At 73.6% G+C, this 922,746-nt stretch carries 787 protein-coding genes, 8 tRNA genes, 6 rRNA genes, 1 other RNA gene, 4 pseudogenes and 1 riboswitch (2 of these 807 running past the window's edge); of the genes and pseudogenes, 286 read left to right on the top strand and 520 right to left on the bottom strand.

Features of this window, described 5'->3' with window-relative positions; genetic code table 11:
- The 3 genes in view from cysD to cobA are tightly spaced (each overlapping or abutting the next) and all read left to right on the top strand, a layout consistent with a single transcriptional unit that may run on beyond the window.
- On the top strand, positions 1–883 hold the 3' portion of the coding sequence (gene cysD, locus NP048_RS08650) for a sulfate adenylyltransferase subunit CysD (protein WP_227578592.1). 62 nt of this gene lie to the left of the window's left edge; the window shows 883 of its 945 coding nt (coding positions 63–945); its start codon lies beyond the left edge, outside the window; the stop codon is at positions 881–883.
- Complete coding sequence (locus NP048_RS08645) at positions 883–2,346, top strand: sulfate adenylyltransferase subunit 1 (RefSeq protein ID WP_227578591.1); 1,464 nt, start codon at positions 883–885, stop codon at positions 2,344–2,346. The genes cysD and NP048_RS08645 overlap by 1 nt, the downstream gene beginning before the upstream one ends.
- A complete protein-coding gene (gene cobA / locus NP048_RS08640) occupies positions 2,343–3,623 on the top strand; it encodes a uroporphyrinogen-III C-methyltransferase (RefSeq protein WP_227578590.1) in 1,281 nt (426 codons plus the stop codon). The genes NP048_RS08645 and cobA overlap by 4 nt, the downstream gene beginning before the upstream one ends.
- Here cobA and NP048_RS08635 read toward each other — a convergent pair.
- On the bottom strand, positions 3,578–3,724 hold the full coding sequence (locus NP048_RS08635) for a hypothetical protein (RefSeq protein WP_227578589.1): 147 nt from the start codon (positions 3,722–3,724) through the stop codon (positions 3,578–3,580). The genes cobA and NP048_RS08635 overlap by 46 nt on opposite strands.
- Positions 3,725–3,797: 73 nt before the next feature.
- Between NP048_RS08635 and NP048_RS08630 the strand changes: the two genes are divergently transcribed.
- Together NP048_RS08630 and NP048_RS08625 are read left to right on the top strand one after the other, a co-directional pair.
- Entirely contained in the window at positions 3,798–4,595 is a 798-nt protein-coding gene (locus tag NP048_RS08630; protein WP_227578588.1) for a dihydrofolate reductase family protein, read from the top strand.
- Positions 4,592–5,077, top strand: a complete 486-nt coding sequence (locus NP048_RS08625; protein ID WP_227578587.1) for a hypothetical protein — start codon at positions 4,592–4,594, stop codon at positions 5,075–5,077. Before NP048_RS08630 ends, NP048_RS08625 begins: the two co-directional genes overlap by 4 nt.
- A gap of 22 nt (positions 5,078–5,099) precedes the next feature.
- Here NP048_RS08625 and cuyB read toward each other — a convergent pair whose 3' ends face one another.
- Genes cuyB through gndA form a run of 3 tightly spaced genes read right to left on the bottom strand, consistent with a single transcriptional unit; the run spans position 5,100 to position 8,529 of the window.
- Positions 5,100–5,825, bottom strand: a complete 726-nt coding sequence (gene cuyB, locus NP048_RS08620) for a cysteate racemase (protein WP_227578586.1) — start codon at positions 5,823–5,825, stop codon at positions 5,100–5,102.
- Complete coding sequence (locus NP048_RS08615; protein ID WP_227578585.1) at positions 5,822–7,078, bottom strand: carboxylate--amine ligase; 1,257 nt, start codon at positions 7,076–7,078, stop codon at positions 5,822–5,824. The genes cuyB and NP048_RS08615 overlap by 4 nt, the downstream gene beginning before the upstream one ends.
- Positions 7,075–8,529: an NADP-dependent phosphogluconate dehydrogenase gene (gene gndA, locus NP048_RS08610; RefSeq protein WP_227578584.1), complete on the bottom strand. Its 1,455-nt coding sequence runs from the start codon at positions 8,527–8,529 to the stop codon at positions 7,075–7,077. Before gndA ends, NP048_RS08615 begins: the two co-directional genes overlap by 4 nt.
- A 178-nt stretch (positions 8,530–8,707) precedes the next feature.
- On the opposite strand from gndA, the gene NP048_RS08605 reads away from it, so the two are divergent.
- From NP048_RS08605 to NP048_RS08580, 6 genes are all read left to right on the top strand, one after another.
- On the top strand, positions 8,708–9,289 hold the full coding sequence (locus tag NP048_RS08605) for a DUF3000 domain-containing protein (RefSeq protein ID WP_227578583.1): 582 nt from the start codon (positions 8,708–8,710) through the stop codon (positions 9,287–9,289).
- Between the two features lie 140 nt (positions 9,290–9,429).
- Complete coding sequence (locus tag NP048_RS08600; RefSeq protein WP_255620471.1) at positions 9,430–9,876, top strand: LuxR C-terminal-related transcriptional regulator; 447 nt, start codon at positions 9,430–9,432, stop codon at positions 9,874–9,876.
- Positions 9,877–10,015: 139 nt separating this feature from the next.
- The gene (locus NP048_RS08595) at positions 10,016–11,275 is read left to right on the top strand and encodes an HRDC domain-containing protein (RefSeq protein ID WP_227578582.1); all 1,260 of its coding nucleotides are present in this window, start codon (positions 10,016–10,018) and stop codon (positions 11,273–11,275) included.
- A 142-nt stretch (positions 11,276–11,417) separates the two neighbouring features.
- Positions 11,418–12,656, top strand: a complete 1,239-nt coding sequence (locus NP048_RS08590) for a thiolase family protein (protein WP_227578581.1) — start codon at positions 11,418–11,420, stop codon at positions 12,654–12,656.
- On the top strand, positions 12,653–14,773 hold the full coding sequence (locus NP048_RS08585; protein WP_227578580.1) for a 3-hydroxyacyl-CoA dehydrogenase NAD-binding domain-containing protein: 2,121 nt from the start codon (positions 12,653–12,655) through the stop codon (positions 14,771–14,773). The genes NP048_RS08590 and NP048_RS08585 overlap by 4 nt, the downstream gene beginning before the upstream one ends.
- 373 nt (positions 14,774–15,146) lie before the next feature.
- Entirely contained in the window at positions 15,147–16,043 is an 897-nt protein-coding gene (locus tag NP048_RS08580; RefSeq protein WP_227578579.1) for a type IV toxin-antitoxin system AbiEi family antitoxin domain-containing protein, read from the top strand.
- Between the two features lie 122 nt (positions 16,044–16,165).
- Here the strand turns inward: NP048_RS08580 and pflA are convergent, their stop codons facing one another.
- From pflA to NP048_RS08560, 4 genes are all read right to left on the bottom strand, one after another.
- Positions 16,166–17,050 carry a pyruvate formate-lyase-activating protein gene (pflA, locus tag NP048_RS08575; RefSeq protein WP_227578578.1) on the bottom strand — a complete coding sequence of 295 codons (885 nt, stop codon included), beginning with the start codon at positions 17,048–17,050 and terminating at the stop codon, positions 16,166–16,168.
- Between the two features lie 77 nt (positions 17,051–17,127).
- Positions 17,128–19,398 (bottom strand): formate C-acetyltransferase, encoded by a 2,271-nt coding sequence (gene pflB / locus NP048_RS08570; RefSeq protein WP_227578577.1) that lies wholly within the window; start codon positions 19,396–19,398, stop codon positions 17,128–17,130.
- A 122-nt stretch (positions 19,399–19,520) separates the two neighbouring features.
- On the bottom strand, positions 19,521–21,398 hold the full coding sequence (gene dxs, locus NP048_RS08565) for a 1-deoxy-D-xylulose-5-phosphate synthase (RefSeq protein ID WP_227578576.1): 1,878 nt from the start codon (positions 21,396–21,398) through the stop codon (positions 19,521–19,523).
- A gap of 62 nt (positions 21,399–21,460) precedes the next feature.
- A complete protein-coding gene (locus NP048_RS08560) occupies positions 21,461–22,069 on the bottom strand; it encodes a DUF4126 domain-containing protein (protein ID WP_227578575.1) in 609 nt (202 codons plus the stop codon).
- Positions 22,070–22,156: 87 nt separating this feature from the next.
- Between NP048_RS08560 and NP048_RS08555 the strand changes: the two genes are divergently transcribed.
- The 4 genes from NP048_RS08555 to NP048_RS08540 are packed head-to-tail and all read left to right on the top strand — an operon-like array spanning position 22,157 to position 25,453.
- Complete coding sequence (locus NP048_RS08555; protein WP_227578574.1) at positions 22,157–23,611, top strand: GuaB1 family IMP dehydrogenase-related protein; 1,455 nt, start codon at positions 22,157–22,159, stop codon at positions 23,609–23,611.
- Positions 23,608–24,321, top strand: a complete 714-nt coding sequence (locus tag NP048_RS08550; protein WP_227578573.1) for a type 1 glutamine amidotransferase — start codon at positions 23,608–23,610, stop codon at positions 24,319–24,321. Before NP048_RS08555 ends, NP048_RS08550 begins: the two co-directional genes overlap by 4 nt.
- On the top strand, positions 24,318–24,998 hold the full coding sequence (locus NP048_RS08545) for an NUDIX hydrolase (protein ID WP_227578572.1): 681 nt from the start codon (positions 24,318–24,320) through the stop codon (positions 24,996–24,998). Before NP048_RS08550 ends, NP048_RS08545 begins: the two co-directional genes overlap by 4 nt.
- Positions 24,995–25,453 carry a phosphotransferase gene (locus tag NP048_RS08540; RefSeq protein ID WP_227578571.1) on the top strand — a complete coding sequence of 153 codons (459 nt, stop codon included), beginning with the start codon at positions 24,995–24,997 and terminating at the stop codon, positions 25,451–25,453. The genes NP048_RS08545 and NP048_RS08540 overlap by 4 nt, the downstream gene beginning before the upstream one ends.
- Positions 25,454–25,462: 9 nt before the next feature.
- On the opposite strand, the gene NP048_RS08535 is transcribed toward NP048_RS08540, so the two are convergent.
- Together NP048_RS08535 and NP048_RS08530 are read right to left on the bottom strand one after the other, a co-directional pair.
- A complete protein-coding gene (locus NP048_RS08535) occupies positions 25,463–26,545 on the bottom strand; it encodes a Gfo/Idh/MocA family protein (RefSeq protein ID WP_227578570.1) in 1,083 nt (360 codons plus the stop codon).
- A 99-nt stretch (positions 26,546–26,644) separates the two neighbouring features.
- Entirely contained in the window at positions 26,645–27,808 is a 1,164-nt protein-coding gene (locus NP048_RS08530) for a Gfo/Idh/MocA family protein (protein WP_227578569.1), read from the bottom strand.
- A 179-nt stretch (positions 27,809–27,987) separates the two neighbouring features.
- On the opposite strand from NP048_RS08530, the gene NP048_RS08525 reads away from it, so the two are divergent.
- Positions 27,988–28,998, top strand: a complete 1,011-nt coding sequence (locus NP048_RS08525; RefSeq protein ID WP_227578568.1) for a LacI family DNA-binding transcriptional regulator — start codon at positions 27,988–27,990, stop codon at positions 28,996–28,998.
- Positions 28,999–29,012: 14 nt separating this feature from the next.
- On the top strand, positions 29,013–29,909 hold the full coding sequence (locus NP048_RS08520) for an aminoglycoside phosphotransferase family protein (RefSeq protein WP_227578567.1): 897 nt from the start codon (positions 29,013–29,015) through the stop codon (positions 29,907–29,909).
- An 84-nt stretch (positions 29,910–29,993) separates the two neighbouring features.
- Here NP048_RS08520 and acnA read toward each other — a convergent pair whose 3' ends face one another.
- The 4 genes from acnA to NP048_RS08500 all read right to left on the bottom strand — a co-directional run bounded on the left by acnA (position 29,994) and on the right by NP048_RS08500 (position 36,670).
- A complete protein-coding gene (acnA, locus tag NP048_RS08515) occupies positions 29,994–32,813 on the bottom strand; it encodes an aconitate hydratase AcnA (protein ID WP_227578566.1) in 2,820 nt (939 codons plus the stop codon).
- A 307-nt stretch (positions 32,814–33,120) separates the two neighbouring features.
- A complete protein-coding gene (locus NP048_RS08510) occupies positions 33,121–33,297 on the bottom strand; it encodes a translation initiation factor 2 (protein ID WP_227578565.1) in 177 nt (58 codons plus the stop codon).
- A 117-nt stretch (positions 33,298–33,414) separates the two neighbouring features.
- Positions 33,415–34,677: a class I SAM-dependent RNA methyltransferase gene (locus NP048_RS08505; RefSeq protein WP_227578564.1), complete on the bottom strand. Its 1,263-nt coding sequence runs from the start codon at positions 34,675–34,677 to the stop codon at positions 33,415–33,417.
- Positions 34,667–36,670, bottom strand: a complete 2,004-nt coding sequence (locus NP048_RS08500) for an APC family permease (RefSeq protein ID WP_227578563.1) — start codon at positions 36,668–36,670, stop codon at positions 34,667–34,669. Before NP048_RS08500 ends, NP048_RS08505 begins: the two co-directional genes overlap by 11 nt.
- A 127-nt stretch (positions 36,671–36,797) precedes the next feature.
- Here NP048_RS08500 and NP048_RS08495 point away from each other — a divergent pair, with 127 nt between their 5' ends.
- Both NP048_RS08495 and NP048_RS08490 read left to right on the top strand, forming a co-directional pair.
- Positions 36,798–37,448 (top strand): potassium channel family protein, encoded by a 651-nt coding sequence (locus NP048_RS08495; RefSeq protein WP_227578764.1) that lies wholly within the window; start codon positions 36,798–36,800, stop codon positions 37,446–37,448.
- Positions 37,445–38,119, top strand: a complete 675-nt coding sequence (locus NP048_RS08490; protein WP_227578562.1) for a potassium channel family protein — start codon at positions 37,445–37,447, stop codon at positions 38,117–38,119. Before NP048_RS08495 ends, NP048_RS08490 begins: the two co-directional genes overlap by 4 nt.
- Here the strand turns inward: NP048_RS08490 and NP048_RS08485 are convergent.
- From NP048_RS08485 to dut, 4 genes are all read right to left on the bottom strand, one after another.
- The gene (locus NP048_RS08485; RefSeq protein WP_227578561.1) at positions 38,052–38,828 is read right to left on the bottom strand and encodes a DUF3159 domain-containing protein; all 777 of its coding nucleotides are present in this window, start codon (positions 38,826–38,828) and stop codon (positions 38,052–38,054) included. The genes NP048_RS08490 and NP048_RS08485 overlap by 68 nt on opposite strands.
- 4 nt (positions 38,829–38,832) lie before the next feature.
- Entirely contained in the window at positions 38,833–39,201 is a 369-nt protein-coding gene (locus NP048_RS08480) for an OB-fold nucleic acid binding domain-containing protein (RefSeq protein ID WP_227578560.1), read from the bottom strand.
- The gene (locus NP048_RS08475) at positions 39,198–39,932 is read right to left on the bottom strand and encodes a DUF3710 domain-containing protein (RefSeq protein WP_227578559.1); all 735 of its coding nucleotides are present in this window, start codon (positions 39,930–39,932) and stop codon (positions 39,198–39,200) included. Before NP048_RS08475 ends, NP048_RS08480 begins: the two co-directional genes overlap by 4 nt.
- Before the next feature lie 115 nt (positions 39,933–40,047).
- Complete coding sequence (dut, locus tag NP048_RS08470) at positions 40,048–40,551, bottom strand: dUTP diphosphatase (protein ID WP_227578558.1); 504 nt, start codon at positions 40,549–40,551, stop codon at positions 40,048–40,050.
- Between the two features lie 108 nt (positions 40,552–40,659).
- Between dut and NP048_RS08465 the strand changes: the two genes are divergently transcribed.
- Positions 40,660–41,211, top strand: coding sequence for a DUF3093 domain-containing protein (locus NP048_RS08465; RefSeq protein ID WP_227578557.1), 552 nt, complete (start codon positions 40,660–40,662; stop codon positions 41,209–41,211).
- Between the two features lie 25 nt (positions 41,212–41,236).
- Here NP048_RS08465 and NP048_RS08460 read toward each other — a convergent pair whose 3' ends face one another.
- Together NP048_RS08460 and NP048_RS08455 are read right to left on the bottom strand one after the other, a co-directional pair.
- Positions 41,237–41,536: a DUF4193 domain-containing protein gene (locus NP048_RS08460; protein WP_089798812.1), complete on the bottom strand. Its 300-nt coding sequence runs from the start codon at positions 41,534–41,536 to the stop codon at positions 41,237–41,239.
- A 220-nt stretch (positions 41,537–41,756) separates the two neighbouring features.
- Complete coding sequence (locus tag NP048_RS08455) at positions 41,757–42,584, bottom strand: inositol monophosphatase family protein (RefSeq protein ID WP_256769465.1); 828 nt, start codon at positions 42,582–42,584, stop codon at positions 41,757–41,759.
- Positions 42,585–42,784: 200 nt separating this feature from the next.
- Here NP048_RS08455 and sepH point away from each other — a divergent pair, with 200 nt between their 5' ends.
- The gene (sepH, locus tag NP048_RS08450) at positions 42,785–43,876 is read left to right on the top strand and encodes a septation protein SepH (protein WP_227578555.1); all 1,092 of its coding nucleotides are present in this window, start codon (positions 42,785–42,787) and stop codon (positions 43,874–43,876) included.
- Positions 43,877–43,898: 22 nt separating this feature from the next.
- Here the strand turns inward: sepH and NP048_RS08445 are convergent, their stop codons facing one another.
- The 4 genes from NP048_RS08445 to NP048_RS08430 all read right to left on the bottom strand — a co-directional run bounded on the left by NP048_RS08445 (position 43,899) and on the right by NP048_RS08430 (position 49,220).
- Positions 43,899–44,576 (bottom strand): thymidine kinase, encoded by a 678-nt coding sequence (locus NP048_RS08445; RefSeq protein ID WP_227578554.1) that lies wholly within the window; start codon positions 44,574–44,576, stop codon positions 43,899–43,901.
- Positions 44,577–44,610: 34 nt separating this feature from the next.
- Positions 44,611–45,792, bottom strand: a complete 1,182-nt coding sequence (locus NP048_RS08440) for an alkaline phosphatase family protein (protein WP_227578553.1) — start codon at positions 45,790–45,792, stop codon at positions 44,611–44,613.
- On the bottom strand, positions 45,789–46,361 hold the full coding sequence (locus NP048_RS08435) for a DUF5998 family protein (RefSeq protein ID WP_191779176.1): 573 nt from the start codon (positions 46,359–46,361) through the stop codon (positions 45,789–45,791). The genes NP048_RS08440 and NP048_RS08435 overlap by 4 nt, the downstream gene beginning before the upstream one ends.
- A 78-nt stretch (positions 46,362–46,439) precedes the next feature.
- On the bottom strand, positions 46,440–49,220 hold the full coding sequence (locus tag NP048_RS08430) for a bifunctional acetate--CoA ligase family protein/GNAT family N-acetyltransferase (protein ID WP_227578552.1): 2,781 nt from the start codon (positions 49,218–49,220) through the stop codon (positions 46,440–46,442).
- A gap of 158 nt (positions 49,221–49,378) precedes the next feature.
- Between NP048_RS08430 and NP048_RS08425 the strand changes: the two genes are divergently transcribed.
- Positions 49,379–51,856 (top strand): DNA gyrase/topoisomerase IV subunit A, encoded by a 2,478-nt coding sequence (locus NP048_RS08425; protein WP_227578551.1) that lies wholly within the window; start codon positions 49,379–49,381, stop codon positions 51,854–51,856.
- 43 nt (positions 51,857–51,899) lie between these two features.
- A complete protein-coding gene (locus NP048_RS08420; protein WP_227578550.1) occupies positions 51,900–52,658 on the top strand; it encodes a hypothetical protein in 759 nt (252 codons plus the stop codon).
- Positions 52,659–52,778: 120 nt separating this feature from the next.
- Here NP048_RS08420 and glgA read toward each other — a convergent pair whose 3' ends face one another.
- On the bottom strand, positions 52,779–54,005 hold the full coding sequence (glgA, locus tag NP048_RS08415; protein ID WP_227578549.1) for a glycogen synthase: 1,227 nt from the start codon (positions 54,003–54,005) through the stop codon (positions 52,779–52,781).
- A 107-nt stretch (positions 54,006–54,112) separates the two neighbouring features.
- Here glgA and NP048_RS08410 point away from each other — a divergent pair, with 107 nt between their 5' ends.
- The gene (locus tag NP048_RS08410; protein ID WP_227578548.1) at positions 54,113–55,354 is read left to right on the top strand and encodes a glucose-1-phosphate adenylyltransferase; all 1,242 of its coding nucleotides are present in this window, start codon (positions 54,113–54,115) and stop codon (positions 55,352–55,354) included.
- Between the two features lie 95 nt (positions 55,355–55,449).
- Positions 55,450–56,100 (top strand): phosphoserine phosphatase SerB, encoded by a 651-nt coding sequence (gene serB / locus NP048_RS08405; RefSeq protein ID WP_227578547.1) that lies wholly within the window; start codon positions 55,450–55,452, stop codon positions 56,098–56,100.
- A 40-nt stretch (positions 56,101–56,140) separates the two neighbouring features.
- Here serB and NP048_RS08400 read toward each other — a convergent pair whose 3' ends face one another.
- The 3 genes from NP048_RS08400 to fabG form a co-directional block, all read right to left on the bottom strand.
- Positions 56,141–56,662, bottom strand: coding sequence for a SixA phosphatase family protein (locus NP048_RS08400; protein WP_227578546.1), 522 nt, complete (start codon positions 56,660–56,662; stop codon positions 56,141–56,143).
- 89 nt (positions 56,663–56,751) lie between these two features.
- Positions 56,752–57,519 carry an enoyl-ACP reductase FabI gene (gene fabI / locus NP048_RS08395; protein WP_227578545.1) on the bottom strand — a complete coding sequence of 256 codons (768 nt, stop codon included), beginning with the start codon at positions 57,517–57,519 and terminating at the stop codon, positions 56,752–56,754.
- A gap of 65 nt (positions 57,520–57,584) precedes the next feature.
- Positions 57,585–58,337, bottom strand: a complete 753-nt coding sequence (gene fabG, locus NP048_RS08390) for a 3-oxoacyl-ACP reductase FabG (protein WP_227578544.1) — start codon at positions 58,335–58,337, stop codon at positions 57,585–57,587.
- Positions 58,338–58,476: 139 nt separating this feature from the next.
- Between fabG and NP048_RS08385 the strand changes: the two genes are divergently transcribed.
- From NP048_RS08385 to NP048_RS08375, 3 genes are read left to right on the top strand one after another with little or no spacing between them, the layout of a single operon-like run.
- Positions 58,477–58,812, top strand: a complete 336-nt coding sequence (locus NP048_RS08385) for a DUF3099 domain-containing protein (protein ID WP_227578543.1) — start codon at positions 58,477–58,479, stop codon at positions 58,810–58,812.
- Positions 58,809–59,060 (top strand): hypothetical protein, encoded by a 252-nt coding sequence (locus tag NP048_RS08380; RefSeq protein WP_227578542.1) that lies wholly within the window; start codon positions 58,809–58,811, stop codon positions 59,058–59,060. The genes NP048_RS08385 and NP048_RS08380 overlap by 4 nt, the downstream gene beginning before the upstream one ends.
- Positions 59,057–59,992, top strand: coding sequence for an SURF1 family cytochrome oxidase biogenesis protein (locus NP048_RS08375; protein WP_227578541.1), 936 nt, complete (start codon positions 59,057–59,059; stop codon positions 59,990–59,992). The genes NP048_RS08380 and NP048_RS08375 overlap by 4 nt, the downstream gene beginning before the upstream one ends.
- Here the strand turns inward: NP048_RS08375 and NP048_RS08370 are convergent.
- On the bottom strand, positions 59,965–61,563 hold the full coding sequence (locus tag NP048_RS08370) for an ABC-F family ATP-binding cassette domain-containing protein (RefSeq protein WP_227578540.1): 1,599 nt from the start codon (positions 61,561–61,563) through the stop codon (positions 59,965–59,967). The two genes, NP048_RS08375 and NP048_RS08370, sit on opposite strands and share 28 nt — an antisense overlap.
- Positions 61,564–61,707: 144 nt before the next feature.
- On the opposite strand from NP048_RS08370, the gene NP048_RS08365 reads away from it, so the two are divergent.
- From NP048_RS08365 to ypfJ, 4 genes are all read left to right on the top strand, one after another.
- Entirely contained in the window at positions 61,708–62,358 is a 651-nt protein-coding gene (locus NP048_RS08365) for a biotin transporter BioY (RefSeq protein ID WP_227578539.1), read from the top strand.
- Positions 62,359–62,365: 7 nt separating this feature from the next.
- Entirely contained in the window at positions 62,366–63,124 is a 759-nt protein-coding gene (locus NP048_RS08360) for an energy-coupling factor ABC transporter ATP-binding protein (protein WP_227578538.1), read from the top strand.
- Positions 63,121–63,771, top strand: a complete 651-nt coding sequence (locus NP048_RS08355; RefSeq protein WP_227578537.1) for an energy-coupling factor transporter transmembrane component T family protein — start codon at positions 63,121–63,123, stop codon at positions 63,769–63,771. Before NP048_RS08360 ends, NP048_RS08355 begins: the two co-directional genes overlap by 4 nt.
- An 89-nt stretch (positions 63,772–63,860) precedes the next feature.
- On the top strand, positions 63,861–64,736 hold the full coding sequence (ypfJ, locus tag NP048_RS08350) for a KPN_02809 family neutral zinc metallopeptidase (protein WP_227578536.1): 876 nt from the start codon (positions 63,861–63,863) through the stop codon (positions 64,734–64,736).
- A 252-nt stretch (positions 64,737–64,988) separates the two neighbouring features.
- On the opposite strand, the gene NP048_RS08340 is transcribed toward ypfJ, so the two are convergent.
- From NP048_RS08340 to NP048_RS08300, 9 genes are all read right to left on the bottom strand, one after another.
- Positions 64,989–65,330, bottom strand: coding sequence for a metal-sulfur cluster assembly factor (locus tag NP048_RS08340; RefSeq protein ID WP_227578535.1), 342 nt, complete (start codon positions 65,328–65,330; stop codon positions 64,989–64,991).
- Positions 65,327–65,842, bottom strand: a complete 516-nt coding sequence (gene sufU / locus NP048_RS08335; RefSeq protein WP_227578534.1) for a Fe-S cluster assembly sulfur transfer protein SufU — start codon at positions 65,840–65,842, stop codon at positions 65,327–65,329. Before sufU ends, NP048_RS08340 begins: the two co-directional genes overlap by 4 nt.
- Entirely contained in the window at positions 65,839–67,188 is a 1,350-nt protein-coding gene (locus tag NP048_RS08330; protein WP_227578533.1) for a SufS family cysteine desulfurase, read from the bottom strand. The genes sufU and NP048_RS08330 overlap by 4 nt, the downstream gene beginning before the upstream one ends.
- A 123-nt stretch (positions 67,189–67,311) precedes the next feature.
- On the bottom strand, positions 67,312–68,076 hold the full coding sequence (sufC, locus tag NP048_RS08325; RefSeq protein ID WP_227578532.1) for a Fe-S cluster assembly ATPase SufC: 765 nt from the start codon (positions 68,074–68,076) through the stop codon (positions 67,312–67,314).
- A gap of 16 nt (positions 68,077–68,092) precedes the next feature.
- On the bottom strand, positions 68,093–68,425 hold the full coding sequence (locus NP048_RS08320; RefSeq protein ID WP_227578531.1) for a non-heme iron oxygenase ferredoxin subunit: 333 nt from the start codon (positions 68,423–68,425) through the stop codon (positions 68,093–68,095).
- Entirely contained in the window at positions 68,422–69,732 is a 1,311-nt protein-coding gene (gene sufD, locus NP048_RS08315; protein ID WP_227578530.1) for a Fe-S cluster assembly protein SufD, read from the bottom strand. The genes NP048_RS08320 and sufD overlap by 4 nt, the downstream gene beginning before the upstream one ends.
- Complete coding sequence (sufB, locus tag NP048_RS08310) at positions 69,732–71,189, bottom strand: Fe-S cluster assembly protein SufB (RefSeq protein ID WP_227578529.1); 1,458 nt, start codon at positions 71,187–71,189, stop codon at positions 69,732–69,734. The genes sufD and sufB overlap by 1 nt, the downstream gene beginning before the upstream one ends.
- Complete coding sequence (locus NP048_RS08305) at positions 71,186–72,007, bottom strand: helix-turn-helix transcriptional regulator (RefSeq protein WP_227578528.1); 822 nt, start codon at positions 72,005–72,007, stop codon at positions 71,186–71,188. The genes sufB and NP048_RS08305 overlap by 4 nt, the downstream gene beginning before the upstream one ends.
- Positions 72,008–72,166: 159 nt before the next feature.
- Positions 72,167–72,814 carry a hypothetical protein gene (locus NP048_RS08300; protein WP_227578527.1) on the bottom strand — a complete coding sequence of 216 codons (648 nt, stop codon included), beginning with the start codon at positions 72,812–72,814 and terminating at the stop codon, positions 72,167–72,169.
- 134 nt (positions 72,815–72,948) lie between these two features.
- Between NP048_RS08300 and NP048_RS08295 the strand changes: the two genes are divergently transcribed.
- The 3 genes from NP048_RS08295 to NP048_RS08285 all read left to right on the top strand — a co-directional run bounded on the left by NP048_RS08295 (position 72,949) and on the right by NP048_RS08285 (position 75,840).
- Positions 72,949–73,884 (top strand): ABC transporter ATP-binding protein, encoded by a 936-nt coding sequence (locus NP048_RS08295; protein ID WP_227578526.1) that lies wholly within the window; start codon positions 72,949–72,951, stop codon positions 73,882–73,884.
- Positions 73,881–74,654, top strand: a complete 774-nt coding sequence (locus NP048_RS08290) for an ABC transporter permease (RefSeq protein WP_227578525.1) — start codon at positions 73,881–73,883, stop codon at positions 74,652–74,654. Before NP048_RS08295 ends, NP048_RS08290 begins: the two co-directional genes overlap by 4 nt.
- A gap of 106 nt (positions 74,655–74,760) precedes the next feature.
- Positions 74,761–75,840 carry a COX15/CtaA family protein gene (locus NP048_RS08285; protein WP_372456851.1) on the top strand — a complete coding sequence of 360 codons (1,080 nt, stop codon included), beginning with the start codon at positions 74,761–74,763 and terminating at the stop codon, positions 75,838–75,840.
- Between the two features lie 37 nt (positions 75,841–75,877).
- Here the strand turns inward: NP048_RS08285 and NP048_RS08280 are convergent, their stop codons facing one another.
- From NP048_RS08280 to argC, 28 genes are all read right to left on the bottom strand, one after another.
- Entirely contained in the window at positions 75,878–76,486 is a 609-nt protein-coding gene (locus NP048_RS08280; protein WP_227578524.1) for an NUDIX domain-containing protein, read from the bottom strand.
- On the bottom strand, positions 76,483–78,150 hold the full coding sequence (pyrG, locus tag NP048_RS08275) for a CTP synthase (protein WP_284439731.1): 1,668 nt from the start codon (positions 78,148–78,150) through the stop codon (positions 76,483–76,485). The genes NP048_RS08280 and pyrG overlap by 4 nt, the downstream gene beginning before the upstream one ends.
- A gap of 81 nt (positions 78,151–78,231) precedes the next feature.
- The gene (gene murJ / locus NP048_RS08270; protein ID WP_256769464.1) at positions 78,232–79,881 is read right to left on the bottom strand and encodes a murein biosynthesis integral membrane protein MurJ; all 1,650 of its coding nucleotides are present in this window, start codon (positions 79,879–79,881) and stop codon (positions 78,232–78,234) included.
- Positions 79,878–80,750, bottom strand: a complete 873-nt coding sequence (locus NP048_RS08265) for a hypothetical protein (RefSeq protein ID WP_227578522.1) — start codon at positions 80,748–80,750, stop codon at positions 79,878–79,880. Before NP048_RS08265 ends, murJ begins: the two co-directional genes overlap by 4 nt.
- Positions 80,747–81,823 carry a copper transporter gene (locus NP048_RS08260; protein WP_227578521.1) on the bottom strand — a complete coding sequence of 359 codons (1,077 nt, stop codon included), beginning with the start codon at positions 81,821–81,823 and terminating at the stop codon, positions 80,747–80,749. Before NP048_RS08260 ends, NP048_RS08265 begins: the two co-directional genes overlap by 4 nt.
- A 70-nt stretch (positions 81,824–81,893) precedes the next feature.
- Positions 81,894–83,081, bottom strand: a complete 1,188-nt coding sequence (gene steA, locus NP048_RS08255) for a putative cytokinetic ring protein SteA (RefSeq protein WP_227578520.1) — start codon at positions 83,079–83,081, stop codon at positions 81,894–81,896.
- A 6-nt stretch (positions 83,082–83,087) separates the two neighbouring features.
- On the bottom strand, positions 83,088–84,824 hold the full coding sequence (recN, locus tag NP048_RS08250; protein WP_227578519.1) for a DNA repair protein RecN: 1,737 nt from the start codon (positions 84,822–84,824) through the stop codon (positions 83,088–83,090).
- Entirely contained in the window at positions 84,821–85,690 is an 870-nt protein-coding gene (locus tag NP048_RS08245; protein ID WP_227578518.1) for an NAD kinase, read from the bottom strand. The genes recN and NP048_RS08245 overlap by 4 nt, the downstream gene beginning before the upstream one ends.
- Positions 85,687–86,523 carry a TlyA family RNA methyltransferase gene (locus tag NP048_RS08240; RefSeq protein ID WP_227578517.1) on the bottom strand — a complete coding sequence of 279 codons (837 nt, stop codon included), beginning with the start codon at positions 86,521–86,523 and terminating at the stop codon, positions 85,687–85,689. The genes NP048_RS08245 and NP048_RS08240 overlap by 4 nt, the downstream gene beginning before the upstream one ends.
- 8 nt (positions 86,524–86,531) lie before the next feature.
- Positions 86,532–86,792 (bottom strand): hypothetical protein, encoded by a 261-nt coding sequence (locus NP048_RS08235; RefSeq protein WP_227578516.1) that lies wholly within the window; start codon positions 86,790–86,792, stop codon positions 86,532–86,534.
- 112 nt (positions 86,793–86,904) lie between these two features.
- Positions 86,905–87,918: an HAD-IIA family hydrolase gene (locus tag NP048_RS08230; RefSeq protein WP_227578515.1), complete on the bottom strand. Its 1,014-nt coding sequence runs from the start codon at positions 87,916–87,918 to the stop codon at positions 86,905–86,907.
- A complete protein-coding gene (locus NP048_RS08225) occupies positions 87,915–88,814 on the bottom strand; it encodes a hypothetical protein (RefSeq protein ID WP_227578514.1) in 900 nt (299 codons plus the stop codon). The genes NP048_RS08230 and NP048_RS08225 overlap by 4 nt, the downstream gene beginning before the upstream one ends.
- Complete coding sequence (locus NP048_RS08220; RefSeq protein WP_256769463.1) at positions 88,799–89,941, bottom strand: hypothetical protein; 1,143 nt, start codon at positions 89,939–89,941, stop codon at positions 88,799–88,801. Before NP048_RS08220 ends, NP048_RS08225 begins: the two co-directional genes overlap by 16 nt.
- Positions 89,942–90,731: 790 nt before the next feature.
- Positions 90,732–90,848 (bottom strand): 5S ribosomal RNA (rrf, locus tag NP048_RS08215).
- 77 nt (positions 90,849–90,925) lie between these two features.
- A 23S ribosomal RNA gene (locus NP048_RS08210) occupies positions 90,926–94,030 on the bottom strand.
- Between the two features lie 401 nt (positions 94,031–94,431).
- Positions 94,432–95,951, bottom strand: a 16S ribosomal RNA gene (locus NP048_RS08205).
- The 16S, 23S and 5S rRNA genes sit together here, the layout of an rRNA operon.
- A 658-nt stretch (positions 95,952–96,609) precedes the next feature.
- Positions 96,610–97,887 carry a tyrosine--tRNA ligase gene (tyrS, locus tag NP048_RS08200; protein ID WP_227577703.1) on the bottom strand — a complete coding sequence of 426 codons (1,278 nt, stop codon included), beginning with the start codon at positions 97,885–97,887 and terminating at the stop codon, positions 96,610–96,612.
- 107 nt (positions 97,888–97,994) lie between these two features.
- Positions 97,995–98,720: a DNA-3-methyladenine glycosylase gene (locus NP048_RS08195; RefSeq protein WP_227577702.1), complete on the bottom strand. Its 726-nt coding sequence runs from the start codon at positions 98,718–98,720 to the stop codon at positions 97,995–97,997.
- Between the two features lie 7 nt (positions 98,721–98,727).
- Positions 98,728–99,378 (bottom strand): uridine kinase family protein, encoded by a 651-nt coding sequence (locus NP048_RS08190; RefSeq protein WP_227577701.1) that lies wholly within the window; start codon positions 99,376–99,378, stop codon positions 98,728–98,730.
- Positions 99,375–100,382, bottom strand: a complete 1,008-nt coding sequence (locus NP048_RS08185; RefSeq protein WP_227577700.1) for a hypothetical protein — start codon at positions 100,380–100,382, stop codon at positions 99,375–99,377. The genes NP048_RS08190 and NP048_RS08185 overlap by 4 nt, the downstream gene beginning before the upstream one ends.
- Positions 100,383–100,458: 76 nt before the next feature.
- Positions 100,459–101,874 carry an argininosuccinate lyase gene (gene argH, locus NP048_RS08180; RefSeq protein ID WP_227577699.1) on the bottom strand — a complete coding sequence of 472 codons (1,416 nt, stop codon included), beginning with the start codon at positions 101,872–101,874 and terminating at the stop codon, positions 100,459–100,461.
- Positions 101,871–103,109, bottom strand: a complete 1,239-nt coding sequence (locus tag NP048_RS08175) for an argininosuccinate synthase (RefSeq protein WP_227577698.1) — start codon at positions 103,107–103,109, stop codon at positions 101,871–101,873. Before NP048_RS08175 ends, argH begins: the two co-directional genes overlap by 4 nt.
- 70 nt (positions 103,110–103,179) lie before the next feature.
- Positions 103,180–103,683: an arginine repressor gene (locus NP048_RS08170; protein ID WP_227577697.1), complete on the bottom strand. Its 504-nt coding sequence runs from the start codon at positions 103,681–103,683 to the stop codon at positions 103,180–103,182.
- Positions 103,680–104,612 carry an ornithine carbamoyltransferase gene (argF, locus tag NP048_RS08165; protein WP_227577696.1) on the bottom strand — a complete coding sequence of 311 codons (933 nt, stop codon included), beginning with the start codon at positions 104,610–104,612 and terminating at the stop codon, positions 103,680–103,682. Before argF ends, NP048_RS08170 begins: the two co-directional genes overlap by 4 nt.
- Positions 104,609–105,928, bottom strand: coding sequence for an acetylornithine transaminase (locus NP048_RS08160; RefSeq protein ID WP_372456831.1), 1,320 nt, complete (start codon positions 105,926–105,928; stop codon positions 104,609–104,611). The genes argF and NP048_RS08160 overlap by 4 nt, the downstream gene beginning before the upstream one ends.
- A complete protein-coding gene (argB, locus tag NP048_RS08155) occupies positions 105,925–106,944 on the bottom strand; it encodes an acetylglutamate kinase (protein WP_256769462.1) in 1,020 nt (339 codons plus the stop codon). The genes NP048_RS08160 and argB overlap by 4 nt, the downstream gene beginning before the upstream one ends.
- Entirely contained in the window at positions 106,941–108,167 is a 1,227-nt protein-coding gene (argJ, locus tag NP048_RS08150) for a bifunctional glutamate N-acetyltransferase/amino-acid acetyltransferase ArgJ (RefSeq protein WP_227577694.1), read from the bottom strand. Before argJ ends, argB begins: the two co-directional genes overlap by 4 nt.
- Positions 108,164–109,228, bottom strand: a complete 1,065-nt coding sequence (gene argC, locus NP048_RS08145) for an N-acetyl-gamma-glutamyl-phosphate reductase (protein ID WP_227577693.1) — start codon at positions 109,226–109,228, stop codon at positions 108,164–108,166. Before argC ends, argJ begins: the two co-directional genes overlap by 4 nt.
- Before the next feature lie 81 nt (positions 109,229–109,309).
- On the opposite strand from argC, the gene NP048_RS08140 reads away from it, so the two are divergent.
- Positions 109,310–110,293 (top strand): quinone oxidoreductase family protein, encoded by a 984-nt coding sequence (locus NP048_RS08140; protein ID WP_227577692.1) that lies wholly within the window; start codon positions 109,310–109,312, stop codon positions 110,291–110,293.
- Complete coding sequence (locus NP048_RS08135; RefSeq protein ID WP_227577691.1) at positions 110,290–111,042, top strand: DsbA family oxidoreductase; 753 nt, start codon at positions 110,290–110,292, stop codon at positions 111,040–111,042. Before NP048_RS08140 ends, NP048_RS08135 begins: the two co-directional genes overlap by 4 nt.
- A 10-nt stretch (positions 111,043–111,052) precedes the next feature.
- Here NP048_RS08135 and NP048_RS08130 read toward each other — a convergent pair whose 3' ends face one another.
- Entirely contained in the window at positions 111,053–111,679 is a 627-nt protein-coding gene (locus NP048_RS08130) for an HAD family hydrolase (protein WP_227577690.1), read from the bottom strand.
- Positions 111,680–111,683: 4 nt separating this feature from the next.
- Positions 111,684–113,177, bottom strand: coding sequence for a bifunctional hydroxymethylpyrimidine kinase/phosphomethylpyrimidine kinase (gene thiD / locus NP048_RS08125; protein WP_227577689.1), 1,494 nt, complete (start codon positions 113,175–113,177; stop codon positions 111,684–111,686).
- A riboswitch (TPP riboswitch) is annotated at positions 113,166–113,265 on the bottom strand. It overlaps the preceding gene by 12 nt.
- 196 nt (positions 113,266–113,461) lie before the next feature.
- Here thiD and NP048_RS08120 point away from each other — a divergent pair.
- Positions 113,462–114,772 (top strand): TrpB-like pyridoxal phosphate-dependent enzyme, encoded by a 1,311-nt coding sequence (locus NP048_RS08120; RefSeq protein WP_227577688.1) that lies wholly within the window; start codon positions 113,462–113,464, stop codon positions 114,770–114,772.
- A gap of 42 nt (positions 114,773–114,814) precedes the next feature.
- Here NP048_RS08120 and NP048_RS08115 read toward each other — a convergent pair whose 3' ends face one another.
- Complete coding sequence (locus NP048_RS08115; RefSeq protein ID WP_227577687.1) at positions 114,815–115,306, bottom strand: hypothetical protein; 492 nt, start codon at positions 115,304–115,306, stop codon at positions 114,815–114,817.
- Between the two features lie 111 nt (positions 115,307–115,417).
- Here NP048_RS08115 and NP048_RS08110 point away from each other — a divergent pair, with 111 nt between their 5' ends.
- Positions 115,418–116,491, top strand: a complete 1,074-nt coding sequence (locus tag NP048_RS08110; protein WP_227577686.1) for an LLM class flavin-dependent oxidoreductase — start codon at positions 115,418–115,420, stop codon at positions 116,489–116,491.
- A 71-nt stretch (positions 116,492–116,562) separates the two neighbouring features.
- On the opposite strand, the gene NP048_RS08105 is transcribed toward NP048_RS08110, so the two are convergent.
- From NP048_RS08105 to infC, 8 genes are all read right to left on the bottom strand, one after another.
- Positions 116,563–121,542, bottom strand: a complete 4,980-nt coding sequence (locus tag NP048_RS08105; RefSeq protein ID WP_227577685.1) for an ExeM/NucH family extracellular endonuclease — start codon at positions 121,540–121,542, stop codon at positions 116,563–116,565.
- A 250-nt stretch (positions 121,543–121,792) separates the two neighbouring features.
- On the bottom strand, positions 121,793–124,372 hold the full coding sequence (gene pheT / locus NP048_RS08100) for a phenylalanine--tRNA ligase subunit beta (RefSeq protein ID WP_227577684.1): 2,580 nt from the start codon (positions 124,370–124,372) through the stop codon (positions 121,793–121,795).
- A gap of 1 nt (position 124,373) precedes the next feature.
- The gene (pheS, locus tag NP048_RS08095) at positions 124,374–125,444 is read right to left on the bottom strand and encodes a phenylalanine--tRNA ligase subunit alpha (RefSeq protein WP_227577683.1); all 1,071 of its coding nucleotides are present in this window, start codon (positions 125,442–125,444) and stop codon (positions 124,374–124,376) included.
- Between the two features lie 258 nt (positions 125,445–125,702).
- Positions 125,703–126,365: an RNA 2',3'-cyclic phosphodiesterase gene (gene thpR / locus NP048_RS08090; RefSeq protein ID WP_227577682.1), complete on the bottom strand. Its 663-nt coding sequence runs from the start codon at positions 126,363–126,365 to the stop codon at positions 125,703–125,705.
- Between the two features lie 27 nt (positions 126,366–126,392).
- Complete coding sequence (locus NP048_RS08085) at positions 126,393–127,223, bottom strand: TrmH family RNA methyltransferase (protein WP_227577681.1); 831 nt, start codon at positions 127,221–127,223, stop codon at positions 126,393–126,395.
- Between the two features lie 112 nt (positions 127,224–127,335).
- Positions 127,336–127,722 carry a 50S ribosomal protein L20 gene (rplT, locus tag NP048_RS08080; RefSeq protein ID WP_227577680.1) on the bottom strand — a complete coding sequence of 129 codons (387 nt, stop codon included), beginning with the start codon at positions 127,720–127,722 and terminating at the stop codon, positions 127,336–127,338.
- A gap of 63 nt (positions 127,723–127,785) precedes the next feature.
- The gene (gene rpmI / locus NP048_RS08075; protein WP_046528208.1) at positions 127,786–127,980 is read right to left on the bottom strand and encodes a 50S ribosomal protein L35; all 195 of its coding nucleotides are present in this window, start codon (positions 127,978–127,980) and stop codon (positions 127,786–127,788) included.
- Positions 127,981–128,068: 88 nt separating this feature from the next.
- Entirely contained in the window at positions 128,069–129,202 is a 1,134-nt protein-coding gene (gene infC, locus NP048_RS08070) for a translation initiation factor IF-3 (protein WP_227577679.1), read from the bottom strand.
- Positions 129,203–129,532: 330 nt separating this feature from the next.
- Between infC and NP048_RS08065 the strand changes: the two genes are divergently transcribed.
- The 4 genes from NP048_RS08065 to NP048_RS08050 all read left to right on the top strand — a co-directional run bounded on the left by NP048_RS08065 (position 129,533) and on the right by NP048_RS08050 (position 132,887).
- Complete coding sequence (locus tag NP048_RS08065) at positions 129,533–129,946, top strand: Fur family transcriptional regulator (RefSeq protein ID WP_284439729.1); 414 nt, start codon at positions 129,533–129,535, stop codon at positions 129,944–129,946.
- A gap of 74 nt (positions 129,947–130,020) precedes the next feature.
- Positions 130,021–131,523: a catalase gene (locus NP048_RS08060; protein WP_227577677.1), complete on the top strand. Its 1,503-nt coding sequence runs from the start codon at positions 130,021–130,023 to the stop codon at positions 131,521–131,523.
- A gap of 111 nt (positions 131,524–131,634) precedes the next feature.
- Positions 131,635–132,009 (top strand): DUF1844 domain-containing protein, encoded by a 375-nt coding sequence (locus NP048_RS08055; protein WP_227577676.1) that lies wholly within the window; start codon positions 131,635–131,637, stop codon positions 132,007–132,009.
- 374 nt (positions 132,010–132,383) lie between these two features.
- Positions 132,384–132,887: an FBP domain-containing protein gene (locus NP048_RS08050; protein ID WP_227577675.1), complete on the top strand. Its 504-nt coding sequence runs from the start codon at positions 132,384–132,386 to the stop codon at positions 132,885–132,887.
- 31 nt (positions 132,888–132,918) lie between these two features.
- Here the strand turns inward: NP048_RS08050 and NP048_RS08045 are convergent, their stop codons facing one another.
- Positions 132,919–134,154: an MFS transporter gene (locus NP048_RS08045; RefSeq protein ID WP_227577674.1), complete on the bottom strand. Its 1,236-nt coding sequence runs from the start codon at positions 134,152–134,154 to the stop codon at positions 132,919–132,921.
- Positions 134,155–134,311: 157 nt separating this feature from the next.
- On the opposite strand from NP048_RS08045, the gene NP048_RS08040 reads away from it, so the two are divergent.
- The 3 genes from NP048_RS08040 to NP048_RS08030 are packed head-to-tail and all read left to right on the top strand — an operon-like array spanning position 134,312 to position 136,114.
- On the top strand, positions 134,312–134,980 hold the full coding sequence (locus NP048_RS08040) for a hypothetical protein (RefSeq protein WP_227577673.1): 669 nt from the start codon (positions 134,312–134,314) through the stop codon (positions 134,978–134,980).
- Positions 134,977–135,726, top strand: coding sequence for a S1C family serine protease (locus NP048_RS08035; protein WP_227577672.1), 750 nt, complete (start codon positions 134,977–134,979; stop codon positions 135,724–135,726). The genes NP048_RS08040 and NP048_RS08035 overlap by 4 nt, the downstream gene beginning before the upstream one ends.
- A gap of 34 nt (positions 135,727–135,760) precedes the next feature.
- Positions 135,761–136,114 (top strand): hypothetical protein, encoded by a 354-nt coding sequence (locus NP048_RS08030; RefSeq protein ID WP_227577671.1) that lies wholly within the window; start codon positions 135,761–135,763, stop codon positions 136,112–136,114.
- A 3-nt stretch (positions 136,115–136,117) separates the two neighbouring features.
- Here the strand turns inward: NP048_RS08030 and NP048_RS08025 are convergent, their stop codons facing one another.
- From NP048_RS08025 to NP048_RS08000, 6 genes are all read right to left on the bottom strand, one after another.
- Positions 136,118–136,846, bottom strand: a complete 729-nt coding sequence (locus NP048_RS08025) for an SseB family protein (protein WP_227577670.1) — start codon at positions 136,844–136,846, stop codon at positions 136,118–136,120.
- A complete protein-coding gene (gene priA, locus NP048_RS08020) occupies positions 136,843–137,595 on the bottom strand; it encodes a bifunctional 1-(5-phosphoribosyl)-5-((5-phosphoribosylamino)methylideneamino)imidazole-4-carboxamide isomerase/phosphoribosylanthranilate isomerase PriA (protein WP_227577669.1) in 753 nt (250 codons plus the stop codon). The genes NP048_RS08025 and priA overlap by 4 nt, the downstream gene beginning before the upstream one ends.
- Positions 137,596–137,654: 59 nt before the next feature.
- Positions 137,655–138,302, bottom strand: coding sequence for an imidazole glycerol phosphate synthase subunit HisH (gene hisH, locus NP048_RS08015; RefSeq protein ID WP_227577668.1), 648 nt, complete (start codon positions 138,300–138,302; stop codon positions 137,655–137,657).
- Between the two features lie 86 nt (positions 138,303–138,388).
- A complete protein-coding gene (locus NP048_RS08010; RefSeq protein ID WP_227577667.1) occupies positions 138,389–138,865 on the bottom strand; it encodes a hypothetical protein in 477 nt (158 codons plus the stop codon).
- The gene (hisB, locus tag NP048_RS08005; protein WP_227577666.1) at positions 138,862–139,473 is read right to left on the bottom strand and encodes an imidazoleglycerol-phosphate dehydratase HisB; all 612 of its coding nucleotides are present in this window, start codon (positions 139,471–139,473) and stop codon (positions 138,862–138,864) included. The genes NP048_RS08010 and hisB overlap by 4 nt, the downstream gene beginning before the upstream one ends.
- Positions 139,470–140,591 carry a histidinol-phosphate transaminase gene (locus tag NP048_RS08000; protein WP_227577665.1) on the bottom strand — a complete coding sequence of 374 codons (1,122 nt, stop codon included), beginning with the start codon at positions 140,589–140,591 and terminating at the stop codon, positions 139,470–139,472. The genes hisB and NP048_RS08000 overlap by 4 nt, the downstream gene beginning before the upstream one ends.
- A gap of 88 nt (positions 140,592–140,679) precedes the next feature.
- Between NP048_RS08000 and NP048_RS07995 the strand changes: the two genes are divergently transcribed.
- The gene (locus tag NP048_RS07995; RefSeq protein ID WP_227577664.1) at positions 140,680–142,866 is read left to right on the top strand and encodes a RecQ family ATP-dependent DNA helicase; all 2,187 of its coding nucleotides are present in this window, start codon (positions 140,680–140,682) and stop codon (positions 142,864–142,866) included.
- Positions 142,867–142,889: 23 nt separating this feature from the next.
- Here the strand turns inward: NP048_RS07995 and hisD are convergent, their stop codons facing one another.
- Positions 142,890–144,212, bottom strand: a complete 1,323-nt coding sequence (gene hisD / locus NP048_RS07990; RefSeq protein ID WP_227577663.1) for a histidinol dehydrogenase — start codon at positions 144,210–144,212, stop codon at positions 142,890–142,892.
- A gap of 96 nt (positions 144,213–144,308) precedes the next feature.
- Between hisD and NP048_RS07985 the strand changes: the two genes are divergently transcribed.
- Entirely contained in the window at positions 144,309–144,521 is a 213-nt protein-coding gene (locus NP048_RS07985) for an RNA-binding S4 domain-containing protein (RefSeq protein ID WP_227577662.1), read from the top strand.
- A gap of 8 nt (positions 144,522–144,529) precedes the next feature.
- Here NP048_RS07985 and dnaE read toward each other — a convergent pair whose 3' ends face one another.
- The 20 genes from dnaE to mraZ form a co-directional block, all read right to left on the bottom strand.
- Entirely contained in the window at positions 144,530–148,093 is a 3,564-nt protein-coding gene (dnaE, locus tag NP048_RS07980; RefSeq protein ID WP_227577661.1) for a DNA polymerase III subunit alpha, read from the bottom strand.
- A 30-nt stretch (positions 148,094–148,123) separates the two neighbouring features.
- Positions 148,124–149,059: an RluA family pseudouridine synthase gene (locus tag NP048_RS07975; RefSeq protein WP_227577660.1), complete on the bottom strand. Its 936-nt coding sequence runs from the start codon at positions 149,057–149,059 to the stop codon at positions 148,124–148,126.
- Positions 149,056–149,709 carry a signal peptidase II gene (gene lspA / locus NP048_RS07970; RefSeq protein ID WP_227577659.1) on the bottom strand — a complete coding sequence of 218 codons (654 nt, stop codon included), beginning with the start codon at positions 149,707–149,709 and terminating at the stop codon, positions 149,056–149,058. Before lspA ends, NP048_RS07975 begins: the two co-directional genes overlap by 4 nt.
- 20 nt (positions 149,710–149,729) lie before the next feature.
- Positions 149,730–150,155, bottom strand: a complete 426-nt coding sequence (locus NP048_RS07965; protein ID WP_227577729.1) for a TraR/DksA family transcriptional regulator — start codon at positions 150,153–150,155, stop codon at positions 149,730–149,732.
- A gap of 269 nt (positions 150,156–150,424) precedes the next feature.
- On the bottom strand, positions 150,425–151,117 hold the full coding sequence (locus tag NP048_RS07960; protein ID WP_227577658.1) for a DivIVA domain-containing protein: 693 nt from the start codon (positions 151,115–151,117) through the stop codon (positions 150,425–150,427).
- A gap of 169 nt (positions 151,118–151,286) precedes the next feature.
- Positions 151,287–151,571 (bottom strand): YggT family protein, encoded by a 285-nt coding sequence (locus NP048_RS07955; protein ID WP_227577657.1) that lies wholly within the window; start codon positions 151,569–151,571, stop codon positions 151,287–151,289.
- Between the two features lie 3 nt (positions 151,572–151,574).
- Positions 151,575–152,054, bottom strand: coding sequence for a cell division protein SepF (locus tag NP048_RS07950; protein ID WP_227577728.1), 480 nt, complete (start codon positions 152,052–152,054; stop codon positions 151,575–151,577).
- Between the two features lie 188 nt (positions 152,055–152,242).
- Positions 152,243–153,034, bottom strand: a complete 792-nt coding sequence (pgeF, locus tag NP048_RS07945) for a peptidoglycan editing factor PgeF (RefSeq protein WP_227577656.1) — start codon at positions 153,032–153,034, stop codon at positions 152,243–152,245.
- Between the two features lie 5 nt (positions 153,035–153,039).
- Positions 153,040–154,320 carry a cell division protein FtsZ gene (ftsZ, locus tag NP048_RS07940; RefSeq protein WP_227577655.1) on the bottom strand — a complete coding sequence of 427 codons (1,281 nt, stop codon included), beginning with the start codon at positions 154,318–154,320 and terminating at the stop codon, positions 153,040–153,042.
- A 239-nt stretch (positions 154,321–154,559) separates the two neighbouring features.
- A complete protein-coding gene (locus NP048_RS07935) occupies positions 154,560–155,354 on the bottom strand; it encodes a cell division protein FtsQ/DivIB (protein WP_227577654.1) in 795 nt (264 codons plus the stop codon).
- A 338-nt stretch (positions 155,355–155,692) separates the two neighbouring features.
- Positions 155,693–158,389, bottom strand: coding sequence for a UDP-N-acetylmuramate--L-alanine ligase (gene murC, locus NP048_RS19350; protein ID WP_308054106.1), 2,697 nt, complete (start codon positions 158,387–158,389; stop codon positions 155,693–155,695).
- Positions 158,382–159,650 carry a putative lipid II flippase FtsW gene (ftsW, locus tag NP048_RS07920; RefSeq protein WP_372456830.1) on the bottom strand — a complete coding sequence of 423 codons (1,269 nt, stop codon included), beginning with the start codon at positions 159,648–159,650 and terminating at the stop codon, positions 158,382–158,384. Before ftsW ends, murC begins: the two co-directional genes overlap by 8 nt.
- On the bottom strand, positions 159,647–161,122 hold the full coding sequence (gene murD / locus NP048_RS07915) for a UDP-N-acetylmuramoyl-L-alanine--D-glutamate ligase (RefSeq protein WP_227577653.1): 1,476 nt from the start codon (positions 161,120–161,122) through the stop codon (positions 159,647–159,649). The genes ftsW and murD overlap by 4 nt, the downstream gene beginning before the upstream one ends.
- Positions 161,123–162,205, bottom strand: coding sequence for a phospho-N-acetylmuramoyl-pentapeptide-transferase (gene mraY / locus NP048_RS07910; protein ID WP_227577652.1), 1,083 nt, complete (start codon positions 162,203–162,205; stop codon positions 161,123–161,125).
- Complete coding sequence (locus NP048_RS07905) at positions 162,202–163,632, bottom strand: UDP-N-acetylmuramoyl-tripeptide--D-alanyl-D-alanine ligase (protein ID WP_227577651.1); 1,431 nt, start codon at positions 163,630–163,632, stop codon at positions 162,202–162,204. Before NP048_RS07905 ends, mraY begins: the two co-directional genes overlap by 4 nt.
- Positions 163,629–165,191, bottom strand: coding sequence for a UDP-N-acetylmuramoyl-L-alanyl-D-glutamate--2,6-diaminopimelate ligase (locus NP048_RS07900; protein ID WP_227577650.1), 1,563 nt, complete (start codon positions 165,189–165,191; stop codon positions 163,629–163,631). The genes NP048_RS07905 and NP048_RS07900 overlap by 4 nt, the downstream gene beginning before the upstream one ends.
- Before the next feature lie 23 nt (positions 165,192–165,214).
- Entirely contained in the window at positions 165,215–167,089 is a 1,875-nt protein-coding gene (locus NP048_RS07895) for a peptidoglycan D,D-transpeptidase FtsI family protein (protein WP_227577649.1), read from the bottom strand.
- Positions 167,090–167,223: 134 nt separating this feature from the next.
- Positions 167,224–167,643: a cell division protein FtsL gene (gene ftsL / locus NP048_RS07890; protein ID WP_227577648.1), complete on the bottom strand. Its 420-nt coding sequence runs from the start codon at positions 167,641–167,643 to the stop codon at positions 167,224–167,226.
- A complete protein-coding gene (rsmH, locus tag NP048_RS07885) occupies positions 167,640–168,638 on the bottom strand; it encodes a 16S rRNA (cytosine(1402)-N(4))-methyltransferase RsmH (protein WP_227577647.1) in 999 nt (332 codons plus the stop codon). The genes ftsL and rsmH overlap by 4 nt, the downstream gene beginning before the upstream one ends.
- Before the next feature lie 295 nt (positions 168,639–168,933).
- On the bottom strand, positions 168,934–169,407 hold the full coding sequence (gene mraZ / locus NP048_RS07880) for a division/cell wall cluster transcriptional repressor MraZ (RefSeq protein WP_227577646.1): 474 nt from the start codon (positions 169,405–169,407) through the stop codon (positions 168,934–168,936).
- A 504-nt stretch (positions 169,408–169,911) separates the two neighbouring features.
- Between mraZ and NP048_RS07875 the strand changes: the two genes are divergently transcribed.
- From NP048_RS07875 to NP048_RS07865, 3 genes are read left to right on the top strand one after another with little or no spacing between them, the layout of a single operon-like run.
- Entirely contained in the window at positions 169,912–170,910 is a 999-nt protein-coding gene (locus NP048_RS07875; RefSeq protein WP_227577645.1) for an AAA family ATPase, read from the top strand.
- Positions 170,910–172,178: a DUF58 domain-containing protein gene (locus NP048_RS07870; protein WP_227577644.1), complete on the top strand. Its 1,269-nt coding sequence runs from the start codon at positions 170,910–170,912 to the stop codon at positions 172,176–172,178. Before NP048_RS07875 ends, NP048_RS07870 begins: the two co-directional genes overlap by 1 nt.
- A complete protein-coding gene (locus tag NP048_RS07865; RefSeq protein WP_227577643.1) occupies positions 172,175–174,499 on the top strand; it encodes a transglutaminase TgpA family protein in 2,325 nt (774 codons plus the stop codon). The genes NP048_RS07870 and NP048_RS07865 overlap by 4 nt, the downstream gene beginning before the upstream one ends.
- Before the next feature lie 21 nt (positions 174,500–174,520).
- Here NP048_RS07865 and NP048_RS07860 read toward each other — a convergent pair whose 3' ends face one another.
- A complete protein-coding gene (locus NP048_RS07860; RefSeq protein ID WP_227577642.1) occupies positions 174,521–174,919 on the bottom strand; it encodes an SCO2097 family morphological protein in 399 nt (132 codons plus the stop codon).
- A 149-nt stretch (positions 174,920–175,068) separates the two neighbouring features.
- A complete protein-coding gene (locus tag NP048_RS07855) occupies positions 175,069–175,509 on the bottom strand; it encodes an SAV_6107 family HEPN domain-containing protein (RefSeq protein ID WP_227577641.1) in 441 nt (146 codons plus the stop codon).
- Positions 175,510–175,662: 153 nt separating this feature from the next.
- Here NP048_RS07855 and NP048_RS07850 point away from each other — a divergent pair, with 153 nt between their 5' ends.
- Positions 175,663–176,565: a spermidine synthase gene (locus NP048_RS07850; protein WP_372456829.1), complete on the top strand. Its 903-nt coding sequence runs from the start codon at positions 175,663–175,665 to the stop codon at positions 176,563–176,565.
- A gap of 81 nt (positions 176,566–176,646) precedes the next feature.
- On the opposite strand, the gene NP048_RS07845 is transcribed toward NP048_RS07850, so the two are convergent.
- The 5 genes from NP048_RS07845 to NP048_RS07825 all read right to left on the bottom strand — a co-directional run bounded on the left by NP048_RS07845 (position 176,647) and on the right by NP048_RS07825 (position 181,526).
- Positions 176,647–176,850, bottom strand: a complete 204-nt coding sequence (locus NP048_RS07845) for a cold-shock protein (protein ID WP_013116812.1) — start codon at positions 176,848–176,850, stop codon at positions 176,647–176,649.
- 294 nt (positions 176,851–177,144) lie between these two features.
- On the bottom strand, positions 177,145–178,089 hold the full coding sequence (locus tag NP048_RS07840; RefSeq protein ID WP_227577639.1) for a proteasome assembly chaperone family protein: 945 nt from the start codon (positions 178,087–178,089) through the stop codon (positions 177,145–177,147).
- A 77-nt stretch (positions 178,090–178,166) separates the two neighbouring features.
- Positions 178,167–178,604, bottom strand: coding sequence for a response regulator (locus NP048_RS07835; protein WP_227577638.1), 438 nt, complete (start codon positions 178,602–178,604; stop codon positions 178,167–178,169).
- A gap of 1 nt (position 178,605) precedes the next feature.
- Positions 178,606–180,312, bottom strand: coding sequence for a sensor histidine kinase (locus tag NP048_RS07830; protein WP_227577637.1), 1,707 nt, complete (start codon positions 180,310–180,312; stop codon positions 178,606–178,608).
- Entirely contained in the window at positions 180,309–181,526 is a 1,218-nt protein-coding gene (locus NP048_RS07825; RefSeq protein ID WP_227577636.1) for a PP2C family protein-serine/threonine phosphatase, read from the bottom strand. The genes NP048_RS07830 and NP048_RS07825 overlap by 4 nt, the downstream gene beginning before the upstream one ends.
- 197 nt (positions 181,527–181,723) lie before the next feature.
- On the opposite strand from NP048_RS07825, the gene NP048_RS07820 reads away from it, so the two are divergent.
- The 5 genes from NP048_RS07820 (at position 181,724) to serA (ending at position 189,006) form a co-directional block, all read left to right on the top strand.
- Positions 181,724–183,976: a HelD family protein gene (locus NP048_RS07820; protein ID WP_227577635.1), complete on the top strand. Its 2,253-nt coding sequence runs from the start codon at positions 181,724–181,726 to the stop codon at positions 183,974–183,976.
- Positions 183,977–184,159: 183 nt separating this feature from the next.
- A complete protein-coding gene (locus NP048_RS07815) occupies positions 184,160–184,774 on the top strand; it encodes a DUF4956 domain-containing protein (RefSeq protein WP_227577634.1) in 615 nt (204 codons plus the stop codon).
- Positions 184,771–185,577, top strand: a complete 807-nt coding sequence (locus NP048_RS07810; RefSeq protein WP_227577633.1) for a polyphosphate polymerase domain-containing protein — start codon at positions 184,771–184,773, stop codon at positions 185,575–185,577. The genes NP048_RS07815 and NP048_RS07810 overlap by 4 nt, the downstream gene beginning before the upstream one ends.
- Positions 185,578–185,600: 23 nt before the next feature.
- Positions 185,601–187,697, top strand: a complete 2,097-nt coding sequence (locus NP048_RS07805) for a CotH kinase family protein (RefSeq protein ID WP_227577632.1) — start codon at positions 185,601–185,603, stop codon at positions 187,695–187,697.
- Between the two features lie 109 nt (positions 187,698–187,806).
- Positions 187,807–189,006, top strand: coding sequence for a phosphoglycerate dehydrogenase (gene serA, locus NP048_RS07800; protein WP_227577631.1), 1,200 nt, complete (start codon positions 187,807–187,809; stop codon positions 189,004–189,006).
- A gap of 81 nt (positions 189,007–189,087) precedes the next feature.
- Here serA and NP048_RS07795 read toward each other — a convergent pair whose 3' ends face one another.
- The 3 genes from NP048_RS07795 to NP048_RS07785 all read right to left on the bottom strand — a co-directional run bounded on the left by NP048_RS07795 (position 189,088) and on the right by NP048_RS07785 (position 190,427).
- Positions 189,088–189,276: a DUF5302 domain-containing protein gene (locus tag NP048_RS07795; protein ID WP_227577630.1), complete on the bottom strand. Its 189-nt coding sequence runs from the start codon at positions 189,274–189,276 to the stop codon at positions 189,088–189,090.
- A gap of 101 nt (positions 189,277–189,377) precedes the next feature.
- Positions 189,378–189,875, bottom strand: coding sequence for a transcriptional regulator NrdR (gene nrdR, locus NP048_RS07790; RefSeq protein ID WP_227577629.1), 498 nt, complete (start codon positions 189,873–189,875; stop codon positions 189,378–189,380).
- A gap of 117 nt (positions 189,876–189,992) precedes the next feature.
- A complete protein-coding gene (locus NP048_RS07785; protein WP_256769461.1) occupies positions 189,993–190,427 on the bottom strand; it encodes a LysM peptidoglycan-binding domain-containing protein in 435 nt (144 codons plus the stop codon).
- Between the two features lie 350 nt (positions 190,428–190,777).
- Between NP048_RS07785 and lexA the strand changes: the two genes are divergently transcribed.
- Positions 190,778–191,539 (top strand): transcriptional repressor LexA, encoded by a 762-nt coding sequence (gene lexA, locus NP048_RS07780; protein WP_372456828.1) that lies wholly within the window; start codon positions 190,778–190,780, stop codon positions 191,537–191,539.
- Between the two features lie 82 nt (positions 191,540–191,621).
- Here the strand turns inward: lexA and NP048_RS07775 are convergent, their stop codons facing one another.
- From NP048_RS07775 to hflX, 3 genes are all read right to left on the bottom strand, one after another.
- Positions 191,622–192,626, bottom strand: coding sequence for an L-lactate dehydrogenase (locus NP048_RS07775; RefSeq protein ID WP_227577627.1), 1,005 nt, complete (start codon positions 192,624–192,626; stop codon positions 191,622–191,624).
- A gap of 78 nt (positions 192,627–192,704) precedes the next feature.
- Positions 192,705–194,885, bottom strand: coding sequence for an ATP-dependent DNA helicase (locus NP048_RS07770; protein WP_227577626.1), 2,181 nt, complete (start codon positions 194,883–194,885; stop codon positions 192,705–192,707).
- Between the two features lie 56 nt (positions 194,886–194,941).
- Entirely contained in the window at positions 194,942–196,459 is a 1,518-nt protein-coding gene (gene hflX, locus NP048_RS07765) for a GTPase HflX (protein WP_227577625.1), read from the bottom strand.
- Between the two features lie 110 nt (positions 196,460–196,569).
- On the opposite strand from hflX, the gene NP048_RS07760 reads away from it, so the two are divergent.
- Together NP048_RS07760 and NP048_RS07755 are read left to right on the top strand one after the other, a co-directional pair.
- Entirely contained in the window at positions 196,570–197,187 is a 618-nt protein-coding gene (locus NP048_RS07760) for a class I SAM-dependent methyltransferase (RefSeq protein WP_227577624.1), read from the top strand.
- On the top strand, positions 197,184–198,638 hold the full coding sequence (locus NP048_RS07755) for an MFS transporter (RefSeq protein WP_227577623.1): 1,455 nt from the start codon (positions 197,184–197,186) through the stop codon (positions 198,636–198,638). The genes NP048_RS07760 and NP048_RS07755 overlap by 4 nt, the downstream gene beginning before the upstream one ends.
- Before the next feature lie 23 nt (positions 198,639–198,661).
- Here NP048_RS07755 and NP048_RS07750 read toward each other — a convergent pair.
- The 4 genes and pseudogenes from NP048_RS07750 to NP048_RS07735 all read right to left on the bottom strand — a co-directional run.
- A pseudogene (locus tag NP048_RS07750) lies at positions 198,662–198,910 on the bottom strand (thioredoxin domain-containing protein); the annotation flags it as partial.
- A gap of 2 nt (positions 198,911–198,912) precedes the next feature.
- Positions 198,913–199,899 (bottom strand): diaminopimelate epimerase, encoded by a 987-nt coding sequence (gene dapF, locus NP048_RS07745; protein WP_372456827.1) that lies wholly within the window; start codon positions 199,897–199,899, stop codon positions 198,913–198,915.
- The gene (miaA, locus tag NP048_RS07740) at positions 199,896–200,852 is read right to left on the bottom strand and encodes a tRNA (adenosine(37)-N6)-dimethylallyltransferase MiaA (RefSeq protein WP_227577622.1); all 957 of its coding nucleotides are present in this window, start codon (positions 200,850–200,852) and stop codon (positions 199,896–199,898) included. Before miaA ends, dapF begins: the two co-directional genes overlap by 4 nt.
- Complete coding sequence (locus NP048_RS07735; protein WP_227577621.1) at positions 200,849–201,610, bottom strand: hypothetical protein; 762 nt, start codon at positions 201,608–201,610, stop codon at positions 200,849–200,851. The genes miaA and NP048_RS07735 overlap by 4 nt, the downstream gene beginning before the upstream one ends.
- Positions 201,611–201,726: 116 nt before the next feature.
- On the opposite strand from NP048_RS07735, the gene NP048_RS07730 reads away from it, so the two are divergent.
- Positions 201,727–202,308, top strand: a complete 582-nt coding sequence (locus NP048_RS07730; RefSeq protein ID WP_227577620.1) for a type III secretion system chaperone family protein — start codon at positions 201,727–201,729, stop codon at positions 202,306–202,308.
- The gene (locus NP048_RS07725; RefSeq protein WP_227577619.1) at positions 202,305–202,826 is read left to right on the top strand and encodes a type III secretion system chaperone family protein; all 522 of its coding nucleotides are present in this window, start codon (positions 202,305–202,307) and stop codon (positions 202,824–202,826) included. The genes NP048_RS07730 and NP048_RS07725 overlap by 4 nt, the downstream gene beginning before the upstream one ends.
- A gap of 2 nt (positions 202,827–202,828) precedes the next feature.
- Here NP048_RS07725 and NP048_RS07720 read toward each other — a convergent pair whose 3' ends face one another.
- Together NP048_RS07720 and miaB are read right to left on the bottom strand one after the other, a co-directional pair.
- Positions 202,829–204,418, bottom strand: coding sequence for an aspartate:alanine exchanger family transporter (locus tag NP048_RS07720; RefSeq protein WP_227577618.1), 1,590 nt, complete (start codon positions 204,416–204,418; stop codon positions 202,829–202,831).
- Between the two features lie 154 nt (positions 204,419–204,572).
- Positions 204,573–206,207, bottom strand: a complete 1,635-nt coding sequence (miaB, locus tag NP048_RS07715) for a tRNA (N6-isopentenyl adenosine(37)-C2)-methylthiotransferase MiaB (RefSeq protein WP_227577617.1) — start codon at positions 206,205–206,207, stop codon at positions 204,573–204,575.
- 144 nt (positions 206,208–206,351) lie between these two features.
- Here miaB and NP048_RS07710 point away from each other — a divergent pair, with 144 nt between their 5' ends.
- The 4 genes from NP048_RS07710 (at position 206,352) to NP048_RS07695 (ending at position 209,708) form a co-directional block, all read left to right on the top strand.
- Positions 206,352–207,146 (top strand): amino acid ABC transporter ATP-binding protein, encoded by a 795-nt coding sequence (locus tag NP048_RS07710; RefSeq protein ID WP_284439728.1) that lies wholly within the window; start codon positions 206,352–206,354, stop codon positions 207,144–207,146.
- 47 nt (positions 207,147–207,193) lie between these two features.
- Entirely contained in the window at positions 207,194–208,060 is an 867-nt protein-coding gene (locus tag NP048_RS07705) for a glutamate ABC transporter substrate-binding protein (RefSeq protein WP_227577616.1), read from the top strand.
- A gap of 92 nt (positions 208,061–208,152) precedes the next feature.
- A complete protein-coding gene (locus NP048_RS07700; protein ID WP_227577615.1) occupies positions 208,153–208,842 on the top strand; it encodes an amino acid ABC transporter permease in 690 nt (229 codons plus the stop codon).
- Entirely contained in the window at positions 208,839–209,708 is an 870-nt protein-coding gene (locus NP048_RS07695) for an amino acid ABC transporter permease (RefSeq protein ID WP_227577614.1), read from the top strand. The genes NP048_RS07700 and NP048_RS07695 overlap by 4 nt, the downstream gene beginning before the upstream one ends.
- A gap of 24 nt (positions 209,709–209,732) precedes the next feature.
- Here NP048_RS07695 and rny read toward each other — a convergent pair whose 3' ends face one another.
- The 6 genes from rny to NP048_RS07665 form a co-directional block, all read right to left on the bottom strand.
- Positions 209,733–211,265, bottom strand: a complete 1,533-nt coding sequence (gene rny / locus NP048_RS07690; RefSeq protein ID WP_227577613.1) for a ribonuclease Y — start codon at positions 211,263–211,265, stop codon at positions 209,733–209,735.
- Positions 211,266–211,499: 234 nt separating this feature from the next.
- The gene (locus NP048_RS07685; protein WP_227577612.1) at positions 211,500–212,093 is read right to left on the bottom strand and encodes a regulatory protein RecX; all 594 of its coding nucleotides are present in this window, start codon (positions 212,091–212,093) and stop codon (positions 211,500–211,502) included.
- A 5-nt stretch (positions 212,094–212,098) separates the two neighbouring features.
- Complete coding sequence (gene recA, locus NP048_RS07680; protein ID WP_227577611.1) at positions 212,099–213,139, bottom strand: recombinase RecA; 1,041 nt, start codon at positions 213,137–213,139, stop codon at positions 212,099–212,101.
- 219 nt (positions 213,140–213,358) lie between these two features.
- Complete coding sequence (locus NP048_RS07675; RefSeq protein WP_227577610.1) at positions 213,359–214,159, bottom strand: MBL fold metallo-hydrolase; 801 nt, start codon at positions 214,157–214,159, stop codon at positions 213,359–213,361.
- Positions 214,156–216,351: an alkaline phosphatase family protein gene (locus NP048_RS07670; RefSeq protein WP_227577609.1), complete on the bottom strand. Its 2,196-nt coding sequence runs from the start codon at positions 216,349–216,351 to the stop codon at positions 214,156–214,158. Before NP048_RS07670 ends, NP048_RS07675 begins: the two co-directional genes overlap by 4 nt.
- A 5-nt stretch (positions 216,352–216,356) precedes the next feature.
- Positions 216,357–216,596, bottom strand: coding sequence for a DUF3046 domain-containing protein (locus tag NP048_RS07665; protein WP_227577608.1), 240 nt, complete (start codon positions 216,594–216,596; stop codon positions 216,357–216,359).
- Positions 216,597–216,659: 63 nt separating this feature from the next.
- On the opposite strand from NP048_RS07665, the gene NP048_RS07660 reads away from it, so the two are divergent.
- Together NP048_RS07660 and NP048_RS07655 are read left to right on the top strand one after the other, a co-directional pair.
- Positions 216,660–221,747, top strand: a complete 5,088-nt coding sequence (locus NP048_RS07660) for an Lhr family ATP-dependent helicase (RefSeq protein ID WP_227577607.1) — start codon at positions 216,660–216,662, stop codon at positions 221,745–221,747.
- A 12-nt stretch (positions 221,748–221,759) separates the two neighbouring features.
- A complete protein-coding gene (locus NP048_RS07655) occupies positions 221,760–222,581 on the top strand; it encodes a DNA-formamidopyrimidine glycosylase family protein (protein ID WP_227577606.1) in 822 nt (273 codons plus the stop codon).
- Between the two features lie 45 nt (positions 222,582–222,626).
- Here the strand turns inward: NP048_RS07655 and NP048_RS07650 are convergent, their stop codons facing one another.
- The 3 genes from NP048_RS07650 to pgsA form a co-directional block, all read right to left on the bottom strand.
- Positions 222,627–222,986, bottom strand: a complete 360-nt coding sequence (locus NP048_RS07650; RefSeq protein WP_227577605.1) for a helix-turn-helix domain-containing protein — start codon at positions 222,984–222,986, stop codon at positions 222,627–222,629.
- Between the two features lie 235 nt (positions 222,987–223,221).
- A complete protein-coding gene (locus NP048_RS07645) occupies positions 223,222–223,707 on the bottom strand; it encodes a CinA family protein (RefSeq protein ID WP_227577604.1) in 486 nt (161 codons plus the stop codon).
- Positions 223,704–224,297 (bottom strand): CDP-diacylglycerol--glycerol-3-phosphate 3-phosphatidyltransferase, encoded by a 594-nt coding sequence (gene pgsA / locus NP048_RS07640; RefSeq protein ID WP_227577603.1) that lies wholly within the window; start codon positions 224,295–224,297, stop codon positions 223,704–223,706. The genes NP048_RS07645 and pgsA overlap by 4 nt, the downstream gene beginning before the upstream one ends.
- Positions 224,298–224,405: 108 nt before the next feature.
- Between pgsA and NP048_RS07635 the strand changes: the two genes are divergently transcribed.
- Positions 224,406–225,722 carry a CapA family protein gene (locus tag NP048_RS07635; RefSeq protein WP_227577602.1) on the top strand — a complete coding sequence of 439 codons (1,317 nt, stop codon included), beginning with the start codon at positions 224,406–224,408 and terminating at the stop codon, positions 225,720–225,722.
- Between the two features lie 74 nt (positions 225,723–225,796).
- On the opposite strand, the gene NP048_RS07630 is transcribed toward NP048_RS07635, so the two are convergent.
- The 3 genes from NP048_RS07630 to NP048_RS07620 all read right to left on the bottom strand — a co-directional run bounded on the left by NP048_RS07630 (position 225,797) and on the right by NP048_RS07620 (position 231,109).
- Positions 225,797–227,971, bottom strand: a complete 2,175-nt coding sequence (locus NP048_RS07630; protein ID WP_227577601.1) for a putative bifunctional diguanylate cyclase/phosphodiesterase — start codon at positions 227,969–227,971, stop codon at positions 225,797–225,799.
- Positions 227,972–227,981: 10 nt separating this feature from the next.
- A complete protein-coding gene (locus NP048_RS07625; protein ID WP_372456826.1) occupies positions 227,982–230,603 on the bottom strand; it encodes an FtsK/SpoIIIE family DNA translocase in 2,622 nt (873 codons plus the stop codon).
- Between the two features lie 95 nt (positions 230,604–230,698).
- A complete protein-coding gene (locus NP048_RS07620) occupies positions 230,699–231,109 on the bottom strand; it encodes a hypothetical protein (RefSeq protein WP_227577600.1) in 411 nt (136 codons plus the stop codon).
- A gap of 74 nt (positions 231,110–231,183) precedes the next feature.
- On the opposite strand from NP048_RS07620, the gene NP048_RS07615 reads away from it, so the two are divergent.
- Together NP048_RS07615 and NP048_RS07610 are read left to right on the top strand one after the other, a co-directional pair.
- Positions 231,184–231,873: a TetR/AcrR family transcriptional regulator gene (locus NP048_RS07615; RefSeq protein WP_227577599.1), complete on the top strand. Its 690-nt coding sequence runs from the start codon at positions 231,184–231,186 to the stop codon at positions 231,871–231,873.
- Positions 231,874–231,974: 101 nt separating this feature from the next.
- Positions 231,975–233,123, top strand: a complete 1,149-nt coding sequence (locus NP048_RS07610) for a winged helix DNA-binding domain-containing protein (RefSeq protein ID WP_227577598.1) — start codon at positions 231,975–231,977, stop codon at positions 233,121–233,123.
- 47 nt (positions 233,124–233,170) lie between these two features.
- Here NP048_RS07610 and NP048_RS07605 read toward each other — a convergent pair whose 3' ends face one another.
- From NP048_RS07605 to NP048_RS07590, 4 genes are read right to left on the bottom strand one after another with little or no spacing between them, the layout of a single operon-like run.
- Positions 233,171–234,856 (bottom strand): ribonuclease J, encoded by a 1,686-nt coding sequence (locus tag NP048_RS07605; protein ID WP_227577597.1) that lies wholly within the window; start codon positions 234,854–234,856, stop codon positions 233,171–233,173.
- A 37-nt stretch (positions 234,857–234,893) separates the two neighbouring features.
- On the bottom strand, positions 234,894–235,823 hold the full coding sequence (gene dapA, locus NP048_RS07600) for a 4-hydroxy-tetrahydrodipicolinate synthase (RefSeq protein ID WP_227577596.1): 930 nt from the start codon (positions 235,821–235,823) through the stop codon (positions 234,894–234,896).
- A gap of 43 nt (positions 235,824–235,866) precedes the next feature.
- Positions 235,867–236,367: a dihydrofolate reductase gene (locus tag NP048_RS07595; protein ID WP_227577595.1), complete on the bottom strand. Its 501-nt coding sequence runs from the start codon at positions 236,365–236,367 to the stop codon at positions 235,867–235,869.
- A 3-nt stretch (positions 236,368–236,370) separates the two neighbouring features.
- Positions 236,371–237,207, bottom strand: a complete 837-nt coding sequence (locus NP048_RS07590; protein WP_227577594.1) for a thymidylate synthase — start codon at positions 237,205–237,207, stop codon at positions 236,371–236,373.
- Between the two features lie 35 nt (positions 237,208–237,242).
- Here NP048_RS07590 and NP048_RS07585 point away from each other — a divergent pair, with 35 nt between their 5' ends.
- From NP048_RS07585 to NP048_RS07570, 4 genes are all read left to right on the top strand, one after another.
- Positions 237,243–238,712, top strand: a complete 1,470-nt coding sequence (locus NP048_RS07585) for an NAD-dependent succinate-semialdehyde dehydrogenase (protein ID WP_227577593.1) — start codon at positions 237,243–237,245, stop codon at positions 238,710–238,712.
- An 87-nt stretch (positions 238,713–238,799) separates the two neighbouring features.
- Positions 238,800–239,495: an AzlC family ABC transporter permease gene (locus tag NP048_RS07580; RefSeq protein WP_227577592.1), complete on the top strand. Its 696-nt coding sequence runs from the start codon at positions 238,800–238,802 to the stop codon at positions 239,493–239,495.
- Positions 239,492–239,806: an AzlD domain-containing protein gene (locus NP048_RS07575; protein WP_227577591.1), complete on the top strand. Its 315-nt coding sequence runs from the start codon at positions 239,492–239,494 to the stop codon at positions 239,804–239,806. Before NP048_RS07580 ends, NP048_RS07575 begins: the two co-directional genes overlap by 4 nt.
- Positions 239,807–239,891: 85 nt before the next feature.
- Positions 239,892–240,443: a GNAT family N-acetyltransferase gene (locus tag NP048_RS07570; protein ID WP_227577590.1), complete on the top strand. Its 552-nt coding sequence runs from the start codon at positions 239,892–239,894 to the stop codon at positions 240,441–240,443.
- Positions 240,444–240,461: 18 nt separating this feature from the next.
- Here the strand turns inward: NP048_RS07570 and NP048_RS07565 are convergent, their stop codons facing one another.
- The 9 genes from NP048_RS07565 to truB all read right to left on the bottom strand — a co-directional run bounded on the left by NP048_RS07565 (position 240,462) and on the right by truB (position 252,383).
- Positions 240,462–240,950 carry a hypothetical protein gene (locus tag NP048_RS07565; protein WP_227577589.1) on the bottom strand — a complete coding sequence of 163 codons (489 nt, stop codon included), beginning with the start codon at positions 240,948–240,950 and terminating at the stop codon, positions 240,462–240,464.
- The gene (gene dapB, locus NP048_RS07560) at positions 240,947–241,705 is read right to left on the bottom strand and encodes a 4-hydroxy-tetrahydrodipicolinate reductase (RefSeq protein WP_227577588.1); all 759 of its coding nucleotides are present in this window, start codon (positions 241,703–241,705) and stop codon (positions 240,947–240,949) included. Before dapB ends, NP048_RS07565 begins: the two co-directional genes overlap by 4 nt.
- Before the next feature lie 56 nt (positions 241,706–241,761).
- On the bottom strand, positions 241,762–242,592 hold the full coding sequence (locus NP048_RS07555; RefSeq protein WP_227577587.1) for a helix-turn-helix domain-containing protein: 831 nt from the start codon (positions 242,590–242,592) through the stop codon (positions 241,762–241,764).
- Between the two features lie 37 nt (positions 242,593–242,629).
- Positions 242,630–243,961, bottom strand: coding sequence for a M16 family metallopeptidase (locus NP048_RS07550; protein WP_256769460.1), 1,332 nt, complete (start codon positions 243,959–243,961; stop codon positions 242,630–242,632).
- A gap of 1 nt (position 243,962) precedes the next feature.
- The gene (locus NP048_RS07545) at positions 243,963–246,194 is read right to left on the bottom strand and encodes a polyribonucleotide nucleotidyltransferase (RefSeq protein WP_227577585.1); all 2,232 of its coding nucleotides are present in this window, start codon (positions 246,192–246,194) and stop codon (positions 243,963–243,965) included.
- Positions 246,195–246,430: 236 nt separating this feature from the next.
- Positions 246,431–246,700, bottom strand: a complete 270-nt coding sequence (gene rpsO, locus NP048_RS07540; protein ID WP_013116749.1) for a 30S ribosomal protein S15 — start codon at positions 246,698–246,700, stop codon at positions 246,431–246,433.
- Positions 246,701–246,816: 116 nt separating this feature from the next.
- Positions 246,817–247,830, bottom strand: coding sequence for a bifunctional riboflavin kinase/FAD synthetase (locus tag NP048_RS07535; RefSeq protein ID WP_227577584.1), 1,014 nt, complete (start codon positions 247,828–247,830; stop codon positions 246,817–246,819).
- Positions 247,831–247,951: 121 nt separating this feature from the next.
- Positions 247,952–251,248, bottom strand: a complete 3,297-nt coding sequence (locus tag NP048_RS07530) for a glycoside hydrolase family 9 protein (protein WP_227577583.1) — start codon at positions 251,246–251,248, stop codon at positions 247,952–247,954.
- 151 nt (positions 251,249–251,399) lie between these two features.
- On the bottom strand, positions 251,400–252,383 hold the full coding sequence (gene truB, locus NP048_RS07525) for a tRNA pseudouridine(55) synthase TruB (protein WP_372456825.1): 984 nt from the start codon (positions 252,381–252,383) through the stop codon (positions 251,400–251,402).
- A 177-nt stretch (positions 252,384–252,560) separates the two neighbouring features.
- Between truB and NP048_RS07520 the strand changes: the two genes are divergently transcribed.
- Together NP048_RS07520 and NP048_RS07515 are read left to right on the top strand one after the other, a co-directional pair.
- Complete coding sequence (locus NP048_RS07520; protein ID WP_227577582.1) at positions 252,561–255,236, top strand: sodium-translocating pyrophosphatase; 2,676 nt, start codon at positions 252,561–252,563, stop codon at positions 255,234–255,236.
- Positions 255,237–255,241: 5 nt separating this feature from the next.
- Positions 255,242–256,306: a glycosyltransferase family 1 protein gene (locus tag NP048_RS07515; RefSeq protein ID WP_227577581.1), complete on the top strand. Its 1,065-nt coding sequence runs from the start codon at positions 255,242–255,244 to the stop codon at positions 256,304–256,306.
- A gap of 3 nt (positions 256,307–256,309) precedes the next feature.
- Here NP048_RS07515 and rbfA read toward each other — a convergent pair whose 3' ends face one another.
- The 5 genes from rbfA to rimP all read right to left on the bottom strand — a co-directional run bounded on the left by rbfA (position 256,310) and on the right by rimP (position 262,098).
- The gene (gene rbfA, locus NP048_RS07510; RefSeq protein ID WP_227577580.1) at positions 256,310–256,750 is read right to left on the bottom strand and encodes a 30S ribosome-binding factor RbfA; all 441 of its coding nucleotides are present in this window, start codon (positions 256,748–256,750) and stop codon (positions 256,310–256,312) included.
- Between the two features lie 159 nt (positions 256,751–256,909).
- Positions 256,910–259,852, bottom strand: coding sequence for a translation initiation factor IF-2 (gene infB, locus NP048_RS07505; protein WP_227577579.1), 2,943 nt, complete (start codon positions 259,850–259,852; stop codon positions 256,910–256,912).
- Between the two features lie 71 nt (positions 259,853–259,923).
- Positions 259,924–260,235: a YlxR family protein gene (locus NP048_RS07500; RefSeq protein ID WP_372456824.1), complete on the bottom strand. Its 312-nt coding sequence runs from the start codon at positions 260,233–260,235 to the stop codon at positions 259,924–259,926.
- A gap of 158 nt (positions 260,236–260,393) precedes the next feature.
- Positions 260,394–261,530 (bottom strand): transcription termination factor NusA, encoded by a 1,137-nt coding sequence (nusA, locus tag NP048_RS07495; protein WP_227577578.1) that lies wholly within the window; start codon positions 261,528–261,530, stop codon positions 260,394–260,396.
- 1 nt (position 261,531) lies between these two features.
- Positions 261,532–262,098, bottom strand: a complete 567-nt coding sequence (rimP, locus tag NP048_RS07490) for a ribosome maturation factor RimP (RefSeq protein ID WP_227577577.1) — start codon at positions 262,096–262,098, stop codon at positions 261,532–261,534.
- Between the two features lie 136 nt (positions 262,099–262,234).
- On the opposite strand from rimP, the gene NP048_RS07485 reads away from it, so the two are divergent.
- Positions 262,235–263,323: a DUF4439 domain-containing protein gene (locus tag NP048_RS07485; protein ID WP_227577576.1), complete on the top strand. Its 1,089-nt coding sequence runs from the start codon at positions 262,235–262,237 to the stop codon at positions 263,321–263,323.
- A gap of 28 nt (positions 263,324–263,351) precedes the next feature.
- Here the strand turns inward: NP048_RS07485 and NP048_RS07480 are convergent, their stop codons facing one another.
- A complete protein-coding gene (locus NP048_RS07480; protein ID WP_227577575.1) occupies positions 263,352–265,145 on the bottom strand; it encodes a proline--tRNA ligase in 1,794 nt (597 codons plus the stop codon).
- Between the two features lie 124 nt (positions 265,146–265,269).
- Here NP048_RS07480 and NP048_RS07475 point away from each other — a divergent pair, with 124 nt between their 5' ends.
- Together NP048_RS07475 and NP048_RS07470 are read left to right on the top strand one after the other, a co-directional pair.
- Positions 265,270–266,160, top strand: a complete 891-nt coding sequence (locus NP048_RS07475; protein ID WP_227577574.1) for an Fpg/Nei family DNA glycosylase — start codon at positions 265,270–265,272, stop codon at positions 266,158–266,160.
- A gap of 43 nt (positions 266,161–266,203) precedes the next feature.
- A complete protein-coding gene (locus tag NP048_RS07470; protein WP_227577573.1) occupies positions 266,204–266,602 on the top strand; it encodes a hypothetical protein in 399 nt (132 codons plus the stop codon).
- Between the two features lie 40 nt (positions 266,603–266,642).
- Here NP048_RS07470 and NP048_RS07465 read toward each other — a convergent pair whose 3' ends face one another.
- The 8 genes from NP048_RS07465 to NP048_RS07430 form a co-directional block, all read right to left on the bottom strand.
- On the bottom strand, positions 266,643–267,545 hold the full coding sequence (locus tag NP048_RS07465; protein ID WP_227577572.1) for a GNAT family N-acetyltransferase: 903 nt from the start codon (positions 267,543–267,545) through the stop codon (positions 266,643–266,645).
- A gap of 75 nt (positions 267,546–267,620) precedes the next feature.
- Positions 267,621–268,757 (bottom strand): flavodoxin-dependent (E)-4-hydroxy-3-methylbut-2-enyl-diphosphate synthase, encoded by a 1,137-nt coding sequence (gene ispG / locus NP048_RS07460; RefSeq protein ID WP_227577719.1) that lies wholly within the window; start codon positions 268,755–268,757, stop codon positions 267,621–267,623.
- Between the two features lie 138 nt (positions 268,758–268,895).
- Positions 268,896–270,209 carry a M50 family metallopeptidase gene (locus tag NP048_RS07455; RefSeq protein ID WP_227577571.1) on the bottom strand — a complete coding sequence of 438 codons (1,314 nt, stop codon included), beginning with the start codon at positions 270,207–270,209 and terminating at the stop codon, positions 268,896–268,898.
- A 117-nt stretch (positions 270,210–270,326) separates the two neighbouring features.
- A complete protein-coding gene (locus NP048_RS07450; protein ID WP_227577570.1) occupies positions 270,327–271,115 on the bottom strand; it encodes an ABC transporter permease in 789 nt (262 codons plus the stop codon).
- Positions 271,112–272,035, bottom strand: coding sequence for an ABC transporter permease (locus tag NP048_RS07445; RefSeq protein ID WP_227577569.1), 924 nt, complete (start codon positions 272,033–272,035; stop codon positions 271,112–271,114). Before NP048_RS07445 ends, NP048_RS07450 begins: the two co-directional genes overlap by 4 nt.
- Entirely contained in the window at positions 272,032–273,216 is a 1,185-nt protein-coding gene (locus tag NP048_RS07440; protein WP_227577568.1) for an ABC transporter ATP-binding protein, read from the bottom strand. The genes NP048_RS07445 and NP048_RS07440 overlap by 4 nt, the downstream gene beginning before the upstream one ends.
- Positions 273,217–273,220: 4 nt before the next feature.
- Positions 273,221–274,426, bottom strand: coding sequence for a polyamine ABC transporter substrate-binding protein (locus tag NP048_RS07435; RefSeq protein WP_227577567.1), 1,206 nt, complete (start codon positions 274,424–274,426; stop codon positions 273,221–273,223).
- A gap of 238 nt (positions 274,427–274,664) precedes the next feature.
- Positions 274,665–276,107 carry an aminobutyraldehyde dehydrogenase gene (locus tag NP048_RS07430; protein WP_227577566.1) on the bottom strand — a complete coding sequence of 481 codons (1,443 nt, stop codon included), beginning with the start codon at positions 276,105–276,107 and terminating at the stop codon, positions 274,665–274,667.
- Positions 276,108–276,322: 215 nt separating this feature from the next.
- Between NP048_RS07430 and NP048_RS07425 the strand changes: the two genes are divergently transcribed.
- From NP048_RS07425 to NP048_RS07415, 3 genes are read left to right on the top strand one after another with little or no spacing between them, the layout of a single operon-like run.
- A complete protein-coding gene (locus NP048_RS07425; RefSeq protein ID WP_227577565.1) occupies positions 276,323–276,793 on the top strand; it encodes an Lrp/AsnC family transcriptional regulator in 471 nt (156 codons plus the stop codon).
- Positions 276,790–278,166, top strand: a complete 1,377-nt coding sequence (locus tag NP048_RS07420) for an aspartate aminotransferase family protein (RefSeq protein WP_227577564.1) — start codon at positions 276,790–276,792, stop codon at positions 278,164–278,166. The genes NP048_RS07425 and NP048_RS07420 overlap by 4 nt, the downstream gene beginning before the upstream one ends.
- Entirely contained in the window at positions 278,163–279,539 is a 1,377-nt protein-coding gene (locus tag NP048_RS07415) for an NAD(P)/FAD-dependent oxidoreductase (RefSeq protein WP_256769459.1), read from the top strand. Before NP048_RS07420 ends, NP048_RS07415 begins: the two co-directional genes overlap by 4 nt.
- A 52-nt stretch (positions 279,540–279,591) precedes the next feature.
- Here NP048_RS07415 and dxr read toward each other — a convergent pair whose 3' ends face one another.
- The 8 genes from dxr to rpsB form a co-directional block, all read right to left on the bottom strand.
- Positions 279,592–280,746 (bottom strand): 1-deoxy-D-xylulose-5-phosphate reductoisomerase, encoded by a 1,155-nt coding sequence (gene dxr, locus NP048_RS07410; protein ID WP_227577562.1) that lies wholly within the window; start codon positions 280,744–280,746, stop codon positions 279,592–279,594.
- A 31-nt stretch (positions 280,747–280,777) separates the two neighbouring features.
- Complete coding sequence (locus tag NP048_RS07405; protein ID WP_227577561.1) at positions 280,778–281,332, bottom strand: DivIVA domain-containing protein; 555 nt, start codon at positions 281,330–281,332, stop codon at positions 280,778–280,780.
- Positions 281,329–282,459 carry a dual-specificity RNA methyltransferase RlmN gene (gene rlmN, locus NP048_RS07400; protein ID WP_227577560.1) on the bottom strand — a complete coding sequence of 377 codons (1,131 nt, stop codon included), beginning with the start codon at positions 282,457–282,459 and terminating at the stop codon, positions 281,329–281,331. The genes NP048_RS07405 and rlmN overlap by 4 nt, the downstream gene beginning before the upstream one ends.
- Positions 282,460–282,490: 31 nt before the next feature.
- Entirely contained in the window at positions 282,491–283,333 is an 843-nt protein-coding gene (locus NP048_RS07395) for a phosphatidate cytidylyltransferase (RefSeq protein ID WP_227577559.1), read from the bottom strand.
- Complete coding sequence (gene frr / locus NP048_RS07390) at positions 283,333–283,890, bottom strand: ribosome recycling factor (protein WP_227577558.1); 558 nt, start codon at positions 283,888–283,890, stop codon at positions 283,333–283,335. The genes NP048_RS07395 and frr overlap by 1 nt, the downstream gene beginning before the upstream one ends.
- A 63-nt stretch (positions 283,891–283,953) precedes the next feature.
- Complete coding sequence (gene pyrH, locus NP048_RS07385) at positions 283,954–284,709, bottom strand: UMP kinase (protein ID WP_227577557.1); 756 nt, start codon at positions 284,707–284,709, stop codon at positions 283,954–283,956.
- A gap of 135 nt (positions 284,710–284,844) precedes the next feature.
- Complete coding sequence (gene tsf, locus NP048_RS07380) at positions 284,845–285,690, bottom strand: translation elongation factor Ts (protein ID WP_227577718.1); 846 nt, start codon at positions 285,688–285,690, stop codon at positions 284,845–284,847.
- Positions 285,691–285,806: 116 nt separating this feature from the next.
- On the bottom strand, positions 285,807–286,847 hold the full coding sequence (gene rpsB, locus NP048_RS07375; protein WP_227577556.1) for a 30S ribosomal protein S2: 1,041 nt from the start codon (positions 286,845–286,847) through the stop codon (positions 285,807–285,809).
- A gap of 440 nt (positions 286,848–287,287) precedes the next feature.
- On the opposite strand from rpsB, the gene NP048_RS07370 reads away from it, so the two are divergent.
- Positions 287,288–287,854, top strand: coding sequence for a murein hydrolase activator EnvC family protein (locus tag NP048_RS07370; RefSeq protein ID WP_227577555.1), 567 nt, complete (start codon positions 287,288–287,290; stop codon positions 287,852–287,854).
- Between the two features lie 8 nt (positions 287,855–287,862).
- Here NP048_RS07370 and NP048_RS07365 read toward each other — a convergent pair whose 3' ends face one another.
- From NP048_RS07365 to NP048_RS07350, 4 genes and pseudogenes are all read right to left on the bottom strand, one after another.
- Complete coding sequence (locus tag NP048_RS07365) at positions 287,863–288,792, bottom strand: FliA/WhiG family RNA polymerase sigma factor (RefSeq protein ID WP_227577554.1); 930 nt, start codon at positions 288,790–288,792, stop codon at positions 287,863–287,865.
- Positions 288,793–288,872: 80 nt separating this feature from the next.
- Positions 288,873–289,799, bottom strand: a complete 927-nt coding sequence (locus NP048_RS07360; protein ID WP_227577553.1) for a tyrosine recombinase XerC — start codon at positions 289,797–289,799, stop codon at positions 288,873–288,875.
- 143 nt (positions 289,800–289,942) lie between these two features.
- On the bottom strand, positions 289,943–291,157 hold the full coding sequence (gene dprA / locus NP048_RS07355; RefSeq protein ID WP_227577552.1) for a DNA-processing protein DprA: 1,215 nt from the start codon (positions 291,155–291,157) through the stop codon (positions 289,943–289,945).
- Positions 291,154–291,753 (bottom strand): annotated as a pseudogene (locus NP048_RS07350) (ATP-binding protein); the annotation flags it as partial. The pseudogene NP048_RS07350 and the gene dprA, both read right to left, overlap by 4 nt.
- Positions 291,754–291,779: 26 nt before the next feature.
- Between NP048_RS07350 and NP048_RS07345 the strand changes: the two are divergent.
- From NP048_RS07345 to NP048_RS07335, 3 genes are all read left to right on the top strand, one after another.
- On the top strand, positions 291,780–293,447 hold the full coding sequence (locus NP048_RS07345) for a recombinase family protein (protein WP_227577551.1): 1,668 nt from the start codon (positions 291,780–291,782) through the stop codon (positions 293,445–293,447).
- A 488-nt stretch (positions 293,448–293,935) separates the two neighbouring features.
- Complete coding sequence (locus NP048_RS07340; protein WP_227577549.1) at positions 293,936–294,409, top strand: hypothetical protein; 474 nt, start codon at positions 293,936–293,938, stop codon at positions 294,407–294,409.
- Between the two features lie 1,218 nt (positions 294,410–295,627).
- Positions 295,628–296,383 carry a hypothetical protein gene (locus tag NP048_RS07335; RefSeq protein WP_227577548.1) on the top strand — a complete coding sequence of 252 codons (756 nt, stop codon included), beginning with the start codon at positions 295,628–295,630 and terminating at the stop codon, positions 296,381–296,383.
- A 1,245-nt stretch (positions 296,384–297,628) separates the two neighbouring features.
- Here the strand turns inward: NP048_RS07335 and NP048_RS07330 are convergent.
- Positions 297,629–299,626, bottom strand: coding sequence for an ATP-binding protein (locus NP048_RS07330; protein ID WP_227577547.1), 1,998 nt, complete (start codon positions 299,624–299,626; stop codon positions 297,629–297,631).
- A 240-nt stretch (positions 299,627–299,866) separates the two neighbouring features.
- On the opposite strand from NP048_RS07330, the gene NP048_RS07325 reads away from it, so the two are divergent.
- Entirely contained in the window at positions 299,867–300,310 is a 444-nt protein-coding gene (locus NP048_RS07325; protein WP_256769458.1) for a hypothetical protein, read from the top strand.
- A gap of 148 nt (positions 300,311–300,458) precedes the next feature.
- On the opposite strand, the gene NP048_RS07320 is transcribed toward NP048_RS07325, so the two are convergent.
- The 27 genes and pseudogenes from NP048_RS07320 to NP048_RS07190 form a co-directional block, all read right to left on the bottom strand.
- A complete protein-coding gene (locus NP048_RS07320) occupies positions 300,459–301,244 on the bottom strand; it encodes a hypothetical protein (RefSeq protein ID WP_227577545.1) in 786 nt (261 codons plus the stop codon).
- 167 nt (positions 301,245–301,411) lie between these two features.
- Positions 301,412–302,338 (bottom strand): annotated as a pseudogene (locus NP048_RS07315) (YifB family Mg chelatase-like AAA ATPase); the annotation flags it as partial.
- Positions 302,339–302,695 carry a YraN family protein gene (locus tag NP048_RS07310; RefSeq protein WP_227577544.1) on the bottom strand — a complete coding sequence of 119 codons (357 nt, stop codon included), beginning with the start codon at positions 302,693–302,695 and terminating at the stop codon, positions 302,339–302,341. It lies immediately after the preceding pseudogene.
- 150 nt (positions 302,696–302,845) lie between these two features.
- Entirely contained in the window at positions 302,846–303,169 is a 324-nt protein-coding gene (locus NP048_RS07305; protein WP_203670487.1) for a DUF2469 domain-containing protein, read from the bottom strand.
- Between the two features lie 25 nt (positions 303,170–303,194).
- Positions 303,195–304,022 carry a ribonuclease HII gene (gene rnhB, locus NP048_RS07300; protein ID WP_227577543.1) on the bottom strand — a complete coding sequence of 276 codons (828 nt, stop codon included), beginning with the start codon at positions 304,020–304,022 and terminating at the stop codon, positions 303,195–303,197.
- Positions 304,019–304,906 (bottom strand): signal peptidase I, encoded by an 888-nt coding sequence (lepB, locus tag NP048_RS07295; RefSeq protein WP_227577542.1) that lies wholly within the window; start codon positions 304,904–304,906, stop codon positions 304,019–304,021. The genes rnhB and lepB overlap by 4 nt, the downstream gene beginning before the upstream one ends.
- A gap of 158 nt (positions 304,907–305,064) precedes the next feature.
- Positions 305,065–305,433: a 50S ribosomal protein L19 gene (gene rplS, locus NP048_RS07290; protein WP_227577541.1), complete on the bottom strand. Its 369-nt coding sequence runs from the start codon at positions 305,431–305,433 to the stop codon at positions 305,065–305,067.
- Between the two features lie 281 nt (positions 305,434–305,714).
- Positions 305,715–306,521 (bottom strand): tRNA (guanosine(37)-N1)-methyltransferase TrmD, encoded by an 807-nt coding sequence (gene trmD, locus NP048_RS07285; RefSeq protein ID WP_227577540.1) that lies wholly within the window; start codon positions 306,519–306,521, stop codon positions 305,715–305,717.
- 3 nt (positions 306,522–306,524) lie between these two features.
- Positions 306,525–307,088 (bottom strand): ribosome maturation factor RimM, encoded by a 564-nt coding sequence (gene rimM / locus NP048_RS07280; protein ID WP_227577539.1) that lies wholly within the window; start codon positions 307,086–307,088, stop codon positions 306,525–306,527.
- A 78-nt stretch (positions 307,089–307,166) separates the two neighbouring features.
- Entirely contained in the window at positions 307,167–307,406 is a 240-nt protein-coding gene (locus tag NP048_RS07275) for an RNA-binding protein (RefSeq protein WP_191783510.1), read from the bottom strand.
- Entirely contained in the window at positions 307,406–307,834 is a 429-nt protein-coding gene (gene rpsP / locus NP048_RS07270; protein ID WP_227577538.1) for a 30S ribosomal protein S16, read from the bottom strand. Before rpsP ends, NP048_RS07275 begins: the two co-directional genes overlap by 1 nt.
- A gap of 237 nt (positions 307,835–308,071) precedes the next feature.
- Positions 308,072–309,160: an amidohydrolase family protein gene (locus NP048_RS07265; RefSeq protein ID WP_227577537.1), complete on the bottom strand. Its 1,089-nt coding sequence runs from the start codon at positions 309,158–309,160 to the stop codon at positions 308,072–308,074.
- 5 nt (positions 309,161–309,165) lie between these two features.
- A complete protein-coding gene (gene ffh / locus NP048_RS07260) occupies positions 309,166–310,785 on the bottom strand; it encodes a signal recognition particle protein (protein ID WP_227577536.1) in 1,620 nt (539 codons plus the stop codon).
- Positions 310,786–310,814: 29 nt separating this feature from the next.
- Positions 310,815–312,611, bottom strand: coding sequence for a [protein-PII] uridylyltransferase (locus NP048_RS07255; RefSeq protein ID WP_227577535.1), 1,797 nt, complete (start codon positions 312,609–312,611; stop codon positions 310,815–310,817).
- A 21-nt stretch (positions 312,612–312,632) separates the two neighbouring features.
- Entirely contained in the window at positions 312,633–312,974 is a 342-nt protein-coding gene (locus tag NP048_RS07250; RefSeq protein ID WP_208197615.1) for a P-II family nitrogen regulator, read from the bottom strand.
- Positions 312,974–314,278: an ammonium transporter gene (locus tag NP048_RS07245; RefSeq protein ID WP_227577534.1), complete on the bottom strand. Its 1,305-nt coding sequence runs from the start codon at positions 314,276–314,278 to the stop codon at positions 312,974–312,976. Before NP048_RS07245 ends, NP048_RS07250 begins: the two co-directional genes overlap by 1 nt.
- A 181-nt stretch (positions 314,279–314,459) precedes the next feature.
- A complete protein-coding gene (gene ftsY / locus NP048_RS07240; protein WP_227577533.1) occupies positions 314,460–315,668 on the bottom strand; it encodes a signal recognition particle-docking protein FtsY in 1,209 nt (402 codons plus the stop codon).
- Between the two features lie 56 nt (positions 315,669–315,724).
- Positions 315,725–316,066 (bottom strand): hypothetical protein, encoded by a 342-nt coding sequence (locus tag NP048_RS07235; protein ID WP_256769457.1) that lies wholly within the window; start codon positions 316,064–316,066, stop codon positions 315,725–315,727.
- Positions 316,067–316,186: 120 nt separating this feature from the next.
- The gene (gene smc / locus NP048_RS07230) at positions 316,187–319,747 is read right to left on the bottom strand and encodes a chromosome segregation protein SMC (protein WP_227577531.1); all 3,561 of its coding nucleotides are present in this window, start codon (positions 319,745–319,747) and stop codon (positions 316,187–316,189) included.
- 115 nt (positions 319,748–319,862) lie between these two features.
- Positions 319,863–320,297 carry a nucleoside-diphosphate kinase gene (gene ndk, locus NP048_RS07225; RefSeq protein ID WP_227577530.1) on the bottom strand — a complete coding sequence of 145 codons (435 nt, stop codon included), beginning with the start codon at positions 320,295–320,297 and terminating at the stop codon, positions 319,863–319,865.
- Between the two features lie 58 nt (positions 320,298–320,355).
- A complete protein-coding gene (locus NP048_RS07220) occupies positions 320,356–320,754 on the bottom strand; it encodes a DUF4233 domain-containing protein (protein WP_227577529.1) in 399 nt (132 codons plus the stop codon).
- Between the two features lie 52 nt (positions 320,755–320,806).
- Positions 320,807–321,568, bottom strand: a complete 762-nt coding sequence (dhaM, locus tag NP048_RS07215; RefSeq protein WP_227577528.1) for a dihydroxyacetone kinase phosphoryl donor subunit DhaM — start codon at positions 321,566–321,568, stop codon at positions 320,807–320,809.
- Positions 321,569–321,641: 73 nt separating this feature from the next.
- Complete coding sequence (dhaL, locus tag NP048_RS07210) at positions 321,642–322,283, bottom strand: dihydroxyacetone kinase subunit DhaL (RefSeq protein ID WP_227577527.1); 642 nt, start codon at positions 322,281–322,283, stop codon at positions 321,642–321,644.
- A gap of 34 nt (positions 322,284–322,317) precedes the next feature.
- Positions 322,318–323,313, bottom strand: a complete 996-nt coding sequence (gene dhaK / locus NP048_RS07205; RefSeq protein WP_227577526.1) for a dihydroxyacetone kinase subunit DhaK — start codon at positions 323,311–323,313, stop codon at positions 322,318–322,320.
- Positions 323,314–323,391: 78 nt separating this feature from the next.
- Positions 323,392–324,777 carry a bifunctional folylpolyglutamate synthase/dihydrofolate synthase gene (locus NP048_RS07200; protein WP_227577525.1) on the bottom strand — a complete coding sequence of 462 codons (1,386 nt, stop codon included), beginning with the start codon at positions 324,775–324,777 and terminating at the stop codon, positions 323,392–323,394.
- Positions 324,774–328,022 carry an isoleucine--tRNA ligase gene (gene ileS, locus NP048_RS07195; protein ID WP_227577524.1) on the bottom strand — a complete coding sequence of 1,083 codons (3,249 nt, stop codon included), beginning with the start codon at positions 328,020–328,022 and terminating at the stop codon, positions 324,774–324,776. Before ileS ends, NP048_RS07200 begins: the two co-directional genes overlap by 4 nt.
- Positions 328,023–328,348: 326 nt before the next feature.
- Positions 328,349–328,825 (bottom strand): DUF2975 domain-containing protein, encoded by a 477-nt coding sequence (locus tag NP048_RS07190; protein WP_227577523.1) that lies wholly within the window; start codon positions 328,823–328,825, stop codon positions 328,349–328,351.
- Positions 328,826–328,912: 87 nt separating this feature from the next.
- On the opposite strand from NP048_RS07190, the gene NP048_RS07185 reads away from it, so the two are divergent.
- Both NP048_RS07185 and NP048_RS07180 read left to right on the top strand, forming a co-directional pair.
- A complete protein-coding gene (locus NP048_RS07185; RefSeq protein ID WP_227577522.1) occupies positions 328,913–329,590 on the top strand; it encodes an HAD hydrolase-like protein in 678 nt (225 codons plus the stop codon).
- A 26-nt stretch (positions 329,591–329,616) separates the two neighbouring features.
- Positions 329,617–330,351, top strand: a complete 735-nt coding sequence (locus NP048_RS07180) for an HAD hydrolase-like protein (protein WP_227577521.1) — start codon at positions 329,617–329,619, stop codon at positions 330,349–330,351.
- Here the strand turns inward: NP048_RS07180 and NP048_RS07175 are convergent.
- The gene (locus NP048_RS07175) at positions 330,305–330,811 is read right to left on the bottom strand and encodes a phosphoribosyltransferase (RefSeq protein ID WP_227577520.1); all 507 of its coding nucleotides are present in this window, start codon (positions 330,809–330,811) and stop codon (positions 330,305–330,307) included. The genes NP048_RS07180 and NP048_RS07175 overlap by 47 nt on opposite strands.
- A 153-nt stretch (positions 330,812–330,964) precedes the next feature.
- Between NP048_RS07175 and NP048_RS07170 the strand changes: the two genes are divergently transcribed.
- Positions 330,965–331,861, top strand: a complete 897-nt coding sequence (locus NP048_RS07170) for a formate/nitrite transporter family protein (protein WP_227577519.1) — start codon at positions 330,965–330,967, stop codon at positions 331,859–331,861.
- On the opposite strand, the gene NP048_RS07165 is transcribed toward NP048_RS07170, so the two are convergent.
- The 10 genes from NP048_RS07165 to NP048_RS07120 form a co-directional block, all read right to left on the bottom strand.
- A complete protein-coding gene (locus NP048_RS07165) occupies positions 331,854–333,335 on the bottom strand; it encodes an AMP-binding protein (protein WP_227577518.1) in 1,482 nt (493 codons plus the stop codon). The genes NP048_RS07170 and NP048_RS07165 overlap by 8 nt on opposite strands.
- Complete coding sequence (locus NP048_RS07160; protein WP_227577517.1) at positions 333,322–333,963, bottom strand: hypothetical protein; 642 nt, start codon at positions 333,961–333,963, stop codon at positions 333,322–333,324. The genes NP048_RS07165 and NP048_RS07160 overlap by 14 nt, the downstream gene beginning before the upstream one ends.
- Positions 333,960–335,720 (bottom strand): vWA domain-containing protein, encoded by a 1,761-nt coding sequence (locus tag NP048_RS07155; RefSeq protein WP_227577516.1) that lies wholly within the window; start codon positions 335,718–335,720, stop codon positions 333,960–333,962. The genes NP048_RS07160 and NP048_RS07155 overlap by 4 nt, the downstream gene beginning before the upstream one ends.
- Positions 335,717–336,646, bottom strand: a complete 930-nt coding sequence (locus NP048_RS07150) for a hypothetical protein (protein ID WP_227577515.1) — start codon at positions 336,644–336,646, stop codon at positions 335,717–335,719. Before NP048_RS07150 ends, NP048_RS07155 begins: the two co-directional genes overlap by 4 nt.
- A complete protein-coding gene (locus NP048_RS07145; protein ID WP_227577514.1) occupies positions 336,643–338,223 on the bottom strand; it encodes a MoxR family ATPase in 1,581 nt (526 codons plus the stop codon). The genes NP048_RS07150 and NP048_RS07145 overlap by 4 nt, the downstream gene beginning before the upstream one ends.
- Complete coding sequence (locus NP048_RS07140) at positions 338,220–339,272, bottom strand: AAA family ATPase (protein ID WP_227577513.1); 1,053 nt, start codon at positions 339,270–339,272, stop codon at positions 338,220–338,222. Before NP048_RS07140 ends, NP048_RS07145 begins: the two co-directional genes overlap by 4 nt.
- Positions 339,269–339,865: a nicotinamide riboside transporter PnuC gene (gene pnuC / locus NP048_RS07135; RefSeq protein ID WP_227577512.1), complete on the bottom strand. Its 597-nt coding sequence runs from the start codon at positions 339,863–339,865 to the stop codon at positions 339,269–339,271. The genes NP048_RS07140 and pnuC overlap by 4 nt, the downstream gene beginning before the upstream one ends.
- Before the next feature lie 37 nt (positions 339,866–339,902).
- The gene (locus NP048_RS07130) at positions 339,903–341,726 is read right to left on the bottom strand and encodes an ABC transporter ATP-binding protein (RefSeq protein WP_227577511.1); all 1,824 of its coding nucleotides are present in this window, start codon (positions 341,724–341,726) and stop codon (positions 339,903–339,905) included.
- A complete protein-coding gene (locus tag NP048_RS07125; protein ID WP_227577510.1) occupies positions 341,723–343,567 on the bottom strand; it encodes an ABC transporter ATP-binding protein in 1,845 nt (614 codons plus the stop codon). The genes NP048_RS07130 and NP048_RS07125 overlap by 4 nt, the downstream gene beginning before the upstream one ends.
- Positions 343,568–343,644: 77 nt before the next feature.
- Entirely contained in the window at positions 343,645–344,409 is a 765-nt protein-coding gene (locus tag NP048_RS07120; protein ID WP_227577509.1) for an SDR family oxidoreductase, read from the bottom strand.
- Positions 344,410–344,691: 282 nt separating this feature from the next.
- Between NP048_RS07120 and NP048_RS07115 the strand changes: the two genes are divergently transcribed.
- The 4 genes from NP048_RS07115 (at position 344,692) to NP048_RS07100 (ending at position 349,275) form a co-directional block, all read left to right on the top strand.
- Positions 344,692–346,050: a cellulose binding domain-containing protein gene (locus tag NP048_RS07115; RefSeq protein WP_227577508.1), complete on the top strand. Its 1,359-nt coding sequence runs from the start codon at positions 344,692–344,694 to the stop codon at positions 346,048–346,050.
- Positions 346,051–346,294: 244 nt separating this feature from the next.
- On the top strand, positions 346,295–347,374 hold the full coding sequence (locus NP048_RS07110) for a putative F420-0 ABC transporter substrate-binding protein (protein WP_227577507.1): 1,080 nt from the start codon (positions 346,295–346,297) through the stop codon (positions 347,372–347,374).
- 9 nt (positions 347,375–347,383) lie between these two features.
- Entirely contained in the window at positions 347,384–348,484 is a 1,101-nt protein-coding gene (locus tag NP048_RS07105; protein WP_227577506.1) for a putative F420-0 ABC transporter permease subunit, read from the top strand.
- Complete coding sequence (locus tag NP048_RS07100; protein ID WP_227577505.1) at positions 348,475–349,275, top strand: putative F420-0 ABC transporter ATP-binding protein; 801 nt, start codon at positions 348,475–348,477, stop codon at positions 349,273–349,275. Before NP048_RS07105 ends, NP048_RS07100 begins: the two co-directional genes overlap by 10 nt.
- A 3-nt stretch (positions 349,276–349,278) precedes the next feature.
- Here NP048_RS07100 and NP048_RS07095 read toward each other — a convergent pair whose 3' ends face one another.
- The 5 genes from NP048_RS07095 to NP048_RS07075 are packed head-to-tail and all read right to left on the bottom strand — an operon-like array spanning position 349,279 to position 352,642.
- Entirely contained in the window at positions 349,279–349,965 is a 687-nt protein-coding gene (locus NP048_RS07095; RefSeq protein WP_227577504.1) for a hypothetical protein, read from the bottom strand.
- Positions 349,962–350,546: a hypothetical protein gene (locus NP048_RS07090; RefSeq protein WP_227577503.1), complete on the bottom strand. Its 585-nt coding sequence runs from the start codon at positions 350,544–350,546 to the stop codon at positions 349,962–349,964. The genes NP048_RS07095 and NP048_RS07090 overlap by 4 nt, the downstream gene beginning before the upstream one ends.
- Positions 350,547–350,593: 47 nt before the next feature.
- The gene (locus NP048_RS07085; RefSeq protein WP_256769456.1) at positions 350,594–352,051 is read right to left on the bottom strand and encodes a hypothetical protein; all 1,458 of its coding nucleotides are present in this window, start codon (positions 352,049–352,051) and stop codon (positions 350,594–350,596) included.
- Entirely contained in the window at positions 352,048–352,341 is a 294-nt protein-coding gene (locus NP048_RS07080) for a hypothetical protein (RefSeq protein ID WP_227577501.1), read from the bottom strand. Before NP048_RS07080 ends, NP048_RS07085 begins: the two co-directional genes overlap by 4 nt.
- Positions 352,342–352,345: 4 nt before the next feature.
- Entirely contained in the window at positions 352,346–352,642 is a 297-nt protein-coding gene (locus tag NP048_RS07075; RefSeq protein ID WP_227577500.1) for a WXG100 family type VII secretion target, read from the bottom strand.
- A gap of 429 nt (positions 352,643–353,071) precedes the next feature.
- On the opposite strand from NP048_RS07075, the gene NP048_RS07070 reads away from it, so the two are divergent.
- Positions 353,072–354,121: an ice-binding family protein gene (locus tag NP048_RS07070; RefSeq protein ID WP_227577499.1), complete on the top strand. Its 1,050-nt coding sequence runs from the start codon at positions 353,072–353,074 to the stop codon at positions 354,119–354,121.
- A gap of 16 nt (positions 354,122–354,137) precedes the next feature.
- Positions 354,138–354,761 carry a class F sortase gene (locus NP048_RS07065; protein WP_227577498.1) on the top strand — a complete coding sequence of 208 codons (624 nt, stop codon included), beginning with the start codon at positions 354,138–354,140 and terminating at the stop codon, positions 354,759–354,761.
- Positions 354,762–354,812: 51 nt separating this feature from the next.
- Here the strand turns inward: NP048_RS07065 and NP048_RS07060 are convergent, their stop codons facing one another.
- Entirely contained in the window at positions 354,813–359,189 is a 4,377-nt protein-coding gene (locus NP048_RS07060) for a type VII secretion EssC family protein (RefSeq protein WP_227577497.1), read from the bottom strand.
- 181 nt (positions 359,190–359,370) lie between these two features.
- On the opposite strand from NP048_RS07060, the gene NP048_RS07055 reads away from it, so the two are divergent.
- The 3 genes from NP048_RS07055 to NP048_RS07045 all read left to right on the top strand — a co-directional run bounded on the left by NP048_RS07055 (position 359,371) and on the right by NP048_RS07045 (position 362,088).
- Positions 359,371–360,099, top strand: coding sequence for a class I SAM-dependent methyltransferase (locus NP048_RS07055; protein ID WP_227577496.1), 729 nt, complete (start codon positions 359,371–359,373; stop codon positions 360,097–360,099).
- A 48-nt stretch (positions 360,100–360,147) separates the two neighbouring features.
- Positions 360,148–360,723, top strand: coding sequence for an HhH-GPD-type base excision DNA repair protein (locus NP048_RS07050; RefSeq protein WP_227577495.1), 576 nt, complete (start codon positions 360,148–360,150; stop codon positions 360,721–360,723).
- Positions 360,724–360,825: 102 nt separating this feature from the next.
- Entirely contained in the window at positions 360,826–362,088 is a 1,263-nt protein-coding gene (locus NP048_RS07045) for a DUF418 domain-containing protein (RefSeq protein ID WP_227577494.1), read from the top strand.
- Here NP048_RS07045 and NP048_RS07040 read toward each other — a convergent pair.
- The 7 genes from NP048_RS07040 to NP048_RS07010 form a co-directional block, all read right to left on the bottom strand.
- Entirely contained in the window at positions 362,069–362,833 is a 765-nt protein-coding gene (locus NP048_RS07040) for a hypothetical protein (protein ID WP_227577493.1), read from the bottom strand. The two genes, NP048_RS07045 and NP048_RS07040, sit on opposite strands and share 20 nt — an antisense overlap.
- Entirely contained in the window at positions 362,830–363,825 is a 996-nt protein-coding gene (locus tag NP048_RS07035) for an ABC transporter ATP-binding protein (RefSeq protein WP_227577492.1), read from the bottom strand. Before NP048_RS07035 ends, NP048_RS07040 begins: the two co-directional genes overlap by 4 nt.
- A gap of 196 nt (positions 363,826–364,021) precedes the next feature.
- Positions 364,022–364,486 (bottom strand): hypothetical protein, encoded by a 465-nt coding sequence (locus NP048_RS07030; protein WP_227577491.1) that lies wholly within the window; start codon positions 364,484–364,486, stop codon positions 364,022–364,024.
- Between the two features lie 2 nt (positions 364,487–364,488).
- Positions 364,489–365,283 carry a coenzyme F420-0:L-glutamate ligase gene (locus NP048_RS07025; RefSeq protein ID WP_227577490.1) on the bottom strand — a complete coding sequence of 265 codons (795 nt, stop codon included), beginning with the start codon at positions 365,281–365,283 and terminating at the stop codon, positions 364,489–364,491.
- The gene (locus NP048_RS07020) at positions 365,280–366,251 is read right to left on the bottom strand and encodes a TIGR03557 family F420-dependent LLM class oxidoreductase (protein WP_227577717.1); all 972 of its coding nucleotides are present in this window, start codon (positions 366,249–366,251) and stop codon (positions 365,280–365,282) included. Before NP048_RS07020 ends, NP048_RS07025 begins: the two co-directional genes overlap by 4 nt.
- A gap of 106 nt (positions 366,252–366,357) precedes the next feature.
- Entirely contained in the window at positions 366,358–366,969 is a 612-nt protein-coding gene (locus tag NP048_RS07015; protein WP_227577489.1) for a nucleoside/nucleotide kinase family protein, read from the bottom strand.
- Positions 366,970–367,058: 89 nt separating this feature from the next.
- The gene (locus tag NP048_RS07010; RefSeq protein ID WP_227577488.1) at positions 367,059–368,051 is read right to left on the bottom strand and encodes an EamA family transporter; all 993 of its coding nucleotides are present in this window, start codon (positions 368,049–368,051) and stop codon (positions 367,059–367,061) included.
- A gap of 156 nt (positions 368,052–368,207) precedes the next feature.
- On the opposite strand from NP048_RS07010, the gene NP048_RS07005 reads away from it, so the two are divergent.
- The 6 genes from NP048_RS07005 to NP048_RS06980 all read left to right on the top strand — a co-directional run bounded on the left by NP048_RS07005 (position 368,208) and on the right by NP048_RS06980 (position 375,899).
- Positions 368,208–368,759 carry a CGNR zinc finger domain-containing protein gene (locus tag NP048_RS07005; protein ID WP_227577487.1) on the top strand — a complete coding sequence of 184 codons (552 nt, stop codon included), beginning with the start codon at positions 368,208–368,210 and terminating at the stop codon, positions 368,757–368,759.
- Positions 368,760–368,820: 61 nt separating this feature from the next.
- Positions 368,821–371,481, top strand: coding sequence for a valine--tRNA ligase (gene valS, locus NP048_RS07000; protein ID WP_227577486.1), 2,661 nt, complete (start codon positions 368,821–368,823; stop codon positions 371,479–371,481).
- Between the two features lie 167 nt (positions 371,482–371,648).
- On the top strand, positions 371,649–372,443 hold the full coding sequence (locus NP048_RS06995) for a transporter substrate-binding domain-containing protein (protein WP_227577485.1): 795 nt from the start codon (positions 371,649–371,651) through the stop codon (positions 372,441–372,443).
- Between the two features lie 38 nt (positions 372,444–372,481).
- Entirely contained in the window at positions 372,482–373,264 is a 783-nt protein-coding gene (locus tag NP048_RS06990; RefSeq protein WP_227577484.1) for an amino acid ABC transporter permease, read from the top strand.
- Positions 373,261–374,034 carry an amino acid ABC transporter ATP-binding protein gene (locus tag NP048_RS06985; RefSeq protein WP_227577483.1) on the top strand — a complete coding sequence of 258 codons (774 nt, stop codon included), beginning with the start codon at positions 373,261–373,263 and terminating at the stop codon, positions 374,032–374,034. Before NP048_RS06990 ends, NP048_RS06985 begins: the two co-directional genes overlap by 4 nt.
- 50 nt (positions 374,035–374,084) lie before the next feature.
- Positions 374,085–375,899, top strand: coding sequence for an AMP-dependent synthetase/ligase (locus NP048_RS06980; RefSeq protein ID WP_227577482.1), 1,815 nt, complete (start codon positions 374,085–374,087; stop codon positions 375,897–375,899).
- A 35-nt stretch (positions 375,900–375,934) separates the two neighbouring features.
- On the opposite strand, the gene NP048_RS06975 is transcribed toward NP048_RS06980, so the two are convergent.
- From NP048_RS06975 to tig, 6 genes are all read right to left on the bottom strand, one after another.
- Complete coding sequence (locus NP048_RS06975) at positions 375,935–377,119, bottom strand: baeRF2 domain-containing protein (RefSeq protein ID WP_227577481.1); 1,185 nt, start codon at positions 377,117–377,119, stop codon at positions 375,935–375,937.
- A 139-nt stretch (positions 377,120–377,258) separates the two neighbouring features.
- A complete protein-coding gene (locus NP048_RS06970) occupies positions 377,259–377,573 on the bottom strand; it encodes a chorismate mutase (RefSeq protein ID WP_227577480.1) in 315 nt (104 codons plus the stop codon).
- A complete protein-coding gene (gene clpX / locus NP048_RS06965) occupies positions 377,570–378,850 on the bottom strand; it encodes an ATP-dependent Clp protease ATP-binding subunit ClpX (protein ID WP_227577479.1) in 1,281 nt (426 codons plus the stop codon). The genes NP048_RS06970 and clpX overlap by 4 nt, the downstream gene beginning before the upstream one ends.
- A 253-nt stretch (positions 378,851–379,103) precedes the next feature.
- A complete protein-coding gene (locus NP048_RS06960; protein WP_227577478.1) occupies positions 379,104–379,799 on the bottom strand; it encodes an ATP-dependent Clp protease proteolytic subunit in 696 nt (231 codons plus the stop codon).
- Positions 379,800–379,834: 35 nt separating this feature from the next.
- Positions 379,835–380,455, bottom strand: coding sequence for an ATP-dependent Clp protease proteolytic subunit (locus tag NP048_RS06955; RefSeq protein ID WP_227577477.1), 621 nt, complete (start codon positions 380,453–380,455; stop codon positions 379,835–379,837).
- 268 nt (positions 380,456–380,723) lie between these two features.
- Positions 380,724–382,118 (bottom strand): trigger factor, encoded by a 1,395-nt coding sequence (tig, locus tag NP048_RS06950; RefSeq protein WP_227577716.1) that lies wholly within the window; start codon positions 382,116–382,118, stop codon positions 380,724–380,726.
- 282 nt (positions 382,119–382,400) lie between these two features.
- On the opposite strand from tig, the gene NP048_RS06945 reads away from it, so the two are divergent.
- Together NP048_RS06945 and NP048_RS06940 are read left to right on the top strand one after the other, a co-directional pair.
- A tRNA-Gly gene (locus tag NP048_RS06945) sits at positions 382,401–382,471 on the top strand.
- 99 nt (positions 382,472–382,570) lie between these two features.
- Positions 382,571–383,263: a hypothetical protein gene (locus tag NP048_RS06940; RefSeq protein ID WP_227577476.1), complete on the top strand. Its 693-nt coding sequence runs from the start codon at positions 382,571–382,573 to the stop codon at positions 383,261–383,263.
- A 64-nt stretch (positions 383,264–383,327) separates the two neighbouring features.
- Here the strand turns inward: NP048_RS06940 and NP048_RS06935 are convergent, their stop codons facing one another.
- From NP048_RS06935 to NP048_RS06925, 3 genes are all read right to left on the bottom strand, one after another.
- Positions 383,328–384,092 carry a DUF8817 family protein gene (locus NP048_RS06935; RefSeq protein ID WP_227577475.1) on the bottom strand — a complete coding sequence of 255 codons (765 nt, stop codon included), beginning with the start codon at positions 384,090–384,092 and terminating at the stop codon, positions 383,328–383,330.
- 61 nt (positions 384,093–384,153) lie between these two features.
- Positions 384,154–384,227, bottom strand: a tRNA-Pro gene (locus tag NP048_RS06930).
- Between the two features lie 92 nt (positions 384,228–384,319).
- Complete coding sequence (locus NP048_RS06925) at positions 384,320–384,766, bottom strand: hypothetical protein (RefSeq protein WP_227577474.1); 447 nt, start codon at positions 384,764–384,766, stop codon at positions 384,320–384,322.
- 473 nt (positions 384,767–385,239) lie between these two features.
- On the opposite strand from NP048_RS06925, the gene cysK reads away from it, so the two are divergent.
- From cysK to NP048_RS06870, 11 genes are all read left to right on the top strand, one after another.
- Positions 385,240–386,175 (top strand): cysteine synthase A, encoded by a 936-nt coding sequence (cysK, locus tag NP048_RS06920; RefSeq protein ID WP_227577473.1) that lies wholly within the window; start codon positions 385,240–385,242, stop codon positions 386,173–386,175.
- A 93-nt stretch (positions 386,176–386,268) separates the two neighbouring features.
- A complete protein-coding gene (gene epsC, locus NP048_RS06915; protein ID WP_227577472.1) occupies positions 386,269–386,853 on the top strand; it encodes a serine O-acetyltransferase EpsC in 585 nt (194 codons plus the stop codon).
- 73 nt (positions 386,854–386,926) lie between these two features.
- Positions 386,927–387,922 (top strand): DUF1648 domain-containing protein, encoded by a 996-nt coding sequence (locus NP048_RS06910; protein ID WP_227577471.1) that lies wholly within the window; start codon positions 386,927–386,929, stop codon positions 387,920–387,922.
- Between the two features lie 56 nt (positions 387,923–387,978).
- Positions 387,979–389,064: an LLM class F420-dependent oxidoreductase gene (locus tag NP048_RS06905; RefSeq protein WP_227577470.1), complete on the top strand. Its 1,086-nt coding sequence runs from the start codon at positions 387,979–387,981 to the stop codon at positions 389,062–389,064.
- Between the two features lie 68 nt (positions 389,065–389,132).
- Positions 389,133–391,037, top strand: a complete 1,905-nt coding sequence (locus tag NP048_RS06900) for an acyltransferase family protein (RefSeq protein ID WP_227577469.1) — start codon at positions 389,133–389,135, stop codon at positions 391,035–391,037.
- Between the two features lie 320 nt (positions 391,038–391,357).
- Positions 391,358–392,194: an ABC transporter ATP-binding protein gene (locus NP048_RS06895; RefSeq protein ID WP_227577468.1), complete on the top strand. Its 837-nt coding sequence runs from the start codon at positions 391,358–391,360 to the stop codon at positions 392,192–392,194.
- Between the two features lie 91 nt (positions 392,195–392,285).
- Entirely contained in the window at positions 392,286–393,329 is a 1,044-nt protein-coding gene (locus NP048_RS06890) for an aliphatic sulfonate ABC transporter substrate-binding protein (protein ID WP_227577467.1), read from the top strand.
- An 81-nt stretch (positions 393,330–393,410) separates the two neighbouring features.
- Positions 393,411–394,277 carry an ABC transporter permease gene (locus NP048_RS06885; RefSeq protein ID WP_227577466.1) on the top strand — a complete coding sequence of 289 codons (867 nt, stop codon included), beginning with the start codon at positions 393,411–393,413 and terminating at the stop codon, positions 394,275–394,277.
- Positions 394,274–396,370, top strand: coding sequence for an acetate--CoA ligase (gene acs, locus NP048_RS06880; RefSeq protein ID WP_227577465.1), 2,097 nt, complete (start codon positions 394,274–394,276; stop codon positions 396,368–396,370). The genes NP048_RS06885 and acs overlap by 4 nt, the downstream gene beginning before the upstream one ends.
- A complete protein-coding gene (locus NP048_RS06875) occupies positions 396,367–397,689 on the top strand; it encodes an O-acetylhomoserine aminocarboxypropyltransferase/cysteine synthase family protein (RefSeq protein ID WP_227577464.1) in 1,323 nt (440 codons plus the stop codon). Before acs ends, NP048_RS06875 begins: the two co-directional genes overlap by 4 nt.
- Positions 397,686–398,171 (top strand): CoA-binding protein, encoded by a 486-nt coding sequence (locus tag NP048_RS06870; RefSeq protein ID WP_227577463.1) that lies wholly within the window; start codon positions 397,686–397,688, stop codon positions 398,169–398,171. Before NP048_RS06875 ends, NP048_RS06870 begins: the two co-directional genes overlap by 4 nt.
- Before the next feature lie 16 nt (positions 398,172–398,187).
- Here NP048_RS06870 and NP048_RS06865 read toward each other — a convergent pair whose 3' ends face one another.
- Together NP048_RS06865 and NP048_RS06860 are read right to left on the bottom strand one after the other, a co-directional pair.
- Positions 398,188–398,577, bottom strand: coding sequence for an MGMT family protein (locus tag NP048_RS06865; protein WP_227577462.1), 390 nt, complete (start codon positions 398,575–398,577; stop codon positions 398,188–398,190).
- 2 nt (positions 398,578–398,579) lie between these two features.
- Positions 398,580–399,650, bottom strand: coding sequence for a PP2C family protein-serine/threonine phosphatase (locus NP048_RS06860; RefSeq protein WP_227577461.1), 1,071 nt, complete (start codon positions 399,648–399,650; stop codon positions 398,580–398,582).
- 80 nt (positions 399,651–399,730) lie between these two features.
- Between NP048_RS06860 and NP048_RS06855 the strand changes: the two genes are divergently transcribed.
- Positions 399,731–400,978: a GNAT family N-acetyltransferase gene (locus tag NP048_RS06855; RefSeq protein ID WP_227577460.1), complete on the top strand. Its 1,248-nt coding sequence runs from the start codon at positions 399,731–399,733 to the stop codon at positions 400,976–400,978.
- A gap of 60 nt (positions 400,979–401,038) precedes the next feature.
- Here the strand turns inward: NP048_RS06855 and NP048_RS06850 are convergent, their stop codons facing one another.
- Positions 401,039–401,491: a ribose-5-phosphate isomerase gene (locus NP048_RS06850; RefSeq protein WP_227577459.1), complete on the bottom strand. Its 453-nt coding sequence runs from the start codon at positions 401,489–401,491 to the stop codon at positions 401,039–401,041.
- Positions 401,492–401,552: 61 nt separating this feature from the next.
- Here NP048_RS06850 and NP048_RS06845 point away from each other — a divergent pair, with 61 nt between their 5' ends.
- The gene (locus NP048_RS06845; protein ID WP_227577458.1) at positions 401,553–403,547 is read left to right on the top strand and encodes a M13 family metallopeptidase; all 1,995 of its coding nucleotides are present in this window, start codon (positions 401,553–401,555) and stop codon (positions 403,545–403,547) included.
- A 22-nt stretch (positions 403,548–403,569) separates the two neighbouring features.
- Here NP048_RS06845 and NP048_RS06840 read toward each other — a convergent pair whose 3' ends face one another.
- Together NP048_RS06840 and NP048_RS06835 are read right to left on the bottom strand one after the other, a co-directional pair.
- Positions 403,570–404,115, bottom strand: coding sequence for a hypothetical protein (locus NP048_RS06840; protein ID WP_227577457.1), 546 nt, complete (start codon positions 404,113–404,115; stop codon positions 403,570–403,572).
- Positions 404,112–404,729: a mycothiol-dependent nitroreductase Rv2466c family protein gene (locus tag NP048_RS06835; RefSeq protein WP_227577456.1), complete on the bottom strand. Its 618-nt coding sequence runs from the start codon at positions 404,727–404,729 to the stop codon at positions 404,112–404,114. Before NP048_RS06835 ends, NP048_RS06840 begins: the two co-directional genes overlap by 4 nt.
- Positions 404,730–404,966: 237 nt before the next feature.
- Here NP048_RS06835 and pepN point away from each other — a divergent pair, with 237 nt between their 5' ends.
- Complete coding sequence (pepN, locus tag NP048_RS06830) at positions 404,967–407,573, top strand: aminopeptidase N (RefSeq protein WP_227577455.1); 2,607 nt, start codon at positions 404,967–404,969, stop codon at positions 407,571–407,573.
- A 107-nt stretch (positions 407,574–407,680) separates the two neighbouring features.
- On the opposite strand, the gene NP048_RS06825 is transcribed toward pepN, so the two are convergent.
- Complete coding sequence (locus NP048_RS06825; RefSeq protein ID WP_227577454.1) at positions 407,681–408,223, bottom strand: P-loop NTPase family protein; 543 nt, start codon at positions 408,221–408,223, stop codon at positions 407,681–407,683.
- Positions 408,220–410,346 carry a 4-alpha-glucanotransferase gene (gene malQ / locus NP048_RS06820; RefSeq protein WP_227577453.1) on the bottom strand — a complete coding sequence of 709 codons (2,127 nt, stop codon included), beginning with the start codon at positions 410,344–410,346 and terminating at the stop codon, positions 408,220–408,222. Before malQ ends, NP048_RS06825 begins: the two co-directional genes overlap by 4 nt.
- Positions 410,347–410,488: 142 nt before the next feature.
- Here malQ and NP048_RS06815 point away from each other — a divergent pair, with 142 nt between their 5' ends.
- Both NP048_RS06815 and NP048_RS06810 read left to right on the top strand, forming a co-directional pair.
- Positions 410,489–412,690, top strand: a complete 2,202-nt coding sequence (locus tag NP048_RS06815) for a prolyl oligopeptidase family serine peptidase (protein WP_227577452.1) — start codon at positions 410,489–410,491, stop codon at positions 412,688–412,690.
- Positions 412,687–413,847 (top strand): mechanosensitive ion channel family protein, encoded by a 1,161-nt coding sequence (locus NP048_RS06810; RefSeq protein ID WP_227577451.1) that lies wholly within the window; start codon positions 412,687–412,689, stop codon positions 413,845–413,847. Before NP048_RS06815 ends, NP048_RS06810 begins: the two co-directional genes overlap by 4 nt.
- A 10-nt stretch (positions 413,848–413,857) precedes the next feature.
- On the opposite strand, the gene NP048_RS06805 is transcribed toward NP048_RS06810, so the two are convergent.
- Both NP048_RS06805 and NP048_RS06800 read right to left on the bottom strand, forming a co-directional pair.
- Complete coding sequence (locus NP048_RS06805; RefSeq protein WP_227577450.1) at positions 413,858–414,328, bottom strand: PTS sugar transporter subunit IIA; 471 nt, start codon at positions 414,326–414,328, stop codon at positions 413,858–413,860.
- 13 nt (positions 414,329–414,341) lie between these two features.
- Positions 414,342–414,602 carry a PTS sugar transporter subunit IIB gene (locus NP048_RS06800; protein WP_227577449.1) on the bottom strand — a complete coding sequence of 87 codons (261 nt, stop codon included), beginning with the start codon at positions 414,600–414,602 and terminating at the stop codon, positions 414,342–414,344.
- Positions 414,603–414,779: 177 nt separating this feature from the next.
- On the opposite strand from NP048_RS06800, the gene ptsP reads away from it, so the two are divergent.
- From ptsP to NP048_RS06775, 5 genes are all read left to right on the top strand, one after another.
- A complete protein-coding gene (gene ptsP, locus NP048_RS06795; protein WP_227577448.1) occupies positions 414,780–416,462 on the top strand; it encodes a phosphoenolpyruvate--protein phosphotransferase in 1,683 nt (560 codons plus the stop codon).
- Between the two features lie 72 nt (positions 416,463–416,534).
- Complete coding sequence (locus NP048_RS06790) at positions 416,535–416,918, top strand: globin (protein WP_227577447.1); 384 nt, start codon at positions 416,535–416,537, stop codon at positions 416,916–416,918.
- Position 416,919: 1 nt separating this feature from the next.
- The gene (locus tag NP048_RS06785; RefSeq protein ID WP_227577446.1) at positions 416,920–417,798 is read left to right on the top strand and encodes an acyl-CoA thioesterase; all 879 of its coding nucleotides are present in this window, start codon (positions 416,920–416,922) and stop codon (positions 417,796–417,798) included.
- 75 nt (positions 417,799–417,873) lie between these two features.
- Positions 417,874–418,866: a DNA topoisomerase IB gene (locus NP048_RS06780; RefSeq protein WP_227577445.1), complete on the top strand. Its 993-nt coding sequence runs from the start codon at positions 417,874–417,876 to the stop codon at positions 418,864–418,866.
- A gap of 71 nt (positions 418,867–418,937) precedes the next feature.
- Positions 418,938–420,671, top strand: a complete 1,734-nt coding sequence (locus NP048_RS06775; protein WP_227577444.1) for an SDR family oxidoreductase — start codon at positions 418,938–418,940, stop codon at positions 420,669–420,671.
- On the opposite strand, the gene NP048_RS06770 is transcribed toward NP048_RS06775, so the two are convergent.
- Positions 420,652–421,146 carry an acyl-CoA thioesterase gene (locus tag NP048_RS06770; protein WP_227577443.1) on the bottom strand — a complete coding sequence of 165 codons (495 nt, stop codon included), beginning with the start codon at positions 421,144–421,146 and terminating at the stop codon, positions 420,652–420,654. The two genes, NP048_RS06775 and NP048_RS06770, sit on opposite strands and share 20 nt — an antisense overlap.
- 115 nt (positions 421,147–421,261) lie before the next feature.
- Here NP048_RS06770 and NP048_RS06765 point away from each other — a divergent pair, with 115 nt between their 5' ends.
- The gene (locus tag NP048_RS06765; RefSeq protein ID WP_227577442.1) at positions 421,262–422,383 is read left to right on the top strand and encodes a GNAT family N-acetyltransferase; all 1,122 of its coding nucleotides are present in this window, start codon (positions 421,262–421,264) and stop codon (positions 422,381–422,383) included.
- Between the two features lie 19 nt (positions 422,384–422,402).
- Here NP048_RS06765 and NP048_RS06760 read toward each other — a convergent pair whose 3' ends face one another.
- The 6 genes from NP048_RS06760 to NP048_RS06735 form a co-directional block, all read right to left on the bottom strand.
- A complete protein-coding gene (locus NP048_RS06760) occupies positions 422,403–424,052 on the bottom strand; it encodes a GTPase (RefSeq protein WP_227577441.1) in 1,650 nt (549 codons plus the stop codon).
- Positions 424,049–426,025, bottom strand: a complete 1,977-nt coding sequence (locus NP048_RS06755; RefSeq protein WP_227577440.1) for a dynamin family protein — start codon at positions 426,023–426,025, stop codon at positions 424,049–424,051. Before NP048_RS06755 ends, NP048_RS06760 begins: the two co-directional genes overlap by 4 nt.
- 107 nt (positions 426,026–426,132) lie before the next feature.
- Positions 426,133–427,815 carry an energy-dependent translational throttle protein EttA gene (gene ettA, locus NP048_RS06750; protein ID WP_227577439.1) on the bottom strand — a complete coding sequence of 561 codons (1,683 nt, stop codon included), beginning with the start codon at positions 427,813–427,815 and terminating at the stop codon, positions 426,133–426,135.
- A gap of 144 nt (positions 427,816–427,959) precedes the next feature.
- Entirely contained in the window at positions 427,960–428,583 is a 624-nt protein-coding gene (locus NP048_RS06745) for a single-stranded DNA-binding protein (protein WP_227577438.1), read from the bottom strand.
- Positions 428,584–428,745: 162 nt separating this feature from the next.
- The gene (locus tag NP048_RS06740) at positions 428,746–430,320 is read right to left on the bottom strand and encodes a GTPase (RefSeq protein WP_227577437.1); all 1,575 of its coding nucleotides are present in this window, start codon (positions 430,318–430,320) and stop codon (positions 428,746–428,748) included.
- Positions 430,317–431,996 (bottom strand): dynamin family protein, encoded by a 1,680-nt coding sequence (locus NP048_RS06735; RefSeq protein ID WP_227577436.1) that lies wholly within the window; start codon positions 431,994–431,996, stop codon positions 430,317–430,319. Before NP048_RS06735 ends, NP048_RS06740 begins: the two co-directional genes overlap by 4 nt.
- Before the next feature lie 153 nt (positions 431,997–432,149).
- On the opposite strand from NP048_RS06735, the gene NP048_RS06730 reads away from it, so the two are divergent.
- The 4 genes from NP048_RS06730 to NP048_RS06715 all read left to right on the top strand — a co-directional run bounded on the left by NP048_RS06730 (position 432,150) and on the right by NP048_RS06715 (position 435,166).
- A tRNA-Arg gene (locus NP048_RS06730) sits at positions 432,150–432,222 on the top strand.
- A gap of 174 nt (positions 432,223–432,396) precedes the next feature.
- On the top strand, positions 432,397–433,749 hold the full coding sequence (locus tag NP048_RS06725; protein ID WP_227577435.1) for a nicotinate phosphoribosyltransferase: 1,353 nt from the start codon (positions 432,397–432,399) through the stop codon (positions 433,747–433,749).
- On the top strand, positions 433,746–434,342 hold the full coding sequence (locus NP048_RS06720; RefSeq protein WP_227577434.1) for an isochorismatase family protein: 597 nt from the start codon (positions 433,746–433,748) through the stop codon (positions 434,340–434,342). Before NP048_RS06725 ends, NP048_RS06720 begins: the two co-directional genes overlap by 4 nt.
- Positions 434,339–435,166, top strand: coding sequence for an NUDIX hydrolase (locus NP048_RS06715; RefSeq protein WP_227577433.1), 828 nt, complete (start codon positions 434,339–434,341; stop codon positions 435,164–435,166). The genes NP048_RS06720 and NP048_RS06715 overlap by 4 nt, the downstream gene beginning before the upstream one ends.
- A gap of 34 nt (positions 435,167–435,200) precedes the next feature.
- On the opposite strand, the gene NP048_RS06710 is transcribed toward NP048_RS06715, so the two are convergent.
- Positions 435,201–435,689, bottom strand: coding sequence for a hypothetical protein (locus NP048_RS06710; protein WP_227577432.1), 489 nt, complete (start codon positions 435,687–435,689; stop codon positions 435,201–435,203).
- Positions 435,690–435,801: 112 nt separating this feature from the next.
- Positions 435,802–437,313, bottom strand: a complete 1,512-nt coding sequence (locus NP048_RS06705; protein WP_227577431.1) for a DUF2079 domain-containing protein — start codon at positions 437,311–437,313, stop codon at positions 435,802–435,804.
- Between the two features lie 446 nt (positions 437,314–437,759).
- On the opposite strand from NP048_RS06705, the gene NP048_RS06700 reads away from it, so the two are divergent.
- On the top strand, positions 437,760–438,062 hold the full coding sequence (locus NP048_RS06700) for a hypothetical protein (RefSeq protein WP_256769455.1): 303 nt from the start codon (positions 437,760–437,762) through the stop codon (positions 438,060–438,062).
- A gap of 26 nt (positions 438,063–438,088) precedes the next feature.
- The gene (orn, locus tag NP048_RS06695; RefSeq protein ID WP_227577429.1) at positions 438,089–438,778 is read left to right on the top strand and encodes an oligoribonuclease; all 690 of its coding nucleotides are present in this window, start codon (positions 438,089–438,091) and stop codon (positions 438,776–438,778) included.
- Positions 438,779–438,828: 50 nt separating this feature from the next.
- On the opposite strand, the gene NP048_RS06690 is transcribed toward orn, so the two are convergent.
- The 3 genes from NP048_RS06690 to NP048_RS06680 all read right to left on the bottom strand — a co-directional run bounded on the left by NP048_RS06690 (position 438,829) and on the right by NP048_RS06680 (position 441,134).
- Positions 438,829–438,905 (bottom strand) — tRNA-His (locus tag NP048_RS06690).
- A 149-nt stretch (positions 438,906–439,054) separates the two neighbouring features.
- The gene (locus NP048_RS06685) at positions 439,055–439,978 is read right to left on the bottom strand and encodes an ATP-grasp domain-containing protein (protein ID WP_227577428.1); all 924 of its coding nucleotides are present in this window, start codon (positions 439,976–439,978) and stop codon (positions 439,055–439,057) included.
- 112 nt (positions 439,979–440,090) lie between these two features.
- Positions 440,091–441,134, bottom strand: coding sequence for an ABC transporter ATP-binding protein (locus tag NP048_RS06680; RefSeq protein WP_227577427.1), 1,044 nt, complete (start codon positions 441,132–441,134; stop codon positions 440,091–440,093).
- 121 nt (positions 441,135–441,255) lie between these two features.
- On the opposite strand from NP048_RS06680, the gene NP048_RS06675 reads away from it, so the two are divergent.
- From NP048_RS06675 to NP048_RS06665, 3 genes are all read left to right on the top strand, one after another.
- A complete protein-coding gene (locus tag NP048_RS06675; protein WP_227577426.1) occupies positions 441,256–441,981 on the top strand; it encodes an ABC transporter permease in 726 nt (241 codons plus the stop codon).
- Complete coding sequence (locus NP048_RS06670) at positions 441,969–442,733, top strand: ABC transporter permease (protein WP_227577425.1); 765 nt, start codon at positions 441,969–441,971, stop codon at positions 442,731–442,733. Before NP048_RS06675 ends, NP048_RS06670 begins: the two co-directional genes overlap by 13 nt.
- A 77-nt stretch (positions 442,734–442,810) precedes the next feature.
- Positions 442,811–443,824, top strand: a complete 1,014-nt coding sequence (locus NP048_RS06665; RefSeq protein WP_227577424.1) for a glycine betaine ABC transporter substrate-binding protein — start codon at positions 442,811–442,813, stop codon at positions 443,822–443,824.
- A gap of 25 nt (positions 443,825–443,849) precedes the next feature.
- Here the strand turns inward: NP048_RS06665 and NP048_RS06660 are convergent, their stop codons facing one another.
- From NP048_RS06660 to NP048_RS06645, 4 genes are all read right to left on the bottom strand, one after another.
- Complete coding sequence (locus NP048_RS06660; protein WP_227577423.1) at positions 443,850–445,355, bottom strand: dihydrolipoyl dehydrogenase family protein; 1,506 nt, start codon at positions 445,353–445,355, stop codon at positions 443,850–443,852.
- Between the two features lie 133 nt (positions 445,356–445,488).
- Positions 445,489–445,561 (bottom strand) — tRNA-Lys (locus NP048_RS06655).
- Between the two features lie 77 nt (positions 445,562–445,638).
- A complete protein-coding gene (locus tag NP048_RS06650) occupies positions 445,639–445,899 on the bottom strand; it encodes a hypothetical protein (protein ID WP_227577422.1) in 261 nt (86 codons plus the stop codon).
- A gap of 128 nt (positions 445,900–446,027) precedes the next feature.
- Complete coding sequence (locus tag NP048_RS06645; protein ID WP_227577715.1) at positions 446,028–446,324, bottom strand: GroES family chaperonin; 297 nt, start codon at positions 446,322–446,324, stop codon at positions 446,028–446,030.
- Positions 446,325–446,456: 132 nt separating this feature from the next.
- Between NP048_RS06645 and bcp the strand changes: the two genes are divergently transcribed.
- Entirely contained in the window at positions 446,457–446,924 is a 468-nt protein-coding gene (bcp, locus tag NP048_RS06640; protein WP_227577421.1) for a thioredoxin-dependent thiol peroxidase, read from the top strand.
- Between the two features lie 42 nt (positions 446,925–446,966).
- A tRNA-Leu gene (locus NP048_RS06635) sits at positions 446,967–447,052 on the top strand.
- Between the two features lie 50 nt (positions 447,053–447,102).
- On the opposite strand, the gene NP048_RS06630 is transcribed toward NP048_RS06635, so the two are convergent.
- Positions 447,103–450,168 carry a glycosyl hydrolase gene (locus NP048_RS06630; protein WP_227577420.1) on the bottom strand — a complete coding sequence of 1,022 codons (3,066 nt, stop codon included), beginning with the start codon at positions 450,166–450,168 and terminating at the stop codon, positions 447,103–447,105.
- A gap of 310 nt (positions 450,169–450,478) precedes the next feature.
- A complete protein-coding gene (gene trxA / locus NP048_RS06625) occupies positions 450,479–450,847 on the bottom strand; it encodes a thioredoxin (RefSeq protein ID WP_227577419.1) in 369 nt (122 codons plus the stop codon).
- Between the two features lie 122 nt (positions 450,848–450,969).
- Between trxA and NP048_RS06620 the strand changes: the two genes are divergently transcribed.
- The gene (locus NP048_RS06620) at positions 450,970–451,524 is read left to right on the top strand and encodes an NUDIX hydrolase family protein (RefSeq protein ID WP_227577418.1); all 555 of its coding nucleotides are present in this window, start codon (positions 450,970–450,972) and stop codon (positions 451,522–451,524) included.
- Between the two features lie 16 nt (positions 451,525–451,540).
- Here the strand turns inward: NP048_RS06620 and NP048_RS06615 are convergent, their stop codons facing one another.
- The 8 genes from NP048_RS06615 to clpS form a co-directional block, all read right to left on the bottom strand.
- Positions 451,541–453,202, bottom strand: coding sequence for an ABC-F family ATP-binding cassette domain-containing protein (locus NP048_RS06615; RefSeq protein WP_227577417.1), 1,662 nt, complete (start codon positions 453,200–453,202; stop codon positions 451,541–451,543).
- Positions 453,199–453,825, bottom strand: coding sequence for an RdgB/HAM1 family non-canonical purine NTP pyrophosphatase (gene rdgB / locus NP048_RS06610; protein ID WP_227577714.1), 627 nt, complete (start codon positions 453,823–453,825; stop codon positions 453,199–453,201). Before rdgB ends, NP048_RS06615 begins: the two co-directional genes overlap by 4 nt.
- A 23-nt stretch (positions 453,826–453,848) precedes the next feature.
- Entirely contained in the window at positions 453,849–454,694 is an 846-nt protein-coding gene (gene rph / locus NP048_RS06605) for a ribonuclease PH (RefSeq protein WP_227577416.1), read from the bottom strand.
- A gap of 219 nt (positions 454,695–454,913) precedes the next feature.
- Positions 454,914–455,846, bottom strand: coding sequence for a type IV toxin-antitoxin system AbiEi family antitoxin domain-containing protein (locus NP048_RS06600; RefSeq protein WP_227577415.1), 933 nt, complete (start codon positions 455,844–455,846; stop codon positions 454,914–454,916).
- Positions 455,847–456,089: 243 nt separating this feature from the next.
- Positions 456,090–456,878, bottom strand: a complete 789-nt coding sequence (locus NP048_RS06595; protein WP_227577414.1) for an MBL fold metallo-hydrolase — start codon at positions 456,876–456,878, stop codon at positions 456,090–456,092.
- Positions 456,875–457,687, bottom strand: a complete 813-nt coding sequence (gene murI, locus NP048_RS06590; RefSeq protein ID WP_227577413.1) for a glutamate racemase — start codon at positions 457,685–457,687, stop codon at positions 456,875–456,877. Before murI ends, NP048_RS06595 begins: the two co-directional genes overlap by 4 nt.
- A 10-nt stretch (positions 457,688–457,697) precedes the next feature.
- The gene (locus tag NP048_RS06585) at positions 457,698–458,339 is read right to left on the bottom strand and encodes a DUF2017 domain-containing protein (RefSeq protein ID WP_227577412.1); all 642 of its coding nucleotides are present in this window, start codon (positions 458,337–458,339) and stop codon (positions 457,698–457,700) included.
- A complete protein-coding gene (clpS, locus tag NP048_RS06580; RefSeq protein WP_372456823.1) occupies positions 458,339–458,632 on the bottom strand; it encodes an ATP-dependent Clp protease adapter ClpS in 294 nt (97 codons plus the stop codon). The genes NP048_RS06585 and clpS overlap by 1 nt, the downstream gene beginning before the upstream one ends.
- Before the next feature lie 72 nt (positions 458,633–458,704).
- Between clpS and NP048_RS06575 the strand changes: the two genes are divergently transcribed.
- A complete protein-coding gene (locus tag NP048_RS06575) occupies positions 458,705–460,105 on the top strand; it encodes a nicotinate phosphoribosyltransferase (RefSeq protein WP_227577411.1) in 1,401 nt (466 codons plus the stop codon).
- Positions 460,106–460,239: 134 nt separating this feature from the next.
- On the opposite strand, the gene NP048_RS06570 is transcribed toward NP048_RS06575, so the two are convergent.
- The 4 genes from NP048_RS06570 to NP048_RS06555 all read right to left on the bottom strand — a co-directional run bounded on the left by NP048_RS06570 (position 460,240) and on the right by NP048_RS06555 (position 463,462).
- A complete protein-coding gene (locus NP048_RS06570) occupies positions 460,240–460,395 on the bottom strand; it encodes a hypothetical protein (protein WP_013116552.1) in 156 nt (51 codons plus the stop codon).
- 256 nt (positions 460,396–460,651) lie between these two features.
- Entirely contained in the window at positions 460,652–462,457 is a 1,806-nt protein-coding gene (locus NP048_RS06565) for a DEAD/DEAH box helicase (RefSeq protein ID WP_227577410.1), read from the bottom strand.
- Entirely contained in the window at positions 462,454–462,831 is a 378-nt protein-coding gene (locus NP048_RS06560; protein WP_227577409.1) for a DUF3039 domain-containing protein, read from the bottom strand. Before NP048_RS06560 ends, NP048_RS06565 begins: the two co-directional genes overlap by 4 nt.
- 64 nt (positions 462,832–462,895) lie before the next feature.
- Complete coding sequence (locus NP048_RS06555) at positions 462,896–463,462, bottom strand: hypothetical protein (RefSeq protein WP_227577408.1); 567 nt, start codon at positions 463,460–463,462, stop codon at positions 462,896–462,898.
- A 137-nt stretch (positions 463,463–463,599) separates the two neighbouring features.
- Here NP048_RS06555 and NP048_RS06550 point away from each other — a divergent pair, with 137 nt between their 5' ends.
- Entirely contained in the window at positions 463,600–464,550 is a 951-nt protein-coding gene (locus NP048_RS06550) for a hypothetical protein (protein ID WP_227577407.1), read from the top strand.
- Positions 464,547–464,909, top strand: coding sequence for a GntR family transcriptional regulator (locus NP048_RS06545; protein ID WP_227577406.1), 363 nt, complete (start codon positions 464,547–464,549; stop codon positions 464,907–464,909). The genes NP048_RS06550 and NP048_RS06545 overlap by 4 nt, the downstream gene beginning before the upstream one ends.
- 52 nt (positions 464,910–464,961) lie before the next feature.
- Here NP048_RS06545 and nagB read toward each other — a convergent pair whose 3' ends face one another.
- From nagB to NP048_RS06510, 7 genes are all read right to left on the bottom strand, one after another.
- Positions 464,962–465,744: a glucosamine-6-phosphate deaminase gene (gene nagB / locus NP048_RS06540; RefSeq protein WP_227577405.1), complete on the bottom strand. Its 783-nt coding sequence runs from the start codon at positions 465,742–465,744 to the stop codon at positions 464,962–464,964.
- Positions 465,744–466,775 carry an ROK family protein gene (locus NP048_RS06535; RefSeq protein WP_227577404.1) on the bottom strand — a complete coding sequence of 344 codons (1,032 nt, stop codon included), beginning with the start codon at positions 466,773–466,775 and terminating at the stop codon, positions 465,744–465,746. The genes nagB and NP048_RS06535 overlap by 1 nt, the downstream gene beginning before the upstream one ends.
- Positions 466,776–466,779: 4 nt before the next feature.
- A complete protein-coding gene (locus NP048_RS06530) occupies positions 466,780–467,703 on the bottom strand; it encodes a carbohydrate ABC transporter permease (protein WP_227577403.1) in 924 nt (307 codons plus the stop codon).
- Positions 467,700–468,593: a carbohydrate ABC transporter permease gene (locus NP048_RS06525; protein WP_227577402.1), complete on the bottom strand. Its 894-nt coding sequence runs from the start codon at positions 468,591–468,593 to the stop codon at positions 467,700–467,702. The genes NP048_RS06530 and NP048_RS06525 overlap by 4 nt, the downstream gene beginning before the upstream one ends.
- 129 nt (positions 468,594–468,722) lie before the next feature.
- A complete protein-coding gene (locus NP048_RS06520; RefSeq protein ID WP_227577401.1) occupies positions 468,723–470,000 on the bottom strand; it encodes an extracellular solute-binding protein in 1,278 nt (425 codons plus the stop codon).
- 129 nt (positions 470,001–470,129) lie between these two features.
- Positions 470,130–471,305: an ROK family transcriptional regulator gene (locus tag NP048_RS06515; RefSeq protein ID WP_227577400.1), complete on the bottom strand. Its 1,176-nt coding sequence runs from the start codon at positions 471,303–471,305 to the stop codon at positions 470,130–470,132.
- A 139-nt stretch (positions 471,306–471,444) separates the two neighbouring features.
- Positions 471,445–472,377: a PfkB family carbohydrate kinase gene (locus NP048_RS06510; protein ID WP_227577399.1), complete on the bottom strand. Its 933-nt coding sequence runs from the start codon at positions 472,375–472,377 to the stop codon at positions 471,445–471,447.
- A gap of 164 nt (positions 472,378–472,541) precedes the next feature.
- On the opposite strand from NP048_RS06510, the gene NP048_RS06505 reads away from it, so the two are divergent.
- Positions 472,542–473,837 (top strand): pectate lyase, encoded by a 1,296-nt coding sequence (locus NP048_RS06505; protein ID WP_227577398.1) that lies wholly within the window; start codon positions 472,542–472,544, stop codon positions 473,835–473,837.
- A 4-nt stretch (positions 473,838–473,841) separates the two neighbouring features.
- On the opposite strand, the gene NP048_RS06500 is transcribed toward NP048_RS06505, so the two are convergent.
- The gene (locus tag NP048_RS06500) at positions 473,842–474,165 is read right to left on the bottom strand and encodes a cation diffusion facilitator family transporter (protein ID WP_227577397.1); all 324 of its coding nucleotides are present in this window, start codon (positions 474,163–474,165) and stop codon (positions 473,842–473,844) included.
- Positions 474,166–474,282: 117 nt separating this feature from the next.
- On the opposite strand from NP048_RS06500, the gene pgi reads away from it, so the two are divergent.
- Positions 474,283–475,965 carry a glucose-6-phosphate isomerase gene (pgi, locus tag NP048_RS06495; protein WP_227577396.1) on the top strand — a complete coding sequence of 561 codons (1,683 nt, stop codon included), beginning with the start codon at positions 474,283–474,285 and terminating at the stop codon, positions 475,963–475,965.
- Between the two features lie 121 nt (positions 475,966–476,086).
- On the top strand, positions 476,087–476,461 hold the full coding sequence (locus NP048_RS06490; protein WP_227577395.1) for an RNA-binding S4 domain-containing protein: 375 nt from the start codon (positions 476,087–476,089) through the stop codon (positions 476,459–476,461).
- Between the two features lie 24 nt (positions 476,462–476,485).
- On the opposite strand, the gene NP048_RS06485 is transcribed toward NP048_RS06490, so the two are convergent.
- Positions 476,486–476,839 carry an STAS domain-containing protein gene (locus NP048_RS06485; protein WP_227577394.1) on the bottom strand — a complete coding sequence of 118 codons (354 nt, stop codon included), beginning with the start codon at positions 476,837–476,839 and terminating at the stop codon, positions 476,486–476,488.
- Between the two features lie 102 nt (positions 476,840–476,941).
- On the opposite strand from NP048_RS06485, the gene NP048_RS06480 reads away from it, so the two are divergent.
- The 8 genes from NP048_RS06480 to NP048_RS06445 all read left to right on the top strand — a co-directional run bounded on the left by NP048_RS06480 (position 476,942) and on the right by NP048_RS06445 (position 483,285).
- Positions 476,942–477,340 carry a VOC family protein gene (locus tag NP048_RS06480; protein ID WP_227577393.1) on the top strand — a complete coding sequence of 133 codons (399 nt, stop codon included), beginning with the start codon at positions 476,942–476,944 and terminating at the stop codon, positions 477,338–477,340.
- A 67-nt stretch (positions 477,341–477,407) separates the two neighbouring features.
- Positions 477,408–478,349 (top strand): DNA-3-methyladenine glycosylase family protein, encoded by a 942-nt coding sequence (locus NP048_RS06475; protein ID WP_227577392.1) that lies wholly within the window; start codon positions 477,408–477,410, stop codon positions 478,347–478,349.
- Positions 478,350–478,447: 98 nt separating this feature from the next.
- Positions 478,448–478,687, top strand: a complete 240-nt coding sequence (locus NP048_RS06470) for a hypothetical protein (protein ID WP_227577391.1) — start codon at positions 478,448–478,450, stop codon at positions 478,685–478,687.
- Positions 478,684–479,430, top strand: a complete 747-nt coding sequence (locus NP048_RS06465) for a histidine phosphatase family protein (RefSeq protein ID WP_227577390.1) — start codon at positions 478,684–478,686, stop codon at positions 479,428–479,430. The genes NP048_RS06470 and NP048_RS06465 overlap by 4 nt, the downstream gene beginning before the upstream one ends.
- Positions 479,423–480,307 carry an NAD(P)H-hydrate dehydratase gene (locus NP048_RS06460; RefSeq protein WP_227577389.1) on the top strand — a complete coding sequence of 295 codons (885 nt, stop codon included), beginning with the start codon at positions 479,423–479,425 and terminating at the stop codon, positions 480,305–480,307. Before NP048_RS06465 ends, NP048_RS06460 begins: the two co-directional genes overlap by 8 nt.
- A gap of 83 nt (positions 480,308–480,390) precedes the next feature.
- Complete coding sequence (locus tag NP048_RS06455; RefSeq protein ID WP_227577712.1) at positions 480,391–480,843, top strand: S-ribosylhomocysteine lyase; 453 nt, start codon at positions 480,391–480,393, stop codon at positions 480,841–480,843.
- A complete protein-coding gene (mtnN, locus tag NP048_RS06450) occupies positions 480,840–481,580 on the top strand; it encodes a 5'-methylthioadenosine/S-adenosylhomocysteine nucleosidase (RefSeq protein ID WP_227577388.1) in 741 nt (246 codons plus the stop codon). The genes NP048_RS06455 and mtnN overlap by 4 nt, the downstream gene beginning before the upstream one ends.
- Positions 481,581–481,791: 211 nt before the next feature.
- Positions 481,792–483,285 (top strand): MDR family MFS transporter, encoded by a 1,494-nt coding sequence (locus tag NP048_RS06445; RefSeq protein ID WP_372456822.1) that lies wholly within the window; start codon positions 481,792–481,794, stop codon positions 483,283–483,285.
- Between the two features lie 21 nt (positions 483,286–483,306).
- On the opposite strand, the gene NP048_RS06440 is transcribed toward NP048_RS06445, so the two are convergent.
- The 4 genes from NP048_RS06440 to NP048_RS06425 form a co-directional block, all read right to left on the bottom strand.
- Positions 483,307–484,023 (bottom strand): esterase/lipase family protein, encoded by a 717-nt coding sequence (locus NP048_RS06440; RefSeq protein WP_227577387.1) that lies wholly within the window; start codon positions 484,021–484,023, stop codon positions 483,307–483,309.
- Complete coding sequence (locus NP048_RS06435; protein ID WP_227577386.1) at positions 484,020–484,811, bottom strand: alpha/beta fold hydrolase; 792 nt, start codon at positions 484,809–484,811, stop codon at positions 484,020–484,022. Before NP048_RS06435 ends, NP048_RS06440 begins: the two co-directional genes overlap by 4 nt.
- A 110-nt stretch (positions 484,812–484,921) precedes the next feature.
- Positions 484,922–486,325 (bottom strand): sensor histidine kinase, encoded by a 1,404-nt coding sequence (locus NP048_RS06430; protein ID WP_227577385.1) that lies wholly within the window; start codon positions 486,323–486,325, stop codon positions 484,922–484,924.
- Positions 486,322–486,978: a response regulator transcription factor gene (locus tag NP048_RS06425; protein ID WP_227577384.1), complete on the bottom strand. Its 657-nt coding sequence runs from the start codon at positions 486,976–486,978 to the stop codon at positions 486,322–486,324. The genes NP048_RS06430 and NP048_RS06425 overlap by 4 nt, the downstream gene beginning before the upstream one ends.
- Positions 486,979–487,071: 93 nt before the next feature.
- On the opposite strand from NP048_RS06425, the gene NP048_RS06420 reads away from it, so the two are divergent.
- The 3 genes from NP048_RS06420 to NP048_RS06410 all read left to right on the top strand — a co-directional run bounded on the left by NP048_RS06420 (position 487,072) and on the right by NP048_RS06410 (position 490,260).
- Positions 487,072–488,334, top strand: coding sequence for a LolA family protein (locus NP048_RS06420; protein ID WP_227577383.1), 1,263 nt, complete (start codon positions 487,072–487,074; stop codon positions 488,332–488,334).
- Positions 488,335–488,405: 71 nt separating this feature from the next.
- Positions 488,406–489,392, top strand: coding sequence for an ABC transporter ATP-binding protein (locus NP048_RS06415; RefSeq protein ID WP_227577382.1), 987 nt, complete (start codon positions 488,406–488,408; stop codon positions 489,390–489,392).
- Complete coding sequence (locus tag NP048_RS06410; protein ID WP_227577381.1) at positions 489,379–490,260, top strand: ABC transporter permease; 882 nt, start codon at positions 489,379–489,381, stop codon at positions 490,258–490,260. The genes NP048_RS06415 and NP048_RS06410 overlap by 14 nt, the downstream gene beginning before the upstream one ends.
- A 20-nt stretch (positions 490,261–490,280) precedes the next feature.
- Here the strand turns inward: NP048_RS06410 and NP048_RS06405 are convergent, their stop codons facing one another.
- On the bottom strand, positions 490,281–492,251 hold the full coding sequence (locus NP048_RS06405; RefSeq protein WP_227577380.1) for a threonine/serine exporter family protein: 1,971 nt from the start codon (positions 492,249–492,251) through the stop codon (positions 490,281–490,283).
- A 149-nt stretch (positions 492,252–492,400) separates the two neighbouring features.
- Between NP048_RS06405 and NP048_RS06400 the strand changes: the two genes are divergently transcribed.
- On the top strand, positions 492,401–493,825 hold the full coding sequence (locus NP048_RS06400) for an NYN domain-containing protein (protein ID WP_227577379.1): 1,425 nt from the start codon (positions 492,401–492,403) through the stop codon (positions 493,823–493,825).
- A gap of 67 nt (positions 493,826–493,892) precedes the next feature.
- On the opposite strand, the gene NP048_RS06395 is transcribed toward NP048_RS06400, so the two are convergent.
- Together NP048_RS06395 and NP048_RS06390 are read right to left on the bottom strand one after the other, a co-directional pair.
- Positions 493,893–494,327 (bottom strand): DUF5684 domain-containing protein, encoded by a 435-nt coding sequence (locus tag NP048_RS06395; protein ID WP_227577378.1) that lies wholly within the window; start codon positions 494,325–494,327, stop codon positions 493,893–493,895.
- Positions 494,328–494,370: 43 nt separating this feature from the next.
- The gene (locus NP048_RS06390) at positions 494,371–495,147 is read right to left on the bottom strand and encodes an alpha/beta fold hydrolase (RefSeq protein ID WP_227577377.1); all 777 of its coding nucleotides are present in this window, start codon (positions 495,145–495,147) and stop codon (positions 494,371–494,373) included.
- A 73-nt stretch (positions 495,148–495,220) separates the two neighbouring features.
- Here NP048_RS06390 and NP048_RS06385 point away from each other — a divergent pair, with 73 nt between their 5' ends.
- Positions 495,221–496,255, top strand: a complete 1,035-nt coding sequence (locus tag NP048_RS06385; RefSeq protein ID WP_227577376.1) for an LLM class flavin-dependent oxidoreductase — start codon at positions 495,221–495,223, stop codon at positions 496,253–496,255.
- A 121-nt stretch (positions 496,256–496,376) separates the two neighbouring features.
- Here NP048_RS06385 and rlmC read toward each other — a convergent pair whose 3' ends face one another.
- Positions 496,377–497,501, bottom strand: coding sequence for a 23S rRNA (uracil(747)-C(5))-methyltransferase RlmC (gene rlmC, locus NP048_RS06380; protein WP_227577375.1), 1,125 nt, complete (start codon positions 497,499–497,501; stop codon positions 496,377–496,379).
- A 196-nt stretch (positions 497,502–497,697) separates the two neighbouring features.
- On the opposite strand from rlmC, the gene NP048_RS06375 reads away from it, so the two are divergent.
- The 3 genes from NP048_RS06375 (at position 497,698) to NP048_RS06365 (ending at position 500,796) form a co-directional block, all read left to right on the top strand.
- Complete coding sequence (locus tag NP048_RS06375) at positions 497,698–498,492, top strand: SDR family NAD(P)-dependent oxidoreductase (RefSeq protein ID WP_227577374.1); 795 nt, start codon at positions 497,698–497,700, stop codon at positions 498,490–498,492.
- Positions 498,493–498,599: 107 nt separating this feature from the next.
- Entirely contained in the window at positions 498,600–500,261 is a 1,662-nt protein-coding gene (locus NP048_RS06370; protein ID WP_256769454.1) for a hypothetical protein, read from the top strand.
- 49 nt (positions 500,262–500,310) lie between these two features.
- Entirely contained in the window at positions 500,311–500,796 is a 486-nt protein-coding gene (locus NP048_RS06365; RefSeq protein WP_227577372.1) for a DoxX family protein, read from the top strand.
- A gap of 118 nt (positions 500,797–500,914) precedes the next feature.
- On the opposite strand, the gene NP048_RS06360 is transcribed toward NP048_RS06365, so the two are convergent.
- Positions 500,915–502,402: a glycoside hydrolase family 10 protein gene (locus tag NP048_RS06360; RefSeq protein WP_227577371.1), complete on the bottom strand. Its 1,488-nt coding sequence runs from the start codon at positions 502,400–502,402 to the stop codon at positions 500,915–500,917.
- 159 nt (positions 502,403–502,561) lie between these two features.
- Positions 502,562–504,670, bottom strand: a complete 2,109-nt coding sequence (locus NP048_RS06355) for a family 43 glycosylhydrolase (protein WP_227577370.1) — start codon at positions 504,668–504,670, stop codon at positions 502,562–502,564.
- Positions 504,671–505,043: 373 nt separating this feature from the next.
- Here NP048_RS06355 and NP048_RS06350 point away from each other — a divergent pair, with 373 nt between their 5' ends.
- Entirely contained in the window at positions 505,044–506,408 is a 1,365-nt protein-coding gene (locus NP048_RS06350; protein ID WP_227577369.1) for a hypothetical protein, read from the top strand.
- A 150-nt stretch (positions 506,409–506,558) separates the two neighbouring features.
- Here the strand turns inward: NP048_RS06350 and gadC are convergent, their stop codons facing one another.
- A complete protein-coding gene (gene gadC, locus NP048_RS06345) occupies positions 506,559–508,199 on the bottom strand; it encodes a glutamate/gamma-aminobutyrate antiporter GadC (protein ID WP_227577368.1) in 1,641 nt (546 codons plus the stop codon).
- A 44-nt stretch (positions 508,200–508,243) separates the two neighbouring features.
- The gene (gad, locus tag NP048_RS06340) at positions 508,244–509,650 is read right to left on the bottom strand and encodes a glutamate decarboxylase (RefSeq protein ID WP_227577367.1); all 1,407 of its coding nucleotides are present in this window, start codon (positions 509,648–509,650) and stop codon (positions 508,244–508,246) included.
- Between the two features lie 144 nt (positions 509,651–509,794).
- Here gad and glsA point away from each other — a divergent pair, with 144 nt between their 5' ends.
- Entirely contained in the window at positions 509,795–510,733 is a 939-nt protein-coding gene (glsA, locus tag NP048_RS06335; RefSeq protein ID WP_227577366.1) for a glutaminase A, read from the top strand.
- A gap of 61 nt (positions 510,734–510,794) precedes the next feature.
- Here the strand turns inward: glsA and NP048_RS06330 are convergent, their stop codons facing one another.
- The 8 genes from NP048_RS06330 to NP048_RS06295 all read right to left on the bottom strand — a co-directional run bounded on the left by NP048_RS06330 (position 510,795) and on the right by NP048_RS06295 (position 520,844).
- Complete coding sequence (locus NP048_RS06330; protein WP_227577365.1) at positions 510,795–512,042, bottom strand: VWA domain-containing protein; 1,248 nt, start codon at positions 512,040–512,042, stop codon at positions 510,795–510,797.
- Positions 512,039–514,441: a DUF5682 family protein gene (locus NP048_RS06325; RefSeq protein WP_227577364.1), complete on the bottom strand. Its 2,403-nt coding sequence runs from the start codon at positions 514,439–514,441 to the stop codon at positions 512,039–512,041. The genes NP048_RS06330 and NP048_RS06325 overlap by 4 nt, the downstream gene beginning before the upstream one ends.
- Positions 514,438–515,529, bottom strand: coding sequence for an ATP-binding protein (locus NP048_RS06320; protein ID WP_227577363.1), 1,092 nt, complete (start codon positions 515,527–515,529; stop codon positions 514,438–514,440). Before NP048_RS06320 ends, NP048_RS06325 begins: the two co-directional genes overlap by 4 nt.
- On the bottom strand, positions 515,526–516,968 hold the full coding sequence (locus NP048_RS06315) for a DUF5691 domain-containing protein (RefSeq protein WP_227577362.1): 1,443 nt from the start codon (positions 516,966–516,968) through the stop codon (positions 515,526–515,528). Before NP048_RS06315 ends, NP048_RS06320 begins: the two co-directional genes overlap by 4 nt.
- Complete coding sequence (locus NP048_RS06310) at positions 516,965–518,281, bottom strand: SWIM zinc finger family protein (RefSeq protein ID WP_227577361.1); 1,317 nt, start codon at positions 518,279–518,281, stop codon at positions 516,965–516,967. Before NP048_RS06310 ends, NP048_RS06315 begins: the two co-directional genes overlap by 4 nt.
- A gap of 210 nt (positions 518,282–518,491) precedes the next feature.
- Positions 518,492–518,944, bottom strand: coding sequence for a hypothetical protein (locus NP048_RS06305; protein WP_256769453.1), 453 nt, complete (start codon positions 518,942–518,944; stop codon positions 518,492–518,494).
- 729 nt (positions 518,945–519,673) lie between these two features.
- Positions 519,674–520,040: a transfer-messenger RNA gene (gene ssrA, locus NP048_RS06300) on the bottom strand.
- Positions 520,041–520,217: 177 nt separating this feature from the next.
- Complete coding sequence (locus tag NP048_RS06295) at positions 520,218–520,844, bottom strand: hypothetical protein (protein WP_227577359.1); 627 nt, start codon at positions 520,842–520,844, stop codon at positions 520,218–520,220.
- A gap of 200 nt (positions 520,845–521,044) precedes the next feature.
- Between NP048_RS06295 and NP048_RS06290 the strand changes: the two genes are divergently transcribed.
- A complete protein-coding gene (locus tag NP048_RS06290) occupies positions 521,045–522,106 on the top strand; it encodes an ATP-dependent DNA ligase (RefSeq protein WP_227577358.1) in 1,062 nt (353 codons plus the stop codon).
- A 6-nt stretch (positions 522,107–522,112) separates the two neighbouring features.
- Here the strand turns inward: NP048_RS06290 and NP048_RS06285 are convergent, their stop codons facing one another.
- The 3 genes from NP048_RS06285 to NP048_RS06275 all read right to left on the bottom strand — a co-directional run bounded on the left by NP048_RS06285 (position 522,113) and on the right by NP048_RS06275 (position 524,896).
- The gene (locus NP048_RS06285) at positions 522,113–522,892 is read right to left on the bottom strand and encodes a YwiC-like family protein (RefSeq protein WP_227577357.1); all 780 of its coding nucleotides are present in this window, start codon (positions 522,890–522,892) and stop codon (positions 522,113–522,115) included.
- Positions 522,893–522,950: 58 nt separating this feature from the next.
- Positions 522,951–523,187 (bottom strand): DUF6480 family protein, encoded by a 237-nt coding sequence (locus NP048_RS06280; protein ID WP_227577356.1) that lies wholly within the window; start codon positions 523,185–523,187, stop codon positions 522,951–522,953.
- Positions 523,188–523,270: 83 nt separating this feature from the next.
- A complete protein-coding gene (locus NP048_RS06275) occupies positions 523,271–524,896 on the bottom strand; it encodes a RecQ family ATP-dependent DNA helicase (protein ID WP_227577355.1) in 1,626 nt (541 codons plus the stop codon).
- 154 nt (positions 524,897–525,050) lie between these two features.
- Between NP048_RS06275 and NP048_RS06270 the strand changes: the two genes are divergently transcribed.
- The gene (locus tag NP048_RS06270; protein ID WP_227577354.1) at positions 525,051–526,400 is read left to right on the top strand and encodes an NAD(P)/FAD-dependent oxidoreductase; all 1,350 of its coding nucleotides are present in this window, start codon (positions 525,051–525,053) and stop codon (positions 526,398–526,400) included.
- 49 nt (positions 526,401–526,449) lie between these two features.
- On the opposite strand, the gene NP048_RS06265 is transcribed toward NP048_RS06270, so the two are convergent.
- From NP048_RS06265 to NP048_RS06235, 7 genes are all read right to left on the bottom strand, one after another.
- Positions 526,450–528,384 (bottom strand): DUF2207 domain-containing protein, encoded by a 1,935-nt coding sequence (locus NP048_RS06265; protein WP_227577353.1) that lies wholly within the window; start codon positions 528,382–528,384, stop codon positions 526,450–526,452.
- Positions 528,381–528,857, bottom strand: coding sequence for an SsrA-binding protein SmpB (smpB, locus tag NP048_RS06260; RefSeq protein ID WP_227577352.1), 477 nt, complete (start codon positions 528,855–528,857; stop codon positions 528,381–528,383). Before smpB ends, NP048_RS06265 begins: the two co-directional genes overlap by 4 nt.
- A gap of 159 nt (positions 528,858–529,016) precedes the next feature.
- Positions 529,017–530,423 carry a peptidoglycan DD-metalloendopeptidase family protein gene (locus tag NP048_RS06255; protein WP_227577351.1) on the bottom strand — a complete coding sequence of 469 codons (1,407 nt, stop codon included), beginning with the start codon at positions 530,421–530,423 and terminating at the stop codon, positions 529,017–529,019.
- A gap of 2 nt (positions 530,424–530,425) precedes the next feature.
- The gene (ftsX, locus tag NP048_RS06250; protein WP_227577350.1) at positions 530,426–531,340 is read right to left on the bottom strand and encodes a permease-like cell division protein FtsX; all 915 of its coding nucleotides are present in this window, start codon (positions 531,338–531,340) and stop codon (positions 530,426–530,428) included.
- Positions 531,341–531,352: 12 nt separating this feature from the next.
- Entirely contained in the window at positions 531,353–532,042 is a 690-nt protein-coding gene (ftsE, locus tag NP048_RS06245) for a cell division ATP-binding protein FtsE (RefSeq protein WP_227577349.1), read from the bottom strand.
- Between the two features lie 209 nt (positions 532,043–532,251).
- Positions 532,252–533,367 (bottom strand): peptide chain release factor 2, encoded by a 1,116-nt coding sequence (gene prfB / locus NP048_RS06240; RefSeq protein WP_227577348.1) that lies wholly within the window; start codon positions 533,365–533,367, stop codon positions 532,252–532,254.
- Positions 533,368–533,406: 39 nt separating this feature from the next.
- Complete coding sequence (locus NP048_RS06235) at positions 533,407–534,291, bottom strand: universal stress protein (RefSeq protein ID WP_227577347.1); 885 nt, start codon at positions 534,289–534,291, stop codon at positions 533,407–533,409.
- A gap of 225 nt (positions 534,292–534,516) precedes the next feature.
- Between NP048_RS06235 and NP048_RS06230 the strand changes: the two genes are divergently transcribed.
- The gene (locus tag NP048_RS06230) at positions 534,517–536,769 is read left to right on the top strand and encodes a hypothetical protein (protein ID WP_227577346.1); all 2,253 of its coding nucleotides are present in this window, start codon (positions 534,517–534,519) and stop codon (positions 536,767–536,769) included.
- 21 nt (positions 536,770–536,790) lie between these two features.
- Here the strand turns inward: NP048_RS06230 and NP048_RS06225 are convergent, their stop codons facing one another.
- From NP048_RS06225 to NP048_RS06185, 9 genes are all read right to left on the bottom strand, one after another.
- A complete protein-coding gene (locus NP048_RS06225) occupies positions 536,791–537,276 on the bottom strand; it encodes a pilus assembly protein TadG-related protein (protein WP_227577345.1) in 486 nt (161 codons plus the stop codon).
- Between the two features lie 5 nt (positions 537,277–537,281).
- Positions 537,282–537,725 carry a pilus assembly protein gene (locus NP048_RS06220; RefSeq protein ID WP_227577344.1) on the bottom strand — a complete coding sequence of 148 codons (444 nt, stop codon included), beginning with the start codon at positions 537,723–537,725 and terminating at the stop codon, positions 537,282–537,284.
- A gap of 38 nt (positions 537,726–537,763) precedes the next feature.
- The gene (locus NP048_RS06215; protein WP_256769452.1) at positions 537,764–538,111 is read right to left on the bottom strand and encodes a TadE/TadG family type IV pilus assembly protein; all 348 of its coding nucleotides are present in this window, start codon (positions 538,109–538,111) and stop codon (positions 537,764–537,766) included.
- A gap of 44 nt (positions 538,112–538,155) precedes the next feature.
- Entirely contained in the window at positions 538,156–538,368 is a 213-nt protein-coding gene (locus NP048_RS06210; protein WP_227577343.1) for a hypothetical protein, read from the bottom strand.
- A gap of 63 nt (positions 538,369–538,431) precedes the next feature.
- Entirely contained in the window at positions 538,432–539,361 is a 930-nt protein-coding gene (locus tag NP048_RS06205) for a type II secretion system F family protein (protein WP_227577342.1), read from the bottom strand.
- Positions 539,358–540,218, bottom strand: a complete 861-nt coding sequence (locus NP048_RS06200) for a type II secretion system F family protein (protein WP_227577341.1) — start codon at positions 540,216–540,218, stop codon at positions 539,358–539,360. Before NP048_RS06200 ends, NP048_RS06205 begins: the two co-directional genes overlap by 4 nt.
- Before the next feature lie 3 nt (positions 540,219–540,221).
- The gene (locus tag NP048_RS06195; protein WP_227577340.1) at positions 540,222–541,445 is read right to left on the bottom strand and encodes a TadA family conjugal transfer-associated ATPase; all 1,224 of its coding nucleotides are present in this window, start codon (positions 541,443–541,445) and stop codon (positions 540,222–540,224) included.
- Positions 541,446–542,446: 1,001 nt separating this feature from the next.
- The gene (locus NP048_RS06190; RefSeq protein ID WP_227577339.1) at positions 542,447–543,223 is read right to left on the bottom strand and encodes a trypsin-like peptidase domain-containing protein; all 777 of its coding nucleotides are present in this window, start codon (positions 543,221–543,223) and stop codon (positions 542,447–542,449) included.
- Between the two features lie 203 nt (positions 543,224–543,426).
- Positions 543,427–544,923 carry a serine hydrolase domain-containing protein gene (locus tag NP048_RS06185; RefSeq protein ID WP_227577338.1) on the bottom strand — a complete coding sequence of 499 codons (1,497 nt, stop codon included), beginning with the start codon at positions 544,921–544,923 and terminating at the stop codon, positions 543,427–543,429.
- A gap of 167 nt (positions 544,924–545,090) precedes the next feature.
- On the opposite strand from NP048_RS06185, the gene NP048_RS06180 reads away from it, so the two are divergent.
- Positions 545,091–545,999 carry an aldose 1-epimerase family protein gene (locus NP048_RS06180; protein ID WP_227577337.1) on the top strand — a complete coding sequence of 303 codons (909 nt, stop codon included), beginning with the start codon at positions 545,091–545,093 and terminating at the stop codon, positions 545,997–545,999.
- 43 nt (positions 546,000–546,042) lie between these two features.
- Here NP048_RS06180 and NP048_RS06175 read toward each other — a convergent pair whose 3' ends face one another.
- The 3 genes from NP048_RS06175 to NP048_RS06165 all read right to left on the bottom strand — a co-directional run bounded on the left by NP048_RS06175 (position 546,043) and on the right by NP048_RS06165 (position 549,495).
- The gene (locus NP048_RS06175; protein WP_227577336.1) at positions 546,043–546,900 is read right to left on the bottom strand and encodes a M15 family metallopeptidase; all 858 of its coding nucleotides are present in this window, start codon (positions 546,898–546,900) and stop codon (positions 546,043–546,045) included.
- Between the two features lie 235 nt (positions 546,901–547,135).
- Positions 547,136–548,179 (bottom strand): hemolysin family protein, encoded by a 1,044-nt coding sequence (locus tag NP048_RS06170; RefSeq protein ID WP_227577335.1) that lies wholly within the window; start codon positions 548,177–548,179, stop codon positions 547,136–547,138.
- The gene (locus NP048_RS06165; protein ID WP_227577334.1) at positions 548,179–549,495 is read right to left on the bottom strand and encodes a hemolysin family protein; all 1,317 of its coding nucleotides are present in this window, start codon (positions 549,493–549,495) and stop codon (positions 548,179–548,181) included. Before NP048_RS06165 ends, NP048_RS06170 begins: the two co-directional genes overlap by 1 nt.
- A 258-nt stretch (positions 549,496–549,753) precedes the next feature.
- Here NP048_RS06165 and NP048_RS06160 point away from each other — a divergent pair, with 258 nt between their 5' ends.
- The 3 genes from NP048_RS06160 (at position 549,754) to NP048_RS06150 (ending at position 555,633) form a co-directional block, all read left to right on the top strand.
- Positions 549,754–550,506 (top strand): response regulator transcription factor, encoded by a 753-nt coding sequence (locus NP048_RS06160; RefSeq protein WP_227577333.1) that lies wholly within the window; start codon positions 549,754–549,756, stop codon positions 550,504–550,506.
- The gene (locus NP048_RS06155) at positions 550,503–551,591 is read left to right on the top strand and encodes a sensor histidine kinase (RefSeq protein WP_227577332.1); all 1,089 of its coding nucleotides are present in this window, start codon (positions 550,503–550,505) and stop codon (positions 551,589–551,591) included. Before NP048_RS06160 ends, NP048_RS06155 begins: the two co-directional genes overlap by 4 nt.
- Positions 551,592–551,835: 244 nt before the next feature.
- Positions 551,836–555,633, top strand: a complete 3,798-nt coding sequence (locus tag NP048_RS06150) for a multifunctional oxoglutarate decarboxylase/oxoglutarate dehydrogenase thiamine pyrophosphate-binding subunit/dihydrolipoyllysine-residue succinyltransferase subunit (RefSeq protein WP_227577331.1) — start codon at positions 551,836–551,838, stop codon at positions 555,631–555,633.
- Between the two features lie 110 nt (positions 555,634–555,743).
- Here NP048_RS06150 and NP048_RS06145 read toward each other — a convergent pair whose 3' ends face one another.
- Positions 555,744–556,736 carry a GlxA family transcriptional regulator gene (locus NP048_RS06145; protein ID WP_227577330.1) on the bottom strand — a complete coding sequence of 331 codons (993 nt, stop codon included), beginning with the start codon at positions 556,734–556,736 and terminating at the stop codon, positions 555,744–555,746.
- 92 nt (positions 556,737–556,828) lie between these two features.
- On the opposite strand from NP048_RS06145, the gene NP048_RS06140 reads away from it, so the two are divergent.
- The 3 genes from NP048_RS06140 to NP048_RS06130 all read left to right on the top strand — a co-directional run bounded on the left by NP048_RS06140 (position 556,829) and on the right by NP048_RS06130 (position 558,232).
- Positions 556,829–556,990 carry a hypothetical protein gene (locus NP048_RS06140; RefSeq protein WP_227577329.1) on the top strand — a complete coding sequence of 54 codons (162 nt, stop codon included), beginning with the start codon at positions 556,829–556,831 and terminating at the stop codon, positions 556,988–556,990.
- A gap of 137 nt (positions 556,991–557,127) precedes the next feature.
- Positions 557,128–557,730: a GDSL-type esterase/lipase family protein gene (locus NP048_RS06135; RefSeq protein ID WP_227577709.1), complete on the top strand. Its 603-nt coding sequence runs from the start codon at positions 557,128–557,130 to the stop codon at positions 557,728–557,730.
- A complete protein-coding gene (locus NP048_RS06130; protein ID WP_227577328.1) occupies positions 557,720–558,232 on the top strand; it encodes a hypothetical protein in 513 nt (170 codons plus the stop codon). The genes NP048_RS06135 and NP048_RS06130 overlap by 11 nt, the downstream gene beginning before the upstream one ends.
- A 25-nt stretch (positions 558,233–558,257) precedes the next feature.
- Here the strand turns inward: NP048_RS06130 and NP048_RS06125 are convergent, their stop codons facing one another.
- The 3 genes from NP048_RS06125 to NP048_RS06115 form a co-directional block, all read right to left on the bottom strand.
- Positions 558,258–558,863: a PadR family transcriptional regulator gene (locus NP048_RS06125; RefSeq protein WP_227577327.1), complete on the bottom strand. Its 606-nt coding sequence runs from the start codon at positions 558,861–558,863 to the stop codon at positions 558,258–558,260.
- Positions 558,863–559,816: a DUF4097 family beta strand repeat-containing protein gene (locus NP048_RS06120; RefSeq protein ID WP_227577326.1), complete on the bottom strand. Its 954-nt coding sequence runs from the start codon at positions 559,814–559,816 to the stop codon at positions 558,863–558,865. Before NP048_RS06120 ends, NP048_RS06125 begins: the two co-directional genes overlap by 1 nt.
- A 134-nt stretch (positions 559,817–559,950) precedes the next feature.
- Positions 559,951–561,039: a type IV pilus twitching motility protein PilT gene (locus NP048_RS06115; protein ID WP_227577325.1), complete on the bottom strand. Its 1,089-nt coding sequence runs from the start codon at positions 561,037–561,039 to the stop codon at positions 559,951–559,953.
- A 137-nt stretch (positions 561,040–561,176) separates the two neighbouring features.
- Between NP048_RS06115 and NP048_RS19395 the strand changes: the two genes are divergently transcribed.
- On the top strand, positions 561,177–561,251 hold the full coding sequence (locus tag NP048_RS19395) for a 50S ribosomal protein bL37 (protein ID WP_099052597.1): 75 nt from the start codon (positions 561,177–561,179) through the stop codon (positions 561,249–561,251).
- Positions 561,252–561,336: 85 nt separating this feature from the next.
- Here NP048_RS19395 and rsrA read toward each other — a convergent pair whose 3' ends face one another.
- Positions 561,337–561,654, bottom strand: a complete 318-nt coding sequence (rsrA, locus tag NP048_RS06110; protein WP_227577324.1) for a mycothiol system anti-sigma-R factor — start codon at positions 561,652–561,654, stop codon at positions 561,337–561,339.
- Complete coding sequence (locus NP048_RS06105) at positions 561,651–562,421, bottom strand: sigma-70 family RNA polymerase sigma factor (RefSeq protein WP_284439727.1); 771 nt, start codon at positions 562,419–562,421, stop codon at positions 561,651–561,653. Before NP048_RS06105 ends, rsrA begins: the two co-directional genes overlap by 4 nt.
- 115 nt (positions 562,422–562,536) lie before the next feature.
- Here NP048_RS06105 and NP048_RS06100 point away from each other — a divergent pair, with 115 nt between their 5' ends.
- The 5 genes from NP048_RS06100 (at position 562,537) to NP048_RS06080 (ending at position 567,169) form a co-directional block, all read left to right on the top strand.
- Positions 562,537–563,088, top strand: a complete 552-nt coding sequence (locus tag NP048_RS06100) for a DoxX family membrane protein (protein WP_227577322.1) — start codon at positions 562,537–562,539, stop codon at positions 563,086–563,088.
- Between the two features lie 35 nt (positions 563,089–563,123).
- On the top strand, positions 563,124–564,455 hold the full coding sequence (gene aroA, locus NP048_RS06095; protein ID WP_227577321.1) for a 3-phosphoshikimate 1-carboxyvinyltransferase: 1,332 nt from the start codon (positions 563,124–563,126) through the stop codon (positions 564,453–564,455).
- Positions 564,455–565,540 (top strand): ribosome small subunit-dependent GTPase A, encoded by a 1,086-nt coding sequence (rsgA, locus tag NP048_RS06090; protein ID WP_227577320.1) that lies wholly within the window; start codon positions 564,455–564,457, stop codon positions 565,538–565,540. The genes aroA and rsgA overlap by 1 nt, the downstream gene beginning before the upstream one ends.
- 85 nt (positions 565,541–565,625) lie before the next feature.
- Positions 565,626–566,408: a histidinol-phosphatase gene (gene hisN / locus NP048_RS06085; RefSeq protein ID WP_227577319.1), complete on the top strand. Its 783-nt coding sequence runs from the start codon at positions 565,626–565,628 to the stop codon at positions 566,406–566,408.
- Positions 566,405–567,169, top strand: coding sequence for a class I SAM-dependent methyltransferase (locus NP048_RS06080; protein ID WP_227577318.1), 765 nt, complete (start codon positions 566,405–566,407; stop codon positions 567,167–567,169). Before hisN ends, NP048_RS06080 begins: the two co-directional genes overlap by 4 nt.
- A 30-nt stretch (positions 567,170–567,199) precedes the next feature.
- Here NP048_RS06080 and NP048_RS06075 read toward each other — a convergent pair whose 3' ends face one another.
- Together NP048_RS06075 and gltX are read right to left on the bottom strand one after the other, a co-directional pair.
- Complete coding sequence (locus NP048_RS06075; RefSeq protein ID WP_227577317.1) at positions 567,200–567,925, bottom strand: HAD family hydrolase; 726 nt, start codon at positions 567,923–567,925, stop codon at positions 567,200–567,202.
- Positions 567,922–569,433 (bottom strand): glutamate--tRNA ligase, encoded by a 1,512-nt coding sequence (gene gltX, locus NP048_RS06070; protein ID WP_227577316.1) that lies wholly within the window; start codon positions 569,431–569,433, stop codon positions 567,922–567,924. The genes NP048_RS06075 and gltX overlap by 4 nt, the downstream gene beginning before the upstream one ends.
- Before the next feature lie 88 nt (positions 569,434–569,521).
- Between gltX and NP048_RS06065 the strand changes: the two genes are divergently transcribed.
- Positions 569,522–570,355, top strand: a complete 834-nt coding sequence (locus NP048_RS06065) for a GTP pyrophosphokinase (RefSeq protein ID WP_227577315.1) — start codon at positions 569,522–569,524, stop codon at positions 570,353–570,355.
- A 113-nt stretch (positions 570,356–570,468) separates the two neighbouring features.
- On the opposite strand, the gene NP048_RS06060 is transcribed toward NP048_RS06065, so the two are convergent.
- Positions 570,469–571,257, bottom strand: a complete 789-nt coding sequence (locus tag NP048_RS06060; RefSeq protein ID WP_227577314.1) for a fumarylacetoacetate hydrolase family protein — start codon at positions 571,255–571,257, stop codon at positions 570,469–570,471.
- A gap of 29 nt (positions 571,258–571,286) precedes the next feature.
- Positions 571,287–572,105 carry a methyltransferase domain-containing protein gene (locus tag NP048_RS06055; protein WP_227577313.1) on the bottom strand — a complete coding sequence of 273 codons (819 nt, stop codon included), beginning with the start codon at positions 572,103–572,105 and terminating at the stop codon, positions 571,287–571,289.
- 126 nt (positions 572,106–572,231) lie between these two features.
- Here NP048_RS06055 and NP048_RS06050 point away from each other — a divergent pair, with 126 nt between their 5' ends.
- Positions 572,232–573,350: a heparan-alpha-glucosaminide N-acetyltransferase domain-containing protein gene (locus tag NP048_RS06050; protein WP_227577312.1), complete on the top strand. Its 1,119-nt coding sequence runs from the start codon at positions 572,232–572,234 to the stop codon at positions 573,348–573,350.
- 16 nt (positions 573,351–573,366) lie between these two features.
- Here NP048_RS06050 and NP048_RS06045 read toward each other — a convergent pair whose 3' ends face one another.
- The 4 genes from NP048_RS06045 to NP048_RS06030 all read right to left on the bottom strand — a co-directional run bounded on the left by NP048_RS06045 (position 573,367) and on the right by NP048_RS06030 (position 576,589).
- On the bottom strand, positions 573,367–574,149 hold the full coding sequence (locus NP048_RS06045; RefSeq protein ID WP_284439726.1) for an amino acid ABC transporter ATP-binding protein: 783 nt from the start codon (positions 574,147–574,149) through the stop codon (positions 573,367–573,369).
- A gap of 13 nt (positions 574,150–574,162) precedes the next feature.
- The gene (locus tag NP048_RS06040) at positions 574,163–574,831 is read right to left on the bottom strand and encodes an amino acid ABC transporter permease (RefSeq protein WP_227577311.1); all 669 of its coding nucleotides are present in this window, start codon (positions 574,829–574,831) and stop codon (positions 574,163–574,165) included.
- 42 nt (positions 574,832–574,873) lie between these two features.
- Positions 574,874–575,659: an amino acid ABC transporter substrate-binding protein gene (locus tag NP048_RS06035; RefSeq protein ID WP_227577310.1), complete on the bottom strand. Its 786-nt coding sequence runs from the start codon at positions 575,657–575,659 to the stop codon at positions 574,874–574,876.
- 285 nt (positions 575,660–575,944) lie between these two features.
- Positions 575,945–576,589 (bottom strand): pyridoxine/pyridoxamine 5'-phosphate oxidase, encoded by a 645-nt coding sequence (locus NP048_RS06030; protein ID WP_227577309.1) that lies wholly within the window; start codon positions 576,587–576,589, stop codon positions 575,945–575,947.
- Positions 576,590–576,730: 141 nt separating this feature from the next.
- Here NP048_RS06030 and NP048_RS06025 point away from each other — a divergent pair, with 141 nt between their 5' ends.
- Both NP048_RS06025 and NP048_RS06020 read left to right on the top strand, forming a co-directional pair.
- Entirely contained in the window at positions 576,731–577,324 is a 594-nt protein-coding gene (locus NP048_RS06025; protein ID WP_227577308.1) for a hypothetical protein, read from the top strand.
- A 55-nt stretch (positions 577,325–577,379) separates the two neighbouring features.
- Positions 577,380–578,276: a 3-methyladenine DNA glycosylase gene (locus tag NP048_RS06020; RefSeq protein WP_372456821.1), complete on the top strand. Its 897-nt coding sequence runs from the start codon at positions 577,380–577,382 to the stop codon at positions 578,274–578,276.
- Between the two features lie 138 nt (positions 578,277–578,414).
- Here NP048_RS06020 and NP048_RS06015 read toward each other — a convergent pair whose 3' ends face one another.
- Positions 578,415–580,730, bottom strand: coding sequence for a beta-L-arabinofuranosidase domain-containing protein (locus NP048_RS06015; RefSeq protein WP_227577307.1), 2,316 nt, complete (start codon positions 580,728–580,730; stop codon positions 578,415–578,417).
- Between the two features lie 97 nt (positions 580,731–580,827).
- Between NP048_RS06015 and NP048_RS06010 the strand changes: the two genes are divergently transcribed.
- The 5 genes from NP048_RS06010 (at position 580,828) to NP048_RS05990 (ending at position 586,516) form a co-directional block, all read left to right on the top strand.
- Entirely contained in the window at positions 580,828–581,841 is a 1,014-nt protein-coding gene (locus tag NP048_RS06010) for a LacI family DNA-binding transcriptional regulator (protein WP_227577306.1), read from the top strand.
- Positions 581,842–581,924: 83 nt separating this feature from the next.
- Positions 581,925–582,611: a ThuA domain-containing protein gene (locus NP048_RS06005; RefSeq protein WP_227577305.1), complete on the top strand. Its 687-nt coding sequence runs from the start codon at positions 581,925–581,927 to the stop codon at positions 582,609–582,611.
- Complete coding sequence (locus tag NP048_RS06000) at positions 582,596–583,738, top strand: Gfo/Idh/MocA family protein (RefSeq protein WP_227577304.1); 1,143 nt, start codon at positions 582,596–582,598, stop codon at positions 583,736–583,738. The genes NP048_RS06005 and NP048_RS06000 overlap by 16 nt, the downstream gene beginning before the upstream one ends.
- 23 nt (positions 583,739–583,761) lie before the next feature.
- Entirely contained in the window at positions 583,762–584,907 is a 1,146-nt protein-coding gene (locus NP048_RS05995) for a Gfo/Idh/MocA family protein (RefSeq protein WP_227577706.1), read from the top strand.
- A gap of 112 nt (positions 584,908–585,019) precedes the next feature.
- A complete protein-coding gene (locus tag NP048_RS05990) occupies positions 585,020–586,516 on the top strand; it encodes a hypothetical protein (protein WP_227577303.1) in 1,497 nt (498 codons plus the stop codon).
- 39 nt (positions 586,517–586,555) lie between these two features.
- On the opposite strand, the gene rnhA is transcribed toward NP048_RS05990, so the two are convergent.
- Both rnhA and NP048_RS05980 read right to left on the bottom strand, forming a co-directional pair.
- Positions 586,556–586,987, bottom strand: a complete 432-nt coding sequence (gene rnhA, locus NP048_RS05985; RefSeq protein WP_227577705.1) for a ribonuclease HI — start codon at positions 586,985–586,987, stop codon at positions 586,556–586,558.
- A 106-nt stretch (positions 586,988–587,093) separates the two neighbouring features.
- The gene (locus NP048_RS05980) at positions 587,094–588,806 is read right to left on the bottom strand and encodes an AMP-binding protein (RefSeq protein ID WP_227577302.1); all 1,713 of its coding nucleotides are present in this window, start codon (positions 588,804–588,806) and stop codon (positions 587,094–587,096) included.
- Positions 588,807–588,993: 187 nt separating this feature from the next.
- Between NP048_RS05980 and NP048_RS05975 the strand changes: the two genes are divergently transcribed.
- From NP048_RS05975 to ybaK, 4 genes are all read left to right on the top strand, one after another.
- On the top strand, positions 588,994–589,821 hold the full coding sequence (locus NP048_RS05975) for an aminoglycoside 3'-phosphotransferase (RefSeq protein WP_227577301.1): 828 nt from the start codon (positions 588,994–588,996) through the stop codon (positions 589,819–589,821).
- 106 nt (positions 589,822–589,927) lie between these two features.
- Positions 589,928–592,528, top strand: coding sequence for a DEAD/DEAH box helicase (locus NP048_RS05970; RefSeq protein WP_227577300.1), 2,601 nt, complete (start codon positions 589,928–589,930; stop codon positions 592,526–592,528).
- A gap of 331 nt (positions 592,529–592,859) precedes the next feature.
- Positions 592,860–593,471, top strand: a complete 612-nt coding sequence (locus NP048_RS05965; protein WP_227577299.1) for a VIT1/CCC1 transporter family protein — start codon at positions 592,860–592,862, stop codon at positions 593,469–593,471.
- Positions 593,472–593,488: 17 nt separating this feature from the next.
- Positions 593,489–593,989: a Cys-tRNA(Pro) deacylase gene (gene ybaK / locus NP048_RS05960; protein WP_227577298.1), complete on the top strand. Its 501-nt coding sequence runs from the start codon at positions 593,489–593,491 to the stop codon at positions 593,987–593,989.
- Between the two features lie 18 nt (positions 593,990–594,007).
- Here ybaK and NP048_RS05955 read toward each other — a convergent pair whose 3' ends face one another.
- The 3 genes from NP048_RS05955 to NP048_RS05945 form a co-directional block, all read right to left on the bottom strand.
- A complete protein-coding gene (locus NP048_RS05955) occupies positions 594,008–594,406 on the bottom strand; it encodes a YccF domain-containing protein (RefSeq protein WP_227577297.1) in 399 nt (132 codons plus the stop codon).
- Positions 594,407–594,504: 98 nt separating this feature from the next.
- Positions 594,505–595,731 carry an MFS transporter gene (locus tag NP048_RS05950; protein ID WP_227577296.1) on the bottom strand — a complete coding sequence of 409 codons (1,227 nt, stop codon included), beginning with the start codon at positions 595,729–595,731 and terminating at the stop codon, positions 594,505–594,507.
- A 117-nt stretch (positions 595,732–595,848) separates the two neighbouring features.
- Positions 595,849–596,400 carry a YqgE/AlgH family protein gene (locus NP048_RS05945; RefSeq protein ID WP_227577295.1) on the bottom strand — a complete coding sequence of 184 codons (552 nt, stop codon included), beginning with the start codon at positions 596,398–596,400 and terminating at the stop codon, positions 595,849–595,851.
- A 147-nt stretch (positions 596,401–596,547) separates the two neighbouring features.
- On the opposite strand from NP048_RS05945, the gene NP048_RS05940 reads away from it, so the two are divergent.
- The 3 genes from NP048_RS05940 to NP048_RS05930 are packed head-to-tail and all read left to right on the top strand — an operon-like array spanning position 596,548 to position 598,060.
- On the top strand, positions 596,548–597,300 hold the full coding sequence (locus tag NP048_RS05940; RefSeq protein WP_227577294.1) for a YggS family pyridoxal phosphate-dependent enzyme: 753 nt from the start codon (positions 596,548–596,550) through the stop codon (positions 597,298–597,300).
- Positions 597,301–597,341: 41 nt separating this feature from the next.
- Positions 597,342–597,722, top strand: a complete 381-nt coding sequence (locus NP048_RS05935) for a YidH family protein (RefSeq protein WP_227577293.1) — start codon at positions 597,342–597,344, stop codon at positions 597,720–597,722.
- Positions 597,719–598,060: a DUF202 domain-containing protein gene (locus tag NP048_RS05930; RefSeq protein ID WP_227577292.1), complete on the top strand. Its 342-nt coding sequence runs from the start codon at positions 597,719–597,721 to the stop codon at positions 598,058–598,060. Before NP048_RS05935 ends, NP048_RS05930 begins: the two co-directional genes overlap by 4 nt.
- A gap of 73 nt (positions 598,061–598,133) precedes the next feature.
- Here NP048_RS05930 and lplB read toward each other — a convergent pair whose 3' ends face one another.
- From lplB to cimA, 3 genes are all read right to left on the bottom strand, one after another.
- Positions 598,134–599,210 (bottom strand): lipoate-protein ligase small subunit, encoded by a 1,077-nt coding sequence (lplB, locus tag NP048_RS05925; RefSeq protein ID WP_227577291.1) that lies wholly within the window; start codon positions 599,208–599,210, stop codon positions 598,134–598,136.
- A 35-nt stretch (positions 599,211–599,245) separates the two neighbouring features.
- Positions 599,246–600,148, bottom strand: a complete 903-nt coding sequence (locus tag NP048_RS05920; RefSeq protein ID WP_227577290.1) for a hypothetical protein — start codon at positions 600,146–600,148, stop codon at positions 599,246–599,248.
- Between the two features lie 97 nt (positions 600,149–600,245).
- Positions 600,246–601,895: a citramalate synthase gene (gene cimA, locus NP048_RS05915; RefSeq protein ID WP_227577289.1), complete on the bottom strand. Its 1,650-nt coding sequence runs from the start codon at positions 601,893–601,895 to the stop codon at positions 600,246–600,248.
- Between the two features lie 401 nt (positions 601,896–602,296).
- Here cimA and NP048_RS05910 point away from each other — a divergent pair, with 401 nt between their 5' ends.
- Positions 602,297–602,896 (top strand): DUF6069 family protein, encoded by a 600-nt coding sequence (locus NP048_RS05910; RefSeq protein ID WP_227577288.1) that lies wholly within the window; start codon positions 602,297–602,299, stop codon positions 602,894–602,896.
- A 24-nt stretch (positions 602,897–602,920) separates the two neighbouring features.
- Here NP048_RS05910 and NP048_RS05905 read toward each other — a convergent pair whose 3' ends face one another.
- From NP048_RS05905 to NP048_RS05875, 7 genes are all read right to left on the bottom strand, one after another.
- Positions 602,921–604,027 carry a branched-chain amino acid aminotransferase gene (locus NP048_RS05905; RefSeq protein ID WP_227577287.1) on the bottom strand — a complete coding sequence of 369 codons (1,107 nt, stop codon included), beginning with the start codon at positions 604,025–604,027 and terminating at the stop codon, positions 602,921–602,923.
- Positions 604,028–604,153: 126 nt separating this feature from the next.
- Positions 604,154–605,218 (bottom strand): 3-isopropylmalate dehydrogenase, encoded by a 1,065-nt coding sequence (locus NP048_RS05900; protein WP_227577286.1) that lies wholly within the window; start codon positions 605,216–605,218, stop codon positions 604,154–604,156.
- A gap of 53 nt (positions 605,219–605,271) precedes the next feature.
- A complete protein-coding gene (locus NP048_RS05895) occupies positions 605,272–605,820 on the bottom strand; it encodes an ASCH domain-containing protein (protein ID WP_227577285.1) in 549 nt (182 codons plus the stop codon).
- A gap of 158 nt (positions 605,821–605,978) precedes the next feature.
- Positions 605,979–607,007, bottom strand: coding sequence for a ketol-acid reductoisomerase (ilvC, locus tag NP048_RS05890; RefSeq protein WP_227577284.1), 1,029 nt, complete (start codon positions 607,005–607,007; stop codon positions 605,979–605,981).
- Positions 607,008–607,079: 72 nt separating this feature from the next.
- Positions 607,080–607,604, bottom strand: a complete 525-nt coding sequence (ilvN, locus tag NP048_RS05885; RefSeq protein WP_227577283.1) for an acetolactate synthase small subunit — start codon at positions 607,602–607,604, stop codon at positions 607,080–607,082.
- 16 nt (positions 607,605–607,620) lie between these two features.
- Entirely contained in the window at positions 607,621–609,489 is a 1,869-nt protein-coding gene (locus NP048_RS05880; RefSeq protein WP_227577282.1) for an acetolactate synthase large subunit, read from the bottom strand.
- Between the two features lie 339 nt (positions 609,490–609,828).
- The gene (locus NP048_RS05875; protein ID WP_227577281.1) at positions 609,829–610,710 is read right to left on the bottom strand and encodes a UbiA family prenyltransferase; all 882 of its coding nucleotides are present in this window, start codon (positions 610,708–610,710) and stop codon (positions 609,829–609,831) included.
- Between the two features lie 51 nt (positions 610,711–610,761).
- Between NP048_RS05875 and NP048_RS05870 the strand changes: the two genes are divergently transcribed.
- The 4 genes from NP048_RS05870 (at position 610,762) to NP048_RS05855 (ending at position 614,130) form a co-directional block, all read left to right on the top strand.
- A complete protein-coding gene (locus NP048_RS05870) occupies positions 610,762–611,841 on the top strand; it encodes a type III polyketide synthase (RefSeq protein WP_227581112.1) in 1,080 nt (359 codons plus the stop codon).
- 2 nt (positions 611,842–611,843) lie between these two features.
- Complete coding sequence (locus tag NP048_RS05865) at positions 611,844–612,362, top strand: isoprenylcysteine carboxyl methyltransferase family protein (RefSeq protein ID WP_227577279.1); 519 nt, start codon at positions 611,844–611,846, stop codon at positions 612,360–612,362.
- Between the two features lie 6 nt (positions 612,363–612,368).
- Positions 612,369–613,403, top strand: coding sequence for an NAD(P)/FAD-dependent oxidoreductase (locus tag NP048_RS05860; protein WP_227577278.1), 1,035 nt, complete (start codon positions 612,369–612,371; stop codon positions 613,401–613,403).
- Positions 613,404–613,476: 73 nt separating this feature from the next.
- Positions 613,477–614,130 (top strand): AMIN-like domain-containing (lipo)protein, encoded by a 654-nt coding sequence (locus NP048_RS05855; protein WP_227577277.1) that lies wholly within the window; start codon positions 613,477–613,479, stop codon positions 614,128–614,130.
- Positions 614,131–614,146: 16 nt separating this feature from the next.
- Here the strand turns inward: NP048_RS05855 and NP048_RS05850 are convergent, their stop codons facing one another.
- The 8 genes from NP048_RS05850 to ilvD (NP048_RS05815) form a co-directional block, all read right to left on the bottom strand.
- Complete coding sequence (locus NP048_RS05850) at positions 614,147–615,136, bottom strand: ABC transporter permease subunit (protein ID WP_227577276.1); 990 nt, start codon at positions 615,134–615,136, stop codon at positions 614,147–614,149.
- The gene (locus NP048_RS05845) at positions 615,133–616,119 is read right to left on the bottom strand and encodes an ABC transporter ATP-binding protein (RefSeq protein ID WP_227577275.1); all 987 of its coding nucleotides are present in this window, start codon (positions 616,117–616,119) and stop codon (positions 615,133–615,135) included. The genes NP048_RS05850 and NP048_RS05845 overlap by 4 nt, the downstream gene beginning before the upstream one ends.
- Positions 616,120–616,171: 52 nt before the next feature.
- Positions 616,172–616,747 carry a pyridoxamine 5'-phosphate oxidase family protein gene (locus NP048_RS05840; RefSeq protein ID WP_227577274.1) on the bottom strand — a complete coding sequence of 192 codons (576 nt, stop codon included), beginning with the start codon at positions 616,745–616,747 and terminating at the stop codon, positions 616,172–616,174.
- 19 nt (positions 616,748–616,766) lie between these two features.
- Positions 616,767–617,852: an OmpA family protein gene (locus NP048_RS05835; protein ID WP_227577273.1), complete on the bottom strand. Its 1,086-nt coding sequence runs from the start codon at positions 617,850–617,852 to the stop codon at positions 616,767–616,769.
- The gene (locus NP048_RS05830) at positions 617,849–618,382 is read right to left on the bottom strand and encodes a hypothetical protein (RefSeq protein WP_227577272.1); all 534 of its coding nucleotides are present in this window, start codon (positions 618,380–618,382) and stop codon (positions 617,849–617,851) included. The genes NP048_RS05835 and NP048_RS05830 overlap by 4 nt, the downstream gene beginning before the upstream one ends.
- Positions 618,383–618,456: 74 nt before the next feature.
- Positions 618,457–620,196, bottom strand: coding sequence for a glycoside hydrolase family 13 protein (locus tag NP048_RS05825; RefSeq protein ID WP_227577271.1), 1,740 nt, complete (start codon positions 620,194–620,196; stop codon positions 618,457–618,459).
- 250 nt (positions 620,197–620,446) lie between these two features.
- Positions 620,447–622,162 carry a carbohydrate-binding domain-containing protein gene (locus NP048_RS05820; protein WP_227577270.1) on the bottom strand — a complete coding sequence of 572 codons (1,716 nt, stop codon included), beginning with the start codon at positions 622,160–622,162 and terminating at the stop codon, positions 620,447–620,449.
- A gap of 140 nt (positions 622,163–622,302) precedes the next feature.
- Complete coding sequence (gene ilvD / locus NP048_RS05815) at positions 622,303–624,021, bottom strand: dihydroxy-acid dehydratase (RefSeq protein ID WP_227577269.1); 1,719 nt, start codon at positions 624,019–624,021, stop codon at positions 622,303–622,305.
- A 66-nt stretch (positions 624,022–624,087) separates the two neighbouring features.
- Between ilvD (NP048_RS05815) and NP048_RS05810 the strand changes: the two genes are divergently transcribed.
- A complete protein-coding gene (locus NP048_RS05810; RefSeq protein WP_227577268.1) occupies positions 624,088–624,618 on the top strand; it encodes a hypothetical protein in 531 nt (176 codons plus the stop codon).
- Positions 624,619–624,625: 7 nt separating this feature from the next.
- Here the strand turns inward: NP048_RS05810 and ilvD (NP048_RS05805) are convergent, their stop codons facing one another.
- The 5 genes from ilvD (NP048_RS05805) to NP048_RS05785 form a co-directional block, all read right to left on the bottom strand.
- On the bottom strand, positions 624,626–626,488 hold the full coding sequence (gene ilvD / locus NP048_RS05805; protein WP_227577267.1) for a dihydroxy-acid dehydratase: 1,863 nt from the start codon (positions 626,486–626,488) through the stop codon (positions 624,626–624,628).
- Positions 626,489–626,627: 139 nt separating this feature from the next.
- On the bottom strand, positions 626,628–628,910 hold the full coding sequence (locus NP048_RS05800; RefSeq protein WP_227577266.1) for a beta-xylosidase/alpha-l-arabinosidase: 2,283 nt from the start codon (positions 628,908–628,910) through the stop codon (positions 626,628–626,630).
- Between the two features lie 120 nt (positions 628,911–629,030).
- Positions 629,031–629,912 carry a carbohydrate ABC transporter permease gene (locus NP048_RS05795; RefSeq protein WP_227577265.1) on the bottom strand — a complete coding sequence of 294 codons (882 nt, stop codon included), beginning with the start codon at positions 629,910–629,912 and terminating at the stop codon, positions 629,031–629,033.
- Positions 629,909–630,895, bottom strand: coding sequence for a carbohydrate ABC transporter permease (locus NP048_RS05790; protein WP_372456820.1), 987 nt, complete (start codon positions 630,893–630,895; stop codon positions 629,909–629,911). Before NP048_RS05790 ends, NP048_RS05795 begins: the two co-directional genes overlap by 4 nt.
- Before the next feature lie 65 nt (positions 630,896–630,960).
- The gene (locus NP048_RS05785) at positions 630,961–632,265 is read right to left on the bottom strand and encodes an ABC transporter substrate-binding protein (RefSeq protein ID WP_227577263.1); all 1,305 of its coding nucleotides are present in this window, start codon (positions 632,263–632,265) and stop codon (positions 630,961–630,963) included.
- Positions 632,266–632,406: 141 nt separating this feature from the next.
- Here NP048_RS05785 and NP048_RS05780 point away from each other — a divergent pair, with 141 nt between their 5' ends.
- Positions 632,407–633,390, top strand: coding sequence for a LacI family DNA-binding transcriptional regulator (locus tag NP048_RS05780; RefSeq protein WP_256769470.1), 984 nt, complete (start codon positions 632,407–632,409; stop codon positions 633,388–633,390).
- 84 nt (positions 633,391–633,474) lie between these two features.
- Here the strand turns inward: NP048_RS05780 and NP048_RS05775 are convergent, their stop codons facing one another.
- Positions 633,475–635,022: a peptide MFS transporter gene (locus NP048_RS05775; RefSeq protein ID WP_227577261.1), complete on the bottom strand. Its 1,548-nt coding sequence runs from the start codon at positions 635,020–635,022 to the stop codon at positions 633,475–633,477.
- Positions 635,023–635,167: 145 nt separating this feature from the next.
- Here NP048_RS05775 and NP048_RS05770 point away from each other — a divergent pair, with 145 nt between their 5' ends.
- The gene (locus NP048_RS05770) at positions 635,168–636,553 is read left to right on the top strand and encodes a cryptochrome/photolyase family protein (RefSeq protein WP_227577260.1); all 1,386 of its coding nucleotides are present in this window, start codon (positions 635,168–635,170) and stop codon (positions 636,551–636,553) included.
- Between the two features lie 10 nt (positions 636,554–636,563).
- On the opposite strand, the gene NP048_RS05765 is transcribed toward NP048_RS05770, so the two are convergent.
- From NP048_RS05765 to gatC, 5 genes are all read right to left on the bottom strand, one after another.
- Complete coding sequence (locus NP048_RS05765) at positions 636,564–637,505, bottom strand: 2-hydroxyacid dehydrogenase (RefSeq protein ID WP_227577259.1); 942 nt, start codon at positions 637,503–637,505, stop codon at positions 636,564–636,566.
- A gap of 8 nt (positions 637,506–637,513) precedes the next feature.
- Positions 637,514–638,062 carry a GNAT family N-acetyltransferase gene (locus NP048_RS05760; RefSeq protein ID WP_227577258.1) on the bottom strand — a complete coding sequence of 183 codons (549 nt, stop codon included), beginning with the start codon at positions 638,060–638,062 and terminating at the stop codon, positions 637,514–637,516.
- Positions 638,063–638,209: 147 nt separating this feature from the next.
- Positions 638,210–639,721 carry an Asp-tRNA(Asn)/Glu-tRNA(Gln) amidotransferase subunit GatB gene (gene gatB / locus NP048_RS05755; RefSeq protein ID WP_227577257.1) on the bottom strand — a complete coding sequence of 504 codons (1,512 nt, stop codon included), beginning with the start codon at positions 639,719–639,721 and terminating at the stop codon, positions 638,210–638,212.
- On the bottom strand, positions 639,721–641,238 hold the full coding sequence (gatA, locus tag NP048_RS05750; protein WP_227577256.1) for an Asp-tRNA(Asn)/Glu-tRNA(Gln) amidotransferase subunit GatA: 1,518 nt from the start codon (positions 641,236–641,238) through the stop codon (positions 639,721–639,723). The genes gatB and gatA overlap by 1 nt, the downstream gene beginning before the upstream one ends.
- A gap of 1 nt (position 641,239) precedes the next feature.
- Entirely contained in the window at positions 641,240–641,536 is a 297-nt protein-coding gene (gene gatC / locus NP048_RS05745; RefSeq protein WP_207340856.1) for an Asp-tRNA(Asn)/Glu-tRNA(Gln) amidotransferase subunit GatC, read from the bottom strand.
- A gap of 90 nt (positions 641,537–641,626) precedes the next feature.
- On the opposite strand from gatC, the gene NP048_RS05740 reads away from it, so the two are divergent.
- Positions 641,627–642,367: a hypothetical protein gene (locus tag NP048_RS05740; RefSeq protein WP_227577255.1), complete on the top strand. Its 741-nt coding sequence runs from the start codon at positions 641,627–641,629 to the stop codon at positions 642,365–642,367.
- On the opposite strand, the gene NP048_RS05735 is transcribed toward NP048_RS05740, so the two are convergent.
- The 3 genes from NP048_RS05735 to ligA form a co-directional block, all read right to left on the bottom strand.
- The gene (locus tag NP048_RS05735) at positions 642,339–642,761 is read right to left on the bottom strand and encodes a pilus assembly protein CpaE (protein ID WP_227577254.1); all 423 of its coding nucleotides are present in this window, start codon (positions 642,759–642,761) and stop codon (positions 642,339–642,341) included. The two genes, NP048_RS05740 and NP048_RS05735, sit on opposite strands and share 29 nt — an antisense overlap.
- 63 nt (positions 642,762–642,824) lie before the next feature.
- On the bottom strand, positions 642,825–644,117 hold the full coding sequence (locus NP048_RS05730) for a GNAT family N-acetyltransferase (RefSeq protein WP_227577253.1): 1,293 nt from the start codon (positions 644,115–644,117) through the stop codon (positions 642,825–642,827).
- Positions 644,114–646,549, bottom strand: coding sequence for an NAD-dependent DNA ligase LigA (ligA, locus tag NP048_RS05725; protein WP_227577252.1), 2,436 nt, complete (start codon positions 646,547–646,549; stop codon positions 644,114–644,116). Before ligA ends, NP048_RS05730 begins: the two co-directional genes overlap by 4 nt.
- Before the next feature lie 74 nt (positions 646,550–646,623).
- On the opposite strand from ligA, the gene NP048_RS05720 reads away from it, so the two are divergent.
- From NP048_RS05720 to NP048_RS05710, 3 genes are read left to right on the top strand one after another with little or no spacing between them, the layout of a single operon-like run.
- A complete protein-coding gene (locus tag NP048_RS05720) occupies positions 646,624–647,307 on the top strand; it encodes a hypothetical protein (protein ID WP_227577251.1) in 684 nt (227 codons plus the stop codon).
- Positions 647,304–647,990, top strand: a complete 687-nt coding sequence (locus NP048_RS05715; RefSeq protein WP_227577250.1) for a hypothetical protein — start codon at positions 647,304–647,306, stop codon at positions 647,988–647,990. Before NP048_RS05720 ends, NP048_RS05715 begins: the two co-directional genes overlap by 4 nt.
- Positions 647,975–648,655, top strand: coding sequence for a hypothetical protein (locus NP048_RS05710; RefSeq protein WP_227577249.1), 681 nt, complete (start codon positions 647,975–647,977; stop codon positions 648,653–648,655). The genes NP048_RS05715 and NP048_RS05710 overlap by 16 nt, the downstream gene beginning before the upstream one ends.
- Here NP048_RS05710 and NP048_RS05705 read toward each other — a convergent pair whose 3' ends face one another.
- The 5 genes from NP048_RS05705 to NP048_RS05685 are packed head-to-tail and all read right to left on the bottom strand — an operon-like array spanning position 648,656 to position 653,751.
- Positions 648,656–649,969, bottom strand: a complete 1,314-nt coding sequence (locus NP048_RS05705) for a hypothetical protein (RefSeq protein WP_227577248.1) — start codon at positions 649,967–649,969, stop codon at positions 648,656–648,658. It abuts the gene before it with no gap.
- An 8-nt stretch (positions 649,970–649,977) separates the two neighbouring features.
- A complete protein-coding gene (locus tag NP048_RS05700; protein WP_227577247.1) occupies positions 649,978–650,412 on the bottom strand; it encodes a hypothetical protein in 435 nt (144 codons plus the stop codon).
- Positions 650,409–651,428, bottom strand: coding sequence for a uroporphyrinogen decarboxylase/cobalamine-independent methonine synthase family protein (locus tag NP048_RS05695; protein ID WP_227577246.1), 1,020 nt, complete (start codon positions 651,426–651,428; stop codon positions 650,409–650,411). Before NP048_RS05695 ends, NP048_RS05700 begins: the two co-directional genes overlap by 4 nt.
- On the bottom strand, positions 651,425–652,546 hold the full coding sequence (gene mnmA, locus NP048_RS05690; RefSeq protein ID WP_227577245.1) for a tRNA 2-thiouridine(34) synthase MnmA: 1,122 nt from the start codon (positions 652,544–652,546) through the stop codon (positions 651,425–651,427). Before mnmA ends, NP048_RS05695 begins: the two co-directional genes overlap by 4 nt.
- On the bottom strand, positions 652,546–653,751 hold the full coding sequence (locus NP048_RS05685; protein WP_227577244.1) for a cysteine desulfurase family protein: 1,206 nt from the start codon (positions 653,749–653,751) through the stop codon (positions 652,546–652,548). The genes mnmA and NP048_RS05685 overlap by 1 nt, the downstream gene beginning before the upstream one ends.
- 127 nt (positions 653,752–653,878) lie before the next feature.
- On the opposite strand from NP048_RS05685, the gene NP048_RS05680 reads away from it, so the two are divergent.
- Positions 653,879–654,871: a phosphotransferase family protein gene (locus NP048_RS05680; protein ID WP_227577243.1), complete on the top strand. Its 993-nt coding sequence runs from the start codon at positions 653,879–653,881 to the stop codon at positions 654,869–654,871.
- A gap of 35 nt (positions 654,872–654,906) precedes the next feature.
- Here the strand turns inward: NP048_RS05680 and NP048_RS05675 are convergent, their stop codons facing one another.
- Positions 654,907–655,887: an electron transfer flavoprotein subunit alpha/FixB family protein gene (locus NP048_RS05675; protein ID WP_227577242.1), complete on the bottom strand. Its 981-nt coding sequence runs from the start codon at positions 655,885–655,887 to the stop codon at positions 654,907–654,909.
- A gap of 51 nt (positions 655,888–655,938) precedes the next feature.
- Positions 655,939–656,733 (bottom strand): electron transfer flavoprotein subunit beta/FixA family protein, encoded by a 795-nt coding sequence (locus NP048_RS05670; RefSeq protein ID WP_227577241.1) that lies wholly within the window; start codon positions 656,731–656,733, stop codon positions 655,939–655,941.
- Between the two features lie 103 nt (positions 656,734–656,836).
- Here NP048_RS05670 and glgX point away from each other — a divergent pair, with 103 nt between their 5' ends.
- The gene (gene glgX / locus NP048_RS05665) at positions 656,837–659,044 is read left to right on the top strand and encodes a glycogen debranching protein GlgX (protein ID WP_227577240.1); all 2,208 of its coding nucleotides are present in this window, start codon (positions 656,837–656,839) and stop codon (positions 659,042–659,044) included.
- A 31-nt stretch (positions 659,045–659,075) separates the two neighbouring features.
- Complete coding sequence (locus tag NP048_RS05660; RefSeq protein WP_227577239.1) at positions 659,076–660,731, top strand: FAD-binding dehydrogenase; 1,656 nt, start codon at positions 659,076–659,078, stop codon at positions 660,729–660,731.
- Positions 660,732–660,901: 170 nt separating this feature from the next.
- On the opposite strand, the gene NP048_RS05655 is transcribed toward NP048_RS05660, so the two are convergent.
- Both NP048_RS05655 and glgP read right to left on the bottom strand, forming a co-directional pair.
- Positions 660,902–661,930 (bottom strand): hypothetical protein, encoded by a 1,029-nt coding sequence (locus NP048_RS05655; protein ID WP_227577238.1) that lies wholly within the window; start codon positions 661,928–661,930, stop codon positions 660,902–660,904.
- A 271-nt stretch (positions 661,931–662,201) separates the two neighbouring features.
- Positions 662,202–664,772, bottom strand: a complete 2,571-nt coding sequence (glgP, locus tag NP048_RS05650) for an alpha-glucan family phosphorylase (RefSeq protein WP_227577237.1) — start codon at positions 664,770–664,772, stop codon at positions 662,202–662,204.
- 237 nt (positions 664,773–665,009) lie between these two features.
- Here glgP and NP048_RS05645 point away from each other — a divergent pair, with 237 nt between their 5' ends.
- The 3 genes from NP048_RS05645 to NP048_RS05635 are packed head-to-tail and all read left to right on the top strand — an operon-like array spanning position 665,010 to position 670,461.
- The gene (locus NP048_RS05645; RefSeq protein WP_372456819.1) at positions 665,010–667,202 is read left to right on the top strand and encodes an alpha-1,4-glucan--maltose-1-phosphate maltosyltransferase; all 2,193 of its coding nucleotides are present in this window, start codon (positions 665,010–665,012) and stop codon (positions 667,200–667,202) included.
- Positions 667,199–669,148 (top strand): maltose alpha-D-glucosyltransferase, encoded by a 1,950-nt coding sequence (gene treS / locus NP048_RS05640; protein WP_227577236.1) that lies wholly within the window; start codon positions 667,199–667,201, stop codon positions 669,146–669,148. Before NP048_RS05645 ends, treS begins: the two co-directional genes overlap by 4 nt.
- The gene (locus NP048_RS05635; RefSeq protein WP_227577235.1) at positions 669,145–670,461 is read left to right on the top strand and encodes a maltokinase N-terminal cap-like domain-containing protein; all 1,317 of its coding nucleotides are present in this window, start codon (positions 669,145–669,147) and stop codon (positions 670,459–670,461) included. The genes treS and NP048_RS05635 overlap by 4 nt, the downstream gene beginning before the upstream one ends.
- On the opposite strand, the gene NP048_RS05630 is transcribed toward NP048_RS05635, so the two are convergent.
- Entirely contained in the window at positions 670,447–671,697 is a 1,251-nt protein-coding gene (locus NP048_RS05630) for an ROK family transcriptional regulator (RefSeq protein ID WP_227577234.1), read from the bottom strand. The genes NP048_RS05635 and NP048_RS05630 overlap by 15 nt on opposite strands.
- 119 nt (positions 671,698–671,816) lie before the next feature.
- Positions 671,817–673,985, bottom strand: a complete 2,169-nt coding sequence (locus NP048_RS05625; protein WP_227577233.1) for an alpha-galactosidase — start codon at positions 673,983–673,985, stop codon at positions 671,817–671,819.
- Between the two features lie 226 nt (positions 673,986–674,211).
- Here NP048_RS05625 and NP048_RS05620 point away from each other — a divergent pair, with 226 nt between their 5' ends.
- From NP048_RS05620 to glgB, 3 genes are all read left to right on the top strand, one after another.
- A complete protein-coding gene (locus NP048_RS05620; RefSeq protein ID WP_256769451.1) occupies positions 674,212–676,677 on the top strand; it encodes a glycoside hydrolase family 2 protein in 2,466 nt (821 codons plus the stop codon).
- Between the two features lie 62 nt (positions 676,678–676,739).
- Positions 676,740–677,582: a LacI family DNA-binding transcriptional regulator gene (locus NP048_RS05615; protein ID WP_227577231.1), complete on the top strand. Its 843-nt coding sequence runs from the start codon at positions 676,740–676,742 to the stop codon at positions 677,580–677,582.
- Positions 677,583–677,644: 62 nt separating this feature from the next.
- A complete protein-coding gene (gene glgB / locus NP048_RS05610; protein ID WP_227577230.1) occupies positions 677,645–679,867 on the top strand; it encodes a 1,4-alpha-glucan branching protein GlgB in 2,223 nt (740 codons plus the stop codon).
- A gap of 115 nt (positions 679,868–679,982) precedes the next feature.
- On the opposite strand, the gene rrf (NP048_RS05605) is transcribed toward glgB, so the two are convergent.
- The 6 genes from rrf (NP048_RS05605) to NP048_RS05580 form a co-directional block, all read right to left on the bottom strand.
- Positions 679,983–680,099 (bottom strand): 5S ribosomal RNA (gene rrf / locus NP048_RS05605).
- Positions 680,100–680,176: 77 nt separating this feature from the next.
- A 23S ribosomal RNA gene (locus NP048_RS05600) occupies positions 680,177–683,285 on the bottom strand.
- A 401-nt stretch (positions 683,286–683,686) separates the two neighbouring features.
- Positions 683,687–685,206 (bottom strand): 16S ribosomal RNA (locus NP048_RS05595).
- Positions 685,207–686,048: 842 nt separating this feature from the next.
- Positions 686,049–686,981 carry a tetratricopeptide repeat protein gene (locus NP048_RS05590; RefSeq protein WP_227578493.1) on the bottom strand — a complete coding sequence of 311 codons (933 nt, stop codon included), beginning with the start codon at positions 686,979–686,981 and terminating at the stop codon, positions 686,049–686,051.
- A gap of 144 nt (positions 686,982–687,125) precedes the next feature.
- A complete protein-coding gene (locus tag NP048_RS05585; RefSeq protein WP_227578492.1) occupies positions 687,126–688,196 on the bottom strand; it encodes a DUF8094 domain-containing protein in 1,071 nt (356 codons plus the stop codon).
- On the bottom strand, positions 688,193–690,133 hold the full coding sequence (locus NP048_RS05580) for a hypothetical protein (RefSeq protein WP_227578491.1): 1,941 nt from the start codon (positions 690,131–690,133) through the stop codon (positions 688,193–688,195). Before NP048_RS05580 ends, NP048_RS05585 begins: the two co-directional genes overlap by 4 nt.
- 342 nt (positions 690,134–690,475) lie before the next feature.
- On the opposite strand from NP048_RS05580, the gene NP048_RS05575 reads away from it, so the two are divergent.
- Both NP048_RS05575 and NP048_RS05570 read left to right on the top strand, forming a co-directional pair.
- Entirely contained in the window at positions 690,476–692,704 is a 2,229-nt protein-coding gene (locus NP048_RS05575; RefSeq protein WP_227578490.1) for a hypothetical protein, read from the top strand.
- 21 nt (positions 692,705–692,725) lie between these two features.
- Entirely contained in the window at positions 692,726–693,232 is a 507-nt protein-coding gene (locus NP048_RS05570; RefSeq protein ID WP_255620394.1) for a hypothetical protein, read from the top strand.
- A gap of 30 nt (positions 693,233–693,262) precedes the next feature.
- Here the strand turns inward: NP048_RS05570 and NP048_RS05565 are convergent, their stop codons facing one another.
- The 4 genes from NP048_RS05565 to NP048_RS05550 all read right to left on the bottom strand — a co-directional run bounded on the left by NP048_RS05565 (position 693,263) and on the right by NP048_RS05550 (position 696,848).
- The gene (locus NP048_RS05565) at positions 693,263–694,015 is read right to left on the bottom strand and encodes an alpha/beta fold hydrolase (protein WP_227578488.1); all 753 of its coding nucleotides are present in this window, start codon (positions 694,013–694,015) and stop codon (positions 693,263–693,265) included.
- A gap of 90 nt (positions 694,016–694,105) precedes the next feature.
- Entirely contained in the window at positions 694,106–694,990 is an 885-nt protein-coding gene (locus tag NP048_RS05560; RefSeq protein WP_227578487.1) for an HAD family hydrolase, read from the bottom strand.
- A complete protein-coding gene (locus NP048_RS05555; protein ID WP_227578486.1) occupies positions 694,987–695,292 on the bottom strand; it encodes a hypothetical protein in 306 nt (101 codons plus the stop codon). The genes NP048_RS05560 and NP048_RS05555 overlap by 4 nt, the downstream gene beginning before the upstream one ends.
- Before the next feature lie 107 nt (positions 695,293–695,399).
- On the bottom strand, positions 695,400–696,848 hold the full coding sequence (locus NP048_RS05550) for a GH1 family beta-glucosidase (protein WP_227578485.1): 1,449 nt from the start codon (positions 696,846–696,848) through the stop codon (positions 695,400–695,402).
- Between the two features lie 280 nt (positions 696,849–697,128).
- On the opposite strand from NP048_RS05550, the gene NP048_RS05545 reads away from it, so the two are divergent.
- On the top strand, positions 697,129–698,136 hold the full coding sequence (locus NP048_RS05545; RefSeq protein WP_227578484.1) for a LacI family DNA-binding transcriptional regulator: 1,008 nt from the start codon (positions 697,129–697,131) through the stop codon (positions 698,134–698,136).
- Between the two features lie 31 nt (positions 698,137–698,167).
- Here NP048_RS05545 and NP048_RS05540 read toward each other — a convergent pair whose 3' ends face one another.
- The 25 genes from NP048_RS05540 to NP048_RS05420 all read right to left on the bottom strand — a co-directional run bounded on the left by NP048_RS05540 (position 698,168) and on the right by NP048_RS05420 (position 723,971).
- Positions 698,168–699,415 (bottom strand): N-acetylglucosamine-6-phosphate deacetylase, encoded by a 1,248-nt coding sequence (locus NP048_RS05540; protein ID WP_227578483.1) that lies wholly within the window; start codon positions 699,413–699,415, stop codon positions 698,168–698,170.
- 59 nt (positions 699,416–699,474) lie between these two features.
- Positions 699,475–699,918, bottom strand: coding sequence for a hypothetical protein (locus NP048_RS05535; RefSeq protein WP_227578482.1), 444 nt, complete (start codon positions 699,916–699,918; stop codon positions 699,475–699,477).
- 123 nt (positions 699,919–700,041) lie between these two features.
- Positions 700,042–700,737 carry an endonuclease NucS gene (nucS, locus tag NP048_RS05530; RefSeq protein ID WP_227578481.1) on the bottom strand — a complete coding sequence of 232 codons (696 nt, stop codon included), beginning with the start codon at positions 700,735–700,737 and terminating at the stop codon, positions 700,042–700,044.
- Positions 700,738–700,765: 28 nt separating this feature from the next.
- Entirely contained in the window at positions 700,766–701,215 is a 450-nt protein-coding gene (locus NP048_RS05525) for a DUF2550 domain-containing protein (protein ID WP_227578480.1), read from the bottom strand.
- A 30-nt stretch (positions 701,216–701,245) separates the two neighbouring features.
- A complete protein-coding gene (locus NP048_RS05520) occupies positions 701,246–701,533 on the bottom strand; it encodes a F0F1 ATP synthase subunit epsilon (RefSeq protein WP_227578479.1) in 288 nt (95 codons plus the stop codon).
- A 47-nt stretch (positions 701,534–701,580) separates the two neighbouring features.
- Complete coding sequence (atpD, locus tag NP048_RS05515) at positions 701,581–703,068, bottom strand: F0F1 ATP synthase subunit beta (protein ID WP_227578478.1); 1,488 nt, start codon at positions 703,066–703,068, stop codon at positions 701,581–701,583.
- 70 nt (positions 703,069–703,138) lie between these two features.
- The gene (locus tag NP048_RS05510; RefSeq protein ID WP_227578477.1) at positions 703,139–704,035 is read right to left on the bottom strand and encodes a F0F1 ATP synthase subunit gamma; all 897 of its coding nucleotides are present in this window, start codon (positions 704,033–704,035) and stop codon (positions 703,139–703,141) included.
- Between the two features lie 2 nt (positions 704,036–704,037).
- The gene (gene atpA / locus NP048_RS05505) at positions 704,038–705,666 is read right to left on the bottom strand and encodes a F0F1 ATP synthase subunit alpha (RefSeq protein ID WP_227578476.1); all 1,629 of its coding nucleotides are present in this window, start codon (positions 705,664–705,666) and stop codon (positions 704,038–704,040) included.
- Between the two features lie 68 nt (positions 705,667–705,734).
- Positions 705,735–706,547 (bottom strand): F0F1 ATP synthase subunit delta, encoded by an 813-nt coding sequence (locus NP048_RS05500; protein WP_227578475.1) that lies wholly within the window; start codon positions 706,545–706,547, stop codon positions 705,735–705,737.
- Positions 706,547–707,128 (bottom strand): F0F1 ATP synthase subunit B, encoded by a 582-nt coding sequence (locus tag NP048_RS05495; protein ID WP_227578474.1) that lies wholly within the window; start codon positions 707,126–707,128, stop codon positions 706,547–706,549. The genes NP048_RS05500 and NP048_RS05495 overlap by 1 nt, the downstream gene beginning before the upstream one ends.
- The gene (atpE, locus tag NP048_RS05490) at positions 707,125–707,355 is read right to left on the bottom strand and encodes an ATP synthase F0 subunit C (protein ID WP_043598826.1); all 231 of its coding nucleotides are present in this window, start codon (positions 707,353–707,355) and stop codon (positions 707,125–707,127) included. Before atpE ends, NP048_RS05495 begins: the two co-directional genes overlap by 4 nt.
- A gap of 102 nt (positions 707,356–707,457) precedes the next feature.
- Positions 707,458–708,243 (bottom strand): F0F1 ATP synthase subunit A, encoded by a 786-nt coding sequence (gene atpB / locus NP048_RS05485; RefSeq protein ID WP_255620466.1) that lies wholly within the window; start codon positions 708,241–708,243, stop codon positions 707,458–707,460.
- A 162-nt stretch (positions 708,244–708,405) separates the two neighbouring features.
- Complete coding sequence (locus NP048_RS05480; RefSeq protein WP_227578472.1) at positions 708,406–708,867, bottom strand: Cg1360 family ATP-synthase-associated protein; 462 nt, start codon at positions 708,865–708,867, stop codon at positions 708,406–708,408.
- A complete protein-coding gene (locus NP048_RS05475; RefSeq protein ID WP_227578471.1) occupies positions 708,864–709,976 on the bottom strand; it encodes an MraY family glycosyltransferase in 1,113 nt (370 codons plus the stop codon). The genes NP048_RS05480 and NP048_RS05475 overlap by 4 nt, the downstream gene beginning before the upstream one ends.
- Positions 709,973–710,677 (bottom strand): L-threonylcarbamoyladenylate synthase, encoded by a 705-nt coding sequence (locus NP048_RS05470; protein ID WP_227578470.1) that lies wholly within the window; start codon positions 710,675–710,677, stop codon positions 709,973–709,975. Before NP048_RS05470 ends, NP048_RS05475 begins: the two co-directional genes overlap by 4 nt.
- Positions 710,674–711,600 (bottom strand): peptide chain release factor N(5)-glutamine methyltransferase, encoded by a 927-nt coding sequence (prmC, locus tag NP048_RS05465; protein ID WP_227578469.1) that lies wholly within the window; start codon positions 711,598–711,600, stop codon positions 710,674–710,676. The genes NP048_RS05470 and prmC overlap by 4 nt, the downstream gene beginning before the upstream one ends.
- Positions 711,597–712,661 (bottom strand): peptide chain release factor 1, encoded by a 1,065-nt coding sequence (gene prfA / locus NP048_RS05460; RefSeq protein ID WP_255620463.1) that lies wholly within the window; start codon positions 712,659–712,661, stop codon positions 711,597–711,599. Before prfA ends, prmC begins: the two co-directional genes overlap by 4 nt.
- Positions 712,662–712,814: 153 nt before the next feature.
- Positions 712,815–713,048 (bottom strand): 50S ribosomal protein L31, encoded by a 234-nt coding sequence (gene rpmE / locus NP048_RS05455; protein ID WP_227578467.1) that lies wholly within the window; start codon positions 713,046–713,048, stop codon positions 712,815–712,817.
- A 115-nt stretch (positions 713,049–713,163) separates the two neighbouring features.
- On the bottom strand, positions 713,164–714,741 hold the full coding sequence (locus tag NP048_RS05450) for a hypothetical protein (RefSeq protein WP_227578466.1): 1,578 nt from the start codon (positions 714,739–714,741) through the stop codon (positions 713,164–713,166).
- Positions 714,738–716,615 (bottom strand): HSP90 family protein, encoded by a 1,878-nt coding sequence (locus tag NP048_RS05445; protein ID WP_227578465.1) that lies wholly within the window; start codon positions 716,613–716,615, stop codon positions 714,738–714,740. The genes NP048_RS05450 and NP048_RS05445 overlap by 4 nt, the downstream gene beginning before the upstream one ends.
- A gap of 142 nt (positions 716,616–716,757) precedes the next feature.
- Positions 716,758–717,918 carry an NAD(P)-dependent alcohol dehydrogenase gene (locus NP048_RS05440; RefSeq protein ID WP_227578464.1) on the bottom strand — a complete coding sequence of 387 codons (1,161 nt, stop codon included), beginning with the start codon at positions 717,916–717,918 and terminating at the stop codon, positions 716,758–716,760.
- A 245-nt stretch (positions 717,919–718,163) separates the two neighbouring features.
- Positions 718,164–720,197: a transcription termination factor Rho gene (gene rho, locus NP048_RS05435; RefSeq protein ID WP_227578463.1), complete on the bottom strand. Its 2,034-nt coding sequence runs from the start codon at positions 720,195–720,197 to the stop codon at positions 718,164–718,166.
- A 349-nt stretch (positions 720,198–720,546) separates the two neighbouring features.
- On the bottom strand, positions 720,547–721,524 hold the full coding sequence (gene thrB / locus NP048_RS05430) for a homoserine kinase (RefSeq protein WP_227578462.1): 978 nt from the start codon (positions 721,522–721,524) through the stop codon (positions 720,547–720,549).
- A 3-nt stretch (positions 721,525–721,527) separates the two neighbouring features.
- Positions 721,528–722,619 (bottom strand): threonine synthase, encoded by a 1,092-nt coding sequence (gene thrC / locus NP048_RS05425; RefSeq protein WP_227578461.1) that lies wholly within the window; start codon positions 722,617–722,619, stop codon positions 721,528–721,530.
- A 35-nt stretch (positions 722,620–722,654) separates the two neighbouring features.
- Positions 722,655–723,971 carry a homoserine dehydrogenase gene (locus tag NP048_RS05420; protein WP_227578460.1) on the bottom strand — a complete coding sequence of 439 codons (1,317 nt, stop codon included), beginning with the start codon at positions 723,969–723,971 and terminating at the stop codon, positions 722,655–722,657.
- Positions 723,972–724,227: 256 nt separating this feature from the next.
- On the opposite strand from NP048_RS05420, the gene NP048_RS05415 reads away from it, so the two are divergent.
- Positions 724,228–724,896, top strand: a complete 669-nt coding sequence (locus NP048_RS05415; RefSeq protein WP_227578459.1) for a biliverdin-producing heme oxygenase — start codon at positions 724,228–724,230, stop codon at positions 724,894–724,896.
- Between the two features lie 29 nt (positions 724,897–724,925).
- Here NP048_RS05415 and NP048_RS05410 read toward each other — a convergent pair whose 3' ends face one another.
- From NP048_RS05410 to NP048_RS05390, 5 genes are all read right to left on the bottom strand, one after another.
- Positions 724,926–725,432 carry a hypothetical protein gene (locus NP048_RS05410; RefSeq protein WP_227578458.1) on the bottom strand — a complete coding sequence of 169 codons (507 nt, stop codon included), beginning with the start codon at positions 725,430–725,432 and terminating at the stop codon, positions 724,926–724,928.
- A 73-nt stretch (positions 725,433–725,505) separates the two neighbouring features.
- Positions 725,506–726,888: a diaminopimelate decarboxylase gene (gene lysA, locus NP048_RS05405; protein ID WP_227578457.1), complete on the bottom strand. Its 1,383-nt coding sequence runs from the start codon at positions 726,886–726,888 to the stop codon at positions 725,506–725,508.
- Entirely contained in the window at positions 726,885–728,567 is a 1,683-nt protein-coding gene (gene argS, locus NP048_RS05400; RefSeq protein WP_227578456.1) for an arginine--tRNA ligase, read from the bottom strand. The genes lysA and argS overlap by 4 nt, the downstream gene beginning before the upstream one ends.
- Positions 728,568–728,614: 47 nt before the next feature.
- Complete coding sequence (locus NP048_RS05395; RefSeq protein ID WP_227578455.1) at positions 728,615–730,144, bottom strand: ABC transporter permease; 1,530 nt, start codon at positions 730,142–730,144, stop codon at positions 728,615–728,617.
- Positions 730,141–731,100, bottom strand: coding sequence for an ABC transporter ATP-binding protein (locus NP048_RS05390; RefSeq protein WP_227578454.1), 960 nt, complete (start codon positions 731,098–731,100; stop codon positions 730,141–730,143). Before NP048_RS05390 ends, NP048_RS05395 begins: the two co-directional genes overlap by 4 nt.
- A gap of 204 nt (positions 731,101–731,304) precedes the next feature.
- On the opposite strand from NP048_RS05390, the gene NP048_RS05385 reads away from it, so the two are divergent.
- From NP048_RS05385 to NP048_RS19390, 4 genes and pseudogenes are all read left to right on the top strand, one after another.
- On the top strand, positions 731,305–731,994 hold the full coding sequence (locus NP048_RS05385) for a 4'-phosphopantetheinyl transferase family protein (protein WP_227578453.1): 690 nt from the start codon (positions 731,305–731,307) through the stop codon (positions 731,992–731,994).
- Between the two features lie 70 nt (positions 731,995–732,064).
- A complete protein-coding gene (locus NP048_RS05380; protein WP_227578452.1) occupies positions 732,065–732,718 on the top strand; it encodes a FadR/GntR family transcriptional regulator in 654 nt (217 codons plus the stop codon).
- A gap of 63 nt (positions 732,719–732,781) precedes the next feature.
- Positions 732,782–732,854: transfer RNA gene (locus tag NP048_RS05375), tRNA-Arg, on the top strand.
- A gap of 85 nt (positions 732,855–732,939) precedes the next feature.
- Positions 732,940–733,092: pseudogene (locus NP048_RS19390) on the top strand (transcriptional repressor); the annotation flags it as partial.
- Positions 733,093–733,179: 87 nt separating this feature from the next.
- Here NP048_RS19390 and NP048_RS05365 read toward each other — a convergent pair.
- The 3 genes from NP048_RS05365 to NP048_RS05355 form a co-directional block, all read right to left on the bottom strand.
- Entirely contained in the window at positions 733,180–733,530 is a 351-nt protein-coding gene (locus tag NP048_RS05365) for a hypothetical protein (protein ID WP_256769450.1), read from the bottom strand.
- Between the two features lie 157 nt (positions 733,531–733,687).
- On the bottom strand, positions 733,688–734,125 hold the full coding sequence (locus NP048_RS05360) for a hypothetical protein (RefSeq protein WP_227578450.1): 438 nt from the start codon (positions 734,123–734,125) through the stop codon (positions 733,688–733,690).
- Entirely contained in the window at positions 734,122–740,772 is a 6,651-nt protein-coding gene (locus tag NP048_RS05355; protein ID WP_227578449.1) for a PA14 domain-containing protein, read from the bottom strand. Before NP048_RS05355 ends, NP048_RS05360 begins: the two co-directional genes overlap by 4 nt.
- 408 nt (positions 740,773–741,180) lie before the next feature.
- Here NP048_RS05355 and NP048_RS05350 point away from each other — a divergent pair, with 408 nt between their 5' ends.
- From NP048_RS05350 to NP048_RS05330, 5 genes are all read left to right on the top strand, one after another.
- Complete coding sequence (locus tag NP048_RS05350) at positions 741,181–742,413, top strand: SMI1/KNR4 family protein (protein ID WP_227578448.1); 1,233 nt, start codon at positions 741,181–741,183, stop codon at positions 742,411–742,413.
- 198 nt (positions 742,414–742,611) lie between these two features.
- The gene (adhE, locus tag NP048_RS05345; protein WP_227578447.1) at positions 742,612–745,377 is read left to right on the top strand and encodes a bifunctional acetaldehyde-CoA/alcohol dehydrogenase; all 2,766 of its coding nucleotides are present in this window, start codon (positions 742,612–742,614) and stop codon (positions 745,375–745,377) included.
- Between the two features lie 223 nt (positions 745,378–745,600).
- Positions 745,601–746,179 (top strand): hypothetical protein, encoded by a 579-nt coding sequence (locus tag NP048_RS05340; RefSeq protein ID WP_227578446.1) that lies wholly within the window; start codon positions 745,601–745,603, stop codon positions 746,177–746,179.
- Between the two features lie 125 nt (positions 746,180–746,304).
- Positions 746,305–746,430: a molybdopterin oxidoreductase gene (locus NP048_RS05335; protein ID WP_227578445.1), complete on the top strand. Its 126-nt coding sequence runs from the start codon at positions 746,305–746,307 to the stop codon at positions 746,428–746,430.
- A 38-nt stretch (positions 746,431–746,468) separates the two neighbouring features.
- The gene (locus NP048_RS05330) at positions 746,469–747,677 is read left to right on the top strand and encodes a pyridoxal phosphate-dependent aminotransferase (protein WP_227578444.1); all 1,209 of its coding nucleotides are present in this window, start codon (positions 746,469–746,471) and stop codon (positions 747,675–747,677) included.
- A 92-nt stretch (positions 747,678–747,769) separates the two neighbouring features.
- On the opposite strand, the gene NP048_RS05325 is transcribed toward NP048_RS05330, so the two are convergent.
- On the bottom strand, positions 747,770–749,005 hold the full coding sequence (locus tag NP048_RS05325) for a multidrug effflux MFS transporter (protein WP_227578443.1): 1,236 nt from the start codon (positions 749,003–749,005) through the stop codon (positions 747,770–747,772).
- 95 nt (positions 749,006–749,100) lie between these two features.
- Here NP048_RS05325 and NP048_RS05320 point away from each other — a divergent pair, with 95 nt between their 5' ends.
- Positions 749,101–749,856 (top strand): SOS response-associated peptidase, encoded by a 756-nt coding sequence (locus tag NP048_RS05320; RefSeq protein WP_227578442.1) that lies wholly within the window; start codon positions 749,101–749,103, stop codon positions 749,854–749,856.
- Positions 749,857–749,870: 14 nt separating this feature from the next.
- Here NP048_RS05320 and NP048_RS05315 read toward each other — a convergent pair whose 3' ends face one another.
- A complete protein-coding gene (locus NP048_RS05315) occupies positions 749,871–751,010 on the bottom strand; it encodes an adenylate/guanylate cyclase domain-containing protein (RefSeq protein ID WP_227578441.1) in 1,140 nt (379 codons plus the stop codon).
- A gap of 15 nt (positions 751,011–751,025) precedes the next feature.
- Positions 751,026–751,895, bottom strand: coding sequence for a biotin--[acetyl-CoA-carboxylase] ligase (locus tag NP048_RS05310; RefSeq protein ID WP_227578440.1), 870 nt, complete (start codon positions 751,893–751,895; stop codon positions 751,026–751,028).
- A 141-nt stretch (positions 751,896–752,036) separates the two neighbouring features.
- Between NP048_RS05310 and NP048_RS05305 the strand changes: the two genes are divergently transcribed.
- From NP048_RS05305 to NP048_RS05290, 4 genes are read left to right on the top strand one after another with little or no spacing between them, the layout of a single operon-like run.
- The gene (locus NP048_RS05305; RefSeq protein ID WP_372456848.1) at positions 752,037–753,689 is read left to right on the top strand and encodes an acyl-CoA carboxylase subunit beta; all 1,653 of its coding nucleotides are present in this window, start codon (positions 752,037–752,039) and stop codon (positions 753,687–753,689) included.
- Positions 753,690–753,699: 10 nt separating this feature from the next.
- The gene (locus tag NP048_RS05300; protein ID WP_227578439.1) at positions 753,700–754,260 is read left to right on the top strand and encodes a hypothetical protein; all 561 of its coding nucleotides are present in this window, start codon (positions 753,700–753,702) and stop codon (positions 754,258–754,260) included.
- Positions 754,257–754,514, top strand: coding sequence for an acyl-CoA carboxylase epsilon subunit (locus NP048_RS05295; protein ID WP_227578438.1), 258 nt, complete (start codon positions 754,257–754,259; stop codon positions 754,512–754,514). Before NP048_RS05300 ends, NP048_RS05295 begins: the two co-directional genes overlap by 4 nt.
- A gap of 9 nt (positions 754,515–754,523) precedes the next feature.
- Positions 754,524–756,224, top strand: coding sequence for a DUF885 domain-containing protein (locus NP048_RS05290; protein ID WP_227578437.1), 1,701 nt, complete (start codon positions 754,524–754,526; stop codon positions 756,222–756,224).
- Between the two features lie 27 nt (positions 756,225–756,251).
- Here NP048_RS05290 and NP048_RS05285 read toward each other — a convergent pair whose 3' ends face one another.
- The gene (locus NP048_RS05285; protein WP_227578436.1) at positions 756,252–756,980 is read right to left on the bottom strand and encodes a vitamin K epoxide reductase family protein; all 729 of its coding nucleotides are present in this window, start codon (positions 756,978–756,980) and stop codon (positions 756,252–756,254) included.
- A 138-nt stretch (positions 756,981–757,118) separates the two neighbouring features.
- Here NP048_RS05285 and NP048_RS05280 point away from each other — a divergent pair, with 138 nt between their 5' ends.
- From NP048_RS05280 to NP048_RS05270, 3 genes are all read left to right on the top strand, one after another.
- Entirely contained in the window at positions 757,119–757,784 is a 666-nt protein-coding gene (locus NP048_RS05280; protein ID WP_227578435.1) for a Maf family protein, read from the top strand.
- Between the two features lie 147 nt (positions 757,785–757,931).
- Positions 757,932–759,737, top strand: coding sequence for an acetyl/propionyl/methylcrotonyl-CoA carboxylase subunit alpha (locus NP048_RS05275; protein WP_227578434.1), 1,806 nt, complete (start codon positions 757,932–757,934; stop codon positions 759,735–759,737).
- A gap of 49 nt (positions 759,738–759,786) precedes the next feature.
- Positions 759,787–760,227 carry an NUDIX domain-containing protein gene (locus NP048_RS05270; RefSeq protein ID WP_227578511.1) on the top strand — a complete coding sequence of 147 codons (441 nt, stop codon included), beginning with the start codon at positions 759,787–759,789 and terminating at the stop codon, positions 760,225–760,227.
- A gap of 155 nt (positions 760,228–760,382) precedes the next feature.
- Here the strand turns inward: NP048_RS05270 and NP048_RS05265 are convergent, their stop codons facing one another.
- Positions 760,383–761,912, bottom strand: a complete 1,530-nt coding sequence (locus NP048_RS05265) for an NAD(P)H-quinone dehydrogenase (RefSeq protein WP_372456847.1) — start codon at positions 761,910–761,912, stop codon at positions 760,383–760,385.
- Positions 761,913–761,953: 41 nt separating this feature from the next.
- On the opposite strand from NP048_RS05265, the gene NP048_RS05260 reads away from it, so the two are divergent.
- Both NP048_RS05260 and NP048_RS05255 read left to right on the top strand, forming a co-directional pair.
- Positions 761,954–762,829, top strand: a complete 876-nt coding sequence (locus tag NP048_RS05260) for a purine-nucleoside phosphorylase (protein WP_227578433.1) — start codon at positions 761,954–761,956, stop codon at positions 762,827–762,829.
- Positions 762,830–762,933: 104 nt separating this feature from the next.
- Positions 762,934–764,805, top strand: a complete 1,872-nt coding sequence (locus tag NP048_RS05255) for a phospho-sugar mutase (protein ID WP_227578509.1) — start codon at positions 762,934–762,936, stop codon at positions 764,803–764,805.
- A 4-nt stretch (positions 764,806–764,809) separates the two neighbouring features.
- Here NP048_RS05255 and NP048_RS05250 read toward each other — a convergent pair whose 3' ends face one another.
- The 12 genes from NP048_RS05250 to NP048_RS05195 form a co-directional block, all read right to left on the bottom strand.
- Positions 764,810–767,218 carry a DUF6055 domain-containing protein gene (locus NP048_RS05250; protein WP_227578432.1) on the bottom strand — a complete coding sequence of 803 codons (2,409 nt, stop codon included), beginning with the start codon at positions 767,216–767,218 and terminating at the stop codon, positions 764,810–764,812.
- A gap of 232 nt (positions 767,219–767,450) precedes the next feature.
- A complete protein-coding gene (deoC, locus tag NP048_RS05245) occupies positions 767,451–768,170 on the bottom strand; it encodes a deoxyribose-phosphate aldolase (RefSeq protein WP_227578431.1) in 720 nt (239 codons plus the stop codon).
- The gene (locus NP048_RS05240) at positions 768,167–769,285 is read right to left on the bottom strand and encodes an adenosine deaminase (protein ID WP_227578430.1); all 1,119 of its coding nucleotides are present in this window, start codon (positions 769,283–769,285) and stop codon (positions 768,167–768,169) included. The genes deoC and NP048_RS05240 overlap by 4 nt, the downstream gene beginning before the upstream one ends.
- Complete coding sequence (locus tag NP048_RS05235; protein ID WP_227578429.1) at positions 769,282–769,515, bottom strand: hypothetical protein; 234 nt, start codon at positions 769,513–769,515, stop codon at positions 769,282–769,284. Before NP048_RS05235 ends, NP048_RS05240 begins: the two co-directional genes overlap by 4 nt.
- 87 nt (positions 769,516–769,602) lie before the next feature.
- Positions 769,603–770,898, bottom strand: coding sequence for a thymidine phosphorylase (locus tag NP048_RS05230; protein WP_227578428.1), 1,296 nt, complete (start codon positions 770,896–770,898; stop codon positions 769,603–769,605).
- The gene (locus tag NP048_RS05225) at positions 770,895–771,335 is read right to left on the bottom strand and encodes a cytidine deaminase (RefSeq protein ID WP_256769449.1); all 441 of its coding nucleotides are present in this window, start codon (positions 771,333–771,335) and stop codon (positions 770,895–770,897) included. The genes NP048_RS05230 and NP048_RS05225 overlap by 4 nt, the downstream gene beginning before the upstream one ends.
- A 7-nt stretch (positions 771,336–771,342) precedes the next feature.
- On the bottom strand, positions 771,343–772,635 hold the full coding sequence (locus tag NP048_RS05220; RefSeq protein WP_227578427.1) for an ABC transporter permease: 1,293 nt from the start codon (positions 772,633–772,635) through the stop codon (positions 771,343–771,345).
- The gene (locus NP048_RS05215) at positions 772,632–773,861 is read right to left on the bottom strand and encodes an ABC transporter permease (protein WP_227578426.1); all 1,230 of its coding nucleotides are present in this window, start codon (positions 773,859–773,861) and stop codon (positions 772,632–772,634) included. The genes NP048_RS05220 and NP048_RS05215 overlap by 4 nt, the downstream gene beginning before the upstream one ends.
- The gene (locus NP048_RS05210; protein ID WP_227578425.1) at positions 773,858–775,534 is read right to left on the bottom strand and encodes an ABC transporter ATP-binding protein; all 1,677 of its coding nucleotides are present in this window, start codon (positions 775,532–775,534) and stop codon (positions 773,858–773,860) included. Before NP048_RS05210 ends, NP048_RS05215 begins: the two co-directional genes overlap by 4 nt.
- A gap of 166 nt (positions 775,535–775,700) precedes the next feature.
- A complete protein-coding gene (locus NP048_RS05205; protein ID WP_227578424.1) occupies positions 775,701–776,795 on the bottom strand; it encodes a BMP family lipoprotein in 1,095 nt (364 codons plus the stop codon).
- A 223-nt stretch (positions 776,796–777,018) separates the two neighbouring features.
- Positions 777,019–778,305 carry an amidohydrolase gene (locus NP048_RS05200; RefSeq protein WP_227578423.1) on the bottom strand — a complete coding sequence of 429 codons (1,287 nt, stop codon included), beginning with the start codon at positions 778,303–778,305 and terminating at the stop codon, positions 777,019–777,021.
- Positions 778,306–778,378: 73 nt separating this feature from the next.
- Positions 778,379–779,494, bottom strand: coding sequence for a mannose-1-phosphate guanylyltransferase (locus NP048_RS05195; RefSeq protein WP_227578422.1), 1,116 nt, complete (start codon positions 779,492–779,494; stop codon positions 778,379–778,381).
- 243 nt (positions 779,495–779,737) lie between these two features.
- Between NP048_RS05195 and sdhC the strand changes: the two genes are divergently transcribed.
- From sdhC to NP048_RS05170, 5 genes are read left to right on the top strand one after another with little or no spacing between them, the layout of a single operon-like run.
- Positions 779,738–780,136 (top strand): succinate dehydrogenase, cytochrome b556 subunit, encoded by a 399-nt coding sequence (gene sdhC / locus NP048_RS05190; RefSeq protein WP_227578421.1) that lies wholly within the window; start codon positions 779,738–779,740, stop codon positions 780,134–780,136.
- Complete coding sequence (locus tag NP048_RS05185; protein WP_227578420.1) at positions 780,136–780,594, top strand: succinate dehydrogenase hydrophobic membrane anchor subunit; 459 nt, start codon at positions 780,136–780,138, stop codon at positions 780,592–780,594. The genes sdhC and NP048_RS05185 overlap by 1 nt, the downstream gene beginning before the upstream one ends.
- A gap of 36 nt (positions 780,595–780,630) precedes the next feature.
- Positions 780,631–782,463 (top strand): succinate dehydrogenase flavoprotein subunit, encoded by a 1,833-nt coding sequence (gene sdhA / locus NP048_RS05180; RefSeq protein ID WP_227578419.1) that lies wholly within the window; start codon positions 780,631–780,633, stop codon positions 782,461–782,463.
- Positions 782,463–783,248 carry a succinate dehydrogenase iron-sulfur subunit gene (locus NP048_RS05175; RefSeq protein ID WP_227578418.1) on the top strand — a complete coding sequence of 262 codons (786 nt, stop codon included), beginning with the start codon at positions 782,463–782,465 and terminating at the stop codon, positions 783,246–783,248. The genes sdhA and NP048_RS05175 overlap by 1 nt, the downstream gene beginning before the upstream one ends.
- Positions 783,249–783,295: 47 nt before the next feature.
- On the top strand, positions 783,296–784,147 hold the full coding sequence (locus NP048_RS05170) for a phosphotransferase (RefSeq protein ID WP_227578417.1): 852 nt from the start codon (positions 783,296–783,298) through the stop codon (positions 784,145–784,147).
- A gap of 3 nt (positions 784,148–784,150) precedes the next feature.
- Here NP048_RS05170 and NP048_RS05165 read toward each other — a convergent pair whose 3' ends face one another.
- The 7 genes from NP048_RS05165 to sigE form a co-directional block, all read right to left on the bottom strand.
- Entirely contained in the window at positions 784,151–785,179 is a 1,029-nt protein-coding gene (locus NP048_RS05165; protein WP_227578416.1) for a YihY/virulence factor BrkB family protein, read from the bottom strand.
- Positions 785,180–785,189: 10 nt separating this feature from the next.
- A complete protein-coding gene (locus NP048_RS05160) occupies positions 785,190–785,765 on the bottom strand; it encodes a 2'-5' RNA ligase family protein (protein ID WP_227578415.1) in 576 nt (191 codons plus the stop codon).
- Positions 785,762–786,823 carry a tryptophan--tRNA ligase gene (gene trpS / locus NP048_RS05155; protein WP_227578414.1) on the bottom strand — a complete coding sequence of 354 codons (1,062 nt, stop codon included), beginning with the start codon at positions 786,821–786,823 and terminating at the stop codon, positions 785,762–785,764. The genes NP048_RS05160 and trpS overlap by 4 nt, the downstream gene beginning before the upstream one ends.
- 72 nt (positions 786,824–786,895) lie before the next feature.
- Complete coding sequence (locus NP048_RS05150; protein ID WP_227578413.1) at positions 786,896–787,288, bottom strand: twin-arginine translocase TatA/TatE family subunit; 393 nt, start codon at positions 787,286–787,288, stop codon at positions 786,896–786,898.
- A gap of 38 nt (positions 787,289–787,326) precedes the next feature.
- Entirely contained in the window at positions 787,327–788,655 is a 1,329-nt protein-coding gene (locus NP048_RS05145) for a S1C family serine protease (protein WP_227578412.1), read from the bottom strand.
- A 200-nt stretch (positions 788,656–788,855) separates the two neighbouring features.
- Complete coding sequence (locus tag NP048_RS05140) at positions 788,856–789,773, bottom strand: zf-HC2 domain-containing protein (RefSeq protein ID WP_227578411.1); 918 nt, start codon at positions 789,771–789,773, stop codon at positions 788,856–788,858.
- The gene (gene sigE / locus NP048_RS05135) at positions 789,770–790,369 is read right to left on the bottom strand and encodes an RNA polymerase sigma factor SigE (protein WP_227578410.1); all 600 of its coding nucleotides are present in this window, start codon (positions 790,367–790,369) and stop codon (positions 789,770–789,772) included. Before sigE ends, NP048_RS05140 begins: the two co-directional genes overlap by 4 nt.
- A gap of 216 nt (positions 790,370–790,585) precedes the next feature.
- Between sigE and NP048_RS05130 the strand changes: the two genes are divergently transcribed.
- Positions 790,586–791,218: an O-methyltransferase gene (locus NP048_RS05130; RefSeq protein WP_227578507.1), complete on the top strand. Its 633-nt coding sequence runs from the start codon at positions 790,586–790,588 to the stop codon at positions 791,216–791,218.
- Between the two features lie 71 nt (positions 791,219–791,289).
- On the opposite strand, the gene NP048_RS05125 is transcribed toward NP048_RS05130, so the two are convergent.
- The 6 genes from NP048_RS05125 to dapE all read right to left on the bottom strand — a co-directional run bounded on the left by NP048_RS05125 (position 791,290) and on the right by dapE (position 797,516).
- The gene (locus NP048_RS05125) at positions 791,290–792,888 is read right to left on the bottom strand and encodes a leucyl aminopeptidase family protein (protein ID WP_227578409.1); all 1,599 of its coding nucleotides are present in this window, start codon (positions 792,886–792,888) and stop codon (positions 791,290–791,292) included.
- 10 nt (positions 792,889–792,898) lie between these two features.
- A complete protein-coding gene (locus NP048_RS05120; protein ID WP_214345793.1) occupies positions 792,899–793,066 on the bottom strand; it encodes a DUF3117 domain-containing protein in 168 nt (55 codons plus the stop codon).
- A 139-nt stretch (positions 793,067–793,205) separates the two neighbouring features.
- Positions 793,206–794,528 carry a hypothetical protein gene (locus NP048_RS05115; protein ID WP_227578408.1) on the bottom strand — a complete coding sequence of 441 codons (1,323 nt, stop codon included), beginning with the start codon at positions 794,526–794,528 and terminating at the stop codon, positions 793,206–793,208.
- Positions 794,525–795,451, bottom strand: coding sequence for a dihydropteroate synthase (gene folP / locus NP048_RS05110; RefSeq protein ID WP_227578407.1), 927 nt, complete (start codon positions 795,449–795,451; stop codon positions 794,525–794,527). Before folP ends, NP048_RS05115 begins: the two co-directional genes overlap by 4 nt.
- Positions 795,448–796,347 (bottom strand): LOG family protein, encoded by a 900-nt coding sequence (locus NP048_RS05105; RefSeq protein ID WP_227578406.1) that lies wholly within the window; start codon positions 796,345–796,347, stop codon positions 795,448–795,450. Before NP048_RS05105 ends, folP begins: the two co-directional genes overlap by 4 nt.
- Before the next feature lie 53 nt (positions 796,348–796,400).
- The gene (gene dapE / locus NP048_RS05100) at positions 796,401–797,516 is read right to left on the bottom strand and encodes a succinyl-diaminopimelate desuccinylase (protein WP_227578405.1); all 1,116 of its coding nucleotides are present in this window, start codon (positions 797,514–797,516) and stop codon (positions 796,401–796,403) included.
- A 65-nt stretch (positions 797,517–797,581) separates the two neighbouring features.
- Here dapE and dapD point away from each other — a divergent pair, with 65 nt between their 5' ends.
- Together dapD and NP048_RS05090 are read left to right on the top strand one after the other, a co-directional pair.
- Positions 797,582–798,577, top strand: a complete 996-nt coding sequence (gene dapD, locus NP048_RS05095; protein WP_227578404.1) for a 2,3,4,5-tetrahydropyridine-2,6-dicarboxylate N-succinyltransferase — start codon at positions 797,582–797,584, stop codon at positions 798,575–798,577.
- Between the two features lie 4 nt (positions 798,578–798,581).
- Entirely contained in the window at positions 798,582–799,481 is a 900-nt protein-coding gene (locus NP048_RS05090) for a hypothetical protein (RefSeq protein ID WP_431355886.1), read from the top strand.
- Positions 799,482–799,484: 3 nt separating this feature from the next.
- Here the strand turns inward: NP048_RS05090 and NP048_RS05085 are convergent, their stop codons facing one another.
- The 3 genes from NP048_RS05085 to fdxA all read right to left on the bottom strand — a co-directional run bounded on the left by NP048_RS05085 (position 799,485) and on the right by fdxA (position 802,536).
- Entirely contained in the window at positions 799,485–800,795 is a 1,311-nt protein-coding gene (locus NP048_RS05085) for a citrate synthase (protein ID WP_227578403.1), read from the bottom strand.
- A 237-nt stretch (positions 800,796–801,032) separates the two neighbouring features.
- Positions 801,033–802,181, bottom strand: a complete 1,149-nt coding sequence (gene dapC / locus NP048_RS05080; protein ID WP_227578402.1) for a succinyldiaminopimelate transaminase — start codon at positions 802,179–802,181, stop codon at positions 801,033–801,035.
- A gap of 28 nt (positions 802,182–802,209) precedes the next feature.
- Entirely contained in the window at positions 802,210–802,536 is a 327-nt protein-coding gene (gene fdxA, locus NP048_RS05075) for a ferredoxin (RefSeq protein ID WP_013116233.1), read from the bottom strand.
- A 93-nt stretch (positions 802,537–802,629) separates the two neighbouring features.
- Between fdxA and NP048_RS05070 the strand changes: the two genes are divergently transcribed.
- On the top strand, positions 802,630–802,908 hold the full coding sequence (locus tag NP048_RS05070; RefSeq protein WP_227578401.1) for a putative acetyltransferase: 279 nt from the start codon (positions 802,630–802,632) through the stop codon (positions 802,906–802,908).
- A 2-nt stretch (positions 802,909–802,910) separates the two neighbouring features.
- Here the strand turns inward: NP048_RS05070 and NP048_RS05065 are convergent, their stop codons facing one another.
- The 7 genes from NP048_RS05065 to NP048_RS05035 form a co-directional block, all read right to left on the bottom strand.
- Complete coding sequence (locus NP048_RS05065; protein WP_227578400.1) at positions 802,911–805,982, bottom strand: VanW family protein; 3,072 nt, start codon at positions 805,980–805,982, stop codon at positions 802,911–802,913.
- A gap of 177 nt (positions 805,983–806,159) precedes the next feature.
- Positions 806,160–806,642, bottom strand: a complete 483-nt coding sequence (locus NP048_RS05060) for a flavin reductase family protein (RefSeq protein WP_227578399.1) — start codon at positions 806,640–806,642, stop codon at positions 806,160–806,162.
- Between the two features lie 11 nt (positions 806,643–806,653).
- Positions 806,654–807,025 (bottom strand): hypothetical protein, encoded by a 372-nt coding sequence (locus NP048_RS05055; RefSeq protein ID WP_227578398.1) that lies wholly within the window; start codon positions 807,023–807,025, stop codon positions 806,654–806,656.
- A gap of 5 nt (positions 807,026–807,030) precedes the next feature.
- Positions 807,031–807,987 carry a PIG-L family deacetylase gene (locus NP048_RS05050; RefSeq protein ID WP_227578397.1) on the bottom strand — a complete coding sequence of 319 codons (957 nt, stop codon included), beginning with the start codon at positions 807,985–807,987 and terminating at the stop codon, positions 807,031–807,033.
- Between the two features lie 72 nt (positions 807,988–808,059).
- A complete protein-coding gene (typA, locus tag NP048_RS05045; protein ID WP_227578396.1) occupies positions 808,060–809,997 on the bottom strand; it encodes a translational GTPase TypA in 1,938 nt (645 codons plus the stop codon).
- 56 nt (positions 809,998–810,053) lie between these two features.
- A complete protein-coding gene (locus NP048_RS05040) occupies positions 810,054–812,171 on the bottom strand; it encodes an ABC transporter substrate-binding protein (protein ID WP_227578395.1) in 2,118 nt (705 codons plus the stop codon).
- Between the two features lie 340 nt (positions 812,172–812,511).
- On the bottom strand, positions 812,512–814,347 hold the full coding sequence (locus NP048_RS05035; protein WP_227578394.1) for an ABC transporter ATP-binding protein: 1,836 nt from the start codon (positions 814,345–814,347) through the stop codon (positions 812,512–812,514).
- A 75-nt stretch (positions 814,348–814,422) separates the two neighbouring features.
- Here NP048_RS05035 and NP048_RS05030 point away from each other — a divergent pair, with 75 nt between their 5' ends.
- Positions 814,423–815,052, top strand: a complete 630-nt coding sequence (locus tag NP048_RS05030) for a hypothetical protein (protein WP_227578393.1) — start codon at positions 814,423–814,425, stop codon at positions 815,050–815,052.
- A gap of 29 nt (positions 815,053–815,081) precedes the next feature.
- Here the strand turns inward: NP048_RS05030 and NP048_RS05025 are convergent, their stop codons facing one another.
- The 4 genes from NP048_RS05025 to NP048_RS05010 form a co-directional block, all read right to left on the bottom strand.
- A complete protein-coding gene (locus NP048_RS05025; protein WP_227578392.1) occupies positions 815,082–816,182 on the bottom strand; it encodes an ABC transporter permease in 1,101 nt (366 codons plus the stop codon).
- Complete coding sequence (locus NP048_RS05020) at positions 816,179–817,699, bottom strand: ABC transporter permease (RefSeq protein WP_227578391.1); 1,521 nt, start codon at positions 817,697–817,699, stop codon at positions 816,179–816,181. The genes NP048_RS05025 and NP048_RS05020 overlap by 4 nt, the downstream gene beginning before the upstream one ends.
- Before the next feature lie 197 nt (positions 817,700–817,896).
- The gene (locus tag NP048_RS05015) at positions 817,897–819,753 is read right to left on the bottom strand and encodes an ABC transporter family substrate-binding protein (RefSeq protein ID WP_227578390.1); all 1,857 of its coding nucleotides are present in this window, start codon (positions 819,751–819,753) and stop codon (positions 817,897–817,899) included.
- 311 nt (positions 819,754–820,064) lie between these two features.
- Positions 820,065–820,724 carry a 4a-hydroxytetrahydrobiopterin dehydratase gene (locus tag NP048_RS05010; RefSeq protein ID WP_227578389.1) on the bottom strand — a complete coding sequence of 220 codons (660 nt, stop codon included), beginning with the start codon at positions 820,722–820,724 and terminating at the stop codon, positions 820,065–820,067.
- Positions 820,725–820,836: 112 nt separating this feature from the next.
- Here NP048_RS05010 and arfB point away from each other — a divergent pair, with 112 nt between their 5' ends.
- Positions 820,837–821,277 carry an alternative ribosome rescue aminoacyl-tRNA hydrolase ArfB gene (gene arfB / locus NP048_RS05005; RefSeq protein WP_227578388.1) on the top strand — a complete coding sequence of 147 codons (441 nt, stop codon included), beginning with the start codon at positions 820,837–820,839 and terminating at the stop codon, positions 821,275–821,277.
- A 27-nt stretch (positions 821,278–821,304) separates the two neighbouring features.
- On the opposite strand, the gene NP048_RS05000 is transcribed toward arfB, so the two are convergent.
- The 4 genes from NP048_RS05000 to NP048_RS04985 all read right to left on the bottom strand — a co-directional run bounded on the left by NP048_RS05000 (position 821,305) and on the right by NP048_RS04985 (position 825,643).
- Positions 821,305–822,048 carry a tyrosine-protein phosphatase gene (locus tag NP048_RS05000; RefSeq protein ID WP_227578387.1) on the bottom strand — a complete coding sequence of 248 codons (744 nt, stop codon included), beginning with the start codon at positions 822,046–822,048 and terminating at the stop codon, positions 821,305–821,307.
- A gap of 118 nt (positions 822,049–822,166) precedes the next feature.
- Positions 822,167–823,243: a redox-regulated ATPase YchF gene (gene ychF, locus NP048_RS04995; protein WP_227578386.1), complete on the bottom strand. Its 1,077-nt coding sequence runs from the start codon at positions 823,241–823,243 to the stop codon at positions 822,167–822,169.
- 64 nt (positions 823,244–823,307) lie between these two features.
- Positions 823,308–824,864: a hypothetical protein gene (locus tag NP048_RS04990; protein WP_227578385.1), complete on the bottom strand. Its 1,557-nt coding sequence runs from the start codon at positions 824,862–824,864 to the stop codon at positions 823,308–823,310.
- Positions 824,840–825,643: an ABC transporter ATP-binding protein gene (locus NP048_RS04985; protein WP_227578384.1), complete on the bottom strand. Its 804-nt coding sequence runs from the start codon at positions 825,641–825,643 to the stop codon at positions 824,840–824,842. Before NP048_RS04985 ends, NP048_RS04990 begins: the two co-directional genes overlap by 25 nt.
- A 124-nt stretch (positions 825,644–825,767) precedes the next feature.
- Here NP048_RS04985 and NP048_RS04980 point away from each other — a divergent pair, with 124 nt between their 5' ends.
- On the top strand, positions 825,768–827,210 hold the full coding sequence (locus tag NP048_RS04980) for a DNA recombination protein RmuC (RefSeq protein ID WP_227578383.1): 1,443 nt from the start codon (positions 825,768–825,770) through the stop codon (positions 827,208–827,210).
- A 3-nt stretch (positions 827,211–827,213) separates the two neighbouring features.
- Here NP048_RS04980 and NP048_RS04975 read toward each other — a convergent pair whose 3' ends face one another.
- On the bottom strand, positions 827,214–828,269 hold the full coding sequence (locus tag NP048_RS04975) for a 4-hydroxy-3-methylbut-2-enyl diphosphate reductase (protein WP_227578382.1): 1,056 nt from the start codon (positions 828,267–828,269) through the stop codon (positions 827,214–827,216).
- A gap of 250 nt (positions 828,270–828,519) precedes the next feature.
- On the opposite strand from NP048_RS04975, the gene xseA reads away from it, so the two are divergent.
- The 4 genes from xseA to NP048_RS04955 all read left to right on the top strand — a co-directional run bounded on the left by xseA (position 828,520) and on the right by NP048_RS04955 (position 831,842).
- Positions 828,520–829,794: an exodeoxyribonuclease VII large subunit gene (xseA, locus tag NP048_RS04970; protein ID WP_227578381.1), complete on the top strand. Its 1,275-nt coding sequence runs from the start codon at positions 828,520–828,522 to the stop codon at positions 829,792–829,794.
- Between the two features lie 148 nt (positions 829,795–829,942).
- Positions 829,943–830,212 (top strand): exodeoxyribonuclease VII small subunit, encoded by a 270-nt coding sequence (locus tag NP048_RS04965; protein ID WP_227578380.1) that lies wholly within the window; start codon positions 829,943–829,945, stop codon positions 830,210–830,212.
- Positions 830,209–831,174: a carbohydrate kinase family protein gene (locus NP048_RS04960; protein WP_227578379.1), complete on the top strand. Its 966-nt coding sequence runs from the start codon at positions 830,209–830,211 to the stop codon at positions 831,172–831,174. Before NP048_RS04965 ends, NP048_RS04960 begins: the two co-directional genes overlap by 4 nt.
- Positions 831,171–831,842, top strand: coding sequence for a carbonic anhydrase (locus NP048_RS04955; protein ID WP_227580666.1), 672 nt, complete (start codon positions 831,171–831,173; stop codon positions 831,840–831,842). The genes NP048_RS04960 and NP048_RS04955 overlap by 4 nt, the downstream gene beginning before the upstream one ends.
- A gap of 145 nt (positions 831,843–831,987) precedes the next feature.
- Here NP048_RS04955 and NP048_RS04950 read toward each other — a convergent pair whose 3' ends face one another.
- The 4 genes from NP048_RS04950 to NP048_RS04935 are packed head-to-tail and all read right to left on the bottom strand — an operon-like array spanning position 831,988 to position 836,378.
- Positions 831,988–833,277, bottom strand: coding sequence for an ABC transporter ATP-binding protein (locus NP048_RS04950; protein ID WP_227578378.1), 1,290 nt, complete (start codon positions 833,275–833,277; stop codon positions 831,988–831,990).
- A 28-nt stretch (positions 833,278–833,305) separates the two neighbouring features.
- Entirely contained in the window at positions 833,306–834,139 is an 834-nt protein-coding gene (locus NP048_RS04945) for a carbohydrate ABC transporter permease (RefSeq protein ID WP_227578377.1), read from the bottom strand.
- Positions 834,136–835,098, bottom strand: coding sequence for a carbohydrate ABC transporter permease (locus NP048_RS04940; protein WP_227578376.1), 963 nt, complete (start codon positions 835,096–835,098; stop codon positions 834,136–834,138). The genes NP048_RS04945 and NP048_RS04940 overlap by 4 nt, the downstream gene beginning before the upstream one ends.
- A complete protein-coding gene (locus NP048_RS04935) occupies positions 835,095–836,378 on the bottom strand; it encodes an extracellular solute-binding protein (protein ID WP_227578375.1) in 1,284 nt (427 codons plus the stop codon). Before NP048_RS04935 ends, NP048_RS04940 begins: the two co-directional genes overlap by 4 nt.
- Positions 836,379–836,503: 125 nt before the next feature.
- Here NP048_RS04935 and NP048_RS04930 point away from each other — a divergent pair, with 125 nt between their 5' ends.
- The 7 genes from NP048_RS04930 (at position 836,504) to NP048_RS04900 (ending at position 852,112) form a co-directional block, all read left to right on the top strand.
- The gene (locus NP048_RS04930) at positions 836,504–837,937 is read left to right on the top strand and encodes a class II fumarate hydratase (protein WP_227578374.1); all 1,434 of its coding nucleotides are present in this window, start codon (positions 836,504–836,506) and stop codon (positions 837,935–837,937) included.
- Positions 837,938–838,128: 191 nt separating this feature from the next.
- Positions 838,129–841,485, top strand: a complete 3,357-nt coding sequence (locus tag NP048_RS04925) for an FtsX-like permease family protein (protein WP_227578373.1) — start codon at positions 838,129–838,131, stop codon at positions 841,483–841,485.
- Positions 841,482–844,319, top strand: coding sequence for an FtsX-like permease family protein (locus tag NP048_RS04920; RefSeq protein ID WP_227578372.1), 2,838 nt, complete (start codon positions 841,482–841,484; stop codon positions 844,317–844,319). The genes NP048_RS04925 and NP048_RS04920 overlap by 4 nt, the downstream gene beginning before the upstream one ends.
- A gap of 17 nt (positions 844,320–844,336) precedes the next feature.
- Complete coding sequence (locus NP048_RS04915; RefSeq protein WP_227578371.1) at positions 844,337–845,356, top strand: ABC transporter ATP-binding protein; 1,020 nt, start codon at positions 844,337–844,339, stop codon at positions 845,354–845,356.
- On the top strand, positions 845,353–846,075 hold the full coding sequence (locus NP048_RS04910; RefSeq protein WP_227578370.1) for an ABC transporter ATP-binding protein: 723 nt from the start codon (positions 845,353–845,355) through the stop codon (positions 846,073–846,075). Before NP048_RS04915 ends, NP048_RS04910 begins: the two co-directional genes overlap by 4 nt.
- Positions 846,075–849,368, top strand: coding sequence for an FtsX-like permease family protein (locus tag NP048_RS04905; protein ID WP_227578369.1), 3,294 nt, complete (start codon positions 846,075–846,077; stop codon positions 849,366–849,368). The genes NP048_RS04910 and NP048_RS04905 overlap by 1 nt, the downstream gene beginning before the upstream one ends.
- Positions 849,365–852,112: an FtsX-like permease family protein gene (locus tag NP048_RS04900; protein WP_227578368.1), complete on the top strand. Its 2,748-nt coding sequence runs from the start codon at positions 849,365–849,367 to the stop codon at positions 852,110–852,112. The genes NP048_RS04905 and NP048_RS04900 overlap by 4 nt, the downstream gene beginning before the upstream one ends.
- A 45-nt stretch (positions 852,113–852,157) precedes the next feature.
- On the opposite strand, the gene NP048_RS04895 is transcribed toward NP048_RS04900, so the two are convergent.
- From NP048_RS04895 to NP048_RS04885, 3 genes are all read right to left on the bottom strand, one after another.
- Complete coding sequence (locus NP048_RS04895; protein WP_227578367.1) at positions 852,158–853,813, bottom strand: MDR family MFS transporter; 1,656 nt, start codon at positions 853,811–853,813, stop codon at positions 852,158–852,160.
- 196 nt (positions 853,814–854,009) lie between these two features.
- Positions 854,010–855,362: an RNA 5'-3' helicase PhoH2 gene (gene phoH2, locus NP048_RS04890; RefSeq protein ID WP_227578505.1), complete on the bottom strand. Its 1,353-nt coding sequence runs from the start codon at positions 855,360–855,362 to the stop codon at positions 854,010–854,012.
- 334 nt (positions 855,363–855,696) lie between these two features.
- The gene (locus NP048_RS04885; RefSeq protein WP_227578366.1) at positions 855,697–856,458 is read right to left on the bottom strand and encodes an isoprenyl transferase; all 762 of its coding nucleotides are present in this window, start codon (positions 856,456–856,458) and stop codon (positions 855,697–855,699) included.
- 184 nt (positions 856,459–856,642) lie between these two features.
- Here NP048_RS04885 and trhA point away from each other — a divergent pair, with 184 nt between their 5' ends.
- Positions 856,643–857,410, top strand: a complete 768-nt coding sequence (gene trhA, locus NP048_RS04880) for a PAQR family membrane homeostasis protein TrhA (RefSeq protein WP_227578365.1) — start codon at positions 856,643–856,645, stop codon at positions 857,408–857,410.
- A gap of 45 nt (positions 857,411–857,455) precedes the next feature.
- On the opposite strand, the gene NP048_RS04875 is transcribed toward trhA, so the two are convergent.
- The 3 genes from NP048_RS04875 to mca are packed head-to-tail and all read right to left on the bottom strand — an operon-like array spanning position 857,456 to position 859,514.
- On the bottom strand, positions 857,456–858,301 hold the full coding sequence (locus NP048_RS04875; protein ID WP_227578364.1) for a carbon-nitrogen hydrolase family protein: 846 nt from the start codon (positions 858,299–858,301) through the stop codon (positions 857,456–857,458).
- On the bottom strand, positions 858,298–858,654 hold the full coding sequence (locus NP048_RS04870; protein ID WP_227578363.1) for a hypothetical protein: 357 nt from the start codon (positions 858,652–858,654) through the stop codon (positions 858,298–858,300). Before NP048_RS04870 ends, NP048_RS04875 begins: the two co-directional genes overlap by 4 nt.
- The gene (gene mca / locus NP048_RS04865) at positions 858,651–859,514 is read right to left on the bottom strand and encodes a mycothiol conjugate amidase Mca (protein ID WP_255620425.1); all 864 of its coding nucleotides are present in this window, start codon (positions 859,512–859,514) and stop codon (positions 858,651–858,653) included. The genes NP048_RS04870 and mca overlap by 4 nt, the downstream gene beginning before the upstream one ends.
- A 114-nt stretch (positions 859,515–859,628) precedes the next feature.
- Here mca and NP048_RS04860 point away from each other — a divergent pair, with 114 nt between their 5' ends.
- Both NP048_RS04860 and greA read left to right on the top strand, forming a co-directional pair.
- The gene (locus NP048_RS04860) at positions 859,629–860,033 is read left to right on the top strand and encodes a DUF4307 domain-containing protein (protein WP_227578361.1); all 405 of its coding nucleotides are present in this window, start codon (positions 859,629–859,631) and stop codon (positions 860,031–860,033) included.
- 217 nt (positions 860,034–860,250) lie between these two features.
- On the top strand, positions 860,251–860,736 hold the full coding sequence (greA, locus tag NP048_RS04855; protein ID WP_227578360.1) for a transcription elongation factor GreA: 486 nt from the start codon (positions 860,251–860,253) through the stop codon (positions 860,734–860,736).
- A 93-nt stretch (positions 860,737–860,829) separates the two neighbouring features.
- Here the strand turns inward: greA and ilvA are convergent, their stop codons facing one another.
- From ilvA to NP048_RS04840, 3 genes are read right to left on the bottom strand one after another with little or no spacing between them, the layout of a single operon-like run.
- The gene (gene ilvA, locus NP048_RS04850; protein WP_227578359.1) at positions 860,830–862,041 is read right to left on the bottom strand and encodes a threonine ammonia-lyase; all 1,212 of its coding nucleotides are present in this window, start codon (positions 862,039–862,041) and stop codon (positions 860,830–860,832) included.
- The gene (locus tag NP048_RS04845) at positions 862,038–863,312 is read right to left on the bottom strand and encodes an AI-2E family transporter (RefSeq protein ID WP_372456846.1); all 1,275 of its coding nucleotides are present in this window, start codon (positions 863,310–863,312) and stop codon (positions 862,038–862,040) included. Before NP048_RS04845 ends, ilvA begins: the two co-directional genes overlap by 4 nt.
- On the bottom strand, positions 863,309–864,544 hold the full coding sequence (locus NP048_RS04840; protein WP_227578358.1) for a cystathionine gamma-synthase: 1,236 nt from the start codon (positions 864,542–864,544) through the stop codon (positions 863,309–863,311). The genes NP048_RS04845 and NP048_RS04840 overlap by 4 nt, the downstream gene beginning before the upstream one ends.
- 116 nt (positions 864,545–864,660) lie before the next feature.
- Here NP048_RS04840 and msrA point away from each other — a divergent pair, with 116 nt between their 5' ends.
- Together msrA and NP048_RS04830 are read left to right on the top strand one after the other, a co-directional pair.
- Positions 864,661–865,338, top strand: coding sequence for a peptide-methionine (S)-S-oxide reductase MsrA (gene msrA, locus NP048_RS04835; protein WP_227578357.1), 678 nt, complete (start codon positions 864,661–864,663; stop codon positions 865,336–865,338).
- 211 nt (positions 865,339–865,549) lie between these two features.
- The gene (locus NP048_RS04830) at positions 865,550–867,118 is read left to right on the top strand and encodes an ATP-dependent DNA ligase (RefSeq protein ID WP_227578356.1); all 1,569 of its coding nucleotides are present in this window, start codon (positions 865,550–865,552) and stop codon (positions 867,116–867,118) included.
- Here the strand turns inward: NP048_RS04830 and NP048_RS04825 are convergent.
- Positions 867,115–867,540, bottom strand: a complete 426-nt coding sequence (locus NP048_RS04825; RefSeq protein WP_227578355.1) for a hypothetical protein — start codon at positions 867,538–867,540, stop codon at positions 867,115–867,117. The genes NP048_RS04830 and NP048_RS04825 overlap by 4 nt on opposite strands.
- A 153-nt stretch (positions 867,541–867,693) precedes the next feature.
- On the opposite strand from NP048_RS04825, the gene NP048_RS04820 reads away from it, so the two are divergent.
- The 4 genes from NP048_RS04820 (at position 867,694) to NP048_RS04805 (ending at position 871,611) form a co-directional block, all read left to right on the top strand.
- Positions 867,694–868,182 carry an SMI1/KNR4 family protein gene (locus NP048_RS04820; RefSeq protein ID WP_227578353.1) on the top strand — a complete coding sequence of 163 codons (489 nt, stop codon included), beginning with the start codon at positions 867,694–867,696 and terminating at the stop codon, positions 868,180–868,182.
- 160 nt (positions 868,183–868,342) lie between these two features.
- A complete protein-coding gene (locus tag NP048_RS04815; RefSeq protein WP_227578352.1) occupies positions 868,343–869,389 on the top strand; it encodes a DUF2776 family protein in 1,047 nt (348 codons plus the stop codon).
- 179 nt (positions 869,390–869,568) lie between these two features.
- Positions 869,569–870,312, top strand: coding sequence for a CPBP family glutamic-type intramembrane protease (locus NP048_RS04810; protein WP_227578503.1), 744 nt, complete (start codon positions 869,569–869,571; stop codon positions 870,310–870,312).
- A gap of 24 nt (positions 870,313–870,336) precedes the next feature.
- Entirely contained in the window at positions 870,337–871,611 is a 1,275-nt protein-coding gene (locus tag NP048_RS04805; protein WP_227578351.1) for an FAD-binding protein, read from the top strand.
- 77 nt (positions 871,612–871,688) lie between these two features.
- Here NP048_RS04805 and NP048_RS04800 read toward each other — a convergent pair whose 3' ends face one another.
- The gene (locus tag NP048_RS04800; protein ID WP_227578350.1) at positions 871,689–872,783 is read right to left on the bottom strand and encodes a WxL protein peptidoglycan domain-containing protein; all 1,095 of its coding nucleotides are present in this window, start codon (positions 872,781–872,783) and stop codon (positions 871,689–871,691) included.
- Positions 872,784–872,874: 91 nt separating this feature from the next.
- Positions 872,875–874,830, bottom strand: a complete 1,956-nt coding sequence (locus tag NP048_RS04795; RefSeq protein WP_227578349.1) for a purple acid phosphatase family protein — start codon at positions 874,828–874,830, stop codon at positions 872,875–872,877.
- Between the two features lie 147 nt (positions 874,831–874,977).
- On the opposite strand from NP048_RS04795, the gene NP048_RS04790 reads away from it, so the two are divergent.
- Positions 874,978–875,694, top strand: a complete 717-nt coding sequence (locus tag NP048_RS04790) for an aspartate/glutamate racemase family protein (protein ID WP_227578348.1) — start codon at positions 874,978–874,980, stop codon at positions 875,692–875,694.
- Between the two features lie 9 nt (positions 875,695–875,703).
- Here the strand turns inward: NP048_RS04790 and NP048_RS04785 are convergent, their stop codons facing one another.
- The 5 genes from NP048_RS04785 to NP048_RS04765 all read right to left on the bottom strand — a co-directional run bounded on the left by NP048_RS04785 (position 875,704) and on the right by NP048_RS04765 (position 880,730).
- A complete protein-coding gene (locus NP048_RS04785) occupies positions 875,704–876,645 on the bottom strand; it encodes a transglutaminase-like domain-containing protein (RefSeq protein ID WP_227578347.1) in 942 nt (313 codons plus the stop codon).
- A gap of 156 nt (positions 876,646–876,801) precedes the next feature.
- Positions 876,802–877,206: an FKBP-type peptidyl-prolyl cis-trans isomerase gene (locus tag NP048_RS04780; protein ID WP_227578346.1), complete on the bottom strand. Its 405-nt coding sequence runs from the start codon at positions 877,204–877,206 to the stop codon at positions 876,802–876,804.
- Between the two features lie 83 nt (positions 877,207–877,289).
- Positions 877,290–878,288, bottom strand: a complete 999-nt coding sequence (locus NP048_RS04775) for an acetylxylan esterase (RefSeq protein ID WP_227578345.1) — start codon at positions 878,286–878,288, stop codon at positions 877,290–877,292.
- A gap of 90 nt (positions 878,289–878,378) precedes the next feature.
- Entirely contained in the window at positions 878,379–879,785 is a 1,407-nt protein-coding gene (locus tag NP048_RS04770) for a cystathionine beta-synthase (protein ID WP_227578344.1), read from the bottom strand.
- A 117-nt stretch (positions 879,786–879,902) separates the two neighbouring features.
- Positions 879,903–880,730 carry a Bax inhibitor-1/YccA family protein gene (locus tag NP048_RS04765; protein ID WP_227578343.1) on the bottom strand — a complete coding sequence of 276 codons (828 nt, stop codon included), beginning with the start codon at positions 880,728–880,730 and terminating at the stop codon, positions 879,903–879,905.
- A gap of 241 nt (positions 880,731–880,971) precedes the next feature.
- Here NP048_RS04765 and NP048_RS04760 point away from each other — a divergent pair, with 241 nt between their 5' ends.
- Together NP048_RS04760 and NP048_RS04755 are read left to right on the top strand one after the other, a co-directional pair.
- Complete coding sequence (locus tag NP048_RS04760) at positions 880,972–881,946, top strand: ABC transporter ATP-binding protein (RefSeq protein WP_227578342.1); 975 nt, start codon at positions 880,972–880,974, stop codon at positions 881,944–881,946.
- Complete coding sequence (locus NP048_RS04755) at positions 881,943–882,809, top strand: ABC transporter permease subunit (protein ID WP_227578341.1); 867 nt, start codon at positions 881,943–881,945, stop codon at positions 882,807–882,809. The genes NP048_RS04760 and NP048_RS04755 overlap by 4 nt, the downstream gene beginning before the upstream one ends.
- Positions 882,810–882,890: 81 nt before the next feature.
- On the opposite strand, the gene NP048_RS04750 is transcribed toward NP048_RS04755, so the two are convergent.
- Positions 882,891–886,034: an efflux RND transporter permease subunit gene (locus tag NP048_RS04750; RefSeq protein ID WP_227578340.1), complete on the bottom strand. Its 3,144-nt coding sequence runs from the start codon at positions 886,032–886,034 to the stop codon at positions 882,891–882,893.
- A gap of 201 nt (positions 886,035–886,235) precedes the next feature.
- Between NP048_RS04750 and NP048_RS04745 the strand changes: the two genes are divergently transcribed.
- The 3 genes from NP048_RS04745 (at position 886,236) to NP048_RS04735 (ending at position 888,316) form a co-directional block, all read left to right on the top strand.
- Positions 886,236–887,120, top strand: coding sequence for a siderophore-interacting protein (locus tag NP048_RS04745; RefSeq protein ID WP_227578339.1), 885 nt, complete (start codon positions 886,236–886,238; stop codon positions 887,118–887,120).
- 340 nt (positions 887,121–887,460) lie between these two features.
- The gene (locus NP048_RS04740) at positions 887,461–887,853 is read left to right on the top strand and encodes a PLD nuclease N-terminal domain-containing protein (protein ID WP_227578338.1); all 393 of its coding nucleotides are present in this window, start codon (positions 887,461–887,463) and stop codon (positions 887,851–887,853) included.
- Between the two features lies 1 nt (position 887,854).
- Positions 887,855–888,316: a DUF3592 domain-containing protein gene (locus tag NP048_RS04735; RefSeq protein WP_227578337.1), complete on the top strand. Its 462-nt coding sequence runs from the start codon at positions 887,855–887,857 to the stop codon at positions 888,314–888,316.
- A 7-nt stretch (positions 888,317–888,323) separates the two neighbouring features.
- On the opposite strand, the gene NP048_RS04730 is transcribed toward NP048_RS04735, so the two are convergent.
- From NP048_RS04730 to NP048_RS04695, 8 genes are all read right to left on the bottom strand, one after another.
- Positions 888,324–888,397 (bottom strand) — tRNA-Leu (locus NP048_RS04730).
- Positions 888,398–888,677: 280 nt separating this feature from the next.
- Positions 888,678–890,198 carry an NAD(P)/FAD-dependent oxidoreductase gene (locus NP048_RS04725; RefSeq protein ID WP_227578336.1) on the bottom strand — a complete coding sequence of 507 codons (1,521 nt, stop codon included), beginning with the start codon at positions 890,196–890,198 and terminating at the stop codon, positions 888,678–888,680.
- Positions 890,199–890,294: 96 nt separating this feature from the next.
- On the bottom strand, positions 890,295–891,737 hold the full coding sequence (locus NP048_RS04720) for a hemolysin family protein (protein ID WP_227578335.1): 1,443 nt from the start codon (positions 891,735–891,737) through the stop codon (positions 890,295–890,297).
- Positions 891,738–891,807: 70 nt separating this feature from the next.
- Positions 891,808–893,016: a hypothetical protein gene (locus NP048_RS04715; protein ID WP_227578334.1), complete on the bottom strand. Its 1,209-nt coding sequence runs from the start codon at positions 893,014–893,016 to the stop codon at positions 891,808–891,810.
- Positions 893,013–893,342, bottom strand: a complete 330-nt coding sequence (locus tag NP048_RS04710; RefSeq protein WP_227578333.1) for a PadR family transcriptional regulator — start codon at positions 893,340–893,342, stop codon at positions 893,013–893,015. The genes NP048_RS04715 and NP048_RS04710 overlap by 4 nt, the downstream gene beginning before the upstream one ends.
- Before the next feature lie 183 nt (positions 893,343–893,525).
- On the bottom strand, positions 893,526–894,479 hold the full coding sequence (locus NP048_RS04705) for a Ppx/GppA phosphatase family protein (RefSeq protein ID WP_284439725.1): 954 nt from the start codon (positions 894,477–894,479) through the stop codon (positions 893,526–893,528).
- An 89-nt stretch (positions 894,480–894,568) separates the two neighbouring features.
- Positions 894,569–895,087: a DUF501 domain-containing protein gene (locus tag NP048_RS04700; RefSeq protein WP_372456850.1), complete on the bottom strand. Its 519-nt coding sequence runs from the start codon at positions 895,085–895,087 to the stop codon at positions 894,569–894,571.
- Positions 895,088–895,210: 123 nt separating this feature from the next.
- Positions 895,211–895,672, bottom strand: a complete 462-nt coding sequence (locus NP048_RS04695; protein ID WP_227578331.1) for an FtsB family cell division protein — start codon at positions 895,670–895,672, stop codon at positions 895,211–895,213.
- Between the two features lie 369 nt (positions 895,673–896,041).
- Here NP048_RS04695 and NP048_RS04690 point away from each other — a divergent pair, with 369 nt between their 5' ends.
- Entirely contained in the window at positions 896,042–896,239 is a 198-nt protein-coding gene (locus tag NP048_RS04690; RefSeq protein WP_227578330.1) for a PadR family transcriptional regulator, read from the top strand.
- A gap of 69 nt (positions 896,240–896,308) precedes the next feature.
- Here the strand turns inward: NP048_RS04690 and eno are convergent, their stop codons facing one another.
- The gene (gene eno, locus NP048_RS04685; protein ID WP_227578329.1) at positions 896,309–897,589 is read right to left on the bottom strand and encodes a phosphopyruvate hydratase; all 1,281 of its coding nucleotides are present in this window, start codon (positions 897,587–897,589) and stop codon (positions 896,309–896,311) included.
- Between the two features lie 148 nt (positions 897,590–897,737).
- Between eno and NP048_RS04680 the strand changes: the two genes are divergently transcribed.
- The gene (locus NP048_RS04680) at positions 897,738–898,562 is read left to right on the top strand and encodes a putative protein N(5)-glutamine methyltransferase (RefSeq protein WP_227578328.1); all 825 of its coding nucleotides are present in this window, start codon (positions 897,738–897,740) and stop codon (positions 898,560–898,562) included.
- Positions 898,563–898,656: 94 nt separating this feature from the next.
- On the opposite strand, the gene NP048_RS04675 is transcribed toward NP048_RS04680, so the two are convergent.
- From NP048_RS04675 to mfd, 6 genes are all read right to left on the bottom strand, one after another.
- On the bottom strand, positions 898,657–900,744 hold the full coding sequence (locus tag NP048_RS04675) for an endo-1,4-beta-xylanase (protein WP_227578327.1): 2,088 nt from the start codon (positions 900,742–900,744) through the stop codon (positions 898,657–898,659).
- Positions 900,745–900,880: 136 nt separating this feature from the next.
- A complete protein-coding gene (gene pntB / locus NP048_RS04670; protein ID WP_227578326.1) occupies positions 900,881–902,272 on the bottom strand; it encodes a Re/Si-specific NAD(P)(+) transhydrogenase subunit beta in 1,392 nt (463 codons plus the stop codon).
- Positions 902,273–902,277: 5 nt separating this feature from the next.
- Positions 902,278–903,831: a Re/Si-specific NAD(P)(+) transhydrogenase subunit alpha gene (locus NP048_RS04665; protein WP_227578325.1), complete on the bottom strand. Its 1,554-nt coding sequence runs from the start codon at positions 903,829–903,831 to the stop codon at positions 902,278–902,280.
- A gap of 207 nt (positions 903,832–904,038) precedes the next feature.
- On the bottom strand, positions 904,039–904,734 hold the full coding sequence (locus tag NP048_RS04660; RefSeq protein ID WP_227578324.1) for a nucleoside triphosphate pyrophosphohydrolase: 696 nt from the start codon (positions 904,732–904,734) through the stop codon (positions 904,039–904,041).
- A 13-nt stretch (positions 904,735–904,747) separates the two neighbouring features.
- Complete coding sequence (locus tag NP048_RS04655) at positions 904,748–905,338, bottom strand: SurA N-terminal domain-containing protein (protein WP_227578323.1); 591 nt, start codon at positions 905,336–905,338, stop codon at positions 904,748–904,750.
- 97 nt (positions 905,339–905,435) lie between these two features.
- Positions 905,436–909,080 carry a transcription-repair coupling factor gene (mfd, locus tag NP048_RS04650; RefSeq protein ID WP_227578322.1) on the bottom strand — a complete coding sequence of 1,215 codons (3,645 nt, stop codon included), beginning with the start codon at positions 909,078–909,080 and terminating at the stop codon, positions 905,436–905,438.
- A gap of 268 nt (positions 909,081–909,348) precedes the next feature.
- On the opposite strand from mfd, the gene NP048_RS04645 reads away from it, so the two are divergent.
- The 4 genes from NP048_RS04645 to NP048_RS04630 all read left to right on the top strand — a co-directional run bounded on the left by NP048_RS04645 (position 909,349) and on the right by NP048_RS04630 (position 916,777).
- The gene (locus NP048_RS04645) at positions 909,349–910,566 is read left to right on the top strand and encodes a hypothetical protein (protein ID WP_227578321.1); all 1,218 of its coding nucleotides are present in this window, start codon (positions 909,349–909,351) and stop codon (positions 910,564–910,566) included.
- An 869-nt stretch (positions 910,567–911,435) separates the two neighbouring features.
- A complete protein-coding gene (locus NP048_RS04640; RefSeq protein ID WP_227578320.1) occupies positions 911,436–913,751 on the top strand; it encodes a right-handed parallel beta-helix repeat-containing protein in 2,316 nt (771 codons plus the stop codon).
- Positions 913,752–913,967: 216 nt separating this feature from the next.
- Positions 913,968–915,665: a tyrosine-protein kinase domain-containing protein gene (locus tag NP048_RS04635; RefSeq protein ID WP_256769448.1), complete on the top strand. Its 1,698-nt coding sequence runs from the start codon at positions 913,968–913,970 to the stop codon at positions 915,663–915,665.
- Complete coding sequence (locus NP048_RS04630) at positions 915,662–916,777, top strand: glycosyltransferase family 4 protein (RefSeq protein ID WP_227578318.1); 1,116 nt, start codon at positions 915,662–915,664, stop codon at positions 916,775–916,777. Before NP048_RS04635 ends, NP048_RS04630 begins: the two co-directional genes overlap by 4 nt.
- Here the strand turns inward: NP048_RS04630 and NP048_RS04625 are convergent.
- Together NP048_RS04625 and NP048_RS19310 are read right to left on the bottom strand one after the other, a co-directional pair.
- Positions 916,741–918,006 (bottom strand): hypothetical protein, encoded by a 1,266-nt coding sequence (locus NP048_RS04625; RefSeq protein WP_227578317.1) that lies wholly within the window; start codon positions 918,004–918,006, stop codon positions 916,741–916,743. The two genes, NP048_RS04630 and NP048_RS04625, sit on opposite strands and share 37 nt — an antisense overlap.
- Positions 918,007–918,151: 145 nt before the next feature.
- Positions 918,152–922,746, bottom strand: the 3' portion of a protein-coding gene (locus tag NP048_RS19310) for a PKD domain-containing protein (RefSeq protein ID WP_284439724.1). 1,315 nt of this gene lie beyond the right edge of the window; only the last 4,595 of its 5,910 coding nucleotides appear in the window; its start codon lies off the right edge, out of view — the gene reads right to left on this strand; it ends in the stop codon at positions 918,152–918,154.

The following is a 922,746-nucleotide window of genomic DNA, read 5'->3' as shown; positions in this document are numbered from 1 at the left end:
CCAGCTGGACGCCCTGGAGTCCGAGGGCATCCACGTGATGCGTGAGGTCGCGGGTGAGTTCGAGCGACCCGTGCTGCTGTTCTCCGGCGGCAAGGACTCGATCGTCATGCTGCACCTCGCGCGCAAGGCCTTCTGGCCCGCGCCGGTGCCGTTCCCCGTCATGCACGTCGACACCGGGCACAACTTCCCGGAGGTCATCGAGTACCGGGACCGCACGGTCGCCGAGCTCGGTCTGCGCCTCGTCGTGGCCAGCGTCCAGGACGCGATCGACGACGGCCGCGTGGTCGAGCGCCCCGGCGGCTCACGCAACCCGCTGCAGACGGTGCCGCTGCTCGACGCGATCACCGCGCACCGGTTCGACGCCGTGTTCGGCGGCGGGCGACGCGACGAGGAGAAGGCGCGGGCCAAGGAGCGGATGTTCTCCCTGCGGGACGAGTTCGGGCAGTGGGACCCGCGCCGGCAGCGACCCGAGCTGTGGGACCTCTACAACGGGCGCCACAAGCAGGGCGAGCACGTGCGCGTGTTCCCGCTGTCGAACTGGACCGAGCTCGACGTGTGGCGGTACATCGAGCGCGAGGGCATCGACCTGCCGGACATCTACTTCACGCACGAGCGCGACGTGTTCGCGCGCGACGGCATGTGGCTCACCGCGGGTTCCTGGGGCGGGCCGCGTCCCGACGAGCACGTCGAGCGGCGGCATGTCCGCTACCGGACGGTCGGCGACATGAGCTGCACCGGCGCCGTCGACTCGACGGCCGCCGACGTCGCGGACGTCATCGCCGAGGTGGCCGCGAGCCGGCTCACCGAGCGCGGCGCGACCCGCGCGGACGACCGAGCCTCCGAGGCCGCCATGGAGGACCGCAAGCGCGAGGGGTACTTCTGATGGGCACGCACGCACCGGCCGGGCTGGCACAGCCCGCGCCGTCCGACGTCACCGCGGTCGTCGACCTCGACGACCACACGCAGCGCGACCTCCTGCGGCTGGCGACCGCAGGCTCCGTCGACGACGGCAAGAGCACCCTCATCGGCCGGCTGCTGTACGACACGAAGTCGGTGCTGGCCGACCAGCTGTCGGCGGTCGAGCGCGCCACGGCCGCCCGCGGCGGGGGCGGCGCGGGCGTCGACCTCGCGCTGCTGACCGACGGTCTGCGGGCCGAGCGCGAGCAGGGCATCACGATCGACGTCGCGTACCGCTACTTCTCGACGGCCCGCCGCGCGTTCGTCCTGGCGGACACGCCCGGCCACGTGCAGTACACGCGCAACATGGTCACGGGCGCCTCGACCGCCGAGCTGGCGATCGTGCTCGTCGACGCCCGCAAGGGCGTGCTGGAGCAGACGCGTCGGCACGCGGCGCTGACCGCGCTGCTCGGGGTGCCGAACGTCGTGCTCGCGGTCAACAAGATGGACCTCGTGGGCTTCGACGAGGCCACGTTCCGCTCGATCGCCCGCGAGTTCGCGGACTACGCGCACGTGCTCGGGCTGCCCGCCGTGCACGCCGTGCCGCTGTCGGCGCTCGACGGTGACAACGTCGTCGACCGGTCGGTGCGCGCTCCCTGGTACGACGGGCCGACGCTCCTCGAGCTGCTCGAGAGCGTGCCGGTCGCCCGCGACGCGTCCACCGAGCCGCTGCGCCTGCCCGTGCAGTACGTCATCCGTCCGCGCACGCCGGAGCACCCGGACTACCGCGGGTACGCGGGCAAGGTCGCCTCGGGCGTCGTCCGGGTCGGCGACGAGCTGCGCGTGCTGCCGTCGGGACGCACGAGCCGCGTCGTCGCCCTCGACACGTTCGACGGGCCGCTGGAGGCCGCCGACGCGCCGCGGTCGGTGACCGTGCGGCTCGCCGACGACCTCGACGTCGCGCGCGGCGACGTCCTCGTGCCCGCCGCCGAGCACGTGGCGACGGGCCAGGACCTCGTCGGGACGGTCTGCTGGCTGACCGAGCGCCGCTCGGTCCCCGGCGCCCGGGTCCTGGTGCGTGTCGGCACGCGCACGGTGCGGGGCCTGCTGCGCGAGGTCGACGCCCGGCTGGACGTCGACACCCTCACGGTCGAGCAGTGGGACCCGGTCGACACGCTGCACACCATCGACGCGACCGACACCTCCACCGAGGCCGCGCCGCGGTCGCTGGGGCTCAACGCGATCGGACGGGCCCGGCTGCGGCTGGCCGAGCCCGTCGTGCTCGACGACTACGCGACCCACCGGCGGACCGGCGGGTTCCTCGTGGTGGACCCGGCCGACGGCAGCACGCTCGCGGCCGGGCTGATCGGCCCCACGCTGCTGGACAGGCTCGCCCCGGTACGGGCGAACGAGCGCGACGACGACTGGCTCGCCGGGGCGGGGATATGACGACGCGGCACCCCCTGCTGCTGGACCTCGCGGGCCGCCGGGTCGTGGTCGTCGGCGGCGGTCCGGTCGCCGCCCGCCGGACGCGCGGCGTGCTCGCGGACGGCGCCGACGTGCACGTCGTCGCGCCTGCGCTCTGCGAGGACCTGGCGGACCTCGCCGCGGCCGGTGCTGTCACGTGGCACGCCCGCGAGTACGCGCCCGGCGACCTCGCCGACGCGTGGCTGGTCCACACCGCGACGGGCGAACGGCGCACGGACGACGCGGTGGCAGCCGAGGCCGAGGCCGCACGCACCTGGTGCGTGCGCGCCGACGACGCCGCCGCGTCGACGGCCTGGACCCCGGCCGTCGCCCGCGCGGGCGACGTGACGGTCGCGGTGGGCGCGGGCGGCGACCCACGCCGCGCGGTCGCGCTGCGCTCCGCGCTGCAGGTGCAGCTCGACACCGGGGCCCTCCCCCTGCGTCGTCGTCGCCCGGGGGCGGGGCACGTCACGCTCGTCGGCGGCGGACCCGGCGACCCGGGCCTCATCACGACGCGCGGTCGCCGCGCGCTCGCCGAGGCGGACGTCGTCGTCGTCGACCGGCTCGCGCCGCGCGCGCTGCTCGACGAGCTCGAGCCGGACGTCGAGGTGGTCGAGGCCGGCAAGGCCCCGCACGCGCACACGCTCACGCAGAGCGAGATCAACGTGCTGCTCGTCGAACGCGCCCGCGCCGGGCAGCGGGTCGTGCGACTCAAGGGCGGCGACCCGTTCGTGCTCGGCCGCGGCGGGGAGGAGCTGGCCGCCTGCCGCGCCGCCGGCGTGGCGGTGGAGGTCGTCCCCGGCGTCACGAGCGCCATCGCCGTGCCCGGCGCGGCCGACATCCCCGTGACCCACCGCGACGTCGCCCGCCAGGTCACGATCGTCTCGGCGCACGACGCCGACACCGACTGGCAGACGCTGGCGCGGCTGCGCGGCACGCTCGTCCTCCTCATGGGTGTGGGCCGCCTCGCGGAGCACATGTCGCGCCTCGCCTCGCACGGGCTCGACCCGGCCACGCCCGTGGCGGTCGTCGAGGACGGCACCCTGCCGACCCAGCGCACGACGCTCGGCACGCTCGCCGACATCGCCGCCCGTGCGCAGGAGGTCGGTGTCCGTAACCCGGCGGTCGTGGTGGTGGGGGCCGTGGCCTCCCTGGCCGCCGCTCTGCAGGGCGAGGGCGACACCACTGCCGTGGTCGCGGCGAGATCGGCAGGTCAGGCGGCCGCGCCCGGCGCGGCGCGCGTGACGTCGCGGAGCTGAGCGCGGCGCACGCCGAGGAGCACGACGACGGCCGCGCCGCGCAGGACGACCGACGCCACGAGCGCGACCGGCGCGGACGCCTCCCGGACCCGCCCGGCCATGGCGGCTCCCCCCGTCGGGCGCCACCGGTGGCGCCTCGCGTGCTGCGGCGGGCCGTGCCCCTAGCCTGGGCGCGTGCCCGCCGACGTCGAGCTCGACCTCCTGGTGCCCGCGCGCGACGACCGGCGGCTCGCTGCGCCGCCGGGCGACGGCGACCTCGTGCGCCTCTTCGCGCGTGAGCGTGCCGACGCACGCGTCCGCGCGAACATGGTGGCGAGCATCGACGGTGCTGCGACCGGGACCGACGGTCGTTCCGGCTCGCTCGGCACACCGGCGGACCGCCGGGTGTTCGCGGTGCTCCGGGCCCTGGCCGACGTCGTGCTCGTCGGGGCCGGCACCGTGCGGGCCGAGGGCTACCGGGAGCTCCCGGTCGCCGCCCACCTGCGCGCCGCGCGTGAGGCCGCCGGGCTGGCACCACGGATCGAGCTCGCCGTGGTCACCCGCCGCGGCGACGTGCCGAGGGGCCTGCGAGGCGGCCCCCACCCGCCGTTCGTCGTGACGGGAGCGGGCGGCGCCGAGCGGGCCCGCGCAGCGGTCGGGGCCGACCGGGCACTGGTCGTGCCGGGCGCACGTGACCCCGACTCCCCCGATCTGCGGGCGGCCGTCCACGTCCTGGGTGCGCGGGGCCTGCGGCACGTGCTGGCCGAGGGCGGACCGCGCCTGCTGGCCGACCTGCTCGCCGCCGACGTCGTCGACGAGCTGTGCCTGACGACCAGCCCGCTGCTGCTCGCGGGCGACGCGCCCCGGCCCGCGATGGGCGCGTCCGCGCTCGACCCGGCCCGTCGGGCGTGGCTGCGCCACCTGCTGCACGCGAGCGACGGCACGCTCCTGGCCTGCTGGGACCTGCGTGCACCCGTAGGCTCGGGGACGTGACCGCCACCATCCTCGTCCTCACCGAGGACACCCTCGCCGAGTCCGACGTCCGCCAGATCGTGGGTCTGCACCCCGACGAGACGCCCAGCTACCGGGTGCTCGTGCCCGCCGACACCGAACGCCCCCTCGTCCCCTGGATCATCGACGCACTGAGCATGGGCGAGCTGCGCGAGGCCTGGGACCGGGCTACCGGCCACGAGCCCAGCCGCACGCAGGCGCGCGAGACCGCGGCGCAGCAGATCGCCGGCAGCGTCGCGGCGTTCACCGCCGCGGGACGGACCGCGACGGGTGAGGTCACGGACGACGACCCGTTGCCCGCACTGCGCAGCGCCGTCGCCGGCGGTGACGTGCGTGAGGTCGTCGTCGTGACGTACCCGCACATGGTGGAGGACACCTTCCACACCGACTGGGCCTCGCGGGCCCGCGAGGAGCTGCACGTCCCCGTGCTCCACCTCTACTCGGGGACCAGCGAGCTCGGCTGACCGGCCGTCGCAGAGGCGCACCTCAGCGCAGGGGGTACCCCGCGCGCTCCACGGTGCGACGCGCCAGCACGTCCAGGGAGTCGACGTACCGGTCGTCGGCGAGCAGGTCGTGCGCGGCGGCGACGACCGACAGCTCGGTGCACCCGAGGACGACGACGTCGGCCCCGCGCGCGCGCAGCCGGTCGGCGACGGCGTGCAGCGCCGCGACGTCGGCCGGCAGACCGGCCTTGACCTGGTCGTAGATGATCCCCATGACGGCCTCCTGGTCGGCGTCGTCGGGGACCAGGGTCTGCAGGCCGCGCACCTCGAAGGCCCGCTGGTACACGTGCGCGGCGAGGGTACCGCTCGTCGCGAGGACGCCCACGCGGGCCGTGCCGGGCCGGGCTGCGACCTCGTCGGCCGTCTCGTCCACGATGCTGAGCACCGGCACGTCGACGGCGGCCGCGACCTCGTCGGTGAAGTGGTGCGCGGTGTTGCACGGGACGACCACGAAGCCGACGCCGAGCCGCTCGAGGCGCCGGGCGTCGTCCGCCATGACGGGCCCCGGGTCCTCGTCCGAGCGCCCCAGGATGTACGCCGTGCGGTCCGGGATCGTCGAGTGCTGGAGCACGACCAGGTCGACGTGGTCCTGGTCGCGCTCGGCGGCGGTGTGCCGGACGACGAGGTCGAGGAAGCACACCGTCGCGGCCGGGCCGACGCCGCCGATGACGCCGACCTCGACCCGGCCGCGGGCCGGTGCCACGCTCACGCGCCGCCCGTCGGGTAGTACCGCCGGTACTTGCGCACCTGGTTGGCCTGCGCGACCGCAAGGTACGCCAGCCGCCGCGGGTCGGTCTCGGCGCGGTACCACAACGGGTTGGTGGCGCGTCCGGCGCGCCCCAGCGCGCGGGTGCGCGCACGCAGCGCCGGGTCGGCGACGTACCGGCGCAGGAGCCACCGTGGCAGCACCGTGTACAGGTGCGGCTCGGTGAGGTGGTCGGGGGCGCCGTCCGGCAGCGGGTCGAGCCCCTGGACGTGCTCGCGCACGTACAGCTCGGCGGTGTTGCGCCCGCCGGCGGTGAGGTAGAAGTTCGACCGCCCGAGCCGCGGGTTGAGCTCGAAGAACACCGTGCGCCCGTCACGCGGGTCGTACTTCAGGTCGAAGTTGGCGTAGCCGGTCCACCCGAGGTGCTCGAGCAGCCGGACCGCCTGCGCGACGATCTGCTCGTCGTGCCCCGTGATGATGCCGGCCGGGTTCCCCAGTGCGCCCGGGGTGTGCTCCTCGAGGAGCACGTGCCCGAACCCGGAGAACCGCACCGTGCCGCCCGCGTCGCTGTAGCACGTGAGGATCCGCATGCCGGAGTCGTCGCCCGGGATGAGGTCCTGCACGACGAACCGACCCTGGTACCCCGACGCCTGCACGCGGGCGAGCAGGTCGGCGAGCTGCGCGGGCGAGTCGACGGTGAAGACCTTCTTCTTCCCCGGGAACTCGACCAGGTGGTACGCCGCGGTGTCCGCGGCCTTGGCGATCACCGGGAAGCGCAGCGCCGAGGTGTCCGGCGTGCCACCGCCCTGCACGTCGTGCACGACGGTCGCGGGGTGGTCGATGCCGAGCTCGGCGCAGAGCTCGCCGAAGAGCACCTTGTCCGTGACCCGGTCGAGCGTCGCCACGTCGACGTACGGGATCGTGTAGAGGTCCTCGAGCTGCGCGCGGTTCTCGACGATCGTGCGGACCAGCCAGTCGGCGCTGCCGAGCAGCACCCGGTCGGTGCCGGGGTGCTGCTCCGCGACCTCCCGCAGGCGTCGGACCACGGTCGGCCCGTCGTCGATCCCCGGTTCCACGACGTTCTCGAGGATCCGGGAGTGCCGCACGAGGCCCGTCGAGACCGACGACACCACGACCGAGCGCACGCCGTACGCCTCGTGGAACGTGCGCGCCAGCGAGTACGCACCCACGTCGCCGCCCAGGACGACCGGCTGCAGCCGCGGCGCGGGGACCTGTGCCCCCGTGCGCCGGCTCACCAGGTCTGCTCGGCGCGGTCGCCGGACCAGTCCGTGTGGAAGGTCCCGTCGCGGTCCGTGCGGCGGTACGTGTGCGCACCGAAGAAGTCCCGCTGCGCCTGGATGAGGTTGGCGGGCAGCCGCTCGGCGCGCACGCCGTCGTAGTACGCGAGGGACGACGAGAAGGCGGGCGTCGGGACGCCGTGCGCGGCCGCAGCGGACACGACACGACGCCACGCGGCGACGCCGTTCGCGACGGCCGCCGTGAAGTACGGGTCCGCCAGGAGCAGCGGCAGGTTCGGGTCGCGCTCGTACGCCTGCGTGATGCGGTCGAGGAACTTGGCGCGGATGATGCAGCCGCCCCGCCAGATCCGTGCCATCGCACCCCGGTCGATGTCCCAGCCGTACTGCGCGCTGGCGGCCGCGATCTGGTCGAAGCCCTGCGAGTAGGCCACGACCTTCGACGCGTACAGCGCCAGGCGGACGTCCTCCATGAACGCGCCGGGGTCGGGGATGTTCCACGCCAGGGTGTCGGCCGGCAGGACGCCGCGTGCGGCAGCGCGCTGCGGCGCGGAGCCGGACAGCGCCCGTGCGAACGTGGCCTCGGCGATGCCGGTGATCGGCACGCCCAGCTCGAGGCCGTTCTGGACGGTCCAGCGGCCGGTGCCCTTCTGCTCGGCGGCGTCGGCGACGACGTCGACGAACGGGCGCCCGGTCGCGGCGTCGGTGTGCGCGAGGACCTCGGCGGTCACCTCGATGAGGAACGACTCCAGGTCACCGGTGTTCCACGCCGCGAAGACCTCACCGATCTCCGGCGCGGACGCACCGAGGCCGCTGCGGAGCAGGTCGTACGCCTCGGCGATGAGCTGCATGTCGGCGTACTCGATGCCGTTGTGCACCATCTTGACGAAGTGCCCGGCTCCGTCAGGCCCGACGTGCGTGCAGCACGGCACGCCGTCGACCTTCGCCGAGATCGCCTCGAGGATCGGGCCCAGCGACTCGTAGGACTCCGTCGTCCCGCCGGGCATGATCGACGGGCCGTTGAGCGCACCCTCCTCGCCGCCCGACACACCCGTGCCCACGAAGTGCAGGCCCTTGTCGCGCAGGGCCGCCTCCCGGCGGATCGTGTCGGGGAAGTGCGCGTTGCCGGCGTCCACGACGATGTCACCGGGCTCCAGCAGCGGCACGAGCTCGTCGATCACGGCGTCGGTCGGGGCACCGGCCTGCACCATGACGACGACCTTGCGCGGCCGCGCGAGGGACGCCACGAAGTCCGCCATCGACTCCGACGGGACGAACGTGCCGTCGCTCGCGTGGTCGGCGACCAGCGACTGCGTGCGCGCGTACGTGCGGTTGTGGACGGCGACCGTGTACCCGTGCCGCGCGAAGTTGCGGGCCAGGTTGCGGCCCATGACGGCCAACCCGGTGACGCCGATCTGCGCGGTTCCGACGGCCGACGACGGGACTGACATCACAGAGCGCTCCTTCATGCCGGGTGAGCACGCGACACCGTGTGGCGGTGCCGCGCCTGGGGGCCGGCACCGGCACGAGCGAGACGTGCGGATGCGTCGACGAGCCTAGTGCGCGCAGGGCCGCGCGCCGTCGGCGTGCCGGGGACCGAGACGCGCGGCGTCACCGTACGCTCGCCGCGTGACCCCAGCCGGACCCGAGGACGTCCCCGCCGAGTTCGTCCGTGCCCTGCGTTCACTGCGTGGTGTACCCCTGCGGCCCGAGATCGTGCTCGACGAGGTACCCGGTCCCGCCCGGATCGCGCCGTTCTCGGCTGCGCTCACGGCCGAGGTCCGGACCGCACGTCGTTCGGTCGCCGCGGAGGACCTGGCCTCGGGGCGCTTCGTCGTGCTGTACGACCCCGAGGGCCAGGAGGCGTGGGAGGGGTCGTTCCGGCTCGTCACGCTCGTGCGGGCGAGCCTCGAGGCCGAGGTCGGTGCGGACCCCCTGCTCGCGGAGGTCGCGTGGTCGTGGTTCCGCGACGCGCTGGCGTCGGCGGGCGTCGACCCGCACGCGGCCGGCGGCACCGTGACGCGCGTGCTGTCGCAGAGCTTCGGCGCGCTCGACCGGCGCGACGAGCAGACCGAGCTGGAGATCCGCGCGTCGTGGACGTCCTGGGACGAGCAGCTCGGACCGCACCTGACGGCCTGGTCGACCCTGATGTGCACGGCCGCGGGTCTGCCGCCGCTGCCCGAGGGCGTCGTGCCGCTCCCGCGCCGCTGAGGGCGCTCATGCACCGGCTCAAGTCCGTCGCCACCGCTGCCGATGCACCGGACGTGACCATCGAGCCTCTTCGACGCGACGTCCGAGACCTCCCGGCACGTCGGGCGCCGGGCGTCGCCGCCCTGCCCACGACGCGGCGCATGACCCCGACCACCGGCCCCGCCCGTCACCCCATGTGCGTGGTCGTCACGCAGATCGCCGACGGTGAGGGCGAGACCCTGGTCCGGGCCCTGCGCCGGCGGGGCGCCCACCGCGTGGTGGTGCTCGCTCGGCGCGCCGGCCGTCAGGAGCTGCGCACGCTGCTCGCCGGCGGGCTGCGTGGGGGCGTCGCCAGCACGACGGAGGCGTCAGCCGCCCCGCAGCGCCAGGCACCCGCGCCGTCGCTGCCGACCGCCGAGCTCAGCGCGCGCGAGCTCAGCGTGCTGGCGCGTGTCGCCGAGGGGCGCACGAACCGTCTCATCGGCGAGGAGCTGGGCCTGTCGGCCCTCACGGTCAAGAGCCACCTCGCGCGCATCTCGCGCAAGCTCGGCACGGGCGACCGGGCGGAGCTGGTCGCCATCGCGATCCGCACCCGGATGATCGACTGAACGTCCCGACGGACCGGTCGCAGGTGGTCGCAGCGGGCATGACGTCGACGCCCGTGCGGACGGGCGCCCGTGTCGCGGCACGCACGACGCGCCCCGCGGCTGCACGGAGGCACCGCCGCAGTCGCCTACGGTTGTGGGCATGAAGGCCGAGGCGTCGCGGGACACCACAGGTGCGGACGAGCGCCCTGACGTGACAGAGCCCGTCGTCGTCCCGTTGCTCGAACCCGCGGACGGCGTCCCGGCCGTCGTCGCCACGCCGGCGGCGCTCGAGGCGACGATCGCGGCGTTCGCCGCGGGGACCGGCCCGGTCGCCGTCGATGCCGAGCGGGCGTCCGGCTACCGCTACGGGCAGCGCACCTACCTCGTGCAGCTGCGGCGTGAGGACGCGGGTACGGCCCTCATCGACCCGATCGCACTGCCGGACCTGTCCGCCCTGTCGGATGCTCTCGTCGGCGTCGAGTGGGTGCTGCACGCGGCCTCCCAGGACCTGCCGGGTCTCGCGGAGCAGGGCATGCACCCGTCCCGCGTCTTCGACACCGAGCTCGCGGCGCGGCTGCTGGGCATGGAGCGCGTCGGGCTCGCCGCGGTCGTCGCCGACACGCTGGGGCTGGGGCTGGCCAAGGAGCACTCCGCCGTGGACTGGTCGACCCGCCCCCTGCCGGCGGAGTGGCTGCGGTACGCCGCCCTCGACGTGGAGGTGCTGGTCGAGGTCCGGCAGGTGCTGGCCGAGCGGCTCGCCGTGTCGGGGAAGGCGGAGTGGGCGCGCCAGGAGTTCGAGGCGGTCCGGACGGCGCCGCCGGCGGCTCCCCGTGCCGAGCCGTGGCGGCGGGTCTCCGGCCTCCACAACGTCCGCGACAGGCGGCGCCTCGCCGTCGTCCGCGAGCTGTACGCGACGCGTGACCGCAACGCCCGCGAGCGCGACATCTCCCCCGGCCGTGTCCTGCCCGACGCTGCGATCGTCGCGGCGGCCCAGGCGCTGCCCCGCACGGTGGGGCAGCTGGTCGCGCTGCCGCCCTTCGCGGGCAAGGGGACGCGTCGGCGGGCCGCGCTGTGGCAGTCGGCGATCGACCGTGCCGTCGCGCTGCCCGACGACGAGCTGCCCAGCGCGCGAGGTCCTGCGACCGACGGACCGCCGCCGGCCCGCGTGTGGGCCGACCGCGACCCCGCCGCAGCGCGCCGGCTCGCGGCAGCCCGCGCGCTCGTCGCGGACCTCTCGCTGGAGCACACCGTCCCGGTGGAGAACCTGGTGCAGCCCGACCTGCTGCGGCGTCTGTGCTGGTCGCCGCCCAGGCCGGCGGACGAGGCCGGCATCGCTGCGGCGATGACGGCAGGTGGTGCGCGCGCGTGGCAGGTCGAGCTGCTCGCCGGACGTCTGGCGACGGAGCTCGCCGACTCCTGAGGTCCGCCGGGGACGCGGCCGTCTTGCGCCGCTAGTTACTCTTGAGTAACTTCGCCTGTCCAGGGACGATGGTCCCTGCCCACGCACCCCGCGCAGCGCTGCGCGCCGCTCCCCCGGACACCGCCGTCCCCCAGGAGGACCGATGCCGATCACGTCCCACCCCGACGCCCGGGTGCCCGCCGCCCGCCGTGTCGTCTTCGTCGACGGGGTACGCACCCCGTTCGGCCGCGCCCGGAAGGACGGCCTGTACGCGCACACGCGCGCCGACGACCTGGCCGTCAAGACCGTCCGGGAGCTGCTGCGCCGCCACCCGCAGCTGCCCGCCGAGCGCGTCGACGACGTGGCGCTGGCAGCCACGACCCAGCAGGGCGACCAGGGACTGACGCTCGGCCGCACGGTCGCGATGCTCGCGGGCCTGCCGGCGACGGTCCCCGGGTTCGCGATCGACCGCATGTGCGCGGGTGCCATGACGGCCGTGACGACGACGGCCGCCGCGATCGGTTTCGGCGCGCAGGACGTCACCATCGCAGGCGGCGTCGAGCACATGGGTCACCACCCCATGGGCTTCGACGCCGACCCGAACCCGCGGTTCCTCGCCGAGCGGCTGGTGGCGCCCGACGCGCTGAACATGGGGGTGACCGCGGAGAACCTGCACGACCGTTTCCCGGCCCTGACGCGCGAGCGCGCCGACGCGTACGGCGTCGCCAGCCAGGAGAGGTACGCCGCCGCCCTCGCCGCCGGGCACATCGAGCCGGACCTCGTGCCCGTCGCGCTGCGCGACCCGGAGCACGGCTGGGGCCTGGCCACCGCGGACGAGCCCCCGCGCCCCGGCACCACGGTCGAGGCGATCGCCGCCCTGCCGACGCCGTTCCGGCCCGGTGGACGGGTCACCGCCGGCACGTCCGCCCCGCTGACCGACGGCGCGGCCGCGTGCCTGCTGGCTGCCGAGGACGTCGCCGTGGAGCTCGGTCTGCCGGTGCGCATGCGCCTGGTGTCGTTCGCCTACGCCGGCGTCGAGCCCGAGGTCATGGGCCTGGGCCCGGTGCCTGCGACCCACAAGGCGCTCGAGCGTGCCGGGCTGACGATCGACGACATCGGGCTGATCGAGATCAACGAGGCGTTCGCGGTCCAGGTGCTGTCGTTCCTCGACGCGTTCGGCATCGCCGACGACGACCCGCGCGTCAACCCGTACGGCGGCGCCATCGCGGTGGGCCACCCCCTCGCGTCGTCCGGCGTGCGGCTGATGACGCAGCTCGCGCGCCAGTTCGAGCAGCACCCCGAGGTCCGGTACGGCATCACGACGATGTGCGTCGGACTGGGCCAGGGCGGCACCGTCGTCTGGGAGAACCCGAGCTTCGACGCCGAGGAGGCCGCCCGATGAGCACGTCCGCACCGCGCCCCGAGCGCGTCACCCACTCCCTCGTACGCGACGTGCGCCTGCCGGGCGACCTGGGCACCCTCGCGCTCGTCACGCTGGACAACGGCCTGGACCACACCAAGCCGACCACCCTCGGCCCCCAGGGCATCGCCGAGCTCACGTCCGTGCTCCGCGCGCAGCAGGAGCGCGCGCACGCCGGGCAGATCGCGGCGCTGGCCGTGACCGGCAAGCCGTACTTCCTCGCCGCAGGCGCCGACCTCATGCAGGTCGCCGGCGTCACGACGCGCGACGAGGCGCTCGCGCTGGGTCGCCGCGGGCACGAGGCGTACCGGCTCCTGGGCGAGCTGGGCGTCCCCACCTTCGCGTTCGTCAACGGCGTCGCCCTCGGCGGTGGCCTCGAGGTCGCGCTCAACTGCGACTACCGCACGGCGTCCGCCGACGTGCGGGCCCTCGCCCTGCCCGAGACCGGGCTCGGCCTCGTGCCGGGCTGGGGCGGCGCGTACCTCGTGCCGCGGCTCGTGGGCATCGAGAAGGCCCTGGAGGTCGTCCTCACACGCCCGGGCGCCAACAAGCCGTACACCGCGCAGCAGGCCGCCCAGATCGGCCTCGTCGACGCCGTGCTGGACCCGGCGGACTTCCTCGAGGAGTCGGTGCGCTGGGCGGCGCGCGTGCTGTCGGGCGAGGTCACGGTGGAGCGACGCCCGCTCGACGACGCCGCGACGTGGGACGCCGCCGTGGCGGCCGCACGCGCCCGCCTCGACGCGGTCGTCCACGGGTCGCGTCCGGCACCGGGGCGTGCGCTCGACCTCATGGCCGCCGCGCGCGACGCCGACAAGGACAGCGCGTTCGCGGCCGAGGACGAGGCGCTGGCCGACCTCATCCTGAGCGACGAGATGCGCGCGAGCGTCTACGCGTTCGGCCTGGTCCAGGGCGGCAAGAAGCCGACGGGCGCGCCCGACGGGCAGCTGGCGCGGCCGGTCACGCGGGTCGGCGTGGTCGGCGCGGGGCTCATGGCCGCGCAGATCGCACTGCTGTTCGCACAGCGGCTCGGCGTGCCCGTCGTCATGCGGGACCTCGACGAGGCCCGCGTCGAGCAGGGCCTTCGGACCGTCCGCTCCACGGTCGAGCGCCTCGTGTCCTCGGGACGCATGACGTCCGACGCGGGCGCACGCATCGTCGCGCAGGTCACCGGGTCGACGGACATCGCCGTCTTCGCCGGCTGCGACCTGGTGATCGAGGCCGTCACCGAGGTGCTCGACCTGAAGAAGCGGGTCTTCGCGGAGCTCGAGGGCGTCGTCGCGCCGGACACGATCCTCGCGACGAACACCTCGGCCTTGTCGGTCACGCGCATGGCAGCCGACCTCCAGCACCCCGAGCGCGTCGTCGGGCTGCACTTCTTCAACCCCGTCGCGGCGATGCCGCTCGTCGAGGTGGTGCAGGCGGAGCGCACCGCAGACGAGGCGCTGGCGACGGCGTTCGCCGTGGTCGCCCGGCTGCGCAAGACCGCCGTCCTCGTCAAGGACCGCCCCGGGTTCGTCGTCAACCGCCTGCTGGTGCTGCTGCTCGGCATCATCGTCGACGCCGTCGAGCACGGGACGCCGGTCGAGGAAGCAGACCGGGCGCTGGACCCGCTCGGCCTGCCGATGCCGCCCTTCGAGCTGTTCGACCTCGTCGGCCCCGCGGTCGGCCTGCACGTCCTGACCTCGCTCCGCGAGGACCTGGGCGAGCGGTTCCCCCGCTCCCCCGGCCTCGAGAAGCTCGTCGCCGAGGGCGCGCGCGTCGTCACACCCGCACCCGCCAAGGGCCTGCCCCAGGGTGTCGACCCGGCCGTGCAGGCGGTCTTCGACGCGGCCCGCGAGGCTCCTGCCGACGCCACCCCGCTCGACCGGGCCGGGGTGCTCGACGCCGTCCTGACCGCCCTCACGGTCGAGGTCGGCCTCATGCTCGAGGAAGGCGTCGTGGCCACGCCGCAGCAGATCGACCTCTGCATGATCCTGGGCGCCGGGTGGGGCTTCCACCTCGGGGGCATCACGCCGCACCTGGACCGCACCGGCTACAGCGAGCGGGTCCTTGGCCGCCGCCTCCTGCCGGACGGCATGGCCAACGTCCCGACCCCCTGACCCGCTCCCCAGAACTGGATTGCTCTCTCACCCCGTGGTGAGAGAGCAATCCAGCCACCCCCAGTGGTGAGAGAGCAATCCAGCCACCCTCACGGTCGTGAGAGAGCAATCCAGCCACCGTCACGGTCGTGAGAGAGCAATCCAGCCACCGTCACGGTCGTGAGAGAGCAATCCAGCCACCCCCACGGTGGTGAGAGTTCGATCCAGCCACCCCCTCCGGCTGGGACACCACGACACGGCTAGCAGGGCTGTGGGGCGAGGCGACCACAGCCCCGCGGCCAGCGCTCCCATTCCACAGGTCAGGGGTTCCGGGACCGCCGGGGACGGCACCCACGGCAGTGTCCCCGTCATGACCAGTGCGACCGTGATCGACATGAGGGAGCTCCGCGCCGCGGGCAGGTCGTGGAAGGCGATCCATCGCCTCGAGCAGTCCGGCGACTACGTGCAGATGTTCCGCAGCGTGCTCGTGCGCCGCTCGGCGCTCGACGACCCCGAGGTGCGTGCCCGCGCGATCAGCACGGTGCTGCCGCCGGTCGGCGCCGTGTGCAGGGAGTCGGCGGCATGGCTGCACGGCATCGACACCAGGGCGCCTGGCCTGCACCTGCAGCCCCCGGCCCTCCAGTGCGTCGTGCCGGTGGGAGTGTCTCGCGTTCGGCGCTCGGGTCAGCGGTGCTGGGTCAGCGACGCCCCGCAGGACGACGTCCATGTGGTGCGCGGGGTCCCGGCGACCACACCGGCGCGAACCGCGCTCGACCTGGCCCGCTACGCCCCGCGGTTCCTCGCACTGGCCGCTGTCGACGCGTACGCGCACCAGGGACACGTCGACCCACCCGACCTCGAGCGACGCGCGCGCCTCCTGGCCGGCGCGCGCAACATCGCACGCGCGCGGTTCGTGATCGAGGAGTGCGAACCGGCCACGGAGTCAGCCGGCGAGTCGTGGCTGCGCCTCCGCCTCGTCGAGGCCGAGCTGCCTCGTCCCCAGGCACAGATCCGCATCCGCGATGCTGCCGGGCGGGAGGTCTACCGGCTCGACCTGGGCTACCCGGCCGTGCGCGTCGGCGTCGAGTACGACGGTGAGGCGTTCCATCACGCGACGCACGCCCAGCTCGTGGCCGACGACCGACGTCGGCGGGATCTGGCCCGAAGGTTCGGCTGGAACGTGATCGGGGTGCACCGGGGAGACGTCCTGGGGCGTCGCAACGACCTCGAGCGGACCGTGGCCGGGCTCATCGGCTTCACGGGTGTGCTGATGGCTCGACAGCAGTGGTGACGCGCCCGGGCTCTCGGGCGCTGGATCGCACTCTCACGCCCTCAGCGGGGTGACTGGATCGCACTCTCACGCCCTCATGAGGTGACTGGATCGCACTCTCACGCCCCTGGGCGGTGAGGGCGTCAGAACGTCGGCAGTCCGCGGGCGCGGAAGACGTCGCGGACGGACTCGGTGGTCTCGTGCGACGGGGGCTCGGTGTCCTCGAGCTCGTAGCGAAGGCCCAGGTCGGCCCACTTGTCACGGCCCATCTGGTGGAACGGCAGCACCTCGACCCGCTCGACGGCCTCACCGAGGGACGCCACGTAGTCGGCGACCGCCTCGACGTTCTCGGGCGCGTCGGTCAGGCCGGGGACCAGGACGAACCGGATCCACATGCGATTGCCGCGGGCGGCCAGGCGCCGGCCGAAGTCGAGCGTCGGCTGCAGCTCGCGGCCCGTGACCCGCTTGTACGTGTCCGGGAGTCCGGACTTCACGTCGAGCAGCACGAGTGAGACGTCGTCGAGCATCTCGTCAGTGGCCTGGGCACCGAGGTACCCGGACGTGTCGAGCGCCACCGGCACGTCCATGGCGTCCGCACCGCGCACGAGACGCCGGACGAACGCCGGCTGCATGAGCGGCTCACCACCGGAGATCGTCAGGCCGCCACCCGTGGCCTTGAACACGCCGCGGTAGCGCGCGATGCGGGTGAGGAGCTCGTCCGCGGAGACGTCGGTCCCCCGGCGCATCTGCATCGTGTCGGGGTTGTGGCAGTACAGGCACTGCAGCGGGCACCCGGACAGGAAGACCGTCAGACGGGTTCCCGGACCGTCGACCGCGGTCACGAGCTCCCAGGAGTGGACGGAGCCCACACGCCCCTCGCGGACCGCCGCGAGGCGCTCGCTGCGCTCGGCCTCCGTCGTCTCGAGGCCCGCGGTCCCGTGACCCTGCGTGCGCGTGTGCGAGCCGCCGACGAGCGGCAGACCGAGCGGCACGACCGGTGCCCCGGTCTGCTCGGTGGTGCTGGTCATCGTCGCCTCGCCCAGGTCGGTCGTGCAGGATGCGGACGCCCGGCCCGGCGGTGGGACCGCCGGGCCGGGCGTGTGGATCAGACCCCGCCGTGGAACGTGCGGGACAGCACGTCGAGCTGCTGCTCGCGCGTCAGCCGCACGAAGTTCACGGCGTAGCCCGAGACGCGGATCGTCAGCTGCGGGTAGTTCTCCGGGTGCTCCATGGCATCCACGAGCGTCTCGCGGTTCAGCACGTTGATGTTCATGTGGTACCCGGCGGACAGCACGTACGCGTCCAGCAGACCGACGAGGTTCGTCACCTGCTCCTCCGGCGTCCGGCCGAGCCCGGAAGGCACGATCGACGAGGTGAGCGAGATGCCATCCTGCGCCTCGGAGTACGGCAGCTTGGCGACCGACAGCGCGGATGCCAGCATGCCGTGCGTGTCACGGCCGTTCATCGGGTTGGCGCCAGGCGCGAAGGGCTCGCCGAGCTTGCGCCCGTCGGGGGTCGACCCGGTGTTCTTGCCGTACACGACGTTCGACGTGATCGTCAGCACCGACTGCGTGTGCAGCGCGTTGCGGTAGGTCGGCACCGCGCGGATCTTCTCCATGAAGCGCCGCACGAGCCACACCGCGATGTCGTCGGCCCGGTCGTCGTCGTTGCCGTACGTCGGGAAGTCGCCCTCGATCGCGTACTCCGTGATGAGGCCGTCCGCGGTCCGCAGGGGCGTCACCTTGGCGTACTTCATCGCCGACAGCGAGTCCGTGACGACGGACAGACCGGCGATGCCGCAGGCCAGCGTCCGCAGGACGGTGCGGTCGTGCAGCGCCATCTCGATGCGCTCGTACGCGTACTTGTCGTGCATGTAGTGCACGCAGTTCAGCGCGTCGACGTACGTCTCGGCCAGCCAGTCGAGCGTCTTGTCGAACTTGGCGAGCACGTCGTCGTAGTCGAGCACGTCGCCCTCGACGGGCGCGCTGACCGGGGCGATCTGCTTGCCGGTGATCTCGTCACGGCCACCGTTGATCGAGTAGAGCAGCGCCTTGGCGACGTTGACCCGTGCACCGAAGAACTGCATCTGCTTGCCGACCCGCATCGGGGACACGCAGCACGCGATGGCCGCGTCGTCGCCCCAGGAGGCGCGGATGAGCTCGTCGGACTCGTACTGCACGGCCGACGTGTCGATCGACACCTGGGCGCAGAACCGCTTGAAGCCCTCGGGCAGGCGCTCGCTCCAGAACACCGTCATGTTCGGCTCGGGGGCCGGGCCGAGGTTGTACAGCGTCTGCAGGAACCGGAACGACGTCTTCGTGACGAGCGGGCGCCCGTCCTCGCCGATGCCGCCGATGGACTCCGTCACCCAGGTCGGGTCGCCCGAGAAGAGCTGGTCGTACTCCGGCGTGCGCAGGAAGCGGACGATGCGCAGCTTGATGACGAAGTCGTCGATGATCTCCTGCGCCTGCTCCTCGGACAGCACGCCTGCGGCGATGTCCCGCTGCAGGTACACGTCGAGGAAGGTGGAGGTGCGGCCCAGCGACATCGCGGCGCCGTTCTGCTCCTTCACGGCGGCGAGGTAGCCGAAGTACAGCCACTGCACGGCCTCGCGGGCGTTGGTCGCCGGCTGCGAGATGTCGTAGCCGTAGGAGGCCGCCATCTGCTTGAGCTCGCCCAGCGCGCGGATCTGCTCGGAGAGCTCCTCGCGGTCCCGGATGACGTCCTCGACGGACCGCTCCATGTCGAGCGAGGCCTTCTCGAGCTTCTTGGCGGCGATGAGCTGGTCGACGCCGTACAGCGCGACACGGCGGTAGTCGCCGATGATGCGACCGCGGCCGTAGGCGTCCGGCAGGCCAGTAATGATGTGGGACGAGCGCGCGGCGCGGACGTTCGGCGGGTACACGTCGAAGACCCCGTCGTTGTGGGTCTTGCGGTACTTCGTGTAGATGTCGATGATCTCCTGCGGCGCCTCGTACCCGTAGGTCTCCAGCGACGTCTGCACCATCCGCCAACCGCCGTTGGGGATGATGGCGCGCTTCAGCGGGGCGTCGGTCTGCAGGCCGACGATGACCTCGTTGCCCTCGTCGATGTAGCCAGGGGCGTGCGACGTGATGGTCGACGGCGTGGTGGGGTCGACGTCGTAGACGCCCTTCTCACGCTCGGCCGGGAACATCTCCGAGAGCTTGGCCCAGATGCCCGTGGTGCGGGCCGTGGGTCCGGCGAGGAAGCTCGCGTCGCCCTCGTAGGGCGTGTAGTTGCGCTGGATGAAGTCACGGACGTCGACCTGGTCGGTCCACGGTCCCGTGACGAATCCCTCCCAGGCCGCGGGTACGGCAATGTCGCTGCGGTTACTGGGTACGGAGGTGATGGACATCTGGGTCTCCCTGGGGTCCGGGTCGATGTCTCAGACGCTACGGATCAAATGATGGGATGTCTTGGGACCTCGGTCCCCCGTCGACCGTCGCCGCAGTGACGCCTGCCACACGCCGGCAGGGTTCACCCGCGGGCGTGGAGCGCGGCCAGGACATCCCCCGCGACGTCGTGCGGCCCCAGCCGCAGCTCGTCGACGATCTCGTCAGGCGTCCCGTGGTCGAGGAACCGCGCCGCGATGCCGAACGACTGCACGCTCGTGCCGATGTTCGCCTCACGCGCACGCTGCGCCAGGAGCGACCCGATGCCGCCGTCGACCAGCCCGTCCTCGAGCGTCACGACGTGGTCGTGCTCACCGACGAGCTTCACGAGCGCCGTCGGCACGGGCAGTGCCCACCGCGGGTCGACGACCGTGACCGCCGCGCCGTGCGCGGCGACGAGCTCGCCGACCGCGAGCGCCGTGCCCACCATCGAGCCGATCCCGACGACGAGGACGCGACTCGCGTCACCGTCGTGCCGCGCGAGGACGTCGACGCCGTCGACGTCCTCCAGCGCGGGGACCGGGTCCCCCATCGTGCCCTTGGGGTAGCGGACGACCGTGGGGGCGTCGTCCACGTCGACCGCCTGCCGCAGCGCGGCACGCAGCGTCGGCTCGTCGCGCGGGGCGGCGAGCCGCAGGCCCGGGACGATCGAGAGCATCGCGAGGTCCCACATGCCGTTGTGGCTGGCCCCGTCGTCACCCGTGATCCCGGCCCGGTCGAGGACGAAGGTGACACCCGCGCGGTGCAGCGCGACGTCCATGAGGACCTGGTCGAACGCGCGGTTCAGGAAGGTCGCGTAGACGGCGACGACGGGGTGGAGCCCTGCGAAGGCCATGCCCGCGGCGGACGTCGCCGCGTGCTGCTCGGCGATCCCGACGTCGAACACCCGGTCGGGGAACTCGGCGGCGAACGGCGCGAGCCCCACCGGCTGCAGCATGGCCGCCGTGATGGCGACGACGTCGGGACGTCGTCGTCCGATCCGGACGATCTCGTCGGCGAACACGCTGGTCCAGCCGAAGCGCGAGGGCGCGAGCGGCAGACCCGTCTCGGGGTGGATCTTGCCGACGGCGTGGAACCGGTCCGCGACGTCCTGCTCGGCCGGCGTGTAGCCGCGCCCCTTCTCGGTGATGACGTGCACGATCACGGGCCCGCCGTACGCCCGCGCGCGGCGCAGCGCGTGCTCCACGGCCTGCTCGTCGTGCCCGTCGACCGGGCCGACGTACTTCAGGCCGAGGTCCTCGAACATGCCCTGCGGTGCGACGACGTCCTTGATGCCCTTCTTCAGGCCGTGCAGCGCCTCGTAGGCCAGCCGTCCGGGCGGGCCCGAGCGCCGCAGCGTCGTCTTGCCCCACGTGAGCACCGACTCGTAACCCTGCGTCGTGCGCAGCGTGTCGAGGTGCTGCGCGAGGCCGCCGATCGTCGGCGCGTAGGACCGTCCGTTGTCGTTGACGACGATGACCAGGCGACGGTCCACGCCGGCGGCGATGTTGTTGAGCGCTTCCCAGGCCATCCCCCCGGTGAGCGCGCCGTCACCGATCACCGCGACCGTGTGCCGGTCGCTCTCGCCGCGCAGCTGGCGCCCCTTCGCGATGCCGTCCGCCCAGGACAGGGCAGTCGACGCGTGGGAGTTCTCCACCACGTCGTGCTCGGACTCGGCCCGACTCGGGTAGCCCGACATCCCGCCGCGCCGGCGCAGCCCCGAGAAGTCCCGCCGACCGGTCAGCATCTTGTGCACGTAGGCCTGGTGCCCGGTGTCGAACACGATCGTGTCGCGCGGGGAGTCGAACACGCGGTGCAACGCGATGGACAGCTCGACCACGCCGAGGTTCGGACCGAGGTGCCCCCCGGTGCGCGAGACCTGGTCCACGAGGAACGCGCGGATCTCGTCCGCGAGGTCACTGACCTCCTGCGTCGTGAGCCGACGCACGTCCTGCGGTGACGATATGCCGTCGAGCAGCCCCACGTGGGCCTCCCTGTCGTGCCGGGTCCGACCGGCGGTGTCCCGGCGGTTCCGGACGTCCCACTCTAGATCCCGGGCAGCGGTCCGTCCTGCCGCTTGCGCGGCGGACGTCTCGCCCGCCACCGCCGACGCAGCACCACCAGTGCCCAGATTGCCACGGCCAGCACGAGCAGCACGAGCACCGGCAGGAAGACCGCGATCAGGCTCAGCCCGACCGACGCGCCGTCCTCGAGGGTCGAGACGACCGGCGCGCCGAGCCCGCCCGTGCCTGCGTTGACCACCGGCCGCGCGGCGGCCTTGCCGGCGTGCACGAGCCCGGAGACGACGACGCCCGCGACGATCGGCAGCCACGGGTTGTCCTGGACCCACGACGACGTCTCGAGCTCCTCGGCGGCGGACGTCGCGGCGAACACGATCCCGCCGGTCGCGGGCCGGATGAACGTCTGCACCGCGTCGTTGACGGTGTCGACCGCAGGCACCTTGTCCAGGACGACGTCGGCCAGCAGCAGGACCACGCCGACACCGATGGCCCACGAGCTCTCCATCCAGGCGAGGCCCGACGGCAGCGTGACGAGGTCGGTGAACCGCGCGAGCAGCGCGACGACCAGGAACGGGATGTACGCGTTCAGGCCCGCTGCGGCCGACAGGCCGATACCGGTGAGCGCCACGAGCATGCGCGCGAGACTACCGGCGTCCGGCCGTGCGCCGCTGGGCGGCGCGGCACGGCCCTCTCGCTAGGATGACGCGGAAAGGGGACCCCTATGCGCTTCCTCACCGGCCACGTACCCACCTCCGACCTGACGTACGGCGACGTCTTCCTCGTCCCGTCGCGTTCCGAGGTCGTCTCGCGCTTCGACGTCGACCTGGCCACGGCGGACGGCACGGGCACGACCATCCCCGTGGTCGTCGCCAACATGACGGCCGTCGCCGGCCGCCGCATGGCCGAGACCGTGGCGCGCCGGGGCGGCCTGGCGGTCCTGCCCCAGGACACCCCCGAGGCGGTGGTGCGCAAGGTCGTCTCGACGGTCAAGCAGCGCCACCCCGTCGTCGAGACGGCCACCGTCGTGGCTCCCGACGACACCGTCCACACCGCACTGACGCTCATCGCCAAGCGCGCGCACGGCGCCGCCGTCGTGGTCGACGACGGCCGTCCGGTCGGCGTCGTGGCCGAGGCCGACTGCCAGGGCGTGGACCTGTTCACGCAGGTCGACCAGGTGATGACGCCGGACCCGACGACCGTGGACCTCGCGGTCATCGAGCAGGGCGGTGCGCACGGCCTGGAGGACGCGTTCGAGCAGCTTCACCGGTCGCGGCGACGCTTCTCCCCCGTCGTGTCCGACGGTCGGATCGTCGGTGTGCTCACACGCGTGGGTGCGCTGCGCTCGTCGATCTACACGCCCGCGCTCGACGCGCAGGGGCGGCTGCGCATCGCGGCCGCCGTGGGCATCAACGGCGACGTCCGCGCGAAGGCCGCGCACCTGCTCGACTCGGGCGTCGACGTGCTCGTCGTCGACACCGCGCACGGCCACCAGCGCAAGATGCTCGACGCCCTGGCCGCGGTCCGCTCGCTCGACCCGCAGGTCCCGGTCGTGGCGGGCAACGTCGTCACGGCGGAGGGTGTCCGGGACCTCGTCGAGGCGGGCGCGGACATCGTGAAGGTCGGCGTCGGGCCGGGCGCCATGTGCACGACGCGCATGATGACCGCCGTGGGACGCCCGCAGTTCTCGGCGGTGCTCGAGTGCGCTGCCGAGGCGCGTCGTCTGGGCCGGCACGTCTGGGCGGACGGCGGTGTGCGGCACCCGCGTGACGTGGCGCTCGCGCTGGCCGCCGGCGCCTCGCAGGTGATGGTCGGGTCCTGGTTCGCCGGGACGCACGAGTCGCCCGGGGACATGCGGACCGACTCGCATGGCCGGCTGTACAAGGAGAGCTTCGGCATGGCGTCGGCGCGCGCGGTGGCGGCACGCACGCAGGGCGGGTCGGCGTTCGAGCGCGCGCGCAAGGGTCTGTACGAGGAGGGCATCTCGCACTCCCGGATGTACCTGGACCCGCGCCGGCCCGGCGTCGAGGACCTGCTGGACCAGATCACCGCGGGCGTCCGCTCGGCTGCGACGTACGTGGGCGCGACCGACCTCGAGCAGCTGCACGAGCGGGCCGTCGTGGGGATCCAGTCGGCCGCGGGGTACGACGAGGGCCGCCCGCTGCCCGACGGCTGGTGAGCCGCGTGCGCCCGGTCCTCGTCCTGACGCACGCACCGCACGAGGGGCCGGGCCGCATCGCGCTCGCACTGGCGGACGTGCCGTACGGCGTGCGCACGGTGCTGGACGTCGCCGAGCCACGACTGCCGGCGCTGAGCGAGCTGTCGGGGGTCGTCGTCATGGGTGGGCCCATGGACGCCGACGACGTCGCCGGTCACCCGGGCCTCGCGGCGGAACGCGCCCTGCTCGCGGCCGCCGTCGACGCCGACGTCCCGGTGCTCGGCGTGTGCCTGGGTCACCAGCTCCTCGCGCTCTCGCTCGGCGCCCGGCTGCACCGTCGCACCGCCCGCGAGGTGGGCTTCGCGCCCGTGCGCGTGGTCGCCGACGACCCTGTGCTCCGCGGCCTCGGCACCGCGGGGTCCGAGCCGACGGTCCTGCACTGGCACAGCGACGAGGTCGACCTGCCCGAGGGTGCGACCCTGCTCGCGTCCAGCGACGCCACGCCCGTCCAGGCGTTCCGGGCCGGGAGCGCGGTCGGCCTCCAGTTCCACCCGGAGCTCGACGCGGCAATGCTCGACCTCTGGCTCACGACGCCCGACATGGTCGCCGGGATGGAGGACGACGAGATCGCGGCGATCCGCGACGACGGGGCGCGCCACCTGCCCGGCCTGCTGCCGGCGTCGGCGCGGGCCTTCGGTGCGTTCGCCGAGCAGGTCAGGGCGCGCGGGTGACACCCCGCGCCGTCGAGGACGCGCACGCCGACCTGGTCCGCGTGGCGCGCGAGGGCGTCACCTGGCCGGGCGTCCCGCTCCGGCGCGGTGACGGGACCCCGCCTGCGCGGCGCTCGGCGGTGCTCGTGCTCTTCGGCGTGCTGGACGCGGTGCCGGCGCACGGGGACGTGCTGCCCGTGCCCGCCGAGCTCGACGTGCTGCTGCACCGGCGGGCCGCGACCCTGGCCCACCACCCGGGGCAGGTGGCGTTCCCTGGTGGCGGCATCGACCCCGGGGACGACGGACCGGTCGGCGCGGCGCTGCGCGAGGCGGTCGAGGAGACCGGGCTCGACCCGTCCGGCGTCGACGTGCTCGGCACGCTCGCCGACGTCCCGGTGCCGGTGAGCGACAACCTCGTCACGCCGGTCCTCGCCTGGTGGTCCGTGCCGTCCCGCGTCGTCGCGGTGGACCACCGCGAGGCGGTGGACGTGTTCCGGGCGCCCGTGGCCGACCTCGTGGACCCCGCCCGCCGCGGCGTCGTCGTGCACACCGCGGGTCGGGGCCGGCTGCGCACGCCGGCGTTCGAGCTCGACGGCGGCGTCGTCGTGTGGGGCTTCACGGCGCTCGTGCTGGCGGGGGTGCTCGACGCCGCGGGCTGGTCGGTCCCCTGGGACCACGAGCGGGTCGTCACGCCGTGACTGCCCCGTCGCCCCGGCACCCGAAGATCGAGATCGACGTCACCGCCGACCTCGCCCGGGCGCTGCTTGCCGAGCAGCACCCCGACCTGGCCCGCCTGCGCCTGCACGGCCGCACGTTCGGGTGGGACAACCTCACGTGGCGCCTCGGCGACCACCTCGCGCTGCGGTTCCCCGTCCGGGAGATGTCCGCCCTGCTCGTCGAGCACGAGCAGCGCTGGCTGCCCGTCATCGCCCCGCGGCTTCCCGTCCCCGTGCCGGTCCCCGTGCGCGACGGTGCTCCGGGGCTCGGCTACCCGTGGGTGTGGAGCGTGGTGCCCTGGCTGGGCGGTGAGGTCGTCGCCGCCACCGAGCCGTCGACGCGGACGCCGTGGGCGGACGAGCTCGCCGGTCGCACTCGACTGACGCGCCTCGGCCGCTCACGTCCCGGCTCCGGCGCGCGCGTCACGCAACGCTGATGCAGACGCTCAGTCGCGCCCGGTGAGGTCGACGGCGTGGGCCTGCGCCTTGACCGACAGCTCGGCGGCCTTGAACGCGTGCTGCTGGGTCATGGCGTTCTCGGTGCGGTTCAGGCAGTCGAGGACCAGCTCGCCGAAGTACGGGTAGCCCACCTCGCCCGTGAGGTGGAAGGAGGTCTCCTGCTCGCCGTTCGCGAGGTAGAGGTGGCCGCCGGTGGACTGCGGTTCGCCGAGCTGCATGTACTTGCGCTGCTCGATGAACCCCTCGGTGCCCAGGATGATCGAGCGGCCGTCGCCCCAGGTCTGCAGGCCGTCCGGGGTGAACCAGTCGCAGCGGAAGTAGCCGGTGGCACCGTTGTCCATGACCAGCATCGCGTCGCCGAAGTCGTCGAGGCCCGGGTGCTCGGGGTGGTGGTAGTTCGCGACCTGCGACCGGACGACCTCACCGTCGGATGCACCCGTGTAGTGCAGGATCTGCTCGATCTGGTGCGAGCCGATGTCGCACAGGATGCCGCCGTACCGCTCCTTGTCGAAGAACCACTCCGGGCGTCCGGTGCCGAGCCGGTGCGGGCCGGTGCCGATGACCTGCAGGACGCGCCCGATCGCGCCCTGGGCGATCAGCTGCGACGCGAACACGGCCGTCTCCACGTGCAGCCGCTCCGAGTAGTACACCGCGTACTTGCGCCCCGTCCGGGCGACGGCGTCCTTCGCGGCCGCGAGCTGCTCGAGCGTGGTCAGCGGCGCCTTGTCGGTGAAGTAGTCCTTGCCCGCCTCCATGACGCGGATGCCCAGGGCGCAGCGCTCGGACGTGACAGCGGCGCCGGCGACGAGGTGCACGGCGGGGTCGTCGAGCACCTCGTCCTCGCTGCGCGCGATCCTGACGTCGGGGTGTCGGGCGGCGAAGGCCTCGCTCTTGCGCGGGTCCGGGTCGTAGACCCACGCCAGCTCGGCGCCCGCACCGATCAGGCCGCCGACCTGGCCGTGGATGTGCCCGTGGTCCAGGCCGATCGCGGCGATGGTGAACTCCCCCGGTCCCACCACCGGGGCGGGGACGGGGTCGGGGGCGTAGGTCGAGCCGTCGGTCCTGCTCATCGGGCGTGCTCCTCGGATGTCAGAGCCTGGCGGGCGCGCAGGCCGGGGCTGGGATCGGCGCGGCGCTCGACGCGCCGCACCACCGGTGACGATGTCGCGTCAGGCGTGCGGGCCGGGCGAGCCGCCGAGGGAGATCACGCCCTCCTGCGACGCCACCGCGCCGGTCTTCTCGTGGTACCGCGGCGCCCGCGCCAGCAGTGCCTCGCCGGTGTACCACGGGGACGCGGGATCGAGCGGCAGGTCGACGGGCCGACGCTCGATCGCGGCCTGGTAGACGGCGGTGACCACCTCCACCGTGCGGCGACCGTCCTCGCCCGTGATCGCCGGCGCACGGCCGGCGACGAGCGCGGCCATCACATCGCCGACCTGACCCGCGTGTCCTTCGTGGACGAGCGGGGCACGGTCGGCGGCGAGCCTCTCGATCCGGGCGACCAGCTCGGCGTTGCCGCCGCGTCCCGGGAAGCCGTTGGGCTGGGCGGACTCCGCCTGCACCGACCACGGCTGGGCGACGGCGGCGTCGCGGCCCTGGACCGCGAAGGCCTGCTGCTCGCCGTGGTGGACGACGGACGCCGTCAGCGTGGCGATCGTCCGCTCCCACTCGAGCAGCGCGACCGAGAGGTCCTCGACCTCGGAGTTGTCGTGCCAGGCGTTGGTCATGACGGCTGTGACGCGCTCGGGCCGGCCGAGCATCCACAGCAGAAGGTCGATGTGGTGGATCGCGTGGTTGAGCGTGGGGCCGCCGCCCTCGGACTGCCAGGTGCCCCGCCAGTCGAGGTCGTAGTACGACGTGCCCCGCCACCACGCGGAGTCGACACGGGCGTGCGACACGGGTCCGAGAAGTCCCGAGTCGACCGTCTCCTTCACCGCGGCCAGGTCGTTGCGGAACCGGTTCTGCGCGACCACGCTGAGCGTCCTCCCGGCCTCGCGTGCGGCCGCGAGCATCTCGTCGCACGCGGCGACCGAGGGCGCCATCGGCTTCTCGACGATGACGTTCTTGCCCGAGAGGAGGAGGTCCACCGTGAGCTGCCGGTGCGTCGACGGCGGCGTGCAGACGCTCAACAGGTCGACGTCCCGGCGTGCCAGGAGCTCCTCGTACCCGACGACGTCGGCGTCGCCGAGCCCGAGGGCGGCCTTCGTGTCGTGCGCACGGGACGCCACGACGTCGTGCAGCGCGACGACGCGGCACTCCTCGGGGAACGCTGCGTAGCCCGCGAGGTGCGCTGCCGCGATGCTGCCGGTCCCGACGACGCCGACGTTGAGCATGGTCCGGGCTCCTTGGTGCCGGTGTGCGTGCTGTCGACGCACACGAGGGTGATACGTATCAGCAGTGATACGTATCACGGTAGGATGCGGGTCACGGGTGCACCCGTCAAGCCGTGACGACATCGCACCGCGCCGGGGCAGTCCCGGTCGGCAGGAGTCCACCCCGGCGGAGGACCGACATGCACGCACCGCGCGCGACCAGCCGCGACGTCGCACGCCTGGCGGGCGTGGCGCAGTCGACCGTCTCCTACGTGCTCGCGGGCAAGGGGTCGATCTCCCCCGCGACGCGCGAGCGCGTCCGGCGGGCAGCCGAGCAGCTGGACTACCGGCCGAACCTCGCCGCCCGCGCGATGCGCACCCGCCGCACGGGACGCGTGGCGGCCGTCATGGGACTGCCCGCCTACGACCCCGCCGCCATGCTCGCGGGCGCCTCGGCCGCCGCGCAGGCCGCCGGCTACGTCATGGACGTCCTCCACGTCGACGGCAGCGTCGAGACCCGCTCCGAGCGCGTCCTCGAGCTCGCGCGGTCCGGCCAGTTCGAGGGGGTCCTCTCCTTCACCCCGCTCCTGCCCGCCGTCGTGGAGCACGCACCTTCCGGCGTCCCCGTCGTGGTGTCCGAGACGTTCGACGACGACATGCACGCCGCCGGCGACCTCGTCGACGCCTCACCGGTCGCGACCTTCGTCGAGCAGCTGGCCGCACTCGGCCACACGCGCTTCCTCCACGTCGCGGGCCCGTCGCAGTACGCGTCCGCCGCGGCACGGCGTGAGGCATACCTGGCGACCGTCGAGCGCCTCGGCCTGACGTCGCTCGGCGTGGTCGAGGGCGACTGGTCCGGCCAGGCGGGTCTCGACGCGATCAGGTCGCTGCCCGAGGACGCACCGCCCCTCGCCGTCATCGCGAGCAACGACCTCGTCGCCGTCGGCGTGATGCGTGGCGCAGCGGAGCGCGGTTGGTCCGTCCCCGGGGACGTCAGCGTCACCGGGTGGGACAACGCCGCCGTCGGGCCCTACCTGACACCGTCCCTCACCACCGTCGACACCGACCGCGCCGAGGCCGGACGACGCGCGATGCGGCAGCTCGTCGCCGCCCTGAGCCAGGAGCCGCCGCCCCACGGTCTGCCCCCGCTCACCACCGTCGTCTGGCGGGAGTCCACCGCCCCACCCGCGGACCGCAGCGCTCGGCCGTGACATACCGTCACCCCGTGACGACATCCCCGCCGCCTCGCCATCCGAAGATCGAGATCGACGTCGACGCGGACCTCGCCCGCGCCCTGCTCGTGCAGCAGCACCCCGACCTCGCGCACCTGCCGCTGCACGGGCGCACGTTCGGCTGGGACAACCTCACGTGGCGGCTGGGCGAGGACCTCGCGCTGCGGTTCCCGGTGCGGGAGATGTCGTCGACGCTCGTCGAGCGCGAGCAGCGGTGGCTGCCGGTCCTCGCGGAGCAGCTGCCGGTGCCCGTCCCCCGCCCGGTCCGCGACGGCCGCCCAGGGCTCGGCTACCCGTGGACGTGGAGCGTCGTGCCGTGGCTGCAAGGCGCACCTGTCGCCGCGACACCGGTCACGGGGCGCACCGGCTGGGCGAGGGAGCTCGCCGACGCGCTGGCCGCGCTGCACCACCCCGCGCCGCCCGACGCGCCCACCAACCCGTACCGGGGCGTGCCCCTCGCGCAGCGGTACGACGTGATGGTGGCGCGGCTGACGGCCGACGTCCCGCACGCCGACGCCCTGCGCGACGCGCTCGACGCGGGCCTGGCAGCGCCCGCGTGGGACCGGGACCCCGTCTGGGTCCACGGCGACCCGCACCCGGGCAACCTCGTGGCCGCGGGCGGCCACCTGACGGGCCTGATCGACTTCGGCGACCTGTGCTCCGGCGACCCCGCGAGCGACCTCGCCACCGCGTGGATGACGTTCGACGCGGCCGGGCGCGCGGCCTTCGTGGCCCGGACGCAGGAGGCGCACCGCTGGGACGACGCGACGTGGGTCCGGGCACGGGCCTGGGCGGCGTCCTACGTGCCGGTGTTGCTCGCCCACCCCGACGAGTACCCGCTGATGGCCGAGGTCGGCCGTCACACCGCCGTGCAGGTCGCGCACGGCTGAGGCTCGACCCGCGGACACGCGGGCAGGCGAACAGCGCGAGGGGCGCCCCGCCGAGCGGGACGCCCCTCACCTGCGTGCGTCGCGTCAGGCGACCCCGGCCACCTGGCGCAGCACGTACTGCAGGATGCCGCCGTTGCGGTAGTAGTCCGCCTCGCCCGGGGTGTCGATGCGCACGACCGCGTCGAACTCGACGACCGAGCCGTCGGGCTTGGTGGCCGTGACCTTGACGGTGCGCGGCGTGGTGCCCTCGTTGAGGGCCGTGACGCCGGTGATGTCGAACGTCTCCGAGCCGTCGAGGCCCAGGGTGTCCGCGGTCTCGCCCTCGGGGAACTGCAGCGGCAGCACGCCCATCCCGATGAGGTTCGAGCGGTGGATCCGCTCGAAGCTCTCGGTGATGACCGCGCGCACACCCAGCAGGCTCGTGCCCTTGGCGGCCCAGTCGCGCGACGAGCCCGAGCCGTACTCCTTGCCGCCGAGGATCACGAGCGGCACGCCGGCGGCCTGGTAGGCCTGCGACGCGTCGTAGATCGTCGTCTGCTCGGTGCCGCCCTCGAGCCAGTTGACCGTGAAGCCGCCCTCGACGCCCGGCACCAGCTGGTTGCGCAGCCGGATGTTGGCGAACGTGCCGCGGATCATGACCTCGTGGTTGCCACGGCGCGAGCCGTAGGAGTTGAAGTCGCGACGCTCGATGCCGTGCTCGGCGAGGTACAGCCCCGCGGGGCTGTCCGCCTTGATCGAACCGGCCGGGCTGATGTGGTCCGTGGTGACGGAGTCGCCCAGCTTGGCGAGCACGCGCGCGCCGGTGATGTCGGTGACGGGCTCCGGGGTCGCGCCCATGCCCTCGAAGTACGGGGGCTTGCGCACGTAGGTCGAGTCGGCGTCCCAGTCGAAGACGTTGCCCTCGGGCGTCGGCAGCGCGCGCCACCGGTCGTCGCCCGCGAAGACGTCGGCGTAGTCGTCGGTGAACATCTGGCGGTCGATGGACGCGTCGATCGTGGCCTGCACGTCCTCCGGCGACGGCCAGATGTCCCGCAGGAACACGGGCTCGCCCGCCTCGGTGGTGCCGAGCGGCTCGTTCTCGAAGTCGAAGTCCATGGTCCCGGCCAGCGCGTACGCGATGACCAGCGGCGGCGACGCGAGGTAGTTCATCTTCACGTCGGGGTTGATGCGGCCCTCGAAGTTGCGGTTGCCCGACAGCACCGAGACGACCGACAGGTCGTGCTCGTTGACGGCGGCCGAGATCTCGTCCGCCAGCGGGCCGGAGTTGCCGATGCACGTCGCGCAGCCGTAGCCGACCAGGTGGAAGCCCAGCTTCTCGAGCGCCGGCCACAGCCCGGCCTTCTCGTAGTAGTTGGTGACGACCTGCGAGCCCGGCGCCATCGACGTCTTGACCCACGGCTTGGCCGTCAGGCCCTTCTCGACCGCGTTGCGGGCGAGCAGCGCCGCGGCGAGCATGACCGACGGGTTCGAGGTGTTGGTGCAGCTCGTGATCGACGCGATGACGACGTGCCCGTGGTCGAGCTCGGTCGCCGTGCCGTCCGCGAGGGTGACGGGCACGCGCTTGTGCGGGCGACGCGCGGCGTCGCCGCTCGGCACGTCGGCCGGCTTGTCGGAGTCGTCCTCGTGCTCGCCGGCCGCGATGGGGTCGGACGCGGGGAACGTCTCCGCGACGGACTCGTCGAGGCCCGAGAAGGGCGCGGCCTCGGCGTCGGAGACGTAGTCGACGATCGTCGTCGCGAAGGACTCCTTGGCCGCCGAGAGCTCGATGCGGTCCTGCGGGCGCTTCGGGCCGGCGATCGACGGCACGACGGTCGAGAGGTCGAGCTCGAGGTACTCGGAGAACACCGGCTCGACGTAGCCGGGCGCCTGGGGGTCGTGCCACAGGCCCTGCTCCTTGGCGTACGCCTCGACGAGCGCGAGCTGCTCCTCGGAGCGCGCCGTGAGCCGCAGGTAGTCCATGGTCACGCCGTCGATGGGGAAGATCGCGGCCGTCGAGCCGAACTCGGGGCTCATGTTGCCGATCGTGGCGCGGTTCGCCAGCGGCACCGACGCGACGCCGTCGCCGTAGAACTCGACGAACTTGCCCACGACGCCGTGCTGGCGCAGCTGCTGGGTGATCGTCAGGACGACGTCGGTCGCGGTGACGCCGGACGGGATCGTGCCGGTGAGCTTGAAGCCCACGACGCGCGGGATGAGCATCGACACGGGCTGGCCCAGCATGGCCGCCTCGGCCTCGATGCCGCCGACCCCCCAGCCCAGGACGCCCAGGCCGTTGACCATCGTGGTGTGCGAGTCGGTGCCGACGCAGGTGTCCGGGTACGCCTTGCCGTCGCGCACCATGACGACGCGCGCGAGGTACTCGATGTTGACCTGGTGCACGATGCCGGTGCCCGGCGGGACGACCTTGAAGTCGTCGAACGCGGTCTGGCCCCAGCGCAGGAACTGGTAGCGCTCGAAGTTGCGCTCGTACTCGAGCTCGACGTTGCGCGCGAACGCGTCGCGGCGGCCCGCGACGTCGATCTGCACCGAGTGGTCGATCACGAGCTCGGCCGGAGCGAGCGGGTTGATCCGCGCGGGGTCGCCGCCGAGGTCCGCGACGGCCTCGCGCATGGTTGCCAGGTCGACCACGCAGGGCACGCCGGTGAAGTCCTGCATGATGACGCGCGCGGGCGTGAACTGGATCTCGGTGTCCGGCTGCGCCTGCGGGTCCCAGGCGGCGAGCGCGCGCACGTGGTCGGCGGTGATGTTCGCACCGTCCTCGGTGCGCAGCAGGTTCTCGGCGAGGATCTTCAGGCTGTAGGGCAGGCGCTCCACCCCGGGGACGGCGGTGAGCCGGTAGATCTCGTACGAGGCGTCACCGACCTCCAGGGTTCCCTTCGATCCGAAGCTGTCGACGCTGCTCACGGGTGCTCCTTCGCTGGCGGGTGCCCGGGCGTTACGAGGCCCGGCGTGTCCGGGGGTGGCGTACGACCCAGCCTAGGACCGGGCGGAACGGCCGTGCCGCGGACGGCTGCGCCGGTCGTACCGGCGCAGCACCCGGAGGCGCTCGCTGCATGCGGTGCGACGACGACGTGACGTCCGGGCGTACCTCAGGACGAATATCTTGATGTCGAGATAGATGCTACCGCGTCCCGCCCCGTCCATGCACGCAACGCCACGCCACGGACACGGGCGGGGGGGTCGTCGACCGCCCCCGCCCGCGAGCCGGCCGTCAACCCGCGTCGGCCTTTCGGCTCGCACGCAACGCCTCGGCCGCCTTGCGCTCGGCCTCCACCGCGCGCTCGTGCGCGCGCGGGTCGTACTCGGGCGTGCCCTGCTTGTGAAGCTCCTGGGTCGCGATGCGGCTGGCTTCCGCGAGCCGCTCAGCGGGATCCTGCGACGCGGTCATCATGCACTCCTGTCGTCGGTCCTCGGCGGGTCCCGTCGCCCCGTCGGAGCCCGTCGCGCGGGCTCGTCCCCACGCTAGGCCCGCGTGGGGCGCGCCGCCCCTCAGCGCGGACGCGTGTCAGCGGTCCAGGACGGCGACCGCCTCGAGGTGGTGCGTCATCGGGAACAGGTCGTAGCCCGTGACCGTCACGTCCGACCAGCCCCGCTCGCCGAACAGGGCGATGTCACGCGCCAGTGCCGCGGGGTCGCACGCCACGTACACGATGCGCCGCGGGCGCAGCGCGGCGACGGCCTCCACGACGCGCCGCCCGGCGCCCGTCCGGGGCGGGTCCAGCACGACGACGTCGGCCGCGGCGGCCGGCGCGACCGCACCGCGGCGCCCCGTCAGCACGTCCGCCACGTCGCCGGCGTGCAGCTCGACCTGGGGACGGTCGTGCGCGTTGCGGCGCGCGTCACGGACGGCACGCTCGTCGCCCTCGACGGCCACGAGCCGGCCGTCCGGTCCGACGGCGTCCGCCAGCGGCGACGAGAAGAGCCCTGCGCCCGCGTACAGGTCGAGCACGGTCGCACCCGCGACGTCACCGACGGCGTCCAGCACGCGCGCGGCCAGCAGCCCCGGCGCCGCCCGGTGCACCTGCCAGAACCCGGCCGCCGCGACGCGGTAGGTGTAGTCGGTCCCGCCGACCCGCACGTGCTCGCGGACGGCCGCCCGCGCGTTGGGCCGCAGGTCGCGCCGGTTCGAGTGCAGGTCGAACGGCGCGCCGTCGAGCAGCACCATCGCCTGCGAGCCGTCCGCCGGTGCCACGGCCTCGATCCGCGAACCCGCCGGCCAGCGGCGGTCGAACAGCCCCAGCGCCGCGACATCCTCGGTCGCGAGCGGCATGTCCGTCAGCGGCACGATGTCGTGCGACCGGTGGGCACGCATCCCCGCGCGTCCCTCGGCGTCGACGTGCAGGTCGATGCGCGTCCGGTACGCCAGGCCGCCGCGCTCGTCGTCGCCGGGCGCCGCCTCGACGCGCGGCACGAGGTCGAGCCGCGCCAGGCGGTGCAGCTGCTCCGCCAGCACGGTCTCCTTCCACACGCGCTGCGCGGGCAGCGCGACGTGGGCGAGCTCTCCCCCGCCCGCCCCGCCCGGTCCGGCGGCGGGCCACGCGGACGGCACGCGGTCCGGCGACGGGTCGAGCACCTCGATCGCGTCGGCCCGCCAGAACTTCGCCTCGGGCCCCGCGTCGGTCAGCCGCGCGCGCACGCGCTCGCCCGGCAGCGTGTGCCGGACGAACACGACACGCCCCTCGTGACGGGCCACGCAGTGCCCGCCGTGAGCGACCGGCCCGATCTCGAGCTCGACGGTCGTACCGGTACGCAGGGAGTCAGTAGCCACGCGGCACGGTACCCCGGACGGCGTCCTCGAGCCCTGTCTGTCCCGCGGTCGACGCGAGCTGCCACGGCACCGACGCCACGACCACGCCCGGCGTGAACAGCAGCCGGCTCTTGAGCCGCAACGCGCTCTGGTTGTGCAGCAGCTGCTCCCACCAGTGCCCCACGACGTACTCGGGGATGTAGACGACCACGAGGTCGCGCGGGCTCTCACGACGGATCGAGCGCACGTACGTCAGCACCGGACGGGTGATCTCCCGGAACGGCGAGTCGAGGACCTTCAGCGGGACAGGCAGGTCCGCGGCCTCCCACTGCGCCTGCAGCGCGGACACCTCGTCGGGGTCGACACCGACGGTCACGGCCTCGATCACGCTGGGCCGCGACGCGCGTGCGTACGCCAGCGCGCGCATGGTCGGGCGGTGCAGGTGGGAGACGAGGACCACCGCGTGCACCCGGCTGGGCAGCGCGCGGGCCGCCTGCAGGTCGTCGTCCAGAGCGAGCTCGGCCCGCACGCGCGTGTAGTGCCGGTGCACGGCCTGCATCGCGGCGAAGACCATGCCCATCGCGAGGATCGCCAGCCAGGCGCCGTGCGTGAACTTGGTGAGCAGGACGATGACGAGCACCGTGCCGGTCATCCCGAGGCCGATCCCGTTGATGACCCGCGAGCGCCGCATCCTGGTCCGGACGCCCGGCTCGGGTTCGGTGCGCAGCTTGCGGGTCCAGTGCCGCACCATGCCGAGCTGCGACAGCGTGAAGGACACGAAGACCCCGACGATGTAGAGCTGGATCAGGCGCGTGACCTGCGCGTCGAAGACCCAGATGAGCGCGACGGCCGCGGCGGCCAGCGTGATGATCCCGTTGGAGAACGCCAGCCGGTCCCCGCGCGTGTGCAGCTGGCGGGGCAGGTAGCCGTCGCGCGCCAGGATCGAGCCGAGCACCGGGAAGCCGTTGAAGGCGGTGTTGGCCGCGAGCACCAGGATCAGACCCGTCACCACCGACACGGCGACGAACAGCACGTCGACGCCCGAGAAGACCGAGGCCGCGAGCTGGCTGATGACGGGGTGCTGCTCGTAGTCCTCGCCCACGGGCACCCCGTCGCGGAGCAGCTGCGTCGCAGGGTCCTGCGCGAACCTCACGCCGGTCGCCTGCGCGAGCAGCAGGATCGCCATGATCATCGAGATCGAGATCCCGCCGAGCAGCGCGAGCGTCGTCGCCGCGTTGCGTGACTTCGGCTTGCGGAACGCGGGCACCCCGTTGCTGATCGCCTCCACCCCCGTCAGTGCGGCGCAGCCCGACGCGAAGGCACGCAGCACCAGGAACCCGCCCGCCAGCCCCATGAGGCCCTGGTCGAAGCCCGCCTCGGCTGCCACGTCCAGCGTCGCGCTCTCGGCGGGCGGCAGCCCGCCGGTGAAGTAGCGCACCGCCCCGACCACCGCGAGGGATCCCATCGCCGCCATGAACAGGTAGACGGGGATGGCGAACGCGCTGCCGGACTCCTTGACGCCCCGCAGGTTCGCCAGGGCCAGGCACACGACGAGACCGACCGCGAACGCCGTCTCGTGGCCCCGCAGCGCCGGCACCGCGGTCGCGGCGTACTGCGCACCGGCCGAGATCGAGACGGCGACCGTCAGCGTGTAGTCGACCAGCAGCGCGCTCGCGACGGTCACGCCGGCCCGGGGACCCAGGTTGACCGACGCGACCTCGTAGTCGCCACCGCCCGACGGGTAGGCGTGCACGTTCTGCCGGTACGACGCCACCACCGTCAGCAGCACGATCGCCACCACGACGCCGACCCACGGCGAGATCGTCAGGGCCGACAGCCCGGCCAACGACAGGGTCAGCAGGATCTCGTCGGGGGCGTACGCGACGGACGACAGCGCGTCGGACGCGAAGACGGGTAGGGCGACACGCTTGGGGAGCAGGGTGTGACCGAGCCGGTCGCTGCGGACCGGTCGGCCGAGCACGAGCCGCTTGGCGGCGTCTGCGAGGTCCGACACGATCAGCGATCGTATGCCTGCCGGGTGCCCCGGCACATGTGATGGGGCCAGCAGCCTTCTGGCGGGCCGGTCCGCTGCGCGTCGGCGCGAGCGGGGTATAGCGTGACCGGCTGTGCACTTCGTCATCATGGGATGCGGACGGGTCGGGGCGACCCTCGCGCAGTCGCTGGAGTCCCGCGGGCACTCGGTCGCGGTGATCGACCAGAACCCGGACGCCTTCCGCCGCCTCGACGTCGCGTTCTCCGGCAACAAGGTCACCGGGCTGGGATTCGACCGCGACACCCTGCGCACCGCCGGCATCGACGACACCTACGCGTTCGCCGCGGTCTCCGACGGCGACAACTCGAACATCCTCGCGGCGCGCGTCGTGCGCGAGACGTTCGGTGTCGAGAACGTCGTGGCCCGCATCTACGACCCGCACCGCGCCGAGATCTACCAGCGGCTCGGCATCCCGACCGTGGCGACCGTGCGGTGGACGGCGGACCAGGTGCTGCGGCGCATGCTCCCGATGGGGATGACCGACGAGCACCGCGACGCCTCCGGCAAGATCCAGCTGGCGCAGGTCGACGTCCACCCCTCCTGGGTGGGCCGGCCGCTGCGGGCGCTGGAGGACGCCACCGGGGCCCGCGTGGCGTACGTCACGCGCTACGGCGACGGCCTGCTGCCCGCCGAGGGCTCGGTCCTGCAGGAGAACGACGTCGTGCACATGCTGCTGCGCGTCGACGAGGCGCCGGCAGTCGAACGCGTCCTCACCGCACCGCCGGTGGCGGGCTCATGAGGGTCGTCATCGCCGGGGCGGGCTCCGTCGGCCGGTCCATCGCACGTGAGCTGCTGGCACACGACCACGAGGTCACGCTGGTCGACCGCCAGCCGTCGGCGATGCGCGTCGCGCAGGTCGCGGACGCGGACTGGCTGCTGGCCGACGCGTGCGAGCTGCCCACGCTGCGCGAGGTGCGGGCGGACGAGTGCGACGTCATGGTCGCCGCCACCGGCGACGACAAGGCCAACCTCGTGATCTCGCTCCTGGCCAAGACGGAGTTCGGGGTGCCGCGCACGGTCGCCCGCGTGAACAACCCGAAGAACGAGTGGATGTTCGACGGGGCGTGGGGCGTGGACGTCGCAGTCTCGACGCCGCGGATCATGACCGCGATGGTGGAGGAGGCCGTCGCCGTCGGCGACCTCGTGCGCATCTTCACGTTCCACCAGTCGAAGGCGAACATCCTCGAGCTGACGCTGCCTCAGGGCTCACCGCTCGCGGGCGTCCGCATCGGTGAGGTCGAGTGGCCCACCGACACGGTGCTGGCGTGCATCGTGCGGGACGCGCGTCCGCTCACCCCCAGCCCGGACGACACCCTCGAAGGGCGCGACGAGCTGCTCTTCGTCACGGGTCGTGACGTGGACGAGCAGGCTCTCGAGCGCCTCCTGACCCGCGGACCAGCATCCAGCTGATCCACAGCGCCACGGCCGTCAGCGGCAGACCCATCGCGAGCTTCGCGGTACCGAGCCACACGACCTCGTCCGACAGGAACAACGGCAGCTGCACCAGCAGCCGCAGCCCGAACATCCCGACCCACGGCCACGTCGCCAGGGAGTACCGGCGGCGCAGCACGGGGTCGCGCCGCCACTCGACGGCTGCCGACCAGGGCCCCCCGCCGAGCGGTCCGCGAGCGCTGAACATCCCCATGACCAGTCCGACCAGCGGCCACCCGGCGAGGACCGACACGAGCGTCCCGACCAGGTACGTCACGTTGACGAGCAGCCCGTACGCGAAGTAGTCGCTCGCGTCGCCCGTCCGCCAGGCCCACACCACGCCGATACCGACGCCGAGCACACCCGAGAACGCCTGGGTGACGGGTGTGCGCTGCACCAGGCGGGCGACGACCGCCGCGGCCGCCGCCACCGACGCCGCGATCAGCGCGGGGCGCAGCTGCTGCCCCGACGCGATGTACACCACGACGAACAGCAGCCCGGGTGCGACCGCCTCGACGACGCCGCGCACCCCGCCCACCGCGTCGGCGGCGGAGAACTCGTCGGCCGTCAGCGCCCGCAGCCCGCGGGCCCCGCCCTCCTCGGGAGGGACCACGTCGTCGACCGCGTCGAGGATGACCGGCTCGTCGTCCCCCGGTGCGCCGTTGCGCTCGCCCGTCGTCCCGCTCATGGCTTCACTCTCCCGGTCGTGCGCGCAGCTCGTAGCGCGGGTTGAAGACGGTGCGACGTCCTGCGACCTGGCACACCATGCCGTCGACCTTCAGCCGTCGGCCGGGCTCGATCCCCGCGATCCGTCGACGCCCGAGCCAGACCAGGTCGAGCGCGCCCGACCCGTCGTAGAGCTCGGCCTCGATCGCCGGGACGCCGTCGCGGGGACGCAACGTCACCGAGCGCAGCACGCCGGAGACGCTGGCGCGCTCGCGGTGCGGCAGCGCGGCGACCGGGCAGCATCCCGGGACCCGCAGGGCGTCGGCGCGCTCCTCGTCGGCCTCGATCTCGGCCTGCGAGGCGAGCGCCTTGCGCACGCGGTCGGCGACGGTCATCCGATCTCCGTGATCTCCGGCCCGCGCTCGGGGGGTGCGAGCCGGGGGTCGGCGGACGGCGGAGGAGGCGGTGCCGCTCCCCCGGGCAGCTGCAGCGGCAGCAGGTCCCGCGGGGGCCGGGCGTCGCTCCCCCGCACCACGACGACCTGGCTGAACAGGTTCTCCAGCGTGCCGGCCGCGTCGGGCTCCACGGCGGCGCGCCCTGTCAGGACGCCGCGCAGGAACCACCGCGGGCCGTCGCAGCCGATGAACCGCGCCGGCCGGTGGCCCGTGCGTCCCTCGGTCGTCCGGACGGGCAGCCGTGCGAGCAGCTCGCGGCCGAACGGTCCGGGCAGGTCGTCGACCGTGCCGCCCTGCTGGGTGATGGAGGCCGCGATCTCGTCACGGATCTCGTCCCAGATCCCCTCGCTGCGAGGCGCGGCGAACGCCTGCAGCTGGAGCGAGGAGCCCTCGAGGAGGACCGCGACGGCCGAGACCACGTTCGTCGCCTTGTCGACCTCGAGCCGCACCTCCATGCCCTCGAGCGAGGGCAGCTGGATGGCGCCGAGGTCCACGCGGGGCATCGCCGGGAAGGTCCCCTCGGCATCCCACGGGCCGCGCACACCCGCGCCCAGGTCCTCCCCCTCCTCCAGATCGTCCCCGGGCTCGACGCCCTCCGGCTCGTCCTGGGGGACGTCGGCCGGCGCGTCAGCCGGGCCACCCTCCTTGGGGCCACGACGGAACAGACCCACGTTCATTTCCTCCGACCGGCGCTCACGCGCCCTCGCCCTGCAACGACGTCCTCATGACCCTCAACGTCGGTCGTGACGACAGTAGTTCCGCATCCGGCCGACGGCCGTTCCGCGGTCACGCCGTGGACGCCTCCGCCGCCGCCCAGCCACCGCTGGAGCCGAACCCGCCGTCGCCCCGCACGGAGTCCGGGAGCGCCTCGACCTCGATGAACCGGGCGTGCTCGACCCGCTGGACCACGAGCTGCGCGATGCGGTCGCCGCGACGCAGCGTGATCGCCTGCTCGCGGTCCGTGTTGAGCAACGTGACGGCGATCTCGCCGCGGTAGCCGGCGTCGACCGTCCCCGGGGCGTTGACGACGGTGAGTCCGTGCCGCGACGCGAGGCCGGACCGGGGGTGGACGAACGCCGCGTACCCCGGCGGCAGCGCGATCGTCACGCCCGTCGGGACCGTGGCGCGCGCTCCGGGCGCCAGCGTGACGTCCTCGCGCGCGACGAGGTCGGCACCCGCGTCGCCGGGGTGCGCGTAGGTCGGTGCGGGCAGGTCCGGGTCGAGCCGGCGCAGCAGCACCTGCACGCCCTCGTCGGCGTCGTCGGGGCCTGCATGGCTGGTCGCTGTCACGGGGGCCGACCCTACCGCGCCCAGCACGCCACGGGCACCGGGACCGGCCCGCACGGACCGCCCGGATGCGCGCAGCGACGACGTCCCCGGCGATGAGATCCTGGTGCCATGACCACCTCACGCGAGCCCGCCACGCCCCACGACGAGCGGTCACCGGTCACGGCGGCAGCACCCGCGGGTCGGTCGGGGTTCCACGAGCGCCTGTGGCCCGGACCGCTGGGGTGGGCGGCGGTCGTCACCTTCGCCGCCGTCCTGGGCGCCGCGTTCCTCCCGGTCGACACGCTGCTCTCGCTCGTGGTCGGCGTCCTCGCGCTGCTGGGAGGGCTGGCGGCGGCGGTCCTGACCACCCCCCGCGTCGAGGTCGAGCGGGGCACGCTGCGGGCCGGCACCGCGCACATCCCCGTGCGCCTCCTGGCCGCGCCCCGGGTGCTCGACCGGGCGGCGTTGCGCACCGAGCTCGGGCCGGCGCTCGACGCCCGCGCCTTCGCGTGCCTGCGCTCCTGGATCGGGACGGCCGTGCGCGTCGAGGTCCGTGACCCGCAGGACCCGACGCCGTACTGGATCGTGTCGACGCGGCGGCCCGCCGACCTGGTCGCGGCGCTCGGAGGGACCCGCGTCGAGACCCCACCGACGACGAAGGCCGGCCACCCCGAGGGGTGACCGGCCGGTCAGGTGGTCGAGGCGATCAGGCCGCGCACTCCGAGCACACAGGCATGCCGTCGCGCTCGTAGGCGAGCTGGCTGCGGTGGTGCACCAGGAAGCACTTCGAGCACGTGAACTCGTCGGCCTGGCGGGGAAGGACGCGGACGGAGAGCTCCTCGCCGGACAGGTCGGCGCCGGGGAGCTCGAAGCCCTCGGCAGCCTCCGTCTCGTCCTCGTCCACCACGCCCGAGTTCTTGTCGGAGCGCCGAGCCTGGAGCTCCTGGAGCGAGTCCTCGCTCAGGTCCTCCTCGGTCTTGCGCGGGGCGTCGTAGTCGGTTGCCATGTGTGAGCGTCACACTCCGTCTTCTGCAGCAGTGTCGTGGTACGCGAGATCAATTCGCTGCACCAGCGTTTTGTTCCCCGCGCGGACGGATTCTGCATCACCGCGGGCGCGGATGCGAACACGGACGCGTGACCATGTGGTCGAACGTGACCAGCGCCACCCGCGAAACGGACATTCGTGCAGGTCACGCCCCTGACCTCCGGGCCGTCGGGCACCCGGTTCACCCGCTCTCGCCGCCCGGTCCGTCGGGTGCGTCGGCCTCCTGCTCCTCAAGGATCCGGGCCAGTTCGGCGACGCGTTCCGAGGCTCCCGCGACGGTCATACCCGACCCTGCCGGCGCGCCCCGCAGACCCGCGACGACCCCGCCCGCCTCGGTGACGACGAGTGCCCCGGCAGCCAGGTCCCACGGCTGCAGCCCGCGCTCGTAGTAGAGGTCGAGCCGGCCCGTGGCGACCTGGCAGAGGTCGATCGCCGCGGCCCCCATGCGTCGCACGTCGCGGACCCGCGGCAGGACGGCCGCCAGCACGCGCGCCTGCGCGCGGCGCCGCTCGGCCACGTAGCCGAACCCGGTGCCGACCAGGCAGCCGCCGAGCGGCGGCGCGGCAGCGACGGTCAGGCGCCGGCCGTCCAGGTGCGCGCCGAGCCCACGGCCCGCCGTCCACGTCTCGCGCGTGGCGGGCGCGTGGACGCAGCCCGCGAGCGCGGTCCAGGTCGCCGGGGTCGGCTCGCCCACCACGGCCGCCACGCTCACGGCGTAGGCGGGCAGCCCGTAGAGGTAGTTGACGGTGCCGTCGATCGGGTCCACCACCCAGGTCACGCCCGAGGTGCCCGAGCGGTGCCCGCCCTCCTCGCCGAGGATCGCGTCGTGGGGGCGCAGCTCCGCGAGCATGCGCCGCACGAGGTCCTCGGACGCGAGGTCCATCGCGGTCACCACGTCCACAGCGCTCGACTTGGTCGCGGCGACGCCGACGGTCTCGGGCCTGCCCTCGAGGACGAGTCGGCCGGCCTCGCGCGCGATGCGCTCGGCGACGGCCACGAGCTCGGACACGGGTGGATGACCGGCCGGTGCCGGCTCACGGGATGGGGTCACGCCACCATCCTGCCGCAGCGCGTGCGACCCACCGCGCGCGCCTGGGTCGCCGGGTCCGGCACCCGGGCTCGCGGCGTCGGGCCGCGGCACACCGACGAACGTGCGCGCGTTCCGGCCCGCGAGGTGGCAGGCTCGCCCATGGAGCCCGAGGAGGTCGCATGGGTGAGCTGGAGCTGGTCGGTCTGCACGAGGACGGGGAGCACCTCGTCGTCGTCGCGCCCGACGGGCAGCGCTTCCGCCTGCGCATCGACGACCCGCTGCGGGCGGCGGTGCGCCGGGACCGACCGCAGCTGGAGCAGCTGCGGGCCGAGCAGGCGAGCGCGCTGAGCCCGCGCGAGATCCAGTCACGGATCCGGGCGGGTGCGACCGCGCAGGAGGTCGCCGACGCCGCCGGGGTGCCCGTCGAGGCGGTCCGTCGCTACGAGGGTCCCGTGCTGGCGGAGCGCGAGTACATCGCCGAGCAGGCCCGTGCCACGCGCGTCGGACGCGACTCGGGCGCCCCGGTGCTCGGGGACCTCGTGACCGACCGCCTGGCGGCGCGCGGCGTCGACGTCGGGTCGCTCGCGTGGGACGCGGCGCGCGAGGGCGCGGGGCCGTGGACCGTCCTGGCGAGGTTCGTCGTCTCGGACGAGCCGCACCTGGCCCGGTGGACCTACGACCCGGTGCGTCGCAACGTCGTCGCCGACGAGGACGAGGCGCGCTGGTTGTCCGAGACCGAGCTCGACGAGCCCGTGTCCCGCCGCCACCTCGCTGCGGTGCAGGACGTGGTGTTCGACCTCGCCGCGGTCGAGGCCCTCACTGCGGTGCCGGAGCACGAGCCGACGCACGCGCTCCTGGACGAGCTGCGGACGCGTCGTGGTGTGCGCCAGCCGCTCGACCTGGAGGGTGACGACGAGGAGTTCGAGGGGTTCGGCCCGCAGCACGTCTTCGACTTCGCACCGGGCGCCGTGACCGGTGAACCGACCGGCACGGTGGACGAGGCGAGTGCACCGGGCGCCCACCCGGTGGACGCGGACCCCGCGAAGGAGGCGGTCGTCCTGACACCGCCTCGCGGCGAGAGGGCGTCGTCCCCCCGGGCGCAGCGCGGCGGCGCGAGCACGCACGCGACCGCCCCCGCGTCGGCCGCCGCCGACGATGACGCCGCTGCGGGGGGCGACGGGCATCCCGCGGCCCCCGAGCGCCGGCCGCGACGGACGCGGGCAAAGGTCCCCAGCTGGGACGAGATCGTCTTCGGCGCCAAGCCCGAGTGACGCCCGGGGCCGGCTCGCGCGATCAGCGGCCGGGGTCGCCGGACGGCGCGTCGCCGTCGTCGAAGAGCAGCGTCTGCGCCGACGGTCCCGTCGCACGCGCCACACGGGCGGTCATCCGACGCACGTGGTGCCGCCGGCACAGGACCTCGTAGGCCGCCTCACCCACCGCCGCCCCGACGTCGCCGACCACCACCTGGTCGCCCTCGACGACCATGATGCCGTCGACCGTGCGCGCGTTGTGGGTCGCCCGTGAGCCGCACCAGCACAGCGCCCTGACCTGGAGCACCTCGACCCGGTCCGCGAGCTCGACGAGCCGGGCGGAGCCGGGGAAGAGCCGAGCCCGGAAGTCCGTGGTGATGCCGAACGCGAAGACGTCGGCCGACAGCTCGTCGACCACGCGCGCGAGCTGCTCGACCTGGGCGGCCGTGTAGAACTGGGCCTCGTCGGCGACGAGGTAGTCGACGGGGCGTCCGCGGGTGCGACGCGTGACGACCTCGGCCCAGAAGTCCGTCGTGTCGTCCACCTCGTCCGCGCGACGCTGCAGGCCCAGGCGGGAGGAGATGGTCGCGTTGCCTGCGCGGTCCTGCCGCGTGAACAGCACGCCGTCGCGTCCCCGCGCCGCGTGGTTGTGGTGCATCTGCAGCGCGAGCGTCGACTTGCCGCAGTCCATCGTCCCGGAGAAGAACACCAGCTCGGCCACGACGTTCAGCCCTCCCCGCGCACGGGACGCGCGCTCACCCGAGCACCAGCAGCGGCACGAGCATCTCGCGGGCCGTGAGCGACCCGTGCACGCCCCGCAGCTCGATCGACGCGGGCGTCTGCGTCCGGGAGTCCACGACGGTCGCCGCGCCCGTCATCGCGACGACGACGTCGCCCACGACGGGGCGCACCCGGGGTTCGACGGGGCCGAACCAGCCGGCCGCGACGGCCTCGTCGCGCGTCCGCACGACCGCGTCGTCACCGAGCTCGTCGCGCCACCGGGCGGCGACCACCTCGGGGTCGGCGCCGCGCTCGACGTGGAGGTGGAGCGCGCGCGGCTCTCCTCCCGTGGTGCCGACCTGCGCCCCCAGGACGGGGTCGGTCCCGACGTCGCGTCGCCGGGAGGGGTCGACGTCGACCATCCCGTGGTCCGCCGTGACGACCAGGAGCGTGTCGCGCGGCAGCGACCGCGCGAGTCGGCCGAGCTCGAAGTCGAGCTCGGCGAGCGCCTCACCCCACTGCCAGGAGCCCCACCCGTGGTGGTGGCCCGTCTTGTCGACGTCGTGCCAGTACAGGTACGTCAGCCCGGGTTCACGCAGGGCCCGCACGACCGTGTCGACACGAGAGCCGAGGGACTCCGCAGGTGCGTAGGCGGCGCCCCGCAACGCCGCTCCCGTCAGGCCCGAGCCGTGGAACCTGGCCGGGCCCACGCTCGTCACCCGCACCCCGTCCGCGACCAGGCGCTCGAAGACCGTGGGATGCGGCTGCCACTCCTCCGGGGGCGGCATGTCGGTCCACGACACGAGGTTGCCGAGCCGTCCGGTCGCCGGCACCCGCACGGTGTACCCGAGCATGCCGGTCGCACCGGGTCCGCGGCCGGTCCCGAACGCGGCGACGGCCGTCGCGGTCGTCGACGGGAACGTGCTGAGCAGCGGCCGCGAGGACGCGAGCAGCGAGCGCAGGAAGGGCGCGTGACCGCCACGCTCGGCGAGGTTGAGGTGCCCCAGCCCGTCGACGAGCACGACGCACACGCGGCGCGCAGCCGGCAGTCCCAGGAGCGCCCGTGCGTCCGCTCCCCCGGCCACGTCGGTACCGAGCGACGCCGCGACGGCCGGCAGGACGTGCGCGAGCGACGGCGCGCCCGCCGCAGGCGTCACCAGCTCGTCGGGATGCGGCTCGGACGATGCCGCCCGGCCCGCGGTCGTGGGCGTGCTCACCGCTGCGACGTCGCCGCCGACAGGGTGCGCCCGAACCGGACGGCGGCCAGCACGGCCTCACGTCCCTCGGCCGCTGCGCTGACGCGGACCACGACGTCGTCCGGCGTGATCGAACCGGACATGCCGTGGTCGGCGTCGCACTGCGGGTCGCCGCACGTGGCCGGCTCGAGGTCGACGCGCGAGACGGCGCCCCAGCCGATCGCGAGCGTCAGCTCCGACGCGCCGTCACCGGCGCGGTGGTCCTGCGGGTCGTTCACGACGTGCGTGAACGCGACGGAGCGCAGCTCGCGGAGCGGGACGGCCTCGGTCGTCGCCTGGGCGCTGGCCGACGGGTGCTCGGAGTCGGCCGGGTGGTCGTCGACGTGGGCGACGACCAGCCGGGTCGCGGTCAGCGCGAGAACGGTGACGTGACGACGGACCTCGGCCCCGTCGAACGTCGTCTCGGGGTGGACCAGGTGGGCGACCGCGTCCTCGCCGGCGAGGGCGACCTCGAGGACCTCGCCCACGAGGTCCGGGTAGTAGCCGGCACGGCGCAGGTCGTCACGCAGCGGGGTGGAGAGGGCAGGCACCCGACCATCTTCCCATCCCGTCGGCGGGGTGTGGTGCGCCTCGGCTCGAGTCGCGCCGGGCACGTGGCGCCGAGGGGTTCACGGCCGCGCGAGCCGACGGGCCGCGTCGGCCCGGTCCGCCGGCGCGACGGACGCGTACGCACCGAGGACGGCCAGGCCGTGCGGTGACACCACGACGGGGTTCAGCTCGAGCGACCGCACGTCCGGCAGCGCGTCGGCCAGCACGGAGACCCGGGCCACGAGGTCCTCGAGCGCGGCCACGTCGAGCGCCGGCAGGCCCCGGTACCCGAAGAGCCGGGGCGCCGCCCGCGGCGTGCGCACGAGCTCGGCGACGTCGACGTCGGTGAGCGGGGGCACGCCGTACGCGACGTCGCCGAGGAGGTCGGAGGCGTCGCCGGCGAGCCCGAGGCTGATGACGGGCCCGAACAACGGGTCCTCGGAGGACCGCACGACGCACGCGACACCGTGCGGCGCCATGGCCTGGACCTCGAGCGGCGGCACACCCGGCCCGGGGTCGTGCTCGCCCGCGAGCGCGAGGATCCCCTCGACGTCGGCCCGCAGCTCCGTCTCGTCCGCGACGTCGAGCCGCACGCCGCCGAGGTCGGCGCGGTGGCGCAGGGCCGGCACGGTGGTCTTGACGGCCACGGGCCAGCGAAGCCGCTCGGCCGCGCGGACCGCCTCGTCGGCGTCGTGGACGCGCACCGACGGCCACAGGTGGATGCCCGCGGCCGCCAGCAGCTCGGCGGTCTGCGCCGGGTCGAGCGTCAACGGCGCCCCGTCGGTCGCACCCGACGCGCTCAGCAGGCCGGCCACGAGACGCCCCGCGGCGCGGGTGTCGACACCGTCGGGGTGTACCGGCACGCCGCGGCCGCCGGCACGCCACGCGGCGTAGCGCGCGGCGTGGCCGAGCGCGAGCGCGGCGTCCTCGGGCCCCGCGTAGGCGGGCACGGTCCGCTCCCGCCCGTCGCCGTCCGGGGCCGTGAGCTCGGCGGTCACGCCGTGCAGGTCGTCCAGGCAGGCGACGGTGGTGCGGCCCGTCCGGGCTGCGGCGCGCGCGACCTCGCTGCGCAGCACCGGGTCGTGGCCACCGAGCGTGGGGATGCGCACGACCACGACGACGTCGACGTCGGGATCCGTGTAGACCCGCTCGACCGCCGCGCGCACTCGCGCGGCGTCGGCGTCCTCGCTCAGCAGCTCGACGCAGCCGGTGACGACGAGGCCGGCGGCGGCCGCCGCCTCGGCGACGAGCGCGGCACCGCCTGCGGAGCTGGCGAGGACCGCGGTGCGCCGGCCCGTCGGCAGTGCCTGGTGCGCCAGCAGCTGCACCACGTCGAGCATCTGGTGCACGTTCTCCACCCGGATGGCACCCGACTGGCGCAGCACCTCCTCCAGGGTGCGGCGCGGCGCGCGCGTCGGTCGGACCGCGTGACCCGGGGGCACGACGTGCCCCGACCGACCGGCGGTGAGCACCACGACCGGCTTGTGCGCCGACAGCCTGCGCGCCACCCGGGAGAACTTGCGCGGGTTGCCGATGGACTCCAGGTACAGCGCCACGACGTCGGTGTCCTCGTCCTCGCCCCAGAACTGCATGAGGTCGTTGCCGGACACGTCCGCGCGGTGCCCTGCCGAGACGAGCTGCGCCAGCCCGAGCCCCCGGCGCTCGACCGCGGCGAGCAGCGTGACCGCCAGTGGTGCGGACTGGCAGAACAGCCCGACCCGGCCGGGGCGGGGCGGGCGGGCCGCGAGCGAGGCGTCGAGGGTCGTGCCGTCGTGCGTCGCGAGCAGACCGAACGACGAGGGCCCGACGACCCGCATGCCGGCACCGTGCGCGATGCCCACGAGCAGGCGCTGCCGTGCGAGCCCCTCGGGCCCCGACTCCGCGAACCCGCCGGAGACGAGCACCAGACCACGCACACCGAGGTCACCGAGCCGTCGCGCCACGTCCAGCACGAGCGCCGCGGGCAGCGCGACGACCGCGAGCTCGACCGGCCCCGGGACGTCCTCGATCCGCAGGTGGTGGGAGACCCCGTTCGCGTCGGGCCCCGCGTCGCCGACGCCCACCGCGTGCACCGTGATCCGGCCCGCGCGAGCCTCGGGCACGAGGCCCTCGACGACGCGCGCGGCCTGGCGCGCCGCGAGCCCGCCGTCCGGCCCCGGGTCCGGCCCGGGGCCGACGACGACCACGGAACGTGCCGTGAGCAGCGCCCGCATGGACCGCGCCTCGGTGCGGTGCTCCCGGTCCGCCGCGACGGCGAGCGACCGGTCCGTGGGGTCGATGTCGAAGCCGACCTGCACCACGCCGTCCTCGGTGCGCTGGCGGACCTCGTACCCGGCCTCCTTGAACACCGCGAGCATGCGCCCGTTCTGCGGCAGGACCTCGGCGACGAACCGCCGCACGCCGCGCTCGCGCGCCGCCGCCGCCAGGTGCTCCAGCAGCACCGACGCCAGGCCCTTGCCCTGGTGGGCGTCGGAGATGTTGAACGCGACCTCGGCGGTCTCCGGCGCGACGAGGTCGTAGCGCGCGACGCCGATGATGCGCTCGGGCGCGTCGGTCCCCGGTGCACCGCTCACGGCGACGAGCGCGACGCGGGTCCGGTGGTCGACGGTGACGAGCCGTTCCAGGTCACGGTCGGGCAGCCGCTCGAGGGACGCGAAGAACCGCAGGTACGTCGACCGCTCGGACTGCGCGACGTGGAACGCCTGCAGGGCGTCGGCGTCGTCGGGGCGGATCGGCCGCAGGCGCGTGGTCGAGCCGTCCGTCAGCACGACGTCGGCCTCCCAGCCCGCCGGATAGGGCGCGGCAGGCCCCGGCACCGCTGCGGGGGCGGGCTGCCCGTCTCCGGGGACGACGTTGGCCATGCCGCCAGGCTAGCGGCGCGGCTGCACCGAGGAGGCCCGCCGGGCGGCGACAATGGTCGACGCGCGGGCGACGTCCCGCCGCCACGCGCACGAGCCCGACACGCAGGCCCGTGACCCGTCACCGACACCCCGCAGCATCCCGAGGAGCACACCAGCCCATGGCGCGTCGCCCCGCCAGCCCCGACCTGCCGCCCGAGGACCTCGTCGAGCGGATCGTCGACGTCGACGTCACGACGGAGATGGAGGGGTCGTTCCTCGAGTACGCGTACTCGGTCATCTACTCGCGGGCCCTGCCGGACGCGCGCGACGGCCTCAAGCCCGTGCAGCGGCGGATCATCTACCAGATGGCCGACATGGGCCTGCGCCCCGAGCGGCCCTACGTGAAGTCGGCGCGTGTCGTCGGCGAGGTCATGGGCAAGCTCCACCCGCACGGCGACTCGGCGATCTACGACGCCATGGTCCGCCTCGCCCAGCCGTTCTCGCTGCGCCTGCCGCTGGTCGACGGCCACGGCAACTTCGGCTCGCTCGACGACGGTCCGGCGGCCTCCCGGTACACCGAGGCGCGGATGGCGCCCGCGGCGGTCGCGATGACGCACGGCCTCGACGAGGACGTCGTGGACTTCGTCCCGAACTACGACAACAAGCTCAAGCAGCCGGGCGTGCTGCCCGCCGCCATCCCGAACCTGCTGGTCAACGGCGCGACCGGCATCGCGGTCGGCATGGCGACCAACATGGTCCCGCACAACCTCGTCGAGGTCGTGGCGGCGGCGCGGCACCTCGTGAAGCACCCGGACGCGACGCTCGAGGACCTCATGCGGTTCGTCCCGGGTCCGGACCTGCCGACGGGCGGCAAGATCGTCGGTCTCGACGGCGTGCGCGACGCGTACCGCACGGGCCGCGGCGCGTTCCGCACGCGGGCGACCGCGCGGATCGAGAACGTCACGCCGAAGCGCAAGGGCATCGTCATCACCGAGCTGCCGTACACGGTCGGCCCGGAGAAGGTCATCGAGAAGATCAAGGAGGGCGTGCAGTCCAAGAAGCTCTCCGGCATCGCCGACGCGGTCGACCTCACCGACCGCGCGCACGGTCTGCGGCTCGTCATCGAGGTCAAGACGGGATTCCACCCCGAGGCGGTCCTCGAGCAGCTCTACCGGCACACGCCCCTGGAGGACTCGTTCTCCATCAACAACGTCGCGCTCGTCGACGGCCAGCCGCGCACGCTGGGGCTGGTCGAGCTGCTGCGGGTGTGGGTCGAGCACCGGCTCGAGGTCGTGCGTCGGCGCACGTCGCACCGTCTGACGAAGCGCCAGGAGCGGCTGCACCTGGTCGAGGGCCTGCTCATCGCGATCCTCGACATCGACGAGGTCATCCAGGTCATCCGCGCGTCGGACGACGCCGACACGGCGCGCACGCGGCTGCGATCCGTCTTCGACCTGTCCGAGCCGCAGGCCGAGTACATCCTCGAGCTGCGGCTGCGTCGGCTGACGCGGTTCTCGCGCATCGAGCTCGAGCGCGAGCGAGACGAGCTCGTCGACGAGATCTCCCGGCTGCAGGCGATCCTCGCGGACGACGCCCTGCTGCGCGGCGTCACGTCCGACGAGATGGCCGAGGTGGCGGCGACGTACGGCACGCCGCGACGCACCGTGCTGCTCGAGCACGCGGGCGGCACGAGCCTTGCGGGGGCGGCGGGCGCTCCCGCGTCGGCGAAGGGCGGTGCGCCCCTGGAGATCCCCGACACGCCGTGCTGGGCGCTGCTGTCGGCCACGGGCCTGGTGGCGCGCACCGGGGAGGACGTGGCGCCCGTGCGCGGGGACGGCACGACGCGCAGCCGGCACGACGTGGTCGCCTCGGCGGTCGCCACCACCGCGCGTGCCGACATCGGTGCGCTGACGTCGAGCGGTCGGGTCGTGCGCCTGTCGGTCCTCGAGCTGCCGGCGCTGCCCCCCACCGACGGCCCGCCGTCGCTGTCGGGCGGCCTGCCGGTCGGCGAGGCCGTGACGCTCGAGAAGGACGAGCGCGTCGTCGCCCTCGTCCCGCTGGTCGAGGACTCTCCCCCGCTGGCACTCGCGACCGCTCAGGGCGTCGTCAAGCGCGTCACGCCGGGGGACGTCCCGAACAACCGCGACGCGTGGGAGGCGATCAGCCTCAAGGACGGCGACTCGGTCGTGGGCGCCGCCCTCGCCTCCGACGAGGACGAGCTCGTCCTGGTGTCCTCCGACGCCTCGTTGCTGCACTTCCCGGGCTCCCAGGTGCGCCCGCAGGGTCGTGCCGCAGGCGGCATGACGGGGATCAAGCTGGCCGCCGGTGCGCGGGTCGTGGCCTTCGGGGTCGTCCGCCCCGACGAGGACGCCGTCGTGGTCACCGTCTCGGGCTCGTCGTCGGCGCTGCCCGGCACGCAGACCGGTGCCGCCAAGGTCACGCCGTTCGCGGCGTACCCGGGCAAGGGACGCGCGACGGGTGGCGTGCGCTCGCACCGGTTCCTCAAGGGTGAGGACGCGCTGATCCTCGCCCACGTGGGAGCGGCGCCGGCGCGCGCCACCGGGTCCGGGGGGCAGCCGGTCGACCTGCCGCCGCTCGACGAGCGACGCGACGGCTCGGGCGCACCGCTCACGGCACCGGTCCACGCGATCGGCTGACACCCGCCGCGAGAGCGGACGTCCCAGCGCCTACCGTGGTGCCGTGGCTGCCACCCTCGACCTGCCCCGGTCCGTCCTGCTCGCGCTCTGGCTCGCCGCGTCCGCGGAGCCGGACGCGACGGTGGCCGCGGTGCAGCACGACGACGAGCCGCACGCGGTCGACGCGGACGGCGAGCCGGTGACGCTGCGGGACTGGCTGACGTGGCTGGGCGGCCCGGTCGACGACGTCGCCGTCGTCCTGCCGGTCCCCGGTGACCCGGTCGCCGCCCCGCCCGCGGTGTCGCACGACGCCGTGGTGGCCGGCGAGTGCGTGCTGCTGCGTGCCGGTGCGCGGACGCTCGCAGCCGTGCCGCACGTCGAGCAGTTCGGGTCGGTCTACGAGCCGGGCCACGCGGTGACGTGGCGGACCGCGCCGGTGCCCGACTGGCGTACGACCGTGTGGGCGCAGGTCGGCACGCTGGAGGACGCCGAGCGCGACCTGCGGCGGGGCCTGCTGACCGCGACCGAGGCCCTCGTGTCCCTGGGGGTCGAGCGGTGGCGGCCGGACGCCGCCGACGCGATCGCCGGGGTCCGGGACGGCGCACTGCCCGAGCGTCGGATCCCGCGCGGGATCGAGGCGCAGCGGCTGCGCGTGCTGTCGAGTGCCGCCCGCCTGCGGGGCATCGTCGCGCTGGCGACCCAGGACGACGGCGGTGCGGTCAACACGTGGCAGGCCGACCAGCGGTCGACCGCGCTGCGCGAGGTCGACCGCGTCGCCCGCCGTGCGATGGCCGCGGCGGCGACCCACCTGACCCGCGGCTGATCCCCCCGGTTCACCGGCACAGCGGGCCGGCCTTCTCAGCCCTCGGAACCGCACCCCCGCGACCTCGTCCTTCGGCGGCCCGTGACGGCCTGTGAGCCGCCGAAGGACGAGTTGGGCGCGTCAGCCGGCGAGGACGCGGCGGTACACCTCGAGGGTCCGCTCGCCGATCGCGTGCCACGAGAAGTGGTCCTCGACGCGGCGACGCGCGGCGACGCCCCAGCGGGCCGCCCGCTCGGCGTCGGACACGGCGTCCGCGAGCGCGGCGCCCAGGTCGGCGACGAACGCGTCGGGGTCGACCGGCGTCCCGGTGCCGTCCTGGACCTGGTCGATCGGCACGAGCACGCCCGTGACCCCGTCGTCGACGACCTCGGGGATGCCACCGGTCGCGGTACCGACGACCGGCAGCCCCACGGCCATCGCCTCGAGGTTCACGATGCCCAGCGGCTCGTACACCGAGGGGCAGGCGAAGACCGTGCCGTGCGCGAGCACCGCGACGAGCTCGTCGCGCGGCAGCATCCGGTCGATCCACACGACCCCGGACCGGCGCGTGCGCAGGTCCGCGACCAGCGCCTTGACCTCCTCGAGGATCTCCGCTGTGTCGGGCGCACCGGCGCACAGGACCACCTGCACGTCGGAGGGCAGCGCCTCGACGGCGCGCAGCAGGTACGGCAGGCCCTTCTGCCGGGTGATGCGCCCGACGAACACGACGGACGGGCGATCCGGGTCGATGCCCAGGCCCTGCACCACGCGCCGCGCGTGCGCGACGCCGTCGTCGGTGGTCGGCCGCTTCCAGCCGTCGAGGTCGATGCCGTTGTGCACGACGTGCACCTTGGCCGGGTCGACCGCGGGGTACGACCGCAGGATGTCGGCGCGCATGCCGCCGCTGACGGCGATGACGGCGTCGGCCGCCTCGTACGCGGTGCGCTCGACCCAGGACGACAGGGCGTACCCGCCGCCGAGCTGCTCGGCCTTCCACGGCCGCAGGGGCTCGAGGCTGTGCGCGGTGAGCACGTGCGGGACCCCGTACAGCAGCGACGCGAGGTGGCCGGCGAGGTTCGCGTACCAGGTGTGGGAGTGCACCAGGTCGGTCCCGCCGTCGGTCGCGTCCTGTCCGATGCCGTCGACGATCGCGAGGTCGACGCCCATGGTGGCCAGCGCGGCGTTCGCGCCGGTCAGCCCCCCGGGCACCGTGTACCCGTGGTTGCCCGGCTCCGGGGCCGGGTCGTCGAAGCTGTGCACCCGCACGTCGATCAGCTCACGCAGCACGGCGGTCAGGCCCGCCACGTGGACTCCCGCACCCCCGTACACGTGCGGCGGGTACTCCCGGGTCAGCAGGTCGACGCGCACCGTTGCCTCCAGTCGTGACCGGCCCACCGCCGGTCGTCTGGCGACACGCTAGCGCTCGTGCGCGCGTGTACCTCGCTGCGGACGCCCCTTCGGCTTAAGTTGGTCACATGCCAGCGCCGCGTGTCCTCGCCATCGTCCTCGCCGGGGGGGAGGGCAAGCGCCTGATGCCGCTCACCGCGCACCGCGCCAAGCCCGCCGTGCCCTTCGGCGGCAGCTACCGCCTCGTCGACTTCGCCCTGTCGAACGTCATCAACTCGCACTACCTGCACGTGATCGTGCTGACCCAGTACAAGTCCCACTCGCTGGACCGGCACGTGTCCAAGACGTGGCGGATGTCGTCGCTCCTGGGCAACTACGTCGCCGCCGTGCCGGCGCAGCAGCGTGTGGGCAAGCACTGGTACCTGGGCAGCGCGGACGCGATCTACCAGTGCCTCAACATCATCGACGACGAGCGCCCCGACATCGTGGTCGTGGTCGGCGCCGACCACGTCTACCGCATGGACTTCTCCCAGATGGTGGACGCCCACATCGAGTCGGGCGCCGAGCTGACGGTGGCCGGCATCCGGCAGCCGATCGACATGGCGGACCAGTTCGGCGTCATCGAGACGGTGCCGGGCGACCCCTCGCGCATCGCGGCGTTCCGCGAGAAGCCGTTGGACCCGACGCCCGTCCCCGGCTCCCCGATGGAGATCCTCGCGTCGATGGGCAACTACGTCGCGAACGCCGACGCGCTCGTGCAGGCCGTGACCGTGGACGCCGAGGACGTGAACTCGCGGCACGACATGGGCGGCGACATCGTCCCGTGGTTCGTCGAGCGCGGCACGGCGGGCGTGTACGACTTCATCCGCAACGACGTGCCGGGCTCCACCGACCGTGACCGCGACTACTGGCGCGACGTGGGGACCCTGGACTCGTACTACGACGCCAACCACGACCTCATCTCGGTCGAACCGGTGTTCAACCTCTACAACGACGCGTGGCCGCTGTACACGGGGTACACCGGCCTGCCGCCGGCCAAGTTCGTCCACTCGGGGGCCGGGCGTCTGGGGCACGCAGCCGACTCGATCGTCTCCCCCGGCGTCGTCGTGTCCGGTGCGACCGTGTCGGGCTCGATCCTGTCCCCCGGCATCCGGCTGCACTCGTGGGCGCAGATCACGGACTCGGTGCTCATGGACGGCGTGCAGGTCGAGCGGTACGCCCAGATCCACCACGCGATCCTCGACAAGAACGTCATCGTCCCGGAGCGGGCACGCATCGGTCTGGACCACGACCACGACCGCGCGCGCGGCTTCACCGTGACGGACAGCGGCATCACCGTCGTCCCGAAGGGCACGATCATCACCGACTGACGTCCTGCCACCACGACGTGGGACGGACGCGTCCGGGCGCGCACGTCATGCGGACACCGGCGCTCCCGGCGCTCGGCGCCCGCTAACCTGCGGGCGTGGACACCCGTACGGCTGCTGCCCGGCTCGTCGTCATGGACGTCGACTCCACGCTCATCACGGGCGAGGTCGTCGAGATGCTGGCGGGTCATGCGGGGTCCCGCCCGCTCGTGGCGGAGATCACCGAGCGGGCGATGCGCGGTGAGATCGACTTCGCCCAGTCGCTGCGCGAGCGTGTCGCGACGCTCGCGGGTCTGCCGGTGTCGGTGTTCGACGACGTGCTGGCGGAGATCGAGCTGACGCCCGGGGCCGTCGAGCTGGTGGCCGAGCTCCAGGGCCGCGGCTGGCCGGTCGGCCTGGTGTCGGGCGGCTTCGTCGAGGTCGCGCGACCGCTCGCGGCCCGCCTGGGGATCACGCGTGTGCACGCCAACCGGCTCGAGATCCGCGACGGTGTGCTGACGGGCCGGGTCGACGGGCCGGTCGTCGACCGGGCCGCGAAGGCAGCCACGCTCGCGGCGTGGGCGCTCGAGCTCGGGCTGCCGATGAGCCGGACCGTGGCGATCGGGGACGGTGCGAACGACCTCGACATGCTCGCCGCCGCCGCCACGGGCATCGCGTTCAACGCCAAGCCGGTCGTCGCGCAGGCCGCTGACGTGGCGGTGGCCGGACGCCTGGACGCCGTTCTCACGCTGGCGCCGTTCGTCGCCTGAGGGTCCGTCCCCGCGGCGGTCCGGACGCGCGCTCGGCCTGTCAGGCCGGGTGGTCCAGGTGGACCAGCCGCAGCGCCCCGGGCGCGACCTCGTCCCACGGGCCGTCGAGCTCGAGCACTGTCCAGGCGGCGGTCGGCACCCCGAGGCGCACGCGCGTGAGCAGAGCCTCGTCCGACGCCGGGTCTGCCAGCACGTCGGCCGCGTGCGACATCGTCGGCTCGTGCCCCACGACCAGGACGGTCGATGCCTCGTCGGGCTGCGTCCGCAGGATGGCGGCCAGGTCACCCGCCGACGCGTCGTACAGCGCGTCCGTCACCGACAGGACCGGGGCCGGGACGCCCCCGGCGACCAGCGCCGTCCGTGCGATCTCCCACGTCTGGCGGGTGCGCAGCGACGACGAGCACAGGACGTGCGTGGGTGCGAGGCCGGTGGCAGCGAGCGCAGCACCGACGGCCGCGGCCTGGCGCCGCCCGGCGAGGGCCAGCGGTCGCTCGTGGTCGACGACCACGCCGGCCGGCTCCGCCTTGGCGTGCCGGAGGAGGACGAGTCGGCGCAGGGTCACGGCACCAGGGTGCCATCCTGCCGTCCCACCGAGGTAGCCGAGCAGGCGAGATCCGACGTGACGAACGTGACGTCCACCCTGGCCGGCGCCTACAGCCCCATGGCGTGCACACCGCCGTCGACGTGCACGATCTCGCCCGTCGTCGCCGGGAACCAGTCGGAGAGCAGGGCGGCGACGGCACGCGCGGTCGGCTCGGCGTCGTGCACGTCCCACCCGAGCGGAGCCCGCTCGGGCCAGCCGCCCTCCATCGCCTCGAAGCCGGGGATCGACTTGGCGGCGGTCGTGCGGATGGGCCCGGCCGAGACGAGGTTCACGCGGATGCCCTGCGGCCCCAGGTCCCGCGCGAGGTACCGCGCGGTCGACTCGAACGCGGCCTTCGCGACGCCCATCCAGTCGTAGACGGGCCACGCGTAGCGCGCGTCGAACGTCAGGCCGACGATGCTGGACCCGCGCGTCAGCAGCGGCTGGGAGGCCACCGCGAGCGCCTTGAGCGAGTACGCGCTGACGTGTACCGCGGTCGCGACGTCCTCCCACTGCCCGGCGAGGAAGTTGCCGCCCATGACGGACTGCGGGGCGAACCCGATGGAGTGCACGACCCCGTCGACGTGGTCCGCGTGCTCCCGGACGCGGTCCGCGAGCGCGGCGAGGTCGTCGGTGGAGGTCACGTCGAGCTCGACCACGGGCGCCGGCTGCGGCAGGCGGCGCGCGATGACCTGCGTCAGGCGCAGCTGCCGGCCGAACGACGTCAGCACGACGTTCGCGCCCTGCTCCTGCGCGAGGCGCGCGACGTGGAACGCGATGGAGCTGTCCGTCAGGACGCCGGTGACGAGCAGGGTCTTGCCCTCGAGCAGTGCCATGGTCCAGGTGCCTCTCGGTCGGGTGGGCCGGGCGCGCTGGGCGCCGGCGGAGGGAGTGCGAGGGGTCAGTGCCCCATGCCGAGGCCGCCGTCGACGGGCAGCACGGCGCCGGACACGTACGCGGCCGCGTCGGACGCGAGGAACTGCACGGCCGCGGCGACCTCGTCCGCGTGCCCGAACCGTCCGGCGGGGATCGAGCCGAGGTACGCCTGCTGGCGGTCCTCGGGCAGCGCCTTGGTCATGTCGGTGTCGATGAAGCCCGGCGCCACGACGTTCGCCGTGATGCCCCGCCCGCCGAGCTCACGGGTCACCGAGCGCGCCATGCCGATCAGCGCGGACTTCGAGGACGCGTAGTTGACCTGCCCGGGCGAGCCGTACATCCCGACGACGGACGAGATGAGCACGACCCGGCCACGGCGCAGCCGGATCATTCCCTTGCTCGCCCGCCGGACGACGCGGAAGGCGCCGGTGAGGTTGACGTCGATCACATCGGCGAAGTCCTCGTCGGTCATCCGCATCAGCAAACCGTCGCGCGTGACGCCGGCGTTCGCGACGAGGACCTCGACGGGGCCGTGCGCGGCCTCGACCTGGGTGAACGCGGCGTCGACGGACGCGGTGTCACGCACGTCCCCGATGACCTCGAGCACACCGTCGGGCGCACCGCCCGACCGGACGATCGTCGCGACCTTGTCGCCGGCGGCGACGAACCGCTCGGCGATGGCGCGGCCGATGCCGCGGTTGGCGCCGGTCACCAGCACCGAGCGTGGTGCGGGAGAGGTCGGGGCGTCCGGGGTGGTCACGGGTGTCGTCGCAGGCACGGGACACGACGCTAGCCGACCACCGGGCGCCGTGGCGGGGTGCCCGCCGTCCTGAGTTGCGGGTCCCTCGTTGTGGGAGGCCCACAAAGTGTGGGTCGGCCCACGTCGCACGGTGCCGCACGACGCCTACCATCAGGTGGTGAGAACACGTCGCCGCGCCGCGCGGGCCGAGCCGGAGGTGCACCGCATCACGTCGGCCCCCGAGTCGCTGTCCGACGACCTCACGCGCCGGCAGCGCCGGTACCTGTGGCAGATGGGCGTGCGCGTGCTGTGCTTCGTCGCCGCGGGCCTGCTCTGGTCGCACGTCCCGGTCGCGGTCTCGCTCGCGCTCGTCACGGCCGCCGCCGTGCTGCCCTACGTGGCGGTGCTGCTGGCGAACGCCGGACGCGAGCGGCGTGACGTGCCGGACGTGCCCTTCGAGGCGCGCCAGATCGACCCCGCCCCTCGCCACGACCAGCTCGGAGACGGCCCGTGAACGACTCGACCCCCGCGCAGCAGGCCACCCCCGACACGGTCGGCGAGCTGGTGTGCAGCGCACGCGGCTGCCGCGCGGCGCCCGCATGGGGCGTCCTGTGGAACAACCCCAAGCTGCACACGACCGAACGGCGCAAGGTCTGGCTCGCGTGCGACGGGCACCGCGAGCACCTGTCGGAGTACCTGCGTGTCCGTGACTTCCTGCGTGACGTCGTCCCCGTCGACGACCTGGTCCGGTCGGAGCCGTGAGCGCGGCGGGACCCGCGGGCGGCGACCTGCGCGCCGCGGCACGTCGGCAGGCGCTCGGTCTGGTCGTCCTCGCGGTCGCCGTGGCCGTGACGTGCACGTTCCTGGGCCGCTGGCAGTGGCAGCGGCACGTCGAGCGTGACGCCGCCATCGCGGTCGTGGAGGCCAACTACGCCGCCGCACCCGTCGACCTCGCGGACGTCGTCGCGGACCCGGACGCCGCGCTGCCCGAGTCCGACGCCTGGCGCTCGGTCGACGTCCGAGGGCGCTACCTCGACGACGCGACCGTGCTGCTGCGCAACCGCCCGGTCGACAGCACCCCCGCGTATCACGCCCTGGTGCCGTTCCTCGTGACGGACGCGGCGCCCGGTGCGCAGGGCGACCCGGTCGGTGCAGGGCGCGTCCTGGTCGTCGACCGCGGCTGGGTGCCCACGGGCGCGGACGGGTCGGTCGACGTCGACGTCCCACCCCCGCCGGCCGGCGAGGTGACGGCGACCGTCCGCCTGCGCCCGGGCGAGCCCGCGAGCAGCCGTGACGCGCCGTCGGGGCAGGTGCAGGCCATCGCCCCTGCCCAGGTGCTCACCGCAGGCGGGGTCGACGCGGCCCCGTACGCGGCCTACGGCGCGCTCGTGCGCGAGGATCCCGCCGCCGCTGCACCGCTGGGTGCGCTGGCCGCGCCGAGCACGGACCCGGGCTCCCACCTGTCGTACGCGTTCCAGTGGTGGGTGTTCGCACTCGGGGGTCTGGTGGCGTTCAGCGTCGCCGCCCGGCGCGAGTGGACGTCGGTCGTCACCGGCACGCAGGGTGCGCCCCCGTCCCGGCGGGCGCGGCCCCGCCGGGCCCCCGGCCGCGACGAGCGGGACGAGGACGCCGAGATCGCCGCGCAGCAGGACGCCGGGCGCGACCGTCAGGCGAGCGCGATGAGGTCCAGGTAGTCGGCGCTCCACAGGTCCTCGTCGCCGTCGGGCAGCAGCAGCACGCGCTCCGGCTCGAGGGCCGCGACCGCCCCCTCGTCGTGGCTCACGAGCACGACCGCCCCCTGGTAGCCGCGCAGCGCGGCGAGGATCTCCTCGCGTGACGCCGGGTCCAGGTTGTTCGTCGGCTCGTCGAGCAGCAGCACGTTGGCGCTGGACACGACGAGCGTCGCGAGGGCGAGGCGCGTCTTCTCCCCGCCGGACAGCACCCGGGCCGGCTTGTCCGCGTCGTCACCGGAGAACAGGAACGACCCGAGGACGGACCGCACCTGGGTGTCGGTGAGGTCGGGCGCCGCGGTGCGCAGGTTCTCCAGGACGGTGCGCGAGAGGTCGAGCGTCTCGTGCTCCTGCGCGTAGTACCCGAGCTTGAGGCCGTGGCCCGGCTTGACCTCCCCGGTGTCGGGCTCCTGCAGGCCCCCGAGCATCCGCAGCAGGGTGGTCTTGCCGGCACCGTTGAGCCCGAGGACGACGACCTTGCTCCCCCGGTCGATCGCCAGCGAGACGTCCGTGAAGACCTCCTGCGACCCGTACGACTTCGACAGGCCCTCGGCGGTCAGCGGGGTGCGCCCGCACGGCGCCGGGTCCGGGAACCGCAGGCGCGCGACCTTGTCCGAGGCGCGGACCGCGTCGAGGCCGGACAGCATGCGTTCGGCACGGCGGGCCATGTTCTGCGCCGCGACGGCCTTGGTGGCCTTCGCGCGCATCTTGTCGGCCTGCGCCAGGAGCGTCGCGGCCTTCTTCTCGGCGTTGGCCCGCTCGCGGCGCCGGCGCTTCTCGTCGGTCTCCCGCTGCTTCAGGTACGCGTCCCAGCCGAGGTTGTACAGGTCGAGGTGCGAACGGTTCGCGTCGAGGTAGAACACCTTGTTGACGGTCGCGCGCAGCAGCTCGACGTCGTGGCTGATGACGACGAACCCGCCCGGGTAGCTCTTGAGGTACTCGCGCAACCACACGATGGAGTCGGCGTCGAGGTGGTTGGTCGGCTCGTCGAGCAGGAGCGTGTCGGCACCCGAGAACAGGATGCGCGCGAGCTCGACCCGGCGGCGCTGACCACCGGACAGCGTGCCGAGGTTCTGCCCGAGGACGCGGTCGTCGAGCCCGAGCGCTGCCGTGATGCGGTGCGCCTCGCTCTCGGCCGCGTACCCGCCGGCCGCGGTGAACCGCGCCTCGAGCCGCGTGTACCGCTCCATGGCCCTGTCACGCGTGGCGTCGTCGGCCGAGGCCATCGCACCCTCGGTCTCCCGCATCGACGCCAGGATCGCGTCGAGCCCGCGCGCCGAGAGCACCCGGTCCATCGCGAGCTGCGTCAGGTCGCCCGCGCTCGGGTCCTGCGGCAGGTAGCCCACGTCGCCGCTGCGCGAGATGGTCCCGCCGGTCGGCTGGGTCTCCCCCGCGAGCGTCTTGGTCAACGTGGTCTTGCCCGCACCGTTGCGGCCGACGAGGCCGATCCGGTCGCCGGAGGCGATCCGGAAGGTCGTCGGTTCCAGCAGGACGCGGGCGCCGACGCGCAGCTCGACGCCCGAAGCGGTGATCACAGGGGAGTTCCTCGGTTTCCTACGAGAAGACCGGGTGGGTTCTGGCTCCCGGCACAAACGCCGACCATCGTACCCAGCCACTAGCGTGGCGAGCGGTCGGACGCCCGACCCTCCACGTCATCCTCACCCGGCAGGAGCCACGGCATGCCCCTCAGTTCCCCGGACGACAGGACCACGGCCGCGCCGGAAGCGCCCACGGCGGTCCCGGGTCTCCTGCCCGAGCCCCCGGCCACGCGCCGGACGGGCACCGACGTCGCGCTCGTCGCCACGTTCGCGGCGTTCGTCGCCGCGTGCGCGCTGGTCCCGGCGATCCCCACGGGCACGCCCGTGCCGATCACGCTGCAGACGTTCGGCGTCGTCGTCGCAGGGCTCGTGCTGGGTGCCCGGCGGGGCTTCCTCGCGGTCGCGCTCTACCTGGTGGTCGGCCTGGCGGGGGTCCCCGTGTTCGCCGAGATGACCGGTGGGCTCGGTGTGCTGGGCAAGCCGTCAGTCGGCTACCTGCTCGCGTTCCCGGCCGCCGCAGCGGCCGCCGGGTGGCTCGGCGGGCTCGCGCTGCGGGCGCGACCGGCGTGGCGGTACCCGCTGCTCGTCGCCGCCGGGCTGGGCTCGTCGTTCCTCGTGACGCACCCGTCCGGCATCCTCGGGCTCATGGCACGCCTCGGGGTCACGGCCCGCGAGGCGCTCGCGATCGACCTCGTCTACTGGCCCGGTGACGTCGTGAAGAACCTCCTCGCGGCAGGCGTGACGCTGGCCGTCGTGCGGGCGTTCCCCGACCTACGACGTGGCAGGCGCTGAGGCACCGGTGATCGAGCTCGACGCCGCCGAGGTCACCGCCTGGTCCCCGGACCCGGCGGGCGGCCCCGACCGCGTCGTGCGCCTGCTGGGCCCGGTCTCGCTGCGGCTGACCGAGCGGCACGTCGCCGTCGTCGGTGCCAACGGGTCGGGCAAGTCGACGCTCGCCCGCCTGCTCAACGGTCTGGTCCTGCCCTCGGCGGGGCGCGTGCGGGTCGACGGGCTCGACACGGCGTCCGACGGGCCCGCCGTCCGGCGCCGCGTCGGGTTCGTGTTCACCGACCCCGACGCGCAGATCGTCATGCCGACACCGGTCGAGGACGTCGCCCTGTCCCTGCGGCGCACGGTCCCGGACGCCCGCGAGCGCGAGGCCCGGGCTCTCGAGGCACTGGCCCGGTACGGCCTGGCGGACCGGGCGCACGTGTCGGTGCACGCACTGTCCGGGGGTCAGCGCCAGCTCCTCGCGCTGGCCGCGGTGCTCGCCACGGAGCCGGCGGTCCTGGTCTGCGACGAGCCGACCACGCTGCTCGACCTGCGGTGGCGCACGCACGTGGACACGCTGCTCGCGTCGCTCCCCCAGCAGGTCGTCGTGGTGACGCACGACCTCGAGGCGGCCGCGCGCGCCGAGCGGGTGATCGTCGTCGACGACGGCCGCGTCGTCGCGGACGACGAGCCGGGTCCCGCGCTCGCGCACTACCGCGCCCTCATGGGCGCCGCACCATCCCCGCACGGCGCCGAGCATGCCCGTCGAGCCCCGGTGACGCCGTGACGCCCGACGCGCTGACGCGCGGACGGCCGCTGCGCCCGCCGTGGGCCGGACCGCTGGGGCTCCACCACCCCGGCGACAGCGTCGTCCACCGCCTGCCTGCCACCGCGAAGCTGCTGCTGCTCGCGCTGACGGGCGTCGCGGTCGTCCTGCCCGCCGGCCCGAGCGTGGCGGCAGCCGGCCTCGGCGTCGTCGTCCTCGTCACGGCGCTCGCGCGCGTGCCGTGGCACCGCACGACGCGGGGCCTTCTGCCGGTGCTCGTGACCGCGGTGTTGCTCGCTGCCTACCAGACGTGGGTGCGCGGGCCCGCGCTCGGGGCCGAGGTCGCGCTCGACCTGCTGACGCTCGTCCTGGCGGGGGCCCTCGTGACGGCGACCACCCGCGCCGACGACCTCCTGGCCGTCGTGACACGCGCGGCCCGGCCCCTGCGGCACGTGGGACTGGCTCCGGAGACCGTGGCCCTCACGGTGGGCCTCTTCCTGCGGACGGTGCCCGTGCTCGTGCAGGTCGTCGGCGAGTCGCGCGACGCCGCGCGCGCCCGTGGGCTCGACCGCGACCCGCGTGCGGTCGTCGTCCCCGCCGCCGTGCGCATGGTGGGCCACGCGCGGACGACGGGTGATGCGCTGGCCGCACGCGGCCTTGCCGACTGACGCCCGGCGCCTGTGCCGCTGCTGTCGCGTGCGAGTCGGTCGATCGTCCAGCCCGCGCGGCCTGCGGAGCTTCCCACTACCGTGAGCCCGTGACTTTCAGCGAGGGTGGCAGCTTCGAGGGTGGCCGCGTCCGCCGGCACGGGCGCGGTGCCGCGGCCGCCGGCGGCGGTGGGTTGATCGGGATCATCGCGCTGGCGATCTTCCTGTTCACCGGCCAGGACCTCTCCGGCGTCCTCGACACCGGCGGCCAGGGTGGCGGCAGCCAGCCGGGCGAGGAGGTCGCCGAGTGCACGGTCGAGCAGGCGAACTCCGACCCTCTGTGCCGCTTCTCCGCCACGATGCAGTCGCTCGACGCGTTCTGGGCCGCGACCGTCCCGGCCGGGACGGCGTTCGACCCGCCCTCCGGGGACGCGTTCGAGGGTGGCATCGCCACCGGCTGCGGCCAGGCCTCGTCGTCCACGGGCCCGTTCTACTGCCCGCCCGACCAGGGCATCTACCTCGACACCTCGTTCTTCCAGGTGCTGCAGCAGCAGTACGGCGCCCAGGGCGGACCGCTCGCGGAGATGTACATCTACGCCCACGAGTACGGCCACCACATCCAGAACCTCACGGGCGTGTTCGACTCCGCCGACCGCAGCGGTGGTGGCGCCGAGTCGGACTCCGTGCGCGTCGAGCTGCAGGCCGACTGCTACGCGGGCATGTGGGCCGGCGACGCCGCGACGCGCGAGGACCCGGACCGGCCCGGCGTGACGTTCCTCGATCCCCCCACCGCCGAGGAGCTCGCCCAGGCCCTCGACGCGGCGGCGGCCGTCGGCGACGACCACATCCAGCAGCAGTCGGGCGGCGGCGTGGACCCCGACACGTGGACGCACGGGTCGAGCGAGCAGCGCCAGAAGTGGTTCACGATCGGCTACGAGCAGGGCTCGCTGGCCGCGTGCGACACCTTCGCCGCCACTGACCTCTGACCCACCACCCCGCCGCGAGAGGGCAATCCAGTCGCACCGGCCCTGGGCGACGTCAGGCGGGCAGACGACGCGAAGTTCGTCGCCACGGCGCCCGGATGGAACGCCCGGACGTCAGCCCGTGGGCGTGGTCGCGCTCGTGCAGCCCTCGCGTGACGAGGACGTTCGCGAGCTTGCCCGTCCCGTAGGCCCGGTTCGGCGTGAACGCGTCGGCGCGAGGTGGCTGCGCTGCTCCTGACTCGACCGGGATCGTCGTCAGATGTTGAACCCCAGCGCCCGCATCTGCTCGCGCCCGTCGGGCGTGATCTTCTCCGGGCCCCACGGCGGCATCCACACCCAGTTGATGCGGAACCCGTCGACGAGGCCCTCGAGCGCCTGGCCCGTCTGGTCCTCGATGACGTCCGTGAGCGGGCACGCCGCCGACGTGAGCGTCATGTCGATGACCGCGGTGCTGGTCTGGTCGACGACGACGCCGTAGACGAGGCCGAGGTCGACGACGTTGATGCCGAGCTCGGGGTCGATGACGTCACGCATCGCCTCCTCGACGTCGGCGGCCGTCGGCGGGCCGGCGGGGGTGGTGATCGGTTCGGTGGTCATGCGTCCTCCGTCGTACGGGCTCCGGACAGGATGAGGGCGTCGTTCAGGGCGACCCAGCCGAGCTGGGCGCACTTGACGCGGGCGGCGTAGCGCGAGACTCCCGCGAACGCGACCGCGTCACCGAGCAGCTCCTCCGCGTCGTCGGACACGCCGGCGCCGCGGGACTGCATCAGCTCGCGGAAGGTGGCGGCGAGCCGGTCGACCGTGGGCAGGTCCTGGCCGGTCACCAGGTCGTGCAGCACCGAGACCGACGCCTGCGAGATCGAGCAACCCTGCCCGTCCCACGTGACCTCGCGCAGGACCGGCACCGCGCCGCTCGTGTCGACGTCGACGTGCAGCGTCACCTCGTCACCGCAGGTGGGGTTCACCTGGTGCGACGTGGCCGCGCACGTGCCGTGGTCGGCGGTCGCGACGCCGACGACGGTCGCGCCCTCGGGCAGGCCGCGGCCGTGCGGGAACTTCGCGTGGTCGAGGATGACCTGCTGGTACAGCTGCTCCATGGCCGAGCTCATGCGGGCCTCCCGTCCGTCGTCGCGTCGTCCAGACCGAAGAACGCGCGGACCCCCGCGAGTGCTTCCCGGAACGCGGCGACGTCGTCGTCCGTCGTGTAGACACCGGCCGACGCGCGCGCCGTGGCCGCGACGCCGAACCGCCGGTGCAGGGGCTGCGCGCAGTGGTGGCCGACGCGCACCGCGATGCCGGCGTCGTCGAGCACCTGGCCGACGTCGTGCGCGTGGACCCCGTCGACGACGAACGACACGGCTGCGAGCCGGTCGACGTTCTCGGTCGGCCCGACGACCCGGACCCCGGGCACGGACGCGACGGCGTCCAGCAGCAGACCGGCGAGGTGGCGCTCGTGCGCGGAGACGCCCGCCATGCCGAGCTCCGAGAGGTACTGCGCGGCCGCGCCGAGCGCGACGGCCTGCGACACCATCTGCGTGCCCGCCTCGAACCGCTGGGGCGGCGGTGCGTACGTCGTCGACTCCATGGTGACGACCTCGACCATCGATCCGCCGGTGGTCACCGGGGGCATCGCCTCGAGCAGCTCACGGCGCCCGTACAGCGCGCCCACCCCGGTCGGCCCGTACATCTTGTGCCCCGAGAACGCCGCAAGGTCCACGCCGAGCGCGCGCAGGTCCACCGGCAGGTGCGGCACGGACTGGCAGGCGTCCAGCACGGTGAGCGCACCGACCTCGCGGGCGCGCGAGACGAAGGCCTCGACGGGCGTGATCGCCCCGGTGACGTTCGACGCGTGCGTGAACGCGAGGACGCGGGTCCGGTCGGTGACGACCGTCGCGAGCTCCTCGGTGCGGATGCGCCCGTCGTCGTCGACGCCGAGCCAGCGCAGCGTCGCACCCGTGCGGGCCGCCAGCTCCTGCCACGGGACGAGGTTGGCGTGGTGCTCGGCCTCGGTGACGACGATCTCGTCGCCGGGCGCGAGCGCGAACCGGCGCGCCGCCTCTCCCCCGCGGCCCAGCGACGCGTTCGACATCGCGTACGCCACGAGGTTGATCGCGGCCGTCGCGTTCGACGTCCACACGAGCTCGCCCGGTGAGACGCCGACGAATCCGGCGACCCGCGAACGCGCGTCCTCGAACGCCTCGGTGGCCTCCTCGGCGAGCTGGTGCGCGCCACGGTGCACGGCCGCGTTGCGACGCACGTAGAAGTCCTGCTCGGCGTCGAGGACGACCTCGGGCTTCTGCGACGTCGCACCGCTGTCGAGGTACACGAGCGGCCGCCCGTCGCGCAGCGTGCGCTCGAGCAGCGGAAAGTCGGCGCGGACGGCTGCGAGCTCCGTGGCCGACAGGGTCGTGTCGTCACCAGGAGCGGGCCGCAGGGGCTCGAGGGTGCTGGTCATCAGGTCCTCCGGGCGGACGGAAGGCGGCCGACGGTGCGCGGTGGTCCCACGCAGTGGCGACGGTCGCCCAGGGACGACGGGTGCGGCGGCCGCCGGGGGTCCCCGGCGGCCGTCGCGACGGTGTCAGACCGCGCTGCCGGTGGGCAGGAAGCGGTCGTAGCCCTCGGACTCGAGGCGCTCGGCCAGCTCCGGGCCGCCCTCCTCGGCGATCCGGCCGTCGACGAAGACGTGGACGAAGTCGGGCTGGATGTAGCGCAGGATCCGCGTGTAGTGCGTGATCAGCAGCACGCCGACGTCGCCGCCGGCCTTGACGCGGTTGACGCCCTCGGACACGACGCGCAGCGCGTCGACGTCCAGGCCGGAGTCGGTCTCGTCGAGGATCGCGAAGCGCGGCTTCAGGAGCTCCATCTGGAGGATCTCGTGCCGCTTCTTCTCGCCACCGGAGAAGCCCTCGTTCACCGAACGCTCCGCGAACGTGGAGTCCATCCGCAGGGCGTCCATGGCGGCGCGCATGTCCTTGACCCACGAGCGCAGCGGCGGCGCCTCGCCGTCGATCGCGGTCTTGGCGGTCCGCAGGAAGTTCGACACGGACACGCCGGGGACCTCGACGGGGTACTGCATGGCAAGGAACATGCCGGCGCGGGCACGCTCGTCGACGCTCATCGCGAGGACGTCCTCACCGTCGAGCAGGACGCTGCCCGAGGTGATCTGGTACTTGGGGTGCCCCGCCAGCGAGTACGCGAGCGTGGACTTGCCGGACCCGTTGGGGCCCATGATGGCGTGGGTCTCACCGCTGCTCACGGTGAGGTCGACGCCGCGCAGGATGGGCTTGGGGCCCTCCTTCGTCTCGACGCTGACGTGCAGGTCGCGGATCTCCAGGGTGGACATCGGGTACTCCTCGGGTTCAGAGCGGCGCGTCGACGTCGACGAGCACACGCTCGCCGTCGACGGTCACGGGGTAGACGGGGACGGGCTTGATCGCGGGCGGGGACAGCGGCTTGCCGGAGCGCAGGTCGAACCTCGACCCGTGCAGCCAGCACTCCACCGTGCAGCCCTCGACCTCGCCGTCGGACAGGGAGACGGCACCGTGCGAGCAGATGTCGCTGATCGCGTGCCAGTCGCCGGACTCGTCACGGACGACGGCGACCTCGACGGGTCCCGTCTCGCTCTCGAGCTCGACGCGCAGCGCGCCGGCGACGGGCACGTCCGCGGTGTAGCAGGCCAGCTGGGCGCTCATGCACGCTCCGTGGACAGCGCGGCCTGCGAGCCCTCGACGTGCGGCTCGGTGCCCAGGATCGCCGTCATGGACTTCTCGAGCTCCGCGTCGATGGCGGCGGTGAGCCGCTCCTCGACCTCGGGGACGCCGATCTCCTGGATGAGCTCGGCGAAGAAGCCGCGGACCACGAGGCGACGCGCGTCGGTCTCGGGGATGCCGCGCGAGCGCAGGTAGAAGAGCTGCTCGTCGTCGAACCGGCCGGTGGCGCTGGCGTGGCCGGCGCCCTCGATGAGGCCCGTCTCGATCTCCAGGTTCGGCACCGAGTCCGCGCGCGCGCCGTCCGTGAGGACGAGGTTGCGGTTGAGCTCGTAGGTGTCCGTGCCCTCGGCGGCCGCGCGGATCAGCACGTCGCCGACCCACACCGTGTGCGCGCCGACGCCCTGCAGCGCACCCTTGTACGTCACGCGGGACACGCAGTTCGGGACCGCGTGGTCGACGAACAGGCGGTGCTCCTGGTGCTGGCCCGCGTCCGCGAAGTACAGGCCGAGGGCGGTGACGGACGCGCCCTCGCCGACGAACTCGGTGTCGGGCGTGATGCGCACGACGTCGCCGCCGAGCGTGACGACGATGTGCTTGACCGACGCGTCACGACCGATCCGCACCCGGTGGCTCGCGGCGTGCACCGAGCCGGGGGCCCAGTCCTGCACCGACACGACGGTCAGGTGAGCACCGTCCTCCGCGACGATCTCGACCGTCTCGGTGAGGTTCGCGTGCCCGACGTGGTCGAGCACGACGACGCCCTGCGACAGCGGCTCGGCGTGGACGAGCAGGTGCGTGGCGGTCGGCTCGAGGGGTGCGTCGGCGAGGCCGGCACCCTCGACACCCTCGACGACGATCGACGTCACCTTGGAGGACACCGACTCGCGCGGCAGCGTCACGACCGTCGCACGGTCGAACGACGCCCACGCAGTCGCCGCGGCACGGTCGCCGGGCTTGCCGGCGGTGCCGAGGCGCACGTCGTCGCGGTCGACGATCTCGACGCGGACCTCGGGCGACTCGACGACGGTCGTCAGGACGCCACGTCCGGCCAGGACTCCGTCGGTCGCCGCCGCGAAGAGGCCGGCGAACCGGTCGACGGGAGCGAAGCGCCACTCCTCCTCGCGCCCGGTGGGCACGGGGAAGTCGGCGACGTCGAAGCTCGTGGGACGCGACGCGCGCGACGACTCGGGCACGAGCCCGCCGTGCGTGTGCGCGCCGTCGGCGACCGCGCGGGAGTGGTCGGTCGAGAGGCCCGCGGTGGGTGCCGTCTCGTTCGTGGTGGTCGTCATCAGCCGACGGCCCCTTCCATCTGGAGCTCGATGAGGCGGTTGAGCTCGAGCGCGTACTCCATGGGCAGCTCGCGCGCGATGGGCTCGACGAACCCGCGCACGATCATGGCCATGGCCTCGGTCTCGGTCATGCCTCGGGACATGAGGTAGAACAGCTGGTCCTCGCTCACGCGGGACACCGTGGCCTCGTGGCCCATCGACACGTCGTCCTCGCGGACGTCGACGTACGGGTAGGTGTCCGAGCGGGAGATCTGGTCGACGAGCAGCGCGTCGCACAGCACGTTGGACGCCGAGTGCTCGGCCCCCTCGAGGATCTGCACGAGCCCGCGGTAGGACGTCCGCCCGCCGCCGCGCGCCACGGACTTCGAGACGATCGACGACGACGTGTGCGGTGCGGCGTGCACCATCTTCGAGCCCGCGTCCTGGTGCTGGCCCTCGCCCGCGAACGCGATCGAGAGCGTCTCGCCGCGCGCGTGCTCCCCCATGAGGTAGATCGCGGGGTACTTCATCGTGACCTTGGAGCCGATGTTGCCGTCGACCCACTCCATCGTCGCGCCCTCGGCCGCGGTCGCCCGCTTGGTGACGAGGTTGTAGACGTTGTTCGACCAGTTCTGGATCGTCGTGTACCGCACGCGGGCGTTCTTCTTGACGATGATCTCCACGACCGCGGAGTGCAGCGAGTCCGACTGGTAGATCGGCGCGGTGCAGCCCTCGACGTAGTGCACGTACGAGCCCTCGTCGGCGATGATCAGCGTCCGCTCGAACTGGCCCATGTTCTCGGTGTTGATCCGGAAGTAGGCCTGCAGGGGGATCTCGACGTGCACGCCCGGCGGGACGTAGACGAACGAGCCGCCCGACCACACGGCGGTGTTGAGCGCCGCGAACTTGTTGTCGCCGGGCGGGATGACCGAGCCGAAGTACTGCTCGAAGATCTCGGGGTGCTCACGCAACGCGGTGTCGGTGTCGAGGAAGATGACGCCCTGCTCCTCGAGCGACTCCTGGATCTGGTGGTACACCACCTCGGACTCGTACTGCGCGGCGACACCGGCGACGAGGCGCTGCTTCTCCGCCTCCGGGATGCCGAGGCGGTCGTACGTGTTCTTGATGTCCTCGGGCAGGTCCTCCCAGCTGGTGGCCTGCTTCTCCGTCGAGCGCACGAAGTACTTGATGTTGTCGAAGTCGATGCCTGACAGGTCCGCACCCCACCAGGGCATGGGCTTCTTGTCGAACAGGCGCAGCGACTTCAGACGCGTCTTGAGCATCCACTCGGGCTCGTTCTTGAGTCGCGAGATGTCGCGCACGACGTCCTCGGACAGGCCGCGGCGCGCGACGGAGCCTGCGACGTCGGGGTCGTGCCAGCCGAAGGTGTAGTTGCCGATCGAGGCGATGGCCTCGTCCTGGCTCAACGGCTCTGCGGCCGTCGGCCGGGTGGCCGTGTCGTCCGTGGGTGCGCTCATCGTGTCGGTCCTTCCGTCGAGTGCACGGGGGCGGGTGGGTTCGAGGTCGGTGGGGGGCCGGCGGGGTCCGCCGTCGTGCCCGGGGCGGGGTCGTCGGGAGGTCCGGCGGCGCGGGGGTCCGCCGTCCGCATCGGGACGGTGGGGATGCTCGTGGTGCACACGTGGCCACCGGTCGTCAGGGTCGAGAGCCGCTGCACGTGCACGCCGAGGAGGCGCCCGAACGCGCGCGTCTCGGCCTCGCAGAGCGCGGGGAACTGCGCCGCCACGTCCTGCACGGGGCAGTGTCCCTGGCACAGCTGGACGACGGACGTCCCCGGCACGGGCCGCGCGGACGCGGCGTACCCGTCCGCTGCGAGCGCCTGCGCGAGCGCCTCGGCGCGCGCGGTGACGTCGGCGCCGGCGGCGTCGACCGCGGCCGTGTGACGCTCCTCGAGCTCGCGCACCCGGTGCTCGGCGAACTGCTCGACGGCCTGCGGTCCGGCCGTCCGCGCCAGGAACGTCAGCGCGTCGGCGGCGATCTCCGCGTAGCGGTGCGACAGCACCGCCTGGCCCTCACCGGTGACGACGTAGCGACGTGCGGGCCGGCCGCGGCCACGCGACGCCTCGCGACCGCGGTGCACGGTCACCTGGTCGGCGTCCTCGAGCGCCTGCAGGTGCCTGCGCACCCCGGCCGCCGCGAGGTCGAGAGCACCGGCGAGGTCGGCAGCGCTGACGGGGCCGTCGGCGGCGACGATCTGCAGGATGCGACGTCGGGTCGACGCCTCGTGGTCGAGCACGGGGTCCGGGGTGCGGTCGACGACGGGCGTGGGACCGGTCATGCGCACCTCCCGGGAGCCGTGGCACGGGGCTGGGACGGCTCCGCACGGGACGAACGCAGGACAGCGCTCGATATCGGCAACATCCTTGTTGCCGAAATCCATCCCCGCAAGCAAGGCATACCTTCGAAAGCCCCTTGCCCGGCACGAAGGTGCTGCACCTCACACCTGCGCGGACTCCCACGAGCTGTGCACGACGCTGCCGCTCGCGACCCGGCTGCTTGCCGCCGCGAGCGCGATCCGGCTCGACTCGACCTGGTCCGCCGGTGCACCGTCGCGCGAGCGGCGCTCGAGGGCAGACGTGAACAGGTGGACGGCCTCGACGTAGCGCCCCGCGTCGTAGCGCACCTTGCCCTGACCCTGGTCGGCGAACGCCAGGACCGCGGAGCAGTCCCGCCACGTGTCGTCGTCGACATCGGGACGGGCCGCGACGGACTGGGCCGCGCGGCGGACCGCCTCCACGACGACGTCCGCGTCGTCGTGCCGACTCCGCCAGTGCAGCACCTGGGCCAGCCGCAGCAGCGGGCGCCAGGCACCCGCCGGGACGTCCTGGTCGCCCGGGCGCGGCACCTCGGCCAACGACGCCGGGCCACCGTGGCGCACGACGTCGGACCACGCGAGCCGCTCGGCCGACACGAGTGCCCCCAGGATCCGCAGCCACACCACGCGCTCGCCGTCACCCTGCGTCCCCAGGCGCTCGAGACGCTCCACGTGCTCCCACGTCGCGGTGACGTCCTGCGGGACCTCGCGCAGGGTCGTCGTGTCGATGCGGTACGTGACCACGGGGCCTCCCCGGCCTGGCTCGGGCATACGAGGACGATCCGGATACGCCCCCCTGGTCGCGAAGGCTAGAGCGCCCCTGGCCTGCCCCGTGCGGGCTGTCCACCACCAGGACACCGACCGCGCACGACCCCGCCGCCCGCGAGCGCCTAGACTCCCGCCCTGTGCCGCACTCCCCTGCCGTCGAGGTCCGCGGCCTCGTCAAGACCTACGACGGGCGCGCTGTGGTCGACGGCCTCGACCTCTGCGCACAGGCCGGCCGCGTCACGGCCGTGCTCGGCCCCAACGGGGCCGGCAAGACGACGACGGTCGAGTGCTGCGAGGGTCTGCGTGCGCCCGACGCCGGCACGGTGCGCGTCCTGGGTCTCGACCCGGTCGCCGACGCCCCCGCGCTGCGCCCTGCCGTCGGGGTGATGCTGCAGGACGGCGGCCTTCCGACCGGTGTGCGGGCGCGCGAGATGCTCGACCACGTGGCGCGCATGTACGCCCGCCCGCTCGACACGGACGCGCTGGCCGAACGCCTGGGACTCGGTGCCTTCGCGCGCACCACGGTGCGACGGCTGTCCGGCGGTCAGCGCCAGCGGCTCGCGCTGGCGGTCGCCGTGGTCGGACGGCCCCGCGTCGTGTTCCTCGACGAGCCGAGCGCAGGGATGGACCCGCAGTCCCGGCTCGCGGTGTGGGAGCTCGTCCGGGAGCTGCGCGACGAGGGTGCGGCCGTCATCCTCACGACCCACCTGATGGAGGAGGCGCAGGACGTCGCGGACCACGTCGTCGTCGTCGACCACGGCACGGTGATCGCCCGGGGCAGCGTGCCCGAGCTGCTGGCGGGCGGCGCCGACCCGCGCGGCGACGCGACGCTCGTCGTGCACACCGCGAGCGAGGTCGATCCCACAGGGCTGGGCGAGCGGCTCGGCGATGGGTTCGCGGTGGAGCGTCGGTCCGGGACGTCGCTGGTCGTGACCGGCCCGGTCGCCCCGGGCACCGTGGCGACCACGACCGCGTGGCTCGCCGAGCGCGGGGTGCTCGTGGTGCGGCTCGACCTGGGGCGACGCACGCTCGAGGACGTCTTCCTCGACCTGACCGGCCGGAGCCTGCGATGACGACGACCACCGACGGCGCCACGCCCGCGGCGGCACCCGCCGCACGCCGCGTCTTGGCGCAGGCCGCGTTCGAGGCACGCATGATCCTGCGCAACGGCGAGCAGGTGCTGGTGGCCGTGGTCATCCCCGTGCTCGCGCTCGTCGGGCTCGTCCGGGCCCCGTTCATCGAGATCGAGACCGGCGGCGACGCGCGCATCGACCTGCTGGCACCGGGCGTCCTCGCCCTCGCCGTGATGACCGCGTCCTTCACGTCCCAGGCCATCGCCACGGCGTTCGACCGGCGCAACGGCGTGCTGCGCCTGCTGGCGACGACGCCGCTGGGACGCGGCGGGCTGCTCGCGGGCAAGGTGCTGGGGGTCCTCGCGGTCGAGGCCGTGCAGGTCGTGCTCATCGCGGCCGCCGCGCTGGTTCTCGGCTGGCGGCCTGACCCCGTCGGCGCCGTGCTCGCGCTGGTGGGTCTGGTGCTGGGCACCGCCGCCTTCACCGCCCTGGCCCTGCTCGTGGCGGGCACCCTGCGCGCCGAGGCCGTCCTGGCCCTGGCGAACCTCCTGCTGCTCGTGCTCGCACTCGGCGGCGGCGTGATCCTGCCTGCCGACCGGCTCCCCGGCCCCTTCGCGACGCTGGCCGCGTGGCTCCCGTCGGGCGCGCTCGGGGACGTGATGCGCGGCGCTCTCCTCGACGGCACGCTGCCGCTGCTCCCGGTGCTCGTGCTCGTCGGCTGGACGGCCGGCCTGGGCGCTCTCGCCGCTCGGCTGTTCCGCTGGCACTGACAGCCGGCCAGGCCCCCGGCGCCGCCGCTGTGATGAGACGCACGCCGCACGACCAGGTCCAGCGGACACGTCGGCCGGGCGGGCCGCGCCACATACCCTGGACCCCGTGACCAGCACCGCCCCCGCGCCCTCGTCGAAGCCGACGCCCGTGCCGACGCGCACGGGCCGCCTCCGGGCAGCCGTCACGAGGACGGACGCGGCGCTCGAACGGCTGCGGCCGCGGTGGACGACCCGTGCGGTCGTCGCGAACCTCGTCGCCCAGATCGGCATCGTCGTCACGGGGGGTGCCGTGCGGCTGACGGGTTCCGGCCTGGGGTGCTCCACGTGGCCGTACTGCGAGCCGGGACGCTTCACGCCCGAGTTCCACTCGGAGATGGGGATCCACGCGATCATCGAGTTCGGCAACCGGACGCTGACCGGTGTGCTCGTCGTCCTCGCCCTGGCGGTCGCCCTGCTCGCGGGACGCGACTTCTCCCGCTCGCGCGACTACCGCCTGTGGGCGTGGGCGCCGCTCGTCGGGGTCGTGGTGCAGGCCGTGATCGGCGGCATCACCGTCCTCGTGGACCTGCACCCTGCGATCGTCGGTTCCCACTTCCTGCTGTCGATGGTCCTCGTGGCCGTCTCGGCGTGGGTGCTGGTGCGCACCCGCGAGGGCGACGGACCAGTGACGCCCGTGGTCGACCCGCGGGTGCGGACGGTCGCGCGGGGCCTCGTGCTCGTCGGCGCGGTCATGCTCGTGCTGGGCGTGGTGGTGACGGGTGCAGGACCGCACTCGGGCGACGACGAGGTCGGGTACCGCTTCGCCGTCGACCCCTACGCCATGGCCCGCGTCCACGCGCTGTCGGTGTGGGCGTTCGTCGGCACGCTGCTCGTCGTGCTGGCGCTGCTCGCACGTGCCCGCCGGGCCGAGGTCGTGGCCCCGAGGTACGACCGCGCGGACGGTGCGGTGCAGCCGGCGCGGGGCGTCGCGCCCGTCCCCGCGGCCGACGCCGTCACGAGCGTGGCGCGGCCGCTGCGCGCGGGGATCCTGCTGCTCGGCGTGTCGCTCGCCCAGGGGCTCGTCGGCTACGTCCAGCTGTTCACCGGGCTGCCGATCGCCCTGGTCAACCTGCACATGCTCGGCGCGGCGGTCCTCACGGCCGTGCTGGCCCTGTTCCTCGGCACACTGCGGCACCGGGCCGCGTGATCTCGCGCGGGGCCCGTCGCCGGGCCCCGCGCGAGCCTCACGACGGTGTGACCTCCACGAGGCCGGACCAGCCCGTGGCACGTGCAGCAGCGGCCGCCAGCACACCGGTCACGGTCGTCGGGCAGTGCAGTCGGCCGGCCATCACACCGGCCACGGCGTCGTCGAGCGGCACCCACACGGGCACCATGTCCGCCTCCTCCTCGCCGCGCACGTAGCGGTCGGCCTCCGGCACGGGCGTCAGGTCCCGCGCGAGGAAGACCGTGATGCGCTCGTCGGAGCCGCCGGGCGAGCTGAAGAACTCCACGAGGCGCCACCACCGTCCCGCGACGAGGTCGGCCTCCTCGGCGAGCTCGCGCGCCGCTGCCACGACGAGCTCCTCGTTCTCCACGTCCAGCAGCCCTGCAGGTGGCTCCCACAGGACGTGCCGCGCGGGGTGGCGGTACTGCGCGAGCAGGAGCACGCGGTCGTCGTCGTCGAGGGCGATCACCGCGACCGCCCCCGGGTGGTCGACGTACTCCCGCACGACGTCGCCGTCGTCGAGCCGTACCGTGTCGGACACCAGGTCCCAGACCCGCCCGTCGTGCAGCAGCCGGTGCTCCACGACGTCCCGCTCACGCGGGACGTCGACGAGCAGGTCGTCGCTCACGCGCCGGCCCGCGCCGCCAGCGCCGCGCCGACCAGGCCTGCGAACAGCGGGTGCGCGCGCGTGGGCCGCGACTTGAACTCCGGGTGCGCCTGGGTCGCGACGTAGTACGGGTGCTCCTCGCGGGGCAGCTCGACGAACTCGACCAGCGACCGGTCCGGTGACACCCCGGAGATCACGAGACCCGCGGCCTCGAGCTTGTCGCGGTAGGCGTTGTTCACCTCGTACCGGTGGCGGTGGCGCTCGGAGACCTTCTCCGCGCCGTAGACCTCGGCGACGACCGAGCCGGGCAGGAGCTTGGCGTCGTACGCCCCGAGCCGCATGGTGCCGCCCAGGTCCCCCGCACCGTCGACGATCGTGAGCTGCTCCTCCATGGTCGCGATCACGGGGTGCGTGGTGTCGGGGTCGAACTCGGTCGACGACGCGCCGTCGAGACCGGCGACGTTGCGCGCGTACTCGATCACCATGCACTGCAGGCCCAGGCACAGGCCGAGCGTCGGCACCTTGCGCTCCCGCGCCCAGCGCAGCGCGCCGAGCTTGCCCTCGATGCCGCGGACGCCGAACCCGCCGGGCACGAGCACCGCGTCGACCCCGCCGAGCGCCTCCTGCGCCCCCTCGGGCGTGCGGCAGTCGTCGGACGGGACCCAGCGGATCGTGACCCGCGCGTCGTGGTGGAAGCCGCCGGCACGCAGCGCCTCGGTCACCGACAGGTACGCGTCGGGCAGGTCGATGTACTTGCCGACGAGCGCGACCTCGAGCTGGTGCGCCGGGGCGTGGACGCGCGTGAGCAGGGCGTCCCAGCCGCTCCACTCGACGTCGCGGAACGGCAGGCCGAGCCGCTGGACGACGAACGCGTCGAGGCCCTCGGAGTGCAGCACGCGTGGGATGTCGTAGATGCTCGGAGCGTCCCGGGCGATCGCGACCGAGTCGAGCTCGACGTCGCAGAACAGCGCGATCTTACGCTTGATCGACTCGGGGACCTCACGGTCGGCGCGCAGGACGATCGCGTCGGGCTGGATGCCGATGCTGCGCAGCGCCGCGACGGAGTGCTGCGTCGGCTTCGTCTTGAGCTCCCCCGACGGCCCGATGTACGGCAGCAGGGACACGTGCAGGAAGAACACGTTGTCGCGGCCGAGGTCGTGGCGCACCTGGCGCGCAGCCTCGAGGAACGGCTGCGACTCGATGTCGCCGACCGTGCCGCCGATCTCCGTGATGATCACGTCGACGTCGTCGGACGCCTGCGAGCGCATGCGCTCCTTGATCTCGTCCGTGATGTGCGGGATGACCTGCACCGTGTCGCCCAGGTACTCCCCGCGCCGCTCCTTGGCGATCACGTTCGAGTAGACCTGACCGGTGGTGACGTTCGCCGAACCCACGAGGTCCACGTCGAGGAACCGCTCGTAGTGCCCGACGTCCAGGTCGGTCTCGGCGCCGTCCTCGGTGACGAACACCTCACCGTGCTGGAACGGGTTCATGGTGCCCGGGTCGACGTTGAGGTACGGGTCGAGCTTCTGCATCGTGACCCGCAGGCCCCGCGAACGCAGGAGTCGACCGAGGCTGGATGCCGTCAGGCCCTTGCCCAGAGAGGAGGCGACGCCCCCGGAGACGAAGATGTGCCGGGTCAGAGAATCCGACCGCCCGGAGAGTCGATGCGCACGTTCGATCACGGGCTTCCACCCTACCGGACGCGGCGACCGGCGCGGTCGATCAGGGGCGTGTCGTCGTGCGAGTCACCGCACGTGCCCACCTCAGCGCGGGAGGGCAGGCGCGCTCTCCGCGCGGAGCACACCCACCAGGGTCGACCGGTCCAGGAGCGCCACCGCGCAGGCGACGACCCCGGCCGCGACGACCGCACCGCCGGCTGCCGCGGCCACCGCGGTGAGGGCGTCGTCCCCCACCACCGCGAGCACGCTGTCGGCCACGAGCCGCCCGAGCAGCGCTCCGGACGCGGCGCCCGCGAGCACGACCACCACGGTCCGCGTCAGGCCCGCCAGCGCCGGCGTCCCGAGGGTGCGGGCCAGCACCGCGAACGCCACGGCTCCACCGACGGTCATGCCGATCGTGGTGCCCAGTCCGAGCCGCGCGAACACGCCGGTACCCGGGGGCACGGTCAGGACGGCGACGAGGGTCGCCACCGTCACGGCGCTCCAGGCCACCGCGTTGACCGCGATGGCGACGCGGGAACGCTCCACCGCGTACAGCGTGCGCGACACGTGGAAGACGACGGCGAGCCCGAGGACTCCGGGGGCCATCGCCGTCAGGGTGGACGTCATGCCCCCGGCGACGGCCGCCTGGGCGGCGAGGTCGTCCTTCTCGGCGAGCCACGCGAACACGCGGGCCAGTGCAGGTCCGCCCGCGAGCACGGCAGCCGTCCCCAGCGCACTGGCGGCCAGCACCGCGCGCGTCGTGACGGCCGAGACCCGCGCGAGGCGCACGGTGTCTGCGGTGGCCGCGTAGGTGGCGATCCGGGGGAAGGTCGAGGTCGCGAGCGGGACGACCAGCACGGCGTACGGCAGCAGGTAGACCTGCTGCGCGTACAGGTACGTGGTGTAGCCCTCGAAGTCGCCTGGCAGCCGCTTGTTCGCGAGCCACAGCACGACCGCCGCCGAGAGCTGCTGGGCCGCGACGGACCCGATCCCCGCGAGCGCGAGCGCACGGAACCGGCCCCCGCTGTCAGCGGGGAAACGCAGCGTCGGACGCAGCCGGACACCGAGGCGTCGCACCGGCCCCACGACCGGCAGCAGCATGGCCGCGACACCCGCGGTGGTCCCCCACGCGAGCACCTCGAGCGCGCCGGCCGTGAGCTCCGCCGGCGACGAGGTCTCCCCCTGCGCCATCGAGCCGTACACGGCGTACGCGACGATCACCACGGCGGAGTTGAGCACCGGTGCGAAGGCCGGCCAGAAGAACCGACGGTGCGCCTGCAGGACGGCGTACAGCAGGACGGCGATGCCGTACATCGGCACCTGCAGCGAGAACACCAGGACGAAGTACCGCGCCATGGCGGCTACGGCAGGGTCGCCCTTGCCGAGGAACGCGCCGATCGGACCCGCCGCGGCCGCCAGCAGCAGGCCGAGCGGGAGCAGCACCAGCAGCGTCCAGCCCATTGCCGCCGAGGCGATCCTGCCGACCCGCTCGCGGTCCATGGCGGCGACCGGCGCGGCGAGCAGCGGGATGACGGCACCGGCCAGAGCCCCGCCGGCAGCCGTCTCGAACAGGATGTTCGGCAGCATGTTGGCGGAGTTGTAGGCATTGGCGATCTCGCCGGCGCCCACGTTGTACCCCTGCACGAGGACCCGGACGAGGCCGAGCAGCCGTGACAGCACGGTGATGACGGCGATCATGGCCGCCGCGCCGAGGAGCCCCTGCACCCCGCGCCGCACGCCGGCGCTCGTCACGGCGTCGTGTCCGTGCCCGCCCGCGGCGCCGCGGGACGGCGCCCCCACGCGTCGATCTCACGCAGCACCGGCGTGCGCTCGATGACCCGGGTGAAGCTGACCCGTTCGCTCACCAGGGTCAGACCCACGACGGCCGCGAGCGCGCCGAGCCGAAGCGGCCGGGGCGCTCCCAGCACGAGCGCCGTGCCGAGCGCGGCCCCCAGTGCGTTCGCGCCGGAGTCGCCCAGCATGTCGCTCTCCGCCAGGTCGGCCTCGACGGCCGTGGACGCGGCGCCGAGGACCGCGGCCGCTGCCGCACCACCTCCCGTGGCCACCAGAGGCGCGGCGACGACCGAGGCGACCTTGAGCGCACGCCCGGGGCGCAGGTCGAGGAGGTTGAAAAGGTTGGCGGTTCCCGCGACCAGCGCCGCGGATGCCAGCGTGTCGGCCGCGCGGGATGCGGGCCGCGACGCCGCGCCACCGGCCGGCGGCGCGAGCGCAGCGGCGACGAGCGCGCTGGCACCGATCCCGAGGACCTTGAGACCCCCGGTCGTGAGCCGACCGTGTGCAAGCGCTCCCAGGTGGCCGCGCAGGCCCTTCGTCCGCGTGGCGGAGTCCTCGCGGAGGTCGTCGACGAGGCCGAACGCTCCGCCCCCGACGACCGCCACGGCGGTCGCGGCGGTCGCGCGCGCGTCGCCGCCCACCAGGACGCCGGCGAGGAGGCCCACCGTCACGGCGGGCCCCTCCAGCAGGCTCACGGGCTCACCGCGGTGGTTCGTGCGCGTCCAGGTCGCCGCTCCACCGGGCGGTTGCCAGTCCAGGCCGCCGCGCGCGACCGCCGTGGCGATGCCGGCGACCACGGCGACCACGGCGCGCCTGCGGACGCTCACCCTGCACCACCAGGCTGCTCCGCACCGGCGGGCGTCTCGCCCTGTGTGGCGTCGGGGACGTCGCCGGCGGCGCCGCCGGTGTCCGGGACGGTCGGGGTGCGGTCGACCGGCGGGAGCTGCACGGCAGGCGGCAGGGCTGCACGGTCGTCGCCGTACCCGTAGTGCCCGGGCCGCCCGGCGATGTCCGCAGCGAGGGCGAGCGGGACGGTGACCTGACCTGTGACGCTCGCCGAGTCGGCGACCGTCGCGACGACGTCGGCGAGCTGGTCGTCGGCGCGCACCGCCGCCACGAGGTCGCCACCGGCACGTGAGCCGCCGGTGACCACGACCCCTTCGGAGAGCCGGTCGGCCGCTGCGACGAGGGCGAGCTGCGGGTCGAAGCCGTCCGGGGTCGGTTCGGCGGTCGCAGACGCGTCCGTGGCCACCTGCGAGGTCCCCGAGACCACGACCACGGCGTCGGCGGGCCGCGTCACGTCCTCGGCGAAGGTGACGAGGGCCTGGTCGCCCTCAGCGAGGACGTCGAGGAGCGACGAGGCGTTCTCCGACAACGCGTTGGGCGAGGCTGCGTCCGCGCCGACCAGACCCGCGACGAGCGCCTCGGCCAGCTCGGTCTCGGTCCCGGCATCGGCCGCCGGCGGCCGGTCGAGGTAGGACACGAGCGTGCCCGCGAGCGTCCGGCGGTACGTGGCCAGCGCCGGGTCGGTCCAGGTGTCGTTGACGGTCGCCGTCGCCGACACGCTCGCACCCGCCTGGGTGAGCCGCTCGGTGAGGGCGGTGACCTGGTCCTCAGGGACCTCGTCGATCAGCACCAGAGCCACACGCCGGTCCGTCAGCGCGCCGGTGAGCAGCCGCTCCCCCGCCGCGGAGACGAACGCGTCCGCGGCGGCGAGGTCGCCTCCGGTCTCGTCGAGCTGCGCGCGCAGGTCCTCCTTCTCGGCACGCAGACCCTCGACCTGGCCCGTCAGGGTGTCGCCGATGGTCTCCTTCAGCGGTCCCGCACCGAGGGCGATGCCGACGGCGAGCGCGAGGAAGACGGAGATGAGGGAGACGATGTGGTAGCGGAAGTCGATCACAGGGTGAGCCCTCGGTCGGGTGCGCGACGTGTCGCGGCGGGACGTGCGAACAGGGGGAAGGCTGCGTCGGTCACGGCGACCCGCCGAAGAGCGCGCCCACCCAGGAGACGAGGTCGTCGACGCGGGCGCCGACGAGGCCGAACAGGGTCTGTCCCGCGGCCGTGGACGCGAGCGCCACACCCAGGGCGAACAGGCCCGCGAGGACGAGCAGCGTGAGCTGGAGGTTCGAGATCCGGTGCTGGTACAGCTGGGACACGCCCTTGGCGTCGACGAGCTTGCCGCCGACCCGCAGCCGGGTGAGGAACGTGCTCGCCATCCCGGAGCGTCCCTTGTCGAGGAACTCGACGAGGGTGGCGTGCGTGCCGACGGCGACGATGAGCTCGGCGCCCTTGTCGTCGGCCAGCAGCATCGCGACGTCCTCGCTCGTGCCCGTCGCCGGGAACACCACGTGCGGGACCCCGAGCTGCTCGACGCGCGCGATGCCCGGCGCACGTCCGTCGCGGTAGGCGTGGACGACCACCTCCGCGCCGCACCGCAGCGCACGGTCGGAGACCGAGTCCATGTCGCCGACGATCATGTCGGGGCGCCACCCCGCGTCGAGGATCGCGTCCGCGCCGCCGTCCACGCCGATGAGCACCGGCCGGTACTCCCGGATGTACGGGCGCAGCGTGACGAGGTCCTCCTTGTAGTGGTACCCGCGCACGACGATGAGGACCTGACGCCCGTCGATCCGGGTGTCGATGTCCGGCACGCCGACACCGTCGAGGAGCAGCTCACGCTCGCGCCGCAGGTAGTCCATCGTGTTCGCGGCGAACGACTCGAGCTGGACCGACAGTCCTTCGCGGGCCTCGGCCATCGCCGCGGCGACGCTCTCGGCCGTCTGCGCGACACCCTCGGCGACGAGCCTCTCGCCCTCGTAGACCGCCCCGTCGACGACGCGCAGCACGTGGCCCTCGGTCAGTGCCATGACGTCGGGCCCGAGGTCGTCGACGAGCGGGATCCCGGCGTCCACGAGGATCTCGGGGCCCAGGTTCGGGTACCTGCCCGACGTCGAGCGTGCGGAATTGAGGACGGCGGCCGGTCGGCACGCGACCAGTGCCTCGGCCGACACCCGGTCGAGATCGAGGTGGTCGATCACGGCGATGTCGCCGGGCTTCAACCGCTTCGTCAGGCCCTTGGTACGGGGGTCGACACGGGCAGGCCCGACGACCTCGGCGTCATCGGTCGCGGGCGTGCGGCGGCGCAGGGAGACTCTCATCGGGACTCATCGTCCCACGGACTGGGCCAACAGCTCCGCCGCGTGGGCACGAGCCGTGGCCGAGTCGTCCTGACCCGACAGCATCCGGGCGAGCTCGCGCACCCGGTCCTCGCCGCGCACCTCGCGGACGTCGGACTCGGTGACGACGTCCACACCACCCGCGACGGACTTCGTGACGACCAGGTGCCGGTCGGCGCACGCGGCGACCTGGGCCAGGTGCGTGACGACCAGGACCTGCGTGCCGCGCGCCAGGCGCGCCAGCCGCTCCCCGACCTGGGTGGCCGCCCGCCCGCCGACACCGGCATCGACCTCGTCGAAGACGAACGTGCCGGGTGTCGCTGCGCCCGAGCCGTCGGCGGTGGCCAGCGCGACCTCCAGCGCGAGCATCACACGCGACAGCTCACCACCGGACGCCCCCTTGCCGAGCGGGCGCGCGGGCGCGCCCGCGTGCGGGACGAGGAGCATCTCGACGCTGTCGGCTCCGTGGGGACCCGGCTCGTCGGCGGGACGCACGACCACCTCGAGGTGCGCACCGGCCATGGCGAGGCTCGCGAGCTCGTCGGTGACGGCCGCCGCAAGCCGCGCGGCCGCGTCGGTGCGGGTCGCGGTGATCGTGCCGGCCAGCCCGCGCAACCGCTCGTCGAGCGCCTCGCGCCTGGCCGTGAGCTCGGTGACGCGCTCCTGCCCCCCGTCGAGGTCGAGCAGCCGGTCCGATGCTCCCTGCGCCCACTCGAGGACCGCGGCGACGTCCTCGCCGTAGCTGCGCGTCAGACCGGTGAGCTCGGCGCGGCGTCGCTGCACGGCGTCGAGCCGCGCCGGGTCCGCCTGCAGGTCCTGCACATAGGAGGACAGCTCCGTCGCGAGGTCCGCCAGCAGGTACCCCGCCTCCGCGGCTCGGACCGCGAGATCGGCGAGTGCGCGGTCGTGGTGGCCGGCCTGCTCGAGCGACCGGCGTGCCTCCTCGACGAGCACGACCGCCGCGGCGCCGACGTCGGCGGCGTCCTCGTCACCCACGAGTGCGACGTGCGCACCGGCGGCCGCGGAGCGCAGGTCCTCGGCGTTCCCGAGACGCTCCGCCTCGGCGGCGAGCTGCAGGTCCTCGCCCGGCTGTGGCGCGACCCGTTCCACCTCCGCCAGGCCGAGCCGGAGCAGCTCCGCCTCGCGAGCGCGCTCACGCGCTCGCGCGACGCGGTCCTCGAGCTCGGCCTGCACGCGCGCGCGCTCCGACCAGGTCGCCGCGTGCTCCGTGAGCACGGCGGCGTGCGCCGGTCCCGCGAAGGCGTCCAGCGCGGCACGCTGCCGTGCCGCCGAGCGCAGCCGCATCTGATCGGCCTGCCCGTGTACGGTCACGAGCTCCTCGGCGATCTCCGCCAGCAGCCCCTGGGGGACGGACCGGCCGCCGAGGTACGCACGCGAGCGTCCCGGTGAGTCGGGCGTCCCGGCGCTGACCGTCCGCAGCACGACGAGCGTGCCGTCGTCGTCGACCTCGGCACCGGCGTCGCGGGCGCGCTCGAGTGCCGGCGAACCGGGCGCGAGCAGCACCCGACCCTCGACCGCGGCAGCCGTCGAGCCGGTCCGCACGGTCGCCGGGTCGGCGCGTCCACCCAGCAGCAGGCCCAGCGCCGTGAGGACCATCGTCTTGCCGGCACCCGTCTCGCCCGTGAGGACCGTCAGCCCGGGACCCAGGCGGACGTGCGCCCGGCCGATGACGCCGAGGTCGTCGATCCTGATCTCGTCGATCACCGCGCACCCTCCTCGTCCCGGTGCGCGCCGCGCCAACCGACGACCGGCAGGTCGAACTTCTGCACCAGCCGGGTGGTGAAGGGCGCCGGGTTGAGCCGCGCGAAACGCACGGGGACGTCGCTGACGCTCACCTCGATCCGGGTGCCACGCGCGACCGGGACCTGCCGGCGGCCGTCGCACGTCACCACGGCGGTCGAGGGCGAGCGCTCGAGGATCTCCACCGCGAGGACGCTGCTCGGGCCCATGACGAGCGGCCGCGCGAACAGGGTGTGCGCCGCGAGCGGCACGAGGACCATGCCGCGCACGTCCGGCCACACCACGGGACCGCCGGCGGAGAACGCGTGCGCCGTGGACCCGGTCGCGGACGCGGCGACCAGTCCGTCGCAGCCGAACGACGACAGCGGGCGGCCGTCGACCTCGATGACGACCTCGATCATCCGTGCGGGGTCGGTCTTCTCGAGCGCGGCCTCGTTCAGGGCCCAGCATCCGCGCACCGAGCCGTCGGCGTCGACGACCCGGACGTCGAGGGTGGAGCGCTCCTCGACGTCGTAGTCGCCGTCCGCCAGCCGTCGCACGGCCGTCGCCACGTCGGCCGGCTCGATCTCGGCCAGGAAGCCGACGTGCCCGAGGTTGACGCCCAGCAGGGGCACGTCGGTGCCACGCGTGAGCTCCGCCGCCCGCAGGATGGTGCCGTCCCCTCCGAGAACGACCGCCAGCTCGAACGGCGGCAGCTCGTCGTGGGTCGTCTCCTGCGACGCCGTCACCGTCTCGACGCCCGCCTCACGCAGCGCGCGCAGCACGGCGTCGGTGGCGTCCAGCGCCTCGGGTCGCCCGCTGTGCCGGACGACCAGCGCCCGCCGCGTCACAGCGTCCTCCCGCCGGCTGCCGCGCCACGCACGGCGGACGTCACCGCGGCGTCGACGTCGACGCCAGGGACGGTCGGCACCGCGCCCGGCGCCAGCACCCACAGCACGAACTCGACGTTGCCGTGCGTGCCGGGCAGCGTGCTCGGACGCACGTCGCGGACGGTGGCACCCAACGCCGCCGCACGGTCGCACACCCCGGTCAGCGCAGCCCGCCACAGGCCGGGGTCACGCACCACGCCATCGGCGCCCAGACGCTCCCGCCCGACCTCGAACTGCGGCTTGACGAGCAGCAGGAGGTCCGCACCGGGACGCGACACGGCGATCAGCGGCTCCAGGACGAGCGTCAACGAGATGAACGACAGGTCCGCGACGACGACGTCGGGGACCGGGACGACGTCGCCGGCCCGCAGGTCACGGACGTTGACGTGCTCACGCACCTCCACGCGCGGGTCGTCCCGGAGCCGGGCGACGAGCTGGCCGTGGCCCACGTCCACCGCGACGACGCGCTGCGCGCCGCGACGCAGCAGCACGTCGGTGAACCCGCCCGTGCTCGCGCCGGCGTCGAGACACGTGCTCCCCGCGATCCGGGGACCGTCGCCGCCGTACGCGTCCAGAGCGTCCGCGAGCTTGTGCGCAGCCCGGGACGCGTACCCGAGGTCGTCGGGGCTGGGGTCGACGCGGATCTCCTGGGCGTCGTCGACCTGACTGGCGGGCCTGCGGACGGCCGCCCCGTCCACGTGGACGCGTCCCGCGGCGAGCAGGTCGGCGGCGTGCCGGCGCGACCGTGCCAGACCTCGCCGCACGAGCTCGGAGTCGAGCCGGGCAGTCGTCATCGTGGCCGTCATCCCTCGGCGTCCGCCAGCCGGTCCTGCAGCGCGCCGTGCACGTCCTCGAACGTGGCGACCTGCGTCCGCAGGTCCTGGAGCTCGACCTCGCCAAGGAGTCGCAGCGCCTCGTCCACGGCGTCGTCACCGGTCAGCGGGGCGGCGCCGACCGACGCGGCCCCCTGCTCACCGACGCGCAGGTCGGACGGCAGCGGCCGTGCGCCGTCGGACGTCGGAGCCGCACCGACCTGGTCGGTGCTCCGCTCGGGCTCGCTCACGTCACGTCCTTCCTTCGACCTGCGCATCGTGCGTCTCGCCGGACCGGCGCGCGTCCACGCTACCTGCCACGGGCGACGTGGGTGGCGCGCCGCCCACAGGCAGGCCCGTACGTCAACGGAGCAGCTCGGGCACCGTCGCCGGGTCCGGGCCGTCGCCCTGGTCGACCGCGTCCCACGCGGCGGCGCACGCCGCCCGGACCAGGTCGACAGGGTCGGCGGGCGCCCCCTGGAGCTCGAGCGCTCCCGCGTCGACGCGCGCGGCCGCACCGCGGCACGTCCACCACCCGCCGTCGCGCACGGGGACCGGGTGCGGCACGAGCAGTGCCCGCAGATCCTGCCCGAGGTAGTGCGGCCGTTCGCCGGGCAGCGCCAGCACAGCGTCGCGCGCGGTGCTCACGCCCGTGAGGACGTGCAGTCCCGGGATGTCACCGGCGCGTGCGCCCGCCAGGTCGGTGTCCAGGCGGTCACCGACGACCAGCGGGCGCGTCGCGCCCGCACGGGCCACGGCGAGCCGGTACATGGTGGGCGACGGCTTGCCGGCACTCGCCGGCTCGACGCCGGTGGCAGCGCGCACCGCCCCGACCAGGGCGCCGTTGCCAGGAGCGAAGCCCCGGGCGGTCGGCAGGCTCAGGTCGAGGTTGGACGCGACGTGCCAGGCGCCGCGCTGGACGGCGTACGCCGCCTCCGCGAGCTGTGTCCACCCGACCTCGGCCGCGTACCCCTGGACGACCGCGACCGGCGCGTCGTCCGCGGACAGCACGACCCGGTACCCCTTGGCCGCGACCGCGGTGTGCAGGCCGGCGCCGCCCACGACCAGCACGGGCTCCCCTGCGGGGACGCGCGTCGCGAGCAGCTCCGCTGCGGCCTGCGCCGCCGTCATGACCTCAGCGGCCTGCGTCGGGATGTCGAGGCCGCTCAGCTGCTCGGCGACCGCCTCCGGCTCCCGTGACGCGTTGTTGGTGACGAAGACCAGGCGCATGCCCGCCGCACGGGCACCCGCCAGGCCCTCAGCGGCGCCGTCGATCGGGTCGTGCCCCCGGTAGGCGACACCGTCCAGGTCGACGAGCGCCAGGTCGTACCGCGTCGCGAGAGCCTCGTCGCTGCCCAGCAGCCCGGCTGTGCTCACCGAGCGTCCTCGTCCGACGCGGCACCGTCGGAGTCCGACGCCGCAGCGTCCGACACGGCAGAGTCCGACACGGCAGAGTCCGACACGGCATCCTCGACATCCGACACGGCAGCTGCGTGCGCCGCGACAAGTCCGGCGCCCGCAGCGTCGGGCCGCTCGTCGGGCGTCTCGTGGTCGCTGTCGACGTCTCCCGTCAGGTCCGCGCCGTCAGCGGGCTCCGCGTCCTCGTCCTCGTCCTCCGTGAGGTCGTAGACGACGACGTCCTCGTGCTCGGGCGTGTTGCCGGCCGCCTCGTCGAGCACGTCCTGGGAGTACGCGGCGAGCTCGGCCGTCGCCTCGTCGGGACGCCCCGCCGCCTCGAGCGCAGCGGCCCGCGCCTGCGCGACCCGGGCCGCGACGAGGCCGCGAGCGGCCTTCACGACCGGACCGGAGAGCGCCGCGATGGCCGCTTCGGGCTGGCCGAGGTCCAGACGAGCGCCACTGACGACGATCGCCAGCTCGATCTGGCCCTCCGGGTCGAGCGTCGCCGCCTCCGGCTCCTGCGAGAGCGCGATGGCCCGCTCGGGCCGCCCGAGACCACGCTCGGCGTCGGCCATGATCGGGAGGTGCTCGGACGAGCCGTTGAGTCGCCGGACGGTGCGCAGCTCGCGGAGTGCCTCCGCGTAACGACCCGTGCGATACGCCGCCAGACCTGCGGCCTCACGCACCACGTCGACGCGTCCGGCCCTGCGGACGGCCGCCTGCGCGTGCTCGTACGCCGCCTCGGCGTCCTCGTCCAGCAACCGGCCGACCATGACCAGGTGGCGACCGACGCGCTCGGCGTTGTCCTTGCTCAGTGTGCGCAGGCGTCCGCGCACGTCACGGTCGAGCAGTGAGAACGTCACGTCGTCAGGCACAGCAGGGTCCGGCACGCGCGTCTCGCGGTCGTCGCGGTACGTGTCCGTCCCGCCCTCGTGCGAGGGCCGACGCGCACCGGTGTACTCGGGGCGTGCGCCAGGACCGGACGTCCGGTCGGTGCTCCCCCACGCGGGCCGGCCGCCGTCACCGGCGGCGCGTGCGGTTCCTGCATCGGGACGCCCGCTCTCGCGACGGGCCCCAATGCCGGGACGCTCCGACCGACCGGCACCGCCGCGCTCCGGACGACCGGCATCGCGGTACGACGAGCCTGAGGACGAGGGCCGTCCGCCAGCGTCACGGCCGCCGTTGCCGTACGACGACCCGCCACCGGCAGGACGACCACCGCCACCGAACGAACGCTCACCACCAGCCGGACGGCCACCCTCACCGAACGAACGCGCGGCGCCGCCCGCCGGACGGCCACCGTCGCGATACGACGAGGCGCCACCCGCGGGGCGGCCACCATCACGGTACGAGCCGCCACCACCGGCAGGACGACCACGGTCACCGAACGAGCCGCCACCACCAGCAGGACGACCACGGTCACCGAACGAGCCGCCACCACCAGCAGGACGACCACGGTCACCGAACGAGCCGCCACCACCAGCAGGACGACCACGGTCACCGAACGAGCCGCCACCACCAGCAGGACGACCACGGTCACCGAACGAGCCGCCACCACCAGCAGGACGACCACGGTCACCGAACGACCCGCCACCACCAGCAGGACGACCACGGTCACCGTACGACCCGCCACCACCAGCAGGACGACCACGGTCACCGAACGAGCCGCCACCGCTCGTGGGGCGTCCACCGCCACCGAAGGAACGCGCATCCCCTCCCGGAGCACGGCCGCCGTCACGGTACGACGACCCACCACCAGCAGGACGACCACCACGGACGGGACGGTCCCCGCCCTGGAAGGCACGATCCCCACCACCGCGACCTGATGCACCCGCGGAGAACCCGCCGGCCGGCGGACGACCTGTGCCACCCGTCGACGGGCGCGCGCCACCGGACCAGCTGCCGGACGGGCGCGTGCCACGTCCACCTTCGGTCCGCGACGCGGAACCGCCGCCCTCACGCCGGTCAGGATTCCAGTCGCGCCGCTCACCGCTCGCGCCACGGTCGGACGCCGCCCCGTACCCGCCGGACCCGCGCACGGGACCGCGTGCTGCACCGGGGCGCGACGCTCCGCGGGCGCCGTCGTCATACCGACGCTCACCTGCACCGCCGCGCGCGTCACGGCGCTCGCCCGACCACGCGCCAGGGCTGCGGTCCTGTCGCGGCCCCCTCACGCCGCTTGACCCAGCGCTCGTGGGGCGAAGCCCGCCTCCGCGCGGACCCTCGGGCTCGCCGCGTCGCGCGGGCGCCCCGTCACGAGGCTGCGAACCGTACGGCCGCGCTCCGCGGTCGTCGCGCTGCGTGCCGCCACCGCGACCGGACGCAAAGCTCCCGCGCGGCGCGTCGCCCCCACGACCGGACGCAAAGCCTCCGCGCTGGGCGTCGCCACCGCTCGAACGACCAGCACCTGCACCGCGGGGCGCCCCGCGACTACCACCGCGCGCGCCACCACCGGAACCGCTGCTGTACGGCTTCCTGGCGCCGGCGTCACGACCACGGAAGCCGCCCCCTCCCTCGCGGGGACTGCCACTCCTGCGCGGTCGGTCCTGGTCACCTGAGCCCGTGGGCGCGTCGCTGTTCATCTGTACTCCTCGATCGATCGTCTACCCACCATGGTCCCACCGTCTCGACCACTCGCTGCACCAGCGCCGAGGCCCGTTCCGCGTTCCGCGGCGGGCGGGCTGTGCCGGGTCCTCATACGCACGTACTCCGTGCGCTGTCCATGCATCATCAACGGTTCGGAGGACGACGAAAGGCCCACCCCGTGAGGGGTGGGCCTTTCGTGAATGATTGTCCGGCGGCGTCCTACTCTCCCACACCCTGGCGGGTGCAGTACCATCGGCGCTGAAGGGCTTAGCTTCCGGGTTCGGAATGGGACCGGGCGTTTCCCCTTCGCTATGACCGCCGTAACACTGTCGAGTTGTCAACGGAATACTCCCGCTGGTTTCTCGGGAACCGCACAGTGGACGCGTAGCAATGAATGAAGTTAGTCAAGTTGTCGGCTTATTAGTACCGGTCAGCTGCGGCAGTCGTTAGTCCTGCCTTCCACGTCCGGCCTATCTACCCAGTGGTCTAGCTGGGAGCCTCTCACCCCGAAGGGCGTGGAAACCTCATCTTGAAGCAGGCTTCCCGCTTAGATGCTTTCAGCGGTTATCCCTTCCGAACGTAGCCAACCAGCCGTGCTCCTGGCGGAACAACTGGCACACCAGAGGTTCGTCCGTCCCGGTCCTCTCGTACTAGGGACAGCCCTTCTCAAGTTTCCTGCGCGCGCAGCGGATAGGGACCGAACTGTCTCACGACGTTCTAAACCCAGCTCGCGTACCGCTTTAATGGGCGAACAGCCCAACCCTTGGGACCTACTCCAGCCCCAGGATGCGACGAGCCGACATCGAGGTGCCAAACCATGCCGTCGATATGGACTCTTGGGCAAGATCAGCCTGTTATCCCCGGGTACCTTTTATCCGTTGAGCGACGGCGCTTCCACAAGCCACCGCCGGATCACTAGTTCCGACTTTCGTCCCTGCTCGACCTGTCAGTCTCACAGTCAAGCTCCCTTGTGCACTTGCACTCGCCACCTGATTGCCAACCAGGCTGAGGGAACCTTTGAGCGCCTCCGTTACATTTTAGGAGGCAACCGCCCCAGTTAAACTACCCACCAGGCACTGTCCCTGATCCGGATTACGGACCGAGGTTAGATATCCAGAGCGACCAGAGTGGTATTTCAACGTTGACTCCACCGACACTGGCGTGCCGGCTTCACAGTCTCCCACCTATCCTACACAAGCCGCACCGAACACCAATACCAAGCTATAGTAAAGGTCCCGGGGTCTTTCCGTCCTGCTGCGCGTAACGAGCATCTTTACTCGTAGTGCAATTTCGCCGAGTTCGCGGTTGAGACAGCGGAGAAGTCGTTACGCCATTCGTGCAGGTCGGAACTTACCCGACAAGGAATTTCGCTACCTTAGGATGGTTATAGTTACCACCGCCGTTTACTGGGGCTTAAATTCTGAGCTTCGCACTTGCGTGCTGACCCGTCCTCTTAACCTTCCAGCACCGGGCAGGCGTCAGTCCGTATACATCGTCTTGCGACTTCGCACGGACCTGTGTTTTTAGTAAACAGTCGCTTCTCCCTGGTCTCTGCGGCCCTCCACGCTTCCCCGGGCATGCCGGTTCACGCTTGAGGCCCCCCTTCTCCCGAAGTTACGGGGGCATTTTGCCGAGTTCCTTAACCACGATTCTCTCGATCGCCTTGGTATTCTCTACCTGACCACCTGAGTCGGTTTGGGGTACGGGCGGCTAGAACCTCGCGTCGAGGCTTTTCTTGGCAGCATAGGATCACCCATTTCCCGCATACGCGGTACCCGTCGGCTCTCAGGCTTCACGAGGTGCGGATTTACCTACACCTCACCCTACGACCTTGGACGTGGACTACCATCGCCACGCTGGGCTACCTTCCTGCGTCACCCCTGTTAATACGCTTACCTACTACCGGTTCGGGTCCCGTGCTCCCCCGCCTCGGTGTCCCGAAGGACGATGAGACAGGCTCGGACGGTTAGCATCACCAGGCTCGGTATGGGCGGTTCTTCGCCGGTACGGGAATATCAACCCGTTGTCCATCGACTACGCCTGTCGGCCTCGCCTTAGGTCCCGACTTACCCAGGGCGGATTAGCCTGGCCCTGGAACCCTTGGTCATTCGGCGGACGGGTTTCTCACCCGTCATTCGCTACTCATGCCTGCATTCTCACTCGTGCCGGCTCCACCGCTGGGTCACCCCGCGGCTTCACTGCCGGCACGACGCTCCCCTACCCATCCACACGACTGAACCACGAAGGCTTGTCACTTGTGTGAATGCCACAGCTTCGGCGGTGTGCTTGAGCCCCGCTACATTGTCGGCGCGGAATCACTTGACCAGTGAGCTATTACGCACTCTTTCAAGGGTGGCTGCTTCTAAGCCAACCTCCTGGTTGTCTGTGCAACTCCACATCCTTTCCCACTTAGCACACGCTTTGGGGCCTTAGCTGGTGGTCTGGGCTGTTTCCCTCTCGACTACGGAGCTTATCCCCCGCAGTCTCACTGCCACGCTCTGGCTTACCGGCATTCGGAGTTTGGCTAACGTCAGTAACCTGTTGGGGCCCATCGGCTATCCAGTAGCTCTACCTCCGGCAAGAAACGCGTGACGCTGCACCTAAATGCATTTCGGGGAGAACCAGCTATCACGAAGTTTGATTGGCCTTTCACCCCTAACCACAGGTCATCCCCCAGGTTTTCAACCCTGGTTTCGGGCCTCCACGCGGTCTTACCCGCGCTTCACCCTGCCCATGGCTAGATCACTTCGCTTCGGGTCTAGAGCACGCGACTACGGTCGCCCTATTCGGACTCGCTTTCGCTACGGCTTCCCCACACGGGTTAACCTCGCCACGTACCACTAACTCGCAGGCTCATTCTTCAAAAGGCACGCCGTCACCCCTGCTAGGGAGGCTCCGACGGATTGTATGCACACGGTTTCAGGTACTATTTCACTCCCCCCCGGGGTACTTTTCACCTTTCCCTCACGGTACTTGTCCGCTATCGGTCACCAGGTAGTATTTAGGCTTACACAGTGGTCTGTGCAGATTCACTCCGGGTTTCTCGGGCCCGGAGCTACTTGGGATCCCCTTCGGGAGGCCGCGTCATTTCGTCTACGGGGGTAACACCCTCTGTGCCGGGCCTTTCAAGACCCTTCGACTATAACGCGGCTTTATGACTCCCTGCGAAGGCGGCAGCCCTCACTGAAAGGTCCCACAACCCCGAACGCGCAACGCCTGCCGGCTATCACACGCGCTCGGTTTGGCCTGATCCGCTTTCGCTCGCCACTACTCACGGAATATCTCTTCCTGCCGGTACTGAGATGTTTCACTTCCCGGCGTTCCCTCCACACACCCTATATATTCAGGTGCGGGTCACACGACATGACTCGTGCGGGGTTTCCCCATTCGGAAATCCTCGGATCACGGTTCGTTTGCCAACTCCCCGAGGCTTATCGCAGGCTACTACGTCCTTCTTCGGCTCCTGGTGCCAAGGCATCCACCCTGTGCACTTAAAAACTTGACCACAAAAGATCATTCAAAGATGCTCGCGTCCACTGTGCAGTTCTCAAGCAACCAACGGTCACCACCCGGCATCCCAGCGCCTACCTGCCACCACCACCCCCCGAAGAGGACACCAGCGACAAGCGGTTCGACCGGACCAGACGGCCCCGACCAAGGCAACACCCCAACGGGCTGTTCCCTCAGGACCCAACAGCGTGCCAAGCCGACCCGTGACGAACCAGCGACTCTCCGTTCCCTCCCCACAGCAAGCTGCAGGCGTACTTGGAAGCCACCGACCCAACGAGCCGGCCAGTAGTCGATGTTCCACCCGTGAGCACCACCCCCCGCACGATCGGCGAGGGCATGGGCCTGGACACCAGCACCACCCCATGACGAGGCGACCTGCTGCCAGATGCTCCTTAGAAAGGAGGTGATCCAGCCGCACCTTCCGGTACGGCTACCTTGTTACGACTTAGTCCTAATCGCCAGTCCCACCTTCGACGACTCCCCCCAAAAGGTTGGGCCATCGGCTTCGGGTGTTACCGACTTTCATGACTTGACGGGCGGTGTGTACAAGGCCCGGGAACGTATTCACCGCAGCGTTGCTGATCTGCGATTACTAGCGACTCCGACTTCATGGGGTCGAGTTGCAGACCCCAATCCGAACTGAGACCGGCTTTTTGGGATTCGCTCCACCTCGCGGTATCGCAGCCCTTTGTACCGGCCATTGTAGCATGCGTGAAGCCCAAGACATAAGGGGCATGATGATTTGACGTCATCCCCACCTTCCTCCGAGTTGACCCCGGCAGTCTCCCATGAGTCCCCGGCATAACCCGCTGGCAACATGGGACGAGGGTTGCGCTCGTTGCGGGACTTAACCCAACATCTCACGACACGAGCTGACGACAACCATGCACCACCTGTACACCGACCTTGCGGGGCGCACATCTCTGCACGTTTCCGGTGTATGTCAAGCCTTGGTAAGGTTCTTCGCGTTGCATCGAATTAATCCGCATGCTCCGCCGCTTGTGCGGGCCCCCGTCAATTTCTTTGAGTTTTAGCCTTGCGGCCGTACTCCCCAGGCGGGGCACTTAATGCGTTTGCTGCGGCACGGAATCCGTGGAATGGACCCCACACCTAGTGCCCAACGTTTACGGCATGGACTACCAGGGTATCTAATCCTGTTCGCTCCCCATGCTTTCGCTCCTCAGCGTCAGTTGCGGCCCAGTGACCTGCCTTCGCCATCGGTGTTCCTCCTGATATCTGCGCATTCCACCGCTACACCAGGAATTCCAGTCACCCCTACCGCACTCTAGTCTGCCCGTACCCACTGCAAGCCCCAGGTTGAGCCTGAGGTTTTCACAGCAGACGCGACAAACCGCCTACGAGCTCTTTACGCCCAATAATTCCGGACAACGCTTGCGCCCTACGTATTACCGCGGCTGCTGGCACGTAGTTAGCCGGCGCTTCTTCTGCAGGTACCGTCACTCTCGCTTCTTCCCTGCTGAAAGCGGTTTACAACCCGAAGGCCGTCATCCCGCACGCGGCGTCGCTGCATCAGGCTTTCGCCCATTGTGCAATATTCCCCACTGCTGCCTCCCGTAGGAGTCTGGGCCGTGTCTCAGTCCCAGTGTGGCCGGTCGCCCTCTCAGGCCGGCTACCCGTCGTCGCCTTGGTAGGCCATTACCCCACCAACAAGCTGATAGGCCGCGAGCCCATCCCCCACCGATAAATCTTTCCAGACGCTACAGATGCCCGTGCGTCTCGTATCCGGTATTAGACCTCGTTTCCAAGGCTTATCCCAGAGTGAAGGGTAGGTTGCTCACGTGTTACTCACCCGTTCGCCACTGATCCCCCCAGCAAGCTGGGGTTCACCGTTCGACTTGCATGTGTTAAGCACGCCGCCAGCGTTCGTCCTGAGCCAGAATCAAACTCTCCGTGAATGTCAAACAGCCACCCACCAACCCGAAGGCCAGCGAGCAACAGACACACAAAGAACCCCCCCGAAGAGGGGCATCAACTGGCATCATCCCAAACCAGACCCACGGGGTGGACCTGATCCAGGCTCGACGCCAAAAATATGGCATCGACTACTTGGCACACTGTTGAGTTCTCAAGGAACAGACGCGCATCCTCTTCGGCGTTTCCGCTTTCCGCAGGAGGCTTGTTCGTGTTCTAATCTAGCAGGCTTTCTCGGTGTCTCTGACCACCGTGGTGGCCGTTGATCTCTCCGGATCGCCGCCGCATGACTGTACCCGACCCTGTGAGCTTCGGGCTTCACCATGCGGCGCGGATCTTCCGATCCCCGCCGCATGACTCTACCCGACGCTCTGAGCGCCGAGGTTCACCATGCGGGTAGTGCCCTGCTCCGCGGGACCGACCATCGAGCGGGGCTCGGTGTCCGTTCCTCCCTGCTGGGCGGGCTCGAAGAACATTACGCGACTGCCGGCCGGAGGGCAAACCCGTGGGCGCGTGACGCCGGTCACCGCGCGGTCGGGCCCGTCGCGACGCCGGCCAGGCACCTCGAAGCGGTCCCCCGGACGTGCCGAGGGCCCTCCGGACACGTGCCAGGGAGGGCCCTCGGTGGTAGCGCGTCGTCGGTCAGTCGGACCGCGTGCCCGCCTGCGCGTCGACGACGGCGAGCGTCCGCTTGCCACGCCGCAGTACGGCCCACCTGCCGTGCAGCAGGTCCTCTGCCGCGAGGGTCGCGTCCTCCCCTGCGACCCGCACGTTGTTCACCGACGCACCGCCCTCGCCGATGGCGCGACGCGCTGCCGCCTTGCTGGCGACCACACCGGTGGCGGCGAACAGGTCGACCAGCAGGTCCCCGGGCCGGCCGGGTGCGCTCGGCAGCTCCGCGACCGCGGCGCCGAGCGTCGCCTCGTCCAGTGCGTCGAGCGCTCCCCTGCCGAAGAGCGCCTGGCTGGCGGCGACCACCGCGTCGGCGACGTCGGCGCCGTGGACCAGCGCGGTGACGTCGTACGCGAGCGCCCGCTGCGCCTCCCGCGCCGCCGGCCGTGCGGCCACCGCCTGCTCGAGCTCGGCGATCTCCTCACGCGTGCGGAACGTGAAGACCTTGAGGTACCCGGCGACGTCGGCATCGTCCGCGTTGAGCCAGAACTGGTAGAAGGCGTACGGCGTCGTCATCTCCGGGTCGAGCCACACGGTCCCCGACTCGGTCTTGCCGAACTTCGTGCCGTCGGCCTTGGTGATGAGCGGCGTCGTCAGGGCGTGGACCGCGGTGCCCTCGACCTTGCGGACCAGCTCCACGCCGGAGAGCAGGTTGCCCCACTGGTCGTTCCCGCCGGTCTGCAGGCGCACGCCGTGCCGCCGGAAGAGCTCGAGGTAGTCCATGCCCTGCAGGATCTGGTAGCTGAACTCGGTGAAGCTGATGCCCTGATCGCTGTGCAGGCGGCGCGCGACCGTGTCCTTGGCGAGCATCGTGCCGAGGCGGTAGTGCTTGCCCACGTCGCGCAGGAAGTCGATCGCCGACAGGCCGGACGTCCAGTCGAGGTTGTTGACCATGGTCGCGGCGTTCGCGCCGTCGAACCGCAGCAGCGGCGCGATCTGCCCCCGGATCCGCTCCACCCAGCCGGCCACCAGGTCCGGCGAGTTCAGCGTCCGCTCCCCCGTCATCTTCGGGTCGCCGATGAGCCCCGTGGCGCCACCGACGAGGGCGAACGGCCGGTGCCCTGCGTCCTGCAGGCGCCGGACCGTCAGGATCTGCACGAGGTTCCCGATGTGCAGGCTCGGCGCGGTCGGGTCGAACCCGCAGTACAGCGCGAGCGGACCCGCGGCCAGCTCGGCGCGGAGCGCGTCGAGGTCGGTGTGCTGCGCGAGGAGCCCGCGCCAGGCGAGCTCGTCGAGGATGTCGTTCACGATCGTCTCCAGTTCGGGTGCCGGCCCGCCCGGTGGCGGGGTACGGCGGGTGGTCGTCGCAGGCCGCGCGTCCGCGCGGCACGACGCTGGTCGTGCTCGGGTCGGTGTCAGGCCGACGTCGTCGCCCCGGGGGCGTCTGCCGACGTCGGCGACCGATACGCAGGGCGATAGGCGGAGACGGTCCGCTCGCCGGTGAGCCACAGGCGCCAGGGGTGGAGCGCGCCGTCACCACCGGCACCGGAGACGCCGACGCGCGGGCCGGTGGCCACCGGGGGCTGGATCGTGCGCGGGTCCCGCCTGCGGACGTGGACGCGACCGTCGATCTCGGTGAGGTCCGCGCCGTTCGCCTCGAGGTCGAGCCCCAGGGCGACCGCGAGGCGCGCCGGGCCACGCGCGAGCTGCCGCACGCTGTCGACCACGCCCGCGCGCTCGCGCCGCGCCCAGGCCAGGTCGGCGCCCTCGACGACCTCACCGGCACGCAGCAGGACGGCGGACGCCCGGCCGGTGACCTCGGTGACGACGTTGACGCAGTGGTGCAGACCGAGATGGCGGTACACGTACAGCCGGCCGGGCTCGCCGAACATCGCGGCGTTGCGTCCGGTCCGCCCGCGGTACGCGTGGGACCCCGGGTCGTCCTCGCCGCCGTACGCCTCGACCTCGGTGAGGCGCACGGTCACGCGGCCCTCGTCGCTGCGTGTCGTGACGAACGCGCCGAGCAGGTCCCGGGCGACGGCCAGCGCAGAGCGCGCGTACCAGGTGTGAGCGGGCACCGCCGTCGGGCCGGGGACGAGTCCGTCGTCCGACCGGCCCGTCGAGGACTCCGCGGGATGCACGGGCTCATCATGCCAAACCAGGCCCGGACGGGCTCGGGGTGTCCGCGTCAGGTGTCCCCGCGACCACCCGACCCGCCGCGTCGAGCCACAGATCGGCGCGCTCCCGTGTCCTCTCGCGCGCGAAGTGGGCGCGCTCGTCCGCCATCCAGGACGTCCAGTGGGCGCGCGCGGCATCCCCGTCGCGGGCGAGCCCCCGCTCGAGACGCAGCGCGTCGGGCGCCTCGACCCACACCCGCAACGAGGCGACGGCGTCCACGTCACGACGCGCGGACCCGCACCCCTCCAGCAGGAGCACGTCTTCGACGGGGACGTCGACCCACTGCGTGAAGCGTCCCGCCGCCCAGTCGTACCGCTGGAAGCGACCCGCTCGACCGTGGCGCAACGGCTCGAGCACCTGGGCCGACACGCGGGGCCACAGCGTGCCCTCGAGCCCGTGCCAGCCGTCGTAGAGGTCGTCCAGGTGCACGACCGTGACGCCGACGTCACGACGGAGCAGGTGCTCCCGGACGCTCTCCGCGGTCGTCGTCTTGCCCGAGCCGGCGGGTCCGTCGATGCAGACGAGCCGCACCGGTCCCAGGCGGGGCCGCTCACGCAGCGCACGCTCCGCCACGGCCTTCGCGCCGGGCGCGCCACCGGGCCGGGGCACGACGGACCTCACGGTGCCGACTGCGCGCGCTGCTCCTGCGCCCAGGCCGCCCACCGCTCCAGGTCGTCGCGGTAGGTGTCGGCGATCTCGTTCTCGAGCTGCGTCTCGACCTCTGCGCGCGTGGTGCGGTACCCGACCTCGTCGCGGCACGTCGCGTCGGCGACCGCGAGCGCCGTCTCGGCGGACTGCAGCTCGACGAGCGCGTCGGGGATCCTGGTCCGCACGACGTCGTAGTCGGTCACGCCGAGCGACGAGCCGGTCGCGTCGGCGTAGCGCGACTGCCACTCGTCCAACAGCCGTGTCGCGACGAGGCTCAGCGCGTCCATCGGCTCGGAGAGACCCGGGTAGCCCGCCTCCTCCATGCAGCCTGCCCACCGTGCGGTGGCGTCGAGGACGAGCGGGTCGGACTGCACCTGCTCGTACATGTCCCGCACCGCGAGCTTGACGTCGCGCAGGTCGGCCGGGCCCACGAAGCCGTCGGGCGCGCCCCGCTCCCCCGCCAGAGCGGCACAGCCGCTGGGCACGTACTTGGGCACGTACTCGCCCTCGCCGTCCCACGGCTCCCCGTGCAGCGCGAGCTCGTACTCCGCGGCGGCCGCGGGTGACAACGACGCGACGTACGCGCGGTTCAGACGCTGCCCCTCGCTATCGGCCGGCTGGTGCCAGAGGTTCGGGACCTGACCCTCCTCCACCTCGATGGTCTCGCCGTAGCCGTAGCGCTCGGCGAACGCGACCGTGCCGATGCCCTCCGGCTCCACCGACCCGCCCGTGCCGGCGGCCTCGTCGGGGTGGTACTCGAAGCCCGCCGCGTGCATGCAGGCCGCGGTCTCCTCCTCGACCTGCCGGACCCACGCGGGCTGGACCGTCGGGTCCGCGTCCATGCCCAGGATGACGTCCAGCATGCCGTCGAGCTCGCTGGCCGGCGCCGGCGCCGGCTCCGACGGGCCCGAGCACGCGACCAGGAGGACGAGCCCCGCGAGCCCCCCCAGGGCGCCTGCGGCACCTCGACCGTGCACGACCTCACCGTCCTCACCGCAGCGGCGCGCTACCGTGCGGCACCTTCCCACGGCCCGCGCAGGGACCACAAGGCCCTCAGGCGCGGTCCGCCCGCAGGCGTGCGCTGCGGTCACGCGCTGCGGCCAGCTGCTCGGCGACCCGCACGGGTGCGGTCCCGCCCACGGCGTCGCGCGACGCGAGCGAGCCCTCGACCGACAGCACGGAGCGGACCTCGGGGGTGAGGTGCTCGCTGATCGCCGCGAGGTCGTCGTCCGACAGGTCCCACAGCTCGATGCCGCGCTCCTCGCAGGTGCGGACGCACGTGCCGGCGACCTCGTGCGCGACGCGGAACGGCACACCCTCGCGCACGAGCCACTCGGCGATGTCGGTCGCCAGCGAGAACCCCTGCGGGGCGAGCGCCGCCATGCGCTCGGTGTCGAACGTCAGGGTCGCGACCATGCCGGCGAACGCCGGCAGCAGGACGGTGAGCTGGTCGACCTGGTCGAAGACCGGCTCCTTGTCCTCCTGCAGGTCGCGGTTGTACGCCAGCGGCAGGCCCTTGAGCGTGGTCAGCAGACCCGTGAGGTCCCCGATGAGCCGCCCGGCCTTGCCGCGCGCGAGCTCGGCGACGTCGGGGTTCTTCTTCTGCGGCATGATGCTCGACCCGGTGGAGTACGCGTCGTGCAGGCGGACGAAGCCGAACTCCTTGGTCGCCCACAGGATGACGTCCTCCGCGAGGCGCGACAGGTCGACGGCCGTCATCGCGGCGACGAACGCGAACTCCGCGACGACGTCCCGCGACGCGGTGCCGTCGATCGAGTTCTCGACGGGTCCGGCGAAGCCGAGCTCGGCCGCCACGGCCGCCGGGTCCAGACCCAGCGACGAGCCCGCGAGCGCGCCCGAGCCGTACGGCGAACGCGCTGCACGAGCGTCCCAGTCGGCCCAGCGCTCGACGTCGCGCAGCAGCGGCCACGCGTGGGCGAGCAGGTGGTGCGCGAGCAGGACCGGCTGGGCGTGCTGCAGGTGCGTGCGGCCCGGCATGGGTGCGTCACCGGCGACCTCGGCCTGGGCCACGAGCGCGTCGACCACGTCGAGCACCAGGCCCGACAGCACGCGCGACTGGCGGCGCAGGTACATGCGCACCAGCGTCGCGATCTGGTCGTTGCGCGAGCGCCCGGCCCGCAGCTTGCCGCCCAGGTCGGCCCCGGCCCGCTCGATGAGCCCGCGCTCGAGCGCCGTGTGCACGTCCTCGTCGTCGGGCAGGGGCGCGAACGCCCCTGACGCGACGTCGGCGCGCAGCCGCTCGAGCGCGTCGACCATGCCGGCGACCTCGTCGTCCGACAGCAGACCGGCGGCGTGCAGCACGTGGGCGTGCGCGACCGAGCCTGTGATGTCGTCGTCGGCGAGGCGCCAGTCGAACTGCGTCGAGCGCGAGAGGTCGGCGAGGGCCGCCGCAGGACCGGACGCGAAGCGTCCGCCCCACAGCGCGAGCGGGCCGGGCTGGTCGCTCACGCGTCGATGCCTCCCTGCGTCCCCAGGTCGGGGGCGTTGCCGAACTTGACGTCACGCGCGGCCGCGAGCTTGGAGCTCAGGCCGTAGATCTCGATGAAGCCGCGCGCTGCCGACTGGTCGAACGTGTCGCCGGAGTCGTAGGTCGCGAGGTTGAAGTCGTACAGGCTCGAGTCCGACCGCCGGCCGGTGACGGTCGCCCGTCCGCCGTGCAGGACCATGCGGACGTCGCCCGTGACGTAGCGCTGCGTGTCCTCGACGAAGACGTCCAGCGACTTCTTCAGCGGCGAGAACCACTGGCCGTCGTAGACCAGCTCGGACCAGCGCTGCTCCACACCACGCTTGAACCGCGCCTGCTCGCGCTCGACCGTGACGTTCTCGAGCTCCTGGTGCGCGGCGATCAGCGCGATGGCGCCGGGCGCCTCGTAGACCTCGCGCGACTTGATGCCGACCAGGCGGTCCTCGACGATGTCGATGCGCCCGACACCCTGGGCGCCGGCCCGACGGTTCATCTCCTGGATGGCCTGCAGCGGGGTCACGGGGACCTCGTCGAGCGCGACCGGCACACCCTGCTCGAACCGGATGACGACCTCGTCGGCGACCGGCGGGAACGTCGGGTCGTCCGTGTAGGTGTAGACGTCCTTGGTGGGGCCGTTCCAGATGTCCTCGAGGAAGCCGGTCTCCACCGCGCGGCCCCACACGTTCTGGTCGATCGAGAACGGGTTGTGCTTGGTGGTCGCGATCGGCAGCTTGTGCTTCTCGGCGTACTCGATCGCCTTGTCGCGCGTCAGCGCGAGGTCACGGACCGGCGCAAGGCACTTGAGGTCCGGCGCGAGCGACGTGATGCCGACCTCGAACCGGACCTGGTCGTTGCCCTTGCCGGTGCAGCCGTGCGCGACCGTGGTGGCCCCGAACTGGCGGGCGGCGCGCACCAGGTGCTTGACGATGACCGGGCGCGAGAGCGCCGAGACGAGCGGGTACCGGTCGAGGTACATGCCGTTCGCCTTGAGCGCCGGCATGCAGTACTCGGTCGCGAACTCGTCGCGGGCGTCGGCGACATAGGCCTCGACCGCTCCGCAGTCGAGCGCGCGGCGACGGATGACCTCGAGGTCCTCACCGCCCTGGCCGACGTCGACGGCGACGGCGATCACCTCGGCACCGGTGGCCTCGGCGACCCAGCCGATCCCCACCGAGGTGTCGAGGCCGCCGGAGTACGCGAGGACGACGCGTTCGGTCATGTCAGTTTTCTCCTTCTCGAGATCCGCTTGCATGAACATACATGCTCACGCGGACCTATGCATAACCCGCTCAGCCCTCGGCGAGCGTGAGGAAGCGGGCGGCGAGCGCGTCGCCGCCGGCGGGATCGCGCGAGATGACGAGCACCGTGTCGTCCCCCGCGATGGTGCCGAGCACCGAGGGCAACACGGAGTGGTCGACCGCCGACGCCAGGAACTGCGCGGCGCCCGGGGGCGTGCGCAGCACGACGAGGTTGCCCGACGCCTCGGCACTGACCAGGAGCTCGGCGCACAGCCGCGCCAGACGCGCCGCGAGGTGCTCGGTGTCCGACATCGTCGGCGTCCGGTCCCCGCCCTCCGCAGGCACCGCGTAGGCCAGAGCGCCCGTCGCCGTGCGGATCCGCACCGCACGCAGCTCCACGAGGTCCCGGCTCAGCGTGGCCTGCGTGACGGTGACGCCCTCCTCCGCGAGCAGGGCCGCGAGCTCCCCCTGGGAGTGCACGGTCCCCCGCTGCAGGATCGAGACGATGAGCGCGTGGCGCGCCGCCTTGGTCGCCGCCACCGTGGGCGTGCTCACACCCCCTCCAGCAGGAAGGTCAGGAGCGCCTTCTGCGCGTGCAGCCGGTTCTCGGCCTCGTCCCACACCACCGACTGCGGCCCGTCGAGGACCTCGGCGGTGATCTCCTTGCCCCGGTACGCCGGCAGGCAGTGCAGCACCAGGGCACCTGGTCGCGCGAGCGCGAGTGCTGGCGCGTCGAGCCGAAACGCCTCGAAACGCTGCTCCCGGTCGGCGGCCTCGTCCTCCTGGCCCATCGACGTCCACGTGTCGGTCGCGACCACGTCGGCACCGGTCACGGCTTCCGCGAGGTCGTGCACCACCGCCACCGAGCCGCCCGTCCGGGCGGCGATCTCGGCCGCCCGCGCGACCACCGCCGGGTCGGGCAGCGCGTCCGCGGGCGTCCCGATCCGGACGTGCAGACCGGCCGTCGCACCACCGAGGAGGTAGGAGTGGCCCATGTTGTTCGCGCCGTCGCCCACGTAGGCCAGCGTCGTGCCGGCGAGCGACCCGACGCCGCCGCGGTGCTGGGCGATCGTCGTGAGGTCGGCCAGCACCTGGCACGGGTGGAACTCGTCGGTCAGCGCGTTGACGACCGGCACGCCCGCCACCGACGCCATCTCCTCGATGCGCGTCTGCGCGTGCGTGCGCCACACGATCGCGGCGACCTGACGCCCCAGCACCCGCCCGGTGTCGGCGATCGACTCCCGCACCCCGATGCGCGCGAGCGACCCCTCGACCAGCAGCGGGAACCCGCCGAGCTCGGCGATGCCCGTCACGAAGCTGACCTGCGTGCGCAGCGTGGGCTTGTCGAAGATCACCGCGACCGCCCGCGGGCCCGCCAGCGGTGCCCGGAGGAACCGGTCGTCGCGCAGCGCGAGCGCGAGCTCCAGGACCTCCGCCTGCTCGTCGGGCGTCAGGTCGTCGTCGCGCAGGAAGTGGCGGGTCACAGGGTCTCCTCGGGGGCGAGGTCGGCCGGCAGTGCGGCGACCAGGTCGACGAACGGCTGCACCTGCTCGTCCGTCAGGATGAACGGAGGGGCGAGGCGCAGCGTCGTGGGCGTGCACGCGTTCACCACGATCCCGGCCTCGAGGGCGTCGGCCGCGACCTGCGCCGCCACGGGCCGCGTGAGCTCGACGGCGACGAGCAGACCCTCGCCGCGCACGTCGCGCACCAGGGGGTGACCGGTCGCGCGCAGCCGGTCACGCAGCCGCGCGCCCAGCGCCGTGACGTGCTCGAGCAACCCGTCGCGCTCGATCACGCCGATCGTCGCGAGCGCGGCCGCGGACGCGACGGGGTTGCCACCGAACGTCGTGCCGTGCTGGCCGCGGCCGAGCAACGTCGCGACGTCGGGGCCGTACGCGATCAGCCCGCCGACAGGGAACCCCCCGCCGAGGCCCTTGGCGACGGTCACGACGTCGGGGCGGACACCGCCACCGATGTGCGGGTGCTGGTGCGCGAACCAGCGCCCGGTGCGCCCCATGCCGCTCTGCACCTCGTCGAGGACGAGGAGCGCACCGTTCGCGGTCGTCAGCTCACGGGCCAGCGCGAGGTAGCCCGGCGGGAGGGTGCGCACGCCGGCCTCACCCTGGACCGGCTCGACGAACAGCGCGGCCACCTGGTCGCCGTCCTCGGCGAACGCCATACGCAGCGCGTCCGTGTCCCCGAACGGCAGGAACTCGACGCCCGGCGGCAGCGGCTCGAACGGCGCGCGGTACGCCTCCTTGTGCGTGAGGGACAGCGCACCCATCGAGCGACCGTGGAACGCGCCCTCGAGCGCGAGGACCCGGGGGCGCGCCCCGGCGGCGTGCCGACGCGTGAGCTTGAGCGCGGCCTCGTTGGCCTCCGTGCCGGAGCTCGTGAGGAAGACGCGGGAGCCGTCGGGCGCGTCGGCGAGCGCGACGAGCCGCTCGGCGAGCGCGACCTGCGCCGGGCTGGTGAAGAAGTTCGAGATGTGCCCGAGCGTGCCGAGCTGGGCGCTGATCGCCGCGGTGAGGGTGGGGTGGGCGTGGCCCAGGGAGTTGACGGCGATGCCGCCGAGCAGGTCGAGGTACCGCTTGCCGTCGGCGTCCCACACGTAGGGGCCCTGGCCGCGGACGAGCACGCGCTGCGGCGGGCCGAACGTGTCCATGACCGCGTGCGTGTACCGCTCCGTCCACTCGGCGACCGAGCCGACGGCCGCCGGGAGCGGCAGCGCGTCCTCGCCGCCCGCGGCACGGTGCCGGCCGGGGCTCGCGCTCACGGCCGCGTCGGGTGTCGTGCTCACGGGGTGCCCTCCTGGTGGTCCTCGCTCGCCAGGCGCACGGCGCGCACGGGCACGGTCGACGGGTGACCGTCGGGGTCGGCGTCGGGCAGCACCATCGTGCCGACGCCCTCGGACGTGAAGACCTCGACGAGGATCGAGTGCGTCGCGCGACCGTCGATGACGTGCGCACGCGGCACACCGCCCTCGACGGCCCGCCAGCACGCCTCCATCTTGGGCCGCATGCCCGCGTCCAGCCGCGGCAGGAGCTCGGCCAGCGCGGACGCCCGGATGCGTCGCACGAGCGACGCCCTGTCGGGCCAGTCGGTGTACAGGCCCTCCACGTCGGTGAGGATGATCAGCTTGCGCGCACCGAGCGCGACGGCGAGGGCCGCCGCCGCGGTGTCGGCGTTGACGTTGAGCACCTGCGTCGGGTCGTCGATGTCGGGGGCGACGGTCGACACGACGGGGATCCGGCCCGCACCCAGCAGGTCGAGCACCGCGCCGGGGTTGACGTGCACGACGTCGCCCACGAGGCCGACGTCGACCTCGTGCCCGTCGACGACCGCCGTCCGGCGGCGCGCCTGGAACAGCCCGGCGTCCTCGCCCGAGAGGCCCACGGCGTGCGGTGCGTGCGCGTTGAGGAGCCCCACCAGCTCGCGCGACACCTGACCCGTCAGGACCATGCGGACGACGTCCATCGCCTCGGGCGTCGTCACCCGCAGGCCGCCACGGAACTCGCTCGTGATGTCCAACCGGTCGAGCATCGCGTTGATCTGCGGCCCTCCACCGTGCACGACGACGGGTCGCAGCCCGACCTGCCGCAGGAAGACCATGTCCTCGGCGAAGGCGCGCTTGAGGGCGTCGTCGATCATCGCGTTGCCGCCGTACTTCACCACGACGAGCGCACCGGCGAACTGCTGCAGCCAGGGCAGCGCCTCGACGAGGACCTCGGCCTTCTGGTCGGGCCGCAGGTCGGTGCGGGTGTCGAAGACGAAGTCGTCAGGCACGTCGGTGGGGGTCACGTCGCTTCCGCTCATGTGGAGTACGCGCTGTTCTCGTGGACGTAGTCGTGGGTGAGGTCGTTGGTCCAGACGGTGGCGGCCGCGTCGCCGGCGTGCAGGTCGACCTCGACGTGCACCTCGCGCGACGCGGCGAGGTCCAGCTGCGCCGGGTCCTCGTGCGCGCCACCCTGCCGGCAGATCTGCACGCCGTTGATCGCGACGTCGAGGTCCGCCGGGTCGAAGGGCGCGACGTCCTCGGGCACGGTCCCGACCTGCGCGATGATGCGGCCCCAGTTCGGGTCGTTGCCGAAGATCGCGGCCTTGAACAGGTTCGACCGCGTGACCGCACGGGCGACGGCCACCGCGGCCGCCTCCGTCGTGGCACCGCGGACGTGCACGGCGACGTCGTGCGACGCACCCTCGGCGTCGGCCACGAGCTGACGGGCGAGGGACGCGCACACCCGCAGCACCGCGTCGGCAAACACGTCGCCGGCCGGCGCGACCCCGCTGGCACCGGACACCAGCAGCGTGACCGTGTCGGACGTCGACATGCACCCGTCGGAGTCGACGCGGTCGAACGTCACGCCCGTGGCTGCGCGCAGCGCCGCGTCCGCGGCGGCGGCGTCGACCACGGCATCGGTGGTGACCACCGACAGCATCGTGGCCATGGCAGGTGCGAGCATGCCCGCACCCTTCGCCATGCCTCCGACGACGAATGTGCCGTCCGGCGTCTCGACCCGGACGTGGGCGGTCTTCGCGACGCTGTCCGTCGTCATGATCGCGGCGGCGGAGTCGCGCCCGGCGCCCGCGTCGAGCGCGGCGACGAGGGGGCTGATCCCGGCGAACAGCTTCTCGCTGGCCAGCGGCACGCCGATGAGGCCGGTGGAGCACACGACGACGTCACCGGCGGAGACCCCGAGCTCCGCGGCCACCTTCTCGGCGGTCGCGTGCGTGTCCGCGAAGCCGAGCGGTCCGGTGCCGACGTTCGCACCGCCCGAGTTGAGCACGACGGCTGCCACCACACCGTCGGAGACGACCTGACGCGACCAGACCACGGGCGCACCGACCACGCGGTTCGTCGTGAACACCGCGGCACCCACCTGCAGCGGGCCGTCGTTGACGACGAGCGCCAGGTCCGGCTTGCCGGACGCCTTGAGGCCCGCGGTGACGCCCGCGGCACGGAAACCGGCGGCCGCGGTCACGCCCGGCGACGTACCGGGCGACGTGCCGTCGAGTGCGGGTCCGAGGTGGTCGGTCACGGGGCGACTCCGTTCCGCGGCAGGCCGAGGGTCTCCGGCAGCCCGAGCGCGAGGTTGAGGGACTGGACGGCACCGCCGGCGGTGCCCTTGACGAGGTTGTCGATGGCAGTGACGGTCACGACGCGGCCGGCCCGGGCGTCGTAGGCGACCTGCACGAGCGCGGTGTTGGCGCCGGTCACCGAGGCGGTCGTCGGCCACTGCCCGGCGGGCAGGAGGTGCACGAACGGCTCGTCGGCGTACGCCGCGCGCCAGACCTCGCGCAGTGCGTCGTCGTCGATCGTGACGTCGGGCGCGAGACGGGCCGTGGCGGTCGCGAGGATCCCCCGCGCCATGGGGACCAGCACCGGCGTGAACGACGTGCGCACGTCGGACGCGCCCGCGCTGCGCAGGTTCTGCGCGAGCTCCGGGATGTGCCGGTGGCTGCCACCCACCGCGTAGGGCACGGCGGCACCCAGCCCCTCGGACGCGAGCAGGTGCCCCTTGAGCGCCTTGCCGGCGCCGGAGTACCCGACGGCGAGCACGGCGACGAGGTCCGTCGTGTCGAGGAGCCCGGCCGCGACACCGGGCTGCAGCCCGAGCGTCACGGCGGTGACGTTGCACCCGGGGACGGCGATGCGTCGCGCCCCGGCCAGCTGCTCGCGCTGACGTCCCACCGCGTCCGGCACGACCAGCTCGGGCAGCCCGTACGTCCACGTGCCCGCGTGCGGACTGCCGTAGTACGCCTCCCAGTCGGCCGCCTCGACGAGCCGGTGGTCGGCGCCGAGGTCGAGGACCACGGGGTCCTCCCCCAGCGCCTCGAGCTCGGCCGCGACCTGGCCGCTGGCGCCGTGCGGGAGCGCGAGGACCACGACGTCGTGGCCCGCGAGCGCCTGCGCCGTCGTGGGCTCCAGGACGCGGTCCGCGAGGTCGCGCAGGTGCGGGTGGTGCTCGCCGAGCGGCGTGCCCGCGTTGGAGTGCGCCGTGAGCGTGCCGATGCGGGCTTCCGGGTGGTCGAGCAGCAGCCGCAGGATCTCCCCGCCGGCGTACCCACTGGCTCCGGCCACCGCCACCGTGAACGTCATGTGCATGAACATACAGTTGACTGCAGACAAATACCAAGGAGAAACGGGAAGGCCCGTGCCCGTGCCACGGTTGCGGCAGGCATGCGTGCCGTCATCGCGACCCGGGCCGGCGGCCCTGAGGTCCTCCAGGTCACCGACGCCCCCGACCCCGAACCGCAGCCCGACGAGGTGCTCGTGCGTGTCGCGGCGGCGGGCGTCAACTTCATCGACACCTACCGACGCGGCGGTGTCTACCGTATGCCGTTCCCGCACGTGGTGGGATCCGAGGGCGCGGGTGAGGTCGTCGCGGTCGGGTCCGAGGTGACGGCACTCACCCCGGGCGACCGCGTCGCGTGGGCATCGGCACCCGGCTCCTACGCCGAGCTCGTCACGGTGAAGGAGCGCGACGCGCTGCCCGTCCCGGCAGGCGTCGACGACACGACCGCCGCCGCCCTGCCGCTGCAGGGCATGACGGCGCACTACCTCGTCGTCTCGACCTTCCCCGTCGTCGCCGGGCACGACGTGCTCCTGCACGCGGGCGCAGGCGGCGTCGGCCTGCTCGCCACCCAGCTCGCCGCGGCCCGTGGGGCGCGCGTGATCTCGACCGTGGGCTCGCCGGACAAGGAGACGCTCGCCCGTGCGGCGGGCGCCATCGACGTCATCCGCTACCGCGAGCTGTCCGACCTCACCACCGAGCTGCCCGCCCTCGTGCGCGAGCTGACCGGCGGCCGCGGCGTCGACGTCGTCTACGACGGGGTCGGCAAGGACACGTTCGACGCGTCGCTGGCCTCGCTCGCCCGACGCGGGACCCTCGTGCTGTTCGGCGCGTCGTCCGGGCAGGTGCCGCCCGTGGACCTGCAGCGCCTGAACGCCGCGGGCTCCCTGTACGTGACACGCCCCACCCTCGGGGACTACACCGCCACCCGCGACGAGCTGCTGTGGCGGGCGAGCGAGCTCTTCGACCTCGCCACCGCGGGCGCGCTCGACGTGCGTGTCGGTGCCACGTTCTCCCTGCCCGACGCGGCCGACGCCCACCGCGCCCTCGAAGGGCGCGCCACCACCGGGAAGGTCCTGCTGCTCCCGTGACTCTCGACAACCCCGTCTTCACCGCCCCACCCCGCACCGTGACCGTCGAGGTGTGGTCCGACGTCGCGTGCCCCTGGTGCTGGATCGGCAAGCGCCGGTTCGCCACCGCGCTGCGCGAGTTCGCGCACCGCGACCACGTGGACGTGCACTGGCGGTCCTACCTGCTCTCCCCCGAGACCCCCGCCGGGCCCGGGCGGCCGGAGATCGACGCGCTCGTCGAGATGAAGGGCCTGCCCCGCGAGCGGGTCGAGCAGATGTTCGCGCACGTCGCTTCCGTGGGCGCCGGAGAGGGCCTGCGGTACGACTTCGCGCAGACGCTCGCCTTCAACACGTTCGACGCCCACCGCCTCCTGCACCTGGCCCGCGAGGCCGGAGGTGGCGTACTCGTCGAGACGACCATGGAGGCGCTGTTCTCCGCGCACTTCGAGCGGGGCGTCGACCTGGGCGCGGACGGCGCGCTCGTCGCGGTCGCGGCGCGGGCCGGGTTCGCGGCGCACGGTTGGGACGACGCACGCGTCACAGCGGCCCTCGCCGGCGGCGCGGCGACCGACGCCGTCCGTGAGGACCTCGCGACCGCCCGCGCGCTCGGCGTCACCGGCGTGCCGTTCTTCGTGGTCGACCGGAAGTACGCGGTGTCCGGGGCCCAGCCGGCCGAGGTGTTCGCGCAGCTGCTCGACGCCGGGTGGCGCGAGGCCAACCCGCTCGCGGCAGCACCGACCGGTGACACCTGCAGCGACGACGGCTGCTGACCGCCAACCGTCAGCGGCGCGCCGCGAGCAGCACGTCCGTCAGCTCGGTCAGCGAGGCGACACGCAGGTCGGCGAGCGCGACCTGCGCGCGCGACGCGTGGAGGTAGCCCCACGGTCCGCGGCGCAGGAACGCCGTCCGCATGCCTGCGGCGCGTGCCGGGAGCACGTCGTTGTCGAGCCGGTCGCCGACGTACAGCACGTGCTCGGGGGCGAGCCGGAGCTCGCTGAGGATGCGCGCGAAGAACGCGGGGGCCGGCTTGGCGACGCCCCACCGCGCCGACGACGCGACGAGGTCGAGGTCGACACCCGCGGCACGCAGCTGGTCCTCGGCGCCGGCGGGCTGGTTGCCGGCGATCGCGACGACGAACCCCGCCGACCGCAGCGACGTCAGGGTGGGCAGCGCGTCCGGGTACAGGTCGTCGGGCCCGATCGTCGGCCGTGACGCCGGCGGCTCGACGCCGAGCACGTCCCAGACGCGCGCGACCGGCTCACCCCGCTCGGCGAGGACGCCGAGGACCCCCATGAGGGCGAACGGCGTCACGCCGACCTCCCCCGCCGCCCGGGTCCACGCGCGGGTCTCGTCGACGAGCGTCTCCCCGACGTCCAGCACGACGGCACGCACGTGCGCGAGGGTCATCCGCTCACACTGCCACCACGGGCTCCGCCACGCGGACCTGGTCGAAGAACGCGACCTCGTGCGCGCACGACGTCAGGTACGCCGCCAGCATGCGCGCCCGCGTCGCGGCACCCACCTCGCGGGCAGCGGCGTCGGCCAGCTCGGTGGCCCGGGCCGCGGCCTGCGCGAACGCAGGGTCGCCGTAGGTCGCGACCCAGTCGCCGTACGGGTGGCCGGTCAGGTCCCCGGCCCGCGCGAGGATCCGTGCCCCGATGTCCGCGTACATGACGTAGCAGGGCAGCACCGCCGCGACGACCTCGGCGTAGGAACCCGTCAGGGCGACACCGAGCAGGTGGTCGACGTACCCGGTGGTCGTCCGGTCCGCGGGCCCCGTCCACCGGGCACCGGCCAGCCGCTCCTCGTGCAGGTGCCTCTCGACCTCCAGGCACCGGGCGGACCCCTGCGCCCAGAACACCTGCGCGTCGGCGTCCGGAGCGAGCTGGCTTGCACGGGCCAGGACGCGGGAGTACTGCGCGAGGTAGAGCGCGTCCTGGTGCAGGTACGCCTCGAACCGCTCGATCGGCAGGGTGCCGTCCGCGAGACCGCGGACGAACGGCAGGTCGTCGCACGCGGCGCGCAGGTCGGCTGCTCGCTCCCACGCGTCGGCGCCGAACGGCCGCGCACCGAGGGTGGGTGCGTGGTGCAGGTGGTCGACCGGGCCGCGTCCCGACCCCACCGCGAGCGCCTCCCCCGCGGCGATCGCTCCCGTGAGCCACCGCTTGGCCTCCCGCACGGCCGTCACCCAGTCCGGGCGGCGAGGGCGCAGCGCCGCGACGGCCGCCGACAGCGAGCACCCGGTGCCGTGCGTGCTCGTCGTGGCGACGCGCAGCGCGTCGAGCTCGGTCACGGTGCTCGCGTCGACGACCGCGTCGGGGCTGCCGTCGCCGTCGAGGTGACCACCTTTGAGCAGCACCGTGGCCCCTGACGACCGCGCCAGTCGCCGGGCCTGCCGGACCGCGTCGGGCCACGTGGTGGCCCGCGGCTCGCCCAGCAGCACCCCCAGCTCCGGCAGGTTCGGCGTCACGAGGTGGGCGCGCGTCACGAGCCGCCGCACCGCCTCCTCGGCGTCCGTGTCGAGCAGCCGGTCCCCGCTGGTGGCGACCATGACCGGATCGAGCACGATGACCGGCGGCTTCGTGCGGACCAGCCACGCGGCGACCTCGTCGGCCACGGCGCGCGTTCCGAGCATGCCGATCTTGACGGCGTCCACGGTGACGTCGTCGCTCACCGCGTCGAGCTGCGCGCGCAGGAACGCGACGTCGGGGACGTGCACGGCGCGCACGCCGTGACTGTTCTGCGCGACGAGCGCGGTGACGACCGCCATGCCGTACGCGCCGTGCGCAGCGAACGACTTGAGGTCGGCGTGGATCCCGGCACCGCCGGTCGGGTCCGTGCCGGCGATCGACAGCACGCGCACGCGACTGGCGGCGCGCTCGGGGACCAGGGCAGACGTCGTCATGGACATTCCCTTCGCTCGTACGAACGAGATCAGGTTCGACGGGTGTGATCTCAGCCCTGCTCGGTGCGGGGCACCCCGTGTCTCGTCACCGACCCTAGACCGTCCGGGTGATCGCGCCGAGGGCCGGTCTCGGCACCCGGACAGGTCGGGGCTGCACGGGCGATCCCGACGTCGGCACCTCGCCCCGCCGCTACGCTCGCGGTGCTGGTCGCCGACGGAGGGGGCAGCGCGGCGGCCCTGCGCACCGATCCCGCGCGCCCGTGCGCCCGAACCTGCGAGGCGAGATGACCACCTCTCACGACACGACCCGACCCGCACCGCTGACCGACCCGGTCGGCACCGTGGTGCCGTCCGCCGTGCCGACCCACTGGTACAACCTCGCGGCCGACCTGCCCGAGCCCTGCCCGCCGGCGCTGCACCCGGGCACGCGCGAGCCGCTGACGCCCGACGACCTGGCGCCGCTGTTCCCGATGGCGCTCATCGCGCAGGAGGTCTCGACCGAGCGGTGGATCGAGATCCCGCAGACGGTCCGCGAGATCTACGCGCTGTGGCGGCCCGCACCTCTGCTGCGGGCGCGACGCCTCGAGCGCGCGCTGGGGACGCCGGCGAAGATCTACTACAAGTACGAGGGCGGCTCGCCCGCCGGCTCGCACAAGCCGAACACGGCCGTGGCGCAGGCGTACTACAACGCGATCGAGGGCACCACGCGGCTCACGACGGAGACGGGCGCGGGCCAGTGGGGAGCGTCGCTGTCGATGGCCTGCGCGCTGCTGGGCCTGGGGTGCGAGGTGTGGCAGGTGCGCGCGTCCTACGACGGCAAGCCCTACCGGCGCATGCAGATGGAGACGTACGGCGCGACGTGCCACCCGTCCCCCTCGGACCTCACGGCGGCCGGCCGCGCGATGCTCGCCGCCGACCCCCACACCACGGGGTCGCTGGGCATGGCGATCAGCGAGGCGGTCGAGGTCGCGGCGAACGACCCGAAGGCGCACTACGCGCTGGGGTCGGTGCTCAACCACGTGCTCCTGCACCAGAGCGTCATCGGGCAGGAGGCGCTCGCGCAGCTCGACGAGCTGGGTGAGACGGCGGACGTCGTGTTCGGGTGCGCGGGCGGCGGGTCCAACCTGGCCGGGCTGAGCTTCCCGTTCCTCGGGCGCAACCTGCGCGACGGGGCCACGACGCGCGTCGTGGCGTGCGAGCCCGCGGCCTGCCCGTCGATGACCCAGGGCGAGTACCGGTACGACTTCGGTGACGTCGCGGGCCTGACGCCCCTGCTGAAGATGCACACGCTGGGCAAGGACTTCGTGCCGCCGCCCATCCACGCGGGTGGTCTGCGGTACCACGGCATGGCGCCGATGGTGTCGCACGCGTACGCGCTGGGACTCATGGACGCCATCGCGGTGGAGCAGGACGCCGCCTTCGCGGCCGGCATCGAGTTCGCGCGTGCCGAGGGCATCATCCCGGCGCCGGAGTCGACGCACGCCCTCGCCGGGGCCCTGGCGCACGCGCGAGCGGCGACGACGGACGAGACGATCCTCGTCGGTCTGTCCGGCAACGGGGTGCTCGACCTGCCCGCCTACCACGACTACGTCTGACAGGCCGGGGGGCGGGTGCCGGCCGGTGCCGGGACCCGCCCCTCAGTCTCGGACGACGGCCGCGCCGAGCAACCCGAGGTCCTCGTCCGTCAGCAGCGCGCTCGGCACCACGACGAACGTCCTCGAGCCGCGCAGCCGCAGCACCGCGGCGGAGCCACGGACGCGCACCTCCCGGTAGGCGCTCAGCGACGTCTGCGACGAGCCCAGCGCGCCGCTCATGCGGAGCGCGTCGGGCTCGACCCGCGCCCAGACGGTCGTCCCGGGTGCGAACGCGGCGACGAGCGCCCGGCGCACGGAACGCCGGGTCCCCACGACCATCGCGAGCGCGAGCGCGGGGACCGCCACGCACACGACGACGGCAGCGAACGCGTCCGTCGGGCGCGTCACGACCACGATCGCCAGCGCCATCACACCCCACAGCGCCACCGCATGCCGGGTGCGCAGCAGGAGCGTCGCCACGTCGCGGGTCATGTCGCGCAGGAGCTGCGGTGTCATCGTGATCGCCCGCATGCCGTCCTCGGTCATGGCGCTCATGTTGGCAGGGCGTCGGCCCCCGGGTGACCGGAACGTGGGCACGGTCTTAAACCTACCGGGCTTGTCTGCTTATCTTTCCGGGACACCTCACCGCGCACACCGGGAGCCCGCATGAGCTCGCACTACCTCTGGTACATCCCCAACACCGTCGAGCCGGGCCACCGCGGTGACGACACGACCGACGGCTGGGGCTCCCTCGACCTGTCGACCGAACTCGCGCTCGCCGCGGAGGCCCACGGCTGGGAGGGTGCGCTCATCGGCACCGGCTGGGGCCGTCCCGACACGTTCACGGTCGCCACCGCGCTGGCAGCACGCACGACGACCTTCCAGCCGCTCGTCGCGATCCGGCCCGGGTACTGGCAGCCCGCGCACTTCGCGAGCGCCGCCGCGACCCTGGACCGGCTGTCGGGCGGCCGCCTGCTGGTGAACATCGTCAGCGGGCACGACGGTGTCGCGCAGTACGGCGACACCGCGGGCGACCAGGCGCAGCGGTACGGACGCACCCAGGAGTTCCTCGCCATCGTCCGCCGCCTGTGGACGCAGGAGCGCGTGACCTTCCACGGCGAGCACTACCGCGTCGACGACTCCACCCTCGCCCCGCGCCCGGTCGCCACGGACGACCGGGCGCACCCGCGGCTGTACTTCGGCGGCGCATCACCCGCCGCCGAGCGTGTCGCCGCCGCGGAGGCCGACGTCCAGCTGTTCTGGGGGGAGCCGCTCGACGGCGTCGCGGAACGCATCGCACGGTTGCGCGCGCTGAGCGACGACGTCGAGCGCCGGCACGCGCCCCTGGAGTTCGGCCTGCGCATCACGACGGTCGTGCGCGACACGTCCGAGGAGGCGTGGCACGACGCCGAGGCGAAGGTCGCGCGCATGGCCCAGGACGCCGGCGCCCGACCCGACCCGCTGCGGCGCCGCGCAGTCGGGCAGCAACGGCTCCTCGACCTGGCCGCGCGCGGTGACGTCCTCGACTCCTGCCTGTACACCGCACCGGGCCGGTACGGCGGCGGCGGCGCCGGGACGACCTGGCTCGTCGGGTCCGCCGAGGACGTCGCCGACGCGCTGCGCCGCTACCGCGACCTGGGGGTCACGCACTTCGTGCTGTCCGACACCCCGTACCTGCACGAGACGGCACGCGTGGGCCAGAGCCTGCTGGGGCTGCTGCGCGAGCCCGTCCCGGCCTGACCACCCCGCCACGACGCGGGCCCGGCCGGATCGCTCCGGCCGGGCCCGCGTCGGTCCGACGTCAGCCCGCGTCAGCCGCGCACCGAGACCGTCCGGCTCGCGCTGCCCGCGACCTCGTCCGGTGCGTCCGGGACGAAGACCGCCGTCAGCCGGTGCGTCCCCGAGCCGATGCCGCGGGGCACGGTCCCGATCGCGAGGCCGAGGACCACGTCCGCCCGCGCGACGACACGCTCGCCCTCACGCAGCTCCACCCGCCCCTGCGGGAGGCGCGCGGTGTCGAGCCCGACGGTCGCCACCCACACCGACGGGATCAGCCGCGGCAGCGGCGACTGCAGGACGTCGAGCGACGTCCTGCTGGTCGCGCGCACCACCGTGACGGTGACCGGCGCGGACTGCGAACCGGTGACCGCGTCGGTCCCGGCGTACCGGGCGACGACCTCGTACGTGCCGACGGGTGTGTCCGCCGGAAGTGTCAGCACCGCGCGGCCGTCACGCAGCGTCGACGTGCCCAGCACCTCCTCGCCGGCGACGAACTGCACGGTGCCGGCGACCGGCGCCTCCGACTCGACCGACGCGGTCAGCCGGACCCGCGTCCCCCGTGTCCCGAAGACCTGCGTCGTGGGCGAGGCGCTCAGCGTCGTCGACGACCCGGTCGACGCCTCCTCGACCGTGAACGGCACCGTCGCCGTGGTCCCGCTGGGGGCTGCGACGACCGTCAGGGTGTGGGCACCGGGCGCGAGGCCGGCGGGCACCGTGACCGTGACCTCGGCTGCGGCGTCCGGCCCTTCCCCCTGCACGAGGGGGAAGGTGCCCAGCACGTCGTCACCGAGCCGCACCTCGACCGACGTGTTCTGCGGTGCGCCCAGGCTCGTGAGGTTGATCCCCCCGACCGTGAACGTCAGCTGCCCGCCCGCCGCCACGGCGTCCGCGAGCGCCGGCACCGCGACGGCCCGCTCCGCGAAGTCGGGCGCGATGCCCGGGTTCGCCTGCAGGTACGCGATCCACGCGTCACGGTCGACGAGGCCGGAGTCGGCCGTCTGCGTCCCCTGCGTGAACACCCGGAAGTTGTCCCCGCCCTGCGCGAGGAACGAGAACGTCCCGATGCGGTACGGCGCGTCGAGGTCGATGGGCTCGCCGTCGACCGTGACCGACGTGATCCGGTCGCCCAGCTCGCGCGACGCGTCGTACGTGTACGCCACGTTGTCCGAGAGCCCGAGCTGCAGGTACGGCCGGCTCGGGACGTTGCCGTCCTCGTCGGTCTGCCACTGCTGCTCCAGCATGGTCACCACCTGGGCGCCCGTGAGCGTGGTCGTCCAGAGGTTGTTGACGAACGGGAGCACGGCGTTCGCCTCGGCGTACGTGATGGTGCCGTCGGGCGCGTGCAGCAGCTCGGCACGCATCCCGCCGGGGTTGACCACACCGATCTGGGCGCCGCCGCGCTCGGGTGCCGACAGCGAGTCGAGCAGCGCGTCGGCGACGAGCGACCCCAGCGTCGACTCACGGCTGCGGTCGTCCCGGCCGGTCGTCGTCCCCGGTGCGGACCCGACGTACACGCCGTCGACGTACGACCCACCGCTGAACGCGGTCGTCACGTCCGCCGTGACGGACCCGACCGGCTGGGACCCCACCTGTGCCGCGAACGCGAGCGCGTCGGCCACGATCGCCGCGACGGCGGCCACGCGCGGGTACGCCGCGACGAGCTCGGCATCGGGCGTCGTCGTGCGCGCCACGTTCTCGGCGACCGCGGCCGTGACCTCGTCCGTCGCCGGGTCGTACGTCAGGACGACCTTGCCGAGGAACTCGCCGTACGAGCCGGTCTGCACGATCGGACGGGTGTCCCCGCCGTCGCCGACGGGCCCGAACCACGCGTACTGCTTGTGCGTGTGCCCGGTGAAGACCACGTCGACCGCGGCATCCGTCCCGGTGACGATCTCGGCGAACGCGCCGCCTGCGGCGACCTCCTCCTCCAGGGTCGCGCCGTCGGGCGTGCCGGCGCCGGCGCCCTCGTGGTACTGGGCCACGATCACGTCGGCCTCGCCGTTGGCCTCGTCGCCGTCGGTGAGCTGCGCCGCGACGCGGTTGACGGCCTCGACCGGGTCACCGAAGTCGAGCGCCGCGATCCCGTCGGGCCGCACGAGCGTGGGGGTCTCCTGCGTGACGGCGCCGATCACACCGACGATGACCGAACCCATCTCGAGGATGGCGTACTCATCGAGTGCGGGGGTCGTGGTGCCGTCGAGATACACGTTGGCACCCAGGTACGGGAAGGCCGCGTTCTGCCCGCCCGCGATGACCCGGTCCACCAGGTCGTCGTACCCGTTGTCGAGCTCGTGGTTGCCGATCGCGGACGCGCCCAGCCCCAGGGCGTTGAGCACGTCGATCGTCGGCTGGTCGTCCTGCACGGCGGACGCGAACAGCGACGCACCGATGTTGTCCCCCGCCGAGAGGAACGCCACCGGCCCGTCCGCCGCCGCGCGCTGCTGCTCGACCGTCCCCGCGAGCTTCACGGTGTTCGCGTCGATGCGGCCGTGGAAGTCGTTGATGTTGAGGAACGTCAGGTCGACCGGGCCTGCGTTCGCGTCACCGGCCGTCAGCCCCACCACGACCGGGTCGTGGTCCGAGGACCGGTACGGGTCCGGCGCCCAGAACGTCGTGCCGTGGTAGCCGAACCGGCTGTACTCCAGCGCGAGCGACTCCGGGGCGTTGATCTCCCAGACGTCCGCGCCGGTGGCACGCGCAGCGGCGGCCTCGTTGAGGAGCACGTGGTCCAGCGATCCCGACAGACCGCCGAACGAGTAGCTGTACTGGCCCGGCGCGAGTGCCACCACGGCGTCCACGTAGCCGGCGTCGTACAGCACCTGCAGGGGGTCCTCACGCGTGTACGCGTTGAAGTCACCGACGAGCGCGACCGCCTCGGTGTCGCCCTGCACGTCGCGCACCCAGTCGCGCAGCGCCGTCGCCTGCCGCACGCGGGACTCGTTCGACGTGCCCTGGCCGTCGCCCGCGTCCGCGTCACCCGGCCAGGGGCCCGGCGAGCCCTTCGACTTGAAGTGGTTGACGACGACCAGGAACGACTCCCCGCCGCTGGTCGGCGCGAAGACCTGCCCGATGGGCTCGCGGGCGTTCCCGAAGGCCTGGCCGTCGCCGCTCTGGTCGCCCAGCGCACGGGACGGTCCGGCGGGGGTCACGGCCGCGAGCCGGTAGATGATGGCGTTGGTGATGACGTCCTGGTCGGCCGCCGGCGGCAGCTCGCTCGACGAGGGCACGTAAGCCCACTGCTCCGAGCCGACGTGGGCGTTGAGCGCGTCGACCAGGGTGGCCACCGCCTCGTCCGCGACCCCGTCGACGCGGGCCGAGTTCTCGATCTCCATGAGACCGACGACGTCCGCGTCGAGCGCCGCGATGGCGGCGACGATCTTGGTCTGCTGCCGCTCGAGGTCCTGCGCGTCCCACGCCCCGCGCTGGTCGCACCCTTCACGGACCGTCACCGGCTCGCCCGCGGGGTCCCGGTAGGCGACGCACGACGCGGTGATGTCACCGAGCGTCGTGAAGTAGTTGAGGACGTTGAACGAGGCGACGGACAGGTCCCCGCCGACGGCGTCCGGAGCCGCGGGACGGTCGTCCTCGAACGTGACCGGCGCCGGGCCGCCCGCGACGACGGGCGCCGTGGGGTTCAGCTTCCAGGTGTTGTTGCGGTAGTCGACGACCAGTGGCTCCGTGACCTGCACGGCTGACCCCACACGCACCGGGTTGTCGAGCGAGACGTACGGCGGCGTGAGGCCGCCGTTGCCGGTCCCGAGGTAGTTGGTCGACGCGCCGTCGTCCAGGACGACGCCGCGGGCCGCGTTGTCAGCCAGGACCGCGGCGGCCTCGGCCGAGCCAGGACGTCCGACCTCCGTCGGCTGCAGCAGCGGCGTCGTGCCGGTCGCCAGCCCGACCTCGCCGTACTGGTGCGTGCTGTAGGTGTTGGTGACCGTGAGGTCGCCGGTGGGGAGCAGGAGCATCGACTCCAGGGCCTCGCGTGCCGCCGCAGCGGCCGGCCACGCACCGCTCACGGGCGTCGGCGCGTCCGCGGCGGGCAGCACCTCGACGTCCCCGGCGGCCGCGACCGTGACCTGCGTCAGGCCGTTGAACTCCGCGACCTGTCCGCTGATGCGCAGCTGCTGCCCGACCGCGACCTGCCCGGCCGTGGCGGGCGAGTAGACGAAGACGGCGTCCGACGCGGTGCGTGAGGCGGTGTCACCGCCTCCGGTACCCGGGGTCTGCAGGACGTAGCCGTTCAGGCCGCCCGTCGGGTACGCCGCCGTGACCACCCCGGACGTCGTGACCGTCACGCCCACGAGCGGGGACGCGTCACCCGTGCCCTGGATCTCGGCGATCGTCACCGTCTGCGGGCCGCCCGGCTCCTGCGGGTCGGTCCCCGCGGGCGTCGGCGTGGGCGTGCCCGCCGTGAAGTCGGCTGCGTTGTCGGCCGTGTGCGTGTGCGCGGCGTCGCGCGCGACCGACGTGGCGTTGGTCGTCGCGGGAGCCGGGCCCGTGCCCACCCACGACGACGCGTTGGGCCCCCATCCCACGAGGTCGACGACGGCCTCGACGTCCGCGCACGCGGTGCTGCACGTGAGCTGCGCGACCCCCGCGACGAGCGCGACCTTGCCGTTCGTCCCGCTCATCGGCACACCGGTGCCCTCGAGGTCGACGGGGACGTCCGGCGCGTCGGTGTTGCTGCCGAACGCCTGCCCGACGACGAACGTCGACCCGGCCGGCACGGTGCCCGACAGCGGCGTGACCTGCCACGACCCGCCCCCGACCGACGCGTACTGCAGCGAGTAGCCGGCGAGGTCCAGCGGCGCGTCGCCGGGGTTGACCAGCTCGACGAAGTCGCGGTCGAAGGGCGCCCCGGAGTTGCCGCCGCCGCCGTACACCTCGTTGAGGAGCAGCGGTGCGTCGACGGACACCGCCCCGTGGGCCGAGCCGGCAGTGGCGATGCCGCCGGTCAGCAGCAGGGCGAGCGCCGTGAGCGCTCCGGTGGCCGTTCGTCGTCGTGCGTGCACGGGGGTCCCCTCCGTCAGGGCGCGAGGGGACGGTACGGACGCCCCGGCGCGCGATCAGTCGCCCGCCACCTGGACGGACGTCTCACCATGCGTGGTTCACCCGATACGCCGCAACTACCCGACAGTAACTTTCTGGTGAACTCGTCCGCCGCAGCACCCGTTCGCCCGGTTTCGCCCGGATCCGGTGGCGCCGCCCGACAGCACGACGCGGGCCACGGGAGAGCTCCCGGGCCCGCGTCGAGCGCGGTGGTCACGCGCGCAGCGTGGCACCCACCCGGGCGTGCGCCTCGGCGACGACCGCGTCGCGCACCGCGGCCGTGTCGGCGGCCGTCAGCGTCCGGTCCGCCGCACGCAGCCGCAGCGCGAACGCGAGCGACTTGCGCCCGGCTCCGACCTGGTCGCCGGTGTAGACGTCGAACAGGTGCACGTCCTCCAGCACGTCGCCCGCGGGGCTCCCCGCGGCGCCCGCGCGGACCGCCGCGAGGACGTCCGAGGAGGGCACGTCCGCAGCGACCACCAGGGCGACGTCCTCCTTGGCGACCGGGAACGTCGAGACGGGTACGGCCGTCACCGGCTCCTCACCCGCCGCGGCGAGCAGGGCCGTGAGGTCCAGCTCGAAGGCGACCGCGCGCGCCGGCAGGTCCAGGGCGGCGACCACCTTCGGGTGCAGCTCGCCCGCGTGGCCCACGACGGCGCCGGAAGGCACCGTCAGCCGCGCGCACCGGCCGGGATGGAACGGCGCACGCTCCGGGTCCGCCGTCGACGTCACGTCGACGCCGACCACCTGCGCGACACGACGCACGTGCGCCAGGACGTCCTCGACGTCCGCACGACGCCCCGCACGCCCGGGACCGGCCGGCTCGACCAGACCCGTGACCACGCCCGCGACGTGCAGCGGCTGCGCCGGGACGGCCGCGGCGAGCGCGGCGAGCTGGTCGTCGCTCGGCCGCACCCCGCCGGGCAGGCGCGGCGCGGACACCGCTCCCGCATCCGGCCGCGTGACCAGACCCATCTCGAACAGCCCCACGTCGACGTTCCCGCGCGCGACGTTGCGCCGCGCGGTGTCGAGCAGCGTGACCAGCAGGTCCGTCCGCATCAGCGGCTGCCCGTCGGTCAGCGGGTTGACGAGGCGCACCGCCCGACGACGGTCGTCGTCCGCCGGCAGGGCGAGCGCGTCGAGCTGGTCGGTGCCGACGAACGGGTAGCTCAGCACCTCGACGAGGCCGCCGCCGGCCAGCGTGTCCGCCACCGCCCGCCGGACCCGCTGCCCGCGCGTCAGGCCGCGGCCCGACGGTGCGGGCGGCACGATCGAGGGGATCGCGTCGTAGCCCCGCAGCCGCGCGACCTCCTCCACGAGGTCGACGCCCGCGGTGAGGTCCGGGCGCCACGTCGGCACGCGCACCTGCCACGTGGCGTCCGCGTCGTCCACCTCGCACCCGATCTCGGTGAGCGTCACGCGCACCTCGTCGTCCGTGTACGGCACACCCACGAGGCGGGCCGCCTGCGCGGGGTCGAACGCCACCGGAGGCGGCGCCACCGTGGTGTCGACGTCCGTGAGCGCGTCGTCGACCGTCCCACCGCCGTGCTCGACGAGCAGCGCCGCGGCCCGGGCGACCGCGACGCGCGGCAGCCGAGGGTCCACTCCCCGCTCGAACCGCTTGGACGCCTCGGACGTCAGCCGGTGGCGCCGCGACGAGCGCGCGACCGTCACCGGGTCGAAGTGCGCAGCCTCCAGCAGCAGGTCCGTCGTCGCGTCACCGACCTCGGAGTCGGCCCCGCCCATGACGCCCGCGATGCCCAGGACGCGCGCTCCGCGCCCGCCGGTGGAGTCCGTGATCAGCAGGTCCTGCGGGTCCAGCGTCCGCTCGACGTCGTCCAGCGTCGTGACGCGCTCCCCCGCCCGTGCTCGCCGCACGACGACGGGCGCCGTCAACGTGTCCAGGTCGTAGGCGTGCATCGGCTGACCGAGGTCGAGCATGACGTAGTTCGTCACGTCCACCGCGAGGCTGATCGGACGCATCCCCGCCTGCGTGAGCCGCCGCTGCATCCACGCCGGCGACGGACCGGACGCCCGCACGCCGCGCACGACCTGCGCGACGAACCTGTCGCACCCCGGCACCCCGTGGATGCCCTCGTCGTCGTCGACCTCGACCGCGAAGCCGGTCGGCCGCTCACGCAGCACGTCATCCGTCGCGAGTCCCGCGTCCGTGAAGCGGGCACCGGTCGAGTGCGCGTACTCCCGCGCGACACCGCGCATCGAGAAGCAGTACCCGCGGTCGGGCGTGACGTTGATCTCGAGGACCTCGTCGGCCAGGCCCAGCAGGCGCAGCGCGTCGGTGCCGGGCGTCGTGACGTCCTCGCCGTACCCGAGACGCGACAGCACGATGATGCCCGCGTGGTCCTCCCCCAGGCCCAGCTCGCGTGCCGAGCAGATCATGCCGTCCGACACGTGCCCGTACGTCTTGCGTGCCGCGATGGGGAACGGGCCGGGCAGCACCGCACCGGGCAGCGCCACGACGACGCGGTCACCGACACCGAAGTTGTGCGCACCGCACACGATGCCCCGCGGCACCGTCGGGTCGCCCGCGTCGTCGAGGTCGTTGTGCGCGCCGACGTCGACACGGCACCAGTTGATGGTCTTGCCGTTCTTCTGCGGCTCGGGCGTCAGCTCGACGACCTGGCCCACGACGAGCGGGCCGGTCACGCCGGAGCTGTGGATCGCCTCCTCCTCGAGCCCGACGCGCACGAGGTCGGCAGCCAGCTGCTCGGCCGTGAGGTCGGCAGGGAGATCGACGTGCTCGGCGAGCCACGTCAGCGGGACACGAGGCATGTCAGATCACCGTCCGGAACTGCTCGGAGAAGCGCACGTCGCCCTCGACCATGTCGCGCATGTCGGCGATGCCGTGCCGGAGCATGAGCGTGCGCTCGATGCCCATGCCGAACGCGTACCCGGAGTACACGTCGGGGTCCACGCCGCAGGCGCGCAGGACGTTCGGGTTGACCATGCCGCAGCCTCCCCACTCGATCCAGCCGGGCCCGCCCTTCTTCTGCGGGAACCACAGGTCCATCTCCGCCGAGGGCTCGGTGAAGGGGAAGAACGACGGACGCAGCCGCGTGCGGGCCTCCGGACCGAACATCGACCGCGCGAAGTGGTCGAGCGTGCCCTTGAGGTGCGCCATCGTCAGGCCCTTGTCGATCGCGAGCCCCTCGACCTGGTGGAACACCGGCGTGTGGGTCGCGTCCAGCGCGTCGGTGCGGAACACCTTGCCCGGGCACGCGATGTACACCGGCACGCCCCGCTCGAGCAGCGTGCGCGCCTGCACGGGCGACGTGTGCGTGCGCAGCACGAGCCCCGAGGCGTCGTCGGGGACCTGCGGGTCCTGCGGTGCCACGAAGAACGTGTCCTGCATCTGCCGGGCCGGGTGGTCGACCCCGAAGTTCAGCGCGTCGAAGTTGAACCACTCGGCCTCGAGCTCGGGCCCTTCGGCGATCTCCCAGCCCATCGCGACGAACACGTCGGCGATGCGCTCCGAGAGCGTCGTCAACGGGTGCCGCGCCCCGAGCGGGAGCCGCTCGGCGGGCACCGTCACGTCGACGGACTCCTCGACGAGCACGCGCGCGTCGCGCTCGGCCTCGAGCTGTGCCGTGCGGGCGGCGACGGCCGCGTTGACGCGACCGCGCGCCTGGCCGACGAGCTTGCCGGCCACGGCCTTGTCAGGGCCGGGCAGGCCCCCGATCGCGCGGTTGGCCAGCGCGAGCGGGCTGGCGTCGCCGGTGTGCGCGAGCCGTGCGGACTTCAGGGCGTCGAGGTCGCCGGCGGCGGCGACCGCCGCGAGGGCGTCGTCGACGGCTGCGGCGACGCCGTCGGCGTCGAGCGGGGACAGCGGTGTGTCGCTGGTCATCAGGACCTTCCAGGGCGGTTCGGCGACGGCCGGGACGTGCCCCGTGGACAGCGCAGGGCGCACGTCGGCCGACTGGCGAGTCTAGTGGCGCCCGTCCCGGGGCTGTCGGACCGTCCCGCAGCGCGGCGACGAGTCAGGCACGCCGGTCAGCGTGCGCGTGCGCGGTCCGCGCGGCCCGGGACGGGCCGGCGAAATCGGTGACCACCGCCGGTGACGGTGAGCAGGGAGCGCATGCGCCCATGCTGCCACAGGCCCGCCTCAGCGCCCGAGCGGATACGTCGCGACGGTCGAGTACAGCGGTCCCCCGCCGCGACCCTCGCCGGGACGCGAGGAGACGAGCGTGAGCGCGTCCACGCGCCACGTCGGCCCCTCGTACACGGCGAGCGCCTGCTCGAACACCTCGGGGGGTCGCAGGTCCTCCCGGTCCGGGCCTGGTGAGCGGCCCGGACCGTGCCCTCCGGCGCGCCCACCCGCGCCGGTCGAGCGGGAGCCGCGGCGCGGTGGACGCGCACCGGGACGGGCCCGGCCCACCGTCAGGTGCGGCCGGTGACGGACCCGCTGGTCGGGCCGGACGTCGTGCTCCTCCCCGACCTCGCGCGCCGCGTCCGCGAGGGCGACCATCGCGGTGACGTCTCCCCCGGTCCCGACCCACAGGGTGCGGTGGGCGAACACGCCGGCCCCTCGCAGCTGCAGGTCGAACGGCTCAGCCTGGGCCGCGGCGCGTGCGAGACCCGCGCCGATCGCCTCGGTGACGCCGTCGGGCACCGTGCCGTAGAACGCCGCCGTCAGGTGCCAGGTCTCCCGCGCGGACCAGCGCACGCCGTCGTCCTGGGACGGGGAGCCGCGCCGCACGACGGCCAGTGCGAGGTCGAGGTGGTCGAGGACGTCGTCGGGGGGCCAGACGGCGGCGAACAGGCGCATCCGCCCAGCGTGCCAGGTGCCGGCGCCTCAGCGCTGGGCGCGGCCCGACGCGTACAGGCACACGGCCGCGGCGGTGGCCAGGTTCAGGGACTCGGCCCGGCCCCGCAGCGGCACCCGGACTGCGGCGTCGGCCAGCGCCAGGTCCTCGTCCCGCAGGCCCCACGCCTCGTTGCCGAACACCCAGGCGGTCGGGGCCGTGAGGTCGGGCACCCCGGCCGGTGCGGCGCCGGCGACGTCGAGCAGGTCGTCGAGGTCGTGCGACCCGGTGCCGGCTGCGGCGAGGACCTGCAGACCCGCCGTCCGCAGCGCGGTGACCGCCTCGCCGAGCTCGGGCCCGGTCACGACCGGCAGGTGGAAGAGCGACCCGGCGGTCGCCCGGACGCACTTGGGGTTGTGCACGTCGACGCTGCTCGCAGTGAGCACCACCGCGTCGGCACCCGCCGCGTCCGACGCCCGCAGCACGGTGCCCGCGTTGCCCGGGTCGCGCACGTGCGCGAGCACGGCGACGAGCCGGGGACGGGCCGCCAGGACGGGTGCCAGCGCGGCCTGGACCAGGTCCACGACGGCGACCACGCCCTGCGCGTCCGGGCTCATGGCGTCGAGCACCTCGGGTGTGCCGGTGCGCACGCGCGCACCGGCGACCAGCGCGGCGTCCACGATCTCGGGGTACCGGACCTCGGCGTCGGGCGTGACGAACACGTCGTGCACGCGCGGACCGCCGGGCGCCACGGCCTCGCGCACGGCCTGCGGTCCCTCGACGAGGAACGTGCCGGACCGGCGTCGGACGCTGCGGCCCGCGAGGGCGCGCACCGCCTTGACGCGGTCGGCGCGGGGGTTGGTCAGCAGGTCGTCGAGCACTCCCCCATCATCCCCGGTCGTGCGGGCACGACGACGCCCCCGCCGTCACGTGGACGACGGGGGCGTCGAGGCGTCTGCCGGGCCGCGGACGGCTCGGCGGTGACGCGTCAGGTCAGGCTGCTGCGCGGGGCGCGTTGACGTCCTCGGGCAGGGCCGCCTTGGCGACCTGCACGAGCGCGGCGAACGCGACGGCGTCGTTGACGGCCATGTCGGCCAGGACGCGACGGTCCACCTCGACACCCGCGGCCTTGAGGCCCTGGATGAGGCGGTTGTAGGTCATGCCGTTCTCGCGCGCCGCTGCGTTGATCCGCTGGATCCACAGCTTGCGGAAGTCGCCCTTGCGCGCCTTGCGGTCGCGGTAGGCGTAGACCAGGGAGTGGGTGACCTGCTCCTTGGCCTTGCGGTACAGCCGCGAGCGCTGCCCGCGGTAGCCGCTCGCCCGCTCGAGGGTCGTCCGGCGCTTCTTCTGGGCGTTGACCGCCCGCTTCACGCGTGCCACGTGATGCTCCTTGCCTGTGTCCGGGGCTCGATGCCTCCGCCAGGGCGCTGACGCGCCGGCGGGTCAGCGACCGAGCAGCTTCTTGATCTTGGGGGTGTCTGCGGGCGAGACGACGACGTCACCGGCGATGCGGCGGGTGCGGCGGCTCGACTTGTGCTCGAGCAGGTGGCGACCACCGGCCTGCTCGCGCATGACCTTGCCGGTGCCGGTGACCCGGAACCGCTTCTTGGCACCGGAGTGCGTCTTGTTCTTCGGCATGGCTGCCGTGTCTCCTTGTCGTTCGCATCGCACGGTCGTGCGACTCGTGGGTCGTCCGGGCGCGGGGTGGACGCGCCCGTGCGGATGATCAGCCGGACTTCTCGCCGTCCGTCGTGCTGCGCGGGCCGGGGCGCGGCGCAGGCTTGGGTGGCCCCCCGGCCGGGGGTCCCGGACGGGCTGCCGGGTTCGGCGCCGAGGCCGGACGCGGCACCGCAGGACGCGGGGCCGACGGACCCGCGGCCGACGACGGGGCCGGGCGGGCGGCAGGCGCCGACGAGGGGGCAGGACGCGCAGCCGGTGCCGACGACCGCGGTGCGGCCGATGACGGGCGCGGTGCGGACGTGGACCGCGGTGCGGAGGACGTCGAGCGCGGTGCGGACGACGTCGAGCGCGGCGCGGGCGGACCCGAGCGACGCGGTGCCGACGACGCAGCAGAGGCCTGGACCTGCTCGGCGGGCGTGTCCGCCGCCGGGGTCTCGACCGTCTGCACGGGCTCCGGACGACGCTCGCGCGCCACGGGAGGCCACGGGATGTGCTCGACAGGCGCCTCGGACTCGTCGGTCGACGTCGTGCCGTCCTCGGTCTGCGACGCTGCCCGGCGCTGCTCGTTGCGCTGCTCGGCCTTCTTCTTGGTCGGCCCGAGCACCATGATCATGTTGCGGCCGTCCTGCTTCGGCATGCTCTCGATGAAGCCGAGCTCGGCGACGTCGGCTGCCAGGCGCTGCAGGAGGCGCACGCCCATCTCCGGGCGCGACTGCTCGCGGCCGCGGAACATGATCATGACCTTGACCTTGTCGCCGGCCTTGAGGAACCGCTCGACGTGGCCCTTCTTGGTGCCGTAGTCGTGCGGGTCGATCTTCAGCCGGAACCGGATCTCCTTGAGGATCGTGTTGGCCTGGTTCCGCCGGGCCTCACGCGCCTTCATGTCGGCTTCGTACTTGAACTTGCCGAAGTCCATGATCTTGCACACGGGAGGACGAGCGGTCGGGGCCACCTCGACCAGGTCGAGGTCCGCGTCCTGGGCCAGACGCAGAGCGTCCTCCAGGCGCACGATGCCGACCTGCTCACCGTTGGGTCCGACGAGTCGGACCTCGGCGACGCGGATCCGATCGTTGATGCGGGGCTCGCTGATGTGGTGCTCCTCGGGTTCGTCGTCGTGGACCCCCAGGAACGAGGAAGGCCCCCGTCCTGGGCACAGGAGGAGGCCTCGTCCGGCGTCCACGGTCGTCAGACGACCGTCGACAGGCCGCCGGGGAGGACCCGTCGACCTTCGGACCGTGACCTGGTTCCCTGTCGTCGGACGAGCCGAGCAGTCGGGGCCAGGTGGGAGGAGCTCCACTTGTGCATCCGCTCCGCCGCGTACCCCCGACTCCGGCACGGGCTCCCGGGACATCTCCCGAGGGGCCGTGCGACAGGACGAGGGCGCGCGACAGCGCGAATCAGTCGAGCCCAGGCTAGCAGACCCGGCGGGCGACGGGCGCGCGCCGTGATCACCGCGCGACCTGCACGACGAGACTGGAATGATTCCAGAAAACGTGGTCAGATGACTCCCATGACGGACACCGACCTGCTGCGGCAGCACGGGCTGCGGGTCACCGCACCCCGGCTGGCCGTGCTCGGCGCGCTCGAGGGCCACGCGCACCTCGATGCCGACGCCGTGCTCCAGCGGGTTCGCGCCGCCGTGCCGACCGTGTCCGTCCAGGCGGTGTACGACGTGCTGCACGCCCTGTCCGACGCCGGGCTGCTGCGCCGCATCGAGCCGGCCGGGCACCCCGCCCGCTACGAGCGGCGCACGGGCGACAACCACCACCACGTCGTGTGCCGCGGCTGCGGCGCGGTCGACGACGTGGACTGCGCCGTCGGTGACGCGCCCTGCCTGACCCCCAGCTCCACCGCGGGGTTCGACGTCGAGACCGCGGAGGTCACCTACTGGGGCCTGTGCCCCGCCTGCCGCACCGCCGGCTGACACACCCGCGCCGGCCACGCCGGCGCCCACGATCCCGCCGGGCCCGTCCGCCCGGTCGACGAGAGGAACACGCCTTGACCCACGTCCCCACCACCACGACCAACTCCGGCGCGCCCGTCGCGTCCGACGCGCACGCGCTGTCCGTCGGCGCCGACGGCCCCATCGCCCTGCACGACCACTACCTGGTCGAGAAGCTCGCGCAGTTCAACCGCGAGCGTGTGCCGGAGCGCGTCGTGCACGCCAAGGGCGGCGGTGCGTTCGGCACCTTCACCGTGACGCAGGACGTGTCCGCCTACACGCGCGCCGCAGTGTTCCAGCCGGGCGTGGCGACCGAGATGCTCGCCCGCTTCTCGACCGTCGCCGGCGAGCAGGGCTCCCCCGACACGTGGCGCGACCCGCGCGGCTTCGCGCTGAAGTTCTACACGTCCGAGGGCAACTACGACCTGGTGGGCAACAACACCCCGGTCTTCTTCATCCGGGACGGCATCAAGTTCCCCGACTTCATCCACTCGCAGAAGCGCCTGCCGGGCTCGCACCTGCGCGACAACGACATGCAGTGGGACTTCTGGACGCTGTCGCCGGAGTCGGCGCACCAGGTGACGTGGCTCATGGGCGACCGCGGCATCCCCGCGACGTGGCGGAACATGGACGGCTTCGGCTCGCACACCTACCAGTGGATCAACGCCGCGGGTGAGCGCTTCTGGGTCAAGTACCACTTCAAGACCCAGCAGGGCATCGAGAACATGCCGGCCGAGGTCGCCGCGCAGCTCGCCGGCTCGGACGCCGACCACCACATCCGCGACCTGCACGAGCACATCGAGGCCGGCGACTTCCCGCGCTGGACGCTCAGCGTCCAGGTCATGCCGTACGCGGACGCGGCGGAGTACCGCTTCAACCCGTTCGACCTCACCAAGGTGTGGCCGCACGCGGACTACCCGCTGATCGAGGTCGGCGTGATGGAGCTCAACCGCAACCCGGAGAACTACTTCGCGCAGATCGAGCAGGCGACCTTCGCGCCGAGCAACTTCGTGCCTGGCATCGCCGCCAGCCCGGACAAGATGCTGCTCGCGCGGATCTTCTCCTACGCCGACGCGCACCGGTACCGCGTGGGCACCAACCACGCGCAGCTGCCGGTGAACGCGCCGAAGTCCCCGGTGCACTCGTACTCGCAGGACGGCGCCGCGCGGTACACCTTCTCGTCGGCCACCACGCCGGTCTACGCGCCCAACTCGGTCGGTGGCCCGGTGGCCGACCCGGCCCGCGCGGGCGAGGGCGGCTGGGAGTCGGACGGCGCCCTGGTGCGCACGGCGGCGACCCTGCACCCCGAGGACGACGACTTCGGCCAGGCGGGCACGCTCTACCGCGAGGTCTTCGACGACGCGGCGCGCGCCCGGTTCCTCGACACGATCACGGGTCACGTCGGCGGCGTGAAGCGCTCCGACGTCCGCGAGCGTGCGATCCAGTACTGGACGCAGGTCGACGCCAACCTCGGCTCCGCGCTGCGCGGGCGCCTCACGGCGATCGACGCGCCGGTCGAGACCGGCGAGCCGGGCACCGCGAGCCTGCCGGTCGCCTGACCTGACGGCACTGGCCGGTCCCCCACCGGCCGCGACGGCCCCGCACCCTCGTGGTGCGGGGCCGTCCGCCGTCCGGCATGGACGCCGTCGACGCGGTGAGAGGATCGGCCCATGAGCGACACCATCCCCGAGGATGCGACGGACCCGGCGACGCAGGCCGTCCGCGACATCGCCGACGTCGCCGCGGTCGAGGTCATCACGGCGGCCGCGGTGCACCTCATGAGCGCCGCCGCGGTCAAGTGCGGCCTCGCGGAGGACGACGCGGACGGGCCCGGCGCCCGTCACCGGGACCTCGACGAGGCGCGCAAGCTGATCAACGCGCTGGCGGCGCTCGTGACCACGGCGGCACCCGACATCGGCAACCAGCACGCGCGCTCCTTGCGCGACGGCCTGCGGTCGCTGCAGCTGGCGTTCCGCGAGGCGTCGCCGTTCCCGGACGCCCCCGGTGAGGGGCCGGGCGAGAAGTTCACGGGGCCGGTGTCCTGACGGTCGTCCGATCGAGGGCGTACCCTCGATGCGGCGCGAGCGTCGGCGACCGGTGAACGAGGACTGCCGACGCGACGCCGACACCCAGGACGAGGCACGAGGAGCGAGCATGCGGCACGAGCCGGCGGGAACCGAGGTGGCCGACTTGGCCTGCTCGGGCGACCCCTGCCGCCGCACCGCCGCCTGAGGACCCCGCCGACCCGCTCTGCGAGGTCCGTCGCCACCGCGCGACGCCCGACGGCCCGGTCGCGGCGCTCCCCGCCGCCCTCCTGCCGACCACCACCCGTGCTCGCCCGTGCCCGCCAGGGCCCCACGAGCCGTCGCGCCCGCGCGACCGGTCGGCGGTCCCGACGTACGGAAACCGAGACCCCACCATGCTCCCCCTGACCGAGAAGCAGCTGCGCACCTCGTTCGTGAACGCCTCACGACGCGAGGCGAACGACGCCACCCTGCCCGACCTGTCCGCCCTCGACTGGGACCGCCTCGACTACCTCGGGTGGCGCGACCGCCGGGCGCCGCTGTCCGCGTACGTCGTCCTCGAGCTCGACGCCGGGCCGACCGGTGTGCTGCTGCGTGCGGCCGACGCACCGCTCGTCCGTCGACGGACCGTCTGCGCGTGGTGCGAGGACCTGGTCGTCACGGACGACGTGACGATGTACGTCGCCCGCCGAGGCGGCGCGTCCGGCAAGCGCGGCAACACGATCGGCACGCTGATCTGCACCGACTTCACGTGCTCGCGCAACGTGCGGCGCCCGCCCACCCGCACCGAGGCAGGCTCCGACGCCGAGGAGCTCCGCGAGCAGATCGTCGCGCGGCGGATCGCGGGCCTGCGCGAGCGGTCGGCACGGTTCGTCGAGGAGATCCGCCGCACCCGCTGAGGCGCACGGACCCGCCGGGCGCTGCGCGGCGTCAGCGCGTCGCGCTGCCGCCGACGGCGGCGTCCGGCGGGCCGTCGACCCGGTCGCGCGCGGCCGCGAGCGCGGCACGCCGGCGCCCGGCGAGCGCGGCCACGACCAGCCCGGCGCCCGCCACCGCGCCACCCACGACGGCCGCGGTGGCGAACCCGGCACCGGCACCGGCACGGTCGATGACCATGCCGCACACCGGCGCACCGAGGGCGTTGCCGAAGGTCTGCATGGTGCCGGCCCACCCCATGACCTCACCGCGCCGGCGCTCCGGGACCAGCCGGACGAGCGTCGCGTTGATCGATGAGAGCGCCGGCGCGCACGGCAGCCCGGCGACGAACATCGCCACGGCGAGCACCACGGGGCCGGTGGCGAACACGGCCGGAACCGTGGCCACGGCCAGCACGGCGACGAGCGCCAGCGGCGACGGCTGCCGGGAGCGTGTGCCGTGGACCAGGCCACCCAGGAGGGACCCACCGGCCCACAGCGCGAGCATCCAGCCGACGTCCTGGGCCCGTCCGGCGTCGTTCAGCTCCGCCACGAGCGAGACGTCGGTCCCGATGAGGACGAACGACGCCGCGACGGCAGCGAGCAGCACGACGAGCAGCTGCGGGGTCACGACCCGGCCGGCGGGTTCCTCGAGGGGCTGACCCGCGCGTGGTGCCGACCGGGTGGGCGGGTTCGCCCACAGCAGCAGCGCACCGGCGCCGACCGTCGCGACACCGACGACCGTGAGGCCGACGAGGCTCGACCCCTGGGTCACCAGCAGCACCCCGAGGACGGGCGCCAGCATGAAGGTCAGCTCGGTGCACACCGAGTCCAGCGCGAAGGCGGCCTGCTGCTGCGCAGGCGGCACGAGGACCGAGAGCGACTGCCGCACCACCGAGAACACCGGCACGAGGAACAGGCCCCCGAGGAACGCCACCGCGATCAGTGCGCCGTACCCGAGGTGGGGCGCGACGAGCCACACGGCGGACTCGACCACGATCGACGGCAGCACCGCGCGGCGCAGGCCGAGACGGTCCACCAGGCGCCCCCGCCACGGCGCGCCCACGGCCAGCCCGACCGTGAGCGATGCGGTGACGATCCCCGCACGCCCGTAGCCCTCGTCGAGAGCGCCGACCACGTGCAGGGTCAGGACCACGCCCGTCATCGCGTGAGGGAGCCGTGCGACGACGGCGATGAGGAAGAGCCGCAGCACCCCTGGCAGGCGCAGCACGTCGGAGTAGGCGGAACGCACGGTCCACCATGCTCACTCCTCGTCAGGGGGCTCCCGAGCACGGTGCCCGGGATGCCGGGAAGGTCCGCTCCCCCGGTCGTGCGTGGCGCACCAGCGCCGCCGCGGGGCCTCGCGGGCGGTCGCCGGACGGCCGTGGCTCCCGCCCTATCCTGGGGCGATGACCGGACCGCACGGATCGCTCCCTGACCCCGGGCACGCCCGTCCGGCCCCCGCAGCCTCGTCCCCGACGGCGCCCCTGCCCCCGGGCTGGACCGGGACCACGCCCCCCGCCGCACCCGCCGCCGACCCTGCCCCCGAGGTCGCACCGCGTCGCCGCTCCGGACGCGCGGTCCCGGTGCTCGCCGTGCTGCTCGTCGCCGTCCTCGTGGCGTCCGGCCTCCTCGGGTGGCGGCTGTGGACCACGACCCAGGCGTGGCAGGAGTCGGCAGCGGGGTGGGAAGAGCTCGCCCGCACGCACGGCGAGGAGCTCGCGCAGACCACGGCCGAGCTGGAGGCGACCACCGGAGAGCTCGAGGCCACCCGCGGCCAGCTCGCCGCCGCCACCGCACGCATCACCGAGCTGGCCGACGAGAAGGCGCAGCTCGGTGACACCACGGCCGCCCAGCAGCAGCTGGCGGACTACCAGCAGCGCGTGTCGCAGGCGGCGGGCCGTGTCGCGACCGCGCTGGCCACCTGCATCGACGGCCAGGAGAAGCTCATCGGGTACCTGGAGGACGCTGCCTCGTACGACGCCGCGGACATCGCCCGCTTCCGGGGCGACGTCGAACGGGTCTGCGGCGCTGCGACCGACGCCAACACCCAGCTGCAGACCGAGCTCTCCCGGTGACGCGTCACTCGCGGCCCGCGCGCTGCGTCCTCGTCGCCGGTGGCACGGCCGTGCTGACCGCGCTCACCGGGTGCGCCGCCCTGCCTGACCCCCCGCCGCCGGTCCCCACGAGCGTCGTGCCCACGGTTGCTCCCGCCCCCGCTGCCGCCGCGGACGGCACCCAGCTGTCGCCGGACGGCTTCGACGCCGCCCAGCGCATGGCGGTGCGCATCCGCAACATCGGCTGCGGCGCGCTGTCGACAGGATCGGGCTTCGCGCTCGACGAGCACACGCTCGTCACCAACCGGCACGTCGTGGCGGACTCCGCCGAGCTGCAGCTGAGCACGTACGACGGCCGCGACGTCGCCGCCGAGGCCGCGAGCACCGCCGGGCTGGCCGACCTGGCGGTGGTCCGCACGGTCGACGCCCTGCCGGCCGCCCCGGTGCTCGCGGAGGCGGACCCCCAGGTGGGTGACGCCGTGACGGTGGTCGGCTACCCGCTGGGGCGGCAGCTGACCGTGACGGACGGCAGGGTCGTCGGTGCGGTCACCGACCCGCTCAACGAGAACCTCGGTGAGGTCCTCGTGACGGACGCACCCGTCGAGCCGGGCAGCTCCGGATCGGCTGCGCTCGACGCGCAGGGACAGGTGATCGGCGTGGTGTACGCGAAGAACGCCGACGGGATGAGCTTCCTGGTCCCCGTGAGCACGCTGCGCGCCATGCTGGGGGACGACGCGGCGTTCGCGCCCGCACCCACGTGCGGGTGACGCGAGAGCGCCCGAGCGACAGGGAGACCACCGCATGACCGAGCGAAACTTCGACACGAGCGGCCTGACCCGGGCCGCGTCCGACACGTTCACGGTCCGCCGGGTGTTCGGCGAGCCGTACGAGCGGGACGGGCTCCTCGTGGTGCCCGTCGCGCGGGTCGCCGGAGTGACCGGCTCCGGCGCGGGCAACGACGAGCGCAGCTCGAGCGACGGCGGCGGTGGCGGGTTCGCGGCGCACGTGCGGCCGCTGGGCGTCTTCGAGCTCGGCGACGACGGCGCCCGCTGGCACCCGGCCGTCGACGTGAACCGTGCGATCCTCGGCGGGCAGATCGCCGCCACGATCGTCGCAAGCGTCTGGGCCCTGGCCTGGGCCGTCCGCCGGCGCTGACGCTCAGGCGGGACGGACCCGCAGCTCGAGGGAGTCGACGCGCGCCGCGACGACCGGGTCGTGCGCCAGCGCGTCGTTGACCTGCGCGAGGACCCGGTCGAGACCTGCGCGATCCAGCCCTGCGGGCAGCGCGAGCCGGACCGCCACCTCGGCACGCGTCCCCGGGACAGCCTCGGCCTCGACGACGAGGCGCACGTCAGCGAGCGCCGTGCGCACCGCGGCGCGCACGTCGTCGGCGACGCGTCCGTCGGACACCGCAGGCTGCCAGTCGAGCCCTTGCGCGAGCGCGTACACGGCCGTGCGTGGCAGCGCGACCGTCACCGGGCCGGCCGGGTCCAGCACGACGACCTCCCAGCCCTCGGCGACCGCCGACAGGGCGGCCCGTGGCACCGCCGTGGGCACCGGGCGCGCCTCGGGTCGCCACCGCGTCATGGTGTCGACCCCCGAGAAGACGGGCAGCGCGGTGCGTCCGTCAGGCGTGCGCAGGGCGACGATGCCGGCCGACGCCTCCTTGTCCACGGTGTGCGCGTGGCCGTCGTGCTCCACGACGCCCGCGGCGTCGAGCTCGGCCAGGACGGGGACCAGGACGCGCGTCGGGGCGAGTGCCACGACGACGTCGGCGAGCGGGACCTCACCTGCGCCGTAGCGCGCCAGGACCGCCGTGAGGCCGGGGTCGGGCGATCCGTCGTCACCCGCGAAGGGCGACGACGGCGGCAGCTCGCGGCCCTTCACGGGCGGCCGGCGACGTCCAGGGCCTGCGGCAGCGTGAACGCACGCGCGTACAGCGCCTTGCCGACGATCGCGCCCTCCACGCCCACCGGCACGAGGGTCCGCAGCGCACGCACGTCCTCCAGGCTCGACACGCCCCCCGACGCCACGACCGGCGCCGACGTCCGGGCGCAGACCTCCCGCAGCAGGTCGAGGTTGGGTCCGCGCAGCGTGCCGTCCTTGGTGACGTCGGTCACGACGTACCGCGAGCAACCGGCCTCGTCGAGGCGCGCGAGGACCTCCCACAGGTCGCCGCCCTCCTGCGTCCAGCCGCGCGCCGCGAGCGTCGTGCCGCGCACGTCCAGCCCGACGGCGATCTGCTCGCCGTGCGAGGCGATGACCCGCGCGGTCCACTCGGGGTCCTCGAGGGCTGCGGTTCCCAGGTTGACGCGGGTGGCCCCCGTGGCGAGGGCACGCTCGAGCGACTCGTCGTCACGGATGCCGCCGGACAGCTCGACCTTGACGCCCTTGGCCGCGAGGTCGGCGGCGACCTTGCCGAGCAGGACTGCGTTGCTGCCCCGCCCGAACGCCGCGTCGAGGTCGACCAGGTGGATCCACTCCGCACCGCCCGCGTACCAGTCGAGGGCGGCGGCCAACGGGTCGCCGTACGAGGTCTCCGACCCTGCCTCGCCCTGCACGAGCCGCACGGCCTGGCCGTTGGCGACGTCGACGGCGGGGAGCAGCTCGAGCCGGGGCTCACGCGTGGATGTCATGGGTCCTCTCCGGGTGGTGCGCGCACCGGTCCCCGGGCGGGACCGGCGCCTGGCGGTGCTCAGCGCAGCGAGCCGACCCAGTGGGACAGCAGCTGCGCGCCGGCGTCGCCGGACTTCTCAGGGTGGAACTGGGTGGCGGCCAGCGGGCCGTTCTCGACCGCGGCGACGAACCGACCGCCGTGCTCGGACCACGTCACGAGCGGCTGGGGCAGCGGGTGCTCCCCCGCCGACGGCTCGTCAGCCAGCGGGAACGTCCGCGCCGCGTAGGAGTGCACGAAGTAGAAGCGCTCGTCGGCGAGGCCCTCGAAGAGCACGGACCCGGCCGGCGGCTGCACCGGGGACCAGCCCATGTGCGGGACGACGTCCGCCTCCAGGCGGTCGACGACGCCAGGCCACTCCCCGAGGCCGTCCGCCCGCACGCCGTGCTCGACGCCCTCGCTGAACATGACCTGCATGCCGACGCAGATCCCCAGGACCGGGCGCCCGCCCGCGAGACGACGGTCGACGATCTGCTCACCACCGACGGCCCGCAGACCGGCCATGCAGGCGGCGAACGCGCCGACACCGGGCACGACGAGGCCGTCGGCGTCGAGCGCCGCCTTCTTGTCGGCGGTCAGCACGACGTCGGCACCGACCCGGGCGAGCGCGCGCACCGCGGAGCGCACGTTGCCGAAGCCGTAGTCGAGAACGACGACACGGGGAGACACGCGGACAGGGTACCCGCGGGGCCGAGTACCTCCGGGCGACCGTCCGGACCCCGGGACGTGCGGTGCTCCGGGTGCGGGCGCCCTGCTCAGCGGCGGTGCGAGGCCAGCAGCCGCATCGCCTTCCAGCGGGAGAGGCCGACGGACGAGACCACGCCCTCGACCTCGGACGCCGGGACGTCGCCGAGCAGCAGGTCCTCGAGAACAGGCGGCGCGCCGGAGAGCACCAGCCCCGCGGGGAGGTCCTTCTCGTGCGCTCCGGCGACCCACTGCGACGCGGAGACCTTGCCGTCGCGCCGCTCGAGCAGCACGACGGGTACCTGGCGCAGGAGACGCGAGACCGCGGCCGCCGCCGTGGCGCCGGACGCCGGGTCGCGCAGCACCGCGAGCGCACCGACCGGCGAGGGGACCGCGTCCACGTCGACGGACGCGAGCGAGCACGCCGCCGCGAGCGCGCCGGCGACGGCGACCTGCGTGACGACGACCGCGACCGTCGGAGGCTGCTCCGCGGTGAGCCCCGACAGGTCGTCCGGGACCTGGAGGTCGCCCAGGTCGTCCTCGCTCACAGCGCGCCCTTGGTCGAGGGGACGCCGTCGACGCGCGGGTCGAGCGCGACCGCGGTGCGCAGGGCGCGCGCGAGCGCCTTGAACTGCGCCTCGACGATGTGGTGCGGGTCGCGCCCGGCGAGGACCCGCATGTGCACCGTGAACGCCGCGTGGTGCGCGATCGACTCGAGCACGTGGGCCGTCAGCGAGCCCGTGAAGTGCCCGCCGATGAGGTGGTACTGCTGCCCCTCCGGCTCACCGGAGTGCACGAAGTACGGGCGCCCGGACACGTCGACGACGGCGTGCGCGAGCGCCTCGTCGAGGGGCACGGTCGCGTCGCCGTAGCGCACGATGCCGCGCTTGTCGCCCAGCGCCTGGCGCAGCGCCTGCCCGAGCACGATCGCGGTGTCCTCGACCGTGTGGTGCGCGTCGATGTGGGTGTCGCCCTTGGCCTGCACCGTCAGGTCGATGAGCGAGTGCTTGCCGAGCGCCGTCAGCATGTGGTCGTAGAACGGCACGCTCGTGTCGATCTGCGTGCGTCCCGTGCCGTCGAGGTCGAGCTCGACCAGGACGCTGGACTCGCTCGTGCTGCGCTCGATGCGCGCCGTACGGCGGCGTGCCTCACTCATCGTCCCGTCACCTCCACCAGGGCGTCCTTGAACGCCGACGTCTCCGCCGGGGTGCCGACCGACACCCGCAGCCATCCCTCGGGACCCGTGACGCGCACGAGGACCCCGCGGTCGAGCAGACCCTGCCAGACCGCGTCGCGGTCGTCGAACGTGCCGAAGAGCACGAAGTTCGCGTCGGAGTCCGCAGCCTCGAAACCGCGGGCGCGCAGCCACGTCACGAGCGCGTCGCGCTCGGCGCGCAGCGACCCGACCTGGGCCATCAGCTCCGGGGCGTGCGCCAGTGCGGCGCGTGCGACGGCCTGCGTGACCGCCGAGAGGTGGTACGGCAGCCGGACGATCCGCAGCGCGTCCACGAGCTCGCGGGACGCGGACAGGTAGCCCACCCGCGCGCCGGCCAGGCCGAACGCCTTGGACATGGTGCGGCTCACCGCGAGGTTCGGGTGCGCCTCGAGCAGCTCGAGCGCCGACGGCGTCCCCGCGCGACGGAACTCGCCGTACGCCTCGTCGACCACGACGACGCAGCCGCCGGGCACGCGGGACGCGCCGTCGAGCACGGCGCGGACCGTGTCGCGCGGCAGCGCCGTGCCGGTCGGGTTGTTGGGGCTCGCGAGCAGCACGACGCTCGGCGCGTGCTCCGCGATCGTCGCCAGAGCGTGCTCCGGATCGAGCGTGAAGTCCTCGGCACGCCGCCCGACGACCCACGCGGTCGACGTGTCGCGCGCGTACTCGGGGTACATCGAGTACGTCGGCGCGAAGGACAGGGCGGTGCGCCCCGGGCCGCCGAACGCCTGCAGGACGTGCAGCATGATCTCGTTCGAGCCGTTCGCCGCCCACATCTGCTCGGGCTCGCGGTGCACACCCGACTCGACCTCGAGGTACGCGGCCAGGTCGGCGCGCAGCGCGGCGAAGTCCCGGTCCGGGTAGCGGTTGAGCCCACGCGTCGCCTCGGCCACGGCGGCGGCCACGTCGGCCACGACCTGCTCGGACGGCGGGTAGGGGTTCTCGTTGACGTTGAGCAGCACCGGGACGTCGAGCTGCGGGGCACCGTACGGCTCGAGGCCGACGAGCTCGGGGCGCAGCGGCAGCGTGCCGGGCGACAGGTCGGGGGCGGCGGTCACGTCCCCGAGTCTAGGTTCCGTGCCGCACCGGTCGGCGGTGCAGCCCACCCAGCGGTCCGTGTCGGCGCGCGGACGTACGCTGCCGGACATGCCCCCGCACACCGCCCCCGCGCCCGTCGTCGACCGCGTCGCGCTGCGTGCCCAGGCGGAGGAGGTGCTGCGGGCGCTCGTCGGCCGCGACGGCGCCCGCCTGCACGAGGACCAGTGGCAGGCCGTCGAGGCGCTCGTCGCGGACCGCCGCCGCGTGCTCGTCGTGCAGCGCACCGGCTGGGGCAAGTCGGCCGTGTACTTCGTCGCGACCGCGCTCCTGCGCCGCGGCGCCGCCGGGCCGCCGCGCGGGGCGACGATCATCGTCTCGCCGCTGCTCGCACTCATGCGCAACCAGGTCGACGCCGCCCGCCGAGCCGGCATCGCGGCCGAGACGCTGAACTCGGCCAACCAGCAGGACTGGGACGACGTGCACGCGCGCATCGCCGCGGGCGAGGTGGACGTGCTGCTCGTCTCCCCGGAGCGGCTCAACAACCCGGGGTTCCGCGACGAGGTGCTGCCGCGGCTCGCGTCGGACGCCGGGCTCGTCGTCGTGGACGAGGCGCACTGCGTCTCCGACTGGGGCCACGACTTCCGGCCCGACTACCGGCGCATCGGGACGCTGCTGGCGGACCTGCCGGCCGGCGTGCCGGTCCTCGCGACGACCGCGACGGCCAACGAGCGCGTCACGGCGGACGTCGCCGAGCAGCTCGCAGTGACGGACGTCGGACGGACGGGCGTCGGCGGGACGGACGTCGGCGGGACAACACCGGACGGCACGCTCGTCCTGCGCGGCACGCTCGACCGCCCGAGCCTGCGCCTGCAGGTCACGACGCTGCCGGACGTCGCGACCCGCCTGGCATGGCTGGCCGCGACGCTGCCCACGCTCGAGGGCTCCGGCATCGTCTACTGCCTGACGATCGCCGCTGTCGAGCAGGTCACCGAGCACCTGCGCGCCGCCGGGCTCGACGTGCGGGCGTACACGGGACAGACCGACCCGACCGAGCGCGAGGCGATCGAGGCGGACCTGCTCGCGAACCGGGTCAAGGCGCTGGTCGCGACCTCGGCGCTGGGCATGGGCTACGACAAGCCCGACCTGGGCTTCGTCGTCCACATGGGGGCGCCGTCCTCGCCGATCGCGTACTACCAGCAGGTCGGTCGTGCCGGACGCGCGACCGCACGCGCCGACGTGGTCCTGCTGCCCGGCCACGACGACCAGGCGATCTGGGAGTGGTTCGCCTCGACCGCGTTCCCGCCCGAGGACCAGGTCCGCGCGACCCTCGCGGCGCTCGACGCCCACGGCACGCTGTCGACGGCTGCCCTGGAGACGTACGTCAGCCTGCGGCGCAGCCGCCTCGAGGGGATGCTCAAGGTGCTCGACGTGGACGGCGCGGTGCGGCGCGTCCGGGGCGGGTGGCAGTCGACGGGGCGCCCGTGGGCCTACGACGGTGAGCGGTACGCGCGCGTCACGGCGGCGCGACGGGCGGAGCAGCGCACGATGCTGGACTACCAGGCGACCGACGGCTGCCGGATGGCGTTCCTGCGGGCCGCCCTGGACGACCCCGAGCTGCCCGAGGGCTGGCGGTGCGGCCGCTGCGACCGGTGCACGGGCACGGCCGTCGGCGCGGTCCCCGACGCGTCGGCCGTCGATCACGCGCGTGAGCTGCTCGCGGTGCCGGGCGAGCCGGTGACGGCGCGACGGCAGTGGCCGTCGGGACTCGGCGCGCTGGGGCTCGACCTCAAGGGCCGCATCGCGGCCGACGAGCAGGTCGGCGAGGGCCGGGCGGTGGGGCGCCTCGACGCGCTCGGCTGGGGCGGCCCGCTGCGCGAGGCCCTGCGCGAGCAGGTGCCGGCCGAGCTGCCGGCGAACCTGCGACCGGCGGTCCGCACCGTCCTGGAGGCGTGGGCGCCGCAGGTCGACGCCGTGGTCGCGATCGCCTCCGACAGCCGCGGGTCGCTCGTCGAGCACCTCGCGGCGGGCACCGCACGCCTGCTGGGCGTCCCGCTGCTCGGGGCGTTCGCGTCCACGGGGTCCCCCTCACGGCACGACGTGAACTCCGCGCAGCGGCTCGCCGACGTCCTGCGTCACCTAGACCTGCCGTCCGACGTGGCGCAGGAGGTCGCCGGCAGGCGCGTGCTGCTCGTCGACGACCGCACGGACACCGGCTGGACCCTGACCGTCGCCGGGCGGCTCCTGCGCCGCTCCGGTGCGACGCAGGTGCTGCCCTTCGTCCTGGGCGTGGGCTGAGCCGACCCGGCGCGGCGTCCCGCTCAGAAGCGGGCGCGCACGGCCTCCCCGTGGCCCGGCAGCCCCTCGGCGTCGGCGAGTGCCACGATCCGGTCGGCGACCGCCGCGAGCGCGTCGGCGTCGTACTCGATGACCTGCACCGCGCGCAGGAACGAGTGGACCCCCAGACCGCTCGCGAAGTGCGAGCACCCGCCGGTGGGCAGGACATGGTTGGAGCCCGCCATGTAGTCCCCCAGGGACACCGGCGACCAGGGCCCGACGAAGATCGCACCGGCGCTGGTGACGCGGTCGGCCCACGCCGCGGCGTCGGAGGTCTGGATCTCCAGGTGCTCGGCGCCGTACGCGTTGACGACGTCGAGGCCTGCCTCGAGGTCGTCGACGAGCACGATCGCGGACTGCGAGCCGTGCAGCGCGATCGCGACCCGCTCGCGGTTGGCGGTCGCCTCGACGCGGCCCACGAGTGCGGCCTCCACCGCCCCGGCGAGCTCGACGGACGGCGTGACGAGCACTGCTGCCGCCAGCGGGTCGTGCTCGGCCTGCGAGATGAGGTCCGCGGCGACGTGCGCGGGGTCCGCCGTGCCGTCCGCGAGGATCGCGATCTCGGTCGGCCCGGCCTCGGAGTCGATGCCCACCAGACCCCGCACGAGCCGCTTGGCCGCGGTCACGTAGACGTTGCCGGGCCCGGTGATGACGTCGACCGGTTCGCAGAGCGTGTCGTCGTCCACGTCGTCGCTGCCGTCGGCGCCGTAGGCGAGCATCGCGACCGCCTGGGCCCCGCCGACCGCGTACACCTCGTCGACGCCGAGCAGCGCGCACGTCCCGAGCACGACGGGGTCGGGCAGGCCGTCGCGGTCCTTCTGCGGCGGCGAGACCACCGCGAGCGAGGTCACCCCCGCCTCCTGCGCGGCGACGACGTTCATCACCACGGACGAGGGGTACACGGCGAGCCCGCCGGGCACGTACAGCCCCACACGCCGCACGGGGAGCCAGCGCTGGCGCACCTGGGCGCCGGGCGCGACGTCGACCGCGAAGTCCTGCGGTCGCTGGGCAGCGTGCACCCGCCGCACGCGGGCGATCGTCTCCTCGAGCGCGGAGCGCACCTGCGGGTCCAGGGCCGCGGCGGCACCGGCGAGGACGTCGGCCGGCACACGCAGGTGGACGGGCCGCACGCCGTCGAGGCGTTCGGCCAGGTCACGCAAGGCGGCTGCGCCCCGGGTGCGGACGTCCTCGAGGATCGGCGTGACGACGGCAGCGGCGTGCTCGACGTCGAGCTCGGCCCGGGGCAGCTCGGCCAGCAGCTCACGACGTGACGGACGGCGACCACGCAGGTCGATGCGGGAGATCACGAGACCGAGTCTAGGACGGGGCGCCCAGCACCCGCGTGATCATTCCGCGCCCTGGTCACCGAGCTGCCGGGCGCGCGGGACTGTCACACTGGACCCGTGACGCATGACGACGAGCCCATCCGCCTCGGCCAGTTCCTCAAGCTCGGCGGCATCGCGGAGACCGGTGGTCACGCCCGCGCGCTGCTCGACGACGGCGCCGTCACCGTGAACGGCGAGCCCGAGTCCCGCCGCGGCCGGCAGCTGCGGCCCGGCGACGTCGTGGAGGTCGACCTCCCGAGCGGCGTGCAGCGCGCGACCGTCAAGGGCTGACGCGCCGCTCAGGACGCCAGGCAGCTCGGGCCGAGCAGCGCCTTGAGGTCACCGAACAGCGAGGGTGACCGCTCGACGCGCAGACCGTCCTCGAGCCGCATGACCACCGCGCGGCCGGGGCTCGTCAGGCGCAGGTGGACCTCCGTGACCCCGGGGTGGGTCGAGAGCACCTCGCGCAACCGGTCCACCACGGGCGGCGTGCAGCGTCCCTCGGTGAGCGACACGACGACCGGCGAGTCCGCGGCCTGCGAGGTGTCGGGGATGGACACCTCCATGGCCTGCAGCTGCATGGTGTCGTCGCGACGACGCACCCTGCCGCGCACGACGAGCACGGCGTCCTCGGCCAGCACCGTCGAGTACGCCAGGTAGGTCTCGCCGAAGAACATGATCTCGACGGAGCCCTCCATGTCCTCCAGCGTCACCGCGGCCCAGGGGTTGCCCTGCTTGGACATCTTGCGCTGCAGGCTCGTGACGAGGCCTGCGACCACGACCGTCGACCCGTCCGGCCGCTCGGTGTCCGCGTTGAGCGTCGCGATCGAGACGTCGGCCTGCGCGGACAGCACGTGCTCGAGCCCCGACAGCGGGTGGTCCGAGACGTACAGACCGAGCATCTCGCGCTCGAACGCCAGACGCTGCTTCTTGTCCCAGTCCGGCAGGTCGGGGATCGTCACCGCGATGCCTGAGCCGGTCTCGTCCTCCCCCGCCAGGTCGGCGAACAGGTCGAACTGGCCGGTCGCCTCCTTGCGCTTGACGTCGATGACCGCGTCGACCGCCTGCTCGTGCACCAGCAGCAGCGCGCGGCGCGGGTGGCCCAACGAGTCGAACGCGCCGGCCTTGATGAGCGACTCGATGGTGCGCTTGTTGCAGACGACGGCCGGCACCTTGTCGAGGAAGTCCGTGAACGACGTGAACGCGCCCTTCTCCTCGCGGGCCGCCACGATCGCGTCCACCACGTTCGCACCGACGTTGCGCACGGCCGTGAGCCCGAAGCGGATGTCGGTACCGACCGCTGTGAAGTTCGCGGACGACGAGTTCACGTCCGGCGGCAGCACCGTGATGCCCATGTGCCGGCACTCGCCGAGGTACAACGCCGACTTGTCCTTGTCGTCGCGCACGCTCGTGAGCAGCGCGGCCATGTACTCGGTCGGGTAGTTCGCCTTGAGGTACGCCGTCCAGTAGGACACGACGCCGTACGCCGCGGAGTGCGCCTTGTTGAACGCGTACCCCGCGAACGGCACGAGGACGTCCCACACCGCCTGGATCGCGGCATCCGAATACCCGCGCTCGCGCATGCCCGCCTGGAAGGGCACGAACTCCTTGTCGAGCACCTCCTGCTTCTTCTTGCCCATCGCGCGACGCAGCAGGTCGGCCTGTCCGAGCGAGTACCCGGCGAGCACCTGCGCCGCCTTCTGCACCTGCTCCTGGTAGACGATCAACCCGTGCGTGACGCCCACGACGTCCTGGAGCGGCTCGACCAGCTCGGGGTGGATCGGCTCGATCTCCTGCAGGCCGTTCTTCCGCAACGCGTAGTTGACGTGCGAGTTCATGCCCATCGGCCCCGGGCGGTACAGCGCGATGACGGCGGAGATGTCCTCGAAGTTGTCGGGGCGCATCTGGCGCAGGAGCGAGCGCATCGGCCCGCCGTCGAGCTGGAACACACCGAGCGTGTCGCCCCGGCCCAGCAGCTCGTACGTCGCCGGGTCGTCGAGCGGGACCTCCTCGATGAGGATCGCCGGCTTGCCGTTCATCACGATGTTCTCGAGGGCGTCGTCGAGGATCGTGAGGTTGCGCAGTCCCAGGAAGTCCATCTTGATCAGCCCGAGCGCCTCGGACGCGGGCTGGTCGAACTGCGTGATGATCGCGCCGTCCTGCGGGCGCTTCATGATCGGGATGATGTCGAGCAGCGGCTCGCTCGACATGATGACGCCGGCTGCGTGGACGCCCCACTGGCGCTTGAGGTTCTCCAGGCCGCGCGCGGTCTCGAGCACGCGCTGCGCCTCGGGGTCCGCTGCGACGACCTGCCGGAACTCGTCGGCCTCCGCGTACCGCGGGTGCTCCGGGTCGTACATGCCGGACAGCGGGATGTCCTTGCCCATGACGGGCGGCGGCATCGCCTTGGTGAGCTTCTCCCCCATGGCGAACGGGAAGCCCAGCACGCGGGACGCGTCCTTGAGCGCCTGCTTGGCCTTGATGGTGCCGTAGGTGACGATCTGGCAGACGCGGTCGTCGCCGTACTTGTCGCTCACGTAGCGGATGACCTCGCCGCGCCGGCGCTCGTCGAAGTCGACGTCGACGTCGGGCCAGGACACGCGCTCCGGGTTGAGGAACCGTTCGAAGATCAGACCGTGCTCGAGCGGGTCGAGCTCGGTGATGCCGACCGCGTAGGACGCCATCGAGCCGGCGGCCGAGCCACGACCGGGACCCACCCGGATGCCCTGCTTCTTGGCCCAGTTGATGAAGTCGGCGACCACGAGGAAGTAGCCCGAGAAACCGAGCTGGGTGATGACGCCCGTCTCGTAGTCCGCCTGCTTGCGCACCGCGTCGGGGATCGAGCCGTGGTAGCGCCGCAGGAGGCCGTTCTCGACCTCCTTGATGAACCACGAGTCCTCGTTCTCCCCAGCCGGGACGGGGAAGCGGGGCATGTAGTTGGCGCCGGTGTTGAACTTGACCTCGCACTGCTCGGCGATCAGCACCGTGTTGTCGCACGCCTCGGGCAGCTCGGCCCACGTGCGACGCATCTCGGCCGCCGACTGCACGTAGTACCCGGTCCCCCCGAACGCGAACCGCGAGCCGCCCTGGTCGCTCGTGGGCTCGTCGAGCGTCGAGCCGGACTGCACCGCGAGCAGGACCTCGTGCGCGTGCGCGTCCTCCTGACGCGTGTAGTGCAGGTCGTTCGTCGCGACGAGCGGAGCCCCGATGCTCTCGGCGACGCGCAGCAGATCCTTGATCACACGCCGCTCGATGTCGAGCCCGTGGTCCATGACCTCGACGTAGAAGTAGTCCTTGCCGAAGATGTCCTGCAGCTCGCCTGCGGCGCGCACGGCCTCGTCGTAGTGCCCCAGACGCAGCCGCGTCTGGATCTCGCCCGAGGGGCACCCGCTCGTCGCGATCATGCCCTCGGAGTACCGGGACAGCAGCTCGCGGTCCATCCGGGGCCACTTGCCCATCTGCCCCTCGATCGAGGCCAGCGACCCCATCCGGAAGAGGTTGTGCATGCCCTCGGTGGTCCGGCTCAGCAGCGTCAGGTGCGTGTAGGCACCGCGCGCCGAGACGTCGTCGGCAGCCTGGTGCGCCTCACCCCAGCGCACGCGGTTCTGGTCGAACCGGCTGGTCCCCGGTGTGACGTACGCCTCGACGCCGATGATCGGCTTGATGCCGCGGTCGGTCGCCTTCTGCCAGAACTCGAACGCACCGAACAGGTACCCGTGGTCGGTGATCGCCATCGCCGTCTGCCCCAGGCGTGCGGCTTCGTCGAGCATCTCGCCGATGCGCGCCGCGCCGTCGAGCATCGAGTACTCGCTGTGCACGTGGAGGTGGACGAAGGACGGGTCCGGGGATCCTCCAGCAGCCATGCGGGCGATCCTACGTCGCCCCGCCGACGCTCAGGAGTACTCGCCCCGGAGCGTCTCGAGGCCCGCGACGAGGTCGGCCGGGTACTCGCTCGTCGCCTCGAACCACTGCCCCGTCCCGGGGTGCTCGAAGCCGAGGCGCACCGCGTGCAGCCACTGCCGCGTCACGCCGAGCCGTGCCGCGAGCACCGGGTCCGCCCCGTACGTGAGGTCCCCCACGAGGCTGTGCCGCAGCGCCGCGAAGTGCACCCGGATCTGGTGCGTGCGGCCCGTCTCGAGGTGCACCTCGACCAGCGAGGCACCCGGCAGCATCTCCAGGACCTCGTAGTGCGTGATGGACGGCTTGCCGTCCGCGACGACGGCGAACTTCCAGTCCGACGAGGGGTGGCGTCCGATCGGCGCGTCGATCGTGCCCGTCGTCGGCGACGGGTGGCCCTGCGCGAGCGCGTGGTAGACCTTCTCGACCGTGCGCTCCTTGAACGCGCGCTTGAGCACCGTGTACGCGTGCTCGCTCTTCGCGACGACCATGAGACCCGACGTCCCCGCGTCCAGCCGGTGCACGATGCCCTGCCGCTCGGCCGCACCGGACGTCGAGATCCGGTAACCGGTCGCCGCGAGCGCGCCGACCACCGTCGGGCCGGTCCACCCCGGTGACGGGTGTGCCGCGACGCCGACGGGCTTGTCGATGACCACCACGTCCTCGTCGTCGTGGACGATGCGCATGCCGGGCACCGGCTCGGGGACCACCACTGGGGCGGCCGGCTCGGGCGTCGACAGGTCGACCTCGAGGTAGGCGCCGGCGACGAGCCGGTCCGACTTGCCCACCGGCCGGCCGTCGACGCGCACGCAGCCCTCGGCCGCCAGCTCGGCCGCACGCGTGCGCGAGAGACCGAGGAGACGCGCCAGAGCGGCGTCCACGCGCTCCCCCGCCAGACCGTCGGGCACCGGCAAGGCGCGCACCCCGCTCACCGGGCACCATCCGTGGCGTCGTCCGGCTCCGCAGGGTCCTCGTCGTGGTGCCGGTCGTCCCGCGTGCCGTCGACGTGGATGCCGCGAGCGGTGAGCCACACCACCAGCACGGCCGCGACGACGATGGCGATGTCGGCCACGTTGCCGATGAACAGCCGCCAGTACGCGAGGAAGTCGATGACGTGGCCGTGCAGCGGGCCCGGTTCGCGCACCATGCGGTCGACGAGGTTGCCGAGGGCCCCACCGAGCAGGAGCCCGAGCGCGACGGCCCACCCGCGCGACCCGAGGCGGCGCGACACCCGCACGATGACGACGACGACCGCCGTCGCGACCAGGCTGAGCACCCACGTCATGCCGCTGGCGATGCTCAGCGCCGCACCGTCGTTGCGGATCAGCTGGAGGCCGAAGAGCTCACCCACCAACGGGCGGCGCACGCCCGGCTCCAGGGCGGCCACGGCCCACACCTTCGTGAGCTGGTCCACCAGCAGCACCACGGCGGTGACCACGGTGAAGAGGCGCAGCAGCGCACGACGACGCCGGGGGTCGACCCCGGGTGGGGGGTCGACCCCCGGCGCATCGCCGTCCGCGGCCGACCCGTCGGCCCGCTCGTACTCGTCGGGCAGGGTCGTGTCGTCGTCCGTCGTGGGCACTGCAGGAGTCTACGGGCGCCTCAGCGTCGCTCCTCCCGCTGCTTGCAGGCCACGCACAGCATCGCGCGCGGGAACGCCTGCAGGCGTGCCTTGCCGATGGCCTGCCCGCAGGACTCGCAGGCACCGAACGTGCCCGCCGCCAGGCGGTCGAGCGCGTGCACGGTCTGGTCCAGCAGGTCGCGCGTGTTGTTGACGAGCGTGAGCTCGTGCTCACGTTCCAGCGCGGACGAGCCGGAGTCCGCCTGGTCGTCCCCGGCACCATCGCCGGAGTTGCGCAGCAGGTCGGACAGCTCGGCATCGGCCGCGATCAGCTCAGCAGCGAGCCTTTCACGGTCAGCCGCGAGGTCACCGGCAACCTCGTCGATCTCGCCGCGGGTCCACGGTTCCTCGCCGTCACGTACCGGCAGAAGCCCTATCAGTGTGTCCCGCTGCTCGTCGGACCCCATCGTCAGTGTGCTCACAGCATTGTTCAGTCTCACGACGTTCCCCCCGTCTCGAGTGCCGCGACTTTATGCGCGTCTGGGCCCGGGCACAACAGCACGAGTCGGGCGCCGCCGGAGCGCGACACGCCGCGACGACCAGCACGGCCGCCCGCAGGGGCATCGAGGGGGGTGACCCGGGCCCCCGGACCGGCTGAGCCGTCGGGGTGCACCCTGCGCCGAGGCACGACGACGCCGCCGGGGACGGGCACGCGTCCCCGGCGGCGTCAGGTCGATCAGATGCTCTGGCTCTCCGGCATCTGCTGGCCCTGGCCCGAGCGGGGCGGCAGCGCGTTGCCGCGGTTCTCCAGGTCGCCGAGCAGGTTCTCGAGGTAGCTCTTGAGCCGCGTGCGGTAGTCCCGCTCGAAGACGCGCAGCTCGTCGATCTTGCGCTCCAGCAGCGAGCGCTCCTGCTCGAGCTGCCCGAGCGTGCGCTGCGACGTCTCCTCGGCCTCACGGACGATGCGATTGGCGCGGGTCTTCGCCTCGTTGATGAGGCGGTCCGACTCCTCCTGGCCGCTGCGCACGTAGTCGTCGTGGAGCTTCTGCGCGAGCGCCAGCATGCCGGTGGCCGACTCGGGCTCGTTGCCACGCACCGGCGCGGACACCGACTGGACGGGCGGCTGCGCCATCGCGGGCACGGGGGTCGGCGCCGCCTGCACCGGTGCCGGGGGCGGGGTGGGCTCGGGCACGGGCTCCGGCTTCGGCGCAGGTGCTGCCTGCTGCGCGCCCGCCCGGCTGAGCTCGGCGATCCGGCGCTCGGCAGCGGCCAGCTTCGTCTTGAGGTCCTCGTTCTCGCCCTGGACGTCCCGCAGGGTGTTGACGACCTCGTCCAGGAAGTCGTCGACCTCGTCCTGGTCGTACCCTTCCCGGAACTTCGTCGCCTGGAACTTCTTGTTCAGGACGTCGTCTGCGGTGAGCAGTGCCATCGTCGTCACCTCTGTCGGTCGTACTGGCTCTGGCGGGCGGCAGTCAGTCCACCGACCGCCTCGGGCCACGGTAGCGGAGAATCCGGGCGACGCACGCCCCCCGGCACTCCTGTGGAGGGTGCCGCGCCCGGTGTCACAAGGCGTGCGCGGCGGCGTGTCGCGGGGGCGCTCACACGCCTCCGAGCACGTTCAGCAGCAGGGAGCAGACCAGCGCCAGGACCAGGAAGGCCAGGTCGAGCCGGACCGACCCGAGCGTCAGCGGTGGCAGGAACCTGCGCAGGAGGCGCAGCGGCGGGTCGGTCACGGAGTACGTGACCTCGGCCACCACGAGGGCGAACCCCGACGGGCGCCACTCCCGTGCGAAGAACTGGACCCAGTCCAGCACGAGGCGCACGAGCAGCAGCAGGAAGAAGACGAGGACGACCAGGTACAGCAGGCTGCGGATCAGGTCCACGCGTCAGCTCTGGTTGTAGAAGCCGGAGCGTGCCGCCGGCTCCGGGGAGGTCGTGGCGTCGCCCGCGAGCTCGACGTGCGCGGGCGAGAGCAGGAACACCTTGCTCGTCACACGCTCGATCGCACCGTGCAGCCCGAAGATCAGGCCCGCCGAGAAGTCGACGAGACGCTTGGCGTCCGCGTCGTCCATGTCGGTCAGGTTCATGATCACGGGCGTGCCCTCACGGAAGGCCTCGCCGATCTTGCGGGCGTCGTTGTACGACCGCGGGTGGATGGTGGTGATGCGGCGCAGGTCGCCCGCCTCACGCGGGGCGGGCGCCGCCTGCACACGCGGTGTGCGGTGCAGCGGCATCACCTGTGCCTCGTAGGTGTCCTCCGGCACGGCGACCTCCGCCTCCTCGTACTCCTCGAGGTACTCCTCGTGGTCGGACCGGTCGTCGGCCAGGCCGAGGTACAGCATCGTCTTGCGCAGCGCTCCGGCCATCGCGTCGTCTCCCATCCGCCGGGCCTCCCCGACTCGTGCGGCCCGCCTGACCACCCGGGCACCGCCGGTCCGGCCGGTGCCGGTGCGGTGCGGGAGTGGTGTCGAAACGTCCCAGCGCTGGTCACGCTAGCAACGGGTGGCAGCAGCGGCCCGCCGACACGCGGGCGTGTCGCGAGCGTGTCGCGACCTCACCCGCTCGCCACGCCCGGGGTGTCGAGCAGCCGCACGACCCCGGCGAACCGGCCGGTCGCACCGATCCCGTCGTGCACCGCGCGCCGGTGCGAGTAGAGCGCGGCGTCGCGGTACGTGTCACGCCCGTCCACGTGGACCGCGGACGGCGCGAGCCCGCAGCGCAGGAGGACGGCGCGCACGCCGGCGGCGAGGTCGACCGCGGGCGTCCCTGCCGGGGTGAGGCACGCGGCCTCGGGCACGACGGCGGCGACCTCGTCACGCATCGCCGCCGGGACCTCGTAGGACGTACCCGCGATGCACGGCCCGATCGCTGCGGCGACGCGTGCCGGGTCGGCGCCGTCACGCACCATCGCGTCGACCGTGGCCTGCAGCACGCCGGCGACCAGGCCCTGGCGTCCCGCGTGCGCGGCTGCGACGACGCGCGCGACGGGGTCGGCGAGCAGGACGGGTGCGCAGTCCGCGACGTACACCGCGACCGCGACGTCGGCCGACCGTGTCACGAGGCCGTCCGCCCGTGTGCCGTCGACCACCTCCTGCGGGACCCGCACCACACGGGCACCGTGGACCTGCGTCGCGAACACGACCCGCACACCCACGCGGTGCTCGAGCGCACGCCGGTGCGCCGTCACCGCGTCCGGGTCGTCACCCACCTGCAGGCCGAGGTCGAGACCGCGCCACGGCCCCACGGAGGTCCCACCCGCACGGGACGTGAACCCCGCGAGCACGCCGGGGCCGAGCCCGACGACGTGGAGAGGAACGTCGTCGAGCGGCCCCGGGCGCTCCTGCACGCGTCCTACTTGAGGAAGTCCGGCACGTCGAGCTCGTCACGGTCGCGCCGGGTCTCCTCGGCGAGCACCCGCGGCACCTCGAGCGGTCCGGTGGCGGGGGCGGGCTCGCCCTGCGAGGAGAGGAACGCCGGCACCTCGGGACGCGGGGCCTCCCCCGGGCGACCGGCGGTGCGGACCGTACCCACGGGGACCAGGTCCTCGTCAGGGGCGTGGACCGGACGCGGCGTGGGCACCGAGGAGGCGCTCGGCAGGGCCGTCACGGGCGCCACCGCGGGCACCTGGCGAGCCGTCGCCCCGCTCACCTGGCCGAGCGCGCGCGCGTCCCGACGGACCACCGGACCGCCGTTGTCGAATCCGGCGGCGATGACCGTGACCCGGACCTCGTCGCCGAGCGCGTCGTCGATGACCGCACCGAAGATGATGTTGGCCTCGGCGTGCGCGGCCTCCTGCACGAGGCGCGCGGCCTCGTTGATCTCGAACAGACCCAGGTCGGACCCGCCCTGGATCGACAGCAGGACGCCGTGCGCGCCGTCGATGCTCGCCTCGAGCAGCGGCGACGAGATCGCCATCTCGGCCGCCTGGACCGCACGGTCCTCGCCGCGTGCGAAGCCGATGCCCATGAGGGCCGACCCCGCGCCCTGCATCACCGACTTCACGTCGGCGAAGTCGAGGTTGATGAGGCCGGGGGTCGTGATCAGGTCGGTGATGCCCTGGACGCCGGACAGCAGCACCTGGTCCGCCGAGTGGAACGCGTCGAGGACCGAGACCGACCGGTCCGAGATCGACAGCAGCCGGTCGTTCGGGATCACGATGAGCGTGTCGACCTCGGCGCGCAGCGCGTCGATGCCCGCGTCGGCCTGGACGGAGCGCCGGCGGCCCTCGAACGTGAAGGGCCGCGTCACGACACCGATGGTCAGGGCCCCGAGCGAGCGGGCGATCCGCGCGACGACCGGGGCGCCACCCGTGCCGGTGCCGCCACCCTCGCCGGCGGTGACGAAGACCATGTCGGCGCCCCGCAGGACGTCCTCGATCTCCTCGGAGTGGTCCTCGGCGGCCCTCTTGCCGACCTCGGGGTCGGCACCGGCGCCGAGCCCGCGCGTCAGCTCCCGGCCGACGTCGAGCTTGACGTCGGCGTCCGACATGAGCAGGGCCTGGGCGTCGGTGTTGACGGCGATGAACTCGACACCCTTGAGGCCGACCTCGATCATGCGGTTCACGGCGTTCACGCCGCCCCCGCCGATGCCGACGACCTTGATGACCGCCAGGTAGTTCTGCGGAGCTGCCACGGTGGGTGCCTCTCGTTCGCGGGTCGCGGCGTGCCGGGCCGCTGGTGCTCGTCCCGACACGCAGGACGCGGGTCGTGCTGGTGAACCTTCACCCTCAAGTTGAGGGTTAGAGTTATGTCAGATGTGCTGTCGAGTCGTGACGCTAGGTCGCGTCCGCCGCCGGATCAACGACCGCCCCCGCGTGTCGTCGGTTCGTCCTGCCGACCTGCGCCAGGCCGCGTCGTCGGACGGGGCGACGCTCACCGGGTGATGGGCATCCGCGGGGCCGACACGTCGAAGACGGTCGCCCCGGCGGCCTCCGGCGCCGAGCGCAGGGCCGTGAGGACCGCGATCTTCAGCGGCGTCTCGTCTGCGCTCCCCCAGTCGATCCGGGCCCCGCCGTCACGCAGCTGCATCGTGACGGTGTCCTGCGTGCGGGCCGCCACCGACCCCACCTGTGCCAGCAGGTCCACGGGCAGCTGCTCCAGCACGCTCAGCACCGCCGCCAGCGTCCGCTGGTCCCCGAGCGGGACGTCGACCACCGGCAGGCCGTCCGGAGCCACGTCCGCACGACCCACCTGGACGCCCTCCTCGTCCAGCAGCACGAGCCCGGCGTCCGGCGCTTCCTCAGGCACGGCCGCCACCGGCTCGCGGGACACCAGCTGGACCGCCAGCCCGTGCGGCCAGTCGCGGACCACGCGCGCCTCACGCACGCCCGGCACCTCGAGCACCTCGTCCCGCAGCCGGACCGTGTCCAGCCGCGGCAGCGGCGTCCCCGAGCGGTCCGCAACGACCGCGAGCACCTGGTCGACCGCCACGACCGTGCCCGCGCCGCTGACCTCGACCTGGGTCGGGTCCAGCGCCAGGACCGGTGAGACCAGCAGCAGCCAGCCGAGGGCACCGACGCCCACGACCGCCGCCGCGGACCCGACCACCTGACGACGTGCCAGGTTGCGGCGTGCCCTGGCGCGCTCCGCGAACCGCTCGCGCGAGGTCGTCGACACGACCGCCGGACGGACGGGCCCCGAGAACCGGCCGACGGTGTACGTCGTCACCGTGCGCGTCGGCCCCGTCGCGGGCGGGGGCGACGCGGACGAAACCGGTGGTCTGACGCCGGGCGACGCGGTGGCCGCGGCGCCGTCGCGGCGCTCCCCGGCCCGGCGCGGCGTCGCCGGGGGCGCGCTCTCGGCGCGGGCCGTGCCCGCCGCCGTGCGCGGGACGGCGGCACGCGGGACGGCCGCGCGAGCAGCGCGGCCGTCGACGTCATCCGGTGCGGTCGGCGGTGTCGCCTCCGGGGTGGCAGCGGGCCGGCGGGTCGCCGCGCGACGTGGCGGGACCGGGCGTGCGGCGGGCGACGGGCGTCCCGGGCGCGGGGCCGGTGGACGCTGCGGGCTCACGGCCGCGCACCGCCCGGGTGCTCGGACACCGCCGCCCCGGCGTGCGGTGCTTCCGGGCCGCCCGGGGCCTGGAGCCCGGCGTCGCGGGACGCGAGCTCGTCGAGCACGACGTCCGCGAGCTCCGTCACGTCACCCGCACCCACCGTCAGCAGCAGGTCACCGGGCCGCGCCAGCGCGGCGACCGCGCGGGCAGCCGCCACCCGGTCCGGGACGAACACGGCCTTGCCCGGCGTGGGGACGTGGTCGGCGACGAGCGCACCCGTCACGGACGGGTCGGGGTCCTCCCGAGCCGCGTACACGTCGGTCACGACGACCGCGTCGGCGAGGTCGAACGCCTCGCCGAACTCGCGGGCGAAGGTGCGGGTCCGCGAGAACAGGTGGGGCTGGAACAGGGCGAGGACGCGACCGTCGACGACGACCTGCCGCGCGGCGCGCAGGAGCGCCGCGACCTCCGTCGGGTGGTGCGCGTAGTCGTCGACCACGCGGACGCCGCCGGCCGTCCCGCGGTCCTCGAACCGTCGTCCGGTGCCGACGAAGTCGTCGAGCCCGGCGGCGGCCTCCTCGCTGCTCACGCCGAGACGCCGCAGCGCACACCACGCCGCCGCCGCGTCCAGGGCGTTGTGGGCGCCCGCGACCTGCAGCCGGAGCATGACCGGCGCCTCGTCGCGGGGCGTCAGGACGACCTGCCAGCGTCCGTCCGCGGTCCGCGTGCTCTCGCCCACGTGGACGTCGGCGTCCGGCGTGACGCCGTACGTACGCACCGCCACGCCGCGCGCCGCGAGCCGGTCCCGCGCCGCCTGGACGAGCCGCACCGCACCGGGGTCGTCGGCGCAGGCGACGAGCAGCCCGCCGTCACGGACCCGGTCCGCGAACCGCTCGAAGGCGGCCTCGAAGCGCTCCTGCGTGCCGTAGTGGTCCAGGTGGTCCGGCTCGACGTTGGTCACGACGGCCACCAGCGGCTCGTACGCGAGGAACGACCCGTCGGACTCGTCGGCCTCCGCGACGAACGGACCCTCCCCGTGCCGCCAACCACCCAGCGTGCCGCCCGTCGCGCGCACGACGCCGCCGATCGCGAAGGACGGGTCCGTCCCTGCGTGGACCAGCGCGGCCGCCACCATCCCGGACGTCGTGGTCTTGCCGTGCGCGCCGGCGACGGCGACAGCGTCGCGGTCCGCCATGAGCGCCGCCAGCGCCTCCGAGCGGTGCAGCACCGGGATGCCCCGCTCACGCGCACGGGCCACCTCGGGGTTCGTGGCCCGGACGGCGGACGAGACGACGAGGCAGTCGACGTCCTCGACGTGGTCCGCGGCGTGCCCGACCTGGACCTCGACGCCCGCGGCACGCAGGCCGGCGAGCGCGGGGCCGTCGTGGGCGTCCGACCCGCTGACCCGCAGGCCGCGCGCGGCCAGCAGCGGTGCGACGGCCGACATCCCGGCGCCACCGACGCCCACGAGGTGCACGCGGCCGAGGTCGGCCAGCGCCACCGGACCGCGCTCCCCCGGGTCGGCGACGGCCGGCGCGTGCGCCGTCACGGACGGCCGGGGCGGCGCGGCCGCACGGACGCGCGCCGGCAGCTGCGCCTCGACGAGCGTCGCGACCCGGGCGGCTCCGTCGCGCACCCCGACACCGGCCGCGGCCTCACCCATGCGCGCCCGGGTCGCCGCGGCGTCACCCGTGCCGAGCAGGACCGGGACGTGCGCGCGCACCCAGTCCGGTGTCAGGTCGCGGTCCTCGACGAGGATCCCCCCGCCGGCGGCGACGACGCCGGCCGCGTTCAGCCGCTGCTCACCGTTGCCGATGGGCAGCGGGACGTAGACGGCGGGGATCCCGAGGGCCGCCAGCTCGCAGACGGTGCCCGCGCCGGAGCGACCCACGACGACGTCGGCGACCGCGAGCGCGCGGTCCATGGCGGTCAGGTACTCGACGACGTGGTACCGCTCGGCGCCCGGCACGCCGGCGAGCGCCGCGTGGACGTCGTCCGCCTTGCCGCGGCCCGTGAGGTGGAGCACCTGCGCGCCGGTGGCGAGCAGCTCGGCCGCGGCGCCCGACACCGCACGGTTGACGCTGACGGCGCCCAGCGACCCGCCCGTGACGAGCAGCGTCGGCAGGCTCGCGTCCAGCCCCAGCGCGCGTGCGCCCGCGAGCCGCGTCGCGGCCGGGTCCGACGCGCGCGCGACCAGCAGCTCCTGCACGGCGGTCCGCAGCGGCAGGCCCGTCACCTGGGCGTGCGGCAGCGCGGTGCCCTCGAAGGTCACAGCGACGGCAGCGGCCCACCGCGCGCCGACCCGGTTCGCCAGCCCCGGGCGTGCGTTCTGCTCGTGCACGACCACGGGGACGCCCCGGCGGCGCGCCGCCAGGTACGCCGGGGTCGCGACGTAGCCGCCGAACCCGACGACGACCTGGGCGTCGATCGCCTCGATCGCGTCCTCGGCGGCGCTCACGGCCGCACGCAGCCGCCCCGGCAGCCGCAGCCAGTCGGGCGTGGGGCGGCGCGGCAGCGGCACGCGCGGCACGACGGCCAGGTCGTAGCCGTGCTCGGGCACGAGCCGCGCCTCGAGCCCTTCGGCGGTGCCGAGGACCGCGAACGTGCCGTGCGGGTGGCGCCGGCGGAGCTCGTCGGCGACCGCGAGCAGCGGGTTGACGTGGCCGGCCGTCCCGCCGCCGGCCAGGAGCACGGAGGTCGCGTCAGCCACGGGCCCGTCCGATCACGGCGAGCGAGCGGCGCACGACCGACGCCCGTGCGGCGAGCGCCTCGGCCGCACCCGGCTCGGTGCGCGCGAAGGACAGCAGCAGCCCGAGCGCCGCCATCGTCATGATGAGCGCCGAGCCACCCGCCGAGACCAGCGGCAGCGGCACCCCGATGACGGGTGCGAGCCCGATCACGACGGCGATGTTGACGATCGCCTGCCCGATGATCCACGCGAAGATCGCGGCGGTCGTGATCTTGACGAACGGGTCCGGGTGCCGGCGCATCACGCGCACCATCGCGAAGGCGAGCAGCGCGAACAGACCCAGCACGAGCAGGGTGCCCACGAGACCGAGCTCCTCTCCCAGGATGGCGTAGATGAAGTCGTTGTGAGCGGCCGGCAGGTACGACCACTTCTCGGCGCTCTGGCCCAGGCCCACGCCCGTCCAGCCTCCCGTCGCCAGGCCGTACCCGGCATGCAGGCTCTGGTAGCACTCGTTCTGCACGTCGCACTCGGACGACGACAGCAGCGACATGATCCGGTTGACGCGGTTCTCGCTGCCCACGACGAGCAGCGCGACGCCACCGGCCGCCAGGGCCCCGGCCACGCCGAGGATGCGCAGGGGCACGCCCGCGACGAACATCGCCCCGGCCACCAGCAGGCACATCACCATGGCCGTCCCCAGGTCGTGGCCAAGCAGCACCACGCCGATCGCCACGCCCGCGACGGGGATGACGGGCACGAACGCGTGCTTCCACTCGTGCACGAGCGACAGCTTGCGGGTCAGCACCGCGCCGATCCAGATCGCCAGCGCGACCTTGATGACCTCGGACGGCTGCGCCATGAACCCCGGGAGCCTGACCCAGTTGCGGTTGCCGCCCTCGCCCGCGCCCAGCGGCGTGAACACCAGCATCTGGAACCCGATCGCGAACAGCAGCGCCGGCCACGCGGCAGCCCGCACCACCCGGACGGGCAGCCGTGACATCACCACCATCACCGGCAGCCCGATCAGCGCGAACCGGGCCTGGTTGAGGAAGACCGCGTACGGCGAGTTGCCGGCGGCGAGAGACTCGACGCTCGAGCTCGACAGCACCATCACCAGGCCGATGGCCAGGAGCAGGAGCGTGGCGCCCAGGAGCACGTAGTAGCTCGTCACCGCGGAGTTCCAGGTGCCCAGGACCGACGCCTCGGGTACCGCGGGCGAGCCACCCGGAGGCGTCACCGCCCGGGCGGGCGCCGTGCGCGGCCGTGCGACCGCGGTGCTCACGGCCGCCCCTCCTGCAGCCGCTCCCGACCGGCGTCGTCGGTACCGCCCAGGGCGCGCACTGCGGCCGCGAACGCGTCGCCGCGTGCCGCATAGGACGTGAACTGGTCCATCGACGCGCAGGCGGGTGCGAGGAGCACCGTGGTGGGCACACCGGCCGGCGCGCCGGCCGCGAGCCGGCGCGCGCTGTTCACGGCGCGCGTCATCACGGGCTCAGTCTCACCGGCGTCCACCTCGATCACCGGGACGTGCGGCGCGTGTCGGGCCAGGGCGTCGCGCAGCGGCGCCCTGTCGGTGCCGATGAGCACGACGCCGCGCAGGCGGTCCTCGCGGGTGCGCACGAGGTCGTCGAACTGTGCGCCCTTGGCCAGCCCGCCGGCGATCCACACCACGGAGTCGGGCCCGAACGCGGCGAGGGACGCCGCAGCCGCGTGCGCGTTGGTGGCCTTCGAGTCGTCGACGTAGGCCACGTCATCGAGGCGTCCCACGGTGACGATGCGGTGCGCGCCGGGGGCGAACTCCCGCAGCCCGTCGCGCACGTGCGCCGGCTCGACGCCGTGCGCGAGCGCGAGCGCCGCCGCGGCGAGCGCGTTGCGCACGACGTGCGGCGGGACGACGCCGCCCGGTCCGGCGAGCTGCGCGAGGTCGGCGAGCGTGCCGATCTCTGCGGCGTGGGTGTGCCGCAGTCGGGCGAAGCCACGATCGACGAGCACGTCCTCGACGAGGCCCACCTGACCGACTGCCGGCGAGCCGAGCGTGAACCCGACCGCCACGCACCCGTCCTGGACGTCGGCCTCGCGCACGAGGCCCTCGGTCACCGGGTCGCTCACGTCGTAGACGCAGGCGACCTGGGCGCGCTCGTAGATACGTCCCTTGTCCGCGGCGTACGCCGCGAGGGACCCGTGCCAGTCGAGGTGGTCGGGTGCGACGTTGAGCACGGCCGCCGCCTGCGCCGACATCGAGTGGGTGTGGTGCAGCTGGAAGCTCGACAGCTCGACGGCCAGCACGTCGAGCGCCGGGTCGACCGCGGCCAGGACGACCGGGGTGCCGACGTTGCCGACCGCGAGCGTGCGCCGTCCGGCCGCCCGCAAGATCGACTGGAGCATGCCCACCGTGGTGGTCTTGCCGTTGGTGCCAGTCACCGCGAGCCAGGGTGCCGGCTGGCCGTCCCCACCGTCACGCGGGACACGGACCTGCCACGCCAGCTCGACCTCGCTCCACACGGGGACGCCGCGGTCCCGCGCGGCCGTCAGCACGGGGTGCGCGGGCGCCAGGCCGGGGGACGTGACGACCAGGTCCGCGCCCGCCAGGCCGTCGGTGACGAGCGCCGCCGCGTCCATGACGTCCGCGTCGGTCGCGCGCTCGTCGAACGTCACGACACGGGCACCGCGGTCACGCAGGACCTGCGCGGCGGCCTGCCCGGAGATCCCGAGGCCGGTCACGAGGACGGTGCGACCGTCGAACCGTGCGTCCACCTACTGCGCCACCCATTCCCCGTAGAAGATGCCGACCCCGAGCGCCACGAAGAGGCCGGCGATGATCCAGAACCGGATGACGATGGTGACCTCGCCCCACCCCGACAGCTCGAAGTGGTGGTGCAGCGGTGCCATCTTGAACACGCGTTTGCCGGTCATCTTGAAGAAGCCGATCTGGATGACGTCCGACAGGACGATCACCACGAAGAGACCGCCGATGATCGCCCCGAGGATCTCGGTGCGCGTGAGGATGGTCAGCGCGGCGAGCGCGCCGCCGAGCGCCAGCGAGCCGGTGTCGCCCATGAAGATCTTGGCGGGGCTCGCGTTCCACCACAAGAACCCGAACAGCGCACCGGTGATCGCGGCCGCCACGACCGCGAGGTCGAGCGGGTCGCGCGTCTCGTAGCACCGCGGCCCGGCGGACAGGATCGACTGGCACGTCTGGTTGTTCTGCCAGACGCCGACCAGCACGTACGCGCCGAACACGATGAGCGACACGCCCGTCGCGAGCCCGTCCAGCCCGTCGGTGAGGTTGACCGCGTTCGACCACGCCGTGATGAGGAAGTTCGCCCACAGGACGAACAGCACGAGCCCGACCGTCACGCCGGCGAACGCCAGGTCGAGGTTCGTGTCACGGACGAAAGAGATCCGCGTCGAAGCCGGCGTGCGGAACTGCTCGTTGGGGAACTGCAGCGCGAGCACGGAGAACGTGACGCCGACGACGCCCTGCCCGACGATCTTCCACATCGGGCTCAGCCCCAGGGAGCGCTGCCGGGAGATCTTGATGAAGTCGTCGAGGAAGCCCACGACGCCCAGGCCGGTCATGAGGAACAGCGCGAGCATCGCCGACGCGCTGGGAGGGGTGCCCGTCAGCAGCAGGCCGCACACCCAGCCGATGAGCGTGGCGCCGATGATGACGACCCCACCCATCGTCGGCGTCCCGCGCTTGGTGAAGTGCGCCGTCGGCCCGTCCTGCCGGATGAACTGCCCGTACTGCCGCCGGACGAGGAACCGGATGAACAGCGGCGTGCCGAGCAGCGCCACGAGCATCGAGATGCCACCGGAGATGAGGACGGCTCTCATGCGTCACCCGCCACCAGCCGGTCGCCGAGCTGCCACAGCCCGGCGCCGTAGGAGGACTTCACGAGCACGACGTCTCCCGCTCTCAGCTCGTCCGCGAGGAACGCGGCCGCTGCCTCCACGTCGTCGGCGAGCACCACCTCGTCGCCCCACGACCCCTCGTGGTTGGCGCCGTCCCGGATCGCGCGCGCGCCCTCGCCGACGACGACCGTGAGGTCGATGTTCAGCCGCACCACCAGGCGACCGATCGCGTCGTGCGCGGCGCGGTGCTCGTCGCCCAGCTCCAGCATCTCGCCCAGGACGGCGACCGACCGGCGCTCACGCCCTGCGATGACGGCGAGCGCCTTGAGGGCAGCGCGCATCGAGTCCGGGTTGGCGTTGTAGGAGTCGTCGACGACCGTCACGCCGTCGGCACGGTCCACGACGTGCATGCGGTGCGGCGACAGCGCGTCGGCCTGCGACAGCCCGGACGCGATGTCGTCGAGGTCCAGACCGACGGCGAGTGCCGCGGCGGCCGCCGCGAGCGCGTTGTGCACGTGGTGCTCCCCCACCAGGCGCAGCGTGACGTCCCGTGAGTGACGCTGGTCCCCGACGACGTGCACGAGCCGGAAGGACGCCCGACCGAGCGCGTCGAGCCGCACGTCCTCGACGCGCACCTCGGCGTCCGGCGCGGCACCGAACAGCACGACGGGTCCCGGTGCCTGCGCGGCCATGGCGCGCACCCGCGGGTCGTCGCCGTTGAGCACGGCTGTCCCGTCGGGCACCAGTCCGGCCACGATCTCGGCCTTCGCGCGGGCGACCGCGTCGATGCCGCCCCCGAAGCCGCCCAGGTGCGCCTGCCCCACGACGAGCACGACCGCGACGTCAGGAGGTGCGATGTCGGTCAGGTAGGTCAGGTGCCCCGGACCGCTGGCGCCCATCTCGAGCACGAGGAAGCGGGTCTGCTCGTCGGCCCGCAGCACCGTCAGCGGCAGCCCGATCTCGTTGTTGAAGGACCGCACCGGTGCGATCGTCGGACCGGCCGACCCGCACAGCTGGGCGAGCACGTCCTTGGTGGTCGTCTTGCCGACCGAGCCCGTCACCCCGATGACCCGCAGGCCGCTGCCGCCGGGCAGCGACGCCGCGTCGCGCAGCCGCACCAGCACGTCGCGGGCCAGGTCCCCGAGCGCCGCCTCGACGTCGGGGACGACGACGCACGGCAGGCCCGGCAGGGCTCGCGCGGCGAGCACGAGGCCGGCCCCGGCCGCGACGGCGCCTGCCGCGAAGTCGTGCCCGTCGACGTGCTCACCCGGCAGCGCGACGAACAACCCCCCGGGCAGCACCTCGCGCGAGTCGGTGACGACGGGTCCGGTCACGACGTGCTCGGGGGCGATGTCGCTGAGCGCGCCGTTCGTGGCGGCCGCGATCTCGGCCGCGGTGAGGGCGATCACGCGTGCTGCTCCCGGCCCTCGGCACGGGCTGCGAGGAACACGTCTCGGTCGTTGTAGCGGTGGAACACCCCGGCGATCTCCTGGGTCGGTTCGTGGCCCTTGCCCGTGACGATCACGGTGTCGTCCGGACCTGCCAGACGAAGGGCGTCGCGGATGGCCTGCGCGCGGCTGGTCGCCTCGTGCACGTCGGTCATGTCGGGGCGCACGTCGCGCACGCCCGCGAGGATGGCGGCCCGGATGGACGCGGGGTCCTCCGAGCGGGGGTTCTCGTCCGTCACGACGACGACGTCGGCGAGACGGGCGCCGATCTGCCCCATGATCGGGCGCTTGCCCCGGTCGCGGTCGCCGTCGGAGCCGTAGACGAGCACGAGCCGGCCCGGCGTGATCGGCCGGACCGCCTCCAGGGCGAGCACGAGCGCGTCCGGCGTGTGCGCGTAGTCGACGATGCACAGCGGCCAGCCGTCGACGCGCTCGACGACGCGCTCCATGCGGCCCGGGATCGAGTGCGCGGCCGCCACCGCGTCGATCGCGGCGGGCAGCGGGACGCCCGCGGCGTGCGCGAGCACGATCGCGAGCGCGGCGTTCGACACGTTCACGAGTCCGGGCAGCGGGCTGTGCGCCTCGTGCCGGGCGCCGCCCGGTCCGCGCAGCACGAACCGCGAGCCGACGCCGTCGAGGCCGATGTCCGCCTCGACGACCGCCCAGTCCGCACCGCCGGCCACGGGGGCCCCGACGTGGGTGCTCACGGTCTCGACGGGGATCGGCGACTCCTCGGCGAGCCGACGGCCCCACGCGTCGTCGACGACGACCACGCCGCGGCGCGCCTGCTCGGGGGCGAACAGCCGCGACTTGTCGCGGAAGTACCCCTCCATGTCGCCGTGGAAGTCGAGGTGGTCACGCTGGAGGTTGGTGAAGCCGACGACGTCGAAGCGCAGCCCGCGCACGCGACCCAGCGCGAGCGCGTGCGACGACACCTCGGTCGTCAGGGCGCCGGCACCGCGCTCGTGCGCGACCGCCATCAGCGCCTGCAGCACGGGTGCCTCGACGGTCGTGCGCGGGCTCTCGACGGCGTCCTCGCCGATGCGCAGCTCCACCGTGCCCAGCACCGCGGTGCGGGCGTGCACGGCGCGCAGCGCCGCGTCGACGAAGTAGGTCGTGGTCGTCTTGCCGTTCGTCCCGGTCACGCCGATCGTCACGAGCCGCGACGCCGGGTCGTCGAGCGCCCAGGCGGTCACGGGGCCCGCGAGCGCACGCGGGTCGTCGGCGACGAGCACGGGCACGTCCTGCGGGACCGAGCCGACACCGTCGCGGTCCGTCAGGACCGCGACGGCACCGCGCGCGACCGCGTCCGCGGCGAACCGCGCGCCGTGCACCTTCAGGCCGGGGACGGCCACGAACAGGTCGCCCGGCTCGACGTCGCTGCTGGACATCGTCACACCGGAGAACGTCCGGTCGGCGGGGGCGGCGCCGCTCGTCGGGAGGTCGAACGCGGCTGCGAGGTCGTCGACCCTGCGGACCTGCGGGCGCTCGGGACGGAGCCGGCCCAGGGGGGACGTCATGGGGAGGAATCTACCCCGCCGGCTCACTCCCACGTCGCGGGGAACAGCGTCGCCGGCGCTCCGGACGGCGCGATCCCGAGCTGCTGGAGCGCATACCCCGTGACCGTCGAGAAGACCGGTGCGGCCACCGTGCCGCCGTAGATCGACGACCGCGGGTTGTGCAGGATGACGGCCGTGACGACCTGCGGGTCGTCGACCGGCGCCACCCCGATGAACGACGCCGTGTACCCGCTCGGGTTGAAGCGCTGCGCCGTGCCGGTCTTGCCGCCGACGCGGTAGCCCGGGATGGCGCCGTCCTTGCCGGTCCCCTCGACGACCGCACTCTCCATCATCGACAGGACCGCCTGCGCGGTCTGCGGCGAGACCACCGCCGTCCCCTCCGCCGGCGCCTGCGGGGTGTACCGGCCGTCCGGGGCCGTCCACCCGGCGATGAGGCGCGGCGGCACCCGCACACCGTCGTTCGCGATGGTGGCGAAGACGCTCGCGACCTGCAGGGCGTTCACCGAGACCGCCTGCCCGTAGAGCACGGCGAACTCGTCGCGGCCGTGCCAGTCGGCGGGCGTCCGCAGCAGACCGGCCGACTCGCCCGGCATCTCGATGCCGGTGCGGGAGCCGAAGCCGAACGCCGACAGGTAGTGGTACCGCTGGTCCTTCGTGAGCCGCTGCCCGATGAGCACGGTCCCGACGTTGGAGGACTCCGCGAAGACACCGGTCGCCGTGAGCTTCTCGACGCCGTGGTCGTGCGAGTCCTTGATCGTCTCGCCGTGCGGCGTCGTCCAGCGGTCGGCGACCTCGAACGGCTCGGTCGGCTGGACGACGCCCTCCTCGAGCGCGGCCGCCATCGTCACGACCTTGCCGGTCGAGCCGGGCTCGAAGACCTCCGTGACGCTCTTGGACAGCGCCGTCGTCGCCTGGTCGCCGGGCGTGTTGGGGTCGAAGGGCACGGACTCGGCCAGGGCGAGCACCTCGCCCGTGATGCGCATCACGACGACGGCACCGCCGTCCGCGCCGGTCTCCGCCACCTTGGCGCGCAGCTGCTCCTCGGCCTTCCACTGCAGGTCGGAGTCCAGGGTCAGCCGCACCGACCGTCCGTCCTGCGCCGGGTTCGCCTCGCTCACCCCACCGGGGATGGGCTGACCGCCCTTGCCCCGCTCGAACCGCTCCTTGCCGGGCGTGCCCTTCAGGTCCCCGTGCAGGGCGTACTCCAGGCCCGCGAGCCCCTTGCCCTCCGAGTTCACGAACCCGACGATGTTGCCCGCGACGGTGCCCTTGGGGTACACGCGGTCGGCCACCTTCTCGACGCCGACGCCGTCGAGCCGCAGCGCGCGCACGGCGCGTGCCACGTCCGGCAGGACGTTGCGCGCGACGACGACCCAGCCGCGGTCGCCGACGAGGTCGCCGCCGAGCTCCGCGGCGTTCAGCCCCAGCACGGGCGCCAGCCGCGAGGCCACGCCCGCAGCACCGTCGAGCCCGTCGGACGAGCCCCGCGCGCGGTAGTTCTTCACCTGCTTCTGGTTGACGGTGACGTGGTACCGCTCGACCGACGTCGCGAGCACGACGCCGTTGGCATCCGTGATGTCGCCGCGCGCCCCGAGCACCTGCGCGGTCGTCATCCGCTTCTCCCGCGCCTCCTGGGCGATCTGCGGACCGGTGATCCCCTGGACGTACACGAGGCGCCCCGCGAAGGTCACGAGCACCAGCAGCAGCACCGTGACGAGCCCGATCATGCGCGGGCGCGACGCGACGACGGCGCGCTCGGACGGCGGCGCTGACGGGCGCGACCCGCCGCGGCCGGGCGCGGGCGTCGTCGCCGTCCGACGCGGCGCGACGCCCGTGCGGCCGGCGGACGCCGCGGGAGGCGTCCGTCGCCGCGGCACCGTGCTGCTGCGCTCGCTCACGCCGCCCACGGTGCCACGGCGGGGCGCGGGCGCCGGGGCGACGCGCGGCTGCGCGCCGACAGCCTGCCGACGCGCCCCGGAAGGGCGGGCGACAGGCTGACGGGGGGCGCCGGCACCGCCGGTCGTCCGGGTGCTCATCCGCCCGCGGGTGCCGGAGCCCCCTGGACGCTGCCGTCCGCGAGCCGCAGCCAGCCGGTCCCGTTGGCCTCCACCATGCCCAGGCGGCGGGCCTCGGCGGCGAGCGCCGTGGGTGCCGACCGGGCGTCCTGCTGCGCGACGAGGTCCATGCGGTCCTGCTGCAGCCGGCCGAGCTCGTTGGACAGCTCGTAGCGCTCGAACGCGAGCGACGCCATCTGCGTGTTGAGCAGGAGCGCCGCCAGCAGCGCACCACCGAGCACCGCCATGCACGCCAGCACGAACGGGACCCGCGAGCGCGCCTGGTCGGGGGCCCGGACGACCCGCAGCCGTGGCGGCGGAGCGACGGCCGGGCGCGCGGGCAGCGGGTACGCCCGCGCAGCCCCGGTACGGGCAGCGGCCTGGGGCAGTGCGCTCATGCGGCTCTCCTCGGGGTGCGCAGGTGGTCGGGTGTCGGACGCAGCCGTTCGGCCGCGCGCAGGCGGACGGACTGGGCGCGGGGGTTGCGGGCGAGCTCGGCCTCGTCGGCCTCCTCCGCACCGCGCGTGAGCAGCCGCAGGTACGGCGTGTGGGTCGTCGGCTCGACCGGCAGGTCCGGCGGCGCGCTCGACGTGGCGCCGACCGCGAGCGCGCGCTTGACGAGCCTGTCCTCGAGCGACTGGTACGACTCGACGACGATCCGGCCACCGACCGCGAGCGCCTCGATCGCCGCCGGCAGCGCCCGCTCGAGCGCCGCGAGCTCGCCGTTCACCTCGATCCGCAGCGCCTGGAACGTGCGCTTGGCCGGGTGCCCGCCGGTGCGACGCGTCGCCGCCGGGACGCCGGCACGCACGATGTCCACGAGCTCGGACGTGCGCGTCAGCGGCGCCCGCTCCCGGCGTCGCACGATGCCGCGCGCGATCCGCGAGGCGAACCGCTCCTCGCCGTACACCCGCAGCACACGGGCGATGTCGCGCTCGTCGTACGTGTTGAGCACGTCGGCGGCCGTGAGGCCGGTCGTCGGGTCCATCCGCATGTCGAGCGGCGCGTCGTGCGCGTACGCGAAGCCGCGCTCCGCCTCGTCGAGCTGCAGGGACGACACGCCGAGGTCCATGAGCACGCCCTGGACCGCGGGCAGCCCGAGGTCGTCCAGGACGTCGCCGATCTCGTCGTACACGGCGTGCACGCCCGTGAACCGGTCCCCGAACGGAGCCAGCCGGGCGCTCGCGAGCGCGAGCGCCTGCGGGTCCCGGTCGATCCCGACGACCCGCACGCCCTCGAACGCCCGCAGCACGCCCTCGGAGTGCCCACCCATGCCGAGCGTGCAGTCGACCAGCACGGCACCGGGCGCCTCGAGGGCGGGCGCCAGGAGGTCGATGCACCGCTGCAGGAGGACCGGCAGGTGCCGCGACCCCGTCTCGGGCTGCTCGTCCATCGGTTCCCCCTCTCCCCTTCGGCACTGGTGATGGTGCTGGTGTGACAGATGGTGCTGGTGTGACTGGTGATACATGTGGATGGCCGAACGATCCCTCCACCGTCCGGCCAGATCCCCCACCGACCCTCTGGCGCCGGGGAAGTGGCGTCAGAGCGGACGGGGGGAGGTCTCGTCGGGCGGAGTGAGGGTGCGGGTCGGGGAGCTACGGAGCCGCCCCCGGCGAGCGGGGAGGGAACAGCGGCTGCGGGCGGTCTGGAGGTGCGGTGCGCGGTGGCCCAGCGGGCCGGCCGACGGCTCAGAACGGGCCGTTCGGGAAGACCTCCTCGGTCGTGTCGGCGTAACCCGCCTCCTGCTCGGACAAGTAGGTCTCCCACGCGGTGAGGTCCCAGATCTCGACGCGGGTACCGGTGCCGATGACGGCGACGTCCCGGTCGAGGCCGGCGTACGTGCGCAGCATCGGCGGGATGGAGATGCGGCCCTGCTTGTCCGGGAGCTCGTCGCTCGCCCCGGACAGGAACACGCGCAGGTAGTCCCGCGCCTGCTTGCTCGTGACGGGCGCGGTCCGCAGCTGGTCGTGCATCCGACGGAACTCGTCCATCGGCAGCACGAACAGGCAGCGCTCCTGCCCGCGCGTCATGACGAGACCGCCGGCCAGCTGCGGCCGGAACTTCGCCGGGAGGATGAGGCGTCCCTTGTCGTCGAGACGTGGTGTGTACGTCCCGAGGAAGGGCGCGAAGGAGCCGTAGGCACCTGTCGGGTCATACGTCACCTCACTCCTCTCCTGGTCCTCGTCGACGTCCGTCGGCCCCCTGCGCACGTGGCCGTCCCGGCACTGCGGACCACCTCGCGGACGAGGTGCTCCCGGTCTCTCCACGTGCCTCCACGGTACTCCACTTCCCTCCACCACCGTCTTGTCAAGACCCCAAGTTCACCCGTCCGATGAGCGTCTTCGCAGGTCACCGACGTGGAGGGAAGTGGAGGGCTCGGCGCGTCACTTCGAGGCGGAAATCGTTCGCCGTCGCGAGATCCCCGGACGAACCGGTGGCAAGACGGCAATCCGACGTCCCGCGACACCCGGAGACCACGCGCCGGGGTCCCCCGGGGAGCGAAGTGGAGGGTTCCGGGGCGCGCACCGAACGGGCCGCGCTCGCTTGGGCCGTCCGGGTGCAGGCCCTCCCCCGGACGCCCGGGACCGGGCACAGCGGGTGAACCTCGCCCCATCCGGGCGGCAGCGTGCGTACTCTCGTCCCAGTCCGCCAAGGGAGTCGCACCCATGCAGTCACTGCCGTCACCGGATGAGCTCGACCGGCTCGTCGACACCACAACCCGCCTGCGGGCCGGCATCGAGTCGGTCATCACCGGGCGGCCCGAGCTGGTCCGGACGTCGCTGGCAGTCCTGCTCGCCGAGGGGCACCTGCTCCTCGAGGACGTGCCCGGCGTCGGCAAGACCACGCTGGCCAAGGCGATCGCGCGCAGCATCGACGCCCCGGTCGGCCGCATCCAGTTCACGCCCGACCTGCTCCCGAGCGACCTGACCGGCGTCAACATCTTCCGCGCCCAGACCCACGAGTTCGAGTTCCGCCCGGGCCCGGTGTTCGCGCACGTCGTCATCGGCGACGAGATCAACCGCGCCTCCCCCAAGACGCAGTCCGCGCTGCTGGAGTGCATGCAGGAGGCGCAGGCGACCGTCGACGGGCGCACGTATCCCCTGCCCCGGCCGTTCCTCGTGATCGCCACGCAGAACCCCGTGGAGATGGAAGGCACCTACCCGCTGCCCGAGGCGCAGCGCGACCGCTTCATGGCCCGCCTCACCGTCGGGTACCCGAGCGTCGAGTCCGAGCTCGACATGCTCGACCTGCAGGAGGACTCGGACCCGTTCGCGCGGCTCCGTCCAGTCACGGACGCCGCCGAGATCCAGGGCTTCATCGACGTCGCGAGGAGGCTCTACGCCGCACCCGGCGTGAAGCGGTACATCGTGGGCCTGGTCACCGCGTCCCGCGACGACGCGGGTCTGCGGCTCGGGGCCTCGCCCCGCGCCTCCATCCAGCTGCTGCGTGCCGCCAAGTCGCTCGCCGCGATGTCGGGTCGCGACCACGTCCTGCCCGACGACGTCCAGGAGCTCGCCGTCCCCGTCCTGGCCCACCGGCTGCTGCCGAGCACGGAGTCGCGACTCTCCGGCCGCACGACCCAGGACGTCGTCACGGACATCGTCGCGCGCACCCCACTGCCCGTCGCCGAGCCCGTCGCCCGGGCGCGGCGCGCGCTGGGCTGATGCATCGGCGTCCGACGGCGCGCGGCTGGGCGCTCGCTGCCGCGGGCGTCATCGCGCTCCAGGCCGGGATCGGGCTCGGTTCGCTCGACCTCGTCCGTATCGGCATCCTGCTCGTCGCGGTCCCGGTGACGGTCTTCCTGGCTGAGATCGTGCTGGACGCCGTGCGGGGTCGTCGCGGCCTCGAGGTGCACCGGGAGGTCCGGCCCGACCCCGTGCACGCCGGCCAGGACGCCGACGTCCTCGTCGACATCCGCGCGACCGACCGCGCCGGCCGAGCACGCCTGGCCGGGCTGCGCTTCTCCGAGCAGGCGGCCGTCGAGCTCTCCGGCGGTCGGGCGCTGCGCGCCCGCGTCGCCCGGCGTGCCGACCACGCCACCGTCCGTTACCCGGTGCGGGCCACGCAGCGCGGACGCTGGCCGCTCGGGCCCCTGGTCGTCACCCGGACCGACACGTTCGGGGTCGTGCGCTCGCGCACCACGCTCGGACCCGAGTCCCAGGTCGCCGTGTGGCCCGCCGTCGTCGCGCTGCCGGCACCGTCCGACGTGCTCGTCGGGGAACCGGACCGCGTGGCGCTCGGGGCGCGGACACCGTCGACCGACGACGCCAACCTGCGCGACTACCGCGAGGGCGACGACCTGCGCCGCGTGCACTGGACGTCGAGCGCACGGCGCGGGACCATGCTCGTCCGGTCCGACGAGCGGGCCGGCATGCGTCCCGTGTCCGTGCTCCTCGACCTGCCCGTGCGGTCGGCCGCGACCGAGTGGACGATCTCCCTCGCGGCCTCGATCGCGCTCGCGATGCTCGACAGCGGACATCCCGTACGCCTCGCCGCGTCCGGCTTCCGCGGTGGGCCGGGCGCCGGCACGACGCGTGACTCGTCGCCGTACGTGCACGCCCGCCAGGGACCCGAGTCGCGAGCGGCACTCCTCGACCTGACACTGGACCTCATGCCGGCTCGCACGTCCAACGACGCGGAGGCCGCTCTGCTCGACGCCGTCCGGATGCTCGACACGACCCAGGCCGCCGGTGAGATCGTCGTGGCGGTCGTGGGGCCGTTGTCAGCGGCCGGCTGTGGCGCGCTCGCGCACGTCGCCGACGTCGCGCAGGGCTGGGCGGTCGTGCGCGCCGACGGCCGTCACGCGGGCGACGCCCGGGACGCGCACCACACCGCGACCGTCCTGCGGCGTTCCGGCTGGCGCGTCGCGGAGGCCACCACGGACGAGAGCCTCGTCGAGTGCTGGCTCCGACTGCTGGGGAACGGACGATGAACCCGACACCGGAGCAGGGCGCGCGCGCGGTCCTCGGGACGGCGCTCTGCGTCCTGGCGACCTGGGCCAGCCTCCTCGCGCTCACCGGACTGGTCGCCGGCAGCCGGTGGTTCGCGGTCGCGTGCGGCGGCGTGCTGGTCGTCGCCGTGGCGACCACCCTCACGCGCGCCGCCACGCGCCGCTGGTGGGCCCCGACCGCCGTGGGGGCGACGGTCGCGCTCGTCGGCCTGGTGCTGCGCTACGGCGCACCTCCGGGCCGCCCGCAGTTCCTGCCCGACCTCGACGCCGCCGGACGGGCCTGGGCGACCGCACGGCAGGGCGTCGCGGTCGTCAACGACTCGTTCGTCCCCATGCCCGACGTGCGCCCCGGCGAGATGCTGCTCGTCGTCGGTGGCCTCGCCGTCTACCTGCTGGTCGACGCCGCGGTGCTGACGCTGCGGGTGCCGGCCGTGAGCGGCCCACCGCTCCTCGCGCTGTGGGTCCCGGGGATCGTCCTGGGATTCCCGGCCGGCGCCGCGCCGATGTTCTGGACCGCCGCGGGTTACCTCGCCCTCCTCGCGTACGGCGCCGCGCCACTGCACGCGCACGCGGGGCGGCTGCAACGTGTCGGCACCGCGACCGCCGCCGCGGTCGCGCTCGCGGGCACCGCCATGGTCGCCGGGCCACCGATCATGGACGTCCCTGGGTGGGCCAGCCTCGCACTGCCGACGTTCGGTGACGGCCCGGTGGGCCCGTTGGAGCTCAGCGACGACCTCGACCTGCGCGAGAGCCTCGGGATGCGCTCGTCGCAGGTCGTGCTCACGTACCGCGTGAGCGACCCGTCCGCGCCGCAGGGGCTCGGCGCCGGTGACGCGCAGGACGACACCGCCGCGAGCGACACGACGGAGCTCGGGCTCGACGCGGAGGGTGCCACCCCGGCACCGGCCGCCGGGCCGGCCGTCGACGCGCGGCTCGTCGGGCCGCTGCGCGCGTTCACGATGGCGACGTTCGACGGACGGCAGTGGGAGCGGACGGAGAACGAGGCGCTGGAGATCTGGGACCCGGCGGCGTTGCTCTCGTCCGACCCGCGGCTCGTCGGGACGCCGCCCGACCCCGCCGCCGGCACGCTCGCCCAGGTGGACCTCGAGGTGGGGGCGCTGCGGGAGCGCCGCCTTCCGGTCAGCACGTTCCCGCGCACGGTCACCGTCGACGGGCAGTGGGGATACGACTCCCTGCGCGACGAGGTAGTCGGGCAGCGGTCGACGGGCGACGGGCTGACCTACTCCATGCTCGTCCAGGTGCCCACGCTCACCGCGGCGGACCTGCGGACCACGGACGTCGGGACGCCCCCCGAGAGCGACCTGTACACCGAGGTGCCGGACTCCGCGCACCGCCAGGACATCGCCGCGCTGGCGGCCGAGGTGACCGCGGACGCCGTCGGTCCGTACGACCAGGCGCTCGACCTGCAGACGTGGCTGCGCTCGGTGGCCAACTTCACGTACGACACGCGCGTCCCGCCTGCCCGCTCGTCCGACGCCGTGTGGGACTTCCTCGAGGACCGTCGCGGCTACTGCGTGCAGTTCGCCACGGCGATGGCGATGATGGCGCGGACCCTCGACATCCCGTCCCGCATCGGTGTGGGGTTCCTGCCCGGCGAGCGGAACGACGACGGCACGTACGTCGTCACCGGACGCCTCGCCCACGCCTGGCCCGAGCTGTACTTCGACGGGCTGGGATGGGTGCGGTTCGAGCCGACGCCTGCCTCGCAGAGCGGGCCTCCCCCCGCCTGGGCGGACCCTTTCAGTGGCATCGCGGCTCCCGGCTCGGTCCCCGAGGAGCTTGCGGCGAACCGACCGACAGCACTGCCGAGCGGCGCGGCCACCGCGCCGTCCACCGCGTCGCCCGCCGCCGAGGACCAGGACGATTCGTGGGCTCCCGCGGCGATCGCGGCCGGGCTCGTCCTGCTCGCGGCCGGGACGGCGGTGGTCCTCGTCCTCCGCGTGCGCCGCCGGCGGCGACGCGTCATGACGCCGGAGGACGCGTGGAGAGCCCTGCAGCGCGAGCTCGCGCGTGCCGACGTGCGGTGGTCCGACGCGACGAGTCCCCGAGGTGCCGTGCGCGAGGTCCAGCGCGCAGTGGACGCCCGCAGCGGGCGTGAGCTCGACGCGTCCGCGCGTGACGCCCTGGAACGACTCGCGCACGTCGTCGAGCAGGCCCGTTACGCACCGTCACCGCCCGAGCACCGCACGGACGACCTGGATCGGTGGGTCCAGGAGGTGCGGGCCGGGGTGCGCACGGCGCTCGCTCAGGACGCGCCGGCACCCGTCACGACGAGCGCCTGACGGTAGCGGCGCGCTACCTGGTCAGCGACCGCCGCCTTCGCGGCGGCGGTCCCACCGCTCCTCGAGCCGCGACATGAACCCACGCTTCTTCGACGCGGGGGCCGACGCCCGGCGCACCGAGCCGTCCGGGGCGACCGTGCCCTGCGGGCCGGCACGTTCGGCGCGCGGCACGGCGAACGCGAACGCGACCGCCGCGAACATCACGACGAACCCGATCGCCCCGACCCAGGGCTGCGACGTCGCGGCGCCGATGACGAGCAGCAGCAGCCCTGCTGCCGCCCCCACCCCGGCGACGACGTAGCGCGTGACGGGACGGTGCCCGCCGCGTCGCGTGAGCGTGTTGGCGAGTCGAGGGTCGTCAGACGTGAGCTGTCGCTCCATCTGCTCCAGCACGCGCTGCTCGTACTCGGAGAGTGGCATCCGGACCCCCGTCGCACTCCGGTGGACTATGTGGCCTCAGGATAGATCGGCTGGCACCAAGGTGGTAGTCGAGCGACCGTAGGCAGGGCGATCATCATGCGGCACGCACGGGGGTGTCCGCCACCGCCGGGCATGTCTGGCCCGGGGTTTCACCTGCCGGCGACCGCGGACGGCAGGACCCGAGCCTCGTCCTGCGCCGCGAGCGCGTCGCGGACGGCGTCCACGAGGTCCTCCGCGGCGCACAGGGCGCGCTCGGCCCGCGCGGGCGTGACGAGCTCGAAACGGCCCGCGTCGACCGCCGAACGCAGCGTCGCGGCCTGCGCGAACAGGGCCGAGAACGTGTGCAGCTCCGGCGCGACCGCGTCGAGCATCCCCCACACCGTGCGCGGCGCCCCCCGGCCCGCCGGTCGACCACGGGCCTCGACGAGCGCCGCACCCGCCCGCAGCGCGGCCAGGTGCGCGTGCGAGAACATCTCCCACGGCTCCCCGGAGAACTGCGCGGCGAGCAGCTCGGCGTCGGCCCGACTCAGCAGCTCGGCGCTCTGGGGCAGCGCCGTCGACGGGTGCAGTGCGCTCAGCCGACCGCTCATCGGTGCCACCTCCTCTCGCGACGGACGACCCGCCTCTCTCATCTTCGAACACCTGTTCGACGACGTCAATACCTCGGGGACCCGAGCACGTCCGACGCTCCTGCTGACCGCCCGCGTGCGCCGATCTCGGGCGGCACCACGTACCGTGACGGGGTGGCTGCCCGACGTCGCGACCCATCGTCCCGCCGACCACTGACATCCCGGTCCGCGCCGGGCGCGCCCTCCTGGCCGGACGGGCCGGTGGCGGTGGCGACGGGCACCGTCGAGGTGGTGCCCGAGCCCGGGCGCCCACGTGCCGCGACGCTTCTGGTGAACGGCGTCCCCAGCTCGTTCGTCGACCTCGACGACCCCGGCCTCCTCGACTTCGAGTACATGCAGCAGGCCGCTGCGGTCGTCGAGGTCGTCGCCGGACGCCGCGCCGACCTCGCGGTCCTGCACCTGGGGGCCGGCGGGTGCGCTCTCGCGCGGGCGCTCGCCCACCGGTATCCCGAGGCGCGCCAGCTGGCGGTCGAGCTGGACGGCGACCTCGCGCGGCTGGCCCGCGAGTGGTTCGACCTGCCGCGCGCACCCCGCCTGCGGCTGCGCACGGGCGAGGCGCGCGCGGAGCTCGCCCGCCTCCCGGACGCGACGTACGACGTCGTCGCCCGCGACGTGTTCGCGGGAGACCGCACACCTCCGCACCTCACGACGGTGGAGTTCGCCCAGGACGCCCGCCGCGTGCTGCGGACGGGGGGCGTCTACGTCGCCAACTGCGCCGACCGTCCGCCGCTCTCGCTGGCGAAGGCGGAGCTCGCCACGCTCTCGACCGTCTTCGCGCACGTCGGGGTGGTGGCCGAGCCCGCCCAGCTGCGCGGCCGGCGGTACGGCAACCTCCTGCTGGTGGCCACGGACGACCCCGCCCTGCTCGACGACGCCGGCCTGGCCCGCGGGCTGCGCACGCTGCCCGTCCCTGCCCGGCTGCTCTCCGGCGACGAGGCGCGGGCCCTGGCGGGCGCGGCGGCACCGCTGCGCGACCCGCAGGCCGCCGCCGTCACCGGCGACGTGCTGCCCGACTGACGCCCTGGACGCAGCACAGGGCCGCACCCTCGCGGGTGCGGCCCTGTGCCTACGCAGACCCCGGCCGGAACCGGGGACGGGTCACAGCGGGCGGACGTGCTCCGCCTGCGGACCCTTCTGACCCTGCGTGATCTCGAACTCCACGCGCTGCCCCTCGTCGAGCGAGCGGTAACCCTGCGTGTCGATGGCCGAGTAGTGGACGAAGACGTCGGCGCCGCCGTCGTCCTGGGCGATGAACCCGAAGCCCTTCTCGGCGTTGAACCACTTGACCGCGCCCTGTGCCATGTCCCGCATCCTTCTGTCCCACCGGGTGACCACCACGGGCCCGATGCCCGCAGCGTGCCGCAGCGCTCACGTCCAGCACCGGGTGGTCCGGTCCCCGCCGCTCCGGGGACCCGAGGGAGCCTCGCACCCGCGAACCCCGAAGGGAGACGGGCAGCAGACCGGTCGAGCGTCCGTACGTCACTGCAACGGCTGCATCCTTGCACGACCGATGTGGCGTACGCCACGCCGACGTGGACGTCCGTCCCGCTCGCCTCGACAACGATCCGGTCACGACAGCGGACCGGACCCGGCCCGTCAGGCCGTCCCGTCACCGCCGTCGGGCGGCTCCGCCTGCTCGGCGAGGAACCTCTCGAGCTCCGCACCGATCTCCTCGGCCGTCGGCAGGTCGGTCGCCTGCGCCAGCAGGCTGGTCCGCCCGACGCTGCGCGTGAACGCGTCGTACTGCTCCTCGAGGGCCTGCACGACCGCGGCGACCTCGGTCGAGCCCTCGACCTGCCGCTCGATCTCGCGCAGCGACTCCGCCGCCGCCGGCTGGAGCGCGGCGAGCCCGAGGTCGAGCCCCGTGGCACGCTCCACGTGGCGCAGCCCGGCGAGGCCGGCGCTGGGGAACGGTGCCTGCGCGAGGTAGTGCGGCACGTGCACCGCGAAGCCCATCGCGTCGTGCCCCGACTCCCCCAGGCGCATCTCGAGCAGTGCCGAGGCGCTGCCCGGCACCTGGACGGTGCCGAAGAACGACGTGTGGTCCGCGACGAGCTCGGGGCGCGTCGCGTGCGCCGTCACGGACACGGGCCGCGTGTGCGGCACCGCCATGGGGATGCCGTGCAGGCCGACGACGAGGGGCACGTCGAACCGCTCCACGACCTGTCGCACCGCCGCGACCCACCGCTCCCACTGCGTGTCCGGCTCGACGCCGTGCAGCAGCAGGTACGGCACGCCCTGGGCGTCCTCGAGCAGGTCGACTGCGAGCTCGGGGGCCGCGTAGTGCGTCCACCCGGAGTCGAACGTCATGACAGGCCGACGTGAGCGGTAGTCGACGAGCTGGTCGACGTCGAACGTCACCAGCCGGCGGCTGGGGCCCATGCCGACGAGGTGCTCGACGGCGACCTGGCCGGCGTGCCCGGCATCGACGAATCCCTGCAGGGCGTGCACCAGAACGGGCGCGGCGCCGTTGCGGGCCGCGGCGTCCACACGCTCGGCCGCGTCGACGTCCACGTCGTAGATGTCCCGGGGGTCAAGCATCGATGTCCACTCGCCTCTCGTCTGCGGTCGAGTGGTACAACGCCTCCGCCGCCGGGTCTCTTCCCCGGACCTGCGCGTCAGCGGCCGGGCAGGCGCACGACCTCGACGAAGAACTCGTCGATCTGGCGCACCACGTCGATGAAGCGGTCGAAGTCCACGGGCTTGGTCACGTAGGCGTTGGCGTGCAGCGAGTAGCTGCGCACGACGTCCTCCTCGGCTTCGGACGTCGTCAGGACGACCACCGGGATGGAGCGCATCCGCTCGTCGGACTTCATCGCCTCGAGGACCTCCCGACCGTCCATCCGCGGCAGGTTGAGGTCGAGCAGCACGAGGTCCGGCGTCGGGGCGTCCGCGTGCTCGCCCTCCTTGCGGAGGAACTGCAGCGCACTGACGCCGTCGGCCACCACCGACAGGCGGTTGCGCACCTTGTTGTGCTCAAACGCCTCGCGCGTCATGAGGACGTCTCCCGGGTCGTCCTCGACCAGCAGGACGTCGATCACCTTCTGCTCCGACATGTCAGCTCCGTCTCTCGTTTCCGTCAGCCGGCACGTCGTGCCCGCCGACGAGCGTCTCGTCCCCGTCCGCGGGCGTCTCGCGCCCGCCCTCGGGTGTGTCCTCGCCGTCGAGCGTGTCGCTCCCGGTGGCCGGGGTCTCGTCCGCGGTCACCGGCAGCGTCCACCGGACGGTGGTGCCCTCGCCGTCGGTCTGCGGGATCCAGATGCGGCCGCCGTGGTACTCGACGATCTTCTTGCACAGTGCCAGCCCGATGCCCGTGCCCTCGTAGACGTCCTTGGCGTGCAGGCGCTGGAAGATCACGAAGACCCGCTCGACGTACTGCGGGTCGATGCCGATCCCGTTGTCCCGCGCCTCGATCTCCCAGGCGCCGTCGACCCGGCGCGCCGAGACGTGCACCCGCGGAGCACGGTCGGGGTGCCGGAACTTCACGGCGTTCCCGACGAGGTTCTGGAAGAGCTGGACGATCAGCGGCTCCTCGGCGCGGACCACGGGCAGGTCGCCGTGCGTGACGACGGCACCCGCTTCCTCGATCCGCTCCGAGAGCTGGTCCTGCGCGCGCTGGAGCGCCGCTGCGAGGTCGACGTCGACGACCTCGCCCCCGACGCGGCCGACGCGAGAGAACCCGAGCAGGTCCTGGATGAGCCGCTGCATGCGCTTGGCCCCGTCGACCGCGAAGTCGATGTACTGGTCCGCGCGCTCGTCGAGCTGACCGCCGTAGCGCTTCTGCAGGAGCTGCGTGAAGCTGGCGACCTTGCGCAGCGGCTCCTGCAGGTCGTGCGACGCCACGTACGCGAACTGCTCGAGGTCGCGGTTCGAGCGACGCAGCTCCTCGGCCTGCTCGGTGAGCCGCTGGTGCGCGTCGGATATCTCCTGGCGGGACGAGCGCAGCTCGGCGAGCTGCGTGACCAGACCGAGCCGCATCTGCTCGACGTCGGCCGCCAGCTCCTCGAGCTCGCCGGGCCCCTCGACACGCACGACCTGGCTGAGATCACCCTCCGTCACGGCGCGGCTCGCCTGACCGAGCTGTGTCACCGGCACCAGGACCCACCGGCGCAGCGCGAACCACAACGACGCCCCTGCCACGACGGCCGCGAGGACGAGCAGCAGCACGAGGGCCCCGGTCGCCGACGTCCACCTCGCCAGCTCGGACACCGCGCCCGCCCGGCTGGTGCGGACCTCCTGCACGTAGGACTCGACCGCGGCCCGCGCGTCGTCGAACAGCACCTGGCCCGCCTCGACGTCCTGCGGCGTGACGGCGCCCGTCCCTCCCTCGCGCACCTCGGCGACCAGCGGTGCGGCGAAGTCCTGGTGCCACCGTTCGGCGGCTGCCGCAGCGGCCCGCGCCTTCGCGACGAGGTCGGCGTCGGGCGCGTCCTGCTCCAGCTCCGAGGCCAGCATCGTGAACGAGACCTCGGACTCGAGCGACCTCTCGTACGGCTCGAGGCTGATCTCGTTGCCGGTGAGCGCGAAGCCGCGGACCGAGGTCTCGGCGTCCAGCAGGCGCGTGTACGCGGCGTCCGCGCCGGTCACCGCCTCGAAGTACAGATCGGTCACCTCCTGCTGGGCCGCCAGGGTCCGCGCGAGAACGAACCCCGCCAGCACCAGCACGACGCCCAGCAGCGCGCCCGCGGTCACCAGCAGCAGCGTCAGGCGGCGTCGCAGCGTCGTGGCACCTCGGGGCGAGGCTCCGACCGTCGCCGGGCTCATCCGTCCCACCCGATCAGCACGACGGCCGCGTCGTCGACGAGGTCTCCGCCGTGCAGCGCACGCACACCGGAGAGCATCCGCCCCAGCACGGGGTCCTCGTCGGGCCGGACGTCGCCGTCCGTCTCGACCACTCCGCGCACCGTCCGGTCGACGACCTCGAGGAGCCCGGCCTTGCCGAGCCGCCTGGTCCCGTCCCCGACCGTGGCCTCGAGAACCCCGTCGGTGTAGAGCAGCAGGCGCCAGGACTCGCCGAGGTCGAGCCGCTGCGCGGGCCAGCCGCCGCCCACCGGGATGCCGAGGGCCCGCCCCCGCTGACCGGCGGGGAGCAGGACCGCGGGTGGTCCCAGACGCAGCGGGACGGGGTGCCCCGCCAGGTACAGGTCCGCACGGCGCCGGTCGGGCTGCACGGCGAGCATCGAGACCGTCGTGAAGATCTCCGGCTGCGAGCGCTCCGCCGCCAGGACACGCTCGAGCAGGCCGAGGATGTCGTCGGCGGGGATCTCGGCGAGCACCAGCGTGCGCCATGCCGTGCGCAGGGTCGCACCCAGCGCGGCCGCGTCGGGGCCATGGCCGCACACGTCGCCCACCATGGCCAGGACGGACCCGTCGGGGCGTTCCACGACGTCGTAGAAGTCGCCGCCGAGCAGCCCGTCACGGCCCGCGCGGTACCCGACGCGGACCTCCAGCCGGTCGTCCGTCACGGCCGGCGTCGGCAGCAGCGCACGCTCCAGACGGGTCGTCTCCGCTGCGCGGACGAGGCTCCGGTAGAGGGCGCGGCCCGTGTCGTCGAGACGACGGCGCTGCACGGCGTACCGCACGGCCCGGGCCAGCAGACCGGGCTCGACGTCGCTCTTGACGAGGAAGTCCTGCGCCCCCGCGGCAACGGCCTCGATGCCGGCGTCCGTCCCGGTCAGTCCCGTCAGGACGACGACGGGCGGTGCGCCCGCCGCGAGCACGCGCTGCAGGGCGCCGAGCCCCGTCGCGTCCGGCAGGCCCAGGTCGAGCAGGACGCAGTCGGCGTCGAGGTGCATCAACGCCTCGTCCACCGTGCGCACCCACACCGTCTCGTGCGACAGGCCGCCGTCCTGGAGGTGCTCGCGCACGAGCACCGCGTCGCCCTCGTCGTCCTCGACCACGAGGATGCGCAGGGGCTTGCCGTCGTCGCCGGGTGCACCGGACTGCACGTCCTTCTCGGGCGCCTCAGAGCCGTGCACGTCCGTCCCTTCGTCGGTGTCGACGCACTGTAAGGCAGGAGCGGTTCGGAGACGTACTGCTGAGCGCGCGTCGTTTCGTGCCACGCACGGGTGGCGACGGCGGATAATGGACGGTCGCCCGTGAGGGCGGGGCGCCACGAGACCGTTCGGGGCGTCGCGACCGGGCGTGCGACCCGGCGCCTGGAGGGGTGCGGGCGGTGGCATCGATCGACAGCGAGCTCAAGGGCGAGCAGCAGGTCGTCGACGGGCTGTACCGACGTCTCGACGAGCTCCGCGAGCAGTCACGCCGACGCCTCGCGGCCGTGCGACGCGCCGGACCGTCGGGCTCGCCCCAGAACCGCTCCGAGCGCGACGCCTTCGCGACGCTGTACGAGGACAGGCTCGCGCAGCTGGAGTCGGTGGAGGACCGTCTGGCGTTCGGGCGCCTCGACCTGCGGGACGGCGAGTGCCGGTACATCGGGCGCATCGGGCTGAACGACGAGGAGCAGACGTCGTTGCTCACCGACTGGCGCGCCCCTGCCGCCCAGGCGTTCTACCGGGCGACGGCTGCGCACCCCGACGGTGTCGTGCGACGCCGCCACCTGGTCACCGCGGGTCGACGTGTGACGGGCCTCGAGGACGACGTGCTCGACCTCGACGCGCTCGCCGAGGCCGGCATCGACCCGGCGTCGCTGGCCGGGGCCTCGGGCGAGGGTGCGCTGCTGGCCGCGCTGGGCGCCGCACGCACCGGCCGGATGGGCGACATCGTCGCGACGATCCAGGCCGAGCAGGACGCGGTCATCCGCTCGCCGCTGACGGGCGCGCTCGTCGTGCAGGGCGGGCCTGGCACCGGCAAGACCGCCGTGGCGCTGCACCGCGCAGCGTACCTGCTCTACGCGCACCGCCGGCTCCTGGAACGTTCCGGCGTGCTCATGGTCGGGCCGACGCGCACCTTCCTGCGCTACATCGACCAGGTGCTGCCGTCCCTGGGCGAGACCGGCGTCGTCACCGCGACGATCGCCGACCTCTACCCGGGCGTCGAGGCGCGCGGGACGGAGCCGGCCGAGGTCGCGCGCCTCAAGGGCAGCGCCGTCATGGCGAGCGTCGTCCGGCGTGCGGTCCGGCAGCGTCAGCGCGTCCCGCAGCGCGCCACGCGCGTCCGTGTCGACGGGCGGACGGTCGTCGTGCGCCCCCAGGACGTCGCCGCCGCGATCGCCCGGGCACGCCGCCAGAACCGTCCGCACAACCAGGCGCGCGTGACGTTCGTCCGCGACATGCTCGCCCGGCTCGCCGAGCAGTACGTCCAGCAGCTCGGGTGGGACGTGCCGCCCGAGGACCGCGCGGAGATCATCGAGGACCTGCGGACGACCCGCGAGATCCGCATCGCCCTGAACCTCGCGTGGATGCCGTTGACGCCGCAGGGGCTCCTCACGGACCTGTGGACCAAGCCGCACCGCCTGGAGGCCGCGGCACCCCAGCTGTCCGCGGACGAGCGGGCCGCGCTGGCCCGGCCGGCCGACGCACCGTGGACGCCGGCGGACGTGCCGCTGCTCGACGAGGCTGCGGAGCTGCTCGGTGAGGACGACCAGGCGGCCCGTGCACAGGCCCGCGCGGACGCGGAGCGCCAGGCCGCCGAGGTCGAGTACGCCCGCCAGGTGCTGCGCTCGACGGGCGCCGGCGACCTGGTGTCGGCCGAGGCGCTCGCCGGTCGTTTCGCGAGCACCGGCCCGTCGCTGACCACCGCGGAGCGCGCGGCGGCGGACCGGACGTGGACCTACGGCCACGTGGTCGTGGACGAGGCGCAGGAGCTGTCCTCGATGGCGTGGCGCGCGCTACTGCGACGGGTGCCCACCCGGTCCCTGACGATCGTGGGAGACGTGGCGCAGACGTCCGCGCCGGGCGGCACCCACGACTGGGCGGCCATGCTCGACCCGCTGCTGCGCGGTTCGTGGCGGATGGCCGAGCTGACGGTGAACTACCGGACCCCTGCGGTCGTCGCGGCCGCTGCCCGACGCGTCGCCCTGGCCGCCGGGCTCCCCGTGAGCCCGCAGACGTCGGCGCGGGACGTCCCCGACGCCCTGACCTTCGAGCGCGTGACCGACGCGGAGCAGCTCGCCACGGCCGCGGCCAGGGCCGCCGACAGGTTGGCGGTCGAGGTCGCGGACGCCGCGGGCGCGGGACGTGTCGCGGTCGTGGCGACCGCGGACCAGGCTGCCCAGGTCCGAGCCGCCCTGGCAGCCGCGGGACGCGCCGTCCCGGTGGGTGACGTGGTCGACCTGCAGGCCCCCCTCGTCGTCCTCACGCCCGCGCAGTCGAAGGGCCTCGAGTTCGACGTCGTGGTGCTCGTCGAGCCGGCGCAGGTGCTGGCGGCCTCCGCCGGCGACCTCTACGTCGCGATGACCCGACCGACGCACGCCCTGCACGTGCTGCACGCCCGGGACCTCCCCGAGGGCTTCGTCGACCCCTCGTGAGACGTCCGTCCAGGACGTCTCACGAGGGCGGTCACGGCTTATCGTCACATCGTCATGGCAAACGTTTAGCCCGATTGACGTCGGCGCGCCGACGACCCCATGGTCCTGCCCTGCCCCGGGCGTTCACCCGGCGTTCACCGGGGTGACACGACCGCGCAGGAGTCACCAGGGGGATCACCGCACATGGACCAGCTCGTGCTCATCGGCGCGGACGTCGCCGGCATCGCCCTGCTGACGTGGACCTACTTCCGCCGGCACCGCCGCCGGGACCTCGTCGTCGCGTTCCTCGGCGTGAACGTCGGCGTGCTCGCCGTCGCCTCGACGCTGGGTTCCGCGACGATCGGCGCGGGTCTCGGCCTCGGGCTGTTCGGCGTCCTGTCGATCATCCGGCTGCGCTCGACGGAGATCGACCAGCGCGAGGTCGCCTACTACTTCGCCGCGCTCGCGCTCGGCATCCTGGGAGCGCTGCCGGGACCGGTGCTGTGGCACTCGCTCGCCTTCATGGCCCTCCTGCTGGTCGCGGTGCTCGTCGCCGACCATCCCCGCGTCATGCGGCGCCACCAGCGCCAGGAGCTCGTGCTCGACGGCGCCGTGCTGGACCGCGTCGCGCTGGTGGCCCGTCTCGAGGGCATGCTGGGCGCGCGCGTCCACCACGTGGCCGTGCAGCGCGTGGACCTCGTCAACGACACCACGTGGGTCGACGTCCGCTACGAGACGGTGCCGCCCGCACGTCGGCGCGGGCACGTGCAGACCCCGCGCGAGACCGCCCGGGCCTCGACGACGGGAGCCGCCTCGTGACGGCAGGGAGCGACCTGCTCGAGGACCCCGTCGCCCGGCTCGTCCCCGTGGGCCTCGAGGAGCTGGTCGAACGCGCGGAGCTGCTGACGCGCGTCGACCGCAAGTACCTGGTGCCCCTCGACGACGTCGGCTCCCTCGTCCGCACCCTCCCACGCGACGCGCAGGTGCTGGAGATCGCCTCGCGGCGCCTGTTCGAGTACGAGTCCGTGTACTTCGACACGCCCGACCTCCTCGCCTACCACCTCGCGGCCCACCGACGGCGACGGCGCTTCAAGGTCCGCACCCGCACCTACGTGGACTCGGCGCAGTGCTGGATCGAGGTGAAGACCCGGGGAGCACGCGGCACGACGATCAAGGACCGGGTGCCCCACCTGCTCGACGCCCGCACCACGGTCGACCCCGCGTCGCCGTTCGTGACCGCGACCCTCGCGGCGCACGGCATCGCGAGGGCCGAGTCGATGTCCTGGGTGCCGACTCTCATGACCCGGTACCGACGGGCCACGATCCTCCTGCCGGACTCCGACAGCCGGCTGACGGTCGACGTCGACCTGCTCTGGCACGACGGGAACCGACCCCTGCGGCTGCAGGGGCTCGCGGTCGTCGAGACGAAGACGGGCTCGACGGCGTCCGCCGCCGACCGCCTGCTGTGGGCGCACGGTCACCGCCCGCTGAGCATCTCGAAGTACGCGACGGGCCTGGCCGCCCTGCGGCCCGAGCTGCCCGCAACCCGGTGGCGGCGCACGCTGCGCCGCCACCTCCTGCCGTACAGCATGGACGCCGTCGAGGCGTACGCGCACAGCTGACGCACCCCACCGAGGAGACGACGATGTCACGACGGACAGTCCGCACTCTCACGGCGGGGGTGCTGGCCAGTGCGCTGGCGATCCCCCTGCTCGCCCCGTCGGCCGCCACCGGTACGCCGGCACCCGCAGCCGCGGCGACGGCCGTCGACACCGGCCTGGCCGGCGACGTGACCTTCTCCGTACCGAGCAAGGCCTTCACCGGGACGCTGCAGGTCACGCTGGGGACGTCGGTCACGGGAGCCCAGGTCCGGTACACGACGGACGGCTCGGCGCCCACCGCGTCCTCCCCCGTCGCCTCCGGGCCGCTGAGCCTGTCCCGCAGCACCGAGGTGCGGGCCCAGGCGTTCGTCGGGGGCACCGCCACCGGCGAGCCGGGGTCCGCGCAGTACGTCGCGACGAACGTCACGACGAGCCACGACCTGCCGGTGCTGGTGCTCGACTCCTTCGGCAAGGGCGCCGTCGGCGACGACTACCACGGGTCCGCCGTCATCGAGCTGCAGCCGCAGGGCGGCTCCACCACCCTGACGGCGGACCCGGCGCTCGTCACGCGGGCCGGTTACCGGCTGCGCGGGCAGTCCAGCCGCATGTTCGACAAGAAGCCGTACCGCCTCGAGCTGTGGGACAACGCCGGCGACGACAACGACCTGCCCTTCTTCGGCATGCCGGCCGAGTCCGACTGGGTGCTGCGCGGGCCGTTCGCCGACAAGTCGCTGGTGCGCGAGGCGCTCATGCTCGACCTCGGGCGCGAGATGGGGCTGCACGCACCGCGCTACCGGCTGGTCGAGGTGTACGTGAACGACGACGCCCAGCCCCTCGCCGCGAACGACTACCGCGGCGTGTACATGCTCGAGGAGACCATCAAGAACCAGAAGAACCGGCTGGACCTCAAGAAGCTCGACCCCGAGGACGTGACGCCTCCGAAGGTCGAGGGCGGCTACATCATCAAGTTCGAGTGGCTCGCGTCCGAGCAGCCCCTGGTGCCGTGCAAGGGCACGTCGAGGTGCTGGACGGACCTGGAGGTCCACGACCCCGACGACCTCGAGCCCGCCCAGCTGGACTACATCGCCACGTACGTCGGCCGGGTGAACGACGCGATCCACTCGCCGAACAGCGCCGACCCGACGACGGGGTACCCGTCGCTGATCGACGTCGACTCGTTCGTCGACCTGGTGATCGTCAACGAGCTCAGCCGCGACATGGACGCCTACTACCGCAGCCAGTACTTCTACAAGGACCGCGGCGGTCTGCTGACCGCCGGGCCGCTCTGGGACTTCGACCTCACGCTCGGGGTGGGCGGGTACTTCCAGAACGACCAGGTGTCCGGCTGGCAGTACCAGCAGACGCGCCAGAACCCCCCGACCGACTGGTTCACGGTGCTCATGAGCGACCCGACGTTCGTCAACCGGGTCAAGGTGCGGTGGCAGGAGCTGCGTCGCGGACCGCTGACCGACGCGTCGCTGCGCTCGCGCGTGTCGACGCTCACGGCCCCGTTGTCCGGTGCGGCCGCACGCAACTTCCAGCGCTACCCCAACCTGTCGACCCAGATGATCGGGCCGTTCATCACGCCCACCGCCGGCTCCTGGAGCGGGCAGGTGTCGTCCATGCAGGACTGGATGCTGCGACGCGCCGCCTGGCTCGACACGGCCGCGGCCTGGGGTGGACCGACCGACCCGGTCCCCACGCCGACGAGCTCCCCGACCCCGACGGCGTCACCCACCGTCACCGCGACGCCGACCGCGAGCGCCTCACCCACGCCCACCGCGTCACCCACCCCGAGCGCGTCACCGACCCCGAGCGCGTCACCGACACCCACGGCCGCGCCGGGCCAGGCCTGCACCGCGACCTACCGGGCGGTCTCGTCGTGGCCCGGCGGCTTCCAGGGTGAGGTCACCGTCACGGCCGGTGCGACGGCGCTCACCGCCTGGACCGTCACGCTCGGCCTGCCCGCGGGCGTCGGTGTCAACCAGTCGTGGAACGCGTCGCTCACCGGCACCGGGACGACGCTGACGGCACGCAACGTGGCGTGGAACGGGGCGCTCGGCCCCCGCGCGTCCACCACGTTCGGGTTCATCGGGTCGGGGACGGGCGGCAGCCCCACGCTGACCTGCACAGCCGCCTGACGACCCGGCCGGAGGGGACCGCCCGGGACCGCTGCTGCGACCCTGGGCGGTCTCGTCCGTCCTTCGGGACGACTTTGGTCCACGGCACGGGACGGGAGCACCATGGGGCGTGCCTACCGCCCTGCTCCTCGAGAACCTGCACCCGCACGCCCGGACGATCCTGGAGACCGCCGGCTTCGACGTCGTGACGCGCACCGGCGCGCTCGACGAGTCCGAGCTCGTCGAGGCGCTCGCCGGCGTCCAGGTGCTGGGCATCCGGTCCAAGACCAACGTGCCGGCCGACGTCCTGGCCGCAGCGCCCGACCTCGAGGCCGTGGGCGCGTTCTGCATCGGCACCAACCAGATCGACCTGCACGCCGCCGCGAGCCAGGGCATCGCGGTCTTCAACGCCCCGTTCTCGAACACCCGGTCGGTGGTCGAGATCGCGATCGCCGACATCATCTCCCTGACCCGCCGTCTGACGGTGTTCGACAAGGAGATGCACGCGGGTGTGTGGAACAAGTCCGCGACGGGTGCGCACGAGGTCCGCGGACGCACGCTCGGCATCATCGGCTACGGCAACATCGGAACGCAGCTGTCGGTCCTCGCCGAGAACCTCGGCATGTCCGTCGTCTTCTACGACTCCGCGGAGAAGCTGGCCCTGGGCAACGCCCGGCGCATGAACACGCTCGACGAGCTGCTCGAGACCGCGGACGTCGTCACGCTGCACGTCGACGGCCGGGCGGGCAACGCCGGCATGTTCGGAGCCAAGCAGATCGCGCGCATGCGGCCCGGCTCGATCTTCCTCAACCTCTCGCGCGGCTTCGTCGTCGACTACGCGGCGCTGCGGGACGCGATCCTCTCGGGACACGTCGCCGGTGCCGCGGTCGACGTGTTCCCGGTCGAGCCCAAGCGCAAGGGCGACGCGTTCGAGTCGGAGCTGCGGGGACTGCCGAACGTCATCCTCACACCCCACACGGGCGGCTCGACCGAGGAGGCACAGGAGGCGATCGGTCAGTTCGTCGCGAACAAGGTCCGCGACTACCTCACCACCGGCTCGACCAACCTGTCGGTCAACCTGCCGAACCTGGCGCTCGACCAGCGGCCTGACGCGCACCGCGTCGCCTACCTGCACCGCAACGTCCCGGGCGTGCTCGCGACGATCAACGCCACCCTGGCCGAGCACGGCGTCAACATCGAGGGCCAGCTCCTCGCGACGCGCGGTGAGCTCGGCTACGTCGTCACGGACGTCTCGTCCCCCGTCCCGACCGACGTCGTGGACGTCCTGGCGGGGCGCCCGGAGTCGTTGCGCCTGCGGCTGCTCGACTGACGAGGGCGAACGAACCACGCGGGGCCGCGCAGCGAACATGCTGCGCGGCCCCGCGTGGTTCGACCCGGGGGCCGCTGCTCGTCAGGCCGAGCCGGACTTGCGCTGGAACCGACGCTGCGTCGGTCCCGCCGTCTCCGCACCATGAACGGAGCCGGTGTTCCGGCTCCCGTCCGCCGTGGGGTGCCCCTGGCTCTTCTTGCGCTCGAGCGCGGCCCGGAACTTCTCCTTGGCCTCGTCGCTCACCGCCGAGGGTCGGTCGTCCTGCGTCATGTGATCGTCCTCCACTCGCCGACGTGGTCGTCGGCGGTCCCAGCGTGGTCGACTCGGCGCCCGGACGCCAGCCCATTGGCGCCGCGGATGCCGCAGACGCGTCAGGACGTCGCGGCGGGACCCTGCTCCGGAGCCTCGACGCCGTGCGCGCCGGTGCGCCCGGCGCGCAGTGCGGAGATCGCGGTCTCGAAGTCCTCCAGCGAGTCGAACGCCTGGTACACGCTCGCGAAACGCAGGTAGGCGACCTCGTCCAGGTCGCGCAGCGGGCCGAGGATCGCCAGACCGATCTCGTAGGCGTCGATCTCCGCGGAGCCCGCGGCACGCAGGTTCTCCTCGACCTTCTGCGCCAGGAGCGCCAGGTCGTCCTCGCTGACGGGCCGGCCCTGGCACGCCTTGCGCACCCCGTTCGCGATCTTCTCGCGACTGAAGGGCTCCGTCGCCCCGGACCGCTTGACGACCGACAGGCTCGCCGTCTCGATCGTCGTGAAACGTCGGTGGCAACTGGGGCACTGGCGCCGTCGCCGGATCGACGAGCCGTCGTCGGACGTGCGGGAGTCGACCACGCGGGAGTCGGGGTGCCGGCAGAACGGACAGTGCACAGCGGACCTCTCGGCGTGGCTCGGATGACGTCCGCCGCGACGACGCGCTGCGGACGCAGGCGACGCTAGGGCGTCACGTCCGACACCGCAACACGCGTCGCGAGGCACGCCTCGACCTCATCCGACGGGAACGACGATCCGCTGGCCCGCCTGGAGCCCTGCCGACGGAAGTTCGTTGAGCGCCATCAGCTCCAGGACGACGTCACGCACGTCCTCCCCCGGAGCTGCCACGTCAGCAGCGATCCCCCACAGAGTCTGACCGGGAGCCACCTCGACACGCCGGACCTCGGTGGCCGCGACCGGGCCGTCGGCCTGGGCGGAGGCCGCAGCCCCCCCGACACCGCCCGCGAGCGCGATCCCGAGGACCCACACGACGGCCCGACCCCGACGGGTCAGCCGCAGTGGCGCAGGAGACGGCGCGCAGCGCCCGACACCGCGGGACGCGATGGGCGCAGCGCCGCGGTCACGGGCCCCGTCGCGGGCCATCCGCTCACCCGCAGGACGCGGCCGAACCGTCCCTCGCACCAGCGGTGCGATCGCCGTCGCGCTCATCTCGAGCCCCTCTCCTCGTTCGCCCTGGGCCTGCGCCGACCTGCCCCGTCGACCCTGACCGTCCGCCGAACACCCTCGCTCTCGAACATGTGTTCGTCGAACGTACGTACGATGTCTACCAGAGGTGACCGACATCCGTCGAGACACGCTCGAACAGATGTTTGATCCGCCCCGGTCCCACCCCTAGGGTGAGTGCTGCGACGAGTGCATCACCGACCACTGACATCGCACCGCCGGCCGCCTCCCTCCGGAGGCGAGCAGGACGGACGCGACCCCCCGGTGCCGGCACGGGTGCCCGTCGCGCGCGGCGCCCGTCACGGGCCTGTGACGGACCGACGGCAGGAGGCGCAGTGGACGTGCAGGACGGCGTGACGACGCAGCAGGCAGGACGGCGCGAGCGAGCGGCGGTCACGTCCGTCGACCCGGACGAGGCACCCGGCGACGGGCTGACGACGCGGCAGCGCCTCGTCCTGGACACGGTGCGGGCGTCGGTGGAGCAGCGCGGCTACCCGCCGAGCATGCGGGAGATCGGTGACGCCGTCGGGCTCACGAGCCCCTCGAGCGTGAAGCACCAGCTCACGGCGCTCGAGCGCAAGGGGTACCTCCGCCGCGACCCGAACCGCCCGCGCGCGATCGAGGTGGTGCAGCCGGACGACGCGCGCACGGTGGGACCGTGGGCGACCCGGACGGACCGATCGACCCTCGACCCCGACACGCCGGAGCGTGACAACGCCCCCGCGCCGTCCTACGTGCCGGTCGTGGGACGCATCGCGGCGGGCGGTCCGATCCTCGCCGAGCAGGTCGTGGAGGACGTGTTCCCCCTGCCGCGCCAGCTCGTCGGTGAGGGCGAGCTCTTCCTCCTCAAGGTCGCCGGCGACTCGATGATCGACGCGGCCATCTGCGACGGCGACTGGGTCGTCGTGCGCCGCCAGCCCGTCGCCGAGAACGGCGAGATCGTGGCGGCCATGATCGACGGCGAGGCGACGGTCAAGACGTTCAAGCGGACGGACGGCCACGTCTGGCTGCTGCCGCACAACCCGGCCTACGCACCCATCGACGGTGACGGTGCGACGGTCCTCGGGCGCGTCGTGAGCGTCCTGCGCAGCCTGTAGAGAGACGGGAGACGCGGGCCGGGAACCCTCCCGGCCCGCGTCCTGCCGACACCGGAGCGCGTCGAGCGCGGGTACCTCGGTGTCAGAACCCGAATCGGCGCGCGACCGAGCGCACGGCCTCGGCGGAGCGCCGCATCCCGAGGATCTCGTCGGAGGACATCGGCACCTCGAGCCGCTCCCTCACGCCGGCCGAGCCCACGATGGTGGGCACACTCAGGCACACGTCGGAGATGCCGAGGTACCCGTCGAGCAGCGACGACACGGGCAGCACGCGCCGCTCGTCCTTCAGCACGGCCTCGATGATGCGGGACCCGGCCAGGGCGATCGCGTAGTTCGTCGCCCCCTTGCCCTCGATGATCCGGTAGGCCGACTCGACGACCTCCCGAGCGATCGCGTCGCGGACCTCCCGGGTGAGCGCACCGTTGCCGCCCGTGCCCTCCCAGTCCAGGATCGGCACGGCACCGATGGTCGCCGAGCTCCACAACGGCAGCTCGGTATCGCCGTGCTCACCGGCGACGTAGGCGTGGACGTTCTGCACCGCGACGCCGGTGTGCCGGGCGATGAGGTAGCGCAGCCGCGACGAGTCCAGCACCGTCCCGGACCCGAACAGCTGGGAGGGCGGCAGCCCGGAGATCTTCAGCGCTGCGTACGTCACCACGTCGACGGGGTTGGTCACCATCACGTAGACCGCGTTCGGTGCCACCTCGACGACGCCGGGCAGGACCTTGCGCACGAGCGAGATCGTCGCCTCGGCCAGGTCGAGACGCGACTGACCCGGCTTCTGCTTCGCGCCGGCCGTGAACATCACGATGTCGCAGTCCGCCAGGACCGACACGTCGTCCGAGCCGAGGACCTCGGCCATGGACATGAACTGGATGCCGTGCGACAGGTCGAGGACCTCCGCCTCGACCTTGGCACGGTTGACGTCGAGCAGCGCGACCGTGCGTGCGGCCCCGCGCATCAGTGTGGCGTAGGCCATGGTGGAGCCGACCGCACCGGCACCCACGATGCCGATCTTGGAGGTGCGCCGCTGCACGGACGGTGGCGTGCTGAGGGCGAACTCGTCGCCCTCGATGTCGTCGGCCATGTGCGTGGTGTCCCCTCGTCGCGGGCGCGGTCCCAGCTGGGCCGGCCCGCCCGGTCCGGCGCGACCCTGAACCGAAGGCTAGTCCGAATCACGCAGCCGCCGCAGCGCGGCGAGGACGACGTCACGGTCGGTCGTCCGCCAGAACGGCGGCATCGAACGCTGCAGGAACTCGCCGTACCGGGCGGTCGCGAGGCGCGGGTCCAGGACGGCGACGACGCCACGGTCCTCGCCCGTGCGCACGAGGCGCCCGGCGCCCTGCGCGAGCAGCAGGGCCGCGTGCGTGGCCGACACCGACATGAAGCCGTTGCCGCCCGCGGCCGCGACCGCGTCGGAGCGCGCCGAGCGCACCGGGTCGTCGGGCCGGGGGAACGGGATACGGTCGATGAGCACCAGCCGGCACGCCGGACCGGGCACGTCGACGCCCTGCCACAGCGAGAGCGTCCCGAACAGGCACGTGGGCTCGTCCGCGGCGAACCGCGCGACCAGGGTCGGCAGCTGGTCGTCACCCTGCAGCAGGACGGGCACGTCGAGGCGCTCACGCATCGCCTCGGCCGCGACGGTGGCCGCGCGACGCGACGTGAACAGCCCGAGGGTCCGGCCACCGGCGGCCTCGACGAGCGTCGCGATCTCGTCGAGCTGCGCGTCGGTCGCCGCCTCGCGGCCGGGTGGCGGCAGGCGGCGCGCGATGTAGCAGATCCCCTGCCGCGGGTAGTCGAACGGACTGCCGACGTCGAGGCCCCGCCAGGACTCCACGGTCTCGGTCGCCGTCCGCACGCCAGGCCCGGCGGCGCCGTCCTGGGCCGCCGTCGGCGGACCCCCCTCGGGCGTCCGGGACGCGCCTGCGATCTCTGCCGGCCCCACGGGAGCCGCGTCGGGCCGCAGCGCCAGCCCGACGGAGCGGGCCGCCGGGTCGAACGAGCCGCCGAGGGTCAGCGTCGCCGACGTCAGGACCGCAGTACGTCCGGTGAGCAGGTGCGTGCGCACGAGCCCGGCGACCGCCAGGGGCGCCGCGTGCAGCCGCGTGGTGGGCACGCCCCGTCCGTCCTCGCCCCGCGCGCACCACAGCACGGTCGACGCGTTCTGCTCGGGGTCCGCCGCCATCCGCTCGGCGACCTCGAACAGGACGAGCATCGCCGAGGCCGCCATCTTGCGGCCGCCGTCGTCGCGCGTGCCGGAGTCGGGCTTGAGCGCCGTCATCAAGGTCCGTGCGGCGTCCCGGACTGCCGCGACGGCGAGCTGCACGTCCTCGGGCAGGCCCCGCGGGAACCGCCCCTCGGGCAGCGGCACGATGACGCTCGCGAGGTGCTGCGCCGCGGTGTCGAGGTCCGTCGTGGGGACGCCCCCGTGACGGCGCGCGAGGCGTGCGGCGTGCTCGATCGTCGGCAGCGAGAGCTCGGCCGTCGCCTGCGCCGTGACCCGGTCGGCCAGCTCGTGGGCCTCGTCGACGATCACGACCTGGTGCTCGGGCAGCACGCCCGGCGACCCGGACGCCGCGATCCCCAGCATGGCGTGGTTCGTGACGACGACGTCGGCCTCCCGCGCACGCGCCCGCGCCGCCTCCGGGAAGCACTCGGCCAGCATCGGGCAGACACCCCCGAGGCACTCCATGGCGGTGACTGACACCTGCCGCCACGCGCGGTCGCTCACGCCGGGAACGAGCTCGTCACGGTCACCCGTGGCCGTCTCGGCGGCCCAGGCGCGCGCCCGCACGACCTGCTCGCCGAGCGTCTCGCGCGCCGTGTCGCCGTCACCCTCGACCGGAGCGGGGTGCTCGGCGGCCCCGGGCGGCTCGGGGACCTCGAACAGGGTCCCCTGGTCGTCGGCGGGGTAGCCGCCCGCGACCTTGTGGACGCACAGGTAGTTGTGCCAGCCCTTGAGCAGGGCGATGTTCGCGGCACGCGGCAGGCGCGACGCGAGGGCCGTGGTGACGAGGGGCAGGTCACGCGTCAGGACCTGGCGCTGCAGCGCCAGGGTCGCGGTCGACACGACGACGCGCTCGTCGGCCAGCACGGCGTGACGCACGGCTGGCACCAGGTAGCCGAGCGACTTGCCGGTGCCGGTGCCGGCCTGCACCAGCAGGTGCTCGCCCGTGCGCAGCGCGTCGGCGACGGCCTGCGCCATCGCGTGCTGCCCGTCCCGTCGTCCCCCGCCGAGGGCGCCGACGGCCAGGTCCAGCAGGTCGTCGACCTCGGCGGCCGCCTGGGCGGCGCGTGCGCCGTCGTCGGCGTCCGAGGCGGACGACGGATCTGGCTCGAGCACCGCGTCAGCGTAGTCGCGCCCACCGACACCCGCGTCCGCCGTGGCGTCGCGGGGCGTCAGGCGGTGCGCGCTGCAGCCTCGAGCTCTGCCGCCAGACCGGCATCGACGCGGGCCCGCAGCCGTGTGCCCGTCGGCGTGTGCTCCTCGACGTCGATGTCGCCGTGCTCGTGCACCCGGTTGACGAGGTCACCACGCGTGTAGGGCACGACGACCTCGACCTGCACGCCGGGGCGGGGCAGCTGGTCCGCGATGAGCTCGCTGAGCTCCTCGATCCCCTCCCCGGTGCGGGCGGAGACGACGATCGAGTGCACCTCGCGTGAGCGCAGGCGCGCCACCGCCTCCGGGGAGGCGAGGTCCGCCTTGTTGAGGACGATGATCTCGGGCACGTCCATCGCGCCCGGGATGTCCGCGAAGACGTGCCGGACCGCGGCGATCTGGCCCTCCGGGTCCGGGTGCGCCGCGTCGACGACGTGCAGGATGAGGTCGGCCGCCGCCACCTCCTCCAGCGTGGAGCGGAACGCCTCCACGAGCTGGTGCGGCAGATGACGCACGAACCCCACCGTGTCGACGAGCGTGTACACGCGCCCGTCGGCGGCCTCGGCGCGCCGGACCGTGGGGTCGAGCGTGGCGAACAGCGCGTTCTCCACCAGCACGCCGGCGTGCGTCAACCGGTTGAGCAGCGAGGACTTGCCGGCGTTCGTGTACCCGGCGATCGCGACCGACGGGATCGCGTTGCGCTCACGCGACGCGCGCTTGGTGGCGCGGGCCGGCGCCATCGCCGCGATCTCGCGGCGCAGCTTCGCCATGCGGGTGCGGATGCGGCGGCGGTCCAGCTCGATCTTCGTCTCACCGGGACCGCGCGAGCCCATCCCGGCGCCCGCCCCGCCGACCTGCCCACCGGCCTGCCGGCTCATCGACTCGCCCCAGCCGCGCAGGCGCGGCAGCAGGTACTCGAGCTGGGCGAGCTCGACCTGCGCCTTGCCCTCCCGGGACTTGGCGTGCTGCGCGAAGATGTCGAGGATCAGGGCCGTGCGGTCGATGACCTTGACTTTCACGATGTCCTCGAGCGAGCGTCGCTGGGACGGCGCCAGCTCACCGTCGACCACGACGGTGTCGGCACCGACTGCTGCCACCAGGGTCGCCAGCTCGGCGGCCTTGCCGGAGCCGAGGAACGTCCCGGGGTCGGGCGTGCGTCGTCGCTGCAGGAGGCCGTCGAGCACCTTGGAGCCCGCCGTCTCGGCGAGCGCGGCGAGCTCACGCAGCGAGTTCTCCGCCTCCTCCGCCGTGCCCGCGCCCCACAGCCCCACCAGCACGACCCTCTCGAGGCGCAGCTGGCGGTACTCGACCTCGGAGACGTCCTGCAGCTCGGTCGACAGGCCGGCCACGCGCCGCAGCGACGTTCGCTCCTCGAGGTCCAGCTGGTCCCCGTCGTACGACGTGTGCGACGTGCCGCCGTCCCGCACCGCGGTACCGGCCCGGGCGAGCACACGAGCGACGACGTCGTCGGCCACCTCCTGAGCGCTGCGCGCCGGCGCCTCGTGCGCCTCGTCGGTGGTGTGCTCTCGGTCGTCCACGCGGGTCCTCTCGTCGGCGGTCGGCTGTGTCCAGGATCGCACGCACGTACGACGCCCGCGACGGGATTTCGCTGCAGGCACAGGGCTCGAGCACCGTTAGCCTCGGTCCGGTGAGCGGCACCGACGACCCGCAGGGCGACCACTACTTCACGGCCCGGCCGGCCTCCGCCGAGCAGCGCCGGACGCTGCACGTGCGGCTGGCCGGACGCGACGTGGAGGTCGAGACGGCCGGCGGCGTGTTCTCGCCCGACCACGTGGACCTCGGGACGCAGGTGCTGCTGCGCACGGTCCCTCCGCCGCCCGCCGGCGGCGACCTGCTGGACCTGGGGTGCGGGTGGGGTCCGGTCGCGCTGACGCTCGCACTGCACTCCCCCGACGCCCGCGTGTGGGCGGTCGACGTCAACGAGCGGGCTCTGGACCTCGTCCGGCGCAACGCCGCACGTCTCGGCCTGCGCAACGTCGTGGCGACGACGCCCGACGGCGTCCCCGACGACGTGCGGTTCGCCACCCTGTGGTCCAACCCGCCGGTGCGCATCGGCAAGCCTGCGCTGCGTGCGCTGCTCGAGCACTGGCTCCCCCGTGTCGCGCCCGGCGGGGAGGCCTGGCTCGTCGTGGGCCGCAACCTCGGGGCGGACCCGCTGCAGCGGTGGCTGACCGACGAGGCCGGGCTGCCCACGACGCGTGAGGCGAGCGCCAAGGGGTTCCGCGTGCTGCGGTTCGCACCATGACCCCCCGCACGGACGGCACCTCGCCCGACGCGATGTGGCGCGCGCGGCGCACGACCGCGTACGCGATGTTCGCGCTCGTCGTCCTCGTGGCGTTCGAGTCGTTCGCCGTCACGACCGTGATGCCGCAGGTCGCCGACGTCCTCGACGGACGCACCCTGTACGCGTTCGCGTTCGCCGGCCCCCTGGCGACCGGCGTCGTCGGCATGGTGGTGGCCGGGGCGTGGTCGGACCGACGCGGGCCTGCTGCGCCCTTCGCAGCCGGCGTCGCGCTGTTCGTCGTCGGTCTGCTCGTCGCCGGCTCCGCCGCCCACATGCCGGTCCTCGTGGTCGGGCGCCTGGCCCAGGGACTGGGGGGCGGGGTCGTCAACGTCACGCTGCTCGTGGCCGTCGCGCGCGCCTACCCCCCGGTGCTGCACCCCCGGGTGTTCGCCTGGTTCTCGACCGCGTGGGTGCTGCCCTCGGTGGTGGGTCCGTCGCTCGCGGGCCTCGTGGCGGACGTCGCCGGGTGGCGCTGGGTGTTCCTGGGCGTCGCGGTCCTGGTGGTGCCCGCCGCGGTCCCCCTGCTCGGGACGGTCCGCGGGCTCGGTCCCGTCGTCCAGGAGGACGTCGGTCCGCGGTCGGACCGCGAGCCGGACGACGCGCTGCGCCGGGTCGGCTGGTCCGTGCTCGTCGCGGTCGCGGTCCTCGCGCTCAACCTCGCGGCGCAGCTGCCACCGCCCTGGTCCCACGTCGTCGCGGTCACGGCTGTGCTCGTCGCGCTCGCTGCCGCCCGACCGCTCCTGCCCCGAGGCGCCCTGCGCGCGGGCCTGGGTCTGCCGGGCGTCATCACCACGCGCCTGCTGCTGTCGGGAGCGTTCTTCGGGGCGCAGGTGTACGTGCCGTACCTGCTGGTGGAGCGCGACGGCTGGGGCACGACCGCGAGCGGGCTGGGCCTGTCGACGGCAGCGCTCGCGTGGTCGGGCGCCTCGGTCGTGCAGGGCCGGCTCGGGGGTCGGCTCCGCAGCCGCACCGCCGTGCGCATCGGGACCGTCCTCGTGCTCGTGGGTGTCGCAGGTGCGGCCGCCGTGACGGTGCTCGGCCTGCCGGCCTGGGCGCTCGTCGTCGTCTGGACGGCCTCGGGAGCCGGCATGGGGATCGGGTCGTCGCGGCTGAACGTGCTGCTGCTGGGCTGGTCCGCACCGCGGGACCAGGGCCGCAACAGCGCGGCCAACTCGATCGCCGACTCGGTCGGTGCCGCCCTCGCGCTCGCGCTGACGGGTGTCGTGTTCGTCGCCGCGGGCGGCGACGAGGGCTACACCGACGCGGGCCCGTTCGTGCTGGCCTTCGCCGTCACGGCGGTCCTCGCGCTGGGTGCCGCGGCCGTCGCCCCCCGCGTCGGCGTCCCGACCACCGAGCGTCCGGACGACGCACCGTCCGTGGGGACCGCGCGCGCCAGCGCCCCGATCACCTGAGTCGGCGTCGGCACGCCCTGCGCCCGCACGACCACCCTGCCCGCGGCGTCGAGGACCACGACCGTCGGCGTCGTCGTGACCTCGAGGGCAGCCGCGAGCGCGGGCGCGTCGGCCACGTCGACGTCCACGTGCCGCACGCCCGGCACGGCGTCCGCGACGCGCGCGAGCACCCGGTGCGCCGCGCGGCACGGTGTGCAGAACGCGCTCGACACCTGCAGGAGGGTCGCCCGTTCCCCCAGCGGGACGCCGACCTGGTCCGCCGTGAGCGTCACGGTCACGCGGGCAGCGCCGCCAGGTCCACGGTGGCGTCGGCCACGAGCACGGCCGGTCCGGCGAGGTCGGCCCGGCCGTCCGCGTGCAGCGTGACGCGCACGGTGCCGCCCGGGACGTCGACGAGCCACACGTCGGGAGCCTGCGGCCCGCCCCACGCGCGCACGGCGGCGGCAGCGGCCACGGCACCCGTGCCGCACGAGCGGGTCTCGCCCACACCGCGCTCGTGCACCCGCATGCGGATGCGTCCCGTCACGCGACCGTCGGCGGACGTCATCTCCCCCAGGGGCACCACGAGCTCGACGTTCGTGCCGTCGACGGGGACGGGCTCGACGACGGGCGGCACGGTCAGGTCGACCGCGTCCAGGTCCGACTCCTGCGCGAGCACGACGACCGTGTGCGGGTTGCCCACGTCCACGGACAGCCCGGGCCGCGTCACGGCCAGACCGGCGACGTCGACCTGCGCGTCACCGCCCGACGCGAGCGCCGCCGCGCCCGCCGGCAGCACGACCGCGCCCATCCCGACAGTGAACCAGGGCCCGTCTCCGCTCTCGGCACGCGTGGTCACGACGGTCCGCACACCCGCCCGCGTCCCGACGTCCAACGGCCCCGTCGCCGGGTCCCACAGGCCCAGGCGGTGCGCGTACCGCGCGAAGACGCGGACACCGTTGCCGCACATCTGCGCGACCGAGCCGTCGGCGTTGCGGTAGTCCATGAACCACGTCGTGCCCGGCGCCGCGGCGGACGCCTCGCCGAGCCGCTGCGTCGCGACCAGACGGATCACGCCGTCCGCGCCCAGCCCTGCACGTCTGTCGCACAGCTGCCGGACCAGCGCCGGCGTCAGCTCGAGCTCGCCGTCACGGTCGTCGAGGAGCACGAAGTCGTTCTGCGTGCCGTGGCCCTTGGTCACCGCGAGCGTGCGCGCGCGTGTGCCGTCGGCCGACGGCGCACCGGCGGTCGCGACGGGGCTCGGGACGGTCGGGGTGGTCACGAGCCCAGCGTACGGCGCACGACCGCGCCCGGGTCCGGGTGCGGCAGCCGACCGGCGTCGGCGGCGGCCACGAGGTCGAGCGCCCGGGGGACGAGGTCCGGGTCCTGCGCGTCGAGCCAGTGCACCCGCGGGTCGCGACCGAACCAGCCCATCTGCTTGCGGGCCAGACGCCGCGTACCGGCGGCCGTCGCGGCCCGGGCGGCGTCCGCCGCGAGGGCGCCCTCCAGCTGCGCGAGGGCCTGCGCGTAGCCGACCGCGCGCGACGCGGTGCGCCCCATCCCGTGCTCCGCGAGCCGCCGGACCTCCTCGAGGAGCCCCTGGTCCCACATCCGGTCCACACGACGCTCGATGCGCTCGTCGAGCGTCGCACGGTCGCAGTCGAGCCCGATCTGCACCGCCGGTACCTCGTACTCGTGGCGCGGGAGGCTCGCGGAGTACGGCCGGCCCGTCAGCGCGATGACCTCCAGGGCACGGACGATGCGCCGGGCGTTGCGTGGCCCGATGCCCGCGGCCGCCACGGGGTCGGCCGCGGCGAGCTCGTCGTGCAGGGCCCGGGTCCCCTCCTCCTCGACCCGCTGCTCGAGCGTCGCCCTCAGCTCCGGGTCCGTCCCCGGGAACTCCATGCGGTCGAGCAGGGCGCGCACGTACAGCCCCGACCCGCCGACCGCGACGGCCCGCACGTGCCGGTCGGCCAGATCGGCCAGCACACCGCGCGCGGTGTCCTGGTAGTCGGCGACCGAGGCCTCCTCGCGCGGGTCGAGCACGTCGAGGAGGTGGTGCGGCACTCCCCGCCGCTCGTGCGGCGCGAGCTTCGCGGTACCGACGTCCATCCCGCGGTACAGCTGCATCGCGTCGGTGTTGACGACCTCGGCACCCAGCGCCTGCGCGAGGTCCAGCGCCAGATCGGACTTCCCCGTCGCCGTGGGACCCACCACGGCCACCACGAGGCTCACGACGCGCCCTGCCACGCGACGACGGCGTGCGCCGCACCGCGCCACACCACGGCGTGCACGACCTCCGGCGCGGGCACCTCCGCGCCGCCGGCGTCCAGCGCCCCGACGAGGACCTGCCACGGCGCCCAGCCGGTCACCCCGAGGGCCACCGCCTGCGCGACGTCGAGACCCGCGAGCGCATCCCGGGCCGCTGCGCCGCCCGCGCGGAACGCCGCGAGCAGTGCGTGCTCCAGCCCGGCCGCCCGCTCGTCGTGCGGCAGCGGCGCGTCCTGCCCGTGCCTCGCCGCACCGGACCCCACGACGACGAGCGCGGTGGGCCCGACGGCGCTGGCCGCCGCGCCGACCGCCCGCAACGGGGCGACGCGACCCGGCGCCACCTCGACGACGTGGAGCCGCTCGGGCGGCACCCCTGCGTCCAGGGCGAGCCGCAGGCCGGTGACCGCGCCGGTGCCGGGCGGCCCGGGGACGTCGGGGGGGCCGCCGGGTGCCGGCCCCAGCCGCACCTGCGGGACCTCGTCGGCCAGGAGGTGGTCGGGCACGCCCGCCGCACCCGCTCCCGCACGGACCACACCGACCACCGACCTGTCGACGGACCCGGGCGCGACGACGACCACCCGCGGCGCACGCTCGACGGCACGAGCCACGGCGGTCGCCGCCGCGGAGCGCAGGGCGACGAGCTCGGGATCGTCAGGGCCGCGCCCGGCCGCACCGGGCAGCAGCAGGACGGTGTCCGGGACGAGGGCGGCGGCGGCGAGCACGGACCGACCGTAACGCCCGGTCGGGCGCGAGCGGGACCTGCGGTGCGCCGCCGCGCCCGGCCGGGTGCTCCCGGACCGGCGGGCCGGGCGTCGGCGGCGGCAGGTAGGGTCGGCGCATGGGGTGGTTCCGTCAGCTCGCCCGCCGATGGGTCGGTGCACGCCCGGCGGCGGACGCGTCGCCGGCCCAGGTCGACGACGTCGAGCTGCACGACCGGGTCGCCGAGCTCCTCGTCCGCGAGCTGGGCACGGCCGAGCACGGGAGCACGCTCCCCACCGCCGTGTCGCCCGCGCGGATCGCGTCCTGGATGACGGAGAACCAGTTCTCGTACTTCATCGACAACGACGGGGACCTCGGTGGCCTGTGGCGGGGTCGCCTGTTCTACTTCTTCCTGTTCGGCCAGCAGGCGGAGATCCTGCAGGTCCGCGGCCAGTGGCACCGCGAGCTGGCGATCGAACGGCTCGAGGAGGTGCTCGACCTGTGCAACGAGTGGAACGCCGAGCGCATCTGGCCCAAGGCGTACGTGCGCGTGCGTGACAACGGCCGCGTCCACGTCGTCGCCGAGGTCGCCACCGACCTCGAGCACGGCGCGACGGACGCCCAGCTGAGCCAGATCCTGTTCTGCGGGCTGTCGACGGGGAGCATGCTGTTCGACGCGCTCGACGAGCGCTACCCGGATCCCGCGGGAGCAGCCCCGTGAGCACGCCCGGCTGGCTGCTGCGCGTCCTGGGCGGGCTGCCGAAGCCGACCAAGGGCCACTCGCTCGACGACCAGCCGCCGCGCCCGCTGACCCGCGACCGCGTCGCCGACTACCTCCTGGCACGCGGTTACCGGTTCGTCGTCGACGACGACGGCGACCTCACGGGTACGTGGGACGGCAGCCGGTTCTGGTTCCTGCTGCTCGGCGACCAGCAGGAGATCCTGCAGGTGCGGGGCCGTTGGCACCGCTCGCTGCCGGTGGAGCAGCGCCGGGCCCTCGCGCTGGCAATCAACGACTGGAACCGCGAGCGCATCTGGCCGAAGGCGTACGTCCGCGAGGAGGAGGGGATGCTCGCGGTGTACGCCGAGGTCTCCGCCGACCTCGAGCCCGGCGTCACCGACGTGCAGCTGGCGCAGCTGCTCGCGTGCGGACTCGGGACCGGGGTGCAGCTCTTCGCGGCGCTCGACCCCGTCGTGCCGGCGGACGGCGCCCCACCCGCGGACGTCCCGGACAACTGAGGTCACAGACCCCCGAGGATGCGGCCCACGATGATCTTGGTGATCATCGCCGCGGGGTAGACGAGCGCGTAGCCGAGCGCGACGCGCGCGTCGTACCCGGTGCGCGCGTTGGCGAACGCCAGGACGGCAGGCTGCGTCTGGGCGCCGCCCATGATGCCCGACAGCCGGGTCCCGCCGATCGCGAACACCCGCCGCATGACGAGGTACAGCCCGCCCGCGACGACCGCCGTGACGACCACGCCGAGCGCGAGGATGCGCAACCAGTCGCCCGACGTGAAGGCAGCACCGATCTGCGCGCCGGCCTTGGAGCCCGCCTGGGCGAGGAAGACCAGCAGACCGAGCTCGGCGATGGCCTGCGCCGCCGTGTACGGCATCCCGGTGACGACCGGACCGATGCGACCCAGGCGTCCGAGCACGAGTCCGACGAGGAGCGTGCCCGCGGCCGACCCGATCTTGAAGACGCTGTCGCCGACCGGGATCGCCGCCGTGCCCAGCAGGATCCCCAGTGCCATGCCGACGCCGAGCACGACCGGCATGATGTCGGACAGCCCGCGCGAGGAGTCGCCGAACCACGCCGAGACCTCGGCCATGCGCTCGCGGGGCGCGATGACACGGACGCGGTCCCCCAGCTGGAGCTGGAAGTCGTCGGTGGCGACCACGTCCACGTCGCCGCGGCGCACGCGGGAGATCGTGGCGCCGAAGCGGTGCAGCAGGTCCAGCTCGGCGATCGTGTGACCGGCGGCCCGTTCGTCCGAGACCGTGACGCGACGCACGTCGAGGTAGAGCCTGTCCGCCTCGAGACGGTGCGACGACGCGTGCCCGAGCTCGCGTGTGACGGCGTCGACCTCCTCCGACGGCCCCACGACGGTGACGAGGTCGTCGAGCAGCAGCATGTCGGCCGCGTCCGCCGTCCTGATCGGCGACTCCTCACCGCGACGCACCCGCGAGAACTTGATGCGGTCGCCGTGCTGGTCCTCGAGGTCCTGGATGCGGGGCCGGCCCGTCACCTCGACGCGCACGGTCCGGCTGACGAGCGTCGGCGGCGCGTCCGTGTCCTGCTCACGGTGGCGCAGCGCGGCGGACACGGCGACGAGCATCCCGACGACGCCGAACAGGTAGGTCACGGCGTACCCGATGGTGGGGCCGGTCGCGTCACCCGCCGCGTCCCGCGCGGCCGCGAGCGCGGGCGTGTTGGTGACCGCCCCCGCCCAGGCCCCGGCGACGACCGCACGGTCCAGCCCGAGCAGTCCACCGACCACCACGGCGACGCCACCGCTGGCCGCGAGCACGCCCGCCATGGCGAGGATCGGACCGAGGCTGCGACGCAGCGACGAGAAGAAGGTCGCGCCGGACACGAGGCCGACGCAGAACGTGAACAGCGCCAGGCCGAGCGTGCCCAGCGCCTCGGTGATCTCGAGGTCGACGCCGTAGGACGCCCCCCACGCGGACAGGCCGATCGCGAGGAACAGGACCGCGGCGGCACTGAGCCCGACACCGCGCACCTTGACGTGCCCGACGGCGGAGCCGACGCCGATGACGATGAAGAGCAGGAGGACAGGCTGCTGGGCGAGGAAGAGGAAGACCTCGGACATCACGGCTCCACGGGATGCTGCGGGCGCCGCAGGACGACGGCGTTGCCTCCACCATTGAAGACCTCCCGCCGTCCGGGTGCGTGGTCCCAAGGGCCCGGTCTCACCCACCCGCGCCGGCATCCACGGGAGCCCGGGATGTGAGCGACGGTGTCCGTCAGACGGTCGGGCGGCCGATCCCCGGCAACCCGAGGACGACAGGACCCGTGGGTGCACCCGTCGCGACGCCGGTCGTGCCGCAGCCGGGGCCCGCGTCGCCGTGAGCGTGCTCCTCGCGGCCCTCGGCACGCGCCTGCCACGCGTCCCCGGCCCGGGTGCGCCGCACGAGGAACGTCCCGCCGGGCGCCAGCGCGGAGTCCGCCACGAGGTGGTGGGGTGCGGACTGGGTGACCTCGACGGTCACGAGGTCGCCGGGCCGTGGCGCGTCAGCCGGTGAGAGACCCGCGGGCAGCGCGAGGTGGACGAGCCTGTTGTCCTCGGCGCGGCCCGAGACGCGGGCCGTCGCGCCGTCCTTGCGGCCCTCGCCCTGCGCGACGAGCACGTCGACCCGTCGGCCGACCTGGGCCGCGTTCTCCTCGCCCGAGATGCGCTCCTGCAGCGCGACGAGACGCTCGTACCGCTCCTGCACCACGTCCTTCGGCAGCTGGTCGGGCAGGTCGGCAGCGGGCGTACCGGGGCGCGGCGAGTACTGGAAGGTGAAGGCGGACGAGAACCGCGCGGCCTCGACCACGCGCAGCGTCTCGACGAAGTCCTCCTCCGTCTCGCCCGGGAACCCGACGATCACGTCCGTCGTGATCGCCGCGTGCGGGATCGCGGCACGGACGCGCTCGAGGATCCCGAGGAACCGGTCGGACCGGTAGGAGCGGCGCATCGCGCGCAGCACCCTGTCGGAGCCCGACTGCAGGGGCATGTGCAGCTGCGGCATGACCGTCGGCGTGGCCGCCATGGCGTCGATCACGTCGTCCGTGAAGGCAGCGGGGTGCGGCGAGGTGAAGCGGACCCGTTCGAGCCCCGGGACGGCTCCCACGGCGCGCAGCAGCTTGCCGAACGCGTGCCGGTCCCCGAACCCCACTCCGTAGGAGTTGACGTTCTGGCCCAGCAGGGTGACCTCGATGGCGCCCGTCGCGACGAGCGCCTCGACCTCGGTGAGGATCTCGCCCGGTCGCCGGTCACGCTCCTTGCCCCGCAGATGGGGGACGATGCAGAACGTGCACGTGTTGTTGCACCCGACGCTGATCGACACCCAGCCCGCGTACACCGACTCACGGCGGGTCGGGAGCGTGCTCGGAAAGACCTGCAGCGACTCGGCGATCTCGACCTCGGCCGCGGCATTGTGCCGGGACCTCTCGAGGAGGGCGGGCAGCACGTCGAGGTTGTGCGTGCCGAACACCACGTCGACCCACGGCGCACGCTCGACGATCCCCGCCCGGTCCTTCTGAGCCAGGCACCCGCCGACAGCGATCTGCATGCCGCCCGGACGCGACCTCTTGGTCCCTGCGAGGCGACCCAGGTTGCCGTACAGCTTGTCCGCCGCGTTCTCCCGGACCGCGCACGTGTTGATGACCAGGACGTCGACGTCCTCCGCGGCGGCGGCCGCCGCAGGAGCGGGCACGTAGCCGGCCTGCTCCAGCATGCCGGCCATGTGCTCGGAGTCGTGGACGTTCATCTGGCAGCCGAGCGTCTTGACGAGGTACGTGCGCGGGCTGCCGTCGGCGCGCACGGACCCGCCGTCGGGTCCGGTCAGGGTCTCGGGCGCGTCCGCGGGAGCGGGGGCAGGCAGGGTCGTGGACATCGTCCCCAGGGTACGACCCGGCACCCTGCGGGCCGCACGCCGCCCACGCGTCGGCGGCGACGGGCGATTACCCACGAACCGGCCGTTACTGGACCGTGACATGCAGTCATGGCGCAGGCAACGTCGCACCCGTAGGTTCGACCAATGGTCGACAGCATCACGCCGGAGCCGCCGCCCGCGGACGTCACGACACAACCCGCCGGCGAGCCACTGATCGTCCTGGAGCACGTCGACAAGCACTTCGGGGACCTGCACGTCCTGCGCGACGTCAACCTCACGGTCCACCGTGGCGAGGTCGTCGTCGTCATCGGCCCGTCGGGATCGGGCAAGTCGACGTTGTGCCGCACGATCAACCGGCTGGAGACGATCGACTCGGGCACGATCTCGGTCGACGGCAAGCCGCTGCCCGCCGAGGGGCGCGAGCTGGCCCGGTTGCGGGCGGACGTGGGCATGGTGTTCCAGTCGTTCAACCTCTTCGCGCACCGCACCGTGCTCGAGAACGTGACGCTCGGGCAGGTCAAGGCCAAGGGCGTGAAGCCCGCGGTCGCCAAGGCGACGGCCATGGAGCTCCTCGAGCGGGTCGGGGTCGCGGACCAGGCGGCCAAGCGACCGGCTCAGCTCTCCGGCGGGCAGCAGCAGCGCGTGGCCATCGCCCGCGCCCTGGCCATGAAGCCCAAGGCGATGCTCTTCGACGAGCCGACCTCGGCGCTCGACCCCGAGATGATCAACGAGGTCCTCGACGTCATGGTCGGCCTCGCGCACGACGGGATGACGATGGTCGTCGTGACGCACGAGATGGGGTTCGCGCGGCGCGCCGCGCGACGAGTCGTGTTCATGGACGCCGGTCAGGTCGTCGAGGAGGCCGATCCCGAGACGTTCTTCACGGCGCCGCGCAGCGGCCGTGCCAAGGACTTCCTGTCCAAGATCCTGACCCACTGACCAGCACCTCAGACGGACCGATGACGGACGAACGAAGGGATGCGCTCATGCGTGCACGACGACTGGCGATCGCCCTCACCGCGGTGGCAGCACTCACGCTCGGAGCCTGCTCCGGCGGCGCCGACGAGGCGGACGACACCGCAGACGCAGGTGCCACCGAGACGAGCGACGGCGGCGCCGAAGGAACCCTGCGCGTCGGCATCAAGTTCGACCAGCCCGGCCTGGGCTACCAGGACGGCAGCGACTACACGGGATTCGACGTCGCGGTCGCGAAGTACGTCGCCGAGAAGCTGGGGTACGGCGCGGACCAGATCGAGTGGGTCCAGGCGCCGTCCGCGCAGCGCGAGACGATGCTGCAGAACGCCCAGGTCGACATGATCTTCGCGACGTACTCGATCACGGACAAGCGCAAGGAGGTCGTCGGGTTCGCCGGACCGTACTTCGTCGCCGGGCAGGACCTGCTGGTCGCCGCGGACGACGACTCGATCTCCGGCCCCGAGGACCTCGAGGGCAAGAACCTGTGCTCGGTCACCGGCTCCACGTCGGCGCAGCGCATCAAGGACGAGTACGCGACCGGCACCAACCTGCTCGAGCAGCCCGGCTACGCCGAGTGCGTCACCGCCCTGGTGGCGGGCACCGTCGACGCGGTCACGACGGACGACATCATCCTCGCCGGTCTCGCGGCCATCCCCGCCAACGAGGGCAAGGTCAAGGTCGTCGGCAACCCCTTCTCCGAGGAGAACTACGGCGTCGGGCTGCCCAAGGACAGCGAGGTCTGCGAGGACGTGAACGCTGCCATCACCGAGATGATCGAGGACGGCTCCTGGCAGGAGGCCCTCGACGAGAACGTCGGGGCGTCCGGCTACGTCCCGAACGACGAGCTGAACCCGCCGACCGTCGTCGCGTGCGCCTGACCGCCACCTGACCGCCGCCCCCGGGGCCGGTCCCGCCCACGGCGGGACGGCCCCGGGGCGCACCCACCGCACCGCACCCTCGGGAGGCCCGGGTGGACGAGGGGTACCTCGAGAAGTTCCTGTCCCTGTTCGACGAGTACGACGTTCTCGCCGCCTTCTGGGTGAACATCCAGCTGTCCCTGTATGCCGCGGTCATCGCCCTGGTGATCGGCACGGTTCTGGCCGTCATGCGGATCTCGCCGGTCCCGAGCCTGCGCTGGGCGGGGGCCACGTACGTGACGCTGCTGCGGAACACACCGCTGACGATCATCATCGTGTTCTGCGTGCTCGGCCTGTGGGGACAGCTCGGGCTGACGCTCTCGAGCGACTTCCAGACGAACTTCTTCCGGCTGGCGGTGCTCGGCCTGGCCGTCTACCACGCCGCCTTCGTGTGCGAGGCGCTGCGGTCCGGCGTCAACACCGTCCCGGTGGGCCAGGCCGAGGCGGCCCGAGCCATCGGGCTGGGCTTCTGGTCGGCAGCGCGTCTCGTCATCCTCCCCCAGGCGTTCCGCGGTGCGGTCGCGCCGCTGGGCAACGTGCTGATCGCGCTCATCAAGAACTCCACCGTCGCCGCCGCCGGGTCGGTGGCCGAGACGTCAGGACTCATGCGGACGATGATCGAGTTCCGACCGGACGTCATCTTCGCGATCTTCCTGACCTTCGCGGTCGGTTACGTCATCATCGTCGTTCCCGTGGGCCTCGCGACGACCTCGCTGTCCCGACGCCTGGCGGTGGCCCGATGAGCGAGCTCGTCCTCTTCGACGTCCCCGGCCCGCGCACGCGGCGGCGGATGGCCGTGGTCAACGTGCTCGCCGTGCTCGCGGTGGCCGCGCTCGGCGCCTGGGCGCTCGTGCTCCTGGATCGCAAGGGCCAGCTCGCGGCAGACCTCTGGCAGCCGTTCCTGGCCAGCAGCACGTGGGTCGACTACCTCCTGCCGGGCCTGCGCGACACGCTGCGAGCGGCCGGTCTGGCGATCGTGGCGTCAGCGGTGTTCGGACTCGTCTTCGGGCTCGGGAGGCTGTCGGGCTCCCGAGTCGTGCGCTGGCTGTCGGGCACCGTCGTGGAGTTCTTCCGGGCCGTGCCCGTGCTCCTCATGATGATCTTCTTCTACCAGGGCATCTCCCAGCTCCGTGTCGTCGAGCCCCGGGACGTGCCGTTGCTCGCGGTGGTGCTGGCGCTGACGCTGTACAACGGGTCGGTGTTCGCCGAGCTCGTGCGGTCCGGGGTCCACAACCTGCCCCGCGGGCAGCGAGAGGCAGCACTGGCGGTGGGCCTGCGTCCGGCGCAGTCGCTGCGCCTCGTCGAGGTGCCGCAGGCGCTGATCGCGATGCTCCCGGCGCTCGCCTCACAGCTGGTCGTGATCCTCAAGGACACGGCCCTCGGGGCGATCATCACGTACCCGGAGCTGCTGGACGCCTCCCGACGCTTCGGGTCGGGGAACGGCAACATCCTGCAGTCCCTGCTTGTCGCCGCACTCGTGTTCATCGTCATCAACTACGCGCTGACGTCGTTCGCCCAGCGGCTCGCCTCGCAGGTGGGACGGCACACCGCGGGTGCCGCGAAGGCGGAGGCTCCTCCGCTCGTCGTGGCCGCCCGGGCGGACCGGTAGACCGGGCGGCCCGGTCGCCGCGCCTCAGCCCGCGGTCGCGCTCGCCCGCAGCTCCCGGACGACCGTCACGCGGATCTCCCCCGGGTACGTCAGGTCGGCCTCGATGTGCTTGGCGATCGACGACGCGAGCTGCGGCAGCGCACGGTCGTCGACCTCGTCGGGCTCGACGACGACGCGGACCTCGCGGCCGGCCGCCATCGCGAGCGCCCGCCGGACGCCGTCGTGCCGGGCGACGAGCGCCTCGAGCTCGCCCATGCGCTCGACGTACTGGTCGATCTCCTGACGTCGCGCACCGGGACGCGCCGCCGAGATCGCGTCGGCCGCCTGCACGATGACCGCCTCGACAGTCGTTGCCGGAACCTCGTCGTGGTGCGCAGCGATCGCGTTCACGACGGCGTCGGACTCACCCAGCCGACGTGCCAGGTCGGCACCGACCGCGGCGTGCGTCCCGGGCACCTCGCCGGTGAGCGCCTTGCCCACGTCGTGCAGGAACGCCCCGCGACGCGCGACCGCGACGTCCGCACCGATCTCGGCAGCGATGCCGGCCGCGATCTGCGCGCTCTCGACGAGGTGCTCGAGCACGTTCTGCCCGTAGGAGGACCGCAGCCGGAGCCGGCCGATCGTGCGGACGAGCTCGGCGTGCAGCCCGTCGATCCCTGCCCGCTCGGTGGCGTCGTGCCCTGCGGCGTCGTGGCGGTCCTCCGCCCCTGCCAGTGCCTCGGCGTAGGCGGCCTCGATGCGCTGCGGGTGGATGCGCCCGTCTGCCATGAGCGCCTCGAGGGCGACCTGGGCAACCTCTCGGCGCTCGGGGTCGAAGCAGGACAGCACCACCGTGTCAGGGGTCTCGTCCACCAGGACGTTGACTCCCGTGAGCGCCTCGAAGTGGCGGATGTTGCGCCCCTCCTTGCCGATGATGCGGCCCTTCATCTCGTCCGAGGACAGCGGCAGGATCGACACGACGGGCTGCGCGCTGGTGGCCACGGCCACGCGCTGCACAGCGGTCGCGACGATGCGCCGCGCCCGCGCCTCGGCGGTCCGCCGCGCCTGGGCCTCGGCTCGCCGCACCTGGGCGGCCGCTGCGGCGACCGCCTGGTCCGTGATGCGTCGGGTGAGCTCAGCCAGGGCCTCGTCGTGCGTCAGGCCGCTGACCGACTCCAGCTCGGCGCGCGCCTGGTCGCGCGCGTCGGCGAGCCGCTCGTTCGCGGCGCGTTCGGCGTCGGCCAGCGTCCGGGCCGCAGCGCGTTCGGCCTTGTCGAGCTCGCGGGAGGCTGCACGCCGCAGCTCGGCGAGGGTCTCCGCCTCGCTGCGGGTCCTCCGCTGGAGGTCGGCCAGCTCGGCGCGTTCGCTCGCGAGCTCGCGCTCACGGTCCGCGACCCGTCGCTCGCGCCTCTCGGCGTCGGCGAGCATCGCCCGCGCGTCGTCACGGATCCGCGCGACGTCCTCGGTGGCGCCGCGGCGGTGCTGGTCGGCCTCGCGGCGGGCGGTGAGCACCAGGATGAGTGCGACGAGGCACGCACCGAGCAGTCCCACGACGGTGGCGATCGGACCCGGTTCCACAGGACCTCCTGACGGGGACGCCCTGGGCGGACGCCACATCACCATTGTCACCGGTCGGCGGGGTGGAACGGCCTCGCCGCGCCCGGCCGACCGCCCGCCGACGTCGCAAGCCCCATCGATATGTCGCGCGCGGTCGCCGGCGATCGACCGGCGCCTGCTGCCCGATCTCCGAGATGCCGTTACAGCCCGGTCCCGCAGCGAGGCCTGACCTGCCGCCCGACCTCCGCCTGACCGTCAGGCCTCGAGCTCGCCCAGCGACTCGTCGTCGGCCCCCTCGGTGGCCAGCTCCTCACGGACGATGCGCGCGACGAGGCCGGCAGAGTAGCCCTTGCGGCCCAGCGCACCGTAGATGCGCCGGACCCGCACCGGCGTCTCGAGCCCGGCGGTGGTGCGCAGCCGGCGGCGGACCAGCTCACGCGCCGCTTGCTCCTCGTCCGCGTCGTCGACGTCCTCGAGTGCGACGGCTGCCGTCTCGTCGTCGATCCCCTTGCGTCGCAGCTCGACGCCCAGTGCTCGTCGCGACAGACCCCGCTCGGCATGCCGCGACCGGACGAACATCCGCGCGTACTCCTGGTCGTCGATGAGCCCGACCTCGGTGAACCGGTCGAGCACGCGCGTCGCGACGTCCGCGGGGACGTCGCGACGGGCGAGCGCGTCCGCCAGCTGCCCGCGCGACTGCGCTGCGGCCGCCAGGCGGCGCAGGACGATCGCCCGGGCCACCGACTCGGGATCGGGCTCGGCGTCATGCGCCGCGGAGCCACTGTCCGGCGGCTCCGCGGCCGACCGCCCGCGGCGACGTGCCGCGGGCCGGCCGGTACGGTCTGCCATGCCTGTCAGAAGTCGACCGCGACCGGGGCGTCGGCAGGTGCGTCGACCTTCGCGCCGATGCCGAGCTTCTCGAGGATCTTCTTGTCGAGCTCGTTCGCGAGGTCGGGGTTGTCCCGCAGGAACTTGCGGGCGTTCTCCTTGCCCTGGCCCAGCTGGTCCCCCTCGTACGTGAACCACGCACCCGACTTGCGGACGAAGCCGTGCTCCACGCCCATGTCGATGAGCGACCCCTCGCGGGAGATGCCCACGCCGTACAGGATGTCGAACTCGGCCTGCTTGAAGGGCGGGGCCATCTTGTTCTTCACGACCTTGACGCGCGTGCGGTTGCCGACCGCCTCGGTGCCCTCCTTGAGGGTCTCGATGCGGCGGATGTCCATGCGGATGGAGGCGTAGAACTTCAGCGCCTTGCCACCCGTCGTGGTCTCGGGACTGCCGAAGAACACGCCGATCTTCTCGCGCAGCTGGTTGATGAAGATCGCCGTGGTGCCCGACGCGTTGAGCGCGCCCGTGATCTTGCGCAGCGCCTGCGACATGAGCCGGGCCTGCAGACCGACGTGCGAGTCGCCCATCTCACCCTCGATCTCCGCCTTGGGCACGAGGGCCGCCACCGAGTCGATGACGATGACGTCGATCGCACCCGAGCGGATCAGCGTGTCCATGATCTCGAGCGCCTGCTCGCCGTTGTCCGGCTGCGACACGAGCAGGGCGTCGGTGTCGACCCCCAGCTTCTTGGCGTACTCGGGGTCGAGCGCGTGCTCGGCGTCGATGAACGCCGCGATGCCGCCGGCCTTCTGTGCGTTGGCGACGACGTGCAGCGCGAGGGTCGACTTGCCGGAGGACTCGGGCCCGTACAGCTCGACGACGCGGCCGCGCGGCAGCCCGCCGATGCCGAGCGCGACGTCGAGGGCGATGGAGCCGGTCGGGATCACCTCGACGGGGGCGCGACCCTCGTCGCCGAGACGCATGACCGACCCCTTGCCGAACTGGCGGTCGATCTGGCTGAGTGCGGCCTCGAGGGCCTTGGAGCGGTCCGGAGCAGCGGCCATGGGTCCACCTCGTCGTCTTGTGCAGCGTCGTGCTGCGCCTGCTGGGGCTGGTCTTGTCGCGGTGACGCTATGCCCGACCACCGACATCGCGACCGGACCTCGCACGGACCCGTGGACCGGCTCGTCGCCGGACGGGGCTGTGGTCGGTTCGACCCGTGTCACCGTGGACCACGGTACCCGAACACGTGTTCGATCACGCACCACGACACGCGCGTGTCGTCACTCGCCGTCCACCTCGCCGGTCGCCGCGACGACGACCGCCTCACCCGGGCGCAGCACGCACGGTCGCACCTCCGGCGCGAGGCGGTGCACGGCCGCCTCGAAGGCCGGGCCGCCCCGGTCCATCCACCCGGCCGGCAGGCGCCGCGACGCCGGCGCGTGCAGCGTCCCCCAGTGCACGGGCACCGCGACGCGCGCCCTGACCAGCGCGCACACGCGTGCGGCCTCCACCGGGTCCAGGTGCCCGCCGGAGAGCCGCGGACCCCACCCCCCGACCGGCACCAGCGCCAGGTCGACGGGCGCACCGGCGAGCTCCGGCACGCGGACGAGGCCGGGGAACGGGCCCGTGTCACCCGCGAACCACACGGTCAGGCCGCCCCCCTGCACGACGAACCCCGTCGCGGCATTGGGCCGGTGCGGCATCGGACGGTGACCGTGCTCCGCCGGCACCGTGCGCACCCGGGCCGTCCCGCCCGTCGCGCCGGTGACCGTGCGCCACTCCCCCGGCGCGACGCCCACGCCGCGCAGCCCGCGCTCGGTGAGCCAGTGCGCGCTCGACGGCGCGGCGAGCACGGGGACCGGGCCGAGCATCCGCAGCGACCCGAGCTCGGCGTGGTCGTGGTGCAGGTGCGACACGAGCGCCGCGTCCGCGCCACGCCAGTCCGATGTGCGCGGCGCCACCCCGCCGCGTCGACGCAGCAGGCCTGCGTGCCGCCGCAGCAGCGGATCGGTCACCAGCCGCACGCCACCGACGTCGAGCACGACCGTCGCGTGCCCGAGCCAGCACACCCGCACGCTCACACGTCCTCCCACACCTGCGCCGGGACCGCTGCCGGACGCACACCGCGCTCGACGAGCCACGCCACGAGCTGCGCGTGCACGGCGTCCGCCCCGACCAGCATCCGGCGCCCGTCGACCTCCTCGCACCGCGCGTCGTCGAGGACGAGGTCCGCGGGGTGCAGCAGGAACGCGAGGTTCTGCGCCCCACCCAGGCCACCGTGCGAGCCGACCTGCCCCTCGAACGCGTGCACGTCGTCCCGCGGGCCGACGGCGGAGACGAGCAGCAGGTCGCCCGTGTCGGCCAGCCGCGCCGCACGCCGCAGGTCGGCGCGTGCCCGCGCCGGGTACGGCCCGAGCGGGTCCTCCCCCTCCACGACGTCGCCGTCGGCCTCCAGGAGCCGCAAGCCGCGCGCCCCGACCGCGACGAGCCCGCGCGCACGGGAGTCCACGACCACGACGCCCACGGCGGGTCGCGCGGCGAGACCCGGCACGAGCCCGGGCCACCGCTCCTGGAGGTCCTCCAGGAGCATCCTGCCCGGCGCGTCGGGGAACCACACCAGCCCCAGGTTCCCCGAGCCCACGACCACGACGTCCGGCGCGTCGCCGGCCGCCGGGTGCGTTCGACCGTGCTCGCGGACCCGTGGGACGCCCTCCTCGCGGCGCGACCGTCCGCGCCGCCGGTCGGCGCCCGCGTCGGGGCCGAGCACGACACGGTCCCCGGGGCGGCCCAGGACACCGATCAGCAGCGCGTTGACCGGACCCCACTGCTCACCGTCCACGCTCTGCAGGCCGTCGGCGTCGGGGTCCGCCATGAGCGCCCGCACGGTGTCGAGCAGCGAGCGCCCCTCGACCTGCTCGAACGTGGCGCCGAGCGTCTGCCCGTGGTCCGAGAGCACGACGAGGTCGTAGGCCCGCGGTGCGACCCTCGCGACCTCCTCCAGGATGCGCAGCACCTGGTCGAGACCCTCGAGCGAGCGCAACGACTCGGGCCGCGTCGGCCCGGCGTGGTGCGCGACCTCGTCGTAGTCGACGAGGTCGACGAACACCGTCGGGTCGCCGCGCACGAGCGCGTCGGCCACGAGCGACGTGGCGAGGTCGCGCAGGAGCACGTTGGTCGCGGCGCGCAGGACGACGTACCACCCGCCCCGCGGCACCCGCGGGCGCACGTCGTGGACCGCCTGACGACGTGCCTGGTAGAGCTCCTTGACGACCTCGCCGACCGTGAGGACCACCGCACGGGCGAGCACGAACGGCCGCGCGAAGACGCGCAGGTAGCCCGCACCCGGGCCGAACCCGTGCCGGCGCCCACGGCTCATCACGAGGAACGCCGACGACGCGTCGCCGGAGAACATGGTGGCCACGGCCGTCCCGCCGCCGGACAGCAGGCCGCGCCCGTCGCTGAGCCGCTCCTCGACGAGCGCCGCGTCGTCCGGGTGGTTCGTCACCACGAGGCGACCCAGCTCGCGGTCCCACCACCGGAACGCGGGGATGCGGTCCGCCGCGCCGTGCAGGAGGCCCGCCTGCGCGGCCGGCGTCGTCGAGGGCACGCTCGACCACCAGGTGTCGACGCGGTGCGTCCCCTGCTCGACCCACCGCTGCATCGTCGGCACCAGGCCCGCGTCCACGGCCTGGTCGAGGACGGGTGCGCTCACGCCGTCGAGCTGGACCACGAGCAGACCGGGCGGACGCGCGGCCCCCGTCGCGGCGGCACCCCGGGTGCGGTGGCGCGCACGCCGGACGACGTCCGCCACCACGTACTCGTTGTCGCTGGAGCCCCAGACCCACCGGCCCACGGCCATCGCCACGGACGCGAGGAGGAGGACCCACACGACCGACCACCCGGACGTCAGCGTGACCCCCGGCACGACGCGCAGCGCGGCCCACGCCACGAGCACCTGCGCGGCGACGCCGGCGACCAACGCACCCCCGGCACCCGCGACCGTCGCGAGCAGCCGCAGGGGCGCGCGCAGCACGAGGTCCCCGAGCCCCACGGCGAGCGCCACGAGCAGCACCGCCCAGGGCGTCCTCAGGGTGACGCCGTCGACCAGCGCGATCGCGGCAGCCAGGCCCAGGGCGGTGACGACGAGCGAGACGAGGGCGTCGGAGACGTCGACCGCGCGCGGCAGCCAGCGCCTGCGGGCCGCCCGCTGCGCGCTGCGACGGCCACCGTCGGTGTCACCGGCACCGTCCGGCGCCGGGGCGACGCCGGTCACCGGCGTCAGCGCCCGGGCCTCGGCGGCGCCTGCCGGTGCTGGTCCGTCCCCCAGCGGGCGGTGTCGGGGATGCCGAGCGCGTCGCACAGCGCGTGCCACACGACCCGTGGCTCGACCCCGTCGGCCAGCGCTGCGGCGCCCGTGCGGTCGCCGAGGTCCCCGATCACGAGCTCCTCGAGCAGCAACCGGCCCTCGACAGGGCCGAGGACGTTGGCGACAAGGTCGGCAAGCTCGCGGTTCCTCACGGACCCAGCGTGCCACCGGGGGGGCACCGCGCGCGTGTCGGTCCCTGCCGACACAATGGCCCGGTGGTGCTCGACCGCTTCTCCGACCCGACCCGTACGTGGTTCACGGGGGCGTTCGACGCACCCACGGCGGCGCAGGTCGGCGCGTGGGAGGCAGTCTCCGGCGGCGACCACGCCCTGGTCGTCGCCCCCACCGGGTCGGGCAAGACGCTGGCCGCGTTCCTGTGGGCCCTCGACGGGCTGCTGACGGGCGAGGCACCGGCGGACCCCGCAGGACGGTGCCGCGTGGTCTACGTCTCTCCCCTGAAGGCGCTCGCCACGGACGTCGAGCGCAACCTGCGCTCCCCGCTCGTGGGCATCCGGCAGGCGGCGACCCGGCTCGGCTCGACGCTGCCGGAGGTGACGGTCGGCATCCGGACGGGCGACACACCACCCGCCGAGCGACGCGCGTTCGCGACGACGCCGCCCGACGTCCTGATCACGACACCGGAGTCGCTCTACCTGGTGCTGACGTCGGGCGCGCGGCGCGGCCTCGCGGGCGTCCGCACCGTGATCGTCGACGAGATCCACGCTGTCGCGGGCACGAAGCGCGGTGCACACCTCGCGGTGAGCCTGGAGCGTCTGGACGCGCTGCTCGAGGCCGAGGGCGGACCGGGCCCGGTGCAGCGCGTCGGCCTGTCCGCGACCGTGCGCCCCGTCGACGCGGTCGCGGCGTTCCTCGGCGGGGCACGTCCCCCGGCGGACGGCGGTCGACCGGTGGTCGTCGTGCAGCCGCCGTCGCAGAAGGTCATCGAGGTCCAGGTCGTCGTCCCCGTGCCGGACCTGGGCGACCTCGCCGCCGCCGCGCGGCCCGGCGCCGGCGGCACGACGCCCGGGGCGGTCAACCGCTACGGGGGCCCCGGCATCGACCCCGACCTGGCCGGCTTCGGTGCGCCGGACCCCGGCGCGGCGGTCCCTGTCCCGACGGACCCCGAGCGGCCCCGCGCGTCGATCTGGCCGCACGTCGAGGAGCGGGTGGTCGACCTCGTGGCGGCGCACCGCTCGACGCTGGTCTTCACGAACTCGCGGCGCGGAGCCGAGCGGCTCACGGCCCGCATCAACGAGGTCTGGGCGGAGCGGCAGGGTGCCCAGCCGCCCGATCCGGGCGAGGTCCGGGCCGCGGCCGTCCCCGGCCAGTCGGGGACGTCTGCGGGGGTCGACACGCGCGATGCCGCGACGATCGTCGCCCGAGCGCACCACGGGTCGATGAGTCGCGCCGAGCGGACGCGCACGGAGTCCGAGCTCAAGGCGGGCCGCCTGCCCGCGGTGGTGGCGACGAGCTCGCTCGAGCTCGGCATCGACATGGGCGCGCTCGACCTGGTCGTGCAGGTCGGGTCACCGCCGTCGGTCGCCAGCGGGCTCCAGCGCGTCGGCCGCGCAGGGCACCAGGTCGGCGCCGTGTCCCGCGGCGTCGTGTTCCCGACGTACCGCGGCGAGCTCGTGCCCGCGGCGGTGACGGCCCAGCGCATGCGCACGGGCGAGCTCGAGGCGCTGGCCGTCCCGTCGAACCCGCTGGACGTCCTCGCCCAGCAGGTGGTCGCGATGGTGGCGGTCGACGACTGGCCGGTCGAGGACCTCGCCCGGGTGGTCCGCCGTGCGGCGCCGTTCGCGGGCCTGGGCGACGCGACGCTGCGCGCCGTGCTCGACATGCTCGCGGGCCGGTACCCGTCGGAGGACTTCGCCGAGCTGCGGCCGCGCGTGGTGTGGGACCGCGTGTCCGACGTGGTCTCGGGCAGGCCCGGCGCCCTGCGGCTCGCCGTGACGAGCGGCGGCACCATCCCGGACCGCGGGCTCTTCGGGGTGTTCCTCGCGGGCGGTGGCGAGACGAGCGAGGTCGCCGCCGACTCCGAGCGCTCGGGCGGCCGGGTCCGGGGCGGCAAGCGGGTCGGAGAGCTCGACGAGGAGATGGTCTACGAGTCGCGCGTCGGCGACACGTTCACGTTGGGCTCGAGCACGTGGCGCATCGAGGACATCACGCCCGACCGCGTGCTGGTCACCCCTGCGCCCGGCGTCCCGGGCAGGCTGCCCTTCTGGAAGGGTGACGCGCCGGGACGCCCCGCCGAGCTGGGCCGCGCCGTGGGCGCCTGGGTCCGGGAGGTCGCGGCGCTGCCCCCCGCGGCGGCACGGACGCGGGTCGAGAGCGCCGGGCTGGATCCCTGGGCCGCCGACAACCTGCTCGCGTACCTGCAGGACCAGCAGGACGCGACAGGGCAGCTGCCGAGTGACGCCGTGGTCGTCGTCGAGCGCTTCCGCGACGAGCTGGGCGACTGGCGCATCGTGCTGCACTCGCCCTACGGGGCGCGGGTCCACGCACCGTGGGCGCTCGTGCTCGCCGCACGCCTGCGGGAGCGCTACGGCGTCGACGCCGCGGCCATGCACGCCGACGACGGCATCGTGCTGCGCCTGCCGGACGTCCTGGACGAGGCCGCGGACGAGGCATGGGGTGACGGTCCCGGTGCGGACGCCGGTCCGCGGCTCGCGCTCGAGGACCTCCTGATCGACCCGGAGGAGGTGCTGGCCTCGGTCCGCGACGAGCTCGGCGCGTCCGCGATGTTCGCGGCGCGGTTCCGCGAGGCGGCCGGCCGGGCGCTGCTGCTCCCCCGTCGCCGCCCCGACCGTCGTCAACCGTTGTGGCAGCAGCGGCAGCGCGCCGCCCAGCTGCTCGAGGTGGCCGCCCGCTTCCCCGACTTCCCGATCCTCCTGGAGGCCGTGCGCGAGTGCCTGCAGGACGACTTCGACACCGAGGCGCTCATCGGGCTCATGCGGGACGTCGGCAACGGCCGGGTGCGCGTGGTCGAGGTGACGACACCGCACCCCTCCCCCTTCGCACAGTCGCTGCTGTTCGGGTACACCGCCCAGTTCCTGTACGAAGGTGACGCGCCCCTCGCGGAGCGCCGCGCCGCTGCCCTCACGCTCGACCCGACCCTGCTGGCGGAGCTCCTCGGCACGGGGGGTGAGTCGCAGCTCGCCGATCTGCTGGACCCCGAGGCGGTCGAGCGCACGGAGGCCGAGCTGGCCGGCACGGCGCCCGACCGCCAGGCGGGATCGCTCGAGCAGGTCGCGGACGTGCTGCGGCGGCACGGCCCGCTCACGGCGGCGGAGGTCGCGGCGCGCACCCGACCCGAGGTGCGCGACGACGTCCCCGCATGGCTCGAGGAGCTGGCCGCCGCGCGTCGCGCGATCCGGGTGCGCCTGGCAGGTGTACCGGCAGACCGGACGGAGCAGTGGGCGGCCGTGGAGGACGCCGGACGGTTGCGGGACGCGCTCGGGGTCGCGCTGCCCGTCGGCGTCCCCGAGGTGTTCACCGAGGTGCTGCCCGACCCCCTCGCCGACCTCCTGCGTCGGCACGCGCGCACGCGCGGCCCGTTCCCGGCTGCGCAGGCGGCTGCCCGGTTCGGACTCGGGATCGCCGTGGTCACGGAGGTGTTGCGCCGCCTCGAGGCCTCTCGCGTGCTCGTGCAGGGACGTCTGCGTCCCGATGTGCTGGGAGGCACCGGCGACGAGTTCTGCGACGCCGACGTCCTGCGGCGGCTGCGCCAGCGGTCGCTCGCCGCCCTGCGCGCCCAGGTCGAGCCCGTCGACCCCCAGGCGCTGGGCGTCTTCCTGCCCCTGTGGCAGGGCGTGCAGGTCGTCGGCCGCCGTCCGGCCGGGCTGCGCGGCGTCGACGCCGTGGCACGGGCAGTGGAGCAGCTCGCCGGTTTCGCCGTGCCCGCCTCCGCGCTCGAGTCGCACGTCCTGCCGGCACGCGTCCCCGACTACGTCCCCGGGATGCTCGACGAGCTGACGTCCGCCGGCGAGGTGCTGTGGGCGGGCCACGCGCCGCTCGCCGGGCACGACGGTCTCGTCTCCCTGCACCCGGCGGCCGTCGCCGACCTCACGCTGGCGCCGGTGCCGGACCTCGACGACCCCGACGCCCCGGCGGCCGACCGTGTCCACCGCGCCGTCCTCGCTGCGCTCGAGGGCGGCGGTGCGTGGTTCCTCGGCGCGCTCGTCGACCGTGTCGCCACCGTGTGGCTCGACGAGGACGCGCCCCCCGACAACCAGGCCGTGCTCGCCGCGCTGTGGGACCTGGTGTGGGCGGGCCGGGTGACCAACGACGGGCTGGGCCCGCTGCGTGCGTGGCTCGCGGGCGGCCCCACGGCGCACCGCACCCGCAGCGCGCCGGCACGGGGTCGGCCGATGCGGCCACGGCTCGGGCTGCGCGCGGGCGGGCGGCTCGGGCTGCCGGCGTCCGCGCGCGACAGCGGCCTCGCGCGCGCGACCGGCACGGCGTCCGGGCCGGGCGCCGGGCGGTGGTCACTGCTGCCGGCGCGCGAGCCGGACGTGACCGTCCGTGCGCACGCGCTCGCCGCACAGCTCCTCGACCGGCACGGGGTACTGACGCGGGCCGTGGCCCCTGCCGAGGGCATCGGTGGCCGGTTCGCGGGCGTCTACAAGGTCCTCGCTGCTCTCGAGCAGTCGGGGCAGGTGCGCCGCGGCTACTTCGTCGAGCGGCTCGGCGGGTCCCAGTTCGCGCTGCCGGGGGCAGTGGACCGCCTGCGGGCGGACGCGGAGGTCGTGGAGCGAGCCCGCGAGCGGGCTGCGGACCGACGTGACGCGGCACCGGCCGGCCCCCACCTGCCGTGGCAGGACGTGCCGCCGCCCGCGTGGGGTGCGCCGTCCGGGCCGGCCACGTGGTCGGGGCAGACGCTCGTCAGGTCGTCCGCGCAGGACGACCCCTGGGTCGTCGTGCTCGCCGCGACCGACCCCGCCAACCCCTACGGGGCGGCGCTCGCGTGGCCCGACCCTCCCGCGGGGCGTGACGGGGCCCGCCACCGTCCCGGCCGCAAGGCGGGCGCCTTGGTCACGCTCGTCGACGGTGCGCTCGCGATGTACCTCGAGCGCGGCGGGCGGACGCTGCTGACGTTCAGCGACGACCCGGCCGTCCTCGCCGCTGCCGCTGCCGCGCTCGCGAGCACCACGCGGGCCCGCCACGTGGGGCGGCTGACGGTCGAGCGCATCGACGGCGCACAGGTGCTGTCGTCCGAGGTGCTCGGGTCCCCCGCCGCCACCGCGCTCACCGCGGCCGGCTTCCTGACCACGCCCCGCGGCCTGCGCCTGCAGGCGTCATGACCCGGCAACGCGATGCCCGAGGGTGACGTGCTGCGCCGCACGGCCGCGCACCTGGACCGTGCGCTCGCCGGACGCCGCCTCGTGCGCGCCGACCTGCGGTGGCCGACCGCAGCGACCGTCGACCTCACCGGCAGGACGGTGCTCGGGACACGTCCCTACGGCAAGCACCTGCTGACCCGCTTCGACGACGGGCGCACGCTCCACACGCACCTGCGGATGGACGGCACGTGGCGGCTCGTCCCCACGACCGGGCAGCGTGCGGCGGCACGGTCCCCCCAGGTCCGCGCGGTGCTCGGCGACGAGCGGTGGACGGCTCTCGGGTACCAGCTCGGCATGCTCGACGTGGTCCGCACGAACGCCGAGCGCACGCTGCTGGGGCACCTCGGACCGGACGTGCTCGACGGTGACTTCGACTCGACGCCCGGTGTCCCGTGGGCAGGGCCGCCCGTGCTGGACCTGCCGACGCCGGGCATCGACGAAGCGCTGCGGCGCTGGGCGGCCGAGGGATCGCGGCCGGTCGCGGAGGTGCTCCTCGATCAGCGCGTCGTGGTCGGGATCGGGACCATCTTCATGGCGGAGTCGCTCTTCGCCCGCGGATGGTGGCCGTGGGCGCGCGCCGACGACGTCGTCGACGCCGACGAGGTCCTGCGCTCGGCGCGTGCGCTGCTCCGCGCGTCGGTCGCGACGGGCAGGCCGTCACCGGCCGTGTACGGACGCGAGGGACGCACGTGCCCGCGCTGCGGCGCGCGGGTGGCACGCGGCGACGTCGGGACGCCGCCGACGCAGCGGCAGGCCTACTGGTGCCCCGGCTGCCAGGTGCGCGGCCGGCACTGAGACCGCCGCTGCACGTGGGCGCCGGGCGCTCAGCCCACGCTCGGCTCAGCCGACCGGAGCGAGCTCCGACCGGGGCATCGCCCATCCGGCGTCGCCACCGATCGCGCGGTCGATGCCGAGTCCGGCTGCGACGGTGAGGTCCGCCGGGACGGTGTCCGGGATCAGCAGACCCTCGGCCACGGCGACGCGGTCGCTGACCTCGCGCAGCACGAGCGACAGCGGGACGTCGAGCGCGTCGCAGATGCTGCTCAGCAGCTCCGACGACGCCTCCTTCTGCCCGCGCTCGACCTCGCTGAGGTAGCCCAACGACACGCGGGCCGCCGAGGAGACCTCTCGAAGGGTCCGCCCCTGGCGCTGGCGCGCGTCTCGCAGGACGTCGCCGATCTCTCGTCGTAGAACGACCATCCGGGCTCCTCCCCTCACGTCGTGTCCTCGGTCACCTGATGGGCCCGCTCCACGCGGGACCAGTGCACCTGCTGCTCCCGGCCGTACGGCCGGGAGACGTCCACCGTACCTCGCACCGCCCACGCGTGCTCCTGTCCCGCGCACCGGCGGTCGGGTCGTCGTCACACAGTCCCCAACGTGGCCGCACCGCCGAGTGTTCCCTGCCGGACACGGGGCCGGGGTGACCAGCACGGCCTCACGCGTCGACCGCGAGGGCGTCCATGGCGAGCGCGAGGACGCAGGCACTCGCCGCCGCTCGCACGGCCGCGCGGTCGCCGGGCAGCTCCAGGCTGCGGACCAGCACGGACGCGGGCGTGACCACCGCCACGTGGACCGTTCCGGGCGCGTGCCCGTCCTGGGCCTGCGGTCCGGCGACGCCCGTGGTCGCGAGCCCCACGTCGGCACCCAGCCGCCGCCGCACGCCCGTGGCCATCGCCGACGCGACGTCCGGATCGACCGCTCCACGTCGCGCGAGCAGGCCGGCGTCGACCCCGAGGACCGTGTGCTTGAGGTCCGTCGCGTACGCCACGACGCCACCACGGAGCACGGCCGAGGCACCCGGGACCTCCACGAGGGTCGCCGTGACCAGCCCTCCTGTGAGCGACTCGGCCACCGCGAGCGTCCACCCACGCCGCGCGAGGGCCGCGAGCAGGTTCGCCGCGACGTCCCGCACCGTGCTCACAACCCCGCAGCGGGCGGCAGCCCTGCGGCCCGCCGGATCCGGACGGCGTCGCGTACGTAGTCCAGGCCCGTCACGACGGTGACCAGGACCGCGACGCCCATGACCGCCGCGGCGACCACGGAGACGAACGCCGGCAGGTGCGCCAGCGGCAGCAGGTAGAGCGAGATCGCGACGGCCTGGAGCACGGTCTTGAGCTTGCCGCCACGTGACGCCGGCAGCACCACGTACCGCAGCAGGAAGAACCGCATCACGGTGATGCCGAGCTCCCGGACCAGGATCACGACGGTCACGACCCACCACAGGTCGCCGAGCCACGACAGCAGCACCAGCCCGCTGCCGATGAGCAGCTTGTCCGCGATCGGGTCCAGGAGCTTGCCCAGGTCCGTCACCTGCCCGGACCGTCGCGCCAACCAGCCGTCGAGCCGGTCGGTCGCGGCCGCGGCCACGAACAGGGCGGTCGCCAGCAGGCGCCCCGCCACGGTGTGACCGCCGTCGTCGAGGAGCGCCAGGGCGAAGAACGGGACGACGACGATCCGCAGGACCGTGACGACGTTGGCCGGGTTCCACACGGAGGGAGCGTCGTCAACCACACACACAGCCTACGGTCCGCGCCGGACCAGCCCGAACGGCACCGCTGCCCGCGCCGCCACCCGTCCGGCGGCACTCACCTGGACGGATGACCGACTATCCTCCCGGACGTGCCTCGACACGCCCGGGACCTGCGCCGGCCGGTACTCCCGGTCGCGGTCGCCGGTGCCCTGACGGGCCTCGTCCTGGTGGGTTCCGTGGGTGCCGCCGGGGCCTTCGGCACGGTCTGGCGACGTGCCCCGCTGCCCCCCGCGCCAACGGTCGCAGGCGCCTCCACCTCCGCGCCGCCAACCGCCCCGACCCCGACGGTCGAGAGCACGCCCGAGCCCGACATCGAGCTCAGCGTCGTCGCCGCGGGTGACGTGCTGCCCCATCTGCCCGTGGTGCGGTCCGCGCGCGACGGCCACGGATACGACTTCGGCCGGCTGCTCGACCCGCTGGACCCCTGGGTGGAGCAGGCTGACCTCGCCCTGTGCCACCTCGAGGTCCCGGTCGCGCCGGACGGCTCGGCGCCGTCGGGCTTCCCTGTCTTCGGAGCCCCTGCGGAGCTCGTCAGCGGCCTCGCCGACCAGGGCTGGGACGGGTGCTCGACCGCGTCGAACCACTCCGTCGACCGCGGGTGGAAGGGCGTGGGTGCGACGCTCGACGCGCTCGACGCGGTCGGGCTCGGCCACGTCGGGACCGCACGCTCCGCGACCGAGGACGCCGAGCCCCAGCTCTACCGCCTCGACCGGGCGGGACGCACCGTGACCGTCGCGCACCTGGCCGCCACGTACGGGACCAACGGGATGCCCGTCGACGCGGACAAGCCCTGGTCGGTGCAGCTGCTGGACGGCGACGACGTCGTCCGCCGGGCGACAGGAGCCCGCGCCTCGGGTGCCGACGTGGTGCTCGTCAGCCTGCACTGGGGCTCGGAGTACCGCACCGCCCCCACGGAGGCGCAGCGCGAGGTGGCGCAGCAGCTCGCGGACTCCGGCGCGGTGGACCTCGTCATCGGGCACCACGCGCACGTGCCACAACCCGTGGAGCGCCTCCCCGGAGGGCCCGGCGGCGACGGCATGTGGGTCGCCTACGGCCTGGGCAACTACGTGTCCAACCAGGACTCCGCCTGCTGCGTCGCCGAGACCGCGTCCGGTCTGCTCCTGACCGCGCAGGTCGTCGTGCCGGGCCGGAGCGCCGGCGACACCGCGGCGGGGCCGGCACGCGTCACCGGTGTGCAGTGGACGCCGATCACCGTCGACCGGCGCGGTGGGCACCGCGTCCACGCGCTCGTCGACGTCCCCGAGGGCACGGCCACGATCCCCGCCGCGGAGGTCGCGCGACGCCTCACGCTGGTCCGGGCCGCGGCCGGCGACGACGCCGAGGAGCGCAGCACCCCCGCGCGCTCGACCGGGCCCGCACCCGTCGTGCTGCCCCGCACGCGCTGACCGCGCCGTCGCACCACGCGCCGTCGCACCACGCGCCGTCGCACCACGCCCTCGCCACCGGGCGCACCGCGCGCTCAGTCCACGGGCCGCGCGCCCCCGTAGAGCCAGCCCTGCCCGTACCGCCACCCGTTGCGTCGCAGGAAGTCCGCCTGCTCCTCGTTCTCGATGCCCTCAGCGATGGTCACCATCGCCAGCTCACGCGCCAGGGCCCCGAGCGCGCGCACCACCTTCCCGGCCGTCGGGTCGTGCGGGATCCCCGACGTGAACGACATGTCGAGCTTCACACCTGCGACCGGCAGGTCCCGCAGGTAGGACAGGGGCGAGACCCCCGTACCGAAGTCGTCGAGCAGGATCGGCACGCCGGCCGCCGAGAGCTGCGTGAGCTCGTGCCGGATGCGCGTGCCCGAGGCGACCAGGGACGACTCGGTCAGCTCCAGGACCAGGCGGCCCGCCGTCACCCGGTGCCGTGAGAGGTCCTGGAGCAGACGCGTGGCCAGCTCCGAGTCGCCCAGCTGGTCCGCCGAGACGTTCACGGAGACCCACCGGCCGTCGTCCGCGTGCGTGGCGAGGAACTCGACGACCCGTGTCGCGACCAGCTGCCCGAGGAGCACCGACGCACCCGCGTCCTGCACCTGGGACAGGAAGGCCCCGGGCAGCAGCAGACCGCGGTGCGGGTGCTGCCAGCGCACGAGGGCCTCGTAGCCGACGACCCGGGCGTCGGACAGGTCGACGATGGGCTGGTAGTGCACCACCATCTCCCCGCTCTCGATGGCGTGCACGAGCTCGCGGTGCACGTTCGAGGGGGCGGCGAGCTCCATCGACGTGTCGTACACCTCGGTCCGTCCGCGGCCGGTCTGCTTGGCGCGGTAGAGCGCGGCGTCGGCCGCGGCCAGGAGGGTGGGCGCGCCCGCCTCGACGAGGTGCACCTCTGCGAGCGCGATCCCGATGCTCGCCCGCACCCCGAGGCGGCGGCGCCCGACACGCACCGGCTCGGCGAGGCCCGAGTGGATCTCGTTGGCGACCTCGAAGACGGCCTTGGCCGCATGCACGTCCTGCACCACCACGACGAACTCGTCGCCACCGAGCCGCGCCACGGTCCCGTTGCCGGACGACGCGGCGCGCAGCACGCCCGCGACGTGCACGAGGATGTCGTCACCGGTCGCGTGCCCGTACCGGTCGTTGATCGCCTTGAACCCGTCGAGGTCGCACGCGAGCACGGCGATCCGGTCGACCGCGCCCGGCTGCGCGAGCGCGGCCTGCAGCACCTCCTGCAGCAGCGTGCGGTTCGCCAGACCGGTGAGCGGGTCGTGCATCGCGCGGTGCGTGAGCATCTCCGCCTGCATCTTCGACTCCGTGGCGTCGCGCACCTGGACCACGAAGTGGTCGGCCTCCCCGTCGGCCGCCCGCACGAGCGCCGCGTCGAGCACCACCCACACGAGCTGCTCGTCGGCGCGTCGGCACCGCATCTCGAGCGAGAACCGCTGCTGCCCGCCACCGAGGAGCTTGTCCATCTCCATGCGCTGGGAGGCGCGGTCCTCCGGTGCGCTCAGCTCGTCTACCCGGTAGCCCCGGAGGGCAGACGCGTGGGTCCCGAGCAGCTCCGCGAGCGCGACGTTGGCCTCGGTGATGCGCCAGTCGAGGTCGACGAGCGCCATGCCGATCGGCGCGTTCTCCATCGCCACCTTGAACTGCGTCTCGCTGCGCGACAGCGCCACCTCGACGTCATGCCGTGCGGTGATGTCGACGATCGTGGTGAGCGCCGCGGTCTCGCCGCCGTCGTCACCCGGCATGAGGCGGCTGGTCGCCTGGACGACCGACGGCCGCGCGCCCGGCCCTGGCGGGACCAGGGTGACCACGGTCGTGCGCTCCTCGGCCTGCGCGCCGTGCCGGCCGAGCACGAACCCGGGGTTCACCGCGAGTCCACGGTCGTCGAGCAGCATGACCGGGATCCGTGACACCGGGAGGCCCACGACGGCGTCGCGCGTCACGCCGAGGATCTGCGCGGCCCGTTCCGACAAGTCCAGCACGAGCCCGTCGTGCGACAGCACCACGACGCCCTCGCTGGTCACCAGCTGCAGCGCGTCGTACCGCCGGTGCAGCTGGCCGGCGACGCGCACGAGCTCGGCGTTGCGACGCGCCTGGGTGCGCTCACGACGCAGCAGGACGAGCACGGTCCCGAGCGCGGCGACCGCGACCACCGCGATGACCGTCGTGACGACGCCGTAGGGGCCTACCAGACCTGCGTCCACGCCACGCCGCTCAGTGGTCGTCGGTGGGGTCGTGCCCGCCGTCGCTCTCCTCGTCGGCGTGCGACGGTGCCGCCGGCTCGGGCTCGCCGCGCAGCATCGCGAGAGTGGCCGGCAGGTCGTCCGGCTGCAGCAGCACCTCCCGCGCCTTCGAGCCCTCGGACGGGCCGACGATCTCGCGCGACTCCAGCAGGTCCATGAGGCGCCCGGCCTTGGCGAAGCCGACACGCAGCTTGCGCTGCAGCATGGACGTGGAGCCGAACTGCGTGGTCACGACGAGCTCGGCGGCCTGGAGCAACAGGTCGAGGTCGTCGCCGATGTCGTCGTCGACCTGCTTCTTGACGGCCTGGACCGCCACGTCCTCGCGGTAGATCGGCTTGAGCTGCGTCTTGACGTGATCGACGACCGCGTGGATCTCGGACTCCGAGACCCAGGCCCCCTGCGTACGCATGGGCTTGGCGGCACCCATCGGCAGGAACAGCGCGTCACCCTGGCCGATGAGCTTCTCGGCACCGGGCTGGTCGAGCACGACGCGCGAGTCCGTCAGCGAGCTGGTCGCGAACGCGAGGCGCGACGGCACGTTGGCCTTGATCAGACCGGTGACCACGTCCACGGACGGGCGCTGCGTCGCCAGGACGAGGTGGATGCCGGCCGCACGCGCGAGCTGGGTGATGCGCTGGATCGACGCCTCGACGTCGCGCGGCGCCACCATCATCAGGTCGGCGAGCTCGTCGACGATGACCAGGAGGTACGGGTAGGTCGCGATCTTGCGCTCCGACCCGGGCAGCGGCTTGACCTTGCCGACGCGGACCGCGGCGTTGAAGTCGTCGATGTGCTTGTAGCCGAACATGGCGAGGTCGTCGTAACGCGCCTCCATCTCCCGCACGACCCACTCGAGGGCCTCGGCGGCCTTCTTCGGGTTCGTGATGATCGGGGTGATGAGGTGCGGGATGCCCTCGTAGAGCGTCAGCTCGACCCGCTTGGGGTCGACGAGGATCATCCGGACCTCGTCGGGCGTCGAGCGCATGAGGATCGACACGATCATCGAGTTCACGAACGACGACTTGCCCGCGCCGGTCGCCCCGGCCACGAGCAGGTGCGGCATCTTGGCGAGGTTCGCCACGACGTAGCCGCCCTCGACGTCCTTGCCCACACCGATGACCATGGGGTGCTCGCTGCGCTTCGCGGCCGACGAGCGCAGGACGTCGCCCAGCGCGACGGTCTCGCGGTCGGTGTTCGGGATCTCGATGCCGATGGCCGACTTGCCCGGGATCGGCGACAGGATCCGCACGTCGGCGCTGGCGACCGCGTACGCGATGTTCTTGCTCAGCGCGGTGACGCGCTCGACCTTGACGGCGGGACCGAGCTCCACCTCGTAGCGCGTGACGGTCGGGCCCCGGGTGAAGCCCGTGACCTGCGCGTCGATCTCGAACTGCTCCAGCACCGAGGTCAGCGACTCGACGACCCGGTCGTTCGCGGCGGACCGCACCTTGTGCGGCGGGCCCTTCGCCAGCACGTCCTCGGTCGGCAGGATGTACACGACGTCGCCCTCGAGCATCGGCTGCTCGCCGCGGGGCACGCCGCTCGTGGGCGGGGCGGGCAGCGCGGCCTCGACGACTGCGGTCGGGGCGTCCGCGGGCGTCGCGCCCATGCGACGGGTCGCGACGGCGTCCGCGGCAGCGGCCGCAGCAGCCGCCTCCTCCTCGCGCGCCACGACGGCGGCGCGCTCGAACGCCTCGTCCCCCACGTACTCGTCGAGCCGGCCCTCGTCGGCCGCGGCCGCGGCCTGCGCGCGACGGCGGCCCAGCAGACGACGGGGTGTCTTGACGGGCGCCTCCGGACGCGCGCTGTGCAGCGCCTCGATCACCAGCGGCTCGTCGGGCTCGCCCGGCGCGTCCTCGTGGTGGCCGGTCAGGCGCCGGTACAGGGCGGCGAGCCGCGGCCCGATCAGGTGCACGGGCGTCGCCGTGACCACCAGGACGCCGAAGAACGCGAGGATCGCGAGGAGCACGCCCGCGACGACCGTCGTGAGCAGCGCCGCCAAGGGGGTGCCGACACCGAACCCGATGATCCCGCCGGCCGCGCGCACCGCAGCCATGTCCTGCGTGGCCGGAAGACCCTGCGCGAGGTGGACGATGCCGCACACGGCCACCGTGATCGCCGTGAGCCCGATGCCGATGCGCGAGTTGGCCTGGACACGGTCGGGGTGACGCATGAGGCGGATGCCGAGCCCCAGCAGCACGACCGGGACGGCGACGCCGACGACACCGAAGGTGCCGGCGACGACGTTGTGGATGATGTCGCCCGCGGAACCCGACAGGTCCCACCACTCCCGTGCGGCGACGACGACTGCGAGGCCCACGAGGGTCAGCGCGAGTCCGTCGCGACGGTGCGCGGGGTCGAGCTCGCGCGCCCCGGCGCCGACGTGACGCGCGGTGCCACCGACGAGGTGGGCCGCCCCCATCCAGACGCCGCGCACGATCCGCAGCGGCAGGGCCGGCTGACGGGGTGCAGGTGCGGCACCACGCCCCGCGGGGCGGGTCCCGCCGCGAGGCTGGCCGCCCTTGGGTGACCGGGGCGACGCACCGGAGGCGCGCGTAGGGCGCGCGGGGCCGGGGGTCGTACGGGTCGCCATGGTCCTCACGGTAGCCGCACCGGGCGCCGCTCCCCCGCCGACTCGGGGTCGTGTCGCCCGGTGGCACACGCCACTCCCGAGTGAATCCGGGCTCCTCAGGCGGTCAGCAGCCCGATGCCGAGGGTCACGACGCCCGCCGCGACGGCCGCCGCGCCGAGCGGCAGCAGGGCGACGAGCCGGTTGGGCCGGGTCCGGCCGGCCCCCGCGGCCGACAGGAAGAACCCGGCCGGCAGCAGCACGGCGCCGACGAGCACGCCGGTCTGCGCGAGCCACCGCCAGCCCCCGGTGAGGGACGTCGCCTCCCCGAGCAGGAGGCATACCAGTCCGAGGGTGACCAGCACACCGGCATGGGCGTGCCCGGCCCGGTAGAAGGAGCGCTGGAAGTCGGTGGCCGGTGCGTGGCCGGTGGCGACCCGCAGCAGGAACCACCCGCCGGACTCGATCGTGACGACCGCGAGGGCCGCCACCCCCGCAGTGCTGCGCGCAGCGTCGGCGAGCTCGATCATGGGGCCACGTCCTTTCGTAACACTGTTACACAACATCGTTACGCGACGGGTGTCAAGGCCCCTATCCTCAGGACATGGCCCGCCCCCGCACCCACGACGACGCCCTGCGCGAGCGGCTCCTCGACGAGGCGACCCGTGCCGTCGCCGACGACGGGGCCGCCGCGCTCACCGTCCGCGACGCCGCCGCACGGGCCGGCACGTCGTCCAGCGCCGTGTACGCGCTGTTCGGCGGTCGCGACGCTCTCCTGCAGGCCGTCGGTGACCGCGCGGCGGCCCGGTTCGCCGCGCGCCTGCGCGACGCGCCCGCCACGGGCGAGCCGGGCGCCGACCTGCTCGCGCTCGGGGTGGCCTATCGCCGGTTCGCGCTCGACGAGCCGCAGGCGTACCGCGTCATGTTCGCGCGCCCCGGTGCCGGGGTCCGCCACCCCGCGAGCGGGCCTGTCAGCGAGGTGCCCACGTTCGTCGTGCTCCGCGACGCGGTCACCCGCGTGCTCGCCGCAGCCGCCGCCGCACCGCTCGACCCCGACGGCCCCGACCACCCCGGCAGCGTCGGCAGCGCCGACGGCGACGCGGCGGCGGCCGGCGCGACCGGGCTGTGGGCGCTCACCCACGGCTGGGTGATGCTCGAGATCGACGGCCTGCTCCCCTGGCCCCCGCACGAGCGCGACGCCCGCTACGTCGCCACGCTGCGCGGCGCGGGACCCGGTCTGCTGCGCGCCGCGACGCACGGCGCCGACGACCCGGACGGCCCCCGGACCGCGTAGCCGAGCGCCCGGGCAGGTGCGCGATCGGGGGCCACGCTCCCCCACCCCGACGCCTGCGGCCGTCGGTCGCCGGTGTCGGGGGCCGGTGCCACGATCGGCGTATGACGTCAGCCGTCCCCGGTGCGACCCGCGCGGCGGTCCTTCGGTACCGCGTGCACGCACAGCAGCTCGACGCCGGGCCGGCGCCGAGCGCGGACCCGCTGGCCCCGACCGTGCTGGACCCGACCGTGCTGGACGCCGGCGTGCAGGACACGGGACCCGACGGGGCGCTGTGGGCGCTCGCGCTGCGCGGTGCGGAGGTGCGCGCGGGCGAGCTGCCCGACGCTCTCGCGCTCGCCTGGACCCTGCGCGGCGCTCCGCACGCCTACCGGCGGGACGAGCTGGAGGCCGTCGAGGCCGCGGTGCGCCCCTGGTCGGCGCGTGACGCCGCGCAGCGGGTCTTCGACGCCGCGCGCCCCCTGCGCGCGGCCGGCATCGACCCGCGCGACGCGCTCGCCACCGCAGCACGCACCATGCGGGACGTCGTGACGACGCCGATGCCGAAGGGCGCGGTGTCGACCGCCCTGACGTCCCGGTTGCCCGAGCCCTACCTGCGGTGGTGCCGCACGTGCGGCGCGACGCACGTGTACGAGCAGACGTTCCGCCTCGCCGCGCTGCACGGGGGCCTGGAGCTCGTGCCGGGGACCTCACCGCCGGTGCTGCGTCGGGTGGCCGGCTGGCCGCCCGACGCCGTCGGCCGCACGGACCCGCCCGCCCCGGGCGGGCGGCACGACGTCGTCCGCACGGCCCTGCACCTCCTGGGGCCGTCGACGCCCCGTCTCGTCGCGGCGTACCTGGACGCCCCGGTGAGCGACGTGACGGCGCGCTGGCCGCAGGACGTCCACGCGGTCGACGTGGCAGGAGAGCCACGCAGCGTCCTCACCGCGGACGCCGACGCGCTCGCCGCGGCCCACGACAGGGCACCGACGCCCGTGCGGCTCCTCGGCCCGTACGACCTGTTCCTGCAGGCGCGGGACCGCGAGCTCCTCGTGCCGGACGCACCGCGACGTGCCGCGCTGTGGCCGGCGCTCGGCCGGCCGGGCGCCGTGCTGCGGGACGGCGAGGTCGTCGGCACCTGGCGCCCGCGTGCCCGCGGCGCCCGCCTCGCCCTCGAGGTCGACCCCTGGACGACGTGGGACGCGGCCACGCGCGGGGCCGTCGCGACGGAGCACGAGCGCCTCGCGGAGTTCCGGGGCAAGCGGCCGGCCTGAGCCGGGTGGCCGGGACGCGCTGGGACGCCCGGGGCCTCGTCAGCGGATCAGGCCTCGACGACCACGGGGATGATCATCGGCCGGCGACGCAGCTTGTTGGACACCCAGCGACCGACGACCCGACGCATCACCTGCTGCAGCTGGTGGGTGTCGGTCGCGCCGGCACGCGTCGCCTCCTCGAGCGCCTCGGTGAGCACGGGCAGGATCTCGTCGAAGACGCCGTCCTGCTCCGCGACACCCCGGGCGTGGATCTGCGGGCCCGCGAGCACCGTGCCATCAGCGGAGGACACCACCGCGAAGATCGAGACGAACCCCTCGTCACCGAGGATCCGACGGTCCTTGAGCTCGACCTCCGTGAGCTCCCCGACGCTCGACCCGTCGACGTACACGTACCCGCAGGGCACGGCCCCGACGACCTGCGCACGACCGTCGACGAGGTCGACCACGACGCCGTCCTCCGCCAGGACGACCCTGTCCGCCGGTACACCCGACTTCACCGCGAGCGCGCCGTTGGCGATGAGGTGACGCACCTCGCCGTGGACGGGCATCACGTTGCGCGGCCGCAGGATGTTGTAGCAGTACAGGAGCTCGCCGGCGCTCGCGTGGCCGGAGACGTGCACCTTCGCGTTGCCCGAGTGCACGACGCGCGCGCCCAGCCGCATGAGGCCGTTGATGACACGGAAGACGGCGTTCTCGTTGCCGGGGATGAGGCTCGACGCGAGGACCACCGTGTCACCCGTGCCGACGGAGACCCGGTGGTCACCGTTCGCGATCCGCGACAGCGCCGCCATGGGCTCCCCCTGCGAACCGGTGCACATGAGGACCACGCGGTCGTCGGGCAGCTTCTCGATCTGCTTCTGGTCGACCAGGAGCCCGTCGGGCACCCGCAGGTAGCCGAGCTCGGCGGCGATACCCATGTTGCGGACCATCGACCGGCCGACCAGGGCGACCTTGCGCCCGTTCGCGGCGGCCGCGTCGACGACCTGCTGGACACGGTGGACGTGCGACGCGAACGACGCCACGACGACGCGCCCGGTCGACTCCGCGAACACCTGCTCGAGCACCGGACCGATCTCCCGCTCGGGTGTGACGAACCCGGGCACCTCCGCGTTCGTGGAGTCGACCATGAACAGGTCGACGCCCCGCTCGCCGAGGCGGGCGAAGGCGCGCAGGTCGGTGATGCGTCCGTCGAGCGGGAGCTGGTCCATCTTGAAGTCGCCCGTGTGCAGCACGGTGCCGGCGGGCGTGTGGACGGCGACCGCGAGCGCGTCGGGGATCGAGTGGTTCACGGCGACGAACTCGCACTCGAACGGGCCGAGCTGCTCGACCTGCCCCTCGCGCACCGTGAGGGTCAGCGGGGCGATCCGATGCTCCTTGAGCTTCGCCTCGACGAAGGCGAGCGTCAGCTGGGAGCCGACCAGCGGGATGTCGCCGCGCAGCCGCAGCAGGTACGGCACGGCACCGATGTGGTCCTCGTGGCCGTGCGTCAGCACGATCGCGTCGATGTCGTCCAGGCGGTCCCGGATGTAGTCGAAGTCCGGGAGGATCAGGTCGACGCCGGGCTGGTGGTCCTCGGGGAAGAGGACGCCGCAGTCGATGACGAGCAGCCGACCGGCGTGCTCGAGCACGGCCATGTTGCGTCCGACCTCACCCAGCCCGCCGAGCGGGACGATCCGCAGACCGCCCTCCGGGAGCGGCGGCGGCAGCGTCAGGTCCGGGTGCGGGTGACTCATGGAGCTCCTGAGGGATCGGTGGGTGCCGACCGGTGCGTCACGCGCGATCGGTGCCGGGGACGACGTCCAGGAGGCCGCCGGCCACCAGGCCGGCGCGCACGTCGGCCGCCTCCTCGTCGCTGAACGGGAGGAGGGGCAGCCGCGTCGCCCGGCTGCGCAGGACGCCCAGCTCGACGAGCGCCGCCTTCGCCGCGGGCGCCTGGAAGCCGGCGCCGTTGAGCGCCGTCGCGACCGGGAGCAGCGAGCGGAAGGCGTCGAGGGCACCCGCCGCGTCCCCGGCACGCCAGGCGTCGAACAGCTGGGCGTACCCGAGCGGGGCCGCCTGCGTCGCGACACCGACGAGGCCCACCGCGCCGTGGGCGAGGAACGACAGTGCCAGCAGGTCGTCGCCGCTGTACCAGGCCAGGCCCGTCCGGACGAGGGCGTCGGCCGCAGCGACGACGTCACCCGTCGCGTCCTTCATGGCGACGACGCGCTCGTGCGCGGCGAGGCGGTCGATGGTGGCGGGCGCGAGCCGGAGCCCGCAGCGCCCGGGGACGTCGTACAGCATGACCGGCAGGTCCGTCGCGTCCGCGACCGCCGTGACGTGGGCGACCACGCCGTCCTGCGACGGACGCGAGTAGTACGGCGTGACGACGAGCAGCCCGTGCGCGCCGGCCTCGGCAGCCTGCTCGGCCATCCGGACGGCGTGCGCGGTGTCGTTGGAGCCCGCACCGGCGACCACGAACGCCCGGTCACCGACGGCCTCCACGACGGCCGTGACGATCTCGGCCTTCTCGGGGGCGTGCGTCGTGGGCGCCTCGCCCGTGGTGCCGTTCAGCACGAGGCCGTCGTGGCCCGCGTCGACGAGGTGCTTCGCGAGCCGGACCGCGGCCTCGAGGTCGACGGCGCCGTCCGGGGTCATCGGGGTGACCATGGCGGACAGCAGCGACCCGAACGGGTGGGTGGCGGAGGTCACGGCGGGCATGGGCCCACGGTACCGCTCACGCGACGGTGCGCGTCGCGGGATTTCAGCGGGCGTCGGGGGCCTCGCGACGCCAGGAGTCGAACCGGTAGCGCGTGCCCGTGCGCGAGACGAGCCACGACGCGCCGTCGCCGCCGGAGTCGAGCCGCCAGCCCGGGCCCACGGCCGGCGCTCGCGTGTCGCCGGGCACGTCGAGGTCGACGACCGTGATCTCGAGCCGGTCGGCGCGGTCGACGGTGCTCGCGTAGACCGCTCCCCCGCCGATCACCCAGACGTCGGCCGCGCTGCGCAGCGCGGCGTCGAGGTCGTCGAGCACGGTCGCCCCCGGCGCGTCGAACGCCGGGTCGCGCGACAGCACGACGTTGCGCCGGCCGGGCAGCGGCCGGAACCGCTCGGGCAGCGACTCCCACGTGGCGCGCCCCATGACGACCGTGGCCCCCGCGGTGACCTCGCGGAAGTGCGCCATGTCCTCCGGCACGTGCCACGGGATCGTCCCGGCGGCGCCGATCACGCCGTCGGGCGTCTGCGCCCAGACCAGACCGATCACGCCTCAGACCGCCACGGGGGCGGCGATCGTCGGGTGGTGGCGGTAGCCGCGGACCTCGACGTCGTCCCACGTGTACTCGAACAGCGACGGCGCGCGCCGCAGCTCCAGCGACGGGTACGGGTACGGGTCGCGCGCGAGCTGCTCGCGCACCTGCTCGACGTGGTTGTCGTAGATGTGGCAGTCCCCACCCGTCCACACCAGGTCACCCACCTCGAGGTCCACCTGCTGCGCGATCATGTGCGTGAGCAGCGCGTACGACGCGAGGTTGAAGGGCACGCCGAGGAACAGGTCCGCCGAGCGCTGGTACACCTGGCAGGACAGGCGGCCGTCGGCGACGTAGAGCTGGAAGAACGCGTGGCACGGGACCAGCGCCATGCGGTCGAGCTCGGCGACGTTCCACGCCGAGACGACGTGCCTGCGCGAGTCGGGGTTCGCACGCAGCTCGACCAGCAGCCGCTCGAGCTGGTCCACGTGCCCGCCGTCGGGCGTCGGCCAGGAGCGCCACTGGACCCCGTACACAGGGCCCAGCTCGCCGTCCTCGTCGGCCCACTCGTCCCAGATGTGTACGCGCCGCTCGACGAGGGAGGCGATGTTCGACTCGCCCCGCAGGAACCAGAACAGCTCCTCGGCCACACCGCGGAAGAACACCCGCTTGGTGGTCACCAGCGGGAACCCCGCCCGCAGGTCGTACCGCAGCTGGTGACCGAAGACCGAGCGCGTCCCCGTGCCGGTGCGGTCACCCTTCGGAGTCCCGGTCGCCAGGACGAGACGCAGCAGGTCCTCGTACGGCGTCGGGACGTCGGTCGTGAGGTCGCTCGATGCTGCTCCCGGCTCCGTCATGGCGACATCGTAGGCGCGGCCCCAGGATGGGAGGCATGAGCCGGTCGCTGCCGCCCACCGTCGCCGCCCACGTCCCCACGGGCATGCTGGTCGGTGGCCGCTGGCGACCCGCACGGTCGGGCGCGACGTTCGAGGTCGAGGACCCCGCCACGGCCCGCACGATCTTCGAGGTGGCCGACGGCGGCGAGGACGACGCGCGCGACGCGCTGGACGCCGCGGTCGAGGCGTTCGGCCCCTGGCGGCGCACGGCACCGCGCGTGCGCTCCGACCTGCTGCGCGCCGTGTACGAGGTCCTGACCGCGCGCACCGAGGACATCGCCGCCCTCGTGACGTTCGAGGGCGGCAAGCCGCTCGCGGAGTCGCGCGCCGAGGTCGCGTACGCCGCCGAGTACGTCCGCTGGTACAGCGAGCAGGCCGTGCGCGTCGACGGGCTCGCGCGACGCGCCCCCGCCGGGACGCACCACCAGCTCGTGCTGCGGCGACCCGTGGGGCCCGCGCTGCTCATCGCACCGTGGAACTTCCCCATCGCGATGATCGCCCGCAAGGTCGCGCCGGCGCTCGCCGCGGGATGCACGTGCGTCGTCAAGCCGGCGCAGCTCACCCCGCTGACGACGCTGTACGTCGCGGAGATCATCCGCGCGGAGCTCGAGGCCCGGGACCTGCCGACCGGGGTCCTCAACGTCGTCGCGTCGTCGTCGGCGCGACGGATCAGCGAGCCGCTCCTGGCCGACCCCCGCCTGCGCAAGCTCTCGTTCACCGGCTCGACCCAGGTCGGCGCGACGCTGCTGGCCGCCGCCGCGCCGTCGGTGCTGCGGACGTCCATGGAGCTCGGGGGGAACGCGCCGTTCCTCGTGTTCGCCGACGCGGACCTCGACGCCGCGGTCGAGGGCGCCGTGCAGGCCAAGATGCGCAACTCCGGCCAAACGTGCGTCGCCGCCAACAGGTTCCTCGTCCACGCGTCGGTGGCCGACGAGTTCTCGCGGCGGCTGACCTCGGCGTTCGAGGGGCTGGTCCTCGGCCACGGCGCGGATGCCGGTGTCACCGTCGGTCCGCTCATCGAGCGCTCCGCGGTCGAGCGCGTGGCCGAGGTGGTCGCGCAGGCCACGGACGGCGGCGCACGCATCAGGACTGGCGGCGGCACGCCGCGACGCGACGGGTACTTCTTCCAGCCCACCGTGCTGACGAAGGTCTCGCCCGACGCGCGGGTCGTCACCGAGGAGACGTTCGGGCCCGTCGCCCCGGTCGTCACGTTCGGCGACGAGGACGAGGCGCTGCGGCTCGCCAACGGCACACCGTTCGGCCTCGTCGCGTACGCGTACACGCGGGACGTCGGACGTGCGATGCGGCTCGCCGAGGAGCTCGAGGCCGGCATGGTCGGCATCAACCGCGGCATGGTGTCCGACGCGAGCGCCCCGTTCGGCGGCGTGAAGATGTCCGGGCTCGGACGCGAGGGCGGCGAGCTCGGGCTCGAGGAGTACCTGGAGCCCGTCTACGTCGCGCTCTGACGCACCGCGCGGGGACCCGGTGCCGTCCGCGCGACGCGGTGCTCCGGCAGCGCCGGCCGCCTGCGGTCCCTGTGCGACAGTGACGCCGTGACCCCGTACGACCCCGTCGCCGCCGCACGTCGGCAGGCGGTGTCCGTGTCGGTCGCGACGGGCCTGTACGGCGTGTCCTTCGGGGCGCTGTCGGTCGCGGCAGGGCTGAGCGTCCCGCAGACGATGGCCCTGAGCCTGCTGATGTTCTCCGGTGGCTCCCAGTTCGCGTTCATCGGCGTCGTCGGGGCAGGCGGTGCCGTCGGGGCCGCCGTCGCGTCCGCGGCGATGCTGGGTGCGCGCAACGGCCTGTACGGCGCCCAGCTCACCCCGCTGCTCGACCTGCCGTGGCGCTGGCGGCTGCCGGCTGCGCACGTGACGATCGACGAGTCGACCGCGGTGGCGACCGCCCAGCCGTCCCGCCGTGCGGCGCGCGTCGGGTTCTGGTGGACGGGCGTGGGCGTCCTGGTGCTGTGGAACCTCTTCACGCTCCTGGGCGCGGTGGCCGGCGACCGGCTCGGCGACCCGCGCGCCTACGGCCTCGACGCAGCCGCCGGCGCGGCCTTCCTGGCCCTCGTCTGGCCCCGCCTGGCCTCCCGCACGGCCCAGGGGGTCGCCGCGGCAGCCGTCGTCGTCGCCCTGGCCACCACGCCCGTGCTCCCGGCGGGGGTCCCGGTGCTCCTGGCCGCGCTCGTCGCGGTCGTCGTCGGGCTCCTCACGCAGGACCAGCGTCCGGCAACCGGAGCGGCGGCGTGACCCCGCTGTGGGGCGCCGTCCTGCTCGCAGGGCTGGCGTGCCTGGCGATCAAGCTCGCGGGCCACGTCCTGCCCGAGCACTGGCTCGCCCAGCCGCGGGTCGCCCGCGTCGCCGCGCTGGTCACGGTCGCGCTGCTGTCCGCGCTCGTGGCCGTGCAGACGTCGACGAGCGGTGGCCAGGTCGTCGTCGACGCGCGGCTGCCCGCCCTCGGTGTGGCGGCTGTGGCGCTCGTGCTCCGCGCACCGTTCGTCGTGGTCGTCGTCCTGGCGGCCGCCACCGCGGCCGGGCTGCGGTTGCTCGGCATGCCCTGAGACCCGCAGCGGGGGCCCACGCTCGGGTCGTCGCCCGCCGCACCGTGCGCCGCGGGCACGGGCGACCCGCGGTTAGGCTCGCGGGGTGCTTCCCACCGCCGACGTGTCGGTCCGCCCCGCCGTCCCGGGTGACGAGACCCGGATCGCCGCCATCCAGCTCGCCGCCTGGCGGGCCGCGCACGCCGACGTCCTCGGCGAGGTCGTCCTCGACTCGCTCGACGAGCAGGCCTTCGTCGAGCAGTGGCACCAGGCCGTGACGAACGCCCCCGGGCCGGGCTACCACGTCCTCGTCGCGTGCGACGGACCGCGGGTCGTCGGCGTCGCGTCGGTCGCGCCTGTGGCACCGGCCGACCCGCTGCAGGCTCCGGGCGGCATCGTGCTCGCCCTCGAGGTCGACCCTCCCGACCAGCGGGCCGGCCACGGGTCGCGTCTGCTCGCGGCCGCCGTCGACCTGATGCGCGCCGACGGCGCCGACCAGGTGCAGACGTGGGTCGTCGACGGCGACACGGCGCGCGAGCACTTCCTGTCGGGTGCGGGCCTGGGTCCCGACGGCCGCACCCGCCGCCTCGCGACCGGACCCGGCCCGGACGACGAGGCGCACGTCGTCACCGAGGCCCGCTGGTACGCGGGCATCTGACCCTGGAGCGATCCGCCCTCAGGGCAGGTCGCGCCCTGCGGGCCGGCCGCGGTGCAGGCGGCTCGCCGTGCGCAACGCCGCCCGCGCCCGGGACCTGTCCCCCGCGGCGTCGTACGCGAACGCCAGGTGGTACCAGCCCTGCCACCGCCCCGGGTCCGCCTCGACCTGGTCGCGGTACGGCCCGAACGCCGCCCGCGCCGCCACCCGGTCGACGCGACCGCTGGGCGACCGCGGCAGGTCGTCCACCGGAAGGTCCCCGGCGGCGGCGAGCTCGTCGGCCATGCGCTGCACGTCGAGCGCGAGGAGCCACTCCCGGGCGATGAGCGCGAGCACCAGGAGCGGGACGACGAGCAGCGCGGCGCCCAGCACGACCCCGACGGTCCTCCCCGTGCCGATCAGCTGCACCGCCCGCAGCGCGACGAGCCACACGTAGATCGCGAGCAGGGCCGTCAGCGCGACGGCGGCGACCAGACCCGTCCGTCGGCGACGAGGTGCGGTCTCGCTCACGCCTGCAGCCCCAGGAGGTCCTCGAGGCCCACGGTGAGGCCGGGACGTCCGGCGACCTGCCGCACCGCGAGGAGCACTCCGGGCATGAAGCTCACGCGGTCGAACGAGTCGTGGCGGATCGTGAGCAGCTCGCCCGCGTTGCCGAGCAGGATCTCCTCGTGCGCCACGAGGCCTCGCAGCCGCACCGCGTGCACGCGCACGCCGTCGACGTCCGCGCCGCGCGCACCGTCCAGCGTCTGGCTGGTCGCGTCCGGCACGGGACCCATCCCGGCGGACGCGCGCGCGGCGGCGATGCCCTGCGCCGTGTGCCGGGCGGTGCCCGAGGGCGCGTCGACCTTGTCGGGATGGTGCAGCTCGACGACCTCGACGGACTCGAACCACCGTGCGGCCTGGCGTGCGAACGACATCGCCAGGACCGCCCCGAGCGCGAAGTTCGGCGCGACGACGACGCCCACGCCGGGCGCACGCAGCAGGTGGTCGCGCACCCGCCCCAACGACGCGTCGTCCCACCCGGTCGTGCCGACCACGACGTGGACGCCCGCGTCGAGCATCGTGTGGACGTTCTGCTCCGTCACCGACGGCACGGTGAAGTCGACGGCCACCTGGGCGCCGGCGTCCGTGACCGACCGCAGGTCGTCACCCGCGTCGAGCGCGGCCACGAGCTCCAGGCCGTCCGCCTCCTGCACGGCGCGCACGGTGGTCGCCCCCATGCGTCCTGACGCTCCCAGCACGGCCACCCGGATCGGTTCGCTCACGGCACGCCACCCTAGTCGTCGTCGGGCCGCGGCCCGCGGTCCGTCCGGTGTCCGGGTCAGCCCCGGGTGGCCGAGCCGACCCGCTGCGCGAGGTGGTCGGCGAGCCTGCGCAGGTCGGCCGGTGGCAGACCGCTGAACCGCTCGACCTCGCGCGGCGGGTACCCGGCCCCCACGAACCACTCGACGGCACCGACCGTGGCGGTGGGGTCGACGGGACCGGCACCCACCGACTCGCGGACGAACGTGCTGAACCGCACGGCGGACAGGTACTGCGCAGGTGACATCCCGAGCAGGTGCGTGCACCAACGGTGCAGCTCGCCCAGGCTCGTCGCGACCTCCCGGGCGACGTCGGTCTGCCGGACGAGTCCACGGCGCTCGTCGATGAACGCCAGGGCGTCCTCGAGATGGTCCAGGTCGGCACCGGTCCGCCGGGGCAGGGCCGCGAAGGCGTCGAGCACCGTGCCGACCGCCGCCTCGTCGTCACCGGCATCCAGCAGGTCACCGGCGCGCGCCGCGACCTCGGGAGCGAGCACCTCGTCGAGCGGCAGCCAGGTGTCGGCCGCGGGCCGGGTCACGCCGAGCCGCGCGACACCGAGCGGGTGCAGCTGCACGCCCAGCCGCGCGACGGGCCCTGTCTGCTCGGCGATCACGGCTCGCGTCCACGCGCCGCGCACGCCGTCGCCGTCCGGGGTGTCCTCACCGGTGAGCGGGTCGACCAGCCGACCTCGCGTGCCGCGCACCACCTGCAGGAGACCACGACCGTCGGGCAGGAGCACCTCGGTGTGCTGCTGCCCGCCGTCGTGCCGGGCGACCCATGCGTGCTCGGCGACGCCGCGCAGCGCGGCGGGGACAGGGAAGCGACGGTAGGACTCCACGGCGACGGCCATGCCTCATCATGCCGCGGACGCGACCCTCGTGGGGCCGTCAGTCGCCGAACGGCCCCACGCGGACGACGCTTCGCGGTGCCGCGGCGAGCTCGGCCGCCAGCTCCTGCACCTCGCGCGCGGTGACAGCACGGACCCGGGCGAGCGACTCGTCGATGTCGAGCAGCTCCCCGTGCACGAGCTCGGCCTTGCCCAGCCGGCTCATGCGCGACCCGGTGTCCTCCATCCCGAGCACGAGCCCGCCGCACAGCTGCCCGATGCTGCGGGTCAGCTCCGCACGCCCCATCGGCTCCTGCGCCATGCGCTCCAGCTCGACGACCAGGAGCTCCGTGACCTCGTCGACCTTGGTCGGGGTGCATCCGGCGTAGAGGCCGAACATCCCGGTCTCCGCGTGCCCGCTCGCGAACGAGTAGGTCGAGTACGCCAGGCCACGCTTCTCGCGGATCTCCTGGAACAGCCGCGACGACATGCCGCCGCCGAGGGCCGCGTTGAGGACCGAGAGGACGAACCGCCGCTCGTCGGTCGCGTTCAGGCACGTCCCACCGACGATCACGTTGGCCTGCTCGATGGGACGGCGGACCGTCAGCTCCGCGCCCGTGCCCGCGACCGCGGGTGCGGGTGCGCCGGCGGGACGACGGGGTGCCGGGACGGCCGCGGCCCCCAACGTCCAGCCACCGTCGGCGAGCGCGTCGGCGACCTGCGCGCAGAGCGCGTCGTGGTCGACGCCCCCCGCCGCGGTCACGACGAGCGTGTCGGGCCGGTAGTGCTCCTGGTAGTGCTCCCAGACGGCGTCGCGGGGCACCGACCGGATCGCGTGCGGCGTGCCGCCGATCGGTCGCCCGAGGGGCGTGTCACCGAAGACCGCGATGGCGAACTGCTCGTGCGCGACGTCCGACGGGTCGTCGTCGTTCATCGCGAGCTCTTCGAGGATGACGCCGCGCTCGGTCTCGAGCTCGTCGGCGTCGAGCCGTGCCGACGTCACCATGTCGGAGATCACGTCGACGGCCATGGGCACGTCGGTGTCCAGCACCCGTGCGTAGTAGCACGTGTGCTCCTTGCCGGTCGCTGCGTTGGCCTCGCCCCCGACGGCGTCGAACGCCTCGGCGATGTCCATCGCGGTGCGCTGCGCGGTGCCCTTGAACAGCAGGTGCTCGAGGAAGTGCGTCGAGCCGAAGTGGCCGGACGTCTCGTCCCGCGAGCCCACGCCGACCCACGCCCCGACGGTGGCGGAACGCAGGCCCGGCATGTGCTCGGTCAGGACCCGGACGCCGCCGGGCAGGACGGTGCGCCGCACTGCGGCGCCACCGTCCTGCCCGACGACGAGCTCCGCGCCCGGCGAGCCGGGCGCGACGAGCGGGAGGATCTGCGGCACGTCAGGCGTCGGTGCTCGCCGGCTCGGCCGCCGGCTCGCCCTCGCCCTGCGCCTCGTCGAGGACCGCGTGCAGCGACAGCTTGCCGCGCGGGTCGATCTCGCCGATCTCGACCTGGACCTTCTGGCCGATGGCCAGCACGTCCTCGACGTTCTCGACGCGCTTGCCGCCGACGAGCTTGCGGATCTGCGAGATGTGCAGCAGACCGTCCTTGCCCGGGGACAGCGAGATGAACGCGCCGAAGGTCGTCGTCTTCACCACGGTGCCGACGAAGCGCTCGCCGATCTCGGGCATGTGCGGGTTCGCGATCGCGTTGATCGCGGCCCGCGCGGCCTCCGCCGACGGTCCGTCGGTGGCGCCGATGTAGACCGTGCCGTCGTCCTCGATGGAGATGTCGGCGCCGGTCTCCTCCTGGATCTGGTTGATCATCTTGCCCTTCGGGCCGATGACCTCGCCGATCTTGTCGACCGGCACCTTCACCGAGATCACGCGGGGCGCGAACGGGCTCATCTCGTCCGGCACGTCGATCGCCTCGGCGATGACGTCGAGGATCGCCAGGCGAGCCTCCTTGGCCTGGGTCAGCGCGCCGCCGAGCACCGAGGCGGGGATGCCGTCGAGCTTGGTGTCGAGCTGGATGGCCGTGACGAACTCGCGGGTACCGGCGATCTTGAAGTCCATGTCGCCGAACGCGTCCTCGGCACCCAGGATGTCGGTGAGCGCCGCGTAGCGGGTCTCACCGTCGACCGTGTCGGACACCAGGCCCATGGCGATGCCGGCGACGGGCGCGCGCAGCGGCACACCCGCGTTGAGCAGCGACAGGGTCGCGGCGCAGACCGAGCCCATGGACGTCGAGCCGTTGGAGCCCAGCGCCTCGGACACCTGGCGGATCGCGTAGGGGAAGTCCTCACGCGCCGGCAGGACCGGGACGATCGCCCGCTCGGCGAGCGCGCCGTGACCGATCTCGCGACGCTTCGGCGAGCCGACGCGGCCCGTCTCACCGGTGGAGAACGGCGGGAAGTTGTAGTGGTGCATGTAGCGCTTGCGCGTCTCGGGCGACAGCGAGTCGATCTGCTGCTCCATGCGGAGCATGTTCAGCGTGGTGACGCCGAGGATCTGCGTCTCGCCACGCTCGAACAGCGCGGAGCCGTGCGTGCGGGGCAGCACCTCGACCTCGGCCGACAGCGTGCGGATGTCGCGCAGCCCACGGCCGTCGATGCGGAAGCCGTCGGTGAGGATCCGCTGGCGGATGAGCGCCTTCTGGACCGAGCGGTACGCGGCGGAGATCTCCTTGTCGCGGCCCTCGAACTGCTCGGCGAGCTCGCCCTGGACCTCGGCCTTGATCTCGTCGAGGCGCCCCTCGCGCTGCTGCTTGTCGGCGATCGACAGCGCCTCGGACAGGCGCGCCGTGGCGGCCTGCTCGACGGCGGCGTACGCGTCGGGCTGGTAGTCCGGGAACGTCGGGAAGACCTGGGTCTCCTTGGCGGCCTGGCCGGCGAGCTGCTGCTGCGCCTCGGCCAGCGCGCGGATGGACGGCTTGGCGGCCTCGAGGCCCTGGGCCACGACGTCCTCGGTCGGCACGGTGCCGCCGCCGCCGTGGATGAGGTTCCAGGCACCCTCGGGGGCCTCGGCCTCGATCATGGCGATCGCGACGTCGTCACCGACGATGCGCCCGGCCACGACCATGTCGAACGTCGAGCGCACGCGCTCGGAGTAGCGCGGGAACGCGACCCACTGGCCGTCGACGAGCGACAGGCGCGTCGCGGCGACGGGGCCGGAGAACGGCAGGCCGGACAGCTGGGTCGACATCGACGCCGCGTTGATCGCGAGCACGTCGTACGCGTCGTCGGGGTTGATCGACAGGACCGTCACGACGACCTGGACCTCGTTGCGCAGGCCCTTGACGAACAGGGGGCGCAGCGGGCGGTCGATCAGGCGGCAGGCCAGGATCGCCTCGGTCGAGGGACGGCCCTCGCGGCGGAAGAACGAGCCGGGGATCTTGCCTGCGGCGTACTGCCGCTCCTCGACGTCGACCGTCAGGGGGAAGAAGTCGAACTGCTCACGCGGGTGCTTGCCGGCCGTGGTGGCCGACAGCAGCATCGTGTCGTCGTCGAGGTACGCGACGGCGGCGCCGGCGGCCTGCTTGGCCAGCCTGCCGGTCTCGAAGCGGACGGTGCGGGTGCCGAAGCGACCGTTGTCGATCGTGGCCTCGGCGAACTGGATCTCGGGACCCTCCACGGGTGCCCTCCTTGTTCTCGAAGGCGCCGCCCTGCCCCGCGGCGGTCTTCGACCGTGGTGCCCGGACACGTGTTCCGGGAGCCACTACCGAGGACCGGACGAGCGGGGTCGGCGCGGTGGTTGTGCTGGTCGTGCGGTGGTGCTGGTGGTGCTGTTCCTGCGTCAGCCCCGACTCATGGACGGGGCCTCACGCAGGACCAGCCCGGACCGACACGGTCCGGGCTGGTGCGGGTCGTTCAGCGCCGCAGGCCGAGGCGCTCGATGAGCGCGCGGTAGCGGTTGATGTCGACCTTCTGCAGGTAGCCGAGCAGCCGACGACGGCGCCCGACGAGCAGAAGCAGCCCACGGCGGCTGTGGTGGTCGTGCTTGTGAGCCTTGAGGTGCTCGGTGAGGTCCTTGATCCGCTGCGTCAGGACGGCGATCTGGACCTCGGGCGAGCCGGTGTCGCCCTCGTGGGTGGCGTACTCGGCCATGATGGACTGCTTCGTGGCAGTGTCGAGCGACACGTTGCTCCTCAGATTCTCGTTGCGCGGTGCGCCGGGGCATGTCCACCCGGGCTCTCTCGTTCCGCGGCCGGTCGTACGGCGTGCACAAGCCTACCAGTGCGGGAGGGTTCCCCCGGTCACCCTCTGTCGGAGGGCGACGAGAGCACGGTGCCGAGCACCCGGCGGACCTCCTGGACGTCGACCGCCATCTGCTCGAGCAGCGCGTCCACGGAGTCGAAGCGCAGCGTCGGTCGCAGCCGCTCGACGAGCTCCAGCGCGACCTCCTCGTCGTACAGGTCGAGGTCCGTACGGTCCAGGACGTACGCCTCGACACGGCGGTCGCGCCCGTCGAACGTCGGGTTGGTGCCGATCGACACGGCGGCGGGCAGGACCCGGTCCTCCGCGGCGACGGGCGTGCCGTCGTGCCGCCGCTCGCCGCGCCGCAGCCACCCGGCGTACACGCCGTCGGCGGGCACCATCCCGGTCGTCGCCCCCAGGTTCGCCGTCGGGTACCCGAGCTCGCGCCCGCGGGCGTCGCCGTGCACGACGACGCCGCGCACCCGGTGGTGGCGGCCGAGCACGTCCGACACCGCCCGCACGTCGCCGTCGGCGAGCAGCTCGCGCACCCACGTCGACGACCAGCGCCGGTGCGCCGGCGTCTCGTCCGGGGTCCCGCCCGGCCGCACGTCGTCGATGACGTCGACCTCGAACCCGTACCGCTCCCCCAGCTCCCGCATGGTCGACAGGTCCCCGGCGTTCTGCCACCCGAAGCGCACGTCACGACCCACCACGACGGTCCTCGCTCGCAGCGCTCCGACCAGGTACCGCTCGACGAACTCCTGCGGGCTCTGCCGGGCGAAGTCCAGCGTGTACGTCACGAGCAGGACGGCGTCGAGGCCCGTTGCCGCGAGCAGCTCGATCCGGTCGGTGTCACCGAGCAGCAGGGGTGGCGCGTCGTGCGGCCGGTGGACCTGCGCCGGGTGCGGCGTGAACGTCACCGCGACCGCGCGCGCGCCCACCGCCCGCGCGTCCTCCACCATGCGCGTCAGCACCGCGACGTGCCCGCGGTGCACGCCGTCGAAGTTGCCGAGCGTCACGACGGACGGCCCCCACCCCGTGGGCACCTGCGACACGTCGGTCCAGACCTGCACACCAGCTCCCGTTCGTCGGCCCGCCCGTCGCGGGGCCCGACGGACAAGCCTGCCACGCCGGACGGGCACGCACGCACGGCACAGCCCGACCCCGGGACTCCCCGGGGTCGGGCTGTGCGCGTCAGCGGCCGAAGCGCGGTGTCAGGTGCGCGCCGTCGGTCGCCGCCGTCCCGGCCGGGTTGGTGAACACCGCCCGGTACTGCGTGCCGTACGCCAGCGGCGTCACCAGGACCCGCAGGGTCGTGCTGTGGGCGAAGGGCACCGGGAGCCACGGCCCGCTGCCCCACCGGACCTGCCAACGGACCGTCGGCGTGGGGTTGCCGGACGCGCCTGCCGTGAACGACACGAACGTGCCGATGCGGCCCGAGACGTCCGCCGGGTGCTTCACGACCACCGGTGCCTGCTTCTCGACGAGCAGCCGTGCCACGTCCGTGGTCGCCGAGCCCGACGCGTTCGTGAAGACCGCGCGGTACTGCGTCCCGGCCTTCGCCGCCGTGGCCACCACCTGCAGCGTGGCCGCCGTCGCGCCGGGCACGTCACGCCACTTGCCGCCCTCCCGCACCTGCCACTGCACCTGCGGAGCCGGGACGCCGGACGCCGCGGCCGTGAACGTGGCCGTGCCGCCGAGCGCGACCGTCACGTCGACGGGCTGCGTGGTGATCGCAGGTGCGACCGCCACGACGCCACCGTCCTCCTGGTCCGCGGCGAACGACGCGACCCACGAGAGCGACGAGTTCCAGTTGATGGTGATCTCGTTGGACGCCCACGAGCTGATCTCGTCGAGGTAGCACGTCGCCGGTGCGCAGTCCTCCGGCAGCGTGGCCTGCATCGTCGGGTCCCACGTGCCGCGCATCGAGTTCGGCCCGCCGGCCAGCGAGCCCGGCGGCGGGTTCGGCAGCGACGGGTCGAGCTGCGCCGCGAACCAGCGGGAGTGCTGGTTCTGCGACGACACGGTGCCCCACCCGGTCACGTAGGACTGGTTGAGCGCGTTGCGCCCGAAGAGGTAGTCCAGACCCTCGAGGGTCCCGCGCAGGTACTTCTCGTCACCCGTGAGGTCGTACGCCGTCGCGACCACCACGAGGATGTTCGTCACCGACGAGTTGGAGCCCCAGTCGTAGCTGCCGCCCGTCGGGGAGTACACCGACCCCCAGGGCTGCTCCGCCTGCGCGGCGAGGTAGCGGTCCGCGCCGGCCACGACGGAGGCGCGCACGTCGGCGCGGTCCGGCAGGTCGTTGGGCACGGTCGCCAGCGTCAGACGGCCGAGAGCCGCCGTGCCGCCCCAGTGGAAGCCCCCGGGCCCGAAGACGTCACCCGTGTGGTGCGCGCTGGCCGTGAGGTCCGTCGCGTACCGGTCCTCCCCCGTGGTGACGTACAGCTCGGCCGCGGCCCAGTAGAACTCGTCCGTCACGTCGGAGTCGTCGTACGGCCCGCCACCGTCGCTGCCCGCCGCACCGGGCGCGTACACGTCGGGGTGCGCGAGCGCGGCCTCGTACGTGCTGCGGGCGGTCTCCAGCAGCGTCGCCGCGAACTGCTCGTCGTACTCGGCGAACAGGCGGGCCCCCTGCGCGGCGACCGCCGCGACGTTGAGCGTCGCCGCGGTGGACGGCCGGTGCAGCGAACGCGCCTGCGGGTCGTCGGCCGGGGCGAGCGGCAGACCCGTCCACCCCTCGTCGTGGATCTTGTGGTGCACCATGCCGGCGTACTCGCCGGACGGCGCGACCATCTTGAGCATCCACTCCAGCTCCCAGCGCGCCTCGTCGAGGACGTCGGGCACGCCGTTGCCGTGCTCGGGGAGGTTCAGCGTGCCGTCGTCCAGCGCACCGGCGCGCGCGCCGGCGGTGGTCAGCGTGCGCTCGTACGTCGAGAGCAGCTGCGCCACGGCGATGCCGCCGTTGACGACGTACTTGCCGTGGTCGCCGGCGTCGTACCAGCCGCCGGTGACGTCGAGCGTGTAGTCGCAGGTCCAGCCGTCGTAGTAGTCGCGCGGGCCGATGCACGGCACGGCGGTGTCGCCCTGGTTGGGCGCGACGCCCACGTGGCCCGCCTCGCGGGCGTACTCCTCACCGACGATCGAGGCCTCGATGTCGATGCCCGAGCGTGCGAGGTAGAAGTAGTTCAGCGCGTCGTAACGCAGCTGGGAGTACAGGCCCTCCGCGATGTCGAACGGGTGGCTCGTCTCGCCGTCGGCGACGAGCGTGAGGCCCGCGCCGGCCGTCTCGACGTCCGAGAAGTCGATGACGTGCACGTTCTCGCCGGACGACGCGTCGGCGCCCACGGGCTGCGACTCACCGGTCGCGACCTCGTCGCCGTCGGCGTCGAGGAGCTGCCACGCCACGGCGTCCGTCGCCTCGGTGACGAGCGTCGCCCGCTTCGGACCGAACGGCAGGTAGCCCACCTGGTTGACGCGCACCCGCGGGCCGGTGTCCGGCTCGTACGGCGGCGGTGGTGTGGCGGACGTGGTCAACGAGACCTCCGAGAGGCAGAACGTGTACGCCGCGGACTTGCCGAGGTGGATGGCGACCTGACCGGGCGCCTCACCGTCGGCGGGGAAGGCCAGGCCCGCGGTGAAGGGGTACGACAGTGTGGTCTGCTCGACGCCCAACGGGGCCGCCGACTGCTCGAGGACCATCCGGTAGGCCCCGCCACCCTCGCCGACGATCACCCGCACGGGGGTCGCCGGCTCGGTGCGCCCGGTCAGGGACAGGACGTAGTTCTGGCCCTCCTCGATGGGCAGACCGGTGAAGGACAGGCCCGCGTCCCAGGGGTTGGCGTTGCCGCCGGGGACCTCGACGCACATCTCCCCGTCGGCGAACGTCGGCTCGCTGGTGCCGTACAGGTCCCACGGGCCCAGGCCCTCGGCGAACGACGTGTGCGGCAGGAGCTCGCTGTCGCTGCTCAGCGCGACGTCGTCGAGGCAGAAGGTCCACGCCTCGTCGGTGAACCCACCGAGCTGGAAGGCGATCTGGCCCTCCGGGGACTCGCCGGTCGGGGTCGCGGGGTAGGACGCGGACGCGGTGAAGGTCTCCTCGACCGACGTCGCCTCGGACGTCAGTGCGGGCGTGGTGTCCAGCACGGTCCCGTAGGGGGCGCCGTTCTGACCCACGAGCGCGCGGATCGTCACGTCGGTCGTCGCGCTCGCCGTGTAGGCGAACGTGTACGTCGCGCCCTCCTCGACGGCCACGCCGTTGAGCACGACGCCCACGCCGTACTGGGCCGAGTCGGCCGGGACGTCCACGCACAGCGCACCGCTGCTGGTGTCGATGCCGCCGTCGGTCCCGTACGCGATCCACGCGCCGGGTCCGTCGTCGAAGCCGTCGTCGACCGCGACGGCGGGCAGCAGCCCGACCGCTGCGAGCACGCCCGCGCTGGTGATCGCTGTCGCCGCGCGCAGTGCGCGGCGCGTCCTTCGAGAAACCACGTCGTCTCCCCGTGTGTCGGGAGCGCTTCCAGACCTCGGCGTCCGGGGCGCTCGTCGTGCGACCGTCAGGGTAGGCGGGAAGCGGACGAACCGGAACCCCGGGGACGCATCCCCCTCGGGTCGAACCGTTTCGTACCTCTGTGACCAGGGGTCACGCGGGGCTGAACACCACCGCCGGCCGCAGCCGCACGCCGCGCCGCTCGACCACCGCGACGAGGCGGCCGTCGGGTCCGATGGCCGCGACCGGGCCCGCGGGCTCCTCCGCAGGGTCGATGCCCTGGCCGTACGACAGCGCGCGGGCGTCCGACTCGCTGAGCTCGCGCACCGGCAGGACCGCGCGGGCCGCGTCCGCCATCGGCAGCACCGGCACCGCCTGGTCGTCGGGCGTCGTGCCGAGGTCGTCCAGCGTGCGCGCCTGCGCGAGCCCGAACCCGCCCACGCGCGACCTGCGCAGCGCCGTCAGGTGCCCACCGACGCCCAGTGCCGACCCGAGGTCCCGCGCGAGGGCGCGGACGTAGGTGCCGGACGAGCACGTGACCTCGACATCCACGTCGAGCACCGGGAGCCCGTCGTCCTGCCCGGCGCGCACGTCGCGCACGGCGAACCGTGCGACGTGCACGGGCCGCGCCACGAGCGCGACCTCCTCACCGGCGCGCACGCGCGCGTAGGCGCGCTGCCCGTCGACCTTGATCGCGGAGACCGCGCTCGGCACCTGGAGGATGTCACCCGTCAGGGCGGCGACGTGCGCGTCGAGGTCCCCGCGCTCGACGTGCGACGCGTCGACCCGCACGACCGCCTCGCCCTCGGCGTCGTCCGTGGTGGTCGCGACGCCCAGCCGCACCGTCGCGCGGTAGTCCTTGTCGGCGCCCGTCACGTACGTCAGCAGGCGTGTCGCCCGCCCCACGCCGATCACGAGCACCCCCGTCGCCATCGGGTCGAGGGTGCCGGCGTGCCCGACCTTGCGGGTCGACGCGAGCCTGCGCACACGCGCCACCACGTCGTGGCTCGTCCAGCCCGCGGGCTTGTCGACCACCAGGAACCCGTCGTCGGCGGTCGGCCGCCGGGGCTCGACCGGACGCGGCTCGGCCGCACGGGAGTCGGCAGCGCGACGGGAGGACGGGGGCGTGGGGGGCACGCTCCCAGGCTATCGGCCGCGCCCGCACACCCGGCGCCCGCACACCCGGCGCCCGCACACCCCACCGGCCCGCGGACGGCCCGGGTACACGGGCCGTCGTCGCCCGCGACCTCGGCCGCTCTCACCCGTGACCTAGGTCATGGGTGGACGCCTCGCTCGGTCCCTAACGTGCGAGAGGTGGACGCACACGCGCCGCGGGACGACGAGGTCCCGCAGACCACCTCCGTGCGTCGGCCCTCGCGCCGACGCCGCGCCGCTGCCCCGCTCGCCGCCGGGGCCCTCCTCCTCGCGGGGTGCGCCGCTCCGCCGGGTGACGAGCAGTCGTCGACGGTGCACGGCGGTGAGGCGAGCCTCGTGCTCCCGGACCTCGGCGCGATGTCCGCCCTCGGCGGGGTCCCCGGCCGGACGCTGCTGACGCTCGGGCTCGTCGTGTGCGCGCTCGGGCTGGTCTTCGGCGGCGTCACTCTGGGCCGCCTGCGCCGGCTGCCCGTGCACGACTCGATGCGCCAGGTGTCCGAGCTCATCTACGCCACGTGCCGCACCTACCTCGCGCAGCAGGGTCGGTTCCTGCTCATGCTGTGGGCGTTCATCGCCACCGTCATCATCGTCTACTACAAGGCACTCGTCGGCTTCGGCTGGGGCAAGGTCGGCATCGTCGTCGCCTTCTCCCTGATCGGCATGGCCGGCTCGTTCGCCGTCGCGTGGTTCGGCATCCGCGTCAACACGTTCGCCAACTCGCGGACCGCGTTCGCGTCGCTGTCCGGACGCCCGCTGCCCGTGCACCGCATCCCGTTGCAGTCCGGCATGGCCATCGGCATGGTCCTCATCAGCCTCGAGCTGCTGCTCATGCTGGTGATCCTGCTGTTCCTGCCGCCCACCGTCGCGGGCGCGTGCTTCATCGGGTTCGCCATCGGCGAGTCCCTGGGAGCCGCAGGCCTGCGGATCGCCGGCGGCATCTTCACGAAGATCGCCGACATCGGCTCCGACCTCATGAAGATCGCGTTCCGGATCAAGGAGGACGACGCGCGCAACCCCGGCGTCATCGCCGACTGCGTGGGCGACAACGCGGGCGACTCCGTCGGCCCGTCGGCCGACGGGTTCGAGACGTACGGCGTCACGGGCGTCGCGCTCATCACGTTCGTGCTCCTCGCCGTCCACGACCCGGCGGTCCAGGCCGGGCTGCTCGTGTGGCTGTTCGTCGTGCGCGCCGTCATGGTCGTGGCCTCGGGCGCGTCGTACCTGCTCAACGACCGGTGGACGCAGCGCCGTTACGCCACCGCGGCACGCATGAACTTCGAGACGCCGCTGACGACGCTCGTGTGGCTGACGTCGGCCGTCTGCACCGGCCTGACGTTCGCGACGTCCTGGTACGTCATGTCACCGCTCGACGGCGCCGACGGGCTGTGGTGGAAGCTCGCCGCGATCGTGTCGTGCGGCACCCTGGCCGGCGCGCTCATCCCCGAGCTCGTCAAGGTGTTCACGTCGACCGGCTCGCGGCACGTGCGGGAGGTCGTCACGAGCTCGCGCGAGGGAGGCGCGTCGCTCAACATCCTCTCGGGGCTGGTGGCCGGCAACTTCTCGGCCTACTGGCTCGGCATGGCGATCGTCGCCCTGATGACGGGTGCGTACGGCCTGTCCGAGCTGGGGCTCGGTGAGCTCATGTCGGCACCTGCGGTGTTCGCGTTCGGGCTGGTCGCGTTCGGCTTCCTCGGCATGGGCCCCGTGACGATCGCCGTGGACTCCTACGGCCCGGTCACGGACAACGCGCAGAGCGTGTACGAGCTCTCGACCATCGAGGACCTGCCCGGGATCGAGCCGGAGCTGCGCCGCGACTTCGACCTCGCGCCCCAGTGGGACCGCGCCAAGCGGATGCTCGAGGAGAACGACGGCGCCGGCAACACCTTCAAGGCGACCGCCAAGCCCGTGCTCATCGGCACCGCCGTGGTCGGCGCGACGACGATGATCTTCTCGATCATCATGTCGCTCACGGAGGGCCTGACGGTCGACCTCGACCACCTGTCCCTGATGCACCCGCCGTTCCTGCTCGGCCTCGTCACCGGCGGCGCCGTCATCTACTGGTTCACGGGTGCCTCGATCCAGGCCGTGACGACGGGGTCGCACCGTGCGGTCGCGTACATCAAGGACACCATCCGCCTCGACGGCGTCACGCACGCGAGCGCCGAGCAGTCGCGCGAGGTGGTCCGGATCTGCACGCAGTACGCCCAGCGCGGCATGCTCACGATGTTCCTCGGAGTGTTCTTCACGACCCTCGCGTTCGCGTTCGTCGAGCCGTTCTTCTTCATCGGCTACCTCGTCTCGATCGCGGTGTTCGGCCTCTACCAGGCGATCTTCATGGCGAACGCCGGCGGTGCGTGGGACAACGCCAAGAAGATCGTCGAGGTCGACCTCAACGCCAAGGGGACTCCGCTGCACGACGCGTCGATCGTCGGCGACACCGTGGGCGACCCCTACAAGGACACGTCATCGGTCGCGCTGAACCCCGTCATCAAGTTCACGACGCTGTTCGGCCTGCTCGCCGTCGAGCTCGCGGTCTCGCTCCGCCACCAGGGTCAGGGCACGCTCGTGCTGGTGCTCGCGGTGGTGTTCGCGGCCGTGTCCCTGTGGTGCGTGCACCGCTCGTTCTACGGGATGCGCATCGACAGCTCGCACGACGGCGGGCCCGCGCCCCTGCCCACGGAGCCGGACGACGACAGCGCACCGGGAACCTCGCTCCCGAGCGTCACCGCGCCGGGCGACACGGCGGACGTCTCCGACGACGGCTCACACGAGGTCGAGGACGACGCGCCCAGCGACGTGCCCGACCAGCCCCCGACGCCCGTACCTGCCCGGTGAGGGGCATGACCATGCAGATCGCGATCGCGTACACCAACCCCGTCGGCCTGCCCGTCCTCGACGAGGACGGGCGGGTCACCGGCCACGACGCGGGGGCCACGCTCGTGCGACGGCTCCTGCGGGTCTTCCCGGACGCCGTGCTCGTGGGGCACGAGGCCCGCAGCGGGCCCGTACCGGTCGTCCCGCTGGCGGACCTCGACACGGACTCGACCGTGGTCCTCAACATGGACGTGCTCGACTCCCCCGACCTGTGGCGCAGGCTGGCCCGTGACGGCGGCGAGCCGAGGATCATGAACTTCCTGTGGTGGAACGTCGCGACCCACCACACCCACCGCGTCGCCCGGTCCTCGCTCGCGCTGTCGTGCGCGCTGTTCCCGACGTTCGCCAACTCCGAGCGCACGGCGTCCGAGATCCGCGAGGTGGTGCGCATGTTCACGGTGCCGCCGCTCGCGGAGCGCGCGGTCATCGCATGGGTCGACCTCGGCATCCGCCTCGAGCACGTGCAGCCCCGCACGCCCACCGACGTCCCCGTGGTGCTGTACCCCGCGATCTACCTGTCGGAACGCAAGCAACCGCGCCTGTTCGTCGACGTGGTCGAGCAGGTGCGGGCACGCACGCCGCTCACCGTGGAGATGCGGCTGCACGAGCAGCACCTCGTGAGCGAGCTCGCGATGCGGTTCTCACGGCACGACTGGACGTGGGTGGGCCCCCTGACGTCCGACCGCGAGTCCTACTGGCAGGCCCTGTCACGCACGACGGCCTTCCTCGCGACGTCGGTCGACGAGTCCTACGGCTTGGAGTACGTCGAGGCGCTCGTCGCCGGCGCGGTCGGGGTGTTCCCCGACCTCGCATGGGCGCGGGCCATCCTGCCGACCCGCTACCCGTTCCTGTACGGCGACCCCGCGCAGGCGCAGGCCATGCTGCTGCGAGCGGTCGAGGACACGGACGGCTGCCGCGAGGAGCTCGACGCGTGCGTCGGAGGCGACTTCCAGGGGTGGTTGCGTGGACGGCACGACGACGACGTGTTCGAACGGGCGATCGCCGAGCGCGTGCGCGAGTGGTTCGCCTGAGGCTCAGTCCTGGGCCGTGTCGGCGTCCTCGGGGCGCCGGTACGGGTCGGCGTCACCGGCGTACCGCGCGGCCGCGGCGAGCCGTGCGACCTCGGCGTCACGACGCGCTGCCTCCGCGAGCGCCTCCTCGAGGTGCGCCGCCGTCTCCGGCACCGCGTCGAGGTGGAACGCGAGCGTCGGAGTCAGGCGGATGCCCGTCTGCTTGCCGACCTCGGAGCGGATGAGCCCCTTGGCGCTCTCGAGCGCCTGGGCCGAGCCCTGCCGGGCCTCGTCGTCGCCGAGCACCGTGTAGTACACGTCCGCGTGCTGCAGGTCACCGGTGACACGCACGTCCGTCACCGTGACGAACCCGAGCCGGGGGTCCTTCACCTTCGTGTCGATCATCTGCGCGACGACCTGCTGGACCCGCTCCGCCAGCTTGCGTGCCCGCCCTGAGTCGGCCATGGTCCTGCCTTCCTTCCAGCCCTCGAGCACGCCGGCCCGGGGGTGTGACGACTGACGAGGGGTGGCCGCAGGGAGCGGCGCGCCAGGCCGTGGCCCGTCGCGCCGCTCCCCGAGGCCGCCCGGGGGTGAGCCGGTCGGCTCACCCCCGGGCAACAGCACTCACTTGCGCGGCTTCTCCCGCATCTCGAACGTCTCGATGACGTCCTCGACCTGCAGGTCGTTGTACGACCCGAGACCGATACCGCACTCGAAGCCCTCGCGGACCTCGGTCGCGTCGTCCTTGAACCGCTTGAGGGACTCGATCGTCAGGTTGTCCGCGACGAGCTTGCCCTTGCGGAGCACGCGCGCCTTGGTGTTCCTGCGGATCTCGCCCGAGCGCACGATCGACCCGGCGATGTTGCCGAACTTGGAGGAGCGGAAGACCTCGCGCACCTCGGCGGAACCGAGCTGCACCTCCTCGTACTCCGGCTTGAGCATGCCCTTGAGGGCCGCCTCGACGTCGTCGATCGCCTGGTAGATGACCGAGTAGAAGCGCACGTCGACGCCCTCACGGTCCGCCAGCTCCTCGACACGCGGCGCCAGCTTCACGTTGAAGCCGATGATGATCGCGTTGTCGACCGTCGCGAGGTTGACGTCGTTCTGCGTGATCGCACCGACACCGCGGTGGATGACACGCAGGTCGACCTCGTCGCCCACGTCGATCTTGAGCAGCGCGTCCTCGAGCGCCTCGACGGCACCCGACACGTCGCCCTTGAGGACCAGGTTGAGGGTCTCGACCTTGCCCTGCTGCAGCGCCTGCGTGAAGTCCTCGAGGCTGATGCGCTTGCGACGCTTCGCCAGGAGGGCGGCACGCTCGGCCGCCTCGCGCTTCTCGGCGATCTGCCGAGCGGTGCGCTCGTCGGGTGCCACGAGGAACGTGTCACCCGCGCGGGGCACCGACGACAGGCCGAGGACCTGCACCGGACGCGCCGGGCCGGCCTCGGAGACGGTCTCGCCGTGCTCGTCGAGCATGGCGCGCACACGACCGTGGGCCGTGCCGGCGACGATCGCGTCACCGACGTGCAGCGTGCCGGACTGGACCAGCACCGTCGCGACGGCACCGCGGCCCTTGTCGAGGTTGGCCTCGATCGCGACACCACGCGCGTCCTTGTTCGGGTTGGCACGCATGTCGAGCGCGGCGTCCGCCGTGAGCAGGACCGCCTCGAGCAGCTCGTCGATCCCCATGCGCTGCTTGGCGGAGACGTCGACGAACATCGTGTCGCCGCCGTACTCCTCTGCCACGAGGTTGTACTCGGTGAGCTGCTGGCGGATCTTGTCGGGGTTGGCCCCCTCCTTGTCCACCTTGTTGACCGCGACGACGATCGGCACGTTGGCCGACTGCGCGTGGTTGAGCGCCTCGATCGTCTGGGGCATCACGCCGTCGTCCGCCGCGACCACGAGGATCGCGATGTCGGTGACCTGGGCACCACGCGCACGCATGGCGGTGAACGCCTCGTGACCCGGGGTGTCGATGAACGTGATCGCCCGGTCGACGCCCTCGTGCTCGGTGCGGACCTGGTACGCACCGATGTGCTGGGTGATGCCACCGGCCTCGCCCGCGACGACGTCCGTGGAGCGGATGGCGTCGAGGAGCTTGGTCTTGCCGTGGTCGACGTGACCCATGACGGTGACGACGGGGGGACGTGCGACGAGGTCGTCGTCGCCCTCCGCCTCGAGCTCGGCGTCGAGGTCGATGTCGAAGGCCCCGAGCAGCTCGCGGTCCTCCTCCTCGGCCGACACCATCTCGATGATGTAGCCCAGCTCGGTCGCGAGCGTGCCGAACGTGTCCTCGTCGAGCGACTGCGTGGCCGTGGCCATCTCACCGAGGTGGAAGAGCACCGTCACGAGCGACGCGGGGTTCGCGTCGATCTTGTCGGCGAAGTCGTTCAGCGACGAGCCGTGCCGCAGGCGGACGACCGTCTTGCCGTTGCCGCGCGGGACGGACACGCCGCCCAGCGACGGCGCCTGCATCTGCTCGAACTCCTGGCGCTTGGCGCGCTTCGACTTCCGTCCGCGGACGGGCCGACCCCCGGCGCGACCGAACGCGCCCTGCGTGGAGCCGCGACCGGCACCGCCGGGACGACCGCCACCGCCGGGACGACCGGCGAAGCCGCCGCCGCCCGCACCGGGACCGGCACCGCCACCGGGACGACCGGCACCGCCGCCGGCGAAGCCGCCGCGACCAGCGCCGCCACCACGACCGGCCGGAGCCGGACGCTCACCGGGACGACCGACACCGCTCTGCGTGCGGCCGGGCATCATGCCCGGGTTCGGACGCGGCCCACCGGGACGCGGCCCACCGGGACGCGGCCCACCAGGACGCTCCCCCGCCGCGGCCGCGGGTGCGCCCTCGGCCGGTCGGCGCTCACCGGGGCGGGGCATGCCCTGCGACGGCGCGAACGGGTTGTTCCCCGGACGCGGGGCGCCGGAGCGCGGCCCGCCGGGACGCTCGCCCTGGCGGGGCATGCCCTGCGCAGGAGCGAACGGGTTGTTGCCCGGACGTGCCGGGGGACGCGGCGCACCGGGACGGGCACCGCCACCCTGGCCGCCGGCCTGGGGGGGACGCGGCGCACCGGGACGAGCACCCTGTGCGGCCGGCGCAGGACGCGCGGCCGGGGCAGGTGCCTGCGGGGCAGGTGCCTGCGGCGCGGGCGCCTGTGCGGCGGGTGCCTGCGGAGCAGCGGCCGGCGCTGCGGGTGCCTGCGGGGCGGGTGCCTGCGGGGCAGGTGCCTGCGGTGCGGGCGCCTGCGGTGCGGGCGCCTGCGGAGCAGCGGCTGGCGCCGGAGCTGCGGGGGCCGGGGCTGCGGGCCGCGCGGCGGCCGGCGCGGGCGTGCCACCGGACGGGGCGGGAGCCTTGGGGGCAGCGGGACGTGCGGGCGCAGCGGACCGGCTGCTGCCGGACCCGCCGACCGGGTACGTGTCGCGCAGCTTGCGCACGACGGGGGGCTCGATCGTCGATGACGCCGAGCGGACGAACTCTCCGAGCTCGTTGAGCTTGGTCATGATGGTCTTGCTGTCGACCCCGAGCTCCTTCGCGAGCTCGTAGACGCGGACCTTGGCCACATCTCTCCTGTCCTGGCCCGCCCTGGACAGGGTCGGACCGTCGTTAGTGCTGGGTACTCATCGCTGGGTACTCATCGGTGCGTGCTCATCGGGTCGCCATCGGCTTCCAACCCGCTTCCCTCATCGACGGTCGGCACCGGAGTCGACTCCGGCACCGTGGTGCTGTGCTGTGGCTGGACCTGCGCGGCGAGCCGCGACACGGCGCGCTCCACGGCCTCGGTCCCCAGGGGGCCCGTGTACCGCAGCGCCCGTCCGAACGCCCGCCGTCGTACGGCGAGCTCGAGGCAACGCTGGTCGGGGTGCAGCCACGCACCCCGGCCCGGCATCCGGCGGCGCTCGTCCACGACCGGTGCGGGATCACCCGCTCCGACGTCGGACAGCACCACCCTCAGCAGAGCCGACCTGTGGCCGGTCGCTCGGCACCCCACGCACGTGCGGACGGGACCCGGTTCGAGCACCGGAGGCGCGAGATCGGGGGTCCGCCTGATGGGCGAGGAGCGCCGGGCACCCGGCCCAGCCTCGTTGAGTCTAGCGTGCCTGCTCACCGGACGTGACCGGACGCCCCCGGCCCCGCGTCATCGCCGCCCTGCGCGGGCGTGGTGGGCGCGGTCTCGACGTCCGACCGGATGTCGATGCGCCAGCCCGTGAGCTTGGCGGCCAGGCGGGCGTTCTGCCCCTCCTTGCCGATGGCGAGCGACAGCTGGTAGTCCGGCACGACGACCCGAGCAGCCCGGGCGACCGGGTCGACGATGGTCACGCTCAGCACGCGGGCGGGCGACAGGGCGTGGGCGATCATCTCGGCCGGGTCGTCGGAGTGGTCGACGATGTCGATCTTCTCCCCGTGCAGCTCGGCCATGACGGCACGTACCCGGCCGCCCATCGGTCCGATGCACGAGCCCTTGGCGTTGACCCCGGCGACGTTGGCACGCACCGCCATCTTCGTGCGGTGCCCTGCCTCGCGGGCCATCGCGGTGATGTCGACCGTCCCGTCGGCGATCTCCGGCACCTCGAGCGCGAACAGCTTGCGCACGAGGTTCGGGTGCGTGCGCGACAGCGTGATCTGCGGACCCCGCTGCCCGCGTGCGACGTCGAGCACGAGCGCGCGCAGCCGCTCGCCGTGCACGTACCGCTCGCCCGGGACCTGCTCGTGCGCGGGCAGGACCGCCTCGGTGCCCCCGACGTCGACCAGCACCGTCCGCGGGTCGCGACCCTGCTGGATGACACCACCGAGGACCTCGCCGGCCTTGCTGCGGAACGCACCGAGCACCTGGTCGTCCTCGGCGTCGCGCAGGCGCTGGACGATGACCTGCCGCGCCGTCGCGGTGGCGATGCGGCCGAACCCGGCCGGGGTGTCGTCGTACTCCGGCATCTCGGGTGCGGGCGGCGCGGCGGCTGCCGCAGGGGCACCGTCGACGACGACGCCGTCGGCACCGTCGCCGTCCACCGCGGCACCGTCGTTCGACCCGTCGCCCGGGACGGGCTGCTCCGGCGCCGGGTCACGCGCCCACACCGTCACGTGCCCGGTGCGACGGTCGAGCTCGACCCGGGCACGCGCCTGCGCGCCCGGCGTCCGGTGGTAGGCCGAGAGCAGTGCCTGCTCGATCGCCTCGACGAGTACGTCGAGGCTGATCTCCCGCTCGCGCTCGATGAGTCGCAGCGCTTGCATGTCGATGTCCACGTCAGCCCCTCCCTGCGCCGTCCCGGAGGCCGGCGTCGTCGTCGGCCTCGTCGTCGCGTACCGCGGCGAGGTCCACCTGCACACGTGCCTCTCGCACGTCGTCCCACGCCAACGTCACCGGCGCGCCCTCGACGGGGCGACGGCCCTTGCCGGGCGCCGTGACGGGCACCACGACGAGATCCGGCGCGTCCCCGTCCGCCACCTGCACCAGCCTGCCGGTCAGTGCGCCCCCGTCCGTGCGGCGCACCGCGACCGTGCGGCCGCGCGCCCGCCGCCAGTGGCGTGCCAGCGTCAAGGACCGCTCCGCCCCCGGGCTGCCCACCTCCAGCGTGTAGGCGCCGGGCAGTGCGTCGGTCGCGTCGAGCGCATCCGACACCACGCGCGTGACGTCACCGACACGGTCCAGGTCGAGCGTCCCGTCGTCGTCCTCCGCGAGGTCGACGGTGACGCGCACGACGGTGCTGCGCCCGCTCCCGGCGATCTCGAGATCGTCGAGCAGCAGGCCCGCACCCGTCACGGCCGCCTCGACGATCTCCCGCACCCGCGGTGCGGTGGATGGCGCGCCCATGACCTGGCCTCCTGTCGACTCTCCTGCACGATGGGGCGCAGGCGGCGACCCTGTGACGTTGTCCCACCAGCGTAACGACTCCCGACGGCCGGTCCGACCCAGCAGCGGCAGCGAGCGACGTGGCAGGATCGCGCCGATGCCCAGTCACCTCACCTCGCCGTCCCGTCCCCGTCCCGCACGGCGCGCGCGCGTCCTCACCACGGTCGTCGCGTGCGTGCTCGCGCTGGCTGGATGCGGCGTGCGGCTCGAGACGCCGCCGCCCGCGGAGCCGTCGCCGGACGCGATCGAGCAGGTCCGGGGCCGGACGGTGGCCGATGCGCTCGCCCTGGCGGGCGGTGCGACCGCTGTGGCCTCGGGTGCCGTCGACGACCCGGTCCGCGCTGTGCTCGACGACGTCGCGGCGTTCTCGGCACGCCACGCGGAGGAGCTGGGCGGGGTCTACGACTCCGGGCTGCCCGACCCGTCGCCGTCGGCGTCACCCTCGCCGACGGCGTCGGTGGTGACGGACGTCACCGCGCTGCTCGCAGCGCTCGTCGACGACGCCGCCCGGGCCACGACCGACGCGGACGACGTGCCGGACCCGGAGCTCGCGCGGCTCGTCGCGTCGGTCGCGGTCGCCCGTGACGCGCTCGCCGAGCGCCTCGCGGCCGTCACGGGACTCCCCCGGCCCGCCCCGGCGGCGGGGGTCGACGGCGACGACGCACCGGACGACGCCACCGCGACGAGCGAGCCGGTCGCACCGTCCGTCACCGCGACGCAGGACGGCGGCACCTCGCCGGACGCCGGTGAGCCGGCGCCCGCCACGCAGGGCGCGGCGGCGCTCGCGCTCGCGCACGACGAGGCCGCCTGGGCGTTCACCGTCCTCGCGGCCCGCAGCAGCGACACGACGCGCACCTCGATGCTGGAGGAAGCGGCCCGCCACCGGGCGGCGTCCGACGCCTGGGCGCGCACAGCCGGGGTCACCGGCCGACCGGCGGACCCGCGCCGTGCCGCGTACGCCCTGCCCGCGGGACTCGACGACCCCGCGACCGCTCAGGCCCTGCCCCGCAGCCTCGAGCAGGCCGTGGCGGACGCGAGCGCCGGCGCAGTGGCGTCCGCCCCGGCGGGCGCCCGTCTCGACGCGATCGCCTCGCTGCGCACGGCCACCGCGGCGGCCGTCGCGTGGGGCGCGGCACCTGTCCCGTTCCCCGGCATGCCGGAGCTCGCGACAGCCCTCGTCCCCTGACCCGGCCGGGGCTACCCGGCCCGGGCGGTCAGCCCGCGACCAGCTCGTCGACGAGCTCGGCCACGCGGTCCGCTGCCGTCGCCACGGGCACCTGCTCCGACGTGCCACCTACACGCGGACGCACCTCCACGACGCCATCGGCCAGCCCGCGTCCGACCACGACGACGAGCGGCACGCCCAGCAGCTCCGCGTCGGCGAACTTGACGCCGGGCGAGACCTTGGGGCGGTCGTCGTACAGGACCTCGACGCCGCGTGCCGAGAGGGTCGCCGCGAGCGCGTCCGCCGCCTCGAACACGGCGGCGTCCTTGCCCGTCGCGACGACGTGCACGTGCGCGGGCGCGACGTCCGCCGGCCACGCCAGCCCGCGCTCGTCGTGGTTGGCCTCGGCGAGGGCCGCGAGCACGCGCGTGACGCCGATGCCGTAGGAACCCATCGTGACGACCTGCGCCTTGCCGTTGCGGTCCAGGACCGTCAGACCCAGCGCCTGGGCGTACTTGCGGCCGAGCTGGAAGATGTGCCCGATCTCGATGCCCCGGGCGAGCTCCAGCGGGCCCGTGCCGTCGGGCGCAGGGTCGCCCGCGCGCACCTCGGCGGCCTCGACCGTGCCGTCCGCGGTGAAGTCCCGTCCGGCGACGAGGTCGAACACGTGACGCCCGGACTCGTTCGCGCCCGTGATCCACCGGGTGCCCGGCACGACGCGCGGGTCGAGCAGGTACCGCACCGCCGTGCGCTCGGCACCCTCGGCGACCGGCACGTTCGGGCCGAGGACCGAGGGGCCGATGTAGCCGCGCACCAGCTCGGGGTGCGCCGCGAAGTCGGCGTCGCCGGCGGGCTCCACCTCGGCGGGCGCGACGGCCGCCTCGAGCCGCTTGAGGTCGACGTCGCGGTCGCCGGGCAGCCCGATCACGACGAGCTCACGCTCGCCGGTCGGCTGCACGAGCGCGAGCACCACGTTCTTGAGCGTGTCGGCGGCCGTCCACGGCCGGTCCGCACGCGGCAACCGCTCGTTGGCCAGCGCCACGAGCGAGTCGATCGTGGGCGTGTCGGGCGTGTCCTCGACATGGGCGGCGGGCGCGTCGGACCAGTCGAGCGCCTCGGGGACGACCGTCGTGACGGCCTCGACGTTGGCCGCGTACCCGCCGGGCGAGCGCACGAACGTGTCCTCACCGATCGGCGTCGGGGTGAGGAACTCCTCGGACCGCGAGCCGCCCATGGCGCCGGACGTCGCCGCGACGATGACGTACTCCAGGCCGAGGCGTCGGAAGATCCGCTCGTACGCGGCGCGCTGCGCCTCGTACGACGCCGCGAGGCCCTCGTCGTCGACGTCGAACGAGTAGGCGTCCTTCATGACGAACTCGCGGCCCCGGATGAGGCCCGCACGGGGTCGGGCCTCGTCGCGGTACTTGGTCTGGATCTGGAAGAGGGTCAGCGGGAGGTCCTTGTACGACGAGTACAGGTCCTTCACCAGGAGCGTGAACATCTCCTCGTGCGTGGGAGCCAGGAGGTAGTCACCGCCCTTGCGGTCCTTCAGCCGGAAGATGTTGGGCCCGTACTCCGCCCACCGCCCCGTCGCCTCGTACGGCTCCTTGGGCAGCAGCGCCGGGAAGTGCACCTCCTGCGCGCCGGCCCGTGCCATCTCCTCGCGGACGACGCCCTCGACCTTGCCCAGCACCCGCAGGCCCAGCGGCAGCCAGGTGTAGATCCCGGGCGCGGCGCGACGGATGTACCCGGCCCGCACGAGGAGCCGGTGGCTGGCGACCTCGGCGTCGGCCGGGTCCTCGCGCAGGGTGCGGACGAACAGCGTGGACATGCGCAGCAGCATGCGGACGAGCCTAGTCCGCCGGACGGCCCGCCCCGACACCCGGTGCGCCGGGCGGGCGGGCCGAGCCACGTCGCGTCCCTGCGTTCCCCTGTCCGCCACGCGCGCCGGGTGCGAGGATGCGGTGGTGCCGGAGCTGCCCGAGGTGGAGGCGCTCGCGCAGTACCTGCGCGAGCGGACCGTCGGTCGTACGGTGACCCGCGTCGAGGTGGCCGCGATCAGCGCGCTGAAGACGTTCCGGCCGCCGCCGACGGCGCTGCGGGACGGGACTGTGGTCGACGTGACACGGCACGGCAAGTGGCTCGACACCGTGGTCGACTCGCCCGCCGACGGGCAGCTGCACCTCGTGTGGCACCTGTCCCGCGCCGGGTGGGTGCGCTGGTACGACGCTCTCCCGGAGCGTCCGGCGCGTCCGGGAAAGTCGCCGATCGCGCTCCGGGTCGGTTTCGACGACGGGTCCGGGTTCGACCTCACGGAGGCCGGTACCCGCAAGCGCCTGGCCGTCCACGTCGTGGCGGACCCGTCCGACGTGCCCCAGATCGCCACGCTGGGCATCGAGCCGTTGTCCGACGCCTTCACCCCGGAACGGCTCGGCGAGCTGCTCGCGGCACGCAACCAGCAGGTCAAGGGGCTGCTGCGCGACCAGGGCACGATCGCGGGGATCGGCAACGCGTACTCCGACGAGATCCTGCTGGTCACCCGTACCAGCCCGTTCGCCCCCACCCGCTCCTACGACGAGGCCCGCACCCGCACGCTGCACGGCGCGATCCGGTCGGTGCTGACCGAGGCGGTCACCACCGCGACCGGACGACCCGCCGCCGAGCTCAAGGACGCCAAGCGCCGTGGGATGCGCGTCCACGGCCGCACCGGGCAGGCGTGCCCGGGGTGGGACGGCACGCCGTGCGGCGACACCGTGCGCGAGGTCTCCTTCGCGGACTCCTCGCTGCAGTACTGCCCGACGTGCCAGACGGGTGGCAAGCCGTTGGCCGACCGGCGGATGTCCCGGCTCCTGCGCTGAGGAAACGCCCCACCCGCCGGCGCGCGCTCGCTAGCGTGCGTCCATGACCACGACTGCTCCCCCGTCGCGCGCCAACCACCCACCGGTCCGCCTCGCGGCGGGCAGCGGCGTCACGACCGCTTGCTCGGTGGGTGGCCTGGCCCTCATGGGCGCGGGGCAGGGCATCGGCGGGTGGGCCCTGATCATGCTCGGTGTCGCCGTCACGGTCGGGATGCAGCTGAGCCTGCGCACGACGGACGACGTCCGTCCACGAGGCACCCGCGTCGGCCGCGCCGGGACGGTGGTCGCCCTGGTCGTCCTGGTGGTCGTCGCGGCCCTGGGCGCGCGCGCCACCGTGGTCGCGCACCCGTGGCTCGCCGCGAGCATCGCGCTGGCGTCGGGCGCGGCGGCCGCCGGCCTGCTGCGCTGGTGGCAGGTTCGCCCCGGCGCCGACGGACTCTGACGCACCACGTCGCCGCCCGTCTCAGGACAGGCCGCCCGTCTCAGAACAGGACCGTCGCGTACGCGCCGACCTCCCGGAAGCCCACCGCCTCGTACGCGCGCACGGCCCGCGTGTTGTAGCCGTTGACGTACAGCGAGACCACGGGCGCGATCTCGGCGCGCGTGAACTGCGCCACCGCCGCCATGCCGCTCTCCGAGAGCCGCTCACCGCGTCGTTCGGGCTCCACCCACACGCCCTGCACCTGTGCCACGCCACCCGCGACGGCAGGCACCTCGGCCTTGAACACCACGCGTGGCCGACGCAGGCCTCCGACGCGGTCGAGCAGCACGAACGAGCGCCCGTCGTCGACGAGGCGACGCACCCGCACCTCGTACGGCCCGCCGGGTCCGCTCGCCGGCGAGTACCCGACCTCCTCGGTGAACATCCGGATGCACGCCGGCAGCACGAGGTCGTACTCCTCCGGGCGCGACCTGCGCACGCGGGCGTCCGCGAGGACGAGCGGCGCGCCGTCCAGGACCATCGACGGCTGGTGCGCACGCACCTCGCGCTCGACGGGCCAGATACCCCGCAGCCGGGACCACAGGCCGAGCACGGCGTCCGCGGGACCCACGATGGACGAGCACCGGCGGCCCCGGGCCGCACCGAGCTCGGCGAAGGCCGCCAGCGCGCGGGCCGCGACGTCGGCGTCGAGCGTCCCGATGACGGGCACGAGGTTCGCTCCCACCCAGCACACCGCCAGCAGGACACCGTCCTGCGAGTAGCCCCACAGCTCCCCGCCCGCGCGGCGCAGGCCCGTGGAGGCAGCCTGCTCCAGACGGCTCGCGGCGAGCACCGACCCGACGGGGTCGGTCGCACAGACGGCGAGGGCCGCCCCGACGTCGGCGTCGGTCAGGACGACCCCGCCGGTGCGTCCCGAGAGCGTCGTCGCCGGCGGCACCACCATGGGCCGATTGTGCCCTAGGTCACACCCACCTGTCGCACGGGCGGCACGCCCGCCCGTCGGCACCACCGTCGGCGCTCAGCCGACGCTGACGACGGGGCTGCCCTCGCCCGACTCGACCGGGTCCATCGTCTCGGCGAGACGCATGGCCTCCTCGATGAGCGTCTCGACGATCATCGCCTCGGGCACAGTCTTGATGACCTGACCCTTGACGAAGATCTGCCCCTTGCCGTTGCCGGACGCCACGCCGAGGTCGGCCTCGCGAGCCTCGCCGGGGCCGTTGACGACGCACCCCATCACGGCGACGCGCAGCGGCACCTCCATGCCCTCGAGGCCGGCGGTGACCTTCTCGGCCAAGGTGTACACGTCGACCTGTGCGCGGCCGCACGACGGGCACGAGACGATCTCGAGCTTGCGGGGCCGCAGGTTGAGCGCCTGCAGGATCTGGATGCCGACCTTGACCTCCTCGACGGGGGGCGCGGACAGCGAGACCCGGATCGTGTCACCGATGCCCTTGCTCAGCAGCGCACCGAAGGCCGTCGCGGACTTGATCGTGCCCTGGAACGCGGGCCCGGCTTCCGTGACGCCGAGGTGCAGGGGCCAGTCGCCCCGCTCGGCGAGCATCTCGTAGGCGCGCACCATGACGACGGGGTCGTTGTGCTTGACGCTGATCTTGAAGTCGCGGAACCCGTGCTCCTCGAACAGCGACGCCTCCCACACGGCCGACTCGACGAGCGCCTCGGGCGTGGCCTTCCCGTACTTCGCGAGCAGCCGGGGGTCGAGCGAACCGGCGTTCACACCGATCCGGATGGACACGCCGGCGTCGGTCGCAGCCTGCGCGATCTCCTTGACCTGGTCGTCGAACTTGCGGATGTTGCCCGGGTTCACCCGGACCGCCGCGCACCCGGCGTCGATGGCCGCGAAGACGTACTTCGGCTGGAAGTGGATGTCGGCGATGACGGGGATCTGCGACTTGCGCGCGATCGTGGGCAGCGCCTCGGCGTCGTCCTGGCTCGGCACCGCGACGCGCACGATGTCGCAACCGGAGGCCGTGAGCTCGGCGATCTGCTGCAGGGTCCGGTTGATGTCCGTCGTCGGCGTCGTCGTCATCGACTGGACCGACACGGGGGCGTCACCACCCACCTCGACCTTGCCGACGCGGATCTTGCGGGACGCGCGCCGCGGGGCCAGGACGGGGGCGGGCGCCTGCGGCATGCCGAGGCTGATCGGGGTGCTCACCGGACCATCATCCCACCCCGGCGGCGTGCCCACGGCGGGCTGGCCGGCCGCCGATCGCATGCTCACCGAGCCGTCACGGGACGTCCACGAGGAACCCGTCGCCTGAGGGCGTCGTCAGCCGATCCGGACCGGGTTCACGATGTCGACGTACACGAGCAGCAGCCCGACGCCTCCCAGCACGACGAACACCGTGTACGCGAGGGGCACCAGCAGCGCCGAGTCCGCCGGCCGTGGACGCACGGCCCCCCGCAGGCGGGCGAGCTGACGACGCAGGCCCTCCCACAGGGCGGTCACGACGTGGCCGCCGTCCAACGGCGGCAGCGGCAGCAGGTTGAACACGAAGAGCGCGAGGTTGAGCATCGCGAGCGTCGACAGCAGGCCCGCGGCCCGCACGGCGACGGTCTCGGTGTCCATCGCGGCGATCTCACCGGCGAACCGGCCGACCCCCACGGGCCCCACGATCGAGGTCTGGTCGCGCTCGCCACCCGACACGGTCGTGGACACGAGGTCGCCGATCCGCTGGGGCAGCGTCACGACGACCTGGGCCGTCTGCCACGTCGCCGACGCGGCGACCGAGACCGCCGTGCCGACGGACTGACGCTGGATCACGGTCGCGGGGCCCACACCGAGGAAGCCGACCTCCTGCGTCGCCACCTCTCCCTCGCCGTCCGTGATCGCCATGCCGTCCGCGTCCACGACCGGGCGCTCGGCGACCACGGGCGTGGCGGTCAGGTCGACCTGCCGGCCGTCGCGCTCCACGACGATCGTGACGGTGCGGTCGCCGCTCTCGCGGATCAGGCTGCTGACCTGCGCCCACGACGTGACCTCGACGCCGTCGTACGACACCAGCCGGTCCCCGGGGCGCACACCCGCAGCGGCGGCCGGCGCGGGCGGGTCGTCGGCGGTGCAGGCAGTGCCGGCAGGCGCGTCGACGGCGACGATGCACTCCGAGACGCTCGCGACGGTCGTCCCGGCGACCGGTACCCCGATGCCGACGTACGCGACGACCAGGAGCACGACCGCGATGAACAGGTTCATCACCGGCCCGCCGAGCATCACCACCAGCTTCTTGGGCGTGGACAGCCGGTAGAACGCGCGATGGTCCTCACCGGGTCGGATCTCGGCGGCGCTCGCCTCGCGCGCGTCGGCGGCGAGGCGCTGCCACCAGTTGCGCGGCCGGGTCGCGCCGACCGCCTCGTCCGTGGGGTACATGCCGATGAGGCGGACGTACCCGCCCAACGGCAGCGCCTTGATGCCGTACTCCGTCTCACCCCGCGTGCGCGACCACAGGGTCGGGCCGAACCCGACCATGTACTGGCTCACGCGCACGCCGAACCGCTTGGCCGGCACCATGTGGCCGACCTCGTGCAGCGCGATCGAGCCGAGCAGCACCACGACGAAGACGAGCACCCCGACGAGGGTCTCCACGACAACCACCTCCCGCGGGCCGGACGGCCCCTGCCTGGGCACAGGTTACGTCCGCACGCGACCATCATCCGCCCGCGGCGCCCCGGTCGCCGCGACGTCCCCCGGGCGGCGCAACGGTCAGCGGCGTCGCCGCGCCCGGGACCCGACGTGGACGAGCGCGACGGCGAGCAGCGCCAGGACGAACATCGCCGAGCTGATGACGTTCGCCTGCGGCGGGATGCCGCGCGCCGCCGACACGTAGACGAACTTCGGGAACGTCCCGAACCCGCCGGAGGTGAAGTTCGTGACGATGAAGTCGTCGAAGCTCAGGCTGAACGCGAGCAGCGCCGCAGCGGCGATGCCGGGCAGCAGCAGCGGGAACGTCACGCGCCAGAACGCCTGCCACGGCGTGGCGTACAGGTCGGCGGCGGCCTGCTCGAGCGCCGGGTCCAGCGTCGCGACGCGGGCCTTGACGGCGACGACGACGAAGCTGAGGCAGAACATCACGTGCGCGACGACGACGGTGCCGAACCCCAGCGGCAGGCGCAGGGACAGGAACTGCGACACCAGCGCGGCGCCGAGGACGACCTCCGGCGTGGTCATCGGCACGAGCACCAGCAGGTTCACGGCGCCGCGCCCCCGGAACCGTCCGCGCACGAGCGCGACGGCGAGCAGCGTGCCGAGCGCGGTGGCGACCAGCGTCGACACCAGGCCGACCTGGAGCGACCCGACGAGCGCGGAGCACACCCGAGGCGCGCCGCACGGGTTGCGCCACGCGTCGAGCGTGAACCCGCGCCACGCGAGGTTCGTCTTGCCGGCGTCGTTGAAGGAGAAGAGCACCGTGTAGGCGATCGGCACGAGGAGGAAGACGAACCCGAGCGCGGCGAAGACCGGGACGACCGCGCCTCCCGCACGTGCGCGGCTCACACCAGGTCCCGGGTGCCGGCACGCCGCACGTACAGCGTGACGAGCGTCAGGATCGAGACCATCAGGACGACGGACAGCACGGCGGCCGTCGGGTAGTCGACGGTCCGGAAGAACCGCTGCTCGATCACCTGGCCGACCATGGTGGTGGTCGTGTTGTTGCCGAGCAGGGAGGAGTTCACGTAGTCCCCGACCGCGGGGATGAACGTCAGCAGCGTCCCGGCGACGACCCCGGGCAGGGACAGCGGCAACGTCACCGTGCGGAACGTCGTCAGCGGCGACGCGTACAGGTCGGAGCCCGCCTCGAGCAGCCGCGGGTCGAGTCGCTCGAGCGACGCGAAGAGCGGCAGCACCATGAACGGCAGGAACGAGTACGTCAGGCCGATGACGACGGCCGCGGGCGCGGCGGACAGCCGACCGTCGGGTGGCAGCACGTGGAGCCATCGCAACGCCGCCACCACCTGGCCACCGTCGGCGAGGATCTGCTTCCACGCGACGGTCCGCAAGATGAAGCTCGTGAAGAACGGTGCGACCACCAGCACGACGAGCAGGCCCTGGAGACCTGGCCGCCCCCGCGCGCGCACGGCGATGACGTACGCCATCGGGTACCCCACGACGAGTGCGGCCAGTGTCGCGACCGCCGCGAAGCCGAACGAGCGCGACAGCTGCGGCCAGAACTTGGCGAGCGCCTCGGGGTAGTTCTGCCACCGCAGCGCGGGGGCGAACTCGCCGATCTCCCCGCCGGGGACCCGCGCGTAGAACGACGTCGCCAGGAGGACGCCGACCGGGACCACGAAGAAGACGACGAGGTACAGCACGCCGGGAAGCAGCAGCCGACGCGTGCCCCGTTGCACGTCCGGGGCCTGCGGTGACGCCGGTTCCCCGGCCGCGGGGGGCCGGCCCAGTGCCGCGAGGACGCTCACGGCTCGTCGTCCAGGTCGACCGTGCCGGCGCGGATCTGCTCGTCGCCGTCGAACGCGAACGTGTGCGGCGCGTCCCAGGCGAGGCGGACCCTGGCCCCGGGGGCGTGGACCGCCCTGCCCCCGACGTTCTGCTCGAAGACCCCGAGCACGCCGAGCCCGTCGACGTCCACCTGGTACTGCGTGCTGACACCTGCGAACGACGTGTCGACCACCGTCCCCGGCCCGAGGACGTTGTCGGCCTCGCGGGGGACGTCGGTCGCACCGATGATCCGGACCTTCTCCGGCCGGACGCCGACCAGCACACGACCGGTGCCGGCGCCGCTGCGCGCGGCGGGCACCTGCACCCGCACCCCGCCGACGTCCACGCCGAGCGTCCTGCCGGCGTCGAGCGTCTCGACGACGGTCCCCGGCACCAGGTTGGACTGGCCGAGGAAGTTCGCGACGAACGGGGTCCTCGGGTGCTCGTACAGGTCCGCCGGGGTCCCGAGCTGCTCGACGCGTCCGTGGTTCATCACGGCGACGGTGTCGGCCATCGTCATGGCCTCCTCCTGGTCGTGGGTGACGTGGACGAACGTGATGCCCACCTCTGCCTGGATCGCCTTGAGCTCGAGCTGCATCTGCCGCCGCAGCCGCAGGTCGAGCGCACCCAGCGGCTCGTCGAGCAGGAGCAGCGCGGGACGGTTGACGACGGCACGTGCGAGCGCCACCCGCTGCTGCTGGCCGCCGGAGAGCTGGGCCGGACGCCGCTGCGCCAGGTGGGCGAGCTCGACGAGCTCGAGCGCCTCGAGGGCCAGCGCCCGCACGTGTCGCGCCCGGCGCCGCCGCAGGCCGAACGCCACGTTCTCCAGCACGCTGAGGTGCGGGAAGAGCGCGTACGACTGGAACACCGTGTTGACGGGACGGCGGTGCGCCGGGACCTCGGTGACGTCCTGCCCCGCGAGGCGAACGGTGCCGGCGGACGGCCGCTCGAGCCCGGCGACCATGCGCAGCGTCGTCGTCTTGCCGCACCCCGACGGTCCGAGCAGCGCGAAGAACGTGCCGGGCGGCACGCTCAGCGTCAGGTCGTCGACCGCGACGAACGCGCCGAAGCGCTTGGTCACCGACACGATGTCCAGGGCGGCGCCGCCCGCGTCCGACGCCGCCCCGGCGACCGTCGACGTCCTCGTCCCGACCGCGGTCACGCTCTCACGCGCCGATCGCCTCGAGGAACTGGCCGTTGTACCGCTCCTCCTCGGCAGGCGTCAGCGTCCGGAACACGTGGACCTGGGACAAGAGCTCCTCGGTCGGGAAGATCATCGGGTCGTCGGCGAGCTCAGGGTCGGTCCGGGCCATGGCCTCCTGAGCGCCCTGCACCGGCGTGACGTAGTTGACCCAGGCCGCCACCTGGGCCGCGACCTCCGGGTCGTAGTAGTAGTTGAAGAGCTCCTCGGCCTGCGCACGGCGCGGTGACGCCTTGGGCACCATGAGGTTGTCGCTCCACAGCATCCCGCCGGCGTCGGGGATCGCGAAGGCGAACCGACCGTCGTTCTCGTAGTTCAGCGTCGTGATGTCGCCCGACCACGCGAAGCAGGCGACGGCGTCTCCCGTCTCGAGGTCGTTCGTGTAGGAGTTGCCGCGCACCTGACGGATCTGCCCGTCGGCGAGGTTGCGCTGCACGACGTCGAGCGCGTCGAACCAGTCGTCCGTGCTCCAGCCGGCCGCCGGGTCCATGCCGTTCTGGAGCATGATGAGCCCGATCGTGTCGCGCATCTCGGAGAGGACCTCGACTCGGCCCTTGTACTGCGGGTCCCACAGGTCCGAGACGCTCCGCAGGCCGCCGGGGATCGCGTGGGTGTCCCACGCGATGCCCGCGAACCCGGACTGCCACGTCAGCGAGTAGTGGCGACCGTCGTCGAAGTCGACGGCCTCGAGGTTCGGCAGGATGTTCGCGGCGTTCGGGATGCGGGCGCGGTCGAGCTGCGCGACGTACTCCTGACGGATCCACCGCGCCGCCATCCAGTCGGTGAGGGTGACCACGTCGTAGCCGATGTCCTGGCCGTTCTCGAGCTGGCGCGAGACCTTGCCGTAGAACGAGTCGTTGTCCTCGATGTCCTCGAAGTACTCCACCGGGATCCCCGAGCTCTCCTCGAACGCGGCGAGCGTCGGGAAGCCGGTGCCCTCCTCGTCCTGGTCGAGGTAGAGGGTCCAGTTGGCCCAGCGCAGCGGACCGCGGACCGCACCGCCGTCCCCGGCCTGCGTCGGTCCCGCCGTGCCGCACGCCGCGAGCAGAGCACCGGTCCCGGCCGCACCGGCGACGCCCGACAGGAAGCGGCGTCGGGAGATGCCCTGGGCCTGCCGCACGAGCTCGCGCACACGCGGGTCACCGGGCAGGGCACGTCGGTCGCTGCTCATCTTGCTCCTCTCGCGGGGCCGGTCTGCGACCCGCGTGGGTCGTGGCGCACCGGACGTCGCCGGTACAAGGAATCCGTCGCCTGACCGACCACACGCAACGAAATCTCCGCGTCTGTGGACCTTCCACGACGAAGAACGTTGCCCTCGGTGTGACGACGCGCACATGTTACGGGCGTGACCCCGAAAGGTGACAGTCCCGACCACGGAACGGACCGCCGACCTTTCGTCCCGGTTCGACCTAATCGCCGAACGCCGACATCACGTGCTTGATCCGCGTGTAGTCCTCGAGCCCGTAGAGCGAGAGGTCCTTGCCGTGACCCGAGTGCTTGAAGCCCCCGTGCGGCATCTCGGCCACGAACGGCAGGTGGGTGTTGAGCCACACGACGCCGAAGTCCAGAGCACGCGACACGCGCAGCGCACGCGCGTGGTCGGTGGTCCACACGGACGCCGCGAGCCCGAACCTCACGTCGTTGGCCAGTCGCACCGCCTCGTCCTCGTCCGTGAACTCCTGGACCGTGACCACCGGTCCGAAGATCTCCTCCTGCACCGCCTCGTCGCCCTGCCGCAGCCCGTCGACGACCGTCGCCTCCAGGAAGTAGCCCGGCCCCGCCGGACGCCCCCCACCGGCGACGACCTGCGCGTGCCCGGGCAGACGCTCGAGGAACCCGCGCACGCGGTCGAGCTGCCCGGCGCTGTTCAGGGGCCCGAAGGCCACCTGCGGATCCTCGGGCGGACCCGTGCGCCTCGCGCGGGCGGCCTGCCCGAGCGCCGCGACGAGGTCGGCACGCACGCGCCCGTGCACGAGCACACGCGTCGCGGCGGTGCAGTCCTGCCCGGCGTTGTAGTACCCCGCCTCCGCGATCCCCTCGGCCGCGGCTGCGACGTCGGCGTCGTCGAAGACGACCACCGGCGCGTTGCCGCCGAGCTCGAGGTGCACGCGCTTGAGGCCGTCGGCCGCCGCACGGGCGACCTCCACCCCTGCGCGGACCGAGCCGGTGATCGCGACGAGGTCCGGCCGCCGGTGGGCGACGAGCGCGCGACCGGTGTCACGGTCGCCGCACACGACGTTGAGCACACCGGGAGGCACGACCTGCGCGGCCAGCTGCGCAAGCCGCACCGTCGTCACGGGTGTCGTGTCCGACGGCTTGAGCACGACCGTGTTGCCCGCCGCGAGCGCCGGGGCGATCTTCCACACCGCCATCATGAGCGGGTAGTTCCAGGGCGTCACCTGGCCCACGACCCCGACGGGCTCGCGCCGCACCCACGACGTGTGCCCCGCGAGGTACTCGCCGGCCGCCAGCCCGGTGAGCACGCGGGCGGCACCGGCGAAGAACCGCAGCTGGTCGGCGCAGGGTGGGATCTCGTCCGTCGCCGTCAGGTGCAGCGGCTTGCCGGTGTTGCGCGACTCCGCGGCGATCAGCTCGTCCGCGTGCGCCTCGACCAGGTCGGCCAGCGCGAGCAGCGCGGCCTGCCGTTCGGCGGGCGTCGTGCGCCCCCACGAGACGGCCGCACGGTCGGCCGCCGCGTAGGCGTCGTCGACGTCCCGCGGACCGCTGCGTGGTGCCCGCGCGTACTCCTGCCCGGTGCTCGGGTCGACGACGGCGGTGGTGGCACCCGTGTGCGCCGGGACGTCCCGGCCGTCGACGACGTTGGTGAGCTCGATCAGCGCGGGGTCGGTCACGGTCCTCCTCCTGCCGCCCGGTGGCGGGCGGGACGACGGCGTGCGGCTGTTCCGCGAACGCTAGCGGGACGGCCCGCGCGCCCGGAAGCACCGGTTCGTCCCCGGTCGCCGGATCCCTCGCCGACAGAGCGGCCGACCACGGATCCGGCGGTGGGGACGAGATCGCGGCACGGAATCGCTTGCCGTGACCGCGCCGGGGCACCACGATCGGCTGCATGACGCAGCGCGACCGCAGCACCGTGGTGCTCGACGCCACGGCCAAGGGCATCATCGAGCAGCTCCAGGAGGACGGGCGGCGGCCGTACGCGACCATCGGCAAGGCCGTCGGGCTGTCGGAGGCCGCGGTGCGCCAGCGCGTCCAGCGCCTCCAGGAGTCCGGGGTCATCCAGGTCGTCGCCGTCACCGACCCCCTCCAGGTGGGGTTCCGGCGTCAGGCCATGATCGGGATCCGTGCCGACGGCGACCTGAACGAGCTCGCGGAGCAGGTCGCCGCGGTGACCGAGGTCGACTACGTCGTCGTCACCGCGGGCTCCTTCGACGTGCTCGTCGAGGTGGTGTGCGAGGACGACGAGCACCTGCTGGCGGTGCTCAACGAGTCCATCCGGTCGCTGCCCGGCGTCCGCAGCACCGAGACGTTCGTCTATCTGCGTCTGCACAAGCAGCTCTACAACTGGGGAACCCGATGAGCATCACACCCCGTGGCACCGACCGTCAGGCAGCGGCACGCGACCACCTGTGGGGTCACTTCACGCGTCACAGCGCCTGGGAGCAGGGTGTCCCGACGATCGTCCGGGGCGAGGGCCACCACATCTGGGACGCCGACGGCCACCGCCTCCTCGACGGCCTGTCCGGGCTCTTCGTCGTGCAGCTCGGGCACGGCCGCGAGGAGCTGGCCGCTGCGGCTGCGGCGCAGGCCCGCGAGCTGGCCTTCTTCCCGCTGTGGTCGTACGCGCACCCGCAGGCCGTGGATCTGGCCGAGCGCCTGGCCGCCTACGCTCCCGGCGACCTCAACCGCGTGTTCTTCACGACCGGCGGCGGCGAAGCGGTCGAGACCGCGTGGAAGCTGGCGAAGCAGTACTGGAAGCTGCGCGGACGGCCGGGCAAGCACAAGGTCGTCTCACGCGCGGTGGCGTACCACGGGACCACCCAGGGTGCGCTGTCGATCACCGGCCTGCCGGAGCTCAAGGCGCCGTTCGAGCCGCTCGTGCCGGGTGCGCACAAGGTCCCCAACACCAACGCGTACCGCGCGCCGGAGCACCTGCGCGACGACCCGAAGGCGTTCGGTCGCTGGGCTGCCGACCGCATCGGCGAGGCCATCGAGTTCGAGGGTCCCGACACGGTGGCCGCGGTGTTCCTCGAGCCCGTGCAGAACGCGGGCGGCTGCTTCCCGCCCCCGCCCGGCTACTTCGACCGCGTGCGCGAGATCTGCGACGAGCACGACGTCCTGCTCGTCTCCGACGAGGTGATCTGCGCGTTCGGTCGGATCGGCTCGATGTTCGCCTGCGAGGACCTCGGCTACGTCCCGGACATGATCACGTGCGCCAAGGGCATGACGTCCGGCTACTCCCCCATCGGCGCGTGCGTGGTCTCCGACCGGGTGTTCGAGCCGTTCGCGACCGGGACGACGACCTTCGCGCACGGGTACACCTTCGGTGGGCACCCCGTGTCGGCCGCCGTCGCCATGGCCAACCTCGACCTCTTCGAGTCGGAGGGGATCGTGGACCACGTGCGCGCCCACGCCCCCGTCCTGCGCGCCACGCTCGAACGCCTGCTCGACCTGCCGATCGTCGGTGACGTCCGTGGCGAGGGCTTCTTCTACGGGATCGAGCTCGTCAAGGACGCCGCGACGCGCGAGACGTTCGACGACGCGGAGTCGGAGCGCCTGCTGCGAGGGTTCCTGACCCCGGCGCTGTACGAGGCGGGCCTGTACTGCCGGGCGGACGACCGGGGAGATCCGGTCGTCCAGCTCGCCCCGCCGCTGACCTGCGGACCTGCCCAGTTCGACGAGATCGAGCAGATCCTGCGTGGCGTCCTGACCGACGCGTGGGCGCGGCTGTGACGGTCGCCGACGTCTCACTGTGGTGGGAGCAGGTCGTGGCCGACGACCCGGAGGCCGCCCGTGCGCGGCCCCCGCTCGACGGTGACACCACCGCCGACGTCGTGGTCGTGGGCGCCGGGTACACCGGGCTGTGGGCGGCGTACTACCTGCTCGAGGCCGACCCGTCGCTCGACGTCCTGGTCGTCGACGCGCACGTCGCCGGGTTCGGCGCCAGCGGCCGCAACGGCGGCTGGTGCTCGTCACTGTTCCCGGTGGGGCCGGACGCCCTCGCACGGCGCCACGGAGCCGACGCCGCTCGTGCGATGCGCGCCGCGATGCGTGACACGGTCGTCGAGGTCGGGGGCGTGACCGCGGCCGAGCAGATCGACTGCGACTTCCGGTTCGGCGGTACGGTCACGCTCGCGCGCACCGCCCCGCAGGTCGAGCGGGTCGCCGCCCAGGTGGCCGAGGCGAGCCGGTGGGGCGACGAGGCACACCTGCTGGACGCCGACGAGGTCGGTGCCCACCTGCGCGCCTCGCGCGTGCTCGCCGGTTCGTGGACACCCGACTGCGCCCGCATCCAGCCGGCCCGGCTCGCGCACGGGCTCGCGCGTCTCGTCGAGCAGCGCGGCGCGCGCATCGCCGAGGGCACGACCGCGCTGCGCATCTCGCCGCGCGCCGTCGTCACCGACCGCGGCACCGCGCGCTGCCGCTGGGTCGTGCGCGCCACCGAGGCGTGGACGACCCAGCTGCGCGGGTCCCGCCGCGCGGCCGCGCCCGTGTACTCCCTCATGATCGCCACCGAGCCGCTGCCCGCCGACGTGTGGGCGCAGATCGGTCTGGACCGCGGTCAGACCTTCACCGACGCGCGACACCTCGTCGTGTACGGGCAGCGGACCGCGGACGACCGCATCGCGTTCGGAGGCCGCGGCGCGCCGTACCACCTGGGCTCCGGCGTCGACCCGGCGTACGACCGCGTGCCGCGCGTGCACGCCCACCTGCACGATGCGCTCGTCGACCTCTTCCCGCAGGTCGCGCCCTACGCCGTGACGCACGCCTGGGGTGGACCCCTCGGTGTCCCCCGCGACTGGCACCCGTCGGTCGGTCTCGACCCCGACACCGGGCTCGGCTGGGCCGGCGGCTACGTCGGTGACGGCGTGGGGGCGGCGAACCTGGCCGGGCGGACCCTGGCCGATCTGGTGACGGGCGCCGACACCCCGCTGACGCGGCTGCCGTGGGTCGGCCACCGCTCGCCCGCGTGGGAGCCCGAGCCGCTGCGGTGGGCCGGGATCACCGCCGCCCGGTGGCTGACCGCGTGGTCGGACCGTGCCGAGCGCCGGACCGGCCGTCGCAGCCGTCCGTACGACGCCGTCGCCCCTCTCCTCGGCGGCTGACCGGGGCCGGCGGCACGCCGGTGGTCCATCCGGTGGCCCGCAGCGAGCCGGGTCAGTCGCCTGCGAGCACCTCGTGCGCGCGCGCACGCGCCCACGACTCGGCAGCGAGCACCGCGTCCAGCGTGAGCGCGTCGGCCGGGGTCCCGTCGTGCTCGGACAGCACGCGATCCACCGTCGAGACGATCTGCCCGAACCCGATCCGCCCCGCGAGGAACGCCTCGACGCACTCCTCGTTGGCCGCGTTGTACACGGCCGGGTGCGTCGCCGACGCCGCGACCGCTGCCCGTGCGAGCCCCACCGCGGGGAACACGTCCTCCGCGAGCGGCTCGAAGGTCCACGACGTGGGCGCGGACCAGTCGCACGCGAGGGCCGCGCCGGGGACACGGTCGGGCCACGCCAGCCCGAGCGCGATGGGCAGCCTCATGTCCGGCGGTGAGGCCTGCGCGATCGTCGACCCGTCGACGAACTCGACCATCGAGTGCACGACCGACTGCGGGTGCACGACGACCGCGATCCGCTCGGCCGGGACACCGAACAGCAGGTGCGCCTCGATCAGCTCGAGCCCCTTGTTCATCAGGCTCGCCGAGTTGACGGTCACGACCGGCCCCATCGACCACGTCGGGTGCGCCAGCGCCTGCTGCGGCGTCGCGGCGCGGACCTCCGCGGCGGACCAGCCGCGGAACGGCCCGCCCGAGGCGGTCAGGACGAGACGCCGGACCTCCTGGTCCCGGCCCGACCGCAGCGCCTGGGCGATCGCCGAGTGTTCGGAGTCCACGGGCACGATCTGGTCGGGACGCACGGCTGCGGCGTGCACCAGCGCACCGCCGACGACGAGTGACTCCTTGTTGGCGAGCGCCAGGGAGCTGCCGGCACGCAACGCGGCCAGGGTCGGCAGCAGCCCGACGGATCCCGTGATCCCATTGAGGACGACATCGGCGCCCGATCCCGCCAGCTCGGCGGCGGCGTCGGGCCCCGCCAGGACGCGGGTGCCCGGCAGCGCCTCCCGCACGACCGCGGCCGCTGCGGGGTCGGCCACCGCCACCACGGGGACCGCGTGCGCGCGAGCCTGCGCGACGAGCAGATCGACGTTGGCCCCGCCCGCCGACAGCCCCGCGACGGTGAAGGACTCGGGGCGGGCCGCCATGATCTCCAGGGCCTGCGTGCCGATCGAACCGGTCGAGCCGAGCACGACGACGGACCGGCTCACGGTCGGCTCCGGCGGTCGGTGCGGTGCGTGCTCACTCGACGCCGAGCAGGACCTCGACCGCGCGCGCGACGAACGCGTCGACGGGTCCCTCCGCGTAGCCGTTGCGCCCGTTGCGGCGGCGGAACGTCGTCGCCCGTACCTCGGCGGCCGACAACGGCGCGCCGGTGTCGAAGTAGGCGACGAGCCGGTGGCACAGCTCGTCCACGTCGGCAGGCTCGTACCCGGGCTTGCGCCCCACGGGGGGCGCGAAGCGGTCACCGTCGGGTCGGCCGAGGCGCCCGTACAGGGTGCGCGCCTGCGCACCCAGGTGCGCCATCCAGGCGTCCTGTCCCCGCTCGGTGACGAACTGCGCGCGGTGACGCGCGACGAACGCCGCCTCGAGCCGGTCGAGCGCGGCGTCCACCGCGGCCGTCACGTACCCGCCGCGCACGAGGTCGAACGCCACCTGGCGCACGTCCGCTCCGGAGATCGCGCCCGCGGGCCCCTGCTCGTAGACCGAGCGCGCGTGCGAGAAGAACTCGTCGACCTCGTCCGGGTCGTAGCCGCGCCGGAGCCCGGACACCGTGCGGAACATGCCGTCGCTCACTCGTCCTCCTCCGCCGCGAGCTGACCGCACGCGCCGTCGATGTCGCTGCCACGGGTGTCCCGGATGGTCGTGGGGATGCCGTGCGCCCGCAAGCGTTCCACGAACTCGCGCTCCACCTCCGGATCGCTCGCCGTCCAGCGTGAACCCGGCGTCGGGTTCAACGGGATGGGGTTGCAGTGCACCCAGCCGCTGCCTCCGCGCGCGAGCAGCTTCTCCCCCAGCAGGTCGGCGCGCCACGCGTGGTCGTTCACGTCACGGATCAGCGCGTACTCGATCGACACGCGCCGTCCGGTCGCGTCGAAGTACCGGCGCGCGGAGTCGAGCGCCTCGTCGACGCTCCAGCGCGTGTTGACCGGCACGAGCTCGCTGCGGAGCTCGTCGTCGGGCGCGTGCAGGGAGAGCGCGAGGGTCACCGGGATGCCCTCCCCGGCGAGCTTGTCCATGGCCGGGACGAGCCCCACCGTCGACACCGTGACGTTGCGGGCCGACAGGCCGAGCCCGTCCGGCGCCGGCGCGACGAGCCTGCGCACGGTCGCCATGACCGACTTGTAGTTGGCCAGCGGCTCCCCCATGCCCATGAAGACGACGTTGCTCAGGCGGGTCTCGCCGCCGGCGACCTCGCCGGCGGCCAGCGCACGCGCGGCCTGCCGGACCTGCTCGACGATCTCCGCGGTCGACAGGTTGCGCAGCAGCCCCATCTTCCCGGTCGCGCAGAACGAGCAGGCCAGGCCGCAACCCGCCTGCGACGACACGCACAGGGTCGTGCGGTTGGCGTACCGCATGAGGACCGACTCGACCTTGGCACCGTCGAACAGGTGGTACAGCGTCTTGACGGTGGTGCCGTGGTCCGCGGTGAGCGTCCTGCTCGTCGTCAGCAGCTGGGGGAAGAGGTCGGCGACGAGCGCGTCCCTGCTGGCCTTCGGCAGGTCGGTCATCGCCTCCGCGTCGGCCGTCAGGTGCGTGAAGTAGTGGGTCGCGAGCTGCTTGGCCCGGAACGGCTTCTCGCCGAGCGCCGTGACCGCCTCGACGCGCTCGTCGGGGGTGAGGTCGACGAAGTGGCGCGGCGGCTTGCCGCGTGCACCGCGGGAGGTCGCGGTGAGCTGGAGACGTACGGGGGTGGCGTTCACGGTCGGCGCCTCCTTTCGGGGGTCAGGGCGTTCAGCCGGCAGCCGGCTGCAGCACGGTGAGCAGCACCCACACGGTGGGGGCTGTGAGCAGCAGCGAGTCCAGACGGTCCAGCACGCCGCCGTGGCCGGGCAGCAGCCGGCCCATGTCCTTGAGCTCGAGGTCGCGCTTGATCAAGGACTCGGCGAGGTCGCCGAGCGTCGCGCTCACCACGACGCCGACTCCCAGCAGCGCACCCACGAGCGGCTCGCCGTGGAACACCGTCTGGATGCCGACGACGCCGACCACGCTCGTGAGCACGAGGGAGCCGAGGAGTCCTTCCCACGACTTCTTCGGGCTGACGGACGGCGCGAGCGGGTGCCGACCGAGCAGCGTCCCGACGACGTAGCCGCCGGTGTCGCACGCGACGGCCAGGAGCACGAAGAGCGCGACGCGCGCCGGCCCGTCAGGCTCGGCGAGCAGCAGCATGACGAACCCGCCGAGGAACGGGAGGTAGGCAGCGGCGAACGTGGCGGCCGACGCGTCGCGCAGGGCGGCCTCCCCGCTGCCGTCGAGCACGCGCCACACGACGGCACCGCCGACGGTCAGCAGGAACGCGACGAACAGCGCCTCGGTCCCCGCGACGTACGCCGAGACGAGGATCCCTGCGGAGCCGACGATCAGCGGGACGAGCGGGAGGTGGATCGAGCGCCGGGTGAATGCCTGCGCGAGCTCCCACATCGCGGCCGCGACCGCGATCACCGCGAACGCCGCGAACGCCTCCTTGCGGATGAAGAGCGACGCGCCGACGACTCCGAGCAGCAGGACACCGACCGTCACGGCGGCCGGGAGGTCCCGGCCCGCGCCGGTCTTGCGAGGTGCGGCGAGCTGAGTCATCAGACCTCGAGAAGCTCGCTCTCCTTGGAGGCGAGCAGCTGGTCGACGACCTCGACGTGCTTCTTCGTGAGCGACTCGAGCTCCTTCTCGGCGCGCGCCACCTCGTCCTCGCCCGCCTCGCCGTCCTTCGCGATGCGGTCGAGCTCCTCCTTGGCCCGGCGGCGCACGGAGCGCACCGAGATGCGCGCGTCCTCGGCCTTGGTCTTGGCGAGCTTGACGAAGTCCTTGCGGCGCTCGGCGGTCAGTGCCGGGAGCACGACGCGCACGACGTTGCCGTCGTTGGTCGGGTTGACGCCGAGGTCGGAGTCGCGCAGGGCCTTCTCGATCGCCGTCGTCGACGACTTGTCGAACGGCGACACCAGGATCGTGCGCGCCTCGACCACGTTGAAGGAGGCCAGCTGCTGCAGCGGCGTCGGGGAGCCGTAGTAGTCGACGAACACCTTCGCGAACATCGCGGCGTTCGCGCGGCCCGTGCGGATCGCCGCGAAGTCCTCCTTGGCGACCTCCACAGCCTTGTCCATCTTCTCCTCGGCCTCGAGAAGTGTGTCGTCGATCACCGGTGCTCCTTCGTCTGGTTCGTGGCCCTGGGCGTGGCGGGCGGTAGGCCGTCCGCGCGGTGCTCAGCTCGAGGTGACGAGCGTCCCGATCTTCTCACCCTCGAGAGCACGCGTGACGTTGCCGGTCTCCTCGAGACCGAAGACGCGCATCGGCACGTCGTTGTCGCGGCACAGGCTCATCGCGGACGTGTCCATGACCCCGAGCTCCCCGACGATCGCCTCGGTGTACGTCAGGTGGTCGAGCTTGCGCGCGTCCGGGTCGTGGCGAGGGTCTGCGGAGTAGACGCCGTCCACGCCGTTCTTGCCCATGAGGACCTCGTGGCAGTGGGTCTCCAGGGCTCGCTGCACGGCGACCGTGTCGGTCGAGAAGTAGGGCATCCCTGCGCCGGCGCCGAAGATGACGACGCGACCCTTCTCGAGGTGCCGGATGGCCCGCAGGGGGATGTACGGCTCGGCGACCTGCCCCATCGCGATGGCGGTCTGCACGCGCGTACTGACGCCGGCCTGCTCCAGGAAGTCCTGCAGCGCCAGGCAGTTCATGACCGTGCCCAGCATCCCCATGTAGTCCGCGCGGGCGCGGTCCATGCCGCTGACCTGCAGCTCCACGCCACGGAAGAAGTTGCCTCCCCCGACGACGATCGCGACCTGGACGCCGTTGTTCACGGCGGCGGCGATCTCCTTCGCGATGCGACGGACCACCGGGACGGCCAGCCCGACGGCTCCGCCACCGAAGCTCTCACCGGAGAGCTTGAGCAGGACTCGGCGTGCTCCGTCCGGCGTTCGCCGGTGCGACTCCTGCGACGACGGCTGCTCGCTCACGTGTCCTCCACCTCGCTCGTGCGCCGCGTGGCGCGTGCCCGCTGGCTCGGTGCGGGTCGCCCGGCGGACCGCGGGCGCCCGGTGCGACGGTGGCCCCGGCCCTCGTGGGCCGGGGCCACCGTCGTCGTCACGCGCTCAGGCTCCCACGCGGTAGCGCACGAAGCCTGTCACGGTCCCGCCGGCCTCGGCGAGGACCTGGGCGACCGTCTTCTTGTTGTCCTTCGCGAACGCCTGGTCCAGCAGGACCGCCTCCTTGAAGAACCCGTTGAGGCGGCCCTCGACGATCTTCGGCAGCGCACCCTCGGGCTTGCCCTCGTTGCGGGCGGTCTCCTCGGCGATGCGGCGCTCGTTCTCGACGACGTCCGCGGGCACCTCGTCGCGCGTCAGGTACGACGGCGAGAACGCGGCGATGTGCGTCGCGATGTCGCGCGAGACCCCGGCACCGGCGACGTCGGTCGCGACGAGGACACCCACCTGCGGGGGCAGGTCCTTGCTGACCTTGTGGAGGTAGACCTCGACGTGCTCGCCGGCGAGGCGGGCGACACGGCGCAGGACGATCTTCTCGCCCAGCGTCGCGGCCGTCTCGTCGACCACCGTCTGGACGGGCGTGCCGTCCGACTCGGCGGCGAGCAGCGCGTCGGCGTCGGCGGCGCCGCTGGCGACGGCTGCGGCGAGCACGCGGTCGGCCAGCGAGATGAAGGTCTGGTTCTTCGCGACGAAGTCCGTCTCGGAGTTGACCTCGACGAGCACGCCGACCTGGCCCTCGCCGTCGGCGGTCGGGCCGACGTGGGCCGCGACGAGGCCGTCGGAGGCCGAGCGGCCCTCACGCTTGCCGACGCCCTTGAGGCCCTTGACGCGGATGATCTCGAGCGCCTTGTCGGCGTCGCCCTCCGCCTCCTCGAGCGCCTTCTTCACGTCCAGCATGCCGGCGCCGGTCCGCTCCCGCAGCGCCTTGATGTCTGCCAGCGAGTAGTTCGCCATGACTTCCGTCCGTCCTCGAGTTCTCGTCATGCCGACGTCCTCGGCATGCCGGGTGCGGCGCGGTGGTCCGCGCCGCACCCGTGGGTCGTGCCGGGCGCCCGTCAGGGCACCGGGCGTCAGGCCTGCTCGGCGTCCTGCGCCGTGGCGGGCTCGACGACGGCCTCGGCGGGAGCCTCCTCGGCGGGGGCGTCCTGTGCGGCTGCGGCCTCCTCGCGGGCCTCGGCCGCGGCGGCGGCCTCGACGGCCGGCGCAGCGTCCTCGCCCGGTGCGACTGCTGCCTCGTCCGGCGTCGCGGTGCCGGGGGCGGCCTCCACGTCACCGACCTGCTCGGCGGCGGCCTCGACCGCTGCCGGTGCGAGCGCCGGGTCCTGCAGACCGGCCTCGGCGCCGGCGAGCAGCTCGCGCTCCCACTCGGCCAGCGGCTCGGCTGCGGCGTCGGCGCCCTGCGCCCCCGCGGCACCGCCGGAGTGGCGCTTGAGCGTGCCGTCGGCGACGGCGTCCGCGATCACGCGGGTGAGCAGCTGGACGGCACGGATCGCGTCGTCGTTGCCCGGGATCGGGTAGTCGACGACGTCGGGGTCGCAGTTGGTGTCGAGGATCGCGACGACCGGGATGCCGAGCTTGCGCGCCTCGTCGACCGCGAGGTGCTCCTTGTTCGTGTCGACGATCCACACGGCCGAGGGGACCTTGGCCATGTCACGGATGCCGCCGAGCGTCTTCGTGAGCTTGTCCTTCTCGCGACGCAGGACCAGGAGCTCCTTCTTCGTCAGGGACGAGCCCGCGACGTCGTCGAAGTCGACCTGCTCCAGCTCCTTGAGGCGCTGCAGACGCTTGTGGACCGTGGTGAAGTTGGTGAGCATGCCGCCCAGCCAGCGCTGGTTCACGTAAGGCATGCCGACGCGCGCGGCCTGCTCGGCGACGGGCTCCTGCGCCTGCTTCTTCGTGCCGACGAACAGGATCGACCCGCCGTGGGCGACCGTCTGCGAGACGAACTCGTACGCGCGGTCGATGTAGGACAGCGACTGCTGCAGGTCGACGATGTAGATGCCGTTGCGCTCGGTGAAGATGAAGCGCTTCATCTTGGGGTTCCAGCGGCGGGTCTGGTGCCCGAAGTGGACACCGCTCTCGAGCAGCTGGCGCATGGTCACGACGGCCATGGCACGTCCTTCCGGCGCGCACCGCGAGGTGCGCGCGCTCCTGCGGACCCCCCGGGCCCGCGATCTCGGTTGTCGGCGCGGCCGGCGGCCGTGCCCCTGGTGCCCCACACTGCCCGCGCCGGGCACGAGGCCCGGACCGCTGCGGACGGTCCCCCGCCGTCGGCGCCGGGCCCCGCGCCACCCCCGAGCCGCCCGAGGGCGGTGCGGACGTCGCAGGACGTCGACGTGAACGACCAGGGTCGTGGCACGCGAATTCGACCGACACACGCCGGTCGTGGGAACAGTCTAGCCCACCGCCGCACGGCGTCCGGACCGGGCGCACGGCGTCCGACCGCCCGTGCCGGAGCGCCACCCGACCCCAGGTCCCTGCCGTCGCGCGCTCGTCCCCAGCCCGTGACCCTCCGACACCACACCACCGCACCGCGCACGACGATCGACCGGTGCACCCGTCCTCCCGCGCTCGTCCCGGCACCGCCCGGCGCCCCACCCGGCCGCTCGTCGCCTGGGTGGTCGGCCTCAGCCTGGGCATCGCCATGGCGTGGGCCGCGCCGGGGGCCGCGGCGCCCGGGCCGGCTCCTCCCGCCGACGCTGGCGTCTACCGCCTCCCGCTCGACGGGCCCGGCCGGGTGCTGCGTCCCTTCGACCCGCCCCCTCGACCGTGGCTCGCGGGTCATCGCGGGGTCGACCTGTCGGCGCCCGCGGACGGGCAGGTACGCGCGCCCGCGGCCGGGGTGGTGTCGTTCGCCGGCTTGGTCGCCGGCCGTGGCGTCGTGTCCGTGCTGCACGACGACGGGCGCCGCAGCAGTCTGGAACCCGTCAGCGCGACGCTTCCTGCCGGCACCCGCGTCGTCGCCGGCGACCCGCTCGGCACGGTGGCGGGAGACGCGCACGGTGGAGTCCCGGGCGGCCCCGCACTGCACTGGGGTGTCCGGGAGGGCGACGTCTACGTCGACCCGTGGGCGCTGCTTCCCGGTCGGGGACCCGTCGTCCTGCTGCCGCTGCCGTGAGGCCGGCGTCAGGCGTGCTCGGCGTCCCGCAGCCGCGTGCGCAGCCGACCCATGGCGGCCGTGTGGATCTGCGAGATCCGCGACTCGGTGACGCCGAGGACGCGGCCGATCTCCGCCAGCGTCATGCTCTCGTAGTAGTACAGGACGACGACGAGCCGCTCGCGCTCCCCCAGGCACTCGATCGCGCGGGACAGCAGGTACTTGGTCTCCTGGGCCTCGACCGAACCCGCCGGATCCTGCGCGCGACGGTCACCCAGGGTGTCCGCGAGCGTGGCCGCGCCCGGGCGGTCGTCGCTGCCGGCGAGGAGCTCGTCGAGGGCGGCGATGTTCACGGAGGCGAGCTGGGAGTAGACGGCTCGCAGCTCCCCGACGGGCAGCTCGAGCCGCTCCGCGACCTCCACCTCGGTCGGCGCACGGTGCAGGGTCGCCTCGAGCTCGCCGTAGGCGCGGTCGACGGCGCGGGCCTTGGTCCGTACCGACCGCGGGACCCAGTCCATCGCCCGCAGCTCGTCGATGATGGCGCCCCGGATCCGGGACGACGCGTAGGACTCGAACTTCACGGCACGGTCCGTGCGGTACTTCTCGATGGCGTCGATGAGACCGAACATGCCGTAGGAGACCAGGTCGGCGTGCTCGACCGTCGCCGGCAGACGCATGCCGATGCGCCCCGCGACCGCCATGACCAGAGGCACGTAGTTGAGGATCAGCTGCTCACGGGCCTGCGTGCAGTGGCTCGTCGTGAAGCGCTCCCACGCCATGTCGACGGGCGACCGCTCCTCGGCCACCTCGAGGGCCGGAGCGTCGAGCGCGGGAGCCGCGAGCTCGGTGGGCGCCGTCCGCTGCTGCGGGATGACACCGGTCGGCGCGGTCCCCGGACCGTAGCCGCGCACCGCCGTGCGCGTGTCACGATCGCCGAGGACCTCGTGAAGTGCCGGCATCGTCGGCTCCGTATCTGTGCTGGTGGTGCTGGCGGTCAGGCAGGGGGAAGGGACCCCGCCGCGAGTGGTGGTCATGGTGGTCACGCCCGCGGATGGGCGAGCTCGAAGGCGGAGCGGAGCCGCTCGGCCGAGACGTGGGTGTAGCGCTGCGTGGTCGCGAGGCTCGCGTGGCCGAGGATCTCCTGCACGGTGCGCAGGTCGGAGCCGCCCTCGAGCAGGTGCGTGGCCGCCGTGTGACGCAGCGCGTGGGGTGCGACGTCGTCCACGCCGACCAGCGCGGCGAGGTCGTGGACCACCGTGCGGACCTGCCGCTGGTCGATGCGCCCGCCCCGCCGGCCGAGGAACAGGGCGCCGCGCGAGCGTTCTCCGGCGAGAAGCGGTCGCCCCGCGTTCAGCCAGGTGCGGACGGCGCGCGACGCAGGACGCCCGAAGGGCACCACACGCTCCTTGTCGCCCTTGCCGACGACGCGCAGGGTGAGCTCGTCGAGGTCGAGGTCGTCGACGTCCGCGCCGCACAGCTCACCGACCCGCACGCCGGTCGCGTACAGGAGCTCGACGGCCGCCCAGTCACGCACGTGGACCGGGTCCCCGTCCGCAGCACGCTCCCGAGCCGCGTCGAGCAGCCGGGCGACGGGCTCGACGGCCAGGACGGTGGGCAGTGTGCCCGCGGCGCGCGCGGTGCCGAGGCGAGACGTCGGGTTCGCGGCGACGCGGCTCGTGCGGGTGGCCCACGTGAAGAAGGTGCGGGCCGCAGCCGCGCGCCGCGCGAGTGTCGCGCGGCTGAGGTCGGCTTTCGCCATCGCTGCCAGCCAGCCGCGAAGAACTGTGATGTCGATCTCGTCCACACGGGTGACGCCATGACGCACCGCGTGCTCAAGAAGATGCTCGATGTCGCCGACATATGCACGGACCGTGTGCTCCGAAACCCCGCGCTGCGCGCGCAGGTGCAGGACGAAGTCGCTGCACAGGAGCGCCCGGTGGGGCGTCCCTGGGGTGATCTCGGACATCTGCACCCCCCTAAGGTGACGTGAGACACGCGGTTCGACAAGGGGCGTTCAAGACTCCTCCTGAATGGCCTGCACGGATTGGTCGAGGATGTCCGTTCCTTCGACGCGTATTCCCACGAACGCCGCTTTTTTTCACCCGTCCGCTACTCCTGCGCGTCTGACACCACCCAACCGGACGCGACCCTTCGCGCGAGGCCGTCGAGCTCGAGCAGCCCGAGCATCGCACGGGCCTGCGCGGGCGTCGTCCCGGCGCGCGCGGCGATCTGCTCCGCGTCACGCGCCGTACGCCGCGACAGGCCGTCGTGCACTCGACGCGCCACCGGGTCGAGCCCGTCGGTCGGACGGACGTCGGTGCCGGTGGGCACGGGCGTGAGGTCCGCACCCACGTTCCCCGCGAGCTCGACGACCTCGTCCGCGTCCGTGACGCACACCGCCACCCCGTCGCGCAGGAGCCGATGGCAGCCCGCCGAGGCAGCGGACGTGACAGGCCCGGGGACTGCCCCGACCGGTCGCAGGAGCCGCGCCGCGTGGTGCGCCGTGCTCGCCGCGCCCGAGCGCCACGCCGCCTCGACGACCACCGTCGCGTGGGAGACCGCCGCGATGAGCCGGTTCCGTTGCAGGAAGCGGCCCCGGGTGGGCGTCGACCCGGGTGGCACCTCACTGATCAGGCTCCCGCCGGCGCGCACCACCTCCTCGAGCAGGGCGGCGTTGCCGACGGGGTACGCGCGGTCGACTCCCCCGGCCAGCACGACGTGCGTCGCACCACCACCCGTGAGCGCACCGCGGTGGGCTGCGGCGTCGATGCCGTAGGCGCCGCCGGAGACGACGACCCAGCCGCGGCGCGCCAGCTCCACGGCGAGGTCGACCGTCACCCGCTCCCCGTAGCTCGTGCTGGCCCGCGCCCCCACGAGCGCCACGGACCGGGACGCGGTCGGCGGGGCGCCGCGCACCCACAGCGCGAACGGTGCGAGCGCCCCCAGGTCGTCCAGGCCGCCCGGCCAGGCGGGATCGCCGGGGACCACGAGACGTGCCCCGGACCGCTGCGCGGCAGCACGGTCGCGCTCGGGGTCCAGCGACCGCCACCGTGCCGCCCACCTGCGGACGCCGACGTCGACACGTCGCCGCAGCGACTCGTCCAGCTCACCGGCCGATCGCTCGAGCCCCGACCAGTCCGGCCGGTCGGTGTCCGCGGCGCTCGTGACCCATGCCAGGGCAGCCGCGGCACCGCACGTCTGGACCAGCGCCCCGGCGACGGCGTCGCCGGGTTCGGCCAACGCGCTCCAGACCGCCCGCGCGCGGCGGTCGCTGTCGGACCCGGCGTGGTCACGGGGCCCCTCGGACGCGGACGTCCCGCTCATGCCCCGTGCCCCCGGGTCCGGAGCACCAGGGCGTGCGCGACGTCGTGGCGGTGGGGCGCGGCACGGCCTGCGAGGTCGGCGACGGTCCAGGCCACGCGCAGGACACGGTCGGCGCCCCGCAGGCTCAAGGTCCCACGGTCGACGGCCCGCTCGAGGTCCGCGACGAGCGGGCGGTCCGCGCCGAGACGCGCGTGCAGCGCACGGCCCGGGACCTCGGCGTTCGTCCGCCACCCCGTCCCGCGCCAGCGGTCCTGCTGCGCCGCGCGCGCCGTCACCACCCGACGCGCGACCGTGGCGGTGTCCTCACCCGCCACATCCGCGGCACGGGCCGCGGGGACCTCGAGCTGGAGGTCCACCCGGTCCAGCAGGGGCCCGGACAGCTTGCCGAAGTACCGTCGGCGCTGCTCGGGCCGGCAGGTGCAGGCCAGGCCCTTGCCGACCGCGTGCCCGCACGGGCAGGGGTTGGCCGCGAGGACCAGCTGGAAGCGCGCGGGGTACCGCGCGGTGCCGGCGGCACGGTGCAGCACGAGCTCACCGTGCTCGAGCGGCTGCCGCAACGTCTGCAGCACGGCCGACGTGAACTCCGGTGCCTCATCGCCCGATCGCTATAGACTCCCCAACCATGCGAATCCTTGGGGTCCTCCGACTCAGCCGCACTGACGCCGCGTCAACGTCGATAGAGCGCCAGCGCGAGGCCGTCGAGCGGTGGGCAGCGCTCACAGGGCACGAGATCACCGCCTGGGCCATCGACGAGGATGTCTCAGGCGACGTCGCCCCGTGGGCGCGTCCGGACCTGGGCCAGTACCTCCCCCGCACTCTCGCCAACCGAGACGCGTCACCCGCCGAGAAGCGGGCTGCGCTCGCGGCTTGCCGCGCCGGAGAGTGGGACGCCTTGGTCACGTGGAACCTCGACCGGCTGAGTCGCCGGGCGGCGGACCTACTTGCAGTGATCGACTGGGCCCGCGCAGAGGGGCGCCCGGTGTTCGACACCCAGGGAACGGAGTACACAGGTCCGGCGGGTGCCATCACGGTTGCCGTGCTGGGTGGACTGGCGCAGGGCGAGCGCGAGCGCATGGTGGCGCGGGCCCGCTCCTCCTTCGACAAGCTCTCGCGTGAAGGGCGCTGGCGGGGCGGCACGCCCCCGTTCGGCTACCGCGTGGCCACCGGCGAGGACGGGCATAAGCGCTTGGCCGTAGACCCGGACGCTGCGGCGCTCGTGCGGGCGCTGGCAGATCGCATCCGTGGGGGCGAGAGCGCTAACGGCATCTGCGCGGATCTGAACCGGCACGGCGTGCCGACGCCTTCGGGCCGTGGCGAGTGGCGGACCGGCAACCTGATGCGGGTGATGACGTCCGATCGGATGCTGGGCCAGATGGTGCGCGAGGAGACGCAGCCCGACGGCGGTCGCCGTGAGTACGTAGTGCGCGGCGCCGACGGCCTGCCCGTGCAGCGTGCAGAGGCGATCCTGACGCGCTCGGAGCTTGACGAGATTCGGGCCATCCTGAGCGAGAACCGCAAGGGCTCCGGCCGTCAGCCGGGGGCGCGTCTCGACCGCGCGCTACTCCTGCGCGTGCTCTGGTGCTGGGAGTGTGCGACCGAGGGGCGCGACGAACCGATGTACCGAGTCAACGGCGGGAGGGGGCAGAAGTATTACCGCTGTGGATCCCGAGCCCGCCAGGGCTCCCAGTTGTGCACCAACGGCGTCCTTCCGTGTGCCGACGTTGACGACGTCGTCACTCGCGCGATCCTGGGCGACTGGGGGCACAAGCCGGTGACTCGGCGCGTCTGGGTCCAGGGCAACGACGTCGCGGCTCGTGTCGCCGAGATCACGGAGGCGCTGGCGCAGATGCGCGAGGACCGCGCAGCTGGCATGTACTCGACCACCGCCGGACTCGCGGAGTTCCGCGCGACCTATTCCGAGCTGGAGCGCCGCCGCGAGGAGCTGATGGCGCAGGAGCGGATCCCGTCAGGGTGGCGGGAGGAGGAGACCGGCGAGACCCTCGCTGACCGTTGGCAGGCTGCGGGCGACGACGCCGCCCGAAACGCGATCCTGCGAGCGTCCGGTGTGCGCTTCTACGTCGAGCGAGGGACGGGCAAGCGGGGACAGGACGTCGCATCGCGACTGCGCGTCGCCTTCCGCCTGCCCGGCGAGGTCGACGCGGACCAGAGCGCCGAGCCCATGCCGCTCCCGTCCTCAGCTAGTGCCCTCGCAGATTGGGCCTCGCACCTGTTCGGTGAACATCTGACCGGGCCCGACGCCGTCCCCGTAGTGTCCTCCGACGTGGTGTGACCGAGATCACTGCTGCCTGACGCACAAGATCGCGACTTGGGCCGTCTCTATCAGGTGGGAGGGCATGAGAACTCGTGCCCGACCCACCCGGCAACGTGAGACATGTCCCCCGCAGTCGTCGCCCATGACGGCGGATCAGAGCCCAGAGGAACGGGCCCCGTCACCCCACAGCAACCACAGAGCCGGACGGCCCTGGTCTGGACGCCTCCCCCGAGGGTCCGGACCGGGGCCGTTCGGCGTTCCAGACAGGAGCACACCACCATGGCCGTAGAGAACTCGGCGCCCAGCCCCGACCCCTGGCACAGCCTGCTCACGGAGCGCGAGCTAGCGGCACGATGGCGCCTCAGCCCTGGCACGCTCGCCAACCAGCGATCCCAGGGGCGCGGTGCGTCCTACCTCAAGCTCTCGGGGAGCGGCGCTGTCCGCTACCGGCTGGCCGACGTCCTTGCGTACGAAGATGGCGCCGCCGTCGTGCCCGGCGGTGCTGCATGAGCGGGCGCAGCGACGCACTCGCGCCGACGCTGTCCGGCTGGCTCGACGCACAGCGGTTCGCGCTGCGCCGGGCGAGCATCGGCACGGGCTCGGTGTGGAGACGATCCCCCCAGCCTCGCGCGACCCCTGCTGATGTCGTGCTGGCGCTCGTCCTCGCGGACATGCCAGCCGTGCGGCTGAACGTCGAGCGGATCTCGCGGCACACGGGCCTGACGCATGCTCAGGTTCTCGACGCGCTCGCAGACCTGGAGGACGCCGGGCGAATCGCCAACGGGGCCCAGGCCGGTGGGCGGGTGTCCCTCGTCGTGCCCGCCGCGCTTGAGGCGCTGGGCGTGCCCGAGGCGTGGGGCATCGCGCACCAACACGTGCGGATGGACCCGCCGCCCCCGGGTCCGGAGCCCAGCGGGCTGGCGCTCGCAGCGGCGTTCGGCGCCGCTCACTCTGACGACGAGGGGGAAGGCGATGGCTGACCCAATGCCGGCCGGGCGGCACGAGTGGCAGCGCGCCGTGCTGGGCGCTGTCGCAGCTGGCGTGCTGCCCGGCTCATGGGTCGCGGTCGCTCTCGCGCTCTCGACCTACGCAGGCGAGGACGGTCGACAGGTCCGACCCTCACAAGCTCGCATCGCGCGCGAGATCGGCGCCGGGGTACGCACGGTGAACCGGCACATGGTGGCGCTCGCAGCTGCAGGCTGGCTGACGCTCGTGCACGCGCCGATGCGCGGGCCGAAGCACTACCGCCTGAGCCTGCCTGTCGCAGATGGCGCACTAGGCCCCCCGTCGGTGCCCACCGTGCAAGGTGCCGCCGATGGCGCACTAGGGGCCCTCGCCCTTGTCGCAGATGGCGCACTAGGTGCGGCCCCTGTCGCAGATGGCGCACTAGGTGGGGGCCGGGAGCGCCGAGGAGATGCGACCCCTAGTACGCCACCAGAGCCGTATAACGCAGGCTCTACTACTGGCTCTGGCTCTACCTCTATAGAGCAATGCGCTACAGAGGTACGGGGGGCAGCGGCCTGGGCAGCCGCAGCCGCAGCGGCGGAGGCAGAAGCAGCGGCGCGTGCGGAGGTCGACAGGCTGGCAGACGAGATCCTGCCGGTGTTCCTGACGTAGGGCTTGCGGGGCCCTCCGGGCCCACCGCGAGCAACGCTCTAGGCCTGGGGCCGCTGGCGCGGCCCGCCCATCGCCAACCGCCGACGGCCTGAGCGCAGGGCGGACGCAATCCCGGTGGTGCCTTCGCCGCTGCGCCGCCGGGCGCCACAGGGCGCCAGCGCGTGGCCGCTACCAGAGCTGCGACACGAACCGCGTGCGGGCGCCCTGGCGCCCCGCAGGGCCCTCGCAAGGGCCCCGCCGCTCCAGGGTGAGGGGACGGGCTCGAGAGGGCCGCAGAGGTGCACACGGCGCCTCGGGCAACCCCTCCCCGGACCTTCGATGCCATGCCCTGGCGCACCGCACGCCGTGCCGTGCGCTGGCGCACCGCACGCCGTGCCAAGCCTCGGGAGCTCACTGCTCCGAAGGGCTCCGAGGACGCACGCCGCGTCACCGGCATGAGCACTCGGGGTGGCACGACCCATCCCCAGCCCCTTCAAGGAACACAAAGCCGAGGCCCCGCGCCTCGGTGTATCCGCGTCGAGCAACGCCGACGCGCGTCATAGGGACGCGTCCGCGTCCCGCAACCGAGAGGACAGCCCACGATGGCTACCGCCAAGAGCACGACCACCAGGACCGAAAGCGCGCGCACCACGGAGAGCGGCCCTGCCGGGCCCACCGCGACGACGCAGCGCCTCGCAGCACAGGACCGGCACGCTGCCGCGCAACGTGCGCTGAACGACGCGCGCGCTGCACTGGATGAGATCCGCGAGCGTGTCGCACAGGGTGAGGACGTGACCGTGACGGCCCTCGCTCAGGCGACGGCGGCTGTCGAGCACGCAACCCTGCTGGCAGACGGCGCCGCCGTGGCGCTAAGCCGGGCGCAGGGGGCCGAGCGGGTGGCCCTCGCGAACGACCTCGCGGCTGCCCTTGCGCCCATCGTGGACGACAGCGCGCTCACGGAGGCACGGCGCCAGGCGGTGGACGACATCGCGCAGGCGCTGGGCACCCTCGCCATCATCGCCGAGGGGCAGCGGCAGGCCGTTGCGGGAGCGCTGCGCGCGGCCCAAGACGTCAACCTCTACCGGACCGAGCCGGTACAGCTGACGGCGCGCGGGTTGGGGCGACAGGCGCTCACCCTTGACGGTCGGCGCGTGGAGGCGCCGACGACCGAGGACGTCCTCTGGAAGACCCTCGGTGAGGCGGCGGCGGCGGCAGGCTGGATGATCCGTTCCGACGGGCTGCAGGCGGTGCGTCGCGCCGAGCGGGAAGACCAGGACGCGGGCGCCCTGCCCTCGTGGGCTGCGTTCCTTGGAAGCCGCGCGGCTGAGAAGGCGGCAACGGGGGTGGCGGACCTGTGAGCGCGGAGGGGGCACAGACACAGAGGGGGGCCGCGACGATGGGCGGGACGTGCGCGCTCTGCGATGCACCCACCTCCAAGGGGGCAGCCTTCTGCTCTCGGGAGCACCGTGCAGCCGTGACGGACTTCCGGCGCCGGGTGCACCAGTTCGCCGACCAACGAGCGCGGGCAGAGGACCGCATGCGCCGCCAGGCGGACGAGCTGCACGACAGGTCCGACGATGTGGCGCGCGAGGTGCAAGGGCTGCGCTCGCTGGCGCGCAAGGAGCGGCCGACCGCCGAAGACCTGCACGCTTGGCCACGCCGGTCGCGACGCCGTCCCCGACGGCCTGACAGTGAGCGGAGGCGCTGACGATGTTGAGCGACCCCGCCCAGCGGTGCAGGGGCACGGAGTCGAGCTCGGGGCGGGCTGCGGGCACGCGTCTGGTCCCAAGCAACCCCAGCGAGAGCAGTCGGGCGCACAGGTACGCCGTCGGTGCCCGGTTCGGCTCTCTCGTGCTCGTCGAGCGTCTTGGCAAGGTGAGGGGGCACTCCCGGGTTCGCGTGCTCTGCGACTGCGGCGCGACGTCGGAGATGTGGCTGACCAACGTCACCAGCGGGCGGGCCCGGACCTGCGGCAACCGCGTTGCGCACCCGGGCGCCGGGGGTCGAAACCCGTTGGGCCTGTCCTACGGCGGCGCTCACGATCGCGTACGCGCCGCGCGCGGTCGCCCCAGGCAGCACCCATGCGAGGACTGCGGCGAGCCCGCGCAACACTGGGCCTACTCACACCGTCGCGACGCGCGTGCGCTGTACGGCGAACAGGGCAGGAAGGGCGCCGGTCTCGTCTACAGCGACCGCCCGGCGGACTATCTGCCACTCTGCGAGCCATGCCACACCGCCCACGACCGAGCCCACGGTTGTCGCGACTGAGCAACATCCTGCCCGCGAGGGCTTACTGAGGGCCCCTAGCTTGCGACTCAAAGCCGCAGGCTAGGGGCCCTTTTCTGCGTTCTGCCGCACCGGTTTGAGGACCTCCCCATTTTCGGCGTACAGCGCGCAGCTAAGACATGGCGGTGCGCGACATCAACCCAAAGGGGTCAGCCCCCCAGGGGTAGGCACTCGAGTGGGGCTCAATGCACTACCGGGGCAGCCTCCTAGGTTCCGCGATAGCTCGCGCGGTCGCTCCGACTTGCGCGGGAGGTTCGCAAAGCTCCCGCATTGCAATATCGCCGCAACAAACGCCGCAGCTATGGCAATCCTCAAGACTACGCGGTCGCTGGCGCCACCGACTGCATGCGACGAATGAAGTCTTGAAGGGCCAGAACCTGGACGACGTGGTTCCCACCGCTCTTCCTGAGGAGGTGCGTCGCGCCGTAATAATCGCGCTCGTTCCAGTTGCCCTCCTTCAACTCGACCAAGTCATAGTCGCCGATGGACTCTCCGGCAGGCACTTCCCAGGCCACAACCAGGTCGACTAGATCGAAGTATTTCTTACTCCCTGTGGCGTCTTCAGCCTCGAAGTCATCGATAAGGTCGTCCAGGCGCACCTTGAACTCCAGCCACTTACCCCGGCGCTGGAACGCGCCACCGGTCGCCTTGCTCTCGGCGATTCCGAGCGGAGCCAGGTCATCCGGAGTGGGCTTGGCGAACTGTGATGCCTCGAAATCAAAGTAGCCGTCGAGGCGCGTTGTGCTACCCGGCACGGCGAGAAGTCGGTAGCCCCGGAGATCTCCCGACGCAAGCAGCGCGTAGAAGATCCCCACCAACTCGGCTTCGTATCGCGGCTCGTATGCAAAACCGAGTGGCTCGGACATGGCCTGCAGCTTCTCAGTACGCTTGCGAACCCTGTCGCCTTCGCTCGCGAGCTCCTCTTTCGCTTGAGCGAATCCACCGGCATGATGGGGCGCCTCGTCGTTGGACCGGACCAGCCTGCCAATATAGCGAAGGAACAGGTTCTGGATCTGGCGCTCGAGCCACTCCAGGAAGGCGCGATCCTGAGCGGGGATGGTCTTCCGGCCCAAGTCCGGCGAATACTTCCCATTGAAGGACGCGATCATGAAGAGGCGCCTGCGATACTCAGGCTTCATAGTCGCGTAAGGATGGTCCGTCGTCTCGCCGATCGGCATTCCCACGGAGGCCACCATTAGCCCCCCGCGCACGTTCATGTACTGGAAACGCTTCGCCGATGGCTCTTCGAGTGCGCCCCGATAAAGGTCCTCATAGAGCGTGTTCTTGTATGCCCAGCTGGCATAAACCGAGGTCTCGTACTTTCTTAGGGTCTGGAGGGTTTCCTGATCCTCCGCCGAGTCACTGTTTTCGAGTTCTTCAATCTGTGCTTTTAGTTGCTGCTCGAGGGCGTCAGGCCCAAGCTCGAGGTAGAGCATTTCGTAGCGATTACTGTCGCTCACCGAACCGGACCACAACTCCGATAGGCTCACGCTCGTGGCAGCATCCGAGTGAGGGAAATGAAACTTCGGGACGACAGTGCATGTCCCGCCACCAGAGACACCCAAAAGCTCAAGTTCGACACGCAGCTCTCGAACCCACTCCGGGCGCCGATGGTCAGCAATGCCGACGTTCACAATGCCGATAGCGGTGAATGTTCGAAGAACAAGCTCCCACGTCTCGAGCTTGTTGTATTGAGCGTTGCGCACTCGACCAAAGCGCGTGCTCTCGTCGACCTTAACCGTAATGCTTGTCCCGGAGCCGAAGTTTTCGAGCCGCCGCCCTGCGTCCTCGACCCTTTCGAACTTTGGTGCAGGCAGAATAGTCTCGCCCTGCACCCATTCGGACCCGCCCTGGATTCGATAGGCGTGCACCTCGCCAGAAGTCGTCTTCGTCCGCACCTCGAAGGCCGGATGCCCGTAGATTAGAAATGTAGTTCCAACACCCTTGTGTCCTCGGGTCGGCCTTCCATAGAGCAGCTTCGGGCTAAGGTGAGGCGTAAAAACCTCCTGCAGCTTGTCACCGGCTATACCGACGCCATTATCGGTGACCGTTATCTCGTTCCTTGCGGACGCGTCGATCTCAATGCGGATCGTCGGGTATTCCCCATCACGACGCCCGGCCGCGTTATCTACGCCTGCACCCCAACGTGCCTCGATCGCGTCCATCGCGTTCTGAACCGCTTCCGCCAAGACGTCGAATCGTCCCGTGTAGCTGTCCAGAACGTTCTTGACGATGTTCCGGGCGTGTGCCGACATCTCATTCGGCCCAGTTGGCCGGAACTCTAAGGGGTCGAAACTGACCGGAAGCTCAGACATCCACAGGTCCTCTCGTCGCTACTGATGCCGAGCGTACCGCCCGGGTCCAGCTCGCGGGCCAGACTCCCGCTCCATCTTGAGCAAGCGCGGTCGTCCGCAGCACTTGCCCTGCCCCGCGCTCGCGAACGGCGCTCCTGCCGCCGCCCGGTCAACGGCGTCCTGACCGTGGGCGCTCGCGCAGATGCTGCCTAGTCTCGACGTCGCGCTTGCGCCACACTCTCCGACATGGGTAGGGAGAGCATGAGCGACGACGAGCGCGAGCTTCGGGAGCGCCTAAGGGTCGTGGTAGCGAAGCGTGAGGGGATCGACGGGGAGGAGCGCGCCTCCGCTGAGCGGACATATAAGTTCGCCGAGGAACTACAGGCGACCGCTGACCCGGCGAGCCCTAAAGACATGCGCATGAGACTTGACTGGATCAAGGAATCCCTCGAAGCCCACGATCTGGTGAGGAGCGCGCGTCGGGAAGCCCACGACGACGAGGCCCGCATCCGGGAGGCGATCAGCCTCTTGGTCATGGAACGCCTCACCGGGGCAAGCGCAAGGGCCGCGCGGGCCGCAGCCCGCGCCACCTGGGCCGCTGTCGTGGTTTCTGCGCTGGCCATCGGCGCGACGCTTTACATCGGACTCACCACCACAGAGCCTCCCGGCCATATTCCGCCGCCTGCCCAGAGTTCCGCCCCCTAGCCGTGCCCACCGTCTGGGCCCGGCGCGCCGCCGCCCCAACCAGATTCGGACCGCCGACGCCTAGGAGACGAGCGCTGCTGTAACACGGCCCCGCGCTGGGCACTGTCGGCCGAAGACTGTGCATGACTCCTTCGGAGCTGCTGACTGCCTACCGGCCCTCACATCGACGGTCATACAGACTCCACCCGACGCGGAGCATCTTGTAGGACGCAATGAAGGGCTGAGAGATCTGGTCAAGCGAACCACCCACTACGTGCGTCGCTAGACCTGATAGCCGGTCGGCCGCGATGACCGATCCCCTCGGAATCGTGGACCAACCGAGTACATGAGCGTCGCCACTCATCTCGTACCACAGAGCACGCCCCTGCTGTCGACGCTCGCTGTCGGGGAATACGAGATCTAGCGCCTCTGGGATGACCGTGGTGGTCAGTTCGAGCTTCTGCCGCCCGGTCCTGGCCCTTGCTACTTCCTCGACTCGCTGCGCCAGCCACTCCTGCTGTGCAACGAGCTCGGTGCGCTCCTGGTCGCTCAGCGCGAAGTCAGACAGCCGGTTGTAGTACTTGCGCATCTGCTCGTGCATCTCGGCGAGGACGATCAGCCCACGCTCTTGGCGTTGTGCCCCATGGTCTGGGCCGAGGATCCAGACCCCTTGCGCAGCGCCGACGAGCGCACTCCGCAGCACCGAGAAGTGAGCACTCGGATACAGCTGCTGAGCTTCAATGGCGTCCCGAGCGAGACGAAGGTGCTCACCTGCCAACGCCAACGAGAGCCATGCCACACTGCTGATGCGGTGACGCGGGAACACGTGGTCATCAACCGCGAGCTCGCTGCCCCGCTCCGGCTCCTCCACCGAGGATGCGCGCACCCTCCACCGCTCAAGATCGGCGTACGTCGACCGGATCTCATGCAGGAAGCGCTGCTCGGAGGACTCCATGACTGGAACCTAGTCGCGGGCGGGGTGCTCTAGCGGCCGACGGACGGTTGACCGGCAACTCGGGCACCGGAATGCCGACCGGAAGCTAGGCGGGTCCTTGGGTCCCGACACCTCACGGACGGGAGTGCAGCTCGATCGGGCGGCCTCGGGAGTGCAAGATGATAGTTGGAGTCGTCGAGGAACAGGACCCCGCGGTGGGCGCGGGACGCCGCACCCGGCCGCGGCAGGCCCGAGCCGCCACCGACGATGCTCGCCGGCGTGGCGGTGTGGTGCGGGTCCTCGAACGGGGGTCGGCGTACCAGCCCGCCTCCCGGATCGAACGTGCCCGCGACCGAGTGCACGGCGGTGACCTCCACGGCGTCGGCCTCGTCGAGGTCCGGCAGCAGTCCCGGGAGCCGCGCCGCGAGCATCGTCTTGCCCGCGCCCGGGGGACCGACCATGAGGAGGTGGTGACCCCCGGCCGCCGCCACCTCCAGGCCGTACCGCGCCTCGTCCTGGCCGAGGACGTCACCGAGGTCGGGCTCGCGGCGTGCGGGGACGACGCAGACGACGTCCCGCACGGGCTCGACGTCGAGCACCTCGACGTCGGCACCGTGGTGCGCGGCCACCTGCGCGAGGCTGTCCGCGGCGAGGACCTGCGCGCCGGGCACCAGGCGCGCCTCCTCGAGGTTGCCCCGCGGCACCACGACCCGAGGGTGCCCCGCCGCGACGGCGGCCGCCACGGACGGCAGCACGCCGCGCACCGGCCGCAGACGGCCGTCCAGACCCAGCTCCCCGAGGTGGACCCACCCGGCCACGGACGCGACCTCGACCAGGCCGGCGCCCGCCAGCGTCGCGACGGCGACCGCCAGGTCGAACGACGACCCGGTCTTGGGCAGGGTCGCCGGAGACAGGTTGACCGTGATGCGTCGTGTCGGCCAGGCGAGCCCGGACGACGTCACCGCGGCCCGTACCCGGTCCCGCGCCTCGGCCAGCGAGGCGTCGGGCAGGCCGACGAGCGTGAAGGCGGGCAGGGACGGGGCCAGGTGGGACTCCACGTCCACGAGGTGCCCGACGAGCCCCACCAGCGCGACGGCACGCGTGCGCCCGAGCACTCAGACCACCCCGACGAGGTGCTCGACCTGCGCAGCGCCCCGGCGCTGCACGAGCACCGCGATGACGTCGACCCGCACCGAACGGGCGCGCACGTCGTGCTCACTCAGCCACCGGGCCGTCAGTCGTCGTAGTCGTGCCAGCTTGCGGTACGTGACCGCCTCGGCGGGGTGCCCGTAGGCCGTCGAGCGCCGCGTCTTGACCTCGACCGCGACGACCTCGTCGCCGTCGAGGGCCACGATGTCGAGCTCCCCCTCGGGGCACCGCCAGTTGCGGGCGAGCACCGTCCAGCCCGCCTGCGTGACGAACGCCGCCGCCACGTCCTCCCCGTACCGTCCGACCGCGTCCTTCGCCCGCACGTCGACCACCTCCGGCACCGACCCTGCCCGCGGACGGGCCGGGTGCGGCGGCGCGGCGCCAGATCGGTGGACGGACCCTCCGCCGGCGGGGCCTGTGGTCGGCTCGACGCCGACGACGAAGCGCGGGGCGGGCGGGCGAGGCGACGAGCGTCAGCGGGTGAAGCCGGGCCCCGCCCCGAGGTCCAGCTCGGCCTTCGCGAGCTCCTCGACGTTCACGTCCTTGAACGTGACGACCCGGACCGACTTGACGAACCGTGCCGAGCGGTAGACGTCCCACACCCAGGCATCGACGAGCGACAGCTCGAAGTACACCTCGCCGGCCGCCGAGCGGACCTGCAGGTCGACGTGGTTCGCCAGGTAGAAGCGTCGTTCGGTCTCGACCACGTACGAGAAGAGGCCGACCACGTCGCGGTACTCGCGGTACAGCGCGAGCTCCATGTCGGTCTCGTAGTTCTCCAGGTCCTCGGCGCTCACCGCACCATCATCCCCCATCGCGCCGTCATGACGGCCCGCGCAGCACCTCGTCCGGGAGCAGCGCGTCGACGGCCCAGCCCTCTGCGCCGGCCTGGGCGATCGGTTCCTGCGTCGTGGGCAGGCGCCATGACCTGCGGTGCAGCGGGCTCGGCCCGTGCTCGCGGAGCGCAGCGAGGTGCTCGGGCGCTGCGTAGCCCTTGTTCTCCTCCCAGCGGTACTGCGGGTACGCGACGGCGTGGCGCACCATCAGGGCGTCGCGCTCGCACTTCGCCAGCACGCTCGCCGCCGCGACGCTCGCGCACGACCGGTCCGCCTTGACCTTCAGGTGCACCGCCGGGAGCGAGATCTCCCCCTGCCCGTCGAACAGCTCGCCCTGCGTGCCGAACAGGTCGGGCTGGGGCGGCGTGAGCCAGTCGTGCGACCCGTCGAGGACCACCGCGTCGACGTGCTCGACGACGGTGAGGACCGACCGCATCGCACGCGTACCCGCCAGCCGCAGCGCCGCGATGATGCCGCGCTCGTCGATCTCGTCGGGCGAGGCGTGCCCGACAGCGCGTGCCACGCCCCAGCGGTCGAGCGAGGGCAGCAGCGCCTGACGAGCGGCAGGGCTCAGGAGCTTGGAGTCGGCGACCCCGCGCGGCGCGGACCGGGTGGCGACGTCCACGACGACCACCCCGACGGAGACGGGTCCGGCCAGCGACCCGCGCCCCACCTCGTCCATCCCGGCGACGTAGCGCAGGCCGGTGCGCAGGAGGGCGCGCTCGTGGCGCAGGTGGGGAGTCGGCCTGGCCGTGGCACGACGGGTCGTGCGTCCGGGCGCCCGGACGACCGCGTCGGGACCTGCCGTCGTCATCCCGCGTCGGGCACGTCCGCGAAGGTCGCGGACGGGTTCTTCAAGAGCGTGAAGCGGTCGACCGGCCACACGGTGACGAACGCGACGCCCACGACGTTGGCAACCGGCACCGAACCGCCACCCGGCTCACCCTGGTGGCGGCGGGAGTCCGCCGACTGCTGGCGGTTGTCACCCATCAGCCACAGCGAGTTCTCCGGGACGACGACGTCGAACTGCATCTCGCTCGGCTGCGACCCGGGCGCCAGGTACGGCTCGTCGAGCGGGACGCCGTTGACGGTGATCGGCTCCCCCGGGCCGGCGCACGCCACACGATCACCCGGCAGGCCGATGATGCGCTTGACGAGGTGCTCACCGGCGTCCTGCGGGAGCAGCCCGATGAACGTCAGCCCCTCGTTGACGGCCTCGGCCAGCGCACCTTGCGGCTTCTTGATCTCCGGCGGCAGCCAGCCCCCGGGATCCTTGAACACGACGATGTCACCGCGCTTGAGGTCGAACGGGCCGGGTGTCAGCTTGCTGACCAGGATGCGGTCGTTCTCGACGAGGGTCTCGTGCATCGACTGCGACGGGATGAAGAACGCCTGCACGAGGAACGTCTTCACGACGAGCGACAGCACGAGCGCGCTGACCAGGATGATCGCCGTCTCGCGGACCCACGACCACGCCGTCGACGGGCGCCGACGGACCGCGTCGCGGTCGCGGTGCGCGGCTGCCGACTCCTCGCCACGGGCCCGCTCGTCGCGCGAACGGGAGGCCCAGTCCTGGCCGGAGCCACCGCCGTGGGCGCCCGTGGGTGTCCACAGCGGGTGTGCGGCGGTCGGCGGTGCGTCTGCGGGGCGGCTCGAGGACGGCGTCGACCCCGGTCCGTCGGGTCGGGACTCGGTCACTGACACACTCTGACACGGACTCGCGCGCGTGGGGTCCGCGAGGCCACCTCGCGAGACCACCAGGACGCCCCCTGGACGCCCGCTGGGTGTCCGGGGACGACGACGGGCGGGCACCCGAAGGTGCCCGCCCGTCGCGACGTACCGGGAGTGCGGGGTGCTCAGCCCTTCTTCTTGGCCGGAGCGTTCTCGCGCTTCTCCTTGATCTTCGCCTTCTTGCCACGCAGCGCGCGCAGGTAGTAGAGCTTCGCGCGCCGCACGTCACCGCGCGTGACGACCTCGATCGTGTCGATCGACGGCGTGTGCAGCGGGAAGGTCCGCTCGACGCCCACGGCGAAGCTGATCTTGCGGATCGTGAAGGTCTCGCGCACACCGGAACCCTGGCGGGCGATGACGACACCCTGGAAGGCCTGGATGCGCGAGCGGTTGCCCTCGACGACCTTCACGTTGACCTTGAGGGTGTCTCCGGGGCGGAAGTCCGGGTGGTCGTGCCGCAGCGATGCTGCGTCGACCGCGTCGAGCGTCTGCATGTCGTGTCGCTTCCCCGCCCTGCCGCAGGTCAGGAACGTGATCGACGGGCGCGCGCGTTGCCTGGGCATGGCACGCGCCCGTGGTTCGGGTCTGTCGGTGCGGACCGGGGTCCCGGCCGAGGGCCGGTCCGGTCCGCGCGTCACGAGCGCTCTCCCCTGCGGCAGAGAGGCGGCGGACGCACACCGAGCAGACAGTCTGCCACAGCGGCCCGTCTGCTCCCAATCGCGCCCGTGCAGCCGTCCACGAGTGCGACGACGCAGGTCGCCCCCACGCGGCACCGTCAGGCGCTGACGGGCTCCCGCCCGGGATCGCCACCGTCGCTCGGGCGCAGGCGGCCGTCGATCAGGACCCACCCGCAGTCGGCGAGCACCTCGAGGTCGTGCCGGTCCCACCGGACCGCATCGAGCGCCACGAGGATGTCCGGGCGGCGGGCCGCGGTCCGGCGCAGCGCCTCGTCCCGACGCCAGCGCGCGATACGGGCGTGGTGCCCGGACAGCAGCACGTCGGGTACGTCGTGCCCCTGCCACGACGGCGGCTTGGTGTAGACGGGGTACTCCAGCAGCCCCGCGGCACCGTGCGACTCCTCGACGAGCGACTCGGGGTTGCCGACGACACCGGGGAGCAGCCGGGCGACTGCCTCGACGACGACGAGCGCGGCCACCTCGCCCCCGTTGAGGACGTAGTCGCCGAGCGACACCTCCGTGACCCGCCCCCGAGTCGCATAGTGCTCGACGACGCGCGCGTCGATGCCCTCGTACCGGCCGCATGCGACGACCAGGTGCTGCTCGGTGGCCCACGCCTCGGCGGTGCGCTGCGTGAACGGTGTGCCGGCGGGCGACGGGACGAGCAGGTGCGCGTCCGGCGTCAGGACGTCGTCGAGCGCACGACCCCACACGTCCGGCCGCATGACCATGCCGGCACCGCCACCGAAGGGCGTGTCGTCGACCGTCCGGTGCCGGTCGTCAGTCCATGCACGCAGGTCGTGGACCCGCAGGTCCAGCAGACCGGCGGTGCGCGCCTTGCCGACCAGGGACAGCTCGAGCGGAGCCAGGTACTCGGGGAAGATCGAGACGACGTCGATGCGCACGTCTCAGGCCTCGTCGGGTGCGGTGCCGCGGGTCTCGTCGCTCACGACGAGGTTGGCGACGTCGGCCGCGAGCAGCCCGCCGGGCGGGTCGAGCACGACACGAGCGCCCGCGACGTCGACGACCGGGACGATCGCCTCGACGAACGGGACGAGCGTGCGTGCACCGTCAGGCTCGCGCAGGACGAGCACGTCGTGCGCCGGCAGGTGCTCGAGACCCACCACCTCACCGAGGACGCGCCCGTCGGTGACGTGCTCCGCGCGCAGCCCGACGAGCTCGTGGGGGTACCACCCGTCGTCGTCGTGCGGGTCGTCGTCCGAGTCGACCACGAGCGCCACCCCGCGCAGGCCCTCGGCGGCGCTGCGGTCGGCGACGCCCTCGAACGTGGCGTACCAGCGCCCCTGCGCGTCGCGCACCTGCGCGACGACGAGCGGGCCAGCAGCTGCGGGCTCCGTGTCGAACCGCGCGCCGACGACCAGCCGATCCTCTGGCGCGTCGGTCCGCACGTCCAGCGCCACCTCCCCACGCAGCCCGTGGGGACGCCCGATGCGGGCGACGGTCAGCAGCATGTCACTCCCTCCCCCGACGTGTCGGGGACGACGACGGCCCGGCCCCTCGTCGAGGGACCGGGCCGTCGGTGTCTGCGGTCAGCGCCGGTCGACGTCGACCACGTCGACGCGCACGGCACCGTCGGGCGACAGCGCACCGACCACCGTGCGCAGCGCACGAGCGGTCCGGCCACCGCGTCCGATGACGCGGCCGAGGTCCTCGGGGTGCACACGCACCTCGAGCATCTCGCCCCGGCGCAGCGACGAGGAACGCACGTGCACGTCGTCCGGGTGGTCGACGATGCCGCGCACCAGGTGCTCGAGCGCGTCGGCGAGCATCAGGCCTGCTCGTCCTCGGCGGGAGCCGCCTGCTCGGCGGGCTCCGCGGCAGCAGCCTTCTTCTCCGACGCCTTCGCCTTGACCTTCTCGGCGTCCAGCGCGGCAGCCTCGACGGCAGCCTTCGGGTCGACCTTCGGCTGCTTGACGCGCAAGGTGCCCTCGGCGCCCGGCAGGCCCTTGAACTTCTGCCAGTCACCGGTGACCTTGAGCAGCACGCGCACCTGCTCGGTGGGCTGAGCGCCGACGCCCAGCCAGTACTGCGCCCGCTCCGAGGAGATCTCGATGAGGGAGGGCTCCTCGGTCGGGTGGTACTTGCCGATCTCCTCGATCACACGACCGTCGCGCTTGGTGCGCGAGTCGGCGACGACGATGCGGTAGTACGGCGCACGGATCTTGCCCAGGCGCTTGAGACGGATCTTCGTTGCCACGAGGTGGTGTTCTCCTGATGTCTGCTGGGGTGGCCTCGCGGTGCGTCCCGTGGGGAGGGTGCGCCGTTCCGGCCGGAGGACACGGACACCGAGCAGGTAGAGGGGCTGCGCGGACCGAGTACAGCCGATCATTCTGCCAGACCGACGGCACTGCCACCGAATCGACGCATCGGTCCCGCGCGCGCAGGCCGCCGGCGGGCGCGGGTGCGCGGCTCGGCCCGGTCGAGGACCGGCGCCTCAGCGCACGCGCACGCCGCGCAGCACGACCGCACGCGGGGACGCCAGCGCCGCGACGTCCGCGCGCGGGTCGGCGTCGTAGACGACGACGTCCGCGCTCGCACCCTCGGCGATGCCGGGCACCCCCAGCCAGTCGCGTGTCCGCCAGGACGCGGCCGCGACCACGTCGTGTGCGGGGAGTCCGGCACGGACCATCTCGGCCGCCTCGTCCGCGACACGGCCGTGGTCGATCGTCCCGCCCGCGTCGGTGCCGACCAGCACCCGGACGCCGGCGTCGTGCAGGTCACGGACGTGGTCGTACCGCCGGGCGTGCATCACACGCATCCGCGCGGCGAACCGCGGGTACCGCACCTCCCCCTGGGCGGCGATGGCCTCGAACTGCCCGACCTGCAGGAGCGTGGCGGTCACCGGCACGCCGGCGGCCGCGATCCGTGCGATCTGCGCGGGGGTCGCGCCCGTCGCGTGCTCGAGGCAGTCGACGCCCGCGTCGAGGAGAGGGTCGATCGCCTCGTGGCTGAACGTGTGCGCCGTGACCCGTGCGCCCGCGGCGTGCGCGGCGGCCACCGCGTCGCTCAGGACGTCGGCGGGCCACAGGGGACGCAGGTCGCCGTCCGGCCCGAGGTCACGATCGATCCAGTCGGCGACGAGCTTGACCCAGCCGTCACCGCGGTCCGCCTCCTCGCGCACTGCCTGGGGCAGCTGCGCGGGATCGGTGAGCTCACGCCCGTAGTGGCGCAGGTAGCGCTTCGTGAGGGCGAGGTGACGACCGGCGCGCAGCAGCCGCGGCAGGTCGCGACGGTGGTCCACCCAGCGGGTGTCCGCGGGCGAGCCGGCGTCCCGCACGAGCAGCACGCCCGAGTCCCGGTCGGCCCGCGCCTGCGCCTCGGCCTCGCCGTCGTCCACCGGGCCGTCGGCCGCCAGCCCGATGTGGCAGTGCACGTCGACGAGCCCGGGCAGGACCCAGCCGTCGAGCGTGGTCTCGGCCGGCTCCACAGGCTGCTCCAGCGTGAGCCGGTCGCCGATGATCCAGGCCTCGCCGACCTCGTGCTCGTCACCCAGCACGACGGTGCCGCGCAGGTGGGTGATCACGGGCGTCAGCGGCCCTTGAACAGGTCGCCCAGGCCGGCGGGCAGCTCCGCGGGGTCGAACGCCGCCGGGTCGGGGGCCGTGTCACGGGCGCCACCGAGTCCGAACGCCGACCCGGCGGGCGCCGCGGGGACCTCGCCGGCCGCGCGCGCCGCCGCGGCGCGCTCCTGCTCGGCGCGCTTGGCGGGGTTGCCGGACCGCGCCTTGGTGCGCTTCGGCTGCGGCGCCTGGCGGCCACGGGACTTCTTGCCACCCATGCCGGGCAGGTTGCCCATGCTGGGCATCCCGCCGGGCATGCCACCGCCCTTGGCCATCTGGCGCATCATCTTCTTCGCGCCGTCGAACCGTTCGAGCAGCTGGTTGATCTCGCTCGTCGTGGTGCCCGACCCGCGCGCGATACGGGCACGCCGCGAGCCGTTGATGATCTTCGGGTTCTGCCGCTCGCCCGGGGTCATCGAGCGGATGATCGCCTCGATCCGGTCGACCTCGCGCTCGTCGAAGTTCTCCAGGGCCTCGCGCATCTGCCCCATGCCCGGCAGCATGCCGAACATCTTCTTGATGGAGCCCATGTTCTTCAGCTGCTGCATCTGCACGAGGAAGTCCTCGAGCGTGAAGTCCTCGCCGGCCACGAGCTTGCCGGCCATCTTCTCGGCCTGCTCGGCGTCGAACGCCTTCTCGGCCTGCTCGATGAGGGTGAGCACGTCACCCATGTCGAGGATGCGCGACGCCATCCGGTCGGGGTGGAAGACCTCGAAGTCGGTGAGCTTCTCACCCGTCGAGGCGAACATGATGGGCCGGCCCGTGACGCTCGCGATCGACAGCGCGGCACCACCGCGCGCGTCGCCGTCGAGCTTGGAGAGCACCACACCGGTGAACCCGACGCCGTCGGCGAACGCCTGCGCGGTGGTCACGGCGTCCTGGCCGATCATCGCGTCGACGACGAACAGGACCTCGTCGGGGTCGACGGCGTCGCGGATGTCGGACGCCTGCGCCATGAGCTCGGCGTCGACGCCCAGGCGGCCGGCGGTGTCGACGATCACGACGTCGTACTGCTTCTGGCGCGCCGTCTCCAGGCCCGCGCGTGCGACCGCCACCGGGTCGGCACCCGCGGGCAGGACGTCGTCGGCACCCTGGTTGCCCGGGTGCGGTGCGTGGACGGGCACCCCCGCGCGCTCGCCGACGACCTGCAGCTGCGTCACGGCGTTGGGGCGCTGGAGGTCCGCTGCGACGAGCAGCGGCGTGTGCCCCTGCTCACGCAGCCAGAGTGCCAGCTTGCCCGCGAGCGTCGTCTTGCCCGCGCCCTGCAGGCCGGCCAGCATGATGACGGTCGGCGGCTGCTTGGCGAACGCGAGGACCCGCGTCTGCCCGCCGAGGATCGCGACCAGCTCGTCGTTGACCACCTTGACGACCTGCTGCGCGGGGTTGAGCGCCCCCGACACCTCGGACGAGAGGGCGCGCTCGCGCACCGCCCCGGTGAACTGGCGGACGACGGGGACGGCGACGTCGGCGTCGAGCAGCGCGCGCCGGATCTCACGGATCGTCGCGTCGATGTCGGCCTCGGACAGGCGTCCCTTGGCACGGAGGTTCTTGAACGTCGACGTGAGACGGTCGGAGAGGGTGGCGAACAACCTGGGCCTCGCGGTGGTCGGCGGTACGGCTACGGACGTCCCAGGGTACCCGCCAGCGCACGCGCGGCCCGGGCGGTGAGGTCGTCGACGAGCGTCGCTCGCCACGTCGTCCACGCGGCGGGGCCCGCCGCCGACGCATCGGCCTCCGTGAGCGCCCGCAGCAGCGTCAGCAGGTCCATCCGGTGGTCCACGGCATCGAGCAGCCGTTCGAGCGTCGCCGGGTCGTCATGGTCCGCCGTCGTCGCCAGCTCGGAGAGCGTGAGGTGCTCACGCACGAGGCGGGTCACGTCCGCCCCCACCTGAGGCCCGAACCCCATGCGGGCGATGATCGGGCCAGCGAGCCGGGCGCCCTCGACCGAGTGGTCGCCCGCGCCCGCACGCTTGCCGATGTCGTGCAGCAGCGCGGCGAGCAGCAGGGTGTCAGGAGAGCCCACCGCCCGCCGGTCGCGGCTCGCCCGGGCCACCGTCTCCACGAGGTGCCGGTCGACCGTGTGGCGGTGGATGGCCGAGCGCTGCGGCCGGTTGCGGACACCGGCCCACTCGGGGATCCACGTCGTCGCGACGCCCGCGAGGTCGAGGGCCTCCCACACCGGCACCTGCGCCGGCCCGGAGCCGAGCAGGTGCAGGAGCTGCTGGCGGGCCGCACGCGGCCACGGCGTCGGCAGCGGTGGGGTCGCCTCGAGGCTCGCGACCGTCACCGGCGAGAGGACGAGCCCCGGCCGGGTCGCCGTCGCCGCGGCCCGCAGCGACAGGACCGGGTCCTCCGCCGGGCGCGCGTCGACCGCGAGCACGATCTCGCCGTCGTGCTCCACGAGCCCCTCGGCGATGGTCCGCAACCGGGGTGGTGTGCGCCGGCCCCGCACCAGCATCGGCGCGCGCACCGGACGCTGCAGCGCCTGGCGCGCGTTGCGCGCGGTCGTGTCCAGCGCGTAGGAGATGACCCGCCCGGCCTCCGCGATCGAGGCCAGCAGGTCATCGCGGTCGTCGAAGCCGACGAGCCCGGCGACCTCGTCCTGGTCGGCCTGCAGCAGCCGGTTGCTGTGCCGACGCGTCACGACCTGGACCGCGTCGCGCACGTCCAGCAGGTGGGTGTACGCGTGGTCGACCGCACCGTGCGGCCGGTCCGTGAGCCACGTGGCAGCGAGCGCCGACAGGACGACGGCGTCGCGGATGCCGCCGCGAGCCTCCTTGATGTCGGGCTCGATGAGGTAGGCCAGCTCGCCGTGCCGGTCGGCACGCTGACGCGTCGAGGCGAGCAGCTCCGGCAGGCGCCGGCGCGCGGCCGACCGCCAGTCGGCGAGCAGCGCCGACGTCGCGCGCGCGATCACGAGGCCGTCACCGGCGACGGGCTGCAGCTCGAGCAGCCCCACCGCGGCCGGCAGGTCCTTGGACGCGACCTGACGGCACTGCGCGAGCGAGCGGACCGAGTGGTCGAGGTCGAGCCCCGCGTCCCAGATCGGGTACCACAGGCGCTCGGCGAGCCGTGCGAGGTCATCCGCCGAGTGCCCCCTCCCCTCGTGCACGAGCAGCAGGTCGAGGTCCGAGACAGGACTCGCGTCGCCGCGTCCCACGCTCCCGACGACACCGAGCGCGACGCCCTGCACGTCGCGGCCCTCCGTCGCCTCGGTCCAGAGCAGCGCGAGCGCGCCGACCACCAGGTCCGCCACGGCGCGGCGTCGCGCCACTCCGTCGGTGCCCGGTGTCATCATCCGTGCGGCCAGGTCGAGCCGGGCAGCGCGCAGGTCCCGCACCCCGACGGGGTGCGGGACCTGCGGCTGCTGCGGCGACCCGGCCGCGCCCCCCGCGGGCGGCCGTGCGATCGTCATCTGTGTGCTGCGACCGTCCGTCTAGAGGGCGTCGTCGCCGTGCTCACCGGTGCGGACGCGAGCCACGTCCTCGACCGGCACGACCCAGACCTTGCCGTCACCGATCTTGCCGGTCTGCGCCGCCTGCACGATGACCTCGGTGACCCCGGCCACGTCCTCGTCCGCGACGAGGACGTCGATCCGCACCTTCGGCACCAGGTCCACCGTGTACTCCGCACCCCGGTAGACCTCGGTGTGCCCCTTCTGGCGGCCGTAGCCGCTGGCCTCGCTGACCGTGAGTCCGCGGACCCCGGCAGCCTCGAGGGCCGACTTGACGTCGTCCAACCTGTGCGGCTGGATGACCGCCGTCACGAGCTTCGTCATCACTTCACCTCCGACACGACACGGGCGCCGCCCAGGTTCTCGTACGCGGTCTCGCCGTGCACCGCGAGGTCGATGCCGCCGACCTCGACGTCCTGCGAGACGCGCCACCCGAGCGTGGCCTTGAGGATGAGACCGATCACCAGCGTCACCAGACCGGAGAACACGATCGCGACGAGTGCGATCACGATCTGGATGATCAGCTGGTTGACGCCACCACCGAAGAACAGACCCGTGTCGGCGGCCAGGAAGCCGATCAACACGGTGCCGACGAGACCGCCGACGAGGTGGACACCGACGACGTCGAGCGAGTCGTCGTAGCCGAACTTGTACTTCAGACCCACGGCCAGGGCGCAGAGCACACCGGCCACGACGCCCAGGATGATGGACGTCAGGGGGCGCAGCGCGCCGGCGGCCGGCGTGATGGCGACCAGACCGGCGACGATGCCCGAGGCGGCACCGAGCGACGTGGCGTGCCCGTCGCGGAACTTCTCCGTCAGGAGCCAGGCAAGCATCGCCGCGGCGGTGCAGGTCGTCGTGTTGACCCACGCCATGCCCGCGTTCTCGTCGGCGCCGAAGGCGGAGCCGGCGTTGAAGCCGAACCAGCCGAACCACAGGAGCGCCGCGCCGAGCATCACGAACGGCAGGTTGTGCGGACGCATCGCCTCGGTGCCGAAGCCCTTGCGCTTGCCGATGATCAGCGCGAGCACGAGCGCGGCCACACCGGCGTTGATGTGCACGACAGTGCCACCGGCGAAGTCGATCGGCGCCGTGTTGGCCACACCGTCCGTCGTCCCGAACATGGCGGCCGCGATGGACCCCTCGAGCCCCGACAGCTGTCCGCCGCCCCAGACCATGTGCGCCATCGGGAAGTACCCGACGGTGACCCACACGGCCACGAAGGCGAGCCACGTGCCGAACTTCGTGCGGTCGGCGAGCGCGCCGCTGATGAGCGCGACCGTGATGATCGCGAACGTCACCTGGAACGCGACGTCGATGACCTGCGGGTAGTTGCCCAGCCCGACCATCGGGTTCCCGTCGGCGTCGAACAGCGTGCCGCTGAGGCCGAACTGGTCGAACGGGTTGCCGAAGATGCCGGCGACGCTCGAGCCGTACGACATCGACCAGCCCCACAGCACGTAGATCACGCCGACGACGCCGATCGCGCCGAACGACATCATCATCATGTTCAGGACCGACTTGCCCCTGACCATGCCCCCGTAGAAGAACGCCAGTCCTGGCGTCATCAGGAGCACGAGGGATGCTGACGTCAGCATCCAGGCTGCGGCTCCGGTGTCCCACTCCATGTCTGCACTCCCCTCGCCAGCCGGGCGGCCGGACTGCGACAACTGTGGAGCGGGGCCGTTTCGCGGGACCGGCGCGGGCGTTACGGGCGTGTGACAGCCCCCGCCGGTGCGTAAACGTTGAGTTTCGTGCTGGGCGATCGTCCAGGGACCGGGACGGTTCGTCCCGGTACCCCGGACCGCGTCAGGACTGCAGGAGCCCGTCGACGAACGCCTCGGGGTCGAACGGCGCCAGGTCGTCGGGGCCTTCCCCCAGCCCCACGAGCTTGACCGGCACGCCGAGCTCGCGCTGGACGGCGACGACGATCCCGCCCTTCGCGGTGCCGTCGAGCTTCGTCAGGACGATGCCCGTGACGCCCGCCACCTCGCCGAAGACCCGCGCCTGGTTGAGCCCGTTCTGACCGGTGGTCGCGTCGAGCACGAGCAGGACCTCGGACAGCGGCGCCGTCCGCGTGATGACGCGGGTGATCTTGCCCAGCTCGTCCATGAGGCCGGCCTTGTTCTGCAGCCGACCCGCCGTGTCGACCAGGACGACGTCGGCGCCGTCCGCCACACCGGCGCGCACGGCGTCGAACGCGACGGCCGCGGGGTCGGCACCGTCCCGGTCCGAGCGCACGGTGGGGACACCGACGCGCGAGCCCCACGTCTGCAGCTGGTCGGCCGCCGCCGCCCGGAACGTGTCAGCCGCGCCGAGCACCACGCTGCGGCCGTCCGCCACCAGGACACGGGCGAGCTTGCCGACCGTCGTCGTCTTGCCGGTGCCGTTGACGCCCACGACGAGCACGACGGCCGGGACCTTGCTGCCGTCCTCGCCCGTGGTGGGCTCGGTCGCCAGCGAACGGTCGAGCCCGGGCTCGACGAGCGCGAGCAGCTGCTCGCGCAGCACGGCGCGTGCCTCCTCGCCGTCGCGCAGGCCGTCGACGCGCACCCGGGTGCGCAGTGCGTCGATGAGCTCGTCGGTCGGGCCCGCTCCGACGTCCGCGAGGAGCAGGGTCTCCTCGAGCTCGTCCCAGTCGTCCTCGGTGAGGTGGTCGCGCGACAGGACGCCGAGCAGCCGGGTCCCGAGCGGCGAGCCGGAGCGCGCGAGCCGCTCGCGGAGCCGGCGCAGACGACCGGCCGTGGGTTCCGGGGTCTCCAGTGCGGGGGTCGCGATGTCCTCGGGGACCAGGAGGTCCTCGGGTGCGACGGTCGCGGTGGGGGCCTCCGGCTCGGTGGCGGGCGCCGCAGCCGGACGGTCCACGACGGCCGTGCCGGTCGAGGCACCCGCGCGCTCGTCGCCGTCGGGCTGCTTCGGGGCGTCGGTGCGACGCCGGCGCACGGACACCGCGGCCGCGGCGCCCGCGACCAGCACGGGGATGCCGATGAGGTAGGGCAGGAAGTCGTTGAAGTCCACGCGGACAGTCTGTCGGGCGCAGGGACCTCGCGGCGACCCGGGGCGTCAGCCGAGGGTCAGCGGGCCTTGTCGTGCGCGTCCACGACGTCCCGGCGAGGACGCACGACCGCGGCGGCACGCTCCCGCGCACCGCGCAGGTCCTCGATCAGCTCGTCGGGGTTCAGGTAGCCGTCGCCCTCCGACGCCGTCGCGCGCAGGAAGTCGGCCAGCGAGAGGTCGACCGGCGCCGCGGCGGCCGCCTGGGCAGCAGCCGCCTGCTCGCGGTCGGGGTTGCGGCGGGCGCGCACCCCCCGGCGGAAGGTGGTCAACGGGTTCGCGGCGCCGGTGCTCGACGAGGCGACGACGAGCACCGCCGCAGCGGTGAGGAGAGCAACGAGAGTCCAGATCACGACGGCCACATGACCAGTCTCCGGGCCGTCGCGGCGGCGGACCGCTCGACGCACGCGCCCTGGCCGAACCCGCGCACAACCTTCACACGACGGTGACGACGGCACCGTGCGGGCTGGCCTGCCCGTCGCTCAGGCGGGGACGTCCTCCACCATGCGCTGGCTGATGACGGTCGTGACGCCGTCGCCGCGCATCGTCACGCCGTACAGCGCGTCCGCGATCTCCATGGTCCGCTTCTGGTGCGTCACCACGATGAGCTGGGAGTCCTCCTGCAGCTCGCGGAAGATGCCGAGCAGACGCCCCAGGTTGGCGTCGTCGAGCGCGGCCTCGACCTCGTCCATGACGTAGAACGGGCTGGGGCGCGCCTTGAAGATCGCGACGAGCAGCGCGACCGCCGTGAGCGAGCGCTCGCCGCCGGAGAGCAGCGACAGGCGCTTGACCTTCTTGCCTGCGGGGCGCGCCTCGACCTCGATGCCGGTCGTCAGCATGTCGTCCGGGTCGGTCAGCACCAGGCGCCCCTCGCCCCCGGGGAACAGCCGCGGGAACACCACGTCGAACGCTGCCGCGGTGTCGCGGTACGCGTCCGTGAAGACCTGCTCGACGCGCTGGTCGATGTCCTTGACGATCTCCAGCAGGTCCGCACGGGACTTCTTGAGGTCCCCGAGCTGCTCGACGAGGAACTGGTGCCGCTCCTCGAGCGCGGCGAACTCCTCGAGCGCGAGCGGGTTGACCTTGCCGAGCAGGGCGAGCGCACGCTCGGCGGCGCGCAGCCGCTTCTCCTGCTCCGCCCGCACGTACGGCACCGCGGTCGGCGCGTCGTCGTCCGGCTCCGTCCCGGGCGGGAGCACGACGGGCACGTCGCGGTGCGGCCCGTACTCGTCGAGCAGCACCTGCGGGTCGAGACCCAGCTCCTCCACGGCACGCGTCTCGAGCTGCTCGATGCGCAGCCGCTGCTCGGCGCGCGCGACCTCGTCCTTGTGCGCGACGTCCGTCAGCTCGGCCAGGTCCCGCGCGAGCCCGTCGACGCGGGTGCGGACGGCGGCCAGGGCCGCGTCCCGCTCGGCCCGCGCGGTCTCGGCGGCGTCCCGCTCGTCCGACGCGCGGCGCAGCGCACGGTCGAGCAGACCACCCGTGTGGACCGCGGCGGTGTGGACCGCCCGCGCCACCCCCGCCTGCCGGGCGCGCTCCTGCTCCCGGCGAGCAGCCTTCTCGCGGGCCGCACGCTCCGACGCCGCGGCGCGCTCGAGCGACTCCGCGCGACCCGCGAGCGCGCGGGCCCGCTCCTCGCTCGTGCGCAGCGTCAGCCGCGACTCGGTCTCCCGGCCGCGGGCGGCGGTGGCCTCCCCCGCCGTGGCGTCGCGGCGCGCCGTGGCGGCCGCGATGGCCGCCTCGACGTCCTGCGGGGCGTCCTCGGCCGCGGCGAGCCTCGCGGTGAGCTCGGCGAGCGCCGCGTGGTCCTCGGCGAGCGTCGTGCTCGCCGCCTCCAGCGAGCGCTGTACGCGCTCGGCCTCGGCGCGCGCCGCCCGCGACGCGGACCCGAGGTGGCCGAGCTGCTCCGCGACGGCGGCGAGCGCCGCGTCGGACTCGTTGAGCCGCTCGAGGGTCGCGTCCACGGCGGCCTGTGCCGCGGCACGCGCGTCACGTGCCGTCACCAGCTCGAAGCGCAGCCGCTCGGCCGCGGCGGTCGCGGTCGTCGCGGCGGCGCGGGCCGTGTCGAGGGCACCCTGCAGGTGCAGCGCGCTCGGCGCGGAGGCCGACCCGCCGGACGCACGGAACCGCGAGAGCACGTCCCCCGTCCGCGTCGCGACGACGAGGTCCGGGTGCGCCGCGACCAGGGGACGTGCGGCGGCGAGGTCGTCCACGACGACGACGTCGGCGAGCAGTGCGCGCACCGCGTCGAGGACGGCAGCAGGGGCCTGCACGAGGTCGACCGCGCGGTCGACACCGGCCGGCAGGTCCACGGAACGGACGGCACCCGCCCCGGCGACCATGAGCGTGGCCCGGCCGGCGTCCTCCGTGCGCAGGTGCCGGATCGCGTCGACCGCGGCGTCGACCGACTCGACCGCCACGGCGTCCGCGACCGCGCCGAGTGCCCCGACGATCGCCTCCTCGTCGCGCGCGTCCACGCTGAGCAGCGCCGCGACGGAACCCACCACGCCCGGCAGACCGTCCGCCGCGAGCAGCGCACCTGCACCGTCCTTGCGGCTCAGCGACATCTCGAGTGTCTCGGCGCGCGACGACTGCTGGTCCCGCTCCCGCTCGGCGGTGCGCAGCTCGTCCTCGAGTGCCACGACGCGCGCGGCGGCGGCGTCCAGCGCCTCGGCGGCGGCCTCGTGCTCCGCGTCGAGCCCTTCCTCGCCCTCCTCGACGCCTGCGACCTGGGTCTCGAGCGCGGCGAACTGCGTCGTCGCGTCGCGCGCCCGCTCCTCGGCGGCGGCCAGGCTCGCGCGCAGGCGTCCGATCTCGGCCTCGGTGGCCTCGACGCGGCTGCGTCGCGCCGCGACCTGCCCGGCCAGCCGCGCGACGCCCTCGCGCCGGTCGGCCGCACCGCGCTGCAGGTCCGCCAGCGCCCGCTCGGCCGCCGTCGCGGCGGCCTCCGCCTCCTGACGTGCTGTCGCAGCGGCCGCGACCGCGGCGCGTGCGAGGTCGACCTCGGCGGCGAGCTCCGCCTCCGCGTGCCGGACGCGCTCGGCCTGGGCCTCCAGGTCGGCCGGGTCCTGACCGCCGGTGCGCTCGCTCGACGCGGTCCCGAGCAGTCGTGCGCGGTCGGCCGCGAGCGACGCGGTGCCGCGCACGCGCTCACGCAGCGAGGACAGCCGGTACCAGACCTCACCGGCCTCGCTCACCGCGGGCGCCGCCTCGGCCGCCTCCCGCTCGAGGGCCCCGAGCCGGCCGCGTGCCTCGGCGAGCTGCGCCTCGACCTGGGCGCGCCGCTCGAGCACCGCGGACTCGTCGGCGATCTCCTGCTCGAGCCGCGCCTGGAGCTGGGCCAGGTCGTCGGCCAGCAGCCGGGCGCGCGAGTCGCGCAGGTCCGACTGGACCACGGCGGCCTTGCGCGCCACCTCCGCCTGCCGGCCCAGCGGTCCGAGCTGACGGCGGATCTCCGCGGTGAGGTCACCCAGACGCGTCAGGTTGCCCTGCATCGAGTCGAGCTTGCGCAGCGCCTTCTCCTTGCGCTTGCGGTGCTTGAGGACGCCCGCGGCCTCCTCGATGAAGCCCCGGCGCTCCTCGGGGGTCGCGCGCAGCACAGCGTCGAGCTGTCCCTGCCCCACGATGACGTGCATCTCCCGGCCCAGGCCGGAGTCCGACAGCAGGTCCTGGATGTCCAGGAGGCGGCAGCTGCGGCCGTTGATCGCGTACTCGGAGCCGCCGTTGCGGAACAGGGTCCGCGAGATCGTGACCTCGGAGTACTCGATCGGCAGCGCACCGTCGGAGTTGTCGATCGTCAGCGCGACCTCGGCACGACCGAGCGGCGGACGCCCCGACGTGCCGGCGAAGATGACGTCCTCCATCTTGCCGCCGCGCAGCGACTTGGCGCCCTGCTCCCCCATGACCCAGGCGAGCGCGTCCACGACGTTGGACTTGCCGGAGCCGTTGGGCCCGACGACGCACGTGATCCCCGGCTCGAAGTTCAGCGTCGTCGCGGAGGCGAACGACTTGAACCCGCGCAGGGTCAGGGTCTTGAGGTGCACGTAGGGCAGCCTAGGCAACGCACGGCGCCCGGCCGCGCACGCTCCGACGCCCGGGCGTGTGCGCCGCGGCGGGAGCGGGCGCGACCGACGCCGCGCGCACCCTGCGTGAGGGGTGTCAGAGCGCGGGGAACCAGAGCGCGATCTCGCGCGCGGCCGACTCCTCGCCGTCGGAGCCGTGGACGACGTTCTCGATGAGCTTGGTGCCCCAGTCACGGGCGAGGTCACCCCGGATGGTGCCGGGCGCCGCGACCGTCGGGTCGGTCGCACCGGCCAGCGAGCGGAACCCCTCGATGACGCGGTGGCCCTCGACCACGGCGGCGAGGACGGGGCCGGACCGCATGAAGTCGACGAGCGCCCCGACGAACGGCTTGCCGGCGTGCTCGGCGTAGTGCTCGACCAGCAGGCTCTCGTCGGCGTGGCGCAGCTCGACCGCGACGAGGGTGTAGCCCTTCGCCTCGATGCGGCGCAGCACCTCACCGACCTGGCCGCGGCGCACACCGTCCGGCTTGACGAGGACGAGGGTGCGCTGGGGGGCGGGTGCGTCAGTCATGGCCGTCACCTTATCGGCGGACCGAGGGCGCACGACGAGTGCGTCCGTCGGGCGTGCGTCACGCGGGCGCGGGCCCCTCAGGGTGGGCTGCGTCCCACGCGGCCCGCTCGCGGTCGATCCGTCCGCCCAGCCGCAACGACACGGCCCACAGCACGACGAAGACCGCACCGACGCCGTACATCATCGGCACGAGGACCCCGAACCCGAGCACCGCGAGCTGCGCGAACGACCCGGCGACGTAGCCGCCGGGGCGGCCCACGTAGCCGGACAGCAGCACGAGGATCACGAACGTCACACCGCCGAGCGTCCACACGGTCGCCGGCGGCGCCACGCGCAGGCCGTACGCGACCAGGGTCGCGAACCCGACGAGGAACGCCTCCAGCAGCAGCGTCATCTGGGTGAACTGCGGCTTCGCCGGACGCTTGCGCCGCGTCGGGGCGGACTGCTGGGTCGTCATCCCACCAGGCTAGCCGCGCGGCACGGCCTGCTCGTCGACGTGCCGCCGACCGTCACACCTCGCCGAAGCCCGCCTCCACGTCCGCCACGAGGCGAGCGGCAGCCTCGGCGGCCTGCGGACCCTGGGCGGTGATCGTCAGGACGTCGCCCTTCACCGCACCCAGCTTCATCAGGTCCAGCACGCTCGCCGCGTTCATGCCGTTGACCTGGACCTTGGCGTCGAGGTGGGCCAGCATGCGGACGATCAGCGCGGCGGGCCGTGCGTGCAGGCCGAGCGGGTTGCGCAGCACGGCGGTCGCCTGGACCGATCCGTCCGGCGCGGTCACCGGCGCCGTCACAGCAGGGGCCTCGCCGGCCGGGCCGCTCGCCGCCACGGGAGCCGACGACCCGTCGCGCAGCGGACGTGCCGGCCCGAACGTTCCCGCCGCCGCCTGCGCGGAGTCCAGGACCGTCGCCAGGTCCGCCTTGCCGTGCGCCGTCACGGCCGCGGCGACGGCGCCCTCGACGAACGGCGCGTCCGCGAGTCGCACACGGGCGGCGACGTCCTCGTCCATCAGCTCCAGCACCGACTCCGCCGTCAGCACCGCCGACCCGAGGTCCGCGACGACCACGACCGAGCGTCCGTCGCCGGTCGCGTCGCGCAGCGCCGCGTCCACCCGGTCGAAGCTCGTGCCCAGTCCGCCGTCGTCCGTGCCGCCCGCGGCCACGAGGCGCACCCCGGGCGCCATCTGCGCCGCGACCTCGACCGCGCCCTCCGCGAGCGCCCGCGAGTGCGAGACGAGCACGAGCGCCACGGGCGCCCAGCGATCCGTCACCGGTCCTGCCTCCCCCCGCGACGTCCGCGCCGCGTCGTGGTGCCGCACCGTGGTCGGTGCGGCTCGTCGTCGATCAGTCCGCCGCCTCGGCCGCCTGCGCCGCCGCGAGCAGGATGAGCTCGCTCGAGCGGGCTCCCGGGTCGAGGTGCCCCGCGGAGCGCTCGCCCAGGTAGCTGGCACGGCCCTTCGTCGCGACGAGCGGCACGGTCGACTCCGCGCCGTCGTGCGCGCCGCGGGCCGCAGCGGCGAGCACCGCCGAGGGCGGGGCGCCGTGGTCGGCGGCGTCCACGGCGGCCGCGACCGCCGCCGTCCACGCGTCGACCATCGTCTTCTCCCCCGCGCCGGCGCGTCCGCGCGTGACGATCCCGTCCAATGCGGCCTCGAGCAGCGCGACGACACCGTCGGGACCCAGCTCGCTCGCCGTGCCCGACTTCGACGCACGCAGGTAGGCGGTGCCGTACAGGGGCCCCGCCGCGCCTCCGACCGTGGACATCAGCGTCGTGGCGACCAGCCGCAGGACGTCCCCGACGCTCGCAGGCGGCGTGTCGAGCCCGTCGAGCTTGGCGACGACCGCACGGAAGCCCCGGTCGAGGTTCTCACCGTGGTCGCCGTCGCCGATCTGCCGGTCGAGCTCCACGAGCTCGTCCCGGTGCTCGGCGACCGTCGCCGCACTGCGCCTCACCCAGTCGACGGCCCATGCCGCGTCCAGCGTCATCCGCCCAGCCTCCCCGAGTCCCCGGCCGCGTCGTTCACCAGCGCAGCGCCGACGTGTGCACGGGTGCGTCCCACAGGGCGGTCAGCTCGTCGTCCAGACGAAGGACGGTGACCGACGCGCCCTGCATCTCCAGCGATGTCACGTAGTTGCCGACGAGCGAGCGGGCCACCTCGACCCCGCGCTCGGCGAGCAACGCGCGCGCCCGACGATAGACGACGTACAGCTCGGACGCGGGCGTGCCGCCCATGCCGTTGACGAGCAGCAACACACGCTCCCCGCCCGCCAGGCCGAGGTCCTCGACGACCGGCGTCAGGAGCTTCTCGGTGAGCACGTCGGCGTTCTCCAGGCCGACGCGGTGGCGCCCCGGCTCGCCGTGGATCCCGATGCCGATCTCGATCTCGTCGTCCGGCAGGTCGAAGCTGGGGCCGCCGACATGGGGCACGGTGCAGGCGGTCAGCGCCAGACCCATCGTGCGGACGTTGTCGACCACGCGCTGCGCGACGGCGGCGACCGCGTCGAGGTCGTCGCCGCGCTCGGCGGCGGCCCCCGCGATCTTCTCCACTGCCACCGTGCCGGCCACGCCGCGCCGCCCTGCCGTGTAGAGGGAGTCCTCGACGGCCACGTCGTCGTTCACCACCACCTGCCGGACGGTGATCCCGTCGGCGTCGGCGAGCTCGGCGGCGGTCTCGAAGTTCAGCACGTCGCCCGTGTAGTTCTTGACGATCGTCAGGACGCCGGCCCCGGCGTCGGCCGCGGCGATCGCGGGCAGGATCTGGTCGGGCGTGGGCGAGGTGAAGACCGCACCCGGGACTGCGGCGTCGAGCATCCCGACGCCGACGAAGCCCGCGTGCAGCGGCTCGTGCCCGCTGCCACCCCCCGAGACGAGGCCGACCTTGCCGGGCACGGCGCCGCCGGCGCGGGTGACGAACAGCGGGTCGACATGCACCTGCACCACGTCGGCGTGCGCGAGGCCGAACCCCTCGACCGACTCGGCGACGACATCCTGCGGGTCGTTGATGAGCTTCTTCACGCTCGACTCCCTCGACGTGCCGGCGGTGGTCGCTCCACTCCACCCCGGGGCACGACGGACGTCAAGGCGAGACTCGTCTCACTCACGTCCCAGCAGCACCCGGGCCTCGGCGACGAGCAGGACGGAGCCCGTCACCAGCACACCGGCCCCCCGCTCCTCCTCGCTCTCGGCACGCTGGACGGCGACGTCGATCGCGTCGGGCAGACGGGCGGCCACGTGCACGCGGTCCTCGCCGAACACGTCGATCGCGATCTCGGCCAGGTCGTCCGCATCGAGCGCGCGCGGCGTCGACGCCTGGGTCACGACGACCTCGGCGAGCAGCGGCTCGAGCGCCGCGAGGATGCCCTCGGGGTCCTTGTCCGCCATGACGCCGACGACGCCGACCAGGCGCGTGAAGTCGAACGCCTCGATGACCGCGTCGGCCAGCGCCTCGGCACCCGCGGGGTTGTGCGCGGCGTCGACGAGGACGGTCGGGCTCGACCGGACGACCTCGAGGCGTCCCGGGGACGTCACGCCGCCGAACGCGGCCTCGACGACCGATCCGTCGAGCGCGGCGCCACCCGTGAGCAGCGCCTCCGTCGCGACGAGCGCCAGCAGAGCGTTGTGCGCCTGGTGCTCGCCGTACAGCGGCAGGAACACGTCGGTGTACACGCCGCCGAGCCCGCGCAGCGCGACGAGCTGACCGCCCACCGCGACCTGCCGGTCGACGACCGCGATGTCCACGCCCTCGCGCACGACGCGGGCCCCGCGCTCGGCGGCGACCGTCAGCACGACACCCTCGACGTCCTCGGTCTGCGTCGCGAGCACGAGCGTCGCACCGTCCTTGACGATGCCGGACTTCTCCGACGCGATCTCCACGAGGGTGTTCCCCAGGTAGCGCTCGTGGTCCATCGCGACGGGCGTCATGACCGCGACCTCGGCGTCGATCACGTTGGTCGCGTCCCAGCGCCCGCCCATGCCGACCTCGACGACCGCGACCTCGACGGGCGCGTCGGCGAACGCGGCGTACGCCATGACGACGAAGACCTCGAAGAACGACAGCCGGGGCTCACCGCGCTCGGCCGCGTCCGTGTCCACCATGTGCACGTAGGGCGCGACGTCCTGCCAGACCTCGACGAAGCGCTCGTCGCTGATCGGCTCGCCGTCGATGCTGATGCGCTCGTTGGCGCGCGTGAGGTGCGGGCTGGTGAAGCGGCCCGTACGCAGCCCGTGCTCGCGCAGCAGTGCCTCGACCATGCGTGCCGTCGACGTCTTGCCGTTCGTGCCGGTGACGTGCACCGAGCGGAACGCACGCTGCGGGTCGCCGAGCAGCTCGAGCACCGCGCGGACGCGGCCCAGCTCGGGGTCGATGTCGTGCTCGGGCGCACGCGCGAGGATGCTGCGGTAGACCTCGTCCGCGGCCTGGCGTGCCGCCCGGGCGGCCTCGTCCTTCAGGTGGTCCGCGCCACCGCGTTCGCGGCTCACGCGTCGGCCCGCACGACGGTCACGGCGACCTCGGCCACGTCGGCGGCCTCGATCGACACGGACGACGCGAGCGTCTCGGCGGCGACGAAGTCGCGGTGCGCCTCGACGTCCGCGACGTGCGCGGCCGGCACCGTGAGCGTCAGGTCGACCCGGTCGGCGACGTGCAGGCCGGCGGCCTTGCGTGCGTCCTGCACGGCTCGCACGACGTCGCGTGCGTAGCCCTCGGCGCGCAGCGCGTCGTCCAGCGACAGGTCGAGGACGACCACCACGCCGCCGCTCAGCACGGCGGCGGCCATGTCGGCCCCCGCCGCCTCGCCGACCACCGTCGTCAGCTCGTACTCCGCCGGCTCCAGCGCGACGTCCCCGGCGTCGGTGGTGACGACGACGGTCTCGCCGTCGACCCGCCACGCACCGGAGCGGGCGCCCTTGATGACCTGCTGCACGGCGCGGCCCAGGCGCGGGCCGGCGGCCCGCGCGTTGACCGCGAGCCGCTGCGTGATGCCGAAGCGCTCGGTGGTCGCGGCGTCCGCCTCGACGACGTCGACGTGCTTGACGTTGAGCTCGGCGGCGAGCAGGTCGGTGTACGGCGCGAGCGCGGCCGGGTCGGCCACGGCGACCGTGAGCCGGCGCAGCGGCTGGCGCACGCGCACCTGGTGCGCCTTGCGCAGGCCGAGCGCCGACGAGACCACGGCGCGGACCTCGTCCATCGCGGCGACCAGGGAGTCGTCACGGACGAGCGCGTCGACGGCCGGCCAGTCGGTGAGGTGCACGCTGCGTCCGCCCGTCAGGCCGCGCCACACCTCCTCGGTGACCAACGGCGCGAGCGGCGCCATGGCGCGCGTGAGCTCCTCGAGCGCGGTCCACAGCGTGTCGAAGGCGTCGGCGTCCTCGGACCAGAACCGGTCGCGCTGCGTGCGCACGTACCAGTTGGTGAGCAGGTCGAGGTGCTCGCGGACGGCCTCGCACGCGGCGGGGATGTCGTACGCGTCGAGCTGGGCGGTCATCGCGGCCGTGAGCTCACCCGTCCGGGCGAGCAGGTACCGGTCCATCGGGGCCAGTCCGGCGGCGCGCTCGGCGGTGACCCGCTGCGCCGTGTACCCCTGCCCGCCGTCCGCGGCACCCGCGTACAGCGTGAAGAAGTAGTACGTGCTCCACAGCGGCAGGAGCACCTGGCGCACGCCGTCGCGGATGCCCTCCTCGGTGACCACGAGGTTGCCGCCCCGCAGGATGGTGGAGGACATGAGGGACCAGCGCACGGCGTCGGACCCGTACTTGTCCCACATGACGACGGGGTCCGGGAAGTTGCGCAGCGACTTGCTGGCCTTGCGGCCGTCGTCGCCCAGCACGATGCCGTGGCACATGACGTTGCGGAACGCGGCGCGGTCGAAGATCGCGGTGGCCAGCACGTGCAGCGTGTAGAACCAGCCGCGCGTCTGCCCGATGTACTCGACGATGAAGTCGCCCGGGTAGTGGTGCTCGAACCAGTCGCGGTTCTCGAACGGGTAGTGCACCTGCGCGAACGGCATCGACCCGGAGTCGAACCACACGTCGAGCACGTCGGGGATGCGGCGCATCGTCGAGCGGCCCGTGGGGTCGTCCGGGTTGGGGCGCGTGAGGTCGTCGATGAAGGGCCGGTGCAGGTCCGGCTCGCCCTTGTCGTTGAGCGGCAGGCGGCCGAAGTCGGCCTCGAGCTCGGCGAACGAGCCGTAGACGTCGACCCGCGGGTACGCCGGGTCGTCGCTCACCCACACCGGGATGGGTGTGCCCCAGTAGCGGTTGCGGCTGATCGACCAGTCGCGCGCGTTCTCCAGCCACTTGCCGAACTGGCCGTCCTTGATGTGCCCGGGGATCCACTCGATGCCCTGGTTGAGCTCCACCATGCGGTCCCGGAACTGCGTGACCCGCACGAACCACGACGACACGGCCTTGTAGATCAGCGGGTTCCGGCAGCGCCAGCAGTGCGGGTACGAGTGCTCGTACGTCTCGTGGCGCACCAGCGCGGCCCGGTGCGCGGCGTCGACGCGTGCGAGCGGCCCGGTGCCGTTCTTGAGGTCGGCGATGACCTGCTTGTTGGCATCGAAGACCTGCACGTCCGCGTAGTCCGTGACCTGGGAGGTGAAGCGGCCCTTGGAGTCGACGGGCACGACCGGGGTGATGCCCGCCGCGTCGCACGCGGCCATGTCGTCCTCGCCGAACGCGGGTGCCAGGTGCACGACGCCCGTGCCGTCCTCGGTGGTGACGAAGTCCGCCGCCAGCACCTGGTGGGCGTTCTCGTGCCCCGCGAAGTAGTCGAACGGCGGCGTGTACCGGCGGCCCACGAGGTCGGCGCCCGTCAGTCGCGCGACGACCGCCGGCTCGTCGCCCAGCTCACGGGCGTACGCACCCAGGCGCGCCGCGGCGAGCACCACGCGCTCCCCCGGGTGCACCTCGCCGAACGGCGACCCGGCGGCAGGCTCGACGACGACGTACTCGACGTCCGGCCCCACCGCGACGGCCAGGTTGGACGGCAGCGTCCAGGGCGTGGTGGTCCAGATCAGCAGCAGCTCACCGGAGTCCAGGCGGAACCCGACGGTGATCGCCGGGTCCTGGCGCGAGGCGTAGACGTCCTCGTCCATGCGTAGCTCGTGGTTGCTCAGCGGCGTCTCGTCGCGCCAGCAGTACGGCAGGACGCGGTAGCCCTCGTAGGCCAGGCCCTTGTCGTACAGCTGCTTGAACGCCCAGATGACCGACTCCATGAACGACGGGTCGAGCGTCTTGTAGTCGTTCTCGAAGTCGACCCAGCGCGCCTGCCGCTCGACGTACTGCTGCCACTCCTCGGTGTACTTCAGCACCGAGCTGCGGCACGCGTCGTTGAACGCGGCGATGCCCATCTCGTCGATCTGTGACTTGTCGGTGATCCCCAGGACGCGCTCGGCCTCCAGCTCGGCCGGCAGTCCGTGCGTGTCCCAGCCGAACCGGCGCTCGACGTGCCGCCCGCGCATGGTCTGGTAGCGCGGCACGACGTCCTTGGCGTACCCCGTGAGCAGGTGGCCGTAGTGCGGCATCCCGTTGGCGAACGGCGGCCCGTCGTAGAAGACGTACTCGTTCTCGCCGTTCTCGCCCGTGGGTCGCAGTGCCACCGAGGCGCGGAACGTGTCGTCCGCGTCCCAGTACCGCAGCACGTCCTGCTCGAGGGCGGGAAGGTCGGGGCTGGGCGGGACGGTCGCGGGGGTGCCGTCGGACGTGCGGTGCAGCGGGTACGCCACGGTCGGGTGCTCCTGGTCTCGCGCACCCGGTGGGGTGCGTACGGCCACGAGGACGACACCACCCGGACCACCCGGACGGCACCGCGGTACCACCTCGCTTGCCGGGGACGAGTCCCCGGCCTCTCGCCTGCGGCTGTGACGGGCCTGCCCCGTCCGGTTCTACTGAGGACGACGCACCGTGGCGCGGATCCCGTTCTTCCGGAGGCTCACCGGTGATGGCCGGGTCGATGCCTGTGCGGTCAGCATACCCAGGACCCGCCGCTGCGCTCGCGCCCGGACCGTGTCACGATCAAGCGGGGTCGGGGTCGGAGCCTGGGGGCGGCCGGTCACACGACGGCGGCGAGCTCTGCCCTGTCGGCGATCGCGGCGACGAGCTGCGACCGCACGGCGCGCCAGGCGAGGGCGGCCGCGACCCCGCCGGCGGCGCACGCGGCGAACGCGATGAGGACGCCGGGCCCGCCCACGTCCACGCCGAGGAGCAGGTGCGCCGGGGGCGACGCGGCGAGCGCCGCGGCCAGCACGATCGCCACGCCCGCCACGTCCACACCCCGCAGCGCACGCGGCGTGAGCATCTCGTCGCGGCGCACGAGAGCCATGAGCCACCAGACGGCACCGAGCGCGACCTGCAGGCACGCGACCGCCGCGATGGCGGTCACGGCATAGGGCGCGACGAGGTGCGCGGTCTCCGTGTACCCGCCGCCGACCTCCTCGGCCAGCATCGGCAGCAGGACCTGCAGCAGGAGCGAGCCCAGCAGCAGGGCGACGAGTGCAGCGCGGAGCACGCGCCAGGACCACCGACTCATCCATTGATAGTCGATAGATATATCTCGACTGTCAAGAGGTGCCACCCGGATTGGTGAGCCGCGCGCGGGACGAGGCACGATCACCCCATGCCTCCTCACCCGTCCCGGCCCGTTGCCCTCCTCGACCTCGACGGCACCCTCATGGACTCGGCCTCCGGCATCGTCGCGTCGGTGCGCCAGGCGTACGCCCACGTCGGCCTGCCCGCCCCGGCGGAGGCCGTCATGCGCTCGTTCGCCGGCCCGCCGATCACGTGGTCGTTCACCACCCACGGCGTGCCCGCCGAGCAGCTGGACGCCGCCGTCGCGGCCTACGGCACGCACTTCTCCGACGTCGGCGTGTGGGACACGCGGGTGTTCGACGGCATCCCCGAGGCGCTCGTCGCGCTGCGCGAGGCCGGCGTGCTGCTCGTCGTCGCGACCGCCAAGCCGGTGCGCTGGGCGGAGCCGATCTGCGCCGAGACCGGCCTCACGCCGCTGCTCGACCACCTCGTCGGTGCCCCGGACGACGAGTCGGAGACGAAGGGCGAGATCATCGGGCGAGCTCTCACGTGGGTGCGCGGGGCGGTCGGCGAGGCCGGGTACCGGGCCGTCATGCTCGGCGACCGGGAGCACGACGTGCACGGCGCGGCGGAGCACGGGGTGCCGTGCCTCGGGGCGCTGTGGGGCTACGGCGGCGAGGACGAGCTGCGCACCGCGGGTGCGGCCGACGTGCTCACCTCGCCCGCGGACGTCCCCGCGGCCGTGCTCGCCCGGGTGACCGGCTGACGAGGGACGCTGGGAGGATGGCCGGGATGACTCCCGCACCCCTCGTCCTGCTGGACCTCGACGGCACCCTCACCGACTCGTACCCCGGCATCGCCGCGAGCGCGCGCGTCGCGTTCACGACGCTGGGACTCCCGGTGCCCGGCGACGCGGCGCTGCGGCGCTTCGTCGGCCCGCCCGTCGTGGAGTCGTTCCCGCGGCTCGGGGTCCCGCCGGAGCGCGTGCCCGAGGCGGTCGCCGCGTACCGCGGCTACTTCCGCACGACCGGGATGTGGGAGAACAGCGTCTACGACGGCATCACCGAGCAGCTGAGGACGCTCCGGGACGCGGGCGTGCGCCTGGCCGTGGCGACGAGTAAGCCCGAGGTGTTCGCCGGGCCGATCTGCGAGCGCTTCGGCCTCGCCCCTCTGCTCGAGGGCGTTTTCGGGGCACCGCCGGACCACGTGCCGTCGTCCAAGGCGACGGTCGTCGCGGCGGCCCTCGACGCGCTGCGGCCGGCCGGGGCGGTGCTCATGGTCGGCGACCGGGAGCACGACGTGCACGGCGCACGCGCGAACGGCGTGGACTGCCTCGGTGTCGCGTGGGGCTACGCGCAGTCCGGTGAGCTGCGCGGTGCCGGGGCGTTCGCCGTGGTCGACCACGTCGACGGTCTCGCGGCGGCCGTGCTGGCGGCCCTCGACCGCCCGGCCCCGCCGGGGGCACAGCCGGGCGGCGTCGTCAGCGGGTCGCCTCGACCGGGGGAAGCGCCGACCACGGGAACGTGATCCACAGGTCCGTGCGACGCCAGACGTAGTCCGGGTCGATCACGGAGCGCGGCTTGGCGTACAGGACGGCCGTGCGCACCTCGCCGCAGTGCGCCGACAGCAGCCGCCGGACCAGCGCGAGGGTCTCCCCGGAGTCGGCGACGTCGTCGACGACGAGCGCGCGCAGGCCGTGCATGGCGTCGGTGTCCAGCAGCGGCGGGAGCAGCAGCGGCTCGGGCATCGTGCTGCCCACACCGGTGTAGAACTCGACGTTCATCGTCCCGACGGCCTTGGTGCCCAGGGCGTACGCGATCGCGCCGCCCGGCGGCAGCCCGCCGCGCGCGATCGACACCACCACGTCCGGCACGAAGCCCGAGTCGACGACAGCCTGCGCGACCTCGCGCGCGGCGCTCCCGAAGGTCTCCCAGTCGAGGACCTCACGGTCGGTCGTCGCGTCGGTCGTGCGCTGCCCCGTCGTCATGGCACCATCGTCGCGCACCGCGCGCCTGTTCCTGTCTCGTGCCTCACGCGCCGCCCCGCGATCGGTGACGTCATCAGCGCGTCCGCAGGGCCCGGCACCTCGGTGGGACGGTCCGTCGACGCAGGTCGCTACGTGGTGTGGCAGCGTGGGTCCGTGAGCACCACCGGCCCCGACGCGGGATCCCTGTTCCCCGGCAAGCACTTCATCAGCACCGTCCTCGAGGCGCTGGAGACGAAGACGGCGATGTCCGGGACGCTCGGCCGCCGCTACTTCATGCGGGCTGCGATGGCGGGGATCATGATCGGCGTCCTGTACGCCGCGCACTACGCCGTGATCACCGCGTTCGCCCAGATCGCCGTGGGGGGCTCGACGCTGGAGCCCTTGGGACGCATCGCCGGGGCGCTCACGTTCGGGTGGGCGCTGGTGTTCATCTACTACTCCCGGTCCGAGCTGCTGACGTCGAACATGATGATCGTCTCGATCGGCGCCTACCACCGCCGCACCACGTGGGGCCGCGCGGCACGCCTGCTGGGGCTGTGCTACCTCGGCAACTTCGTCGGCGGCCTGCTCGTCGCGGCGTTCCTGAGGTTCTCGACGCTCGCCGACGGTGCCGTGTTCGACCGGATGGTCGCCTCTGCCGACCACAAGCTGGCGTTCGTCGCGGACGGGCCGACCGGCTGGGTCGACCTGCTGATCCGGGCCATCCTGTGCAACTTCTGCATCAACCTCGCGATGCTGCTGGTCTACAACGGCCTCATCCGCAACGACGTGGCCAAGTCGTCCGTCATGATCGTCGCCGTCTTCATCTTCGCGTTCCTCGGCCTCGAGCACTCGGTCGCCAACACCGTGCTGTTCTCGATCGTCGGGATGCAGGAGGGCATCGACCTGGGCCTCGTTGCCGGCAACATCGTGCTCGCGCTCCTCGGCAACTTCATCGGGGGTGGCCTGCTCATCGGCTGGTACTACGCGTACGTCAACGACGACACCCGCTGGCTGCGCGACAACCCGGCAGATCAGGCCAGCACCGGCGGGTCGGCAGACCTCAGCTGAGGCTCGGCAGGTCGCAGGAGTAGCGCGCGGGCTTGCCCCCGCCGAGGTCCGCCACGTCGTGCAGGACCTCGAGCTCCACGGGCCGGTCCAGCCACGCGCGCACCACGCGGGCAGCCGCCTGCGCCGCCGGGACGTCGGGGGCGACCGCCCGCAGCCGCACGTGCCCGTCGCGGTCCTGGTGCAGGTGCCACGCCACCAGCCCGGCCGTCTGCAGCACCTGCGTGGCGTCGATCGAGGGGCGGCCGAGCCCCGCCGAGTCCACGAAGAGGACGGCCGCGCGCCCCTCGAGCCCGACGAGCACCGGCCGACCGTCGGCGGCGCGCGCGAGGGCCGCGTGGTCGCCCGTGCGGTAGCGCAGCAGCGGCAGGTACGGGTTCTCGTCGACCGTCACCACGACCTCACCGCGGTGCCCCTCGGGCACGGGCTGTCCGGTCGCGTCGAGCACCTCGACGTGGACGCGCCGGTCGACGAGCACGTGGCCCTGCCCGGGTGCGGCAGCGAACGCCACCGGGCCGGTCTCGCGCAGGCCGTACAGGTCGACCAGGGGCGCACCCCACACGTCGCGCACCCGCTGGTGGACTGCCGGCGTCACGTGCGTCGCGCCGTTGACGACCGCCAGCGGCCGCACCGCCAGGCCCGCCTCGGCGAGGTCCAGCAGGTGCGTCAACGGGATCGTGCTCGTGCTCACCACCTGGGGGTCGTGCTCCTCGAACCACCGCTCCCGGTCGCCCGGGTCGCGCCACGCGCTCGCGTCGAGGTTGACCCGTGCCATGAGCGGCACCGGCGCACCGGCGGGACGCGGGAACGCCGACATCGCCGACACGTACGTGAACGCGGCGCGCTGGTCGACGAGGTTCACCAGGCCCAGACGCGTCACGTCCGACGCCCACGTGACCCCCGCGTCCTCGACGAGGGCGTGCACGAGCAGCAGGTCCGCCGCCACGGACCGCGGGTGCAGCGGCACCAGCAGCGCCGCGCCGGTGCTGCCCGAGCTCGTGCCGTGCAGCACCCGGTCCAGCGGGACGTCGAGCGGCACGTGCGCTGCGAGCGCCGTGACGAGGTCGCGTCGCGTCACGGTCGGCAGGTCCGTCAGGGCAGTCCCCGGGCCGGATCGCCCGTCGCGTGCCGCGGCGCGGTAGCGCGGCACGGTGCGGTGCGCCCGCTCGACGAGCGCCGCGACCCAGGCGGGCGGCGTCCCACCGGCGCTCGCGGCGGCGGGCTGCCCGACCGCGAGCGCCGCGAGGTCCGCCTGGTCCAGGCGGTCACCCGTCTCGTGCACCCAGACGGGCGCGGCCGGGTGCGCACGCGCGGCGGCGACCCGCGTGAGGTCCGCGGCACCCAGCGTCGGCCAGCGCTCGACGTCGTCGAGCGCCACGGCCCCCATCGGGGCGTACTCGGCCGGCGGTCCGAGCGGGTCGGTCGCGCCCGGGTCGGTCGCGCCCGGGCCGGTCGTGCCCGGGTCAGTAGTTGGCATACTGCGCCGCCGCCTCCTTCGCGCGCTGCTCCTCGAGCGCCTTCGCGAGCTCCGCGGCCCGCTGCCCCTCCGCAGCGAGCTCGGCGGCCACCGCTCGGCGGTGGCGGGTGCTCACGACCCGCCACGCGTCCCCCGCGACCTGCGGGCTCTCCCCGGCGGGCAGGACGCCGAGGACCGCGAGCGTGGCGCGCGCGAGCTCCTCGCGCGCCACGTCGTCGTCCGTCCAGGCGGCGGGGTCGCGCAGCCCACCCAGCTCGTCGGCCACCGCGAGCGCCGCCGCGACCACCAGCCGGCTGACGCCGCCGCACCGTGCCGCCACCTCACGCACCCCGGGGTGGTGGGCGACGGCCGGGTCGAGCCCCACCCAGCCCGTGAGCAGCGCGAGCACGGCCCGCTCCCCGCCCCCGGCGCCCAGTCGCTGGTCGAGCGAGCGCAGCTCCGTGGTCTCGGCCACGCGCCCGTCCAGCACGACGGCCAGGTCCGCCAGCGCCGCGCCCGGGTGCACGCCCGGGTCGCGCAGCGCCGCGGGGGCCGTCGCGAGCCGGCGCGTGACGGCGACCAGCTCCGGCCCGGGGCACGGCTCCCCCGGCACCAGCGGGCGCGGCATCCGTGCGTCGTCCTCCCTCATCGCCCCTCCCCCCACGTGGTCCGCGCGAACCGCCGCGCGAACTCCACGAGTGCCTCGTCCCCGGTGACGCTGTGGGCGTCGTACCCCTCGGGCAGCCCTGGTCGCAACCGGTCCAGCCAGTCCGGGGGTACGTCGAGCACGAGGGTGCCCCCGCCTCCGGCCGCCTGCAGCGCCTGCACCGCGACTCCGACCTCACCCGGGGCGTGCCGGTCGGCGGCCATCGTCTGCACCCCCGCGTCGGAGATCACGGCGATGTGGGTGGTGCGGGTCGCCGTGGGCCGCCGCCCGTCCGCGCCGAGGTGCGTCCGGCGCAGCACGCCGAGCGGGAAGGACGTCCCGCCGCCGAAGTACGCGACGACGGCCCGCAGCGCGGCGTCGACGTCCCGGGTGAAGCCGTCCGTCCCGGCCACCTGCCCCGGGCCGGACCACGTCGTGGCCTGGACCCGCGCCCCCGCGCGCACGGCCGACAGCACGAGCACGGCGCCTGCCAGCGCGATCCACGAGAACCGGCGCGGATCGGCCATCGACCCCGAGGAGTCGAGGTACAGGTCGAGGTCGACCGGCACGCGGCGCGGCTCCTGCGGCTCGTCGTCCATGACGTGCCGCCGCACGGTCGTCAGGCCGGGCACCACGACGGGCGACGCGCTCACCGTTCCCACCCAGTCGACGTCCGCGACGTCCTCGCCCAGCGCCCAGGGCTCGAGGCCGCCCAGCAGCGCGTCGGGAGTCAGGGGGCGGACCGCCCGGCGGAACGGCACGACATAGGGCGCGGCGCGCTCGCGGTACCAGGCCACCGCGACGTCCTCCAGCGTGGTCGACGCCCCGAGCGCCGTGAGGGTCGCGTGCAGCTCCGGCGGCAGGACACCGCTGGCGTGCGTGCCCGTCCCGCTGCCGGACGTGGCGTCGGGCGGCGCCTGCGGGCCGGGTGGGGCGGGCGCGGGCGCCGCGTCACCCACGACGGCCGGGTCGAGCGCCGGGTGCACGATGCGCTCGGCGACCCCGGCGTCGGCCACGCCGTACGGCAGGCCCTCCAGGGCGCCCTCGTCGCCGCACGCGAGCGTGCGCGCCGCAGCCGCGGCGGCACCGCCCGGCGTCATCTGCGCGAGCTCCTGCTCGAGCGACGTCCGCAGGAGCGCCGCGAACCCTCCCGCGCCGGTCGCCGGGTCCCGGGCGTAGGCCCGGACCAGCCGCGAGCACAGCCACGCCGCCTCGTCCCGGACCGGCACGTCGCGACCGCTCAGCTCGTGCCGCGGCAGGCCCCACAGCAGCTCGTTCGTGCGCAGCACCAGAGCCATGAGCGGGTCGCTCGGCGGGCCGAGAGCGCGCCACACCGCGGCGAGGTCCGCCCCGCCGGTGCGCTGGAGCCGGTCGTTGATGAGCAGGTCGCACCACAGGTTCGCGACCAGGGGGACGAGGTCGTCGCGGTCGACGAGCCCCGCGCGCACCCGTGCGGCGATCCGCACGCGCGTGCGGGCGTCGACGGGCGCCAGGACGTGGTGACCCACCTCGTGCGCGAGGACCGCGACGGCGTGCTCCTCGAGACCGACCCTCACGACGTGCGCGAGGTCGACGTGGACCTCGACCTCGCGGCTGTCGTACCAGGCGAACGAGGGCACCTCGGCCACGGGACGTGCGTGCAGGCGGGGGGCGTGCATGCGGGTCGTCGCACCCCAGGCCGCGAGCGCCTGCGGCCACGCCTCGCCCCAGCGCGCGACGAGTGCGTCGAGGTCGTGGCCCGGGGCCGCGGGGCCGCTCATCCCGACCGCCCGAGCCGGACCACGTCGAGCGCGTAGGAGTGCGCCCGGGCGACGAGCACCACGCCCTGGTCGCCGGGGACCACGCCGGTGACCTCGTCGACCCACGGGACGGGCAGGGTGCGGGCGTCCGGACGCTCCGGCACGGTCACCTCGGCGTGGTCCGCGAGGCCGACGACCGCCGAGCCGTGCACGTCGGCCACCACCGCGCCGACCGTCCCGTCCACCAGGGCGAGCCAGCCCGTGGGCCCGCCCGCGGCGACCTGCGGCACCTGGACCCACGGCCCGCCCCACCCCACGAACCCGCCCACACGCTGCACGACGCCCGGTTCGGCCGACCGGTCCGGCCACCACCACCGGTCCGACCGGTGCCGCTCGAGCGTCTCGGTGACGGTGGCGCACGGCACGCCGAGGAGCGCCGCGACCGTGGGGGGCGGCAGCGACCCCGCGGCGTCGAGCGCAGCCTCCCGGTAGCGGACGAGACCGCAGCGCCACGCGGCGACCAGGAGCGCCGGACGGACGTCAGCCGCCTGGTCCGGTGCGTCCGAGGCCGCCACGCGGGCGACCCACGCGTCGAGGAGGCCGGAGCGCGCGACACCACGCGACGCCGCGAGCACCGCGGGCACGACGTCGTCGGGCCACGAGCGGAGCCACGAGGACAACCGCGGCAGCACCCGAAGCACCACCGTGCGGGGCACCGCCTCGGTGTGCCAGCGGCCGCGCGCGACCAGGTCGAGGGTCGCGCGCACGATCGCGAGGCCGGCCCGCGCGTCGTCGCCGACCGCCGCGAGCACGGGCTCGAGGTCCGTCAGCGCCGCCCGCGCCGTCGCCGCGTCGACACCCCACGCCGCCGCCTCCCGCAGCCACGGGTCGACCGTCGCGGCGTGCGCCCGCACCAGCGCCGCCACGCCCTGCGTGGACGACGTCACGCGGACTGCCAGCGTAGCCAGCGCAGGTAGGACGAGTACCGCTGGTGCGCGTACTTCAGGGCGAGCGCGTCGTCGTACATGTCGCCGTGCAGCTTGGTGCGCTGCCAGCCGGACAGGATGCGCTCGATGGTGGCCAGGCGCGCCAGGACCGTCTGCTCGTCGAGCCCCTCCAGACCCGCGGCCAGCTCCGAGAGCACGTCACCGACCGGGTCGTCGTCGTCGAGGCCCGCCGCGTCGTACTGCAGGCACGCGGTGTCGAAGATCTCCCGCAGCCACGACACGCGGTCGGTCCGCAGGGCCTCCCGCGCCGGGTCGTCGAACGCCGGGGCGTCCAGATCGGGCTGGAGCTTGTCGTGCAGCACGAACGGCAGGACGGCCCGCAGGTCGTCGAGCTCGACCTGCGCGTCGCCTCGGAAGTACGCCATGGCCTTCGCGTACAGCACGAGGGACTGCAGCGCGCGCACCGACAGGCCGTTCAGCGTCTGGGCGCCCACGTCGTCGCGCCGGTCCCGACCGTCGTCGGCGACGAGGAGCGTGTGCGGGTCGACGCCTGCCAGGCGGGCCGTGTCCTTCGTGCGGTACTCGAGCTGCCGGCCGGCGCGCTCCAGCAGCTCGAGCTGCGCGGCGAAGAACTCCAGGCGGCGACGCACCGCCGGTGGCACCGGCACGGCGACGACCTCGCGGTGCAGCCGGTCGTGCTCGTCGGCGTCGAAGACGATGCCCGGCGGCACGTTCTCCTCGGGACGTAGCCCGCGCTCGGCGCGCTCCACGAGGTCCCCGAGGAAGCGCGAGTTGAACGCCAGCGCCTTGACGACGACGTCGATCCGGTCACGCAGCGCGTCGACCACCTGGAACGTCCCGCCGCCCGCGTCGTCGTTCGCCGTCAGGTACCACGCCGAGGCGCCCGTCTCGAAGAACTGGTCGAACACCTCGACGTACCCGTCCGCGAGCACCGTGAGCAGCGCCGACTGCGTGCGCGTGGGGATGCGGTTGTACTCGTCGACGATCTTCACGCGCATGCCCAGCCAGGACCGCCACGCGACGTCCACGTCCGCGAGCCGCTCGGCGTTGACCAGGTCACGGGGCAGCGGCGTCCCGAACATGTCCTGCACCGTCAGCTGCGGGTGGCCGTGCTGCATCGCACGGCGCACGTCGCGCACCGGGTACCCGGCGATCACGCCCATGAGGACGGCCGACGCGGTCTTGCCCCTGCCCGGCCCGCCGACGAGCAGGCAGCGCCCCCGCACCGCGAAGGTCAGCAGCGGCAGCAGCACGAACGACGAGTACGACTGGTCGGTCGGCAGGTGGACCGCCGCCTGCGAGTCGCCCAGGCGGTACGTCGTGCGGGCCTGGCCGGGTGCCGAGAACTCGACGTCGTAGTGGGGGCTGATGACCGCGTGGTTGACCATCCAGAAGTACGCCTGGCGCAGCTTCTCGTCGAGCCGGGGGACGTCCGCCTCGGGCGCGGCGCTCTCGTCGGCGAACAGGTGGGCGGCGTCGAGCTCCACCTGCGTCGCTCCTGCCGCACCGGCGCGCGTGGGTGCCTGGGAGACCTGCTGCAGGTCGTGCTCGTTCACGCGGAGAGTGTGGCATGGTCACCGTTGGCCTCCGGCAAGGGCGCGGCGAGGTCACGCGGTCGGCTCAGCAGGTCGTCGACCAGCGCGATCGCGGCGTCGAACCGCTCGGTGCGCGACCCCCGCAGCTCGACCCACGGCACGCCGTCGGCGGTGCGACGGCGCGTCAGCTCCTCGCGGAACCGCTCCTGCATGGCGTGCCGCACGTGCTCGCCGTCGCGCCACCCGTCCTGCACGAACGGGATCTCGTCGCCCGTCAGCAGGTACAGGTCCGGGACCCTGGACTCGGCCAGCGCGGCGACGCCGGGCGAGGGCCGACCGACATAGCGCTCGTGCCAGAGGACGGTCGCGGTCACGTCGGTGTCGCAGACCAGGAGCGGGCGTGGTGTGCGCCGGGCGGCGTCGTCCTCACGACGCGCCTGCTCGCGGGCCACGAGGTCGAACTCGGCGGTGTGCCACGGCGCGTCGATGCCGCCGTCGCGCAGCGTCGTCCACTCACGGCCGAACTCGGGCACGGCCGGCAACCCGTAGTGCGCGGTGAGGTCCTGCGCGAGCGTCGTGGTCCCGGTCGACTCGGCCCCGGTGACGACGACACGACGCACGAACCACGCGCGGACGGCAGCGGGCAGGGCCCACCAGTAGCGCGCGGGGTCGGCGCGCACCGCGGTGCCCGACACCGGGAGCCCCTGACGGCCGGGGTCGACGCGGTGCCACTGCGCGCCGAGGCGTCGCGCGAGCTCCCCGCCGTAGGAGTCCGACGTGACGACCAGGTCGACGGGCGCGTCGAGCAGCCCCCGGATCACCCCGACGTGCGCGTCCCACGCCGCCGGGTCGGCGTAGTCGACCGGGTGGTCGTCGAGCCCGTGCACGACGTGGGCGGTCGGCAGCTCCTCGCGCAGCCACGACGCCCGCAGCCCACCGGGCAGCGACTCGGCGCTCGACGCGAGGACCTGCACGGTCACGCGGTCGCACCGGGCCTGCGCCTCCCGCACGAGCGCCAGGTGCCCGGCGTGCGGCGGGTAGAACTTGCCGATGACCAGCCCGTGCCTCACGCCGCGACCTGCGCGGGTGCCGGCGCCAGGGACGTCGCGGCGCGCAGGTCGCGGGACCACTGCCGCCAGCCGTGCACGCACAGCCCGATGAAGAGCACGTACAGCCCGGCCGTGAGGTACAGGCCCAGGCTGACGTACAGGACGACGAGCAGGACGTCGGTGACGATCCACACCGCCCACGACCCCAGCCACTTGCGGCCGAGCATGAGCTGGGCGACGAGGCTCAGCGACGTCGTCGCGGCGTCGGCCCACGGCTGCACCGACTCCGCGGTGCGGGCCAGCACGTCCGCGATCGCCAGCGTCGTCACCACGACGGTGACCAGGGCGACGGGCCAGGCCCACCGCGGGGTGCGCCGCACCGTCAGACGTCCCGCGTCCGCACCGCCGCGCACCCACCAGTACCAGCCGAGGGCCGCGAGCACGAGGTACACCACCTGCAGCGCGGCGTTGGCGAGGATCCCGGACTGCCAGAACATCACAGCGAACACCACGTTGTTCGCGATCCCCACGGGGAAGTTGGCGACGTGCTGACGGGTGGCCAGCCACACGCACAGCGCACCGGTGACGAACCCGACGACCTCGAACCAGTTCACGGGAGGTCACCGTAGTGGTGCGGGCCCCGGTCGCAGGTCAGGTGGTGCGCAGCGAGTCCTGCCACTGCGCGTGCAGGGTCGCGAAGCGGCCACCGGCCGCGACGAGGTCGTCGGGGCTGCCGTCCTCCACGACCCGGCCGCCGTCGACGACGAGCACGCGGTCGGCGTGCATGACCGTCGACAGGCGGTGCGCGATGACGACGGCCGTGCGTCCGGTCAGCAGGGTGCGCAGCCCTTCCTGGACCAGCTGCTCGCCGGGGATGTCGAGCGAGCTCGTCGCCTCGTCGAGCACGAGCACCGCCGGGTCGGCGAGGAAGGCGCGGGCGAAGGACACGAGCTGCCGCTGGCCCGCCGACAGCCGGACGCCGCGCGTGTCGACGTCGGTGTCGTACCCGTCCGGGAGGGACGCGAGCAGGTCGTGGACGCCGACCGCACGCGCGGCCTGCTCGATCTGCGCCTGGCTGGCGCCCGGACGCCCGAGCGCGATGTTGGCGGCCACGGATCCCGAGAACAGGTAGGCCTCCTGCGTGACCATCACCATCGCGGTGCGCAGGTCGTGCGGGTCGACGTCGCGCAGGTCGATCCCGTCGAGGCGCACGGCACCCGCACGGGGGTCGTAGAACCGTGCGAGGAGCTTGGCGACCGTGGACTTGCCAGCCCCCGTCTCGCCGACGAGCGCGACCGTCTGACCGGCAGGCACGTGCAGGTCGAGCAGCGGCAGGACGGTGGGACCGTCCCCGTACCCGAACTCGACGTGGTCGAACAGCACGTCGCCGCGCGGCTCGCGCAGCCGCACCGGATGGACGGGGTCGGCCACGGTGGGCTCCTGCGCGAGCAGCCCCGAGAGCTTCTCGAGCGCCGCGGTCGCGGACTGGAAGGAGTTGTAGAACATGCCGATCTGGGCGAGCGGTGCGAAGAACCGGCGCGCGTACAGCACTGCGGCGACCAGCACACCGACGTCGAGCGCGCCGTCGAGCACCCGCAGGCCGCCGACCAGCAGGACGACCGCCACGGTGACGTTGCCGATGAGCACCAGGCCGGTGTCGAACACCCCGTTGACGCGGATCGCCTCGGCGTTCGCGGCGCGGTACTCCTCGGCCTCGACGTCGTAGACCTGCGCCACCTGCTGCTCGCGACGGAACGCCTGGATCGCCCGGATGCCGGTCATCGTCTCGACGAACCGGACGATGACGCGCGCGACGGCAGTGCGTGACCTGCGGTACTGCGCCTGCGAGTGCACCTGGAACCACCGGGTCAGGACCACGCCGGGCACCACGGCAACCAGCAGCACCAGTCCGGAGCGCCAGTCCAGGAGCGTCAGCCCCACCGCGGTGAAGACCATCGCCAGGCCGCTCGCGGCGAGGGTCGTGACGCCGCCGTCGAGCAGCTCGCGCAGCGCGTCGAGGTCGGACGTCTGCCGCGAGATGATCCGGCCGGACGTGTACCGCTCGTGGAACTCCAGGCTGAGCCGCTGGGTGTGCCGGAAGACGCGACGGCGCAGGTCGAGCAGCACGGCCTGGCTGACGGTCGCGGCCAGCCGCACCGTCGCGGCGGTGAACACCCCCGCGACGAGCGCCGTCACGGCGTAGCCGCCGGCGACGAGGAGCGCCGGGCCGGCGTCCCCGGCGCGCAGGGCGGGGATGCCCCGGTCGATGCCGACCGCGACGAGCGCCGGCCCGGCGACGAGCGCGAGCTGGGCGACGACGACGACGAGCGCGGTGAGCGCGGCACGCCGCGTCACGGGACGCAGCAGGGACGCGAGGAGACCGAGGGACCGGCGGCGGACCTCCCGCGGGCCGGCGTCACCGTGCTCGTCGGACGTCGGAGCCGGGCCGCTGCCGGGTGTCGTCGTCGCGGTCACCGGTGCACCTCCGCGACGTCGCGCGGCGCGCTGCCGTCCTGCCCGGCTCCTGCCGGATCCGCGCCACCCTCCGCCGTCAGGACGTACCGGTAGTGCGGATGCGTCGCGAGCAGGTCGACGTGCCGGCCGACGCCCGTGATGCGGCCGTCCTCGAGCACGGCGACACGGTCCGCGAGCGCGACCGTCGACGTGCGGTGGGCGACCACCAGCGTCGTCGTCGTGGCGAGCACGCGCCGCAGGCCGTCGGTCACCCGCGCCTCGGTCGCGACGTCGAGCGCCGACAGGGGGTCGTCGAGCACCAGGACGCGAGGGCGGCCGACGATCGCGCGCGCGAGCGCGACACGCTGCCGCTGGCCGCCGGACAGGCTCATCCCCTCCTCGCCCACCACCGTGTCGACACCGTGCGGCAGACGGTCGACGAACCCCGCGCTGGCCACGTCGAGCGCGACCCGCAGTGCCTCGGCGGTCTCGGCCTCGCTCATCGCGGCGAGCCGCTCGGCCGGCACCCCCATGAGGACGTTGTCGCGCACGGACGCCGAGAAGAGGATCGGGTCCTCGAACGCGACGGCGACCGCGCCGCGCAGGTCGTGACGGGTCACGTCGCGCACGTCCGCGCCGTCGACCAGCACCGCGCCGCCCGTCACGTCGTACAGCCGTGGCACGAGCTGCAGGAGCGTCGTCTTGCCGCTGCCCGTCAGCCCGACGAGCGCCATCGTCTCCCCCGGCTCGAGCACCAGGTCGACGCCGCGCAGCACCTCGCGCGAGCCCGCGCCGTGCGCGAAGCGGACGTCCCGCAGCTCGACGCGCGAGCCGCCCGGCGGCGCGGTCGGCAGCGGGACGGGACGCTCCGGGTCGGCGAGCGCGGGCGCGGTGTCCATGACCTCGAGGAAGCGGTCGGTGCCGGCACGCGCGTCGAGCGTCATGGCCAGCAGCATGCCGAGGCTCTCCACGGGTCGTGTCATGACAGCGGCCGTCGCGAAGAACGCGACCAGGGCGCCCACGCTCACGCGGTCGGTCGCCGCGAGCCACACGCCGAGGCCGAGCGCGACGGCGAGCGTCGTCTCCGGGATCCACGCGAGCGCGAACGACATGCGCGACTGCGCACGCGCCTTGTCGAGCTCGGTGCCCCGCAGGTCGTCCGCCTGCTGGACGAAGTCGTCGAGCGCGTCGTCGCCCCGCCCGAACGCCTTGAGGACGCGGATGCCGTGGACGGACTCCTCGACGCGCGTCGCGAGGTCCCCGGCCTGGTCACGCGCGCGTCGTGCCACGACCTTGTAGTGCTGCCGGAACCGGAACCCGAGCCAGATCACGGGCCCCGCGCCCAGCAGGTACACGACGCCCAGCAGCGGGCTGGTCACGATCATCAGCACCCCGCCGACCAGCACGGTCGTCGAGGACACGACGAGCTGCACGAGCCCGAACACCATCCAGCGGCGCACGGTGTGCAGGTCCCCCATCGAGCGCTGCAGGAGCTGCCCGCCGGACCACCGGTCGTGCGTCGCGACCGGCAGGTCCAGCAGGTGGCGGAACAGGTCCGTGCGCATCGTCCGCTCGACGCCCGTGCCGGGGGTGGCGATCAGCGCGCGGCGTGCCCACACCAGCACGGCCTCGAGCACGCCCAGCAGCAGCACGAGCAGCGCCGCCTGCACCACGGCGACGCGCGAGCCGTCCGTCAGCAGCGGGCCGTTGACGACACCGCGCAGCACCTGCGGCACGGACAGCGCGATGAGGCTCGCCAGCAGCGTCGCGCTGCCACCGGCGACCACGCGTGGCAGCGCCGGGCGGGCCCAGCGCACGAGACGCAGGAGGGCACGCGTCGTGGACGTCTCGACGGGGGGCACCTGGTCAGCGTAGATCGCGGTACCGACACCGCACCTCGGCCTCTCGCGGACGCCGTCCCGAGCGCCGGGGCGACCGGTCAGACCCCTGTGCGGGCGATCGTCGTGTTGTTCGCCTGCGCCCGCGGCCGCACGACCAGCAGGTCGACGTTGACGTGGGCCGGGCGCGACAGCGTCCAGGCGATCGTGTCCGCGATGTCGTCGGCGACCAACGGCTGGTAGCCCTCGTACACCTTGGCCGCCCGCTCTGCGTCACCCGCGAACCGCACGAGCGAGAACTCCTCGGTCGCGACGGCGCCGGGCGCGATCTCGATGACGCGGATCGGCTCGCCCACCAGCTCCCAGCGCAGCGTCGTGGCGAGCATGCGCTCGGCGTGCTTGACGCCCGTGTAGCCGGCGCCGCCCGGGTAGGCGCCGTGGGCTGCTGTCGAGGTCACGACGAGCACGTCGCCCGCGCCGCTCGCACGCAGCAGCGGCAGCGCGGCCTTCGTCACCCGCAGCGTGCCGAGGACGTTGAGCTCGTACATCGTGCGCCAGCCGTCGAGGTCGGCGTCCTCGACGGTGTCCTGCCCGAGCGCGCCGCCCGCGTTGTTGACGACCGCGTCCAGGCCGCCGGTCTCCTGCACGTGAGCGATCAGCGCGGCGACGTCGTCGTCCCGGGTGACGTCGGCGACGACGGTGTCGGCACCGGTCTCCTGCGCGAGCGCGGCCAGCCGGTCCCCGCGGCGCGCGGTCGCCACGACGTCCCAGCCGTCGGCACGCAGGCGACGCACGGTCGCCGCGCCGATCCCGGACGACGCGCCGGTGACGAGTGCGCGACGAGGACGGTCGGTCGGCGAGGTCATACGGGTCTCCTGGCGGTCAGGGTGCGGGGTGCCGCACGAGCATCGCACGGGCGGCCGGGTCGGATCGGGCTCTGGTGCCCGACGGTCCGACCTGACACCGCCGAGAAGCAGTTGGTGTACCAACCGAATGGTTTCGTCCGTCGCGGCGACGAGACCCCCCGCACCAGAGTGTGGATCGACATCACCGCGCCGAGGGGAACGATTGCCATGACGAGAACTCGTAGCAGGACGGCAGCATGGATGGGAGCGGTCGCGCTGGTCGCCGCAGGGGCGGTGGCCGCCGTGAGCACACCCGCTCAGGCCGTCCAGACCATCACCAACGTCGCGTACGCCCCGGCGGAGCCGGCGGGCAGCCGCGGGCACCTCCTGGACCTGTACGTCCCCGACGGCGCGGGCCCCTGGCCGCTCGTCGTGTGGTCGACGGGCTCCGCGTGGACGTCCGACGACGGCAAGTCCGGCGCGAGCGCGATCGCCCAGCAGCTCAACCCGCGCGGTATCGCCGTGGCAGGCGTCAGCGTGCGCTCGAGCTCGCAGGCGAAGTTCCCCGCGCAGGTGCACGACGTCAAGGCGGCGATCCGCTTCCTGCGCAGCAACGCGACGCAGTACCGGCTCGACCCCGCGCGGTTCGCCAGCATGGGCGACTCCTCGGGCGGCTGGGTCGCCGCGATGGCCGCCGTCTCCAACGGCAACGCCTTCCTGGAGGGTCGTGTCGGCACCACGGGCGCCTCCAGCGACGTCCAGGCGGGGGTGGACTTCTTCGGTCCCACGGACTTCTCGCGGCTCAAGGAGCAGAACCCCGGCGGGTTCATCGACCACGACAGCATCAACGCGCCCGAGGGACAGCTGCTCGGCTGCGCGACGCCCACCTGCCCCGACAAGGTGCGGCAGGCCAACCCGCTGGCGTACGTGGACCGCGACGACCCGCCGATGATGCTGCTGCACGGTCGTAGCGACAACGTCGTGCCGCACGCCCAGACGGAGATCTTCTACGACGCGCTCAAGGCGGCCTGCGTCGACACCCAGTTCTTCTCCGTGCCCGGCGCCGGCCACAGCCACTCGGACGTCACGAGCGCGTCGCGCTACGGCCAGCAGACGGTCCGCACGGTCGAGGGGTGCCGGGAGACCGTCACCCAGGGCACCCCGAACCCGAGCTGGGACACGATCGCCGCGTTCCTCAAGGACGCATGGTCGCAGGTCGACCCCGGTCCCACGGCGACGCCGACGCCCACCGTGTCGCCGACCCCGTCGGTGACCCCGACGCCGTCGGTCACCCCCACGCCCTCCGTCACGCCGACGCCGTCGGTCAGCCCCACGCCGTCCGTGACGCCCACGCCCACCCAGGGCCCCGGGAGCGCGTGCACGGCCTCGTACCGGCTGGTCAACAGCTGGCCCAACGGGTTCGTCGCCGACGTGACGGTCACCGCCGGGCGGAGCGCGATCAACGGCTGGCGCGTCACCGTGACGCTGCCGTCCGGCGCCACGGCGACGCAGGTGTGGAACGGGCAGTCGACGGGCGGCTCCGCGCTCACCGTGACGAACGCGCCCTGGAACGGGACCGTGAGCGCCGGCGGGAGCACGACGTTCGGGTTCCAGGGCACCGGGAACGGTGCCGGTGCGACCGTGACGTGCGCGGCCGCCTGAGGGCCCTGAGCGACCGGTAGGCAGGAGACGAGCGGTGGGCCTGGATCGTCAGGCCCGCCGCTCGTCGCTGTGCGCTTGCACGTCGCCGGGGTCGAGCGCCTAGGGTGGCTCGTCGGAACCTGACCCTCGCTCTGGTCGGGTCGCACCGCCCCCTGCTGGGACGGTCCTCCGCGGCGCGACGTGCGCCCGTCCCCTTCCCTCCCGTGCCCGACGGCGTGCGCGGCAGCGACCTTCCGGAGAGACCATGCCTCGCGCCCGCCGTCGGACCACCCGCGTCACCGCGTCACCGCCACGCACGTCGACGGGACGGCGGTCGGTGCTCGTCGCCGTGGCGTCCTGCACGCTCCTGCTCGCGTCGTGCACCACGGACGCCCCGTCCCCCGGAACCTCGGCGACCCGGTCCTCCGGCCCCGCGAGCTACGCGCCCGTCACGCTCGACAACTGCGGCACCGAGGTCACGTTCGACGCGCCGCCGCAGCGCGTCGTGGCCATCAAGTCCTCGACCACCGAGATGCTGCTCGCCCTCGGCCTCGCCGACACCCTGGTGGGCACGGCCTTCGCGGACGGCCCCGTGCCCGACCGCTGGGCCGACGACGCGGCGGACGTGCCGGTGCTGTCCGACAAGGTGCCGGGTCAGGAGGCCCTGCTGGAGGTCGAGCCCGACCTCGTCTACGCGGGCTGGGAGTCGAACCTCAGCGCCGACGGCGCGGGCGAGCGGTCGACTCTCGGTGCCCTCGGCATCGCCACGTACGTCTCCCCCAGCGCGTGCAAGGAGCCGGGCTACCAGCCCGACCCACTGACGTTCGACGACGTGCTGAACGAGATCCGTGAGGTCGGCGACGTCTTCGGCGTCCCGGACGCCGCGGCCGAGGTGGTGGCGGAGCAGCGCGCGACGCTCGACGCGATCGAGCCCGCGGACGGGCAGACGGCCGTGTGGTGGTCGTCCGGCACCGACACCCCGTACGTCGGCGCCGGCATGGGGGCGCCCCAGATGCTGCTGGAGACTGCCGGGCTGACCAACGTCTTCGCCGACGTGCACGACACCTGGACGTCGGTCGGGTGGGAGCAGGTCGTCGCCGCCGACCCCGACGTGCTCGTCCTCGTGGACTCGGCGTGGAACTCGGCGCAGAAGAAGAAGGACTTCCTCGCGGCGCACCCCGCCGCGTCCCAGCTGACCGCCGTGCGTGAGCAGCGGTACGTGGTGGTGCCGTTCGCGGCGAGCGAGGCGGGCGTCCGCAACGCGCAGGCCGCGGCGGGCCTCGCCGAGGCCGCGCGGGCCCTCGACGCGGACTCCCCCGCCCCCGCCGCGACGGCTGAGGGCTGACCTGCGCCGATGCCCACGCACAAGACACGGCGGGCCAGGCCGGCACCCCGCGACGCGACGTCCGTCGCAGCTTCGGGCACCGGGCCGCGGGGCCCGCTGCGCCCACCCCTGGCGGTCCTGGTGGGCGTCGGGGCGGTCGCGCTCGTCGTCACGCTGCTCGTCGCGGTGACGATCGGCCCGGCCGACCTGGCCGTCGGGGAGGTCGTGCGCTCCGTCCTGGCGCACCTGGGGCTGCGCTCCCCGGACGTGCCGCGCCTGCACGACGCGATCGTGTGGGACCTGCGGCTGCCTCGCGTCCTGACCGCCGCGGCGGTCGGTGCGGGGCTCGCGGTGGCGGGCGCCGTGATGCAGTCCATGACGCGCAACCCGCTCGCCGACCCCTACCTGCTCGGCCTGTCCTCCGGCGCGTCGCTGGGCGCCGTCGCGGTCCTGGTCCTCGGTGTCGGCCTGCTGCTGCCGGTCGCCGCGTTCGCCGGAGCGCTGGCGGCGCTGGTGGCGACGCTCACGCTGGCCCGTTCGGGCGGGACGCTGACGCCGACGCGCGCCGTCCTCGCGGGACTCGCGATCTCGCAGCTCGCGGCGGCCGCCACGTCGTTCGTCATCTTCTGGACCGCGACCGGGGACTCGTACCGCGAGATCCTGTCGTGGCTCATGGGGTCCCTGGCCGGCGCCACGTGGACGTCGGTCGCGATCGCGGCCGGCGCCCTGGTCGTCGTCGGGACGACCGTGCTGCTGACCGCCGGGCGGCTCGACGCGTTCACGTTCGGGGACACGGCCGCTGCCGCCCTGGGTGTGGACGTGGACCGCACGCGCTGGGCGATGATGACGCTCGTGGCCCTGCTCACCGGCGCGATGGTCGCCGTCTCGGGGGCGATCGGGTTCGTCGGGCTGGTGCTGCCGCACGCCGTGTCGGTGGTGACCGGCCCGGCCCACCGCCGGCTGCTGCCCGTCGCGGGACTCGCGGGAGCGGTGCTGCTGGTGTGGGCGGACACCCTCGCGCGGACGGTGTTCGACCCGCGGGAGCTGCCCGTGGGGATCGTCACCGCACTCATCGGGGTCCCGGTGTTCGCCGTCCTCCTGCGCCGGGGGCGAGGTGCCGCGTGGAGCTGACGATCGCCGGTGTGGGGGCACGCCTGGGCGGCCGCTGGGTCGTCGACGGGGTCGACGCCACGCCGCCGCCGGGATGCCTGACCGGTCTGCTGGGGCCGAACGGCGCGGGCAAGACCACGCTGCTGCGTCTGGTCGCGGGCCTGCTGGAGCCGGCGGCCGGGGCTGTGCTCGTCAGCGACCCCGGCGCGCTGGACCCCGGGCCGACGGTTCCCGTGCACACGATGGCGCGGCAGGTCCGGGCCCGCCACGTCGCGCTGCTGGAGCAGTCGTCCGACGCGGCCGTGCCCCTGAGCGTGCGCGAGGTGGTCGCCCTCGGTCGCATCCCCTACCGCACCCTCTGGGGCACCGACACCGACGCAGGTGCGGTCGACCGGGCGTTGGCGGCCGCGTCCGCGACGCACCTGGCGGAGCGCCCCTGGGCGACGCTGTCGGGCGGTGAGCGGCAGCGCGTGCACATCGCGCGCGCCCTCGCGCAGGAGCCGTCGCTCCTGCTGCTCGACGAGCCGACGAACCACCTCGACGTCAGCGCGCAGCTCGCGCTCCTGGGGTTCGTGCGCGGCCTCGGGGTGACGACGGTGGCGGCGCTCCACGACCTCAACCTGGCGGCCGCGTACTGCGAGCACGTGCTGGTGCTGTCCGAGGGGCGGCTGGCAGCCGCCGGCTCACCGGCCGACGTCCTGACGCCGGCGCTGGTGCGTGACGTCTACGGCGTCGACGCGCACGTCCTCACGCATCCGACGACGGGCCGTCCGGTGATCGCCTACAGCCCGCCGGGAGCTGCGGATTCCTGAAGGTCACGGCCAGCGGGTGCCCGACGGGGCCGGCATCGCCCCGCAGGGATCGCCGGGCTCGGGGTGGTCGTCGCCGGGCACGGGGTCGCTACGGTGCAGCGTCGAGGCGACGGCATCGAACAGCTCGCCGATGGGCTCGCGCAGCGCGACGAGCGGCGTGGTGAACGCCAGGTGCACGAGGCCGTGGCCGTCGCCGGGGTCGGTCCAGTAGTCGCACGCGAGCAGCGGCAGGTCTGCCACACCGTGCCATGAGCCGGTACGCACCCGGACGGCCCGCAGGACGACGCCGAACGGACCGGCCCCGGCCTCCACCCGGCAGCCCGTCATCGCCGCGACGTCCTCGAGCGCGGCTCGGACGTCGGCGACGCCCGCCTCGTCACGGAACGACCCGGGCGACCTGTACCCGATCATGGTGGCCGGCAACGGGCGTCCCGCGGCATGCATGAGCATGAAGGCGATGACCCACCCGTCGCGGGCCGCCGCTCGCCGGGCGGCAGCACCCACGTCGACCCGCAGGCGGCGTCGCAGCGCCGCGTACTCGTCACCCGCGCCCACCTGGTGGTCCACCATCGCGGCGATGACGCGGCCACGCTCCGCCTCGTCCGCCAGCGGGACGACCCACCAGTCCGCCGGCACCACCAGACCGATCACCCCGTCCGACGCCGGACGAGCACGCACATCCCCGCTCACGCCGGGGGCCGTCCACCCGGGATGTGTCCGAGCGTCAGCTGCAGCGACTCCGCCATCATCCGGCCCTGACGAGCGAGCTCGGTCAGCAGGTCGAGGTGGACGGTGTTCAGGATGAGCGAGAACGCTTCACCCGCGCCCGGAGGAAATACCCGGAGAAAGAGATACCCCTGGACCTGTCGCTCACCGAAGGGACGCACAATGGTGTGCTCAGCTGTCATGCGTCCCGCTGGGACTCTGGACTCGCTTGCGACGTACTCCACGATCCGTGTAGTCCATCCGAAGTCCCTGCGGATATTGCGCGCGAGGTACCGAGCCGGTGCCGAGGACCCGCCGGGCGTGGAACGTACGGTGGCGTCGAGAACGGCCGCCACCGCTCCTGTCGATGGGTCGGGGACCCAGACGGCGTTCTGGAGGATGAAGTCCCCCTTGCGGCGGCTGTCGCTGTTGATGCTCTCGATCGAGGCCCTCACGGCACGCCGGGCTTCGTCTCCGATGGCGAGATCCTCGCCGAGACGTTCCGCGACGGTTCGAATGCTTGCGCCTGGTGTCCATCCTGCCCAGCCTGCGCCGGGCAGCTTCATCTCGAACCGGACGATGGAGTCCTCTGCGCGCTCACGTTGCCTTCCGTTCACGGCGCCTCAGTCACTCTCGCGAGCCGCGGGAGAGTCCCGGAACACGCGTCCTTCATCGCAACGGACGTCAGGACCGGCGCCATGCCGCACGCCGTCTCGACGACCTGGACGGATCCACTGAGCGCAACCCAGCCTGGGGTACCCGCGCCTTCTGGCATTCCTGCCAACCCACGGCCCCCCGCTTCGTTGCCGACAGCGGCGAGCACCCCTGCCGCCTTGTTCTCCCGCCACGTCTTCACGACCTCCGCTCCGTACTCCCGCACCGGATTGGCGACGGCGTCCACCGGTCGAGCCACATGACTGCTCGCACTCGGCCGATACAGCCCAGGCGCTCTGACCAGGTCGATACCTGCTCGAAAGTCGTTCCAGGTGTCGCGCGCGATCACGGACGGCGCCATCGATCGCCACAGAGCACCCGATCGCAGTACAGCGGCGCCACCGGGCTCGGCAGCCCGGTGCGCAACGTCTCCGGCAAGGGCAGCACCCGCCGCTCCCGCGCCGGCCGCGCTCGTCCTGGTCGACGCCGCGTCGTCCGCCAGCCCACTGTGCTGAAGCGCTCTGCCCCCGCGTGCCGAGGCGACCGACAGCCGGATCGCCTGCTGCGCGAACCGTCCGACGGCGAACGTCACGACCCCCAGGGCGGACGCGCCGACCTCCCTCCCGCTGCTGTTGCCCGTCGCGTAGTTCACAGAGTCGCGCGCGAGCAGCAGCACACCCGCGATCGTCGCGGCCGCTGCGAGCACCCCGTTGACACCCGGCAACCAGCACAGCGCGACCGCAGCGAGCGCCAGCGCCGCCGCGACCTCGTCGACGCCGTTCCACAACGACAGCCCGACCTCCTGGGCCCCCCCACCGAGGTCCTGCCAGATCGTGTCGTGCAGGTCATCACCGCCCATCGCACCGCGGATCGCCGCACACGCCGCACTCACCGCCCCGTCACGCTGCGCCACCGCCACCCGCAGATCGGTGCGCGCCGCCTCCAGCTGCACGTCCGTCAGCCGCAGCTCCGCCCGCGCGTCCTCGACGAGCGCCAGGTACCGGTCCCGCACCACCGGATCCGGTGCCTGGTCCGCCATCCGGGTCCACCACGCGATCGACGCCAACGCCTCGTCCTGCGCCCGCAATGCCGCCACTGCGGCGCCGTGAGCGGTCGACGACAGCTCCTGCGCGCGGCCCAAGGCATCCGCGTACGTGACCAGCGCCGCACCCGCCGCCGCGTATCGGCCGTGCGCCCGCTCGATCGTGTCCGCCAACCGGGTGGCCCTCGCCTCGACCTCCCCGACCGCGACCGCGCGCCCGTCCATCTCCGCGGCGATCGCCCGCAGGTCCGCCGCCGCCGCCTCGATCCGCGCAGCGACCCGCGCGTACTCCTCACCCGCCGCCCGCACCGCCACAGGATCACCGGCCACAGGATCGAACACCGCCAACGGGTACCAGTCCGACGGCCGGGTCACACCAACCCCCGCAGCTGAGCCGCGAACGCCGCATCGACCTCGGTGAACGTGTCGCCGATCCGTCCGCACGCCTCACCGAGGAAACCGATGTCCTTGACCATGCCCACGCGCACGTCGTCCCAGCCGATCGCGAACTCACCCATGACGCTCACGAGGTCGTGATGCCCGAGGGCACCGGCGAGGTCGCGTGCGGTGACGTTCGCGCTCGAGAACGTGTGCGCCAGGTCGACGAGCCGCCCGCCGGCGACCGTCAGGCGCTCGGTGTCGACGGTGAGGCGGTCGGACGTCACGGGCTCAGCGGCGCAGGCCGGCGGCGAGCTGGGCGTCGGCGTCCTCGAGGGTCGCCGCTGCCGCGCGCAGGTACTCGCCCAGCGACGTCAGCGCGGAGACGGTGTCGGTCGCCCCCTGGGTGAACTGCCGGTACGACTCGCCGAACGCGACCGACGCCTGGTCGGTGACGAAGCCTGACGACACGAGCGACTCGATGAACGACCGCAGCTCGCCCAAGCGGTTCGTGATCTCGTCCTGCCCGGCGGTCAGGCGCGTCGCCGCGTCCCGCATCTCCTGGTAGCTGACGTCGATGTTCGCCATGTGGCACTCCCCTGCTGCTCGTGGCGGCGGGGGCTTTCCCCGCCGTGGTGCCGCGCACCGGCGCAGACGCTAGCGAGTTTCGTCCCGAGTCGTCCGGCTTTGTCCACAGGCTCCGTTGCGCACCTCGGCCACGAGCGGCCACGACGAGCCCCACGTGCTCGTCTCGGACTCCGCGAGCACGAAGTGGTCGTTGCGCCGGGCGGTGCGCACGGCCTCGGTGAGCGCCTGCTCCGCGGGCCCCCCGGGGACGGCGACCTGCAGGCCAACGTGCGTAGCGAGGTGCGCGGGGACGGCGGACCTCGCTACGGCGACCGGGTGAACTGCGTCGTGCGCTGCACCACATCCGGTCCGCCCGGTGGCGCCCGGGGCATACCTTCCAGCGGGGGGCTCTCGGCTCCGACCTGTACCTGGGCAGCGAAGGAGCGCCATATGAGGATCACGACAGTCGCACGAAACCACGCGGGCCGACGGACGGCAGCCGTTGTCACGGTCGCCGCGGCGGTGGCCCTCGCGGTCGCCCTGGCGTCGAGCGCGCAGGCGGCCCCGGTCCGGGTCCCGCTGGCCACGGCGGACGCCTTCGCGATCCTCGCGGGCGCCGGCATCACGAACACGGGGTCGACGACCGTCGCCGGTGACATCGGCACGTCCCCGACGCCGTCGATCACGGGTGCGGGCTCGATCACGCAGACCGGCGCGACCCACGCGGCCGACGCGGTCGCCGACCGCGCCAAGACGGACCTCGTCGCCGCTTACGACCAGGCCGCGGGCCAGGGGCCGGTCGTCGCAGTGCCCGTCGAGCTCGGGGGCCTGACGCTGACGTCGGGCGTCTACTCCTCGGACGACGCGCTGGGCATCACCGGCACCCTGACCCTCGACGGGGGTGGCGACCCCGGTGCCGTCTTCGTCTTCCAGACCCCGTCGACGCTGATCACGGCGACCGACAGCACCGTCGCCCTCGTCAACGGCGCCCAGGCCTGCAACGTGTACTGGCAGGTCGGCAGCTCGGCCACGCTGGGCGTGCGGACGCAGTTCACCGGGACCGTCATGGCCCTGACGTCGATCACCCTCGAGACGGGGGCGACGGTCGACGGTCGCGTCCTCGCGCGCAACGGCACCGTGACGCTGGACTCGAACACGATCATCCGCTCGGCGTGCGCGACGCCCACGCCGAGCGCCTCGCCGAGCGCGAGCCCCGGCACGACCGCCGGACCCGTCCCCGGTGACGGCGCGAGCGCCGCTCCGGGCACGGGGTCGGAGGCCGGCACGGGCTCGGGGTCGGGCACGGCTGCCGGCACCGGCACGGGCGCCGGGAGCGGCCCGCAGGTCTCGCGCGTCCCGGTCGGCGGGGTGCAGACGGGCGACGGCAGCAGCGTCGGGTCGTCGGTCGGCGCACCAGTGGCGCTCGCCCTCGCCGGTGGTGTCGCCCTGGTCGCGGGCGTGCTGCGGCTGCGCGCGCGTCGTCCGTCCCCGGCGGCGTGACGCAGCCGGCCGGAGCATGAGGTGGTGGTCGGGTGCCGCGGCGAGCACGACCGTGCTCGTCGTGGCCCTGACCGCCTGCACCACCGCGCCGCCCGTCGCACCGGCGCCGACGCGGTCGGCCGCCGCCGTGCGACCCACGGCCTCCGTGGAGGCGTCGACGATCGCGTCGCAGCGGCCGCCGGTGATGGCGGCTTCCGCCCCCGTCCGGGTGGAGATCCCCGCGATCGGCGTCGACTCCGAGCTGATGCGGCTGGGCCTGCAGGACGACGGCACCATGGAGGTGCCGCCCGCAGGGTTCCCCGCGGGCTGGTACGACGGCGCGCCGACCCCGGGTGAGCTCGGCCCGGCGGTCATCGCCGGTCACGTCGACTGGACCACCGGACCCGGCGTCTTCTACGACCTCGCGCAGGTGTCCGTCGGCGACGAGGTCAGGGTGAGCCGCGCCGACGGGACGACGCCCGTGTTCGCCGTGACAGCGGTGGAGGAGCACCCGAAGGACGAGTTCCCGACCGCGGCCGTGTACGGCGACCTCGACCATGCAGGGCTGCGGCTGATCACCTGCGGTGGCGACTGGGACGGGTCGGTGCGCCACTACACGGCCAACGTCGTCGTCTTCGCGGAGCTCGTCCGCCCGGGCTGACCGCTTGGTTCCCGGACGTGGCGCCGCGCGCCCGGCCGCCGCGACGGACCGTCAGTCGGCGACGGGGAGCTGCACGCGCCTCATGCGCCCCTGTTCCACCAGCACGCCGCGCCCGGGCGGGAACTCGGCGCGCCCCATCCGGGGGAACGCCGTGCGGAACAGCGCGTCGCCGTCCATGTGGTCCGGCTGCAGCACCAGGCCGCGCCGCCCGTTGCGCACCTCGGCCACGAGCGGCCACGACGAGCCCCACGTGCTGGTCTCCGACTCCGCGAGGACGAAGTGGTCGTTGCGCCGTGCGGTGCGCACGGCCTCGGTGAGCGCCTGCTCCGCGGGGCCTCCCAGCAGGTCGGCGATGGCCTCGACGACCAGGACGACGGGCGTGCCGTCGATTGGCGCGGCGGTGAGCTGCGGCAGCAGGTCGCGGGCGAGCGACGCGATCTCCTCGGGGGTGCTCGCGGTGCCCGACCAGGCGACCCTCTCGCGCACCGGCGAGCGGCGCGCCCCGACGTAGTACAGCGACGCGTCGGGCAGCGCGCGGCGGAGCGCGTCACCGAGCGCGACGAGCGCGGTCGTCCGCCCGGAGCCCGGCATGCCTGCGAGGAGGAACGTGCCGCGCGGAGCGAACCCGCAGGGAGCGAGCGTGTCGTCGGCGATCCCGAGCACGGGCAGGCCGTCCACGGTGGCCGGCAGGGTGGCTGCTGCGACGAGCGTCGGAAGCCGTTGCACGGGGGGCGTCTGCGGGACCCCGGCCGCGCGCAGGCGGTGCGCGACCGCGCAGATCGCCGTCGACTGCTCGGCGGGTGCGCTGCGGCCGCCCGGGACGGCAACCTGCAGCTCGTCAGCCTCCCCGGCGAACACACCGCGACCCGGGGGCGACTCCGGGCGCAGCACGTCCTTGGGCACGTCGAGCACGCTGTACGCGCTCTCGTCCGCCTGCCGCAGCACGAGGCGCCGTGCGACGCTGCCCGCGAGCGACGTGGGCAGCGCGCCGGGCCGCTCGGCCGACATCGCGACGTGCACGCCAAGCGGCCGCCCCTCGGCGACGAGCCGCTGCAGCACGGACCACGCCCCCGTGCGTCCGGCGTCGGCCTCGTGCGCCTCCCGGAATGCGGCCAGCCCGTCGATCAGCAGCAGCAGCCGCGGCTCGTCCTGCCGTCCGCTCAGCGCGCGGTAGTCGGTGAGGGACCCGGCGCGGACGGCCGCGTAGCGGGTGGCGCGGTCGTCGAGCGCGGCGCGCAGGGTGCGCATCAGGCGTTGCAGCCGCTCGGTGTCCGAGCCGTCGACGACCGAGCCGACGACGGGCAGCTCCTCGAGCATCGCCAGGCCTCCCGACCCCAGGTCCAGGCCGTGGACGTGGACCGGCCCCCCCGCCCCGAGGACGCCGAGCGCCGCGCTGACGGCCAGTGTGCGCAGCGCGGTCGACTTGCCGGACCCGCTCGTCCCGAGCACGACCAACGACCCCTCGGCATCCGGGTCCCACACCCACGGGTGCTGCTCCTGGTGCGCCGGCCGGTCCACGACGCCCAGGACGAGACCGGGCCGTGCCGGGTCGACGACCTCCTCGAGCGCCCGCACGGGCGCGAGCTCGGGCAGCCACGGGCGGCGCGGCGGGGGGATCGCCGCGGTGCGCGCCGCGGCCCGCAACGTGCGCACGGTCCGCTCGAGGTCGGTCGGCCCCTCGTCGTCCGGGAGCGGGACGTCGACCGGAGTCGGGAGGTCCCAGGGCTCGCCCGGACCGAACTCCAGGCTCTCGAGCGCGACGGCGGCGCGCGGCGTCGTCGCGTTCGAGCGCCCACCGGCGTACCCGGCCTGGAAGAGCGCCAGCCGCCCGGGCCCGGTCCGGACCGCCCCCCGGCCGGGGACCGCCGGGTCGAACCCGGCTGCGAGCGGTGTGCCGAGGACGTCCGTCGAATCAGCCTCGTCGGCCATCCGCAGCGCGATGCGCAGGTTCGTGTTGGCGCGCAGGTTGTCCTTGATGACGCCCGCCGGCCGCTGCGTGGCCAGGACGAGGTGCAGACCGAGGGAGCGGCCCCGCTGCGCGACGTCGACGACGCCGTCGACGAACTCGGGCACGTCGGCCGCGAGCGCGGCGAACTCGTCCACGACGATGACGAGCGACGGTGGCGTCTGCGGGTCGCCCGTGCGCTCCAGCGTGAGGAGGTCCTTGACGCCCTTGCGCTGCAGCAGGTGCTCGCGCCGCCGCAGCTCGGCGCGCAAGGAGACGAGCGCGCGCCGCACGAGATGGGGTGACAGGTCGGTGACGAGCCCGACCGCGTGCGGCAGCTCCACGCAGTCGCCGAAGGCCGCGCCGCCCTTGTAGTCGACGAAGAGGAACGTGACCCGGTCAGGGCTGTGCGCCGTCGCCAGGCCCAGGACCCACGACTGCAGGAACTCGCTCTTGCCGGACCCCGTCGTCCCGCCGACGAGCGCATGCGGTCCCTGCGTGCGCAGGTCGAGCACGAACTGACCGGTCGCGCCCTGCCCGACGACGGCCCGCAGACCGGCGTCCCCCCGGCGCCGCACGGCGGGACCGGTCCGCGCCAGGACGGAACCGGTCTCGTGCCAGCGCTCGACGACCGCTCCGGGGTCGTCGGCGACCTCCGGCCCGAGCAGGCTCAGCTGCCCGACGGCGCGCGGCAGGTCCGACTCGTCGACGACCGGCGTCCCGTCGTCCACGACGGCGGCGAGGCGGCGCGCGAGGTCCGTCGCCGCGGGCACGTCGACGCGCTCGCACGTGACGGCGTCCCACCGGCCGTCACGTGTCCTGCCCACCCGTCCCCCGGTGTCGTCGACCGCGAGGAAGGCGCGGCACGCGGCGGGCAGCGCCTCGACCTGCGCCGCGCACCACAGCACGTGCACGCCGACGCCCGGGCCGTCCTCGGCGAGGCGGACCAGCCGCCCGCGCTCGGCCTGCGCGTCGTCCTCGACGACGAGGAGCACGGCGGGCTCGGCCGCCTCGCCGTGCCGCCCGAGGGCCTGCCGTGCCGCGACCAGCTCCTCGAGCGCCGTGACGACCCGGGTGGACGTCATCGGGTCGGCCGCCAGGTGGGGACCCGTCAGCGGGCTGTGCGGGGAGGCGACGTGCGGCAGCCACTTGAGCCAGTCCCACCGGTCCCGGCTGGACGACGACGCCACACCCGTGACGACGAGCTCGGAGGGCGCGTGCAGGCAGACCAGCTGAGCGAGGAGGGCCCGCGCGACGTCGTCCACCTGCGCGCGCGGACCGGCGACACCCACTGACCCGACGTCTCGCAGCGCGACCTCGACGGGCACGCCGTGCACGTCGGCGAACCGGTCGCGCAGCTGTTCCACCAGCGCCCAGTGCTCGGCGCTCGCTCGTCCGCGGGGAGGGAGCCGCAACGTCGTGCGGGACGTCGACGTGCCGACGCCCAGCCGCAGGGCCAGGAAGGCGGGCTCGCCGGGGCGCCGCGACCACAGCACGGGGCCGAGGTCACGAGCGGCGCGGACCGCCTGCCCGGTCGAGGGCAGCTCGCCCAGGCGAGCCAGCCGCTCCTTCTGCAGGTCCGCCGTCAGGTCCGCGTCGAGCGCGTCGAGCGACGTCCGGAACGCCGCGGTCTCCTCCTTGAGCCGCCGCCGCTCCGTGAACCGCTTGTCGACCCAGCCCGCGACGAGCAGTAGAGGGCTCAGGGCGAGGAACACGAGCGTCGTGGCGCGGGGCATGATCGCGTAGAGCACCGCGCCCATGACGACCGGGGCGGCCAGCGCCACCGCGGGGAAGCGTCCGGGCCGCGCCGGCTCGGGGGGTGCGGGCGCCTCCACGGTCCGCTCGGGGTGCACCGGCACGACCCGCGGGGACCGGTTGAACGCCACGACCGCCGACCCGTCGCCGGAGCCGTCCGCCGGCCGCACGCGCGTGAGCGTGAAGATGGTCTCGCCGAGCACCACGTAGTCCCGCGGCCCCACGACCGCACGCTCGACCCGGCCCCACCCGATGACGACCCCGTTCGACGACCCGGCGTCCACCACCTCGACTGCGTCACCGACGACCACCCGCGCGTGCGTCGTGGAGACGGTCGCGTCGGTGAGCCGCACGTCGCAGTGCCGTCCGCGCCCGACCGTCGTCGTGCCGCGCGGCAGGTGGACCTCGAGGCCGGCGTCCGGGCCGCTGACCACCGTCAGGCGGGCGTGCGCGTCCTGGGGCGCGACGCCCGTGCCGGACGGCTCGTCGACGACCGGCGTCAGGCCGACCGTCGAGCCTGCGCGCAGGCCCGCCTCGGCGAGGCCGGCGCGAGACGCCAGAGTGCGCGGCGCCCCGCCGTCCGGCGGGGAGAGCGCGAGGGTGACGGGGCCCGAGATGATCCGCCCGGCGACCGCCTCGGCCCGCACGAACGTGTCGGCGACGTCCGCGACCGTCGCGCCCGCGTCCGCGGTCACGACGACGTCCACCTCGACGGTGCGGTCCGTCACCGGGCGTCGGTACGTCAGTCGGGTCCGCACGTCGCTCCCTCGCTGGTCGGTCGGTGCTCGTCGACCGGAGGACGTCGGAGCGCGCCGAGGGTAGCGAGAAACGAGGGCCGGGTGTCCGGTTCGTCCACATCCCTCCCCGACGACCCTTGTGCGCACGCGCCCGTGCCTCGACGATGGCCCCGTGGCCCGCTCGACTGCCGACCTCGCCGCCTGGGACCGGTCCGCGCGGACGTACGCCTCGACGGTGGGCGGCCCCGACGACTCGTTCCGGCGCAGGTTCGAGCCGTTCCTCGACCGGTGGCTGCCCGCAGGCAACCCCCACGTGCTCGACCTCGGCTGCGGCCACGGGTGGCTCGCGGCATCGCTCGCGGCGCGTGGCGCGCAGGTGGTCGGTGTGGACGGCAGCGCCGAGCTCGTCGCCCGCGCGCGGGCCGACCACCCGGGCGTGCGGTTCGAGGTGGCCGACCTGACCGCGGGCCTCCCGGACGGCCTGCCGGACCACGCGGACGTGGCCGTGAGCCACATGGTGCTCATGGACCTGCCGGAGCTCGACCGGCTGCTGGCCGACGTCGCCGCCCGGCTCACCGACGACGGCGTGCTCGTCGCGTCGATCCTGCACCCCGCGTTCTTCCGCCAGCAGCCGGTGTACGACGCGCAGCGGCATCGGCGCGTCACCGGCTACCTCGGGCACGAGGAGTGGTGGATCGACGACTTCGGCGGGCACCGTCACTACCACCGGCCCCTCGCCTGGTACGTCCACCGCCTGCGCGACGCCGGCCTGGCGGTCGTGGACCTGGACGAGCCGCCGTCCCTCCCCCACCACCGCGCCCCGCAGGACGCGTGGACCGACGACGAGCGCTGGTTCGCCACGATCCCCACCATGCTGTCGTTCGCGGCACGTCGGATCTGAGGCCGGCACGCTCGACCGCCTCGACGGATGCTGCGCCAGAATGACGTCATGACCGACACGCTGTGGATGACCGGCGACGACGCCGCGGACCGGCTGCTGGACGACGACCCGTTCGCGCTCCTCGTCGGCATGCTCCTCGACCAGCAGGTGCCGATGGAGACCGCCTTCGCGGGGCCGGCAAAGATCGCCGACCGCATGGGCGGCTGGGACGTGCACCGCATCGCCGAGGCCGACTCCGAGCAGTTCGCCGCGCTGTGCGCCACGCCGCCCGCCGTGCACCGCTACCCCGGTTCGATGGCCGGTCGGATCCAGGCCGTCGCGCGGGCCGTCGTCGACGAGTACGACGGTGACGTCACGCGGATCTGGACGGACGGCGACCCCGACGGGCCGACCGTCCTGCGGCGCCTCAAGGCGCTGCCCGGCTTCGGCGACCAGAAGGCCCGCATCTTCCTCGCGCTGCTCGGCAAGCAGCGCGGCGTACAGCCCGCGGGCTGGCGTGAGGCCGCCGGTGCCTACGGCGACGACGCGTTCCGGTCGATCGCGGACGTCCGCGACGCCGCATCGCTGGGCAAGGTCCGCGAGACGAAGCGCGCCGCGAAGGCCGCCGCGAAGGCGGCCCGCTGACCTGCGCCTCCGAGCGGTCGCCTGGTTCCGCCCGACGACCGAGCGCAGAACCATCCGCGAGACCGACGCGCCACCACCGGCGTGACCGCCACGATGGGCGGCATGACGACGACGCCCCCCTCCTCGTTGCCGCACGCCGCGCCGGTCCCCCTGCCGGCGCCCGCGCACGCGCCGGTCGTGCCCGTCCCGGTCGAGCGCAGGGCGGTGGCACCGGACGTCGCGCGGGGCCTCGCGCTGCTCGGCATCGCGATCGCCAACGCGGTCGTGCACCTCTCGGGCGGTGTGGTCGGCCTGGGCATGCGGCCGGTCGACTCGTCCGGGCTCGACCGCGCCGTCGACGGCGTGGTCTCCCTGCTGATCGACCGCCGCACCATGCCGATGTTCGCGCTGCTGTACGGGTACGGGATCGGCGTCGTCGTGCGCCGGCGGGCCGCGGCGTGGGTGCCGTGGCCGGCGTGCCGTGCGGACCTGCTGCGCCGCGCGGCCGTGCTCGTCGCGTTCGGCGCCGTGCATCTCGTCCTGCTGTTCGAGGGTGACATCCTCGGCGCGTACGGCCTGGCGGGTCTGGTGGCGGTCCTGTTCGTGCGTGCCTCGGACCGGACGCTGCTGGTGACGACCGCACTGCTCCTGGCGGTCAGCGGGCTCCTCGGCGGTGCGTTGGGCGGCGCGGTCGTCCTCAAGGACGTCTTCGAGATGGGCGCCCTGACCGTCCCGTCCGTCGAGTCGCCCCTGTTCGCGATGGGCCTGCGCGCGATGAGCGGCTTCGTCGGCGCACCGCTCGGTGCCGTCATCGCGCTGCCGCTCGTCCTGCTCGGGCTGTGGGCCGCCCGGCGCGAGATCCTCGAGCGCCCCGCGGACCACGTCCGCCTGCTGCGCCGCACGGCCGTCGTGGGCCTGACGGTCAGCGTCCTCGGTGCCGTGCCGTTCGCGACCGCCGTCGCGCGGCTGCGGGACCCGTCGGTGCTCGACGCGTTCGGCTCGGCGATGCTGCACGAGCTCACGGGTGCCGCAGGTGGGGTCGCGTTCGCCGCGCTGGTCGGCTGGGCCGTCGCCGCCCGCGGCACGACGCTCGCGACCCTCGGACCGGTGGGCCGCGCCCTGCGCGCGGTGGGCACGCGGTCGCTGACCTGCTACCTGCTGCAGTCGGTGCTGTTCGTCCTGCCGCTCGCCCCGTGGGCCGGCGGGCTCGGGGTCCACCTCGGCTCGGCGCAGGTGGTCGCGTGGGCCGTCGGGGTGTGGCTGGTCACGGTCGCGGTCGCGGTGACGCTGGAGGCGGCCGGGCGCCGGGGTCCGGCGGAGTCGCTCTACCGGCGGCTCGTGTACCGGCGGACGCCGGCGGGAGGCGTCACGCAGCCTCCCGCCTGACCTGGAGGAACCACCCGAGGCCGAACGGCACGACGTACCAGAGCAGGAGGGAGGTGAGGACGGCGCCCGGTGCCGTTTCGGTACCTCCGAGCGCTGCCTGCACGGTCCCGCACGTCAGCCACTGCGCCCGGTCGCCCAACGCCACCCACAGCAGGGGATCGACGACGGCGGGGATGACGATCACCGCGACGACCGCCGCCGCGGTCCACCTCAGGAGCGCACCCCAGGCCAGGCCCAGGTAGATCCCCGAGCCGGTGGCCAGGAGCATCGCCAGCATCTCGTCGTCGAACGCCCCGAAGTCCACGGGCAGGCCCCGCAGGCTGAGCGCGAGCACTCCGACGAGCACGAAGGTCACGAAGGTCGCCGCGATCGTCGCGACCGCCAGCAGCGTCGTCGCCACCACCTTCGCGGCGAGGACGCGCGAGCGTCGTGGCACGAGCCAGAAGGTCACGAGCGCGGTGCGCTGGCTCCACTCCGAGGTCATGGTCATCACGCCGATGATCGGCATCACGACGCCGACGAGGGCGGCCGGCAGCACCGCGAGCTCGAGCGACGGCTCCGCCGACAGCACCAGGACGAGCAGCAGTCCGAGACCGCTCAGCCCGACGGGGATCGCGAGCGTCGCGCGAGCGGCTCGGGTGTCGACGCTCTTGCGCAGCTCGACGGCGACCAGCCGGCGGAACGGGATGGTGGTGACAACCTCGTCCCGCCGGAGGTCGGAGCTCACGGTCGTGGCCGCTGTCATCGCAGGTGCTCCTCGTCCGTTCCCCAGGAGGCGAGATCCAGCCCTCGGCGTGCCCGGAACTCGCCCTCCGTCAGCGCGAGCACCGCGTCGGCTAGCTCGCGTGACGTCGGGCGGAGCTCCAGGAGCACCGCGCCGGTCGCAGCCGCGATCTCGCCGATGCGCCGGGTCGAGGCGTGGGCGACGAGTGCGCCACCTTCCGCCCGGGCTTCGACGCCCGCCGCGAGGAGCGCCGTCAGCAGCTGTTCGTCATCCGTCGAGCGGCACAGCGCGGTCTCGGTCGACATCACGACGTGGGCCAACGGGGCGTCCTGCACGATGCGGCCACGATCGATGACGACCACGCGCTCGACCAGCGTGCTGACCTCGGCCATGAGGTGGCTCGACACCAGGACGCCACCCCCGTCGGCGGCGAACCCCCGGACGACGTCCTTGACCCAGCTGATGCCCTCGGTGTCGAGGCCGTTGAGCGGCTCGTCCAGCACCAGGTAGCGCGGACGACCCACGAGGGCCACGGCCAGTGCGAGCCGTTGGCGCATCCCCAAGGAGAGCGCACCGCTGCGGCGACGGGCCACGGCGCCGAGCCCGACGGCCTCGAGCATCACCGGGACCCGATGGCGCGGCGCGCCGATCGTCTGCGCGACGAGCGAGAGGTTCTCCTGGACGGTTCGGCCCCGGTGGACCGCCGAGGCGTCCAGGAGGACACCGATCACCCGGCCGGCGTTCGGCAGACGGTGGACGGGGGTGCCGTCCACGAGTGCGACGCCGGCGTCGGGGCGGCCCAGACCGCAGAGCATGCGCAGGGTCGTCGACTTGCCCGCGCCGTTGGGACCGAGGAACCCGACGACCTGACCCGGCAGGACCTCGAACGAGACGTCGTCGACGACCGTACGGCTCCCGTACCGGCGTGTCAGGCCGGACGCATGCAGTCCCTGCGACGCCGAGCGCGAGGACCCGCCGGCTGACGTCAGCGACGTCGAGGTCCCCTCGCCCACGGCACCTCCAGCGCGTCCATGCCCCGTCGCGCCGGTGCGGCGAGCGACCGCCGCAACCCTGGCAGCCCGGCAACTCACCGACCAGCGCATCCTGCATGGCGGACAGATGGGAGATTCCCGGCCGGTGTCGCGCTCCGGGGCCGGCGCCGTGCGCATCCGGTCGATCGCGCGCGCGACGCTCCCCCGCAGGTGCCCGTCAGGACGGGCGTCCCGCGTCCTCCTGCCGGTCGAGGACCCCGAGCAGCCACCCCGGCCCCACGACCGCGGCGCCGCCGAGGCGGGCACGCAACCCCCGGTCGGCTGTGACGACCACGGCCCGGGCACCGGCCGCCCGCGCCCGGACGACGACCTCCGCGTCGCCGTCGCGCGGCGCGAGGTGCACGGCGAGTCCGGGCACACCGGGATCGGTCGCCGCCCGCGCCTGCCCCTCGAGGACGACGTCGACCTGCAGCACCCGCACACCGGTGCCGTCCGGCAGCGAGGTGGTCACGTCGACGAGGGCACCGAGACGCCCGAGCAGCCGCGTCGCCGCGCCGGTGCGGTCCCGCCACCACCCGTCGGGCCGTGAGCCCACCACGTTCGCGGCGTCGACGACGAGCACGACCTCCCGCGTGGCTGCGGCGTCGGCGCGTGCCGTCGGACGCGGTCCCGGCTCCTCCACGCTCAGCGCCCGGGACGCTCGAGCGCGTCCTTCCACCCCTGCGCGTACGCCTCGGCGGAGCCCTGGTGGAACATGTCGTCGGGCCCCGTGCGCACCAGGACGCGGGCCCCGGGTCCGTCGTCGTCGGTGACCACGTGCCCCACCCCCCGCACCACGGCCACCGGACGCCCCGACGCCTTGCCCTTGACCAGCTCGGCAGCGCTCGCGATCTCGTCGGCGACCGCCGCCACGGTCATCGTCAGGGGCCGCCCGAAGGTGTCCACCTGGCCGCGCAGGTCGTCGAGGACCTCGACGCCGGCAGCGCCGATCGCCAGGTCCGTGACCCCATGGCGCCACGGGCGTCCCGCCGTGTCGGTCACGATGACCCCGACCCGCACGCCGAACGCGGCGGCCAGCCCGGCCCGCAGGGCCCGCGCCGACCGGTCGGGGTCGAGCGGCAGCAGCAGGACCGTGCCCTCGGGCGTGTTCGACGCGTCCACGCCGGCGGCGGCCATCACCAGGCCGAGGTGGTTCTCGACGATGCGCGTGACACCGCCAGGGTGCTCACGCGTCGCGACGACCCGCACGGTCTGCTCGGTGATCGCCCGTTCACGGTCGTCGGCGGCGACCACGCGCCCCTCGGCCTTCGACACGACCTTGCTCGTGACGACCACCACGTCCCCGTCGGCGAGCGCGTGCCCCGGGTCGGCTGCGGCGTCCGCCCGCAGGGACGCGACGAGCAGCGCGACCAGGTCGTCGCCCGGGACGACCTCGCGGATGCCGTCGGGCGCCCAGACGCGCAGCTCGCCCACGGTCATCGCGCGAGCTGGGGCAGCACGTCGCGGCCGAAGACCTCGATCCACTCGCGCTGGTTGCGGCCGACGTTGTGCAGGTAGATCCGGTCGAACCCGAGGTCGACGTACTTCTGGATCTCCGCGCGGTGCACGTCCGGGTCGGACGAGATGACCATGCGGCCCTCGAAGTCCTCGGGACGCACGAGCTTGGCCATCTGCTCGAAGTCGAACGGCGAGCGGATGTCGGCCTTGGGGAACTTCATGCCGCCGTTGGGCCACTCGTGCATCGCGTTGGCGAGCGCCTCCTCGTCGGTCGGCGCCCACGACAGGTGCAGCTGCAGCACCTTGGGCATCGCGTCGGGGTCCTTGCCGGCCTCCCGCGCACCCTCGGCGAACTTCCCGAAGAGCCCGGCGATCTTCTCGAGCGGCGCGCCGACCGTGATGATGCCGTCGGCGTGCCGGCCGGTGCGCTTGGCCGTGACGGGTCCCGCGGTCGCCACGAGGATCTCGGGCGCCACCTCGGGCATCGTCCACAGGCGCGTCGACTCGAGCTTGTAGAAGGTGCCCGAGTGCTTGACGTCCTTGCCTGCCAGGGAGGCCGAGAACAGCTTGTTGATGATGTCGATGGCCTCGAACATGCGGTTGATGCGCTCGGGCGCCTCGGGCCAGTAGCCGGCCACGACGTGCTCGTTGAGCGCCTCGCCCGAGCCCAGCCCGAGCCAGTGCCGTCCCGGGTACATCGCCGCGAGCGTCGCCGAGGCCTGCGCGACCATCGCCGGGTGCCAGCGGAACGTCGGGGCGGTGACGCCCGGCCCCATGTCCCCGGTGGTGCGCTCGCCGACGGCCGTGAGCACGTTCCACACGAACGACGACTGCCCCTGGGCGGGCACCCACGGCGCGAAGTGGTCCGCAGCCATGACGCCGGAGAACCCGTGCTGCTCGGCGTACGCCGAGAGCTCCACAGCCTCACGAGGGTGGAACTGCTCCAGCATGGCCGCGTACCCGACCGTCAGACCTGCCACGTGATGCGCCTCCCCGAGTGCTCGTCCCTGCCGACCGAGCCTAGCCCCGCGCCTGCGCAGGGCGCCCGGCCGGGCGTCAGCGCACGACGAGCGCGGGGTGCCGCGGGTCGTCGACGCGCGCGACGACGTCCGCGACGTCCTGCGGGCCGACCTCCTGCTCGTAGCGCGCGAACGCGGGAAGCTGCCACGCGCGGTCGGGCCCGAGCCGGCGCGCGAGCGTCGCGGGGCGCACGGTCAGGTGCACCGTGAGCTCGGCGTCGAACCACCGTCCCAGCAGCAGCTCGCCGTCGAGGACCAGGACCGCGCCCTCGGCCGCGCGCCTGCGGGGAGCACGCGTCGCCCGGTCGCGCTCGGGGTCCCACAGCGTCGGCAGGTAGGTCCCGTCGACGCCGAACGGGTCCAGCACCTCGCGCGCGAGCGCACGGGCGTCCAGGCGGTCCTCGAGGTACGCGTCCGGGTCCTCGCGGCCGTGCTCGTACCGCAGCGACGCCGGGCGCAGGAAGTCGTCGGCGTGCACGCGCACGACGTCGCGTCCCGCGGCACGCAGCGGCTCGACGAGCGCGTCCGCCAGCACCACGCCTGCACCGAGGGCAGCGGCCGCGTCGACGACGACCCTGCGCCTGCCGGGGGCGGCCAGCACCCGGTCGACGACGTGGGCAGCCAGCGCGGCCGGGGTCGTCGGGCTCACGTGCACGACATCACCCCATCACGTCCCGCGTCGTGCAGCCCGGGTCACGCGGAACCCGGCGTGGGAGCGGGCGTGCCCGTCGCCGACCGTCAGACGGGCTCGGCCGCGCGCTCGGGCGCGGGCTCGGGAGGGAGCACCGCCACCGCCGGTGGCGGTGCGGCCCCACGGCGCACGTCGCGGTCGGCACCCGTGCGCACCAGCGCCACGCCGGCGACGACGAGCAGGGCGCCCAGCCCCTGGACGAGCAGCGGCTGCTCCCCCAGCAGCACCCAGGCCAGCAGGACGGCCAGGAGGACCTCCGAGAGCGCCAGGAACGACGCGAGCCGCTCCCCCAGCAGCCGCACGGACACCGCGGACACCCCGTACGCGAAGGCCGTCGGGACAGCGCCGACGACGAGCAGCGGGACCGCCCAGTGCACCTGCGCGCCCAGCAGGTCGACCCGGACGTCGGGCGCTTCGACGGGGAGCAGGCCCACAGCGGCGAGCGTCCCGACGACGAGCGCACCGACCAGCATCGCCGCGCCGGCCAGGCTCACCGGCGGCAGCGTGATGGGGCGCGCGGTGAGCGCGAAGTACCCCGCGTTGCCGATGGCGGCACCGAACGCGAAGGCCAGGCCGAGCGGGTCGAGCTGCAGCGTGCCGGTGACGTCGAGCACGAGCACGAGGCCACCTGTCGCGAGCGCGGCGCCCACGAGGGTCGCGCGGGCGGGCGTCCGTCCCGTCCGCACCCAGCCCCAGAGCAGCAGGAGCAGGGGCCCCGTGTACTCGACGAGCAGGGCGACGGCCACGGGCAGCCGCTCGACCGCGAAGAAGTAGAGCGTCGAGGCGCCGGCCACGCCGAGGATCCCCAGGCCGACGACGGTGGCCCAGTCGGTCCGCAGCGCGGTCCAGCGCCCCCGCAGCGCCCACACCGCCGGCCCGGCGAGCAGCACCGCGCCGATGGCCAGGCGGACGACGATCGCCGCCCCCGGGCTCCAGCCCGCGGCGAGCAGCGGCTTGACCACGGGCCCGCTCGTGGCGAAGGCGAGCGCGGCGACGAGCCCCGCGACGATCCCGGCACTGCGCGCACCCGAGGTCTGCACCCGTGACTCCTGCGGCTCGACCCGTCGGCCACGTGGCACGCGGTCCGCGACGGGTGGTGGGACAGCGACCGGCGGCAACTGCGGGCCGGGACCGCTGTCAGGAGTCAGATGCTCCTATGCTCATGACGCTAGAGCGGCAACGCGACAGGAGTCAATGTGGTTTTCGCTCGTGACACCGAGATGAACCTGCTCGCCGCCGCCGAGCTGGTGAACACGTCGCGGCGCCGCGACGGCCACGACGCCCTGAGCACCGTCGCCGACCTGGACGCGTACTTCACGCGCTGGGGCTACACCGGCCGTCACGACCGCGACGACGCGGAGGTCGCGCAGGTGCGCGCGGCCCGCGACCGCATCGCCCGGTTGTGGGACGTCCAGCGCGACGAGGCGGCGGAGCTCGTCAACGCGATGCTGCACGAGGCCGACGCGGTCCCGCGCCTGGTCCGGCACGACGCGGTGGACTGGCACCTGCACGCCACGGTCCCGGACGCCGCGCTCGCGAGCGTCATCGTCGTCGAGACCGCGATGGGTGTCGCCGACGTCGTGCGGTCCGACGAGTACGCGCGCATGAGCCTGTGCGCGGGCGAGGGCTGCCGCGCGGTGCTGGTGGACCTCTCCCGCAACCGCTCGCGGCGGTTCTGCGACGTCAACTCCTGCGGCAACCGCGCTCACGTCGCCGCCTACCGCGCACGGCGCGCCATCCCCGGATAGGGCCGCCCGGGCGGCTCGCACGTGCACTGGCGGGGGTGTCGATCTGGGAGGATGGGTGACCATGAGCGACCAGACCCCCCGCACCGATACCCCGACGAGCGCCACCGCCGCCCGCCAGGTACCGGACAAGGTCTCGGTCGACGGACTCGAGGACCGCTGGTCGCGGACGTGGGCCGAGCAGGACACGTACACGTTCGACCGCACGGCCGAGCGTGAGCAGGTCTACTCGATCGACACCCCGCCCCCCACGGTCTCCGGCTCGCTGCACGTCGGTCACGTGTTCTCGTACACCCACACCGACGTGGTCGCGCGCTTCCAGCGCATGCGCGGCCGCGAGGTGATGTACCCGATGGGCTGGGACGACAACGGGCTGCCGACCGAGCGTCGCGTGCAGAACTACTACGGCGTGCGCTGCGACCCGTCGCTCCCGTACGTCGAGGGCTTCGTGCCGCCGCACAACGGCACCGACGGCAAGGCCGTCAAGCCGGGCGACCAGGTGCCGGTGTCGCGCCGCAACTTCATCGAGCTGTGCGAGCGGTTGTCCGCCGAGGACGAGCTCCAGTTCGAGGCGCTGTGGCGCCGTCTGGGGCTCTCCGTCGACTGGTCGATGACGTACCAGACCATCGGCGCGAAGGCCCGCGCGGTGTCGCAGCGCGCGTTCCTGCGCAACCTCGGTCGCGGCGAGGCGTACCAGGCCGAGGCGCCCGGCCTGTGGGACGTGACGTTCCAGACGGCCGTCGCGCAGGCCGAGCTCGAGGCCCGCGACTACCCCGGTGCGTTCCACAAGGTCGCGTTCCACCGCCCCGACGGTGAGCAGGTCGTCATCGAGACGACGCGCCCGGAGCTGCTGCCCGCGTGCGTCGCCCTCATCGCGCACCCCGACGACGAGCGGTACCAGCACCTGTTCGGGACGACGGTGACCAGCCCGCTGTTCGGCGTCGAGCTGCCCGTGCTCGCGCACCCCGCCGCCGAGCCCGACAAGGGCGCGGGCATCGCGATGTGCTGCACCTTCGGCGACCTGACCGACGTGCAGTGGTGGCGCGAGCTGCGCCTGCCGACGCGCTCGGTCATGGGGCGCGACGGCCGCATCCTGCGGGACACGCCGGAGTGGCTGACGTCCGACGCGGGCCGCGCGGTCTACGGCGACATCGCCGGCAAGACGACGTTCAGCGCGCGCGAGGCCGTCGTCGCCGGGCTCCGGGAGTCGGGCGACCTGCTGGGCGAGCCGGTCCCGACGCAGCGCAAGGCCAACTTCTACGAGAAGGGCGACAAGCCCCTCGAGATCGTCACGAGCCGCCAGTGGTACATCCGCAACGGCGGTCGCGACGAGGGCCTGCGCGACGAGCTGCTCGCCCGCGGCCAGGAGCTCGCGTTCCACCCCGACTTCATGCGCGTCCGGTACGACAACTGGGTCGGCGGCCTCAACGGCGACTGGCTGGTCTCGCGCCAGCGCTTCTTCGGCGTGCCGATCCCCGTCTGGTACCCGCTGGACGAGCAGGGCGAGCCGCAGTACGACTCCCCGCTCGTGCCGGACGAGGCCGCACTGCCGGTCGACCCGTCGAGCGACGTCCCGGCCGGCTACACCGCCGACCAGCGCGGCGTGCCGGGCGGGTTCGTCGGCGACCCCGACATCATGGACACGTGGGCGACGAGCTCGCTGACCCCGCAGATCGTGTGCGGCTGGCTCGACGACCCGGACCTGTTCGCGCGGACGTTCCCGATGGACCTGCGCCCGCAGGGGCAGGACATCATCCGCACCTGGCTCTTCTCGTCGGTGGTGCGCGCGCACCTGGAGTCCGGCTCGCTGCCGTGGAAGCACGCGGCGATCAGCGGCTGGATCCTCGACCCCGACCGCAAGAAGATGAGCAAGTCCAAGGGCAACGTCGTCACGCCCATGGGCCTGCTGGAGGAGCACGGCTCGGACGCGGTGCGCTACTGGGCGGCCAGTGCCCGGCTGGGCACCGACGCGGCGTTCGAGGTCGGCCAGATGAAGATCGGCCGCCGCCTGGCCATCAAGGTCCTCAACGCGAGCAAGTTCGTGCTGTCGTTCGGACCCGCGGACGAGCCGGTGTCGCTGGACCCCGCGCTCGTGACCGAGCCGCTCGACCGGGCGATGCTCGCCGGCCTCGCGGCCGTCGTCGACCAGGCGACCGCCGCCCTCGAGGGCTACGACCACACCCGCGCCCTGGAGCTCACGGAGACGTTCTTCTGGACGTTCTGCGACGACTACCTCGAGCTGGTCAAGGACCGCGCGTACGGTGCGGGCGCCTCGGACGCGGAGGTCACGTCCGCGACGGCCTCGGCACGCGCGGCGCTCGGACTGGCCCTCGACACGCTGCTGCGCCTGTTCGCGCCCGTGCTGCCGTACGCGACCGAGGAGGTCTGGTCGTGGTGGCGCGAGGGCACGGTGCACCGTGCGCCGTGGCCGACGAGCGACACGCTGCGTGCGGCGGCCGGCGACGCCGACCCGGGTCTCGTCGCGGGTGCGGGCGCCGCGCTCGCGGCCCTGCGCAAGGTCAAGTCCGAGGCGAAGGTGTCCATGCGCACGCCGGTCGAGCACGCCGTCCTCGAGGTGCCGGATGCCCTGCGCGCCGGTGTCGAGGCTGCACTCGACGACGTCCGCAACGCGGGCCGCGCGACCGGGACGCTCGAGATCGCGTCCGGGACGGGCGAGACCGTCGTGGCCCGGGACGCGCGCCTCGGGGAGGCCGTGGCCCGGTGACCCGCCGCCTGGCGCACGGCTCGCGCCGAGCAGGGCGCGGCCCCGCCCGGGCGTGCGCGAGCACGCCGTGCAGGGTCGGGACGGAGGTCCCTGGTGACCCCGCAACGGATAGGAATGATGAGTAGCGTATAGTTATGCGCGCACTGCTCCGCTCGGAAGGACCCCCCATGCGCCACCCCCTGCCCGTCAGCGCCCTGGCCGCTGTCGCACTGCTCGCCCTGACCGCCTGCTCCAGCGGGAACGACACGGCCGGCGACGACGGCGAGCTCGCGCTCGTGAACGACGGCACCCTGACCGTCTGCACGAACCCGCCGTTCGAGCCGTTCGAGTACGAGGAGGACGGCGAGATCGTCGGCCTCGACATGGCCATCACCGGTGAGATCGCCGCGGACCTGGGCGTCGAGTTGCGACCGCTCAACACGGGCTTCGACGCGATCGAGTCCGGCGCGGCGCTGAACGCACGCCAGTGCGACATCGCGGCGTCGGCGCTCACGATCAACGAGGCCCGCGAGAAGAACGTCGACTTCACCGACGCGTACTTCGACGCCGACCAGGGTGTGCTGGTCGCCTCCGGGTCGACCGTGACGGACGAGGCGGGCCTCGAGGGCGCGAAGATCGGCGTCCAGCAGGCCACGACCGGCGCCACGTGGGTCGACGAGCAGGGCCTCGAGGGCGTCCAGTTCGAGGACCTCGGCCTGCAGATCCAGTCGCTGCGCAACGGCCAGGTCGACGTCGTCATGAACGACGTCACCGTGCTCGAGGCGTACGCGGGCGACGGGCTCGAGATCGCGTTCGTCGTGCCGACCGGCGAGCAGTACGGCCTCGCGGTCCGCACCGGCAACACGGCCCTCCTCGACGCCGCGAACGCGACGCTCGAGCGGATCACGCAGGACGGCACGTACGACGAGCTCGTGGCCGAGTACTTCGGCACGGGCGAGCCGACGGCCGAGCCCACCGACTGATGTCGGTCGACCTCTCCGCGGCTGCCGGCCGGGCTCGCATGAGCCCGCGCCGGCGCGCCCGGGTGTCGCGGGGCGTGCAGTACGTCGTGCTGCTCGCCGTCCTCGTGCTGCTGCTGTCGACGGCGGACTGGAGCACAGTCGGCGAGACGATCTTCAACCCGGCCGCCGCCGGCGAGATGCTCGACCGGCTCCCCCGCGCGTTCCTCAACACCGTGACGTACACGCTCGCCGCGTTCGCGGTCGGGCTGAGCCTCGGCACCGTGCTCGCCCTGATGCGTCTGTCGTCGGTCGCGCCGTACCGCTGGATCTCGACGACATACGTCGAGTTCTTCCGCGGCATCCCGGCGCTGCTCGTCGTGATCGCCGTCGGGTACGCCGTGCCGATCGCGTTCGGCATCGCCCTGACGTCCATCATCGCGATCGCCGCCATCGCGCTGGGCTCGGTGTCCGCCGCCTACATCTCGGAGACCATCCGCGCGGGCATCCAGGCGGTCCCCCGCGGGCAGGTCGAGGCCGCACGGTCCCTCGGGATGTCGCACACCCGCACGATGCTCCAGGTCGTGCTCCCCCAGGCGTTCCGCACCGTGATGCCGCCCCTGACCAACGAGGTCCTGCTGCTGACGAAGGACACGTCGCTGCTCTTCGTGCTCGGTCAGACGCCGGCGTACTTCGAGCTGACCAAGGTCGGGCGTGACGCGCTGTCGACGGCGTCGGGCGGGCTCACGGGCCTGTTCGTCGTCGGTGCCTGCTACCTCGTCATCACCATCCCGCTCGGCATCGTCGCCCGCAGGCTCGAGCGCCGCACAGGAGGACACGCATGAGCGCCGACCCCGCACGGCCCGTCGTCCGGGTCCGGGACCTGCACAAGTCGTTCGGCGAGCACGAGGTGCTCCGGGGCATCGACCTCGACGTCCAGGCGGGTGAGGTCGTCTGCGTGATCGGCCCGTCCGGGTCGGGCAAGTCGACGCTGCTGCGCTGCGTGAACCTGCTCGAGCAGCCCACGTCGGGCAGCATCGAGCTGCTCGGCGCCGAGGTCACCGACCCCGACGTCGACATCGACCGCGTCCGCACGCACGTCGGCATGGTCTTCCAGCAGTTCAACCTGTTCAGCCACAAGACCGTGCTCGAGAACTGCACCATGGCGCAGCGCACCGTGCTGCGCCGCTCGCGCGCGGAGGCCGAGCGCGTCGCGCTCGCCAACCTCGAGCGCGTCGGCCTCGCCGAGCGGCCGGACGCGATGCCCGCACAGCTCTCGGGTGGGCAGCAGCAGCGCGTCGCGATCGCCCGCGCGCTGTCGATGGACCCGCAGCTCATGCTCTTCGACGAGCCGACGTCCGCCCTCGACCCGGAGCTCGTCGGCGACGTCCTCGGCGTCATGCGGGACCTCGCGGACGGCGGCATGACGATGCTCGTGGTCACCCACGAGATGGCGTTCGCGCGCGAGGTCGGCGACCGCGTCGTCTTCATGGACGAGGGCTCGGTCGTCGAGACCGGACCTGCCGACCAGGTGATCGGCGCACCCCGTGAGGAGCGCACCCGCACGTTCCTGCAGCGGGTGCTCGATCCCACACACCAGTCCCCCACGAGGTGAACGTCGCGGCGCTACTGTCGTGACGTCCCCCTGCACAGGAGTTACGTCACATGTCCGAGTTCACGTCCCCCGCCCTCGTCGCGCCCGATCCCGCGGCGTCGATCTGCACCATGCTGGCCGCCCGGCTCGCGCGCGACCCGAAGGGCGTGCTCGCCGAGCGCCAGACCGGCCTCGGCGGGACCTGGCAGCCCGTGACGGTCGCTGCCTTCGTGGCTGAGGTGCGCGCGCTCGCGAAGGGCCTGGTCGCCGCCGGGGTCGAGCCCGGCGACCGCGTCGCGATCATGTCCCGCACGCGCTACGAGTGGACGCTCGTCGACTTCGCCATCTGGATGGCCGGGGCCGTCGGCGTGCCGGTCTACGAGACGTCGTCGGCCGAGCAGGTCCGCTGGATCGCGTCGGACTCCGGCGTGCGACTGGCCATCGTCGAGACGCCCGCGCACGCCGCCGTCATCGCGCAGGTGCGCGGCGACCTGCCCGGCCTCACCGAGGTCCTCGTGATCGACGAGGGCGCGCTCACCGCGCTCGTCGCGCGGGGAACCGACGTGCCGGACGCCGAGATCGACCGTCGCAGCACGCTGGCCCGCGGTGACGACCTCGCCACCGTCATCTACACCTCGGGCACGACCGGTCGGCCCAAGGGCGTGGAGCTCACGCACGGCAACTTCGTCGCGCTGTGCCGCAACGGCGCGGTCGGGCTGGCGGAGGTCGTGTCCAAGCCCACGTCACGGACGCTGCTGTTCATGCCGCTCGCGCACGTCTTCGCGCGGTTCATCCAGGTGGTCTGCATCGAGTCCGGTGCCGTCATGGGGCACGCCCCCGACACGCGCAACCTCCTGCCGGACCTGGCGTCGTTCAAGCCCACCTACCTGCTCGCGGTCCCGCGGGTCTTCGAGAAGGTCTACAACTCCGCGGAGCAGAAGGCCGGGTCGGGCGCCAAGCTGCGGATGTTCCGGTGGGCCGCCAAGGTGGCGATCGCGTACTCCCGCGCCCTGGCGACGCCCGACGGCCCGAGCGCGGCCCTCAAGACGCAGCACGGGATCGCGGACCGGCTCGTGCACCGCAAGCTGCGTGCCGCCCTCGGCGGCCGCACGGAGTTCGCCGTCTCCGGCGGCGCCCCGCTCGGCGAGCGTCTCGGGCACTTCTACCGCGGCATCGGAGTGCACGTGCTCGAGGGCTACGGCATGACCGAGACCGCCGCTGCCACCGCGGTCAACCGGCCCGGCCTGACGAAGATCGGGACCGTCGGCCCGCCCATGCCGGGCACGTCCCTGCGGGTCGACGACGAGGGCCACATCTGGGTCGCCGGACCGCACGTCTTCCGCGGCTACCGGCACATGCCCGAGGAGACCGCGCAGACACTGGTCGACGGCTGGCTGCGCACCGGGGACATCGGCACGCTCGACGACGACGGGTACCTGCGCATCACTGGCCGGAGCAAGGAGATCATCGTCACCGCCGGCGGCAAGAACGTGGCGCCGGCCCTCCTGGAGGACCGGCTGCGCGGTCACCCCATCGTCAGCCAGGTCGTCGTCGTGGGCGACCAGCGCCCGTTCATCGGCGCCCTCGTCACCCTCGACGCGGAGATGCTGCCGGGCTGGCTCGCGATGCACGGCCTGCCCCCCATGGACGTCACGGCGGCGGCCGAGCACCCCCAGGTGCTCGAGGCACTGGACCGCGCCGTGGACCGCGCGAACGAGGCGGTGTCCCGTGCGGAGTCGATCCGCAAGATCTCCGTGCTGACCACCGACTTCACCGAGGCGAACGGGTACCTCACGCCGTCGATGAAGGTGAAGCGGGCCGCGGTGCTCAAGGATTTCGCGCAGCAGGTCGACGCGCTGTACGTGGACACGCGCCCCGGCGCCTGAGCACCGGGGCGCGTCCCACGACGCGTCGGGCGGCCTCAGAGACCGGCGCGCAGCCGCCGGTAGTCGCCCGACTGGGACGGCACCGACTCGCTCGGTGTCGACTCGTCGGCCCACCGCAGGGTCGCCCCGATACCGTCGAGCAGTTCGTCGTCGTCGTCGTCGACGAACGTCACGCCGGCGTCCTGACCGATCACCGCACGCATCACCGCCACGTCCGCCGGCATCTGGCGGACCTCGCCGTCGACCACGCCGATCGACGTCAGGTCCGACCTCGACGACGCCACCTGCAGCTCTCCCGGGCCGACCCACAGCACGCGGCCCGCGAGGCTGCCGGCGCCGACGATGAGCTCGTCGACCTGCCCACGTCGCAGCACGTCGACCACGTCGTCGAACCCGCTGACCGCGCCCTCACCCCGGCCGCGCGCCTCCCGGAACCGCTCGACGTACGCGGAGCGGCGCTTGGCGCGGTACGCGGAGACCGCCTCGTCGACCCGCGCACGGAACGCGGCCTCGTGGATGCCGTCGCCACGGCCTCCGCCGGACACCTCCACCACCAGCTCGCGCGCGTGCTGGTCGAGTGCGTCGCGGACCAGCGGCACCATGCGGACGTCGCCCGTCAGCACGACCAGGTCGGGCCGCTTCTCACGCACCCGCTTGTCCAGCGCTGCTGCGACGGCCTCGGCGTTCCGCTGCCAGGAGTCCTCAGCGCGGGTCTGCCCGCGCTTCTCGAGACCACCCTCGCGGACCTTCCGCACGTCGTCGTGCCCGCCGTCGACGGTCTCGGTCACCGGGCCCCGGGACTCGCTGTCCTCCGCCCCGGCCCACCGCAGGTCGGCCCCCGTGCGGTCGACCGCGACCACCAGCACACCGACGCTCTCCTCGCTCGCACGCACGACGGGCGCGAGCGCGGGCACCGGTCCGTACGAGCCGCTCGACGTCGCCGGGGCCGCCTGCAGCACCCGGTCCACCACGACGCCGTCCGCGTCGGCGACGAGGGCGCGCCCGTGGGCGTCCCTCCGGCCGTCCGGCCGCGCGATGCGCTCGCCGAGCTCGTCCAGGATCGCCGCGGGCGCGCCGTCCCGCTCGAGATCGCGCCGTACGGAGCGCCACCGGTCCACCGGTCCCGACTCGCCGGCTACCTCCGCGGGCGACGCGTCGAGGTGGACGGTGACGAACGGGGCCGGGCGGCCGAGCAGCGGCTTGAGCCAGTGCAGGTGCATAGGGGTCTTCTCCTCCTGCGTGCACGTCCCCGGCGACGCCACAGCCGGTGCCTGACCGGGGCTGACCCCTCTACCTTGGTTCACCGGTGCATCCCATGCCAACTGCCGCAGGGGTGAGGTAGAGCCGAACGAGCGTCCGTCAGGCGCGCTGCGCGTGGTCGTGCGCGATCGCCTCGTGGTGGCGAATTACCTCACCGACGATGAACTCGAGGAACTTCTCCGCGAACACCGGGTCGAGGTCGGCCTCGCGGGCCAGCTCCCGCAGCCGGGCGACCTGCTGGGCCTCACGGCCCGGGTCCGAGGCGGGCAGCCCCAGCTCGGCCTTGAGCACGCCGACGCGCTGCGTGGCCTTGAACCGCTCGGCGAGGATGTGGATCAGCGCGGCGTCGATGTTGTCGATGCTGCCACGCAGCCGTGCCAGCTCGGCCGGCACGACACGTTCGGGTGCGTTCACGCGCTCTTCTCGCGGGGAGCGCGCTTGTCGCGTGAGGTGTCCCGAGGGACCAGGGTCGGGTTCACGTTGTCGAGGACGACGTCCTTGGTGATGACGACGCGTGCGACGTCGTCGCGCGACGGGACCTCGAACATGACCTGCTGGAGCACCTCCTCCAGGATCGCCCGCAGGCCGCGCGCACCGGTGCCGCGCAGCAGCGCCTGCTCCGCGACGGCCCCGATGGCGTCGTCCTCGAACTCCAGGTCGACGCCGTCGATCTGGAACATCCGCTGGTACTGCTTGACGAGCGCGTTGCGCGGCTCCGTGAGGATCCGCACCAGCGCGACCCGGTCCAGCGGGGAGACCGTCGTGATGATCGGGACGCGCCCGATGAACTCGGGGATCAGGCCGAACTTCAGCAGGTCCTCCGGCATGACCTCGCCGTAGACGTCGACGTCGTCGGCCGAGTGGATCGGCGAGCCGAAGCCGATGCCGCGGCGCCCGGCGCGGGACGTGATGATCTCGTCGAGCCCGGCGAACGCACCCGCGACGATGAACAGCACGTTCGTCGTGTCGATCTGGATGAACTCCTGGTGCGGGTGCTTACGCCCGCCCTGCGGCGGCACCGAGGCGGTCGTGCCCTCGAGGATCTTCAGCAGCGCCTGCTGGACACCCTCGCCGGACACGTCCCGCGTGATCGACGGGTTCTCGCTCTTGCGCGCGATCTTGTCGATCTCGTCGATGTAGATGATGCCCGCTTCGGCCTTCTTGACGTCGTAGTCAGCGGCCTGGATGAGCTTGAGGAGGATGTTCTCCACGTCCTCGCCGACGTAGCCCGCCTCGGTGAGGGCCGTGGCGTCCGCGATGGCGAACGGGACGTTGAGCATCTTGGCGAGCGTCTGCGCGAGGTACGTCTTGCCGCAGCCCGTGGGGCCGATCAGCAGGATGTTCGACTTGGCGATCTCCACCGGCTCCTCGCCGGCGGTCGCCCGGGGGCCTTCACCGGCCTGGATGCGCTTGTAGTGGTTGTACACCGCGACCGCGAGAGACCGCTTGGCAGGCTCCTGGCCGACGATGTACTGCTCGAGGAACTCGAAGATCTCCTTCGGCTTCGGCAGCTCGACCATGCCGACCTCGGTGGCCTCGGCGAGCTCCTCCTCGATGATCTCGTTGCACAGGTCGATGCACTCGTCGCAGATGTACACCCCTGGGCCCGCGATGAGCTTCTTGACCTGCTTCTGGGACTTGCCGCAGAACGAGCACTTGAGAAGGTCCGCACCGTCCCCGATACGCGCCATGTGCGTCCCCTTCCCTCGTGTCGCCCTCCGCCGTATCGGCGGTGCGCCGTCGTCGTGACCTCACGGTCCGTGAGTCACGTTCCCCCATTGCACACCACGCACGGCCCCCTGTCAGCCGAACCCGGCGGGTGGGTCGCGGCGTGTCGGGTGCGACGCGCCGTCCGATGCGTCCTGGTTCGCACGGATGGCCCAACCTGGCGGGCCCGTGCCGCCCCCGGCCCGGCCACGACGGGCCGGACCGGGGGTCACGACGTCAGGCGGGCTGGACCACCGTGGGGTGAACGCCCTTGCGGCTCTCGAGCACCTGGTCGACGATCCCGTAGTCCTTGGCCTGGGCCGCGGTCAGGATCTTGTCGCGCTCGATGTCCACACGGACCTGCTCGATCGGCCGGCCCGTGTGCTGCGCGAGAGCCTGCTCGAGCCACTCGCGGATGCGGATGAGCTCGTTGGCCTGGATCTCGATGTCGGACGCCTGCGCGTAGCCGCCGCCCTCCATCGCGGGCTGGTGGATCAGCACGCGGGCGTTCGGCAGCGCGAGGCGCTTGCCGGGCGAGCCGGCGGCCAGCAGGATGGCCGCCGCCGAGGCCGCCTGCCCGAGGCAGACGGTCTGGATGTGCGGCTTGATGTACTGCATCGTGTCGTAGATCGCCGTCAGCGCGGTGAACGAGCCACCGGGCGAGTTGATGTACAGCGTGATGTCACGGTCGGGGTCCGTGGACTCCAGCACGAGCAGCTGCGCCATGACGTCGTCCGCGGACGCGTCGTCGACCTGCACGCCGAGGAAGATGATGCGGTCCTCGAACAGCTTGGTGTACGGGTCCTGGCGCTTGAAGCCGTAGGCCGTGCGCTCCTCGAACTGCGGGAGCACGTAACGGCCCGACGGTGAGGCGGGTGCCGTGCCGCCGGCCAGGTGGCCGGCACGGGCGATGAACTGGGACTCCATGCTCACGGAGGTTCTCCTCGCTGATGCGTTCGCGGTGGCCGTCAGGACTGCGTCCCGCCGCCACCGGCGACGGAGTGGGAGCTGGAGACGACGTGGTCGATGAACCCGTACTCCAGCGCCTCCGGTGCGGTGAACCAGCGGTCACGGTCCGAGTCGGCGTTGATCTGCTCGGCGCTCTTGCCCGTCTGCTCGGCGATCAGCTCGGCGAGCACCTTCTTCATGTGCAGGATGAGCTGGGCGTTGATGCGGACGTCGGTCGCGGTGCCACCGATGCCGCCGGACGGCTGGTGCATCATCACGCGGGCGTGGGGCGTGGCGTACCGCTTGCCCTTGGTGCCCGAGGAGAGCAGGAACTGCCCCATCGACGCCGCCATGCCCATCGCGATCGTCGCGACGTCAGGCTTGATGTACTGCATGGTGTCGTAGATCGCCATGCCGGCCGTGATCGACCCGCCCGGCGAGTTGATGTAGAGCCAGATGTCCTTGTCGGGGTCCTCTGCCGCCAGCAGCATCATCTGCGCGCAGATGGCGTTGGCGTTCTCGTCCCGGACCTCCGAGCCGAGCCAGATGATCCGCTCACGGAGCAGTCGGTTGTAGATGGAATCGTTGAGGCCGAGGCCCGGAGTATCTGACCGGGCCAGGGACGGCACCTGCTCGTTCACGAAGGCTCCCTCGTCTGGCTGCGTGCTGCCTGCGCGGTGGCCGGCCCCCGTGTCGAGGGCTGCGGCCGGTCGCGCGTTGCAGCGACCCTAACGCCCGGGCGCGCCCGCTCACGTCCCGCCGACGCGCCGTTTCGCTGACGGCGCAGCGTCTGCGCCCGGACGGCCGCGGCCGGGGACGACGACGGCCCCGCCGCACCCGGGAGGGGCGGCGGGGCCGTCGGGGACGACGCCTGGTGGCGCGCCGTGCGGTCCTGGTGGTGCGGGCCTGTCAGGCCTTCTCGTCCGCGCTGTCCTCGCCGAACGCGACGGCGGAGAAGTCGGTCGCCGCGTCGGTGGGGGCGGACGTCTCGGCCTGCTCGACCTCGGCGTCGTCCTCCTCCGTGCCGATGAACTCGGACAGGTCGACAGCCGCGCCGGACCCGTCGACGACGGAGACCGAGCGCAGCGAGACGGCCAGCGCCTTGGAACGGGCGACCTCGGCGACCATGGCCGGGATCTGCCCCTGCTGGTCCAGCGTCGTGATGAACGTGTTGGGGTCCATGCCGTACTGGCGCGACGCGCTGACGAGGTAGTCGAGCAGCTCGCTCTGGCTGACCTTGATGTCGAGCTGCTCGGCGAGCGTGTCGAGCAGGATCTGGTTGCGCAGCGCGGTCTGCGCCTGCTCCGTCACCTCGGCGCGGTGCTCGTCGTCCTCCAGGCGGCCCTCGGACTCGAGGTGGCGGTGCACCTCGGCCTCGACGACACCGCTCGGCACCGGGATCTCGGTCTCGGTGGTGAGCTTCTCGACGAGCAGGTCGCGCGCCTGGACGGCCTGGTTGGACGCCTTGATGCGCCCCGCCTGGACCCGCAGGTCGGCCTTGAGCTCGTCGATCGTGTCGAACTCGCTCGCCAGCTGCGCGAACTCGTCGTCGGCGTCGGGCAGCTGACGCTCCTTGACGGCCGTGGCGGTGACGGTGACGTTGGCCGTCTCGCCCTTGCGGTCGCCACCGACGAGCACGGTCTCGAACGTCGTGGTCTCGCCCGACGACAGCCCGGTCAGCGCCTCGTCGAGACCCTCGAGCATGTTGCCCGAGCCGATCTGGTAGCTCGTGCCCGAGACCTGGTCGATCTGCTCGTCACCGATGGTCGCGGCGAGGTCGATGACGACGAAGTCGCCCGCCTCGGCGGGACGGTCGACGCCGACCAGCGAGCCGAACCGCTCGCGGAGCGCGTCGAGACGCGCGTCGACGTCCTCGTCCGAGACCTCGACGTCGTCGACGGTGAGGGTCAGGGAGTCGAGCGCGGGCAGGGTGATCTCAGGTCGCACCTCGACCTCGGCGGTGAAGTGCAGCTCGCCCTCCTCGCCTGCCTCGGCGGGAACCAGGCCGGGGACCTTGGTGACCTCGACCGCGGGCTGGCCCATGGGACGCAGCTTGTTCTCGCGCACGGCCTCGGCGTAGAAGGACGACAGGCCCTCGTTCACCGCGTGCTCGATGACCGCGGGGCGACCGACGCGCTGGTCGATGATGCGCGGCGGCACCTTGCCCTTGCGGAAGCCGGGCACCGTCACCTGCTCGGCGATGTGCTGGTAGGCGTGATCGATGCTCGGCTTGAGCTCGTCGTACGTCACCTCGACGGACAGCTTGACCTTGGTCGGGTCCAGGGTCTCGACGGCGCTCTTCACTTCGATGGTCTCCACTTGGTCATGGCCGGGCGCCGGAGGATCCGACGAGATGGCTCGCTTCGCTCTGCACGCTCTGGGAGGCGCTGCGCACGCTGCGGCACGGGCGACGTCGTGACCTCACCAGGACGAGTCCCGGGGAGGCGACGTGCGAGCACCCGACGGCGTACGCGCGACCCTCGATGGTACGTCACGAGCGGGACCGGCCGCCAAAGCGGCAGTGGGGACGACACACCCCGCAGAACCGGTAACCTTGCTGCGCCGCCGGGTCTGCGCCCGGCACGCGCGGACGTAGCTCAATGGTAGAGCCCCAGTCTTCCAAACTGGCTACGCGGGTTCGATTCCCGTCGTCCGCTCCGAGCATCAGTGCAGCCAGTGCGACTGCTCCCCGGTGTCGGCGAACGACGTGTCGGTGATCCCCGTCGCTCGCGAGTCGCGCCCGCCATACTCGAGCCGTGAATCCTGACGAGCGACGACTTGGGTTCGTGATGGTGGAGGACTCCGACGACGCGCGGCTGTTCATCGAGCTGTCGAGCTACGCGGTCGACCTCGTCGAGGCCCGGGACGCACTCGCGCTCGCGCTCGCGCTCCAGAGCACCGCGCCTGCTGACTCGCCGCTCCAGAGCGCAGAGCGCTCCCTCATCGCCAACGCCGCCATGGCCTACTGCCGCACGTTCGTCTCTTCGAAGGTGCGGCGACCGATGACCACGTTCGTCCAGATCCCTGCACGGGTCTGCGCGACACACGACCTCGTCGCAAAGTTCCGCAACCGCACGATCGCGCACTCTCAGTCGGACCTCTCGGTCACCTATGCGGTCGGTGTGCTCGACGCGGACACCCACCAGGTCCTCGACGTCTCCGCGCCCAGCATCTCCAGCACGATGCCTCCAGAGCAGGTGCGCAACTTCATCGAGCTGGTGGCCGCGGTGACGGCCGAGCTCGACGACGTCATCGCCCCGGTTCGGACGAGGCTCATGGCGAAGCTCGCTGCCGCCGACCGCGCAACTCTCCTCGAGGCGGGTCTGTCGCCAACGCCTCGGATGCTGCCAGCAACGGAGTTCGGATCTCCGAGGAGCCGTCCGCCGTACCCGACGACCCATCCGATCTACCTAGGGGACGGGAACCCGCCAGTAAGCCACGGGTCATGACGCGCCCGTTGTGCCCGGTGACGCTTCTCGGACCCTGACCGATCGCTCCGCCGACGTCCGCCCGTCACTCCCCCTCGACGTCCCGTCGCAGCTCGTCGGCGTGCGCGAGCGCGTCGACGACCTCCCGGGCAACGGTCTCGTCGAGCCCCGCCGACGCGTCCTCGAGCTCGGCGAGCCAGCCGCGCGCGGCGTCGGGGTCACCCGTGCGGACGGCCAGCTCGGCGAGGAAAGCCAGCGCGTGGACGCGGTCGGCTTCGCTCGCGTCGCCCGCACGGCGCAGCGCACCGGCCAGGATCCGGTGCGCCTGGTGGGGGTCGTCATGGGAGTCGGCGTGCACGGTCGCGTCGTCGAGGGCACGCGCGAGCGGGTCCGTCGGCCGCTCGCCGGTCGTCGCGGGCGACGTCCCGTCGGCCTGGCCGGCTGCGGGCCGCCGCATGAACCGCACCCCGTTGCCCGCCGGGTCGACGAGGGTGAAGCCCGTGCGCCGCCAAGCGTTCGCCCGCCGCCGAGGGCGCGTCACCCGCGGGAAGCCGTCGAGCGGAAGCCGCCCGTACCGCGCCCGCAGTCCCGCGGCCAAGGCCTCGAAGACCGGCACCGTGTCGTCGACGAGGACGACGCACGTCGAGTAGCTGTCCTGCGGCGCGAGCCCGGGAAGGCCGAAGTACTGCAGCTCCACCGACCCGCGCCGTACCGCGACGAACGGGTTGGGGCGCAGCTGGCGGTACGTGACGTCGAAGCCGAGCGCCGTCCAGAAGTCCGCCAGCTCGTCGACGTCCTCGCACGGCAGCGCCGGGATCGTCCTCGCGCCCTGCCACGGGTCTGAGGTCATACCCACAGCACACCGCACGCTCGACCGCCCGGCAAGGTGCGGTCGACGCCATCGTCCACGGTCGGGGTGGTCGGATTCGAACCGGCGACCTTCCGCTCCCAAAGCGGACGCGCTACCAACCTGCGCCACACCCCGTGCACCGCGTCCGCTCACGCGGCACGGCACGCGCTCACCCTACCTGCGCACCATCCCCCGTTTTTCCCCGCCGGCGCCCGTCCGCGCCGCCGTCACGTGTCGAAGGCTGCGACATGCACGGCCGCGTCCGACCCGGTCCCGGTGACGTCCACCGTCAGGACGTGCCACGCGCCGGGCGACTGCGGGTCGCGGACGACCTGCACGCACCGGTCGACGTCCCCGGCGCAGGTGTCCCCCAGCACCGCCGCGGGGTGGACGTCCGCGAGCCACGCGTCGACGTCGTCGGGGGGCGCCGTGGTCTGCGCCTCGTAGAGCGTGTCGATCCCGGTCGTGCGTCGGCACCGGGCGTCCCCGGGGAGCTCGGTGGCGGTCGCGAGGAAGGCGAGCATCTGCGCGCAGTCGACCTGCTCCCCGCCCCGGGTGTCCCGCGCCTGCACGTCCCGCCCGACGTCCGACCCTCGGGTCCCGCAGGCGGACACGGCCAGGGCGACGGCGAGGCCGACGACGGCGATCGCGACCGGACGGCGGGGGGAGCTCACGCCGACGACCGTAGCGGCGCAGGTCACCGCGGACGTCCGCCGCAGGGTGGACCCGGGGACCGGCGCCGTCACCCTGTCCGCATCACGGGACGGGCGTCTCAGCGGAACCTTTGCGCGCGCTACGGTGTTGACGCTAGCGTCGGCTCGACCACGGGCCGACGTCCGTGCCCCGGGCCCGCGATGGCCCCTGGACGAGGAGAGCGATGCGCGTGCACCCCGCCGCCGTTGCCCACGTCCTGCGCGCCTGCGTGGCGTGCACCTGTTGTCGGTGTCGGTAGAGCGCTGGCCGCCCCCGCACGCCTGACGTGCCCGCACCCCTGGGGTGCATCTCGCCCAGCGCTCGCCCCGGAGGACCCGCCGCAGCGCTCCTCCCCCGGACCCACCCCCCGGCCCCACCCGCGTCGCCCCGGCGCACCCTCGCACATCCCCCGCACCGCCGGCCCTGACGGGCACGGCTCGACCGAAGAGGAACCATGGCCCGCATCTACGACGACGCCACCGCGCTGATCGGCAACACTCCCCTCGTCCGCATCAACAAGATCACCGACGGCGCGCCCGCCCAGGTCGTCGGCAAGCTGGAGTTCTACAACCCGGCCAGCTCGGTCAAGGACCGCATCGGCGTGGCGATCATCGACGCCGCCGAGAAGTCCGGTGACCTGCAGCCCGGCGGCACGATCGTCGAGGCCACGAGCGGCAACACCGGCATCGCGCTGGCGTTCGTCGGCGCGGCCCGCGGCTACAAGGTCGTCCTGACGATGCCGGAGACGATGTCGAAGGAGCGGCGCGCGCTGCTCCGGGCGTTCGGCGCCGAGCTCATCCTCACCCCCGGCTCCGAGGGCATGAAGGGCGCGGTCAACCGTGCCAACGAGATCGTCGCCGAGCGCCCGGGCGCGGTCCTCGCCCGGCAGTTCGCGAACGAGGCCAACCCCGAGATCCACCGCCGCACGACGGCCGAGGAGATCTGGGCGGACACCGACGGCGAGATCGACATCCTCGTCGCGGGCATCGGCACGGGCGGGACCATCACCGGCGTGGGCCAGGTGCTCAAGGAGCGCAAGCCCGGCGTGCAGATCGTGGCGGTCGAGCCGGCCGAGTCGCCGATCCTCAACGGTGGCGCCCCCGGCCCGCACAAGATCCAGGGCATCGGTGCCAACTTCGTCCCCGAGATCCTCGACACCACCATCTACGACGAGGTCATCGACGTCGACGCCGAGACGGCCATCTCGGTCGCGCGGCGCGCCGCACGCGAGGAGGGCCTGCTCGTCGGCATCTCGTCCGGCGCCGCCCTGCACGCCGCGACGCTGCTGGCGCACCGCCCGGAGAACGCGGGCAAGCTGATCGTCGTGATCATCCCGTCGTTCGGCGAGCGCTACCTGTCGTCGGTGCTCTACGCCGACCTGCTCGACTGAGCGCCGAGCCCGGCCGTCGTCCTCACCGACGACGGCCGGGCTCCGAGCGTCCGCCCACCGGCGGACACCCCACCCGTGACCCGGAGCCCAGCCATGCGTCCCCTGCACCGCTTCCTGCGCACGCTGCGCGACGACCTCGACGCGGCGCACCAGCACGACCCGGCGGCGCGCTCGCTGCTCGAGGTCGCGCTGGCCTACCCCGGGGTGCACGCGATCTGGGTCTACCGTCTCGCCCACCACATGTGGGCCGTCCCCTTCCTGCGGCTGCCGGCCCGGCTCGTCTCGCAGGCGGCGCGCGCCGCGACGGGCGTCGAGATCCATCCCGGTGCGCGCCTGGGGCAGCGGCTGTTCATCGACCACGGCATGGGCGTCGTGATCGGGGAGACCGCCGAGGTCGGGGACGACGTGGTCCTGTTCCACGGCGCCACGCTGGGCGGCCGCTCGATGAAGCGCGGCAAGCGGCACCCCACGCTGGGAGACCGCGTCGTCGTGGGCGCGGGAGCGAAGATCCTCGGCCCGGTGTGGTTGGGCCACGACGTGCAGGTCGGCGCGAACGCGGTCGTCATCACCGACGTGCCCGCCGGCGCCGTCGCCGTGGGCGTGCCCGCCAAGATCCGGCAGCGCGGCACCGAGGTCCCGTTCGACGTCGAGGTCGACGACCCCGCCATCTACATCTGACGGGGCGGGTGGCACGTAGGGTGCTCCGGTCGCCCCCGCGGCCGTGACCGCCCTCGTCGAAGGAGACCCCGCGATGACCGCGCCCCGCCCGACCCCGCCGCACCGGCTCGCGACCACGGTGACGACCCTGGTCGTGCCCCTCCTGCTGCTCCTGGCGACAGTCGTCGTCGCGCTCTCCTGGACACCCCGCCTGCCCGACCCGCTCGCGGTGCACTGGGACGCCTCGATGCGCCCGGACGGCTTCGGCTCGCTCAAGGACGCCATCGCGATCCCCCTGCTGTTCGTGCCGCTGTTCGCGCTCGGCATGTGGGCCCTCGCCTTCTGGGCCGGACGGGACGACTCCGTCCGCCGGCTCTCCGCAGGGTTCGCGACCGGTCTGGCGGTGCTGGTGTCCGTCGTGGTGCTCGGGTCGCTGTCCGTGCAGCTGGACCTCGCCGACGCGGCCGACGCGCCGGGGATCGGGCACGTCACGGTGTGGGCGTTCGGCGGCGGGATCCTCGCCGGCGTCCTCGCCGCGCTCGTCGTGCCGCGCGGCCGGCCGATGCCGAGCGACGCCCCGGTCGACCCGTCCGCACCCCGCACGAACCTCGCGCCGGGCGAGCCCGCCGCCTGGAGCCGCTCGGTCACCAGCCCGGCCGGCGCGTGGGTCGGTGCCGTGGCGGTGCTGGTCAACGTCGTGCTGGCGCTCGTGCTGCGGACGCCCGCGATGCTGCTCGTCGGGGCAGGGATCGCGCTGCTGCTGGTGTCCACGCTGGTGCTGCACGTGAGCGTCGACGGCCGCGGGCTGGTCGCGCGCTCGCCCCTGGGGTGGCCGGCGGTCCGCGTCCCCCTCGACGAGGTCGTGGCCGCGCGCGCCACGCAGGTCGACCCGTTCGGCGAGTTCGGTGGCTGGGGCTACCGCGTCGGTGCCGGCGGGCGTGCCGGGTTCGTCCTGCGCAAGGGCGAGGCGATCCAGGTGGAGCGGACGGGCGGGCGCGTCATGGTCGTGACCGTCGACGACGCGCCCACGGCGGCCGCGCTCCTCAACACCCTCGCAGACCGCGCGCGCAGCACCACTACCGCCCGGTAACGTCGCCCGGGCGCCCAGGCGGGCGCACGTCGACGGCGACGAGAAGGAGCATCCGCATGCGCCTCGGGTACCACACGGGTTACTGGTCGGCAGGCCCCCCACCGGGCGCGGCGCAGGCGGTGCGTGCGGCCGACGAGCTCGGCCTCGACTCCGTCTGGACGGCCGAGGCGTACGGCTCCGACGCACTCACACCGCTGGCGTGGTGGGGTGCCGGCACGCGACGCGTGCGCCTGGGCACGGCCATCGCGCAGATCTCGGCACGCACGCCGACATCGGCGGCGATGGCCGCGCTCACGCTCGACCACCTGTCGGGCGGCCGCTTCGTCCTCGGCCTCGGGGCGTCCGGGCCGCAGGTCGTCGAGGGCTGGTACGGGCAGCCCTACCCCCGCCCGCTCGCACGGACGCGGGAGTACGTCGACGTCGTGCGGCAGGTCCTCGCGCGGGAGGCACCCGTGACGTACGACGGCAGCTTCTACCGGCTGCCCCTGCCCGCGGACGAGGGTGCGGGCCTGGGCAAGGCGCTGCGCTCGACCGTCCACCCGCTGCGCGCCGACCTGCCGATCCACCTGGCCGCCGAGGGACCGCGCAACATCGCGATGAGCGCCGAGATCGCCGACGGCTGGCTCCCGCTGTTCTACTCCCCCCGCATGGACGCCACGTACCGCGAGCTGCTCGCCGAGGGGTTCGCGCGCCGCTCGCCGGACCGTCGGCCGCCCGAGCAGTTCGAGGTCGTCGCCACCGTGCCCGTGGTCCTCGCCGAGGACGTCGAGCAGGCCGCCGACGTCGTGCGTCCCTTCATCGCGCTCTACGCGGGCGGGATGGGCGCCAAGGGCGCGAACTTCCACCGTGACGTCCTCGACCGGCTCGGCTACACCGAGGCGTGCGACGAGATCCAGGCGCACTACCTGGCCGGTGACCGGGCGCGTGCGACCGCGGCCGTGCCGACCGAGCTGGTGCGCGACATCGCGCTCGTGGGCACCGAGCAGGACGTGCGCGCCCAGCTCCCCGCGTGGCGTGCCACGGCCGTCACGACCGTGCTCGCCCAGGCCGACCCGCGCGCCCTGCACCGGATCGCGGCCCTGTGGAGTGATGCTGGTCACGACGACGGACCCACGGACGGTCCCGCCGCGGAACCGGCTTAGCCTGAGTCGGACGACGCGCGGGCCGGGGGCGCGTCGGATCGCGCAGGGTACGTCCGCAAGGGGTGGCAGTGGCAGTCGTCGAGCACGTCGCGACGCGTCCGGCGACCCGCCCGGCGGCGCCCGGCCCCGCCCCGCTCCCCCACCTGCGGGGCCTCGACGGAGTCCGCGCGCTCGCGGTCGTCGCCGTGCTCCTGTACCACCTGCGCGTCCCCTGGGCGCCCGGCGGGTTCCTCGGTGTCGACGTCTTCTTCGTGCTGTCCGGCTACCTCGTGGCGACCCTCGTGCTGGACGAGGTCGAGGCGACCGGGCGGTTCCGCACCGGGCGGTTCCTCGCGCGGCGCGTGCGCCGGCTCGTTCCCGCGCTGCTCGTGCTGCTCGCCGGCACGGCCGCCGCCGGGCTCGTCGCGCGTGATGCGCTCACGTCGCTGCGCGGCGACCTGCTCGCGGCTCTGACGTACACGTCCAACTGGTGGCAGGTGGTCGCCGACCGCTCGTACTTCGAGCTGACGGGCCGTCCGCCGCTGCTGCAGCACCTGTGGTCGCTGGCCGTCGAGGGGCAGTTCTACCTCGCCGTCCCGCTCGTGGCGCTGCTCGCGCTGCGCGCGGGCCGGGCCCGCGTCGGGCAGGTCGCCGCCGTCCTGGCCGTGGCGTCGACCGTCACGATGGGCGTGCTGGCCGCACGTGCCGGCATGCCGGTGCCGCAGGACCCCACGCGTGTGTACGTCGGCACCGACACGCACGCCATGGGTCTGCTGCTGGGGGTGGCCGCGGCGACGGTCTGGCAGCCGTGGCGCACCTGGCGGGCCGCCGGGTCCTGGGTGACGGAGCGCGGTGACGCGGTCCGGCGCTTCGAGGCGGGGGTCACCGACGTGCTCGGCGGCGCGGCGCTCGTCGGGGTGGTCCTGTGCGTGGCGCTGGTCGACGAGTTCTCCGGCGTCCTGTACCGGGGCGGGTTCCTGGCGTTCGCCGGGCTCACCGTGGTGCTCGTCGGCGCCGCCGCCGACCCGGCCGGGCTGCTGGGGCGGGTGCTCGCGCGGCAGCCGCTGCGGTGGCTGGGCGAGCGGTCGTACGGGATCTACCTGTGGCACTGGCCCGTGCTGATGCTCACGCGCCCCGACCAGGACGTCACCCTGCCGGACTGGGCCTCGCCGCTCGTGCGCGTGGGCGTGACGCTGCTGCTGGCCGAGGCGTCGTACCGGTGGGTCGAGACACCGGTCCGGCGCGGGGCCCTGCGACGCGCGGTGACCCGCCTGCGGACCGAGGGCCCGGGACGGGTCAGGAGCGCGGTGGTGACGGGCACGGTGGCTGCGGTGCTCGTCGCGACGGCGGTCGTCCTCGCGGTGGGGGTCGCCCGGACCCCGGCGTCGGGCGGGGAGACGGCGCAGAGCACGGTGTCGGCGGCGACGGGGAGCGCGTCGACGGCGCCCGACCCGATCGGTTCCGTCGTCCCGGAGCAGGACCGGGCGCCGAGCCCGACGCCCACGACCGACCCGGTGCCGGTCGAGGAGGTCGGCACGGTCACCGCGTTCGGGGACTCCGTCATGCTCGGCGCAGCACCGGAGCTGGCCGCCCGGGGCGTCGCGGTCGACGCCGTCGTGTCACGCCAGTTCGGCGAGATGGTCGACCTGGTGCTGGGCGCGAGAGCGGCCGGGTCGCTGGGCCACACCGTCGTGGTGCACGGCGGCACCAACGGGCCGGTGGCCGAGGAGGACCTGCGGCGCCTGCTCGAGGGCACGGCCGACCACCGGGTGTTCGTCGTCAACGTGCGCGTGCCGCGCCCCTGGGAGCAGTACGACAACGAGCTGTTCGCGCGCGTGGTGCCGGACTACCCGCACGCGCGCCTGCTCGACTGGAAGTCGAGCGGCGAGGCCAACCTCTCGTGGTTCTACGACGACGGCATCCACCTGCGGGAGGGCGGCGGACGCGAGGGCTACGCCGCGTGGATCGTGCAGGCGATCCAGCCCACCGGGTGACCGCCGGGCGCCATCCGTTGCCGTGACACGGCGCGTGCCGCTACAGTCTGCTCGAAACGTGGTCACCGAGTCTCACATCGTGAGAACTGTCGGGGATCGCCTCGACGCCGGCAGGAGGCCCGCGATGATCGTCGCCTGCTCCGTCCGCGTCGCCCCCTCCTTCATGTGCCGCTGTTGCTCGTGCTGCCTCCTGCAGCCCCGCACCGGCACCCGCTGACCCCAGCAACCCGCCGACCCTCCCGGGTCGCCCCGCCGGTGCCCGCCCTCGTGGCCGCCCGGCCCCCGCCGGACGCCCACGCCCGAACCCCACGGACGTCCCCATGAGCCTGACCACCACCGTCGAGCGCCGCGCGCACACCGTCTCGCTCGACGCCGTGCGCCGCACGTTCCCCACGCCGGCCGGCACCCGCACGGTGCTGCACTCCGTCGACGTCGAGCTGCGCGCCGGCGAGATCGTCGCGCTCGTCGGCCCCTCCGGCTGCGGCAAGTCCACCCTGCTGCGCCAGGTCAGCGGCCTGGACACGCCCGACTCGGGACGCATCCTGCTCGACGGCTCGCCCGTCAGCGGTGTCGACCGCCGCACGGCCGTCGCGTTCCAGGAGCCGCGGCTGCTGCCGTGGCGCACCCTCACGGCCAACGTCGCCCTGGGCCTGCCCCGCGGCACCCCGAAGGACGCGGGCCGCGAGCGCGTCGCCGAGCTGCTGCGGCTCGTCGGCCTCGAGGAGTCCGCAGGCCTGCGGCCGCGGCAGGTGTCCGGTGGCATGGCGCAGCGCACGTCGCTCGCCCGCGCCCTGGCCCGTAACCCCGGCGTCCTGCTGCTCGACGAGCCGTTCGGCGCGCTCGACGCCCTCACGCGCCTGCGCATGCAGGACCTGCTGCTCGACGTCCACGCAGCCGAGCCGACCACCGTGCTGCTCGTGACGCACGACGTCGAGGAGGCCCTGTACCTCGCCGACCGCGTGCTCCTGCTGCGCAACCTCGCGCGCTGCCCCGAGGGCACGCCCACCGTCGCCCGCGTCATCGACGTGCCGGGCACCCGGCCGCGCGACCGCGCCGACCACCAGCTCGCCGAGCTGCGTGCCGAGCTGCTCGAGGGCCTGGGCGTCGCGACGCACCACGTGCCGGCGCCCGACCCGGACCTGCACCACTCCATCTGACCCACCCGCACCACTCGCCCGGCGCTCCCCCGCCCGGGCGCCCACCCCGGGGCCGACCGGCCCCCGTTCCCCGAGATGAGAGAAACCGACGATGAGGATCCGCACCGCCGTCTCCGCCACCGCACTGGCCCTCGTGACCACCCTGGCGCTGACCGGCTGCGTCGCCGGTGAGAACGCCGAGCCGGAGGCCGCCGCGCCGTCCGCCGACGCCGCGGACGCGGGGTGGAGCGCCGACACGCTCGACATCGACTTCGCGACGTACAACCCGCTGAGCCTCGTCATCAAGGACCAGGGCTGGCTCGAGGAGACGCTCGACGGCGTCACCGTGAACTGGGTCCAGTCGGCCGGCTCGAACAAGGCCAACGAGGCGCTGCGCGCCGGCGCCGTCGACGTCGGCTCGACGGCCGGCTCGGCCGCCCTGCTCGCGCGCTCCAACGGCTCGCCGATCCGCACGATCGGCATCTACTCCCAGCCCGAGTGGGCCGCGATCGTCGTGCCGAGCGGCTCCGACATCACGTCGGTGGCCGACCTGGCCGGCAAGTCGGTGGCCGCGACCAAGGGCACCGACCCCTACTTCTTCCTCCTGCAGTCGCTCGAGGAGGCGGGCGTCGCGCTGTCCGACGTCGAGGTGCAGAACCTGCAGCACGCCGACGGCCGCACGGCCCTCGAGCAGGGATCGGTCGCCGCGTGGTCGGGCCTCGACCCGATCATGGCCGCGAGCGAGGCGGAGTCCGGCACCCAGCTGATCTACCGCAACATCGACTTCAACACCTACGGGTTCCTCAACGCGACGCAGGACTTCCTCGACGCGAGCCCCGACCTCGCGCAGGCCGTCGTCGACGCGTACGAGAAGGCGCGCGCGTGGGCGCAGGAGAACCCGGAGGAGGTCGTCGCGATCCTCGCCGAGGTGGCCGGCATCGACCCGGCGGTCGCGGAGAAGGTCATCGTCGAGCGCACCAACCTCGACACCGACCCGGTCCCGGGAGACGCGCAGCGCAAGGTGCTCGAGGTCGTCGGCCCGATCTTCGTCGAGTCCGGTGACGTGGAGGACCAGGCCACGATCGACAAGGCGCTGGACGAGCTGTTCGAGCCGACGTTCGCCGAGAAGGCCGACGCCTCCACCATCGCGGGCTGACCGCACGCGGTGCCCCGCCGCGTCCTCGCGGCGGGGCACCGCCACCCGACCGTCCTCCCTGTCCCCCAGGAGACCTCCCCCATGACCGACGCGACCGGCGCGGCGCCCGTCCTCACCGACTCCGAGGGCCGCCCGCTGCCCCTGCAGAACCCCCACGACAGCGGCCCGGCGCGGCCAGCGAGCGCGTCGTTCTGGGCCCGGCGCAGCACGCGTCTGACCGGCGGGGCACTGCTCCCCCTCCTGCTGCTCGCGGTGTGGCAGTACGTCACGACCACCGGCCTCGTGCCGCCGTACCAGCTGCCCAGCCCCGGGTCCGTCTGGCGCGCGGCGATCGACCTCGCGCAGCGCGGCGACCTGCAGACGCACCTGGCGATCTCCGTGCAGCGCGTGCTGATCGGGTTCGCGATCGGTGCCCTGGTCGCCCTGGTCGTCGCGGCGTTCGTGGGGCTGTCGCGCGCCGGGGACGTGCTCCTGGCGCCGACGCTCGCGGCGGTCCGCGCGGTCCCCTCGCTCGCGTGGGTCCCGCTGCTCATCCTGTGGATGAAGATCGGCGAGGAGTCGAAGATCACGCTCGTCGCGATCGGTGCGTTCTTCCCCATCTACACGACCGTCGCGGCCGCGCTGCGGCACGTCGACCCGCACCTCGTCGAGGCGGGGCGCGCGTTCGGCCTGCGCGGCGTCGCGCTGTTCCGCTCCGTGCAGCTGCCCGCGGTGATCCCCTCGGTCATGTCCGGTCTGCGGCTCGGGCTCGCGCAGGCGTGGCTGTTCCTCGTCGCGGCCGAGCTCATCGCCGCGTCCATGGGCCTGGGCTTCCTTCTCACGGACTCCCAGAACAACGGCCGCGTCGACCGGATCCTGCTCGCGATCGTGCTGCTGGCCGTCATCGGCAAGCTCACCGACTCGGTCGTCGCGCTCGTCGAGAAGCAGCTCCTGCGGAGGTTCGCGTGACCACCCTGACCGCCCTGCAGACCGAGACGCGCACCTACCCCGCGCCCGCCGGGCTCGCGGCGACGTCGAACGTGCGGCCCGAGGACTGGGCGCGCGCCGAGGCGGAGCCCGTCGCGTTCTGGGAGGAGGCCGCGCGCCGCCTGCAGTGGGACGCGCCGTGGCACACGGCCCACACCTGGGCGCCCCCCGTGCCCGTCGAGGGCGGCGGGCCCGACGAGCTCACGGTGCCCGAGGCGCGCTGGTTCCTCGGTGGCAGGCTCAACGTCGCGGTCAACTGCGTCGACCGGCACGTCGCCGCGGGCCGGGGCGACAAGGTCGCGCTGCACGTCGAGGGCGAGCGCGGAGACCGCCGCTCGATCACCTACGCGCAGCTGCAGCGCGAGGTCGCGCAGGCCGCGCACGCGCTCACCGAGCTGGGAGTCGGGCCCGGTGACCGCGTCGTCGTGTACCTGCCGGTGATCGCGGAGACCGTCGTCGTGACGCTCGCGATCGCCCGGATCGGCGCCGTGCACTCGCTCGTGTTCGGCGGGTTCTCCGCCGAGGCCGTGCGGTTCCGGGTCGAGGACACGCAGGCCAAGGTGCTCGTGACGAGCGACGGGCAGTTCCGCCGCGGGAAGGCCGTCGAGGTCAAGTCGGCGGCCGACGAGGCCGTGGCCGGGCTGGACCACGTGGAGCACGTGCTCGTCGTGCGGCGCACGGGCCAGGACGTCGCCTGGACCACCGGGCGCGACGTCTGGTGGCACGACGTGGTCGACCGCCAGCCCGACGTGCACGAGCCGGAGTCGTTCGACGCCGAGCACCCGCTGTTCGTCATCTACACGTCGGGCACCACGGGCAAGCCGAAGGGCCTGGTCCACACGTCCGGCGGCTACCTCACGCACGCCGCGTGGTCGCACTGGGCCGTCTTCGACGTCAAGGACGACGACGTGCACTGGTGCACCGCCGACCTCGCGTGGGTCACGGCGCACACGTACGAGATCTACGGGCCCCTCGCCAACGGGCTCACGCAGGTGATCTACGAGGGCACGCCGGACACGCCGCATCGCGGGCGCCACCTCGAGGTCATCGAGCGCTACGGCGTCACGACCTACTACACGGCCCCGACGCTCATCCGGACGTTCATGACGTGGTTCGGCGACGAGCTGCCCGGCGGGCACGACCTGTCGAGCATCCGCCTGCTGGGCACGGTCGGCGAGGCGATCAACCCCGAGGCCTGGGTGTGGTTCCGCCGCACGTTCGGCCGTGACGAGGCGCCGGTCGTCGACACGTGGTGGCAGTCCGAGACCGGTGCGGCGATGATCGCGCCCGTCCCCGGGCTCACGACGCTCAAGCCCGGGTCGGCGACGCGTCCGCTGCCCGGGATCGCGGTGAAGGTCGTGGGCGAGGACGGCGTCGAGGTGCAGCCCGGGCAGGGCGGCTTCCTGGTCGTCGAGCGCCCATGGCCGGGCATGGCGCGCACCGTGTGGCGCGACCCGCAGCGGTACCTCGAGGCGTACTGGCGCCGGTTCGCCGGCCACGGCCCGCACGGCGGGTACTTCCTCGCGGGCGACGGCGCGTCGTACGACGAGGACCGGGACATCTGGCTGCTCGGCCGCATCGACGACGTCATCAACGTCGCGGGGCACCGCCTGTCGACCATCGAGGTCGAGTCGGCGCTCGTCGCGCACCCGGCCGTCGGCGAGGCCGGCGTCGCGGGCGTCAGCGACCCGGTCACCGGCCAGAGCATCGCCGCGTTCGTCGTCCCGAGCACGCCGCCCGGGCCGGTCGAGGACGTCGAGGCGTGGCTCGCCGCGACGCACCGGCTGCGCGACGACCTGCGGGCGCACGTCGCACGCGAGATCGGGCCGGTCGCGCGACCGCGCCACGTGCTGGTCGTCCCCGAGGTCCCCAAGACGCGCTCGGGCAAGATCATGCGCAGGCTGCTCGCGCAGCTCGTCGAGGGCACGACGCTCGGCGACACGACCTCCCTGCAGAACCCCTGGGCGGTCGACCAGATCGGCACGCTGGTCGCCGCGGGCCTCCCCCGGCCGACGACCTCCGGCGTCCCCGCGCCGCACCCGTCCCCCGTCCCCTCCCCGACAGGAGCACCGTGAGCGAGCACCGCTTCGGCTTCCGCACCCGCGCCCTGCACGCCGGCGGCATCCCCGACGCCACCACGGGCGCGCGCGCCGTGCCGATCTACCAGACGACGTCGTTCGTGTTCGACGACACCACCGACGCCGCGAACCTGTTCGCGCTGCAGAAGTACGGCAACATCTACTCCCGGATCGGCAACCCCACGGTGGCGGCGTTCGAGGAGCGCATCGCCTCGCTCGAGGGTGGCATCGGTGCGGTCGCCACCGCGTCCGGCATGGCCGCCGAGTTCCTCGTGTTCGCCGCGCTGGCCGGCGCGGGCGACCACCTCGTCGCGTCGGCCCAGCTGTACGGCGGCACGGTCACGCAGCTCGACGTCACGCTGCGCCGGTTCGGTGTCGAGACGACGTTCGTCCCCGGCACCGACCCCGCCGACTACGCCGCGGCGATCCGTCCCGAGACGAAGGCCGTCTACACCGAGGTGATCGCCAACCCGTCGGGCGAGATCGCGGACCTCGCGGGCCTCGCCGAGGTCGCGCACGCCGCCGGTGTGCCGCTCGTCGTCGACTCGACGCTGTCCACGCCGTACCTGGTGCGGCCGATCGAGCACGGTGCGGACATCGTCATCCACTCCGCGACCAAGTTCCTCGGCGGGCACGGCACCACGCTCGGTGGCGTGGTCGTCGAGTCGGGCCGGTTCGACTGGGGCAACGGGCGCTTCCCCACGATGACCGAGCCCGTCGCGTCGTACGGCGGCGTGCGCTGGTGGGAGAACTTCGGCGAGTACGGCTTCCTCACCAAGCTGCGCTCGGAGCAGCTGCGCGACATCGGCCCGGCGCTCTCCCCGCAGTCGGCGTTCCAGCTGCTGCAGGGCGTCGAGACGCTCCCGCAGCGCCTCGACGCGCACCTCGCCAACGCCCGCGACGTCGCGACCTGGCTGGAGTCGGACCCGCGGATCGCGTCGGTCCTGTGGGCGGGCCTCGCGTCGCATCCCCACCACGAGCGCGCCCGGCGGTACCTGCCGCTGGGCCCCGGCTCCGTGCTCGCCTTCCGGCTCGCCGCCACCCCGGAGCTCAGCGGACGCGAGATCGGGCGGCGCTTCATCGAATCGCTGCAGCTCGCGAGCCACCTGGCCAACGTCGGCGACGCCCGCACGCTGGTCATCCACCCCGGCTCGACGACGCACCAGCAGCTGTCCGCCGAGCAGCTCGCCGCCGCGGGCGTGCCGGAGGACCTCGTGCGCATCAGCGTGGGCATCGAGGACGCCGCCGACATCCTGTGGGACCTCGACCAGGCGCTGACCGCCGCCACCGGCACGACACGGGAGGACGCCCGATGAGCGCACGCACCTGGCAGGGGCCCAGCGCCCCGGAGCGGCTGTCGATCCTGCGCGCGACGCGCTCGATCGCGATCGTCGGGGCGTCGAGCAACCCGGCGCGCGCGTCGTACTTCGTGGCGACGTACCTGCTGTCCAGCTCGCCGTACGACGTGTACTTCGTCAACCCGCGCGCCGACGAGATCCTCGGTCGACCGGTCTACCCGTCGCTCGAGGCGCTGCCGGTCGTCCCGGACCTCGTCGACGTGTTCCGGCGGCACGACGACCTGCCGACCGTCCTCGACGAGACCCTCGCGGTCGGTGCGCGGACCCTGTGGCTGCAGCTCGGGTCCTGGCACGAGGACGTGGCACGGCGCGGCCAGGCCGGTGGGCTCGACGTCGTCATGGACCGCTGCGTGAAGATCGAGCACGCGCGGTTCCACGGCGGGCTGCACCTCGCCGGGTTCGACACCGGGGTCATCTCGTCACGGCGCGCGCTCGGCTGAGCGGGACTCCGGCTGGTCAGTCCTCCGGGAACCAGACCGCGTCGCGCACCCGGACGCGCTCGCCGTCGTCGGTCAGCGGCGTGCCCTCGGCCCGCAGGTGCGCGAGCGCACGGCCCTCGTGGCGCGCGGGCGGCCGGCCCGCGGCGGTGACCACGCGCCACCAGGGCACGTCACCGCCATGGGCCATCGCGCGTCCGACCTGGCGCGGTCCGCCGCGCGGTGGGCGGCCGACGGCGACCGCACGGTCGACGAGCACCTCCGCGATCAGCCCGTACGTCATGACCCTGCCGGCGGGGATCCGCGCGACGAGGTCGTGCACCTCGTCGACGTAGTCCGTCCGCGCGTCCGGGAGCGTCTGCTCGTCCGGCCCCGTCCGCTCGCCCGGCACCGTCCGCTCGCCCGGCACCGTCAGCGCCGCCGCACGACGACGACGGCACGGTCGTCGTCCTCCGCCGCCCGCACGCCAGCGAGGACCTCGTGGGCGCTGCCGGGGCGTGCGGCGACCACCGTCTCGACCACCCCGAGCAGCCGGTCGATGCCCTGGTCGACGTCACGCCCGGGCGCCTCCACGAGGCCGTCGGTGTACAGGACGACCGCGTCTCCGGGCAGCAGGACGCCGCCGACGACCCCGGGGCTCATGTCGTCGACCACACCCAGCGCGATGCCGCCCGGAGGGTCGAGGACCTCGATGCGCCCCGAGCCCGCGTGCAGCACGGCCGGCGGCGGGTGCCCGGCGATCGCGACGCGGAACGCGCCCGTCGTCAGGTCGATCGTCAGGTGCGCGGCCGTCGCGAACCCCTCGTCCCACCCCTGGCTCAGCAGGTACCTGTTGGCCGCCGGCAGGAACCTCTCGAACGGGAGCGCACCGAGCAGGCCGCCGAGCGCGCCCTGCAGCTGCAGCGCCCGCACACCGGCGGCCTGGCCCTTGCCGGACACGTCCACGAGGACCACCTCGAACGACGGGCCGTCCCGGTGCGCCACCACGAAGTCGCCGGAGAACGCCGCGGCGTGCGCCGAGCGCACCTCGGCATCCACCTGCCACATGGCCGGCAGGTCCGGCAGCCGGCCGCCGGCGGCGAGCCGGTCGCGCAGGTCCACGAGCATCAGCGCCCCCGGGGCGCCCTGCAGGCCGAGCCGCTCCCGCTCGACGCCGAAGGTGACCACGGCCCCGCACGCGAGCACCAGCACCGCGATCTCACCCGCGTTCACGACGGCGGCCACGGCCAGCCCCACCGTGAGCAGCACGACGAACGAGACGAGCACCAGCAGCCACCGCCACCGCAGCACGAACGCGCCGACGAGCAGCACCAGAAGCAGACCGGAGGCCGCGAACCACTCGGGGCGCCAGTGCACCGCGCCTGCGTAGACCACCGCGAGCAGACACAGCGCGATCCCGACGAGCGGCTGCGGCCCGACCGCCCAGCCCGCCAGCACCCGCCACACCCACCCCGTGGGGGCGCCGGGCCGGGACGTGGTCACGGTCCGAGCCTAGAGGTCCCGTCGGGCGAACCGGGGTAAAGGCCGTGCGTCGCCGCATGCCGCAGCGGCACGATGGCCCGATGAACACGCTGCCTGCCGGGTACCGCACGGCCGTCGTCCCGCCCGAGCGCCTCGAGGAGTTCCGCACCGTCGACCAGCTCGCGTTCGCGGTGTCCCCCGACCCGGAGGTCGAGCGCCTCCTGCCCTTCCCGGTCCCGCTCGACCGCCTCATGGCCGTCGAGGCGGCGGACGGCAGGTACGCGGCCGTGCACGGCTCCTACGACCTCGTCATGCCGGTGCCCGGCGGGCAGGTCGCGTGCGCCGGGCTCACGTGGGTCAGTGTCCGACCCGACGAGCGCCGCCGGGGCCTGCTGCGCACGATGATCACGACGCACCTCGAGCGGTCGCTCGAGCGCGGGGAGCCGGTGTCGGCGCTCTTCGCGGCGGAGGCGCCGATCTACGGCCGCTTCGGGTACGGCAGCGCCGCCGACCAGGTGCGGCTGACGGTGCCGCGCGGCGCGGCGCTGCGGCCCGTGGCCGGCTCGGAGCGCCTGACGGTGCGCCTCGAGCGCGTCGACCCCGGACGCCACACCGAGCTCGTCGAGGACCTGTACGTCCGTGCCGGCGCCGGACGCCCCGGGTGGACGCCACGCGCGACGCCGGTGCTGCGCGCCTACACCGTCGGCGACCCGCCCAGCCGGCGCGCGGGCTTCGAGCCGCTGCTGCTCGCGACGGTGCTCGACGGGCAGGACGTGCGCGCCCTCGCGCTTTTCGCCCGCAAGGCGTCGTGGGGCGAGGACGGTGCGGACGCGGTCGTCAGGGTCCGCGAGGCGTCGGCGCTGGACGCCGCGTCGACCCACCGTCTGTGGTCGTTCCTGCTCGACCTCGACCTGACGGCCACGGTCGAGACGCCCCCGCTGGCGGTGGACGACCCCCTGCTCCACCTCCTGGTGGACCTCCGCCCGACGCGGCGGCGCCTCACCGACAACGTGTGGGTCCGTCTGCTCGACGTGCCGACGGCGCTCGGCGCCCGCCGGTACGCCGGTCCCGCCGACGTGGTCCTCGAGGTCACCGACACGCTGCTGCCCGCGAACGCGGGCCGGTGGCGGCTCGTGGTGGACGCCGCGGGCGACGCCGAGGTCACCCGGACCGACGCCGACGCCCACGTCCGCCTCGACGTGCGCGAGCTCGGTGCGCTGTACCTCGGCGGCCGCTCGGCGACGGCGCTGGGCACGGCGGGGTTCGTGCTCGGCGAGGGCCGTGACCTGGCCCGGCTCACGACGACGTTCGCCTCGCCGCTGGCCCCCGTCTGCCCCTGGATGTTCTGAGGTCCGCCGATGCCGGCGGGGTCGGGTGGCGGCGTACCGGACGCCGCCACCCGGACGCGCTCAGGCGCGCGCGGCCTCGTAGGCGGCGAGCTGCTCGATCCGACGGGTGTGGCGCGGGTTGCCGCTGAAGGGCTCGGCGACGAACGCGTCGACGAGCTCGAGCGCCTCGTCGACCGAGTGCTGGCGCGCGCCGATCGCGACGACGTTGGCGTCGTTGTGCTGACGGCCCAGGCGCGCGGTGTCCAGGTTCCACGCGAGCGCCGCCCGCACCCCGGTCACCTTGTTCGCGGCGATCTGCTCGCCGTTGCCCGAGCCGCCGATGACGACGCCCAGCGAGCCGGGGTCGGCGACGACGGCCTCGCCGGCGGAGAAGCAGAACGCCGGGTAGTCGTCCTGGTCGTCGTACTCGAAGGCACCGTGGTCGACGACCTCGTGGTCGGCGGCACGCAGGTGCTCGACGAGCGCGACCTTCAGCTCGTACCCGGCATGGTCGGCGGCGACGTGGATGCGCATGGACACATCCTGCCGCAGGCGGGGCCCCCGGATGTCACCGACAGTTCGTAGGCTGTCGCCCATGACGCGCAGCGGAATCCCCCTGGACGACCTCGACCCGGCCGCCCGACCCCAGGACGACCTCGACGCCTACGTCAACGGACGGTGGATCGCCTCGTACGAGATCCCGCCGGACCGCGCGATGGACGGCCCGTTCCGAGCCCTGTACGACGAGGCCGAGCGCCAGGTGCTCGACATCATCACCGACGCGGCCGCCGCAGCCGGTGCGGGCGACGCGACGGGCGTCGAGGCCAAGATCGGCGCGCTGTACGCGAGCTTCATGGACACCGACGCGGTGGCCACCGCCGGCCTCGAGCCGCTGCGTGAGGACCTCGCCCTCGTCGACGGTGCCACGACGCCTGCCGAGCTGACGGTCGCGCTCGGCACGCTGCAGCGCACGGGCGCCGTGTCCGCCGTCGACCTGTACGTGGACAACGACGCCAAGGACCCCGACACGTACGTCGTGCACCTGGTGCAGGGCGGCCTCGGCCTGCCCGACGAGGCGTACTACCGCGAGGAGCAGCACGCCGCGGTGCGCGAGAAGTACCTGCCGCACGTCGCGCGCATGCTGCGGCTCGCGGCGCCGGTGTCCGAGGTCGTCGCGGCCGGGGACCCCGAGGACCTCGCGGCGCGCGTCGTCGCACTCGAGTCGCGGCTGGCGGGTCACCACTGGGACGTCGTCAAGGACCGCGACGCCGAGCTGACGTACAACCCGCTCACGCTGGCCGAGCTCGCCGAGCACGCCCCGACGTTCGACTGGCACGCGTGGGTGGCCTCCCTCGGTGCGCCGCAGGACGCGCTCGACCGGCTCGTGGTCCGCGAGCCGTCGTTCGCGGAGGGGTTCGCGAGCCTGTGGGCCGAGGTGCCGCTGGCCGACTGGAAGGCCTGGGCCACGTACCACGCGGTGTCCTCACGCGCCGCGTACCTGACGGACGAGCTGGTCGAGGCCAACTTCGACTTCTACGGCCGCACGCTGTCCGGCTCGCCGCAGGTCCGCGAGCGCTGGAAGCGGGGCGTCTCCCTCGTGCAGGGCGCACTCGGGGAGGCCGTGGGCAAGGTGTACGTCGAGCGCCACTTCCCGCCGTCGCACAAGGAGCGGATGGACACGCTCGTGGCGCACCTCGTCGAGGCGTACCGGGAGTCGATCACGTCGCTCGAGTGGATGGGTGAGGACACCCGCCGGCGCGCGCTCGAGAAGCTCGACAAGTTCACGCCGAAGATCGGGTACCCGGCGCGGTGGCGCGACTACTCCGCGCTCGAGGTGCGCGCCGACGACCTGCTGGGCAACGTGCGGCGGTCCCACGCCTTCGAGCTCGACCGCGAGCTGCACAAGATCGGCCGGCCGATCGACCGCGACGAGTGGTTCATGACGCCGCAGACGGTGAACGCGTACTACAACCCGGGCATGAACGAGATCGTCTTCCCGGCCGCGATCCTGCAGCCGCCGTTCTTCGACGCCGACGCCGACGACGCCGTGAACTACGGCGGCATCGGTGCCGTCATCGGCCACGAGATCGGCCACGGGTTCGACGACCAGGGCTCGAAGTACGACGGCGACGGCCGGCTCGTCGACTGGTGGACGGCCGAGGACCGCGCCGAGTTCGAGCGTCGGACCAAGTCCCTGGTCGACCAGTACGCGCAGTTCTCGCCGCGCCAGCTCGGCGGCAGCCACCACGTGAACGGCGAGCTGACGATCGGCGAGAACATCGGCGACCTCGGCGGCCTGGCCATTGCGGTCCGCGCCTACGAGATCGCGCTCGGGCGTCCGCTGTCCGAGGCGCCCGTGCTCGACGGGCACACCGGGCTGCAGCGCCTGTTCATCGGGTGGGCGCACTCCTGGCGGACGAAGGGCCGGGACGAGGAAATCATCCGGCGGCTCGCGGTGGACCCGCACGCACCGGACGAGTTCCGCTGCAACGGTGTCGTGCGCAACATCGACGAGTACTACACGGCGTTCGACGTGCAGCCGACCGACGCCCTGTGGCTGGACCCGGAGGACCGCGTCCGGATCTGGTGAGGCGGCGACGGCGGGTCGGGTCTCAGGGCAGCGCGTCCCACTGGGCGCGCGCCAGCCGGAACCCGATCCCGCCGGCGTCCGTGCACGTCACGCCGTCGGTGCCGGAGGCGCAGGTGTAGCCGCCGACGGTCTCCCGCTGCCCGTACGTGAGCTCCGGGCCGTCGGTCACCACCCGGGGTGCGTCGTCGTCCTCGCACACGAAGCCGAAGCCCTCGCCGTCGAGCCGCACGAGGTGACCGGTCTCGGCCTCGCAGCCGGTGACCTGCGGCGGCGCGTAGGTGAAGCTCCGGATGGAGCACAGCACGCCCTCGACGCCCATCTCGCACGCGATGTTGCCGCTGGGCAGCGTGAAGGCGACGGTCTCGTCCGAGGGCGGGGCCTCGCCGTCGCCGGCCCCCGCCGTCGGGGTCGAGGTGGTGGTCGTCGCGGCCGCCGCGTCGTCCGACCCACCTCCGCCCGGCAGGGTCGCCGCGAACACCACGACGAGCACCACCACGAGCAGCACGTCGAGGAGGACGAACGCCTGCATGCCCCGGCTCAAGCCGCGCAGCGGCTCGGGGACTCTCACGCCTGCTGGGGCGCGGCGTCGAACACCGGGCCCTGCGTGCGCGTGCGCTTGAGCTCGTAGAACCCGGGGACGCTGGTGACGAGCGCGAGGCCGTCGAACAGGCGACCGGCGTCCTCCCCCTTCGGTGCTGGGGTGATCACGGGTCCGAAGAAGCCGACGCCGTCGATCGCGACGACCGGCGTCCCGACCTCGTCGCCGACGAGCTCCATCGCCTGCTGGTGCGACGCCCGCAGCAGGTCGTCGACCTCGTCGGTGGCGGCGACGTCCGCGAGGGACGCCGGCAGCCCGACCTCGGCGAGGGACTCGGCGATGATTGCCGCCGTGTCGGACCTGCCGCCGGGGTGCCGCCGCGTGCCCATGGCGTCGTACAGGGGCTTGAGGACCTCGTCCCCGTGGTCCCGGGCGGCCGCGACCAGCACGCGCACCGGGCCCCAGGAGGCGTCCATCAGCTCGCGGTAGCCGTCGGGCAGGTCACGCCCCTCGTTGAGGACCGACAGGCTCATGACGTGCCACCGGACCTCGACGTCCCGGACACGCGCGGCCTCGCCCATCCACCGGGACGTCATCCACGCCCACGGGCACGCAGGGTCGAACCAGAAGTCGACGACGGGCACACCGGTCTCCTCTCGCTGACGGTCGTGCCAGAGTGTGCCCCTTCCCGCGCCGGGGTGCACATCCCGCTCCGCTCCCGGGCCGCGTGGGACCCCCGTGGCATGATCGTGCGGTCGCGCACCAGCGACACGGTGGCGTCCTGCCACGGCCGACCCGACCCGACCTCCGGTCGTCGCCGACCGCCCGGTCGCCGCTGCAGCCCCTCGTGGCCACCGCCGCAGATCGATCGGAGAGCATCCGTGCCCGGAGAGAACCTCACCCGCGCCGAGGCGGCCGAGCGCGCCGCTCTGGTCCGCACGCACGCCTACGACGTCCAGCTCGACCTGACGACCGGACCGGAGACCTTCGCGTCGCGCTCGACGGTGACGTTCTCCGCTGAGGCAGGTGCCAGCACCTTCGTCGACCTGATCGCCCCGACGGTGCACGAGGTGGTGCTCAACGGGCGCAGCCTGGACGTCGCGGACGTGGTCGCCGACTCGCGCATCCGGCTCGACGACCTCGCCGAGGAGAACGAGCTGACGGTCGTCGCCGAGTGCGCCTACATGAACACCGGTGAGGGCCTGCACCGGTTCGTCGACCCCGTCGACGACGAGGTGTACCTGTACAGCCAGTTCGAGGTGGCCGACTCGCGCCGGGTGTTCGCCGTCTTCGAGCAGCCGGACCTCAAGGCGACGTTCACGTTCACCGTGACGGCACCCGCCCACTGGACCGTGGTGTCGAACTACCCGCAGCTGGGCATGCCCGAGCGTGTGGAGGGCGGCCGCAACCTCAACGGGGGCCGCGACGAGGGCACCGCGACGTGGCGGTTCGACACGACGCCGCCCATCTCGTCCTACATCACGGCGGTCGTCGCCGGGCCGTACCACGGCGAGCACGGCGAGCTGACCAGCAGCGACGGCCGCACGATCCCGCTCGGCGTGTACTGCCGGTCGTCCCTCGCGCAGCACCTCGACACGGACAACATCCTCGAGATCACGCGCGCCGGCTTCGCGTTCTACGAGGAGCGGTTCGGTCACCCGTACCCCTTCGTGAAGTACGACCAGCTCTTCGTCCCCGAGTTCAACGCCGGTGCGATGGAGAACGCCGGCGCGGTGACGTTCCTCGAGTCCTACGTGTTCCGCTCCAAGGTGCCGGACGCGACCGTCGAGCGCCGCGCGGTCACGATCCTGCACGAGCTCGCGCACATGTGGTTCGGCGACCTCGTGACCATGCGCTGGTGGGACGACCTGTGGCTCAACGAGTCGTTCGCGGAGTACGCGTCGACGCTCGCGACGGCCGAGGCGACGCCCTGGACGAGCGCGTGGACCACGTTCTCCTCGCTCGAGAAGTCCTGGGCGTACCGGCAGGACCAGCTCCCCTCGACGCACCCGATCGTCGCGGACATGCGCGACCTGGAGGACGTCGAGGTCAACTTCGACGGCATCACGTACGCCAAGGGCGCCTCGGTGCTCAAGCAGCTCGTCGCGTGGGTCGGCCAGGACGAGTTCTTCGCGGGCGTGCGTTCGTACTTCGCCAAGCACGCGTGGGGCAACACCCAGCTGCGTGACCTGCTGAGCGAGCTGGAGGCCACGAGCGGCCGCGACCTGTCGGCCTGGTCGGCACTGTGGCTGGAGAAGGCGGGCGTCACGCTCCTGCGGCCGGCGATCGAGGTCGACGCGGACGACGTCATCACCTCCTTCGCGGTCCTGCAGGAGGTCCCGGACGAGCACCCCGTGCAGCGTCCGCACCGCCTCGCGGTCGGTGGGTACGACCTGGTCGGCGAGGGCGACGACGCGCGACTGGTCCGCACGGTGCACGTCGAGCTCGACATCGACGGCCCGCGCACGGAGGTCCCCGAGCTGGTCGGCGTGCGCCGCCCGGCACTGGTGCTGGTCAACGACGACGACCTGGCCTACGCGAAGGTCCGCCTTGACCCCGTGTCGCTCGCCACGTCCGTGGCGCACCTCGACAAGTTCACCGACTCCCTGCCCCGCACGCTCGTGTGGAACGCGGCCTGGGACGCGACGCGCGACGGCGAGACGCCCGCACGGGACTTCGTCGACCTCGTGCTCGGCAACATCGCGCACGAGACGGACTCCTCCGTGATCCTCGTGCTCCTGCGTCAGCTCACGACGACGCTCGACCTGTACGTGGCGCCCGAGTACCGGCAGGCGACCGCCACCGCGGCGGCCGACCGCCTGCTCGAGCTCGCGCAGGCGGCACCGGCGGGCTCCGACCAGCAGCTGCAGCTCGTCAAGGCGTTCGCGAGCCGTGCCCGTACGGCCGAGCAGCTCGACGTGGTCACCGAGGTCCTCGACGGACGACGCACCCTCGAGGGGCTGTCCGTGGACACGGACCTGCGCTGGGAGCTGCTGGCCGCGCTCGTCGCGGGTGGCCGCGCGGGCGACGCCGACATCGCCGCCCAGCAGGCGGCCGACGCGACGGCCACCGGGCAGCGCGCCGCAGCGGCCGCCCGGGCCGCGGTGCCGACGGCGGAGGCCAAGGAGCGCGCCTGGGCGGCGGTCGTCCAGGGAGACGACCTGCCGAACGCGCTGCAGGCGGCGACGATCAGCGGGTTCGCACGCGTGCACGACCGCGCTCTGCTCGTGCCGTGGGTCGAGCCGTACTTCGCCGAGCTCGAGCGCGTCTGGGCGGACAAGACGAACGAGATGGCCCAGAACGTCGTCGTCGGGCTCTACCCGACGGTCCTCGCGGACGACCCGGCCGTGGACGTCCTGGGGGCCACGGACACGTGGCTCGCGACGCACCCCGACGCCCCCGCGGCCCTGCGCCGTCTCGTCGTGGAGTCCCGCGACGGCGTGCGGCGCGCGCTCGCCGCGCAGGAGGCGGACCGCCGCCGCGCCTGACGCACGACGACGACGGCCGGGCACCGCACGGTGCCCGGCCGTCGTCGTCCCCGGTGCAGGCTCCCGCCGTCCCGACGCGCCGTCCCGACGCGCCGTGCCGTGCCGCCTCAGCGACCGCGTTCCACCGCGCGCAACCAGCGTTCGGCGGCACGGGGGTCGCGGAGCCGCACGACGTCCGACCCTGGTGCCTGCGCGCGTTCCGCGTACCGGTCGGCCAGTGCGCCGTGGTTGTGCCACGCCCACAGGACGATGTTGCGGTGCGGGTCGGTGTGCCGCAGGTTCGCGAGCGTCTCGCGGTTGCCGTGCCACAGCTCGCGCCGTGTGATGCCCCGCCACAGCGTCCGGCGCACGACCCGTGCCATGACGGTCCGCCGCGGGTAGTCCAGCCACACCAGGGTGTCCGCGCCGTCGAGGACGTCGCGGACCTGCGACTGCCAGTTGCCGTCGACGACCCAGCGCGCCCCCGCCGTCCGCGCGCGGAGGTCGGCGCGAGCCTCGTCGGGATCACGCTTGACCCACGCCGGCCCCCAGAACACCTCGTCGAGCTCGACGTGCGGCGCGTCCAGGGCGCGCGCGAGCCGTCGTCCGAGCGTCGTCTTGCCGGCGCCGGACGTCCCGACCACCCGCACGCGGCGCAGCGGTCGGCTCACTCGTTCATCGCGTCGGCGAGGGACTGCGCCCGGGCGTTGGTGAACAGGTCGTCGAGGAGGACCAGCCGCCCGGTCCCGTCGGCGAGCGGCACCTTCCAGTTGGGGTACTCCTGGTCGGTGCCCGGCTGGTTCTGCGCGCGGCGCTCCCCGACGGCGTCGGCCAGGGAGACGCCCTGCAGGACGGACGGCGTCGCCCGGATCCACCGGTGCAGCGCCTCCACGATCTCCCGCTCGGAGGGGTCGTGGCTCAGGAGCCCGCGCTCGCGCAGCGCGTCGAGCATCCGGTCGCGCTCGGCAGCGGCGGCCTGGCGTACCTGGGCGACGGGCTCCGACAGCAGGCCGAGGCGGTCGCGCAGCGTGACGTGCTCCCCCGCGAGGTACCCGGCGGTCGGCGGCAGGTCGTGCGTCGTCACGGTGGCCAGCGCCAGCTCGCGGTACGCCTCGGGCGGGCGGGGCCGCCCGTCGTGCTCCTGCTCGAACCACAGCACGGACGTGCCGAGGATGCCGCGCTCGTTGAGGTAGTCGCTCACCCAGGGCTCGACGGTGCCGAGGTCCTCGCCGATGACGACCGCACCGGCGCGGTGCGCCTCCAGCGCGAGGATCCCGATGAGGGCGTCGTGGTCGTAGCGCACGTACGCGCCGTCCTTGGCGCTGTTGCCCACGGGCACCCACCACAGGCGGAACAGGCCGATGACGTGGTCGATCCGGATGGCCCCGGCGTGCCGCAGCACCGTGCGCAGCATGTCGCGGTACGGGCGGTACGCGGCGCGCGCGAGCGCCTCGGGGTGCCACGGCGGCTGCGACCAGTCCTGCCCCTGCTGGTTGTACATGTCGGGAGGGGCACCCACGGACGCCCCGGTGGCCAGGACGTCGCGCAACGCCCACGAGTCGGCGCCCTGCGCGTGCACGCCGACGGCGAGGTCGTGCATGATCCCCAGGGCCATGCCGGCGTCACGGACGACGCGCTGCGCGCGCTCGAGCTGCTCGTCCGCGACCCACTGCAGCCACGACCAGAAGACGACACGGTCGGCCAGCTCGACGGCCGCTGCCGCGACCGCGTCGGACAGCGGGTCACGCAGGTCCTCGCTCCAGCCCTCCACGGGGCCGTGCCGCTCGACGAGCGCGCACCACAGCGCGAACTCGCGCAGCCCCTCGCCCTCCTCCTCGACGAACGCGTCGAACGCGGCCTGCCGCGCCGCCGACCGCGGGTGGGCGTACACCACCTCGAGGGCGGCGCGCTTGGCGGCCCACACCGTGTCGCGGTCGATCGGGCCGGTGTCGGCGTCCAGCGCGAGCACGGGTTCCGCGGCCCACTCCACGAGGGCACGGTCCGCGGCCGACAGGTACGCCGTCTCGCGCACGTCCTCCACGCGGACGTACAGCGGGTTGACGAAGCGCCGCGTCGCCGGCAGGTACGGGCTCGCGGTGAGCGGCTCGACGGGCTCCGCCGCGTGCAGCGGGTTGACCAGCAGGAAGTCCGCGCCCCACCGGTGCGCCGCGAGCCAGCCCAGCTCGGCCAGGTCCGCGAGGTCGCCCACGCCCCACGACGTGCTCGAGCGCACCGAGTAGAGCTGGGCCATGAGCCCCCAGGCGCTCCCCTCCCGCAGTCGCTCGGGCAGCTCGAGCCGTCGCGGTGTCACGACGACCGGGCTGTGCGCGTGCGCGCTGGGCCCCTCGGCGTGCAGCTCGTGCCAGCCCAGCGGCAGGTCGTCGGGGACGACGAACGTCGCGCGCCCGACCAGTCGCCCGTCCACCGAGCGCGGCTCGACCACGACGTCGACCTGCGCCAGCTCGCGGCGACCCCCGCCCGCGTCCGGCTCGACGTCGAGCCAGACGTCGACGGGGTCGCCGTGCGTCACGTGGACCGGCACCTGGACGGAGTCTCCCTGCCGCACGACCACCACGGGAGGCAGGACACGCCGCCACGGCATGTTCTCGACGTTGGCCAGCGCCAACGCGATGCGCGCCGGGGAGGACGCGTCGACGCCGAGGGCGGCGAGCACCCGGACGACGGTCTCGTCGCTCGCCTCGTGGTCGTGGCCGTCGTGCCCTCGGTAGCCGGGCACGACGTCGTAGGCGGCGGCGAGCCGCCAGAGGTCCTCGTGGGTGGTCGTCTCGGGCACACGTCGATCCTGCCAGAGCGTGCGCCCTCCGGCTCGACGCAGAGCCGCAGACCCGCCCGGCGCTCGCTCGCCGCGGGACTCCCGGTGCCGTCGCGCCCGGAGTTCGTGAGTCGGCCCGTCCGTCGACGTAGCCTGGGGCACCGTGACGACCCAGCCGCTGCGCCAGGACCCGCGCCCCGCCTCACCCGTTGCCACCTACCCGGTCGCGCAGCGCGCCGACCTCGTCGAGGATCTCCACGGCCGGCGGGTCGCCGACCCGTACCGAGCCCTCGAGGACGCCGACGACGAGGGGACGCAGCGCTGGTCCCGCGCGCAGGACGACCTGTACGGCGCCTACCGGTCCGGGCTGACGGCCCGGGCTGCCGGCACACCGTTCGCCGACGAGACGCTGCACGCGCGGCTGAGCACGCTGCTCGGCGCGGGCTTCGTCAGCGCGCCCGCGTGGCGCGGCGACCGGCGGTTCTTCACCCGGCGGTCGGGCGACCAGGAGCACGCCGTGGTCGTCGTCGCCGAGCCCGGACCGGACGGGACCGAGACCGAGCGCGTCCTGATCGACCCGCTCGCGCTCGACCCGACGGGGACGACGACGCTGGACGGGTGGCAGCCCTCGAAGGAGGGCGACCTGATCGCCTACAAGGTGTCGCACGGCGGCACCGAGGAGAGCGTGCTGCACGTGCTGGACGTCGCGACGGGCGAGCTGGTGGACGGGCCGATCGACCGGGCTCGCCACTCCCCCGTCGCCTGGCTGCCGGGCGGTGAGGCGTTCTACTACGTGCGCCGCCTCGCGCCCGACCTGCTGCCGGCCGACGAGCAGCAGTACCACCGCCGCGTCTGGCTGCACCGCGTCGGCACGCCCGCGGACCAGGACGCCGAGGTGTTCGGCGCGGGGCTCCCCATGACGAGCTACTACGGCCTTCAGGTGAGCCGCGACGGACGCTGGCTGATCGTCTCGGCCGCGGCCGGCACGGCACCGCGCAACGACGTCTGGATCGCCGACCTCACGACGCCCGGCGCCCCCGAGGCGCCCGCCTTCGTCGAGGTCGCGGTCGGTCTCGACGCCGAGGTCGGTGCGTGGGTCGCGCGTGACGGACGGCTCCTCGTGCACACGGACCTCGACGCTCCCCGTGGACGCCTCGCCGTCACGGACCCCACGACCCCCGGCGTCGAGCACTGGGTGACGCTGCTCCCGCAGGACGACGTCGCGGTCCTGGAGGACGTCGCGCTCGTGGACGCGGGTGACCCGTCGCAGCCGACGGCCCTGCTGGCGGCGTGGCGACGGCACACGGTCAGCGAGGTCACCGTCCACGACGCGCGCACGGGTGCCCGCACGGGCGAGGTCCCGCTGCCCGGCCTGGGCTCGGTGTCCGGGCTCGTCACCCGGCCCGACGGCGGCCCGGAGGTCTGGTTCGGGTACACCGACCACGTCACGGTGCCGCGCGTGCACCGGTACGACGCGACCACGGGCGCCGTCACGCTGTGGGCGGCACCCCCCGGTGAGCTGCCCGACCTGCCCGCGGTCCGCACGCAGCAGATCGAGGTCACGAGCTCCGACGGCACGACCGTGCGGGCGTTCGTGCTCGCGCGGGCGGACCGCGTGGCCGCCGACGGGCGTCCGCTCGCTCCGGCCCCGACCGTCCTGTACGGGTACGGCGGCTTCCAGATCAGCCTCGACCCCGCCTACTCGGCCACCACGCTCGCGTGGGTCGAGGCGGGCGGCGTGTACGTCGTCGCCAACCTGCGCGGCGGGGGCGAGGAGGGCGAGGAGTGGCATCGCGCGGGCATGCGGGCCGCGAAGCAGAACGTGTTCGACGACTTCCACGCGGTCGCGGAGCACCTGGTGGCCACCGGCTGGACGACACCGGACCGGCTCGCGTGCTGGGGCGGGTCCAACGGGGGCCTGCTCGTGGGAGCGGCCGTCACGCAGCGACCCGACCTGTGGGCGGCGGCCGTGTGCTCGGCGCCGCTGCTCGACATGGTCCGGTACCAGCGGTTCGGGATGGGCGTCACGTGGACCGAGGAGTACGGCGACGGCGACGACCCCGAGGAGCTCGGCTGGCTGCTCGGGTACTCGCCGTACCACCGCGTCGTCGACGGCACCGCCTACCCCGCGGTGCTCTTCACGGTCTTCGAGGGTGACTCGCGCGTCGACCCGCTGCACGCCCGCAAGCTCGCCGCGGCGCTGCAGCACGCGACGACCTCCGACCCCGCCGAGCGGCCGGTGCTGCTGCGCCGGGAGGTCGGCGTGGGGCACGGGGCACGCGCGCTGTCGCGCACGATCGGGCTGTCGGTCGAGCAGCTGCAGTTCGTCGCCGACCGCACGGGCCTGCTGGGAGCGGCACGATGACGCGGTCGACCACGTCCCCGAGCCCCGACGCGACCATGTCGACGTTGTCGCAGGGCGTGAAGGAGATCCCGCGCTGGCTCACCGAGCTGGGCGAGTGGTTCGTCGGCGTCCCGCTGCGCATCGTCCTCATCATCGTGTTCAGCGCGATCGTCCTGCTCCTGCTGCGCCGCGCGATCGCCGGCATCACGCGGCACATCGCCGAGGGCGAGCCGGTGATCGAGCGCGGGGTCCTGCGCCCGATCGGACGGTCCGAGGTCGGCTCCGTCCTGCTCAGGGCGAACCCGCTGGCGAACGCCCGGCGGGCGCAGCGGGCGCGCACGATCGGCTCGGTGCTGCGCTCGACCGCCTCGGTCGTCGTCTGGTCGCTGGCCGCGGTGCTCGTGCTCGACTCGCTCGGCGTGAACCTGGCGCCGTTCATCGCGTCCGCCGGGATCGTGGGCGTGGCCGTCGGCTTCGGCGCGCAGAGCCTCGTGAAGGACTTCCTGTCGGGCCTGTTCATGCTGCTCGAGGACCAGTACGGCGTCGGTGACGTCGTCGACGTCGGCCCCGCCACCGGGACCGTCGAGGCCGTGGCCCTGCGCGTCACCAAGATCCGCGACGAGGACGGCACGCTCTGGTACGTGCCGAACGGCTCGATGGTCCGCGTCGGCAACAAGACGCAGGGGTACAGCACGGCCGTCGTCGAGGTGGACGTCGACTACTTCGTCGACCTCGACGAGGCCCGCACGCTGCTGCGGCAGGCCGCGCAGGACGTCGCGGCCGATCCCGTCGTCGGTGCGTACCTGCGCGGCGAGCCCAGTGTCACGGGCGCCGAGAAGCTGGCTGCCGACGCCGTGGGACTGCGGCTGTCCGTGCGGACGGAACCGGCGATGCAGTGGGAGGTGGCCCGCCACCTGCGGGTCGCGGTGCGCCGCGCGCTCGAGGAGGCGGCGGTGCCGCTCGCGGGGCAGCGCGACGCGCTGGTCGCCCACCAGGAGCGGATCGGCGGGCGCCCGGTCACGGGCGCCGCGCCGGCGGGCCCGGACACGAGCACGGACGCGGCCACGGAGCCCTCGTCGGACGACACCACGCAGGACGGCCAGCCGGCGCGCGATCCGCACGACACCCCGGTCCACGAGGCGGTCGAGCCCGACCAGCCACCGCGATCGACGCAGTGACGCGCGGCACTCAGGGGGCGGGGGCCCACTCCAGCAGCGCCTGACCCGCGTCCACGTGGTCGCCGTCGGCGACCGACGACGTGACGGCTGCGGGGTCCCCCTGCAGGGCGATCACGGGGCACATGGTCGACAGGCCGGCCGCGGCGACGTCCACGGGTGACCAGGTCAGCACGACCTGGCCCGCGCGGACGCGCTGCCCCCGCTCGACGCGCAGGTCGAAGCCCAGGCCCGCGAGGGTCACGGTGTCGATGCCGACGTGCACCAGCACCCCCCGCCCGTCGTCCAGCTCGAGCGCGAACGCGTGGGGGTGCAGGGCGCCCACCACGCCGTCGCACGGTGCCAGGACGTCCTGCCGCCCGTTGCGGTCGGGCTCGAGCGCCACGCCCGGCCCGACCATCTCGCCGGCGAAGACCTCGTCCGGCACCGCCGACAGCGGTCGCACGACACCGGGCACAGGGCTCGTGAGCCGCAGCAGGGTCACCCGCGCGCCGTGGTCAGCGCAGGCCGTCGAGCTCGGCGGCGAGGTTGTCCGCCTCCGGACCGACGATGACCTGGACGATGCGACCCGAGCGCACGACACCGAACGCGCCGCTCGCCTTGAGCGCGGCCTCGTCGACGAGGTCCACGTCACCGACCTCGACCCGCAGGCGCGTGATGCACGGCTCGAGGTCGACGACGTTCGTCTCGCCACCCAGCGCCGCCAGGATCTGCTCTGCCTTGCTCAATGCGCTCTCCCCGGGTGTCGGCCGTCTCACGCCCAGGCTACCGCCGCGACGAGCCGCGCGGCTCCCCCGTCCACCCGCTGCGACGCACCGTGCGCCTCACGGCGCGTCGCCGCTGGCCCGGCACACGCGTGAGCGCGAGACTGCTGTCGCACGACGACGAGGCCGCACCGGCGCCCGCGTCGGCGCAGGTACCGAGGAGGTCCCGGGGTGGGCAGCAGCAGCGTCGTCGGCATCGGCGTGAGCCCAGGCCGCGCGGTCGGTCCGGCGGTCCACCTGCCCGACCCCGTCGCCGAGCCGCCGGCCGGGCGACGGCTGCCTCCCGGAGCCGACAGGCAGGCCGCCGCACAGCGCATCGCGGCGTCCGCCGACGCCGTCCGCGACGAGCTCGACGCCGCCGCGCTCGCGGCCGAGGGCGACAGCGCCGCGCTGCTCCACGCCACCGCGGCCATGGCCGCGGACCCGTCCCTGGTCGCCGACGCGCAGCAGCGCGTCCTCGAGGAGCACCTCGTGCCCGAGCGCGCGGTGTGGGAGGCCGCCGACGCGGTGTCGGCCCAGTTCGAGGCGCTCGGCGGGCACCTGGCCGAGCGCGTGCGGGACGTCGTCGACGTGCGCAACCGGCTGGTCGCCCACCTCACCGACCAGCAGGCGCCGGGCGTGCCCGTCCGACCGCATCCCTACGTGCTCGTCGCCCAGGACCTCGCCCCGGCGCTCACCGCGACCCTCGACCCGCAGCGCGTCGTCGCGGTCGTCACGGCGGCCGGCGGCCCGACCTCGCACACCGCGATCCTCGCTCGCGCGCGCGGCATCCCCGCGGTCGTGGCGGCCCCCGGCGTGCTCGACGTCGCGGAGGGCACGGTGCTGCTGGTCGACGGCGCCGCCGGGACGGTCACCCCGGACCCGTCCGACGACGCGGTGCGCCGGGTCCGCGCGCTCGCCGGTGCGGTGCGCACCTTCGACGGCGACGGGCGCACCGCCGACGGGCACCGCGTCGAGCTGCTCGCCAACGTCGGTGACCCCGCCGACGCACAGGCTGCCGCCGACTCGGGCGCGCAGGGGGTCGGGCTGTTCCGCACCGAGTTCGCCTTCCTCGACCGCACGCAGGCCCCCGACGTCGACGAGCAGACCGCCGCGTACGGGCGGGTGCTGTCGGCGTTCACGGGCCGCAAGGTCGTCGTGCGCACGCTCGACGCGGGCGCCGACAAGCCCCTGCCCTTCCTGCACGCGGCGGCCGAGACGAACCCCGCCCTCGGCGTGCGCGGGCTGCGGGTGGCCCAGGAGCGGCCCGACGTCCTGGAGGACCAGCTCACGGCGATCGCCCGCGCGGCCGCGGCCCACCCGGGCACGACGACGTGGGTGATGGCGCCGATGGTCGCGACCGTCGACGAGACCGAGCAGTTCGTCGCAGCGTGCGCACGCCACGGCCTGACCACGGCCGGGATCATGGTCGAGGTGCCGAGCGCGGCGCTGCTGGCGGGTCCGATGCTCGCGCACGCCCGCTTCGCGAGCATCGGCACCAACGACCTCACGCAGTACACGATGGCTGCGGACCGCCTGCTGGGTGCCGTCGCGTCGCTGTCCGACGCGTGGCAGCCGGCGGTGCTGCGCCTCGTCGAGTCGACCGCGCTCGGCGGTGCCGCGCAGGCACGGCCCGTCGGCGTGTGCGGCGAGGCCGCCGCCGACCCCGCGCTGGCCGTCGTGCTCGTCGGGCTGGGCGTCACGTCCCTGTCGATGACGCCCCGTGCGCTCCCCGACGTCGCCGCGGTGCTCGCCGCGACGGACCTGGCGACGTGCCGCGTGCTCGCCCGGCGCGCGGCCGACTCCTCGAGCGCGGCCGACGCGCGTGCGGTCGTCCGTGCCGGGCTCCCCGTCCTGGACGCGCTCGGCCTGTGACGGCCGCGGCGTGGCGCGCCCCACACACGTCGGCCGCCGGACCGGACGACGCCGCATGTGAGGATGGACGCCGTGAGAGACGACTCGTTCTACGCCACCGTCGGCGGGCACGAGACGTTCGTCCGGCTGGTCGACGAGTTCTACCGGGGCGTCGCTGCCGACCCGGTCCTCAAGCCCATGTACCCCGAGGAGGACCTGGGCCCGGCCGCTGAGAGGCTGACGCTCTTCCTCGAGCAGTACTGGGGTGGCCCGACGACGTACTCGGACCAGCGCGGCCACCCGCGCCTGCGTATGCGCCACGCGCCGTACAAGGTCAACCCCGACGCCCGCGACCGGTGGCTGGAGCACATGCGCGCTGCGGTCGACACGCTCGACCTCGCCCCGCTGCACCGCGCCCAGCTCTGGGACTACCTGGAGCGCGCGGCCCACTCCATGCTCAACACCTTCGAGGACTGAGATGACGCTGCCCGACGCGCGCCACGACCCGGTGGGCGCCGTCCTGCGCGCCCTCGACCTGACCGCGGACGCGCAGCGGCCCGACGTCTTCGAGGGCCTGAGCCTCCCGCAGCCCCAGGGACGGGTCTTCGGCGGCCAGGTGCTGGCGCAGGCCCTGCTCGCGGCGGGACGCACGGTCGACGACGACAGGCTCCCGCACTCGCTGCACGGGTACTTCCTGCGGCCGGGCGACGACTCCGCACCGATCGACTTCGTCGTCGAGCGGCTGCGCGACGGCCGGTCGTTCTCGGCGCGGCGCGCGCTCGCGCAGCAGGGCGGCAACCCGATCCTCGCGATGACGGCGTCGTTCCAGGAGCAGCAGCCGGGCATCGAGTACGCCGAGTCGATGCCCGACGTCCCCGGACCGGACGAGGTCGCCTCCGCGCTCGACGTGCTCGGCGACGTGGACCACCCCATGGCCAGGTTCTGGGCGCAGGAGTCGGCCTTCGACCTCCGTCACGTCCCGGGCCCCATCTACATGCGCCCGGACGCGGACTCGCCCCTGGGGCGCCAGAGCGTATGGGCACGGGCGCGCGGGCCTGTCCCTGACGACCAGCTGCTGCACCGTGCGCTGCTCGCGTACGCGTGCGACCAGATCATGCTCGAGCCGGTCCTGCGCCGGGCCGGTCTGCCGTGGGCCACCCCGGGGCTGTCCATGGCGAGCCTGGACCACGCCATGTGGTGGCACCGCGACGTGCGCGTCGACGACTGGCTGCTGTTCACCCAGTCGACCCCCAGCGCGCAGGGCGGCCGGGGCCTGGGAGCGGCACGGGTGTTCGACCGTTCGGGCGCGCTGGTCGCGTCGATCGCGCAGGAGGGCATGGTGCGCGTCCCCCTCTGAGGGACGCGCGGCGCGCGGCACGTCACGCTCCTGCTCGACGCGCGCGACGACCGGCGCCGGGTGAGACTCTCCGACATGGTCCGTCTGCGACGTGTGCGCCTCGACCAGCCGGGATGGACCCGGCGCCGCGCGGGGCGCGGGTTCGCGTACCTCGACGTGGAGCGCCGGCGCATCGAGGAGCGCGAGCACCTCGAGCGCGTGAGGGCCCTCGCGATCCCGCCGGCGTGGCGTGACGTGTGGATCAGCCCGTGGCCCAACGGCCACATCCAGGCTGCGGGTCTCGACGACGCGGCACGCCGCCAGTACCTCTACCACGCGCAGTGGCAGGCGCGGCGTGCCCGGCTCAAGCACGAGCACGTGCTGGACGTCGCCCGCCGGCTGCCGGCCGCGCGCCGCCGGGTGCGGGCCGACCTGGCGCTGGACGGCATGCCGCGGGACAAGGCGCTGGCCCTGGCCTTCCGCCTGCTCGACCGCGCGTACCTGCGCGTGGGCACCGAGGGCTACACACGGCGGCACGGGTCGTTCGGCCTGGCGACGCTGCGCCGGGACCACGTGCGGGTCCTGCCCGACGAGGACGGCCGCCCCGGTGCGGTGCACCTGCTCTTCCCCGCCAAGTCCGGTCAGGTGCGGGACACCGTGGTGGACGACGGGGTCGTCGCCGAGCTGGTCCGCACCCTGCTGCGCCGACGCGACGACAGCCGTGAGCTGCTGGCGTGGCGCGACGACGCCGGCTGGCACGACGTGACCAGCGCCGACGTGGGTCGGTACGTGCGCGACCGGCTCGGGGAGGCGACCCCGAAGGACTTCAGGACATGGCACGCGACGGTGCTGGCGGCACGCGGCCTCGCCGAGGCGGGCCCACCACCGCGGAGCGAGCGCGGCCGCCGCCGCGTGGTCGCGGCGGTCGTGAAGGACGTGGCCGAGGAGCTCGGGAACACGCCCACCGTCGCACGCTCGTCGTACATCGACCCCCGCGTCGTCGAGCTCTGGGAGCGCGGCGAGGCGATCGTCCCCACACGATCGCAGCACGTCGCCGAGCGCCGCACGCTCGACCTCCTGACCTCCTGACCTCCTGACCTCCTGACCTCCTGACGCCCCGCCCGGGTGCGGGTACCTGGCGCGCGGCGCAGACTGCCCGGATGAGCCACAGCGCCGGCCGAGCGCCCGACCCCGCGCCCGCGCCCGAGCCCGGCAGGGCTTCCGAGCCGGACCTCGCCCCCGAGCCCGTCGCGCGCACGCTCGGCGGACTGGTGCCGGGCCCGGGACCCGACGGTCGGCCACGCCCCGACGCCCCCCTCGTCGCGGTCACCGGCGTCACCGGGTACGTCGGCGGCCGCCTGGTGCCGGAGCTGCTCGCCGCGGGGTACCGCGTGCGCGCGGTGGCCCGGCACCCCGACCGCCTGCGCGGGCGCCCCTGGTACGACTCGGTCGAGGTCGTCGCCGCCGACGCCGCGGAGCCCGCGCAGATCCGGGCCGCGCTCGAGGGCGTCGACGTCGCGTACTACCTCATCCACTCCCTCGGGACCGGGAAGACGTTCGAGGAGCGGGACCGGTCCACCGCGCGGACGTTCGCGGAGGCGGCGCACGACGCGGGCATCGGGCGGGTCGTCTACCTGGGCGGGCTGTCCCCCCACGGCGAGCCGCTGTCCCCCCACCTGGCGTCCCGGACGGAGGTCGGCGAGATCCTGCTGGCCTCGGGGGTACCGACCACGGTGCTGCGCGCCGCCGTGATCCTCGGCTCGGGCTCCGCGTCGTTCGAGATGATGCGCTACCTCACCGAGCGCCTGCCCGCGATGACGGTGCCGAAGTGGGTGTCCAACCGCATCCAGCCGATCGCGATCCGCGACGTCCTGCGCTACCTCGTGGGCGCGGCGGCCATGCCGCGCGACGTGTCCCGCGTCTTCGACATCGGCGGGCCCGACGTGCTCACGTACCGCGACATGATGCAGCGCTACGCCCGGATCGCGGGCCTCCCCCGGCGCGTCATCGTGCCCGTCCCGGTGCTGACGCCGCGCCTGTCGAGCCTGTGGGTCTCGCTGGTCACGCCTGTACCCGGCGGGCTCACGCGCCCGCTCGTCGAGTCGCTGATCCACGAGGTGGTCTGCGAGGAGCACGACATCGCGCAGTACGTGCCCGACCCGCCCGGCGGCCTGGTGGGGTTCGACCGCGCGGTCCGGCTCGCGCTGGCCCGTGTCCAGGGCGCGACCGTCAGCACGCGCTGGTCGTCCGCCGCTCCCCCCGGTGCACCCAGCGACCCGCTCCCGTCGGACCCGGACTGGGCCGGTGGCTCGTTGTACGTCGACGAGCGGCGCGTGCTGGTCGACGCGTCACCGGCCGCGCTCTGGCGCGTCGTCGAGGCCGTGGGCGGTGAGCGCGGCTGGTACTCGTGGGCGCTGGCCTGGCGCGTGCGCGGCCTGCTGGACCGCGTCGTCGGCGGGCCGGGGCTGCGGCGCGGGCGCCGCGACCCCGCGCGCCTGCTTCTCGACGACGCCGTGGACTTCTGGCGCGTGGAACAGCTGGTCCCCGGGCGCATGCTGCGCCTGCGGGCCGAGATGCGGCTGCCTGGCCTGGCGTGGCTCGAGCTGCGCGTCGAACCCGCTGACGGCCCCGGCACCGGCACGGGGAACGCGCCCGCGGCCGACCCGGGCCCGCACGACGCCGAGGGGTCGTGGGACCCCGTGGCGTGGCGCAGGCCGCCGGTGGTCTTCGCGCAGCGTGCGCTGTTCCACCCGCACGGGCTCGGAGGACAGCTCTACTGGTGGGCGGTGTACCCGTTCCACGGCGTCGTGTTCGGTGGGATGCAGCGCAACGTCGCACGCGCCGCCGAGCGAGCGGAGCGCGCGCGGACCGACCTCACGCGCGACGGCGGATGACGACGGGGTCCTCCAGGTAGGGGGTCCACACCGCGCGCTCGTCGGCGGTGAGGCGGCGCGGGGCCCCGGTCGCGGTGTCGACCAGCACGATCGTCGTGGTCGCGACCGCGAAGACGACCGAGCCCTCGACGGTCGTCGGCGCGTCGCGGACCTCGTAGCAGACGTCCAGGCTCGCACCGCCGAGGTGCCCCAGCCACAGCTCGATGACGACGGGCGCACGCCGGTACGGCAGGGGGCGCACGTACTGGATCTCCTGGCGGGCCACGAGCGTGGAGGTCAGGGCACCCGGCCCCGCGTCGAGCACCGCTGTCGGGCGGGCGCCGTCGGGCACCGTGCCGTCCGGACCCTCGGGGTGGCGCCAGAAGACCTCGATGCGCGCCTCCTCCAGGAGGCGCAGCATCTCCACGTTGTTGACGTGCGCGTACGCGTCCATGTCGGACCAGCGCAGCTGCACCGGCACCGTGATCCTGGCCATGCGTCCTCCTCGAGCCCCCGGCGCTCGGTCCCGCGCCGCGTCGTATCGTCGCCCCGGCGCGGGCCACGACGGAAATCGACCTGCGCCGCAGCCACCGCGCACGCCATGCTGAGCCATGCGCACGACGAGCGACTGGCGGGTGGTCGACGCGCCGCCCGCACCCACCGACCTCGACCACCCCGACACCTGGGCCTACCAGGCGCTGTGTGACATCGACCACGCGCTCGAGCTCGCGCGCTACGGCTGGACGGACCTGTGGGCGCCGCTGCACGTGCGCCTTCCCATCTACGCCGACCAGGAGTACGCGAGCCAGCACCTCGCGGTCGCCGTCGCGCCCGATGCCCCGGCCGTGCCGGGGGCCGACGACGTCCTCGGCACGGTCACCGTCCTCATGCCGCGCCACGACAACACGCACCTCGCCCAGCTGCACCTGCAGGTGCGACCCGGGTGGCAAGGGCGCGGCGTGGGGACGGCGCTGCTGCGGCATGCCGAGCGCGTCATGTCCGAGAACGAGCGCCGCACGGTCATCGTGTGGTCCGGGCACGCGCCCGAGCCCCCACCAGGTCCCGGCGTGCTCGACGCCCCGACGGGCGAGGGGCGCGTCCCTGCGGATGCTCCCGCCGCACGGTTCGCGCTCCGGCACGGCTTCCACCTGGAGCAGGTCGTCCGCCACTCCGTCCTGACGCTGCCCGCCGACCCGTCGGCACGCGCGGACCTGCTCGCCGACGCCCGGGCCCACGCCGGGGCGGACTACCGCACGCACACGTGGTGGGACACCGTTCCGGACGCGTGGCTCGACGCCCTCGCGGTGCTGTGGACCCGCATGAGCACGGACGCGCCGAACGCCGGCTACGACATCGGCGAGGACACGTGGGACGCAGCTCGGGTGCGGCACCACCTGGAGTCGCGCGCGCAGCAGCACCAGCGGGTCCTGCTGACCGCCGCGGAGCACGTGCCGACCGGCACGCTGGCCGCGTTCACCGAGCTGGCGGTCCCCGCGCCCGACGTGCCGTTCGGCTTCCAGGGCGACACGCTCGTGCTGGCCGACCACCGCGGACGACGCCTCGGCATGCTGGTCAAGGGCGTCAACCTCGAGGCCTACACCGCCTGGCGGCCGGGTGAACGGCGGTTGCACACCTGGAACGCGCAGGAGAACGAGCACATGCTCGCCATCAACGTCGCGCTCGGCTTCCGGCCCACAGGTATCGCCGCGGGTTGGCAGCGCCGCACGGGCTGACGGCCGCCGTCGGCGGTCCTCAGCGGCCGGCGGCCCGCGCGGCCTGCCGACGGCACGCGGCCAGCGCGTCGGTCTGCGCCGCCAGCGGCGTCAGGACGAGCCGCTGCGCCACCTCCGCGACGGACGCCCGCAGCCGCCGCCGCGCCGCGCGGGCGCGGGCGCGGGCACCCAGCCTGCCGGCGAGCGCCCCCACCGCCGCGACGAGCAGACCGGCGAGGACGCCGCCGACCAGCAGGACCGTGGGCGCGGGCGCCGGGCCCCACACCGGGGTGACCGGGTCCGGCAGCTGCAGGTAGGCGAGCAGCGCGATCCCCGCGAGCCACAGGGCACCGGTGACCGCGGCGGCGAGCAGCAGCCACTGCAGGGCTCCCGCGACGCGCCACCACCAGACCGCGCGCTCGGGCAGCAGCGGCGTGCGCGCGACGGCGTGGTCGAGGGCGTCGGGCAGCGCGGCGGTGTCGAGGCGCGCGCGGGCCGCCAGCACCCAGGTGTCGGGGGCGCCGGCCAGCACGGCGTCCGCGTGGTCGCGCACGGCGGTCGCTGCCGTCGCCCGCTGCGCGGGCCCGGCCGGCGGCAACGACGTGCGGGTCACGTCCGCCTCGGCGGCGGACCGGGGTGCCAGGTGCAGCCGCCGCAGCGGGTCGGGGCGCAGTCGCGCCAACCAGCGCACCGGGGGCCAGCCGGTGTGCGCACCGGCGCGCCGCACCGCCGAGCGCCGCACGGCCGTCACCACGGTCGGCACGCCCGCCGCGTCCTCCAGCGCGTCGAGCAGCCGGTCGGTGGCGACGTCACGGCGACGTCCCCGCGGCTCCGGACCGCAGGCGTCGGCGACGCCCCGGGCCGCGGTGCGCAGATCGGCGCCGAAGCGCTGGTTCGTCGCCTCACGTCGCTCGACGGCCTGCGCGACCAGTGCCCGCAGGTCGTCGACACCGGCGCCCGTCCGTGCGGACGCGGCGAGGACCCGGGCACGCTCCAGGCCGTCGGCGGCGGCGAGCCGGCGCAGGTCGCCCAGGACGGAGTCGACGTCGCCCGCGCTGAGCCGGTCCGCCTGGTTCAGGACGAGCACGACGACGTCGTCGTGCCCCGCGAGCGGCCGGAGGTAGCGGTCGTGCAGCGCGGCGTCCGCGTACTTCTGCGGGTCGACCACCCAGACCAGCAGGTCGGCACGGGACACCAGCCGTTCGGCCCGCACGCGGTGCTCGACGACCACCGAGTCGTGGTCGGGCAGGTCCAGCAGCACCAGCCCGTCGGCCAGCCGGGCACCGCGGACGGCGGCCCCGGGCCGTTGCCCGCCGTCGGGGTGCGTGCCGGGCGGCCCGGCCGGCAGTGCGTGACGACGCCCGACCTCGAGCCAGTCGAGCAGCCGGGCAGGCCCGTCTCCGTCCGGGTCGTCACCGACGACGACGGCCAGGGGGTGGGACGTCGTCGGCCGCTGCACGCCCGTGCTGGCCAGGTCCGCGCCGACGAGCGCGTTGAAGAGCGACGACTTGCCCGAGCCGGTCGCACCCGCGAGCGCCACCACGGTGTGCTCGGCCGACAGCCCGGCGCGCTCGCGTACCCGAGCCAGCAGGTCGCGCGTCTGCGTGACCAGCGTCGCGGGCAACCGGCCGTCACCGGCGTCCAGCGCGGCGTCGAGCGCGGCGACGCGCTCATCGAGGGTCAGGCTCATGCGTCGTCCTGCGTCCCGCCGAGCAGTCGCCGCCAGAACCCCGGGCGCCGGGTGTCGGGCTCCTCGCGGTCCGCCCCGCGCGGTACGTCGCGTCGCGGGCCCGGCGCACCGGTGGACGTCCCTGCACCGCGCAGCGCGTTGCTCACTGCGGGCGCCGAGCCGGGGACAGCCTCCGAGCGCACCGACCGCTCGGCGCTCGCCGCCCGCTCGACATCCCGACCTGCGGCGCGCAGCGCGGCCCCGTCGACGTCGGCGGAGCCGAGTGCGTCGAGCTGCGCGGTGTACCGCTCGGCCTCCTGAGCGAGCACACCGTCGACGCGTGCGTCGAGGCGCTCGCGCGCGTAGGTGGTCAGCCGACGGACCGCGTCGTCGCCGAAGACCGCCTCGAGGAGCTTCTGCGCGACGAGTGCGGTGCCGCCGGCGATGCCCACCTCGATGCCCGTCAGACCGCCCGTCGACGCGAAGGCGAGCACCATGAGGCTCACGCCGGCGGCGTTGACGCCGAACGACAGGTAGCGGGCGGTCCCCCGCCGTGACTCGCCCTGCTCCCGCACGAGCTCCAGCACGTCCGACTGCCACCCGCGCACCTGCGCGTCGACCTCGGCCCGCAGCGTCGTCGACGCGCGCGCCAGGTCCAGCCCGGGCAGCAGCGCGGCACCCGCGGGGTCACCGCGCCACGCCGCGTGCGTGCGCTCGGCGGCGGCGTCCGAGGCGTCGAGCACGACGGCGGTGAGCCCGTGCGCGATCGCCTGCTCGACGCGGGGCGCCTGCGCCGGCGTGCCGCGGAAGAACGCAGTGACCGCGTCACGCACCCGGCCGACACCGTGCTCGACCGAACGCAGCAGCTCCCCGGTGCCGACGAACTCCTGCCAGCGGGCCAGGACCTCGCCGCGCAGCATCGCCCCGTCGGACGTCGCCAGCTGCACGTGCGTCGCGGCGTCGGCGTAGGCGCCCGCCACCACCGCACGGAGCCGACGGTCGGTTGCGGCCTGCACGTCCGCAGCGTCGGCGAGCACCTGCGCGCGCCGGGCCAGGTCGTCGACGACGCCGTCCCGGGTGGCCAGAGCGACCGCCTCCCGTGCGGGCGCGTCCGCCCCCAGCGCCGTGAGCCACGTCGCGACGTCGGACACGGCCGACTCGGGCAGCAGCCCGTCGACCAGCGGGGACTCGGGGACGAGGAACAGCCGCGCGTCCGGCAGGCCGTTCTCGTCCATCATGCGTCGCAGGTCGGCGGCGACCTCCTCGGTCCCCGGGTCGACGCGGTCGACGACGAGTGCGACCTGCGCGTGCCGCTGCGCTGCCCGGAGCAGCAGGTCCCAGGGGACGGCGTCGGCGTACCGCGCGGCGGTCGTGACGAACAGCCACAGGTCGGCCGCGTCGAGCAGCTGCGCGGCGAGACGCCGGTTGGCGACGTCGACCGAGTCGACGTCGGGCGCGTCGAGCAGCGCGAGCCCGCGCGGCAGCGCCGGCGACGCGACGAGGCGCAGGGCCCGCGCGGGATCGGCGACGCCGCTGCCGGCCGGTGCATCGGCCGTCACCGGCGCGGCGGTGAGACGTGCCAGGCCTGGCAGGACACGGTCCGTCGAGTACCAGCGCTCGTCGAGCGGGTGATGCACGAGGACGGGGGCCCGGGTGGTGGGGCGCAGCACGCCGGGTGCCGACACCTGCACCCCCAGGAGCGAGTTGACGAGGGTCGACTTGCCGGCGCCCGTGGACCCGCCGACGACGACGAGCAGCGGGGCCGAGCGTGCGCGCAGGCGTGGCAGCAGGTAGTCGTCGAGCTGCGCGAGCGCGGCCGCCCGGTCGGCACGCGCCTCGGCGACGCCGGGCGCCTCGAGCGGGAGCGCGAGCGTCGCGAGCCGCTGCTGCAGGCGTTCGAGCGCGTCGAGCAGGCCGCTCACCGCTCCGTCGGACGTCCCGGACGGGCCGCTGACCTCGGACTCCACCGTGTCGTCGACCTCGGGCTCCGTCATGCCCGTCAGTCTGCCCGACCGGCAGCCCGGGCACCTGTCGACCTGTCCCCCGGACGGACGACGGCCCGGACGAGGGTGCTCGTCCGGGCCGTCGACGGCAGGTCGTGTCAGTCGCGCCGCAGCTTGCGGTACGTCACGCGGTGCGGACGCGCGGCCTCGGGCCCCAGGCGCTGCACCTTGTTCTCCTCGTACGAGGCGAAGTTGCCCTCGAACCAGTACCAGTTGCCCGGGTTCTCCTCCGTGCCCTCGTACGCGAGGATGTGGGTCGCGACGCGGTCGAGGAACCACCGGTCGTGGGAGACGACGACCGCGCAGCCGGGGAACTCGAGCAGCGCGTTCTCCAGCGAGCCGAGGGTCTCGACGTCGAGGTCGTTGGTCGGCTCGTCGAGCAGCAGCAGGTTGCCGCCCTGCTTCAGGGTGAGCGCGAGGTTGAGGCGGTTGCGCTCACCACCGGACAGCACCCCCGCGGGCTTCTGCTGGTCCGGCCCCTTGAACCCGAACGCCGCGACGTACGCGCGCGACGGCATCTCGACGTTGCCGACCTTGAGGAAGTCCAGCCCGTCGGACACGACCTCGAACAGCGTCTTCTTCGGGTCGATGCCCCCGCGGGACTGGTCGACGTACGAGATCGAGACCGTCTCTCCGACCTTGAGGTCACCGCCGTCGAGCGGCTCGAGACCCACGATCGTCTTGAACAGCGTGGTCTTGCCGACGCCGTTCGGGCCGATGACGCCGACGATGCCGTTGCGCGGCAGCGTGAAGCTCAGCCCGTCGATGAGGGTGCGACCGTCGAAGCCCTTCTGCAGGTTCGACGCCTCGAGAACGATCGAGCCGAGGCGCGGGCCCGGCGGGATCTGGATCTCCTCGAAGTCGAGCTTGCGCGTGCGGTCCGCCTCGGCGGCCATCTCCTCGTAGCGCGCGAGTCGCGACTTGGACTTGGTCTGACGGCCCTTGGCGTTGGACCGCACCCACTCCAGCTCGTCCTTGAGTCGCTTGGCGAGCTTCGCGTCCTTCTTGCCCTGGATGGCGAGGCGCTCGCCCTTCTTCTCCAGGTACGTCGAGTAGTTGCCCTCGTACGGGTACAGGCGGCCGCGGTCGACCTCGCAGATCCACTCAGCGACGTGGTCGAGGAAGTACCGGTCGTGGGTGACGGCGAGGATGGCGCCCGGGTAGTCCTTGAGGTGCGCCTCCAGCCACAGCACGCTCTCGGCGTCGAGGTGGTTGGTGGGCTCGTCGAGGAGCAGCAGGTCGGGCTTCTCCAGGAGCAGCTTGCACAACGCGACCCGGCGGCGCTCGCCGCCCGAGAGCACGGTGACGTCCGCGTCCGGCGGCGGGCACCGCAGCGCGTCCATCGCCTGCTCGAGCTGGGCGTCGAGGTCCCACGCGTCGGCGGCGTCGATGGCCTCCTGCAGCTGGCCCATCTCGGCCAGCAGCGTGTCGAAGTCGGCGTCGGGGTCGGCCATGAGGGCGGAGATCTCGTTGTAGCGGTCGAGCTTGCCCTTGATCTCGGCGACGCCCTCCTCGACGTTGCCGAGGACCGTCTTCTCCTCGTTCAGCGGCGGCTCCTGCTGCAGGATGCCGACGGTGTATCCCGGCGACAGCCGGGCCTCGCCGTTCGACGGCTGGTCGAGCCCGGCCATGATCTTGAGGATCGTGGACTTGCCCGCGCCGTTGGGGCCGACGACGCCGATCTTCGCGCCGGGCAGGAAGTTGAGGGAGACGTCGTCGAGGATGACCTTGTCGCCGTGCGCCTTGCGCGCCTTGTACATGCTGTAGATGAACTCAGCCACTGAGTGCTCGTCCGCTCCTCGTAGGTTCTGGTGGTGCCGCGAAGCCGGGGCGCGCGGCCCCTGGACGCACGGGAGTGCGTGCAGGGAGTCGCGCTGTCACGGCCCGGCCGCGGGCGCCGGGTGCCGATCCACCAGCCTAGGCGATCACCCGCGTCCGGCCAGCGCCCGTTCGGACACTGATCCGGGCGCGGCCGCACCGCCGAGGTCGCAGGCACTCTCGCCCGCCGCCACGTCCGACTCGTCCGCGGGCGGCTCGTCGCCCGCGGGCGGGGCGTCGGCGGTGGAGGCCCACGGGTCGTCGACGTGTACGGGCCCGGGACCGGGTGCCTCGGCGAGACCGCCGACGTCGTCGGGGAGGGCGTCGGCGTGGTCGTCGCGGGCGCGCCGCGGTCCCGACAGCGTCCGACGGAACTTGGTGGTGCCGAAGCTCAGGTCGTGCCCCACGGCGAGCGCCTCGAGCACCAGCTCGGAGCGCGGCGCCCCGTCCTGCGCCACCCACTCCGACTGCCCCAGACGCCCCACGACGACCACGGGGTCACCCTTGGCGAGCGACGCGTCGAGGTTGACCGCCGCGGCCCGCCACGCCTTGACCGTGAACCACAGCGTCGGTCCGTCGCGGAAGGCCCCGGACTGCCGGTCGAGCACGCGGCGCGTCGACGCGAGCCGGAACTGCGCGTACGGCACTCCCCCGACCCCGTCGAGGTGGTACGTGCGCAGGTTGGAGCCGACCCATCCGACGACCGTCACGTCCTGGGTGTGCGTTCCCATCGTGGTCCCCTGTCTGCTGTGGCCCCACGTGCGCGGGGCGTCGAGCCGCCATCGTCGACCGCGGAGCGGTCGGCGCAGGGTGCCGGAGGACACATCGGTGGACGAGGTCGCTGAGCGCCGGGGCTGTGGTCGGCTCGCGCCAGCAGCGGTCCGCGGCGGGCCTCAGCTGTCGCCGAGCGCCCGCGCCGCGAGCTCGCGGGCGTGCCGGTGCTCGGCCAGCACGTCCTGGGTCGGTGCCAGGAGGCGGCCGCGCGCCGCCGACTCGATCGCCGCCCGGCCGTCGGCGACGACACGTGCACCACGCGCACGGGCTGCACGGCGCCGCACGACCGTCGACGCCGCGAGCAGGAGCACGGCGAGCCCGAGGAGCCCTGCGACCACCGACGTCGCCGGCAGCCACGGAACCGCGGCACCGAGGCCGTCCGCCAGCAGGAGCCCCGCACCGACGAGCCCCGCGACCCCGGCCACCGCCGCGAGCAGGAGCAGCACGACCGCGGCACGGGAGCGACGGGCGGCGAGCGGGACGTGCGCGAGCGCGTCGGTCACCGCCAGCCGCAGCTCGGCCGTCGTCGCGACGCGCGAGCGCAGGTCGGCCGCCCAGGGCTGCGGCAGCCCCTGCGTGACGCTCGAGAGCCACGACGCCCGCGCGAGCCCGACACCGTCGGCGTGCACCTCGCCGAGCCGCGGAGGTGTGCCCGCGCCACCGCGCACGGCGGCCGCGACCGCGTCACCGACGGCGGTCAGTCCCGCCGCTGCGGACAGCCGGTCCACGACCACGCCGATCGCCAGCGCGCTCGGCGCGGGTTCGCGCGCCGCCGTCTGCGACTGGACGAGGCGCGCGGCGTCGGCGATCTCCGCGTCCGCGTGCACGGCGGCGACCGACCGGCGGTCGACGGCGTCGGCGAGCGCTTCGCGCAACCCGGCCACACCCTCTCCCGTCACGGTCGACACCTCGTGGACCTCCACGTCCGGCAGCCCGTCCTCGACGAGCAGCCGCCGGACGTCCTGGACGAGGTCGCCGCGCACGGCGGGCGGCACGGTGTCGACCTGGTTGAGGACGAGCAGCATCGACGCGTCGCGACCCGTCATGCCGCGCAGGTAGCCGGCGTGCAGGGCGTTGTCGGCGTACTTCTGCGGGTCGACGACCCAGATGAGCAGGTCGACCTGCGGCAGGACCCGGTCGACGACCTCGCGGTGCTCGGGGGCGATCGAGTCGTGGTCGGGCAGGTCGAGCAAAACCAGGCCGCGCAGGCCGGCCTCGCTGTCCCCGTCGAGCAGGCTCTCACGCTCGATGCGGTCCTCCGGCTCGACGCCGATCCAGTCCAGCAGCGGCCCGCCGTCGGAGCCCCACACGCACGCGGTGACGCGCGAGGTGGTCGGCCGGCGCACGCCCACGTCGGCGAACTTCAGTCCGCTGACCGCGTTGAAGAGGCTCGACTTGCCGGACCCCGTGCCCCCGGCGAGCGCGACGACGGTGTGGTCCACGCCCAGCGCGAGACGCTCCCGGACGCGGTCGATCGTCGCGGCGACGCGGACCATCACGGCGGGGTCGAACCGCGTCCCGCCGACTGCGAGCGCACCGTCGAGCGCGTCGACCCGCTCGTCGAGCGCGGCCGTGGTCGCGCCGCGAACGGCCCCACCGGTCGAGGCGCTGGGCTCGACACCGACGTCGCGCGTGGGGCCCTCGTCGCCGGCGGCGACGGGGATCGTCGTGGTGCTCGACGGGTCGTCGCTCATGTCAGCCCCTTGAGGACGGCGAGGCGCAGCCGCAGGCGCGACGAGGCGTCGGCTGCGAGGTCCGGGTCGTCGAGCGTGCGGTCCGCGATCGTCCGCTCGAGGTCCACCTGCGCACGCGCACGGCGCACCAGGTCCTCCCGCAGCGCCGACACGACGTCGTCACCCGCGGAGCCCAGGAGCGTGCGGACCGCCGAGGCCGCCTCGTCCAGTCCGGCCGCGGCGGCGAGCGCCAGAGCGGTCAGCGCCTCTTCACCGACGGCCTTGCCGACCTGCGCGCGGCGGCGCGAGTCCGCTGCGCTGCCTGCCAGCGCGACCCGTACGAGGCGGGCGCCCTCACCGGTCCAGGCGCGCGCGGCACGCTCGGCGGCCGCGGCGCGCGACGCCTCACCGTCCGGCCAGCGTTCGAGCACCGACGCGCCACCGGGAGGTGCCGACGGGCCGGTGAGGGCCGCTCGCAGCGCTGCGTTCGCCCGGTGCCCGACGGCGGTGAGCACGGAGGTCGTCGACTCGGTGAGGTCACTCACCAGCGGCGCGACGGCGGCGCCGCGAGCACGTGCCGTGCGGCCGGAGCCGCGGACGCGTCCCGAGCGGCCCACGAGCCGGGCGAACGGCGCACCCTTGGCCACCAGCTGCGCCCAGCGGGCCCGCACCGCCCCGTCGGCCACCGCACCGGCGCGGATCGTCTCCGCGGCCGCGTCGCCGGGCGCCGCCGTCGCCTCGTCGAGCGTCTGACCGATGCGCTCTGCCGCGTCCGCCTGGTCCTGCACGGCCTCCGCGAGCTCGTCGACCCACGGGCGCAGCGCGCTGAGCGCACCACGCAGCGTGCGGGCGACCACCGTGCGCGCACGGTCCGGCCCGGCGAGCATGGTCAGCCACCGCAGGACGGGAGCGACGACGGCGGGCGTCAGGGGGCCGGAGTGCGGACCGACGTCCGGGATGACGAAGAGCGGCGACCCCGCCAGCCCGTGCGCGCGCAGCCGGTCGAGCAGGTCACCGCGGACGGTCGGCATCGAGGCGACCGGCACGCGGTTGAGCACCATGGCGACGGACGTGCTGCGCTCGACGGCCGACCGGAGCACCTGCCACGGCAGCGCGTCGCCGTACCGGGACGCGGTCGTGACGAAGAGCCACAGGTCCGCCGCCTCGAGCAGCCGGTGGGCGGTGTCCCGGTTGGCGTCGAGGACGGAGTCCAGGTCGGGGGCGTCGAGGATCGCGATGCCGCGCGGCACGGTGTCGACCGCGACGGCCTGGACCTCGTCGAGCACCGGGTGGTGCGACAGCAGGTCGGTGTCGAGGGGGTGGTGGACGAGCACGGGCTCACGCGTCGTCGGGCGCAGGACGCCCGCGGCGCTCACCTCACGTCCGACGAGCGAGTTCACGAGGGTCGACTTGCCCGCGCCCGTCGAGCCGGCGACCACGACGACGGCGGGTGCCGACAGCTCGGTCAGACGCGGCACGAGGTGCTCGTCGAGCTGGTCGACCAGGCGGCCGCGGGACGCCCGCGCCTCCTCGACGCCCTCGATCTCGAGGGGGAACGTCGTGGCCTCGACGTCGCGGCGCAGGTCGCGCACCGCGTCCAGCAGCGACGTCTGCGCGAGCGGCCGGGCCAGGATCTGCTGGGCATCCGACGGCTCGCCGAAGTCACCCGGCGCAGGCACTGACGTCTGCGCAGGCACGGTTCCAGGCTGCGCACTCACGGACCCATTGTCGGTCCCACATCTGACCAGGCCAAACGCGGCGCGCGGGTGACACGTCACGGGTCTGCCGCCGGAGGGCCCGCGGACACGCCGGAGGGCGGCCGGGGACCCCCACTACGCTGGTCACCACTGGCCCCCGTAGCTCAATGGATAGAGCAACGGCCTTCTAATCCGTAGGTTGCAGGTTCGAGTCCTGCCGGGGGCGCCGCACTGAAGCGCTGCTCCGCGCCGCGGGCGAGGGGCGCCGCTGGGAGCACGCGCCGACCCGGCGCCCTTCGCGCGACGGCACGGCGCACGCCCGCTCACACCGATCACTCTTTATGGTCAACTCGACCACCATCCCTGGCGCCGTGCGCCCGGAGGTGCAACAGTGGTCACCATGACCACAAGAACTCGACGGGACGTCCCCAGCACCGCGCTGCTGACCGACCACTACGAGCTCACGATGCTGCGCGCCGCCCTCGCCGACGGCACGGCCCACCACCGGGCGGTCTTCGAGGTGTTCGCCCGCCGCCTGCCCGAGGGGCGCCGGTACGGTGTCGTCGCCGGTCTGGGTCGCGTCGTCGAGGCGCTCGCGGACCTCCGGTTCGACGACGACCAGGTCGCCTGGCTGCGCGCGACAGGGGTCGTCGACGACCGCACCGCCGACCACCTGGCGACGTACGCGTTCACCGGCAGCATCGACGCCTACCGGGAGGGCGAGGTGTACTTCCCGCACAGCCCCGTGCTGACCGTGAGGGGCACGTTCGCGCAGTGCGTCGTCCTGGAGACGCTGATCCTGTCGATCCTCAACCACGACAGCGCCGTCGCGTCGGCCGCGGCGCGCATGGTCACCGCCGCCCGCGGCCGCACCCTCCTGGAGATGGGCAGCCGCCGCACCCACGAGCACGCCGCCGTCGCCGCCGCACGCGCCGCGTACATCGCCGGCTTCGACGCCACGAGCAACCTGGACGCCGGGTTCCGCTACGCGGTCCCCACCCGCGGCACGTCGGCGCACGCCTTCACCCTGGCGCACGTCGACGAGCCCGCGGCGTTCGTCTCCCAGGTCGCGACCCTCGGCGCGGGCACGAGCCTGCTCGTGGACACCTACGACACCGCCCAGGGGATCCGCAACGCCGTCGCCGCGGCCGGCACCCACCTGGGCGCCGTCCGCATCGACTCCGGCGACCTGGCCGACGAGGCGCGCCGGGCGCGCGCCCTGCTGGACTCCCTCGGCGCGACGTCCACCCGGATCGCCGTCACCTCCGACCTGGACGAGCACGCGATCGCCGCCCTCGCCGACGCACCCGTCGACACGTACGGCGCGGGCACACGGCTCGTCGGTGGGTCGGGGCACCCGACCGCCGGCATGGTCTACAAGCTCGTCGCGATCGCCGACGCGCCCGGCCCGCACGCGCCGCTGCGCCCCGTCGAGAAGACCGCCGCGGGCAAGGGCAGCATGGGCGGGCGCAAGATCGCCTACCGTGCACTGGACGACCAGGGCGGCGCGACCCGCGAGATCGTGGTGCGCCACCTGCCGGGCGCACCGGGAGCCGGACCGGGACGCGCGCTGCAGACCGCCGTGGTCCGCGACGGGCACGTCGTGCACGACCCGGGCCTGGCCGAGATCCGCGCGCACCACCGCGCAGCGAAGGCCGAGCTGACCGCCACCGACCTCGACCTCGCGCCGGGCACCCCCCGCCTGACCGCTGACCCGACCGACATCGGCAACCTGATGGGAGCCACAGCATGAAGAGCGCACTGATCGTCGTGGACGTGCAGAACGACTTCTGCGAGGGCGGTGCGCTGGCGGTCGCCGGCGGCGCCGACGTCGCGGCGCGCATCACCGACTACCTGCGCCGGCGCGGCGACCGGTACGACACGGTCGTCGCGACGCGCGACTGGCACGCCCCCCTGCCGGACACGAACGACGGCCACTTCGCCGCGGACGGCGACCCGGACTACGTGACCACGTGGCCCGTGCACTGCGTGGCAGGCACGCCCGGCGCCGAGTACCACCCGGACCTCGTGCTGCCGGAGCGCACCGTCCACGTCGTCAAGGGCGAGTCGCGGCAGGACTACTCGGGGTTCCAGGGGCGCATCGTCGACCCCCCCGACGACCGTCAGCTCGCGGGTCTCCTGCTCGCCCGGAACATCGCCTGCGTCGACGTCGTCGGGATCGCCACCGACTTCTGCGTCGCGGCGACCGCCGTGGACGCGCGGCGCGGCGGCGCGACCATCGTCACCGTCCTGACCGACCTCACGGCCGCGGTGTCGGCCCCGACCGCGATCAAGGCGCTGACCGACCTGACCGCCCGCAGGATCCGCCTCGAGGAGTCGCGGTGAGCGGCACCGACCCCGCCGGGCACGCAGCGCCCGAGGGCTACGACCCCGGCGACTACCCGCCGTTCGCCGTGACCGTGGACCTGGCGATCTTCACGGTGCGCGACGGCGCGCTCAAGGTCCTGCTCATCGAGCGCTCGGCGGACCCGTACGCGGGAGCGTGGGCCCTGCCCGGCGGGTTCGTCGACATCGACGAGGACATCGCCGACGCCGCGTGGCGCGAGCTCGCGGAGGAGACGGGCCTGACCCGCACGGACTGGCACCTCGAGCAGCTGCGCACGTACGGCACGCCCGGCCGGGACCCGCGGATGCGGGTGGTCTCGGTCGCACACGTCGCCTTCGCACCGGACCTCCCGGACCCGCAGGCGGGCTCGGACGCCCGCAACGCCCGCTGGTGGGACGTCGACGACCTCAACCTGCCGGGGCTGCGGGGCGGCAACCACGACAGCGACGTCGACGACGCGCCCGCGCTGGCGTTCGACCACGCGCGCGTCCTCGCCGACGCGTTCGACCGGGTCGCGGCCAAGATCGAGTACACCTCGCTCGCCACCGCGTTCTGCCCGCCGACGTTCACGCTCGGTGAGCTCCAGCACGTCTACGAGGCGGTGTGGGGCGTGCGGCTCGACCGCTCCAACTTCCGCAGGTGGGTGCAGCAGACCACCGGGCTGGTGCGCCCGGCGCCGACCGACGAGGTGCGGCCGCCTCAGGGGCGCGGGCGGCCCGCTGCGCTGTTCGAGGCCCGAACAGAGGGCGTCCGGACGCTCCACCCGCCGCTCCTGCGACCCGCCGACGCCCGGGCCCTGCGCACGGACCGAGCCGAGCCCTGACGCCGCATCGAGGACGCCCGCCCACGGCGGCGCGTCACGCGAACGCGAGGTAGAAGGCCAGGTGCAGCGCCAGCGGCACGTGCAGCGTGCCGAGCCGCGCGCGGACGACCGCGAGCGCCGCACCCAGCGCGGCGATCGCGAGTGCCGCGACCGGCTGGTCAGGACCGAACCTCTCGGGCAGCACCCAGGCGTGGCCGGCCCAGAAGGTGACTGCCACGACAGCGACCGTCCACGGCGTCGAGAGCACCCGGCCGACGTGGTGCTGCAGCAGGCCGAAGGTCAGGTACTGCTGCCACAGCACCGACACGGCCATCCAGGCCACGTACACGCCGACAGGCAGGGCCAGCCCGTAGTGGAAGGGCAGGGCGACCGCCAGCGCGGCGGGCAGCACGTAGGCCCAGCAGGCCCGCGACGGCGCCAGCAGTGAGCGGGTCACGCCGCGGTGCGCGACGGCGAGCGCCGCGAGCACGACGAGGGCGACGGCGCTCTCCACCAGCACGGAGGCAGCGTCATCGTCGGTCACCAGGCTCCCCGCACCGCGCGCGTGCAGGCCCGGGGTCAACCACCACAGGACCAGCCACGCAGCGCACGCAGCGACGACGGTGCCCACCGGCACCCGTCGGTCGGCGGCGAGGTCAGTCATCGAGCGCGGACGCGCCCACGACCCGCGCCACCTCGTACCCGTCCTGCGCGTGCACCAGCTCGAACGCCGCCTCCGGGTGCAGCATCTGCGCGACCTGCAGGACGTCGCCCCACTCCTGCGGCGTCCCACCGCCTTGCCGGTCGATCACCAGGTACTCCGGCACCGGGTTCTGGTTGCCCAGGTAGTACACGTCGGTCCGGTCGACGAGGTACGACATCAGCCCGATGTCCGACTCCACGACGGCGCCGTCCGGGATGACCGCCAGGGCGGCACGGGCGCCCTGCTCCCGAGGCGCACCGAAGTGCAGGCCCGGGTTCGTCAGCTGCCACAGGGGCAGCTGCGACATCAGCATCAGCGACGCCGTCAGCCCCACGATGGGCGCGTACCGGCTGTACCGCCGCAGCCAGCGCACCCGCCCGCGCCGCGCACGGTCGATGCCGTCGAGCATCGCCACGTACGCGATCGGCAGGAGCACGGCGCTGTAGTGCCACGTGGGCTCCCAGTAGCCCGGCTCGGCCGACAGGAACCGCCACCCCAGCGTGGGGGCGGCGAGGAGCACGAACGGCGAGCGCAGGGCGATCGCGCCGGTGACGATCACGAGCAGCCACAGCGTGTAGCCCTTGGCGGGTGCGTACAGCGCGAGGGGGTCGGACAGCGCCGCAGCCAGATCGAGCCTGGACCCGTACACCCACTCCCCGTCCGGGTTCAGCGACGGCAGCACCACGCGCGTCGCGAGCACGAACGCCCCGACACCCCACGCGGAGAGCCACAGCATGGCGGGCCGGCGCGAGCGCCACGCGAGGACCAGACCGAGCACGGCCGTCGTCAGGCCGAGGTCCTCCTTCACCAGGGCGAGCAGCGCGCCCGCCACGATCGTCGTGCGCCACTGCTCGCGCAGCACGCCCACGAGGGCGATCGCGAGCAGCGGGACCGCGAACGCGATCTCGTGGAACTGCGCCTCGACCGCGTACTGCAGACCCCAGCTCAGGCCCGCCGCGACGCCGACGAGCACGCCGACGACGCGTCCCAGCAGCGGGATCGCCGCACGGGTGATCACCGCGGCGGCGATCCCGAACAGCACGTTCTGCACGACGAGCAGCGTGAACGCGTGCGGGAAGACCGCGTACACCGGCCCCAGCAGCACGAGCAGCGGGTGGAAGTGGTCGCCGAGCAGGTGGTACTCGGGGCCCTTGATGTGGACGATCGGCGCTTCGAGGGCCGCGTAGCGTGACGCCAGCTGCGTGAAGATCCCCAGGTCCCACGACTTGACGACGAACGCCTGCCACTGAGCCAGCGAGTAGATCGTGTAGACGGCCGCCACCAGCAGCCCGACGGCCGCAGGCAGTGCCCAGGTCCGCACGACCCCGCGAGCCCGTTCGCGCCGGGACACCCGGGGTCCGTCGCCGTTCGTCGGGGCCGGGTCCGGGGTCGTCTGCTCGTCCGGTGCGACGACGACGACGTCCTCGTCCTCCTCGACCGGCGGCGCGGGCTCTCGCGACGTCACGTCACCTCCAGCGGGATGTGTCGGCGGGCGACCCACCGGTGGACGCCTGGAATCCTGCCACGGCCACCTCGGCGCCGGAAATGTGGTGACACGGCCGCAGCACCTCTGGTGCCCTGGAGGGACCCATCCACCACGAGCACACCCCCGCGAGAGGGTGCGCACCGTCATGTCCGCAGGAGGACACCATGCATCCACTCAGCACCTACGAGGTCCACCGCCGGGACCAGGTCGACCTGCTCCGCCGGTCGACGCGGCAGCCGGTGCGCGAGCCCGACCCCAGACCGCGGAGTGACGCCCACGGCCGGCCACCGGATCCGTCGGCACGGCAGGTGAGCGCCCGTCGCTCTTCCGCGGCGTCGGCGTGGGCACCCACGGCGTGAGCCGTGGCACCATGACCCCGTGCTCACGCCCGCCCGCGTCCCCGCCGCCGGCGGGCGTCGTGCGTGATGGGCCGCCACGACGGCCGCCCCGCGGCTCCCCGGGCGCCCTGGTACACCAGGGCGGGACGTGCTGCGCTGCGCTGGCTCGGCCGGGTGGCGCTCGGCGCACTGGCCGGCGGCATGGTCCTGGGCGCGACGCTGTGGGCGGGCACCTCGTGGGAGACCGCACGGGTGCTCGGGGCCGGAGCGGCCGTCCTCGTCGTGGCGGCGACGGCCCTGGCAGCGACGCTGCCCCCCGTGCCGGAGCCCTCCACCACCAGGGACGACGGGCCGAGGACACGCCCTCCCGGGTCGCGCCGCGACGGGTGACCCCCTGCGGGTCCTAGTCTGTCGACGTGACGAGCACCTCCGACGACGCACCCACCACCACGACCACCGCCGCCAACGGCGCCCAGTCCAGCACCGACCGCATCGTGTGGGTGGACTGCGAGATGACCGGGCTCGACCTGGTCCACGACGCCCTCGTCGAGGTCGCCGCCGTGGTCACCGACTCCGAGCTCAACGTCCTCGGCGAGGGGGTCGACGTCATCATCGCGCCACCGCCGGAGGCGCTCGCCCAGATGGGCGACTTCGTGCGCACCATGCACACGACGTCGGGCCTGCTGCCGGAGCTCGAGCGCGGCGTGACCCTCGCCGACGCGCAGGCCCAGGTGCTCGAGTACGTGCGCACGTGGGTCCCCGACCCCGGCAAGGCCCCGCTCGCGGGCAACTCGGTGGGGACCGACAAGGCCTTCCTCGAGCGAGACATGCCCGAGCTCGTCGGGCACCTGCACTACCGGATCGTGGACGTCTCCTCGATCAAGGAGCTCGCTCGCCGCTGGTACCCCCGCGTGTACTTCGCGTCCCCCGAGAAGAACGGCGGCCACCGCGCGCTCGCCGACATCCTCGAGAGCATCGACGAGCTGCGCTACTACCGGGCCGCCCTGATGCCGGCCGCACCCGGACCGGACTCCGCCCAGGCCCGCCGCATCGCGGCGGACGTCGTGTCCACGAGCGTCAAGCGGGGCCTGCTGCCCGGCGCCTGATCCCGCAAAGCCCGCAGGGCGCCGACCGAGGTCGACGCCCTGCGACTTGCTGGGGTGGCTAACGGGACTTGAACCCGCGACCCCCTGGACCACAACCAGGTGCTCTACCTAGCTGAGCTATAGCCACCGCGGTGCCGACCTCCGGTATCCCGAGGGAACCGACCGTCCTGCACCTGGTCCGACGCGTGCGCCGGGCCGACGATGAGTGTAGCGGGTGCCGCGCCGACCTTCGTCACGCATTCGCTCCCTGGCGCGGACGAGGATGTGCGAGACGCGTCACAGCCGTGCGACGACCGCGTCCGCGAACCGCTCGACCGCCCCGGGCGCGTGCTCGAAGAACAGCGACGGCTCCGCCAGCTCGACCTCCAGGACGACCGGGCGACCCTCGTCGTCCGGGATGAGGTCGACGCGCGTGTACAGCAGCGGGGAGCGGTCGGGGAAGACCTTGCCGAGCTCCTCGACGACGAGGTCGCTGACCGCCCGTTCCTGCTCGCTGGCGTCGCGCGCGGCCAGGACGCGCTCGCGGAAGAGCACGCCCTCCTTATCCCCCGCCCGGTACGGCCCCTCCAGCAGCGGCTCCTTGCGCACGGAGTGGCTGAACTCGCCGTCGACGTACACCAGCGCGCTCTCGCCCTGCGTGTCGACGCGGGTCAGGTACCGCTGCAGCATGACCCGTCGGCCCACCGCCAGCAGGTTCTTGGCGTGCGTGATGGCCAGCGACCGCGAAGGGGTCTGCCCCGCGTCATAGCGGCCGGTGTCGCGCGAGCCCGCGCTGACGGTCGGCTTGATGACGAAGTCCCCGAACGCGGGGAAGCGCGTGTGGATCGCACGCGCGTTGAGGTTGCGCTCGGGGTCGAGCCAGATCGTGGGGACGATCGGGATGCCCCGCTGCTCGAGGTCCCGCAGGTACGTCTTGTCGATGTTCCAGGCCACGACGTCGGCAGGGTTGAGCAGCTGCGACGTCCGCTCGACGCGACGCGTCCAGTCGGCGAACTGGGCAGGCCGGTCCGTGTAGTCCCAGGTCGACCGGATCAGGACGTGCGGGTAGGCGGACCAGTCCACCGTCGGGTCGTCCCAGACGACGACGTCCGTCGGGACGCCGCGCTCGGCGAGCGCGGTTCGCAGCGGGACGTCGTCCGGGTCGAGCTGGGGCAGCTGGGCGCACGTGGCGAGGGCAAGGCGTGCAGTGGGTTCGCTCACGCCTCGCACTGTACCCACGCCGCGTGACGCGTACGCTGCGCGCGCGTGACGGACGGGCGACGCGTCGCCGTCCGCGGGCGGCTGCGACACCCGGGGATGCTCCGCGGCGGGATCAGACCGGCCCGGGGTCGGCGGCCGTGAGACGGTGCAGCGCCCGGACGACGCTGCCGGCCGAGGCGAGCCCCACCGGCCGCCCCGACTCGTCGAGCACACCCACGGCCGTGCCGTCCGGGGCGTCGAGGGCGGCGGTCAGCGCCGCGACGACGTCACCGAGCTCGGCGCCCAGCCGCACGGTCCGCGAGGGCGCCGTCGCGGCCGGCCCGTCACGCCGGGGCAGGTCGTCGAGGTCGGCCGGCTCGAGCCTGCCGAGGGCGAGCAGACGGGCCGTCCGGCCACGTCCGACCAGGTCTGCGACCGCGGGGGACGCGGGCCGCGCGACGACCTCCAGCGGCGGCGCCAGCTGCTCGACGTGCGCGCCGCGACTCAGGACGACGACCCGGTCGGCCATGCGCACGGCCTCGTCGATGTCGTGCGTCACCATCATCACCGTCGTGCCCAGGTCGCGCTGCAACCGGATGAACTCCTGCTGCAGGCGGGCACGCCCCACCGGGTCGACGGCCCCGAACGGCTCGTCCATGAGCAGCACGGGCGGGTCCGTCGCGAGGGCCCGCGCCACGCCGACGCGCTGACGCTCCCCTCCCGACAGCTCGTGCGGCCACCGGCGGGCGTACTGCGCCGGCTCGAGCCCCACGAGCGTGAGCAGCTCGGCGACGCGGTCGCGCGTGCGGCGACGGTCCCATCCCAGCAACGCCGGCACGGTCGCCACGTTCTGCTCGACCGTGCGGTGCGGGAAGAGCCCGACGTTCTGGATGACGTACCCGATGCGGCGGCGCAGCGCGACGGGGTCGGCGTCGGTGACGTCCTCCTCGCCCAGCACGATGCGTCCCGCGGTCGGCTCGACGAGGCGGTTGGCCATCCGCAGCGTCGTGGACTTGCCGCACCCCGAGGGGCCGACGAGGACGAGCAGCTCGTGCTCGCGCACAGCGAGCGACAGGTCGTCGACCGCGACCGACCCGGCGTACTCCTTGCGCACGGACTCGAACCGGATGGCGACCGGGCGCTCGTCGGCACCTCCGGACGGCAAGTGCCCGGCCACGGTCCCGTCCTGTCGCGGTAGCGAGGTCGTCACGTTCAGCGACGCTAGCGGGCGCCACCGACAGCCGCGCGGCGGGCCGTCCCGCGCGCGGCTGTCGGTCCTCGTCAGTAGGTTCGAGCGCATGCCGTCCGGACCGGTCCTCGCGGCCGCCGCCAACCCGTGGTTCTCGTGGGACTACCTCGAGCGCAACGGTGCCGACGTGCTGCGCTACACCCAGCAGCACGCGTCGCTGACGGTCCAGGCCGTGCTGATCGCGTTGGTCGTCGCCCTCCCGCTCGCGGCGCTCGCCCACCTCAGGCCGCGGCTCGCCGGCCCGGTGCTCGCCTCGACGGGGGTGCTCTACACGATCCCGTCGCTGGCGCTGTTCGCGGTCCTCGCGCCCGTCACCGGGATCGGCCGCACCACCGTGCTCATCGGGCTCGTCGTCTACGCGCTGCTCGTGCTCGTGCGCAACGTGCTGGTCGGGCTGCAGGGCGTCGACCCGGCGGTGCTCGACGCCGCCCGCGGCATGGGCTACGGACGGGCGCGCCTCCTGCTCGGCGTCGAGCTGCCGCAGGCGGTCCCCGCGATCGTGGCAGGCCTGCGCCTGGCGACGGTCAGCACGGTCGCGCTCGTCACGGTGGGCGTGGTCATCGGGTACGGCGGGCTCGGCCAGCTGATGTTCCGCGGCTTCCGCAGCGGCTACCACGCCGAGATCATGACGGCCACGGTGGTGTGCCTCCTCCTCGCGCTCGTGGCGGACCTCGCGCTCGCGCTGCTCGGCCGGGTGCTGACGCCCTGGCGTCGCACCTCCCGGACGCCGGACGCGGCGCCCCGCACCCCGCAGGAGGCGCCGTGGACGTCCTGAGCGAGGCGTTCGCCTGGCTGAACGATCCCCTGAACTGGACGGGCAGGCAGGGCGTCCTCGCGCTGACCCGCACGCACCTCGAGGTCTCGGCCGTCGCCGTCGCGCTCGCGCTGCTCGTCGCGCTCCCGACCGGGCTCTGGCTCGGTCACCGCGGTCGCGGCGCGACCGTCGGCGTGGTCGTCGCCAACACGACACGCGCGCTGCCGACGTTGGCCCTGCTCACCCTGCTGGCCGCGACGGGCTGGTTCGGGAGCACCGCGACCGCCCTGGCGTGCGCGGTCTTCGCGGTCCCGCCGATCCTCGCGAACGCGGTGACGGGCGTCGGCGGCGTGGACCCCGACGCGCGCGACGCCGCGCGCGGGCTCGGCATGTCCGGCGTCCGCGTCCTGTGGTCGGTCGAGGTGCCGCTCGCCGTGCCGCTCATCGCCGCCGGCATCCGCACGGGGACGGTCCAGGTGCTCGCGACGGTCCCGCTCGCGGCGCTGGTCGGGGGCACGAGCCTCGGCACCCTGGTGGTGAGCGGCTTCGCGACCCAGCGCTACGGCAAGGCCCTGGCCGGGGGGATCCTCGTGGCAGGGCTGTGCCTGCTGGTCGAGGGGCTGCTCGCGCTCGCCGAGCGTGCCGTGACACCTGCCGGGCTCCGGCACCGCGCCCGCGGCGCGGGCGCCGACGCACCGTCCCGCGGGCAGCACCCGCGCCCGGTTGCCCTCGGCGCCGCACGCGGTTCGAATGAGACCGCCCACTCTCCGTGACCGCCCACCCCTCGCCGCGACCGGCGGGCCCGCCACCGCTCCGCACGTCATGCCGCACCTCTGACAGGAGACTCCCGATGCGCACCAGCCCGCGCACCCGCACGCTCGGCGTCCTGGCCGCCGCCGTCCTCGCCCTCGGTGCGTGCGGCACACCCGGATCAGGCGGCGGGCAGGCCGAGCCCGACCGGACCAGCGCGGCCGGGGGCCCACCGGCCTGCGAGCCCGTCGCCGGCGAGACGCTCGTCGTCCTCGAGGACGACAAGGGGCTGCAGAACGCCGACAACGTCATCCCGGCGGTGAACGCCCAGGTCGCGGCGGACCACCCCGAGGTCGTGGAGCTCCTCGACGCCGTGTCGGGCGCGCTCGACACGGACCGCCTCATCGAGCTCAACCGGTCCGTCGACGTCGACCGGCGCACACCCAGCGAGGTCGCCGCGCAGTTCGTGGAGGACGAGTCGCTGGCGGCACCCGACCCGTCGCTCGGGACCGGCACCAGCCTGACCGTGGGTGCCGCCAACTTCTCCGAGAGCATCACCCTGGCGGAGATCTACGCGCAGGTGCTGCGCAGCGCGGGCTTCGACACGCAGACCCAGACCGTCGGCGCTCGCGAGACGTACCTGCCCGCGCTGCAGTCCGGCGACCTCGCGGTCGTCCCGGAGTACGCCGCGACCCTGGCGACCTACCTCAACGCCCAGGTCAACGGTGCCGACGCGGCGCCGGTCGCGTCGAGCGACGTCGACGAGACGGTGGCCGCGCTGACCCCACTCGCCGAGCAGAGCGCCCTGGTCCTGGGTGCCGCCTCCGCCGCGCAGGACCAGAACGCGTTCGCCGTCACCGCCGAGTTCGCAGCCGCGCACGACCTGACGACGCTGTCGGACCTCGCCGCGGCCTGCGGCGGCGTCGTGCTCGCAGGCCCTCCCGAGTGCCCCGAGCGGCCGTTCTGCCAGGTCGGCCTCGAGGAGACCTACGGTCTGACGGTCGGGGAGTTCAAGTCCTACGACTTCGCCCTCATCGGTCAGGCCGTCCGGCAGGGCGACGCGGCCGTGGGCCTGGTCACGTCGTCCGACGGCTCCCTCGGCCCCCGCGACTGAGGCGCACCCCCCGCGACGGACGCGCTCAACGACCCGCCGCCTCCAGCAGGCGCAACCACACCTCGCTCAGCGTCGGGTACGACGGCACCGCGTGCCACAGGCGGGAGAGCGGGACCTCCCCCACGACGGCGATGGTCGCCGCGTGCAGCATGTCGGCGACGTCCGGGCCCACGAAGGTGGCCCCGACGACCACGTCACGCCGGGTGTCGACGACGAGCTGTGCGCGCCCCTCGTACCCGGCGGCGGTGACCGTCGCGGCGGCGAGGTCGCCGAGCTCGTACGTGAGCACCTCGACGTCCAGGCCCGCGTGCGCCGCCTGCTCCTGCGTGCGACCGACCCACGCGACCTGCGGGCGCGTGAACACCACCTGCGGGACGGCGGCCGTGTCGGCCGTCGCCCGGTACCGCGACCAGGGAACCGCGGCGGCCTCGTCCTGCCGGGACGGCCCTCCGAGAGCGTCGCCGGCGTCCGCGGGCCGCGGGTCGAACCGGGCCGCGATCACGTCACCGACGACGCGGGCGTCGTACTTGCCCTGGTGCGTCGTCGCCGTGCGGCCGGTGACGTCCCCGGCGGCGAACAGCCACCCGCCGTCGACCCCGGCGACCTGGAGGCGGTCGTCGACCTCGAGCGCGCCGCCCGGACGCAGACCCAGGGTCTCGAGCCCGAGGTCGTCGGTGGCCGGCCGGCGGCCGGTCGCGACGAGGACCTCGTCCACCGTCAGCCGCTCGGGCCCACCCGTGTCGTTCCCCGCACCGTCGACAGCGCGATGCACGACGTCCAGATGCACCCCGGCGTCGTCACGGACGGCCGACGTCACGGTCGCGCCCACGACGACGCGCACGCCCCGGTCGGCCAGGGCTCGCGCCACGGCCTGCCCCGCGAACGGCTCCGCCCCCGTCAGCAGGCGACCGCCGCGCACCAGCACCGTCACGTCGCTGCCCAGGTCCGCGAAGGCGGTCGCCAGCTCGGTCGCCACGACACCGCCGCCGACCACGGCGAGGCGTTCGGGGACCCGGTGCGCCGACGTCGCCTCGCGACTCGTCCACGGGCGCACGGTCGCGAACGTCTCGGCGACCACGGGGAGCGAGCCGGTCGCGACGACGACGGCGCAGCGTGCCGTGACGACGCGTTCCGTGCCGTCCGCACCGTCCACGACGAGGGTGCGCGGTCCGGTGAAGCGGGCGTGACCGCGCAGCAACGTCAGGCCCGCACCTTCGACCCACGCGACCTGCCCTGCGTCGTCCCAGTGGGCGGCGACCTCGTCGCGCCGCGCGAGCACGGCCGCGGGGTCCAGCCGGCCGGTGACCGCGGCGTCGGCCCCGGGCACCGCCTGCGCCGCTGCCACCGCGTCGCCCGGTCGGAGCAGCGCCTTCGACGGCATGCAGGCCCAGTAGGAGCACTCACCCCCGACCAGCGCGGGCTCGACCACGGCCACGCTCAGCCCGGTGCGCGAGGCACGGTCGGCGACGTTCTCCCCCACCGCGCCGGCACCGAGGACCACCACGTCGTAGTGGCTCGTCTCCTCAGCCATGACTCCTCCGTCCGCCGGGGTCGGTTCATCGTGGCGTGACACGCGGCGGCGCGCCCGCCGAGGGGGCGGACGGCGTCAGGGGAAGGAACGACGAAGCCCCGTCAGGACGGACCTGACGGGGCTTCGTGCGGGGTACGCCCCCCGGGACTCGAACCCGGAACCCGCTGATTAAGAGTCAGCTGCTCTGCCAGTTGAGCTAGAGGCGCGCGGCTCGAAGAGATTAGCAGGACCCTGGGGCCGGGTGCGAACCCGATGACGCCTCAGGGGCCCTCTGTGACGACGCTCACGCGTCCGGGCGGGCGCCCTCGCTCGACGGGCCCCACCACGCGTCGCCCGGCAGCCCCTCCTTCTCGAGGAGCTCGGCCGACGTCTCGCCCGTCGGTGCCAGGAGGTCGACGATCAGCGTCAGCGGGACGTGCTCCGCCAGCAGCTTCTGCGCGTACTGGGCTGCGTCCACGCCCAGGACCACACCCGTGTCGTCCGCCGCGACCGGCGCCGACTGCGGGGCGCCCGCGCCCTCGTCAGGCATGCTGCGCTGCTGCATGGTCGACCTCGTCTCGTGGAACCGTGGCCCCCGTCGGCCGTGCTCCTCCGTGCTTTCCCGGAAGATACGCCCCGTTGCTGAGAGCGACGAGGGGTGAGGTCGGACACGTCGGACAGACGTGTCGCGGATCACAGGTAGAGGCCGGTGCCCTCGCCCCCGGCCCTCGGGTCCGCGACGCCATGCACGTCCTTCTCGCGCAGCAGCAGGTACGTGCGCCCGGACACCTCGACCTCGGCCCGGTCCTCGGGGTCGAAGAGGACCCGGTCGCCGACCTCCACCTGCCGCACGTGCTCCCCCGCGGCGACGACGCTCGCCCACGCCAGACGCTTGCCCATCGCGGCCGTGGCCGGGATGAGGATCCCGCCGCCGCTGCGGCGCTCGGCGGCGTCCGTGTCCAGCTCGACGAGGAGCCGGTCGTTGAGCATGCGCAGGGGCAGGTCCGGGCCGGTGCCGGTCCGAGGGGTCTCGCTCGATGCACTCACGTCGCCGACGCTACCCCCCGGCGATCTAGGCTGGCGCAGGTCGTCCCCCGTCCCCGATCCCGCAGGAGTGAACCCGTGCCTCGCCTCACCGTCGGAGACCCGGCGCCCGCCCTCTCGCTCCCCAGCACGACCGGCGACCGGGTCTCCCTGAAGGACCTGCGCGGCCGCTCGGTCGTCGTGTACTTCTACCCCGCGGCGGGCACCCCCGGGTGCACGAAGCAGGCGTGCGACTTCCGCGACTCGCTGGCCTCGCTCACCGCAGCGGGCTACGAGGTCATCGGCGTCTCACCCGACCCGCTCGAGAAGCTCACGGCGTTCGCGGAGCAGGAGGGCCTCACGTTCCCCCTGCTCTCCGACCCGGACCACGAGACGCTCGAGGCCTGGGGTGCGTGGGGCGAGAAGACGAACTACGGACGCACGTACACCGGCGTGATCCGCTCGACGGTCGTCGTCGACCCGCAAGGAACGGTGGCGCTCGCGCAGTACAACGTCCGGGCGACGGGACACGTGGCGAAGCTGCGTCGCGACCTCGGCATCGACTGAGGACAGCCCGGGCGCGGCACGCGTGCCAGACTCGGGGCGCACGCGGGAGTGGTGAAACGGCAGCCACGCCAGGTTTAGGTCCTGGTGCCCGCAAGGGCGTGCGGGTTCGACTCCCGCCTCCCGCACCACCACGACAGGGCCAGGGCGCACGCGCCCCGGCCCTGTCGTCGTCCGTCCCTCAGCGGAAGGGCAGGGTCAGCACCGAGTCGCCCACGCCGACCGTGGTCGGCGAGCTGCCGATCGCGTTCCACAGCGCCACCCGCACCGTGCCGCCCTTCAGGTCACCGATCGCGCCGGTCGCCCTGTCCAGACCCACGAGGTGGGTGTACCTCTCGGCACCCGGCAGCGGGTCCGTCGCGAAGTACCGGTACACCTCGACGCGGTCCCACGTGCCGTCACCGGTCAGGTCGTACTGCACCGAGACCCGTGTCCCGTTGCCGACGCGGTTCCCGGCGTCCAGACCGATGTCGAACGCCGTCGCCCCACCGGTCGCCCTCGCGGTCAGCCCGGTGGCCTGCAGGACGACCGCGTCCGGCGGTTCCGTCGCCGTGTCGATCCCGCGGGAGGGAGCCAGCTGGATCGTCCCCGGGCTGCCGGGAGCCGGTACGAGCCGGCCGTTCCCACCGAACGCCAGCACGAGCCCGGTGGTCGGCCCCGGCGTCGCCGTCGGTGTCGGGGTCACGGTGGGCTTCGGGGTCGCCGTCGGCTTCGGGGTCGCCGTCGGCTTCGGGGTCGCCGTCGGCTTCGGGGTCGCCGTCGGCTTCGGGGTCGCCGTCGGCTTGGGCGTCGCAGTCGCCGTCGGCTTGGGCGTCGCAGTCGCCGTCGGCTTCGGCGTCGCCGTCGCCGTCGGCTTCGGCGTCGCAGTCGCCGTCGGCTTCGGCGTCGCCGTGGGCGTCGGCTCACCCGGTCCGCCCACCGCGCCGCCGCCGGACCAGGAGAAGGCGCCCGACGTCACCGTGCGGCCGGCGGGGACCTCGAGACGCGTCCCGTCGCCGAAGGTCACGGTGCGCGCGCGTGACGTCACGTTCGCCGCCACGTAGGTGCGCCGACCGTCCTTGACGAACACCGCCGACAGCGGGCTCGACCCGCGCACCGTGGGGTCGAGGTTGCCCAGCGCCGCCAGGTTGGCCACCCAGTGGAACGTGTGCGCCCGCGACTCGCCCTCCTCGATGGGGTAGCCGGGGTCCGCGCGGAGCTGCCGGAGCGCCTCCTCGCCGTCACCGAGCGCGAGGTAGCTCCACAGGATGTCCTGCCACACGGTGGGCTTGCCGCCGTTCGCGTCGACGAGCTCGGCGTAGTTGGACACGACGTCGTCCGGACGGAGGCCCAGGTACAGGTGCGACCCGGTGATCGGCAGCGTGTTGATGCCCTGGATCATCTCGGCCTCGCCGGAGAACCACGTCGAGTACGTCCCTCCGTCTCCCCAGACCATCCCCAGGGTCGTGTGGCCGAAGCCGTCAGGGATCGCGCCCGCCTGGTCGAACCAGTACTCCTGGATCGCCGCGGCCTGCGTCGCGTACAGGTAGGCACCGGCATCCCGGACCGCCGTGTCCCCGGTCGCCTCGCCCCACTGCACGAGGGCCCCGGCGAAGTTCTGCCCCTCGGAGCTCGACTCCTGGTTGTTGCCCGCGGCGAACGCCCCGTGCCCGGAGGCCCAGTCGTGGCCCGCGTAGATGTCGAAGTCCCGCAGGTACGGGAAGCGGGTCTCGGCCCGGTCGTACCCGTTGGCGTCGCGGATCAGCAGGTCCACCATGCCGCCGTACTGCTCGTCGGAGGCCCACTGCGGGTCGAACCGGGCGAGCGTCGCGGCGGCCGCGATGAAGTAGCCGTAGTGGAAGTGGTGGTCGTTGAGCTCGGTGTCCGAGCCGTAGGAGGCCGGGTAGCCGATGAGCGTGCCCCACCGCTCGTCGTACGCGAACACCTGCTCGCGCTTGCCCGGCGTCGCCGTGAACCACTCGGTGAGCGTGTCGCGGACCAGGCCGAGCGTCGTGTCGCGGATCTCGGTCTCACCCAGCTGGTCGGCGATCTCGACGATCCGGGTGGCGCGGCCCAGCGCCTTGCCGGTCCAGTAGGTGTCGGCCCGCAGGATCGGCAGCGGGTCGGCCGCGACCTCCGCGAGGAGCCGGTCGAGCGTCGCGCGGTCGCTGCCGGACGACGTGGCGACCGCGGGGATCTCCGGCAGGATGCCGGTGAACGGGGTCGTCGTGGTGAAGGAGGTCGTGTCCGCGTAGGCCGTCATCGCCCCGCGCGGGCTCGGGTAGGTCGCGTCGAGCTCGTCCCCGTCCACAGCGGTGAGGTAGCGCTGCTGGTGCGGGTACAGCGCGACGACCGCCCCGTCGGCGTAGCCCTCGAGCGTCGTCGTGCCGATCTCGTAGGTCGTGCGCACCACCGCGCGAGCCGCGTCGTAGGTGTAGTCGGCGACGGTGCTGGTGACCTCGGCGAACGCGGAGCCGGCGACGGCGTCGAGTGCGGCGGCCCGGTCCGCGTCGGTCGCGTCCGCAGCCGTCGCGAGAGCGGTGACGGCCAGGTATCCCCGTCCCGCGAGCGAGGACCGCATCGTCGACCCCGAGACCTGCCAGGAGGCGCCTGTGGGAGCGAACGCGGCGTAGTCGTGCCCGTTCGCGGTGAACCCGAGGGTCGCGCCGTCACGCGCCCAGACGCGCACGTCGTGCGCGGAGGTCAGCAGGGCGTCACCCCCCTCGAGGTGGTACCAGGAGGTGGGCAGCCCATGCCCGATCGTTGCTCGCAGGCTGCGCGTCCCGTCGGACCACGAGGGTGTGACCGTCCAGTCGGTCCAGCCTGCGACCTGCACGGTCGGCGCGTCGAGCCCCGCGACGCCGACCACCACGTCCTGCTGAAACCCGAAGTGGAACTCGCCGATCCCGCCGGGCGTGCCGGACAGGGTCGCCTCACGCGGGGCGGACAGCCCGAGGCCCCCGGGCGTCGGCTGGTACGACGCGGGATGCGCGTGCAGCGGCTCGCTCATACGGCAGTCGAGCCGCTTGTACAGCAGGGACGACCACCAGTCGTTCGTGGGCAGCGGACCCTTCGGCGCGTCCGCGGTGAGCGCCGCGCGGGGGTCGGCCTCGACCGAGTCGCAGCCCTCCGGCGTCGGGCCGACGGGTGCGGCCGCGTAGCCACCGGCACCGACGTCGACGACGCCCTCGGCGGCCACGGAACGGTCCGTCGGGACGACGACGAGTGCGGTGGCGACCGCGAGCGCGAGTGCCGTGCACGCCGCCACACGAGCTCGTGACGGTGCGCTCACCGTGCTCCGGGCACGGTCGAACTGGGACCCCCGTGGGGTCCTGAGCTGTGTTGACATGGTGTGATGCCCCCAGGCGACCAGCTCACGCATCGAGCGCGCGAGGTGTCGCCCTGTGAGAACGGTGCACCGCGCCGTTGCTGTGCACCGCGACGCTCCCCGCACGGCCCCCGTTGGCCGTGCTGCGATGAGTGCGGTCTGTGATCACCACGCTAACAGTTCGTTGACACGCGTCAACTGGAAGCGGCGGAGGCCCCTTCCGGGGTCCTCCGCCGCGTGTGGAGCCTGCTCAGACCTGCGTCTGGCGCTCCGCGAGCTTGGCCCGGACCTCGTCCATGTCGAGCTCCTTGACGGCCGTGACGACCTGCTCGAGCGACGGCGCCGGCAGCGCACCTGCCTGGTTGAACACCAGGACGCCGTCCCGGAACGCCATGAGCGTCGGGATCGAGCTGATCTGGAGCTCCGCGGCCAGCTGCTGCTCGGCCTCCGTGTCGACCTTCGCGTGCACGATGTCGGGGTGCTGCTCGCTCGACGCCTCGAACACGGGGCCGAACATGCGGCACGGTCCGCACCACGACGCCCAGAAGTCGACGAGGACGATCTCGTTGTCCTTGATGGTGTCGGCGATCGTGTCGGCGGTCAGCGTGGTGGTAGCCATGGGTGTCTCTCCATCCTGCGGGGTTCGGTGCCTACAGCGCCCCGCACTCCACGGCTATTCCCTCCGACGCCCGGTCGCGAGGCGATGCGGCCCACCGGCCACGGAGGAGGTACAACTGCACGGTGACCGCCTCCGCCGAGTACCCCCCTGGTCCCGAGCGCCCCGCCGGCTGGCTGTCGGCCGAGCAGATGGCGACAGCCCGCAGCCAGCTGCCGATCCTGTACGTCGACGCGATCCCCGTCCGCGTCGACGAGTCGGGTGACGTCGTCGCCGTCGGCCTGCTGCTGCGCGCGACGCGCGAGGGCGTCATGTCCCGTGCGCTCGTGTCCGGGCGCGTCATGTACCACGAGCGGATCCGTGACGCGCTGCTGCGGCACATCGAGAAGGACCTCGGACCGGTGGCGCTGCCCCAGGTCCCGGCGTCACCGCAGCCGTTCACGGTGGCCGAGTACTTCCCGACGCCCGGCGTCACGCCGTACCACGACCCGCGCCAGCACGCGGTGTCCCTGGCCTACGTCGTGCCCGTCACCGGCGACTGCCGTCCGCAGCAGGACGCGCTGGACCTCGCGTGGCTCACGCCCGAGGAAGCCTGCACCGAGGCCGTGCAGGTCGAGATGAACGGCGGCCAGGGCCTGCTGCTGCGTCAGGCGATGGCGTGGGTGGGCCGCCTGCCCTGACGGCGCTCCCGTCGCGTCAGGCGCCCAGCTCGAGGCGGGGCCAGTCCGCGAGGTCGGCGCGCAGCTGCCGGTCGTGCGTCGCGACGACCACCGCAGCCGACGTCTCGCGCAGCGCGGTCGTCAGGTCGTCGACGAGCCCGACCGACAGGTGGTTGGTCGGCTCGTCGAGCACCAGGACGTGCGGCGCCGCGAGCAGCGCGCACGCCAGGTCGAAGCGACGACGCTGGCCGATCGACAGCTCGCGCAGCGGGCGGTCCAGGTCCGTCTCGGTGAGCAGGCCGAGAGCGGCGACGGGGACCAGTGCGTCGGGGTCGAGGGCCCCGGCCTCGAGCAGGTCGAGCGCGTGACGTGCGTACGCGTCGAAGGCCGTGGGTGACGAGCCACCGGCCGGCGCGGTGCGCTCGCCCGGGCCCTCCTGCACCAGCACGCCCCACCGCACGCCGGACGCCACCGTCCGGGTCCCCCGGTCGAGCCCGACGCTGCCCACCAGCGCGGCCAGCAGCGTCGACTTGCCCGCGCCGTTGGGACCCGTGACGAGGAGGCGACCCGCGGGCATGACCGCGACACGGCGGCCCGGCATGTCGAGGCGTCCGGCGACGCGCGGTCCGCGCACCTCCAGCAGCGGACCACCCGCGTAGGCGGGCGGCACCGACGGCAGGTCCGGGAAGCGCAGCGCCGGGGGCGGCACGGGCACGTCGACCGCCTGCGCCTCGAGACGCTCGATCAGCCGGTCCGCAGCCTTGACGTGCTGCCGGGCTCGCGTCGCGCGTCGGTGCGTCTGCGACCCCTTCGGCGGTCGCCACTCGTCGGACAACCCCTCGTAGGAGGCGTCGAGCCGCTCGGCCAGCACGCGGGCGCGCTTGCGCTCGGCGCGGTACCGGGCACGCCAGCGCCGCAGCATCTGGTCGCGTGCGAAGCGGTAGTCCGCGTAGCGCGCCGCGCCGTACAGCACGGGCCGCCCGTCCATCGACGGGTCCATGTCGAGGATCGCCGTCATCACGTCGTCGAGCAGCCGCCGGTCGTGCGTGACGATGACGAGGCCCCCGACCCACGCCCGCAGCTGCGCGGTGAGGTGCGCGACACCGTCCGCGTCGAGGTGGTTGGTCGGCTCGTCGAGCAGCAGCAGGTCGGCACGCTCCGCGAGTCGGCACGCCAGGCGGACGCGGTACCGCTCCCCCACGCTCAGCTCGCGCAGGCGCCGGTCGCGGTCCCGCGGCGCCTGCAGGCGCGAGAGGCCCTCGTCGACGCGTCGGTCCACGTCCCACGCGGCGAGGTGCTCGTAGCGGGCGATCGCCGCCGACAGCGCCGCGACGTCGCCCGCGTCATGGTCGAACCCGTCGATGACGGCCTGCAGGTCTGCGGCGGCGGCCCGTGCGGCGGCGGCCGTCTCGTCGACCAGCGTGCCGATCGTGTCGTCGTCCCCGAAGCCGAGGTCCTGCTCGACGACCGCGAGCGTGCCGTGGCGACGCACCGTCCCCTCCTGGGGGTGGAGCCGGCCGGCGAGCACGCCCAGCAGCGTCGTCTTGCCGGCCCCGTTCTCCCCCACGAGCCCGATGCGGTCACCGGGCGCGACCGTGAGGTCGAGCCGGTCCAGCACGCGCCTGCCCGGGTAGCCGAACGACACGCCCTCGGCGACGAGCTGCACGTCCCCGGGTCGGGACGCGGTCGGTGCGGTCATGCCCGCAGTGCCGCCACGAGGTGGGGCACGAGCGCGCGGAACGCCTGCCCGCGGTGGCTGATCGCGTTCTTCTCCTCCGGGGTGAGCTCGGCGCACGTACGGGTCTCACCCAGGGGGACGAGCACCGGGTCGTAGCCGAAGCCGTGCTCGCCGCGCGGGGCTGCCGCCAGCGTGCCCTCGAGCGTCCCGACCTCGACGTGCTCGGTGCCCTCGGGCGTCACCAGCGCGGCGGCGCACACGAACCGTGCGCGGCGGTGCGCGGACGGGACGTCGGCGAGCTGCGCGAGCAGCAGGGCGAGGTTCGCGGCGTCGTCCCCGTGACGGCCCGCCCAGCGAGCCGAGAAGATCCCGGGAGCGCCACCGAGCACGTCGACGCTCAGACCCGAGTCGTCGGCGACGGCGGGCAGCCCGGTCGCCGCCGCGAGCGCGCGTGCCTTGATCAGCGCGTTCTCCTCGAACGTCACGCCGTCCTCGACCGGCTCAGGCGCGTGCACGTCGCGCGCACCGATCACGGCGCCGGGGTCGAGCGTCGGGAGCACCGGCGCGAGGATCGCGCGCAGCTCGGCCACCTTGTGCGCGTTGTGCGTGGCGAGGACGAGGCGCGCGCCCGGCGGGACGTCCACGCCCCGGGGCGCGTCGGAGGCCGTCACGAGGCGGGAGCCGCGCCCGCGGCCCGCGTCGCCGAGCCGTCACCCGCGGGGGCCGCCAGCACGGCGGCCTGCAGCGCCGCGAGCTGGGCGGTGCCCGCCAGGGCGAGGTCGAGCAGCGCGTCGAGCTCCGCGCGGGCGAACGGCGCCTGCTCCGCGGTGCCCTGCACCTCGACGAAGGCCCCCGAGCCCGTCGTCACCACGTTCATGTCCGTCTCGGCGCGGACGTCCTCCACGTACGGCAGGTCCAGGACGGGGACGCCGTCGACGATGCCGACGCTCACGGCCGCCACGGAGTCGCGCAGCACCTTCCGGCCCGGCTTCACCAGACGCTTCTGCGTGGCCCACGCCACCGCGTCCGCGAGCGCGACGTACGCACCGGTGATGGCGGCCGTGCGGGTGCCACCGTCGGCCTGCAGCACGTCGCAATCGAGCACGATCGTGTTCTCGCCGAGGGCCGTGACGTCGATCACCGCGCGCAGCGAGCGACCGATGAGCCGGGAGATCTCGTGCGTGCGCCCGCCGACCTTGCCGCGCACCGACTCGCGGTCCGACCGGCTGTTCGTGGCCCGTGGCAGCATCGCGTACTCGGCCGTCACCCAGCCCTCGCCCGAGCCCTTGCGCCAGCGCGGCACACCCTCGGTGAACGACGCCACGCACAGCACCTTCGTCCCGCCGAACTCCACGAGCACCGACCCCTCGCCCGCGTCGAGGAACCGCCGCGTGATCGTCACGGGCCGCAGCTCGTCCGCCCGCCGCCCGTCGACCCGCACGACAGCCCCGGCGCTCGCACCGCCGCCCGCAACCGTCCCGACACCTGCACTCGACCCACCGGCACTCACCATGCCCACGACCCTACGGTCCCCGACGGCCACCCTCCGAACCGGCCCACCGCCGCCGCACCACCGAGCGCACCACTCACCCCCGACCGCGGCACTCACCTCCGGAGCGCGGCACTCACCCACCGAGCGCGGGTCAAACGAGTACCGCGCTCAGCGGGCAGGTACCGCGCTCGAGGAGGAGGTACCGCGCTCGGCGAACCGCCCCCTGGCGTCGGCCGGTGGTCAGCGCACGCCCGCAGCGCGAAGGCGCGCGATCATCGGTACGCCCGCCCACGCGTCCTGCCAGGTCCAGCGCGCGACTCGTAGACCGGCGGCCCGGAGCCTGTCCTCTCGCAGCTTCTCCTCCCAGAGCACGTCTGCAGCGTCGGAGCCGTACTTGGTGCGCCCGTCGAACTCTCCGACCACACCGTGCACGGGCCACCAGAAGTCGACGCGTCCGACGAGTCCGTGCCGGTCCCGTACCTCGTGCTGGAGGACGGGTGCACCCAGGCCCCACTCGGCCATGCGGACGCGGCTCAACGACTCACCCGGTGACTCCGACCGTGCGTCGACGAGCGCGGCCGTGCGCCGTGCCGCCCGGACCCCGCGTCCCTGACCCGCGCGCTCGACCTCGGCATGCAGGTCCTCGACGGTCACCAGACCGTGGCGCACCGCCGCGTCCGCTGCCGCTACTCCCGTCACGACGCCGCCGACCCGGGCGAGGTCGACGACGGTCCGTGCCGGGGACGTGACCGTGATCCCGTCCACGACCGTGACGTCGACAGAGCCTGCGACGGCGTGCCGAACGACGTCGCCGTGCGACCGGCCACCACCGGCGGGCCCCCGCACGACATGCACGCCGCCGTCGCGACGGCCGACGCCCGGCAGCCCGAGCACGGCCGCGGCCGACCAGTGGGAGAAGACCGGCGGCCGCCTCGCGACGGCGAGGACGGCCTGGACCTGGACGACGTGACGCGCGCGGTCGTCGAGCTCACGCCAGTCGTCGGCGCCGACGTACGTGCCGCGCCGGACGCGCACGAGACGACCTGCGTGCGCCAGGCGCTGCACCGTCTGGGGCTCGACGCCGGTCGAACGCTCCTGACCGTGGACGTGGACGAGCACCGGCACCGGGCGCGGCGGCGCCGTCTCCCCCGGGGGTACCGCACGCCCGCCCACGCCTCGAGCGGGTCGCCCGCCCGCGGACACCCCGGATCGCCCACCACTCGCTGCCCCGTCCATGCGCCGCACCGTCGCACGGCGGCCGCGCCACCGGGGCCCGCCATCCACAGCCACCGTCGAGCGCGGTACTCGACGGCCGAACGCGGTACTCGTATCTGGCGCGCTCGACGGTCAGGTGCCGCGCTCGACGGTCAAGTGCCGCGCTCGACGGTCAAGTGCCGCGCTCGGCGGTGGGGGCCGTCAGAACGAGTACGTCGCGCCCGGGGCCGCGAGGGTGACCGGGCCGTCGTACACGGCGCGGGCCTCCGCCAGTGCGATCGCGGGGTCGTTCCACGCCGGGACGTGCGTCAGGACGAGCGCTCGGGAGCCCCCGCGGGCGGCCGCCTCGCCCGCACGACGACCCGTCAGGTGGATGCCGCGCACGTGGTCGTCACGCCCCTCCACGAACGCAGCCTCGGCGAGCAGCACGTCGGCGCCGGTGGCCAGGTCGTCGAGTCCCGCGCACGCGTCGGTGTCCCCGGTGTACGCGAGCGTGACGCGCAGCGCCGGGTCGGTCTCCGACGGCCCGCTCACCCGGATGCCGAACGCCGGCACGGGATGCTCGACGGGGACCGGCTCGAGCGTCAGCGGACCGACGTGCACCCGCTCCCCGACGCGCCACGTGCGGACGTCGAACTGCTCGCCGGTGTGGGCGGCGAGGTCGTCACCGGACATGTTCGCGATGCGCTCGAGCGTGCCCTCGGGCCCGTGGACGGCGAGGCGCGGCAGCGGACCGTCCGGTCGGTAGCGCCGGTACACGCCGAGGACGGCCATGTCCGCGACGTGGTCGGCGTGCAGGTGGGACAGCGCGACGACGTCGAGCACGGCGGGGTCACCCCAGTGCTGCAGCGCTCCCAGGGCGCCGTTGCCGAGGTCCAGCAGGGCCGACCACGTCCGTCCGTCACCGTCCTCGGCCTGCACCAGGTACGACGACGCCGCGGACCTCGGCCCCGGGAAGGACCCCGCGCAGCCCAGCACGAGCAGCCTCATCGCAGCGCACCCCGCGGCTCGACCGCCTCGACCTCCGGACCGAGGAAGCGGCGCGCGAGCGTGGCGAACGACCTGGGGTCGCCCGTTGCGAGGAACCGGTGCGTCGCCGGTCCTGCCTCCGGGTCACGCTCGAGGTCGTGCGCCACGAGGGTCCGGTAGACGTCCTTGGCCGTCTCCTCCGCGCTCGACACGAGCGTGACCTCGTCCCCCATGACGTACGAGATGACGCCCGTGAGCAGCGGGTAGTGCGTGCAGCCGAGCACGAGCGTGTCGACGCCCGCCGCGCGGACCGGGTCGAGGTACTCGTGCGCCGTCGCGAGCGCGTCCGGCCCCGACGTCACACCTGCCTCGACGAGCTCCACGAAGCGCGGGCAGGCCCGCGACGTCAGCTCCACGCCCGCGACCGCGAACGCGTCGTCGTAGGCCCGCGAGTCGATCGTCGCCCGCGTCCCGATGACGCCGATGCGGCCGTTGCGCGTCGCCGCGACCGCGCGACGTGCCGCCGGCAGGACGACCTCGACGACCGGCAGGCCGCGGCGCAGCGTGTACCGCTCGCGCGCGTCGCGCAGCACCGCGGCGGACGCGCTGTTGCACGCGATGACGAGCATCTTGACCCCGGCGTCGACGAGGTCGTCCATGATCTCGAGCGCGTGCGCGCGCACCGCGGCCAGCGGCTTGGGCCCGTACGGGCCGTTGAGGGTGTCCCCGATGTACAGGGTGGACTCGTGCGGCAGCTGGTCGAGGATCGACCGCGCCACGGTCAGGCCCCCGACACCGGAGTCGAAGATGCCGATGGGGGCGTCGCTCACCCGACCGAGACTAGCCGCCGGACCGCCCACGTCCGCCGCCGCCACCCTGGGGTGCGGCGAGCATCACAGCCAGCAGCGACTCCTGGAGCCAGGACAGCGCGCCGTAGACCGACGCCAGGTAGGCCCGCACGTCGTCCTCCGGCTCGGTCGCCGGACCGTCGTACAGGGCCTGCGAGTCGGCGTCCGTCCGCAGCTCGAGGCGCTCGCCCAGCACGAGCCGCAGGTCGGTGAGGGTCGCGGCGACGTCGTCGGCGGCCTGCGGGGACACGACGAGCGCGTGCTCGGGCCACCCGGGCTCGCCGTGGACGAGCGACGTCCACAGGAGGCGCAGCCGCGCGATCTTCCGCGCCCGCAGGTCGTCCTCGGTGAGACGACGGAACTCGCCGGCCACCTCTGGGTCGTCGCGCGACGCGTCGGGCAGCAGCCGTCGCACGGCCGGGTCCTGCGGTGGCGCCACGGGTGCGGTGCGCAGCGACCAGCCCGCCGGCGCACCGGGGTGGGCGGGTGACGCCGCGTCCGGGTGCGGGCCGTCCTCGAACCGCCCGGCGCCCAGCAGCTCCGCGACGTCCGCGACGACGGACGCCACGACGGCGCGTTCCCCGGCGTCCAGCCGCGCGACGTACTGGCCCTTCTGACGTCGGAACGCCCGCATCACTGCCCGCCCCGCTGCATGGTCGCCCACAGGCCGTAGGAGTGCATGGCCTGCACGTCGACCTCCATCGCCTCGCGGTTGCCGGTCGAGACGACGGCGCGCCCCTCCTCGTGCACCTGGCGCATGAGCTGGTCGGCCTTCTCGCGCGGGTACCCGAAGTGGGTCTGGAACACGTAGGTGACGTACGACATGAGGTTGACCGGGTCGTTCCAGACGATCGTCACCCACGCGTCTGCCGTCGACGTCGCCTCGTCCACGTGGGGACGCGTGTCGGGAGCGGTCGTCGCGGGCACGACCACAACTGTAGGCGGCACGGCGCGAGGCGTCGGCGCCCGGGCCGGGGTCCGGGCGTCTACGTTGGCGGCATGACGGACACGAGTGCTCCTGCGTCGACCCCGACCGCCCCCGCCGTCGCCGCGGTGGGTTCCGGCAGCACCGCGCTGCTCACCGACCGGTACGAGCTGACCATGCTGCAGGCGGCCCTCGCCGACGGCACCGCGCACCGCCGCTGCGTCTTCGAGGTGTTCACGCGGCGGTTGCCGGCGGGACGCCGCTACGGGGTGCTCGCCGGGACGGGACGGGTGCTCGAGCAGCTCGCGTCGTTCCGGTTCGGGACCCCGGAGCTCGACTGGCTGGCCGACGAGCGCGTCGTCGACGACGCGACGCTCGCGTTCCTCGCCGACTACCGCTTCGCCGCGGACGTCGTCGGGTACGCCGAGGGTGAGATCTTCTTCCCGCAGTCACCGGTGCTCGTCGTCGAGGGCACGTTCGCGCAGGCCGTGCTCATCGAGACGCTCGTCCTGTCCGTCCTGAACTACGACTCGGCGGTCGCGTCGGCGGCGTCGCGCATGACGAGCGCGGCCGTGGACCGCCCGTGCCTCGAGATGGGTGCGCGACGTGCGCACGAGGACGCTGCGGTCGCCGCCGCGCGCGCCGCCGTGGTCGCGGGCTTCGCGGGCACGTCGAACCTCGAGGCGGGCCGCCGGTACGGGCTGCCCACGATCGGCACGGCGGCGCACGCGTTCACGCTGCTGCACGACGACGAGGAGGACGCCTTCGCGTCGCAGGTCCGGTCACAGGGTGTCGGGACGACGCTCCTGGTGGACACGTACGACGTCCGCCGCGGGGTCGAGCGGGCCCTCGCCGCGGCCGGTACGGACCTCGGTGCCGTCCGGCTGGACTCGGGCGACCTGGGCGTGCTCGCGCAGGAGGTGCGGGCGCAGCTCGACGCCGCCGGGGCGCGCGACACGCAGATCGTCGTCACGAGCGACCTCGACGAGCACGCGATCGCGTCGCTCGCGGTCGCCCCGGTCGACTCCTACGGCGTGGGGACCTCGCTGGTGACCGGCTCGGGCGCACCGACGTGCGGGATGGTCTACAAGCTGGTCGCCCGCGAGGGGGCGTCCGGACAGCTCGAGCCGGTCGCGAAGGCCTCGCGCTCCAAGACCAGCCTCGGGGGCCGCAAGGCGGCCGCGCGGCGCCTGGACGGGGCCGGGCGCGCCGTCGAGGAGGTGCTGGTCGTCGGCCCCGACGAGCTGGTAGCGGGGTGGACGGACCTGCAGCGGCGCGAGCCGGACCCGTCCCTGCGTCCGCTGCACGTGCCGCTCGTGGTGGACGGCGAGGTGCTGCCCGGCCTGACGGCCGCCGAGGGTGTGCGAGCCGCGGCGGCTCGGCACGCGGCGTCCCGTGACGAGCTGCCCCGGGGCGCCCGCCGCCTGTCGGCCGACGAGGCCGCCGTCGAGACGGTGGAGATGCGCCTGGCCTGAACCTTCTCGTCGCCGGGTGGTCGCCGCCTGGCACCCGTCGACGGAGACGGCACAGGCCGGGACGCGCGTGGCGTCCCGGCCTGTGCCCTGCGGCGCGACGGTCGACGGAGGGGGTGTCGGCCGTCGCTGCTGCGCTAGATCCTCGATCGACCGCGGCCCACGAGGCCGAGGATGAGGCTGACGACCAGCACGATGACGCCGATCCAGATGAGGAACTGGCCGATGTTGGTCGCGACGCCGAGGATGACGAGGACGACACCGACAAGGATGAGGATGAGCCAGGACGGCATATGAACACCTCTTTCGTGCGAATGCCGGCGGCACGACGCCGCCAGGCTCCGGGTTCGGCGCCGGGGGAACCCGGGCCGGGTTTGTCACGGGATGAGCCTGGCAGCGGTGCCTCGCTTCGGCACGCTGAACGGTCGACTTGCGCGACCGTCCGACTTTGGTATGTGGGCACGTGTCCAGGGCGCTGACCTGCGGACTCACCCAGTTCTCATCGTCCATATACTGAGACGGGTGCTGCTCCACGCGCGCGGCGCATGCTCAGCGCTTGCCGACGAACCACCCGCGGAGCATCGCGATCCGCGCCTCGAGTTGGTCCGGCGCGGCCACCGCGACCTCAGGGCCACCGCACCGCCGCCGCAGCTCCGCGTGGACCGTCGCGTGCGGCTGACCGCTGCGACGCGCCCACGCACCGACCAGCTGCGCGAGCTCCTTGCGCAGCTCGGCCTGCTTGCGGTGGTCCATCACCTCGGGCTCAGGCTGGGCGCGCGCGCGGCGCGCGCCCTGCTGGTCCGCCTGCCGCTGCCGCAGCAGCGTCGTCACCTGGTCCGCGTCGAGCAGGCCCGGCAGGCCGAGGAAGTCCAGCTCCTCGTCGGAGCCCACCTCCGCGCCCGTGCCGAACTCGCCGCCGTCGAACAGCACGCGGTCGAAGGACGCCTGCGCCTCGAGCGCCTCGAAGCTCCCGACGACACCGTCCGAGCCGACCGCGTCCTCGCTGCTCTGCTCGCGCTCGGCGAGGGCCAGCAGGTCGGCCTCCGGGTCCAGCGACCCGTCGGTCGGCTTGTCGAGCGCGTGGTCGCGCTCGACCTCCAGCGTCGCCGCCAGCTCCAGGAGCTGCGGCACGCTCGGCAGGAAGACCGACGCCGTCTCGCCCCGCCGCCGCGCCCGGACGAACCGCCCGACGGCCTGCGCGAAGAACAGGGGCGTCGCCGTGCTCGTGGCGTACACACCGACGGCCAGCCGCGGGACGTCGACGCCCTCGGACACCATGCGCACCGCGACGAGCCAGCGGGCGTCGCCCTGCGCGAACTCCTCGATCCGGTCGCTCGCGCCGTCGTCGTCGGACAGCACGACGACCGGTGACTGCCCCGTGAGCCGCGCCAGGTGCCCGGCGTACGCGCGAGCGTCGGTCTGGTCGGTCGCGATGATCATGGCGCCCGCGTCGGGCACGGCGCGCCGGACCTCGGTGAGGCGCGTGTCAGCCGCGGCCAGCACCGACGGGATCCACTCGCCGTTCGGGTCGAGCGCGGTCCGCCAGGCCTGCGACGTCATGTCCTTGGTCAGCGGCTCGCCCAGGCGCGCCGCGATCTCGTCGCCCGCCTTGGTGCGCCACCGCATCGACCCCGAGTACGACAGGAAGATGACGGGCCGCACGACGTGGTCGCGCAGCGCGTCGCCGTACGCGTACGTGTAGTCGGCCACCGAGCGTCGGATGCCGTGGGCGTCGGGGGCGTAGGTGACGAACGGGATGGGCGCGGTGTCCGAGCGGAACGGCGTCCCGGTCAGCGCGAGCCGGCGCGTCGCCCCCTCGAACGCCTCACGGACCGCGTCGCCCCACGACAGCGCGTCGCCGCCGTGGTGCACCTCGTCGAGGATGACCAGCGTGCGCTCGGCCGTGGTACGGGCTGCGTGCAGCGCCGGCTTGCTCGCGACCTGCGCGTACGTGACGGCGACGCCGTCGTAGCCGGCTCCGTGCCGCCCCTGCGCGTTGCTGAAGCGCGGGTCGAGCCGGATACCGACCCGAGCCGCCGCGTCGGCCCACTGCTTCTTCAGGTGCTCGGTCGGGGCGACGACCGTGACGCGACGCACAGCGCGCGACTCCAGGAGCTCGGTCGCGATCCGCAGGGCGAACGTCGTCTTGCCCGCGCCCGGCGTCGCCACGGCGAGGAAGTCGCGCGGCGAGCGCTCCCGGTACAGGTCGATGGCCTGCGCCTGCCACGCCCGCAGGCTCCCCGCGGCCCCCCACGGCGCACGCGCGGGGAACGCCGGCGGCAGCTGCTGCGCTGCCGACGTCGAGGGGTGCTGGGGGGTGTGGACAGGGGCTGCGGACCGACGGGCCGCGCTCACGCGCCGCCCGTGCCGGAGCCGGAGCCCTTGCCGCGGCCGAAGCCGAAGAACCCGCGCCCGCCGCCGCCCCCGCCACCGGAGCCGCCGTCGCCGTCCTGCGGTTCGCGCAGGCCGTCGTAGACCTCCTTGCAGATGGGGCACACGGGGAACTTGTTCGGGTCGCGGCCGGGCACCCAGACCTTGCCGCAGAGCGCGATGACCGGCTTGCCGGTCATCGCGGACTCCATGATCTTCTCCTTGCGCACGTAGTGCGCGAAGCGCTCGTGGTCCCCGGGCTCGACCTGCTCGTCGGTCTCGGTGCGCTCGAGGAGGGAGGTGCCGCCCTGCGGGCCGAACGGGTCGTCGGGTCCTGTCGGCGGGGTCGGCTCACTCATGGCGCCCATCGTACGTCGGGGGTGGGACAGCCCGGCAGCACCCTGGCGGTCCGACGTCGTGCCGTCAGCCGACGAGGAACGCCGCCACCGAGGGGTCGCCAGGCAGACGGGGCAGGTCGGTCGGCCGGGCCCAGTAGGCCCACCAGCCCCAGCCCTGACCCACCCGCTGCCAGTCCCCGCCCGGGTGGCGGCCGAAGGACGTGCGCAGGTGCTCCCACTGCCGGTCGTCGCGCTCCACCACGTGGTAGCCGGCGCCGTACCCGACGCAGTGCCAGCCGTAGCGGCCGGCACGTGCGAGGACCCGCATCTCGTTGAACGCGGTCAGCGGTGCGAGCACCGCACTGTCACGTGCGCGGTCGTCGGGGGCCGGCTCGGTGGCGGGGGCGAAGCGCTGCTGGGCGGCCTGCCGTGACATGCCCAGCACGCCACCCAGGTCGTTCCACGTGCATCCGGCGGCGCGAGCCGAGGCGACGGCGTCGCGCAGCATCGCGTCGGTCGCGCCGGAGGCGTCGCGCACCAGCGACACGAGGTCGAGGTAGGCGCGCGGGTCCTGCTCGAGCCGCCCGGCCAGGTCTGGCTCGGCGGCGTCGAGAGCGGCGGTGAGGTGGTCGCGGAGCGTGTGGTGCGTCATGTGTCAATCCTGGCTTGACGCTAGGCGCGGTGTCAAGCATTTCTTGACGCGACTCGGGTCTGTCGACAGCACTTCCCCAGCGACGCTCTTTTGTGTCAAAGTCTCGATACATTGACCATCGGATCGGAGACCTGGCCGTGCGACTGCTCCTCCTCCCGCTCCTCCTCCTGCCCCTCGCGGCGCTGGGGGCCATCGCGGCCGCCGTCGCGACGGCACGCACCCCCCGTGTGCCCGGCTCGCGCACGGACGTCGAGACGTCACCCACCGCGTACGCGCGTGCCCGTCGCCACGCCGCGGTCGTCGCGGGCGTGTCCTGGGCCGCGCTCGTGATCGTCGCCTTGGCGCTGCCGCAGACGATCCCGACCGGACCCGACCAGGGCATCGTGCTCGGGTGCGCACCGGCGGTCGCCGGCGTGCTCGCGCTGCTCGTGGCGGCTGTCGGCGAGCGGACGTGGTCGCGCCCCGCGGATCCGGTGCGTCGGGCGTCCCTCGCGCGGCGCACCGTCCGGGACGTGACCCCGCACGCACCGGCGGTGCTCACCCTCGCGTGGTCGGCCGCGCTCCTGCTCGTGCTGCTCGCGACCGCGCTGACGGCCGACACGGACGACGGGCGCTCCGTGACGGTGCGCCACGGAGCGGACGCGACCTCCGGCGCCGGCCCCTACCCCGGCACGCCCTACGGCGTCCCGATCGCCGCGTCGGTCGCCCTCCTCCTCGTGGCGGCCCTCCTGACGCTGCACCTGGTCGCCACCCGCCCCGCGGTGTCACACGTGTCGACGACGGACGACGCCCGCCTGCGGCGTGCCGGCGCCCGTCGCGTGCTCGCCGCCGTCCAGCTCGTCGTCGGCGCCACGCTCGCCGGTGTCCTGCTCGTCACAGGAACCTCGCTGCGCAACGCGTCGAGATCGGGGTACGACGTCGGCGAGGGGTGGGTCGAGTCGATCGACCCGGTCGTCGACGCGCTCGGCGTCGCCGGCCTCGTCGCCGCGCTCGTGGTGCTCGTCGCGACGCTGGTCGTCACCGGCGTCGCGCTCACGCGCGCCTCGCACGAGACCGCACCGGACCGGACGTCCGTGGTGCCCGCGTGAGCGTCCACGTCGAGGTCGACATGACCTCGGGCGTGCCGGTCTACGAGCAGGTCCGCACGCAGGTGGTCGCGCACGTGGCGGCGGGCCGGCTCCGGCCCGGCGACCGCCTGCCGACCATCCGCGCGCTGGCCACCGACCTGGGCGTCGCGCCCGGCACTGTCGCCCGCGCCTTCCGCGAGCTCGAGCTCGCCGGGGTCGTCGTCACCCGGCGACGCAGCGGCACCGTCGTCGCCGACGACGCCGCACCGGCGCACGTCACCGCGCGCCACGCCGCGACCGCGTACGTGCGCGCCGCGCGCGCGGCGGGCCTGACGCCCGACGAGACGCTCGACCTCGTCCGCGGCGCCCTGCTCACCTGACAGCGCTCGACCGGTGCGGGACGATCGGGGTGGCCGCCGGGCTGCGGGTGGGTCAGAGGTGCTGCCACTCCGGCTTGGCCGCATAGGCCTCCCGGTAGTGGTCGGCGAGCTCCAGCAGGCCGGCCGCGTCGTCGTCGACCAGCACGGTGACGTGCGGATGGAGCTGCAGGACCGTCGCGGGCCACCGGGCGCTGACCGGGCCCTCCACGAGCTGCTGCACGGCCCGCGCCTTGCTGGTCCCGGTGGCCAGCAGGACGAGGTGCCGGGCCTCGGTGATCGTGGCGAGACCCTGCGTCAGGCAGTGCGTCGGGACAGCGTCGACGTCCCCGTCGAAGAAGCGGGCGTTGTCCTGACGCGTCTGCAGCGCCAGGGTCTTGACCCGCGTGCGCGAGCCCAGCGAGGAACCCGGCTCGTTGAACGCGACGTGCCCGTCGGTACCGATGCCCAGCAGCTGCAGGTCCACGCCCCCCGCCCTGGCGATCGCCGCCTCGTACGCCGCGCACGCCGCCGGGAGGTCCACGGCCAGCCCGTCGGGCCCGTGGACGGCGACCGGCGCCAGGTCGACGCGCGACACCAGCTCCGCGTCGATGACGTTGCGGTAGCGCTGCGGGTGGTCGGCCGGGAGCCCGACGTACTCGTCCAGCAGGAAGGCCCGGGCCCGCGCGAAGGACACGCGCCGTTCCGCGTGCCGGCGGGCCAGCTCGTCGTACACCGCGAGCGGGCTCGACCCCGTCGCGAGCCCCAGCACGGCGTCCGGCCGCGCCGCGAGCAGCCGCTCGACGACGTCCGCGGCCAGGCGCGCCAGCTCGGCCGGCGGTGCGATGACGACCTCCATCAGACGACCTCCCCCCGCCCCACGAGTGCGGCGCCCACCGCGCCGACGGGCACGTCCCGGGGCGCCAGGTGCACCCGCTCCGCCAGCCGCAGCGACGCCAGGAACGACGACCCCGACGTCTCGCGCTCCAGCTCGGCGCGCACGGCCTCGAGCAGGGGCTCCCCCACACCGCTCACCCCCCCGCCCAGGACGACGTGGTCGACGTCGCACGTCAGCACCAGGATGCGCACGGCGCCGGCGACGGCCCAGGCGAACCGGTCCCGCACCGCGACCGCGCGCACGTCCCCCGCGGCGGCGTCCGCGAACAGCACCAGGGGTGCCGGCCGGTCGTCGGGCGACGGCCACGCCGCCTGCAGCGCGCGGCCCGAGGCGTACTGCTCGACGCACCCGCGCTGACCGCACCCGCACGGCAGCCCGTCGGGCACCAGCGTGAGGTGCCCCACCTCGCCGGCCGCCCGGCGGGCCCCGCGACGCAGCGTGCCGTCGAGCAGCAGTCCGGCGGCCACGCCCGTGCCCAGCGCGAGGAACGCCAGGTCGCGGGGCGTGGGCACCGCGTCGACCGTGTGGGCGGCGCCCAGGACCGCGGCGTTGAGGTCGTTCTCCACGCGTACCGGGACCCCGCCGCCCAGCGCGGCGCCGACGGCGTCCGCCAGGCCGAACGGACGCTCGACCCCCACGTTGACGGCGTGCTCGACCGACCCGGTGGCGGGATCGACGACCCCCGGCACACCGACGCCGACGCCGCTCAGCGCGTCGAGGGGCAGGCCGTGGTTCGCGGCGAGCGTCCGCACGCAGGTGCGCACGGCGGCGACGAGACCGTCGGGACCGGGCACGGTGGGGATCCGGTGCGTACCTGCCACGGCGCCGTCCGCGGTGAGCAGCGCCGCGAGCACCTTGGTGCCGCCGACGTCGACGCCGACGGACCAGCCCTCGCGGCCGGGCCGGGCCGGTGCGGTACCGGTGCTCGTGGTGCGGGTGGTGCGGGTGCGCGTGAGCACGACGGGTTCTCCCCCCGGGGTCGTGACGTCCATGCCCTCAGCCCTTGACCGCCCCGGACACCAGTCCGCCGGTCATGCGCCCCTGCACGACGAGGAAGAACACGACGACCGGGATCGCGACGAGCACGGATCCGGCCATGAGTGCTCCCCAGTCGGTCGCCTTGGTGGCCTGCTGGAACGTGCGCAGCCACACGGGCAGCGTCATGGACTCGGGCCGGGTCATGATGATGAGCGCCATCATGAACTCGTTCCAGGCCTGCAGGAACGCGAACACGCCGGTCGACACCAGGCCCGGTGCCAGCAGGGGGAACGTCACCTTCCAGAACGCCCGCGGCCGCGAGCAGCCGTCGATCATGGCGGCCTCCTCGAGCTCGACGGGCACGCCGTTGACGAAGCCGCGCAGCGTCCAGATGGTGAAGGGCAGGACGCCGGCGAGATAGACCATGCCGAGCGCGACGACGGTGTTGAGCAGCTGCCAGGAGTCGACGAGCTGGAAGACCGAGATCATCATCGCCTCGCCCGGCACCATCTGGATCACCAGGATCGACAGCACGAACGCCTTGCGCCCGCGGAACCGGAACCGCGTGAGCGCCAGCGACGCGAAGAACGCCAGCACCATCGAGGCGACGAGGACGAGGAACGTGACCTGCAGCGAGTTGCCCAGGGCCGGCACGAACGGCGAGCGCACCTGGCCGAACATCGCGGTGTCGTAGTTGCGCCACGTGAGCTCGTCGGGCCACAGGTGCAGCTCCGGCCCGGAGACGAGGTTGGTCGGCAGCAGCGAGGTGTTGACCATCCAGTACACCGGGAAGGCGAACGCCGCGGCGAGCAGCGCCGCCACCGCTCCCCAACCGAACGAGGCCGCAGTGCGGCGGGCGGGGCGGCGCCGGGTCACGGCCCCGGGCGCCAGGACGGGGACGGGCGCGCCGGCCGCGGCGGCGCCGACGGGTGCGAGGCTCACAGCTGCTCCTCCTTGACGGTCGCCCGCACGTAGTAGGCGGAGATCGCGAGCATGATCACGGTGAAGATGACGGCGATGGCGCTCGCGGCGCCGTAGTGCCCCTGGGCCATCCCCATCTCGTAGATGTAGACGCCGAGGGTGCTCGTCTCGGACTTGATGCCGCCGATCCCCTGCAGCACGAAGATCTGCGTGAACACCTTCAGGTCCCAGATCATCGACAGCACGATGAGCACCACGTAGATCGTCCGGACGTACGGCACCTGCACGCGGAAGAACCGCTGCCGGGCGCTCGCCCCGTCGAGCTGTGCGGCCTCGAGCACCTCCCCCGGCACCTGCGTGAACCCGGCGTAGAGCGTGAACGCCACGAACGGGATCGCGCCCCACACGATGACGAGGGCGGCGACCGCGAAGAACGACACGGGGTCGATCAGCCACAGGTGCCCCATCCAGTCATCGCCGGTGAGCGACGTCAGCAGGTGGTTGGCCACGCCGTACTGGCTGTCGAAGATCCAGCCCCACACCAGCATCGCGGCCAGCGGGGGCATGGCCCACGCCAGCAGCAGCCCGAGCGAGAGCACCAGCCGCATGACACGGCCGAGCTTCATGAGCAGCAGCGCGACGAGCGTGCCGACGGTGATCGTCAGCACGACGCAGACGAGCATGAACACGAAGCTGCGCGCGGTGACGGTCCAGAAGCGGGCGTCGGTGAGGGTCGCGACGTAGTTGTCGAGGCCGACGAACGGCGCAGGGACGCCGAGCAGCTGGGCGCGCTCGTACTCGTGCAGCGAGAGCCACAGCATCCGCACGAGCGGGTAGCCGGTGATGACGACGAGCGCGGCGAGGCTGGGCGCCAGCAGCAACCACGGCAGCAGCCGGGTCGCGGTGGGCACGCGCCTCGTCCGAGGGGCCGGCGCAGCGTCGGGCGGCGCGGTCTGGAGCGTGGTCGAGCTCATGGTGTCCCTCCGGGTGGACCCGGCCGGGGCCCGCGTACGCCGCTGGCCCCGGCCGGTGGCGCCGCGTCAGCCGTTGAGGATGGACTCGATCTGCGCGTCCAGCTGCTGCGCGATCGTCTCGACGTCACCACCCTGCGCGATCTGCACGAGCGCGTCCTGGATGACCTTCTGCGCCTCGACGTCGCCCCACTTCGGCGTCGCGGGCGTGAGCTCGGCGTTGGCCGCGGCGGCGGCCGACGCCTGCGTGAACTCGTCGTCCGGCAGCGCCGCCGCCAGGGACTTGCGGGCCGGGATCATCGAGTTCTCCGCGAGGATCGTCTGGTACTCCTCCGAGAGCAGGATCGTCAGGGCCTTCTTGGCGAGGTCCATGTCGCCCGACTTCGTGGCGACCGCGACGTTCGAGCCGCCGGCGAAGACCTTGGCCGTCGTCCCGGCCTCGGTGCCGGGCAGCGGGAAGGCCTGCAGGTCGGCGCCGAACGTGTCGGGGCAGCCGGGGGCCTCGGCGTCGGCGGGTGCCTGGATGGACCAGCGGATCCAGTTCGGCGCGGACAGGAAGGTCGTCTGACCGGCGCAGAAGGGCACCTGGAGCTCGGCCTCGTCGCCGTCCTTGGGGGCGTTCGACGCGTTGACCATGAGGTCCTGCACCTGCGTCAGACCCTTGATGCCGCCCGGGGAGGAGAATCCCGCCTCCCAGGTGCCGTCCTCGTCCGGCTCGGCGATGAAGCCGCCGTTCTCCCACACGAACGGCAGGGCGTTGTACCAGTCCTGCCCGGGGAACCACAGGCCGGAGCGGTCGGCGGTCTTCAGCGACTTGGCGGTCGCGACGTACTCGTCGAGCGTCGTCGGGACGGGCGTGCCGCCCAGGACCTGCTCGCTGTAGAACACGATGCGCGAGCCGGCGTAGTAGGGCGCGGCGTAGAAGGTGTCCTCCCACGTGCCGGCCTTGACGAACCCGGGCAGCAGGTCGTCCCCGCCGAGGTCCTCGGCGATGTCGTCGAGCGGCGCGAAGTACCCGGCCGACGTGAAGGTGGCGGCCTGGGTGTTGCCGACCTCGACGACGTCGGGCGAGTCGGACGACGCCAGCGCGGTGGTGAGCTTGTCGACCAGCCCGGTCCAGGACTGCTCCTCGATCGTGAGCGTCGAGCCCGGGTTCTCCTTCTCGAACGTCGTCGTCAGGTACTCCCGGGCCTCGTCGGGAGTGTCGGTGCCGACGAGCCAGACGCGGATCTCGGTGCCCTGCGACCCGCCGGACGCGGCGCCCGTACCGGCGTCGCCGCCGTCGGAGCACGCCGTGAGCGCGAGTGCCGCCGCTATGCCGACGGCGCCGAAACGTAGGATCTTCACGTGGGGGTTCCTCCCGTGTGCGAGGCGGTCGTCGTCACGACGACGCCGGTGGGTGGTGCTGCCGATCTGCTGGACGGCCGGCTCGTCGTCGTCACGTGACGACGGGCCGGCCCCGGTCGCTCCGGACCGTCACGTGATCCCGAGCTGCCCGGACAGGACGAGCACGGCGGCGCCTGCGAGCGCCGCGTCCTCGTCGAGAGCCGCCATCCGCACCCGCAGGCCCTGCCCGATGACGGGCATCGTCCTGTCACGGAGGGTGGTGGTCGTGGCCTCGCGCAACGGTCCGTCGAGCAGCTCCGGCGGGCCGGAGAGCAGGACCTCGGCGAGGTCGAGCGCACTGACGACGGGTGCCAGGGCGCGGCCCAGCATCCGTCCGACCGACGCCAGCGCGGCGTCGGCGTCCTGGGGGGCGAGACCGATGCGGCGGCGCAGCGCGGGCGCGCTGAGCACGGTCTCGAGGCAGCCCGTGCGTCCGCAGGCGCACGGCAGCGGGGTCTCACCGGCGGTCTGCTCGTCGACGACGGTGACGTGCCCGATCTCTCCGGCGGCGTGGCCGCGCCCGCGCACGAGGGCACCGTCGACGAGCATGCCGGCGCCCACCCCCTGGCCCACGGTGACGACCATCGCGTCGGACGCGGCACCGCCGTAGGTGTACTCCCCGAGCGCGCGCGTGTTGGCGTCGTTGGCGACGTGCACGGGGGCGCCGAGCGCGGCGGACAGGCGTGCGGCGAGCGGCACGTCGTACCACCCGCGGTTGGGCGCCTCGACGACGCGCCCCGCGGCGTCGACGACACCCGGTGACGAGATGCCGACGCCGACGACGATCCCGGTCGTGCCGGCCAGGAGCCGACGGCACAGCTCCTCGACGAGCGTCACGGCCTGGGACCCCGTCGCGCCGCCGCTCGGCACGTGCTCACGGGTGACCACCTGGCCGTCCAGGGTCATGACGGCACCGTGGACCGTCGCGTCGTCGGTGAGGTCGACGACGACGACGTGGTGGTCCGACGCGCGCAGACCGACGAGGGTCGCGGGCTTGCCCACCCGGCTCTCGGCGCGCACGCCGAGGTCGGCGACGAGGCCCTCGGCGAGCAGGGCCGCGACCAGGTCGGAGACCGTCACGCGGGTCAGGCCGGTGCTGCGCGCGATGTCCGCGCGGGACGACGGTCCGTCGTGGAACAGGTGCCCGAGGACGAGCGACCGGTTGTGGGCCCGGGCGTGCTCGGGAAGCACCTTCGTGGTCGGGCGCAGCCGGTGCCGGACCGGGCCCGCGGTGCGGGCGGTGAGCGGTTGCGACGACCTCGGCATGTTTGTTAGTAGACCTTCCTTACAAATCGGCGTCAACGGCCGGACGTGACCGTGATCACATCGTGACCGGCACGTCACACGTCCGTACGAGGCAGGTCATCTGCCGGTGACGTACGGCCCACGAGCGCCGCGCGGCGCGTCAGAACCGGTCGCGCGACGCGCCCAGCCATCCCCGGGCGCCCGCGTAGCGCACGGAGGCGGTCGCCCGACGCACCCCCTCCGCCAGGGCGTCCGACGGCCCCTCCCCCCGTGCGAGCGCCGCGGCCATCGCGCCGTGCAGCACGTCACCGGCACCCAGGGTGTCCACGACGGCGCCGCGCGGGACGGCAGGAGGGCGGAGCACCGACCTCGCCACCGCTCCGTCGGGACCCGCGTGGCGGAGCCGGACCGGCCCGGCGCCCGCGCTGCGCGCGACGAACGACGGCCCGTACGCCGCGACGGCGTCGAGGAGCGCGTCGACGGCCTCGTCGTCGAGCACGCCGCCGAGCCCTCGAGCGTCGCCCGGCGCCGGCAGCCGGAAGTCGCCCGACAGGACGGCGAGGTCGACCACCGTGAGCAGGTCCGCGGTCGTCGGCTTCCAGCTGCCGCCGTCGAGCAGGACCGGGACGCCCGCCGCGCGGGCGGCGCGCGCGAGCGCCATCGCCGCGTCGGGGTGGTGCCCGTCGACGAGCAGCGCACGCACGCCCGTCAGCAGGTCCGCCGTGGGCGCGGGCAGCCGGGGCGTGCGCGCGCCGTTCACCGACACCACGGCGCGCTCGCCGGTCGCGCGCGTCACGAGCACGGTCGACACGGGCAGGACGTCGGGCGCGTCGGGTGCGAGGTCGACGACGGCGACGCCCGCGGCTGCCAGGCCCCCACGCGCGACGTCCGCCAACGGACCGGTGCCCAGGACGGTGACGAGCGTGGTCGGCACACCCAGGCCGACGGCCACGGCCGCTGCGTTGGCGGCGGGCCCTCCGAAGGTGACGTCGAGGCCGTCGGCGACGACCTTCTCGTCGGCGGCGGGCAGGCGGTCGAGCGTCTGCGTGACGTCGAGTGTCGTCAGGCCGCAGCAGACGAGCGGAGCGGGCATGCGGGCATCCTCGCAGCCCCGCCTCCGCGCGGATGCGACCTCGGCGCGACGACACGCCATGTGATCGTTCACAGCGAAGCGTTTCATCCGGGTTCAGGGTCTTCACCCCAAACGCTTGCCGTGCTTGGGTGGCCGCGCAAGCGCTTCACCTACGAGAGGCAGACATGTCCAGCAGACCACCGGCGACCCGACGCTCGTTCCGCGTCCTGCTCGCCGCCGCCCTCGCCCTCACGCTGGGTGGCACCCTCGGCCTGGCCACGGCCCTGAGCGCCACCGCCGCCAGCGTCGACACGAACGCCTGGTACGTCCTCGTCAACCGCCAGAGCGGCAAGGTGATGGACATCAGGGACACCTCCACGGCCGACGGCGCCGTCATCCAGCAGTGGCCCCGTAACGACGGCAACTGGCAGCAGTGGCAGTTCGTGGACTCCGGCTCCGGGTACTACCGGCTGAAGTCCCGGCACTCGGGCAAGGTCCTCGACCTGTGGGAGTGGTCGACGGCCGACGGCGGCCAGTTCCGCCAGTACACCGACCTCAACGGCACCAACCAGCAGTTCAAGCTGTCCGACTCCGCGAGCGGCGCGTACGTCCGGCTGCTCAACCGGCACTCCGGCAAGGCCGTCACGGTCACCGACCGCTCCACCGCCGACGGCGCGACGGTCACCCAGCTCACCGACAACAACCAGTACAACCAGCAGTGGCAGCTCGTACAGGTCGGGTCGGGCGGCGGCACGCCCACGACCGCCCCCACCACGTCCCCCACGACGCCCCCGCCCACTGGCAACGTGTCGTGGCCGTCGGCCACGGGGCAGCAGAAGGTGTCCTCGACCATCAAGGTCAGCGGCACGCTCGACGGCCGCCTCGTGCGGTACTACGGCATCTCCTCGGGCGGGCAGGACGAGGGCCAGCCCGCGATGTTCGAGCTGGCGGACGGCGCGACCATCAAGAACGTCATCATCGGCACCGGCGCCGGTGACGGCATCCACTGCAAGGGCACGTGCACCGTGCAGAACGTCTGGTGGGAGGACGTCGGCGAGGACGCCGCGACCTTCAAGGGCTCGTCGTCCTCGCAGACCATGACCGTCGACGGCGGCGGTGCCCGGTACGCGTCCGACAAGGTGTTCCAGCACAACGGCCCGGGCACCTTCGTCATCAAGAACTTCCAGGTCTCCGACTTCGGCAAGCTCTACCGCTCGTGCGGCAACTGCTCCACGCAGCACGCCCGGACGGTGCAGATCTCCAACATCCAGGTCACCGCTCCTGGCAAGGCGCTCGTCGGGATCAACCCGAACCTCGGGGACCGCGCGACGATCTCCGGCGTGACGATCCTCAACGACTCGTCGCGCAAGATCGTCATCTGCGAGGAGTACCGGGGCGTCACGTCCGGGGAGCCGACCAAGGTCGGGTCGGGTCCGAGCAGCGCGTGCGGCTACAGCACGTCGAGCATCACCTACCGCTGACGCCTCAGCGGTCCGCGACGACCCGCGGCCGTGCCCGGTCGACGAGCCACCAGCCCGTCGCACCGAGCACGGCCGCGGCCGTCAGCACGGCCGGCCACGGGCCCAGCACGTCGGCTGCGACGTGCGACAGGACGAACACGACGAGGCCCACCGCCGCCACGGCGAGCGGACGCCACCAGCCGACCCGCGGCACGGCCAGCACCAGGCACGCCACGACGGTGGCGAGCAGGATCACGCCGCCGAGCCACCGCACACCCGTGCCCTGCGCGAGCGCGAACGCGGCGACGAGACCGACTGCGGCGACGAGGGCGACAGGCAGGCGAGGCATGCCGCACACGGTATCCGTCCCCCGCCGCCGGACGTCCCGTGCGGGCACCGGCCCGCCGGCCCTACGGTTGACCGGGGGAACCCGCCGGGCCCCGCTCGTCGAGACCAGGAGAGCCACGTGCCCACGCCGCCGATCGACCCGACGACCACGAGCGCCTGGCAGGCGCTCTCGGAGCACGAGAGCACGCTGCACCCGGACCTGCGCGGCTGGTTCGCGGACGACCCCGACCGCGCGCAGCGGCTGACCCTGCAGCTCGCCGACCTCACGGTCGACCTGTCGAAGAACCTGGTCACCGACGAGACGATCGCGCTGCTCGCACGCCTGGCCGACGAGGTGCACCTCACCGACCGGTTCGCCGCGATGCTCTCGGGCGAGCACATCAACGTCACGGAGGACCGCGCCGTCCTGCACACCGCGCTGCGTCGCCCCGCGGACGCCGAGCCGCCGCTGGTCGTCGACGGCCAGCAGGTCGACGACGACGTGCAGGCCGTGCTGGGCGAGGTCTTCGCGTTCGCCGAGCAGGTCCGTTCCGGCGAGTGGACGGGTGTCACGGGCGAGGCGGTGCGTACCGTCGTCAACATCGGCATCGGCGGCTCGGACCTGGGTCCCGTCATGGTCTACGAGGCCCTCGAGCCCTACGTCGCCGACGACCTGGAGGTGCGGTTCGTCTCCAACATCGACCCCACCGACCTCGCGCAGAAGACCGCGGACCTCGACCCGACGACCACGCTGTTCATCGTCGCCTCCAAGACGTTCACCACGCTCGAGACGCTGACCAACGCGCGGCTCGCGCGCCAGTGGCTGTGGGACTCGCTGGCCGCCGGCGGCCACATCGACGACTCCGACGACGCGCGGCGCGACGCCGTCGCGAAGCACTTCGTCGCCGTGTCGACGGCCCTGGACAAGGTCGCCGACTTCGGCATCGACCCGGACAACGCGTTCGGGTTCTGGGACTGGGTCGGCGGGCGGTACTCCGTCGACTCCGCGATCGGCACGTCGCTGGCGATCGCGATCGGCCCCGACGCGTTCGGCGACCTGCTCGCGGGCTTCCACGCGGTCGACGAGCACACGCGCACCACCCCGGTCGCGCAGAACGTGCCGTTCCTCATGGGCCTGCTGAACGTCTGGTACGTCAACTTCCTCGGCGCGCACACGCACGCGGTGCTGCCGTACGCCCAGCTGCTGCACCGCTTCCCCGCGTACCTGCAGCAGCTGACGATGGAGTCCAACGGCAAGTCCGTGCGCTGGGACGGCACCCCGGTGACGACGCAGACCGGTGAGGTCTTCTGGGGCGAGCCCGGCACCAACGGGCAGCACGCGTTCTACCAGCTCATCCACCAGGGCACGCGCCTGATCCCGGCGGACTTCATCGCCGTGGCGAACCCCGCCTACCCGCTGCGCGACGGCGACACCGACGTGCACAGCCTGTTCCTCGCCAACTTCTTCGCCCAGACCAAGGCGCTCGCGTTCGGCAAGACGGCCGAGGAGGTGCGGGCGGAGGGCACGGCGGAGGAGATCGTCCCGGCGCGCGTGTTCCCGGGCAACCGCCCCACGACCTCGATCCTGGCGCCCGCCCTCACGCCGTCGGTGGTGGGTCAGCTCATCGCGCTGTACGAGCACATCACGTTCGCGCAGGGCGTGGTGTGGGGCATCGACTCGTTCGACCAGTGGGGCGTCGAGCTGGGCAAGAAGCTCGCGACGCAGATCGCACCGGCAGTGCAGGGCGACGAGGCGGCGCTGGCCGCGCAGGACCCGTCCACCCGCGCCCTCATCGCCCGGTACCTCGAGCTGCGCGGCTGACCGACGCCCCGCGGCCGCGTGGCCGCCGCCCCGGCGGCCACGCGGCCTGCGGGCGTCGCACCCGGACGTCGTGGCAGGCTGACGTCGGTGGTCGACGGGACAGCGACGAGGAGGTGGCGCGATGGCCGAGCCGCAGGGACGCGTCCGCGTCGACGCCTGGACCTGGGCCGTCCGCCTGTTCCCCACGCGGTCGGCGGCGGGTGCCGCCTGCCGCGCCGGTCACGTGCGCGTCAACGGCGAGCGCGCCAAGCCGGCCACACAGGTGGTGCCGGGCGACGAGGTGCAGGTGCGCGGCGGCCACCGGGAACGGCTGGTGGTCGTGCAGCGCCTGCTGGTCAAGCGCGTGTCCGCCGAGGTCGCGCAGGCGTCCTACCTCGACCGCTCGCCCGTGCCGCCGCCGCGCGACCAGGTGGCGGTCGCCGCCCAGCGCGACCGCGGTGCCGGCCGCCCCACCAAGCGCGACCGGCGCGCCATCGAGCGGCTGCGCGGGCACTGAGCCCGGCGGCGTGCCGCCCCTGCGTCAGCGGGCGTCGGTCAGGGAGTCGGTAAGCGCCGCCATCCAGTCCCCCACCCCGGTCTGCTCCAGGAGGTCCGCGACCCGCGGGCTGACCGCGGCCAGCCTCAGGGGCAGCCCGCGCTCGGCTGCGTCCCGTGCGAGCCGCACCAGGACGGACAGCCCGGTCGAGTCGAGGAAGGTCACGTCCGACGCGTCGACGTCCACCCCGCGCACGGCCGGCGCGTCGAGCGCGTCCCACAGTGCGGGCGCGTCCCGCTCCCGCACCGCCAGGTCGATCGCGCCGCCGAGGACGACGCGCAGCGTGGCGCCCTCGTCACGAACCTCGAGGTGCCCGCCCAGCGCCGGTCGTGCGTCCATCGGCAGAGTGTGCCCCACGTCACCGGCATCCGGCACGCCGAGGGTGAAGCTCCGCGCGCGGCCTCGACGGCCGGTGTCGGTGGCGGCCACTACGTTGCGGCCATGATCACACTCGGACGGGCCGCGCTCGTCACCCCGGACCTGGGGCGCGCCGCAGCCTTCTACCGCGACGCCTTCGGGTTCCGCACCCTGTTCGAGGGCAGCTTCGGCGACTATCCCCTGCTGCACGTCGGCCCCGGCGGGCTCACGGACGCGGGACTCTGGCTGCGACCGGCGGCGTCCGAGGACCCCGTGGGCCGGCAGGGCGGCACCGGCCCCTTCCTGGTCCTGTACCTCGACCCGGCCGAGCTCGACGGGACCGTCGAGCGCTGTGCCGCGCTCGGCGCCCCGGCGCACCACACGGCGCAGGACGACGACGGGCGGTACGCCCACGTCCGCGACCCGGACGGCAACGAGATCATCCTCGCCGCCCTGGTGACACGGCCGACGACAGGCGACTGACGGCGGTCGTGCCGGTGCGTGAGGTGCAGCCCCGGGGCCGCACCCGCTCGGGTGCATCCTGGTGACCGTGACCGTGACCGTGACGAGCGACGTGACGAGCGACGCGACCGGCGACGCGCACGTCGTCGTCCCGTGCCCCGCGGGTCTCGACGTGCGCCGCACGACCGGACGCCTGAGGCGCGGCACGGGTGACCCCACGTGGTCCTGGGCGCCGGACGGGATCTGGCACGCGACCCGACGCGGCGGCGACGTCGTGACGCTGCGGCTGCGCCCCGTGCCCGGCGGCGTGCGCGCCGACGCGTGGGGCCCGGGTGCCGAGGCCGCCCTGTCCGACGCCCCGGGCCTGCTGGGCCTGCAGGACGACGCGAGCGGGTTCGCAGCCCACCTGCACCCGGTCGTGGCGCGTGCCCACCGCACGCACGGCGGGGTGCGCCTCGCGCGGGGCGGGGACGTGTGGTCCACCGTCGTCACCGCGGTGCTGGAGCAGCGCGTCGTGGGCGTCGACGCGCACGCGTCCTGGCGCCGGCTCGTCACCCGGCACGGCACGGCCGCGCCCGGGCCTGCTCCCGAAGGGCTGCGCGTCGCACCGCCGCCGCGCGTGTGGGCCACGCTCCCGGTGTGGGAGTGGCGCGGTGCAGGGGTCGACGCGCAACGGTCGGACACCGTGCGGCGGGCAGCCGCCGTCGCGCACGCGTTCCACGCGGACCTGACGCCCGCCGAGCTCGCGCGCCGCCTGCTCACCGTGCGCGGCATCGGCCCGTGGACGGCCGCCGAGGTGACGTCACGCGCGCTGGGCGACCCCGATGCCGTGCAGGTGGGGGACGCGCACCTGCCGCACCTGGTGGGCTGGGCGCTCACCGGCCGCCGCGCCGACGACGCGGGCATGCTGCGGCTGCTGTCCCCCTGGCAGGGCCACCGCCAGCGGGTGCTCGTCCTGCTGCAGACCACGCACCTCGGGCGGATGCCGGCCTACGGGCCGAGGGCCCGCCGCGCCCTGCCCCTGCGCTGACGCACCCGCCGGGGCGGGACCCCGGGCGTGGACTGACGTGCCGCCCTCGCGGGACCCGGCGATACTGGGCCCGACCCCGCCCCGACCCAGGAGGAGCCATGGCCCACGACGACACCGCGCCCACGACCGACGCGGCACCCGAGGCTCCCTCGCGCGCCGCGACGGGTGTGCTGTGCCTGCTGCTCTTCGTCGGCGCGTTCGCGCTGCTGACGATCGGCTTCGACTCCGACGGGTTCGCCGGCGCCGCGTTCGTCACCGCCGGCATCCTGGCGTTCGGGCTGGCGTACGCGATCCCCACGACGATCCTGCCGGCGCTCGAGGACCGCGACCGCCTGTGACGACGCCCGCCGCCACCCCGACGAGCCTCGTGCTCGTGCGCCACGGTGAGAGCGTCGGCAACGTCGCGGCCACCCGCGCCGACCGCGAGGCTGCGCCCGTGGTCGACGTCGCGACGCGGGACGCCGACACCCCGCTGTCGGACCTCGGGCGCGCCCAGGCCGAGGCGCTCGGCGTCTGGCTCGCCACGCTGCCGTCGGACGAGCAGCCCGAGGTCGTCTGGTGCTCGCCGTACCTGCGGACGCTGGAGACGGCCACGATCGCGCTCCGAACCGCGGGGCTCGACCTGACGGTGCGGCGCGACGAGCGCCTGCGCGACCGCGAGCTCGGCATCCTCGATCGCCTGACGTGGCGCGGCGTGCGGGACCGGTACCCCGAGGAGGCCGAGCGCCGCCGGCACCTCGGGAAGATGTACCACCGCCCGCCGGGCGGCGAGTCGTGGGCCGACGTCGCGCTGCGGCTGCGCGCCGCCGTCGGCGACCTGGCGCCCCGTGACGCGGACCGACGGGTGCTCGTCGTCGCGCACGACGCGGTCGTCATGCTGCTGCGCTTCGCGCTCGAGGAGCTCACCGAGGACGAGCTCATGGCCGTCGTGCGCGAACGCAGCGTGCGCAACGCCTCGGTCACCCGGCTCGACCGTGTCGACGGCGCGTGGCGGCTCGTCGCCTTCGACGAGGTCGACCACCTCGCGGAGCTCGACGCGCCGGTGACCGAGCACCCGGGAACGGGTGACTCCGGTGGGTGACCTGGTGCTCAGCCCCGCGCTGCTGCGGGATCACCCGCTGCCGCAGCCCACGGGCGGCAAGGACGCGCGCGGGGGCGTGCTCGTGCTCGGCGGTGCGCGCGGGACGCCGGGCGCCGTCCTGCTGGCCGGGCTCGCGGCGCTGCGCGTCGGCGCGGGTCGGCTCACGCTCGGCGTGGCCGCGTCGGTCGCCGCACCGCTGGCCGTCGCGGTCCCCGAGGCAGGGGTCGTCGCGCTCGACGAGGGGCCCACGGGCTCCGTCACGGGTCCCGGCGACACGCTGGGCAGCGAGCTGGAGCGTGCCGACGTCGTCGTCGTCGGGCCAGGACTGGACGAGCCGGACGGGACGCTCGCCCTGCTGCGTGCCGCGGTGCGGGCCGCTCCCGACGCGACGCCGTTCGTGCTCGACGCGTTCGCGCTGGGCGTGCTGCGCGACGCCGCGGACGTCCGTGAGGCGCTGCAGGGGCGCGCGGTGCTCACGCCCAACACGAGCGAGGCCGGTCGCCTCCTGGGCGAGGAGGCCGGCACCACCGACGAGGGACGCGACGACGGTGACGTCCCCGCGGCCGCCCGCATCGCGGACGAGTACGGGGTCGTCGTCGCCTGCGCCGGGGTCGTGGCGGAGCCGCACGGGCGACGCTGGCGCTCGTCGACCGGGTACTCCGGGCTGGGCACGTCGGGCAGCGGGGACGTCCTGGCGGGTGCCGTCGGCGGCCTGCTCGCACGCGGCGCCGACCCGGCGCAGGCTGCCTGCTTCGGTGTCGAGGTGCACGGCGTGGCGGGTGACCGGCTCGCGGCGGCCGTGGGGCCGCACGGGTACCTGGCGCGCGAGCTCCTGGCCGAGCTCCCGCGGGTGCTCGTGGAGCTGCGCGCGCGCTGAGCCCGCGCCCGCTCCGCTGTGCGCGGACGCACCGGCGGACCACGTGCGGGATGCCGCACACTGGTCACGTGGACACACCTCGCATGAACGTCGAGTCGTTCAACCTGGACCACCGCACCGTCGTCGCGCCGTACATCCGGCTCGCGGACCTCAAGGAGCTGCCCCACGGGGACGTCCTGTCGAAGTTCGACGTGCGGTTCACGCAGCCGAACGTGGCGCACCTCGAGATGGACGCCGTGCACTCCCTCGAGCACCTGTTCGCCGAGCACGCGCGCAACCACTCGGACCGTGTCCTGGACTTCTCCCCCATGGGCTGCCAGACGGGCTTCTACCTCATGCTCGAGGGCCGGTGGACGACCGAGCAGGTCGCGGACCTCGTGGCCGCCACGCTCACCGACGTCCTCGGCGCGGACGAGGTGCCCGCGGCCAACGAGGTGCAGTGCGGCTGGGGCGCGCACCACACCCTCGCCGGCGCGCAGGATGTCGCCCGCACGTTCCTCGCGGCCCGTGACGAGTGGAGCTCGGTGACGGCGTGAGCGGCATCGCGGAGCTGTCCGCCGCATCCGGTGCTCGTGCGGACGCCGTCGTCGTCACGGCGATGGGCGTCGAGGCGTCACCCTTCCTCGACCGGGCGTCCGCCGTCGGGGACGAGGTCGAGGTCGTCGGCGCCCGGCGCCGCGTGCTCGACATGAACGGGGCGCGCGTCCTGCTCGTGACCTGCGGCATCGGCATCGTCAACGCGGCCTCGGCCGCGACGCTCGCGCTGCACGGGACGGGCGCGCGCGTCGCGCTGAGCGCGGGCTCGGCCGGCGGCCTGGGGCTCGACGTGCGCGTCGGCGACGTGGTCGTCGGCGCGACGACCGTGTTCGGCGCGGCCGACGCGCGGGTCTTCGGCTACGCGCTCGGACAGGTACCCGGCATGCCCGCGCGGTTCGATGCGGACCCCGCCCTGCTGACCGCGGCGGCGGGCGTCGACGCCGGTGGGCCGACCGTGCGCACCGGCCTGATCGTGTCGAGCGACGTCTTCGTCGACGCGGAGCGGGCCGTGGGCATGCGTGAGGCGTTCCCCGACGCGCTCGCGTGCGACATGGAGTCGACCGCGCTGGCGCAGGCGGCGTACCTGGCGGGGGTGCCCTTCCTCTCCGTGCGCGGCATCTCCGACCTGTGCGGACCGATCGCGGGCGTCGACTTCAGCGCGCACGTCGACGACGCGGCCGAGCGTTCGGCGACGGTCGTCGTGGGCCTGCTCGACGCGTTCCTCGCGACGGCGTAGGCCTCACCCGCGACGCCAACTCGTCCCGTCGGCGACCACCGGCCGCGGCCGGCGACGAGATCGCGCGGCCGGGCCGGTCTGCACGGGTGGACGGAATTGCGTCGACCCTCCGCGGGTTGCCCACAGAGACTGTCGGGGTGCTCTCCTGCACCCTCTCCCCGTCCGGCCCGCACCAGACCCGTGCCCGTGGGCACCGACGACAGGCGACCACGTGACCGACCGCACCGCTCCACCCACCGCTCTGGTGGACCCGACCTCCGACGCGCCCGACGTGCCGGCGACGATGTCGGCGCGCGACCGGCTCGCCGTCACGCTCCTGCTCGTCTCCACGTTCGTCGTCATCCTCAACGAGACGATCATGGGCGTCGCGCTCCCGCGCCTCATGGACGACCTCGCGATCACCGCGAGCACCGCGCAGTGGCTGACCACGGCCTTCCTGCTGACCATGGCCGTCGTCATCCCCGTCACGGGCTTCTTCCTGCAGCGGACGACGACCCGCGGCGCGTTCCTCACCGCCATGGGGCTCTTCTCGCTCGGCACGCTCGTGTGCGCGCTGTCCCCCGGGTTCGAGGTTCTGCTGGCCGGGCGCGTCGTGCAGGCCACCGGTACCGCGGTCATGCTGCCGCTGCTCATGACGACCGTGATGACCGTGACGCCCCCCGCGTCGCGCGGCCGGACCATGGGCAACATCTCGATCGTCATCTCCGTCGCACCGGCGCTGGGCCCGACGATCTCCGGGCTGATCCTCTCGGTCCTGGACTGGCGCTGGATGTTCGGTCTCGTCCTGCCCATCGCGCTGGGCGCCCTCGCGCTGGGCGCGCTGCGGCTGCCGGACGTCACCGAGCCCCGACGCGCGCGCGTGGACGTCGTGTCCGTGGTGCTGTCGGCGGTCGCCTTCGGCGGGCTCGTCTTCGGCATGTCCCGCATCGGTGAAGCAGCGACCGGCGGTCTCGAGGCGGTCACGCTCGGCGCGCTGCTGGCCGGGGCCGCCGGCCTGACGCTCTTCGTCGCGCGTCAGCTCCGGCTGCAGCGCACCGACGACGCCCTGCTGGACCTGCGCACGTTCCGGTCCCGCACCTTCGCCGTGGGCGTGGCGCTGATGGCCGTGATGATGGTGGCGCTCTTCGGCGTCATCATCATGCTGCCGATCTACGCGCAGGACGTGCTGGGGGTCGACACCCTGCGCACGGGTCTGATGCTCCTGCCCGGTGGCCTGCTCATGGGCCTGCTGGCACCGGCCGTCGGGCGCGCGTACGACCGGGTCGGGCCGCGGCCCTTGCTGGTCCCCGGCACGCTGCTGGTGAGCGCCGCCACGTGGGGCATGGCCCTGCTGCTGGGCGCCGGCAGCTCGCCGTGGCTGCTGGTGGGCGCGCACCTGACGATGTCCGCCGGCCTGGCGCTCGTCTTCACGCCGTTGTTCACCTCGGCCCTCGGGTCGGTCCCCCCGGACCGGTACTCGCACGGGTCCGCCGTGATCGGGACGGTCCAGCAGGTGGCCGGTGCCGCGGGGACGGCGGTGTTCGTCACGGTGCTGTCCGCCACCGCCGCGGGCCTGGTCGCGGGGGGTGCGTCCGAGGTCGTCGCGACCGCCGGCGGGGTGCGGGCGGCGTTCCTGGTCGGTGCCGTGATCACGCTCCCGGCGGTCGTCGCCGCGTTCGCCGTGCGCCCGGCCCCCGCGGGGGCGCCCGTCCCGGCGCACCACTGACGCCCCGCGCGTGGCCGCCGTTCAGGAGCCTGCGGGCCTCTGACCGGCGGCCGCGAGCTGCGTGACGGCGTCGAGCACGACGGCGTGCAGCCGCGGGTCGTCGAGCGGGCGGAAGTGCCCGTCAAGAGGCAGCCGGACGTTGACGGCCCCCCGCAGCTCGCTGCCCCCGGGCACGTGCGGGTCGAACCGTGCGAAGACCGACCAGATCCGCGCGTGCGTCGCGACCTCGCGGGCGAGGGCCAGCACGTGCGGGTCCAGCGGCGACAGCGCGCGCACGGGCCGAGCGGGGAACCAGCGCGCGTACACCGAGCCCGCGAAGGGCGTGTTGACGGCGACGAGCCCGGCGACGTCCGGCCCCACCACGGGGTCGGACAGCACGAGCTTGCCGATCAGCCCGCCCTTCGAGTGCGCGACGAGGACCACCCGCCCGAGCGCGAGCTCCTCGAGCCGCGCGACGGCGAGGCGCGCCGACTCCTCCAGCCCCCGGCGGTTGATCCCGAGAGCGGGGACCGCGTGGACGGGGTGCCCCGCCGCGTACAGCGCCCGTGCCAGCCCGGACATCACGGGCCACGTCTCGTAGATCCCCGGCAGCAGGACCACCGGTACGCGGTCCCCCGTCGCCAGCGCGTCGACCGGCGGCGGGCGGAGCGTCGCGCGCGCCTGGGCACGGACGACCCACGCGTAGTCCCGCGCCCACGCCACCCCCTGCTCGAGCCGACGCGGCACCACTCCCCTCACCCCACGTGCTCCCGGACCAGGTCGCTGACCTCGGACGCGTGGTCGTACATCACGGCGTGCCCGCCGCCGGGGACGGTGACGACACGTCCCTGCGGCACGCTCCCCGCCAGGAGCTGCGCCCAGTCGTCGGGCGCGACGCTGTCCCGCGCACCGCGCACGACCAGCACCGGCACGTCGACGTGCGGCAGCCGGACCTCGATGTGGTGGCGCAGCATCGCGCGCAGCTCCGTCAGGTACCAGCGCGGGCCGCACTCGAGGTAGGAGCGCAGCAGCACGCGCTGCAGCGCCGCGGAGTCGTGCGCCGTGCTGCGCGCGAGCCGCAGCAGCTGACGCGGGGCCGAGCGCCCCGCCGCGTCGGTCGTCGGGCCCACGAGCACGAGTCCCGACACCACCCCGGGTGCGGACGCCGCGACCTCGGTCACGACCTGCGCCCCCATCGAGTGGCCCACGAGCGTGGGGCGCACCAGGTCGGCCCGCTCGATCCACCGTGTGACCAGGCGCGCGAGGTCCTCGACCTCGAGACGGTCACCGGGGCGCGGCAGGCCCGCGAAGCCCGGCAGGTCCAGGACGTGGACCGTGCCGCTGCGGGCCAGGTGCTGCGCGAGGTGCTCGAAGGAGGCGGACGACGCCCCGAGCCCGTGCACGAGCACGACGTCGCGGCGCGCCTCGGCAGGCTGGTCGGGCGAGGCGTTCGCGAGTGTCCAGGCACGCAGCGTGAGGCCGTCGATCCGGTGGTCGTTGACCGTCGCCCCGTCGGGTGTGCGTGGACCTCGGACCGTCAGCGGCATGACTCTCCCGTCGCGCGCGGCCCGGGCGGACGCGCCACCGGATCGTCGCACGGGCAGCACTGACCCGCGCGCGGTACGCACCTCAAGGAGGCCCCGTAGCCGCCGCACGGTCAACCCGCCGGGAGCTCGAGCACGGCCCGCGCACCGCCCGTCGGCGCGGTGTCGAGGTGCACGTCGCCGCCGAGCTCGCGCGCGACCTCACGGGCGATCGCCAGCCCGAGGCCGGCCCCGCCCGTGTCGCGCTCGCGCGCCTCGTCGAGCCGCACGAACCGCTCGAACACGCGCTCGCGGTCGGCGGGCGCCACGCCGCGCCCGTCGTCGTCGACGACGACCTGCGCACGCGCCGTCCCCTCGCCCGCCCCGACCCCCACCCGGACCTCGACGGTCGAGCGCGCGTGCCGCACGGCGTTCGCGACCAGGTTGCGCACGACCCGGCCGACCGCCTCAGGGGCCCCGGTGCCCGTCGCCTCGCCGCTGACGGTGACGCGCACCCCCCGTGCCGCGGCGTCGGGCGCGACGGCGGCCACGGCGTCCGCGACGACGGTCGCGAGGTCCACGGGACCCGCAGCCACGTCCCAGGAGCCCACGCGCGCGAGGACCAGGAGGTCGTCGACGAGCGTCTGCATGCGCGCGACCTGCGGTGCGAGGTCCGCGACGAGGTCCGCGACCGGGTAGGCCTCGGGGTGGGCCGCGGCCACCTCGACCGCGGCCCGGGTGGCGGCCACGGGTGAGCGCAGCTCGTGCGCGGCGTCCGCGACGAACGTGCGCTGGCGCGCGGCGGCGACCTCCAGCCGGTCGAGCATCGCGTTGAGCGTGCGGGCGAGCGCGCCCAGCTCGTCGTCGGCCGCCGGCACCGGCAGGGAACCCGGCCCACCCGCGAGCGCGACCTCGGCGGCGGCCGCACGCAGCTGCTCGACGGGTGCCAGCGCCCGGCCCAGGACGGTCCAGAGCACGAGGCCGAACCCCGCGGTCAGGACGGGCACGACGAGCAGCAGCGCGATGCGCAGCGCGCGCAGCACGGCCTGCACGTCGGTCGCGGGCACGGTCGTCACGAGCGTCGCGGGCGCGCCACGGTAGGTGACAGCGCGGACGGCCGCCCGCGCGACGTCGTCGTAGGCGCTCGCGTCGGTGCCCAGCACGAGCGGCTCCTCCCCGGCACGTGCGCGCCAGTCCGCGAGCGTCGCGGCGTCCACCACCGGCAGCGTGCGGGTCGCCGTCGTCGACGTCGCCAGCACTCCCCCGTCCGCGTCGAGCAGCTGCGCGACCTCGCCCGGCTGGACCACGGGCAGCGCGTCGGGGACCCGGTCGTCGGCGACGAGCGCCGCGAGCGTCGCGGAACGGTCGCGGACGACGTCGTCGAGCGCGGCGGTCCGTGCCGTGCCGAGGGCGGCGGACAGCGCCAGCGCGCCGGCGACGAGCACGGCCGCGACCGCGAGGGTCGCGACGAGCGTGAGCCGCGCACGCAGCGACATCCCGCGCGCCGGCCGGGACCCGGCCTCGTGCGACGCGCTCACGGATCGCCCACCCGGTACCCGGCGCCGCGCACCGTGGCGACGGCGTCGCGCCCGAGCTTGCGGCGCAGGTAGCCGACGTACACCTCGACGACGTTGGGGTCCTCACCGCCGGTGTCGAAGACGTGGTCGAGCAGCTCGATCTTGCCGACGACCCGCCCCGCGTGACGCAGCAGGTACTCCAGGAGCGCGGTCTCCCGCAGCGTCAGCTCGACCGGCCGGCCGGCCCGCGTCACGGCGCGGGACGACGGGTCGAGCGTCAGGTCGCCGACCCGCAGCACCGCCGGGCGCGGGGCGACGGGGCGGCGCACGAGCGCACGCAGCCGGGCCACGAGCACGACGAACGAGAACGGCTTGGTGAGGTAGTCGTCGGCGCCGACGTCGAGCCCGTCGGCGACGTCGTGCTCACCGTCCTTCGCGGACAGCATGAGCACGGGCGTCCACACGTCCTGCGCCCGCAGCGCGGTGACGACGTCGTAGCCGTTGCGCCGCGGCAGCATCACGTCGACGACCAGCACGTCGTACGCGCCGTCGACCGCCATCGCCAGGCCCGTGTCGCCGTCGTGCGCGGCGTCGACCGCGAACCCCTCGGCCGTCAGCCCCCGGCGCAGGGCGCGCACGAGCCCGACCTCGTCGTCGACCACGAGCACGCGCACCCCGGCAGCATCCCACCCGTCGCGCGGCGGCACGCCGCCCGCGGTCGCCGCGCTCTCAGTGTCCGCTCAGGCCGCAGGGTGCACGGTGGGGCCATGGACACCACCCCTGTCTCGCCCACCCGGTCACGGATCCGCGCTGCCTGGGCGGTCCCCACCGCCGCCGTGGTGGCCGTCGCCGGGGCGTTCGCGGCTCCTCCGCTGCTCGCGTCGGCGGGCTCGGCGACGCTGGCGGAGCTCACGCCCGAGCAGCTGCTGACCCGGGTCCTGGAGTCGGAGCCGCAGGCGCTGTCGGGGACCGTCGTCCACACGGCACGCCTCGGGCTGCCCGACCTGTCGATGACCCAGGTCGCCGGTGCGGACCCGGTGAGCCTCCTCAGTGGTTCGACCACGCTGCGCGTGTGGTCCGACGGCGGGCAGCGCTCGCGCGTCTCCCTGCTGGGGACGGCCTCGGAGTACTCGGTCGTGGCCGACGGCACGCAGGCGTGGACGTACTCGTCGTCGGACGACGAGGTCGTGCACTACGCCCTGTCGCCCGACGACGCCGCGCGCGCCGAGAAGATGCGGGCCACCGCCCGGCCGCCTGCGGACCTGCCGACCCCCGACGAGCTCGGACGCGAGGCGCTCGAGCGCGCACAGCGCGACGCGACCGTGAGCGTGGACGCGGCGACGACCGTCGCGGGCCGGGACGCCTACCAGGTGGTCGTGACCCCGCGGAGCAGCACGACCCTCGTCGGCCGCATCGTCGTGGCCGTCGACGCCCGGACGTGGTCACCGCTGCGCGTGCAGGTGTGGGGCAGCGACGACGCCGCGACACCGGCGCTCGAGCTCGGCTTCACCGACGTGACCTTCGCGGCCCCCGACGACGCGGTCCTGACCTTCTCGGCACCCCCGGGTGCGAGCGTGCGGGAGATCGTCCTGCCGCTGCCCGACGACGCGGCGCTCGCGGGACTCGCACCGAGCGACCTGCCGACGTCCCTGCCGGACGACCCGGCCGACGCGCCCCTGCCGGAGGGCACGCGGGTCACCGGCACCGGGTGGGACACCGTCGTCGAGCTGTCGGACGTCGACGTCGCGGCACTCGTGGCGGGCGACCCCGGGGCCGTCGCCGGGCTGCCGCAGGTCGACAAGCAGCTCGGGTCGGCCGGCGCGCAGGAGCTGTACGAGGAGTTCGCACCCGAAGGCGACGGTCCGGGCGTGGACCTCGACACGGTGGCGCTCTACGAGCAGCTGACCACGCCCGTCGAGGGCGGCCGCGCGCTGTCCTCGGCCCTCCTGTCGGTCCTGGTGCTCGACGACGGCCGGGTGCTGGTCGGCGCGGTCCCGGTCGACGCGCTGCGCGCGGCGGCCGGGGAGTGACCACGGTCCGGGCGGCGGCCGCCCCGGTGGCCGCCCCCGCACCGGCGCCTGCTGTGCCGCAGGCTGGTGCCGTGAGCGACGACGCCATCCGCACGCACGGGCTGACCAAGCGGTTCCGCACGGGTCAGGTCGCGGTCGACGGCATCGACCTGGCCGTGCCACGAGGCGCGGTCTACGGGTTCCTGGGGCCCAACGGGTCGGGCAAGACGACCACCATCCGCATGCTGCTGGGGCTGGTCGCGCCGACCGCCGGGCAGGTGCACCTGCTGGGTGAACCCATGCCGCAGGCTGCGGCGCGGGTCCTGCCCCGCGTCGGCGCCCTGGTCGAGGGCCCGGCGTTCCAGCCGTACCTCTCGGGGAGGGCCAACCTCGCGCGCCTCGACGCCGTCGACGGGTCGGCCGACCCGCGCACCGCCCGCGCGCGGGCCGACGCCGCGCTCGAGCGCGTCGGCCTCGGGGCCGCCGCCGACAAGCGCTACCGGCAGTACTCGCTGGGCATGAAGCAGCGCCTCGGTCTCGCGGCCGCCCTGTTGCGACCACGGGACCTGCTGGTCCTCGACGAGCCGACCAACGGTCTGGACCCGCAGGGCACTCGCGAGGTCCGGCACCTCGTGCGCGAGCTCGCCGACGCGGGCACCACCGTGCTCGTGTCCTCGCACCTGCTCGCCGAGATCGAGCAGGTGTGCACGCACGTCGGGATCATGGGCGGCGGACGGCTGCTGCTGCAGGGCCCGCGTGAGGACCTCGCGGCCCGGCGAGGGTCACGCGTGGTGGTGCGCACGCCGCAGGCCGACGGCGCCGCGGCGCTCGCGGAGCTGCGGCGCCTGGGGCTGGCGGACGCGGCCGTCGAGCCCGTGGCTGCGGACGGCGTCGTGACGGTCTCCGCAGCCCTCGCCGACGACGAGCCGGGCGCGTCGAGCGCGCTGCCCGCGCCGCAGGACATCGCGGGTGCGCTCGTGCACGCCGGTGTCGGGATCCTCACGTTCGACGTGCGCCGCCCGTCGCTGGAGCAGGTCTTCGTCGAGCTCACCGGGGAGGGATTCGATGTCGCTCGTTGACACCGCAGCGACGGGCGCGGCACCCGCCGACGCCCCCGTCCGCTACCGCGGCGCCACGGCCCGTCTCGTGCGGTCCGAGCTCGCGCTGGTCCTGGGGCGACGGCGCAACATCGTGCTGCTCGTCGGCCTGGCCCTCGTGCCGCTGCTGCTCGGCGTGGTCCTCTACCTCGCGCAGGACGCCGGACTCGCGGGTCAGGGCCCGCCGTTCGTCGCGCGCGTCACCGGCAACGGCCTGTTCCTCGTCGTCGCGTCGCTCTTCCTGTGCACGCCGTTCCTGCTGCCGCTGACCATCGGGATCGCGTCGGGTGACGCCATCGCCGGCGAGGCGTCCACGGGCACGCTGCGCTACCTGCTGGTCGTGCCCGTCGGCCGCGGCCGGCTGCTGGCCGTCAAGGCGCTGGGTGCGCTGGCCTTCGCGGCGGCGTCCGTGCTCGGGATCGCGGTCGTCGGGCTCGTGACGGGAGCGGCGCTGTTCGGCATCGACGACCTGACGCTCCTGTCGGGGACGACCGTGCCGCTCGCCGACGGCGTGCTGCGCGTCGCGGGCGTCGTGGCGTACGTGGGGCTGTCGATGACCGGCCTGGTCGCCGTCGGGCTGTTCTTCTCGACGCTCACCGAGGTGCCCGTCGGCGCGATGGCCGCGACGGTCGTCGTGGCGGTCGTCTCGAGCGTGCTGGACCAGCTGCCGCAGGTCGCGGTCATCCACCCCGCGCTCCTCACGCACCACTGGTTCGACTTCGCGGAGATGCTGCGCGTCGTGCCGTCGGCGGACGTCCTGGCGCAGGGGCTGGCCGTGCAGGCTGGTTGGGTCGTCGTGTTCGGCACCTTGGCGTGGGCGAGGTTCACGACGGGCGACGTCTCGTCCTGACCGCCCACCGCGGCGAGCGCTCACACGATCCGCGGCGCGTCGGGCGCGAACCGGCGCTGCACGCGGCCGCCGAGCGCGAGTCCGGCCAGCACCCCCAGGCTGATCGCGACCATCGAGATACCCGTCGTCATGATCGTCGTGATCGCCTGGTCCGTCGAGCGCCCCAGCGCGGACGTCACCCCGACCAGGCCGAGCGCACCGGGCACCAGGACCCAGAACCCGGGCAGGAAGGTCACGAGGAACGGTGGCGCACCGCGCCGTGCCGCGGCGAGCATCGCGACGGGCGTCATCGCCAGCGCCCCGACGAACGACGACACCACGGCACCGAACAGGACGCCCCCGATCACCTGGCCCGCGTACGCCACCAGCAGCACGAGGGTGATCCACGGCAGCGACCCCTGGCGCGCGGCGTTGTTCAGCACCACGCCGACCGCGTACACCAGCACGCCGACCCAGGGTCCGAACCATCCGAGCGGCTGACCGGTGCTCCCCGTACCGACATCGGCGGCGGGCACCCCGACGAGCCCGGCGGCGGTCGTGATGCCCAGCGCCAGCAGGACGAGCTGCATGACGCCGGCCGCGAGCCGTGACGACCCCGCGATCATCTGACGCGTCGCGAGGTCGATGACACCCGTGGTCAGCAGCGCCCCCGGCAGGAACGTCACGAGGGGCGCGACCAGCGGGGCCAGCAGGCCCACCGGCCACCCCGTGCGGACCAGCAGCAGGACCGGGACGGCGACGACGAACGCGCACAACGCCACGAGCAGGCCCTCGTACACCGCGGGGACGCGCCGCGTGGCCGTCGTGACGGCAGCCACCACGCCACCGAGCACGGCGGCGACGAGGACGTCGAGCCACCCGCCGCCCAGGACGAGCGAGAGCCCCGCCGCCACGGCCACGTAGCCCAGGGCGCGCCGCGTGAGCGACGACGTGGGCTCCGACATCACGATCGTCGACAGCTTCTCCAGCCCTTCGCGCGGACGCACGTCCCCGCGCGAGGCCGCGTCGGCGAGGTCCAGGACGTCGGCGACCTGGTCGAGGCGCAGCGTCCGGCTCCCGGCGGCGCTCACGGCCGTCCGCACGGTGTCGTGCTGCGGCACCGAGACCATCAGGGCCGTCGGGAACGTCACCACGGCGGCGTCGGGCAGGCCGTTGACCGTCGCGACACGCTCCAGGGTCGAGTCGACCTGCACGATCGGCGAGCCCGTGTCGATCATGGCCTCGCCGAGGCGCACCAGGAACAGCACCGTGACGTCGGCGCGGGCGCTGAGCGCGTCGACGTCCTCGCCCGGCTCGCCGTGGTGCATCTCGCGGTCGTGCGGCACTCCGTCGCGCACTTCGCCGTCGTCCGGCCCGCCGTGGTCCGGCTCACCGACGACCCGCTCGTCCGCGCGCGACGCGCCGGGTGGCACCACGAGGGTGGTGTCGGCTGCGCCCAGCGGCGGGAGCTCGAGCGTCGGGGTGTCGTCACCGTCCGGTGTCGCCGTACTCGTCGCCGTCGGGACCCTCGTCAGCGTCGCCGTGCCCGTCGGCAGCCGTGGACGGCTCGTCCGCCGCAACCACCAGGCGATCCCGGCGGCGGCCAGCACGAGCACGAGCGCGGCCGCCAGGACCGTGCCCCACGGCAACGACGACTCCGTGACCGCCGGCCCCGAGGGCCACTGCTGCACGAGCGCACCCGACGTGGAGGTCGGTCGCGGCGTCGACGTGGGGACGCCCGTCACGGCGGTGGGCGTGGGCTCGAGCGCGGGAGCGGTGGAGACCTGCGGGGTTGGGGCGGGAGTGGCGTCGACCGGCGGCACCGGTGCGTCCGTCGCGGGGTCGACGGTCGGCTCGACCGGCACGGGTGCCGGAGCGGTCGTCACGTCGGGCTCGGCCGGTGCGGTCGTCGCCCCGTCGGGGACCTCCTGGATCTCCTCGACGTCCTGAGGGTCCACCTGGAGCCCTCGCAGCGGAGCGGCCACGGAGAGCGGGGACGCGGGTGACGTCACGTCCGGCTCCCGCGGCACCGTGCCCGGCGGACCGCGTCCTGGTTGCGCACCCGGTCTTCTCCCCTCGACCACGTCCGCACGGCTCGTCCTGCGACCCCTCGTAGGCACGCTACCGACGCAGCGACCGTCGGGCACGGCAGGATAGGGGCGTGACCATCACCCCCGAACACACCCGACGTCTGCGTTCCGCGCTGTTCGTCGACTTCGACAACGTCTACATCGGCCTGGCGCGCCTCGACCCGCAGGCGGCCGAGGCGTTCGCGACGGACCCCGCCCACTGGTTGTCCGAGCTCGGCCAGGGGTCCGACGTCGACGGTGACCTGACGCGCCGGTTCCTGGTGCGCGCGTGCTACCTGAACCCGTCGGTGTACTCGCGTTTCCGCCCCAACTTCACGCGCGCCGGCTTCAAGGTCGTCGACTGCCCGTCGCTCACGCAGCAGGGCAAGTCCAGCGCCGACATCAACCTCGTGCTCGACGCGGTCGACGCGCTCGCAGCGCCCACGCACTACGACGAGTTCGTCATCGTGTCCGCCGACGCGGACTTCACGCCGCTCGCGCAGCGGTGCCGTGCGGACGACCGGCGTGTGACCATCATCACGGCGTCCCCTGCGGCGTCCGCGTACCGGTCGGTCGCCGACACCGTGATCGGCGCGGACGCGCTCGCGGACCTCGTGACGCAGACCGCCTCGACGTTCGTGGCGGAGCCGGAGCCCGCCCCCGAGCCCCTCCAGGCCGAGCCGGCGCCCGTCGTCGCCGAGCCCGAGGCCGCCGCACCGGAGGCTGCTCCTCCGGCGACGCGCACGGGCCGCTCGCGCCGGGCCACGCGGGCGGGCACGGCCACCGCCCCCGTCACCCCGGAGCCCGTCGCCGAGGAGGCGCCACCGGCCGCCCCCCGCACGACGCGGGCACGCGTCACCGAGCGCGTCGTCGACGAGGCCGAGGCCCGCGCCCGTCGCGCGGTGCGCCGCGCGGTACGAACCGCTGACGCCCCCCTGCCGTTGGGAGCGGCGGCGCAGGTCGCGCAGGGCGCCGACCCGAACCTCGCCTCCTCGCAGTGGGCGGGCACGGGTGGCTTCACGGCGTGGCTCGCCAAGGCACTGCCCGACCTCGACGTCTCGACGCGCCCGCCGGGTCACGTGTGGGACCCCCAGCGCTTCGGCGAGGCGGACCTGCCGGGCGCGGTGGCCGACACCGCGCCGAACGAGCTGCAGCGGCAGGTCATCGCGGTGACCGACACGCCCGGCCTGAGCCAGGCGCAGTACCGCGTCGTGCTCAAGACGCTCGCCGCGGACGTCGCGGCGCACCCGTTCGACCGCGTCGCGACGTCACGCCGCGTCCACGAGGCGTGCCAGCAGTCCGGCGCGAAGGTGGGCCGCTCGACCGTCAACTTCGTGATCTCCGGCGTGCTGTACACGGGCCTGTCGCTCGACGCGAAGCCGACCCCGGAGCTCGTCGCGCGCGCCTGGGCCGACAACGTCATCGGCCTGTGCCGCGGTGCCCGCATGGAGCTGACGAACGGGGACGAGGCGGCCATCCGCGCGTGGGTGGGCGGCGGCCTGGTCAGCGCCGGCTGACGACCTGCCGGCACGAGCCGGCCCGGCCGCCACGAGGGCGACCGGGCCGGGTGCTGGACGGGGAGGGTCAGGCTGCGTACGCGGTGCTGGGCGCGGCGGTCGCGAGCGCGGCCGGGCCGCGGTAGGTGCTCGAGCCCAGCCACAGGATCCACAGGAACACGACCGTCAGCAGGACGAGACCGACGGTGAAGCCGGCCTCGTGCCCGAACGACTTCGACAGGTCGTTCATGACGATGATCATCGCGACGATGTTGACGCCGGGGATCAGGAACAGCACGAGCCACCACACGGGGCGACCGACGACCTCGAGCAGCACGATGAGGTTGTAGATCGGCACGAAGGCCGCCCAGGCGGGCTTGCCGGCCTTCTTGAAGACGCCCATGAGGCCGAGCGACGAGACGACGTAGCCGATGAGGCCGAGGACGAGGAACAGGACGGCAGTGCCACCGGCCGCAGCGGCGGCTTCGGCGTCGCTGATCGGGACCGCGAAGAGTGTGGACATGGCGCGCACAGTAGCGCTCCTGGGAGTCTCCTGTGTCCGGATTTCAGGTTTTCGTCCCGTTGTCTTCCAGCGTTCCGCCGAACAGCGCACCGGGGAGCGGCTCGGCGAGGAAACCGGCCACCAGAGCGCTGAGGCGCTGCGGCGCCTGGGTCGGGAGCATGTGCCCCGCGCGGGGCACGACGGCCGCGCGCGCACCGGGTATCGACTCGACGATCAGGCGCGTGTGCTCGGGCCGGACGAGGTCACGCTCCCCCGTCACCACGAGGGTCGGCACCCGCACGCGGGACAGGTCGTCGGGCTCGATCTCGGGGTCGTGCGCCATGAGCGCGAACCGCTCGGCGACGACCAGCAGCGGCGGCACCACGCGCGCGAGCGCAGCCACGACGCGGTGCATGACCCGCACCCCGGTGAGCGTCCACGCCGACGTGCCCTCGGGGAAGAGGTTGGCGCCGACGACGACGAGGCGCCGGACCCGCGCGGGGTGGCGGATCGCGAGCTCCAGGCCGATGTTGCCTCCGTCGGAGAAGCCGAGCAGGTCCGCGGCCGGCAGACCGAGGAGGTCCAGGACGTGCGCGACGTCGTCGGCCATGGTGGCGATGCGCAGCGGACCGTCGCCGCGCGGGCTGCGTCCGTGGGCGCGCGAGTCGATGCCGATGAGCATGCGCCCGACACCCAGTGCGGGGACCATCTTGTCGAAGACGTGGTGGTCCTCGCCGTTGCCGTGCAGGAGCACCAGCGGCGGCCCGGAGCCGCGCGTCACCACCCACAGCGGTCCGACGGGTCCACCGGGAGCCGGGAACCGGGGCGTGTCCTCGCTCACAGCATGGACCCTAGGCCCCTGGCTGCCCGCCGCCAGCCGGAATGGCGCGCGCGGCGGGGAGGTTGGTGCGGGGGTGACCGCGATCTCTGTGCTCGACCTCGTGCCCGTCCGCTCCGACCAGACCACCGCCGACGCGATCAGCGCGACCCTCGCGCTCGCGCGCGTCGCCGACGAGGTCGGCGCCCGCCGCTACTGGCTGGCCGAGCACCACAACATGCCGGCCGTCGCGGCCACGAACGCGCCGCTGCTCATGGCGCTCGTCGCGGCGGCGACGTCGCGGGTGCGTGTGGGGTCCGGCGGCGTGATGCTGCCGAACCACTCGCCGCTGGTCGTCGCGGAGCAGGTCGCCCTGCTGGAGGCCGCGTTCCCCGGGCGCGTCGACGTCGGCATCGGGCGCGCGCCCGGGTCGGACCCGGTGACGAGCCACCTGCTGCGGCGCGGGTCGACCGGTGACGGCGTCGACACGTTCGACGCCGACGTCGCCACCCTCGCAGCGCTCGTGCAGCCCGACGGCGTGCAGGTGCGCGTCGGGTCGTCCGCGTACCCGTTGCGCGCGACGCCCCGCGCGGTGTCCGCGCCCCAGCTGTGGCTGCTCGGGTCGTCGTCGTACTCCGCGCAGCTCGCCGGGCGCCTGGGTCTGCCGTACGTCTTCGCCCACCACTTCGCCGGGCAGGGCACGAACGAGGCCGTCGCGCTGTACCGCGACACGTTCGTCCCGTCCGAGACGCTCGCGGAGCCGCGGACGATCGCCGTCGCGAACGTCGCCGTCGCACCCACGGCCGAGGAGGCGCGCCGCCTGGCGCTGCCTCAGGTGCGCTCGATGTGGCGGCTGCGCTCGGGGATGACGCTCGAGCCGCAGGAGCTCGTCGAGGACGCGGAGGCGGCTCCCCTGCCCTCGGCCGCCGACGCCCCGCTCGAGGCGATGACGTCGTCGTGGATCGTCGGCGACCCGGCGCAGGCGGCCGAGCAGGTCCGCGACCTGGCGCGACGGCTCGGCACCGACGAGATCATGGTCCAGCCCGTCGCGGGCGCCACCCGCGGCACGCCTGCGGACCGCTCCCCCGCGCGCGAGCAGACCCTCCGCCTCCTCGCCGAGGCCCTCGCCTGACCGGGCCACCCCACTCGCCGAGCGCGGCACTCCCCCGCCCAGCGCGGCACCAACGAGTACCGCGCTCGACGGCCGAGTGCCGCGCTCGGTGAACTGCGGCGTGCCGCGCTCGGTGACGGGGTCAGGTGCGTTCGAGGAGCGTCAGGACCTCGTGGTGCAGCGTGTGCGGGAACATGTCCAGGACCTGCGCCCGCACGGGGCGCAGCGACGGCATGTGCGCGAGGTCCCGTGCCAGCGATCCCGCGTGGCACGACGAGTAGAGGACGCGCGGGACGCCGCTGGCCTCCAGCCACCTGCTCAGGGGCTCACCCAGCCCTCGCCGCGGCGGGTTCACGACGACGAGGTCCGGGACGTCGCCCGCCGCGAGCGCGAACGACGTCGCGTCGCCGGCGAGGAACCGGGTGCCGGGCAGACCGGCGTCGCGCGCGGTCGTCTGCGCGCTCGCGACCGCCTCGGCACTGGTCTCGACGCCGACGACCTCGCGTCCCGGCCGCGCGAGGTGCAACGCGAAGCCGCCGACCCCGCAGTAGAGGTCCCAGGCGGAGGTCACCTGCGTCTCGTCCGCCCACGCGACGGCCTGCCGGTAGAGCGCGGCGGCGACCTCGGTGTTGGTCTGGAAGAAGCTGCGCGGGCGCAGGTGCAGGTCGAGCCCGTTGACGCGCATGCGCAGCGTCTCGCGCTCCGTGAGCAGGACCTCGCGGTCCCCCTCGAGCACGGCCGCGTGCACGGGCTGCACGTTGACCGAGGCGACGACGAGGTGCGGCAGTGCGGCCCGGAGCGACGGCAGGTGCTTGCGGATGCGCGCGAGCGCCTCGGTGCTGCGCAGGACGAACCGGATCATCAGCTCGCCGTCGGGCGACGCCGTGACGAGGAGGTGCTTCAGCTCGCCGGTCCGCGTCGGCACGTCGTACGGGGTCAGGCCCGCGCGCGTGACGAACGCCGCGAGCGGCGCGAACGCCACGCTCAGGGACGGCGGGTAGAGCGGGCAGCCCTGGAGGTCGACGCCGTGCCCGTGACCGTCGAGGATGCCGAGCGTGGGCGCCTCGACGGTGCCCGCGACGACCATCTTGGCCTTGTTGCGGAAGCCCGCCTCGGCACTGGTGACGGTGGGCAACCACGTCACCCCGGCCGGGTCGCCGAGGACGGTGCGGACGTGACGCTGCTGCGCGTCCACCTGCTCGGGGTACGGCTGCGGCAGGAGCGTGCACGAGCGGCACACACCCGCGTCGAAGTACTCGCAGCGCACCGACCCAGGGTACGCACCGCGCGCGACCGGGCAGGTAGTTGAGAACTGGACAAACGTCTCAGAACAATACGGATCGGGTTGTGGACGACCGGCACCACGCTCTAGTGTCACCACGGCTTGGGAGCGCTCCCGCACCGTCGCCGACGACGGGCGGTGCGGACGCCCCGCTCATCGACGGCACCAGGGGGAACCACCGATGGACCGCACCACAGCGCCCGCACCGACGGCACCTGCCGAGGCCGGCCCCGCGCGGCGGGTCGCCCTCGTCACCGGCGCGACGTCCGGCATCGGCGCAGCGACAGCCCTCGAGCTCGCGTGGCGCGGTCTACGCGTCGTCGTCCTCGGCCGCGACGAGGAGCGGGGCGCGGGCGTCGTCGAACGCATCCGGGCGTCCGGCGGCGAGGCGGCGCTCGTCACGGCCGACCTGTGCGACGACGACGCCCTGGAGTCGGCCCTCGACGCCGCAGCCGCCGTGTGGGGTCGCCTCGACCACGCGTTCAACAACGCCGGGGTCACCGGGCCCGGGACCGTCGCCGACGCCGACGTCGAGGACTTCGACCGGGCGTTCGCCGTGAACACCCGCGCGCTGTGGCTGTGCATGCGCGCGGAGGTCCGCCACATGACCTCGACGGGTGGTGGCTCGATCGTCAACAACCTCTCCGTCCACTCCGTGCGGACCGTGTTCCGTGGCGTGGCGCCGTACGCCGCGTCCAAGGCGGCCGCCCTGGCGCTCACCCGCTGCGCCGCGGTGGAGCTCGCCGACCAGGGCATCCGCGTCAACGGCGTCGCGTCCGGCCCGGTCGACACCGGGATGTTCGCCGGTCCCGGCATGGCCCCGCCCGGCGCCGACGCGTGGAGCACGCTGCTGCCCATGGGCCGCGCGGGCACGACGGGCGAGGTGGCGGACGCGGTCGCGTGGCTGTTCTCCGACGAGGCCAGATACGTGACAGGCAACGTCATTGCGGTGGACGGCGGGTTCCTCGCCCGCTGAGTGACGAGCACCTGTCGTCCACAAGCCCGGGCGCCCGGCACCGATCGGGGCCGGGACCTGTTAACGTCGCGTCCGGTTTGTCCGTGTTTCATCGCGAAGGGGTGCTCGTGCGCACGTTCATCGTCGTCGTCCTCTCGACCCTCGGCGGGCTCGTCCTGCTCATCGGAGGGGCGATCGCCGCGCTGGTCGGCCCGGACGACACCGCGTCCCTGCCTGCCGGCAAGATCCCCGCGACCTCGGGCGTCGCGATCACCTCGTTCGACCTCTTCCCCGTGCGGGACCTGACCCTGCACGCCACCGCCACGTCGCAGGGCGGTCCGGTGTTCCTCGGCGCCGCGCACCCCGTCGACGCGCGCGACTACGTGACGGGCGTGAACGCCTCGTGGGTGACGGGCGTGGACCGCTCCGGCACCCTCGCGACGGACCCGATCGACGGTGAGCTGGACGCGCCCGAGGTCGACCCGACCACGACCACCTTCTGGTCCGGCTCCGCGTCGGGCGACGGGGCGCAGTCGCTCGACGTCACGCTCACCGGCGAGCCCGTGACGTTCGTGGTCGTGCCGCTCGGCGGTCCGGCTGCGACCACCCTGGCGTTCGGCGCCGTGGTCCCCGGCCTCTTCGTCCTCGCCCTCGGAGTCGCGGGGGCGGGGGCGGTGCTCGTCGCGGCCGCCGCGCTCGTGCGACGCCGGGGTCGTCGCCGCACCGAGCCGACGCCCGACCCCGCGGACGCGGACACCGAGCCCGAGACCTTCACCGCACCGGAACCTGAGCCGGCGGAGGCCGCGCCTCGTACCCTGCGACGCCGCGCCCTCGTCCTGGGCGCCGGGCTGACCGTCACACTCACGGCCTGCGTGCCGGTGCCGTCCGCGGTGGAGCCGCCTGAGCAGCCCGTCAGGATCGCCGCCGACGCGGACGAGCTCGACGCCGCCCTCGCGTCGTACAGCGAGCGCGAGAGCGCGGCGAGCCAGGTCGCGGCGCAGCTCGACCCGGGCGCCTGGGCCGATCCCGACACGGACGGTCGGCGCGCGCTCATGGAGTACCGCACCAAGCTCGACGCGGCGCGCGACCAGCCTCCCGCGCCGTACACGGTCACCTACTCCGGTCTCGACGCGGCCGTCCCCCAGTTCACGTCGTACCCCATGTGGTTCATGGCGCTCGTGGAATCGACCACTGACGGCACCCCCGCCGAGCTCCCCCAGCTGCGGGTGTTCGAACGGGAGCGTGCCGCCGCACCCTGGCGCTCCAGCTTCGCGCTCGATGTCCCCGTGGACGCCGTCCAGCTGCCCGCTCCGGGGTCGGCGAGCGTCGCCTCGCCCGACCAGGTGGCCGCCGGCCTCGCCGCCGTCGAGCTGGTCCGCTCGCACCTGGAGACCGGCGCGGAGGTGGCGGTCGACCTCGGCGAGCTGGGCACGTTCCGGGAGAAGGTGCTGGGCAACGACCTCGAGGGCCGCCTCCGCGTCACCAACGCGCAGGTCACCCACTTCGACGGGCCCGAGGACCCGACGGCACCGGGAGGCCCGCTGCAGGTCGTGCCGGTCGACGGTGGCCTGCTCGTCACCTCCGCCCTCAGCTACACGTTCAACCGCGAGATGGAGACGGGGTGGAGCGTGAACCTCACAGACGTGGCCGTCGCGGAGGTGACGGGACAGCCCGGTGAGCGGCAGAACCTGCGCACGCTCGGGCTCGTCCAGACCGTCCTGCTCGTCCCGGACGGAGCCGCGCCGCGGGTGCTGGCTGCCGGATGGTCCCTCCTGGCGCCGCGCGTCTGACCGGGCTCGGCCCTAGCCTCGGGAGGACGCGCCAGCCGAGGAGGACGCCGTGAGCTCTGCCAGCACCGGGACCAGTGGGCCACGTGACGGGATCGCGCGCACGATCGGGCGCGTCCTGCTCGGCGGGTTCCTCGCGTTCGCGGGCACCAGCCACCTGACGTTCGCGCGCGAGGAGTTCCAGGCGCAGGTCCCGTCCTGGGTGCCCGTCGACGCCGACCTCGTCGTCCTCGGGTCCGGCCTCGTCGAGCTGACCCTCGGCGCTGCACTGGTCGCCGCGCCACGGCGGTACCGCCCGTGGGTGGGTGCCGCCGCGGCAGCATTCTTCGTCGCCATCTTCCCGGGCAACGTCGCCCAGTACGTCGAGGGCAACGACGGATTCGGGCTCGACACGGACGCCAAGCGCCTCGCGCGGCTGCCGTTCCAGGGGCTGCTCGTGCTCTGGGCGCTGTGGTCCACGGGTGCCTGGCGGGTGTGGCGGGCGTCGCGCTCCCAGCGGGTGGGCCCCGTCAGCCAGCCGGGCGGGGTCAGGCAGTAGAGCAGGCCCGCCGGGCCGCGCGCGTCGTCACGCCGATTCCCCAGCGGCACGGGCCAGAGACGCGACCGCCCCCGCACCACGAGGGCGCGAGGGCGGTCGGCACGCCGGTGCGCCGACGTCAGCCGACGCGCACCAGCTGCCACTGCTGGTTGCTGCCGCTCCAGCCGTCGTACTGGACGACGTTGGCGCCGTCGGCCGCCGACGCGCCCTGCACCTCGAGCACCTTGCCCGAGTTCACGTTGCGCAGCGTCGCGTAGCCGTTGCTGATCGCGACGGACCACTGCTGGTTCGTGCCGTTGAGGTCGGGCCACTGCACGACCTCGCCGCCGTTGGCGGTCGACTTGGCGTAGACGTCGAGCACCTTGCCCGACAGGCGCGACTTCACGCGGTAGCTGCCGTTGCCGGAGGCGACGAACTGCCACTGCTGCTGGTTGCCGTTGTTGCGCGACCACTGGACGATGTCCGCGCCGTCGGCGGTCGACAGGTTGTACACGTCGAGCGCCTTGCCGCTGCTGCGGTTGACGAGCACGTACCAGGCGTTGGTGTCGATCGACGTCGAGCCGCCCCCGTTGTCACCGCCGCCGTTGCTGCCGGCGTTCAGCGCGTTGAGGGTCGCCGTGTACGCGGCCTTCTTGTTGCCCGAGCCGTCGAACAGCAGCGGGTTGGCACCCGTGCGCCACGAGTCGGTGTCGCGGATGCCCCACACCGTGATCCCGGTGCACCGGGACACCGCGAGGCACGCCTCGACGACCTGGCGGTAGGCGTTGGCCTGGTTGGAGCCCTGCTCGATGTCGAGCTCGGTGATCTGCACGTCGACACCCAGGTCGGCGAAGCGCTGCAGGTTGGCCCGGTAGTCGCTCGGGATCGTGGTGCCGAAGTGCGACTGGAACCCGACGCAGTCGATCGGCACGCCGCGCGCCTTGAAGTCCCGGACCATGTTGTACACGCCGGTCGACTTCGCGTTGACCGAGTCGGTGTTGTAGTCGTTGTAGCAGAGCTTGGCGCCCGGGTCGGCGGCGCGGGCGGCGCGGAACGCGGCCTCGATCCAGTCGGTGCCGGTGCGCTGCAGGTTGGAGTCGCGCCGGCTGCCGCGGCCGTCGTCGGCGAAGGCCTCGTTGACGACGTCCCAGCTGTGGATCTTGCCGCGGTAGTACGTCGCCACGCGGGTGACGTGGTTGATCGCCGCGTTGCGCAGCGACTGGCCGGACATGTTCTGCGCCCAGCCCGGCTGCTGCGCGTGCCACAGCAGCGCGTGGCCGCGCACCTTCATGCCGCGCGAGATCGCGTGGTTCACGATCCGGTCGCCGTTGGAGTAGCTGAACTGGCCCTGGTTGGGCTCCGTCGCATCCCACTTCATCTCGTTCTCGGCGGTCACCGAGTTGAACTCCCGGTTGACGATCCCCAGGTACGTCGAGTCGCTCATGCGGCCCGCCGCGATCGCGGCACCGAAGTAGCGGCCACGCTCGGCGGCGGACTGGCCCAGCGTCGTGCCTGCGTGCGCGGGTGCCGCCAGCGCGAGCGCCGTCGTGGCGGCGAGGCCCGCGGTGGCCAGCAGGGCGGCTGCTCTCCTCGCCCAGCCCCTGCGGGCGGTGGTGTGTGTGGTCACGTGTGCTCTCCTTCGAGGTGCGTGACGGCGCGCGGGAGCGTCCCGTCGGGTCGGGTGGTGGGGCCGGGCGCCGGCGCAGCGTCAGGGCGCGGCCGGGCCCGCCGTCGTCGGGGCCCGGCCGGGGACCCGACGGCGACGCGTCGGTGGTGCGTCAGGCGGTCAGGGCGTCGTGAGGTCGAAGCTGCGGACCGTCACGGCGCCGCCCAGGGAGGTCGTCGCGTGGTTGAAGATGCCGAAGCGGTAGCCCATGAAGAACTGCCACTCGTTGTTCAGGGTGAACCCCGGCCCGAGGGTCCGGAACGTCGTGCCGTCGGTGCTGTAGGAGAAGGTCGCCTGGCGGCCCGATCCGGGGCGGATGTCCGCCGAGGTCCGCAGCCAGATCCGGCCACCGCTGACGTCGGCGCTCGCCCGCTCGCTGCCCGTGCTCGTGGTGCTCCACGACGAGTTCATCGCCAGACCGTCCGTCATGACGACCCGCGTGGCACCGTTGCCACCCTTGACCACGCCGATCCACGCGGACGACTGCCGCAGCATCGCGAGCCCGGCCCGGTCGCCGTTGGCCATCGCGGAGTAGTCGAGCTCGATCGTCGCCGTCGACGTCGGGCCCTGGATCCGGTGGGTGAGGGTGTTGCGGGCGGCGTACAGGTCGTTCGTCACCGTCGCCGTCTGCAGCCGCAGCCCGTCGCCGACCGAGAAGCGGCTGGTGTCAGGGTTGTGGTTCCACTCCCACCGCGGGCCCAGCCGGGTGCCGGTGAACGTGTCGCGACCGGTCATGGGCTGCACGGTGCGCGTCGTGCTGATCGCGGGCCGCGGGTAGGTCGTCCCCCACCGGCCGTTGACGGTCTGCACGCTCGGCCAGCCGTCGTTCCAGGTGATGGGCGCCAGCGTCGGCATCCGACCGCCGGGGTACGCGTCGGTGAACGCCATGTACCACCAGTCACCGTTCTGCGTCTGCACGATGCCGCCCTGGTGCGGCACGCCGCCACCGTTGATCGGCCCGGGGAGGTCGAGGAGGATCTGCCGCTGCTCGTACGGTCCGAACGGCGAACGCGAGCGCAGGACGTACTGGCCGTTCGCGGGGCGCGTCAGCCAGATGTAGTAGTACCCGTCCTTCTTGTAGAACCGCGCACCCTCGAGCGTCCCGATGCTGCTCGGCGTCTGGTAGACCTGCTGCGCCCGCACCTGCTGCGTGCCGTCCGCGCTGAGCTGCGCGACGCTGATCGCGCCGTTGCCGTAGGCGAGGTACATCGTGTCGTCGTCGTCGATCAGCAGGCCTGCGTCGTAGTAGCAGCTGTTGATCCGCGCCTTCTTGGTCCACGTGCCGTCGACCGCCGACGCCGTGTAGACGTACGTGCGGTTGAACTCCGTGCAGCCGTACCAGTAGTACGTCCGGTTGCTGGGCCGGTAGTTCAGCGTCGACGCCCAGATGCCCTTGACGTACCGGTGTCCGCCCGTGAGGTCGTACTTCGCGTCGTCGAAGTCAAGACGCGGCACCGAGTGGCCCGCGTACTCCCAGTTCACGAGGTCGTACGAGCGCAGGATGGGCGCGCCCGGCGAGTAGTGCATGGTCGAGGCGGAGTAGTAGTACGCGTCCCCGACGCGGATGATGTCGCCGTCGGCGAAGTCCTGCCAGACGACCGGGTTGGTGAACGAGCCGGTGACCGGCGGCGTCGTGGTGGTCGGGGTCGGAGTCGGCGTCACGGGGCTCCCTACGGGCACGAGCTGCCACTGCTGGTTGGTTCCTCCCCAGGGGTTGTACTGGACGATCTCGGCGTTGTCGTCCCTCGACGCGTTCTGCACCTCCAGCGCCTTGCCGGAGTGGCGGCTGATCAGCGACACGTAGCCGTCCGCGGTGTCCTGCAGGCGCCACTGCTGGTTCGTGCCGTTGGTGTCGGACCACTGCACGACCCTGCCACCGTCGGCCGTGGACCAGCCGCTCACGTCGAGCACCTTGCCCGAGTGCTGCGACCGGACGCGGTAGTACCCGTCCCCGGAGTCGACGAACCGCCACTGCTGGTTGGCATTGGTGCCGCGTGTCCACTGCGTCAGGCGCGCACCGTCGGAGGTCGCGAAGTTGTAGACGTCGAGCGCCTTGCCGCTGTTGCGGTTGACCAGGACGTAGGCGGTGCCCGGGTCGACACTCACGGCCGACGCGGCGGGGGCGCCGACGGTCGCCACCAGGCCGCCCGACGCGGCGACGACACCGGCCGCCACGAGCGCCGACCAACGGTGTGCGCGGCGCCGGACCTTCGCAGGGGTCTCACGCATGGGTGCTCCTCGGTGCGCGGCGGGCAGCACTGACCGCCTGGGTGTGATCGTTCACAACCGACCGTGAGCCAGCAGCTTTCGCTCGCTCGGGATCTGCGTCAGAGTGCCTCCAGCCCGATGTCCGAGCAAGACCCTGAGCGACGTCGAAGCGTTTCACCGTCGACGTCGCGACAGACCTACGCTCCGCGCTACCCGGCCAGGCCGGACCCTCCAGCGTCGACTTGCCAGGACCCTGCCGCTGCTTTGGTCACTGGGTGCGTCACGGCGCGCCGACCTCGCGCCGAGACGAGAGGGCGAAATCGCGAGCCGATTCAGGACTCCCTTGCGCCGTGCAGGCAAGATACCCCCATCGACAAAGAGCGGGGTCAGACTGATGGCACACGAAAGCTGGCACGAGGCGCGACTCATTCCGACATCCGGCATCAACGGCGCAGATGAGCAGGAACGCCGCGCAACGTCTGCATTGCTTGCCGTGATGACGGCCGTCAAGGAGTACGGACGATCCCTTACGCACCGGTTCGGAGCTCCAGCGGGCTCCGTCAACACGTTCATCGAGGTGCCGTTTCAGCTGGGCGAGCAGACCGTCATTCCGGATGGTCTCATCGAGGTGAAGCGCGGTTCGCGATCGTGGACAGCCCTGGTCGAGGTCAAGACCGGCCAGAACGAGCTCGCAGCGACTCAGCTGGAGAACTACCTGGACGTCGCCAGAGAGCACGGGTTCGATGCGCTGATCACCATCTCGAACGAGATCCCGCCGATCGCCGGCCAGCACCCCACGAAGGTCGATCGACGCAAGACCAAGAAGGTGGCCCTGCATCATCTGTCGTGGACGCAGGTCCTCGCCGAAGCGGTGCTCCAGAAGGAGTTCCGCGGCGTCGCAGATCCGGACCAGGCGTGGATCCTGGGCGAGCTGATCCGATACCTCGAGCACCCTCGCTCGGGAGCCATGGAGTTCGACGACATGGGCGCGACCTGGGTCGCCGTACGAGAGGCGGTGAGAGCCGGAACGCTGCGTCCGAGCGACAAGGGTGTCGAGGCCGTCGCCAACCGGTTCGATGCGCTTCTCCGCTACGCCAGCCTCAATCTCGGACGCCAGCTGGGCACGGAGGTGACGCCGGTCCTCTCCCGCAAGGAGCTGGCAGAGCCGGCTCTGCGCACGCAGTCGCTCGTGACGACCCTCGCCTCGTCGGGGACGCTGTCCGGAGGCATCCGCATCCCCTCCACGGTCGGGGACGTCTGCGTCACCGCTGATCTGCGTGCGAGCACCGTCACCTGTTGGGTCGAAGTGGATGCGCCGCGCGAGGGACGGCCGACGACGCGCGTCAACTGGTTGGTTCGGCAGCTGAAGAACGCTCCCGAAGAGCTCCGGGTCGAGACGCGACTGATGCATCAGCGGGGAGCGGGCCCTGCGGAGCTCCTTCGGACCGTGCGGGAGTCGCCGGCGTCGATCGCGGGTGACGGCACGCGCGAGATCAAGTCGTTCCAGGTGGCACTGACCCGGCCGATGGGCACGAAGCGCGGTCGAGGCAGAGGCTCCTTCATCGACTCGGTGCTGGAGGCCGTGGACACCTTCTACGCGGACGTCGTACAGCAGATCAAGGCGTGGTCAGCTGCCCCTCCCCGCCTCCGCACAGAGGCAGAGGCCGCGGAGATCGCCACCGAGCAGCCTGAGGTCACGCCAGCGCTGGTCTCGACAGCCATTTCCTCTCAGGACGACGAACGGGCTGCAGGGGACTGACTCTCGGCGCTCCTGACCACACCGAACGAGCGTGCGACGGCCTCCGCCCGCAGACGTGCACGCAACCAGCAACTTCGGGCAGGGCCGGCGGCGCGTGATTCGCTCGCCGCCGACCCTGCCCGTCGCGTCGCCCCCGGGCCGCCCTGGGACCTATCCCGTCTTCCCAGGAGGCGCGGTCGTCGTGGTCGGTGCGGGTGAGGCGGGCGGAGGGTTGACGAGCACGATGTCGGCGCTCGACTTCTCCGCCTCGGTGCGCTGGTCCCACGAGGGCTTTCGCAGCGCGTAGAAGAGCAGCGGCGGACCACCGAGCACGATGACGACCGCGGCCACGACGACCGGGTAGGCCGCCTCCGAGAGCCCCGTGAAGCCGGACGGCCGGACGAACGCCAGGACGAAGGCCGCGATGCACGCGACCAGTCCAACGCCCGCGACGAGGTTCATGGCCGGTGTCCGGTAGGTGCGCACGACGTCCGGCTTGGTACGCCGCAGCCGGATCGCCGCGGCGAACATGAGGATGTACATGACCAGGTACAGCGCCGCGGCCATGTCGACCAGGGCGATGAACGCGGTGTTGCCGTTCGGCACGAGCACGAAGAGCAGTGCGAGCAGCGTCACGATCGCACCCTGCACGCCCAGGATGCCGACCTGCACCCCCGCCTTGTTACGGCGCTGCAACGCGGGCGGAAGCAGCCCGGTGCGTGCGGCGGCGAGCAGGCCGCGCGACGGGCCGGCGATCCACGTCACCACAGAGGCGAACGCGCCCAGCGCGATGAGCAGCGAGATCGCCGGGGTCCCCCACGCGATACCCCAGTGGTCGAAGAACTCCTGGAACGCCAGGTTGATGCCGTTGGTCAGGCCCAGCTCGCTCTTCGGCACCGCGAGGCTGATCGCGATGGTGGGCAGGATGAACACCAGCAGGATCAGCAGGGTCGCGATCGCGATCGACCGCGGGAACCCCTTGCCAGGGTTCTTGAGGTCGTTGGCGTGCACGGCGTTGACCTCCATGCCCGCGTACGCCAGGACGTTCGAGACGATCAGCACGATCGAGGCGATGCCGGTCCAGGGCGGGATGACCGCCGACGCCTCGAGCGACGTCTCCGACTTCTCCCCCGTGGCCAGCCAGATGGCGCCGAACACGATGAGCAGGACCGCCGGGAACAGCGTGCCGAGGATCCCGCTCCACGAGCCGACCTTGGCGAACAGGTTGCCGCCCGCCAGCGTGATGAGGGTCGACCCCCAGTACAGGACCAGGATGACGACCGCGGTGTAGAACCCGTTGTTCGACAGCCCCTGGTCATTGATGACGAACGACAGGCTCGCCGCGATGAAGGCGATCTGCGTGGGGTACCAGACGACGTTCTGGATCCACTGCAACCAGATCGCGACGAACCCGGTGCGGTCGCCGAACGCCTCGCGCACCCAGGTGAACACCCCGCCCTTCCAGCCGGTCGCGAGCTCCGCCGCGACGAGAGCCGTCGGGACGAGGAACACGATGGCCGGGATGATGAAGAGCGTCACCGATCCGAGCCCGTACAGCGACATCGCGGGCAGCGAGCGCAGCGACGCGACGACGACGACCGTGAGCATCGCGAGCTGGGCGACGGACATGGCGACGGTCGCGCTCGCTGCGGGCGCCCCGATCGCGGGTCCGGAGTGCTCCGGGGGGTTGCGGTTCCCCGGGGTGCCGTACGGGTGCGGCTTGACGTGGTCGGCCGACGGCGCGTGCGTGCCGTCCGCGCGGTAGTGCGGCCCCGAGCCGCTCGACCCGGGCGTGCTGCTCTGTGTGGACATGACTCTCCCCCTGCCGGAACTACGGGACGGTTCGGACCGGGTGGTCAGTGGTGGAACCCGGAGCGGTGACCCTCGACGGGCATCGGCCCGGTGAGCGCGTCGAGGTAGGCGACCTCCTCGCGCAGGTCGACCAGGAACGCCGACGCCAGGTCATGGCTGAAGCCGTTGCGCACGACGATGCGCTGCACCGTCAGGTCGGTGAGGTCGTCGGGCATCGGGTACGCGGGGACGAGCCATCCCTTGGTCCGCAGCCGCTCCGACAAGTGGTAGAGATTCCAGTTCTGCGTGTGCCCCTCGCGCAGGCTCCACGCGAACACCGGGATGTCCGACCCGTCGTTCCACAGCTCGAACGCCGGCATCCTCGCGATCTCGCCCGAGAGGTACAGCGCCACGTCGCGCGACGTCTGCTGCACGGCCGTGTAGCCCGCGCGACCCAGCCGGATGAACAGGTAGTACTGCAGCAGCACCTGCGCACCGGGCCGCGAGAAGTTCAGCGCGAACGTCGGCATGTCGCCACCCAGGTAGGACACGCGGAACACGAGGTCCTCCGGCAGGGACTCCAGGTCCCGCCACACGACCCAGCCGAGCCCCGGGTAGACGAGCCCGTACTTGTGACCTGACGTGTTGATCGACGCGACGCGTGCCACGCGGAAGTCCCACGCGAGGTCCGGCTGGATGAACGGCGCGATCATGGCGCCCGACGCGCCGTCGACGTGGATCGGCACGTCGTTGCCGGTCGCCTCCTGGATCCGGTCGAGCGCCTCGGCGATCTGCTGCACCGGCTCGTACATGCCCGTGTACGTGACGCCCATGATCGCGACGACGCCGATCGTGTTCTCGTCGACGTACTTCTCGAGCTCGTACCCGTCGAGCACCTTGTGCTCCAGCGAGATCGGCACATAACGCGCCTCGACCTCGAAGTAGTTGCAGAACTTCTCCCAGCACACCTGCACGGCGCTCGACAGGACGAGGTTCGGCCGGTCCGCGGCCTTTCCCGCAGCTCGGCGGGCGTGCTGCCACCGGCGCTTGAGCGCGAGACCGCCGAGCATGGCTGCCTCCGACGAGCCGATGGTCGACGTGCCGATGGTGTGCTCCGGGTCGGGTGCGTGCCACAGGTCGGCGAGCATCGTCCAGCACCGCGTCTCGACGGCGGCCGTCTGCGGGTACTCGTCCTTGTCGATCATGTTCTTGTCGGCGGCCTCGATGTAGAGGCGAGACGCGTACTCGTCCATCCACGTGCCCACGAACGTCGCGAGGTTGAGCCGCGCGTTGCCGTCGAGCATCGCCTCGTCGTGGACGATCTGGTACGCGGTCGGCGGCAGCGACTCGTCGTCCGGCAGCCGGAACTTCGGCAACGACGTGGCCTCACCGGGCCGGGCGAAGAGCGGGTTGAGCTCGACGACGTCGGGCTCCCCCTCGTGGCGTGCGGCTCGACGCGTGTTCGTGACCATGGTGCCCCCCGGCTTGTCTCAGGCGTCCCGACTTCGCCGGGACGTTCTTTCACGCTACGTCCGCTTGTGAGATCGCGCACACTGAGGATCGACTGCTCGGTCCTCACGTCGGGCCGCGCCACGCACCCCTGACAGCATGAGCCCATGACGCGCCCCGCCGACGCCCGCACCTACGACCTCGACGACCTGCGGGACCGGGTACGGGGCGAGTCCGGTGGGGCGGTCGACGACAGCATCCCGCAGCTCGCGGAGGCCGACCCCGACCTGTGCGGCGTGGCCCTCGCGCTGCCCGACGGCACGGTCCGCGCCAGCGAGCAGGCGGACGTGCCCGTCAGCGTGCAGTCGGCCGTCAAGCCGTTCCTGTTCGCGCTGGCGCTGGTCGACACCCGGGGCGAGGCGCTGGACCTCATCGGCATCGAGCCGACAGGCGAGGCGTTCGACGCCATCAAGCTCGAGACGGGCACCGGCCGGCCGCCGAACCCCATGGTCAACGCCGGCGCCCTGCTCACCGCGGCGCTCGTCGACGGCGGGGACGTCGACGGCCGCAACGAGCGCATCCTGCGCGGGCTGTCCGCGTTCGCCGCCCAGGACCTCGTGGTCGACGAGGACGTCGCACGCAGCGAGCACCTGCTGGGAGACCGGAACCACGCCCTCGCCCACCTGATGCGCGCCGAGGGCACCCTGAGCGTGAGCGCCGACGACGCCGTCGCGGTCTACGCGCGTGCGTGCGCGGTGCTGGTCGACGTGCGGGCCCTGGCCGTCATGGGCGCGACGCTCGCGTGCGGCGGGGTCAACCCCGTGTCCGGCGAGCGCGTCCTGCCGGCCCACGTGGCGCGCGACGTCGTGTCGGTCATGGCCACCTGCGGCGTGTACGACGGCTCCGGCCGGTGGATGCGCAGCGTCGGCGTCCCCGCGAAGTCCAGCGTGTCGGGGGCGATCGTGCTGGCGGCACCCGGTGCCCTCGGCGGTGCCGTCGTCAGCCCTCCCCTCGACGACCAGGGCACCAGCGTGCGGGGGCGCATCGCGTGCGAGGTGCTCAGCGCGGAGCTGGACCTGCACGTGTTCGGTCGACGCACGGACTGAGCGCACGACGCAGGCCGCCGTACCCAGTCTGGACGGGGTGACGGGACGCCCTGGTCGTCGATCACCTCGCCGTGCCGACCGCCACCACCGCCCGGTGACGGTCGACCCACGCACCGACGTCGCCACGGGCGAGCGCCACGGCCAGCAGGTCCGGGAACGCGTCCGGCGTGCACGCGAACGCCGGCACGCCCAGGGCGGCGAGGTCGGCCGCCGTCTCGCGGTCGTACGCCGGCGCGCCGGAGTCGCTGAGCGCGAGCAGCACGACGACCTGCACGCCCGACGCCTGCATGGACGCCACGCGGCGCAGCAGGCCCTCGCGGGCACCGCCCTCGTACAGGTCGCTGATGAGCACGAACAGGGTGTCGGCCGGTCGGGTGACCAGACCCTGGCAGTAGGTGACCGCCCGGTTGATGTCGGTGCCCCCGCCGAGCTGGGTGCCGAACAGCAGGTCGACGGGGTCCGAGATCCGGTCGGTGAGGTCCACGACGCTGGTGTCGAACACGACGAGCGACGTGCGCAGCGCACGCATCGAGGCCAGGACGGCACCGAAGACGGCGGAGTAGACCACCGACTCCGCCATCGATCCCGACTGGTCGACCGCGAGGACGACGTCCCGCGCGACCGTGCTCGTCGAGCGCGACCTGCCCACGAGCCGGTGCGGCACGATCGTCCGGTGCTCCGGCAGCCAGTGGCGCAGGTTCGCGCGGATCGTCGCGTGCCAGTCGATGTCCCGCGGGCGGGGGCGGTGCGTACGCTCCCCACGCAGCGCGCCGGTGACGGCCGAGCGGGTCGCCGTCGCGATGCGACGCTCGATCTCGGCGACCACCTGGGCGACGACGTGCCGGGCGGTGGCGCGGGTCGTCTCCGGCATCTGCCGCTGCAACGACACCAGGGTCGAGACGAGCCCGACGTCGGGCTGGACGGCGGCCAGCAGCTCGGGCTCCAGCAGCAGCCGTCGCAGACCCAGACGGTCGACCGCGTCCCGCTGCATGACCTCGACGACGCTCGACGGGAAGTAGGTGCGGATGTCGCCCAGCCAGCGCGCCACCCGGGGCGCGGACCCGCCGAGCCCGGCACTGCGCCCGGCGCCGGAGCCGCCCCCACCCTCGCCGGGAGGCACGTCGTAGAGCGCCGCGAGTGCGGCGTCCATGGCCCGCTGCTCGTCGGTCAGCCGAAGTGACGCGTCCGGGGTCCCCGCCTCGCCGAGCAGCAACCGCCACCGGCGCAGCCGCACGTCGTCCCCGACCGACACGTCGGTCTGCGAGCCGGGAACGGGAGTCCCCGGCGGCGGTGGTGTCGGTCCGTTCATGTCGCGGCTCCCAGCAGGCGCAGCACGGTCGCGAGCGGTGCACGCACCAGCTCCGGGTCGAGCTCGACGTCGGCGGAGGCGGCGGCCGCCCCGGCTCTCCCGAGCTGGGCGACGGCCGTGCCGACGGCGCGTCGCTCGCCGGCGGGGAGGGCACCGAAGGTCCGCCGCAGCAGCGGCAGGACGTCCGTGAAGTCGTCGTCCCGCAGGGCGCCCACCCACGCGTCGAGCACGCCCAAGAGCCGACGGTCGCCGGCGAGCAGCAACCCGCCGCCGTCGAGGAACCCCTCGGCCCACGCCGCGGTGGTGCGCGCCGGCGTGCCGCGCGACAGCGCGCGCGAGAACCTGCTCGCCGCCTCGTCGGGATCGAGGTGCCCCGCGTCGAGCAGGAGCCGCGTGGCGCGCCCGGACAGCACCCCGGACACGTCGGTGCGGTCCGCGAGCGCGGACACGGTCCGCCACCACAGCTCACTGCCGGCGGGGTCGTCCCGCAGCCGGACCGCGTCGTGCGCGGCGTCGACGTCGGCCCGCAGGACCCGCGCCGCGTCGTCGTCGATCCCGGTGACGGCACCGGGCAGCGCCGCGCACGCCCGCACCACCAGCGCGTCCGCGACGCGTGCCAGCGCCTCGACGCGCGTCCCCCGGACGTCGCTGTACCGGTGGGCCCGCACCAGCGGGGGCACGGCACGCAGGACGTGGGCGACGTCCCCGTCCTGGGCGGCGCGGGCGTCCAGCACCGGCAGCAGCCCGTCGAGCGCGTCGGGCAGGTCCGCGACGAGCGCGCGCTCGACGAGAGCGGTCACGCCTGGCAGGTCCGACCCGGCGGCGTCCGCGACGACGCGCGCCGACGCGGCGGCGGGCACGGTCGCACCCCACGGTGCCGCCTCGACCAGGGCGACCGTCAGCTCGGGCCGCCACAGCAGCGTCCACGTCTCGCGGAACGTGCCGGTGGTGCGGGTGCGGGACGTCTCGGTCGTCCCCCAGTCGACACCGACCAGCGCGAGCCTGTGCAGCAGGCGCGAGCGCGCGAGGTCCGTGTCCTTGCGCAGGTCGAGGTCCAACGTCCGGGGCGCGGCCTCGAACGGCAGCCGCAGCCGCCGCGCGGTCGCCCGCAGGTCCGCCTCGAGGGGCACGGTCGGCACGTCGTCGGGGACGGTTCCGAGCCGCTCCCCCACGACGAGGTCTGCGGTGACGTGCGCGAGCAGCGCGTCGTCACCCTCGCACAGGACCGCCCGCGTCGCCTCGGTGACCTCCGCCAGCCCCGGGTGCGGCCGTCCGCGCACGGCGGCGAGGACCTGGGCGAGCCTCGTCGCCTCGATGACGTGCGCCGACGACACCGGCAGGTCGCGCCGCCTCAGCACGCCCGCGACCTCCACGAGCCACCGTGCGACGACCCGGTCGGTACACGTGAACAGGTGCTGGTACCAGCCCGGGGACGCGACACCGGCGCCGTAGCCGGAGTGCAGCGCCAGTCGCGACGTCGTCCACGGGGACCACGTGAGGCTCACCTTGCGGCGGGGCAGGCCGCGCAGGAGGCGCGCGTCGGGGGCCGCGGCGGGCAGCCTGCCGCGCAGCACGGGGGCGTGCCAGGCGCCGCACACGACGGCGACGCGCTCGTGCCCCTCCCGCAGTGCGGCGCGGATCTGCTGGCGCATGTGCGCCTCGCGCCGCGCCTCACGCAGGAGGTGCGCCGGGGCGTCGGACGAGCCGTCGTCGGGCAGTGCGGGCTCGTGCTCCCGCAACGCGGCCATGGCGTCGGTGATGACGTCGAACGGCGCCGCGTCGGCCGCGCGGGACTCCACGACGTCCTCCCACCAGCGCTCGGGGTCCTCGTACCCGGCGGCGTGCGCGAGCGCGGCGACGGGGTCGGTGCGCAGCTCCTGCGGCTGGTCACCGTCCTCGTCCGAAGCCTCGTGGGCGAGCTGGACCGCTGCGGGCAGGTCGATGAAGCGCACCGGGACGCCCCCCGCCGCCGCCCACGTCAGCGCCTGCCACTCGGGCGAGAACACCGCGAAGGGCCACCAGGCGGCGCGCCGCGGCTCGTCGGCCGTCACCGCAAGGAGGGCGACCGGTGGCTCCATGCCGTCCCGGCCGACGAACACGGTCAGCGGGTCGGCGTCGGCGGGACCCTCGACGAGCACGACCGTCGGCGACCACGCGTCCAGGGCGGCGCGGACGGCACGCGCCGATCCGGGGCCGTGGTGGCGGACCCCGAGCACCCGCACCCGCGGCTCGCCGACGTCCTGCGGCACGACGTGCGGCCGCGCCTGCGTCGCGTCGTCCGGTGCGTCGTCCGCTGCGTCGTCGTGCGCGTGGTCCTGCACGTCGTCCGTTGCCGACGTCGCTGGGCCACCCGCGTCGGCCTGTGCCACCACGGTGCTCGTCACCGCGGTGCCCGTCATCCGGTGACCTCGCGGCACGCACCGTAGAACTCGTGCCAGCCGTCGCGCTCGCGCGCGACGGACTCGAGGTACTCGACCCACACGGCGGTGTCCGCGACGGGGTCCTTCACGACGGCGCCGAGGATCCCCGCGGCGACGTCGGCGGGGCGCAGGACGCCGTCCCCGAAGTGCGCGGCGAGCGCGAGCCCGTGTGCGACGACGGAGATCGCCTCGGCCGTGGACAGGGTGCCGGACGGCTTCTTGAGCGCCTGGCGCCCGTCGAGCGTGCTGCCCGACCGCAGCTCACGGAACACGGTGACGACGCGCCGGATCTCCTCGGCGGCCGGGGGCGCGTCCGGCAGCTCGAGCGACGCACCGAGCTGCGCGACCCGCCGGGTGACGATCTCGACCTCCTCGTCCGCCGTCGCCGGCAGCGGGAGGACGACGGTGTTGAACCGGCGACGCAGCGCGGAGGACAGCTCGTTGACGCCGCGGTCCTGGTCGTTGGCCGTCGCGATGACGTTGAACCCGCGCGCCGCCTGCACCTCGGTGCCGAGCTCGGGCACCGGCAGCGTCTTCTCGGAGAGCACCGTGATGAGCGCGTCCTGGACGTCCGAGGGGATGCGGGTGAGCTCCTCGACGCGGGCGATCCCCGCCTCGCGCATGGCCGTCATCACCGGCGACGCGACCAGGGCGCCCGCGGTGGGTCCCTCGGTGAGCAGGCGGGCGTAGTTCCAGCCGTAGCGGATCGAGTCCTCCGAGGTGCCGGACGTCCCCTGCACGACGAGCGTCGACCGGCCGCTGACGGCGGCCGCCAGGTGCTCGCTGACCCACGTCTTCGCGGTCCCGGGCACGCCGAGCAGCAGCAGCGCGCGGTCGGTCGCGAGGGTGGCGACCGCGACCTCCACGACGCGGCGCGGGCCGACGTACTTGGGCGTGATCACCGTGCCGTCCGGCAGCGTGCCGCCGAGCAGGTACGTCACCACCGCCCAGGGCGACATCTGCCACGCCGGCGGCCGCGGGCGGTCGTCCGACGCCGCGAGCGCCGCGATCTCGTGGGCGAACGCCTGCTCGGCGTGGGGTCGCAGCAGGGTGTCGACGTCGGTCATGCCAGCTCCTCGAGGATCGCGCGGCGGGTCATCAGGGTGTCGGCGACCGCGTGCAGGACCTGCGCGGTGCCGGGGGCGGTGCAGCGGTCGGCGACGGCCCGTACCTGCTGCTCGGTGCCCGCGTCGTGGGGCAGACCGGCGGCGAGGACCGGCTCGGCACTGCGCATCTCCCAGTCGGACAGCGGCGGGTCGGGGACGATCTGCCGCAGGACGACGTCGACGACCGTGCCGGGCCACGGCATCGGGAGCACGGCGGCGAGCCGGAGCATCCGCCGGGCGCTGTCCCGGGTCACCGGCCCGCGGTGCGGGAAAGCGGCGGCGAACGCCGCGGCGCGTGCCGTGTCGGGCAGGACGGCCAGCAGCTCGACGGCGTCCGGATGCACCTCGAGCAGCGCCTGCGCCCACGTGGCGTCGCGCGTGCGCCGGGCCGCGTCACGCCACCCGGCGTGCAGCTGCGCGGCGAGCTGGTCGGTCACGTCCATCCGCACGAGGTCGGCCGCGTCCCGCCCCAGGTGTGCCGTCCACGCCGACGGCGGCGTGGCCGCGACCAGCGCGCGCAGCAGCCGGGCGCGCCGGCCACCGGCCCCCGTCCGCATGTCCTGGAACGGCGCCGTGGCGTCGTCCTCGGGGAGCGTGACGACCAGCACGCGGCGCAGGCGCTGCCGCTCGACCGCCACGCACGCCAGGGCACGTTCGGCGCAGTCGCGCGCGAACCCGGAGCCTGGCAGGTCGACGAGCGCCTGCGCCGCGGCCTCGCGCACGGTCACCGCTCGGTCGGTCAGGCACCGGGCCAACCGTTCCTCGTCGTCGGGACGAACGTCGCCGTGAATCGCGGCGACGTCCGCGGTGCGCGCGGCGACCGGTCGCCGGGACCACTGCGGCTCGTCCACCGACGCGCGGGCGGCGTCGCCGTTCGGCGGTGTCTCCGGTGCGTCCAGCACGGCGGTCGCGGCTCCCGCGGGAATCTGCTGCACGAGCCAGCGGCCGCGCGCACCCAGGACCGCCGCGACGAGCGCCCGGTGCTCACGCCCTGCTGGTCGGGTCGCCCACCCGAGGACCTCGGGCAGCAGCGCAGGCGGCACGACGTACCCCCGCTCGGCCGCGGTCCGCAGCCAGTGCACCGTGAGCAGGTCCCCGACGACGTCACTGCGGGTCACCAGACCCGCCAGGCGTGCGCGCGCCGCCCCAGCGGCCACGCGCGCCGTCTCGGGCTCCGCAACGGTCGGCAGCTCGGCCGTGTGCCGCGGCTGCACGGTGCCGGCACGGCGTGCGACCACGTCGAGCGCGGCCGCGTCGAGCAGACCGGCTGGCCCCGTGGTGCGCGGTGCCCGTTCCACCGCCTGGCCCACCGCCCCGGGCAGCCCCCGCCCGAGGTCCGCGTCAGGCGCCGCGCGGCGCAGGCCGAGCAGCGCGGCCGTGACCAGGTCCTGCCGGCTCACAGCGGCACCAGCTCGTCGTCACACCACGCTGCCACCGGGCGGACCCCGGCGACCGTCCTGTCCGCGACCACGGTCACGGGACGGCCGCCGGCGACTGCGACCAGTCGCCACGGGTCGTCGCGGAAGACCACCGGCAGCGTGTCGCCCGCCGCGTCGACGACGACCCAGGCGCGCGACCGGCCGTCACGGCGCCGCACCGGGGTCACGTCGCCGAGCACCACCGGCATCGCCGTCGCCCACGGGTCCACGGCCAGCAGCCCCGACCACGCGTCGGCAACCTGCGCGAGCGTCGTCCCGCGGACCTCGCGCAGCGGCGCCGGGTCGCCGTGGCGCTCCCCCACGGACACGCGTGTCGGGTCCCCCGGGTGCACGTGCAGGTCGGCGTCGACGACCGTACCGACCGGCAGCGGCACGTCCAGCGGCTGACCGGGCGGCCCGAACAGCACGACGACCGCGTCCCGCCCCGTGGCCTCGCCACGGACGTGGACGCGGCGGACCACGAGCCGGTTGCGCACGGTGTCGTGCTGCGCCAGCACCTGCCAGCGATCCCGCAGACCCGGGGCGGCCAGGACGTCCTGCTGACGCTCGGGCTCCCCGACGCGCCGCCGCACGACGGCAGCCGTCGACTCCTCCAACGTGTCGAGCCGCGCGTGCCCACGGACGAGCAGGTGCAGCAGCGCCAGCTCGTCGAGCAGCCGCGCCGGCCAGCCCTCACCGCTCGCCGCCGCCGTCGCGAGGTTCCGCACCCCGTCGGCCAGGCCGGGCGCCTGCGCGTCGACCAGACGCGCGGCGACCTGCTCGTACGGGCCGTACCCCGCCCGGTCGGACCCGGTGAGCCCCTGCTCGACCTGGTCGTGCAGCCACCGCTCGAGGTCGGCGACGCCGTCGGCCACGCGGGCCCGGCGCCGCTCGGCGCGCCGGGCAGCCGCGTCCGGGTCCGGGGCAGCCGTGCTCGGGCGCTCCGTCCGGGCGGCACGCTCGGCCCGCGACGACAACCACTCCCGCGCGTGCTCCGCCGGCTCCGCGACGTCGGGCACGTCGCCCCCGGCCCAGAGCAGGAGGAGCGCGAGCGCGTGCTTGCAGGGGAACTTACGGCTGGGACAGCTGCAGCGGAACGCGGGGCCGGCGAGGTCGACGACCGTCGCGTAGGGCGTCTTCCCCGAGCCCTGGCACAGGCCCCACACCGCGGCGGGAGCCGTGGACGCCCCCGCGTCGGACCAGGTCCGCGGCACGGCGAGCTTGCGCCCCGCGGCGACGGACGACGCGTCGGGCGCCAGCGCGACCACCTGCTCCGCCGACCATCTCTCTGCCACGGACCGCGACGCTAGCGCCCCGCACCGACACCGGTGGCGCGTTCCGTCCTGATCCACCCGTCCGCCCCCGCTGACCATGCCTGCCCGGGCACGACGAAGGCCGCTCGTCCACATGGTGGTCAGCGGCTCGAGGAGTCCTTGCCGCTGGAGTTCCTTGTCAGCTCGATCGTCTGGTCGCCGGATGCCCGCGCGCCCCGCACGCCGGAGGTCCTACCGGGCGCCGTCACGCACGCTCCTCACTCGAGCAGCCACGCGAGCCATCCGCTCCGGATCACCCAGAACCTCGGACACGAACAGACCGAAGTCGTCGTCGGACTCTTCCACGAAAGGTGTCAGATCGTCGGGCGAGCGCGGTGGTGGAGGTGGGTAGGAGACCTCCAGATGCATGTGCGCGCTGTCGACGACCAGGGCACATCTCCGCTGCTGCCTCGTCCACCCCACCCTGACCGAGTCGTCGACGACGACCTCCCGGTCGCCGATCCGCAGGCGGAACCGGTCGTCGTCACCCACGTACAGGACGACGCAGACGCCGTCGAGGACGCAGAACCATCCGACCGTGTCCCCGAACCCGACCGACGAAGGCCTCGGCAGCAGTCGCAGCGCACCGAGCTCTGCGTCCAGATCGGCGACCACGGCAGCGCGGCCGTGATACGAGAGCAGCATCAGCACCCCATATCCTCGCCACTCACCGCACGGACCGCTCAGGATCCCTCTCCAGCGGCGACCCTAGCGTCAGGACCAGCGCGAACGTGGCGATTCGGGCACGTGGAGAGCACGTTGCCTCCATGCTGCTCCTTCCGCCGGCGCACTGGACTGCGCACCGGTGTACACCTCGTCCCGGTGTGCCGCGGAACGTGGTCAGCGCGCTCCGGGCCGTCCAGCCGGGCCGCCTCGACGCGTGACCCTCGCCAAGAGCTCCTTGGCCCTGCGCTGGTTCTCCGGCTTCGCCATCTCGCGCCGGGCGATCTGCGCTGCCTTCAGCGCGAGTCCGCTCTTCATCGCTCTTCCCAGGTAACCCATGACTGTCCACCTCCGTGATCGAGGCGTCCCACCGTAGGGCGGCACGGGCGGCAGCGCGCGCCGCAGGTGTGGGAATGCAGGTGGGCTAGCGCGCCGGACCCTGCACTCGTACTCTCCCCCTCCCCTCTCACCCGGCTTCCCGACCTGGCCACCCCTCATGCCAAGCCAGGTGGCGCCACGCCGGAGGAAGCTCCTCCCTCGTCGCCCATCGAGGTCCAGCCAGCCATGAACGTGGCGCTTCGGACGCATCACGCCCGCGTGAGGCGATCGGGGTGGGCCTTGCGGACGGCCTCGCGCGCAGGAGCCCTGCTCGACCACGCGTTCCGGAGCACGACGAAGGCCGCCGTCCCGTGTCGGGACGGCGGCCTTCTGACGTGGAGGTGGCGGGAATCGAACCCGCGTCCGATGACATTGAACCAGGGCTTCTCCGGGTGCAGTCCGCTGTAGATTTTCTCGGCCCCCACGATCACGCGGACAAGACGTGGACGGGCCCAGTCGGCTAAGAGTCCCGCCCGCCCCACCGACGAGGACGGACAGCAGTGGCTCTCTAGATGACGCCGGGAACTAGACCGAGAGCATGTCTAGGCCGACGGACTTCGAGGCTCGCTCAGGCGGCGAGGGCGAAGTCGGTGCGATTGGAATCGGCACCTATAAGTTGCACGGAGCGTTGACGAGATAACCGTGCGTCCTCGACCCGCTTCACCTGGCTCGACGATCACCGTCGAAACCGATCACCCCCAGGGGTGTATGCACTTGTCAAGCTGACCGTCCGCCCTGGCGGGGCGGAGGTGGGACCAGCGTACGGCACAACGCGACGCCGGTCTCGAGGATTCCCGCCCACGACGCGGGACGCCGCCGGCCGCCGCCCGTGGGGGCGACGGCCGTGGTGATGTGCGTCGACAGGCGTCGGGGTGGGTCAGAGCCCCAGGGGCGCGGACGCCGGCGAGGTCGGTCCGTCGGTGCTGCCGTTGTCCTCGCGGTCCGGGCGCGAGCGCCGGTCACGGTCCTGTGAGTCGCCGCCGTCGCGACCGCGCTCCTGCTGCTGCGAGTCCTGCTCGTCCGAGCCGGAGCGGCCCTCGTCGGAGCTGCTGTCGTCGTCCGGCCGAGCGCCGCGCTCGGTCTCGTCGCCCGGGCGCGCGCCGTCGTGCTCGTGGTGCGGGCCGCGCCGGCCGTCTCCGTCGTGCGACCACCCGCCGTCCCCGTCCCCCGGGAACCCGCGCATGTCACCGCGGTCCCCTCCGGGGAAGCCCTGCGAGCTCTCGGCGAAGCGAGGGGCGTCGTCGTGCTGGATGGCCGCGACGACACCGCCGCCGGCGAGGAGTCCGACGACGAGCGCGCCGCCCGCGAGGGCAGCGGTGACGCCCGTGCCGAACGTGCGTGCGGGCTTCGTCGCGACGCCCACGGGTCCTCCCGGTGCCTGCGACGGGTTGCCCGGCGAGGCGGGGGTGCTCGACGCCGGCGCCGCAGCGCCCTGCGGAGCGGGTGCCGACCCCTGCGCGGGGGTGGCGCTCATCGACTGGGTCTCCTTGGTGCTGTCGTCCATGTACTCCTCCCGGACGCCTCGGTGGTACTTGCTGGGGACAAGCACACCCCCCGTACGTTGGACGACGCTGTGGTGGGCCTGGGACGGACCTGTGAGTCCGACGCCCCCAGCGACCCGACCGCCCTACCGCGCGCTGGGGCCGAAGGCTTCGCTGCCTGCCACCCGTGCGCATGTCGGTGCCGTGCTCCACGATGAGCCTCATGGACCTGCCCGTGATGCCGCCCGTCGCGCCGATGCTCGCGAAGTCGGTCAAGGAGATCCCCGACACCGGCCACGTGGAGCCCAAGTGGGACGGGTTCCGCACGATCGTGTTCCGCGACGGCGACGACGTCGAGCTGGGCAGCCGCAACGAGAAGCCCATGACCCGGTACTTCCCCGAGCTCGTCGAGTCGCTGAAGGCGAACCTGCCGCAGCGGTGCGTCGTCGACGGGGAGATCGTCGTGGTCACGGGCGACCGGCTCGACTTCGACGCTCTGCAGCAGCGCATCCACCCCGCGGCCAGCCGCGTGAGCCTCCTCGCGGGGCAGACGCCCGCGTCGTTCGTGGCGTTCGACCTGCTCGCCCTGGGTGACGACGACCTCACGGCCCGCCCGTTCTCCGAGCGCCGCGCCCTGCTCGTCCGGGCGCTCGCCGACGCCCGGCCCCCGGTGCACGTCACGCGCGCGACGTCCGACATGGCCGAGGCGCAGCAGTGGTTCACGCAGTTCGAGGGCGCCGGGCTCGACGGTGTCGTCGCCAAGCCGCTGGACGCCCCGTACCAGCCGGACAAGCGGGCGATGTTCAAGATCAAGCACGAGCGCACGGCCGACTGCGTCGTCGCCGGCTTCCGGTGGCACAAGTCCGGTGACGTGGTCGGCTCGCTGCTGCTGGGACTGTGGAACGACGAGGGGCACCTGCAGCACGTCGGGGTCAGCGCGTCGTTCACCATGGCGCGGCGCCGCGAGCTCCTCGACGAGCTCACGCCCTACCGCGACGTGGACCTCGACGACCACCCGTGGGGCGCGTGGGCCGACCAGCAGGCGCACGCCGACCGGCGCATGCCCGGTGCGGTCAGCCGGTGGAACGCCACCAAGGACCTGTCGTTCGTGCCGCTGCGCCCCGAGCTGGTCGTGGAGGTCGCGTACGACCACATGGAGGGCGACCGCTTCCGGCACACCGCGCAGTTCCGGCGCTGGCGGACCGACCGCGACCCGCGGACCTGCACGTACGAGCAGCTCGACGAGCCCGTGGGGTACGACCTGGCCGACGTGCTCGGCGGCTGACCGCCGTCAGAGGGCGACGAGCAGCACCGTCGTGACCACGAGCGTCGCGACGACCTCCCCGGCCCCGAGGACCGCCGGGCGCACCCGCGGCCATCGCCACGGCACGATCGCCGCACGCGCGGCGAGCAGCGCCCCGACGACACCCAGCAGCGGGTGCACGAGCGCGAACAGCGCCGCGACCATGACGTGGTACGCCACCGACACCTGCCGCACCCGGGGGTCGTCCCGCTCCCGGATCAGCGACTTCACGTAGGGCACCGTGCCGAGGAAGTATGCCCCGAGCACGCCGGTCGCGGTCCAGACGGCCGCCGGCCGCGGGTCTCCCGTCCCCAGCGCCGCCGCGACGGGCGTGAGCAGGGCTGCCGCCACGACCGTGACGGTGTCGTTCAGCCACGAGCGGTCCGCCCGGCGCAACGACGCCACGAGCGAGATCGTCAGCAGCGGCGCGAACACGGGAGCCCACACCAGCAGGCGCGGCGCGACCGCCAGCAGCGCCCCGAGCAGCACGAGCCCGGTCGCGCCGTACACGACCACCGGTGCCCGGTAGCGGGCCTTGCGCCCGGACCGCAGCCACAGGCCCGCCGCGTGGTAGGCGAGGTACCCGACCAGCCACGCGACCAGCAGCAGGACGTGGCGCCACGACCACCCGCAGAGCACTCCCCCGACGACGGGGGGCACGACCAGCATCGCCCACGCGCCGTGCTGCCGCGGGACCCAGCCGGGTCCAGGACGTCGACGGCGCGCCCTGCGGGCAGGCGCCGTCGCGGACACCGACGGGGTGCTCATCCGGGTGAGGCTAGGGCGGGACCGGTCCGCGCGACGTGGGCCGAAGGTCCCGGTCGCGTCAGTCGGCGAGGCCGATCGCGTACCCGACGAAGAACAGGGCCGCGAACACCACGACGAGGCCGATGACCACGTACGCCATCCAGTTGGCGCCCCGCGAGCCCGTGCGTGGCTGGCGGTCCGAGGCGCCCGATGTCGACGACTCCCCGGGCGGTGTGTCGCCCGGCGCCACGCCGCCGCCGGGCTCGAGTCCGGGCGTGTTCGCCGGGTCCGGGTCGGGGCTCGTCGGTTGGCTCATGCAGGTACCTCCTGTCGGTCGTGCGATCCACCGTGCGCGTCGCGGCGCGTCGCGGCAACCGCTGGCACCCCGCGACGTGCTCCTCAGCGTCCCCGCACCGTGAGGAGCCTGGCGTCGAGGGCGATCTGCGTGTCGAGCGTGACGTAACCGCGGTCCTCGAACAGCACGGTCACCCGCTCGGCCTCCACCACGGTGACGGAGCCGTCCCCGAACTCCTGGTGGTGCACGCGCCGGCCGGGTCGCACGCGCTGCGCGGAGACCGCCATGGACGTGCCCCCGTCGCAGCTGTCGCACAGCCCGCACGGGTCACGACGCTCCTCGCCGAGCAGCTCCAGCAGGAGCCGGCGGCGGCAGTCCGTGGTGTCGGTGTACGTGCGCACGAGGTCCACGCGTGACGCCTCGAGACGCGCCCGCCGCTCCCGGGCCTCGTGCACGTCCGCGAGCACCTGCCGGGCGTCGGCGTCGTCCGCCAGCCGCAGCGTGCCGCCGTCGTCGCGCACCGCGCCGACGTGCTGCAGCGTGCCCAGCGCACGGGCGACCGTCCGGCGTCCCAGGCCGGTGGCCTCGGCGAGCGTCGCCTGGTCGCCCGGCGTGGTCGCAAGCGCGTGCAGGACGCGCAGCAGCGTGGCGGGCCGCGGACCGCCCCCGGAGCGCTGGTAGCGCGCCAGCGCGTGGTCCTGCGCCCTGACCACCACGACCGCGCGCGCGGGCTCCTCGTCGCGGCCGGCACGGCCGACCTCCTGGTAGTACTGGTCGAGCGTCGCCGGCGGGCCGGCATGCACGACGAGCCGCACGTCGGGACGGTCGATGCCCATGCCGAACGCCGACGTGGCGACCACCAGGTCGTCCTCGCCGGACAGGAAGCGGTCCTGCGTGGCCGCGCGCTCCGCGGCCGGCAGCCCTGCGTGGTAGACGGACGCGGGACGCACCGACGCGAGCCGTTCCGCGAGCTCCTCGCAGTGCGCCCGGGTCCGCGCGTACACGATGACCGCACCGGGCTCCTCGGCAGCGAGCCGGCACACCACGGCGTCCCGCTCGTCCTGGGACGCCGCGGGCCGCGCACCCAGCCAGATGTTCGGCCGGTCCGCGTCGTGCACCAGCACGCGCGGGTCGCGCATGCCCAGGCGCGCGATGATCTCGTCGCGCACGTGCGTCGACGCGGTCGCCGTCAGCGCAAGCAGCCGCGGGGCGCCGAGCCGTCGGACCGCGGACCCGACCAGGAGGTAGTCGGGGCGGAAGTCGTGACCCCACTCGGCGACGCAGTGCGCCTCGTCGACGACGACCAGACCGACGTCGGCACCGCTCAGCGCGTCGAGCACGACACTGCGCTGGAGCTGCTCGGGCCCGAGCAGCAGCACGTCGAGGCCACCGGACCCGGCTGCTTCCAGGGCGTCGCGCTGCTCGCGCGCCGTCCGCGCCGAGCTCACCGAGGCGACCCGCAGACCGGCCTCCTCCAGGGCCCGCTCCTGGTCCCGCTGCAGGGCGATCAGCGGCGAGACGACGACGGTCAGCCGCGCCGCGAGCAGGGTCGCGATCGCGTACACCGCCGTCTTGCCCGCGCCTGTGCGGGCCACGAGCACCGTGTCGTGCACCGCCAGCCCCGCCAGCGCGTCGCGCTGCGCCTGGCGGAGCGCGGAGCCCTCGCCCAGCACGCGCTGCACCGCCTCGTCGAGCCTCGTCCCCGTCGTGCTGTCCGTCGTCGTCGTCACGCCACCGTCCTCACGGTCGATCCCCGGGTGGAGGTCTACCCGCTGCGGGCCCCGAGCGCGCGTCGAACGCCTCCCGCCGACGAGCGAGGCACGGCCCTGCGCCGTAACGTCGGCCCGACACGTCCGACGCCGACCCGAGGCCCGGGAGGACCTGATGGCATCGACCCAGCGCCCGCACGACGTGGTGGTCGTGGGATCCGGTTTCGGCGGCCTCTTCACGACCCGGGCGCTCGCCCGCGTCCCCGGCGTGCGCGTCACAGTCGTCAGCGGCGTGAACCACCACCTCTTCCAGCCGCTGCTGTACCAGGTGGCCACGGGCATCCTGTCCGCGGGTGAGGTCGCGCCCGCGACGCGCGACGTGCTGCGTCTCCAGCGCAACGCGCGCGTGGTCCTCGGTGTCGTGGAGGACGTCGATCTCGACGCGCGGGAGGTCGTGCACCGCTCGCCGATGGGCGTGAGCCGGACCCGCTACGACTCGCTCGTGGTGGCTGCCGGGGCCGGCCAGTCGTACTTCGGCAACGACCGGTTCGCCGAGCACGCGCCGGGTCTCAAGAGCCTCGACGACGCGATGGAGGTCCGCGCGCGGATCTTCGGCGCGTTCGAGATGGCCGAGCTCACCGACGACCCCGAGGTCGTCGACCGGCTCCTGACGTTCGTCGTCGTCGGCGCCGGCCCGACGGGCGTCGAGATGGCCGGGCAGGTCGCCGAGCTCGCGCACCGCGTGCTGCCCGGCGAGTTCCGGCGGATCGATCCCACGAAGGCCCGGATCCTGCTCGTCGACCCGGTGCCGCAGGTGCTGCCCGGCTACCCGGACGAGCTGGCCGCCGCGGCGACGCGCGAGCTCGAGCACGTCGGGGTGGAGGTCTGGACGGGGTGGAAGGTCGTCGACGTCGACGAGGCGTCGGTCACCGTGGAGGACGACGGCGGGCAGCGGCGCGTCATCCCGTCGGTGTGCAAGGTGTGGGCCGCCGGTGTCGCGGGCGCACCCGTGGGCCGCGTGCTCGCCGAGCGCGCGGGCATCGAGACGACCCGCTCGGGTCAGGTCCCGGTCGAGGACGACTGCACGCTGCCCGGACACCCCGAGGTGTTCGTCATCGGCGACCTCATGCGCCACGGCAAGCTCCCCGGCGTCGCGCAGGTCGCGATCCAGAGCGGGCAGCACGCCGCCGACCAGATCCGACGGCGGCTGGCGGACGAACCCACCGGTCAGGAGTTCGTCTACCGCGACAAGGGCAGCATGGCCACGGTCTCGCGGTTCTTCGCGGTCGCGCAGATCGGTTCTGTCCGGACGTCCGGCCTCGCGGCGTGGGGACTGTGGCTGGGCGTCCACCTGCTGTACCTGGTGGGGTTCAAGAACCGGGTCACGACACTGCTGCACTGGGCCGTGTCGTTCGTCGGCCGTGCCCGGTCCGAGCGGGCCTCGACGTGGCAGCAGGTCGTGGCCCGCAACACGCTGCGACGCACGGGCGAGAGCGCCCTCGGGTCACGCGCGGACGGCACCTGAGCGCTGCTCGCCGCCTGGCACGGACGACCAGCCGCCCGCCGCCGGCACCTCACCAGCCGCCGCCACCGCCGCCGCCGACGCCACCGCCCGAGAAGCCCCCACCGCTGAACCCCGAGTCCCCGGACGAGCCGGGCGTCGGCGCCGAGATGGCCGCCGTGGTGATCGACTCGAACCGGTCGAGCGCACCGACGAAGCCCGCTCCCCAGAACCCGTCGGCCCCCGGCGGGTACGCGCCGACGTACCAGATCGGAGCCGCGACGGCGACGCCCTGTGCCGCGAGCTCCGCGAACACGCGCGACCACCGGTCGGCGAGGCCGAAGACGATCGCGTACGGCAGGTACCGGCTGAAGACGTCCTGCCCCTCCTCGAACCGGATCTGGTCGGCCTCCGCCGTGGCCAGGTAGCGGCGGAACCCGAGCGCCTGCGCGAGCACGGCGGTGCCGTCCGGTGTGCGGGCCGGGGCGGACCCGCTGAGGACGAGGACCAGCACACCCACGAGCAACAGGGCGATCCCCACGAGCGCGAGCCCAGGAACCACCTGGATCGCCGTCGCGACGAGGGCCCCGAACAACCCCGCCGAGGCGAGCAGGATGCCGACGACGATCCACGTCGTCCGCACGCTCTTCGGGTTGGCCCGGAACCAGCCGACGCTCGTGACGTGGTCGTAGAGCATGCTCTGGACCTTGGCGAGCGAGGAGGCGAACGTCGCCTTGAGCTCCGAGAGCCTGACCTCGTCACTCTTCTCGAAGAGGTCGCTGAGCAGCCACGCCTCGAACGGCAGCAGCCCCTCGGTGCCGGGCCGCAGGCGCACCAGCGTCCAGTCCTTCGACTTCTTGCGCGGGTTCGTGCGGGGCACCTCCTCGATGCGGAGCCACCCCCGGACCGCGAGGTCGATGATCGTCGCGGTCACGTCGACGGGGTCGGCCTTCTCGTCGACGAGCGTGCCGATCTCCCCCGGGCGAGCACCCTCCGGCGGCTGGAACTGCACGGCCACGGGTGCGCGGTGGTCCCGGTACCCGGTCGCGGGCTGGAACCCGTCGGCCGGCCGCAGGCCGGGCGTGAGGCCGAGGTACGCGCGGTCGCGACCGGTCCGCCGCACGCGGCCGATCGCGAGGCCTCCACCGAGCAGGACGACAGCGGCCGCCACGCCGCCACCGACGGTCAGGGGACGCAGCGGCAGGACCGGGTCCGGCTTGTCGCGCAGGATCGGCTGCACGCCGGGGAAGGTCCCCCCGGGCCAGCCGGTGACGGTCGTGAACTGGTGCCCGACCGTGACGACGCCCTGCGTGAAGGTCGCGGACGTGCCGGTCGTCGTCGCGTCGTCGCACGGCGTCGTCGACCTCTCGGGCCCGACGAAGCACGCGGCACCCTGCACCGGCGCGGGGCCCGTGACCGTCACCGACAGGTCCGACAACGGGACCTCCCAGCCGGGGCCGATCACGTTCCAGTACAGCTCGTCACCGGAGTGCTGGGCGTTGGCGGGGTTGATCCAGCCGTCCACGGTCATCTCGACGCGGTACGTCTGCACGCCCGACACGTCGTCGACGTCCTCGTCACCGATCCGCAGGACCACCGCGGAGGTCTCGTCCTCGCGATGCAGGTCCGCCGGGGCGCCTGTGGAGCTCGTGACCCGCACGTCGCCGAAGTCGAAGAACCGGTCCTTCTCGTCGTCGTACGACACGCGCGTGGGGAACGTCAGGTAGGGGCCGTGACCGGGGTCGTCACCGAAGTCGAAGTCGAAGTCGATGACGACGTCCACCGTGCCGTCGGGCGCCGCGTCAGCCGTCACGTCGTAGCGCGTGATCTCCCGGCCGCTGGTCAGGTCCGCGCGGTCCGAGCCGGCGAAGGCCACCGGCGGGGCGAGCAGGATCGCGCCGAGCGCGAGCAGCAGGACGAGCGTCAGGACCGCGAGGCGACGCACCGCGCGCGACAGCGCGGGGTCTGCCGGCGCGGGTCGGTCCGAGGTGGAGTGCGCGGGGTTCACCGGTCGCGGCGCTCCCGCATCGCGCGCTGCGACTCCAGGTTGTCCTGGCGCTCGCGCAGGGCCTGGCGCTTGTCCCACTCCCGCTTGCCGACGGCCAGCGCGATCTCGACCTTCGCGCGCCCGTCGAGGAAGTACAGCGCGAGGGGCACGATCGTGTGCCCCTTCTCGCGCGTCTTCGCCTCGAGCCGCTCGATCTCCTCGCGGTGCAGGAGCATCTTGCGCTTGCGGCGCGGCGCGTGGTTGGTCCACGTGCCCTGCGAGTACTCGGGGATGTGCACGCCGTGCAGCCACGCCTCGCCGCCGTCGATCTCGCCCCAGCCGTCGACGAGGGACGCGCGACCCGCGCGCAACGCCTTGACCTCGGTGCCCGTGAGCACGAGCCCGGCCTCGAGGACGTCCTGGATCAGGTAGTCGTGCCGGGCCTTGCGGTTGGCGGCGACCATCGTGCGGCCGTCGGCCTTCGCCTTCGCCACGACACGGCCCTCCGTTCCTGGTGCTGGACCGGCGAGCCTGCAGGCCGCCGGGACGATCGCCCGTCAGGGGCGCGGGCCGACGAACGTCGGACCGAGAACGAGCCTACCGGCGCGGCACCACGAGCCCCACGGCATTGCGCCGCACGGTCGGGTCCGGCGTCAGAGCCCGAGGTACGAGCGCGGGTTCACGGTGCCGCCGTTGACGTACACCTCGAAGTGCAGGTGGCACGCCGCCGACGTCCCGGTGTTGCCGGCGTACCCGAGCAGCTGACCGGCACGCACGCGCGCGCCACTGCCCACCGCGAACGACGACATGTGGTTGTAGCTGGACATCAGCGACGACCCGTTGACCCAGCCGTGGTCGACCATCACCTGACCGCCGTACCCGCTGCGGTGACGTGCCCACTGCACGGTGCCCTCACGGCCGGCGTACACGGGCTCGCCGCAGCGGTCCCGCAGGTCGATGCCCGCGTGCAGCCGCCAGTAGCCCAGCACGGGGTGCAGCCGGTTGCCGTACTCCGAGGTCACGACCATCGGGTTGTGGGCGGTCGGGTTGGCGAACAACGCACCGGGGCGCACGCCGCCGGGCTGCGCGCTCCCGCCACCTCCGCCACCGCCTCCCCCGCCGCCACCGCCGGCGTTCGCGGCGGCACGCCGCGCCTCCTCCTCCTTCTCCCGCTGGACGCGCTGCGCCTCGATGATCGCCGCGAGCTCGCGCCCGACCTGCGCACGCTCCGCGTCGTTCGCCGCGACCTGCGCCTGCGCCTCCGACTTGCGCGACTCGATGTCGGCCTTGCGCTGCTCCTGCTCGACGACGAGCCGCTCCACCTCGGCCTTGGCCGTCTCGGCCTCCGCCTGCGCCTGGCGGGCCTCCTCGAGCTTCTGGTCGGCCGCGAGCTTGAGCTCGTCGACCTTCGCCCGGACCGCAGCCTGACGCGCCTGAGCGTTCTTGTTCTTGGCCGCCAGAGCCGTCAGCTCGTCGAGCACCTGCGTCTGGGTGCGCAGCGCGGTCGACACCAGGCCGTACTTCTCGACGAAGTCCTGCGAGCTCTCGGCGTCGAGGATCACGCTCATGCCGGAGACGTCGCGCCCGCCCTTGTACGCCTCGCGGGCCATCTGCCCGATGGCCGAGCGGATCTCCTTCTCACGCTCGTCGTCGACCACGATCTGCTCCGTGATCGCCGCCTCCTCGTCGCGCGCGGCCTGGAGCCTGGCCGCAAGGATCTCGGCCTCACGCTGCGCAGCCTGCGCGGCCGCGACCGCCGCGTCGAGCCGCGCCTGCGCGACGGGGAGCTGCGCCTCGACCTCGGCGAGCCTCGTCAGCGCGGCCGCGAGCTCGCCGCTGAGCTCCTCGATCGCCTCCGCCAGGTCGGCCGCCCGCTGGTCGGCGGCCGCGGCGCGCTGCTCCGTCGCCGCGCGACGGTTCGACAGGTCGTCGGCCACCGCGGGCGTCGAGGCGGCCAGGAGCGCCGGCACCGCCACGCAGATCGCGGACAGCACCGCGACGAGCGCCTGCAGCGGTCGCCGCGGCGCGGCGGTGGGTGGCGTGCGGTCGGCTCGGCGCATGGTCATACCTTCGTGTAGCGGCTGAGAGTGACCAGGGAGGAGATGGCCGCCAGGACGAAGGCCACGATCACGAGCAACGGGGCGATCGCCAGCACGTCGGACGTGCTCACGTACGGGATCCAGGTCACGGACTGCCCCAGCCAGTCCGCCACCAGGTACTCGACCCCCAGCCACAGGCCGCCGATCGCCATCGCGGCCCCCAGCGTCGCGGCGATGGCGCCCTCCAGCATGAAGGGCAGCTGGATGAACAGCGTGGAGGCGCCGACGAGCCGCATGATGCCGGTCTCGCGCTTGCGGCTCAGCGCCGACAGCCGGATCGTCGTCGTGATGAGCAGGACCGCTGCGAGCAGCATGATCCCGGCCAGCCCGGCGGCGGCCCAGGTCGCGCGGTCGAGCACCAGGAACAGGTTGTCGAACAGCCGGCGCTGGTCCTCCACCGACTCGACCCCCGGACGCCCCGAGACCACGTCGGCGACGACCTGGTACTGCTCCGGGTCGGTGAGCTTGATGCGCAGGGACGCGTTCATGTCGTCCGCGGTGGCTGCGGACGCCCAGAACTGGTCGCCGAACTGCCGCTGGAACGCCTCGAAGGCCTGCTCCTTGGACTCGGGGTAGATCTCCTGGACGAACTCGGCGACCTGCGGCGTCTCGAGGGCCGCGAGGATGTCGTCACGCTGCTCCTGCGTCACCTCCCCGGCCGCGCACGTCGGTGCCGCGGAGTTCGACGGGCAGAGGAAGACCGAGACCTCGACCTTGTCGTACCAGTCGTCCTTCATCTTGTCGATCTGCGCCTGCAGCAGCGCCGCGGCGCCCAGGAACGTCAGGCAGACGAACGTGACGAGGACGACCGAGATCGTCATCGACAGGTTGCGGCGCAGGCCGATGCCGATCTCGGAGAGGATGAACTGGGCGCGCATCTGCCGGCCCCCTCAGCGGTCCGAGCCGTAGACGCCGCGCGACTGGTCGCGCACCATCTCGCCCGTGCTCAGCTCGATGACGCGCTTGCGCATCTGGTCGACGATCTCGTCGTCGTGGGTCGCCATGACGACGGTGGTGCCGGTGCGGTTGATGCGGTCGAGCAGGCGCATGATCCCCAGGGACGTCGTCGGGTCGAGGTTGCCGGTGGGCTCGTCGGCCAGCAGGATCGACGGCCGGTTGACGAAGGCGCGGGCGATCGCGACGCGCTGCTGCTCACCACCGGACAGCTCGTGCGGACGGCGCTTCTCCTTGCCCGCCAGGCCGACCATCTCGAGGACGTCGGGCACGGTCGTCAGGATGTGGTGGCGCGGCTTGCCGATCACCTGCAGGGCGAACGCGACGTTCTCGAACACCGACTTGGTGGGCAGCAGCCGGAAGTCCTGGAACACCGCACCGATCTGCCGGCGCAGGTGCGGGACCTTCCAGCTCGACAGCGTGCCGAGCTCCTTGCCCGCGACGTACACCCGGCCTGCCGACGCGCGCTCCTCACGCATCACGAGCCGCAGGAAGGTCGACTTGCCGGACCCGGAGGCCCCGACGAGGAAGACGAACTCGCCGCGTTCGACGTCGAGCGACACCCGGTCCAGCGCGGGCCTGGCGCCTCGCGCGTAGACCTTCGTCACGTTCTCGAACCGGATCACAGCCGACCTCGCCTCGTCGTGCCCCGGGGCGTCCCCGTGGTCGCCCGCTGGCCGCGGGACTCATCGAGGGTAGGAACGTCCTCACCCGCTGGAGGGCAGGACACGCCGCCGCGCCCCCTGTGAATCGACGGACCCGCGGCGCGGTGTCCGGGTCGTCCCGGTCCGTCCCGCCGCCCCGTCCGGCGGTGGTGCCGGCAGGCCGTGCGACGTCAGTCGTCGATGCCCTGCTGGGCGCGGCGCCAGCGCACGCCTGCCTCGATGAAGTCGTCGATCTCACCGTCGAACACGGCCGACGGGTTGCCCACCTCGTGCTCGGTGCGCAGGTCCTTGACCATCTGGTACGGCTGCAGGACGTAGGAGCGCATCTGGTCGCCCCAGCTCGCCTTCACGTCGCCGGCCATCTCCTTCTTCGCGGCCCGCTCCTGCTCCTGGCGCTGCAGGAGCAGCCGGGACTGCAGGACGCGCAGCGCGGCCGCACGGTTCTGGATCTGCGACTTCTCGTTCTGCATCGACACGACGATGCCGGTGGGGATGTGCGTCATGCGGACCGCGGAGTCGGTCGTGTTGACCGACTGCCCGCCGGGACCGGACGAGCGGAACACGTCGACCTTGATCTCGGACTCGGGGATGTCGACCGAGTCGGTCTGCTCGATCAGCGGGATGACCTCGACCGCCGCGAAGGAGGTCTGGCGCCGGCCCTGGTTGTCGAACGGCGAGATGCGCACCAGCCGGTGCGTCCCGGCCTCGACCGAGAGGTGGCCGAACGCGTAGGGCGTCTTCACCTCGAAGGTCGCGCTCTTGAGGCCCGCCTCCTCGGCGTACGACGTGTCGAGCACCGTCGTGGGGTACCCGTGCCGCTCGGCCCAGCGCAGGTACATGCGCAGGAGCATCTCGGCGAAGTCCGCGGCGTCGACGCCACCGGCGCCGGCGCGGATCGTCACGACGGCGTCGCGCTGGTCGTACGGGCCTGCCAGCAGGGTGCGGATCTCGAGCTCACGCAGGTCCTTGCGGATGCCGACGAGCTCGGCCTCCGCCTCGGCCAGCGTGTCCTCGTCGTTCTCCTCGGCGGCCATCTCGACGAGCGTCTCGAGGTCGTTGATGCGCGAGCGGAGCCGGTTGACGCGGTCCAGCTCGGACTGCGCGGCGGACAGCGCGCTCGTCACCCGCTGACCCTCGTCCGGGTCGTCCCAGAGGTTCGGCACCGAGGCCTGGTCGGAGAGCAGCTCGATCTTCGCCTCGAGGGCGGTCGGGTCGCTCACCGTCTCGATCGACTCCAGCGTGGTGCGCAGCTGGCGGAGCTCGGCGGGAAAGTCGGTGGTGGCCACGACCGACCAGGCTACCCGGTCCGCACCCCCACCTCCCCGTCAGTCGGGCACGGCGCGCGACACCAGCACCGGGCAGGCCGCACGCGCCACCAGCCACTGGCTCACCGAGCCCATGACCAGGCCCGCGAGCCCGCCGCGTCCGCGCGTGCCGACCACGAGCAGGTCCGCCTTCTCGGCGTGCCGCGCCAGGACGTGCGCGGCCGGCCCCTCCTCCACCTGCGGCTCGACCTCGACCTGCGGGTACCGCTCGCGCAGCCGTGCCACCGCGGCCTCCAGCGCCTCCTCGGCGTGTTGCGCCGCGAGGTCCGACGCCGAGCGGGCGGGGTTCTCGCGGAGCCATGCGGCCAGGGACCGGCTGTTCGCCGGCGCCTGCCAGCAGGCCACGGCGCGCAACCGCGCCCCCGCGCCCGTGGCGTACAGACCGGCGGCGTCCACCGCGCCGAGCGAGTGCCGCGAGCCGTCGACCCCGACCACCACGAGGCCGGTCGACGCCCGGTCGACCTGCGTCCGGGGCACGACGACGACGGGGCACGGGGCGTGCTGCACCGTGCCCAGCGCCACGGACCCCAGGAGCACACCGGACAGACGCGCCGAGCCGTGCCGACCCAGGACGACGAGGCGCGCCCCGGCTGCCCGCCGGACGAGCGCCCGCGCCGGCGGCCCGTCGTCGAGCACAGCCGTGACCTGGAGCTGCGGTGCGGTCGAGCGGGCCACCTCGGCGCCTTCGTCCGCCACCTCCTGCGCGCCGGCGCGCACGTACGCGGACGCCGCGCTCACCGGCGGGGTGTCCAGGTGGCCCGCGATCCCCCAGACGTGGACCACCTCCAGCGGGGCACCGAGGCGTCCTGCCGACCCTGCCGCCCACCGCACGGCCGCCACCGACTCCGGCGACCCGTCGTACCCCACGACCACGTGCCCATCCATTGCGTCCTCCTCGACGCTCGGCGACGCCCCGATCGTCTCCCTGTGCGTCGGGAAGGACAACCGGGGGTGTGGTCACGTCTCGATGTACGACGCGGGCCCCTGCGGTCTCCTCCTGACGTGACGCAGCTGCGCGAGCGCGTGAGACGGGCCGCCGGGCACGGGTGGCCTCAGCAGGGACTGCGCGCCTGGTCCCGGGCAGTGCGGACCCGCCGGGTGGGGGGCGCCGTGCTCGCCGTGCCGCTGTCGCTCGGCCTGCTCGCGGTGCTCGGCGTCGGCAACGCGCACGTCAGGTTGGACCAGACCAGCGGCACGGCGTGGGTCGTGACGCCGTCGCGCGGTCTGCTGACGCTGGTCGACGGCGCCTCCGAGCAGGTCGTCGTGAGCGTCCGGGTGCCGGCGCTGGGCAGCGAGGTCCAGGTCGCGCAGGCGGGCAGCTCCGCCTACGTCGCGGACGTCGACGCGGGGACGGTGCGTCGGGTGGACGGTGCCACGTACCGGTCGTCGGGCCCGGCCCCGCTCGGCAGCCCCGGGCAGGTGCGCGTGCTGCGCGGCGACGCCGATGCCGTCCACGTGCTCGACCCGCGGCGTCGTGTCGCCACCGAGGCCGACCCCGTGACGCTCGCCCCTCGGCACGAGGTCTCGCTGGCGGCCACGCCCGGGGCCGAGCAGGCGGTCGTCGACGCCACCGGTCGCCTGTGGGTGCTCGACCCGGCGTCCGGCGAGCTGGCGTGGTTCGGGGCGGGTCGCACCGGGGAAGCCGGACGGACGGCACCCGACGCGCGCCTGGTCCTCGTGCGCGGCGAGCCCGTGGTGGTCGACGTCGCGGGCGGCGCCGTGGCCGCGCTCGGCCCCGACGGTCCCGGGCGGCCCGCCTGCCTCGACGTGCGTGGCGATGACGTCGTCGAGGTCCTCGGCTCGTCCACGACCGACGAGGTGTACGCGGCCGTCGAGGCGAGCGGGACCGTGGTGACGGCCGCCGTGGGGCACGATGACTGCCGCAGCGTGGTCCACGTGGGCGAGCCCGGCACGGCGGACTTCGGCGCGCTCGCGCAGAGCGGGCCGTACCTCTTCGTCCCGGACCACGCGGCGGGCACGACCACCGTCGTGGACACCCGCACCCGCACGGCGCTGGACACCTTCGCGCTCGCCCCGCCCGGCCACCGGCTCGAGCTGGTGGCCAAGGACGGGCGCGTCTTCTGGAACGACCTCGACGGCGAGGACGTCGGCGTGCTCTCGCTGCGCGGCGGCGCGTGGGTCCAGGGCGAGTCACTGATGAAGTACCACCCCGAGAGCGGCGATCCCGTCGCGGGCGTCATGCCGGACGACGACCCGGGCACGGCGCCGGGGCCCGGGTCCGGACCGGACGGGGCGCCGGCCCCGACGCCCCGGGCCTCCGTCGGCCCGGCACCCGACGCGAGCGGGCAACCCGGGTTGCAGGCCCCACGGGGGACGGACGGCGGCGGGGCACCTCCCCCTGGCCCCGGCGCGCCCGGTGGCTCCGGAGGGCCGTCCGGCGCCGGTGAGGCCCCACCGGCGACCGCCGCGCCGCCTGCTGCGTCCGCGTCGGCCACACCGACCCCGCCGCTGCCGACGATCACGTCGCTCGTCACCGACCGGCCGGGCTACGTGCCCGGCGACGTCGTGACGCTGACCGCCACCGTCGTGGACACCCCGGACGACGCGACGTGGAGCTGGTCCGTGGTGGTCGACGGCGAGCCCTTGCTCACGGGTGAGCAGGGGGCCCCGGGCCAGCCCTTCACGTACGCGGTGTGGCCGCAGGGCAGCTACACGTTCACGCTCACCGTCCGCGGCGGCGGCGGCGAGACCCTCAGGGACGTGACGGTCCCGGTGGCGGAGGACTGCCGGCCGCCCACCCTGTCCGGTCCCCTGGCGTTCACGACGGCCGTCAGGACCGTGGTCGTCGAGGTCGAGGCGCCGGGCTGCACCTTGGGTGTCGTCATCGTGACGGGCGCGCCCGCGTGGCTGCGCGTGCCCACCACTGTCATCATCCCGTCGGCACCGGGGCACCAGACCGCGAGCATGACGGTGGAGCTGCTCGGCGAGCCCCCCACGGACGGCCTCAACGCCGGTGTCGTCAGAACGATGCTCGACGGGGCTCCTGGGCCGGCCTGGGACGTCGTCGCCCCGCGCGGACCACGCGTCGTGGGCGTGCCGCGCTGCACCCCGGGGTTGATCGCCGTCGACCTCGACGACGCCGAGCCGGCCGGCCTGACGGTCACGGCCACCGTCGTCATCCAGTACCGGCACGTGTTCGCGTTCCCCCACGACCCGCCGGAGCGCACCGACCCGCCGTTCGAGAGGGTTGAGCCGCTCACGCACACCGGCGGCGGGACGTACACCTACTCCCACCCCCGGTCGTTCACGCAGGGCAACGACACCACCTACGTGACGGCCACCCTCCGGTCGGGCAGCGCCGTGGACCGCGACGGGCTGACGACGACGTTCGGCTCGTGCTGAGCGCACGGAAGGCGGACGACGTCAGGACGCGCGGGCGCTGGCGTCGACGACGAGCTCGATCCCCTCGCTCCACGGCGCCAGCACCCAGGTGACCAGCGGCGGGCGCGTCACCGCCCCGAGCCGGACGACGGCAGAGCGCCCGTCCGGCGTCGCGGCCTCGAGCACGCGGACACCGTCCCAGCGCGCTGCCGGCTCGGGGTGGTCGCGCACGTACTCCTCGACAGCCGCACGGACCGTCGCGTCCGTGAGCGGCACACCACCCGAGGCGCGCGCGCCGTCCGGACCGAAGTACGTGCTGCTCACCTGGTCCGCGGCCGACAGCGCCGCGAGGTCGGCCAGGGCGAGCAGCCGCTTGCGGTCCAGGTGCACGGCCGTCGCAGCCGTGATGACGAGCACCAGCAGGATGGCGACCACACCGAAGCCGAGGGACAGGATCATCACCTGGCCGTCGTCGCGACCGTCCTCTTCAGGCACGCGCCGGGCGACCGCACGGCGACGCCACGCCACGCCGCTCACCGTGCGACCCGGAAGGTGTCGACCGGCGCGACGCGCTCCGCGGTCACCGGCACCTCGAGCGGGACGACGTCGCCGACGAACGTCGGCACGAACGGCAGCGGGACCCGCACCTGCACGGTCGCGGCCACCTCGGCCCCGGGTGTCAGGCACGGGTCGGCTGAGCAGCGCACCACGAGCGCGTCAGCCGGGTCGTCGACGAACCCCTGGTCCACGAGCGCGATGCCCACCGCCGTCACCGCCCGCAGCGTGCCCTGCTCCGCGTCGTCGGCGGCGACGTACACGCGCGCCGCCTCGCGCGCCGCTCCCTCGGCGGCGAAGGTCGCGGCCTGGATCCGCCCCAGCACGAGCACGAGGTAGACGATCGGGACGAGCAGCACGAGCGAGATGCCGAGGAACTCGACCAGTGCGCTGCCCGCATCACCGTCACCACGTACCCGCACGGCCGTCCACCTGCGAACCGCACGGCGCACCACCCTGCTCACGGCCACTCCGCCGGTGCGTGCCCGTCGAGCTCCATCACGCCGCCGGGACCGAGCAGACCAACCACGGGCAGCGGCACCCGCACGGTCACCTCGACGATCGCGAGCCCCGCGGCGTCCACCCGCCGTGCCGTCACGTCCTGGGAGTACCGCTCCGCGAGCGACATGCGCAGCAGGTCGGCCGTGCGCTGGGCGCCGTCGGCCGGCGTGCGCCCCACCTGGGCGGCGTAGCGCGCCCCCTCGGCCGCTGCGTCGACGCACGTGTTGCGGACGTGCTGGACGATCGCGAGCTGCAGCACCGACGCGAACAGCACGACCACGAGCCCACCGACGAGCGTGAAGTCCACGATCGCGGACCCGCGGTCGCCGGTGCACGCCCGCGCGGGCCCGGTCAGGTGCCGGAGCGGGGACTGACGTCCGAGATCGCGTCGACGAACAGCTTCTGCAACGCGTCGCCGGCCACGAACCAGAGCACCGAGACCAGGCCGGCGGTCATCAGCGTGACGAGCACCCAGCCGGGGACGTCCCCGCGTTCCGGGTCGTCCTGCGTCGCTGCTGCCGTCCGCTGCAGGACCGCGCACCACGTCCGAGCCAAGAACCTCATCGTCGACCTCCGTCGTCGTCCGGAGCGCGCCGGGCGGCGCCTCCGCATGTGTCACGGCCGGGGTCACAGCCCCACCCGCAGGACCACCGCGCTGGGGAAGACGGCGAACAGGACGGTCACCGGGAGGATGAGGAACACCACCGGGACCATCATGAGCACCTCCTTGCGCCCACCCGTCTGCATGAGGGCGCGGCGCCCCTCCTCCCGCACGTCCTGTGCCTGGGCTCGGAGCACGTCCGCGAGCGGCGACCCGCGCTCGACGGCGACGGCGACGCCCTCGGCGAACCGCGCCAGCGCGGGCAGACCCGTCCGGTCCGCGAGGCCGTGCAGCGCGTCGGTCAGCGGTGCGCCGGCCCGTGCGTCGGCGAGCGTGCGAGCGAGCTCGTCGGCGAGCTCGCCCTGGGTCTGGCGCACGACGCGCTCGAGAGCACCCGTGGCGCCCTCGCCGGCGCTCACCGCGAGCGCCAGCAGCTCGGTGACCGTGGGCATCTGGGCGAGCAGGCGCGCCTCGCGCCGCGAGACCTGCTGTCCCAACCACCAGTCAGGGGCGAGCGCACCGACGAACCCGCCGACGACCACCAGAGCGACGAGCGGCACGAGCGCACCGCCGCGGGTCGCGGCCAGCAGGACGGCGACGAGCAGGCCGAGCGCGAGCCCGACCACGCCGCACACCACCTGCTGCGCACGGAACTGCTCGACGGTCTCGGTGCGGGCGGCCCGCGCGAGCCGCTGACGCAGCTCGGCTGCGGGTGAGCCGATGCGCGCGACGAGCCGCACGCCGTCGGCGAGGAACGGCGTGACGAGCCGCTCGACCGTGCCCCAGGGGCCACTGACCGTCTCGACGCGCAGCAACGACGACGTACCGCGCATCCGCAGGTACGGCCCCACGCGCTGCTCCAGCGTGATGCGGCGCGCGCGCAGCCGCAGCAGGACGAGCGCCAGCCCGCACCCTCCGAGCAGCCCGACGAGGGCCCCGAGCAGGCCCGGGCTCACCGCAGGACCCGCGGGTCGTCGGGCAGCCGCGCGACGCGCAGCATGAGGCGGTAGGCGACGACCGTGCTCACGGCTCCGGCGACGAGGACGAGCGCACCGGCCGTCGAGTCGTACGCACGGATCGCCTCGGGGCGTGTCGACAGCATCGCCAGCACGACCCAGGGTGCCGCGACAGCCAGGCGCGCGGCGTACACGGTCCAGCCCTGGCGGGCCTCGATCTCGCCACGGGTCCGCAGGTCGTCCCGCAGGAACGAGGACAGCGTCCGCAGCAGCCGCCCGAGGTCGGTGCCGCCGACGTCGCGCGTGAGCCGCAGCGCCTCGATGATGCGGTCGGCGACGGGGTCGGCGAGCCGGTCCTTCAGGACGTCGAGGCTCTCGGTGAACCGACCGGTCGCGCGGTAGTCCTCGGCGAACGCCCGGAACGGTGGCCGGAGCTCGGTCGGCCCACGGTCGCCGAGCTGGGCGACGGCCTCAGGCAGGGAGAGACCGGCGCGCACGCCGGACGCGAGGTGGTCGACCACGTCGGGCCAGAGCTCCCGGGTGGCGGCCAGCCGGCGCCGCGCGCGTCCCCGGACGAGCGTCCACGGCGCCATGGCAGCGAACACCCCGAAGCACAGGCTGACGGCGGGCACGGGGACGACGAGGAACGCCACCGCCGCCACGACGACCCCGACGAGCCCGCTCACGGCCACCAGACCGCCCGGCGTGACGCCCGTGACCTCGGCCTGCGTGAGCACGTCGTGCACGCGTGCCGACCAGCCGTCGCGCCGGCCGTCGGCGGCCGGCGGCACCGGCCACCACGACCACCACAGGCATGCGAGCCCTGCCCCGAGCAGGAGCCCTGCGACGACGCCCACGCCTCAGCCCTGCCGCAGCATGGCGACGACGTCGACACCGGCCCGGGCGAAGCGCTCCGGGTGCGGCGGGAAGCCGTCGCCTCGCACGAGCACACCGCCGCGCGTCGTGAACAGGTCGGCGGTCTCGACGATCCCGGCCTCCACGCGTCCGGGCACGGCGACGATCTCGCGCGTGCGGCGCCGACCGCGTGCGTCGAGCTCCAGGTGCACGACGAGGTCCACGGACGAGGCGACCGTGGGCACGACGAACCGGTCGGAGATGTTCTCGCCTGCGAGCAGCGGCAGCGTGCAGAGCTTGACCAGCGCCTCGCGCGCCGAGCTCGCGTGGATCGTGCACATGGCCGGCACGCCGCTGTTCAACGCGATGAGGAGGTCGAGCGCCTCCGCCTCACGGACCTCGCCGACCAGCAGCCGGTCGGGCCGCATGCGCAGCGCCTCCTTGACCAGGCGCCGCAGCGTGATCTCGCCGGTGCCCTCGAGGTTCGCCTGGCGCGTCTGCATCGCGACCCAGTCGCGCACCGCGGGCCGCAGCTCGAAGACCTCCTCGCAGCTGATCACCCGCTCGCGCGGGGGCACCGCGCCGACCAGCGCGTTGAGCATCGTCGTCTTGCCCGCCTGGGTCGCCCCCGAGACCAGCACGTTGAGCCCGACGCGCACGGCCGCCTGCAGGAACGCCGCCGCCTGCGGGGTCAGCGACCCGAGGCCGACCATGTCCTGCATGCTCGTCGCCCGCACGACGTACTTGCGGATGTTCACCGACCAGTGCCGGCGCGTGACGTCCGGGATCACGGCGTGCAGGCGCTCACCACCGGGCAGGGAGGCGTCGACGAACGGGCTGGACAGGTCCAGCCGACGCCCGGAGACCTTGAGCATCTGCTCGACGAGGTCGCGCACCTGCGCGTCGGTGAGGATCGTCGTGGTCAGCTCCGGCTCACCGCGGCGGGCCACGAACACCTGCGACGGGGAGTTGATCCAGATCTCCTCGACCTCGTCGTCGTCGAGGTAGCGCTGCAGCGGACCCAACCCGGCGACCGCGTCGACCACGGCCTTGTGCGCGGCGGCGGTGTCCGCCAGCTGCGGCACCGAACCGATCAGGGAGCGCTCGTCGTAGTCCGCCATGGCGGCGTGCACCAGGGCGACCACACCGGCGCGGTCGCGCACGGGGTCGACGCCCCGCCGCCGGATGAGCTCGCGGACCTCGCTCTCGAGGATCGCCACGCCGTCCATGCCCACCTCCGCTCCCGCGCCCCGGCCGACCGATGTCGGGTTCGTCCGTTTCGGGAGTGACGGTAGGGCATCGGCGCGGCGCGCGTGGAGCTTCGTCCACAGGACAGAACGGACGGGTGACACCCGCCTGGCATCCCGCCCGACTCAGCCTCGCGCGTGGCTGCGCCGCGAGAAACGACGTGCCCCCGTCGTCCGTCGCAGAGGAGGCTGAGCTGGGCGACGGCCTCAGGCAGGGAGAGACCGGCGCGCACGCCGGACGCGAGGTGGTCGACCACGTCGGGCCAGAGCTCCCGGGTGGCGGCGAGCCGGCGCCGCGCGCGCCCCCGGACGAGCGTCCACGGCGCCATGGCGGCGAACACCCCGAAGCACAGGCTGACGGCCGGCACGGGGACGACGAGGAACGCCACCGCCGCCACGACGAGCCCGACAAGCCCGCTCACGGCCACCAGACCACCCGGCGTGACGCCCGTGACCTCGGCCTGCGTGAGCACGTCGTGCACGCGCGCCGACCTCCACGAGCCGCCGGAGTGCCTGGCCGATGAGGTCGTCGTTTCCACGGACCTCACTGCTGATCAGGTTCAGCCCGGCGCCCGGGTGGTCGCCCGGCAGCGCCTCCAGGAACTGGCTGACCCGCTCCATCTGCTGGGCGAGCCGGTTGTCCTCGGTCGGGCCGGTCGCGGGCGCTAGCAGCTCGACCCGGAGCCCGTCCCGTCCGTCCACGATCGCCGTCGCGACGAGCTGGAGCCGGTCCTTCGTGAATTCCCCCGCCCGGCTGCGGACATACCCATGACGGTCCTTGGCGACATAGACGTCGACCTCGCCGATGAGCCCACGACCGAGCGCCGTGCGCGGCCGGACGAGGTAGGCCGCACCGGAGATGGTCGCCAACTTCGCCTGCCCCCCGATGGCAAACCGCCCGGCGTCCGGGATCCCGGGGCAGACCAGAGCCTCCACTGAAGCCAGGGCGGTTCAGTTGAGCCTTCAGGCACCAACTACAACCGTCAGTGATTCCAGTGGGAGCCGTGGGTGATCGCCTCAATGATCGTCTCGGTACTCCACACCCTTCCCAGGTCGCTGTCGTTGCTCGTCCGTCCGCTGTACACCCCGACGAGACGGGCAGCCTCGGGGAAGGACTCTCCGTAGCCACCTTCGGAGACGTGGCTAAACTGGCGCCGGTAGACGATGACAGGAGAACCCGACTGTCCCGGGCGGGTCCGCGCGTCCACGAGCAGAGGGTCTCGCCCGAGATCGGGCTCGGACGCCACGGAGCCGCGCGTCCACACCGCGGGCACGCCAGGGAGCAACGCCGCATTGTCCGGGAATCCGAGGATGTAGACGGCGTCCGTCACGCTGAGCGGTACGTGGTCATTGGGCTTGAGGCGGAATGCCCTTTCCTGCACCTGGTACATCAGCGTGTCCGGGACGGGGATGAGGGCGACATCCCGCGACGGGTACACCCCTTCCATCATCCCGTTCCCACCGAAGTACAGCCGCTTGAGGTCGTCGTCGTACAGGTCCATGACGGAGGTGTCAGGGTGGGTGCGGTTGAAGCTCGGCCAACTGATGAGCAACCTCGTGGGTCGCCGATTGCGGGAGCAGCCCGAGAGCCACGTCCCCGTCTCCTGGTTCAGGCCGGTGACGACGTGCAGATTGGTCACCAAATAGTGACGGCCCTCGAACTCGACAGCGAACGCGGTCGCGTGCGACAGCTTTTCCTCTCCCTGCATCGCGGCGACATGCAGCGACTGGAGGGAGAAGCGCGATCCCGTTGCTTCCAAGAGGCCGCTCCTTCGACATGCGCAGATCCTGAGTACACACAGTCTCGGGGCCGGTAGGTGTGACCCGAGACGTGCCACGCCGCTACGTCGTGAACTGACGACAGGCGAGGGCGGCGGCAGCAGCTACCCGGGCGCGCGTCCTGTGGGGGCGTACCGCGCAGCGGACGGGTGACACCCGTCCGTCCGACCCGCCAGGGCGCGGCTCAGGCGTCGACGCGCAGCGGGATCTCCCCCGACGACGTGCGGTCGTAGCCCACGTTCTGCTCGGCGGTCAGCGTCGCAGCGCCGTCGGGACCGACCCGTACCGTCGCGGTCCACCGGAACGGGGTCGTGACGGCGCGCACGGTGACCCGGTACTCCCCGGGCCCGGGGCGGTCGGCCGACGCCAGCGTGAGCAGCTCGCGCGGCGGTCCCCCGTGCTCGCTGGGCGGCGTGGTCGTCTGCTCGACCCACGTGCCGTGCCCCACGCGGAGAACGACGTCGTCGCCGGAGGTGCGCACCAGCACGGTGTCCTCGTCGGCCCCCACGTCGATGCGCAGTCCCCGCACCGGCCCCAGCGACCGCTCCAGGACGAGCTCACGTCCCACGAGCGACGGCACGCCGTCACCCACGTCCTGCGCGGGCGCAGCGTGCGCCAGGCCCGCGAGCCGACGCGTGAGCGCCTCGTGCGCACCGGGATCCGGTGCCAGCGCATCGTGGGACAGCTGCGGCAGCACGTCCCACACCCGGTCGAGGACCCCCTGCATGTCCATGTCCCCGGAGGTGATCGCGACGACCAGGTCGTGCTCAGGGACGACCACGCAGAACTGGCCGAACGCGCCGTCGCCGCGGAAGGCGCCGTGGCGGCATCGCCAGATCTGGTAGCCGTACCCCTGGTGCCACTCCGGCGGCCCGTCGCCACCCGGCTCGGGCGCCGCGGCTGCGTCGGCACCCGGGTCCGGCACCACCGGCGCACCGTCGGCCGTCGCCTCGGCGACCCACCCCTCGGGCAGCAGACGGACGCCGTCCCAGACGCCGTCCTGCGCGAGCAGCACGCCCAGCGCCGCGATGTCACGCGTGCGGACCGCGAGCCCGAACCCGCCCGTGTCCACGCCGCGCGGGCACTGCTCCCACGTCGCGCCCGTGATCCCCAGCGGGGCGAACAGGCGCGGCTCCAGGTAGTCGACCAGACGCTGCCCGGTGAGCCGCGTGAGGATGGCGGACAGCATGTAGGTCGCGGCCGTGTTGTAGACGAACCACGTGCCCGGCTCGTGCTCGACCGGCAGCGCGAGGAACGCGCGCGCGAAGTCCTCGTGCTCGAAGGTCCTCGCGCTCGTGTCCTCGTGGTGCCCGGTGCGCATCGTGAGCAGGTCGCGCACCCGCATGGCGGCGAGGTGCGCGGACGGCTCGGCGGGCGCCTCGTCGGGGAAGAACGACAGCACCGGGTCGTCGAAGGTCAGCAGGCCCTCCTGCCGGGCGAGGCCCAGGGCGATCGCGGTGAACGTCTTCGACAGCGAGTACAGGTCGTGCGGGAGGTCCGGGCGGTACGGGTCCCACCACCCCTCGGCGACGACGGCACCCCTGCGCACGACCATGACGGAGTGCGTCTCGTCGTGGGCGTCGAGGGCGTCGACGAGGGCGAGCAGCGCGGCCGACGGGACGCCGACCTCCTCGGGCGTGCGACGCGGCAGGTCAGGGCTGGCGGGGCGACGGTGCTCCATCCCCGGATCATCGCCGACGCAGGTCCGACGACGAGGGCCCTTCGTCCCCGCGCGTCGCCGCGGGACGGCTCGCCGACCGCACGAGCCCGCACCGACACCCGGCGGACCCGACCCGGCCGTGCGGCGGGTCCCGCGGCCCGTGCCCGCTGCGCGACTAGGTTGGGAGCGTGAACACACCTCCCCCCACAGGTGACCAGCACGTGCTGCGGCACGCCGACCAGGTCGCCGTCGTCACGTCCGTCGCCGCGAGCCTGCGCGAGTACCGCGTGGGTGACCGCGACGTCGTCCTGCCCTTCGCGGTCGACTCGATCGCGCCCGCGTTCTCCGGTGCGGTGCTGGCCCCCTGGCCCAACCGGCTGCGCGACGCCACCTACCGCTTCCGCGGCGTCACCTACGAGGTGCCCCTGACGGAGCACGAGCGCCTCACGGCGCTGCACGGCCTGGTGTCGTACGAGCGGTTCGCGGCGGTCGACGTCGCGGACGACGCCGTCACGCTGCGCCACGACCTCGTGCCCGTCCCCGGGTACCCGTGGCCCCTGCGCCTCGACGTCACGTACGCGCTGGCGGACGACGGGCTGACCGTCACCGTCGAGGCGACCAACCTCGGGTCGGACGTGGCCCCGTACGGCGTCGGGTTCCACCCGTGGCTCTCCCCCGGCCCCGGCCCCGTCGACGCGTGCACCCTCGAGCTCGACGCCGCGCGACGCGTCACCGTGGACGAGCGGCTGCTGCCCACGGGCACGCAGGCCGTCTCCGGCAGCTTCGACCTGCGCGGCGGACGCCCGCTCGCGGGCGTGAGCCTGGACGACGCGTGGGTCGACGTGACGCCCGACGAGGACGGTCTGACGTGGGCGCGCCTCACGGGAGCGGACGACCGCACGGTCGCCGTGTGGGCGGACGCGACGCTGCCGGCCTGGCAGGTGTGCACGGGCGACGGGCTCCCGGGCATCGAACGCCGCGGCGTGGCCGTCGAGCCCATGACGTGCGTCGCGGACGCGTTCCGCACGGGCGACCGCCTCGTCGAGATCGAGCCGGGTGCGTCCCACCGGGTGCGCTGGGGCATGAGCCTGCGCTGAGAGGCGCCGACCGGCGGGTCCGCTGCGCGGGTCCGCCGGTCCGTCAGCCGTAGAACTCGCCGTCGGCCTTGACGCCCTTGGTGTACTCCCAGTGCCAGGGCTCGTAGGGCCCCGACCCGCCCCGGACCGCCCAGTTCGGCTGCTCCCAGCCGAAGGTCGGGCCGTTGTCGTTGAGCCACGTCCACCGGGCGCCCGACGTCTCGATGGAGCAGAAGTCCATCGCGAGGCCCCAGCCGTGGTTGCTCTTGCCCGGCGTGGCGGCCATGCCGCCCTTCTGCGCCTTCACGGACCGCTGCTGCGCGAGCGTCCGGTACCCCGAGACCACGCAGAGGTCGGTGCCGAAGCGCGCGACGTGCGCCTCGTTGAGCTCGGCGAGGGCGACGGCTGCGTCGGCGCGCATCTGCGTGCGCCCGTCCCACAGCGTGCACAGGTCCTTGGTCGCCAGCAGGCCGTTCTCACCCGCGGCGCGCACCGACCCGTCGCACCCGGGCAGCGCCGAGCGCTCGGCGTCGCGGGAGACCTCCGCCAGCGCGCGCAGTCGCGAGGTGCCGTCGGCGGAGACCAGCGGGGTCGGCGGCAGGTCGGAGAGCGGGATCGCCGTGAGCGCGGTGACCGTCGAGGGCAGCCGCGGGTCGGGCTCCTGGGGCCCGGCCACGATCTCGCCGTCGGCCAGACCCTGGGAGATCGGGACGACCACCGTCACCGCCACGAGCGCGGCCAGGACACCACAACGCCCGAGCACCCGGGTGGAGCGCCGCCGCGGCGCGTCGACCGCGACCGGCGGGCGCATGCCCTCCGTCACGGGCGTGCCGGCGACCGGAACGGGGATGGCGTCGGTGCCAGGGCCCGAGCGCCGGTCTCGGCGCGTGCGTGTCGTCGGCTCCGCTCGGTGGGATCCCACGACACCTCCGCCTCTCAGCTCGTCCCGCGTGACATCGGCCCCCCGATGCGGTCACGGAACCATAACGGCCTGGGGCGGCGGACTCCAAGACCCGAAGAGGTCACAGAGAGGGGGTGGGACCTGCGTGACCCGCGACACGCCGTGCAACACGCCGTGCGCGCACACATCCTCCACGTGGCGGAGCACAACGCCGCACCGCCCGCAACCGTTCGGGGTGCGCCCTGCACCCCCTCGGTCAGCGCAGCTGGCCCCGCTGCATCGCGTCCCGCACCTCACCCACGAGCTCCTCGAGGATGTCCTCGAGGAAGACCACCCCGGTGGTCCGGCCATCCTCGTCGACGCGCGCCAGGTGCGAGCCCGACCGCTGCATCGCCTCGAGCGCGGTCTCGACCTCGTCCTGCGGCCGGACCACCGCGAGCGTGCGCACGCGCCACGACGGCACCGGAAGGACCCGCGACGCGTCGTCGGCGTAGAGCACGTCCTTGATGTGCAGGTAGCCCGTCGGCCGGCCGTCGCCGTCGATGACCACGAACCGGCTGAAGCCGGTACGCGCGACCAGGTGCTCGATGTCGTCCGGCGTGCTCGCACCGTCGACGGTCACCAGGTCGGCGACCGGGACCATGACCTCCGCCGCCGTGCGGTCCGAGAACTCGATGGCACCCGCGAGCAGGCCCTGCTCGTCGGCCAGCAGACCCTCCGCCTGCGAGCGCTCCACGATCGACTGCACCTCCTCGACCGTGAACGCCGACGCGACCTCGTCCTGGGGCTCGACGCGGAACGCGCGCAGGACGTGGTTCGCGAGCCAGTTCAGCGCGACGATGACCGGCCGCATCACCCGCGCGACCCACACCAGGGGCGGCCCGAACAGCAGCACGGCACGGTCGGGCCCCGCCACGGCGAGGTTCTTGGGCACCATCTCGCCCAGCACGACGTGCAGGTAGACGACGACCAGCAGCGCGATGACGAAGGCGATCGGGTGCGTGAACGCGTCGGGGACCCCCAGCGCGTGCAGCGGCGTCTCGATGAGGTGGGCGATCGCGGGCTCGGCGACCAGCCCCAGGCTGGTCGAGCAGACCGTGATGCCGAGCTGGGCGGCCGCGAGCATGAGCGACACGTGCTCCATGGCCCACAGCACGGTGACGGCACGACGGTCACCCGCCTCGGCCAGCGGCTCGACCGACGACCGGCGGGCGGACATGAGCGCGAACTCCGCGCCGACGAAGAACGCGTTGGCGGCGAGCAGGACGACGGCCAGGACGAGGGCGACGGTGCTGTCCATCACGCCTCACCCCCGTCGGCCTGCAGCTCGCTCACGCGCACCCGCTCGACGCGACGACCGTCCATGCGTTCGACGCGCAGGACGACACGGCCCTCGACGACCTCGTCGCCCTCGACCGGCACGCGACCGAGCCGTGCCATCAGCAGCCCACCGAGGGTCTCCCACGGGCCGTCCTCGGGGACACGCAGCGCGGTCGCCTCGTGCAGCTCGTCGGGGCGGGTCACCCCGGGCAGCACCCACGAGCCGTCCGCCTGCCGGGCGAGCTGCCCGCGCGAGCGGTCGTGCTCGTCGGCCACCTCCCCCACGAGCTCCTCGACGACGTCCTCCAGCGTGACGGCACCCGAGGTCCCGCCGTACTCGTCGACGACGACGGCCATCTGCAGGCCCTGCGCCCGCAGGTCGACGAGCAGCGGGCCGAGCCCGACCGTCTCAGGGACGCGCGGGGCGTCCACCATGAGGGCGGCGGCGGGGACGTCGGCGCGCCGCTCGTAGGGCACGGCCATGGCCTTGCGCAGGTGGACGAACCCCACGACGTCGTCCACGGAGTCGCCGATCACGGGGAACCGGGAGTGACCCGTCTGGCGCGCGAGCGCCATGACGTCGGCGGCGGAGTCGTCCCGACGCACGACGACGAGGCGAGTGCGGTCGGTCATCACGTCGACGGCCGTGAGGGTGGAGAAGTCGATCGAGTTGGTCAGCAGCGTCGCGGTGGCCTGGTCGAGCGTGCCCTGCGCGGCGGAGCGACGCACGAGCGACGCCAGCTCGGCCGGGGAGCGCGCACCCGAGAGCTCCTCGCGCGGCTCGACGCCCACCCGCCGCAGCAGCGCGTTGGCGGTGCCGTTGGTCACCGAGATCACGGGCCGCAGCGCCGTGGTGAAGCCGAGCTGCAGCGGGGCGACGACCCGCGCGGTGCCCAGCGGCCGGGCGATCGCGAAGTTCTTCGGGACGAGCTCACCGAACAGCATCGAGAAGCCGTTGACCAGCAGCAGCGCGAGCACCGCCGCGATCGCCCCCGCCAGGGCGCGGTTGACGCCGGACGCGTCGAGCGGCACCCCCAGCAGGCGGACGACGGCGGGCTGGGTCGTGTAGCCGAGCAGCACGGTGGTGACCGTGATCCCGACCTGCGCACCGGAGAGCTGCGTGGACAGGCGCCGCAGCGCACGCAGCACCGAGCCGCCCCGGGCGTCGTCCGGGGCGGTCTGCCGCTCGACGAGGCCGGGGTCGAGCGTGACGAGCGCGAACTCGGCGGCGACGAACACCGCCGTACCGGCCGTGAGGAGCACGCCCAGACCGACGAGCAGCCAGTCGGTCAGCACGGGGACACCCCGAGGGGGAACCGGGCGGCGCGGTGCGCCTCCGGCGGTGCGGAGGACGACGGGGGTGGGCCGGCGGTCTCGCGTCCCGGGACGACCGACCCTGCTCGCAGGCTCGCACACGGGGTGCGGCGGGAGCGGGACGGGACACGATGCCGGCAGCGACTTGAGCTGCTCATGGTGGGCACATCCTACGGACAGTCCAGCGACGTGCGAGTCCTCACCGGGACTGGCCGCAGGTCCATGTGCCACGCTGGCCCCATGGTCACCACCGTGTCGCGCCCGGGCGTCACCACCGTCCTCGTCGTGGAGGACGAGCCCGCCATCGCCCAGGCCATCGTGCACCGGCTCACCGCCGAGGGCTGGACCGTCGAGGCCGTCGGCGACGGTCACGCGGGCGTCGCCGCCGCGCGCCGCCTGCAGCCCGACGTCGTGGTGCTCGACGTCATGCTGCCCGGGATCGACGGGCTCGAGGTCTGCCGGCAGATCCAGGCCGAGCGCCCCGTCCCCGTCCTCATGCTGACCGCCCGGGACGACGAGACCGACATGCTCGTCGGCCTCGGTGTCGGCGCCGACGACTACATGACGAAGCCGTTCTCGATGCGCGAGCTCGTGGCCCGCACCAAGGTGCTGCTGCGCCGCACCGAGCGCGCCGCACGCGCCGCCGAGCTGGCCACCGTCCAGCAGCCGGAACCGCCGCTGGTCGTGGGGGACGTCACCATCGACAGCGCGCAGCGACGTGTCCAGCGGGCGGGCACCGAGGTGCACCTGACCCCGACGGAGTTCGACCTCCTGCTGACGCTCGCGTCGTCACCGCGCACCGTCCTGACCCGCGAGCGGCTGCTCGCCGACGTGTGGGACTGGGTGGACGCGAGCGGCACCCGCACGGTCGACTCGCACATCAAGGCGCTGCGCCGCAAGCTCGGGCCGGACCTGATCCGCACGGTCCACGGGGTCGGCTACGCGTACGAGCCGGCCGGGGACGGCGCCGACGAGGCGGACGAGAGCCCGTGACGTCCCCTCCGGAGCCGCACGCCAGGCACGCGCGCGGCGACGCCGACCGCTGGCGGCTGCCGGACGTGCGGCCGCTCGACCCGCTGCGCAGCATCAAGATGAAGCTGGGCGTCCTGGTGGCCGCGACGGTGACCCTCGCCGCGTTCGTGATCTGGGTGGGCTACGGCCGGGCGCTGGGGCCGAGCCGCACGCTGCCGCTCGCCATCGTGCTGTCCCTGATCGTCACCCAGATCCTCGCGCGCGGCATGACGTCGCCGCTGCGCGAGATGACCGAGGCGGCGCGCGCGATGGCCGGGGGCGACTACAGCCGCCGGGTGCGCTCCACCAGCCGCGACGAGGTCGGGCAGCTCGCCGAGGCGTTCAACACGATGGCCGACGACCTCGAGCACCTCGACACGTTCCGCCGCGAGCTCGTCGCGAACGTCTCGCACGAGCTGCGCACGCCCGTGACCGCGCTGCAGGCCCAGCTGGAGAACATGGTCGACGGGGTCAGCGAGCCCGATCCCGCGACGCTCGCGGTCGCGCTGGCGCAGACCGAGCGGCTCTCGCGCCTGGTGTCGTCGCTGCTCGACCTGTCGCGCGTCGAGGCGGGTGCGATGGCGCTGCGGATCGAGGAGGTGCACGTCGGCGAGCTGCTGCGGCAGGCGACCGACGAGGCGACGCTGGTCGGCGCGGACAAGCGCCTGCGGTTCACGGTCGACGTCGAGCCCGTCGACCTCACGGTCCCGGCGGACCCGGAGCGGCTGCACCAGGTGATCGCGAACCTCCTGCAGAACGCCGCCCGGCACTCACCGGCGGACGACGAGGTGCGCGTCGTGGCGCGCCGCGACGGCGCCGACGTGCGGATCGACGTCGTGGACCACGGCCCGGGCATCGCGCAGGACCAGCGCGCGCACGTGTTCGAGCGCTTCGTGCGCGGCAACACCCCGGCGCTGACCGGGCAGGGGTCCACGGGCGGCACGGGTCTGGGGCTGGCGATCGTCCGGTGGGCGGTGGAGCTGCACGGCGGGTCGGTCGTCGTCGCGGACTCCGCGTCGGGCTGCACGATGCGGGTGCGGCTGCCCGCCGTGCGGCGGCCGGTGTGACGGCCTCACGCGCGTCGGCGTCCCACGCCGCAGGGCTCCCGCCGACCGGCCCTTGAGCCGCGCGCCAGGCCCGCTTTAGCGGCTGTTGACCCCGGTGCGTCAACGGGGTGAAGAGGCTGCACAGATCACGACCACCACGCCCCCGCAAGGGGCCTCGTACCCCGTGCAGCACGTAGTGTTGTCATCAACAGAACTGGCGATGGCGCGGTTTGCGAGCCGCGCACCGGAAGTGGGCGATCCCAGCGTGACGCAGAACGCGCAGTCAGACTCCACCCGTGCCGACTTCGGTGCGAACGAGTGGCTGGTCGACGAGCTGTACGAGCAGTACCAGAAGGACCGCAACGCGGTGGACCCCGCCTGGTGGGACTTCTTCGAGGGCTACAAGCCCGAGACGACGGGTGCTGCGACCAACGGTGACGTCACCAGGTCCGCACCGCCGGGGCAGGCGGCTCCTGCTGCCGCGCCCACGGCACCTGCGCCGTCGAGCAGCGCACCGCCCGCCGCCGCGACGCCCGCCGCCGCGCCGACGGCCGGTGCGCCCCGGGTCGACACGGCCGCGGCACCGGCCGTGGAGGTGACGCCCTCGCCGGTCGCGACCGCCCAGCCCGCCACCGCGCCGTACGCGGAGGTCGCGACGCGCCGCACCGACGCACCGGACGTCGTCCGCCCGGTCGACGACGTGCAGAAGCTGCGCGGTCCCGCCGCTCGCGTCGTGACGAACATGGAGTCGTCGCTCGAGGTGCCGACCGCCACGTCGGTGCGTGCCATCCCGGCCAAGCTCATGGTCGACAACCGCATCGTCGTGAACAACCACCTGGCCCGCGGTCGTGGCGGCAAGGTGTCGTTCACGCACCTCATCGGGTTCGCGCTGGTCGAGGCCGTGCGCGAGATGCCCGCGATGAACGCCTCGTACACGCTCGTCGACGGCAAGCCGGGCGTCCTCGCGCCCGCGCACGTCAACCTCGGCCTCGCGATCGACCTGGCCAAGCCCGACGGCACCCGCCAGCTCCTCGTGCCGTCGATCAAGAAGGCGGACACGCTCGACTTCGCGCAGTTCTGGACCGCGTACGAGGACGTCGTGCGCCGCGCCCGCAACAACAAGCTGACGGTCGAGGACTTCGCCGGGACGACGATCTCGCTGACCAACCCGGGCACGATCGGCACGGTCCACTCGGTGCCGCGCCTCATGCAGGGCCAGGGCACGATCGTCGGCGTCGGAGCGATGGACTACCCCGCCGAGTTCGCGGGGACGTCGGACGAGCAGCTCAACCGCATGGGCGTCTCGAAGGTCCTGACGATCACCTCGACGTACGACCACCGGATCATCCAGGGCGCGCAGTCGGGCGACTTCCTGCGCATCCTGGCGCGCAAGCTCATGGGCGAGGACGGCTTCTACGACCGCGTCTTCGCCTCGCTGCGCGTCCCGTACGAGCCCGTGCGCTGGGTCCGTGACGCGAACCACGACCCGGACGCCGAGGCGGTCAAGCCCGCGCGCATCGCCGAGCTCATCCACGCGTACCGCTCACGCGGGCACCTCATGGCGGAGACGGACCCGCTGGCGTACCGCCAGCGCAAGCACCCGGACCTCGACGTGCAGAACCACGGCCTGACGCTGTGGGACCTGGACCGCACGTTCCCGACCGGAGGCTTCACCGGCAAGACGCGCGCGACCCTGCGCGACGTCCTCGGCCTGCTGCGCGACTCGTACTGCCGCACGGTGGGTGCCGAGTACATGCACCTGCAGGACCCCCGCCAGCGCCGCTGGCTGCAGGAGCGCCTGGAGTCCGGCTACGCCCGCACCCCGCGTGAGGACCAGCTGCGGATCCTGCGTCGGCTCAACGCCGCCGAGGCGTTCGAGACCTTCCTGCAGACCAAGTTCGTCGGCCAGAAGCGGTTCTCGCTCGAGGGCGGCGAGTCCCTCATCCCGCTGCTCGACGCGATCCTGTCGAAGGCCGCCAACGGCGGTCTCGACGAGGTCGGCATCGGCATGGCGCACCGCGGACGCCTCAACGTGCTGGCGAACATCGCCGGCAAGTCGTACGGGCAGATCTTCAGCGAGTTCGAGGGCAACCAGGACCCGAAGTCGGTCCAGGGCTCGGGCGACGTGAAGTACCACCTCGGCACGGAAGGCGTCTTCACGGCCGAGTCCGGTGCGACGACCGACGTGTACCTCGCGGCGAACCCGTCGCACCTCGAGGCCGTGGACCCGGTCCTCGAGGGCATCGTCCGTGCCAAGCAGGACCTCATCGACCTGGGCGGCGACGGGTTCTCCGTGCTGCCGATCCTCATCCACGGCGATGCGGCGTTCGCGGGCCAGGGCGTCGTGTTCGAGACGCTGAACCTGTCACAGCTGCGGGGCTACCGCACGGGCGGCACGATCCACGTGATCGTCAACAACCAGGTCGGGTTCACGACCGGCCCGTCGTCGTCGCGCTCGTCGCAGTACGCGACGGACGTGGCCAAGGGCCTGCAGGTCCCGATCTTCCACGTCAACGGCGACGACCCCGAGGCCGTCGTGCGGGTCGCCGAGCTGGCGTTCGAGTACCGCGAGCAGTTCGACCGCGACGTCATCATCGACATGGTCTGCTACCGCCGCCGCGGCCACAACGAGGGCGACGACCCCTCGATGACGCAGCCGCTGATGTACAACCTCATCGAGGCCAAGCGCTCGGTGCGCAAGATCTACACCGAGACCCTCGTGGCGCGCGGCGACATCACGATCGAGGAGGCAGAGCAGGCTCTGCGCGACTACCAGTCGCAGCTCGAGCGCGTGTTCAGCGAGACGCGCGAGGACGGCTGGACACTCCCGCCGGCGGACGTCGAGACGGTCGCGGGCCTGGAGCGCCCGGAGTCGCAGCAGGAGGACGCCGGCGTCATGGTCGGCTGGCAGACCGCCGTGCCGGCGTCGGTCCTGCACCGCATCGGCCAGGCCCACGTGAGCCCGCCCGAGGGCTTCACGGTCCACCCGAAGCTCGCCCAGCTCCTGGAGAAGCGCGAGCGCATGAGCCGCGAGGGCGGCATCGACTGGGGCTACGGCGAGATCCTCGCGTTCGGCTCCCTGCTCATCGAGGGCACGCCCGTGCGGCTCGCGGGGCAGGACTCCCGCCGCGGCACGTTCGTCCAGCGCCACGCCGTGCTGCACGACCGCGAGACGGGGGCCGAGTGGACCCCGCTGCTCTACCTCTCGGGTGACCAGGCGAAGTTCTGGGCTTACGACTCCTCGCTGTCGGAGTACGCCGCCCTCGGCTTCGAGTACGGCTACTCCGTGGAGCGCCCCGACGCGCTGGTGCTGTGGGAGGCGCAGTTCGGGGACTTCGTCAACGGCGCGCAGACCGTCATCGACGAGTTCATCTCCTCCGCGCAGCAGAAGTGGGCGCAGCGCTCGTCGGTGGTGCTGCTGCTGCCGCACGGCTACGAGGGCCAGGGGCCGGACCACTCGTCGGCCCGGATCGAGCGGTTCCTGCAGCTGGCGGCCGAGGACAACATGACGATCGCCCAGCCGTCGACGCCCGCGTCGCACTTCCACCTGCTGCGTCGTCAGGCCTACCAGCGCCCCCGCCGTCCGCTCGTCGTCTTCACCCCGAAGTCGATGCTGCGCCTCAAGGCCGCGACGTCCGACGTGCAGGACTTCACGTCCGGCACGTTCCGCACGGTGGTGGGCGACGACCTCGCCGCCGCCAAGGCGGACCAGGTGACCCGGGTGCTGCTGTGCTCGGGCAAGGTCTACTGGGACCTGCTCGCGCACCGGGTGTCCACCGGGGACCAGCGGACCGCGATCGTGCGGTTCGAGCAGCTCTACCCCCTCGAGCCCGAGGCCATCAGCGAGGCGCTCGCGCCCTACGGCGACGCCGAGGTGGTGTGGGTGCAGGACGAGCCGCGCAACCAGGGCCCGTGGACGTTCATGTCCACGCACCTGCCGCAGATCGTCGGGCGCGACGTCCAGGTCGCCTCCCGCCCCGAGTCGGCCTCGCCGGCGGCCGGGTCGGCCAAGAAGCACGCTGCCGAGCAGAGCGCGCTGATCGAGGCGGCGTTCGCGCGCTGAGCCACGGCCACCGCTGAGCCACGGGGCCGGACCGTACCTCCACGACGGAGGCGGTCCGGCCCCGTCGCCGTCCGTGCCGAGGAGCGGCCCGCGCACCTCGCTCCGGGCGGTCAGGACGCCCGCTCGCCGGGGACGTCAGCCTCCTCCCCGCGGGGCGCGCAGGCGAACCGGCGGCGGTAGGCCAGCGGCGTCGTCCCGAGCGTGCGGGCGAAGTGGTGGCGCAGGAGCGCGGCCGTGCCGAACCCGCAGCGCCTGGCCACCTCCTCGACAGGGACGTCGGTGCGTTCGAGCAGCTCCTGGGCCCGGGCGACGCGCTGACGTGCGACCCACGCGGCCGGGGTGACGCCCGTCTCGGCCCGGAACCTGCGCGCGAACGTGCGCTGGGACATCAGGGCTCGCGCCGCGAGGCTCGGGACCCCGAGTTCCTCGTCGAGGTGCTCCAGCATCCACGTGAGCAGCGGCGCGAGGGTGTCGGCCACCGGGGGCAGCGGCGTGTCCACGTACTGGGCCTGGCCACCGTCCCGCTGGGGCGGGACGACCATCCGCCGGGCGACGCTGGTGGCGGCCGCGGCGCCGAGCTCGCGGCGGACGAGGTGCAGGCACGCGTCGATGCCGGCGGCCGTCCCGGCCCCCGTGATGACGCGGTCGTCCTCGACGAACAGCACGTCGGGGTCGACCGTCGCCGCCGGGAACCGGGCGGCGAGCGCCGCCGCGTGCATCCAGTGCGTCGTGCAGCGCCGGCCGTCCAGCAGGCCGGCCTCCCCCAGCGCGAACGCGCCGCTGCAGATCGACAGGATCCAGGCGCCGCGCGCGTGCGCGTCCCGCAGGGCCTGCAGGACCTGCGGCGGAACGGCTGCCGCAGGCATCCCGTACGCGGGCACGACGACGAGATCGGCGTCGCGTGTCGCCTCCAGACCGTGCTCGACGACGATGGAGAAGCCGCCCTTCGTCGGCATGACGGCACCGGGCGTCGGAGCGCAGACGCGGAAGTCGAAGGTGGGGCCACCGGTGTCGGAACGGTCGATGCCGAAGACCTCGCAGGCGGTGCCCAGCTCGAAGGCGGCGGCGTGCGGCAGGACGAGGACGGCGACGCTCCGGAGCATGGTCCACGGTCGCACGCGCGTGGCGGGATTTCAACGATCACCGTCACTTCTGCCACTCGTGGCGCGATCTGTACGCATGAAGCATTTCTGCCATGGACATCCTCTGGCTCATCCTCACGCTCCTGGCCGTCGCCGCCGCCCTCGGAGGCCTGACCCGCGCCGTCCGGGACGACGGCCTCGGTCACCGGGAGCCGCCGCGCTCCCACCCGCAGGACGGCGACAGCACGCCCGTCATGCACGTCTTCTCCCGTTGATCCCTCGCGCGCCCGCGACCGGGCCACGACACGGCCGCCATCCGGGGCCGGAACGGCGCGATTACGCTCCTCCCGCCTGAGAGACTGTGGCCCAGCAGGCACCGGACGGCCCGGCGCTGCGGGCATGGGCAGGGGTGATGTGCGTGGGCGAGCTGCCGCTGCGCCTCGCGGTCGTGGGGGACGAGCTGGTGGCCGGCGCCGGCGACCCCAAGGGCCTCGGGTGGGTCGGACGCGTCGCCGCACGCACGCCGACCCCGGAGCCGCTGACGGTCCTCACGCTCGCCGTCCCCGGCGAGACGAGCACCGACCTGGGAGGCAGGTGGGACGCCGAGGTGTCCCGCCGCCTGACGCCGCACGCGGACAACCGGCTCGTGGTGGCACTCGGCCGCGCGGACATCGCAGCAGGCCTGTCGCTCGCGCGCAGCCGCCTAAACCTGGCCAACGTGCTGGACGTCGCCGACCAGCGCCGCATCCCCGCCTTCGTCGTGGGGCCTCCCCCGGGCGCGCCCCACGACGGCGACCGGCTGGCCGAGCTGTCCGCCGCGCTCGGTGACGTCGCCGCGCGGCGACGCGTGCCCTTCGTGGACATGTACTCGCCCCTCGCCGCGCACGACCAGTGGCTCGCCGACATGGCCACGTCGCCGCAGCACCTCCCGGGCCAGGCCGGTTACGGCCTCATGGCGTGGCTCGTGCTGCACACCGGCTGGCGGACGTGGCTCGGCCTGCCCGATGACGCCTGAGCCCTCACCCGGCACACCACCCGTCGACGTCGCGACCGCGCCCTGGCCCACCACCACGGTGCTGGGACCCGGGGCCGTGCTCGAGGTCTGCGCGCGCGCTGCGGTGATCCTGCTGGCCGGCGCGGTCGTCCTGTACGGCGGCTACCTCGCACTCGAGCAGCCGACGAGCGACGACCTCGTCGACGCCGAGAGCTTCGCGGTGATCGTCGCCCTCATGTACGGCATGCACCTGGCCGCGCTGCTCGCGCTCGGCTGGCCCGGCGGGATGCTGACGGCCCGCCTCATGCGCCGGCACCCGTCCGAGTGGCGGCACGTCGCCGCGTTCGCGGCGACGGGGGCAGTCCTGGGTGCCGCGGTGCTGCTCGTGGCGGGCTTCCCCGGTACCGGGATGGCCGTGTGGGCCGCCGTCGGAGCGGTGTCCGCGGGCGGCGCGCGCGCGTGGACGGGTCGCGCGCGCCGCCGCCGTGCGGTCCGCCAGGCGACGCACCTCGCGGCGACCTGACGCGGTCGCCCCGGCGCACGACGTCCTAGCGCAGCGTCGCGCGCATCGTCCGCAGCGCGGTGTCGAGCACGGTGCGCAGCGTCTCGACCGTGAGCTCGTCGACACCTGCCGCGACGTCCGCCCGGCGCAGGTCGGCGCGCACCTCGTCGCTGAACCGCCGGACGATCGCGTCCGCCTCGACCCGGCGCCGGTGCGACGCCGTGCGCTGGGGGTCGGGCTCCCCCGCCACCGGGTGGGCACCGTCGCGTGCGCGCTGCGCCGCGGACGTCAGGTCCGCTCTCAGGCCGCGCATGGCGGCCTGCACGTCCTGACGCACCTGGGACGCCTGTGCTCGCACCGTCTCGGCGATCGAGGCCTCGAGGTGGGCCAGGTCGCCGCGGCGCGCGTCGAGCTCGGCGCGGCCGACGTCCGTCAACGTGTACGTCGCCTTGCGACCGTCGTCGGACCGGCGCACCAGGCCCTCCTCCTCGAGGCGCGCCAGGCGCGGGTAGACCGTGCCGGCGCTGGGCCGATAGGTGCCACCGAAGCGGTCGCTGAGCGCGGTGATGAGCTCGTAGCCGTGCCGGGGACCGTCCTCCAGCAGCGCCAGGAGGTAGAGCCGCAGCTGGCCGTGCGCGAAGACCTGGGCCATCAGCGGGACCCGTCGACGGGGGCGTCGGCGACGTCGTCCGCCGGCGCGCCGAAGCGCACCGCGTCGTCGCCGGTGGCACCACTCGGCACCGCGTCGCCCGGCACCGCGTCGTCCGGCACCGCGTCGTCCGGCACCGCGTCGGCGACGGGGGCCCGCAGCACGGTGACGTGCCCGGTGACGGTGGTCGCCGAGAGGAAGGCCCCACCCTCGCCGGCGTCGAGGTCGACCGAGCGGTGACCGGGCCCGGCGCCCTTGTGCTCCCGGCCGTCGATGACCAGCCGTCCGGACACGGACTGCGCGCGCACCTGCAGGCCCGCGCCGTCCGGGATCCGCACGGTCAGGTCGCCCGAGACGGTCGTGACGGTCAGCGAGGAGGTGCCGGCACCCACGTCGAGCGAGACGGCCCCGGACACGGAGTTCCCCTGCACGAGCGTCAGGTCCCCCGACGCGGCGAGCTCACCCGAGACGGTGTTGAAGCGCAGGTCACCGTCGTGGCGGCGCACGACCATCTCCCCGGACACGGAGTTGGTCGACAGCCTGCCGCGCACGTCGTCGACGACGGCCGAGCCCGAGACGGTCGAGACCGACACGTCCTGCCGCAGACCGGCGACCAGGCCGTCGGCGCTGACGGTCGCGACCTTGGCGAGGACGCCGCGCGGCACGGCGATGTGCACGTCGGCGCGGTCCTTGTCCTGGAAGTTGCGGAACTTCTCGACGAAGCCTTCCCAGCCCCCCAGCGTGAAGCTGTAGCCCACGCGCAGCTCACCGTCGCTGAGCGTGACCTCGAGCGGGCGCCCGTCGACGCGGTGCACCTCCAGCCGGGCTCCGCGTGCGTCGGGGTCGTCGTGCGCGACGACGTCCACCCGTCCGCCGACCAGTCCGACGCGCAGCGCGCGGACGTCGTCGACCTCGATGACCTGCGGGCCGGCGACGACCCAGGATTCCGTGGACATCCGTACCTCCAACGCGATATGTCGTGTGATGACGTCACGCTATATCGCGTCTCTGGAGGGGCGCAAGAGGTTGGACACGAAAGCGGCCGGTGACCCCCGTCGGGGTCACCGGCCGCCGGCCGTGCTCGGGTGCGTCAGGACACGACGCCGGCGCCACGCAGCTCGACCGTCAGGTCGTGCGGGTTCGACGCGACCGCCAGCGCCTCCTCGTACGTCACGATCCCGTCGCGCACCAGGATGTAGAGGTGCTGGTCGAACGTCTGCATCTTGTAGAAGTCGCCGTCCTTGATCAGGTCCAGCAGCGGCGGGTTGTCCTGCGGCTCGATGATCGCCTCCGCCGTCCGACCGGTGTTGATCATCACCTCGATCGCAGGCTGCCGTCCGTTGCCGTCGGCCTTGCGCACCAGCCGCTGCGAGACGATCCCGCGCAGCGACTGCGCGAGCGCGATGCGCACCTGCTTCTGCTCGTGGGGCGGGAAGAAGTCGACGATGCGGTTGATGGTCTCGGCGGCGTCGATCGTGTGGAGCGTCGAGAGCACGAGGTGACCGGTCTCCGCGGCGGACAGCGCGGCACGGACCGTCTCGACGTCACGCATCTCGCCGACCAGGATGACGTCCGGGTCCTGCCGCATGGCCGCGCGCAGCGCGACCGTGAAGTCCGCGGTGTCCTGCCGCACCTCGCGCTGGGACACCATCGCCTTCTTGTCCGAGTGGAGGATCTCGATCGGGTCCTCGATCGTGACGATGTTGACCTCACGGTACGAGTTGATGAGATCGACCATCGAGGCGAGCGTCGTCGTCTTGCCGGAGCCCGTCGGCCCGGTGACCAGGACCAGCCCACGCGGCTCGAGCGCGAGCTCGCCGACGACCTCGGGCAGACCCAGCTCCCCCAGCGACTGCGCACCCACCGCGACGCGGCGGAAGACCATGCCGTACGTCCCCCGCGCCTGGTACGCGTTGACGCGGAACCGCCCGACACCGGACAGCGAGTACGCGAAGTCAGCCTCCTTGGTCTCCCCGAACTTCTCCACGAGGTCGTCGGGGAGGACCTCCTCGAGCATCCGCTCGGTGTCCAAGGGGCGCAGCTCCGGGGCCTGCAGCTTGCGCAGGCGCCCGTCGACGCGCACCCGTGGGGCCGACCCGACCTTGCAGTGCAGGTCGGAGCCGCCGGTGCTGGCCAGGGCGTGCAGGAACGGGATCACGGACTGGGGCTGCTGACTCACGTGTGGGGTATCGGGATCCGGACGCCCGCACTTGAGCCACGCCGCAGTGCGCGCGCGGCCCGCGTGGTGTGGGACGATGGAGCGATATCCCCGGCGCGTGCGGCTACTGCGCGCGCCGCGAACCGAGGAGAACCACGATGAGCAAGCGTGGCCGCAAGCGCCGCTCCCGCAAGGGGAACGCCGCCAACCACGGCAAGCGTCCCAACGCCTGAGCGTTCGACGCCGTGACGTGCCGACGGGCCCGGAGCATCGCTCCGGGCCCGTCGCCGTCCCACCAGGTCTCGTCGAAGCCGCGTCTCAGGCCTCCGGCGGCGTCCCGGCGCGCAGACGCAGCACCGTGAGCTGCTCGTGGATCCGCAGACGCAGCGCGGCAGGCGCCTCCTCCTTGCAGCAGCGCCGGACGAGCTGCTTGAGGACCACCTCGATGTGCTCCTCCTCGAGGCACGGCGCGCACGCCTCGAGGTGCGCCTCGACACGCTGCTGGTCGAGCTCACCGAGCTCGGAGTCGACGTACTCCCAGAGACGCTCGACCGCCTCGTCGCACCCGCACGGTGCCTCGTCCACCGGGCGACGCGCGGCGGACGCCTCGCTCGCGGCGTCCTCGGGCGCGCTCATCGCGCACCGTCCTTGGCGGTCGGGGCGGCGCCGGCAAGCCCTCGGTCACGCGCGTAGTCGGACAGCAGCTCGCGCAGCTGGGCGCGACCGCGGTGCAGGCGGGACATCACCGTCCCGATCGGCGTGCCCATGATCTCGGCGATCTCCTTGTACGCGAAGCCCTCGACGTCCGCGAGGTACACCGCGATGCGGAAGTCCTCGGGGATCTGCTGCAGGGCGTCCTTCACGTCGGAGTCCGGAAGGTGGTCGAGCGCCTCCGCCTCGGCGGAGCGCAGCCCCCGCGACGTGTGGGACTCCGCACGTGCGAGCTGCCAGTCCTCGATCTCCTCCGACCGGGACTGCTGCGGCTCACGCTGCTTCTTGCGGTACGTGTTGATGTACGTGTTGGTGAGGATCCGGTAGAGCCACGCCTTGAGGTTGGTGCCCGGGCGGTACTGGTGGAATGCCGCGAACGCCTTGGTGAAGGCCTCCTGGACCAGGTCCTCCGCATCGGCCGGGTTGCGTGTCATCCGCAGCGCAGCGCCGTACAGCTGGTCGAGGTAGACCAGCGCCTCCGCCTCGAACCGGTCGGAGCGGGCAGCGTCGTCCTCGCCGGCTGGGGCACGCGTCGTGCCCTCGTCGTCGGCGACGCCCTCGGGTAGCTCAGTCATCGTCCACGAGCCTAGTGCTCCCGGACCGGTGCGACCCGACGGGGCGGCGGGCACACCCCACGGCGAGACGGCCGGCAGGAGGCCGGGCGCAGGGCGGTTCTGGAGGGCACAACTCATGACCGGCCCAACACCGCGCCACCACGTGCGCATTCCCGTGGGTGCGCGCCAGGGGTCGGACGACACTAGCGTGGGTGCACCGCCGAACCGCGGTCGATCCCTTCAGGAGGAACCCGTGCTGCTGCGCCGCATCGCCCGCCCCATGTTCGCGTCGTGGTTCGTCAGCCAGGGGCTTGACGCGCTGCGGCATCCCGGCGCCCACGCGCAGGTCGTGCGCGACGGGCTGGACTCCGTGCGCTCCCGCGTGCCCGCCGCGGCACGGTCGTCGGCGCCGGCACCGCTGGCCAAGGCCCTCGACGGCCGTCTGAGCGACCGGCAGCTCGCCACCGTGGCGCAGGCGCACGGCGCCGCCATGCTGGTCGCCGGCACCATGCTGGCCGTCGGCCGCGCCCCCCGCACGGCTTCCCTCGCACTCGCGGGTCTGACCGTGCCGCTGGTGCTCGTGAACCTGCCGATCGGCGGGCGCGGGGTCCTGACGGCCGCGGAGAAGAAGGCCCGCAAGGAGCGCCTCGTGCGCGCGGTGTCCTTTGCCGGCGGCGCGATCCTCGTGGGCGTCGACCTCGAGGGCCGGCCCGGGGTGACGTGGCGCGTGCAGCACGCCCGCACGGACCGCGCCGCGCTGCGCGCCGCACGCGCCACCGAGGCCGCCAAGCACGTGGACGGCTGACGTCCGCCACGCGCGGACGCCGCTAGCCTGACCGTATGACGAGCACGTACGCCGACCTGTGGTCCGCACCAGTCGTCAGCGCTCCCCTGGACGCCACGGTCGCCGTGCCCGGCTCGAAGTCGCTGAGCAACCGCTACCTCGCCCTCGCCGCGCTCGCCGACGGCCCGAGCACGCTGCGCTCGCTGCTCGTCTCGCGCGACACCCAGCTCATGGCGGCGGCCCTCGAGACCCTCGGCGTGGACGTCGACCTGAGCGGTGACGCCGTCCGCGTGACTCCCGCCCGGCTGCGTGGGCACGTGACGATCGACTGCGGCCTGGCCGGCACCGTCATGCGGTTCCTGCCGGCCATCGCGGCGCTCGCGGACGGGCCGGTCCACTTCAAGGGGGACGTCGAGGCGCTCGTCCGGCCCATGGGCCCGCTGCTGCGGGCACTGCGGACGCTGGGCGTGCGGGTCGACGAGGAGGGTGAGCCCGGGCACCTGCCCTTCACGGTCCACGGCCGGGGGTCGGTGGGGGGCGGGCAGGTCGACATCGACGCGTCGGGGTCCAGCCAGTTCGTCTCCGGGCTGCTGCTCGCGGGAGCGCGCTTCGAGCGTGGACTCACGGTGCGTCACACCGGTCGCACCCTGCCGAGCCTGCCGCACATCGAGATGACCGTCGCCGTGCTGCGGGCCGCGGGCGTCGTCGTCGACGACTCGCGCCCCGAGATCTGGCGCGTCGAGCCGGGCCCCGTCGCCGGGCGCGACGTGCAGGTGGAGCCGGACCTGTCGAACGCCGCGCCGTTCCTGTGCGCCGCGATGGTTGCCGGCGGGTCCGTGCGCGTCCCCGGCTGGCCGTCACGCACCACGCAGCCCGGCGGGCTGCTGCCGGGCATCCTCACGCGCATGGGTGCGTCGGTCGCGCTCGACGGGGAGGTGCTGACCGTCACCGGCACCGGCGAGGTGCGCGGGGTCGACCTGGACCTGAAGGCCGCGGGCGAGCTCGCCCCGACGATCGCGGCGCTCGCCGCGCTCGCCGACTCCCCCACCCGCCTGCGTGGCATCGCGCACCTGCGCGGGCACGAGACGGACCGGTTGGCGGCCCTCGCCGCGGAGATCACCCGCCTCGGCGGGCAGGCGGAGCAGACGTCCGACGGCCTGGTCATCACGCCGCGACCGCTGCACGGCGGTGTGTGGCGCACGTACGCCGACCACCGGATGGCCACGGCCGGAGCCCTCGTGGGGCTGCGGGTCCCCGGCGTCGAGGTCGAGGACGTCGCCACCACCGCCAAGACCCTGCCGGGCTTCGTGGACCTGTGGACCGGCATGCTCGCGGCGTCCGACGGCCACGTCGTGCGTGACGGGCTGACCGCGGGACCGACCGCCTGATGGCCGAGCGGCGCTACGACGAGCGGGACGTGCGGATCCGTCCCGGTCGCGGTTCGCGCCCCCGCACCAAGCGACGGCCCGAGCACGCCGACGCGCGCACGGCGATGGTCGTCGCCGTCGACCGCGGCCGGTACACCGTCCTGCTCGACCCGGGGGGCCCCGACGAGACCCGGATCCTCGCCATGAAGGCCCGCGAGCTGGGCCGCGACCGCGTGGTGCCGGGCGACCGCGTCGACGTCGTGGGCGACACCTCAGGTGCCGAGGGCTCGCTCGCGCGCATCGTGCGGATCGGTGAGCGCCGCACCGTGCTGCGCCGGACGGCCGACGACACCGACCCCGTCGAGCGCATCATCGTCGCCAACGCCGACCGGCTCGTCGTCGTCACCGCGTTGGCCGACCCCGAGCCGCGCACGCGGATGATCGACCGGTGCGTGGCCGCGGCGTACGACGCGGGCATGGAGGTCCTGCTCGCCCTGACCAAGGGCGACCTGGCGGACCCGGCCGAGCTGATCGCGATGTACGCACCGATCGGCGTCGACGTCGTCGTGACGAGCCGCGGCGTCGACCCCGTGACGGGTGAGCGCACGATCGTCGGGCTCGACGAGCTGCGCGACGTGCTGACGGGCGACGTGTCCGTGCTGGTCGGGCACTCGGGCGTCGGCAAGTCCACGCTGGTCAACGCCCTCGTGCCGGACGCGCGGCGCGCCGTGGGCGTGGTCAACGACGTGACGGGCCGCGGGCGCCACACGTCGTCCTCGGCGATCGCGCTCGAGGTCCACGGCACGGACGCCCCGACGTGGGTCATCGACACCCCGGGCGTGCGCTCGTTCGGGCTCGCCCACGTCGACCCGAGCCACCTGCTGGGGGCGTTCCCCGACCTCGACGCGGTGGCGCGCGAGTGCCCGCGCGGGTGCACGCACCTGGCCGACTCCCCCGACTGCACGCTCGACGAGTGGGTGGCCGACGCGCCGGACGACGTCGTCCGCGCGGCACGCGCCGCGCGGCTCGACTCGTTCCGTCGGCTGCTGGTCAGCCGACTGGGCGTCGAGGACGAGAGCGACGGGGACGGCGCGCGCGGCCGGTGATCTGCCCCGCGTTTCGGTAGGTTGACGCCGCGGACCGCCCGCCGACGACGGCGGACGGGTACCGCACCCGTAGTAGAGGAGCCTCATGGCGTACGACGACGACCTCCGGCTGGCGCACGTCGTCGCCGACACGGTCGACTCGCTGACGATGTCGCGCTTCAAGGCGCAGGACCTGCAGGTCGAGACCAAGCCGGACCTGACGCCCGTCACCGACGCGGACCGCGCCGCCGAGGACCTGGTGCGCTCGCAGCTGGGTCGCGCCCGCCCGCGTGACGCGGTGCACGGCGAGGAGCGCTCGGACACAGGGCACGGCCCGCGCCGGTGGGTGGTCGACCCCATCGACGGCACGAAGAACTTCGTCCGCGGGGTCCCGGTGTGGGCGACGCTGCTGGCGCTCATGGACGGCGACGAGGTCGTGCTCGGCGTCGTCAGCGCCCCGGCGCTGGGCCGGCGCTGGTGGGCGGCGAAGGGCACGGGCGCGTTCACCGGCAAGTCGCTCGCCGCCGCGACGCGGCTGCGCGTGTCAGGAGTGGAGCGCCTCGAGGACGCGTCGCTGTCGTACTCCGACCTCGGCGAGTGGGAGGAGCACGGGCGCCTCGACCCCTTCCTCGACCTCAGCCGCAAGGTGTGGCGAACCCGCGCCTACGGCGACTTCTGGTCCTACGTGCTCGTCGCCGAGGGCGCCGTCGACATCGCCGCCGAGCCGGAGCTCGAGCTGTACGACATGGCCGCGCTGGTCCCCGTCGTCACCGAGGCCGGCGGACGGTTCACGTCGCTGAAGGGCGTCGACGGGCCGCACGGCGGCAGCGCGGTGGTCACCAACGGCCTGCTGCACGACGAGGTGCTGGCCACCCTCGACCGCCGATGAGCGCGTCGGACCGGGACCGCCCGGTGCGCCCCCACCAAGCACACGCGGCATCCTTCACGCACAACGCCGACGAGTACGCCGCCGTCCGCCCGGGCTACCCGCCCGCCGCGGTCGACCTGCTGGTCCCGTCGGACGCCCACGACGTGCTGGACCTGGCCGCCGGCACGGGCAAGCTCACCGAGCCGCTCGTGGCACGCGGGCTGCACGTGGTCGCCGTCGAGCCCGCCGACGGCATGCGCGAGCAGCTCACGGCACGTCTCCCGCAGGTGGAGGTGCATGCGGGCACCGCGGAGCGGATCCCGCTGCCCGACGCGTCCGTCGACGCGGTCACCGTCGCCCAGGCGTGGCACTGGTTCGACGAGCCGGCGGCCGCGGCGGAGATCGCGCGCGTCCTGCGGCCGGGTGGCACCCTCGGGATCGTCTGGAACGACCGTGACGAGGACGTGCCGTGGGTCAGCGCCTACGACGCGCTGCTGCACGAGGCCGCTGGACCGCAGCTCGCACGCGGGACGTACCCCACGCTCGGCAACGCGTTCACCGACGTCCTGCGCACCGACGTGCGGTGGGAGCACGTCCTGGCCCCCGAGGACCTCGTGCGCCTGGCCGGCACCCGCTCGTACGCGCTGGTCCTGCCGCCCGACGAGCGCGAGGCGCTGCTGGAACGGGTGCGGACGCTCGTCACGACGCACCCGGACCTCGCCGGTCTCGATCGGGTCCCGGTCCCCTACGTCACGCGCGTGTACACGGCACGTCGCCGCTGACGGTCAGGGCGCTCAGGGCAGGTCCAGCGCTCAGGGCAGGTCCAGCACCCCGGGCAGCTCGTCCAGGGAGTGGATCACGGTGACGTCCGCTGCGGCGATGTCGGCGTCGGTCACGACGACACGGCGTGGGCCCGGGCGGTCGAGCCACACACCGAGCAGCCCGGCCCCACGCGCTGCGACCGCGTCGACGTCGAGCTCGTCGCCGACGTACGCGGTGCGTCCGGGCGCGGTGCCCAGCCGCCGGCACGCCTCGAGGAACACGCGCGGATCGGGCTTGCCGAAGCCCAAGGTGTCGACGCCGACGAGCACCTCGAGACGGTCACCGAGCCCGGCACGCACGAGCTTGGTGGTCTGCAGGTCGGTGCGTGCGTTGCTCAGCGCGCCGACGCGCACACCCGCCTCCAGCAGCCGCTCCAGCACCGGTGCCGCGTCGGGGTGCGCGGTCCAGCCGGACGCGAACGCCTCGTCGAAGACCTCGGACCACCCGCGGTAGCCCGCCTCGTCCAGGACCTCGCCGCCGATCGCGGCGTGCAGATCGTTGGCGCGCGTCATGCGCTGCTCGTGGAACGTCAGCTCGCCGCGCGTGTATGCGCGGTAGTGGCCGCCGGGGTCGGCGCGCCACAGCGCCAGCGCGGCGTCGACGTCCGCACCCGGCGCATACCGCTCGAGCACGCTTGCGAGCGCGACACGGAACGCCGCGCGCGTGTCGACGACCGTGTCGTCGATGTCGAGCAGGACGCCGTCGACGGCCCTCACAGGCCGGCGCGGAGCGCGGCGACGCGCGCGAGCGTCGCGTCCTTGCCGAGGATCTCCATCGACTCGAACAGCGGCGGCGACACCCGACGGCCCGTCAGCGCGACGCGCAGCGGCGTGTACGCGAACCGCGGCTTGATGCCCAGGCCGCCCTCCTCGGCCGGCGCCACGAGCGCGGCGGCGAGCGCGGTCTGCACGGCGTCGGTCGTGAAGGCGTCCGCCGGGATCTCGGCCAGCACCTGCGCGGCACGGTCGAGCACGTCGGCCGACTCCGCGCGCAGCGCACCCCGGGCGTCCTCGGCGACCTCGAGCGCGTCGTCGGCGACGAACAGGAAGCCGAGCATGCCCACGGCCTCGGCGAGCAGCGTCATGCGCTCCTGGACCAGCGGGGCGCCGGCGTCCAGGAGCGCCCGGTGCTCGGCGGACAGGTCCGCGTAGGAGTCCGCCGGGACGAGGCCCGCGGCGTGCAGGTACGGCACCAGGCGGTTCCGGAAGTCCTCGGGCGCCAGCATGCGCACGTGGGCGCCGTTGATGGCCTCGGCCTTCTTCAGGTCGAAGCGCGCCGGGTTCGGGTTGACGTCCGCGATGTCGAACGCGCCGATCATCTCCTCGAGCGTGAACACGTCGCGGTCGGGCGCGATGGACCAGCCGAGCAGCGCGAGGTAGTTGAGCAGGCCCTCGGGGGTGAACCCGCGGTCGCGGTGCAGGAACAGGTTGGACTCGGGGTCGCGCTTGGAGAGCTTCTTGTTGCCCTCGCCCATGACGTACGGCATGTGGCCGAACTGCGGCACGACGGTCCCGACGCCCAGGTCCAGGAGCGCGCGGTAGAGCACGACCTGGCGGGGCGTGGACGACAGGAGGTCCTCACCACGCAGGATGTGCGTGATGCCCATGAGCGCGTCGTCCACCGGGTTGACCAGCGTGTACAGCGGGTGTCCGTTGCCGCGCACGATGACGTAGTCCGGCACGGAGCCGGCCTTGAACGTGATCTCGCCGCGCACGAGGTCGGTGAACGTCACGTCCTCGTCGGGCATCCGCATGCGGATGACGGCCTCGCGTCCCTCGGCCCGGTAGGCCGCCTTCTGCTCGTCGCTCAGGTCGCGGTCGTAGCCGTCGTAGCCGAGCTTCGGGTCGCGGCCCGCGGCGCGGTGCCGGGCCTCGACCTCCTCGGCGGTCGAGAAGGACTCGTAGGCGTAGCCGCCCTCGACGAGACGCGCGACGACGTCGCGGTACAGGTCCATGCGCTGCGACTGCCGGTACGGCTCGTGGGGGCCGCCGACCTCGACGCCCTCGTCCCAGTCCAGGCCGAGCCAGCGCAGCGCGTCGAGCAGCTGCAGGTACGACTCCTGCGAGTCGCGCGCGGGGTCCGTGTCCTCGATGCGGAAGACGAAGGTGCCGCCGACGTGGCGCGCGTAGGCCCAGTTGAACAGCGCGGTGCGGATGAGGCCGACGTGGGGCGTGCCCGTCGGGGACGGGCAGAAACGGACGCGCACGGGACTGCTGGCGGACACGGAACACCTCGGTGATGGCAGGAGCGGGATCCCCTGCAGCCTACCGAGCGGCCGGAACCCCGGCGTGCCGCGGTTCGTTGGGAGGGGCATGCACGGCACCACCGCAGGACCGCTGACCGACCCGACCTCTCGGCCCGCAGCGGCGGTCCCGCCGGACGGTGGCGCGCCGGTCGGCACCGCGCTGGGCGTGACGGACGTCGTACGACGGCGGGCCGCCGAGCTGGTCACGGCCGACATGGACGCCGGCAGCGTCGCCGTGCAGCTGCGTGACGCGCAGCGTGAGATGGCGCGCTTCCGGATGAGCTACGAGTTCGGCATCGACGAGATGCTGACGAAGATCCGCATCCTGCGCGCGGAGTTCCGCCAGACGCACGACCACAACCCGATCGAGCACGTCACGTCGCGCCTGAAGTCGATGGACTCCATCCTCGACAAGGCCGTGCGCTACGGCTGCGCCACCGACCTGCCGACGATCCGCGAGCGCATCCGGGACATCGCGGGCATCCGCATCACGTGCAGCTTCGAGTCGGACGCCTACTGGGTCGCGGACATGCTGTCGCGGCAGCCGGACGTCGAGGTCGTGCAGCGCAAGGACTACATCGCCGCCCCCAAGGCCAACGGGTACCGCTCGCTGCACCTCATCGTGCGCATCCCGGTGTTCCTGTCCGACCGGACCGAGCACGTGTTCGTCGAGGTGCAGATCCGCACCATCGCGATGGACTTCTGGGCGAGCGTCGAGCACAAGCTGTTCTACAAGTACCGCGGTGACGTGCCGGGCCACCTCCAGACCGAGCTGCTGGACGCGGCGCACACCGCAGCCGAGCTCGACGCGCGCATGGGGCGGCTGCGCGACGAGGTGCGAGACCTGGGTGGAGACGGTGGACCCGGCACGCCGCGCGACGCCGAGACGGCACCGCTCTGACCGGACGCTCCGCGGCCCTCTCAGCGGGCGGGGACGGCGTGGACGTCGACCAGCCAGTACGAGTACAGCGCTTGGTCAGCCACGCTGGACGGGGCGCCCCCGGGCGGCCAGGGCTACGGGGTCCGGCGCAGCACCGGGTTCCGCAGCACGCCGATCTCCTCGACCTCGACCTCGACGACGTCGCGGTGCTCCAGGCGGCCGACGCCCGCCGGCGTGCCGGTGAGGATGACGTCGCCCGGGAGCAGCGTGAAGACCTCCGAGACGTACGAGACCAGGTACGCCACGTCGAACACCATCTGCGACGTGCGGCCGTCCTGCCGGCTCTCGCCGTTGACGCGGGCGGTCACCGCGAGGTCGTCGACGTCCAGACCGGGCACGATCCACGGGCCCAGCGGGCAGGAGGTGTCGAAACCCTTGGCGCGCGTCCACTGCTCGTCGGAGCGCTGGATGTCGCGTGCCGTGACGTCGTTGGCGACGGTGTACCCGAACACGTGGTGGAGCGCACGCTCCGGCGGCACGTCCTTGGTGACCTTGCCGATGACGACGGCCAGCTCGGCCTCGTGCTCGACGTGCTCGGTCCAGTCCGGCAGCACGATCGGGTCGTCGGGGCCGATCACGGAGGTGTTGGGCTTGAGGAACAGCAGCGGCGACGTGGGGACGTCGTTGCCGTGCTCGGCCGCGTGGGCGGCGTAGTTGCGCCCGACCCCGATGATCTTGGACCGCGGGATGACGGGCGCGAGCAGGCGCACGCCGTCGTCGTCGAGGCGGACGCGCTCGCCCGTGGGCTGCACCGGCGTGTAGATGGGGTCGCCCGTGATGACGACGAGCTCCTCGTGGCCGGGCTCGCCCTCGACGAGCGCGTAGCGGGGGTCGGAACCGTTGGTGAACCTGGCGATGCGCACGGGCCCAGCCTAAGTCCGACCCGGACGCCTCAGGCGCGGGCGAGCACCTCGCCGTGCGGGACCATGAACCAGCCGTCCGGCGAGGTCCCCCACTCGCGCCACGCGTCGGCCAGCAGCTCGAGCGCGACCTCGTCGGCGAGGTGGTGGCCCATCGCCTGCACGGCGAAGTTCGACGCGACGCACCGGTCGGCCCACAGGCTCGCCCACCACGTCCGGTCCTCGGGGGTCGCGTAGCACCACACACCCGCCCCGGGCGCGACGCCCGCCGGGTCGAAACCGGCCTGCCGCACCCACGAGAGCAGGCGCCGGCCGGCGTCCGCCTCCGCGCCGTTGGCCTGCGTGACCTCGTGGTACAGCGCCTGCCACTCGTCGAGGCCGGGGTGCGCGGGGTACCACGTCATGCCCGCGTAGTCCGCGTCGCGCACGGCGACGACACCGCCGGGACGCGTCACGCGGCGCATCTCGCGCAGCGCCGCCACGGGGTCCGTGAGGTGCTGCAGCACCTGGTGCGCGTGCACGACGTCGAAGGTGTCGTCCTCGAACTCCAGCGCGTACGCGTCGCCGACCTCGAAGCGCACGTTCGCCGCGCCCTTCTCGGCCGCGTGCTCGGTGGCGACGGCCAGCACGGCGGCGGACCGGTCGACACCCACGACCTCGCCCGGGGCGACGCGGGACGCGAGGTCCACCGTGACGGTGCCCGGACCGCACCCCACGTCGAGCAGTCGCTGGCCTGGCACCAGAACCGGCAGCAGGTAGCCGGCAGAGTTCTCCGCCGTGCGCCACCTGTGCGAGCGCAGCACGCTCTCGTGGTGGCCGTGCGTGTAGACGTCGTGGGTCCGCGTGGTCACAGAGCACTGTAGGCGCGCGCCCGGCCACTGGACCAAGGTCCGGGACGGATGAGGTCACATGCTGAGAACCGGTGCGCACTGCACCGCGTGCGCCACCCGGGGCGGACCTCGACGTGCGCGTCTAGCATGCCCAGGGTGCGACGCATCGTCGGGGTGGACACCGCCCGTGGACTCGCCGTGCTCGGCATGGTGACCGCGCACGTCGGCCTGGCCGACCCCGAGCGCACCTTCCCGCCCGGCGGCTGGGCGCAGCTCGCGGACGGCCGGCCGTCCGCGCTGTTCGTCCTGCTGGCAGGCGTGGGCCTCGCGCTGCTGTCCGGCGGGGAAGCCCCGGTCCTGGGCACGCGCCTGGTCCAGGCGCGGCTGCGGATCCTCGTGCGTGCCGTGCTGCTCGTGGTCCTCGGGACGGGCCTGGTTCTCCTCGAGACGCCCGTCGTCGTGATCCTCGTCGTCTACGCCGCGCTCTTCGCGGCCGGCACGGCGGTGCTGCGGTGGCCGCGCTGGGCGCTGGTCGTCGCGGCCACCGTCGTCGCGCTGCTCGGGCCCGTGCTGCGCCAGCAGCTCGCCGGGCACGTCGAGGTCGACGACGCCCGACCGCTGGACCTGCTGACGGTGCTGCTCGGCGAGTACTACCCGGCCATCGTGTGGATCGCGTACGTGCTGGTCGGGCTCGCGGTGGGCCGCAGCGACCTGCGCGCCGGACGCACGCACGCGGCGCTGGCCGCCTGGGGTGCGGGGCTCGTCGTGCTGGGTCACGGCGGTGCGTGGGCGGCGCGGCTCCTGCTCGGGCGGGTCACCGAGCTGACGACGGCGGAGCCCCACTCGTCGACGTTCTTCGAGGTCACCGGCAACACCGGCACGTGCCTGCTGGTGCTCGCCGTCTGCCTGGCCGTCGGCGTGCGGTGGCCGCGCGCGCTGGCGCCCGTGTCGGCGACGGGCGCGCTCGCCCTGACGGCGTACACCGGGCAGCTCCTGGCCATCGCCGTGCTGGGCGACGACGTGGTCTGGCAGCCGACCGCCACGAGCTGGCTGGCGTTCCTGCTGGTCACCGTCGGGTTCTGCTGGCTGTGGCACGCCACCGTGGGACGCGGCCCGCTGGAGACCCTGCTGCACGCCGTGTCCGTGCGCGCCGCGGACGTCGCACCTGACACGCTGCCCCCGCGCCCCGAGCCGGGGGACGGACCGGCCCCGGCACGTGCGCACGACGACCCGCGCACCGACCCCGTCGACGACCCGGCGCGCTGACCGGGCGACGTAGGGCTCAGAGCGGGTCGAGGATCCGCTGCAGGAACCGCCGCGTGCGCTCGTGGCGCGGGTCGGCCAGCACGTCGTCAGGCTGCCCCTCCTCGACGACGACACCGCCGTCCATGAAGACGACGTGGTCGGCCACCTGGCGCGCGAACCTGATCTCGTGCGTCACGACGACCATCGTCCAGCCCTCCGCCGCCAGGTCACGCATGACGGCGAGCACCTCCCCCACGGTCTCGGGGTCCAGCGCGGACGTCGGCTCGTCGAACAGCAGGAGCCGCGGGCGCAGCGCCAGGGCACGGGCGATCCCCACACGCTGCTGCTGACCGCCCGACAGCTCGTGCGGGTACGCGTCGGCCTTGTCGGCGAGCCCGACCTTCGCGAGCAGCGCCGTCGCCTCGAGCACCACCTCACCGGCTGGGCGCCGCTGGGCGAACAGCGGCCCCTCCGTGACGTTCTGCAGCGCCGTGCGGTGCGGGAAGAGCTGATGGGACTGGAACACCATGCCGGAGGTCGCGCGCAGACGCCGCAGCTCGGCACGCGTGGGGCGACGCGTCAGGTCGAGCTCGACGTCGTCCACCCGCACCGTGCCCGCGTCGGGGATCTCCAAGGAGTTGAGGCAGCGCAGGAGGGTCGTCTTGCCGGAGCCGGACGGGCCGATGAGCACGGTGACGCTGCCGCGGTCGACGGTCAGGTCGATGCCGCGCAGCACGTGCAGCTCCCCGAAGGACTTCTCCAGGCCCCGGACCTCCACCAGCGGCCGGGCATCGGCAGGCGTGGTCGCGTCGCTCGTCATGTCGTCTCCCACGTCAGTGCGCCACGAACCGGTCGAGGCGGCGCTCGAGGCGCGACTGCCCGGTCGACAGCACCAGGCAGATGAGCCAGTAGATGACCGCCGCCAGCGAGTACAGGGTCATGAACTCGTACGTCGGCGCCGCGATCTCCTGCGCCTTGCGCAGCAGCTCGGTGACCATGATCGTCGAGGCGAGCGACGTGTCCTTGACCAGCGAGATGAAGGTGTTGGACAGCGGCGGCACCGCGACGCGCAGGGCCTGCGGCAGCACGACGCGCTGCAGCGTCAGGCGGTGGTCCAGGCCGATCGTCGCGGCGGCCTCCCACTGCCCGCGGGGCACCGACAGGATCGCGGCGCGGATCGTCTCGGCCGCGTACCCGCCGACGTTCAGCGAGAACGCGACGACCGCCGACGGGAACGGGTCGATGACCAGCCCCAGCGACGGCAGGGCGTAGAAGATGATGAACAGCTGCACGAGCAGCGGCGTGCCGCGGATCAACGAGATGTAGACGCGCGCCGCACCGGACACGAGGCGGTTCCGCGACAGCCGCGCGAGGGCGACGACGAGCGCGAGGACGAGCCCGATGGCGAACGAGATCAGCGTCAGCGGGATCGTGCCGCGGATCGCGCCCGACAGCAGCGGGCCGATCGACGAGACGACGAGGTCCCAGGTGTCCCCCGTCATGCGTCACCCCGGCTCATCGCACGCCCTCGCGTCCCGTCCGGCTCACTGGGTGACGTCGTCACCGAACCACTTCTCCGAGATCTGCGTGAGCGTGCCGTCGGCGCGCAACGACGCCAGGGCCTCGTCGATGCGGACCGTGAGGTCCGACCCCTTGCGCAGCGCGAACGCCTGCTCGACGGTGTCGCCGGTCTCGAAGGCGATCTTCACCGACGTGTCGCCGGACTGCTTGAGGTAGTCGAGCACCGCGAGGTCGTCGTTGAACGTCACGTCGATGCGCCCCTGCTTGAGCAGCGCGACCGCCTGCGTGAGGCCCTCGACCGACTCCACCGTCGCACCCGCGTCGGTGGCGACCTGCGACCAGTTCGACGTCGCGGACTGCGCGGCGGTCAGGCCCGAGACGTCGGCGAGCGACGTCACGGCGTCGTTGTCCGCGGCCACCAGCGCGACGCCCGTCGACACGGTGTACGGCTCGCTGAGGTCGTACTTCCCGGCCCGCTCGTCGTTGACCGTGACCTGGTTGGCGATGACGTCGTACCGCTCCGCCTCGAGCCCCGCGAAGATCGAGTCCCAGGTGGTCTCCGAGAACTCGACGTCGAGGCCCAGCTCGTCCGCGACGGCCGTGACGACCTCCACGTCGTAGCCGGTCAGCTCGCCGTCGGCGTCGTGGAAGCTGAACGGCGAGTACGTGCCCTCCGTGCCGACGCGCAGCACGCCGGCCTCGGAGCCCGCGGCCCCCTGGGGCGCCTCGTCGCCGGACGAGCAGGCGGCCAGCGCACCGACGGCGAGGACGACGGGCAGGACGAGCAGTCGGTGCGACGTGCGGAGCATGGCTGGGCCTTTCGGGGCGCGGGGGCAGCGGTCTCTCGCGAGCGGGCACGAGGCCCGGGAAGGGTCAGGAGAGACGAGAGCACCACGGGACGGGGGTGGGTGCCACCGGAGCGGACGGTTCGCGTCGCGCGGGTGGGGGGGCCGGAGCGGTCCGGCGGGGTCGAGGCGTGTCAGCGACAGCAGCGACAGGAATGACGACGACACGTGGCGGCGCAGGTGGCACGCGGGGTCGTGGTCATGCGGCAGACCCTACACCGACCCCGGGCGGACTCGGCGTGGCCCTCGTCACGGCCAGACGAGGCCGTGCGACCAGCCCGCGACGTCGCGCCGGTACACCAGGCGGACATGCGCGCGGTCCGCGCTGCCCTGCCAGAACTCCACGACCTCGGGGACCACGAGCCAGGCCTGCCAGGTCGGCAGGACGAAGCCCGGCTCGGCGTCGATCCGCTCGCGCGCCTGCGTCATGGCGTGCCGCAGGTGCGCGACCGACGGCAGGGGCTCCTCCGGGCGCACGCCCGCGGCAGCGGCACGCGACGCGGGCGACCGCGCGAGGTAGTCGTCCGCGGAGACCCCGTCCCCGAGGTACCGCGCGGCACCGGCGACCCGCACCTGCCGCACCACCGGCTGCCACCAGAAGCTGACCGCCGCCTGCGGGTTCACCGCCAGGTCCCCCGCCTTCGCGCTGCGGGCGTCGGTCGCGAACGCGAGGCCGTCGGCATCGAGGTCCTTGAGGACGAGCACGCGGGCCGAGGGACGGCCGTCGGCGTCCGCGGTCGCGAGGGTCGCGGCGTGCGGCTCGGGGACGCCGCGTTCGACGGCGGTGGCGAACCACGTCGCGAACAGCTCGAGCGGGTCGTCCGGGGCCGCGTCGGGGTCGAAGGCGGGCGCGTCGCCGGACAGGGCAGGCAGGGACCGCAGCAGCTCGCGCACGAGCGTCACCCTGCCCGCGGGCGGCACCCGGGGCAACCGGCGGACACCGCGCGAGGAGATCCGACCCGTCCCCTTCGTCCCGGTCTCCCCCGTGCCCGACCTGCTACGGTCACGAACCCTCCCGCGACCGATCGGAGCGTCATGCACGCGGCTCCCGTTCATCCCGCACGGCCCCGACGGCGGACCGCCCACCCGCTGGTGGTCGCGTCGCTCGCGCTCGCCGCGGTGACGGGTGGTTGCAGCGGGTCGGCCGCCCCCGCCGAGCTCGGCACGGAGTCGGGCCAGCTCGTTCTGGTGGCCCACAGCGTCCACCGCGGCATGCTGGCCGTCCGTTCACGCGACCCCGAGGCCACGGGGCAGTCGGTCGTCGACGCGTTCGTCGAGGAGACGCTGATCGAGGACGTGCGCGCCTCGACCGGTGACGACGGCCGCGTCGAGCTCGTCGTCGCGATCGCGATGCGGGCCCTCGACGACGCGGGTGGGTACGGCGAGGGGATGGTCGGGGCCTGCATGAGGACCACCGCCACCACCGGCTCCGCCGACGGCGCTGTCGGCGAACGGGGACACGTCACCACCGAGGAGGTGGACTGCCCCGACGGGCTCGTGCCCGTGCGGGAGGGGGTCGAGGCGCGCATCGTGACCGGCCTGCCCGAGGGCTCGGACGACGTGCCCCTGCCCGTCGAGGACGTGGACATGACGTGCTACAGCGGCTCGGGCGACTGCCCCGGCGGCTGAGCCGCGGCGACGTGCTCCTCACCGGCGGACCTGCCGGGCGACCTACCCTGGACCTGTGCCCGTGGTCCCGTCCGCCGCCCCTTCCCTGACCGTGCTCGACGCGGCCACGTGGTCGGCGCGCGCCGCCGCGCACGCCGAGCGCGCCGACGCGCTCACCGCCGGGCACCGTGCGCGCCGCTCCCGGCACGAGAAGCACGCGATCGAGGACTTCCTGTTCGAGTACTACCCGGCGACGCCTGCCCAGCTGCGCCGGTGGCACCCGGGCGCCGGGGTCGCGCTGGCCGCCGGGCCGGACGGTCCCGCCCCGCACGCGGCGTGGCGCTGGTACCGCACCGACGACGACGGCACGGTGACGCTCGACGTCGCGGCGTTCCTCGACGCCCGCGGGGACACCGTGCGGTTCGTCGCCGGGCTGCTCGCCGCGACCGCGTCCCGGCCCGCGGCGACCGGGTGCTTCGGGCTGCACGAGTGGGCGATGGTCTATCGCGAGGGCGACGACGCGCACCGCCACCCCCTGCCGCTGCGGCTCGGCGGCGCCGGGACCGACGCGGTCGTCGAGGCGCACCGCATCCGCTGCACGCACTTCGACGCGTTCCGGTTCTTCACGCCGGAGGCGGTCGGGCGCAACACGCTGTCCCCGACGCGCGAGACGCAGACCGCGATGGAGCAGCCGGGGTGCCTGCACGCGGCGATGGACTGCTACAAGTGGGCGCTGAAGCTCGGGCCTCTTGTTCCCGGGGGGCTGCTGCTCGACTGCTTCGAGCTCGCGCGGGAGATCCGGACGACCGACATGCAGGCCAGCCCGTACGACGTGACGTCCTACGGGCTGGAGCCGGTCGCGATCGAGACCCCCGACGGCAAGGCCGAGTACGTCCGTCGGCAACGCGACTACGCGGACCGCTCGACGACCCTCCGCCACCGACTGCTGACCCACGTCAACGCCGAGCCCTGACGGCGAACTCGTCCTTTGGCGGCTTCCGACCCCGTCGACCCCCAGCCCTGACGGCGACCTCGTCCTTTGGCGGCTTCTGACCGTTCAGAAGCCGCCAAAGGACGAGTTCGGCGGGTGGGGGTGGGTCAGTGGGGTGGGTCAGTGGGGGTGGGTCAGGAGGTGGAGGGCGACGATTCTCGGGGTCGGTGTCGGGGTCGCGGATCTGGTCGGGGCCGGGGATCGGCTCGGGGGTGACGGGTCGGCCACGACGGTGACCTCGTGGGGGCCGGCGGCGACCGGGAGGTCCAGGGTGCGGGTGCCCGGTGCCGGGTCGGTGACCTCCACGACGCCGACGACCGTGCCGTCCACGACGACGCGCGCACGCCCCGGCTCGGCCAGGTACGTGACCCTCAGCACCGCGCCGCGACCCTCGGGGTCGGCCAGCCGGTAGGAGAACCGGTCACGCGACGCGCGCCAGTGCCGACCGTCGACGGCACCCGTCCACGTGTCGGAGCCGGCGTAGTGGTGGTCGGTCTCCGGCTGCTGCTCGCCGCACGCGACCGCGTCGACGGTGCGGGCCGCGAGGCCGAGCTGCTCGTCGTCCAGGGCCGCGAGGTCGGCGCGTCGTCGTCCGAGGTCGGCGGCGTCGCGGACCGCCGGGAAGTAGAGGGTGTACCGGGCGTCGTGCAGCGTGCGCAGGGGTTCGAGCACCAAGGGCGCGTCGGTGCCACGGTCGAGGACGAACGCGCCGTCGCCGGCCGGTCGCAGCGCCCTCACGAGGTCGTCGTCCGACCCGACGAGGATCGGCGCGTCGGCCAACGGGCGCAGCGGTCCGTGCGCGACGTGCCCCATGCGGGCGTCGTCGGCATGCAGGCCCACGAGGTCGTCGTCGTCGCCACGCGCGGCGAGCGTCGCCGGGCCCCAGCGCAGCGCGACCCAGCCGTCGTCGCCGGGCAGTCGCTCGGCCGCGGGGCCCGCGACGAGGCTCCAGGTGACCGTCTCGCCCCCGCGCCACGTGCGGCGCACGGTCGCGTAGCCGTCCCGCTCGGACGCGGGCGTCACGGCCGCCCCGTCGACGGACAGCACGACGTCCTCGCGTGCCCACGCCGGGCGTCGGACGTGTACCGCGAGCTCGACGGGCGCGGCGACGTCGACCGTCAGCGCGACCTCGGTGGCCGCCAGCGCCGCCGGGTACGTCGAGGCGAGCCGCACCCGCACGCCGCGCTCCGCCCAGTCGAGTGTCGACGGCACGGGCAGGTTCACCAGCAGGTCGCCGCCGACGTGCGCGTACGCGAGCTCACCGAGCCGCGCGTACGTCTCGAGCGCCGTGCCGACGCAGCACCACATGCACTCGTCGCGCGCGGAGTAGACGCGGTAGTGCCCCGGCCGGGCGGGCGTGAAGTACACGAACCCGCCGTCGGGGTGCTGCGCGGAGAGCACGTGGTCGACGAGCTGCCGCTCCGCCGCGTCGAGCAGCGCGGTGTCGCCGGTCAGGGCGTACAGCCGGCGCTCCACCTCGAGCATGTTGGCGGTGTTGCACGACTCGGGGCCCTCACGGTGCAGGACGTGGGCCTGCGCATCGGGCGTGAAGTGCTCGGACACCGAGTTGCCTCCGAACGCCAGGGTGCGCCGGTCCAGCACGTGACGGACGAACGTCGCGGCCGCGTCGACCTCCCCGATCCCCGGCCAGCCGACGACCTTCGCGACCTGCGTGTTGGCGTGCAGGCCGTCGAGCGCGTCACGCCCCTCGCGTAGCGGCGCGAGCAGCGACTCGTCGGCGAACCGCCGGGCCAGCGCGGCGTAGCGCGCGTCGCCCGTCAGCTCGGCGAGGTCGCCGTACGCCTCGCACATGCCGCCGAACTCGGTGCGCAGCATGCGAGCGAACGCCTCGTCGTCGAGCCGGTCCGACAGCGCGACACCCCAGTCCCCCAGCCGCACGGCGGCGTCCAGCGCCCGGGCCGCGACGTCGGCGGGCGCGTAGCGCGCGGCGTCGATGAGCCCGGCGTACGTCTTGTGCACGTTGTACCAGGGCACCCACGCGCCACCGAGGTCGAACGTGCCGGCCTCGGCACCGCCCGACGCGACCGACTCCCACAGCGCGACCCCGCCCGGCACGCCCCCGACGTACCCGGTGCCCAACGCGTCCTGGCACTCGACGAGTCCGTCGACCAGCACCCGCGCCATCGCGGCCGCGCGTTCGTCCCCGGTCGCGGCCCACTGCAGCGACGCAGCCGACAGCGCGTGGCCGCCGATGTGGCCGTCCAGGCCGATCGACTCCCAGCTGCCGTACGGCTCGGCTCGGGGCGCCAGGCCTGCCTCGCGCCGGAACGGCGCCAGGAGCCGCTCGGGCCGCAGCCCCAGCAGGTACTCCCGCGCGGTGCGCTGCGCGGCCGCCGGCGGACCGTCGAGCAGCCGCACGGCCGACAGGTCGAACAGCGTGACGACGGACGAGGACGGGGTGGCGACGGTGCTCACGGGCGTCAGCCTGGCAGCCGACGGCGTGTTCGTCATCTCGGCTCAGAGATCGATCTCCGAGCGCCCCGGCGGACCTTCACCGTGGCACCATGCGTCCATGAGCCGGTCGGCGCGCCCCACGCTGCTCGACGTCGCGCGCGCGGCGGGCGTGTCCCGCGCGACCGCCTCACGGGCGCTGGCCGGGCTGCCCAGCGTCGACGCCGAGCTCGCGCGTCGCGTGCGCGCCGCGGCCGCCGACCTCGACTACCGCACCAACACTGCGGCACGCGCGCTGCGCAGCGGCGCGACGGGCTCGGTCGCGCTGGTCGCACCGAGCAGCGAGCTCGAGGGCCAGGGCGGGCCGTTCGTCGGTGCCCCGCTGCGGGGTGCGACGGCCGTGCTGTTCGCGCGGTCGGTGCAGCCCGTGCTCCTGCTCGACGACGGCCGCGACCGCGCGCCGCTGCTGCGCTACCTGACCTCCGGGCATGTCGACGCCGCGGTCGTCGTGCTGCAGCGCGAGTCCGAGCCGCTCTTCGCCGAGCTCGGCGGGCTCCCGCTGCCCGTCGTGTTCGTCGGGCGCCCTCGAGCCAGCATGGACAAGGCCCTGACCTCGGTGGACAGCGACAACTACGGCGGTGGTCGCCTCGCCGCGCGGACGCTGCTGGAGGCGGGCCGGCGCCGGGTGGCGACGATCGCCGGGCCTGCGGGCTATGCACCGGCGGACGAGCGCACACGCGGCTTCCGGGATGAGCTCGCGGCGTGGGGTCTGCCCCCCGGACCCGTCGTCCACGGGTCGTTCTCGATGTCGTCGGGGGCGTCGGCGGCCGCGTCGGTGCTGCGCCGGGACCCCACGGTCGACGGGCTGTTCGCCGGTTCGGACCTCATGGCGCTCGGCGCCCTGCGCGTGCTGGAGGCCGGCGGGCGGCGCGTGCCGGACGACGTGTCGGTCGTCGGGTTCGACGACACCGTCGTCGCCGAGACGTGCGACCCGCCGCTGACGTCCGTGCGCCAGCCGCTGCGCGAGCTGGGGGCGCGTGCGGCCGAGCTCGTGCTCGAGGTGCTGGCCGACCCGCACGTCGAGCCACAGCACGTCCTGCTGCCCACGACGCTCACGGCACGCGAGTCCGTCTGACCTCCTGGCCTCCGCCCGGGTCACCCGCTACCGTGCGAGAGATCGATCTCTCACCGACGCGAGGTCCCCACGGAAGGCTCCACGTGAAGCAGGCTCTGGTGGTCCGGGGCGGCTGGGACGGGCACGCGCCCGTCGCCGCGACGGACATGTTCCTCCCCCACCTCGAGGCGACGGGCCACACGGTCCGGGTCGTGGACACCCCCGAGGTCTACGCCGAGGACGCGATGTCGGACGTCGACCTGATCGTGCAGTGCTACACGATGGGTGAGGCGTCCGGCGCGGCCGTCGCCGGGCTGCGCAGGGCCGTCGCGGCGGGCACCGGGCTGGTCGGCTGGCACGGCGGCATCGCCGACTCGTTCCGCAACAGCTCCGACTACCTGCAGCTGATCGGCGGCCAGTTCGCCACCCACCCGTCCAAGCACCCCGACGAGTGCCACGGCGACCAGTCCGACAACTACCTGCCCTACACGGTCGACATGCTGCCCGCCGCGGCCGACCACCCCGTCACCGCCGGGCTCGAGTCATTCGAGCTCACGACCGAGCAGTACTGGGTGCTCACGGACGACCTCAACGACGTGCTCGCCACGACCACGCACCCCGCACCGCCATGGCACCCCTGGCACCGCACCATCACGTGCCCGGCCGTCTGGACGCGCCAGTGGGGCGAAGGGCGGATCTGCGTCGTCACGCCCGGCCACAGCCTCGACGTGCTCGAGCACCCCAGCGTCCGCTCGATGATCGAGAGGAGCATGGTGTGGGCGAGCCGCTGAGGGTCGGCGTCGTCGGTTGCGGCGTCATCTCGAACGCCTACCTGACGACCGCCGCGACCACGCCCGAGCTCGAGATCGTCGCGGTCGCCGACCTGGACCGTGGCCGCGCGGACACGGTCGCGGGGCGCCACGGCGTCCGCGCGCTCGACCTGCCGGACCTGCTGGCGCACGACGACGTCGAGTGGGTCCTGGACCTGACGACGCCCGCCGCGCACGAGGAGGTCGCGCTGGCGGCGGTCGCGCACGGCCGGTCCGTCTACAACGAGAAGCCGTTCTGCGCGACGGTCACCTCGGCCCGACGCGTGCTGGACGCCGCCGCCACGGCCGGCGTCGCGCTCGGTGGCGCGCCGGACACCGTGCTCGGCACCGGGGTACAGACCGCACGGGCGGCGGTCGAGTCCGGCGCGATCGGCCGTCCCGTGGCCGCGACCGCCACCATGGCCTGTGGTGGGCACGAGGCCTGGCACCCACAGCCGGACTTCTACTACGCCCCGGGCGGCGGTCCGCTGCTCGACATGGGCCCGTACTACCTGACGACGCTCGTGCACCTGCTCGGACCGGTCACGGCAGTCCAGGGTGTGGCCACCCAGCCGCGCACGCACCGCACGATCGGCCAGGGGCCGCGCGCCGGGGAGCTCGTGCCCGTCGGCGTCGCGACGCACGTCACGGCGCTGGTCGAGCACGCGTCCGGGGCCGTGACGACGCTCGTCATGAGCTTCGACGCGCCCGCCTCGATGGCGCGCCCCATCGAGGTGCACGGTGAGGAAGGCTCGCTGCTGGTCCCCGACCCCAACCGGTTCGAGGGTGACGTGCTCGTCCACGCGCGCGGCGGCGAGTGGCAGACGCTGCCGCCGTCCGCCGGGTACGCGAACGCCGGGCGGGGGGCGGGACTCGTCGACGCCGCCCGCAGCGCCGACCGCCGCACGACGCGCGCGTCGGCCGACGTGGCGCTGCACGTGCTCGACACCATGGAGACGGTGCTGCGCGCGGCGGACGCGGGCGCCCGGCTGGCCGTCACCAGCACGTGCGACGTCCCGCCGCTCGTCCCGCTCGCCGACCTCACGACCCCCGGGAGGCCCGACATGGCCCGCACCCCGTCCACCCCGCTCCCCCGGGCCGCCTCGTGACCGCGCCACGGCTGGGCGTCGGCATGGTCGGCCACGCGTTCATGGGCCTGGCCCACTCGCACGCGTGGCAGACGGCGCCCCGGTTCTTCGACCTGCCGCTGCGCCCCGACCTGGCGGTCGTCGCCGGGCGCGACGCGCAGCGCACGGCCGCCGCTGCGGCCCGCCTGGGCTGGCGCTCGTCGACGACCGACTGGCGCGAGCTGCTCGAGCGCGACGACGTCGACCTGGTCGACATCTGCACGCCGGGTGACACGCACGCGGAGATCGCGATCGCCGCACTCGAGGCGGGCAAGCACGTGCTGTGCGAGAAGCCGCTCGCCAACTCGGTGGCCGAGGCCGAGGCGATGGTCGCGGCCGCGCAGGCCGCCCCCGACCAGGTCGCCATGGTCGGGTACTCCTACCGCCGCGTCCCGGCGATCGCCCTGGCGCGCCGGCTGGTCGCCGAGGGACGCATCGGCACCGTGCGGCACGCCCGCGGGCTGTACCTGCAGGACTGGCTGTCCGACTCCGCGACGCCGTTGTCGTGGCGGCTCGACAAGGCCACGGCCGGGTCGGGGTCGCTGGGCGACATCGGCGCCCACGTCATCGACCTCGTGCAGTTCATCACGGGCGAGACCCTGACAGGCGTGTCGGCGCAGCTCGCGACGTTCGTCACCGAGCGGCCGGTCGCAGCGGAGTTCGGCGGCCTGTCGGGCGTCGGGGACACGAGCGGCGCGACGGGGCCGGTCACGGTCGACGACGCCGCGGTGTTCACGTCGCGCCTCTCGGGCGGCGGGCTCGCGCTGTTCGAGGCGACGCGCTTCGCGCTCGGGCGGCGCAACGCCATCCGCGTCGAGATCAACGGCACCGAGGGGTCGATCGCGTTCGACTTCGAGGACATGAACGTCCTGCACGTGTACGACGCGCACGACCCGGCCGGCCTGCAGGGCTTCCGGCGCGTGTACGTCACCGAGCCCGAGCACCCGTACACGGGCAGCTGGTGGCCCACCGGCCACGGCCTGGGCTACGAGCACGCGTTCACGCACCAGGTCGTCGACCTCGTCGAGGCGGTCGCGGCGGGTACCCACCCGGCGCCGACGTTCGCGGACGGCCTGCAGGTGCAGCGGGTGCTGGACGCGGTCGAGCGGTCCGCGGCCGACGACGCGCGGTGGACGCCCGTCGGGGCCTGACGGCTCGGGAGGCAGGGGGCGGTGACGACAGCCGCCCCGCCGGTCGTCACCGCGCACACCGACGTCCGCCAAAAGACGGGCGGGCAGCCTGCGCCCACGGCACAGTGGGCCCGTGACGTCATCTCCCCGCGAGCTGCTGCGCAGCGTCGTGCCGGCAGCCGTGCGCGACGACCCGGGCGCGTGGCACGCGGCGGGCGCTCTGTTGCACGGCCTCGACGGCCGCGGCTGGCTCCGGGTCGACCGGTCGGCCCGTTCCTGGGATCCCGCGGGCTCGACGCACCGCGTGGAGGGCACGCAGGGCTGGCTGGGTCCGACCCTCCTCGAACCGTCAGGCCTCGTGGCGGCTGTCACCAGCCTGCACGTCGACGGCCGGGTCCGGCAGCGCGCCACCCACGCCCTCGGGGCGTCGGCGGGTCCGCTGGCGGCGGCCGCGCTCGCCGTACGGACGTTCGACCACGTCGCGTCCGTGCGGGACGCGGCGTGGGCGTCGCTCGACGCGGTCCTCGTGGACACCGCGACGATCGAGGCGGCACTCGACGTCCTGCTCGCCGGCTGCGACCGCACGACCTCGCCGGACCCCGTCGACCGGGTCCGGGACCGCGCCCTGCGGGTCGCCGGTGCCACGACCCTGCGTGCCAGCGGGCGCCGGGCCGTGCGACGGTGGGCCCTCGTGGACGCGCCCGAGCGCGAGCCGCTCACGCCGGGCGAGCTGGTCGCGGTGGCGCTGCACGACCCCGACCAGTGGTCGCGCGCGTGGTGCGCGCAGCGGCTCGCCGACGCGGGGGACGTCGCCTCGCTGACCGCGCTGCTGACCGCGCGGTCCGTCGAGGTGCGTGTCACGGCACTCGACGCGTTGCCGGCCGACGCGCTTGCCGTCGAGACCCTCGCCGCGCTGCTGCTCGACCGTGCGCCGCGCGTCCGGGAGCTCGCACGGCCACGCGCACGACGGCGCGGGATCGACCCGACCGAGGTGTACCGCACCGTCCGTGACGGTGCGGGCGGCCCCGCGTGGCGACGCGCCGTGAGCCTCCTCGAGCTGGCAGAGGCGGGCGACGAGCGCGACCTGGCGCCCGCCGTGGCCGCGCTCGGCGATCCCAGCGCACGCGTGCGCGCGGCCGCGGCCCGCGCGACGCTCGGCCTGGCGCCGGGTTCAGAGGTCGCCGATCTGCTGACGCCCCTGCTGCTCGACCCGAGCCCCGCGGTCAGCACCGCCGTCGGCGCCCTGCTCGCACGTCGAGGCCTGCCGTTGCGTCATGCGGCACCGCCGTGGGCCTCCGACGACCCCGCTCACCGTCGCACCGCGTGGCGTCTGACGCGCGCGCACGGCGGGTGGCACCGCGTCGAGGCCGACGTGCGCGCGGCGACCGACCCCGACCCGCACCTCGCCGAGCTCGGGCGCACGGGCGTGGCGAGCTGGCTCCAGCACTCCGCAGCCACGACGTGGGGCACCCCGGGGGCCGAACAGCGGTCACGCCTGGTCGCGCTGCTGCCCTCGGCCGGGCTGTCGCCGGGCCAGGCCCGGGCCGTCTGCTTCCACGCCGGTCTCCCGCTGGACCCACCACCTGCTGCGCCGACCGGCCGGCGTCGGTGGCTCCGCGCGGTGCGCTGAGTCGTCGGCCCGGGCGGACGCGCGCGGGCGACGGCCGCGTCAGCGCACGCCGGCCCGCACGTCGTCGACGCCGCGGTTGGCCAGCCCGTCGGCCCGCTCGTTGCCCGGGTCGCCCGCGTGGCCCTTCACCCAGACCCACGTCACGTGATGACGCTCGACCTCGATCTCGAGCGCCTGCCAGAGCTCCTTGTTCTTCACGGGCTTCTTCTCCCCCGTGACCCAGCCGTTGCGCTTCCAGTTGGGCAGCCACTTGGTGAGCCCGTTCATGACGTACGTCGAGTCGACGTGCAGCGTCACCCGGCAGGGGCGGCGCAGCGCCCGCAGCCCTTCGATGACCGCCGTGAGCTCCATGCGGTTGTTGGTGGTGGCGGCCTCGCCACCCCACAGCTCCTTCTCCTGGTCGCCGAAGCGCATCCAGGCCCCCCAGCCACCCACGCCGGGGTTGCCCTTGCAGGCGCCGTCGGTCCACATCTCCACCACGGCTGCGTCGTCCGTCTCGCTCACGCGCACACGGTACTTCGGTCCGTCACCGGCCCGGCACGTGCGGAGCGGCGGGGGCGACGCTCACGCGGGGGTGTCAGGAATTCTTCGGGGTCTTGTCGAGCACCTGCTCGCGGACGACCCGGCGCAGCACCTTGCCGACCTGTGAGCGCGGCAGGTCGCTGAGCACGACCAGGCGCCGGGGCAGCGCGTACCGCGCGAGGCGCGTCTCGCACCACTCGCGCACCGCGGCGAGGTCGACGCCTGCGCCGGACCCGTCGTCGTGCAGCACGACGGCGGCCACGACGTGCTCGCCCATGTCGCCGGCGGGCTCGCCCACCACCGCGACGTCGAAGACGCCCGGCATGCCGCGCAGGTGGTCCTCGACCTGCGAGGGGTACACCTTGAAGCCGCCGGTGACGATCATCTCCTTCATCCGGTCGACGAGGACGACCATGCCGTCGTCGTCGACGCGGACCACGTCACCGGTGCGCAGCCAGCCGCCCTCGAGCAGCTGGTGCGCCGTCTCCTCGGGTCGCTTCCAGTAGCCCTGGAAGACCTGCGGACCGGAGATGAGCAGCTCGCCCTGCTCGCCCGTCGCGACGTCGCGTGTGGGGTCCTCCTGGTCGACGACGCGAATGTACGTGGAGGGGAACGGCAGGCCGAGGGCCCCCGGACGTCGGTCAGGGCTCAGCGGGTTGCCGAGCGCGACGGGCGAGGTCTCGGTCATGCCGTAGCCCTCGGACACGAGGCCGCCCGTGACGCGCTCCCAGCGCTCGGCGGTCGCGCGCGGCAGCGCCATGGCGCCGCTGATCGAGTACCGGAACGACGTCAGGTCGGCGCCGGCCTCCTCGGCCGCCACGGCCAGCCGGTCGAGCATCGGGGGCACGGCGGGGATGAACGTGCCCGGGCGGCGGCGCTGGGCCGCCAGCACGCGGGCCGGGTCGAACGAGGGCAGCACGACGAGCGTCGCAGCGATCCGCACGGCGTACGTGAGGCACAGCGTCAGGCCGAACGCGTGGAAGAACGGCAGGACGCCGTAGACGACCTCGGTGCCCGGCTCGTGCTGCGTCCACGTCTGGCCCTGCAGCGCGTTGGCGACGAGGTTGCGGTGGCTCAGGACGGCGGCCTTGGGGGTGCCGGTGGTGCCGCCGGTGTACTGCAGCAGCGCGGTGTCCGAGGCCACGGGTGCGTCGGACGGCCGCAGCGGCGCCGCGGCCGCCACCAGGCGGTGCCAGTGCGGGACGCCGGCAGGCACGGGTCCGCGCATGGCGGCACGCGTCGTCCGGGCCTTGGCGACGGGCAGCTTCAGCGCCCAGCGCGCGGTGCGCGGCAGGTCGGCCGAGAGGTCGACGGCCACGACGTGACGCAGCTCCGTCCGGTCCTGGGCCTCGAGGACCCGCGGCACGGCCTGCTCCCAGACGATCGCCACGGTGGCGCCGGAGTCGGCCAGCTGGTGCGCCAGCTCGTCCGACGTGTACGTGGGGTTGTGCTCCACGACGATGGCGCCGAGGCGCAGGACCGACCAGAAGGCGACGATGTGCGACGTGCAGTTGGGCATGACGAGGGCGACCCGGTCGCCCGCGCGTACACCGAGGTCGTGCAGCACGCGGGTCCCGCGGTCGACCTGGGCGCCGAGGTCGCGGTACGTGGTGGCCTGACCCAGGAAGTCGATGGCGACCCGGTCCGGGTGGTCCTGCACCGCGCGGTCGAGCGTGGCGGTGAGGGGCTCGTCGGGGATCTCGATGTCGCGCGGAACTCCCTGCGGCCAGGCAGCGGGCAGGTCGGCGGGGTGTGCTGGGAGCGTCACTACGCCAGCGTAACCTACGTGACCGTAGGTTACCGGCCCGTACGTCCCGGGACGACGAGAATCACGTCGCCACGCCCGCCCCTCTGCGGGCCGCGCGGGCGGGCGTCGACCCGCACCTGATCGTCCACCGACCGCCGCCGACGCGGTGCTCGGGAGCCGACGGCGACGGCGGTGCGATGATCGCCGCGTGCCCGACACCGCCACCGGACCGATCGTCCCTCCCCAGATCCCCAGCGGACTGCCCGGTGAGGACGTACCCGTGCCTGCGGCAGTGGAGCGGATCGCCGCCGGCTCCCCCGTCGAGGCCGTGTGGGTCAACGGGAGCGGCGGCGTGACGTTCCGCGTCGGGCGCGACCGGTACGTCAAGTGGGCACCCGCCGAGGTCACCGAGATCGACCTGCTCGCCGAGGCGCAGCGCCTGACCTGGGCCGTCCGGTTCACGCCCGTGCCCCACGTCCTCGACCTCGGTGCCGACGACGACGGGACCTGGCTGGTCACCGCAGCCCTCGACGCTCGCAGTGCCGTCGTGCCGCCGTGGTCCGGGCGACCGGCGGAGGCGGCGTCCGCGATCGGCGCCGGGCTCCGGTCCCTGCACGACACCCTGCCCGCGGGTGAGTGCCCCTTCGACTGGTCCGTGCATGCCCGCCTCACGACCGCCCTGGAGCACCTCGACGCCGGCGACACCCCGGCCGACTGGTCGCCCGAGCACCGGGGTCTGACGGTGCAGGAGGCGCGTGCACGGCTGGTCGACGTCCCGCCGGTCGACCTGCTCGTCGTGTGCCAGGGCGACGCCTGCGCGCCCAACACGCTGATCGGCGACGACGGCCGCTGGGCCGCGCACGTCGACCTGGGGCGACTGGGCGTCGCCGACCGCTGGGCCGACCTGGCGATCGCCGCGTGGAGCACCGCGTGGAACTACGGCCCCGGGTACGAGACCACCGTGTACGAGGCCTACGGCGTCGAGCCCGACGACGAGCGCATCGCGTACTACCGCCTGCTGTGGGACGCGACCTGACGCGTGACGGGACGACCGGGGCCGAGGCCGGGCGCCGGGCGCCGCGTGGTCCGGCCCGCACCGGCCGGGCCACGGGCGGCGGGGCGCCACGTGCGAGGATCGCACCGTGCCCGACGCTGCGAACCTGACCGACCGCCTGCCTTCCGGGGACGCCGCGCACGACCCCGACGCGCTGTACGAGGTGTTCACGTCCTGGGCCGCGGACCAGGGCCTGACGCTCTACCCGCACCAGGAGGAAGCGCTCCTCGAGCTCCTCACCGGGGCGCACGTGATCCTGTCGACGCCGACCGGCTCCGGGAAGTCGCTCGCGGGCGTCGCCGCGCACGCGGTGGCGCTGGCGCAGGGCCGCCGCTCCTACTACACCGCACCGATCAAGGCGCTGGTCAGCGAGAAGTTCTTCGCCCTCGTCGACGTGTTCGGGTCGGCCAACGTCGGGATGGTGACGGGCGACTCCGCGATCAACTCCGATGCGCCCATCGTGTGCTGCACGGCCGAGATCCTCGCCAACCAGGCGCTGCGCGACGGCCCCGACACCGACGTCGGCCTGGTCGTCATGGACGAGTTCCACTACTACGCCGACCCGCAGCGTGGGTGGGCGTGGCAGGTCCCGCTGCTCGAGCTCACGCGCACGCAGTTCCTGCTCATGTCGGCCACCCTGGGTGACGTCTCGTTCTTCGTCGAGGACCTGGAACGCCGCACGGGCCGGGACGTGGCGGTGGTCGCCAACACGGAGCGACCCGTGCCGTTGACGTTCGCGTACTCGGTCGAGCCGCTGCACGAGCTGCTCGACGAGCTCGTGTCGACCCGCCGCGCACCCGTGTACGTCGTGCACTTCACGCAGAAGGAGGCCGTGGAGCGCGCGCAGTCGCTGCTCTCGACCCCCCTCGCGAGCCGCGCGCAGCGCGACGCGATCGCCGCCGAGCTCGGCGGCTTCCGGTTCGGTCCCGGGTTCGGCAAGACCCTGTCGCGGCTGCTTCGGCACGGCGTCGGCGTGCACCACGCGGGGATGCTGCCCAAGTACCGCCGCGTCGTCGAGCGACTGACGCAGCGCGGCCTGCTCCCGGTCGTCTGCGGGACGGACACCCTGGGCGTCGGCATCAACGTCCCCATCCGCACGGTCGTGCTCACCAGCCTCGTGAAGTACGACGGCGTGCGCATGCGGCACCTCAGTGCGCGGGAGTTCCACCAGATCGCGGGACGCGCGGGGCGTGCGGGCTACGACACGGTCGGGGAGGTCGTCGTGCAGGCGCCCGACCACGTGATCGAGAACCGCAAGGCACTGGCCAAGGCCGGCGACGACCCGCGCAAGCAGAAGAAGATCGTCCGCAAGCAGGCGCCGTCGGGCCACGTCAACTGGACCGACAAGACGTTCGAGCGCCTGCGGGATGCCCCTCCCGAGCCGCTCACGTCGAGCTTCCAGGTGTCGCACGCGATGGTCCTGCACGTGCTGCAGCGCGGCCGTGACGGGCGCGGCGACCCCGTGGCCGTCATGACGCGGCTGCTCACCGACAACCACGAGCCGGCCGGCGCCCGGGCGCGGCACGTCCGCCGGGCGGTCGACGTGTACCGCTCGTTGCGCGCGGGCGGCGTCGTCGAACGCCCGTGGGTCGACGACCCGGCGGCGCGAGGCGGCCGGCGCCGGACCGTGCAGCTCGTCGCGGACCTGCCGTTCAACTTCGCGCTCGACCAGGCGCTCTCGCCGTTCGCGTACGCGGCTCTGGACCTGCTCGACCCGCAGGACCCGGGGTACGCGCACGACGTGGTCTCCGTCATCGAGGCCACGCTGGACGACCCGCGCCAGGTCCTCGCCGCGCAGGAGAACAAGGCGCGTGGCGAGGCGGTCGCCGCGATGAAGGCCGAGGGCCTGGAGTACGACGAGCGCATGGCACTGCTCGAGGGCGTCACGTACCCGCGTCCGCTGAGCGAGCTGCTCGAGGCGACGTTCGCGACCTACCGGCGCACCAACCCGTGGGTCGCGGACCTCACGCTGTCGCCCAAGTCGGTCGTCCGCGAGATGCACGAGCGCGCCGCGACGTTCGCGGAGTACGTGCAGCTCTACTCGCTGGACCGCACCGAGGGCGTCCTGCTGCGCTATCTCGCCGACGCGTACCGCGCCCTGCGTCGGACCGTCCCGGAGGACCGCCGCACCGAGGAGCTCGAGGAGATCGTCGCCTGGCTCGGCGACCTCGTGCGACGCACGGACTCGAGCCTGCTCGACGAGTGGGAGCGGCTGTCCGACCCGGACGCCGCGGTCGCGGACGTCGCCGACGCCGAGGAGGGCGACGCTCCCCCGCCGCCCGTCACCGCCGACCCGCGCGCGTTCCGCGCGCTCGTGCGGGGAGCCATGTTCCGTCGCGTCGAGCTCGTCGCCCGCGAGCGCTGGGGCGCGCTCGCGGCGCTGGGCGACGTCGACGCCGAGGATGAGCCGTGGACCGCCGACCGCTGGGCCGACGCCGTCGAGCCGTACTTCGACGCGCACGACGAGATCGGCACGGGCGCGGCCGCACGGGGCCCCGCGCTGTTCCAGGTGACGGCGGGCACGGCGGCCGACGCGCACGGTCCCGCGGCCGGCACGTGGCACGTGCGGCAGATCCTCGACGACCCGGCGGGCGACCACGACTGGCGCATCGACGCTCTCGTCGACCTCGCGGCGTCCGACGAGGCCGGCGAGGTCCGCCTGCGCATCCTGGCCGTCGGCCCCCTCTGACCCCACCCACCCACCCTCCCCCGCGAGAGAGCAATCCAGTCCCCCTCCACAACCCACCGCGCAACTGGATCGCACTCTCACGACAGGACGGGCAGCCCCTCCTCCCCGCGAGAGAGCAATCCAGTCACCGTCCACAACCCACGGCGCAACTGGATCGCACTGTCACGACAGGACGGGGCCCCCTCCCCGCGAGAGAGCGATCCAGTCACCCTCGCGGGCGTGGGGCGCGGGCACGGAGACGCGCACGAAGGGTAGGCAATCCTGCATACGCGCAGGTCAGGGCAGCCTTTCCTGCGGTGACAGACGCGCCCGGACGTGCCTACGGTGGCGTATGACCACGGCCACGCAACCCCCCTCGGGCCTCGGCGCCCTGCTGCACGGCCGGCGGCCGTCGGGCCCGGCCCCGGCGGCGTCGAACGCCGGGCTGAACTGGTTGCGCGCCGGCGTGCTGGGTGCCAACGACGGCATCGTGTCGGTCGCCGCGACGGTCGTGGGTGTCGCCGGCGCTGCGGCGTCGACGTCGACGATCGCGCTGGCCGGGGGTGCCGCGCTGGTCGCCGGCGCGCTGTCGATGGCGTCGGGCGAGTACGTGTCGGTGAGCAGCCAGCGCGACGCCGAGCGGGTCGCCGCCGCGGCGGGCCGGCCCATCAACGACGTGGACGACGACTTCACGAACCCGTGGCACGCGGCGCTGGCGTCGATGACCGCGTTCACGCTCGGTGCACTGATCCCGCTGCTCGTGGTGCTGGCCCCGTGGACCACCGCGGCCCGCGTGCCGGTGACGTTCGCGGCCGTGCTGGTCGCGCTGGTCCTCACAGGCTGGGCGTCCTCGCGCTTCACCGGTGCACCGCAGAGCCGCTCGGTGCTGCGCAACGTGCTGGGTGGCTCCCTCGCGATGGCCGTGACCTACGGGATCGGCGCCCTCGTGGGCGTCGCCCTCTGACGCCCTACCCTGGGCGGGTGGCCAGGAAGGACGCACGCGCGAGCACCGGGACGCCCGCCCTGGTGGCACTCGTGGCGGCCGGTGTGCCGCACACCGCGCACACCTACGAGCACGACCCCGCGAGCGACCTCGGCTACGGCCTGGAGGCCGCGCACGTGCTGGGCGTCCCGCCGGAGCAGGTCTTCAAGACGCTGGTCGCCGAGGTCGACGGCACCTTGACGGTCGCGGTCGTACCGGTCACGGGCAGGCTCGACCTCAAGGCGCTCGCCGCCGCCGTGGGCGGCAAGCGCGCCGCGATGGCCGACCCGCACGCCGCCGAGCGCGCGACCGGCTACGTCGTCGGCGGCATCTCGCCACTGGGCCAGCGCACCCCGCTGCGGACGGTCGTCGACGAGACCGTGTGGCTCTTCGACACCGTGCTCGTCTCCGGCGGGCGTCGCGGGCTGGACGTCGAGCTCACGCCCGACGACCTCGTGCGGCTCACCGACGCGGTCGTGGCGGACGTCGCGCGCGACTGACCCGCGCCGCAGGGCCGGTCAGTGCCCGTACGCCGCGAACGGGCTGTCCGTCGGGACGATCTGCTTGCCGAGCGGCACGAGGGACACCGGGATGAGCTTGAGGTTCGCGATGCCCATGGGGATGCCGATGATCGACACGAACAGCGGGATCGCGGTCGCGACGTGACCGATCGCGAGCCAGATCCCCGCGACGAGCAGCCAGATGACGTTGCCGATCGTCGACAACGCCCCCGCGTTCGGCTTCTCCACGATCGTGCGCCCGAAGGGCCACAGCACGTAGCTCGCGATGCGGAACGACGCGATGCCGAACGGGATCGTGACGATCAGCACGCAGCAGACGATGCCGGCAGCCACGTAGCCCAGAGCGAGCCACGCGCCGGCGAACACGAGCCAGATGACGTTCAGCAGGGTCTTCACCCCACGACTGTCCCACCGCTCGCGCTCGCGCGGCATCCGGGACCTCCCCGATCCCGACCCGGGGCGTCCGCCCCGACCCCTGAGTGGAGGTCGGCGTCTCAGCCGTCCGGGTCCGCGCCGCGCGCGCGTGCCGCCCGTCGACCGTGGACGACGTACACGAGCATGCCCAGCACGACGGGGACGACCAGCGCGAGGTACATGACCGAGTAGCTCGTCGCCAGGTCCGCCCCCCGCGCCCCGACGGCCGACACGACCGAGCCGGCGGCCACGGGCATGACGAGGTAGCCGAGGTCGACCCCGATGTAGCTCGTGTTGCCGGCCACCGCCCGACGCGTCCTGTCGACCGACATCAGCGCCATGGTCTGGACGGACGGCTGGCACACGCCGTAGCCGAACGCGGAGACCGCCCCGGCCACGAGGAAGTCGGTGAGCGTGCGCGCCCGTGCCAGGAGCACGAAGGAGGCCGCGAAGACGAGCATGCCGGGCACGATCACCGTGCCCAGCCCGTACCGGTCGGCGATCCTGCCCGCGACAGGACGGGAGACGAGCACGAAGACCGCGTACGCCGTGAAGAACAGCCCGATGTCGGTGACGCCGAGCGCCTCGCCGTAGAGGACGACGAACGCGTTGACGCCGGAGTAGGCACCCGCGAGGAAGAAGAGGACGACGGCAGGGACGACCGCCTCCACCGCGACGAAGGACCGCCAGGAGAAGCCGCGGCCGGCCGGACCCACGGGCGCGTGGGTGGGCACGCGCAGGGCCATGAGCAGGGCGACCCCGAGCACGGCCGCGCCGACGAGGAACGTGCCCCGGTAGCCGATCACGGGCTGCAGGGCCAGACCGATCGCCGGACCGATCGCGGTGGCCGCGGCCTGCCCGAGCGAGAACACGCCGATCCCGGACGCCATCCGCCGCTCCGGCAGGTTCTCGCTCGCGAGCGCCAGCATGACCGGCGCGAGGAAGCCCATCCCGGCTCCCTGCAGGAGCCGGCCGGCCATCATCACCGGGATGCTGTCGGCGACGGCGTAGGTGACGAACGCGAGGAGCATCACCCCGGTGGTGCCGGCGAGCAGGTGGTTCAAGCGGATGCGGGCCGTTGCAGGCCCGACCAGGGGACGCACGCCGAGCGCCGTGACCGCGAACATCCCCGACACGACGCCCACGACCACAGCCGACGCACCGAGCACGACCGCGAGCTTGGGCACGAGCGTGTTCACCATGAGCTGGGCCACGCTGACACCCAGGTTGATCACCAGGACGTGGACGAAGCCGCGCGACCAGATGGTCACCCGTGCGGCACCGCCGCCGGCCGGACCGTCAGACATCGCACACCCCTGCGACCGGCGAGGCGGCGTCGACGTCGGTCGCCGCGAAGGTGGTCCGGAGCACCGCGAGGACGCTAGCACCCGTGTGCCCGGGCGGTGCTCCGGCGCGGTCGGCCTTCAGTTCATCGACGGGTCGTCCGGTGCGGTCGACAGCAGCGCCAGGTTCCCCGGCTGGCGACGCAGCACGCGACGCCACAGGCCCTCGGGGTCGGCGCTGAAGACGTCACCCGGCTCCACGTCGACGACGAACCACCCTCCCAGCTCGATCTCGCGGTCGAGCTGCCCGGCGGACCACCCGGAGTACCCGACGAAGACCCGCAGCGCCCGGACGCCGTCGACGACCAGCGCGGGAGGCGCCTCCAGGTCGACCACCCCGAGCCGGTCGTTCAGCGGCTGCACACCGGGCGGCGCGTCGGCGTCGGGGAGGTCGGCGAGCGCGAGTGCCGTGTCGCGCGCCACGGGCCCGCCCTGGAACAGGCGGCCCGGTGCGCTGAGGTGGTCCTGCCACTGGGGCAGCACCGATCTCGCGTCGAGGTCGAGCGGCCGGTCGAGGACGACCCCGAGCGCGCCCGACTCGGTGTGCTCGAGGACGAGCACGACAGCGCGCCGGAAGCTGCGGTCCCGCAGCCCCGGTGTCGCGACGAGCAGCCGCCCCGTGCACCCCCCCATGCCGCCAGCATGCGACCGGCGCACCCCCGCTGCCACACGGGCGCCGGGCGGCGCCGCGGTTTCGCCCGCACGTCTCGTGCCGGTCCCCGGTGGCCGTGCACGTCGGCGCGCGACCGGCGGGTGCGGCCCGACCGGTACGGTCGGGGCGTGAGCAGCGAGGACGTGGCGCACCGCCTGGCGCAGGTGCATGAGCGGGTCGCAGCGGCGTGCGCCGCGGCCGGGCGCGGGACGACCGACGCGAGGGTGCTGCTCGCGTCCAAGACGATGGACGTGGCGACCGTGCGGGCCGCGCTGCTGGCCGACGCCGCCGCCAGGGCGGCGGGCTCGGGGACCGCGCCGGTGCTGCTGGGCGAGAACCGCGTCCAGGAGCTCGTCGCGAAGGCCCCGGCGCTTCAGGACCTCGCGCCGACGTGGCACGTGATCGGACCGCTGCAGTCGAACAAGGTCAACGCCGCGCTGCGGTGGGCGGCGGCGGTCGAGTCCGTCGCGGACGACGCGCTCGCGCAGCGCCTGTCCGCGCGCGTGCGGGAGCGCGACGTGCCGCTGGACGTCTGGATCCAGGTGAACGTGTCGGGCGAGGCGAGCAAGCACGGTGCCCACCCCGACGCCGCGCCGGACCTGGCGGCGCGCGTCGCCGCGCTGCCCGGGCTCCGGCTCGCCGGGTTCATGACCGTGGGTGCGCGCAGCGACGACGAGCGGGTGGTGCGGGCCGGGTTCGCGCGGCTGCGGGCGGTGCGCGACGAGGTCGTCGGGTCGGGCGCGCCGGGCACGGCCGGTGCGCACGGCCTGTCGATGGGGATGAGCGGCGACCTGGAGATCGCGGTCGCGGAGGGCGCCACGGTCGTCCGGGTCGGGACCGCGGTGTTCGGCTCCCGCCCTGCGGCCGAGGCGCACGGGTGAGCGCGCGGGCACCGGGCCCGACCAGCCGGGAGGATGGGCGCATGGAGCCCGAGCAGCAAACACCCGGCCGGCGTTTCCCGCAATCGGTGTACGGCGTCGGATCCGAGCCCGACGCCCGGTTCTCGCTCGCCAACGAGCGCACCTTCCTCGCGTGGGCGCGCACCGGCCTCGCGCTGCTGGCCGGCGGCGTCGCCCTCGAGGCTCTCGACCTGCCCGTCGAGCGCGGGCTGCGGCTCTCTGCAGCCGTCCTGCTCATCGCCCTGGGCGCCCTCGCACCGGCCGTGGCCTGGTGGGGGTGGTCCCGAGTCGAGCGGGCGATGCGCCGTAGCGACCCGCTGCCCGCACCCGTCGGGTTCGGCCTCCTGGTCGTCGGCGTCGGCGTGGCGGGCGTGCTCGTCCTGGTCGGCCTGCTGCGGGCATGACCGCGCCTGCACACCCGTCGCTGGCCGCCGAGCGCACGGCGCTCGCGTGGCGGCGTACCGCGCTGGGGCTTGTCGCGGGGTCGGTGGCGGCCGGTCGCCTGCTGGTGGAGATCTGGGGGGTCGCCGCCTGGTCGGTGACGCTCGCGGGGACGGTCCTGGCGGCCGTCGTGCTGCGCGCCGCGCGGCGCCGCAGGCACGACCTGCACGGCCGGCAGACGCCCGGGGCGGCACCTCACGTCGGCCGCGACCCGGGGGGTCGTCTGGTCACGGCGTGCGCCGCGGCGCTCGTGCTCCTCGGCGGCGCGGCCCTCGTCGTCGTGCTGACCCGGCCCGGCTGACCCGGCCCGGCTGATCCGGCCCGGCTGATCCGGCCCGGCTGATCCGGCCGCCGACGGCGCTCCGCGGACGACCTCAGGGCACCCGGGCGGTCCACCCCGGGTCGGTGAACCGGGTCGACATCAGCTCGCGTGCCCGCTCGAGCTCGGCGGGGCGCAGGTCGTCGTCGACCGTCCGGTGCCGGGACCGGAAGTGCGCGACGAAGGCGTCGATGACCTGCTCGCGCGGGAGGTGGGTCTGCGAGCGCACGGGGTCGACGCGCTTGTTGGCCGACCGCGTCCCCTTGTCGGACAGCTTCTCGCGACCGATCCGCAGCACCTGGAGCATCTTGTCGGCGTCGATGTCGTACGCCATGGTCACGTGGTGCAGCACGGCGCCGCCTGCGAGCCGCTTCTGCGCGGACCCGGCGAGCTTGCCCGCCGACGACGAGATGTCGTTCAGGCCGGTCGTCGTCGCGGTGACGCCCACGTCGGCCAGTGCCCCCAGCACCCAGTCGTTGAGGAACGCGTACGAGTCCTCGAAAGACATCCCGTCGACCAAGGACCCGGGCACGACCAGCGAGAACGTGATGCAGTTGCCGGCCTCCATGAACATGGCACCGCCGCCGGAGATCCGCCGCACCACGGTGACGCCCAGGCGAGCCGCCGCCTCGAGGTCCACCTCGTTGCGCAGGGACTGGAACGAGCCGATGACGACCGCCGGCTCGTCCCACTCCCAGAAGCGCAGGGTGGGACCGCGCCGTCCCGCGTCGAGCTCCTCGGTGAGCACCTGGTCGAGAGCGACGTGCATCGCCGGCGGCATGGCGCCGGGGTGCAGCAGCGCGATCTCGTGGTCCCCCCACGCAGTCGACAACCCGAGTGCGCGCCGGACGGCGAGCGCCACCGCGCGGACGTCGAACCCGACCATCGCGACCGGTCCGGCGATCCGGCCCTGGTCGACGGCGAGGGCCAGCGCGTCGTCGAGCACACGGGCGAGCTGGGAGACACCCGCGTCCGCGGGCACACCGTCCAGCGCGTCCGAGAGCACTCCCAACGCGTCGTCGGGCTCGAGGAAGAAGTCGCCGGAGACGCTGACGTCCCGCAGCAGACCGTCACCGACCTCCAGGTCGACGACCACGAGCTTGCCACCGGGGACCTTGTACTCACCGTGCACACGACCACCCTAGGTGCGTCGGCGGTGCGCCCGTGTCAGGTGATCCCGCGGACCGCGGCGAGCGCACGCCGCTCCACCATCTCGCTGAGCTCGGCCGGTACGCCCAGGACCGCCCTGGCCTGCTCGCGGTCCTCCGCCTCGAGCGCGGTCGCGGTCCACGTGAGGATCGCGTTGCCGACCAGGACGTGACCGGTCGTCTGCTGGAAGGTGTCGCCGTCGACCTCCGCCACTACGTCGTGCACGATCGCGGGGAAGACCCCCTGCCCCTCCAGCGCCGGCTCGGCCGTCCACCGGGTGCCGTCGGTGCCGGGCTCGACGAGCGCGTAGCGCGGGCACTCGTCCACGGTCGTGACGAGCGCGCGGAACGCGGCCCGGGCTGCCGCCGGGTCGAGCAGCAGCACCACGTCCTCCTCGAACGTGAACTCCGCGTTGCCCCACGACGTCGCGTCGTGGTGCGACGGCGGCACCGACACGACCGTGACGGCCGCGGTGCAGGACGCGGGGTCGACCTGGGCGCCGTCGCGCAGACCCCACGGCTGGCTCCCCGGCTCCAGGCCCCGCGAGACACCCGTTGCCGCCGCGGGCACACCTGCCTCCAGGTCCGCGCTCGTGGAGAACAGGGTGGCGGCGGTGGTGGGGCCGAAGACCGCATCCGCGCCCGGTCGCGGCACGGGGCTCGCCGTCGGGCTCGGCGCAGGGGTGGGCACGGGCGTGGTCTCGAGCGTGGTCACGGTGTCGGTGGTCGGCACGGGTGCCGGATCCTGCACGTCCCACGGCCGCCACACGAGGACGGCGACGAGCGCGACGACCAGGACGGCGACGAGCCACCTCCACCCGCGGGCGCGCCTGCGCGCTGGATCCTCCGGGGTGCCGGCCTCCACCGGCGCGTCCGGGCGCGTCCTCGGGTCGTCGGACGGCTCGGGGGCGGTGCCGGACACGCAGGGGCTCCTTCCATTTGCTCGGGCCTCGGTGCCATCCCCGAGGCTAGGCCGTGCGCACGCCCCCGGCGCGACGACCCGCTGGACGTGCGTCCGATCAGCGCGGCAGGACCCCGTGGTGGCGCAGTCCCCAGATCGCCGAGTCGGTGAGCGCCTCCCACGACGCCTCGATCAGGTTGGGGCCGACACCGACGGTGCTCCACGACGTCTGACCGTCCGTGCTCTCGATCAGCACGCGCGTCACCGCGTCGGTCCCCTGCATCTGGTCGAGGATGCGGACCTTGAAGTCGATGAGCTCGAACGCCGCGAGCTCCGGGTACACGCGCCCGAGCGCCAGCCGCAGCGCGTGGTCGAGCGCGTTGACGGGCCCGTTGCCCTCGCCGGTGCTGACGATGCGCTCGCCACCCGCGTGCAGCTTGACGGTCGCCTCCGCCGTCGCAGCCGTCCCGCGTGCGCCGTTGCGCTCGACGATCGTGCGCCACGACTCGACCTTGAAGTACACGGGCCGCGCTCCGTCGAGCTCCTCGACCAGGACCAGTTCGAACGAGGCGTCCGCGGCCTCGTAGGTGTAGCCGCAGGCCTCGGCGTCCTTGACGCGGTGCATGACGCGCGACAGGACGTCCGGGTGCTCGGCGAGGTCGATGCCGAGCTGACGGCCCTTGAGCTCGATGGACGCCCGGCCCGCCATGTCGGACACGAGCATGCGCATGTCGTTGCCGACGAGCTCGGGATCGGCATGCTGGTACAGGTCGGGGTCGACCTTGATGGCCGACGCGTGCAGGCCGGCCTTGTGCGCGAAGGCGCTCGCCCCCACGTACGGCTGGCGCGCGAACGGCGAGATGTTGGTGATCTCGCTGATCGCGTGCGCGATGCGCGTCAGCTCGGTCAGCCCGCCTGGCGCCTCGGGATCACGCGTGAGCACCTGCCGACCCAGCTTCAGCTCGAGGTTCGCGACGACCGACAGCAGGTCGGCGTTGCCGGTGCGCTCGCCGTACCCGTTGACCGTGCCCTGCACGTGGGCGCAGCCCGCGTCGACGGCGGCCAGGGTGTTGGCGACGGCGCAGCCGGAGTCGTTGTGCGCGTGCATCCCCAGCAGGGCGTCAGGCCCGGCAACCTGCCGCACGTCCTGCACGATCTGCCGCACCCAGTCGGGGAGCATGCCCCCGTTCGTGTCGCACAGCGCCACGACCTCGGCACCCGCCTCGAACGCGGTGACCACGGCGCGACGCGCGTAGTCGGCGTCGTACCGGTAGCCGTCGAAGAAGTGCTCGGCGTCGACGAACACCCGGCGCCCCTCCCGCAGGAGGAACGTCACCGTGTCGGCGATCATCGCCAGGCCCTCGTCCGGGACCGTGCGCAGCGCGCGCTCGACGTGCCGGACGTCGAACTTGGCGACGAGCGTGACGACCGGGGCCTCGGAGTCGAGGAGCGCACGGACCTGCGGGTCCTCGGCCGCACGCACCCCGACCTTGCGCGTCGCCCCGAACGCGGCCAGCTCGGCGTTGCGCAGGTCCAGCTCCTTCGCCGCCCGCTTGAAGAACTCCGTGTCCTTCGGCACGGCACCCGGCCAGCCACCTTCGATGAAGCCCACACCGAGCTCGTCGAGCATCGGCGCGATCGTCAGCTTGTCGGCCACCGACAGGTTGATGCCCTCCTGCTGGGCGCCGTCCCGCAGGGTCGTGTCGTAGACGTGGAACGTCGACGGCAGGGTCGGGCCGGTCGACGTGGGTGCCGTGGACTGGGTCACGCAGGGCTCCTCGGGGCGGTGTGGGCGTGCGTCGGCGGGCGTGGCAGCGGGTGCGCGTCCGGCGGGGGTGGTGCCGGTGCCTCGTCGACGTGGCCGCGGGCGGGGGTGGTGCCCACGGTGTCTGGACCAACAAAAAGACCCCCCGGGGGTGCGGGAGGTCTGCGCGTCGGCTGGTCGGCCGACGCGCTACACGATGATGAGAGTGAAGCGGGTCACAGGGCGATGGTGGCACACCGGACGCCGCCGTGGCAGCCCGTCCATCATGCGGACGAGTGGTTCGAGTGCGGGGCGGCCCGGCGAACCGGGAGCAACCGGTGCCGAACGGGCGTCCAATCGCTAGCGTGTGCTGCGACGTCACGCGTCCGCGCGTCCCGACGTCCCGTGCGAGACAGGAGCCGACGATGTCGATCCCCACCTCCGGCCGGCCGCAGGACGAGCCGACCCGCAGGTACGAGGCGGTCCCCCCGGCCGCCGCAGCCCCGCGACCGACCTCGGCAGCACCGGCATCGGGGCCGCCGGCGGTGTCTCCGGCCGCGCCTGCGGCCGGGCCCGCCGCGCCTGCGGGTGCCCGCACCGAGTCCCGTCTCACCGTGGAGACGGGCCGGTTCTGGGCCGGCGTCGCGGCCACCGCCCTCGTCGCGGCGCTCGTGGGCGTCGTCGGGGTCATCGTGCTCGACCAGATCCTGCGCATCGACCTGGTGTTCCGCGACCCGTTCGGCGTCGGGTCACCCATGGGCGCGTACGTCCTCGGTGGGATCCTCGTCGCGGTGGCCGCCGGTGCCCTGCTGCAGCTCCTGGTGCTGACGACCCCGCGTCCGCGGGCCTTCTTCGGCTGGATCCTCGGCCTGGCGACCGTCGTGGCGACGCTGCTGCCCCTCACGTGGACCGACGCCATCGGGTCGGCGATCGCCTCAGGCATCGTCAACCTGTTCATCGGCATCGCCGTCTGGTCCCTGCTGACGGGCGTCCTGGGCTGGACGGTCCGCCGGGTGGCCGTCTGACGACGACCCGCCCGGGCGGCCCCCTCAGAGGAGTCGGTGCATCCACCCGTGCGGGTCGGACGCGCGCCCGTACTGGATGTCCGTGAGCTGCGCGCGGATGCGCGTCGTCACCGGGCCCGCGGCCCCGTCACCCACGACGAGGTCGAAGTCGTCGCTCGCGAGCCGGCCGATCGGCGTCATGACGGCTGCGGTGCCGCACGCGAACACCTCGGTGACGCTGCCGTCCGCGAGGCCCGCACGCAGGTCCTCCAGGAGCACGGGACGCTCGGAGACCTCGTGGCCCGCCTCGGTGAGCAGCGTGAGGATGGACGAGCGCGTGACGCCCTCGAGGATCGTGCCCGACACCGGAGGCGTCACCACGGACCCGTCGGCGTTCACGACGACGACGTTCATGCCGCCGAGCTCCTCGAGCTGCGTGCCCGTGCGGTCGTCGAGGAAGCACACCTGCTCGAAGCCCTTGGCGTAGGCCTCCTGCTGCGGCAGCAGGCTCGCGGCGTAGTTGCCTCCGCACTTGGCGGCACCCGTCCCGCCCGCCCCGGCCCGGTGGTACTCCCGCGACACCCAGATCGACACCGGCTTCACCCCGCCGGCGAAGTACGGGCCGACGGGCGAGGCGATGACGAGGAACTCCGCCTCCAACGAGGCCCGCACGCCGAGGAACGGCTCCGAGGCGTACATGAACGGGCGCAGGTACAGGCTCGTCTCCTCGCCCGACGGGACCCAGTCGCGGTCCACGTCGACCAGCGCGGTGATCGCACCGAGGAAGTCCGCCGCGGAGAGCTCGGGCAGCGCGAGGCGGCGTGCTGACCGGGCGAAGCGCGCGGCGTTCGCCTCCGGCCGGAACGACCACACGGAGCCGTCGGGGTACCGGTAGGCCTTGAGCCCCTCGAAGATCTCCTGCCCGTAGTGCAGCACCGCGGTGGCGGGGTCGAGCATCAGCGGGCCGTACTTCTCGACCCGGCGGTCCGTCCAGCCGGCGGCGTGCGTCCAGGACACACGGGCCATGTGGTCGGTGAAGACGACGCCGAACTGCGGCGCGGCGAGCGCGGCCTCGCGCTCGGCGACGGTCGCGGGCGCGTCACTGCGGTTGATCTGGAACGTGTCGGACGAAGGAGTCGTCATCGTGCTCATCAGGGGGCCTTTCACCAGGGTCGACGTCGACGGTACCGGTGCGGACGGCCGGGTGGACAGGTGCAGGCGGGAGCCTGCGGACCGACGGACGCGCCGCGCCCGCCGCGTGCGGCTCGACCCCGAGGGTCAGCCGGCGACGCGAGCGGCGAGGTCCTTGCCCACCTCGGCCGTCGACCGTACTCGCTCGGCCGCGCCGCGCTCGGCGAGGTCGGCGGCGACCGCCGCCTCCACCGCGCGGGCGGAGTCCGGCAGCCCGACGTGGTCGAGCAGCATGGCGACGGACAGCACCGTCGCGGTGGGGTCGGCCTTGCCCTGACCCGCGATGTCGGGCGCGGAGCCGTGCACGGGCTCGAACATGCTCGGGGCCGTGCGGTCGGGGTTGATGTTGGCCGAGGCCGCCAGACCGATGCCCCCGGTGATCGCCGCCGCCAGGTCGGTGAGGATGTCGCCGAAGAGGTTGTCCGTGACGATGACGTCGAAGCGCGACGGGTTGGTCACCAGGAAGATCGTCGCGGCGTCCACGTGCAGGTAGTCCACGGTGACGTCCGGGAACTCGGCGTTGACGGCCTCGACCGTCCGGCGCCACAGGTGCCCCGCGTGGACGAGCACGTTGTGCTTGTGCACGAGCGTGAGCTTCTTGCGCGGACGGGCCGCGGCACGCGCGAAGGCGTCCCGCACCACGCGCTCGACGCCGAACGCGGTGTTCACGCTGACCTCGTTGGCCACCTCGTGCGGCGTGCCGACGCGGATGGCGCCACCGTTGCCGACGTACGGCCCCTCGGTGCCCTCGCGCACGACGACGAAGTCGACGTCGCCGGGGGCGGCCAGCGGGCTCCTCACCCCGGGGAAGAGCCTGCTCGGGCGCAGGTTCACGTAGTGGTCGAGGGCGAAGCGCAGCTTGAGCAGCAGCCCGCGCTCGAGCACCCCCGAGGGAACACCCGGGTCGCCGATCGCCCCGAGGAGGATCGCGTCGTGCGTGCGGATCGCGGCCAGGTCCTCGTCCGTGAGGGTCTGACCGGTGGCGTGCCAGCGGCGCGCCCCGAGGTCGAAGTCCGTGGTGCGGACCGTCGTCCCCGTGCCGTGCAGGGCCTGGTCGAGCACGAGGAGCCCCTGCTCGACGACCTCCGTGCCGATGCCGTCGCCCGCGACGACAGCCAGGTTCAAAGAGGAGGGCGGGGTCGTGTCAGCCATGGGTCCAGCGTAACCTGCTGTCCACGCCTCGGACTCGCCGTCTCACGGTTCGGTCAGTCGACCGCGGGCGCTGGACCGTCCTTCGGGTAGACGAGCTCGAACCGCTCCGTCACGACGTCCATGGTCGGCGCGAAGCCCTCGTCGCCCAGCACGCGGCGCCAGTACACCTCGTGCTCACGCTGCCACGACGCCAGGGAGCGGTCGCCTTCGCCCTCCGCGGCGGCGTGCTCCGCACCCACCCGGTCGAACGGCACGACCTCGACGTCGGTCGTGCGCAGCAGCGCCCGCGGGTCGCCTGCGGAGTCCAGCACGATCGACACGTCACCCACGCGCGGCAGCGGCTCGTCGCCCGACGTGAACTCCACCAGTGCCGTGGACGTCGCGGTCTTGCGCCCGTCGAGGACCAGGCCCAGGAGCTCGTCGGCGAGCCGCGCGTCGTCCCCGAACGACCAGGCGGGCGGCGGCACGGCACCGTCGACCGACTCGCCCAGCACGGTGTCGAGCTTGCCCCAGCCCAGGTGCCCGCGCGCCGCGTCCCAGAAGTCGCTGATGCGCGTGTCCTGCGTGCCGGTCTCGGCACCCGCCGTCGGCTGGTCGGTCATGGTCACCCCTCGTCGTCGTCCGCGAACCTACCGACCCCGCCGGGCGAGGCCGCGCCGTGATCCTCCCCCACGACCTGCCCCGCCGCACCTCATCCCCGGACGCGAGAGAGCAATCCGGTCGCAACCGAATTGCTCTCTCGCGCTTCAGCGGGGGTGGGTCAGCGCGCGGCCGAACCCTCCTGGTAGTCGGTGTCCGACGGCTTGACCCACGCGAAGAGCTTGCGCAGCTCACGGCCGACCGGCTCGATCGGGTGGTTCTGGCCCTTGGCGCGCAGCTCCTTGAACTCCGGCGCGTCGGCGTCCTGGTCCGCGATGAAGCGCTCGGCGAACTTCCCGTTCTGGATGTCCGCGAGCACGGCCTGCATGTTCGCCTTGACCTCGGGCGTGATGACCCGCGGGCCCGAGACGTAGTCGCCGTACTCGGCGGTGTCGGACACCGACCAGCGCTGCTTGGTGATGCCGCCCTCCCAGATGAGGTCGACGATGAGCTTGAGCTCGTGCAGCACCTCGAAGTACGCGACCTCGGGCTGGTAGCCGGCCTCGGTCAGGGTCTCGAAGCCGTACTGGATGAGCTGCGAGACACCACCGCACAGGACGGCCTGCTCACCGAAGAGGTCGGTCTCGGTCTCCTCCGTGAACGTCGTCTTGATGCCCGCGGCGCGCAGGCCGCCGATGGCCTTGGCGTACGAGAGCGCGAGCTCCCACGCCTTGCCCGACGCGTCCTGCTCGACCGCGACGATGACCGGCACGCCACGCCCGTCGACGTACTCGCGGCGCACGAGGTGACCCGGGCCCTTGGGGGCGACCATGAGGACGTCGTGGTCCGCGGCCGGCTTGATGTAGCCGTAGCGGATGTTGAAGCCGTGGCCGAAGACGAGCGCCGCGCCGTCCTTGAGGTTCGGCTCGATCTCCTCGCGGTAGACGATCCGCTGGACCTGGTCGGGCGCGAGGATGACGACGACGTCCGCACCGGCGACCGCGTCGGCGACCGAGGCGACCTTCAGGCCCTCGTTCTCGGCCTTGGCCTGCGAGGACGAGCCCTCGCGCAGACCGACGGTGACGTCGACACCGGAGTCGCGCAGGTTGAGCGCGTGCGCGTGCCCCTGGCTGCCGTAGCCGATGACGGCGACCTTCTTGGACTGGATGACGGACAGGTCGGCGTCGTCGTCGTAGAACAGCTCAGCCACGGTGGATCTCCTCGGTTGTGTCTTCGGTCGTGCGTACGGAGGTGGTGCGGGGGGAACGGTTGGGACTGGACGTCACGCGGACCGGCTCACGCGCTCGAGCGCGCGGTCGGTGATCGACCGCGAGCCGCGGCCGATGGCGACGGTGCCGGACTGCACGATCTCACGGATGCCGAACGGCTCCAGGGCCGCGAGCAGCGCGTCGAGCTTGCCGGGGCCGCCCGTCGCCTCGATGACGACGGTGTCCGGCACGACGTCGACGACGTGCGCGCGGAACAGCTGGACGACCTCGAGCACGTGCGTGCGCTGCGTGACGTCCGCCTTGACCTTGACGAGCAGCAGCTCGCGCTGGACGGAGGCGGCGTCCTCGAGCTCGACGATCTTGATGACGTTGACCAGCTTGTTGAGCTGCTTGGTCACCTGCTCCAGCGGGAGCGCGTCGACGTCCACGACGACGGTGATGCGGCTGATCTCCTCGTGCTCGGTCGGGCCGACCGCGAGCGAGTGGATGTTGAACGACCGCCGGGCGAACAGCCCCGCGACGCGCGTGAGCACGCCGGGCTTGTTCTCGACGAGGACGGACAGGGTGTGGCGGGTCATGGCTCGGCTACCTTCCTCAGTCCTCGCGGTCCCACGCGGGGCTGATGCCACGCGCGTACTGGATGGCGTCGTTGCTGACCCCGGCGGCGACCATCGGCCAGACCATGGCGTCGCGCGAGACCGTGAAGTCGACCACGACGGGCTGGTCGTCGATCTCCATGGCCCGCTTGATCGTCGCGTCGACGTCCGCCTTCGTCTCGCACCGCAGACCCACGGCGCCGTACGCGTCCGCCAGCTTCACGAAGTCGGGGACGCGCGCCGTGCCGTGCCCGGTGTTCAGGTCGGTGTTGGAGTAGCGCGACTCGTAGAACAGGGTCTGCCACTGGCGGACCATGCCGAGCGAGCTGTTGTTGATGACCGCGACCTTGATCGGGATCTCGTTGATCGTGCAGGTGGCGAGCTCCTGGTTGGTCATCTGGAAGCAGCCGTCACCGTCGATGGACCACACCGTGCGGCTCGGGTCGCCGACCTTCGCACCCATCGCCGCGGGCACCGAGAAGCCCATCGTCCCCAGCCCGCCGGAGTTGATCCAGGCGCCGGGCCGCTCGTACTTGATGAACTGCGCCGCCCACATCTGGTGCTGCCCGACGCCGGCCACGTAGATCGACTCCGGCCCGGAGATCTCCCCGATGCGGGAGATGACGTGCTGCGGCGCCAGGTGACCGTCCGACGGCTCGTCGAAACCCAGGGGGAACGTCTCGCGCCAGGCGTCGAGCTGCCGCCACCACGCCTCGAGGTCGGGCTTGCCGTGCTGGCCGTGCTCACGCTCGAGCTCCGGGAGCAGGTCCCCGATGACCTCGCGCAGGTCACCGACGATCGGCACGTCGACACGCTTGTTCTTGCCGATCTCCGCCGGGTCGATGTCCGCGTGCACCACGGTCGCGAGCGGGGCGAACGACGACAGCAGGCCGGTCACCCGGTCGTCGAACCGTGCGCCGAGCGCCACGACGAGGTCGGCCTTCTGCAGGGCCGCGACCGCGGCCACGGTCCCGTGCATGCCGGGCATGCCGAGGTGCTGCGGGTGCGAGTCGGGCAACGCGCCGCGCGCCATGAGCGTGGTCACGACGGGCGCACCGGACGCGTCCGTCAGACGACGCAGCAGGTCGGAGGCGCCCGAGCGGACCACACCGCCACCCACGTACAGCACGGGCCGGCGCGCCGTCGCGAGGAGACGCGCCGCCTCGCGGATCTGCTTGGCGTGGGGCTTGGTCACGGGGTGGTAGCCCGGCAGCGCGATGTCCTGCGGCCACGAGAACGTCGTCTGCGCCTGCATCGCCGACTTCGCGATGTCGACGAGGACGGGTCCGGGGCGGCCCGTCGAGGCGATGTGGAACGCCTCGGCGATGGTCCGCGGGATGTCGTCGGCGTCGGTCACGAGGTAGTTGTGCTTGGTGACCGGCAGCGTGATGCCGACGATGTCGGCCTCCTGGAACGCGTCCGTGCCGATCATGGAGGCGCCGACCTGGCCGGTGATCGCGACCATCGGCACCGAGTCCATGTTGGCGTCGGCGATGGCGGTCACGAGGTTCGTCGCGCCCGGGCCCGACGTCGCCATGGTGACGCCGACCTTGCCGGACGCGTAGGCGTAGCCCGCCGCCGCGTGCCCGCCGCCCTGCTCGTGCCGCACGAGGATGTGCCGCACCTGGGTCGAGTCCATGAGCGGGTCGTAGGTCGGCAGGATCGCGCCGCCCGGGATCCCGAACACGACCTCGACGCCCGCCTCCTCCAGGGAGCGGACGATCGACTGCGCGCCCGTGACCTTCTCGGGCCCGACGCGCCGCGGCGCGTCGGCCGGCGACTCGGAGGGGCGGGGCAGCCCGTCCGCGACCGGGCGCGCGGGGCGCACGGGGCTGCGGGGGGGTGCGGGATGGGGACCCTGGACCATCGTCGTCTCCTGCGGGTCGAGTGCGGGTGTGGTCGTCCGGTGCGAGGGGGCCGCGCCGGCCGGACGCCGGGCACGAAAAAGCCCCTCGACCCGAGGCACCGGGTTGGACGAGGGGCGAGCGCGCGCGACGAGCGACCTGTGCGGGTGGCGTCAGCCGGCGCGCTCAGGAAGTACTACGAGGATCATCTGCACGCCCGTACCCTACGCCCGCACCTGCGTGAATGTCACTTCCCTCTCTGGTGGTCTCACATGCTGGTTCACGCGTCCATGTTTCGGACCGGAGCGTGCTGGCCAGCACGCTGACGAGGGTCCGATCGTCGCGCGTGGCGTCCACCCCTGTCAGACCACCACGCCCCGGGCCCCGCCCGCCACGAGCGCGACGACGCACATCGCCGCCACGGCCATCGCCAGGGTGAAGGGCAGCCTGCTGCCCGACCGCAGCAGCCCGGCCGCACCCGCGGTGACGGCCACCACGACCGCCATGACACCCACCACCGCAGCGATACCGCGCGGCGCACCGGGCGGACCGAGGACCGCGACGACGACCGCGCACGCGAGCACCGCCGGCGCCAGCACCGCGGTCAGCCGCAGTCCCAGCCGGTGGGGCAGACCGCGGACGCCCGTCGCCGCGTCGTCCTCGAGGTCCGGCAGCACGTTCGCCAGGTGGGCACCGATGCCGAGCAGCGCGCCCACGGCGACCAGCCACCCAGCGGGCAGCCCGTCCCCCGGCCCGGCGAGCACGACGAAGGCGGGCAACGCGCCGAACGCGACCGCGTACGGCACCCACGACCAGGCCGTCGACTTCAGACCGAGGTTGTACGCCCAGCCCATCGCGACGACGACGGCGTGCACGACGGCCGCCGGCAGCCCGCACGCGAGGGACAGCAGCACGCTGACGACCAGCGCGGTGAACGCCGCGCGACGCAGCGTCACCGGTGTCACGGCGCCGGCGACCACCGGCTTGTCGGCACGGCCCACCGCGTGGTCGCGGGCCGCGTCGAGCCAGTCGTTGGACCAGCCGATCGAGAGCTGCCCGGCCAGGACGACCCCGAGCACGAGCGCCACCGTGCCGGCCGGGGTACCGACGGCGACCGCGAGGGCGGTGCACAGCGTCGTCACGACCACCGTCGGGCCGAGATGGCTCGCGCGCGCCAGCGCGACGACGGCCCGACCCACCGGCGGGCCGGCCACGCGCACTGGGTCCGTCGAGGTGTCCGGCACGGTGCGACCGTATCCCGCGCCGTCCGACGGCGCCCGTGGCACGATTCCGGAATGTCGCGTCTGCTCGCCGTCGCCACGGCCCTCCCGGGGCCGCCGCGCGACCAGCACGCGATCAGCGAGATCGTCGCCCCGATCGTCACCGGGGACGACGGGCGCGCGGGCCGGCTGCTGCGCCGCCTGCACGCCAACAGCGGCGTGCGCACACGCCACCTCGCGCTCGCGCCGGACGCGTACGCCGGCATCCGCGACTTCGGCCACGCGAACGACCTCTACCTGGCCGTCGGGACGGACCTGGCCGAGCGCGCGGTGCGCGAGGCCCTCGAGCGCGCGGCCGTCGACCCCGCCGAGGTCGACTTCCTCCTCTTCACCTCCGTGACGGGCATCGGCGCGCCGTCGGTCGACGCGTCCCTCGTGGGGCGACTCGGGATGCGCGGCGACGTCAAGCGGCTGCCCTCGTTCGGGCTGGGCTGCAGCGGTGGTGCTGCGGGCCTCGCGCGGGTGCACGACTACCTGGCCGGACACCCCCACGACACCGCGCTGGTCGTCTGCCTCGAGCTGTGCTCCCTGACGCTGCAGCACGACGACGCCGACGCCGCCGCGCTGGTCGCGAGCGGCCTGTTCGGTGACGGTGCGGCTGCAGCCGTCCTGGTGGGCGACCAGCACCCTGCTGCGGCGACCGCCACGGGTCCGCGCGTCGTCGCCACGCGCAGCCGCCTGTACCCGGGCACGCAGGACGCCCTCGGGTGGCGGGTGGGCGCGTCGGGCTTCCGCATCGTGCTGTCGGCCGACCTCCCGGACGTCGTGCGCGCGCAGGTCGCCGACGACGTCGAGGGCCTCCTGTCCGTCCACGACCTGAAGCCGGGTGACGTCACCCGCTGGGTCGTCCACGCGGGCGGTCCCCGCATCCTCGACGCCGTCCAGGACGCTCTTGCGCTCGCGCCTGACGCCCTCGACGCGAGCCGGGCGTCGCTGGCCGCCGTGGGCAACCTGTCGTCGGCCTCCGTGCTCGACGTCCTCGACCGGACGCTGCGCGGCGGCCCACCCGGCGACTCACCCGGTGTCGTCCTCGCGTTCGGCCCGGGGGTCAGCGTCGAGATGCTCCTGCTGCAGTGGTCCCCGACGGAAGGCTGAACGTGCTCACCCTCTACTTCGTGGTCGTCGGCCTCACCGCCGTGGAGCGTCTCCTCGAGCTCGTCGTGTCCGGCCGCAACGCGCGGTGGTCGTTCGACCGGGGCGGCGTGGAGAGCGGCCGCGGCCACTTCCCGGCCATGGTGCTCCTGCACACCGCCCTGCTCGTCGCGTGCGTCGTGGAGGTGCTGGTCGCGGACCGCCCGTTCCTGCCGTGGCTGGGCTGGCCCGCGCTCGCGCTGGTCGTCGCGAGCCAGGCGCTGCGCTGGTGGTGCATCGCCACGCTGGGCCCGCGCTGGAACACGCGGGTCATCGTCGTGCGGGACCTGCCGCTGGTCTCCCACGGGCCGTACCGGTTCTTCCGGCACCCCAACTACGTGGCCGTCGTCGTCGAGGGCATCGCACTGCCGCTCGTGCACACCGCGTGGGTGACCGCACTGGTGTTCACGCTGCTCAACGCGGTGCTGCTGCTGCGGTTCCGCATCCCTGCCGAGGAGCGCGCGCTCCAGACGGTGCCGGCGTAGGGCACCGTGCCGGACACGGACGTCCTCGTCGTCGGAGGCGGTCCCGTCGGGCTGGCGGCCGCGATCGAGGCCCGCCGGCGCGGTCTGGACGTCGTCGTCCTGGAGCCGCGGGCCGGCACCGTGGACAAGGCCTGCGGCGAGGGCCTCATGCCCGGTGCGCTGCGGTTGCTGCAGGGGTGGGACGTCGACCCGCCCGGTCATCCGCTCGTCGGCATCAGCTACCGGTCCCCCGGCGGGCACGTCGACCACCGCTTCCGCGGCCCGCCGGGCCGGGGCGTCCGGCGCACCGTCCTGCACGACGCCCTGCGGGGACGCGCCGCGGCACTCGGCGCCGTGACGGTCGGCGGGCGGGCGGACGACGTGCGGGTGACGCCCACAGGCGTCGTGGCGGGCGGCGTCTCCGCACGCCACCTGCTCGCGTGCGACGGCCTGCACTCGACAGTCAGGCGTCTCGTGGGGCTGGAGCCCGCTGCCCGACACCGTCGCGACGGACACCCGGACGGTCGGCGCTACGGCCTGCGGCGGCACTACCGGCTCCGCCCGTGGACGGACCTCATCGAGGTGCACTGGTCCCCGGCCGCCGAGGTGTACGTGACGCCCGTCGGCCCGGACCTCGTCGGCGTCGCCCTCCTCGGGCCCCGGGGGGCGACCCTGGAGGCGGCCCTGGAGGCGCTCCCCGAGCTCGCCGCCCGCCTGGACGGGGCGCACTGCGGGCCGGTGCGCGGGGCCGGGCCGCTGCGGCAGCGCAGCACCCGGCGAGCCGCCGGTCCCGTCCGGCTCGTCGGGGACGCCTCCGGGTACGTCGACGCGCTGACCGGCGAGGGGCTGCGGGTCGGGTTCGCGCAGGCACGGGCGGCCGTGGCGACGCTCGACGACCCGGCGGCCTACGAGCGGGCGTGGCGGTCTGCGACGCGCGACTACCGGCTCCTGACGTCCGCCCTGGTCGCCTGGGCGACGTCCCCGCTGCGCCCGACGCTCCTGCCGGTCGCGCGCCGGTCCCCCGCCCTGTTCGCGGCCGTGGTCGAGCGACTCGCCGCGTGACGCGCACGTCGAGGTCGGCGCGGTGCCGACCCCGTACGGTGGGCCGACGCGACGACGACGAGGACGGTGGAGCATGCGCACGACAGCAGGCCGGGTCGGCACGACGACCGGCGTGGCGCTCACCCTCCTCCTGAGCGCCTGCGCGGGCGGCTCGGGAGCTCCCGGGGAGACCGCGACACCGACGGCGGCGCCGTCGTCCGCCGAGCCGGCGCCGAGCGCGACGACCTCGGACAGCCCGTCGCCGGCCGCCTCCGCGAGCGAGGGGACCGAACCGACCGCCGGGCTCGGGGCTTTCACACCGCCCGGCACCGAGGCCACCACCGAGGGCGACGCCTCGGGGTACGTCGTGACCCAGGTGCGGACCGGCGAGCACGACGGGTACGACCGCGTCGTGTACGAGCTGGCGGGCGGCGAGGGCACGCCGGGCTACCGCGTGGGGTACGTCGACCGGGCCGTCGAGGACCCGAGCGACGAGGTGCGCCAGGTCGACGGCGACGCGATCCTCCAGGTCTGGATCATCGGGACGACCTACCCCTCCGAAGGCGGCCCCCAGGAGTTCTCGCAGGACCTGCGCCCGACCGGCGGTGACATCGCCCACGTCGTGCGGCCACTCACGTTCGAGGCGATGACCCAGTCGTTCATCGGCGTCGACGACGGACCACGGCCGTACCGCGTGCTGGTGCTCGCCGACCCCGTGCGCGTGGTCGTCGACGTCCAGGACGACTAGGTCCGGCCTGCCGGCGTCAGGTCACGTCGCGCAGCCGGAAGGACAACCACCCGGCCACCACCGCGAGAGCGACGAGCGTGAGCGCGACGAGCGCACCCTGCCCCGCCCCCACGGTGCGGGCGACGAGCTCGCACACCTCCCCTCCCGGCGCGTTCGCGTCGGCCACGCACGACGGGACGTTGTAGGTCGCGTGCCCCGCGGTCCACGCCCGGACGTTGGTCGACAGCGGCAGCCAGCGTGCCGACGGGAGGACGAGCGGCAGCGTGCTCTCGACCGCTGCGACCCACCACACGACGATGCCGGTCACCGCGGCGGCGTGCCGCACGGCGAACCCCAGGCCGACCCCCAGCACCGTTGCTCCGAGACCGACCGCGAACCAGCGCGCCGCACGCCCCGCGAGCGCCGCTGCGGTCGCACCGTCGACCGCGGTGTCGGTGCCGTGCCACGCGCTCACGGCCGCGAGTCCCACGACCACCACCACGACGGGGAGCAGCCCCACCACGACAGAGGTCGCGCACGCCGCGACGAGCTTGCTGACGAAGACGCGTCCCCGCCGCGGCGTGAACGTGAGCCACGTGCTCATGGACCCGGTCGCGAACTCGGCGGTGACGAGCCCGACACCCGTCATGAGCATGCCGATGACCACCATCAGCCCGACGGTCGTGACGCGCTGCTCGAGCAGGTGGGCCAGCCCGGGCCGGGACGGGAGGAACTGCTCGAGCACCGGCGACATGTCCGCGCACCCGAGGTCGACGCCGTCCCCGACCCCCGCCTCCTGCCGCTCGACGCACTGCGCGACGAGTGCCGCACCCTCCTCCTGCCACCGGTCCTCGGCCGCGGCGAGCGCGACACTCGCCGCGGCGACCTGCGCGGACGTCGGGGGGCGCGTGTCCCACCAGCCGATGATCAGGTGCCCGACCGCACCAAGCGTGAGGACGGCGACCACGCCCCAGACGTACGGCCTGGCGCGTGCCCGCGCGAGCTCGGCCCGCAGGAGCGCGGTCACCGCGCACCTCCCGCGGGTGCGTCGGTCGTCGCGGGGGGCCCGGGCGCACGGGCCGCGCCGGTCAGCTCGAGGAAGGCAGCCTCCAGGTCACGACGGACCACCTCCACCTCGTGCGCGTACAGCCCGCCGCGCGCGAGCACCTCGTTGACCTGCGCCCCGCCGGGCGACCCCGACACGAGCAGCGCCGTCCCGACCCGTCGGACCTGCCACCCGTGGGCCCGCAGCAGCGTCTCCGCGCGGTCGTGGTCGGCGACACCGACCCGTACGTCGGCCGGGCCGCCCGCGCCCAGCAGGTCCGCCACCGTGCCCTGCGCGACGAGCCGGCCGCGCGCCACCACCGACACGGTGTCGGCGACGTGCTCGACCTCGGCCAGGATGTGGCTCGAGACGAGGACGGTCCGCCCCTCGTCGGCGAGACCGCGCATCGTGGCACGCACGTCGCGGATCCCGGCCGGGTCCAGGCCGTTGGTCGGCTCGTCGAAGATCAGCAGGTCCGGGTCCTTGAGCAGCGTGGCGGCGATGGCGAGCCGCTGCTTCATGCCGAGGGAGTAGCGCTGGAACTGGTCCTGCCCGCGCTCACGCAGGTCGACCCTCTCGAGCACGGCCTCCACCCGCGTGTGCGGCACGCCGACCGCGGTGGCGAGCAGCCGCAGGTTGCGTCGGCCGGAGAATCCGGGCACGAACTTCGGGTTCTCGACGATCGCCCCCACACGCCCGATCACCTCGGGGAGGCGGGACGGCACGGGCGTGCCGAACAGGTGCACGGTCCCGGCGTCCGGACGCACGAGGCCCAGGAGCATGCGGATGGTCGTGGTCTTTCCGGACCCGTTGGGCCCGAGGAACGCGTGGACGCCACCGGCCGGGACCGTCAGGTCGAGGTGGTCGACCGCGACGACCTGCCGGAGCGTGAAGGTGCGGTAGGTCTTGCGCAGCCCGAGGACGCTCACGGCGGGCTCGCCTCCGGCCGTCCTCTCAGCAGTCATCCCCCCGGGCTACGGCGCGCGGGACGCCGGGCACGAGGTGACGCGGGAGGGTTCACCCGTCTGCGGGGTCCATGTCGAACGCGGGCAGGCCGTCGATGCTCGTGCGGTTCTTCAGCCGACGGTACGCGGCGCGCCCTTCGACGCCCTTGCGGGCCATGTACTGGGGCAGCAGGTCGCGCTCGCCGCGGTAGTCCATGAGGGGGACGCCGTACCCGCAGGAGTCGGAGACGCGCTCGACGTCCACGACGACGACCGCGCGCGCTCCCCGGGCCTCGTCGAGGTCCCCGTCGAAGCGTGCGAGCAGGTCGTCGAACCCGTCGTCGTACAGCGTGACGAACCGGCCGCGGCCGTGCAGCCGCACGATGTCCGGGGGGCCCTCGAACGCACAGAACATCAGCGTGATGCGGCCGTTCTGTCGCAGGTGCGCGATGGTCTCCGACCCCGAGGCGGTGAGGTCCACGTACGCGACCGTGCGCTCGTCCAGCACCGCGAACGTCCCGCCGACGCCCTTGGGCGAGACGTTGACGTGCCCGTCCGGCCCGCTGGGCGCCGTCGCCACGAAGAAGACGTGCTGCGCGAGGAGCCACGCGCGCATGCGGTCACCGATGGACTCGTGCACCTTGGCCATCAGCGCATCATGCCAGCGCTCATTCGCGTGTGACGGGCACGTCCGCGACCGGTGGCAGCGCGGCGTCGAGGACGACGTCCACGGGCCCCTCGTCGGACAGCAACCGGGGGAACGTGAGGACGAACCGGTGGACGGACGTCAGCCGCGTGCCGACCACCCGACCCTCCCCCAGCCAGTCGATCTGGCCGTGCCGCTTCAGCTCCGGGTACTGCAGCAGGGCCGCACGGTCGACGAGGGTCATGTCCCACGACCGGCCGTCGAGCGCGTCGTACAGGTGCGGCGCGTCCTGCGGGACGTCGCCGTCGAGGCTGAGCAGCAGCGACAGCTCGGTGACCGCACCCCGGACCTCGACACCCTCGACGTCGACCACGATGTCGACCCCTGGGTACGCGGGCGACGGGACGCGCGTCTGCGCGACGGAGTCCGCCTGCTCGGCCGGCACGCGCACCCGGGGCTCCACGTCCGTGCGCGGAGGAACGTCCAGGGACGGCGTGGGGGTGGCGACGGCCGCGGGATCCGGGGTGCCGTCGGCGGTGAACCGCAGCTCGACGCGCCGGTTCTGCGCGCGGTCCTCCGCGACGTCGTCCCCGCTCTCCTCGACCTTGGGGCGTGTCTCCCCGAACCCCTGGGCCGTGACGGACAGATCGGCGCGTGACGCCCGGACCGCTTCCGCGACCGTGGCCGCGCGGCGCTCGGACAGCTGCTGGTTGTGGTCGTCGGACGCGACCGTGTCGGTGTGTCCCTCGACGACGACGGCCGCACCCGACGGGACGTCCGCGAGCAGCCGCCCGACCTCGGCACCTGCGGCGGGTGACAGAGCCGCGTCGTCGACCTGGAACAGGATGTCCGTCGCGAGGCTCACGACCGTCTCCTCGGCCGTCGTCTCCTGGGTCGCCAGCGGCCGGACGCGCGCGTACTCCGCGAACGCCACCGTGTTGTACCCGATGCCGTCGGGGTCCAGCGCCCGGACCGAGTACTCGAGGTCGCGGGCCGTCGCCTCGGGGAAGTCACCCGGCGTCAGGACCGGCGACGGCGACGAGGCGGCCCCGGCCGCGAGCACGGCCGCGAGGGGAACACCGAGCAGCACGCGGAGCCGTGACGTCACGACCACGTCACCGGCACGTCGAGCACCGTGGGCCACTCGGGCGAGATGACCAGGTCGAGCGTCGCCACGTCGTCCTCCGGGGCGGCGAACCAGACCTGGTACAGGACGGGCTCCCCGACGGCGGTCTCCGACGCCACCGTGTCGGTCTCCCACGCCGACGAGGGCAGGCCCAGCGTCCTGTACTGCTTGAGGTGCTCCACGTCGCTCAGGACGGGCATGGTGTCGACCATGCGGTAGATCGAGACCCCGTCCTCCGGGTCGCCGTCCAGCGGGGTCAGCGCCACGCGCAGCTCCATCGTGGCGCCCTCCACCGTCAACGACTGCACCGCGACGCGCACGTCACCGGTGTACCCGTTGGTGCCGCGCGCCGTGAACTCCACGATCCCGCTGCCGTCGCCGGCGGTCAGGACCTGGGCCCCGCTCGCCGGGGTCGAGACCACGTCCGGCGTCGGCGTCTCGCCGCCGGTGCACCCGGCGAGCACCCCCACCACCGCCACAGCACCTGCGACGACCTTCCTCCACCTGCGCACGCGCCAACCACCCCTCGTCCTGTTTCGACCGGTTCGCGAGGTTATCAGGGTGCTCGGGGGCTACCGCCCACGCCTCACCCGGTCGGCGCAGCGGTGCGCAGCACGACGGCCTCCCAGGGCCGCAACGCCGCCGCACCCCCGGCCACCCGGGCCGGCTCGGCGTGGTTCCCCAGGACGACCTCGGCGTCGTCCCAGCCGGGCCCGACCTCGACCGCCTGCTCGTCGCCGCTGAAGCTGCCGAGCACGAGCAGGCGCACACCGTCGAGGGCCCGCGTGAACGCGTACACGTGCGGGTGCTCGGGCAGCAGCATCGTGAAGTCACCGAGCCGCACGACCGGGTCGTCGTGCCGCAGCGCGATCAGACGACGGTAGTGGTGGAACACCGACGACGGGTCGGCGCGCTCCGCCTCGGCGTTGACGGACCGGTGGTTGGGGTTGACGGGCAACCACGGCTCGCCGGTCGTGAACCCGGCGTGCCGCGAGGCGTCCCACTGGACGGGTGTGCGCGCGTTGTCGCGGCTCATCGCCATGAGGCCCGCCAGGACGGCGTCGTCGCTGACGTGCCCCTGGGCGCGCGTCTGCGCGACGTACCGCAGGGCCTCGATGTCGCGGTAGTCGTCGAGCGACCTGAGGTGCGCGTTCGTCATCCCGAGCTCCTCGCCCTGGTAGACGTACGGCGTCCCGCGGTGCAGGTGCAGCACGGTGGCGAGCATGGTCGCCGACTCGCGGCGGTACTCCCCGTCGTCACCGAAGCGCGACACGATGCGCGGCTGGTCGTGGTTGTCCCAGTAGAGCGAGTTCCAGCCCACGTCGGCGAGGCCGGCCTGCCAGCGGCCCAGCACGGCCTTGAGGTCCCGCAGGTCCAGCGGGCGCGGGTCGTACTTGCCGCCGGGGCCGTGGTCGAGGCCGACGTGCTCGAAGGTGAAGACCATGTCGAGCTCGCGACGGGCCGGGTCGGTGAAGAGCCTGCCGTCCTCGACGGTCGCGCCGGGGGTCTCCCCCACGAGCAGCAGCCCGTCGCGGCGGCCGTCGAAGACCTCGTGGTGCATCTCCTGGAGGAACTCGTGCAGGCGGGGCCCGTGCGTGTACTGCGCCGACCCGTCGCCCAGCGCACCCGTGGTCGCGGGCCCGTCGGCGAGCGACCCGTCCTCGCGCACGGCCTTCGAGATCAGGTTGATGACGTCCATCCGGAACCCGTCGATCCCGCGGTCCAGCCACCAGCGCATCATCGCGTAGACGGCCTGCCGGACCTGCGGGTTCTCCCAGTTGAGGTCCGGCTGCTTGCGGCTGAACAGGTGCAGGTAGTACTCGCCGGTCGCCTGGTCGTACTCCCACGTCGGGCCGGAGAAGAACGATCCCCAGTTGGTCGGCTCGGCACCGGGCGTGCCCGGCGCCATGCCGGGCCGGGCGGGGCGCCACCAGTACCAGTCGCGCTTCGGGGAGTCGACGGACGACCGGGACTCCACGAACCACGGGTGCTCGTCGCTCGTGTGGTTGACGACGAGGTCCATCACCACCTTGATGCCCCGGGCGTGCAGCGCGGCGACCACCTCGTCGAGGTCCTCCAGGGTGCCGAACAGCTGGTCGACGTCCTGGTAGTCGCTGATGTCGTACCCGTTGTCGTCCTGCGGGCTGCGGTAGATCGGCGAGAACCACACGACGTCGACGCCGAGCTCGACCAGGTGGTCGATGCGCTGCAGGACGCCGCGCAGGTCACCCACGCCGTCGCCGTCGGAGTCCTGGAAGGACCGCGGGTAGATCTGGTAGACGACCGCGCCGGTCCACCAGGGGGCGTCGTCGGCGGTGAAGGTCATGGCAGAGGCGCTCCTTCTCTCGGGGGTGCCTCGACCGTCGCACGACCGCCGCGCCCGCGCACGCGCTCCGCCTCGTCGCGGCGAGGTCAGGGCCCTTCGCCTCGGCCGGTAGGTCGTCAGGTCCCACCAGCGGAACCGGAACCCCGCCTCGTCGACGAGTGCCGGTACGCCGAGACGTCGAGGCGCGCGAACCGCTCCGTCGCCGGGTCGTGGTTGCTGGCCCCTCGTCTCACGCGGGCGGGCGTCCTCGTCAGCGCGGCGGCCACCCTCCCCAGCCACCGGGCGCAGGCGCGGTGCCCGCGGTGGCGGTAGCGACGACCGTGGCCGTGGACGCGTCGCCGGGCGTCTCGTAGTACCCGCCCAGCACGGGTCCCGCGGCGGTGCCGCCGACGGCGAGCCGGTACTGCGCGCCCGCGACGAGGGCGCTGCTGGACACCAGGACGTTGCCCTGGGCCTTCATGGTCCGGAACGAGACGACGACGGTGCCGTCCGCCGCGAGCACGTGCATCAGCGTGCCGGCGGGCTGCTGCGAGCTGAGCGAGACCCAGGTCTGGGGCGACGTGGTCGCCGGTGTGGCCACGTGCCCGCCGTGGCTCGTCCCGACGATGGTCCCCCCGGTGACCTGGAAGTCCCCGGTGACGTCCAGGGCGGAGTTGACCCACTCGGTCGAGCCGTCGACGTACACCGTGCCGCCCGAGATCGCGCCCGTCCCGTTCGAGTCCAGGCCGTCACCGACGGCCGAGTGCAGCACGAGCCGGCCGCCGCTGACCGCGACGTGGACCCCGGGCAGGACGTCCATCGAGTCGGGCGCCGCCGGGTCGGCCGCGTTGATCGCGTCGTCCGTCGCGGTGACCTCGATCAGGCCGCCGGAGATCTCGACGACCTTCGACTCCAGCCCCTCGACGGACGTCCTGACGACCAGCGCACCGCCCGAGATCGCGAGCCGTTCGCCGGCGTCGATGCCGTCCTCGCCCGTCGCGAGCGTCGCGTTGCCGGACGCGACGGCAATCGTCCCGTCGGAGTGGACGGCGTCGTCGATCGCGTCCACCACGAGCGCGCCGCCGCCCAGCACGACGGACACGTCGCCGACGAGGCCCTTCGCACCCTCCCCCGTCCCCGCGGCACCGCCGCCCGCGGTCACCTGGAGGTCCCCGCCGGAGACGACCACGTCGGACGCGGCCGTGACGCCGTCGTCCCCGGACGTCACCGTCGTCCCGCCGCCGGCGACGTGCACGAACCCGGCCTCGGGCGCGTCGTCGTCGGACTTCAGGCCGTCGCCCGCCGCCGTGACGTCGAGGCTACCCCCGGTCACCTGGAGGTAGTCCTTGCCGCGGACGCCGTCGTCGGCGGCGCGCACCGTGATCCTCCCGCCCGCGACCACCAGGCCGTCCTTGGACGCGATGCCGTCGTTCGCGTTGCCCACCACGGTCAGGGCGCCGCTCCCGGCGATCGTGAGGTCCGCCGAGGAGAACAGCGCGGCGTTCGGCTCGTCCACGCCCTCGGGGTAGGTGTACGTGGCGGGGTCGGTCAGGGTGTTCGTCGAGCCGTCGGCGAGGACCACGGCCACCTCGCCGGCGTCCTGGACCTGCAGCGGCGAGGTCGTGCCGGACGTGATCGAGGCGCCGTCGAGCACCACGCGCACGAGGCCGTCGCCCGCCGACGCCACGACGAGCGCGCCGTCGGCGAGCGTGCCGCTGACGCGGTACGTGCCCGGCGCGGCGATGGTCACCGTGCCGCCGTCCGCGCTCGCGCCCTCACCTGTGACGACCGCCGACGCGCCCGTCAGCTCGATCGTCGTCTCGCTGCCCGCGTCCCAGTCCAGCACGTGCGCGGTGTCGTGCACCGGCAGGTTGGCCCCGAGCGCCTCCTCCACCGCCGGCTCCGCCGCACCCGCTGCGGGGGCGGTCCCGACCAGGCTCGTCACGATCAGCCCGGCGACCGCTGCGGCCGTGGTTCCTCGTCGCATCGTTGCTCCTTCGTCCCGTGTGCTGCCCGCACACGGGACCCAGGGAAGCGGTTCACAGCCGTCCCGTCTGGACTGCGAAACGTTCAGGCTTCGCGGCGAAAGTGCACGCACGCCCGGGCGAACGGCGCTCGGGGCGCCGCTCAGCCCAGCACGGCGCCCTTCGACGCCGACTGCACGAGCTTCTGGTACTTGCCGAGCACGCCCCGGGTGTAGCGCGGGGGCAGCGGCGTCCAGCCCTCGCGCCGCGCGGCGAGCTCCGCCTCGTCGACCACCAGGTCGAGCGTCGCGTGGGCGACGTCGAGGCGGATGCGGTCGCCGTCACGGACGAACGCGATCGGACCGGCGTCGACGGCCTCCGGCGCGATGTGCCCCACGCACAGGCCCGTCGTGCCGCCCGAGAAGCGGCCGTCGGTGACGAGCAGGACGTCCTTGCCGAGACCCGCGCCCTTGATGGCACCGGTGATGGCCAGCATCTCGCGCATCCCCGGGCCGCCCTTGGGGCCCTCGTACCGGATCACCACGACGTCACCGGCCTGGATCGTGCCGTCCTCGAGCGCGTCGAGCGCGGCACGCTCGCGCTCGAAGACGCGCGCGGTCCCCTCGAACACGTCGGAGTCGAAGCCGGCGGACTTCACGACCGCGCCCTCGGGGGCGAGCGACCCGGACAGGATCGTGATGCCGCCCGTGCGGTGGATCGGGTTGTCGAGCGCCCGCAGGATCTTGCCGTCGGGGTCCGGCGGGGCGATGTCGGCGAGGTTCTCCGCCACCGTGCGCCCGGTGACCGTCAGGCAGTCGCCGTGCAGCAGGCCCGCGTCGAGGAGCGCCTTCATGACGACGGGCACGCCGCCGACGCGGTCGACGTCGTTCATGACGTACCGGCCGAACGGCTTGAGGTCACCGAGGTGCGGCACGCGGGCAGCGACCCGGCTGAAGTCGTCGAGCGTCAGCTCGACCTCGGCCTCGTGGGCGATCGCCAGCAGGTGCAGCACCGCGTTGGTCGAGCCGCCGAACGCCATGACGACGGCGATCGCGTTCTCGAACGCCTCCTTCGTCATGATCTGACGCGCCGTGATGCCGCGGCGAAGCATCTCGACCACGGCCTCGCCCGACCGGTGCGCGAACTGGTCGCGGCGCCGGTCCGCCGAGGGCGGCGCGGCCGACCCCGGGATCGACATGCCGATCGCCTCGGCGACCGACGCCATCGTGTTCGCGGTGTACATGCCGCCGCACGCGCCCTCGCCCGGGCAGATCGCCCGCTCGATGCGGTCGACGTCCTCGCGCGACATCAGGCCGCGCGCGCAGGCCCCGACGGCCTCGAACGCGTCGATGATCGTCACGTCCTTCTCGGTGCCGTCCGACAGCTTCACCCAGCCCGGCATGATCGAGCCGGCGTAGAGGAACACCGACGCCAGGTCCAGGCGCGCCGCAGCCATGAGCATGCCCGGCAGGGACTTGTCGCAGCCGGCCAGCAGCACCGAGCCGTCCAGGCGCTCGGCCATCATCACGGTCTCCACGCTGTCCGCGATGATGTCGCGGCTGACCAGCGAGTAGTGCATGCCCTCGTGGCCCATCGAGATGCCGTCGGACACCGAGATCGTGCCGAACTCCAGCGGGTACCCGCCCGCGGCGTGCACGCCGTTCTTCACGGCCTTGGCGAGCCGGTCCAGCGACAGGTTGCACGGTGTGATCTCGTTCCACGAGCTCGCGACGCCGATCTGCGGCTTCGCGAAGTCCTCGTCCCCGAGCCCGACGGCGCGCAGCATGCCGCGCGCGGCGGTCGCCTCGAGCCCGTCGGTGACCTGCCTCGACCGCGGCTTGATGTCGATGCCCGGTGCCGGCTGCGCGTGCGATGACGTCATGCGCCGACCCTAGCCACGGCGCACGCACGGCGCCGGACGGGGCGGCGACGGTGTCAGGATAGGGACGTGACCATGCCCCTCACCGCCCGTCGCCCGTGGATGATCGCACCGCTCCTGTGCGCCGTGCTCCTGTCCGGGTGCTCGCAGGACGGTCCCGCCGACGCCGCGAGCCCGACCCCGACGCCGACCGCCGCACCGAGCACCACCCCGCAGGCGCCCCCGGCCGAGGCCGGACCAGCGGCCCCCGCCGACGACGGCGGACCGGAGGCCAGCTTCCGCACGTGGCTCGCCGCGAGCCGCGCACCCGACGCGGCCACCGCGTGCGCCTACATGACTCCCGCGCTCGCGCAGCGCATGGTCGACGAGATCGGCGCCGTGTTCCCCGGCGTCACCGACTGCCCGTCCATGATCGAGGCGACGGCGGCGTTCTACGCCGCCGCCGGCCAGTCGTCCGAGACGGTGGTCGAGCTGCGCGAGGAGACCGCCGACAGGGCCGTGCTGCACGTCACGTACTCGGCCGGCAGCTGCGGCCTGGTGGTCCTGCAGCCGGGCGACGGCCACTGGGTCCTGGACGAGCGCTCCGACGAGACCTGCTGACGCCCGCTCAGGGGCGCCGCAGCCGGCTCACGTCGCGCACGGCACCCCGGTCGGCGCTCGTCGCCATCGCCGCGTAGGCCTGCAGCGCGGGCGACACGTAGCGGTCGCGGTCGACCGGCTGCCACGGGTTCTCGCGCGCCTCCATCTTGGCGCGACGCTCGGCGAGCACGGCGTCCGGCACGTTGAGGCGGATGAGCCGCGTCTCGACGTCGATCTCGATCTCGTCGCCGTCCTCGATGAGGCCGATCGTGCCGCCCGCGGCCGCCTCGGGGCTGATGTGCCCCACGGAGATACCCGACGACCCGCCGGAGAACCGGCCGTCGGTGATGAGCGCGCACACCTTGCCCAGGCCGCGACCCTTGATGAACGACGTCGGGTACAGCATCTCCTGCATGCCGGGGCCGCCCGCGGGGCCCTCGTACCGCACCACGACGACGTGCCCGGGCTCGACCTGCTTACGCAGGATCTTGTCGACCGCCTCGTCCTGCGACTCGCACACCAGCGCGCGCCCGACGAAGTGGAAGACGTCCGGGTCGATCCCGGCGGTCTTGATGATCGCGCCGTCCTCGGCGAGGTTGCCCCGCAGGACCGCCAGGCCGCCCTCGACCGTGTACGCGTGCGCGACGTCGCGGATGCACCCGTTCGCGGCATCGGTGTCGAGGGACTCCCAGACGTTCGACGTCGAGAAGGCCTGGGTCGTGCGCACGCCGCCCGGCGCCGCGAGGAACAGGTCGAGCGCGCGCTGCGTCGCCTTGCCGCCCCGGACGTCCCAGTCGTCGAGCCACGCCCGCAGCGTCGGGGTGTGCACGCTCGTCACGTCGTGGTCGAGCAGCCCGCCCCGGTCGAGCTCGCCCAGCAGCGCCGGGATCCCGCCCGCACGGTGGACGTCCTCCATGTGGAAGTCCGGGTGGTTGGGCGCGACCTTCGACAGGCACGGCACGCGCCGGCTGATCGCGTCGATCTCGTCCAGCGTGAACTCGACCTCGGCCTCCTGCGCGGCGGCGAGGATGTGCAGCACCGTGTTGGTCGAGCCGCCCATGGCGACGTCGAGCGTCATCGCGTTCGTGAACGCCGCCTTGGTCGCGATCGAGCGCGGCGCCGCGGTGTCGTCCTCCTCGTCGTAGTACCGACGCGCGAGGTCGACGATCGTCCGACCTGCCTCGAGGAACAGCTCGCGGCGCGCGGTGTGCGTGGCGAGAGTCGAGCCGTTGCCGGGCAGCGACAGCCCGAGCGCCTCGGTGAGGCAGTTCATCGAGTTCGCCGTGAACATGCCGGAGCACGAGCCGCACGTGGGGCACGCGTTCTCCTCGACGCGGCCCAGGGCCTCGTCGGAGACGCCGTCGTCGGCCGAGTAGTTGATCGCGTTGACGAGGTTCAGGGGCGTCTTCGCGATGCCGTCGGCGACCACGGCCTTGCCGGCCTCCATGGGCCCGCCGGACACGAAGATCACCGGGATGTTCAGCCGCAGCGCCGCGTTCAGCATGCCGGGGGTGATCTTGTCGCAGTTGGAGATGCACACGATCGCGTCGGCACAGTGCGCGTTGACCATGTACTCGACCGAGTCGGCGATCAGGTCCCGGCTCGGCAGGGAGTAGAGCATGCCGCCGTGCCCCATCGCGATGCCGTCGTCGACGGCGATCGTGTTGAACTCCTTCGCGACGCCCCCGGCCTCGCGGATCGCACCGGCGACGAGGTCGCCCATGTCCTTGAGGTGCACGTGCCCGGGGACGAACTGCGTGTACGAGTTCGCGATCGCGATGATCGGCTTGCCGAAGTCCTCCGTGCTCATGCCGGTCGCGCGCCAGAGCGCACGCGCGCCGGCCATGTTGCGACCGTGGGTCGAGGTACGAGAGCGCAGTGGACGGCTCATCGCGGGGGTCTCCTTCGCACGGGTGACGACGCCACCTCGCGGTGACGCCCCGACACGCTACTTCGGCACGTCGCACGGCGTGTCGCGCGTCCGACCTGTGATCCGCCGGCGACCCCTGCTCGGACCGCCGGCGGACGTCTCAGAGGACCGTGACGCCGGTCCAGCGCGGGTCGTCGAGCGTCACGGGGTAGACGTCGCCGGCGAGCACGACGCTCGCCTCGACGTCGCGCTGCGCGCAGGACGACCCGACCCACAGCTCGAGCTCGCCCGGCTCGACGACACGTCGGCCCGAGCGGTCGGTGAATGCCAGTCGCGCTGCGGGGACCGCGAGCAGCACGTCGACGCTCTCGCCCGGCTCGAGCTCGACGCGGTGGTAGCCGAGGAGCTGCGCGACGGGCCGCGTCACGCTCGCGACGACGTCCTTGCCGTACACCTGCACGACGTCGGCTCCCGCACGGTCACCCGTGTTGGTCACCGTGACGGTCACCGTCAGGCCGCCGCTCGTCGAGGCCCCGGGCGCGACGCGCAGGTCGGTGCGGGTGAACGTCGTGTACGACAGGCCGTGCCCGAAGGGCAGGGTCGGCACGGTGCTGAGGTTGGTGACGTCGCCGTCGCCGCCCAGCGCGGGGTGCAGGTAGGTGTACGGCTGCGCACCCGCGGAGCGCGGCAGGCTGACGGGCAGCCGCCCCGAGGGGTTGACGCGGCCCGTGAGGACACCCGCCAGGGCGTTGCCGCCCTCCTCGCCCGGGAAGAACGCCTGGACCGCTGCGGCGCACCGGTGGAGTGCCCAGTCGACCGCGTAGGGACGCCCGGTGAGCATGACGAGCACGACGGGTGTGCCCGTCGCGAGCACCGCCTCGACGAGCTCGCGCTGGACACCGGGGAGCTCGAGGTCGTCCCGGTCGCAGCCCTCGCCGACCGTGCCGCGGCCGAAGAGGGCGGCGTGGTCCCCGACGACGAGGACGGCGACGTCCGCGGCGCTCGCCGCAGCGACAGCCGCGTCGAGGCCCGAACGGTCGTCGTCGTCGACCGCGCAGCCCGGGGTGTACGTGATCTCGCCGTCGCTGTGCTCGCGCCGCAGCGCCTCGAGGACGGTCGGCGTCTCGATGCCCACGGCGGCGTCCGGGTGGTGCGCGAGCACGTGGTTGAGGAACGAGTAGCAGCCGAACAGCGCGGCAGCGCGGTCGGCGTTGGGGCCGATCACGGCCACGCGGGCGTCCGGCGCGAGCGGCAGCGTGCCGTCGTTGGTGAGCAGCACGAGCGAGCGCTCGGCGAGCAGGGCCGCGACCTCGCGGTGCGCCGGGGAGTCGAGGTCCACCTCGGTGGGGGGCTCGTCCTCGAACGTCGCGTCGAGCAGGCCGAGGTCCTCCTTCTGCGCGAGCGCACGCAGCACCGCCCGGTCGACCAGCGCCTCGTCGACGGCTCCGGCCCGCACCGCGGCGGCCAGCGGCTGGAGGTAGGCGTCGCCGGTCGGCAGCTCGATGTCGACCCCGGCCGCCAGGGCCTGGCCCGCAGCCTGGCCCAGGTCCGCCGCGGTGTGGTGCAGCAGCTGCAGGAACGCGACTCCGAAGTAGTCGGCGACCACGGTGCCGTCGAAGCCCCAGCGGTCACGCAGCAGGGTCGTCAGGATCTCGTCGTTGCCGGCCACGGGCACGCCGTCGATCTCGTTGTAGGCGGACATCACGGAGCGCACGCCGCCGTCCAGCACGCCCATCTCGAACGGCACGAGCAGCACGTCCGCCAGCTCGCGGCGGCCGATGTGGACGGGGCCGAAGTTGCGGCCGGACTGGGACGCCGAGTACCCGACGAAGTGCTTGAGCGTGGCGTGCACGCCCGTCGACTGCAGCCCGCGGACGTACGACGTGCCCAGCGTGCCGACCAGGTAGGGATCCTCGGAGATGCACTCGTCGACGCGACCCCAGCGGGGGTCGCGGATGACGTCGAGCACGGGGGCCAGACCCTGGTGGATGCCCAGCGAGCGCATCGACTCCCCGATGAGCTCGCCCATGCGGGTCACCAGGTCGGTGTCGAACGACGCACCCCAGGCCAACGGCGTCGGGAACGTCGCGGCACCCCAGGCGGACAACCCGGTGAGGCACTCCTCGTGCACGAGCGCCGGGATGCCGAGGCGCGTCTCGTTGACGAACCACCGCTGCTTGTCCCACAGCCAGGCGGCGCGCTCGGCAGCGTCCACCGGGCGGGTGCCGTAGACGCGCGTGAGGTGGCCGAGTCCGTCCTGGATCGAGTCGTCGAGGCCGCGGGGGGCCTCGAACTCGCCCTGGAGGGGTGCGACAGCCTCGCCCTCGCTCTTCTCCCAGAAGCCGACGATCTGCGCCAGCTTCTCCTCGAGCGTCATGCGGGCCAAGAGGTCACGCACCCGCTCCGAGACGTGGGTGCCGACGGGCAGCTCGAGCTGAGTCACTGGACTGTCTCCTTCGGGTGCGCGTCCGCCACGGTGCGGGCACGGGCCGTCCGGGGCTCCGTGCGCACGGCGCACGGAGCCCCCGGACAGACCAGGGTGGGGATTGCCAGGGGGAAGGGCTCAGCCCTTCACAGCCCCCTGCAGACCGCTGACGATCCGCTTCTGCATCGTCAGGAAGAACACCAGCGCCGGGATGACCGCGAGCGAGGTGAACGCCAGGACTCCGGCCGTGTCGGCCGAGTACTGGGTGGAGAAGTCCGCGACGCCGAGCGGCAGCGTCTTGAGCTTGGGATCGTTGAGCAGGAGCAGCGGGAGCAGGTAGCCGTTCCAGGAACCCACGAACGCGAGCACACCGGTGGTCACCATGCCGGGCCCCGACAGCGGGATCAGGATCCGCCAGAAGAAGCCGATGCGCGACGCGCCGTCGAGCATCGCCGCCTCCTCCAGCTCGTTCGGCAGCGCCATGAGGAACGGCCGCAGGATGACGATCGTCATCGGCAGCGCGAACGCCGCCTGCGGCAGCGCCACACCCCAGTAGGTGTTGGTGAGCTGCAGGTCACGGACCATGAGGAACAGCGGGATGATCGCGACTGTGAGCGGGAACATCAGGCCGATGACGAACACGTTGAACAGCGCCTGGCGCCCCTTGAAGCGGTAGCGCGCCAGCGGGTAGGCCGCCATGACACCGGCGACCACGACGATCGCCGTCGTGACGCCGGCGATGATGACCGAGTTGAGCGCGTACTGCCAGAAGCTCCCGGACGTCAGGACGCCGGTGTAGTTCGTGAAGATCCACGGGTTCGGCAGCCCGACCGGGTTGGCTCCGAGCTGACCGTTCGAGCGGAAGCCGCTCAGGACGGCGTACACGACCGGAGCCAGCGTGATGCCGGCGACCAGGACGGAGGCGACGTAGACCCACGGGCTGACCGAACGACGGCGCTGCGAACCGGACCGGGCGGCCCCCCGCGAGCCGCGTGACGGCGGGGCGACGACGGAGGTCATCGGGACACCTTCTTCCGGCGCTGCTTCGGCTTGTCGTCTCCCGAGTCGCGGTTCATCACGAGCTTCTGGAAGAGACCGGCGATGACGAACGAGATGACGAAGAGGATGATCGCGACCGCGGACGAGTAGCCGTACTGGCTGCGCTCGGTGCCCTGGCGGATCAGGTAGGTCGCCATGGTGGAGGTCGCGTTGTCGGGACCGCCCTTGGTGAGGATCCACACCATGTCGAACAGCTGCAGCGAACCGATCATCGACAGGAACATCCACGTGCGGATGGTCGGGCCGAGCAGCGGGATGGTGATCTTGCGCTGCGTCTGCCACCAGCTCGCGCCGTCGATCGACGCGGCCTCGTGGAGCTCCTCGGGAACACCCTGGAGGCCGGCGAGGAGCAGGACGATCGCGAGACCGCAGTACTTCCAGGTGAGGACGCCCATGACGGTCCACAGCGCCACGCTGGAGTTGGCGAGCCACGACTGCGTCACGCCGCCGAGGCCGATGGCCTCGAGGAACGCGTTGACACCGCCGGACGGCTGCAGCAGCAGCTTCCAGATGACACCGGCCACGACCTCGGCCAGGACGTAGGGGACGAACACGATGACGCGCATCGCGGTCTGTCCCGGGAACTTGCGGTTCAGCAGCAGCGCGATCAGGACGCCGATCGGCAGCTGGATCGCGATCGACAGGACCGCGATCGTCAGGTTGTTGGTCACGGACCGCTGGAAGACGGTGTCGCCCAGCGCCATGACGTAGTTCTGGAAGCCGATGAAGTTGTCCATCGGTCCGAGGCCGTTCCACCGGAACACCGAGTAGCGCGCGGCCTGGACCACGGGCAGCAGGACGAACGTGGCGAACAGCAGGAGCGCGGGCGCGACGAAGAAGAAGATCTCGAGGCGCTTGCGCCATGCGTTGGACGACGCTCCGCGCCCCCGCGGCCCGGGGGCCACCGACCAGGCCGTGGCCTGGCCGGTGGCACCCGGGTTCACTGCGGTGGCGGCAGCAGCCCTGGTTGCGTGCCCCCTTCGGGGGGTCAGGTCTCCTGCCACGTCGGTCACTGCTCGAGTGCAGCTGCGGACGTGATCGCGTCGACGATGCCCTGCGACGTCCCGTTCGAGTTGAACACCGACACGATGGCGTCGTTCATGGCACCACCGATGTTCTCGCCGAAGGCCGTGTCGAAGTACAGCTGGACGTACGGCGCCTCGTTCCGGAAGCTCAGCAGCTGAGCAAGCTCAGGCGCTGCGACGAAGGCCGTGGCCGACGGGAGGGTCGGCAGACCCATGTCGAGCTCCGCGAACCGCTTCTGCTGGTCGCTTGCCAGGAGGAACTCGATGAAGTCGACGCAGACGTCGGGCGACTTCTCCGAGCACGCCCACGCGTCACCGCCACCGAGCTGCGCGGCGGGGTCACCCTCGCCACCCGAGACCTCGGGGAAGGGGAACCAGCCGGTGTCCTCGCCGAGGCCCTGCTCGTCCTCCGTCAGGCCCTGCATGACGCCGGGCTCCCAGTGGCCGGCGAGCTCCATCGCGACCTTCCGGTTCGCGAGGAGGCCGGAGGCCGACTCGGGCGTGCCCTGTGCCTCGGTGGCCTCGAAGCCCGTGTTGAACGGCTGCTTCGAGATCAGCTCCTCGAGGCTCTCGCCCGCACGCACCCAGCAGTCGTCCGTGAACTCGAACTTCTGCGTGGCCGCCTCGAGCGCGTCCTTGGAGCACTGGCGCAGACCGAAGTAGTACCAGTAGTGCGCCGCCGGCCAGCCGTCGCCCGCACCGACCGAGATGGGCTCGATGCCCACGGCCTTGAGCTTGTCGACAGCGGCGTACAGCTCGTCCATCGTCTTCGGGTTCTCGGTGATGCCCGCCTGCGCGAACATCGCCTTGTTGTACCAGAAGCCGACGACGCCGATCGAGAAGGGCAGCGAGTACACGCGGCCGTCGACGGTCCAGCCGTCGACCGAGCCACCGATCGCCGAGATCGTGTCAGCGGCCGACTCGGTGATGTCCTTCGTCAGACCTGCCTCGACGTGCGACTTGAGCTCGCCGCCGCCACGCTCCATGTAGATGTCGGGCGCGGAGTTCGTCTGGAACGCGGCGTCGAGCTTGGTCAGCATGTCCTCGTGCTGGAGGGCGCTGACCTCGATCGTGACGCCAGGGTGGTCCGACTCGAACTTGTCGGCCAGCTCGTCGTAGTAGTCCTTGCCAGCGCCGGTGTTCGAGTTGTGCCACCACGTGAGGGTGACATTCTCGTCGCCGGAACCATCCGTGGCGTCGTCGCCGGCGCTCCCGGAGCTGCAGGCGGTGGCGATCATCGCTACCGCTGCGCCGAGCGCGACCGCGCGCAGTGCCGCAGTCCTCTTCATCTTTGAATCTCCTCGTCGTCGCTGAGAGGTCGGACGGCGCCTAGGTTGACAGTGGTCCAGGAGTGGTGTCAATCGATGTCGATAACGTTATCGACACGATGTCCTATGATCACCGCGTGGACTCGCCCCCCCCGCGTCAAGATGGCCGATGTCGCCCGAACCGCCGGGGTCTCCGTCGCCACTGTCTCCAAGGTCGTCAACGGACGCTACGGCGTCTCGCAGCGCACACTTGAGCGAGTGCAGGAGGTGATCGCGGACCTGGGCTACGAGGCGAGCCTCGGCGCGCGCTCGCTGCGGTCCTACCGGACCAACGTGCTCGGGATCCTCGTGGCGGAGTTCGAGCCCTTCTCCGCCGAGCTCCTCAAGGGGGCGGGCAACGCGGTCACGGCGACCGGCTACGAGCTGCTCGCGTACTCGGGAGGCGGGGGCTCCGCCGAGGTCGGCTGGGAGCGGCGCTACCTCTCGCGCCTGTCCGGGACGCTCATCGACGGCGCCATCATCGTGACCCCGACGGTCGTCGAGGCACGCCCCGGCGTGCCCGTGGTCGCGGTCGACCCGCACGCCGGGCCGACCGGCATGCCGACGGTCGACTCCGACAACCTCGCAGGTGCGGTCCTCGCGACCCGGCACCTCCTCGAGCTGGGCCACCGCCGGATCGCCTACCTCGGCGGCCGCCCCGACCTCGCGTCTGCGCGGCTTCGTGACCAGGGCTTTCGCAGCGCCATGGCGGATGCCGGCGTCCCGGTCGACGAGACTCTCGTCGCGATGGGCGACTACCGCAGGGGGACGTCGCAGGAGCCCGCGCGCGCGCTGCTCGACCGGCCGGACCGCCCCACCGCCGTCTTCGCCGCCAACGACCTGTCCGCGCTGGCCGTGCTCGACGTCGCCCGCGACCTGGGGCTCGAGGTGCCCGGTGACCTGTCGGTCATCGGCTTCGACAACGTCCCCGAGTCGGCGCTCAGCTCCCCGCCGCTGACGACCGTCGCGCAGCCGCTGCAGGCGATGGGCGCCGCCGCACTCGTCCTGCTCGTCGACCTGATCGCCGGCGCCGACGTCCCGACGCACCGGCGGCTGCCCACGGAGCTCGTCCCGCGCGGCTCGACCGCACCGCCCCCCAGGGCGTAGCACCGAGGGACGACACGCCGACGACCGGGTGGAAAGCCACCGCGTCGGCACGCCCTGCACGAGCTCACCGGCGCCTGCACGAGCTCACCGGCGCGCGGCGACCTCCTCGTCCGTCTCCGCGCCCTCGCGGATACGCCGGGTGACCCAGGGCGACAGCGCGAACATCGCACCGGCGACCACGAGCGTCACGGCCCCGATCCCGCCGAAGAACGCGGTGCGGCTGACCCCGTCGGTCACGGTGATCAGCTGGGCGGTGATCGCCTGTCCGGCAGCCGGTGCCAGGAACCACAGCGCCATCGCCTGGCCGCGGAAGGCGAGCGGAGCGAGCAGCGTCGTCGCGGCGAGCCCGACGGGTGACAGGCACAGCTCGCCGAGCGTCTGCACGACGTACACGACCACCAGCACCCACCAGGGCGAACGCCCGTCACCGGCGACAGCGGAGGCCCCGGCGAGGAACAGGAAGCTCAGCGCGGCGAGCGTCAGCCCGATCGCGAACTTCACGGCGGTGGAGGGCCGGTCCCCCAGCCGCACCCAGAGCCACGCGAACACGGGTGCGAGCAGGATGATCGCCGCGGGGTTCACCGACTGGTAGAGCACGGGTGAGAAGGTCGCGCCGAGGACGGTCGTGTCCGTGTCGTCACGGGCGTACTGCGAGAGCGTGTTCGAGGCCTGCTCGAAGATCATCCAGAAGAGCATCGCCGCGACGAACAGCGGAATGTAGGCGCGGAGGCGCGACCGCTCCGCCGCGTTCACGCGAGGTGAACGGAACATCACGACGAACATCACGATCGGCGCGGCGAACGCGAGGTAGGACAAGGCGTCGATGACGACGTCGAGGACGCCCCCGGTCTCGCCACCCGACCGCATGACCAGCCACGCCAGACCCGTCGCGGCGACGACGGCCAGGACGATCAGCCCGCCCATGCGCACGACGCCCGGCCGGTCGGCACGCGTCAGCGGGTTGGGCACGGTGTCACCGGCCCCGTGCAGCGCCTTGCGACCGAGGACGAAGGCCACCAGCGCGATCGCCATGCCCACGGCCGCGACCGCGAAGCCCGCGTGGTAACCGCCGATCCCACGGGCGAGCTGCACGAGGAACGGCGCCGAGAACGAGCCGATGTTGATGCCCATGTAGAAGATGGAGAACCCCGAGTCGCGCCGTGGGTCGTCCCGCCGGTACAGCTCGCCGACCATGCTCGACACGTTGGGCTTGAGCAGGCCGGTGCCGAGCGCGACCAGGATGATCCCGGCGTACGCGGTCCAGTGCGCCGGGATCGCCAGGCTCACGTGCCCCGCGGCGATCACGACACCACCGGCGAGCACCGCACGGCGGGCACCGACGACACGGTCCGCGAACCAGCCGCCGATGACGGTCACGAGGTAGACGGCGGAGCCGTACACGGCGACGAGCGCCGCACCCGTCGCGTCGTCGAGCGCGAGCCCGTCGTTCGCGAACGTGTCGGTGAGGAAGTAGAAGAGGATCGCGCGCATGCCGTAGTAGCTGAAGCGCTCCCACAGCTCGGTCGTGAAGAGCGTGAACAGCCCGAACGGGTGGCCGAAGAACTCCCTGGCCGGGCGGGCTGCGAGGCCGGGAGCGTCGTCGCCCGCCTGGATGTCCGCCGCTTCGCTCATCGAACCATCGTGGCGTCGCCCCGACCGTCACGCACCCCGGGTGACGGCCCCGTGCACGCCCGCGTCCGCTCGGCCATCCGCTCAGCGGGTCACTCACGCACGCGGTCCGCCGCGCCCCGCCGGCGACGGCGGGTTAGCGTGTCGCGTGGTGACGATCTGCTGGTTCCGGCGTGACCTGCGCCTGGCCGACCACCCCGCGCTGGTCGCCGCGACCACGCAGGCCCGCGCGCAGGGCGACGAGGTGGTCGCGCTGTTCGTCGTCGACCCCGCGCTGTGGCGGTCGTCGGGCGCACCGCGGCTCGCGTACCTGACCGCGTCGCTGCGCGCGCTCGACGAGGCGACGGGCGGGCGGCTGGTCGTGCGCCACGGACGCGCCGAGGACGTCGTGCCCGCCGTGGCGCACGCCGTGGGAGCGGCGTCCGTGCACGTCAGCGCCGCGACCGAGCCGTACGGCCGGCGCCGGGACGACGCCGTCGAGGCCGCGCTGGGCGCCGTCCCGCTGGTCCGCACCGGCTGCCCCTACGCCGTCGCGCCCGGGAGGCTGCGCACCGGGCAGGGCACCCCGTACCAGGTGTTCACGCCGTTCCGCACGGCCTGGCTCGACCACGGCTGGCACGACCCCGCACCGCGGCCCCGCGCGGTGCCGTGGGCGACGCTCGCGTCCGACGGCGTGCCGGACGCGCCCCCGACCGCTGCCGCGCTGCCCAGCGCGGGCGAGCAGGCAGCGCGCGAGCGGTGGCACGCGTTCCTGCACGCGGACCTCCCCGGGTACGACGTCGACCGCAACCGCCCCGACCTCGACGTCACGTCCTGGATGTCCGTGCACCTCAAGCACGGCGAGATCCACCCGCGGACCATGCTCGCCGACCTCGCGGCGGCGGCCGCGGCCGCGAGCGACAGGGACGGCGCCCTCGCGACGTCGGTGGCGACGTACCGCTCGGAGCTCGCGTGGCGCGAGTTCCACGCGGACGTGCTGTGGCACCGGCCCGACGCGGCGCGGCGGTCCCTGCGGCCCGTCGTCCCCGAGGACGCGTGGACGACCGGGCCCGACGCCGACCGGCTGTTCGAGGCGTGGGCCGAGGGCCGCACGGGGTACCCGCTGGTGGACGCCGGGATGCGCCAGCTGCGCGCGCAGGCGTGGGTGCACAACCGGGTGCGCATGGTCGTGGCGTCGTTCCTGGTCAAGGACCTGCACATCGCCTGGCAGCGCGGGGCCGCGCACTTCATGGACCAGCTCGTCGACGGCGACGTGCCGCAGAACCAGCTCAACTGGCAGTGGGTCGCGGGGACGGGACGGGATGCCGCGCCCTACTTCCGCGTCTTCAACCCCGTCACGCAGGGTCGCACGTTCGACCCCGACGGCGGGTACGTGCGGCGCTGGGTCCCCGAGCTGCGCGACGTACCCGGCGGCGCCGTCCACGAGCCGTGGAAGCTGCCCGGTGGCCTGCCCGCGGGCTACCCCGAGCGCGTCGTGGACCACGCCCGTGAGCGCGAGGTGGCGCTCGCCGACCACGCGCGCCGTCCCACCTGAGCCATCCGCCTCAGGTCCGCGCGACCTCGTTGGCGAGCGGCTCGCCCGCGAGCAGCGCGGTCAGCTGACGACGCACGAGCGCGGCCACCCGCGGGAACATCGCGTCCGTGTTGCCGCCCTGGTGGGCGGTGACCAGCACGTTCGGCGCGTGCCACAGCGGGTGGTCGGCCGGCAGCGGCTCCGGGTCGGTGACGTCCAGCGCGGCACGCAGCCGCCCCGCCGTCAGCTCGGCCAGCAGCGCGTCACCGTCCACCACCTTGCCGCGCGCGACGTTGACCAGCAGGGCACCGTCCTTCATCCGGGCCAGCGCAGGAGCGTCGATCAGGTGGTAGGACGTGCGGTCGAGCGGGATCGCCAGCACCACCACGTCGGCGTCCGGCAGCAGGTCCGGCAGCTCGTCGACACCGTGGACGCGGCCGTCGGCGTCGTCGCGGGCCGTGCGGGCGACACGGACGAGCTCGACCTCGAACGGCCGGAACCGCGCCACGATCGCCCGCCCCACGGACCCCTGCCCGACGACCAGCACACGCCGGTCCGCGAGTGACGGACCGACCGGGTTGTCCCAGCGCCCCTCCCCCATGGCGCGCACCGCGCGGGGCAGGTCCCGCTGCAGCGCGAGCGTCAGCCCGACGGCCAGCTCGGCCGTCCCCGCGTCGTGCACGCCCCGGCCGTTGCACAGCACCACGCCCGGTGGCAGGTGCGGGCGCGCGTGCTCGTAGCCCGCGCTCGGCAGCTGGACGTAGCGCAGGCGCGGCAGGCTGCGCAGCACGTCGAACCCTCCCGGCCGCACGAAGTAGTGCGGGACGACGACGAGCTCGACCTCACGCGCCGTGGCGGCGTCGAGCGGCCCGCTCAGGTCCCAGCGGACCAGCCGCAGGTCGTCGGCGTGCGCGGCCGCGAGGTCGTCCAGGCGGTGCAGCAGGTCGTCGTCGGGGACGGTCGCCGTGAGCACGGTCGTCGTCAGCCGACCACGCGCCCGGCGCGGTACTCGTCCTCGAGCATCGACATCACGATCGCGTCGCACCACCCGGTGCCGTGACGGTACGCGTCGCGGCGACGGCCCTCCAGGCAGAACCCGATGTTCTCGTACAGCGCGACCACGCGCGTGTTGATCGAGAGCGCCTCGAGCTCGACGCGGTGCAGCCCCAGGCCGTCGAACGCGAACCCCAGGACCAGCTCGATCGCCTCGGTCCCGTAGCCGCGCCCGCGGTAGGCCGGGCGCATCGACAGCCGCAGCGCCGCGCACCGCACGTCCTCGGCGACGTCGCTGAGGACGATCTCGCCGTGGTAGTCGTCGTCGCCGTTGGTCGTGACCGCGAAGTCGTAGCGGCCAGCGGCCTCCTCACGACTCGCGCACCACGCGTCGACCTCCTCGGGCGTGAACACGTGCGTCGTGCCCGTCAGGCGCCGTCCCTCAGGGTCGGTGAGCATGTCCCACATCGCCTCGGCGTCGTCCGCCCGGATCGGTCGCAGGACGATCATCTCCCCCTGCAGGGTGGGCTTCTGCATCGCTACCTCCGTCGTGCTCGGCCCTGGCACCCCCGCACGGGGCACCACCACCGACTGCCCTCCGGCGTGCGACGCATCGTACGAAACCCGTGTGACCGGGACGTTGCGACACGACGCACGCCAGATGGCGGCCGGGTCCTGCCACCGTCAGGCGTTGACGCGCTCCAGGACGAGCTCGCGCACCCGCCCCGCGTCAGCCTGGCCCCGGGTCGCCTTCATGACGGAGCCGATGATCGCGCCGACCGGGCCCAGGTTGCCGCTGCGGATCTTCTCCGCGATGTCGGGCTGGGCCGCGAGCGCGGAGTCGATGGCCTCGAGCAGCGGGCCGTCGTCGGACACGACCTCCAGGCCACGCGCCACGACGACCTGCTCCGGGTCGCCCTCGCCCGCGAGCACGCCCTCGAGGACCTGCCGCGCAAGCTTGTCGTTGATGCGCCCGGCGTCGACCAGCTGCTGCAGCGCGCCGATCTGCGTGGGCGTGATCGGCAGGTCCGCGAGCTCGACCTCCTGCTGCTTGGCGGTCCGGGCGAGCTCACCCATCCACCACTTGCGAGCCGCGGCCGGGCTCGCGCCCGCCTCGACCGTCGCCTCGATGAGCTCGATCGCGCCGGCGTTGACGACATCGCGCATCTCGGCGTCGGCGTAGCCCCACTCGCCCTGCAGGCGACGACGACGCGCCGCGGGGAGCTCGGGCAGCGCCGCGCGGATCTCCTCGATCCACGCACGGTCCGGCACGATCGGGACGAGGTCCGGCTCGGGGAAGTAGCGGTAGTCCTCGGCGTCGGACTTCACGCGTCCGGCCGTGGTGAAGCCGGTGTCCTCGTGCCAGTGCCGCGTCTCCTGCACGACCGTGCCGCCCGCGTCGAGGATGGCCGCCTGGCGGCTGACCTCGTAGCGCACGGAGCGCTCGACCGACCGGAACGAGTTGACGTTCTTGGTCTCGGTGCGGGTGCCGAGCGGGGAGGCGGGCGTCGGACGCAGCGACACGTTGACGTCGGCACGCACGTTGCCGCGCTCCATGCGGGCCTCGGAGACGCCCAGCGCACGGAAGATGTCACGCAGGGTCTGCACGTACGCGCGCGCCACCTCGGGCGCCCGCTCCCCAGCACCCGTGATGGGCCTGGTGACGATCTCCACGAGCGGCACGCCGGCACGGTTGTAGTCCACCAGCGAGTACTCCGCGCCGTGGATGCGCCCGGTGGCGCCGCCGACGTGCGTGTTCTTGCCGGCGTCCTCCTCCATGTGCGCGCGCTCGACCTCGACACGGAACACCGTCCCGTCCTCGAGCTCGACGTCGACGAAGCCGTCGTACGCGATGGGCTCGTCGTACTGCGACGTCTGGAAGTTCTTCGGCACGTCCGGGTAGAAGTAGTTCTTCCGCGCGAACCGGCAGGACTCCGCGATCGAGCAGTTCAGCGCCAGGCCGATGCGGATCGCGTACTCCACGGCCGTGCCGTTGACGGCCGGCAGCGCACCGGGCAGGCCCAGGCTCGTCGGCGTGATCTGCGTGTTCGGCTCCTCGCCGAAGAACTGCTCGGCACCGTCGAACATCTTGGTCCGGGTGCCCAGCTCGACATGCACCTCGATGCCGATGACCGGGTCGAACCGGGCCACCGCGTCGTCGTAGTCGACCAGGTCGACGTCAGTCGTCGTGCTCATCAGGCTGCCCCTCCGGCCAGCTCGGGGGCGCGGCCCAGCAGCGGGCCCTCCCAGCTCGTCTCGAGCAGCGCCTCGAGCGCCGCTCCCACGCGGTACAGCCGCGCGTCCTCGCGCGCCGGCGCGAGGATCTGGAACCCGACGGGCAGGCCGTCGTCCGACAGCCCGTTCGGCAGCGACATGCCCGGGACGCCGGCGAGGTTCGCCGGGATCGTCGCGACGTCGTTGAGGTACATCGCCAGCGGGTCGTCGAGCTTCTCGCCGAGCTTGAACGCCGTCGTCGGCGCCGTCGGGGAGACGAGCACGTCGGCCTGCTCGAACGCGGCGGCGAAGTCCCGCTGGATGAGCGTGCGGACCTTCTGCGCCGACCCGTAGTAGGCGTCGTAGTAACCCGCGCTCAGCGCGTACGTGCCGAGGATGATGCGGCGCTTGACCTCGTCGCCGAAGCCCTGGCCGCGCGTGGCGGCCATGACACGCTCGGCGGTGACCGGCCCCTCGCTCGGCTCGACGCGCAGGCCGAAGCGCATCCCGTCGAACTTCGCGAGGTTGCTCGACGCCTCCGCCGGCAGGATCAGGTAGTACGCGGCCAGCGCGTACGCGAACGAGGGGCAGGACACCTCGACGACCTCGGCACCCGCACCGCGCAGCGCCTCGAGGGACTCCTCGAAGCGTGCCAGTACGCCCGCCTGGTAGCCCTCGCCCTGCAGCTCACGGATGACGCCCACCTTGACGCCGCGCAGGTCGCCGCCCGCGCCGGCACGCGCCGCCGCGACGTAGCCCGTCGCGGGGTCCGTCAGCGACGTCGAGTCGAGCGGGTCGTGCCCGCCGATCAGCTCGTGCAGGAGCGCCGAGTCGAGGACCGTGCGCGTGCAGGGGCCCGCCTGGTCGAGGCTCGACGCGAGGGCGATGAGCCCGTAGCGGGACACCGAGCCGTAGGTCGGCTTGACGCCCACGGTGCCGGTGACGGCCGCCGGCTGACGGATCGAGCCGCCGGTGTCGGTGCCGATCGCGAGCGGCGCCTCGTAGGCGGCGACTGCTGCGGCGGACCCGCCGCCGGAGCCACCGGGGATCCGGTCGAGGTCCCACGGGTTGTGCGTGTTGCCGTAGCCCGAGTGCTCCGTCGAGGAGCCCATGGCGAACTCGTCCATGTTCGTCTTGCCGAGGATCGGCAGGCCCGCGGCCTTGATCCGCGCGACGAGGGTCGCGTCGTACGGCGGCACCCAGCCCTCGAGGATGCGCGAGCCGGCCGTGGTGGGCAGTCCGCGCGTCACGACGACGTCCTTGACGGCGATCGGGACGCCCGCGAGCGCGTGCAGGTCCTCGCCCGCGGCCCGCCGGGCGTCGACGTCGGCCGCCGTGGCCAGCGCCTCGTCGGTCGCGACGTGCAGGTACGCGTGGACGGCGGGCTCGACGGCGGCGATGCGGTCGAGGTGCGCCTGCGTCGCCTCGACGCTGGTCACCTCGCGCGCGGCCAGGCGGTCGGCGAGCTCGGCTGCGGTCAGCCGGGTCAGGTCGGTCACGTCACTCCTCCCCGAGGATCTGCGGGACGAGGAACTTGCCGTCACGGGCCGCGGGGGCCTGCGCGAGCACCTCGTCGCGGTCGAGCGGCGTGACCGGCTCGTCGGCACGGAACACGTTGGTCAGCGGCAGCGGGTGGCTCGTCGCGGGGACGTCCGGGGTGGCGACCTCGGACACGCGGGCGACGGACTCGACGATGACGTCGAGCTCCCCCGCCAGCCGGTCGAGCTCGGCGGGCGTCAGGTCGATCCGGGCGAGCGCGGCGACACGCGCGACCTCGTCGCGGGAGAGGGTGGACATGGTCCATGAGTCTAGTCGTGGGTGGGTGACCCCTGTCCGCCGTACGCCGCGGCACCGCCGCCGCGGCACCGCGCCGCTACCGTGACGCCCGTGACCGGACGCTACGAGCGGCTCGACCCCGCGGCGGTGCGCACCACGGTCGACCGCCTGCACGCACGCATCGCCACCCGCTTCCCCGACCGCAACCTGCGCCACGTCGCAGCCGAGCTCGCGGGGCTCGTGAGCGACGTGGGCGAGCAGGAGGCCCGGACGCGACGGCACGAGCACGTGGCCCGCGTCGCGTCGCTGGTCGCGGTCGTGCTCGTCGTCGGCGCGACCGTGTTCGCCCTGGTGATGGCCGTGCGGGACGCCGTCGCCGCCGCCACGTCGCTGCGGGCGTTCGAGTGGCTGCCCGTGGTCGAGAGCGCCATCAACGACACCGTGTTCGCCGGGATCGCGGTGTGGTTCCTGCTCGCGGTGCCCGCGCGGCTGCAGCGCGCGGCGACGTTGCGCCGGCTGCACCGGCTGCGCTCGCTCGCGCACGTCATCGACATGCACCAGCTCACCAAGGACCCCGAGCGGCTGCGCCCGGGGTTCCGCGCCACGTCGCAGTCAGTGGACGTCGGTCTCGACGCCGACGGCCTCGCCGCGTACCTGGACTACTGCACCGAGCTGCTGAGCCTGGTCGCCAAGGCGGCCGCGCTGTGCGCCGAGGAGTCGACGGACGCGGTCGTGCTCGACACGGTCAGCACGGTCGAGAACGTCACGGGCGGCATGTCGACGAAGATCTGGCAGAAGATCGCGACGCTGGACCTGCCGGCGGTCAGCCGACCTGCGACGTCGCCGCGCTGACGAGGGCGAGGAGCGCCTCGGCGTAGGCGTCCGCGGCGTCGTCGGCGGTGAACACCTGCTCCGGGCCTCCGGCGACGTCCACGAGCACCTGGTACCGCCCGTCGGTGGACCGGGCGAGGCTGCGGAAGGTGCCACCGAGCAGCTCACGCATCTGGTCCTCGCGCGGCAGCCAGAGCGCGTCCTCCTGACGCACGGAGTCCAGCGCCCACTCGGTCGTGCCGTTGAACCCCAGGACGGTGCCCGTCGAGTACTCGTGCGCCTCGACGACCATCTCGGAGATCGTGAAGACCTCGCCCGCCATGTCGGCGCTGCGGATCACGAACCGGTCCCCGGCCCGTGGGTGCCACTGCAGCCCGGCGGCCTCGAGGGCCACGGCGTTGTCCGTCGAGAGCATGCGCCCAGTATCGAGGGTCCGCGCCCGATCGGCTGCCCGGGCGTGCAACGTGGGCGCGGCCGGTCAGCAGCCCGTCCGCACGTCGTGCCCCGGTTGCACGCGGTAGGCGTAGCGGTGCGCGGGCCGGAAACCCAGCGCGCCGTACAGGCGGCAGGCGACGTCGTTGTCGGCCTCGACCTGGAGGAAGGCGCGGCGCGCGCCGTGCTCCCAGGCCGCGGCGAGCGCGTGCAGCGTGAGCGCACGTCCGATCCCCCGGCGCCTGGCCGACGGCACCACCTGCAGGCACGACAGCGCGACCCAGTCGTCGACGACCGCGGCCCGGATGACGGCGACGGCCGTGCCGTCCGCGCCGGTCGCGGTCAGGTACCGGGCGGGGGCACCGGTGACGATCGCGCGGGACGGCTCGCGGGCGCCTCCCTTGCCGCCGAGCCACAGGTCGAGCCAGCCGTCGTCAGGGACGTCGGTACCGCGGACGCACAGGCCACCACCGAGCGTTCCCGGGTCGCCGTCCGCAGGCCGCACGGTGGCGTCCAGGTCCCGCACCAGGACGTCGGTGACAGCGGCGACCGCGTACCCGCGGGCGTCCAGCACGGCGGCGAGTCCCGCCGGGTTGCCGGGGTCGCCGACCCGGAAGACGGCGGGCGCGCCGTCGTCGCGGTACAGGCGCTCGACCCGGCCGACCGTGTCCGCCACGTCCTCGACGTCACGCAGCGCGAGCGTCGAGCTGGCACGCCGGGTCACCCCGCCCGACAGACCGACGCGCCAGCCGTCGACCTCGACGACGCGCAGCGGCGGCCACGTCGCGGACTCGGTGCGTGCGGACGGGGCCGCAGGCGCGTGCCAGGCGTGGACGCGCATCGTGAGCTCGTCGGTCCAGTCGCGCTCGGGCGCGGCGACGAAGCCGAGCCGCGCGTACAGCCGGTGCGCGGCGTGCATCGTCTCGAGCGTCGAGAGCACCACGCGGCGGTCTCCGCGACCGACGGCCTCGCGCAGCGCCGCCACGACGAGCTGCTCGGCGACGCCCGACCGGCGCGCCGCGGGGTCGACCGCGAGCATGCGCAGCTCGACCTCGCCGTCGCGCGCGATCTCGGCGTAGGGCGACCCCGGTGCCGCCAGCGTGATCGTCCCGACCACACGCTCGGCCGGCGCACCGTCGACGGCCGGTGCCACGGCGACGAGCACCGTGGCGGCCGCCGCCCGGGCAGCGGTGTCCCGCAGCTCGTCGACGTACCAGTGGTCCGCCTCGACCAGCCCGTCGGCGACGTAGGCGTGGGCGGTCACCTGGCCGACCTGCGCGAGGTCGGCGTCGGTCGCGCGCCGCACCGTGGTCGGGCCGGCGGGGGCGGCGGCGCTCACCGGTCGTCCGCGGTGCCGGTCGCCACCTCGTCCGTCGTGCCGGGCTCGGGTGCGCGCTCGTCGGCGTCCTCGCCCGCAGGCGTCGCGACCGCCCCCGGGCCCCCGGCGAGCAGCGCCTCGAACCCCTCCTCGTCGAGGATGGTCAGCCCCAGCTCACGCGCCTTGGCCTCCTTGGACCCGGCGTTCTCGCCGACGACCACGAAGTCGGTCTTCTTCGACACCGAGCCGGAGGCCTTGCCGCCCCGCACGAGGATCGCCTCCTTGGCGCCGTCGCGGCTGAAGCGCTCGAGGCTCCCGGTGACGACCACCGTCACGCCCTCCAGCGTGCGCGGGGTCGACTCGTCGACGGCGTCCGCCATGACCACCCCCGCCGCCGCCCAGCGGTCGACGATCTCGCGGTGCCACGGCTCGGCGAACCAGTCGAGCAGGGACTGGGCGATCGTCGGCCCCACCCCCTCGACCCCGGCGAGCCGCGCCACCGCGGCCACCGGGTCGAGCTCGGCGCCCTCCCCCTGGGCCGTCGGGTCCACCACCGCCCGCAGCGCGGCCATCGACCCGAACTCCTGCGCCAGCGCCCGGGCGGCCGTCGGCCCGACGTTGCGGATGCTCAGCGACACGATCGCCCGCCACAGGTCCTTGGTCTTCGCGAGGTCCAGCTGGTCCAGGAGGGTGCGCGCCGCCTCCGAGGGCTCCCACTCGGGCAGGGACCGGCCGTCCGCCTCCGCGGCCGCCCGCTGCGCCTTGGTGTGCTTGAGCGTGCGTCGGAACGGCGTACGCCGGCGCACGGTGCCGTCCGCGTCCTCCTTGGGCAGCCCCGTCTCGGCGTCCCGGACCACGACCTCGACCTCCGCGAGCCGCGCGAGGCTCGCGGACCGCACCCGGTCCACCTCGTCCGCGGGCGCGTCCGGGGCGTAGCCCACGAGGTCGAAGAGGTACGCCTCGTTGGGCACCGGCGGCGTCTCGGGAACCTCCGGCTGCGTCAGGGCGGCCGCCGTGACCTCGCCCAGCACCTCGATGTCGAAGGCACCGCGGGACCCGATGTGCTCGAGCCTCCCGCGGACCTGCGCCGGGCACCCCTGCGCGTTGGGGCACCGCAGGTCGACGTCGCCCTCGCGCATCGGCCGCAGGGGCGTCCCGCACTCGGGGCAGTTGGCGGGCATGTGCCACTCGACGCGCGGCACGTCGTCGTCCGGGGCCTGGGGCGCGGGCCCCACGATCTCCGGGATCACGTCACCGGCCTTGCGCAGCACCACCATGTCGCCGATACGCACGCCCTTGACCCGGACCACGTCCTGGTTGTGCAACGTCGCCTGCCGCACGGTGCTGCCCGCCACGAGCACGGGCTCCATCACGGCGAACGGCGTCGCGCGGCCGGTCCGGCCGATGCCGAGCTCGATGGCCAGCAGGCGCGTGTTCACCTCCTCCGGCGGGTACTTGTAGGCGATCGCCCACCGCGGCGCCCTGCTGGTCGCGCCCAGCCGGCGCTGCAGCGCGATGTCGTCGACCTTGACGACGACGCCGTCGATCTCGTGCTCGACGTCGTGCCGGTGCTCGCCGAAGTGGACGATGCGCTGCCAGACGTCGTCGAGGCCGGTGACCACCCGAGAGTGGGAGGACGTCGGGACGCCCCAGCCCGCCAGCAGCTCGTACACCTGCGACTGCCGCTCGATCCCCGTGCCGCGCCCCTCGCCCCATGTCAGGGCGCCGATGCCGTGCGCGTACATCCGCAGCGGGCGTGACGCCGTGACGCGCGGGTCCTTCTGACGCAGCGAGCCAGCGGCCGCGTTGCGGGGATTGGCGAACGGCGCCTTCCCGGCGGCGACCTGCGCCTCGTTCAGCTCTCCGAACGCCTCGACCGGCAGGAAGACCTCACCGCGGATCTCGATGAGGTCGGGGTGGGTCGCCGGGTCGCCCGCGAGCACGTCCGGGATCGTCGAGATCGTGCGGACGTTGAGCGTCACGTCCTCACCCGTGCGGCCGTCGCCCCGCGTCGCCGCGCGGACCAGGCGTCCCTTCTCGTACAGCAGCGCGATCGCGAGCCCGTCGATCTTCAGCTCGCAGAGGTACTCGACGGGGCCCGCGCCGTCGAGGTCACGGTGGACCCGCTCCGCCCACGCCACCAGGTCCTCGCGCGAGAACGCGTTGTCGAGCGACAGCATGCGCTGCACGTGGTCGACGGCCGTGAACTCGGTGGAGAACGTCCCTGCGACGCGCTGCGTGGGCGAGTCCGGCGTCCGCAGGCCCGGGTGCTCGTCCTCCAGTCGCTCGAGCTCGCGCATCCGCTCGTCGTAGGCGGCGTCGGACGTGCTCGGGGCGTCACGGACGTAGTAGGCGAACTGGTCCGCGCGGATCTGCTCGGCCAGCTGCGTCCAGCGGTGCCGGGCCTCGGCCGGCACGTCCTGCCCGTCGGTCACAGGGGTCACGTCGTTCACCTGCACATCATGGCGTGCGCCACCGACACGGGCCGCCACGCCGCTCGCACCCCGACCCCCCTACACTCGGCCGCGTGCCCGGACCCGCCGCCCCGCCCGAGCTGCGCGTCCGCGCTCGGGAGAGCGGGAGCAAGGTCGCCCGGCGCGTCCTCGACCAGCCGTTGCGACGGATCGGCGTCGTCGGCGCGATCCTGCTCCTCGCGGCCACGGCCGCGTTCGGAGGACTCGAGGAGCAGACGCAGGACGGTCCGGAGGTCCTGGCGCTCGGCACCCCCGTCGAGGTCGCGCCGTTCGAGCTCACCGTGCACCGCGTCGTGTGGACCACGGACCTGCCGGGCCAGCACCTCAGCGACCAGGGCAACCGCTGGATCGGCGTCGTCGCCACGGTGCGCAGCACGAGCGACGCGGGCGTGCTGGGGACCACCCTGCAGGACGCGCTGACCCTCACCGACGTCGAGGGCCTCGTGACGACGCCCGGCACCCTCGAGCCGACGGCGACGGTCGCGGTGCTCGAGGACGGCTCGTCGCTGCACCCCGTGCAGCCCGGGCTGACGTACGAGGTCGCGTTCCTCTACGAGCACGACGGCTCCGTGGTGCCGCCCACCCGCGCGACGGTGTCGCTGCAGCGGCAGACCTGGGGCGTCGGGACCCTGGACCCGACGCCCACCTGGCGGGACGCCGTGACGGCAGTGCGGGGCGAGGTCGACGTGCGCGAGGCCGTCGCGGGCGAGGCCGAGGCCGAGGAGGGCGACGCATGAGCGCGCCCGACGCCGTGCTGCACGAGACCTCGCCCGGAACGACGCCACCCGACGCCGCCGGACCGGTCCCCCACCTGCGACGCCCCCGGCCGCGCACGCTCGGCGCCGCCGCCGCCGTGCTCGCCGCCCTGGCCGTCGGCCACGTCGTGGTCACGGCGTTCCCGGTCGACGACCGCGTCGAGGCGCCCTTCGTCCGCAGCACCACCGTCGGTCAGCCCGTCGACCTGCGGTACGCCCGGCTCACGGCCGCCGAGCCCGCAGGGTCCACCGTCCTCGACCAGCGCCTCGGCCCGGGCGGCGGCACGCTGCTCGTGACGTCGGGCGTGTGGCTCACGGTCCCCCTGACGATCGAGGCGGTCGGGCAGCCGCGCGCCCTCGCGTTCGCCGAGCTGCTCGGCGGGGACGGTCGCACCTACACCGTCTTCACGAGCGGGCGCTCGTCGTTCCTGCCCGGCACGGCGCAGCCGGGCATCCCGCGGTACGCGACGGTCAGCGTGGAGGTCCCCGTCGAGGCGGTGCCCGGGGCGCACCTGCGCGTCGGGCTGGACCTGGAGGACCAGCGCCTCGACGACGTCGCCGACATCGACCTGGGACTGACGCGGGCCGACGCCGAGGCGTGGGCGGCGGACGACACCCCCGTCGTGGCCGTCCTGTCGTCCGACGAGCCGTGGCAGGGCTCGTGAACGGGACGCCCGGCACGTCGTCCTCGACCACGACCCCGACGGACACCGCGGACACCGGCTGGTGGCGTCGCAACCGCTGGGGGCTCGTCGCGCTGCCCGTCGCCCTCGCGCTGGCGCTCGGCGCGTCGGGGGACCGCGTCCGCACGCTGTGGTGGGACCACGACCTGCGCCGCCCCGTCGGCGCGGCCCCCGGAAAGACCGTCGCGTACCACGACGACGTCCTGGACGGCGTCGACGGGACCTACCCCGTGGACGTGCAGGTCCGCCTCGACGGCGTCGAGGACGCGACCGAGCTCCCGCGGCACATGCAGCTGCCATCGGGAGCCCGTGCGGTGCGGGTCGACCTCACCCTGAGCGCCGACCCCGGCACCGTGCTCGTCGGCTGCCGGCTCGCCGTGCGCGACGCCGAGGGCACGCGCTACGACCACGTCCCGTCGGCCTGGGGAGCCGCCCAGCCCACCGTGCCCTGCACCCCCGAGGGTGCGACGGGGCCCTGGCCGTCCGTGGGCGACGGGTCGCTCCCCTCACCCGACGCGGGCCAGCCGCCCCGTCCGGCGACCTGGTCCGTGTCGCCGGTGGTGGTGGTCCCGCGGGACGTGGAGATCGCGGATGTCGTGCTGTGGTGGCAGCTGCCCCGGTACGTGCGGCTCGACGTCGCGAGCTAGTCAGCGCACCGCGTCCACGGGCTCGGGCCCCGGCACGGGCGGCACGGCGGCCTCCTGGCCCGCGAGGACCCGGTCCACCCCGGCCGCGAGCAGCGCCATCGTCACCGTCAGGCCGACGGACGTCGCCACGGCCGAGACCATGGGCGCGAACGCGACCCACGTGTCGACAGCCTGCGGCCCACCGACGATCCGGGCGACCAGCAGGATCCCCTCCTCGATCCGCGTGGCTGCGAGGAACGCGAGCGCGAACACGAGCATGGGTCCCAGGCCCGCGACCGCGAGCCGGCGCAGCCCGTCGGTGAGGGCGGTGAAGCGGCTCCGCACGTCCCCGATGACGGGCGCGGCCGCCTCGAGGGTCCAGCGGCGCACCGGAGCCGGCACCCGCTGCCACGCGGCGGGGCCCTTGCGCGTCGGGAGCGGGGCGAGCTTGTGCCCGTAGACGACGGCGCCCACCGTCAGCCAGGCGAGCGGGATGACGACGAGGTCGTCGAGGTTGCCCAGCACGCCGGCGACGGCGTCGACGACCGTGTCGACGGGTCCCGCGACGGGCCCGAGGGCGTCGAGCAAGGCGAGCCACCACTCGAGGACGATCGCGACCGCGCGCCGGCTCTCGACCCACGCCCACCCGTGGTCCAGCAGGTCGGTCGCGGCGCTCGCGAGGGCCAGCAGCCAGAAGGCCTCGACGTAGGCCCCCGCGAACGCGACCGGGCGGAGACGGCGGTGCCCCTCCCAGCGTCCGAGCAACCAGCGCAGCACGACAGCGACCACGACGAGCGCGACGAGCGCCCACCCTGTGGCGACGGACGCGAAGGACCCGTCGTAGGGGTCCCCGGAGAACCGGAGGTGCTCGCGGAACTCGCGGTGCGCGGCCGTGTTGAGGAACCGCGACTGGTCCTGCGCCAGCAGCCCGTACGACGCGTACAGCGCGAGGAACGGCACGAACACGGACGCCAGCACGTCGACCAGCCCGCGCTCGTGCCCGGACGTCGCGTCGTCGGGCCCCCGGCTGCGCCCGATCGCCGCGAGCGTCGGCAGGTCGCGGCGCAGCACGTGCAGCATCGCGACGATGCCCGCGACCATGCTCAGCGGCGCCAGGACGAGCACGGCCCAGCCCAGGGTGTTGTCGACGGTCGCCACGTTGACGGCGGCCCACCCGGCGGCGTGCCGTCCGGCGACCGCGAGCAGTGCGATCACCAGCAGCACGGGCCACGTCCGCAGCCACAGGCGCACCCCGACGCCCACGACGGACCCCAGGTCGCGCAGCCAGCCGGACAGGCCCGTCGGGGTGGCGGGGTCGGTCGGTGCGGCACTCACGGCCGTCATCATGGCGTGGGACCGGCCGGCGTGGGGCCGGTCGTGCCTCCCGGGGCGGGTGACACCGCGGCCCGCGGCCGCCGCGAGCGCACGAGCACCGCGGCCGTCCCGGCGATGCCGCCGAGCGCGAGGACGAGCGCACCGCCCGTGACGGCCGGGGGCACGGACGCGATGACGACCTCCTGCCGCATCCCGTCGACGTCCCACACGCACACGGAACGGGCCGGCAGCAGCTCGTACCGGATCTGCACGCCCGCACCACCCTCGTACGCGGCGACGCACGGCTCGGTGCCGGCGGCGGACGCCCGCAGGGTCGTCATGCCGATCCCGAGCCACCCCACCGCGAGCACGACCAGCCCGACCAGCGCGAGCCCCGACGCGACGAGCAGCGCGAGCGCACGACGCCGGGACGTGACGCGGCGACGGGGCAGCCGGGCGCTCATCCCTCGGCCCGTTCGGCGACGATGCTCGCGGCCCGCACGAGCCCGGCGAGCGCACCCCGTGCAGCGTCGGGTGCAGCGCCCTCGGGCGGCGCCCCGGCGAGCAGCACCACGTCCCGCAGCCGGGCGGCGGGCAGACCCACCGTGCGCCACGGTCGCAGCAGGACGTCGGCCTGGCCGGCGACGTCCGGGCCGGCGCACTGCGACGACGCCTGCGACGGCAGCTCCGCCCACAGCGACTTGCCGGCCTCGACGAGGCCCGCGACCTCCTCCCAGCCGCGCTCGCCGATGCCGCCGACGGCGAGCGCAGCGGCGTCCACCGACGACGCGCGCACGGCCGCGAGCGCGGACCACGAGCTGCCGCCGTGCATGCCCACCGCGGACGCCCCGGCGGTGCGCACGGTGTCCGCGAGCGCGCTGAGAGCCTCGGCGACGACCGGTCCCGGGACGCGCCGCAGGCGTGCGCGGCCCGAGAACCCCGGGACGGCGCCTGCGAGCACGGGCGCGAGCAGCGGCTCGCGCAGGAGAACGCGCACGTCGGCACCGGGCACGACGCGCCGCACGTCGGCGACCCGCGCGGCGATCCCCTCGCTGCTCGACGCGACCACGTCCCGCAGCGCACCGGGGTCGGAGAGGATCTTGTCGCCCCGGGCCAGGTACACCTCGGCCGCGAGCGTGAACGGCCCCAGGACCGGCAGCACGAAGCCGCCGGCGTAGCCGTGGGCGGCCACCGCGAGGGCGTCGAGGTCCTCGCGAGCGAAGGCGCGGGCCCGCTCGAGGTCGCGCCCCGGGCGGTCGGCGAGCTTCCATCCGTGCGGGCCGAGCTCGGAGGACAGGTCGGCGAGCAGCGCGACCGCGGCCCCGGTCGCGTCGCCCCACGGCCCGCGTGCGGGCAGCAGCACGGCGAACGGCAGCCCTTCCACCTCGTCCGGGGTGTCGACCAGGTCGCCGACGACCGTGGTCGCGGCCTCGAGCGCGTCGGTCCCCGGCCAGGGACCGACACCGCTGACGGCGGTCATGCGCCGGCCTGCGCTGCGGCCACGAGGTCCGCGGCGGTGCGGGTCGCCGCGACGGTGGCCTGGCCCACGACCCGCGTGCCGTCGTAGAGCACCAGCGACTGCCCGGCGGCCACGCCCCGCAGCCCGGCGCCTGCGACGTCGACCGCGACGCCCGCCGGGTCGGCGTCGAGCACGCGAGCGGGGACGTCGGTGCCGTGCGCGCGCACCTGCACCGTGCACGTCGACCCGACCGCCGGCACGTCACCGAACCACACGGCGGAGTCGCCCCGCACCTGCGCGACGTCCAACGCCTCCACCGGCCCGACGACGACCCGCCGCTGCACGGGCTCGATCGACAGCACGTACCGCGGCCGACCGTCCGCGGCCGGGCGGCCCAGCGCGAGCCCGCGCCGCTGCCCGACCGTGTACGCGTAGGCCCCGTAGTGCGTCCCGAGGACCTCGCCGTGCTCGTCGACGATCTCGCCGGGCTGCTCGCCGAGCGCCCGACGCAGGAAGCCCTGGGTGTCGCCGTCGGCCACGAAGCAGATGTCGTACGAGTCCGGCTTGGCAGCGACCGACAGCCCGCGGGCGACGGCCTCGGCGCGGACCTCGGCCTTGGAGGCCACGTCACCCAGCGGGAACACGGCGCGCGCCAGGCGCTCCGGCCCCATGACGGCGAGCACGTACGACTGGTCCTTGGCGGCGTCGGCCGCCCGGTGCAGCTCCCGCACGCCACCAGGGCCGTCGACGACCCGGGCGTAGTGACCGGTGCACACCGCGTCGAACCCCAGCGCGAGCGCCTTGTCGAGCAGGGCCGCGAACTTCACGTGCTCGTTGCACCGCACGCAGGGGTTGGGGGTGCGGCCCGCCGCGTACTCCGCGAGGAAGTCCGCGACGACCGTCTTCTCGAACCGCTCCGACATGTCCCACACGTAGTACGGGATGCCCAGCACGTCCGCTGCGCGCCGGGCGTCGGACGCGTCCTCGATCGAGCAGCAGCCGCGCGAGCCGGTGCGCTCCTGCGCCGGGGTGCGCGACAGCGCCATGTGCACGCCGACGACGTCGTGCCCCGCGTCCACGGCGCGCGCGGCCGCGACCGCCGAGTCGACGCCGCCGGACATCGCCGCGAGCACGCGCATCAGGCACCCACCAGCGACGTCAGGCCGGCCGCACGGGCACGCTCGACGGCACCGGGCAGCGCGGCGAGCGCCGCGTCGACGTCGTCCGCGGTGGACGTGGGACCGAACGAGAACCGCAGCGCCCCGCGGGCGTCGTCCTCCCCCACCCCCATGGCGAGCAGCACGTGGGACGGGCGGGGCACGCCCGCCTGGCACGCCGAGCCCGTCGAGGCCTCGACGCCCGCGGCGTCCAGCAGGTAGAGCAGCGAGTCGCCCTCGCAGCCCGCGAACGTCAGGTGCGCGTTGCCGGGCAGGCGACGGGCCGGGTCGGCGGGACCGCGCAGCGTCGCACCCGGCACCTCCGCCAGGACCCGCCGCACGAGGTCGTCGCGCAGCGCACCGACCCGCGCGGCGTGGTCCTCGCGCTCGCCGACGGCCTCGTCCACCGCTGCGGCGAACGCGGCCAGCAGCGCCGGGTCCAGCGTCCCGGACCGCACGCCACGCTCCTGACCGCCGCCGTGCAGCACGGGCGTCAGCTCCAGGCCACGGCGGACCAGCAGCGCGCCCGTCGAGCCGGGGCCCCCGACCTTGTGGCCGCTGAGCGTCAGCGCGTCCAGACCGGACGCGCCGAGGTCCACCGGCACCTGCCCGACCGCCTGCACCGCGTCGGCGTGCACCGGCACGCCGTACCGGTGGGCGAGCGCGACCACGTCGTGCAGCGGCTGCAGCGCACCCACCTCGTTGTTCGCCCACATCACGGACACGAGCGCGACGGTGTCGGCATGCGCCTCGAGCTCGGCACGCAGCGCGTCCACCTCGACGACGCCGTCACCGTCGACCGGGAGCAGCACCAGCTCCGCGCCCGCGTGCTCCGCCAGCCAGAAGGCCGGGTCGAGCACGGCGTGGTGCTCGACCGCGGACACGACCACGCGTCGACGAGCCGTGTCACCCGTCCGACGCGCCCAGAACAGGCCCTTGACCGCGAGGTTGTCGGCCTCGGTGCCCCCTGCGGTCCACACGACCTCGCTGGGTCGCGCACCCACCGCGGCGGCGAGCCGCTCGCGCGCCTCCTCGACCGTGCGCCGCGCCGCGCGACCCGCGGTGTGCAGGGACGACGGGTTGCCGGTGTGCGCGAGCGCCGCCGTCAGCGCGGACAGCGCCGCGGCACGCATCGGCGTGGTCGCTGCATGGTCGAGGTAGACCGCACGGGGGCGGGGAGCACTCACTCCCCCAGTCTACGAACGCGTCCACCCCGCGACGCCGCACACCTCGCACCGTCTCCCGCCACGTCTCCAGGGCACCGCGGCCGGGAAAACTGCGACCCACCACGCCGGTTGCTGGCAGGATGGACGTGTGAGTGCCGACGACGTCATGGCGCTGCCGCTCGCCTTCGGCGGACAGCGGCTCGACTGGCGTGACCTACCGCGGGCGGTGCGCGAGCGCATCGAGACGCTGGCTGGCGCCCGCGTGACGGCCGAGATGTCGGCGACCAGCGGCTTCTCCCCCGGGTTCTGCGCCGTCCTGGAGCTGACCGACGGGCGCGCGGTGTTCGTCAAGGCCGTGTCCTCCGACCAGAACCCCCACTCACCGGAGCTCGCGCGCGCCGAGATCCGGGCGTCCCGTGCGCTGCCGCCGCAGGTCCCCGCGCCGTCCCTGCGGTGGTGGGACGACGACGGGAACTGGGTGCTGCTCGGGTTCGACGCCGTCCACGGCCGCTCGCCCGAGCTCCCGTGGCGCGCGGACGACCTCGCGCTCGTGCTCGCGGCGCTCGACGACCTGGCCCGGTGCACGCCGGTTCCCGGGCACGACCTGCCGCGCACCGAGGACCTCCTGCGCGACGACTTCACCGGCTGGCGCAAGATGCAGCAGGCCGCGCCTGCGCAGCGCGAGCTGGTCGCCGGGCTCGTCGACGAGCCCGGTCGGTGGGCGGCGGAGCACCTCGACGACCTGGCCCGGTGGGAGCAGGACGCGCTGCGCGTCGTCGCGGGCGACGCCCTCGTCCACGGCGACCTGCGTGCCGACAACGTCATGGTCGAGGACGGTCACGACCGTGTGTGGCTGATCGACTGGCCGCACGCGAGCGTGGGCGCACCCTGGACCGACCTCGCGTTCATGCTGCCGAGCGTCGCCCTGCAGGGCGGTGCGGGCGACCCCGCGTGGCTGTTCTCCCGCAGCGAGGCGTCGCAGGGCGTGAGCCGGGACGACCTGCGGGCGGCGCTCGCGGGCCTCGCGGGGTACTTCGCGTGGTCGTCCGGCCAGCCCGCCCCGCCCGGGATCCCCAACCTGCGGGCGTTCCAGGCCGCCCAGGCCGGCGCGACGCTGCGCTGGCTCCGCGACCTGAGCTGACCCGGTCCTTCCCGACGCCGGCGGCGCCGCCGGTCTCAGCCCTGCAGCCTGCGCAGCTCGGCGGCCGCCTGCGGCAGCACCGTGAAGAGGTCCCCGACGATCCCGAAGTCCGCGATCTCGAAGATCGGCGCGTCCGGGTCGGAGTTGACCGCCACGATCGTGCCCGAGGCCTGCATGCCGCCGCGGTGGTGGACGGCTCCCGACACGCCTGCGCCCACGTAGAGCCGCGGCGACACGGTCACGCCGGTCTGGCCGATCTGTGCGTCGTGACCGATCCAGCCCTCGTCCGTCGCGACGCGCGTCGCACCGACCGCACCACCGAGCACGTCCGCGAGCTCCTCGACGGCCGTGAAGTCGCCCTCGGTACCGCGCCCGCCGACGACGACGACGTTCGCGGAACCCAGGTCCGGGCGCCCGGACGCCGCGTGCTCCGTCCGCTCCACCAGCCGCACCCGGGTCGAGCCGGCGCGGACCTCGACGGGCAGGTCGACGACCTGCGGCGACGACGGCGAGGCGGCGTCCTGCGCGGGCACCGCGTTGGCCTTCACCGTGACGATCGCGCTCGGGGCGCTCACGGCACAGCGCGTCGTCCAGGTGCCGGCCAGCACGGTCTTGTGCGCGACGACGGCGCCGTCCTCGACCGTCAGGCCGTCGGCGTCCGTCACGACACCGGCCCCGGTGCGCACCGCGAGCCGCGCCGCCGCCTCCTTGTTGTCGAAGGAGGACACGAGCAGCAGCAACGACGCACCCGAGGCCCCCAGCGCGGCCTCCAGCCCGTCGGCGAGCACGGCCGACAGGTGGACGTCGGCGGCGGTCACGAGGCGGTGGACCGTCGACACGCCCTGGGCCGCGAGCACCGGCAGCGCCGCGTCGAGGTCCTCGTCGCCCGCCCACACGCCGTGGACGCCCGCCTCACCCGCGACGCCGCGCGCGAGGGTCAGGAGCTCACGGACGGGCGGACGCAGCGAGCCGTCCGGTGCGTGGTCGAGCAGGACGAGCACGGGGGTGACGGTCACGACGGGTCCTCCGGGGTGGTGCGAGCAGTCGGGGGCGGGTGGGGGCCGGCGTCAGACGAGCTTGCGCTCGACGAGCCAGGCGGCCAGCCGGGCGCCGGCGTCACCGGTGTCGGTGACCAGCACACGGTCCTCGCGCGGCGGGCGCGGAGCGGCCTCGAGCACGCGCGTGCGTGCCCCCGCGGCGCCGACCGTCGCGGGGTCGACACCGAGGTCCGCGAGCGTCCAGGTGGTGACCGGCTTCTTGCGGGCGGCCATGATGCCCTTGAAGTTGGGGTAGCGCGGCTCGTTGATCCCGTCGGTGACGGACACCAGGACCGGCAGGTCCGCGGTCAGCGTCTCCGTCGCGTGGTCGAGCCGGCGCGTGACCGTCGCGGTCCCGGCGACCGGGTCGACGGTGAGGCTCGACGCGAGCGGCAGCGCGGGCAGGTCGAGCAGCTCCGCGATCGCGGTCGGCAGCAGCGACGTCAGTCCGTCGAGGCCTGCCATCCCCGTGACGACCAGGTCGACCGGCGCGTCCTCGGACAGGCGGCGGACGGCCGCCGCCAGGACGGTCGCCGTGCCGATCGCGTCGGCACCGGCGATGTCGTCGTCGAGCACGTGGACGGCCTCGTCGGCGCCCATCTGCAGGCCCTTGCGAACCGCGTCGACGGCGTCGTCGGGCCCGACGGTCAGCACGACCACCTGCCCGTCGTGCTCCTCCGCGAGCGCCAGCGCGGCCTCGACGGCGTTCTCGTCGAGCTCGTTCAGGGTGCCGTCACCGCCGTCGCGCACGACGCGCCCGTCGGGACCGAGCTGCCGGTCGGACTGGATGTCGGGCACGAACTTCACACAGACGACGATCCTCACCCGCCGAACGTTACCGCCCGCACCCCCGGCCGCCGCCTCCCGTGTTCGCCTGGTGGAAACACCCGGGTCACGTCACGGGCCCAGGCCCTGGCACGATGGGCGGGTGACCGACACCACGAGGACCGGCCCTGAACGGGGCCCGCGACGCCTCGGCGTGCACGTCACCGACTCGGGCGTCGACGTCGCGGTGCTCGCCCCCCACGCGACAGCGGTCGAGCTGTGCCTGCTCGACGGGCCGGTGGACGCGCCCACCGAGCGACGGGTCCCGCTGTCCGGTCCGCAGCTCGGCATCTGGTCAGCGTCCGTCCCCGGGGTGCGTCCCGGGCAGCGCTACGGCCTGCGGGCGGACGGCCCCTGGGAGCCCGGGCAGGGGATGCGCTACAACCCCGCCAAGCTCCTGGTGGACCCGTACGCCCGGGGCCTGGTCGGGGAGCTGGCCTACAGCCCGCCGACCTACGGCCACGTCGTCGCCGACGACCTCGTGGGCAACCCGTACGGGCCGCGGGACGACCGCGACTCCGCGGGCCACGTCCCCCACGGCGTGGTCGTCGACACCCGCGCGCTGCCCGGTCCGGACCCCGCGGCCAACCGTCCCTGGACGCCGTGGGCCGACACCGTCGTCTACGAGGCGCACACCAAGGGCCTGACCCACCTGCACCCCGCGCTCCCGCCCGAGCTGCGGGGCACCTACGCCGGACTGGCGCACCCTGCCGTCGTCGACCACCTGCTGAGCCTGGGCGTCACGGCCCTCGAGCTGCTGCCGATCCACGCGTTCGCCTCCGAGCCGCACCTCGTCGCCAAGGGCCTCACCAACTACTGGGGCTACTCGACGCTCGGGTTCTTCGCACCGCACGCCGCGTACGCCACCGCCGCCGCGCGGGCAGCGGGACCGGCGGCGGTGCTCGCCGAGCTGCGCGCGACCGTGCACGCGCTGCACGAGGCGGGCCTGGAGGTCCTGCTCGACGTGGTCTACAACCACACCTGCGAGGGCGGGCTGGCAGGGCAGCACGTGTCGTGGCGCGGCCTCGACAGCGCGTACTACTACATGCACGACGGCTCCGTGCCGGCGACGCTGGTCGACGTGACGGGCACGGGCAACTCCCTCGACTTCCGCCGCACGGGTGTCGTGGCCATGACGCTGGACTCGCTGCGCTACTGGGCGGACGTGGTGGGGGTCGACGGTTTCCGCTTCGACCTCGCGGTCACGCTCGGCCGCAGCACCGACGGGTTCCGCCCGGACCACGCGACGCTCATCGGTGCAGCGACGGACCCGTCGCTCACGGGGCTCAAGCTCGTCGCCGAGCCGTGGGACGTGGGACCCGGCGGGTGGCGCACAGGGCAGTTCCCCGCACCGTTCGGGGAGTGGAACGACCGGTTCCGCAACGCGGTCCGCTCCTTCTGGCTCTCGGACCCGGGCCGTGCAGCGCACGGTCTGCCCGGTGACCGCGTGCGGGACCTGGCCACGCGCCTGGCGGGGTCCGCCGACCTGTTCGGCAGCGGCACCCCGCCGCTCACCCGCGGCCCTCGCGCGTCGATCAACTACGTCACGGCGCACGACGGCTTCACGCTGGCCGACCTCGTCGCCTACGAGCACAAGCACAACGCCGCCAACGGCGAGCAGAACCGTGACGGCTCCGACGACAACCGGTCGTGGAACCACGGTGTCGAGGGACCGGTACAGCGGGAGTCGCCGGCCGCCGCCATCGCTCCTCTGCGCCGCCGTTCGGTGCGCAACCTGTTCGCGACGCTCGTCCTGGCAGCGGGGACCCCGATGCTCACCGCGGGCGACGAGACAGGGCGATCGCAGGGCGGCAACAACAACGCGTACTGCCAGGACAACGAGATCTCCTGGGTGCGCTGGGACCTGTCACGGTGGCGCGAGGACCTCCTCGCGACCGCACGGCACCTCCTCGCCCTGCGGCGCGAGCACCCCGCCCTGCGGGCCGAGACGTTCTACTCCGGTGCCCCGCGCGTTCCCGGGGGACCGCCGGACCTCGGCTGGTACGGCGCCGACGGCGTGCCGTTCGACCACGGCCGCTGGCACGACGCCTCGATCCGCACCTTTCAGATGGTCCGCGTCGCTCCGGTACCCGCTGACGACCAGGTCCTGCTGGTCGTCAACGGCGCGCTCGACGCCGTCGCCGTGCGGCTCGCGGACGGCGACACGACGCCGTGGACGCTCGCGTGGGACTCGGTCTGGGAACACCCGGCGGAGGTGTCCACGGCCGCGATCTCAGGGGGTCTGCACCAGTCCGCCGGGTCGGTGACGACGGTGGAGCCGCTGAGCATGCGGGTGTACGTCCGCCCCTGACGCAGGACCTCCGGGCGGGTAGCGTGCGCGCATGACGCACACCCACGACGTCGTGGTGGTCGGTGCCGGGCTCGCGGGCCTGGCCACCACAGCCGAGCTGCTCGCGGCCGGCCGCAGGGTCCTGCTCCTGGACGCCGAGCCCCCCGCGAGTCTGGGCGGGCAGGCGTGGTGGTCGTTCGGAGGGCTGTTCCTCGTCGACTCGCCGGAGCAGCGCCGGCTCGGGGTGCGGGACAGCGCGGAGCTCGCCCTGGCCGACTGGCTCGGGTCGGCAGCGTTCGCCGACGACGGGTCCGACCGGTGGGGTCGCGCCTGGGCAGAGAGCTTCGTCGAGTTCGCCGCGGGTGACCTGAGGCAGTGGCTGCACCGTCAGGGTGTGCGCTGGTTCCCCCTCGTGCAGTGGGCCGAGCGCGGTGGCTACCTGGCGGACGGGCACGGCAACTCGGTGCCGCGGTTCCACGTCACGTGGGGTACCGGCCCCGGTCTCCTCGAGCCCTTCGTGCGCGCGTTGCTCGCCGGTCACCGCGACGGGCGCGTCGAGGTGCGGTTCCGGCACCGGGCCACCGCCCTGACGACGACCGACGGTCGCGTGACGGGGGTCCGCGGGGACGTGCTCGCCAGCGACGGCGTCGAGCGCGGTGCGCCGTCGTCGCGCGCGGTGGTGGGCGCGTTCGAGGTCGACGCCCCGGTGGTCGTCGTCGCCACGGGAGGCATCGGCGCGAACCACGAGCTGGTGCGCGCGACGTGGCCCACGTCCGCGGGGCGCCTGCCGGCCCGGATGCTGTCCGGTGTCCCCGACCACGTCGACGGCTCGGGGATCGAGGCCGCGCGGGCGGCCGGCGCGCACGTCGCGCACGTCGGGCGCATGTGGCACTACCCCGAGGGGATCGCGAACCACTCGCCGGTGTGGTCGTCGCACGGCATCCGGATCCTCCCGGGCCCCAGCGCGCTGTGGCTCGACGCCGACGGGCAGCGGCTGCCCGCGCCGCTGTTCCCGGGCTTCGACTCGCTGGGCGCGCTCCAGCACGTCACGTCCCGCGGCGACGACCACTCGTGGTTCGTGCTCGACCGCACGATCCTCGGCAAGGAGCTCGCGCTGTCCGGGTCGGAGCAGAACCCCGACCTCACGGGCCGGGACGTCGCCCTGCTGCTGCAGCGCGTGCGACGTGGGGCGGTCGGGCCCGTCGAGATGTTCGCGCAGCGCTCGCCGGAGTTCGTGGCCGCGGCCACGCCCGCCGAGCTGGCTGCCGGCATGAACGCGCTCACCGGCACGTCGCGCATCGACCCCGACGCCCTCGCCCGCACGATCGCGGCGCGCGACGCGCAGGTGGCGACGGGACTCGGCAAGGACCTGCAGGTCACGGCGACCGCCATGGCGCGTCGGTACGTCGTGGACCGTGCGATCCGCGTCGCCCCGCCGCACCGCCTGCTCGACCCCGCCCACGGCCCGCTGTACGCCGTGCGCCTGTCCGTCCTCACGCGCAAGACGCTCGGAGGCCTGGCCACCGACCTCGAGGGCCGCGTCCTGCGCCCCGACGGTGAGGTGCTGCCCGGGCTGTGGGCCGTCGGCGAGGCCTCCGGGTTCGGCGGCGGCGGCGTCCACGGCCACCGCGCCCTGGAGGGCACCTTCCTGGCAGGCTGCCTCCACACCGCCCGAACCACAGCCCGATCCCTCCCCACCCCCCACTAACCCCCCAACCCCCACCCGCCGAACTCCACGTTTGGCGGCTTCCGACCCGCCAGAAGCCGCCAAAGGGCGAGGTCGTCGGCGTGAAATCCCGGGATACGGACGGCTTCGCGACGGGGTCGCCCACGAGACGAGGGCTTCCGGACGGCCCGTCGCCAGGGGTTCGGACCGTGTCACCGCAGGTGGCGGCGGATGGTGCTCGGGACGACGTGCCTGGCCCTGATGTCCTCGGCCGTGAACCGCACGAGGACGGCGTCGGCGGCGGCGATGGCGTTCTGGCGGCGCCGGTCCTCGTACAACGCCGCCGGGGTGGAGTGCGGACCCGCGCCGTCCACCTCGGCGACGAGCAGCCGCCCGTCGCGCTGGATCCAGCCGAGGTCACCGCGGGCGACGACCCGCCCGGCACGGTCGCGCACGGGGACCTGGACGTCGTGCGGCGGGATCCCGGCGTCGACGCACTGCAGGCGGGCCCACGTCTCGAGGGGGGACTGCGCGCGCCCGTCGACGAGGTGCCACCACTCCGCGAGCCGAGCCGCCCCACGTCTGCCGCGCGCCCGCGCACGGACGCCCCCGAGGTCCCCGGCCAGGACGAGCCCGCGCTGCAGCGCCGAGTCCAGGACCGCGACGGCGTGGTCGCGGCCGAGCTCGCAGACGGCCTGCGCGAGCGCGAGCTCGGGCACCACGGCGCGCGCTCCCCCGACGACCACGACGTCCCCGGTGCCGAAGCACCGGGTCACGGACCCGGTGACGGGTTCACCACCGCGTGGACGCCGGCCGTCGGCTGAGGGCAGCGCCGCCTCGGGTCGGATCGTCGCCGGCAGCCCTTGGACACCATGCAGCGCGAGGGCGCAGCACCCGACCGCGACCGCACGCGAAGGGCCGAGCGCGAGCAGCGCTGTCCACGCTGCGCGTCGGCGCAGGTGGTCGAGGTCGCGTGGTGCGGTGGGAGCGCCCCCGCGGTCCGCTCCGGGCCGACCACCCGGCGCGGGCGCGGCGAACACGTGGGGACCGTGCCTGCGGACGACCGCCGGCGCCGCGTCATGCACGCCGCGCACGACGGGGACGAGCTCCCCGGCCCGTCCCAGTGCCGCACGGCGGTCGCGCGTCAGGCCCGCACGCTCGCACTGCGCGGTGGACAGCAGTCCCTCCTGACGTGCGGCTGTGTCGAGCAAGGGGTCGGGCACGGGCGTCGGTCGGCGCATCCGCCGACTCCACAGCACGGGCGGGTCACCCCGGCGCCACGCCGACCAACCGGTGGATCGCCCGCCGCCTCCGGCCCCTGTGGACGGCTCACCACCCCCACCCACCCCGACCCCACCCATCCCCCACGGCGGCTCCTCGTCCGCTACGCCGTGATCGCTGGCCGCGACCTGCCCCTTTGGCGGCTTCTGGACCGTCAGAAGCCGCCAAAGGACGAGTTCGTCGGAAGGGAAGGGGGTGGGGTGGGGTGGCGGGGCGGTCAGGAAGCCGTCGTCAGGAAGCCGTCGTCACCAGGCCCGCCGACGCCACGGACGTCAGTGCCTCGTGCCGCGGGACGACGCGGACCGTGTAGCCGAAGGTGCCGGTCGCGGTCAGGTCGACGTCCCCCGAGTACCGGTAGCGGTCGGCCTCGAGCGTGTCGTCCAGCGCCAGCGCCGTGACCGTGAACTCCTGGATCTCGTCGTCGGGCCCGACGGGTCCGTGAACCACCTGCACCTCGACGTCCGCGGGTTCGAGGTCGCCCAGGTCCACCCACGCCTGCACGTGGAGCCGGTCGCCGACCTGCGGCGACGTGCCCACGCCCGATGCGTCGACGTGGTCGACGACGACCTTGGGCCACGCGTCACGCACGCGAGCGCGCCAGTCCGCGAGCGCGACCGCCCGCGCCCGGTCGTCGGCCGCGAGCGCTGCCCCGGCGGCGGCGGCCGGCACGTAGAGGTGCGCGACGTAGTCGGCGACCATGCGCGTGGCCTGGACCTTCGGGCCCAGCGTCGCGAGGGTGTGACGCACCATCTCCAGCCACCGGCGGGGGACGTCGTGGTCGTCCCGGTCGTAGAACGTCGGCACGATCTGCTGCTCCAGCACGTCGTACAGCGCCCCGGCCTCGGCGTCGTCGCGGGCGTCGGGATCGTCCACACCGTCGGCGGTCGGGATGACCCAGCCGTTGTCGTCGTCGTGCCACTCGTGCCACCAGCCGTCCAGGACGGACAGGTTCAGCCCACCGTTGAGCGCGACCTTCATGCCCGACGTACCGCAGGCCTCGAGCGGTCGCAGCGGGTTGTTGAGCCAGACGTCGCACCCCGGATACAGCGTCGCGGCCATGCGCATGTCGTGGTCCGGCAGGAAGACGATGCGGTGGCGGACGTCGTGCCGGTCGGCGAACTCGACCAGCTCGGCGACGAGCCCCTTGCCCGGCTCGTCGGCGGGGTGGGCCTTGCCCGCGACGACGACCTGGACGGGCCGCAGCGGGTCGAGCAGGAGCGCTGCGAACCGCTCCGGGTCCGCGAGCATGAGGGTCAGCCGCTTGTACGTCGGCACACGGCGCGCGAAGCCGATGGTCAGCACGTCGGGCGACAACGCGTCGTCGACCCACCGCAGGTCGGCGGCCGGTGCGCCGCGCCGCAGCCACGACGCGCGCACCCGCCTGCGCACGTCCTCCACGAGGCGGGTGCGCAGACGCCGGCGCAGCTCCCACAGCTCGGCGTCGCCGACGGTGCCGCCGGTCTCCCAGCCGGCGCCGGTCGCCAGATCCTGCGCGGTCATGCGCCGCGCCGCCAGGGCCGTCACCTCGGGCGCGACCCACGTCGGCGCGTGCACGCCGTTCGTGATGGACCCGATCGGCACCTCCTGGGCGTCGAACCCGGGCCACAGGCCCGCGAACATCTCGCGCGAGACCCGTCCGTGCAGGCGGGACACGCCGTTGGCGCGCCCGGCGAGGCGCAGCCCCATGACCGCCATGTTGAAGAGCCGGGGGTCCCCGCCCGCGTGGTCCTCGACCCCCAGGGCGACGACATCGGCGACGGGGAGGGTGGCCTCCTCGTCGAACGCCCCGACGTACTGCTCGACGACCCGCCTCTCGAACCGGTCGATGCCGGCGGGGACGGGCGTGTGCGTCGTGAAGATCGTGGTCGCGCGGACGATCTCGAGCGCGGTGGCGTAGGACGCGCCGTCGGCGACGAGCTCGCGGACCCGCTCGACGCCGAGGAAGCCCGCGTGCCCCTCGTTGGTGTGGAAGACCTCGGGTGCGGCACCACCGGTGAGCCGCGCGTACGTACGCAGCGCCCGCACGCCGCCGACGCCCAGCAGCAGCTCCTGCTCCAGCCTGTGCGTGCCGGCGCCGCCGTAGAGGCGGTCCGTGACGGCCCGCCCGGCGTCGTCGTTGGCGGGCACGTCCGAGTCGAGGAGCAGCAGCGGGACCCGCCCGACCTGCGCCACCCAGACCTGCGCGGAGAGCACGCGGCCGGCGGGCAGCGCGAGCTCGACCCGCGCAGGTGACCCGTCGGCCTCCCGCAGCAACGACAGCGGCAGGGCGTCGGGGTCGAGCACGGGGTACGTCTCGGTCTGACGCCCCGAGCGGTCGAGCACCTGGCGGAAGTACCCGGCGCGGTACAGCAGACCGACGCCGACGACGGGCACGCCCAGGTCGGAGGCCGCCTTCAGGTGGTCACCGGCGAGCACGCCCAGACCGCCCGAGTACTGCGGGAGGGCCGCGGCGACACCGTACTCGGGCGAGAAGTACGCGACCGAGGCGGGCAACGTCGTCGCGGTCTGCTGCTGGTACCAGCGCGGCTGCTCGCAGTAGGCCCGGAGGTCCGCGGCGGCGGCGCGCACGCGCGCGACCTGGTCGGGGTCCGCCGCGAGCTCGTCGAGACGCTCGCGTTCCAGCGCGCCGAGGAACGCCACCGGGTCGCCGTCGACCTGCTCCCACACGGCGGGGTCGAGGTCCGCGAAGACGGCGCGGGTGCCGGGGTGCCACGCCCAGCGCAGGTTGTGCGCCAGCTCCTCGAGGCCGACGAGAGGTGCGGGGAGCACGGTGCGGACGGTGAACCGGCGGATCGCTCTCACGGGCGCAGACTACGCAGATCGGACGCATCTCACAGCCACCACGCCCCCGCGATCCGGACAATCGTCCTGATCTGCGGCAGGACGGGCCACGGCGGCCCGCGGCGCGCCGACCGACGCGCGGCCAGCGGATGCCACCACCCCTGCGGGCCGGATAGGTTCGGGACCGTGACGACTTCTCGCCGCTCTCGTCGCACGTCACCGGCCACCCCCCCGGGTCGCCCACGTGCGGACGTCCCCGTGCCCGCACCGGAGCAGCCGGACGCCGCCCCCGGCAGCCCTGCGGCACCCCCGGCACCCCCTGTCGCCGCGACAGCGCCCCCGGCTGCCGCCGCCGCGCGCGCGGCTGCCGCGGCCGCGCGCGCGGCCGACGACGCACCGGACGCACCCGCCACCGTGCGAGGGCGGGGCGCCGACGCCGACGTCCTCCCGGTCGGACGCATCCCCGTGCTCGACGTCTTCCCGGTCGCCGAGGAGGGGCGGTTCCCCGCCAAGGCTGTCGTCGGGGAGTCCGTGCCGATCCGGGCGACGGTGATCCGGGAGGGTCACGACGCCCTCGGCGCCACCGCGGTCCTGCTGCGACCGGACGGGTCGATGCACTCGTCGGCGCGCATGATCGACATCGCTCCTGGTCTCGACCGGTACGAGGCGCGGCTCGTCCCGGACACCGAGGGCGAGTGGTCGTTCCGCGTCGAGGGCTGGTCCGACCCCTACGGCACGTGGGCCCATGACGCGGCGATCAAGGTCGAGGCGGGGATCGACGTCGAGCTCATGCTCACCGAGGGCACGCTGGTGCTGGAGCGCGCGGTGCGGCGCACGGGCGACGACGCGATGCCCGAGCGGGACGCCCGCGTCCTGGTCGACGCGGTCGCCGCGCTGCGCGACACCTCGCGCCCGCCCCTGGCACGGCTGGCCGCGGCGCTGTCCTGGCAGGTCCGCCAGGTGCTGGCGCGGTGGCCGCTGCGCGACATGGTCACGGCGTCCCGCACGTACCCGCTGGTGGTGCACCGGAAGCTGGCGCTGTCCGGCTCCTGGTACGAGATGTTCCCGCGGTCGCACGGCGCGACGTTCGACGAGGCCACCCAGCGGTGGACGTCCGGGACCCTGCGGACGGCCGCGAACCAGCTCCCCCGCATCGCGGCGATGGGCTTCGACGTGGTCTACCTGACGCCGATCCACCCCATCGGCACGACGTACCGCAAGGGCCGCAACAACGCGCTGACGGCGCTGCCCGGGGACCCCGGCTCGCCGTACGCGATCGGCTCGCCGGACGGCGGGCACGACTCGATCGAGCCGTCGCTCGGCACGTTCGACGACTTCGACGCGTTCGTCGCGCGTGCCCGCTCGCTGGGGATGGAGGTCGCGCTGGACGTCGCCCTGCAGGCCTCGCCCGACCACCCCTGGGTCAAGGAGCACCCGGAGTGGTTCACGACGCGAGCCGACGGGTCCATCGCCTACGCGGAGAACCCGCCCAAGAAGTACCAGGACATCTACCCGCTGAACTTCGACAACGACCCCGAGGGCATCTACGCGGAGATCCGCCGTGTCCTGCAGGTGTGGATCGACCACGGCGTCACGGCGTTCCGCGTCGACAACCCGCACACGAAGCCGCTGTCGTTCTGGCAGCGACTGCTGGCCGACGTGCACGCGGCGCACCCCGAGATCATCTTCCTGTCCGAGGCGTTCACGCGTCCGGCGATGATGCTCACGCTCGCCAAGATCGGGTTCCACCAGTCGTACACGTACTTCACGTGGCGCAACACGAAGGCGGAGCTCGAGGAGTACCTCGCGCGGGTCGGCGGCGACGAGGCGCCGTGGCTGCGCCCGAGCTTCTGGCCGACGACCCACGACATCCTGCCGCCCTACCTGCAGCACGGTGGTGTCGCCGGGTTCGCCGTCCGCGCGGTGCTCGCGGCGACCGGCTCGCCGACCTGGGGCGTGTACTCCGGGTACGAGCTGGCGGAGAGCGTGCCGCGTCCGGGCGTCGAGGAGCAGATCGACAACGAGAAGTACGAGTTCCGGCCGCGGGACTGGTCCCGGGCGGACGACCTCGGCATCGCCCTGCTCATCGGTCGGCTCAACGAGATCCGGCGGGCGCACCCTGCGCTGCAGCAGCTGCAGAACGTCCGGGTCCACCCGACCACGGACGACGCGCTCGTCTGCTTCTCGCGCCACCTGGACGCGGCGCACTCCCCGACCGGTCGACCGGACACGGTCGTGGTCGTCGTCAACATCGACCCCCACGGGGTGCGCGAGGGCAGCGTGCACCTCGACCTGTCGACGTTCGGCCTGCCGGTGGATCGTGCGGTCGTCGCGCACGACGTGCTGTCGGGCGAGTCCTACACGTGGTCCGACGAGGTCTACGTGCGCCTCGACCCGATGGTCCACGTCGCGCACGTCGTCTACCTCGAGCACACGCCCGGGGCACGATGAGGCGGCCCTTCCCGCCTGCGGGGGACGACTCCTCCGCGGCGGACGACGTCCGCGCGCCGCGCACGCCCGCGCTGGGCACGCCGGCGGCCGAGCCGCTTCCGGGGACCCCACCGCCGGGCTCGTTGCCATCGCCGGACGCGGTACCGGGGGCGCCCGCTGTCGCGCCCGCGCGGGTCGGCGCGTCGGCGGTGCCGGTCACGGGCACGCACCGCGAGCCGCCGCCGACGACCGCGTCGATCTCGCTGCACGGCCTGCCCGGGCGTCGTCAGCCCGACGTGCCGTCCCCGCCGGTGTCGGGCGGCCGGGACGCCAACCCCGAGTGGTACCGCACGGCCGTGTTCTACGAGGTGATGCTCCGGACGTTCGCGGACTCCAGCGGCAACGGCAGCGGCGACCTCCCGGGTCTCATCCAGCGGCTCGACTACCTCCAGTGGCTGGGCGTGGACTGCCTGTGGCTGCCACCGTTCTACCCCTCGCCGCTGCGCGACGGCGGGTATGACGTGTCCGACTACACGGCCGTCGCGCCGCAGTACGGCACGCTCGACGACTTCCGCACGCTGGTCACCGAGTGCCACCGCCGGGGCATGCGCATCGTCGTGGACCTCGTGATGAACCACACGAGCGACCAGCACCCGTGGTTCCAGGCGTCACGCTCGGACCCCGACGGCCCGTACGGCGACTTCTACGTGTGGAGCGACGACAACACGCGCTACCAGGACGCGCGCATCATCTTCGTCGACACCGAGACGTCGAACTGGACGTTCGACCCCGTGCGGCGCCAGTACTTCTGGCACCGGTTCTTCAGCCACCAGCCGGACCTGAACTTCGAGAACCCACGCGTCGTCGACGCGATGCTCGACGTCGCCCGGTTCTGGCTGCATCTCGGCGTCGACGGGTTCCGGCTGGATGCCGTGCCCTACCTGTTCGAGGCCGAGGGCACCAACTGCGAGAACCTGCCGGAGACCCACGAGTTCCTGCGCAAGGTGCGGCGGGTGATCGACGACGAGTTCCCGGGTCGGATCATGCTGGCCGAGGCGAACCAGTGGCCCGAGGACGTCGTGCACTACTTCGGCACGGACGACGAGCCCGAGTGCCACATGTGCTTCCACTTCCCGGTGATGCCGCGCATCTACTACGCGCTGCGGGACCAGCGCGCGACGCAGATCGTCGACATCCTCGCGGACACGCCGCCCATCCCGGCGAGCGGGCAGTGGAGCACGTTCCTGCGCAACCACGACGAGCTGACCCTCGAGATGGTGTCGACGGAGGAGCGCGCGTCGATGTACGGCTGGTACGCACCCGACTCCCGGATGCGCGCCAACGTCGGCATCCGTCGGCGGCTCGCCCCGCTGCTCGACAACTCGCGCAAGGAGATCGAGCTCGCGCACGCGCTGCTCCTGTCGCTGCCGGGCAGCCCCTGCCTGTACTACGGCGACGAGATCGGCATGGGCGACAACATCTGGCTCTCCGACCGCGACGCGGTGCGCACGCCGATGCAGTGGACGCCCGACCGTAACGCGGGGTTCTCGACCGCCGACCCCGGCAAGCTGTACCTGCCGCTCGTGCAGTCGCTGGTGTACCACTACGGCAACGTCAACGTGGAGTCCCAGCTGGCTCAGCCGACGTCGCTGCTGCACTGGGTCCACGGCATGCTCGCGGTCCGCCGTCAGCACCCCGCGCTGGGTCTGGGCGAGTTCGAGGTCGTGCCGTGCGACAACGAGTCGGTCCTGACGTTCCTGCGTCGCACCGCGGACGAGACGATCCTGGTCGTCGCGAACCTCGCGGCGACGGCGCGTGCGGCGACGATCACACTGTCCGGGCGTGCGGGCTGGGCGACGCACGACGTGTTCGGCGGCGCGCACTTCCCCGACGTCCGACAGGACGGGACCATGACGTTCACCCTCGGTTCGCGCGAGTTCTACTGGTTGGAGCTGACAGGCCCGTGACCCTCGAGGCGGTGACACCGGACGGCCTCGACCACGAGGTGGTGGCGTTGCTGGGCACGTGGCTGCCGCAGCGGCGCTGGTACCCGGCCAAGGGGACGGATGCCGAGCTGACGCCCGTCGGGACGCTGCACCTCGCGGACGACGTGCGCGTGCTGCTGGTGCGCGCACGGGCCGGTGACGTGGACGTCGTGCTGCAGGTGCCCGTGGCGCTGGTCGTCGGCGCGCCCCCCGAGGGTACGGATCCCGGGCTCGTCGTCGGCACTGCCGGGGACCGCACCGTGCTGGACGCCGCCGGTGACGCGCGCTTCCTGGCAGCGTGGCTCGCGGCCGCGGACGGGCCGGGGGCCAGCGTCGACGTGACGGCGGCCCGTGTCGTGACAGGCGAGCAGTCCAACACGTCGGTGATCCTGCCGGGCCCGGACGGAGTCCCGACAGGCATCCTCAAGGTGCTGCGGACGCTCGCCGGTGGCGAGAACCCCGACATCGACGTGCCCCGCCGTCTGGTCGAGGTGGGCTGGGACGGTGTCCCTGCGCCCCTGGCGTGGACGCAGGCCGGCTGGACGTCGCCCCAGGGAGACGCGGAGGTCGGCTACCTCGGAGTTCTCAGCGCCTTCGTCCCCGGGGCGCAGGACGGCTTCGAGCTGGCCTGCGAGTGGGCCGGCGCGGGACGCGCGTTCCGGGAGCCGGCGACGGAGCTGGGCGTCACCGTCGCCGGCATGCACGACGCGCTGGTGCGGTCGTTCGGGGTGGGGTCGTCGATGGACGGAGCCGCTGCGCTGGCCAGTGCCCTGCGCGACCGGCTGGCGTGGGCGACCACGGCCGTACCGCCCCTCGCCGGGGTCGCCGACGCCGTGCGCGCGGTCGCCGACGACGTCGCCCGGCTCGCGACGACGCCGCCGCGGCAGCGTGTCCACGGCGACCTCCACCTCGGTCAGGTGCTGCGCTCGGAGGGCCGCTGGTTCGTCATCGACTTCGAGGGTGAGCCGTTGGCGCCGCTGGCGGCGCGGGTCCGCCCGGACCTCGCGCTCCGGGACGTCGCCGGGCTCCTGCGCTCGTTCGACTACGCGGCGGCGGTCGGTGGACTCACGGGCGACGCCGCCGCGGCCTGGACCGCCGACGCGCGTGCGGGCCTGCTCGCCGGGTACGGCGTCGTGGACGACCCCACGAGCTCGCTGCTGCTGCGCGCCCTGGAGCTCGACAAGACGCTGTACGAGGCGGTGTACGAGGCGCGGAACCGGCCCGCGTGGACCGCGATCCCCCAGGCGGGCCTGGAGCGGCTCCTGGGGCCGGTGCGGACGTCAGGCGACGCCTGAGCCTGCCGGCAGCTCGGTCAGCGTGTCGACGACCATCCGGAGCCCGGCCTGGCGCGGCGCGAGCTCGGTCTGCAGGACGAGCGCGGCGCCCCCGACGGCCGCGGCCTCGGACGCGTGCGACGAGATCATGACCCGGACGTCGTGGGTCCCGCGCGCGAAGAACCCTCCGTCCAGCCGCTCCTGGACGACCGGGAGGTAGAGCGACCCGGCGTGCGCGAACGACGCCCCTGTGAGCACCACGAGGTCGAGGTCGAGGACGTTGGCCAGGACCTGGGCTGCGGCTGCGACGTACCGCGCGGAGTCCGCGAGCAGCCGCACCGGCTCCGGCTCACCGCGCGCCGCGGCCCGGGCGAGCGCGGCGAAGTCCTCGGACACGCCGCGGCCGGGCAGCGTGACACCGGCCTCCGTCGCGCGCGCGACGACGGCGCCGGGGCCGGCGACCGCCTCGATGCACCCACGGCTGCCGCACCAGCAGGCCGGCCCGTCGACGTCGACGCAGACGTGCCCGATCTCGCCCGCGTTGGACGACCTGCCGCGGTAGACGGTGCCGTCGACGAGGATCCCGGCGCCGATCCCGGTGCCCATGTACAGCGCCGCGCAGACGGCTCCGGTGGGCACGCCGCCCGACCAGTACTCGCCGAGCGCGGCGGCGGTCGCGTCGTTGTCGAGCAGCACGGGGAGCCCGACGGCGTCCTCGATGGCCACGGCGAGCGGGAAGTCGGCCCAGTGCTGCATGACGGGCGGCGCGAGCGTCATGCCGGTGGCCGTCGACAGCGGGCCGGGCGAGACGACCCCGACACCGAGGAGCCGTGCGGGGTCGATCCCGACGCGTGCGACGGTCGCGGCGATCTCGTCGGCGATCCGCGCGACGACGTCCCGCGGGTCGTCGGCACCGGTCCCGGGGCGCCGCCAGCGTGCGACGACGTGCCCGCCGAGGTTGGCGATCACGTAGGTGATGCCCGCGTGGTCGAGGTGCACGCCGACCGCGTACCGCGCCGCGGGGTCGAGCTGCAGCAGCATCCGGGGCTTGCCGCCGGTGGACTCGGCCCGGCCCGCCTCGACGACGAGGCCCTCGTCGATGAGCCGTCGCACGACGGTCGAGATGGTGGCGGCAGTCAGCCCGGTGGCGTGCGTGAGCTCGACGCGGCTGATGGTGCCGGCGGCGCGGATGACGTCGAGGATCGCGCTGCGGCTGCTCGTGTGCCCCGCGCGGGGCCCGTGCGTCCTTGCGTCCACCCGTACTCCCCTCGACGCCTCTGGCCTCGACGCGCTCGCCTCGCGAGCCTAACGACGGACCGCTGACACCCGCAGCCGGCACGCCCAGGTCTGCGCCCCGACGGGCATCGAGCGACGTGTCACTCCACCCGCGTCACGCGCAGCAGGACGAGCCGCTCGGGCGACAGCTGCGGCGCCCGCACGCCGATCTGCTCGAGCACGCGGCCGGTGGCCCGCACGCCGCCCGGTCCCCACCACGGCGCGGCCCGCCCGTGCGTGACGACGTCGCCCGGTGCCTGCGGTCGCACGTGGTACGTCGCGTCCGGGTCCAGCCCCGGCAGCGGGACGACGTCCGCAGGCAGCTGCGCCGACGACGCGACGGCGGCGATGGCGAACAGCGCGTCGCTGCGGTCCTGCGCGACGACGCCATGCACCTCGTACGCCGGGTCGGCCACGTCCGCGTGCACGCTCACGCCGGTGTGCAGCAGGCCGCGCACGTCCTTGTACAGCGCGACCCAGGCCGCGAGCTCAGCACGCTGGGCGTCGTCCGCCTCGCGCAGGTCCCACTCGATCCCGAGGTGACCGAACAGTGCCGTGCCGGCCCGGAAGCCCAGGCTCGCGGAGCGCCCGGTGCTGTGCGCGGTCCCCGAGCCGATGTGCGCGCCGATGAGCTCGAGCGGGATGAGCAGGTTGGTCCACGGCTGGATGGACCGCCGCTCGAGCGCGTCGATGCAGTCCGACGCCCAGACGCGATCCGTCCGCTGCAGGATCTCCAGGTCGACCCGCGACCCGCCCGAGGAGCACGACTCGATCTCGACGCGGGGGTGCCGGGCGCGCAGCTCGTCGAGCAGGCGGTAGACGGCGAGCGTCTGGCCGTGCACGCCGGGGACGCCGTGCGGGCCGTGCCCGGCGTCGACGAGGTCACGGTTGTGGTCCCACTTGAGGTAGGCGATGTCGTGCTCGGTGAGCAGCGCGTCGAGCTGCCCGAGGATGTGGGCGTACGCCTCGGGGCGGGCGAGGTCGAGCACCTGCTGCTGCCGCGCCGGTCGCGGGAGCCGGTCGGGCAGCCGCAGCATCCAGTCGGGGTGGGCGCGGGCGAGGTCCGAGTCTGGGTTGACCATCTCGGGCTCGACCCACAGCCCGAACTGCATCCCGAGGCCGGTCACGTGCTCGATCAGGGGGTGCAGACCATCGGGCCACACCTCCTCGGACACGACCCAGTCCCCCAGCCCGCTCGAGTCGTCCCGGCGCGACCCGAACCAGCCGTCGTCGAGGACGAAGCGCTCGGCCCCGACCTCGGCGGCGGCGTCCGCGAGCTCCACGAGCCGCCCCAGCTCGTGCTGGAAGTAGACGGCCTCCCAGGTGTTCAGGGTCACGGGGCGCGGCGTGCGGGGGTGCTGCGGACGCGCGCGCATCCAGGCGTGGAAGCGGTCCGCGAGCGCGTCCAGGCCCCGCGCGCCGTAGGAGCCGTAGACCCACGGGCTCGTGTACGACTCCCCCGTGCCGAGCCGCACCTCCCCGGGTTCGAGCAGCTCACCGCCACCGAGCAGGCCCGGGTGGTAGTGGTTGCGCTCGGCGAGGCTGCGGTGGTTTCCGGACCAGGCGACGTGAAAGCCCCACGCCTCGCCGCGACGGTGCGCGAGGTCCTCGGTCCCCGCGACGAGGACGTACGGCGTGTCGTAGCCGGTGCGGCCGCGGCGGTTCTCGCGCAGGCGGGTCCCGTGCGTGAACGCGGTCCGCAGGGGGCTGCGCTCGCGCGCCCAGTGCCCTCCGAGGTCGAGGAGGGTCGCGGCGCGCGCGGGCACGGGCAGCGTGAGGAGCAGCCCGGCGAGCTCGTAGCCGTCGTCCCCGGTGTTCGTGAGCGTGGCGCGCTGACGCACGAGGCCCTGCGTCGTCAGCTCCAGGACGAGCTCGAGCGCGAGCCCCGCGGCGGCGTCGGTGGCCGGCACGACGAGGACGGCACCGCCGTCCTCGGACCGCGTGAGCACCGGCGTGCCGGGGACGAGGGCCGCCGACCAGGCACGCCCGCCACGGGACCCGGTCAGGCCCGGCGTGCCGAGCCAGCCGTCCGCCTGCGCGGGAAGGACGGACGGCACGACCTCGCCGTCGACGGGGAAGCCCATGTGCGCGGGGCGCCCGGCCAGCAGCAGGTCCGCGAGCGCGGCGTCGTCCAGCGCACCGAGGTCGGAGCCCCAGTGCAGCACGCGGGGCAGGCCGGTGAGGTCGAGGACGAGGCTGACCCCCGCGGCACGCAGGTGCAGCAGGTCGCTCGTCACGGGCGTCGTCTCGTCGTCGGGACGCTGGGGCACCGGTCACCTCCATGTGATGGTGGCGCACAGCCTAAGCGTTGACTTACTTCATTCAGTCGCTTAACAATGTGCCTGCTCCCCAGGTCACCGGGGACCCTCGCGCGACGACGCGACGTGGGAGCCGCAGACCCGGGAGCTCTATGCACATGAACCACGACGTCCTCGACGACCGCTGGACGCTGACGGCCGCCCCCAGACCCTCCCGCCCCACCTGCCGGCCGCCCTCGTGGCGCACCTGCGCACCGGCGTGCCCGCCCACGTTCCCGGCACGACGCACACGGACCTGCTCGCGGCCGGCCTGATCCCCGACCCCTACCTGGACGGCAACGAGGAGCTCCTCGGCTGGATGAAGCGCGTCGACTGGGCGTACGAGCGCCCGCTCGCCATCCCGCCCGCGGCACCCGGTGAGCGCGTGGACCTCGTCCTGCAGGGTGTCGACACGGTGGCCACCGTGCGCCTCGACGGCACCGTCCTCGCCCGCACCGCCAACCAGCACCGGACCCACCGCGTCGACCTGCGCGGCGACCTCCGCCCGGGTCAGCAGGTCCTCCGCGTCGAGCTCGCGTCCGCACTCACGCACGCCGAGGCGGAGGCCGCCCGCCTCGGGCCACGCCCGCTGGCGTACCCGCAGCCGTTCAACATGGTCCGCAAGATGGCGTGCTCCTTCGGCTGGGACTGGGGACCCGACCTGCAGACCGCCGGCCTGTGGCGGCCCGTCGTCGTCGAGCGGTGGTCCGTGGCCCGTCTCGCGTCGGTCCGCCCGCTCGTGTCGGTGCTGCCCGACGGGACCGGCGTGGTGCAGGTCGTCGTCGACGTCGAGCGGTCCGGCCTCGCGGGCGGCGACGTGCCGCTCGTCGTGACGGCCCGCGTCGCGGGCGTCGACACCGTCGCCGAGGTGCACGCCGGAGCGACGTCGGCCACGGCACGGCTGGAGGTGGCACACGCGCCCCTGTGGTGGCCTGTCGGCCACGGCGCTCAACCGCTGCACGAGCTCGTGGTGGAGCTGCGCGCCGCCGACCCCGCCGCACCCGCGGGACCGCGCGGCACCGGGCCCGTGCTCGGCTCGTGGGCACGCCGCATCGGCTTCCGGACGGTCGAGCTCGACACGGCGCCCGACGACCACGGTGCGGCGTTCACCCTGCGGGTCAACGGACGTTCGGTGTTCGTGCGCGGCGCCAACTGGATCCCCGACGACCACCTGCTGACACGCATCACGCGCGAGCGCCTCGCCGCCCGCCTCGACCAGGCACTCGGTGCGCACCTCAACCTCCTGCGCGTGTGGGGTGGCGGCATCTACGAGTCCGAGGACTTCTACGACCTGTGCGACGAGCGCGGGCTCCTGGTCTGGCAGGACTTCCTCCTCGCGTGCGCCGCCTACCCCGAGGAGGAGCCGCTGCGCTCGGAGATCGAGGCGGAGGCACGCGAGCACGTGGCCCGCCTCACGCCGCACCCCTCGCTCGTGCTGTGGAACGGCGGTAACGAGAACCTCTGGGGGTTCCTCGACTGGGGATGGCAGGAGGAGCTCGAGGGCCGCACGTGGGGCCACGCGTACGCGACGCAGATCCTCCCGGCCGTCGTCGCCGAGCTGGACCCGACACGCCCCTACGTCGCCAACAGCCCCGCGTCGCCCGGTCACGACCTCCACGACGTGCACCCCAACGACCTCGACCACGGCTCGCACCACCAGTGGGACGTGTGGAACCGCGTCGACTACAGCACGTACCGCGACGAGGTCCCGCGGTTCTGCTCCGAGTTCGGCTTCCAGGGTCCACCGACGTGGGCGACCCTGCGCCGCGCGGTGCGGGCGGAGGACGGGTCGGTCGCCGGCAAGGAGCACCCGACCTTCCTGCTGCACCAGAAGGCGGCCGACGGCAACGCCAAGCTCGACCGCGGCATGGCGCCGCACCTGGGCGTCCCGGCCGACTTCACCGACTGGCACTGGGCCGGACAGCTGAACCAGGCGCGGGCCGTGCGGTTCGCGATCGAGCACTACCGGTCGTGGTGGCCGACGACCGCCGGGGCGATCGTCTGGCAGCTCAACGACTGCTGGCCCGTGACCTCGTGGGCCGCCGTCGACGGCGACGGCCGTCCCAAGCCGCTGTGGTGGGCGATGCGCGCCGCCTTCGCGGACCGCCTCGTCACGGTCCAGCCCCGCGACGGCCGCGAGTCGCTCGTCGTGGTCAACGACACGCCCGTGCTGTGGAAGGCCACGGCGGTCCTGGAACGGCAGACCCTCGAGGGTCAGGTCCTGGCCCGCACCGAGCTGCCCCTCACGGTCGGCGCGTGGTCGGCCGGCACCTTCGCGATCGCCGCCGCGCTGCGCACCCCCGACGACCCGACGCACGAGGTCCTGCTGGTCACCCTCGACCGGAGCCGCGCGGTGCACACGTGGGTCGAGGACGTCGACCTCGCGCTCGCCCCGGCGCCGGTCCGCACCCGTGTCCACCCGGTGCCGGACGGGTACGAGGTCCAGGTCACCGCCGCCTCCCTCGTGCGGGACCTCACCCTCCTGGTCGACAGGCTCGACCCGGACGCGAGCGTCGACGAGGCGCTCGTGACCCTGCCCGCGGGAGCCTCCACGACGTTCCGGGTCCGCACCTCCGCGGTCCTCGACCCCGCGGATCTCGTCGCCGCACCCGTGATGCGCAGCGCGAACGACCTCGTCGCGACCACCCAACCGTCGGGGGCGTGAGCCGTCCGCGCGCGCCCGACGCTTCCGGCCGGCCCGAGGACCGGGTCGGTACGCTGACCGCCGTGGGCGCGGACGCGATCGGACTGGTGCTGGCTCGACCGGCGCGGATGCTCGGTATCGAGCCCTTCTTCATGGAGCTCATCGGAGGCATCGAGGAGACGCTGTCGTGCGACGACCGCTCCCTGCTGCTCCACGTCGTCCCTGACCACGACGCCGAGATCGCCGCGTACCGCCGCTGGGGGCACGGCCGGCTCGTCGACGCCGTCGTTCTCGTGAACCTCGTCGTCGACGACCTGCGTCCCGCGGTCCTCGCCGAGCTGGGCCTGCCCACGGTCGTCGTCGGCGGCCCCGAGCGGGCGCTTGCGGACGTCGCCCACGTGTGGATCGACAACGCGCAGGCGATGCGTGACGCCGTGGGGTACCTCGTCGACCTCGGGCACACGACCGTCGGCCGCGTCTCGGGGCCGGCCGCGCTCGCACACACGCGCTCGCGCACCGAGGCCTTCCTCACGGAGTGCGCGACCCAGGGGGTGCACGGCGTGGTCGTCGAGGGCGACTACGGCGAGGAGTCCGGCAGGCGTGCCGCGCGCACCCTGCTCGGGCGCAACGACCCACCGTCGGCGCTCGTCTTCGACAACGACGTCATGGCCGTCGCCGGGCTCGGCGTGGCCAACGAGCTCGGCCTGACGGTCCCGCACGACGTCTCGCTGCTGGCGTGGGACGACTCGCCGCTGTGCCGTCTGGCGCACCCCGCGCTGTCGGCCATGAGCCTCGACGTGCACGCCATGGGGGTCCAGGTCGCGGACGCCGTGCTCAACCTCCTCGCCTCCGGGCGCCCGACGACCTCCACCGCGCCGCTCCCCCGGCTCGTCGCCCGCGGCAGCACCGCGCGGCGGCCGCGTTGACGTCCCGGCGCGTACGGCCGTGATCACCTGCAGCAGCGCCCGCGGGGTGATTGGCTAGGCACATGACTGCGGCCACACCGTCCCCCGTGCCCGTCGACCTCGACACGCTGCGCACTGTCGCCGCGGGCGCCTACTACGACCCCCATGCCGTCCTCGGGCCGCACGTCGGTGACGGGGCGGTGACGATCCGGACCCTGCGCCCCCTCGCCGACAGCGTCGTCGTCGTCACACCCGACGCGCGCGTCGCGGCGTGGCACGAGGTCGACGGCATCTGGTGTGCGCTCGTTCCCGGTGCCACGGTCCCGGACTACCGCATCGAGGTCACGTACGGCACCACGACGACGATCGTGGACGACCCGTACCGCTACCTGCCGACCGTGCAGGAGCTCGACCGACACCTCGTCCGCGAAGGCAGGCACGAGCAGCTCTGGCAGGTCCTCGGTGCCAACGTGCGGTCGTACAGCGGCCTGATGGGCGAGGTCCGCGGCACGTCGTTCGCGGTGTGGGCACCCAACGCGCGCGCTGTGCGCGTCGTCGGGGACTTCAACCACTGGCAGGGCGCGATGCACGCGATGCGCTCGCTGGGCGACAGCGGCATCTGGGAGCTGTTCGCGCCGGGCATCGAGGCCGGCGCGCGGTACAAGTTCGAGATCCTCGGGAGGGACGGCTCCTGGCGGCAGAAGGCCGACCCCCTGGCCAAGGGCACCGAGGTGCCCCCCGCGACGGCCTCGGTGGTCGTGGAGTCCCGGTACGAGTGGTCGGACGAGGCGTGGCTCGCGGCACGTTCGCAGCGCGACCCCCACACCGGTCCGATGAGCGTCTACGAGGTCCACCTCGGCTCATGGCGGCGCGGCCTGTCGTACCGGGACCTCGCGCACCAGCTCACGGAGCACGTCCTCGAGCTCGGGTTCACGCACGTCGAGATGATGCCGGTCGCCGAGCATCCCTTCGGCGGTTCGTGGGGCTATCAGGTGTCGTCGTACTACGCGCCGACGTCGAGGTTCGGCCACCCTGACGACTTCCGCTATCTCGTCGACTGCCTGCATCGCGCCGGCATCGGTGTCATCGTCGACTGGGTGCCCGCGCACTTCCCCAAGGACGAGTGGGCGCTCGCGCAGTTCGACGGGACAGCCCTGTACGAGCACCCGGACCCGCTCCTGGGCGAGCACCCGGACTGGGGCACGTACGTCTTCAACTTCGGGCGACCGGAGGTCCGCAACTTCCTCGTCGCGAACGCGACGTACTGGCTCGAGGAGTTCCACATCGACGGGCTGCGCGTGGACGCGGTGGCCTCGATGCTGTACCTCGACTACTCCCGGCAGCCGGGTCAGTGGCGACCCAACCAGTACGGCGGACGCGAGAACCTCGATGCGATCTCCTTCCTCCAGGAGACCAACGCGACCGCCTACCGCCGCACGCCCGGGATCATGATGGTCGCCGAGGAGTCCACGGCCTGGCCGGGCGTCACCGCGCCCACCTCCGCGGGCGGGCTCGGGTTCGGGCTGAAGTGGAACATGGGCTGGATGAACGACACCCTGCGCTACCTGAGCGAGGAGCCGATCAACCGTCGCTACCACCACCACGAGATCACCTTCTCGATGGTGTACGCGTACTCCGAGCACTTCGTCCTGCCGATCAGCCACGACGAGGTCGTCCACGGCAAGGGGGCGTTGTACGAGCGCATGCCTGGTGACCACTGGCAGAAGCTCGCCGGTATCCGTGGCCTGTACGCCTACCAGTGGACGCACCCCGGCAAGCAGCTGCTGTTCATGGGGCAGGAGTTCGCCCAGCAGGGCGAGTGGGCGGAGGGCCGCTCCCTCGACTGGCACCTGCTCGACGACCCCTGGCATCGCGGTGTGATGCAGGCACTGCGCGACCTGAACTCCGTGTACCTGCAGACCCCGGCGCTGTGGAAGCTGGACCACACGCCGGACGGCTTCCAGTGGCTGGCGTCCGACGAGGCCGGGCTGAATCTCCTGGCCTACGCGAGGTACGCGCCTGACGCTCCGACCGCGGTCGTCGTCGTGAACTTCGCCGGCGTCCCGCACGAGGGCTGGCGCCTGCCTCTTCCCCATGGCGGGACGTGGCGCGAGGTGTACAACTCCGACTCCGAGGTGTACGGCGGGTCGGGTGTGGGCAACCTCGGCGCGGTCGTCGCCGAGGCAGTCGCGCACTACGGGCGTGACTGGTCCGCCTCGATCCGCGTCCCCCCGCTGGGTGCCGTCATCTTCGTCGCCGACGAAGCCGGCCCCGGACACGAGCTCGGCACGGCGCACGCCGGCTGAGCAGCCGCACGGAACAGGCCGGGGGCTGTCCCCCCGGCCTCTTTCGTGAGCGCATAACGTGCCTGGAGACGACGAAAGGCCCACCCCGTGAGGGGTGGGCCTTTCGTGAATGATTGTCCGGCGGCGTCCTACTCTCCCACACCCTGGCGGGTGCAGTACCATCGGCGCTGAAGGGCTTAGCTTCCGGGTTCGGAATGGGACCGGGCGTTTCCCCTTCGCTATGACCGCCGTAACACTGTCGAGTTGTCAACGGAATACTCCCGCTGGTTTCTCGGGAACCGCACAGTGGACGCGTAGCAATGAATGAAGTTAGTCAAGTTGTCGGCTTATTAGTACCGGTCAGCTGCGGCAGTCGTTAGTCCTGCCTTCCACGTCCGGCCTATCTACCCAGTGGTCTAGCTGGGAGCCTCTCACCCCGAAGGGCGTGGAAACCTCATCTTGAAGCAGGCTTCCCGCTTAGATGCTTTCAGCGGTTATCCCTTCCGAACGTAGCCAACCAGCCGTGCTCCTGGCGGAACAACTGGCACACCAGAGGTTCGTCCGTCCCGGTCCTCTCGTACTAGGGACAGCCCTTCTCAAGTTTCCTGCGCGCGCAGCGGATAGGGACCGAACTGTCTCACGACGTTCTAAACCCAGCTCGCGTACCGCTTTAATGGGCGAACAGCCCAACCCTTGGGACCTACTCCAGCCCCAGGATGCGACGAGCCGACATCGAGGTGCCAAACCATGCCGTCGATATGGACTCTTGGGCAAGATCAGCCTGTTATCCCCGGGGTACCTTTTATCCGTTGAGCGACGGCGCTTCCACAAGCCACCGCCGGATCACTAGTTCCGACTTTCGTCCCTGCTCGACCTGTCAGTCTCACAGTCAAGCTCCCTTGTGCACTTGCACTCGCCACCTGATTGCCAACCAGGCTGAGGGAACCTTTGAGCGCCTCCGTTACATTTTAGGAGGCAACCGCCCCAGTTAAACTACCCACCAGGCACTGTCCCTGATCCGGATTACGGACCGAGGTTAGATATCCAGAGCGACCAGAGTGGTATTTCAACGTTGACTCCACCGACACTGGCGTGCCGGCTTCACAGTCTCCCACCTATCCTACACAAGCCGCACCGAACACCAATACCAAGCTATAGTAAAGGTCCCGGGGTCTTTCCGTCCTGCTGCGCGTAACGAGCATCTTTACTCGTAGTGCAATTTCGCCGAGTTCGCGGTTGAGACAGCGGAGAAGTCGTTACGCCATTCGTGCAGGTCGGAACTTACCCGACAAGGAATTTCGCTACCTTAGGATGGTTATAGTTACCACCGCCGTTTACTGGGGCTTAAATTCTGAGCTTCGCACTTGCGTGCTGACCCGTCCTCTTAACCTTCCAGCACCGGGCAGGCGTCAGTCCGTATACATCGTCTTGCGACTTCGCACGGACCTGTGTTTTTAGTAAACAGTCGCTTCTCCCTGGTCTCTGCGGCCCTCCACGCTTCCCCGGGCATGCCGGTTCACGCTTGAGGCCCCCCTTCTCCCGAAGTTACGGGGGCATTTTGCCGAGTTCCTTAACCACGATTCTCTCGATCGCCTTGGTATTCTCTACCTGACCACCTGAGTCGGTTTGGGGTACGGGCGGCTAGAACCTCGCGTCGAGGCTTTTCTTGGCAGCATAGGATCACCCATTTCCCGCATACGCGGTACCCGTCGGCTCTCAGGCTTCACGAGGTGCGGATTTACCTACACCTCACCCTACGACCTTGGACGTGGACTACCATCGCCACGCTGGGCTACCTTCCTGCGTCACCCCTGTTAATACGCTTACCTACTACCGGTTCGGGTCCCGTGCTCCCCGCCTCGGTGTCCCGAAGGACGATGAGACAGGCTCGGACGGTTAGCATCACCAGGCTCGGTATGGGCGGTTCTTCGCCGGTACGGGAATATCAACCCGTTGTCCATCGACTACGCCTGTCGGCCTCGCCTTAGGTCCCGACTTACCCAGGGCGGATTAGCCTGGCCCTGGAACCCTTGGTCATTCGGCGGACGGGTTTCTCACCCGTCATTCGCTACTCATGCCTGCATTCTCACTCGTGCCGGCTCCACCGCTGGGTCACCCCGCGGCTTCACTGCCGGCACGACGCTCCCCTACCCATCCACACGACTGAACCACGAAGGCTTGTCACTTGTGTGAATGCCACAGCTTCGGCGGTGTGCTTGAGCCCCGCTACATTGTCGGCGCGGAATCACTTGACCAGTGAGCTATTACGCACTCTTTCAAGGGTGGCTGCTTCTAAGCCAACCTCCTGGTTGTCTGTGCAACTCCACATCCTTTCCCACTTAGCACACGCTTTGGGGCCTTAGCTGGTGGTCTGGGCTGTTTCCCTCTCGACTACGGAGCTTATCCCCCGCAGTCTCACTGCCACGCTCTGGCTTACCGGCATTCGGAGTTTGGCTAACGTCAGTAACCTGTTGGGGCCCATCGGCTATCCAGTAGCTCTACCTCCGGCAAGAAACGCGTGACGCTGCACCTAAATGCATTTCGGGGAGAACCAGCTATCACGAAGTTTGATTGGCCTTTCACCCCTAACCACAGGTCATCCCCCAGGTTTTCAACCCTGGTGGGTTCGGGCCTCCACGCGGTCTTACCCGCGCTTCACCCTGCCCATGGCTAGATCACTTCGCTTCGGGTCTAGAGCACGCGACTACGGTCGCCCTATTCGGACTCGCTTTCGCTACGGCTTCCCCACACGGGTTAACCTCGCCACGTACCACTAACTCGCAGGCTCATTCTTCAAAAGGCACGCCGTCACCCCTGCTAGGGAGGCTCCGACGGATTGTATGCACACGGTTTCAGGTACTATTTCACTCCCCTCCCGGGGTACTTTTCACCTTTCCCTCACGGTACTTGTCCGCTATCGGTCACCAGGTAGTATTTAGGCTTACACAGTGGTCTGTGCAGATTCACTCCGGGTTTCTCGGGCCCGGAGCTACTTGGGATCCCCTTCGGGAGGCCGCGTCATTTCGTCTACGGGGGTAACACCCTCTGTGCCGGGCCTTTCAAGACCCTTCGACTATAACGCGGCTTTATGACTCCCTGCGAAGGCGGCAGCCCTCACTGAAAGGTCCCACAACCCCGAACGCGCAACGCCTGCCGGCTATCACACGCGCTCGGTTTGGCCTGATCCGCTTTCGCTCGCCACTACTCACGGAATATCTCTTCCTGCCGGTACTGAGATGTTTCACTTCCCGGCGTTCCCTCCACACACCCTATATATTCAGGTGCGGGTCACACGACATGACTCGTGCGGGGTTTCCCCATTCGGAAATCCTCGGATCACGGTTCGTTTGCCAACTCCCCGAGGCTTATCGCAGGCTACTACGTCCTTCTTCGGCTCCTGGTGCCAAGGCATCCACCCTGTGCACTTAAAAACTTGACCACAAAAGATCATTCAAAGATGCTCGCGTCCACTGTGCAGTTCTCAAGCAACCAACGGTCACCACCCGGCATCCCAGCGCCTACCTGCCACCACCACCCCCCGAAGAGGACACCAGCGACAAGCGGTTCGACCGGACCAGACGGCCCCGACCAAGGCAACACCCCAACGGGCTGTTCCCTCAGGACCCAACAGCGTGCCAAGCCGACCCGTGACGAACCAGCGACTCTCCGTTCCCTCCCCACAGCAAGCTGCAGGCGTACTTGGAAGCCACCGACCCAACGAGCCGGCCAGTAGTCGATGTTCCACCCGTGAGCACCACCCCCCGCACGATCGGCGAGGGCATGGGCCTGGACACCAGCACCACCCCATGACGAGGCGACCTGCTGCCAGATGCTCCTTAGAAAGGAGGTGATCCAGCCGCACCTTCCGGTACGGCTACCTTGTTACGACTTAGTCCTAATCGCCAGTCCCACCTTCGACGACTCCCCCCAAAAGGTTGGGCCATCGGCTTCGGGTGTTACCGACTTTCATGACTTGACGGGCGGTGTGTACAAGGCCCGGGAACGTATTCACCGCAGCGTTGCTGATCTGCGATTACTAGCGACTCCGACTTCATGGGGTCGAGTTGCAGACCCCAATCCGAACTGAGACCGGCTTTTTGGGATTCGCTCCACCTCGCGGTATCGCAGCCCTTTGTACCGGCCATTGTAGCATGCGTGAAGCCCAAGACATAAGGGGCATGATGATTTGACGTCATCCCCACCTTCCTCCGAGTTGACCCCGGCAGTCTCCCATGAGTCCCCGGCATAACCCGCTGGCAACATGGGACGAGGGTTGCGCTCGTTGCGGGACTTAACCCAACATCTCACGACACGAGCTGACGACAACCATGCACCACCTGTACACCGACCTTGCGGGGCGCACATCTCTGCACGTTTCCGGTGTATGTCAAGCCTTGGTAAGGTTCTTCGCGTTGCATCGAATTAATCCGCATGCTCCGCCGCTTGTGCGGGCCCCCGTCAATTTCTTTGAGTTTTAGCCTTGCGGCCGTACTCCCCAGGCGGGGCACTTAATGCGTTTGCTGCGGCACGGAATCCGTGGAATGGACCCCACACCTAGTGCCCAACGTTTACGGCATGGACTACCAGGGTATCTAATCCTGTTCGCTCCCCATGCTTTCGCTCCTCAGCGTCAGTTGCGGCCCAGTGACCTGCCTTCGCCATCGGTGTTCCTCCTGATATCTGCGCATTCCACCGCTACACCAGGAATTCCAGTCACCCCTACCGCACTCTAGTCTGCCCGTACCCACTGCAAGCCCCAGGTTGAGCCTGAGGTTTTCACAGCAGACGCGACAAACCGCCTACGAGCTCTTTACGCCCAATAATTCCGGACAACGCTTGCGCCCTACGTATTACCGCGGCTGCTGGCACGTAGTTAGCCGGCGCTTCTTCTGCAGGTACCGTCACTCTCGCTTCTTCCCTGCTGAAAGCGGTTTACAACCCGAAGGCCGTCATCCCGCACGCGGCGTCGCTGCATCAGGCTTTCGCCCATTGTGCAATATTCCCCACTGCTGCCTCCCGTAGGAGTCTGGGCCGTGTCTCAGTCCCAGTGTGGCCGGTCGCCCTCTCAGGCCGGCTACCCGTCGTCGCCTTGGTAGGCCATTACCCCACCAACAAGCTGATAGGCCGCGAGCCCATCCCCCACCGATAAATCTTTCCAGACGCTACAGATGCCCGTGCGTCTCGTATCCGGTATTAGACCTCGTTTCCAAGGCTTATCCCAGAGTGAAGGGTAGGTTGCTCACGTGTTACTCACCCGTTCGCCACTGATCCCCCCAGCAAGCTGGGGTTCACCGTTCGACTTGCATGTGTTAAGCACGCCGCCAGCGTTCGTCCTGAGCCAGAATCAAACTCTCCGTGAATGTCAAACAGCCACCCACCAACCCGAAGGCCAGCGAGCAACAGACACACAAAGAACCCCCCCGAAGAGGGGCATCAACTGGCATCATCCCAAACCAGACCCACGGGGTGGACCTGATCCAGGCTCGACGCCAAAAATATGGCATCGACTACTTGGCACACTGTTGAGTTCTCAAGGAACAGACGCGCATCCGCTGGACCCTCTCGGGCCCGTCTGGAGGCAACCGTTCAAACTTAGCCGATCTGCGGCCCCCGGTCAACTTCGCCTTTCGGCTCCGTGTCCCGGCCACCGGGGTCGCGATCTGGTCGCTCACCCTGCGGCTCCTGCCCCGTGGGGCAGCCCGGCTGGATGACCATACCTGACCGTTCGACCTGGTCAGACCGTGCCGTTCAGCTCCTGGGAGCCAGCCGGCTGGAAGACCGTACCCGATCTTCCGACCCGGTCCGACCTCCCCATCACCTCACCCCGAAGGGCTTCAGCGACTGGAGGACCGTACCCGATCTTCCGACCCGGCCCGACCTCCCCATCACCTCACCCCGAAGGGCTTCAGCGACTGGAGGACCGTACCCGATCTTCCGACCCGATCCGACCTCCCCATCACCTCACCCCGAAGGGCTTCAGCGACTGGAGGACCGTACCCGATCTTCCGACCCGATCGATCTCCCCGCGGCACTCCACGCGACGGCGCTCAGCGCCGTTCGGGAACTGCCAGGGGGTTGCCGTCCCGGGGGACCGACCACCGAGTCGTGCTCGGTGTCCGTTCCTCCCTGCCGGGCGGCCGGGAGTACGTTACGCAGCCATCGGCGACGGCGCAAGTCGGCCTCTCGCCTGGCGCGACCGCCCTCAGTAGAGGGCAGCAGCGAGCGCTCGGCGGGCCGCGACGACGCGAGGATCGGCGGCGCCGAGAACCTCGAACAGGTCCACGAGCCGCAGCCGGACACGCTCGCGGTCCTCACCGGTGGTCCGCCGGACCAGCTCGACGAGCCGCGCGAAAGCGTCCTCGACCGCACCACCGAAGACGTCGAGGTCGGCCACCGCGAGCTGTGCGTCGAGGTCGTCGGGATGGGCGGCCGCGGCCTCACGGACGGCGCGGGTGTCGGCCTGCGCCGTCCGCTCCATCAGACCGACCTGTGCCAGCCCCGCGCGCGCCATGGCGTCCCGGGGGTTCTCCCGCAGCGCCTGCTCGTAGGCGGCGCGGGCTGCGGGGAGGTCGTCACGCTCGATCGCGTCATAGGCCGCCTGGTGCAGGGGCGGCAGAGCCGGCTCCGGCTCCGGCGTCGGAGCCGGACCACCGCTCACCCGGCCGGTCACACCGTTCGCCTCAGCCGCCGCGAGCAGCTGGTCGAGGACCGCCCGCACCTGGTCACGCGGGTACGCACCCTGGAACAGCGGGACGGGCTGCCCCGCGAGCAGCGCGATGACCGTCGGGACGGACTGCGCCTGGAAGGCCGCGGCCACCTGGGGGTTGCCCTCCGCGTCGATGCGCGCGAGGAGCCACCGGCCCGCGTCCTCCTCCGCCAGGGCGGCGAGGTCGGCGGCCACCTGCTGGCTGACCTCGCTCCAAGGCGCCCACAGCACCACGACCACCGGGTGCTGGGTCGAGGACTGCACCACGTCGGCGAAGGTCGTCTGGTCGACGTCGCGCACGTAGGCGGCCGCGGCCTCCAACCCGCCGGGGCTGCCGGGGGGCGGGGTCGCCGGACGCACGAGCGTCGACAGGTCGACCGCGCCGCGCGCGTCGAGGGGCGGTCGGGGCTGCTGCGACGGCTGCGACATCACGAGTTCCTCGGGTTCGTCGTGCTCGGTTCGGTTCCTGACGTCATTGCGCGCCGCGCCTGCACCCGCGCGGGGACGCCTGTGACGATTCTGCCCCGGCCGCGGGTGCTCCCGTGACGGGCTCCGTCGGCTCCCCCGCGCACGTCACTGGGCCGACGCCCCGGTGACCGACTGCTCGCCCGCGAGGACCTGGATCTGTGCGTCGCTTCCGGCCGGGGGGAGGTACATGACGACGACCCCCGAGAAGGTGCGCGTCAGGCTCGTCCCCGCCGTCGTCGCTCCACCCGCCAGCGCGGAGTAGAAGGGCTCGACCGTGATACTGCCGCCCGTCGCGGGCAAGGTCACCGTCGACGTCGTCGCGATCTCGCTCACGACGATGGCACCGCCGTCCACCGTGCCCAGCGTGACGACCGGCTCGCCGACCGGTGCGTACGTCTGTGTCAGGGTCGCCGCGTCGCCGAGCTGCGTGACGACGCCGGCCCGTTCGGTCTCGATCGCGGTGCGGAACGCGTCGGGGGCGAAGCCCCCGACGTGGGGCGAGGCGTCGCCGTTCGCGAGCACGTCCGTGTACTGCGCGACGGCGTCGAGCGGTGTCACGAGCAGTCCCTCCGCGTCCGGCGGCAGCGTGGGGCTGCCCTCCTCGGGCGCCGCCGTCGCGGGCGTCTGCACGGACGGCAGGAGCCGGGCCCAGCCCCACAGCTTGTACTGCGCGCGGGGCGACTCCTGCCGCAGGACGAGCACGCGCGGCGCCTGCAGGTCGGCGGGCTGCTCGGTCACGACCAGCTGCGTCCGCGGCCACGTGGCCGTCTCGGGGACGAGCAGCGCCTGCTCGTCGAACGGCAGGACGGTCGGCGGCCGCGTCCCGGCGGTCGCGACGTTGCGCACGTACTCGGCCTTCCGGATCGCGAGCGCCGGCCCCTCGAGGCGTGAGCCGAGCACCGCCGCGTCGTTGCCCGCGTCACCGGCGGCCACGACCTCGGCCACGGAGTCCAGGACGCGCTGGGCCTGCGCCACCGAGACCACGGGCGGTGCCACGGCGGGCACCGGCTCCGGGTCCGGCGTGGGCAGCGCCGTGCTGCACCCGGTGAGGACGAGCAGCGGCAGGAGCGCAGCAGCGGTCACGGCGGCACCTCGGTGACGTCGCCGCCCGGGCCGCCCACCGGGGCCGCCACCGACCGGCAGGGTCACGACGCGCGTCGAGCGCGAGCTCTTCATCGTTCCTCCTCCGAGGTCGGGTCGTCTTCGGTCGAGGCGAGCCCCCACGCACGCCGCCACGCGTCAGCGCGTGAGCCGCCCGGGGCCTCGGGCGTCGAGCCGGCCCGGGGACCGGTCGGCACCGGCGTGTCGCGCAGCCACGCGGGGCGGGCGTCGGCAGGGGGCGACCCCGCACCAGGGCGGGCCGTCGGTGCGTCAGGTGTCACCGCGTTGCTGGGGACGGACCGCGCGGGCGCGTCCGGGCCGGACACACGACCCGCGACCGGCCCGGGGGCAGGCGGGACGGCACCCCACCCAGCCGTGCCGGGGCCGGGACGTGCGGAGCGGGCGGGCGCCGGCCCGCTGGGCGCCACGGGAGCGCCCGCGGTGCCGTGGCGGCTCGGGGACGCGGCGGCGCCGCGGGGCGCATCCGGTGATCCCGGGGCACCGGGAGCCGGCAGCCGCCCGTCCGCGGTCCGTGCGGGCTCCGGGGACGAGCCGGCGGAGCCGAGCCAGGCAGGACGGCCGTGGGGCCGGTCCTGCCCGGCCCGGGCGTCAGCGCCGGCCGGTGCCGCCGGACCCGTCGCGGACCAGGGGGACGGTGAACCGCCGCCCCCTGACCATCGCGGGGCGCCCACCGGCCAGGCCCCACCCGGGGCTGCCCCGGGGGCGGGCGTCGGTCCATCGGGCCGCTCCTGCGAGGGCGCACCGGCGCCGGACCGGGTTGCCGGCTGTGCGTCCGCTCGCGGCGGGGCCTGCGGTGCGTCCTGGGGTGCCGTCGGCCGCCAGAGAGGGCGGTCGGTGCCGTCGGGTGCGCCCGTCCGCGCCGCAGCCGGGGCGGACGGTGCCGCGGGTTCGGGCGTCGTCGGCGCCGCCTGCTCGCGTGCGGCCGCGCCGCGCGACGTGACGGCGCGCAGCGCGCGACGTGTCGCCGGCGCCATCCCCCCGAGCGCGCCGGTCCCGCGCGCGGGATCGGCAGGACTCGCTGCGGCGTCGCCGTCGTGGGGCGCCGACGCGGCCGCCCCGGTCGTGCCGGCGGTCGTCGACGTCGGTGCGGGGACGCCGGCGGACGGTGCGTCCCCACGGGGCGCGTCGTCACGCGAGGCGCGGACGCCGGTGCCGGTGACGGCACCGTGCTCGGCGAGCTCGCGGAGCTGACGTCGGGTGAGCTGGACAGGTCCACCGTTCCCGTCGACGACGGGGAGCGGGCCGGTGAGCACGGGCGTCCACGCCGCGTCGGCCCCGCGGCGACCACGTCGGACGTCACGGAGAAGGAGGGCTGCGGACACGAGCACGAGCAGTGCACCCACCACGACGCACGGCCAGAGCCACGGCGTGGTGACGACCTGCGGCCACGCGAGTGAGAGCCGCAGCGGGCTGCCGTCGGTGCTCGCCGCCAGCACGCTCCAGCGGCCCGGCTGCGCGGTCCAGGTGATCTCGGCCTCGCCGTCGCCGGTCGCCTCGGCGGTCCACATGTCCGAGCCGGCCGGGTCGGGGACGGCAGGTGCCTCGTCCTGCTCCGCCGCCGCGTCCTCGGCAGGGGCCTCGTCGCCCGCCGCCGCGTCCTCGGCGGGAGCCTCGTCGTCGACGGGGGCCTCCTCGGCCGGGGTCGCCGACGCGTCGGACGTCGGGGTAGGGGCCGCGACGTCCTCCGCCGCGAGCTCGTGCCAGCCGGACAGGCCGGTGACGCGCTGGTGCGGGTCCTCCCCCACCCATCCGACGACGTCGGTGTCCCGACCGATCGCCAGGACCACGGGCCCGTCGGCCTCCGCGCGGACGGTCACCTCGGACGCGGCCAGCTCGAGCACGCCGGGGTCGGTGACGACCAGGGGCTCGTCGGCCTGCAACTGCGCTACGAGCACGTCATCGGCACGCCAGAGGGTCGCCGAGGCGACCCCGAGGGCGATGACCACGACGCCCACGAGCCCGACGATCGCGACGACAAGTCGCTTGAGCACGCACTAGTCCTTCCGCTGACGAACGACCCAGGATAGGCAGACGGGGCCCGGCAGGAGGAAACCGGGGCGAGCGGGAGCCTCGATCGTCACGGCACCTCCACGCCTCGCTCACGGGCGTCGAACCGCCGGGAGGACGTTACGGGACGAACCGGGCGCGCACCTCGCGAACGCCCCTGACGGGGTCTCCCGCACGCCCGTCCAGGTGTCGTCCGGTGCCGCCCACGACGCGAACGGCCCTGGTCACGGCCGGTCCGCCGCGTATCCTGGGCCAGGGGCACCGGCCCGTCGAGGAGGACCTCGGCCGCAGCCGCCCGCCGGGCCCCTCTCCCAGGAGGATCACCCGTGCCCGAAGCTCGGAACCCGTTTCCCGTCGTCAACTTCCGCGGTTACGACCGTGACGCGGTCGACGAGGCGCTCACGTCTCTCGAGCAGGCCCTGGCCGACGCGCGCGCGCAGGTCGAGGCTCTCGACTCCGAGAAGCTGAAGGTCGCCGGCGAGCTCTCCGAGGCACACCGGCAGCTGCGCGAGGCGGAGCGGCCCACGTACGCGGGCCTGGGGTCACGGATCGAGCAGCTGCTGCGGTCGGCCGAGGAGCAGTCCTCCGACGTCATGTCGCAGGCCAACGCCCAGGCTGCCGACGCGTTGGCGCGCGCGAAGCTCGCGGCGGGCCAGCTGCGCGCCCGCGCCGAGAACGAGGTCGCCGAGCTGCTCGCGACCGCCCGCCGGGAGGCCGAGGAGGTCCGTGCGACCGCGGCGGCGGAGACCGAGAGCGCGCTCGTCGCGGCACAGCGTCGCGCGGAGGAGCTCGTCGGCTCGGCCGAGCGGGAGGCCGCGCGGATCCAGAGCGCGATCGCCACGGAGGAGAGCGACCGTCGCACGTCCCTCGAGCGCGAGCTGGGCACTCTGCGCGCGCGGGTCGAGCACGAGGCGACCCAGCTGCGGATCGCGACCGAGCGGACCGCGACCGAGCTGCGGACGCGCACCGAGTCCGAGACGGCCCAGCTGCGCGAGGAGTCGGAGCGCTACGCGCAGGACCTGCGCCAGAGCGCCGACCAGGACACCACCGAGCTGCGCCAGCGCGTCGAGGCCGACGTCGCGGCGCTGCGCGCCGACGCCGAGCGCTACGCCGCGCGCCTGCGCTCGGACGTGAACGCCGAGGTCGCGGCATGGCGGCAGACGGCTGCCGAGGAGACCACGGCGATGCGCGCGGCGGCTGCCGAGTACGCGGACGCGACGCGCGGGACGGCAGACCGTGACGCGGCGGCGCTGCAGCAGCGGGTGGCCGCCGAGGTGGCCGCCCTGCGCAGCGAGGCGGAGCAGTACGCGGGCTACGTCCGCGCGACCGCGGAGCGCGAGGCAGGCGAGCTGCGGGCCGCGACGAGCGACGAGATCGGTCGGGCACGTGCCGAGGCCGAGGACGCCGTCGCGACGCTGCGGACGGAGTCCGAGCAGTACGCGGCGGAGCTCCGGGCGCTGGCCGACCGCGAGACGACCGAGCTGCGCGAGCGGACGGGTTACGAGGTCGCGCACCTGCGCGAGACCGCGCGGCGTGAGACCGACGAGCTGCGGGCCACGACCGATCGGGAGACCGCCGAGGCGCGCGCCGACGCCGAGCGCGAGACGACGGAGCTGCGCGAGCGCACCCGTCTGGAGGTCGAGCGCCTGCAGACGGAGGCACGCCGCGCGATCTCCGAGGCGACGACGCAGGCCCGCACGCGGGCCGACGAGCTCGTCCGTCGCGCCGAGCAGCAGCTCGCCGACGCCGAGCTCGCGATCGCCGCCCAGCACGAGGCCGCCGAGCGGCACGACGCCGAGCGGCACGAGTCGGCCCGGGCGGAGACCGAGCGGCTGGTCGCCGACGCCGAGGCGCACGCGTCGGAGGCGGAGGAGCGCGTGGCGAAGGCACTCGCGCACGCCGAGAAGGTGCGGGTCGAGTCGGAGAAGCAGGCGGCCGAGCTGCTGGCCAACGCGCGGCGCAACGCCGACCGAGCGGTCGCCGAGGCACGCGAGCACGCGGAGAAGCAGATCTCGGACGCGCTGAACGAGGCGGAGCGCGAGCGCAGCACGGCGACTCGCCAGGTCGAGGACCTGCACCGGCAGCGGGAGTCGATCACGTCCTACCTCGACGAGCTGCGGCACCTGCTGGGCACGAACCCGGACCCGGCCGCGCTCGAGAAGGCGGGCAAGATCGAGGCGCAGTTCGCACAGGCGCAGGCCGCGAGCCCGCGGCAGGACAGCGACACCGCTGCGGACGGTGGCAGGCCCGCAGACGTCGCACCGCAGGAGCCGGCGCCGGTCGAGCGGGCGCAGGGCACGCCCGCACAGGATCAGCCGGCACAGGGTGACGCGCCCCAGGCCGACGCCCCCACCGCAGACGCCGCGACCGCGGAAGACCGTCCGGCAGGCGCGGGCAGTGACCAGACAGCCCGCCCGGTGCGCCCGGTCCGACCCGCACGCACGTCGAAGTCCCGGCCGGCCCCCGTCTCCGCCGCCATCCCGGTGGTGCCCTCCCCCGCGGTGCAGGACGAGCAGGCGGATCCTGCGCAGGACGCCTCCCCGGGCTCACGCTGAGCGCGGGCACGTGAGCACGCGATGACTCCCCAACCACCGGTACCGGGCGGCGCGACCGACGGTCCGGCACCTCGGCCCGACGGCGGCGCCTCCGACTCCGGCGTGAGCGAGGACGAGGCCGCCCGGTGGCGCGCGCAGCGTCGGGAGGCTGCCACGGCCCATGCCGAGGCGCTCGCCGCGCGTCAGCGGGCGGAGTCCGCGCGGGCCCGCGCGATGATCGGGGAGTTCCTCGCCGAGGCGCGGGCGCGCGGTGTCGCACCCGCGCCCCTGCACGTGCGCTCGTACGACGGTCGCGCGCGGTACCGCACTCCCCTCGAGGGCTGGTACCTGCGCCGGGACGAGACCGTGGGCATCGACACGGCCGGGGAGTTCTACGTGCTGACGACCCCTCGGAGCCTCGTCGCGCACTTCCGGGGGGTGCGGCCGACGCCGCAGGACCCGCCGCTCGTCATCGGGGCGGGCGGCAAGGACGGCGAGTCCATCGACATGCCCGACGCGCTCGCACGCGTGCTGGCCGGCGAGGTCTGACGCGACACCCGACGTCGACCCGTCCGGGGCTCAGCTCGAGGGCTCGTGGACCCGCTGCAGCAGCTCGGCCAGCGCGGTACGCACCGCAGCGGGGTCCTCGACGGCCGACAGGTGCCCCACCCGCGGCACCACGACGAGCAGTGCCTGGTCCACCGCGGCCGTCATGTGCTCGGCGGAGTCGACGCCCGTGACCTGGTCCTCGTCCCCGACGACCACCACGACCGGACCGCGGAACTCCGCCAGCACGTCCGTGCGGTCGGGGCGTGCGGCCATCGCCCGCTGCGCCCAGGCGACCCGCGCGGGGTCCTGCTCGCCGATCCACGCGGTCACGCGCTCGACCACGTCCGGGCGCGCGCTGCGCGTCGTCTCCCCCAGCAGCACCTCGGGCATGCCGCGGACGGGGTCGACGGTACCGGCGGCCTGGACGTCGTCCGCGACGGCACGGCGCTTCGCCGCCGCCTCGGGCGTGTCGGCGGTCGACTTGGTGTCGACGAGAGCGAGCCCGGCCACGAGCTCGGGATGGCGCTCGAGGAGGGCGAGGGCCACGTAGCCACCCATCGAGAGCCCGGCGACCACGGCAGGCCCGTACCCCGCGCTGCGGATCACGGCCGCCACGTGGTCGGCCGCGTGCTCCAGGGCCGGGTCCGGCAGCGGCTCGTCCGCTGCGACCGGCAGGTCCGGGGCGAGGACCCGGTGCGTCGTCCCGAGGTCCGCCGCGACGTCGCCCCACATCCGGTGGTCGAGCGGGAAGGCGTGCAGCAGGACGATCGGGGTCGTGGTCATGCGTCCTCCAGGGTGCGGTCGATGTCGGCTCCTGGGTGACGGTCGGGGCCCGCCCGGTGCCGTCCTCCCGCAGGGGGCTCGATCTCGAGCCTAGCGACGACCGCCGTCCGCGGCCCGGGCGCGCGCGACCGCGGCAGCCCGCTCGAGCAGCACGGCGACCCCGTCGTCGGCGTTCGACGGCAGGGTGTCGTGCGCCGCCGCTCGCACCGCGGGGTGAGCGTTCCCGACGGCGAACGCCCGGCCGGCCCAGCCCAGCATCGGCAGGTCGTTGGGCGCGTCACCGACCGCCCAGACCTGTGCCGGCGCGATCCCGCGTGCTGCCGCCCACGTCGCGAGCGTCGCCGCCTTCGTCACCCCCGGAGCCGCGATCTCGCCGAGCGCGCCGGCGGCGGACGACGTGACGTGCGCGAGGTCGCCGAGCACCGCCTGCGCGTCGGCGACGAACGCGTCGGCGTCCTGCGCGCGACCCGGTGCCTGCAGCAGGAGCTTGAGGGTCGTGACGGGCAGGACGTCCTCGATCCGCGCCGCGATCGGGCTCGCGTGCGGGACGACGTGCTCGGAGACGAAGCCGTGCTCCGACGCGAAGCCGTCGGCGCTCTCCACCGCCAGGTGCACGCCGTCGGCTCCCCACGCCGCACGGAGGCGCTGCGCGACAGCGGTGACGCGATGCCGGTCCATGCCGTGCTCCTCGAGCACCCGAAGCCCCGCGACGTCCACGACGGACGCCCCGTTGGCGCAGATCGCCACGCCGTGACCGGCGACGTGGGCGGCGAGCTCGGCGAGCCAGCGGTGCGGCCGCGCGGTGACGAACACGACGTCCAGCCCCGCGGCCTCGGCGTCCGCGAGTGCGGCCGCGGTCCGGAGCGACACCGTGCCGTCCGGGCCGAGGAGCGTGCCGTCGAGGTCGCTGGCGACGAGCCGCACGTCGTGCCCGGCTGCGTCGGGGCGGTGGCCGTTCCGGCCGGCGACGCTCATCGGCGCGTCGGCCCGCGCCGGGTGCGCGCCTGCCAGCACGAGGAGTGCCAGTGCCGCCGCTCGTCGACGCCGTCGCCCCGCCACGAGTCGGTGCGCCAGGCCACGACGTGCCCGGCCCCCGCCGGGACCACCTGGTCGCACCCGGGGCAGCGGTACTCGCGGTCCGAGCCCCGGACCTGCTGCACGACCCACTCGCCGTCGGGCCCGGCCTCGGCACGGCGGCCGCCCGTCGCGCGCTCCACGTCGAGCGGCACGTACGGGGCGCCGTACGGTCGGCGGTCGGAACGACGGGAGCGGGGCACGGCCCCATCCTCACCCGCAGGGCTGCGCGTGCACCAACGCCGCCGCCCGGGACCCGCCCCACCCCCTCGGTGTGCCAGGAGACGAACGAGCCCAGGGCGGCGGGGCGTCACAGGGTGGCGGCGGACTCCGGCGTGGGGATCTCGCCCGTGCGGACGAGCTCCCGGTACCAGCGGGCGGAGTCCTTGAGGGTGCGCACCTGGGTGTCGTAGTCGACGTGGACGACCCCGAAGCGGCGGTCGTACCCGTACGCCCACTCGAAGTTGTCGAAGAGCGACCACACGAAGTAGCCGCGCACGTCGACGCCCTTGTCCATCGCCTCGCCGATGGCGTCGAGGTGGTCGTGGAGGTAGGCGACGCGCTCCGCGTCGTGGACGCGGCCGTCCTCGGTGACGGTGTCGTAGAACGCGGCGCCGTTCTCGGTCACGGCGAGGGGCAGAGCCGGGTAGCGCTCGTGCAGCTCGAGGAGCAGGTCCACGAGGCCCTGGGGCTCGATGTTCCACCCCATGGCCGTGTACGGGCCGGGCTGCTTGAGCCACTCGACCTGGTCGGCCCCGACCCAGGCGCTCACCTCGGACGAGCGATGACCGTCGGGACCCGGCGTGCCGTCACCGACGGGCGGGGTGCCGTGCTGCACGCGCCCGGTCGAGTAGTAGTTGACGCCCAGCAGGTCGATCGGGACCTGGATGAGCTCGAGGTCGCCGTCCTGGATGAACGACCAGTCGCTGACGGACGCCGTGTCCGCGAACACGCGCTCGGGGTAGGCGCCCTCGAGGAGCGGCCCGAGGAAGACCTCGTTCGCGATCGTGTCGATCCGGCGCTTGGCCTCGATGTCGGCCGGGTCGTAGGACGCCGCGCGCGTGACGTGCAGGTTGAGCGTGATGGAGACCGGGGTGTCCGCGCCCAGCTCCTCGCGGATCGCGGTGGCCGCGAGACCGTGGGCGAGGTTGAGGTGGTGGACGGCAGCGAGGGCCGCCGCCGGGTCCGTGACACCGGGGGCGTGCACCCCTGAGCCGTAGCCGAGGAACGACGAGCACCACGGCTCGTTGAGCGTGGTCCACAGGTGGATGCGGTCGCCCAGCGCACGGGCGACGATGCGGGCATACTCCGCGAACGCGTAGGCCGTGGCGCGGTTGGTCCACCCGCCCTCGTCCTCGAGCGCCTGCGGCAGGTCCCAGTGGTACAGCGTCACCACGGGCTCGATGCCCGCGGCGACGAGCCGGTCCACGAGGTCGGAGTAGAAGTCCAGGCCGGCCTGGTTCACCTCACCGGTGCCCGCGGGGACGATGCGCGGCCAGGCGACGGAGAACCGGTAGGCCTGCAGACCGAGGTCCTGCATGATGGCCACGTCCTCGGGAACCCGGTGGTAGTGGTCGACCGCCACGTCACCGGTGTCACCGTCCAGCACCTTGCCAGGCGTGTGGGAGAAGGTGTCCCAGATCGACGGGGCGCGGCCGTCCTCGTCGACCGCCCCCTCGATCTGGTACGACGCGGTCGCCGAACCCCAGAGGAAGTCGCCGGGGAACTGGCGGCCGGACGGCCTCGTCGTGCGGGTCATGGCATGGCCTCCGAGAGGTGGGCGGGTCGAGGGTTCGGCGGACCTGGAAGGTCTCTGACGCTCACGCACGGCATCGGTGCCGCGCGGATCGAATCGATACGATACACAGCCTGGGATCGCTCCCGCACCCCTGGGACGACTCGCGGCGCGAGACAGGTGCAGGAACCACCCCCACCGTAGGGGCCGCGCCCCGGGACGGCCCACCGTCGCGCGCTAGGGTGAGCCGAACCAGGGGGTAGACGTGCCGCGGCGCCAGCGGCACGTGACGAACGGGAGCGACGTGGCCACCACCATCGACGACGTGGCACGGGCGGCGGGGGTCTCGACCTCGACCGTCTCCTACGTGCTGTCCGGCAAGCGACCCATCTCGGAGCCCACGCGGCAGCGGGTCGAACGTGCCATCCGTGACCTCGGCTACCGGCCGCACGCCGGGGCCCGGGCCCTCGCTTCCAGCCGGACCGACGTGCTCGGCCTCATGGCTCCGCTGCGCGTCGACGTCAACTTCTCCGTGATCATGCAGTTCGTCACCGGCGTCGTGTCCGCGGCCCGCACCTACGGCCACGACGTGCTCCTGCTCACGTCGGACGAGATCGCCGACATGGAGCGGGTCGCCTCCGGCTCCATGGTCGACGCGCTGGTGATGATGGACGTCGAGGCCGACGACCCGCGCGTGCCGGTCCTCACCGGCCTGAGCCAGCCCGCCGTCCTCATCGGCCTGCCGCGCGACCCCGAGGGCCTGTCGTGCGTGGACCTGGACTTCGCCGCCGCCGGTCGCCTCGCGGCGCAGCACCTCGCGCGCCTCGGCCACCGCCGGATCGCTCTCATCGGGTCGCCGCGTGCCGTGATGGAACGTCACACCTCGTACGCCGAGCGCATGATCGAGGGCTTCACCCGCGGCGTGACCGAGAGCAGCCTCGAGGGCGTCGTCGAGGCCTGCGAGGCGTCGACCGCCGGCGCGTCCGACGCCGTCGACCGGGTCCTGGCGCGCTTGCCCGACGTCACCGCGCTCGTCGTCCACAACGAGGTCGCGCTGCCCTGGGTGCTGGCCACGCTCCGGGAACGGGGTCGTCACGTGCCGGACGACGTCTCCGTCGTCGCACTCTGCCCGTCCGACGTCGCGCTGGGTCAGCTGCTGCCCCTGACGAGCATCGACATCCCGGCGCAGGCCATCGGTGAGGTCGCCGTCGAGATGGCCATGGCACGGGTCGTGCGCGACGAGCCCGCCGAGACGCGGCTGCTCGCACCTCGGCTCGTCGAGCGCGGGAGCACCGTGGCCCGCCCTGCCTGACCGGGATCCGCAGCGCTCGGAGGCACGGACCTCAGGCCACCCAGGACCCGTCACGCGCGACGCGGACGGGACGCAGGTCCGCCGTCGTGACCACGAGGTCGGCCCGCCGGCCCGCGACCAGCGCACCCACGTCGTGGCGCCCCAGGACCTGCGCCGGCGTCGCCGACGCCGCCCGGACCGCGTCGAGGAGGGGAACCCCGGCCGCGACGGTCGCGCGCACGACGTCGAGCAGGTGCGCGAGGCCGCCGGCGATCGCGCCGGTTCCGGGCCTACCCCCCGGCAGGTCCACGAGGACCCGGGCCACACCGCCCTCGACCCGCACGCCCTGCGGTCCCAGGCGGTAGTCGCCGTCGGCCATCCCCGCGGCCGCGATGGCGTCCGTGACCAGCACGGCGCCGTCCGGCCCCACGAGCTCCATGACGGCCCGCACGGTCGCCGGCGCGAGGTGGGTGCCGTCGGCGACCAGCTCGACGACGAGCTCGCCGCGGGCTGCGGCGCCGAGGCACGCAGCCACCGGTCCCGGATCACGGTGGTGCAGCGGGGGCATGCCGTTGAACAGGTGCGTCGCCGTCGGGCGTGCGCCGCGTGCCCGGGCCGACGTCGCCAACAGGTCGAACGCGCGAGCGACGGCGGCGTCGACGCGCTCGGCGGACGCATCCGTGTGCCCCACCGACGGCAGCGCACCGGCCGCCACGAGCGCGGCCAGGACGTCGTCACCCCCGTCCGCCACCCCCGGGACCTCCGGCGCGAGCGTCATCGAGACCAGGTGCCCCTGCGCCGCGACAGCCAGCTCGCGGACCAGGTCCGCGTCACCGTCGACCATGTCGTCCGGGTGCTGCGCCCCGGCGCGCGCGCGGGAGAGGAACGGCCCCTCCAGGTGGATCCCGGCCACCACACCCTCTCGCGCGGCCGCCGCGAGCAGCGCGGTACGGGCGAGCAGCACGGCCCGCGGAGCGGTCACGAGGGACGCGACGAGCGTCGTCGTCCCGTGGCGCAGGTGCTCGTCCGCGACGCGGCGGACGTCGTCGGGCCCCGTCGCGTCGGGGAAGCTCGCTCCCCCGCCGCCGTGGCAGTGCAGGTCGACCAGCCCGGGCAGCACACGCGTCCCCGCGGGCGGCGCGGGCGGCAGGTCCCCCAGGGGTGCGTCGTCCGCAGGCCCCACCCACACGACCCGTCCGTCACGAGCCACGACGAGCCCATCGGGCAGCACGCCGCTCGGCGTCACCACGTCACCGCGCACCGTGAGCGCGCCGGGAGCTTCCGAGGGTCCGACTGCCATGCCCCATCCTCCCGCCAGGTCCCACCGCCGCCGGGGACGTCCCCGTGCGGGGCGCGCCGTCAGCGCCCGCGTGCCGCTCCGGGAGCTCCCTGCGGGTTCCGGCGCCGGGCGACGAGACCGGCGACCAGACCACCGACGACGCCACCGACCGTCGGCAGCCCGACCATGTCCCACAGCAGCCCGCCGGCCAGCTCCCACGGCCACGACGAGAGCAGCACGCCAGTCTGCACGACGCCCACGACGGCGCCGCCCAGCAGGCCGATCAACGTGTAGACACCGACCGACCGGCCGAGGCGCGCCAGGAGTCCGCGCGCGAGCAGCACCAGCGGCACGGCGCACAGCACGGCAGGACCGGCCGCGTACAGCAGCCACAGGGCGGGCACCGTGACGGCCGAGGCGCTCGGGCCGTCCGCCACCAGGACGGCGACCGCCCGCACGAGCCACACCGTCACAGCGGCGGCCGCCACCCCCGCCACGGCGGGGAAGGTCCAGTGCCGGGTCACGCGCGCACCGCTGCCACGTGGCGGCCTGGGCCGGTGGCCGTCGCGACGGCCGGCTGGGTGCTCACCGGCCGATTGAACACGCTCACGGGGCCAGGTCCAAGGCGCGAGCGACGCGGGGTGTGCTCAGAACAGCCGCGAGTCGACATCGTCGACACCACGCATCGCGTCGTAGTCGAGGACGAGGCAGGAGATGCCACGGTCCACCGCGAGGACGCGCGCCTGCGGCTTGATCTCCTGGGCCGCGAAGACTCCGCGCACCGGGCTCAGCAGGGGGTCCCGGTTGAGCAGCTCCAGGTAGCGCGTGAGCTGCTCGACGCCGTCGATGTCGCCCCGGCGCTTGATCTCGACCGCCACCGTGCCCCCGTCCGGGGACTTGGCGAGGATGTCGACCGGTCCGATGGCGGTCGGGTACTCCCGGCGCACCAGTGTGTGGCCCGTCCCGAGCAGCACGATCTGCGCGGCGAGCAGCTCCTGCAGGTGCGCCTCGACACCGTCCTTCACCAGGCCCGGGTCGACACCGAGCTCATGGGCGCTGTCGTGGTGCACGTCGTACAGGTCGATCACGAGACGGTCGTCGGACTTGGCGTGCTGCACCGTCCACACCTGCGTCACGCCCGCCGCGCGCTGGTCCGCGTCGGGCTCACCCACCACGAGCGAGCAGGGAGGACTCATCCAGTTCAGCGGCTTGTAGGAACCGCCGTCCGAGTGCAGGAGCACGGACCCGTCCGCCTTGACGACGACGAGCCGACGGGCGCGTGGCAGGTGCGCCGCGAGCCTGCCCGTGTACCGCGCGGCACACTCCGCGACGACCAGGCGCATGCGCGCTCTCCTCCGGTTGCTTCCGAACTCAGATGACCTTGCCGACCCGGGAGGGCGTCGCCTCGAGCCATGACGTGAAGCCCGCGTACGCGTCGACGGACATCCGCAGCCGGACCTCCCGGGGTGCGCCTCCGGAGGACGGGACGACGCGGCAGCGCGCCACGACGGCCGGCGGACGGCCCTGCACCGGCGGCGCAGGCGTGCGCTCGAGCACCACGATGCTGCCGCGCGACCACCGCCGAGCGGGCCGCGGCATGATCGACAGCCGCCGCCACCAGTAGAGGGTCACGGCACCGTACTGCCCCACGCCGCGCGCCCACGACGTCTTGCCACGCCGGTCGACCTCGCGCAGGACGCACGAGAAGGCCCCCACCCGGCGGGCGAGCGTGCGGGTCCGCGAGAGCCACAGCGCTGCGACGACGCACGCACAGACCAGCAGCGATGCCACGACCACGGCGACCCACGCCGCACCGCTCATGCCGTGACCTCCACGCCGGCGCCGGTCGCGTCAGCGCCCGGTCCGGGCGGTGTCCGCCGCCCTCGAGACCGAGTCGACCACGATCGTCACCTGATCCGAGTCGACGGACAGGAACCCACCGTCGACGTCCCAGGAGAGCGGCGCGCCACCACCCGCCGGGAGCACGCGGACCGCGCCCGGCCGCAGCACGGACAGGATCGGCGTGTGCCCGACGAGGATGCCGATATCACCTTCGGCGGCCGGCGCCGACACCTGACGCGCGGCGCCGGACCACACCTTGCCGTCCGCTGCGACGACGTCGACCTCGAGCTGTGCCACCGTGCTGCCTCCTCAGTCCTAACGGTACGTCGTCTGGGTCCGAGGACTCAGACGCCGTACTCCTTCTGGATGCGAGCCCAGTTGCGCTCGAGGTCCTCGAGGCCACCGATGTTGAAGAACGCCTGCTCGGAGATGTGGTCGAACTCGCCGTCCGCGATCTTCTTGAACGCCTCGACGGTCTCGGTCACCGGGACCGTCGAGCCGACGACGCCGGTGAACTTCTCGGCCATGTAGGTGTTCTGCGAGAGGAACTGCTGGATGCGCCGCGCACGCGCGACGATCGTCTTGTCCTCCTCGGAGAGCTCGTCCACGCCGAGGATCGCGATGATGTCCTGGAGCTCCTTGTTGCGCTGCAGGATCGACTTCACGCGCGTCGCCACGTCGTAGTGCTCCTGGCCCACGTACCGCGGGTCGAGGATCCGGCTGGTCGAGGCCAGCGGGTCGACGGCCGGGTACAGGCCGCGCGACGCGATCTCACGGCTGAGCTCGGTGGTCGCGTCGAGGTGAGCGAACGTCGTGGCCGGCGCGGGGTCGGTGTAGTCGTCGGCGGGCACGTAGATGGCCTGCAGCGACGTGATCGAGTGACCGCGCGTCGAGGTGATGCGCTCCTGGAGCTGGCCCATCTCGTCCGCGAGGTTCGGCTGGTAGCCGACCGCGGACGGCATGCGACCGAGCAGGGTCGAGACCTCGGACCCCGCCTGCGTGAAGCGGAAGATGTTGTCGATGAAGAGCAGCACGTCCTGCTTCTGCACGTCGCGGAAGTACTCCGCCATCGTCAGGGCGGACAGGGCGACGCGCAGACGCGTGCCCGGGGGCTCGTCCATCTGGCCGAAGACGAGGGCCGTCTTGTCGAAGACGCCCGCCTCCTCCATCTCGACGATGAGGTCGTTGCCCTCACGCGTGCGCTCACCGACACCGGCGAACACCGACACACCGCCGTGGTCCTGGGCGACGCGCTGGATCATCTCCTGGATGAGGACGGTCTTGCCGACACCGGCGCCGCCGAACAGGCCGATCTTCCCGCCCTGGACGTACGGGGTCAGCAGGTCGATGACCTTGATGCCGGTCTCGAACATCGTCGTCTTCGACTCGAGCTGGTCGAAGGCCGGGGGCTTGCGGTGGATCGGCCACCGCTCCGTGATCTCGAGGGTCTCACCCTCGGCGAGGTTGAGCACCTCGCCGGTGACGTTGAAGACGTGGCCCTTGGTCACGTCGCCGACTGGCACCGAGATCGGCAGGCCCGTGTCGCGCACCTGCGCGCCGCGGACGAGGCCGTCGGTCGGCTTGAGCGCGATCGCGCGCACCAGGGAGTCACCCAGGTGCTGCTCGACCTCGAGCGTCATGGTGAAGCCGCCGGCGGCCTCACCCTCGCCCTGCGTCGAGAGGTCGATGTCGACCTCGAGCGCGTTGTAGATCTCGGGGATCTGGTCCGGCGGGAACTCGATGTCCACGACGGGCCCGATGACCCGCGCGACCCGGCCGACGCCGGGCGTGCCGGCGTTCGCGGCCGTCGCGTCGACGGTGGTGGCGGTCATGTCTGCCTCGCTTCGCTCGTCCGGGCCGCTCAGGCACCCGGCTGGGGTCTGTGTCGTGCTGCGTTCGTGGTCAGGAGGACGCGAGCGCGTCTGCGCCCGACACGATCTCGCTGATCTCCTGCGTGATCTCGCCCTGACGCGCCTGGTTGGCCAGACGCGTGTAGGTGCGGATGAGGTCCTCGGCGTTCTCGGTGGCGGTGTGCATGGCCCGCTGCCGTGCCGCGAGCTCGGAGGCCGCAGCCTGGAGCAGGTTGGCGTAGATGCGCGTGCGCACGTAGCGCGGCAGCAGCGCGTCCAGCACCTCCTCCGGGCTCGGCTCGAACTCGTAGAGGGGCAGTGCGTCGTTCTCCTCCACCGGTGCGACGCCCTCGACGACCTCCAGCGGCACCATGCGGATGACGCGCGGCCGCTGGGTCACCATGTTCACGAACTGCGTGAACACGACGTGCACCTCGGCGACGCCGCCGTCCTGCGCCGGAGCGCGGAACGCGTCCAGCAGTGCGTCGGCGATCTCGTCCGCGATCTCCGGTGTGGGGGCGTCCGAGAACCCGGTCCACCGCCCCGCCAGCTCGCGCTGACGGAACGTGTAGTAGGCGACCGCACGACGGCCCGCGACGTACAGGGCGACCTGCTTGCCCTCACCCTCGAGCCGATGCACGAGACGCTCGGTCTCGCGGATGACGCTCGCCGAGTAGGCGCCCGCCATACCGCGGTCCGAGGCGATGAGCAGGACCGCGACCCGCTGCGTGTCCTCGCGCTCCACCAGGAACGGGTGGGACGTGTCGGAGTGGGTCGCGACCGCCGAGACGGCACGCGTGATCGCCCGCGAGTACGGGGTCGCCATCGCGACGCGGTCACGCGCCCTGCCGATGCGTGACGCCGCGATGAGCTCCTGTGCGCGGAACATCTTCTTGAGCGCTTGAGTGCTCTTGATCCGCGCCTTGTAGACGCGCTGCTGACCCGCCATGCTCAGGCCCGCTTCTGGCGGACGATCTGCTCCTGCTCGACCTCGACACCCTCGTCCTCGGCGCCGCCGCCCACGAGCGGCGTGCCGTCGAACTTCAGGAAGCCCAGCCGGAACTCGTCGATCGCGTCGCCCAGGGCCTTCTCCGTCGCTTCCTCGAGCTTGCCCGTCTCCGCGATGGTCGACAGGACGTCGGTGTTGCGACGCAGGTCGTCCAGCAGCTCGGCCTCGAACCGACGGACGTCCTGGATCGGGACGTCGTCGAGCTTGCCCTTGGTGCCGGCCCAGATGGAGGCGACCTGGTCCTCGACCGGGAACGGCGAGTACTGGCCCTGCTTGAGCAGCTCCATCAGGCGTGCACCACGCGTCAGCTGGGCGCGCGACGCCGCGTCGAGGTCGGACGCGAACATCGCGAACGCCTCGAGCGAGCGGTACTGCGCCAGGTCGATCTTGAGCGTGCCGGAGACCTGCTTCATCGCCTTGACCTGCGCGGCGCCGCCGACACGGGAGACCGAGATGCCGACGTCGACAGCGGGGCGCTGGTCGGCGTTGAACAGGTCCGACTGCAGGAAGATCTGGCCGTCGGTGATCGAGATGACGTTGGTCGGGATGTACGCCGAGACGTCGTTGGCCTTCGTCTCGATCATCGGCAGACCCGTCATCGAGCCCGCGCCCAGCTCGTCGGAGAGCTTGGCGCAACGCTCGAGCAGCCGGGAGTGCAGGTAGAAGACGTCACCCGGGTAGGCCTCACGGCCCGGCGGGCGGCGCAGCAGCAGCGAGACGGCGCGGTACGCCTCGGCCTGCTTCGACAGGTCGTCGAACACGATGAGGACGTGCTTGCCCTGGTACATCCAGTGCTGGCCGATGGCCGAACCGGTGTACGGCGCGAGGTACTTGAAGCCGGCCGGGTCGGACGCGGGCGACGCGACGATCGTCGTGTACTCGAGCGCGCCGGACTCCTCGAGCGCGCTGCGCACGGCCGCGATCGTCGAGCCCTTCTGACCGATGGCGACGTAGATGCAGCGGACCTGCTTGTTCGGGTCGCCCGTCTCCCAGTTGGCCTTCTGGTTGATGATCGTGTCGATCGCGATGGCCGTCTTGCCGGTCTGGCGGTCGCCGATGATGAGCTGCCGCTGGCCGCGGCCGATCGGGATCATCGAGTCGATGGCCTTGAGGCCGGTCTGCAGCGGCTCGTGGACCGACTTGCGGGCCATGACGCCGGGCGCCTGGAGCTCGAGGGCGCGACGGCCGTCCGTCACGACCTCGCCGAGGCCGTCGATCGGCTGGCCCAGCGGGTCGACGACGCGACCGAGGTACCCGTCACCCACGGGGACCGAGAGCACCTCGCCGGTCCGGCGGACCTCCTGGCCCTCCTCGATCCCGGTGAACTCGCCCAGGACGACCACGCCGATCTCGCGCACGTCGAGGTTGAGCGCCAGGCCCAGCGTGCCGTCCTCGAACTTCAGCAGCTCGTTGGCCATCGCGCCGGGCAGGCCCTCGACCTGCGCGATGCCGTCGCCTGCCACCGCGACCCGTCCGACCTCCTCGGTCGCCGGGCCCTTGGGCTCGTAGGACTTCACGAAGCTGTCCAGCGCGGAGCGGATGTCCTCCGGCCGGATCGTCAGCTCAGCCATGGCGTTCTCCTCATCTGACGCACGCGCCGTGCGCGTGCGTTGTGTCGTGGGCCGGTGCTCCGGCGATGTCAGCCGGCCAGCTGCCGGCGTGCGTCGGCGAGTCGGGAGAGGACGGTCGAGTCGATGACGTCGGGACCGGACTGCACGCGCAGGCCTCCCACGACGTCGGGGTCCACCACGACGTTGACCTGGACGGCTCGCCCGAGGGCGCGTCCGAGCAGGTCCGCCAGACGAGCCGTCTGCGTCGGGGTGAGCGGCGAGGCCGCCACGACGGTGGCGACCTCCATGCTGCGCAGCTCGGCGATCACGTCACCGACGTGGTTCAGGGTCGTGACGTAGCGACGCCCACGGGGGGCGACCGCTGCGCGGCGCGCCACCGCCAGGGTGATCGGGTCACTCTGCTGACCGAGCAGACGCTCGACGAGCTCGCCACGCGCCTGCGCGGGGTACGCGTCGTCCAGGAGGTAGCGACGCACCTCGCGCTGGCCGGCCAGCGCACGGGTGATGGAGAACAGCTCGGCCTCCACCCGCTCGAGCGTCCCGGCGCTCTGCGCGGACGACAGCAGCCCCAGGAACCCGAGCCGCTCTGCCGCGTGCGCGAGGTCGGCGTCCGCCGACCAGCGCGACCCCACGAGCATCTGGGCGATCTCGACGGTGCGCGGGTCAGCGCCGTCGAGCAGACGCGTGACCAGGCCGCTCTTCGCCTCGGGCGAGAGCGACGGGTCGGCCAGCGTGCGGCTCAGCGACCCCGACCCGTCGAGCGCGTCGACGAGCGCGAACAGCTCGTCGCCGATCGTGCGTGCCGTGCCGCCGGCAGCGCGGAGGACCGGTGCGAACCGGTTCTCCGCCGCCTGCAGCGAGGCGCGACTCGTCCCGCGCATCAGTTCCCCTTGCCTGCGCTCGTGGTGGTGCTGGCCTCGAGGTCGTCGAGGAAGCGGTCGACGACGCGCGAGCGTCGCGCCTCGTCCTCGAGCGACTCGCCCACGATCTTCGATGCGAGCTGCGTCGCGAGCGTGCCCACGTCGGCGCGCAGGGACACGGCCGCCTGCTGGCGCTCCGCGTCGATCTGGCGCTGGGCCGTCTCCGCGATGCGAGCAGCCTCCTCCTGCGCACGTGCCCGCGACTCGGCGAGGATCTGCCCGCCCTCGGCACGCGCGTCCTCACGGATGCGCGCCGCCTCGGCACGGGCGTCGGCCAGCAGCTGCTGGTACTCCGCCAGCTGCGCGGCCGCCTCGGCCTGGGCCGTCTCCGCCAGGGCGAGACCACCCTCGATCTTCTGCGTGCGCTCGTCCAGCACCGCCTGGAACTTCGGCAGCACGTACTTGTAGAACGCCACCGCGATGACCACGAGCACGATCGTCGACCAGAGCAGGTCGTATTCGGCCGGGAGGAGCAGCTGGATGCCCTCGACCTCTTCGCCCGCGGCCGTCACGACGGCCGCGGAGACCGCGGCGCCGCTCACTGGAAGAGGAACCCGGTGATGAGGCCGAGGAGGCCCAGGACCTCGACGAACCCGATACCGATGAACATGGTGGTGCGGAGCTGGCCGGCGACCTCGGGCTGGCGTGCGATGCCCTCGACGGTCTTGCCGATGAGGATGCCCAGACCGATACCCGGGCCGAGCACCGCGAGGCCGTAGCCGACGGTCGCGATGTTCCCGGAGACGGCGTCAGCGGCGGCGAGGATCATGCTGGTGTCTGCCACGGTGGCTCGTTCCTTCCGTTGGGTCCCCGGCCGGTCGGCCGGGGTCTCGTGCTCAGGTGCGGGGCCGAAGTCCCGCGGGGTGTGTGGTCAGTGCTCGTCGGAGATCGACTGGCTGATGTAGACGGCCGCGAGGACGACGAAGATGTAGGCCTGCAGCGCTGCGACGAAGACCTCGAACAGCGTGATCGCGAACCCGCCGAGCAGGCTCGGCACCGCGAAGACGCTCATGCCCGACATCGAGCGGACGAAGAAGTCCGTCGCGGCGAAGCAGAGCACGAGCATCAGGTGCCCGGCGACCATGTTCGCCATGAGTCGCACGGCCAGCGTCACGGGGCGCAGGATGAAGACGGTGAGGAACTCGACCGGCGTCAGCAGCACGTAGAGGAACGGCGGCACTCCCGGCGGGAACAGGCTCGCCTTGAGGAAGCCCCCCAGCCCGTGCGCGCGCACGCCGGCGCCGAGGTACATGACGTAGACCCACAGTGCGAGCATCACCGGCAGGCCGATGAGCGAGGAGCCGGCGATGTTGAGGCCGGGGATGATGCCCGTGATGTTGAACGCGAGGATCGCGAAGAAGATCGTCGTGAGCAGCGCGACGTACTTGTGCGCCTTCTCCTTGCCGATGATGTCCTCGGCGACGTTGACGCGCACGAAGTCGAGCAGCAGCTCGACGACGTTCTGACCGCGGCTCGGGACCAGCTTCGCCTTGCGGGCGGCGATCACCATGACGACCACGAGAGCGACCGTCGCGATCACCCGGACGAGCTGCATCCGGTTGAACTCGAAAGGGGTGTCCTCGAAGAGGAACGGTGCCGGGAAGAAGTCGGCGATCGTGGGGGTGTGGAAGCCGCTGTCGTCCGCGGCGAGCGGCAGGATCGTCGCGATGCTGGACAGTGCGGTCTCCTGTGGTCGTGATGTCCGGTGCCGCCTCGTCGCGGGCACACCGGCAGCACCTAGCCGTCGTGGATGGGGGCAAGCCTAACCCATGGGTGACCTAGGTCCGGCCCGACGGGGCTCGCGATGTGGTGACGCGGATCACCGTCCGGTGGCGCCGGGCTCGACGTACGGCACCCGGCCGTTGTTCACCGCCCGGAAGTCCAGCACGGCCGACCCCACGACCCCCAGCGCGAGCACCGCGGCGAGGACCCCCCGGGAGTAGAAGTCGAGGTCACGCAGCAGCGCGAGGACGATCACCACGACCAGGACCTTCGCGAGCCAGGTGCCCATCACGACGGCCGCCATCGTGTGCGGAGGCGAGTGCAACGTGCGCAGCATCGCGACCACGGTCGTCCCGGAGAACACCAGCGCGAGGCCCACGCCGATGAGGGCTCCCCAGACGCCCGGCAGCCCGGCGACGAGGGCTCCGATGCCGATCCCGAGCACCGCCAGGGCCCCGAGCAGGACGGCGGTGTCGCGCAGTGCGCGACGGAACACCGCCGCGGTCGCGTCGGGCGCTGCGGCGCCGGCAGCCGGATCGGGGGCGGGGTCCGTCGTCATGGGGTGGCCTCCACGGGTTTGGGGGTGCGCCCGCGAAGCGGGCCGAGGGTCAGTGCGGTCGCGACGAGCAGGCCGACGCCGGTGGCGACGAGGACCGTCGTGGTCGACAGGACGGCGAGCGCCGCGACGCCGAACGCCAGGACCGCCGTCCACACGTACATGATGACCACGGCACGGCGGTGGCTGTGACCGAGCGCCAGCAGCCGGTGGTGCAGGTGCAGGCGGTCCGCGTGGAAAGGGCTCTTGCCCGTCAGCAGCCGCCGCACGATCGCCATGCCCATGTCCAGCAGCGGGAGCACCAGGACGGCGACGGGAAGCAGGATCGGCACGTACGCCGGGAAGCGCACGCGCTCGACGACGGCCTGGTAGTCGATCTGCCCGGTCACGACGATCGCCGCCGCCGCCATGACGAACCCCAGGAGCATCGAGCCCGAGTCGCCCATGAAGATGCGCGCCGGATAGAGGTTGTGCGGCAGGAACCCCACGCACGTCCCCACCATCACCCCGACGACCAGGGTGGCCAGGTTGGAGTAGTCGTTGGCGCTCGTGTCGACGGTGAGCAGGTACGCGTACAGGAAGAAGGCGGCCCCCCCGATCGCGAGGACGCCGGCGGCCAGCCCGTCGAGCCCGTCGACGAAGTTCACCGCGTTCATCGCCACCACGACGGACACCACCGTGACGAAGACGGCCGTGCGCGACGAGCCGCCGAGCACACCGCCGATGGGCAGCTGGTACAGCAGCACGCCCTGCCACGCGAGGAACCCCGCCGCGAGCACCTGCCCCATGAGCTTGGTGAGCCAGTCGAGGTCCCAGATGTCGTCGGCGACGCCGAGCGCGCACACCAGCGCCGCACCCCCGACGATGCCGAAGATGGGCCGCGGGTTGGCGTAGACCGGTGCGAGGAACGGCAGCTGGGATGCCATCAGGAGCGCCACGAGCAGGCCGGCGAACATCGCCATGCCGCCGAGGCGCGGCGTCGGGACGGCGTGGACGTCGCGCTCGCGCACCGCCGTGATGGCGCCCCACCGCAGCGCGCACCACCGCGCCAGCGGCGTCGTCAGGTAGGTGACGACCGCTGCGATGACGGCGACGAGAAGGTAGGTCCTCACGGCGCAGGGGCCTCCGGACGGCTCTCGTCGGGAGCCGGCGCGGGCGAAGGCGCGGGTGGCGCCATGACCGGTGCCACGGCCGCGAGCGCCGCGAGGTCGACCGCACCCAGGCGCACGACGCGCAGCGCCGGCCCCGTGGCGTCGACGATGGTCGAGGCGACGCCCCCGGGTGCGGCACCCGCGTCGAGGAGCACCGCGACACGGTCGCCGAGCTGGTCGTACGCCTCGGTCGCCGTCGTCGCGGCAGGCCGGCCGGTGAGGTTGGCGCTCGACACCGCGAGGGGGCCGGTGCGCCGCAGCAGCGCGAGGGCGGCGGGGTGGTCCGGCATGCGCAGCGCGACGGTGCCGTGGGTCTCCCCCAGGTCCCACGCGAGCGACGGCTGAGCCCGCAGGATCACCGTGAGCCCGCCGGGCCAGAACGCCTCGGCCAGCGCGCGCACGGTGTCCGGCACGTCGGTGGCGAGCCCGTCGAGCGTGCGGACGTCGGGGATGAGGACGGGGGGTGGCATCTGTCGCCCACGCCCCTTCGCGTCGAGGAGTCGCTGCACGGCGCGTGGGTCGAAGGCGTCGGCACCGATCCCGTAGACCGTGTCGGTGGGCAGCACGACCAGCTCGCCACGACCGACGGCATTGACCGCCTCGTCGATCGCGGGGCCCCAGGTCGCGGGGTCGGTCGCGTCCTTGATCCGGATGAGGCTCACGCGGGCGAGTCTCCCACGACCCCCGGTGCGACCCGCCGTGCCACGAGGGTGCGGGGGCGGCCCGTCAGGTCGGTCACGGTGCGCACGTCGACGAACGCGCCGGTCGCGGCGGCTGCGGCGCGCGCGGTGGCGTCCTGCACCTCTGCGTGCTCCATCACCAGCAGGCCGCCGGGCACGAGCAGGCGCGCGGCCGCGGCGATGACCGCGCGCGGCACGTCGAGACCGTCGGCCCCGCCGCCGTACAGCGCGACGTCCGGGTCGTGGTCACGGACCTCGGGGTCGAGGGGCACCGCGTCCGGCGGGATGTACGGCGGGTTCGACACCACGACGTCGACGGTGCCGTCGAGCTCCGCGAGGAGCGCGGGGTCGCGGACGTCGCCCTGCACCACCCGCAGGTCGGGCCCGGCGACGGCCGCCGCGTTGGCGCGGGCCAGCCCGACCGCCGCGTCGGACAGGTCGACGGCCACGACGCGGCTCGCGGGCACCTCGGTGTCCACCGACGCGGCGATCGCGCCCGTGCCGGTGCACAGGTCGACGACGAGCGGCCGCCGACCGGAGGCGGCGAGGGCCGCGGCCTCGTCGATCGCCAGCTGCGCGACCGTCTCGGTCTCGGGACGCGGCACGAACACGCCGGGCTCCACGCGCAGGGTGAGGAACCGGAAGACCGTGTGCCCGACGATGTGCTGGAGCGGCTCGCGTCGTCGGCGCCGCTCGACCAGCCCCGCGTACGCTGCCGCGAATCCCTCGGGCAGCGGCGGCGGCAGGACCAGCTCGACGCGGGCGAGCCCCAGCGCGTGCGCGGCGAGCGCGACCGCGTCGTGCCGCGGGGACGGGACCCCCGCCTCGGCCAGCACCGTCGCGGCCCCCTCGACGTACGCGCGCAGGCCCGGTCCGGTCTCGCGGGCGGTGGCGGGGCCGGTCACGCGGGGCCACCGCCGGCCGCGGCCAGCCGCGCCGCGTCGTCGGCCTCGACGGCCGACGCGATGACCGGGCCGAGGTCCCCGTCGAGCACCTGGTCGAGGTTGTACGCCTTGTAGCCGGTGCGGTGGTCGGCGATGCGGTTCTCCGGGAAGTTGTACGTCCGGATCCGCTCGGAACGGTCCACCGTGCGCACCTGCGAGCGGCGTGCCTCGCTCGCGGCGGCGGCGGCCTCCTCCTGGCGGGCGGCGAGCAACCGGGCCCGCAGCACGCGCATCGCCTGCTCGCGGTTCTGCAACTGCGACTTCTCGTTCTGCATCGACACCACGATGCCGGTCGGCACGTGCGTGATCCGCACCGCCGAGTCGGTCGTGTTGACGGACTGTCCGCCCGGCCCGGACGAGCGGTAGACGTCGATGCGCAGGTCGTTCTGGTCGATCTCGACGTCGCCGTCGTCGTCGGCCTCGGGGAACACCATGACCCCGGCCGCCGACGTGTGGATCCGGCCCTGCGACTCGGTGACGGGCACGCGCTGCACGCGGTGCACGCCGCCCTCGTACTTCAGGTGCGCCCAGACCCCGTCCTCGGGCGGGCCGGCGGTGCGGGCCTTGACGGCGACCTGCGCGTCCTTGACGCCGCCGAGGTCGGAGGGCGTCGCGTCGAGGACCTGCACGCTCCACCCCTGCCGCTCGGCGTACCGCGTGTACATGCGCAGGAGGTCGCCCGCGAACAGTGCGGACTCCTCGCCGCCCTCCCCTGCCTTGATCTCGAGGATCACGTCGCGGGCGTCGTCCGGGTCGCGCGGGACCAGCACGCGGTGCAGCCGTTCGGCAGCGGTGGCGGCGGCCTCCTGGAGCGCGGGCACCTCGACGGCGAAGGCCTCGTCCTCGGCCGCCAGCTCCGTGGCGGCCTGCGCGTCCTCCGCGGCCGCACGCCACTGGCGGTAGGCCTGCACGACGCGCCCGAGCTCGGCGTAGCGCCTCCCCAGCCGACGTGCCCGCGCGGGGTCCGCGTGGACGGCGGGGTCGGAGAGGTCGCGCTCGATCTCCGCATGCTCCACGAGCATGGCCTCAACCGCGTCGAGCTGCTCCACGTGCTGTCCTCCCACTGGTCACCGACCCGTGCGACCGACGGCCGCACACAGCGACAGCGCCGGTGCGCGGGCGGACACGACCATGGAGGGCCGTCGTCCGCCGGGCGCACCGGCGCTGCGGAGGAGCTAGTCGGCGGCCGGGGCCGGGGCCGCTGCCTTCTTGCCGTAGCGGGCCTCGAACCGGGCCACGCGGCCGCCGGTGTCGAGGATCTTCTGCTTGCCGGTGTAGAACGGGTGGCAGGCGCTGCAGACGTCGGCGTGGATCTTGCCGCTCGTCACGGTCGAGCGCGTGACGAACGTGCTGCCGCAGGTGCACGTGACCTCGGTGACCACGTACTCCGGGTGGATGCCAGACTTCACGGGAGTTCTCCTTGGGTTTCGTCCCCGGGTCCGGACGCGCGTACCGCGCCGGTGAACCGCAGACCGACGGACCATTGTGCCAGAACCGTGGCGGGCCGAAAAACCTTCCCCGCGCTCAACGGCCGTCCGACGCGACGGCCCGCAGCGCCGCCACCCGCTCCTCGAGCGTGGCGCTCGGACGGACCCGGTCCGCGAGCCCCGGGACCTCGCCCTCCAGACGGTCCAGCTCGTCCTCCACCGCCGGGTCACGACCGGCCGCGAGCGCCGTCGGTACCCACGCGAGGACGACCTCGAGCAGCGTCATGAACCCCGCACCGCCCGCACGCAGCAGCGCGACCGCCTCGTCGTAGACCTCTTCCGCCTCGTCCTGGTCGGGCCCGAGGTGCAGGCAACGGGCAGCACGGGCGAGCGCGACGCCCGCGTCGACCAGCAGACCGTCGTCCCGGGCGAGGTCCGCCGCCGAGTGGTACTCCGCGGCGGCAGCGTCGAGGTCGCCCGCGGCCACGGCCGCGTCACCTCGCCGCATCGCGAGCACGTGCTCGGCCTCGGCAGCGGTGTCGGCGGCCGCGGCGGGCGAGGGCTCGGGCGCCGGCACGGCCCAGACCGGTTCCGACAGGTCCACCCTGCCGGGCACCGGCCGCATCGCGAGACACCGCGCGAGGAACCGGTGCCGCCCGTCGACGCCGTCCCGCGCGTCGAACCGGGCACCGAGCTCGCGCGCGGCGCCGACGACCCAGTCGTCGAGCTCTGCGACGTCGGTGACCGGCGCGACCGCGAGCCGCACCGGAGTCGCCGGGTCGCGCAGACGCAGGTTCGCCGTGAGCGCCGCCGCATAGTGCAGGTGGGCGAGCCGGACGCTGGGCCGCGCCGACACGAGCCGCTCCTGGGTCCGCCCCAGCAGCGCCAGCCCGTCGTCGAGGTGGCCCGCGCGCGTGTAGAAGAGCAGGTGCCGGGGCGAGCGCAGCTCGGTGCCCGCCGCCCGCGCCGCCGCGCGCGCACGGTGGTGCGCCCGAGCCGCGTCGTCGTACCTGCCCACGTCGAGGTAGGCCAGCTGCAGCGTCGCCAGGAGGTCGTCCGGCTGACCGCGGCAGGTGAGCCGGTACCCGACGACAGGCTCCGCCACGGCGATCGCCTCGACCGGCCGACCCGTCTCCCACAGGTGCCGAGCACGCCGCCCCGCCTCGTAGCACCCGCAGTCGGCCAGGTCGTCGCGAGGGCTGGCGCGCCACCGCTGGTACGCCTCCTCGGCACCCGGACGACCCGCGTGCCAGTCCCACAGGTACTCGATCAGCCGCACCGACGTCGCAGGTCGGCCCGACTCGGCGCACCGGCGCTCCATGTCACGCAGCACCTGCTCGATCTGCTCACGTGGCGAGGACGGCAGGTCGATCAGGTCGGCGGCCATCCACTTGTGCATCCAGAGCAGCTCGCGCCGGTCCTCGTCACGCAGGTGCTCCGGGTGGGCGTCCGCCCACCGCACAGCCCGCGTGAACTGCACGAACGCAAGCTCGAACGGATCGCGCAGGGCGAACGACTCGACCACGCCGGCGTACGCGGACGCGAGAGCCTCGGCCGGGCCCTCCGCCTCGAGCCGGGCGACGACCTCCTCGAGCGCGGCGGTCTGCGCGACGCCGTGCCGCTGTCGGCGCAGCGCCGCGATCTCGGCCAGTGCCTGCGCCACCCGGTCCGTCACGGCAGGCCGTCCTGCGGCCGGGACCCTGGTGCGAGACCCGCGCGGAGCAGCACCTCGAGCGACGCCGTCATGACCTCCGCGTCCCGCGCACGCAGCGGCTCCCCCGCCTGGAGCGTCGCCTGCACGTAGAGGGCACGCAGCCCGGCGTCCCGCACCGGTCCCCGTGGCACGTCGGCGAGCGCCAGCACGACGGCGTTGTCACCGTTGAGGACCAGCATCCGCTCGGCGGGCGGCGCCACGTCGTCGAGACTCTCGAGGACCTCGGCCCAGACGTCCTGTCGCTCCTCCACGAGCCGGCGTCGCAACCGCTCGAACCGCGCATCGGCGCCGTCGAGGAGCAGCGCCGGCAGGGAGGTGGGCCCGAACGTCCGCAGCAGCGGCGCGCACTCCAGGGGCGCGAGCACGCGTTCGGCGTCCTGCTCGACGCCCGACCACCACACCAGCAGCTCGGGCGGCGGCGGCGACAGCACACCCTGCACGTCGTCACGACCGAGCACCTGCACGTCCCACCCCGGTCGCGCCGCCAGCCGCGCCAGGACGTCCGCGTCGTAGACGTACCCCGCGTTGACGACGGCGAGCCCCTCCGCACGCGCCACTGCGGCGACCCGGCGGTACTCCTGGAGCGTGGGCGCGTACAGCACGCGGCCGTGCGTGGCACGCACCTCCTCGAGCGTGCTCGTGCCGTCCGTCGTCTCGTACGGCAGCACGTGCGCGACCAGCTCGAGCATCTCCTGGTCGCTGGTGGCCAGGGCGCGCAGCGCGAGGTCGTGGGCGGCGACGAAGGCGTCGGTCAGCGGCGACCAGGACCGCAGGGTCTGCAGCGTCCACTCCCGGACCGCCGCACCGAGCGCCTCGCGGGTGGCCATGAGGACCTCGTTCTCGTAGAGCGCCTCACGCGAGGCCGTGGGCCGCAGCGCGCGGGCGTCGACGACGCACCGCACGAAGACCGCCCAGTCGGGCAGCAGCCCGTCGACGCGCGACCCCAGCAGCATCCGCTTGAGGTAGACGCGGTGCCGGACGGAGGTGCCCTGCGCGACCGGCACCGGCATGACGAAGGCGACGCCCTCGACCCCGGCGAGCGGTACCTGCAGGTCGATGTGCGCGAGGGGACGCAGCCCGAAGACGCGTTCGCAGTAGTCGGCGAGCGCCCGGGTGCGGGACGCCTCGTCGCCGGACGTGCGCCACGGCAGGTGCCGCGCGCTCGTGCGCCGCCATGCCGTCGGGCGGGCGGCGGCCGTGCCGTCGGGCGGTCGCGGCCCCGGCGGCTCGAGCACCACCTCGACGGCGACGTCGACGGGCAGCAGACCCCCGTACTCCTCGGCGAGCGCCACCACCGAGCCCTCCGTGAACCAGTGGTCCGCGTCCGCGCGGGGGCGCAGCCGCACGGTCGTCCCCGGTGCGACGTCGTCGTGGCACGGCGCGACGGAGAACCGCCCGTCGTCGAAGCCGCGCCAGCGGACCGCCGGTGCCTGCGGGTCGACCGCCGACCGGGAGACGACGTCGATCTCCTCGGCCACCATGAAGGCCGCCAGCAGACCGATGCCGAACTGGCCGAGGAACTCCGGGCGGCCGGAGCCGAGGTGCTCGTCGCGCTTCGACGAGCGCCCGATCGTCGCCAGCAGGTCGCACGCCTCGTCCACGGTGAGCCCGATGCCGGTGTCGACGACCTCGAGCCCGCCGTCCTCGAGCGGGCGCACACGCACCGTGGCGGGCGCTCCCGGGTCCACGGCACGCCGCGCGGTGATCGCGTCGACGGCGTTCTGCAGCAGCTCGCGCAGGTAGAGGTGCGGGCCGGAGTAGAGGTGCCGGGCCAGCAGGTCGACGACGCCGCGCAGGTCCACCTGAAAGGCGCGGTCGACCTCGGTCGCGCTCATGTCGTCGCCTCCGGAGGGCGGTGATGCCGTGCTGAGCACATGGCCGTGCGTCCCCTTCGCCCGAGATGTCCGGTCGGAGCATAGAGGCTCGGGGCGACGGCGGGCAGGGTCCGTCCTCCTCCTGCGGGCGCAGGACGACCGGTCAGGGCAGGACGACCGGCTTGACGGTGCGACCGTGGAGCATGTCGTCGAACGCCCGGTCGAGGTCCGTCAGCGCGTAGCGACGCACGAGCCGGTCGAGGGGCAGCGTGCCGTCCTCGACGAGCGCGACGATCTGCGGCAGCAGGCGGCGGGGGTCGGCGTCGCCCATGGTCACGCCCCGGAGCACCTTGCCCCCCAGCAGGGGCTGGATGTCGACGGGGATCTCCGTGCCGGGCGGCGGAGCGCCGCACACCACCAGCTCGCCGCGCAGCGCCAGCGCGTCGAGCGCCGTCCGCGCGACCTTCGGGTCACCCGTGGTGTCGAACGCCCCGGTCAGGCCGCGCCCCCCGGTGATCTCGGCGAGCCGCTCACGGAGGTCGTCCACGCCGCCGGGCAGCGCATGCGTCGCCCCGAGCTCGAGGGCCAGCTCGAGGCGGGCGGGCACCAGGTCGACCGCGACGAGCACCTCCGGCTCCCGCACCGCCGCCGCGACGACGGCCGACAGCCCGACCGCACCGGTGCCCAGGACCGCCAGCCGCGCGCCCGGCTGCGGGTCGAGCACGTTCCACACCGACCCGAAGCCGGTCATCACGCCGCAGCCGAGCGGAGCCAGCAGCGTCAGGTCCACGCCCGGGCCGACGACCACGACCTGCCGCGCCGCCACGACGACGTGCCCCGCGAACGACGACTGCCCGAAGAAGTGGGCACCGAGCGGCGCCCCGTCGGCGCGCAGCGGGCTCGTCCCGTCGGGACGCGCGCCCCCCAGCAGGTTGCGCGTGAGCCACGTCGCGCAGTAGGCCGGGTGGTCGTCCAGGCACGCGGCGCAGTCCCCGCACGACGAGAAGCTGACGAGGACCTGGTCGCCCGGCCGCACGTCGGTCACGCGGCTCCCCACCCTCTCCACGACGCCCGCCCCCTCGTGCCCGAGCACCCCGGGGAGCGGGAACGGGACGCCGCCGGCCCACACCCCGACGTCGGTGTGGCAGACCCCCGTGGCGACGACGCGCACGAGGACCTCGTCGTCGCGCGGCGCGGCGAGGTCGACCTCCCGGACCTCGAACGCCCCGCGAGGGCTCGTCAGGACCGCCGCGCGCGTGCGGACGGGTGCAGCGGAGTCCCGCTCCCCCGCCGCGTCGTGACCAGGTGTCGCCGTCGTCGTCATGGCAGTCCTCTCGCCGTGCCGACGGTCGCCGGCGGGCCGGAGCGGCGACCGTCGGGGGTGGCGCCGCGGACGGGCGTGGGGGTGCCTGCGATCGTAGGGAGGCCGACGACCCCCGGGCAAGGAGCCCGGACGCCCTCGACGAGGGCATCAGGTGCCGGTGGGCCCGCTGACGCGCCGACAGCACCGAACGCCGACGGCCCCGTCCCCGCCAGACGGGTACGGGGCCGTCGAGGCGTCCGGTCGGGTCAGACGACCTTGCCGACGCCGTCCTCGAGGCCGGGAGCGTTGTGCCCCGGCGTCGTCTTCTGCACCTGCAGCAGGAACTCCACGTTCGACTTGGTCTCGCGCAGCTTGCCCAGCAGCAGCTCGATGGCCTGCTGCTGGTCGAGGCCGCCGAGCACGCGACGCAGCTTGTAGACGATCTTCAGCTCGTCGTTGCTCATGAGGACCTCCTCGCGGCGGGTGCCGGACGCGTTGACGTCCACCGCCGGGAAGATGCGCTTGTCCGCGAGCGAGCGCGACAGGCGCAGCTCCATGTTCCCGGTGCCCTTGAACTCCTCGAAGATGACCTCGTCCATCTTCGATCCCGTCTCGACCAGGGCCGAGGCGAGGATCGTCAGGGAGCCGCCGTTCTCGATGTTGCGCGCGGCGCCGAAGAAGCGCTTGGGCGGGTAGAGCGCCGAGGCGTCCACACCACCGGACAGGATCCGGCCCGAGGCCGGCGCCGCGAGGTTGTAGGCCCGCGACAGCCGGGTGAGCGAGTCGAGCAGCACGACGACGTCCTGACCGAGCTCGACCAGGCGCTTGGCCCGCTCGATCGCGAGCTCCGCGACGATCGTGTGGTCGGACGCGGGGCGGTCGAAGGTCGAGGCGATGACCTCGCCCTTCACGGTCCGCTCCATGTCCGTGACCTCTTCGGGCCGCTCGTCGACGAGCACGACCATGAGGTGGACCTCAGGGTTGTTCGTCGTGATCGCGTTGGCGATCTGCTGCATGATGATCGTCTTGCCCGCCTTGGGCGGCGCGACGATGAGGCCGCGCTGGCCCTTGCCGATGGGCGCGACGATGTCGATCACGCGCGGCGTGAGGCGACCGGGCTCGGTCTCGAGGCGCAACCGGTCCTGCGGGTACAGCGGCGTCAGCTTGGCGAAGTCGGGACGCTCGCGCGCCTCGTCCGGCGGCAACCCGTTGACGGTGTCGAGCCGGACCAGCGCGTTGAACTTGTTGGGGCGGTTGCCCGCGGCGGGCGTCTGCTCGCCCTCACGGGGCTGGCGGACGGCGCCGGTGATCGCGTCACCGCGACGCAGGCCGTTCTTCTTGACCTGGTTGAGCGACACGTAGACGTCGTTCGGTCCCGGCAGGTACCCCGTGGTCCGCACGAAGGCGTACGAGTCGAGCACGTCGAGGATGCCGGCGACGGGGAGCAGGATGTCGTCCTCGGTCACCTCGACCTCGTCGAGGCCCGCGAGGTCGCCCTGCCCGGTGCGGGTGCGCCCGCGCTTGCGGTCACGGTCCCGGTCGCGGAAGCGGTCGCGCGAGCGGCGGCGACGGCCGCCCCGCTCGTCGTCGTCCAGCCGGTCGTTGGCGCCCTGCGCCGCAGGACCCGCCTGGCCGGCCGGCCGGTTCTCGCCCTGCGGGCGCTCGCCGCCCTGGCGCTCCGCCTGCTGGCGGTCGCCCTGCTGGCGGTCGCCCTGCTGGCGGTCGCCCTGCTGGCGGTCGCCCTGCTGGCGGTCGCCCTGGCGTGCGCCCCGCTGACGGTCGTCGTCCTGCCGCTCGCCGGGCTCGTCGACCGGCTGCGCGACCTCGGGCGCCGCGGGCGCGCCGGCACCACGGCCTGCACGGCGGGAGCGACGCTCCCCCGTGACGGTGCCGACGGCCTCCGCGGCACGCGCGGCGCGGTCGTCGCGCTGCTCGGGGGGTGCGAGGCGCGCGTCCAGCGCGGCCTCGAGACCCGCGAGCGCCTCGCGGCCGCCCGTACGCTGCCGGCTGCGCGCCGGACGCTCCGTGGGGGCGTCCTCGACGGGCGCGGTCGTCGCGGGGTGCTCCTCCACGACGGCCTGCGCACGACGCGTGGTCGCGCGCGCCTCGAGCGCCTGCGGGCGCTCACCGGAGCGCGCGTCGGAGATCGCCTGCACCAGGTCGCCCTTGCGCATCTTGCTCGTGCCCTTGACGCCGAGCTGCGAGGCGAGCGCCTGCAGCTCGGGGAGTCGCATCGCGGAGATGCTGCCCGAGCCCGAGCCGCCCGTGGTTGCCGTGGCGGCGTCGATGGTGTCTGTCACGAAGGATCCTTCCCCCTCGTCGGGGCCCACCCGGTCCGCCCGGGCGGGGGCCTGCGGCCGCTCGGCATGACCAGGCGGAGTGGTGCCACGCGCGTCGCGTACGACGACGTCTGCAAGCGCTGGCGGGGTGTTCCCCTCGTCGTCGACTCGGGTGACCGTCCGGCAGGATCCAGGAGGTGGTCGGGGAGCCGGGGACCGTGATGGGGTCCACCGGCGGATCACAGTCGGATCCGCAGGGGGCCGGAGGACGAGGTCCGGGGAACGCGGCCCAGCCTAGCATTGCGGCATCCGCCCTCATGGTGCCTTGCGGGGGTTCACCCGCCGGCACCCGTCACCCGACGGGGACGGCTCAGTCGAGCATCGCCGTGACCGACCCGCCCGCGGTGTCCACCGGCAGCGGCAGCACCCGCCACCCGGCCATGACGCCCCCGAACGCCTCGGCGATCGCCTCGTCCGCGTCGCTGCCACCACCGGGAAGCCGGCGCGCCAGCACGAGCACGGTCGGGCCGGCGCCCGACACGACGGCCGCGACGCCACGGGCGCGCAGGGCCTCGACGAGCGCGAGCGAGGCCGGCATGACCTCGCGGCGGTACCCCTGGTGCAGCCGGTCGCCCGTCGCGGCCAGGAGCAGGTCGGGTCGACGACCGAGCGCCTCGACGAGCAGAGCGGCGCGGCCCGCCTGCCACGCTGCGTCGGCGTGCGGCACCTGGTCGGGCAGCACGCCCCGGGCGGCGCGCGTCGAGAGGTGACCCGGCGGGACGATGGCGACGGGCTGGAGGTCGCCGTGCACGGCGAGCCTCACGGCGCGCACCGGGCCGGGGCCGTGTGCCCCCGCCGGGGCCGCGGGCGCGGCGCCCGGGTCCTCGGTCCACGCGACGGTCAACCCGCCGAGCAGTGCCGGGGCGGCGTTGTCCGGGTGCCCCTCGAGCTGCGTCGCGAGCGCGAGCGCCACGTCGTCGTCGAGCGCCTCGGGCTCGGCCACCAGGCCCCGTGCGGCCAGGATCCCGGCGACGACCGCAGCGGCCGACGACCCCAGGCCCCGTCCGTGCGGCACCCGGTTGTGACACACCAGGTGCAGCCCGGTCTGCGGCGCACCGACGTGGTCGAGCGCGACGCGCAGCGCACGCACCACCAGGTGCGTCTCGTCGTCGGGGACGGCCCCGGCACCCTCGCCCTGCACCTCGACGCGCACGTCGGCGGTGCCGAGCGCACGCACCTCGAGCTCGTCGTGCAGGCCCAGGGCCAGGCCGAGAGCGTCGAAGCCGGGGCCGAGGTTGGCGGACGTCGCCGGGACGCGGACCCGGACGTGCGCGGCGTGCAGACGCACGTCTCAGCCCAGGCCGAGCGCGTGAGCGATGGACACCACGTCGGTCGACAGGCGCTGCGGCTGCACCTCGCTGCCGTCCGCCGTGCGCAGCGCCCACTGCGGGTCCTTCAGGCCGTGACCCGTCACCGTCACGACGATCCGCGCGCCCGCGGGCACCAGGCCGCGCTCGGCCCGCGACAGCAGGCCGGCGACACCCGCCGCCGACGCGGGCTCGACGAAGACCCCGACCTCGGCGGACAGCACGCGGTGCGCGGCGAGGATCTGCTCGTCGGTCACCGACTCGATGACGCCGCCGGAGACGTCCCGCGCCTCCTCCGCCTGCTGCCAGGAGGCGGGGTTGCCGATGCGGATGGCGGTCGCGATGGTCTCGGGGGCGTCCACCGGGTAGCCGAGCACGATGGGCGCGGCGCCTGCGGCCTGGAAGCCCCACATCACCGGCGTGTGCGTGGCCAGGGCGGGCACGCCCTCGCCTGCGTCGAGGCCCGCGTACTCGCGGTAGCCCTTCCAGTACGCCGTGATGTTGCCCGCGTTGCCGACGGGCAGGCAGTGGATGTCGGGAGCGTCACCGAGCGCGTCGACGATCTCGAACGCCGCGGTCTTCTGGCCCTCGATCCGGTCGGGGTTGACCGAGTTCACCAGCTCGACGGGGTACGCCTCGGCGAGCTTGCGTGCCGCGATCAGGCAGTCGTCGAAGTTGCCGTCGACCTGCAGCAGGCGCGCGCCGTGCGCGATCGCCTGGCTGAGCTTGCCCATCGCGATCTTGCCGTCCGGCACGAGCACCGCGCAGACCATGCCGGCGCGGGTGGCGTAGGCGGCGGCCGAGGCGGACGTGTTGCCCGTCGACGCGCACACCACGGCCTTCGCGCCGCGCGCGGCGGCCGCGGAGATCGCCGTCGTCATCCCGCGGTCCTTGAAGGACGCGGTCGGGTTCATCCCCTCGACCTTGACGTGCACGTCGGCGCCCGTGCGCTGCGACAGCACGGGGGCGTGCACGAGCGGCGTGCCGCCCTCCCCCAGCGTGACGACGCGCTCGGTGACGTGGGCGGGCAGACGGTCGGCATACTCGGCGATGACGCCGCGCCACTGGTGAGCCATGGGGGTGGGGTTCCTCGCGTGGGTGGGGTTGGGGTTCAGAGCACCGGCAGCACGGACACGACGCCGCGCACGACGTCGAGCGCGGCGACCGCGTCCACCGTCGCACGCACGGCACGCTCGGGAGCGGTGTGGGTGGTGATGACGAGGGTGGCCGACACGTCGTCGCCCGTGCCCTGCAGGGTCTGGCGCACGGACTCGATCGACACGCCCTGCGCGGCCAGCTCGGCCGCCACGCGTGCCAGGACGCCCGGACGGTCGTCGACCTCGAGGCGCACCTGGTAGCGCGAGCGTGCCTCGCCGCCGTCGAGGACGGGCAGGTCCGCGTGGGACGACTCGACGGGACCCCTGCCGCCCAGCACGCGGTGACGCGCCACCGAGACCAGGTCGCCGAGGACGGCCGACGCCGTCGGCGCCCCGCCCGCGCCGCGCCCGTAGAACATGAGCTCGCCGGCGGCCTCCGCCTCGACGAACACCGCGTTGAAGGCGCCACGCACCCCCGCGAGCGGGTGGTCGGACGGCACCAGCGTGGGCTGGACGCGCACGAGCACGCCCTCGCTGCCGTCCGCCGCGCGGGCGCGCTCCGCGACCGCGAGGAGCTTGAGCACGTGCCCCGTGCGCTCGGCCCAGGTGACGTCGTCTGCGGTGAGCGCCGTGATGCCGACCCGGTCGACGTCGTCCAGGGCGACGCGCGTGTGGAACGCGAGCGACGCGAGGATCGCGGCCTTCGCCGCGGCGTCGTAGCCCTCGACGTCGGCCGTGGGGTCCGCCTCGGCGTAGCCCAGGACCTGGGCCTCCTTGACGGCCTGGGCGAGCCCGAGGCCCTCGGTGGTCATCGAGTCCAGCACGTAGTTGGTCGTGCCGTTGACGATGCCGAGCACGCGCTGCACGGTGTCACCCGCGAGCGACTCCCGGACCGGACGCACGATGGGGATCGCACCGGCGACGGCGGCCTCGAAGTAGAGGTCGACACCGGCCGCGTCGGCCGCGTCGTACAGCGCCGGGCCGTCCTGGGCCAGCAGCGCCTTGTTCGCCGTGACGACCGACGCACCGTGCTCGATCGCCCGCAGCACCAGTGTGCGGGCCGGCTCGATGCCCCCCATGAGCTCGACGACCGCGTCCGCGCGGGCGACGAGCGACTCGGCGTCCGTCGTGAGCAGCGCGCGGTCCACGACGGGGTCACGCTCGGCGTCCAGCGAGCGGACGGCCACCCCGACCAGCTCGAGCCGGGCACCGACGCGCGCGGCGAGCTCGTCGCTCTCCGTCACCAGGCGGCGCACGACCTCCGTCCCGACGACGCCGCAGCCGAGGACGGCGACGCGCAGGGGCGGGTGGGTGCCGGGGCTGAGGGCCACGCAGGTGCCTTCCGAGCGGGGCGGTCGACGGGGCCGCCGGGTGGGTCGTCGGTCCGGGACGCCGCACAGGGCCGCGCCTCGGTCGCGCCCAGGATAGAGGGGGTGACAGCGCGCCGTGGCGGCCGTCCGGGCTACGGGCGCGGACGTCCCGGACGCCCGGCCTTGTTAGGACAGCCTCACGTGATCTACCGTGGGTCCTGACACATCGTCAGCAACACTCGCCGCCGTCACGCGCAGCACCCCGGGAGCCCACGTCATGACCGCAACGACCCCCGACCAGGTCCTCGACCCGGCTCCCCCGCTGTCGGCCGCGCTGCGCGACGGCACGCGGGCGGACCACGAGGCGGCCGAGCGGTCCGACTTCGTCGAGCACCTCGTCGGCGGCACGCTGCCGCTCGCCGGCTACGTCGACCTCGCCGCGCAGCAGCACGCGGTGTACACCGCCCTCGAGGCCGCCGGCGACCGCCTCGTCGCGGCGGGTGCCGACGGCGGCCTGGTGTTCCCCGAGCTCGTGCGCGTCCCCGCGATCGAGGCGGACCTCGCCCACCTGCTCGGCGGGGACTGGCGCACGCAGGTGCGCGTGCTTCCCGCGACCGCGGACTACGTCGCACGGCTCGAGGCGGTCGGCGACGACCTGCCCCGCTACGCCGCCCACGCGTACACGCGGTACCTCGGGGACCTGTCGGGCGGGCAGATCCTCAAGCGCATGATCGAGCGCCACCACGGGCTGAGCGGCGCGGGCGTGTCGTTCTACGACTTCCCGCAGATCCACAAGCTCAAGCCGTTCAAGGACGTCTACCGCGAGCGCCTCGACGCGCTCGACCTCACACCCGCGCAGCGCGACGAGGTGGTCGAGGAGGCGCGCGTCGCGTTCCGGCTCAACCGGGCGGTGTTCGTCGACCTCGCGGCGGTGCACGTCGTCTGACCTCGACGTCCCGGTCGGCCCCGACGCGCTCAGCGCGGGTCGGGGCCGTCGGCGTCCGGGGCCGGCGCGTCGGGGGCCGGCGTGGTGGGGGCCGGCGTGGCGGACGTCGTCACCCCGCGTCCACGCCCGTCGCGCAGCCCGACGAGGACCGCGCCCCCGACGACCACGAGCACCAGGGCCAGCGCCGCCCACGGCACGGCCGCCCCGGCGGCCGTCGCGCGGTCCGCGGCGAGGTCGCCGCCACCGATGCCGACCGCCTCGCCTGTGACGGCCACGGCCGCCTCCAGACGGAACGCGGGCAGCACCCCGTCGACCCCGACCGTGCGCCGCACGGTCGAGCCCGCGAGGACCTCCTGCGCGCCGGTCACGACGACCGTGCGGGTACCGACGCCGCCCGGCCCCGCGACGGTGACGGACTCGCTCGGCAGCAGACGCGCGTTCCCCGCGTTGGTGAGCGTGTACGTGACCACGGCGCGGCCCGCGCCGAACGGGTTCGCCGTGCCGCGGTAATCGAGCCGCACGTCGTCGACGCGCACGCCCGGGACGAGCTCGCCGGCGACGCGCGCGTGGACCCGCAGCGCGAGGCGGTTGTCGCGCGCGACGGGCGGCTCAGGTGGCGGCGACGTCCAGCGCGAGCAGGTCCTCGACCGTCTCGCGCCGCACGAGCACGCGCGACTCCCCCGCCGTGACGGCGACGACCGGCGGACGCGTCAGGAGGTTGTAGTTCGACGCCATCGAGCGCCCGTAGGCACCCGTGGCGGCCACGGCGAGCAGGTCGCCGGCGCGCACGTCGCCCGGCAGCTGCACCTCGTGGACCACGATGTCGCCGCTCTCGCAGTGCTTGCCGACGACCCGGGCCAGCACCGGCGCGACGTCCGACACGCGCGACACGATCGCGGCGTGGTACTGCGCGCCGTACAGCGCGGGACGGATGTTGTCGCTCATGCCGCCGTCGACCGACACGTAGGTGCGCACGCGGCCGTCGTCGAGGCGCACCGGCTTGACCGTCCCGACCGTGTACAGCGTCAGGCCCGGGGGCCCGACGATCGCACGCCCCGGCTCGATCGACAGCCGCGGCAGCGGCGTCCCGAGCTCGCGCGCCGCGTCGGCCACGGCCTGCGCGACCTCCTTGGCGATGCGGTCGGGGTCGAGCGGGACCTCGTGCGGCAGGTACGCGATGCCGTAGCCGCCGCCGAGGTCCACCTCGTCGACCAGCACGCCCGTCCGCTCCCGCAGCGCCGCGCGCAGCGCGAGCACGCGGTGCGCCGCGACCGCGAACCCCGACGGGTCGAGGATCTGCGAGCCGATGTGCGAGTGGATGCCGAGCAGGTGCAGCTCGGGGTGGTCCAGGACGCGCAGCAGGGCCGCGAGCGCAGGGCTGTCTCCGCCGTCGGGGCCCGCGGCGAGCGACAGCCCGAACTTCTGGTCCTCGTGGGCCGTGGAGATGAACTCGTGCCCGCCGGCGTGCACGCCCGTCGTGACGCGGACCATCACGGGCGCCGGCGCCCCGGCGGGCCCGCGGTGCTCGCGGACGAGTGCGGCGAGACGGTCCACCTCGACGAGCGAGTCGACGATGATGCGCCCGACGCCCGCGTCGAGAGCCGCACGCAGCTCGTCGTCGGACTTGTTGTTGCCGTGCAGGCCGAGGTGCGCACCCGGGACGCCCGCCGCCAGCGCGACGGCCAGCTCCCCGCCGCTCGCCGTGTCGACCCGGAGCCCCTCGTCGTGCACCCACCGCGCGACCGCGCGGGTCAGCAGGGCCTTGCCCGCGTAGTAGACGTCCACACCCGTGCCGACCTGCGCGCACGCGGTCTCGAAGGCCGTGCGGTAGGCACGCGCACGGGCGCGCACGTCCGCCTCGTCGACGACGTACGCGGGCGTACCGTGCGTGGCCGCGAGGTCCCGGACGTCGACGCCGGCGACCCGCACGGCACCGTCGGCGCCGCGCACGACGCCGGACGACCACGGCACGCCGAGGGGCTCGGCGGTCACATCCGCTCCGGCGCGCTCACCCCGAGCAGGCCGAGCGCGTTCGCGAGCACCTGGCGGGTCGCGTCGTTGAGCCACAGGCGCGTGCGGTGCGCGTCGGTGATCTCCTCGTCGCCCCACGGCACGACGCGGCGCTTCTGGTCGTACCACTTGTGGTACGCACCGGCGACCTCCTCGGCGTAGCGCGCGACGCGGTGCGGCTCGCGCAGGTCCCCGGCCTGGGCGACGACCCGCGGGAAGTCGGCCAGCAGGCCGAGGAGCTTGGCCTCGGACTCGTGGTCAAGCAGGGAGGCGTCGAAGCCGTCCTCCCGGCGCACGCCGGCCTCGGCGGCGTTGCGGCCGACCGCGGCAGTGCGCGCGTGCGCGTACTGCACGTAGTAGACGGGGTTCTCGTTGGTGGCCTTGGCGAGCAGGTCGAGGTCGAGGTCGATCTGCTGGTCGGACGACGATCGCGACAGCGCGTACCGCGCGGCGTCGACGCCGACGGCCTCGACGAGGTCGTCGATCGTGATGATCGTGCCCGCGCGCTTGGACATCCGGACGGGCTCGCCGTCCTTGACGAGGTTGACCAGCTGTCCGATGAGCAGCTCGAGGTTCACGTGCGGGGTGTCCCCGAACGCCGCGCACACGGCCATCATCCGGCCGACGTACCCGTGGTGGTCCGAGCCCAGCATGATGACGACGCGGTCGAAGCCGCGCTCGCGCTTGTCCAGGTAGTACGCGATGTCGCCCGCGATGTACGCCGCCTCACCGTCGGACTTGATGACGACGCGGTCCTTGTCGTCGCCGAACTCGGTGGTCCGCAGCCACAGCGCGCCGTCGGCCTCGTACATGTGGCCGGACTCGCGCAGGCGTGCGACGGCGCGGTCCACGGCGCCGGACTCGTGCAGCGAGTCCTCGTGGAAGTACACGTCGAAGTCGACGCCGAAGTCGTGCAGCGACTGCCGGATCTCGGCGAACATCAGCTCGACGCCACGGGCACGGAAGGCCTCGCGCGCCTCGTCGTCGGGCAGCGTGCGCGGGTCAGGCTCACCGGCCGCGAGCGCGTCGGCGACGACCTGGTCGGCGATCTCGGTGATGTACTGCCCGCCGTACCCGTCCTCGGGGGCCTCCTCGCCCCGCGCGCGAGCGACGAGCGAGCGCGCGAACCGGTCGATCTGCGCGCCGTGGTCGTTGAAGTAGTACTCCCGCGTGACGTCGGCACCCGACGCCGCGAGGACGCGTGCCAGCGCGTCGCCGACGGCCGCCCAGCGCACGCCACCGATGTGCAGCGGGCCCGTGGGGTTGGCGGACACGAACTCGAGGTTGACCTTGAGGCCCGCGAACGTGTCGTTGCGGCCGTACGCCGCGCCCTGCTCGACGATGCCGCGCGCGAGCTCGCCGGCGGCGGCCGCGTCGAGGCGGATGTTGAGGAAGCCGGGCCCGGCGATCTCGACCGCGGCGATCCCGGGGACGTCACCGAGTCGGCGCGCGAGCTCCTCGGCGAACGCGCGGGGGTTCATCCCCGCCTTCTTGGCGAGCTGCAGCGCGACGTTGGTCGACCAGTCGCCGTGCTCGCGCTGGCGGGGTCGCTCGATGTGCACACTGGCCGGGATCGCGGCCGGGTCGAGGGCGAACGTGCCGTCGTCGACGGCGTGCACGAGAGCGCCGCGCAGTGCGTCGGCGAGCTGGTCGGGAGTCACGGGTCAAGCGTAGGGGACCTGCGCCCGGCCTCCGCGCCCGGACCTGCTCAGCCGGCGACGAGGTCGCGCCGCCGCTGCAGGAGGAGCGCCGCGCCGAGCAGGGCGCCGGCGAGGACCACCATGCCCACCGCGGCGCCGCGGTCCCAGGTCTCGAGCGGCACCTGACCCATCCACTCCAGCGGGGACAGGTGTCGCGCGGTCTGGCTCAGCTGGAGGAGGTCCGCGCGGAGCGCGACGACCGCGGCCCACACCACGACGACCCACGCGAGCGACGCGAGCCTCGGGCTGATCGCCCCGAGGACGACCGTCAGTGCCCCCACGAGCAGCACGGGCGCAGCGAACGCCATCGCGTCGCGAAGACCGTCGGCCACCCTCGCGTCGTCCTCGAGTGCGATCGCGAGCCCCAGCCCGCTGAGCAGCCCTGCCCACGCGAGCATCAGCAGCGACCACCCTGCGCCGACCAGCGCCGTCGACCCCAGCCAGCGCCCGCGGCTCAGCGGTGCGGCGAGGACGCGCCCCGTGCGACCGGCCCGCTCCTCCTGCGCAGCCACGAGCGCGCACCGGACGGCCACGGCGGCCGCGAGGAGCGCGTTGACCTGGACGAGGAGGACGAGGCGGGCCTCGAGCCCGTCGCTGGCCATGTCCCGGGCGAACAGGCCGAAGACGAACGCGACCACACCACCACCGACGAGGAACGCGAGCGACGGTGCGCGGGTCAGTCGCGCGACGAGCGCGGCCGGCCCGCGGAGCGCCGAGGAGGCCTCCGGCCTTCCCGGCCGGGGCTGCATCACGCCGCCGCCGAGATCACGGTGCGCCGTGACCCACAGCGCGGCCGCGGTCAGCACGACAGCGAGGACGGCGAACGCGACGGCGGGCCACACGGGCGGGGAGTCGGCGAACGGGCGGGCCTCCGCCAACCAGGACATGGGGGTCGACCACGTCGCGTCGAGCCGCTCGACATCGACGAAGCCCCGCACCAGGTAGCAGAGCAGGACGATCCCGAACGCGAGCTGATGCGCGTCGCGTGACGTCCGCGCGAGCTGACCGGCGAGCAGGCCGAGCGACGCCGCCCCCACCATGAGCAGGGTGAGCGCTGCCGCGTACCGCGCGGACCCCGCCGCGGGGTAGTCGGCACCGAGCAGGACGAGGTACCCGAGGACGCCGACGAGGACGGCGCTCGCGGTCGCGGCGAGCATCCCGGCCACGACGGGGGCGAAGCGACCGACGGGACCGGCGAGCACGATGTCGAGGTGACCGCGGTCCTCGAGGGAACGGGTCAGGTGCACGGCGATGTGTGCGCCGACCAGCGGGAACAGCGTCAGGGTGAGGATGCCCATCTCCTGGGCGAGGATCCCCCCGACCGTCGTCAGGTCGTACCCGCGCCCCTGGAACACGCTGGTGGCGACCGAGCCGGTCACCGCCTGGGCGTAGAGCTCCCGGTGAGCGGCATCCGGGTAGAGGTCGAGGATCGACGCGGCGGCCGACCACAGCAGCGCCGTCATCACCACGGGCCAGCCGAGGACGGTCACCCACGTCGTGCGCAGGAGCAGCCGCAGGCAGCCCACGACACCGGTCACGCGGGGAGCCCCGGCGTCGCGGCGACCGGTGTCCCGGCGCCCGCGGAGTGGTAAGCCGTGAGGAACAGCTCGTTGAGGTTGGGAGGCTCCACCGTGAGGCGCAGGAGCCCTGCCGCCATGACGACCTCCATGGCCGCAGGCAGGTCCTGCGGGCCGACCCGCAGCCTCGTCCGGACGCCTTCGGCCTGCTGCTCGGCGTGCAGGTCCGTCACGGAGTCCACGGCGTCGAGGGACCCGAGCGGCCGGGCGGTGAGCACGAGCACGGTCGTCCGGGTGCTGCCCCGCAGGCTGTCGAGAGTGCCGGTGGTCACCGCACGCCCCGCCCGGATGATCGTCACGCGGTCGCAGAGCGCCTCGACCTCGCTGAGGATGTGGCTCGAGAGCAGGACGGTGCAGCCCTGCGCCCGCACCTCCTGCACGCAGGACTGGAAGACCTCCTCCATCAGCGGGTCGAGACCGGAGGTGGGCTCGTCCAGCAGGAGGAGCTCGGCCTCCTTGGAGAACGCGGCGACGAGCGCCACCTTCTGCCGGTTGCCCTTGGAGTACGTGCGCGTGCGCTTCGTCGGGTCGAGGTCGAACCGGTCGACGAGCTCGCGGCGCCTGCGAGGGCTGCCACCACCCTGCAGGCGCACGAGGATGTCGATGCACTCGCCGCCCGACAGCCCGTTCCACAGCGCGACGTCGCCGGGGACGTAGGCCAGCCGGCGGTGCACCTCGACGGCATCGGTCCAGCAGTCGCGGCCGAAGATCCTCGCCCGGCCTCCGCCCAGACGGAGCTGCCCGAGCAGCGCACGGATCGTCGTGGACTTCCCGGCACCGTTGGGGCCGAGGAACCCGTGCACCTCTCCCTGCGCGACGCAGAGGTCGAACCCGTCGAGCGCGCGGGTTCGTCCGAACGACTTCCGGAGTCCGACCGCGTCGATGGCGGGGTCACCTGCCGACTCGCTTCTCGGCACAGGAACAGCATCTGGCGTCGACACCACGGGTCCCATCCCGCAGGACGTCGGAGCCCCCTGCGGATCCGCTGCACCCTGCGCTTCGGGGAACACAGTGGCGGGCCGGCCGCTAGCCCGCAAGGGACGTTCCGCGGCCGGCGGTCGGCGCCTCGCCGGCCGACGCCGCGTGCGTCCGCGTGCCCGCCGAGCCGACACACTGGGGGCGTGCTCGCCGACCTGCTGCCGCCCGGTGTCGTGGCCGTCGAGTCCTTCGGGCCCTGCGCGCCGGCGCCGCTGATCGGCGACGAGGCGGCCGCCGTCGCACGTGCCGTGCCGACGCGGCGCGCCGAGTACGCCGCGGTCCGGGCGTGCGCGCGCGACGCCCTCGAGCAGCTGGGCGCCGGCCGGCCGGCGGTGCCCAGCGCGCCCGACCGTTCGCCCGTGTGGCCCGCCGGGGTCGTCGGCGCCCTCACGCACTGCGACGGGTACCGCGCGGCCGCCGTGGCCCACGCCCGCGACTGGACGGGTGTGGGCATCGACGCCGAGCCGCTCGCCCCGCTGCCCGACGGGGTCGCGCACCTCGTGATGTCCGACGACGAGCGCGCGGACCTCGCCGACGTCGATCCCGCACTCTTCCCCGAGCGCGTCCTGTTCTCCGCCAAGGAGTCGGTCTACAAGGTCTGGTACCCCGCCGTCCGGACGTGGCTCGGGTTCGAGGACGTGCGCGTGCGCCTCGGGGACGGCACCTTCACCGCGCACCTTCAGGTGCTCGGACTGGGCGTCGACACGCTGCACGGCCGCTGGACGACCGGCCGCGGCCTGGTGGTCACAGCAGTCACGCTGGCGCACCCACCCGGGCGACACGCCGGAGCGGGAGCGGACGAGGACTGGTCGTCCGGTCGTCGGACGTGTTGACTCGGGCCGGGGAACCGCGGCCGTCCGTCGTCGGCCCGCCCACCCGACGACGACGAGGAGGCCACCGCCCATGGCGCGACGCACCGGACTGATCGACAGCGCCGTCGAGTCGCTGCGGTCGCGCATCAGCTCCGGGGAGTGGCCCGTCGGGTCACGCATCCCGCCCGAGCCTGCCCTGGTCGAGCTGCTGGGCGTCGGACGCAACACCGTGCGCGAGGCCGTCCAGTCGTTGGTCCACGCGGGGCTCCTGGTGCGCCGCCAGGGGTCGGGCACGTACGTGCTGTCGTCCTCCGAGCTCGCCGTCACCATGAGCCGGCAGATCGCCGACGCACGGCAGCGCGACGTCGTGTCCGTGCGCCGGGCCCTGGAGATGGAGGCGGCCCGGCTGGCAGCGCGCCGTCGCACCGCGACCGACGCCTCCGACCTGCTCGCCAAGCGTGACGCACGCGCCCGCGCCTACGCGGGCGGCAACCTCGACGAGATGGTCGCGACGGACCTCGAGCTGCACCGGACGATCGTCCGCACCTCGGCGAACCCCGTGCTCCGGTCCCTGTACGACAACCTCATCGAGGCCATCGGGGACAACATCCGCTTCAACTTCGTCACCGACGCGCACGCGCACGACTCGCACGACTCGCTCGTCGAGGCCATCGTCGCGGGCGACCCGGACCGCGCCGCGTCCGAGACGAGCGACTACCTGTCGGGCCTGCTCGAGGACGCGTGAGCCGCGCTCCCGGAAACCGGGCGGAGAGGGCCCGGGAGGGCTGGTAGTCTCGGGGATCGCCGCGCGCCCGTAGCTCAGCGGATAGAGCGTCTGCCTCCGGAGCAGAAGGTCGAAGGTTCGAATCCTTTCGGGCGCACGTGGATGCCTCAGGGCATCGAGAACGCCCGGACCCACGACACGTGGGTCCGGGCGTTTCGTCGTCCGTGGGTCCTCTCGATGCGATGGCCGAGCAGGGCGACCTCGAGGTCCAGCTCCAGCCCACCGGCGAGCACACCTATGTGCGCTGCGAGCCCCGCAGCGAGCACCACCACCACCACCTCGTGTGCCGCTCCTGCGGACGCACCGTCGAGGTCGCCACCCCCGAGCCCGAGCAGCTCGTCGCCGCCCTCGCCACCGAGCACCGGTTCACCGACCTCGAGCACTCCCTCGACCTCCTCGGCACCTGCGAGGACTGCGCACGGCTAAGCCCTCCGAGCGGACTCGGCCGAGACGATGGCTACCACCCTGAGCCGGCCACCGTGGATCACGGCCGGTGCCCCAGCACCCGGTGGAGGACGGCCGCCGTCCGGCGGGCGTCGACGTACCCCAGTGGGCGCGGGTGCGAGTCGTGCGGCGGGATGCGGGATGCAGACCAGCTCGCCGGCGTCCTCGAAGACCACGACCTCCGCGTCGCCCTTGCGCAGGCTGAGCCGGGCGGTGCGCCACGTGGGTGTCGCCTGCTCCCAGCCGATCGTCAACCGCCCGCCGCGGTCGACGACGTCCCGCGCCCCGGCCTCCAGCGTCCCGGCCAGCACCGCGCGCCGCTCACCCACCCCGGCGGGGCGTGTCCGCGGTCCACCTCCGCAGCGCCTCCGCACGGGTTTCGTGCGAGACCGCTGGAACCTGATCGACAGGTCCCTGCCGAAGAGCCTTCAACCCGTAATCGAAGACATGTGCTCTCCCGACGAACGGGCCGCGGGAACGGCAACTTCACAGGACCAGAGCCGTCTCCAGCATGACGACGCCGGAAACTACAAGTGCGGCCGGGAACACTGCCCTCGAGAGCACCGACGGGAAGGGCCCGATGTGGTGAAGAGCGCGCGCGGATACTCGCTCGACCACCCAGTTGCCGTACGAATGTCCGAACCGGATCACACCGCCACCAATCACCAGCGCGATGACGCCGAGAAGAGCAAGGGTCAGCGGATGGGTGATCCACCCGTCCGTCAAATCGCGCCCGGACAGGATCAGCACGATGAGCGCCACGAGGCCCGTGAACCCGATCACCGCCGAACCAGCGGCGATCGGAAGACGCCACGCGCCCCACTGGTACCCCGTCGCGCCCTTACCGTAGAAGAACGCCACGCCGGCGACGAGCACGAACCCCGGCGTCGCGAGGACCCAACCCACCAGCTGCCACACGCTCATCGCCACCGCCCGGTTGCGGAGTGGTACCCGCTGTAGACGTTGAAAGCGGTCCTGAAGGTACTGCGTACCGGACGGTACCGGTATACGTGACGCAACCTCACGTTGTATCGAGCCAGGTTCGTGTGCCGCCCAGTCGCTCGCCGCACCGCCATTCCGAGCCCGGTGTGAGCGCCCGGAATCTTCTTCACCGCCCGGACACCTGGCACGAAGCCACCGAGAACGTCGAACGCCGTGTTTGCGACGAAGGCGCGGGTGCTCATGCCCTCTCTCTTCCAGGCGTACGCGTTGGATCCGATGCTGGCGACAGACGCAGCCAACGCCACTGCCCCGCAGAGGCCCGCACTCGCGACGATGCAGGCGCCCATTGCCACGACGCCCAGCGCAGCGACCCCGACCTTCAGCCATTTGCGTAGCTGGAACGTGCCGTCGAGGTCGAAGGCGTTGATCGGATCCGTCGGGTAGACGTATGCGTTGTCGACCCCACCCTCGACCGGGTCGATAGACAGGAACCTCCCGAGCGCCGGCAGGTACACCCGCGCACCCATCTCGATCGCCGCGAGGTCACCCGCGTGCTCGTACAGCTTTTGGTGCTGCCCCACCCAGGCGTTGTCCGCGTCCCCCGGCAGGTTGTCGGGCACCGCGTCGTCGGCCACACCTGTCCCGATCAATCCGGTGGCCGGGTCGATCGGTTGACCGAACGGGTCGTACCAGACCAGCGCACCGGTCCGGGCGCCCGCGCTGTCGGCGGTCGCGATGACGTCGCCGTGGATGTTCGGGTACGACCACACCGCCGCACCCGACACCGGCAGGTTGACCGTCACACCCCCGGGCAGCGCCAGCACCCGCGCCACCACCGCACCGGCACCGTCCATCACGAGATCCGGGGTGTCCCCGGAACCGGAGAACCCGTAGCGGACGACGGACGTCTCACCGCCGACCACCTGGGTGCGCTGCACGATCCGGTCCGATGCGTCGCGCCCGTACGTCACCTTCGCCCCCGAGCCGTCCACGCTCGACACGTGACGGTCGGCCTGGTCGTAGCCGAACGTCTGCCCCGCCAGCGCGGTGGTGTTTCCCCCGGCGTCGTAGTTGATCGAGGCGCCCCCGACGGTCCGCGACACCGGTGAGGCACCGGTCGGCGGGTCCGTCACGGTCGTCGACGTCAACCGGTCCGCGTGGTCGAAGCACGAGGTGGTCGTCGTCACCGCGGCCCCGTCGAGCACGTCCCTCGACGACACCCGGTTCCCGTTCGCCCCCGCTCTCGTGTTCGCGCCGCACCCACCGGTGTCGGCGAACGAGTACGTCAGCTCATGCCGTGGGATGACCGCGCGCACCAGGCGCCCGGCGCCGTCGTACCAGTACGACGACGACCCAGCGTTCGCCCCGTCGCTCACCGTCGCGGTGAGCACCCGACCCGACTGCGAGCGCACGACCCGGTCCGACACGGCGGGCGACCCGACGAACGACCACACGAGCTCGGCCAGCGCACCGGCATGGTCACGCCCGACCCGCACGCTCGTCCCGTTCCCCGCCGTCCCCTCGCCCGCGGGGTACGTCACACCCACCAGGTCCCCACCGGCCCCGTACTCCGGGACCGCGACGACCTTGCCGCCGTCGAGCAGCCGCACGGCGCGCCCGTCCGCGTCGTACTCGACGCTGCTGTCGTACGCGGTCGAGCCGACGGTCGTGCGCGACGCGGCCGGCCGCCCGGCGGCGTCGTACGACGTCGTCGTCACCACGCCCCACACGTCCGTGTACTGCACGACCCGCCCGAGGAGGTCGACCTTCGTCGTCGTCGTGCCCGACCCGGGTGCGGCAGAGTCGGTCGTCGACGACACCAGCGGGTCGCCCCCGACCGCGTACGAGGTCGTCACCGTGCGCGCAGCCGTCGCGCCTTCCGCTGGGTACGCCACCTTCGCGGGACGCCCGCGGCCGTCGTACGTCGTGCAGGTCCACCCCGAGGAGCCGGAGACCTTCGTGCCGATGCTGCGTCCGAGGTGGTCGTAGACGGTGGTCGTCACGACCGCGTCACCGGACGCGGGCGCGGGTTCCGTCGTCGTGCGCAGCAGCCCTGCTGGCTTCGCACCGGCCGGGGCTGCACACACGTCGGGCTGGGTGTCCGAGGCGCCGTAGTAGGCGTACGTCGTCCCTCGCTCCGCGGTCAGCGTGCCCGCGGCGCTCGCGGCGGGCAGCCAGCGCCCCGTCCGCCGCCCGAACCCGCCCGACTCGTACGCCGTGGTCGTCGTCAGGGCCAGGCCGCCCGGGTCCTCCGTCGTGGTGAGCGGCCGCCCGAGCCACGGGCTCGACCCGTATCCGGTCCGCGTCACCTGCCGCGGCACCTGGTCGGCCGTCACGCCCGGAGTACCCGGGGGGACCGCGGGCGGCACCGCGTCGTCCACCGTCGAGCTCGTCACCAGCCCGTAGTCCGGCGCGAGCGCCGAGTCCGGGATGCGGCCGGCCGTGACCCCCGGCCCGGACCAGGACAACGTGAGCGCGCCGCGACCACCGCCGCTGTTCCGGTAGTCCACCCGAATGCGCGCCGGGCCGGCAGCCGCGCGGACGACGGATGCGCTCACGGTCGCGAGGTCCGGCGGCGAGACCGCCACCATGTCGTCGATCCACACCTTGACGTTGTCGTCCGCGACCGCGGTGAGCGTGTAGGTCCCTGCCTGCGGGAACGTGAGGACGCCGGTCATCCGCGCACCCCAAGGCGCGGCGGTGATCGCCGGGTCCGGCATCGCGGTGCCCCAGTCCTTCTGGAGGCCACCGGTCCCGAGCCCCAGCGCGAACGCCTTGGGTGACCCGGCGAGGTTCGCGCCCGAGTAGTACGCGACGTTGAGCCCCGACATCGCCTCGTCGAACGCGGTCGACGTGTGCGGCACCGTCGAGGCGCACGCCGCGGTCGGGCGCCGGTCCGCGCCGAAGCAGGACGTCGGCGCGGGGCCGTACGCGTCGGTCGCGCGGTCCCGCGCGTCGTAGAGCGTCGTCGATGTCCGGCCCGCCGTGTCGGTCTGGGACAGCACGAGGTCCTTCGACTCGTGCCAGGCCTGCGTGGCCCGCAGCCCCAGGGCCGAGGTGTCTGACACCTGCCGCCACGCCGCGTCGAACGTGACCGTGCGGGCGTCGCCCGGCACACCGGTCCGCCGGACCTTCGTGGTCGTGGCGTCCGCGTAGACGAACGACGTGCTCAGACGTGTCGTGGCAGCGTCACCGTCGGCTGCGGGCAGGGTCACGTCCGTCGCCTTCGGCGCCCTCGTCGACGGCCCGGTGACGTCGTACGCGATGCTGACGAGGGCCGCGTCGGTCCGGCGCGCTGTCGGGTCGACGGCGATCCAGTCGTTGAGCGCGGGCGTGCGCAGCCCGACAAGCTCGCCGGACGAGGCGTACCCAAAGTCCGTCACCTCGTCGCCCGGGTCGACGATGCGCACGAGCCGGCCGGCAGTGTCGTAGTGCAGGCGGGTCGACTCCCCCACGCCGGCGCCGGACGCCGGCGGGTAGACGATGCGGCACACCATGCCGGCCGCGGGGGCGGCGAAACCGGACTCGATCGGGCAGGCCTTCCCGCTGCCCTCGGGGGCCGTGTCGCCACCGTAGAAGAAGCGCACCTTCTTGCCCGACGCCCGGTCGGTCACGGCGTCGAGCTGCCCCGTGCCGCCCCGCCAGGTCACCTGCGGTGCGGCCGGTGTCTTCGCGTCCTGCGGCGGCGTGGCCGCCTCCAGGCGCCCGTTGGCTCCGAAGACGTAGACGGTGCCGTCCTCGTCCGTGAGGTTCACCTGCCCGGTCGCGGACAGTCCCATGACGCCGTACTCACCGGCGGGCGCCTCGTACCCGCCGGCCGACTTCCTCGTGTACGTGTGCGCGGTGCCCGTGACGTCGGTGAGGACGACCGCGTTCGTCTCGACGACGGCGCTGACGTACTGCGGGTCGTCGCCCGCGAGCGCCGCGGACGCGACCCACCCCGCCGGGAGGGTCTCGAAGGTCGGCGACAGCCACGCAGCGGGGACGATGATCCCGTTGGGGTAGCCAGGCCCCTTGGCCCAGAGCTGGAACGTCGCGCCGCCCGACTCCTCGTAGTAGTCGACGCGGATCGAGGTCGGGCCATTGACCGTCGCCGCGGTCCCCCAGTTGACCCCGCCTGCCTGGTCGGACCAACGGTCGAGCACGGTCGTGCCGCCGACAGCGACCCTCGCCCCGTCGTCCTGCACGACGCCGAACGTCCAGCTCCCCGCCGTGGGCGGGGTGAAGAAGCCGGTCCACCGCGCGGCGAACCTGTCGACCGGAACGGCAGGCGCAGGAGACCCGAGCTCCCATGCGAAGCTCACCTGCGGGTCGGTGCGTGTCATCACAGGTTCGCCGGTGAACGCGAAGGCCTTCGCGGCCGTCGTCGTCGCGTAGTAGCGCCCGAGCAGACCCTTGGTACGCGCCGCCTGCGAGTTGTACGAGAAGGTCAGGCCCATCGGCCCGCCGACGGTCTCGACCGTCGGCGAGGAGAACCTCAGACCGACGTTGCCGTTGGCAAGGTTGACCGTCACCGGCCCGACCTGCTCGACGGGCGCCGGCCCGGACTCGGCCAGCCGACGGTCGACCTTGAACGACGCGGTCCACACGTCACGACCCGACCCGATCGGGTCCCGGGTCTCGACGGTCCACCCGTAGACGCCGCCGTCACGCAGGCTCCCTTCGGGGACCTGGTACGTGGTCCCCGACTGCCACCCCGACGTAAGGACCGTCCCGGTGCGAGCGTCGGAGCCCGACGCGATCCGCACCTGGTACTGGATCGCGCCGTCCGCGTCCGGCGCGACGGCAGGCCAGGAGATCGTCGGTGACGTCGTGACGATCGTCTGCGTCCCGGAGGCAGGTGGTCGCGCGCCGTCGAAGGTCACGGCGGTCCGGTCGACCTTCGGCACGGTGTTCGTCGTGAACGACCTCACGCCAGACGCCCGCTGGCTCGAGACCCCGAACAGACCGTTGTAGGCGTTGTAGACGAACGCCTTCCAGTAGTAGGTCCTGCCCTCCTCGAGGACACCCGCCGGCACGACGACGGAGTCCTGGGAGATCCAGCCGCTGTTGTAGACGGGGCTCGCGTCCGGGTTCGACGTCGTCCCGATGCGGAAGTAGCGCGCGATCCCGCCCGATCCGGCGGGATCGGCGAACGAGGCCGAGAGCGTGGGCGTCGCGGAGACGCGTGCGCCGTTGGCCGGCGCGGACTGCGTCGCGGAGGGGAAGTCGACCGTGGTGATGTAGAGCGCGCTGCGCATGTTCTTGTACGTGTAGACGCTGGGCTGCTCGTCACCGGAGACGTAGACGTACGCTCCCGCGGTCCCCCCGTTCACCCAGCCCGCGTAGGCCGACGAGAGCGCGTCGCTGTCGTAGATGCCGTCGCCGCCGATGATCGTCTGGGCGTGCGCGTTGCCCTGGCAGTGGTACCCGAAGCAGTTCGCCCACCCCGTCTGGGCGATGTGGCCGTTGGCGGTGCCGCTCTCGACGACGACGTGCATGTACGCGTCAAGGACCTGCTTGCCGAAGAACTGCTCGTAGTCGTAGTGGAAGACGGTGCGCCAGTGCGTCGCGCGGTTGTCAGCACGGGAGTTGCCGACCCGCAGCTTGCCGTCCGTCGTGACCACGCCGTCCGAGCGGTAGGACCACACGTTGACCTGACCGAGGCCGACGGTCGGGTCGACGGACACCGGGTACACGCGGTCGGGGTCGGTGAGCCACTCGAGGTCGGGCCGGACGGTGAGCACCCAGCCCTTGCGGTCCTTCGCCACCGTCATCGGCGCGTTGACCATCGCGTCCTCCGAGCGGCCCTCCCGACCAGAGGAGTCGACGACCAGCGCGGGCGGGATGGACATCGCGACATCACCGGCATCGTCGACCAGCTCGAACGAGCCGGACCGCCCCTCCCGGAGGTCGAATCCGTCACCGCTGATCCGCCAGCGGTAGACGGGCTCCGAGGTGGGCGGCTCGTGCAGCACGACGGACTCCTTGACGGAGCCGGGAGTCACCTCGTACTCGAGGTCGGCGCCCGGCAGCACGTCCTCGTACCGTGCCGTGGCGCCCTTGCGCTTGAGGGGCTTGTTGCGCGCGCCGAGCAGGGTGATGCTCACGTCGACGTCGCCGCGCGATAGCTGCAGCAGCTCGTCGGAGCCGCCCTTCGCGGCGAACCGGGGCGAGAGCGGGTGGTTCCGCGCACGCCCGCCGGCACCGTCGGCGGTGACCGTGGTGTCGACCTCGACCCAGGCGCCGTCCGCCCGCTCGACCTTCGACGGCTCCGGGGTCAGCTCGGTCGTGAAGGTCCCGTCGGGGTTCGCGTAGACGGTTCGGTCCTCGGTCTCCTCGACAACGATCGACGCGTCCTGGTCGAACCCCTCGACGTCGACCTCGCCCTCGTCGAGGCGGGACGCCCGCGGCGCCGGCACCGGCGGGACCTGCTCCCCCACCTCGACCGGGGCGGACACCACCTCGGGCGCCGCCGAGTCCAGCGGGGGGAGCTCAACGGGCTCCGCGGTGCGCGGAGCCGTCGACGCCCCTGCGCGGGACTGCTCGGCGTGCGCGGGCACGGTGCCGACGACGACGAGGCTGACCGCGACAGCCGATGCGACGAGTGCTGCGCGCGCGCAGCGGACACCACGGACGAGCACGTTCACGACGCCCCCTTGCACGGACGCGACCGCGCGCCCGTCTCGCCGGGGCGGCCGGTGAGCCGCTTGCCCGGGGCCGTCGTCAACGACGGCTGGGGGGAACGTAGCGACACGCGGAGGACTCCCGTGGGTGTTTCGTGCCCACGTTTCCGTTACGCGGCTTTATCACCCGATCGTGCGAACGGGACGAGGTTCGACCCTTCCCGCCGCGCCAGTTCGCCCCGTGCGCGAGGAACCGTCGCGCGATCGCGCGGCCCATCCCCGTACCGCCACCCACGCGGAGACGCCGGTGCTCGACGCGTCGACGCGGTACCTCGATCGACCGCACCGAACGGCAGAGGCGGCATCCCCACAACGCACGGTTCGCCCGGTCAGCGGTCGCCGACGGCTCGGCGGCGACGGGACCATGCACCGGTGACGATCTCGACGGTGCGCGATCTCGCCGCCCGCTGGAACGAGCTCCTGCTGGCCGACGTCGGACCCGGCGACAGGCCGACGCGTGCGGTGCGCGACACCGGCTCGGTGCTGCGTCCGCCCGCGACCGAGGACCAGGTCGCGGCCACCGAGCGCAGGATCGGGCGGCGACTGCCGCCGTCGTACCGCGAGTTCCTGCTGCTCAGCGACGGCGCGTACGCCGACCTGAACGGTGTCCACCTGGTCTACCCGCACGGCGGGCCCGAGCAGCCGCCCGCCGAGTCCGACGTGGTCGGTGTCGTGCTCCTGCCCGTCGCCGACCTGAGGTGGCTGCGGGACGTCGACCCGTTCATGGCGTCGCTGTGCGCGCAGGACGACGACGAGCCGGACCCCGTGGTCGTCGACGGCCAGGACGCGTGGCCGTGGACCCCGTTCGCGTCGGGTCTGGTCATCGCCGTCGACCACCGGCCCGGCACGACGTGCCTCGTGCCGGTCGACGGCGAGCAGGAGTGGCAGGTCTGGCACATCGCCAAGGAGACGTCGCAGGTCTTCGTGTCGTTCCGCTCGTTCCTCGCGCACGAGGTGGAGATCCGCGAGCCGGTCACGACCGTCGCCGAGACGCTCGCGGTGATCGAGCGCGCGAAGCGGGGTGAGCACCGGGCGGTGCGACGGCTCGCGCGCGTGACGGCCCCCGACGCCGTGGACGTCCTGGCCGGGCTGCTCGCCGACCGGGCCGGCTGGGCCGCCCACGCCGTGCACGCGCTCGGTCGCATCGGGACCGACGAGGCCGTCGACGCGCTCGTCCGGGTACGGCCGCAGGGAGCCCCGCAGGCCCTCCTGCTCGCGGGCAGCGACCGCGCGCGGGACGCGCTGGCGGACTGGGGCTGCGTCACGCAGCTCGCGGCGCTGGGCGACCCGCGCGGCACGTCGCTCGCGGTCGAGCGGCTGCGTCCCGGCGCACCGATCGCGACACGGGACGAGGTGAACGCCGCGATCCAGGTGCTCGCGCTCCACGGCGACGCCGGGCACGTCGACGTGCTCCAGCCGCACCTCGACGGCGAGCCCCTGACCGAGTTCCTCGCGGCCTACGCGCTCGCGGTCCTGGGCGCGGAAGCAGGGCGCCACCGCCTCGAGCAGATCGCGGCGGGAGGCGGGCCGATGCACGCGTCCGCCGAGGCGTGGGTGCAGATCCTCGCCCGGCGCGACGCGGCCGCCGGGACGGGCCTGGCCTAGGCCCCCGCCGGTCGCGACCGGGTGCACCCGGCGGGACCCAGGTCCCGTCGCACCCGTCCACCGAGCCTCGCAGCGAGACCCTGCTCACACCGCGGGGACTTTCATCCCATCTTTCTGGGACCCCCCCAACCTACCGTCGATACCAGCGACGGACCTCCAGCGTCCGTCCCCCTCTCACCACTATCCGGGGAGTCGAAGGTGTCCGAGACCACCAAGAAGAGCACTCGCGCGAAGGTCCTCGCCGACGCGCCGGCCGAGGCACCCTCGGTCACCGCCCCAGCGCAGCCCGCAGGCGCGGCCCTCGGCGTCACCGAGGTCGACGTGGTCGCGCAGGCCATCGACGAGCTCGTCGCGAAGGCCACCAAGGCGCTCGCCGAGTTCGAGTCGATGACCCAGGAGGACGTCGACCGCTTCGTCAAGAAGGGCGCCGTCGCCGCGCTCGACCAGCACGGCCAGCTCGCCAAGCTCGCGGTCGAGGAGACCGGGCGCGGCGTCTTCGAGGACAAGGCCGTGAAGAACATCTTCGCGTGCGAGCACGTCACCAACTCGATGGCGAACCTCAAGACGGTCGGCGTCATCAACGTCGACGAGCTCAACGGGATCACGGAGATCGCCGAGCCCGTCGGGGTCATCGCCGGCATCACCCCGGTGACCAACCCGACCTCGACCGCCATCTTCAAGTCGCTGATCTCGCTGAAGACCCGCAACCCGATCATCTTCGCGTTCCACCCGAACGCCCAGCGCTCCTCGGTGGCCGCCGCCCGGATCGTGCGCGACGCGGCCGTGGCCGCGGGTGCCCCCGAGCACTGCATCCAGTGGGTCGAGGTCCCGTCGCTCGCCGCGACCGGCGCCCTCATGAACCACCCGGGTGTCGCGACGATCCTCGCCACCGGCGGCAACGCGATGGTGAAGGCCGCGTACTCGTGCGGCAAGCCCGCCCTCGGCGTCGGCGCCGGCAACGTCCCGGCGTACGTGGAGAAGAGCGCGAAGCTCGCCCGGGCGATCAACGACATCGTCCTGAGCAAGGCCTTCGACAACGGCGTCATCTGCGCCTCGGAGCAGGCCGCGATCCTCGACGAGGAGATCTACGACGCCGCGATGGCCGAGTTCTCCCGCCTGCACGCCTACCGCGTCACCCCGGCGGAGAAGGCCAAGCTCGAGCAGTTCATCTTCGGCGTCGAGGCCGGCGGCGAGAACTGCGGCGGCGCGAAGCTCAACCCCGCCGTCGTCGGCAAGTCCCCGGTGTGGATCGCCGAGCAGGCCGGCTTCACGGTCCCGGGCGACACCTCGATCATCCTGGCCGAGGTCTCCGAGGTCGGCCCCGCCGAGCCCCTGACCCGCGAGAAGCTGTGCCCCGTCCTGGCGGTGCTGCGCGCGTCCTCCACCGAGGAGGGCATCGCGCTCGCCGAGCAGATGGTCGAGTTCGACGGCCTGGGTCACTCCGCCGCGATCCACACGCAGGACGACGCCCTCACGGTCGAGTTCGGCAAGCGCGTCAAGGCGATCCGCGTCATCTGCAACGCACCGTCGTCGCTCGGCGGCATCGGTGACATCTACAACGCCTTCATCCCGTCGCTGACGCTCGGCTGCGGCTCCTACGGCCACAACTCGGTGTCGAACAACGTGTCGGCGGTCAACCTGATCAACGTCAAGCGCGTGGGCCGGAGGAACAACAACTTGCAGTGGTTCAAGGTCCCCGCCAAGACGTACTTCGAGCCCAACGCGATCCGCTACCTCGCGGACATGGCGGACATCGAGCGCGTCACGATCGTCACCGACACGACCATGACGAACCTCGGGTTCGTCGACAAGGTCCTCGACGTCCTGCGCCGGCGCTCCAACAACGTCGCCGTGCAGATCATCGACGAGGTCGAGCCGGAGCCGTCCGTGCGCACGGTGCAGAAGGGCGCCGCGAACATGCGGCACTTCCGCCCCGACACGATCATCGCCCTGGGTGGCGGCTCGCCCATGGACGCCGCGAAGGTCATGTGGCTGCTCTACGAGCACCCCGAGATCGTGTTCTCGGACCTCAAGCAGAAGTTCTTCGACGTCCGCAAGCGCGCGTTCAAGTTCCCCGTGCTGGGCGACCTGGCCAAGCTCGTCTGCATCCCGACCACGTCGGGCACCGGCGCGGAGGTCACCCCGTTCGCGGTCATCTCCGACCCCGAGTCGGGCAAGAAGTACCCGCTGGCCGACTACGCGCTGACGCCCACCGTCGCGATCATCGACCCGGTGCTGACGCACAAGATGCCGCGCTCGCTGGCGGCGGACTCCGGGTTCGACGCCCTGACGCACGCGACCGAGGCGTTCGTCGCGGTCTACGCGAACGACTTCACCGACGGCATGGCGCTGCAGGCGATCCGCCTCATCTTCGACAACCTCGCGCAGTCGGTGAACGGCGACCCGGCCGACCCGGTCACGCAGGACGCACGGGAGAAGATGCACAACGCGGGCACGATCGCCGGCATGGCGTTCGGCAACGCGTTCCTCGGGATCGTGCACGCCATGGCGCACGTGATCGGCTCGACGTACCACCTGGTGCACGGGCGCACGAACGCCACGCTGCTGCCGCACGTCATCCGCTACAACGGCACCGTCCCGACCAAGCTCACCAGCTGGCCGAAGTACGAGTCCTACGTGGCCCCGGAGCGGTTCCAGCAGATCGCCGCCATGCTCGGCCTGCCGGCGTCGACCCCCGAGGAGGGCGTCGAGTCCTACGCGCTGGCCGTCGAGGCGCTGCGTGCGAAGGTCGGCATCCCGCAGTCCTTCGCGGCGCAGGGCGTCGACGAGCACGAGTTCATCAGCCGCCTCGACGAGGTCGCGATGGGCGCCTACGAGGACCAGTGCGCACCGGCGAACCCGCGCATGCCGATGATCGGCGACATGAAGGACATCATGACTGCGGCCTACTACGGCACGTCGCTGGAGGACGTCCGTAACCGCCGCGAGCGAGCGGGGGCCTGACCGCCTCCCCGACGGTCCGCCGCCTCGCCCCACGCGGGCGGCACCCCCGCGAGCGCTTCGACGCCCCCGCCCCGGCTCTGCCGGGCGGGGGCGTCGCTGTGTGCGGGGGTCCCGTGCGCGCGTCGCGAGGACGGCTCCCCGACGCGCGCACGGGACCATGCCGGGGCAAACTGGGCGCCCCCGGCCACCCCCGGCCGGGTACCCGAACCGAAGGAGGGTCCCCGTGGCCGCGCTCGGCTCCCCCACCCGTCGTCCCCTGTCCCGCACCATGCCGTCCGGCGCCGTGACGTCCCGTCGCGGGCACCGTGCGGTCCACGCGCTCGCGGCGGGTGCGCTCGCGCTGGGTCTGACCGCGTGCACCGACGGCGACGTGCAGGAAGCCGCCGACGGCCTGTCGAGCGCCGCGCAGGGGGCGGCCGACGAGCTGACCGCGGCCGGCGACAAGATCCAGCAGGCGCTCGCCGACGCGCAGACGCACGCCGACGAGGCCCGCGCGGGTGTCGACGCGGCGCGCGCCGAGGTCGCCGGGCTCGGTGACCAGGCGCGCGGTGACGCCGAGACCGCCGTGAGCTCCGCGCAGGCCGCCGTGGACGAGGCGGAGCAGGCGGTGGCACAGGCGAAGGCCGACGGGACCGAGGCCTCGGCGAAGGCGCTGGCCGACGCGCGGGCGAACGTCGACGCCGCGCGGGCCGAGCTCGACGCCGCCGCTGCCGGGGCCGGTGCCGAGGCCGGGGGCGCGTTGCAGAACCTCGGGACGCAGCTCGCCACGCTGGGCCAGGACCTCGAGGCCGCGACGAAGTGACGCCGGGGCGCCGTGGCGTCCCGTCCGGGCGCCACGGCAGGCGTCGCGGACCATCTCGTGGGTGAAATCCGCGACTCCGGCCGCAGAACGTTGTCCGGGGACCCGTACCTGCCGATCTTGAGGACATGACAGTCCGCACGCATACCCGCGAGGTGCGCCGCCACCGCGTCGAGTGGTGGGTCGTGGCGGCGTGGTCCTCGCTCGTCCTCCTGGTGGTCAGCGGCCTGCTCGCCGCAGCCGGCCTGCTCTGACGCCCGGCGGCCGCGCCGCCCGGCCCTATGCTCGCCACGTGAGCAGCAGGTGGCAGCACGTGGCAGCAGCGGCGGGACTCCTGGACGCCGACGGGACGGCGCGCCCCACGATCTTCGCCGAGATGTCGGCGCTGGCGACCCGCACGGGCGCCCTCAACCTGGGACAGGGCTTCCCCGACGTCGACGGCCCGGCGTCGGTGGCGCGCGCGGCCGTCGACGCGATCCTCGCGGGCGCCAACCAGTACCCGCCTGGGCCCGGTACCGCACCGCTGCGGGCCGCGATCGCCGCTCACCAGCGCACGCGCTACGGGCTCGACGTGGACCCCGACACCCAGGTCCTCGTGACGACCGGTGCGACGGAGGCGCTCGCCGCGGCGGTGCTCGCGCTCACGGGCCCGGGCGACGAGGTCCTCACGCTCGAGCCGTACTACGACTCGTACGCCGCCGTCGTCGCGATGGCGGGCGCGACGCACACCACCGCCCCCCTGCGACCGACCGCGGACGGCTTCCGGCTGGACGTCGCCGCGCTCGAGGCCGCGGTGACGCCACGCACCCGCATGCTGCTGCTGAACTCGCCGCACAACCCGACCGGCGCGGTGCTGCGCCGGGACGAGCTCGAGGCGGTCGCGCGCGTGGCTCGCGCGCACGACCTGCTCGTGGTCACCGACGAGGTCTACGAGCACCTGGTGTTCGGCGTCGAGCACGTGCCCGTCGCGACGCTGCCGGGCATGGCGGGGCGCACGCTGACGATCTCGTCGAGCGGCAAGACGTTCTCCTTCACGGGCTGGAAGATCGGGTGGGTCACCGGCCCGCAGGAGCTGGTCGCGGCCGTGCGGACGGTGAAGCAGTTCCTCACGTACGTGTCGGGGGCACCGTTCCAGCCGGCCGTGGCGCACGCGCTGACGGACCCCGGGGTCGCGGCCTGGGTCGACGGCCTGGTGGTGTCGCTCACCGAGCGGCGCGACCTGCTGTCAGCGGGCCTGCGCGACGCCGGCTTCGAGGTCGCCCGCACCGACGGCACGTACTTCGTCCTGGCCGACGCGGCACCGCTGGGTGCGCACGACGGCGTGGAGCTCTGCCGCGAGCTGCCGGCACGGGCGGGCGTCGTCGGGGTCCCGGTGAGCGCGTTCACCCGCGAGGGATCCCCCACGCACGACGCGCTGCGCACCTGGGTGCGCTTCACGTTCGTCAAGCGCCAGGACGTCCTCGAGGACGCCGTCACGCGGCTGCGGCGCGCGTTCGCCTGACACGAGCGCCAGGCCCGGGAGGCCCGCGAGCCGCGCACCGGTCACGGCGAGCACGTCGTACCGGTGACGCCCGCCGGCCCGCGCGGCGACCCTCACTGGAGCTGCCAGGCCCCACCGCGTCGGAACGCCGGCGTCGCCACGGCCAGCACCACCAGGGCCATGAGCGAGGCGCCCAGCATCACGGCCGCCATGGCGACGGCGTCCCCGCCGAACACCCCGGACAGGTTCGCCACCAGGCCGCCCGTCCCCGCCTGCAGGCCCCCGATGAACGCCGCCGCCGTCCCGGCGATCGCGCCGTGCCTCCCCAGGGCGATGGCCGACGCGTTCGGGGGCGCGAGGTTCACCAGCGCCAGCACCAGCCACAGCACGACGACGATCCCCCACAGGCCACCGGCCCCCGTCAGGGCGACGACGAGCAGCGCCCCCGTGAGCAGCACGCTCAGGACGATCGCCACGCGCAGGATGCGGATCGGCGCGACGCGGCGCACGAGGTAGGCGTTGACCTGCGCCCCCAGCACCAGGCCGATCCCGTTGACGGCGAACAGCAGCGCGAACTGCTGGCTCGTCAGCCCGTACCCCTCCTGCAGCACGAACGGCGAGGCCACGACGTACGTCATGAGCACGGCCATCGCGAGGCCCGGCAGCATCGCGAGCGCGACGAAGTGCCGGTCGCGCAGCAGGCGGGCGTAGCCCGACAGGGCCGTCCGCACGCCCCCCGTGCGGCGCCGCTCGACCGGGTGCGTCTCGGGCATCTTCAGCAGGACGACCACCCACAGCGCGACGCCGAAGAGCGCCAACGCCACGAACACGGCGCGCCAGCCCCACTGGCCGGCGATGACACCGCCGAGCGACGGCGCGAACAACGGTGCGACCCCGATGACGAGCATGAGTCGCGACAGCAGCCGCGACGCGTCGGATCCGACGAACCGGTCGCGGATCAGGGCCATCGCGACGACCGTGGCCGACGCGTTGAAGAACCCCTGCGCGACGCGCAGCGCGATCAGCGGCACGATCGCCGTCTGGATCGCGCACAGCAGCGAGACCACGACGTGCAGCGCGACCCCCACGAGCACGGGCAGGCGCCGACCGAGCCGGTCGGAGAGCGGCCCGATGACGAGCTGCCCGACCGCGCCGCCGATCAGCATGCCCGTCATGGTCAGCTGCGCGCCTGCAGCGGACGTGCCGAGGTCGCGGGCGACGTCCGGCAGGGACGGCAGGTAGATGTCGGTGGAGATCGCGGGCAGCGCGCACATGGTGCCGAGCAGCAGCACGTGCTTGGCGTCGGGGCGGTACGCGGGCGTGGCGGTAGTGGCGTCAGTGCGGGACATCGTCTCCCATCGTCGCACCCGACCCGTCCGGTGACGAATCGATTCGACGCACGGTTGCGATGCACCTGTCGGCGCCCGGTGGGAGGCTGACGGGCATGTGCGGCAGGTACGCGTCCTTCCGGGAGGACCAGGCGATCGCCGACGAGTTCGCCGTGGCGACCGTCGCCGACGACGTGCGGCTGCTGCCGCCCTCGTGGAACGTCGCCCCGACGGACGGTGTGCGGATGGTCGTCGAGCGCGCGGACCGCGCGACGGGCGAGATCACCCGTCAGCTGCGGCTCGCCCGCTGGGGCCTCGTGCCGTCGTGGGCCAAGGACCCGTCGGTCGGCAACCGCATGATCAACGCGCGGGTCGAGACGGTCGCCGACAAGCCCGCGTTCGCCCGGCCCTTCGCGTCGCGCCGCGCCCTGCTGCCGGCCGACGGGTACTACGAGTGGCAGGCCGCACCGGAGCCCCCCGCCGGCTCGCCGCGCGGCCGTCGCACGCCCAAGCAGCCCTTCTGGATCCACCCCACGGACGGTGACGTCGCCGCACTGGCCGGGCTGTACGAGTTCTGGCGCGACCCGACGAAGGCCGACGACGACCCGGACCGGTGGCTCGTCTCGGTGGCCGTGGTGACGCGCGCGGCGACAGGGGCCATGGCCTCGATCCACGACCGCCAGCCGCTGATCCTCCCCGCCGACACGTGGTCCGCGTGGCTCGACCCCGCGCTCGGCGCCGACGACGCCCGCGGGCTGCTCGACGTCCCACCCCCTCCGCTGACCGCGACGCCGGTCTCGACCCGGGTCAACACGGTTGCCAACAACTCCCCCGACCTCGTCGAGCCGACAGGCGAGGACCTGCACGCCTGACCGGCCGCGGTGCGTCAGCCGGGCGCGGACTCCAGGCGGAACGGGACGACCTCGCCGACGCCGGCCAGGTCCCGCACCGGCTGCTCCGTCAGCCGGAAGCGCGGGTCCCCGCCCAGGACCTGCGCGGTCGAGGCGTCCACGAGCACGGTGCTCGGGTCGGCGACGTCGGTGAGCCGGGCGGCGAGGTTCACGCTCGGCCCGAAGACGTCACCGAACCGCGACAGCACGCGTCCCCACACCATCCCGACACGCACGGGCGTGACGCCCCGCGCACCCTCCGCGAGACCGCCGGTACCGCGTGCCGCCTCGACGTCGAGCGACGCCCCGAAGGCGTCCGCCAGACCGATCGCGACCTGCGCCCCGGCGCCCGGCGTGTCGGCGATGAACAGCACGGCGTCGCCGATGGTCTTCACGACCCGCCCGCCCGCGCCGGCGACGACGTCGCGGGCAGCCGTCTCGAACCGGTGCACGAACAGCGACAGGTCGGTCGAGCCCAGACCGGCGGTGCGCCGCGTGAACGACACCATGTCGGCGAACCCGACGGCGCGCGCCAGCGGCAGCAGGCTCCCGTCGACGGTGACGTCACGCAGGTTCCCGAACTCGGCCGCGTAACGGTCGGCGACCGCCGCGAGGTGCCGACGGTAGGAGTGCAGGAGCTGCTGCTCCAGGAGCGGCGCGAGGTCCGCCAGGCGGTCGAGCACCAGCAGCCGCGCGGACGTGTCGTCCAGGGCGTACCGGGTCGCCAGGTCCTCCACGAGCGCCTCGACCTGCCACAGCGCGAGCCGGTCCGACGTGTGGCCCAGGGCGCGGACCAGCGTGACGACCGTGCGGACGTCCAGGCCGTGGTCCACCACGAGCGCCTGCGCCCGTACGAGCGCCTGGGCGTCGCGCTCGGTGAACATGACGTCGTCGTCGTCGTGGCTCGGCAGCCCCAGGGTCCGCCAGTACATCCGGATGGTCTCGAGGTCGGTACCCGTGAGCCGTGCCAGTTCGCGCGCGCTGAGGGTGCGGGGACCTCCGAGCAGGAGCTCGTCGAGCTCGCCGGTCGTGCCCCGCGCCGTCCCCGGCGGAGGCGTCCCGGCCGGGTCCGCCGGGGACGGCGTCAGCGGGTCGGCGCTCGTCGGCCCGCTGTCCTGTCCCTGACCTCCCGGCACGTCCCTCAGCCTAGTTCACGGCCCTGTGGCGTCGGTCACGCGGACGTGCGTGACGTCACCGGCGAGCACGCGGTGCGTCGCGCCGTCCGCGCCGCTCACCACGAGCGCCCCGTCCGCGGACAGGCCCGTCGCCGTGCCCACGACCTGGGCACCACCCGGCAGCTCGACGCGCACGTGCTGCCCGACCGTCGAGCACACCGACGCGACCTCGTCGACGAGGCCCGCCGCGACCGCGTCGCCGCCGTGGTCCGTCCAGCGCTGCGCGACCTGGTCCAGGGCGCTCACGAGCGCGACCAGGACGCTCGCCCGGTCCGCCGAGCGCGAACCGGCCAGCGCGAGGGACGTGGCCCACGGCACGGGCAGCTCGTCGACGCGCTGGTCGACGTTGACGCCGATGCCCACCGCGACGGCCGGCTCGCCCGGCACGGCCTGCGCCAGGACGCCCGCGAGCTTGCGCGCCGTGCCCCACCCGGGTACGTGCTCGACCCCGTCCCCGAGGTCGACCAGCACGTCGTTGGGCCACTTGAGGACCGCAGGCACACCGGCGGTCGCGCGCAGCGCGCGCACCGTGCCCAGGCCGGCGAGCAGCGGCAGCCACCCGTACGTCGCCGGACCGGACCGCGGCCACGCGACGAACGTGCACGCCAGGGAGGACCGCGCCGGCATCGTCCACGGGCGACCGGCGCGCCCGTGCCCGGCCGTCTGGTGCTCGGCGACCAGCAGGCTGCCGTGCGGCCACGCGTCGGGGTCGGCACGCAGCCCGGCGACGACGTCGTCGTTGGTCGACGCCGTCTCCTCGACGACGTCGAGCCGCGCGAGCGGCCCCGCGGGCGCGAGCAGCAGCTCACGCAACGTGTCGACGTCGAGGGGCTCGCGCACGGTCATCCGGCCATCATCGCTCAGCCCGCGCCGCGGTCGCCGCACGAACGGCCGCTGTCGTTCTTGTCGGGTCTCCACAGCCGCCCCCCGGCAACACGGTCGGTCGGATGCACGCGCCCGACCTGCGCACCCAACTAGCCTCGTCAGGTGACCCAGGACGACCTCTTCGCGCGCAGCGTCGCCACGGACCCGACCCCGACGCCCGCGGATCCCGCACCGGCGCAGCCGGCCCGCACGACCGCCGGCCTCCTCGACGACCTGCGTGCCCGGCGCGCAGCGGCCGTCGACGACGCCGAGGAGAACGCGGTCGCCAAGCAGCACGCGCGCGGCAAGAAGACGGCCCGCGAGCGCATCGAGGCCCTGCTCGACCCGGGTTCGTTCGTCGAGCTCGACGCCTTCGTGCGGCACCGCTCGACCAAGTTCGGGCTCGAGAAGAGGCGCGTCGACGGCGACGGCGTGGTCGTCGGCCACGGCACGGTCGACGGCCGTGCCGTGTGCGTGTACTCGCAGGACTTCACGGTCTTCGGCGGCTCCCTGGGCGAGGTGCACGGCCAGAAGATCACGAAGGTCATGGACCTCGCGCTGCGCACCGGCGTGCCGCTGGTCGGCATCAGCGACGGCGGCGGCGCGCGCATCCAGGAGGGTGTCGCGGGTCTGACGCAGTTCGCGGAGATCTTCCGTCGCAACGTCGCCGCGTCGGGGGTGATCCCGCAGATCAGCCTCATCCTCGGGCCGTCGGCGGGCGGTGCGGTGTACTCGCCCGCGCTCACCGACTTCATCGTCATGGCCGACGGCACGTCCAACATGTTCATCACCGGCCCCGACGTGATCCGCGCCGTCACGGGCGAGGACGTGGGCTTCGAGGAGCTGGGCGGGGCGACGACGCACAGCACGCGCTCCGGCGTCGCGCACTACATGGCGTCCGACGAGGACGACGCGATCGACTGGGTCCGCACCCTCCTGGCCTACCTGCCGACCAACAACCTCGCGGAGCCGCCGTCGTACGCGCACGAGGCGGACCTCGAGCCGACGGACGACGACCGGGTGCTCGACACGCTCGTGCCGGACTCCGACAACCAGCCGTACGACATGCACACGGTGCTGGAGACGGTGCTGGACGACGGCAGCTTCCTCGAGGTGCAGGCCCTGTACGCGCAGAACGTCGTCGTGGGCTTCGGGCACGTCGAGGGGCACCCCGTCGGCGTCGTGGCGAACCAGCCGATGCAGATGGCGGGCACGCTCGACATCAACGCCGCGGAGAAGGCAGCGCGGTTCGTGCGCACGTGCGACGCGTTCGGCATCCCGGTGCTGACGTTCGTCGACGTGCCGGGCTTCCTGCCGGGCACCGACCAGGAGTGGAACGGCATCATCCGGCGCGGCGCCAAGCTCATCTACGCGTACGCCGAGGCGACGGTCCCGCTGGTCACGGTCATCACGCGCAAGGCCTACGGCGGCGCGTACATCGTCATGGGCTCCAAGCAGCTGGGGGCCGACGTCAACCTCGCGTGGCCGACCGCGCAGATCGCCGTCATGGGCGCCGGCGGGGCGGTCAACATCCTGCAGCGCGGCGCGCTGAAGACGGTGGCCGAGGCCGGGGGGGACGTCGAGGCCGAGCGGCGCCGCCTGACGGCGGAGTACGAGGACGCGATCGTCAACCCGTGGGACGCGGCGGAGCGGGGCTACGTCGACGACGTGATCGAGCCGTCCGAGACCCGCGCGCAGATCGTCCGGTCGCTGCGCCTGCTGCGCAGCAAGCGTGCGAGCCTGCCACCCAGGAAGCACGGGAACATCCCGCTGTGAGGAGCCAGGCATGAGCGACGGCAGGCACGACGAGCACAGCCACCCGGACGAGCACGACCCGGCGTCCCACGGTCGCGAGCCGCTCACCGGCGTGGACGCGGGCGAGCTGCACGGGACCGTCGAGGAGCTGGCCGCTGCGCTGCACGCGTACGTCGAGACGGCGGTGGGGGTGCGCGCGGAGTTCGGCGCCCGGGAGGCCGACGAGGACCCGCGCGTGCTCGCGCTCGAGGGACGCGTGGGCGCGCTGAACGCACGGCTGTACGACCTGCTCCACGCACGCCTGGGCCTGCACGCGGACCTCACGGGCATGACGTGGGACGACGGCGACGGTGACGCGGACACGCCCGTCGAGCCGGGTGACCACGACACGTTCCACCTCGGGTTCGTCGTCGAGCTCCCGCCGACGGTCAGCGACCTGACGCTCGACGCGGTCATCGACCTCGTCGACGACGGCGGGGCGCAGATCGCCCACACCCTTGCCGAGCGCGGGTACGTCGTCGGGGAGTGGGGCGCCGGCCGTGGTGCGCCGGTGCTGCTCGACGACGACGATGACGACGAGGACGACCTGTGAGCACGTGGGAGCCGGACGCGACGCGCTCCGACCCGCACGTGCACGTGGTCCGCGGCGCGCCCGACGACGACGAGCTCGCCGCGCTCGTCGCGGGCCTCGTCGCGGCCGCCGGGCGCGCACCGCAGGACGAGGACACGGACGCACCCGCCCGCGCGGCGCGGGCACGGTGGGTCGCGCCGGGACGTCTGCGGGGGACGGCCCCGGCGTCGCGCGGGCCGGACGCCTGGCGGTGGAGCCTGCGCCTCGACGCATAGGGTGGCGCCGTGACGCCTCCTGCCGCCCCCCGTCCCGTCAGCCCCGTCGACGCCGTCGCCGACGCCTACGTGACCACGTCGGCGCGACTGAACCCCGTGGAGGCGACCTCCCTGGGGGTGCCGGGGCACGAGCGGGAGCTCACGGACTTCTCCCCCGACGCCGCGGCGGAGCGCGCTGCCGCCGCGCGGTCGACCCTGCTCGCGCTCGAGGGACTAGCGTCGGCCGACGCCGTCGACGACGTGACGGGCGCGGCGATGCGGTACGCGCTGGGCCTCGACGTCGAGCTCCACGACGCGGGCGAGCGCACGCGCCTGCTCAACAACATCGCGTCGCCGCCGCAGCAGGTCGTCGAGGTCTTCGACCTCATGGCCACCGACTCCGAGCAGGCGTGGGACGACGTCGCGGCGCGCCTCGCCGCCGTGCCGGCCTCCGTCGCGTCGTACGTCGCGTCGCTGCGCTCGGCCGCGGCGCGCGGCGACGTGGCCGCGGTCCGGCAGGTCGAGGCGGTCATCGTGCAGGCCCAGGAGGTCGCCGACCCGCAGCGGTCCGCGTTCACGCGCCTCGTGCGCGGCGCGGACGCCCAGCGGGTCCTGGGGGACGACCACCCCCTGCGGTCCGACCTGGAGCGTGCCGCGGACGCCGCCCGCGGCGCGTACGCGGACCTCGCGCGCGTGCTCGCCGACGAGCTGGCGCCGCTCGCCCCGCAGGAGGACGGCGTCGGTCGGGACCGGTACACGCTGTGGTCGCGGCACCACGTGGGCGCCGCCCTCGACCTCGACGAGACGTACGCCTGGGGCCTCGAGGAGCTCGCGCGCGTGCAGGCCGAGCAGGCGGCGCTCGCGGAGCAGATCGCCGGACCGGGCGCGAGCGTCGCGGACGCGGCCGCGCTCCTCGACGCCGACCCCGCACGGCAGCTGCACGACACCGCAGCCCTGCAGGCGTGGATGCAGGCCACGTCGGACGCGGCGATCGAGGCGCTCGACGGCTCGCACTTCGACATCCCTGCGCCCGTGCGGACGCTCGAGTGCCGCATCGCACCGTCGCACACCGGCGTCATCTACTACACCGGCCCCAGCGACGACTTCAGCAGGCCGGGTCGCATGTGGTGGTCGGTCCCGCACGACGTCACGTCGTTCTCGACGTGGCGGGAGCGCACGACGGTCTACCACGAGGGTGTTCCCGGGCACCACCTGCAGATCGCGCAGGCGGTGTTCGAGCGCGCGACGCTCAACTCGTGGCGCCGGCTCGCCGCGTGGACCTCGGGTCACGGCGAGGGCTGGGCCCTGTACGCCGAGCGGCTCATGGCCGAGCTGGGGTTCCTCGACGACCCGGGCGACCGGCTCGGCATGCTCGACGGGCAGAGGCTGCGGGCAGCGCGCGTCGTCTTCGACCTGGGGATGCACCTCGGCCTGCCGGCACCTGCCGAGGTCGGCGACGCGTGGACCCCGCAGTCCGGCTGGGAGTTCCTGCGGGCCAACGTGAACATGCCGGAGTCGATGCTGCGCTTCGAGTACACGCGCTACCTCGGCTGGCCGGGGCAGGCGCCGTCCTACAAGGTCGGCCAGCGCCTCTGGGAGCAGGCGCGCGACACCGCACGGCAGTCCGCGGCAGCCCGCGGCCAGGTGTTCGACCAGCGCGACTTCCACGCCCGCGCGCTCGCGCTCGGGTCGGTCCCGCTCGCGGTGCTCCCCGGGGCCCTCGCGGACTGACCGCGCGTCCCGCCGGGGCGCGGCGGCTCAGACGAACAGCGTCCAGCCGTACTTGGCGAAGACGACGGCCGCGAACAGCACCAGGAGCGCCACGGTGACGAACCAGTCGTTGCCGGAGGCGACGAAGCGGCGACCCCACGGACCCCAGCGCCCGGGCAGGTTGAGGTGCCCGTCGCGCACGTTGATCCGCGTGATGCCGACCCACACCAGGGTCGTGGTCACGGTGATCAGCAGGCACCAGGGGCACAGCGCCTTGATGACGAAGAACGACTGCTGGAACAGCCACCAGGCGAAGACCAGGCCTGCGGTGTAGATCGCCTGCGCGCTGAGCATGAACCACCGCGGGAACAGCACGCCGCCGAGCATCGCGACCGCCACCGTGATGACGATCGCCTCGGCCGCGATCCCGAGGAACGCGTTGGGGAAGCCGAACAGCTCCGCCTGCCAGGTCCCACCGACCGTGCTGCACGAGATGACCTCGTTCAGGTCGCAGCTCAGCGAGGCGGTCGAGTTGGTCGCCTTGGCCACGGCGATCGGGATCGCCTCGATCGACAGCACGAACGACGTGTACAGCCCGATGAGACCCGAGACGATCATCTCGATCGCCGTGCGCCGCCGCCAGGCCAGCGGGGCAGGCTGCAGCAGGTCCGGGTCGTCGTCGAGCAGCTCGGCGGACAGGTCGTCGAGCGCGTCGTCGTGCTCGTCGATGCCGCCGGCGACCCCGCCGCCGCGCACGTCCTGGGTGGTGTCCTTCACCGTGGCCTCCTCGCGCCTGCAGGTCCGGCGCACCATTGTGCCCTGCCGACCTGTGAGACGGGGCGGTACGACGTCCCTCTCCCCTGCCGCCACCCCCGCGGTCACGTCGCCGACGCGTGCTGCGGTTAGGGTCGGCCCGTGACCCGGCTCCTGCTCGCCTCCGCCTCCCCCGCCCGCCGCACCACGCTCGCCGCGGCGGGCCTCGCGCCGCTGGTCGTCGTCTCGACCGTCGACGAGGACGCGGTCCTCGCCTCCGCCCGCGAGCGCTTCGGCGACCTCGAGCCCGCCGACGCGGTGCTCGTCCTCGCGCAGGCGAAGGCGGAGGACGTCGCACGACGTCTCGACGACGTCGACGTCGACGGCTGGGACGACGACGAGGACGTCGTGGTCCTGGGCTGCGACTCGATGCTCGAGCTGGACGGCGAGGTCCTCGGCAAGCCCGCCGACGCCGACGACGCGGTCGCCCGCTGGCGCGCGATGCGCGGACGCTCGGGGGTCCTGCACACCGGCCACTGGCTGGTCGACGAGCGCGACCCGGCGGACGGCGGCACGCGGGCGACGCTCGGCGCCACCGCGTCCACGGTCGTGCACTTCGCCGACCTGTCCGACGACGAGGTCGCCGCGTACGTCGCGACGCGTGAGCCCCTCGCGGTCGCGGGCGCGTTCACGCTCGACGGCCTGGGCGGGCCCTTCGTCGAGCGCATCGAAGGCGACCACCACAACGTGGTGGGCGTGAGCCTGCCCCTGCTGCGTCACCTGCTCGCAGACATCGACCTGACGGTCACGGCCCTCTGGCGCCCCTGACCCGCGACACCGCGTCCCGGCGCACGCGTGGTGGGTTCCTACAAGACCCGCCCGGGACCCGTTGAAGGGTTGCGGCAATCTTGCGCCGACGACACGCAGGCGGCACGGACGCGCCGGTCACGCGCGCTACGGTGAGCCGTGCCCCTCATGACCAAGGTCCTTGTCGCGAACCGCGGTGAGATCGCCGTCCGCATCGCCCGTGCCTGCCGTGACGCCGGTGTCGCGTCCGTCGCCGTGTACTCGGACACCGACCGGGACGCCCTGCACGTGCACGTCGCGGACGAGGCGTACGCGCTCGACGGCGCCCGCGCGGCGGAGACGTACCTGGACATCGCCAAGCTGCTCGACGTCGCCCGCCGGTCGGGTGCCGACGCGGTGCACCCCGGCTACGGGTTCCTCGCGGAGAACGCGCAGTTCGCGCAGGCGGTGATCGACGCGGGTCTGGTGTGGATCGGCCCGCCGCCGTCGGCGATCGAGTCGCTCGGCGACAAGGTGAGCGCGCGGCACATCGCGCAGCGTGCCGGCGCGCCCCTGGTGGCGGGCACCCCCGAGCCGGTCCAGGACGTGTCCGAGATCCACGCGTTCGCCGCCGAGCACGGGCTGCCCATCGCGATCAAGGCGGCGTTCGGCGGTGGCGGACGCGGCCTGAAGGTCGCCCGCGAGGCCGACGAGATCGACGAGATGTTCGAGTCGGCGGTCCGCGAGGCCGTCGCGGCGTTCGGGCGCGGCGAGTGCTTCGTCGAGCGCTACCTCGACCGTCCGCGTCACGTGGAGACGCAGTGCCTCGCCGACGCGTACGGCACCGTCGTCGTCGTCTCGACGCGGGACTGCTCGCTGCAGCGACGCCACCAGAAGCTGGTCGAGGAGGCGCCCGCGCCGTACCTGAGCGACGAGCAGAACCGGGCCCTGGTCACCGCGTCGCAGGCCATCCTGCGCGAGGCCGGGTACGTGGGCGCCGGCACCTGCGAGTTCCTCGTGGGCCGCGACGGGACGGTCTCGTTCCTCGAGGTCAACACCCGCCTGCAGGTGGAGCACCCCGTCAGCGAGGAGATCAGCGGCATCGACCTCGTGCGCGAGCAGCTGCGGATCGCCGCAGGCGAGCCGCTGGGCTACACCGAGGTCACCACGCGCGGGCACTCCATCGAGTTCCGCATCAACGGCGAGGACCCCGCCGCAGGGTTCCTGCCCGCACCGGGACGCATCAGCCGTCTGCGGTTCCCGTCCGGGCCGGGCGTGCGCGTCGACTCGGGCGTCGTCGAGGGCGACACCGTGTCCGGCATGTTCGACTCGATGATCGCCAAGGTGATCGTCACGGGTGCCACGCGCCGCCAGGCCGTCGAGCGCGCGCGCCGCGCGCTCGCCGAGCTCGAGGTCGTCGGCATCCCGACGGTCACGCCGTTCCACCGGGCGGTGCTCGACGCCGAGGCGTTCGTCCCCGCCGACGACGCGCAGCCGTTCACGGTGCACACCCGGTGGATCGAGACGGAGTTCGCCGAGACCGTCGCTGGCCTCGGAGGTGCGGCCGCACCGGCCCAGGACGAGGAGCAGCTGCCCGCCGGGCAGCTGGAGCGCGTGGTCGTCGAGGTGGGCGGCAAGCGGCTCGAGGTCGTGCTGCCCGCGGCACTCGGACTGGGGCGCGGGTCGGGTTCGGGAGCCGGGCGTCTCGGTGGAGGGCGTCAGGGCGCCGCGCCCCGGCGCACGGCGCGTGCCCGGGCCGCACGGACCGGTGGGTCCAACGGCACGGTGCTCTCGTCCCCCATGCAGGGCACGATCGTCAAGGTCGCGGTCGCCGAGGGTGCGCTGGTGGCCGAGGGCGACCTCGTGGTGGTGCTCGAGGCCATGAAGATGGAGCAGCCGCTCGTCGCGCACCGCGCGGGCACCGTGCAGTCCCTGACGGCGGCCGTCGGGGCGAACGTCAGCGCGGGCGGGGCGATCTGCGACATCGTCGGCTGATGCGGACGTGACCAGCCGCGGGCAGGGGCGTCCGGGCGACGGGTGGGTCATGTGCGGGTGCGGCGCCCGGCACTGGGGCCTGCACGGGGCGGCCGGGCTGCTGCTCGCGCGGCGGGGGGCGGACGGTCGCGCGACGCACGTCGTGCTGCAGCACCGAGCGCAGTGGAGCGACCAGGGCGGCACGTGGGCGCTGCCCGGGGGCGCGCGCGAGCCGGACGAGACCGCCGTCCAGGCGGCGCTGCGCGAGGCGCACGAGGAGGCCGGCGTCGAGGCCTCGGCGGTCGCGGTGCGCGACGAGTACGTCCTGACGCACCCCGACTGGTCGTACACGACGGTGGTCGCGGACGCGGTCGCGCCGTTCACACCCACCGCGACCGACACGGAGAGCATCGAGGTCACCTGGGTCGCGGTCGACGACGTCGTCGCCCGTCCCCTGCTCCGCGCCTTCGCGGACGCGTGGCCAGAGCTGCGCGCACGCCTCGACCCCTGAGGCCGCTGGATCGACCCCTCACCCCCAAGGGGGTGACTGGATTGACCTCTCACCCCCCAGGGGGTGACTGGATTGAGCTCTCACCCCCCTGGGGTGACTGGATTGAGCTCTCACCCCACCCTGGTGGTGAGAGGTCGATCCAGTTGCGGTGGGGGTCAGTCCTCGCTGCGCTGGTGGAGCATGCGGGCGACCTCGCCGATCGTGCCGGACATCGACGGGTACACCGTCGACGCCTCGGCGACCTGGTCGGTCGTGAGCCGGTGCGTGACGGCCAGCGTGAGCGGGAAGATCGACTCGCTCGCCCGCGGGCCCACGACGACGGCCCCCAGCACGGTCCCCGTGCCCGCGTGCGCGAAGACCTTGACGAACCCGTCGCGCACACCGAGCATCTTGGCGCGCGGGTTCCGCGCCAGCGGCAGCGTGCTCGTGCGGTAGTGCGTGCCCATCTCCTGCAGCCGCGTCTCGGAGAGGCCGACGGTCGCGATCTCGGGCGCCGTGAAGATGTTCGCCGAGATGCTCCGCAGGGACAACGGGCGCACAGCGTCCCCCAGGGCGTGCGACATGGCGATGCGGCCCTGCGTGGCAGCGACCGACGCGAGCGGGAGCACGCCCGTGCAGTCTCCCGCCGCGTAGACCCCGCGCACGTTGGTGCGCGAGACCTTGTCGACCTCGATGTGCCCGGACGCCGTCAGCCGTACCCCCGCGTTCTCCAGCCCGAGGTCGCGCGTCGTCGGCACCGACCCCACGGCGAACAGCACGTGCGACCCCTCGACCGTGCGGCCGTCCTCGAGGGTCACGACGACCCCGTCCGCCGTGCGGCGCGCCGACGAGGCCCGCGAGCGCGACATGACCGTCATGCCGCGCTGCCGGAAGACGCCCTCGATGAGCTCGGCCGCGTCGGCGTCCTCGCCGGGCAGCACGCGGTCCCGGCTGGACACCAGCACGACGTCGGCGCCGAGCGACGTGTACGCGCCCGCGAACTCCGCACCGGTGACACCCGACCCGACGACCACCAGCCGCTGCGGCAGCTCCGTGAGGTTGTACATCTGGGTCCACGTGAGGATGCGCTCGCCGTCCGGGAGCGCGTCGGGCAGCACGCGGGGTGTCGCGCCCGTCGCGCACAGGACGACGTCGGCGTCCAGCACGTGCTCGCGCCCGTCGGCCTCCGTCACGGCCACGTGCTCGGCGTCGACGAGGCGACCGGTGCCCGTGATGACGTCGACGCCCTCGCGGTCCAGCCGCCCGCGGATGTCGGCGGACTGCGCGGCCGCGAGCGCCTTGACGCGCGCGTTCACCGCGGGCACGTCGATGCGGTGGCGCAGCACCGCCGCGGCGGGCGTCCGCCCGGCGTCGGCCTCGTCGCCGTCCGCGAGCCCGTCGAGCCGGATGCCGAGCTCGGGGGCGCGGTCGGCGATGGTCATCCACTCCGCTGTCGCGATGAGCGTCTTGGACGGCACGACGTCGGTGAGGACCGCGGCGCCTCCCAGGCCGGATCGCTCGACCACCGTGACGCGCGCACCGAGGCGCCGGGCGACGAGTGCGGCCTCGTAACCACCGGGGCCGCCGCCGACGACCACGACCCGGGTCACGGTGGGGTCGTCGGGCGCGTCACGGACGGTGGAGGCGGCGGCGGGTGCCGCCACGTGGGACTGGTCGGGGGCCGCGACGGTCTGCTGGCTGCTCACGGGGACATCCTGCACGGCACCCGCGTGGTTAGCCTGTTCCCATGAGCGAGATCTCCCCCGCGCGTGACCTGACCGGCGGCGCAGTCCCCAGCCTCGACCACCCCACGACCGACCCGTTCGACGTCGCCAGGATCGCCGCTGAGGTGATCGCGCGCCGCACCGGTGTCGAGAAGCACGACGTCGCGCTCGTGCTCGGGTCCGGGTGGGGCGGCGCGGCGGACCTGCTGGGCGAGACGGTCGCCGAGCTGCCGAGCCACGAGGTGCCGGGCTTCTCACGAGCGGCCGTCGCGGGGCACGTCGGCACGCTGCGCTCCGTGCGCATCGCGGGGGACGACGACCGCCCGGACCGGTACGCGCTGGTCCTGGGCTCACGTACCCACCTGTACGAGGGGCGCGGCGTCCGGCGCGTCGTCCACGGTGTGCGCACGGCGGCGGCCACGGGTGTCTCCACGGTCGTGCTGACCAACGGCTGCGGAGGCCTGAACCTCGGCTGGGCCCCGGGCACCCCCGTCCTCATCCGTGACCACATCAACCTGACGGCGACGTCGCCCCTCGAGGGAGCGACGTTCGTCGACCTGACCGACCTCTACTCCTCGCGCCTGCGCGCCGTGGCGCGCGAGGTCGACCCGTCGCTCGACGAGGGCGTGTACGTGCAGTTCCACGGGCCGCACTACGAGACTCCCGCGGAGGTCGCCATGGCGGGGCGGCTCGGCGGTGACCTGGTCGGCATGTCGACGACGCTCGAGGCGATCGCCGCACGGCACGCCGGTCTGGAGGTGCTCGGCATCTCGCTGGTCACCAACATGGCGGCAGGCATCAGCCCCGAGCCGCTCGACCACGAGGAGGTCCTCGAGGCCGGACGTGCCGCGGGACCGCGCATCAGCGCGCTGCTCGCCGATGTCGTCCGGCGGTTGTGAGGGGCACACTCATGACCGCGCCACCCGGGTGACCCGCCGCTAGGTTGGGGGGCGTGACCAGCGACCACGACGACGTGCTCCGCGGGGACGCTCCGCCGGCACCCCTGACCGACGAGCGCACGGGCACTGACGGCGACGGGTGGGCACGCCTCGTCACGCAGGTCGACGCCTGGGTCGCGGACGACCCCGACCCCGTCACCGCGGACGAGCTGACGGCCCTGCTGCGGGTGGCGCGCGAGACGCCCGAGCCGGGCGCGAGCGAGCCCGTCGCGCATCTGGTCCACCGTGACGCCGCAACGGCACGTGCCGAGCTGGAGGACCGGTTCTCCGGGCTCCTCCAGTTCGGCACGGCGGGCCTGCGCGGGGCCCTCGGCGGGGGACCGCACCGCATGAACCGCGCGGTCGTCATCCGCGCCGCGGCGGGGCTCGCGGACTTCCTGCTCGGCGAGCTCGAGGGCGCCACGCCCGCGCCGCGCGTCGTCGTCGGGTACGACGCCCGCCACAACTCGCACCGGTTCGCCCTGGACACCGCCGCGGTCATGACCGCCGTCGGCATCGAGGTGCTGCTGCTGCCGCGCGCGCTCCCCACGCCCGTGCTCGCGCGGGCCGTGCGCCGCTTCGACGCGGACGCGGGCGTCATGGTCACCGCGTCCCACAACCCGCCGCAGGACAACGGCTACAAGGTGTACCTGGGTGGGCGCGTCGTGACGGACGCGGGCCAGGGTGCGCAGATCGTGCCGCCCGCGGACACGGCGATCGCCGCCGCGATCGCGCGGGTGCCGTCGGTCGCGTCGGTGCCCCGCGCGTCGACCGGCTGGACGGTGCTCGGCGAGGACGTCGTCGACGAGTACGCACGCACGGCGGCGGCCGTGGCGCCGGACGGCGACGCCGACGCCCGTGCGCGCCTCAAGGTGGTCCTCACACCGCTGCACGGCGTCGGTGGGGCACTGACCAAGGACGTGCTCGCCCGCGCGGGCTTCGGGGACGTCACGCTCGTCGCCGAGCAGGCCGAACCGGACCCGGACTTCCCCACCGTCGCGTTCCCGAACCCGGAGGAGCCGGGTGCCACCGACCTCGCGCTCGCCCTCGCGTCGGCGATGCGGGCGGACCTGGTCGTGGCGGTCGACCCCGACGCGGACCGGTGCGCGGTCGCCGTGCTCGACCCGCGCGCTCACATCCCGGCCCGCGGGCCCGAGACGCCGCAGGCCGACGGCTGGCGCATGCTCACCGGCGACGAGGTCGGTGCGCTGCTGGGCGCGGACGCGGCGGACCGGCTGCGCACCGCCGGGTCCCCGGCGGGCTCCACGCCCACGCTCGCGTGCTCCATCGTGTCGTCCCGCCTGCTCGCGGCCGTCGCCGCCGCCGCTGGCCTGCGCTTCGCGTCGACGCTGACCGGGTTCAAGTGGATCTCCCGCGTCGACGGCCTGGTGTTCGGCTACGAGGAGGCCCTCGGCTACTGCGTCGACCCCGCGCACGTGCGCGACAAGGACGGCATGACCGCGGCCGTGCGCGTGTGCGACCTCGCGGCGCGGCTCGCGGCGCAGGGCCGCACCCTCGTCGACGCTCTCGACGACCTGGCGCGCGCGCACGGGCTGCACGCGACCGGGCAGGTCAGCGCCCGGTTCGCCGACCTCAGCCGGATCGGCGCCACCATGACGGCGCTGCGCGAGGCGCCGCCGGCGACCCTCGCCGGGTCGCCCGTGGTCGAGGTCGTCGACCTGGCCGCGGGCACCGACGACGACCGCGGGGGCCTGCCGCCCACCGACGGCCTCCGGCTGCTGACGGCCGACGGCACACGCGTCGTCGTCCGCCCGTCGGGGACGGAACCGAAGGTGAAGGCCTACCTCGAGGTCGTCGTCCCCGTTGCCGCGGACGCCGAGCGCGCGGAGCTGGACGCCGCCCACCGGACCGCGCGCCACCGCCTGGACGACCTCGCACGCGACGTGCGCACGGCGCTGGGCCTCGACGGGTCCTGACGCGTCAGCCCCGGCGCTCGCACCGCACCTGCGGGGCGGCCAGGGCGGCGTCGCTCTCGGCGGTCGCGTTGAACCCGATCGTGGCGCTGCCCCCGTTGGCGATCGAGCCGTTCCACGACAGGTTCTCGGCGGTGACGCTGCTGCCGCTGCGTGCGAACTCGGCGCCCCACCAGTCCACCATCTCGAGTCCGGCGGGCTGGGTCCACGTCAGCAACCAGCCGTGCACGTCCGGCGTCGTCGCCGTGACGGTGAGCTGGACCTGCGCCCCGCCGGGCCACGAGGTGACGATCTCGTACGTGGCCGTGCAGGCGCCCGCCGGCACTGCGGCGGGAGGCGCGGCCACCCCCGCTGAGGGCGGCGGCGGTGCGGCCGCCGAGGGGGTCGGTACGGAGCCCGGCCCTGCCGGCGTCGTGGAGCCGGCCTCGGCCCCGGGGGTCTCGCCCGGCACCGGCTCGGTCGTCGGGGCGACCTGGTCCCCGCTGTCGCTCAGCGTCGTCTCTCCCGGCGCGAACGGGGTGACGACGGGGTTGACGTCCGTGTCGACGGCCGTGGGGTCGCACACGGCACCCGCCCGGTACGACGTGTAGGCGCCCGCGTCGCACGTGAACCCGACGACCGCGTCGCCGCCGACGAGCACCGTGCCGGAGAGCCGCGCCGAGCCGCGCACGAGCGCGGCGTCCCGCACGACCACGTCACCGGTCAGCCGCGCACCCGGCTCCACCCACGCGCGGCCCTCGATGCGCACGCCCGGTCCGACCGTGGCGTCGCCGCGCACGACCGCTCCCGCGGCGACGTGGGCCGCCGGGTCGACGCTCGCGGCGTCGTCCACCCAGCCGCCGCCGTTCGGGTGCCGGTGACCGCCCTCGACCGCGGGCTCGCCGGGGTCGACCGACGCACCCGCGACACGGAACTCGTACGGGTAGCGCGTCACCTGGGCGAAGCTCTCCGCGCCCGTCGCGACGACCTCGCTGGGCGTGGCCGCCACGACCAGGTAGATCTCCGCCTCACCGGGGCGCAGCGCGAGGCGCAGCTCACCGTCGATCCCCTCGGTGACGGGGCTGTACCGCGGCCCTGTCGGGCCGACGGCGACGAGACCGAAGCTCCACCCGGGGTGGACGTCGGCGAGCTCCTGCGCGTGGCCGCGGACCCGCACCCGCACGTCGGCGCCCGAGCCGTCGGGCACGAGCCGCACCACCGTGTAGCCGTAGGCGGCAGGAGCCAGGGCACCGGTGACGCGGTGGTGCCCGGGGTCGTCCGGCGCGGGCTCGACGGGCGTCGTGCGGTGCGCGAGGAGCACGGGGTCGAGTCCCGCGACGAGGTCCCCGGGCCGGCCGGTGCCGGTGACGTCGCCGACCGCGGCCCGCATCGCGTACTGCGCGACACGGCGGTTCAGCGTGGACGCGTTCGACTGCGTGAGACGCGTGTAGGCGCCCAGGACGTGCTCGGTGTCCAGGGACCCGGTCCACAGGTCGCGGACGAGCATGGGCGAGGAGCGGTCGGCCAGGTGCTGCAGCAGCAGCCACCCGGCGGCTCCGTGACGAGCACTGCCCCACGCGAGCTGGGACGACCGGAGGTGGTCCGAGACGTCGGCGTGCTCCGTGGGCACGGCCAGCGTCGCGAGGTACGCCGACGCGGCCGGCCGCAGGGTGTCCGCCGCCTCGGGGGTCAGCCCGTGACCGGGGTGGGTGGCTTCCGTCACGCGCTGCAGCGTCTCGGCGACGCCGCGCGCGAGCTCCCACGGGGTTCCCGCGGGAACGCGGGCACGGGCGTCCTGCGTCGCGTCGGGCGGGGCGGTGACCGCGGGGCCGGTGACCGCGGGGCCGGTCACGGCCGGTGAGCTCACCGCCGCCGGGGGCGTGGTCGCGTCGTCCGCCGGCACCGGCGTGGCCGTGCGTGCGCCCGCGCCCGTCGCGCCGGTCGTCACGGACGACGCGATCACCTCGGGGCGGACCTGCAGCAGCGCGACACCGTCCACGACGCCGCCGCGGGTGAGCGGCGTCGCGCCGTCCGCGCCGGGGCCAGGGGCGCCCGACGCACCGGGCCCGATCGACCAGGTCCCGTCGACGACGACGACGACCTTGCGCGTCGCGAGCGGTCCGTCGGACGACCCCAGGCCCAGCACGTCCGCGTCGAGGGCGTACAGGGCCTGCAGCTGTGCGACGACGACCGCGGGGTCGAACCGCAGGCCCTGCGGTGCCCGCGTGGGGTCGGAGCCGGTGCGGTCACCCCACGCGAGGGCGACGTCGTCCCCCTCGAGCACGTGCGCGTCGACCCACGTGCTGCGCCAGCCCTCGGGCACGACGAGGGCCTTGGCCCCCGCCCTGCTGCCGCCGAACGCGCTCGCGAGGGCGGCGCCCAGGAGGAACGCGACGACGAGCGCCACGACGAGCGTGCCGCGCCTGATCCGGCTCATGTGCGCGTGCGTCTCCTCCCCGCAGGTGCGCTCGCCGTCAGGTCGTCGGTGGCACCAGCTCGTGGTCGTGGTCGTCGGCCACGAGCGAGTCGAACCCGGACGACCGTCCACCATCGTGCGCCCTCGGGCGTCCAGTCAATGCCCGCTTCGTCCGGGTCGACGCGCATTCACCCGTCCCGACGCCGAATTCTCACGTGCCTCTCATCACCGAGGGTCGTTCATGGCGCCGGGGTCAGTAGTCGCCGTCCGCCGTGACGCCCGCGAGCACCGCCGCGGTCCCCGACAGACCGAGCCGCGTCGCACCCGCCTGGACCATCGCCAGGGCGTCGGCGGCCGTGCGGACGCCGCCCGACGCCTTGACGCCGAGCCGACCGCCCACGGTGCGCGCCATGAGCTCGACCGCGTGGACGCTCGCCCCGCCGGCGGGGTGGAAACCCGTCGAGGTCTTGACGAAGTCCGCACCCGCGGCCTCCGCGGCCTGGCACACGCGCACGATCTCGTCGTCGGTGAGCGCCGCCGACTCGATGATGACCTTGAGCACGGTCGGCGCCGGCGCGGCGGCACGCACGGCCGTGATGTCCTGCTGGACGTCCGCGAACCGCCCTTCCTTGGCCGCTCCGACGTCGATCACCATGTCGACCTCGTCGGCGCCGTCACGCACCGCGCGCGCGGCCTCGGCCGCCTTGACCTCGCTGTGGTGCTTGCCCGACGGGAACCCGCAGACCGTCGCGACGAGCAGGTCAGGAGCGCCGTCGAGCCCGACGGGGATCTCCAGCGGCAGGAACGACGGCGAGACGCACACGGAGTACACGCCCAGCCGCACGCCCTCGGCGACGAGCGCCTCGACGTCCGCGCGGGTCGCCTCGGGCTTGAGCAGCGTGTGGTCGACGAGCCGCGCGAGCCCGACCGCGTCGATCGGACCGGGCGTCGTGGGTGTGTCGTCGGTGGTCATGCGCGGTGCCTCCCAGGGCTTTCGGTGCCCGGAGCGACCTCCGGGCGGGCGATGCGGTCGACGAGCGCACGGCGCTCGTCGTAGTTGAGGAACGTGTGCTGCGCCGCGGTCAGCGTGACGTCGACGACGTCGTCGATCGTCCACCCGGCCTCGCGGACGAGCAGACCGAGCTCGCGCGACAGCGACGTCCCGGACTGCAGGCGGTTGTCCGTGCTGATGGTGACCTCGAAGCCCGCCCGGCGCAGCAGCGTGACGGGGTGCTCGGCGACGGACGCCGCAGCCCCGGTCTGCACGTTCGACGACGGGCACACCTCGAGCGGGACGCGGCGGTCGCGGACCCAGTGCGCGAGGACGCCCAGACGCCACGTGCCGTCCGGCCCCTCCTGCACGTCGTCCGCGACGCGCACGCCGTGCCCGAGGCGCACGGCGCCGGCCACGTGCAGGGCCTGCGCGATCGAGTCCAGGCCGTCGGCCTCCCCCGCGTGGACGGTGGCAGGGAAGCTCGCGTCACGCAGGAGGCGGAAGGCCGCGGCGTGCAGCGACGGCGGGAAGCCCTCCTCGGGGCCCGCGATGTCGAACCCCACGACGCCGGCGTCCCGGTTCGCCAGCGCGAGCGCCGCGATCTCGCCCGACCGGTCGGCCTGCCGCATCGCGGACAGCACCTGGACGACGCGGATCTCGTGCCCGTCGGCCGCCGCGAGCTGCATGCCCTCGGCGAGGCCCTCGCGCACCGCGTCGACGACCTGCTGCAGCGTCAGGCCGGCCTGCTGGTGCTGCTCGGGCGCGTAGCGCTCCTCGGCGTACACGACGCCGTCGGCGGCCAGGTCGAGCACGGCCTCGCGGGCGACCCGGCGCAGCCCGTCCGCCGTCTGCATGACGGCGAGCGTGTGCACGAAGGTCTCGAGGTACCGCGGCAGGGAGCCCGACCCGGCGGCGTCGACGAACCACCGGCCCAGCTCCTGCGGGTCGGTCGTCGGCAGGTCGTGACCGGTCGCGGCAGCCAGCTCGACGACCGTCGCGGGACGCAGTCCGCCGTCGAGGTGGTCGTGCAGCAGGACCTTCGGCAGCGCACGCAGCGCCTCGTCCAGGCCGTCAGGAAGGTCCGCAGGTGTCACGCGTCGGTGTCCCCGTCCTCGATCGGGACCTCGACGGCCTGCTCGACGACGTCGGCCTCCGTGGCACGACCCTCGCGGTCGGCGCGCGGGAAGTGCGGCGTGTACTCCTCGGCCTCGCCGGAGTCCGGGACGTCGGTCTCGTCGACGTCCGTCAGGCGCAGGGGCACCTCGACGTCGGTGGGCGCCAGCCCGGCGTCACGCCAGGACTCGTGTCCGGGAACGGTGCTCATGGCTCCTCCTGAGGGTGGTCGGTCGTCGGCAGTGCGTTCCTCATCGTGGCCCGGGCACGCGGACCCCGCGACCCCGCCGCTGCGGCGTCAGTGGGCGGCGACGCGGTCGAGCACCAGGGGACGGCGCTCTCCCGCCGCACCGTGGGCGTCGACGACGACACCGCCCTCGAGTGCCTCGCGCGCACGCGCGAACCGCTCAGGAGTGTCCGTGTGGAGCGTCAGCAGCGGCTGCCCGGCGCGCACCCGGTCACCGGGACGGGCGTGGATCTCGACGCCCGCACCCGCCTGCACGGGGTCCTCCTTGCGCGCACGCCCGGCGCCCAGGCGCCAGGCCGCGACGCCGACGGCGTACGCGTCGAGGGCCGTCAGGACCCCGTCGTGCTCGGCGAGGACCTGCTCCTGCTCGCGCGCGACGGGCAGCTCCGCGTCCGGGTCACCGCCCTGCGCGGCGATCATGCGGCGCCACACGTCCATCGCGCGTCCGTCGGCCAACGCCGCCGCCGGGTCGGCGTCGGGGCGTCCCGCGGCGTCGAGCATCTCGCGCGCGAGCGCGACGGTCAGCTCGACGACGTCCTGCGGCCCACCGCCGGCCAGGACCTCGACCGACTCCCGGACCTCGAGCGCGTTGCCGGCCGTCAGGCCCAGCGGTACCGACATGTCGGTGAGCAGCGCGACCGTCCGCACCCCCGCGTCGGTCCCGAGCTCGACCATCGTGCGGGCCAGCTCGCCCGCGCGCTCGACGTCCTTCATGAACGCGCCCGACCCGACCTTGACGTCGAGCACGAGGGAGCCGGTGCCCTCCGCGATCTTCTTGCTCATGATGGAGCTCGCGATGAGCGGGATCGCCTCGACCGTGCCCGTCACGTCACGCAGCGCGTACAGCTTGCGGTCGGCGGGCGCCAGGCCGGAGCCCGCCGCGCAGATGACGGCGCCCACGTCCTCGAGCTGGCGCATCATCTCGTCGTTGCTCAGGGCCGCGCGCCAGCCGGGGATCGACTCGAGCTTGTCGAGCGTGCCACCGGTGTGGCCCAGCCCGCGGCCGGACAGCTGCGGCACCGCGACGCCGAAGACCGCGACCAGCGGGGCCAGCGGCAGCGTGATCTTGTCCCCCACGCCGCCCGTCGAGTGCTTGTCGGCCGTCGGGTGCGAGAGCCCCGAGAAGTCCAGGCGCTCGCCGCTGGCGATCATGGCGCCCGTCCAGCGGGCGATCTCGGCCCGGTCCATGCCGTTGAGCAGGATCGCCATCGCGAGCGCGGACATCTGCTCGTCGGCGACGACGCCGCGCGTGTACGCGTCCAGCACCCAGTCGATCTGCGCGTCCGTCAGACGCCGCCCGTCACGCTTCGCGACGATGACGTCGACCGCGTCGAACTGCTCGCTCATGCCTGCTCCTCAGCCTGTGCGACCGCACGCTCCGTGAGGTCGTGCGGCCCGAACGCGTCGGGCAGCACCTGCGTCATGGGACGGATCCCGCTGACGGTCTCGACCAGCAGGTCCGGCCCGCCGTGCTCGTACAGCAGCTGCCGGCAGCGCCCGCACGGCATCAGGACGTCGCCGCGCCCGTCGACGCACGTGAACGCCACGAGCCGTCCGCCGCCCGTCACGTGCAGCATCGAGACGAGCGCGCACTCCGCGCACAGGCCCACGCCGTAGGACGCGTTCTCCACGTTGCACCCGACGACGACACGACCGTCGTCGACGAGCGCCGCCGCACCCACGGGGAACGACGAGTACGGCGCGTACGCACGGGTCATGACGGTGCGCGCTGCGTCGCGCAGGGCGTCCCAGTCGATCGGCGGGATGGTGGTCGTGCTGCTCACGCGTGCCTCACTTCACGTAGGGGACGCCCTCGGCGGCGGGCGCGCGCACGCGACCGGCGAACCCGGCGACGGCGAGGATCGTGACGATGTACGGGGTCATGAGCAGGAGCTGCGGTGGGACCGAGCTGCCGATCGTGCCGAGCACGGTCCGCAGGTTGTCGGCGAACCCGAACAGCAGCGCGGCGGCGACCGCGCCCTTCGGGCTCCACCGTCCCAGGATCATCGCGGCCAGCGCGATGAAGCCGCGACCACCGGTCATCTCCTTGCCGAACGCCAGGCCCGACGCCACGGTGAAGAACGCGCCACCGAGACCGGCGACCGCCGAGCCGAGGATCGCGTTGCGCACGCGCGTGCGGTTGACGTCGATACCGACCGTGTCGGCCGCCTTCGGGTGCTCCCCCACCGCACGCACGCGCAGGCCCCAGCGGCTGCGGAACAGGTACACCTGGAGCGCGGCGACGATGACGTACATGAGGTACACCAGCAGCGTCTGGCGGAACAGGATCGGGCCGATCACCGGGATCTGCGACAGCACCGGGATCGGCAGCACCGGCAGCGACTGCCGGGCGTTCCACGTCGACGGGTCCTCGGACAGCACGGTCGAGAACAGGAAGCTGGTCAGACCCACGACGAGCACGTTGAGCACGACGCCGACGATGATCTGGTTGACCTGGTAACGCACCGCGAAGAACACCAGGAGGGTACCGACGAGCGCACCGGCGATCGGCGCCGCGATCAGGCCCATGTAGGCGCTGGCCGTGAGCGAGCCGACGACCGCGGCGAGGAACGCGCCGGCGAGCAGCTGCCCCTCGATCGCGATGTTGACGATGCCGACGCGCTCGCACACGACGCCCGAGAGCGCGCCGAAGATCAGCGGCGTGGCCAGGAAGAGGGTGCCGGTGGCGATCGACGTGAGCGGGATGACCGTCGCCCGGCCGGCACCCGCGAACGTGAGGAACGCGAGCAGCAGGGCGACACCGAACACGACGGGCAACCACATGCCCGTGCGGCGCCCTGCGCGGGTCGCCCACACGGAGTACGCGGCGAGCCCCACGGCGACGAGCACGAGCACCCAGACCGCCGCGGCGGCCGGCACGTCGAACGTCGGGATCGCGAAGAAGTCGGTGCTCGTGGACAGCCGGAAGCGGGTGACGCCGTCCGGTGTGCGCAGGGGCATCCACACGAGCGCGATCAGGGCGACGACCCCGTACGCGATCGACGCGCGGTACCGCGGGCGGGCCGCGACGGCGGCGTCCGGCGCGGGTGCCGGCGGGCTGGAGACGGGAGCTGCCAGGCTCATGCGACGGCCTCCGAGGTCGACCGGCGGCTCCCCGGGGCGGGGAGCCGGAACACGGCGCGCACGAGCGGTGGCGCCGCGATGAACAGGACGATGAGGGACTGCAGCACCAGGACGATGTCGATGGGGGTCCCGGTGCGGGTCTGCATGAGGCGTCCGCCGGCGGCGAACGCGCCGAACAGGATGCCGGCCAGGACGGTGCCCAGGGGCTTGGAACGGCCGAGCAGCGCCACGGTGATGGCGTCGAACCCGATGCTGCCCGCGATGGCCGCCGTGAGCGTGCGCTCCGTGCCGAGCAGCTGCATGCTGCCCGCGAGCCCTGCGAGGGCACCCGCGACGACCATCACCCACACGGTGACCCACGGCACCGACATGCCGGCAGTCCGTGCGGCGTGCGGGTTGGAGCCCACGGCCCGGAACCGGAACCCGAGCGTCGAGCGCTCCATGAGCCACCACACGCCGACCGCCGCCAGCAGCGCCAGCGGGAAGCCGAGGTGCAGCCGGAACGGCGCTCCCAGCAGCTGCGGGAGCATCGCGGTGTCCGCGACGGCGCGCGCGACCTGCGGCGTCGCCGAGCGGAACGTCGCCGTCGTCAGGAGGTACAGGACCCCGAAGATGGCGATGTTGTTGAGCATGATCGTGACGATCACCTCGTGCGCGCCGGTGCGCGCCTTCAGCACACCCGCGATCGCGGCCCACAGGGCACCGCCGACGATCCCGCCGACGAGTGCGACCACGAGGTGCGCACCGACCGGCAGGTCGAGCGTGAACCCGATCCAGGACGCGAAGACGGCACCCAGCGTGATCTGGCCCTGCGCACCGATGTTGAAGAGCCCGGAGCGGAAGCCGATGCCCACCCCGAGACCGGCGAGGATCAGCGGCACGGAGATGGTCAGCGTCTCGGTGATCGGGCGGAGCGCGCGCTGCGGCGTGGCCGCCGTCCAGTCGAACACCGCCCCCTGGAACAGGGCGACGTAGGCGGAGGACACGCTCTGCCACACGGCGACGAAGAAGTCCGACGGGCGCGCGAACAGGTAGCCCGCGGCACGCTGGACGTCGGGATCCGCGCCGGCGATGAGCACGCCGCCGATCACGAGCGCCAGGACGATCGCGCACACGGTCATGAGCCACGACCCGGACAGCACGTCCCGCAGGAGGTCGGTGCCCGCCGGACGGCGGGTCTCCTCCGGCGCGGGTACGGCCGCGGGGGGCGTCCCGGTCTCACTCATCGGGTCTCCTCCTCGGAGGTGGTGGCGTCGTCGACCGGTGCGTCGACCGGTGCGTCGACCGGTGCGTCGACCGGTGCGTCGACCGGTGCGTCGACCGGTGCGTACGCGGCGGGAGCGTCGAGGTCCGCGGCGCCGAGCAGCGTGTGGTGCTGCGACGCCTGCTGGGTCGCCTCCTCGAGCGGAACGCCGGCCATCATCAGGCCGAGCACGTCGCGGTCGGTGTCACCGGGGACCACGCCGACCACGCGGCCGCGGTACATCACCGCGACGCGGTCGGCGAGCGCCGCCACCTCGTCGAGCTCGGTCGAGACGATCACGACGGCCGTGCCGCGGTCACGCTCGGCCACGATCCGCTGGTGGACGAACTCGATCGAGCCGACGTCGAGCCCGCGGGTCGGCTGCGAGGCCACCAGCAGGCGCAGCGGGCGGGACATCTCCCGCGCCAGCACGACCTTCTGCTGGTTGCCGCCGGACAGGGTGCCCGCCGTCGCATCGACGGAGCCGGTGCGGACGTCGAACTCGGCGACCCGCTTCTCGGCGTTCGAGCGCAGGGCCTGCCGGTCGATCGCACCGGCCCGCGAGTACGGGGCCTGGTCGACCACGTCGAGGACGAGGTTCTCCTGGATCGAGAAGTCCGCGATGACGCCGTCGGTGCTGCGGTCCTCGGGGACGAACCCCAGCCCGGCGCGCAGCCGGTCGCGCACCGACGTGCCGGTGAGGTCCGTACCGTCGAGGAGCACCGAGCCGGCCGTGGGCTCGACGAGCCCCAGCACGGCGTGCGCGAGCTCGGTCTGCCCGTTGCCCTGCACGCCGGCCACCGCGACGATCTCGCCGGCCGCCACCTCGAGGTGGACGCGGTCGACCACGGGGGTGCCGGCAGGGTTCAGAACGGTGAGCCCGTCGACGCGCAGGACGACGTCGCCCGGCGTGGCGGGTGCCTTCTCGACACCGAGGGACACGGCGCGCCCGACCATGAGCGACGCGAGCTCGGACTCCGGGGCGGACGGGTCGGCGCTGCCGACCACGCGTCCGCGACGGATGACCGTGATGCGGTCGGCGACGGCGCGGACCTCACGGAGCTTGTGGGTGATGAAGAGGATCGAGGTGCCGGCCGCCCGCAGCTGCCGCATGATCTCGATGAGCTCGTCGGTCTCCTGCGGGGTGAGCACAGCGGTGGGCTCGTCGAGGATGAGGATGCGGGCGTCGCGCGAGAGCGCCTTGATGATCTCGACCCGCTGCTGGACGCCGACGGGCAGGTCCTCGACCATCGCGTCGGGGTCGACGTGGAAGCCGAACCGCGCGGCCACCTCCCTCACCTGGTCGCGAGCGCGCGCGGGGTCGATGAGGCCGGCTCGGGCCGTCGGCTCGTGACCGAGCGCGACGTTCTCCGCGACCGTGAAGACCGGGACCAGCATGAAGTGCTGGTGGACCATCCCGATGCCGGCGGCCATGGCGTCGGCCGGTCCTGCGAAGGTCACCGGCTCGCCGTCGAGCAGGATCTGTCCCTCGTCGGGGCGGTACAGGCCGTAGAGCACGTTCATCAGCGTGCTCTTGCCGGCGCCGTTCTCGCCCAGCAGTGCGTGGATCTGGCCGGGTTCCACCACGAGGTCGATCGCGTCGTTCGCGGTGAACGACCCGAACCTCTTGGTGATGCCCCGCAGCTCGAGCCTCATGCGACCCGCTCCCCGTTCGTCGTGGTCCGCCCGGTGCCGTGGAACGCCGGGCGACTGCGGCCGGTGCCTTCGTCGCGACCGTACACGCGACGTGGACCGGCGACGGCCCGGGTGGGAGGACCCACCCGGGCCGTCATCGTTCAGATGCTGTCGGTCCTGGTCGCCGTCAGGGGGCGTTCGGGGACTCGACGACCAGCTCGCCCGAGATGATCTGCTCGCGCAGCTCGTCGATGCGGGTCTGGACGTCCGCGGGGACCGCGTCCTCGAAGTCGTGGAACGGCGCGATGCCGACGCCCTCGTTCTCCAGCGTGCCGACGTACGGCTCGTTGGTGAACTCGCCGTCAGCGGCCTGGCTGATCGAGTCGTAGACGGCCTGGCCGATCTCCTTCATGACGGACGTGAGGATGATCGAGCCGTACTCGGTGGACTCGTAGCCGTCCGAGTCGACCCAGATGAGCTTGGCCGTGCCACCGGCGGCCTCGATCGCTGCGGCGGCACCCAGGCCGACCGGACCGGCGACGGGCATGATGATGTCCGCGCCCTGGTCGAGGAAGCCCTGCGTGATGCTCTGGCCGTTGGCCTGGGTCTCGAAGTCGCCGGAGAACTGGCCCTCCTGCGTCGCCTTGTCCCAGCCGAGCAGCTGGACGGACTCGCCCGAGTCCTCGTTCCACTGCGCGATGCCGTCCGCGAAGCCGTCCATGAAGATCTGGACCGACGGGATCGGCAGGCCGCCGAACGTGGCGACGGTGCCGGTCTCGGTCGTCGCACCGGCGACGTACCCCGCGAGGAACGCGGCCTCTGCCGTGTTGAACAGCAGCGGCTTGGCGTTGTCCAGCACGATCGTGTTGAAGTCGTCGTCCGAGAACGACGAGTCGATGAGGCCGAACTCGATGTCCGGGTTGGCCTCGGCGGCCGCCTGGATCGCCGGCTCGAGCAGGAAGCCGACGCCGATGATGTAGTTGCAGCCGTCCTGCACGAGCGAGTCGATGTTGGGGGCGTAGTCGGCGTCTGCCGTCGACTCCACGGCGTTCACGTCGACGCCCAGCTCGTCACCGGCACGCTCGAGGCCCTCGAACCCGGACTGGTTGAAGGACTTGTCGTCCCAACCGCCCTGGTCGGACACCATGCACGCACGGAAGTCGGAGGCCGCGGGGGCCGCGGACCCGGAGGCGTCCGGCGTCTCGTCGGGGGCACTACCACATGCCGCGAGCGTGAGCGCGAGCGCCCCGCCCAGCGCGGCCACTCGGATGGTCTTCTTCACGACAGTCTCCTGCGTCTCGTCGTCGCGCACTCCGGATGTCCGCCCGTCTCGCAGTGCTTCCTCGCACTCCGGACGTCCACGGCACCGTTCGGCTTGAACATCATGGACACTAGGCAACCGCCGGTGACGGCGGTGTTACCGATGGGTATCCAGGCAGGTTCCGTGATGAATCTGCAACCTGCCGCCGCCTCTCGTCGCGCTGGCTGCTACGCGACTCGCGCAGTCAGGGCCGCGACCGTCGCCCTGCCAGGTACGCGGACCGGGCGAGCAGCAGGGCGCCGGCCTCGATCGCGCGCTCGTCGACGCGCAGATCGCCCTGGTGGATGTCGTACGTGTGGCCCCCGGGGGTGCGCGTCCCCAGCCGCGCCAGAGCGCCCGGCACCTTGGTCAGGTACCACGCGAAGTCCTCCCCGCCGAGCGACTGCTCGGTGAGCCGCACCGCGTCCGGACCCAGCACGTCGCGGGCCGCGTCCTCCAGGACGGCCGTGCTCTCTGCCCGGTTCTCCACGGGGGGCACACCCCGCTGGTGCTTCACCTCGACCTCGACGCCCAGCGGGTGCACGACGTCGGTGACGGCCTGCTCGAAGACCGCCGACGCGCGCTCCCACGCCCGCACGTCCAGGCACCGCAGCGTGCCCATCACCGCACCCGTCGCCGGGATCGCGTTGTGGACGCTGCCCGCATGCACGGCGCCCCACGTCAGGTTCACGCCGGACCGGGGGTCCAGCCGACGTCCCAGGACCGCCGGGACCTGCGTGATCACCTGGCCGAGCGCGAACACCACGTCACCCGTCAGGTGCGGTCGCGACGTGTGGCCGCCACCACCCGTGAGGGTCACCGTCACCTCGTCCGAGGCCGACGTGATGGGCCCGATGCGGGTGCCGACCAGGCCGACGTCGAGCTTCGGGTCGCAGTGCACCGAGAAGATCTCGCCGACACCGTCCAGGCCGCCCTCGTTGATCACGTCGATGGAGCCGCCCGGCTGCACCTCCTCCGCCGGCTGGAACACCAGCCGCACCCCGACCTCCAGCAGGCCCTCGGCCGCCAGCCTGGCCAGCGCGAGACCCGCGCCGAGCACGACGGTCGTGTGCACGTCGTGGCCGCAGGCGTGCACGACGCCACGGTGCGTCGACGCCCACGGCAGCCCGCACGTGTCCGGCAGTGGCAGCCCGTCGAGGTCGGCCCGCAGCGCGATACGACGCACGCCCGACGAGGCGACCGTCGGGCCGATGTCGCACCACAGCCCGGAGCCGGTCAGCAGGTGCGGCGTCAGGCCCGCCGCGCGCAGGCGCTCCGCGACGACCCGCGTCGTGCGCTCCTCCGTGCGCGCCAGCTCGGGGTGCGCGTGCAGGTCGCGGCGGAACGTCACCAGCTCCGCGCGGAGCTCGTCGAGCGTCGCGGCGAGCTTTCGTGCCACCGGGTTGGCGGGCTCCGGCGCGAGCGTGCGCAGCGGCAGCACGTCCTGCGCGCTCACGGGCACGGACTGCTGGTCGGCGGCGGGGGCAGGCATCCCCCGAGGGTATCGCCGTGGGCGACAGGCATGGCGGTGACGTCCACGAGGACCCCGGGCGGGTCCGGGCGCGTCACAGCAGGTCGTCGCGCCCGCGCTCGCGCCAGGCGTCGACCGCCTCCTTGACCTGCTGCGCGTGCGCGCGTGTCGTGACGAGCAGCGCGTCGGGCGTGTCGACCACGACCGCGTCGGGCACGCCGACGACGCTGACGGTGCGACCCCCGGTCGTCACGAGGGCGCCGTCGGAGTCGATGCGCAGGACGAGGTCCGCCTCCCCCAGCGTCGCGGCACCGCCCTCCTCGTCGCCGAGCAGCGTGCCGAGCGACGCGAAGTCACCGATGTCGTCCCAGCCGAACGTCCCGGGCACGACCGCGACGCCGCCCGCGGCGGCGACGGGCTCGGCGATCGCGTGGTCGATCGCGATCTTGGTCAGCCCGGGCCACGTGTCCGCCAGGCGCGCGTCCCGGTCCGGCGTGTCCCACGCCGCCGCGATGCGCCGCAGGCCGTCGTGCAGCGCGGGCAGCTGTGCCGCCAGGTGCTCGAGGAGCACGACAGCCCGCACGACGAACATGCCCGCGTTCCAGCTGTACTCCCCCGTGGCCAGGTACTGCGCGGCAGTCGGGGCGTCGGGCTTCTCCGTGAAGCCGACGGCGCGCAGCGCGTGCGGTGCGCCGGGCGCCCCGAGCGGGGCACCGCCACGCACGTAGCCGAACGCGGTCGACGGCTCGGTCGCGCGGATGCCGACGGTGACGACCGCGCCCGTGCGCGCTGCGGCGACCGCCTCGCGGATCGTCGCCCCGAACGCGTCGAGGTCGGTGATGACGTGGTCGGCGGCGAACGAGCCGAGGATGACGTCCGGGCCGTGCCGCTCGACGAGCACGGCCGCCGCCAGGCCGATCGCGGCCATCGAGTCCCGCGGGCTCGGCTCGGCCAGCACGTTCGCGGCGCCGAGGTCGGGCAGCTGCTGCACGACCGCGTCCGCGTGCCGCGCCCCTGTCACCACGAGCACGTTCCCGGGCCCGGTCAGCGGCAGCAGCCGGTCGACCGTGCCCTGCAGCAGGGTCCGCCCCGCGCCCGTGAGGTCGAGGAGGAACTTGGGGTACCCGGACCGCGACAGCGGCCACAGTCGGGTCCCGGCACCGCCTGCGGGGACGACGGCATGGAAATCGGCGATCGGCGCGTCCGGCATGCGCCCACGGTACCCGCCGGCACGGGACGTCCCGCACCGCCCCCGACCTGCGGACGAGGGCCCCGCGGGACCACGGACCGAGGTCCCAGACCCCCCTGCTGGCCTGTGGGGTTGGTCACAAACTGGCCTTCCGGTGGCCTTGCTGCCCATGCGTGCGGCGGCCGGGGGGACCTGGTCATTACAGTGAGGGGACGTCCAGGACATCGCCGTCCAAACGCGAACTCGCCTCAGGAGGCCCCCACCGTGTCCTCAGCGCCCACCGCGCCATCGCGGCCGGCCGGAACGCTCTACCGCGGGCGTGAAGGCATGTGGTCCTGGGTCGCGCACCGCATCACCGGTTTCGCGATCTTCTTCTTCCTGCTCGTGCACGTCCTGGACACCGCGCTCGTGCGCGTGTCGCCCGAGGCCTACAACGACGTCATCGGGACGTACAAGAACCCGATCATGGGCCTCGGTGAGGCCGGCCTCGTCCTGGCGATCGTGTTCCACGCCTTCAACGGCATCCGGCTGATCCTGGTCGACTTCTGGGCCAAGGGCCCGAAGTACCAGCGCCAGATGCTGTGGGTCGTCGTCGCCCTGGTCGCCGTGACGATGGCGGGCTTCCTGCCGCGTCACCTCATGAACGTCTTCGGGGGCCACTGATGAGCACCATCGCCGATCCCAAGGCCCCGCGCGCCTCGCGCCCCGGCCCGTCGCGGCGCACCACGCGCGGCAACTTCGAGCTGTACGGCTGGGTGTTCATGCGCGCGTCGGGTGTCGTCCTGATCGTGCTGGTCTTCGGTCACCTGTTCGTCAACCTGATCCAGGGCGAGGGCATCAGCGCCATCGACTTCGGCTTCGTCGCGGGCAAGTGGGCCTCGCCGTTCTGGCAGGTCTGGGACCTGCTCATGCTGTGGCTCGCCATGCTGCACGGCACCAACGGCGTGCGCACGATCATCAACGACTACGCCGAGAAGGACGCCACGCGTCTGGTGCTCAAGCTCGCCCTGTACGTCGCGACCGTCGTGGTCATCGTGCTGGGCACGCTGGTGATCTTCACGTTCGACCCGTGCCCCCCGAACAGCCCGACGAGCCTCCTGCCGTCGTTCTGCACGGCCTGACCCACCGGACGCCCAGCAAGGAAGGCCTCACAGCCGATGCAGACCCACCAGTACGACGTCGTCATCGTCGGCGCGGGCGGCGCCGGGATGCGTGCCGCGCTCGAGTCCTCGACGCGCGTGCGCACCGCCGTGATCTCCAAGCTCTTCCCCACCCGCTCCCACACCGGCGCGGCGCAGGGCGGTATGTGCGCCGCGCTGGCCAACGTCGAGGAGGACAACTGGGAGTGGCACACGTTCGACACCGTCAAGGGCGGTGACTACCTGGTCGACCAGGACGCCGCCGAGGTGATGGCCAAGGAGGCCATCGACGCGGTGCTCGACCTGGAGAAGATGGGCCTGCCGTTCAACCGCACGCCCGAGGGCCGCATCGACCAGCGCCGGTTCGGCGGGCACACGCGCAACCACGGCGAGGCCGCCGTGCGTCGCTCCTGCTACGCGGCGGACCGCACGGGCCACATGATCCTGCAGACGCTGTACCAGCAGTGCGTGAAGAACGACGTCGAGTTCTTCAACGAGTTCTACGTCCTCGACCTGCTGGTCGACCACGACCTGGCCACGGGCGACGTGCCCGACGGTGAGGAGGTCAACGCGACCGGCGTCGTGGCGTACGAGCTGGCCACGGGTGAGATCCACGTCTTCCAGGCCAAGGCGGTCGTCTTCGCGACCGGTGGCGCGGGCAAGATCTACAAGACGACGTCGAACGCCCACACCCTCACCGGTGACGGCATGGCGCTGGCGTACCGGCGCGGCATCCCGCTGGAGGACATGGAGTTCTTCCAGTTCCACCCGACGGGCCTGGCGGGCCTCGGCATCCTGCTCTCGGAGGCCGCCCGCGGCGAGGGCGGCATCCTGCGCAACTCCGACGGCGAGCGCTTCATGGAGCGCTACGCCCCGACGATCAAGGACCTCGCGCCGCGCGACATCGTCGCCCGCTCGATGGCCAACGAGGTGCGCGAGGGCCGCGGGGCGGGGCCGAACAAGGACTACGTCCTGCTCGACCTGACGCACCTCGAGCCCGCGCACATCGACGCCAAGCTGCCCGACATCACGGAGTTCGCTCGGACGTACCTCGGCATCGAGCCGTACACCGAGCCGGTGCCCGTGTACCCGACGGCGCACTACGCGATGGGGGGCATCCCCACCAACATCGAGGGCGAGGTGCTGCGCAACGCCACCGACGTCATCAAGGGCCTGTACGCCGCCGGCGAGGTCGCCTGCGTCTCCGTGCACGGGTCGAACCGCCTGGGCACCAACTCGCTGCTCGACATCAACGTGTTCGGCAAGCGGGCCGGCAAGGCCGCCGCCGCGTACGCCGCCGCCGCGCCGTTCGTCGAGCTGCCGCCGAACCCGGCGACGCGCGTCGAGGCCGAGCTGGAGACGATCCGCACGCGGCCCGACGGCGAGCGCGTCGCGGACATCCGCCGCGCGCTGCAGGAGACGATGGACGCGAACGCGCAGGTGTTCCGCACGTCCGAGTCGCTCACGCAGGCCCTCGCCGACATCAAGGGGCTGCGCAAGCGGTACGAGGCGGTGTCGGTGCAGGACAAGACCCGCACCTTCAACACCGACCTGCTCGAGGCGGTCGAGCTCGGCTTCCTGCTCGACATCGCCGAGACGGTGGTCGTCGGGGCCCTCAACCGCGAGGAGTCCCGTGGCGGGCACTTCCGCGAGGACTTCCCGGACCGCGACGACTCGCGGTTCATGCAGCACACGATGGCGTATCGCCGTCCGGTCGCCGCGGGTGCTGCCGGCACCGTCTCCGGTGCCGGCGCGTTCGCCCGGGCCGAGACGTTCGACGGCTACCAGGTGGTCCTCGGAGCCAAGCCCGTCACCGTCACCCGCTACCAGCCGATGGAGCGCAAGTACTGATGACCACCACCGTGGACGCACCCGCAAGCGAGGTCGGCGCCGTGCCGTCCTTCCAGGTCACGCTGAAGATCCGGCGGTTCCTGCCGGCGGACGAGGACATGCCGGCGTTCGGCGAGGCCTTCGTCGCGGAGCCGCGCTGGGACGAGTTCACGGTCGAGGTCCACGGCACCGACCGCGTGCTCGACGCGCTGCACAAGATCAAGTGGGAGCACGACGGCTCGCTGACGTTCCGCCGCTCGTGCGCCCACGGCATCTGCGGGTCCGACGCCATGCGGATCAACGGCCGCAACCGGCTCGCGTGCAAGACGCTCCTCAAGGACCTCGACCCGTCCAAGCCGATCACGGTCGAGCCCATCAAGGGCCTGCCGGTGGTCAAGGACCTGGTCGTCGACATGGAGCCGTTCTTCGCCTCCTACCGCGAGATCATGCCGTTCCTCATCACCACGGGCACCGAGCCGACCAAGGAGCGCCTGCAGTCCCCGACGCAGCGCGAGCGGTTCGACGACACCACGAAGTGCATCCTGTGCGCCGCGTGCACGTCGTCGTGCCCCGTGTTCTGGACCGACGGCCAGTACTTCGGCCCCGCGGCGATCGTCAACGCGCACCGCTTCATCTTCGACTCGCGCGACGAGGGCGGCACGCAGCGTCTGGAGATCCTCAACGACAAGGAGGGCGTGTGGCGCTGCCGCACGACCTTCAACTGCACCGAGGCCTGCCCGCGCGGCATCGAGGTGACGAAGGCGATCCAGGAGGTCAAGCGCGCGATGATCACGCGCGCCTTCTGAGCCGGATTCCCGGTGACGCCCCGCGCGCGGTGCACCATCATGGCGCGGTGCCCGTCGACGACCTGACCTCGCTGCTCGCCACGCTCCCCCGCTACGTCGAGCCCGAGCCGCCCGCACCCGAGGTGCGGCTGCCCGGCGGCAACGTGGGCGGCGCGGTGCGGGCCGGGGGCACGGTGCGCCGTCCGGTAGGCCCGTGGACGCCGGCCGTGCACGCGCTGCTCGCCCACCTGCGTGCGCGCGGCCTCGACGGCGTGCCGGCGCCGTTGGGCATCGACGCGCTGGGACGCGAGGTGCTCGAGCACCTGCCCGGTGAGGTCGTCGACCTCGCCGAGGTCACCGACGCGCGGCTGGCGTCGGGCGCGGCATGGCTCGCCCGGTACCACGCGGCCGTCGCCGACCTGCGTCCCGGTCGCGTGCGGTGGCGCTTCGAGGAGCGCGACCTGGCCCCCGGGGAGATCGTGTGCCACCACGACGCCACGATGTACAACATGCTGGTCGCCCGGCCGGGCGCGGACCAGATCGTCGGAGTCGTGGACTGGGACGTCGCCGGGCCGGGCGTGCCGCTGGACGACCTCGCGATGCTCGCCTGGAGCGGGGTCCCCTTCTACGCCGACCCCGGCCCCGCGCGCGGCGCGCACCGCCTGCGCGTGCTCGCCGACGCCTACGGGCGCGAGGCGGCGGCGTCGGGCGCGGCGGCACCGTCCGCGGTGGACGTCGCGCACCACGTCGTGAGCCGCATGGCCGCCTCGACCGACCGGATCGCCGCGGGCCAGGAGGCCGGCGACGAGGGCATGCTCAACCTGCTGAAGGTGGGCGAGCCCGACCGCACGCGTGCACAGCTGCGCGACTACGTCGACCGGCTGCCCGCCCTGCTCGCGGCCCTGACGCCCACGGGCTGACCCTCAGGACACGTCGCCAGGGGTCTCCTGCACCGCCTCGGGCGCCGGCGGGTCGGCGGTCCAGGCCGCGGCGAGCAGGACGATCCGCGCGATGACGTTGGTCCACAGCAGCAGGACGACGATCACCGCGAAGGACGCGAGCACCGGGTTGCGCTGCACGGTCCCGGCGACGACGGACGTCCCCAGCAACCGGACGACACCCAGCCCTGTCGCGGCGATCGCCGCGCCTCCCAGCAGGTCCCTGCGCGGGGGCGTCTGGCCGGCGAGGACCCGCACCACCATCACGAAGACGGCGGCGTCGACGACGAACGCGACGGCGATGCCGACGACCCGGACGACCACCCCGGACCCGTCCGACCAGCCCACCGCGTCCAGCAGCCAGTCGGCCGCCGTCGTCGCCGCGAGGCCGAGCACGGCCGACAGGAGCACCGCGAGCGCGAAGCCGACGAACCCACCGAGCTCGCGCAGCTTGCCGGCGACGAGCGTGACCGCGTCGTGCGCACCGAACATGGCGCGCACGGCGGTGCGCAGCGCCGCGCTCGCCGAGATCGCACTGAAGACCAGGACGCCCACCGCCACGACGCTCGCGATGCTCAGGCCGGGGCTCAGGACCAGGTCGTCCGGCTTGAGCACGCCGGTGCCGTCCCCGGTGTCGACGAGCCCGGGCAGGGACTCCCCGACCGTGCGCAGCACGGTCTCGCGCAGCTCGGCGTTGCCACCGAGCACCGCCATGAACGCGGTGTAGCCGATGGTGAGGCCCGCGAAGACCGAGAACAGCGCGGTGTACGCGAGGCCACCGGTGAGCAGGCCGCCGCCCGCCTGCCCGAACCGCGCGTTGGCGCGCGCCACGCGGGTCTGCTGCCACCAGGCCACGAGCGCCTGCGCGCGCTGGACGAGGCCGGGGAAGCCGGGCTTCCACCGGGGTCCGGCCCCCGGGTCCGGCGCGCCCTCGGTCGCGCGCACGTGCGCTGCGCCCGCACCCGCCGGCGGTGCCACGACGGTTCTCTCGTGCCGGGTGGTGCGACGCTCCATGCGAGCGAACCTACGGGTGGTCCTGTCCGGCGGCATCCGCGAGGGCCCCGACGGCGCCGAGCACGAACCGCTGCGCCGGACGCCACGCCGTGCCGTCGTGGACGAACCGGTGCACGTGCGTGACGTCGAACCCGGCCTCGTACGACGCCATCTCGGCCTGTGCCGTGTCGAGCGCCTCGTCGTCGACGTCGTGCGCGACGGTGACGTGCGGGTGGTACGGGAAGTGCGCCTCGACCTGCAGAGGGCCGGAGCGCACCGCCGCCTCCAGCGCGGCGCACTGCTCCTCACCCTCGGTGAGCGCCACGAACACGACGGGCGAGACCGGGCGGAAGGTGTCCGTGCCGCGCAGCTGCACGCGGAAGGGGCGGTGACCGGCGACCGTGCGCGCGAGGTGCGCGTCGAGCTCGTCGAGCCGGTCCTCCGCGACGGGGGTCGGCCCGATGAGGGTCACGTGCGGCACGACGTTGCGGCCCTCGGGATCCCCGAGCCGTACCCGCGCGTCGTGCAGCTGGCCGCAGAACGGCTCCGGGACCGCGATGGCGACCCCGACGACGATCTCCCCCGCACCCGCCCGCGGGAGCCTCACGCCCGGACCCGGCGCGCGGGGAGCAGACCCGACCGGTCGTAGACCCGCTCGAGCGTGGGGGTCGCCAGCTCACGGGCGCGTGCCGCACCGTCGGCGAGGACGTCGTCGAGCGCCGTCGGGTCGGCGAGGTAGTGCCGCACCCGCTCCTGGAACGGGGTGAGGAAATCCACCACGACGTCCGCGAGGTCCTTCTTGAGGTCCCCGTACCCCTTGCCCTCGTAGTCGGCCTCGAGCGACTGGACGGTCCGCCCCGACAGCGCCGAGAAGATCGTCAGCAGGTTCGACACCCCGGGCTTGGCCGCGGGGTCGAAGCGGATCTCCCGTTCGGCGTCCGTGACGGCCGACCGGATGCGCTTGGCGACGACCTTCGGGTCGTCGAGCAGCTCGATGAGCCCGTTGGGGCTCTCGGCGGACTTGCTCATCTTGGAGGTGGGGTCCTGCAGGTCGTAGATCTTGGCCGTCGCGGAGACGATGTACGGCTCGGGGACGACGACGGTGCCCTGGCCGAAACGCGCGTTCATGCGCTGCGCGAGGTCACGCGTCAGCTCCAGGTGCTGCCGCTGGTCCTCCCCGACGGGGACGAGCGCCGTGTCGTACAGCAGGATGTCGGCTGCCATCAGCACGGGGTACGTGAACAGGCCGACGGTCGTGCCCTCGGAGCCCTGCTTGGCCGACTTGTCCTTGAACTGCGTCATGCGGCCGGCCTCACCGAAGCCGGTGTGGCAGGACAGGATCCAGGCGAGCTCGGCGTGCTCCGGCACGTGCGACTGGACGAACAGGATCGAGCGCTGAGGGTCGACCCCCGCGGCGAGGTACTGCGCGGCGGTGCGGCGCGTCCGCTCACGCAGCACCTGGGGATCCGGTCCGACGGTGAGGGCGTGCAGGTCGACGACGCAGTAGATCGCGTCGTGGGTGTCCTGCAGCGCGACCCACTGGGTCAGCGCGCCCAGGTAGTTGCCGAGCTGGAGCGAGTCCGACGTCGGCTGCATGCCCGAGAAGATGCGCCCGCCCGCGGTCGACGGCGTGGCGGGCTGCGTCGTGGACAGCACCTGGGTCATGCGCGGGCCTCCTGAGGTGATCGGCCGTCGGCCGGATGTCATGCGTGAGGGTACGGCGGGTCGGGCTGCGCGTCAGGTCGCCTCGTCGTCGAACGGTGCGGGTGCGTCTGCTGCCGCAGCCACCGGTCCGGCGAACGCGCCGGCCGGCGCGGCGGCTGCCGCTGTCCTGACCCTCCCGGGACGCGGCACCGCCGGGCGCGACGGGGTGTGCGGTGGTGCGTCGTCGAGCAGCGCCTCGCGCACGATACGGCGCGGGTCGTACCGGCGGGGGTCGAGCGCCGCCCAGTCCACGTCCGCCTCACCGAGCTCGACGTCGACACGTTCCTTGGTGTCGCGGGCGAGGTCACGCAGCCGCCGCACCCATCCGGCGAGCTGCTCGGCGTACGAGGGCAGCCGCTCGGGGCCGACGACGACGGCGGCGACGAGCAGCAGGATGAGCAGCTCGCCGCCGTTGATCCCGAACACCTGCTCAGGTTACCGCGACGGGCGTGGGCGCCGTCCGGTCAGTCCGGCGCCGCCTGGAGCTGCACGCGGACGTCACGCTCGTCCTCACCCGTGCGGACCCGCAGCACCACGGTGTCGCCGACCTCGCGCGCACGGATGGTGACGATCAGCTCCTCCGACGCCGTCACCGGGCGGCCGTCGATGGACAGGATCACGTCACCCCGACGGATCCCCGCCAGGTCGGCCGGGCCGTCCGGGGTGACCGCCGGCGTCCTCGAGCCGTTCTCCACCGCGACCTGCACGCCCTCGCCGGTGTACCCGGGCTCGAGGGCCACGCCGATGACGGGGTACGTGGCCGTGCCGGTCTCGATGAGCTGCTCGGCCGTGCGGCGCGCCTGGTTCGACGGGATCGCGAAGCCCAGCCCGATGCTGCCGACGCCGGTGAGCCTCCCGGGCAGCTGGGCGATGGCGGAGTTGACCCCCACGACCTGACCCTGCGCGTTGACCAGCGGGCCGCCCGAGTTGCCGGGGTTGATCGCCGCGTCGGTCTGGATCGCGTTGATGAACGCGGTGTCGCTCCCGTCGCCGGCCACGACGGGTCGGTTGAGCGCGCTGACGATGCCGCTCGTCACGGTGCCGACGAGGCCCAGGGGCGCACCGATCGCGACGACCGGGTCGCCGACGACGACCGTGTCCGAGTCACCCAGCGCCGCGGGCGTCAGGCCCGTGGCCTCGACCTTGACCACCGCCAGGTCGTAGTCGCCGGTCGCACCGACGACCGTGCCGGGCAGCTCGGTCCCGTCGGCGAACTGCACGACGATCGACCCGCCGGTGGCACCTTCGACGACGTGGTTGTTGGTGAGCACGTACCCGTCCTGCCGCAGGATGAAGCCGGAGCCCGAGCCGGCGCCCTCGGCGGTCGTCACCTCGAGCGACACGACGCTCGGCAGGACCCCGGCGGCGATGCCCGCCACGGACTCGGGTTCCCGGTCGACGCGTGCGGCCGGGGCAGGGACGACCGGCAGGCCCGCGTCCGAGCGGCGCCCGTCGTCCGGCAGCACCCGGTCCCCCAGCAGTCCCCCGAGGAACCCGGCGGCGACCGACAGGGCGACGAGCGGCGCGACCCAGGCGGCCGACAGCGTGCGCCGTCGGCGGCGGCCCGTCGGACGAGCGGGCGCGGGCGCCACGGACGCGGCCTCGACGGCCGGCGCGTCCGGTCCGGAGGTCGGGGCACCGGTCAGGCGCGGCGCCCCCGGGCGGGCGAACGACGCGGCCGGCGCGGGGCCCGCCTCACGGGACGGGCCGGCGGGTGCGACGTCCTGGTCCTCCGCGGTGCGGCGGTACGACGAGGGGGCGGCGAACAACGGGACCGGGGCGGCCTGCGGCACGGCGGGAGGCGACGATGCGTCGGCGGGAAGCGACGATGCGTCGGCGGGAGGCGACGATGCGTCGGCGGGAGGCGGCGCGTGGGCGGGAGGCGGCGCGTGGGCGGGAGTCGGCGCGTGGGCGGGGGGCGGTGACGCGACGGGAGGCGGCGTGGGCGCCGCCTGCGGCTCCGGACCGGTCACGGCGCCGGGACCGCTGTCGCTCACGGGCGTCCCCATACGGCGGACACGGTCTGCCAGCCGCGACCGATGCGCCCGGTGACGGTGTCGTCGTAGCCGGCGGACGGGAACGCGGCGACCAGCGCGTCGAGCGCGTCCTCGTCCTGCGCGGCGATGATCTGCACGACCGTCGATCCCGACTGCCAGGCGACCTGGCAGGGCTCGAGGGACAGCACGTGCACCCGCCGGCCGCCCACCTCGCGGACGGGCGCGCCGGCGAGGGCCTGGGTGTCCAGGCGGCCCTGCTGCTCGGTGACGACGTACGAGCCCCCCGGCCCCGTGACGTCGACCTCCAGCACGTCCGGGTCGTCCGAGGACCAGCCGATCGACCTGACCTGCCAGCCGTCGGGAAGGTCCGCGGGGAACGTCCAGCCCTTCCCGCGCAGCCACGTGACCGTCGCGTCGTCGGCCGGCACGTCACCCGCGTCCGCGGGCGCCGACGTGTGGGCGAGCAGACCGAGCGCGGCCGCCGGGTGGCTCGAGGGCGTCACCACGGGCCGCTCACCGAGCATGAACAGGCCGGCGGCCATGGCGCTCATGCCTGCCACGGACCCGACCACGAGCCGCACGGGCGAGCGGCCCGTGACCACGTCGCCGCGCAGCGCGCGGGTCGCGGCGACCGGCAGTGCCGCACCGGCGCCGACCGCGAACGGGTCGCGCGTCCCGGGCGCCGGCGGCACCGGCGGGCCGCTCTGCGACGACAGCGACAGCAGCCGGGCGGTGAGGTCCTCGGTGGGGAGCACGGGCTCCGCCCCGGCGAGCGCCTGCCGGGCGGCACGCGCTGCGGCGAGCTCACGCGCGCACATGGGGCACGTCGCGACGTGCGCGAACGCGCGCTCGGTGGCGGCCGGGTCGAGCTGTCCGTCGACCAGTGCGCTGATCCGGGAGCCGAGGTGCATCATCCAGCCACCTCGGCGGAGTCGGACTCGCGCAGGTCGGCGGTCGACACGCCGTCCGCCGAGGCGTCGAGCGGACGGCGGTGCTCGAGCGCGACCCGCAGCCGGGCTCGGGCGCGGTGGATCCGCGAACGCACCGTGCCGAGCTTGATGCCGAGGGTCACCGCGATCTCCTCGTACGACAGCCCTTCGATGTCGCACAGCACGACGGCGGCGCGGTACTCCGGGGGCAGCGCGTCGAGGGCGCGCTGGACGTCGTGGTCGAGGTTCGCGGCCTCGAACGCGCGCTCGGGCGTCGCGAGCAGGTCCGGCGAGGACCACCGGTCGGTGTCGTCACCGATCGGCTCGATCCGGACGCGCTGCTTGCGGCGCGCCATGTCGAGGAAGAGGTTCGTCGTGATCCGGTGCAGCCAGCCCTCGAAGGTGCCGGGGCTGTACGTGTGCAGCGAGCGGAAGACGCGGACGAACGTCTCCTGGGTGAGGTCCTCGGCGTCGTGGCGGTTACCGGTCAGCCGGTAGGCCAGGCGGTAGACCCGTCCGGAGTGCTCCCGGACGATCTCCTCCCACGACGGGGCCTGCCACTCGGCGGGCTGGACGCTCATCTGCGGGGTTCTCCTCGATGTTCTCTCGGTACGTCAGTCTCCCAGGTCGAGCTCGCAGGCTCGACCCCTGTTCGTCGTGAGCGGAAACGCCGGCCCGCGAGCGGTGCTGCGTCGCGACGCGCGGAGCCCGGGGCGCACGTCCGTCGGACGCCCACGGCGCGGGACTACGCTGACGAGCAGGCACGCCCGCCCGGGGCGAGCGACGAGGAGGCCGTCATCTCCACCGACAAGGCGCAGAGCTGGGTCTACTGCGAGGAGTTCCTCGACGAGGACGACGTGCTGCTGCGGGCCCGCGAGCGCGCGTCGCACCTGGGGTGCACCCCGGTCCTGCCCGGCACGGGAGCGGCGCTGCGCGTGCTCGCCGCGGCGGCGCAGGCGCGCGCGGTGGTCGAGGTCGGTACAGGTGCCGGCGTCGGCTCTCTGTACCTGCTGCGCGGCATGCCGGCGGACGGCGTGCTGACGACCATCGACCTGGAGCTCGAGCACCAGCGCGCCGCCAAGGACGCGTTCGCCGAGGAGGGTGTGCGCAGCACCCGGACCCGCGCGATCTCCGGTCGCGCGCTCGACGTCCTGCCGCGCCTCACCGACGGCGGGTACGACATGGTCGTCATCGACGCGGACGTGGAGAACTACCCCGGGTACGTCGAGCAGGCGGTCCGGCTCCTGCGGCCGGGCGGCGTGCTGGCGGTCGACGACGCGCTCTGGCACGACCGGGTCGCGGACCCGGCGCGGCGCGACGAGGCGACGACGACCGTCCGCGACGTGGGCCGCCACGTGCGCACCGACGACCGGCTCGTCCCGGCGCTGCTGCCCGTGGGCGAGGGCCTGCTCGTCGCCGTGCGTCGCTGACCGCCTGTCGCTGACCGCCCCACCGCGCCGCCTCACCGCGACCGGCAAGGCTGCGTCGAGACCCCTCGCCGTCAGTCCAGCGCCGTCAGGTACTCCAGGAGCAGACGAGCCCCGTAGCCGGTGGCGCCCTCGGTGACCTCGTGCTTGTCCGACGTCGAGCGCGCGGGACCGGCGATGTCGAGGTGCGCCCACGCCCGCTGCCCGACGAACCGGCGCAGGAACAGGGCGGCCGTGATGGACCCGCCGCCGATGCGGCGGTCCTCGGGGACGTGACGCAGGTCGGCGACCGACGAGCGCACGGCCTCCTCGTAGTCCTCCACGAGGGGCATGGGCCACACCAGCTCGCCCGTGCGGTCCCCCGCTGCCGACAGCGCCGCGACCAGGGCGTCGTCCGTGCCGTAGAGCGCGGCGTGCTGCCGACCGAGGCCGAGGCTCGCCGCGCCGGTGAGCGTGGCGACGTCGACGAGCACGTCGGGTTCGAGGGTCGCGTCGGCCCAGGCGAGGGCGTCGGCCAGGACGAGTCGGCCCTCGGCGTCGGTGTTCGCGATCTCGACCGTGGTGCCGCCGTGGATCGTGACGACGTCCCCGGGACGGTACGACGACGCTCCGAAGTGGTTCTCCGCCAGGGGCAGGACGGCCGTGACCTTGTGGCGCACCTCCGCCTGGGCCGCACCCAGCACCGTGGCCAGTGCCACCGCGGCGCCCGCCATGTCGGTCTTCATCGGCACCATGGCCTCACGGGGCTTGATGGACAGCCCGCCCGTGTCGTACGTGATGCCCTTGCCGACGACCACGACGTGGCGTCCGTCGCCCTGCGCCGGGGTGTACGTGAGGCGCACCAGGCGCGGCGTGGAGGCCGAGCCGGCACCGACGGCCAGCAGGCCGCCGAACCCGCCCGCGGCCAGCTCACGTGGGCCCAGGACCTCGACATCGAGTCCCGCCTTCGTCCCGAGCCGTCGTGCCTGGTCCGCCAGCCACTGGGGGTTCTTCACGTTGGACGGGGTGTTGGCCAGGTCGCGGACCAGCCACGTGGCGGCCGCGCCCGCGCGAGCCGCGGCCACGGCGGCGAGGACCGTCGCACCGTCGCGGCCGAGCAGCACCAGCTCGGCCGGCGCCTTCCCCTCCGGCTTCGCCGTCACGCGCGGCGGCGTGTACGCGGCGAGCAGGTAGCCCTCGGTGACGGCGCGGGCCGCCTGCGCCGCGGCTACGTCGTCGTGGTGCGTCTGCGCGCCGACGGTGGCGGCGACGCGGCGCAGCCCTCGTGTGGCGCGGGCGAGCGCCGCGCCCGCGCGGCGCAGCGCGGTCGGGCTCTCGTCGCCGACCCCCACGAGGACGATGCGCGGCGGCAGCCCCGCCCACGGCAGCTCGACCGCCGAACCGACCGGCAGCGGCAGGTGGACGGTGAACGCCTCGCCCGCGGCGCCCGTCAGGCCGGCGCGCTCCGCGAGCTCGGACAGGTCGATGCCGTAACGGGCGGCCGCCTGCGGCGTACCCGAGCGCGGCTGCAGCGCGTCGTCCCCGACGCGCGGCGGCGCGACCTGCACCGCGACCGCGTCGACCGACCCGTCCGTCAGGAGCGGGGAGTCGACGACGCTCGCGCCGTGCGCCGAGACCGCGGGTGGCGTGCGGGGCGCGGTCGCAGCGGCCGCGCCGGAGGTGCGGGGGCTCATCCGCAGGTCGTCAGCCGACGACGGACGTCAGAGCCTCGCCCAGCTCGGACGCCTCGGTCGCGTTGAGCTCCACCACCAGCCGTCCGCCACCCTCGAGCGGGACGCGCATGACGATGCCGCGCCCTTCCTTCGTCACCTCGAGCGGTCCGTCGCCGGTCCTCGGCTTCATCGCGGCCATCCGGGCCTCTCCTTCGCTCGTACGTTGCCGGCCGACAGTCGTCGGGCAGCCCCGACAACCTCCAGGTCAGCCGGTTGTCCAGCGACCATCCTAGTTCACCGGGCGCGACCCCCGCCCAGCCGCGCGGGGCACGAACGGGTCACGGCGGCCAGTCGCCGTGGGGGTTGAACTCCCACATCTGGCGCACCCAGAGCACCTGCAGCCCGAGCATGAGGACCAGAACGGCCCCGAACCACAGCCGCCGCGCCCACGCCGGGCGCGGCACCACCCCCGCCGTCACGGCACCGAGCGGGAACGCCAGGAGCAGGAACCGCGCGAGGCTGGACCCCGGCTCGATCACGGCGAGGATGTAGACGACGTACGCCGCCGACCAGGTGTGCAGCTCCGGCCCGAGCCGCCAGGCGGCGGGCACGAGCAGCACGGCGGCGGTCAGCGCGAAGCCCGCCACCATCACGGGCGTCCCCCACTCGCCGAACCAGAACTGCGGCACGTACGTCCACCCCGAGAACGGCACCACCTCCCGCACACCCCGCCAGGCCTCCTGCGTCTGGAGGTAGCCGTCCGGGACGCCGGTCACCCAGCCGCAGATCGCCGGCCACGCGACGCCGGAGATCCCCGCCGCAGCGGCCAGGCCGACGAGGCCCACGGCGTCGCGCCCGCCGAACGTGTCCTCACCCCGCCGGGCGCGCCACCACCGCACCGCCGCGTGGACGACGACGACCGCCGCCATCGGCAGCGCGACCGCGCGCGTGAAGCCGAGCGCGACGACCACGAGGGCCGCCCACGCGTAGCGCCGGCGCACGAGCAGCAGCAGGGACGACGCCACGAGCAGGAGCGCGGCGGACTCGGTGTACGCGACCTGCAGGACCGCGGCCGTGGGGAACGCGCAGACCAGCGCGACCGTCGCCAGCGGCAGGCCGGGCCGGGCGGCGACGGCCCGGGGTGCGCCGTGGCGCACGACCTCGTGCACGACGAGCATCGCCGCGCCACCGAGCAGCAGCGCGACGGTCGGGGCGAGAACGACCCACGTCCCACCGGTGAGCGTCATGAGCGCCCGCACGAGCATCGGGTACAGGGGGAAGAACGCCCACGGGTTCTGCTGGACCAGGCCCTGCTCGTCACGCGGCAGCTCGGACGGGTACCCGCTCTCGGCGACCTGCCGGTACCAGCCGGCGTCGTAGAACAACCCCACGAACTCCTGGTAGGGCGGGTTGGCCCCGGTCCAGAGGTTCTCCGCCTGCACGGTCGACGTCCAGACGAACGCGCCGGCGACGAACAGCCGCGAGGCGGCCCACACGAGCAGGACGTGCACCCACCACGGCCACCCACGGACCCGGTCCCACCAGCCGGGCCCGGCCGCCGTCGCCGCCGTCGGCCCCGTCGCCGCCGTCGGCCCCGTCGGTCCGGTGGCGACGGGGTCGGTCGCGACGTCGGCGTCGGACCGGGGTGCGTCGCCGCTCACAGCATGCCCCGCACGGTGCGCACCGGTGCCCGCTCCGCGCGGAGCGCCGCCACCATGTCCACCGTGCGTCGCGTCGCCGCGACGTCATGGACGCGGAAGACGCGAGCGCCCAGCCAGGCCGCGACGGCCGTGGCCGCCAACGTGCCCTCCAGCCGCTCCTCCGCCGGCAGGTCCAAGGTCTCCCCGACGAGGTCCTTGCGCGAGATCGCCATGAGCACAGGGTGCCCGATCTGCACGATCTTCGGGGTGTTTCTCACCAGGTGCAACGAGTGCCAGGTGGTCTTGCCGAAGTCCAGGGTCGCGTCGACGAGCACCGACGCCGGGTCGACGCCCAGCGCGACCGCTCTGGCTGCCGCGGCGCTCAGCGTCGTCACGACGTCGACGAGCACGCCGTCGATCGGGTCGACACCCTCGGGTGCCGGGTAGGCGACGCGGAACGGGTCGCTGCGGGGGGTGGCACCCCCGGTGTGCGAGCACACGACACCCAGCCCGCGCTCGGCCGCCACCTCGACGAGCGCGGGGTCGTGCCCGGCCCACGTGTCGTTGAGCAGGTCCGCACCGGCGTCCGCCACGGCACGTGCGACGCCCGAACGCCACGTGTCGACGCTGACCAGCAGGTCCGGGTGGCGTGTCCGCACGCGTCGGACGACGGGCAGGACGCGGGCGATCTCCTCGGCCTCGGAGACGACGGGGCCGCGGCCCGCGCGCACACCGCCGACGTCCAGCACGTCGGCACCCTCCTCGACGGCCCGGTCGACCGCCGCGTCGACCGTCGACTCGTCGTGCCGCGCCGCCGCGTAGAACGAGTCGGGGGTGCGGTTGACGACCGCCATGACGACGGGGGCGTCGTCGCCGAACGTGCGTCCGCGCAGTCGCAGCGGCGCGGCACCGACGGGGACGCCGGGCAGCGGTCCGCCCGTCACCACCCGCCGTCCGTGAGCGAGCCGCCCTCACCCGAGGCACCTGCGTCACGGGTCCGGCGGCCGTTGCGCGCCCGCGCCTCACCAGCGGCGGCTGCGGCCCGCTGGTCCCGCGCCGCCGCACGGACCGCCGCCTCCTCCTCGGCCCGCAGCTCGGCACCGCGCCGCACGATCATCTCGACGGCCTCCTGCGGGTCCGCCGCGACCTGCAGCAGGTCGATGTCGGCTGCGGCGATCATGCCCTGCGGGTGCACCGTGTCCCGCAGCCACGCGAGCAGCCCGGACCAGTAGTCGGCGCCGAGCAGCACGATCGGGAACCCGGTCACCTTGTGCGTCTGCACCAGGGTCAGCGCCTCGAAGAGCTCGTCGAAGGTGCCGAAGCCTCCGGGCAGGACGACGAAGCCCTCGGAGTACTTGACGAACATGGTCTTGCGCGCGAAGAAGTAGCGGAAGTTGACGCCCAGGTCGACCCACTCGTTCATGCCCTGCTCGAACGGCAGCTCGATGCCCAGGCCGACCGACAGCCCGTCCGCCTCGGTGGCGCCCTTGTTGGCCGCCTCCATGATGCCGGGGCCCCCGCCGGTGATCACGGCGTACCCGGCCTCCACGAGGCCGCGCGCGACGTCCTGCCCCATCTCGTAGTACGGGTCGCCGGGCTTGATGCGCGCCGAGCCGAAGACGCTGACCGCCGGCCCGACCTCGGAGAGGGCGCCGAACCCCTCGACGAACTCGCTCTGGATCCGCATGACCCGCCAGGGGTCGGAGTGCAGCCAGCCGGCGCCCTCGGCGCGGGCCAGCAGGCGCTGGTCGGAGGTCGTGGCGGGGATCTGGTCGCGGCGCAGCAGCACGGGACCGCGGCGGTACTCCGGCGCCGGTGCCGACGAGTCGTCAGGAGTCATCCCCCGAGCCTATGCGCGCGTCGTGGGCGTCCGCGTCGCGCGGACGACGGACGTCAGGCGATGCCCAGGGGCAGGTCCTCGGGCTGCGTGCCCGTCAGCCACGCCCGCAGCGCGCGGTGGCACAGCTCGATCTGCGCGACGGGTACACGCTCGTCGTCCTTGTGCGCCAGCAGCGGGTCGCCGGGGCCGAAGTTGACCGCGGGCACGCCCAGGGCACTGAACCGGGCGACGTCCGTCCAGCCGTACTTCGGCGCGGGGCGACCGCCCGTGACGGCGAGCACAGCGGCGGCGAACTCCTGCGCGGCGGGCGCGTCCAGACCGGGGCGGGCACCGGGCGCGGAGTCGGTGACGACCACGTCGTACCCGTCGAAGACCTCACGCACGTGCGCCACGGCCTCGGCGACGTCCCGCGACGGCGCGAACCGGTAGTTGACGGTGACGACGCACGAGTCGGGGATGACGTTGGTCGCCACCCCGCCCGAGACGAGCACGGCGTTGAGCCCTTCGCGGTACGCCAGGCCCTCGACCTCGACCGTGGCCGGCTCGTAGGCCTCGAGCCGGCGCAGCACCTCACCGGCGGCGTGCACCGCGTTGACGCCCACCCACGCGCGGGCCGAGTGCGCCGCGACGCCCGTCAGCCGCACCTCGGCGCGCAGCGTGCCGTTGCAGCCGCCCTCGAGCCCGCCGTCGCTCGGCTCGCCGAGCACCGCGAAGTCGCCCTCGAGCCAGTCCGGGTGGTGCGCGGCGACGCGACCCAGCCCGTTGAGGTCGGCGGCCACCTCCTCGTGGTCGTAGAACACCCACGTCACGTCGTGCACGGGCTCGGTGAGCGCGGCGGCGAGGTGCAGGGCGACGGCGACGCCACCCTTCATGTCGACGGTGCCGCGGCCCCACAGCACGTCGTCCTCGAGGCGGGTGGGCAGGTTGCCGGCGACCGGCACGGTGTCGAGGTGCCCCGCGACCACGACGCGCCGTGCACGCCCCAGGTGCGTCCGCGCGACGACCGCGTCACCGTCGCGGAGGACCTCGAGGTGCGGGTGCTCCCGCAGCGCCGCCTCGACCGCGTCGGCCAGCCGCGTCTCGTCGCCGCTGACGGACGGGACGTCGCACAGCTGACGCGTCAGCGTCACCACGTCGGCGGACAGGTCGATCAGGTCGTCGGCAGCCACGACCACGACCCTACGCGCGACCACGCGTGCCGGTCCGTGCCGTCCGCACCGTAGGCTTGGACGCCATGACCGACCGCACGGCCTGGGGCCTCGGCCTGGCCACCGTCACCGACGCGGGCACCACCCTGGACGTCTGGTACCCGACGCCCGTCCTCGGGGCCCCGCCCACCACGCTCGACGTCGGCGACGACGACTCCGTCCGGCTGCACGCGCCCGTGGACCTCGCCGCGTGCGAGCGCACGGACGCCGCGCGCGGGGTCCGTGTGGCCCTCGTCGCGACCGTCGTCGACCTCGACGCCCCGCCCGCCTCCACTGCCGACGCCTACCTGCGCCTGCACCTGCTGTCGCACCGGCTCATCCGGCCCCACGGGCAGAACCTCGACGGCGTCTTCGCGGTCCTCCCGAACGTCGTGTGGACCGACCGCGGACCGTGCGCGGTCGAGGACTTCGAGGGCACCCGCCTGCGGCTGCGCGCGGCGACGGGCACCCCGGTGACGGTGTACGGGGTCGACAAGTTCCCGCGCATGGTCGACTACGTGCTGCCGTCGGGCGTGCGGGTCGCCGACGCCGACCGCGTGCGCCTCGGCGCGCACCTCGCACCGGGCACGACCGTCATGCACGAGGGCTTCGTCAACTTCAACGCCGGCACGCTCGGGACGTCGATGGTCGAGGGCCGCATCTCGGCCGGGGTCGTCGTGGGCGACGGCTCCGACGTGGGCGGGGGCGCGTCGATCATGGGCACGCTGTCCGGCGGCGGCCGCGAGGTCGTGTCCGTCGGGCAGCGCTCGCTGCTGGGCGCGAACTCAGGGCTGGGCATCCCCCTGGGTGACGACTGCGTGGTCGAGGCGGGCCTGTACGTCACGGCGGGGACCAAGGTGCGGCTCGTCGGCTTCGACGTCGAGGGCGCGGTGGACGACGACGGTGCGCGCGTCGTCAAGGCCCGCGTGCTCGCCGGTGCGGACGGTGTGCTGTTCCGGCGCAACTCACGCACGGGCGAGGTCGAGGCCGTCGCACGCTCGGGGGCCGGTGTGCAGCTGAACTCCGCGCTGCACGCCAACTGACGCCGTGGCGCGTGCGCGACGACGGGGCGGTTGCCTGCCGGCCCTGGTGACCGCGGGTCTGGCCGTCGTGCTGCTCGCCGTCGCCGTCGGCGCGGTCGTCGCCCTGCTGCGCAACGCGCGCCCGGACACCCCCGTGGCCGAACGCTGCGTCGCCCACCTGGACGGCACGGACTGGAGCCTGACCCCCGACCAGGCGCAGAACGCCGCGCTGGCGGCTGCCGTCGCCACCCGCCGCGGCATGCCGGCCCGGGCCGTGACGATCGGCATCGCCACCGCGCTGCAGGAGTCGCGGCTCGTCAACATCGACTACGGCGACCGCGACTCCGTCGGCCTGTACCAGCAGCGCCCCTCGCAGGGCTGGGGCACGGTCGAGCAGATCATGGACCCGGTCTACTCGACCAACAAGTTCTTCGAGGGGCTGGAAAAGGTCCCGGGCTACCAGGACATGGCCGTCACCGAGGCCGCGCAGGCCGTCCAGCGCAGCGGGTTCCCCGACGCGTACGCCCAGCACGAGGTGCGGGCGCGCGCGTGGGCGTCGGCGCTCACCGGGCACTCCCCGGCGGCGCTGAGCTGCGCGCTCCGGCCGGTCGAGCAGCCAGGCGGGACCGGGCCAGTCCTCGCGCGCGTCACGCGGGACCTGGGGGACCTGCCGGTGACGGTGACCCTCGCCGACGGCGCGGGGACGCCCTCCACGGTCGACCTCGTCGCGACGGCGCTGCCCATCGACGATCCCACGCGCGCCGGGTGGTCCGTCGCGCAGTGGTCCGTCGCGGTCGCGTGGGAGATCGACGTGGACGCCGTGACCGTCGGCGACACGACGTGGTCGCGCGCCGAGCCCACGTGGCAGGTCACCGGCCAGGCGCCCCTGCCGCCCGGGCAGGTCCGCCTGACGGTCGCCGGCTGAGCGTCAGCGGCGCTCGACCGCGACGTACGGCCGCTCGGTCGCACCCGTGTACACCTGGCGCGGGCGGCCGATCTTGGTCTGCGGGTCGTGCATCATCTCGCGCCACTGCGCGATCCAGCCGGGCATCCGCCCGAGCGCGAACAGCGGCGTGAACATCTGATCCGAGAAGCCCATCGCCTTGTAGATCAGACCCGTGTAGAAGTCGACGTTCGGGTACAGCTTGCGGGAGATGAAGTACTCGTCGGAGAGCGCGATCTCCTCGAGGCTCATCGCGATGTCGAGCAGCTCGTCCGTGCTGCCCAGCGCCTGCAGCACCTCGTGCGCGCTCTGCTTGACGATCGCGGCGCGCGGGTCGTAGTTCTTGTAGACCCGGTGGCCGAAGCCCATCAGCCGGACGCCGTCCTCCTTGTTCTTCACGCGACGCATGAAGTCGGTGGCGTCCCCGCCGTTGGCCTTGATCTGGTCGAGCATCTTCAGCACGGCCTCGTTGGCGCCGCCGTGCAGCGGCCCGGACAGCGCGTTGATGCCCGCCGCGACCGACGCGTAGATGTTGGCGTGGCTCGAGCCGACGACCCGCACGGTCGACGTCGAGCAGTTCTGCTCGTGGTCGGCGTGCAGGATCAGCAGCTTGTCGAGCGCGTTGACGACGACGGGGTCCGGGTCCCACTGCTGGTAGGGCACCGCGAACGTCATGCGCAGGAAGTCCTCGACGTAGCCACGCGAGTAGTCCGGGTACAGCAGGGGCTCACCCTTGGAGGCCCGGTGGACGTACGACGTGATCGTCCGCGTCTTCGCGAGGATCAGCACCGTCGCGAGCTCGACCGTCTCGACGTCGAACGGGTCGAGGGACTCGGGGTAGAACGTGGACAGCGCGTTGAGCGCGGACGCCATGACCGCCATCGGGTGCGCGTTGCGCGGGAACGTCCCCATGAACGTGCGGAAGTCCTCGTGGACCAGCGTGTGGCGGTTGACCCGCTCCTCGAACGCCGCGAGCGCCTGCGGCGTCGGCAGCTCGCCGTGGATGAGCAGGTACGCGACCTCGAGGAACGTCGAGTGCTCCGCGAGCTGGTCGATCGGGTAACCGCGGTACCGCAGGATCCCCGCGTCGCCGTCGATGTAGGTGATCTGCGACTCGCACGACGCGGTGTTCATGAACCCCGGGTCGACCGTCACCATGCCCGTGTCGCGCAGGAGCGACGACACGACGATGCCGTCGTTCCCCTCGGCGGCGGGCACCACGGGCAGGTCACGAACCTGCCCGTCGACCACGAGCTGGACGGGGGCCTGCACCGGTGCGGTGACGACGTCCGACATGGGTGTTCCTTCCTGCGCCGACGAGCTGGTCCAGCCAGCCCGGGCGGGTTGCCGCGCGGGCCGATGGGGTGGCCGACGAGCGGTGATGACCCCCGTCGGCCCACGTGACGGTACCTGCGACGACGGCGTCTTGACCAACGTCGGAGAGACCCTTGGCGTAGATGTGAGGTTCCTCACACGCTCAACGCCAATGTACGTCGGCGGCCGTCGACGGGCCATGCCGTCCCGAACGTTGCCTCAGGCCCCGGACAACCGCGCAGCCGCCTCCGCGACGTGCTCGTCCGTCGCAGTCAGCGCAACCCTGACGTGCCCGGCCGCCCTCGCGCCGTAGAACGACCCGGGGGCCACGAGCAGGCCGAGACCGGCCAGGTCGCGCAGGGTCGTCCACGCGTCCTGGGGTGGCCCGTCGGGCCGCGCCCAGAGGTAGAGCCCGGCATGCGAGCGGTCCACCACGTAGCCCGCGGACTCGAGACCCGCGCGCAGCGCGATCCGCCGCCGCCGGTAGCGCTCACGCTGCTCGGCCACGTGCGCGTCGTCCCCCAGCGCGACGGTCATCGCCGCCTGCACCGGCGCGGGCACGATCATGCCGGCGTGCTTGCGCGTCTCCAGCAGGCCGGCGACGAGCGCACCGTCGCCCGCGACGAACGCCGCACGGTATCCCGCCAGGTTCGACTGCTTGGACAGGGAGTACACGGCGAGCAGGTCGGTGCGGTCGCCTCCCGTCACACGCGGGTCCAGCACGCTCGGCACCCCGTCCGACGCCCACGGCTCGTCCCAGGCCAGCTCCGCGTAGCACTCGTCGGACGCGACGACGACCCGGCGCCCCGTGCGTGCCGCCGCCGCGCGCGCGGCCGCGACGACGTCCCGCAGCTGCTCGACGCCCAGGACCGACCCGTCCGGGTTGCCCGGGGAGTTCAACCACACCAGGCGCACGTCGTCACGCCGCGCGAGCAGCTCCGCAGGGGCGTCGGTGGGCACCGGGGTCGCGCCCGCCAGCCTCGCGCCCACGTCGTAGGTCGGGTACGCGATGGCGGGGTGCAGCACGACGTCACCCGCGCCGAGGCCCAGGAGCGACGGGAGGAGCGCGACCAGCTCCTTGGAGCCGAGCGTCGGGAGCACGGCGTCGGGGTCGAGGTCCGGCACGCCGCGGCGCCGCGCGAACCACGCCGCCACTGCCTCGCGCAGCACGGGCGTCCCGTGCGTCGTCGGGTAGCCCGGCGCGTCCGCCGCGGCGGCGAGCGCGTCACGCACGACCTGCGGGGTCGGGTCGACGGGCGTGCCCACCGACAGGTCCACCAGGCCGCCCGGGTGCTCACGCGCGAGCTGCGCGACCGGCCCGAGGGAGTCCCAGGGGAAGTCCGGCAGGCTGCCGGTCAGCAGGCCCACGTGTCCCCCGCGTCGACGTGCACCGCGGTCACTCGCCGTGGACGCGCAGCGGGAGCGTGGCGATGATCGGGTGGTCGTGCGCGATCTCGCCCATCTTCGCGGCGCCACCGGGCGAGCCGATCTCGTCGAAGAAGTGCACGTTGGCCTCGTAGTACTGGGACCACTGCTCCGGGACGTCGTCCTCGTAGTAGATGGCCTCCACGGGGCACACGGGCTCGCAGGCACCGCAGTCCACGCACTCGTCCGGGTGGATGTACAAGGAGCGCTTGCCCTCGTAGATGCAGTCGACCGGACACTCCTCGATGCACGCCTTGTCCTTGACGTCCACGCAGGGCTCGGCGATCACATACGTCACGGGTGTCCTCCACGGGTGCAGCGGTCGGCCTAGTATCCCCCACGTGCAGCCCGCCACGCCCCGCAGTCCACGCACCGACACGCGAGCGCCGGCGTGAGCCCGGACACGTGGCGGACGTGGCCGGCGGGGACGCGGGTCGTGGTCCGGCGCCGGCGCGACGACCTGCCGCCCGGTGCCGTGACGGGCACGCTGCGCGGTGGGGAGCCCCCGTTCACCGACGTGCTCGGTGACGTCGTGGCGGTGGACGACGACGGGCTGACCGTGCGCACCCGCCGCGGCGACGTCCACGTGCCGGCGCAGGACGTCGTGCGCGCCAAGGTCGTGCCGCCGCCCCCTGCCAGGCGTCACCGCCGGGGCGACGGACCGAGCTGAGGTCAGGGCGCCGGCGTAGCTCCCGGGACCGGCGCGGTGCCGCAGATCACCTTGTTCTGCGGCTTGTACCGCCAGGTCTGCGACTCGCTGTCGACCTCCTGCCCGTCGAGGAGCACCCGGCGCGTGTTCGTCACCGTGAAGCCCGGGTTGCCCGCGCTCTGCGGTTCGCACGTCGGCGACTGCGAGTAGACCGTCGTCGGGCTGACCACGCCGGAGCGCCCGCTCTTGGACGTCTCGACCGTGAAGTGCTTGGTGCTCCAGATCCGCACGTGCGCCCGCCCATCGGCGACGAAGCCCTGCACGAGAGCGCCGTACGGCGTGTTGTTCTTCCACTTCAGGTCGATCACCCCGGTGAAGATCGTGGCCTCACGACCCTCGGGGTACCGCTGGAACCACTCGCTGTGGGGCGTGTGCTCGACGTCCTCGAAGCCGGCGAAGTACGCCGCGTTGTACGTGGTCGTCGACACCTGCGACAGGCCACCACCCCACGCGTCCTTGTGCTCGCCGTTGACGATGGCACCCGCCTCGACGTAACCGTGGGCAGCGTCGACCGGGCCCAGCGCCTCCGTGAGGCTGAACGTCTCACCAGGCCGCACGAGGGTGCCCGTGATGTTCTCCAGGCCGTTCGCGATGTTCCGCGTGCGCCTCGGCTCGCTGGTCAGCGGCGTCGAGAACTCCGAGACGACCTCCTTGACGCCGAGCGCCGCGAGCGCCTCCTGCGTCTGGGCGGGGTCGGACTGGACGAGGTCGACGGGTGCGACGCGCCCGGTGCCCGTCGTGGCCGCCTGCACGACGGACGTCGCGAGCGCCGCCGGGTCGAGGGTCGTCCCGGGCGTCCCGGGGATGATGACCGGCGCGCCGTCCTGGAACTCGAACCGCGCGTCGGCGGCGGTCGTCAGCAGGTCGGGCAGCTGCCCGAGGACCGCCTCGGACAGCGCTGCGCCGTCGAGCTGCAGCTGGAGGATGCCGTCCTGCGGCACGACAGCCGCGTGCGCCGTGAGCGTCGCGACGTCCAGCACGGCCTGCCGGTCGGCAACCTGCACCGTCACGGGCGCGGCGGTCAACGGCCGGGCGAGCTGCGCGAGCGCGCGGTCCGTCTCCGCCTGCGACACGGCCGGCGGGACGACGCGCGTCGGGAGCGTGACGGGACGTGCGGCGGTGAGCCAACCGTCCTCGAGCACACTCGCGGCTTCCCGGCCGTCCAGCTCCCAGCCGTCGACGGCCTCGGTCGCGTGCGCGGCACCGTCGGCGAACACGACCGTCCCGTCGACGGGTGCGAGCATCAGGGAGCCCGAGAGCTGCGTGAGCTCCGCGTCGAGCGCGTCCTCGTCGACCACCGTCACCGGCGGCTGCTCGCCGACACCCACGAGGTGGCGCCACAGGCGGACGGGCTGCGTCAGGTCGACGCCCGTCAGGCGCTCCACCGTGGCAGCCGCGTCGAGCTCGAGCCCTGCCGCCACCGGGTCCAGCTCGGACTGCACCTCCTGCGCGACGACCGGCACCGGGGACGTCGCCCGGTCCGCCAGCTCGTCGGTGAGGTGCTGCTCGGCCTCGCTGGAGGACATCGAGCCGATCTCGACACCGGCCACCGTCGCGCCGTGGGGCACACGGTCGGCCAGCGCGTAGGACGACCCGACGTACAGCGCCGCGACGAGCGCCACGGCACCACCCACGACCGCGATCTTCCGCGACCAGCGGCGGGGCTCGCGCTCGGGCTCGAACCCGTCGAGCAGCGACGCGTCCGGGGAGTCGGGGTCACTCGCGGCCGGGCCGCCCGGCACCGCGCGGGTGTCCTCGGCGCCGGCGCTCCGCGGCCACGCGCCCTGGGACGCCGGCACCAGAGGAATCGCCCGGGTCGCATCATCCGGGGCCGCTGCCGCGTCCGACGTCGCTGCCACGTCCGACGTCGCCGCCGGCACCACCGCGGTCTCGTCGACGCGGGAGACGGCCGGGGTCGCCCCCCGAGCCGTCGCAGCAGCCGGTGCGGACTCGTCCGCCTCGGCGGACTCCTGGGTGGCGGACTCCTGGGTGGCGGGCCCCGGGGTGGCGGGCTCCTCGATGACCGGCGCCTGCGCGGCGCCGTCCGTCTCGCGCGACGCGTCACCGCCGGCACCGGCGGACCGGTCGTCCTGCGCGGCGCCGGGGTCGGGCAACGGGCTCTGCGGCAGCGCGTGCGCCGGGACGCCGACGGAGGCGGCGTTGAGCGCGGTGAACGCGAGCGCGGACAGATCACCCAGCCTCAGCGGCGGCAGCGGAGTCGGCGTGGCCTCGTGGTCGCCGGACGGGCCGTGCGACGCGGGTGCGTCCGGGCGGGCGTCGGACGCCGGGGAGTCGAGGGCACCGTCGGGCGCCGGTGCGTCGGGCGCCGGTGCGTCGGGCGCGGGTGCGTCGGGTTCGGCCGACGCGTCGGGTCCGGCACTGTCGCCGGTGGTGTCCCCGGCGTCAGGCGCCGTCGGCGCCGCCACGGCGACGTCGTCCCACGAGGGCCAGGCTGCGAGCGGTTCCTCGGCCACGGGGGCGAGCGGACGGCGCGCGGCGACGGGCGGTGCGACCGCGGCAGGCTCGGGAGCTGCCGGGGTCACCGCGTCCGACCCTGCGGCCTCGTCGGTCGACACCGGCACGGGCGGCCTCTCGTCGGCCTCGTCGCCAGACGCCGTGACGTGGGCGGCAGGAGCGTCGTCACCCTCGTCAGGTGCGGGCTCGACCACGCCGGCCACGTCCTCGCTCTGCGCGGACCCGGGCTCGACACCCACAGGCTCGTCGTCGTCGGACGCGGTCGTCGGGAACACGGGAGGCTCGGGCAGCGCCGCGTCCGGCGCACCGTCCTCGGGTGCACCGTCCTCGGGTGCACCGTCCGCACGCGCGCCCACGCCCTGGGCCTGCAGGGCGGACGTCGTCTCCGTGGTCGAGCCGTCGGCCGGGACGGGCTCGACGTCCGGGAGGTCGTCACGCGCGTCGTGCTGCTGGGGGACGCCGTCGCGGACGACCCCGGCCTCCGTACCGTCGGGCACGTCGGCGGCGTCGCGGTCGGCGGCGCCACCTGTCGGCGTGTCGCGGTCGGTCCCGTGCGTCATCGATCCCCCGTGATGGTCCTGCGAGCGCACGACACCCGCGCGTCGTGCGTCCCGCATTCTACGGTGGCCGCCTGTCAGCGACGGGCAGTTCACGGTCTCGGGGTCGATCCTCACCCGGTCGAGCCGCGCCAGGCTGCCGCCGGACGCCTCGCGCGCGACCGACGGACGCCTCGCGCGCTACCGCACGCCCCGCAGGCGTCCACGCAGGTGAACCAGGGCGCCGCCGTCCGGTGCCCCTTCGGACGCCACCAGCACCCGTCCGACGACCACGTCGTGGTCCCCGGCCGCGTGCACGGCCTCGGTGCGGCAGTCGAACCAGGCGGCGGCACCGTCGACCCACGGGGCACCCGACACCGGGGCCGCGCGGTGCGGGACGCGCTCCAGCTGACCGACCGCGGGCCGCCCTGGCGACGCGAGCCACTCGGCGACGTCGACCTGCTCGTCGCGCAGCACCGACACCGCCCACATGTCGACGTCGTCGAGCACGTCCCGCAGACGAGCGTCGGCATGCACGCAGAACAGCAGCAGGGGCGGCTCGAGCGACACGGACACGACGGAGCTGACCGTCGCCGCGTGGGCGACCCCGCGGCGCACGGCCGTCACCACGACCACGCCACCCGCCAGCCGGGAGGCCACCGCCCGGAAGGCGTCGGGCGTCACGCCCTCCACGCTCACGGCGTCGGAGGGCTCTCGTCCTCGACCCACCGCCGGGGCACGAAGGCGACCGCCGCCACCGCCGCGAGCGCACCGAGCACCCAGGCCCAGCCCCACGCGTCGTCCGCCGGGACGAGCACGTCGCCACCCGGCCCGCCGCTGGCGAGGACCTGGACGGCCACGAACGTCCCGCCGACGCTCGCGACGTAGCCGAACCACCCGACCCACGCCCGCGCCGTCAGCACGATCACGAGGACCAGCGCGACGCACACCAGCAGACCCCAGGGCCGGACGGCGCGGTGCATCACGGTGCCGAGCGTGCCGGCGACGAGCCCCATGCCGAGTGCGGCGAGGGCGCGCCAGAGGGTCGCGGCGGTGGGTGGCTGCACGGCGCTCACGCTACCGGTCGCACACCGGCGGGCCACGTGACGCCCGCGTCCTCGGCGCTCGGGGTGCCCGGGGCGTAGCGGTAGGCCTCGACGGGCAGGAGCGGCGCGAGGACCGCGTTGCTGAGCGCGTAGCAGCCGAGCAGCGCGTCCTCGCCGTCGACGGGCCGCACGGCCTGGACCTGGGTCGCGTGCGCCCGCAGGGCCGCCAGCACCCGGTCACGGACGGGCGCGACGTCGACCACCACGTCGACCTCGTCGTCGGGCACGGCGACGCTCGGCGGCTCGGCGGTCGGGTCCGGCAGCGTCAGCCCTGCGGCCGCGCGCCCCAGCGCCGCACGCACCGCACGGCCTGCGAGCGCGCGCTGCGCACGACGCAGGGCCTGGACCCCGGCGACCGACCACAGCACGACCGGCACGGCGTGCGCCGGTGCGTGCGCGTCGTCCTGACGCGCGGCGAGCTCCAGCGCCAGCATGGTGACCTCGTGCGCGCGCACGTGGTCGGGGTGCCCGTAGCCGCCGCCCGGCTCATAGGTGACCACCACCTGCGGGCGGCGCAGCCGCAGCAGACCCGCCAGCGCGTCGGCGGCCTCCTCGGGAGGCGTGAGGGCGAAGGCGTCCGGCGGGGCGTCGGCGGCGGCACCGGCAAGGCCGGGCGCGAGCCAGGCCATGCCGGAGTCCTCGTACCGCACGTCCGCCGTGACGGCCTCGTCGAGGAAGCCGCTGTCGTGCACGCCGAGCGCGCGCAACGCGCCGCCGAGCTCGTCCTCCCGGTGCTCCGCCAGCGCGGGGCCGTCACCCTCGAGGTGGGCCCACCGGCGGCCGATGACCTCGCCGCGCTCACCGCGCGTCGCGGTCACCACCGTGACGGGCCGACCGGACGCCGCCCACGTCGCGAGGAGGGCGCCGGTCGCGAGCGTCTCGTCGTCCGGGTGGGCGTGCACCGCCAGCAGACCCTCGGTCATCCCTCGTCCTCCGGTCGGTACGTCGGTGGCGGCGTGCGCACGTGGCGGTCGTGCCACGTGCGCATCCGCAGGTCAGGCGCGCTTGTTGCGCGCCGTCTGCCGTGCCCGCTCCGTCTGGTCGAGCACGACCTTGCGGATGCGGACGACCTCCGGGGTGACCTCGACGCACTCGTCCTCGCGCGCGAACTCGAGCGACTCCTCGAGCGTCAGCTTGCGCGGCGGCACCACGTTCTCGAACGACTCCGACGTCGACGACCGGATGTTGTTGAGCTTCTTCTCCTTGGTGATGTTGACGTCCATGTCCTCGTTGCGCGCGTTCTCGCCGACGACCATGCCCTCGTACACCTCGGAGGTCGCCTCGACGAAGAACGTGCCGCGGTCCTGCAGGTTGAGCATCGCGAACGGCGTCGCGACGCCCGAGCGGTCCGCGACGAGCGAGCCGTTGACGCGCGTCTCGATCGGGCCCGCCCACGGCTCGAAGCCCTCGGCGATGGACGACGCGATGCCCGTGCCGCGCGTGTCGGTGAGGAAGCGCGTGCGGAACCCGATGAGCCCGCGCGCCGGGACGATGAACTCCATGCGCACCCACCCGGTGCCGTGGTTGCTCATGGTCTGCATGCGGCCCTTGCGCTGCGCGAGCAGCTGCGTGACCGAGCCGAGGTACTCCTCGGGCACGTCGATCGTCATGCGCTCGGTCGGCTCGTGGACCTTGCCGTCGATCATCTTGGTGACGACCTGCGGCTTGCCGACCGTCAGCTCGAAGCCCTCGCGGCGCATCTGCTCGACGAGGATCGCCAGGGCCAGCTCGCCGCGGCCCTGCACCTCCCACGCGTCGGGACGCTCGGTGGGCAGCACGCGCAGCGACACGTTGCCGATGAGCTCGCGGTCCAGGCGGTCCTTGACCTGACGGGCGGTGACCTTGTGGCCCTTGCCGCCCTTGCCGGCCAGCGGCGAGGTGTTGATCCCGATGGTCATCGAGATCGCGGGGTCGTCGACCGTGATGAGCGGCAGCGGCCGCGGGTCGTCGGGGTCCGTCAGCGTCTCGCCGATCGTGATGTCCTCGATGCCGGCGACGGCGACGATGTCACCGGGCCGGGCCTCGTCGGTCGGCACGCGGTCGAGCGCCTTGGTCTCGAGCAGCTCGGTGATGCGGACGTTCTGCAGCGTGCCGTCGTGGCGTGCCCACGCGACCGTCTGCCCCTTGCGCAGCGTGCCGTTGTACATGCGCAGGAGCGCGAGGCGGCCGAGGAACGGGGAGGCGTCGAGGTTGGTGACGTGCGCCTGCAGCGGCGCGGTCGGGTCGTACGTCGGCGCGGGGATCTGCTCGAGGATCGTCGCGAACAGCGGCTCGAGGTCCGGGCTGTCCGGCATGTCACCGTCGGCCGGCCGCGTGCGCGAGGCCTTGCCGACCTTGGCGGCCGCGTAGACGACGGGCACGTCGAGGATCGCGTCGAGGTCCAGGTCCGGGACTTCCTCGTGCAGGTCCGACGCGAGGCCCAGCAGCAGGTCCGTCGCCTCGGCCACGACCTCCTCGATGCGCGCGTCGGGCCGGTCCACCTTGTTGACCACGAGGATCACCGGGAGCTTGGCCTCGAGCGCCTTGCGCAGGACGAAGCGCGTCTGCGGCAGCGGGCCCTCGGACGCGTCGACCAGCAGGACGACACCGTCGACCATCGACAGGCCGCGCTCGACCTCGCCGCCGAAGTCGGCGTGACCGGGGGTGTCGATGACGTTGATCGTGATGCCGCCGGGCTCCCCGACCTTCGCGGCCGCGGGTCCGGAGTACCGGATCGCGGTGTTCTTCGCGAGGATCGTGATGCCCTTCTCACGCTCCAGGTCGCCCGAGTCCATCGCCCGCTCGTCCACGTGGTCGTGGGCACCGAACGCACCGGACTGCCAGAGCATCGCGTCGACGAGGGTCGTCTTGCCGTGGTCGACGTGCGCGACGATCGCGACGTTGCGCAGGTCGGAACGCACGGCGGCGCCGGTGGCCTGGTCGGTTGCGGGCATGCGGGTACTCATCTCAGCAGGTGGGGGGCGCACCGGGCGCGGCGCAGCGTCCCATGCTACCGCCGTGTCCAGTCCCACCACCATGTGAGATCCGCCGCAGCCGGTTCGAGCACCGGGACGGCGGCCACCACAGGCAGCCCCTCGTCGGTCCCGGCGTCCCGTTCCGCAGCCACGGTGAGGACCGGCGTCCGCACGACCGGCAGGACCGCGCCCCAGGCCAGCAGGCTGTCCGACGCGGTCGCCAGGCCGTCCGCGGCAGCCGCGGCGTCCGGCTGGGCAGCGAGCTCGTCGAGCACCGCGTCGAGCGCCGGGTCGGCGTGCCCCGTGACGTTCGTCGCACCGCCGCTGCGCCAGCGCGCCACGAACGCCGCCACGGGCAGGTCCTCCTGCGCGACGGGCACGAGCGCCGCGTCCCAGTCCTCGGGGCGGGTCCGCAGGGTCTGCGCGCGGTCGGGAGCGTCGACCGGCACGACCTCCAGCCCCATGTCCGCCGCCGCCGCGGTCACGTGCTCGAGCGCGGCCGCGCGCACCGGGTCCGCGGTGTTCGTCAGGACCCGCACGGTGAGCGGCCCGTCGCTCGTGGGCGCCGTCCCTGCCTCCGGCCCGTCCGGGGCTGCGACCGTCGCGGCAGTGCCGACCTGCGCGGCGACCACGTTCGACACCTGCGCCCGTGCCCACAGAGGGCGCACGGCGTCCGCGACCAGACCCTCGCGCGGCACCCCGGCGAGGAACGCGGTGCGCAGCGCCGCGGCCGCTGCGGCGGGGTCCGGAGCGGAGGCGTGCGACGCGGGGTCGAAGACGCCACCGCCCGCCTCCTGCAGTGCGAGCTGGAGCACCGCGTCACCGCCGGTGCCCACCGTGACGTCATCGAGCTTCTCGGCGGCGGCCAGCACGTCCGCCGTGCTCAGGGGCGCGGCGACGTCGACCTCGTCGGCGGCGAGCGCGTCGATCTGGGCGAGCGGGTCGAGGTCCACGCGGACGCGCACGCGGTCGTACGCGGCCGGGGCCACACCGTCGTAGTGCTCGTTGCGGACGACCTCCACGCCCGTGGCGTCCACCCGGGCCAGGACGTAGGGGCCCGTGGTGGTGGTCAGCGACGGGTCGGCCGCCACGTCGGCCGAGCGGCCGGCCGCGCGCCACACCTGCGAGATCCGGGTGAGCGCCGCGCGGTCCTGCTCCCGCACCGCGGTGACGACCGCCTGCGCCCAGGCCTCGGCCTGCGCCGCGACGTCCGCGTCGGTCGCGTCACCCTCCGCGCCGTCGGCGGCGGGACTGGTGGTGGCGGACCCGGTGGTGGCGGACCCGGTGGTCGCGGGCCCGGTGGTCGGGGGCCCGGTGCTCGACGGTTCGGTGGCCGCGGGCACCGTCGTCGCGGGCGCCGTCGCCGCGGGACCGGTCGTCGCGGCGTCGCCGTCGGTCGACGACGTGGCCGTCGGCGTCGGCAGCGCGGGCGCGTCGGGGTCGAGCGCCAGTCTGCCCACGACGTGCGCCGGCAGGTTCACGTCGAGCGCGACCTGCCAGTCCGCGACGGGCGTGTCGTAGACGACGGTCACCGTCGCGTCGTCGACCGTCGGGACGCTCGACGCCCGCGCCAGCGCGGCCGACGCGGCCCCGAACAGCACGACGTCGTCGGGTGTCGTCGCCACCACGCCGTCGGCGTCCAGCTCGGGCACGACCTCGTCGAGCTGACCGCTGCGCGCGGCCCACTCCAGCAGCAGGTCGGCGGGCGTCACGGGTACCCCGTCCGACCAGCGTGCCGTCGGCGCGATCGTGTACCGCACGGTCAGGGGCTCGTCCGCGACCTTCTCCACCGTGCCGAACGACTCGTCGACGCTGACCGTGCCGTCGGGTGCGCGCGTGGTGAAGCCGGACTGCACCAGACCACGCACCAGGACGCTCCCCGGGGCTCGGCCCGCAGCGGTGCCCCCGTTGAGGGAGGCGAACGGCAGGTCCACCGAGACCACGACGGTCCCCGCCCGCGCGGGGTCCACGGGGTCGGACGTGCAGGCGGCGAGCGTGCCGAGCGCCAGCGTGAGGGCGACCGGACCCGCCACCGCGCGCCCGACCAGGCGCCCGCGTCCCCCGCGGCGGCTCGCACGGACCCGCACGTGCGGCTCCCCCGCGCGCCGTCCCGCCGACCCCGTGCCCATCAGCTGCACGTTCGTTCCCGTCACCCGTCCGCCTCCCGCATCGCGTCCACGACTCGCCCGCCCGCTGTCCTCGCCCGGGACCCTGCCACGCCCACCCGTGCATCGGCGCCCGGACGCGCGGACTTAACCCCACGAGAACCCCGAATCGGCACGATCGCACCGCACCGGAGCGTCCCGGTACACACCGGGCACACGCAGGGCACACGCAGGCGCACGCAGAGCACGCGCAGGCGCACGCAGAGCACGCGCAGGCGCACGCAGAGCACGCGCAGGGCACCCGGCGTGCGCTCCGTGACAATCCCGGGTGGGACGACGACGCCCGGCCACCGTTCGGTGACCGGGCGTCGCAGCCAGCGTCGGTCCGTCAGACGCCGGTGCCGGGCGTCCGCTCGTTGTCGATCTCGCCGATCGCCACGCTGTCGTGCCGGGCGGCGTCGGCGGCCTGCCGCGCCTCCTCGGCCTCGAGCTCGGCTCTCTGCTCCTCGAGCAGCGCGTCCCGCGCGACCCTCCGGTCGCGCTGCGCCTCGGGATCCGGAACGGGCACGGCGGCGATCAGCCGCTGCGTGTACGGGTCCTGCGGGTCGTGGACGACCTGCGCGGCCTCGCCCACCTCGACCAGCCGGCCGTTGCGCATGACCGCGATGCGGTCGGACAGGATCTCGACGACGGCCAGGTCGTGGCTGATGAACAGGCACGCGAACCCGTGCTCGCGCTGCAGCTCCTGGAACAGGTCGAGGACGGCGGCCTGGACGGACACGTCGAGCGCGGACGTCGGCTCGTCGGCCACCAGCAGTCGCGGCTCGAGCGCGAGCGACCGCGCGATGCCGACGCGCTGACGCTGACCGCCCGACAGCTCGTGCGGGTAGCGGTTGCGCATCGCGCGCGGCAGCCGCACCTGGTCGAGCAGCCGCTCGATCTCGCGCTGCGCCGCCTGCCCCTTGACGCCCCGGTGCAGCAGCAGCGGCTCAGCGATGGACTCACCGATCGGCAGGCGCGGGTTCAGCGAGGAGCCCGGGTCCTGGAAGACGATCCCGACCTTGGTGCGCAGCGGCTTGAGGTCCTTGTTCGACGCACCGACCATGTCCTGGCCGACGATCTTCAGCGACCCGCTCGTGACGGGCAGCAGCCCGACCACGGCGCGGCCGATCGTCGTCTTGCCCGAGCCGGACTCCCCGACCAGGCCCACGACCTCGCCCTGGCGGATCTGCAACGAGACGCCGTCGACGGCGCGGAACGTCGGCGTACGGCGCCGGCCGGGGTACTCGATGACGATGTCCTGCGCGTCGAGCGCGAGCGGCTCGTCGCCGTCGGCCGGCGGGGCCGGCGCGTCGACGGGTGCCGTCGTGGTCGCCGGCCGCGCGGCGTACGCGGCCGCCCCCTTGCCCAGGTGCGGGACGGCCTCCAGCAGCTTGACGGTGTACGGGTGCTGGGGATTGCGGAAGACGTCGAGGGCCGGCCCCTGGTCGACGATCCGACCGTCCTTCATCACGATGATCTTGTCGGCCATGTCGGCGACGACGCCCATGTCGTGCGTGATGAGCACGATGCCCGCGTCGATCCGCTCGCGCAGGTCGCGCATGAGCTTGAGGATCTCGGCCTGGACCGTGACGTCGAGCGCCGTGGTGGGCTCGTCGGCGATCAGCAGCTTGGGGTCGCACGCCAGGGCCTGCGCGATCATCGCGCGCTGCCGCTGCCCACCGGAGAGCTGGTGCGGGTAGGAGTCGACGCGCTTGTCGGGGTTCGGCAGGTCGACGAGCCGCAGCAGCTCGACGGCACGCTCGCGCGCCTCGGCGGGGCCGATCTCGAAGTGCGCGCGCAGGGTCTCGACGATCTGGAAGCCGATCGTGAAGACCGGGTTCAGCGCGGTCATCGGCTCCTGGAAGATCACCGCGATCTCCTTGCCGCGGATGCGGCGCAGACGGCTCGTCGGCATGCCGACGAGCTCACGGTCGTCCAGCTTCGCGGACCCGCGGGCGCGCCCGTTCGGGGGCAGCAGACCCAGCAGCGCCATCGAGGACTGCGTCTTGCCCGAGCCGGACTCGCCGACGATCGCGAGCACCTCACCGGGGTGAACGTCGTAGCTGACGTCGGCCGCGGCCGGGTACCACGTGCCGTCGACGTAGAAGTCGACGCCGAGGTCCCGCACCGACAGCACGGGCTCGTCGGTACGGGTGGGGACGGGAGGCGTGTCGAGTGCCACCGTTCAGCGTCCTTCCTGCACGCGCGCCGTCGGCCCGGTGGGGGCGGCGTGGTGCCGGTCTGCGAGCATGGTCACGTGGGAGCCACGCAGGAGTTCACGTCGGGTTACGGGCGCGTCCTGACCCTCGCCGGTGCGGCGATCGGGCTGGTCGCGCTCGTGTCGGTCACGGTGCAGGACGGCGCGGGCGAGGCGCTGCGCGCGCTGCCGCTCGTCGGCCTGGTCGTGGTCGTGCTGTGGGCGCTGTTCTGGCGACCCGGTGTGGAGGTGTCCGACGGCGAGGTCGTCGTGCGCAACGTGCTGAGCACCGTGCACGTCCCGTGGCCCACGTACCGCGAGGTCGTGTACGGCTGGTCGCTCGTCGTGCGGACCAGCGACGGCGACGTGACGGTGTTCGCCGCACCCCGCGCGAGCGCCACGGCCCGCCGGGTCCGCCGAGGTCGCGCACCGCTGCCCGGCGCCGCACCGCTGCCCGGCGCCGTGCCGCCGCCCGGCCGCCCGGTGCGCTCGCTGCAGGCGACCGCCGAGAGCGTCGGCGCGGCCATCGAGGCCCGGCACGACGCGCTGGTCGCCGCGGGCCACCTCGACGGAGCGCAGCGTGTCGCCGTCGAGCGGGGCGTGACGACGACGCGCCGCGTGCACGTCGTGACGGTGGGCGCCGTCGCGGTGCTCGCCGCGGTGAGCGTCGCCGTGCTGACCGCCGGCTGATCCGCCGCGGCCCGGCGTCGGCACCGCGGTCACGAGCCCATGCCAGCGTTGCGGACGTCGTCCACCGGCCGCACGGTCGAGGCGTTCGCGCGGGCGACCGAGCCGTCCGCCTCCATCGCCTTGGCCATCTTGCGCTCCGAGGGGATGCGCTTCTGGCGCGGGTCGAACGCGTCGCGCAGGCCGTCGCCGATGAAGTTGATGCTCAGCGCGATCACCACGATGAACAGGCCCGGCCACCAGAACAGCCAGGGCCGCGTGGCGAACGCCTGCTGGTACTGGTTGATGAGCTGGCCGAGCGAGATCTCGGGCGACTGCACGCCGAAGCCGAGGAACGACAGCGCCGTCTCGAGCAGGATCGCCGAGCTCATGAGCAGCGTGACGGACACGATGACCGTGCCGATCGCGTTCGGCAGGATGTGCTTGAAGATGATGCGCATGTTGCTCGCGCCGGCGACCCGGGCCGCGTCGACGAACTCGCGCTCGCGCAGCGACAGGAACTCACCGCGCACGAGGCGCGCGAGGGTCGTCCACAGGATCAGGCCCATCGCGATCGCGAAGACCAGGCCGCTGACACCGCCGGCGATCTTGCCGACGACCGCGCCGATGACGATCGTCGGGACCGTGATCACCAGGTCCGTCAGCCGCATGAGCAGGGTGTCCGAGCGGCCGCGCAGGAACCCGGACGCAGCACCCACCGTGATGCCGATGACGGCCGAGACGGTGCCGATCACGACCATCACCATGAGCGACGTCTGCACGCCTGCCATGACGCGCGCGAAGATGTCGCGCCCGATCTCGTCCTGACCGAACGGGTGCTCGCCGATCGCGAAGCCGGAACCCCCGAGCCAGGTCGGCAGGGACATCGACGGGCGACCCGCGTCGACGACCGACGGCGTCTCGTACGGCGTCCACTGCCACCAGCCGTGGACCGGGCCGACGCCCACGGACGTCAGCGCCAGCAGGGTCGTCAGGCCGAGCATGACCAGGCCGAGGATCGCGCCCTTGTGCCGGAAGAACCGGCGTCGGACGATCTGGCCCTGGGAGAGGCCCTCGACCTCCTTGAGCTCGATCTCGTTCTCGACGTGCTCGTCGAGCGGCGAGCCGGAGGGGGGTGTCATCGGGATGCTCATGCGTCCAACCGGATCCGGGGGTCGATCGTCGCGTACACGATGTCCGCGACGATGTTGGCGATGATGGCAAGGGTCGCGGTCACGAGCAGGTAGGCCATGACCGGCTCGATCTCGGCCTGCTCCAGGGACCTGACGAACAGCTGGCCCATGCCGGGCCGCGCGAAGACCGCCTCGGTGATGATCGCCCCGCCGATCAGGGTGATGATGTCGATCGGGACGACCGTCGCGAGCGGGATCAGCGCGTTGCGGAAGCCGTGCCGCACGATGACCAGCCGCTCCGGCAGGCCCTTGGCCCGCGCCGTACGGATGTAGTCCTGGTTCATCACCTCGAGCATGCTCGAGCGCGAGTACCGCGTGTACGACGCGAACGCGATGAGGACGAGCGTCGCGGTCGGCAGCGCGAGGTGCGTGAACGAGTCCAGCACCTGCACCCAGTAGTTGCCCCCGAGGTTGGGCGTCCGGTCGCCGAACGTGGGGATGGGACGTCCGCTCAGCGCCTTGAAGTACGGGCCCCAGACCTGCATGACCTGGTCGACGAAGATCAGGAAGCCCATCACCACGGCCACCGCGGCACCGACGTGCGCGGACAGGCGCCAGTCCGCACCGCCGTACAGCCGTCCGGCGAGGTAGCCGATGCCTGCCGCGAGGAGGCCGAGGCCCAGCATCAGCCAGTGCGACTCCGTGATCGAGTCGAACACGATCTGCATCGGGAAGTAGAGGACGACGCCCAGCGCGACCACCGTCAGCGCCGTCCACAGCGCCCGACGGTTGTGCAGACCGGCGAAGACCCCGACGACCGCGAAGGCGGTGCCGGCCCCGAGCACGAGCAGCAGGACCGGACCGATGTGCGGCCTCTCCCACCAACCCGAGAGCTGGACGTAGGCCAGGAGCGCGATGTTCGCGGCGGCGGCGATGGCGAAGACCTGCAGCCGCCGCACGGCGGTGCCACCGATCGCGAGCGACCACAGCAGGCCGACGAGCAGCGACGCCCCGATGATCACGGGCCACGCGACCACCGGGTCACGCAGGAAGTCGTTGAAGCCGATGGCGGCCCACTGCTTGAGCAGGACGGCGACCCAGAACGACGGCAGCGAGAACAGCAGGAACGACAGGAAGATGATGATGTAGTCGAACGCGCTGTACTGGCGCAGCGCCGAGACGATGCCGACGGTCACCCCGAGGATCACGGCGAGGAGCGTCGCGGTGGACACGAGCTCGAGCGTGGAGCCGATCGCGTGCGTCAGCAGGCTGTTCACGTCGCGGCCGGAACGCCAGGCGACGCCGAGGTCTCCCTGGAGCAGGTTGCCGAACCACTGGAAGAACCGGACGACCACGTTGACGTCGAGGTCCAGGTCGGCGATCCGCTGGTCGATGAGCTGCTGCTTGTTGGGTGCAGTGCTCTCGATCAGATCCTGCAGGGGGTCGATCGCGCGATCGACGAGCAGGTACATGAGGAAGAGCGCCACGAAGAGCGTGGCGATCCCGGCCGCGATGCGGCGGAAGAGGAAGTTCAGCACGGAGGGCTACCTCGGGTGGGACGGGAAGCCGGTCGTCCGGGATCGTATCCCGCTGACGCCCGGTAGGTGTGGGACGCGGTATGGGACGCACGTTGGTGCTGACGCACGGCGAGGGCGCCGGGGGTCGCAACCCTCGGCGCCCTCGTCGTGCGGTGAACCGCTCGGGCCCCGGCGCGGGTGCGCCGGGGCCCGACGGGTCACTCGGTAGCGCCCTCGGTGGCCGCCTCGCCGGCGGACCACTCCCAGAAGCCGTAGAAGATCGTCGGGGCGATCGCCAGCTTCGACACGTTGCCGATCTTGGCCGGGTTCCAGGCGGTGACGCCCGGGTGCTGGAAGATCGTCACGCCGAAGGCGTCGTCGACGAGGTGCTTCTCGACCTCACCGAGGATCCGCTCCTGCTCGGCAGGGTCGGTCTCGACCTGGAGGTCGTCGAACAGCGCGTCCACCTCGGGGTTGGAGTACCCGAAGTAGTTGTTCGTCGCGCCGGTGCGGTAGTTCGCGTCCGACTCGGTGACGGCGGTCGCGGTCGACTGCCAGCCGAACAGGGCCGCGTCGTAGAAGGACGTGGCGTTCGACAGGTCGGTGCCCCAGTCCGTCTGGACCGTGTAGGCCACGACGTCGAAGCCGGCCTCGGCGGCCGAGCCCTTGATGAGCTCGAACTGGTTCACGCGGCGCGTGTTGTTCGGGTCGAAGAGCATGCGGACCTGCACGCTCGGCACGCCGGCCTCGGCCAGCAGCGCCTTGGCGCCGTCGATGTCGACCTCGCCGTACGCCTCGCCCTGGCCGTTCGCCTCAATGATGCCGTCGTACATCGGCGAGCCGGGGACCTGCGTGAAGGAGTTGCGCACCTCGGCGTCCGGGTTCAGCGGGACGATGAGGTCCGAGACGATCTTCTCGCGCGGGATGGTCTTGAGGAACGCCTGGCGGACCTTCTTGGCCTTCTCGGCGTCGCCACCGTAGGTCGCGGCGTCGAACGGACCGCCGTTGCCCTGCTGGAGGTCGACGTGCTCGTACGTGCCCTCGATGTTGGTCTCGACCTCGAGCGAGTCGATCGCCTCGAGCGCCTTGAGGACGTCCGCGGTCGACTGCGGGCTGATGAGGTCGACCTCACCGTTCTGCAGCGCCTGGACCTGGCCCATCGGGTCGCCGTTGTAGCGGACCGTGACCTTCTCGAAGACGGCCGTCTTGTCACCCTCGTAGTCGGGGTTGGCCGTCAGCGTGAGGTACTGCTCCTCGACGAACTCCGTGATGGTGTACGGGCCCGACGTGACGAGCAGCTGCGGGTCGTCCGGCAGGGACGCGAAGTTCCAGTCGTCGCTCCAGACCGCAGCGATCTTCGACAGGTCCTCGACGTTCCCGTCCTGGATCGCGGCGACGAGCGCGTCGGTGGCCTCCTGCGCGTCCTCGATGCCGAGGGCGCGCTGCGCGACGATGTGCGCGGGGAGGTTGTTGTCGATCGCCGTCTCCCAGTCCGCGAACGGCTTGGAGTAGACGAGCGTGATCGAGTCGCCGTCGATCTCCGGCGTCTCCTCGATCAGCGCGACGGAGGGGCTGGCGGCGTCGAAGTAGACACCGGCGTCCAGCGCCTCCTGGTTGGTGACGTTGCCCTCGTCGTCGTACTCGGGCTCGACGTTGTTGAACTTGCCGCTCTGCGCGGCCCACTCCAGCAGGAGGTCCGCAGGACCAGCCGAGACGCCGTCCGACCACTTCGCGGTGTCCGCGTAGGTGTAGGTGATCGTCAGCGGGTCGTCGGAGACCTTCTCGTAGGTGCCCCACGACTCGTCCATGACCAGCTCGAGGTCCTGGTTGTAGTCGTTGAACCGCGAGTTGGCCATGTACGTGATGATGTTGTTGGCCGTCGCGTTGCCCGTGATGCTCTCGCCGTTGAAGGACGAGAAGGGCTGGTTCCAGGCGATGTTGATCGCGGTGTCGGTGTTGATACCCGCGTTGTCGTCGTCGCCGGCACCCTCGTCGGCAGCGCCCGTGCAGGCCGCGAGCGCGAGCACGCTGACCGAAGCGACCGACGCGAGGACAGCCTTGCGTGTGATCCTCAATGTTCCTCCTGAGACGTGGTGGACGTGGCCGCGCGGCCCCGCGAGTCGACGTGGAGCCCGGGCGCACTCGTCCGCATGAATCGGGGCCACGGTAGCCCCGAGCGCCGGGACATTGGCGACATGGACGCGTGCCCATGTCGATCGTTATGTGATTGATACTGGTCAGTACCGTCCAGCATACGAGACGCGGAGAGCGGAAACGCCCCCGAAACGGCCCGGACACATCCCACGTTCGGGTGGTCCGGGACGGGTGGACGTCCGCGACGACCTTCCGATCTGCTACGGCGGCCGTGCGGGGCCGCGCCCGGGGCTCATCCGTCGGCCTGCCGGTCCTGCCAGGTGCACAGGCACGAGCGGTTGCCGTCCGCGTCCGCGAGCACCCAGAAGCTGGGGGCCTGCGAGTCGTCGACGACCCGGCCCCCTGCTGCCACGGCGGCGTCGATGCGGCCACGCACCTGGCCCGGGTCGACCCACACGTCCAGGTGCCACCGCTGGCGCGGCTCGTCGGAGCCCGACGCCTGGAACCACACCGGCGGGTGCGCGCCGGCCGGGTCGCGGACCTCGTCCGGCGCGCCCGCCCGCCGCTCGTAGCCGAGGAACGCCTCCCAGAACGGCAGGACGGCACCCGCGTCGGGCGCGTCCAGCGCGAGCTCGACGCTCTGCAGACCGGACCCGTCAGGGACCAGACCCGCCTCCCCCGCCAGTCGCGACACGGTCCCGGCGAGCTCGACGTCGCGCTGCGTCACCCCGTCCGCGTCATGGCTCCACAGCCGGACGTCGACATGCCCCCAGCGCAGGTCGATGTCCGGGTGGTGGTCCGCCTGCTCGGCGGCGGCGCCGATCGCGTCGACGAGCGCGAGACCAGCCGCGAACCCCCCGGTCGGGACACGGGTCCGCAGCCCGTCGCTCAGATGTACCCAGCCGGCCAGGCCGGCGTCCGCGATCTGCTGACCCGTGAGCGTCGTCGCCATACGGGCATGGTGGCGCAGTCCGCCGCGTCGTGCCCGCCGAACTGGTCACCCGCCCTGACCGCGGCACGTGCGCCCGACGCGTCAGCCGTCGGCCCCACGGCAGACTGGGCCCGTGGACGACCTGCACGTCTCGGCGGGGCCCGGCGCCCCCGCGGGCCTCACCGTGCCCGCGGCCGAGCTGCTCGAGCAGTTCTCCCGCGCGTCCGGGCCGGGCGGGCAGGGCGTCAACACCACCGACTCCCGCGTGCAGCTCAGCATCGACCTCGGCACCACGACCGCGCTGGACGACGCCCAGCGCGCGCTCGTCCTCGACCGGCTCGCGGCCCGGCTGTCGGGCACCGTCCTGACGATCAGCGCCGCCGAGCACCGGTCCCAGCGGCAGAACCGCGCCGCGGCGAGAGCGCGCCTGGCCGAGCTCCTCCGGGAGGCCGTCGCCCCGCCGACCCCGCGCCGCCCCACCCGGCGCACGCGCGGGTCCCAGCGTCGTCGCCTCCAGGACAAGCGCGAGCGCTCCGCCCTCAAGCAGGACCGCCGCGCTCCCCGCGCCGACTGAGCACCCGGTGGAGCGGACTGGACCACGTCATCCCGCCGGTCGACCGGACCTCGTCGGGACGACGGAGGCGCGCCAGGTCCTCAGCCGCTGGACAGTGGTGCCGGGCAACCCCGCCGCAGCCAGGAACGCGTCGATGTCCAGGCCACCGAGAGCGTCACGGAACGCGCCCTCGGTACACGACCCACGACGGGCCAGGATCGCCTCGCGCAGCGGCTCGTCGTTCGCGCGCCCCGCGGCCTGCGCGAGCGCGTCGGCGTTGCGCACCGTCTCGAGGTAGTCGTCGACGATCGCGTCCGGATCCGCGCCGACGAGGCGGAGCAGGAGCATCGCGACGAGGCCGGTCCGGTCGCGTCCCGCCATGCAGTGGAAGAGGACGCCGCCCTCGTCGGCGTCAGCGACGGCGGCGAGCGCCGCGCCGGCCCGCTCGGGCATCGCCGCGAGGTGAGGAAGGAAGTACGCCGCCGTCCCCCACAGACCGTTGTCCGCGTAGCCACGCCAGAAGTCGACGTTCTCCAGCCCGTCCAGGTCGACGTGGACGGTCGCCAGCCAGTCGGGCCGGCGACTCCGGTCCCGCTCCCGTTCGGCGTCCTGCCGCAGGTCGACGACAGTGCGGACACCGAGGTCGTGGAGCTCGTCCCACCCCCGCGCCGTGACGGCGTCGACGTTCTCGGAGCGGAAGAAGACCCCGCACGGGGTGGTGCCGCCGCCCGTCAGGGGCAGGCCGCCGAGATCCCGGGCGTTCACCAGACCCTCGACCCTCAGCGCTCGCACGGGGCAAACCTAGAGCGCTGCCCGCCAGGCAGACACCGCAGAGGAGCGCCGCCCGGCTCCGCGGAGGAGCCGGAACCCCACCGCGTGGTACCCGTGCGGATGACGGGTCGGGACCGAGCTAGACGTTGAAGCGGAACTCCACCACGTCGCCGTCGTGCATGACGTAGTCCTTGCCCTCGATGCGCGCCTTGCCGGCCGCGCGGGCGGCCGCGACCGAACCGGCCTCGACGAGGTCGTCGAACGAGATGACCTCCGCCTTGATGAAGCCCTTCTGGAAGTCCGTGTGGATGACGCCCGCGGCCTGCGGGGCGGTCCATCCCTGACGGATCGTCCAGGCGCGCGACTCCTTGGGGCCGGCCGTGAGGTACGTCTGCAGGCCGAGGGTGTGGAAGCCGACCCGGGCGAGCTGGTCCAGACCGGACTCCTCCTGGCCGTTGGCCTCGAGCATCTCGCGGGCCTCGTCCTCGTCCAGCTCGGCGAGCTCGGACTCGAACTTGGCGTCGAGGAAGATCGCGTCGGCCGGCGCGACCAGCGCCCGCAACCGCTCCTGCATCGCGGTGTCGGCCAGGCCCTCGTCGTCGGTGTTGAAGACGTAGATGAACGGCTTGGCCGTCATGAGCTGCAGCGCCCGTACGTGCTCGTCGTCGGCCAGGCCGGCGGCGAACAGCGTCTGCCCGGTCTCCAGCACCGCGTACGCGCGCTTCGCGGCGTCGAGCACCTCGGGGTCCGTCTTCTTGCCGCGGACCTCCTTCTCGAGGCGCGGGATCGCGTTCTCGAGGGTCTGCAGGTCGGCCAGGACGAGCTCGGTGGCGATGATCTCGATGTCGCCCGCAGGATCGACCTTGCCGCTGACGTGCACGACGTCAGGGTCCGCGAAAGCGCGGGTGACCTGGCAGATCGCGTCCGCCTCACGGATGTTGGCGAGGAACTTGTTGCCCAGGCCCTCGCCCTCGCTCGCGCCCTTGACGATGCCCGCGATGTCCACGAAGGACACGGTGGCGGGCAGGATCCGCTCGGAGCCGAAGATCTCCGCCAGCTTCCCCAGACGCGGGTCCGGCAGCGGGACGACGCCCACGTTCGGCTCGATCGTCGCGAACGGGTAGTTCGCCGCGAGGACCTGGGCGCGCGTCAGCGCGTTGAAGAGGGTGGACTTGCCGACGTTGGGCAGGCCGACGATGCCGATGGTGAGAGCCACGGGCGTCGAGTCTACGCAGCCGGCTCGCGACCACCGACCGCGCGGACCCGCCACCCGTCGTGCGTCACGTGAAGGAACGCATCCGCTGCAGCAGGTCCGGGCCCCGACGCTCGAGCATCGAGCCGCCCAGCCGGACGCCGCCCAGCAGGGCGAGCACACCGCTCACGGCGCCGACCGCGACGGCCGCCCACCCCAGCGCCGCGGACTCCCGGACGACCGACAGCAGCGCGAGCACGGCCACCGGCGCCCCGATCGTCCCCACCGCGACGAAACCCGCGAACTGCGAGGTGAACGCCGCGGCGCTCGCACCCTGCTTGGTGCCGAACGGGTTCTCCCCCGGCAGCTGCACCGGGTACACGACCGCGGCCGACACGACGCTCGCACCACCGAGCGCGATGAGCAGCAGGCCCACGCCGGCGCCCAGCAGGGCCGGCAGCGCGTCCCACCGGTCGGCGTACCAGACCGTGCCGACGACCATGACCGTGGTCATGACGAGCCCGATCGTGCCGGCGACGACCACGCGCCCCCAGCGGTCGGCCGCGCCGCGCAGCGGCGCCGCGAGGTGCGTCCAGAACGCCGTGCCGTCGTACGCCACGTCCGCCGAGATGCTCCAGCCGACCGTGAAGGCCGCGACCGGGCCCGCCACCAGGACGATCGCGCTGCCCGGGTTCGAGAACGCGAGCAGGACGGGCAGGACCGGCACGATGATGACCGCGACCGCGTACCGCGGGTCGCGCACCCAGTACGACGCGGCGCGCGCCGCGACCGCACCGGTCTGCGTCGCCGGCAGCCGGCCGAACCAGCCCAGCCCGCGCGACTGAGCGCTGCCGCCCTCGCCGACCGGGTCGGTCAGCGTGCGGTCCAGCGCCCAGGACCACACCCGCAGCGCGAGGACGATCGTCAGGAGCACGACCAGCAGGCGCAGCGCGAGAGCACCCCACTCGCCCGCGACGACCGCGGGTGCGAACGCCCAGGGAGCACCGAACGGCGTCCACGCCAGGACACGCGCGGCGGCCGAGATCCCCTCGACCCCCGTCGCGGCACCCGTGAACGCGCTCGTGATCGGGCCCAGGAAGATGAACGGCAGGACCGCCAGCGCGGCGACGACCTCACGCACGCGCCGCCGCCCGATCACCGGCGCGAGCGCCGTCGTCGTGGCTCGCGCGCCGATCGTGCAGGTGAGCACGGCGAGCACCGCCCCCACGAGCGCCGCGACGGCTGCCACGGGCGTGCGCCACCAGGCCAGCGGGGTGGCGAGCGCACCCAGCGCGGTCACCAGCCCGGGGATGCCGATGAGACCGGCGATCGTCAGCCCCACGAGCAGGTCGCGGCGCGTCACGCCGAACGTGACGAAGCGCCGCGGGTCGAGCGTCGCGTCGACGCCGAAGGCCACCAGCGGGACCAGCCACCAGCCGGCGACGACGAGCGACCCCACGACGACGAGGATGTCGGCGCGCAGCGCGACCTCGACGAACCCCAGCGCGACCGAGCCCGCGACGGCGGCCGCGGCGAACGACAGGCCGTAGAGGGCGGCGACGATCAGGCCGATCACCTGCCAGACGCTGCGGCGCAGGCCGTTGCGCAGCAGGGTCAGCTTCAGTCGGACGAGGTGCGCAACCACGCGATGCCCTCCCCGGTGATCCGACCGCCGACGAGCTCGACGAAGCGCTCCTCCAGCGAGCTGCCTGCGCGCACGTCGTCGACCCTGCCGGCGGCCAGGACGTGCCCGTCGGAGATGACCGCCACGTGGTCGCACATGCGCTGCACGAGGTCCATGACGTGCGACGACACGACGACGGTGCCACCCCCGGCGACGTACTGGTGGAGGATCTCGCGGATGTTCGCCGCGGACACCGGGTCGACGGCCTCGAACGGCTCGTCCAGCACCAGGACGCGCGGCGCGTGCACGAGCGCGCACGCGAGCGCGATCTTCTTCGTCATGCCCGCGGAGTAGTCGACGACGAGCGTGTCGCGGGCCTCCTCGAGGCCGAGCGCCGCCAGGAGGTCGCCCGTGCGCGACACGACGGTCGCGCGGTCCAGGCCCTGCAGCAGCCCCGCGTACGTCACGAGCTGCGCGCCCGAGAGCCGGTCGAACAGCCGCACCCCGTCGGGCAGCACCCCGAGGATGCGCTTGGCCTCCACGGGGTGGGCCCAGATGTCGACGCCGTGCACGAGCGCGGTACCCGCGTCGGGGCGCAGGAGACCCGTCGCCATCGAGAGCGTGGTCGTCTTCCCTGCGCCGTTCGGGCCGACGAGGCCGTAGAACGAGCCGGCGGGGATGACGAGGTCGATGCCGGCGACGGCGATCTTCTGCCCGAAGCGCCGCCACAGTCCGTGCAGCGCGATCGCGGGCGAGCCGGGGACGGCGCCGGGACCTGGGAGGGGAGATGGCGTGGTCACACGCCGACACTAGGGCGGGCGACGCGCTGACGTATCGGTCGCGCGGCTGAGGTTGCGCTCCGTCCGGGGACGGGGACGGGCGGGCCTCGCCGCAACTGTCGGAGGCTCCTGACAGGGTGGGCCCATGCTCATCGGGTCCACCTCCACCTCCACTGCCACTGCCACCGCCACTGCCGCTGCCACCGCTGCCGTCTCCGGACCGGGCTCGGGCGCGGTCGTCCTCGCGCTCGTCGCCGGGCTCGTCGTGGGCGCGGCCGTGGCGTGGTCGCTGGCCTCGGCGCGGGCGACGCGCGCGACCTCGGAGCGCGTGCGCGCCGCGGAGGTCGGGGCAGCGCGCGCGCACGCGCTGCTGGAGGCGGAGCGCGCCGGCGCCGGTGACCGGTTCCGGGCGCTGGCGGACGAGGCGCTGGCCGCGACCAGCGAGCAGTTCCTCGCCCTGGCTCACCAGCGGCTCGCGGCCGAGCACCAGACGCAGGTGGGCGAGCTCGCGCAGCGCGAGCAGGCGGTCCGCGCGATGGTCGAGCCGCTCGCCCGCACGCTCGACCAGGTCCGTTCGGAGCTGGTCGAGACGGAGCGCGCACGCGTCGAGGGCAACGCGGCGCTCGGGGAGCAGGTGCGCGCGATGCGGGCGGCGTCCGAGCAGCTGCGGGGCGAGACGTCGCAGCTCGTCACGGCACTGCGCTCGTCGCAGGTCCGCGGGCGGTGGGGCGAGGTGCAGCTGCGGCGCGTCGTCGAGGCCGCGGGGATGCTCGCACACGTCGACTTCGTCGAGCAGGAGCAGGTGCGCACCGACGACGGGCTGCAGCGCCCGGACATGGTGGTGCGCCTCGCGGGCGGCAAGCAGGTCGTCGTCGACGCCAAGGTCGCGTTCCTGGGGTTCCTCGACGCCGCGCAGACGGACGACGAGACGGTGCGCGCCCAGCGGCTCGCGGCGCACGCGCGGCACGTGCGCAAGCACGTCGACGACCTCGCCTCCAAGCGCTACTGGGACCAGTTCGCCCCCGCGCCGGAGTTCGTCGTGATGTTCGTGCCCGCCGAGTCGTTCCTGCACGCGGCGGCCGACCAGGACCCGACGCTCATCGAGTACGCGTTCGAGCGCAACGTCGTCATCGCGACGCCCGTCACGCTGCTCACGCTGCTGCGGACCGTGGCGTACGCGTGGCGACAGGACGCGTTGGCCGCCAACGCGCAGCAGGTGCTCACGCTCGGCAAGGAGCTGCACGGGCGGCTCGCGACGATGGGCACGCACCTCGCCCGGCTGGGCCGGTCCATCGACGCCGCCGCAGGCGCGTACAACCAGGCCGTCGGGTCGCTGGAGTCACGCGTCCTGGTCAGCGCCCGGCGGTTCGCGGACCTGCACGTGGTCGACGGCGACCTGCCGACGCCCCCGCCGGCGGACCCGCGACTGACGGCGCTGAGCGCACCGGAGCTCGTCGCCTCGGCCGCGGACCAGGTCGTCGCGCTGGACGACCTCGTCCTCGGGAGTCGCAGCGCCGCACGCGACGACCGCGACCTCGCGGACCAGGCCCCGCGGCCGGCCCGCGCCGAGGACGCGTCGAGCGCGTGACGCTCAGACGGGCTGGACGTCCAGGCGACGACGACCGTCGGGGCGTGGGCGACCGGTCGGCTCCCCCGCTGCCTTGAGGTCGGCGCGCAGCTCGCGCGGCAGCGAGAACATGAGGTCCTCCGTCGCGGTGCGGACCTCCTCGACGTCGGCGAAGCCGTGCCCGGCGAGGAACGCCAGGACGTCCGACACGAGGATCTCGGGCACCGAGGCACCCGATGTCACGCCGACGGTCGTCGCGCCCTCCAGCCAGGCCGGGTCGATCTCGGCAGCCTTGTCGACGCGGTAGGACGAGCGAGCGCCTGCGTCGAGCGCGACCTCGACGAGGCGCACCGAGTTCGACGAGTTGGCGGACCCGACCGTGATGACGACGTCGCACGCCGGCGCGAGCTTCTTCACGGCGACCTGGCGGTTCTGCGTCGCGTAGCAGATGTCGTCGCTCGGCGGGTCCTGCAGGTGCGGGAACCGCACACGCAGCCGACGGACCGTCTCCATCGTCTCGTCGACCGAGAGCGTCGTCTGCGAGATCCACATCACCCGCTCCGGGTCGCGGACCTCGACGTGGTCCGCGTCCGCCGGCGAGTTGACGACCTGGATGTGCTCCGGGGCGTGCCCCTGCGTGCCCTCGACCTCCTCGTGCCCCTCGTGGCCGATGAGCAGGATGTCGAAGTCGTCGGCCGCGAACCGCACGGCCTCCTTGTGGACCTTCGTCACCAGGGGGCACGTTGCGTCGATGGTCTTCAGGTTGCGCGCCGCGGCAGACGCCTTGACCGCCGGCGAGACACCGTGCGCGGAGAACACGACACGCGCACCCTCGGGGACCTGGTCGGTCTCGTCGACGAAGACGGCGCCGCGGGCGGCCAGCGTGTCGACGACGTGGCGGTTGTGCACGATCTCCTTGCGGACGTACACGGGTGCGCCGTAGTGCTCGAGCGCCTTCTCCACGGCGATGACCGCGCGGTCGACACCCGCGCAGTACCCGCGGGGTGCCGCGAGCAGCACGCGCTTGCGCGCCGGGGGCACGTCGGCGCGGAGGTCAGGGCCGGGGGCGGTCGAGGTCACCGGTCCAGTCTAGGCCGGGCGTCCCGGACGACCCGGGTGACGGCGGCCACCGTCACCTGACCTCCACGACTCCACCTGCTCCCCCCGCGCCTCCCGACGCCCCCGCAGGCGCCTCGCCCGCGAGACCGGGCTCAGGTCGCTCACGGCACCGCGTGAGCGAGCCGCGCCCGGTCCCGCGAGGTCCGTGTCCCACGGACCGGGACGCGCACCCGTGGTCGGCGCTGTCGGGGGCGTGCGGCAGGCTGGGGGCGTGCAGGACGAGACGAGCGCAACCGCCGCGGCACCCGCCGCACCCACGAGCGCCCCGCTGCCGCTCCCGCTCAAGGCCGCGGACACGACACCCGAGCGGCCGTGGCCGGTGCGGCACCTCGCGCCCAAGGTCGCGGACTACGTCGCCCGCATGCCGCCGGTGTGGGTCGAGGGCCAGGTGCTCAACGTGCGGCGGTGGAACTCCCTGCTGTTCCTCACGCTGCGCGACACGGACCTCGACATGTCGCTGTCGGTGACGCTGCCGGCCGTCGCCGCGATGAGCCTGGGCGATCGGTTCACCGACGGCGCCCACGTCGTGGTGCACGCCCGCCCGCAGTACCAGGTGAAGAAGGGCTCGCTGGGGTTCGCGGCGGACCGCGTGCGGCTCGTCGGGCTGGGCGAGCTGCTGGCACGCATCGAGCACCTCAAGGGCGTGCTGGCCGCCGAAGGCCTGTTCGACGAGTCGCGCAAGCGCCCGCTGCCCTTCCTGCCGGCCGTCGTCGGCGTCGTGTGCGCGCAGCAGGGCGACGCCGAGCACGACGTCGTCTCGAACGCCCGCGCCCGCTGGCCCGCCGTGCAGTTCGAGATCCGGCGCGTCACCGTCCAGGGGCCGTCGGCCGTCCCGGAGGTCAGCGCCGCGATCGCCGAGCTCGACGCCGACCCGCGCGTCGAGGTGGTCGTCGTCGCGCGTGGCGGCGGGTCGTTCGAGGACCTGCTGCCGTTCAGCAACGAGACGCTCGTGCGCGCGGCCGCCGCGTGCCGTACCCCACTGGTCAGTGCGATCGGGCACCACATGGACACCCCGCTGCTCGACCTCGTCGCGGACCTGCGCGCGTCGACGCCCACGGACGCCGCCAAGCGCGTCGTGCCCGACGTCACCGAGGAGCGCGCCCGCATCGTGCAGGCCCGCACGCGCACCCGCGCCGCGCTGACGCACCGGCTGGCCCGCGAGGAGTCCGGGCTCGCGCACCTGCGCACGCGCCCCGTCATGGCACGCCCGGAGACCCTCGTCGACCCGCACGAGGACGCCCTGCACCGGCAGACGGCGCGCGGGCGCACCCTGCTGGACGCGGCGCTGGCGCAGGCGTCCACCGTGACCGCGCGGCTGGCCGGTCAGGTGCGCGCTCTGTCCCCCGCGGCGACGCTCGAGCGCGGCTACGCGGTGGTGCAGCGCGCGGACGGCGCGGTCGTGCGCAGCCCCGACGACGTCGCGCCCGGGGACCGCCTGCGCGTGCGGGTCGCGGCGGGTGAGCTGGCGGCCGACGTCGCGCCCTGACGCCGTCCCGACCAGCCCGCGCGTCGCGGCGCGTACGTCGTGGCCGTCGCTTCGACCACCCGCCCACGGGCCGCCACCCGGGTGCACGGGCGCCCGCGGCCCGTAGGACGGCGCGGCGGGGTCGCGGACCTGCTGGTTGACTGTGCGCGTGGCACGAGAGACGACCGGCGCACCCGCCGGACAGGACCCCGCGGTTCCCCCGCTCCCCGACCCCGCGGCGCTCGGCTACGAGCAGGCACGCGACGAGCTCGTGACGATCGTGGCGAGGCTCGAGTCCGGCGCGGGCACGCTCGAGGAGTCGCTCGCGCTGTGGGAGCGCGGCGAGGCGCTCGCCGCGCGGTGCCAGGAGTGGCTCGACGGCGCCCGCGCGCGCCTGACCGCGGCCCGCGGCACCGGGACGACGGAGGAGGACGAGTGAGCCCCGACCGCCGCGCCCTGGTGATCGGCGAGGCCCTGGTCGACGCCGTGCGGCGAGCCGACGGGTCGCGCGACGAGCACCCGGGAGGCAGCCCGGCGAACGTCGCGCTGGGTCTCGCGCGGCTCGGCCGGCGGGCGGACCTGCTGACGTGGCTGGGCCACGACGCCGACGGCGACCTCGTGCGCCGGCACCTCGAGGCGTCGGGCGTGCGCGTCCTGCGCGGCGACCGCGCCCCCGTGCGCACCCCGGTGGCGACGGCCCACCTCGACGCCGCGGGTGTCGCGACGTACGAGTTCGACCTCGAGTGGGACCTGCCCTCGACGTGGGACGAGGACGACGACGCGCCGCTGGTCGTCCACACCGGGTCGATCGCGACCGTGCTGGCGCCCGGCGGCGAGAAGGTCGCGCGTCTTCTCGAGAGCCGCCGCCCGACCTCGACCCTCACCTACGACCCGAACCTGCGCCCCGCGCTGATGGGCGAGCCGGCTGACGTGCGGCCCGTCGTGGAGCGCCTGGTCGGCCTCGCGGATGTCGTGAAGGTCAGCGACGAGGACCTGGCGTGGCTGCAGCCCGGGGTCGCGCCCGCGGAGATCGCCGAGGCGTGGAGCCGCTCCGGCCCCGCGCTGGTCGTGGTCACGCACGGCGGCGAGGGCGCGTTCGCTGTGACGTCGGCCGGCGCTCGGCTGTCCGTCGCGGCACCGCGCGTGACGGTCGCCGACACCGTCGGCGCCGGCGACTCCTTCATGGGCGGCCTGATCGACGGCCTCTGGGAGGCCGACCTGCTGGGCGCCGACCGGCGCGCCGCGCTGCACGACGTCGACGCCGCGACGGTGCGCGACGTGCTGGAGCGCTGCGCGCGCATCGCCGCGATCACGGTGTCCCGCCCGGGCGCGAACCCGCCCCGGCGCCACGAGCTCGACAGCGCGCCACTCACCGGCGACACGAAGGGGGTCGGCGCATGACCGCCGCCGCGACCGTTCCGACGACACCTGCCGCCGCCTGGGCGGAGCTGTGCGCGGGCAACCTCCGGTTCGTCGAGGACCGCATGGTGCATCCGTCGCAGGGCATCGACCGGCGTGCCGAGCTCAGCGCGCAGCAGAACCCGTTCGCGGTCGTCTTCGGCTGCTCGGACAGCCGCGTCGCGGCCGAGATCATTTTCGACCAGGGCCTGGGCGACCTGTTCGTCGTCCGCACCGCGGGCCACGTGCTGGACACCACCGTCATCGGGTCGATCGAGTACGGGGTCACGGTGCTCGGTGCACCGCTCGTCGTCGTCCTCGCGCACGACTCGTGCGGCGCGGTGGCCGCGGCGGTGGACGCGATGACGAACGGCAACGTCCCGCCCGGCTTCGTCCAGGCCGTCGTGGACCGCGTCATCCCGTCCATCGTGGGGCTGACCGCGACGGGCCGGCCGCTCGACTCGTTCGACGCAGCGACGCTGGGCCACCAGCACGTGCTGCACACCGCAAGCCAGCTCCACGGCTACTCGGTGTCGCTCGCGGACAAGATCGCCGCCGGGCGCTGCGCGATCGTGGCGCTCGAGTACACCCTCGCCGACGGTCGCGCCCGGCTCGCCCGCGTGATCGGCGACATCGGCGCAGGCATGGGCGTCATCCCGCCGCTCGACTGACGTCCACCCTCCGAGACACCACTCCGCCGAACTCGACGTTCGGCGGCGACCCGACGCCCAGAAGCCGCCGAACGTCGAGTTCGGCGGGGGGGTTGGGGTTGGGGTTGGGGTTGGGGTTGGGGGTGGGTGGTGGGGTGGGTTGGGGTTACGCGGCTGGGGTGGGGGTGGTCTTGGTGCGCTCGGGGGTGCGGTCTGCGCGGTTGCGCGCCCGCTCGGTCGCGCGCCGACGCTCCTCGACGCTGTCCTCGTCGGCCTTCTTCGCCGCGTCGGCGTCGTAGGTGAGGTTGTCGCCCGTCTCGGGGTCGAAGATCATCAGCCGCGCCGGGTCGAACCACAGCTCGGCGGCGTCACCGTCACGCACGTGCGACTCGGCGCCGAGCGCCGCGATGAACTGCGTGCGCATGCCTTCGCCGTCGAGGTCCCGGTCGAGCTCGGTCAGCGTCTCAGCGACCTCGCCGCGTGTCTCGAACGGGATGTACGCGTAGAGCTCGGGGCCGAGCCACTCGACCACGTCGACGTCCGCCTCGAACGTCACGCCCTTGGCACGCGTGTCGTCGTCGAGGGTGTCGCAGTCCTCGATGTGCTCGGGCCGCAGGCCGACGATGACGAGGTCGCGGCTCCCGATCCGCGTGCGCAGGTCGTCCGTCAGCGGGACCTCCGCGAGCGGGAGGCGCAGCACGTCGCCGTCGACCTCCCCGGGCAGGAAGTTCATGGGCGGCGAGCCGATGAAGCCGGCGACGAACAGGTTGACGGGCTGGTCGTACAGCGCCCGCGGGCTGGCGGCCTGCTGCAGCACGCCCTTCTTGAGGACGGCGACACGGTCGCCCAGCGTCATCGCCTCGGTCTGGTCGTGCGTGACGTAGATCGTCGTGGTGCCGAGCCGGCGCTGCATGCGGGCGATCTCGGTGCGCATCTGGCCGCGGAGCTTGGCGTCGAGGTTCGACAGCGGCTCGTCGAACAGGAACGCGCGCGCTTCGCGGACGATGGCGCGCCCCATGGCGACGCGCTGGCGCTGGCCGCCGGACAGGTTCGCGGGCTTGCGGTCGAGGTGCTCGCGCAGCTCGAGCGTGTCGGCGGCCTTCTCGACACGGGTGCGGACCTCGTCCTCGGAGAACTTGCCCTTGTCCAGGCGCAGCGGGAACGCGATGTTCTCGAACACGGTGAGGTGCGGGTACAACGCGTAGTTCTGGAACACCATCGCGAGCTTGCGGTCGCGCGGCGCCTTGTCGTTGACCACGTCGCCGTCGATCACGATCTCGCCGTCGCTGATGTCCTCCAGCCCGACGACCATCCGCAGCAGCGTGGACTTCCCGCAGCCGGACGGGCCGACGAGGATGACGAACTCGCCGTCGTCGATGTCGAGGCTCACGTCGTTCACGGCCGGGTACCCGTCGCCGTACTTCTTCACGACGTTCTTCAGCGTGATCGCTGCCATGACGGTCCTCCTTCGGACGTCGGACGGGTCAGCCCTTGACGGCGCCCTGGGTGAGTCCGGCGACGATCTGACGCTGGAACAGCAGCACCAGCACGACGACGGGGATGGTGACGATGACGGCGGCGGCCGAGATGGCCCCCGTGGGCTCCTCGAACTGCGAGGCACCGGTGAAGAACGCGAGCGCAGCCGGCACGGGCCGGGCGCGCTCGGTGGACGTCAGCGAGATGCCGTAGACGAAGTCGTTCCACGCGAGGAAGAACGCGATGATCGCGGTGGTCGCCACACCCGGGCCTGCGAGCGGCACGATGACCTTGCGGAACGCCTGGGCGGTCGTCGCGCCGTCGACCTGCGCGGCCTGCTCCATCTCCCAGGGGATCTCGCGGAAGAACGCCGTGAGAGTCCAGATCGACAGCGGCAGCGTGATCGACAGGTACGGGATGATCAGACCGGGCCACGTGTCGAACAACCCGATCGCACGCCAGATGTTGAACAGCGGCGTGACGATCGAGATGACGGGGAACATCGACACCCCGAGCGCCAGGCCGAGCACCAGCGCCTTGCCGGGGAAGTCGAGTCGGGCGACCGCGTACGCGCACAGCGCCGCCAGCACGACCGCGATCCCGGTGGCGATGAGGCAGATGCCCACGGAGTTGCGCAGCGCCGGCAGGAACAGCTCGGACGCGTCACCGGTGAGGATGAGCTGGTAGTTCTGCCACGACACCGCCGTGGGCAGGAACGACCCGTCGTCGAGGTCGGCCGGCGCCTTGAGCGACAGCGACACGATCCACGCCACCGGGAACAGGCAGTACAGGACGATCAGGATCCCGCCGACCCACCACCACGCCTTCGTCCGCCCGCTCATCGTCCCGCCCTCGTCGACGCCGCCAGGTTGACCTTGAAGCCCTTGACGAACACCAGCGCGATGAGCGCGACGCAGATGGTCAGCAGCACGGACACCGCCGAACCGATGCCGATCTCCAGGCGCTGGATGGTCTGCCGGTAGGCCAGGAACGACACCGACTCGGTGCCGGCCGCGCCGTTCGTCATGATGAAGATGTTGTCGAAGATGCGGAACGCGTCGAGGGCCCGGAACAGCAGCGCGACCATGATCGCGGCCTTCATGTTCGGGATCGTCACGCGACGCATCCGCTGCCACCAGGTGGCGCCGTCGACCTTCGCCGCCTCCTGCAGCTCACCCGGGACCTGCGCGAGCCCCGACAGCAGCAACAGCGAGATGAACGGCGTCGTCTTCCAGATCTCCGAGATGGAGATGACCGTGACCGCGGTGCCGAACGACGCGAACCAGTCCAGGTCGTCGGGCACGAACGGCAGCCAGCTGTTCATGAACCCGCTGGTCAGGTCGAACATGAACCGGAACGCGAACGCCGAGACGACCGTGATGATGGCGTACGGGATGAGGATCGCCGTGCGCAGCGCGGGACGCAGGGTGCCGAGCGCGTTGTTCATCACGAGCGCCAGGGCGAACCCGAGGACGAGCTCGACGACCACGGTGACGACCGTGATGAGCACGGTCACCCACAGCGCCTGCCACCAGATCGGGTCGGACAGGATCAGCGCGTAGTTCTCCAGGCCGACGAAGCGCCGCGCGTCGGGGTTGGTGAGCTTGTAGCTGTACAGCGAGTCCCAGACGGCCTGCAGGATCGGGTACCCCACGACGGCGACGAGGACGAGGATCGCGGGCGCGCACAGCAGCAGCCCGAGCCGGGCCTCCTGGCGCGCCCGGTCCGACCGGCGCGGCTTGCGGGGACCGCCGGTGGCCGCGTCAGCCGCGGCCGGGACGGTGGTGGTCGCGGCGCTCACAGCAGTGCCCTCCCCTGCAGGACGTCGGTGATGAGCGTGTCGCCGGAAGCCGGGGTGGAGTCCGGGGAGACGCTGCGGGGCGAGTGCCACGTGCGCTGCACGCTCGTCGACACCTCGTTGTAGAACGGCGTCTGCGGTCGCGGTGCGGCGTTCTGCAGCGACTCGCGGATGAGGTCGGCCATCGGGAAGGCCTCCTGCACCTCGGGGTCGTCGAACGCCACGAGGGACCCGGGCGGGTTGCCGTCGGAGACGTAGTACTCCGCCTGCTTCTCGGGCTGGACGATGCACTGTGCGGCCTCGAACGCCAGGTCGGGGTTCTCGCTGAACGCACTGACACCCAGCGTCACGCCCCCGATCGGCGGGCGGGACTGCTCCCCCTCGACCGCCTGCGGGTACAGCGCCCAGCCGTAGTCGTCGACGACCGACTGGTCGAGGCTGCCGGACTCGACGCCCGCGTTGCCGCGCTGCCAGACGAACGGCCAGTTGACCATGAAGCCCGCGGAGTCCCCCTCGAACATCGAGGCGTTGATGTCCTCGTCGGCGTTGGAGAGCTGCGGCCCCCCGACACCCGAGGCGGCGAGGTCCGAGATGATCTGCGCAGCGGCGCGGCCCGCGTCGCTGTCGAGGCTCGGGGTGACGGCCTGCGGGTCCTCCTCGTCGGGGTTCTCGAGGATGTGCCCGCCGGCGGACTCGACCAGCGCGTTGACCCACACGGTGAGCGACTCGGCGCGCGTGCCCTGGACCGCGACCGTGACGTCCTGCTGCTCGGCCGCGTCGATGATCTGGTCCCACGTGACCGGCTGCGACATGTCCAGGCCGGCGGCCTCGGCCACGGACTTGCGGTACCAGAGCAGCTGCGTGTTGGCCCAGAACGGCACGACGACGAGCTCGTCGCCGTACGTGGCCGCCGCGACGGCCCCCTCGGCCACGTCCTGCGTCACGGTCTGCGCCACGTCGTCCGGGATCTCGGCCAGGAAGCCCGCGTTGGAGAACTCCGGGACGAACGGCGGGTCGATGCTCATGAGGTCGATCGACGTGTCGTTGGCCGCGAGCCGCCGGACCAGCTGCTCGCGCTGGCCCGGGGCGTCGCGCGGCAGGAGTGCGACGTCGAGGCGGTACGCGCCGTCGGACTCCTCGCTGCACTCGGCCGCGATGCGCGCCTGCCCGCCGGAGTCGGGGTTGATGTACCACGTCAGCGTGGGCGGCCCGGCCTCGGCCGACGCGCAGGCGGCCAACGGGGCCACCAGTGCCAGGGCGAGGAGGGCTGTGCGTCGTTGCACCGGGGTACCTGACCTCTCGCGTCGTCGGAAGGGTCTTTCGGTGCTTCACATAGGACTACGACCTGCGACGTTCCGCCACCGGAAGCCTGCGCGCCCCGACGCGACGGCGGTGGAAGGATGGGCGCATGACTGACACGAACGGTCCCGACGTCGCGGCCGAGGCCCAGCCCGCGTACCGCATCGAGCACGACACGATGGGTGAGGTCCGCGTGCCGGCCCACGCGCTGTACCGCGCGCAGACCCAGCGCGCGGTCGAGAACTTCCCGATCTCGGGGAGCACGCTCGAGCGTGGCCACATCGAGGCGCTCGCGCGCGTGAAGAAGGCGGCCGCGCGCGCGAATGCCGAGCTGGGTGTGCTCCCCCAGGACGTCGCCGACGCGATCGCCACCGCCGCGGACGAGGTCGCGTCGGGCGTCCACGACGCCGACTTCCCCGTCGACGTCTACCAGACCGGCTCGGGCACCAGCTCGAACATGAACACCAACGAGGTCCTCGCGACGCTCGCCACACGCCTGCTGGGCCGCGCCGTCCACCCGAACGACCACGTGAACGCGTCGCAGTCGTCGAACGACGTCTTCCCGACGTCGGTGCACGTGGCCGCCACCGCGGGCGTCGTCCGCGACCTCGTCCCGGCGCTCGAGCACCTCGCGGGCGCGCTCGAGGAGAAGGCGACCGCGTGGGCGCAGGTCGTGAAGTCCGGTCGCACCCACCTCATGGACGCGACCCCGGTGACCCTCGGCCAGGAGTTCGGCGGGTACGCCGCGGCGGTGCGCTACGGCGTCGAGCGCCTGCAGGCGGCGCTGCCGCGCGCCGCCGAGGTCCCCCTGGGCGGTACGGCCGTCGGCACGGGCATCAACACCCCCGCCGGGTTCCCGCAGCGGGTCATCGCGCTGCTCGTCGAGGACACGGGCCTGCCGCTGACCGAGGCGCGTAACCACTTCGAGGCGCAGTCGTCGCGCGACGGCCTCGTCGAGCTGTCGGGCGCGCTGCGCACCATCGCCGTGAGCCTGACGAAGATCTGCAACGACCTGCGCTGGATGGGGTCCGGCCCCAACACGGGGCTCGGCGAGATCGCGCTGCCCGACCTGCAGCCCGGCTCGTCGATCATGCCCGGCAAGGTCAACCCGGTCGTCCCGGAGGCCGTGCTCATGGTCTGCTCGCGCGTCGTCGGCAACGACGCGACGGTCGCGTGGGCCGGCGCGTCGGGCTCGTTCGAGCTCAACGTGCAGATCCCCGTCATCGCGTCGGCCGTGCTCGAGTCGATCCGCCTGCTGGCCAACGCGTCGCGCGTGCTGGCCGACCGCACCGTCGCAGGCACGACGCCCAACGTCGAGCGCGCCCGCGCGCTCGCCGAGTCCTCGCCGTCGATCGTCACGCCGCTCAACCGGACGATCGGCTACGAGAACGCCGCGAAGATCGCGAAGCACGCCGTGAAGGCGGGCGTCACGATCCGCCAGGCGACCATCGACCTGGGCTTCGTCGAGCGGGGCGAGCTGACGATCGAGCAGCTCGACACGGCGCTCGACGTGCTCGCGATGACGCGCCCGCCGCAGGCGTGAGCCGCCGGGGTGCGTCCGGATCACACGGTCCGGACGCACCCGGGAGGGTGAATCCACCCCCGTTGCTACCCAACCTTTTGTGTCACTCGAACGGGTGTTGAGGCAGCCTCCACCTGCGGCTTCGTGTCGCCTAGCATCGCCGTCAGCCGAGCCGCACCGGGCGGTCAGTGGTGCTGCGAGAGGTGGGCCGAATGGGGTGGCGGTCGCAGGTCCTCCTCGGACGTCTGCGCGACCAGGCCGCGGTCGTCGCGACGGTCGCCCTGGTCACGTTCGTCGCGACCACCCTGCTCGGCACCTTCGCGTTCCTCCTCGACGTCACGAGCAATGACGCGCTCGACGCCGCGATCGCGCGGGCACCCGACTCGGCGGTGACGCTCGAGGCCAACATCCGGGTGCGCAACAAGGACTCCGCGGCGGCGCTCACCGCGGCCGAGCGGAGTCTGACCGGGGTCCTGGGCGACCTGCCCGCCGAGAGCGAGGCGTGGCTGCACGGGCGCCTGTGGTCGCTGCCACGCCCCGACGGGACGCCCGCGGACCCGCTCGCGTACGCGGCCAGCACCCCGCTGGTACCCGAGCAGGCGGACCTGCTGTCCGGGACCTGGCCCGACCGGGCGCGGGACGACGCCGGTCTGCTGCTGGTCAACGTCCCGCAGGTGGCCGCGCAGCGGTACGGGTGGAGCGTCGGCAGCCAGGTGCCGGTGCACGTGGCCGGCGCGGAGACGACGGACACGTGGCTCGTCGTCGGCACACACCGGATCACCGGCACGGCGACGGAGTGGAAGCGGGACCGGCTGGGCGGCACCTCGCACGACGGGGCCTTCCCCGTGCCCGGCAAGATGGGCAAGATCCTCACCGACCTGTGGGGACCCATGATCGTCGCGCCCGAAGCGCTGCTCGGCGAGGGTCTGGTCGACACGGCGCAGCTGTACGTCACCCCGCAGGTCGACGACGCCCCCCGCGGCGCGGTCCCGGCGACACGGGAGGCACTCGACTCGGCGCAGGTGCTCCTGGCCAAGGCGCTCGGCGAGGCCGACGTCAGCGGCGCGGTGCGCACGACGCTCGACGAGACCATCGACGCGGCATGGCGTGAGCTCGCGGTGACGCGCATCGGCGTGATCGTGGTCGGGCTGCTCCTCGTCGTGCTGGCGACGACCGTCATGCTGCTCGCCGCCCGCATGCTCGGGGAGCGGCGTGCCGCCGGGAGTGAGCTCGTCGCCGCGCGGGGCGCCTCGCCGAGCCAGCTGCGGTCGCTCGCCGTCCTCGAGGCCGTGCTCCTGGCCGCCGTCGCGGCCGCCGTCGCCCCGTGGCTGGCGCGCGGCGCGTTCTCGTGGCTCGCCGCGTACGGCGGGCTCGACCCCGCCGGGCTCCACACGCCACCCGGCGTCCCCTTCTCGGTGTGGATCGCGTGCGCCGCCGTCGCGACCGTCCTGGCCGTGGCCCTCGTCGTGCCGTCGTGGCACGTCAGCGGCTCGTCGAGCTCGTCCGCGCACGTCGGGCTCGTCCGCACGGGTGCGGACCTCGCCCTCGTCGCGCTCGCCGGGGTCACGCTGTGGCAGCTGCTCGACTACGGCGCCCCGCTGACGGCGTCGACGTCGGCGGCGGGTGTGCGCCTCGACCCCGTGCTCGTGGCCGGGCCGGCCCTGGTCGCGCTCGGTGCCGCGGTGCTCGCGCTGCGACTCGTCACGCCCGTCGCTCGCGTCGCCGACGCGCTCGCCGACCGCAGCCGCTCGCTGGTCGCCCCGCTCGCCGCCTGGCAGGTGGCACGCCGTCCCGCCGCCGCGGCCGGCACGACGCTCGTCATCGTCCTCGCCGTGGCGGCCGCCACGTTCTCGCACGCTTTCCAGACGACCTGGCGCACGTCACAGCTCGAGCAGGTCGACGTCGCGGTGGGCACCGACGCCCGTGTGGACGTCCAGCGCGGTGACCCCCTGACGACGTCGGCGGACGTGCGCGCCGCCGTCGCGGACGCCCCCGCCGGCACCCGGGTGCAGCCCGTCGGACAACGGCCGGTGGTCGTCGGACAGTCGCTCGGGACCGAACGCGGCAGCGCCCTGGTCGACACGCAGCTCCTCGCCGTCGACACCGACCACCCGGAGGCGCTGCGGGGCCGCTCGCAGCCGGGCTGGCCCGACGTCGTCGGTCGTCTGTCGCTCACGAGCAACGGCAAGCCCATCGAGAAGAGTCCCGGCGAGCCGCTCCCCGGGGAGCCCCAGTGGCTCGTCGCCACCGTGACGTCCGCCTCCGTGCCGGCCGCGGTGGGCAGCGCCAGCCTGAGGCTGGCCGTCGAGGACGACGCGGGCCTGCGGTCCTGGGTGACCGTGCCCAAGCTGAACCTGGGCGTGCCGCAGGAGGTCGTGGTGCCGCTGCCGCGGGCTCTGGGCACGGTGCGCCTCGTCGCCGCCACCGCGTCGATCACCCTCCTCGAGCCGCCGCGCGCCGCCACCGACGCGACAGGACCCGCCGAACGGGTCGGCCACGTCGGCCTCGCGCTGCACGACGCGCGCGTGGTCGACCGTGCCGCCGGGGTGACCGAGGAGCAGGTGGCCCTGTCGACCGCCGGCACGCCGGTCGACCTCAGCGGCGCCGCCTGGCAGGGCTACACGACCAGCAAGGGCACGCCTCGCTCGTTGGTCTCGGGCACGGCGGCGACGGTGCCCCACCCGGCGGGTCTGCCCGCGAACGCGCTGCTGCTCGACGGTGAGTTCGACATGACGGGGATGACGAGCACCAACGGTGGTCTCGTCGCGTACACCTGGGAACCGCAGGGGTTCGTGCGGGCCGTGATCACCGAGGAGCTCGCCGAGAGCGCGGTCCTCGGCGGCCCGGTCGACGTCTTCTGGATGAGGGTCGGCGACGCCGCGGTGAAGATGCAGGTCGACGGCATCGTGCCCTACCTTCCCGGGAGCCCGCGCGGGCCCGCCATGCTCGTGGACCAGACCGCGCTCGGCCGGGCGATCGTCGAGGCCGGGGGCACCGACACCCTCGCCGACGCGTGGTGGCTGACGGCGTCCGACGACGACGCCCCGGCTCTCGCGGCGGCCGTGGCGGCTGCCGCGGGCGGGAACGCGACCGTGCGGGTGACCGAACGCGCGTCCGCGGTGACGGGCCCGCTGCGGGCTGCCGTGCCCGCGGCGTTGTCCCTCGTCACCGCTGCGACCGGTGTCCTGGTCCTCGTAGGGCTGGGCACGAGCGCCACGGCCGCCGTGCGCTCGCGTCGCCTGGAGCTGGCGCGGCTGCAGGCGCTCGGTGCGGCGCGGCCCTCGCTCGTCGCCGGGCTCGTGGGCGAGCACACGCTGCTGGTGACGCTCGGTGCCGCCGCGGGCCTCGGGATCGGCTACGGCCTGGCCCGGGTCGTCGGGCCCGTCCTGACGGTGTCCGCCGACGGCCGGACACCGGTGCCCGCACCCGTACCGAGCTGGGACGACGTCGCAGCGCTCGCGATCACGGGCGGCCTGGCGCTCGCCGCGTGCGCCGTCGTCGCGGTCCTCGCCGCGGTCCTGGTCCGACGCGCGTCGGGCGCGCTGCTGCGGCTGGGGGACGACCGGTGACCACTCTCGAGACGCGCCTGCGTGCCACCGGCGCCGACGCCCTGCTCGTCACGAAGCGACGCGCGAGGCAGGACACCGGTCTGCTCGTCGGCACCGCGCTGCTGCTGCTGGTCACCCTCTTCCTGACGCTCGGGGTGCCGCGCCTGCTCGAGCGGACCGCGGACGAGGCCGTCCGCCAGACCATCCGCGCGGCCGGCACCGACGCCGACCTCATCGGCGTGCCACCGCCGGTGATCGACCTCTCGGAGGGTCCCGTCGACGACGCGTACGCCGCGGCGGACTGGCTGGAGCGGGAGTTCGGCCACGCCACCGAGAGCACGGTCGTGACGGTGAGGTCGGGACACGTCGTCGCCGACTCGCCTGCCGGCCTGTTCGGCCTCGAGCTCGTGCACGTCGCGACGCCCGGCAGCCCGTCGCCGGTCCGCTGGGTCGCGGGCACCGCGCCCAGCCCTGCGGTCCCCGCCGAGGACGAGGCGGCGGACGCGGAGGGTGAGGCGGCGGACGCGGAGGGTGAGGCGGCGGACGCGGAGGGCGAGGCGGTCGACGAGGACGGGACCGCACCGGACGGTGCGTCGCACCACACGGTCCAGGTCGGTCTGAGCACCGCCACGGCTGCCGTCCTCGGCATCACGCTCGAGGACGGGCCGTACACGATCGACCGGCGGACCGAGAGCAGGTTCGACCAGGTCGTCATCACCGGCCTGTACGAGCCCGTCGACGCGCAGGACCAGGTCTGGGTCGGGCAGCCCGGGCTGCTCGGACCGATCACCTCCCCGTCCACGACCAAGACGGCCCTCCACACGGCGGCGTACGTCCCCTTCGAGACCGTCCACGACATGGTGGAGGTCGCAGGCCGGGGGAAGGTCGGCGGGACGGCGCGCGCCGCCGTGCGGACCGAGGGGATATCACTCGGTGACGTGCACGCCCTCACGTCCGAGGTCATCTCCTTCGCCGCCAGGACCGGGCAGCTCTCCAGCGGGCTCCCGCAGGTCGTCGCGGCGTTCGACGCCCGCATGTCCGCGGCACGCGCCCAGGCCTCGCTGATCGTCGCGGGAGTCGCGAGCACGGCGGCGCTGTGCCTCGTGCTCGCCGCGTCCCTCCTGGTCGCCCGGCGCCGTCCCTTCCTCGTGGCCGAGCGGGCGCGCGGGGCGTCGATCGCCTCGATCCTGACGCGCGCGCTGCTGGAGTCCGTGCCGGTCGTGATCGGCGTCGGCGTGATCGCGACGGGCGCCGTGCTCGCGTGGCTGTACGACCAGCCGGGGTCCGCGCTGCTGGCCGTGGCCGTCGGGGTCGTCGCCGCTCTCGCCCCGGCCGTGCTCGCGGCACGCGAGGCCGCGCAGGCGTGGACGGGCCGCCGGGTACCCGCCGACCGGCGCGTCCGTGCGGCGCAGCGCGCACGCCGGGGGGTGCGGCGCCTCGTCGCCGAGGCGCTCGTGGTGCTGCTCGCCGTCGCCGCCGTCGTCTCCGTCCGCGGCCGCGGGCTCGTCCCGCTCGCCTCGGGCGAGGTCGACCCCCTGCTCGCGGCCGCGCCCGTGCTGCTGGCCTGCGCCGCCGCCCTGGTGGTCGTGCGGGTCTCCCCCGCGGTGGTCCGTGCCGCCGGCCGGTGGGTGACGCGCTCGCGCGGGCTCGCCGCGCCGCTGGCCGTCGCCCGCGCCCACGGCGCCGCGACGGCGGTCGTGCCGCTGCTCACCGTCACGGTCGCGGTCGCGCTCGTCGTGATGTCCGGGACCCTGGTCCACACGATCCGGTCCGGCCAGCACCTGGCCGCCGACCAGCTCGTCGGCGCACCCGTGCGGCTCGACGGCCTGCTCGACACGGAGGTGGGCGGCGACCTGCTCGGGCGGCTCGCGGCCGACCCGGGCGTGACCGCCGTCGCGACGGGCACCCAGCTGACCCGCCGTGCGTTCGGCGAGTTCACCGGGGTCACCGCCACGCTGCTCGTCGTGGACGCGGCCGAGCTCGCCGAGGCGCGACGGTCCATGGGGCTGCCGGTCGACGACGGGCTCGCGATGCTCGGTGAACCCGGCCCCGACGGCTCCGTGCCCGCCCTCGTGAGCGCCGCTCTGCTCGAGCGGGCCGCGATCGAGGGCACCGAGGTCCTCATGTCCGGCTTCAGCGGGACGATGACGATCGATGTGCGCGGCACCACGGACCTGACGCCCGACAAGGGTGAACCCGTCGACGCGAACGTCGGCGCGCGCGACCAGGACGACGGGCTCGTGGTGGTCGACCGTGAACTGCTCGCGGACGTGACCGAGCAGGCGCCGCGGGTGGACCGCGCGTGGGTGTCCGGCCCGGGTGCGGTGGCCGCGGTCACGGCCACCGACGTCGCCCCGACCGCCACGTCCGGCATCGTCGTGACGACGCGCGACGGCTGGTGGACCGCGTGGTCGCAGGGCCCGCTGACGTCGGCGCTGACCACCATGTTCATCGCCTCGGTCGGTGTCCTCGCGGCCCTGTCGGTGCTGGCGCTGGTGCTCGTCGTCGTCGCCACGGCACGCGAGCGGGGGCGGACCCTGTCGGCGCTGCGCACGCTCGGGCTCGACGCCCGCACCGCGCGCTGGGCCACGCTGGGCGAGCTCGCCCCGCTGGTGCTGGGCGGGCTGGTCGGTGGGGTCGTGATCGGGCTGGGCGTGCCGGCGCTGGTCGGCGACGCCCTCGGGCTGACGCTGCTCACGGCCGAGCCGGAGGGCGCCACGGTCGACCTCACGTGGTGGCCGGTGGTGGCGGCGGTGGTCGTCCTGCTCCTCGCACTGGTCGTCGCCGTCGCGGCGGAGCAGGCCGTGCGGCGGCGGGACCGGCTGGGAGAAGTACTGCGGGTGGGTGAACGGTGACCAGGATGGAGCAAGCCATGGACCACAGGTCGACGGTGCAGGACGCGCCCCCGACGAGCCTCGCCGTGCTGGAGGAACGTGCCCGGGCACGTCCCGAGGCGTTCGGGCGGACGTCGCTGATCGTGTGCGAGTCCCTCGTGCGCATCTACCAGTCCGAGGGCATCGAGGTGCAGGCCCTGCAGGGTCTGGACCTGCTCGTCGAGGAGGGCGAGCTCGTCGCCGTCGTCGGCGCGTCCGGGTCCGGCAAGTCGACGCTGCTGTCGGTGCTGTCGGGGCTCGACGTGCCGACCGCGGGCAACGTGCGGGTCGCCGAGTGGGACCTCATGACGATGACCGCCCGCGAGCGCGTCGAGTACCGCCGCTCCACCGTCGGGTTCGTGTGGCAGCAGACGGCGCGGAACCTCGTGCCGTACCTGACGGCCAAGGAGAACGTCGAGCTGCCCATGTCGCTCGCCGGTCGCCCCCGGCAGCAGCGGCGCACCGAGGCCGCGGCCCTCCTCGACGTGCTGGGCGTCGCGTACTGCGCCGACCGGCGGCCCGGCCAGATGTCCGGCGGCGAGCAGCAGCGCGTCGCGATCGCGGTCGGCCTGGCCAACTCCCCGCGCGTCCTGTTCGCCGACGAGCCCACCGGCGAGCTCGACACCGCGACGTCGAACGACGTCCTCGAGGCGATGCGCTCGGTCAACCGCGAGCTGGGCACGACCGTCGTCGTCGTCACGCACGACCCGAGCGTCAGCGACCACGTGCAGCGCACCGTCGAGATCCGCGACGGCCGTACGAGCTCGGAGGTCCTGCGCCGCACCGCGACGCGCGACGACGGGACCGAGCACGAGGTCGCCGAGGAGTTCGCCGTCCTGGACCGCGCAGGACGCATCCAGCTGCCCCAGGAGTACCGCGAGACCCTCGACCTGGTCGGGCGCGTGCGCCTCACGCTCGAGCAGTCGCACGTCGCGGTCCGTCGGGGCCAGGACGCCGCGGAGACGGACGACGCCTCGTCCGACGCGCACCGCACCGGACACGGACGGAGAGCCCGATGACCGCCACCACGACCGACCCGCGCAGTGCGGACCGCACGGGCGACGGGCCCCTCGTGCTCGTGGAGCACGTGGACCGCACCTTCGGCTCCGGCCACGCAGCGGTGCACGCGCTGCAGGACATCTCGCTCGAGGTGGCCCCGGGTGAGCTGGTCGCCCTCGTCGGACGCTCCGGGTCCGGCAAGACGACGCTGCTCAACACGATCGGCGGGCTCGACCGGCCCGACGCCGGGCGCATCGTCGTGGCCGGGCGCGAGGTGTCGTCGCTGGACGAGCGGGGTCTGGTGTCGCTGCGGCGCGACGTCGTCGCGTTCGTGTTCCAGACGTTCGGTCTCGTCCCCGTGCTGACGGCCGCCGAGAACGTGGGTGTGCCGCTACGGATGCGGCGCACACCCGTCGCCGAGCGCGAGGCGCGCGTCGAGCTGCTGCTCGACCTCGTGGGCCTGGGTCCGCACGCCAAGCAGCGACCGGGGCAGCTGTCGGGAGGTCAGCAGCAGCGCGTCGCGATCGCCCGTGCGCTCGCGAACTCCCCGCGGCTGCTCATCGCCGACGAGCCGACGGGCCAGCTCGACTCCGAGACGGGCCGCGCCGTCATGGCGCTCATCCGTGCGGTCGTCGAGGCCGAGGGCATGACCGCGATCGTGTCGACCCACGACCCGGTGATGGTGGCGCTGGCGGACCGCGTCGTGCACCTCGCCGACGGTCGTCTCGTCAACCGCTGATGCGCTGGCGTCCACGGCTCTTCCGCGGCCGACTGCGGGACCAGGCAGCCGTCGTTCTCGTCGTGGCGGTCGTCGCCGTCGCCGCGACGACGCTCGTCGGCGTGCTCGCCGGGCTGCTGAACGTCGCGGAGACCCGCGCGGTGCCGGAGGCCCTCGACCGGCTGGACCCCGCGCAGGTGCGCATCCAGTCGACCCTGTGGGTCGGTGGCGAGGACGTGGGGCCGGTGCTCGAGGACGCGCGGGCCGGGATCGCCGAGATCACCGGTGACGTGCCCACCACCGACGAGACGTGGCTGATCGGCGCCATCCACGCGCTGCCGACCGCCCCCGGAGCGAGGCAACCCGAGCTGACGTACCTCGCGTCGCTCCCGCACGACGCCGCGACCCTCCTCACGGGCAGGTGGCCGGACCGAGCCGTCGACGACGACGGCCGGGTCGAGGTCAACGTGCCCGCCGTCGCGGCCGAGGCACGCGGGTGGGAGGTCGGCGCGACCATCGACGCGCGCGACTGGGACTCGACCGAGTACCGCACGTGGGTCGTCGTCGGGACGCACGAGGCGGCCCGCCCGCTCGGTGCCTGGTCGCGGGACAGGTTGTCGGGCCGCGGGATCGAGCCGGAGTACAACATCCCCGGCCGCGCCGGCATGGCCGCGACCACAGCATGGGGTCCGCTGGTCGTGGACCCTGCGGCGCTCGCCGGTCCCGAGAAGGTCGACACCGCGTACCTGCTCACCTACCCGCAGCTCGCCGGCGCCTCGGACGCGGCGGTCGCCGAGCTGCGGGCCGAGGTGCCCGACGGCAGCGAGACGCTCGCCGCGGCACTCGGGGACGTCGGGGGACGGCTCGTCACGGACATCGGTGCGACGATCGACGCCACCTGGCGCGAGCTCGTCGTCACACGCGCGGCCGTCATCACGATCGGGCTGCTCCTGGCGACCCTCGCCGCTGCCGTCATGCTCCTGACGGCCCGGCTCCTGGCCGAGCGACGCGCCGTCGAGAGCGAGCTGCTCGCCGCACGCGGGGCATCGCCACGACAGCTCCGTTCCCTGGTGGTGCTCGAGGCGCTCGCGCTCGCAGGCGTCACCTGGTTGGTCGCGCCGTGGCTCGCGGGCCTCGCGCTCGACCTCGCGAGCCGCTCGGGCCTGCTGGCCGACGCGGGCTACGCGATGGATCCGGGCGTGCCCGACGGCGCACTGCTCGCCTGCGCCGCCATGGCCGGCGTGCTCGCCGTGACGCTCTGCGCCCCCGCGTGGCACACCGTGGGGTCGACGACCGGGACCGCGCACGCCGGGATCCTGCGCGTGGGTGGCGACGTCGCACTGCTGGCACTCGGCGGGCTCGCGATGTGGCAGCTCGTGGTGTACGGCTCGCCCCTGACGGGCGGCGTGGACGGGCCCCGCATCGACCCGGTGCTCGTGGCGGGCCCGGCGCTCGTCACGCTCGCTGCGGCGACGGTCGCGCTGCGCGCCGTCGCCCCCGTCGCACGCGCCGGTGAGCGGCTGGCAGGGCGCGCACGATCGTTCGTCGTCCCGCTCGCGGCGTGGCAGGTCGCACGGCGCTCGTCGGTCGCCACCGGCACCGTCCTGGTCGTCACGATCGCGGTGGCGGCGGGCACGTTCGCCACCGGGTTCGCCGCGACCTGGCGCACGTCACAGGTGGAGCAGGTGAACCTCGCGATGGGCACCGATCTGCGGGCGGACGAGATCACCGATCCCGCGCTCACGGCCTCGGTGACGTTCGGCGAGGCGACGGCCGCCCACGACGACGCGCACGGTCAACCCGTCGTGAACCGTCCCATCTCGCTCGGCGCCCGGGGCAACGCCGCCGGGGTTTCCGCACGGCTCGTCGCGGTCGACGCGTCACGGCCGCAGGACCTGCGCGGCCACGGCGAGGTGCCGTGGGGCGCGGTGGTCGACGAGCTCGGGGAGTCGGCGCCCGCGCTCGACGCCGGCACCCCGCTGCCGCCCGACTCGCAGTGGCTGGTGGTCGACGGCACCGTCGACACGCTCGAGGGAACCACGGGCAAGGCGCTCGTCGGTGTGACGGTCGAGGACGAGCGCGGTGTCCTCAACCAGCTTGGGCCGCGCTCGACCTTGCTCGGGGAGCCGTTCTCCCTCGTCTACGAGGTCCCCCCGGCAGGTAGCGGCACCCTGCGCGTCGTCGCCGTGGACACGCTCGTGAGCGTCGAGGAGCATGCGTTCGACGAAAGTGCCCAGCAGTCGATCGCTAGCGGCGTCATGCTCGCCCCGGCCGAGCTATCGATCACCGGGGTGCGCACCGTCGCCCGCTCCGAGGGCATCAGGTCGGCGTCGCAGGCGAAGAACGCGCCGAGCACGCCCGTCGCCGTCGACGTGGACGGCTGGTCCGCCGGCCTGCACCAGGAGGGCAGGATCCTCCAGGCGGAGGTCGAGAGCACGATGTCCCCGACAACGGGCTCCCTGGACCTGCGGTCGAAGATGGAGGTGTACCCCTGGGCGAGCGCGCCGGCCCGGCTGGTGGCACGGGCCTGGCCGGCGCCGGGCCCCGTCCCCGTCGTCGCGAGCCACGCGCTGCGCGACCGCCTGGACGGCACGGGGCGCGCCCTGACGATGAGCATCAACGGGGTCAACGTCCACGCCCGGGTCGTGCGCTACGTCGACCACGTCCCGGGGGCGCCCCGCGGGATCGCGATCCTCGCGGACCACACGACGCTCACGCGCGCGGTGCTCGAGAGCGGCGGCTCCCCCGGCATGGTCGACGCGTGGTGGGTCGCCGCACCCGCGGCGACGAGTGCCACCGTCGCCGCCGGGTTGAGCGACGTCGACGCCGTCGTGCGCACCCGTGCGGGCGAGCAGGACAAGGCGCTCACCGGACCGATCAGTGTCGCGGTGCCCGTCGCACTGTCCCTCGTGGGCTTCTCGGCAGCGCTCCTCGTCCTGATCGGCGCGGGCTCGGTCGCGGCGGCGTCGGTGCGCGCCCGCCGGCTCGAGCTGGCGCGCCTGCAGGCCATCGGCGCCTCCCGCCCCGGGCTGGTCGGCGGCCTGCTCGCCGAGAGCACGGTCCTGATCGTCGTCGGCGCGCTCGCCGGGGTGCTGGCGGGCTACGGCCTGGCCGCGGTCGTCGCACCCCTGCTCACGATGTCGCCCGACGGCCGCACCCCCGCCCCGGAACCCTGGCTCGTGTGGGCCTGGGGCGACCAGGCCCTGCAGACGTTCGCCGTCGCCGCGGGCGCGTCGGCAGTCGTCGCGGCGATGGTCGTCGCCGGGGTGCGCCGCACCTCCGGGGCGGCCCTGCGGATGGGAGACGACCGATGACGACGCTGGCGACACGCGCACGCGCGACGACGGGTGACGCGCTGCTCGTGACGCGCCGCCGCACACGGCAGGACGCGGGCCTGCTGCTGGGCACCGCACTCCTGCTGATCGCGACCCTGCTGGCGCTGCTGGCCGTCCCCCGGCTGCTGGACCGGACTGCCGTCACGGCGCTGCGGACGGCCGTCGTCAACGCCGGGCTCGACGGGGCGGTCACGGTCCGCGCCGTGCCACAGGGCCGCGGCGGCCTCGCGTTCGCCGCACCGCTCGAGGCGGCGGGGTGGATCGACACCGTGGCCCAGGGGCTGCGCCCGGCGATCGCCGTCGTGGAGTCCGTCCCCTACACCACGACCATCGACGGCACGGACCTCTCCGCGCGGCTGTCCCTGATGGACGCGCCCGGCCTGCGTTCGGAGCCCGTGACGTGGCCGGTGGGCGAGGCTCCCGAGCTCATCGTCTTCCCGGATCCGAAGGACCCCGACCCGCCGCCGATCCCCGACCTCGAGGTGGGTCTGAGCGTCCCCGTCGCCCGGGCACTCGGCGTGGATCCCGCTGCGGGCCCGGTGAGCGTGGAGCTGAGGAACCGTAGCTCGGTGCAGGAGGTCTGGGTCACCGGCCTGTACGAACCGGTCGACCCCTCCGACGGTCGTTGGGCGATCGCGCCCGACCTGCTGCAGATCGTGCCGGCAGACCCCGCGGACGAGGTGGCCGGGGCGTTCTCCCTGTACGTGCCTCCTGTGGCCGCCTCGGACCTGGCACGCTACTTCGGGAGCAAGCAGCTCACCGGTGAGGCCATCGCGCTGGTCGACTCCGAACGGCTCCGCACCGAGGACGTTCCCGCCCTGCGTCGCACCGTCGTGACCCTCATGGCGCAGGACCCCGACGTCACGAGCACGCTCCCGGACGTGCTCGACGCCTACGAGGCGCACGCCCACGCGACGACCGCACAGGCGTCGCTCGTGCTGGCGGGCATCGGTGCGACCGCCGCGTGCTGCCTCGTCCTGGCGGCGGCACTGCTCGTCGAGCGTCGTCGCAGCCACCTCGCGGGCGAACGCGCCCGTGGCGCCTCGCTGGCGTCCGTCGCGCTGCGCGGCGCCGTCGAGTCCGTGCCTGTCGCCTGCGCGGCCGCCCTCCTCGCGGGTGCGGCGATCACGCTGTGGCTGCCCGGTCAGCGGGGGTCGACCTGGTTGCCGGCGACTCTCGTCGTCGTGGCCGCGTCCGCGCCCTCGATCCTCGCCGCACGGGCCGCTGCAGCGGCGTGGACCGGTCGTCGCGTCCCGGCGGACCGCAGGGAGCGCGCGCGGCTCGCCGGGCTGCGCGGGGCACGTCGCCTCGTCGCGGAGATCGTCACCGTCGCCGTGGCAGTGCTGGCGCTCGTGTCGCTGCGCGGCCGCGGTCTCGTGCCTGACGACGGTGCGGAGCCGGACCCGCTGCTCGTGGCCACACCCTTCCTGCTGGCCGTCGCCGCGTCCCTCCTGGTGGTCCGCACCGCGCCCGCCGTGGTCCGCGCTGCGGGCAGGTGGGCGGCCCGGTCGCGCGGTCTGGCCGCTCCCCTCGCGGTGACCCGCGCGCAACGGGGTGCGACGGCCCTGCTGCCGCTCGTCAGCGTGACGGTCGCTGTCGCGCTCATGGTCCTCAGCGGCATCGTCGTGCACAACGTGCACGAAGGGCAGCAGGTCGCCGCCGACCGTCTCGTCGGCGCCGACGTCCGTATCGACGGCGTCCTCTCCTCGCAGAGCGCGGTCGCGGCGCTGGAGCAGATCGCCTCGGCGGACGGCGTGACGGCCGTCGCCACAGCTGCACAGATCGAGGAGCGCATCTTCGGGAGGGGCGGCGGTCTCACCGCCGCCGTGCTCGTGGTCGACGCCCCGGAGCTCGCACGGGTCCGTGACGCGATGGGCCTGCCGGTCGATCCGGGCCTGGCTGCCCTGGCCGAGCCGTCCGGCGCGCAGGTCCCCGCCCTGGTCGACGCAGACCTCCTCGCGCGCGTCGACGCCGCGGACGGCGTCCCGCTCCAGGTCACCAAAGGACGCGTGGACCTCGACGTGCGGGGCACCACGTCGCTGTCCATCGACGCGGGCGCACCACCGGCGGATGCCCGCGCGACGCACGCCTCCCGCACGCAGGACGACGGCGTGGTCGTCGTCGACGCGGCTGCCCTCGCCGCCCGGACCGACAACCTGCCGTCGACGACGCGCGCCTGGGTCACCGGCCCCGGGGCGGAGCAGGCAGTCGCCGACTCCGGGATCGCGCGCCTGCCGAAGGTGGCGGTGACGACACGCGACGGCTGGTACGCGACCTGGTCCCACGCGCCGCTGCCCCGCGCGCTGGCCATCCTGCTGCTCGCTGCAGTCGGTGCGCTGGGCGTGCTCGCCGTGATCGGGCTGGCACTGGTGGTCGTCGCGACGTCGGGCGAGCGCGGGCGCACGCTGTCCACGTTGCGCACGCTGGGGCTCGACGCACGCACGGCGCGGTGGGCGACCCTCGGCGAGCTCGCCCCGCTGGTGGTCGGCGGTCTGGTCGGCGGCAGCGCCATCGGTCTCGCGCTGCCCGTGCTCGTGGGGGACGCACTCGGGCTGTCCTGGGTGACGGCCGCCCCCGGGCACGTGCCGGTCGAGCTCACGTGGTGGCCCGTGCTGGTGGCCGCCGGGGCGCTCGCCGTCGCGCTGCTGGTGGCGGTCCTGGTCGAGCAGGCGGTCCGGCGCCGGGAACGGCTCGGGGAGGTCCTGCGGGTGGGCGCGCGCTGACGCGCGCGTCCGGGTCCGTCAGCCAGGTCCGTCAGCCCGGGTCCGTCAGCCTGCCGGCGGGCCTGCCACCCCGACCGTCGGCGCGGTCTGCTTCGACGGCCCCGGCACCTCGTGCCCCGGCCGGCCGCCCCGCATCGCGAAGGCGCACACGGCCCCGACGAGGAGCACGGCCACCGTCACCGCGAGCGTCTGCGCCGCGGCTGCGGCGAACCCGGCCTCGACGGCGGACTGCGCGGCCGCACGCACCTGGTCGACGACGTCGGGCGGCACGTCGGCGGGCAGGTCGAGGCCCCCGCCCGCGGCACCCAGGCCGGCAGCGGCGGACTGCCGGAAGCCCTCGACGAACGGCTCGCGCACCGCGTCGGGCAGGGACCGTGCCGCGTCCTGCGCGGCCGCCGGCATCGTGGTGGCGAGGCGCGACGTCAGCGCGGCGACCACGACGGCGGACCCGATGACCCCGCCGATCTGGCGGTTGGTGTTGAAGGCGCCCGCGCCGGCACCGGCGTTGCGCTGGTCGAGACCGGTGGTCGCGAGGTTGCCGAGCGGCGAGAACACCAGCCCGGTCCCCACACCGAAGCCCAGCATCGGCACGACGAGACGCCAGACCGCGACGTCGGGCTGGACCTGCGTCGCCAGGACACCGATCGACACGGCCAGCACGACGAAACCGGTGAAGACGACCCACTTGCCGGCGACGCGGTCCGAGAGCCGGCCCGCGAACGGTGCGACGACCCCGGAGATCAGCGACCCGGGCAGGCCGACGAGCGCCGCGTGCAGGGGCGAGAGCCCGAGGACCTGCTGCAGGTACAGCGTGAACGGGAAGAAGATGCCCGTCATCGCGAAGGACACGGCCGCACCGGCGAGGTTGGCGAGCGCGAAGTTGCGGTGCACGAACAGCCGCAGCGGCAGCAGCGCGTCCTCACCCCGGTGGCGCTGCCAGATCAGGAACACGCCGGAGACGACGGCGCCCGCACCGATGACGAGCGGCACCGTGATCGGGCCGACGATGGTGCCCCAGTCGTAGGCCGCACCCTCCTGGAGGCCGAACACGAGCAGGCTCATCCCGACGACGGAGAGCACGACGCCGGGCACGTCGAAGGTCCGCGCGTGCGTCGGCAGCGCGGGCAGCCGCGTCAGCGCGAGCCACAGGGCCACGCCGCCCACCGGGATGTTGACGTAGAAGATCCACTCCCAGCCGACGCTCTCGACGAGCACCCCGCCCAGCACCGGGCCGGTGATCGTCGCGACGCCCGCGACCGATCCCCAGATGCCCAGGGCGGCACCGCGCTTCTGCGCGGGGAACACGCGCGTGATCATCGCCATGGTCTGCGGCGTCATGAGCGCGCCGCCGATCCCCTGCACGGCGCGGGCGGCGATGAGCACGCCGACCGACCCGGCGAGGCCGCAGGCCAGGGACGCGACCGTGAACACGACGAGCCCGGCGACGAACACGGGCCGCGGCCCGAAGCGGTCACCCATCCGGCCGGTGACGAGCAGCAGCACCGCGAAGGTGAGCAGGTAGGCGCTGTTGACCCAGCCGACGGTCACGAGGCTCGCGTCGAACGCGGCCTGGAGGGTCGGCACGGCGATGTTCACGATGGTCGTGTCGACCATGATCATGAAGAAGCCGAGGCACAGCGGGGGCAGGATGCTCCACGGGCTCCGGCCGCCCAGGTCCACGTCGGGGGCGGGTGCGGTCATGACGTGCTCCGGTCTACGGGGCGCCGGTGCGGCGCAGTCGTGCGCGGGACGCGGGACCTCCGCCACGGCCCGGCGCGCCACATTACGCCGCTGTGCGGCGCCCGGCGCGACGACGGGGCGGCGGTCGGGAAGGAGACGGGGGCGGTGACGGGCGCGGCGGTCGGCTGTGGGCCACGGACGACCGCCGCGCCGCTCCTCAGAGCTCGATGCCCTCGAATAGCTCGGTGACGAGCGCGGCGACGGGGGACCGCTCCGAGCGGGTCAGGGTCACGTGCGCGAACAGCGGGTGCCCCTTGAGCGCCTCGATGACCGCTGCTACCCCGTCGTGCCGACCGACGCGCAGGTTGTCGCGCTGCGCGACGTCGTGCGTGAGGACGACGCGGGACGACTGCCCGATGCGTGAGAGCACGGTCAGCAGCACGTTGCGCTCGAGGGACTGCGCCTCGTCGACGATCACGAAGGCGTCGTGCAGCGACCGGCCACGGATGTGCGTCAGCGGCAGCACCTCGAGGATGTCGCGGTCGAGGATCTCCTCGACGACCTCCTTGCTGACGAGCGCCCCGAGGGTGTCGAAGACGGCCTGCGCCCACGGGCTCATCTTCTCCGCCGAGTCGCCGGGCAGGTAGCCCAGGTCCTGGCCCCCCACCGCGTACAGCGGCCGGAAGACCATGACCTTGCGGTGCTGACGGCGTTCGAGCACCGCCTCCAGGCCCGCGCACAGCGCGAGCGCGGACTTGCCGGTCCCGGCGCGCCCGCCCAGCGAGACGATGCCGATCTCCTCGTCCAGGAGCAGGTCGATCGCGATGCGCTGCTCCGCCGAGCGGCCGTGCACGCCGAACACGTCCTGGTCGCCGCGCACCAGCTGCACGTGCTTGTCGGCCGTGACCCGGCCCAGCGCCGACCCGCGCGGGCTGTGCAGCACGAGACCCGTGTGGCAGGGCAGGTCGGCCGCGCCGCCGAGCACGGCCGAGGGACCCACGACGACGTCCGCGAGCGCGACCGACTCGTGCTCCCACAGGTCCGCCATCTGCCGCTCGGACAGGTCGAGCGCGTCCATGCCCGTCCACCCGGAGTCCACCGCGAGCTCGGCGCGGTACTCCTCCGCGGTCAGACCGACCGCCGAGGCCTTGACCCGCATCGGCAGGTCCTTGGACACGACGACGACGTGCTGCCCCTCGGCCGCGAGGTTGGCAGCGACCGCCAGGATGCGCGTGTCGTTGTCCCCCAGGCGGAACCCGGCGGGCAGCACCGCGGGGTCCACGTGGTTGAGCTCGACCCGCAGCGTGCCGCCCTGGTCGGTGACGGACATCGGCGCGTCCAGGCGTCCGTGCTTGATGCGCAGGTCGTCCAGCAGGCGCAGGGCGCTGCGCGCGTAGTAGCCGAGCTCCGCGTGGTGGCGCTTGGCCTCGAGCTCCGTGATCACGACGACGGGGAGCACGACGTCCTGCTCGGCGAACCGCAGGATGGCACGGGGGTCGGACAGCAGGACGGACGTGTCGAGCACGTAGGTCAGGCGGGGGGTGGGGGTCGAGCCGTCGGTCTGCGACACCGCGGTGGCGCTGGTCGCGGTCGTCGTTGCCGGGTCGTGCTTCGAGATCTGGTCCACGGCAGGCTCCCCTCGGCGCCTCAGCGCCGGTCTGGACACTTCCCGACGGCCCCTGGCGCGGCAGCGCAGACGGACCGGCGTTCGGCGGCGGGACGGGGTCGGTCGGCCGAGGGCCGGGTCCGGCCCTCCTCCCGGAGCGCATGCTCCATGGGCTGACCTCCCGGGACGGCGGGTGCCGTCCGTTGTGTCCGAAGGTAACCCGCACCACCGACACGGTGCCCGCGACCCGTCGGCGACACGCGAGAAAGCCGCTCGCCGTCCACCTGGCGGAAGGACGTCAGCGTCCCAGGCGCCGCTCCCGCTGGCTGTACGCCCGCACGGCGCGCAGGAAGTCGACGCGCCGGAAGTCCGGCCAGTAGGCGTCGCAGAAGTAGAACTCGGAGTGGGCGCTCTGCCACAGCAGGAACCCGCCGAGCCGCTGCTCGCCGGACGTGCGGATGACGAGGTCCGGGTCGGGCTGCCCCTTGGTGTACAGGTGCTGGGTGATGTGCTCGACGTCGAACGCCTCCGCGAGCTCGTCGAGGCTCGAGCCGGCGTCGGCGTGCATGCGCAGGAAGGCGCGCACGGCATCGGCGATCTCGCGCCGCCCGCCGTAGCCCACCGCCGCGTTGACGTGCAGTCCCTGCACGTCGGCCGTGGCGTCCTGCGCCGCCTTGAGCGCGGCAGCCGTGCAGTCCGGCAGCATGTCGAGCGCGCCGACCGCCTGGATGCGCCAGCGGCGCTCCGCGGCGAGCTCCCCGACGACGTCCTCGATGACCCGCAGGAGCTCGCCCAGCTCCGCGGGGTCCCGCGCGAGGTTGTCGGTCGACAGCAGCCACAGCGTGACGACCTCGACGCCGATGTTCTCGCTCCACTGCAGCAGGTCGCTGATCTTGTCGGCGCCGCGCCGGTGCCCGGTCGCGGACGACAGCCCGCTGTCGCGGGCCCAGCGCCGGTTGCCGTCGAGGATGACGCCGACGTGGCGCGGCACCTGGTCCGGATGCAGCGACGCGGCCAGGCGTCGCTCGTACAGGCCGTAGAGCGGGTGCGGCAGGCGCACGCGTAGCCTCCCAGGGGCGGGTCGTCGGACGTCCAACACGGTACTCGCCACGACGGACCGCCGGGAGCAGGTCGGCCTCGGTACACGATGCAGAGGTCCCATGACACGTCACCTACGGCGACGTAACCTACGTCCACGTAGGTCAGGCGGACGACGCACGAGCAGAGAGCGGTCACACCCTTCGATGAGCACCTCCCCCGCGCACGGACAGCAGCACGCAGCACGCTCCGACGACCACGCCGGCGCCGGTCCGCTCGCTCGCGCCGCCGCCGACGTCGGTGACGCCGTCGGTGACGCCGTCGACGCCGCCGTCGAGAACATCAAGCCCCGCCTGCGCGGCTGGGTCCACGCCGGCGTGGCGCCGTTCGTCCTGGTCGCGGCGATCGCCCTCGTGGCCATGTCGCCGACGCCCGCGGCCCGCTGGTCCAACACGGTCTTCGGGGTCTCGGCGGTCCTGCTCTTCGGGACGAGCGCCGTCTACCACCGTGGCACGTGGTCGCCGCGCGTCGCGGGCATCCTGCGACGCCTCGACCACACCAACATCTTCCTGATCATCGCCGGCACCTACACGCCGCTCGCCGTCCTGCTGCTGCCCGCGGCGACGGCGCGCAGGCTGCTCGTGGTGGTCTGGACCGGGGCGATCCTCGGGCTCCTGGCCCGCATCTTCTGGCTGCACGCACCGCGCTGGGTGTACGTCCCGATCTACCTCGCGCTGGGCTGGGTGGCCGTCGGGTTCTTCCCGCAGTTCTGGGAGGCGGGCGGGCCCACGATCGTCTACCTCATCGCGGTCGGCGGCCTGGCGTACACCGTCGGCGCGATCGTGTACGGGCTCAAGAAGCCCAACCCGAGCCCGCGCTGGTTCGGGTTCCACGAGATCTTCCACGTGCTCACGGTGATCGGGTGCGGCACCCACATGGTCGCCGTGGCGATCGCCACGTCACGCCTCGGCTGACGCGGCCCGCCCACGTCGGACCCGGCCACCTCGGAGCCGGGCGACTCAGCCCCGCGGCACCACCGCGTAGCGGCGGTGCGCCAGCGACGGGTTGCGCTCACGCACGGACCGCAGCTCGTCGGCGTCGAGGTCGACCGTGCGGACCTGCGGCACATCGTCCAGCTCGAGGCCGACGACCCCGTCCGGCCCGACGACGAGCGAGCGGCCCACGACACCCCGGCCCGCCTGGCCCACAGCGACCACCGCGGCGGTGTTCTCGATCGCGCGGGCGACCGCGAGCGTGCGCCAGTGCATCGCCTTGAGGTCACCCGACGCCCACGCGGCGGGCACCACGAGCACGTCGGCGCCGGCGTCGACGAGCCGGCGCGCGGACTCCGGGAACCGCAGGTCGTAGCACGTCAGCACGCCGAAGCGCAGCCCGGCCACGTCGAGCACGAGTGGCGGTGCGTCGAGCGGGCCCGGCGCGAGCCGCTGCGACTCCCGGTGCCCGAACGCGTCGTACAGGTGGACCTTGCGGTAGACGCCCGCGACCTGGCCACCGGCGTCGACCGCCACGACGACGTTGTGGGCGCGCGGCTGCCCGTCGGCGCCCGGCTCCCCACCCGGCACCGTCGTGCCGGCGACGACCGCCAGGCCGTGCGCGGCCGCGTCCTCGCGCAACGCCGAGACGAACGGGCCGTCCAGCGGCTCGGCCAGCTCGACGCCCACACCGCGCGGGTCGAACGCGCACGCGTACTCCGGCAGCACCACCAGGTCCGCGCGGGCGCGTGCCGCGGTGCGCAGCGCGTCTCGGGCCGCCAGCAGGTTCGCGTGGCGGTCCTGCCCCACCTCGAGCTGCGCGACCGTGACGCGCACGGCCGGGCGCTGCGGCGGCTGGGGACGAGCGCTCACCGAGGCCCCGCGTCGGGGCGGGTGTCGTCCGAGCGCCCGTCCGGGCCCGTGCGGCTGCCCGACACACCGTCGGTGCCGCCGTCCGGGCCGCGGTCCGACGCCATGTCGTCCCCGAGGGTCCCGGTGGGCGTGGCGTTCTCCGCCTCGGCGCGCAGCCGGTCGCGGTGGGTAGCCCGGCGCATGCGTCGCGTGAAGGACACGGCGAGAGCGATGACCGCGAGCGCGAGCAGGAAGGTCGCGACGAAGCCGTCGAAGCCGGGCGAGCCCTCCGTGGGGCTCTCGTACGCGGGTCCCGGCAGCCGCCCGGACGACAGTGCGCTCGCGGTCAGGGCCGTCGTCACCAGGGCGTTCATCGTGCGTGCTCCGTCCCGCGGACACCCGCGAACAGGTCGGTCTCGGGCAGTGTCGTCTCCACGCGGGACTCGGCGAGCTCGTACTCCTCGGCGGGCCAGGTCGCGACCTCGACCTCGCGCGGGACGGCGAAGAACCAACCCTCCGGGTCGATCTGCGTGGCGTGCGCGCGCAGCGCGGCGTCGCGCTGCGCGAAGTGGTCGGCGCACGCGATGCGCGTCGTCACCTCGCGCTCGGGGACCTCGCGCGCCTGGCGTGAGTCGATCCAGTCGCTGAACGGCGACTCGCCACCGGCGGCCACGATCGCGTCGTGCACGGCCCGCATCCGCGCGAGCGAGAAGCCGTGGTTGTAGTACAGCTTGAGCGGCGTCCACGGCTCGCCCTGCCCGCGGTAGCGCTCGGGGTCGCCGGCCGTCGCGAACGCCTCGACCGAGACCCGGTGGCACATGATGTGGTCAGGGTGCGGGTACCCGCCCGACGGGTCGTACGTCGTGATCACGTGCGGCCGGAACTCCCGGACCGCTGCGACGAGCGGGGCGCTCGCCTCCTCGAGCGGCAGGGTCGCGAACGAGCCCTCGGGCAGCGGCGGCAGCGGGTCACCCTCGGGCAGCCCCGAGTCGACGAACCCGAGCCAACGCTGCTGGACGCCCAGCGCGGCGGCCGCCGCGGCCATCTCCTCACGCCGCACGGCGCGCATCGCCTCCAGACCCTCGGGAGCCGGGCCGTAGTGCGGGTTGAGGACGTCGCCGCGCTCACCGCCCGTGCACGTCACGACCAGGACCTCGACACCCTCCGCGGCGTACCGCGCGGTGGTCGCCGCACCCTTGCTGGACTCGTCGTCCGGGTGCGCGTGCACCGCCATCAGCCGTAGCCGGTCCGAGCTCACCGTGGATCCTTCCGTGGCAGGTCGTGGGACGAGAGACAATGATCCCTCACCGCGCCGACACCCGTCGCACGAGACCCAGGAGGCCCCATCGTGGTCGCACCGGCCCCCCGCCCGCCCGCCGGGCGCTACGGACCGGAACCCACCGACGGCACCCGCCGCCTGCAGCGCCTCGCGCTCGCCGCGGTCGTGGTGGTCGCCATGGTGCTCCTCGCCTGGATCGGCACGGGAGTCATGCGCGACCCGGTGATCTGGCAGGACGTCGGCTACCGCGTGGACGGGCCGACGTCGACCGAGGTGACGTTCGACGTCACCACACCGCTGGGCCAGGCGGCGACGTGCCGCGTCCAGGCCCTGTCGTCGACGTACGCGCAGGTCGGCGTTCTGGACGTGCCGATCCCTCCCGCGGAGACGCGCACCCGTCGCGTGACCGTCACCGTGCCGACCGTGCAGCTCGCCGTGACGGGCGTCGTGCAGGGGTGCGAACCGGTCGACTGAGTTCCCCCGGACGTCTGGCTCCTGGTCCGGGGCGAGCCCGGGCCCGGGGTTGCTAGGCTGTGCGTTTACGCCGCCCCCGGTCCGGCGTCGTACGACAGGTCGACGCGACCGCGGTGGCAGGCCCACCCGCCCCCGCGTCGCACCGTCGTCCGCGCCCCCGGGGGTTCACGCGCCGTCGGACCGACGGCCACCCCAGGCAGGCAAGGAAGGAGCGATCGTGACCGAGACGACTGCGGCCACATGGCTGACGCAGGAGGCCTACGACCGCCTCACGGAGGAGCTCACGTACCTCCAGACGGACGGTCGCAAGGAGATCACGGACCGCATCGCGGCGGCCCGTGACGAGGGCGACCTCAAGGAGAACGGCGGCTACCACGCCGCCCGCGAGGAGCAGGCCAAGCAGGAGGCCCGCATCCGCGAGCTCCAGGCCAAGCTCCGCAACGTGCAGATCGGCACGCCGCCCGACGACGGCGTCGTCGAGCCCGGCATGGTCGTGACGGCCCTCGTCGCAGGTGACGAGATGACGTTCCTGCTCGGCTCGCGCGAGATCGCGGGGAGCGCGGACATCGACGTCTTCTCCCCGACGTCGCCCCTGGGCGCCGCGATCCACGGGCACAAGGTTGGCGACTCGACGTCGTACGAGGCGCCGAACGGTCGCCAGATCCCGGTCGAGATCAAGGCAGCCAGCCCGTTCCACGGCTGACGCGTCCCGCCGGGTGCGGGGCAGACGGCCTGGGTGCGGGACATCCCGCACGCACTGGTCGACTCCCCCGCACTCGGCGTCTCGCGTCCGACGTCAGGCGCTGCTGAGGCGGTAGCCCGCCGCTCGCAGGCCCGTCAGCAGCGCGCCGCAGTGCTCGGGGCCCTTGGTCTCGATCTGCAGGTCGACTGCCACGTCGCTGAACCCGAGGTCGCCGCCCGTGCGCAGGTGGCTGACGTGCATGACGTTGCCGCCCATCGCCGCGACGTCCCGCAGCAGGTCGGCCAGCGCGCCCGGTGTGTCCTCGACGACCACGTGCAGCTGCAGGTACCGCCCCGCGGACGCCAGGCCGTGGCGCACGACGCGCAGCAGCACCAGCGGGTCGATGTTGCCGCCCGACAGGACGCACACCACCGGCCGGTCGTCCCCCGCCGCGATGCCACGCGGGTCCGCCATGACGGCGGCGACGGCCGCAGCGCCCGACGGCTCGACCACGAGCTTCGCGCGCTCCGCGACGAGCAGCAGCGCGCGTGACAGGTCCTCCTCCGAGACGGTGCGCACCTGGACCTGGTGGCTCGCGAGCACCTCGAACGGGACGTCCCCGGGAGTCCCGACGGCGATGCCGTCGGCCATCGTGCGCAGCTCGGGCGCCGGCGTGGGGCGTCCTGCGGCGAGCGATGCAGGGTAGGCGGCCGCGCGCGCGGCCTGCACCCCCACGACGCGGACGTCCGGCCGGTCTGCCAGCGCGGCGGCGACCCCGGCGGCGAGCCCGCCGCCGCCGACGGGCACGACGATGGTCCCGGCGTCCGGCACCTGCTCGAGGACCTCGAGCGCGACCGTCCCCTGCCCGGCTGCGATGTCCGGGTGGTCGAACGGGTGGATGAGCACCGCGCCCGTGCGCGCCGCGTGCTCGTGCGCCGCCACGAGCGCCTCGTCCACGGACGTGCCGACGAGCTCGACGTGCGCGCCGTAGGACCGGGTCGCCGCGATCTTCGGCAGCGCGGCGTCGACCGGCATGAAGATGACGGCGTCGATCCCGAGGATGCCCGCGGCCAGGGCGACGCCCTGCGCGTGGTTGCCGGCGCTCGCCGCGACGACTCCCCCGGCCTTCTCCACGTCGGTGAGACGTGCCATGCGCGTGTAGGCGCCGCGGATCTTGAACGAGCCGGCCCGCTGCAGGTTCTCGCACTTGAGCCAGACGTCCGCCCCGATCATGCGGGACAGCGCGCGGCTGCGCTGCACCGGCGTGCGCTCGGCGACACCGGCGATCAGCACGGCCGCGTCGCGGACGTCCTGCGGTCCGATCACGGGGCCACGGGCGAGTCGCCCGCCGTCGTGCCGCGGGCGTCGTCGTCCTCGCGCGCGGCACGCGCCTCGGACTCCGCCTCCGCCGCCGCGGCGACGGCCCGGTCGAGGACCGGGTGCCCCTTGGCGCGGATGGGCACGTGGTCGTCCGACCCGAGCTGGGGGAACTTGTCGTGCCCGTGCAGGTACAGCACCACGGTGTTGATCAGGGCCGCGAGCGGCACCGCGAACAGGGCGCCGACGATGCCCGCGACCAGCGACCCGGTCGTGACGACGAGCAGCACGGCGACGGGGTGCAGCGACACGGCGTGCCCCATGAGGAACGGCTGCAGCACGTGCCCCTCGAGCTGCTGGACCAGCAGCACGACGCCCAGCATGATCAGCGCCGATCCCCAGCCCTGCGTGACGAGCGCGACGAGGACCGCGATGGAGCCCGTGACGATCGCCCCGACGAACGGGATGAACGACCCGAAGAACACCAGCACCGCGAGCGGGACGACCAGCGGCAGCTGCAGGAACGCGGCCCCGATGCCGATGCCGACGGCGTCGACACCGGCGACGAGGATCTGCGTGCGGGTGTAGGCGCCGAGCGTGACCCAGCCGCGCCGCCCCGCCTGGTGGAACCGTTCGCGCGACCCGCGCGGCATGAGCCCGACGACCCACGCCCAGATCCCCCGCCCGTCGATGAGGAAGAACAGCGAGCAGAACAGCGCGATCAGCGCGCCGGCGGCGACGTGCCCGACGGTGACACCCACCGACAGAGCACCTGAGGCGATCTGCTGACCGCTCGACGCGGCCGCGTCCTGCAGCTGCTCGACGTACTTGTCGAGGTCGCCCTGACCGAGGTTCAGAGGCCCGTCCGACAGCCAGCGGACCAGCTCGTCGATACCCTCACGAGCCTGCTCCCACAGCGCGGCGATGCCGTTGACGATCGACCGTCCCGCGAGCGTCAGGAGCCCTGCCACGAGCGCGAGCAGCAGGACCAGCGCGAGACCGGCCGCGGCGGCGCGCGGCAGTCGCAGGTGCCGCTGCATGCCCGCGACGACGGGCGAGAGCAGCACCGTGATCAGCAGCGCGATCGCGACGGGCACGACGATCACCTTGAGTGCCGCCAGGAGCCACAGCCCGGCGGCGAGCCCGGCGAGGATCACCAGCACGCGCCATGACCAGTCCGACCACGCGCGCACGGCCGCCGGTACCGGCTCGGGGCGTGGGGTCAGCGCGGGAGCACCCGGCGACGTCGGGCCCTGGTCGCGCACGCCCGGTGCGTTCACCGCCCGAGCCCCGCCGCGGCGAGGGCCTGCGCCAGGTCGGTCAGCAGGTCCTCGACGTCCTCGATCCCCACGGAGAGGCGGACGAGGTCGTCGGGTACCTCGAGCGCCGTGCCGGCCACGGACCCGTGGGTCATGCGGCCGGGGTGCTCGACGAGCGACTCGACACCGCCGAGGGACTCGGCGAGCGTGAAGACCCGGGTCGCCGCGCACACCGCGACGGCGGAGTCCGCCGAGCCGGTGCGGAACGCGACCATTCCGCCGAAGCCGCGCATCTGGCGGGCGGCGACCTCGTGGCCGGGGTGCCCGGGCAGGCCGGGCCACAGGACCTCGCGCACGCCGGGGTGCTCGACGAGGAACCGGGCGACCGCCTCGGCGTTGCTGTTGTGCCGGTCCATGCGGACCGCGAGCGTCTTCAGGCCGCGCAGCGTGAGCCACGCGTCGAACGGCCCGGCGACCGCGCCGGAGGCGTTCTGCAGGAACCCGACCGCGTCGCGCAGGGAGGTGGTCCCGGTGGGACCGACCATCCCCGCGGGCAGCTGGGAGCCGTCGGCCACGACGACCGCACCGCCGACGACGTCGGAGTGCCCGCCGATGTACTTGGTCGTCGAGTGCACGACCGCGTCCGCACCGAGTGCGAGGGGCTGCTGCAGGTACGGCGACGCGAACGTGTTGTCGACGACGAGCACGGCGCCGGCCGACTGCGCGTGCGTCGCGATCGCGGCGATGTCGGCGATACCGAGCAGCGGGTTGGTCGGGGTCTCGACCCAGACGACCTTCGTGCGGCCGGGCTCGATCGCGGCGAGGACGGCGTCCGGGTCGGACAGGTCGACCGGCGTGTGGTCGACGCCCCACGGGCCCAGGACCCGCGCGATGAGGCGGTAGGTGCCGCCGTAGGCGTCGTCCGGGACGACGACGTGGTCGCCCGGCCGCAGCACGGACCGCAGCAGCGTGTCCTCCGCGGCGAGGCCGGACGAGAACGCGAACGCGGCCGCACCGCCCTCGACGGCGGCGAGCGCCTCCTGCAGCGCGTCGCGCGTCGGGTTGCCGGAACGGGAGTACTCGTACCCGCCGCGCAGGCCGCCGACGCCGTCCTGCTTGTACGTCGAGACCTGGTGGATGGGCGTCACCACCGCGCCGGTGCGCGGGTCGGGGTCCTGACCTGCGTGGATGGCTCGGGTGGAGAATCCGGAGTCGGTCCAGTCGGGGTGCTGCGCGAGCGGGTCGTGAGTCACGCCCCCAGGCTAGGGCGTGGACCGTGCGGCGGCGCGGGACGGCGCGCGCCCGCCCGCGGAACAGGCCCGGGGCGGCGCCTGTTGCACGACGTGGAGCCGACAAGAGGGAGACCGTCATGGCCTCGTTGTTCGAGACGCTGCTCGGCACGTCGCTGCGCACCACGATGGTGGACGCGGAGCACGCGCTCAAGGGGCGGGACGGGTACGCGTACCCGGTGCCCGAGAAGCACGTCGTGCTGGGGACGCCGCTGCAGGGGCCGTGGCCCGAGGGGACGCGCGTGCTGTACCTCGCGTCCGGGTGCTTCTGGGGTGCGGAGAAGGAGGCGTGGCAGCTGCCGGGCGTCGTCACGACGGCCGTCGGGTACATGGGCGGCTTCACGCCGTACCCGACGTACGAGGAGACGTGCACCGGACGCACGGGCCACACCGAGACGGTGATGGTCGCGTACGACCCCACCGTGCTGTCCGACGTCGACCTCCTGCGGCACTTCTGGGAGGAGCACGACCCGACCCAGGGCTTCCGCCAGGGCAACGACGTGGGCACGCAGTACCGCAGCGCGGTGTTCTTCACGACGCCCGAGCAGGAGGCCGCGGCCCGCGAGACCCGCGACGCGTACGCCCCGCTGCTGAAGTCGCGCGGGTACGGCGACGTGACGACGGAGATCCGGTCCGTCGAGGACGCCGGCACGTTCTACTACGCCGAGGGCCCGCACCAGCAGTACCTGCAGAAGAACCCGGGCGGCTACTGCCCGGTCAACTCCACCGGCGTCGCCTGCCCGCTCCCCCCGGCCTGACGTGACTGGATTGCCCTCTCACCCCCTGGTGAGAGCGCAATCCAGCCACCCCCACCCGGGCGTGAGAGAGCAATCCAGCCACCCCCCACCCGGGCGTGAGAGCGCAATCCAGCCACCCCCACCCGGGCGTGAGAGAGCAATCCAGTTCTGTCTGCACCTGGGCGCGGGAGCTCCGGGGGCAGGTGTCGGTGGGCCGGGTCAGGATGGGCGCATGTTGTTCGACGACGTCGCCGACGCGTCCGGTCGGCTCGTGGCGACCCGCTCACGGCTCGCCAAGCGGGCGGTGCTGGTCGACGTGCTGCGGCGCGCGGCCGCGGGCGGCCCCGAGGACGTGGCGATCGTGTCGCGGTACCTGGGCGGTGAGCTGCGGCAGCGGCGCACGGGCCTGGGTTGGCGGTCGCTGGGCGGCATGCCCGGTCCAGCCGTCGCGCCCTCGCTGACGGTGCAGGCCGTCGACGCGGCGTTCGCGCACATGGCCGGCCTCGCGGGGCCGGGCTCGTCGACGGAACGGCTCGAGGCGGCGCGTGCGCTCTTCGCCGCGGCGACCGAGCGCGAGCAGCGGCTGCTCGGCGGGCTCGTCAGCGGCGAGCTGCGCCAGGGCGCGCTCGACGCGCTGCTGCTCGACGCGGTCGCGCAGGCGGCGGGAGTGCCGGCCGACGCGGTCCGGCGCGCCGCGATGCTGGCCGGCGAGACGGAGGCCGTCGCGGTCGCCGCGCTCGGCGCCGACTCCCCCGAGGACGCGCGCGCGACGCTGGACGCGTTCACGCTGACCGTCGGCCGCCCCGTGCGCCCGATGCTCGCGCAGTCGGCACCCGACGTCGCGACGGCTGTCGCCGAGCTCACGGCACGGGCAGGCGCCACCGCGGTGCCTGCCGCCGAGGTCGTCGTCGACACCAAGCTCGACGGCATCCGCATCCAGGTGCACCGGGACGGTGATGACGTCCGGGTCTACACCCGCAGCCTCGACGACGTCACCGCGCGCGTCCCCGAGATCGTCGCGGCCGTGCGGGCGCTGCCGGCGCGCACGCTCGTCCTCGACGGCGAGGCCCTGGCGCTCGACGCCGAAGGACGGCCGCGCCCGTTCCAGGAGACCGCGTCCCGCAGCGCGACCCGGGACGCGGACCTCGCTGCGTCCGCGACACTCACGCCCTACTTCTTCGACGTCCTGCACGTCGACGGCTGGGACCTGCTCGACGCGCCCCTGCGCGAGCGGCTGGCCGTGCTGGACCAGGTGGCCGCGCCGCACGTCGTCGAGCGCGTCGTCACGTCCGACGCCACGGTCGCGAGCGAGCACTTCCGGGCCGTCGTCGCCGCCGGGCAGGAGGGCGTGGTCGTCAAGGCGACCGAGGCGCCGTACGAGGCGGGCCGCCGCGGTGCCGCCTGGGTCAAGGTCAAGCCGCGCCACACCCTCGACCTCGTCGTCCTGGCCGTCGAGCGCGGGTCGGGGCGGCGCTCCGGGAGGCTGTCGAACATCCACCTCGGGGCGCGAGACTCCGCGGGTGGTTTCGTCATGCTCGGCAAGACGTTCAAGGGGATGACGGACGAGATGCTCGCGTGGCAGACCGAGCGGTTCCGGGAGCTCGAGGCCGCAGACGACGGGTGGACCGTCACGCTGCGACCCGAGCAGGTCGTCGAGATCGCGTTCGACGGCCTGCAGCGCTCGACCCGCTACCCCGGCGGCTTCGCGCTGCGCTTCGCGCGGGTGCTGCGCTACCGCGACGACAAGTCGGCCGCCGAGGCCGACACCATCGACGCCGTCCGCGAGCTCGCGACCCCTTAGGAGAGTGCGATGCGAGCGGCATCGCGCGGAGTGCCGTCGGCGCGCAGAACCTCCACCGCGCAGGCGACGACCTCGACCGTCTCCTCCTTGAGCAGCACAACGTCGTGCGTGGACCCGGAGGCACGCGGGGAGCCCGGCGCGAGCGACTCGACGAGCTCGCTCCGTTCGACGCGTCCCGACCACAGCACGCGATCGAGGCCCTTCTGATAGAGCCGGTGGGACGCGACGGCCTCGTCGTTGGGCGCCCCGGCGCACCACCAGACGACGCCGGACCAGCGCAGCACGACGGTCCGTTGATCGATGTCATCCGGGTGCGCGCGCAGTGCCAACGTGAGGACGGCGTCCTGCGACACGATGACCGCTTCGGGGGCATTCGGTTCCCACAGCACGCCGAGGTCGTGATCGATCACATGCTCTGGCACGCCCCGACGTTAACGTGTTTCGACAGGACGACGATCAGTCCTGTCGAGCAGTCCGTCATCTTCGCGCGCGTCCTGCGCTACCGCGACGACAAGACCGCGGCGGAGGCCGACACGATCCACACCGTGCGGTCGTACGTCACGTAGGTTCGTACGGTGCCTCGCGACGACGCGCTCTTCCGGGAATTGGTCGCTCCGTTCGAGCCTCCGGTGGATCACGATCTGATCCGGTCGATCGAGGCGGAGCTCGGCATCCGACTGCCCGAGGCCTACATCAGACTCTCCCGGGTCCACAACGGCGGGCATCTCGCATTGAACGCCCACAGGACTGAGCAGCCGACGACATGGGCGACGGACCACGTCGGCATCACATCGATCGCCGCGATCGGGCGCACGGCACCTTTCAGCCTCTGCGGCGAGCTCGGCAACGCGTTCTGGGTGCGGGAATGGGGCTACCCCGACATCGGCGTCTACTTCGCGGACTGCCCATCCGCCGGCCACGACATGATCGCCCTCGACTACCGGGCTTCTGGAGAACCTCGTGTCGTGCACGTCGACCAGGAGGTCGACTTCCGCATCACAGCGGTTGCAGCCAACTTCGCCTCCTTCGTCGACGGCCTCGTACCAGAGTCCGACTTTCCGTAATCGTGTTCCCTGCACGACGTTCAAGGGGATGACCGACACGATCGACACCGTGCGCGCGCTGCTGCCGTAGCCCGCAGGAGGCATTCCGGGACGGCCGTCGCGCCGAACCCGGCGGCCGGACCTACGGTGGTGACACGGCTCGGCTGTCGGGGGGAACGCCATGAACCGCACCATCAGCATCCTGTTCCGCGCGATCCCGCTGGCGATGGGAGCGGTGTGCCTGGCCTTCGGCCTGTACATCCTGTCCGGGAGCGACGACGCCGCGCACTTCGTCGCAGGTCACGTCAACGTCGCACTGACCGCGATCTGCATCGCCCTGTTCACCACGGCGGCGACGATCATCCGGCAGCTCATCCACCGCTACGGCGAGGTCTGGGAGGTCCTGCTGCCGGCGCTCGGGTACGCGGTCGCGGCGGCCACCGTCATCTGGGGCATCATCGTCGTGCTCGAAGGTGACGAGGCGCAGCACGTCGTGGCCGGGCACGTCATGCTCGGCATCGGCTTCATCGCCGCGTGCGTGAGCACCGTGGCGGCGGCGTCGACGAAGTTCGTCCTCATCGCGGCGAACGGCGCCCGCAGTCCGGACAGCGGCCCGCCCGACGGTGCATACTCGCGCGGCGTCGGCGCCGTGCTCATCGCCATCCCGGCCGTGCTCGCCGTGACAGGGCTCGTGATCGCCGCGACGCTCTACGCACGGGGGACGACGCCCGAGCTCGTGGCGGCCCACGTCCTGACGGGCCTGTCGCTGATCTGCGCGGCGCTCGTCGCGCTGGTCGCCAGCATCGTGCGGCAGGTCCGCAACGAGTTCGGCGACGCCGAGCGGTTCCGCTGGACGTGGTGGGTCGTGGCCATGGGGACGATCAACGTGGTCGTCGGCATCGGGGTCCTGCTGGCCTCGGACGACCCGGCCCGCCTGGCGCCGGGCACCGTGCTGATCGGGCTGGGGCTGATCTGCTTCAGCATCCTGTCGAAGGTCGTGCTGCTCGCCCTCGTCTGGCGCCGGAAGTTCGCGCTGGCCAACCGCATCCCGATCATCCCCATCGGCACCGCGCTGGCCTGCCTGTTCTTCGCCGCGTTCCTCTTCGAGGCGACGACGCGGCAGGCCGGGTACTTCGTCGGGGCGCACGTCCTCGTGGGGCTCGGCGCGGTGTGCTTCACGCTGTTCTCGATCGTGTCGATCCTCGAGGCGGGCACGTCGGAGTCCTGAGGTCGCCCGCCGCGGCGTGCCGCTGCGCTGCGCGGCCGCGCCCTGTGAGGCAGGGTGTCCGCGTGGACGAGACAGCCGGGACCCTGCCGACCCCCGTGGACGACACCGAGCCGCCCCCCGTGGCCGTCACGGTGTGGCGGTACGTGGCCGCCGCCCTCGTCTGCGGGTCCGCGATCCTCATGTTCGCGGTGCACGTGCGGCCGCTCGCGTACGTGCCCCTGGTCGTGGGCGTCGCGCTGGCGTGGGCCGTCGACCGGGTGCTGGGGCGGGACCTGCTCGTCATCGCCGCGGGCATGGGCATCGTCAGCACCATCCCGCTGGCCGCGGACCTGTCCGACCTGGGCATGGTGCAGTTCACGATCGCGCTGTCCCTGGCCGTGATCGTCCCGTACGTGCTCTCGCGGCACGTCAACGGTGACCGCGTCATCCGGTTCCCGTGGCGCACCGGCAGGCGGTGGACGCGCACGCAGTGGGCGTACCTGCTGTTCGTCGTCGGCGCCGGGTACCTCGTGCTGCCGTTCTACTTCCTGTCGTCGGGCGCGTACCGCAACTGGCCGACGGTCGTCGAGGGGCAGGAGATCGCGCGCCTGTTCGTCGGGGTCAACGCCGTCGGCACGTGGGACGAGCTGTTCTTCATCTGCACGGTGTTCGCGCTGCTGCGCCGGCACTTCGGGCTGTGGACGGCCAACCTGCTGCAGGCGATGGTCTTCGTCTCGTTCCTCTGGGAGCTCGGGTACCGCGAGTGGGGTCCGCTGCTGACGATCCCGTTCGCGCTCATCCAGGGCTTCACGTTCAACCTGACGAAGTCGCTGACGTACGTGCTGGTCGTGCACCTGCTCTTCGACGCGGTGGTGTTCATGGTGCTCGTGCACGCGCACACCCCGGAGCTGTTCGACATCTTCGTCACCGCGCCCGCGCGCTGACACCTCACCGACGAGGAGACCCCGATGACCGACGCCCTGACCACCTGGGCCGGCAGCCACACGTTCCGCGGCGGGCCGGTCGTGCACCCCGAGACGGTCGACGAGGTCGCGGCCCTCGTCGCCGACGCCCGGCACGTGCGGGCGCTCGGCTCACGGCACTCGTTCCACGACCTCGCGGACGGCCCCGGGACGCTCGTCGTCCTGGACCGGCTCGACGTCCCCACCGTGATCGACCCCGACGCGGCCACCGTCACGGTCGGCGGCGGGGTGCGGTACGGCGAACTCGCGCGTGACCTGCACGCCGCCGGCTGGGCGCTGCACACCATGGCGTCGCTGCCGCACATCGCCGTCGCGGGGACCGTCGCGACGGCCACGCACGGCTCCGGCGTCACGGCACCCAACCTGTCGGCCGCCGTGCGAGGGCTGGAGATCGTCGGTGCGGGCGGTGAGGTGCGCACGCTGGGCCCGGAGGACCCGGAGCTGGCCGGCTCGGTCGTCGCGCTGGGCGGCCTGGGCGTCGTGACGCGCGTGACGCTCGCGATCCAGCCGACGTACGACGTCGCGCAGGAGGTCTGGCTCGACCTCCCGTGGCGCACGGCGCTCGAGCGCTTCGACGCGCTGATGTCGTCGGCGTACTCGGTCAGCCTGTTCACCGACTGGATCGGGGACGCCGTGGGCCAGGTGTGGCGCAAGCACCGCGTCGACGGTGACGCGTGGACGCTGCCGGAGGCCGGCGACGTCCTCGCAGGGGCCCGGCCCGCGCCGGGACCCGTGCACCCCGTGCCGGGACCCGACCCCGAGGCCTGCACCCAGCAGGGCGGGGTCCCCGGGCCGTGGCACGAGCGCCTGCCCCACTTCCGCCTCGACTTCACGCCCTCGGCCGGCGCCGAGCTGCAGTCCGAGTGGCTCGTCCCCCGTCAGCACGCCGTCGCCGCGATCGAGGCGCTGCGCGGCATCGCGCACGTCACGTCGCCGCTGCTCCTGGTCAGCGAGATCCGCACGGTCGCCGGCGACGACCTGTGGCTGTCGACCGCGCACGGCGGGGACCGGGTGGCGCTGCACTTCACGTGGAAGCCGCTGCGCGCCGAGGTCGACGCCGCGCTGCCGGTCATCGAGGAGACGCTCGCGCCGTTCGACGCCCGCCCGCACTGGGGCAAGCTGTTCTCCGGGCCGGGCCTGGACCGCACGTGGCAGGACCTGTACCCGCGGTGGGACGACGCCCGCGCGCTGCTCGGTCGGCGCGACCCCGAGGGCCGCTTCGGCAACGACTTCCTGCGCCGCGTCGGCCTGCGCAGCTGAGCCGCGGCGCGGGTCCCGCGCCACCCCTCGCCTGGGACTCCGTGCCCGCCACGGCCCGCTGAGGGGCATCTGCGCCCTCACGCCACCGGGGTGGGCTCCGCCTGCGCACGCGCCGCCGCCACGGCCTCGGCGACCCGGCGCTCCGTGGCCGCGGCACGTCGGCGAGCCCGCCACCGGCCGGTCACGACCGCCGCGAGGACCAGCAGGACCAGCGCGAGAGCCGCCCTGGGCACCGCCGCCGTGGACACGCTCGCCGTCACCGGGTCGAGCCTCGACCCGTCCACCACGACGTGCGGCACGAGGCGCACGGTCGCCGTCAGGCGCAGCAGCGGGCGGACGTCGTCCACGCGCACCGCGACGGTCGTCCGCTCCCCCGGCAGCAGCTCCGGGACGTCGACCTCCACGACCTGCCCGCCCCAGCCGAAGGGCCCGGCCACCGTCACGGTCGCAGGACCCCCCACCCGGACGTTGCCGGTGTTGACGACGTCGACCTCGACGTCGACCGCTCCGCCCGCCGTCGGGTCGAGGCTGCCGTGGTGCACGGCGCGTGGCCCCTCGAGCGCCGCACCGGGAGCCAGCGGACCGTCGACGCGCAGGTGCAGCCGCGCGCCCAGACGCCGGTCGACGCTCACGCCGTCGGCGCGGGTGCTCGCCAGGGACGTCACGACGCCGCCGGCGTGGTCGCCCGGCTCGGCGTCGTCCGGGACGCGCAGCGTGAACGGCACCGTGACGCTCGCGCCCGCCGGGACCACCACCTCGGGCGCCGCGACGTCGGTCCACGCACCCACACCCGTCGACGGCTGGTCCGGTCGCAGCAGGTCCAGCACGCCGCGCGTCGTGGTGAACGCGTCGGCGACGTACACCCGCAGCGTCGTCGGGGCGGTGCCGTGGTTGCTGATGACGACGGCGTCCTCGATCGTCCCGCCCGGTGCCGCCGTGTAGGCGAAGTTGGCGCGGCCGGCGGCATGCGGCTCGGCGTCGGCGGGACGGACGCCCCAGGTGACGGTCGCGTCGGTGCTCGGGTCGACGGCGACGGCCGACGCGGGCTGCGCGAGGACGACGGGCAGCGCCGTGCCCGCCAGGGTGGCGAACAGGGTGGCGAGCAGGGCGACGAACAGCGCGGTGGCCCGGTGGCCGGGGACGGGCGACGGCGACGTGTGTGCGCGAGTCATGCGAGCACTCCTGGGCTGTGGTGGGGACGGGGGTGGCGGACCTGTCGGACGGCCCCCGTCGGTGGAGCCGACGGGGGCCGTCCGACGTCCGTCAGCTCAGCGCCGTGAGCGTGAGCGTCGCGGAGTACCGGCCCTCGGTGACCGAGACCGGCAGCCGCAGGTCCAGCTCGGCACCCAGCAGCACGCTGCCGCGCTCGTGCCCCGCGGCGGCGGACCCCAGGACCGCCGGCTCCGCGAGGCCGTCGCCGGAGACGAACCCGGAGGCCACAGCCGCACCGGGCGTCGCGCCGCCGGTGTTCTCGGTCGCCGACGGCGCCCACCCCAGGTGCTTGCCGTCGACGACCCGGTCGCCGGCCACGAAGTCGCTGACCTGGCCCGACAGGGACCACGCCGGCGCGTCGCGCCGCGTGTCCGTGACGCGCACCGGGTTGAGCGCACCTGCCGCCCGCAGGTGGTCGCCCGCCTGCTCAGCCACGCCCAGGTCGACCAGGTCGTTGCTGCCGTCGACGGCCCAGACGAACTCGCCCGGCTCACCGGCCTGCTCAGGCACCGTCACGGCGAGCTGCTGCGCGTCGCCGGCCGGGACCTCGACGCCGTCCTCGACCACGCGCTTTCCGCGCGCGTCCTTGGTGATCGTGAAGGCGTCGTACAGGTCGCCGACCCTCTCGGGGGCGGCGCCGTTGAGGGCCGCGACGTACGACTCGTAGCGCAGCGTGCCGCCGTCGACGGTCACCACCTGGTACGTCGAGACGTCCGCCCCCCGCTTGACCTGCGTGGCGCCGTTGCGCGTCCACACGTTCTCGCCCTCGGGCGCGAGCGTGTAGTACTTGCCGCCCGAGTTCGCGACCGCGTACACCGGGCCGCTCGTGACGCCAGGCGTGCCGGTCGCGGTCGTGTCCTTGTAGCCGCGGGCGTACGTGTGGTCGTGGCCCTGCAGGACGAGGTCGATGTCGTGCTTCTCGAACACCGGCACCCACGCGGCGCGCAGCAGGGGCTCGTCACGCCCGCTGGACACGCTGTAGACCGGCTGGTGGAACGTCGCGACCGCCCACGTGTTCGGGTTGGTCGCCAGCACGTGGTCGAGCCACGCCGCCTGGAAGTCGATCCACAGCTTCCCGGCGTCGGGGCAGCCCTCGCTGCAGGCGGGCAGGTCGGACGGGGTGAGGAAGCCGGAGTTCCGTGTCGCGTTCAGCGTGATGAACCGGACGTCCTGGTAGTCGACGAAGTAGACCGTCTCGCCGGCGAACCTCTCGAAGTGGTCGAGGTACGCCGCCGTCTGGCGCGCGGCGGGCGTGTCACCCTCGGCGAGCTTCGCGAGGTCATCGGTCGTGGCGCGCGTCGGGGAGTTCAGCGCGTACGTGAAGTTCGCCTTCCAGTTCCGCATCGTCTGGTCGCCGCTGTACTCGTGGTTGCCCGGCGCGGCCAGGACCTGGGTGGTCATCGCGGACTCGCCCATGCCGGAGAACCAGTTGGTCCACTGCGTCTGGTTGCTCGCCGTGTCGATGAGGTCACCGGCGTGCACGCTGCCCACGGCATCGGGTGCCTTGGCGTTCGCCGCCTGCACGACGGCCGGCCACGTGGTGTCGAGGCTGATCTGCGCGTCGCCGTAGTAGAGGAACGAGAACGGCTCGGCCGCGTCGGACGCGGTGCGGAACGTGCGCCAGGGCGTCCAGTCGCCCCCCTGCCCGACGCGGTACTCGTACCGCGTCCCCGCCGCCAGCCCCGTCAGGGTGGCCGAGAGGTGCGTGTGCTCGCCGATGGTGTCGGTGACGGTCGCGGCGACCGTCGCTGCGGTGCCGCCGGTGCGTCGGTACTCGACGGCCGCCGGCGCGCTGGACGTGCTGCGCCACGTGACGAACTGCGACGTGGTCGCCTGGTCGGTCGGGGTGAGGATCAGCCGGTCCGTCGCCGTGCCGGTGTCGGCAGCGACGGGGGTGGCGGTGGCCAGCGCTCCGCCGGCGACGACAGCACCGCAGGCCAGAGCAGCGGTGAGCCGGTGCCGCAGGGGCCCGGCTGCACGAGGGCGGGACGGGAGTGGCGTTCGCATCGAGCGTCTCCTTGCGTCGGAAGATGACGCCCCGAACGGTGTCGGGCCGAGGCGACGCGCGGTCGTACGGACGGTGTACGGCTGGGCACGGGTGGGAACACTCTGAGGTCCTGCCGCCGGGCCCACGGGACGTGCGAGGGTGAACCGGTGCGCACCCTCGGACTGATCGGCGGCATGAGCTGGTACTCCACGCTGGAGTACTACCGGGTCATCAACACGGCCGTGCACGAGGCGCTCGGCGGGCACCACAGCGCGCACCTGCTGCTGGAGTCCGTGGACTTCGCGCAGGTGCGCGAGCTGCAGCTGGCCGAGGACTGGGCGGGCGCGGGCGACCTCCTCGCCGCCGCGGGCCGTCGGCTGCAGGGAGCGGGCGCCGACGCCGTCCTCATCGCGACGAACCTCATGCACAAGGTGGCGCCCGCGGTGGAGGCCGCCCTCGACGTCCCGCTCCTGCACATCGCCGACGCGGTCGCCGACGTCGCGACGGGTGCGGGCTGGGGCACCGTGGGTGTCGTCGGCACGCGCTGGGTGATGGCCGAGCCGTTCTACGCCGACCGGCTCGCGACCCACGGCATCACGACGCTGGTGCCGGACGCGGCCACGCAGGACGAGATCGACCGGATCATCTTCGACGAGCTCGCGCACGGCCACGTCCTGGACACCTCCCGTGCCCGTCTCGCCGCGGCCGCCGCGCAGCTGCAGGAGCAGGGGGCCGACGCGGTGGTGCTGGCCTGCACCGAGCTCGAGCTGGCGCTGACCGGGCCCGGCCCGGTGCCGCTCATCGAGTCCGCCCGCGTGCACGCGCTGGCCGCCGCCCGGTTCGCGCTCGGCGGCCCGACGCCACCGGTGACGCCCGGGGCCTGACCGGCGCCGTCAGACGTCCCAGGACGTCACGCGCGTCGTGAGGTCCGTCCAGCCGTCGCGGCCCAGGGGCGAGAGCGTGCGGACGCGTCGCCCCGGGTGCAGCCGCGGGTCGGCGTCGTAGCGGCGGCCGAGCTCGGTCTCGGCGCCGGCGTCACCGGCGTCCGCCCGGACCAGCAGGTCGGCGACCTCGTCCGCGAGCACGGCGACGTCCTCGGGCGCCTCGTGCAGCTCCGCGCCCCACACGTCCCACAGCAGCAGCTCGTCGCGGCGACGGTGCGCGAGCTCGAGCAGCACGTTCCCCCGCACGAAGTCCGGTCCGCACAGCTCCGGCAGCTCGCGCGCGACACCGTACGCACCGAGGTCCAGCCCGTCGCGGCGGTGCGCGAGCCACAGCTCCGCGGCGGTCGCGAACGGTGCGTCCAGCCCCGTCGGCAGGTCGAACGGGTCGAACGGCTCCCCGGCCGGAGGCGCGGCACCGAACGCCGCGTCGAGCTCGGGGTCGGCGCGCACCCAGCGCCGGCCGTCCCAGCGCTCGACGACGACGTGGTCGTGCGCGAAGCCCGGGGTGAAGTACCGGGCGAACCCGATGCGGGACCGCGCGGGGATGCCGTGCTCGCGCAGCAGGCCCACGCCGAGCAGCGTGTGGTCCCGGCAGCACCCCGCGAGACGGGCGGTGGCCGGGCGGCCCGCCAGCGGGGCGGGCGACAGCGCGAAGCCGGCCGTGAGGATCGCGTCCAACCACCGCAGGTCGACCGTCGGCAGCCGGTCGGCGTCGAGCGTGTCCGCCTCGGCCCGGTAGTGCGCGATCAGCCCCGTCGCCGCGGCCTGCACGTCAGCCGGGTCGGTGCCCAGTGCGGCGAGCACCGCGGCGTGCCGGCCGGGGTCGCTGTAGGGCGAGTGCCGCGCCCACTCCGCAGGGCTGCCCGTCGCGTCCTGCACGCCGTCCGGCATCGCCGCCTCCGTCCCGGGTCCCGCGTCGGGCTCCCATGAGGGTAGACACCCCGTCGCTGCCGGACTCGTCGGGGCGGACGGGACCGGGCGGGTCCCGACGTGCGAGCGCCGCCGGTGCCCTCGTCGGGGCGACCGGCGGCGCACGGTGGGACGTCGTCAGCTCACGCCGACGATGTCCACCACGAACACGAGGGTGTCCCCGCCCTTGATGCCGGCCTGCGGCACGCCGCGGTCGCCGTAGGCGAGGTGCGACGGGATCGACAGCAGCACGCGCGAGCCGACCTGCTGGCCCACGAGGCCCTCGTCCCAGCCGGCGATGACGGCGCCGACGCCGATCGGGAAGCTGATCGACGAGCCACGGTCGAACGAGTTGTCGAAGACGCCTCCCTGCCACGCCTGTCCCAGGTAGTGCACCTCGATGTCCTGCCCCGCCTCGACGAGCGCGCCGTCGCCGCGGCTGAGCACGACGACCTCGAGCTCCTCCGACGGCGCGGAGTCCGGGAACGTGAGCGTGGGCTTGGTGCCGGGTGCGCCCGAGACCTCGGGCAGCGCTGCGGCCATGGCGGTTCTCCTTCGATGGATGACAGTGCCCGACCATCCTGCCCTGCCCACCGGGCCCTCGCCGCACGGGCACCCGGCGACGCTCAGCGCCCGAGGACCCCCGCGAGCCAGCGCAGCTGCGCCTCGAGCTGGAAGGCCCCGCCGCCCTCGTGCTCGTTGAACTCGTACACCTCGATGGCACGCTCCGGGCGGGAGCCCGCGAGCGTGCCGTAGTGGTTGTACGCCGCGAAGACGGTGGACGGCGGGCAGATCGGGTCGCGCAGCGCGACCGAGAACAGCGTGGGCGCCGTGGCACGGCGCGCGAGGTGCACGCCGTCGAGGTACGACAGCGTCCGCAGCGCGGCGGCCTTGTGGTCGCGGTGCACCGACAGGTAGGTGACGAGCTCGTGGTACGGGTCGGCGTCGGTCAGGGCGATCGCGCGCTGGACGTGGCACAGGAAGGGCACGTCGGGCATGGCCGCCGCGAGGCCGTCGGTCAGCCCCGCGACGGCGAGCGTCATGCCGCCGCCCTGGCTGCCGCCGGTCACCGTGACGCGCGCCGGGTCGACCCCGGGCAGGGACCGCACGGCCTCGACCGCACGGACGCCGTCGGTGTAGACCCGCCGGTAGTAGTGCTCGGCGGGGTCGAGGATCCCGCGCGTCAGGAAGCCCGGCGTCTGCGGCCCCGACCCGACCGGGTCTGGCGTGTCGCCGCCGCTCCCCCACCGCGAGCCCTGGCCGCGGGTGTCCATCAGCAGGTGCACGTACCCGGCCGCGGCCCACGCGAGGCGCTCGTGCGGGCGCCCGCGGCCGCCGCCGTACCCGATGAACTCCACGACCGCCGGCAGCGACGACCCGTCCGTGGCCGACCCCGCGGGCCGCGTGACCCACGCCTTGATCGGGTGCCCACCGAACCCGGCGAACGTCACGTCCTCGACGTCGACGAGCGTCAGGCCCGCGTCGTACGGCTCACGGCGCACGTCGAGGTCGAACGCGCGCGTCTCCGCGAGCGTGGCGGCCCAGAACTCGTCGAGGTCCGCGGGTTCGTCGAGCTCCGGCAGGTAGCGCTCGAGCTCGGGCAGGGGCAGGTCGAACAGCGCCATCGCGGTGGGTCCTTTGCGGGTACGTCCCAGGGGTCGGCCGATGCTAACCCGCGCGCGGACGCCTCCTACGGGACCGGCACGGCCCGCGCATCAGCGCGTGAGGAACCCCAGCAGGTCGTGGCGTGTCAGGACGCCGACGGGCCGCCCGTCGTCGACGACCATGAGCGCGTCCGCCTTCTCGAGCGCGGCGCGGGCCGAGTCGACCGCCTCGCCCGACCCGATCAGCGGCAGGGGCGCGGACATGTGCGCGTCGACCCGGTCCGCGAGCGACGCGGCACCGGAGAACACCGCATCGAGCAGCTCGCGCTCGCTCACCGAGCCCGCGACCTCACCGATCATCACGGGCGGCTCGGCACCGACCACGGGCATCTGCGAGACGCCGTACTCGCGCAGGATCTCGATGGCGTCGCGGACCGTCTCGGTGGGGTGCGTGTGCACCAGGGCGGGCAGGTCGCCGCCCTTGGTCCGCAGCACGTCGGCGACCGTCGCGCCCTGGCCACCGGCGAGGAACCCGTACGACCGCATCCAGGAGTCATTGAAGATCTTCGACAGGTACCCGCGACCGCCGTCGGGCAGGATCACGACGTAGACCGCACGCGCCGCCGCCGCCGGGTCGGCGTCCTGCAGCGCCCGCGCGTGACGCAGCGTCGCCTCGACCGCCATGCCGCACGAGCCGCCGACCAGCAGGCCCTCCTCGCGCGCCAGCCGGCGCGTCATGGCGAACGAGTCGGCGTCCGAGACCGCGATGATCTCGTCGGGGACCGCCGGGTCGTACGCCGTCGGCCAGAAGTCCTCACCGACGCCCTCGACGAGGTACGGGCGCCCGTCGCCCCCGGAGTACACCGAGCCGGCCGGGTCCGCGCCGACGACGACCACGCGTCCGCCGTCCGCGGCCCGGCGGTCCGCCGACGCGTCGTGCAGGTAGCGCCCCGTGCCCGTGATGGTGCCGCCCGTGCCCACACCCGTGACGAGGTGCGTGATGCGCCCGTCCGTGTCCGCCCAGATCTCCGGGCCCGTGCTCGCGTAGTGGCTGGCCGGGCCGTGGACGTTGGCGTACTGGTTGGGCTTCCACGCGCCGGGGGTCTCGCGCGTGATGCGGTCCGAGACGGAGTAGTACGAGTCCGGGTGGTCGGGCGGCACGGCCGTCGGGGTGACGACGACCTCGGCGCCGTACGCGCGCAGCACGTCCCGCTTGTCCTGGCTCACCTTGTCCGGGCACACGAAGATGCAGCGGTACCCCTTGCGCTGCGCGACCAGCGCGAGCCCGACCCCGGTGTTGCCGGACGTCGGCTCGACGATGGTGCCGCCCGGCTGCAGCTCACCCGACGCCTCGGCGGCCTCGATCATGCGCAGCGCGATGCGGTCCTTCACGGACCCACCGGGGTTGAGGTACTCGACCTTGGCGAGGATCGTCGCGGTCAGGCCGGCGGTGACGGACGTGAGCCGGACGAGCGGGGTGCCGCCGACGAGCTCGGAGACGTGCTGGGCGTACTTCACGCGTCGATCCTCTCATCCGCCCCGCCGCCGCCCCGTGCATGCCCGTGCAGCCCCGCCGGACGACGGACGCCCCGCCGGCCGAGTGGCCGACGGGGCGTCGAGTCGTGCAAGGAGCGGTCAGTCGCCGCGCAGGATGGCGAGCAGCCGCAGCAGCTCGAGGTACAGCCACACGAGCGTCACGATGAGGCCGAACGCGGCCGACCACGCGAACTTCGCGGGCACGCCCTGGTCCACGCCGCGCTTGATCGAGTCGAAGTCCATGATCAGGCTGGCCGCGGCCAGACCGACGGCCACGAGACCGACGACGACGCCCAGGAAGCCGGAGCGCAGCGGGCCGTAGCCCTCGCCGACACCGAAGAGCACGAGACCGAAGTTGACCAGCGAGTACAGGAGGTACCCGGCCATCCCGATGAGCACGGCGCGCTGGAACTTCGGCGTGACGCGGACCTTGCCGGAGCGGAACAGGAACAGCGAGACCGCGAACACCGAGAGCGTCGCCAGCACGGCCTGCCCCACGAGGCCGTTGAACGCGGCCTCGTAGTACGCGCTGATCCCACCGACGAAGACGCCCTGCGCGACCGTGTAGAGCGTGATGAGCACCGGGCTCGGGTTCTTCTTGAACGCGTTGACCAGGCCGAGCACCAGGCCGACGATCGCGCCCACGATCCACAGGCCGGGCGCGACCACCCACGTGGCGGCGGCCACGACGACGAGCAGCGCGAGGAGCCCGCCGGTCTTGACGATGACGTCGTCGTAGGTGAGGCGTCCGGTCTCGCGCGTCGTCGCGGGGGGCGCGTCGTACATCTGCTCGAGCGTCGCGGCGTCCGCGACCTGCGCGCCGGGCGTGCCCCACGCGGGGCCCTGGGTGGCGGTCTGCTGACCGCCGCGGCGCTGCTGGCGCGGGTCACCGAAGACGGGACTGTTGTTGAAGACGGGGTTGGTCATGCGGCACCTCTGGGTCGTGGCCGGCCGGGAGATCATGTCGACGTCCTGCACAACGTAGTGGGTGCCCCGGACGTTCCCCACCGGGGACTACCCCGGTCGGCCCCTGCCCGGGTCTCGTTCTTCCGGATGATCCCCCTGACGCAGGATCGGTCGCGGGACGGTGCCGCGCGACCTCGCGGAGGAATAGCGTCGTCGGCGTGAGCACAGCGACGCGAACCACGACGCGAACCCAGGGGACCCGATGATCGAGGCGCACGGACTGACCAAGAGGTACGGCAGCAAGACCGCGGTCGACGGCGTCGACTTCACGGTGCGGCCGGGACGCGTGACCGGCTTCCTCGGGCCCAACGGCGCGGGCAAGTCGACGACGATGCGCATGATCGTCGGCCTCGACCACCCGACCGCCGGCACCGTGACGGTGCAGGGCCAGCCCTACGCGAAGCTGCGCTCCCCGCTGACCGAGGTGGGCGCGCTCCTCGAGGCGAAGGCCGTCCACCCCGGACGCTCGGCGCGTCAGCACCTGCGGGCGCTCGCCGCGACGCACGGCATCGGCGACAAGCGCGTCGACCAGGTGATCGAGCTCGCCGGGCTGGGTGCCGTGGCGAAGAAGCGCGTCAAGGGCTTCTCGCTCGGCATGGGTCAGCGCCTGGGCATCGCCGCCGCGCTGCTCGGTGACCCCCACACGCTGATCCTCGACGAGCCCGTCAACGGCCTCGACCCCGAGGGCGTCGCGTGGGTGCGCGGCCTGGCCAAGCACCTGGCCTCCGAGGGGCGCACGGTCTTCCTGTCCTCGCACCTGATGAGCGAGGTCGCGGTGACGGCCGACGACCTGCTGGTCATCGGGCGCGGGCGGATCGTCGCCCAGGGCCCGGTGGACGAGGTCGTGTCGCGCGCCACCACCACGACGGTGCGCGTCCGCAGCCCGCACGCGAGCGAGCTCGCGGCGGCCCTGTCCGGCCCGCGCGCCACGATCGACGCGCTCGAGCCCGGGCTGCTGGAGGTGCACGGCCCCACCGCGGAAGAGATCGGGGAGCTCGCCGCCGCCTCGAACTTCGTGCTGCACGAGCTCACGCCGGTCAGCGGCTCGCTCGAGCAGGCCTACATGTCCCTGACGGCCGACTCGGTCGAGTACCACTCCGGTGTCCCGGACGACGCCGCGTCGATCCCCACCGCCGCCGGGACGACCGGCCCGACCAGCACGGAGGCGCACCGATGAGCACCGCGACCACCCCCCGCACCGCGTCCGCGCCGTCGGCGTCCGTTCCGACCGCCGCGCGTGTCACGCCGTGGCACGTGCTGCGGTCCGAGTGGATCAAGCTCTGGACCCTGCGCTCGACGTACTGGACCGTCGCCCTGACGGTCGCCGTGCTGGTGCTGCTGGCCTGGGCGATGGCGTTCTCGTTCAGCCTCGCTCCCGAGGGGACCTACCCGGGCGCCGACGGCAGCGCCGGGATCGTCTACATGCTCCTGGGACCGGGGCAGATCTTCGGCTCGCTCGTCCTCATCGTGCTCGCGGCACTCACCGTGACGGGTGAGTACACCACCGGACAGGTGCGCTCGACCTTCGCGGCCGTGCCCCGCAGGCTGCCCGTGCTGTGGGCCAAGGGCCTCGTCGTCGCGCTCGTGTCGTTCGCGACCGCGGCGGTCGGCACCGCGCTGTCGCTGCTGCTCGCGGGGGCTCTCGAGCCCGCCATGCGTCCCGACTGGGCGGACCCCGAGATGCTGCGCGTCGTCGTCGGAACGCCGCTGTACATCATGACGCTCGCGCTGCTCGGGTTCGCGGTCGGGGCACTGCTGCGCAACTCGGCGGCGGCCATCGCGACCACGATCGGCTTCGTGCTCATCATCGAGAGCGTCCTCAACCTGATCCCGTGGAAGGCGCTGGAGTACGTGCGGCCCTTCCTGCCGTCGTCCGCCGGCGTCCGTGTGGCAACGCCGCAGGAGATGCTCGACATGACCGACAGCATGGCCACCGTGGCCGTCAGCCTGAGCCCGTGGGCCGGGTACGCGGTCCTGGTCGGCTGGGTCGCCGTCATCCTGCTCGCGGCCGCAGTGCGGCTGCGCACGCGCGACGTCTGAGAGGTCCGCGCGAACCGACGCGGCGCACCACCGCCCTGGAGGGGGACGGCGGTGCGCCGCGTTCGTCGTCCGTGGGTGCCGTCAGGCGGCGACGTCGGGTGACGCCTTCGCGTCCCGACGCGCCTGGCGTCGCGCCGCTCCCCGCTCCCGGCGCCGCTCGACCAGCGTGTAGAGCACCGGCACGAGCACCAGGGTCAGCAGCGTCGAGGTGAACAGGCCGCCGATGACGACGATCGCCAGCGGCTGCGAGATGAACACCCCACCGCCGGTGAGCCCGAACGCCATGGGCACGAGCGCGAAGATCGTCGCCGCGGCCGTCATGAGGATGGGCCGCAGCCGCTTGCGCGACCCCTCGGTCACCGCGTCGTCGATCCCGCGTCCGCGCTCGCGGTACTGGTTGACCAGGTCGACCAGCACGATCGCGTTCGTCACGACGACCCCGATGAGCATCAGCACGCCGATCAGCGCGGGCACGCCCAGCGGCGTCCCGGTGAGCAGCAGGCCGAGCAGGGCGCCGGTCGCCGCGAACGGCACCGACACCATGAGGATCAGCGGCTGCAGCAGCGACCGGAACGTCGCGACCATCACGACGTAGACGATCGCGAGCGCGACGAGCAGCGCGAGCCCGAGGTCCGCGAACGCGTCCTCCTGGTCGGCCGCGACGCCGCCGATCTCGACGCTCGCACCGGCCGGCACGTCGACGTCCTCCAGCGCGGTCCGCATCCGCTCCGTGAGCCCGCCGAGGTCCTGGTCGGCCGGCGTGGCCGAGATCGTCGCCGCGCGCTTGCCGTCGATGCGGGTCGTGGAGACCGGCACCTCGACCTCCTCGACGCTCGCGACGGACGTCAGCGGGACGATGCCGGTGGCCGTGGGCAGCACGAGCTGCTCGACCTCGGCCACGCTCGCCGGTGCGGGGACCGTCACGACGGTGACGTCCACGGGCCCGGCACCGAGGTCGACCGTGCCGATCGGCTGCGGGCTCATGAGGCCGGCGACCGTGCCCACGACCGCGGTCTCGGTCAGCCCGGCGGCTGCCGCGGCCTCGCGGTCGACCGTGACGCGCACGGTCGGCTGGTCCGCGGACAGGTCGTTGGTGACGTCCGTGGTGCCCTCGACGTCGGCGACGACGTCGCGCACCTGCGCGGCGAGCTGCTCCAGCTCGTCGGGGTCGTCGGCCTGCACCACGACGTCGACGGTCGACGACCCGAACGCGGCGTCGGCGCCCGCCACGACGACGTCGCCGTGCCCGTCGCTGCCCGACAGGTCGGCGACGGCCTCGCGCACGTCGTCGGCGACCGCGGTGTTGTCGGAGTCGTCCGTGAGGGTCAGCGCGAAGGACGCACGCGGTGCCCCCCCGCCGCCGAACACCGCCTCGATGCCGCCGGCCGAGCCGACCGTGGTCTGCACGGTCTGCACGCCCTCGACGCCCAGCAGGACCTCCTCGATCTCCTGCGCCGCGGCATCCTGCGCCTCGAGCGAGGTGGCCGGCGGGAACGTCTCGGTGACGGTGAGGGTGTTCTGGCCGGCGTCACCCAGGAAGTTGGTCTCCAGGCGAGTGGCCAGGCCGAGCGTCCCGGCGAAGACGACGAGGGCCGCGAGCAGCGTGACCACGGGGTGGGCGATCGCGCCGCGCAGCGTGGCCAGGTACGACCGCTGCATCCAGGAACGACGCTCCTTGGCCTCCGCGGCGGCACGCACCTCCTGCGCACCGGCCCCCTCGACCACGTCCGCCTTGACGAACCAGTACGCCAGGACGGGCACGATCGTCAGCGACACGAGCAGGGACGCGACCAGCGCGATCGCGGTGGTGAAGGCGAACGGCCGGAACAGCTCGCCGACCATCCCGCCGACCAGGCCGATGGGCACGAACACCGCAGCGGTCGCGATGGTCGAGGCGGTGATCGCGCCCGCCACCTCGCGCACCGCGGTGACGATCGCGTCGCGCTTGCCCTCGCCGTACGACAGGTGCCGCTTGATGTTCTCGATGACGACGATCGAGTCGTCGACGACGCGGCCGATCGCGATGGTCATCGCGCCGAGCGTGAGGATGTTCAGCGAGTACCCGGCGACCTGCAGGCCGATGAACGTCACCAGCAGCGACAGCGGGATCGAGATCGCCGAGACCAGGGTCGAGCGGATCGAGCCCAGGAACAGCAGGATGACGACGACCGCGAACAGCAGGCCGAGGCCGCCCTCGGTGGCCAGGCCCTCGATGGACTCCTCGATGAACGGGGCCTGGTCGAACACCACGGCGATGTCGACGTCGCCACCGAGCTGGTCGCGCAGCTCGTCCACCGCGTCCTGCGCGCCGTGCGACACGTCGACGGTGTTGCCGGCGGGCGTCTTGGTGAGGGAGACGGCCAGGGCCGGCTCGCCGTCCAGCCGCGACAGGCTCGCCGCAGGCACGGGGGCGACGACCACCTCGGCGACGTCGCCGAGGTTGACGGCCTGGCCGGTCGCCGAGCCGAGCAGCGGGAGCGCACGCAGGTCGTCCACCGAGGTGATCGGCGAGCCCGCCTGGACGGACAGGGTGAGGTCGCCCTCGTCGACCGTGCCGGTGGGCAGCACGACCCCGTTGTCCTGCAGGATCGTCTGCACCGCCGCCGGCGACAGGCCCGCCGCGGTGAGGGCGGGCAGGTCGAGGGTGATCGTGACCGCCTGCTCGGCCACGCCCGTGACGGCGACCTCCCGGACGCCGTCGACCTGCTCCAGGCGCGGCACCACGACGTCCTCGACGACCCGGGCCAGCGCGGCCTGCGGGTCCTCGCCCTCGCGCACGTCGTCGGGGGTCCCGGCGACCGCGAGCTGCACGACGGGCAGGTCGTCGATCGACCCGGTCACGACCATCGGGTCGACGCCCTCGGGCAGCGCCGAGCGGATGCGGTCGACGGCCTGCTGGATGTCCTGGGCCCGCGCGTCGACGTCGACGCCGTAGGTCAGCTCGACCGTCGTCGTCGAGACCGACGTGGAGGACGTGGAGGTCACGGACTCGACGTCCGCGACGGCGGAGACCGCCTGCTCGATGGGTTCGGTGAGCTGCTGCTCGACGAGCTCCGGCGAGGAACCCGGGTCGACCGCAACGACGACCGCCGTGGGGATCTGCAGCGACGGGATGAGCTCCTGCTTGAGGGAGCCGAGGCTGAACCAGCCGAAGACCGCGATCGCGACCGTCACGAGCGCGACGACCGAGCGGTTGGCCAGCGAGAGCCGGGCGAGGCGGGACACGGGTTCCTCCGAGGGGCAGGGCGGCGGTCGTGACGGGGCGGGACGGGTCCGCGTCGTCGCGGCGTAGGGCGACAGTACGTGCGGGTCCGGGGACCGGCACCCGCCAACCCAACGGATGCCGGGTTCACGGGGGTTCCCGGCCCCGACGTGGGGCTGGTCACTCCCGCGGCCCGTGACGGGGCCCGAGGTTAGGCTCACCTGATGAGCATCACCGGCCGGACCGCCCTGCCCCTCGTGGCCCCGCGACGCCCCGCACCGGTGCTGGGTGAGGTGGTGCGGACGCAGCGCCTGACGCCGCACCTCGCGCGCGTCGTGCTCGGCGGCCCGGGACTGCGACCGCTGGCCGACCCGGTCTGCGCCGACTCGTACGTCAAGCTCGGCTTCCTCCCCGACGGCGCGCTCGACGGCTGCCCGCTGACGGACGACGGCCGCGTCGACCTCGCGGCGCTGCGCGCCGGTCTCCCCGAGGGCGTCCAGGTGCGCCAGCGCGCGTACACGATCCGCGCGTGGGACCCGGCGACCCGTGAGATGACCCTCGACTTCGTCGTGCACGGCGACGAGGGCCTCGCCGGGCCGTGGGCGGCGGCCGCGGCGCCCGGCGACCGCGTGCTGGTCCACGGGCCCGGCGGCGCGTGGGACCCGAGCCCGGACGTCGACGTGCACCTGCTCGTCGGTGATGCCAGCGCCCTGCCCGCGGTCGCGGTCGGTCTGGAGCGCCTGCCCCGTGACGCCGTCGGTGCCGCGTTCGTCGAGGTGCACGGCCCCGACGACGAGATCGCGCTCGACGCACCCGCCGGCGTCACGGTCACCTGGCTGCACCACGGCGACGCCCCCGCGGGGTCCACGCTCCCCGAGGCCGTCCGCGCCTGGCCGACCCCCGCGGGACGCATCGGGGCCTTCGTCCACGGCGAGGCCGGCGCGGTCAAGGAGCTGCGCGCGCACCTGCGCACGCACGGCGTCGCCCGCGCGGACCTGTCCATCTCCGGGTACTGGCGCCTCGGCGCCGACGACGAGAGCTGGCGCGCGAGCAAGAAGGCGTGGAACGCGCAGATCGAGGCCGCGGAGGCGGCCGCGGGGCTGGACTGAGAGAGTCACCGGGGAACGTCGAGAAGCTGGTCGCCCACCCATCCAGGTACCGGCGCCACCCCGGCGCCCCGAGGGACGGAGACCGCCACGCCCCGGTACCTGCTGATCGTCGACTTCCGGTCCGGCCCGGACCCCAGGCGGGTCGTCGACGGCGCGATCGCGGACGCAGCCACGATGCGCGACTGGCTCGGCACGGCCGACGGGCGCTGAACCGGCCGCCCGGGCGTGAGCCGGCCCGGCCCGGGCGGCGCACACCCCAACGGGTGAGTCCCGACGAAATCGGCACGAGGCTCCTCGCCCCCCGCTAGCGTTCCGGTGCCAACGACGCGAGGGGGACCTGGTGCTGCGCTTCCTGCCGGTGATCGTCGAGATCGCCCTGCTGGTGTTCTGCCTGATCGACTGCATCCAGTCCGACTCCGACCGCGTGCGCAACCTGTCGAAGGGCTGGTGGCTCGTCCTCATCGTCGTGCTGCCCCTCGCGGGCGGCATCGCCTGGCTCGTCGCCGGACGCCCCCAGACGCCGCGCGCGCAGGTCCCGTGGCGCTCGACCGAGACCGCCGGCTTCCCCGAGTACGAGCGTCCCCGCCGGTACGGCGAGGACGCCGCGGCCGAGGAGCGCCGCCGAGCCGAGGAGCGCCGGTCCGACGAGCTCCACGAGCAGATGCTGCGCGAGTGGGAGGCGCAGATCCGCGCCCGCGAGCAGGCCACGGAGCGCGACCGCCCGGACGCCTGACGTGGCGAGCCGGCGCCGCTCGTCCTTCGCGACCTGGGTCAACGGGCGGGGACCGTCGACCTTCATCACGCTCGTCGTGGCGACGGTCGCCGGCCTGGCGGCCTGGCAGGTGCACACCGACGCCGAGGCGATCAGCAGCCGCGGCCTGCGCGCGACGGGCGTCGTCGTGGACGTCTGGTACTCCAAGACGCTGCACGTCGAGGTCCGCTACGCGCCGCACGACGGACCCGAGGTCGTCGCCGAGGTCGTGACCGCGGGCGGGACCCCGTCGGTCGGTGACCAGGTGCCGGTGCTGTACGACCCCCTGGCCCCCGAGGACCGCGTCGTCGACGCCCGCCTGGGCGCCGACGGGACGGGCGCCTGGGTCGGTGGGTCGATCGGCGCCCTGTGCCTGGTCCTCGCGGCCCTCACGTGGACGCGGCGCATCGACTGGGAGCGGGTGCGCCGCTGGCACGAGGGGTAGCGGTCGGTGCCCCCGCCGGGGTTCGAACCCGGACTGGACCGGGTTTAAGCCGGTTGCCTCTGCCGGTTGGGCTACGGGGGCGCGCCGCCATCCTGCCAGGGGCGTGCGCTGGATCGCCCTCTCACGCCCCGGGGTTGGCCGCGATCCCCCACCCCTCCCCCGTGAGAGAGCAATCCAGTCGCGGGGGCGCGTGACTGGATTGCACTCTCGCGCCCACGGGGGTGACTGGATTGCACTCTCGCGCCCCAGGGGGTGGGCGGGGCGGGGTCCCGCCCGACCTTGCTCGTGAGAGTGCGATCCGGTCACGGCGTGCGACGGCCCCGCGACCCGGGGAGGGTGCGCGGGGCCGTCGGCGCCCGTGTCAGGCCTGGTGGGCGTCGTCCTTCGCGGCCGGGGAGTCCTTCTCGGCCTTCTGCGGCGGGAGCGTCGGCGCAGCGGTCGCCCCGTCCGTCGGTGCCGTGGCCTGCGTCGTCTGCTCAACCTTGGGCTTGGGCGGCACCGACGCGGCGCGGAACTCGGCGCGCGGGTCGTGCAGCGAGCCCAGGGCGACGACCTCGCGGCGCAGCAGCACCGAGCCGGTCCAGCCGGCGGCGATGCGCAGCTTGCGGTTGAAGGTCGGCATCGCGAACACGTGGTACGAGCGGTGCAGCACCCACGCGAGGAACCCGCGCACCTTGATCCTGCCGAACATCTGCGCGACGCCCTTGTACATGCCGAGCGAGGCGACGGCACCGACGTTGCGGTGCTTGTAGATCGTCGGCTCCGCGGAGCGCAGCACGAGCGCGAGGTTGTCGCCGATGTGGTTGCCCTCGCGCAGCGCGTGCTGGGCGTTCGGCGGGCAGAACTGGCCCGGGTTGTACAGGTCGGGCACGGCGGCGCAGTCACCGGCGGCCCAGGCGTCGGCCACGACGGTGCCGTCCTCGGCCGTGACCTGCAGGTACTCGTTGCAGATGACACGGCCGAGCTTGTCCAGGGGCAGGTCGGAGTCCTGCAGGACGGGGTTGGCCTTGACCCCCGCGGTCCACACGACCGTCTCGGCGTCGAACTCGGTGCCGTCCGACAGCACGATGTGCCCGTCGACGCACGAGCTGAGGAACGTCGACAGGAAGATCTCGATGTCGCGCTTGCGCAGCTGCTCGAGCGTGTAGCCGCCGAGCTCCTCGTTCACCTCGGGCAGGATGCGGCGGCTGCCCTCGACGAGGACGAAGCGCATCTCGTCCGCGTCGATCTGCCCGTACTTGCGCACGGCGTACCGGGCCATGTCCTCGACCTCACCGAGCGCCTCGACACCGGCGAAGCCGCCGCCGACGAAGACGAAGGTCAGCATCTTGCGGCGCAGCTCGGGGTCCCACGTGGACGCCGCGACGTCGATGCGTCCCAGCACGTGGTTGCGCAGCGCGATGGCCTCCTCGACGTTCTTGAAGCCGATACCGACGTCGGCGAGCCCGGGGATCGGCAGCGTGCGCGCGACGGATCCCAGGCCGACGACGAGGTGGTCGTACGTCACCCAGTACGCGTCGCCCTCGATGGGGGTGATCTGGACGCGGCGCTGCGCGTGCTCGATCTGCGTGACGTGGCCCTGCAGCACGTCGACGCCCTTGAGCGCGCGGCGGTGCGGCGCGACGACGTTGCGGGGGTCGATCGACCCGGCCGCGGCCTCGGGGAGGAACGGCGCGTACGTCATGTAGGGACGCGGGTCGACAACGACGATCGCGGCGTCGCGTCGACCGAGCCGGCGGCGCAGCCGCCGTGCCGAGTACAGGCCGACCGTGCCGCCGCCGAGGACGACGACCCGCGGCACCTTGCGCGGCTTGCCGGCCGGGGCGGGCATGAGCGCGCCCTGCGGGCGGGCAGCATCGACGGAGGCAGACGACTGAGGCATACCTCATACGGTATGCGGGGAGACGCCCCGCAACCCTGTCGGTGAGCGGTGATACCGCGCACACCGGGTGCGCCGGCGCGGTGGGGTCGAGCGCGCTCAGGAGCCGCCGGGCCGGCCCTCGTCGTGCGCGGCGTGCTGTTCTGATGCCTCTTGCTCGGACGCCTGCTCGGTGGTCTCCTGCTCGACGCGCACCGCCGTGATGCGTCGGCCCTCGACCACCCGGACGCGCAGGCGCGTCACGGGCGGGGCGTCCGCGTCGTCGTGCGGGTCGGTGTCGACGTCCACGACGTCGCCGGGGCGGGCCATGCGCCCCAGCCGCGCGAGGACGTAGCCCGCGACCGTCTCGTACGGCCCGTCGGCCAGCACGACGCCGGTGCGGTCCGCGAAGTCCTCGAGCGTGAGCCCCGCGTCGACGTCCGCGTCCCCGACGGCCCGGACGGGGACGTGGTCGTACTCGTCGACGATGTCGCCGACCAGCTCCTCGAGCAGGTCCTCGAGCGTGACGATGCCGTCGGTCCCGCCGTACTCGTCGACGACGACGGCGATGTGCGCGCCGGTGCGTCGCATGGTGGACAGCGTCGGCAGCACCGCGTTGGTGCCGGGCAGCTGCACGACCGGCCGGACCACGTCGCCGACCGTGGTCGCGGAGACCTCGATGATCGCCTCCACCACGCCCTCGCGGCCGTGGGTGTCCGGGTCGACGTCCGCCTCCCGCACCGCGCGCGCGACGGGCGCCAGCAGGTCACGCACGTGCACGAACCCGACGATGTCGTCGAAGTCCTCCCCCGTCACCGGGTACCGCGAGTAGGGCAGGGTGCCGACGAGCTGGGCGGCCCGCGCGATCGGCTCGCTCGCTGCGAGGAACGTGACGTCGGTGCGCGGGCGCATGACCTCGACGAGCGAGCGGTCGCCCGCGTCGAAGATGTCGTCGATGAGGCGCCGCTCGTCCTCGGGCAGGTGGGGGTGCGTGCGCACCAGGTCGCGCAGCTCCTCGTCGCTCATCTGGTCGCCGGTCGCCGCGGGGTCGAAGCCGAGCAGCCGCACGACGCCGTTGGTGGACTTGGACAGCAGCCACACCACGGGGGTCATGAGGGCGGCGAAGCGGTCGAGGGGCGGGCCGACCCACAGCGACACGCGCGCCGCCTGCTGCATCGCGATGCGCTTGGGCACGAGCTCGCCCAGCACGAGCGACAGGTACGCGATGAGCAGCGTGAGGACCACCAGCGCGACACCCTCAGCGGTACCGGAGGCCATCCCGAGCGACTCGAAGACCGGCGCGAGCGCCGAGGCGAGCGTCGAGGCGCCGAACGCTGCCGAGAAGAACCCGGCCACGGTGACACCGATCTGCACGGCGGCGAGGAAGCGGTTGGGGTTGCGCGCCACGGCGGCGACGCGCGCACCGCGATGCCCCTGCTTCTCGAGCTGCCCGAGCTGCGACTCGCGCAGCGAGACCAGTGCGAGCTCGGTGCCCGAGAACACGCCACCGACCAGGACGAAGAGCAGGACGAGGCCGATGTCGGCCCAGATGTCGACGGTCACGGGTCCTTCCAGGGTGGTCGAGCGGGTGCTCCCACCCTAGGTGCCGACCTCGTCCACCCGCTCGGCCCCGTCAGGGAGCGGCCGGTGCGGGTTCGGCGTCGGAGGGTGCGTCCGCCGCCGGTGCGTCCTCGGCTGGGGTCGGCATCTCGTCGACCGGGACCGGCGCCTCGTCGGCAGGGGCCGTGGCCGACGGGGTCGGCGTCGGCTTCGCCTCGTCCGCGGCCTTCTGCCACGGCAGCACGGGAGCAGCCGCCGCGAACGGCCAGGTGGGGGCGCTCAGCCGCTCCCGCAGGTCCTTGTCGGTCAGGTCGAGCGGCCCGCCGTCCGGGAACTCTCCGCGGCTGAGGCTGTGCAGCGGGAAGACGTTCCACCGCGTCTCCCGGTTGGGGCCGGGGACCCCCACGTGCAGGAGAGGCTCGTCGGCACCGTCGGGCCAGTACTCCTGCTGGAGCCAGGGGCTGCCGCCGTCGGGCTCGGTGGTCACGGGACGTCCGAGCTGGTCGAAGACCTGCGCCCCTTCGACGGGGTTGCCGTCGGCGTCGTAGACGAAGAGGTTGAAGGCCCGCTCGCCGTCGACGATCACGCCGTCCTGCGCCGAGTTGTCGACCCAGCCCTCCGCCATCGCCAACTCGTTGCGGTGTGCCCCGGGCAGCGTCAGGACGAGGATCAGAGCCGCGAGCGCGAGCACACGGCTGAGCACCTCCAGCACGCGGTCCCAGCGCGGCCCGGCGCGCCACTCGCCGCGCCCCCACTGCGCGCTCGCCACGATCGCCAGGATCATCAGGACCCAGCCGCCGGAGTCCGACGGCACCCAGAACGGGTACGGCTCGGCACCGATCACCTGCAGCACCAGGTGTGCCAGCGCCCAGCCGCGCAGCACCCACCACGCCGGACGCAGCGCGACGAGCAGGTCCTCGACCCCGGGGAACCAGCGGGTCCCGCGCAGGCGTGCGAGCGTGGTGCGGGCCGCGTCGCGGGTCTCGCGCCACGGTGCCAGCAACGCGGAGCGGAACGCGCTCTCGGCGCGCCCCTGCTGACCGGCCGGGGCCAGCCCTGCGGCAGAGCGCAGCTCGGCTGCGTAGGCCTCCGGCGTGCCGAACTCGTCGACGAGCGAGCCGCGGTGGGCGCGTCCGTCGTCGGCCAGCGCGTCGGCCAGGTTGGCCTCGAGCCCGTCGGTGAGGTCGTCCACCTGCTCCTGCCCGAGATCCGCGAGCGCCGCCCTCACCTGCGCGGCGTACGTCCGGACGTCCTGCGCGATCGTGTCGTCGACGATGCTCATGCCCCACCCTCCGTCCCGAGCAGGCGCTGCATCGTGCCCGCGAACTCGAACCAGTCCTTGCGCTGCGCGGCGAGCATCGCTCGCCCCTGCGCGTTGATGCCGTAGTACTTGCGGTGCGGTCCCTCGTCGCTGGGCACGACGTACGACGTCAGCGCCCCCGACGAGTACAGCCGGCGCAGCGTGCCGTACACCGACGCGTCACCGACCTCCTCGATGCCCGCGGCGCGCAGGCGTCGCACGACGTCGTAGCCGTAGCCGTCCTCGTCCGCGACGACGGACAGCACGGCCAGGTCCAGCACCCCCTTGAGCAGCTGCGTGGTGTCCATCCGGTCTCCCGCTCGTCGTCGCTCCGCCGCCCGCCCGCCCCGGGCGTGCCGGGACGGGCGGGCGGTACGTGGCGCGGGCACCCCTCCAGGGCCCGCACGTCGCACAGTAGTGCGCAATCCGCACTACTGTCCACGACGCGCCACATGGGCGTGTCCCGACTGTGCCGCGGCAGCGGCCGCGCCTCAGCGCTCGGCGATGCTCCAGGCGATGCCGTCGAGGATGTCGTGCTCGGAGGTGACCACGTGGGTCAGCTCTCCCCCGGCCGCCGCCACCTCGCCGCGGACCCGCCGCACGACCTCGCGCCACACGAGCGCGCCCGCGCCGATGACGTCGACCCGGCCGGGGTGCAGGTAGGGCAGCGCCGCGCGCTGCTCGCGCGTGCGGGCCAGCATGTCCTCGCACGACGCGAGCACGTCGTCGACACCGAGCACCGCACCGTCGATGCGCGTGCGGTCGTAGTGGTCCAGGCCGAGGGCGTGCGCGGTGAGCGTCGTCACGGACCCCGCGAGGCCCACGAGCGTCACGGTCCGGCCCAGCGGTACGACGGCAGCAGCGGCGTCCAGCGCCGCCCGCACGTCGGCGTCGGCCGCGGCGACCTGCGCGGGCGTCGGGGGGTCGTCGTGCAGGTGCCGCTCGGTGAGCCGCACCGAGCCCACGTCCATCGACACCGCCGCCTCCGGCGCGTCGGTGCCCAGGACCAGCTCGGTCGAGCCGCCGCCCAGGTCGACGACGAGGAACGGCCCGTCGTACCGGCTCGCGAGCACCCCCGTCGCGCCGCGGAACGACAGCCGCGCCTCCTCGTCCCCCGCGACGACCTCGGGCTCCACGCCCAGCGCGTCGCGCACCCCGGCCACGAAGTCCTCGCGGTTGCGCGCGTCACGCGTCGCGGACGTCGCGACGAACCGCACCGCCTCGACGCCCAGGCGCTGGCACACCTCGTGGTACCGGCGCGTCGCCGAGAGCGTGCGCTCGAGCGCCTCGGGGGCCAGCAGCCCGGTGCGGTCGACGCCCTGGCCCAGTCGCACCACCTCGTTGCTGCGCTCCAGGTCGACGAGGGTGCCCGCCGCCGGGTCGACGTCCGCGACGAGCAGACGGATGGAGTTGGTCCCGCAGTCGATGGCTGCCACGCGTGTCACCGGCACATCGTGCCACCGCCGACCGACACTGCAGACCGGCGGTTCACGGCCGGCGCCCGACCCGCACCGGCCCGCACCGCCCCCGGCGGTCAGCAGGTGCAGCGGTCGGGACGCCACCGGTCGGCGATCATCGCCAGCGCCTCGTCACCCACGGGGTTCACGCCCGGCCCGGCCGCGAGCGCGTGCGCGACCAGCACGTGCAGGCACTTGACGCGCTGCGGCATGCCGCCGGCGGAGATCCCGGCGATCTCCGGCACGTGACCGAGCGCCTCGCGGTCCGCGAGGTACGCCTCGTGCGCGCGCCGGTGCCCCGCCGCGAGCTCCTCGTCCTGCGCGAGCCGCGCCGTCAGCTCCTTCATCACACCCTTCGCCTCGATCGCGCTCACGGCGGCGACGGCCTGCGGCGAGGTCAGGTAGTAGGTCGTCGGGAACGGTGTGCCGTCGTCCAGACGCGGCGCGGTCCGCACCACCAGGGGGCGTCCGCACACGCAGCGCGCGGCGACGCCGACGACCCCGCGCGGCGGCCTGCCGAGCTGCTCGGTCAGCACCTCGACGTCCCGCTCGCTGACGGCGTCCGTCACCGCCGGGGCGTCAGGGACGTCGGGCACGTCGGCGACGTCGGGCAGGGCCGACGGGCCGGGCACGTCGCGGTGCGTGGTGGGGTCAGGTCGTGCGGGCACGGCGGTCCGTTCGTTCGTCCGGTCGGGCCGTCCATTGTCCCCCACGTGCTGTCAGCCGGCGGGCTCCGTGCCGGACTCGGGGACCACCGGGCCACCGGGCGGTGCCGGCTCGTCCGTGGGCCGCCCGTCCACGTCGAGGCTGCCCGCGATCTCCACGGACTCCCACACGGTCGCGTACCAGGGGCGCGTCGCACCGTCGCCCGTCTCGGGGACAGCGCCGCCGACGTCCGCCGGCGTGTCGGGCACGGTCTCGGGGTCGACGACGAGGAACGCGGTCTCCCCCGGCATGACGAACGACAGCCGCTCACGCGCCTGCGCGACGATGTACGCGTCGTCGTCCCACCGCTTGAGGTCGGCCTCCAGGTCGGCGTTCTCCGCGAGCGCCGCGTCACGTGCCAGGCGGAGCTGCTCGACCTCGGCCCGTGCCGAAAGGTAGGAGCCGAGCGTCGGGTAGACCAGGACGAACGCGACCAGGACGACCAGCGAGAACACCATCGCGCGGACCGTGAACATGCGCGGCACGGGCAGACGCGCGGCCTGTGCGGGCGGCGTCCCTCGCGGCGGCGTCCCCGCGCGACCCGGCCCCGGGCGTCCGCGGCCGGCTCCCGGACGGGAGGCGCCCACCTTCGGCACGGCCCCCGAGCGCGGAGCCGCACTGCGCACGCCACGGGGGGACGTCGACGAGCTCGACCTGCCCGTTGGCACCCGTCCCGCGCGCGGGACGGCGCCCGACGGCGTCTCGTCACGCCCCGGTCGCCGGCCGGAGCCTGGCGCGGGAGGACGACGGGGCGAGGGCATGGCGTCGATTCTGCCTGGCGCTCGACGGATCCGACGGACGTCGACGGGTGCGCCGTGCCGGGATGGACGGTCACACACCTGCTCATGCGCCTGCGGAGCCGCGGCTGGGGCGACATGACCTGGCAGGAGTCCCCCACCGGGCGGCCCCGCCGGTACCACCGCCTCACCGACCCGGGGCGCGCCGCCCGCGGCGCCTTCGTCGAGGTCTGGCGCCACTACCGCACCGCCGTCGACCGCCTGCTGGAAGGACCGCCCGCACGACCGCGGTCGCCACCCCCCTGACGCCTCCCCACGCACGGCGACGCCCGGCCCACCGTGACGGTGGACCGGGCGTCGTCGTTCAGGCGGTGATCAGCCCTGGAAGCGCGGGAAGGCGCTCGCACCGGCGTAGATGCCGGCGTCGTCGAGCTCCTCCTCGATGCGCAGGAGCTGGTTGTACTTGTTGATGCGCTCGCCACGGGCGGGCGCACCGGTCTTGATCTGGCCGGCGTTCGTCGCGACGGACAGGTCCGCGATCGTCGTGTCCTCGGTCTCGCCGGAGCGGTGCGAGGTCATCGTCGTGAAGCCGTTGCGCTGCGCGAGCGAGACCGCGTCGAGCGTCTCGGTGAGCGAGCCGATCTGGTTGAGCTTGACCAGCAGGGAGTTCGCGGCCTTGAGCTTGATGCCCTTGGCGAGGCGCTCCGGGTTGGTGACGAACAGGTCGTCGCCGACGATCTGGACCTTGTCGCCGATGCGCGCCATGAGCGCGACCCAGGCCTCCCAGTCGTCCTCGGCCAGCGGGTCCTCGATGGAGACCAGCGGGTAGTCCGCGACGAGTGCCTCGTAGTACTCGATCATCGCGGCCGACTGCAGCTTCTGGCCCTCGAACGCGTACTTGTCGTCGGAGAAGAACTCCGTCGCCGCGACGTCGAGCGCGAGCGCGACGTCCTTGCCGGGCACGAAGCCGGCCTTCTCGATCGCGGTGATGATGAGGTCGAGCGCGGCGCGGTTGCTCGGCAGGTTCGGGGCGAAGCCGCCCTCGTCGCCGAGACCGGTCGACAGGCCGTTGCTCTTCAGCACGGACTTCAGCGAGTGGTAGACCTCGGTGCCGGTCCGCAGCGCCTCACGGAACGTGGGGGCGCCGATCGGGGCGACCATGAACTCCTGGACGTCGACGTTGGAGTCGGCGTGCGACCCACCGTTGAGGATGTTCATCATCGGCACGGGCAGGACGTGCGCGTTGGGGCCGCCGACGTAGCGGAACAGCGGCAGGTCGGCCGAGTCGGCCGCGGCCTTGGCGACCGCGAGCGAGACGCCGAGGATCGCGTTGGCGCCCAGCTTGCCCTTGTTGGGCGTGCCGTCGAGCTCGATGAGCGCGGCGTCCACGAGACGCTGCTCGCTGGCCTCGAAGCCGATGAGCTCGGGAGCGATGTCGTCGATCACGGCGTTGACGGCGCCCTGGACGCCCTTGCCGAGGTAGCGGGGGTCATCGGCGTCACGGCGCTCGACGGCCTCGAACGCACCGGTGGACGCCCCCGAGGGGACGGCGGCACGGGCGATGGTGCCGTCGTCGAGGGCGACCTCGACCTCGACAGTGGGGTTGCCGCGCGAGTCCAGGATCTCGCGGGCGCCAACGGCCTCGATGCTGGCCATGGGTGCTCCTTCGACAGACGGGTGGGTTTGCCCACCCAGCCTAGTGCCGCTGGTCAGATGGGGCCTCGGGACCTTCGGCAGGTGGACGACGACCCCCTGACCAGCAGCGATGCTGGCAGGCACATCCCGCGACGTGCGAGCATGCGACGTGACGTCCGCCGATCCCTCCGCCGCGCTCGTCGCCCGGCTGCGCGCCGCCGGCTGCGTCTTCGCGGAGGACGAGGCAGCGCTGCTCGTCGCGGCGGCCGGGGACCAGCCCTCCGCCGGCGGCGTCGCGAGCCCGGCCGGCACGGTCGACGCCCTGGAGGCCCTCGTCGCCCGCCGGGTCGCCGGCGAGCCGCTCGAGACGGTGCTCGGGTGGGTCGAGTTCGCTGGGCTCCGGCTCGGCGTCGGGCCCGGCGTGTTCGTCCCCCGGCGCCGGACCGAGCTGCTCGCCCGGACGGCCGTGCGTCTGGCGCGCGAGTCCGGGCCCACGCCCGTGGTCGTGGAGGCGTGCTGCGGTGTCGCGCCCGTCGCGAGCCTCGTCGCCCGTGAGGTGCCGGGCGCCCAGGTCCACGCGGCGGACCTCGACCCCGTCGCCGTCGGGTGGGCGCGGCGCAACCTCGCGCACAGGGGGCAGGCGTGGGTGGGGGACCTGCTCGACCCGGTGCCGCCCGCGCTGCGCGGACGCGTCGACGTGCTCGTCGCGAACGCGCCCTACGTGCCGCACGACGCGATCGCCACCATGCCGCCCGAGGCGCGGGACCACGAGCCCCACGCCGCCCTCGACGGCGGTGCGGACGGGGTCGACGTCCAGCGCCGGCTGCTCGCGCTCGCGCCGGTGTGGGTGCGCGCCGGTGGTCACGTGCTGGTCGAGACGAGCGTCCGGCAGACCGCGCTGACCCGGGCCGCGTGCCCGCCCGGGTGGCCGGTCGAGGTCCTGCGTGACGACGACGTCGACGGCACGGTCGTCGTCGCGCGCCGCCCCGCCTGAACGCACGAGACCGGGCCCGGAGCGCTCACCACCCGGGGTGAACGGTCCGAGCCCGGTCTCGCGCCGCAGCCTTCTCAGCCGGCGGGGCGGAGGGTCAGCCGACCGTGCACGGCGTGCCGTTGAGCGCGAACGCCGTGGGACGCGGGTTGCTGCCCGTGTGCGAGCCGTTGAACCCGATGTCGACGGTGCCGCCCGCGGCGAGCGTGCCGTTCCACGGCGCGTTGGCTGCCGTGACCGTCGTGCCGGACTGCGACCACGTCGCCGACCAGCCCTGCGTGACTCGCTGGCCGCCCGTGAACGCGAAGGTCAGGGTCCAGCCGGTCAGCGCCGACGAGCCCGCGTTGGTGACCCGCACGCCCGCCGTGAAGCCCGTGTTCCAGTCGTTCGTCGTGTACGCGACGCGGCAGGTGGCGCCGGTGCTCGGCGTCGGGGTGGGCGTCACCGTCGGGGTGGCGGTCGCGGTCGGCGTGGCGGTCGGGGTGGCGGTCGCCGTCGGCGTGGCCGTCGCGGTCGGTGTGGCGGTCGGGGTGGCGGTCGGTGTGGCGGTCGGGGTGGCGGTCGCCGTCGGGGTGGGCGTCGTCGTCGTCCCGATGCGGGACGGGTCCACGATCCCCCAGTACGCGGGCTTGACCTGCAGCTCCCCGTCGAAGAGGAGCGGTGCCGCACCCGAGCGCAGCCACGTCCGGGAGTCCTCCAGGCCCCAGATCGTGATCGACTCGAACGACGACGCGTGCCGCTCGAGCATCGTGAACATGTCGCGGTAGTAGTACCCCTGCTCGACCAGGCGGGCCGCCGGCGGTGTCGTCCACTGCTCGCCGGAGTCGCGGTACGCCGACACGTCGAGCTCGGTGACGGCCTGCCGCACGTCGAGCGCCTCGAAGGCCTCGATCGTGTCCTCGATCATGGAGATCGAGCGGCCGACCTCGACGTGCAGCTGGTGCCCGACGCCGTCGACCGGCACGCCCTGCGCGAGCAGGTCGGTGACGAGACGCAGGTAGGGCGCGCGCTTGTTCGGGTACTCCGAGTTGTAGTCGTTGATGTACAGCTGGACCTCGGGACCGAACGCGGCGCGCGCGTACCGGAAGGCGTCGGCGATGTACGACGGGCCGAGGATGCGGTACCACTCGCTGCGACGCAGGCCGTCGGACTGGTTCTCGTCGATGACCTCGTTGACCACGTCGAACGCGAAGATCGGGTTGCCGGGCGTGCCGTACTCGCCGTACGTCTCGCGGTAGTGGTCGGCGACCGCCTCGATGTGCGTGCGCAGGCGCTCGCGCAGCAGCGCCTGGTCGGCGGTCGACGTCGTCAGGGCGGCACCGTCGCGCTGGAAGAACCAGGCGGGCGTCTGCTGGTGCCACAGCAGCGTGTGGCCGTAGACGCGCATGTCGTGCTCGATCGCCCAGTCGACGAGGCCGTCGGCCGCACCGAACGTGAACGTGCCCTCGGTGGGCTGGATCGACTCCGGCTTCATCTGGTTGCCGGGCGTGATCTGCTCCGCGTGGTGCGCGAGCAGGTCGCCGCGGCCCCCGAGGACGTCCTGCGGCTCGACGGCGATGCCGAACGGCACGGACACGGCGTCGGAGACCGGGGTCACCGAGAGGTCGGGGGTGTACTCGATGCCCGTCACGAGGACGTCGTCGATCATGATGTCGACCGGTGCGGACACGGACTCGACGTAGAACGAGGACGTGTCGAACGGCCCGGGGGTGTAGATGCCGGTGACCTGCCGCCACTGGCTCGTCACGCCCTCGACCGTCGTGATGGTCTCGTACGTCGGCTCACCGCCGAGGTCGCGCTGCGCGGAGAGCCGCAGGTCGGCCGTGCCGGCGCCGTCGGGCAGCCGCACCCACAGGCTGATCGTGTAGGTCGTGCCGGGCTCGAACAGCTCGGTGGCGGGGACGAGTGCGCCGTCCCACGGGTCCACCCGGTCCTCCACGAGGAGGCTGCCGGCGCCGCGAGCACCGGTGGCGGTCGTGCTCACGCTCGCCACGCCGCGCGCCTCCCAGCCGTCCAGCCCCGACTCGAAGTCCGCGGTGTGCACGACCACGGGGGACGCCGCGCGGGCTGGTGCGACGAGCGGCGAGCCCAGCGCGCCGGCGAGGGCCAGGGTGGCCGCCACCAGGGCTGCAGCGCCGGTGACGGCGATCCGCGGGCTCGTGGTGGCGGGGCGGGCGGACGGCATGGAGGTCTCCTCGCGACGGTGGTGGATCGTCACAGCACGACCCGTCGCGAGGCTAGGTCCGCGGGTGGGGCGGGAGCAGCCTCCGAATCATTTCAGTGCCTGCTCCCGCGCCCTCGTCCGCGCGTCTCCGCCCTGGTCAGCCCACTGCCAGCGGCGCGACGATCTGCTCGACCTGGTCCTTGGCGTCACCGAACAGCATGGCCGTGTTCTCCCGGAAGAACAGCGGGTTCTGCACACCGGCGTAGCCCGTGGCCATGGACCGCTTGAACACGATCACCTGCTTGGCCTTCCACACCTCGAGCACCGGCATGCCGGCGATGGGCGACGACGGGTCGTCGAGCGCGGAGGGGTTCACGGTGTCGTTCGCGCCGATGACGAGCACGACGTCCGTGTCCGCGAAGTCGTCGTTGATCTCGTCCATCTCGAAGACGATGTCGTACGGCACCTTGGCCTCGGCGAGCAGCACGTTCATGTGCCCGGGCAGCCGCCCCGCGACGGGGTGCACGGCGAACCGCACGTCGACGCCCTGGCCGCGCAGCTTGGAGACCAGGTCCGCGACGGGGTACTGCGCCTTGGCGACGGCCATCCCGTAGCCCGGGGCGATGACGACGCGGCTCGCGTCGCGCAGCAGGTCGGCCACCTCGACCGCGCTGATCTCGCGGTGCTCGCCGTAGTCGTGGTCACCGGCCGCGACCTTGCCGCCCTCGGCCCCGAACCCGCCGAGGATCACCGACACGAACGACCGGTTCATGGCCTTGCACATGATGAAGGACAGGATCGCGCCGGAGGACCCGACGAGCGCGCCGACGATGATGAGCAGGTCGTTGCTCAGCATGAAGCCGGCCGCGGCCGCCGCCCAGCCCGAGTACGAGTTCAGCATGGACACGACGACCGGCATGTCGCCGCCGCCGATCGACGCGACCAGGTGCCAGCCGAGCGCGAGCGCGACGACCGTCATCAGCGCGAGCGGCAGCAGCGCGTGGCTGTCGATGAACCACGCCATGAGCCCCGCCGAGGCGACGAGCGCCCCCAGGTTCAGCCAGTTGCGGCCGGGCAGCATGAGCGGGGCGCTCTTGATGCGCGCCGACAGCTTGAGGAACGCGACGATCGAGCCGGTGAACGTGACCGCACCGATGAGCACGCCGAGGAACACCTCGACCAGGTGCAGGGCGTCCGGCTCCTCGGTGAGGAACGAGTTGAACCCGACGAGCACCGCGGCGAGCCCGACGAACGAGTGCAGGATCGCGATCATCTCGGGCATCTGCGTCATCTCGACGCTGCGCGCCCGCCAGATGCCGATGCCGGCCCCCAGGGCGAGCGCCATCGCGATGAGCAGCAGCGTCACGGGGACGGACCGCTCGGAGAGGTCGGCCGCGAGCGCGACCGTGGCGAGCAGCGCGAGGACCATGCCCGCGATGCCGTAGAGGTTGCCGCGACGTGCGGTCTCCTGCTTGCTCAGCCCTGCGAGGGAGAGCACGAAGAGGATCGCCGCGATCAGGTAGACGGCCTGGGCCAGTGACGTGAGCACGCCCGTCACGCCTCCTTCCGGAACATGTGGATCATGCGGAACGCGACGAGGAACCCGCCGAAGATGTTAATCGCCGCGACGGTCGCGGCGACGAACGCCAGGGTGCTGACGACCCAGCTCGCGTTGCCGATCTGCAGCAGCGCGCCGACCAGGATGATCCCGCTGATGGCGTTGGTGGTCGCCATGAGCGGGGTGTGCAGCGAGTGGCTGACGTTGGAGATCACGTAGTACCCGACCACCACGGCGAGCGCGAAGACCGTCGCGTGCAGCAGGAACGACGCCGGGGCGGCCGTCAGCGCCAGGACCGTGAGCACGGCCCCGAGCACTGCGAGGACCCCGTTGCGGCGGGACCTGCGCGCGGCGGCCTCGGCGGCCGCGGCCTTCTTCGCGGCCAGCTCCTCCGGCGTCTCGACGGGCGCCGTCGCGACGGGCGCGGCGGCGGACACCGCGACCGGCGGCGGCGGCCACGTGACGTCGCCGCCCGTGGTGACGGTCATCCCCCGCTGCACCGGGTCCTCGAGGTCGAGCACGACCTGGCCGTCCTTGCCCGGGGTGAGCAGCGCCAGCAGGTGCACGATGTTGGTGCCGAACAGCTGCGACGTGTGCTGCGGCATGCGGCTCGGCAGGTCCGTGTAGCCGAGGATGATGACGCCGTTGTCGGACACGACGCGCTCCCCGGGGACGGTGAGCTCGCAGTTGCCGCCGCCGGACGCGGCGAGGTCGACGATCACCGAGCCGGGGGTCATGGCCTCGACCATGTCCTTGGTGATCGTGCGCGGCGCCTGGCCCCGCACGAGGGCGGTGGTGACGACGACGTTCGCCCAGGCGGTCTGCTCGGCGTACATCGCGGCCGTCAGCTGCTCCTGCTCCGCCGTGAGCTCGCGGGCGTAGCCGTCCGTCGAGACCTCCTGGTTGGCACCCTCCGCCTGGACGAAGGTCGCCCCCATGGACTCGATCTGCTCGCCGACCTCGGGTCGGACGTCGAACGCCCGCACCTGAGCGCCGAGGCTGCTGGCGGTGCCGAGCGCGGCGAGCCCGGCGACGCCCGCGCCGATGACGAAGACGTTGGCGGGCGGGGTCTTGCCGGCGGCGGTCACCTGACCGGTGAACATCCCGCCGAACTCCTCGGCCGCCTCGATCACGGCGCGGTAGCCCGCGACGTTCGACAGCGTCGACAGCACGTCGAGCGCCTGCGCGCGGGAGATGCGCGGGACCGCGTCGAGCGCGAGTGCCGTGATCCCGTGACCGGCCAGGCGTGCCGCCAGGTCGGGGTCGGCGAAGGGCGCCATGGTCGCGACGAGCGTCGCGCCGGGGCGCATCGCGTCGACGTCCGACGGCAGGTGCACCGCGGTGACGACGTCGCACGCCAGCACGTCCGCCCGCTCGGCGAGCGTGGCCCCCGCGGCGGCGTAGGCCTCGTCGGTGAACGTCGCGGCGACGCCCGCGTCACGTTCGACGAGGACCTCGTACCCCAGGTCACGGAGCTTGGCGACGGTCTTGGGCGTCGCGGCGACGAGCCGCTCTCCCGGGCGCTGCTCGCGCGGGACGCCGATCCTCATGCGTGCTCTCCTTCGACGGGACGGTGAGCGGGACGTGGGTCCTGCTCGCGGGGTCAATCCTCACCGGACGCGATCGCGGCTGGGTCGGACCTTCGACCCCCACAGGTGCATTCTCCCGGGCCGCACGGGCAGGTGAGTCCCCGGTCCGAGCCCTCGCGTCCCACCCTTCGAGACGAGCCCGGTCTCCGACGTCCGAGGTGGCCGCTGTCAGCCCTCGGCCCGGCGGGCCACGGACTCCCACGTCGCGGTCGCACGGCGCAGTGCGGCCTCGGCGTCGACGCCCGCGCGGTGGGCCGCGGCGACGAGCCCCAGCAGCGCGTCGCCCAGGGCCACCTCGGTCACCGCGTCGCCGACCGGGGCCGTCGGGGGTGGGGCTGCGGCGAGCAGCCCTGCCTGGTCGGCCCGCGCGACGAGCTTCTGTGCGCGCGCGAGCGCACCCATCGTGGCCGGGACGCCGTCGAGCGCCGACGTCCGCGCCGGCTTCTCGGCCCGCTTGAGCCGTTCCCAGCGCTCCAGCACGGCAGCGACGTCGATCTCCCCGTCGCCGTCGGCGTCGAAGACGTGCGGGTTGCGGCGCACCAGCTTGGCGACGAGCGCGTCGGCCACGTCGGCCACGTCGAACGGGTCGTCCTCGTCCTCGGCGGCCACCCGCGCGTGGAACAGGACCTGGAGCAGGACGTCCCCGAGCTCCTCGCGCAACCCGGCGCGGTCGCCGGCCTCGACCGCCTCGACGAGCTCGTGCGCCTCCTCGACCGCGTAGGGCAGGAGCGACGCGTGCGTCTGCAGCGCGTACCAGGGGCAGCCCCCGGGCGACCGCAGCCGGTCCAGCACGGCGACGGCACGCGCGAGCGCGGCCGCCTGCCGCGCGGTGAGCGGGACCTCGCCCGGACCGGGCGTCGTCACGTCGGTCAGGGTGTCACCGGGGCGCGGGCGCGGGCGTCGCACCCTCCGCGGGAGCGTTGCGGCCACCCTCGGGGACCACCCAGGACGGTGTCGTGGGCGGCGCGACGAGCAGGTCGTCGGTGAACTCGCCGAACCGCGGGTTGACCTCGATGTCGGCGGCGGCCACGCGCTCCTGGTACTCGTCGGCAGCGGCCTGCGCCGTGGGCAGGTCCTGCAGCGCGGCGATCGCGAGCGAGTACCGCGCCACGGCGAGCGCGCCCGGCCCGAACTCCCGCGCGGAGCCCTCCTCCTCGCCCAGCGCCTGCACCGCGACGGTGCGCAGCAGCTCGCGTGCCTGCTCGTCGTTGACCCCGACGCCCTCGTCGGCCGCCACCTCGAGGGCGATCGGCTCGGTGATCATGACCCCGAGGACGTCCTGCGTACGGGCCCCCGCGAAGATCGGCGCGAGCTCCTCCTGCGCGGTCGCCAGCTCGGCCGTCGTGATCGTGCGTCCGTCGACGACCGCCGCCGCACCCGGCTGCCCCGAGCACCCCACGAGCAGACCGCCCGCCGCGACCACCGCCGCCACCACCCGTCCGCGTCCTCGCGTCCGTCGCACCGTCACCAGGGCCTCCCGCTCACGTTCCGTTGGACTCGGCCGCCATCGTAGGCCCTGGTCCGGCGCTCCCCGGCACGCCGCCCCACCCCGTGCGACGAGGGCGTCACCGTGCCGCCGTGCCCGCCGCGGCCGCCGCCGACACGTCGCCGCGCACGATCGCGTCGATGAACTGCCGCGCCCACGTCATCACCTCGCGCCCGTGCAGCGGCTTGCCGCCGACGCGGGCCGTCGTCGGGAACGGCACGAGCACCGTGCGGACCGCCGGCTTGAGGACCGAGCCGGGGTACAGCCGCTTCAGCCGCAGCTGCGCCGACTCCGGCAGCGACACCGGCGCGAAGCGCACGAACCGGCCCTGCGCCGTGACGTCCGCCAGGCCCGCGGACCGGGCGTGCAGGCGGAACTGCGCCACCTCGAAAAGGTTGTCGACCGCGGCCGGCACGGGCCCGTAGCGGTCCACCAGCTCGGCGTGGACCTCGCGCAGCATCGCGTCGTCGGTCGCCGCCGCGATCTTGCGGTACGCCTCCAGGCGCAGCCGCTCGTGCGCGATGTAGTCGTGCGGGACGTGCGCGTCCACCGGCAGCTCGATCGTGACGTCGGGCTGCTCCTCGGTCTGCTCCCCGCGGAACGACGCCACGGCCTCCCCGACCATCCGCACGTACAGGTCGAACCCGACGCCCTCGATGTGCCCCGACTGCTCGCCGCCGAGCAGGTTGCCCGCACCGCGGATCTCGAGGTCCTTCATGGCCACGGCCATGCCGGCGCCCAGGTCGGTGTGGGCGGCGATCGTCTGCAGCCGGTCGTGCGCGGTCTCCGTGAGCGGCACCTCCGGCGGGTACAGGAAGTACGCGTACGCGCGCTCGCGCCCACGGCCCACCCGCCCGCGCAGCTGGTGCAGCTGGGAGAGCCCCAGCCGGTCGGCACGCTCGAGGATCAGGGTGTTGGCGTTGGAGATGTCCAGGCCCGTCTCGACGATCGTCGTGCAGACCAGCACGTCGAACTTCTTCTCCCAGAAGTCGACGATGACCTGCTCGAGGCGGTGCTCACCCATCTTCCCGTGGGCCACCGCGATCCGGGCCTCGGGGACGAGCTCGTTCAGCCGCGACGCGGTGCGCTCGATCGAGTCGACCTTGTTGTGGACGAAGAACACCTGCCCCTCGCGCAGCAGCTCACGGCGGATCGCCGCCGAGATCTGCTTCTCGTCGTACGGGCCGACGAACGTCAGGACGGGGTGCCGCTCCTCCGGCGGGGTCGCGAGCGTCGACATCTCCCGGATCCCGGTCACGGCCATCTCGAGCGTCCGCGGGATCGGCGTCGCGCTCATCGCGAGCACGTCGACGTTGGTGCGCAGCGCCTTGAGCGTCTCCTTGTGCTCGACGCCGAAGCGCTGCTCCTCGTCGATGATGACCAGGCCCAGGTCCTTGAACCGGATGCTGCCGGTGATGAGGCGGTGGGTGCCGATGACCACGTCGACCGACCCGTCGGCGAGCCCTTCGACGACCTCCGTCGACTCCTTGGCCGTCTGGAAGCGCGACAGCGCCTTCACGTTCACCGGGTACGGCGCGTAGCGCTCCGCGAACGTGTCGAGGTGCTGCTGCACCAGCAGCGTGGTCGGCACGAGCACCGCCACCTGCTTGCCGTCCTGCACGGCCTTGAACGCCGCCCGCACCGCGATCTCGGTCTTGCCGTAGCCGACGTCGCCGCAGACCAGCCGGTCCATGGGGACCGTCTTCTCCATGTCGGCCTTGACCTCGTCGATCGTCGCGAGCTGGTCGGGGGTCTCGACGTACGCGAACGCGTCCTCGAGCTCACGCTGCCACGGGGTGTCCGGCGCGAACGCGTGGCCGGGGGTCGCCATGCGCGCCGAGTACAGGCGGATCAGCTCGGCGGCGATCTCCTTGACCGCCTTGCGGGCGCGGCCCTTCGTCTTCTGCCAGTCCGAGCCGCCCATGCGGTTGAGCGTGGGAGCCTCGCCGCCGACGTACTTGGTGACCTGGTCGAGCTGGTCGGTCGGCACGTAGAGCCGGTCGCCGGGCTGGCCCCTCTTCGAGCTCGCGTACTCGACCACCAGGTACTCGCGCGTGGCGGCCGACGCCCCGGAGCCGATCGTGCGCTGCACGAGCTCGACGAACCGCCCCACACCGTGCTGCTCGTGGACGACGAAGTCACCGGGCCGCAGCTGCAGGGGGTCGACGACGTTGCGCCGCCGGCTCGGCATCCGCCGCATGTCACGCGTGCTCGACCCCGCCCGGCCCGTGAGGTCGGCCTCGCTGAACACGGCGAGGTGCAGGGCCTCGTGGACGAAGCCGGGCCCGACGGGTGCGGGGACGACGAGCACGACGCCGCCCTCCGGCTCGTCGTCCACCGTCGCGACGAGCCGCGCGGGCACGTCCGCCGCGCGCAGCTGCTCGACCATCCGCTGGGCCGGGCCGTGTCCTTCGGTCGCGAGCACGAGCCGCCAGCCCTGCTGCTGCAGCCGGTGCACGTCCTCGACGGCACGGGCCACCTCCCCGCGGTACCGCTCGACCTCGCGCGCGGCGACGACCAGGGTGCGCACGTCCGACGCGGCGGCCGGGCCGTCGCCCGTCGGCGTCTGCTCGCCCGTCACGGCGTCGGCGTCGAGCGTGAAGCCCGACAGCGTCCACCAGCCGAGGGACCGGACGGCCGCCAGCGCCCGGACCTCCGCGAAGGAGGCGAACGACGCGGCGGACAGGTCGAGCGGGACGGCGGCACCGGCCGCGGCCGACGTCCACGCCGCCTCGAGGAACTCGTGGGTGGTCGCGACCAGGTCGTGCGCGCGGCGGCGCACGCGCTCGGGGTCGACGACCACCAGCAGGGACTCGTCGGGCACGAGGTCCAGCACCGGCACCATGCGCTCGACCAGCACGGGCGCGAGCGACTCCATCCCCTCGACCGCGATGCCCTCGGCCAGCCGGTCCAGCATGTCCAGCGCCCCGGGCAGCTGCTCGCGCAGCGACGCGGCCCGCGCGCGGACCGCGTCCGTCAGCAGGATCTCCCGGCACGGCGGCGCCCACAGGCCCTGGTCGGCGACCTCGAGGCTGCGCTGGTCGGCGACGGAGAACCAGCGGATCTCCTCGACGTCCTCGCCCCACAGCTCGATGCGCAGCGGGTGGTCCTCGATCGGCGGGAAGACGTCGAGGATGCCGCCACGCACGGCGAACTCCCCACGCCGCTCGACCATGTCGACACGGGTGTACGCCGCGTCGACCAGCCGCTGGGAGAGGTCCTCGAGGTCCACCGTGTCACCGGCGTGCACCTCGACCGGGACGAGCTCTCCCAGCCCCTCGACGACCGGCTGGAGCAGCGCGCGCACGGGCATGACGAGGACCCGCACCGGGCCGGACGGGCCGTGCTCCGGGTCCGGGTGCGCCAGGCGGCGGAAGACGGCCAGCCGGCGCGCGACCGTGTCCGAGCGCGGGCTCAGCCGCTCGTGCGGCAGGGTCTCCCAGCTCGGCAGCACGGCGACGTCGTCGTCGGGCAGGTAGCACCGCAGCGCGGACGCGAGCTCGTCGGCGTCGCGGCCCGTGGCGGTGACGACGACGAGCGGGCGGCCGGTCCCCGCGGCGCCGTCCTGCACCGTCGGGTGCGCGCCGGCGAGCGCCGCCAGGAGCGGGGGGCGGACGCCGGCAGGACCGACGACGTCGAGCTCGCCCCGCGCGCGCACGGATGCGACCGCCTCGGCAGCGGCGGGGTCGGCGAGGAGGGCGGGCAGGAGGCCGGTGAGGTCCATGGGGTCCTTCGGGCAGCATGATCGCCACCCTCCCGAGGGGCCGGGGGGTGATCCGGAAAGCGCACCCATTCTACGGAGCCGCGGGATGTCGACCGCGGCGCGCGCGTTTCACCCGCCGCGGGTGTGGGCGCGGCGGCCGCCCGCTGCCAGTGTGGATCGACCGGGTTGCCCCGGTTTCGTCCTGACCGGGGGGGTGGGCGATGCGGGTCTCCGTCGCGCAGCGCCGCGCCAGCACGTCGCCGCCCCCGTCGCGCACGCCAGGGGGACGATGTTCACGCAGCTGCTGAGACGGGCGCGCCTCGTGACGGCGGGCGGCGCACCCACCGACGACCCGCCCGAGGGCGGCACCGTCGTCCGTGCGCCCGCGGCGCCCCACGGCGACGCCCCGCACGCACGCCGCGAGCGCCTCCGGACCAGCGCGCTCATCCTCATCGCGTACCTCCTGTCGCGGGTGGTGGTGCTCGGCGCGGTCGAGGTCGCACGCCGCCAGCAGGGCCTCGACTGGTCCCGCGCGTTCGCGCCCTGGGACGGGCCCTTCTACGTCGCGATCGTCGAGCACGGCTACCCCGGGTTCATCCCCGAGCCAGGTCAGGGGCACCTGGCCACGGCCGCCTTCTTCCCCCTGTTCCCGATGCTGGTCCGAGGGCTCTCCGACGTCACGGGCGCCCCGGTGGTCGCCACCGGCGTCGTCCTCAACACGCTGCTCGGTGGCGTCGCCGTCCTCGCGGTCCACGCCGCCGGCCGCGCCGTCCTCCCCGCACGCACAGCGTTCCTCGCCGCGCTCGTGGTCGTCGCCATGCCCGGGTCGGCGACGTTCTCCCTGTTCATGTCGGACCCGCTGCTCGTCGTGCTCGCCGCGTCCTGCCTGCTGCTGCTCGCACGCCACCGCTGGACGTCCGCCGGGCTCGTCGCCATGGCGGCCACGGCAACGCGTCCGAACGCGCTCGGGCTGGTCGCCGCCGCGGCCGTCGCGTCGTTCCTGGCACTGCGCCGCGACCGCGACGTGCGGAGCCTGGTGGCACCCGCCCTCGCCCCTCTCGGCGTGCTGGGGTACTGGGGGTTCCTGTGGTGGCACACCGGGCGACCGGACGCGTGGTTCGTCGTCCAGGAGCGCTTCTGGCACCAGGGGCTCGACTTCGGGATCGAGTTCGCCTACATCGTCACGGGGTTCTCCGAGCTGGTGCACGACCACACCTACCTCGTGATGTGGGCCGGTTTCTTCTGGCTGGCGCTGGCGGCCTGGGCGGTGTGGCGCGGTGCGCGCATCCCCGCGGTACCGGCGACGTACACGCTCGTGCTGCTCGCCCAGATGCTCGCGTACAGCGGGGTCGGCCCACGGCCGCGGTTCCTGCTGGCGGCGTTCCCGCTCGTCTGGCTGGTGGTCCAAGCACTCCGGGAACGCGCCGTGGTCGCGCTGTGCGGCGTCCTGCTGGTGACTCAGGCTCTGGTCGCGTGGGCGTACGCCTCGCAGTACGTGATCCCGTGAGGGACCGGGGCGGCCGCCTGTCCGGCACGGGGGCGAGGCGGACCGCCGGGAAGGCACCGACGCGGGCCGGGGACTTTCTTCACCCGTACGAGTGATCCCTCGTTGTCCCACATCGCGCCGTCTGTCCTTATGTGACATAGGTCACGTTCTGACGTCCAACATGTGGGACGTGGACATCTGTCCGCCTTCGGCCCCTCGCTGAAATGGACAGACGTACAGAACCCGGGCACTTCGGCCGGGAGCGGCGGCCCCGGTGGCGGCTGCTGGTCACAGGACGCCGGATGACCTGCGCAATCGCACGTGACCGGCACCACCCGCGGGAGTGAGCCCGGACCCGACGAGGGGGCCCCTTCGGGCGCACGCCGTCGACTGCGGCGACCCCGCTCGACGAGCCTCTCGCACCCTCCGGACCGGGATCAGTGGGCGGTCCGAGACCTTGCGGAGCGCCTCAAGGCCTGTGGAACACTCACGGACCAGTAGGCCAAGAGGCTCAACGCGTCGTTCACCCGATCGGCTCCCAGGACAGTCTCTCCTTTCCCCGGAGGCCCCCCATGGCCGCACACTCGCTGCCCACTGGGCGTCGTGCCCGACGTCCCGACCGCTCGCGGAGCCGTCCGGAACGGTCCGGTTCTCGCCGAAGCCGCGTAAGGCAGACCGTCGCGCTGGGTCTCACGGCGGCGTTCGGGCTCAGCACCCTCGTCGCCTCGGGACAGGGCGCAGCAGCGGCCACCAGCTACGAGCTCGGGTCGACGGTTCTGCAGGACAGCTTCTCGCGGACGGTCGCCACTGGTTGGGGGACCGCGACGAGCGGCCAGACCTACTCGGCGGACAGCGCCGTCGGTGCGTCGGTGGCCTCGGGTCGTGGCCAGATGTCCCTCGCCCCCGGCCGCGCCGGGCAGGTCGTCGCCTCCGGCACCTCGGTCGCCGACGCCCGGTCGGCGGTCACCGTCTCGGTCGACAAGCTGCCGACGGCCGGCAACGGGGCCTCCGCCACGCTCCAGCTGCGCGGATCGGGCTCGACGACCGGGTACCGCGGGACGCTGCGCTTCGGCAAGGACAACAAGGTCAGCCTCAAGCTCGAGCGCTCCAACGGGGGTGACGTCGTGCTCGTGGCGGACAAGCTCCTGCCGCAGCGCGCCACGTCGACCTCGACCGCGTTCAGGTTCGAGCTCCAGGTCACCGGCAGCTCACCGGTCTCCGTCGCGGCACGGGCGTGGCCCGTCGGCACGACCGCTCCCAGCTGGCAGGTGCTCACGGAGGACTCGAGCTCCAAGCGGATCTCGAAGGCCGGCACCGTGTCGGTGCGCGGTGGCCTGTCCGGCTCGACGGCAGCCATGGCGCTGCGCTTCGACGACCTCCTGACGCGCACCCTCGTGCCCGTGACCACGACGCCGTCGGCCACCCCCACCCCGTCGGCCAGCGCCGCGCCGAAGCCGACGAGCACGCCGAGACCGACCACCACCGCGACGCCCACGGCGAAGCCGACGGCGACTCCGACGCCGTCGCCCACGCCCAAGCCGACCGCGACCGCGGCACCTGTCCCGACGCCCGCACCGGCCGCCGCCTACGGCTCGGCAGCCGTGGGCACGACCACGTACGCCGTCCCGGCGAACGCGGTACACGTCGAGCCGCGCGGTGACAGCAAGGGAGACGGCTCGGCCGCCTCGCCCTACGGCAGCGCGGCGACGGCGCTGTCGAAGGCGCCCAACGGCTCGACGGTCGTGCTGCACGCCGGCACGTACCACGAGAGCGTCCAGGTGCCGTTCTACCGCGCTCTGACCATCCAGTCCGCGCCCAACGAGGCGGTGTGGTTCGACGGCTCGCGGGTCGTGTCCGGCTGGCAGAGGTCAGGCAGCACCTGGTCGGTCGGCGGCTGGGACGTCGAGTTCGACAACCGTGTCTCCTTGAGCGCCGGCAAGGACGAGTCGAGCCGCTACATCGACCCGGCCTACCCCATGGCCGGTCACCCCGACCAGGTCTGGGTCGGCGGCACCGAGCTGACCCAGGTCGGCTCGGCGGGCGCGGTCACTGCGGGCACGTTCTTCGTCGATCGGGCGGCCGACCGCCTCGTCATCGGCACGGACCCCAGCAACAAGGAGGTGCGCGCCAGCGTCCTCCAGAAGGCGATCCAGATCCAGGGCGCGGGCACGACCCTGCGCGGCATCGGCGTGCAGCGTTACGGCGACCACGCCGCCGTGCTGGGTGTCGTGAGTGCCGAGGTGCCGGACGTCACGCTGGAGAACGTCGTCGTCCGCGACAACGCGAGCATCGGCGTCTACGCCTGGGCCAAGGGCGCGAAGTTCTCCCGCATCACGGTCACGGACAACGGGCTGCTCGGTTTCGTCGGCAGCAAGACCGACGACATGGTGATCACGCAGTCACTGTTCGCGCGGAACAACTCCGAGCACTTCAAGGCGGAGCCGGCCTCCGGTGGTGTGAAGCTGCACAACTCCACCAACGTCACCGTGGACCACTCGGTCTTCCAGGCGAACGTGACACGAGGCCTGTGGTTCGACATCGACATGCGCAACTCGCGCGTCGTCCACAACACGTTCACCCAGAACGGCGGGGACGGGATCGAGATCGAGTTGAGCAAGAACATCGTCGTCGCCAGCAACTACATGCACGGCAACGGCGAGTCCGGGCTCAAGATCTTCGACTCCAGCGTCATCGAGGTCTCGAACAACATGTTCACCGGCAACCGGGTCTACGCCATCCGCATGCTGCAGGACGAGCGCACGAGCACCAACCCGGAGGTTCCCTACGTGCTGCGCGACGTGTCGGTGCGCAACAACGTCCTCGTGGCCGCGCCGGGATCCACCTCGGTGATCCAGGTGCACGACTTCACGGAGAGGGCGAAGGCCGCAAACCTCGGGATGGCCTATGCCGGCAACCTCTACTACCGGCCCAGCGCCGCGAACCCGTCCCGCCTCGTCCAGTGGACGGACGGGCCGAACCTGCGGTCGTACAGCACCCTCTCCGAGTTCAGTGCCGCCACCGGCAACGACCGGTCCTCGAAGCTCGTCGAGGGCTCGGCGATCGTCGGCAGCGACCTGCGCCTGAACGCCACCGGCAGGTCGGCGGCGCAGGGCGTCGCCGTCGCCGTGACGGACAAGGTCGCCCAGGCGCTGGAGGTGACGTACGGCTGGACGGGGCTCGGCCCGCTCGAGGCTCCGCAGCAGTGACGCACCCGCAGTGACGTGACGGGGATGGTCGGTGTCCGACAGGACACCGACCATCCCCGTCACGTTGTCGGCCCGGACGACGCGCGCCATCCGGCCGACCGCCCACGAGATGTGACCGTCTTCGGGTGGTGCCGGATATCACCCCGCCCAAAGCCACCCATTCGGGCGCATACCGCCCGCCGTGGCACATGGGCCGTGAGACGATCGGAGCCGGTCGTGCGTGAGGAGCGTCACCACATGGAGCTCGACGAGTACCTGCTGGCCCTGCGCAAGCGGTGGTTCGTCATCGCCGTGCTCGCGGTCGTCGGTGGAGCACTCGCCTGGGCCTACGCCCAGTCGATCACCCCGGCGTACCGCGCATCCGCGAGCGTCTTCGCCTCCGTCAACGAGGCGAACTCCGCCAACGAGCTCGTCCAGGGCTCGACGTTCGTCCAGAACTCCGTGACGTCGTTCGGCCGGCTCGCCAGCATGCCGGCCGTCCTCGATCCCGTCATTGACGAGCTGGACCTCGACACCACCGCGAAGGCGCTCAGCTCGCGCGTCACCGCCAACAACCCGCTCAACACCGTCATCCTCGAGATCTCGACGACCGACCCGGATCCGGGCCTCGCAGCGGCGATCTCCAACGCGGTCGCGCGCCAGCTCGCCGTCACCGTGCAGGACCTCTCGCCGCGCACCGAGACCGGGCAGAGCGCGATCGAGCTCACCCTCGTCGCCCCTGCTGTGGCGCCCGCGGTCCCCTTCGAACCGAACACGCGGTTCCTGACCGCGTCGGGGATGGCGGCCGGCGCCGTGCTCGGCGTCGCGCTCGCGCTCCTGCTCACGGTCCGCGACACCCGGCTGCGCACGGTCGGCGACGTCGAGCGGGTCGGTGGGCTGCCGATCCTGGGGACCATCGTCCGCACCCGGTCGGCCCGCACCGCGTACACCACGGTCCGGACCATGCCGGGCACACCGCGCGCCGAGGCGTTCCGACGGCTGCAGGTGAACCTCCAGTACCTCGAGACCGGGCACCCGCTGCGGACCGTGGTCGTCACGTCCGCCATGGCGGGCGAGGGGAAGACGTCGACGTCGGTGAACCTCGCGTCGGCGGTCGCCGAGAAGGGTGTCCGCGTGCTCCTGGTTGATGCGGACCTCCGCAAGCCTGCGATCGCCGATGCGCTCGGCCTCGAGGGCGGCGCCGGCCTCACGACCGTGCTCATCGGGCGTGCCCGCCTCGACGACGTCGTGCAGACCTGGGGCATGCCGAACCTCCACGTCCTCACAGCCGGGGACCGCCCGCCGAACCCCAGCCAGCTGCTTGACTCCCCCGCGATGCAGAGGCTGCTCGAGGACGCCGCGCAGGCGTACGACCTCGTCGTCATCGACGCCCCACCGGTGCTGCCGGTCGTCGATGCCGCACTCGTCGCCCGCCGCAGCGACGGGGTCCTTCTCGTGACCCGCCTGCGCTCGACACGCCGCCAGCACCTGCGCGGGGCGCTGGCCGCGCTCGAGCGCGTGGGCGCGACCTGCCTCGGCGTGGTCGCCACGAACGCCCCGGACGAGACGGGCAAGCGATACGGCAAGGCCGATCCAGCGGCGCCGACGCAGCGCCGCGGACGACGACGCGGCGCGACCATCCCCCGCGGACGGGGGTCGGGCGCCACCCCGGCCGTGCCCGGCACGGTGGCGCCCGACGGGGTGACACCTGACGCGGCGACACCCGACGCGGGGGCTCCCGACGCGGGGGCTCCCGCCTCCGAGCACGCGATCGCCGGGGCGGCACCCACCGGTGCCGACGTGGCCTCTCCGGAGGCCGGAGGCCCCGCAGCCACCGCCGAGGTCGACGGCCGGGCCGGGCCGCGTGGCGCGGAGCCCGGCGACGCCGCGCTGACGAGCGGACCCGACGCGGTGCGGGCGAGCGGCCAGCGGTGACGGTCGACGCGCCGGGGCGCGCCCGGGCTCCGCTGCGACCCCACGTCCAGCTCTACGACCAGGCCCGGACCGCCCACCTCGAGCGGCAGGCCGCCGACCCGCGGCTCACCCTGCTCTACGCAGCGCGGCGGTACGACTTCGACGACCGGCTCGCCGAGCGGCTCGACGCTCGGCGCACGAGCACCCTCGATGCCGCGCGCCTGCTCTGGCGGTCGGACGTCGCCGTCCTCGAGATCACCGAGCCTGCCTTCCTCGCGGGCGTGGTGCGTGCCGCGACGTGCCTGGCTGCGCTGCGGCTGCGCCGCGTCGTGCGACGTCGACCTGTCCCGCGGATCGTCGCGTACGCCATCGCCAACAATGACCCGCGCAACGAGTACCGGCCGCGGTCGGTCCGCGCGCGGATGACGTTCCGCGCCAAGTGGCGGCTGTCGTCCGTGGTCGTGCGCTCGGTGGACCGCCTGGTCTTCGGCACGCCGCAGGCCGAGGAGACGTATCGCGTGCTCTACGGTCCTCCGCGCCCCCGCCAGGCGACGCGCACCATCCCCGCCCTGCCGACGGCCTGCTCCTGCCCGCCCGCCACGCGCCCCAGCGGCATCGTCTTCCTCGGCGCCTTCGTCGAGCGCAAGGGTCTCGCCGTGCTGCTCGACGCATGGCCCACGCTCGCGCAGCATCCCGGGACGACGCTGACCATCGTCGGCAAGGGAGCGCTCGAGGACCAGGTCCGCGCGCTCGCCGAGAAGGACGACCGGATCCGCGTCGTCGTCGACCCGCCGCGGGCGCGGATCCACGCCGAGCTCCAGGCCGCTGCCGTCCTCGTCCTGCCGTCGCAGGAGTCACCGACGTGGCGCGAGCAGGTCGGGCTCCCGATCGTCGAGGCGCTCGAGCACGGATGCACGGTCGTGACGACGGACCAGACGGGACTCGCACCGTGGCTGGCCGAGCACGGCCACCGGGTCATCCCGGCGAGGGGGACGTCCGCCGACCTCGGTGCCGCTCTCCTCGACGCGCTGCTCGAGCCCGTGCCCCGCGCCGACGTGCTCGCGTCCCTGCCCGCCCAGGACGGCCGCGAGGCGGCTCACGAGTGGATGTTCGCCGGCTCCCCGCGTGACTGAACGCGCCGGCGGGCGTCGTCGCCCACCCACCAGGCCCCGAACCCGAGCCCGAGGAGCAGGACCAGGTTCATCGCCGACGACGCGAACGGGCTGAAGAGCAGGTCCCAGAAGAAGCGGATGCCGAGGGCGAGGCCGAGGGCGACACTCGTCGACGCGCCGATCCCCCGTGCGGTGTGTACCGCGACGAGCACCGCGAGCACCACGGCGAGGAGCAGGCCTGCCGCACCTGACCATGCCCAGAGGTTGCCGACGACGGAGTGCAGCTCGATCTGGCCGCCGAACATGTAGTTCTCGACGTACCCGTTGTTCGGCTCGTACCCGACCGAGGCCATCCCCTCCTTCGCCACGAGGATGTCCTCGCTCGTCAGGAGCGTGCCGCTCCCGAACCCGATCGGTCGGTCGGCGAGCAGGTACCGGAACGCGCCGATCTCCGGCCGGCCGCCGAGCAGGACGGAGCCGGACTGGTCGATCTGCGCCTGGGTGCGCACCTGGGTCGCCTCACCGAACGCACCGTCGAGGATGAGCGCCTGGACGAGCCAGTACACCCCCATGCCGAGTCCGAGGACGAGCGCCCCGGCACGCAGACCCGACGCCCGCCGTGAACCGGTCGACGGCCGCCCCTCCCACAGCATGACCACGGCGACGATGAACAAGATCGCGAACGCCGATCTCGCGTCGTTGATGGCATGCACGGCGCTGATGACGAGCGCCGCGGTCACCTGCACCCACCGCCGCCCCGACCACCACGCCAGCCCCAGGACGACGATCGTCACCGGCGTCGCGAAGCCGAACTTCCAGGGGTTGTCCGCGAACGCCCCGCCGGCCGACACGGTCGCCAGCATGGCGAGGCCGAAGCACGCCGTCAGCAACGGCGGAGCCACCTGACGGCACGCCCACACGAGGAACCCGGCGAACACGGGCAGCCCGACGACGAGGAGGCTGTTGCGGACCGCGATCGTCGTGTTCGTCGGATGGTCGGCCGCAGCGTGCGCGGTGAGCCAGAACCCGGTGACGACCGCGAGCACCGAGGCCGTGGCGAGCCACCGGTAGCCGATGACGGACCAGGCCGCGCGCCACCACAGCGGCGCGAGCGCGAGGCACAGCAGCAGCCCGATCGTCACACCCTGCGCGAGGTCGACGCGGGCGCCGACGAGGACGGTGCCGACGACCGCGAGGCCGCGGTGAGCCGGGAGCCGCCAAGGCGGTGCGTCCTCAGCGGTGCGTTCCATCGGCTCTCCCGCTCTCTCCGCACCGTCCCGACGGGTGCGCCGCACCACTCTGCCATCGTCCGCCGGGCACGTGGCCCCCTCCTGACCCGCTCCGGGCACCCCGCAGCGCCGGGCGCTCCGTGGCACCCGGCGCCTCGGGCCTGCCTCAGGTCGCCCGGGTGACCGTGAGCCCATGCACCCGGATTGCGACGGGCGCGTTCGTCGACGTGCCGCTGAGCAGCCCGTCCACACCGACCCCACCGGCGTCCTGGAGCTCGGGCGTCGCGTCCGTCGTCGTCACCTGCCACGTCGTGGGCTCAGGCGTGCCCTCCTTCCACGTCCGCAGCCGCAGCGTCGTCGGCTCCGCACCGACCGCCTGGAAGCGGACGTTCAGCCGCTCGTCGGGTGCCAACGTCGCACCTTCGACGTTCACCTGGGCGAGGATCGTCTCGCGCGGGGCCACGCGGGTCACGACCAGGTTGAGCGCCCCGGTGGACTTCACCCAGACCTGACCCCGGTACATGCTCGACCAGCTGCCCGACCGGGCGGTGAGGGCGACGAACGTGCCTCCCCCGTCACCGAGGCGGTCGAGCGACACCTGCCCGAGGACGTCGACGTCCCGCGCCGACAGGTCCGCCCAGCGGACGCGCGGCGTGGCGCCGGGCGTGAGCGCCTGCAGCGTCCCGACGCCCGGGCTGACGGCGTACTGCGTCGCCGACCCGAAGTGCGACCACGCGCCACCTGCAGCCGACGCGCCCCACCCGGTGGCGAGCGTGCGGTCGAAGACGTCCTGCGCGAGCGGCCCCGCCGGAGGCTCCTCGACGGGCGGCTCCTCGACCGGGGGTTCCTCCGTCGAGGACGCGGTGACCGTCACCTCCTTCGAGGTCGTGTCCGTCCCACCGCCGGGAGCGGTCACCGTGAGCGACACGACGTACGTCCCGGCTGCGGCGTAGGTGTGGTCCGCCTGCGCGCCGCTGCCCTGGCTCCCGTCCCCGAAGTCCCAGGCCCATGCCGTGACAGGCTCGTCACCTGCCGTCGACGCGGACCCGTCGACGCTCACCGTCAGGCCGAGCGCCGCAGCCTCGAAGGCCGCGACCGGGGCGGCCAGCGGGTCGTCCACCGGCGACGTGACCGTCACGTCGTGGGTCACCGAGGCGGTCGCGCCCCTGTTGTCGGTCACCGTGAGGGTCACCGGGTAGGTGCCGTCGGCGGCGTACGCGCGCGAGGCCTGCGGGCCCGCCACGGCAGGCGAGCCGTCGCCGAAGTCCCACGACCAGGCGATCACGGTCCCGTCCGGGTCGGCAGACGCTGCTCCGTCGACCCCGACGGACAGGTCCGTCGTCGTCGAGGTGAACGACGCCACCGGCGCCTGGTTCGGCACCGCCGAGCCCGGCTGACCCGCGAACAGCTCGTCGATCGTCACCCGCACGGGCGCGTTCGTCACCCCGCTGGCCAGGCTGGTGTCAATGCCGACCGCCCCCGCGTCCTGCAGCTCCGCGGTCGCGTCCGTCGTCTGCAGCTGCCAGGCGGCGGGCTCGGTGGGCCCCGTCCACGCCTTGAGGCGCAACGCCGTCGGGTTCGCCCCCTCGGTGCGGAACCGCACGTTCAGCGGCGCCCCGGGGGTGAGCGTGAGACCCGGCACGTTGACCGCGGCGAGGGTCGACTCCGAGCCCGTGATCCGGGTGAGCAGGAGCGTGACCGTGCCGTCGGCACGCACCCAGACGCGTCCGCGGTACAGGCTCGCCCAGGCGCCGCCACGGCTGGTGAGCGCGACCGAGGTCCCGCCCCCGTCGGCGATCCTGTCGAGGGAGAACTGGACCGTCTGGTCCGAGTCCGTCGCGGAGACCGAGCGCAGCTGCGTGCGCGGGGTGGACGCGGTGCTCCCGATGGTGATCCTGCCGGTGCCGTCGGCGACCGCGTACTGGCTGGCGCTGCCGAAGTGCGTCCACGCGCCACCCGTGTCCGCCGTGCCCCACCCCGTCGTGACCGACCGTGTGAAGCTGTCGTGGGCCCACACGGTCGGGGCGGCAGCCTCGACGTCGTGGCTCACGGTCGTCTCCGCGCCGTGGTTGTCCCGCACGGTGAGGCTGACGGTGTACGTGCCGGCAGCGGCGTACGCGTGCTCGGCCGTGACGCCGGTGCCGTGCGCGCCGTCCCCGAAGTCCCACGCGTAGGCGACGACCGATCCGTCGGGGTCCGTCGACGCGGACCCGTCCACGGCGAGTCGCAGGAACGACATGGTCGGGGTGAACGCGGCGACGGGTGCGGCGTTGGCCGTGACGACCACGCTCGAGGTGGTCGTGCCGGTCGCGCCCCGGTCGTCGGTCACGGTCAACCGGACCGTGTACGTGCCCGGCCCGGCGTACGTGTGCGTCGGCGCCTCCTGCGTGGACGTCGCGCCGTCCCCGAACTCCCACGCGTACGACGCGACTGTACCGTCGGGATCCGACGTGCCGACCGGCGCGAACGCCACGGCGAGCGCCGACGGCTGGGCGACGAAGCCCGCCACGGGAGCCTGGTTGGGCGCGACGGTGACGTCCTGCGTCATGGTGGTCGCCGCACCGTCCCGGTCGGTGACCGTGAGCGTGACGGCGTACGTACCGCCCGTCGCGTAGGAGTGCGTGGCCGTCGCACCGGTGCCCGTGGCACCGTCACCGAAGCTCCAGGAGTACCCGACGAGCGCGCCGTCGGGGTCCGTCGAGGCCGAGGCGTCGACCGCGACGTCGAGGTAGCTCGCGGTCGCGGTGAACGCCGCGACCGGAGCTGCGTTGGCCACGGTCACGGACTGCTGCCGCGCGCTCGTGGCGCCCTTGTCGTCCGTCACCGTGAGCGTCACGGTGTACGTGCCGGCGAGGTCGTACGTGTGCGCCGGCGGCGCCACCCCCACGGCCGTCGTGCCGTCACCGAGGTCCCAGGCCCACGACGCGACGGAACCGTCCGTGTCCGCGGAGGCGGACCCGTCCAGCGTGAGCGTCCGACCCGTGAGGGTCGCGTCGAAGGCCGCCTGCGGCGGCAGGTTCGGCGTGGTGCCGGTACGTCCGAGCCCGGCGTGCAGGACCGCGTCGCTCGCGGTGAGGGGCCGCGAGTACACGGCGACCTCGTCGACGCCACCCGCCAGCGAGGCGGACGTCGATCCCCACGTGGCTCCGTTCGCGACCCGCCAGTACCCCGTGTACGTCTGGGCGCCGACCTGCGGGTTCGTGCCGACGGGCTCACCGTCGACGTACAGCACCATGCCGTCCGGGCCCTGCGTCGCGAGGACGTGGTGCCACTGCCCGTCGTTGTACGGCTGCGGTGACGTGACGGTGTTCGCCGTCCCGGTCCACGCACCGAACACGAGCCTGCCGTCGTCCTGCAGGTAGACGTGCCGGTCGTTGTCACCGGCCGTGCCGGTCTGCCGGCTGCCGAAGCCGACGAGCTTCCCACCGCGAGTGCTCGTGGTGGAGAACCACGCCTCCAGCGAGTAGGCGCGCGGGTTCTCGAAGGTGGCCGTGGTGGCGGCACCCCCCGTTCCCTCGACGAACTGCGCAGACCTGTTCGCGTCATGGGCGGCGAGAGCACCGCCGTCCTGGCGGGTCCATCCCGTCCCGGTGAGCGTGCCTGCGTTGCCGTACGGGCCGGAGTCGGTGAGCGACGTGCCCGTCGCCTCGTCGAACCGCCAGAAGAGCTCGGGGTCGGCGGCGTAGACGGCGGCGCCGTAGGGGTCTGCGGGAGCGGCCGGCACCGCCGGCGCGTACCCGGCCGCGGTCACGTGGGAGCGGATCTCCTGCGGGGTGAGGACCCGCGGGTAGACCGCGACCTCATCGACGCTGCCGGCGAAGTAGTCGCTCGACCCGCGGTTGGGCCAGCTGGTGGTGACGTCACCGCCGATCCGCCAGTGGCCGCTGTACGCCTGCCCGAGCGTCGTGTCCGTGCGCTGGGCGACGCGCCTGCCGTCGACGTACAGCTGCATGCCGCCGGATCCGAGCGTCGCGACGACGTGGTGCCACGCTCCGTCGTTGTACGAGCCGGCGGACGTGATCGTGCGGGCGGCGCCCGGGTAGACGCCGAAGGTCAGACGACCGTTGCTGGCCATGTAGACGTGCCGGTCGTACGAGCCGGACGCCCCGGTCGCCCGGTTGCCGTAGCCGATGATCTTGCCGCCGGTCGTGGACGTGGTGCGGAACCATGCCTCGACCGAGAAGACGTTCGGCGCCTGCGCCGCCGTGCGCGTGGCAGCAGTTCCCGCCGTCGTCCCGGGGAACGTCGCCGCGGTGTCCGGGTCGCCGACCGGGGCACCTGCGGCGCCGCGGGAGACGCCCGCCGTCGTCGTGAGGTCGTTCGTCCCCGTCCAGTCGTAGACGGCCGTGCCGCTGGGCTCACCGAACCGCCAGTAGGAGCTGGGCTCGTCGGCGAGCACCTGACGGGCGTAGTCGCTCACGGGTGCGTCGCTCACGGTCACGGTGAACCAGTCCGACATCGACGCGTTGCCCCACGGGTCCGTCGCGATGACGCGGTAGCGCTGCGACGAGCCCGGAGTCACCCCCTTGTCGACGAAGGACATGGAGGGCTGGGACCAGAAGGGTGCCGTAACGGTCTGCGTGTGGATCGGCGGCGTCGAGGTCGACTGCCGGTAGAGGTCGTAACGCACCGTGGCGTCGTCCTTGTCGGGGTTCCCGGGCCACGTGAGGCGCACCTCGCCGCTGGCGTAGGACAGGCCGCCGAGCACGAAGGCGCTGCCCTTCGCGGTCGGACCGATCTTGTTCGGCGCAGCCGAACGGT

The sequence above is a fragment of the Cellulomonas xiejunii genome, from assembly GCF_024508315.1.
Classification (GTDB): Bacteria; Actinomycetota; Actinomycetes; order Actinomycetales; family Cellulomonadaceae; genus Cellulomonas; species Cellulomonas xiejunii.
This window is presented reverse-complemented; position numbering and strand designations above follow the sequence as displayed.

Bases quoted from the DNA above. Each gene is read 5' to 3' on its own strand.
- NP048_RS08645 (WP_227578591.1), top strand. From the start codon at position 883: ATGGGCACGCACGCACCGGCCGGGCTGGCACAGCCCGCGCCGTCCGAC.
- cobA (WP_227578590.1), top strand. From the start codon at position 2,343: ATGACGACGCGGCACCCCCTGCTGCTGGACCTCGCGGGCCGCCGGGTC.
- NP048_RS08635 (WP_227578589.1), bottom strand. From the start codon at position 3,724: ATGGCCGGGCGGGTCCGGGAGGCGTCCGCGCCGGTCGCGCTCGTGGCG.
- gndA (WP_227578584.1), bottom strand. From the start codon at position 8,529: ATGTCAGTCCCGTCGTCGGCCGTCGGAACCGCGCAGATCGGCGTCACC.
- NP048_RS08600 (WP_255620471.1), top strand. From the start codon at position 9,430: ATGACCCCGACCACCGGCCCCGCCCGTCACCCCATGTGCGTGGTCGTC.
- NP048_RS08595 (WP_227578582.1), top strand. From the start codon at position 10,016: ATGAAGGCCGAGGCGTCGCGGGACACCACAGGTGCGGACGAGCGCCCT.
- NP048_RS08590 (WP_227578581.1), top strand. From the start codon at position 11,418: ATGCCGATCACGTCCCACCCCGACGCCCGGGTGCCCGCCGCCCGCCGT.
- NP048_RS08585 (WP_227578580.1), top strand. From the start codon at position 12,653: ATGAGCACGTCCGCACCGCGCCCCGAGCGCGTCACCCACTCCCTCGTA.
- NP048_RS08580 (WP_227578579.1), top strand. From the start codon at position 15,147: ATGAGGGAGCTCCGCGCCGCGGGCAGGTCGTGGAAGGCGATCCATCGC.
- pflA (WP_227578578.1), bottom strand. From the start codon at position 17,050: ATGACCAGCACCACCGAGCAGACCGGGGCACCGGTCGTGCCGCTCGGT.
- pflB (WP_227578577.1), bottom strand. From the start codon at position 19,398: ATGTCCATCACCTCCGTACCCAGTAACCGCAGCGACATTGCCGTACCC.
- NP048_RS08560 (WP_227578575.1), bottom strand. From the start codon at position 22,069: ATGCTCGTGGCGCTCACCGGTATCGGCCTGTCGGCCGCAGCGGGCCTG.
- NP048_RS08555 (WP_227578574.1), top strand. From the start codon at position 22,157: ATGCGCTTCCTCACCGGCCACGTACCCACCTCCGACCTGACGTACGGC.
- NP048_RS08535 (WP_227578570.1), bottom strand. From the start codon at position 26,545: ATGAGCAGGACCGACGGCTCGACCTACGCCCCCGACCCCGTCCCCGCC.
- NP048_RS08530 (WP_227578569.1), bottom strand. From the start codon at position 27,808: ATGCTCAACGTCGGCGTCGTCGGGACCGGCAGCATCGCGGCAGCGCAC.
- NP048_RS08525 (WP_227578568.1), top strand. From the start codon at position 27,988: ATGCACGCACCGCGCGCGACCAGCCGCGACGTCGCACGCCTGGCGGGC.
- NP048_RS08510 (WP_227578565.1), bottom strand. From the start codon at position 33,297: ATGACCGCGTCGCAGGATCCCGCTGAGCGGCTCGCGGAAGCCAGCCGC.
- NP048_RS08495 (WP_227578764.1), top strand. From the start codon at position 36,798: ATGGGATGCGGACGGGTCGGGGCGACCCTCGCGCAGTCGCTGGAGTCC.
- NP048_RS08490 (WP_227578562.1), top strand. From the start codon at position 37,445: ATGAGGGTCGTCATCGCCGGGGCGGGCTCCGTCGGCCGGTCCATCGCA.
- NP048_RS08485 (WP_227578561.1), bottom strand. From the start codon at position 38,828: ATGAGCGGGACGACGGGCGAGCGCAACGGCGCACCGGGGGACGACGAG.
- NP048_RS08480 (WP_227578560.1), bottom strand. From the start codon at position 39,201: ATGACCGTCGCCGACCGCGTGCGCAAGGCGCTCGCCTCGCAGGCCGAG.
- NP048_RS08465 (WP_227578557.1), top strand. From the start codon at position 40,660: ATGACCACCTCACGCGAGCCCGCCACGCCCCACGACGAGCGGTCACCG.
- NP048_RS08460 (WP_089798812.1), bottom strand. From the start codon at position 41,536: ATGGCAACCGACTACGACGCCCCGCGCAAGACCGAGGAGGACCTGAGC.
- sepH (WP_227578555.1), top strand. From the start codon at position 42,785: ATGGGTGAGCTGGAGCTGGTCGGTCTGCACGAGGACGGGGAGCACCTC.
- NP048_RS08430 (WP_227578552.1), bottom strand. From the start codon at position 49,220: ATGGCCAACGTCGTCCCCGGAGACGGGCAGCCCGCCCCCGCAGCGGTG.
- NP048_RS08425 (WP_227578551.1), top strand. From the start codon at position 49,379: ATGGCGCGTCGCCCCGCCAGCCCCGACCTGCCGCCCGAGGACCTCGTC.
- NP048_RS08410 (WP_227578548.1), top strand. From the start codon at position 54,113: ATGCCAGCGCCGCGTGTCCTCGCCATCGTCCTCGCCGGGGGGGAGGGC.
- fabI (WP_227578545.1), bottom strand. From the start codon at position 57,519: ATGGCACTGCTCGAGGGCAAGACCCTGCTCGTCACCGGCGTCCTGACG.
- NP048_RS08365 (WP_227578539.1), top strand. From the start codon at position 61,708: ATGCCCCTCAGTTCCCCGGACGACAGGACCACGGCCGCGCCGGAAGCG.
- NP048_RS08340 (WP_227578535.1), bottom strand. From the start codon at position 65,330: ATGACCACCGAACCGATCACCACCCCCGCCGGCCCGCCGACGGCCGCC.
- sufU (WP_227578534.1), bottom strand. From the start codon at position 65,842: ATGAGCTCGGCCATGGAGCAGCTGTACCAGCAGGTCATCCTCGACCAC.
- NP048_RS08330 (WP_227578533.1), bottom strand. From the start codon at position 67,188: ATGACCAGCACCCTCGAGCCCCTGCGGCCCGCTCCTGGTGACGACACG.
- sufC (WP_227578532.1), bottom strand. From the start codon at position 68,076: ATGTCCACCCTGGAGATCCGCGACCTGCACGTCAGCGTCGAGACGAAG.
- NP048_RS08320 (WP_227578531.1), bottom strand. From the start codon at position 68,425: ATGAGCGCCCAGCTGGCCTGCTACACCGCGGACGTGCCCGTCGCCGGC.
- sufD (WP_227578530.1), bottom strand. From the start codon at position 69,732: ATGACGACCACCACGAACGAGACGGCACCCACCGCGGGCCTCTCGACC.
- sufB (WP_227578529.1), bottom strand. From the start codon at position 71,189: ATGAGCGCACCCACGGACGACACGGCCACCCGGCCGACGGCCGCAGAG.
- NP048_RS08305 (WP_227578528.1), bottom strand. From the start codon at position 72,007: ATGACCGGTCCCACGCCCGTCGTCGACCGCACCCCGGACCCCGTGCTC.
- NP048_RS08300 (WP_227578527.1), bottom strand. From the start codon at position 72,814: ATGCCCGAGCCAGGCCGGGGAGGCCCCGTGGTCACGTACCGCATCGAC.
- NP048_RS08290 (WP_227578525.1), top strand. From the start codon at position 73,881: ATGACGACGACCACCGACGGCGCCACGCCCGCGGCGGCACCCGCCGCA.
- steA (WP_227578520.1), bottom strand. From the start codon at position 83,081: ATGAGAGTCTCCCTGCGCCGCCGCACGCCCGCGACCGATGACGCCGAG.
- NP048_RS08240 (WP_227578517.1), bottom strand. From the start codon at position 86,523: ATGACGACTGCCCGGCTCGACTCCGAGCTCGTGCGGCGAGGTCTGGCA.
- NP048_RS08175 (WP_227577698.1), bottom strand. From the start codon at position 103,109: ATGACCGAACGCGTCGTCCTCGCGTACTCCGGCGGCCTCGACACCTCG.
- argB (WP_256769462.1), bottom strand. From the start codon at position 106,944: ATGAGCGGAAGCGACGTGACCCCCACCGACGTGCCTGACGACTTCGTC.
- argC (WP_227577693.1), bottom strand. From the start codon at position 109,228: ATGACGTTCACGGTGGCGGTGGCCGGAGCCAGTGGGTACGCCGGCGGG.
- NP048_RS08140 (WP_227577692.1), top strand. From the start codon at position 109,310: ATGCGTGCCGTCATCGCGACCCGGGCCGGCGGCCCTGAGGTCCTCCAG.
- NP048_RS08130 (WP_227577690.1), bottom strand. From the start codon at position 111,679: ATGACCCTCGCGCACGTGCGTGCCGTCGTGCTGGACGTCGGGGAGACG.
- thiD (WP_227577689.1), bottom strand. From the start codon at position 113,177: ATGACGACGTCTGCCCTGGTCCCCGAGCGCGCCGCCAGTCGCGTGCGC.
- NP048_RS08120 (WP_227577688.1), top strand. From the start codon at position 113,462: ATGACCACCTCTCACGACACGACCCGACCCGCACCGCTGACCGACCCG.
- NP048_RS08115 (WP_227577687.1), bottom strand. From the start codon at position 115,306: ATGAGCGCCATGACCGAGGACGGCATGCGGGCGATCACGATGACACCG.
- NP048_RS08110 (WP_227577686.1), top strand. From the start codon at position 115,418: ATGAGCTCGCACTACCTCTGGTACATCCCCAACACCGTCGAGCCGGGC.
- pheT (WP_227577684.1), bottom strand. From the start codon at position 124,372: ATGCCTCGTGTCCCGCTGACGTGGCTCGCCGAGCACGTCGATCTCCCT.
- pheS (WP_227577683.1), bottom strand. From the start codon at position 125,444: ATGACCAGCGACACACCGCTGTCCCCGCTCGACGCCGACGGCGTCGCC.
- thpR (WP_227577682.1), bottom strand. From the start codon at position 126,365: ATGCGCCTGTTCGCCGCCGTCTGGCCCCCCGACGACGTCCTCGACCAC.
- rpmI (WP_046528208.1), bottom strand. From the start codon at position 127,980: ATGCCGAAGAACAAGACGCACTCCGGTGCCAAGAAGCGGTTCCGGGTC.
- NP048_RS08065 (WP_284439729.1), top strand. From the start codon at position 129,533: ATGACGGACACCGACCTGCTGCGGCAGCACGGGCTGCGGGTCACCGCA.
- NP048_RS08055 (WP_227577676.1), top strand. From the start codon at position 131,635: ATGAGCGACACCATCCCCGAGGATGCGACGGACCCGGCGACGCAGGCC.
- NP048_RS08050 (WP_227577675.1), top strand. From the start codon at position 132,384: ATGCTCCCCCTGACCGAGAAGCAGCTGCGCACCTCGTTCGTGAACGCC.
- NP048_RS08040 (WP_227577673.1), top strand. From the start codon at position 134,312: ATGACCGGACCGCACGGATCGCTCCCTGACCCCGGGCACGCCCGTCCG.
- NP048_RS08030 (WP_227577671.1), top strand. From the start codon at position 135,761: ATGACCGAGCGAAACTTCGACACGAGCGGCCTGACCCGGGCCGCGTCC.
- priA (WP_227577669.1), bottom strand. From the start codon at position 137,595: ATGACATCCACGCGTGAGCCCCGGCTCGAGCTGCTCCCCGCCGTCGAC.
- hisB (WP_227577666.1), bottom strand. From the start codon at position 139,473: ATGAGTGAGGCACGCCGCCGTACGGCGCGCATCGAGCGCAGCACGAGC.
- NP048_RS07995 (WP_227577664.1), top strand. From the start codon at position 140,680: ATGCCCCCGCACACCGCCCCCGCGCCCGTCGTCGACCGCGTCGCGCTG.
- dnaE (WP_227577661.1), bottom strand. From the start codon at position 148,093: ATGGCTGCTGGAGGATCCCCGGACCCGTCCTTCGTCCACCTCCACGTG.
- NP048_RS07965 (WP_227577729.1), bottom strand. From the start codon at position 150,155: ATGGGGTCCGACGAGCAGCGGGACACACTGATAGGGCTTCTGCCGGTA.
- NP048_RS07960 (WP_227577658.1), bottom strand. From the start codon at position 151,117: ATGGCACTGCTCACCGCAGACGACGTCCTGAACAAGAAGTTCCAGGCG.
- NP048_RS07950 (WP_227577728.1), bottom strand. From the start codon at position 152,054: ATGGCCGGAGCGCTGCGCAAGACGATGCTGTACCTCGGCCTGGCCGAC.
- mraY (WP_227577652.1), bottom strand. From the start codon at position 162,205: ATGAGAGCCGTCCTCATCTCCGGTGGCATCTCGATGCTCGTGGCGCTG.
- NP048_RS07900 (WP_227577650.1), bottom strand. From the start codon at position 165,191: ATGACGTCCCCCCTGGGCCGGCTCCGTCCCGAGCGCCCGCAGGTCCGC.
- ftsL (WP_227577648.1), bottom strand. From the start codon at position 167,643: ATGAGCGCACTGCCCCAGGCCGCTGCCCGTACCGGGGCTGCGCGGGCG.
- rsmH (WP_227577647.1), bottom strand. From the start codon at position 168,638: ATGGACGAGCAGCCCGAGACGGGGTCGCGGCACCTGCCGGTCCTCCTG.
- NP048_RS07875 (WP_227577645.1), top strand. From the start codon at position 169,912: ATGCAGTCACTGCCGTCACCGGATGAGCTCGACCGGCTCGTCGACACC.
- NP048_RS07870 (WP_227577644.1), top strand. From the start codon at position 170,910: ATGCATCGGCGTCCGACGGCGCGCGGCTGGGCGCTCGCTGCCGCGGGC.
- NP048_RS07865 (WP_227577643.1), top strand. From the start codon at position 172,175: ATGAACCCGACACCGGAGCAGGGCGCGCGCGCGGTCCTCGGGACGGCG.
- NP048_RS07860 (WP_227577642.1), bottom strand. From the start codon at position 174,919: ATGCCACTCTCCGAGTACGAGCAGCGCGTGCTGGAGCAGATGGAGCGA.
- NP048_RS07855 (WP_227577641.1), bottom strand. From the start codon at position 175,509: ATGAGCGGTCGGCTGAGCGCACTGCACCCGTCGACGGCGCTGCCCCAG.
- NP048_RS07845 (WP_013116812.1), bottom strand. From the start codon at position 176,850: ATGGCACAGGGCGCGGTCAAGTGGTTCAACGCCGAGAAGGGCTTCGGG.
- NP048_RS07840 (WP_227577639.1), bottom strand. From the start codon at position 178,089: ATGCTTGACCCCCGGGACATCTACGACGTGGACGTCGACGCGGCCGAG.
- NP048_RS07835 (WP_227577638.1), bottom strand. From the start codon at position 178,604: ATGTCGGAGCAGAAGGTGATCGACGTCCTGCTGGTCGAGGACGACCCG.
- NP048_RS07830 (WP_227577637.1), bottom strand. From the start codon at position 180,312: ATGAGCCCGGCGACGGTCGGAGCCTCGCCCCGAGGTGCCACGACGCTG.
- NP048_RS07815 (WP_227577634.1), top strand. From the start codon at position 184,160: ATGGACCAGCTCGTGCTCATCGGCGCGGACGTCGCCGGCATCGCCCTG.
- NP048_RS07805 (WP_227577632.1), top strand. From the start codon at position 185,601: ATGTCACGACGGACAGTCCGCACTCTCACGGCGGGGGTGCTGGCCAGT.
- NP048_RS07795 (WP_227577630.1), bottom strand. From the start codon at position 189,276: ATGACGCAGGACGACCGACCCTCGGCGGTGAGCGACGAGGCCAAGGAG.
- NP048_RS07785 (WP_256769461.1), bottom strand. From the start codon at position 190,427: ATGAGCGCGACGGCGATCGCACCGCTGGTGCGAGGGACGGTTCGGCCG.
- NP048_RS07775 (WP_227577627.1), bottom strand. From the start codon at position 192,626: ATGGCCGACGACATCGAGGGCGACGAGTTCGCCCTCAGCACGCCACCG.
- NP048_RS07755 (WP_227577623.1), top strand. From the start codon at position 197,184: ATGACCCCCCGCACGGACGGCACCTCGCCCGACGCGATGTGGCGCGCG.
- NP048_RS07730 (WP_227577620.1), top strand. From the start codon at position 201,727: ATGGGGTGGTTCCGTCAGCTCGCCCGCCGATGGGTCGGTGCACGCCCG.
- NP048_RS07720 (WP_227577618.1), bottom strand. From the start codon at position 204,418: ATGTCCGAGGTCTTCCTCTTCCTCGCCCAGCAGCCTGTCCTCCTGCTC.
- miaB (WP_227577617.1), bottom strand. From the start codon at position 206,207: ATGTCCACGACCCTGCCTGCCCCCGCTCCCGCGGACGCGCCCGAGACC.
- NP048_RS07710 (WP_284439728.1), top strand. From the start codon at position 206,352: ATGGTCGACAGCATCACGCCGGAGCCGCCGCCCGCGGACGTCACGACA.
- NP048_RS07705 (WP_227577616.1), top strand. From the start codon at position 207,194: ATGCGTGCACGACGACTGGCGATCGCCCTCACCGCGGTGGCAGCACTC.
- NP048_RS07695 (WP_227577614.1), top strand. From the start codon at position 208,839: ATGAGCGAGCTCGTCCTCTTCGACGTCCCCGGCCCGCGCACGCGGCGG.
- NP048_RS07685 (WP_227577612.1), bottom strand. From the start codon at position 212,093: ATGGCAGACCGTACCGGCCGGCCCGCGGCACGTCGCCGCGGGCGGTCG.
- recA (WP_227577611.1), bottom strand. From the start codon at position 213,139: ATGGCCGCTGCTCCGGACCGCTCCAAGGCCCTCGAGGCCGCACTCAGC.
- NP048_RS07655 (WP_227577606.1), top strand. From the start codon at position 221,760: ATGCCCGAGGGTGACGTGCTGCGCCGCACGGCCGCGCACCTGGACCGT.
- NP048_RS07650 (WP_227577605.1), bottom strand. From the start codon at position 222,986: ATGGTCGTTCTACGACGAGAGATCGGCGACGTCCTGCGAGACGCGCGC.
- NP048_RS07625 (WP_372456826.1), bottom strand. From the start codon at position 230,603: ATGGCGACCCGTACGACCCCCGGCCCCGCGCGCCCTACGCGCGCCTCC.
- NP048_RS07620 (WP_227577600.1), bottom strand. From the start codon at position 231,109: ATGATCGAGCTCGCCGACGCTGCGCGCAGCACTGCGGGGGTGGCGGCC.
- NP048_RS07615 (WP_227577599.1), top strand. From the start codon at position 231,184: ATGGCCCGCCCCCGCACCCACGACGACGCCCTGCGCGAGCGGCTCCTC.
- NP048_RS07610 (WP_227577598.1), top strand. From the start codon at position 231,975: ATGACGTCAGCCGTCCCCGGTGCGACCCGCGCGGCGGTCCTTCGGTAC.
- NP048_RS07605 (WP_227577597.1), bottom strand. From the start codon at position 234,856: ATGAGTCACCCGCACCCGGACCTGACGCTGCCGCCGCCGCTCCCGGAG.
- dapA (WP_227577596.1), bottom strand. From the start codon at position 235,823: ATGCCCGCCGTGACCTCCGCCACCCACCCGTTCGGGTCGCTGCTGTCC.
- NP048_RS07590 (WP_227577594.1), bottom strand. From the start codon at position 237,207: ATGACGGAGCCGGGAGCAGCATCGAGCGACCTCACGACCGACGTCCCG.
- NP048_RS07585 (WP_227577593.1), top strand. From the start codon at position 237,243: ATGAGCCGGTCGCTGCCGCCCACCGTCGCCGCCCACGTCCCCACGGGC.
- NP048_RS07555 (WP_227577587.1), bottom strand. From the start codon at position 242,592: ATGGCCGTCGCCGTGGAGTCCTACCGTCGCTTCCCTGTCCCCGCCGCG.
- NP048_RS07515 (WP_227577581.1), top strand. From the start codon at position 255,242: ATGACCATGCAGATCGCGATCGCGTACACCAACCCCGTCGGCCTGCCC.
- rbfA (WP_227577580.1), bottom strand. From the start codon at position 256,750: ATGGCCGACTCAGGGCGGGCACGCAAGCTGGCGGAGCGGGTCCAGCAG.
- rimP (WP_227577577.1), bottom strand. From the start codon at position 262,098: ATGGGCGCGCCATCCACCGCACCGCGGGTGCGGGAGATCGTCGAGGCG.
- NP048_RS07485 (WP_227577576.1), top strand. From the start codon at position 262,235: ATGCCCAGTCACCTCACCTCGCCGTCCCGTCCCCGTCCCGCACGGCGC.
- NP048_RS07480 (WP_227577575.1), bottom strand. From the start codon at position 265,145: ATGCTGCTGCGCATGTCCACGCTGTTCGTCCGCACCCTGCGCGAGGAC.
- NP048_RS07470 (WP_227577573.1), top strand. From the start codon at position 266,204: ATGACCACGACTGCTCCCCCGTCGCGCGCCAACCACCCACCGGTCCGC.
- NP048_RS07465 (WP_227577572.1), bottom strand. From the start codon at position 267,545: ATGGTGGTGCCGCCGGCGACGACGCTCTCGGGACGCACCGGCGGGGTC.
- ispG (WP_227577719.1), bottom strand. From the start codon at position 268,757: ATGCCGCAGGCGCCCGCCCCCGTCCTGGCCCCGCGGCGCGCGTCCCGC.
- NP048_RS07435 (WP_227577567.1), bottom strand. From the start codon at position 274,426: ATGAGCAGCGACCGACGTGCCCTGCCCGGTGACCCGCGTGTGCGCGAG.
- NP048_RS07425 (WP_227577565.1), top strand. From the start codon at position 276,323: ATGACGCAGCGCGACCGCAGCACCGTGGTGCTCGACGCCACGGCCAAG.
- NP048_RS07420 (WP_227577564.1), top strand. From the start codon at position 276,790: ATGAGCATCACACCCCGTGGCACCGACCGTCAGGCAGCGGCACGCGAC.
- NP048_RS07395 (WP_227577559.1), bottom strand. From the start codon at position 283,333: ATGACTCAGCTCGCCGCACCTCGCAAGACCGGCGCGGGCCGGGACCTC.
- tsf (WP_227577718.1), bottom strand. From the start codon at position 285,690: ATGGCGAACTACTCGCTGGCAGACATCAAGGCGCTGCGGGAGCGGACC.
- rpsB (WP_227577556.1), bottom strand. From the start codon at position 286,847: ATGGCCGTCGTGACCATGCGCCAGCTGCTCGAGAGCGGTGTCCACTTC.
- NP048_RS07365 (WP_227577554.1), bottom strand. From the start codon at position 288,792: ATGCCGGCACTTCACGAGGTCCTCGGCGATCGTGACACGCGCACGGCG.
- NP048_RS07360 (WP_227577553.1), bottom strand. From the start codon at position 289,799: ATGTCCGAGATCACCCCAGGGACGCCCCACCGGGCGCTCCTGTGCAGC.
- dprA (WP_227577552.1), bottom strand. From the start codon at position 291,157: ATGAGCGGGACGTCCGCGTCCGAGGGGCCCCGTGACCACGCCGGGTCC.
- NP048_RS07345 (WP_227577551.1), top strand. From the start codon at position 291,780: ATGCGAATCCTTGGGGTCCTCCGACTCAGCCGCACTGACGCCGCGTCA.
- NP048_RS07340 (WP_227577549.1), top strand. From the start codon at position 293,936: ATGAGCGGGCGCAGCGACGCACTCGCGCCGACGCTGTCCGGCTGGCTC.
- NP048_RS07335 (WP_227577548.1), top strand. From the start codon at position 295,628: ATGGCTACCGCCAAGAGCACGACCACCAGGACCGAAAGCGCGCGCACC.
- NP048_RS07330 (WP_227577547.1), bottom strand. From the start codon at position 299,626: ATGTCTGAGCTTCCGGTCAGTTTCGACCCCTTAGAGTTCCGGCCAACT.
- NP048_RS07325 (WP_256769458.1), top strand. From the start codon at position 299,867: ATGAGCGACGACGAGCGCGAGCTTCGGGAGCGCCTAAGGGTCGTGGTA.
- NP048_RS07320 (WP_227577545.1), bottom strand. From the start codon at position 301,244: ATGGAGTCCTCCGAGCAGCGCTTCCTGCATGAGATCCGGTCGACGTAC.
- rnhB (WP_227577543.1), bottom strand. From the start codon at position 304,022: ATGACGACGGCAGGTCCCGACGCGGTCGTCCGGGCGCCCGGACGCACG.
- rplS (WP_227577541.1), bottom strand. From the start codon at position 305,433: ATGCAGACGCTCGACGCGGTCGACGCAGCATCGCTGCGGCACGACCAC.
- rimM (WP_227577539.1), bottom strand. From the start codon at position 307,088: ATGCTGCTGACCGTCGCCCGCATCGGGCGTCCCCACGGGCTGCGTGGG.
- NP048_RS07275 (WP_191783510.1), bottom strand. From the start codon at position 307,406: ATGCTCGCCGACGCGCTCGAGCACCTGGTGCGCGGCATCGTCGACCAC.
- NP048_RS07255 (WP_227577535.1), bottom strand. From the start codon at position 312,611: ATGACGATCGCACGGCCGCCCGCGGGGGGCGCGGCCGGGTCGCCGCAG.
- NP048_RS07250 (WP_208197615.1), bottom strand. From the start codon at position 312,974: ATGACGAAGCTCGTGACGGCGGTCATCCAGCCGCACAGGTTGGACGAC.
- NP048_RS07245 (WP_227577534.1), bottom strand. From the start codon at position 314,278: ATGGAGTGGGACACCGGAGCCGCAGCCTGGATGCTGACGTCAGCATCC.
- ndk (WP_227577530.1), bottom strand. From the start codon at position 320,297: ATGACTGACGCACCCGCCCCCCAGCGCACCCTCGTCCTCGTCAAGCCG.
- NP048_RS07220 (WP_227577529.1), bottom strand. From the start codon at position 320,754: ATGACGACCCAGCAGTCCGCCCCGACGCGGCGCAAGCGTCCGGCGAAG.
- dhaL (WP_227577527.1), bottom strand. From the start codon at position 322,283: ATGACGCTGGACGCGGCATGGGCCGTCGACTGGGTGAGGCGCAGTGCG.
- NP048_RS07190 (WP_227577523.1), bottom strand. From the start codon at position 328,825: ATGAGTCGGTGGTCCTGGCGCGTGCTCCGCGCTGCACTCGTCGCCCTG.
- NP048_RS07185 (WP_227577522.1), top strand. From the start codon at position 328,913: ATGCCTCCTCACCCGTCCCGGCCCGTTGCCCTCCTCGACCTCGACGGC.
- NP048_RS07180 (WP_227577521.1), top strand. From the start codon at position 329,617: ATGACTCCCGCACCCCTCGTCCTGCTGGACCTCGACGGCACCCTCACC.
- NP048_RS07175 (WP_227577520.1), bottom strand. From the start codon at position 330,811: ATGACGACGGGGCAGCGCACGACCGACGCGACGACCGACCGTGAGGTC.
- NP048_RS07165 (WP_227577518.1), bottom strand. From the start codon at position 333,335: ATGCCAACTACTGACCCGGGCACGACCGGCCCGGGCGCGACCGACCCG.
- NP048_RS07160 (WP_227577517.1), bottom strand. From the start codon at position 333,963: ATGAGGGAGGACGACGCACGGATGCCGCGCCCGCTGGTGCCGGGGGAG.
- NP048_RS07155 (WP_227577516.1), bottom strand. From the start codon at position 335,720: ATGAGCGGCCCCGCGGCCCCGGGCCACGACCTCGACGCACTCGTCGCG.
- NP048_RS07120 (WP_227577509.1), bottom strand. From the start codon at position 344,409: ATGACCTCGCCGACCGACCGTCCTCGTCGCGCACTCGTCACCGGCGCG.
- NP048_RS07110 (WP_227577507.1), top strand. From the start codon at position 346,295: ATGCCTCGCGCCCGCCGTCGGACCACCCGCGTCACCGCGTCACCGCCA.
- NP048_RS07105 (WP_227577506.1), top strand. From the start codon at position 347,384: ATGCCCACGCACAAGACACGGCGGGCCAGGCCGGCACCCCGCGACGCG.
- NP048_RS07090 (WP_227577503.1), bottom strand. From the start codon at position 350,546: ATGAAGCTGCCCGGCGCAGGCTGGGCAGGATGGACACCAGGCGCAAGC.
- NP048_RS07075 (WP_227577500.1), bottom strand. From the start codon at position 352,642: ATGGCGAACATCGACGTCAGCTACCAGGAGATGCGGGACGCGGCGACG.
- NP048_RS07070 (WP_227577499.1), top strand. From the start codon at position 353,072: ATGAGGATCACGACAGTCGCACGAAACCACGCGGGCCGACGGACGGCA.
- NP048_RS07065 (WP_227577498.1), top strand. From the start codon at position 354,138: ATGAGGTGGTGGTCGGGTGCCGCGGCGAGCACGACCGTGCTCGTCGTG.
- NP048_RS07050 (WP_227577495.1), top strand. From the start codon at position 360,148: ATGACCGACACGCTGTGGATGACCGGCGACGACGCCGCGGACCGGCTG.
- NP048_RS07045 (WP_227577494.1), top strand. From the start codon at position 360,826: ATGACGACGACGCCCCCCTCCTCGTTGCCGCACGCCGCGCCGGTCCCC.
- NP048_RS07040 (WP_227577493.1), bottom strand. From the start codon at position 362,833: ATGACAGCGGCCACGACCGTGAGCTCCGACCTCCGGCGGGACGAGGTT.
- NP048_RS07025 (WP_227577490.1), bottom strand. From the start codon at position 365,283: ATGACCGTGGGCGAGCTGCGCGTCTGGGCGCCCGACGGCATCCGCGAG.
- NP048_RS07020 (WP_227577717.1), bottom strand. From the start codon at position 366,251: ATGCTGGAGCAGTTCCACCCTCGTGAGGCTGTGGAGCTCTCGGCGTAC.
- valS (WP_227577486.1), top strand. From the start codon at position 368,821: ATGAGCGACCAGACCCCCCGCACCGATACCCCGACGAGCGCCACCGCC.
- NP048_RS06995 (WP_227577485.1), top strand. From the start codon at position 371,649: ATGCGCCACCCCCTGCCCGTCAGCGCCCTGGCCGCTGTCGCACTGCTC.
- NP048_RS06990 (WP_227577484.1), top strand. From the start codon at position 372,482: ATGAGCCCGCGCCGGCGCGCCCGGGTGTCGCGGGGCGTGCAGTACGTC.
- NP048_RS06985 (WP_227577483.1), top strand. From the start codon at position 373,261: ATGAGCGCCGACCCCGCACGGCCCGTCGTCCGGGTCCGGGACCTGCAC.
- NP048_RS06980 (WP_227577482.1), top strand. From the start codon at position 374,085: ATGTCCGAGTTCACGTCCCCCGCCCTCGTCGCGCCCGATCCCGCGGCG.
- NP048_RS06975 (WP_227577481.1), bottom strand. From the start codon at position 377,119: ATGCACCTGCACTGGCTCAAGCCGCTGCTCGGCCGCCCGGCCCCGTTC.
- clpX (WP_227577479.1), bottom strand. From the start codon at position 378,850: ATGGCGCGTATCGGGGACGGTGCGGACCTTCTCAAGTGCTCGTTCTGC.
- NP048_RS06935 (WP_227577475.1), bottom strand. From the start codon at position 384,092: ATGACCTCAGACCCGTGGCAGGGCGCGAGGACGATCCCGGCGCTGCCG.
- cysK (WP_227577473.1), top strand. From the start codon at position 385,240: ATGGCCCGCATCTACGACGACGCCACCGCGCTGATCGGCAACACTCCC.
- epsC (WP_227577472.1), top strand. From the start codon at position 386,269: ATGCGTCCCCTGCACCGCTTCCTGCGCACGCTGCGCGACGACCTCGAC.
- NP048_RS06910 (WP_227577471.1), top strand. From the start codon at position 386,927: ATGACCGCGCCCCGCCCGACCCCGCCGCACCGGCTCGCGACCACGGTG.
- NP048_RS06905 (WP_227577470.1), top strand. From the start codon at position 387,979: ATGCGCCTCGGGTACCACACGGGTTACTGGTCGGCAGGCCCCCCACCG.
- NP048_RS06895 (WP_227577468.1), top strand. From the start codon at position 391,358: ATGAGCCTGACCACCACCGTCGAGCGCCGCGCGCACACCGTCTCGCTC.
- NP048_RS06890 (WP_227577467.1), top strand. From the start codon at position 392,286: ATGAGGATCCGCACCGCCGTCTCCGCCACCGCACTGGCCCTCGTGACC.
- NP048_RS06885 (WP_227577466.1), top strand. From the start codon at position 393,411: ATGACCGACGCGACCGGCGCGGCGCCCGTCCTCACCGACTCCGAGGGC.
- NP048_RS06870 (WP_227577463.1), top strand. From the start codon at position 397,686: ATGAGCGCACGCACCTGGCAGGGGCCCAGCGCCCCGGAGCGGCTGTCG.
- NP048_RS06855 (WP_227577460.1), top strand. From the start codon at position 399,731: ATGAACACGCTGCCTGCCGGGTACCGCACGGCCGTCGTCCCGCCCGAG.
- NP048_RS06850 (WP_227577459.1), bottom strand. From the start codon at position 401,491: ATGCGCATCCACGTCGCCGCCGACCATGCCGGGTACGAGCTGAAGGTC.
- NP048_RS06845 (WP_227577458.1), top strand. From the start codon at position 401,553: ATGACGCGCAGCGGAATCCCCCTGGACGACCTCGACCCGGCCGCCCGA.
- NP048_RS06810 (WP_227577451.1), top strand. From the start codon at position 412,687: ATGACGCGGTCGACCACGTCCCCGAGCCCCGACGCGACCATGTCGACG.
- NP048_RS06785 (WP_227577446.1), top strand. From the start codon at position 416,920: ATGACGCTGCCCGACGCGCGCCACGACCCGGTGGGCGCCGTCCTGCGC.
- NP048_RS06780 (WP_227577445.1), top strand. From the start codon at position 417,874: ATGGTCCGTCTGCGACGTGTGCGCCTCGACCAGCCGGGATGGACCCGG.
- NP048_RS06775 (WP_227577444.1), top strand. From the start codon at position 418,938: ATGAGCCACAGCGCCGGCCGAGCGCCCGACCCCGCGCCCGCGCCCGAG.
- NP048_RS06770 (WP_227577443.1), bottom strand. From the start codon at position 421,146: ATGGCCAGGATCACGGTGCCGGTGCAGCTGCGCTGGTCCGACATGGAC.
- NP048_RS06765 (WP_227577442.1), top strand. From the start codon at position 421,262: ATGCGCACGACGAGCGACTGGCGGGTGGTCGACGCGCCGCCCGCACCC.
- NP048_RS06760 (WP_227577441.1), bottom strand. From the start codon at position 424,052: ATGAGCCTGACCCTCGATGAGCGCGTCGCCGCGCTCGACGCCGCGCTG.
- NP048_RS06755 (WP_227577440.1), bottom strand. From the start codon at position 426,025: ATGACGGAGCCCGAGGTCGACGACACGGTGGAGTCCGAGGTCAGCGGC.
- NP048_RS06745 (WP_227577438.1), bottom strand. From the start codon at position 428,583: ATGGGAACGCACACCCAGGACGTGACGGTCGTCGGATGGGTCGGCTCC.
- NP048_RS06740 (WP_227577437.1), bottom strand. From the start codon at position 430,320: ATGAGCGACGACCCGTCGAGCACCACGACGATCCCCGTCGCCGCCGGC.
- NP048_RS06725 (WP_227577435.1), top strand. From the start codon at position 432,397: ATGACCACAAGAACTCGACGGGACGTCCCCAGCACCGCGCTGCTGACC.
- NP048_RS06720 (WP_227577434.1), top strand. From the start codon at position 433,746: ATGAAGAGCGCACTGATCGTCGTGGACGTGCAGAACGACTTCTGCGAG.
- NP048_RS06700 (WP_256769455.1), top strand. From the start codon at position 437,760: ATGGGCCGCCACGACGGCCGCCCCGCGGCTCCCCGGGCGCCCTGGTAC.
- NP048_RS06675 (WP_227577426.1), top strand. From the start codon at position 441,256: ATGCCGTCCGGACCGGTCCTCGCGGCCGCCGCCAACCCGTGGTTCTCG.
- NP048_RS06665 (WP_227577424.1), top strand. From the start codon at position 442,811: ATGCGCACCAGCCCGCGCACCCGCACGCTCGGCGTCCTGGCCGCCGCC.
- NP048_RS06660 (WP_227577423.1), bottom strand. From the start codon at position 445,355: ATGGCTGAGGAGACGAGCCACTACGACGTGGTGGTCCTCGGTGCCGGC.
- NP048_RS06650 (WP_227577422.1), bottom strand. From the start codon at position 445,899: ATGCAGCAGCGCAGCATGCCTGACGAGGGCGCGGGCGCCCCGCAGTCG.
- NP048_RS06645 (WP_227577715.1), bottom strand. From the start codon at position 446,324: ATGCTCAACGACCGGCTCCTCGTCGAGCTGGACACGGACGCCGCCGAG.
- trxA (WP_227577419.1), bottom strand. From the start codon at position 450,847: ATGGCTACCACCACGCTGACCGCCGACACGATCGCCGACACCATCAAG.
- NP048_RS06615 (WP_227577417.1), bottom strand. From the start codon at position 453,202: ATGACCGCACCGACCGCGTCCCGACCCGGGGACGTGCAGCTCGTCGCC.
- rph (WP_227577416.1), bottom strand. From the start codon at position 454,694: ATGGTGAGTGCCGGTGGGTCGAGTGCAGGTGTCGGGACGGTTGCGGGC.
- NP048_RS06595 (WP_227577414.1), bottom strand. From the start codon at position 456,878: ATGAGGCTGCTCGTGCTGGGCTGCGCGGGGTCCTTCCCGGGGCCGAGG.
- NP048_RS06585 (WP_227577412.1), bottom strand. From the start codon at position 458,339: ATGCGGGCGTTCCGACGTCAGAAGGGCCAGTACGTCGCGCGGCTGGAC.
- NP048_RS06575 (WP_227577411.1), top strand. From the start codon at position 458,705: ATGACGGACACGAGTGCTCCTGCGTCGACCCCGACCGCCCCCGCCGTC.
- NP048_RS06570 (WP_013116552.1), bottom strand. From the start codon at position 460,395: ATGCCGTCCTGGCTCATCCTCATCCTTGTCGGTGTCGTCCTCGTCATC.
- NP048_RS06560 (WP_227577409.1), bottom strand. From the start codon at position 462,831: ATGAGTGAGCCGACCCCGCCGACAGGACCCGACGACCCGTTCGGCCCG.
- NP048_RS06555 (WP_227577408.1), bottom strand. From the start codon at position 463,462: ATGACGCACCACACGCTCCGCGACCACCTCACCGCCGCTCTCGACGCC.
- nagB (WP_227577405.1), bottom strand. From the start codon at position 465,744: ATGGAGGTCGTCATCGCACCGCCGGCCGAGCTGGCGCGCCTGGCCGCG.
- NP048_RS06535 (WP_227577404.1), bottom strand. From the start codon at position 466,775: ATGGACGTCACGACCCCGGGGGGAGAACCCGTCGTGCTCACGCGCACC.
- NP048_RS06515 (WP_227577400.1), bottom strand. From the start codon at position 471,305: ATGCCGAGGTCGTCGCAACCGCTCACCGCCCGCACCGCGGGCCCGGTC.
- NP048_RS06510 (WP_227577399.1), bottom strand. From the start codon at position 472,377: ATGCCCGCTCCGCTCGTCTGCTGCGGCCTGACGACACTCGACGTCACG.
- NP048_RS06505 (WP_227577398.1), top strand. From the start codon at position 472,542: ATGTCCAGCAGACCACCGGCGACCCGACGCTCGTTCCGCGTCCTGCTC.
- NP048_RS06500 (WP_227577397.1), bottom strand. From the start codon at position 474,165: ATGCCTCGCCTGCCTGTCGCCCTCGTCGCCGCAGTCGGTCTCGTCGCC.
- NP048_RS06490 (WP_227577395.1), top strand. From the start codon at position 476,087: ATGGCCGAGCCGCAGGGACGCGTCCGCGTCGACGCCTGGACCTGGGCC.
- NP048_RS06485 (WP_227577394.1), bottom strand. From the start codon at position 476,839: ATGGACGCACGACCGGCGCTGGGCGGGCACCTCGAGGTTCGTGACGAG.
- NP048_RS06480 (WP_227577393.1), top strand. From the start codon at position 476,942: ATGATCACACTCGGACGGGCCGCGCTCGTCACCCCGGACCTGGGGCGC.
- NP048_RS06470 (WP_227577391.1), top strand. From the start codon at position 478,448: ATGGCCCACGACGACACCGCGCCCACGACCGACGCGGCACCCGAGGCT.
- NP048_RS06455 (WP_227577712.1), top strand. From the start codon at position 480,391: ATGAACGTCGAGTCGTTCAACCTGGACCACCGCACCGTCGTCGCGCCG.
- NP048_RS06435 (WP_227577386.1), bottom strand. From the start codon at position 484,811: ATGCCGCTGACGGTCCGAGGTCCACGCACACCCGACGGGGCGACGGTC.
- NP048_RS06420 (WP_227577383.1), top strand. From the start codon at position 487,072: ATGGACACCACCCCTGTCTCGCCCACCCGGTCACGGATCCGCGCTGCC.
- NP048_RS06410 (WP_227577381.1), top strand. From the start codon at position 489,379: ATGTCGCTCGTTGACACCGCAGCGACGGGCGCGGCACCCGCCGACGCC.
- NP048_RS06395 (WP_227577378.1), bottom strand. From the start codon at position 494,327: ATGTCCACACTCTTCGCGGTCCCGATCAGCGACGCCGAAGCCGCCGCT.
- NP048_RS06375 (WP_227577374.1), top strand. From the start codon at position 497,698: ATGGACCGCACCACAGCGCCCGCACCGACGGCACCTGCCGAGGCCGGC.
- NP048_RS06355 (WP_227577370.1), bottom strand. From the start codon at position 504,670: ATGCGTGAGACCCCTGCGAAGGTCCGGCGCCGCGCACACCGTTGGTCG.
- NP048_RS06350 (WP_227577369.1), top strand. From the start codon at position 505,044: ATGGCACACGAAAGCTGGCACGAGGCGCGACTCATTCCGACATCCGGC.
- gadC (WP_227577368.1), bottom strand. From the start codon at position 508,199: ATGTCCACACAGAGCAGCACGCCCGGGTCGAGCGGCTCGGGGCCGCAC.
- gad (WP_227577367.1), bottom strand. From the start codon at position 509,650: ATGGTCACGAACACGCGTCGAGCCGCACGCCACGAGGGGGAGCCCGAC.
- glsA (WP_227577366.1), top strand. From the start codon at position 509,795: ATGACGCGCCCCGCCGACGCCCGCACCTACGACCTCGACGACCTGCGG.
- NP048_RS06330 (WP_227577365.1), bottom strand. From the start codon at position 512,042: ATGAACGGACCGACACCACCGCCGCCGGGGACTCCCGTTCCCGGCTCG.
- NP048_RS06325 (WP_227577364.1), bottom strand. From the start codon at position 514,441: ATGACGGGCACCGCGGTGACGAGCACCGTGGTGGCACAGGCCGACGCG.
- NP048_RS06320 (WP_227577363.1), bottom strand. From the start codon at position 515,529: ATGACCGACGTCGACACCCTGCTGCGACCCCACGCCGAGCAGGCGTTC.
- NP048_RS06305 (WP_256769453.1), bottom strand. From the start codon at position 518,944: ATGCTGCTCTCGTATCACGGCCGCGCTGCCGTGGTCGCCGATCTGGAC.
- NP048_RS06295 (WP_227577359.1), bottom strand. From the start codon at position 520,844: ATGGACGACAGCACCAAGGAGACCCAGTCGATGAGCGCCACCCCCGCG.
- NP048_RS06290 (WP_227577358.1), top strand. From the start codon at position 521,045: ATGGACCTGCCCGTGATGCCGCCCGTCGCGCCGATGCTCGCGAAGTCG.
- NP048_RS06285 (WP_227577357.1), bottom strand. From the start codon at position 522,892: ATGAGCACCCCGTCGGTGTCCGCGACGGCGCCTGCCCGCAGGGCGCGC.
- NP048_RS06280 (WP_227577356.1), bottom strand. From the start codon at position 523,187: ATGAGCCAACCGACGAGCCCCGACCCGGACCCGGCGAACACGCCCGGA.
- NP048_RS06270 (WP_227577354.1), top strand. From the start codon at position 525,051: ATGGCATCGACCCAGCGCCCGCACGACGTGGTGGTCGTGGGATCCGGT.
- NP048_RS06255 (WP_227577351.1), bottom strand. From the start codon at position 530,423: ATGCGCCGAGCCGACCGCACGCCACCCACCGCCGCGCCGCGGCGACCG.
- ftsX (WP_227577350.1), bottom strand. From the start codon at position 531,340: ATGCGCGCCCAGTTCATCCTCTCCGAGATCGGCATCGGCCTGCGCCGC.
- NP048_RS06235 (WP_227577347.1), bottom strand. From the start codon at position 534,291: ATGGATGGGCACGTGGTCGTGGGGTACGACGGGTCGCCGGAGTCGGTG.
- NP048_RS06210 (WP_227577343.1), bottom strand. From the start codon at position 538,368: ATGAGGTTCTTGGCTCGGACGTGGTGCGCGGTCCTGCAGCGGACGGCA.
- NP048_RS06195 (WP_227577340.1), bottom strand. From the start codon at position 541,445: ATGGACGGCGTGGCGATCCTCGAGAGCGAGGTCCGCGAGCTCATCCGG.
- NP048_RS06185 (WP_227577338.1), bottom strand. From the start codon at position 544,923: ATGGAGCACCGTCGCCCCGCCAGCCCTGACCTGCCGCGTCGCACGCCC.
- NP048_RS06170 (WP_227577335.1), bottom strand. From the start codon at position 548,179: ATGGACAGCACCGTCGCCCTCGTCCTGGCCGTCGTCCTGCTCGCCGCC.
- NP048_RS06160 (WP_227577333.1), top strand. From the start codon at position 549,754: ATGGTCACCACCGTGTCGCGCCCGGGCGTCACCACCGTCCTCGTCGTG.
- NP048_RS06145 (WP_227577330.1), bottom strand. From the start codon at position 556,736: ATGCTCCGGAGCGTCGCCGTCCTCGTCCTGCCGCACGCCGCCGCCTTC.
- NP048_RS06140 (WP_227577329.1), top strand. From the start codon at position 556,829: ATGGACATCCTCTGGCTCATCCTCACGCTCCTGGCCGTCGCCGCCGCC.
- NP048_RS06135 (WP_227577709.1), top strand. From the start codon at position 557,128: ATGTGCGTGGGCGAGCTGCCGCTGCGCCTCGCGGTCGTGGGGGACGAG.
- NP048_RS06130 (WP_227577328.1), top strand. From the start codon at position 557,720: ATGACGCCTGAGCCCTCACCCGGCACACCACCCGTCGACGTCGCGACC.
- NP048_RS06125 (WP_227577327.1), bottom strand. From the start codon at position 558,863: ATGGCCCAGGTCTTCGCGCACGGCCAGCTGCGGCTCTACCTCCTGGCG.
- NP048_RS06120 (WP_227577326.1), bottom strand. From the start codon at position 559,816: ATGTCCACGGAATCCTGGGTCGTCGCCGGCCCGCAGGTCATCGAGGTC.
- rsrA (WP_227577324.1), bottom strand. From the start codon at position 561,654: ATGAGCGCGCCCGAGGACGCCGCGAGCGAGGCGTCCGCCGCGCGTCGC.
- NP048_RS06105 (WP_284439727.1), bottom strand. From the start codon at position 562,421: ATGAGTTGTGCCCTCCAGAACCGCCCTGCGCCCGGCCTCCTGCCGGCC.
- aroA (WP_227577321.1), top strand. From the start codon at position 563,124: ATGACGAGCACGTACGCCGACCTGTGGTCCGCACCAGTCGTCAGCGCT.
- rsgA (WP_227577320.1), top strand. From the start codon at position 564,455: ATGGCCGAGCGGCGCTACGACGAGCGGGACGTGCGGATCCGTCCCGGT.
- hisN (WP_227577319.1), top strand. From the start codon at position 565,626: ATGGCGTACGACGACGACCTCCGGCTGGCGCACGTCGTCGCCGACACG.
- NP048_RS06080 (WP_227577318.1), top strand. From the start codon at position 566,405: ATGAGCGCGTCGGACCGGGACCGCCCGGTGCGCCCCCACCAAGCACAC.
- NP048_RS06065 (WP_227577315.1), top strand. From the start codon at position 569,522: ATGCACGGCACCACCGCAGGACCGCTGACCGACCCGACCTCTCGGCCC.
- NP048_RS06050 (WP_227577312.1), top strand. From the start codon at position 572,232: ATGCCCAGGGTGCGACGCATCGTCGGGGTGGACACCGCCCGTGGACTC.
- NP048_RS06045 (WP_284439726.1), bottom strand. From the start codon at position 574,149: ATGACGAGCGACGCGACCACGCCTGCCGATGCCCGGCCGCTGGTGGAG.
- NP048_RS06040 (WP_227577311.1), bottom strand. From the start codon at position 574,831: ATGACGGGGGACACCTGGGACCTCGTCGTCTCGTCGATCGGCCCGCTG.
- NP048_RS06035 (WP_227577310.1), bottom strand. From the start codon at position 575,659: ATGCTCCGCACGTCGCACCGACTGCTCGTCCTGCCCGTCGTCCTCGCC.
- NP048_RS06025 (WP_227577308.1), top strand. From the start codon at position 576,731: ATGCACGCGGCTCCCGTTCATCCCGCACGGCCCCGACGGCGGACCGCC.
- NP048_RS06010 (WP_227577306.1), top strand. From the start codon at position 580,828: ATGAGCCGGTCGGCGCGCCCCACGCTGCTCGACGTCGCGCGCGCGGCG.
- NP048_RS05995 (WP_227577706.1), top strand. From the start codon at position 583,762: ATGGTCGGCCACGCGTTCATGGGCCTGGCCCACTCGCACGCGTGGCAG.
- rnhA (WP_227577705.1), bottom strand. From the start codon at position 586,987: ATGTGGACCGACGGCGCCTGCAAGGGCAACCCCGGCGTGGGTGGCTGG.
- NP048_RS05965 (WP_227577299.1), top strand. From the start codon at position 592,860: ATGACCACGGCCACGCAACCCCCCTCGGGCCTCGGCGCCCTGCTGCAC.
- NP048_RS05950 (WP_227577296.1), bottom strand. From the start codon at position 595,731: ATGTCTGACGGTCCGGCCGGCGGCGGTGCCGCACGGGTGACCATCTGG.
- NP048_RS05945 (WP_227577295.1), bottom strand. From the start codon at position 596,400: ATGGGGGGGTGCACGGGGCGGCTGCTCGTCGCGACACCGGGGCTGCGG.
- NP048_RS05935 (WP_227577293.1), top strand. From the start codon at position 597,342: ATGGAGCCCGAGCAGCAAACACCCGGCCGGCGTTTCCCGCAATCGGTG.
- NP048_RS05930 (WP_227577292.1), top strand. From the start codon at position 597,719: ATGACCGCGCCTGCACACCCGTCGCTGGCCGCCGAGCGCACGGCGCTC.
- NP048_RS05910 (WP_227577288.1), top strand. From the start codon at position 602,297: ATGTCGATCCCCACCTCCGGCCGGCCGCAGGACGAGCCGACCCGCAGG.
- NP048_RS05905 (WP_227577287.1), bottom strand. From the start codon at position 604,027: ATGAGCACGATGACGACTCCTTCGTCCGACACGTTCCAGATCAACCGC.
- NP048_RS05900 (WP_227577286.1), bottom strand. From the start codon at position 605,218: ATGGCTGACACGACCCCGCCCTCCTCTTTGAACCTGGCTGTCGTCGCG.
- NP048_RS05895 (WP_227577285.1), bottom strand. From the start codon at position 605,820: ATGACCGACCAGCCGACGGCGGGTGCCGAGACCGGCACGCAGGACACG.
- ilvN (WP_227577283.1), bottom strand. From the start codon at position 607,604: ATGACCCGCCACACCCTGTCCGTCCTCGTCGAGAACAAGCCCGGCGTG.
- NP048_RS05880 (WP_227577282.1), bottom strand. From the start codon at position 609,489: ATGGTCCAGGGTCCCCATCCCGCACCCCCCCGCAGCCCCGTGCGCCCC.
- NP048_RS05870 (WP_227581112.1), top strand. From the start codon at position 610,762: ATGTCGCGTCTGCTCGCCGTCGCCACGGCCCTCCCGGGGCCGCCGCGC.
- NP048_RS05855 (WP_227577277.1), top strand. From the start codon at position 613,477: ATGCGCACGACAGCAGGCCGGGTCGGCACGACGACCGGCGTGGCGCTC.
- NP048_RS05845 (WP_227577275.1), bottom strand. From the start codon at position 616,119: ATGACTGCTGAGAGGACGGCCGGAGGCGAGCCCGCCGTGAGCGTCCTC.
- NP048_RS05840 (WP_227577274.1), bottom strand. From the start codon at position 616,747: ATGGCCAAGGTGCACGAGTCCATCGGTGACCGCATGCGCGCGTGGCTC.
- NP048_RS05825 (WP_227577271.1), bottom strand. From the start codon at position 620,196: ATGACCTTCACCGCCGACGACGCCCCCTGGTGGACCGGCGCGGTCGTC.
- NP048_RS05820 (WP_227577270.1), bottom strand. From the start codon at position 622,162: ATGCGACGAGGAACCACGGCCGCAGCGGTCGCCGGGCTGATCGTGACG.
- ilvD (WP_227577269.1), bottom strand. From the start codon at position 624,021: ATGACGTCATCGCACGCGCAGCCGGCACCGGGCATCGACATCAAGCCG.
- ilvD (WP_227577267.1), bottom strand. From the start codon at position 626,488: ATGAGCCGTCCACTGCGCTCTCGTACCTCGACCCACGGTCGCAACATG.
- NP048_RS05795 (WP_227577265.1), bottom strand. From the start codon at position 629,912: ATGACCTCCGTCGTCGCCCCGCCGTCACGCGGCTCGCGGGGGGCCGCC.
- NP048_RS05785 (WP_227577263.1), bottom strand. From the start codon at position 632,265: ATGAAGAGGACTGCGGCACTGCGCGCGGTCGCGCTCGGCGCAGCGGTA.
- NP048_RS05780 (WP_256769470.1), top strand. From the start codon at position 632,407: ATGGCCGATGTCGCCCGAACCGCCGGGGTCTCCGTCGCCACTGTCTCC.
- NP048_RS05775 (WP_227577261.1), bottom strand. From the start codon at position 635,022: ATGAGCGAAGCGGCGGACATCCAGGCGGGCGACGACGCTCCCGGCCTC.
- NP048_RS05760 (WP_227577258.1), bottom strand. From the start codon at position 638,062: ATGCAGAAGCCCACCCTGCAGGGGGAGATGATCGTCCTGCGACCGATC.
- gatB (WP_227577257.1), bottom strand. From the start codon at position 639,721: ATGAGCACGACGACTGACGTCGACCTGGTCGACTACGACGACGCGGTG.
- gatC (WP_207340856.1), bottom strand. From the start codon at position 641,536: ATGTCCACCCTCTCCCGCGACGAGGTCGCGCGTGTCGCCGCGCTCGCC.
- NP048_RS05735 (WP_227577254.1), bottom strand. From the start codon at position 642,761: ATGCTCTCGACGGACAACGCCGTGGCCCTCGAGGCCGCCGGGCTGCAG.
- NP048_RS05715 (WP_227577250.1), top strand. From the start codon at position 647,304: ATGAGCGCGCCCGACGCCGTGCTGCACGAGACCTCGCCCGGAACGACG.
- NP048_RS05700 (WP_227577247.1), bottom strand. From the start codon at position 650,412: ATGAGCGCCCGGCTGCCCCGTCGCCGCGTCACGTCCCGGCGTCGTGCG.
- NP048_RS05695 (WP_227577246.1), bottom strand. From the start codon at position 651,428: ATGACCGCCGTCAGCGGTGTCGGTCCCTGGCCGGGGACCGACGCGCTC.
- mnmA (WP_227577245.1), bottom strand. From the start codon at position 652,546: ATGCGCGTGCTCGCGGCGATGTCCGGCGGCGTCGACTCGGCGGTCGCG.
- NP048_RS05660 (WP_227577239.1), top strand. From the start codon at position 659,076: ATGACGCACACCCACGACGTCGTGGTGGTCGGTGCCGGGCTCGCGGGC.
- NP048_RS05655 (WP_227577238.1), bottom strand. From the start codon at position 661,930: ATGCGCCGACCGACGCCCGTGCCCGACCCCTTGCTCGACACAGCCGCA.
- treS (WP_227577236.1), top strand. From the start codon at position 667,199: ATGAGGCGGCCCTTCCCGCCTGCGGGGGACGACTCCTCCGCGGCGGAC.
- glgB (WP_227577230.1), top strand. From the start codon at position 677,645: ATGACTGCGGCCACACCGTCCCCCGTGCCCGTCGACCTCGACACGCTG.
- NP048_RS05590 (WP_227578493.1), bottom strand. From the start codon at position 686,981: ATGTCGCAGCCGTCGCAGCAGCCCCGACCGCCCCTCGACGCGCGCGGC.
- NP048_RS05585 (WP_227578492.1), bottom strand. From the start codon at position 688,196: ATGAAGAGCTCGCGCTCGACGCGCGTCGTGACCCTGCCGGTCGGTGGC.
- NP048_RS05570 (WP_255620394.1), top strand. From the start codon at position 692,726: ATGACTCCCCAACCACCGGTACCGGGCGGCGCGACCGACGGTCCGGCA.
- NP048_RS05565 (WP_227578488.1), bottom strand. From the start codon at position 694,015: ATGACCACGACCCCGATCGTCCTGCTGCACGCCTTCCCGCTCGACCAC.
- NP048_RS05560 (WP_227578487.1), bottom strand. From the start codon at position 694,990: ATGAGCGTCGCCGGCCGGAACGGCCACCGCCCCGACGCAGCCGGGCAC.
- NP048_RS05550 (WP_227578485.1), bottom strand. From the start codon at position 696,848: ATGACCCGCACGACGAGGCCGTCCGGCCGCCAGTTCCCCGGCGACTTC.
- NP048_RS05540 (WP_227578483.1), bottom strand. From the start codon at position 699,415: ATGGCAGTCGGACCCTCGGAAGCTCCCGGCGCGCTCACGGTGCGCGGT.
- nucS (WP_227578481.1), bottom strand. From the start codon at position 700,737: ATGCGCCTGGTCGTCGCGGAGTGTGCCGCGCGGTACACGGGCAGGCTC.
- NP048_RS05525 (WP_227578480.1), bottom strand. From the start codon at position 701,215: ATGAGCGGTGCGGCGTGGGTCGCCGTGGTCGTGGCATCGCTGCTGGTC.
- atpD (WP_227578478.1), bottom strand. From the start codon at position 703,068: ATGACCGCCACCACCGTCGACGCGACGGCCGCGAACGCCGGCACGCCC.
- NP048_RS05510 (WP_227578477.1), bottom strand. From the start codon at position 704,035: ATGGCGGGTCAGCAGCGCGTCTACAAGGCGCGGATCAAGAGCACTCAA.
- atpA (WP_227578476.1), bottom strand. From the start codon at position 705,666: ATGGCTGAGCTGACGATCCGGCCGGAGGACATCCGCTCCGCGCTGGAC.
- NP048_RS05500 (WP_227578475.1), bottom strand. From the start codon at position 706,547: ATGCGCGGGACGAGTCGCGCCTCGCTGCAGGCGGCGGAGAACCGGTTC.
- atpE (WP_043598826.1), bottom strand. From the start codon at position 707,355: ATGATCCTCGCCGCCGCTGACGCCGTCTCCGGGAACATCGCGACCGTC.
- NP048_RS05480 (WP_227578472.1), bottom strand. From the start codon at position 708,867: ATGACGACGGACCCCGCCCCCGATCCGGCTGCCGGCGCCGCAGCGCCC.
- prfA (WP_255620463.1), bottom strand. From the start codon at position 712,661: ATGCTCGTGGAGCATGCGGAGATCGAGCGCGACCTCTCCGACCCCGCC.
- NP048_RS05445 (WP_227578465.1), bottom strand. From the start codon at position 716,615: ATGAGCGCGACCGAGGTCGACCGCGCCTTTCAGGTGGACCTGCGCGGC.
- NP048_RS05440 (WP_227578464.1), bottom strand. From the start codon at position 717,918: ATGACGACGACGGCGACACCTGGTCACGACGCGGCGGGGGAGCGGGAC.
- thrC (WP_227578461.1), bottom strand. From the start codon at position 722,619: ATGGCTCACCAGTGGCGCGGCGTCATCGCCGAGTATGCCGACCGTCTG.
- NP048_RS05415 (WP_227578459.1), top strand. From the start codon at position 724,228: ATGACCGCAACGACCCCCGACCAGGTCCTCGACCCGGCTCCCCCGCTG.
- NP048_RS05380 (WP_227578452.1), top strand. From the start codon at position 732,065: ATGGCGCGACGCACCGGACTGATCGACAGCGCCGTCGAGTCGCTGCGG.
- NP048_RS05360 (WP_227578450.1), bottom strand. From the start codon at position 734,125: ATGAGCGTGTGGCAGCTGGTGGGTTGGGTCCTCGCGACGCCGGGGTTC.
- NP048_RS05335 (WP_227578445.1), top strand. From the start codon at position 746,305: ATGACAGTCCGCACGCATACCCGCGAGGTGCGCCGCCACCGCGTCGAG.
- NP048_RS05325 (WP_227578443.1), bottom strand. From the start codon at position 749,005: ATGTCCCGCACTGACGCCACTACCGCCACGCCCGCGTACCGCCCCGAC.
- NP048_RS05320 (WP_227578442.1), top strand. From the start codon at position 749,101: ATGTGCGGCAGGTACGCGTCCTTCCGGGAGGACCAGGCGATCGCCGAC.
- NP048_RS05310 (WP_227578440.1), bottom strand. From the start codon at position 751,895: ATGACCGTGCGCGAGCCCCTCGACGTCGACACGTTGCGTGAGCTGCTG.
- NP048_RS05300 (WP_227578439.1), top strand. From the start codon at position 753,700: ATGAGCGACGGCAGGCACGACGAGCACAGCCACCCGGACGAGCACGAC.
- NP048_RS05275 (WP_227578434.1), top strand. From the start codon at position 757,932: ATGACCAAGGTCCTTGTCGCGAACCGCGGTGAGATCGCCGTCCGCATC.
- NP048_RS05270 (WP_227578511.1), top strand. From the start codon at position 759,787: ATGTGCGGGTGCGGCGCCCGGCACTGGGGCCTGCACGGGGCGGCCGGG.
- NP048_RS05260 (WP_227578433.1), top strand. From the start codon at position 761,954: ATGAGCGAGATCTCCCCCGCGCGTGACCTGACCGGCGGCGCAGTCCCC.
- NP048_RS05250 (WP_227578432.1), bottom strand. From the start codon at position 767,218: ATGAGCCGGATCAGGCGCGGCACGCTCGTCGTGGCGCTCGTCGTCGCG.
- deoC (WP_227578431.1), bottom strand. From the start codon at position 768,170: ATGACCACCGACGACACACCCACGACGCCCGGTCCGATCGACGCGGTC.
- NP048_RS05235 (WP_227578429.1), bottom strand. From the start codon at position 769,515: ATGAGCACCGTTCCCGGACACGAGTCCTGGCGTGACGCCGGGCTGGCG.
- NP048_RS05230 (WP_227578428.1), bottom strand. From the start codon at position 770,898: ATGAGCGAGCAGTTCGACGCGGTCGACGTCATCGTCGCGAAGCGTGAC.
- NP048_RS05220 (WP_227578427.1), bottom strand. From the start codon at position 772,635: ATGAGCCTGGCAGCTCCCGTCTCCAGCCCGCCGGCACCCGCGCCGGAC.
- NP048_RS05215 (WP_227578426.1), bottom strand. From the start codon at position 773,861: ATGAGTGAGACCGGGACGCCCCCCGCGGCCGTACCCGCGCCGGAGGAG.
- NP048_RS05210 (WP_227578425.1), bottom strand. From the start codon at position 775,534: ATGAGGCTCGAGCTGCGGGGCATCACCAAGAGGTTCGGGTCGTTCACC.
- NP048_RS05200 (WP_227578423.1), bottom strand. From the start codon at position 778,305: ATGCCTGCCCCCGCCGCCGACCAGCAGTCCGTGCCCGTGAGCGCGCAG.
- NP048_RS05195 (WP_227578422.1), bottom strand. From the start codon at position 779,494: ATGCCGGACGCGCCGATCGCCGATTTCCATGCCGTCGTCCCCGCAGGC.
- NP048_RS05185 (WP_227578420.1), top strand. From the start codon at position 780,136: ATGAGCACCATCGCCGATCCCAAGGCCCCGCGCGCCTCGCGCCCCGGC.
- sdhA (WP_227578419.1), top strand. From the start codon at position 780,631: ATGCAGACCCACCAGTACGACGTCGTCATCGTCGGCGCGGGCGGCGCC.
- NP048_RS05175 (WP_227578418.1), top strand. From the start codon at position 782,463: ATGACCACCACCGTGGACGCACCCGCAAGCGAGGTCGGCGCCGTGCCG.
- NP048_RS05165 (WP_227578416.1), bottom strand. From the start codon at position 785,179: ATGGAGCGTCGCACCACCCGGCACGAGAGAACCGTCGTGGCACCGCCG.
- trpS (WP_227578414.1), bottom strand. From the start codon at position 786,823: ATGACCCAGGTGCTGTCCACGACGCAGCCCGCCACGCCGTCGACCGCG.
- NP048_RS05140 (WP_227578411.1), bottom strand. From the start codon at position 789,773: ATGATGCACCTCGGCTCCCGGATCAGCGCACTGGTCGACGGACAGCTC.
- sigE (WP_227578410.1), bottom strand. From the start codon at position 790,369: ATGAGCGTCCAGCCCGCCGAGTGGCAGGCCCCGTCGTGGGAGGAGATC.
- NP048_RS05125 (WP_227578409.1), bottom strand. From the start codon at position 792,888: ATGAGCCCCCGCACCTCCGGCGCGGCCGCTGCGACCGCGCCCCGCACG.
- NP048_RS05120 (WP_214345793.1), bottom strand. From the start codon at position 793,066: ATGGCCGCGATGAAGCCGAGGACCGGCGACGGACCGCTCGAGGTGACG.
- NP048_RS05105 (WP_227578406.1), bottom strand. From the start codon at position 796,347: ATGACTCCTGACGACTCGTCGGCACCGGCGCCGGAGTACCGCCGCGGT.
- dapD (WP_227578404.1), top strand. From the start codon at position 797,582: ATGACCGACCGCACGGCCTGGGGCCTCGGCCTGGCCACCGTCACCGAC.
- NP048_RS05085 (WP_227578403.1), bottom strand. From the start codon at position 800,795: ATGTCGGACGTCGTCACCGCACCGGTGCAGGCCCCCGTCCAGCTCGTG.
- NP048_RS05065 (WP_227578400.1), bottom strand. From the start codon at position 805,982: ATGACGCACGGGACCGACCGCGACACGCCGACAGGTGGCGCCGCCGAC.
- NP048_RS05050 (WP_227578397.1), bottom strand. From the start codon at position 807,987: ATGACCGAGGGTCTGCTGGCGGTGCACGCCCACCCGGACGACGAGACG.
- typA (WP_227578396.1), bottom strand. From the start codon at position 809,997: ATGCCCGCAACCGACCAGGCCACCGGCGCCGCCGTGCGTTCCGACCTG.
- NP048_RS05025 (WP_227578392.1), bottom strand. From the start codon at position 816,182: ATGAGCATCCCGATGACACCCCCCTCCGGCTCGCCGCTCGACGAGCAC.
- NP048_RS05010 (WP_227578389.1), bottom strand. From the start codon at position 820,724: ATGGCGACGACGCTCACGGGTCAGCAGATCGCGGACGCCGGCCTGGCC.
- NP048_RS04980 (WP_227578383.1), top strand. From the start codon at position 825,768: ATGCTCATCGGGTCCACCTCCACCTCCACTGCCACTGCCACCGCCACT.
- NP048_RS04955 (WP_227580666.1), top strand. From the start codon at position 831,171: ATGACCGCCGCCGCGACCGTTCCGACGACACCTGCCGCCGCCTGGGCG.
- NP048_RS04950 (WP_227578378.1), bottom strand. From the start codon at position 833,277: ATGGCAGCGATCACGCTGAAGAACGTCGTGAAGAAGTACGGCGACGGG.
- NP048_RS04945 (WP_227578377.1), bottom strand. From the start codon at position 834,139: ATGAGCGGGCGGACGAAGGCGTGGTGGTGGGTCGGCGGGATCCTGATC.
- NP048_RS04930 (WP_227578374.1), top strand. From the start codon at position 836,504: ATGACTGACACGAACGGTCCCGACGTCGCGGCCGAGGCCCAGCCCGCG.
- NP048_RS04925 (WP_227578373.1), top strand. From the start codon at position 838,129: ATGGGGTGGCGGTCGCAGGTCCTCCTCGGACGTCTGCGCGACCAGGCC.
- NP048_RS04915 (WP_227578371.1), top strand. From the start codon at position 844,337: ATGGACCACAGGTCGACGGTGCAGGACGCGCCCCCGACGAGCCTCGCC.
- NP048_RS04910 (WP_227578370.1), top strand. From the start codon at position 845,353: ATGACCGCCACCACGACCGACCCGCGCAGTGCGGACCGCACGGGCGAC.
- NP048_RS04905 (WP_227578369.1), top strand. From the start codon at position 846,075: ATGCGCTGGCGTCCACGGCTCTTCCGCGGCCGACTGCGGGACCAGGCA.
- NP048_RS04900 (WP_227578368.1), top strand. From the start codon at position 849,365: ATGACGACGCTGGCGACACGCGCACGCGCGACGACGGGTGACGCGCTG.
- NP048_RS04895 (WP_227578367.1), bottom strand. From the start codon at position 853,813: ATGACCGCACCCGCCCCCGACGTGGACCTGGGCGGCCGGAGCCCGTGG.
- trhA (WP_227578365.1), top strand. From the start codon at position 856,643: ATGAGCACCTCCCCCGCGCACGGACAGCAGCACGCAGCACGCTCCGAC.
- NP048_RS04870 (WP_227578363.1), bottom strand. From the start codon at position 858,654: ATGAACGCCCTGGTGACGACGGCCCTGACCGCGAGCGCACTGTCGTCC.
- mca (WP_255620425.1), bottom strand. From the start codon at position 859,514: ATGGCGGTGCACGCGCACCCGGACGACGAGTCCAGCAAGGGTGCGGCG.
- msrA (WP_227578357.1), top strand. From the start codon at position 864,661: ATGGCCTCGTTGTTCGAGACGCTGCTCGGCACGTCGCTGCGCACCACG.
- NP048_RS04830 (WP_227578356.1), top strand. From the start codon at position 865,550: ATGTTGTTCGACGACGTCGCCGACGCGTCCGGTCGGCTCGTGGCGACC.
- NP048_RS04815 (WP_227578352.1), top strand. From the start codon at position 868,343: ATGAACCGCACCATCAGCATCCTGTTCCGCGCGATCCCGCTGGCGATG.
- NP048_RS04810 (WP_227578503.1), top strand. From the start codon at position 869,569: ATGTTCGCGGTGCACGTGCGGCCGCTCGCGTACGTGCCCCTGGTCGTG.
- NP048_RS04805 (WP_227578351.1), top strand. From the start codon at position 870,337: ATGACCGACGCCCTGACCACCTGGGCCGGCAGCCACACGTTCCGCGGC.
- NP048_RS04800 (WP_227578350.1), bottom strand. From the start codon at position 872,783: ATGACTCGCGCACACACGTCGCCGTCGCCCGTCCCCGGCCACCGGGCC.
- NP048_RS04795 (WP_227578349.1), bottom strand. From the start codon at position 874,830: ATGCGAACGCCACTCCCGTCCCGCCCTCGTGCAGCCGGGCCCCTGCGG.
- NP048_RS04785 (WP_227578347.1), bottom strand. From the start codon at position 876,645: ATGCCGGACGGCGTGCAGGACGCGACGGGCAGCCCTGCGGAGTGGGCG.
- NP048_RS04780 (WP_227578346.1), bottom strand. From the start codon at position 877,206: ATGGCCGCAGCGCTGCCCGAGGTCTCGGGCGCACCCGGCACCAAGCCC.
- NP048_RS04775 (WP_227578345.1), bottom strand. From the start codon at position 878,288: ATGGCGCTGTTCGACCTGCCCCTGCCCGAGCTCGAGCGCTACCTGCCG.
- NP048_RS04765 (WP_227578343.1), bottom strand. From the start codon at position 880,730: ATGACCAACCCCGTCTTCAACAACAGTCCCGTCTTCGGTGACCCGCGC.
- NP048_RS04760 (WP_227578342.1), top strand. From the start codon at position 880,972: ATGATCGAGGCGCACGGACTGACCAAGAGGTACGGCAGCAAGACCGCG.
- NP048_RS04755 (WP_227578341.1), top strand. From the start codon at position 881,943: ATGAGCACCGCGACCACCCCCCGCACCGCGTCCGCGCCGTCGGCGTCC.
- NP048_RS04745 (WP_227578339.1), top strand. From the start codon at position 886,236: ATGAGCATCACCGGCCGGACCGCCCTGCCCCTCGTGGCCCCGCGACGC.
- NP048_RS04725 (WP_227578336.1), bottom strand. From the start codon at position 890,198: ATGCCTCAGTCGTCTGCCTCCGTCGATGCTGCCCGCCCGCAGGGCGCG.
- NP048_RS04715 (WP_227578334.1), bottom strand. From the start codon at position 893,016: ATGAGCATCGTCGACGACACGATCGCGCAGGACGTCCGGACGTACGCC.
- NP048_RS04710 (WP_227578333.1), bottom strand. From the start codon at position 893,342: ATGGACACCACGCAGCTGCTCAAGGGGGTGCTGGACCTGGCCGTGCTG.
- NP048_RS04695 (WP_227578331.1), bottom strand. From the start codon at position 895,672: ATGTTCACGGTCCGCGCGATGGTGTTCTCGCTGGTCGTCCTGGTCGCG.
- NP048_RS04690 (WP_227578330.1), top strand. From the start codon at position 896,042: ATGCGCCTGCGGAGCCGCGGCTGGGGCGACATGACCTGGCAGGAGTCC.
- eno (WP_227578329.1), bottom strand. From the start codon at position 897,589: ATGGCCAGCATCGAGGCCGTTGGCGCCCGCGAGATCCTGGACTCGCGC.
- NP048_RS04675 (WP_227578327.1), bottom strand. From the start codon at position 900,744: ATGCCGTCCGCCCGCCCCGCCACCACGAGCCCGCGGATCGCCGTCACC.
- NP048_RS04665 (WP_227578325.1), bottom strand. From the start codon at position 903,831: ATGAGGATCGGCGTCCCGCGCGAGCAGCGCCCGGGAGAGCGGCTCGTC.
- mfd (WP_227578322.1), bottom strand. From the start codon at position 909,080: ATGGACCTCACCGGCCTCCTGCCCGCCCTCCTCGCCGACCCCGCCGCT.
- NP048_RS04645 (WP_227578321.1), top strand. From the start codon at position 909,349: ATGTTCACGCAGCTGCTGAGACGGGCGCGCCTCGTGACGGCGGGCGGC.
- NP048_RS04640 (WP_227578320.1), top strand. From the start codon at position 911,436: ATGTCCCTCGCCCCCGGCCGCGCCGGGCAGGTCGTCGCCTCCGGCACC.
- NP048_RS04625 (WP_227578317.1), bottom strand. From the start codon at position 918,006: ATGGAACGCACCGCTGAGGACGCACCGCCTTGGCGGCTCCCGGCTCAC.